Source organism: Zymobacter palmae, from assembly GCF_003610015.1.
Classification (GTDB): domain Bacteria; phylum Pseudomonadota; class Gammaproteobacteria; order Pseudomonadales; family Halomonadaceae; genus Zymobacter; species Zymobacter palmae.
Genome location: NZ_AP018933.1, coordinates 1,844,706 through 2,767,451, shown reverse-complemented (window position 1 = coordinate 2,767,451; position 922,746 = coordinate 1,844,706). Strand labels below are relative to the sequence as shown.

757 protein-coding genes, 25 tRNA genes, 6 rRNA genes, 2 pseudogenes and 2 riboswitches (2 of these 792 running past the window's edge) are annotated in these 922,746 nt (G+C 56.1%); of the genes and pseudogenes, 504 read left to right on the top strand and 286 right to left on the bottom strand.

The window, feature by feature from the left end; translation table 11 throughout:
• Positions 1-513, top strand: the 3' portion of a protein-coding gene (locus ZBT109_RS12200; RefSeq protein WP_027705186.1) for a zinc-dependent alcohol dehydrogenase family protein. Its footprint begins 468 nt before the window's first position; the window shows 513 of its 981 coding nt (coding positions 469-981); its start codon lies off the left edge, out of view; the stop codon is at positions 511-513.
• A gap of 63 nt (positions 514-576) precedes the next feature.
• On the opposite strand, the gene ZBT109_RS12195 is transcribed toward ZBT109_RS12200, so the two are convergent.
• Together ZBT109_RS12195 and ZBT109_RS12190 are read right to left on the bottom strand one after the other, a co-directional pair.
• Positions 577-882: a hypothetical protein gene (locus ZBT109_RS12195; RefSeq protein ID WP_145984529.1), complete on the bottom strand. Its 306-nt coding sequence runs from the start codon at positions 880-882 to the stop codon at positions 577-579.
• Positions 883-1,072: 190 nt separating this feature from the next.
• Positions 1,073-1,852 carry a ferredoxin--NADP reductase gene (locus ZBT109_RS12190; RefSeq protein WP_027705188.1) on the bottom strand — a complete coding sequence of 260 codons (780 nt, stop codon included), beginning with the start codon at positions 1,850-1,852 and terminating at the stop codon, positions 1,073-1,075.
• Between the two features lie 530 nt (positions 1,853-2,382).
• On the opposite strand from ZBT109_RS12190, the gene ZBT109_RS12185 reads away from it, so the two are divergent.
• From ZBT109_RS12185 to ZBT109_RS12160, 6 genes are all read left to right on the top strand, one after another.
• Positions 2,383-3,411: an amino acid ABC transporter substrate-binding protein gene (locus tag ZBT109_RS12185; RefSeq protein WP_027705189.1), complete on the top strand. Its 1,029-nt coding sequence runs from the start codon at positions 2,383-2,385 to the stop codon at positions 3,409-3,411.
• A gap of 193 nt (positions 3,412-3,604) precedes the next feature.
• Positions 3,605-4,795 (top strand): amino acid ABC transporter permease, encoded by a 1,191-nt coding sequence (locus ZBT109_RS12180; RefSeq protein ID WP_027705190.1) that lies wholly within the window; start codon positions 3,605-3,607, stop codon positions 4,793-4,795.
• Between the two features lie 3 nt (positions 4,796-4,798).
• Entirely contained in the window at positions 4,799-5,935 is a 1,137-nt protein-coding gene (locus tag ZBT109_RS12175) for an amino acid ABC transporter permease (protein ID WP_051523817.1), read from the top strand.
• Positions 5,936-5,971: 36 nt separating this feature from the next.
• Positions 5,972-6,742 (top strand): amino acid ABC transporter ATP-binding protein, encoded by a 771-nt coding sequence (locus ZBT109_RS12170; protein ID WP_027705192.1) that lies wholly within the window; start codon positions 5,972-5,974, stop codon positions 6,740-6,742.
• Positions 6,743-6,875: 133 nt separating this feature from the next.
• Positions 6,876-7,193: a hypothetical protein gene (locus ZBT109_RS12165; protein WP_027705193.1), complete on the top strand. Its 318-nt coding sequence runs from the start codon at positions 6,876-6,878 to the stop codon at positions 7,191-7,193.
• Positions 7,194-7,374: 181 nt separating this feature from the next.
• On the top strand, positions 7,375-8,277 hold the full coding sequence (locus tag ZBT109_RS12160; RefSeq protein ID WP_027705194.1) for a sel1 repeat family protein: 903 nt from the start codon (positions 7,375-7,377) through the stop codon (positions 8,275-8,277).
• 78 nt (positions 8,278-8,355) lie between these two features.
• Here the strand turns inward: ZBT109_RS12160 and ZBT109_RS12155 are convergent, their stop codons facing one another.
• Both ZBT109_RS12155 and ZBT109_RS12150 read right to left on the bottom strand, forming a co-directional pair.
• Positions 8,356-8,943 (bottom strand): chorismate mutase, encoded by a 588-nt coding sequence (locus ZBT109_RS12155; RefSeq protein WP_027705195.1) that lies wholly within the window; start codon positions 8,941-8,943, stop codon positions 8,356-8,358.
• A gap of 112 nt (positions 8,944-9,055) precedes the next feature.
• Entirely contained in the window at positions 9,056-9,367 is a 312-nt protein-coding gene (locus tag ZBT109_RS12150; protein ID WP_027705196.1) for a TRL-like family protein, read from the bottom strand.
• Between the two features lie 532 nt (positions 9,368-9,899).
• Between ZBT109_RS12150 and ZBT109_RS12145 the strand changes: the two genes are divergently transcribed.
• The 3 genes from ZBT109_RS12145 to ZBT109_RS12135 all read left to right on the top strand — a co-directional run bounded on the left by ZBT109_RS12145 (position 9,900) and on the right by ZBT109_RS12135 (position 12,389).
• Complete coding sequence (locus ZBT109_RS12145) at positions 9,900-10,613, top strand: RNA ligase family protein (protein WP_038278279.1); 714 nt, start codon at positions 9,900-9,902, stop codon at positions 10,611-10,613.
• Positions 10,614-10,677: 64 nt separating this feature from the next.
• Positions 10,678-11,088 carry an ASCH domain-containing protein gene (locus tag ZBT109_RS12140; protein WP_027705197.1) on the top strand — a complete coding sequence of 137 codons (411 nt, stop codon included), beginning with the start codon at positions 10,678-10,680 and terminating at the stop codon, positions 11,086-11,088.
• A 71-nt stretch (positions 11,089-11,159) separates the two neighbouring features.
• Positions 11,160-12,389 (top strand): AAA family ATPase, encoded by a 1,230-nt coding sequence (locus tag ZBT109_RS12135; RefSeq protein ID WP_027705198.1) that lies wholly within the window; start codon positions 11,160-11,162, stop codon positions 12,387-12,389.
• 3 nt (positions 12,390-12,392) lie between these two features.
• Here ZBT109_RS12135 and dtd read toward each other — a convergent pair whose 3' ends face one another.
• Positions 12,393-12,830, bottom strand: coding sequence for a D-aminoacyl-tRNA deacylase (dtd, locus tag ZBT109_RS12130; protein WP_027705199.1), 438 nt, complete (start codon positions 12,828-12,830; stop codon positions 12,393-12,395).
• Between the two features lie 399 nt (positions 12,831-13,229).
• Between dtd and ndhC the strand changes: the two genes are divergently transcribed.
• The 18 genes from ndhC to ZBT109_RS12040 all read left to right on the top strand — a co-directional run bounded on the left by ndhC (position 13,230) and on the right by ZBT109_RS12040 (position 31,907).
• On the top strand, positions 13,230-13,631 hold the full coding sequence (gene ndhC / locus ZBT109_RS12125) for an NADH-quinone oxidoreductase subunit A (protein WP_038278282.1): 402 nt from the start codon (positions 13,230-13,232) through the stop codon (positions 13,629-13,631).
• A 76-nt stretch (positions 13,632-13,707) separates the two neighbouring features.
• Positions 13,708-14,382 (top strand): NADH-quinone oxidoreductase subunit B, encoded by a 675-nt coding sequence (locus ZBT109_RS12120; protein ID WP_027705201.1) that lies wholly within the window; start codon positions 13,708-13,710, stop codon positions 14,380-14,382.
• A gap of 70 nt (positions 14,383-14,452) precedes the next feature.
• Positions 14,453-16,207 (top strand): NADH-quinone oxidoreductase subunit C/D, encoded by a 1,755-nt coding sequence (nuoC, locus tag ZBT109_RS12115; RefSeq protein WP_027705202.1) that lies wholly within the window; start codon positions 14,453-14,455, stop codon positions 16,205-16,207.
• A 2-nt stretch (positions 16,208-16,209) separates the two neighbouring features.
• A complete protein-coding gene (gene nuoE, locus ZBT109_RS12110) occupies positions 16,210-16,743 on the top strand; it encodes an NADH-quinone oxidoreductase subunit NuoE (protein WP_324603179.1) in 534 nt (177 codons plus the stop codon).
• A complete protein-coding gene (nuoF, locus tag ZBT109_RS12105) occupies positions 16,740-18,101 on the top strand; it encodes an NADH-quinone oxidoreductase subunit NuoF (protein WP_027705204.1) in 1,362 nt (453 codons plus the stop codon). Before nuoE ends, nuoF begins: the two co-directional genes overlap by 4 nt.
• Positions 18,102-18,183: 82 nt before the next feature.
• Entirely contained in the window at positions 18,184-20,907 is a 2,724-nt protein-coding gene (gene nuoG, locus ZBT109_RS12100; RefSeq protein WP_027705205.1) for an NADH-quinone oxidoreductase subunit NuoG, read from the top strand.
• Positions 20,904-21,902, top strand: a complete 999-nt coding sequence (gene nuoH, locus ZBT109_RS12095) for an NADH-quinone oxidoreductase subunit NuoH (RefSeq protein WP_232012849.1) — start codon at positions 20,904-20,906, stop codon at positions 21,900-21,902. The genes nuoG and nuoH overlap by 4 nt, the downstream gene beginning before the upstream one ends.
• A 25-nt stretch (positions 21,903-21,927) precedes the next feature.
• Positions 21,928-22,464 carry an NADH-quinone oxidoreductase subunit NuoI gene (nuoI, locus tag ZBT109_RS12090; protein ID WP_027705207.1) on the top strand — a complete coding sequence of 179 codons (537 nt, stop codon included), beginning with the start codon at positions 21,928-21,930 and terminating at the stop codon, positions 22,462-22,464.
• A 30-nt stretch (positions 22,465-22,494) separates the two neighbouring features.
• Entirely contained in the window at positions 22,495-23,052 is a 558-nt protein-coding gene (gene nuoJ / locus ZBT109_RS12085) for an NADH-quinone oxidoreductase subunit J (RefSeq protein WP_051523820.1), read from the top strand.
• Positions 23,053-23,110: 58 nt separating this feature from the next.
• On the top strand, positions 23,111-23,422 hold the full coding sequence (gene nuoK, locus ZBT109_RS12080) for an NADH-quinone oxidoreductase subunit NuoK (RefSeq protein WP_027705208.1): 312 nt from the start codon (positions 23,111-23,113) through the stop codon (positions 23,420-23,422).
• Positions 23,419-25,353, top strand: a complete 1,935-nt coding sequence (gene nuoL / locus ZBT109_RS12075) for an NADH-quinone oxidoreductase subunit L (protein WP_027705209.1) — start codon at positions 23,419-23,421, stop codon at positions 25,351-25,353. The genes nuoK and nuoL overlap by 4 nt, the downstream gene beginning before the upstream one ends.
• 21 nt (positions 25,354-25,374) lie before the next feature.
• On the top strand, positions 25,375-26,886 hold the full coding sequence (gene nuoM / locus ZBT109_RS12070) for an NADH-quinone oxidoreductase subunit M (protein ID WP_027705210.1): 1,512 nt from the start codon (positions 25,375-25,377) through the stop codon (positions 26,884-26,886).
• 11 nt (positions 26,887-26,897) lie between these two features.
• Positions 26,898-28,370 (top strand): NADH-quinone oxidoreductase subunit NuoN, encoded by a 1,473-nt coding sequence (gene nuoN, locus ZBT109_RS12065; RefSeq protein WP_027705211.1) that lies wholly within the window; start codon positions 26,898-26,900, stop codon positions 28,368-28,370.
• A 246-nt stretch (positions 28,371-28,616) separates the two neighbouring features.
• Positions 28,617-29,069 (top strand): hypothetical protein, encoded by a 453-nt coding sequence (locus tag ZBT109_RS12060; protein ID WP_027705212.1) that lies wholly within the window; start codon positions 28,617-28,619, stop codon positions 29,067-29,069.
• 460 nt (positions 29,070-29,529) lie between these two features.
• Positions 29,530-30,678, top strand: a complete 1,149-nt coding sequence (locus ZBT109_RS12055) for a trans-sulfuration enzyme family protein (RefSeq protein ID WP_027705213.1) — start codon at positions 29,530-29,532, stop codon at positions 30,676-30,678.
• Positions 30,679-30,852: 174 nt separating this feature from the next.
• A complete protein-coding gene (locus ZBT109_RS12050; protein WP_027705214.1) occupies positions 30,853-31,077 on the top strand; it encodes a hypothetical protein in 225 nt (74 codons plus the stop codon).
• A 73-nt stretch (positions 31,078-31,150) separates the two neighbouring features.
• Positions 31,151-31,444, top strand: coding sequence for a hypothetical protein (locus tag ZBT109_RS12045; protein ID WP_027705215.1), 294 nt, complete (start codon positions 31,151-31,153; stop codon positions 31,442-31,444).
• 130 nt (positions 31,445-31,574) lie between these two features.
• A complete protein-coding gene (locus tag ZBT109_RS12040) occupies positions 31,575-31,907 on the top strand; it encodes a hypothetical protein (RefSeq protein WP_027705216.1) in 333 nt (110 codons plus the stop codon).
• Between the two features lie 83 nt (positions 31,908-31,990).
• Here the strand turns inward: ZBT109_RS12040 and ZBT109_RS12035 are convergent, their stop codons facing one another.
• Positions 31,991-32,698, bottom strand: a complete 708-nt coding sequence (locus ZBT109_RS12035; protein ID WP_027705217.1) for an HAD family hydrolase — start codon at positions 32,696-32,698, stop codon at positions 31,991-31,993.
• 438 nt (positions 32,699-33,136) lie between these two features.
• On the opposite strand from ZBT109_RS12035, the gene ushA reads away from it, so the two are divergent.
• On the top strand, positions 33,137-34,792 hold the full coding sequence (gene ushA / locus ZBT109_RS12030) for a bifunctional UDP-sugar hydrolase/5'-nucleotidase UshA (RefSeq protein ID WP_197714348.1): 1,656 nt from the start codon (positions 33,137-33,139) through the stop codon (positions 34,790-34,792).
• Between the two features lie 188 nt (positions 34,793-34,980).
• Here the strand turns inward: ushA and ZBT109_RS12025 are convergent, their stop codons facing one another.
• Positions 34,981-35,778: an SDR family NAD(P)-dependent oxidoreductase gene (locus ZBT109_RS12025; RefSeq protein ID WP_027705219.1), complete on the bottom strand. Its 798-nt coding sequence runs from the start codon at positions 35,776-35,778 to the stop codon at positions 34,981-34,983.
• 312 nt (positions 35,779-36,090) lie between these two features.
• On the opposite strand from ZBT109_RS12025, the gene ZBT109_RS12020 reads away from it, so the two are divergent.
• Entirely contained in the window at positions 36,091-37,062 is a 972-nt protein-coding gene (locus ZBT109_RS12020) for a hypothetical protein (RefSeq protein WP_145984528.1), read from the top strand.
• 102 nt (positions 37,063-37,164) lie between these two features.
• Here ZBT109_RS12020 and phoA read toward each other — a convergent pair whose 3' ends face one another.
• Positions 37,165-38,619: an alkaline phosphatase gene (gene phoA, locus ZBT109_RS12015; protein WP_051523822.1), complete on the bottom strand. Its 1,455-nt coding sequence runs from the start codon at positions 38,617-38,619 to the stop codon at positions 37,165-37,167.
• A 547-nt stretch (positions 38,620-39,166) separates the two neighbouring features.
• On the opposite strand from phoA, the gene pstS reads away from it, so the two are divergent.
• The 6 genes from pstS to ZBT109_RS11985 all read left to right on the top strand — a co-directional run bounded on the left by pstS (position 39,167) and on the right by ZBT109_RS11985 (position 46,057).
• Positions 39,167-40,207, top strand: coding sequence for a phosphate ABC transporter substrate-binding protein PstS (pstS, locus tag ZBT109_RS12010; protein ID WP_027705221.1), 1,041 nt, complete (start codon positions 39,167-39,169; stop codon positions 40,205-40,207).
• 146 nt (positions 40,208-40,353) lie between these two features.
• Entirely contained in the window at positions 40,354-41,232 is an 879-nt protein-coding gene (gene pstC / locus ZBT109_RS12005; protein WP_084261805.1) for a phosphate ABC transporter permease subunit PstC, read from the top strand.
• Entirely contained in the window at positions 41,229-42,068 is an 840-nt protein-coding gene (gene pstA / locus ZBT109_RS12000) for a phosphate ABC transporter permease PstA (protein ID WP_027705223.1), read from the top strand. Before pstC ends, pstA begins: the two co-directional genes overlap by 4 nt.
• Before the next feature lie 155 nt (positions 42,069-42,223).
• Complete coding sequence (gene pstB, locus ZBT109_RS11995; protein ID WP_027705224.1) at positions 42,224-43,012, top strand: phosphate ABC transporter ATP-binding protein PstB; 789 nt, start codon at positions 42,224-42,226, stop codon at positions 43,010-43,012.
• 176 nt (positions 43,013-43,188) lie between these two features.
• Positions 43,189-44,310 (top strand): hypothetical protein, encoded by a 1,122-nt coding sequence (locus tag ZBT109_RS11990; RefSeq protein ID WP_027705225.1) that lies wholly within the window; start codon positions 43,189-43,191, stop codon positions 44,308-44,310.
• Positions 44,303-46,057 carry an AAA family ATPase gene (locus ZBT109_RS11985; RefSeq protein ID WP_027705226.1) on the top strand — a complete coding sequence of 585 codons (1,755 nt, stop codon included), beginning with the start codon at positions 44,303-44,305 and terminating at the stop codon, positions 46,055-46,057. Before ZBT109_RS11990 ends, ZBT109_RS11985 begins: the two co-directional genes overlap by 8 nt.
• 98 nt (positions 46,058-46,155) lie before the next feature.
• Here ZBT109_RS11985 and speD read toward each other — a convergent pair whose 3' ends face one another.
• The 3 genes from speD to ZBT109_RS11970 form a co-directional block, all read right to left on the bottom strand.
• Complete coding sequence (speD, locus tag ZBT109_RS11980) at positions 46,156-46,968, bottom strand: adenosylmethionine decarboxylase (protein WP_211245186.1); 813 nt, start codon at positions 46,966-46,968, stop codon at positions 46,156-46,158.
• Positions 46,969-47,034: 66 nt separating this feature from the next.
• Positions 47,035-47,895 carry a polyamine aminopropyltransferase gene (gene speE, locus ZBT109_RS11975; RefSeq protein WP_027705228.1) on the bottom strand — a complete coding sequence of 287 codons (861 nt, stop codon included), beginning with the start codon at positions 47,893-47,895 and terminating at the stop codon, positions 47,035-47,037.
• A gap of 173 nt (positions 47,896-48,068) precedes the next feature.
• Positions 48,069-48,998, bottom strand: a complete 930-nt coding sequence (locus tag ZBT109_RS11970; protein ID WP_038278289.1) for a LysR family transcriptional regulator — start codon at positions 48,996-48,998, stop codon at positions 48,069-48,071.
• Between the two features lie 87 nt (positions 48,999-49,085).
• Between ZBT109_RS11970 and ZBT109_RS11965 the strand changes: the two genes are divergently transcribed.
• Positions 49,086-50,018, top strand: coding sequence for an MBL fold metallo-hydrolase (locus ZBT109_RS11965; protein WP_197714347.1), 933 nt, complete (start codon positions 49,086-49,088; stop codon positions 50,016-50,018).
• A gap of 19 nt (positions 50,019-50,037) precedes the next feature.
• Here ZBT109_RS11965 and ZBT109_RS11960 read toward each other — a convergent pair whose 3' ends face one another.
• From ZBT109_RS11960 to argH, 5 genes are all read right to left on the bottom strand, one after another.
• The gene (locus tag ZBT109_RS11960) at positions 50,038-50,946 is read right to left on the bottom strand and encodes a tyrosine recombinase XerC (protein ID WP_027705231.1); all 909 of its coding nucleotides are present in this window, start codon (positions 50,944-50,946) and stop codon (positions 50,038-50,040) included.
• Positions 50,947-50,962: 16 nt separating this feature from the next.
• Positions 50,963-51,814 (bottom strand): diaminopimelate epimerase, encoded by an 852-nt coding sequence (dapF, locus tag ZBT109_RS11955; RefSeq protein WP_027705232.1) that lies wholly within the window; start codon positions 51,812-51,814, stop codon positions 50,963-50,965.
• Positions 51,815-51,930: 116 nt separating this feature from the next.
• On the bottom strand, positions 51,931-53,205 hold the full coding sequence (gene lysA, locus ZBT109_RS11950) for a diaminopimelate decarboxylase (RefSeq protein ID WP_027705233.1): 1,275 nt from the start codon (positions 53,203-53,205) through the stop codon (positions 51,931-51,933).
• Positions 53,202-53,675, bottom strand: a complete 474-nt coding sequence (gene lptM / locus ZBT109_RS11945; RefSeq protein WP_038278292.1) for an LPS translocon maturation chaperone LptM — start codon at positions 53,673-53,675, stop codon at positions 53,202-53,204. Before lptM ends, lysA begins: the two co-directional genes overlap by 4 nt.
• On the bottom strand, positions 53,672-55,105 hold the full coding sequence (gene argH / locus ZBT109_RS11940) for an argininosuccinate lyase (protein ID WP_027705234.1): 1,434 nt from the start codon (positions 55,103-55,105) through the stop codon (positions 53,672-53,674). Before argH ends, lptM begins: the two co-directional genes overlap by 4 nt.
• Positions 55,106-55,512: 407 nt before the next feature.
• Between argH and hemC the strand changes: the two genes are divergently transcribed.
• The 4 genes from hemC (at position 55,513) to ZBT109_RS11920 (ending at position 59,776) form a co-directional block, all read left to right on the top strand.
• Positions 55,513-56,454, top strand: coding sequence for a hydroxymethylbilane synthase (hemC, locus tag ZBT109_RS11935; RefSeq protein WP_038278315.1), 942 nt, complete (start codon positions 55,513-55,515; stop codon positions 56,452-56,454).
• Positions 56,455-56,533: 79 nt separating this feature from the next.
• Entirely contained in the window at positions 56,534-57,430 is an 897-nt protein-coding gene (locus ZBT109_RS11930) for a uroporphyrinogen-III synthase (protein ID WP_051523826.1), read from the top strand.
• Positions 57,427-58,557, top strand: a complete 1,131-nt coding sequence (locus ZBT109_RS11925; RefSeq protein ID WP_027705236.1) for a uroporphyrinogen-III C-methyltransferase — start codon at positions 57,427-57,429, stop codon at positions 58,555-58,557. Before ZBT109_RS11930 ends, ZBT109_RS11925 begins: the two co-directional genes overlap by 4 nt.
• A 4-nt stretch (positions 58,558-58,561) precedes the next feature.
• Positions 58,562-59,776, top strand: coding sequence for a heme biosynthesis protein HemY (locus tag ZBT109_RS11920; RefSeq protein WP_038278294.1), 1,215 nt, complete (start codon positions 58,562-58,564; stop codon positions 59,774-59,776).
• A gap of 258 nt (positions 59,777-60,034) precedes the next feature.
• On the opposite strand, the gene ZBT109_RS11915 is transcribed toward ZBT109_RS11920, so the two are convergent.
• Complete coding sequence (locus ZBT109_RS11915; RefSeq protein WP_027705237.1) at positions 60,035-61,222, bottom strand: MFS transporter; 1,188 nt, start codon at positions 61,220-61,222, stop codon at positions 60,035-60,037.
• A 265-nt stretch (positions 61,223-61,487) separates the two neighbouring features.
• On the opposite strand from ZBT109_RS11915, the gene aphA reads away from it, so the two are divergent.
• Complete coding sequence (gene aphA / locus ZBT109_RS11910) at positions 61,488-62,186, top strand: acid phosphatase AphA (protein WP_038278296.1); 699 nt, start codon at positions 61,488-61,490, stop codon at positions 62,184-62,186.
• A gap of 323 nt (positions 62,187-62,509) precedes the next feature.
• On the opposite strand, the gene yihA is transcribed toward aphA, so the two are convergent.
• Complete coding sequence (gene yihA / locus ZBT109_RS11905; RefSeq protein WP_084261807.1) at positions 62,510-63,187, bottom strand: ribosome biogenesis GTP-binding protein YihA/YsxC; 678 nt, start codon at positions 63,185-63,187, stop codon at positions 62,510-62,512.
• 205 nt (positions 63,188-63,392) lie between these two features.
• Between yihA and ZBT109_RS11900 the strand changes: the two genes are divergently transcribed.
• The 3 genes from ZBT109_RS11900 to ZBT109_RS11890 all read left to right on the top strand — a co-directional run bounded on the left by ZBT109_RS11900 (position 63,393) and on the right by ZBT109_RS11890 (position 67,390).
• Entirely contained in the window at positions 63,393-64,028 is a 636-nt protein-coding gene (locus ZBT109_RS11900) for a thiol:disulfide interchange protein DsbA/DsbL (RefSeq protein WP_027705240.1), read from the top strand.
• Positions 64,029-64,153: 125 nt separating this feature from the next.
• Entirely contained in the window at positions 64,154-64,963 is an 810-nt protein-coding gene (locus tag ZBT109_RS11895) for an endonuclease/exonuclease/phosphatase family protein (RefSeq protein WP_027705241.1), read from the top strand.
• A 186-nt stretch (positions 64,964-65,149) separates the two neighbouring features.
• A complete protein-coding gene (locus tag ZBT109_RS11890) occupies positions 65,150-67,390 on the top strand; it encodes a heavy metal translocating P-type ATPase (RefSeq protein WP_051523830.1) in 2,241 nt (746 codons plus the stop codon).
• A 97-nt stretch (positions 67,391-67,487) separates the two neighbouring features.
• Here ZBT109_RS11890 and proP read toward each other — a convergent pair whose 3' ends face one another.
• A complete protein-coding gene (proP, locus tag ZBT109_RS11885; RefSeq protein WP_051523832.1) occupies positions 67,488-68,939 on the bottom strand; it encodes a glycine betaine/L-proline transporter ProP in 1,452 nt (483 codons plus the stop codon).
• A 330-nt stretch (positions 68,940-69,269) separates the two neighbouring features.
• On the opposite strand from proP, the gene ZBT109_RS13655 reads away from it, so the two are divergent.
• Positions 69,270-69,617 carry a hypothetical protein gene (locus tag ZBT109_RS13655; RefSeq protein WP_027705242.1) on the top strand — a complete coding sequence of 116 codons (348 nt, stop codon included), beginning with the start codon at positions 69,270-69,272 and terminating at the stop codon, positions 69,615-69,617.
• A gap of 343 nt (positions 69,618-69,960) precedes the next feature.
• Here ZBT109_RS13655 and adhP read toward each other — a convergent pair whose 3' ends face one another.
• On the bottom strand, positions 69,961-70,971 hold the full coding sequence (adhP, locus tag ZBT109_RS11875) for an alcohol dehydrogenase AdhP (RefSeq protein ID WP_027705554.1): 1,011 nt from the start codon (positions 70,969-70,971) through the stop codon (positions 69,961-69,963).
• A gap of 383 nt (positions 70,972-71,354) precedes the next feature.
• On the opposite strand from adhP, the gene ZBT109_RS11870 reads away from it, so the two are divergent.
• On the top strand, positions 71,355-71,726 hold the full coding sequence (locus ZBT109_RS11870; protein WP_145984527.1) for an SMI1/KNR4 family protein: 372 nt from the start codon (positions 71,355-71,357) through the stop codon (positions 71,724-71,726).
• A gap of 603 nt (positions 71,727-72,329) precedes the next feature.
• Positions 72,330-77,270 (top strand): DEAD/DEAH box helicase, encoded by a 4,941-nt coding sequence (locus ZBT109_RS11865; protein ID WP_197714346.1) that lies wholly within the window; start codon positions 72,330-72,332, stop codon positions 77,268-77,270.
• A 115-nt stretch (positions 77,271-77,385) separates the two neighbouring features.
• Here ZBT109_RS11865 and ZBT109_RS11860 read toward each other — a convergent pair.
• Both ZBT109_RS11860 and ZBT109_RS13650 read right to left on the bottom strand, forming a co-directional pair.
• Positions 77,386-77,461 (bottom strand) — tRNA-Thr (locus ZBT109_RS11860).
• Between the two features lie 66 nt (positions 77,462-77,527).
• Positions 77,528-77,680: a hypothetical protein gene (locus ZBT109_RS13650; RefSeq protein ID WP_156934041.1), complete on the bottom strand. Its 153-nt coding sequence runs from the start codon at positions 77,678-77,680 to the stop codon at positions 77,528-77,530.
• Between the two features lie 242 nt (positions 77,681-77,922).
• Here ZBT109_RS13650 and ZBT109_RS11855 point away from each other — a divergent pair, with 242 nt between their 5' ends.
• Entirely contained in the window at positions 77,923-79,224 is a 1,302-nt protein-coding gene (locus tag ZBT109_RS11855) for a solute carrier family 23 protein (protein ID WP_027705557.1), read from the top strand.
• A gap of 140 nt (positions 79,225-79,364) precedes the next feature.
• Positions 79,365-80,093, top strand: a complete 729-nt coding sequence (locus ZBT109_RS11850; protein WP_197714345.1) for a gamma-glutamylcyclotransferase — start codon at positions 79,365-79,367, stop codon at positions 80,091-80,093.
• A gap of 73 nt (positions 80,094-80,166) precedes the next feature.
• Here the strand turns inward: ZBT109_RS11850 and ZBT109_RS11845 are convergent, their stop codons facing one another.
• Positions 80,167-80,889 carry a hypothetical protein gene (locus ZBT109_RS11845; RefSeq protein ID WP_027705559.1) on the bottom strand — a complete coding sequence of 241 codons (723 nt, stop codon included), beginning with the start codon at positions 80,887-80,889 and terminating at the stop codon, positions 80,167-80,169.
• Between the two features lie 352 nt (positions 80,890-81,241).
• The gene (locus tag ZBT109_RS11840) at positions 81,242-82,264 is read right to left on the bottom strand and encodes a branched-chain amino acid aminotransferase (protein WP_027705560.1); all 1,023 of its coding nucleotides are present in this window, start codon (positions 82,262-82,264) and stop codon (positions 81,242-81,244) included.
• Positions 82,265-82,544: 280 nt separating this feature from the next.
• Here ZBT109_RS11840 and ZBT109_RS11835 point away from each other — a divergent pair, with 280 nt between their 5' ends.
• The 4 genes from ZBT109_RS11835 (at position 82,545) to ZBT109_RS11820 (ending at position 87,229) form a co-directional block, all read left to right on the top strand.
• A complete protein-coding gene (locus ZBT109_RS11835) occupies positions 82,545-83,000 on the top strand; it encodes a universal stress protein (protein WP_027705561.1) in 456 nt (151 codons plus the stop codon).
• A 163-nt stretch (positions 83,001-83,163) separates the two neighbouring features.
• Entirely contained in the window at positions 83,164-84,894 is a 1,731-nt protein-coding gene (locus tag ZBT109_RS11830; RefSeq protein ID WP_084261848.1) for an MFS transporter, read from the top strand.
• A gap of 109 nt (positions 84,895-85,003) precedes the next feature.
• On the top strand, positions 85,004-85,375 hold the full coding sequence (locus tag ZBT109_RS11825; RefSeq protein ID WP_027705562.1) for a YidB family protein: 372 nt from the start codon (positions 85,004-85,006) through the stop codon (positions 85,373-85,375).
• 246 nt (positions 85,376-85,621) lie between these two features.
• On the top strand, positions 85,622-87,229 hold the full coding sequence (locus tag ZBT109_RS11820) for a glucan biosynthesis protein (protein ID WP_027705563.1): 1,608 nt from the start codon (positions 85,622-85,624) through the stop codon (positions 87,227-87,229).
• Positions 87,230-87,322: 93 nt separating this feature from the next.
• Here the strand turns inward: ZBT109_RS11820 and ZBT109_RS13935 are convergent, their stop codons facing one another.
• Entirely contained in the window at positions 87,323-88,213 is an 891-nt protein-coding gene (locus ZBT109_RS13935) for a glycosyltransferase family 2 protein (RefSeq protein WP_051523964.1), read from the bottom strand.
• Positions 88,214-88,336: 123 nt separating this feature from the next.
• The gene (hexR, locus tag ZBT109_RS11810) at positions 88,337-89,224 is read right to left on the bottom strand and encodes a transcriptional regulator HexR (RefSeq protein WP_027705574.1); all 888 of its coding nucleotides are present in this window, start codon (positions 89,222-89,224) and stop codon (positions 88,337-88,339) included.
• A 380-nt stretch (positions 89,225-89,604) separates the two neighbouring features.
• On the opposite strand from hexR, the gene zwf reads away from it, so the two are divergent.
• From zwf to ZBT109_RS11775, 7 genes are all read left to right on the top strand, one after another.
• Positions 89,605-91,071: a glucose-6-phosphate dehydrogenase gene (gene zwf, locus ZBT109_RS11805; protein ID WP_027705575.1), complete on the top strand. Its 1,467-nt coding sequence runs from the start codon at positions 89,605-89,607 to the stop codon at positions 91,069-91,071.
• A 3-nt stretch (positions 91,072-91,074) separates the two neighbouring features.
• Positions 91,075-91,755 (top strand): 6-phosphogluconolactonase, encoded by a 681-nt coding sequence (gene pgl / locus ZBT109_RS11800; RefSeq protein ID WP_324603186.1) that lies wholly within the window; start codon positions 91,075-91,077, stop codon positions 91,753-91,755.
• Positions 91,756-92,311: 556 nt separating this feature from the next.
• A complete protein-coding gene (locus ZBT109_RS11795) occupies positions 92,312-96,028 on the top strand; it encodes a toxin VasX (RefSeq protein WP_027705577.1) in 3,717 nt (1,238 codons plus the stop codon).
• An 18-nt stretch (positions 96,029-96,046) separates the two neighbouring features.
• Positions 96,047-97,000 (top strand): hypothetical protein, encoded by a 954-nt coding sequence (locus ZBT109_RS11790; RefSeq protein WP_027705578.1) that lies wholly within the window; start codon positions 96,047-96,049, stop codon positions 96,998-97,000.
• A 317-nt stretch (positions 97,001-97,317) separates the two neighbouring features.
• Positions 97,318-98,592: an acid phosphatase gene (locus ZBT109_RS11785; RefSeq protein WP_027705579.1), complete on the top strand. Its 1,275-nt coding sequence runs from the start codon at positions 97,318-97,320 to the stop codon at positions 98,590-98,592.
• A gap of 333 nt (positions 98,593-98,925) precedes the next feature.
• Positions 98,926-100,179 (top strand): cytosine permease, encoded by a 1,254-nt coding sequence (gene codB / locus ZBT109_RS11780; RefSeq protein WP_027705580.1) that lies wholly within the window; start codon positions 98,926-98,928, stop codon positions 100,177-100,179.
• Positions 100,176-101,417 carry a PucR family transcriptional regulator gene (locus ZBT109_RS11775; protein ID WP_027705581.1) on the top strand — a complete coding sequence of 414 codons (1,242 nt, stop codon included), beginning with the start codon at positions 100,176-100,178 and terminating at the stop codon, positions 101,415-101,417. Before codB ends, ZBT109_RS11775 begins: the two co-directional genes overlap by 4 nt.
• 357 nt (positions 101,418-101,774) lie before the next feature.
• Here the strand turns inward: ZBT109_RS11775 and ZBT109_RS13930 are convergent, their stop codons facing one another.
• The 4 genes from ZBT109_RS13930 to glk all read right to left on the bottom strand — a co-directional run bounded on the left by ZBT109_RS13930 (position 101,775) and on the right by glk (position 105,576).
• The gene (locus tag ZBT109_RS13930; RefSeq protein WP_179949536.1) at positions 101,775-102,179 is read right to left on the bottom strand and encodes a hypothetical protein; all 405 of its coding nucleotides are present in this window, start codon (positions 102,177-102,179) and stop codon (positions 101,775-101,777) included.
• Between the two features lie 24 nt (positions 102,180-102,203).
• The gene (locus ZBT109_RS11765; RefSeq protein ID WP_027706381.1) at positions 102,204-103,469 is read right to left on the bottom strand and encodes an APC family permease; all 1,266 of its coding nucleotides are present in this window, start codon (positions 103,467-103,469) and stop codon (positions 102,204-102,206) included.
• 250 nt (positions 103,470-103,719) lie between these two features.
• Complete coding sequence (locus tag ZBT109_RS11760; protein WP_051524252.1) at positions 103,720-104,613, bottom strand: D-hexose-6-phosphate mutarotase; 894 nt, start codon at positions 104,611-104,613, stop codon at positions 103,720-103,722.
• Between the two features lie 3 nt (positions 104,614-104,616).
• Positions 104,617-105,576 carry a glucokinase gene (gene glk / locus ZBT109_RS11755; protein ID WP_027706379.1) on the bottom strand — a complete coding sequence of 320 codons (960 nt, stop codon included), beginning with the start codon at positions 105,574-105,576 and terminating at the stop codon, positions 104,617-104,619.
• A 653-nt stretch (positions 105,577-106,229) separates the two neighbouring features.
• Between glk and gap the strand changes: the two genes are divergently transcribed.
• Positions 106,230-107,237: a type I glyceraldehyde-3-phosphate dehydrogenase gene (gene gap / locus ZBT109_RS11750; protein ID WP_027706378.1), complete on the top strand. Its 1,008-nt coding sequence runs from the start codon at positions 106,230-106,232 to the stop codon at positions 107,235-107,237.
• Between the two features lie 93 nt (positions 107,238-107,330).
• Here the strand turns inward: gap and ZBT109_RS11745 are convergent, their stop codons facing one another.
• The 5 genes from ZBT109_RS11745 to def form a co-directional block, all read right to left on the bottom strand.
• Positions 107,331-111,197: a non-ribosomal peptide synthetase gene (locus ZBT109_RS11745; protein WP_027706377.1), complete on the bottom strand. Its 3,867-nt coding sequence runs from the start codon at positions 111,195-111,197 to the stop codon at positions 107,331-107,333.
• A 191-nt stretch (positions 111,198-111,388) separates the two neighbouring features.
• Positions 111,389-115,243, bottom strand: coding sequence for a non-ribosomal peptide synthetase (locus ZBT109_RS11740; RefSeq protein WP_027706376.1), 3,855 nt, complete (start codon positions 115,241-115,243; stop codon positions 111,389-111,391).
• 230 nt (positions 115,244-115,473) lie between these two features.
• A complete protein-coding gene (gene rsmB / locus ZBT109_RS11735) occupies positions 115,474-116,814 on the bottom strand; it encodes a 16S rRNA (cytosine(967)-C(5))-methyltransferase RsmB (RefSeq protein WP_027706375.1) in 1,341 nt (446 codons plus the stop codon).
• Positions 116,811-117,782 (bottom strand): methionyl-tRNA formyltransferase, encoded by a 972-nt coding sequence (gene fmt / locus ZBT109_RS11730; protein WP_027706374.1) that lies wholly within the window; start codon positions 117,780-117,782, stop codon positions 116,811-116,813. The genes rsmB and fmt overlap by 4 nt, the downstream gene beginning before the upstream one ends.
• A gap of 81 nt (positions 117,783-117,863) precedes the next feature.
• Positions 117,864-118,373 carry a peptide deformylase gene (gene def / locus ZBT109_RS11725; protein ID WP_027706373.1) on the bottom strand — a complete coding sequence of 170 codons (510 nt, stop codon included), beginning with the start codon at positions 118,371-118,373 and terminating at the stop codon, positions 117,864-117,866.
• Between the two features lie 185 nt (positions 118,374-118,558).
• Here def and dprA point away from each other — a divergent pair, with 185 nt between their 5' ends.
• From dprA to ZBT109_RS11700, 5 genes are all read left to right on the top strand, one after another.
• Positions 118,559-119,737 (top strand): DNA-processing protein DprA, encoded by a 1,179-nt coding sequence (gene dprA / locus ZBT109_RS11720; protein ID WP_232012847.1) that lies wholly within the window; start codon positions 118,559-118,561, stop codon positions 119,735-119,737.
• Between the two features lie 48 nt (positions 119,738-119,785).
• Entirely contained in the window at positions 119,786-120,337 is a 552-nt protein-coding gene (locus ZBT109_RS11715; protein WP_027706371.1) for a Sua5/YciO/YrdC/YwlC family protein, read from the top strand.
• A 43-nt stretch (positions 120,338-120,380) separates the two neighbouring features.
• Positions 120,381-121,313, top strand: a complete 933-nt coding sequence (hemF, locus tag ZBT109_RS11710; protein ID WP_038279800.1) for an oxygen-dependent coproporphyrinogen oxidase — start codon at positions 120,381-120,383, stop codon at positions 121,311-121,313.
• A 67-nt stretch (positions 121,314-121,380) separates the two neighbouring features.
• Positions 121,381-122,202: a shikimate dehydrogenase gene (gene aroE / locus ZBT109_RS11705; protein ID WP_027706369.1), complete on the top strand. Its 822-nt coding sequence runs from the start codon at positions 121,381-121,383 to the stop codon at positions 122,200-122,202.
• A gap of 105 nt (positions 122,203-122,307) precedes the next feature.
• On the top strand, positions 122,308-123,186 hold the full coding sequence (locus ZBT109_RS11700) for an ATP-binding protein (RefSeq protein ID WP_051524251.1): 879 nt from the start codon (positions 122,308-122,310) through the stop codon (positions 123,184-123,186).
• A 136-nt stretch (positions 123,187-123,322) separates the two neighbouring features.
• Here the strand turns inward: ZBT109_RS11700 and der are convergent, their stop codons facing one another.
• From der to ZBT109_RS11635, 13 genes are all read right to left on the bottom strand, one after another.
• Positions 123,323-124,729 carry a ribosome biogenesis GTPase Der gene (gene der / locus ZBT109_RS11695; protein WP_027706367.1) on the bottom strand — a complete coding sequence of 469 codons (1,407 nt, stop codon included), beginning with the start codon at positions 124,727-124,729 and terminating at the stop codon, positions 123,323-123,325.
• Between the two features lie 323 nt (positions 124,730-125,052).
• Positions 125,053-126,228: an outer membrane protein assembly factor BamB gene (bamB, locus tag ZBT109_RS11690; protein ID WP_038279795.1), complete on the bottom strand. Its 1,176-nt coding sequence runs from the start codon at positions 126,226-126,228 to the stop codon at positions 125,053-125,055.
• Positions 126,228-126,887 carry a YfgM family protein gene (locus tag ZBT109_RS11685; protein ID WP_027706365.1) on the bottom strand — a complete coding sequence of 220 codons (660 nt, stop codon included), beginning with the start codon at positions 126,885-126,887 and terminating at the stop codon, positions 126,228-126,230. The genes bamB and ZBT109_RS11685 overlap by 1 nt, the downstream gene beginning before the upstream one ends.
• 114 nt (positions 126,888-127,001) lie before the next feature.
• The gene (gene hisS / locus ZBT109_RS11680; RefSeq protein WP_027706364.1) at positions 127,002-128,279 is read right to left on the bottom strand and encodes a histidine--tRNA ligase; all 1,278 of its coding nucleotides are present in this window, start codon (positions 128,277-128,279) and stop codon (positions 127,002-127,004) included.
• Positions 128,280-128,393: 114 nt separating this feature from the next.
• The gene (ispG, locus tag ZBT109_RS11675) at positions 128,394-129,509 is read right to left on the bottom strand and encodes a flavodoxin-dependent (E)-4-hydroxy-3-methylbut-2-enyl-diphosphate synthase (RefSeq protein ID WP_027706363.1); all 1,116 of its coding nucleotides are present in this window, start codon (positions 129,507-129,509) and stop codon (positions 128,394-128,396) included.
• Between the two features lie 6 nt (positions 129,510-129,515).
• Complete coding sequence (locus tag ZBT109_RS11670; protein WP_027706362.1) at positions 129,516-130,478, bottom strand: RodZ domain-containing protein; 963 nt, start codon at positions 130,476-130,478, stop codon at positions 129,516-129,518.
• Positions 130,479-130,636: 158 nt separating this feature from the next.
• Complete coding sequence (locus ZBT109_RS13645) at positions 130,637-131,179, bottom strand: hypothetical protein (RefSeq protein ID WP_145984525.1); 543 nt, start codon at positions 131,177-131,179, stop codon at positions 130,637-130,639.
• 78 nt (positions 131,180-131,257) lie between these two features.
• Positions 131,258-132,382 (bottom strand): 23S rRNA (adenine(2503)-C(2))-methyltransferase RlmN, encoded by a 1,125-nt coding sequence (rlmN, locus tag ZBT109_RS11660; RefSeq protein ID WP_027706360.1) that lies wholly within the window; start codon positions 132,380-132,382, stop codon positions 131,258-131,260.
• A gap of 162 nt (positions 132,383-132,544) precedes the next feature.
• Complete coding sequence (gene ndk, locus ZBT109_RS11655; RefSeq protein WP_027706359.1) at positions 132,545-132,976, bottom strand: nucleoside-diphosphate kinase; 432 nt, start codon at positions 132,974-132,976, stop codon at positions 132,545-132,547.
• 142 nt (positions 132,977-133,118) lie between these two features.
• A complete protein-coding gene (locus ZBT109_RS11650; protein WP_027706358.1) occupies positions 133,119-133,445 on the bottom strand; it encodes a HesB/IscA family protein in 327 nt (108 codons plus the stop codon).
• 31 nt (positions 133,446-133,476) lie between these two features.
• Complete coding sequence (locus ZBT109_RS11645; RefSeq protein ID WP_027706357.1) at positions 133,477-134,646, bottom strand: cysteine desulfurase family protein; 1,170 nt, start codon at positions 134,644-134,646, stop codon at positions 133,477-133,479.
• A 145-nt stretch (positions 134,647-134,791) separates the two neighbouring features.
• Complete coding sequence (locus ZBT109_RS11640) at positions 134,792-135,262, bottom strand: Fe-S cluster assembly transcription factor (RefSeq protein ID WP_038279792.1); 471 nt, start codon at positions 135,260-135,262, stop codon at positions 134,792-134,794.
• Between the two features lie 282 nt (positions 135,263-135,544).
• Positions 135,545-136,327 carry an RNA methyltransferase gene (locus ZBT109_RS11635; RefSeq protein ID WP_084261970.1) on the bottom strand — a complete coding sequence of 261 codons (783 nt, stop codon included), beginning with the start codon at positions 136,325-136,327 and terminating at the stop codon, positions 135,545-135,547.
• A gap of 249 nt (positions 136,328-136,576) precedes the next feature.
• On the opposite strand from ZBT109_RS11635, the gene ZBT109_RS11630 reads away from it, so the two are divergent.
• Entirely contained in the window at positions 136,577-137,374 is a 798-nt protein-coding gene (locus ZBT109_RS11630; RefSeq protein ID WP_027706355.1) for an inositol monophosphatase family protein, read from the top strand.
• 725 nt (positions 137,375-138,099) lie between these two features.
• On the opposite strand, the gene secF is transcribed toward ZBT109_RS11630, so the two are convergent.
• The 5 genes from secF to queA all read right to left on the bottom strand — a co-directional run bounded on the left by secF (position 138,100) and on the right by queA (position 143,664).
• A complete protein-coding gene (gene secF / locus ZBT109_RS11625) occupies positions 138,100-138,993 on the bottom strand; it encodes a protein translocase subunit SecF (RefSeq protein WP_027706354.1) in 894 nt (297 codons plus the stop codon).
• A gap of 12 nt (positions 138,994-139,005) precedes the next feature.
• On the bottom strand, positions 139,006-140,865 hold the full coding sequence (gene secD / locus ZBT109_RS11620; RefSeq protein WP_027706353.1) for a protein translocase subunit SecD: 1,860 nt from the start codon (positions 140,863-140,865) through the stop codon (positions 139,006-139,008).
• Positions 140,866-141,007: 142 nt separating this feature from the next.
• A complete protein-coding gene (gene yajC, locus ZBT109_RS11615) occupies positions 141,008-141,346 on the bottom strand; it encodes a preprotein translocase subunit YajC (protein WP_027706352.1) in 339 nt (112 codons plus the stop codon).
• A gap of 73 nt (positions 141,347-141,419) precedes the next feature.
• On the bottom strand, positions 141,420-142,538 hold the full coding sequence (gene tgt, locus ZBT109_RS11610) for a tRNA guanosine(34) transglycosylase Tgt (RefSeq protein ID WP_027706351.1): 1,119 nt from the start codon (positions 142,536-142,538) through the stop codon (positions 141,420-141,422).
• Positions 142,539-142,626: 88 nt separating this feature from the next.
• Positions 142,627-143,664, bottom strand: coding sequence for a tRNA preQ1(34) S-adenosylmethionine ribosyltransferase-isomerase QueA (gene queA / locus ZBT109_RS11605; protein ID WP_027706350.1), 1,038 nt, complete (start codon positions 143,662-143,664; stop codon positions 142,627-142,629).
• A gap of 137 nt (positions 143,665-143,801) precedes the next feature.
• Here queA and ZBT109_RS11600 point away from each other — a divergent pair.
• The 18 genes from ZBT109_RS11600 to ZBT109_RS11515 all read left to right on the top strand — a co-directional run bounded on the left by ZBT109_RS11600 (position 143,802) and on the right by ZBT109_RS11515 (position 160,242).
• Positions 143,802-143,888: transfer RNA gene (locus ZBT109_RS11600), tRNA-Leu, on the top strand.
• Positions 143,889-144,442: 554 nt separating this feature from the next.
• Complete coding sequence (locus ZBT109_RS11595; protein ID WP_027706349.1) at positions 144,443-145,066, top strand: hypothetical protein; 624 nt, start codon at positions 144,443-144,445, stop codon at positions 145,064-145,066.
• Positions 145,067-145,918: 852 nt separating this feature from the next.
• Positions 145,919-146,464, top strand: coding sequence for a hypothetical protein (locus tag ZBT109_RS11590; protein WP_051524249.1), 546 nt, complete (start codon positions 145,919-145,921; stop codon positions 146,462-146,464).
• Positions 146,457-147,197 carry a phage baseplate assembly protein V gene (locus ZBT109_RS11585; protein WP_027706348.1) on the top strand — a complete coding sequence of 247 codons (741 nt, stop codon included), beginning with the start codon at positions 146,457-146,459 and terminating at the stop codon, positions 147,195-147,197. The genes ZBT109_RS11590 and ZBT109_RS11585 overlap by 8 nt, the downstream gene beginning before the upstream one ends.
• Positions 147,198-147,199: 2 nt before the next feature.
• A complete protein-coding gene (locus tag ZBT109_RS11580; protein WP_027706347.1) occupies positions 147,200-147,535 on the top strand; it encodes a GPW/gp25 family protein in 336 nt (111 codons plus the stop codon).
• Entirely contained in the window at positions 147,529-148,518 is a 990-nt protein-coding gene (locus ZBT109_RS11575; RefSeq protein WP_027706346.1) for a baseplate J/gp47 family protein, read from the top strand. Before ZBT109_RS11580 ends, ZBT109_RS11575 begins: the two co-directional genes overlap by 7 nt.
• The gene (locus ZBT109_RS11570; protein WP_051524248.1) at positions 148,515-149,315 is read left to right on the top strand and encodes a phage tail protein I; all 801 of its coding nucleotides are present in this window, start codon (positions 148,515-148,517) and stop codon (positions 149,313-149,315) included. Before ZBT109_RS11575 ends, ZBT109_RS11570 begins: the two co-directional genes overlap by 4 nt.
• Before the next feature lie 10 nt (positions 149,316-149,325).
• Complete coding sequence (locus ZBT109_RS11565) at positions 149,326-150,447, top strand: phage tail protein (protein ID WP_051524247.1); 1,122 nt, start codon at positions 149,326-149,328, stop codon at positions 150,445-150,447.
• A gap of 21 nt (positions 150,448-150,468) precedes the next feature.
• Positions 150,469-151,722 carry a phage tail-collar fiber domain-containing protein gene (locus tag ZBT109_RS11560; protein ID WP_051524246.1) on the top strand — a complete coding sequence of 418 codons (1,254 nt, stop codon included), beginning with the start codon at positions 150,469-150,471 and terminating at the stop codon, positions 151,720-151,722.
• Positions 151,723-151,817: 95 nt separating this feature from the next.
• Entirely contained in the window at positions 151,818-152,003 is a 186-nt protein-coding gene (locus tag ZBT109_RS11555; protein ID WP_027706345.1) for a hypothetical protein, read from the top strand.
• An 11-nt stretch (positions 152,004-152,014) separates the two neighbouring features.
• On the top strand, positions 152,015-153,205 hold the full coding sequence (locus ZBT109_RS11550) for a phage tail sheath protein (RefSeq protein WP_027706344.1): 1,191 nt from the start codon (positions 152,015-152,017) through the stop codon (positions 153,203-153,205).
• Entirely contained in the window at positions 153,198-153,707 is a 510-nt protein-coding gene (locus ZBT109_RS11545) for a phage major tail tube protein (RefSeq protein ID WP_027706343.1), read from the top strand. Before ZBT109_RS11550 ends, ZBT109_RS11545 begins: the two co-directional genes overlap by 8 nt.
• A 150-nt stretch (positions 153,708-153,857) precedes the next feature.
• Positions 153,858-154,433, top strand: coding sequence for a phage tail assembly protein (locus ZBT109_RS11540; RefSeq protein ID WP_027706342.1), 576 nt, complete (start codon positions 153,858-153,860; stop codon positions 154,431-154,433).
• Between the two features lie 132 nt (positions 154,434-154,565).
• Positions 154,566-157,730: a phage tail tape measure protein gene (locus ZBT109_RS11535; protein WP_038279787.1), complete on the top strand. Its 3,165-nt coding sequence runs from the start codon at positions 154,566-154,568 to the stop codon at positions 157,728-157,730.
• Positions 157,731-157,747: 17 nt separating this feature from the next.
• On the top strand, positions 157,748-158,134 hold the full coding sequence (locus tag ZBT109_RS11530) for a phage tail protein (protein ID WP_027706341.1): 387 nt from the start codon (positions 157,748-157,750) through the stop codon (positions 158,132-158,134).
• Positions 158,124-158,336, top strand: coding sequence for a tail protein X (locus ZBT109_RS11525; protein WP_038279784.1), 213 nt, complete (start codon positions 158,124-158,126; stop codon positions 158,334-158,336). The genes ZBT109_RS11530 and ZBT109_RS11525 overlap by 11 nt, the downstream gene beginning before the upstream one ends.
• Positions 158,337-158,346: 10 nt before the next feature.
• A complete protein-coding gene (locus tag ZBT109_RS11520) occupies positions 158,347-159,357 on the top strand; it encodes a contractile injection system protein, VgrG/Pvc8 family (protein ID WP_027706339.1) in 1,011 nt (336 codons plus the stop codon).
• Positions 159,358-159,633: 276 nt separating this feature from the next.
• Positions 159,634-160,242 (top strand): HD domain-containing protein, encoded by a 609-nt coding sequence (locus tag ZBT109_RS11515; protein ID WP_197714344.1) that lies wholly within the window; start codon positions 159,634-159,636, stop codon positions 160,240-160,242.
• A gap of 36 nt (positions 160,243-160,278) precedes the next feature.
• Here ZBT109_RS11515 and ZBT109_RS11510 read toward each other — a convergent pair whose 3' ends face one another.
• Positions 160,279-160,836: a TetR/AcrR family transcriptional regulator gene (locus ZBT109_RS11510; RefSeq protein ID WP_027706337.1), complete on the bottom strand. Its 558-nt coding sequence runs from the start codon at positions 160,834-160,836 to the stop codon at positions 160,279-160,281.
• A 91-nt stretch (positions 160,837-160,927) separates the two neighbouring features.
• Here ZBT109_RS11510 and ZBT109_RS11505 point away from each other — a divergent pair, with 91 nt between their 5' ends.
• Complete coding sequence (locus ZBT109_RS11505; RefSeq protein ID WP_027706336.1) at positions 160,928-161,440, top strand: HPP family protein; 513 nt, start codon at positions 160,928-160,930, stop codon at positions 161,438-161,440.
• A 136-nt stretch (positions 161,441-161,576) separates the two neighbouring features.
• On the opposite strand, the gene ZBT109_RS11500 is transcribed toward ZBT109_RS11505, so the two are convergent.
• The 3 genes from ZBT109_RS11500 to ZBT109_RS11490 form a co-directional block, all read right to left on the bottom strand.
• Positions 161,577-162,269, bottom strand: coding sequence for a malonyl-ACP O-methyltransferase BioC (locus tag ZBT109_RS11500; protein ID WP_027706335.1), 693 nt, complete (start codon positions 162,267-162,269; stop codon positions 161,577-161,579).
• A gap of 240 nt (positions 162,270-162,509) precedes the next feature.
• The gene (locus ZBT109_RS11495) at positions 162,510-162,866 is read right to left on the bottom strand and encodes a YkvA family protein (RefSeq protein WP_027706334.1); all 357 of its coding nucleotides are present in this window, start codon (positions 162,864-162,866) and stop codon (positions 162,510-162,512) included.
• Between the two features lie 60 nt (positions 162,867-162,926).
• A complete protein-coding gene (locus ZBT109_RS11490; protein WP_027706333.1) occupies positions 162,927-163,511 on the bottom strand; it encodes a YdcF family protein in 585 nt (194 codons plus the stop codon).
• A 585-nt stretch (positions 163,512-164,096) separates the two neighbouring features.
• Here ZBT109_RS11490 and ZBT109_RS11485 point away from each other — a divergent pair.
• From ZBT109_RS11485 to ZBT109_RS11465, 5 genes are all read left to right on the top strand, one after another.
• Positions 164,097-164,417, top strand: a complete 321-nt coding sequence (locus tag ZBT109_RS11485) for a zinc-ribbon domain-containing protein (RefSeq protein ID WP_027706332.1) — start codon at positions 164,097-164,099, stop codon at positions 164,415-164,417.
• A 387-nt stretch (positions 164,418-164,804) separates the two neighbouring features.
• Positions 164,805-165,401 carry a CDP-alcohol phosphatidyltransferase family protein gene (locus ZBT109_RS11480; protein WP_027706331.1) on the top strand — a complete coding sequence of 199 codons (597 nt, stop codon included), beginning with the start codon at positions 164,805-164,807 and terminating at the stop codon, positions 165,399-165,401.
• Positions 165,402-165,523: 122 nt separating this feature from the next.
• Positions 165,524-167,287 carry a bifunctional alpha/beta hydrolase/class I SAM-dependent methyltransferase gene (locus ZBT109_RS11475; protein ID WP_027706330.1) on the top strand — a complete coding sequence of 588 codons (1,764 nt, stop codon included), beginning with the start codon at positions 165,524-165,526 and terminating at the stop codon, positions 167,285-167,287.
• On the top strand, positions 167,284-168,585 hold the full coding sequence (locus tag ZBT109_RS11470) for a phosphatase PAP2/dual specificity phosphatase family protein (protein ID WP_051524253.1): 1,302 nt from the start codon (positions 167,284-167,286) through the stop codon (positions 168,583-168,585). Before ZBT109_RS11475 ends, ZBT109_RS11470 begins: the two co-directional genes overlap by 4 nt.
• Entirely contained in the window at positions 168,578-168,961 is a 384-nt protein-coding gene (locus ZBT109_RS11465) for a hypothetical protein (RefSeq protein ID WP_027706329.1), read from the top strand. Before ZBT109_RS11470 ends, ZBT109_RS11465 begins: the two co-directional genes overlap by 8 nt.
• Positions 168,962-169,004: 43 nt before the next feature.
• Here the strand turns inward: ZBT109_RS11465 and ZBT109_RS11460 are convergent, their stop codons facing one another.
• Entirely contained in the window at positions 169,005-169,361 is a 357-nt protein-coding gene (locus tag ZBT109_RS11460; protein ID WP_027706328.1) for a hypothetical protein, read from the bottom strand.
• 275 nt (positions 169,362-169,636) lie between these two features.
• On the opposite strand from ZBT109_RS11460, the gene ZBT109_RS11455 reads away from it, so the two are divergent.
• Positions 169,637-169,927, top strand: coding sequence for a hypothetical protein (locus ZBT109_RS11455; protein WP_027706327.1), 291 nt, complete (start codon positions 169,637-169,639; stop codon positions 169,925-169,927).
• 90 nt (positions 169,928-170,017) lie between these two features.
• On the opposite strand, the gene ZBT109_RS11450 is transcribed toward ZBT109_RS11455, so the two are convergent.
• Positions 170,018-171,331 carry an MFS transporter gene (locus tag ZBT109_RS11450; protein ID WP_084261969.1) on the bottom strand — a complete coding sequence of 438 codons (1,314 nt, stop codon included), beginning with the start codon at positions 171,329-171,331 and terminating at the stop codon, positions 170,018-170,020.
• Positions 171,332-171,838: 507 nt separating this feature from the next.
• Here ZBT109_RS11450 and ZBT109_RS11445 point away from each other — a divergent pair.
• The 3 genes from ZBT109_RS11445 (at position 171,839) to ZBT109_RS11435 (ending at position 175,607) form a co-directional block, all read left to right on the top strand.
• Positions 171,839-172,345, top strand: a complete 507-nt coding sequence (locus ZBT109_RS11445) for an NUDIX hydrolase (RefSeq protein ID WP_027706326.1) — start codon at positions 171,839-171,841, stop codon at positions 172,343-172,345.
• Positions 172,346-172,540: 195 nt separating this feature from the next.
• Complete coding sequence (locus ZBT109_RS11440) at positions 172,541-173,029, top strand: glutathione peroxidase (RefSeq protein ID WP_027706325.1); 489 nt, start codon at positions 172,541-172,543, stop codon at positions 173,027-173,029.
• Between the two features lie 85 nt (positions 173,030-173,114).
• Positions 173,115-175,607, top strand: coding sequence for a mechanosensitive ion channel domain-containing protein (locus ZBT109_RS11435; RefSeq protein ID WP_145984524.1), 2,493 nt, complete (start codon positions 173,115-173,117; stop codon positions 175,605-175,607).
• 153 nt (positions 175,608-175,760) lie between these two features.
• Here the strand turns inward: ZBT109_RS11435 and ZBT109_RS11430 are convergent, their stop codons facing one another.
• Together ZBT109_RS11430 and ZBT109_RS11425 are read right to left on the bottom strand one after the other, a co-directional pair.
• Positions 175,761-177,491: a Na+/H+ antiporter gene (locus ZBT109_RS11430; protein ID WP_027706324.1), complete on the bottom strand. Its 1,731-nt coding sequence runs from the start codon at positions 177,489-177,491 to the stop codon at positions 175,761-175,763.
• A 324-nt stretch (positions 177,492-177,815) separates the two neighbouring features.
• Positions 177,816-178,820 (bottom strand): aldo/keto reductase, encoded by a 1,005-nt coding sequence (locus tag ZBT109_RS11425; protein WP_232012846.1) that lies wholly within the window; start codon positions 178,818-178,820, stop codon positions 177,816-177,818.
• Between the two features lie 610 nt (positions 178,821-179,430).
• Between ZBT109_RS11425 and ZBT109_RS11420 the strand changes: the two genes are divergently transcribed.
• The 9 genes from ZBT109_RS11420 (at position 179,431) to ZBT109_RS11380 (ending at position 195,174) form a co-directional block, all read left to right on the top strand.
• On the top strand, positions 179,431-180,096 hold the full coding sequence (locus tag ZBT109_RS11420; protein ID WP_027706322.1) for an HAD family hydrolase: 666 nt from the start codon (positions 179,431-179,433) through the stop codon (positions 180,094-180,096).
• 528 nt (positions 180,097-180,624) lie between these two features.
• The gene (locus ZBT109_RS11415) at positions 180,625-183,417 is read left to right on the top strand and encodes a type VI secretion system Vgr family protein (protein ID WP_084261974.1); all 2,793 of its coding nucleotides are present in this window, start codon (positions 180,625-180,627) and stop codon (positions 183,415-183,417) included.
• A 24-nt stretch (positions 183,418-183,441) separates the two neighbouring features.
• Positions 183,442-188,286, top strand: coding sequence for an RHS repeat-associated core domain-containing protein (locus ZBT109_RS11410; RefSeq protein ID WP_120185376.1), 4,845 nt, complete (start codon positions 183,442-183,444; stop codon positions 188,284-188,286).
• Positions 188,287-188,312: 26 nt separating this feature from the next.
• On the top strand, positions 188,313-188,729 hold the full coding sequence (locus ZBT109_RS11405) for a hypothetical protein (RefSeq protein WP_027705641.1): 417 nt from the start codon (positions 188,313-188,315) through the stop codon (positions 188,727-188,729).
• A 155-nt stretch (positions 188,730-188,884) separates the two neighbouring features.
• The gene (locus ZBT109_RS11400) at positions 188,885-191,515 is read left to right on the top strand and encodes an RHS repeat-associated core domain-containing protein (protein ID WP_120185375.1); all 2,631 of its coding nucleotides are present in this window, start codon (positions 188,885-188,887) and stop codon (positions 191,513-191,515) included.
• A gap of 803 nt (positions 191,516-192,318) precedes the next feature.
• Positions 192,319-193,121 (top strand): IS5 family transposase gene (locus ZBT109_RS11395; RefSeq protein ID WP_120185374.1). Its coding sequence is split into 2 segments (ribosomal slippage): positions 192,319-192,649 and positions 192,649-193,121, totalling 804 coding nucleotides; the frame shifts between segments, so codons are not numbered across the junction.
• A 19-nt stretch (positions 193,122-193,140) separates the two neighbouring features.
• Positions 193,141-193,923 carry an RHS repeat protein gene (locus tag ZBT109_RS11390; protein ID WP_027706146.1) on the top strand — a complete coding sequence of 261 codons (783 nt, stop codon included), beginning with the start codon at positions 193,141-193,143 and terminating at the stop codon, positions 193,921-193,923.
• A 174-nt stretch (positions 193,924-194,097) separates the two neighbouring features.
• Positions 194,098-194,451, top strand: a complete 354-nt coding sequence (locus ZBT109_RS11385; protein WP_051524201.1) for a hypothetical protein — start codon at positions 194,098-194,100, stop codon at positions 194,449-194,451.
• A 246-nt stretch (positions 194,452-194,697) separates the two neighbouring features.
• Positions 194,698-195,174, top strand: a complete 477-nt coding sequence (locus ZBT109_RS11380) for a hypothetical protein (RefSeq protein ID WP_027706147.1) — start codon at positions 194,698-194,700, stop codon at positions 195,172-195,174.
• A gap of 114 nt (positions 195,175-195,288) precedes the next feature.
• Here the strand turns inward: ZBT109_RS11380 and ZBT109_RS11375 are convergent, their stop codons facing one another.
• Positions 195,289-196,194, bottom strand: coding sequence for a LysR substrate-binding domain-containing protein (locus tag ZBT109_RS11375; RefSeq protein ID WP_027706148.1), 906 nt, complete (start codon positions 196,192-196,194; stop codon positions 195,289-195,291).
• A 251-nt stretch (positions 196,195-196,445) separates the two neighbouring features.
• Between ZBT109_RS11375 and trpB the strand changes: the two genes are divergently transcribed.
• From trpB to ZBT109_RS11360, 3 genes are all read left to right on the top strand, one after another.
• The gene (gene trpB, locus ZBT109_RS11370; protein ID WP_051524202.1) at positions 196,446-197,717 is read left to right on the top strand and encodes a tryptophan synthase subunit beta; all 1,272 of its coding nucleotides are present in this window, start codon (positions 196,446-196,448) and stop codon (positions 197,715-197,717) included.
• Complete coding sequence (gene trpA / locus ZBT109_RS11365; RefSeq protein ID WP_027706149.1) at positions 197,714-198,520, top strand: tryptophan synthase subunit alpha; 807 nt, start codon at positions 197,714-197,716, stop codon at positions 198,518-198,520. The genes trpB and trpA overlap by 4 nt, the downstream gene beginning before the upstream one ends.
• Positions 198,521-198,735: 215 nt before the next feature.
• On the top strand, positions 198,736-198,966 hold the full coding sequence (locus ZBT109_RS11360) for a hypothetical protein (protein WP_027706150.1): 231 nt from the start codon (positions 198,736-198,738) through the stop codon (positions 198,964-198,966).
• A gap of 173 nt (positions 198,967-199,139) precedes the next feature.
• Here the strand turns inward: ZBT109_RS11360 and ZBT109_RS11355 are convergent, their stop codons facing one another.
• The 5 genes from ZBT109_RS11355 to ZBT109_RS11330 all read right to left on the bottom strand — a co-directional run bounded on the left by ZBT109_RS11355 (position 199,140) and on the right by ZBT109_RS11330 (position 204,812).
• Positions 199,140-199,466 carry a FlxA-like family protein gene (locus tag ZBT109_RS11355; RefSeq protein WP_051524203.1) on the bottom strand — a complete coding sequence of 109 codons (327 nt, stop codon included), beginning with the start codon at positions 199,464-199,466 and terminating at the stop codon, positions 199,140-199,142.
• A gap of 944 nt (positions 199,467-200,410) precedes the next feature.
• Complete coding sequence (locus ZBT109_RS11345; protein ID WP_027706152.1) at positions 200,411-201,760, bottom strand: MATE family efflux transporter; 1,350 nt, start codon at positions 201,758-201,760, stop codon at positions 200,411-200,413.
• 147 nt (positions 201,761-201,907) lie between these two features.
• Positions 201,908-202,159, bottom strand: a complete 252-nt coding sequence (locus tag ZBT109_RS11340; RefSeq protein WP_027706153.1) for a YfhL family 4Fe-4S dicluster ferredoxin — start codon at positions 202,157-202,159, stop codon at positions 201,908-201,910.
• A 154-nt stretch (positions 202,160-202,313) separates the two neighbouring features.
• Positions 202,314-202,814, bottom strand: a complete 501-nt coding sequence (gene coaD, locus ZBT109_RS11335) for a pantetheine-phosphate adenylyltransferase (RefSeq protein ID WP_027706154.1) — start codon at positions 202,812-202,814, stop codon at positions 202,314-202,316.
• 93 nt (positions 202,815-202,907) lie between these two features.
• Complete coding sequence (locus ZBT109_RS11330) at positions 202,908-204,812, bottom strand: beta-ketoacyl synthase (protein WP_027706155.1); 1,905 nt, start codon at positions 204,810-204,812, stop codon at positions 202,908-202,910.
• 223 nt (positions 204,813-205,035) lie between these two features.
• On the opposite strand from ZBT109_RS11330, the gene trmB reads away from it, so the two are divergent.
• The 3 genes from trmB (at position 205,036) to tatA (ending at position 207,636) form a co-directional block, all read left to right on the top strand.
• Positions 205,036-205,722, top strand: a complete 687-nt coding sequence (gene trmB / locus ZBT109_RS11325; protein WP_027706156.1) for a tRNA (guanine(46)-N(7))-methyltransferase TrmB — start codon at positions 205,036-205,038, stop codon at positions 205,720-205,722.
• 133 nt (positions 205,723-205,855) lie between these two features.
• Positions 205,856-207,304, top strand: a complete 1,449-nt coding sequence (dacB, locus tag ZBT109_RS11320; protein ID WP_027706157.1) for a D-alanyl-D-alanine carboxypeptidase/D-alanyl-D-alanine endopeptidase — start codon at positions 205,856-205,858, stop codon at positions 207,302-207,304.
• Positions 207,305-207,417: 113 nt separating this feature from the next.
• The gene (tatA, locus tag ZBT109_RS11315; protein WP_324603191.1) at positions 207,418-207,636 is read left to right on the top strand and encodes a twin-arginine translocase TatA/TatE family subunit; all 219 of its coding nucleotides are present in this window, start codon (positions 207,418-207,420) and stop codon (positions 207,634-207,636) included.
• A 71-nt stretch (positions 207,637-207,707) separates the two neighbouring features.
• Here tatA and ZBT109_RS11310 read toward each other — a convergent pair whose 3' ends face one another.
• Both ZBT109_RS11310 and ZBT109_RS14130 read right to left on the bottom strand, forming a co-directional pair.
• On the bottom strand, positions 207,708-208,241 hold the full coding sequence (locus ZBT109_RS11310) for a DUF805 domain-containing protein (RefSeq protein WP_169734027.1): 534 nt from the start codon (positions 208,239-208,241) through the stop codon (positions 207,708-207,710).
• Between the two features lie 193 nt (positions 208,242-208,434).
• Positions 208,435-208,893: a DUF805 domain-containing protein gene (locus ZBT109_RS14130; protein ID WP_267878433.1), complete on the bottom strand. Its 459-nt coding sequence runs from the start codon at positions 208,891-208,893 to the stop codon at positions 208,435-208,437.
• Between the two features lie 1,311 nt (positions 208,894-210,204).
• On the opposite strand from ZBT109_RS14130, the gene ZBT109_RS11300 reads away from it, so the two are divergent.
• Positions 210,205-210,450, top strand: a complete 246-nt coding sequence (locus tag ZBT109_RS11300) for a DUF4282 domain-containing protein (protein ID WP_027706160.1) — start codon at positions 210,205-210,207, stop codon at positions 210,448-210,450.
• Between the two features lie 318 nt (positions 210,451-210,768).
• On the opposite strand, the gene ZBT109_RS11290 is transcribed toward ZBT109_RS11300, so the two are convergent.
• The 7 genes from ZBT109_RS11290 to ZBT109_RS13640 form a co-directional block, all read right to left on the bottom strand.
• Positions 210,769-212,115: a YadA-like family protein gene (locus ZBT109_RS11290; protein WP_170144706.1), complete on the bottom strand. Its 1,347-nt coding sequence runs from the start codon at positions 212,113-212,115 to the stop codon at positions 210,769-210,771.
• A gap of 424 nt (positions 212,116-212,539) precedes the next feature.
• On the bottom strand, positions 212,540-213,523 hold the full coding sequence (locus ZBT109_RS11285; protein ID WP_038279526.1) for a glycoside hydrolase family 113: 984 nt from the start codon (positions 213,521-213,523) through the stop codon (positions 212,540-212,542).
• Positions 213,472-215,001 (bottom strand): hypothetical protein, encoded by a 1,530-nt coding sequence (locus ZBT109_RS11280; protein ID WP_156934059.1) that lies wholly within the window; start codon positions 214,999-215,001, stop codon positions 213,472-213,474. Before ZBT109_RS11280 ends, ZBT109_RS11285 begins: the two co-directional genes overlap by 52 nt.
• Positions 214,931-216,880 carry a glycosyltransferase family 2 protein gene (locus tag ZBT109_RS11275; protein ID WP_051524204.1) on the bottom strand — a complete coding sequence of 650 codons (1,950 nt, stop codon included), beginning with the start codon at positions 216,878-216,880 and terminating at the stop codon, positions 214,931-214,933. The genes ZBT109_RS11280 and ZBT109_RS11275 overlap by 71 nt, the downstream gene beginning before the upstream one ends.
• Before the next feature lie 10 nt (positions 216,881-216,890).
• Positions 216,891-217,787: a hypothetical protein gene (locus ZBT109_RS11270; protein WP_145984521.1), complete on the bottom strand. Its 897-nt coding sequence runs from the start codon at positions 217,785-217,787 to the stop codon at positions 216,891-216,893.
• An 11-nt stretch (positions 217,788-217,798) separates the two neighbouring features.
• Positions 217,799-219,232, bottom strand: a complete 1,434-nt coding sequence (locus ZBT109_RS11265; RefSeq protein WP_027706165.1) for a mannose-1-phosphate guanylyltransferase/mannose-6-phosphate isomerase — start codon at positions 219,230-219,232, stop codon at positions 217,799-217,801.
• The gene (locus tag ZBT109_RS13640) at positions 219,229-219,411 is read right to left on the bottom strand and encodes a hypothetical protein (protein ID WP_145984520.1); all 183 of its coding nucleotides are present in this window, start codon (positions 219,409-219,411) and stop codon (positions 219,229-219,231) included. The genes ZBT109_RS11265 and ZBT109_RS13640 overlap by 4 nt, the downstream gene beginning before the upstream one ends.
• Positions 219,412-219,813: 402 nt before the next feature.
• On the opposite strand from ZBT109_RS13640, the gene argC reads away from it, so the two are divergent.
• The gene (gene argC, locus ZBT109_RS11260) at positions 219,814-220,761 is read left to right on the top strand and encodes an N-acetyl-gamma-glutamyl-phosphate reductase (protein WP_027706166.1); all 948 of its coding nucleotides are present in this window, start codon (positions 219,814-219,816) and stop codon (positions 220,759-220,761) included.
• A 161-nt stretch (positions 220,762-220,922) separates the two neighbouring features.
• Positions 220,923-221,312 (top strand): diacylglycerol kinase, encoded by a 390-nt coding sequence (locus tag ZBT109_RS11255; protein WP_027706167.1) that lies wholly within the window; start codon positions 220,923-220,925, stop codon positions 221,310-221,312.
• Between the two features lie 329 nt (positions 221,313-221,641).
• On the opposite strand, the gene ZBT109_RS11250 is transcribed toward ZBT109_RS11255, so the two are convergent.
• Together ZBT109_RS11250 and ZBT109_RS11245 are read right to left on the bottom strand one after the other, a co-directional pair.
• Positions 221,642-223,216, bottom strand: a complete 1,575-nt coding sequence (locus ZBT109_RS11250; protein ID WP_027706168.1) for an ABC-F family ATP-binding cassette domain-containing protein — start codon at positions 223,214-223,216, stop codon at positions 221,642-221,644.
• Positions 223,217-224,308: 1,092 nt separating this feature from the next.
• Complete coding sequence (locus ZBT109_RS11245; RefSeq protein ID WP_027706169.1) at positions 224,309-225,727, bottom strand: aminotransferase-like domain-containing protein; 1,419 nt, start codon at positions 225,725-225,727, stop codon at positions 224,309-224,311.
• A gap of 269 nt (positions 225,728-225,996) precedes the next feature.
• Between ZBT109_RS11245 and pdxS the strand changes: the two genes are divergently transcribed.
• From pdxS to ZBT109_RS11195, 10 genes are all read left to right on the top strand, one after another.
• Positions 225,997-226,908, top strand: a complete 912-nt coding sequence (gene pdxS, locus ZBT109_RS11240) for a pyridoxal 5'-phosphate synthase lyase subunit PdxS (protein ID WP_027706170.1) — start codon at positions 225,997-225,999, stop codon at positions 226,906-226,908.
• Positions 226,905-227,486 (top strand): pyridoxal 5'-phosphate synthase glutaminase subunit PdxT, encoded by a 582-nt coding sequence (gene pdxT / locus ZBT109_RS11235; protein WP_038279531.1) that lies wholly within the window; start codon positions 226,905-226,907, stop codon positions 227,484-227,486. The genes pdxS and pdxT overlap by 4 nt, the downstream gene beginning before the upstream one ends.
• Positions 227,487-227,716: 230 nt before the next feature.
• A complete protein-coding gene (locus tag ZBT109_RS11230) occupies positions 227,717-228,016 on the top strand; it encodes an isochorismate lyase (RefSeq protein WP_038279534.1) in 300 nt (99 codons plus the stop codon).
• Positions 228,017-228,137: 121 nt separating this feature from the next.
• On the top strand, positions 228,138-230,225 hold the full coding sequence (locus tag ZBT109_RS11225) for a DUF4034 domain-containing protein (RefSeq protein ID WP_027706173.1): 2,088 nt from the start codon (positions 228,138-228,140) through the stop codon (positions 230,223-230,225).
• A gap of 127 nt (positions 230,226-230,352) precedes the next feature.
• Complete coding sequence (locus ZBT109_RS11220) at positions 230,353-232,530, top strand: SEL1-like repeat protein (RefSeq protein ID WP_027706174.1); 2,178 nt, start codon at positions 230,353-230,355, stop codon at positions 232,528-232,530.
• Positions 232,531-232,932: 402 nt separating this feature from the next.
• On the top strand, positions 232,933-234,129 hold the full coding sequence (locus ZBT109_RS11215; RefSeq protein ID WP_027706175.1) for an acetate/propionate family kinase: 1,197 nt from the start codon (positions 232,933-232,935) through the stop codon (positions 234,127-234,129).
• An 89-nt stretch (positions 234,130-234,218) separates the two neighbouring features.
• The gene (gene pta, locus ZBT109_RS11210) at positions 234,219-235,856 is read left to right on the top strand and encodes a phosphate acetyltransferase (RefSeq protein WP_267878434.1); all 1,638 of its coding nucleotides are present in this window, start codon (positions 234,219-234,221) and stop codon (positions 235,854-235,856) included.
• A 113-nt stretch (positions 235,857-235,969) separates the two neighbouring features.
• Complete coding sequence (gene glnE / locus ZBT109_RS11205) at positions 235,970-238,876, top strand: bifunctional [glutamate--ammonia ligase]-adenylyl-L-tyrosine phosphorylase/[glutamate--ammonia-ligase] adenylyltransferase (protein ID WP_027706177.1); 2,907 nt, start codon at positions 235,970-235,972, stop codon at positions 238,874-238,876.
• A gap of 64 nt (positions 238,877-238,940) precedes the next feature.
• Positions 238,941-239,699, top strand: a complete 759-nt coding sequence (locus ZBT109_RS11200; RefSeq protein ID WP_027706178.1) for an alpha/beta fold hydrolase — start codon at positions 238,941-238,943, stop codon at positions 239,697-239,699.
• Between the two features lie 62 nt (positions 239,700-239,761).
• On the top strand, positions 239,762-241,168 hold the full coding sequence (locus ZBT109_RS11195; protein WP_051524206.1) for a carbohydrate porin: 1,407 nt from the start codon (positions 239,762-239,764) through the stop codon (positions 241,166-241,168).
• 139 nt (positions 241,169-241,307) lie between these two features.
• Here the strand turns inward: ZBT109_RS11195 and ZBT109_RS11190 are convergent, their stop codons facing one another.
• The 6 genes from ZBT109_RS11190 to ZBT109_RS11165 form a co-directional block, all read right to left on the bottom strand.
• Positions 241,308-242,882: a glycoside hydrolase family 32 protein gene (locus ZBT109_RS11190; RefSeq protein ID WP_051524207.1), complete on the bottom strand. Its 1,575-nt coding sequence runs from the start codon at positions 242,880-242,882 to the stop codon at positions 241,308-241,310.
• Positions 242,879-244,171 carry an oligosaccharide MFS transporter gene (locus ZBT109_RS11185; protein WP_027706180.1) on the bottom strand — a complete coding sequence of 431 codons (1,293 nt, stop codon included), beginning with the start codon at positions 244,169-244,171 and terminating at the stop codon, positions 242,879-242,881. Before ZBT109_RS11185 ends, ZBT109_RS11190 begins: the two co-directional genes overlap by 4 nt.
• 469 nt (positions 244,172-244,640) lie before the next feature.
• Complete coding sequence (locus ZBT109_RS11180) at positions 244,641-245,918, bottom strand: oligosaccharide MFS transporter (RefSeq protein ID WP_169734028.1); 1,278 nt, start codon at positions 245,916-245,918, stop codon at positions 244,641-244,643.
• Positions 245,919-246,334: 416 nt separating this feature from the next.
• Entirely contained in the window at positions 246,335-246,514 is a 180-nt protein-coding gene (locus ZBT109_RS11175) for a hypothetical protein (protein ID WP_027706182.1), read from the bottom strand.
• A gap of 143 nt (positions 246,515-246,657) precedes the next feature.
• Complete coding sequence (locus tag ZBT109_RS11170) at positions 246,658-247,821, bottom strand: aminotransferase class I/II-fold pyridoxal phosphate-dependent enzyme (RefSeq protein WP_051524208.1); 1,164 nt, start codon at positions 247,819-247,821, stop codon at positions 246,658-246,660.
• A 262-nt stretch (positions 247,822-248,083) separates the two neighbouring features.
• On the bottom strand, positions 248,084-249,022 hold the full coding sequence (locus ZBT109_RS11165; RefSeq protein WP_197714342.1) for a deaminated glutathione amidase: 939 nt from the start codon (positions 249,020-249,022) through the stop codon (positions 248,084-248,086).
• Between the two features lie 397 nt (positions 249,023-249,419).
• Between ZBT109_RS11165 and tal the strand changes: the two genes are divergently transcribed.
• The 3 genes from tal to cobF all read left to right on the top strand — a co-directional run bounded on the left by tal (position 249,420) and on the right by cobF (position 252,390).
• Positions 249,420-250,376, top strand: coding sequence for a transaldolase (gene tal, locus ZBT109_RS11160; protein ID WP_027706184.1), 957 nt, complete (start codon positions 249,420-249,422; stop codon positions 250,374-250,376).
• Between the two features lie 311 nt (positions 250,377-250,687).
• Positions 250,688-251,581 (top strand): pyridoxal kinase PdxY, encoded by an 894-nt coding sequence (gene pdxY / locus ZBT109_RS11155; protein WP_038279546.1) that lies wholly within the window; start codon positions 250,688-250,690, stop codon positions 251,579-251,581.
• A complete protein-coding gene (gene cobF / locus ZBT109_RS11150) occupies positions 251,581-252,390 on the top strand; it encodes a precorrin-6A synthase (deacetylating) (RefSeq protein ID WP_038279549.1) in 810 nt (269 codons plus the stop codon). Before pdxY ends, cobF begins: the two co-directional genes overlap by 1 nt.
• A gap of 197 nt (positions 252,391-252,587) precedes the next feature.
• On the opposite strand, the gene ZBT109_RS11145 is transcribed toward cobF, so the two are convergent.
• Complete coding sequence (locus ZBT109_RS11145; protein WP_027706187.1) at positions 252,588-253,118, bottom strand: YagU family protein; 531 nt, start codon at positions 253,116-253,118, stop codon at positions 252,588-252,590.
• 603 nt (positions 253,119-253,721) lie between these two features.
• On the opposite strand from ZBT109_RS11145, the gene ZBT109_RS11140 reads away from it, so the two are divergent.
• From ZBT109_RS11140 to ZBT109_RS11125, 3 genes are all read left to right on the top strand, one after another.
• Positions 253,722-253,931 (top strand): hypothetical protein, encoded by a 210-nt coding sequence (locus tag ZBT109_RS11140; protein ID WP_145984518.1) that lies wholly within the window; start codon positions 253,722-253,724, stop codon positions 253,929-253,931.
• Between the two features lie 116 nt (positions 253,932-254,047).
• On the top strand, positions 254,048-254,782 hold the full coding sequence (locus ZBT109_RS11135) for a lysozyme family protein (protein ID WP_197714341.1): 735 nt from the start codon (positions 254,048-254,050) through the stop codon (positions 254,780-254,782).
• A gap of 331 nt (positions 254,783-255,113) precedes the next feature.
• Positions 255,114-255,428 carry a hypothetical protein gene (locus tag ZBT109_RS11125; RefSeq protein ID WP_169734029.1) on the top strand — a complete coding sequence of 105 codons (315 nt, stop codon included), beginning with the start codon at positions 255,114-255,116 and terminating at the stop codon, positions 255,426-255,428.
• 89 nt (positions 255,429-255,517) lie between these two features.
• Here the strand turns inward: ZBT109_RS11125 and ahpF are convergent, their stop codons facing one another.
• Both ahpF and ahpC read right to left on the bottom strand, forming a co-directional pair.
• Entirely contained in the window at positions 255,518-257,080 is a 1,563-nt protein-coding gene (gene ahpF, locus ZBT109_RS11120) for an alkyl hydroperoxide reductase subunit F (protein ID WP_027706189.1), read from the bottom strand.
• A gap of 304 nt (positions 257,081-257,384) precedes the next feature.
• Complete coding sequence (gene ahpC / locus ZBT109_RS11115) at positions 257,385-257,942, bottom strand: alkyl hydroperoxide reductase subunit C (RefSeq protein WP_456300745.1); 558 nt, start codon at positions 257,940-257,942, stop codon at positions 257,385-257,387.
• A gap of 318 nt (positions 257,943-258,260) precedes the next feature.
• Here ahpC and epsC point away from each other — a divergent pair, with 318 nt between their 5' ends.
• Positions 258,261-259,211, top strand: coding sequence for a serine O-acetyltransferase EpsC (epsC, locus tag ZBT109_RS11110; RefSeq protein WP_232012845.1), 951 nt, complete (start codon positions 258,261-258,263; stop codon positions 259,209-259,211).
• Positions 259,212-259,856: 645 nt separating this feature from the next.
• Here epsC and ZBT109_RS13895 read toward each other — a convergent pair.
• Positions 259,857-260,366 (bottom strand): HPP family protein, encoded by a 510-nt coding sequence (locus ZBT109_RS13895; protein ID WP_051524210.1) that lies wholly within the window; start codon positions 260,364-260,366, stop codon positions 259,857-259,859.
• Between the two features lie 431 nt (positions 260,367-260,797).
• On the opposite strand from ZBT109_RS13895, the gene ZBT109_RS11095 reads away from it, so the two are divergent.
• The 8 genes from ZBT109_RS11095 (at position 260,798) to ZBT109_RS11060 (ending at position 274,696) form a co-directional block, all read left to right on the top strand.
• Positions 260,798-261,358, top strand: coding sequence for a hypothetical protein (locus ZBT109_RS11095; RefSeq protein WP_051524211.1), 561 nt, complete (start codon positions 260,798-260,800; stop codon positions 261,356-261,358).
• A gap of 617 nt (positions 261,359-261,975) precedes the next feature.
• Positions 261,976-264,411 carry a poly-beta-1,6 N-acetyl-D-glucosamine export porin PgaA gene (gene pgaA / locus ZBT109_RS11090; protein WP_027706192.1) on the top strand — a complete coding sequence of 812 codons (2,436 nt, stop codon included), beginning with the start codon at positions 261,976-261,978 and terminating at the stop codon, positions 264,409-264,411.
• Positions 264,412-264,413: 2 nt separating this feature from the next.
• Positions 264,414-266,273 (top strand): poly-beta-1,6-N-acetyl-D-glucosamine N-deacetylase PgaB, encoded by a 1,860-nt coding sequence (gene pgaB / locus ZBT109_RS11085; protein ID WP_027706193.1) that lies wholly within the window; start codon positions 264,414-264,416, stop codon positions 266,271-266,273.
• A gap of 407 nt (positions 266,274-266,680) precedes the next feature.
• Entirely contained in the window at positions 266,681-269,227 is a 2,547-nt protein-coding gene (gene pgaA / locus ZBT109_RS11080; protein WP_027706194.1) for a poly-beta-1,6 N-acetyl-D-glucosamine export porin PgaA, read from the top strand.
• Positions 269,228-269,229: 2 nt separating this feature from the next.
• Complete coding sequence (pgaB, locus tag ZBT109_RS11075) at positions 269,230-271,254, top strand: poly-beta-1,6-N-acetyl-D-glucosamine N-deacetylase PgaB (protein WP_197714340.1); 2,025 nt, start codon at positions 269,230-269,232, stop codon at positions 271,252-271,254.
• A 243-nt stretch (positions 271,255-271,497) separates the two neighbouring features.
• The gene (pgaC, locus tag ZBT109_RS11070) at positions 271,498-272,844 is read left to right on the top strand and encodes a poly-beta-1,6-N-acetyl-D-glucosamine synthase (RefSeq protein ID WP_027706196.1); all 1,347 of its coding nucleotides are present in this window, start codon (positions 271,498-271,500) and stop codon (positions 272,842-272,844) included.
• Positions 272,845-272,858: 14 nt separating this feature from the next.
• Complete coding sequence (gene pgaD, locus ZBT109_RS11065; protein ID WP_027706197.1) at positions 272,859-273,344, top strand: poly-beta-1,6-N-acetyl-D-glucosamine biosynthesis protein PgaD; 486 nt, start codon at positions 272,859-272,861, stop codon at positions 273,342-273,344.
• A gap of 32 nt (positions 273,345-273,376) precedes the next feature.
• On the top strand, positions 273,377-274,696 hold the full coding sequence (locus ZBT109_RS11060; protein WP_027706198.1) for a sensor domain-containing diguanylate cyclase: 1,320 nt from the start codon (positions 273,377-273,379) through the stop codon (positions 274,694-274,696).
• A gap of 93 nt (positions 274,697-274,789) precedes the next feature.
• Here ZBT109_RS11060 and nhaA read toward each other — a convergent pair whose 3' ends face one another.
• Positions 274,790-275,959, bottom strand: a complete 1,170-nt coding sequence (nhaA, locus tag ZBT109_RS11055) for a Na+/H+ antiporter NhaA (RefSeq protein ID WP_084261940.1) — start codon at positions 275,957-275,959, stop codon at positions 274,790-274,792.
• 367 nt (positions 275,960-276,326) lie between these two features.
• Here nhaA and ZBT109_RS11050 point away from each other — a divergent pair, with 367 nt between their 5' ends.
• From ZBT109_RS11050 to ZBT109_RS11030, 5 genes are all read left to right on the top strand, one after another.
• Entirely contained in the window at positions 276,327-277,598 is a 1,272-nt protein-coding gene (locus ZBT109_RS11050) for a quaternary amine ABC transporter ATP-binding protein (protein ID WP_084261941.1), read from the top strand.
• Positions 277,598-278,449, top strand: coding sequence for an ABC transporter permease (locus ZBT109_RS11045; protein WP_232012844.1), 852 nt, complete (start codon positions 277,598-277,600; stop codon positions 278,447-278,449). The genes ZBT109_RS11050 and ZBT109_RS11045 overlap by 1 nt, the downstream gene beginning before the upstream one ends.
• Positions 278,450-278,568: 119 nt before the next feature.
• Positions 278,569-279,450 (top strand): glycine betaine ABC transporter substrate-binding protein, encoded by an 882-nt coding sequence (locus ZBT109_RS11040; RefSeq protein ID WP_084261942.1) that lies wholly within the window; start codon positions 278,569-278,571, stop codon positions 279,448-279,450.
• Between the two features lie 123 nt (positions 279,451-279,573).
• Positions 279,574-280,446, top strand: coding sequence for a glycine betaine ABC transporter substrate-binding protein (locus tag ZBT109_RS11035; RefSeq protein WP_027706201.1), 873 nt, complete (start codon positions 279,574-279,576; stop codon positions 280,444-280,446).
• Between the two features lie 245 nt (positions 280,447-280,691).
• Positions 280,692-281,660, top strand: coding sequence for a VirK/YbjX family protein (locus ZBT109_RS11030; protein ID WP_169734030.1), 969 nt, complete (start codon positions 280,692-280,694; stop codon positions 281,658-281,660).
• An 85-nt stretch (positions 281,661-281,745) separates the two neighbouring features.
• On the opposite strand, the gene ZBT109_RS11025 is transcribed toward ZBT109_RS11030, so the two are convergent.
• From ZBT109_RS11025 to ZBT109_RS11010, 4 genes are all read right to left on the bottom strand, one after another.
• Positions 281,746-282,774 carry a zinc ribbon domain-containing protein gene (locus ZBT109_RS11025; protein WP_084261944.1) on the bottom strand — a complete coding sequence of 343 codons (1,029 nt, stop codon included), beginning with the start codon at positions 282,772-282,774 and terminating at the stop codon, positions 281,746-281,748.
• Between the two features lie 350 nt (positions 282,775-283,124).
• A complete protein-coding gene (locus ZBT109_RS11020) occupies positions 283,125-284,399 on the bottom strand; it encodes an AGE family epimerase/isomerase (protein WP_027706203.1) in 1,275 nt (424 codons plus the stop codon).
• Positions 284,400-284,613: 214 nt separating this feature from the next.
• Entirely contained in the window at positions 284,614-285,417 is an 804-nt protein-coding gene (locus ZBT109_RS11015; RefSeq protein WP_232012843.1) for an SDR family oxidoreductase, read from the bottom strand.
• A 386-nt stretch (positions 285,418-285,803) separates the two neighbouring features.
• On the bottom strand, positions 285,804-285,989 hold the full coding sequence (locus ZBT109_RS11010) for an Lrp/AsnC ligand binding domain-containing protein (protein ID WP_232012842.1): 186 nt from the start codon (positions 285,987-285,989) through the stop codon (positions 285,804-285,806).
• A gap of 1,913 nt (positions 285,990-287,902) precedes the next feature.
• Here ZBT109_RS11010 and brxA point away from each other — a divergent pair.
• From brxA to brxL, 6 genes are all read left to right on the top strand, one after another.
• Positions 287,903-288,505 (top strand): BREX-1 system protein BrxA, encoded by a 603-nt coding sequence (brxA, locus tag ZBT109_RS11000; RefSeq protein ID WP_120185417.1) that lies wholly within the window; start codon positions 287,903-287,905, stop codon positions 288,503-288,505.
• On the top strand, positions 288,502-289,104 hold the full coding sequence (gene brxB, locus ZBT109_RS10995) for a BREX-1 system protein BrxB (protein ID WP_027706207.1): 603 nt from the start codon (positions 288,502-288,504) through the stop codon (positions 289,102-289,104). The genes brxA and brxB overlap by 4 nt, the downstream gene beginning before the upstream one ends.
• A gap of 11 nt (positions 289,105-289,115) precedes the next feature.
• A complete protein-coding gene (gene brxC / locus ZBT109_RS10990) occupies positions 289,116-292,757 on the top strand; it encodes a BREX system P-loop protein BrxC (protein WP_027706208.1) in 3,642 nt (1,213 codons plus the stop codon).
• A gap of 45 nt (positions 292,758-292,802) precedes the next feature.
• Complete coding sequence (pglX, locus tag ZBT109_RS10985) at positions 292,803-296,429, top strand: BREX-1 system adenine-specific DNA-methyltransferase PglX (RefSeq protein ID WP_027706209.1); 3,627 nt, start codon at positions 292,803-292,805, stop codon at positions 296,427-296,429.
• A 172-nt stretch (positions 296,430-296,601) separates the two neighbouring features.
• Positions 296,602-299,199, top strand: a complete 2,598-nt coding sequence (gene pglZ, locus ZBT109_RS10980) for a BREX-1 system phosphatase PglZ type A (protein WP_027706210.1) — start codon at positions 296,602-296,604, stop codon at positions 299,197-299,199.
• Between the two features lie 10 nt (positions 299,200-299,209).
• Positions 299,210-301,294, top strand: coding sequence for a protease Lon-related BREX system protein BrxL (brxL, locus tag ZBT109_RS10975; RefSeq protein WP_027706211.1), 2,085 nt, complete (start codon positions 299,210-299,212; stop codon positions 301,292-301,294).
• Between the two features lie 265 nt (positions 301,295-301,559).
• Here brxL and ZBT109_RS10970 read toward each other — a convergent pair.
• Positions 301,560-302,567, bottom strand: a pseudogene (locus ZBT109_RS10970) (IS30 family transposase).
• 119 nt (positions 302,568-302,686) lie between these two features.
• Here ZBT109_RS10970 and ZBT109_RS13890 point away from each other — a divergent pair.
• Complete coding sequence (locus tag ZBT109_RS13890) at positions 302,687-302,956, top strand: hypothetical protein (protein ID WP_038279563.1); 270 nt, start codon at positions 302,687-302,689, stop codon at positions 302,954-302,956.
• A 131-nt stretch (positions 302,957-303,087) separates the two neighbouring features.
• Here the strand turns inward: ZBT109_RS13890 and ZBT109_RS10960 are convergent.
• Positions 303,088-303,164, bottom strand: a tRNA-Arg gene (locus tag ZBT109_RS10960).
• 132 nt (positions 303,165-303,296) lie between these two features.
• On the opposite strand from ZBT109_RS10960, the gene ZBT109_RS10955 reads away from it, so the two are divergent.
• Entirely contained in the window at positions 303,297-304,067 is a 771-nt protein-coding gene (locus ZBT109_RS10955; RefSeq protein WP_027706213.1) for a methyltransferase domain-containing protein, read from the top strand.
• A gap of 90 nt (positions 304,068-304,157) precedes the next feature.
• The gene (locus ZBT109_RS10950; protein WP_027706214.1) at positions 304,158-305,159 is read left to right on the top strand and encodes a methyltransferase; all 1,002 of its coding nucleotides are present in this window, start codon (positions 304,158-304,160) and stop codon (positions 305,157-305,159) included.
• An 83-nt stretch (positions 305,160-305,242) separates the two neighbouring features.
• Here ZBT109_RS10950 and ZBT109_RS10945 read toward each other — a convergent pair whose 3' ends face one another.
• Positions 305,243-305,503 (bottom strand): GlsB/YeaQ/YmgE family stress response membrane protein, encoded by a 261-nt coding sequence (locus tag ZBT109_RS10945; RefSeq protein ID WP_027706215.1) that lies wholly within the window; start codon positions 305,501-305,503, stop codon positions 305,243-305,245.
• Positions 305,504-305,596: 93 nt separating this feature from the next.
• The gene (gene alkB, locus ZBT109_RS10940; protein WP_038279566.1) at positions 305,597-306,256 is read right to left on the bottom strand and encodes a DNA oxidative demethylase AlkB; all 660 of its coding nucleotides are present in this window, start codon (positions 306,254-306,256) and stop codon (positions 305,597-305,599) included.
• Positions 306,257-306,453: 197 nt separating this feature from the next.
• Here alkB and nrdR point away from each other — a divergent pair, with 197 nt between their 5' ends.
• The 16 genes from nrdR (at position 306,454) to rrf (ZBT109_RS10860) (ending at position 326,279) form a co-directional block, all read left to right on the top strand.
• Positions 306,454-306,936, top strand: a complete 483-nt coding sequence (gene nrdR, locus ZBT109_RS10935) for a transcriptional regulator NrdR (RefSeq protein WP_027706217.1) — start codon at positions 306,454-306,456, stop codon at positions 306,934-306,936.
• Positions 306,926-308,071 carry a bifunctional diaminohydroxyphosphoribosylaminopyrimidine deaminase/5-amino-6-(5-phosphoribosylamino)uracil reductase RibD gene (gene ribD, locus ZBT109_RS10930; protein WP_027706218.1) on the top strand — a complete coding sequence of 382 codons (1,146 nt, stop codon included), beginning with the start codon at positions 306,926-306,928 and terminating at the stop codon, positions 308,069-308,071. Before nrdR ends, ribD begins: the two co-directional genes overlap by 11 nt.
• Positions 308,072-308,134: 63 nt before the next feature.
• Entirely contained in the window at positions 308,135-309,277 is a 1,143-nt protein-coding gene (gene ribB / locus ZBT109_RS10925) for a 3,4-dihydroxy-2-butanone-4-phosphate synthase (RefSeq protein ID WP_038279569.1), read from the top strand.
• Positions 309,278-309,391: 114 nt separating this feature from the next.
• A complete protein-coding gene (gene ribH / locus ZBT109_RS10920; RefSeq protein WP_027706220.1) occupies positions 309,392-309,895 on the top strand; it encodes a 6,7-dimethyl-8-ribityllumazine synthase in 504 nt (167 codons plus the stop codon).
• The gene (gene nusB / locus ZBT109_RS10915) at positions 309,892-310,392 is read left to right on the top strand and encodes a transcription antitermination factor NusB (protein WP_027706221.1); all 501 of its coding nucleotides are present in this window, start codon (positions 309,892-309,894) and stop codon (positions 310,390-310,392) included. The genes ribH and nusB overlap by 4 nt, the downstream gene beginning before the upstream one ends.
• 12 nt (positions 310,393-310,404) lie before the next feature.
• Complete coding sequence (gene thiL, locus ZBT109_RS10910) at positions 310,405-311,385, top strand: thiamine-phosphate kinase (RefSeq protein WP_038279573.1); 981 nt, start codon at positions 310,405-310,407, stop codon at positions 311,383-311,385.
• A 267-nt stretch (positions 311,386-311,652) separates the two neighbouring features.
• Positions 311,653-312,888 (top strand): hypothetical protein, encoded by a 1,236-nt coding sequence (locus ZBT109_RS10905; protein ID WP_027706222.1) that lies wholly within the window; start codon positions 311,653-311,655, stop codon positions 312,886-312,888.
• A 136-nt stretch (positions 312,889-313,024) separates the two neighbouring features.
• Positions 313,025-314,308, top strand: coding sequence for a DUF945 family protein (locus ZBT109_RS10900; RefSeq protein WP_169734031.1), 1,284 nt, complete (start codon positions 313,025-313,027; stop codon positions 314,306-314,308).
• A gap of 256 nt (positions 314,309-314,564) precedes the next feature.
• The gene (locus ZBT109_RS10895) at positions 314,565-316,256 is read left to right on the top strand and encodes a DUF945 family protein (RefSeq protein WP_027706224.1); all 1,692 of its coding nucleotides are present in this window, start codon (positions 314,565-314,567) and stop codon (positions 316,254-316,256) included.
• Positions 316,257-316,426: 170 nt separating this feature from the next.
• The gene (locus tag ZBT109_RS10890) at positions 316,427-317,701 is read left to right on the top strand and encodes a DUF945 family protein (protein WP_027706225.1); all 1,275 of its coding nucleotides are present in this window, start codon (positions 316,427-316,429) and stop codon (positions 317,699-317,701) included.
• A gap of 242 nt (positions 317,702-317,943) precedes the next feature.
• Positions 317,944-320,379 carry an endopeptidase La gene (lon, locus tag ZBT109_RS10885; RefSeq protein ID WP_027706226.1) on the top strand — a complete coding sequence of 812 codons (2,436 nt, stop codon included), beginning with the start codon at positions 317,944-317,946 and terminating at the stop codon, positions 320,377-320,379.
• A 607-nt stretch (positions 320,380-320,986) separates the two neighbouring features.
• Positions 320,987-322,526: ribosomal RNA gene (locus ZBT109_RS10880) — 16S ribosomal RNA — on the top strand.
• A gap of 108 nt (positions 322,527-322,634) precedes the next feature.
• A tRNA-Ile gene (locus tag ZBT109_RS10875) sits at positions 322,635-322,711 on the top strand.
• A gap of 9 nt (positions 322,712-322,720) precedes the next feature.
• Positions 322,721-322,796 (top strand) — tRNA-Ala (locus tag ZBT109_RS10870).
• Positions 322,797-323,140: 344 nt separating this feature from the next.
• Positions 323,141-326,040, top strand: a 23S ribosomal RNA gene (locus ZBT109_RS10865).
• 123 nt (positions 326,041-326,163) lie between these two features.
• Positions 326,164-326,279 (top strand): 5S ribosomal RNA (gene rrf, locus ZBT109_RS10860).
• Together the 16S, 23S and 5S rRNA genes with 2 tRNA genes alongside form the textbook arrangement of a ribosomal RNA operon.
• Before the next feature lie 364 nt (positions 326,280-326,643).
• Here the strand turns inward: rrf (ZBT109_RS10860) and ZBT109_RS13885 are convergent.
• Positions 326,644-326,793 carry a hypothetical protein gene (locus tag ZBT109_RS13885; RefSeq protein WP_170144705.1) on the bottom strand — a complete coding sequence of 50 codons (150 nt, stop codon included), beginning with the start codon at positions 326,791-326,793 and terminating at the stop codon, positions 326,644-326,646.
• A gap of 969 nt (positions 326,794-327,762) precedes the next feature.
• Here ZBT109_RS13885 and ZBT109_RS10850 point away from each other — a divergent pair.
• Genes ZBT109_RS10850 through ZBT109_RS10840 form a run of 3 tightly spaced genes read left to right on the top strand, consistent with a single transcriptional unit; the run spans position 327,763 to position 335,200 of the window.
• Positions 327,763-328,956 carry an efflux RND transporter periplasmic adaptor subunit gene (locus ZBT109_RS10850; protein ID WP_027705834.1) on the top strand — a complete coding sequence of 398 codons (1,194 nt, stop codon included), beginning with the start codon at positions 327,763-327,765 and terminating at the stop codon, positions 328,954-328,956.
• Positions 328,953-332,084: an efflux RND transporter permease subunit gene (locus tag ZBT109_RS10845; RefSeq protein WP_027705835.1), complete on the top strand. Its 3,132-nt coding sequence runs from the start codon at positions 328,953-328,955 to the stop codon at positions 332,082-332,084. The genes ZBT109_RS10850 and ZBT109_RS10845 overlap by 4 nt, the downstream gene beginning before the upstream one ends.
• Positions 332,081-335,200 (top strand): efflux RND transporter permease subunit, encoded by a 3,120-nt coding sequence (locus ZBT109_RS10840; protein ID WP_027705836.1) that lies wholly within the window; start codon positions 332,081-332,083, stop codon positions 335,198-335,200. Before ZBT109_RS10845 ends, ZBT109_RS10840 begins: the two co-directional genes overlap by 4 nt.
• 33 nt (positions 335,201-335,233) lie before the next feature.
• Here ZBT109_RS10840 and ZBT109_RS10835 read toward each other — a convergent pair whose 3' ends face one another.
• Positions 335,234-336,178 carry a LysR family transcriptional regulator gene (locus ZBT109_RS10835; protein ID WP_027705837.1) on the bottom strand — a complete coding sequence of 315 codons (945 nt, stop codon included), beginning with the start codon at positions 336,176-336,178 and terminating at the stop codon, positions 335,234-335,236.
• 683 nt (positions 336,179-336,861) lie between these two features.
• On the opposite strand from ZBT109_RS10835, the gene ZBT109_RS10830 reads away from it, so the two are divergent.
• From ZBT109_RS10830 to ZBT109_RS10750, 17 genes are all read left to right on the top strand, one after another.
• Positions 336,862-337,368 carry a copper resistance protein NlpE N-terminal domain-containing protein gene (locus tag ZBT109_RS10830; RefSeq protein ID WP_169734020.1) on the top strand — a complete coding sequence of 169 codons (507 nt, stop codon included), beginning with the start codon at positions 336,862-336,864 and terminating at the stop codon, positions 337,366-337,368.
• Between the two features lie 49 nt (positions 337,369-337,417).
• Positions 337,418-338,170 carry a hypothetical protein gene (locus tag ZBT109_RS10825; protein WP_027705839.1) on the top strand — a complete coding sequence of 251 codons (753 nt, stop codon included), beginning with the start codon at positions 337,418-337,420 and terminating at the stop codon, positions 338,168-338,170.
• A 67-nt stretch (positions 338,171-338,237) separates the two neighbouring features.
• On the top strand, positions 338,238-338,771 hold the full coding sequence (tssB, locus tag ZBT109_RS10820) for a type VI secretion system contractile sheath small subunit (protein WP_027705840.1): 534 nt from the start codon (positions 338,238-338,240) through the stop codon (positions 338,769-338,771).
• 19 nt (positions 338,772-338,790) lie between these two features.
• Positions 338,791-340,293 carry a type VI secretion system contractile sheath large subunit gene (gene tssC, locus ZBT109_RS10815; RefSeq protein WP_027705841.1) on the top strand — a complete coding sequence of 501 codons (1,503 nt, stop codon included), beginning with the start codon at positions 338,791-338,793 and terminating at the stop codon, positions 340,291-340,293.
• Between the two features lie 55 nt (positions 340,294-340,348).
• On the top strand, positions 340,349-340,825 hold the full coding sequence (tssE, locus tag ZBT109_RS10810; RefSeq protein ID WP_027705842.1) for a type VI secretion system baseplate subunit TssE: 477 nt from the start codon (positions 340,349-340,351) through the stop codon (positions 340,823-340,825).
• Positions 340,822-342,663: a type VI secretion system baseplate subunit TssF gene (gene tssF, locus ZBT109_RS10805; RefSeq protein WP_232012841.1), complete on the top strand. Its 1,842-nt coding sequence runs from the start codon at positions 340,822-340,824 to the stop codon at positions 342,661-342,663. Before tssE ends, tssF begins: the two co-directional genes overlap by 4 nt.
• Positions 342,627-343,700 carry a type VI secretion system baseplate subunit TssG gene (gene tssG / locus ZBT109_RS10800; protein WP_027705844.1) on the top strand — a complete coding sequence of 358 codons (1,074 nt, stop codon included), beginning with the start codon at positions 342,627-342,629 and terminating at the stop codon, positions 343,698-343,700. Before tssF ends, tssG begins: the two co-directional genes overlap by 37 nt.
• On the top strand, positions 343,697-346,333 hold the full coding sequence (gene tssH / locus ZBT109_RS10795; RefSeq protein ID WP_027705845.1) for a type VI secretion system ATPase TssH: 2,637 nt from the start codon (positions 343,697-343,699) through the stop codon (positions 346,331-346,333). The genes tssG and tssH overlap by 4 nt, the downstream gene beginning before the upstream one ends.
• 58 nt (positions 346,334-346,391) lie before the next feature.
• On the top strand, positions 346,392-346,970 hold the full coding sequence (gene tssJ / locus ZBT109_RS10790) for a type VI secretion system lipoprotein TssJ (RefSeq protein WP_051524105.1): 579 nt from the start codon (positions 346,392-346,394) through the stop codon (positions 346,968-346,970).
• Positions 346,971-347,009: 39 nt separating this feature from the next.
• The gene (tssK, locus tag ZBT109_RS10785; RefSeq protein ID WP_027705847.1) at positions 347,010-348,356 is read left to right on the top strand and encodes a type VI secretion system baseplate subunit TssK; all 1,347 of its coding nucleotides are present in this window, start codon (positions 347,010-347,012) and stop codon (positions 348,354-348,356) included.
• Positions 348,353-349,060 (top strand): type IVB secretion system protein IcmH/DotU, encoded by a 708-nt coding sequence (icmH, locus tag ZBT109_RS10780; RefSeq protein ID WP_027705848.1) that lies wholly within the window; start codon positions 348,353-348,355, stop codon positions 349,058-349,060. Before tssK ends, icmH begins: the two co-directional genes overlap by 4 nt.
• Positions 349,061-349,076: 16 nt before the next feature.
• Positions 349,077-353,225 carry a type VI secretion protein IcmF/TssM N-terminal domain-containing protein gene (locus tag ZBT109_RS10775; protein ID WP_051524106.1) on the top strand — a complete coding sequence of 1,383 codons (4,149 nt, stop codon included), beginning with the start codon at positions 349,077-349,079 and terminating at the stop codon, positions 353,223-353,225.
• Positions 353,226-353,246: 21 nt separating this feature from the next.
• On the top strand, positions 353,247-354,167 hold the full coding sequence (gene tagF, locus ZBT109_RS10770; protein WP_051524109.1) for a type VI secretion system-associated protein TagF: 921 nt from the start codon (positions 353,247-353,249) through the stop codon (positions 354,165-354,167).
• Positions 354,168-354,191: 24 nt separating this feature from the next.
• On the top strand, positions 354,192-356,675 hold the full coding sequence (locus tag ZBT109_RS10765; RefSeq protein WP_197714339.1) for a type VI secretion protein IcmF/TssM N-terminal domain-containing protein: 2,484 nt from the start codon (positions 354,192-354,194) through the stop codon (positions 356,673-356,675).
• A gap of 355 nt (positions 356,676-357,030) precedes the next feature.
• A complete protein-coding gene (locus ZBT109_RS10760) occupies positions 357,031-357,564 on the top strand; it encodes an Hcp family type VI secretion system effector (RefSeq protein WP_027705850.1) in 534 nt (177 codons plus the stop codon).
• Positions 357,565-357,760: 196 nt separating this feature from the next.
• Positions 357,761-358,870, top strand: coding sequence for a type VI secretion system protein TssA (gene tssA / locus ZBT109_RS10755; RefSeq protein WP_027705851.1), 1,110 nt, complete (start codon positions 357,761-357,763; stop codon positions 358,868-358,870).
• 30 nt (positions 358,871-358,900) lie between these two features.
• Complete coding sequence (locus tag ZBT109_RS10750; RefSeq protein ID WP_027705852.1) at positions 358,901-360,016, top strand: hypothetical protein; 1,116 nt, start codon at positions 358,901-358,903, stop codon at positions 360,014-360,016.
• On the opposite strand, the gene ZBT109_RS10745 is transcribed toward ZBT109_RS10750, so the two are convergent.
• Positions 360,007-360,264: a PAAR domain-containing protein gene (locus ZBT109_RS10745; RefSeq protein ID WP_027705853.1), complete on the bottom strand. Its 258-nt coding sequence runs from the start codon at positions 360,262-360,264 to the stop codon at positions 360,007-360,009. The genes ZBT109_RS10750 and ZBT109_RS10745 overlap by 10 nt on opposite strands.
• Before the next feature lie 353 nt (positions 360,265-360,617).
• Between ZBT109_RS10745 and ZBT109_RS13880 the strand changes: the two genes are divergently transcribed.
• Both ZBT109_RS13880 and ZBT109_RS10735 read left to right on the top strand, forming a co-directional pair.
• Positions 360,618-360,767 (top strand): restriction endonuclease, encoded by a 150-nt coding sequence (locus ZBT109_RS13880; RefSeq protein ID WP_170144704.1) that lies wholly within the window; start codon positions 360,618-360,620, stop codon positions 360,765-360,767.
• An 826-nt stretch (positions 360,768-361,593) separates the two neighbouring features.
• The gene (locus ZBT109_RS10735) at positions 361,594-361,797 is read left to right on the top strand and encodes a hypothetical protein (protein ID WP_027705854.1); all 204 of its coding nucleotides are present in this window, start codon (positions 361,594-361,596) and stop codon (positions 361,795-361,797) included.
• Positions 361,798-361,989: 192 nt separating this feature from the next.
• Here ZBT109_RS10735 and ZBT109_RS10730 read toward each other — a convergent pair whose 3' ends face one another.
• Positions 361,990-363,996 (bottom strand): carboxy terminal-processing peptidase, encoded by a 2,007-nt coding sequence (locus tag ZBT109_RS10730; RefSeq protein WP_232012840.1) that lies wholly within the window; start codon positions 363,994-363,996, stop codon positions 361,990-361,992.
• Between the two features lie 227 nt (positions 363,997-364,223).
• Between ZBT109_RS10730 and ZBT109_RS10725 the strand changes: the two genes are divergently transcribed.
• Positions 364,224-365,531 carry a M18 family aminopeptidase gene (locus ZBT109_RS10725; RefSeq protein ID WP_038279136.1) on the top strand — a complete coding sequence of 436 codons (1,308 nt, stop codon included), beginning with the start codon at positions 364,224-364,226 and terminating at the stop codon, positions 365,529-365,531.
• 256 nt (positions 365,532-365,787) lie between these two features.
• On the opposite strand, the gene ZBT109_RS10720 is transcribed toward ZBT109_RS10725, so the two are convergent.
• A tRNA-Met gene (locus ZBT109_RS10720) sits at positions 365,788-365,864 on the bottom strand.
• Positions 365,865-366,010: 146 nt separating this feature from the next.
• Between ZBT109_RS10720 and ZBT109_RS10715 the strand changes: the two genes are divergently transcribed.
• Positions 366,011-366,586 carry a DedA family protein gene (locus ZBT109_RS10715; protein ID WP_038279139.1) on the top strand — a complete coding sequence of 192 codons (576 nt, stop codon included), beginning with the start codon at positions 366,011-366,013 and terminating at the stop codon, positions 366,584-366,586.
• Between the two features lie 154 nt (positions 366,587-366,740).
• Positions 366,741-367,202 carry a DMT family transporter gene (locus ZBT109_RS10710; RefSeq protein WP_027705857.1) on the top strand — a complete coding sequence of 154 codons (462 nt, stop codon included), beginning with the start codon at positions 366,741-366,743 and terminating at the stop codon, positions 367,200-367,202.
• 114 nt (positions 367,203-367,316) lie between these two features.
• Here the strand turns inward: ZBT109_RS10710 and ZBT109_RS10705 are convergent, their stop codons facing one another.
• Together ZBT109_RS10705 and ZBT109_RS10700 are read right to left on the bottom strand one after the other, a co-directional pair.
• Positions 367,317-369,626: an ATP-binding protein gene (locus ZBT109_RS10705; RefSeq protein ID WP_027705858.1), complete on the bottom strand. Its 2,310-nt coding sequence runs from the start codon at positions 369,624-369,626 to the stop codon at positions 367,317-367,319.
• A 2-nt stretch (positions 369,627-369,628) separates the two neighbouring features.
• Entirely contained in the window at positions 369,629-371,482 is a 1,854-nt protein-coding gene (locus ZBT109_RS10700; protein WP_051524110.1) for an ATP-binding protein, read from the bottom strand.
• Positions 371,483-371,921: 439 nt separating this feature from the next.
• Here ZBT109_RS10700 and ZBT109_RS10695 point away from each other — a divergent pair, with 439 nt between their 5' ends.
• Both ZBT109_RS10695 and ZBT109_RS10690 read left to right on the top strand, forming a co-directional pair.
• Positions 371,922-373,106 carry a hypothetical protein gene (locus ZBT109_RS10695; protein ID WP_027705860.1) on the top strand — a complete coding sequence of 395 codons (1,185 nt, stop codon included), beginning with the start codon at positions 371,922-371,924 and terminating at the stop codon, positions 373,104-373,106.
• A gap of 307 nt (positions 373,107-373,413) precedes the next feature.
• Complete coding sequence (locus ZBT109_RS10690; protein WP_027705861.1) at positions 373,414-373,797, top strand: hypothetical protein; 384 nt, start codon at positions 373,414-373,416, stop codon at positions 373,795-373,797.
• Between the two features lie 1,108 nt (positions 373,798-374,905).
• Here ZBT109_RS10690 and ZBT109_RS10685 read toward each other — a convergent pair.
• Entirely contained in the window at positions 374,906-376,180 is a 1,275-nt protein-coding gene (locus tag ZBT109_RS10685; protein ID WP_051524113.1) for a GTP pyrophosphokinase, read from the bottom strand.
• Between the two features lie 161 nt (positions 376,181-376,341).
• On the opposite strand from ZBT109_RS10685, the gene ZBT109_RS10680 reads away from it, so the two are divergent.
• Together ZBT109_RS10680 and ZBT109_RS10675 are read left to right on the top strand one after the other, a co-directional pair.
• A protein-coding gene (locus ZBT109_RS10680; RefSeq protein ID WP_120185367.1) for an IS5 family transposase occupies positions 376,342-377,144 on the top strand; the annotation gives its coding sequence in 2 pieces (ribosomal slippage) (positions 376,342-376,672 and positions 376,672-377,144; 804 coding nt in all).
• Entirely contained in the window at positions 377,141-377,884 is a 744-nt protein-coding gene (locus ZBT109_RS10675; protein WP_027705862.1) for an ATP-binding cassette domain-containing protein, read from the top strand. Before ZBT109_RS10680 ends, ZBT109_RS10675 begins: the two co-directional genes overlap by 4 nt.
• 85 nt (positions 377,885-377,969) lie before the next feature.
• Here ZBT109_RS10675 and ZBT109_RS10670 read toward each other — a convergent pair whose 3' ends face one another.
• From ZBT109_RS10670 to ZBT109_RS10625, 9 genes are all read right to left on the bottom strand, one after another.
• Positions 377,970-378,806: a tyrosine-type recombinase/integrase gene (locus ZBT109_RS10670; protein WP_197714338.1), complete on the bottom strand. Its 837-nt coding sequence runs from the start codon at positions 378,804-378,806 to the stop codon at positions 377,970-377,972.
• Positions 378,807-379,020: 214 nt separating this feature from the next.
• Positions 379,021-380,115 (bottom strand): redox-regulated ATPase YchF, encoded by a 1,095-nt coding sequence (gene ychF, locus ZBT109_RS10665; protein WP_027705863.1) that lies wholly within the window; start codon positions 380,113-380,115, stop codon positions 379,021-379,023.
• A 38-nt stretch (positions 380,116-380,153) separates the two neighbouring features.
• Entirely contained in the window at positions 380,154-380,738 is a 585-nt protein-coding gene (pth, locus tag ZBT109_RS10660) for an aminoacyl-tRNA hydrolase (RefSeq protein WP_027705864.1), read from the bottom strand.
• Positions 380,739-380,823: 85 nt separating this feature from the next.
• Entirely contained in the window at positions 380,824-381,468 is a 645-nt protein-coding gene (locus tag ZBT109_RS10655) for a 50S ribosomal protein L25/general stress protein Ctc (protein ID WP_027705865.1), read from the bottom strand.
• Between the two features lie 175 nt (positions 381,469-381,643).
• Positions 381,644-382,585, bottom strand: a complete 942-nt coding sequence (locus tag ZBT109_RS10650) for a ribose-phosphate pyrophosphokinase (protein ID WP_027705866.1) — start codon at positions 382,583-382,585, stop codon at positions 381,644-381,646.
• Between the two features lie 132 nt (positions 382,586-382,717).
• Positions 382,718-382,792 (bottom strand) — tRNA-Gln (locus ZBT109_RS10645).
• A gap of 8 nt (positions 382,793-382,800) precedes the next feature.
• On the bottom strand, positions 382,801-383,691 hold the full coding sequence (gene ispE / locus ZBT109_RS10640) for a 4-(cytidine 5'-diphospho)-2-C-methyl-D-erythritol kinase (protein WP_027705867.1): 891 nt from the start codon (positions 383,689-383,691) through the stop codon (positions 382,801-382,803).
• Between the two features lie 549 nt (positions 383,692-384,240).
• On the bottom strand, positions 384,241-384,870 hold the full coding sequence (gene lolB / locus ZBT109_RS10630) for a lipoprotein insertase outer membrane protein LolB (RefSeq protein ID WP_027705868.1): 630 nt from the start codon (positions 384,868-384,870) through the stop codon (positions 384,241-384,243).
• Positions 384,871-385,046: 176 nt separating this feature from the next.
• Positions 385,047-386,849 (bottom strand): tetratricopeptide repeat protein, encoded by a 1,803-nt coding sequence (locus tag ZBT109_RS10625; protein ID WP_027705869.1) that lies wholly within the window; start codon positions 386,847-386,849, stop codon positions 385,047-385,049.
• 516 nt (positions 386,850-387,365) lie between these two features.
• Here ZBT109_RS10625 and hemA point away from each other — a divergent pair.
• From hemA to ZBT109_RS10560, 13 genes are all read left to right on the top strand, one after another.
• Positions 387,366-388,697, top strand: a complete 1,332-nt coding sequence (hemA, locus tag ZBT109_RS10620) for a glutamyl-tRNA reductase (RefSeq protein WP_232012839.1) — start codon at positions 387,366-387,368, stop codon at positions 388,695-388,697.
• Positions 388,694-389,776: a peptide chain release factor 1 gene (gene prfA / locus ZBT109_RS10615; RefSeq protein WP_027705871.1), complete on the top strand. Its 1,083-nt coding sequence runs from the start codon at positions 388,694-388,696 to the stop codon at positions 389,774-389,776. Before hemA ends, prfA begins: the two co-directional genes overlap by 4 nt.
• Positions 389,777-389,781: 5 nt before the next feature.
• The gene (prmC, locus tag ZBT109_RS10610) at positions 389,782-390,633 is read left to right on the top strand and encodes a peptide chain release factor N(5)-glutamine methyltransferase (RefSeq protein WP_027705872.1); all 852 of its coding nucleotides are present in this window, start codon (positions 389,782-389,784) and stop codon (positions 390,631-390,633) included.
• Positions 390,634-390,831: 198 nt separating this feature from the next.
• Positions 390,832-392,001 (top strand): ABC transporter ATP-binding protein, encoded by a 1,170-nt coding sequence (locus ZBT109_RS10605; protein ID WP_027705873.1) that lies wholly within the window; start codon positions 390,832-390,834, stop codon positions 391,999-392,001.
• A gap of 47 nt (positions 392,002-392,048) precedes the next feature.
• The gene (locus ZBT109_RS10600; RefSeq protein ID WP_027705874.1) at positions 392,049-392,963 is read left to right on the top strand and encodes an ABC transporter permease; all 915 of its coding nucleotides are present in this window, start codon (positions 392,049-392,051) and stop codon (positions 392,961-392,963) included.
• A complete protein-coding gene (locus ZBT109_RS10595; protein WP_027705875.1) occupies positions 392,960-393,766 on the top strand; it encodes an ABC transporter permease in 807 nt (268 codons plus the stop codon). The genes ZBT109_RS10600 and ZBT109_RS10595 overlap by 4 nt, the downstream gene beginning before the upstream one ends.
• Positions 393,763-394,857 (top strand): ABC transporter substrate-binding protein, encoded by a 1,095-nt coding sequence (locus ZBT109_RS10590; protein WP_197714337.1) that lies wholly within the window; start codon positions 393,763-393,765, stop codon positions 394,855-394,857. Before ZBT109_RS10595 ends, ZBT109_RS10590 begins: the two co-directional genes overlap by 4 nt.
• A gap of 331 nt (positions 394,858-395,188) precedes the next feature.
• Positions 395,189-395,875, top strand: coding sequence for an ABC transporter permease (locus ZBT109_RS10585; RefSeq protein WP_051524115.1), 687 nt, complete (start codon positions 395,189-395,191; stop codon positions 395,873-395,875).
• Positions 395,876-395,978: 103 nt separating this feature from the next.
• Positions 395,979-396,857, top strand: a complete 879-nt coding sequence (locus ZBT109_RS10580; RefSeq protein ID WP_027705878.1) for a glycine betaine ABC transporter substrate-binding protein — start codon at positions 395,979-395,981, stop codon at positions 396,855-396,857.
• 7 nt (positions 396,858-396,864) lie between these two features.
• The gene (locus tag ZBT109_RS10575) at positions 396,865-397,800 is read left to right on the top strand and encodes a glycine betaine ABC transporter substrate-binding protein (RefSeq protein WP_197714335.1); all 936 of its coding nucleotides are present in this window, start codon (positions 396,865-396,867) and stop codon (positions 397,798-397,800) included.
• A gap of 9 nt (positions 397,801-397,809) precedes the next feature.
• The gene (locus tag ZBT109_RS10570; RefSeq protein ID WP_027705880.1) at positions 397,810-398,463 is read left to right on the top strand and encodes an ABC transporter permease; all 654 of its coding nucleotides are present in this window, start codon (positions 397,810-397,812) and stop codon (positions 398,461-398,463) included.
• Entirely contained in the window at positions 398,460-399,572 is a 1,113-nt protein-coding gene (locus ZBT109_RS10565) for an ABC transporter ATP-binding protein (RefSeq protein WP_038279201.1), read from the top strand. The genes ZBT109_RS10570 and ZBT109_RS10565 overlap by 4 nt, the downstream gene beginning before the upstream one ends.
• Before the next feature lie 57 nt (positions 399,573-399,629).
• Positions 399,630-400,139 carry a GNAT family N-acetyltransferase gene (locus ZBT109_RS10560; protein ID WP_084261887.1) on the top strand — a complete coding sequence of 170 codons (510 nt, stop codon included), beginning with the start codon at positions 399,630-399,632 and terminating at the stop codon, positions 400,137-400,139.
• Here ZBT109_RS10560 and ZBT109_RS10555 read toward each other — a convergent pair.
• From ZBT109_RS10555 to gatC, 6 genes are all read right to left on the bottom strand, one after another.
• The gene (locus ZBT109_RS10555) at positions 400,058-400,861 is read right to left on the bottom strand and encodes a hypothetical protein (RefSeq protein WP_027705881.1); all 804 of its coding nucleotides are present in this window, start codon (positions 400,859-400,861) and stop codon (positions 400,058-400,060) included. The genes ZBT109_RS10560 and ZBT109_RS10555 overlap by 82 nt on opposite strands.
• Before the next feature lie 493 nt (positions 400,862-401,354).
• A complete protein-coding gene (locus tag ZBT109_RS10550; RefSeq protein WP_027705882.1) occupies positions 401,355-402,032 on the bottom strand; it encodes a hypothetical protein in 678 nt (225 codons plus the stop codon).
• 3 nt (positions 402,033-402,035) lie between these two features.
• Positions 402,036-402,497 carry a DUF5675 family protein gene (locus ZBT109_RS10545; RefSeq protein ID WP_084261888.1) on the bottom strand — a complete coding sequence of 154 codons (462 nt, stop codon included), beginning with the start codon at positions 402,495-402,497 and terminating at the stop codon, positions 402,036-402,038.
• 346 nt (positions 402,498-402,843) lie between these two features.
• Positions 402,844-404,304, bottom strand: a complete 1,461-nt coding sequence (gene gatB / locus ZBT109_RS10540) for an Asp-tRNA(Asn)/Glu-tRNA(Gln) amidotransferase subunit GatB (RefSeq protein WP_027705883.1) — start codon at positions 404,302-404,304, stop codon at positions 402,844-402,846.
• Positions 404,305-404,322: 18 nt separating this feature from the next.
• Positions 404,323-405,771 (bottom strand): Asp-tRNA(Asn)/Glu-tRNA(Gln) amidotransferase subunit GatA, encoded by a 1,449-nt coding sequence (gene gatA, locus ZBT109_RS10535; protein WP_027705884.1) that lies wholly within the window; start codon positions 405,769-405,771, stop codon positions 404,323-404,325.
• 88 nt (positions 405,772-405,859) lie between these two features.
• On the bottom strand, positions 405,860-406,147 hold the full coding sequence (gatC, locus tag ZBT109_RS10530) for an Asp-tRNA(Asn)/Glu-tRNA(Gln) amidotransferase subunit GatC (RefSeq protein ID WP_027705885.1): 288 nt from the start codon (positions 406,145-406,147) through the stop codon (positions 405,860-405,862).
• A gap of 256 nt (positions 406,148-406,403) precedes the next feature.
• Here gatC and ZBT109_RS10525 point away from each other — a divergent pair, with 256 nt between their 5' ends.
• From ZBT109_RS10525 to ZBT109_RS10490, 8 genes are all read left to right on the top strand, one after another.
• Positions 406,404-407,441, top strand: coding sequence for a rod shape-determining protein (locus tag ZBT109_RS10525; RefSeq protein WP_027705886.1), 1,038 nt, complete (start codon positions 406,404-406,406; stop codon positions 407,439-407,441).
• Between the two features lie 153 nt (positions 407,442-407,594).
• Complete coding sequence (mreC, locus tag ZBT109_RS10520) at positions 407,595-408,548, top strand: rod shape-determining protein MreC (RefSeq protein WP_084261897.1); 954 nt, start codon at positions 407,595-407,597, stop codon at positions 408,546-408,548.
• Positions 408,538-409,023, top strand: coding sequence for a rod shape-determining protein MreD (gene mreD / locus ZBT109_RS10515; RefSeq protein WP_027705887.1), 486 nt, complete (start codon positions 408,538-408,540; stop codon positions 409,021-409,023). Before mreC ends, mreD begins: the two co-directional genes overlap by 11 nt.
• A 24-nt stretch (positions 409,024-409,047) precedes the next feature.
• Positions 409,048-409,632 (top strand): Maf family protein, encoded by a 585-nt coding sequence (locus tag ZBT109_RS10510; protein WP_038279152.1) that lies wholly within the window; start codon positions 409,048-409,050, stop codon positions 409,630-409,632.
• A 175-nt stretch (positions 409,633-409,807) separates the two neighbouring features.
• Entirely contained in the window at positions 409,808-411,271 is a 1,464-nt protein-coding gene (gene rng / locus ZBT109_RS10505) for a ribonuclease G (RefSeq protein ID WP_027705889.1), read from the top strand.
• Between the two features lie 4 nt (positions 411,272-411,275).
• Positions 411,276-415,169 carry a YhdP family phospholipid transporter gene (locus tag ZBT109_RS10500; protein WP_027705890.1) on the top strand — a complete coding sequence of 1,298 codons (3,894 nt, stop codon included), beginning with the start codon at positions 411,276-411,278 and terminating at the stop codon, positions 415,167-415,169.
• A gap of 37 nt (positions 415,170-415,206) precedes the next feature.
• Positions 415,207-416,673 (top strand): metalloprotease TldD, encoded by a 1,467-nt coding sequence (tldD, locus tag ZBT109_RS10495; RefSeq protein WP_408646061.1) that lies wholly within the window; start codon positions 415,207-415,209, stop codon positions 416,671-416,673.
• A 196-nt stretch (positions 416,674-416,869) separates the two neighbouring features.
• Positions 416,870-418,555: a formate--tetrahydrofolate ligase gene (locus ZBT109_RS10490; RefSeq protein ID WP_038279155.1), complete on the top strand. Its 1,686-nt coding sequence runs from the start codon at positions 416,870-416,872 to the stop codon at positions 418,553-418,555.
• 157 nt (positions 418,556-418,712) lie between these two features.
• On the opposite strand, the gene yjgA is transcribed toward ZBT109_RS10490, so the two are convergent.
• Positions 418,713-419,234: a ribosome biogenesis factor YjgA gene (gene yjgA, locus ZBT109_RS10485; protein WP_027705893.1), complete on the bottom strand. Its 522-nt coding sequence runs from the start codon at positions 419,232-419,234 to the stop codon at positions 418,713-418,715.
• 127 nt (positions 419,235-419,361) lie between these two features.
• Between yjgA and pmbA the strand changes: the two genes are divergently transcribed.
• Together pmbA and ZBT109_RS10475 are read left to right on the top strand one after the other, a co-directional pair.
• Positions 419,362-420,699, top strand: a complete 1,338-nt coding sequence (pmbA, locus tag ZBT109_RS10480) for a metalloprotease PmbA (protein ID WP_027705894.1) — start codon at positions 419,362-419,364, stop codon at positions 420,697-420,699.
• Between the two features lie 225 nt (positions 420,700-420,924).
• On the top strand, positions 420,925-421,521 hold the full coding sequence (locus tag ZBT109_RS10475; protein ID WP_027705895.1) for a hypothetical protein: 597 nt from the start codon (positions 420,925-420,927) through the stop codon (positions 421,519-421,521).
• A 123-nt stretch (positions 421,522-421,644) separates the two neighbouring features.
• On the opposite strand, the gene rapZ is transcribed toward ZBT109_RS10475, so the two are convergent.
• From rapZ to ZBT109_RS10460, 3 genes are all read right to left on the bottom strand, one after another.
• Positions 421,645-422,541, bottom strand: a complete 897-nt coding sequence (rapZ, locus tag ZBT109_RS10470; RefSeq protein WP_027705896.1) for an RNase adapter RapZ — start codon at positions 422,539-422,541, stop codon at positions 421,645-421,647.
• Between the two features lie 268 nt (positions 422,542-422,809).
• Positions 422,810-423,145 carry a ribosome hibernation-promoting factor, HPF/YfiA family gene (gene hpf, locus ZBT109_RS10465; RefSeq protein WP_027705897.1) on the bottom strand — a complete coding sequence of 112 codons (336 nt, stop codon included), beginning with the start codon at positions 423,143-423,145 and terminating at the stop codon, positions 422,810-422,812.
• A gap of 156 nt (positions 423,146-423,301) precedes the next feature.
• On the bottom strand, positions 423,302-424,744 hold the full coding sequence (locus ZBT109_RS10460) for an RNA polymerase factor sigma-54 (protein ID WP_038279160.1): 1,443 nt from the start codon (positions 424,742-424,744) through the stop codon (positions 423,302-423,304).
• Between the two features lie 371 nt (positions 424,745-425,115).
• On the opposite strand from ZBT109_RS10460, the gene ZBT109_RS10455 reads away from it, so the two are divergent.
• Positions 425,116-425,343, top strand: a complete 228-nt coding sequence (locus tag ZBT109_RS10455) for a hypothetical protein (protein ID WP_027705899.1) — start codon at positions 425,116-425,118, stop codon at positions 425,341-425,343.
• Between the two features lie 96 nt (positions 425,344-425,439).
• On the opposite strand, the gene lptB is transcribed toward ZBT109_RS10455, so the two are convergent.
• The 5 genes from lptB to ZBT109_RS10430 all read right to left on the bottom strand — a co-directional run bounded on the left by lptB (position 425,440) and on the right by ZBT109_RS10430 (position 429,276).
• Positions 425,440-426,165, bottom strand: coding sequence for an LPS export ABC transporter ATP-binding protein (lptB, locus tag ZBT109_RS10450; protein ID WP_027705900.1), 726 nt, complete (start codon positions 426,163-426,165; stop codon positions 425,440-425,442).
• Positions 426,166-426,297: 132 nt separating this feature from the next.
• Positions 426,298-426,825, bottom strand: a complete 528-nt coding sequence (gene lptA, locus ZBT109_RS10445; protein WP_027705901.1) for a lipopolysaccharide transport periplasmic protein LptA — start codon at positions 426,823-426,825, stop codon at positions 426,298-426,300.
• Between the two features lie 25 nt (positions 426,826-426,850).
• Positions 426,851-427,465: an LPS export ABC transporter periplasmic protein LptC gene (lptC, locus tag ZBT109_RS10440; RefSeq protein WP_051524117.1), complete on the bottom strand. Its 615-nt coding sequence runs from the start codon at positions 427,463-427,465 to the stop codon at positions 426,851-426,853.
• A 93-nt stretch (positions 427,466-427,558) separates the two neighbouring features.
• Positions 427,559-428,179, bottom strand: a complete 621-nt coding sequence (locus ZBT109_RS10435) for a KdsC family phosphatase (protein ID WP_084261889.1) — start codon at positions 428,177-428,179, stop codon at positions 427,559-427,561.
• Between the two features lie 125 nt (positions 428,180-428,304).
• A complete protein-coding gene (locus ZBT109_RS10430; RefSeq protein WP_027705902.1) occupies positions 428,305-429,276 on the bottom strand; it encodes a KpsF/GutQ family sugar-phosphate isomerase in 972 nt (323 codons plus the stop codon).
• Positions 429,277-429,678: 402 nt separating this feature from the next.
• Between ZBT109_RS10430 and ZBT109_RS10425 the strand changes: the two genes are divergently transcribed.
• From ZBT109_RS10425 to hisD, 9 genes are all read left to right on the top strand, one after another.
• Entirely contained in the window at positions 429,679-430,491 is an 813-nt protein-coding gene (locus ZBT109_RS10425) for an ATP-binding cassette domain-containing protein (protein WP_027705903.1), read from the top strand.
• Complete coding sequence (mlaE, locus tag ZBT109_RS10420; RefSeq protein WP_051524118.1) at positions 430,491-431,276, top strand: lipid asymmetry maintenance ABC transporter permease subunit MlaE; 786 nt, start codon at positions 430,491-430,493, stop codon at positions 431,274-431,276. The genes ZBT109_RS10425 and mlaE overlap by 1 nt, the downstream gene beginning before the upstream one ends.
• Positions 431,273-431,791, top strand: coding sequence for an outer membrane lipid asymmetry maintenance protein MlaD (gene mlaD / locus ZBT109_RS10415; RefSeq protein ID WP_051524120.1), 519 nt, complete (start codon positions 431,273-431,275; stop codon positions 431,789-431,791). Before mlaE ends, mlaD begins: the two co-directional genes overlap by 4 nt.
• A gap of 149 nt (positions 431,792-431,940) precedes the next feature.
• On the top strand, positions 431,941-432,609 hold the full coding sequence (locus ZBT109_RS10410) for an MlaC/ttg2D family ABC transporter substrate-binding protein (RefSeq protein ID WP_027705905.1): 669 nt from the start codon (positions 431,941-431,943) through the stop codon (positions 432,607-432,609).
• A gap of 11 nt (positions 432,610-432,620) precedes the next feature.
• Entirely contained in the window at positions 432,621-432,950 is a 330-nt protein-coding gene (locus ZBT109_RS10405; protein ID WP_051524121.1) for an STAS domain-containing protein, read from the top strand.
• A gap of 140 nt (positions 432,951-433,090) precedes the next feature.
• The gene (locus ZBT109_RS10400) at positions 433,091-433,333 is read left to right on the top strand and encodes a BolA family protein (protein ID WP_027705906.1); all 243 of its coding nucleotides are present in this window, start codon (positions 433,091-433,093) and stop codon (positions 433,331-433,333) included.
• Between the two features lie 77 nt (positions 433,334-433,410).
• On the top strand, positions 433,411-434,667 hold the full coding sequence (gene murA, locus ZBT109_RS10395) for a UDP-N-acetylglucosamine 1-carboxyvinyltransferase (protein ID WP_027705907.1): 1,257 nt from the start codon (positions 433,411-433,413) through the stop codon (positions 434,665-434,667).
• A 103-nt stretch (positions 434,668-434,770) separates the two neighbouring features.
• The gene (gene hisG / locus ZBT109_RS10390) at positions 434,771-435,433 is read left to right on the top strand and encodes an ATP phosphoribosyltransferase (protein WP_027705908.1); all 663 of its coding nucleotides are present in this window, start codon (positions 434,771-434,773) and stop codon (positions 435,431-435,433) included.
• An 86-nt stretch (positions 435,434-435,519) separates the two neighbouring features.
• Positions 435,520-436,842 carry a histidinol dehydrogenase gene (gene hisD / locus ZBT109_RS10385; RefSeq protein ID WP_051524122.1) on the top strand — a complete coding sequence of 441 codons (1,323 nt, stop codon included), beginning with the start codon at positions 435,520-435,522 and terminating at the stop codon, positions 436,840-436,842.
• 82 nt (positions 436,843-436,924) lie between these two features.
• On the opposite strand, the gene ZBT109_RS10380 is transcribed toward hisD, so the two are convergent.
• Positions 436,925-438,352 carry a S1C family serine protease gene (locus tag ZBT109_RS10380; RefSeq protein ID WP_051524123.1) on the bottom strand — a complete coding sequence of 476 codons (1,428 nt, stop codon included), beginning with the start codon at positions 438,350-438,352 and terminating at the stop codon, positions 436,925-436,927.
• 179 nt (positions 438,353-438,531) lie between these two features.
• Here ZBT109_RS10380 and ZBT109_RS10375 point away from each other — a divergent pair, with 179 nt between their 5' ends.
• Entirely contained in the window at positions 438,532-439,290 is a 759-nt protein-coding gene (locus ZBT109_RS10375) for a Nif3-like dinuclear metal center hexameric protein (RefSeq protein ID WP_027705910.1), read from the top strand.
• A gap of 42 nt (positions 439,291-439,332) precedes the next feature.
• Here the strand turns inward: ZBT109_RS10375 and ZBT109_RS10370 are convergent, their stop codons facing one another.
• The gene (locus ZBT109_RS10370; RefSeq protein WP_027705911.1) at positions 439,333-443,319 is read right to left on the bottom strand and encodes a hybrid sensor histidine kinase/response regulator; all 3,987 of its coding nucleotides are present in this window, start codon (positions 443,317-443,319) and stop codon (positions 439,333-439,335) included.
• 165 nt (positions 443,320-443,484) lie between these two features.
• On the opposite strand from ZBT109_RS10370, the gene ttcA reads away from it, so the two are divergent.
• From ttcA to ZBT109_RS10340, 6 genes are all read left to right on the top strand, one after another.
• Positions 443,485-444,498, top strand: a complete 1,014-nt coding sequence (ttcA, locus tag ZBT109_RS10365) for a tRNA 2-thiocytidine(32) synthetase TtcA (RefSeq protein ID WP_084261891.1) — start codon at positions 443,485-443,487, stop codon at positions 444,496-444,498.
• A gap of 72 nt (positions 444,499-444,570) precedes the next feature.
• Positions 444,571-444,646: transfer RNA gene (locus tag ZBT109_RS10360), tRNA-Val, on the top strand.
• Between the two features lie 18 nt (positions 444,647-444,664).
• Positions 444,665-444,741 (top strand) — tRNA-Asp (locus tag ZBT109_RS10355).
• Positions 444,742-444,819: 78 nt separating this feature from the next.
• Positions 444,820-444,896: transfer RNA gene (locus ZBT109_RS10350), tRNA-Asp, on the top strand.
• Between the two features lie 22 nt (positions 444,897-444,918).
• A tRNA-Val gene (locus ZBT109_RS10345) sits at positions 444,919-444,994 on the top strand.
• Between the two features lie 3 nt (positions 444,995-444,997).
• A tRNA-Asp gene (locus ZBT109_RS10340) sits at positions 444,998-445,074 on the top strand.
• Positions 445,075-445,158: 84 nt separating this feature from the next.
• Here the strand turns inward: ZBT109_RS10340 and ZBT109_RS13875 are convergent.
• Positions 445,159-445,452 (bottom strand): hypothetical protein, encoded by a 294-nt coding sequence (locus ZBT109_RS13875; protein WP_170144703.1) that lies wholly within the window; start codon positions 445,450-445,452, stop codon positions 445,159-445,161.
• On the opposite strand from ZBT109_RS13875, the gene ZBT109_RS10330 reads away from it, so the two are divergent.
• A complete protein-coding gene (locus ZBT109_RS10330) occupies positions 445,452-446,390 on the top strand; it encodes a DNA/RNA non-specific endonuclease (protein WP_027705912.1) in 939 nt (312 codons plus the stop codon). The two genes, ZBT109_RS13875 and ZBT109_RS10330, sit on opposite strands and share 1 nt — an antisense overlap.
• 672 nt (positions 446,391-447,062) lie before the next feature.
• Here the strand turns inward: ZBT109_RS10330 and ZBT109_RS10325 are convergent.
• Positions 447,063-447,149: transfer RNA gene (locus ZBT109_RS10325), tRNA-Leu, on the bottom strand.
• Positions 447,150-447,196: 47 nt separating this feature from the next.
• Positions 447,197-447,283 (bottom strand) — tRNA-Leu (locus tag ZBT109_RS10320).
• A gap of 261 nt (positions 447,284-447,544) precedes the next feature.
• On the opposite strand from ZBT109_RS10320, the gene rnr reads away from it, so the two are divergent.
• The 9 genes from rnr to hemH all read left to right on the top strand — a co-directional run bounded on the left by rnr (position 447,545) and on the right by hemH (position 456,656).
• Complete coding sequence (rnr, locus tag ZBT109_RS10315) at positions 447,545-450,079, top strand: ribonuclease R (RefSeq protein WP_084261892.1); 2,535 nt, start codon at positions 447,545-447,547, stop codon at positions 450,077-450,079.
• Between the two features lie 12 nt (positions 450,080-450,091).
• Positions 450,092-450,958, top strand: a complete 867-nt coding sequence (rlmB, locus tag ZBT109_RS10310; protein WP_084261893.1) for a 23S rRNA (guanosine(2251)-2'-O)-methyltransferase RlmB — start codon at positions 450,092-450,094, stop codon at positions 450,956-450,958.
• A 199-nt stretch (positions 450,959-451,157) separates the two neighbouring features.
• Positions 451,158-451,553, top strand: coding sequence for a 30S ribosomal protein S6 (rpsF, locus tag ZBT109_RS10305; RefSeq protein WP_027705914.1), 396 nt, complete (start codon positions 451,158-451,160; stop codon positions 451,551-451,553).
• A gap of 19 nt (positions 451,554-451,572) precedes the next feature.
• The gene (gene rpsR, locus ZBT109_RS10300; RefSeq protein ID WP_027705915.1) at positions 451,573-451,800 is read left to right on the top strand and encodes a 30S ribosomal protein S18; all 228 of its coding nucleotides are present in this window, start codon (positions 451,573-451,575) and stop codon (positions 451,798-451,800) included.
• Positions 451,801-452,067: 267 nt separating this feature from the next.
• Positions 452,068-452,514: a 50S ribosomal protein L9 gene (rplI, locus tag ZBT109_RS10295; RefSeq protein ID WP_027705916.1), complete on the top strand. Its 447-nt coding sequence runs from the start codon at positions 452,068-452,070 to the stop codon at positions 452,512-452,514.
• 206 nt (positions 452,515-452,720) lie between these two features.
• The gene (dnaB, locus tag ZBT109_RS10290) at positions 452,721-454,106 is read left to right on the top strand and encodes a replicative DNA helicase (protein WP_027705917.1); all 1,386 of its coding nucleotides are present in this window, start codon (positions 452,721-452,723) and stop codon (positions 454,104-454,106) included.
• 362 nt (positions 454,107-454,468) lie between these two features.
• A complete protein-coding gene (locus ZBT109_RS10285; protein ID WP_027705918.1) occupies positions 454,469-454,768 on the top strand; it encodes a hypothetical protein in 300 nt (99 codons plus the stop codon).
• Positions 454,769-455,181: 413 nt separating this feature from the next.
• Positions 455,182-455,481 carry a DUF6482 family protein gene (locus ZBT109_RS10280; RefSeq protein WP_051524124.1) on the top strand — a complete coding sequence of 100 codons (300 nt, stop codon included), beginning with the start codon at positions 455,182-455,184 and terminating at the stop codon, positions 455,479-455,481.
• Between the two features lie 185 nt (positions 455,482-455,666).
• A complete protein-coding gene (gene hemH, locus ZBT109_RS10275) occupies positions 455,667-456,656 on the top strand; it encodes a ferrochelatase (protein ID WP_027705919.1) in 990 nt (329 codons plus the stop codon).
• Between the two features lie 80 nt (positions 456,657-456,736).
• On the opposite strand, the gene ZBT109_RS10270 is transcribed toward hemH, so the two are convergent.
• The 9 genes from ZBT109_RS10270 to ZBT109_RS10230 form a co-directional block, all read right to left on the bottom strand.
• A complete protein-coding gene (locus tag ZBT109_RS10270) occupies positions 456,737-457,825 on the bottom strand; it encodes an iron-containing alcohol dehydrogenase family protein (protein ID WP_027705920.1) in 1,089 nt (362 codons plus the stop codon).
• A gap of 241 nt (positions 457,826-458,066) precedes the next feature.
• On the bottom strand, positions 458,067-458,426 hold the full coding sequence (mnhG, locus tag ZBT109_RS10265; RefSeq protein WP_038279171.1) for a monovalent cation/H(+) antiporter subunit G: 360 nt from the start codon (positions 458,424-458,426) through the stop codon (positions 458,067-458,069).
• 25 nt (positions 458,427-458,451) lie between these two features.
• Entirely contained in the window at positions 458,452-458,742 is a 291-nt protein-coding gene (locus tag ZBT109_RS10260; RefSeq protein WP_038279174.1) for a monovalent cation/H+ antiporter complex subunit F, read from the bottom strand.
• Positions 458,736-459,236, bottom strand: coding sequence for a Na+/H+ antiporter subunit E (locus tag ZBT109_RS10255; RefSeq protein WP_027705922.1), 501 nt, complete (start codon positions 459,234-459,236; stop codon positions 458,736-458,738). The genes ZBT109_RS10260 and ZBT109_RS10255 overlap by 7 nt, the downstream gene beginning before the upstream one ends.
• Entirely contained in the window at positions 459,236-460,768 is a 1,533-nt protein-coding gene (locus ZBT109_RS10250) for a monovalent cation/H+ antiporter subunit D (RefSeq protein ID WP_051524125.1), read from the bottom strand. The genes ZBT109_RS10255 and ZBT109_RS10250 overlap by 1 nt, the downstream gene beginning before the upstream one ends.
• Positions 460,765-461,148, bottom strand: coding sequence for a Na+/H+ antiporter subunit C (locus ZBT109_RS10245; protein WP_051524126.1), 384 nt, complete (start codon positions 461,146-461,148; stop codon positions 460,765-460,767). The genes ZBT109_RS10250 and ZBT109_RS10245 overlap by 4 nt, the downstream gene beginning before the upstream one ends.
• A 2-nt stretch (positions 461,149-461,150) precedes the next feature.
• Entirely contained in the window at positions 461,151-463,979 is a 2,829-nt protein-coding gene (locus tag ZBT109_RS10240; protein WP_051524127.1) for a monovalent cation/H+ antiporter subunit A, read from the bottom strand.
• Positions 463,980-464,226: 247 nt separating this feature from the next.
• Positions 464,227-465,138 (bottom strand): cation diffusion facilitator family transporter, encoded by a 912-nt coding sequence (locus tag ZBT109_RS10235; protein WP_027705923.1) that lies wholly within the window; start codon positions 465,136-465,138, stop codon positions 464,227-464,229.
• A gap of 118 nt (positions 465,139-465,256) precedes the next feature.
• Positions 465,257-466,009, bottom strand: coding sequence for a 16S rRNA (uracil(1498)-N(3))-methyltransferase (locus ZBT109_RS10230; RefSeq protein ID WP_027705924.1), 753 nt, complete (start codon positions 466,007-466,009; stop codon positions 465,257-465,259).
• A gap of 241 nt (positions 466,010-466,250) precedes the next feature.
• On the opposite strand from ZBT109_RS10230, the gene ZBT109_RS10225 reads away from it, so the two are divergent.
• Complete coding sequence (locus ZBT109_RS10225) at positions 466,251-466,592, top strand: histidine triad nucleotide-binding protein (protein WP_027705925.1); 342 nt, start codon at positions 466,251-466,253, stop codon at positions 466,590-466,592.
• A gap of 236 nt (positions 466,593-466,828) precedes the next feature.
• Here the strand turns inward: ZBT109_RS10225 and ZBT109_RS10220 are convergent, their stop codons facing one another.
• Positions 466,829-467,869, bottom strand: coding sequence for an AI-2E family transporter (locus ZBT109_RS10220; RefSeq protein WP_027705926.1), 1,041 nt, complete (start codon positions 467,867-467,869; stop codon positions 466,829-466,831).
• 410 nt (positions 467,870-468,279) lie between these two features.
• Between ZBT109_RS10220 and ZBT109_RS10215 the strand changes: the two genes are divergently transcribed.
• The 6 genes from ZBT109_RS10215 to ZBT109_RS10190 all read left to right on the top strand — a co-directional run bounded on the left by ZBT109_RS10215 (position 468,280) and on the right by ZBT109_RS10190 (position 475,689).
• The gene (locus ZBT109_RS10215) at positions 468,280-470,724 is read left to right on the top strand and encodes an LPS-assembly protein LptD (RefSeq protein WP_027705927.1); all 2,445 of its coding nucleotides are present in this window, start codon (positions 468,280-468,282) and stop codon (positions 470,722-470,724) included.
• 101 nt (positions 470,725-470,825) lie between these two features.
• Entirely contained in the window at positions 470,826-472,217 is a 1,392-nt protein-coding gene (locus tag ZBT109_RS10210; RefSeq protein WP_084261894.1) for a peptidylprolyl isomerase, read from the top strand.
• A 203-nt stretch (positions 472,218-472,420) separates the two neighbouring features.
• Entirely contained in the window at positions 472,421-473,251 is an 831-nt protein-coding gene (gene rsmA / locus ZBT109_RS10205) for a 16S rRNA (adenine(1518)-N(6)/adenine(1519)-N(6))-dimethyltransferase RsmA (RefSeq protein ID WP_027705928.1), read from the top strand.
• Positions 473,252-473,312: 61 nt separating this feature from the next.
• Positions 473,313-474,140 (top strand): symmetrical bis(5'-nucleosyl)-tetraphosphatase, encoded by an 828-nt coding sequence (locus ZBT109_RS10200; protein ID WP_027705929.1) that lies wholly within the window; start codon positions 473,313-473,315, stop codon positions 474,138-474,140.
• A 62-nt stretch (positions 474,141-474,202) separates the two neighbouring features.
• Complete coding sequence (locus ZBT109_RS10195) at positions 474,203-474,541, top strand: rhodanese-like domain-containing protein (protein ID WP_051524129.1); 339 nt, start codon at positions 474,203-474,205, stop codon at positions 474,539-474,541.
• Between the two features lie 5 nt (positions 474,542-474,546).
• The gene (locus tag ZBT109_RS10190; RefSeq protein ID WP_027705930.1) at positions 474,547-475,689 is read left to right on the top strand and encodes a CCA tRNA nucleotidyltransferase; all 1,143 of its coding nucleotides are present in this window, start codon (positions 474,547-474,549) and stop codon (positions 475,687-475,689) included.
• Between the two features lie 787 nt (positions 475,690-476,476).
• On the opposite strand, the gene folK is transcribed toward ZBT109_RS10190, so the two are convergent.
• From folK to tsaD, 3 genes are read right to left on the bottom strand one after another with little or no spacing between them, the layout of a single operon-like run.
• A complete protein-coding gene (folK, locus tag ZBT109_RS10185; RefSeq protein WP_027705931.1) occupies positions 476,477-476,989 on the bottom strand; it encodes a 2-amino-4-hydroxy-6-hydroxymethyldihydropteridine diphosphokinase in 513 nt (170 codons plus the stop codon).
• Complete coding sequence (folB, locus tag ZBT109_RS10180) at positions 476,986-477,357, bottom strand: dihydroneopterin aldolase (RefSeq protein ID WP_038279179.1); 372 nt, start codon at positions 477,355-477,357, stop codon at positions 476,986-476,988. The genes folK and folB overlap by 4 nt, the downstream gene beginning before the upstream one ends.
• Positions 477,358-477,405: 48 nt before the next feature.
• On the bottom strand, positions 477,406-478,446 hold the full coding sequence (gene tsaD, locus ZBT109_RS10175; RefSeq protein ID WP_027705933.1) for a tRNA (adenosine(37)-N6)-threonylcarbamoyltransferase complex transferase subunit TsaD: 1,041 nt from the start codon (positions 478,444-478,446) through the stop codon (positions 477,406-477,408).
• A gap of 267 nt (positions 478,447-478,713) precedes the next feature.
• Between tsaD and ZBT109_RS10170 the strand changes: the two genes are divergently transcribed.
• The 4 genes from ZBT109_RS10170 (at position 478,714) to rpoD (ending at position 484,716) form a co-directional block, all read left to right on the top strand.
• Positions 478,714-480,207, top strand: a complete 1,494-nt coding sequence (locus tag ZBT109_RS10170) for an alanine/glycine:cation symporter family protein (protein WP_120185364.1) — start codon at positions 478,714-478,716, stop codon at positions 480,205-480,207.
• A gap of 185 nt (positions 480,208-480,392) precedes the next feature.
• A complete protein-coding gene (rpsU, locus tag ZBT109_RS10165) occupies positions 480,393-480,608 on the top strand; it encodes a 30S ribosomal protein S21 (RefSeq protein WP_027705935.1) in 216 nt (71 codons plus the stop codon).
• A gap of 147 nt (positions 480,609-480,755) precedes the next feature.
• Positions 480,756-482,618, top strand: coding sequence for a DNA primase (gene dnaG / locus ZBT109_RS10160; protein ID WP_027705936.1), 1,863 nt, complete (start codon positions 480,756-480,758; stop codon positions 482,616-482,618).
• A gap of 244 nt (positions 482,619-482,862) precedes the next feature.
• Positions 482,863-484,716, top strand: coding sequence for an RNA polymerase sigma factor RpoD (gene rpoD / locus ZBT109_RS10155; protein ID WP_027705937.1), 1,854 nt, complete (start codon positions 482,863-482,865; stop codon positions 484,714-484,716).
• A 340-nt stretch (positions 484,717-485,056) separates the two neighbouring features.
• Here the strand turns inward: rpoD and pabB are convergent, their stop codons facing one another.
• Positions 485,057-486,508, bottom strand: a complete 1,452-nt coding sequence (pabB, locus tag ZBT109_RS10150; RefSeq protein WP_051524130.1) for an aminodeoxychorismate synthase component I — start codon at positions 486,506-486,508, stop codon at positions 485,057-485,059.
• 259 nt (positions 486,509-486,767) lie between these two features.
• Complete coding sequence (locus ZBT109_RS13635) at positions 486,768-487,061, bottom strand: hypothetical protein (RefSeq protein ID WP_145984517.1); 294 nt, start codon at positions 487,059-487,061, stop codon at positions 486,768-486,770.
• A gap of 164 nt (positions 487,062-487,225) precedes the next feature.
• Between ZBT109_RS13635 and ZBT109_RS10145 the strand changes: the two genes are divergently transcribed.
• The 5 genes from ZBT109_RS10145 to rrf (ZBT109_RS10125) all read left to right on the top strand — a co-directional run bounded on the left by ZBT109_RS10145 (position 487,226) and on the right by rrf (ZBT109_RS10125) (position 492,518).
• A 16S ribosomal RNA gene (locus ZBT109_RS10145) occupies positions 487,226-488,765 on the top strand.
• 108 nt (positions 488,766-488,873) lie between these two features.
• Positions 488,874-488,950, top strand: a tRNA-Ile gene (locus tag ZBT109_RS10140).
• A 9-nt stretch (positions 488,951-488,959) separates the two neighbouring features.
• Positions 488,960-489,035 (top strand) — tRNA-Ala (locus tag ZBT109_RS10135).
• Positions 489,036-489,379: 344 nt separating this feature from the next.
• Positions 489,380-492,279 (top strand): 23S ribosomal RNA (locus tag ZBT109_RS10130).
• 123 nt (positions 492,280-492,402) lie between these two features.
• A 5S ribosomal RNA gene (rrf, locus tag ZBT109_RS10125) occupies positions 492,403-492,518 on the top strand.
• 368 nt (positions 492,519-492,886) lie between these two features.
• Here the strand turns inward: rrf (ZBT109_RS10125) and ZBT109_RS13870 are convergent.
• A complete protein-coding gene (locus ZBT109_RS13870; RefSeq protein ID WP_156934028.1) occupies positions 492,887-493,039 on the bottom strand; it encodes a hypothetical protein in 153 nt (50 codons plus the stop codon).
• Positions 493,040-493,415: 376 nt separating this feature from the next.
• Between ZBT109_RS13870 and ZBT109_RS10115 the strand changes: the two genes are divergently transcribed.
• Both ZBT109_RS10115 and fabV read left to right on the top strand, forming a co-directional pair.
• The gene (locus ZBT109_RS10115) at positions 493,416-494,723 is read left to right on the top strand and encodes an MFS transporter (protein ID WP_051523703.1); all 1,308 of its coding nucleotides are present in this window, start codon (positions 493,416-493,418) and stop codon (positions 494,721-494,723) included.
• A gap of 157 nt (positions 494,724-494,880) precedes the next feature.
• Positions 494,881-496,089, top strand: coding sequence for an enoyl-ACP reductase FabV (fabV, locus tag ZBT109_RS10110; protein WP_027704749.1), 1,209 nt, complete (start codon positions 494,881-494,883; stop codon positions 496,087-496,089).
• A 271-nt stretch (positions 496,090-496,360) separates the two neighbouring features.
• Here fabV and ZBT109_RS10105 read toward each other — a convergent pair whose 3' ends face one another.
• Positions 496,361-497,335, bottom strand: a complete 975-nt coding sequence (locus ZBT109_RS10105) for a YihY/virulence factor BrkB family protein (protein ID WP_084261747.1) — start codon at positions 497,333-497,335, stop codon at positions 496,361-496,363.
• Positions 497,336-497,900: 565 nt separating this feature from the next.
• On the opposite strand from ZBT109_RS10105, the gene ZBT109_RS10100 reads away from it, so the two are divergent.
• Positions 497,901-499,268 (top strand): hypothetical protein, encoded by a 1,368-nt coding sequence (locus tag ZBT109_RS10100; protein WP_027704747.1) that lies wholly within the window; start codon positions 497,901-497,903, stop codon positions 499,266-499,268.
• Positions 499,269-499,432: 164 nt separating this feature from the next.
• Positions 499,433-499,702: a glutaredoxin family protein gene (locus tag ZBT109_RS10095; RefSeq protein ID WP_051523702.1), complete on the top strand. Its 270-nt coding sequence runs from the start codon at positions 499,433-499,435 to the stop codon at positions 499,700-499,702.
• A gap of 104 nt (positions 499,703-499,806) precedes the next feature.
• Here ZBT109_RS10095 and ZBT109_RS10090 read toward each other — a convergent pair whose 3' ends face one another.
• Positions 499,807-500,769 carry a LysR family transcriptional regulator gene (locus ZBT109_RS10090; protein ID WP_027704746.1) on the bottom strand — a complete coding sequence of 321 codons (963 nt, stop codon included), beginning with the start codon at positions 500,767-500,769 and terminating at the stop codon, positions 499,807-499,809.
• Positions 500,770-501,200: 431 nt separating this feature from the next.
• Between ZBT109_RS10090 and ZBT109_RS10085 the strand changes: the two genes are divergently transcribed.
• Complete coding sequence (locus ZBT109_RS10085) at positions 501,201-501,671, top strand: Lrp/AsnC family transcriptional regulator (protein ID WP_027704745.1); 471 nt, start codon at positions 501,201-501,203, stop codon at positions 501,669-501,671.
• A 59-nt stretch (positions 501,672-501,730) separates the two neighbouring features.
• Here ZBT109_RS10085 and ZBT109_RS10080 read toward each other — a convergent pair whose 3' ends face one another.
• Positions 501,731-502,663 (bottom strand): lysophospholipid acyltransferase family protein, encoded by a 933-nt coding sequence (locus ZBT109_RS10080; RefSeq protein ID WP_038277771.1) that lies wholly within the window; start codon positions 502,661-502,663, stop codon positions 501,731-501,733.
• A gap of 168 nt (positions 502,664-502,831) precedes the next feature.
• Between ZBT109_RS10080 and ZBT109_RS10075 the strand changes: the two genes are divergently transcribed.
• Positions 502,832-503,356, top strand: a complete 525-nt coding sequence (locus tag ZBT109_RS10075) for an NUDIX hydrolase (RefSeq protein WP_027704744.1) — start codon at positions 502,832-502,834, stop codon at positions 503,354-503,356.
• A 42-nt stretch (positions 503,357-503,398) separates the two neighbouring features.
• Here ZBT109_RS10075 and ZBT109_RS10070 read toward each other — a convergent pair whose 3' ends face one another.
• Positions 503,399-503,710, bottom strand: a complete 312-nt coding sequence (locus ZBT109_RS10070) for an NGG1p interacting factor 3 protein, NIF3 (protein ID WP_027704743.1) — start codon at positions 503,708-503,710, stop codon at positions 503,399-503,401.
• A 71-nt stretch (positions 503,711-503,781) separates the two neighbouring features.
• On the opposite strand from ZBT109_RS10070, the gene ZBT109_RS10065 reads away from it, so the two are divergent.
• The 7 genes from ZBT109_RS10065 to rpoS all read left to right on the top strand — a co-directional run bounded on the left by ZBT109_RS10065 (position 503,782) and on the right by rpoS (position 509,886).
• Positions 503,782-504,123, top strand: coding sequence for an FtsB family cell division protein (locus ZBT109_RS10065; RefSeq protein WP_051523701.1), 342 nt, complete (start codon positions 503,782-503,784; stop codon positions 504,121-504,123).
• On the top strand, positions 504,123-504,872 hold the full coding sequence (gene ispD, locus ZBT109_RS10060) for a 2-C-methyl-D-erythritol 4-phosphate cytidylyltransferase (protein ID WP_232012892.1): 750 nt from the start codon (positions 504,123-504,125) through the stop codon (positions 504,870-504,872). The genes ZBT109_RS10065 and ispD overlap by 1 nt, the downstream gene beginning before the upstream one ends.
• A gap of 171 nt (positions 504,873-505,043) precedes the next feature.
• Positions 505,044-505,556: a 2-C-methyl-D-erythritol 2,4-cyclodiphosphate synthase gene (gene ispF / locus ZBT109_RS10055; protein ID WP_027704741.1), complete on the top strand. Its 513-nt coding sequence runs from the start codon at positions 505,044-505,046 to the stop codon at positions 505,554-505,556.
• 77 nt (positions 505,557-505,633) lie between these two features.
• On the top strand, positions 505,634-506,695 hold the full coding sequence (truD, locus tag ZBT109_RS10050) for a tRNA pseudouridine(13) synthase TruD (RefSeq protein WP_051523700.1): 1,062 nt from the start codon (positions 505,634-505,636) through the stop codon (positions 506,693-506,695).
• A gap of 150 nt (positions 506,696-506,845) precedes the next feature.
• A complete protein-coding gene (gene surE / locus ZBT109_RS10045) occupies positions 506,846-507,604 on the top strand; it encodes a 5'/3'-nucleotidase SurE (RefSeq protein ID WP_027704740.1) in 759 nt (252 codons plus the stop codon).
• Between the two features lie 32 nt (positions 507,605-507,636).
• The gene (locus ZBT109_RS10040) at positions 507,637-508,632 is read left to right on the top strand and encodes a peptidoglycan DD-metalloendopeptidase family protein (RefSeq protein ID WP_027704739.1); all 996 of its coding nucleotides are present in this window, start codon (positions 507,637-507,639) and stop codon (positions 508,630-508,632) included.
• A gap of 297 nt (positions 508,633-508,929) precedes the next feature.
• Entirely contained in the window at positions 508,930-509,886 is a 957-nt protein-coding gene (rpoS, locus tag ZBT109_RS10035; protein ID WP_027704738.1) for an RNA polymerase sigma factor RpoS, read from the top strand.
• Between the two features lie 168 nt (positions 509,887-510,054).
• Here rpoS and ZBT109_RS10030 read toward each other — a convergent pair whose 3' ends face one another.
• From ZBT109_RS10030 to ZBT109_RS09995, 8 genes are all read right to left on the bottom strand, one after another.
• Positions 510,055-510,948 (bottom strand): fimbrial protein, encoded by an 894-nt coding sequence (locus ZBT109_RS10030; protein ID WP_197714334.1) that lies wholly within the window; start codon positions 510,946-510,948, stop codon positions 510,055-510,057.
• A gap of 290 nt (positions 510,949-511,238) precedes the next feature.
• The gene (locus ZBT109_RS10025; protein ID WP_084261744.1) at positions 511,239-512,225 is read right to left on the bottom strand and encodes a fimbrial protein; all 987 of its coding nucleotides are present in this window, start codon (positions 512,223-512,225) and stop codon (positions 511,239-511,241) included.
• 241 nt (positions 512,226-512,466) lie between these two features.
• Positions 512,467-513,381 carry a fimbrial protein gene (locus ZBT109_RS10020; RefSeq protein ID WP_169733991.1) on the bottom strand — a complete coding sequence of 305 codons (915 nt, stop codon included), beginning with the start codon at positions 513,379-513,381 and terminating at the stop codon, positions 512,467-512,469.
• Between the two features lie 150 nt (positions 513,382-513,531).
• A complete protein-coding gene (locus ZBT109_RS10015) occupies positions 513,532-514,533 on the bottom strand; it encodes a fimbrial protein (RefSeq protein ID WP_027704734.1) in 1,002 nt (333 codons plus the stop codon).
• Positions 514,534-514,541: 8 nt separating this feature from the next.
• Positions 514,542-515,159 (bottom strand): fimbrial protein, encoded by a 618-nt coding sequence (locus ZBT109_RS10010; protein ID WP_027704733.1) that lies wholly within the window; start codon positions 515,157-515,159, stop codon positions 514,542-514,544.
• A 9-nt stretch (positions 515,160-515,168) separates the two neighbouring features.
• On the bottom strand, positions 515,169-515,930 hold the full coding sequence (locus ZBT109_RS10005) for a fimbrial biogenesis chaperone (protein WP_211245183.1): 762 nt from the start codon (positions 515,928-515,930) through the stop codon (positions 515,169-515,171).
• 78 nt (positions 515,931-516,008) lie between these two features.
• A complete protein-coding gene (locus ZBT109_RS10000) occupies positions 516,009-518,570 on the bottom strand; it encodes a fimbria/pilus outer membrane usher protein (RefSeq protein ID WP_084261742.1) in 2,562 nt (853 codons plus the stop codon).
• Between the two features lie 115 nt (positions 518,571-518,685).
• The gene (locus ZBT109_RS09995) at positions 518,686-519,264 is read right to left on the bottom strand and encodes a fimbrial protein (RefSeq protein WP_027704731.1); all 579 of its coding nucleotides are present in this window, start codon (positions 519,262-519,264) and stop codon (positions 518,686-518,688) included.
• Positions 519,265-519,956: 692 nt separating this feature from the next.
• Between ZBT109_RS09995 and ZBT109_RS09990 the strand changes: the two genes are divergently transcribed.
• The 4 genes from ZBT109_RS09990 (at position 519,957) to ZBT109_RS09970 (ending at position 526,935) form a co-directional block, all read left to right on the top strand.
• Positions 519,957-521,360, top strand: a complete 1,404-nt coding sequence (locus ZBT109_RS09990) for a TolC family outer membrane protein (RefSeq protein WP_051523698.1) — start codon at positions 519,957-519,959, stop codon at positions 521,358-521,360.
• Between the two features lie 114 nt (positions 521,361-521,474).
• Entirely contained in the window at positions 521,475-522,596 is a 1,122-nt protein-coding gene (gene alr / locus ZBT109_RS09985; protein WP_027704730.1) for an alanine racemase, read from the top strand.
• Between the two features lie 251 nt (positions 522,597-522,847).
• On the top strand, positions 522,848-523,777 hold the full coding sequence (gene lpxL / locus ZBT109_RS09980; protein ID WP_027704729.1) for an LpxL/LpxP family Kdo(2)-lipid IV(A) lauroyl/palmitoleoyl acyltransferase: 930 nt from the start codon (positions 522,848-522,850) through the stop codon (positions 523,775-523,777).
• A 962-nt stretch (positions 523,778-524,739) separates the two neighbouring features.
• Positions 524,740-526,935: an AAA family ATPase gene (locus ZBT109_RS09970; protein ID WP_027704728.1), complete on the top strand. Its 2,196-nt coding sequence runs from the start codon at positions 524,740-524,742 to the stop codon at positions 526,933-526,935.
• 119 nt (positions 526,936-527,054) lie between these two features.
• On the opposite strand, the gene ettA is transcribed toward ZBT109_RS09970, so the two are convergent.
• The gene (ettA, locus tag ZBT109_RS09965) at positions 527,055-528,716 is read right to left on the bottom strand and encodes an energy-dependent translational throttle protein EttA (protein ID WP_027704727.1); all 1,662 of its coding nucleotides are present in this window, start codon (positions 528,714-528,716) and stop codon (positions 527,055-527,057) included.
• A gap of 524 nt (positions 528,717-529,240) precedes the next feature.
• Here ettA and ZBT109_RS09960 point away from each other — a divergent pair.
• The gene (locus tag ZBT109_RS09960; RefSeq protein WP_027704726.1) at positions 529,241-529,972 is read left to right on the top strand and encodes a hypothetical protein; all 732 of its coding nucleotides are present in this window, start codon (positions 529,241-529,243) and stop codon (positions 529,970-529,972) included.
• 33 nt (positions 529,973-530,005) lie between these two features.
• Here the strand turns inward: ZBT109_RS09960 and ZBT109_RS09955 are convergent, their stop codons facing one another.
• Positions 530,006-530,983, bottom strand: coding sequence for a CorA family divalent cation transporter (locus tag ZBT109_RS09955; protein ID WP_027704725.1), 978 nt, complete (start codon positions 530,981-530,983; stop codon positions 530,006-530,008).
• Positions 530,984-531,322: 339 nt separating this feature from the next.
• Here ZBT109_RS09955 and glyA point away from each other — a divergent pair, with 339 nt between their 5' ends.
• From glyA to ZBT109_RS09900, 11 genes are all read left to right on the top strand, one after another.
• Positions 531,323-532,585, top strand: a complete 1,263-nt coding sequence (glyA, locus tag ZBT109_RS09950; RefSeq protein WP_027704724.1) for a serine hydroxymethyltransferase — start codon at positions 531,323-531,325, stop codon at positions 532,583-532,585.
• Between the two features lie 67 nt (positions 532,586-532,652).
• Positions 532,653-534,032, top strand: a complete 1,380-nt coding sequence (gene wzy, locus ZBT109_RS09945; RefSeq protein WP_084261740.1) for an O-antigen polysaccharide polymerase Wzy — start codon at positions 532,653-532,655, stop codon at positions 534,030-534,032.
• Positions 534,029-535,015, top strand: coding sequence for a glycosyltransferase family 2 protein (locus tag ZBT109_RS09940; RefSeq protein WP_027704722.1), 987 nt, complete (start codon positions 534,029-534,031; stop codon positions 535,013-535,015). Before wzy ends, ZBT109_RS09940 begins: the two co-directional genes overlap by 4 nt.
• Positions 534,955-536,256, top strand: coding sequence for a flippase (locus ZBT109_RS09935; protein ID WP_084261739.1), 1,302 nt, complete (start codon positions 534,955-534,957; stop codon positions 536,254-536,256). The genes ZBT109_RS09940 and ZBT109_RS09935 overlap by 61 nt, the downstream gene beginning before the upstream one ends.
• On the top strand, positions 536,249-537,304 hold the full coding sequence (locus ZBT109_RS09930) for a glycosyltransferase (RefSeq protein ID WP_027704720.1): 1,056 nt from the start codon (positions 536,249-536,251) through the stop codon (positions 537,302-537,304). The genes ZBT109_RS09935 and ZBT109_RS09930 overlap by 8 nt, the downstream gene beginning before the upstream one ends.
• Positions 537,301-538,050, top strand: coding sequence for a glycosyltransferase family 2 protein (locus ZBT109_RS09925; protein WP_027704719.1), 750 nt, complete (start codon positions 537,301-537,303; stop codon positions 538,048-538,050). The genes ZBT109_RS09930 and ZBT109_RS09925 overlap by 4 nt, the downstream gene beginning before the upstream one ends.
• 124 nt (positions 538,051-538,174) lie before the next feature.
• Complete coding sequence (locus ZBT109_RS09920; protein ID WP_051523697.1) at positions 538,175-539,566, top strand: undecaprenyl-phosphate glucose phosphotransferase; 1,392 nt, start codon at positions 538,175-538,177, stop codon at positions 539,564-539,566.
• A gap of 375 nt (positions 539,567-539,941) precedes the next feature.
• The gene (locus ZBT109_RS09915) at positions 539,942-541,180 is read left to right on the top strand and encodes an O-antigen ligase family protein (RefSeq protein ID WP_169733990.1); all 1,239 of its coding nucleotides are present in this window, start codon (positions 539,942-539,944) and stop codon (positions 541,178-541,180) included.
• Between the two features lie 146 nt (positions 541,181-541,326).
• Positions 541,327-542,679, top strand: a complete 1,353-nt coding sequence (locus ZBT109_RS09910; protein ID WP_027704717.1) for a UDP-glucose dehydrogenase family protein — start codon at positions 541,327-541,329, stop codon at positions 542,677-542,679.
• Positions 542,680-542,837: 158 nt separating this feature from the next.
• Positions 542,838-543,893 (top strand): dTDP-glucose 4,6-dehydratase, encoded by a 1,056-nt coding sequence (gene rfbB / locus ZBT109_RS09905; RefSeq protein WP_027704716.1) that lies wholly within the window; start codon positions 542,838-542,840, stop codon positions 543,891-543,893.
• Between the two features lie 329 nt (positions 543,894-544,222).
• Positions 544,223-545,854, top strand: a complete 1,632-nt coding sequence (locus ZBT109_RS09900) for an alpha-amylase family glycosyl hydrolase (protein WP_051523695.1) — start codon at positions 544,223-544,225, stop codon at positions 545,852-545,854.
• 315 nt (positions 545,855-546,169) lie between these two features.
• On the opposite strand, the gene ZBT109_RS09895 is transcribed toward ZBT109_RS09900, so the two are convergent.
• A complete protein-coding gene (locus ZBT109_RS09895; protein ID WP_038277767.1) occupies positions 546,170-546,739 on the bottom strand; it encodes a DUF1349 domain-containing protein in 570 nt (189 codons plus the stop codon).
• A 650-nt stretch (positions 546,740-547,389) separates the two neighbouring features.
• Between ZBT109_RS09895 and ZBT109_RS09890 the strand changes: the two genes are divergently transcribed.
• The 4 genes from ZBT109_RS09890 (at position 547,390) to ZBT109_RS09875 (ending at position 551,731) form a co-directional block, all read left to right on the top strand.
• Positions 547,390-547,770, top strand: a complete 381-nt coding sequence (locus ZBT109_RS09890) for a hypothetical protein (RefSeq protein ID WP_027704714.1) — start codon at positions 547,390-547,392, stop codon at positions 547,768-547,770.
• 298 nt (positions 547,771-548,068) lie between these two features.
• Complete coding sequence (locus tag ZBT109_RS09885) at positions 548,069-548,959, top strand: glycosyltransferase family 2 protein (RefSeq protein ID WP_027704713.1); 891 nt, start codon at positions 548,069-548,071, stop codon at positions 548,957-548,959.
• A gap of 283 nt (positions 548,960-549,242) precedes the next feature.
• Positions 549,243-550,301 carry a 2,3-butanediol dehydrogenase gene (locus ZBT109_RS09880; protein ID WP_027704712.1) on the top strand — a complete coding sequence of 353 codons (1,059 nt, stop codon included), beginning with the start codon at positions 549,243-549,245 and terminating at the stop codon, positions 550,299-550,301.
• A gap of 374 nt (positions 550,302-550,675) precedes the next feature.
• A complete protein-coding gene (locus tag ZBT109_RS09875) occupies positions 550,676-551,731 on the top strand; it encodes a 2,3-butanediol dehydrogenase (protein WP_027704711.1) in 1,056 nt (351 codons plus the stop codon).
• A gap of 114 nt (positions 551,732-551,845) precedes the next feature.
• Here the strand turns inward: ZBT109_RS09875 and cysC are convergent, their stop codons facing one another.
• The 7 genes from cysC to cysJ all read right to left on the bottom strand — a co-directional run bounded on the left by cysC (position 551,846) and on the right by cysJ (position 561,092).
• Positions 551,846-552,478: an adenylyl-sulfate kinase gene (gene cysC / locus ZBT109_RS09870; RefSeq protein WP_027704710.1), complete on the bottom strand. Its 633-nt coding sequence runs from the start codon at positions 552,476-552,478 to the stop codon at positions 551,846-551,848.
• Between the two features lie 145 nt (positions 552,479-552,623).
• Positions 552,624-554,060 carry a sulfate adenylyltransferase subunit CysN gene (gene cysN / locus ZBT109_RS09865; RefSeq protein ID WP_027704709.1) on the bottom strand — a complete coding sequence of 479 codons (1,437 nt, stop codon included), beginning with the start codon at positions 554,058-554,060 and terminating at the stop codon, positions 552,624-552,626.
• A gap of 210 nt (positions 554,061-554,270) precedes the next feature.
• Entirely contained in the window at positions 554,271-555,179 is a 909-nt protein-coding gene (gene cysD, locus ZBT109_RS09860) for a sulfate adenylyltransferase subunit CysD (protein ID WP_027704708.1), read from the bottom strand.
• An 8-nt stretch (positions 555,180-555,187) separates the two neighbouring features.
• Positions 555,188-556,612 (bottom strand): siroheme synthase CysG, encoded by a 1,425-nt coding sequence (gene cysG / locus ZBT109_RS09855; RefSeq protein WP_027704707.1) that lies wholly within the window; start codon positions 556,610-556,612, stop codon positions 555,188-555,190.
• A 60-nt stretch (positions 556,613-556,672) separates the two neighbouring features.
• A complete protein-coding gene (locus ZBT109_RS09850) occupies positions 556,673-557,428 on the bottom strand; it encodes a phosphoadenylyl-sulfate reductase (RefSeq protein ID WP_027704706.1) in 756 nt (251 codons plus the stop codon).
• A 113-nt stretch (positions 557,429-557,541) separates the two neighbouring features.
• The gene (gene cysI / locus ZBT109_RS09845; RefSeq protein WP_027704705.1) at positions 557,542-559,275 is read right to left on the bottom strand and encodes an assimilatory sulfite reductase (NADPH) hemoprotein subunit; all 1,734 of its coding nucleotides are present in this window, start codon (positions 559,273-559,275) and stop codon (positions 557,542-557,544) included.
• On the bottom strand, positions 559,275-561,092 hold the full coding sequence (gene cysJ, locus ZBT109_RS09840; RefSeq protein ID WP_038277764.1) for an NADPH-dependent assimilatory sulfite reductase flavoprotein subunit: 1,818 nt from the start codon (positions 561,090-561,092) through the stop codon (positions 559,275-559,277). Before cysJ ends, cysI begins: the two co-directional genes overlap by 1 nt.
• Before the next feature lie 1,408 nt (positions 561,093-562,500).
• Here cysJ and ZBT109_RS09835 point away from each other — a divergent pair.
• A complete protein-coding gene (locus ZBT109_RS09835; RefSeq protein WP_232012838.1) occupies positions 562,501-563,577 on the top strand; it encodes a TerC/Alx family metal homeostasis membrane protein in 1,077 nt (358 codons plus the stop codon).
• 233 nt (positions 563,578-563,810) lie between these two features.
• Here the strand turns inward: ZBT109_RS09835 and greB are convergent, their stop codons facing one another.
• Complete coding sequence (greB, locus tag ZBT109_RS09830) at positions 563,811-564,365, bottom strand: transcription elongation factor GreB (RefSeq protein WP_084261737.1); 555 nt, start codon at positions 564,363-564,365, stop codon at positions 563,811-563,813.
• A 248-nt stretch (positions 564,366-564,613) separates the two neighbouring features.
• On the opposite strand from greB, the gene ZBT109_RS09825 reads away from it, so the two are divergent.
• The 3 genes from ZBT109_RS09825 to ZBT109_RS09815 all read left to right on the top strand — a co-directional run bounded on the left by ZBT109_RS09825 (position 564,614) and on the right by ZBT109_RS09815 (position 566,703).
• The gene (locus ZBT109_RS09825) at positions 564,614-565,270 is read left to right on the top strand and encodes an NUDIX domain-containing protein (protein WP_027704701.1); all 657 of its coding nucleotides are present in this window, start codon (positions 564,614-564,616) and stop codon (positions 565,268-565,270) included.
• 1 nt (position 565,271) lies between these two features.
• A complete protein-coding gene (locus tag ZBT109_RS09820; protein WP_027704700.1) occupies positions 565,272-565,718 on the top strand; it encodes a DUF1249 domain-containing protein in 447 nt (148 codons plus the stop codon).
• A 148-nt stretch (positions 565,719-565,866) separates the two neighbouring features.
• On the top strand, positions 565,867-566,703 hold the full coding sequence (locus ZBT109_RS09815) for a metallophosphoesterase family protein (RefSeq protein ID WP_051523694.1): 837 nt from the start codon (positions 565,867-565,869) through the stop codon (positions 566,701-566,703).
• A 342-nt stretch (positions 566,704-567,045) separates the two neighbouring features.
• Here ZBT109_RS09815 and cmoB read toward each other — a convergent pair whose 3' ends face one another.
• Together cmoB and cmoA are read right to left on the bottom strand one after the other, a co-directional pair.
• Complete coding sequence (cmoB, locus tag ZBT109_RS09810) at positions 567,046-568,053, bottom strand: tRNA 5-methoxyuridine(34)/uridine 5-oxyacetic acid(34) synthase CmoB (protein ID WP_027704699.1); 1,008 nt, start codon at positions 568,051-568,053, stop codon at positions 567,046-567,048.
• Positions 568,054-568,055: 2 nt separating this feature from the next.
• On the bottom strand, positions 568,056-568,793 hold the full coding sequence (cmoA, locus tag ZBT109_RS09805) for a carboxy-S-adenosyl-L-methionine synthase CmoA (protein WP_084261735.1): 738 nt from the start codon (positions 568,791-568,793) through the stop codon (positions 568,056-568,058).
• A gap of 249 nt (positions 568,794-569,042) precedes the next feature.
• On the opposite strand from cmoA, the gene pgi reads away from it, so the two are divergent.
• The 6 genes from pgi to ZBT109_RS09775 all read left to right on the top strand — a co-directional run bounded on the left by pgi (position 569,043) and on the right by ZBT109_RS09775 (position 579,213).
• Positions 569,043-570,692 (top strand): glucose-6-phosphate isomerase, encoded by a 1,650-nt coding sequence (gene pgi, locus ZBT109_RS09800; protein WP_027704697.1) that lies wholly within the window; start codon positions 569,043-569,045, stop codon positions 570,690-570,692.
• A gap of 170 nt (positions 570,693-570,862) precedes the next feature.
• On the top strand, positions 570,863-571,468 hold the full coding sequence (locus ZBT109_RS09795; RefSeq protein WP_027704696.1) for a YqiA/YcfP family alpha/beta fold hydrolase: 606 nt from the start codon (positions 570,863-570,865) through the stop codon (positions 571,466-571,468).
• 124 nt (positions 571,469-571,592) lie between these two features.
• Complete coding sequence (parE, locus tag ZBT109_RS09790) at positions 571,593-573,473, top strand: DNA topoisomerase IV subunit B (RefSeq protein WP_027704695.1); 1,881 nt, start codon at positions 571,593-571,595, stop codon at positions 573,471-573,473.
• A 138-nt stretch (positions 573,474-573,611) separates the two neighbouring features.
• Positions 573,612-575,876: a DNA topoisomerase IV subunit A gene (gene parC / locus ZBT109_RS09785; RefSeq protein WP_038277761.1), complete on the top strand. Its 2,265-nt coding sequence runs from the start codon at positions 573,612-573,614 to the stop codon at positions 575,874-575,876.
• Positions 575,877-576,202: 326 nt separating this feature from the next.
• Positions 576,203-577,417 (top strand): phosphoserine phosphatase SerB, encoded by a 1,215-nt coding sequence (gene serB, locus ZBT109_RS09780; protein WP_027704693.1) that lies wholly within the window; start codon positions 576,203-576,205, stop codon positions 577,415-577,417.
• A gap of 335 nt (positions 577,418-577,752) precedes the next feature.
• Positions 577,753-579,213 (top strand): anion permease, encoded by a 1,461-nt coding sequence (locus tag ZBT109_RS09775; RefSeq protein ID WP_027704692.1) that lies wholly within the window; start codon positions 577,753-577,755, stop codon positions 579,211-579,213.
• Between the two features lie 335 nt (positions 579,214-579,548).
• On the opposite strand, the gene rne is transcribed toward ZBT109_RS09775, so the two are convergent.
• Positions 579,549-583,034, bottom strand: a complete 3,486-nt coding sequence (gene rne / locus ZBT109_RS09770; RefSeq protein ID WP_027704691.1) for a ribonuclease E — start codon at positions 583,032-583,034, stop codon at positions 579,549-579,551.
• Positions 583,035-583,852: 818 nt separating this feature from the next.
• On the opposite strand from rne, the gene ZBT109_RS09765 reads away from it, so the two are divergent.
• Together ZBT109_RS09765 and sppA are read left to right on the top strand one after the other, a co-directional pair.
• Positions 583,853-584,869 carry an RluA family pseudouridine synthase gene (locus ZBT109_RS09765; protein WP_084261734.1) on the top strand — a complete coding sequence of 339 codons (1,017 nt, stop codon included), beginning with the start codon at positions 583,853-583,855 and terminating at the stop codon, positions 584,867-584,869.
• A gap of 98 nt (positions 584,870-584,967) precedes the next feature.
• Entirely contained in the window at positions 584,968-585,945 is a 978-nt protein-coding gene (sppA, locus tag ZBT109_RS09760) for a signal peptide peptidase SppA (RefSeq protein ID WP_051523693.1), read from the top strand.
• A 217-nt stretch (positions 585,946-586,162) separates the two neighbouring features.
• Here the strand turns inward: sppA and ZBT109_RS09755 are convergent, their stop codons facing one another.
• Both ZBT109_RS09755 and ZBT109_RS09750 read right to left on the bottom strand, forming a co-directional pair.
• Positions 586,163-586,951, bottom strand: coding sequence for an N-acetylmuramoyl-L-alanine amidase (locus ZBT109_RS09755; RefSeq protein ID WP_027704689.1), 789 nt, complete (start codon positions 586,949-586,951; stop codon positions 586,163-586,165).
• A gap of 155 nt (positions 586,952-587,106) precedes the next feature.
• Positions 587,107-587,718: a Maf family protein gene (locus ZBT109_RS09750; RefSeq protein ID WP_027704688.1), complete on the bottom strand. Its 612-nt coding sequence runs from the start codon at positions 587,716-587,718 to the stop codon at positions 587,107-587,109.
• Between the two features lie 224 nt (positions 587,719-587,942).
• Here ZBT109_RS09750 and ZBT109_RS09745 point away from each other — a divergent pair, with 224 nt between their 5' ends.
• The 6 genes from ZBT109_RS09745 (at position 587,943) to acpP (ending at position 591,901) form a co-directional block, all read left to right on the top strand.
• Positions 587,943-588,467: a YceD family protein gene (locus tag ZBT109_RS09745; RefSeq protein ID WP_027704687.1), complete on the top strand. Its 525-nt coding sequence runs from the start codon at positions 587,943-587,945 to the stop codon at positions 588,465-588,467.
• A 50-nt stretch (positions 588,468-588,517) separates the two neighbouring features.
• Positions 588,518-588,694 carry a 50S ribosomal protein L32 gene (gene rpmF, locus ZBT109_RS09740; RefSeq protein WP_027704686.1) on the top strand — a complete coding sequence of 59 codons (177 nt, stop codon included), beginning with the start codon at positions 588,518-588,520 and terminating at the stop codon, positions 588,692-588,694.
• A gap of 23 nt (positions 588,695-588,717) precedes the next feature.
• Positions 588,718-589,752 (top strand): phosphate acyltransferase PlsX, encoded by a 1,035-nt coding sequence (plsX, locus tag ZBT109_RS09735; protein ID WP_038277758.1) that lies wholly within the window; start codon positions 588,718-588,720, stop codon positions 589,750-589,752.
• Positions 589,753-589,871: 119 nt separating this feature from the next.
• Positions 589,872-590,828, top strand: coding sequence for an ACP S-malonyltransferase (gene fabD / locus ZBT109_RS09730; protein WP_027704685.1), 957 nt, complete (start codon positions 589,872-589,874; stop codon positions 590,826-590,828).
• 9 nt (positions 590,829-590,837) lie between these two features.
• Positions 590,838-591,572 carry a 3-oxoacyl-ACP reductase FabG gene (gene fabG, locus ZBT109_RS09725; protein WP_027704684.1) on the top strand — a complete coding sequence of 245 codons (735 nt, stop codon included), beginning with the start codon at positions 590,838-590,840 and terminating at the stop codon, positions 591,570-591,572.
• A 95-nt stretch (positions 591,573-591,667) separates the two neighbouring features.
• Positions 591,668-591,901 (top strand): acyl carrier protein, encoded by a 234-nt coding sequence (gene acpP, locus ZBT109_RS09720; protein WP_027704683.1) that lies wholly within the window; start codon positions 591,668-591,670, stop codon positions 591,899-591,901.
• 84 nt (positions 591,902-591,985) lie between these two features.
• Here acpP and ZBT109_RS13630 read toward each other — a convergent pair whose 3' ends face one another.
• A complete protein-coding gene (locus tag ZBT109_RS13630) occupies positions 591,986-592,255 on the bottom strand; it encodes a hypothetical protein (RefSeq protein WP_145984516.1) in 270 nt (89 codons plus the stop codon).
• Here ZBT109_RS13630 and fabF point away from each other — a divergent pair.
• The 9 genes from fabF to ZBT109_RS09670 all read left to right on the top strand — a co-directional run bounded on the left by fabF (position 592,254) and on the right by ZBT109_RS09670 (position 602,239).
• Entirely contained in the window at positions 592,254-593,489 is a 1,236-nt protein-coding gene (fabF, locus tag ZBT109_RS09715) for a beta-ketoacyl-ACP synthase II (RefSeq protein ID WP_027704682.1), read from the top strand. The two genes, ZBT109_RS13630 and fabF, sit on opposite strands and share 2 nt — an antisense overlap.
• Positions 593,489-594,319 carry an aminodeoxychorismate lyase gene (pabC, locus tag ZBT109_RS09710; protein ID WP_027704681.1) on the top strand — a complete coding sequence of 277 codons (831 nt, stop codon included), beginning with the start codon at positions 593,489-593,491 and terminating at the stop codon, positions 594,317-594,319. Before fabF ends, pabC begins: the two co-directional genes overlap by 1 nt.
• Before the next feature lie 80 nt (positions 594,320-594,399).
• On the top strand, positions 594,400-595,437 hold the full coding sequence (gene mltG / locus ZBT109_RS09705) for an endolytic transglycosylase MltG (protein ID WP_027704680.1): 1,038 nt from the start codon (positions 594,400-594,402) through the stop codon (positions 595,435-595,437).
• 81 nt (positions 595,438-595,518) lie between these two features.
• Positions 595,519-596,187, top strand: a complete 669-nt coding sequence (gene tmk, locus ZBT109_RS09700) for a dTMP kinase (protein WP_051523692.1) — start codon at positions 595,519-595,521, stop codon at positions 596,185-596,187.
• Between the two features lie 67 nt (positions 596,188-596,254).
• Positions 596,255-597,256 carry a DNA polymerase III subunit delta' gene (locus ZBT109_RS09695; RefSeq protein ID WP_027704678.1) on the top strand — a complete coding sequence of 334 codons (1,002 nt, stop codon included), beginning with the start codon at positions 596,255-596,257 and terminating at the stop codon, positions 597,254-597,256.
• Positions 597,257-597,297: 41 nt separating this feature from the next.
• Complete coding sequence (locus ZBT109_RS09690; RefSeq protein WP_051523691.1) at positions 597,298-598,152, top strand: TatD family hydrolase; 855 nt, start codon at positions 597,298-597,300, stop codon at positions 598,150-598,152.
• Between the two features lie 79 nt (positions 598,153-598,231).
• On the top strand, positions 598,232-600,541 hold the full coding sequence (locus ZBT109_RS09685; RefSeq protein WP_232012837.1) for an ATP-dependent helicase: 2,310 nt from the start codon (positions 598,232-598,234) through the stop codon (positions 600,539-600,541).
• A gap of 865 nt (positions 600,542-601,406) precedes the next feature.
• Positions 601,407-601,706, top strand: coding sequence for a TM2 domain-containing protein (locus ZBT109_RS09675; protein ID WP_038277756.1), 300 nt, complete (start codon positions 601,407-601,409; stop codon positions 601,704-601,706).
• A 104-nt stretch (positions 601,707-601,810) separates the two neighbouring features.
• Positions 601,811-602,239 carry a TM2 domain-containing protein gene (locus ZBT109_RS09670; RefSeq protein ID WP_197714333.1) on the top strand — a complete coding sequence of 143 codons (429 nt, stop codon included), beginning with the start codon at positions 601,811-601,813 and terminating at the stop codon, positions 602,237-602,239.
• Positions 602,240-602,722: 483 nt separating this feature from the next.
• Here the strand turns inward: ZBT109_RS09670 and ZBT109_RS09665 are convergent, their stop codons facing one another.
• Positions 602,723-604,363, bottom strand: coding sequence for an electron transfer flavoprotein-ubiquinone oxidoreductase (locus ZBT109_RS09665; RefSeq protein ID WP_038277773.1), 1,641 nt, complete (start codon positions 604,361-604,363; stop codon positions 602,723-602,725).
• A gap of 307 nt (positions 604,364-604,670) precedes the next feature.
• On the opposite strand from ZBT109_RS09665, the gene ZBT109_RS09660 reads away from it, so the two are divergent.
• The 5 genes from ZBT109_RS09660 (at position 604,671) to ZBT109_RS14120 (ending at position 608,619) form a co-directional block, all read left to right on the top strand.
• Complete coding sequence (locus ZBT109_RS09660; RefSeq protein ID WP_027704672.1) at positions 604,671-605,426, top strand: electron transfer flavoprotein subunit beta/FixA family protein; 756 nt, start codon at positions 604,671-604,673, stop codon at positions 605,424-605,426.
• Entirely contained in the window at positions 605,423-606,355 is a 933-nt protein-coding gene (locus ZBT109_RS09655) for an electron transfer flavoprotein subunit alpha/FixB family protein (RefSeq protein ID WP_027704671.1), read from the top strand. The genes ZBT109_RS09660 and ZBT109_RS09655 overlap by 4 nt, the downstream gene beginning before the upstream one ends.
• A 265-nt stretch (positions 606,356-606,620) precedes the next feature.
• Entirely contained in the window at positions 606,621-607,325 is a 705-nt protein-coding gene (gene tolQ, locus ZBT109_RS09650; RefSeq protein WP_027704670.1) for a protein TolQ, read from the top strand.
• Between the two features lie 11 nt (positions 607,326-607,336).
• Positions 607,337-607,768 (top strand): protein TolR, encoded by a 432-nt coding sequence (gene tolR / locus ZBT109_RS09645; protein ID WP_027704669.1) that lies wholly within the window; start codon positions 607,337-607,339, stop codon positions 607,766-607,768.
• Positions 607,769-608,487: 719 nt separating this feature from the next.
• Positions 608,488-608,619 carry a hypothetical protein gene (locus tag ZBT109_RS14120; RefSeq protein ID WP_267878424.1) on the top strand — a complete coding sequence of 44 codons (132 nt, stop codon included), beginning with the start codon at positions 608,488-608,490 and terminating at the stop codon, positions 608,617-608,619.
• A 1,059-nt stretch (positions 608,620-609,678) separates the two neighbouring features.
• On the opposite strand, the gene ZBT109_RS09635 is transcribed toward ZBT109_RS14120, so the two are convergent.
• The 4 genes from ZBT109_RS09635 to ZBT109_RS09615 all read right to left on the bottom strand — a co-directional run bounded on the left by ZBT109_RS09635 (position 609,679) and on the right by ZBT109_RS09615 (position 612,382).
• Positions 609,679-609,948: a hypothetical protein gene (locus ZBT109_RS09635; protein WP_027704668.1), complete on the bottom strand. Its 270-nt coding sequence runs from the start codon at positions 609,946-609,948 to the stop codon at positions 609,679-609,681.
• 229 nt (positions 609,949-610,177) lie between these two features.
• Positions 610,178-611,005, bottom strand: a complete 828-nt coding sequence (locus ZBT109_RS13625) for a hypothetical protein (protein ID WP_145984515.1) — start codon at positions 611,003-611,005, stop codon at positions 610,178-610,180.
• 334 nt (positions 611,006-611,339) lie between these two features.
• Positions 611,340-612,152, bottom strand: coding sequence for an exodeoxyribonuclease III (xthA, locus tag ZBT109_RS09620; protein WP_027704666.1), 813 nt, complete (start codon positions 612,150-612,152; stop codon positions 611,340-611,342).
• Positions 612,152-612,382 (bottom strand): hypothetical protein, encoded by a 231-nt coding sequence (locus ZBT109_RS09615; RefSeq protein WP_027704665.1) that lies wholly within the window; start codon positions 612,380-612,382, stop codon positions 612,152-612,154. The genes xthA and ZBT109_RS09615 overlap by 1 nt, the downstream gene beginning before the upstream one ends.
• 442 nt (positions 612,383-612,824) lie before the next feature.
• On the opposite strand from ZBT109_RS09615, the gene rhlB reads away from it, so the two are divergent.
• The 22 genes from rhlB to thiD all read left to right on the top strand — a co-directional run bounded on the left by rhlB (position 612,825) and on the right by thiD (position 638,194).
• Positions 612,825-614,135, top strand: coding sequence for an ATP-dependent RNA helicase RhlB (rhlB, locus tag ZBT109_RS09610; RefSeq protein WP_027704664.1), 1,311 nt, complete (start codon positions 612,825-612,827; stop codon positions 614,133-614,135).
• 104 nt (positions 614,136-614,239) lie between these two features.
• A complete protein-coding gene (gene dinG, locus ZBT109_RS09605; protein WP_027704663.1) occupies positions 614,240-616,387 on the top strand; it encodes an ATP-dependent DNA helicase DinG in 2,148 nt (715 codons plus the stop codon).
• Between the two features lie 245 nt (positions 616,388-616,632).
• Positions 616,633-617,121 (top strand): 5-(carboxyamino)imidazole ribonucleotide mutase, encoded by a 489-nt coding sequence (gene purE / locus ZBT109_RS09600; protein WP_027704662.1) that lies wholly within the window; start codon positions 616,633-616,635, stop codon positions 617,119-617,121.
• The gene (gene purK, locus ZBT109_RS09595) at positions 617,118-618,281 is read left to right on the top strand and encodes a 5-(carboxyamino)imidazole ribonucleotide synthase (RefSeq protein WP_051523690.1); all 1,164 of its coding nucleotides are present in this window, start codon (positions 617,118-617,120) and stop codon (positions 618,279-618,281) included. The genes purE and purK overlap by 4 nt, the downstream gene beginning before the upstream one ends.
• A 50-nt stretch (positions 618,282-618,331) precedes the next feature.
• Positions 618,332-619,051, top strand: coding sequence for a phosphoribosylaminoimidazolesuccinocarboxamide synthase (purC, locus tag ZBT109_RS09590; RefSeq protein WP_038277753.1), 720 nt, complete (start codon positions 618,332-618,334; stop codon positions 619,049-619,051).
• Positions 619,044-619,319: a phosphoribosylformylglycinamidine synthase subunit PurS gene (purS, locus tag ZBT109_RS09585; protein WP_027704659.1), complete on the top strand. Its 276-nt coding sequence runs from the start codon at positions 619,044-619,046 to the stop codon at positions 619,317-619,319. Before purC ends, purS begins: the two co-directional genes overlap by 8 nt.
• The gene (purQ, locus tag ZBT109_RS09580) at positions 619,304-619,987 is read left to right on the top strand and encodes a phosphoribosylformylglycinamidine synthase subunit PurQ (RefSeq protein WP_027704658.1); all 684 of its coding nucleotides are present in this window, start codon (positions 619,304-619,306) and stop codon (positions 619,985-619,987) included. The genes purS and purQ overlap by 16 nt, the downstream gene beginning before the upstream one ends.
• Before the next feature lie 4 nt (positions 619,988-619,991).
• Entirely contained in the window at positions 619,992-622,217 is a 2,226-nt protein-coding gene (purL, locus tag ZBT109_RS09575) for a phosphoribosylformylglycinamidine synthase subunit PurL (protein WP_027704657.1), read from the top strand.
• Positions 622,193-623,605, top strand: a complete 1,413-nt coding sequence (gene purF / locus ZBT109_RS09570; protein ID WP_027704656.1) for an amidophosphoribosyltransferase — start codon at positions 622,193-622,195, stop codon at positions 623,603-623,605. Before purL ends, purF begins: the two co-directional genes overlap by 25 nt.
• On the top strand, positions 623,592-624,683 hold the full coding sequence (gene purM / locus ZBT109_RS09565) for a phosphoribosylformylglycinamidine cyclo-ligase (protein ID WP_051523689.1): 1,092 nt from the start codon (positions 623,592-623,594) through the stop codon (positions 624,681-624,683). Before purF ends, purM begins: the two co-directional genes overlap by 14 nt.
• On the top strand, positions 624,680-625,291 hold the full coding sequence (purN, locus tag ZBT109_RS09560; RefSeq protein ID WP_051523688.1) for a phosphoribosylglycinamide formyltransferase: 612 nt from the start codon (positions 624,680-624,682) through the stop codon (positions 625,289-625,291). Before purM ends, purN begins: the two co-directional genes overlap by 4 nt.
• 94 nt (positions 625,292-625,385) lie before the next feature.
• Positions 625,386-626,654 (top strand): phosphoribosylamine--glycine ligase, encoded by a 1,269-nt coding sequence (purD, locus tag ZBT109_RS09555; RefSeq protein WP_027704653.1) that lies wholly within the window; start codon positions 625,386-625,388, stop codon positions 626,652-626,654.
• A 306-nt stretch (positions 626,655-626,960) separates the two neighbouring features.
• On the top strand, positions 626,961-629,021 hold the full coding sequence (locus ZBT109_RS09550) for a type VI secretion system Vgr family protein (protein WP_197714393.1): 2,061 nt from the start codon (positions 626,961-626,963) through the stop codon (positions 629,019-629,021).
• Complete coding sequence (locus ZBT109_RS13975; RefSeq protein WP_324603172.1) at positions 628,903-629,415, top strand: DUF2345 domain-containing protein; 513 nt, start codon at positions 628,903-628,905, stop codon at positions 629,413-629,415. Before ZBT109_RS09550 ends, ZBT109_RS13975 begins: the two co-directional genes overlap by 119 nt.
• Positions 629,405-630,019 carry a DUF4123 domain-containing protein gene (locus ZBT109_RS09545; RefSeq protein ID WP_084261732.1) on the top strand — a complete coding sequence of 205 codons (615 nt, stop codon included), beginning with the start codon at positions 629,405-629,407 and terminating at the stop codon, positions 630,017-630,019. The genes ZBT109_RS13975 and ZBT109_RS09545 overlap by 11 nt, the downstream gene beginning before the upstream one ends.
• 31 nt (positions 630,020-630,050) lie before the next feature.
• A protein-coding gene (locus ZBT109_RS09540; protein ID WP_120185348.1) for an IS5 family transposase occupies positions 630,051-630,853 on the top strand; the annotation gives its coding sequence in 2 pieces (ribosomal slippage) (positions 630,051-630,381 and positions 630,381-630,853; 804 coding nt in all).
• 62 nt (positions 630,854-630,915) lie between these two features.
• Positions 630,916-631,104, top strand: coding sequence for a hypothetical protein (locus tag ZBT109_RS13620; RefSeq protein WP_156934036.1), 189 nt, complete (start codon positions 630,916-630,918; stop codon positions 631,102-631,104).
• Between the two features lie 2 nt (positions 631,105-631,106).
• A complete protein-coding gene (locus ZBT109_RS09535; protein ID WP_232012891.1) occupies positions 631,107-631,901 on the top strand; it encodes a DUF3304 domain-containing protein in 795 nt (264 codons plus the stop codon).
• Between the two features lie 8 nt (positions 631,902-631,909).
• Positions 631,910-633,784: a phospholipase effector Tle1 domain-containing protein gene (locus tag ZBT109_RS09530; RefSeq protein ID WP_084261793.1), complete on the top strand. Its 1,875-nt coding sequence runs from the start codon at positions 631,910-631,912 to the stop codon at positions 633,782-633,784.
• 104 nt (positions 633,785-633,888) lie between these two features.
• On the top strand, positions 633,889-634,212 hold the full coding sequence (locus ZBT109_RS09525) for a hypothetical protein (protein WP_027705133.1): 324 nt from the start codon (positions 633,889-633,891) through the stop codon (positions 634,210-634,212).
• Between the two features lie 98 nt (positions 634,213-634,310).
• Positions 634,311-634,448: riboswitch (TPP riboswitch) on the top strand.
• Between the two features lie 197 nt (positions 634,449-634,645).
• The gene (gene thiC, locus ZBT109_RS09520; RefSeq protein ID WP_169734006.1) at positions 634,646-636,463 is read left to right on the top strand and encodes a phosphomethylpyrimidine synthase ThiC; all 1,818 of its coding nucleotides are present in this window, start codon (positions 634,646-634,648) and stop codon (positions 636,461-636,463) included.
• A 6-nt stretch (positions 636,464-636,469) separates the two neighbouring features.
• The gene (thiD, locus tag ZBT109_RS09515) at positions 636,470-638,194 is read left to right on the top strand and encodes a bifunctional hydroxymethylpyrimidine kinase/phosphomethylpyrimidine kinase (RefSeq protein ID WP_084261795.1); all 1,725 of its coding nucleotides are present in this window, start codon (positions 636,470-636,472) and stop codon (positions 638,192-638,194) included.
• Positions 638,195-638,586: 392 nt separating this feature from the next.
• Here thiD and ZBT109_RS09510 read toward each other — a convergent pair whose 3' ends face one another.
• Positions 638,587-639,657 (bottom strand): 3-deoxy-7-phosphoheptulonate synthase, encoded by a 1,071-nt coding sequence (locus ZBT109_RS09510; protein ID WP_027705136.1) that lies wholly within the window; start codon positions 639,655-639,657, stop codon positions 638,587-638,589.
• Between the two features lie 529 nt (positions 639,658-640,186).
• Between ZBT109_RS09510 and rpoE the strand changes: the two genes are divergently transcribed.
• The 4 genes from rpoE (at position 640,187) to ZBT109_RS09490 (ending at position 644,560) form a co-directional block, all read left to right on the top strand.
• Complete coding sequence (gene rpoE / locus ZBT109_RS09505) at positions 640,187-640,786, top strand: RNA polymerase sigma factor RpoE (protein ID WP_027705137.1); 600 nt, start codon at positions 640,187-640,189, stop codon at positions 640,784-640,786.
• Positions 640,787-641,295: 509 nt separating this feature from the next.
• Positions 641,296-641,982, top strand: coding sequence for a sigma-E factor negative regulatory protein (locus ZBT109_RS09500; protein WP_051523795.1), 687 nt, complete (start codon positions 641,296-641,298; stop codon positions 641,980-641,982).
• Positions 641,983-642,405: 423 nt separating this feature from the next.
• Positions 642,406-643,863, top strand: coding sequence for a Do family serine endopeptidase (locus tag ZBT109_RS09495; RefSeq protein WP_038278240.1), 1,458 nt, complete (start codon positions 642,406-642,408; stop codon positions 643,861-643,863).
• A 238-nt stretch (positions 643,864-644,101) separates the two neighbouring features.
• Positions 644,102-644,560: a hypothetical protein gene (locus tag ZBT109_RS09490; protein ID WP_027705139.1), complete on the top strand. Its 459-nt coding sequence runs from the start codon at positions 644,102-644,104 to the stop codon at positions 644,558-644,560.
• A gap of 570 nt (positions 644,561-645,130) precedes the next feature.
• On the opposite strand, the gene pyk is transcribed toward ZBT109_RS09490, so the two are convergent.
• A complete protein-coding gene (gene pyk / locus ZBT109_RS09485; protein WP_027705140.1) occupies positions 645,131-646,624 on the bottom strand; it encodes a pyruvate kinase in 1,494 nt (497 codons plus the stop codon).
• Between the two features lie 681 nt (positions 646,625-647,305).
• Between pyk and topA the strand changes: the two genes are divergently transcribed.
• The 5 genes from topA to ZBT109_RS09460 all read left to right on the top strand — a co-directional run bounded on the left by topA (position 647,306) and on the right by ZBT109_RS09460 (position 652,330).
• Positions 647,306-649,954, top strand: coding sequence for a type I DNA topoisomerase (gene topA / locus ZBT109_RS09480; protein WP_027705141.1), 2,649 nt, complete (start codon positions 647,306-647,308; stop codon positions 649,952-649,954).
• Positions 649,954-650,400 (top strand): DUF6586 family protein, encoded by a 447-nt coding sequence (locus ZBT109_RS09475; RefSeq protein WP_027705142.1) that lies wholly within the window; start codon positions 649,954-649,956, stop codon positions 650,398-650,400. The genes topA and ZBT109_RS09475 overlap by 1 nt, the downstream gene beginning before the upstream one ends.
• A 249-nt stretch (positions 650,401-650,649) precedes the next feature.
• Entirely contained in the window at positions 650,650-650,982 is a 333-nt protein-coding gene (locus ZBT109_RS09470) for a DMT family transporter (protein ID WP_027705143.1), read from the top strand.
• A gap of 122 nt (positions 650,983-651,104) precedes the next feature.
• Complete coding sequence (locus tag ZBT109_RS09465; protein ID WP_051523796.1) at positions 651,105-651,863, top strand: HAD-IIB family hydrolase; 759 nt, start codon at positions 651,105-651,107, stop codon at positions 651,861-651,863.
• A 215-nt stretch (positions 651,864-652,078) separates the two neighbouring features.
• On the top strand, positions 652,079-652,330 hold the full coding sequence (locus ZBT109_RS09460) for a hypothetical protein (protein ID WP_027705144.1): 252 nt from the start codon (positions 652,079-652,081) through the stop codon (positions 652,328-652,330).
• Positions 652,331-652,640: 310 nt separating this feature from the next.
• On the opposite strand, the gene lexA is transcribed toward ZBT109_RS09460, so the two are convergent.
• Entirely contained in the window at positions 652,641-653,267 is a 627-nt protein-coding gene (gene lexA, locus ZBT109_RS09455) for a transcriptional repressor LexA (protein ID WP_027705145.1), read from the bottom strand.
• 418 nt (positions 653,268-653,685) lie between these two features.
• On the opposite strand from lexA, the gene ZBT109_RS09450 reads away from it, so the two are divergent.
• Together ZBT109_RS09450 and ZBT109_RS09445 are read left to right on the top strand one after the other, a co-directional pair.
• Positions 653,686-654,267 carry a hypoxanthine-guanine phosphoribosyltransferase gene (locus ZBT109_RS09450; protein WP_051523797.1) on the top strand — a complete coding sequence of 194 codons (582 nt, stop codon included), beginning with the start codon at positions 653,686-653,688 and terminating at the stop codon, positions 654,265-654,267.
• Positions 654,268-654,338: 71 nt separating this feature from the next.
• Positions 654,339-655,331, top strand: coding sequence for a lysylphosphatidylglycerol synthase domain-containing protein (locus ZBT109_RS09445; RefSeq protein ID WP_027705147.1), 993 nt, complete (start codon positions 654,339-654,341; stop codon positions 655,329-655,331).
• Positions 655,332-655,587: 256 nt separating this feature from the next.
• Here ZBT109_RS09445 and thiE read toward each other — a convergent pair whose 3' ends face one another.
• The 8 genes from thiE to ZBT109_RS09405 all read right to left on the bottom strand — a co-directional run bounded on the left by thiE (position 655,588) and on the right by ZBT109_RS09405 (position 665,195).
• The gene (gene thiE / locus ZBT109_RS09440) at positions 655,588-656,256 is read right to left on the bottom strand and encodes a thiamine phosphate synthase (RefSeq protein ID WP_027705148.1); all 669 of its coding nucleotides are present in this window, start codon (positions 656,254-656,256) and stop codon (positions 655,588-655,590) included.
• Complete coding sequence (thiH, locus tag ZBT109_RS09435) at positions 656,253-657,482, bottom strand: 2-iminoacetate synthase ThiH (RefSeq protein ID WP_084261796.1); 1,230 nt, start codon at positions 657,480-657,482, stop codon at positions 656,253-656,255. The genes thiE and thiH overlap by 4 nt, the downstream gene beginning before the upstream one ends.
• Before the next feature lie 14 nt (positions 657,483-657,496).
• Positions 657,497-658,267: a thiazole synthase gene (locus tag ZBT109_RS09430; protein ID WP_027705149.1), complete on the bottom strand. Its 771-nt coding sequence runs from the start codon at positions 658,265-658,267 to the stop codon at positions 657,497-657,499.
• A 68-nt stretch (positions 658,268-658,335) separates the two neighbouring features.
• Complete coding sequence (gene thiS, locus ZBT109_RS09425; protein ID WP_038278218.1) at positions 658,336-658,545, bottom strand: sulfur carrier protein ThiS; 210 nt, start codon at positions 658,543-658,545, stop codon at positions 658,336-658,338.
• Positions 658,542-659,294 (bottom strand): HesA/MoeB/ThiF family protein, encoded by a 753-nt coding sequence (locus tag ZBT109_RS09420; protein ID WP_027705150.1) that lies wholly within the window; start codon positions 659,292-659,294, stop codon positions 658,542-658,544. The genes thiS and ZBT109_RS09420 overlap by 4 nt, the downstream gene beginning before the upstream one ends.
• A 201-nt stretch (positions 659,295-659,495) precedes the next feature.
• A riboswitch (TPP riboswitch) is annotated at positions 659,496-659,615 on the bottom strand.
• Between the two features lie 66 nt (positions 659,616-659,681).
• Positions 659,682-663,176: a transcription-repair coupling factor gene (gene mfd / locus ZBT109_RS09415; protein ID WP_038278221.1), complete on the bottom strand. Its 3,495-nt coding sequence runs from the start codon at positions 663,174-663,176 to the stop codon at positions 659,682-659,684.
• Between the two features lie 113 nt (positions 663,177-663,289).
• On the bottom strand, positions 663,290-664,174 hold the full coding sequence (locus ZBT109_RS09410; protein WP_027705151.1) for a hypothetical protein: 885 nt from the start codon (positions 664,172-664,174) through the stop codon (positions 663,290-663,292).
• A gap of 118 nt (positions 664,175-664,292) precedes the next feature.
• A complete protein-coding gene (locus ZBT109_RS09405; RefSeq protein ID WP_051523798.1) occupies positions 664,293-665,195 on the bottom strand; it encodes an AraC family transcriptional regulator in 903 nt (300 codons plus the stop codon).
• A gap of 456 nt (positions 665,196-665,651) precedes the next feature.
• Between ZBT109_RS09405 and ZBT109_RS09400 the strand changes: the two genes are divergently transcribed.
• The 22 genes from ZBT109_RS09400 to ZBT109_RS09295 all read left to right on the top strand — a co-directional run bounded on the left by ZBT109_RS09400 (position 665,652) and on the right by ZBT109_RS09295 (position 692,059).
• Complete coding sequence (locus tag ZBT109_RS09400) at positions 665,652-666,734, top strand: NAD(P)-dependent alcohol dehydrogenase (protein ID WP_027705153.1); 1,083 nt, start codon at positions 665,652-665,654, stop codon at positions 666,732-666,734.
• 259 nt (positions 666,735-666,993) lie between these two features.
• On the top strand, positions 666,994-668,244 hold the full coding sequence (locus tag ZBT109_RS09395; protein WP_027705154.1) for a lipoprotein-releasing ABC transporter permease subunit: 1,251 nt from the start codon (positions 666,994-666,996) through the stop codon (positions 668,242-668,244).
• The gene (locus ZBT109_RS09390; protein ID WP_038278224.1) at positions 668,237-668,920 is read left to right on the top strand and encodes an ABC transporter ATP-binding protein; all 684 of its coding nucleotides are present in this window, start codon (positions 668,237-668,239) and stop codon (positions 668,918-668,920) included. Before ZBT109_RS09395 ends, ZBT109_RS09390 begins: the two co-directional genes overlap by 8 nt.
• Before the next feature lie 495 nt (positions 668,921-669,415).
• Positions 669,416-669,544, top strand: a complete 129-nt coding sequence (locus tag ZBT109_RS14115) for a hypothetical protein (RefSeq protein ID WP_267878425.1) — start codon at positions 669,416-669,418, stop codon at positions 669,542-669,544.
• A complete protein-coding gene (locus ZBT109_RS09380) occupies positions 669,489-671,768 on the top strand; it encodes a DNA internalization-related competence protein ComEC/Rec2 (RefSeq protein WP_027705155.1) in 2,280 nt (759 codons plus the stop codon). Before ZBT109_RS14115 ends, ZBT109_RS09380 begins: the two co-directional genes overlap by 56 nt.
• Before the next feature lie 55 nt (positions 671,769-671,823).
• The gene (msbA, locus tag ZBT109_RS09375) at positions 671,824-673,602 is read left to right on the top strand and encodes a lipid A export permease/ATP-binding protein MsbA (protein ID WP_027705156.1); all 1,779 of its coding nucleotides are present in this window, start codon (positions 671,824-671,826) and stop codon (positions 673,600-673,602) included.
• Entirely contained in the window at positions 673,599-674,618 is a 1,020-nt protein-coding gene (lpxK, locus tag ZBT109_RS09370) for a tetraacyldisaccharide 4'-kinase (protein ID WP_027705157.1), read from the top strand. Before msbA ends, lpxK begins: the two co-directional genes overlap by 4 nt.
• Positions 674,619-674,675: 57 nt before the next feature.
• Positions 674,676-674,921 carry a Trm112 family protein gene (locus ZBT109_RS09365; protein ID WP_051523800.1) on the top strand — a complete coding sequence of 82 codons (246 nt, stop codon included), beginning with the start codon at positions 674,676-674,678 and terminating at the stop codon, positions 674,919-674,921.
• An 11-nt stretch (positions 674,922-674,932) separates the two neighbouring features.
• Positions 674,933-675,715 (top strand): 3-deoxy-manno-octulosonate cytidylyltransferase, encoded by a 783-nt coding sequence (kdsB, locus tag ZBT109_RS09360; protein WP_179949546.1) that lies wholly within the window; start codon positions 674,933-674,935, stop codon positions 675,713-675,715.
• Between the two features lie 36 nt (positions 675,716-675,751).
• Positions 675,752-676,246 carry a low molecular weight protein-tyrosine-phosphatase gene (locus ZBT109_RS09355; protein WP_038278227.1) on the top strand — a complete coding sequence of 165 codons (495 nt, stop codon included), beginning with the start codon at positions 675,752-675,754 and terminating at the stop codon, positions 676,244-676,246.
• Positions 676,243-677,250 carry a UDP-N-acetylmuramate dehydrogenase gene (gene murB, locus ZBT109_RS09350; protein ID WP_027705160.1) on the top strand — a complete coding sequence of 336 codons (1,008 nt, stop codon included), beginning with the start codon at positions 676,243-676,245 and terminating at the stop codon, positions 677,248-677,250. The genes ZBT109_RS09355 and murB overlap by 4 nt, the downstream gene beginning before the upstream one ends.
• A gap of 237 nt (positions 677,251-677,487) precedes the next feature.
• Positions 677,488-679,305, top strand: a complete 1,818-nt coding sequence (lepA, locus tag ZBT109_RS09345) for a translation elongation factor 4 (protein ID WP_027705161.1) — start codon at positions 677,488-677,490, stop codon at positions 679,303-679,305.
• A 49-nt stretch (positions 679,306-679,354) separates the two neighbouring features.
• Entirely contained in the window at positions 679,355-680,140 is a 786-nt protein-coding gene (gene lepB, locus ZBT109_RS09340; protein WP_027705162.1) for a signal peptidase I, read from the top strand.
• 205 nt (positions 680,141-680,345) lie between these two features.
• Positions 680,346-681,032 carry a ribonuclease III gene (rnc, locus tag ZBT109_RS09335; protein WP_027705163.1) on the top strand — a complete coding sequence of 229 codons (687 nt, stop codon included), beginning with the start codon at positions 680,346-680,348 and terminating at the stop codon, positions 681,030-681,032.
• Between the two features lie 7 nt (positions 681,033-681,039).
• Entirely contained in the window at positions 681,040-681,996 is a 957-nt protein-coding gene (gene era / locus ZBT109_RS09330; RefSeq protein ID WP_232012836.1) for a GTPase Era, read from the top strand.
• Between the two features lie 45 nt (positions 681,997-682,041).
• A complete protein-coding gene (gene recO, locus ZBT109_RS09325) occupies positions 682,042-682,791 on the top strand; it encodes a DNA repair protein RecO (RefSeq protein ID WP_408646060.1) in 750 nt (249 codons plus the stop codon).
• A gap of 32 nt (positions 682,792-682,823) precedes the next feature.
• On the top strand, positions 682,824-683,582 hold the full coding sequence (locus ZBT109_RS09320; RefSeq protein ID WP_027705166.1) for a pyridoxine 5'-phosphate synthase: 759 nt from the start codon (positions 682,824-682,826) through the stop codon (positions 683,580-683,582).
• Between the two features lie 102 nt (positions 683,583-683,684).
• The gene (locus ZBT109_RS09315) at positions 683,685-685,073 is read left to right on the top strand and encodes a 23S rRNA (uracil(1939)-C(5))-methyltransferase (protein ID WP_027705167.1); all 1,389 of its coding nucleotides are present in this window, start codon (positions 683,685-683,687) and stop codon (positions 685,071-685,073) included.
• A gap of 172 nt (positions 685,074-685,245) precedes the next feature.
• Entirely contained in the window at positions 685,246-687,510 is a 2,265-nt protein-coding gene (gene relA, locus ZBT109_RS09310) for a GTP diphosphokinase (RefSeq protein ID WP_027705168.1), read from the top strand.
• Positions 687,503-688,333 (top strand): nucleoside triphosphate pyrophosphohydrolase, encoded by an 831-nt coding sequence (gene mazG / locus ZBT109_RS09305; RefSeq protein ID WP_038278231.1) that lies wholly within the window; start codon positions 687,503-687,505, stop codon positions 688,331-688,333. The genes relA and mazG overlap by 8 nt, the downstream gene beginning before the upstream one ends.
• Before the next feature lie 219 nt (positions 688,334-688,552).
• Positions 688,553-691,246: a phosphoenolpyruvate carboxylase gene (gene ppc, locus ZBT109_RS09300; RefSeq protein WP_120185361.1), complete on the top strand. Its 2,694-nt coding sequence runs from the start codon at positions 688,553-688,555 to the stop codon at positions 691,244-691,246.
• Between the two features lie 180 nt (positions 691,247-691,426).
• On the top strand, positions 691,427-692,059 hold the full coding sequence (locus ZBT109_RS09295; protein ID WP_027705170.1) for a superoxide dismutase: 633 nt from the start codon (positions 691,427-691,429) through the stop codon (positions 692,057-692,059).
• 340 nt (positions 692,060-692,399) lie between these two features.
• Here ZBT109_RS09295 and ZBT109_RS09290 read toward each other — a convergent pair whose 3' ends face one another.
• The 7 genes from ZBT109_RS09290 to ZBT109_RS09260 all read right to left on the bottom strand — a co-directional run bounded on the left by ZBT109_RS09290 (position 692,400) and on the right by ZBT109_RS09260 (position 705,096).
• A complete protein-coding gene (locus ZBT109_RS09290) occupies positions 692,400-693,830 on the bottom strand; it encodes a YncE family protein (RefSeq protein WP_027705171.1) in 1,431 nt (476 codons plus the stop codon).
• 157 nt (positions 693,831-693,987) lie between these two features.
• Positions 693,988-695,262, bottom strand: a complete 1,275-nt coding sequence (locus ZBT109_RS09285; protein WP_084261799.1) for an oligosaccharide MFS transporter — start codon at positions 695,260-695,262, stop codon at positions 693,988-693,990.
• A 282-nt stretch (positions 695,263-695,544) separates the two neighbouring features.
• Positions 695,545-696,846: an oligosaccharide MFS transporter gene (locus tag ZBT109_RS09280; RefSeq protein ID WP_027705173.1), complete on the bottom strand. Its 1,302-nt coding sequence runs from the start codon at positions 696,844-696,846 to the stop codon at positions 695,545-695,547.
• A 632-nt stretch (positions 696,847-697,478) separates the two neighbouring features.
• Positions 697,479-699,392, bottom strand: coding sequence for a DNA topoisomerase III (locus ZBT109_RS09275; RefSeq protein WP_027705174.1), 1,914 nt, complete (start codon positions 699,390-699,392; stop codon positions 697,479-697,481).
• Between the two features lie 282 nt (positions 699,393-699,674).
• Complete coding sequence (locus tag ZBT109_RS09270) at positions 699,675-701,561, bottom strand: hypothetical protein (RefSeq protein ID WP_051523801.1); 1,887 nt, start codon at positions 701,559-701,561, stop codon at positions 699,675-699,677.
• A gap of 163 nt (positions 701,562-701,724) precedes the next feature.
• On the bottom strand, positions 701,725-703,200 hold the full coding sequence (locus ZBT109_RS09265; RefSeq protein ID WP_051523802.1) for an AmpG family muropeptide MFS transporter: 1,476 nt from the start codon (positions 703,198-703,200) through the stop codon (positions 701,725-701,727).
• A 189-nt stretch (positions 703,201-703,389) separates the two neighbouring features.
• The gene (locus tag ZBT109_RS09260; RefSeq protein WP_027705176.1) at positions 703,390-705,096 is read right to left on the bottom strand and encodes a proline--tRNA ligase; all 1,707 of its coding nucleotides are present in this window, start codon (positions 705,094-705,096) and stop codon (positions 703,390-703,392) included.
• A gap of 471 nt (positions 705,097-705,567) precedes the next feature.
• Between ZBT109_RS09260 and fliA the strand changes: the two genes are divergently transcribed.
• A complete protein-coding gene (gene fliA / locus ZBT109_RS09255) occupies positions 705,568-706,377 on the top strand; it encodes an RNA polymerase sigma factor FliA (protein ID WP_232012835.1) in 810 nt (269 codons plus the stop codon).
• On the opposite strand, the gene ZBT109_RS13865 is transcribed toward fliA, so the two are convergent.
• Positions 706,369-707,007, bottom strand: a complete 639-nt coding sequence (locus ZBT109_RS13865) for a TetR family transcriptional regulator (protein WP_051523803.1) — start codon at positions 707,005-707,007, stop codon at positions 706,369-706,371. The two genes, fliA and ZBT109_RS13865, sit on opposite strands and share 9 nt — an antisense overlap.
• Positions 707,008-707,204: 197 nt before the next feature.
• Here ZBT109_RS13865 and ZBT109_RS09245 point away from each other — a divergent pair, with 197 nt between their 5' ends.
• The 3 genes from ZBT109_RS09245 (at position 707,205) to ZBT109_RS09235 (ending at position 713,263) form a co-directional block, all read left to right on the top strand.
• Positions 707,205-708,428, top strand: coding sequence for an efflux RND transporter periplasmic adaptor subunit (locus tag ZBT109_RS09245; RefSeq protein WP_051523804.1), 1,224 nt, complete (start codon positions 707,205-707,207; stop codon positions 708,426-708,428).
• 3 nt (positions 708,429-708,431) lie between these two features.
• Positions 708,432-711,629: an efflux RND transporter permease subunit gene (locus ZBT109_RS09240; protein ID WP_051523805.1), complete on the top strand. Its 3,198-nt coding sequence runs from the start codon at positions 708,432-708,434 to the stop codon at positions 711,627-711,629.
• Positions 711,630-712,375: 746 nt separating this feature from the next.
• Positions 712,376-713,263 carry an OmpA family protein gene (locus ZBT109_RS09235; protein WP_027705177.1) on the top strand — a complete coding sequence of 296 codons (888 nt, stop codon included), beginning with the start codon at positions 712,376-712,378 and terminating at the stop codon, positions 713,261-713,263.
• Positions 713,264-713,411: 148 nt separating this feature from the next.
• Here ZBT109_RS09235 and asd read toward each other — a convergent pair whose 3' ends face one another.
• Both asd and ZBT109_RS09225 read right to left on the bottom strand, forming a co-directional pair.
• Positions 713,412-714,626, bottom strand: coding sequence for an archaetidylserine decarboxylase (asd, locus tag ZBT109_RS09230; protein ID WP_331813028.1), 1,215 nt, complete (start codon positions 714,624-714,626; stop codon positions 713,412-713,414).
• A 145-nt stretch (positions 714,627-714,771) separates the two neighbouring features.
• Entirely contained in the window at positions 714,772-715,602 is an 831-nt protein-coding gene (locus tag ZBT109_RS09225) for a sulfurtransferase (RefSeq protein WP_027704920.1), read from the bottom strand.
• Between the two features lie 271 nt (positions 715,603-715,873).
• Here ZBT109_RS09225 and ZBT109_RS09220 point away from each other — a divergent pair, with 271 nt between their 5' ends.
• On the top strand, positions 715,874-717,235 hold the full coding sequence (locus ZBT109_RS09220) for an NCS2 family permease (RefSeq protein WP_027704921.1): 1,362 nt from the start codon (positions 715,874-715,876) through the stop codon (positions 717,233-717,235).
• A 146-nt stretch (positions 717,236-717,381) separates the two neighbouring features.
• Here the strand turns inward: ZBT109_RS09220 and ZBT109_RS09215 are convergent, their stop codons facing one another.
• Positions 717,382-717,588: a hypothetical protein gene (locus tag ZBT109_RS09215; protein WP_027704922.1), complete on the bottom strand. Its 207-nt coding sequence runs from the start codon at positions 717,586-717,588 to the stop codon at positions 717,382-717,384.
• 290 nt (positions 717,589-717,878) lie between these two features.
• Between ZBT109_RS09215 and ZBT109_RS09210 the strand changes: the two genes are divergently transcribed.
• Both ZBT109_RS09210 and ZBT109_RS09205 read left to right on the top strand, forming a co-directional pair.
• A complete protein-coding gene (locus tag ZBT109_RS09210; RefSeq protein WP_038277990.1) occupies positions 717,879-719,207 on the top strand; it encodes a nucleobase:cation symporter-2 family protein in 1,329 nt (442 codons plus the stop codon).
• Between the two features lie 239 nt (positions 719,208-719,446).
• A complete protein-coding gene (locus ZBT109_RS09205) occupies positions 719,447-720,361 on the top strand; it encodes a LysR family transcriptional regulator (protein WP_027704924.1) in 915 nt (304 codons plus the stop codon).
• A gap of 1 nt (position 720,362) precedes the next feature.
• Here ZBT109_RS09205 and rsgA read toward each other — a convergent pair whose 3' ends face one another.
• Positions 720,363-721,370, bottom strand: a complete 1,008-nt coding sequence (gene rsgA / locus ZBT109_RS09200) for a small ribosomal subunit biogenesis GTPase RsgA (protein WP_027704925.1) — start codon at positions 721,368-721,370, stop codon at positions 720,363-720,365.
• Between the two features lie 292 nt (positions 721,371-721,662).
• Between rsgA and orn the strand changes: the two genes are divergently transcribed.
• On the top strand, positions 721,663-722,217 hold the full coding sequence (gene orn, locus ZBT109_RS09195) for an oligoribonuclease (protein WP_027704926.1): 555 nt from the start codon (positions 721,663-721,665) through the stop codon (positions 722,215-722,217).
• Between the two features lie 45 nt (positions 722,218-722,262).
• Here orn and queG read toward each other — a convergent pair whose 3' ends face one another.
• Complete coding sequence (gene queG / locus ZBT109_RS09190; protein WP_027704927.1) at positions 722,263-723,372, bottom strand: tRNA epoxyqueuosine(34) reductase QueG; 1,110 nt, start codon at positions 723,370-723,372, stop codon at positions 722,263-722,265.
• Positions 723,373-723,575: 203 nt separating this feature from the next.
• Between queG and ZBT109_RS09185 the strand changes: the two genes are divergently transcribed.
• The 19 genes from ZBT109_RS09185 (at position 723,576) to ZBT109_RS09095 (ending at position 747,050) form a co-directional block, all read left to right on the top strand.
• Positions 723,576-725,129 (top strand): NAD(P)H-hydrate dehydratase, encoded by a 1,554-nt coding sequence (locus ZBT109_RS09185; RefSeq protein ID WP_084261770.1) that lies wholly within the window; start codon positions 723,576-723,578, stop codon positions 725,127-725,129.
• Positions 725,130-725,139: 10 nt separating this feature from the next.
• Positions 725,140-725,640: a tRNA (adenosine(37)-N6)-threonylcarbamoyltransferase complex ATPase subunit type 1 TsaE gene (gene tsaE, locus ZBT109_RS09180; protein WP_038277994.1), complete on the top strand. Its 501-nt coding sequence runs from the start codon at positions 725,140-725,142 to the stop codon at positions 725,638-725,640.
• Entirely contained in the window at positions 725,637-727,139 is a 1,503-nt protein-coding gene (locus tag ZBT109_RS09175) for an N-acetylmuramoyl-L-alanine amidase (RefSeq protein ID WP_027704929.1), read from the top strand. The genes tsaE and ZBT109_RS09175 overlap by 4 nt, the downstream gene beginning before the upstream one ends.
• The gene (mutL, locus tag ZBT109_RS09170) at positions 727,136-729,355 is read left to right on the top strand and encodes a DNA mismatch repair endonuclease MutL (RefSeq protein WP_120185360.1); all 2,220 of its coding nucleotides are present in this window, start codon (positions 727,136-727,138) and stop codon (positions 729,353-729,355) included. The genes ZBT109_RS09175 and mutL overlap by 4 nt, the downstream gene beginning before the upstream one ends.
• A gap of 96 nt (positions 729,356-729,451) precedes the next feature.
• Positions 729,452-730,402: a tRNA (adenosine(37)-N6)-dimethylallyltransferase MiaA gene (miaA, locus tag ZBT109_RS09165; RefSeq protein ID WP_027704931.1), complete on the top strand. Its 951-nt coding sequence runs from the start codon at positions 729,452-729,454 to the stop codon at positions 730,400-730,402.
• A 210-nt stretch (positions 730,403-730,612) separates the two neighbouring features.
• Complete coding sequence (gene hfq, locus ZBT109_RS09160; RefSeq protein ID WP_027704932.1) at positions 730,613-730,882, top strand: RNA chaperone Hfq; 270 nt, start codon at positions 730,613-730,615, stop codon at positions 730,880-730,882.
• Between the two features lie 14 nt (positions 730,883-730,896).
• Positions 730,897-732,204: a ribosome rescue GTPase HflX gene (gene hflX / locus ZBT109_RS09155; RefSeq protein WP_027704933.1), complete on the top strand. Its 1,308-nt coding sequence runs from the start codon at positions 730,897-730,899 to the stop codon at positions 732,202-732,204.
• A 215-nt stretch (positions 732,205-732,419) separates the two neighbouring features.
• Positions 732,420-733,706 carry an FtsH protease activity modulator HflK gene (gene hflK / locus ZBT109_RS09150; RefSeq protein ID WP_027704934.1) on the top strand — a complete coding sequence of 429 codons (1,287 nt, stop codon included), beginning with the start codon at positions 732,420-732,422 and terminating at the stop codon, positions 733,704-733,706.
• Positions 733,706-734,575: an SPFH domain-containing protein gene (locus ZBT109_RS09145; protein ID WP_027704935.1), complete on the top strand. Its 870-nt coding sequence runs from the start codon at positions 733,706-733,708 to the stop codon at positions 734,573-734,575. Before hflK ends, ZBT109_RS09145 begins: the two co-directional genes overlap by 1 nt.
• 290 nt (positions 734,576-734,865) lie before the next feature.
• Entirely contained in the window at positions 734,866-736,062 is a 1,197-nt protein-coding gene (locus ZBT109_RS09140; RefSeq protein WP_027704936.1) for an ATP phosphoribosyltransferase regulatory subunit, read from the top strand.
• A 273-nt stretch (positions 736,063-736,335) separates the two neighbouring features.
• Entirely contained in the window at positions 736,336-737,631 is a 1,296-nt protein-coding gene (locus ZBT109_RS09135; RefSeq protein ID WP_027704937.1) for an adenylosuccinate synthase, read from the top strand.
• A 63-nt stretch (positions 737,632-737,694) separates the two neighbouring features.
• The gene (locus tag ZBT109_RS09130) at positions 737,695-739,935 is read left to right on the top strand and encodes a YccS/YhfK family putative transporter (protein WP_051523747.1); all 2,241 of its coding nucleotides are present in this window, start codon (positions 737,695-737,697) and stop codon (positions 739,933-739,935) included.
• Between the two features lie 156 nt (positions 739,936-740,091).
• Positions 740,092-740,571: an SUF system Fe-S cluster assembly regulator gene (locus ZBT109_RS09125; RefSeq protein ID WP_038277996.1), complete on the top strand. Its 480-nt coding sequence runs from the start codon at positions 740,092-740,094 to the stop codon at positions 740,569-740,571.
• 70 nt (positions 740,572-740,641) lie between these two features.
• Entirely contained in the window at positions 740,642-742,087 is a 1,446-nt protein-coding gene (sufB, locus tag ZBT109_RS09120) for a Fe-S cluster assembly protein SufB (RefSeq protein ID WP_027704938.1), read from the top strand.
• 73 nt (positions 742,088-742,160) lie between these two features.
• The gene (gene sufC, locus ZBT109_RS09115; protein ID WP_027704939.1) at positions 742,161-742,913 is read left to right on the top strand and encodes a Fe-S cluster assembly ATPase SufC; all 753 of its coding nucleotides are present in this window, start codon (positions 742,161-742,163) and stop codon (positions 742,911-742,913) included.
• Entirely contained in the window at positions 742,910-744,229 is a 1,320-nt protein-coding gene (sufD, locus tag ZBT109_RS09110; RefSeq protein WP_027704940.1) for a Fe-S cluster assembly protein SufD, read from the top strand. Before sufC ends, sufD begins: the two co-directional genes overlap by 4 nt.
• Positions 744,230-744,334: 105 nt before the next feature.
• Complete coding sequence (locus ZBT109_RS09105; RefSeq protein WP_051523755.1) at positions 744,335-745,594, top strand: aminotransferase class V-fold PLP-dependent enzyme; 1,260 nt, start codon at positions 744,335-744,337, stop codon at positions 745,592-745,594.
• A gap of 99 nt (positions 745,595-745,693) precedes the next feature.
• The gene (gene sufT / locus ZBT109_RS09100) at positions 745,694-746,251 is read left to right on the top strand and encodes a putative Fe-S cluster assembly protein SufT (RefSeq protein ID WP_232012834.1); all 558 of its coding nucleotides are present in this window, start codon (positions 745,694-745,696) and stop codon (positions 746,249-746,251) included.
• Between the two features lie 61 nt (positions 746,252-746,312).
• On the top strand, positions 746,313-747,050 hold the full coding sequence (locus ZBT109_RS09095; RefSeq protein WP_084261772.1) for a SanA/YdcF family protein: 738 nt from the start codon (positions 746,313-746,315) through the stop codon (positions 747,048-747,050).
• A gap of 649 nt (positions 747,051-747,699) precedes the next feature.
• Here ZBT109_RS09095 and ZBT109_RS09090 read toward each other — a convergent pair.
• Positions 747,700-749,370: a glycoside hydrolase family 13 protein gene (locus ZBT109_RS09090; RefSeq protein ID WP_051523748.1), complete on the bottom strand. Its 1,671-nt coding sequence runs from the start codon at positions 749,368-749,370 to the stop codon at positions 747,700-747,702.
• Between the two features lie 564 nt (positions 749,371-749,934).
• Entirely contained in the window at positions 749,935-750,957 is a 1,023-nt protein-coding gene (locus ZBT109_RS09085; RefSeq protein WP_027704944.1) for a DUF3549 family protein, read from the bottom strand.
• 357 nt (positions 750,958-751,314) lie between these two features.
• Here ZBT109_RS09085 and ZBT109_RS09080 point away from each other — a divergent pair, with 357 nt between their 5' ends.
• A complete protein-coding gene (locus ZBT109_RS09080) occupies positions 751,315-751,650 on the top strand; it encodes a YqcC family protein (protein ID WP_038277998.1) in 336 nt (111 codons plus the stop codon).
• Between the two features lie 787 nt (positions 751,651-752,437).
• Here ZBT109_RS09080 and ZBT109_RS09075 read toward each other — a convergent pair.
• Both ZBT109_RS09075 and ZBT109_RS09070 read right to left on the bottom strand, forming a co-directional pair.
• Positions 752,438-753,082, bottom strand: coding sequence for an OmpW/AlkL family protein (locus tag ZBT109_RS09075; RefSeq protein ID WP_051523749.1), 645 nt, complete (start codon positions 753,080-753,082; stop codon positions 752,438-752,440).
• Positions 753,083-753,590: 508 nt separating this feature from the next.
• Positions 753,591-754,208: an OmpW/AlkL family protein gene (locus ZBT109_RS09070; RefSeq protein WP_027704947.1), complete on the bottom strand. Its 618-nt coding sequence runs from the start codon at positions 754,206-754,208 to the stop codon at positions 753,591-753,593.
• Between the two features lie 475 nt (positions 754,209-754,683).
• Here ZBT109_RS09070 and ZBT109_RS09065 point away from each other — a divergent pair, with 475 nt between their 5' ends.
• The 3 genes from ZBT109_RS09065 (at position 754,684) to lysM (ending at position 758,280) form a co-directional block, all read left to right on the top strand.
• A complete protein-coding gene (locus ZBT109_RS09065; RefSeq protein WP_038278016.1) occupies positions 754,684-756,237 on the top strand; it encodes a cytochrome ubiquinol oxidase subunit I in 1,554 nt (517 codons plus the stop codon).
• A gap of 107 nt (positions 756,238-756,344) precedes the next feature.
• On the top strand, positions 756,345-757,472 hold the full coding sequence (gene cydB, locus ZBT109_RS09060; protein WP_027704948.1) for a cytochrome d ubiquinol oxidase subunit II: 1,128 nt from the start codon (positions 756,345-756,347) through the stop codon (positions 757,470-757,472).
• A 340-nt stretch (positions 757,473-757,812) separates the two neighbouring features.
• Positions 757,813-758,280 carry a peptidoglycan-binding protein LysM gene (lysM, locus tag ZBT109_RS09055; RefSeq protein WP_027704949.1) on the top strand — a complete coding sequence of 156 codons (468 nt, stop codon included), beginning with the start codon at positions 757,813-757,815 and terminating at the stop codon, positions 758,278-758,280.
• Between the two features lie 195 nt (positions 758,281-758,475).
• On the opposite strand, the gene ZBT109_RS09050 is transcribed toward lysM, so the two are convergent.
• The 7 genes from ZBT109_RS09050 to ZBT109_RS09020 all read right to left on the bottom strand — a co-directional run bounded on the left by ZBT109_RS09050 (position 758,476) and on the right by ZBT109_RS09020 (position 766,929).
• Positions 758,476-759,192, bottom strand: a complete 717-nt coding sequence (locus ZBT109_RS09050; RefSeq protein ID WP_027704950.1) for a phosphatase PAP2 family protein — start codon at positions 759,190-759,192, stop codon at positions 758,476-758,478.
• Positions 759,193-759,264: 72 nt separating this feature from the next.
• Positions 759,265-759,984 (bottom strand): phosphatase PAP2 family protein, encoded by a 720-nt coding sequence (locus ZBT109_RS09045; RefSeq protein WP_051523750.1) that lies wholly within the window; start codon positions 759,982-759,984, stop codon positions 759,265-759,267.
• Positions 759,985-760,134: 150 nt separating this feature from the next.
• Positions 760,135-762,978: a valine--tRNA ligase gene (locus ZBT109_RS09040; protein WP_027704951.1), complete on the bottom strand. Its 2,844-nt coding sequence runs from the start codon at positions 762,976-762,978 to the stop codon at positions 760,135-760,137.
• Positions 762,979-763,155: 177 nt separating this feature from the next.
• Positions 763,156-763,599, bottom strand: a complete 444-nt coding sequence (locus tag ZBT109_RS09035) for a DNA polymerase III subunit chi (protein ID WP_027704952.1) — start codon at positions 763,597-763,599, stop codon at positions 763,156-763,158.
• Between the two features lie 87 nt (positions 763,600-763,686).
• The gene (locus ZBT109_RS09030) at positions 763,687-764,451 is read right to left on the bottom strand and encodes an SDR family oxidoreductase (protein ID WP_027704953.1); all 765 of its coding nucleotides are present in this window, start codon (positions 764,449-764,451) and stop codon (positions 763,687-763,689) included.
• Between the two features lie 120 nt (positions 764,452-764,571).
• Positions 764,572-765,357, bottom strand: coding sequence for a glucose 1-dehydrogenase (locus tag ZBT109_RS09025; protein ID WP_051523751.1), 786 nt, complete (start codon positions 765,355-765,357; stop codon positions 764,572-764,574).
• Between the two features lie 99 nt (positions 765,358-765,456).
• Positions 765,457-766,929, bottom strand: a complete 1,473-nt coding sequence (locus ZBT109_RS09020; RefSeq protein ID WP_027704955.1) for a leucyl aminopeptidase — start codon at positions 766,927-766,929, stop codon at positions 765,457-765,459.
• Positions 766,930-767,357: 428 nt separating this feature from the next.
• On the opposite strand from ZBT109_RS09020, the gene ZBT109_RS09015 reads away from it, so the two are divergent.
• The 3 genes from ZBT109_RS09015 to lptG all read left to right on the top strand — a co-directional run bounded on the left by ZBT109_RS09015 (position 767,358) and on the right by lptG (position 770,419).
• Positions 767,358-767,651 carry a barstar family protein gene (locus ZBT109_RS09015; RefSeq protein ID WP_169733999.1) on the top strand — a complete coding sequence of 98 codons (294 nt, stop codon included), beginning with the start codon at positions 767,358-767,360 and terminating at the stop codon, positions 767,649-767,651.
• 627 nt (positions 767,652-768,278) lie between these two features.
• Positions 768,279-769,355: an LPS export ABC transporter permease LptF gene (gene lptF / locus ZBT109_RS09010; RefSeq protein WP_027704957.1), complete on the top strand. Its 1,077-nt coding sequence runs from the start codon at positions 768,279-768,281 to the stop codon at positions 769,353-769,355.
• A complete protein-coding gene (gene lptG / locus ZBT109_RS09005; protein ID WP_324603177.1) occupies positions 769,355-770,419 on the top strand; it encodes an LPS export ABC transporter permease LptG in 1,065 nt (354 codons plus the stop codon). Before lptF ends, lptG begins: the two co-directional genes overlap by 1 nt.
• A 285-nt stretch (positions 770,420-770,704) precedes the next feature.
• On the opposite strand, the gene tcdA is transcribed toward lptG, so the two are convergent.
• Positions 770,705-771,559 (bottom strand): tRNA cyclic N6-threonylcarbamoyladenosine(37) synthase TcdA, encoded by an 855-nt coding sequence (gene tcdA / locus ZBT109_RS09000; protein ID WP_408646058.1) that lies wholly within the window; start codon positions 771,557-771,559, stop codon positions 770,705-770,707.
• A gap of 53 nt (positions 771,560-771,612) precedes the next feature.
• On the bottom strand, positions 771,613-772,389 hold the full coding sequence (locus ZBT109_RS08995; protein ID WP_038278023.1) for a pseudouridine synthase: 777 nt from the start codon (positions 772,387-772,389) through the stop codon (positions 771,613-771,615).
• A 156-nt stretch (positions 772,390-772,545) separates the two neighbouring features.
• Here ZBT109_RS08995 and ZBT109_RS08990 point away from each other — a divergent pair, with 156 nt between their 5' ends.
• Together ZBT109_RS08990 and ZBT109_RS08985 are read left to right on the top strand one after the other, a co-directional pair.
• Positions 772,546-773,307 (top strand): tRNA-uridine aminocarboxypropyltransferase, encoded by a 762-nt coding sequence (locus ZBT109_RS08990; protein WP_051523756.1) that lies wholly within the window; start codon positions 772,546-772,548, stop codon positions 773,305-773,307.
• Positions 773,308-773,394: 87 nt separating this feature from the next.
• Positions 773,395-773,682, top strand: coding sequence for a putative quinol monooxygenase (locus ZBT109_RS08985; RefSeq protein ID WP_027704961.1), 288 nt, complete (start codon positions 773,395-773,397; stop codon positions 773,680-773,682).
• A gap of 578 nt (positions 773,683-774,260) precedes the next feature.
• Here the strand turns inward: ZBT109_RS08985 and trkA are convergent.
• Positions 774,261-775,640, bottom strand: coding sequence for a Trk system potassium transporter TrkA (gene trkA, locus ZBT109_RS08980; RefSeq protein WP_027704962.1), 1,380 nt, complete (start codon positions 775,638-775,640; stop codon positions 774,261-774,263).
• A gap of 124 nt (positions 775,641-775,764) precedes the next feature.
• Positions 775,765-776,451 (bottom strand): nicotinamidase, encoded by a 687-nt coding sequence (locus ZBT109_RS08975; RefSeq protein ID WP_232012890.1) that lies wholly within the window; start codon positions 776,449-776,451, stop codon positions 775,765-775,767.
• Positions 776,452-776,920: 469 nt separating this feature from the next.
• Here ZBT109_RS08975 and ZBT109_RS08970 point away from each other — a divergent pair, with 469 nt between their 5' ends.
• Positions 776,921-777,280 carry a hypothetical protein gene (locus ZBT109_RS08970; protein WP_027704964.1) on the top strand — a complete coding sequence of 120 codons (360 nt, stop codon included), beginning with the start codon at positions 776,921-776,923 and terminating at the stop codon, positions 777,278-777,280.
• Positions 777,281-777,370: 90 nt separating this feature from the next.
• Here the strand turns inward: ZBT109_RS08970 and pncB are convergent, their stop codons facing one another.
• Entirely contained in the window at positions 777,371-778,540 is a 1,170-nt protein-coding gene (gene pncB / locus ZBT109_RS08965) for a nicotinate phosphoribosyltransferase (RefSeq protein WP_027704965.1), read from the bottom strand.
• A gap of 376 nt (positions 778,541-778,916) precedes the next feature.
• On the opposite strand from pncB, the gene ZBT109_RS08960 reads away from it, so the two are divergent.
• From ZBT109_RS08960 to copM, 3 genes are all read left to right on the top strand, one after another.
• Positions 778,917-780,122: an aspartate aminotransferase family protein gene (locus tag ZBT109_RS08960; protein WP_027704966.1), complete on the top strand. Its 1,206-nt coding sequence runs from the start codon at positions 778,917-778,919 to the stop codon at positions 780,120-780,122.
• A 1,350-nt stretch (positions 780,123-781,472) separates the two neighbouring features.
• Entirely contained in the window at positions 781,473-782,447 is a 975-nt protein-coding gene (locus ZBT109_RS08955; RefSeq protein ID WP_027704967.1) for a carbohydrate kinase family protein, read from the top strand.
• 49 nt (positions 782,448-782,496) lie between these two features.
• Positions 782,497-782,898 (top strand): CopM family metallochaperone, encoded by a 402-nt coding sequence (copM, locus tag ZBT109_RS08950; RefSeq protein WP_027704968.1) that lies wholly within the window; start codon positions 782,497-782,499, stop codon positions 782,896-782,898.
• Between the two features lie 88 nt (positions 782,899-782,986).
• Here the strand turns inward: copM and ZBT109_RS08945 are convergent, their stop codons facing one another.
• The 11 genes from ZBT109_RS08945 to ZBT109_RS08895 form a co-directional block, all read right to left on the bottom strand.
• Positions 782,987-783,802, bottom strand: coding sequence for a transporter substrate-binding domain-containing protein (locus ZBT109_RS08945; RefSeq protein WP_027704969.1), 816 nt, complete (start codon positions 783,800-783,802; stop codon positions 782,987-782,989).
• 88 nt (positions 783,803-783,890) lie between these two features.
• Positions 783,891-784,676 (bottom strand): transporter substrate-binding domain-containing protein, encoded by a 786-nt coding sequence (locus ZBT109_RS08940; RefSeq protein ID WP_084261777.1) that lies wholly within the window; start codon positions 784,674-784,676, stop codon positions 783,891-783,893.
• Positions 784,677-784,710: 34 nt separating this feature from the next.
• Complete coding sequence (locus ZBT109_RS08935; protein WP_084261778.1) at positions 784,711-785,457, bottom strand: ABC transporter permease; 747 nt, start codon at positions 785,455-785,457, stop codon at positions 784,711-784,713.
• Positions 785,454-786,209 carry an ABC transporter permease gene (locus tag ZBT109_RS08930; protein ID WP_051523752.1) on the bottom strand — a complete coding sequence of 252 codons (756 nt, stop codon included), beginning with the start codon at positions 786,207-786,209 and terminating at the stop codon, positions 785,454-785,456. The genes ZBT109_RS08935 and ZBT109_RS08930 overlap by 4 nt, the downstream gene beginning before the upstream one ends.
• A gap of 28 nt (positions 786,210-786,237) precedes the next feature.
• Positions 786,238-787,020, bottom strand: a complete 783-nt coding sequence (locus ZBT109_RS08925) for an ABC transporter ATP-binding protein (protein WP_027704973.1) — start codon at positions 787,018-787,020, stop codon at positions 786,238-786,240.
• 281 nt (positions 787,021-787,301) lie between these two features.
• Positions 787,302-787,868, bottom strand: coding sequence for a lipocalin family protein (locus ZBT109_RS08920; protein ID WP_084261779.1), 567 nt, complete (start codon positions 787,866-787,868; stop codon positions 787,302-787,304).
• Positions 787,869-787,992: 124 nt separating this feature from the next.
• Complete coding sequence (locus tag ZBT109_RS08915; RefSeq protein WP_027704975.1) at positions 787,993-788,388, bottom strand: hypothetical protein; 396 nt, start codon at positions 788,386-788,388, stop codon at positions 787,993-787,995.
• Between the two features lie 289 nt (positions 788,389-788,677).
• Complete coding sequence (locus ZBT109_RS08910) at positions 788,678-789,484, bottom strand: mechanosensitive ion channel family protein (protein WP_051523753.1); 807 nt, start codon at positions 789,482-789,484, stop codon at positions 788,678-788,680.
• A 380-nt stretch (positions 789,485-789,864) separates the two neighbouring features.
• Positions 789,865-790,554 carry a response regulator gene (locus ZBT109_RS08905; protein WP_027704977.1) on the bottom strand — a complete coding sequence of 230 codons (690 nt, stop codon included), beginning with the start codon at positions 790,552-790,554 and terminating at the stop codon, positions 789,865-789,867.
• A 225-nt stretch (positions 790,555-790,779) separates the two neighbouring features.
• On the bottom strand, positions 790,780-792,162 hold the full coding sequence (locus ZBT109_RS08900) for an ATP-binding protein (RefSeq protein ID WP_038278005.1): 1,383 nt from the start codon (positions 792,160-792,162) through the stop codon (positions 790,780-790,782).
• A 63-nt stretch (positions 792,163-792,225) separates the two neighbouring features.
• Positions 792,226-793,002: a nicotinamide mononucleotide transporter gene (locus ZBT109_RS08895; RefSeq protein WP_027704979.1), complete on the bottom strand. Its 777-nt coding sequence runs from the start codon at positions 793,000-793,002 to the stop codon at positions 792,226-792,228.
• Between the two features lie 481 nt (positions 793,003-793,483).
• Here ZBT109_RS08895 and ZBT109_RS08890 point away from each other — a divergent pair, with 481 nt between their 5' ends.
• From ZBT109_RS08890 to eno, 3 genes are all read left to right on the top strand, one after another.
• Complete coding sequence (locus ZBT109_RS08890) at positions 793,484-795,133, top strand: CTP synthase (protein WP_027704980.1); 1,650 nt, start codon at positions 793,484-793,486, stop codon at positions 795,131-795,133.
• 3 nt (positions 795,134-795,136) lie between these two features.
• Positions 795,137-795,988, top strand: a complete 852-nt coding sequence (gene kdsA, locus ZBT109_RS08885; protein ID WP_027704981.1) for a 3-deoxy-8-phosphooctulonate synthase — start codon at positions 795,137-795,139, stop codon at positions 795,986-795,988.
• Between the two features lie 240 nt (positions 795,989-796,228).
• On the top strand, positions 796,229-797,524 hold the full coding sequence (eno, locus tag ZBT109_RS08880) for a phosphopyruvate hydratase (RefSeq protein ID WP_027704982.1): 1,296 nt from the start codon (positions 796,229-796,231) through the stop codon (positions 797,522-797,524).
• A 676-nt stretch (positions 797,525-798,200) separates the two neighbouring features.
• On the opposite strand, the gene fdxA is transcribed toward eno, so the two are convergent.
• Both fdxA and mutS read right to left on the bottom strand, forming a co-directional pair.
• On the bottom strand, positions 798,201-798,524 hold the full coding sequence (gene fdxA / locus ZBT109_RS08870) for a ferredoxin FdxA (protein WP_027704983.1): 324 nt from the start codon (positions 798,522-798,524) through the stop codon (positions 798,201-798,203).
• Positions 798,525-798,679: 155 nt separating this feature from the next.
• Positions 798,680-801,277, bottom strand: coding sequence for a DNA mismatch repair protein MutS (gene mutS, locus ZBT109_RS08865; protein ID WP_027704984.1), 2,598 nt, complete (start codon positions 801,275-801,277; stop codon positions 798,680-798,682).
• A 258-nt stretch (positions 801,278-801,535) separates the two neighbouring features.
• On the opposite strand from mutS, the gene ZBT109_RS08860 reads away from it, so the two are divergent.
• The 11 genes from ZBT109_RS08860 to ZBT109_RS08805 all read left to right on the top strand — a co-directional run bounded on the left by ZBT109_RS08860 (position 801,536) and on the right by ZBT109_RS08805 (position 810,199).
• Positions 801,536-802,084 (top strand): CinA family protein, encoded by a 549-nt coding sequence (locus tag ZBT109_RS08860; protein ID WP_051523754.1) that lies wholly within the window; start codon positions 801,536-801,538, stop codon positions 802,082-802,084.
• Between the two features lie 209 nt (positions 802,085-802,293).
• Positions 802,294-803,367 (top strand): recombinase RecA, encoded by a 1,074-nt coding sequence (gene recA / locus ZBT109_RS08855; protein ID WP_027704985.1) that lies wholly within the window; start codon positions 802,294-802,296, stop codon positions 803,365-803,367.
• A gap of 151 nt (positions 803,368-803,518) precedes the next feature.
• Positions 803,519-804,025: a regulatory protein RecX gene (locus ZBT109_RS08850; protein ID WP_232012833.1), complete on the top strand. Its 507-nt coding sequence runs from the start codon at positions 803,519-803,521 to the stop codon at positions 804,023-804,025.
• A 239-nt stretch (positions 804,026-804,264) separates the two neighbouring features.
• Entirely contained in the window at positions 804,265-806,874 is a 2,610-nt protein-coding gene (alaS, locus tag ZBT109_RS08845) for an alanine--tRNA ligase (protein ID WP_027704987.1), read from the top strand.
• A 103-nt stretch (positions 806,875-806,977) separates the two neighbouring features.
• Positions 806,978-808,225, top strand: a complete 1,248-nt coding sequence (locus tag ZBT109_RS08840) for an aspartate kinase (RefSeq protein WP_027704988.1) — start codon at positions 806,978-806,980, stop codon at positions 808,223-808,225.
• Positions 808,226-808,479: 254 nt separating this feature from the next.
• A complete protein-coding gene (gene csrA / locus ZBT109_RS08835) occupies positions 808,480-808,677 on the top strand; it encodes a carbon storage regulator CsrA (RefSeq protein ID WP_027704989.1) in 198 nt (65 codons plus the stop codon).
• Positions 808,678-808,836: 159 nt separating this feature from the next.
• A tRNA-Ser gene (locus ZBT109_RS08830) sits at positions 808,837-808,929 on the top strand.
• Between the two features lie 33 nt (positions 808,930-808,962).
• Positions 808,963-809,039, top strand: a tRNA-Arg gene (locus ZBT109_RS08825).
• Between the two features lie 73 nt (positions 809,040-809,112).
• A tRNA-Arg gene (locus ZBT109_RS08820) sits at positions 809,113-809,189 on the top strand.
• A 49-nt stretch (positions 809,190-809,238) separates the two neighbouring features.
• Positions 809,239-809,315 (top strand) — tRNA-Arg (locus ZBT109_RS08815).
• 365 nt (positions 809,316-809,680) lie between these two features.
• The gene (locus ZBT109_RS08805) at positions 809,681-810,199 is read left to right on the top strand and encodes a DUF6622 family protein (protein WP_027706045.1); all 519 of its coding nucleotides are present in this window, start codon (positions 809,681-809,683) and stop codon (positions 810,197-810,199) included.
• A gap of 22 nt (positions 810,200-810,221) precedes the next feature.
• Here ZBT109_RS08805 and ZBT109_RS08800 read toward each other — a convergent pair whose 3' ends face one another.
• Positions 810,222-811,154 (bottom strand): tRNA dihydrouridine synthase, encoded by a 933-nt coding sequence (locus ZBT109_RS08800; RefSeq protein ID WP_038279395.1) that lies wholly within the window; start codon positions 811,152-811,154, stop codon positions 810,222-810,224.
• A 191-nt stretch (positions 811,155-811,345) separates the two neighbouring features.
• Entirely contained in the window at positions 811,346-811,987 is a 642-nt protein-coding gene (locus ZBT109_RS08795) for an IMPACT family protein (RefSeq protein WP_084261911.1), read from the bottom strand.
• Positions 811,988-812,311: 324 nt separating this feature from the next.
• Between ZBT109_RS08795 and ccmA the strand changes: the two genes are divergently transcribed.
• From ccmA to ZBT109_RS08730, 13 genes are all read left to right on the top strand, one after another.
• Positions 812,312-812,962 carry a cytochrome c biogenesis heme-transporting ATPase CcmA gene (ccmA, locus tag ZBT109_RS08790; RefSeq protein ID WP_232012832.1) on the top strand — a complete coding sequence of 217 codons (651 nt, stop codon included), beginning with the start codon at positions 812,312-812,314 and terminating at the stop codon, positions 812,960-812,962.
• Positions 812,949-813,659: a heme exporter protein CcmB gene (ccmB, locus tag ZBT109_RS08785; RefSeq protein WP_027706041.1), complete on the top strand. Its 711-nt coding sequence runs from the start codon at positions 812,949-812,951 to the stop codon at positions 813,657-813,659. The genes ccmA and ccmB overlap by 14 nt, the downstream gene beginning before the upstream one ends.
• Before the next feature lie 97 nt (positions 813,660-813,756).
• Positions 813,757-814,515, top strand: a complete 759-nt coding sequence (gene ccmC / locus ZBT109_RS08780; RefSeq protein WP_027706040.1) for a heme ABC transporter permease CcmC — start codon at positions 813,757-813,759, stop codon at positions 814,513-814,515.
• Positions 814,512-814,733, top strand: coding sequence for a heme exporter protein CcmD (gene ccmD, locus ZBT109_RS08775; RefSeq protein ID WP_232012831.1), 222 nt, complete (start codon positions 814,512-814,514; stop codon positions 814,731-814,733). The genes ccmC and ccmD overlap by 4 nt, the downstream gene beginning before the upstream one ends.
• The gene (ccmE, locus tag ZBT109_RS08770; RefSeq protein WP_027706038.1) at positions 814,730-815,176 is read left to right on the top strand and encodes a cytochrome c maturation protein CcmE; all 447 of its coding nucleotides are present in this window, start codon (positions 814,730-814,732) and stop codon (positions 815,174-815,176) included. Before ccmD ends, ccmE begins: the two co-directional genes overlap by 4 nt.
• Positions 815,177-815,262: 86 nt before the next feature.
• The gene (locus ZBT109_RS08765; RefSeq protein WP_027706037.1) at positions 815,263-817,257 is read left to right on the top strand and encodes a heme lyase CcmF/NrfE family subunit; all 1,995 of its coding nucleotides are present in this window, start codon (positions 815,263-815,265) and stop codon (positions 817,255-817,257) included.
• Positions 817,254-817,793 (top strand): DsbE family thiol:disulfide interchange protein, encoded by a 540-nt coding sequence (locus ZBT109_RS08760; protein WP_027706036.1) that lies wholly within the window; start codon positions 817,254-817,256, stop codon positions 817,791-817,793. Before ZBT109_RS08765 ends, ZBT109_RS08760 begins: the two co-directional genes overlap by 4 nt.
• The gene (locus ZBT109_RS08755; RefSeq protein ID WP_027706035.1) at positions 817,783-818,274 is read left to right on the top strand and encodes a cytochrome c-type biogenesis protein; all 492 of its coding nucleotides are present in this window, start codon (positions 817,783-817,785) and stop codon (positions 818,272-818,274) included. The genes ZBT109_RS08760 and ZBT109_RS08755 overlap by 11 nt, the downstream gene beginning before the upstream one ends.
• Positions 818,271-819,173, top strand: coding sequence for a c-type cytochrome biogenesis protein CcmI (gene ccmI / locus ZBT109_RS08750; RefSeq protein ID WP_027706034.1), 903 nt, complete (start codon positions 818,271-818,273; stop codon positions 819,171-819,173). Before ZBT109_RS08755 ends, ccmI begins: the two co-directional genes overlap by 4 nt.
• 11 nt (positions 819,174-819,184) lie before the next feature.
• Positions 819,185-822,673 carry a chromosome segregation protein SMC gene (gene smc / locus ZBT109_RS08745; RefSeq protein ID WP_027706033.1) on the top strand — a complete coding sequence of 1,163 codons (3,489 nt, stop codon included), beginning with the start codon at positions 819,185-819,187 and terminating at the stop codon, positions 822,671-822,673.
• 232 nt (positions 822,674-822,905) lie between these two features.
• Positions 822,906-824,630, top strand: a complete 1,725-nt coding sequence (locus ZBT109_RS08740) for a cell division protein ZipA C-terminal FtsZ-binding domain-containing protein (RefSeq protein WP_027706032.1) — start codon at positions 822,906-822,908, stop codon at positions 824,628-824,630.
• 105 nt (positions 824,631-824,735) lie between these two features.
• Entirely contained in the window at positions 824,736-826,814 is a 2,079-nt protein-coding gene (gene ligA, locus ZBT109_RS08735) for an NAD-dependent DNA ligase LigA (protein WP_051524169.1), read from the top strand.
• 31 nt (positions 826,815-826,845) lie between these two features.
• Positions 826,846-827,124, top strand: coding sequence for a YheU family protein (locus ZBT109_RS08730; RefSeq protein ID WP_027706030.1), 279 nt, complete (start codon positions 826,846-826,848; stop codon positions 827,122-827,124).
• A 109-nt stretch (positions 827,125-827,233) separates the two neighbouring features.
• Here the strand turns inward: ZBT109_RS08730 and ZBT109_RS13970 are convergent, their stop codons facing one another.
• The 5 genes from ZBT109_RS13970 to ZBT109_RS08710 form a co-directional block, all read right to left on the bottom strand.
• Complete coding sequence (locus ZBT109_RS13970) at positions 827,234-827,902, bottom strand: mandelate racemase/muconate lactonizing enzyme family protein (protein ID WP_232012889.1); 669 nt, start codon at positions 827,900-827,902, stop codon at positions 827,234-827,236.
• Positions 827,878-828,417: a hypothetical protein gene (locus ZBT109_RS13965; protein WP_197714331.1), complete on the bottom strand. Its 540-nt coding sequence runs from the start codon at positions 828,415-828,417 to the stop codon at positions 827,878-827,880. Before ZBT109_RS13965 ends, ZBT109_RS13970 begins: the two co-directional genes overlap by 25 nt.
• 366 nt (positions 828,418-828,783) lie before the next feature.
• Positions 828,784-830,790, bottom strand: a complete 2,007-nt coding sequence (gene mnmC, locus ZBT109_RS08720; protein ID WP_027706029.1) for a bifunctional tRNA (5-methylaminomethyl-2-thiouridine)(34)-methyltransferase MnmD/FAD-dependent 5-carboxymethylaminomethyl-2-thiouridine(34) oxidoreductase MnmC — start codon at positions 830,788-830,790, stop codon at positions 828,784-828,786.
• Between the two features lie 323 nt (positions 830,791-831,113).
• Positions 831,114-831,398 (bottom strand): YciI family protein, encoded by a 285-nt coding sequence (locus tag ZBT109_RS08715; RefSeq protein WP_027706028.1) that lies wholly within the window; start codon positions 831,396-831,398, stop codon positions 831,114-831,116.
• Positions 831,399-831,442: 44 nt separating this feature from the next.
• Entirely contained in the window at positions 831,443-832,006 is a 564-nt protein-coding gene (locus tag ZBT109_RS08710) for an inner membrane-spanning protein YciB (RefSeq protein WP_027706027.1), read from the bottom strand.
• A 236-nt stretch (positions 832,007-832,242) separates the two neighbouring features.
• On the opposite strand from ZBT109_RS08710, the gene ZBT109_RS08705 reads away from it, so the two are divergent.
• Together ZBT109_RS08705 and ZBT109_RS08700 are read left to right on the top strand one after the other, a co-directional pair.
• A complete protein-coding gene (locus ZBT109_RS08705; protein ID WP_084261914.1) occupies positions 832,243-833,253 on the top strand; it encodes a PHP domain-containing protein in 1,011 nt (336 codons plus the stop codon).
• Entirely contained in the window at positions 833,250-833,870 is a 621-nt protein-coding gene (locus ZBT109_RS08700) for an L-threonylcarbamoyladenylate synthase (RefSeq protein WP_027706026.1), read from the top strand. Before ZBT109_RS08705 ends, ZBT109_RS08700 begins: the two co-directional genes overlap by 4 nt.
• Before the next feature lie 74 nt (positions 833,871-833,944).
• Here ZBT109_RS08700 and ZBT109_RS08695 read toward each other — a convergent pair whose 3' ends face one another.
• Positions 833,945-834,847, bottom strand: a complete 903-nt coding sequence (locus ZBT109_RS08695; protein WP_027706025.1) for a CYTH domain-containing protein — start codon at positions 834,845-834,847, stop codon at positions 833,945-833,947.
• A 331-nt stretch (positions 834,848-835,178) separates the two neighbouring features.
• On the opposite strand from ZBT109_RS08695, the gene argA reads away from it, so the two are divergent.
• The 3 genes from argA (at position 835,179) to ZBT109_RS08680 (ending at position 838,794) form a co-directional block, all read left to right on the top strand.
• The gene (argA, locus tag ZBT109_RS08690) at positions 835,179-836,483 is read left to right on the top strand and encodes an amino-acid N-acetyltransferase (protein ID WP_027706024.1); all 1,305 of its coding nucleotides are present in this window, start codon (positions 835,179-835,181) and stop codon (positions 836,481-836,483) included.
• Between the two features lie 91 nt (positions 836,484-836,574).
• Positions 836,575-838,086, top strand: a complete 1,512-nt coding sequence (locus ZBT109_RS08685) for a sensor histidine kinase (RefSeq protein ID WP_027706023.1) — start codon at positions 836,575-836,577, stop codon at positions 838,084-838,086.
• 228 nt (positions 838,087-838,314) lie between these two features.
• A complete protein-coding gene (locus ZBT109_RS08680; RefSeq protein ID WP_156934052.1) occupies positions 838,315-838,794 on the top strand; it encodes a hypothetical protein in 480 nt (159 codons plus the stop codon).
• Between the two features lie 123 nt (positions 838,795-838,917).
• On the opposite strand, the gene xseA is transcribed toward ZBT109_RS08680, so the two are convergent.
• Positions 838,918-840,414, bottom strand: a complete 1,497-nt coding sequence (gene xseA, locus ZBT109_RS08675) for an exodeoxyribonuclease VII large subunit (RefSeq protein WP_051524167.1) — start codon at positions 840,412-840,414, stop codon at positions 838,918-838,920.
• A 436-nt stretch (positions 840,415-840,850) separates the two neighbouring features.
• Between xseA and guaB the strand changes: the two genes are divergently transcribed.
• The 5 genes from guaB (at position 840,851) to ZBT109_RS08650 (ending at position 848,011) form a co-directional block, all read left to right on the top strand.
• Positions 840,851-842,317, top strand: a complete 1,467-nt coding sequence (guaB, locus tag ZBT109_RS08670; RefSeq protein ID WP_027706021.1) for an IMP dehydrogenase — start codon at positions 840,851-840,853, stop codon at positions 842,315-842,317.
• Positions 842,318-842,441: 124 nt separating this feature from the next.
• The gene (gene guaA, locus ZBT109_RS08665; protein ID WP_027706020.1) at positions 842,442-844,016 is read left to right on the top strand and encodes a glutamine-hydrolyzing GMP synthase; all 1,575 of its coding nucleotides are present in this window, start codon (positions 842,442-842,444) and stop codon (positions 844,014-844,016) included.
• A gap of 431 nt (positions 844,017-844,447) precedes the next feature.
• Entirely contained in the window at positions 844,448-844,687 is a 240-nt protein-coding gene (locus tag ZBT109_RS08660) for a hypothetical protein (protein ID WP_038279308.1), read from the top strand.
• 58 nt (positions 844,688-844,745) lie between these two features.
• On the top strand, positions 844,746-844,976 hold the full coding sequence (locus ZBT109_RS08655) for a type I toxin-antitoxin system ptaRNA1 family toxin (protein ID WP_456300739.1): 231 nt from the start codon (positions 844,746-844,748) through the stop codon (positions 844,974-844,976).
• Positions 844,977-845,356: 380 nt separating this feature from the next.
• Complete coding sequence (locus tag ZBT109_RS08650; RefSeq protein WP_027706018.1) at positions 845,357-848,011, top strand: TrlF family AAA-like ATPase; 2,655 nt, start codon at positions 845,357-845,359, stop codon at positions 848,009-848,011.
• 992 nt (positions 848,012-849,003) lie between these two features.
• Here ZBT109_RS08650 and ZBT109_RS08640 read toward each other — a convergent pair.
• Positions 849,004-850,716, bottom strand: coding sequence for a hypothetical protein (locus tag ZBT109_RS08640; protein WP_027706017.1), 1,713 nt, complete (start codon positions 850,714-850,716; stop codon positions 849,004-849,006).
• A 122-nt stretch (positions 850,717-850,838) separates the two neighbouring features.
• On the opposite strand from ZBT109_RS08640, the pseudogene ZBT109_RS08635 reads away from it, so the two are divergent.
• Positions 850,839-851,267 (top strand): annotated as a pseudogene (locus ZBT109_RS08635) (transposase); the annotation flags it as partial.
• A 1,062-nt stretch (positions 851,268-852,329) separates the two neighbouring features.
• Here ZBT109_RS08635 and ZBT109_RS08630 read toward each other — a convergent pair.
• Together ZBT109_RS08630 and ZBT109_RS08625 are read right to left on the bottom strand one after the other, a co-directional pair.
• Positions 852,330-852,788, bottom strand: a complete 459-nt coding sequence (locus tag ZBT109_RS08630) for a hypothetical protein (protein ID WP_027706016.1) — start codon at positions 852,786-852,788, stop codon at positions 852,330-852,332.
• Positions 852,785-853,231, bottom strand: coding sequence for a L,D-transpeptidase family protein (locus ZBT109_RS08625; RefSeq protein ID WP_120185357.1), 447 nt, complete (start codon positions 853,229-853,231; stop codon positions 852,785-852,787). Before ZBT109_RS08625 ends, ZBT109_RS08630 begins: the two co-directional genes overlap by 4 nt.
• An 803-nt stretch (positions 853,232-854,034) precedes the next feature.
• Here ZBT109_RS08625 and ZBT109_RS08620 point away from each other — a divergent pair.
• From ZBT109_RS08620 to ZBT109_RS08600, 5 genes are all read left to right on the top strand, one after another.
• Positions 854,035-855,204, top strand: coding sequence for an aldose 1-epimerase family protein (locus ZBT109_RS08620; protein WP_027706015.1), 1,170 nt, complete (start codon positions 854,035-854,037; stop codon positions 855,202-855,204).
• Between the two features lie 402 nt (positions 855,205-855,606).
• Positions 855,607-856,314 (top strand): helix-turn-helix transcriptional regulator, encoded by a 708-nt coding sequence (locus ZBT109_RS08615; RefSeq protein ID WP_051524166.1) that lies wholly within the window; start codon positions 855,607-855,609, stop codon positions 856,312-856,314.
• 358 nt (positions 856,315-856,672) lie between these two features.
• Complete coding sequence (locus ZBT109_RS08610; protein WP_027706014.1) at positions 856,673-857,395, top strand: autoinducer binding domain-containing protein; 723 nt, start codon at positions 856,673-856,675, stop codon at positions 857,393-857,395.
• 11 nt (positions 857,396-857,406) lie between these two features.
• On the top strand, positions 857,407-858,114 hold the full coding sequence (locus ZBT109_RS08605) for a helix-turn-helix transcriptional regulator (protein WP_051524165.1): 708 nt from the start codon (positions 857,407-857,409) through the stop codon (positions 858,112-858,114).
• Between the two features lie 455 nt (positions 858,115-858,569).
• A complete protein-coding gene (locus tag ZBT109_RS08600; RefSeq protein ID WP_027706013.1) occupies positions 858,570-858,914 on the top strand; it encodes a zinc ribbon domain-containing protein YjdM in 345 nt (114 codons plus the stop codon).
• A 93-nt stretch (positions 858,915-859,007) separates the two neighbouring features.
• Here ZBT109_RS08600 and ZBT109_RS08595 read toward each other — a convergent pair whose 3' ends face one another.
• Positions 859,008-860,576 carry a methyl-accepting chemotaxis protein gene (locus ZBT109_RS08595; protein WP_051524164.1) on the bottom strand — a complete coding sequence of 523 codons (1,569 nt, stop codon included), beginning with the start codon at positions 860,574-860,576 and terminating at the stop codon, positions 859,008-859,010.
• Between the two features lie 474 nt (positions 860,577-861,050).
• Entirely contained in the window at positions 861,051-862,364 is a 1,314-nt protein-coding gene (locus ZBT109_RS08590; RefSeq protein ID WP_027706012.1) for a NupC/NupG family nucleoside CNT transporter, read from the bottom strand.
• 477 nt (positions 862,365-862,841) lie between these two features.
• Here ZBT109_RS08590 and ZBT109_RS08585 point away from each other — a divergent pair, with 477 nt between their 5' ends.
• The 3 genes from ZBT109_RS08585 (at position 862,842) to tadA (ending at position 865,259) form a co-directional block, all read left to right on the top strand.
• Positions 862,842-863,645, top strand: coding sequence for a DUF421 domain-containing protein (locus ZBT109_RS08585; RefSeq protein WP_051524163.1), 804 nt, complete (start codon positions 862,842-862,844; stop codon positions 863,643-863,645).
• Between the two features lie 222 nt (positions 863,646-863,867).
• A complete protein-coding gene (nadE, locus tag ZBT109_RS08580) occupies positions 863,868-864,698 on the top strand; it encodes an ammonia-dependent NAD(+) synthetase (RefSeq protein ID WP_027706011.1) in 831 nt (276 codons plus the stop codon).
• Positions 864,699-864,737: 39 nt separating this feature from the next.
• Positions 864,738-865,259: a tRNA adenosine(34) deaminase TadA gene (tadA, locus tag ZBT109_RS08575; protein WP_051524162.1), complete on the top strand. Its 522-nt coding sequence runs from the start codon at positions 864,738-864,740 to the stop codon at positions 865,257-865,259.
• Here tadA and ZBT109_RS08570 read toward each other — a convergent pair.
• Positions 865,251-865,805 carry a chorismate--pyruvate lyase family protein gene (locus ZBT109_RS08570; protein ID WP_051524161.1) on the bottom strand — a complete coding sequence of 185 codons (555 nt, stop codon included), beginning with the start codon at positions 865,803-865,805 and terminating at the stop codon, positions 865,251-865,253. The genes tadA and ZBT109_RS08570 overlap by 9 nt on opposite strands.
• A 77-nt stretch (positions 865,806-865,882) precedes the next feature.
• Between ZBT109_RS08570 and ZBT109_RS08565 the strand changes: the two genes are divergently transcribed.
• From ZBT109_RS08565 to ZBT109_RS08515, 11 genes are all read left to right on the top strand, one after another.
• The gene (locus ZBT109_RS08565) at positions 865,883-867,712 is read left to right on the top strand and encodes a DEAD/DEAH box helicase (protein WP_027706009.1); all 1,830 of its coding nucleotides are present in this window, start codon (positions 865,883-865,885) and stop codon (positions 867,710-867,712) included.
• A gap of 112 nt (positions 867,713-867,824) precedes the next feature.
• The gene (locus tag ZBT109_RS08560) at positions 867,825-868,757 is read left to right on the top strand and encodes a segregation and condensation protein A (RefSeq protein WP_027706008.1); all 933 of its coding nucleotides are present in this window, start codon (positions 867,825-867,827) and stop codon (positions 868,755-868,757) included.
• Positions 868,758-868,772: 15 nt separating this feature from the next.
• Positions 868,773-869,705, top strand: coding sequence for an SMC-Scp complex subunit ScpB (gene scpB, locus ZBT109_RS08555; protein WP_084261906.1), 933 nt, complete (start codon positions 868,773-868,775; stop codon positions 869,703-869,705).
• Positions 869,698-870,702, top strand: a complete 1,005-nt coding sequence (gene rluB / locus ZBT109_RS08550) for a 23S rRNA pseudouridine(2605) synthase RluB (RefSeq protein ID WP_027706007.1) — start codon at positions 869,698-869,700, stop codon at positions 870,700-870,702. Before scpB ends, rluB begins: the two co-directional genes overlap by 8 nt.
• A gap of 228 nt (positions 870,703-870,930) precedes the next feature.
• Positions 870,931-871,006: transfer RNA gene (locus ZBT109_RS08545), tRNA-Lys, on the top strand.
• 62 nt (positions 871,007-871,068) lie between these two features.
• Positions 871,069-871,144: transfer RNA gene (locus tag ZBT109_RS08540), tRNA-Lys, on the top strand.
• A gap of 47 nt (positions 871,145-871,191) precedes the next feature.
• Positions 871,192-871,267 (top strand) — tRNA-Lys (locus ZBT109_RS08535).
• Positions 871,268-871,306: 39 nt separating this feature from the next.
• Positions 871,307-871,382, top strand: a tRNA-Lys gene (locus tag ZBT109_RS08530).
• Positions 871,383-871,898: 516 nt separating this feature from the next.
• On the top strand, positions 871,899-874,301 hold the full coding sequence (gene lon / locus ZBT109_RS08525) for an endopeptidase La (RefSeq protein ID WP_027706006.1): 2,403 nt from the start codon (positions 871,899-871,901) through the stop codon (positions 874,299-874,301).
• Between the two features lie 180 nt (positions 874,302-874,481).
• Entirely contained in the window at positions 874,482-874,754 is a 273-nt protein-coding gene (locus ZBT109_RS08520) for an HU family DNA-binding protein (protein ID WP_027706005.1), read from the top strand.
• Positions 874,755-875,121: 367 nt separating this feature from the next.
• Positions 875,122-876,942, top strand: a complete 1,821-nt coding sequence (locus tag ZBT109_RS08515; RefSeq protein WP_027706004.1) for a peptidylprolyl isomerase — start codon at positions 875,122-875,124, stop codon at positions 876,940-876,942.
• Between the two features lie 222 nt (positions 876,943-877,164).
• Here ZBT109_RS08515 and ZBT109_RS08510 read toward each other — a convergent pair whose 3' ends face one another.
• Together ZBT109_RS08510 and ZBT109_RS08505 are read right to left on the bottom strand one after the other, a co-directional pair.
• Positions 877,165-878,613 (bottom strand): M48 family metalloprotease, encoded by a 1,449-nt coding sequence (locus tag ZBT109_RS08510; protein WP_038279303.1) that lies wholly within the window; start codon positions 878,611-878,613, stop codon positions 877,165-877,167.
• Between the two features lie 13 nt (positions 878,614-878,626).
• Positions 878,627-879,100: a peroxiredoxin gene (locus ZBT109_RS08505; protein WP_027706002.1), complete on the bottom strand. Its 474-nt coding sequence runs from the start codon at positions 879,098-879,100 to the stop codon at positions 878,627-878,629.
• Between the two features lie 271 nt (positions 879,101-879,371).
• On the opposite strand from ZBT109_RS08505, the gene dapA reads away from it, so the two are divergent.
• Genes dapA through ZBT109_RS08490 form a run of 3 tightly spaced genes read left to right on the top strand, consistent with a single transcriptional unit; the run spans position 879,372 to position 881,295 of the window.
• Complete coding sequence (dapA, locus tag ZBT109_RS08500; protein WP_027706001.1) at positions 879,372-880,247, top strand: 4-hydroxy-tetrahydrodipicolinate synthase; 876 nt, start codon at positions 879,372-879,374, stop codon at positions 880,245-880,247.
• Positions 880,248-880,523, top strand: a complete 276-nt coding sequence (locus ZBT109_RS08495) for a hypothetical protein (RefSeq protein WP_027706000.1) — start codon at positions 880,248-880,250, stop codon at positions 880,521-880,523.
• The gene (locus ZBT109_RS08490; RefSeq protein ID WP_027705999.1) at positions 880,510-881,295 is read left to right on the top strand and encodes an MBL fold metallo-hydrolase; all 786 of its coding nucleotides are present in this window, start codon (positions 880,510-880,512) and stop codon (positions 881,293-881,295) included. The genes ZBT109_RS08495 and ZBT109_RS08490 overlap by 14 nt, the downstream gene beginning before the upstream one ends.
• 4 nt (positions 881,296-881,299) lie before the next feature.
• Here ZBT109_RS08490 and ZBT109_RS13860 read toward each other — a convergent pair whose 3' ends face one another.
• The 4 genes from ZBT109_RS13860 to ZBT109_RS08470 form a co-directional block, all read right to left on the bottom strand.
• Positions 881,300-881,632, bottom strand: a complete 333-nt coding sequence (locus tag ZBT109_RS13860) for a hypothetical protein (protein ID WP_170144702.1) — start codon at positions 881,630-881,632, stop codon at positions 881,300-881,302.
• A gap of 45 nt (positions 881,633-881,677) precedes the next feature.
• On the bottom strand, positions 881,678-882,409 hold the full coding sequence (locus tag ZBT109_RS08480; protein ID WP_084261905.1) for a ComF family protein: 732 nt from the start codon (positions 882,407-882,409) through the stop codon (positions 881,678-881,680).
• Positions 882,410-882,821: 412 nt separating this feature from the next.
• Complete coding sequence (locus tag ZBT109_RS08475; RefSeq protein ID WP_169734022.1) at positions 882,822-883,256, bottom strand: deaminase; 435 nt, start codon at positions 883,254-883,256, stop codon at positions 882,822-882,824.
• 603 nt (positions 883,257-883,859) lie between these two features.
• Positions 883,860-884,342, bottom strand: a complete 483-nt coding sequence (locus ZBT109_RS08470) for an FKBP-type peptidyl-prolyl cis-trans isomerase (RefSeq protein ID WP_027705996.1) — start codon at positions 884,340-884,342, stop codon at positions 883,860-883,862.
• Between the two features lie 323 nt (positions 884,343-884,665).
• On the opposite strand from ZBT109_RS08470, the gene ZBT109_RS08465 reads away from it, so the two are divergent.
• Complete coding sequence (locus ZBT109_RS08465) at positions 884,666-885,310, top strand: MBL fold metallo-hydrolase (RefSeq protein WP_027705995.1); 645 nt, start codon at positions 884,666-884,668, stop codon at positions 885,308-885,310.
• A gap of 77 nt (positions 885,311-885,387) precedes the next feature.
• On the opposite strand, the gene ZBT109_RS08460 is transcribed toward ZBT109_RS08465, so the two are convergent.
• The gene (locus tag ZBT109_RS08460; RefSeq protein ID WP_027705994.1) at positions 885,388-886,989 is read right to left on the bottom strand and encodes a TerC family protein; all 1,602 of its coding nucleotides are present in this window, start codon (positions 886,987-886,989) and stop codon (positions 885,388-885,390) included.
• Between the two features lie 423 nt (positions 886,990-887,412).
• Between ZBT109_RS08460 and ZBT109_RS08455 the strand changes: the two genes are divergently transcribed.
• Positions 887,413-888,423, top strand: coding sequence for an adenosine deaminase (locus ZBT109_RS08455; RefSeq protein ID WP_051524158.1), 1,011 nt, complete (start codon positions 887,413-887,415; stop codon positions 888,421-888,423).
• A 145-nt stretch (positions 888,424-888,568) separates the two neighbouring features.
• Here the strand turns inward: ZBT109_RS08455 and ZBT109_RS08450 are convergent, their stop codons facing one another.
• From ZBT109_RS08450 to ZBT109_RS08435, 4 genes are read right to left on the bottom strand one after another with little or no spacing between them, the layout of a single operon-like run.
• On the bottom strand, positions 888,569-888,913 hold the full coding sequence (locus ZBT109_RS08450) for an antibiotic biosynthesis monooxygenase family protein (RefSeq protein ID WP_027705992.1): 345 nt from the start codon (positions 888,911-888,913) through the stop codon (positions 888,569-888,571).
• 39 nt (positions 888,914-888,952) lie between these two features.
• On the bottom strand, positions 888,953-889,705 hold the full coding sequence (locus ZBT109_RS08445) for an ABC transporter ATP-binding protein (protein WP_027705991.1): 753 nt from the start codon (positions 889,703-889,705) through the stop codon (positions 888,953-888,955).
• On the bottom strand, positions 889,702-890,694 hold the full coding sequence (locus ZBT109_RS08440; protein ID WP_027705990.1) for a FecCD family ABC transporter permease: 993 nt from the start codon (positions 890,692-890,694) through the stop codon (positions 889,702-889,704). The genes ZBT109_RS08445 and ZBT109_RS08440 overlap by 4 nt, the downstream gene beginning before the upstream one ends.
• Complete coding sequence (locus tag ZBT109_RS08435; protein ID WP_051524157.1) at positions 890,691-891,554, bottom strand: heme/hemin ABC transporter substrate-binding protein; 864 nt, start codon at positions 891,552-891,554, stop codon at positions 890,691-890,693. The genes ZBT109_RS08440 and ZBT109_RS08435 overlap by 4 nt, the downstream gene beginning before the upstream one ends.
• A gap of 157 nt (positions 891,555-891,711) precedes the next feature.
• Here ZBT109_RS08435 and ZBT109_RS08430 point away from each other — a divergent pair, with 157 nt between their 5' ends.
• Positions 891,712-893,946: a TonB-dependent hemoglobin/transferrin/lactoferrin family receptor gene (locus tag ZBT109_RS08430; protein WP_084261903.1), complete on the top strand. Its 2,235-nt coding sequence runs from the start codon at positions 891,712-891,714 to the stop codon at positions 893,944-893,946.
• Between the two features lie 146 nt (positions 893,947-894,092).
• Positions 894,093-894,168, top strand: a tRNA-Gly gene (locus tag ZBT109_RS08425).
• A gap of 227 nt (positions 894,169-894,395) precedes the next feature.
• On the opposite strand, the gene ZBT109_RS08420 is transcribed toward ZBT109_RS08425, so the two are convergent.
• A complete protein-coding gene (locus ZBT109_RS08420; protein ID WP_145984508.1) occupies positions 894,396-894,986 on the bottom strand; it encodes a LuxR C-terminal-related transcriptional regulator in 591 nt (196 codons plus the stop codon).
• A 490-nt stretch (positions 894,987-895,476) separates the two neighbouring features.
• Here ZBT109_RS08420 and ZBT109_RS08410 point away from each other — a divergent pair, with 490 nt between their 5' ends.
• Positions 895,477-896,490 (top strand): IS30 family transposase, encoded by a 1,014-nt coding sequence (locus ZBT109_RS08410; protein WP_027705986.1) that lies wholly within the window; start codon positions 895,477-895,479, stop codon positions 896,488-896,490.
• Positions 896,491-896,644: 154 nt separating this feature from the next.
• Here ZBT109_RS08410 and ZBT109_RS08405 read toward each other — a convergent pair whose 3' ends face one another.
• Both ZBT109_RS08405 and ZBT109_RS08400 read right to left on the bottom strand, forming a co-directional pair.
• Entirely contained in the window at positions 896,645-897,082 is a 438-nt protein-coding gene (locus ZBT109_RS08405; RefSeq protein ID WP_051524155.1) for a hypothetical protein, read from the bottom strand.
• On the bottom strand, positions 897,079-897,534 hold the full coding sequence (locus ZBT109_RS08400) for a hypothetical protein (protein WP_027705985.1): 456 nt from the start codon (positions 897,532-897,534) through the stop codon (positions 897,079-897,081). Before ZBT109_RS08400 ends, ZBT109_RS08405 begins: the two co-directional genes overlap by 4 nt.
• Positions 897,535-898,175: 641 nt before the next feature.
• On the opposite strand from ZBT109_RS08400, the gene ZBT109_RS08390 reads away from it, so the two are divergent.
• On the top strand, positions 898,176-898,463 hold the full coding sequence (locus ZBT109_RS08390) for a hypothetical protein (RefSeq protein WP_027705984.1): 288 nt from the start codon (positions 898,176-898,178) through the stop codon (positions 898,461-898,463).
• A 64-nt stretch (positions 898,464-898,527) separates the two neighbouring features.
• Here the strand turns inward: ZBT109_RS08390 and ZBT109_RS08385 are convergent, their stop codons facing one another.
• The 20 genes from ZBT109_RS08385 to ZBT109_RS08290 all read right to left on the bottom strand — a co-directional run bounded on the left by ZBT109_RS08385 (position 898,528) and on the right by ZBT109_RS08290 (position 913,559).
• Entirely contained in the window at positions 898,528-898,980 is a 453-nt protein-coding gene (locus ZBT109_RS08385; protein ID WP_051524154.1) for a tail fiber assembly protein, read from the bottom strand.
• Between the two features lie 9 nt (positions 898,981-898,989).
• Positions 898,990-900,759: a gp53-like domain-containing protein gene (locus ZBT109_RS08380; RefSeq protein ID WP_051524153.1), complete on the bottom strand. Its 1,770-nt coding sequence runs from the start codon at positions 900,757-900,759 to the stop codon at positions 898,990-898,992.
• Between the two features lie 3 nt (positions 900,760-900,762).
• Positions 900,763-901,368 (bottom strand): DUF2612 domain-containing protein, encoded by a 606-nt coding sequence (locus ZBT109_RS08375; RefSeq protein ID WP_051524152.1) that lies wholly within the window; start codon positions 901,366-901,368, stop codon positions 900,763-900,765.
• Entirely contained in the window at positions 901,365-902,579 is a 1,215-nt protein-coding gene (locus ZBT109_RS08370; protein ID WP_038279291.1) for a baseplate J/gp47 family protein, read from the bottom strand. The genes ZBT109_RS08375 and ZBT109_RS08370 overlap by 4 nt, the downstream gene beginning before the upstream one ends.
• A gap of 9 nt (positions 902,580-902,588) precedes the next feature.
• Positions 902,589-902,942, bottom strand: a complete 354-nt coding sequence (locus ZBT109_RS08365) for a hypothetical protein (protein ID WP_038279288.1) — start codon at positions 902,940-902,942, stop codon at positions 902,589-902,591.
• Positions 902,943-903,017: 75 nt separating this feature from the next.
• The gene (locus ZBT109_RS08360; RefSeq protein ID WP_027705981.1) at positions 903,018-903,311 is read right to left on the bottom strand and encodes a hypothetical protein; all 294 of its coding nucleotides are present in this window, start codon (positions 903,309-903,311) and stop codon (positions 903,018-903,020) included.
• A gap of 10 nt (positions 903,312-903,321) precedes the next feature.
• Positions 903,322-904,050 carry a Gp138 family membrane-puncturing spike protein gene (locus tag ZBT109_RS08355; RefSeq protein ID WP_051524151.1) on the bottom strand — a complete coding sequence of 243 codons (729 nt, stop codon included), beginning with the start codon at positions 904,048-904,050 and terminating at the stop codon, positions 903,322-903,324.
• Entirely contained in the window at positions 904,043-904,936 is an 894-nt protein-coding gene (locus ZBT109_RS08350; RefSeq protein WP_027705979.1) for a baseplate hub protein, read from the bottom strand. Before ZBT109_RS08350 ends, ZBT109_RS08355 begins: the two co-directional genes overlap by 8 nt.
• Positions 904,937-904,996: 60 nt before the next feature.
• Positions 904,997-905,662: a hypothetical protein gene (locus tag ZBT109_RS08345; protein ID WP_027705978.1), complete on the bottom strand. Its 666-nt coding sequence runs from the start codon at positions 905,660-905,662 to the stop codon at positions 904,997-904,999.
• 121 nt (positions 905,663-905,783) lie between these two features.
• Entirely contained in the window at positions 905,784-906,452 is a 669-nt protein-coding gene (locus tag ZBT109_RS08340) for an NYN domain-containing protein (RefSeq protein ID WP_051524150.1), read from the bottom strand.
• 162 nt (positions 906,453-906,614) lie between these two features.
• The gene (locus ZBT109_RS08335) at positions 906,615-906,908 is read right to left on the bottom strand and encodes a phage baseplate plug family protein (RefSeq protein ID WP_027705977.1); all 294 of its coding nucleotides are present in this window, start codon (positions 906,906-906,908) and stop codon (positions 906,615-906,617) included.
• Positions 906,905-907,654: a phage baseplate protein gene (locus ZBT109_RS08330; RefSeq protein WP_027705976.1), complete on the bottom strand. Its 750-nt coding sequence runs from the start codon at positions 907,652-907,654 to the stop codon at positions 906,905-906,907. The genes ZBT109_RS08335 and ZBT109_RS08330 overlap by 4 nt, the downstream gene beginning before the upstream one ends.
• Positions 907,647-910,088 (bottom strand): lytic transglycosylase domain-containing protein, encoded by a 2,442-nt coding sequence (locus tag ZBT109_RS08325; RefSeq protein WP_027705975.1) that lies wholly within the window; start codon positions 910,086-910,088, stop codon positions 907,647-907,649. Before ZBT109_RS08325 ends, ZBT109_RS08330 begins: the two co-directional genes overlap by 8 nt.
• Positions 910,085-910,243, bottom strand: coding sequence for a transcription elongation factor GreA (locus tag ZBT109_RS08320; RefSeq protein WP_120185355.1), 159 nt, complete (start codon positions 910,241-910,243; stop codon positions 910,085-910,087). The genes ZBT109_RS08325 and ZBT109_RS08320 overlap by 4 nt, the downstream gene beginning before the upstream one ends.
• Before the next feature lie 47 nt (positions 910,244-910,290).
• On the bottom strand, positions 910,291-910,704 hold the full coding sequence (locus ZBT109_RS08315) for a hypothetical protein (protein ID WP_027705974.1): 414 nt from the start codon (positions 910,702-910,704) through the stop codon (positions 910,291-910,293).
• Positions 910,705-911,142: a phage tail fiber protein gene (locus ZBT109_RS08310; RefSeq protein WP_038279285.1), complete on the bottom strand. Its 438-nt coding sequence runs from the start codon at positions 911,140-911,142 to the stop codon at positions 910,705-910,707.
• Between the two features lie 12 nt (positions 911,143-911,154).
• Positions 911,155-912,087 carry a DUF3383 family protein gene (locus ZBT109_RS08305; RefSeq protein ID WP_084261902.1) on the bottom strand — a complete coding sequence of 311 codons (933 nt, stop codon included), beginning with the start codon at positions 912,085-912,087 and terminating at the stop codon, positions 911,155-911,157.
• The gene (locus ZBT109_RS08300; protein WP_051524148.1) at positions 912,024-912,329 is read right to left on the bottom strand and encodes a hypothetical protein; all 306 of its coding nucleotides are present in this window, start codon (positions 912,327-912,329) and stop codon (positions 912,024-912,026) included. Before ZBT109_RS08300 ends, ZBT109_RS08305 begins: the two co-directional genes overlap by 64 nt.
• Positions 912,323-913,243 (bottom strand): helix-turn-helix domain-containing protein, encoded by a 921-nt coding sequence (locus ZBT109_RS08295; protein WP_038279282.1) that lies wholly within the window; start codon positions 913,241-913,243, stop codon positions 912,323-912,325. The genes ZBT109_RS08300 and ZBT109_RS08295 overlap by 7 nt, the downstream gene beginning before the upstream one ends.
• 103 nt (positions 913,244-913,346) lie before the next feature.
• On the bottom strand, positions 913,347-913,559 hold the full coding sequence (locus ZBT109_RS08290) for a helix-turn-helix transcriptional regulator (RefSeq protein WP_027705973.1): 213 nt from the start codon (positions 913,557-913,559) through the stop codon (positions 913,347-913,349).
• Between the two features lie 155 nt (positions 913,560-913,714).
• Between ZBT109_RS08290 and ZBT109_RS08285 the strand changes: the two genes are divergently transcribed.
• The 14 genes from ZBT109_RS08285 to ssb all read left to right on the top strand — a co-directional run.
• Complete coding sequence (locus tag ZBT109_RS08285) at positions 913,715-914,413, top strand: XRE family transcriptional regulator (RefSeq protein ID WP_027705972.1); 699 nt, start codon at positions 913,715-913,717, stop codon at positions 914,411-914,413.
• A gap of 193 nt (positions 914,414-914,606) precedes the next feature.
• Complete coding sequence (locus tag ZBT109_RS08280; protein WP_051524146.1) at positions 914,607-915,146, top strand: hypothetical protein; 540 nt, start codon at positions 914,607-914,609, stop codon at positions 915,144-915,146.
• Positions 915,147-915,172: 26 nt separating this feature from the next.
• Positions 915,173-916,069 carry a hypothetical protein gene (locus ZBT109_RS08275; protein WP_027705971.1) on the top strand — a complete coding sequence of 299 codons (897 nt, stop codon included), beginning with the start codon at positions 915,173-915,175 and terminating at the stop codon, positions 916,067-916,069.
• A gap of 117 nt (positions 916,070-916,186) precedes the next feature.
• Positions 916,187-916,639, top strand: coding sequence for a hypothetical protein (locus ZBT109_RS08270; protein ID WP_027705970.1), 453 nt, complete (start codon positions 916,187-916,189; stop codon positions 916,637-916,639).
• Between the two features lie 264 nt (positions 916,640-916,903).
• Entirely contained in the window at positions 916,904-917,149 is a 246-nt protein-coding gene (locus ZBT109_RS13855; RefSeq protein ID WP_156934051.1) for a hypothetical protein, read from the top strand.
• Between the two features lie 490 nt (positions 917,150-917,639).
• Positions 917,640-918,332 (top strand): hypothetical protein, encoded by a 693-nt coding sequence (locus tag ZBT109_RS13615; protein ID WP_145984507.1) that lies wholly within the window; start codon positions 917,640-917,642, stop codon positions 918,330-918,332.
• Between the two features lie 16 nt (positions 918,333-918,348).
• A complete protein-coding gene (locus ZBT109_RS08260) occupies positions 918,349-919,455 on the top strand; it encodes a helix-turn-helix domain-containing protein (RefSeq protein ID WP_027705968.1) in 1,107 nt (368 codons plus the stop codon).
• A 63-nt stretch (positions 919,456-919,518) separates the two neighbouring features.
• A complete protein-coding gene (locus tag ZBT109_RS08255; protein ID WP_027705967.1) occupies positions 919,519-919,764 on the top strand; it encodes a hypothetical protein in 246 nt (81 codons plus the stop codon).
• A gap of 57 nt (positions 919,765-919,821) precedes the next feature.
• On the top strand, positions 919,822-920,040 hold the full coding sequence (locus ZBT109_RS08250) for a hypothetical protein (protein ID WP_145984506.1): 219 nt from the start codon (positions 919,822-919,824) through the stop codon (positions 920,038-920,040).
• A gap of 9 nt (positions 920,041-920,049) precedes the next feature.
• Positions 920,050-920,406: a hypothetical protein gene (locus ZBT109_RS08245; RefSeq protein WP_027705965.1), complete on the top strand. Its 357-nt coding sequence runs from the start codon at positions 920,050-920,052 to the stop codon at positions 920,404-920,406.
• A gap of 160 nt (positions 920,407-920,566) precedes the next feature.
• Positions 920,567-920,809 (top strand): hypothetical protein, encoded by a 243-nt coding sequence (locus ZBT109_RS08240; RefSeq protein WP_027705964.1) that lies wholly within the window; start codon positions 920,567-920,569, stop codon positions 920,807-920,809.
• A 64-nt stretch (positions 920,810-920,873) separates the two neighbouring features.
• Positions 920,874-921,704: a PD-(D/E)XK nuclease-like domain-containing protein gene (locus tag ZBT109_RS08235; protein WP_197714330.1), complete on the top strand. Its 831-nt coding sequence runs from the start codon at positions 920,874-920,876 to the stop codon at positions 921,702-921,704.
• Positions 921,701-922,492 carry a recombination protein RecT gene (gene recT / locus ZBT109_RS08230; protein WP_084261900.1) on the top strand — a complete coding sequence of 264 codons (792 nt, stop codon included), beginning with the start codon at positions 921,701-921,703 and terminating at the stop codon, positions 922,490-922,492. Before ZBT109_RS08235 ends, recT begins: the two co-directional genes overlap by 4 nt.
• Positions 922,493-922,502: 10 nt before the next feature.
• Positions 922,503-922,746 carry the beginning of a single-stranded DNA-binding protein gene (gene ssb, locus ZBT109_RS08225; protein ID WP_027705962.1) on the top strand. It continues 302 nt past the right edge of the window, so only the first 244 of its 546 coding nucleotides appear in the window; it begins with the start codon at positions 922,503-922,505; its stop codon lies beyond the right edge, outside the window.

Below are 922,746 nucleotides of genomic sequence, written 5' to 3'. Positions count from 1 at the left end.
ATCCTGATCCGGATGGCCAATCATATTGGTATCGCACCGCTGATCAGTACGCGCCGAGCGGCGTCGCTACAGCCAGCGCATGAAGGTTTACAGGTTGAACATCATCTTATCGAAGAAGATAACGACTACGAGTGCCAGCGTCAGGCGTCTCTGCGAGACATGGACATCGTGCTGGACTGCGTAGGGGGAAACGAGGGCATCTGCTGGAAGGTGGGTCTTAAACGGGGCGGGCTTTACATGCACTATGGGCTGCTGTCAGGGCAGGCACTGCCGCTGGCGTTCTGGCAGCAGCGACAGGACGTGCGTTATATCGCCTTTCACATGCGTCGGTGGTTGCACAGTGCGTCGCCCGAGGCACGCTGTGAGGTGTTCGAACGTGTTATGGCGTGGGTCAGTCAAGGCATTGCATGTACCGACCACTGGCACGAGTGCGCGTTCGAGACGCTGCCTCAGCAGCTTTTGCACATGGCCAGTGGCGAGTCTTTGAAGAAGAGGATCCTGCTGTTCAAGTAGTGAGTGCGGTAGCCGTGCGTGTCCGCCATGCGGTTGCGTGGTCGGCATCGCTTATTGTTATGGTCACTTATCAAGCGTGGAGCTGAATACCCACAGTTCGACGCCGTTCTCGAGCACCTTCACATGGCTGCCACTGAAGAAGCTGTACTGGAGAATGTTGACGATAAAGCGTTCCTTGGTCGTTCCGCAGTCCTCGGCGATCTCATGCTTATTCTGCGTGACCAACTTGCGCTGTACTTCAAAGCTTTCTGGCGTCAGGCAGGCCAGAGAGCCTTGAGGAAGGAACCAATTTTCGGCAGCCTGCGCCAGCGGTGCCATGGACAGCAACGCCGTCAGTGCCAGCCCTTTACAAAGCGCATTCGTTTTCATGGTGTGGCCCATAGATCATTGAAGGAAATGACTCTTCTACGGTTGATCGGACATTCAGGCCAGTTCTTGAGCAAAACCTGTCGCACTTCTACAGGCTCCCGCTATGAAGTGAATAAATATACGCACCTTCATATACATGAAAGGCAGCCCATGAAGGCTGCCTTTTGCGCACTATGCAATCTCTTACGGGCTATTGACTAACAAACGCACGTTCAATGACGTAGTCGCCCTGTTCACCCATGCGCGGTGAAATCTTCAAGCCGCATTCATTCAGTACTTCTGACGTTTCCGCCAGCATCGCCGGGCTGCCGCAGATCATTGCGCGGTCGTGTTCGGGGTCAATCTTCGGCAGGCCGATGTCTTCGAACAGTTTGCCCGAGCGAATGTGATCAGTCAGACGTCCCATGGTGTGGAACTCTTCACGGGTCACGGTCGGGTAGTAAATCAGCTTGTCGCGGACGTCCTCACCCAAATACTCGTGCTCCGGCAGTTCCTTCTCAATGAAGTCCTTGTAGGCCAGTTCGCTGACTTCACGGACACCGTGCACCAGAACTACTTTCTCGAAGCGCTCATAGGTTTCCGGATCCTGAATCAGGCTCATGAACGGTGCCAGCCCTGTGCCGGTAGACAGCAGGTAGAGGTAACGGCCGGGGCGCAGGTCGTCCAGTACCAGCGTGCCGGTCGGCTTGCGGCTGATCAGAACGTCATCGCCCACTTTGAGGTGCTGGAGGCGCGATGTCAGCGGGCCGTCCTGCACCTTGATTGAGAAGAATTCGAGCTCGTCTGCGTAGTGGGGGCTGGCAATCGAATACGCGCGCACCAGCGGCTTGCCATCCACTTCCAGGCCGATCATGACGAACTGGCCGCTCTTGAAGCGCAGACTACGATCACGCGTGGCGGTAAAGCTGAAGAGGGTGTCGTTCCAGTGGTGAACGCTCAGCACTTTCTCGGTCGAAAACTTGCTGCTCACTTGCCTTGGCTCCTGCGCCGTCAGGGGCGCGCTCGGTCTATGCGGTGGACCTTCACTGCGAGAGGAAGGGTCGGGAATATTGACAGGATTATAACCGATCAGTGCTGGCGAGTGAGCAAATTGAGTGTAATGCAAGGAATTGTCAGCACCGTATCGGGAGCTGGTTCGATACCTCATTTTTAGTGTGTCTATCCCTTTTGGTGCGTTTTGTCGCTAGCGCAACCTCATGTATTGGCGAGTATTGATTGCATGACGCTCTATTATGGTGCCGTTTTCGAGTCCGGCGTGCAGATCATGCGTCCAAACGGTGAGCTCGGTGGGAGCAGGACGTCATAGAGATGTCATCATGACGACTATTCGGGGGGAGTGGTAGGCCGTCATCCTGATTAGAGATATGAAATTAAAAGAATTTTTAAGGTTGGAACGGTTATTGCGTACGGAAGGATAACGAAGTCGCACCTTCTTTGAGCGCATGCTTTGTGCCGCAGCGGGTCGATGTCTCTTGTTATGGATGAGTGGGGGTATCTGCAATGCGTACACGTACTGTTCTGACCGCAATGAGTATCGCAATGGCAGGCATGCTGGCGACACAGTTCAGCCATGCTGGCACGCTGGAAAATGTGAAGAAGCGCGGTGAGCTGCGCTGTGGCGTCAGCGATGGGCTGGCAGGCTTCTCGGCACCCGATGCCAAAGGGCGCTGGCAAGGGATCGACACCGAAATGTGCCGTGCCGTTGCTACCGCCGTATTGGGTAATCCTGAAAAGGTCACTTTCGTGCCACTGCCCAATAGTGAACGTTTCACGGCCCTACAGTCGGGCGAAGTGGATCTGCTGAGCCGTAATACCACGTGGTCGGCATCGCGTGACAACAGCATGGGACTGAGTTTCCCGGGCGGCGTACTGTTCTATGACGGTCAGGGGTTCATGGTGCACAAGGATGCTGGTGTTACGTCGCCCAAAGAGCTGGATGGCGCGACAGTCTGTACGCAGTCTGGCAGTACCAGTGAAATGAACATGGCCGACTTCTTTGCCAGCCATAGCCTTCACTATCAGGCGGTAACGTTTGAAAGCCCAGCGCAGTTGCTGGCCGCCTTCGAGGGGGGACGCTGTGACTCAATCAGTATCGACAGCTCTCAGCTGGCCGCGCTGCGCAGTCAGCTTAAAGATCCTGACAGCGGTGTAATTTTACCGGAAATGATCTCCAAGGAACCGCTGGCGCCAATGGTGCGCCGTGGCGATGAAGCGTGGGGCAAAGTCGTCAGCTGGACGCTGTATGCCATGCTGAATGCCGAAGAAATGGGCATCACCAGCAAGAACGTTGATGCGCTGACGGCGGCACCTAAATCACCTGATATGGCGCGTTTGCTCGGCAAGGACGGTGACTTTGGCAAGCAGCTGGGGCTGTCCAACGACTGGGCACACAATATCGTGAAGAACGTTGGTAACTACGGCGAAATATTCGACCGTACCGTCGGTGAACACTCTCCTCTCAAACTGGCACGCGGCAAAAACGCATTGTGGAACGCCGGTGGCTTCCAGTATGCACCGCCCGTGCGTTAAGGCCTCTCTTCCGGCCGACAGAGCCTGAAGGCTTCTGTACTGGTGTACTGACAACGCTGCCCCGGCGCTCGGGGCAGCTTCCGTAGGTACCCTGCTGCGGCGAGTGATGACTGCCGTGTCAGGGGTGGCGTGATGTGCCGAGTCGGCAGCGGTGATCAACACCCTGTCGTTGAATGAAAGGAAAGTGAACGCCATGCTGCGACCTTCTACGACCATTCCACCGCGCGAGCACGGTCCGCTCTGGCGAGACCCTCGTGTTCGGGCGTTCGTCCTCCAGGCAGTGATGCTGCTGGTGGCTGTCGTGCTCGTCATTCTACTGACGAACAACACCCTGTCGAACCTCGCGGCTCAAGGGGTTACCACGGGGTTTAACTACCTGAGCCAGCGCTCAGGGTTTGGTATTTCCCAGACACTGGTCGAATACAGTGCCAACAGCACCTATGCCGATGCGTTTACAGTCGGGCTGCTGAATACGTTGCTGGTGGCAGGACTGTCTATCGTGACCTGTACGCTGCTTGGGTTGCTGGTCGGGATGGCTCGCCTATCTTCCAACTGGCTGCTGTCACGCTGTGCGACCGTTTATATCGAGATCTTCCGTAATATCCCGATGCTGTTGCAGCTGCTGTTCTGGTCGGCGCTGATGATGAGCGTTCTGCCGGAGTTCAAGAAGAGCTACTCGCTGTGGGGCGTTGCCTTCCTTAATAAGAAAGGACTGGTGCTGCCGTGGGTCGAGTTTTCTTCCAGCACTTGGCCGCTGTGGCTGGCGCTGGCACTTGGGCTAGTCGCCATGCTGGTGATGCGCAACATCAACCAGTACCGCGTACGTCGAGGCAAAGACGGCTGGCCGGTGCGCTGGCTGACGCTGGCCCTGATCGTGCTGCCGCCGCTGGTGACCTTCTTCTGTTCGAGCATTCATGCATCACTGAGCTTGCCGAAGCTGACCGCGTTCAGTTCTCGTGGCGGGATTCACCTGATTCCCGAGCTGGTGGTGCTGTGGTTGACGCTGACGCTGTATGCCGCCGCGTTTGTAGCGGAAGCCGTGCGCTCTGGGCTGGCATCTGTCCCCAACGGTCAGCGTGAAGCGGCAACGTCGCTGTGTCTGCCGGGCGGGCTGACTATGCGCAAGATCGTGCTGCCGCAGGCCATGCGCGTCATCATTCCGCAGCTAGCCAGCCAGTACCTCAACGTGATTAAGAACTCATCACTCGGGATCGCTATCGGCTACCCCGACCTGTTCGCCGTCTACGGCATCACGACCCTCAACCAGACTGGGCAGGCACTTGAGATCATGGCGACCACAATGGCGGTCTACTTGGCTCTGAGTCTGTTGGTATCGCTGTTGATGAACCTGATCAACGCGCGTATGGCCTTGAAGGAGCGTTGAGCGATGACCCGCACTATAGAAAACTCCGTTACCGACACGCATATCGTGCGCGATGACCCGATTGCACCGCGTCCGGCACCGGCTGCGGAAACCGGCGTGGGTAAATGGCTGCGTACGCGGCTGTTTTCCTCACCGATCAACAGCGTGATCACATTGGTGCTGCTGTACCTCGTGGTGCGCAGCGTCTGGGCCGTTTTCAGTTGGGCGTTTCTCAATGCCAGCTGGCTGGGTGATAGCAGTGCTGCCTGTACGTCAGGCGGTGCCTGTTGGCCTTTCGTGACCTCGCGTATCGGGCAGCTGGTCTATGGCTTCTACCCCGAGGTGGAACGCTGGCGCGTTGCAGTGGCCTTCGTCATCTGGCTGCTCAGCGTAGTGTGGATTCTGGTACCGCGGATGCCGAAGCGCCTGCTAGTGCTACCGTTCGCCTTGATCGGCATGCCGATCATCAACCTGATCCTGCTGCGCGGTGGCGTGTTCGGACTGGAATCCGTACTGACGCGCCAGTGGGGCGGTCTAATGCTGACGCTGACGGTTGCCACGATCGGCATGCTGTTCGCCATCCCGTTAGGGGTACTGCTGGCACTGGGGCGCCAGTCGAAGATGCCGCTGGTCCACGGCTTCTGCGTGGTCTTTATCGAGTTGTGGCGCGGCATCCCCATGATCACTGTGCTGTTTACGGCCTCCACTATCTTCCCTCTATTCATGCCGCACGGCAGTGCCGAAGGCGACAAGCTGTTGCGGGCGCTGATTGGGATCGTGATGTTTTGGAGTGCCTACTTTGCCGAAGTCGTGCGTGCTGGATTACAGGCCGTGCCCAATGGGCAGGTTGAGGCGGGCAAGGCGCTGTGTCTGGGGTATTGGAAGCGCAACGCGCTGATCGTGTTGCCGCAGGCGCTAAAACTGGTGATTCCTGGGCTGGTCAGTACCGCCATCCAGCTGTTCAAAGACACCTCGCTGGTCACGATCATTGGGCTATTCGATTTTCTTGGCGTCATCAAGGCCGGGCTGACCGATTCAGCATGGATGGGTTATGCCGCTGAAGGGTATGCCTTTGCCGCTTTGATTTATTGGATCTTCTGTTTCTCGATGTCGCGCTATAGCCTCTGGCTCGAACGGCGCGTCGATACGGGGCGCCGCTGATTGCGCGGACGTCCGCATTACCAAGGAGTTGATGTCATGACTACTGCCACTGCCGTTCGTCAGGAAACGACCGCCCCCATCATCGAGATTGAGCGCCTTAACAAGTGGTACGGGGATTTCCATGTGCTACGCGATATCGACCTGACCGTTGAGAAAGGCGAACGTATCGTTATCTGTGGGCCGTCTGGCTCGGGTAAGTCGACCATGATCCGCTGCATCAACCATCTGGAAGAGCACCAGATGGGCCGGATCACGGTCGATGGAATTACCATGACTCGCGACGTGAAGTGCATCGAACAGATTCGCCACCGTGTAGGGATGGTGTTCCAGCATTTCAATCTATTCCCGCATCTGACCGTGCTGGAAAACTGCTGCCTAGCACCGATGTGGGTACAGAAGAAATCGCGCCGTGAAGCGGAAGACATCGCGATGCGCTACCTCGAACGCGTCAAGATCGCTCATCAGGCCAACAAATATCCCGGTCAGATGTCCGGCGGCCAGCAGCAGCGTGTCGCCATCGCGCGCTCGCTGTGCATGCATCCCGACGTTATGTTGTTTGACGAACCGACCTCTGCACTTGACCCTGAAATGGTCAAGGAAGTGCTGGACGTTATGATCGAACTGGCGGAAGAGGGCATGACTATGCTGTGCGTTACCCACGAAATGGGCTTTGCGCGCACCGTGGCCGACCGCGTCATTTTTATGGATGAAGGGCAGATCGTCGAAGAAGCACCGCCGGAAGAGTTCTTTGGTAACCCACGCTCGGCACGCGCCAAGACGTTCTTGGAGCAGATCGTGGGGCACTAGACTGAGGTTGCTATCTTGAAATGCGCTATAAGGCTCAAAGCTTATAGCGCATTTTTATTGAGAGATACCAGCTACAGTGACAATATCATCAAAAAATGGCAACACTTACATCAACTGATCCAGTAGCCCGTACATGCAAATACTTAAAGCCTTTAGAATACTGACCTACACCCTGCTACAAGCGATTTATGCCTGCAGTGTGTTTCTCATGGCTGTGTTCATGTGCTTTCTGGGGCGTAGTTATGACTGGGTTTTAGAAAAAGACCCTACGGCCATGCCCATACACGATGCTTCGGGGGATGATCGCCTTTTGATGGGGGCAATATTCTTGGCTGCAGCACTTATCTGCCAATTCATTGCCGCATTCCTAATTAGGTGCAAAGGAAAGCATATAGCGGTCTTGCTGAGCGGAGGAGTCATTGTGATCTACCTGATCACGATGGTGTTATGAAAGCTGACAAAGAACGTGACTAAAAGGTCGCGTTCTTTGTGGGCTGGAAAAATATTTGATAAAGAAAATGTTAAATTTTCTGCAATTGGTGCGGTAAAATTTGCAATAAAAGAATTTGAAATTAATAGTTAAAATACAATGGGAAAGTTTGGTGCGGAAAGTGTTAGAGGATATCTAATAAATGCTGGAATACATGGGCTGGCTGCCGAAGGAATTAGCTAAAAAAATTATTATCTTTGTATTTTTTAACATTGTTGGAAACTATTGTTATGCCCAAGAAAATATAACTGCCACTATTGATAGGGTCGGGCGCAAGAACTATGAAGAAATAAAAGAATGTGCAGATAAAAATATAAAAAGCTGTGAAATGGATTTGGCCATAGGCCTTTATAGTGGTGCTATCAGACATCAAGAAAAACTGGAAGATATAGCTGAGTCTAGGAAAATATTGACAGATAATTTGATAGATTCAAGGTCTAGATTCTTGCTGGGTCTGATTTATATAAAATATGATCACTTTCCTACCGAAGGAGGGGCTCTAACCCTTTCTTCATGTAAAGAAGGATTATATGAAGCATGCTATTATATTACAGAAAATGTACAAAATTATAGTTATAGATGTAGGGATAAATCATGTTACAGCTTTATTTACGCGATGGAACAGAGAATAAAAGCTCTAGATGATCTAGATCATTCTGACCTATCTTTGGCATATAAGCAGCAACAGCTTCCTAAATATAATACTGAACTTGCGAAGGCGCTTGCAGCACGTGGCGATAAACGCGCGGTTTACCTTTTAGAGGATGCTGTTGACAAAAATGCTCCTGATGCATTCGAAGTGTTGGCCCATATCTACGAAGATGGTGTGTTGGTGCCGAAGAATCTACAGCGTGCGTATATGCTTTACGATTTGGAAGGGCGTGTGCCAACACACCCAGAAAAGGAGAATGTGGCATGGCAGCTGACGAATACGGAGTTGAACGAGGCAAGAAAGTCCTCTTGGCGATGGCAGGAGGCTCATCACTCATATCGCCCTGGTTACCCTGGCAGGAATTTCCCAGAAGAACGTTTCATTTATCATTAAGTAACAGCAATTGCCCACGAAAAAGCGAGAAAGGTAGTGCCTTTCTCGCTTTTTCTATGTACTGGTTATCCCTCTAGGCTACGCGCCTGCCGGTGACTGGCAGATATCGCCGAGGCTTCTTGTCAGCGCTATGCGGTGCTCGTTGTCCAGCGTGGATTGGCGTGCCATGCGCTGTGCGGTTCGGCTGACCGTTTCGGCACAGTCGTTTTGATGTCGCAGCGGTTCGATCCTGGCGAGGGCTTCAAGTTGGTTGTCTTGCAGGGTGTCGAGCTGGTGCCTCAGCTCATTCAGCGAGATACGTTGTGTCGGTGGTACCTTGCCTTCGCGGTGCCAACGGTCTAGCAGTTGATACTGGATCAAGCGGTTGGCTTCCATCTGGCCGAGCTGGAAAAGGGCTGCATCGTCAGGCCGTAGCTGATAGCGGTGGGCTTTGTGGCGGACGGATTCGAGCAGCTGCTGTTCTCTGGCTGGATCGAAGACAGGGGTATGGCCGTTCCATTTGCCAAGCGCGACCTGATCGGCAATGGCATTGCATTCGATGATGCTCTGGATGAGAGGTTCAAGCGCGGGGGGCTGGGATGTTGCTGAAGAAAGGCTAGATGCGTGTGCCGCAGGCAGTGCGAAGAGCACGGCGGCGAAGGGCAATAGCGAAGAACGGAGGGTCATGGTCATTTCATCTGTAGCGTGATCCAAACGTCACAGTAAAATGACCAGACGCGGCCTTTAATGTTTCATTAAGAAACAAGGAAGACCGCGTCTGATGAACGACTAGGTGCGATTACTGACCGTTGACAGTTACGCAAGTCGTACCGAAGAACGGGTAGAAACCTTCGGTGTGGTAGTCCACAGAAGAAACTGTAGAGATGCCACCCGCTTTTTTAGCCTGAGCGATAGAAGCATCACCCTGGTTAACCAGACCCAGGATAGTTTTGGCACATGCAGTACCGTTTTTGGCGCCAGTCGGCAGAGTCGTCGCAGTGATCGGACCTTTGACGTCTGTCACCAGACCAGTGCCTACCGGAGACAGGCCGCCTGCACAACCAGACAGAGAAACCAGTACAGCTGCTGCAATCATCCCTTTCTTGAACATGTTTTATGTCCCTTATATCGTGTTAGTAGAACCGCGATGTGAGTTGCTATTGCAAGATACAATGCCTTACCACATTCGGCAAGAAACATACGAAAAAGGTGGGTATAGCACTTGTGCGTTGCTTCTGAAATATAGCCCGTATCCTGCGGCCTGCCATGACACATTCATGGAACACGCTGGCAAAAAACAATCATTTTGCTATATGGATTTTTCCCGCAACGCCTTGCTATACGGCACTTGCTGTATGAAAAGCCAGTTTTTTGCTTGCAAGTAACCTTATCTCTACCTTGTCGTACTTATTTTCATAAGTCCATGTGGAGGCCATTTTTCTTTACGGTATGATATTACCCCGTAAATGAGGCCTTAATAATTATTATTATCCGCTAGCAGTATGTACTTATTGAAAATATCATGCGCATAACGTGCAGGCAGACTTTATTACCGCTATGGAACCTTTTGCACAACTTCTTAAATATGCCTAATGGCAGGGATGACGTCATGAAAGACACCATAAGAACAGGGGAGGTGCCTTGTGCAGCCTCGCTATAAATACCCGCGTACCTTTCATTTGCCGTGGAGCGAATGCGTACATGGTGACGACAAGCTAATCGACACGTTGGCAGCCTTCGAAGGCCAAGACGTGGTCGTGATGGAAAAAATGGATGGGGAGAATACCTCGCTGTACAGCGACGGTATGCACGCGCGTTCCATCGACAGTCCTGGTAACTTCACGCGCAGCTGGTGCCAGCGGTTGCAGGCCACATTGGCACCGGACATTCCGGCGGGCTATGTGTTCAATGGCGAGAACGTAGGCTGGCGTCACAGCATCCACTATCAGCATCTGGAAGGGTTCTTTTATCTGTTCGCTATTTGGGACGATCAGGGCTACCGGTTGTCGTTTGATGAACTGAACGAGTGGGCGCAGGTGCTGGATATTCCACTGCCTCGCGTACTGTACCGTGGTGTTTTCGATGAAAAGGTACTTCGTCAGCTAGCACGAGGCATCACGCAGCATAATGAGCGGCATGCGCGTGGTGAGGTCACAGAGGCTGATCGGATGGAAGGCTACGTGGTATCGCTGACGCGTCGCATACACCGCGAGGACTTTGCGCAGAGCACGGCCAAGTTCGTCATCAAGGATCACCTTCAGCCGAACAAAGGGGAGCAGGTCGAACACTGGCTGAAGCATACGGCCCCTAATGCGCTGCGGGCAGGGGCGGCTATACGTCCGGCATGGATGTCGTGATGATGAAATCTTGGACGCAGGCTTATACCACCGTCCGTTCATATTCTGGAATGAGGTTACTACGATGATCGACGCTCTGTTGAGGCAGTACCCTCGGGCGTTGGTGTGGGCGTTTGGGGATTCGCCGACCATGGCCGATGAACTAGCAGCGCTGGTTATTGAGGGCTGCAAGACGGCAAGTTGCTGTGCGTTGGATGCCCTGTCTGATGAAGGGCAGCCTGTTGTAGGGGGCTTCAACATCATTTTGGATGGTCAGGCGCGCCCCGTCTGCGTTACACGCACGATAGCACTGCATACGGTACCTTTCGATGACGTGTCGGCTGAGCTGGCTTACAAGGAAGGCGAGGGCGATCGCACGCTTGCCCATTGGCAGCGTGAGCATCGGGCCTTCTTCGAGCGGGAAGGCTGTTTTTCGGCGCAGATGTTGCTGCTATTTGAAGAATTCGAGTGCATCGACATCATGCCGTCACACTGACTGCCCTCCTCTATATAAGGCATGGACATCCTTTGCCTGCGTCGCCGACATCGCATTTATAACGAGAGATCATGATTGTGGGGAAATCCATTCAGACTACCGCCGAGGTCATCGCGCATCGGTTGGACAGTGCCTCTTTCGAGGAAAATTTTGCCTGGCTGAGCGAGCAGGTGCCGCGTTTGGCGCTGGCAGTAGAGACGCCGCAGCAGCCGGAGTGGCACGGCGAGGGTAGCGTCTATAACCACCTGAATATGGTTTTCGCCGAAGCACGAGCGCTGGCGGCAACGTTGCCGGATGACGAGCGTTATGTGCTGTTGCTGGCCAGTCTGCTGCACGATGTGGGCAAGACGTGGTGCACGCGCCCGCGAGAAGATGCCAAAACAGGGCGCACAATGATCGTTTCGCCACGCCATGCGGGTGAAGGGGCGCAGTACCTGCAGCTGCTATGGGACGACATGTCACTGCCCGTTGCATGGCGCGATGCTGTGTTGAGCCTAGTCGCGTTCCATCATCATCCCGCGCGATTGGCGGAGTCGTTCAACCCGTGGCTGCTGGCCTATGTCACGCGGTGCATCCCGGGCAGGCTGCTGTACCTGCTCGAATTGGCGGATATCCGAGGGCGCATTGCCGCTGATAAGGCGGGCGCACTGGAGCGGCTGGAGATGTTCAGACTGTTCTGTGAGGAGCACGACTGTTATGAGCGGCCCTCCAGTCTTGATCACAGGTTGCAGACGGCCATGGGGAACGATAGTGCAACCGATACCCGGCTGCTGACACGTCATGCATTGATTCGTGGCAAGTTTCTCGACCCGGCACAGGGCGTGGCCTGCTTTCACGCCCCCTCCGCGCAGCGGGTCGTTATGATGTGCGGACTGGCAGGGAGCGGCAAGAGCACGCAGGCACGGTCGCTGGCCGAAGCATTGAATGCCGTCATCATCGCTCCCGATGACTTTCGTACGCGTGATGATGTGAAGGCGCGCAGCGATGCGTGGCGACAGGCTATTCAGGCGCTGAAGCAAGCGCTGGGTCAAGGCCGCAGCGTTATCTACGACGCCTGCAACGTCCGTCAGGACTACCGCAACAATATCGAGCGAGTGGCGGCGGCTTATAACGTACCGCTAGGCGTAGTGCCGGTTATGACCTCGCCGGGGGATGCCATGCGTCGCAATCGACAGCGCACAGGGCGAGATCGCGTGCCCGATGAAGTGATTGCGCGCCAGTTCGAGAGCTTCGAACGTCTTGACCTAACCCGCTACGCGTTCTGGAGTGCTGAAGAGGTAGTGGCATCGTTACGCCACTAGGCATCACGCCTCTAGCATGAATGTCACGGGGCCGTCGTTAACCAGTTCCACCTGCATGTCGGCCCCAAACTCACCTGTTTCAACGCGTGGACCGAGCGTCCGCGCTTTCTCCACCAGCCGTTCGAAAACCGCCTTGCCGTGCTCGGGGGTTGCGCCCTGCGAAAATCCGGGACGCAGGCCTCGGCGGGTGTCGGCGACGAGGGTGAACTGTGACACCAGCAGCAGATCGCCGCCGTGGTCGAGTAGGTTGACGTTCATGCGGCCGTTTTCATCGCTGAATACGCGATAGTGCGTTAGGCGGTGCAGCATTTTGTCGATGGCAGCGTCGTCGTCTTCCTTCTCTACCCCGATCAGCACCAGCAAGCCGGTATCAATCTGGGCGATGCGCTGATCGGCGACGGTAACGCTGGCGCGTGAGACGCGTTGAAGAAGCGCTTTCATAAAGAAGCTCCTGTTAGGTCAATGGACTGTGATGGTGTCGGGCCGCAATCGACACGCTATACTCTCACAGAATGCAAGGGAAAGCGGGGCGCAGTCTGGCATGCTCCATGCACCCTTTATTGAGCGGATTCGTGTTGCATCAAACATGCCGTTATCGTGCGAGATGTTCCTTTTTCATGATGGCTTACGTCAGATTGAATTATCCGGTGACTGTGCTCATGCTCTGGATATCAGGTGGGGTGCATTGTCGCATTTGGGGATGGTTATCCCCCGTAACAGGAATGTGCTGGCATCATGTCATCCGCGACATGCTCTCGTACGCCGACATGCCCCTTGCCTATCAGCAACATGACTCGTGCCATCGAGGGATCGAGCTGTAACACAACGGAGAGTGTCATCATGACTCAGAACTGGGCTGTAGCCGCGTTCGTGCTGGTAACGGTAGCTCTCTTGCTCTTTATGGTCGGTGCCGCCAGCGTTTTGGGTGGGCGTGCCTGGGGCCATAGCAAGAACACCCCCTTTGAATCCGGTATCGTCAGCACCGGTTCCGCTCGCATCCGTTTCGATGCCAAATTCTATCTGGTCGCGATGCTGTTCGTGATCTTCGATGTCGAAGCCCTCTATCTGTATGGGTGGTCTGTCTCGCTACGCGAAGTAGGCTGGCCTGGGCTTATCGGCGCTGCCTTGTTTATCTTCATTCTGTTGGCCGGTCTCGTCTATGACGTCCGCATGGGTGTGCTCGAATGGGCACCCGCATGGCGGCAGCATCGGCGCAAGCGCAGGGTTGCCACGCGCGATTAAGACGCTCGTTTGAGGTACTGCCGTGCTGGCGCCGTGCGCCAGGTGACCGAACTCTTACGTATTCGAGGCGTTTTCCATGCCATACAAGCTGACCCGCATCGACCCTGATACCCCGCTCGACGAACGCTATCCCGTTGGCCAGCAAGGCATGGTTGATGATCCGCTGGAGCAGGCGGGACGCAGCATCTTCATGGGCAAGGTCGAGGATGTGCTGAACAATGCCGTCAACTGGGGGCGCAAGCATTCGCTGTGGCCTTACAATTTCGGCCTGTCTTGCTGCTATGTCGAAATGACCACCGCTTTCACCGCGCCCCACGATGTGGCCCGCTTTGGGGCCGAGGTGCTGCGTGCCTCGCCGCGTCAGGCGGACTTCATGGTCATCGCCGGTACCTGCTTCATCAAGATGGCCCCCATCATCCAAGAGCTGTACGACCAGATGCTGGAGCCGAAGTGGGTGATCTCAATGGGATCGTGCGCTAACTCTGGTGGTATGTACGACATCTATTCGGTGGTGCAAGGGGTCGACAAATTCTTGCCCGTTGATGTGTACATTCCCGGTTGCCCGCCACGCCCCGAGGCGTTCTTGCAAGGGCTGCAATTGTTGCAGGATTCGGTGCAGGCCGAGCGGCGCCCGCTGTCGTGGGTAGTGGGCGACCAAGGCATCTACAAAGCCGAAATGCCGTCGCAGAAGGAAAAGCGTCGCGATGAGCGCATCAAGGTGACTGAACTGCGCTCGCCTGACGAAGTGTGAGCCCCTCCTGGAACAAGGCTTGGAATCCATGACCGCTGAAAACGTCTTCACTACGTCGCGAGGCCCGGCAATGCCGGAAGGGCTGGATCGGGACCCCATCGTTCAGGCGCTCTATCAGCGCTTCGGCGAGCAACGTCTTCTCTTTCAGAACACGCTGACGGGCATGCCCGTGCTGTGGGTGTCACGCGAACTGCTTGTCGATGTCATGCAGTTCCTACGCAGCGGCGAACAGGCGTTCGACATGCTGTACGACCTGCACGCGGTGGACGAGCGGTTGCGCAGCCATCGTCAGGGCCTGCCGGATTCCGACTTCACCATTTTCTACCAGCTAGTGTCGTTCTCACGCGGGCGCGACCTGATGTTAAAGGTCGCGCTGTCCGAGCAGGACATGCGCCTGCCGTCGATCACATCGGTATGGCCGAGCGCCAACTGGTATGAACGCGAAGTGTTCGACATGTTCGGTATCCGATTTGACGGTCATCCTCATCTGACCCGCATTCTGATGCCGCCAAACTGGCAAGGGCATCCGCTGCGCAAGGACTATCCGGCGCGTGCGACCGAATTTGACCCCTATACCCTGACGATGGAATCGCAGGACAAAGCACAGGAAGCATTGCGCTTTGTGCCGGAAGAGTGGGGCATGAAGCGTGGCAATGGCGATCAGGACTTCATGTTCCTCAACTTCGGGCCGAACCACCCGTCCGCGCACGGGGCGTTCCGCATCGTGCTGCAGCTGGACGGTGAAGAGGTTGTCGACTGCGTGCCCGACATCGGCTATCACCACCGTGGTGCCGAAAAGATGGGCGAGCGCCAGTCGTGGCACAGTTACATTCCCTATACCGACCGCATTGATTACACCGGCGGGGTGGTTAACAACCTGCCGTACGTTCTGGCCGTCGAAAAGCTGGCTGGCATCGTAACGACCGATCGCGCGGCGACTATTCGCGTGATGATGACCGAGCTGTTCCGCATCAACAGTCATCTGCTGTTCCTCGGTACCTATCTGCAGGACTTGGGGGCGATGACGCCGGTTTTTTTGACGTTCACCGATCGTCAGAAGGCTTACGAGGTCATTGAAGCCATTACCGGTTTCAGAATGCACCCCGCATGGTTCCGCATCGGTGGGGTGGCGCACGATTTGCCCAAAGGATGGGATCGTCTGATGAACGGCTTCCTTAAGTGGATGCCGAAGCGCCTCAATGAATACCAGCGCGCGATGATGGATAACGCCATCGTGCGCGACCGTACTGTGCATGTGGCCGAATACGATTCGACAGAAGCGTTGGAATGGGGCATTACCGGCCCGAACCTGCGCGCGACCGGCTTCGACTTCGATGCCCGCCGCGATCGTCCGTATTCCGGCTACGATAATTTCGATTTCGAAGTGCCGCTGGGCCATAACGGTGACGTGTTCGACCGTGGGATGGTGCGTATCGAAGAGATGCGCCAGAGCCTGCGCATCATTGAGCAATGTGTGAAGCACATGCCAGCCGGTGACTTCAAAGCCGACCATCCGCTGACCACCCCGCCGCCGCGCGAAAAGATGAAAGAGCACATCGAAACCCTGATTACTCACTTCCTGCAGGTGTCATGGGGACCCGTGCTGAAGCCCAACGAATCGTTTCAGATGATCGAAGCGACTAAGGGCCTCAACAGCTACTATCTGACCGCCGATGGCAGCACGACCAGCTATCGCACGCGCATCCGTACACCGAGCTATCCGCACCTTCAGCATATCCCTGTGCTGATGCGGGGCGGCTTCGTGCCTGATCTGATCGCGCACGTGGCCAGTATCGACTTCGTCATGGCTGACGTGGACCGCTAATCATGGAGACATCAATGGAAGCCTCTCGTTCATCGGCCCCTCGTCTGATCTCGTCCGACCGACCGCGTCTGGTGCTGAGCGATGAAGAGCGCGATGCCATTCTCGAAGAGATTTCTCATTACGAGAACCCGCGTGCGGCCTCCATCGAGGCGCTAAAGATCGTACAGAAGCACCGTGGCTGGGTGCCCGATGAAGCGATCCTGCCTATTGCTGAGCTGCTGGGTATTCCGGGCAGTGATGTAGAAGGGGTCGCCACGTTCTATAGCCAGATATTCCGTCAGCCGGTCGGCCGCCATGTGATCCGGCTGTGCGACAGCATGACCTGCTATATCAATGGCCATGAGACGTTTTTGGACGTGATCAAGCGCGAGTTGGGCATTGCGCCGGGCCAGACCACGCCGGACAAGCGCTTCACGCTGATTCCGGTCTGCTGTCTGGGCAACTGCGATAAAGGGCCTGCCTTCATGGTGGACGAGGATACCTACGGTCAGGTCGAGGCTAATGATCTGATGCGCGTGCTGGAGGCTTACGAATGACACAGCGAACACGACCGCTCGCGTCCTTCGGGACGGCCAATCGCTCGCCGCGTGCTCGCGAGACGCATCCGCTGACGTGGCGCCTCAACGATGACGGCGCGCCGGTGTGGTTGGAGGACTATCGCCGCAAGGACGGCTATCAGGCCGCCAAGCGGGCGCTGACCGAAATGACGCCTGAAGAGGTCTGCGAAGAGGTCAAGGACGCAGGGCTGAAAGGGCGCGGCGGTGCGGGCTTCTCGGCAGGTACCAAGTGGAGTCTGACCGCGAAAGGTGACGGTATTCCGCGCGGCTATCTGCTCTGTAACGCCGATGAAATGGAGCCGAACACCTACAAAGACCGCCTGTTGATGGAGCAGCAGCCTCATCAGCTGCTTGAAGGCATGATCATTGCCGGTTATGCCAACCATTCGTTCAAAGGCATCGTGTTCCTGCGCGGCGAGTACGTTGATGCCGCACGCAACCTTAAGCGTGCGGTGGTTGAGGCCCGCGAAGCGGGGCTGCTCGGCGAGAACATTCTGGGCTCCGGGTTCGATTTCGATATCCACGTTCATACGGGCGCTGGGCGCTACATTTGCGGTGAAGAAACCGCGCTGATCAATTCGCTCGAAGGCAAACGTGCCAACCCGCGCGCCAAACCGCCGTTTCCGGGGCAGGCAGGCGCGTGGGGCAAACCGACGGTTATCAACAACGTCGAGACGTTGAGCAGTGTGTCGTCGATCATTGCCAACGGCGTTGACTGGTATCACGGTCTATGCCGTCCAGGCTCCGAGGATCACGGCACCAAGATGATGGGCTTTGCGGGCAAGGTGAATCAGCCGGGCGTATGGGAACTGCCGCTGGGCATCACCGTGCGCGAGATTCTGGAAGACTACGCGGGCGGCATGCGCAGTGGCTGTACGCTTAAAGCGTGGCAGCCCGGCGGTGCGGGTACCGGGTTCCTGCTGCCTGAGCATCTGGATGCCCAGATGTGCTCCAACGGGATCGGCAAGGTCGGTACGCGTATGGGGACCGGGCTGGCGTTGGCGGTCGACGACAGCATCAACATGGTGTCGCTGCTGCGTAATATGGAACAGTTCTTCGCCCGTGAGTCCTGCGGCTGGTGCACTCCGTGTCGCGACGGTCTGCCGTGGAGCGTGAAGCTTTTGAAGGCGCTAGAAGCGGGCGAAGGGCAGCCGGGCGATATCGAGATGCTGCTGGAACTGACCCGCAAGCTCGGCCCCGGCAAAACCTTCTGCGCACACGCGCCGGGAGCGATCGAACCGCTGGGGAGTGCCATCAAGTACTTCCGCGAAGAATTCGAAGCCGGCATAGCACAGCCGGTGCATGCTGCGACAGCAGCAGTAGGCGATGCGGGCTGAGGTAACGCCCCATTATAGTACGCATTCATACGTTCAAGCGGTTCGGCTTCAGGCCGGATCCAGACCGGAAAGATGACGCCTCATGGCCACGATTCATATAGACGGCAAGGACTATGACGTCGACGGGGCAGACAACCTGTTGCAGGCCTGTCTTTCCCTCGGACTCGATGTTCCCTACTTCTGCTGGCATCCGGCGCTGGGCAGTGTCGGCTCCTGCCGCCAATGCGCGGTCAAGGTCTACAAGGACAAGGATGACACCCGCGGCATGCTGGTGATGTCCTGCATGACCGGCATCAAAGACGATGCCTATATCTCCATTGACGATGCCGAAGCGGTTGAATTCCGCGAAAGCGTGGTGGAATGGCTGATGTCCAACCATCCGCACGACTGTCCGGTTTGTGCGGAAGGCGGTCACTGCCATTTGCAGGACATGACGGTGATGACCGGCCACAGCCGCCGTCGCTACCGCTTCACCAAGCGCACCCACGAAAACCAGTACCTCGGGCCGTTCATCGCTCATGAAATGAACCGCTGCATCGCGTGCTATCGCTGTGTCCGTTACTATAAGGACTACGCGGGCGGCACCGATCTGGGCGTCTATGGGGCACATGATAACGTCTACTTCGGGCGTGAAACGGACGGCGTACTGGAGAGCGAGTTCTCCGGCAACCTGACGGAAGTTTGCCCGACGGGTGTGTTCACCGATCAGACCCATACCGATCACTACACCCGCAAATGGGACTTGCAGTTCGCGCCGAGTATCTGTCACGGCTGCGCGGTGGGCTGCAACATCAGTCCCGGAGAGCGCTATGGTGAAGTGCGTCGCATCGAGAACCGCTACAACGGTACGGTGAACCACTATTTCCTCTGCGACCGTGGCCGCTTCGGCTATGGCTACGTCAATCGTGACGATCGTCCGCGCCAGCCGTGGTTGCTGACCGAAGAAGGCCCGAAAAGCCTGTCACTGGATACCGCACTGGATACGGCGGCGGCACGTCTGCGCCGCGTCAGCCGTGTCATCGGCATCGGTTCGCCGCGCGCCAGCCTTGAAAGCAACCATGCGCTCAAACTGCTGGTCGGCGAAGAAAATTTCTCGACTGGCATTGCCGCTGATGAGCTGGAACGCTTGCAGCTGATGCTGTCGATTCTTCAGGAAGGCGCGCTGCCGACACCGTCGCTGCGCGATATCGAGCAGTTTGATGCGGTGGTCGTTCTCGGCGAAGACCTGACACAGACGGCGGCCCGTGTGGCACTGGCTGTGCGCCAGGTCGCCAACAACGGCGCGAAGGCATTTGCGGCCAACCAGAAAATTCCGGGCTGGCATGCCAATGCGGTCAATAACGTCGCTCAGGGTCGCAAGTATCCCGTGTTCCTTGCCTGTGTCAGCGAAACCAAGCTTGATGATGTCGCGCGCGACACCTTCCACGGTACGCCGGATGAAATCGCTCGCGTAGGCTTTGCCATTGCGCATGCGCTAGATACTGACGCACCGTTGGCCGGTGGTATGGAAGATCATCCGTGGGTCGAACAGGTGGCCGACGTGCTGCGCCATTCGAAGCGGCCACTGATTATCGCGGGTGAATCGTTGGCCTCTAGCGCTGTCATCAAGTCCGCCGCCAACCTCGCGCGCGCGCTGAAGCATATCGGCAAAGGGGAAGGCGGTCTCAGCCTGATCTGCCGTGAGGCAAACAGCTTGGGGCTGGCGATGCTAGGTGGCCAATCGCTCGACTGGGCGCTGAAGGCCCTCACACACCGCGATGCCGATGCCGCCATCGTGCTGGAAAATGACCTCTACCAGCGGGCACCGACGCATCGCGTCGACGAAGCACTAGAGGCAACCGATACGCTGATCGTGCTTGATCACCAGCGTACGGCCACCATGGCGCGCGCTGACATCGCCTTCCCCGCGGCGAGCTTTGCCGAAGGGGATGGCACGCTGGTCAATCATGAAGGACGCGCGCAGCGCTTCTTCCAAGTCTACGATCCGCGCTACTACCGCCCTGAAGACATGACGCACGAAGGCTGGCGCTGGTTGCGGGCCCTGCACGCAACGTTGGAAGAGCTGCCGACCGACTGGAACGTGCTGGACGATGCCACCCGTGCCTGCGCGCAGGCCAATCCGCTGCTTACGGGGATTGTCGAGGCGGCTCCGAATGCGGAGTTCCGTATTAAGGGCCTCAAAATATCTCGTCAGCCGCACCGTGCCAGTGGTCGTACATCGATGCGCGCCAATATTGATATCAGCGAACCGCGTCAGCCGCAGGACCCCGATTCCCCGCTGTCCTTCTCGATGGAAGGCTACAATGGCTATCAGATCCCGCGTAGCGAAGTACCGTTCGCTTGGGCACCGGGCTGGAACTCGCCGCAAGCCTGGAACCGTTTTCAGGACGAAGTGGGCGGCCATCTGAAAGCCGGTGATCCGGGTGTCCGCCTGATCAGTGCGCCGACCGATGCGCAGGGCTATTTCACTGATATTCCCAACCCGTTCCAGCTGCGCTATGACCGTTGGCAGGTCGTGCCGCTCTATCACCTGTTCGGCAGTGAGGCCATGACGGCCCGCGCTCGTCCGATTCAGGAGCGGATGCCGAATGCCTATGTCGCGCTCGGCCACGACGATGTTGAGGCGCTGCATCTTGAGCCTAGCGCCAAGGTCCAGGTGACGATCGGTCGCCAGCAGTTCAATCTGCCGCTGCGCGTTAGCGAGCACATGCGGCGCGGAGCCGTCGGGTTGCCCATCGGTATCGACGGGCTGTCCATTGATTTAGCAGGCCGCCTGGCCGGACTCGAGCAGGAGGTACAGGCATGATGAGCATGAACTGGGTCACGCCCGAGATGCTGGATGTCGGCACGCGCGTGCTGCAGGCCATTCTGATTCTGCTGGCGGCCGTCATTATCGGCGCGTACATGAGCTTTATCGAACGCCGCGTGTTGGGGCTGTGGCAGGATCGCTACGGACCCAACCGCGTCGGCCCGTTCGGGTCGCTGCAGCTGGTCGCTGACATGGTGAAGATGTTCTTCAAAGAAGACTGGATTCCGCCCTTTGCCGACCGCCTGCTGTTCCTGCTGGCCCCGATGATTTCGATGGGCACGCTGATCCTGGCCTTCATGATCATTCCCATCACGCCCACGCTGGGGGTCGCCGATTTCAGCATCGGCTTACTGTTCTTCATGGCGATGGCGGGGCTCAGTGTTTATGCGGTGCTGTTCGGCGGCTACGCCAGCGACAACAAGTTCGCTCTGTTGGGAGCAATGCGTGCCTCAGCCCAGACCATTTCCTATGAAGTGTTCCTTGGCCTGTCGCTGATGGGCGTTGTGGCGATGAGCGGCTCGTTTGATTTGCGCACCATCGTTGAAGCCCAGCGCGGCATGTGGAACATCGTGCCCCAGTTCTTTGGCTTCGCCACTTTCCTGATCGCGGGTATCGCCGTTATCCACCGTCACCCCTTCGACCAGCCGGAAGCTGAGCAGGAGCTGGCCGATGGTTACCATATCGAATATTCCGGTATGAAATGGGGGATGTTCTTCGTCGGTGAATACATCGGTATCACCATGATTTCGGCGCTGATCGTGACGCTGTTCTTCGGGGGCTGGCTCGGCCCTTGGCTGCCACCGTTCGTGTGGTTTGCCCTCAAAACCATGTTCTTCATGATGTTCTTCATCCTGCTGCGTGCCTCGCTGCCGCGCCCGCGCTATGACAAGGTGATGAGTTTTGGCTGGAAGATCTGTCTGCCGGTCACACTGATCAACCTGCTGGTCACGGGTGTCGTTGTGCTGTGGAACATGCCGGGTTCGGCGGGCTGAATAGGATGCAAGGGAGGAAAGCAAGATGATCCGATTGCTGAAGGGCATCTGGAGCCAGCTGAGAACGCTGTTCATGGTGTTTATGCACGCGTTCCGCAAGCGTGAAACGCTGCAGTATCCTGAAGAGAAGGTCTATCTGCCGCCGCGCTATCGCGGTCGCATCGTACTGACCCGTGATCCTGACGGCGAGGAACGGTGCGTGGCTTGCAACCTGTGTGCCGTAGTTTGTCCGGTGGGCTGCATCGCGCTGCAGAAGGGCGAGAAAGAAGACGGTCGCTGGTACGCCGAGTTCTTCCGCATCAACTTCTCGCGCTGCATTTTCTGTGGCCTATGCGAAGAGGCCTGCCCGACATCGGCTATCCAGCTGACGCCGGATTTCGAGCTGGGCGAGTACCGTCGCGCCGACCTGATCTTTGAGAAGCGCGACCTGCTGATCGCGGGCACCGGCAAGGACCATGAGTACAATTTCTACAAGGTGTCCGGCCTGGCGATCGCCGGGAAGGGAAAAGGGGCGGCAAAGCAGGAAGCACGCCCGGTCGATGTCAAATCCCTGCTGCCTTGACGGGTAGCCAGAGCCACGCGAGGTCAAATCGTGGAAGCTGCATTCTACATCTCGGCGATCATCGCCGTACTGGCCACACTTGGGGTGGTCATCAACACCAACCCTGTGCATGCGCTGCTCAATCTGGTGATCTCGCTGATCGCCGTGGCCATGATCTTCTTCGCACTGGGAGCCCCCTTCGCTGGCGCGCTGGAAGTGATTGTTTATGCCGGCGCCATTATGGTGATGTTCGTGTTCGTCATCATGATGCTGAACGTGGGCAAGGACGCCGTGCTGCAGGAGCGGCGCTGGATGTCGCCCAAAGCGTGGCGATTGCCCGGCATCATGTCGGCCGTACTGCTGGTGACGCTGATTAGCATGTTAGTGCTGCACGGTAACGGTCAGCCGCTCGGTAACGAAATTCAGGGAGCCTCGAAGGTCGGTATGGCGTTGTTCGGTCCGTACCTGATTTTGGTCGAACTGGCGGCGTTCTTGCTGCTGGCAGCCCTGATCATTGCTTCACACATCGGCCGCCCGGATGCGACCGTCGCCGTCGAGGCCGAAGAGGACACCAACGCACGCGCAGACGAGCAAGGAGAAGCCTCATGACCGCACGTCACGCAGGCATGAATCCGCCACGGGTATCGCAACGGCACGGGGAGGGCGTATGAACAACGCATTGCCTATCGAGCACGGCCTGACGCTGGCCCTGATCCTGTTCGCGATTGGGGCGACCGGACTGGTGGTCAGACGCAACATGGTGTTCGTGTTGATGTGTCTCGAAATCATGATGAATGCCGCGGCGCTGGCCTTCGTGGTGGCCGGTTCCGCTTGGCAGCAACCCGACGGACAGGTGATGTTTATTTTCATCATCACGCTGGCCGCCGCCGAAGCCAGCATCGGTCTCGCGCTGCTGATCCAGCTGCACCGCCGCTGCCGGACCCTTGATATCGACGCCGTAAGTGGGATGAAAGGATGAACCTACTCTATCTCGTGTGTCTGCTACCGCTGCTGGGGTCACTGCTATTGATGGTGTTCCGGCACATGTCACACCGTGCGGCGACCGTGATCGGCGTTGGCTCTGTCGTGCTGTCGGCATTGGTGACGGCGGGCATCGACACGGCCTGGCTGATGCAGGACCACCGCGTAGCGTGGTCACAAACGCTGTGGACGTGGATGTCGGTCGACAACTTTCAGGTGCCGATCACGCTCCGATTGGACGGCCTCTCGCTGACGATGATCAGTGTAGTGACGGGCGTCGGTGCCCTGATCCATCTGTTCGCTTCGTGGTACATGACGGAAGATCAGGAAGCCAACCCGGGTTATCTCTACACCCGCTTCTTTGCCTGCATGAACCTGTTCGTATTCAGCATGCTGATGCTGGTGCTGGGCGACAACCTACTGGTGCTGTTCTTCGGCTGGGAAGGTGTCGGGGTGTGCAGTTATCTGCTGATCGGTTACTACTACCGTGACAAGGCCAATACATGGGCGGCTTTCAAGGCGTTCATCATGACCCGCCTCGGCGATATCTTCCTTGCCATCGCGATGTTCCTGATCTGGGCGCACTTTGGCACGCTCAACATGCAGGCTGTGCTGGACAAGGCGCCCGCGGTGTTGGGGCATCACCGAGCGTTGGCCGAGCTGATCGCGTTGCTGATGCTGGGTGGGGCGGTCGGTAAGTCGGCCCAGCTGCCACTGCAGACGTGGCTGGCCGACGCCATGGCTGGCCCGACGCCGGTCTCGGCGTTGATTCACGCGGCGACCATGGTTACGGCAGGGGTTTACCTGATTGCGCGTATGCATGGCATTTACGAGCTGGCCCCGTTCACGCTGCAACTGGTGGGCGTGATCGGTGCGGCCACGCTGGTGATGGCCGGGCTGTCAGCGCTGGCGCAGACCGACATCAAGCGCATTCTGGCCTATTCGACCATGAGCCAGATCGGTTACATGTTCTTGGCGCTGGGGGTTCAGGCGTGGGACGCGGCAATCTTCCACCTGATGGTGCATGCCTTCTTCAAGGCGCTGTTGTTCCTTGCCTCCGGGTCGGTCATTGTGGCCTGTCATCACGAACAGAACATCTACAAGATGGGGGGACTGGCGCGCCAGCTGCGGCTGCCATGGATCAGCTTCTTGCTTGGTGGATCAGCGTTGTCGGCGTTACCTATCTTCACTTCGGGTTTCTATTCCAAGGATGAGATTCTCTGGCTGTCCGTGGCATCGGGTCACACGGTGCTGTGGCTGGCAGGTCTGTTCGGCGCACTTCTCACCTCAATCTATACCTTCCGCCTGATTTTCGTGGTCTTTCACGGTGAGTGCCGTACGCGCGCGCATGCGCCGCATGGCATATCTCATGCATTGCCTTTATGTATATTGGCGATCCTATCGACCGTTGTGGGCGCCATGATCGTTCCTCCGCTGAGCGGTGTGTTGCCGACGCTCGACCCCGAAGTTAGCGTGCGTGGACTGAAAACCGTACTCGAAGTGTTGTCTTCCGTCGTCGCACTGTTCGGGGTACTGCTAGCCGCCATCTTGTTCCTCGGCCAGCGTCGCCTGATCTCCACCATCGTCGAAACGCCATTCGGCAAGCGACTGTGGTGCTGCTTCCACTCAGCCTTTGGGTTCGATCGTCTTTATGACGTGCTGTTCGTCAGAAGCTTCTTGCTGCTAACGCGAGCACAGCAGATCGACTGGATCGATAGAATAAGCAACGGCCTCCAGAAGGCCGCGCTGGCATGGCCGCAGCGAGGCCATCAGGCGGACTGGATTGACATGATCTGTGACCTGGTGCCGTCGGTGGTTCGTTTGGGGTACCGAGCGCTGTCTGCAACGCAGAATGGACGACTGCGTCACTACGCAGCGACGTTCATCGCGGGAGCCACGGTAGTGACAGTACTGTTGATGTTGGGCTAACCACTTGAGGATTCAAACTCTATGCTGCTTCTCTGGCTCATTCTGATCCCGTTCATCGGCGGACTGCTGTGCTGGGCAACCGAGAACCTTGGGTCAAAGGTACCGCGTGCGATAGCCCTGCTGACAACGCTCCTTGTGCTACTGGTCTCGCTGATCCTGTTCCTGGATGGGGATTACCAGCTGAAAGCAGTGTCGCTGCATCCCCAGTGGACGCATGAGTGGACGGCACCGTGGATTCCCCGCTTCGACATCACCTTTAGCCTAGCGGTCGATGGGCTGTCTTTGTTGATGATCGCGCTGACCGGCTTTCTTGGCATCTTTGCAGTGCTGTGTTCGTGGCGTGAAATCAATCACCGCGTGGGCTTCTTCCACCTTAACCTGATGTGGATTATCGGTGCGGTTTACGGGGTGTTTTTGGCCACCGACCTGTTCCTGTTCTTCGCCTTTTGGGAAGTCATGCTGGTACCGATGTACTTCCTGATCGCACTGTGGGGCCACAGCAACGCCAACAAGACGCGCATTCAAGCTGCCACCAAGTTCTTCATCTACACTCAGGCCAGCGGCCTGCTGATGCTACTGGCGATCCTTGGGCTGGTGTATATGCACTACCAAGCCCGCCACGAGCTGACGTTTAACTACATCAAGCTGTTAGATACGCCGATGAGCGACACTGTTGGCATGATTCTGATGCTGGGCTTCTTTATTGCCTTTGCGGTGAAGCTGCCGATCGTGCCGCTGCATGGCTGGCTGCCGGATGCCCATGGTCAGGCGCCCACGGCGGGGTCAGTCGATCTGGCGGGGATTTTGATCAAGACGGCCGCGTACGGGCTGCTGCGCTTTGCACTGCCGCTGTTCCCCGTGGCTTCCGCTCAGTTTGCGCCAGTTGCGATGGTGCTAGGGCTGATCAGTATCTACTACGGTGCGATCATCGCCTTCTCGCAGACCGACATCAAACGCCTTGTGGCCTGTTCCAGCATCTCGCATATGGGCTTTGTGGTGATCGGTATCTACGCGGGTAGCCACCTTGCGCTGCAAGGGGTCGTGGTGATGATGGTGGCCCACGCCTTCTCGGCGGCGGGGCTGTTTATTGTTTGTGGTCAGCTGTTTGAACGCACCGATACCCGCGACATGCGCAAGATGAACGGTCTGTTCGGCCGCATCGGCGCCATGTCCGGCTTCTCGCTGGTACTGATCATGGCCTCGTGCGGGGTGCCAGGAACCGGTAACTTTATCGGTGAGTTTATGATCCTGTTCGGCAGCTTCTCGGACGCGCCGTGGATCGTGGCTATTGCCTGCGGTGGGCTGTTGTTCTCGGCGGTGTACTCGCTGATCATTATGCAACGCATCTACTTCGGCAAACCTGCCAGCGACAAGCCGCTCGAAAAGCTCAACTTCCGTGAGAGCGCGATGCTGTCGCTGCTGATCGCACTGTTGATCGCCACCGGTATTTTCCCGCATCTGGTGATGGATATCTCGGCACAGTCGATGACGGAAGTCGCCCACTGGTTCTCCCATACCACCCTGAGTCCGTAAGCGGAGTCGTCATGAACCTGACATCGACACATCTTCTGGCGATATCGCCAATGATCGTTACGGGACTGACCGTGCTGGTGGTCATGCTGGTCACGGCATGGCGGCGCAGCCACGCTGTTAGCGCGACCTTGACCGCCATCGGACTGGCGCTGGCCTTCGTGGCAACGCTGTGGGTGGGGTTCGGTAGCGTGCTGCCGCACGGCACGCATTCGCTGTCCGTCACGCCGGTAATGGTGGTCGATCGTTACTCGCTGATTTTCACCGGTATGGTGCTGGTGGGAGGCTTCTTCTGCACCCTGCTGGGCAAGACCTACTTCAACCGCTTCGACGATCATCCCGACGAGTTCTACATGCTGTTGGCCTGCTCGGTGATGGGGGCAATTCTGCTGGTCAGCAGCGTGCATATGGCTGCCATGTTTGTCGGGCTGGAATTGATGTCGGTACCGTTGTACGGCATGGCCGCGTTTACCTATCGCAACCGCAACTCGTTGGAAGCCGGTATCAAGTACATGGTGCTGTCAGCCTTGGCGACCACGTTCCTACTGTTCGGGATGGCCTTGCTCTACGCGATTAGTGGTTCGCTGCTGTTCAATGAGATCGGCGCACAGCCCTCGCTGCTCGGCTCCCGCTGGACGACTATCGCTGTCGGCATGATGGTGATTGGATTGGCCTTCAAACTGTCGGTCATTCCGTTCCACCTGTGGACGCCGGATGTCTATGAGGGCGCGCCGATGCCGGTCACGGCATTTTTAGCCACGGTAAGCAAAGTCGCGGTATTTGCGGCGCTGCTGCGCTTTATGATCAGCGCCCCCGTTGATCGCGACATTCTTTACAAGGTGCTGAGCGGTCTGGCGATCTTGTCGATGTTGGGCGGTAACCTGCTGGCGCTGCTGCAGAACAACCTCAAACGTATCATGGGCTATTCGTCGATCGCACACCTAGGCTACCTAATGATCGTCGTGGTGGCGCTGGGATGGCACAGCAGCCCAGCCGTTTCGTCGGCCGAAGCTGCGGCGCTGTATCTGGGCATGTACATGCTAACGGCGCTGGGTGCCTTCGCCGTTATGACGCTCGTGACCAGTCCTTACGATGGCAGCGACTACGCCCAGCTGTACCACTACCGTGGGCTGTTCTGGCGCCATCCGTATCAGGCGGCAGGGTTGAGCCTGATGATGATCTCGATGGCGGGTATTCCGCTGACGGCCGGGTTCGTCGGTAAGTTCTACGTCGTTTCTGTCGCGGTGGAAAGCCATCTGTGGTGGCTGGCAATGGTACTGGTGCTGGGCAGCGCGATCGGTCTTTATTACTACCTGCGCGTGATGATTACGCTGTTTCTTCCTGAGCGTACCGAAGAGGAAGGAGTGGGAGCCGAACGGCTCAAGGGTGCCAGCTGTGCGCTGGTTACGGCGTTCGTAGTGACCACCGTTGTCTGGATTCTGGGGCTGTACCCGACCCCGCTGATGAATCTAGTGGGCACGTTTTGAGAACATGAGCACTTCTGCTTTGAAGAAGCCTCTACCTTTTGGTGGAGGCTTTTTTCATGAAGGACGGAGAGCATTGTGGTCTTCAGTCCAAGCATGTCAGACGTGCTAGTTGTGCTATCCCTTTGCTTGCGCGCCTTATTTGGAGCCCCTGAGGTTTGGTGTAGTATGCAGCCTACCGTCTGAACTGAACTGCTGAGGGAAGGGGAAGATCGCATCGTCTCGGCAACTCAAAGGAAAAGCATCTGCGTGAGCAACCTCATCAATAAAGTGCGCGATATCATCGCCCAGAACGACAGCCCTGTTATGGTCATGCCGGACCGGCAGCGGGCACCGCTGTGGGATGTGCTCAATGCCGGCATGTCCGGTGTCATCATGTGTTGGGCGCTGCGTCTGCTGTGGGCCATCGCGGGGATCTGGTGGCACACCTCATGGTCGATCGGCATGCCTTCCGGCCTCAGAAGCTTCATCCATAGCTCTGCCAATGCCGGGTTGGTCATCGCTGTCGTGATGATGATACTTGCTCTGTGGATGGTCATCTTCCGTTCGTCCAGCGCGTGGCGCTGGGCCTATTTCGCCGTCGGTTTCATCCTGTGCTGTCTGATGGCTAAGATCGCGCTGGCCCTGTGTGTGGTGATCGTGATTGCGCGGATAGTGCTGTTTGTGCAGCAGCGCCATAGCGTGCCTCGCGTTGATGGCTGATTGATCGCGCTAGTGTCATGAAAACACCGCCTCTGTCCGTGTGATCGGTAGGGGCGGTGTCTTTTTACGGCGTCATGCTGGGAAGGAGCCGCTGTCACTGCCTATAGAACATCCCCTCTTCGTTGTGAGTGGGGCCGAGACGTAAGCGATATGAGCATTTTTCCAGCCAGATGGCGCTGTATTAAGTAAGGGGTTGAACGGGCGCTTTCTCACGCTTTTTCAGGCCCATGCCAAGATAGAGGCTCCATCTGTCGAATGCTGGCAGGGGCGCTGTTGTGAATTGATGGTACTGATGGATGCGCCCTTAAAAGGCTCGTGATTTATGGCGCGCTTGGCGCGAATGAAAAATGTGTTGTTTGGTTATGCAGCGATCGCATAAAAGCCTTGCGCCAAGTGTGGTAACGTCTGGAGTATCCCCATCCGCTTTCCATTCAAGAACAACCAGGTTACGGATCATCTTATGAAGACCTTAGAGTCACTTGCTGTCCATGCCAGCGATACGCCCGATGAGTTGGGGGCTGTCGTTCCGCCGCTCTACACCTCTACCACTTTCCGTCAGACTGCTCCCGGCGAGCCTGGCCCGTACGAATATGCGCGCATGGCCAACCCAACCCGTGCGATGCTGGAAAAGACGGTAGCGACGCTGGAAAACGGTGCGCACGGCTTTGCCTTCGCCACCGGTCTGGCTGCCTGCTCGACGGTGCTGGACTTGCTGGACAAGGACGCCCACCTGATCGCGGTTGACGATCTGTACGGCGGCACGCGTCGCCTACTGGAGAAGGTCCGTCAGCGTACGACGGGTCTGACCGTTAGCTATATTGATCCAGCGGATCTGGCCGGTATTGAAGCGGCCATCCGTCCCAATACCCGAATGATCTGGGTCGAAACGCCGACTAACCCGCTGATGAAGATGGCTGACCTGTCTGCCATCGCCGCTATCGCGAAGCGCCATAAGCTGATCAGCGTGGTGGACAATACCTTTGCGACCCCGTGCCTGCAGCGCCCGATTGAACACGGGTTCGATGTCGTGCTGCACTCTGCCACCAAGTACTTGAACGGCCATTCCGATGTCGTGGCGGGCGTTGTCGTCACCAGCGCAGATGCTCCAGAAGTTTCCGAGCGGCTGGCTTTCTTGCAGAACGCTGTCGGTAGCGTGCTCGACCCCTATAGCAGCTTCATGACCGTGCGCGGCATCAAGACACTGGCGATTCGCATGGAGCGCCATAGCGAAAATGCGCTCAAAATCGCCCACTGGCTTGAAGCGCAGCCGGGCATCAAGGCCGTTCACTACCCTGGCTTAGAAAGTCACCCGCAGCATGCGCTGGCCAAGCGCCAGATGCGTGCCTTCGGCGGTATGATCTCCGTTGAGCTAAACGGTGACAACGACTATGTACGCCGCGTTGTTGCGCGCCTGCGCATCTTCACGCTGGCGGAAAGCCTTGGGGGTGTTGAAAGCTTAATCTGTCAGCCCAGCGTGATGACGCACGCGGCGATGTCCCCTGAACAGCAGCGTGAAGTGGGCATCACGCCGCAGTTGCTGCGCCTGTCCGTTGGGATCGAGAACGCCGATGAGCTGATTGCCGACCTGGCACACGCCTTCACTGAATGACGTTTGTTTCCTCTCGTTGGCGTTGATCTACGCTGACATTTATGTACAGCCGATGTGCGGCCTTGGCTAAAGCCAACCGCGCATTGGCTGCGTATCCTTCCCTCTATCGCATTAGCACTACACTACGGAGAGGCCTTGGAGCGGCCATCCAACCGCGCTCATAAGGGAGAATACATGCGCCGCGATCATCTCGATGAAAAAGACAGTCACGCACTGCCGCGTCCGATGCTGAAGCGTGGAGCGACCATGCTGTCCCTCGCTGCGGTTATCTTCGCGCATATCCTGTATGTGATCGCGATCACGCCCAATATGCATGCCTACGTCATTTTGATTGAATTTATACCCTTCATCATTTGCGGCGTTGTTGGCACCATCCAGGCGTTGAATAAAGCCAATTGATAATAAACGGCAACGAGTATCGCGCATTGATCTGGTATCGAGCAGTCGAAATATAAATAGGAAGGGCAGGGATATGAAAAAGCCATTACCGCTGGATATCGGCAATATCATCGCATTGTCGTTATTTTCCATCCTGACGGGAATCAGTGTCATTTCAACCGTATTCATGCTGCTTTTTCTGTATCAAGTTGGCGCATGGGTGTGGCTCGGCATAAGCGGTATTTTGACGGGTATATTGGCCATAGCGCGGTGCAGGCTGCACGCGTTCTACTCAGCACTGATCCCTTTTGGCATTGTCGCCGGCATCATCATCGGGTTTTGTGGGCCAGCCGACTGGATATGGCAAAGTGGCTTCCGGTTGTTCTGATGAGCACACATGCCCGTCATGGATAGCGCGATGCGCAAGTGCAGAATTGATGATCTACAAAGATTGATAACCTACAAAGAGAGATAAGCAATATGGGCCGCCCATGTTGCTTCATGCAGGGAGACACAATATGACGATGCAGCATACTCACAGTGCAGCCGTAGCCACCGATGCTCGTCCGCTGAAATACCGTAAAGGCATCAGCCTGCTGCTAGGTATCGTCGGGGCGGGGGTTCTTGGCAGCGTCGTCGCAGCGCTATTGCAGCTGTTGATCCAGATCAAAGGGATTGAGACGGCATTTCTGGCCAGCGTGCCATGCTTCCCGATTCTGCTGATCTGTTTCGACCGTCACCGCATAGCCGCGCGCCGTCGTTTTTCCTTTGCGCTCGGTATCGCGCTGGGACTGGCGGGCGGCTTCTGGTGCGGCGCTCACGCCGTGCAGTACGTTACGGGGACTATCTGATAACGCAGCGATGATGTTCTCGCGGTGATCAAAAGGGAAGGCGCTGTATGGGCCTTCCCTTTTTCAATGCTGGGGGGTGAGGATCAGGCGTCGCCGTTTAGCTGTGCCAGCAGTGCAGGAAGCTCGCGGACGTGGTTCAGCCGGTAGACCCCCTCGGGGCACTCGTGGTGCTGATCGTGCACGTCAATCCAAGCCGCCTTCATGCCTGCACCGTGTGCAGCGAGGGCATCGTGCGCCCACGAGTCGCCGACATGAATAGCATCTTCGGGACGAATGTCATCGCCCAGCGCTGCCAGTGCCGCGTGGAATACCTTGGGTGAGGGTTTAGACATGCCCAGTTCGCCGGCATTGAAGATGGCGTCGAAATGACGCCCGAGCGGTAGGCGGCGCATATCAACATTGCCGTTGGTGATGACCGCCAGAGGGTAGCGCTTCGACAGCGTTTCAAGCAGTGCTTCGGATTCTTCGTACGGTTCGATCTGATGGCGCAGCGCCAGCATGTAGTGAATGGCACGCTCGGTGAGTTGCGTTGCCAGTGGCTCTTCAATGCCCTGTTCTCGCACGATCTGATGCAGTACGCGACGGCGCACTTCGGTGTGATCGCCACGCACATCCGGGTGAGCTTCCGAAAAGGCCTGGCGGCGGCGCATGTACTCATCTAGCGGCACACGCTGTGCGTGGTGGATTTGATCATCCAGCCATTGGTAATGGGCGGGTTCAAGGCGAGCCATGACCGGGGCGTTATCCCACAGCGTATCGTCGATATCGAAGGTAATGGCTTTTATCGTCATTGCACTCACTCGTTCCTTAAATGGATCTGGTTGGTGGTGAAGGGGGCTTCTTCCGCGCACCGTGTGGTGTGTCGGCCATGTTTTGCGGCAGCATGAGGCACCCGACAGATACCAAGCGCTGATCTTTGCCGTAAACGATCGGGTGAAGCATGCGAATGGCACAGATCATGCACGTTGAACCATTTGTCTGCCAGCGATAATGCCAGGTCACAGGTGCACTATGCTTCGCGTATCATCCTCTAACTATCTTGAATCGAGGGGCGTTATGCGATGACGCGGCGTGTTTTCGCGCTCGTCTGGTGTGTAATAAAACTGTTGCCTGTGTAACAAATAATGCTACATGGCAGGCAAAAATGTTTTATCATGCGCGCCTGCGCAATTCCTGACATGTCTTGTACAGGATCAGCCTTTCACTACCCAGCAGCAGAGAAACTTGCCGTGCGACCGATAAGATCCGCTCTTCTTGCGTTTTCACTTTCCTTCCTTGCCGCGTGCAGTACGTCGACGCCAGCGCCGACAACACCTGACAAAGGTGATGCGCCGAAGCGCATAACGATTCTGCACACCAACGATCATCATGGCCGTTTTTGGCACAACGATCACGATGAGTACGGCCTGTCCGCTCAGAAGACCGTGGTCGATGCCGTACGAGCCGAAGTGGAAGCGCAGGGTGGCAGTGTACTGCTGTTCTCGGGTGGCGATATCAATACCGGTGTACCGGCTTCCGATATGCAGGATGCCGAGCCTGATTTCAAAGGCATGCGCATGATTGGTTACGATGCCATGTCGCTGGGCAACCATGAATTCGACAATACGCTGGATGTACTGCGCAAGCAGATCGAATGGGCCGGTTTCCCGGTGCTGTCCGCCAACATCTATCGTAAAGGCACTAACGAGCATGCCTTCCAGCCGTACGCGATCTTCGAACGCCAAGGGCTGAAGATTGCCGTGATTGGTTTGACGACGGAAGACACCTGGAAATTCAGTGATCCGACGCATACCGAAGGACTGGAATTTCGCAGCACGCAGCAGGCCGCGCGTGACGTCATCGCTGAGCTGAAGAAAGACGTTCACCCTGACGTCATCATTGCAGTGACCCATATGGGCCACTACCCGAACGGAGAGCACGGCGTTGCCGCACCGGGCGACGTTGAGCTGGCGCGTGCCATGCCGGAAGGCGATCTGTCGATGATTGTCGGCGGTCACAGCCAGAACCCCGTCTGCATGCTGTCCGAGAACGTACGTGATCTCAACTACGTACCGGGTACGCCCTGTGCACCGGATCGTCAGAACGGCACGTGGATCGTTCAGGCCCACGAGTGGGGCAAATACGTAGGCCGTGCCGACTTCGTCTACAAGGATGGCCAGTTCGTGCTGGAGCACTACCAGCTGATCCCGGTCAACCTCAATCATGAGGTCAAGGACGAACAAGGCAAGCCGGTGCGCAAATACTACACTCACCGCATCGAAGAAGACCCGCAGATGCTGAACTTCCTGACGCCGTACCAGCAGCACGCTCATGCGATGCTGGAACGTCAGGTTGGTACCAGCGATCGTTCGTTCGGCGGTGAACGTCTGGAAGTTCGCGGTCGCCAGGCTCCGCTGGCTCAGTTGGTTCTGGCGGGTTATCTCGAATCCGTGCCGGGCGATCTGGCGCTGATGAACGGTGGTGGCATGCGTGATGCGCTGGAAAATACCACGATCCGCGTGGGTGACCTGTACCGTGTCCTGCCGTTTGGCAGCACCGTTGTACGTATCACCATGAACGGCCAGGAGCTGGCACAGTATCTGGACGCTGCCACAGCGATTCCGTCAGGCGCAGGTGGTTTTGCTCAGCTGCGTAAGGTTACCGTCGTGCAGAACGCCAAAGGGCTGGCGCGCTACCGCATCAACGGTAAACCGCTGTCCGCGAAGCGCCGCTATACGCTGGTGACCAATAGCTTCGTTGCACGTGGTGGCGATGGCTACCCGACGATTGATACCCATCCGACCTATGTGGATCGCGGCGTCATTGATATCGACACACTGATTCACTATGTCGAACATCACCCGGCGCTCAAAGTTAGCGATTTCACTCCGGAAAACCATTACTAATAAGCAGGGATGACCAGCGCGCATGCTCGCACGGACGCGCTGGCAACATTGCTCGACCTGAAAGCGCTCTCATTATTGAGAGCGCTTTTTTTGCGTACTGGTGATGTGTATTGTATCGCATGACGCATACCAAACCTGCGCACGCTTGAGAGCCTGTTAGCGTGGTACGGTTCGTTGCTGACAGGGGGTTAGTTCTGTACGGCCATGACCGAACCGCCGTCGACGCGCAGGTTCGCGCCGTTGATGAACGATGCCCGCTCGGATACCAGCAGTGCAATGGCGGGGGCCACTTCCTCAACCTGTCCTCGGCGCTGTTCCACGATGCCGGGGCGCTCTTCGGCCAGAAAGCTCTTCACCGCTTCGTCAAATGAAACGCCCTGCTCCTTGGCCCGCTGTTTCATCATGCCGTCGGTCATCGGGGTCTGGATGAATGCGGGCGCAACGGTATTGCACAGCACGCCGTGCTTGGCCTCTTCATAGGATAGCCCTTTGATGAAGGCCGCCAGTCCCGCTTTGGCGGTGTTGTAGACGGCTTCTTCCCAGTAGGGCTGCACGGTGTTTTCGGAGGTGATACAGACAAAACGCCCCCACTTGCGCTCCCGCATGGCCGGAAGGGTGGCTCGGGCGACGCGCACAGCGGACATGAAGTCGATCTGCCACGCTTCCAAATAGTCATCATCACTGAGCGTCAGCGGGTCGCCTTTGGCCCCGGTCACACCGGCTGTATGCACCACGATATCGATGTGGCCGAAGGTATGGCGAGCCTCGCTGACAACGGCATCGATGTCTTGCTGGCGCGTGACATCGGCAGCCAGACGTAACGTTTGCGCAGGCAGATCAGCTGTCTTTTCATCAAGCGCCTGCTGATCCAGGTCGCTCAGTACCAGCTTGACGCCTTCCTCGGCCAGCAGTCTAGCCGTAGCCAGTCCGATACCACCTGCTGCGCCAGTAATCAGCGCAACGCGATCACGAATTCCCAGTTCCATCTGGCGTTCTCCTATCCATGGTCGACGGTGGCTAGCGTAGCCACCGTCCTATTTTTACTGTGGCCGAATACCCCTAGATGTCCAGCCTCTCATCGTGAGGCAGCGCATTGATGTCGTAGTTCCGTAGTGGGGCATTAACACCGCTAAGCGGCTGGATATCCTGCTGTCACCGGTATCAGCAACCAAACGGAAACGTTATTCTTTTTGCACAAAACGTTTTTACGACAAGGGATTACAAGAGGAAGAGCAATGCGAGGGGGAAAACTATGTATAGGGATATTCCTGAGCTGTCTGTTAGGCACCGGAATCCCGTTGGGCATCGGTCTGAAGGTGCTGAGCGATCGGTTGCCAGAATCGTCTGCGGTAGCACCCACGCCGCCTGCCAAGGTCGCGCCGGTATACCCCGCCGTGCTGACAGGGCGGCCGAGCGTCGAACTGGGGGACTTTATTCTGTCGACGATGCCTGATAAGGAGAAAAGAAGTTCTAGGGAAGATGGGTGGGCATGGGTATGGCAATCAGAGGCGCAGCATATTGCGTGGAGTGCTGAGCTAGGGCCCAGTGCGAATGCGACGGAACGTGTTGGGGTTATGCGGATCCATGTGCTTGACGAGATAGCGACGGAGCTGCGCGAGACCAACCAAGAGCTAGGTTGGGATATCACGCTTTCTGCGTCGGGCAACCCGAAGTTTGGTGTTGAGAAAATTGAATTTTCACCGCACGACTGCTTCGGAATCTGGAATGGTGCCTGCACCTTCGAAACGTTGCCATCGCTCGCAAAAGTAGGCATCACTGCGCATCTGCAATGTATCCAGCGCTCTGTTTCAGGTGAGAATGCTACTTATCTCATTCATCGAGATGATAAAGAAGATCGCTTACTCTCTTGGGAGGTCACAGGAGGGTCGGGTGGGTATAGTCAGAATTGGTGGGTTGAGCCTTATTCTGTTGAAGCATTGAGCGCCGATTGCGGAGAACAAGACAATTCTCCGTTGCCTGAAGATATAGAAATGTCTTCTAGCAACCAGCCTGATATCGAGCGCTATCAGGCAATGGCTAATGAGGCACTCAAGGCGCTTTCTGCACGGGCGGCGGAGACCAAGGGCAAGCACTGTACGGTGCGCTTGGTAATGGACAGATGGGGTGCTTCCCTACCGGTGATTGATGTCTCGCGGGCTGGAAACGATGTGCCTCTGTGCGATGACGTGCTGAAGGTACTGGAGAAGGAGCAGTGGCCGGAATCGCTGTCGCAGACCGCCACGGTATTTGAGGTTACGGTCGGCACATAGCTCGGCGCGAGTGATAGCAGCGCTTCATGGTTGTCGCGGACGGTATCTTCCTAACGCAAGAAAGCGGCCCTCGGTAGGGGCCGCTTTTTCATTGGCCGCGTTTTAGTGAGCGGCTGGTGCCAGTGTCTTGGTAACGTTCTGAGTGGTCTGGTGGCTGATGCCCAGTGCGTCACGAATGGTGAAGAACAGGTCTGTCTGGTCGGTCAGTCCCAGTACGCGGCCTGCACGCGGGCCAGTGGCGGCTATGCGCAGCTGAGTACCGGTATGTTCCTGCGATCCTTCGGAAGCGGTGGCATAGCTCATCGCCATCACCGCGTTGTCATGCGTGCGCAGTGCCAGCGACAGCCCCGGCACCTTGCCATCCGTGGGGATGATCTGGCTGGAGTGGGCATGGTCGGCTGTCACGAGCACCAGCGTATCCGGGTGGGTCTTGGCGTAGGCCAGTGCCTCCTGAATCGCTTGGTCGAGGTCGACAACTTCACCGATCTGGCCGCATGGGTTAGCCGCGTGATCCTGTTTGTCGATGGATGCCCCTTCCACCTGCAGGAAGAAGCCGGTGGGGTTCTTGTCCAGCAGTGAAATGGCCTTGCGGGTCATTTCCTTCAGGCTGGGCTGGCTGTCGGGGCGTTCGGGGTTAGGTGTGCAGACCGCCGGAGGTGTGTCGAGGTGGCCGTTGTGCGTGGCTTTGGGGCCATCCCAATTGACCGGCATATCGTTGGCCGCGAACAGTCCTAGCACCGGCTGTTTCTGATCAGCCACCTTCAGTGCGCTCAGCTGAGCGCGGTCGCCGACGAGCTGATAGCCGCGAGCGCTGGCTTGATCAAGCAAGCTCTGGCCTTTCCACTGCCCCGCATGGGCTTGTTGTTCGAAGTAGGCGCGACCACCGCCGAAAATGATGTCTGGGCGAACGTTGAGCGACTGTTCGGCGATTGAACCAGCGCCCCCGTTTTCGAGTGCATCCGCTGCGCACTTCGCGGCGACTTCATCGGGGCCCTTGCAGCTGCGCAGGGCAACGTGCGCCATCAGCGCGGCGGGGGTGGCGTCCTGTACCTCTGCCGTCGTGACGTTACCAGTGGCCTTGCCGCTGGCTTTAGCCAGTTCCAGCAGCGTTGGCATTGGGCGGCCATTCACATCAACACCGATGGCCTTGTTGTAGCTTTTAGTACCGGTTGTCCAGCCGGTGGCCGATGCCGCTGAGTCCGTCACGTAATCCGGGCGGTGGGTCGTGCGGTCGAGCGAGAACGTGGTGTACTGGCCGGTGAAGGGGAAGGCATCCAGCCCTTTAAAACGGCCCGCAGCGCCTTCGGCGTAGTTGCGAGCAGACGTGATTTCCGAGTCACCCATGCCGTCTCCGATAAAAAGAATGACATTGCGTGCCTTCTGGTCGGAGAACGCCTGGCGAATCTCGTCCTGCGTGATGTGATAGCCGCGGCGTGCGGCGCCCTGTGCATCGACGGGGCCGGATACGGAAGCGGCCTGTGCGAGCGAGGCGGCAAGAAGCGTGCCGCAGAGGGTAAGGCTGGGAAGGGCAAAGCTGGAAAGATGTCGTGCCATCATGAGTCAGGATTCCCCGAAACGCTGTGAGTGCGGTTGTTATCCTCCGCGGGACCGCCAGTGCTGCCCGAGGAGTGCCCAGACACAGTTGCATGGGCAGATGACGTTTTCGTGACCGCTGGATGACATTCTGATGACAGTCGATTGCCGTCCTTTGGAGCTGATTTAGAGAGGGGCTTCATCGTGCCTTATATTTTTCTTATCTAAGGTGATGGCAGACTGTTTTATTGGCTGATGGCGCTGTTTTTCATAAAGAATTTTCTGCTTGTTGATCACTTTTGAGTGTTTTTAGGCGTTCTGAGTGTCATTTTCATGACATAGCAGACCTTCCTGTTTTGAAATACATGCCCGATATAACGTGTTGAATAACAATAGTATTTATACGGGTGGCCTATAGCCCTTTAACAAAACTGTCATTTACTCGTCACTTACCTGTCATAAAACCGTCACCGTTTTGTCACATCGCCCTTCTAGATTCTGGTCATGAGATGCACAGGCGATGCCGCCTTCGGCCCCTGTCATGCCGTGATCACTTTTCTGGAGAACCGCCATGCTCAAGCGCACGACCATTGCTCTGACCATGTTGTTAAGCGCTCCTCTTGTTCAGGCCGCTCCGACGGTGACAGGTGCTGGGGCAACCTTCCCTTATCCGGTGTATACGCGCTGGGCGGATGACTACCAGGATGCCAAGAACGTTGCTATCAACTATCAAGGCATTGGTTCGGGGGGCGGTATCGCTCAAATTAAAGCACGCACGGTGACGTTCGGTGCTTCTGACGTGCCGATGAGTGCAGAAGACCAGCAGAAAGCAGGGCTGGTGCAGTGGCCGATGATCATGGGGGGCGTTGTGCCCATCGTGAACCTTGGCGCTGCTCTTGGAGGGAATTCGCTGAAGTTGGATGGCGAAACCCTCGCGGCCATCTATTCCGGTGATATCACACGCTGGAATGATGCCCGCATCAAGGCGCTGAACCCTGATATCAATCTGCCGGATCTGGCGATCACGCCGGTTCACCGCGCAGAGGGATCGGGTACCAACTATCTGTTCACCCACTATCTGAGTGAGGTCAGTCCGGCCTTCAAACAGAAAGTCGGTGAAGGTAATACGGTGCCGTGGCCTAACGGTATTGGGGCTCAGGCCAATGGGGGAGTGGCTTCACGTGTGCAAGGCACGGTCGGAGCCATCGGGTATGTCGAGTACGCTTACGCGCGCCAGAACAAGGTGGCCACTGTGGTGCTGAAAAACCGCGACGGTGGGTATGTGACACCGGGCGCAGACAGCTTCAGCGCCGCTGCTCGACATGCAGACTGGAAGAATGCACCAGGTCTGGCGTTGGTCTTGACCAACCAGCCCGGCAAGGACAGCTGGCCGATCACCGGGGTGTCTTACATCCTGATGCCAGTCAAACCTGCCGATGCTGCAGCGGCCAAAGAAGCCTTGGCATTCTTCAACTGGGCCTACGTTAGCGGCAAGGATACTGCCGCGGCATTGGATTATGTAGCAATGCCGAAGAACGTAATCGACCAGGTGGAGCATGATGTCTGGTCGAAAATCACGGACGGCAGTACGCCGCTGTGGCCGGCCCAGTGATCTGCTGAATATCCGTCCCCCTGGCGGTAGTGTGGGCCGGGGGACGGGTACTCAGATAGCGAGCGCTGACCCGAACAGATGAACGTTATCGCCTCTGTCGGGCCAGTGTCTGCATCTGCCTTAAGGCGTCAAGCAGGAGTGATGGAATGATGACACGGCGAGCACCCAGTAAGAGAGGTGATCGTGTGCTGGCACTGACAACCGGGGCTGCCGCATGGAGCATCCCGGCCTTGTTGGTTGCCTTATTGCTGTCGCTGGCGATTGCAGGATGGCCTGCGCTGAGCCAGCACGGAATGGAATTCATTACGGGGACCGTCTGGGCGCCCGTTCAAGGCCAGTATGGTGCGCTTCCGGCGCTATACGGCACCGTCGTAAGTTCCCTTATTGCTATTGCACTGGCTGTGCCCGTTGCATGGGGTGTCGCCAGCCTGCTGACCGAATGGTGCCCTGTCAGGCTGGCCCGCTTTATTGGCTCGCTGATCGAACTGCTGGCTGCCGTACCGTCTATCGTCTACGGCATGTGGGGCAGCATGGTGCTGTGCCCGTGGTTGCAGCGACTGTTTCCCTCGATATTCCCCGCGGGGTCAGGCATCGCTTCTGCCGGTATCGTGCTGGCATTGATGGTCACCCCGTTGATTACCGCCATGACGCGCGATGCGATGCAACAGGTATCACCGCTAGTGAAAGAGTCCTGCTATGGGCTGGGCGGCACATCGTGGGAAACATTGCGCCATGTAGTTTTCCCATCGATTCGCCGCAGCTTGGCGGGGGCGATTGTACTGGGGCTTGGCCGCGCACTCGGCGAGACCATGGCGGTGTCGTTCGTGATCGGTAATAACGTCTTCCTGAGTATGTCACCGACGCATCAAGGTACCTCCATCGCCGCCCTGATTTCGTCGCAGTTCTCCGAAGCCGATGGCAGCCAGCGTTCCGCGCTGCTGGCCTTGGGGCTGCTGCTGTTCATCATCACTACAGTGGTGCTTGCCATTGCTCGCATGATTCAGCGAGGAGGAAAACAGGCATGATGACCTCAACCTCACGCTATCAACGCCGTCGTATCGTCAACCGCATTGCTTGGCTGGCCTGTCTAGGCGTTACAGGCCTGTGCTTGGTGGCCTTGGGGGCCATCCTTTTCCAACTGCTGTACAGCGGACTGCCGAAGCTGTCGCTTGAGGTCTTCACCTCTCGTACCCGCGCCAGTGGCGGTGGGTTGGGAAACGCCATTATCGGCAGTTTGACTATGACCCTACTCGGCACCCTACTGGGTACCGTGGTCGGCATGGCGGCCGGTAGCTGGCTGGCCGCAAGCCGCTCTCGCTGGTCGGGGCTTATCCGCTTTGCCAGCGACATGCTGTTGTCTGCACCGTCGATCATCATCGGCCTGTTCATCTATGCATTGGTGGTACTGCCAAGCGGTGGGTTCTCCGGCTGGGCGGGCAGCATCGCACTGGCGATCATCATCCTACCGATGGTCATTCGCTCGACTGAAGACATGCTGCGGCTGGTGCCGGCACCCACGCGCGAAGCGGCCTATGCGCTCGGTGCGCCGCGTTGGAAGGTGCTGACTTCGATCAGTTTCCGCATGGTGATGCCGGGCATTATCACGGGGATTTTGCTGGGCTGTGCGCGTATCAGTGGAGAGACCGCACCGCTGATCTTCACCTCCCTCAATACCAACCAATGGAACTGGTTCCGCCTGTCGGATGCCATGCCTAACCTGCCGATGACGCTGTATCAAAACATGACGCTGACAGGGTATGACATGGACAAGGTCGCGCTGGCTTGGACAGGGGCACTGCTGATGACGCTGATGATTCTGGTACTGGGCATCGTGTCCCGCCGCCTGGCACGTACCTCATGATCACGACCCAACGAAACGAACAGCAAGGAACTATCATGTATAACCCGCAGCGTTTCAGTACTGACGATCAGCAGGTCGTGTCACTTGATCCCTCTTTCGGCGACCGTTGCGGCAATTCCAGCGATCGACCCCACAATAAAGAAGAGCGCACTGTTATGGCGACACCTCTCGAACAGACCAACGATGCGGGTGCATTCAAGCTGGGCATTCGCGACCTGAACTTCTATTACGGCGACTTTCACGCGCTGAAGGATATCTCGCTGGACATTCAGGAACGCCAGGTAACCGCATTCATTGGCCCGTCTGGCTGTGGTAAGTCGACACTGCTGCGCTGCCTCAACCGTATCCACGAGCTGTATCCGAACATGCGTTGCGAAGGGGATATTCTGCTTGACGGTCAGAACGTGAACAGCCCCGACGTTGATGCCGAACTGCTGCGCATGCGTGTCGGCATGGTGTTCCAGCGCCCTACGCCGTTCCCGATGTCGATTCGCGATAACGTGGCTTTTGGCGTTAAGCTGCAGGAAAAAATCTCTCGCAGTGATCTGCAGGAGCGCGTCGAATGGGCGCTGCGCAAGGCCGCACTGTGGGATGAAGTGAAGGACAAGCTCAACCAGCCGGGGCTGTCACTGTCTGGCGGTCAGCAGCAGCGCTTGTGCATCGCACGTACCATTGCCACTAAGCCAGACGTGATTCTGCTCGACGAACCGACGTCAGCACTCGACCCGATTGCGACCGGTCATATTGAAACGCTGATTCAGGAGCTGGTGCAGGAGTACACCATCGTCATGGTGACCCACAACATGCAGCAGGCCGCGCGTATCTCCAACCGCACCGTGTTCATGTACATGGGCGAGATTGTCGAAGCGGGGCTGACCGAACGGATGTTCTCCAACCCCAGCGATCCACGTACGCTCAATTACATCCAGGGCCGCTTCGGCTAATTAGGTTGCTGGATAGCGCAAGGTTTCGGCCAAGGGCCGACCGGGGGGAAGGGCAAGGACGCCTTTCCTTGAAGCCAGAGGCGATGCAATGGGCATCGCCTTTTTTAATGCTTTACATTTCTATACAGTTGGTTATTTTAAAATGAGCTGAAAACTTTTACTTTTGGGGTGAGAAGATGGGAGATAATACTAAAAAAGGTGCTAATTCTGGGGTGAATGGAGGAGCCGGATATTCTTTTCAAAAAGTTTGTATTATTAAGTTAATGTTTGATAATTTTGAGATGTTTTCTTGTTCTGATAACGATTATTTTATTTATGTAGAGCATCATGATGATTTTTTATTTGTTTATTTAGATAAAAATAATAGGTTGTACAAGTTAGAAAGCTACCAAGCTAAAAAATCGTCTAAAAAGTGGACTATATCTAATGATTTTATAACGATTGTCAATGATATTATTTCGGTAGGTATAAACATAGATGAAGATAATTCTTTAGAAAAATCTAAAGAATATGGTCATAAGCTTTACTTTATAACAAACGAAGATGTTGAATTAAGCGTTACAGTTGATGTTACGGTTGATAAGAAGAAAAAAAAGAAAAAGCATGTCAAAACAGTGAATTGCGCAAATCATACGTGTTCTTATATTGAATTGGATGATTTGATAAAAAATAGAATAGAAAAAGAACTGTCGCTATTGAATAATGCCGATTCTAACCAGATCAGAAACGTTCATTTTAAGCGTATAGATTTGCCTAAACAATACAAGGAATGGAAAGATAATTTGGTGGGAGCATGTTATAGATTGCTTGGAAAAAAAGTTGAAGATCATAATGCAGTGATTGATACTTTAATGTCTTTACTTTCAGATGTTGAATTGAAATACAATAACAGGGGGGAGATATTACTCTCCGATGAAACAAAAAGGCTGAGCAAAAAAGATATTGACCACGCTTTTAATATATTTGAAATTAGAAAGAAAAGTTTCGCTTTTTGGCGTGAAAATGCTATGCAACTTTCAAAACAATTAAAAATATCCGTAACTTCACAACATCGATCAATAGCTTATATAAATATTTTTTTTGATCTATTTAAAGACAATCGGCAAGTTGAGTATAGAAAAATATATAAATTTGTCCGAGAAAATCGTCATGTAGATGATAACCACTATTCTGTGATAGATTGTATTAAAGAACTTTATGAGTCTTTTATAAGCAAAGAGACTTGTAGTTTACCTAATGATAAGGTTGCATTTTCAATAATTGCTGCCTACGTAGAAACGAGAAAATTACATGATTAATATTGTTATAAAAAACATTTTTGTATACTCTTTCTCTACAGAAAAAGTTTTTGATGCTGAATTTGGTAGGTCAGTTAATATAATATATGGTAAAAACACATCAGGTAAAAGTACTCTCATACAGTCTATATTATATTCTATGGGTGTGAATGATTCTAAAGAAAATTTAAATGATATAATAGAAGAAGATGCTTTGTTTAGATTGGAGGTCGATCATGAAAAAGATGGAGTGCATAAAAGTGTAATATTTGTTCGGCATGACAATAGTCTTATAATATCTGTTTGTGGAGAAATCTCTTATAAGTTTAATGGAATAAATGCTAATAATTCAAAAGAACATATTAAGTATAAAGATATTTTTAGCAATATTTTTGGTTTTAATATGATGCTACAAAATAAAAATGAACTTGTGAAAGCTCCCGTAGAAGCGGCTTTTTTACCTTTTTATATTTCCCAGTCGGTCGGGTGGGTTTATTTGAAGGAATCTATAGGAGACTATAGATTTTATAAGGATTTTAATTGTGATTATGTGGATTACTATATGGGAGTGGATGGTAGTAATAATAATATTGAAAGATATTCTTTGGAAAAAGAAAAAGATGTATTAAATAAAAAAATAAGATTTTTATCGACATATAAAGAAGAAGACTCTTCTATTTTATTATCTGAAAAAATTGATTCGCGATTTAAGGGTGAAACCAATAAGTTTTTAGAGCATTTTAAAGAAAATTCTGAAGGTTTATCTGATCTTGAAGTTAAATATAGTGATTGTTGTAATGAGATGGCAGAAGTTAACGAGCGCAAAAAGATAATATATAAGATTATAAGGAATATAAAACTACAAAGGCCTGAGTTAGATAAATGTAATGTTTGTGGCCAATTTTTACCGAGTGGTATTGAGAGTTTATATTTTTATTATCAAGACATAAATGATGCTTTGACTCAGAAAAAAATTATAGGAGAAGAAATAAAAAAACTACAAAGCAAAATTAATAGTATTTCTGAAAAAATAAATACAAAAAATAAAGATAATGCAAAAAATTACAATTTGTTAATTGATAGTAGTGTTGATGATATTAGTTTTAAAGACTGGCTGGAATACAAGTCATCTATTGCTTTAAAAGATGAAATAAATAGAAGGATAATGTTGGCTGAAGATGAGCTGTCTGTAATAAATGATAAATTGAAATTAATAACGGGTGATAATTCTGTTGTCCGTAAAAGAAAAGAAGTTGAAAAGTCATTTTTAAAAATTTTTCTTAGTAAAGCAAGCTCTTTGGATGTTACAGTACCTAAGCAAGATAAATATAGAGATTTGTATGCTATAAGTTCTTTTCCATATCAAGGCGTCGAGCTTCATAAGATAATAATGGCCTATCATTTTGCATTTTATAAAATGGTTACTAGCATCAAAAAAAATCATCAATTTCCTTTTATTTTAGATGCTGTCTTTAAAGAAGATATAGATTATTATAATAGAGAGCTTATTTTAAAATTTTTAGGGGAAGAATCAAAATCAACCGGTCAAATGATCTTTTCTCTTGCTGAATGTAAAGATGATGATTTTCATGACCACTCAGAGCTATTTGATGTAAAAAAAATAGATAAAAAGTATTTTGATGAAAAAAGTTCAAAAATTTGTATAGGTGATTCTAAAAATACCAGAGCTTTTTTATTGAAAAGAAATCTGTCTGAGAAAGAAATTTATAAGTTGCAAGATTCATTGAAGAAATTAGATATTATATGATTGTTCTGACATTCTGATACGACAAGGCGGTCCTGTCTTTCGACAGGGCCGCCTTGTCGTATCAGGTGATACCCGAGAGGGGCCGCGATGGCCCGCGCTTACGGCATGTTGCGTCCGAAGTAGATCTCGTGCATTTCCTTCCACAGTAGATCGCTGATGCGTTGGCGCTCTGCATCACTCATGGCTTCGGGGCGTGCCTTGAACATGTAGTGATCGAGGTCGAAGTCCTTGAGCATCATCTTGGTGTGGAAGATGTTTTCCTGATAGACGTTCACATCGACCATGTCATACGACTGCTTCATGCTGTCAGGCATGAAGTTTTGAATGGAGGTGATGTCGTGGTCGATGAAGTGCTTCACGCCTTGGGTGTCGCGAGTGAAGCCGCGCACGCGGTAGTCGACGGTGACGATATCGGACTCAAGGGCGTGAATCAGGTAGTTCAGCGCGTTAAGCGGTGAAATTAGCCCACAGGTCGATACTTCGATATCGGCGCGGAACGTGCAAAGACCGCCTTCCGGATGGCTTTCCGGATAGGTGTGCACGCAGATATGGCTTTTGTCGAGGTGGGCGACCACGCTGTCCGGCAGTGGGCCGGTGTGTTCCGTGGTGTCGACCGTTTTTGGGTCGATCGGCTCTTCGCTGATTAGAACCGTAACGCTGGCACCCTGTGGTTCGTAGTCTTGGCGGGCGATGTTGAGGATGTTGGCCCCGATGATTGAGCAGGTTTCGCTCAAAATCTCGGTCAGTCGATCGGCGCTATAGCGCTCGTCGATATAGGCGATGTAGTCATCGCGTTCGGCCTCATTGCTGGTGTAGCAGATGTCGTAGATGCAGAAGCTCAGGCTTTTCGTCAGGTTGTTGAAGCCGTGCAGTTTCAGCTTATTCAATTCAGGTGCACCTCCAGGGTACATGTAAATGTGCGAAATAGATCATGTATGCCATGCCGGACATGGCGTCACGCGCGGTGGCGTGTGCCGTCAGTCGGCGTTGAGTGCGTTGAGCAGGTACTGCGGCAGAGCGAAGCTGCCGGTATGGATAGCCGGATTGTAGTAGCGGCAGGTCAGCTCGGCAGCGGCAAAGCGGGCTTGCAGTGTTTCAGCATCAATCGTGCGCAGGGACGCGTCGTTGCTGGCCCAGGCGAAGGTCATAATGCCGCCGTAGTAGGTCGGTACGGCCGCCTGATAGAACGTGACGTCGTCAAAGTACTGGCCGAGGCGAACATGACTGGTCACGGCTTCATCCTGCTGTAAGAAGCAGACGCCGTTCTGGGCCACGAAGATGCCGCCGTCATTCAAGCAACGCTTGCAGCCTTCATAGAACGCAGAGGTGAATAGGCTTTCACCGGGGCCGATGGGGTCGGTGCAATCCGAGATGATGGCGTCGAACGTCTCGTCGGTCTGGTTGACGAAATTCACACCGTCGTCGATCACCAGCGAGAAGCGCGGGTCGTCGTAGGCACCGTTGCTGTGGCGCGGCAGGTATTCTTTGCAGAAGCTGACTACGCTGGAGTCAATCTCAACCATGGTGATTTTCTCGACGCCTTTATGGCGACAGACTTCACGCAGCATGCCACCGTCACCGCCGCCGATGATCAGTACACGTTTGGCGTTGCCGTGGGCCAGCAGGGGCACATGGGTCAGCATTTCGTGATAGATGAACTCGTCGCGTTCGGTCGTTTGCACCACACCGTCCAGTGCCATGATGCGGCCCATCGCTTCGTTTTCGAAGATGATGAGATCTTGGTGTTCGGTGCGTTCGCGGTAAAGCTCGCGGTCGACGGTAAAGTACTGGCCGAAACCGGCGTGGAGCGTTTCATTCCATGTCATTTTGTCGGACATGTGATGACCTCCTGAAAGAGGGCCATACAAGAGATGGCTGAAGAGGGGGAACCCTCGCATGCTGTGAGCTTGAGCGCTTCAGCATGGCGCGAGGAAGTGCTCGCCCGGGAGGGGCGAGCGCGCAGTATAGCTGATTGGGGTACTGGGGCAATGGGCGCATTGCTGGAAGGGCGTCAGTGTTTGGATTGGGCCGTGATGCGCGCGATCAGTGCACGCAGCCAGTGTGTAGCAGGATCCTGATCCAGTGTCGTCGTCCACAGTAGTGATACGTCAGGCATGTCGAGGGTGAGGGGGATGAGCTGTTCGACCAGCCCAAAGCGTGGTCCGTAGCGCCGGGCTATGCGGGTCGGCAGTGTGCCTATTAGTGGAGCCGTGGCGACAGTATCGAGCACACTCAGAAAATCGGCGCTGGCGATGGCAACGTTAAGGCGATGGCCCACACGGTCAAGCGCTTCGCTTAGGCATCCCTGCAAATCGTCGCTCATTGTCACCAACGCATGCGGTTGTTGCAGATAGTCCTGCAGCGACAGGGGTGCCAAGAGGGAGAGCTGGTCAGGATTGAAGACACAGCTCAACGACTGGGCATACAGCATGTGCCGATGGTAGCGCTGTGCGGGCGGGTCGAAACAGCCTATGGCAAAGTCGATCGCTTGTTCGTCCAGCTGGCGGGCGACGTCCTTGCGCAGCACGATGCGGCTGTGCACGCGGATCTGCGGGGCTTCACTGCTCAGATGGGCGGCCAGCGTTGGCATGACCAGCGTTTCCACTTCTTTTGATACACCGATGCGAAACAGGCGCTGATCCGTGGCGGGGTCGAAAGCAATGGGCGCATGGATGGTCTGCTGGAGCGACAGTAAGGCCGCTTCTATCGCGGGGGCGATAGCGGTGGCGCGAACGGTGGGCTGCATGCGTGCGCCGACGCGGATGAACAGTTCATCCTGAAACAGCGTGCGCAGTACCGATAGGCTATGGCTCATCGCGGGCTGGCCAACCTTCAGGCGCGCAGCGGCCCGTGTCACGCTGCGATCGCGCATCAAGGCATCGAAGGCGATCAGCAGGTTGAGGTCAAAAGCACGAAGATCGAAATGGTTGATGGCGGTCATGTTTCGCATCGATTTCAAAAATGATAGGACATGGAATACGCTCCCCTGTAACGACCGTCAACCCGAGAGACCGCTATGCAGCCCTTGATGACCTTTCGCGTCGGTGACCTGACCGTCACGCGTATTCCCGAACAGCAGATGGACTTTGCCGATATCGGCACCCTGTTCCCCTATGACGATGCCGCGGTGTTGGCGCGCGACGTTGCTCACTGGGGTGACGCGTCCTACGATGCCGAACATCAGCGGCTGCGTCAGAGCATCCACTCGTGGTTGGTGCAGACACCCACTCATACGGTGCTGATCGACACGGGGTCGGGCAATGACAAGAACCGCCCCGGTGCGCCGATGTTCGATCATTTGCAGACGCCGTTTCTGGCCTATCTGCGTGAAGCCGGAGTGACGCCTGATGATGTTGATCTTGTACTGGCGACGCACCTGCATGCTGATCATGTGGGGTGGAATACGGCACTGCGCGATGGCCGCTGGCAGCCTACGTTCCCGCGGGCTCGCTATGTTTTCTCTCAGCGAGAGTTCGACTACAACGCGGCGCTGAGTGCGAACGATACGGCGCGCGTGCAGCAGACGATTGACGCCTTTGGAATGGGACAGCCCCATCACTTCCCGCGAGGCGGTGTGTTCGAGGACAGCGTGTTGCCGGTGGTCGATGCTGGGTTGGCTGACCCTATTGCGATGGGAGAGAACGTGATGGGCTTCACGTTTCACGCGTCCCCCGGCCACAGTGCTGATCATGCCTCGATTTCAGTGACGTCGCAGGGGCAGACGGCGTTGTTTTGGGGGGATGTTATGCATCACCCCGTGCAGGTGCTTCACCCAGAGGTCAATTCGCGCTATTGCGAGTTCCTACCGGCCGCGACGCAGTCACGGCAGCGCATGATGGCCTATGCCGAGGCCCACGAGGCACTAATCTTCACCACGCACTTTGGCGACAGTGGTGTCGGGCGCCTTCGCCGTGAGGGCGAGCAGGTCATGTGGGCGTTTGAGCAGGGACAGTTGCGCTAGACGGTGAGTACTTAGGCCGTCACGGCGAGCGCTTGCGGTGAGCGCGAGGGTGGGCTTGGTCGTAGCTTTCAGCCAGTTGTTGCCAGTCGAGCTGGGTATAGACCTGCGTCGTCGCAAGCTGAGCATGCCCTAGCAGTTCCTGAATGGCGCGCAGGTCGTGGCTGGATTCCAGCAGGTGGGTAGCGAACGAGTGGCGTAAGCGGTGGGGGTGAAGATGCTCGGGCAGCCCACGCTCGCGCGCCACGAGATCAAGCCGCTTCTGGATCGCACGGTGACCGAGGCGAGTACCTTGCTGGCTCACAAACAGTGCATGCTCCTCTGCTGTGGTGAACGTCGAACGGATGCCCAGCCAATCTTTCAACGCCTGCGCAGCCTTGCGGCCAACGGGCACCTGGCGCGGCTTGTTGCCTTTCCCGATCACGCGTACGCGCTGGGCCTGAAGGTCGCCGAGATCAAGCGAAGCCAGTTCGGCCAGTCGCAGCCCTGATGAGTAAAACAGCTCCAGCATGGCTTGATCGCGGAAGCCCAGTGGCGAACCATCATGTGGCTCGTCGAGCATGCGGTTGAGCAGGTCAACGTCTACCGGATGGGGCAGATGCTGTGGTTGGCGGGGTGTATCCAACAGGCGTGCGGGGTTGCTGTCGATCAACTGTGCCGACAGCAACTGATCCCCAAGCTGGCGTAGCGCGGCCTGTCGCCGCGCGAGCGTGCGGGCCGACAGGCCACGGGTGCGTTCGCTGGCCAAATAGCGGCGCAGTAGCCCGGTCGAGAAATGCGTGGCCTGTGGCACATCAGGTGCCACTGCCTTGGTCAGAAACCCCATGAAATGCGCTAAGTCACGGCGATAGGCGTCCAGCGTGGCAGGGCTTCGGCGTGAGGCTAGCCCGTGCAGTAGCTCATCAACGATGGGCTGTAGCGGCGCAGTCATGGTGTCCCTTCCTCATTCACTCAAGTTCGATACGGCCTTCGAACACTGTTGCGACGGGGCCGGTCATGAACAGTGACTCGTCAGGATGACCACTCCATTCAATGGTCAGCGTGCCACCCGGCAGACGTACTTTGGTGCGCGTGTCTAGCAATCCGCGCCGAATGCCCGACGCAACGGCCGCGCAGGCACCGGTACCGCAGGCACGCGTTTCGCCCGTGCCACGTTCGAAGACGCGCAGGTCGATACGGCTGCGGTTCTTGATCTGCATGAAACCGACGTTGACGCGACGCGGGAAGCGTTCGTGCGATTCCAAGACGGGACCGAGCGCTTCGACGGGGGCCTGTTCAACATCATCAACCAGCAGTACCGCATGCGGGTTGCCCATCGACACGACGCTGACATCGACCTGTGTCAGTCCTGCGGTTGTCGCCGGTAGCGCTAAAGTATGGACCAAGGCATCTTCATCGGCGATGAACGGCAGACTGTCGGGGGCAAAGCGCGGGCTGCCCATATCGACGCGTACCTGCTGGTTTTGAGTGACGATCAGCGTCAGCGGGCCACCGGCTGTCTCAACATTGAGCGTGCGTTTGCGGGTGAGCTGCTTGTCGCGCACGAAGCGGGCAAAGCAGCGCGCACCGTTGCCGCAGTTTTCGACTTCGCTGCCGTCCGCGTTGAAGATGCGGTAGCGAAAATCCATATCGGGGTGGCGCGGAGGCTCAACCAGCAGCAGTTGGTCGAAGCCGACGCCGGTGTGGCGGTCGGACAGTTCGCCGATCTGTTCGGTGGTCAGGCGCACCCGTTGGGTGATGCCGTCAACGACCATGAAGTCGTTGCCCAGGCCGTGCATTTTGGTGAAATTCAGCAGCATCTTGTGCTCCGGACAGTAGACAATGGCGCAAAGGCCGCAGACGATTCGAGAGGATCATATGGCAACAGCGAAGCGACCGACAGTCACTCCGCTGTTGTGTTTCTACACGTCTACCGTCAGTGAGGTAGGCAGTGCTCTCCGTGCCACAGCGAGGCGATGGTTTCGCGTTCGCGCACGACGTGACACGCATTGCCGTCGACCATCAGCTCGGCTGGGCGGGGGCGAGCGTTGTAGTTCGAGGCCATGGTGAACCCGTAGGCACCGGCTGAGAACACGGCCAGCAGATCGCCTGCGGCCAGCGACAGCTCGCGCTCCTTGCCGAGAAAGTCGCCGGATTCGCAGACTGGGCCGACGATGTCGAACGAGGCCTGCGTGCGTGCTTTGCCATCGTCTTGTTCATCTACGCGCTCGATGCGCTGCCACGCCTGATATAGCGACGGGCGGATCAGATCATTCATTCCCGCATCAACGATCGCAAATGCCTTGGCATCCGACAGTTTCACGAACTCGACCTGCGTCAGCAGGATCCCTGCATTGGCCGCAATGGAGCGGCCCGGTTCAAGGATCACGCTGAGCGAACGGGTGTAGTCGTGCGCGTCGAGGCGGCGGCGTACTTCCGCTGCGTACTCGATCAGCGACGGAGGCACCTCACCCTGATAGTCGACGCCTACGCCGCCGCCTAGGTCGATGTGTTTCAGGGTGATGCCCTGAGCGGCCAGCTTGCCGATCAGCACAATCACGCGGTCGAGCGCGTCGAGGAATGGTGTCAGCGTTGTTAGCTGAGAACCGATATGGCAGTCGACGCCGACGATATCAAGGTGCGACAGCGACTGCGCATGCAGGTATGCCGCTTCGGCATCTTCGATCGCAATGCCGAATTTGTTGTCCTTCAATCCCGTGGAAATATACGGGTGAGTGTTCGCATCGACATCTGGATTGACGCGCAGTGAGATCGGTGCGCGCTTGCCCAGCCGAGCCGCCACCGTGTTGAGGCGATCCAGCTCGGGCACGGATTCGATGTTGAAGCATTTAATGCCCGCTGACAGCGCGCGGGCCATTTCGTCTTCGCGCTTAGCAACGCCGGAGAAGACGACGCGGGAAGCATCGCCGCCCGCGGCCAGCACACGTTCGAGCTCACCGACTGACACGATGTCGAAGCCTGCGCCGAGGCGGGCCAGCAAATTCAGTACGGCCAGATTGCCGTTGGCCTTGAGCGCGTAACAGACCAGCGCCTTCTGAGCGGCGAAGGCCTGCTGGTAGGCGTTGAAGTGTTCGGTGAAGGCCTGCCGGGAGTACACATAGCATGGCGTGCCGTGAATGCGGGCGACCTCTGTCAGGTCGACCGCTTCGGCATGCAGTACGCCATCACGGCGTACGAACGGATTCGTCATTGATCAACCCCTGCACGGTAGGGTGTCCATTCGATGTTGGACCATTTCTTCGCCGGAGAGACGGTCGGCACCGCTGGGGCAGGTGTCGGTGCAGGCGCCTGTGCGCTGGGTTGCGGGCGTACAGGCTGAACCTGCGGCCTTGTCTGCGGCTGCGGTGCGACCTCTGGAGTCGGTGCTGCCTGAACGGCGCCCTTGTGCGCAATCGGTGTCGTCACTGCCGGCGCCGCCGGACGTTCTTCATGCGAACGGGCCGGAACCGGTGAGCTGGACGCTGACGGTGCGGTGGTCTTCGGTGCTTCCTGAGCGTTGTCAGGTGTAGCGGCCGGCAGCTGATAATCGTTGGCCGGATCGTATTTGGTACGAGCGGTCTGATCATCAGGCATATAAAGCGGGCCGGTCTGGCCACAGCCTGCAAGCGTGGTCAGCATGACCAGCGCCGCCGTCAGCGGCGCAAGGGCGCGAGTGTTCATGACAGGCGGGACTCCTCTCCTTGGGCATTCTGTGACGCGGTCAGACGAGACAGGGCATCCCTTGCCCGCTGTGCTGCCGCGCGAACCTGATCGGGGGCAGTGCCACCGATGTGGTTACGAGCATTGACGGAACCTTCGAGGGTCAGAACGTCGAAAACATCGTCGCCGATCACGTCAGAGAACTGACGCAGTTCGTCCAGCGACATTTCAGACAGATCTTTGCCCTGCTCGATACCATAGGCCACGGACTTACCGACCACTTCATGCGCGTCGCGGAACGGCGTGCCTTTGCGTACCAGATAGTCGGCCAGATCGGTGGCAGTGGAATAACCGCGGCGTGCGGCTTCGTACATGCTGTCACGGCGCGGTTCCAGCGCAGGCACCATGTCGGCGAACGCTTTCAGGCAGCCCTTGACGGTGTCGAGGGTGTCGAACAGCGGTTCCTTGTCTTCTTGGTTGTCTTTGTTGTAGGCCAGCGGTTGCGACTTCATCAGCGTCAACAGGCCCATCAGATGGCCATAGACGCGACCGGTTTTGCCGCGCACCAGTTCAGGTACGTCGGGGTTTTTCTTCTGCGGCATGATGGAAGAGCCTGTGCAGAAGCGGTCTGGCAGGTTGATGAAGTTGAACTGTGCGCTGGTCCACAGCACCAGCTCTTCGCTCATACGGGACATGTGCATCAGCAGGATGCTGGCGAACGATGCGAATTCGATGGCGAAGTCACGGTCGCTGACGGCATCCAGCGAGTTCTCGGACGGGCGTTCGAAGCCCAGCAGTTCGGCGGTGACGTGGCGGTCGATCGGGTAGGTCGTACCGGCCAGTGCAGCGGCACCCAGCGGCAGGATGTTGACGCGCTTGCGGCAGTCTAGCAGGCGTTCGTGATCGCGGGTGATCATTTCCTGCCACGCCAGCAGATGGTGGCCGAACGTGACCGGTTGTGCCGTCTGCAGGTGGGTGAAGCCCGGCATGATGGTGTCGGCTTCACGCGCAGCCAGTTCGATCAGGCCAGAGCGCAGCCGTGCCAGTTCTTCGGCCACGATATCGATTTCGTCGCGCAGATAGAGGCGGATGTCGGTCGCGACTTGGTCGTTACGGGAACGGCCAGTATGCAGTTTCTTGCCCACGTTACCGATGCGCGCGGTCAGGCGGGCTTCGATGTTCATGTGGATGTCTTCGAGCGAGACGGACCATTCGAACTGACCGGCTTCGATTTCCGCTTCGATCGCACGCAGCCCGTCGATGATGGTATCGGCTTCTTCTTTAGTCAGAACGCCCACTCGCTGCAGCATGGTCGCATGCGCGATGGAACCACGGATGTCGTGGTGATAGAGGCGCTTGTCGAAACCGATGGACGCGGTGAAGGCTTCGACGAAAGCGTCGGTGGGTTCGTTGAAACGTCCGCCCCAGGGCTTGTCTGTGGGTTGCGTCATGAGAATGGCGTTCCTTGCTAGAATAGCGAAAAGAGTGATGATGAGGTGCCGGTCGTCTACGCATTGTGGCCTATCGCGATTGGACGAAGATCGACACCTTGCTGTTATGTCGTTGGGCCATGAAGCTCAGACGACGCTTGCGGACTGGCCGACGCCTCTGATCGTGTCAGTGGCGCTGGCAGGATGCAAGTCGAGCCGTTCGCTCTGGCACAGGGCCATGGCGGCCTGTGATACGGTAACCTCTGTCTCGCAAGTGTATCCTCGAAAGTGTATCAGAGTCGGCGCGATGTACCCGCTGCCTGCCTCTGAACGACAGAGGTCCCCATCCCCAAGGATGATACCATGCCCGAAAGGCAGCAGAATGCTCTGCTGTACCGGAAATCCAAGATGCTGTGAACGGTGAGCCTGTGACCCGAGAAATTCTGCGTATCGCAACCCGCAAAAGCCCGCTGGCACTCTGGCAGGCGGAGCACGTCAAAGCCCTCCTCGAGGCCCGGTTCCCCGCATGCCGTATCGAACTGATTGGCCTGTCGACGCGCGGTGACCGGATACTGGACGCGCCGCTCGCCAAAATTGGTGGAAAAGGACTGTTCGTCAAGGAACTGGAAGAAGCGTTACTGGACGGAAGGGCTGATTTGGCCGTTCATTCCATGAAGGATGTTCCCATGGCGTTTCCCGACGGGTTAGGGCTGACCGCCGTACTGGCCCGTGAAACTCCGACCGATGCCCTTATCGCGCAGCACTACACTTCGCTGGATACGCTGCCGGAAGGTGCGCGCGTCGGTACATCGAGCCTGCGCCGTCGCCTTCAGCTTTTGGAAGCGCGTCCTGACCTGAAGATCGACAGCCTGCGAGGTAGCGTTCAGACCCGTTTGAGTCGACTGGATGATGGTACATTCGATGCCATCATTTTGGCCGCCTCGGGTCTGAAACGCCTAGGGCTGGGCGACCGCATCACCCAAGAACTGGCGCCGGAACTGATGTTGCCTGCCTGCGGCCAGGGGGCGCTGGGGATCGAAAGTCGCCTAGACGATGTCGAACTCAACGAGATGTTGAGCGTACTGCGCGACCGCGACACCACCCGCTGTGTGCTGGCCGAACGTGCGATGAATACACGTCTGGACGGCGGCTGTCAGGTGCCGATCGGCGGTTATGCACGGCTAACGGATGAAGGCCGCACGCTGTGGTTGCGAGCCCTCGTCGGTACGCCCAAAGGCGATGTCGTGGTACGTGAAGAGCGCAGTGGCCCTGCTGACCAGCCGGAAGCGCTGGGGCGTGCCGTTGCGGAAGGTCTGTTGGCACAGGGAGCCGGGGACATCCTGTTGAGGGTCTATGCGGACCATCAATAACCGCGAGACCCGTAACGATCACATGAAAGGTGCTGGGCAGCCGGAATGTTAGCCTGGTGCCGGGCAAGAGGGGGTTGTCATGACTGAGGCAGTCGATTTCCAGATTCGTCGACCGGTACTTATTGCGCGCCCGGGAGCGAGAGCGCAGTTGCTTGAGGAAGCACTGGCCAATCACGGCTATGCTACGGTTATGCTTGGCGTGATGACCCTCGACCCGGTGACGCCTGATCCAGAAGACGTGTTGCGCTGGTGCCGCCAACCGCCGGACTGGGTTATCTGTATCAGCCCGACCGCTGTAACGCGCTGGGCTGAAGAGGTGGGCGATCGCGGTCACCGCCTGTGTCGCGCTGGTGTGCATTGGGCGGCAACGGGCAGCAGCACACAAGAGTTGATCGCGGAACACTTCGGTCGCACCTCATTGGCGCCCGAGCCGGACAACGAAGAAGAAGGTACCAGCGCCAGTGAAGCCTTGCTGGCACTGCCCGAGTTTCAGGACATGACAGGGCAGCAGATTCTGATCGTCAGCGGTCATGGCGGTCGCCCGCTGCTAGAAGAGACGCTGCGCGCTCGCGGGGGAGAGGTGAACATCTTGCCGCTGTACGAGCGCAATCTGCACAACCCCACCTTTGAGGGGCAGCGCTATCTGGAAGCGGGCAACTATGCGGCCATGATCGTGACCAGCCGAGAGCAGCTCGACCATCTGAAGGACTGGTGCGGGGCCATAGCGTTCCGACGTCCGCTGATTGTCTCTAGCCGCCGACTGGCCGAGCACGCCGCGGAACAAGGATATCAGCGCATCGTGATCGCACGCGATGCGACCCCAGGCGCACTGGCCAGTGCGATGGTGCGCCGGGCCGCACACTGCGACACCGCCGATGCGGATGACGCAGATGATCGACAGATCGACGATGATTTCGGGAATGATGAGGTGCAGCAGGACGATGCACCCGACAGCGACAAGGCAAGCGACTCATGACACGACAGCATGACTCAGGCAAGGATGACGAGGTTAAGCACGACGTGAGTGACACGCCCTCAGAAGAAACCACCGTCGAGGCTGTGCCGCACGACGTGGCCGACAACGATGTGGCGGATACCGTCTCCGCACGGGATGACGTCCGCACGCGCCGCCAGCCACCGTGGGTGTGGGGGGCGGGCATCGTCGCGTTGCTGTTGCTGGGCGGCCTTGGCTGGTCGTTCTATCAGATCAGCACGACTCAAGGGCAGCTGGAACAGCTCGGCAGTGAACTGAGCGCTCTCAAGAAGAACAGCCTTGCACAGAGCGCGCTGGATCAGGCCGTATCGCCGCTGCAAGCGCAGTTTCAGGGCGTCGATGAGCGCATCAGTGCTGTGCAGAAGCGGCTGGACGATCACCGTACCGCCGATGGACGCTATGTCGAGATCGACTACCAGTTGCGCATGGCGCTTCAGCGGCTGGCCCTCAACCGCGATATCCGTGGCACGCTGGAGCTGCTGAAAAGTGCCGATCAGCGGATCACCGAACTGAATGATCCGGTTTTCCTGCCCGTACGTGAAAGCATCCAGTCCGCCATGGCGGCGCTGAACAACGTCAGTGCGCCGGATGTTGATGGCCTTTATCTGCAACTGGCCGCTGAATCGCATGCGCTGGATGGGCTGTCGATGTCGCAGAGTTTGGCGTCGATGACCCCCGAACACCAGCAGGCCGAACAGGCTGCTGCCGATGCGCCTCAGTCCAGCTGGTGGAAGCGCCAGCTGTCGCGTGTTGGGCATGAGATGAAAGAGTTGGTGGTGGTGCGCTACAACGATCAGGCCTTGAATGAGCTGCTAATGCCAGAGCAGGAAAGTGCGATCCGCGAACATCTGCGAATGACATTCTCCGAAGCGCAGATGGGGCTGTTGAATCAGTCGCCGACCGTCTATACCCATGCGCTGCAGAGCGCGACCGAAACGCTGCAGCGCTACTTCCCGCAGGATGATGCGCGTGTGAAGGGCGTGATCGATCGCATCAATGCGCTTTCGCAGCAGTCGATCCGTCCCGATCTTCCCGAAGTGACCGGCGTGCTCCAGCAATGGCAGCAGGCTGTGGAACGCCGCCACGCACAGCAGCAACCAGGAGCCTGATGATATGCGCAAGCTGATCCTCATCATCGTGGGTGCCCTGATCGCAGGCACACTGCTGGGCCAGCTGATGCTGTCCGTGCATGGCTTCTGGCATATCCGTGCAGGTCACTACGATATCTATGTTCGCTCGTTTATGGGCGGTCTGATCCTGCTGATCGTACTGTTCACGCTGGGGCTGTTCCTACTGCGTCTGCTACGCGGCATGCGCCATCCCGTACGGCGTATGAAGCAGTGGCGGTCGCGCGTGCGCAGCCGTCGTGCCGTCAAGCGCACCAACCGCGGTGTTGAAGCAATGGGTCAAGGGCGTTGGAAGAAGGCCGAGAAATTGCTGCGCACTACGGCTGACGATGCTCCTACACCCGTGGTGAACTATCTGTTTGCGGCCCAAGCCGCACACTATCAAGGGCATTTCGAACAGGCGCAGGAACTGCTGCAAGTGGCGGCCCGCAAAGCGCCTTCAGCGGTAGAAGCGATCGACTTGGTCAAGGCTGAGCTGATGATCGACCGCCAGCAATATGAGCAGGCGCTGGCGACGTTAACCCGCCTATTGCGGGCGCATCCTGAGCACCCTCAAGTGCTGAAACTGCTGCGCCAAGTGTATGCGCGCGTCAACGACTGGACCGGCATGCGCCAGATTCTGCCTCGTCTACAGAAGCTGACTACCGAGCGCGACTATGCCCAGCTGGAAGATCACACCTACGCTGCGCTATTCGATCAGCTGAGTGCGCATACGGGTGATACCGATACGCTGCTGAGTCAAGCGCGCCAGCTGTGGCGGGAACTGCCCAGCGAGCGTCAGGAGGCACCTTCGATGATCGCCCTCTATAGCGATGCGCTGGTGCACGGCGGCGCGACAGATGACGCGACCAAACTGCTGCGCCAAGGCATTGAGCGCCACTGGTCGCCGCTGTTGCTGCAACGCTATAGCGTATTGCCAGAGGATGCCGCGGCTCTGCTGAAGAAAGCGGAAGGTTGGCTCGAACAACACAGTCACGATTCCGAGCTGTTGCTGTGCCTAGGACGGCTTTCGGTACGCTGTGGGCTGTGGGGTAAGGCCCAGCGCTATTTCGAGGATGCTGGTCGATTGCGTCAGGACAGTATGGCTGACGGCGAACTGGCGCGATTGTTCTTCCTGCAAGGGGATAGAGCACGCAGCGAGCTGGCACTGGAGAAAAGCCTTGGGGCGTTGCAACTGCCCCAATTGCCGGGTGTTCAGTAAACGCTATACGCGTTCGTTGGCAAATGTCGAAATAAAAGAAGGAGGCCTTATTCAATGCCTCCTTTTTTTATTTATTTCCGGTGCTGCCGGATGTTACGGCGATGGCGTGAAGGGGACCCATCGTATTGTTTTTATTCTCTTGAACTATGTATGAAGCGCCATCCAGCCTGTACTTCATCTGGCGTGCTTTCCGTTTGGTATGCGTCTGCTGGCGACGCGCATGTCTGCTTAGAATGTCATGGCGGCCATCGCGCAGCATCAGCGTTTGTGGTGTGGATCAGGGTGAGCGCTAAGCCAGAACAGCGCCATCAACGCTGCCAATGCCAGCCCTCCAATGCCCGCTGAAAAAAGCGTAGCCGCCAGCATCAGTCCTACAGCGTGCGCCGCCAGTCCCAACCCAATTACAGGTATCACAGAGGCCAGATAGAGAATCAGAAAGAACATGCTGGTCACGCTGGCTCGATCGACTTCATGGCTGAGGCGGGTCATTTCCCCCAGCCCCGCACGTAGGGCAATGCCTTGCCCTATACCTGCCACCACCCCTCCCACCGCCAGCATCACCGGAGCCACGGTACCGATGCTGATACCGATTAGCGCCATGCCCAGTGCGAGCAGTGCGGCACCTATAGGCAGGCGCATCGCGATGGGCAGCCGCTGTTGCCCTGTCTGGCCCACTGCTGAGCCGAGGAAAATCAGCAACGCCATGGTGCCAATAGCCAGTGGCATATGAATGCCCATCAGCTGACCCATGACATTGGGCACGGCCGAAGTGAAGATCCCCATCACCGCGAATCCCGCGAACCCGGCTACAGCCGCCGGAATGAACGGGCGCAGCAGATAGTTCGGCACATAGGGGCAGCGGATGCGCAGCAGTGGGCCAGGTTCGGGTGTCGGTGCGGTTTCGGCTGTCTTCCACACCATCACTGCCGCCCCAGCCAGCGCCACTACATCAATGATGAAGATGCTTTGTCCCGGTGCGGGCAATAGCATGGCCGTGGACGCTGAAATAACGGGGCCGATGCCCAGCCCAACCATATTGGCGAGCGTAGCGAGCAGTGCCGCTCTGGATTGCCGTTCCGGGGGCGCGGACTCGACGATCTGCGTGGTCGCAGTGGCGGTGAACAGCCCCGCCGAAATGCCTGAAATTAGTCGTCCTAGCATCAGCGTGCCGATGCCCTGCGAGAACATGAAAACCAGAGCGCTCGCCATACCCAGCAGGCAGGCGGCCAGCATGACCGGGCGTCGGCCCGTGTGGTCGGACAGGTTGCCCGCCAGCAGCAGTGTGCCCAAAACACCAATGCCGTAGGCGCTGAAGATGACCGTCGTCATCAGCAGTGCGAAGCCGAAATGGCGCTGGTAGTAGGGGTAGAGTGGTGTTGGCAGCGTCGTGCTGGCCATGCCGACGAGCAGAACGAATGCCGTCTGGCCGCTGTGTCGGAGGGACATGGGCAATTGCTCCAGCGAAGCCGCACCGATTGGCACGGTCCGTGCGTGGTTCTGAAAAGGCTTCCATGCTACGAGTCTGCTTATAGTCCGCGCAGTGGCATAGTAGCGCAGCCGCTTCGGTGGTTGCCGGGAAGCAGAGCTGAATGTCTGCTTAAGACTGGTCAAGGTGAGGGATGCCCGATAGGCTATGGCGAGGCCTGGCCTTGACGCAATGGCTCGGCCCTTACCGGGGGCAACGGCCCTGACACGACAAGAGGACGGTTGGATGAAGGCAAGGGGTTGGTATTCTGGTCTGGTATTGAGCATGGCGGCGGCATTGATGGGTGGCGTCGCACAGGCCGAAACGTCGGCAACGGCAGGCGTTACCGTGGCGCAGCTGGTCGAACGCGCACCGATTCACTGGGTATCCATTGCACAGATCGAGAAGAGTCTGGAAGGCGTTCCGCCCATGAACGTCGGCTTCGACATCGACGATACCGTGCTGTACTCATCGCCCGGTTTCTACCGCGGCATTCAGATCTACGGCAATCATTTCTCGTCGAATCCCGAGTTCTGGCAGCTGATGAACAATGGCTGGGACGCGTACAGCATCCCCAAAGAAGTCGGCCGCGAGCTGATCGCCATGCACCTGCGCCGTCATGATCACATCTATTTCATCACCGCGCGTGCCGCATCGCAGACCGAAACCGTCACCAATCTGTTGCAGAAGACCTTCAACATCCCGGCCAGCGAGATGCACCCAGTTATCTTCACAGGCATTCGCCCTGGCGAAAACACCAAGACCCCGTGGCTTAGCAAGCTGAACATCAAGCTTTACTACGGTGATGCCGACTCCGACATCGAGGCAGCTCAGGCCGTTCACGGTCGCGGTATTCGTGTTTTGCGCGCCTCCAACTCCACCTATGTCCCGCATCCTCAGGCTGGTGCGCTGGGTGAAGAAGTCATCGTCGGTTCCGATCACTGATGAGGGCGTGCCGTTTCGCCTAACGGCTGTCTTGTAAGCAAAAGCCCCTGTGCATCTGAGTGATGCACAGGGGCTTTTTATTTTTGGGCCATACTTAAAGAAGCACTGATGCGCGCACATGGGGTAGCGAAAAGCCATCCGGGGGCACGGCGATAGCCGGTTGTCGGAAGGTGCGCGACAGAAAGTGCCCTATGCGCGCGCATCTGCACGAGAACCGCACAGTGGTGCGGCCTGTGCGTGCGCGTGGCCGTGTTGCCCACAAGGATTTTCAATGGCCTATAGAGGGAACACGGTTATTTCCACGCGGTCAAACAGGCAATTGCTCAGGAAGCGGGCGTCGTATCCTGATCGTCGATGGTGGTCGACGTAGGGCACAGCCACTGGTTCAAGCGCTTTTCGAGCTCGTCGATACCGGATTTGGTATGCGATGAGAACAGCTGCACTGTGACCATGTCTTCCCATTCGTGAAGTGCACGACGAACGCGCAGCAGCTCGTTCTTCGCTGCACCGCGCTTGAGCTTGTCGGATTTGGTCAGCAGGATGTGCACCGGCATATCGGCTTCATCGGCCCACGCCAGCATCTGTTGGTCGAACTCGGTCAGCGGGTGACGGATGTCCATCATCAGCACGATGCCGCGCAGCGACTGACGGCCGTGTAGGTATTCGGACAGATGGTGCTGCCACTTGCGCTTGACCTCTTCGGGCACCTTGGCGAAGCCGTAGCCCGGCAGGTCGACGATGCGATGATCGTCATCGCCGACGGCAAACAGGTTGATGAGCTGCGTGCGCCCCGGTGTCTTGGACGTACGCGCCAGTGCTTTCTGACGCGTCAGCGTATTGATGGCGCTGGACTTCCCGGCATTGGAACGTCCAGCGAAAGCGACTTCTGCCCCCGTGTCGGCAGGGCAGTGGGCCAGCGTCGGTGCGCTCATGATGAAGCGTGTGTGCTGGTAGGCCAGCGTCATGCTGGGCGTGATCGATGTGGGCTGCTGTTCTGACATAGGGGACTTCCTGTAAAAAGGCAGGTGAAAGTGTAACATCAGGGTACGTCGGTGCGGTAAGAGGCCTGCCATTGTCTTCATCATGCAGGAAACGCACTGCATCATCGCCCCCGACAACGTCAACGATGCCGCCTCGGGTCATCGCTTAGAGCACCGGCCGGCCGTCTCGTTCATGAATCCACATGAGAAAGGAAGAGTAGACACGATGATCAAGAAACTGATGACGCTGATCTGCGGCGTGGGGCTGGCCTTCATGGCGCTGACCGCACAGGCCAGTGACTACAAGACCCTCGACACCCCTGTCGATGTTCAAGTGCCGGCTGGCAAAATCAAGGTCGAAGAGATCTTCTGGTACGGCTGCCCGCACTGCTACGAGTTCGAACCGACCTTCACCAAATGGGCCGCTGAACAGAAGGATGACATTGTCGTTGACCGCATGCCTGCACCGCTGGGTCGCCTGTGGGCCACGCACGCACGCGCCTACTATGCCGCCAAGGCTCTGGGCATCTACGACAAGGTACATGAACCGTTCTTCAACGCCGTTCAGCAGCGCCAGCCGCTCAACGATGACGAACACATTGCCGAGTTCTTCTCACACTATGGTGTCAGCAAGGACGACGCGCTGAAAGCGCTGCAGAGCTTCGGCGTGAAGAGCCAGATTAACATCGCATCATCGGCCCTGCGTTCCTATGGCTTGATGGGTGTACCGGCGATCGTTATCAACGGCAAGTACGTCATCAACATGGACGGCAGCACGAGCGTCACTACCCCTGAAGGTATGCTGACAGTGGCCGATCAGTTGATTGATCAGCTTCGTCGTGAGGCACATACTGGAAAATAATACTGATGCAGGCTGCATCAGCATTCTGGAGAAATTATGGTGAGTGTTGATGCAGCGGCTGTGACGCATGAAATGACATCTTTGCACGCATTGGCCGCCTGTTGCCGCAGCGCAGAGGAGCAGTCATGAACGCCGCTTCTCCTGAGACGCTGCTGACGGCTGTTCAAGATGCTCGCCCGTTGCGGGTGCTGACCTTTAACCTGCAGGTCGGCATCAGTACCCACGCTTGGTACCAGTACCTGACTAACAGCTGGCAGCACGTCTTGCCCAACAGCAAGCGGCAGGAACGGCTGGCTGTTATCGGTCAATTCCTCGGTCACTTCGATATCGTGGGGCTGCAGGAGGTCGACGGTGGCAGCTTCCGGTCGGGTAACGTCAATCAGGTCGATTATCTGGCCCAGCAGGCCGGAGCGCCGTTTCACTATCAGCAGCTCAACCGCAACCTCGGGCGTCTCGCCCAGCACAGCAATGGGCTGTTGAGCCGTTTCCAGCCCACTCGCGTTGTCAATCATCGTCTACCAGGCCCTCCCGGCCGCGGCGTCATGCACGCCCAATTCGGAGACGGTGCCGATGCTCTGCACCTCTTCGTCGTTCACCTGTCGCTTGGCATCCGCACGCAGAAGCGCCAGCTGGATTTTCTGTGTGAACTGATGTCGTCGTGTCGCCATGTCATTCTTGTCGGCGACCTCAACTGTACGCGCGCCCATCTCGAGCAGCACACCGGACTGTGCGAAGTAATGAACTTCGATCAGACGCCAGAGCAACTGAGCTATCCCGCCTGGGAGCCAAAACGCGCACTTGATCACATTCTTATTTCGCCCACCTTGCAAGTGGCGAACTCGCAAGTGCTTCCACCGCTGTTTTCGGATCACCTACCGCTGTCAGCAGATATCATTCTGCCTCCAGCCTGTCACAAGATGCTGGTAGTTCGCTGATCTCACGACGTTCATATGCCCGGCACACTGTTGTGATCGGGCCTGTGGACCGTTCGGTGCGCTATCGTTAGCGCCCTCATTGTGCGACAACCTATGTATCTGCATTCACCATAGCCTCGGGCGCAGCACGATCCGGCAGTATGTCACCCACAACCATTCAAGCTAACGACCTTGTCTTCCAAGACCATGCCATCATCCCGATCACAGGAACTCATCATTACGGGCATCAGCAGTGCTGCCGGTGCCGCCCGTATCGAGCGAATACTGCAACACTTGCCTGGCGTAAAGCAGGCCAGCGTGAACGTTGCGTCGAGTACGGCTCATATCTCGCTTGACGCTTCGGGGGTGACGCTTTCCGACGTGATTCAGACCATTGAACGGGCAGGTTTCGGTATTCAGCGTGCGCCACTGTCGTATGGCGAGGCCAGCGTCCCTCGGCACGAGCAAGAACCGTTGGCGCGCCGTGATGCTATCGGGCTGGCGGTGGCTGCCCTGTTGAGTCTGCCGCTCTTGGTGCAGATGCTGGGGATGTTCATGTCGCCGACGATTGAGCTGTCCCCGTGGGTGCAGTGGGCGCTGGCCACGCCGATCCAGCTATGGTGCGCGCGATTGCTCTATGTGAAGGCATGGCGCGCATTACGCCGCCGACAGACCGATATGGATGTACTGGTTGCGTTGGGAACAGGTATCGCCTATGGCTTCAGCACGCTAGCACTGTGCCTGCGATTAGACGTGCCTCTGTATTTCGATACCAGCGCTATGGTTGTGACGCTGGTGCTGTCGGGGCGGATGTTGGAAGGTCTGGCACGTTGCCGAGCAGGAGCCGCCATTGACATGCTGCTGGCGCTGCGGCCACTGCAGGCTCATGTCGAGCGTAACCGCGCTCTGGTCGACGTGGATGCTGATCAGCTGAGGCTTGGCGATACGCTGGTGGTGCGCCCTGGCGAAAAGCTGCCTGCTGATGGCGTCATCATTGACGGTACCTCGGAGCTGGATGAGTCGGTACTGAGCGGTGAAAGTCAGTACGTGTGCAAGCGCGAAGGGCACGAAGTCTTCGCCGCCACGCTCAACTGCACGGGAACGCTGCGCATGAAGGCGACCCGTATCGGCAACGATACTAGCCTTGCCCGCATCATCTCGCTGGTCGAACAGGCGCAGCGCTCTAAGGCACGCGTACAGCGGCTGGCCGATCGTGCCGCCACCTATTTTATTCCTATCGTACTGATCATAGCCGCGCTGACGTTTTTTATCGGTTGGGGTTGGAGCGGCAATGCGCTGAATGCCTTTCTGAGTGCTGTGGCGGTACTGGTCATCGCGTGTCCATGCGCGATCGGTTTGGCGGCCCCAACGGCGGTGATGGTCGGCATGGGGCGTGGTGCGACCGCCGGGCTGCTGTTCCGACATGCGCAGGCGCTGGAGCAGATGCGCCACGTCGATACGTTGATCATGGACAAGACCGGCACGCTGACCGAAGGGCGTCCGAAGGTGGTGAGTATGACCAAAGCCCCAGGGGTGAGTGAACGTGATCTGTTGAGTGCCGCTTATGGTGTGGAACAGTACTCCGAGCACCCGCTGGCCCAAGCGCTAGTGTGCCATGCTCAGGCCGCCGATATCGCCCCATTGGGCGTGATGAATGTGAAGTTGCACCCCGGTCGTGGTGTGATCGGTCAACTGAACGATGACGTTGTGGCCTCGGGGTCGGTCAGCTTTGTGCGCGAACTGTCGCTACTCGGAGACCCCGTCTTCGACGCTGTATCACGGGCATGGATTGACCGCCAAGAAGAGCAGGGTATCACGGTCATCGGTATCGTGCGTGGCCAGTATGTCATGGGTTATGTTGGCTTAAGTGACCGCCTGCGCTCCGGCGCCATACGCACGGTCAAACGGCTGAATGAACAGGGTGTTCATGTCGTAATGCTGACTGGAGATGCCGCACGGGTGGCCGCTCGCGTTGCCGGTGAGGTAGGCATCGACGAGGTGATCGCAGGCGTGCTGCCGGAAGGCAAGGCTGCCACCGTCGAGATGCTCCAGCAGCGAGACGGCAAGGTAGCGATGCTGGGCGACGGCATCAACGATGCTCCAGCGCTGGCCACGGCCGACGTCGGCATCGCGATTGGGGCGGGCGCAGACGTATCGCTGGAAGCCGCTGATATCATCCTGACCCACAATCGGCTCGAAGGCGTGCTGGATGCCCTATCGCTTTCAAGGGCCACGCTGCGGCGCATCTATCAAAACCTGTTCTTTGCCTTCTTCTATAACGGACTGGGTATTCCACTGGCGGCTTTCGGCCTGCTCAATCCCGTGATTGCCGGTGCCGCGATGGTGATGAGCTCCGTTTCTGTGATCGTAAACTCGCTGCTGCTGCAACGCTGGCTGCCGCCATCGCACAGTCACGTACGCTATCCACATTCAGGTTCGCAGCTGTAGTAGCGATAAGTGGTGCGCCCCAACGAGGGCAATTGAAAAAGAAAGGGCCGCGTTCAAGCGGCCCTTTGTCGTTGCGCAGCAGGTGATGCCTACGGCTTCATGGCTGCTCGGTTGGCGGCGTCTGAGTCTGCTCGGCGTGGTGCTCTTCCAGCAGCTCCTTGGCTTCTTCAGGCGATGCAGCGGTCGGCGTGGATCCACGCAGCGGACGGTTGGCCGTTTCGCGCGTCATCAGGATCGTGATGAAGCCGATGGCCGCAGCCCCCATCATGTAGATAGCGGGCATCATTAGGTTGTGAGTGACATCAATGAGCCATGCCGTTACCAGCGGTGTCGTCCCGCCAAACACGGATACCGACACGTTAAAGGCAATGGCTAGCGCGCCATAGCGGATGCTGGTGGGAAACAATGCCGGCAGGGTGGAGGGCATGGTGCTGGTAAAGCAGTTCAACAGCGCGGCCAGAATCATCAGCCCGACGAAGATCGACAGATGCGATCCTTGCTGGATCAGCACGAAGCACGGCCATGCCAGTAGAAACGTACCGATGCAGCCCGCCATCACAACCGGACGTCGTCCAACGCGATCGCACAGCAGCCCCAAAAAGGGTTGGATCACCATCATGAGCAGCATGACGATTAGGATCATCAACAGCCCGTGATTGGTATCGTATTTAAGGTTAGCCGACAGGTAGGTTGGCATATAGGACAGCAGCATGTAGTCGGTCACGTTGAAGACCAGTACCAGCCCTATACAGATCGCCAACTCCCGCCAATGGCCCCATAGCCGTTTGAAAAACTCGGTATGTGTCTGCGTTTCTTGTGGCTCCGCACTTTCTTCGAGCGCCTGGAATGCCGGTGTTTCTTCCAGTTTTAGGCGCAGATACAAACCGATGAGTCCCAGAGGCCCGGCAATGAAGAATGGAATACGCCACCCCCAGTCCAGCAGCGTCTCACGGTCCATCACCGCAGAGATTCCAGTCACCAGCGCCGCCCCCAGCACGTAGCCCGCCAGCGTCCCGAACTCCAGCCAGCTGCCCATAAAGCCACGCTTGCGGTCCGGCGAATATTCGGCGATGAACGTCGCCGCACCACCATATTCCCCACCGGTCGAAAATCCCTGCACCAATCGCGCGATCAGCAGCAGTATGGGGGCGGCAATACCGATGGTGGCATAGCTGGGAATTAACCCAATGCAGAACGTACTGATCGCCATGATGATCATCGTCGCTGCCAGCACCTTCTGACGCCCAACCCGGTCGCCCAGTGGGCCAAAGAATAGGCCCCCCAGCGGACGCACCAGGAAGGCAATCGCGAAGGTGGCAAAGGTGGCCATCAGGCGCATGTTTTCGGGCAGATCGTGGAAGAACACCTCACTGAGTGCAAAGGCGATATAGCTGTACACCCCGAAGTCGAACCACTCCATGGCGTTGCCCAGTGCGGCCGCCGAAACCGCACGTTTCAGCATGGCACTGTCGACAACGGTGATGTCATCCAAGGTAAGGCGGCGTCGACGGAAGCGCTTACGGTGCGAGGAATCCTTGGCGTTGTTCATACGATCATCCTTTATCCATGAAACACGGCATTTACGAAACACGGTGGCGTCGTGCGGTTCTTCAACTACGCGATACTTTTAAAGATAGTTGAGGCTGGAGGATATAGGCGGCCGGAAATGCCAAAAATAAAGAACAAACAGGAGAGTTACGTTTTGACATACATCATTGCCATTCCTAATAAAAAAAGGAATGCATGGCATTTTTGTGCTTTTCTTTAGGAGTAATTGATTCCTGACGGCGAGTTCGTCACCATACATTCCCGATATTACATGATCGTCACGGTCGGCCAAGATGACCGATGAGGCATACACACAAACAAAGGGATATCCATGAAAAACATCATGACGGCAGTGGCATTCGGCGCCGCGCTGAGCATGGGCGGTTGCAGCATCGTACACAGCATTTCTGCACCTGAAGAACAGACGACAGGGGTTCAGGTACGTGATGATCAGATGACGGGGCTGAAGGATCGCTACTCGACGACATTGGCGGTGACCAACCGACTCGGCCAGCCCACGCGCACCGTGCAGTCGACGAGCGGCGAACAGTGGTACTACGATTACACGCACACGTTCCGTTCAGCGCCCCAGAACAACATGAGCGAATCCGTCATCTTCGAGTTCGATCGCAGCGGCGTGATGACGTCGCATAAGCGTGTGACACCGATCGCACCATAACGACGTTAATAGACAGACGGCAGAAGCCATTGTCGCCTCTTGCCATTGAAACGGCACCGCTCCTTGCATGACAGGGGGCGGTGCCGTTTGCTATTGCAGACCGCAGACCGCAGACCGCAGACCGCAGACCGCAGACCGCAGACCGCAGACCGCAGACCGCAGACCGCAGACCGCAGACCGCAGACCGCATCTTTCATGGTGTCCATCGCACTGAACATATGGCACACGAAACGTGCGTCAGTAACGTAAGCGAAAAGCGATCGAGCAGATACACGAAGGGCCGCGCAGTGATGCGCAGCCCTTGCATTGCTAGGCAGAAACCTGCCGCGTGCGTGGTGTCCAATTACAGCGAGAAATCGACAACCATGCGGCCTTTGATCTTACCTTGTTCCATTTCGTGGAAGATATCGTTGATGTCTTCGATCGGGCGTTTAGCCACTTTCGGCACGACCTTGCCTTCAGCAGCGAACTGGAAGGCTTCAGCCAGGTCTTCACGCGTACCAACCAGAGAGCCGACGACTTCGATACCGTCCAGTACCAGGCGCGGAATGTCGAGGCTCATGGCTTCCGGAGGCAGACCAACCGCTACGATGCGCGCACCAGCGCGAACAGCGTCAACCGCAGAGTTGAAAGCGGCTTTGGCAACGGCAGTAACGACCGCCGCGTGAGCACCGCCCACTTTTTCCTGAATCAGTTTTGCAGCGTCTTCTTTGGCCGGGTTAATGACCATGTCCGCGCCCATTTCCTGAGCCAGTTTCAGCTGCTCATCGTTGACGTCGATCGCGATGACTTTAGCGTTGAAGACGTTTTTCGCATACTGCAGCGCCAAGTTACCCAGACCGCCCAGACCGTAGATGGCAATCCATTTGCCGGCTTTGATGTTGGATACTTTGATCGCTTTGTACGTGGTAACACCCGCGCACGTTACGCTGCTGGCTGCTGCGGAATCCAGACCGTCCGGTACTTTGACAGCGTAGTCAGCAGTGACGATGCATTCTTCCGCCATACCACCATCAACGGTGTAACCCGCGTTTTTGACGCTACGGCACAGCGTTTCGTTACCGCTGATGCAGTATTCGCAGTGGCCACAGCCTTGGAAGAACCATGCAACGCTTGCACGGTCGCCTACTTTCAGAGAGGTCACGCCCGGACCAACTTCTTTGACGACACCTACACCTTCATGGCCCAGGATAACGCCAGTCTTGTCACCGAAATCACCATTTTTGACGTGCAGGTCGGTGTGACACACACCACAGCACTCCATCTGCAGCAGGGCTTCGCCGTGCTCCAGCGGACGCAGTTTTTTGTCCTGAATTTCAACGTTATGGTCTTTGCCTACAACTGCTGCTTTCATGACGAGATACCTTTTTTAGTTGTACCGATGACCTGTCTGGAACGAAACAGACGCCGGAAAATAAGGTGGTGAGGTGAGCGGCTGGCGTGACCGTCGGACCGACTCACTGACGCTAGTATAACGCTGCCACGGGTATGGCAAATCACTACTAACGTACAAAACGTACTAAACTTTAGTACAGGTCTTGATAAAGGTAGATAACAAGGCGGTTCCAGCCAAGGTTATCTTCATTCTTAGACCATGGGGATGACGAAATGGCGCAGTCGGCACCTCATCATCCTCTTTTTTAGAGCAAGAAATCGTGACAGCCGTTTTCGGCATGCTACCTCTGTTGTCGGCAGAAGGTGCTTGTTCATGAGCAATGAGCGTACGGAAAGAAACGTATGAAAGATGTCCAGTTACCAGATGACGTTGAACGCGGTATCCACATGCTGGAGCAGGTGCTGGGTGCTCGATTGCCTCCCTGTTACCGAGGGTTCCTCCATCGGACAGTAGGAGGTGCCGATGTCATGGAGCGTGAGAGCGCCCGGGGCGACTGGGTCTGCTGGTATGGGCATGCACTGTTGGAAGAGCGCAATGTCACCTACGGCATACAGAGCGTTGCATCGACACTGCTATTGATCGGGCAGGACGGCGACCTTGGTTACTTCATTGATATGGTCGAGGGGGCTGATGCCATCTACAGCGTAGACCTAGGCGCACTGGGCAGTGATGAACCGGAGAAAGTAGCCAACAGCATTAGCGAGCTGCTGTGATTTGCAGGTGGTGTCTATAAGAGGAATGGTTTGTTAATAGCATTACCATATACAAAGAACGAGTCTCGCAATAGACCTTCAGCAATAAGTACGTACTGTTGCAGGATGCTCTCATGGCCTGCTGACGGTGCTCTGTAGAATTGCTAACGATTGTATGAAAAGTAGAAGGGTTGCTTGCTGTCTTAAGCAACTTCATATGTGTCCCACAGTGCATAACCACCCCCTCATCGGTTTCCCGTATCTGAATGGTAGATAGCACGTATTATAGTGCAACTTTTTATATATCGATGTGAATTTATTGTAAGGATTAATATACCTTGATGGAATATCTAAAATACTGCTTGTAAAAAATTAAATGATAGTCTTATTGAAAAATAAGATGACTTTTACTAATTGATGATATGAATGGGGTATAAAATTTCAATTTTTCAATTTTTTGATTTTTAATCTGGAGGGTTATGAAGAAAATGCTAACTCGTTTCTTATGATATTTCCAATATGATGAATTAATTAAGCAGTGCCCCTAATGCCAGCCTAGCTTTCACAACGTTTAAACAATTCATATGAATTTTTAATTATGTGATGGCTAGGGAGATTTACAGTATGAAAACTAAATCAAATGGCGATAAAAATAGAATAAAATCTCTTCACGATTTACTGGATTGGTTACGCTCCAGTTCAAAAAGCGAACGGGAAAAGGGGACTTATTTCGAAGAATTGGTCGTGGCCTATCTGCGTAATGAACCTGCTTATAAGGACCGCTATAGCGATGTCTGGACGTGGAAGGAGTGGGCACCGTTGCATGGTTTCAGTGCCAAGGATGATGGCATAGATCTTATTGCGCAAGAGGCAGGAACAGGAGGTTTCTGTGCGATTCAATGCAAGTTTTATGCACCTGACTACCGGTTGAAAAAAACAGAGATCGACAGCTTCTTTACTGCTTCTGGCCGTAAGCCATTTACTCAGCGCTTGATCGTTAGCACAACACTGCACTGGTCTGAGCATGCCGATAGCGCACTTAATGACCAGCAGCCACCTGTCACCAAGATTGATCTTCACGATCTGGAAAGCAGTCTGATTGATTGGTCGCAGTTTCGTGTAGATGAGCCCCCTGCATTGAAGCCGAAGAAGTCGCTGCGTGATCATCAGCGGCAGGCGTTGAACGCGGTAACGGCCGGTTTTGCCACGGCGGAGAGAGGCAAACTGATCATGGCCTGTGGCACAGGGAAGACCTTTACCAGCCTCAAAATTGCCGAAGCCATGGCTGGTCGAGGTAAGGCAGTACTGTTCTTGGTGCCTAGCCTATCACTGCTCTCGCAGACATTGACCGAATGGACACAGGAAAGCGACGTCCCTTTGCACAGCTTTGCGGTGTGCTCTGACCATGATGTGGGCAAGAAGCGTAAGCGGCGCGAGGACGACGCAGTCCAGACCTTCGTACATGAGCTTCGCTATCCTGCTACTACCGCTGCCGACAAGCTGGCTTATGAAGTGTCACAGCGCGCGGATGCTGACCATATGACGGTTGTGTTCGGTACCTATCATTCCATTGATGTTATCAGCCAAGCCCAGCACCAGTATGGGCTGGGTGAGTTCAATCTAGTGGTGTGTGACGAGGCGCATCGTACCACCGGAGCCACCTACGATGGTGAAGATGACAGTGCCTTTGTCCGGGTGCATGACAACGACTATCTGTATGGTCGTAAGCGTCTTTATATGACGGCGACACCGCGTATCTACGGGGATGATTCCAAGACAACAGCTGAGCGCAACAGCGTCACGTTGTATTCCATGGATAACGAAGCTTGGTTTGGCAAAGAGCTATTCGTTATCAATTTTTCGACCGCCGTTCAGAAAGGGCTGCTTGTTGATTACAAGGTCATCGTGCTGGCTGTCGAAGAGTATCATATCAACCGCCGACTGCAGGATCTATTGCGTGATGATGAGAATCAGCTTCGCGTCGATGATGCCGCGAAGATCGTTGGTTGTTGGAAGGCATTGTCCAAAATTGGCTTGGTGGGCGAGGAGGGTGGGTACTCCGAGCATATGAAGCGTGCTGTAGCATTCTGCCAAGTGATTGAGGCTCAGTATGCAGGCAGCGCACACAAGGTCAGCTCCAAGCATATCGCCGAGATGTTCAAAGCAGTTGTTGAGGCCTACCAAGAAGCAGAAGAGATTGAAGCAACAGATCGCATCACCTGTGAAGCCGAGCATGTCGATGGCAGCATGAATGCCTCTGAAAAAGAGGCCAAGCTGGACTGGCTGAAGGCTGAACCCGCCAAGAATACCTGCCGCATTCTCTCCAATGTGCGTTGTCTGTCGGAAGGTGTGGACGTACCTGCACTGGACGCTGTGCTGTTTCTAACGCCGCGTAATTCACAGGTGGATGTCGTACAGTCGGTAGGACGCGTAATGCGCAATGCTCCCGGCAAAAAACGTGGCTATGTGGTGCTGCCCGTAGTTATCCCCGCTGGGGTAGAGCCCAATGCGGCTTTGGATGACAACAAGACCTATAAAGTGGTCTGGGAGGTTCTTCAGGCTCTGCGTTCTCATGATGACCGGTTCGATGCGGCTATCAATCGTTTGGAGCTTGAGGGACCTGATCGCAATAAGATGGAAGTGATCGCGATCACTGAAAAGATCAGCGCTGAAGGGCGCTTCAAAGCCAGTAGAAATAATCTCGCTGACAGTGCTACGGCACGGTATGACATTGGTCGCGCGGCCCAGCTACCATCCCAATCGCCTCAGATGAGCATGGAGTTCGAGGTAGGCGAAATAGAACGCGCTCTATATGCCAAGATCGTACAGAAATGCGGTAATCGGCATCACTGGGAACAATGGGCTAACGATATCGCGGAGATCGCAAACACCCACATCGACCGCATCAGTACAGCGATCAGTAGCTCTTCTGATTCTCGTGCTCGTACTGCCTTCGATAATTTTGCCAAGGAAATCCGCGATGATATCAATAACGATGTCACAGATGACGAGATCATCGAGATGTTGGCCCAGCACCTGATTACTCGTCCCGTTTTCGATGCCTTGTTTTCTGATTACGCCTTCGCTGCCTATAACCCGATGTCTCAGGTGTTGCAGCGAGTGCTAGAAGTGTTGGATGAAGAACATCTCGAGAAAGAAGCACAGACGCTACAAAACTTCTATTACAGTGTGAAGATGCGTGCCGAAGGGATCACCAGTGCCACCGGTCGGCAAAAAATAATCGTCGAGTTGTACGATAAATTCTTCCGCAATGCCTTTACACGACTGACCGAACGCTTAGGCATAGTGTATACACCAGTTGAGGTTGTCGATTTCATTATCCATTCCGTGAATGACGTGCTGAAACAGGAATTCGGCCAGACATTGGGTAGCAAAGGCGTTCATATTATTGACCCCTTTACGGGGACCGGGACGTTTATTACTCGGTTGCTACAATCAGGCCTGATTACTCCAGAACAGATGCCTTATAAATACAAGAACGAGATTCATGCAAACGAACTGGTACTGCTGGCGTATTACATTGCTGCAATCAATATAGAAGCTACCTACCATGATCTGTCTGAAGGTGATTACGTACCTTTTGAAGGTATATGCTTGACCGATACTTTCCAGATGTATGAGAAGCAGGATATGGTCGATAGAGCGCAGGATAATAATTCCAAAAGGCGTAAACGCCAGAAGGCATTGGACATACGCGTGATTATGAGCAATCCCCCTTACTCTATTGGGCAAAGAAGCGAAAATGATAATAACCATAATGTTGGATATCCTTATCTTGATTCAAGAATAAGAGAGACTTATGCTACGCGTTCAAATGCGAAGTTAGCTAAGGGTCTTTATGATAGTTATATTCGTGCCATCCGATGGGCAAGTGACCGCATAGGTGACTGTGGGGTTATTGGATACGTCACTAATGCTGGCTATCTGGATTCTAACTCTGCAGATGGGCTGCGCCGATGCCTAGTAGATGAGTTTTCTTGTTTATATATATTCAATTTGAGAGGTAATGCACGTACATCAGGAGAACTGCGCAGAAAAGAAAAAGATAATGTGTTCGGTATGGGAAGCCGCGCCCCAATAGCTATTTCCATTCTTGTGAAAAACCCAGACTCTAAGCTGCATGGAAAGATATATTACTATGATATTGGCGACTATCTTTCTAGAGAAGAAAAATTAGAAAAACTAAATGATTTTCATGGTATATCGGGAGTCGATAAGTGGTTGGACATCGTTCCTGACTCCCATGGTGACTGGTTGCGACAGCGCGATGATCGCTTCGGTAACTTTATGCCACTGGGGGATAAGAAGGGGAAACAAAGAAAATTATTTGACAACTTTTCTTTGGGTATTATTACTGCCCGAGACGCATGGGCATATAATTTTAGCAAGGATTCCTTGTGTAAGAATATGAGGAGGACTATAAGTTTTTACAATGATCAGATGAGCTTTATTGAAAGATCGGTTAAATCATCGGAAAATTTAATAAAAAGTAAAGGAGTGGAGTTTTTTATTGACAATAATCCTAAAAATATAGGGTGGACTCATAATATCAAAAAATTATTTATTAAAAAAGAATTTTTGTTTTTTGATGAGAGTCATGTGATCAGAAATTTGTATAGACCCTTTACAAAGCAGTGGCTATTCTACGATCGCAAATGGAATGAAAGGGTCTATCAAATGCCTAATATATTTCCTAATAGGATGTGTGAAAATTTACTTATTCAAATAAATGCGAAATTTAGTGGAAGTGGGAATGTGGTTTTCATATGCAATAGAATGCCTGATCTCCACTGCAATGGTGATTCACAATGTTTCCCTCTCTATCTCTATGACGATAAAGGTGCGGACACCCACGATCTGTTCGATAGTGACTCTACATCGACTAATGCTCGCCGCGATGCCATTACCGACGAGGGATTAGAGCACTTCCTGTCGGCCTATCCTGGTGAGTCATTCAGCAAAGAGGATCTGTTCTATTACATCTATGGTTTGCTGCATTCACCGGATTATCTTGAACGTTATGCTGATAACTTAAGCAAGGAGCTGCCACGTATTCCACGAGTGAAGTCTGCGCAGGACTTCTGGGCCTTTAGTCGTGCGGGGCGTGCGCTAGCGAAGCTGCACATTGGTTATGAAGATGTTGCTCCTTATCCTGTCACCATTGATGGGCCGGCGCACCCGACCGCAGCACAGTATCGTGTCGAAAAGATGAAGTTCGCTAAGGTGAAAGATCCTGAAACCGGCAAGCGCGTCGATGACCGTTCAGTGTTGATCTACAACAGCCATATCACGCTACGCGATATTCCATTGCGGGCATACGACTATGTAGTGAATGGCAAGCCTGCATTGGCCTGGGTCGTTGAGCGTCAGTGCGTGAAGACCGATAAGGCTAGCGGCATTGTTAATGATGCCAATGACTGGGCGATTGAAACGATGAATGATCCATCCTATCCATTGAAGCTGTTCCAGCGGGTAATTACCGTGAGCTTGGAAACGCTGGATATTGTCAACAGCTTGCCTCCACTCGATATTTTGGATAGCTAGAATGGATGCACGGTTGAGCGGGTAGCTATCTTGATAAGAAATCTTATCGCTCAGTGGTTTCTAGAACGAAAAACGCCCCTGCAGCAGTGATGCTACAGGGGCGTTTCTGAATTCATGGTGCCGGAGATAGGAGTCGAACCTACGACCTTCGCATTACGAATGCGCTGCTCTACCAACTGAGCTACACCGGCAACGGCATGCATTCTAGCGCTGACATGCCGTGATGGGCAACCCCTTGTGATACTCAACCATTTCTGTCAGCGATCGTTACGTCCGCCGAAGATGATCAGCCCTGAAATCAGTGCGGCGAAGAGGGCAAAAATCACGACCACGCTCTGCAGGGCGAGTGGCCAGGTGGAAAAATGGTAGTCGCCGCGCAGCAGGCTGGCGAAGCCGTAACCGATGGCCATAATCGATCCCCCAACGATGAGGGGACAAAGCAAACGCTGGATAAAGCTTTTCATAATAGAAACGTCAAGTTGCATACCTGTACAGGTGTATAACCAGTCTAATCTATCCATGGATGGGAAAATAGCGCATGCGACAGTGACACTCCCCCCTACGGCAGGGGGCGAATGGTAAGATTGACCCTCGTGGGGGGAATTCGCCCCCGTTTACTGATTCCATCCACGACTCGCTATGGGAGAAGTTCATGGCCGTACGCTGGCGCTATACCTCGATGTCTGATTCAACGTTGGTCAGGCCCGATGAACGCTTATCCTGGGGGCAGATGCTGGCACTGGGCGTTCAGCACCTTGTTGCTATGTTCGGTTCGACCGTGCTGGCGCCGATGTTGATGGGGTTTGATACCAATCTAGCCATTCTGATGTCGGGCGTTGCCACGCTGCTGTTCTTCATCATCGTTGGGGGAAAAGTGCCTAGCTACCTAGGGTCGAGCTTTGCCTTCATCCCGGTGGTCTGTGCCGCGACGGGATACGTAGCCGGACACGGTGCAAATCCCGCGGTGGATCTGGCGCTTGGCGGCATCATCGTCTGCGGGGGGCTGTATGCGCTGTGCGGGCTGATCGTGATGTGGGCGGGAACTGGGTGGATCGTTAAGCTGTTGCCGCCGACCGTTACGGGGGCCGTGGTTGCGACTATCGGTCTGAACCTGGCACCCAGTGCCGTGGGCAGTGTCTCTGGCTCGACGTTCAACGGCATCATGGCGCTGGTCACTGTGCTGTGCATCGGCAGCATGGCCGTGCTGACGCGCGGTGTTGTGCAACGGTTGCTGCTATTGATCGGCATCCTGATCGCCTATGGCCTCTATTTCGTTGCCGCCAATCTGATGGGCTGGGGCACGCCGATCGACTTCACTCCGGTAGAAGCGGCACCGTGGTTCGGGCTACCGACCTTTCATACGCCCACGTTCCAGTGGACGGCGATCCTCACTATTGCACCTGTCTTTCTGATTCTGATCGCTGAGAACTTGGGCCATGTCAAAGCTGTGGGTGAAATGACGGGGACTCCCCTCGATCGCTATATGGGACGAGCGTTCCTCGGCGATGGGCTGGCGACCATGTTGTCAGGGAGTGTTGGGGGTACAGGGGTCACGACATATGCCGAAAATATAGGGGTGATGGCGGTAACGCGGGTGTTCTCTACGCTTACGTTTCTGATCGCCGGCATTCTGGCCATTGTATTGGGCTTCTCGCCGCGCTTCGGCGCACTCGTGCATACCTTGCCAGTACCGGTGCTGGGCGGTGCATCCATCGTGGTGTTCGGGATGATCTCAGCTGCCGGAGTACGTATCTGGATGCAGAATAATGTTGACCTGAATGATCATGCCACGCTGATCCTGATTTCGGTCACTATGATTCTCGGTGCAGGTAACTTCTCACTGTCGATGGGGGTGATCCAGCTCAACGGTATTGGCACCTCGATGCTGGCTGCGATCATCCTCAATGCGCTGTTCAGCAATCGCCATGTGCGCAAGATGCTGGAAAGAAATTGAGCGAGACGTGTAGGATGGAATAAGCAGCGTGGCTTTAATAACCCACGTTGCGCCGTTATCGTAAAATGACGAAGCGATCGTGTTCGCTGCCCGTCATTCCCGCTAGGCCTTTCAGGAGACCCGAGGTCCCAGGAGTTCATATGACAACCGAGCAGGATACCGCGCCATCATCTGTCCCCCCGTCGTCCTCGACGGATAGCCAGCGTATGTGCTGCGGTGGCGGAATGCAGACGTATCCTCCTCGCTTGGACGCCGTGATGCCGATGACGGCAGAGGCGCATGAACGTTCGATCGCCGAAATGCTTGAGCTACGTCGGCGGCAAGGGTACGAGGATCAGGATATCTGGCTGTTCGCATACGGTTCGCTGATCTGGCGCCCCGAGTGCCCTGCTATCGAGTCGCTGCGCGGTTACATCGAAGGCTTTCATCGTGGGCTGTATCTGTGGTCGCGCATCCACCGCGGTACACCAGAACAGCCGGGGCTAGTGTTCGGGCTGGACGAAGGCGGCTCCTGCGAGGGGGTGGCGTTCAAACTGTCCGCTCAGGATCTGCAATGCCATCTGCTGGCGCTGTGGAAGCGCGAGATGCCGGACTGTTCTTATCGACCCACTTGGGTGCCCTGTACGCTGGAGAATGGGCGCACCGTGCCGGCACTGGCATTTGTCGTGGCGCGCAGCCAACCGACGTATGTCGGGCAGCTCTCCGATGAAATCATCCGCAAGGTGTTCGAGACCGCACGCGGGCAGTGCGGTACCACGTACGACTATGTGGCACAGACCGCTGTCGCGCTGCGCAACGCCGAAATGCCTGACGAAACCTTGGAAGGGTTACTGCGTCGCTGTCAGCCTTCCGTCAATGCGGTTAGCTGAAGCTTATATGAAATGTTACGAAGAAAGGAGGCGGGATTAAGCCTCCTTTTTTTTTGCTTTCGTCTGTTTCCCCTTACCGAAGCGGACTTGAAGAATATTCCATATAGCGTTTCAGTTCTTCCTGCCACTGTTTCATGAATAAGAACAGTGGTTGCTCTTGTTCTTCGGGTTCTTTCGAATAGGAGACAACGCGTTCTTCTCCCCCCTGTAAAAAGAAACGTACTTTTTTTATATCAACGCAATGGAAAATAATAAGTACTTGTTCTTGATCAATATCATCGAAATTTACCTCGATATCGTGTTCTGTCGTGAAAAGGTCAGAAGACTGCGAGGAATATTCCATCAAGTGGGCACAGATAAAGCTGTGATCCATGCTTCTCAGAACTAAATTGTTAAATTCTAGTCGCTTGTTTTCTTCATTAAATAGAGTTTTAAAGTATTCCGACAATAGAATTATTCCACCAATGACTTGGGCCAACTCTTTTTCGTTATTTCCTTTTTTCTTTGAAAATACAATATAAGAAGGTTTGGGACTGGTGTAGTCTCCTAGTGTTAGCGTCATGGTATAGCGGCGCAGTTCCGAATAAAATACACCAGCAGGCCGGTCAATAGTGAGGTATGTTTGGCCACATGTTGCTACGCAAATACGAAAAGCTTCGCTAAGTATCTTTTCAAATCCCGGATATATATTGTTTTTCACAAACATATCCGTGAATATATCTATAATCTCTCTGCAGCCTTCCATGTTTTTAGAAGGATAGATCTTGACTATTTTGGAGAACTTTTTTCCAAGCATTGATGTCGGTGTCTCTTGATATAGGAAATTAACGTAATAAAATTTCAGCAAGCCTGTTATTAAAATAGGGCTCGTTTTAGTTATTGCTTGTTGGGAAGGCAATGATTGCAGGTTTGCACGTATAAATTATTACATATGTAGAAAAATATTCCCATGCGACATAGCATACCACTACCTTCCGTCAGCACGCGTGGACAACATATATATTAAAAATATGTATCTAAAAAGAAGTACGCGGTGGGTTGGAGTGCCCACCGCGTCAGACAGGTCATGTCATGGAAAGTGGCCCGATGGGCCGCTTCAAGCCCGGATCACGGTCTCTTGAAGCAAAGTACTGCGCGTGAAGCAGGGATCACTTCACTTTGACGACCCAGCCTTCTGGGCCTTCGATATCACCGACCTGGATGCTGGTCAGCGTGTCGTACAGGCGACGCGTCACCGGGCCAACGTCTGTTTCGCTATAGAAGACGTGAAAATCGTCCTTGTACTGAATGCCACCAATCGGGGTAATGACGGCGGCTGTACCGCAGGCACCGGCTTCCTTGTACTGATCAAGGTCGGTGATCGGTACGTCGGTTTCCTGTGTGGCCAGCCCCAGATAGTCGCGCGCCAGTTCGAGCAGCGAGTATTTGGTGATACTGGGCAGGATGGACGGTGAATACGGTGTCACGAAGACGTCGTCATGCGTGATGGCGAAGAAGTTGGCGGAACCCACTTCCTCGATCTTGGTGTGCGTGGCCGGATCAAGGTAGATGCAGTCGGCGAACTCGCGTTCGTGCGCTTCTTTATTCGGCAGCAGGCTCGCAGCGTAGTTACCGCCGACCTTAGCCGCACCGGTACCGTAAGGGGCGGCACGGTCGTAGGACGACACCATGAAGTTGACCGGTTTCATGCCACCTTTGAAGTAGGCGCCTACCGGTACGCAGAAGATCGAGAAGATGAACTGCGGTGCGGGGTGTACACCGATGTTGTCGCCGACGCCGATCAGGAACGGGCGCAAGTAGAGTGCGCCGCCGCTACCGTAAGGCGGAATGAAGCGTTCGTTGGCCAGTACGACCTTCTTACAGGCTTCGACGAACACGTCTGTCGGGATCTCGGGCATCAGTAGGCGTGCGCAACTCTGCTGCATGCGGATCGCATTGCGGTCCGGGCGGAACAGGTTGATGGACCCGTCCTTGCAGCGGTAGGCCTTGAGGCCTTCAAAGCACTGCTGACCATAGTGAAGGGCTGTAGAGCCTTCGCTGATGTGCAGCGTGTTGTCCTCGGTCAGTACACCGTCGTCCCAGCTGCCGTCTTTCCACTGTGACAGGTAGCGATAGTCCGTTTTGATGTAATCGAACCCGAGGGAACTCCAATCGAAATTATCTGTATCCATGACAATGACCGCTCTATGTGAGCATGCACTCTCTGGCGCATGATTGTACTGTGCTTGTAGATCCATGAAGGGTAGTGTCTTCGAGCGAGGGCGCTGCCCTTCTGTCGAGACTATCATGGCTCTGGGCCCTACGTTAAATACTCTATGTATGCCGATGCGATTTCGGGTGAACCTTTACCGCACAGAGGCTATCGTCGAAGCGCCCTGCAAGGTGATTGCAAGGTACACTATAGAAGACGTGCTTTCGTGTTTACGCCATTCATGATCCCGCGGAGACCCCATGACTGAACTCAAGACGCTGCTGTTTGCTACGGACTTCTCTACCGGTGCAGCACGCTGCTGCAGTATGGCCAGTACCCTGGCGCGCCTGAGCGGTGCGCGCCTGCATATCGTGCATATCGTGGCGGAAGGTGATAGCTGGCCGCTGCAGGCGTCGGACCAGCTGGTTGTGCCTGAATCACAGCAAGCGAACATTGAACGTGAAATGAAGCGCTTCATCGGTCGATATTTCCCCAACCTGGATCAGGAGCCGTTCACCGTCACGTGGGATATCGTCGCTGCGCGTCATACATCGTCAGAAATTGTTCATCAGGCTGAACTGGTCGATGCCAGCATGATTCTAATGGGGACGGAGGGACGCTCCGGGGTCAAGCGCCTGCTGGCCGGCTCGACGGCAGAAGCCGTTGTCCGTACGGCGTCCGTGCCAGTGGTGACCATCCGCAACGGTGATCGCTAGACACTGAGTGGTCGGGGCAGAAGCATTCGAGGTGACTTCTGCTCCTGCATCTGTAGCATGCTCGCTGAGCGCCGCCTTTGGTATTTGCTGAAGGCGGAATGCGTGTGCTGGGCATCGCGCCTGCGTTCATTTTCCATTTCTCATCGTAGACGAAGAGGCACCCATGTCTCGACAGGACTCACGCTTCGAAATTCCGGCCGGTTCCACAACCGTGCCGCCGCATCGCGGCTTGCTGGGCCCGATGAAATTCCGGGCCTATCGTGCCATATGGATCGCGAACCTGTTCGCCAACTTGGGAATGTGGGCCCAGTCCGTAGCGTCGGCCTGGGTCGTGACGGAACAGCATGCTAGCCCATTGATGGTGGCCATGATTCAGGTGGCTGCGGCGATACCGTTGGTATTGCTATCGATCGTTGCGGGTGTGCTGGCCGACAACCATGATCGACGCAAATTGATGCTGATCGGTATGGGTATCCAGACGATCGGCGGGGTAGTGATTACCGGGATCGCTGAGTTCGCCACTCTGACACCTGAATGGCTGATCTTGTCGATTCTGGGCATCTCGTTGGGGTCGGCACTGCTGACACCGGCGTGGCAGGCGGCGGTCAACGAGCAAGTGCCACGCTCCGAAGTGGCCAGCGCGGTACTGCTGAACAGCGTTAACTACAACGTAGCGCGTGCGCTCGGGCCGGCATTGGGCGGGATTATGCTGGGCTTCTGTGCGCCCAAGTGGGTATTCCTCTTCAATAGTGTGTGTAGCTTGGTGCTGATGTATGCCATTTGGCGTTGGAAGCGTGACATCCCGGCGCGCACGCTGCCGCCTGAAAAGATTCGTGAAGGGGTCAAGGCGGCGCTTCAGTTCACTCATTATTCGACTGTGACGCGCATCGTGATGCTGCGTTCGTTCACATTCGGCATCTGTGCCAGTGCCATTTGGGCCTTGCTGCCACTGCTGGCGGATCAGAACCCGGACGGTAGCGCGGCTCTATACGGGTACATGCTCGGGACGCTTGGGATTGGGGCGATCATTGGCAGCGTTGGTGTGGATCGTCTGCGCCAGCGTTTGGGCACGGGGCGTCTGATCAGTCTGGCAGGGGCGGTATGTGCCGCGATGCTAATGATTCTGGGTACGACCAACAATCTGTTCTGCGTGTTTTTCGCGCTGCTGCTGTCAGGTAGCTGCTGGATTGCTGCGGTGTCGACCTACAATGCGGCCGTTCAGCTGCTGGTGCCGGACTGGGTCAAGGCGCGCGCGTTGGCGCTCTATCAGACCTCGCTGTATGGCGGGTTGGCGCTGGGATCGTTTCTGTGGGGGCATATGGCCACCACCATGACGGTGCAAGGAGCGCTGCTGAGCGCGGGCATCTTGATGATTATCTGTGCCGTCATCCTGTATCAGTCGAAGTTGCCTTCGCTGGATGCCAACGACATGCTGCACGTCAGCAGCCCGGCCAATGCGGCACCGGCCATCTCGTTCGATCCGAAACACGGTTCGGTGATGGTTACGATCGAGTACAACATTCCCGAAGAACGGACGCACGAGTTCATTCGCGCCATGCGCCGCCAGCGCAAGTTGCGCCTGCGCAACGGTGCCGAGCGTTGGTGGCTGTACCGCGACACGCAGGAGCGAGCGCTGTGGCAGGAAGTCTTTCTCGTTCGCAACTGGCTTCAACATTTGCGCATGCAGGATCGCATGACGCTGGCCGACAAGCACATTCTCGATACGGTGCTGGCTTTCCATGACGGTGCCGAAGCCCCGCGCATTCGGCTCAGTGTCAGCTATAAGTCGATGCGCGAGCGCGATCGCACACTGCCGCCGTTGGCAGAAGAACCAAAGCCGAATACGGCACCGCCGCATGCCGACGATGTTCCGCCGGTACCCGAACAGTCGTAAGGCTGTCAGGATGCAAGGGCGCGTCTACACTGGAATGTGTATGACATGACTGAGTGCATGAACGTTGTCCGCTAGCATGAGCGGCATGGAATATCAGGGAGAGATGACCATGGGATTGATGGATCAGTTCAACGAGAGTCTGGACTACAAGAAAACGCTGCAGTGGGTCGAAGACCAAGGCGGCATCAATAGCCTGCTGGACAAGTTCCGCCAGAACGGGCTGAGCGACAAAGTCTCGTCGTGGATTGGGTCGGGTGAGAACAGCCCGATCTCCGCCGACACGATCCAGCAGGTGCTGAGCAGCGAGGCGCTGCAATCGCTGGCAAGCCGGCTGGGCGTTGATGTCAGCAAAGCTTCAGGGCTGCTGGCCGAGTACTTACCGAAGGTTGTCGATCTACTGTCGCCTAAGGGAGAAACGCCGAAAGATGGCAATCTCCTGACGATGGGCTGGGAGCTGATCAAAGGAAAGCTGTTCGGCTAAGCCCGCATGCAAAAGCGCCGCTGCTTGTCAGTGGCGCTTTTGTATCCGTCACTTACGTATTTGTCGGTTACTCAATGGCTGTCGAGCGTTGCCGTAACCCCATCATCTTGAAGCAAATGAGAAAGCGCGTGCTGGAAGTGATTATTTTCATATGGCGGGTAGTCGAATATGGATAAAGTCACTGTGGCATGCTGTTATGCAGTTGCCTGACCACGACCTTGACCGGAACCGACAGAGGAGTCGCTGATGAAGCGCAGATCACTGCTTAAAGCCTCGCTGGCCCTAGGAACCTATGGGCTGCCACTGGGAGGCATGCTGATGTCGAGTGCATGTGCCGCCGGAGGCGCAGGAGATCACGTTGACTTCGACTATGTGGATGTCATGGCGGCAGGCATGTCGCACGCCGCGTATAAGGGCGCAGAAGAGAAGCTGCCGCCGACGCTGGCCAACCTGACACCGCAACAGTACTCCGCCATCCGTTTCGATCCTCAGCAGGCGCTGTGGCGCAACCGGCTATCGACACAGTTCTTCCATGTCGGCATGGGCTTCCGTCAGCGCGTACGCATGTTCGCGCTCGACAAAGATGATCGCGCCCATGAGATCAATTTCAGTACCCAACTGTTCAACTACAGTGGCGCAGGCGTAGACGAAAAGGCCGTCGACAAAGCGGGTGATCTCGGCTTCGCCGGTTTCAAAATTTTCAATTCGGGCTTCGGTGGCCCGGGTGATATCGTCGCTTTCCTCGGTGCTAGCTACTTCCGTGCCGTCGACAAGACTGGCCAGTACGGCCTTTCTGCTCGCGGCCTGGCCATTGACCCTGCCATTGGTGGCAAGCCTGAAGAATTCCCGTACTTCACTCACTTCTGGTTCCGAGAACCCGCGGCTGACAGTCCTACCTGTACGGTCTATGCGCTGCTCGATTCCCCCAGTGTGACTGGGGCCTATCAGTTCGACATCGACTGCCAGAGCGAGCGGGTGGTAATGACTGTGCGCATGAAGCTGCATGTGCGCAAGCCGATCGAACGGCTGGGCATCGCCCCGATGACCAGCATGTTTGCTTGCGGCACCAACGAACGTCAGGTCTGCGATACCATCCACCCGCAGATCCACGATTCTGATCGTCTGTCGATGTGGCGCGGCAATGGTGAATGGGTCTGTCGTCCGCTCAACAACCCGGATACGTTGCAGTACAACGCGTTTGCCGATACCGACCCCAAAGGGTTCGGGTTGGTACAGACCGATCATGACTTCAACAGCTATCAGGATACCGTCGACTGGTACAGTCGCCGTCCTAGTCTGTGGATCGAACCGCTTAATCGCTGGGGCGAAGGCAGCATCGACTTGGCTGAGCTGCCGACGACCGGTGAAACCTCCGACAATATCGTTGCTTACTGGCGTCCCAAGACGCCCGCACAGGCAGGTGATACGCTGGAATACCATTACCGCCTGTACTGGAGCGCGCTACCGCCAGTCAGCTCACCGTTGGCTTCGGTCATGGCAACTCGCACTGGAATGGGCGGCTTCACTGAAGGCTGGGCACCGGGTGATCACTTCCCAAATGAATGGTGCCGTCGCTTTGCCGTCGACTTTTCTGGCGATGCATTGAAAGCACTGCCGGCCAACGCGCCGATCACCCCCCGATTGGATGTCTCGTGGGGTGAAGTGCGCGATCTGCAGGTGCTACCGTTGCCTGATAACGGTTACCGTGTGCTGTTCGACTGGTACCCGACCAGCCAGCAGACCGATCCCGTATCAATGCGCCTCTACATTGCGCATGATGACAGCGCTCTGAGCGAAACTTGGCTCTACCAGTATCTGCCGCCCGCACCGGAGCGTCGTCGCTATACTCGCTGAGTGCGCGCACGTTGATATCTGAACGCTGACGCATGAAAAAAGGCCTGCTCGGAAATGACCGAAGCAGGCCTTTGTCGTTTTCGGTTGCGAGGATCAGTCGTTGCGGGGAGGATGCTCTGCCTGAGCCTGAGCCTGAGCCTGAGCCTGAGCCTGAGCCTGAGCCTGAGCCTGAGCCTGAGCCTGAGCCTGAGCCTGAGCCTGAGCCTGAGCCTGAGCCTCGCGGCGTTCCATTCGTTCGATGCGACGCATGCGTTGGGCACGTTGAAGCAGCCATGGAATGCGAATCAACATGCCTGACGTGAGGCGCAGCAGTGTCTTGGCCATGCGCAGGGTGTCGCGCAGCAGTCGGTAGTGAGAGACATTGCCGCGAGGGTAGTAAGTGCGAATGGGCGCGTGACGGTAATCGCCACCGTGCCAGATCCAGCGCACTAGCAGTTCGATATCGAACTCGACCCGGTTGCCGCAGCGGAAGCGCGACAGCAGGTGGTTGATCTGATGCAGTGGGTAGACCCGCACGGCACAGACGCTGAAGCGGCCTGCACCGGACAAGCAGCAGAGGCAGGTTCCGATGTTGATTAGGATGATGGCACTGCGACGAATGGGAGGAACGTGACCCATTACACGTGTGCTGCCGATCACCAGCGAATCGGGGTGCAGTGAAGAGATCTCGAGCACACCGTCAAGATCGTCGATTTCCTGCTGCCCATCGGGGTCTATGGTCAGCACATGGGTATAGCCCAGACGCTGAGCTTCTGCCATGCCCACGCGCAGCGCGGTTCCCTTGCCGCTGTTGCGTACGAGGCGCACGAGGTGGGTGGCATTCTGAGCCCCCAGACGGTTCAGCTCTTCTGCGCATTCTCGGTGACTGCCGTCATCTACCAGAAGAATGGGGCACTCGTACTGTCGTAGCTGTTCACAGACATCGGCGACCGTATCGGCATGGTCGTACACCGGTATCAGAAAGCACAGGGACTGCTTGCTCATCTTGAAGGCCCGATAAAAGGGAAATCACCGCAGAAAGCGGGGAGTTCCGTAAAGAAGTGCTGACGCCATGCAAAGAAGACGCTTGCCTTGGCCGATATGGAAGAAAAGCCAATCGTCTCCCGCTTATGATTCGTCCAGTGTACCTTCGTCTTCGTCAGTCGTCTCGCGCGGGTACTTGGTCGAGCGCAGGCTGTCCTTTATCCGCTTGAGATGGGGGAGAAAATCCTCGCCGCGCCTTAGCGTGACGCCCGTGGCCAGAATGTCGATGACGGCCAGATGAACGATCCGAGACGTCATTGGCATGTACAGTTCAGTATCTTCTGGCGAAGGTACGCCGAGACAGAGGCTACTGGTGGCATCCAACGGTGACCCTGGCTGGGTGATGGCGATCACGACGGCGCCATTGTCACGGGCCAGCTGAGCCACTTCGTTTAGTTCGCGGGTACGCCCCGTATGCGAAATGGCCACGAAGACGTCACCGGTATGTGCAGCGGCCGCCGCCATGCGCTGCATCAGCATGTCCTCGTAGGCCATGACCGGTAGGTTGAAGCGAAAGAACTTGTGCTGGGCATCCTGAATGACCGGTGCCGAAGCGCCCAGCCCGATAAAGGTGAGCTGGCGGGCTTGCGAAAGGTGATCGACCGCCCGTTCGATCAGGGCTGGATTCAGTTCGCGGCTGAACGTGTTTAGTGCGTTGAGCGTTGCGCCCAGAATCTTCTGTGAATAGGCGCGCGCATCGTCCCCGCTGCTGACGCTGTGGCTGACATAGGGCGTGCCGCCTGCCAGACTCTGCGCCAGCTTGAGTTTGAAGTCGGGAAAGCCTTTGGTATCGAAGCTGCGGCAGAAGCGATTGACGGTAGGTTCGCTGACGCTGGCGGCCTGAGCCAAGGCGGCGATGCTCTTGCTTATGGCGGCAGAGGGATCGGCCAGAATCACCTCCGCCACCTTGCGTTCCGAGCGGTTGAGCGAATCGAGACGCTCACGAAGCGTATTGATGAGATCAAGGGCCATCATGGGCATTGTTCCTGTAATGTGACAGCCGACGACTGCATTGCTTACTTGAAAGAGGGCAGCGTTACGCCCATCTGGGTGCGACAAGCTGTCAAGTAGCGTCGGATGGTCGCGGTCAGAAGACGTCGACCGTGCGACACGGTCATAATAGTGTCATCATAAACGGATACGTTCTTGCCGTAATCCAGAATGACATCGTTAATACGGCCTGAAGCCTGCTGTGCTTCTGCCCGCTGACCCTATGGTATGACTGGGGAAATGATGTCATCCGTGGTAGATTTACGTCCAAGCACTGTGGACAGGCAGCGACAGTGCATGCATTGGATATGCTGGCTAATGTTGCCGTTTCATTTTGGATTTGAACTGGGGAGAAGCGCCTCATGGCTGTTGAACAGACGCCTGCAGTTGATATTGCACTGTTCGGTGCGTTGGGTGACCTTGCCTTGCGCAAGCTGTTTCCTGCGCTCTATCACCTCGATCGCGAGGGTCTTCTGAACGAAGGGACGCGCATTGCGGGTCTCGCTCGTCATGAAATGAGCGCCGAAGAATTCCGTAACACGGTCGCCGCGGCGCTGGAAAAACGCGTCAAGGCTGACGAACGTGAAGAAAGCGTCATCAAGCGCTTCCTGGCACGTATCGATAGCATCCGCCTCGACTTCATGAACGTCGAGTCTTATGCGCAGATCGTTGAATGGCGTAAAGGTCGCACTGTACCGCTCGTCGTGTACATGTCCGTTCCGGCCAGCCTGTTCGGCACCATCAGCCAGCACCTCCAGACGGCAGGTTGCCTTGATGACACCAGCCGCATCGTCGTAGAAAAACCAATCGGTTACGACCTGAAAACGTCCATCGAGCTGAACGATTCTATCGGCAGCGTCTTCGATGAGACTGGCATCTACCGCATCGACCACTACCTCGGTAAAGACACCGTCCAGAACCTTCTGGCGCTGCGCTTTGCTAACCCGATCTTTGGCAACCAGTGGAACCGCGACAACATCTCCTACGTTGAGATCACTGTAGCGGAAACCGTCGGCATCGAAGGTCGCTGGGGTTACTTCGATGGCGCGGGTCAGCTGCGCGACATGCTGCAGAACCACGTGATGCAGGTACTCTGCATGACGGCTATGGAACCGCCGGCAAGCCTTGACGCTGACAGCATTCGCGCCGAGAAGGTCAAAGTGCTGAAAGCACTGCGCCCGATCACTGGCGACGCACTGCGCACCAACGTGATTCGCGGTCAGTACGCTGCTGGTCAGATCGACGGTCAGGCTGTTCCTGGCTACCTCGAAGAAGAAGGTGCTAACACTGCATCCAGCACTGAAACCTTCGTTGCCATCAAAGCCGAAATCGACAACTGGCGTTGGAAAGGCGTGCCGTTCTACCTGCGTTCAGGTAAACGCATGCCGCGCAAAGAAACCCAGATCGTCATCCACTTCCGCCAGCAGGAACACAACATTTTCCCGGGCGCGGCAGCGGGCAACAAACTGGTTATCCGTCTGCAGCCTGATGAAGGTCTGACGCTTGAAGTCCAAGCAAAAGACGGTGGTCTGAACGCAGGTGAAAACCTCGTGACCGGCGAAATGAAGCTCGACTTCAAAACAGCGTTCCCGCAAGCCCGTATCCCGGATGCTTACGAACGCCTGATCCTTGAAGTCATGCGTGGTCGCCAGTACCTGTTCGTACGTCGTGACGAAGTCGAAGCTTCATGGACGTGGATCGACACGCTCCAAGACGGCTTTGCAGAACAGGGTCTGAAACCTGAAGCTTATGCCGCTGGTTCTTGGGGGCCCAAATCTGCTAACGAAATGGTGACTCGCGACGGTAACGCCTGGAAGGAGTTCTTCTAAGCCATGATCGACATGCAACAGACCCCCAAGGTCCGCATTGGTCAGGCGCTGGCAGAAGCAGTTGCTGACGCCCTGCGTACGGATCTGGCTCAGCAAGAGCGCGCTCTGCTGATCGTATCCGGTGGCTCTACTCCGGTGCCGTTCTTCGAAGCACTGTCTCAGGTTGACCTGCCGTGGGAACGCGTTGACGTCACCCTCGCGGACGAACGTTGGGTGCCGGAAACCGACTCCGACAGCAACACGGGTTTGCTGAAACGTCACTTCCTGCAGAACAAAGCCGCGAAAGCGAACTTCGTTCCGTTGACGACTCAGCACGCCACTGCTGCAGAAGGTGTCGCCGAGCTGACAGCCGTTTCCCAGAAACTGAGCTGGCCGGCAAGCGTTGTCATCTTGGGTATGGGTGACGACGGTCATACGGCATCGCTGTTCCCGGACAGCCCGCAGCTGGAAGAAGGTCTGACGACTGACGCCCCGCTGTTGGCCGTTACGGCACCGAGCATGAAAACGAAGTCCCGCATCACTTTCAGCCGTAAACAGCTGAAGAACGCACGCCGTCACTTTATTCACCTGAGTGGTGCTGCTAAACGTGAAATGTTCACCAAAGCGTTTGGCGGTGACGATATTCGTGAATATCCGATTCGTTCGTTCATGGATACACCGGTAGCGCTTTACTGGGCACCGTGATTCATAAGTATGTGATGTAAGAAGAACCCGCTCCTTGTGAGCGGGTTTTTTGTATTGAGGTGAGCTATGTTTTCGTCTGTACGAATATACTCAATACTATTGCCAGAATGTTCTATAAGCTATGCTAGGTTAATGTTTTTGATGATTTATATGATGTGTTGTTTGGCTTTTGTTTTCTGGTATTTTAAATAAAATATGTAATTGTTTGACGAGTATTTCGTTCAATATATGGCTCTCATTATAATTATTAAAAACATTAGTAGTTTGCTTTAAATGTTGCTGTGATACCCCCATGTCTCATGCTGTCTTTCTTTTGCTGTGAGCACTTTCGTTTTGGAAATATAAACAGAAGTCGTTAGAAATAAGGAAGGATATTTTCAACGTGTAAATGGTTATAGAGCAGTTCCTATATGGAACGTTCTTTCGCTGAACTCTACGTGTTTAAAATGATCAATATGATTGAATAAATATAGTGGTTTGTGTGTGTTGCTATTATTATAAGTGTTATTCATAAAAATGATGGGCGTCAGCTAGCTCAAGCGAAGAGAACGTTGCAATGGCTCAGAATATCGGAAATGTCGTCAATACAACATGTACCTCTGTCGACGCGCATGGGGGATGTGACCACTGCAATCGCAAAGGGCTGGCGTTCCTCCCTGTTCGCTATGCCGTCTCGCGCAATGCACGGGCAAAGCATCAGGCGCTTCCCCAGAACCGCATCAACGCCTTTACCGATATTCATCTGGACAAGCTGGTCGACGCTGATGGCAAGTTGGCCAGCAAGTCACCCAGCACTTGGTATGTGCTGCGCAAACTGCGGGATGGCTATCTGTATGTTTACGATGAGCACCCTCAGCACGCGCACTGGCTGTGCTACTCGGTAGGGAACAACGGTGAGCTGACCCAGTTTCCTGCCGGCAAGCCAAAAGCGTCAGAAAAGGTCAGCTGCACCAATGATCTGAACTATACGATTGCGAGCCTTGTCGCCCTCAGCGATCAGAAGACGGATCGTATGATCAACCTCATCTTCATCGAAGCGCCTTTCAGTGTATCCCGTCTGAACTGGATGGCCGAGCACCCGGAGTGGCGTGCCAAGCACATGCAGCAGGTCAAAATAAGCGCGATGGCCTCGTCGCCATTCTGCTTTTCTGAAGATGAGATTAAGCAGCACGCCATCGAATATAGTGAAGAAAATCCCTGTGTCTTGCTGGCGAACGATCTGGAAATAGGCCGTTTCGAGAATCCGGCGGAATATGCGAGTTACAAGAACAGCGACAGAGACACCTATAGCAGTCTGATCAAGGCCTTCGATGCCTCAGCAGGCACTCCCGTTTCAGGCTATGCCGTGGCGGTACCTGATGCGGCAGGCATCATCAGGCAGCTTGATCTATACCGAAAGTCCGCCGCATATGGCTTTGCCGAGCAGCTCAAACCGGATGATGAAGGAGCCGATAAAGAAGTGCGTCACCGCTACAGCGCAGGTGCTCACACGCATGGAATGAGGGTGCCCAACAAAGGCAGCTACGCTCTGAACGAGCGCAACTACCGCTGGTATCTTGCCGTTGATCGCCTGAGAGAGCTGATGGCGACGTCTCTTGATCCCTCCAATATGTATGACAAAGAGCTGCTGCCGCCGGGCGTACCGGCGAACTTCACGCTGACGGAAAGTGACTGTAATAGTGCGTTTGAATGGAAAGCTTGTCAGGGCAAGACCTATCGGGAAGCGCTGGATGATTACAATAACTTCGATAAGAACGCCAGCGACAAGATAGGGAGCGCCATGCAGGATAGCGCATCACTCTCGCCGCAGGAGCAGGCGGAGAGGAGAGCGCGCGAAGAGTTCAAATATGGCAATGAGAAGGTCTGGGCTCGGGAGTCGCTGCGGACCTATCAGCAGGCGTGGAATAAGCGAAAGGCCCAGGCTGTCGAGCATACCGAGGACGCCAACGACGAGATATTGAACGATTACATCGTCCGTGAGGATTGGGAGGGAGTAAAGGCGCTCTTCGAAAAAGCTTACGAAGAGGCGAGAAAGCTCTCCATCAGCTTCGATTCCGACTATGTGCTATGGGTCAAGAACGGCCTTTCTCACGACCTTGATAAATACGATACAACGGATCCATTCCACTGTGGCTGTGTCACCCAGATCATCGCAGACATTCTGCGAAATGGCATTCTGAGTGGCTCAAGTCAGCATCTATGGGACAGCCTGCTGGTAACACGCGATAGCCTGGTTGACCGCGGGCTTTCCCTGAATGGTGCTGTTGTCTTCACGGATGTAAAGCAGGCCATCGACAGCTACGAGAAGAAAGAGAGCAAGGGCAGGCTGTGGGGGCCGGCAGAAGGACTGAACGTTGAGTTGCTGGCCAAGGTAGAAAAGAACGTCGCCAAGGTCAGAGAGTTCTTTTCGAAAATGAAGAGCAAGGACTACAAGGGCATCTTCGAAGTGAAGACGATGCCGTTCACCACGACGTTCAAGGCCTTCGAGACATTGCACGATGCTTCACTCAATGCGACCAGCTCGCTATTAGTGAATCAGGTTGGTAAGCAAATGGAGACCGGTATCTCAACAGGCAAGCGGTCTGTTGCGGTTATTCTGAAATACGAGAAAAGGCTGCTTGAGCTGCATAACTTTGGCAATACCGTCAACAAGGCCTTCTATGGCAACAGTGCGCCGCTCTTCAAGATGGTTGAGGCCGAGTTCACGGTGGCGGAGGCAAACAAGTACGTCACCATTATCAACAAGGCCATGGCCAAGAACGAGGTGGCAAGCAGCAATCATGTCAGGTTATACGACAAAGGCCAGACGGTCGGTGGCGCTTATCATTTCAGTGAGAGCGACTCCAACAAGAAAGTAAGAATGTACATGGTTTTCGATCAGGATACGGCAAACCGGATTGAAGGAATTATGGGAGCGAAGGGCGTTGATGCGATGAACGAAGGCCCGAAGAAGATATACGAAGCTCAGATGAAAGCCATGAGCAAGGTGAACTTCTTCAGCGCGTCCCTGATCAAGGTGGGGTGTATCTGTTCGCTAATTAGCGCTGTCGATACCTATCGGGAAAAAGATGACTTTTCATCGCTGTGGAAACTGATCTCCAGCCTGCTGAGCGCCGTGCAGAACCTGTCGGAAGTTATTTCGTGGCAGTTCACCAAGGCGGCAGAAAGCGCCGTTGAACGCTCGCTTACGGCCGAGGCGGCCTTGCCTTCTGTGCTGATTCAGCGTGCCGAGCGTCTGGCACTGACGGCGGAGAAGGCAATGCTGTTTTCCAAGGCTCTTGGGCATTTCGTCTCCCTCATGGCCGTCTATGATGCGGTCAAGGGAACGGTCGAAGCCGTTGATATCTACAATGCGGGCGGGTTATCCGAGGACTACAACAAGAAGATGGCCGCTACCGGCATCTCCTTCGTCAGTTCCATCGTACTGGGGCTATTCATAAGCAGCCTGTTCTTCGGCGCGATTATCGCACTTGCTGCCATCGCGGTACTGTTCTTCTTTAATGTGAACAGGATCGTGCCTGAACATATTCAGAACTGGCTGCGTCGAAGTAAGTTCGGTAAGGAAGGGGATACCGCTCCGGGCCGCCCGTTCACCTCTATGCAGGCCGAACAGGATGCGTTGTCCATGCTCTTGAAAGGCATTCTTTTCACGGCCTCCATCACCAGCGAGCAGTCGCTGCGTGAGAAGACTCAGAAAGAGAAGTCGTGGATGGAAGTGCTAGCGGAATCCGAGGCCGCTTCGGAAGGGGCGGGCCTCATTCTCGGAACGGAATACAAGGTCATGACCGTTTCGAAGGAAAAGAAACATGTGGCCGTCACGATGGCGTTTCCTCGCGCCTTCAATGGCTCTGCTTTCCTGTCCCAGAAGGGCAGCAGTACGCAGTACCTCTATCTTGTCGACAGCGAGCAGAACGTTGCCAAGTTGGTGATCGATTCCAAGCCATCCAGTGACAACGATAGCCTCAATGCGACCAAGGCGTTGAAACTCGGCGCCTCTGTCGTCAATGGCCGAGTGTCCAACAGAGGCAACTTTCTGGTGGTCAGGGACGGTAACAATGTTGAAAGAACCTATGCAAAGGATAAGGTCGTCTGCTTTGAGAACATCACGGCTGGCAAGCATGACATAAAGATCAAAGAGGACTTTACTGTGGAGCTTACCGAGAGCGCTCGTCAGAAGAATGTCGTTATGGCATTTTCGGTGCAGACGGAAGACGATTCCGTAGAGTCACAGTACACGTTGGTACTCGTCATGGGTGAAGGCAGAAAGAACTAGCACAAGAGAGGCATCACAATGATCCGTAAGTGCGTGATTCTGTTATCGTCTGTGGCCGCTTTGGCTACCGGGCACTGGCTGGGCGTGTCTCCCGCGTGGGCCGACGAAGGTGATGATATGTACGAGCGCACTTCGCGCATGAGTACCTCTGCGCTAGAAGCCTGCGCGGCGCGAAGTGATTCGTGCAGGATGCAACTGGGGCAGGCCTATCTGTACGGCGCCAAGACAGCAGACGGTGAGATCCGCGTCGATACTAACAGCGCTGGGGGGCTACTTGGCGCTATCACCCGCTATCCCTATGCCCGCTATCTAGAGGCGAAGCGAGTGTTATGGGAAGAAAAAGGCGATAGGACGGACGGTGACTATCTACGTGGGGCATCGCTTCTTCAATCCTCGTGCATGGAGGGCGTCCTGAAGGCCTGCATTCGTTCTGCGAACGTCTACGCCGGTCGCTATGATGCCTTCGGTTACTTCAAGGCTCACCCTGATCTGAAGGCGGCCAGCATCGCCTTGCAAAACGGAATCAGGCTGCTTAATGCTCGGCTTCGGACACTGGCTGACAGAACGGATGACGCGAGTCGTTATGAACGTGACAGTGATGAGAGTGACAGAAACGATTACCAGAAGATGTTGGGTCGGGTGCTGATCGAGTCCAACGATAGAAAAGGGGTCGCTCTTCTTGAAGGGATTCTGCTCAACGAGCGTGAGTTCGATGGGGACGTCTTGGGCGAACTCTATGAAACAGGCCATCTTGTGCCCCAGGATCTTGTAAAGGCTTATATGTACTACGATCTGGGTGGCGATGCCCGTGAAGAAGACAAACAGCGTATGGCCACGTCAATGACCCCAGAGCAGATCAATACCGCGCTCAAGCGTTCATGGCTGTGGCAGGAACAGCACCGCTCCTATCGTCCGGGTTACCGCAATGGTGAAGACTTCCCCATTCAAGCGCATATCAACGATAACGAATGAATCATTACTGATCATTGCCGATGAGGGAGTTTAGACTCTTCTCTTATATTAATGCCATGTGGACCACGCCCTTGTATCCGCTTCGGCGCGCTTCTAGGGCTGCCAGCAACAGTATCATTTCTATCGCTCAGGCTATCGTAGTCCTTAAGATGATGTCTTCTAGCACGGCATACGAGGAAGCGCCGCTATGTGTACGGGTGTCATAAAACCGTCATCGCTTTGAAACATAGACGTCATGCAAGTGACATCTGCCTGTCATGTGCCCGCGGCATGGTAGTCCCTATCCCGCGTAATGCTCATGACAGGAGCTTCTCTCCATGCGTTTCAAAGCCTTTCTACTGTTTGTTGCCTGCTGTTCATCCGTAGCTGCTGTATCCTCGCATGCCAAGAACGTAGCCGCTGCGCCGCTGCCCGAGGCGCAGGCTCTGACGACCTCTGATGCAGTAAGTGCGCCGCAGTGGCATGCGCTCAAGCAGCAAGAAGTCGATCTGCTGCGTAAGACACTGGGTGCTGTACCCGGTGTGGACAAAAACCAGGCTCGCCCGCCCGTCGACAAGCAGTGGTTCAAGGCCAGCGGCTACGACATGAACGTGGCCGAACGCCAGCGACAGGGTATTGAGCTGCTAAAAGGCTTCTCTCAGCTTCCGCAGTCGCTTCTTGATCGTAACCTGCACACTGTTGAAGCCATTCATCATGCGGCATCTCCTGCTGTGACACGGCAGGCTTTGGTCGATGCTGATGGTGACCACTATCTGTATTTCCTGGCGGCGCCGATGGGGCCGAAGCTGGGTGGTGCTTTCCTGCGGGCTTATCAGTCTGGCGAAATCAGCAAAGCGGCGGCTCTGATTGATGCATCGACGATCAGTACCTCCGTTGCCAAGGAACACTTCAACTATCCGCGCCCATTCCTTCAGCCTGGCAATACGATAACGCCGGTCAAGGATGACATTGTTTACCGCGACAATCGTACCTACACGGTAGATGGAGCGGCCTTCCCCAGTGGCCATACCAATACTGGTTACACGGCAGCGCTGCTGATGGCTGAAATGCTGCCGGAACGCTTCGAGCCGCTGGTAACAGAAGGCGCGCGCTATGGCTATTCCCGTGTCGTGCTGGGTGTCCATTATCCGCTTGATGTGATGGGGTCGCGCATGGTGGTTGAACACCATATCGCCGACATGATGAATGATCCCGCTTGGCGCAAGCAATTCGATGAAGCGCGTCAGCAGGTGCGTACCGCGCTTGAAAAGGAATGCGGCATGTCGCTGGAAAGTTGTGCTAAGCCTGTTCCACAGAATGACCCTTACACTCGCCCCGAAATGCGCAATTTTTATCGCTATACGATGACCTACGGTCTGCCCAAAGTGAATGAGACGGCGCAACCAGTGACGGTCCCGGCCGGGGCTGAAGTCCTGCTGGAAGCACCGCTTCCCCAGCTGAGTGCCGAACAGCGTCGCCAGCTGCTGGTATCTACCAGTATCGACAGCGGCTATGCCCTGTCAGACGGCGGTGAAAACGCTAACTTCTGGCAGCGCATCAACCTTGTCGACGCTATCGCCAAGGGCAAACAGCAGGCGGCAGCTCATCGGTGATGCTGCGCTACCGGTAAGACGTTACCCAATAAAAAGGGGGAGGCTTTTAGCCTCCCCCTTTTTATTGGGCATTATTGATGATATAGGCACAGGCATAATTCTTAAGAATATCCATTTTGTTTGAAAATGAGTATGGTTATATAAAGGATAGAACTCATTCAGAAACTAATAAAGCGATACGATGCGTTGCATATGACTCGCGCATTATTGTGCAGTATATCTACTTTATTGTATGTAAACTGCCTTGTATTTATTGGATTATGAAGTCAATGCTGTCATTTAGATCAGTATTTAAAAAATGCTGAACATAAAATAGAAAAAAGGTAAAGGGGCATGTCTCAATCTACAGAGTTTACGTTATGTGAAGTTCCTCGAAATGAACGCAAAGGCTTATTCCCTATCTTTATAGTAATGTTTAGCTTCACGTTCTTCGTTGGCACTATGTTTGCTGGCGGCAAAGTGGGGATGAGCTTCTCCTTTTGGGACATGCTATGGGTTGCGGTTGTCGGCAATATATTACTTGCTGCATACGCCGGAGCCCTTGCCTTCATTTCGGCGCGTAGCGGTTTGAGTGCCGTATTGATGGGGCGTTTCTGCTTTGGCGAAGTGGGCTGCAAGCTGTCAGATTTTGCACTGTGTATTGCTGAGCTTGGCTGGTATGCGTGGGGTACGGCGACATTGGCAAACTCATTGTGCTCCTGGCTAGGATGGCAAGCGTGGAGCGCATACCCACTGATGGTGCTTTTGGGGCTGAGCTTTTGCATAACCGCTATCGTTGGTTTCAAAGGACTTAATGTGCTGTCGTGCTTTTCGGTGCCTTTGATGATGGCACTGTTGGTCGTCGCCATCATCAAAGCGACTCAGCACGCCGGAGGGTGGCAGGCATTGACTGACATTGCTCCTCTCCAGCCCATGGACTGGTCGGCTGCTATCACCATCGTATTTGGCACATTTGCAAGCGGTGCAACGCAGTCCACCAATTGGTCTCGGCTTGCACGTTGTGGCCGGGCCGCTGTCGCCGCTTCGTTTTTGAGCTTCTTTGCAGGCAATGGGTTGATGATTATCGCTGGTGGCTGGTGTGGCATCGTGTATCAGAATGCGGATATTGTTGATGTCATGATGCTACAAGGGTTATCTCTTATGGCTATCGTGATGCTTTGCCTCAACTTGTGGACGATCCAAGGACCGACTATCTATAACGTTGCAGCGGCAGCATGCCATCTTATGCGTACCGACCGGCGTGTGCCCGTGACGCTTCTTAGTGCTGTTGCAGGGATTCTGCTGGCCGTGGCAGGTATATCCGAGTTGCTGGTGCCTTTTCTTAAACTGCTCGGGGTAATCATTCCGCCTATCGGTGGTGTGATTATGGCGGACTTCTGGGGACTCCATCATGGACGGTATCCCCGGCTAGAGGACGTCACGTTGCCAAACTTCAATATACGGGGCTTGTTGGCTTATGCCATAGGCGCCGTGTTGTCGTGTCTTTCTCCTTGGGTTGCGCCTGTAGTGGGAATTGCTGCCGCAGCGGTAGCTTATATCGTGCTGGGCCTGTGCGGAGTGAATTGCAAAAAGGGGAGTCAAGGATGAGTCTTACCGTTCTGAATGTGCTTGAGCTTGAAGGGCTTGAGCCGATGTCACTGCGGGCGGGCTTGCCCAATGTTCATAAAAGTGTGCGCTGGTACTACGTTGCAGAAAACGAAGGCATTGCTGAATGGATCATGGGAGGAGAACTGGTGTTCGTCACGGGCATCAATCATCCTCGTGATGAAAGCAACCTACTGCGTCTGTTGCACGAAGGCCATGAAAAAGGCATTGCTGGCATGGTCATTCTGACGGGAAATGATTTCATCAAGATCATTCCCGCTTCTGTTATTTCTCTGGCAGATACTCTGGGTATTCCTCTGGTCGAACAGCCTTATTCATTGAAGATGGTGTTGGTGACTCAGATTATTGGCACTGCCCTAGTTCAGCACTGTTCAATGCGACGCTCTCAGCGAGATATCCTGACGCAAATGCTGACCGGGGAATACCCCAGCCTTGATATTGCCCGTCAACGTGCCGAGCATCTTCAGCTAGTGTTGCAGGCGCCGTATCGCATTATCGCCATGCGATTGGCTCATATACAGGTGCTGTTCGATACGCTTTCGCCAGATCAGGCAGAGACAACGTTGCAGAAGGCCAGCTTGCATGTGCGTGACTTCTTGAAGCAGAGCCTGATCTATCGCAAGGAAAAAATGCCGCTGATCGAGTTGGGAGAACTTTTCATCCTGCTGTTGGAGGATCGCTCAGAAGGGCTTCAGCAACAGAAGCAGTTCCTCCACCACCTCCAGCAGTCTGCCATGGCCGAGTTCTCTCCTTTGATCCTGCGGGGTGGAATGTCTTCGCCGGTACATTCACTGACTCAGCTCAGCCAAGGCTTGATGGAGGCTCGTCGTGCTCTGGACATCGCGCAGGCCATGCCAGCGCAGAGTGGGCTGTGTGATTATGCTGAGATAGGTGTGCTGAAGCTACTATCTGCCATTCATGATCAGAACCTTATCTTCCAATTCATGAAGGACATCATCGGTGTTCTGCATGAACCCTATCGTAAGTATCCCTTTCAATTGATTGAGACGCTGGAAGCGGTTCTGCAGGAAAACGGCAACCTTATCAAGGCTGCTGAGCATTTGGGCATACACCGCAATACACTCTATCAGCGAGTGCAGCGCATCGAGCAGCAGACGGGGCAGTCGTTAAATGATGCTCAGTTTCGGCTCAACGCTTCTATTGCGCTCCTCATCTTCCGTCGCTGGTCTCACCATATGCCTGTGTGGATGTCATTCTGATGGCCTTGCGGCGATTCTCATAAGAGAATGCCCTGCTGGGACAGTACGAAACCGATATAGCGCTATGGGAGTATCGTTTGGTGTGGGCGGGCTTGAGGCTGAAGCCTGTTGCAGGAGTACGGCGATGTCATGCCAAGGCGAGAATGTCCACCCGAAACGGCAGCATTATCATGCGCCGTAGCCCGGAACATCTCGCATACAGCTAATGATGATGTGGTAACGTCGCGGATGTGAAGGCCAGGGTGTCTGCCCTGGCCTTTATCAATGAAGCGGGTGCGTCTTGGGCTGACTCAGGTGCACTCTCTATTCGCGGGCCCAATGGCGGACTTTTGCAGCTTCATTGTTCTGGCATCTTCATTAGCGGTATCTATGATCGGCCCCGTTAGCCCCGTTAGCCCCGTTAGCCCCGTTAGCCCCGTTAGCCCCGTTAGCCCCGTTAGCCCCGTTAGCCCCGTTAGCCCCGTTAGCCCCGTTACCACCGTTACCACCGTTACCACCGTTACCACCGTTACCACCGTTACCACCGTTACCACCGTTACCACCGTTACCACCGTTACCACCGTGGTGGCTTGGCTGTACCCTGTCGTTGCTGTGCGCGTGCGATGTCGTGGGGTTCTGCGCTTTCTTGCTGGGCGTCTGTGCGTTGGGGGTTGCGCGATGAGGTTGCGGTGCAGGAGGCGTTTGCTGGGCAAATGCAAATGCCGAGGAACATGCGATAGCGATGCTGAATGCTTTCAAGCCAATGGTTGCTTTGGTTCTCATGGTGTTCTTCTTCTGTTTGAGTGACTAGGATCGTGCGATTTTTTCTTTTACTGATGAAGGGTGTCGACGGCAAAGACTGTACAGCAGATAGAGTAGGGTGACTGTGGCGGGCAGTAGCAGTGTCCAGCCAAAGAACGGTAGGGCGCTGCCTGACAGGATCAGCGTGATCCACGCCAGAAAGCGGTATCGGGTCATCAGTTTTAAGGCTGATGCAGCCGCCATGACATAGGTGCACAGCGTTGATGCTCCGACCAGACGTGCCATGGCATCGATATCGAAATCGAGCAGCAAAATGGCCGTAAAGGTGACCGCGTAGGTTATCCAGATGGCGACGATGGCGGGGCGAGGAATGCCACCAATGCGGTAGGCCAGTATGCGCGGTAGCGCGCCTTGATGGGCCAGCGATGCGCATAGGTTGGAGCCTCCCCAGATAGATGCGAGAGCGCTGGCGCTGACGATGAACAGGCCAACGCATGTGACGGCTACCATCGCGGCATGTCCCGCACATTGAAGAGCGATCTCGGCAAACGGGGCGCGGGTTGTCGCCCACTGTTCGGGCGATAAAACGCCAATGGTAAGACAGGCCGCTCCCAAATACAGCACGGTCACGAGGACGGTGCCGATCAACACGGTTCTCACCATATCGCGCTTGGGGTCTTCGAAGTCTTCAGCAATAAAGGAGAGGTTTTCGACGCCGATGTATGACCACATCACTAGGGCAACGGTTGCGCCAATCGAGCTGATGCCGTTCGGCATGAATGGGGTGAAATGCGACAGGCGAATATGAGGAATGCCGATGAAGAAGGTCCAGGCCAGAATCAGCGCAATGGCCATCACGATCAACATCTGCACTCGCGCTGCGAGTCGCTTTCCCGCCAGTGCGACGACCACGGCCGTGGTGATCACGCCAAACGCCAATAACACCGTGACTGAACGAGGCAGCCCTAGCACATAGGCAAGGTAGTACATGCCGGACAGCATGACAGCGGGCTGTCCGAAGGGCAGCACGAACAGGTAGAGCCATCCTGCCAGATTGCCTGCATGGCGTCCGAAGGCCGCGCGCCCGAAGTCGCTCAGGCCGCCATTGGTCGGGTGTTGGGCTGACAGTAAGCCGAACAGTAGCGCTACGGGAAGGCTGAAGAGGGTCACGATGGTCCATGCCAGTAGCGATGCGGGGCCTGACTGTCCTGCTGCTAGGCTGGGCAGCACCAGAATGCCACCTCCCAGCACGGAACCGATGTAGAGCGCAACGCCTTGCGGTGTGCGGATGAGCGGGCGGGAAGCGGGCATGGAAAGGCTATCCTTGCGGCAGGAAGGGGAGAATCCACCACATGATAAGGCGATAGAGAGCGCTGTGAAACGGTGCCTCTCGGCTTTGTGGAAGAAATAGATCGTATGAGGGAGGAGGTAGTGGGGTAGTGGAACGTGTCTGCGTCTAAAAGGCGGACATACAGAAGCAGGCGCTCATGTCACGGACATGGCGCCTGTTTCTTGGAGTCGGATCAGTGAGTGCGGGGACGCCCCATGCGGACGCCCTTGATCACGCCAGACTCAGTTCTTGTGCCAGCAGGTGCTGGCCACCCGGCGGAAGCCAGATCGGATCAAGGCGTGTACAGGCCGCTTCAACGCAAAGATAGCCGTTGAGTTCTGCTTCCGGTACGTCGGCTGGACGGCCTTCGACACCGGGGTGCCATACAACGCTTGAATCACTGCCTTCCTTACCGATGCGCAGGCGGCGATGGCCGTCATTGAGCACCAGCGGGACAGACGAATGATAGATGCGATCCAGTGGCCCTCTGATGACCAGTTCACCCACTTGGTCGGCTTCCTGACCGCCTTTCATCTTGTCGATATACCGCGCACCTGTCAGCCCTTCCACGCGGCAGGAATGCGTGTCTTGGACTGCCAGATAAGTGTGCAACGCTTGTGTGAAACGAACCGGGGTCGTACCACGGTGCTCGGTAATCAACTCAACGCGCAGACGCTGTGCACTGGCCAAAATGACGCAACGAGGGAACAGCTGTAGGTCCACGGCTTCGGCGGGCGAGATATGGATCTCTACCCCCTCGTCGTCACCGTCCACTGCATCGATCTGCCAGGACATCTTGCGCGCGATCCCATGAAAGGGAAGGTCGATATCGGAAGCCTCGTCTCCAAACCGCGGCCAACATAGGGGGATTCCTCCCCGAATGGCGGCGGGAAGCGGTTTGGGCGTCGAACTCATCCAGAGCCACGGTGCCTGTCCCTGGGGAGCGAAATGCAACACCTGCCCCCCTTCGCGGGACAGAACCAGTGATCCCCATACCTGATTGAGGATCAGTACTTGGCGTCCCTCCCACGTAGCATCACGCTGGCCTTGCGTTTCGTCGACAAGTGTTTGTAGAGAAACAGGCAGTGCATACGCAGAAGTGGATGAATTCGACGCATCAGACATGGATCAAGCAACCTCTTCGTTGTGCAGCGCTTCGGCAGCGCCCAACAGACCGGTCCACTCGGCCGTAACGACCCAAGTGGCGATTTCGCGAGTGTAAGCACCCATACGGCCTTTGTTTTCGAAGGCTTGGCGATAGTCACTCTTCACGACGAGGTCGAGGATGCGGGGAAGAATACCGCCACACAGGTAAACACCACCACGAGCACCGAGGGTCAGTGCCATGTCGCCCGTAACGTCACCGAGGATCTTGCAGAAACGCATGACGGTTTCGAGTGCAAGGCGATCGCCTGCCAGAGCGGCAGTGGTTACTTCGGCCGGTGTCGCGAACTGCGGCTTGGTGCCTTCGAGTTCAGCATGGGCTTCGTACAGGTCCGCAATGCCGCGACCGCACAGGATGCGTTCGACGGAAACACGGTTGTAGCGACGACGGAACCACTTGAAGAGTTCAATTTCGAAGTCGTCGGTTGGTGCGAAGCTGGCGTGACCGCCTTCAGCAGACAGCGGGATCCAGAAACGCTGGCTGGGTGCCAGACCGGCAACACCAAGACCTGTACCCGGACCTACGACAAGACGCGCGCAGCCGTCTTGGCTAGTGCCGTTGCCCAGTTTGTGCAGATCGCCGGATTCGATATGCGGCAGACCCAGCGCCTGAGCGGTGAAGTCGTTGATGGCCTTGAAGTTGGTCAGCTTCATTTCTTCCTTGAAGGCGCTCTTACTGAACGTCCAAGGATTGTTGGTCATCTTGATGATGTCGTGATGAACGGGGCAGGCAAAGGCCAGACACGCCTCGCGGGGACGCTCACCGCCCACCATCTCGAGATAGGCCTGAACCGCTTCCGAAAGCGTGCTGTAGTCCGCTGTCGGAAGCTTCTTGATGTCGTGGAGATTGTATTCGCCTGGTGTCACCAGTGCGAAGCGCGCATTGGTGCCGCCGATGTCTCCCACCAGAGCGGGTCGAGTCATTGCTGTTACTCCTGAAATGGTATTCGGAAGTTGCACACAAGGTTCCGGTGGCTGAGCCCTGGAATGTTCCGTGATACTACCGGATGAGCAAGGTCAGGGCCATTGAGTCCTACCAACGGAGTACATGAAAATACCCGTTTAGCAGCCAAAAGGGCGCTTTTGTCGCAGCCAATGCCCATTTCATCGCCCGGAAAGGGCAGGAACTCCAGCATTTACGCGAAAAGAGCGGCCCGCCGTGGCTTTATGTCCCACTTTCGAACAACTGACTTTTTCGATGGCTTGGGTTAATTTTGACACACCTCCTGACGTGGAGCACCCCTCGATGAGGCATTATTTTGGTTGATGTGCACATTGGGGGTCGTCGGGATGCATTGGCCCACGTGTACATAAGGGTCGGCATCCAGAGAAAATGCTTGAAGACTGTATGCGAACAATCCCCTTGCAACAGGTGACTATGCCCCCATTATTGGGGTAGCCTTTGTCACCAAGGCAAAGGGCGTTCGTATATCCGTGCTTTACGGACACCGCCATTCAAGTCATTGCGGCAGGCGTCGTTAATCCAGACACTGGGTTTTCGAATAGCGCCAGCGGTAGTGGCGAAAAATCGACTTGGTCAATGGTGGCCAGGCCGTCCATTAAATAGGAGAGAAGTGATGACTTTGCGAGTCGCCATCAACGGCTTCGGTCGTATCGGCCGTAACACCCTGCGTTCACTGTACGAAAACGGCTACCGTGATCGCATCGAGGTTGTTGCCATCAACGACCTGGGTGACACTGCTCTGAACGCTCACCTGCTCGAATACGATACCACTCATGGTCACTTTAACTTCTCCGTTTCTCACGACGAAGAAGCAATGTATGTCGACGGCGACAAAATCGTCTGCCTGGCAGAACGTGACCCGGCTAGCCTGCCGTGGAAAGAACTGAACGTTGACCTGGTCATGGAATGCACCGGTATCTTCACTAAACGTGAAAAAGCCGCTCTGCACCTGGAAGCAGGCGCTAAACGCGTTCTGATCTCTGGCCCGAGTGCTGACGCTGACGCTACTGTCGTTTACGGCGTAAACGAAGACGTCCTGACGTCCGACATGCACATCGTTTCCAACGCTTCTTGCACCACTAACTGCCTGGCGCCGGTTGCTAAAGCGATTGATGCAGAGATTGGTATCGTTGAAGGTCTGATGACCACGATCCACTCCTACACCAACGACCAGAACCTGATCGACGTTTACCACAAAGATCCGCGTCGTGCTCGCAGCGCCACTCACTCCATGATCCCGACCAAAACTGGTGCGGCATCTGCAGTGGCTCTGGTTCTGCCGCAGCTGAAAGGCAAACTGGACGGTTTCGCTGTTCGCGTTCCGACTATCAACGTTTCCGTTGTTGACCTGTCTTTCGTACCGAAACGCGCAACTTCTGTTGAAGAAATCAACAAAGTCGTTACTGAAGCCGCTGCTAAATCTCCGGTTCTCGGCACTAACGAAAAACCGCTGGTTTCTGTTGACTTCAACCACAATGCCAACTCTTCTACTTTCGACGCGACTCAGACGCGCGTTAGCAGCGACGGCAAACTGGTTAAAATCCTGGCGTGGTACGACAACGAATGGGGCTTCTCCACTCGTATGCTCGACAACGCTCTGGCGATGCAGAAATTCCTGTAAGATCAGTGCCCATGGCCGCAAGGTCATAGCCTGTACTTATAGTGATGAAAAAACCCCGACTTCGGTCGGGGTTTTTTTGTATCTGCGCGAAGGTCAGGCGCTTGCGGCGGTGCTGTCGCGGCCAGCGTCGATGCGCATCTTGATATAGGCCGTCAGCTCGGGAGCGAACGACGGCAGTGCGCGTGTCTGCATAATCGCTTCGTGCGTGAAGCCCACTTCCTTGACGATCACGTCGCCGCTGATATGCGGTGCCCACATGGCTGGCACTTGATCGGCATCGCGCAAGGTGTCTTCTTTGGCGCGAATGAAGAACATGTCGCCATCGAAATGCTGGATGTTGCAGCTCTGCATCAGCCCCAGCGCCGTCTTGAACTCGCGTACCACCATGTCGAGGATCTTCTGCTGGGTCTTGGGCAGCCCCATCGCATTGCTGAGGTCGGCATCCCAATCGGTGATCTCTTCGGCTTTCTTATTCAGCACTGCTTGCGCTAGTCGGCTGAGAATCACCACGTCATCGGCGGTGAACTTGGTGCTGGGACGCGGGTAATTGTCGACCATCGCTAGGCTATCAACACGTTCGCCTTCTGCTTGCAGCATCGAGGCAATGGTGTGGGCGATATGGCCGCCGAATGACCAGCCGATCAGATGATACGGGCCGCTGGGCTGGATGCTGCGCATGCGTGTGATGTAGTCGCTCGCGATGGCATCCAAAGAGCTTGGCTGGTAGTCGCTGTCCTTAAGCGACGGGGACTGTAATACGTATACCGGCCATTCCGCGGGGAAGTACTTCAGCAGCCCAGCATAGGGCCAACCGATGCCTCCTGCTGGGTGAAAACAGAAGATGGGGGTATGTCCGGGCTTGCCGGGGCGCAGGCACAGCAGTGGCGCGAAGGAGTCGTACTGGTGGTCGCTGAAGATCATCTTGACGACGTCACGCGGGGTAGCGTGCTCCATAAATTCAGCGATGTTGAGTTCGATGCCGAAGGCCGCCTTCACCTGTTGCAGCACTTGGAAGGCCAGCAGCGAGTGGCCGCCAAGCAGGAAGAAATCCTGATCTGGTGCAACGGGAGACGGGCATTTCAGCACAGACGCGAAGATATCGCAGATCATGGCTTCCGTTGCCGTGATCTTTTGGTCGTTGGCGGCGTCGGCCTGAGTATCCAGCGTGATGCGTTGCTGGGCCAGTACGTCGCGCAGGCGGCGCTTGTCCAGCTTGCCATTGGCCGTCAGCGGCAGGCTGTCCAGTGTATGGATCATGCTGGGTACCATGTAGCCCGGTAGTGTGCGGCGCAGGCTGGCTTTGAGCGCGTTCTGAGCAATGGCGCTATTCGCACGCACATAGCCGACCAGCAGTTGGCCATGCTCGGGGTGAGTCTCGATGGTGACGTGCGCTTCTTCAACATCGGGATACTGCAGCAGTGCATTGCGTACTTCATCCAGCTCGATGCGCAGACCTCGCAGTTTGATTTGATCATCCTTGCGGCCCACGTAAAGCAGGCGGCCGTCTAGTGTCTGGTAGACCCGGTCGCCAGTGGCATACATGCGTTGTTGGGGGCAGAACAGATCTTCAACGAAGCGTTTCTGTGTCATATCGGGCTGGCCCAGATAGCCGGTAGCAAGGCCACTGCCAGCCGCATACAGCTCACCGACCGTGCCTGGGGGTAGCAACTGCTGCTGAGGATCAAGCACGTAGGTGCGCATGCTGTCGATTGTGCGGCCTAGCGAGGTGTCCTGAGGACTGAAGCGGGGATTAATCGAGATGACGGTGGCTTCTGATGGACCATAGAGGTTGAGCACGTGGCGGCAGTGCTGGAAGCGTTCGAGCGTTGCGCGTGGGGTAGCTTCACCGGTCAGGATCAGAGTGATGTCGTTTGGCAGGGCATCTGCGGTGTGAGAGGCCAGCACGCTCGGGGTCAAAAACAGGTGCGAGATGCGCTGGCGGTCGATGAATTGACGCAGGGTGGTACTGCTTCCCGCCATCACGGGGGTATCAGCGATCACCAAGGTAGCACCGGACAGCAGCGCCAGGCGGACTTCTAGGCAGGACACGTCGAAGCTGAGCGCGCTGGACTGCATCACATGGGCTTCGGGCGTTACTTGGGCGGCCTGTTGCATGGCGGTGTATTCATCGACAAGTCCCTGATGAGGAACCATGACCCCTTTGGGGTGGCCGGTTGAACCGGAGGTGTAGATAAGATAGGCCTCGGTATCAGGTGTCAGTGCGGCAGTGGGCTGATGCTCATGCAGCGTTGAGAGATCGGGCAGGGTAAAGGCAGCGATGCTGGCGTCGATATCGTGGACGGCTTCAGGGTGCTGGGTTATCACCAGACGTGCCTGTGCGTTATCCAGCATGTAGCGGATGCGGGCAGTCGGTAGTTCCGGATTGATGGGCAGATAGGTCGCGCCCAGATGGTAGAGCGCGAGCAGGCTGGTGACCCACTCAATGCTGCGCGGCATCATGACACCTACGCGGTCGCCCTGACGGACACCCTGCTCGGCCAACCGGTGGGCTAGGGCGTTGACGTGCTGGGCCAGTGTGGCGTAGCTGATCTGCCGACCGTCGGCGACGATGGCGGTTCGTGCGCCATGAGCGTCACACACGGCAGCAAAGCGGTCATTGATGCTTTCGAACGGCGGAAGCGGGCGCTGAGCGCGGTCACGGATGGCGGCCAGTTCCTGATCGGTCAGTAGCGATAGCTGACCAATGGGGGTCTCTGGTGCGGCGGTGATACGTTCGGCCATCAGCAGGAATCGGTCATAGTACTGTTGCAGCAGCTCGGGGGAATAAACGCTGCCGTTGGCATTGAAACCAATTTCTAGACTGCCATCGGGATTGCGATCAAATACGTCGATGCCAAGGTCTTCCGCAGGACCGTTAGCGACGTTCTGGAACGATACGGTGCAGCCTTCGAAGGTCTGGTCCTGATCGTAGGCCACGACGTTGAGGGTCATGTGGAAGAGTGCGCCTGAGGCTCCCTGACGGGCGCGGTCTCGCACCATGTCTTCATAGCGGTAGCACTGGTGCAGTAGGTGGCGGCGCAAGGTGCGGTTGATGTGACGGGCCACATCATCCAGCGTATCGTCGGGCTGCGTGACGATTTCCATCGGCAGAATATTGGCCAGCATGCTGGGGATGTTGCGGGCCTGCTTATCGACGCGCGCGGCTACGGGCATGCCGACTGTGAAACGCGGCTGACCGGACATGCGGCCGAGAAAGATGCTGAACATCGTCAGTAGCAGGCTGGAAAGGCGCAGCTTGCGTTCGGCAGCCAGTGTACGCAGGCGTTCTTCCAGCGGTCCTTTCAGGCGGGCACGAAAGCGCAGCAGCTCGCTGGCAGGGCGATCATCGTAGGACAGCCGCAGGGGATCGGCCAGCTGGTCACAGTAGTCCGCCCAGTAGGTACGGTCCTTTTCGTAGGTGGGGCTGCTAGCGTAGCGCGCCTCGCAGGCATTCAGGTCGGTCTGCTGGCCCAGCGGCGCAGAGGAAGCGGCTTCCGGATGGTTGTACAGTTCGACGATGCGGTTGTAGATCAGAGAATGGCCCCAGCCGTCGAGGGCGATATGGTTGCAGTACTCGGCCATCATCCATGTGTCTGCAGCGACCTTGATTAGCCGGAAATACAGCAGGACGTCGCGCTGGATATCCAAGTCTTCGTGGATGAAACCGTCTATTAGCTGTTGGGCGGTTGCCATCGGATCGTCTTCCGCACTGACGTCCAACTCCTCGAACAGAAAGATGTTGGTGCGCGGTACTGGCCGTACGCCACCGTTCTGATAGGTGAAGTTGAAATTAAGCGTATCGGTTTCACCCATCATTCGTGTGATGGCACGGTGCAGGCGCGCTGGATCCAGCGACCCTGTGATGGTGATGATGTCCATGAGGTTGTAGAAAGAGGAGCGCGCAAGCTGGGCGTGTGCGAGAAAAACTTCTTCCTGCGAGCGCGTGACACGATGAGGCATGGAATGCGTCCTTGCATTGGCGTAGGTGAGAACCAGCACTTCACATGAAGGCTTATGAGCAGGTTTTATCAGGTGATAATTAATATCTGCATAAGCGTAGCAGGCCTGACATGTCTCATGAGACATATCAGGCCTGATGTGTGTTGATCGTGTGCTGATGGCCTGCGCTTAAGGGCAAGGCGAGGTCCGTGCTATGTCATGCGAGCAGCCAGATAAGCGGTAAGTGTGTCGGCGTAGCATTCTAGCGCCGCGGTCTGCATCAGTGCTTCATGCAGGAAATCGACCTTGCAAGCACTGATTTTGCCGCTGACGTATGGTGCCCATGCTTCGGCGGTCAGTCCTTCCACGCGCAGTTCGTCTTCCTTGGCTTCGATGAACATCATATCGCCCTGATAGTGCTGCGGGCGGAAGAGGTTCATCAGGCCCATCGACAGTGTCAGTTCGCGCAGTATTGAATCCAGCAGATTGCCGCTGCGTTCGGCGTCGATGTTGAAGCGCTTGTTGACGGCGGCATCCCATTCCTCGACGGGTACTTCTTCTCCATCGAAGATCAGCCGTACGAGTCGTTCCCGTACCGTATGGCGCATAGCGGGATCACCCGCTTCCAGACGGTCATGAATGAACGCCGCCGCATTGGTTGGGTAGCTGTCGATCAGCACCAGGCTGTCGACCGTTTCACCCTGCTGTTGCAGCATGGTGGCCACCATGTGGGCGATCTGTCCGCCGAACGACCAACCAATGAGGTGATACGGACCATGCGGCTGCAGGCTACGGATGCGCGCCAAGTGATCGTTGGCCACCTCTTCGAAGGAGCTGGGCGAATAGTGGGCATCGTGTAGCGCTTCCGACTGCAGAGCGTAGACCGGCCAGTCGGCGGGGAAGTACTTCAGCAGTCCGGCATAGGGCCAGCCAATGCCACTGCCACCGTGGATGCAGATGACTGGTACATGGTCGGTTTGACCGCTGCGTAGGCGCAGGACCGGCATCAACGGGTCGTAGTGGTGGTCGCTCGACAGCTGGGCCAACACGCCGCGCGGGGTGGGGTTCGCCATAAGGTCGGCGACGCTAAGTTCGACACCGAACGCTTCCTGAACCTGATGAATCACCTTGAAGGCCAGCAGCGAGTGGCCGCCCAGCATGAAGAAGTCCTGATCAGGATGGACGGGCGTAGGAGTGTGCAGCACTGAGGCAAAGATGCCGCAGATCACCGCTTCGGCGCTGTTGGTGTCGTTGCTGCCTTCCGCTTCTTCGTCCTGCGTTTCTTCTTCGATGTACTGACTGAGGCGTCGCATGTCCAGCTTGCCGTTGGGGGTCAGCGGCAGGGTGCGCAGCGTGTGGATGATGTTGGGTACCATGTAGACCGGAAGGGTCTTGCGCAACTGCTGTTTCAGCGCTTCCTGCGGGCAAGGCGTATTGGTGCGAATGTAAGCCACCAGAATCTGACCGACCGCTTCGCGCTCTTCGATCAGTACGTGGGCTTCTTCGACGCCCGGGCAGGTCAGCAGTGCGTTGCGGATTTCGCCCAGCTCAATGCGCTGGCCGCGCAGCTTGATCTGATTGTCCTTGCGCCCTAGGTAGAACAGGCGTCCGGCATCATCCTGATAAACGCGGTCCCCAGTGGCGTACATGCGACCTTCGGGGCGGAACAGGTCCGGCACGAACCGTTCGCGTGTCATTTCTGGCTTGTTGATATAGCCCTTGGCCAGCCCCGTACCGGCCACAAACAGCTCACCGGTGCTGCCCGGCGGCATCAGCTGGCGCTGTTCATCAAGCACGTAGATTTGCATGGTGTCGATGACGTTGCCCAGCGACATGTCCTGTGCGCTGAAGTGCGGGTTGATGGTGATGACCGTTGCTTCGGAAGGACCATAAAGGTTGATCAGTTGCTTGCAGTGCGCGAAGCGTTCCAGCAGGGCTTTCGGCGTTGCTTCACCGGTCAGGAACATCGTGATGTGGGCGGGAATGGCCTCTGCCGAGTGGCAGCCCAGCACCGCAGGCGTCATGAACAGGTGGGTCACTTCATTGCGCTTGATGAAGTTGGCCAGTGCTTGGCTGTCGCCTGTGATGACGCTCTGGTCGGTGATAACCAGTCCGGCCCCTGACAGCAGTGCCAGACGGATCTCCAAACAGGACACGTCGAAGCTCATGGCACTGCATTGCATCAGGCGGTCGCCCGGCTGGATGCCGCAGGCACGCTGCATGGCATTGAACTCGTCGACGATGCCTTCGTGCGGTACCAGAACCCCTTTGGGCTTACCGGTCGAGCCTGACGTATAGATCATGTAAGCGCCGGTATCGGGCGTCAGCGCCGTGGCGGCAACGGGCGCTTCCTGAGCGAGCGCGCTACGTTCGAAGTAGAGGGATTTAACGTCGTCGGCCAGCGTCTTCAGGCGCTGCGGATCAGTCGTGATCACCACGCGTGCTTCGGCGTCTTCTAGCATGTAGCGCAGACGATCATCGGGCAGGTTGCCGTAGAGCGGCAGGTAGGTCGCCCCGAGGTGATAGAGCGCAATAACGCAGACGACCCAGTCAACACTGCGCGGCAGCATCACCCCAACCATGTCTCCGTGCTGGATACCCAGGCGTGTCAGCTGCCCGGCCAGACGCTGTGACAGGTCAGCCAGTTCTGCATAGGTGATGACGTCATCGCCATCTTTCACGGCCACGGTATCAGGGTGTGTCTGCACTTGCCGTGAAAGATAGGCATTGAAGGTATCGAAGTGGCGTAGCGGGCGTGCGGCACGCGCTTCGTACGACTGCCACTCTTCATGGCTCAGCAGTGAATAGTCCTTAACCGGTTTTTCGGGCGCTTCCAGAATGTGATTCAGCAGAAGCAGGAAGCGTTCGTAGTAGCGGTTGAGGTGGCGTTCGTTGTAGAGGTTGCCGTTGGCAGCGATACCGAATTCGATGGCACCGTCGGGCGAGCGATCGAATATCTCGAAGGCGAGGTTGGCCGTATAGCCGTTCGATTCATTCCGGAAAGAAACGGAGCAGCCGTCGAAGCAGTGATCCTGCTCGTAGGCCAGCACGTTCAGTGTGGTGTGGAACAGCGCGTGTCCCCGTTCTTCAGGAGGCACATCGCGGATCATCTCTTCGGAATGGTAGCGCTGGTGCACTAGGTGGTGGCGCAGTGTCCGGTTGACGTCATGCGTCACGTTATCCAGCGTGGCGTCGGAGGGAATGGAGAAGCCGAACGGCAGGATGGTGGACATCATGCCAGGCGCGTTGCGCGTAGGTTTGTCGATGCGCGCGGCAACCGGCAGGCCGACGCGGAAGGCGCTTTGACCGGACATCTTACTGAGGAAAATGCCCAGTGCGGCCAAGACCAGCGATGACATCCTCACTTTGCGCGTCAGGGCGAGCTCACGCAGCCGTTCAACGAGGCGGGCATCCAGATGGCGGTGAAGATGGAGCTGGGGACCAACGGGGGCGTCATCGTGCGAGAGTTTCAGCGGCTCTGGCAGCTGTGCGCAGTAGTCGCGCCAGTACTGGCGGTCGCGCTGATAGTCAGGGCCTGAGACGTAAGCCTGCTCGCAGGTGATAAGGTCATCAATAGTATAAGGAACGCTGTTTTCTTCGCCATTGTAGGAGTTAACGACTCGGTTATACATCAACGCATGTGTCCAGCCGTCGAGAATAATATGACTACCGTACTCGACAAATAACCACTGGTTTTCGTGCTGCTTGATAATGACAAAGCGGGCCAGCACTTCATTTCTGATATCGAAGTCGTATTCCAAATAGCCCGCTATCAGTTGCCGGGTCTTCTGCTCGCACTGCGGGTCGTTACTCAGGTCGATGTATTCGAGTTCAAGGCGTTCATGGCGCAGTTCGTAGACGATGTCGCCCTCATGGTACAGCACGTTCGTCCTGAGGGAGGGCAGGTCTTCCGACATAGCGTTGATAGCATGGCGGAAACGCTCAATGTCTAGATCTCCATTGATAACCGTTGTGTCAACAAGGTTATAGAAACGAGAATGCTTTAGTTGTGTGAGCGCAAGAAAAACTTCTTTTTGGGAGCGGGTGGTGGGGTGGTAGTCAGGCATCACTTCATGTTCCTTATGAGTAACACCTGCGATTGTAGAATATTTAATCGAAAATTAAGACGATACGGACCGTCTTTTTAAAGACCTTTTTTGTATAAGTAACAAGGGGGATATGAGAAAAAAATAATTCTTATCCGGTCCCGAAAGTGGTACGCGCGCGCATAAATTCAGGCATTAAAAAGCCCCGCTGCAGAGGCAGACGGGGCATAGCATTACGTACTACGAAGGGCTCAATCAGCCAGTCGCGTCATCAAGGCATAAAAGAAACCATCGGCATCGTCTTCGCCCGGCAGACGCTGGCGGGTCCCCTGACGGTCGATCCCCCAGGAAACGTCCAGTGCGATGCCTCGGGCATCAGGCTGATCGGCCATGAACGTACTGATTTGCTGGGCATTCTCGGCAGGCATAACCGAGCAGGTGGCGTACAGCATGTGTCCACCTTGGGCCAGCATGGGCCACAGTGTGTGCAGGATGCGCTGCTGTAGGGCGCTGAGCTGGACGATGTCCTGTGCGGTACGCAGCAGCTTGATATCCGGATGGCGGCGAATAACGCCCGTACCGGAGCACGGTGCATCCAGCAGGATGGCGTCGAACGGGCGACCATCCCACCAGTCCTGTTGGCTGGCATCGGCGTGCACTATCTCAGCAGAGACGTTCTCAGCAGTGACGTTGAGGCGGGCCAGCGTTTCTTTCACGCGGGTCAGGCGCTGCGCATCGCTGTCGAGCGATACCAGTTCAAGCGGGCGCTTGTCGGCTGCCGCCAGTTCCAGCAGATGTGCACTTTTGCCGCCTGGTGCGCTGCACGCATCGAGAATGCGCAGCGGTACGTCCTTCGGCAGCGATGCATAGAGCAGCGGTGCGGCCAGCTGGGCGGCTTCATCCTGAACGCTGACACCGCCCTCGCTGAACAGCGGTAGTGTATTGACGTCCACCGGGGCGATCAGACGTATTCCTGCGGGGGAATGCGCGCATGGCTCAGCGGCGATGTCTGCTTCCTGCAAGAGCGCTTGATAGTCATCGCGTGTGATACGGGACAGGTTGACGCGTAGCGTCATTGGGGCTGGTGTGTTGTTGGCTTGAATGATGGCATTAATCTGTTCCGGCCATGCCGTACGCAGTGCCTTCAGCAGCCATGCTGGATGCAGGGTCACTGCTTCCGGCTGGGTCGCGATACGTGCTTCCAGTGTCGCCTGTTCGCGCTGGAAACGGCGCAGGCAGGCGTTAAGCACACGGGTTGCCCAGCCTTTGCCGAGCAGGCGTGCCGCACCAGCGGTTTCACCGACGGCAGCGTGGCTGGGAACGCGCATGTACAGCAACTGATAGAGACCCAACAGCAGCAGGGCCTGTACGTCGAAGTCGCGCTGTTTGAACGGCTTGCTCAGCAGCAGCTTGGCCAGCGCTTCCAGCTGCGGTAGCGTGCGGCAGACGCCGAAGCACAGTGCGCGCACCAGACGGCGGTCACGCGGTTCGAGGTCGCTATCGTCCAGTGAGGACAGAGAACCCTGACGCATCAGCAGGGGCACCAGCGCTTTGGCAGCGCGAGCGCGAGGGTCGGTCAATGGAGTGCTCACGCATCATCCTCTGGCAGAGTAAATGAGAAGCCTGGCTGGAAACGATCGGCGCGGCTGTTCATGACATCGCGCACGGCCAGTGGTTTGCCGCCCGGCAGCTGAAGGCGCGTGACGCACAGCACGCCAGTGCCGCAGGCAATATGCAGTTCACCTTTCGGCGCGTTGAGCAGCGTGCCGGGGGCCGCATCGTGATCGACATCCTGTGCCTGTGCGTGCCAGAAGCGCACGACATCATCGTTGAGTCGTGCCCATGCCACCGGCCACGGTGCAAAGGCGCGTACTGTAGCGGCCAGCGTGCGGGCGTTCTGGCGCAGGTCCAGCTCGGCTTCGGCCTTGCTCAGCTTCGAGGCATAGGTCACGCCTTCTTCGGGCTGCGGCGTGGCGGGTAAGCGATCGCGGCCCTCGGCCAGTCTGTCCAGAGCCTCGACAATGGCTTCTCCACCCAATACAGCGAGGGTGTCGTGTAGATCGCCGCCGGTGGTTTGGTCGGTGATGGGCGTAGTGCGCACCAGCAGCATGTCCCCAGTATCCAGTCCTTCATCCATCTGCATAATGGTGACACCGCTTTCGGTATCCCCTGCGGCGATCGCTCGCTGGATCGGCGCCGCACCACGCCAGCGAGGCAGCAGTGACGCGTGAATGTTGAGGGCGCCAAGGCGCGGGATGTCGAGTACGGCTTTGGGCAGGATCAGCCCGTAAGCGGCTACGACCAGTACGTCGATGTCGGCATCGATCAGCGGCTGCCAGGTGTCGGACGTTTTCAGACGCTCGGGCTGGTGAACAGGGATACCATGCTGCTCGGCCAGCTGCTTGACCGCGCTGGCCGTTGGCTTGCGGCCGCGCCCGGCGGGGCGGTCAGGCTGGGTATATACGCAGACGACGTTGTGCTGGCTGGCCAGCAGTGCCGCCAGGCTCGACGCAGCGAAATCAGGGGTGCCGGCAAAGGCCAGGCGCAGGGAGGATGACATGAGCAGAAGCCCTCACAGCTGAAGTGGCGGAACAGGAAGAGGCGTAAACGATGACGAGGGCCCGTGGGCCCCCGTCGGGTATTACTGCGCCATCATCTTGTGGCGTTTCTGCATCTTCTTCTTCACACGTTCACGCTTGAGCGGTGAGAGATAATCAATGAACAGGCGACCGTCGAGGTGGTCGGTTTCGTGCTGCATGATGTGCGCACGGAAGCCATCGACGTCGCATTCGATCGGGTTGCCGTGGCGGTCCAGCGCTTTCAGATGGATGCGCAGCGCACGTTCCACTTCGGCGTAGTAGTCCGGAATCGACAGGCAGCCTTCCTGCATCATGGCGCGTTCGTCATCCAGCGGCGTGATTTCCGGGTTGATGATGACTTCCGGCGCGTCGCGCTCGTCGCTGGCGTCCATCACGAACAGGCGAATATGACGATCGACCTGAGAGGCGGCCAGACCAACGCCGTACGATTCGTACATGGTTTCCAGCATGTTGTCGATCAGCGTTTGCAGCTCGTCGTCGAACGTATCAACCGGCGTCGCCACATTGCGAAGCTGCTTGTCGGGATATTCGAGAATCGGAAGAAGGGCCATGGCGGTTCCGTCAAAGGTCACGTGGGTTCAGACGACACGGCAAGCCCTTCAAACTAGGGACCAGGTGTCGTAGTGAACATGGGGAGCCTCCCGCAGGGGGAGCGATGCCGCCATTGTAGTGTGGTTGTGCGCACAGATAAACCGCTGTGACGCCCGCTATACCCATGATAGAGGGAGGGGCACTCGTGAAGAATGGGCACATTCAGCAGCAGCTCAATCAGCAAGTCCCTGACGCATCGGACTGGCTGGCACTGTCACTGCTACCACGGTTGGGGGCTGGCCGCCTAAAACAGTGGCATCATGAGCGGCGTGCGTGGCCGCAGCAGTGGCTAGAGGCGCTTTCCGTGCCGCAGCGACATTACTTTCTATACTTGCGCCACCCGCAGGGGCACGGGCAGGTGCTTCAACCGATGCTGGACTGGTGTACGGCCGAATCGTCGCGTGCGTTGCTGCATCCCGACCATCCTGCGTGGCCTGCGCTATTGAACGAGCTTCCTGACCCGCCGCTGGTACTGTGGGCGTGGGGCAATCTGGCTTGTTTGGAACAGCCTGCCATTGCCATTGTGGGGTCTCGGCATCCTTCTTCGGCAGGGCGACATCATGCGCAGGCCTTTGCCCGTGCGCTGGCGGAAGCGGGGAGCTGTATCGTAAGTGGCATGGCGCTGGGGATCGACGCGCAGGCGCATGAGGGTGCGCTTTCGGCTGAAGGCGCGACAATCGCCGTCGTGGGAAGCGGGCTTGATCATACCTATCCGCGCCAGCACCGCAGCCTTCAGCAGCGAATCCTAAACGCTGGTGGACTATTGCTGTCGGAACACCCTCCCGCGACCGAAGCGCGACCCGCCTTCTTTCCGAGGCGTAACCGTATCATTACCGGCCTGTCGCGTGGGGTACTGGTCGTGGAAGCGGCGCTGCGCAGTGGCTCGCTGATCAGTGCACGCTTGGCACTGGAGCAGAACCGCGATGTGTTTGCGCTGCCAGGTGCGCTGGAGGCCTCTCTATCCGCAGGATGTCATGCGCTGATTAGGCAGGGAGCGACGCTCGTGACCACGCCAACGGATATCATTGAGGAGCTGGGAGGCCCGTGGCGTGCCTCTTCAATTCAAGGTGCAGAGAACCGTCCTGCATGCCGTGAGGGGGGTGAACGGCAGCGGGCAGGTCACGATCCTCAGGCCCAGCGTTGGTTGGTGCTGCTGCGCGATGGCGCGGTATCGCTGGATGAATTGGTTCTGCGTAGCGGCTGTTCAGTGAGCGATACGCTCAATGCCCTGCTGGCGCTTGAGCTGGCCGGGCAGGTGGTGATGTGCGGTAATGGATGGACGCTATCAGCGCCATCAAGTGAGTCGGGGGCGCAAACACGCTAAAATGCCTTAACGACTATTTTCCGAGTAATCCTGTAGGACGTGTGCCTCATGACCTATGCCGCCGTTGCCGACGCTGTGGCCGCTCTTCACGCTGGAGCCGTTATTGCCTACCCCACTGAAGCCGTGTGGGGACTGGGTTGCGACCCTGACAATCCTGCGGCGCTTGAGCGTCTGCTGGCGCTCAAGGCACGCAATCCTGCCAAGGGGATGATCCTGATTGCGGGCAGTGTCACCCAGATTGAGGCGTGGCTCGACGGGCTGGATGACGCATTGCGGGAACACTTGCTTGCCAGCTGGCCTGGCCCTGTGACATGGCTGGTGCCGGACAACGGGCGTACACACCCGCTGGTCAAGGGACAGCATGACAAGGTGGCGCTACGCGTCAGCGACCATCCTCTGGTCAAAGCACTGACCGAGGCTTTTGGCGGCCCGATCATTTCGACATCGGCCAACCGCTCCGGCAACGAGCCGATGCGCAGTGCCGATGCTGTCAGTGCCGAATGGCAGGGCGAGGTGGTGATCGTGCCCGGGGAGCTAGGCGGCCGTGAGCGGCCCAGCGTCATTCGCGACGTGTTGACGGGCGACGTGTTACGCGCCTGATCCTTCCCTACGAATACCGCAACCTCAGGCGTTAGGAGCCTTTATGACGACCGAGCCTTCGGCTACAGAACAGCTGGCCCGCGTGAAACAGTATCTGCTGAACCTTCAGGATCGGCTGTGTGAAGGGTTGGAAGCCGCTGACGGGCGCGCATCTTTTGTGGAAGACGACTGGCGGCGTGCACAGGGCGGCGGCGGTCGCACGCGCGTGATGACTAACGGTGCGGTATTCGAGAAGGGCGGCGTCAACTTCTCTCATGTGTTCGGGGCCAGCCTGCCGCCTTCCGCCACCGCGGTGCGGCCTGCTCTGGCAGGGCGCAGTTTCAGCGCTATGGGCGTGTCGTGGGTGCTGCACCCGCACAACCCTCATATTCCCACCACGCACGGTAACGTGCGTTTTTTCATTGCTGAGGCCCCCGGCGAAGCGCCGGTGTGGTGGTTCGGTGGTGGTATCGATCTGACGCCCTACTACCCCTACGATGATGATGTGCTGCACTGGCACCGTGTCGCCCACGACGCCTGTGCGCCGTTTGGTGAGCGGGTCTATGCCGATTACAAGCGCTGGTGCGATGACTATTTCTTCCTCAAGCACCGCAACGAAACGCGCGGCGTTGGTGGCCTGTTCTTTGATGATCTCAATGACGGCGGCTTTGAGCGCTGCTTCGGTCTTCAGCAGGCGGTAGGTAATGCATTTCTCGACGCTTTCCTGCCCATTGTCGAGCGTCGCCGTGACATGCCCTACGGTGAGCGTGAGCGCTCCTTTCAGGCCTATCGACGTGGGCGTTACGTCGAGTTCAACCTGGTGTACGATCGGGGAACCCTTTTCGGGTTGCAGAGCGGTGGGCGTACCGAGTCGATTCTGATGTCGATGCCGCCTATGGCAGAATGGCGCTATGCCTGGACGCCGGAGCCCGGCTCTGCTGAAGCTCGACTGTATGATTATCTGACGCCTCGCGACTGGCTGGCTGAACTGGGCTAGTTGCGTGGCGTTGCCTTAGTTCACTGGGCTGCCTCGTGTGCAGCCCACCGACGCAAAGGAACTGCCCGTGACCGCGCTGTACGCTGTATTTGGCAACCCTATCAAGCACTCCCGTTCTCCTCAGCTTCATCAGGCCTTCGCTCGCCAGCTGGGTGAATCGCTGCGCTATGAAACGCGTCAGCCGCCGGTCGATGACTTCGCGGGCGGTTTTCGCGCGTTTGTCGAACAGGAGCAAGGGCTGGGCGGCAACGTGACCGTGCCATTCAAGGAAGATGCCTTGCGGCTCGCCGACGTAGTGAGCGAGCGTGCTCGACAAGCGGGCGCCGTCAATACGCTGATCGTGGGTAAGGATGGTCGTCTATACGGCGACAATACGGATGGTATTGGGCTAGTGCGCGACCTTGATCGTCAGGGCATCTCGCTGGAAGGCAAGCGTGTGCTGGTGCTCGGTGCTGGTGGTGCCGTGCGCGGCATTCTCGGGCCGTTCCTTGACCGTCACCCTGCTGTGCTAATGATCGCCAACCGAACGGCCGCTAAGGCTCAGGCGCTGGCTGAGCTGTTCGCTGAGCAGGGCAACGTGTCGGGTGGTGGCTACGACGACGTTACCGGTCAGTGGGATGTGGTGCTAAATGGCACCAGTGCCAGCCTGTCCGGTGCATTGCCACCGCTGCCTGTTGACTGCCTCGCGGACGGTGCTGTCGCCTATGATATGGTGTACGGCGCAGAACCCACGCCGTTTATGGCATGGGCCAGTGAGCACGGCGCAACGGCTGTTGATGGGCTGGGCATGCTGGTTGAGCAGGCGGCCGAGGCCTATCTGCTGTGGCGCAACAAGCGCCCGGACACGGCCACGATTCATGCTGAGATGCGTGCGTCTTTGACCTCCTGATTACAAAAACGGGTCCTTTGCATGTCATGCGGCTACACGCGTCATGCAAAGGCTGCGTTGCGATACTCTGCTTCTCATATTCCAATAATGACAATAGGAGCCGCTATGACGACCCCCTCTACTGATTTTTCTACTCGCCGCCGCTTGCGAAATCGACTGTTGGAAGTGCTTGATCGTATTGAGCCGCTACTGCCGCCCGCGCAAGCGTCGATCGACTGGTCGCGCGATATTGCGGCGCTGTGGCAGCGGCATTCCACGGGTGGCGGCCAGTTGGTGCCTGTAACGCCGCGCGATGACGTGCGCTTCGACAGCCTGTTGGGTATCGAACGCCAGAAGAATGCGCTGCTGAGCAACACCCAAGCCTTTCTGGCGGGCCTGCCCGCTAACCATGCGCTGATGTGGGGCGCGCGTGGCACGGGGAAATCCTCCATCGTGCGGGCACTGATCAACGAGCTGAGCGGTGAAGGGCTGCGTTTGATTCAGGTTGATCGCTATGACCTGATCGGCCTGCCGGTGCTGGTGGCGCGGCTACGTGATGAGCCTTACCGCTTCATCGTCTACTGCGATGATCTGTCGTTCGAAGGCAGCGATGATGCCTATAAAGCGCTCAAGAGTGTGCTCGACGGTACACTGACCGGGCCGCCTGATAATGTGCTGATCTATGCGACTTCTAACCGTCGCCACCTGTTGCCCGAGTCAGGCAAGGACAATGAAGACACACACATCGTCAATGGCGAACTGCATCATGGCGATGCCGTGGAAGAGAAGGTCTCGTTGTCGGACCGCTTTGGCCTGTGGCTGGCATTCCATCCATTCGACCAGCAGCACTTTCTCAGCGTCTGTGAGCACTGGGTCGCGCATCTGGGCGGTACTTGGAGCGACGAGGCAGCAGCAGAAGCGCATCGCTATGCCTTGCTGCGCGGGGTACGCAATGGGCGTGCAGCGTGGCAGTTTGCGTGCCAGTGGGTAGGGCAGCAACAGTGAGGATGTGATTAGCGCTGGGTGTTGTGCTCTTCGACGGAGAGCACGTTATCCACACCCGGTTAGATACATAAAGGCCCCGAAATCCTGTGATTTCGGGGCCTTTGCATGTCAGGTGCTTATCAACACCCTACCGATCTTAGCGACGGCTGCGGCGCGCTTCTTTCGTGCGTGCCAGCTGGCGCGCTTTCGCACGCTCACGATCGTTGTCGCCTGAGTTCTTATCGAACGGGTTCGAGCCTGAGCGGAACTCGAAGCGGATCGGTGTACCCTTCACCTTCAGCACCTTGCGGAAGGTGTTGGTCAGGTAGCGCTTGTAGGCTTCCGGCAGCGAGTTGGTCTGGTTGCCGTGCACGACGATGATCGGCGGGTTGCTGCCACCTTGGTGGGCCATGCGCAGCTTGATGCGGCGGCTGTTGACCATTGGCGGCTGGTGTTCGCGTACGGCGTCTTGTAGCAGTGTGGTTAGACGGTTGGTGCTCCAGCGAGCCGTGGCACTGGCATAGGCGCGTTCGATGGACGGATACAGGTCGCCTACCGCGGTGCCGTGCAGTGCCGAAATGAAGTGCAGGTCGGCATAGTCGGCGAAGCCCAGACGGCGCTTGATCTCAGCGCGCATCTTTTCCTTCGCTTCCGCTTCCAGCCCATCCCACTTATTGACGGCCAGTACCAGCGCGCGGCCGGAGGTCAGCACGTAGTCCAGCAGGTGCAGGTCCTGTTCGACCAGCCCGGTGCGGGCGTCGAGCACCATAACCGCGACGTTACACGATTTGATCGCTTCGAGCGTCTTGACGATTGAGAACTTCTCGGCGATTTCCGTGACGTTCTTGCGGCGGCGGATACCCGCAGTGTCGACCAGTACGTAGGGTTTGCCACGACGTTCGAAAGGAATTTCGATCGCGTCGCGAGTGGTGCCCGCCTTGTCGAATACGACGACGCGGTCTTCACCCAGTAGGCGGTTGACCAGTGTCGATTTGCCGACGTTCGGGCGGCCAACTACGCCGATACGAATGCCGCGCTGATCCAGTTCCGGGTGCATCTCTTCTTCAGAGAGTTCCGGGAACGGTGCCAGTACGATGTCGATCAGCTGTGTGACGTTGCGGCCGTGGCTGGCCGCGATCGGCCATGTTTCACCTAGTCCCAGCTCGTGGAACTCGGCGGTGGCGATATCTTCCTGCAGTCCGTCGACCTTGTTGACCACCAGCCACGTTTTTTTGCGGTTGATGCGCAAGTGGTTGGCGATGGACATGTCGGTCGGGGTCAGGCCCGCTCGTGCATCAACGAGAAACAGAACAATATCGGCTTCGTCAATGGCAAGCAGTGACTGCTCGGCCATAGCCGCGTCGATACCCTGTTCGTCGCCAGTGATACCACCGGTGTCGATGACGGTGAACGGTTTATTGCCCAGCTGGCCGTTACCGTATTGCCGGTCGCGAGTCAGACCCGGAAAGTCCGCGACGATGGCATCACGAGAACGGGTCAGCTGGTTGAAGAGCGTGGACTTGCCGACATTGGGACGGCCCACGAGGGCGATAACGGGATTCATGATGATGAAAACTCGATAGTCATTGCTGCAAGGCAATGGAGGTAGACACGCGATGAGCAGCGGTGCGCTTGGCTATGCGACGCGTAGCGCCACGCGACGGCCCATCAGCGCAGGCCCGGCACACGGCCAGAGCTGCAGAAAAGGGCATGAGCTGCTATCAGATTGAGCGGCATGATATCACTTGCGTCCGTGATCATGCAGTGTTCGTGGCATAACAAGATGCCATGGTAACGGGCAAGGGTACCGCAACGTGCTAAAACATGCACGAAGGCGGAGTCCTTTACTAGGAAACTCCGCCTTCGTACCTGTGCGTTTGATAACGCCTAGGCGTTGCGTGTTGCCAGACGATACGCGATCAGATGACCGTCCTGCGTCATGACGAAGATGCGTTCGCCGTCACTCAGCGGTGTTAGCGCGACGCCATTGCCGCCCGCCTTGCGACGACCTTCCAGCTCGCCCGTTGCGGCGTTGATGACGTGCAGATAGCCGTCCTGATCACCAACCACCAGCTGCTGGCCGATCACCAGCGGTGCTGTCAGGTTGCGACCTTCGAGCTTGTCGTTCGTCCAGTGAGGTGCACCATTGGCGGCATCGAAGGCGATCAGGTGACTGCGATCATCCACGACGTATAGGGTACCGTTGGCGTAGACCGGAGAGCGGTAGCTCGACAGGTCGTGGCTCCACAGCGGTTCGCCTGTGCGCACGTTGAGCGATACCAGCTGGCCGTGATAGCTGGTCGCGAACAGATGGCCGTCTTCGGTCAGAACCGGCTGGCCGCTGACATCGGTCAACTGGTCGATTTCGGATGCACCGCGCGGGATAGCCAAACGCATATCCCACATCATGTGACCGTCATTGTTGGCAAACAGGGCCAGACGACCGTTCGAGAAGCCAGCGAAGGTCACAGGGTCGATGGTACGTGGTGTACTCGGAGTGCGCAGCGTCAGCGTCGGCTGTGACGCCGCATAGACCCACTGGACATGCCCGGTGAGGCGATCCAGAGCGGTCAGGGTGCCGTCACCGCTTTGTACTAGCACCAACTGTGAGTTGACCTGCGGAGCGGTCAGCACTTCGCTGGCCACCTGCGCGCGCCAGCGCAGCGCGCCGTTGCTGGCATCGAGTGCCAGCACTTCGCCCTTGCGGGTGCCGAGATAGAGCTGACCAGCATCGGCTGTAATCGGGCTGGAAACCGGTACGTGCAACGCCTGCTCCCATACCTGACGACCATTGTCGGCTTGGAAGGCCTGCAGGACGCCGTTGGCATTGGCGGCATACAGCATGCCGTTATCCAGGGCCGGTGCGATAGGGTAGTCCGCGCGGCCCAGCGATCCGATACCGTGCGACCACAGCCCTTCTAGACGAGTTGTCTCGGTGATGTGGGTCAACGGCTTGGGTGCCGGGTCGGGTTGAACGCTACCAGAGCAGCCTGACAGCAGGGCTATGGCGGCCGCCGCAGCGCACAGCGCCGTGCGGTTGAATACGTGGGTAAAGCCTGCCATCAGCGATTCTCCTCAGCCGTCAGATCGTCCAGTTTGAGCTTCAGACCGTACAGAACGGTATTCTGTTCCTTCGCTTGGTCCAATGCTTTCTGCCACGCTTCACGTGCTTCGGCAGTATGGCCCTGTCCTTTCAGTGCATCACCACGCACTTCCAGCATCTGCGGCATCAGCCCATCAGGAATGCTCTCGCCCAGCAGTCCCAGCGCTTCACTGTACTGCTGACGGTCGTTGTGCAGACGTGCTAGTTCGATACGGGCACGGCCTTTCGAGAAGTCGTCGTGACCCTGCGCCATCTCGGTACGCAGTGTGGCCATTGCGATGTCGATCTGCCCGGCATCTACGGCAACGCGGGCTTGGATCAGGCGCGCCAAGTCGGCATACAGCAGGTTGGCGTGATCTTCAGTGATCCGTTTGACCAGATCGTTGATCTGCTGCGTCTTTTGTTCGTCGATCGGTGATGCCGATGAAGACGCCAGCATCACCAGAGCTTCGAAGTTCTGGCCAGCCGCCACTTCCTGCTTGTACTGGTACTGCTGCCACTGCCGCCACCCTACGACGGCAAGCAATACCAGCACGACCACAGTCAGCAGCGTGTTGCCATAGCGTTTCCACAGGCCAGCCGCGTCCATCGGTTGGGTGTCTTTGAGCTTCTGCGCCACGCACATTCTCCTTGCTTCAGGCTAGCGTCGTCATTACATCGGGCGGTACTCCGTGCGCGTTAGCAGCGAGGAGCACCTGTCGTTCGATCATGCCAGAAAGGCCATCGCGCGAGCTTACGCGAGAATGGCCGCCAGTCGTTCAGCCAGTGCATCCTGAGCCACGGTTTCCTGCTCGCGTTCTTCGCGCAGGAACTTGATGCCAGCCGTGCCAGACTCACATTCTTCTTCGCCCAAGATCAGGGCCAGCGTCGCGCCACTCTGGTCTGCTTTCTTGAGTTGTTGCTTGAAGCTGCCACCGCCGCAGTGAAGTTGCAGGCGAACCGTCGGCAGTGCATCACGCAGGTTTTCGGCCAGCGCCATTGCCTTCTGGCGGGCTGTGTCGCCCAGTGCTGTCAGGTAGACGTCTAGTGTCTGGGTCGCTTCTGCCGGAATCAGTTCGAGTGCTTCCAGCAGCAGTACCAGACGTTCCACGCCCATGGCGAAGCCCACGGCCGGTACGCCTTTGCCGCCGAGCTGTTCGACGAGGCCGTCATAGCGGCCACCAGCACAGACGGTGCCTTGGCTGCCGAGTGCGGTCGTTGTCCATTCGAAGACGGTGCGGCTGTAGTAGTCGAGGCCGCGTACCAGACGCGGGTTGACCACATAGGCGATACCCGCTTCGTCGAGACGCTGCTTGAGCTGTTCGAAGTGTTCGAGCGACTCGGGGTCGAGGTGATCGATCAGCTTCGGTGCGCCTGCCAGCATCTCGGCCATAGCCGGGTTTTTGCTGTCGAGTACGCGCAGCGGGTTGGTGTCGAGGCGACGGAGCGAATCTTCATCCAGCACGTCTTTGTGCTGTTCAAGATAGCTGACCAGCAGCTCGCGGTAAGCCGCGCGCGCGTCGTTGGAACCGAGCGAGTTGAGTTCAAGAGTAACCTTGTCGCGCATGCCCAGCTGATCCCACAGACGAGCAGTCAGTAGGATGAGCTCCGCGTCGATATCCGGGCCTTCCATGTTGAAGGTTTCGGCACCGAACTGGTGGAACTGGCGGTAGCGGCCTTTCTGCGGACGTTCGTGACGGAACATCGGGCCGAGGTACCACAGGCGCTGGGTTTGATGGTGCAGCAGGCTGTGTTGCAGAGCCGCGCGCACGACGGCGGCGGTGTTCTCGGGGCGCAGCGTCAGGCTGGAGCCGTTGCGGTCGTCGAAGGTGTACATTTCCTTCTCGACCACGTCAGTAGCTTCACCGATGGAACGCTTGAAGAGAGAGGTCTGTTCAACGATCGGGGTGCGGATCTCGCTGTAGCCGTAGCGCGACATCAGCGTGCGGAACTGGGCCTCAAGATACTGCCAGACCGGAGAGTCGGTGGGCAGAAGGTCGTTCATTCCCCGGATAGCCTGCAACTTGCTCAATGTTCACTCCTGAGAAGGCCGCTCTTGGCGGCCTGCGTTCGTTCTTGAATTCGTGGGCGCTGCGCCTGTCGGCGCACCGCATTATGCGTCAAGGGACCTTTGATGATACCTGATTCAAAGGCCGCTGCGTGCGATCACGTTGTCTTCTTCTTCCTGCTTGCGCGCGATACGCTCACGGATCAGCGCTTCCAGATCGTCAACCAGATTATCATTGCGCAGTTTCGAGACTGGTTTGCCGTCGATGTAGACCAGGTTGGGACTTCCCCCCGTCAGGCCTAGATCGGCTTCCTTGGCTTCCCCCGGGCCGTTAACGACGCAGCCGATGACGGCCACGTCGAGCGCGGTAGTGACATCTTCAAGCCGCTGTTCCAGTGCGTTCATAGTCGAGATGACATCGAAGTTCTGGCGCGAGCAGCTAGGGCAGGCGATGAAGTTGATACCCTTGCTGCGCAGACGCAGGCTTTTGAGGATGTCGAAACCGACCTTGATCTCTTCGACGGGGTCAGCCGCCAGCGAGATGCGCAGGGTGTCACCGATACCGTCCATCAGCAGCATGCCCAGCCCGACCGAAGACTTCACCGTGCCTGAGCGCAGGCCGCCCGCTTCGGTGATGCCCAAGTGCAGCGGCTGTTCGATTTGGTCGGCAATCAGGCGGTACGCCGCCACGGCCATAAAGACGTCGCTGGCCTTCAGCGACACTTTGAAGTCCTGAAAGTCGAGCTTATCGAGGTAGTCAATATGGCGCATTGCCGACTCGACCAATGCCTGTGGCGTGGGTTCGCCGTACTTGCGCTGCAGGTCCTTTTCCAGCGAACCCGCGTTGACGCCGATGCGGATTGGGATGCCATGATCGCGTGCCGACTGCACGACAGCGTGCACGCGATCTTCACGGCCAATGTTGCCCGGGTTGATGCGCAAACAGTCGACGCCCAGCTCGGCTACGCGCAACGCGATGCGGTAATCGAAGTGGATGTCAGCGATCAGCGGGATATCTACCTGCTGACGAATCTTGCCGAACGCTTCTGCGCAGTCCATATCAGGCACCGATACGCGCACCATGTCGGCGCCCGCGGCTTGGATACGCTGTATCTGAGCCACAGTTGCCGCTACGTCGAGCGTATTGGTGTTGGTCATGCTTTGGACGCTGATGGGAGCGTCTCCGCCGACAGGCACGTTGCCCACATGAATCTGGCGTGAAGGGCGGCGTTTGATCGGTGACGGGTTATGCATAATCGGTTACTGACCCAGGTTGAAGCGCGCAACATTACCGCCGCGAGCGTATTGCTTAAGATCTACAGGCTTGCCCTGATAGGACAGCGTGGCCGCAGCGACGTTTCCGATCACGATGCGATAAGGTGCCTTGCCTGCGAACTCGCGCGGGGTACCGGCTTTCAGCAGACCGCTCTGCAGGCTGGTGCCTTCGGCGTCACGGATTTGGATCCAGCAGTCTTGGCGGCAGCTCAGTGCCAGCGGTGCCGCTGCCGGGGCCGGAGCGGTCGTGGTGGCTGCGCCCCCGGCGGAAGAGGCTTCCTGCGCCAGTGCGTTGTTCTGGGCCATCGCTGCGGCGCTATTTTCGGTCAGCTGAGCGCCGTTGATCCCCTGCGACACAGGTACCTGCAAGGAATCTTCCTGCGGTACTGTCGGAGCGGGAGCTGGCGTCATTGCCGGTGCAGCAGGCTGCTCGGCGGGGGTAATGGCCGGTGGTGTGACGGGCTGTATGGGCTGACCGGACAGCGGCACCGTACCAATATCGCTAGCGGTCGACGGCGTACGCTTGTCATCTACGTCCTGATGAGTGCGCCACCAGTTGAGGGTCATGATGGCCAGTGCCACGATGATCGCAAGAGTGACGATACGGAACAGCACGCGGCCGAAGCGGCTCGGGCGCTTGATCGGGCGAATCGGAGCCGGACGATGCGGTTCCTTCTGCTGGGTCGTCACGTTATCGCGATCGTGGGCGGCGGTAACTTCTGCCTCGGACAGCTTCAGCAGCCGTGCGTAGGCGCGCAGATACCCGCGCCGATAAGCCACGATCTGGAGATGATCGTAGTTGTCGGCTTCGATATCGGTGATCAGCGACGGGCGAAGGTTCAGGCGTGCGGCGACCTGTTCGATGCCGAGTTGCTGCTGCTCACGTGCGCGGCGCAGCAGTTGTCCGGCACTGAGCTGGGGGGAGGAGGGGGCTGACTGTTCGCTCATGCGGCGTGTCCTTGTCAAATCGTGGCAATCACTGTCATGCCTAACTATAGGTGAACCCGGCGACAGGAGGCTTCACGAAAAGCCTGATATTCCGGTGTTGCTGACCCTGCTGCATCAACGGTGACGGTCCTTGTCTTCGGAGTGGCACCGCCGTCGTGTCACAAGGGCGATGGTGCCACGGATATCGTATGGCACAGGGTAAGGTTCTGCGCCGTAATGGGATTGCCGATACCCGCAGGGTATCGAGCGGCCCTGTCGAATTCGGCACAAGCCTCGCGTATAGCCCCTTCATCATACAACAGACGTGCGTGGTTATTGAGAAGGGCAACGTACTCTCTGTCTCGATCGCTGTCATCCGCTTCGTGCGTATCTCCCGCGCGCTGTTCGGCCAGTGCCAGCGCTCGCTGATACCGCTCGTGTGCCAGCGGTCCGTTATGCTCAAGCTGTGCGCAGAGCGCCAGCCCATGCCAGAGCGTCGGTTGCGCTTCATCGAAGCGGCGGGCGTGATCGAAAGCTTGGCGCGCACCGCTGATATCACCCTCGACCAGATACTCCTGCCCGACGGCTATCCATGCCTGAGCAGCAGTGCTAGCCGCGGGTGATGGCGCGGGGTGAAACAGGGTGCATCCACTACAGCTCAGTAGGCACAGTATCCAGCACAGCGCGTGTCTGGCGCTTGGGTAAAGCGTATGTCGAAGCATGACGGTGCCTCTGTGTCGGCCCCCGTTCGGCATACGCTACCATCGTGCGCTGTCATGCATTACTGCGCGAGCGTCGAATCAGTCCGCGTCGAGCTGCAGCGTCTGAATATAGCGCTCTTGGCGGCGAGTACGGTCCTTGACGCGACCGACCAGCTGTCCACAGGCGGCGTCGATGTCGTCACCGCGCGTCTGGCGGATTGGCGCATGGTAGCCGTGCTCGTACAGCCAGCCCTGAAAACGCATGCTCTGGTTACGCGACGGTTTCTCGTAGCCCGACCCGGGGAACGGGTTGAAGGGAATTAGGTTGATCTTGCACGGAATAGTCCGCAGCAGTTCAGCCAGTTGATCGGCATGTTCACGCTGATCGTTTACCCCACTGATCAAGGTATATTCCACCGTGATCATTCGAGCATCGCCGCACTTCTCGAGATAGCGGCGGCATGAGTCCAGCAGCTTCTCAATATTGTATTTGCGATTGATGGGCACCAGGGTGTTGCGTAGCTCGTCGGTAGGCGCATGCAGCGAGATCGCCAGACTGACGTCCAGTTCGTCGCCCAGCTTGTCGATCATCGGCACGACGCCGGACGTGGACAGCGTTACACGGCGCTTGGACAGCCCATAGGCGTTGTCGTCCAGCATCAGCTTCATGGCGGTGACGACCGGCTGATAGTTCATCAGCGGCTCGCCCATGCCCATCATCACCACGTTGGTGACGGGGCGTCGGCCATCGTCGTAAGCGGCGCCGGTGTGGCTGGCGATCCAGACCTGTCCGATGATTTCATCGCTGGTCAGGTTGCGGGCGAAGCCCTGTTTGCCAGTCGAGCAGAAGCTGCAGTCGAGCGAACAGCCTACCTGTGACGAGACGCACAGCGTGCGACGGCCACCGTCGGCAGGAATCAGTACGGTTTCGACCAAGCTGCCGCCATCGGTTTCGATGACCCACTTGCGGGTGCCGTCCTTGGATTCCCCCTGCCATGCCACGCGCGGTGCGCGGATTTCGGCTGTACGCGTCAGCTTCTCGCGCAGTGCCTTCGACAGATTGGTCATGTCGGCAAAATCGGTCACGCCCTCATGATGAATCCACTTCATCACTTGTTTGGCGCGGAATGTCTTTTCTCCGATACCGGTGAAGAACTCCACCATATCATCAAGGGAGAAGCCCAGCAGGTTGGGGCGGGGCGCAGCAGAATCAGTTGCGGTCATCGTCTGTCCGGAAACGAGAACACTAGGTGCGAAAGGCACTAGCTACAGAATGAAAACAGGCGCACAGAGCCTACCCTGTCTGGCCGTGCCCGTACAGAGGGAACGGCCGCAGAGAGGCGCTGTGCGCGCAGAATGCCGAGGGACGGTGCCGCAGTGATGGGATCAGTGCGGGAACAGTTCATCCTCAGTAAAGAAATAGCGGATTTCACGTGCGGCGGAGATTGGCGAATCCGAGCCGTGCACGGCATTGGCTGACACCTGCTCGTGAGAGCCGAAATCGGCGCGGATCGTACCCGGTGCCGCTTTGGCCGGATCGGTGGCCCCCATCAGCTCGCGGTTGTGGTGGATGGCATTTTCGCCTTCCAGCACCTGCACGATCATCGGGCCAGAGGTCATGAAGTCGATTAGGCCAGCAAAGAACGGCTTGCCCTTATGCTCGGCGTAGAACCCTTCGGCTTCTTCGCGCGTCAGTTTCAGCATTTTCATGGCGATGATCGTCAGACCCGCCTGCTCAAAACGTCGCTCGATTTCACCGATCACGTTTTGGGCAACGGCATTGGGCTTGATGATAGAAAACGTACGTTCGATAGCCATGAACTGCTCCTTGTAATGAATGCGATTGACGGAGAGGCGATACTCACGCGCGGTGACATGAACGGAAGGACATGGCATGTCATCGTGCATGCTCTCCTGTTCGATATCGGCCGCGGGGCCGACTCATCCATCAGCGGGCGTGTCAGACGCTGAAGCTTTCGCCACAGCCGCATTCGTCCTTGACGTTGGGATTGTGGAACTTGAACAGGCGGTTGAGGCCTTCGCTCACGTAGTCCACTTCGGTGCCGTCGAGCATGTGCAGCGCTTCATCATCAATGATGATCTGGGCGTCGTCATGCGTGAAGACATGATCATCATCGTTCAGTTGGCGTGCCAGGTCGAGGGTGTAAGCATAGCCTGAGCAACCGCTAGGCTTGACGCCCACGCGCAGCCCGAGTGCCTCGTGTTCATTGGCGATCAGGCGCTTGATCTGATCGGCGGCGGCCTGAGTCATGGTGATCTGAGCCATGAAGTGTCTCCGAAATAGTGTCTGGGCGCGCCTAGGCGTGCTGGTCGTTGGTCGTCGGGCGCAGCTTGCGTACGGCCTGCATGATGACCTGCGTGGCGACGTCGATGTCTTCGGCGGTGGTGAAACGGCCAAAGCTGAAACGCACAGAGGACAGTGCCAGTTCGGGCGACAGCCCAATGCCCGTCAGTACGAAGGAGGGCGTCAGGCTGGCAGAGTTGCAGGCCGAACCGGTCGAGACTGCCAGTTCCTTCATTTCCATCATCAGTGTTTCGCCGTCGATGCCTTCAAATGCCAAGTTGACCAGATGCGGTGAACCGCCGTCGCGGGGGCCGTTGATATGCGTGGCCGTCAGGCATTGCAGGCCGTCGAGGAAGCGTTGGCGCATATCACGCAGGTGTGCGATCTCGCCGTCCGGATTCTGGTTGATGATCTCGAAGGCTTTGCCCATGCCTGCAATCTGGTGGGTTGGCAGTGTGCCCGAGCGGTAGCCGCGCTCGTGACCGCCACCGTGAATGAGCGGTGCCACGCGAGTGTCGCGGCGGATATAAAGCGCCCCTACGCCTTTGGGGCCATATGCCTTATGGCCGGACAGCGACAGCATGTCGACGGGCAGCTGACTGAGGTCAAGCGGGATATGCCCGATGGCTTGTGCACCATCGACGTGGAACGCTGCGCCGTGAGCGTGCGCAATATCGCCTAGCGCTTTCAGGTCATTGATGCTGCCTACTTCATTGTTGACCGCCATCAGCGATACGAGTGCCGTTTCATTGGAAATGGCAGCCTCAAGAGCGGCGGGAGAGATTCGGCCATCGGCCTCGGGCGTCAGCCATGTGACGCGTACGCCTTCTTCCTCTTCGAGGTAGCGTGCCGTGTCGATGACGGCCTTGTGTTCGATGATGGATGTGATGAGGTGGCGACCGCGATCGGCATTAGCGCGCATGAACCCGATCAAGGCAAGGTTATCAGCTTCGGTAGCCCCTGATGTCCAGATGATCTCGCGAGGATCGACCTTGAGCGTATCCGCAACCTGACGACGCCCTATTTCGACGGCCTGCTCTGCCAGCCAGCCGGGCATATGGCTACGTGATGCGGGATTGGCATAGTTGCCATCCAACGTCAGGTGCTGGGCCATGATATCGGCTACACGAGGGTCGACGGGGGTAGAGGCGGCGTAATCGAAATAGAGGGGGAATCGAGGCATGGGCGGCTACCTTTGCTGGTCGGTGAATAGAGCCATGCAATTCCTGAACATCTTGCATGGCTACTATACTACACGCAAATGATAACCGTTATGACCTACGTCGGCGAACGTAAAAAAGCGGCCGGGCGGGTCTTGCTACGCTGCATCAGTGCGCAAAAGAGATCACGCGCTCGTCGTGATGGCCCTGTTGCATATGCGCAATGTCGCTAACTTCGCGACGACGCAGCAGCTGTCCCAGCGAAATGCCATCCAGAAAATCATGAATGGTATCGGACAGTTCGCACCACAGATGGTGCGTCAGACACGGCGCTCCATTCTGACAATCGCCACGCTTCTGACAGCGCGTCGCGTCCACGGACTCGTTGACGGCATCCACAACGCGTGCGATGGAGATATTGTCAGGAGAATCGCTCAGCAGATAACCACCCCCTGGTCCCCGCACGCTGTTGACTAGCCCCGAACGACGCAGGCGAGCGAAGAGCTGCTCCAGATAGGAGAGCGAAATGGCCTGGCGTTTGGAAATATCCGCCAGACTGATGGGCGTATTGTTTTCAGCGTGGATTGCCAGATCCAGCATTGCAGTGACCGCGTAGCGGCCTTTTGTGGTCAGGCGCATGAAAGTGTGCCCTCGTAATAATTAGGCGTTATGTGAATGATGGGTATAAAAGCGGGAGTACTGTCGACCCGTCGTAAGCGAGCCTTGACCACAATTGCATATAGATAACAAGGGGGGTATGTCAATACCCCACAATTTTAATAGGAATTAAGAAAATCTTTCTATCGCTAGGAAAACGCCGTGATCATGCGGGATTGAGCAGGATCGTAGGGGGTTGTGGATAAATGTCGCTTGCGACGCCGTGCCGCGCTAAAAAGCGATCAAAAATGCCCTTTTCTTAGCCTATCGCTTGGCCTTTTCTATGGCACTGGCGATGCCGCGAAGGATGTTCACTTCCATCCGATCGGGGCGAGCACGGGCATACAAACGTCGTAGGCGGGGCATCAATTGGCGGGGGTTTTCCGGGTCATGGAAACCGAGTGCGATCAGCGAGCGTTCCATGTGCACGAACAGCTGTTCCAGCTCGTCCTGCGTGGCCAGCGGGTGATCCCATTCGATGCCGAACGGCGTATCTGAGTGCTCATCACGGATATCTTGGTGATCGCGCCAGCACTGATGCGCTTCGTAGGCCATGACCTGTACTGCCGCTCCCAAGTTCAGCGAAGAGAACTGGGGATTGGTGAGGATATGGACATGGGTTTGGCAGTGCTGCAGTTCGTCGTTGGTGAGGCCTGTATCCTCACGGCCGAATACGATCGCGACGCGGGCATCTTCACCGCCAGCGGTCAGTTCTCCCGGTAGGCGCGCTGCGAATTCACGCGGCGTTACCATCGGCCACGGCAGCGTGCGACTGCGGGCGCTGCAGCCTACAACCCATGTACAACCGGTCAATGCTTCCGCCAGTGTGTGGTGGGTCGTCAGGTTGGCCAGCACATCGTCTGCGCCGGATGCGCGCGCAATGGCATCGCGTTCATTGGGCGCACAGCGCGGACTGACCAGCGCCAGATCGAATAGGCCCATGTTCTTCATGGCGCGCGCTACGCCGCCGATGTTGCCTGGGTGGCTGGTGCCGACCAGAACGATGCGAATGCGAGAAAGCCAGCTATCTGAAGGAAGTGCGTCCACGGAAGTTCCTTTGACCTGAAGCGCCGCATACGGCGGCGGATGAGTAAGCACAAGGCGTAATTGACGCAGATTCTAGCATGATGCTTTCCGGCTGTTGGACGTTCTGCTAGGATAGCGTCCCTTGCAGGACATCTGCTTCTTTGGCAGTGTGCTTTTGCAACTCTTTCGCTCTTTAACAGTGCCTTTCGGTAGGGGCCCCTTCAATGGGGAAGCCTTGTCGTTCATCACTCTGAATCAGGTCGATATACCATGCAACCTATGGTCGAATTCGCCCTGCGTGCCCTGCGTGGCGCTCAGGATACGTATTACCGCATGCGCGAGAAGATCGAAGTCGCTCGCGAAGACAAGACACTCGATACCCTGCTGGAAGACACAGCACGCTTCGCTGAGGCACAGATTGTGCGCAGCTTTGAGCGTGGCTATCCCCTCCACGGTATTTCTGGTCGCTTCACTCCGTACCGCGAAGGTACCGGAATGGGTAAAGACTTCCATTGGAAAATCGAACTGCAGCACGGTTATTCCAACCTGGCGCACAGCGCTCCGGGCTGGGCGATCTCCATGACCTGCTACGTCAAGGGTCGTGCCGAGCACGCCGTACTGATCTCCCCCTTCACCGATGAAGAATTCGTGGTGAGCCGCGGCCAAGGCACGCGCTTCAATCAGCACCGCATGCGTACGCAGCCGGTCGCTCAGATCGAAGACACGCGCGTTGCCATGAGCTTGCCGGAACGCTGGATTCGTGCGCGCAATATCGAACAGTATCAGGCCGTCACGCGTGCACTGGCACCGCAGGTCGATATGATTCGTTCTTCTGGTTGCCCGCTGCTGGACTTGGCTGATTTCGCTGCCGGTCGTGTCGATTTCGCCCTGGCCTTCGGTCTGGACGAATACGATACCCACCTTGCTTCGCTGCTGCTGAAAGAAGCTGGCGCAATTGTTGGCCCGCTGAACGGTTCTCCGCGCATTGAGCCGGAAACCGTACTGATGGCATCGCACCAGCGCCTGTTCCCCGTATTGGTACGTCAGTTCGCGTCTATCGCCTCCTGATTGCCTACGGTGCAGAAGTGCTAAATGGCCAGCCTTCGGGCTGGCCATTTTTGTTGGTACCGTCGCCTCTTCTTGATGTAAAGCGATTCACTTCTGCTTGATATATAGCCCTTTCGCTTAGAGAGGCATCTGCTATGCGAAACTGCTGTGTTTTAGGCGGCAGAGCGATTATGTGTGGTGCGACTTCGCAGGTGGGTGCTTTGTGCGGATAAGGGAAAGCCCGCGGTGGTGATCAATTGTCTTATGCGAGACCGCAGTGTTTGGGTGGTAGAGCGGTCATGTGTGGTGTGACTCCGCAGGTGGGTGCTTTGTGCGGATAAGGGAAAGCCCGCGGTGGTGATCAATTGTCTTATGCGGGACCGCTGTGTTTGGGTGGTAGAGCGGTCATGTGTGGTGTGACTCCGCAGGTGGGTGCTTTGTGCGGATAAGGGAAAGCCCGCAGTGGTGATTAATTGCCTTATGCGAGATTGCTGTGTTTTGGCAGCGGGGCGGGCATGGCTTTGCTGATGGAGGCTTCGGGTGGATAAGAGAAAAGCCCGCGGTGACCATTTTCGTTTTCGTTTTCGTTTTCGTTTGAGCTTGTTGTGCTTGAGCGAAGGGGCGGCCATGTAAGGCATCGCACCGTAAATGAACATGGCGTGTGGATATGAAAAACCCCCAGCGGTGCCGATCACCGTTGGGGGTTTTTCACGCCTGTAGTGCAGCGCCTCGAAAGGCGTTTACGGTCAGGGCGTGCTGTCGTGCTGTGGCTTGGTCAGGTCCGAACGACGTAGTTTGAACAGTACCAGCAGAGCGGCGGCAACGTAGATCGACGAGAACGTACCCAGTACGACCCCGAAGATCAATGCCAGCGAGAAGTTGTGCAGCATCTCGCCGCCCATGGTGTACAGCGCGCACAGTGCCAGCAGGGTCGTACCGGAGGTTGCAATGGTACGCGCCAGCGTCTGATTGATGGCATCGTTGCAGATCTGCACGATGTCGTGGCTGCGCGAAGTGCGGATGTTCTCTCGGATACGGTCATAGACCACGATCGTATCATTGAGTGAATACCCCAGCACCGCTAGCACACCGGCCATCACGGTCAGGTCGAATTCCAAGTGGAAGATCGAGAAGATGCCGATGACGATTAATACGTCGTGTGCCAGTGCCAGTACAGCCCCCAGAGCAAACTTCCACTGAAAGCGCAGGGCAAGGTAGATCATGATGCCGATCAGCGCATACAGAAGGCCTTTGCCCCCTTGATTGCTAAGCTGGTCACCCACCTGCGAGCCGATAAAGTTGGCGCTGACCACATGAGCCGCATTATCGCTGCTGGAAATGACCGCTGCGATCTTCTGGCCGATGTTGTCAGTGTAGTCGACCTGCATGCGGATTTGCGCATCCTGAGTCGTACCGCCTGCCTGTACGGTCGGGTTTGGATACCCCGCTTTGGCGATGGTTTCGCGTACCTGTTCAAGATCCGGCTGGCGATCAAAGTGCACCTGCACGATCGTCCCACCCGTGAAGTCCAGCCCCAGGTTCAGATGACGTGTGGCCAGTGAGCCGATTGCGATGATCGTCAGCAGAATGGAAATGACGTAGGCAATTCGACGTTTACCCATGAAGTCGATGAGTTTCATTGTCATGGCCCCTCAGATCCAGAGACGTTTCAGCGTACGGCGATAGCCGTAGGCCAGATGGGTCAAGGCACGGCTGAGCGTCACCGACGTGAACACCGACGTGATGATCCCGATGGCGGTCGTTACGGCGAAGCCCTTGACGGGGCCGGTACCGATCTTGAACAGGATCAGGGCGACCAGCAGTGTCGTCAGCTGGGAGTCGACGATGGACGTCAGTGCGCGGTCGTAACCCGCCTGAATGGCTTGCAGCGGTGCAAGCTGGGTGCGCTGTTCTTCACGGATACGTTCAAAGATCAGTACGTTCCCGTCGACGGCCATTGCCAGTGCCAGCACGATACCGGCAATACCGGGCATCGTCAGCGTGGCCCCCATCAGGGACATCAGTGCCAGCAGCAGTGCCAAGTTGGCGATCAGTGCTAGCGTGGCGATGATGCCGAACCCCTTGTAGCGCAGGATCATGAAGACGATCAGCATCGCCAGCGCGACGCCAACGGACATGATGCCTCGGTCAATGTTTTGTTGACCCAAGCTTGGCCCGATGGTGCTTTCTTCGGAGAAGTAGATCGGTGCGGCAAGCGAACCAGAGCGCAGCAGCAGCGACAGTTCCTGTGCTTCACTGGCGGAACGCAGACCCGTGATCTGGAACTTATCGCTCAGCTGGGACTGGATCGTAGCGAGGCTGATGATGCCGCGTTCGGTACGAGTATGGCGCTGAGCATCGCCTTCGGCATCGGTAACGGCGTCGCTCTTGTGCTCGATGTAGATGACGGCCATTGCGTTGCCGACGTTGTTCTGCGTGGCGCGCGACATTTCTTTACCGCCTGCGCTGTCCAACTGGATGCTGACGGACGGGCGGCCGTTCTGGTCGACGCCGACGCTTGCGCTGGAGACCTGATCACCGGTCACGATGACATCGCGCATCAGCGGTGCTTCTCGGTGTTCGGTCTTGTTGCGGAACGGAATGACTTCGGTATCGGCCGCTGATGTTTCCTGAGTGGCCGCCATGCGGAACTCAAGGTTCGCCGTAGCACCGACAACGCGTTTGGCCGCAGCGGTATCTTGGATCCCCGGCAGTTCGACCATGATGCGGTTGTCACCCACGCGCTGAACGGTAGGCTCGGACACCCCCAGTTCGTTTACGCGGTTACGCAGCGTCGTGAGGTTCTGCTCAATGGCGTAGTTCTGCAGATCCTGCAGAGCGGAAGGCTTGAGCGCCATGGTCAGTGCTACGCCGCGGCCACGCTGTTCGGTGGTGAACGTGTAGTTCTGGGCGTCGCTGAATTTGGAGGTGATCAGGCTCTTGGCCTGATTGAGATCGTCTTCACTGGTAAAGGACATGACGATCTGGCCATTTTCGACCTTGTTGCGCAGCGTGCGAAGATTGTCATCACGCAGCAGCTGGCGAATCAGACCGGCATGGGTATTCAGGCGCTGATCGACGGCGGCAGGCATGTCCACGTCTAGCATGAAGTGCACGCCACCCCGCAGGTCAAGACCCAAGCTCATGGGAGCGCCACCGACGGCACGCAGCCACGCGGGCGTCGCATCGGCCAGGTTAAGGGCCGTGACGTAGTTGTCACCCAGTTCGTGATCGACCAGTTCCTTGGCGTGTGCCTGCTGGCTGATGCTGTTCAGGCGAATGAGAGCGGAACGGTTGTCTGCTGACATTTCGCCACGTTTGACGCTGATACCCGCCTGATCGAGTACCGCAACGGCACGATCGAGATCCTGTCGGGTAAGCTGGGTTTCCCCCTGCCCGCTGATCTGGACCGCCGGCTCTTCAGGGTAGAGATTGGGCAGCGCATAGATCGTACCGACGATCAGCACCACCGCGATCAGAAGATATTTCCAGAGTGGATAGCGATTGAGCATTGAGCTCTTCCCTAGTGGCTGACGTGAATACAGGGCAGGCGCCGCGCGGATGCGCGCAAGCGGGGCAGCGCAAGGCCGCCCCAACCTGCCAGACAGCACGGACATCCCATATCGCGTGATGTCAGTCCCGTGTTGCCATGTGTCAGATGTTTTTCAGCGTGCCTTTAGGCAGGACAGCGATGACCGCATTCTTCTGGATGGTCAGCTCGGTGCCTTCGGCGATTTCGACCTTGACGTAGTCATCGACCACTTTGGTGATGCGGCCGGTCAGACCACCGGCAAAAACGACTTCGTTGCCTTTGGCCAGCTGGCTCATCAGTTCGCGCTGTGCCTTGGCACGCTTGCTCTGCGGACGCATGACCATGAAGTACATCAGGATGAAGACGGCGATGATCGGCAGGAACGTAATCAGGGAGCTGCCCTGCGTTGCCGGAGCCGCTGCGCCATCGGCGTGAGCCGCGGTAATCAGAAAATCGAGCATGGGTATTCCTCGTCAAAAGTAGGATGAAACGGTAAGGCAAGGCACCCGTCGAGCGGATGCCTATGGAAAACGATCAGTCTGCCAGCGGCGGAACGGGCTGTCCGCGACGGGCATAGAAGTTCTCTACGTAATCGGTCAATGTACCTGCTTCGATGGCGCCGCGTAAACCGGCCATCAGGCGCTGGTAATGGCGCAAGTTGTGGATCGTGTTGAGCTGTGCGCCCAGCATTTCCCCACAGCGGTCAAGGTGATGCAGATAGCCGCGCGAGAAGTGCTGACAAGTGTAGCAGTCGCAGTCGGCTTCGAGCGGTGCCGTCGAGTGGCGGTGTGACGCATTGCGGATGCGTACCACGCCGTCGAAGGTGAACAGATGTCCGTTGCGCGCATTGCGGGTCGGCATTACACAATCGAACATGTCCACACCGCGGCGAACGCCCTCAACCAGATCTTCCGGCTTGCCGACGCCCATCAGATAGCGCGGCAGGTGCGACGGCATCATGGTCGGCAGGTAGTCGAGCACCTTCATCATTTCTTCTTTTGGCTCGCCGACGGATAGCCCGCCGATCGCTAGCCCATCAAAGCCGATCTCGACCAACCCTTTCAGCGAGCGTTCGCGCAGCTCCTTGTACATGCCGCCTTGGATGATACCGAACAGTGCCGATGGAGAGGAACCGTGCGCAGTGCGTGAACGTTGTGCCCAGCGCAATGACAGTTCCATGGAGTCCTTGGCTTGTTCATAGGTAGCCGGGTAGGGCGTGCACTCATCGAAGATCATCACGATATCGGAACCGAGAGAGCGCTGTACGGCCATGGACTCTTCCGGACCCATAAACACTTTGGAACCGTCGACCGGTGAGCGGAAATGGACGCCTTCTTCGGTGATCTTGCGCATTTCGCCGAGCGAGAACACCTGGAAGCCGCCGGAGTCGGTCAGGATCGGGCGCTGCCACTGAGAGAAGTCATGCAGATCGCCGTGCGTCTCCATCACCTCCATCCCTGGGCGCAGCCACAGGTGGAAGGTGTTGCCGAGAATGATTTCGGCACCGATTTTCTCGATGTCATGCGGGGTCATGCCCTTGACGGTACCGTAGGTGCCGACCGGCATGAAGGCCGGCGTCTCGACCGTACCGCGCGGGAAGCTCAGGCGGCCGCGACGGGCCTTGCCATCCTGCGCGATGCGCTCGAAATGCATGAAGCATTCTTCTCTCATGAAGGTCTCTCGTACGTGTAATGCGATAAGCGGGGCATTGCAGGCGCAATGCGGTGGCGATGGCGCGCTGTCACTCGGCCTCAGGCTTACGGGTCAGGAACATCGCATCGCCATAGCTGAAGAACGCATACTGCTGCTCGACGGCTTCTTGGTAGGCTCGCATGGTAGCGTCATAGCCTGCAAAGGCCGATACCAGCATCAACAGCGTCGATTCAGGCAAATGGAAATTGGTGACCAGTGCGTCGACGCACTGCCAGCGGTAGCCGGGATAGATGAAGATCGTCGTGTCACCGATGAAAGGACGCAGCGTGCCGTTCTGTGACGCGGTTTCCAGACAGCGTACGCTGGTGGTACCGACTGCAATGACGCGATTGCCTCGGGCATGAGCGGCATTGACGATGTCACATGTTTCTTCGCTGACGTTCAGCCACTCGCTGTGCATTACATGATCGGTGATGTTGTCTTCGCGCACCGGCTGAAACGTGCCCGCCCCAACGTGCAGAGTGACGAAGGCTGTTTCGATGCCTTTGTCGCGTAGCTGTTGCATCATGGCATCATCGAAGTGCAGGCCCGCCGTGGGGGCGGCAACCGCGCCTTCGTTACGGGCATAGACCGTTTGGTAACGTTCGCGGTCGCTCAGCTCATCTTCGCGGGTAATATAAGGAGGCAGCGGCATATGGCCGTGCTGCTCCAGCAACGGTACCAGTGCTTCTTCATTCAAGAAGTGCAGGATGAAGAGGGCGTCATCGCGGCCTTCGACTTCCGCTTCGATCCCCCCCTCGAAATGCAGTCGAGTGCCCGGCTTCGGCGACTTGCTGCTGCGCAGGTGCACCAACGCACGATGGCTGTCGAGCAGGCGCTCTAACAGCATTTCGACTTTGCCACCGGAGGCTTTCTGACCGAACAGGCGGGCCGGAATGACGCGCGTATCGTTGAACACCATGACATCACCTGGGTTCAGGTGATCGAGCAAGGCGGGAAAGCGCGTGTGCGCCAGCTGGCCGCTCGTCCCGTCGACGCAGAGTAGGCGGCAGTCGGTGCGGGAGGCTGACGGATAACGCGCGATCAGCGCCTCGGGGAGATCGAAGTGAAAGTCAGAGCGTTGCATGGCCTGCCATTCCGATGATAGGAGCGTGTCACGAGGGCGATGGTCCCCCATAGGATAAGGCGGCCATCATAGCCAATTGATCTCCCAAAGTCATTGACGTATCTCAGCGGCTCCGTATAATGCAGACGCACAGTTATGCCAGTGTGGCGAAATTGGTAGACGCAGTGGATTCAAAATCCACCGGGCTAACCCCCGTGCCGGTTCGAGTCCGGCCACTGGTACCACGAATACAGCAAAGCGGTGTCATCGACATCGCCCTGCCATGAAAAGGTCGCTCTTGAGCGGCCTTTTTTTGTTTTCCTTCCTCGCTTTCGTGACGGTCTTGCGTCAGTAAACGTTCCTCATCGGTAACTTCTCGTCGCGGCATTTTTCCATAAAGCAGGCGTTAGCATCTAACAGTCGCTCGTTTAAGGACTCTCCAAGTTAGCGACTGCTCATATTCACGAATTCTGCAAATGAACCGATGCGTTAGCGGCCGCCTTACAACGCCTCTTTCGATGATTTGAGCATCGTGTGCTTTAGGATGGCGGTGTCCTTTGCAATGTTTGCACAAAGCATACAGTGGCATGATCGTCTCGAATGAAGAGAGGGCCGCCATTGATGGCTATCGGGAAAATGGATGGCTGTGCACATTGTGCATGTATGAGCGCCTTCGGAGCGTCTGACACCGATACGGACATTCCATGACTGGAAACGTGTAGATGACGGCTGGGCCACAATGGTTGAGCGCGCCATCTGCCAAGCCAGCGACTAGAAGACGATGCGCGGAGGAGCGAGCGTGGTAGATCATCATTTCATGTATTGGATTCGGCAGCTTTATGGGCGCAATGCCGGGGTACTTCAGCAGGAACCGGCACGCTGTGCGCTCGTTCGCTTGCTGGTACAGGAAGAAATCGACCATCGCCTTCAGTTCGGTATGGAAGAGCAGCGTGCGCTGAGCGGCTGGGCCAGCGCATCACCCTGCGCAAGCTTAGGGGGCGGTGTACGTACTACCGCACCGGGGTTATCCTTCCACGAACGGACCGTTCAGCGTTTGCAACACCGCGAACGGAGCGGTGGACGTAGTGCCGAAGCGCATACGGCGTCGGCGTTGCTGAAGCAGTTAAAGCCACGCGATCAGGCTGCTCTGTTGCTGACGGGGTATCAGCTGCAGCCTGCACGCCAGCGGGACGGGCGGCTAGATATGGCCTCACTGGAAGCGATGGAAGCACTGCCACCGCGTGACCTTACCCTAGACGACATCTGGTCATTGCAGCAGGTGCTGGTACGCTGGCTCGATATCTCGCTTGATCGCCCTTTCCCTTCCGCCCAAGCACTGCAGCGCGCAGGCGTTCGTGCCAGAGGGCGTCTGATGAATGCGATGAATCGCTCTTTGCTGGAGGCTGGCATTCTTGTCGCATAGCGAATCGCGCACGCGTGAAGGCCCTTGTGTGGCGCTTCCTATCTGAATGGCGTGGGCTTACGAATGCCTTTATATAGACACAAGAAAGGTCATGGCTGAACTTACCGCCCTTTGATTTTTAAGATGCCCTTGCTGTGCTCGCGCACGGTGAGGGCGTCGTTGTTTATGGCGCAGCCTGTCATGGCTAAAACACAGCGGGTGTCACTGTGTGTTTTACATCGGCAGTCGATCGTAAAACGGTCTGGGGACTGCCAGAATAGTGTCATCCTGAACAACGTGTATCGAGACGATTGGTAGCTTTGGTCGCCGTGGCTTGGACTGCTTATAAAACGCCCTTGCTGTGCTCGCGCACGGTGAGGGCGTCGTCGTTAATAGCAGGGCTTTTCATTGCTAAAAATACTGCGGGTGTCACTGTGCGTTTTACATCGGCAGTCGGTCGTAAAACAGTCTGGGGACTGCCAAAATGGTGTCATCCTGAACAACGTGTATCGAGACGATTGGTAGCTTTGGTTACCTTGCCTCAATGACGAATGAAACGCCCTTGCTGTGCTAGTGCACGGTGAGGGCGTCGTTGTTTATGGCGCCGCTTTTCATGGCGAGAAACGCTATGGTTGTCACCGTGTGTTTTACATCGGCAGTCGATCGCAAAACGGTCTGGGGACTGCCAGAATAGTGCCATCCTGTTAGAAGTCCGCTGCGGCGAAGGCTTCTTCCATCGCGCCCTGATGCCTTCCGGTATCGGGGCGTTTCTATTGGTGCGTCGTTGGTGGCGCACTGGTTCTTGTTCATTTTCATAGCCGATGCATCTGCGTGATGCGTCGGCTTTCTTATAGAGAGAGATAGGACGCCATCATGTCATCAAGTTTGAAGGTGCCCTCGGATTTGCTGTACGCCATACGTGATGTGCTGGCCGCAAAGTTGCCAGAGACCTATGTCGGTCTTCTTGATGAACAAGCGGACGCTCCCGGCGCTGCGTCGGTATTGATTGAGCCGGTCAGCATGCTGTGCACGACCGGGCGCGGTGGTGATGGGCGTCATGCGCACGATATGGGGATTGCATTGCATGCCGTCATCGGCAAGGGGCGTGATCGCGCAGTGCGTGACGCAGTGGATCTGGCGGCCGCCGCGCAGCAGCTTGTTGATGACAACTGCTGGGGCCTGCCCGCATCGCAGGTTTACGCTCCCCGCAACCTGAGGGCACACCGCAGGGACTTCTTCCACGAACAAACACGCTATGAAGCCTGGCGTGTGCTGTTCTTCCAGATCATCCATCTGGGCGAATCGCTCTATGACGATCCTGTCATCAGCGGCGATGGCCTGATGGTGGCCAATGCCAACGCTTCCAATATCAATGATGCCGCTCAGTACTCGCCGTTGAAGGAGGGTCTGCATGCGTAGTCTGATCGAACGCATGATCCAGCAGGCATTGTCGTCACATGTCGAACATCTAGCGGGCGTCGGTGATGCGCTCAATGAGGTGCAGCGCCAGCTCAGCAATATGATCCGCGTAGGTGTGCTGAGTGCAGTCGATCCCGCTCAGGGCCGCTGCCGCGTCAAGCACGGCGACTGCCTTTCCCCCTGGGTACGCTATTTCATGCCCGCTGCCGGTGACGTAAGGCAGGCTCGTCATCCTTCAGTGGGCGAACAGTGCCTGCTACTCAATTACGGTGGCGGTGACAGCAGTGCACAGACCATGGCGCTGTGCGGCCTGCCAAGCGATGGTTTTCCGCTCGCTTCCGTAGAAGGGCACGTGAGTGCGACGGAATATCCCGATGGGCTGCGCTATCAGCACGACAGCCAGCGAAAGGTCACAGACATCCATTACAGCGATGGCACGCTTCATCAGCATGATGCCGACAAGAAAGTGACGCTGACTCGCTTCAGCGATGGCGCCGTTCAGCAGTACGACGCTGCAGCGCAGCAGATGCTGTGTCAGGTGACGTCGTCGTCGATCGTGATGGACCCCCTGTCGATTACGCTGACCGCCGGCGGTTCGACGCTGAGGGTGGATGCGGCCGGCATCACGCTCAATGGCCCGATGGTGACCCATGCAGGCATCAATATCGGCAACAGCCACGTGCACCCCAACGTCCAGAAAGGGGTAGCTAAGACAGATCCGCCGGAGGGCTGAGCATGCTAGGAATGCAACGAGATACAGGCCGCTCCATTAGCGGGTTCGACCAGTTCGTGAGCCGCGTGGTGCAGGTGATGACGACGCCTCAAGGCTCCCGTGAGCACCGCCGCACCGTCGGTTCACGGCTGCACGAGACCCTCGCACAGAGCACCGGCGACGATACGCTGATGAAGGTGCAGGCCTATGCGCTGGAAGCCTTCTACAACCAAGACAATGGATTGGGCGACTTCACTCCGGATCGGGTCGTAGCGACGCGAACGGCCACTGGCGTAGTGCTGCGGTTTTCAGGGGAGTGGAAAAGCCGCAATGTGACTTTTGAGGTAACCCTATGTTGATACCGGGCCAGAACCAGCTTTCCAAGCCGGAGATCGTTAAGATCGCGTCGTTCGAGACGCTGCTGGAGGAACTGAAGAAACACACGGTGGACTATATCGCCAAGAGCGATGCGTCGCTGGCCGAGCAGGTGAAGGACACCTTCACCTATGAATCCGAGATTCTGACCAAGTTGGCCGAAGCGTTTGTCGTGTACGTTCAGACACGCGATCGTGCCTACAACGAGCGCATTACGCAGATGCTGGCGTGGTGGGCGGAAGGCTCAAATCTCGATGCGCGTCTGTCCGATCTGGGGCTAGAGCGCCAAGTGATTTCTCCCGGTGATAGCAGTGCCTATCCGCCAGTCGCCCCGACCTATGAATCCGATGAGCACGCACGTCTGCGCTACTACCTAGCGCCGCATGCGCCTGCCGCCGGGTCGCGTATGCACTATCGACGCGAAGTGCTCACGCTGGATGAGCGGGCACAGGTGTCTGTGACGACGCCTGAAACGGGCAAAGTGGTGGTGACCTACCTCCTTGACAGTAAAGGCTATGCGGCCCAGATCAAGGACGGTAATGGTTTGCGTACTGCGCCCGGCAAGGTGACCGTGACGGTGCTGTCGCGCAGCGGCGACGGCACGGCCAGCGATGAGTTGCTCACGGCTGTTCGTCGTCACTTTGCACGAGATGATGTGGTGCCAGGATCGGATGAAGTGACGGTGCAAGGGGCTGACATCCTGCGCTACGAGATCAATGCCACGGTGTGGATCAACTCCGGGCCAGATGCCGCGCTGACTCAAGAAGCGGCACGCAAGGCACTTCAAGAATACGCTGACGAACATCATGTGTTGGGAGGACGAATCGACCGTTCATGGGTTGACTATGTCCTGCACAAGGCGGGTGCCGCGCGCATTGAAGTGGCTTCACCATTGAATTCTATCATCGCTGATGATCACCAAGCGCCTTACTGCAGCGCTATCAATGTTGAGGTACGGACGTCATGAGCGATGACAGTCTGCTGCCGATCAACAGTTCGCTGCTGGAACGCGGGTTAGAGCAGGCATGGGTGAAACTGCTGGGACACCTTGAACCTCCTTTCCCACACCTGATGACGCCAGAGAAGACACCCGCCGAGTTCCTTCCTTATCTTGCCGCTGATCGCGGGGTCAGTGAGTGGCAGTCGACGGATAGCGAGCAGCGCAAGCGTGATGCTGTCGCGTTGTCGTGGCCCATCAAGCGCCTAGCGGGAACCAAGGCCGCCCTGATTCATGCCATCGAGTCGATGGGTTACACCGCTGAAGTAACGCCGTGGTATGCGCTGTCGCCGCAAGGCCAACCTTATTCGTTTCGCGTTATTTCGCGTACGACGGCCGGTTTTGCCCAAGGGGATTTCGACCGTCTGATGGCGCGTCTTGAGGACGCTAAGGCCGAGCGCGACACGCTCAACTTGGATATCACTACCGAAGTGCATGGGCAGGTGCGCACCGCGATATACACCAGCTCTGGAGCCGAAGTGACGGTCTATCCAGCTGCGCAGAAACCGCAGTCGGTTACGGGGCACGCCTTTGGTCGTGCTGCTGCGCTATCGCCCAGTACTTCGACACGTGTTTATCCGCGCGCAGCGGATCAGGCGCAAAGCGTGGCTAGCGAACACCTGATGGTGCATATCGATTCTCCCTCAACGGTGACAACCGTCTTCCCCGCACGCAGCGCCGATATCGCCGAACACTTTTCAACGCGCATCGCGATTCTCATTCACTCTCCGGTGACGGCAACGACCGTCTACCCCCGTTCTGCATAAGAGATGACGTATGGCTAATCACTACACGATTCTGACCGATGTGGGCGCCACTAAGGTGGCCAATGCACTGCGTTCCGGCTCGCGTATCGAAATTCGCGAAATGGCGCTGGGCGACGGTAACGGCGCTCTGCCTCAGCCTGATGGTGGCGCCAAGGCGCTGGTCAACGAGCGCTATCGCGCACAGATCAACTCTGCCACCGTGGATGCCAAAAACGATGCTTGGGTCATCTTTGAACAGGTACTTGCGCCCGATGTTGGTGGCTGGTGGATTCGCGAAGTTGCGCTCTACGACACCGACGGTGACCTTATCGCCATCGGTAATTACCCCGAACAGTACAAGCCGTTGCTGACAGAAGGTGCCAGCACGACTCAGACCGTTCGCGTCGTGATCCAGGTACTGAGCTCAGCCGCTATTACGCTTAATGTCGACCCCGCCGTGGTACTGGCAACACGCAAAGACCTTGAGAGTGCTGTGCAAGGGCTTGAAGACCGCAAAGCGTCCAAGGACGAATTGAACAAAGCGATCGAAGGGCTGGGAGTGCAGGCCGCGGCGCGCATGACCCACAGCGATGCTCCACTGGCCAACCTTGCAGGCTCGAAGACCGAAGTAGCCGATACTGCCCAGCTGGTGGAAGTCCGCAAGCTGATCGACGCCCTTGTACCGGCCGGCACCGTGATCCACGTTGCAATGAGCAATGCCCCTGAAGGTTATCTCGCGGCCAACGGCACAGCCGTTTCACGTGAGACCTACGCTCGACTGTTTGCCGCTATTGGCACCACGTTTGGAGGAGGGGATGGCGCCACCACCTTCAACCTGCCTGACCTCCGCGGTGAATTCATCCGAGGCTGGGATAACGGCCGCGGCGTGGATGGCGGGCGACAGCTGGGCAGCTGGCAACGCGGCACGCTTGTCGGTGGTTATGATGACTGGGGAAACACCGATGTTTTTAGCCTCAGTAATCATGGAACGAAGGATTATGGTAGCGATAAAATAAACTGGGATGACTATTCAGATGCTGAAACTTATTACCATTCTGTGGGTAATATTTATGGACAAAATAGTAAATCATCCGGTGGATATTCGGTTACTAGACCTCGAAATACAGCGCTACTAGCATGTATTAAATTCTGATTAGATATAAAAAGAAAAATCATGGCAGAACACTATACAATTTTGACTGATAAAGGAGCCTCTAAAATTGCGGAGGCCATCCGTATTGGTCAACAAATAGAAATAACGCAGATGGCATTGGGGGATGGCGATGGCAAGCTTCCTCAGCCACAAAGTAATGCCACTTCACTTGTAAAAGAACGCTACCGCGCGCCCATAAACAGTGCCAAGGCTGACGAACATAACAATGCGTGGGTGATCTTTGAGCAGGTACTAGCCCCGGATATCGGGGGCTGGTGGATTCGCGAAGTCGGTCTGTATGATAAAGATGGCGATCTTATAGCCATCGGTAATTACCCTGAACAGTATAAGCCGCTACTGACGGAAGGCGCGAGCACTACTCAAACAGTAAGTATTGTCATTCAGGTGCTAAGCTCTGATGCGATTACGCTTAAAGTCGACCCTTCTGTTGTACTGGCTACGCGACAGTATGTTGATGATAATATTAATTTACTAACAGCAAAAAATGAAAGTGTAAAAGAACTCATTTATAGTGAGAGCCATTCTAGAGAAGTGGAATTTAATAGCATAAGAAGTGAGCTAACTTCTCGTACAGGATCTATTGTTCATACCGATAACTGGAATTCTTTTGTTTCCCCAGGTGTTTATAAAGTAACGCCTGGAGATGGAAATCCGAACGAGAGTGCTCCTCCAGCAGGATATTGGTATGGTTTGCTATTAGTTGAAATGTCGGGACAGGCAATAATTCAGCAGTATATTCAGCATAGGGGCCTCAGAACATTTCAAAGGATGAATTTTGATAGTGGTGTCAACTGGGATGAAAACTGGGCAGAATTAGGTGTAGAGCATGCGGGTTCTATCATTTATACCGCAAGTCAACGAGCTCCTTCAGGTTATTTAGTAGCTGATGGGGCCGCCATTTCTCGCAAAGATTACGCCAATCTTTTTAACGCTATTGGCACCACTTTCGGTAGCGGAGATGGCAGCACTACCTTTAATTTGCCAGATCTTCGTGGTGAATTCATTCGTGGCTGGGATAAAGGGCGTGGTATTGATAATGGCAGGGTATTTGGTTCTCAGCAAAGTGATGAACTGAAATCTCATACTCACAGTGTCAATACAACAAGCTCTGCTACTAGTTATAACAGTAATGCAGACCCTATGCGAGGTTCAATAGCAGGTACTGTTGCTATTAATGCTAACTCTATTACTGCAACCGGAGGGAATGAAACGCGTCCTCGTAACGTTGCTCTGCTTGCCTGCATTAAATATTAAATTATTTATTTTTCATAACAGGACGCGATAACGACGCTGTACCTGTACCCCCATACCGCCTTTCGGCGGTTTTTTATTATCTGGAGAAAACAACCATGGCCACTACTCGTGACTATACCGTTGTCGTGCCGTTCCCTCTGGCGGGCGGTCACTGGGCGGAGGCGGGGGACACCGTCTCTCTGCTGGATGTCGAAGCGGCGCAGCTGCTGCGCGTGGGTCGCATCACCTTGAAAACCGACGCTTCTGAAAAAGACGTCAAGAAAAACAACATTATCAAATAAGGACATGATTCATGCCTGAGATCACTAATTTCGAGCATAACGGTGTCGACGTTCAGTTCACGAAAAGCCCGGAATCGCTTGGGTCGCTGGGGGGACACGTTGTGGGTCTGGTGGGCACTGCGCCGGATAAGGACGCTTCTATCGCGTTCAACACGCCTTTCCGCATTGCGAGCCTGTCTGACTTGGCGAAGCTGGATGTGGCAGGCCACGAGGCCGGTTCGCTCTACCACTGTGTCTACGAAACGCTGAAAAAAACGTCGGTCGTGATCTACGTCGTCGTTGTGCCAGAAGCGAAGAAAGAAGACGGCACGCTTGATCAGACCGCGACGATGAACAACATCATTGGTGGCGTTGAAGCCGGTACCGATCGTCTGACCGGTCTGCGCCTGTTGCCGACCTGCGCTGAAGTGCCGACCATGATCGCTTGCCCGGGCTACAGCCATATGGAGGGGCTGCGCAGTGAAATGGCGTCAATCGCTCAACGCATGATGGCGCTGGTCATTCTTGATGCGCCGGACGTGGCGACCATTGACGTCGTTAACTACAGCAAGTCGGTCGGCGGTGCGGGCCTAGGTTATGAAGCGGCTTACGTGGCTTATCCGATGCCGAAGATCTACTCCAAGGCGGCTAAGGGCGATATCGCTGTGGCACCGTCCGTGTTGGCTGTCGGCGCAATGGCGGCTAAAAAACCGTGGGAATCCCCGGGTAACCAAGGCGTTAACGCCACGGACATGACGCGTGTTGTCAACTACAACATCCTTGATCGCACCACTGATGGGGATCTGCTCAACCGCTATGGCATCAGCTACTTCGCTCGTACCACGATGGGCGGTTATTCGCTGATTGGTAACCGTTCGCTGATGGGCGAGTTCATCAGTCATGTGGGTCTGCGCTATGCCATCGCACGCAAGCTGGTCAAGGCGGCACAGAAAGCCATGGCCGAACAGCTGACCAAGTCTTTCATGGAACAGCAGGTTAAGGGCATTTCCGACTGGGGCCAGACGCTGGTCGCAGATCAGGTGGTGCCGGTGTTCGAGTGCTACCTGCATCCTGAGCTGAACACGCTCGAAAATTACAAAAACGGCAAATGGTACATCGTTCTCAACTACGGCCAATACAGCCCGAACGAAACCATGGTGTACACCATCAATGCTGATGACAGCTTAACTGCAAAATTCCTCGAGGGGGTCCTCAATGGCTAATAACGAACGTTCACGCTTGATGCTTGCCGGTACGCTGCAAGCCATGCCGATCATGCAGCAGATTGAATCCTTTGAGCCGCCGACCATCGAAAAAGAAATGAAGTCCGTCCGCGGTGGACGCTTCGCGCCCGATAAGATCATGACGGGCCTGAAAGAGATGGAAGCCTCTATCACCATCAATGGTGCCGGCGGCATTCTGCTCAAAGAGCTGGGTGTGCTGGAAGGCGGTACGGTAATGCTCGACGTCCGCGAAGCGGGCAAGACCACGGGGGGTGATACCACCAGCACGTACCATTCCATTGGTGGGCGTCTGATCTCGGTAAAAGAAAAGACCCTCAAGATGGGTGAGCTACCGCAGACTGATATCAAGCTAGCCGTGTTCCGCTACCAGCGTACCGACGACGGTCTGCCTGTCATTGACATCAACCTCAACACACAGGTCATCGACCTCGGCTGCGGCGACATCATGAGCGATATCCGCCGTGCAGTGCTGATGGTGTAAGTCTGACCCGTTGATCGCGCTGCCCTGATATCCCGGCAGCGTCCCACTTCTGCATGTTCATTGCGGCCGCCTTTCACTGGCGGTCGCGCTGTTTCTGGCATCCCACCAGACGTTTTCTGATTACTTGCCTTATTCATAGAGGAAAGACCCATGACCGTAGCGACTTGGACCATCGACGCGTACTCCCTGCATTGGCCGCTGACCGCTGCCGATGGCACGACGATCGACACGCTTGCGCTGAAGCCGATCCTTCATGGCGATCACGCACGCATCATCGAAGCCTATGGCGATGATGACGATCGACTGATCCAACTGCTGTCCGTCAGCAGTGGCGTTGACGCCAGCGTGCTGGAGGAGCTGCGTCGCCCGGATTACAACTCGCTGGCTGTGCGCATTGCCGAGCTGGTGACTCAGGATGCGGCCCACTTCATGGGTAGCGACCGCGCGGCTCGTCAGGACCCGGATGCGCCGGAGCTGCTGCTGCCGATTACCGTCAACGGTCAGCAGATCACGTCAGTAACGCTGTCCGTGCCGACGCTCAAGGCGTCGCGCCTGATGACCAAGTACAAGACGGCGTATGAACGCGCGGAATTCATCACAGCGCACTGTACGGGCCTGATGTTGCCGGATCTGGCACTGCTCTCGGTACCGGACTGGAACACGCTGCAGGAGCGCATCAACGATTTTTTGAACGAAACGGCGGACTCGTTTCAGACCGGGATGTAGAGACCATCACGGACATCGTACCGCTGGTCTATCACGTCAGTGAGCAAGAGGTACTGGAATGGGACGCTGCAAAAGCCTTCAGACGCTACGAGCTAGCCCTCAAGCGTCTGGGCGCGAGTGAGGAGTAGTCTGGTGGCAGATGCAAGTTCTGAATTTAACAAAATGAGCCTGCAGTTCGAGCGGACCACTAAGCGTCTGAACGATCTGCAGGCGTCGGCCGTGCAGTTAGGCGTCATGCTGGCCAGCCTAGATGCCGCCAAGGCTGGAACGGGGGGGGACGGCGCCGAGAAGAAGAGTGCCGGCGGAAGCGGTGGCGATGGCGACTCGAAGGGCGGCAGTGGTGCACTGGGGGAACTCAAGGCCTGTAAGGAGAAGTTGGACAAGCTGGTCCAACTGGCCCAGAAGGGGGCGGACTTTGATGCCAAGATTGCCCTGATCGGTCAGTCGATCCCAGGGTTCAACGAGGAGATGCGCCAGCACCTGGCGACTCTCAATCGCAGCTTGGCCTCTGACAAGAACATCGTCGCCTCGGGCGGTGATCGTGACGCGATCCTCCAGGCTCAACAGGAGGCCGTGCAGTCGCACAGCATTGAAGGCGCTAACGCCGATACGCTGGCCGCCTATACCCGCAACATTGGTCTGTATGCGGCTGCGACAGGAACCTCATTCAAGGAAGCTGACGCTGTCGTAAGAGATCTGCATGACAAGCTGGGCATCAAATCGGAAGAAGAATTCACTCGATTCGGTGACCGACTGACAGCGGTCGGCAGTGCGCTGGAGGTTCGTGTCAGTGAGATCGGTGGTGCGTTGGCGACCAGTGGTGCCTGGGCTGACAAGATTGGTGTTTCCAAAGAAGACAGTGCGGCGTTGGTTGCCACGCTGTTGAAAGGAGGCATGGATCAGGGTGAAGCCAGCAGCAGCTTTGCCAGCATGATGAAGAGCTTCTCGACGGCCGGCAATCTGTCGGCAGGCGACGCTAAGCGGTTGGGCTTCGGCAGTGGCGGTGAGCTGTATGCTGCCATGCAGAAGGACATGATGGGCACGCTCAACGGGCTGCTCGACAAGCTGGGTGATATGGACCCGGCCGCGCAGATGAAGCTGGCTACACAGCTATTCGGCGCTGACGGTCAGAAGATTGTCAGGGCGCTGAAGACGGAAGAACAGGAGGGCCAAAAGACCTCTTTGGGTGACCAGCTGCGCGAAGCGCGCTTGAAGACGCATTCGGAGATCGACAAAGACGGTAAGGAAAAATCCCCCGTTGCCGCCAGCGACACAATGGCGGCCAAAGCCGCCGCCATCAACGATACGGCCAAGGTGCATTTTGGCCAGATGAACAGCGAGTTCGAACGTTTTTCGCTGTTGATGAGTGAATCGCTGGTGCCGGTGACCAAGGCGGTGGTCGACGACGTGACCCTGCTGGTGCGCGGCCTGAACAATTTCCTTGAGGCGCACCCGGCGCTTATGAAGGGGATAGGGGGCATCACGGCAACGCTTATTGCAGGCAAAGCGGTAGCAATAGGCTTCAAAGCCGCCTTCTCTGGCCTCAAGTTCCTTGCTTCCGACGTTAAGAATATCTTCGGGGGCGGTTCTAGAGGTAGCTCCGGTAATAATACAGCGCTGGCTTCAAATGCTACGAAGGCGGCTAGAGCTGTCCACAAGCTAACCCGGCGTATTGCCGAGTTGGACTCCACCGCATCTTCCGCGGATGGCTTTGGCGGCGACAGTGATTTTGAACGGTCGGGCAAGCGTGGAGGGCGCAGGGGGGGTAGGAAGGGCAATCGCGCTGTACGTCAGGCGAGGGTCATGCTGAAACGCTTTGGGGGCACGAAGTTCGGCGGCTTTCTTGGACGGCTTGGCGGTTCGCGTATCGGAAAGATCGCGCTGGCTGGACTCGGAAGCGAGCTGCTCAGCGGCGATGGCCTGTTGCATGGTGTGATGTCGAAGGGCGCGTCGCTATTCAAAGGTGGCAGTGGGCTGATGTCCAAAGCAGCGGGGATATTCTCCGGTGGCGGTGGTTTGGTGTCCAAAGTGATGGGCAGCGGTGCCCTGAAAGGTGCCGGCAAGCTGGCCGGTAAGCTCTTTAAACCGCTGGGCTTGCTGCAGGACGGATGGAATCTGGCGGAAGGGCTCGCGAATGGTGACCCTCATCAGGTCGGCAAGGCCGCCGGTTCCGCTGCTGGTGGTTGGGGCGGAGGCTTGGCGGGTGCCGCTGCTGGGGCGGCGATCGGCTCGGTCGTGCCCGTGGTGGGTACGGCCATCGGGGGCGTTGTCGGGGGTGTGCTGGGGAGTCTCGGCGGCAGCGCGGCCGGTGAATGGCTGGGCGACAAGGCCGCAGGTGTCTACGACTGGTTTACGGGCGGCAGTAAAGACAAGAAGGACGGCGAGCAGAACGAAGGCTGGCTGAGCAAGGCCGCTACTATCGCTAAGAGAGCCTCACCGCTGACCATGTTGTTGCCCAGCATGGAGACCATGAAGTCGATGGGCAGCAAGCTGGCGGATATGGGAAGCAGTGCCTGGCAGTCCCTGCGCGAGAAAGGCAGTAGTATGCTGAACTCCGTTACTGGTGCGGCCAAAGGCATGCTAAACGCAGTACCGTTCAAGGCGATTGGCGGAAAGATGGCTGAACTGGGTTCCAGTGCTTGGCAGACGATCCGTGATCAAGGTGCGCATCTGTTCAGTACGGCAAAAGGCCTGCTGAGCAAGGTGCCGTTCGACGCGATCGGTCAGACGCTCGCGGGTATGGGCCGTCGTGTGTGGCAGTCCGTACGCGAACAGGGCCGCACGCTGGTGAATTCACTGAAAGGCGCCGCCTCGAATCTGCTGGGTATCGATTCGCTCAAGTCGTTGGCGGGTTCACTGGCCGAGCGAGGCCGTGAAATCTGGACCCACCTCCGCGAACAGGGTGGACAGATGCTGGCCTCTCTTAAAGAGCATGCACTGTCGCTGTTGCCTGACAGCAACACGCCCAAGCGTCTATGGGATTACTTCTTCGGTGATGACGACAGCGCGCTGAAAACTAAAACCATGGACGCGTCCAAGACGCTGCCCGCATCGCGCCTCGACGACCCGAAATCCAAAGCGGACGCGGTCGTCAACAGCACTTCTAGCACGAACACCACCGTGACACAGAACGTTAATGTCACGTTGCACGCCAGCGGTGATGCCGCCCAGAACCAACAGCTGATAGACCAGCTGCTCCAGCGTCTGCGCAGCGAGCTGGTGGGTGGTCACCCTGTTGCAAGCAGTCCGCTGGATCGCCGTATGAATGCTGGCCTGACCGACGCGGCTAACGGCTGAGCACGAGGAGACAACGCATGTATATACAAATGATGCTAGGCGATTTCGCCTTTTCCATTGCCTCCGGTTTCCCTTATGAGTCCCTGTCGAGGACCACCAGCGGTGGGTGGAAGGACATCGAGCTGATCGATGCCAAACCCTTTTCCTATAACAACGGCCAAGGGTTGGAAAGCCTGCGCCTAAAAGGCACCGCCTTCCGGTCGGCCGGCATGGCGGGACTGGATACGCTGCGTAAGATGCAGGCCTCACGCCAGCCGTGGTCGCTGATCGACGCGCTGGGACGTAATTGGGGGCGCTATCGGATCGAATCGATTGCCGAGAACCAGTCACAAATCATCGACGATGGTACCGCGATGGTCATCGACTGGGACCTGGAGCTGAAGGAGTTTGCCAATGTGGGTTAGGACACGCGCAGGCGATACCGTCAACGCGCTGCTGTACCGCGAAACGGGACGCAGCGACGATGATGCCGAGGAAGCCCTGTGGTCGCTCAATCTGGGGCTGGCAGAATATGGGCCCATCCTTCCGGCCGGGGTGATTGTCCGCCTTCCCGTACTGGAGGCGCGCGACGCTGAAGTGCGTCAAGCCGTTACGGTATGGGACTGAGGGCGACATTATGAGCATAGGCTATACCCCGAAAGTGACCGTGCACGGTGCCCACGAAGCACTGATCAATGCGCGGCTTATCAGCTGGTCGCACGTCGACGCCTCGGGTATCGAATCCGACAAGCTGACGCTGAAAGTCGATACCCACGGCGTTGATGGCATGCCTGCCGAGGGTGAGAAGATCAGCCTGCACGTGGGCTACCGGGAAAGTGAGGTCATCGACAAAGGCGAGTTCATCATCTCGTCCGTTGAATGCCATCTGTTCCCGCCGCAGATTGATATTGAGGCGACGGCCGCGCCGTTTCAGAAGGCTGACGACACCGGCTTCCGCGAACGGCGTTCGGCCAGCTACGGCCCTATTACGCTGGGCAACCTCTTTCGACAATTGACCGCTAGGCACGGTTTTTCGCCCCGCATTGAAGGGGCGCTGGACGGTATTGTGATCGAGCATATCGACCAGACCAATGAAACCGACATGGCGTTTATGACTCGTATCGCGGGCCGCTACGATGCGGTTGCCAAGCCGTGGAACAGCCTGTACGTCATGGCGCGGCGCGGCAATGTGAAAACGATCTCGGGTGAAACGCTGCCGACGATCACCTACTCGGTACCGCAGAACCAGCAGCCGGACGAGCACTGCTTCATCGACGCCTCGGTGAGCTACGACTCGCGGCCGCTATATTCGGGCTGTAAGGCCAAGTGGTGGGATGACAAGAAGGCGCAGGGCAATACCGTGACGGTGGGTGAAGCACCGTTCATGACCCTTCAGCAGACGTGGGCGAGTGAAAAGGACGCCACCGTGGCGGCCGAAAATGAGCACCGACGCAAGCAGCGTGAGCGCGCCCGTATCTCGCTACGGGTGCCTGGCAATCCATTGCTGGCTGCCGAAGGGCTTATCCAGCTCGACGATACGTGGCCGCACGCCATGCGTGGCAGTTGGTCCATCGACAAAGTGACGGCGTCCAACAGCGCCGGTGCAGGCTATGTCTGCGAAATAGAAGCGACCCGACCTGCGTCATAGCCCCGCGATGGCGCTGTGCATCGACACGTTCTCCCCCGCCTTTGTGGCGGGGGCTTTTTGTCGTTTCGGGCGCTTGCTATCTGCCCGTGCTGGAGCGTTTTCCTGTCATGATGCACTGCCACCTGCATGCCGTTAAAAGAAGCGGTGCAAGGCAACACCACTTTTATATCAGAGAAGTAGCCGCACTGATGCATTGCGCGCTTGGTGTGGGGTAACGTAAGAGCGAGATGACCAGCGGCAGACGTTGCCGCCAGAACAAAAGGAAGGATAGGCCGTATGACTGAGCCGACGACCGTCGTGATGACGCCGCTTGATGCTGGGCAATGGCTCATTGAGCGTGCACGCACCTTTGCCACCGCAGCCCATGCCGCTATCGACCAGCGGCGCAAGTACACCGACGACCCTTATATCGTGCACCCACAGCGCGTTGCCGAGCGGGTTGCCAGCGTGCCGCATACGCCTGACATGATAGCGGCCGCCTGGTTGCACGATGTGGTTGAAGATACTGCCGTCACCATTGAAGAGATTCAGCGGGAGTTCGGAGATGACGTTGCCGTTCTGGTAGCGGGGCTGACCGATGTCTCGCGGTTGGAAGATGGCAACCGCAAGGTGCGTAAGGCGATCGACCACGCACACTCGGCCCAGCAGTCGCCCGCCTGCAAGACCGTCAAGTTGGCCGATCTTATCGACAACAGCATCACGATTCGTCGTTATGGCAAAGGGTTCGCCCGCATCTTCATGGATGAAATGGCCATAAGCTTGCCGGGGCTCAAGGAAGGCGACCCAACGCTATATGCGGAAGCCTGCGCGATAGTTGAGCACTGGCAGACGCGGCCACGGCATGCAAAGGCGCCGGCCTCTGATGGTGATGTAGGCGCGCAGTAATGCTGCTGTTTAATCTGCCATAGCGAAGGAGATGCCCTAGCCGTTCTCCTTGAGGCATCCGAGTACACGGCAGGCCATCTGCCAAGCGCGGTCGGCAGCTGCCGGGTCGTCGAACATGGCGGCATGAACGATCGCGCCGTCCAGTTGCATGCAGAGTGCTGCGGCCCACTGCTCGGTGTCGGCTGCGTCCGTTTCTGTCAGCAAGGTTGCGATGAGCTGCGTCAGCCACTGTTTGTGTCGGCGCACCGCATCAATGATGGCGGCATGGTTGGGGTGTTCATCCAGTGCTTTGATGAACATGCAACCATGAAAATCCGGCTGTTTGAACCACTGGCGGTGCCACTCGAACAGGCAGCGCAGCCGTTCTTCGGGCTTGGAAGCGGCCGCAACGGCGCGCGTGATGGCGTCGGCCAATTGCTCATGGCGCAGTGCCAGTACCTCCTGAATCAGCACGTCCTTGCTGGGAAAATGCTTGTATAACGTCATTTTGGAGGCACCCGCATCGTCGCGGATGCGATCGACACCGACAGCGATATAGCCGTTGGCATTGAAGAGTGCCAAGGCTGTTTCCAAGATATCCGTCCGTTTGCTCATAAAAGCTCCTTGGCATTGGCATGGGGTTTACAGCCGTAGTTCGGTGGCGTAGTGTACAGACCTGTCTGTACATTATCATGGAGTGGTGCGCGTGTCTTCTCAACCTCGATCTCGATGGCGCTCTGCGGCGCCGGCCCGCCCGGAGTGGCGTGACATTCTGCTGGGATTCCTCGGGGGTACGCTGGGTATCGGTGTGCTGGCATGGCTTGCGCTGCAGTCGAGCGTGCCGCTGCTGATCGCATCGTTCGGGGCATCGTGCGTATTGCTGTTCGCTGCGCACAATGCGCCGTTGGCTCAGCCGCGCAATGTGATCGGTGGCCACGTGCTGACCACATTCATTGGGCTGGCGGCGATAAACCTGCTCGGTGATAGCCTATGGGTCTGTGCGTTGGCGACGGGGCTAGGCATTGCTGCGATGCAGGCACTGCGTGTGGTGCATCCTCCCGCGGGAGGCAACCCCTTAATGATTACACTGGCGGGCATGCACAGCTGGACGTTTCTGGTCACCCCCGTGCTGGCCGGTGCGATCATTCTCGTCATGATTGCTTGGCTGCTGCATCGCCTGCGCCGCCACCCTGTACGCTGGCCGGTTTACTGGTACTAAGAGCGTGTTTCATAACCCCAATACCCATGTCATTGACGGGACGTCAAACCACAAAATTGCGCGAGAAACCGGCTATTTTAGAAAGGGTAGAATCCATCGATACGGTTATGAAACAGTCTCTAAGTCCCTCGGTCGGCTACCGGCGGCAAATTTGCAGCGTTACGTTGCCGCCGTTGGCAAGACGTTCGTAGCGGCCGAGATCCAGTAAGCTGATGTGGTGTCCTTCTGCGCGCAGCGCGTTGATGACCGGTTCCACATAAGGCGAACGTGCTGGCGTCAAGTCGATCAGCGGGTGAATACGCACCTCGCGCGCTACGCGCAATAGCTGATGAATGCTGTCGAGGTGGTAGCGCAGTGACAGCAGGTGGCTATATAGAAAGAGGTAGTGCCCGCATAGCGCCAGATCGAAACTGTCATCGGCAAAAGGTAATTCTGGAAGACCGCCCGCCACGTAGCGTTGACCTTCGCCTTCTGTCCGGAAATCGTCCAAGAACAAGGACATGGCGGCCTCATGGCGGTCAGCAACATCGTCGACATTGGTATACCCTTGAGTGCCCCAGCGGAATAGATCGTGACGATGGGCGCTCGAATACGACCGACCGAACTCCGCACCGTGTCGGACGCGTTCTTCGATATGCGCAAGGGGCAGGCCGTAAAGTGGGTCGAAAGAAACCACGCTGCGTTTTTGACGGGTCATTTCGGCATTGAAACAGGCAGGGCCATCGCTGCAGCCCAGAATACGCTTGTCGAGGTCCTGATCCGTCAATGCGAACATCTGGCAGTATTCGTCCAGATCACGTCCCCAGTGCACTACTTCCGTTACATCCATGTCGCTGTATCCATCCGTGGTTCAGGCAGCGAATGCTGTCTGATAAGTTACCTTTTTAGTAACGCGCAGGATGGTGCATGGCCGTGAACGCAATGTCACCTGCCGGAAGAGACGTGCCTTACTAGTGCCTTGTTTTATAGGTCTAATAAAAAGGCATGGCGTGTAGCCACTGACCTGATGCTCAGTGATGTCGCCACCATCGCGGGGATACGACGTCCTTGTCGTAGGTATCCCGCTGGCCTATTTGCCGAGCCAGCGCTCAACCTGTTCTTCGGCCTTCTTGATGTGTTCTTTGGTGATATGAACAGCCACGACAGCCGTCGCTGCCGCCATAACACCGATGTCATCGGTGTAGCCGAGCACCGGCGTCAGGTCGGGGATAGCGTCGATAGGCGAAATGAAGTAGCCCAGTGCGCCGTACAGCGTCGTCTTTGCCCACCGTGGGGTCGATGGATCGCGTGCCGAATAGTACATGCGCAGCGCTGGATTCAGTGCCTTGCGTCCGGCCTTGCGCGATGAGCTGGCCAGCTTTTTCCAGAACCCTTCTTCGCTGTAGTGCTGACGATAGCGGTCAGCGTCGTTTTCCTGGTGCGACATCGTATGTGCTCCATGAATAGTAAAGATGCTACCGTCGAGAGAACGCTATCTCCCGTGCGGTCATTCCGCCGTATCCGACTGGCGCATGCCCAGCCAGTACAGCGGCAGCCCAACGGTTTCGCGGGCGATGGCCAGCAAATCACGCGGCAGTGGATAGCCAGCGCGTGCGTAGTGCACGTCGTGGATACCCTGCTGGGCGAAGGCCAGTCGCGTACGCGGAACGTGGAAATACTCGCTGACTACGATCACGCTGTGGAAGCCATGTTCCGCCATGAGTGGCACCGCGTTGCGTGCCGTAGCTGCTGTATTGATGCCGGTATTGTCGAGCACGATGGCCGAGGCAGGCACACCCTGAGCGACTAGGTAGTCACGCATGACGATCGGCTCGGGGTGCGCAGGTACGCCCGGTCCACCGCTGACAATAATCATCGGCACCATGCCCGCGTTGTACAGTTCTACGGTGCGGTCCAGACGAATGCGCAGGTGAACGGATGGCGTGCCGTCATCCTCGACCTTCGATCCTAGAACGATCGCCACGTCACTGGGCTGCACATCGTTGCGCATGCCTACGACGCAGATCAGCGTTGCCCCCAGCAGTGCAATCAGCACCACGATCCCTACACACCATGACAGTATGGTCTTCATTTATTATCGCCTTGATATTGTGAGGAGCAGGAGTGTACCAAAGCTTTCCTTGCCGAGAACATTGTCCCGCGTGTTGGCCGAGCCAACTTCTGTTTGGGGGAGTATGCCATGGGCTGATGTTCGATTGCGTCGTATCGGCACTTGGCGACGATAAGCGTATGACGATGGCTGTATTGCTATTGCAATAATGCTGTGGGTGGTGAGATAGCGGTGATATACCGAGTGGATAGGCGGTGTGGTGATAATGACTTTATATGAGGGTGAGGGGGGTGAAATCAAGTACTGCGCTGCTTAGAGACCGTTTCACAACCTGAGTGATTGCTTTTTTTTCTTGCTGGAACAAATGGTTTCTGCTGCGCTTTTGTGACTTAAAATCCCCTCAATGACAGAGACATTAAGGTTATGAAACACGCGCTTAGTGACTCCCAATTGATGGGGTATCGGCAGCAATGGGCTAGGCAATGCAGCGCTCACGGCTTTACCGGGCGTTATGGTATATTCGGCGGCCTGACACGGGGATGTCACCTCTGTTTTTGAGATTAGAAATCAACCGTTAGCGCTGCCATCAGCCTGCAAGGGGATCCTATGAAATACTGTCAAAGCTGTGCCGCCGAATTGGCCGACAATGCACAGAGTTGCCCGAGGTGCGGCTACGTTTTTACTCCCGCCCTTCATCAAAACAAGACATCTAAGGCGGTCTGTATCTTACTGTGTGTTTTCCTGTGGCCGCTCGGCATTCACCGTTTTATCTGCGGCGATATCGGTGTTGGTGTAGCCATCCTTATTGGCAACCTACTGGCATGGACGGCCGGACTGCTTATTCTGGCACCACTGTTGATGTGCCCGATTGCGTGGTTGATCGACCTGATTACGCTGTGCTGCGATCGACGCCCCATCTGGAATTGAGGTCGCCGCACGCTGCATTTGCGCGATAAGGAAAGAAGAGCCAGCGTCAAGGCTCCTCCAAGCCTGTCACCGACGGCCATATACCGGTCTGTAGCCTCTGGCCGTCGATTTTATTTATCGCTGAGCGCCCACGCATGATAGACGGTGCGCCATAGCGAGTAAGGCCTTTCGTTCGACGTCGCCATAATGGCGAGCCTGAACGCATTTCGATGCATGTTGATGGGAGTTCCGGTTGTATCGTGCCTGACGTTCTGCACCGATTGTGCGTGTGGGAAGCGGCCACTTTTCCTCTTACGCATGCTGAACCTGCATTGTCTCCGGCGCTGGCCTGACAAGGGCTTCGCCATCCTGCGTCATCATTCATGTCATTCATCAGGGGGAACACTCATGACGCTCTATGATATAAAACCGCGCTTTCAGGCGCTGCTGCGACCACTACTGCGGTGTTTGCATGCCCGCGGTGTCACCGCCAATCAGGTCACACTGCTGGCACTGGTGATGTCGGTCATTGCTGGGGTGGCGTTTGCGCTCAGCCCGTCGCCTGTCTTTTTGATTGCACTGCCCGTTTTTCTGTTTGTTCGCATGGCGCTCAATGCCATTGACGGCATGCTGGCGCGTGAATTCAATCAGCAGAGCCGGTTAGGAGCGCTGCTGAACGAGCTGGGCGATGTGATTTCCGATGCCGCACTGTACCTGCCGTTTGCGCTGCTGCCTTTCAGTTCGGGCATGCTGGTCGTGCTGATGGTGATTCTGGCCATTTTGACCGAGTTCAGCGGCATTCTGGTACAGACTCAGATCGGCAAGCGCAACTATGCCGGTCCTTGCGGTAAGAGCGACCGCGCGCTGATCTTCGGCGCATGGGGGTTATGCATAGCGCTCTGGCCGTCGCTGCTGGCGTACAACAATATCGTCTGGTGTGTGGTGTGCATTCTGCTGGGCTGGACGGTTGTTAACCGTTGCCGTGCTGCACTGGCGGCCGAGTGACACCATTGCAGCGGTTCCGTGGTCAAAGACATGAACGGAAACCGCCGACGAAAGGGGCTTCACCGCCCTTTACAACAAAGCGCCTATAGCGCAGATGATTATTTTGGCAGGGAAAATTCAAGATGACCGAAACCACTCGCATGCCCATTGAGGGCACGTTTAGCACCAGCGATCATACCGCGCTGTTCTACCGCCACTGGCCTGCCGAGCAGGGCACGACACCCCGCAAGGTGATCGTCATGTTCCACCGTGGTCATGAGCACTCTGGACGCTTGCAGCATATCGTCGATGAACTGCAGCTGCCGGAGGCGGCGTTCTATGCGTGGGATGCCCGTGGTCACGGTCGCTCCCCCGGCGAACGTGGTCACAGCCCCTCGCTGGGGCGCTCCATTCGTGATGTTGATGAGTTTGTGCGCTTTGCCGCGCAGGACAGCGGTGTCGCGCTGGAAGACGTCACCGTCGTAGCGCAGAGCGTGGGGGCGGTGTTGGTCGCCGCATGGGCACACGACTATGCGCCTAAGATTCGCGGACTGGTGCTGGCCTCGCCCGCATTCAAGGTCAAGCTGTACGTGCCGTTCGCCCGCACAGGGCTGGCGCTGATGCAGCGCTGGCGCGGGCTGTTCTTCGTTAATTCCTACGTTAAGGGCAAGTACCTCACCCATGACCCCGAACGCATCGCCAGTTTCAACAGCGATCCGCTGATCACCCGTGCTATTTCCGTCAACATCCTGCTGGCGCTGTATCAAACGGCAGAACGTATTGTCAGTGATGCCTCGGCGATCACGTTGCCGACGCAGATGCTGGTATCCGGCAGCGACTATGTCGTGCATCGCCAGCCTCAGATCGACTTCTTCGATGGGCTGCGCAGCCCGGTGAAGGAAATGCACGTACTGCCAGGGTTCTATCACGACACGCTCGGTGAGAAAGACCGCCATCTGGCGATCGACAAAATGCGTGATTTCATTACGACGCTGTATGCGATGGCGCCGCAACGTATCGACTATCAGCATGAAGACCGCTGGAGCCCAAGCGCGGACACATGGCGCACGCTGGCCGCTGGCCCAGTGCCGTTTTCAGCAGAGGATCTGGCCTACCGTGCACTGCGCTATGGCATGAAGGCGCTCGGGACACAGTCGGATGGGGTGCGATTGGGGTTCGATACCGGCTTTGATTCGGGCAGTACGCTGGATTATGTCTATCAAAACGACGCGCGTGGTCGCAATGCGCTGGGGCGTCTGATCGACCGTGGCTATCTGGACAGCGTCGGCTGGAAGGGCATTCGTCAGCGTAAGGTGCACCTACAGCAGCTGATCCAAGAGGCCGTTGCGCGCTTGCAGGCCAACGACATGCCGGTGCGCGTCGTCGATATCGCCGCCGGTCACGGGCGCTATGTACTGGATGCGTTGCAGCAGGTCGAGGGCGTTGAAGATATTCTTCTGCGCGACTACAGCGCGTTGAACGTGCAGAAAGGGCAGGCACTGATTGCAGAGCGTGGGCTGGCCGCAGTGGCGCATTTCGAGCAGGGTAATGCCTTCGAGCGCGCATCGCTGTCGTCACTGGCCCCGCAGCCGACGCTGGGCATTGTGTCCGGTCTGTATGAGCTCTTCCCCGACAACGATCTTATCCGTGCGTCGCTGGCTGGATTGGCCGATGCCATCCCTGAAGGCGGTCTGTTGGTCTACACCGGTCAGCCGTGGCACCCTCAGCTGAAGACCATTGCATGGTCGCTGACCAGCCATCGTGACGGGCAACCGTGGGTAATGCGTGTGCGCTCGCAGGGTGAAATGGATGCACTGGTTGAGGAAGCGGGCTTCGAGAAGTGCGCCCAGCTGATCGACGAATGGGGCATCTTCACGGTGTCTCTGGCCGTGCGACGCGCGTCATGACCGCTCGGCCGGAGCGCCGGTACCGTCTCTGGGGCATTGCTGTACTGTGGCTGGCGGTACTGGCACCGTTCTTCTTCCTTACCTATGGACAGGTCAATCAGTTCACCCAGTCGCGAGAGGGGGTGGGCAGCATCGTCTTTGGTTGGGAGCATCACATTCCATTTCTGCCGTGGACGATCATTCCATACTGGAGCCTTGATTTGCTGTACGGGCTGGCGCTGTTCGTCTGCACATCGCGTCAGGAACTGCATCGACTGGTTGCGCGGCTGGCGCTGGCGTCGGTACTGGCCTGTATGGGCTTCCTGCTGTTTCCGCTGCGTTTTTCGTTCATCCGGCCGGAAGTAACTGGAATGTTCGGTTGGCTGTTCCATCAGCTGGAACAGTTCGACCTACCGTTCAACCAGTCGCCTTCGCTGCACATTATTCTGTGCTGGCTGCTGTGGTGCCATTACCGTCGCCATGTACAGGGCCTGATGAGCGTCGTGAACACGGGCGGGTTCCTGCTGATTGCCGTTTCAGTACTGACCACATGGCAGCATCATGTTATCGACGTGGTGAGCGGGGCGGGCGTGGGTCTGTTCATCAGTTGGCTGATACCCGAGCGGGGCGGCTGGTGCTGGCAGATTCCTGATGCGCGCCGTCGCCAGTTGGCCTGTCGCTATGCAATGGGCGTCGTGATCTGTGGGGGACTGGCCTGTTTGCTACCGTGGCTCTGGTGGTTCGCCATCGCGCTGGGCATCATCGCCCTTAGCTATGCAGGGCTTGGGGTCGCGGCGCTACAGAAAGACGAGCAGGGGCGGCTGTCTTATGCCGCACGCTGTTTGCTACTGCCGTGGCGCTGGGGAGCTTGGGCGACGGTGCGCTATTACATGCGGCGTGTTCCGCCGCACTCTGCCGTACATGAAGGCGTCAGCCTCGGCGCCTTCCCTCGGCAACCGATAGCGGCACGCGCAGTGCTTGATCTGACCAGTGAGTTTCCCCGAGCGGCTTGTGCTGCCGAGCGTGCGTATCAAGCCGTTCCCATGCTTGATCTGACGCTGCCGGATGGCTCAACGCTGAGCCAGGCCGTCAGAGCGCTGGAGGCGCTGCGCCAGCAGCATGAGACCGTGCTGGTGCACTGTGCGCTCGGCCTGACCCGCAGTGCCTTGGTGGTCTCGGCATGGCTGCTGGCCTATCACCATGCCTCCTCTGCCGATGAAGCGATCCAGCGCGTGCGCAACGCACGGCCGCAGATTCTGCTACCAGAACAGACCTCGGCCTATCTGACCGGCTGGCATCAAGGGTACGCGCATGACTGATGCCTCTCTTTCGCTATTGATCGCCACACTGAAAAGCTGGCGCCCCCTGTGGTTGGCCACGCTGCCGCCTCTGGGAGTGGCGCTGCTAATATCGTGTCCGTCGGTTGCGTCGGGGCTGTTCGTGCTGGTCGGGGTGGGCTGGTACGGCTGCTGGCGACTATGGCTCGATCAGCAGTACTTCAGCGTGATGCGTGAAGGTACGCTTGAGGGTGAGGCATTCGGTGCGGAACTGGCCGAGATGTGGCAGCGCCCGCGGCTACGCTCGCTGAGTCTGGCCGAGCGTCGGCAAGGCGCACTGTGCTGGCTGAAGCGTACGCTGGTGCTAGTTGGCGTACTGTGGGTAGTGGCCGCTGCCGCGCTGTGGTGGGTGCCATAGGCCGTCATTAAACGACCACTGGCGCTGTGCCAGTGGTCAACCTTCAGCCTTTTCGATGAGGCGCATCGGGACGCGTTGTCTGCGGGTTAACGCCGTCCTCGCCTTCTGCTTCTTCGAAATGAAGTGTCTTCAGGTGCCCTTCCAGTCCTTCTTCATCGACATCGGTCAGATCGCGTGCTTCCAGCTCGTGCGTCTTGCGCGCCAGCCGTTCGTCGTCCCGGTCCTGACCACCGTGCTCCGCGGCGTCTGCCAGATCATCGAACTCTTGCGGCAGGTCCTCGGCCGATACCGTTGAACTTTCGCCCGTTAACAGCTCTTCGGCAGCGGCTTCATCATCCAGCTGGTCGATTTCGCCTGTTGTCGCGGTATAGCGCTGGTCGATCGTATCGTTGCGTGCCATAGGCGGCCTCCCGGATATTTATCCGAATGCTGTACGAGGGGATAGTGCTGTCTTTCAGACTAGGCAAGCCGATGAGGGTTGTCGATGCACGCCGTACGGGCAGAGAAAAAAGGGCCATCAGATACGCCGCAATCCACGGTTTTAGGGTGACTTCCTAAAAGAAAGTAAAAATGAAGCGGATATTCACTCCCCAAGGGGGTTGCAGGGGGTAGGGGAAGCAGGCGTATACTCCGCCCCCTCTGACGTTCATCCATTTTCATACCGCTGCTGACGACATGTCCAAGATCACTTGCCCAGACTGTAAGAAACGCATTGAACATGCCACGAGTGGTTGCCCAATCTGCGGCTTTCATATCGAAGGCTGGTGGCACCGCGTGGGTCAGCGCCGGCATATGGCCTGGCGCCAGCGCGTGCGTCGTCGCTGGGCACTGGCGACATCGGCACTGCTGATGGTGACACTGACGGCACTGGCGAAGCCGGTCAATGCTCTGCATCCTCTGCTTGACGAGACTTCCACTGATGTGGACGTGGTAGCAGTGGTGCAGGACAGCGTGGGTGAACTCTAGCCGCTGAGGCTGCCAAGAGATTCATCAAAGATGAATGCGACAACGCCCCCGCACGGTGATCCGTGCGGGGGCGTTGTGTTATGGGACGAGTTAGGGCTGCAGCGGTGCATCGTCATCGGACAGCGGGTTGCGTTCGGCGGCCATTTCCGGCGTGGCGGCCATGTCCTGATCGAGCGCGCCTGCCACCAGATCATCCGTAACGCGCAGCTCGACCCCAATCGGTGTCATCTGTGTTGACGGTTCGAACGGCGCGACCGGTACCGGTGCCGGACGAACCATGCGGCGCCAGATGAAGAACACCAGCAGGAACAGGTGCAGCACGGCCAGTGACCAGAACAGGCCGCTAGCCCCGACGCCGGACATAACCGGCGAAATGATCAGCGGGCTGATGGCTGAACCGAAGGAGTTGATCAGCAGCATCCCTTGAATCATACGTACCAGAGCATCCGCCGAAGTACGGTCGGCCGCGTGACTGACTGATACTGGATAGAGCGAAAATATCCCCCCGCCCAGTAGGAACATCAGCAGACCGATAAACGGTGAGTTGGGCAGTACGATGATGGCGGCTGAAATCAGTACGCAGAGCGCACTCAGCACGATCAGCACCCGTTGACGGTCCTGTCGGTCGGACCAACGGCCCACCGGATACTGCAGTAGCATTGCCCCGAAAATCACGTAGGCCATCATATGGCCCACTTGACGGACATCCATCCCTACGCGTTGAAGGTAGAGCGGCAGCAGTGAATAGATGGCCGCCAGCGCGATCCCCGATCCGAAACAGCCCATCACCCCTGTCGGTGTCAGTTTCAGCAATTGCTGCGGCATGACCGGTTCGACGCGCTCCATCTCTGGGGCGATGCGGGGAATGACCACCATCGGAACGACCGACAGCGCAGACAACGTGCCCGCCAGCATGAACGGTGAGTCGACGCCCAAGCCGTCGATGTTGCCCAACCCCACTTGGCTGATCAGGCAGGAACCGTAGAGCGCGATCATGTAGACCGCCAGCAAGCGGCCGCGATTGTTTTGGTCGGCGGCCAGCAACAGCCAGCTTTCCACTACTAAAAACACGCCCATCGTCGCCCAGCCATTGATCAGACGCAGCACGAACCATGCCCACGGATTGACCAGCATGCCTTGCAGCAGGATGGTGACGGCAGTCAGCGAGGCGAAACTGCTGTAAGCACGGATATGGCCCGTGCGGATGATCAGACGGTCATTGCAGAACGCCCCGATGGTCAGTCCGACGAAGTAGGCGGCACTGATAAGCCCGATCACCATGGCTGATTCACCCATGGCATCTAGGCGCAGCGGTGTCAGCGATGAAATCAGCCCGTTACCGGTACTGATGATAAAAAGCCCGAGAATGGGCGCAATCGTGATTGCCAGCAAGTGACGGGGCATGACCACCTCTAATTGGACTGGGGGCGACGGGATCGCAGACATCATAGAACGCGAGGGCCGCATGGGCTGCCCTCAATAAGGAGTAGGAGGCGACGCTAGATCTGAAAGATGACCCACGAAGCGTTTGACGCATAAACACCGGACGCTATCGGGTTACCGCTGAGGCGGTGCCGCACCGTGAGTCATATACGACCAGAGCACCTCAAAGATCAAGCATTTCGTCATGTTGACCGTGCATTGCATACCGACAGGTCTCGTGGGAGCGTGCGGTCAGCGTCGTGGCGGAGGGGCAATGAAAGGCACAGTGGCAAGGCATGAGCAGCGTGCAATTGTGGAAGGTTATTTTCAATTCGCTACAGGGATGCCACTGCATGATAGCGGTTCATAGGATACGCTGACCGCAAAGGCCGGGGCCGACGCGGAATCATATCGTGCCTGACAGTGTCTGACAGGAATATCGGGCCAGCGAAAGCGGGCGCTTACGCCGAGTACAGGAGAAGGCGACGTATGTCACCAGCGCAGGAATGGGTTCAGGTAGTCGATGCACGCAATCGACCCTGTGGGTCAGCAACGCGGGCGTTCGTGCGCCGCTTCAAGCTCTGGCATCAAGCCAGCTATATCTTCGTGCATAACGCCCAAGGGCACCTGTGCGTGCAGCGACGCACCATGACCAAGGACATCTTTCCAGGAGCCTATGACCTAGCCGCAGGCGGTGTCGTGGATGCGGGGGAAAGCCTGCACGCGGGAGCGCGCCGCGAGCTATTCGAAGAGCTGGGTATCCGTCGCCGCAAGCTGACGCACTGTTTCGATTTCCGCTATACCGATGCGCGCCTGCACTGCTTCGGAGGGGTGTATCTGACCGAGCACAATGGCCCGCTGGCGCTGCAAGCCAGCGAAGTGGTTGATGTGCAGTGGCTGACCCCGCAGCAGGCGCTGGCGCTTGATAATGTCACTCCGGATACCCGCGTGGCGTTGTCGATGCTGGTCTCACAGGGCTGGCTAGCCGCCGCCTGAGCACGATTCCACTGTCACGGACGACATGACAAACACCCGTTCGGCAAACGGCCCGTTCCGCTTCGCGGGCGGCGCTATCACCCGCTAGAATGAAGGCTCTATGCTCTTTCCTCTTGCTCCGCCAGACGCCCGTGCCGCGCCGAGGGAAGGGCTATCAGGCAAGGGCCGTTGCCGTCAGAGTGCGAGGAAATGTTCATGTCACTGTATTCGCTTCCATGCCATACGCTGGAAGGGACGCCCTTCAACTTGCATGCGCTCAAGGGGCAGGTGTTGTTGATCGTCAACATTGCCACCCATTGTCGCTTTACCCCCCAGCTGGCCGCGCTGGAGGCCCTGTACGAACGTTATCACGATCAAGGACTGACGCTGTTAGCGTTCCCCTGTGATCAGTTCGCCCATCAGACGCCCGAGGAAGGGCGTGACATCGCTAGGGCCTGTGCGAGCTACAGTATCCAATTCCCGTTGATGGAAAAAGTATTCGTCAATGGACGTAATGCCCATCCACTTTTTGCCTATCTTGAGCGTGAAGCCCGCGGCGTGCTGGGCACCCGTGCAATCAAATGGAACTTCACCAAGTTTCTGATTTCCCGCGATGGACAGGTGTTGCATCGCTATTCGCCGACGCTGCGTCCCGAGCGAATGCGGCGTGACATCGAGCGTGCACTGGACACCCCCGTGCGTTGAGTACTTGTGCACCAGCGCTGCAGTCGGCAGGATAGGCCCCCTTTGCGGGCATGCCCGCACGTCATGATCATTGGATAGAGAAGAGGTGCTGATCTTGAAGGCACATTGGCAAAGGAATGCGCTGACGAGCGTGACTTCACCGATGCGACCGCACGGTGCACGTCGCTACGTGACGATAGGACTGCTGCTTGTCGGGCTGTGGACTATGCTGTGCGCGGTCGTGCCGAGTGCTGTGGCGGCCACCGCGTCGGCCCCCCATGCGGCGGCGGCAACGACATCCTTGACGGCCGAAGAGCGTGAGTCATACAAGGCCATGGCCGACATGCTCTCCAACGATACTACGCGCAAGCGGATGGTTGAGCAGCTGAGGGCGATGGCCGATGGCAAGTCGCCTGCCGACGTTGGGCTGAGCGGGGCGGCGCACCCGGAAAACGATAAGGGATCGCTGCCGAACCAGATTGCGACCACAACCGAGCGGCTTGCCTCACAGATCGGCGATCAGCTGGTTCAGGCGGGCCAAGCCATCAATGACCTGCTGCACGGCCGCGGTGCAGCCAGCATGACCTTCAGCGATTGGCGCGGCCTGATGTCCGGCGTCATTCTGGTGATGATTGTGACGCAGGTGGTGTTCTGGGTACTGCGCTTGCTGGCGGCCCCGTTCTATCGGCGGGTCAACGACTGGGTCAATCGCCAGATGATCGAAGACCGACGCCAGCGTGAACAGCAAGCCGCTACGGCTCCGGAGGGTGAAGAGGTCGATCCCGGTGCTCCCAGCGCTGCCGTGATCGGCAAGCGCATTCTGGCGGTCGGCGGTTCGTTCCTCGTCGATATACTGCTGGTGGGTATCGCGGTTGGGGTCGGTTCCGGCACGGGGCTATTCGGTATCGGGCTGCCTGGCGAGCACGGCATGTTCGTGCCTGAGTACCTGAGCGCGTTCGGGATGATTGAGCTGATTAAGGCCGTACTGCGCCTGATCTTCGCCACCCGCTACGACCATCTGCGCCTGTTCCCGATGATGACGACCGAGACGGCGCGCTACTGGAACCGCTGGCTGGCGCGTCTGGTTGGACTGAGCGGCTATGGGTTGCTGGTTGCGATTCCGATTATCTCGAACCTGACCGGGTCGGCGATGGGTATTCTGGCCAGCCTGGTCATCATGATCGGCGTCTATATCTATGCAGTGCACGTCATCGTGCGCAATCGCACGGTACTGCGCGATCAATTCAACGCTATGGCCGACGATATCAGCATCAACTTCTTCAGTACGCTGATGCGCGCGCTGGCGCGGACGTGGCATATCTTCGCCATCCTATACTTCACCGTACTGCTGGTGGTCAGCCAGGTCGAGCCGACGCATGCGTTGCCGTTCATGGCTACCGCCACGCTGCAGACGCTGATTGCCGTCGGTGGTGGTCTGCTGATCTCTGCGGTGTTGACCGCGCTGATGTCGCGACGCGTCCGGTTGCCGGAAGGGGCGCGCCGTGCCCTGCCGCTGCTGGAAACGCGGCTGAACGCTTATGTGCCCAAGGCACTCCATGTGATTCGCACGTTGCTTAGCATCTTGGTAGTGCTGATGGTGCTCGACGCTTGGCATGCCTTCAACCTATCGGCGTGGCTGACCTCGTCGGAAGGCGCTCGCATGGTCAGTACGCTGATCGACGTGAGCCTAGTGCTATTCATTGCCATGATGGCGTGGACGCTGATCGCCAGCGTAATTGAGCATCGTCTGAGCGACAGCAACGGCCATCAGGCCAGCGCGCGTGAAAAGACCCTGCTTTCGCTGTTCCGCAACGCCATTATGATTGTCATCGTGTCGCTGACGCTGCTGGTGGTACTGTCCCAGCTAGGCATCAACATCACCCCGATTCTGACCAGTGTTGGGGTACTGGGGCTAGCGGTCAGTTTCGGGGCGCAGACGTTAGTCAAAGACATCATTACCGGTATTTTCATCCAGCTGGAGAATGCGCTGAATACGGGTGATGTGGTCGATGTGGCGGGCATCAACGGTACGGTTGAGCGTGTGACGATCCGCTCGGTGGCTATCCGCGCCACTAACGGTGCCTACCATGTCATTCCGTTTTCGTCTGTGGACAAGGTCACCAACTACATGCGCGGCTTTGCCCGTCACGTAGGGGAGTACGGCATCGCCTATCGCGAAGATATCGACAATGCCATTGCTGAGCTTCAGAAAGCGTTCGAGAAGCTGAATGACGACGACTCAGTGTCCTCGTTCATCATCGGCAATATGGAAGTGCCTGGCGTTATCGAACTGGCCGACAGTGCGGTCATCATCCGCATCATGATCACGACGCTGCCCGGCAAACAGTGGGCGGTAGGGCGCCTGTTCAACAAGCTGGTTAAGAACCAGTTCGATGAAGCGGGCATTGAAATGCCGTATCCGCATCAGACGCTTTACTTCGGTGAAGACCGCAACGGCAATGCGCCAGCCGCCAATGTACGACTGGTCAACGGCCGTTCAGAGGACGTCGCGGAGAAACCGGAGGTGGATGCCCATGCTGATGCGCATGCGGCGGACGATGATGATAACGACCGGGAACGCCGTCGCGAACCCGAATAAAGTGCGTGAGCTCATGCCCCTCTGATGACAGTTGGGGCGTGAATGCTGGCGCGGGAAGATAAAAATGGGGGAAGCCATCAGGCTTCCCCCATTTTTTCTTTGTTTTTCATTCTGACCGCAATCGACGGTGCTCAAACGATGCGGATGCTGCGATCAGGCATGCGATGAAGGCAGCGGAATGCCAGTCATCAGGGCTGTTTCGGCCAAGTCGATCTCGCTGACGAGGCGGTGCAGTAGTTCATCATTGATGCGGTGGCGACTGCGCAGACGGTAGATCTCGCGGCGTTCAGCATGCAGGGCCTCAATGCGCAGTTTGCGCTCGATATCCTGCATTAGCTCATGGCGGGAGGTGCTGGCGCGGTCATCCTCTACGGCGATGCGTTCCTGATAGTCGCTCAACAGCTGTGTACTGACATCGGTGAACGCCAGCAGGCGGTCGTTGACGTGCGGATCGTTGCTGTCGCCCGCGATCCTGTTCAGCTCGTCCATGCGCTGTTGGCGTACCTGCTCGATGCACTGGATTGCGGCTTTGGCGGCCATCTGACGTGCCTGACGTTCTTCCTGACGCATGCGTTCATCGGACGGAATCTCCAGATCGCGCAGCAGCACTGGCATGCCGATACTGGCAATCAGCAGCGTGCATAGGATGACGCCCGTGGCGATGAAGATCAGCAGATCACGGTAGGGGAGCTGTTGGGTCTTCGTCATCCAGATTGGGAACGACAGGGCCGCCGCCAGCGTGATGGTCCCGCGGATACCTGCGATGGTCGATACACCGATCAGGCGCAATGAAATCTTCTGCACCATGTTGCCGCGCAGATGGGCCACCAGCCCGCTGCTCTTGGCGGCCATGATGATCCACAGGAAGCGCAGCCCCAGCAGTGCCGCAGTGATGATCAGTACATAGCTGATCACCAGCAGAATGCTGAAGGGGTTGCTGTCATCGACAGTGGTTTCCATCGCTTTGGTGAAGATATGCGGCAACTGGAAGCCCAGCAGCAGGAACACCAACGAGTTGAGCACGTACTCGATGATTTCCCACATGCTGCGCGTCTTAAGACGTACGCGCACCTGGCTTTCGCGTTTTAAATCGGTGCGGTTGATAACCAGCCCCGACGCGACAGCAGCCAGGATGCCGGAGAGGTGCATGTGCTCCGCCAGTAGGAAGGTTGCGAACGGCAGCAGCAGTTGCAGCAGCACGATCTGGGTGGCTGATTCCTCACCACTGCGGCGGTCGATCAGACGGGTACGAATAAAGCTGAATGCGAACGCCAGTGCACCGCCGAGCAGCAGCCCCCCGATGGCGATCACGATGAAGCTCAACGTGGCTTGACTGAATGAAAAGGCCCCCGTCGTCGCCGCCAGCATCGCGAACTTAAACGCCACCAGACCGGAAGCATCGTTCATCAGCGATTCCCCTTCCAGCACGCGCATCAGGCGTGGCGGTACGGGAAGACGCCCTGAAATGGCCGATACGGCGACGGCATCCGTGGGTGACAGTACCGCTGCCAGCGCCATGGCGATGGGGAGCGGAATGCCTGGAATGATCCAGTGAATCAGATAGCCGATGGTTACCACCGTGACCAGCACCAAGCCGAGCGCCAGTGCGAGAATTGGCCCGCGCAGTGCCATCAGTTCACGCTGAGGGAAGCGGCGAGCATCAGCAAACAGCAAGGGCGCAATGAACAGTAGAATGAAAATGTCTGGCTCGAGATCGACGTGCAAGCCTAGTCCCCATTCGGGGGCGATGATTGACGGCAGTGCCAGCAGCGCGCCAAAGGCAATCTGGACGAGGGGGACAGGAAGAGATGGAAGGAAACGTGCGGCAATACCAGTAGCTGACGCGACAGAAATGAGGGTCAGAACGAGGAAAACTGTTTCCATTGATAGGGCTCGGCTTTGATCGACAACAAGGAGGTGAATGAGACGCAAGCAAGTGTATATCGGAACATTTTCGTCGAATATATAACTCTTGCTTCTTTAAAAGTCGCTTCTAATAACCATACCACGTATGTCAATAGGCGGCGACTGGGGGATCCCTCAGGCATGAAACGCCAGAAGACGAGTGCGTGGCAAGGCATTGAATGTCAGTAAATGTATCGGCCGTAAGGGGGCTTTGCCTGAAGGGTGTTGTTGCATCCGTTGATGGAACGGCAAGCCCCCCGCTAGAGCAGGGGGCTTGATGACTTCTGGCGATGTCTTGCTGGATCAGATCTCTGTGCGCAGCGGCGGTGCCATGAACTCGGGACCGACAGGGGCCTTAATGTTGCGATCAAGAATGCGGTCTATCTCAGCCTTGGCATCTTCATCCAGTGACCAGCCCATGACGTCATTGACAGGGTCAAGTTGGTCGGGACGGCGTGCGCCCCACAGTGCAATGGAAACGCCTTTCTGATCAAGCAGCCAGCGCAGTGCCAGATGCAGAACCGTACGGTCATAGTTAACGAGCGCAAAAGCATCCAGTTCTTTCACGGCGTTCAGATACTGCTCGAAGCGCGGTGGCTGGAACTTAGGATCGCTGTTGCGCAAGTCGTCGCCACTGAAGGTGCGATTGCGGTCGATTTTGCCGGACAGCAAGCCACGGCACAGTGCACCGTAAGTCAGCGTACCGATATTCTGTTCGATCAGTGTGGGCAGTAAGTCCTTCTCGATATCACGCTCGAACAGGTTGTAGGGCGGCTGATGGGTCGTGATCGGGCACACTTTTTCGAACGCCTTGACCTGCTCGGGGTTGAAGTTGCTGACCCCGATGGCGCGGACTTTGCCGCTTTCACGGATCTTGCGTAACGCTTCGGCGGATTCTTCGATCGGCACCGTGCTGTCTGGCCAGTGCAACTGATAGATATCGATATGATCAGTTTGCAGCCGACGCAGGCTGTCGTCGATTTCCTGCGCAAGGCGTGCCGGAGAGGCATCACGGAACACTGTGCCGTCCGTTTTCCAGTTCAGACCACACTTGGATGCAATGATGGTTTTGTCGCGACGCCCGCCTTCCTTCAATGCTTTGCCGACCAGTTCTTCGGAATGGCCGCAGCCATATACCGGAGCCGTATCAATGCAGGTAATGCCGCGGTCGATGGCGCTCTGTACGGTCGCGATCGACTGCTTGTCATCCGTACCGCCCCAAGATGAGCCGCCGATGGCCCAAGTGCCTAGCGCGATGCGCGTTGCCGTGATATCACTTTTGGGAAGCGTAATGGTGTCCATGGTCATGGTGTTCTCCCGCATGGTGCGTTAGTGGCGTTCAGCCGTGAACAGCGCGTTGCCGCGCGACCTTCTTTGCTTGTGGCGGCGAGCGTTGACTCGCCCCGCCCCGAATCATCGTTTACTTCAATGCATATTTTTCTTCGTGGCAGCTGATAGCGTTAGCGCCAGTTTATGGCCCTATCCATAAGACAGTGTAGGTGGCACTAAGTGTATTCAAGGGTATCGGTACCGTTTGCACACTTCGCGGTGCTGAAGGTGTATGGCTGTCCTGAATAGTGAGAGCGCTACTAAGCCGTTCCGGTTCCCTATCCTTATCATGCCAGAAGGTCTTATCTTTTCTCGCCGAGCGCCTCGGTATACTGAGCTTCTTCTTTTACGTGTTACGTACGCGTGCATGCCCGGTGATTCTGCTGCAGTAAAGCGTAGGGATACGCCGCAGGTATGCAGCATCTGACGCCTGTGGGCGATAGCGTGAATAAGACGCGCGATACGCAGACGGCATGGTGATAGGCTGGGGTGGATCGTGGATCGTTGCCCCCAGCGCTGCGTCCGCGTAGCCGGTAGAGGATCACCGCCAGTGTTTAATTCGAACGATGATGCAACAGGAGACGACTGCATGAGCAGTATCAAGGCTATTCTTTTTGATTTTGACGGTACGCTGGCCAACTCCGAACAGAACCACTTCGAAGTCTGGAATATCGTTCTTGCCGAGTGCGGTGAAGCTCCGCTGGATGAATACACCTATACCCACGGCCTGGCGGGCCTGCCCGTGCCCGAAGCTGCGCGGCACGTAAAAGAGCATCTGTCACTGACCGTGCCGCTCGAAGAGATCGTCCGCCGCAAGAACATCGAAACCGGGCGCTACTTTACCGAGCACCCGGTCGATATGATGCCGTTTGCCAAAGAGATTCTGACCCTGTGCCGCGACCGTGGTTTGAAACTGGCACTGGTGACGGCTTCCTCTCGCAGCGAACTGGCGCCTACATTTAAGCATCATGAACTGGCCCCGTTCTTCGATGCCGTCGTTACCCGTGATGACGTTGAACGCAGTAAGCCGTTCCCTGACAGCTATCAGCTGGGCATGGAACGACTGGGCGTAACGGCCGCCGAATCCTTGGCCGTGGAAGACACCTCGCACGGTGTACAGGCTGCCCATAGTGCCGACATTCCTGTCGCCGCCGTGCCCAACGAGCATTCCCGCAGTGGCGACTTCTCTGCCGCTACCGTCGTCATTGACGATGGCCTGAAAGGCGTATGGCGCTGGATCGAAGCCCAGCTGTAACCCTTTTTCCCTTCCGCTTGGCCATGCAAGGTCGATGGTTGTGAGCGGAAGGGATGCTCCTCGCCCCTCTGATAAATTCCCCATTGAACGCGATAGCGCTCGCCAGTGGTTTTCCCTTCTGAACGAAATGGCCTGCTAGGCAACGCCGCTCTGGCCGTTCACGGCCTCTTCATGCACTGTGGAACACGCCTGTAGCATGCTGTATTCCCTATTCTTTTGATATAATAATGGGCTGTTGTAATCACGATGTTTGCGTTAAAGACAAGCGTGTAACGCACGATAATCATGAGTGATGCGTACCGTTATGAAACACCTTGTTATGGTGATGAACCTCGCGTTCAGCCCATGCTATAGCGCAATGTGCAGATAAATCGGTCGTTCGGAAAAAGGGTGTTAACGTGCTCGCCAGATGGGTGAAATGAAGCCAATAATCGGTTAACTTACTGGTAACGATCATAAAAAAATGGGATAGAGGCGCAGTGGATATCAGCCTCCATCACCTTAAGCACAATTATTGAAGGGGGAATGATGGCGTCTCTATCATCCTTGCAGCAGCTGTTCGACATCACCCTGAGCGATGCCGGGCGCTTACTCACGCTCTCAACGCCGTTAGGTAGCCATGCGCTGCTGGTACAGCGTGTTGTGGCGCACGAGCAGCTCAGCGCACCGTTTACCTTTACCGTCGATTGCCTCTCGCAGCAGCATGACCTTGACCTGCGCCAGCTGTTGGCCCAGCCGGTCACGCTGTCGCTTCTGCAAGCCGACGGCACTTACCGTGATCTGCACGCGATCGTCAGCGATGCTGCCCTGTTGGGAAGCGACGGCGGTGTCAGCGACTATCAGCTGGTGCTTAAGCCGTGGCTGACGCTGCTGGAGCACGTCTGTGACAGCCGTATCTTCCAAGACCTGACGGTTGTTGAGATCGTCACGCAGGTACTGGAAGGCCATTCGTTCAGCGAGGGCGGTTTCCGCTTCGATCTGCGCCACCAAGACCGCTACCCTAAACGCTCCTACTGCGTGCAGTACCGCGAAAGCAGTTACCACTTCATCAGCCGTTTGCTGGAAGAAGAAGGGATTTGGTGGTACGTCGCGCAGGAACAGGATAAGCACGTTATCGTCTTTACCGACGACAACGACACCTGCCCCAATGTCAGCCCCGAGACCATACGCTTTCATCGCCAGTCCGCGACCGAGCAGTTCGACAGTCTGACCGACTGGGGACACCTGCGTCGCGTGCAGCCGACCCGCGTTAGTTTGGGCTCGTTCGACTACAAGGCACCGGGCGCGCCGACGCGGGTCCAGCTCGATACCGTCGACGATCAGAGCGGGCTGCCGGTGCTGGAGCAGTACGATTACTCCGGTGAATACAGCTTCCCCCGCTACGACCGCGGCCATCAGTTGGGTGAAACGCTGATGGAAGGCCATGAGTCGCAGGCCGAACGGTTCACGGGGGCGGGCGGCATACGTCAGCTGAGTGTGGGCCACGGCTTTGTCTTAAGCCAGCACCCCAATCATGACAGCGGCGGGATGGAGAAGCGTACCTTCCTGTTGCTGGAGCTGAGCTGGGCGGCAGAGAACAACCTGCCGATGGCCGCCGTGCGCCGTCAGATGCCGGGCAGTCTAGAGCCACAGCTTGAAGCGCTGCGCGACGTGACGGGGCACACCGTTGAAGGGGCTTCTGAGCAAGATACCGCCGGAACGGCGTTCTTCCATGTTCAGCTGGAAGCGCAGTACCGCAATGTGCCGTATCGCGCCCCGATCACCCATACCAAGCCCGAACTGGGCGGCCCACAGACCGCCATCGTGGTCGGGCCGGCTAATGAACAGATTCATACCGATAGCCTCAATCGCGTGAAGGTCCAGTTTCACTGGGACCGCACCGGCCAGTACACCGAAAAATCCAGCTGCTGGCTGCGCGTATCACAAGACAACGCCGACAGCGGTTGGGGTGCGGTGTTTGTGCCGCGCATTGGGCAGGAAGTGATCGTCAGCTTCCTTGAAGGCGATCCTGATCGGCCGTTGATTACCGGGCGCGTCTACAACGGTGATCGTCAGCCGCTGTGGCACAGCAATGGCCTGCTGTCGGGCTTCCACACCCAAAATTACCACGGCGGTGGTTACAACGAACTGGTGTTTGACGACGCCACCGGGCAAAGCCGCATTCGCTTGGGCACCGACCAACAGCATTCACAGCTGAACTTGGGCTACCTGATTCATCAGGAAGGTAACGATCGCGGCGCATTCCGCGGCCTTGGCTTCGAGCTGCGCAGTGACGCCTACGGTGCCGTACGGGCCAACCAAGGGCTGTACCTGTCAAGTTGGGGGCAAGCCCATGCCAGCGGTGACCAGCTGGACGTTGATCCTGCCCGCCAGCAGTTGACCAATGCCCAGCGCCTCAACGACCAGTTAAGCGACTTAGCCAAGCAGCACAAGGCCGACGCCCTGACCAGTACCGAACCGTTGACCAAGGCCGCAGAACAGGCCAGTACTGCCTTGGCAGGCACTTCTCATAGCAGCGGTGACTCCGCCGCAGCACAGGCGAGCGCCAGCGGTGGTACGGGGCAATCGCGCAAGATGAGCGAACCGTGGTTGCATGCCGCGTCACCCGCGGGCATCAGTTTGACCACCCCGCAGTCGACGCACCTGGCACAGGGCGAGCACCTCACCCTGACCAGCGGACAGGACACCACGATCGCCACCGGCAAGAGCCTCTTGGCCTCGATCACTGAAAAACTGTCGGTGTTCGTTTACAACGCCGGGATCAAACTGTTCGCCGGTAAGGGCAAGGTCGAGATACAGGCACAATCGGACGAACTGGCCCTTACCGCCCAGAAGGACGTACACGTCAGCTCAACGCAGGGCAAGGTCGAAGTGGCGGCGACCGACGAGATCCTGCTGAGCTGTGGCGGCGGTTATATCCGTATCAAGGGCGGCAACATTGAGATTCATGCGCCCGGCACCATCAGCGTGAAAGGGGCTCAGCACGCCTTCTCTGGCTCGACCTCGCAAAGCCCGACCCTGCCTGAATTGCCGACCAGTGAACCCGGCAACCTACAGCTGTGGCACGCCTATGCCCAAGGCGAAGCCGTCCCCGGTGCGAAGTACCGCGCCACATTAAGCGACGGCAGCGTGCGCGAAGGGGCACTGGATGCGTCAGGGAAAGCCATGCTGACGGGCGTGCCACCGGGTGGGGCCGCCGTGGAGTTCTTCCGCGAGCCGACGCCTGTGTCGGGGGATGCTAACGTCTGGCCGCGTTGGCAAGGAAAAGGCAAGCCGCTGAATCTAGCTGGCATTGATCCTTCCTCGGACATCACAAAATAAAGAATGCAGGGATAACGAACACTCATGACAGACACACCACAAAACGATCAGCAGAGCCTGGTCTCACCTCAACAGGTAGTGAACGATGCCAGCGCGGCAGAAGAAAATCCGCTCAAAGGCATTGATCCCAAGCTGATTGAGCAGGCCAACCAGCGACGTGTGATGTATGCCCCGGCCAACGTTGAGCCTTCTCAGCCAGAAGTCACGATGGAAGAGCCGAAGCCGAACGAGAACGGCAGCAACATGGTGCACTACATCATGGAAGGGGCCGCATGCATTCCTATCGTAGGTAATGTCATTGCACTTAAAGATGTGGCGTTCGACACCTATGAAATCTGCAAAACCGACGAGCATAACCAGCATTCGAATCTCAAGAACATCTGGCTATGGGTCACGCTCGGCGTTGATGGTATCGGCATAATACCTGCGGCAGGTAACGCCTCTGCCCCCATCCGTGCTGTTGTCAGACACGGCCTGTGGGAGTTCGCGCGCGGTGCGGGGTTGGCGCTATTAATCGACAAGCTGGTCGAGGTATTCAGCGGCCAGATTGAAGAGTTCTTATTGAAATTGCAGTCATGGATTGAAGAGCTCAAAAGCCTTCTGGTTGATCTGATCCAGAAGCTAGGTAACTCGCTGGCGGATTTCATCCACAGCCCGTTCAACTGGGCCAAGCAGGTCAAGTTGATCGAGGAAGGCTGGACCGTTTGGCCATCGGACAATGTCAAAAAAATTGCCTTTAAAGGCATGGAAAAGCTGCTGGATTGTTTGGATCAGACACTGCGCCAGTCCCTTGAGCAGGGCATGCGTGACTATAGCGTGCAGGGCGCCGTTATGGTGGGGGATGCCATACTCAAGCTGATGCCGCTGGTGATTGCCATTACCGATGCCGTACTGGCACGTCGTCACCGGACAAAGAACGTGCAGGCGCAGTCACACGTGACCAACGATGGCAAGGCGCATCAGCCCGCCGCGCTGGTTGAACAGAAAGGTGACTGCACCAAGGCACCTGCCGACAATCACCCTACGCCGGCGAAAGATAAGCCCGGCTGCTCAACGTGCCCTAAAGTAGAGGCGAAACACCGTCCTCCGCCCCGTACACAGAACCCGATTCATCTTGTAATGGGGGATGAAAACCTATGGCAGAACGACTTTGTTGTGCCCGGGCTTATTGACCTTGAGTGGACGCGCTTCTACCGTTCCAGCTGTGACATGCTGGACGATAGCGAGCTGGGTGCGCGTTGGAGTACGCCCTACCATCTACGCTTCGAGCAGAGCGACGAGCAGCTGTTCTTTATTGACGATGAAAACCGCTGTGTGCCGCTTGCCTCCCTCGCTGTGGGCGAGTCGCGTTATGAACCCGCGGAGCATATCACGCTGTCACGTCCTTCCGAGCACGAGATCGTGTTGGAGACGCTTTATAACGATCGCCAGCGCTATGTGCGAATGGGCAGTGCCAATACCGCGGGACGCCATGTGTTCCGGCTGGTCGAGGTCCGCGAACAAGACGGCAACGCGCTGCACTTCGAGTATGACACCGCTCAGCGGCTGATGACGCGTATTACTGACGGTGCGGCGATGGACGTGCGCCTGACGTATAACGCGGAGGGACTGGTCGAACGTATTGAGCGCCATTTTCCGGATGCTGAGCACGCTCCTGAAGTGCTATCGCACTATGTGTATGACACGCAGCGCGATCTGGTCGCGCAGACCGATGCCCGCGACCGTACTCGCACCTACCGCTATGAACAGCACCTGCTGACGTTCTATGCCAACCGCAACGGTCTGGGGTGCCACCTAGAGTGGGAGTGGCCCGGTCAGGCAGGAGGTGAACCCGCCAATGCGCGTGAAGCGCGCTGTATCCATAACTGGCTGGACGATGGCAGTGAAGATACCCGCTTCGAGTATAACCGCAGCATGTGGTACACCAAGGTCACCGATGCGCAGGGGCTAGAGACCTTCTATCGCTATAACTACTTCAATCGCATTGAGTCACGCACCACTCCGTATCAGCCGCATCTTGGCAGCGAACACTGGCGCTGGGACGAGTACGGTAACCTGCTGGCCCATATTGATGGTGAAGGGCGTACCTTTGCCTTTGAATACGATGCCAAGGGGCGTTTGATCCGCTTTAGCGATCCAATGTCACGTACGATGGCCTTTGAATACGATGAAAAAGGGCATCAGGTCAAAACGATTGACCCCATGGGCCGTACGCGCGAAATGCAATACGACAGTCAAAATCGTGTTGCAGCGGACACAGACTTTGCGGGTCGCACCACCCAGTTCAGCTACAACGACCAGTCGCTGCCGATCAAGGTCATCGATCCGGCCAATAACGAATACGGTTATCAGTGGAATGAACAAGGGCAGCTGGTTGCTTCTACCGACTGTTCAGGCCAGAAGACTACCTATACCTACGATCATCGTGGTCAGCTGATCGAGCAAACCGATGCGCTGAAACAGAAGATCTATTTCCAGCGCGACCGGATGGGGCTGCCGACCGTCGTGCGTTATCCCGATGGCACCACTGAGCAGTTCGAGTACGACGGCGAGGGCAACCTGACCCGCTACGTTAACCCGACAGGCGAAGAAACCCGCTACGCCTACGACGGTAAGGGGCTGCCAGTCGAGCGCATCGATGCGGCCGGTTTCCGGTTGGCCTATCAGTACGACACTCTGCGCCGCCTGTCACGCCTGACCAACCAGAACGGTGAGCAGTGGACGTTCGATTACGACGGTGTCGGTCGTCTTAAGCAGGAAGTGGGCTTCGACGGTCGTACCCGCAAGTACCAGTACGACGAAGGCGGGATGCTACTGACGTACAGCGAGGGCGATCAAGCCACGCTGTACGAACGTGACAGTACGGGGCTGCTGAAGCGCAAGCTTATCGAACGCAAGGGTCACGGCATCGTTGAGACGCGGTACGCGCATGACATGTTGGGTCGCCTGACCTCCGTGCAGAACAGCCACAGCGCGGTACGTCTGCATTATGACGCGCTGGATAATTTGATCGCTGAAGAACAGACCGCTGACCTGCCGGACGGTTATCACTACCGCAGCGTCTATCGTCACACCTACGACGTGCTGGGTAATCGCCAAACGACCACGCTGCCAAACGGGCAGGAAGTGGCATGGCTGCGCTATGGCTCTGGCCACGTGCATGCGATGTCGCTTGATCGCCAACCGCTATTCGATTTCGAGCGCGATGCGCTGCATCGCGAAACGGCGCGCCACTATGGCGTCCAACAGCAGACGCGCCAGTACGATGTGATGGGCCGCCTGACCCGTCAGCAGCGTCTGCTAGGTGACGATGCTAAACAGCAGCGCCTGTACCACTACACCCAGACCTCTGAACTGTACGGCATTGACGACTCGCTCAAGGGTGAAACGCGCTATCAGTATGACCCAATTGGTCGTTTGAAAGCCGCCAACACACCGCTGGGCAATGAGACCTTTGCGTTTGACCCGGCGGGTAACCTGATCGACCCCGAACTGCTGCAGAATACCGAGCAGCACCGCGACAGCCAGCCGATCAACACCCGCTGGGACGGCGCGCGCGAAGAAGTCAAATTCGACTACCGCCAGCTGCCCAAAGTGATGGGCAACCTGCTGGAACGCTATGCGGGTACTCATTACCAGTACGATGAGCGCGGCAACCGCCGCCGTCAGACGGAACCAAGCGGCCATACCACCGAATATTTTTATGATGCCGATGACCGCCTGATTGAGGTCAAACGCTACCGTCGCGCCCCTGCGGCCGGTGATACCACACCACCCGAGATGCACGCCAAATACGGCTACGACGGCTTTGGGCGTCGCCTATGGAAACTGGTCAAAGACGGCAAGGCCACACCTAAGCTCACCGTGTTCAGCTGGGACACCAACCTACTGACCTCGGAAGAGGTGTTCGAAGGCGAGTTCCACTTCTGGGACACCTTTGCCTACCCGCAAGAGCCGGAACTCGAGCCCGAAGACCCGAGCAAGAAATTCTCGCTGCCAGTCGCCCAGCGCGTGCACACACTGACAGCACGTGCACTTAAGCGCACCCACTGGCTGTACGAACCCGATAGCTTCGTACCCGCGGCACAGCTGGCTGAGACCTATGACCAGCATGCCCAACGCATGACAGGCACTGGCCAAGCCGCCTACTCATCCGCTGTATCGACAGGCGCAGCAACAGTTGAACCCCAACTGTACTACATTCATACCGACCATCTGGGCACACCGCAGGAACTCACCGACCGCGAAGGCAATCTGCAGTGGGTAGGGCAGTACCGTGCGTGGGGTGAGCTGGCAAAGGCCACTGATAGCGAAGGCAATGCCGCTAACGTTGAGATGTCACTGCGCTTCCAAGGGCAGTACTTCGACTCTGAAACGGGGCTACACTACAACCGCTTTAGGTACTACGACCCGCAGGTAGGGCGGTTTACGACCCAAGACCCGATTAGCCTCGCGGGTGGGATTAATCTTTATCAATATGCACCTAACCCAGTGCAGTGGGTAGATGCCTTGGGTTTGCAACGTCTGAATCAAAAATGTCCAAGCGGAACTGGCGATAATATTCCGAAACTGGACAGATCCCAATTGCCTCTTGAAGAGAGAAATGCTCTCGATCGCACTGTCAACCATATAGATAATGGAGCGACCCCCAACGATGCTACTGCCAAAAGATGGGGTATTAATTTCGAGAACCGACGGGGCGATTTGCCCGGAGGAAAATATGAAAACTCTCCTTATAGAGAGTATCGTGTGTCTCCCTCGCCGGATACACCACAAGGAAAGCCTGGACCTCGACGGGTTGTAGTGAATAACGATTCAGGGCAGAAATATTATACCCAAGATCATTACAAAACATTTATAGAAATATGATTTTAACAATTTCAAAGGAGAAGTGTATGAGTGATCAAGAGCATATTGAAACGGTTAAAAAAAGCTTTCTTAAGCGGGGAGGTTACTCATCTGAAAAAAACATTCTTTCTCTAAGAAATAATTCTTTTCTCATTGATTTGAATGGAGTGAATGGAATAGTTGATTTATTTAATTGTTTAAGTATTAGTTTCCCATTAGAAACTGAATTGAGTCAAGAGAATGTTCTCGAAAAAAACTGGGACTCTTTGGATGATTCAATTGGAGGAGCTATGATTTCGAAATCAGAAGAAGGTAGTATTTGTTACGTTCTGATTGGATTTGAAGAGTTTTCCAATAAATATCCCGATGCATGGGAGCTTTTATCTATCTTATACAAGAATGCAGATTATATAAAAAACACCAGTGTTATTAAAAATGATATAAACATATATGTATTTAGATAGTCATCGTTGATGCCTGAACAGCCTAGGGATGCCATCTGGAATGGGAGTGGCCCGGTCAGGCGGAAGGTGAACCCGCCAATGCGCGTGAAGCGCGCTGTATCCATAACTGGCTAGACGATGGCAGTGAAGATACCCGCTTCGAGTACAACCGCCGCATGTGGTACACCAAGGTCACCGATGCGCAGGGGCTAGAGACCTTCTATCGCTACAATTACTTCAATCGCATCGAATCACGGACCACTCCGTATCAGCCGCATCTTGGCAGCGAACACTGGCGCTGGGATGAGCACGGTAACCTGCTGGCCCATATTGATGGTGAAGGGCGTACCTTTGCCTTTGAATACGATGCCAAGGGGCGTTTGATCCGCTTTAGCGATCCAATGTCACGTACGATGGCCTTTGAATACGATGAAAAAGGGCATCAGGTCAAAACGATTGACCCCATGGGCCGTACGCGCGAAATGCAATACGACAGTCAAAATCGTGTTGCAGCGGATACTGACTTTGCGGGTCGCACCACCCAATTTAAGTACAACGATCAGTCGCTGCCGATCAAGGTCATCGATCCGGCCAATAACGAATACGGTTATCAGTGGAATGAACAAGGGCAGCTGGTTGCTTCTACCGACTGTTCAGGCCAGAAGACTACCTATACCTACGATCATCGTGGTCAGCTGATCGAGCAAACCGATGCGCTGAAACAGAAGATCTATTTCCAGCGCGACCGGATGGGGCTGCCGACCGTCGTGCGTTATCCCGATGGCACCACTGAGCAGTTCGAGTACGACGGCGAGGGCAACCTGACCCGCTACGTTAACCCGACAGGCGAAGAAACCCGCTACGCCTACGACGGTAAGGGGCTGCCAGTCGAGCGCATCGATGCGGCCGGTTTCCGGTTGGCCTATCAGTACGACACTCTGCGCCGCCTGTCACGCCTGACCAACCAGAACGGTGAGCAGTGGACGTTCGATTACGACGGTGTCGGTCGTCTTAAGCAGGAAGTGGGCTTCGACGGTCGTACCCGCAAGTACCAGTACGACGAAGGCGGGATGCTACTGACGTACAGCGAGGGCGATCAAGCCACGCTGTACGAACGTGACAGTACGGGGCTGCTGAAGCGCAAGCTTATCGAACGCAAGGGTCACGGCATCGTTGAGACGCGGTACGCGCATGACATGTTGGGTCGCCTGACCTCCGTGCAGAACAGCCACAGCGCGGTACGTCTGCATTATGACGCGCTGGATAATTTGATCGCTGAAGAACAGACCGCTGACCTGCCGGACGGTTATCACTACCGCAGCGTCTATCGTCACACCTACGACGTGCTGGGTAATCGCCAAACGACCACGCTGCCAAACGGGCAGGAAGTGGCATGGCTGCGCTATGGCTCTGGCCACGTGCATGCGATGTCGCTTGATCGCCAACCGCTATTCGATTTCGAGCGCGATGCGCTGCATCGCGAAACGGCGCGCCACTATGGCGTCCAACAGCAGACGCGCCAGTACGATGTGATGGGCCGCCTGACCCGTCAGCAGCGTCTGCTAGGTGACGATGCTAAACAGCAGCGCCTGTACCACTACACCCAGATCTCTGAACTGTACGGCATTGACGACTCGCTCAAGGGTGAAACGCGCTATCAGTATGACCCAATTGGTCGTTTGAAAGCCGCCAGCACACCACTGGGTGAGGAATCGTTTGCCTTCGATCCCGCAGGCAACCTGATTGACCCCGAGCTGTTGCAGAACACCGAGCAGCACCGCGATAGCCAGCCGATCAACACCCATTGGGACGGTGCGCGCGAAGAAGTAAAATTCGACTACCGCCAGCTTCCCAAAGTGATGGGCAACTTGCTGGAACGCTATGCGGGCACGCATTACCAGTACGATGAGCGTGGCAATCGCCGCCGCCAGACCGAACCCAGTGGGCACACTACCGAATACGTTTACGACGCCGACGACCGCCTGATCGAGGTCAAACGCTACCGTCGCGCACCTGCTGCCGGTGACACCACTCCGCCTGAAATGCACGCCAAGTACGGCTACGACGGCTTTGGGCGTCGCCTATGGAAACTGGTCAAAGACGGCAAAGCTAAGCCTAAGCTCACGGTGTTTAGCTGGGACGCCAACCTACTGACCTCGGAAGAGGTGTTCGAAGGCGAGTTCCACTTCTGGGACACCTTTGCCTACCCGCAAGAGCCTGAACTAGAACCTGAAGACCCGAGCAAAAAGTTCTCACTGCCAATCGCCCAGCGCGTGCACACACTGACAGCACGTGCACTTAAGCGCACCCACTGGCTGTACGAACCCGAAAGCTTCGTACCCGCGGCACAGCTGGCTGAGACTTATGACCAGCGCTCACAGCGTATGACAGGTACAGGGAGCGTTGCATACTCGGCAGATTCAGTCACCAATGAACCCCAGCTGTACTATATCCATACCGACCATCTGGGCACACCGCAGGAACTGACCGACCGAGACGGCAATCTACAGTGGATTGGGCAATACCGTGCATGGGGAGAGCTGGCAAAGGCCAATGACAGCGAAGGCAACGCCCCCATCGTAGAGATGCCCCTGCGCTTTCAGGGTCAGTACTGTGATGCTGAAACAGGACTGCACTACAACCGATACAGGTACTACGATCCACAGGTAGGACGGTTTACGAGCCAAGACCCGATTAGCCTCGCGGGTGGGACTAATCTTTATCAATATGCACCTAACCCAGTGCAGTGGATAGATCCATTTGGCTTAAAGAAATCCTCTTCATCACGAAAACCTGAGAAAATTTAGACAAAGTCTACTGGTAGAACTAAGTTAAATAATAAGAATGAAGAATTTGCTTATGATCACGTTAACAAATATCCTGAAAATGGTACTGTTATTATTGATAGCGATAAAATAAACGATCCTTGTTTTAAAGGAAAAGGATGGTCAAAAGTAGAGCAAAAAATTAATGGGGTTATAGTGCATTATATGGCTAAAATAGATGAAAAAGGCAACATGACTCACGTTACAGATTTTAAAATAAAGGACTGACAATGAAATATATATATTCAGATGAAGGGAAAAATAAAGAACATTGGCTTATTTGCGAAAAATATAAATCCCCTTATATTGAAGTCGGTTTTGTTGGGGAGGAATTCGCGAATATTTTTTTGATATAACAAATATTTGCTCTGATTTAGAGGCTGCGTCAGAAAAAATAAGGTTTTTTTACACTGCTTATGTTGAGTTTTTTAATGTCTATACTTCAAAAATAAACGACCTTAAAGATCAGTATTATTTTTTCAATCTGATTGTTAAAAAAGAGCATGTGGAATGCATTGCTAGTCAGTTATATGATTTTTTGTCAGAATTTATAAAAAGTGAGAAGTAACTTTTGAAAGATTTTAATTATTATTTTGGTTGGGGGTATGATTTTTAAATTGAATATTGGGTATTATATAGTGCAAAAAATATATATTATAATCTCCATGTTAATTGAAATACGTTGGTGCGACGGGACCAGCTGGCCTATGTGATCTCTTGCATCGCCTTAAGAGAGTGTTTCAAAACCCCTTGAAAAAAATCATGTTGCCTAAAAGTCTCACTGCATGGCTACTTCACTACTTCCTGACGAACTCTGGTATATCATCCAACCTCTTCTCCCCGAGCACACGCCAGACCCTCGCGGAGGAAGGCCTCGTGTATCTGACCGACAAGCGCTGTCTGGCATCTTGTTCGTACTGATGACAGGGATTCCTTGGCGACATCTGCCTACTTCTCTAGGGTTTGGCTCCGGCCCCACCTGTTGGCGACGGCTGAAAAAGTGGCATGAGGCTGGCGTTTGGCAACAACTCCATCATGAGCTGTTACACCGCCTGCATCTGGCAGATCGCATCGACTGGGAACGCGCCTGCGTGGATGGCTCATCCGTAAAGGCGAAAAAGGGGGATCTGCCGTAGGCCCTAATCCCACCGATAGAGGACGTTTGGGATGCAAGCATCATCTGCTGACGGATGGCAATGGCGTACCGTTGGTAGTGCTTTTTTCTGGTGCGAACATGCACGATAGCGTTCCGCTGACGGCGTTACTGGAAGCGATACCTAAGCTGCAAGGCACTCGCGGCCGCCCTCGGCATCGCCCGAACAAACTGCACGCTGACAAAGCCTATGACTACGAGCGTTGTCGAGAAGCCTGTGTTGTTCGAGGTATCAGTCCGCGGATAGCGCGCCGCGGCAAGGACAGTAGTACGAGGCTAGGCAGGCACCGCTGGGTGGTAGAACGCACTTTTGCATGGCTCAATCACGCTAAACGGCTAGCCGTTCGGTACGAACGCCGACTCGATATTTACTGCGCCTTCACGTTGCTGCGATGTGCCATGATCTGTTTTAAGAAGCTGATGTTGGGGTTTTGAAACAGCCTCTAAGCAGGAAGTGGGCTTTGACGGTCGTACCCGCAAGTACCAGTACGACGAAGGCGGGATGCTACTGACGTACAGCGAGGGTGATCAGGCCACGCTGTACGAACGTGACAGTACGGGGCTGCTGAAGCGCAAGCTTATCGAACGCAAGGGTCACGGCATCGTTGAAACGCGTTACGCTCACGACATGCTGGGCCGCCTGACCTCAGTGCAGAACAGCCACAGCGCGGTACGTCTGCATTATGACGCGCTGGACAATCTGATCGCTGAAGAGCAGACTGCTGACCTGCCGGACGGCTATCACTACCGCAGCGTCTATCGCCACACCTATGACGTGCTAGGTAACCAGACCACCACCCTGCCAAACGGGCAGGAAGTGGCGTGGCTGCGTTATGGTTCCGGCCATGTGCACGCGATGTCGCTTGATCGCCAACCGCTGTTCGATTTCGAGCGCGACGCGCTGCACCGCGAAACGGCGCGCCACTATGGTGTCCAACAGCAGACGCGCCAGTACGATGTGATGGGCCGCCTGACCCGTCAGCAGCGTCTGTTAGGCGAAGAGGCCAAGCAGCAGCGGTTGTATCACTACACTCAGACCTCTGAACTGTACGGCATTGACGACTCGCTCAAGGGTGAAACGCGCTATCAGTATGACCCAATTGGTCGTTTGAAAGCCGCCAGTACGCCGCTGGGCAATGAGACCTTCGCGTTTGACCCGGCGGGTAACCTGATCGACCCCGAGCTGTTGCAGAGCACCGAGCAGCACCGCGACAGTCAACCGATCAATGCCTGCTAGGGCGGTGTGCGCGAAAAGGCCTCGACTATCGCCTACCGCTGATGGATTATCTGAGTACGCCGCAGGAACTCACCGTCCGCGAAGGATATCTCATTATAATAGCACAAAGGCGGACAATTTATTAAGAGGGAGTGGTGTTCCTCCTTGCCGAGTTAAAATATTGAGAATATTGTTATGAAGATAAATTTTTTCTGGGAAAATGAAGGGCCTTTTGAAGGTCCGAATGTTAAAACAGATGTTTTTGCTAAAGGCAATATTGATATATTGCAGGCGTTGCTGACAGATGATGGCGGACTTTCTAAACATACCTATATTAAAATTGTGAATGATAGTATCCACGGTATAGAGTCTGTTAAAAATGGTGGAGTAGAAAAATTTGATTGGGATAGAGAGTGTTGGTCTGCGAGAATTGAAAAAAACGGAGTAACGTTATTTTCGCTATATGATGAAAGCTATTTTTGTATCATAGATATCAATGATTTTGAAAAAGCGCTTAAAGGCTGGAGAGATTTTATATCAAAGGGATGAGTATTGAGTATAGAAAAAATAAGTCCACCCTGTATGGACTTGCTATAGAAAATTTCTGACTACGAGGGGCTTCTATATTGAGTTGGGCACTACCATGCATGGGGATAGCTTGCAAAGGCCAATGACAGCGACGGCAGTGCCGCTAACGAGAGATGCCTTTACGCTTCTAGGGGCGGTATTTTGATAGCGGAGCATATTTTTGATTCCAAAAGTGATTGGCACCGTCAGTTGAAAGGATATATATAAATGAATATAGACAATGAAATAAGAAATATAGAGTGCGCTCAGTTCTTTTCAAATATGGGGTGTGATGATATTTGTCTAGAAAGTATTATTTTTGTTGGGAATGTGAGAGATGTGTTTGTTGAGCCATATAAACTTGTTGAACAGGGTGTTTATGATAATGTAACATGGTTGCCCTCATCGTTTACTCAAAATGATCCGTTTTATAATGATATGGATAGGCATGATGAACTAATCACATGGCGAAAAAAGTTGAATCTGGCTATTTCAAGAGCTACGCGAGACATTGATAAAAAAATATTTATATGTCCTCCCCATGATTTTTACTCTGTTGCTAAAGCCGCTATCCGTTTTGCATTTCGACAGCTTGCTGACGAAGAATTTTATTCTTTAGGAAGAAAGTGGCGCGAGGTGACAGATATCTATTACAGCGGTCACTGGCCTGTAGGCTTCACACGCGATAAATATATTGTTATTTGATACTTGGCCAATAAATACAACAAGTCAAAATTACGTATCTGCATAAATACGGCTCCCCGCGAGGGCAGGATTTAATGACGCCGCCTTGCCCATCCTTGCTGTGTTATTTCCTTCTTACAGCGCAGTCTTATGAATAGCGCTTTTCGCCCATTCCACCAACGCCATAACCTGTTCCGGCCGTTTCCCTCGCAGCATGGGATGAATCACCAGACACAGCATCCCGTTTGTCTCCAGAAAAGGCAGCGGTGCGACTAGGCGGTGATGTGCCAGTGCGTCGGCCACTAGCATATCCGGTGCCATTGCCACGCCGAGTCCAGCTTCGGCAGCTTCCAGCAGGTAGAGCGAGTGTTGAAACGTTTGTTGATACGCTATTGGCTTGGCTGAGCAGCTTTGAGCCTCCAACCAGAGCGCCCAAGCTTCGGTGCGGGACTGCGTTGACAGCAGTGGCAGCTGCATCAGCTCGTCTGCTGAGCTTATCGCCTTGCCACTTGTTAGCGTCGGTGAGCATACGGGGCCAAAGCATTCCGGATGAAGGGGAATTACTTCATAGCCTTGGGGCCACGGTGGGTTCAGATAGACCAGCGCCACGTCGATGCCGGCGCGCTCTACGTCCAGTGCGTCATCAGTAGATACAACGTGCCAGCGCATGTCCTGTAAAAGCGGTGGCAGTGAGGCCATACGAGGAATCAGCCAGCGTGACAGTAAACTCCCCGTGCAGCCCAGTGTCAGTGGTTGGTGTTGTTGCGCCGTAAGTAGCCCTTCCCAGCACTCGTGAAGCTGGCCAAACGCTTCGAGGGTGGCCTTCGCAAGTGTCCGCCCTTCATCGGTCAGTTCTAGGCGTCCCCTGACGCGCAGGAACAGTGGCATTCCCAGCTGTTGTTCCAACTGGCGTACCTGCCGGCTGACCGCGCCATGTGTGACATTAAGTGTCCGGGCGGCACCGCTCATGCTGCCCAACCGTGCGGTGGTGTCAAACGCGCGCAGTGCATTAAGTGACGGGTATTCGTGGGCGGGGCGCATGCGGTGATCTCTCAGCAATAAGGACGGATAGGGGGGGCCGTGAGCAATAGCCGTAGCTGCCACTCGCATCCTATCGGGTGTGGTAATGTCTGCGATGGCCACTGCGTTAAGAGTGTGAGTTTAACTCACAGTGGCGTGCATACAAGTCGATTCCTGTTCGTCAGCGAGTCGGGTAGTGTAGTCCTCAATTCGGTAGCGTGCCCGTGCAGGTTGGCAGGCTACGTACATGACATGATGACAGGAGCCGTACCATGACCGCTCACCGCCCGACACAGCAGCCTGATCGTGATGGATTCTTCGGCATCTATGGCGGCCGCTTCGTTGCCGAAACGTTGATGCCGCTGATTCTGGACGTCGAAAAGAACTACACCGCGCTGAAGGATGACCCCGCTTTCAAAGCAGAGCTGGCTGATTTGCAGCGCGACTATATTGGTCGCCAGACGCCGCTCTACTTTGCCGAACGTCTGACCGAGTATCTCGGTGGCGCCAAGATCTACCTTAAGCGTGAAGACCTTAACCATACCGGTGCGCACAAGATCAACAACTGCATCGGGCAGATCCTGGTGGCTAAGCGCATGGGTAAAACGCATGTCATCGCTGAAACCGGCGCGGGCATGCACGGAGTTGCTACGGCAACCGTGGCAGCGCGCTTTGGCATGCGTTGCACTGTCTTTATGGGGTCTACCGATATCGACCGCCAGCAGGCCAACGTTTTCCGTATGAAGATGCTGGGCGCTACGGTCATTCCCGTTACTGCGGGCAACGGCACCCTCAAGGATGCGATGAACGAGGCGCTGCGCTACTGGGTCTCTCACGTTGACGATACGTTCTACATCATCGGTACGGCGGCTGGCCCGCACCCGTATCCTGAAATGGTTCGCGACTTCCAGTCTGTCATCGGTCGCGAAGTCCGCGAACAGATTTTGCAGAAGGAAGGGCGCTTGCCTGACACATTGGTGGCCTGCATCGGTGGCGGTTCCAATGCAATCGGTCTATTCCACGCGATGGTGAATGATGAAGGCGTCGCGATGGTGGGTGCCGAAGCGGGTGGTCTGGGGCTGGAATCCGGCAAGCATGCCGCAGCGCTTAACGCGGGCACGCCCGGCATTCTGCACGGCAACCTGACGTACCTGCTGCAGAGTGATGATGGTCAGATTTTGGATGCGCACTCTGTCTCCGCTGGGCTCGACTACCCAGGGGTAGGGCCGGAACACTCCTTTTTCCATGACACGGGGCGCGTTGAGTACGTCACCGTGAATGATGATGAAGCGATCAAGGCCTTCCAGCTGCTCTGCCATATCGAAGGCATCATCCCCGCACTGGAATCGTCGCATGCACTGGCCGACGTCATTCGTCGTGCGCCGACGCTGCCCAAAGACCACATCATCGTGATGAACCTGAGTGGGCGTGGCGACAAAGACATGGACAGTGTCGCGCACTATCTGGAACGACATCCCGAAGCACAGCTTGACGCTATCGGTGGTGCTGACAATGCTGCTGGCCAACAGGAGGCTACCCGATGAGTCGTATCAATGCCTGTTTCGAACGCCTGCACGCTGAAAACCGTGCAGCCCTGATTACTTTCATCATGGCAGGGGACGGCGGCGAGGCCACTTCTCAGGCGGTGCTGAATGCCTTGCCAGCGGCCGGTGCCGACATCATTGAACTGGGCATGCCGTTTTCTGACCCTGTTGCCGATGGCCCCAGCATTCAGCTGGCGGGACAGCGCGCGCTGGATAATGGGCACCGCATGGCCGACACGCTAGCGTTGGTCAAAACGTTTCGTGAACAGAACGATACGACCCCCATCGTACTGATGGGCTATGGCAACACGGTCTATTTCCACGGTATAGAGGCGTTCATCGACCAGGCTAAAAACGCTGGTGTCGATGGCCTTATCATCGTGGATATTCCTGCCGAACACGATGCGATGTTGGCTGCTCCGGCGCGTGCTAAAGGGCTGGACGTCATTCAGCTGGCTACGCCAACAACAGATGATGTACGTCTGCCTGCCGTACTGAAGAACAGCAGCGGCTTCCTGTATTACGTCTCGATTGCTGGGGTTACCGGCAGCCAAGCGCCAGACATTGCCAAAGTGCATCAGGCGGTTACGCGGCTCAAAGCATCTACACAAACGCCGGTTGCTGTTGGTTTTGGTGTGCGCACGGCTGAACAGGCTGCTGCCATTGGGGCGTTCAGTGATGGTGTGGTGGTCGGGTCCGCCATTGTTGATGCGCAGGCACGTGCGGCAACAACCGAAGAGGCAGTGGCAAACGTCGTCGAGCTGACAAATAGTTTGGCGGAAGGTATTCGTCGCGCTCGCTAATCCTTAGGCGATCATCAGGCATAATGGCATGAAACCCTGAGTGCTTCCGCGCTTGGGGTTTTGTTCCTTTTAGCCGGGTGTTTTTTTATGAGTGATCTGGTCTGTTATCTTCTGTACGGGGCTTAAAAACGGGGTCTACAGTGAAGGTGGCTGCGAGCATCAGGGTGTTCATCGTTGATGAGACCCGTAGCCGTTCAAACCGGAGGTATTAAGCAATGACGACTCAACGTACGCTTAACTCTAACGAACAGGCGCCGAAGAAAGTTGATGGTAGCAAACCGCACCCCGATGGCAAGGCTCCCCAGAAAGGTAAGGGTGAGCATGGGCATTGTGATGAAAAGTCCCCTAAAAAGGACGGCGGTAGCCATTCGTGCTCACACGGTGAAAAAAGCCATGGGCACGAAAAAGATAAACCGGCTAGCAAAGACAAGCCGCACACCAAGTAGTCTCTGATCGTGCATGACGACGTTGTCTTGGGAGCCTTTGTGCTCTATCAGAAACGCGACCTTTAAAGGTCGCGTTTTTCGTATCTGCCCTATTGAGGACCCATAACGAACAAGCACCAATACGGCATGGCCCTTAAAAGGCCTTCACCTCTATCTCTGATGATAAGAACGCGCTAGGCGAACAGGTCGACATTACCGCCTGTCGACGTGCTGGCACTGTTCTGCGCAGACGGGTCGACTTTCGGCGGCGGTACTTCCTGTGTTGTCTGTGCAGCGGCTTTCTGCTGCTGAAGCTGCTGCAACTGCGCCTGCAACATCTGGATTTGAGACTGCAATTGCTGAATGACTTCTTCAGAGCCTTCGCTGTCAGTGTCTACTTCGCTGACTTTGCTTTGCAGTGATGCAATCTGTTTTTCGACGGCTTCGATCTGCTGGTCATAATTGGCCGGGCGGGCTGTCGACTGAGTCGATGTAGTGCTACTTACCCCTGAAATGCTCATTTGTATTCCTCTTATGGAATGAGTCATAACGGCAATGGAACTTCACTGTGTATATCGGCAAATATGACACCTTATTCTGTATCTTATTGATCTAAAGAAAAGCGCATGTTCCTGTCGATGGAATAAAAAAGGGGGCTATGAAGAACCGTAGAGGGGAGGCCAACCGAGTGCCTGCGTTAGTCGAGGCGCTGGGTGAGAAAGGAAAAAAGGGTCTATAGGGTAAAGAAAAGGACACCTTCCAGGGCCCTCATGCGTGTGAGGACATGGCTAAAAGGCTCGTCAGTAAAGGCCTTGGCATTTGATATCAGCGTCTAGCCGTACTGGAAGGTGCCGGATGATTCATCGAACGTGTGGATCGAAAGGCATACCGCGCAAGCAGACCTCAAGCGTAGAGGCTGATGGCTGTGCTGGTGCCGGAGACGATGGCGTTGCTTTCGATCTGAAGGTGATGAGTGCCAGATCTGATGTTATTACCTGTGGTGGCCGACGTGGATGAATCCCTTTTGACAGCAAGCAGCTGCTGAATCACTGCCAGTCGAGACCTATATTGCTGTAAAAGCGCTTGTTGAGTGTTGCCCCCTGCTGCATCGCTATCCGTTATTGACCTGATCTTGGCCTTTAGTTGGCGGATTGAATGTTCGAGTGGCTTAGTCGATGTGCTGGTAAGCGAAGTTGTGTGCTGCCTTGACGGGTTGTTCGCCGCAACGTTCATTGTGATTACCCTGTTTTTTGTATTGGTTTTTATTCTCGCGAAGGTTTCTCTCGGTTTGTATATCGGCGTTTTAAAAAGAAAGGAAATGCCTTCATTACGATGAAATTATAGGGTTTTGTCGGCGTATTCGTGACATATGGAGGCGTGCTGAATGCTAGTGATAAGCGGTAAGGAAGGGGCGGCTCTGAGTGAAAAGCAGGAGTACGGGCCTGTTTGAGCAGACCCGTAACGGTCAAGCGACGTTGTCGGACCATTGATGACGGCGTCGATAGGCATACAGCACGGCGAGGCCGCCAGCACGCACGATCATAAACAGCATGAACGAGGCCCATAGGCCGTGATTGCCTAGACCTTGTGTAAGCCACCAGCATGCAAGGTAGAAGACGACCGACAGCATGACGGTGTCGCGCATGGCTTTAGCATCCGTGGCACCAATGAACACACCATCGAACAGGTAACTCCATACGGCAATGATCGGCATGACGGCTACCCACGGCAGGTAATGGCGGGCTGTGTCGCGTACGCTTTCGATATCCGTCAGCTGGCCGATAAGCCAAGGGCCGCCCGTCCAGAAGAATAGGCAGGCTAGCACTGCGGTCAGTAGAGCCAATCGCGCACAGGTGCGAACAGTGGCGCCGAAGGCGTCCCAGCGGCGAGCACCAACGGCCTGTCCGGTAAGCGTTTCGGCGGCTTGCGCGAACCCTTCCATCGCAAACGCGACCAGCATGACCAGTTCCATCAGTACGCCATTGGCTGACAGCATCGTGCTGCCGAGGCGGTTACCTTGTGCAGTGAAGAACGACATAGCGAACAGTAGGCACAGAGTTCGGATGAACAGGTTGCCGTTGACGCGCAGTAGTGCCAGATAGGCGGGCAATCGGGCCAATGGTGCCAGCGGCAGCGCACCGCTCATCTTGCGCAGCTGACGGTAGATCAGAAACAGGCTCAGCCCCAGCGTGGCGTAGTCTGCGATCAGCGTTGCCCAAGCGGCACCGCTGCTGCGATAGTCCCAGTAGCCCACCCAGAGCACCATGCCGATGATGGAAATCACGTTATTAGCGATGGTAATCCACATGGCCTGCCGTGCCTGCTGGCGTCCGAGCAGCCAACCCAATAGCACATAGTTGATCAGCACGGCAGGCGCAGCCCAGATGCGGATCATGGCGTAGTCGTGTGCCAGCGAGGCAATATCCGGCGTATTGCCCAGTAAGTTCAACCCTAGTGGTATCAGCCACGGCGATAGCACTAACAGTGCGATGCCGACGGTGCCAGCCAGCAGCATGGATTGGGCTAGCAGTAAGCGCATCTGACTGTCGTTCCGGCGTCCGAAGGCCTGCGAGGTCATGCCGGTGGTGCCCATGCGCAGGAAACCGAAGCCCCAGAACAGGAAGTTGAACAGGGTCACGCCGATAGTGACGGCTGCCAAATAGCGGGCATCGGGCAGATGACCAATGATGCTGGTCGCTATCAGTCCTAGCAGCGGCACGCTGATATTGGACACGATAATCGGCCATGCCAAGCGGCACAGGGTTTGGGTGGATACAGTGGGGGCTGGATCAGAGCTTGCTGGCAATGTGGTCATGCAACGATATCCATGGCGGTCATGGCAGGCGAAGGAAGCACGGCGCTGAAGGCACCGCGGCGAGCGTGAAGGCGAGGGTGGCAGCAGGTCTATGATCGGACACGTGCCGTGTGCGGCCATCAATGGGGGGATGGCCGCCTGTCAGGCTCAGGCTTTGCCCGTCAGCTTCTGGTATTTTTCCATCAGCTGGTCGTGGGTTTCCTGGCGGTCGGGATCGTGCGGAATGCAGTCGACCGGACAGACCTGCTGACACTGGGGGTCATCATAGTGTCCGACGCATTCCGTACATTTGTTCGGGTCGATAACGTAGATTTCTTCGCCCGGTGAAATGGCGTTGTTAGGGCACTCTGGCTCGCAGACGTCGCAGTTGATGCACTCATCCGTGATCATCAGTGACATAGTGATGTCCTCATGAAGGCGAAGGGAAACCGAGCGGCTTCCGCTGCAGTTTACAGAAGAATATAGCGCGTCCTGACGGCGGGAACGGCCTGCTGAACGTGCAGGATGACGCTGTGGAGGCGAAGTCTACCGAGTTGTGCGCAGCAGTGACAGTCTAAGCATGGCCAAAATGTGCCTTCATGGCGGCTTCGACTTCCGGTGGAACCAGTTTCGAAATATCGCCGTTCAGACGAGCAATCTCGCGGACGAACGTCGATGAAATACTCGAATGCTGCATTTCCGGCGTCAAGAACAGTGTCTCGACGTGCGGAGCCTGCAAGCGGTTGATGTTGGCCATCTGCAGTTCGTATTCGAAGTCGCTAACCATGCGCAGGCCGCGCAGTACCAGCCGAGCGTTATGTTCGGCAAGAAAATCGACCAGCAGGCCGGAGAAACCGACGACCTCGACGTTGGGCACATCGCTGAGCGTCGTGCGAGCCAATGCGATGCGCTGTTCCAGTGGCAGTGTGGGCTGCTTACCAGGGTTGGTGGCGATCGCCAGGATAATGCTGTCGAACATGGTAGAGGCACGGCGTACTAGGTCGATGTGGCCAAGTGTGATGGGGTCGAACGTGCCGGGATAGACGATGGTGCGCGAAGCAGAAGAGAAAGGCATTGTCCTGCACTCCTGTCGAATGCGGCCCAGACAGTGCAGGCAAGCGTCATAAACGCTTGCCTGCACTGTGGGAGGAACGTGGTGAAGCGTCGCTTATTCGACGCGACCGAACGGGTTGTTCACGCTCAACGAGATCGGATGGGCATAGCCCGGAATGTGGATCTCGGTATCGGTGATGGTCAGTTCTGGTCCTTCCAGCACGTTATGGCCGAAGCGGTACTGCGGTTCGAACGAACCACTCTGACTGCGCTCGTTGAAGGCGGCCGAGGCAGCACGCGTCTGCTCGCGGCGAGCTTTCCAGTCCTCAATGGCCTGATCGCCGTGGCGCTGACGCAGCAGTTTTTCGGTCACGGCCGGAGACAGCAGTGGAGCCGTAGCGTTGTTACCACCAAACCCTTTTGCGTTGATGAACGCTACATCCATTTCACGCGTCAGGTGTTTTTGGCTAAGCAGCAGGTGGTCGCCGTAAACGTCGTCGGCGACTTCATCAAGGGTTTCGATGCCCGGCACGATGCCGTGGGCGAACGATCCCAATGCGCTGACAATCTGGTCACCCGCGGCGCTGCCTTGGGAGTGACCGATATACGCCTTGATGGCGGCAATGGGCCACGACTCAATGTTGAACGCTTTCGCTACCTGATGCAGTACGTGCGATTCGGTTTCGCGGTTCTTCGGCGTACTGGTGCCGTGCGCGTGCACATAGCTGCGCGTGCGGATGGCTTCATCACCGAGGATGTCGCGGGCCAGACTGACACTGCGCGCCAGCGTCAGATAGTTGCCGATGCCCGGTGCGGAAATGGATTTCTTCCAGCCGTCGGCGTTGACGAATACGCCTGGCACCGAACCGTAGATTTCAGCGCCCAGCTCAAGGGCTAAGCTGTCGTCCATCAGCAGGATGAACTGTGCCGCTTCACCGATCGTGAAGCCGCAGTTGCGTGCGAACGGACGGCAGGCGCGCTGGTAGTCTTCGTTGGTCAGAAGCTCCAGTGCGTCCAGTGTTTTAAGGCTGTTGTCATCGGCCAGCGCGCTCATGACGCGAAAGCCTTCGACCACTTCCGGTGTGAGTGGCGTATCGCAGGTACCGACCATGACGACGCGACGGCGGCCCGCCATGATGTCATCGACGGCCAGACGCAGGTTGTAGAGGAACGTCGCGCAGGCACCTTGCATCGCACCGGTGACCCCGACACTGCCGAGCACATAGGCGTTAAGGAAGTCAGCTGGCATTTGGCCGTAGCCGAGCGGCATCTGCTTGGAGGTGGCACGGTTGCCCGTGACATAGCTCTGCAGCAGCCCACCCCAGCCCTGCTGATCCAGCTGGCCGGTGGAGTTGCTGGCGTAGACGCCGATCTCATCCGGGGCAAGACGATCGACCACGGATTCCCAGTCCAGACCGCTCTGGCCTAGACAGTCAGAAGCGCCAAAGATAGTCATCGACAGCGCACGCGGATGGTGAACGCTGCGATAGAAGGTGCTGGGGTCGAAGCCGCGCGGCAGCTGTGCACTGCTGTGCACCAGCGTCTGGCGCACGTCCGGCAGCAGCACTTCCATGGGGCCCGCTGGCACGGTGACTTCGACACGGCGGTCTTCCAGCTCGGTCACCTGCCAGTGGGCGGGAATCTGCTCCGGCAGCTCGCGCCGCTTGAGGGTGAACGTCACCGGGGCGGAAAGCTCCAGATGGGCACGGCTGTTGGCAGTGATGCCTTCTGCGCCCGGAGCCGGGGGTTCGATGCAACGGATCAACGTGTGGTTCATGATATCGTCACGATAGCGTGTCACGATATCTTGAGCGCTGCATGGCGTACCTTCGTGGTCATACCACTGGCCTTGCTCATCGCGGTGAGCCAATGCCATAAGAGATGCCAGCCCCAGCAGGGTGTCGTCCTGCTGTTCGGTTGACAGTGCATTGAACACCGTGCGACGGAAGGCCTGGTGCCCAGAAGTCCGGCCGGCAGCGTTGACGCCACCCAGGCCGACGATCACCGGTAACTGTGACAAGCCGCAATCCTCGCTCTTACTGTCGCGGCGCTTTAGTGAGCCCGCAATTTTGAATATCGACGCTACGCAGAGGACGAGCGTTGACCCGTCCTCTGCGCAGAGGTAGTGGCGGCATGATAACATCGCCTTCACAAGGCCGTCATGTCACCCGATGTAACCGTAGCGGGGTGATGGTCCCAAAAGCCCGCTCGGGCCAATGCATTCTGGACGAACTTTTTTCCCCATGTACGCCAACTCTCGCGCCATTACGACTCGGCAGCTTGCGCCGCACGAATCCCTTGAATCACGCCTAAAACGTATGATGGCAGCACCTTGGCAGCGCCCTTATGCGCAGCACAGTATAGCGGCCTTTGCTGGTGCAGAACGCCTGCTCCAAGCATATCAGCCAGATTTCCCCAGTGGCCTCATTCTCGATTCCTGCTGTGGCGTAGGGTTGTCGACGCGTCAGCTGGCGCAGGCGTTCCCTTCTCATCTGGTGATTGGTGTCGATCGCAGTGCCGATCGCCTATCGCGTGATCATGGCCCCTTGCCAGGCAATGCGCTATTGGTGCGCGCTGACCTCTGCGATTTCTGGCGGTTGGCGCTGGAGGCGGGTTGGCAGCCGGAGCGCCACTATTTGCTCTACCCCAATCCATATCCTAAGGCCGGGCATCTGAAGCGGCGCTGGCAAGGGCACCCGGTATTTCCGACCCTGATGGCGTTGGGGGGACGGCTTGAGCTGCGTTCAAACTGGGATATCTACGTACAGGAATTCGCTCAGGCCATCGCTATCGTGACCGGGCAACCGGCACCGGAGGTCGAGCCGCATGACCCACAAAACCAGTTCCTGACGCCATTTGAGAAGAAATACCATGCCAGCGGGCAGACACTGTGGCGCTGTACGGCAGAGCTGCCCTATCGCGGTGCATGATGCACCCGCATCAAAAGGCCGCAGGCCATTTTCGAGCGTTATCGCAGATCTGAACTAGAGTGGCGGCCACGTCGTGATCTCTTTTCTTATGGCCGCATTACCGTTGACCGTGACGGATTACAAGGAATGTAGAATGAATCGTTTTCTCGATAGAGGGCGAGTGGGCTGGTTTGGCGTGCTGGTGGGGCTGACAATGGCGGCCACGGCACAGGCTGACTCGTTCGATTCAGTGGCGTCAATGGCTGCTCAGAAAGGATGGAACGTTAGCGCCGAAGCGTGGCTGCTGGACGATTCGGCCCCGTTGGCCCAGCTTCAGCCCAGTGCGATGATGATTCCTGCGTCGGTATCTAAACTGTACGTTGCTACGACCATGCTGGATCATTTCGGGCCGCGCTACCGGTTCTCGACCCAGCTGCTGGCGACGGGACCGGTCAAAGATGGCGTACTGCAGGGCAATCTAATTCTGGATGGCAGCGGCGATCCCGCGCTGAGCACGCGCGATGGCTGGGCGTTGGTACAGTCATTGCAAGCATCAGGGGTACATCGGGTTGCCGGACAGGTGCTGGTGAGCGAGTGGCGCTATGGCGATGAACCTTGCCTGACCGTCGATCGCTGCCGTGCACGCGACAGCTCGAAGAATGCTTACGACGCGCGTTTGTCGGCGGCAGGGCTGGATTATGGAACATGGTGTGTGCAGATCACGCCAGCGCAGGTGGGTGAGCCAGCGCGCGTCAGCGCCTGCGATGGCATGCCGTTGCCGCCCTACGAAGGGCAGATCGTCACCGTGAGCGGGGCAGACAAGAGCCGCTTTTCGGTGCAGCGTGTAACGCGTGCCGGTAAAGATATCCTGCAATTGTCGGGGCAGTTGGCACAGGGCACCAGTGCGCAGCGTATCTACCGCGCCAGTAGCAGCCCCGCCGGGCAGAGCCTCGTGACACTGCAGCAGTTGCTGGGGCAGTCCGGCATTAGGGTCGCGCAGGGGGGCCGCGTCACGCAGGCCATGCCGCCGCTTTCTGCGCAGCCGATCGCGCACGTCGAGAGCATGCCGTTGCAGGCCGAACTGATGGATATGCTGGCCTATTCCAACAATTTCATGGCAGATTCAATGACGATGGCGTTATCGCCGAGCTTTCCTGCCTCACTGGAAAAAGGCTGCAATGTCATTCAGCAATTGGTCGCTACGGTGCCGGATCACGGACCTCTCGTGCTGCGCAGTGGTAGTGGTCTGACGCCGGAGAACCGCACCAGTGCTCATGGGTTAGTCGCCTTGCTGCGTGCGTTCTATCAGAAACCTGCGCTGTTCCCCGCATTGGTCGGTAGCATGAACACACCTAAAACGGGAACGACCTATTTCATTCAGCAAGCAAGCGAACCCTTTGCGTCGCATGCGGTCATCAAGACAGGGACTTTGGATTCTCCCGTACCCGTTCGCGCGATCAGCGGCTATTTCCGCACGGCACAGGGACGCTGGGGGGCTTTTGCCGTTTTGCTGAACGGACGCTCTGCACAGACGGAATTGAATTGGTCGCTGGCGCTGCCCGCGATCACCGCAGACGTGAACAAAATGATTCAAGCACACTGACGTACCGAAACACGGCGCGTCTGAGCAGAGTGGCCTCATCCTTGCAGAGGCCATGACAAGTACTTCGATGCCTGCCATGCTGGTGGGGATCACCACTTCTGGAGATGACGAACATGATGGGATTGAGTAGTCCGGGCCATTGGCTGATTCTGCTGCTGGTCATCCTGCTGGTCTTCGGTACTGGCAAACTGCGCAATCTGGGCAGTGACCTTGGTAATGCTGTTAAAGGCTTCAAGAAAGCCGTCAACGACGACGATGACAAGCCTGCCACGACCGAAAGCAAACGCATCGACACTCCTCACGATGCTGATGATGTGAACCGCAGTAAGTAAATCGCTGCCGCTACAGCAGGCCGCCATGCGAATCGCCAGCACGCCTTTCCTTAGAACTTCGGTTTCTGGGATCAGGGCATGCTGGCGTTGTCGTCTTTGGGAGATGCTCCCGCTTCACGAGGGGCGGGGCCGAATTGGTTGGTGCCTTTTGTGCCGGGAAAGCAGAGAAACCCGATGAGCAGGATGAACAGCAGTGGCCAGACGACGAAGATGACGAGAAGGGGGAGCACGCAGAATGGTTCATCGATCATTTCGGGATCTTCGTCGTAGGGCACCGGAAACATGAAATTTTCTAGATAGCACGACCCGATAAATAACAATATGGGGACTACGATCCATAGCAGCAGCCACCACGCGCGCAGATTGATATCGTGAGCGCGCCGTACGGTGATGCTGAGCGATGGCATTAGCAGAAAGCACACATAGGCACTGTAGGCGTGGCGCCACGGCGATGCTGATGATCCCCAGTCGTCCAATGCGTATAGCGTTGCTAGGGTGACGATGACGAATGACCAAAACTCTCGGTACCCTGCACGGCCAGTGAACACAGCATATTTGGCTAAAGCCTGTGCGTACCAGCGAAGGAGATTGATCGGGAGTGCCACAATGCCGGCATGTGTGGGACGGCAGATAGGGCAGTGCCGAAGCAGTAGTTGAAAGCGTGATGAGCAGTGTGGACAGTGGGTCATGGTCAGATGGGAATAGAAGGTAGATGAGGGACCATTAAGGAAGAAATGCAAAGCAGGGCGGCCCGTTTCCGAGGCCGCCCTGCATGCTATGACCGGTCGCGACAGACGATTATTTCAGCGGCTGTTTGGGGTCATTGCCGAAGCGGTTGGCGCCACGCGTACCTTCCATGCAAGCGAACACGAGGTTGACGATCGGCAGAAGGATCCACCAGCCGCTGCGATCGCTATCGTGCATGCGGCGGACGGCTGCTGCAATGCTGGGGATCAGCACGGCCAAGCTGTACAGGTTGCTGAGGATGGTGTGGCCGTTGATCAGCGCGTCGACGATGCCGACACCGAAGCTGGCGATGGCATTGGCCAGAACGAACATCCAGTATTCCTTGCGACGTGCACGACCGCTGAATACGGCGTATTTGGAGAATACGGTCTTATACCAGAAGAACGGGTTGTTGCTGGACGTGTCTTCTGCGCGGGCGCTGGGAGCGCCGCAGGACGGACATGCAGCAGCAGAGACGTGCATTTGAGTGCCGCACTGGGAACAGTGGATCATGTTTGTATTGACGGTCATGTTGAAGCCCCTAGGGTGATGTCTTCAAGCGCTGTCTAGGCTTGAGCATTTAAGTGCCGGATGGCGTAGAACACGTGTGTTGAGTACGATGGTTATAAGAGATTTGCTATTAATACTATCGGGCCGAGATGAAACGAAATCAGCACTAATGTTGCAATGTTGAGTTCTCGGCCTTGTTCCTTGGTACAAATGTTATATATGGCCGGTACGGCACTCAGAAGGAACAGAAGAATATATAGCGAAAGTGACACTACGAACTGCGTCGTGGTGCCTGTGAAGAGCGTGATGAAACTGGCAATGCAGGCCGGTATCAAGCAGATGCTCAGCAGGAGGCAGACCAAGCTCATGCTGAACCCTTTTTCTCTTGGTAGCGCGATATTGCGTAGCGCGCCACAGCGCGGGCAGGCTGTGGCTGTCTCATGGATCTGGTGGCCACAGCTTTCGCAGTAGATCATGCTGGTCTTCCCCTGCTTGAATAGTGCGGTAATTAGTTCAAGTGCCATATTTAACGCAGACAGTGTGCGTACAATAGGTGTAAGTGTCTTATTGGTTTTAGTGCGGTCTGTTTGAAATAGGTATCGACAGCAAGCACAGGATCGTTAGTCTGCGTTATTTTTCACGCCAAGGCCTTATTACGATCGCGTACTAGTGTCGCATAGTGATGCGAGGAAGGCAAAGCAGAAATTCAATACCTATATATTCATACATAATAATGCAGGGCAAATTCACTTGCGTCCTTATTTGCTGTCCTTTTTGAACTCGCCGGCGTATTGGATCGCTCTTATCTACTCACAAAAGATAACGGCGGGAAATAAGCGATAAACATCGTTTTTTCTATATTGAAACACGGTGGCTCTTATTATCATGAGCTCGAGTGTATCTTTTTCGTTTGGTCATTCGTTATGGCGACAGCCCTAACAAGGGGAGGCAAAAATAGGGCGGCTCTTGTCGTTTTTGATGTTGAAGACGTGGCGCGTTAAAGGAAGGTAATGCAGCAAAGGCGACATACCGAGTCGTGGTAATGCCGTCGGACAGGCAACAGTGGGCGCAGAGCAGGGTAGGCCTGATCACTATAATCTATCGTACTATGGCGGCACGCTTGGGTGGAGCGGTGTGCTTTTGCAGGGTTACTTCTATAGTGAGATAGGGCCTGCCCCAGAATGGAGCTCGGTGAGTCGTTCCGTACCATCGGTATGTGAGTAGGCCGTTCTTTGGGGATCGCCGAGGACGTCATTATGGGCATGAATTTGCAGGCTCGTGTCGATGCCGTCGAGCGTCTACCCTTCGCTTTCCAATAGAGGCACTGCAATCATGATTGATCCGAAACAACTGCTGTCCTTCGAGACGATGGTTACGCCCAAGCTCATTACGATCCTGTACTGGGTCATGCTGGTGATTATTGTGATCGCGGGCATCAGGAGTATCGTGTTCGTCGGCATCATTCCGGGCATCATCTCTATGGTCGTCATGGCCGTGGTGGTGCGTATCCTCTTTGAACTGACCATGTTGGCGTTCAAGAACAACGAATACCTGAAAAAGATTGCTGAAAGGCAGTAGATCATGACGCAGCGCACGCGGGTTGCCGGTGCGCTGCGGTATTTCTGTCGAGAGGTGGGGGCTTGGGCGAACTTATTCTTCGGCAGCAGCTGATTTTGAGATGTTCTGCACCATAAAAGCGTGCTCTTGAGGCCCCTTACACGCAGCATGCTACCCACTACCCACTACCCACTACCCACTACCCACTACCCACTACCCACTACCCACTACCCACTACCCACTACCCACTACCCACTACCCACTACCCACTACCCACTACCCACTACCCACTACCCACTACCCACTACCCACTACCCACTACCCACTACCCACTACCCACTACCAGCCGTAGCTGAAACCTGCGCCTACCACTGGAGCGGTGCTATTCGAGGTGGCGACGCCGAGGCTGAACACGTTGTTGCTGGAAGGCTGGTAGTGCATGCCAATCGCCACGGCCGTGCTGTTTTTGAAGTTGCCCATGCCGACACCTACATCAAACGTTTTCCCGGCAAGTGCCGGAACGGCGCTTAATGCGGTAATGCTGGCGATGCCTGCGCGCTCTTCGTTGCGGACATCACTGATCTCGCTGCGCAGCTCGGCCACCTTCTGATCGGTATATTGTCTGGATTGATCAATCGCACGATGGGTGCGTTCGATGGAGGCATGGTCAACGCGGTTAATGCTATCGTTCAGCCCGTCGATGCGCTGGTGTTCTGTGGCCTTGCTTTGATAGGTGTCGCCATTGAGGGTGATGGCCTTGTCGACGGTATTGCCGATACGCAGGATGTCCTGTCGGTTGGTTTCGACTTGGCGGCGAGTGGTAGCCTGCGTCTGCGCTAAGCTATTGGTTTGATTCTCGGTAGCCGAGGTTCGTGCTTCCAGCGTAGTGGCGCGAGTTTCATAGCCATCCGCGCGGCCTTCAAGCTGCCCAGCGCGTGCTTCGGTCTGGGCGGCCTGCGCTTGCACGGCTGAGGCCTGATCTTCGAGACTTGCCGTGCGAGTCTCTACGGCGGTTGTTCGGCTCTCAAGCTGCCCAGCGCGTGCTTCGGTCTGGGCGGCCTGCGCTTGTATGGCTGAGGCCTGATCTTCGAGGCTTGTCGTGCGAGTCTCTACGGCGGTTGTTCGGCTCTCAAGCTGCCCAGCGCGTGCTTCGGTCTGGGCGGCCTGCGCTTGCACGGCTGAGGCCTGATCTTCGAGGCTTGTCGTGCGAGTCTCTACGGCGGTTGTGCGGCCTTCAATCTGGGTGACGCTCCCTGTAAGCGCGCTCACTTGCTGGTTCATGTTGCTGATGCTGCCATTGATGTTGCTTAGAGCATCGTTGCTGGCCTTAGTATCCAGTTCGGTCTTTAGATTATCTATTCTGATATTGGCCTCAACGAGGCCTTGAACATTATTCTTTATCTGACTGTCATGGCTGCTTAATGTGGCGCCTTGAGCGTCCTGAGTGGCGCTTAATTTAAGTACGGTATTATTGGTAGTGTCGGTTTTATTATCGAGGCCATTGATACGGTCATGCGCTCGGTTGGTAGAACCATCTATCCATACTATTTTGTCACTCTCGGCCTTCTGTTCTTCCTTGAGGCTGTTTATTCCCTGCTCGATCGTGCTTATGCGGGTTTCATGCTGGTCAAGCCGTGTGCTGATATCGGTATCTTCGGCCACGGCTAGGAGGGGAAGGTCTGTCACAATAAATATAATTAAAATGGCAAAGTGTTTTTTCATCGCCTGAATGACCTGTACGCTCCAGTACTATTCTTAGTATGCCGCTCTCTTTTATGGGAATAGTACTACTGTCTTGTAGGCCACCACTCTGATTATTATCCTGTGTTTACACCCGCTATTTTTCATTTATGCAGGACATTTAGAACAAATAATACTTAGTCTTTTAGTGGGTTATAGTTGTGATTGAGGTAAAGAGTTACTTTTTTATAAGGGGTAGAGAAGACGTGATTTTTTCTCGCTGGAAGTGGTATTCGGTCTTTTGGAGTGCGCTGTCGATGGGGGGAGGGGAAAGCGTGCGCGTACGGTGCTCGGCGGTGATTCAGCGAGGCGGGGCCTTCACTGGTTCCGCCTCTCTGGTTCTATCGTTGGGTATCTCGTAGCGGGAAGGTTATCTGGGTGAGACGGCCTTGAACAGGCGTTCGGCATCCTTACCCTGAACAGTAAAGTCAGAGTCCTGTTCGCCGCCGACGCTTGGGTCGGTATACCAGCACCAGATCGCCATGCCGTCGATGCCGTGTGCCGCGAGGGTGTGCTGCCACTGACGCAGTACGTCAAATTGCAGGTGTTCCGCGACGTGGCCGCTGCACTGTTCGGGGCTTTCCCACGGTTTAGCCAGGCTGGTGGTGCAAGAGCGCAGGCCGATCTCGGCGGCCCACACCGGACGCTGCTGGCGCTGTCCCAGCGCCGCCAGTCGTTGTGCGGCATTGTCCATCGTGGTCTGGCGCTGCTGGCGGTCTTCCGGCAGAGAGGGGTAGAGGCTGGTGCCGATGATGTCGAAGGAAGACCACCACGGGAACGCTTCCGCTTGGGCCAAACTGTCGGTCACATACACCAGCTTGCCACTGTAGTGCTGGCGGGCGAGAGTCGCCAGAGCGGGCCAGTGAGCGCTGTGCTCAAGCTGGCGCAGCTCGGTGCCCAGCACCACAGCCGAAGCGTGTTCCTGTTCTGCAATGTCCAACAGCGGTATCAGTGCGGCCTGATAAGCGGTAAACCACTGGTCAATATCAGTGGGTTTGGCATCGCCCGCCCAGTGGTTGGGTATCCAGACATGCACCTTGAGAATAGGCGACAGGCCTGCCTGCCTCATCTGACGCAGACCAGCGCGCACTCGCTCGGGATCGCTGTCGCTGCCTAGCGCGGGGGCGTTGCTTGAGACATCGGGCTGCCATGCGAACGCTACCAGCAGGGCCTGCTCGGCGCCAGCATCCGCCAGCTGCTGTAATGACTGCATGGCGGCATCGCTGCCCCAAGGCACGGCCGGAGAGGTCTTGACGTTAGCCCCTGTCCACATGGCCGCTGCGCTGGCACACCAGCACAGCGTCAGTGCAGCGGCAGTGGCGCGGACGGCTCGCTGGACGCGTCTCTTTCCCATATGCGGTAGCTTCCCTGTTCGTGAACGAAGTGGTAGCCCGGATACCCCGTCGACCACAGCGATGGATAGCGGCGGGTCAGGCGGTCTGGGCGGCCGCGCGTTACGTACGGGTCAATGACCACGATGCGTTCGGCCGTCAGTCGCGGCGAGATCAATGTCTGGAATGCGTCATCGGCCGGCGTGATGAGTTGGGCGGCGTCCTGACAGTTGGCGATCATCGGGTAGGCATGTACATCGTCGACAACCGTCGGTTTCGGGTGCTCGGTCAGCCAATGGCACAGCTGCGTCTCATCGCGGAACATCTCGGTCGGACGCCCCATCATCGTATCGCGCCATTCTTCTACGACCACAGAGGTGGACTGACGTTCGATGATCAGCCAGCCGCCGGGCAGTCCTACCATCAGCAGAATCACGGCAAGCCAGCGTGGGCGCACGCTGCGCAGTGCCACTAGCAGTGGTGCCAGCAGCAGTGCGATGAACTCAATCGGCAGGGTTTGACCGTGTAGCCAGTTGTCGATCAGTGCGGTGCCCACGACGACGATTAGCAGTACGGCAAGCGCGCGCTGGATAATGGACGAGCGGATGGTGGGCATCATCAGGAGTGTGGGGAACGCGATTAGGCCGCCAACGATGACGTAAAGCGGGTTATACCACCACCATGATGAGAGGGCGCTTGGCGTCAGATCGGTTACCGACTGGCGGATATCCTGCAGCAGCGAGGTCGATATCCTGAACGGAGCCAGCAGGTCGCCCGTATACAGCCAGTTGACGTAGCACCAGCACAGCACCAGAAAGACGACCGGTACATAGCAGATCAGGTGGAACGCGACCGGTGAGCGTTTGATGATCTCACGCGGGGCCACCAGCAATAGTGCAGGTACCAGAATCAGCAAAAACAGCCCCGCATGCGCGTTGGTCAGGAACATCACAAACAGCACAGCGCCGATGCGTAGCAGTGTATGCACGTCCGGTTCGTCTTCCAAGCGTTGCATGGAGCGACACAGGGCGTACAGCATTAACAGCTCCAGTGCCAGATAGCCCGATGTAGCGATCCATAGAAAGATCGGTTGGATCAGCACCAGCCCAACCATCAGCAGCGCCACCCAGCGTCCCTGTCCGCGGGCGATGTCCTGCCAAGCCGCGCTGAGCAGCACGACGCAGCACAGGATTTGCAGCAGATACGGTGCGAAGACGGGGGCGACGCCCGGTATCCACGACAGCAGCAACCCCAGTGCTGTCGGCACGGGGGGGTAGATCAGTACCAGATAGGCGCCGAGGTTGTGCGTCGATGTGGCGACGCGCTGCCAGTTGTACTGCGTCAGCGCTGGGCCGCTGATATAGCCGTGCCCCATCAGCCAATAGGTCAGCCAGATTAGCAGTCCGGTCAACAGTAAGGCGGCGGCGAACTCAGGGCGTACGAGGCGTCTGGTTATCCAGCGCGGCTTCGCGTTCGATTTCTGTCTGTTTGCTAATGCCATGAGTGGTCTTTTCCCAGTAGAACGGTTTGCTGATCAACTGCCACAGCCCCTTGAATGCCGCGATGGTCTGCAACAGCCAATAGGCGGGTACGGTGAGTGCATATGGGGCCAAGCGGTAATAGCGACGCTTGAAGGATGCCAGCAACGTGAGATAGATGAAGAAGCCGTTACCAATCAATAGGGTGAACAGGTTCGTATACATCACGAACGGCGGAAACAGGTCGTCGAACATAGTGGTACGCGTGCACAGCCATACCACGTAGGGGATTAGGGTGAACGGCACTAGCAGCGGTGTCAGCACCGTACCGCCGACAAAGAACTGGAAGCCCCAGAACCCCGGGCCGCCCGTCATCCGATAGAACTTGATGGGGTTGCGCATGTGCACCAAGTAGGTCTGCATGTACCCCTTGAGCCAGCGCGAACGTTGGCGTATCCAGTTGGTGACGCTGACGTTGGCCTCTTCGAACGTGGTTGAGTTCACGACCCCAACGCGCCAGTCCAGCTGGGTCAGGCGCACCCCCAGATCGGCATCTTCCGTTACGTTGTATGGGTCCCAGGCCTGCACTTCGCGCAGCACGTCAATCAAGAAGTGGTTGGATGTGCCACCGAGAGGAATCGGAATGCGCAGGTGCTCAAGTGCAGGCAGGTAGAAGTCGAACCACAGCGTGTATTCGAGCGTGAACATCCGCGTCAGCCAGTTCTCATCCGCGTTGTAATAGTTCAGGCGCGCCTGAATGCAGGCCACATTGTTGGGCGACTTGCGGAAGGCCGCGATCACGCGTTTGAGCTGATCTGGCTCCGGTTTGTCCTCGGCATCGTAAATGGTCAGCAGTTCACCGCGGGCGAACTGCAGCGCATAGTTGCAGGCCTTGGGCTTGGTGCGCGGCATGGAGGGCGGTACACGGATGATCTCGAAGGTCGATTCCAGCCCCATCTGCTTGGCCGCGTCGATCGTATCGGTATCGTCGGCTTCCAGCACCAGCTTGATGTCGAGCCGCGACTGCGGGTAATCGAGGTTACGCAAAGCGTTGACCAAGATCGGCAGTACTTCTGGTTCCTTATACATCGGCACCAGAATGGTATAGATCGGCAGCTCCTTATCGCTCAGCGCTGCTACGTCCTCATCGGTGACCTTAACGTCGATGCGATGGCGCGACCCTTGCCATGCCAGCAGGAACTTCAGCCCGAAGCTGATCAGGAAGATCAGGCTCATCAAAATGCCGAGAATCATCAGCGTCTTCGACGGCGCAATCACCATGCCGATGATGATGACCAGCACCATTAAACACAGCGCAACGATCTGGCCTTTGGTAATGACCGTACGTGCTGACTGCTCGGGCTTCAGGTTGGCTAGGGCACCTAGCGCATGATCGGTGAGCTGTTCGTCACCGATCTCCTGTAGCGTCCAGATGATGTCGAATTTGCCAGTGCCGACGAACAGCACGTTGTCGCCGTAGTGGTCATGTACCCAGTCCAGCGCGTCTTGGTCGGGATCGGCGACGGCCAGTACGAGCGCATCGCCCTGTCTGCGCCACGGCAGCACCAGATGGCGCAGGTAGTCCTGAATGTGTTGCGCTTCAAACAGCGTTTCGTCAGGGTGATGCTCCATCAGATTGACGAAGTTCAACTCATAGTGGTGGGCCAGTTCCGTATAGAACTGCAAGGCGCTCATCAGCCGAGACGCCAAGATGACGTCGCCGAGGCGTGAATGCCACTTCTGCTGGCGTGCCAGTACATCCTGCAGCTGTTCTTGTGTCAGCAGGTTGGCATCAATCAGATAATCGCCCAGTCGGCGACGCGGGCGCGTCAGATCCAGCGGGCGACCCGTCAGTGCGTCGGCAGGGGCCGCTTGGGGCGGCGGCGTATGTTCGGTCGTCATATCAGTGCTCTTAGAAATGCCACCAGAAACCGACGAACGGTGCGCCACCTGCGCCGGTATTGCGGCCAGCGGCGTAGTATTCGTAGCCCAGCTGGAGGCGCGTCGAGTCGCTTATCTGACGCACGAAGGACAGGCGCAGCTTGGTCTGGTTGTAGTTGTAGGGATCGAGGCTGGGGTTGTCGCCATTGTCGTGACCGTTACGCAGCCCGGTGATCTGGTTGATTTCACCAATCATCAGCCATTTCGGCGTCAGGTACAGTCCCGACGCGATGTCGACGCGCCATTCATCGGCAGGCCCGCCCGTGCGCAGACGCAGCGCGGTACCAAGGTCGATATAGCCCGGGCGATCAAACAGGCTGATCGGGCGGCCGATGCTGTAACGGAACTCGTTGCCGATCCCGCCCATGCCGACATCGGGCTGGCTGCCATCCTTGTGGCGGCTATAAAAAGGCAGCACCAGCAGCCACTGTGCCGCGCCTACCCATGGCGCATCCAGTCCGGCAAAGGTCGGGGGCAGGTTGTAGCGGATCCCCATTTCCTGATCGCCGAACGCGGTCGTACTGCGGTGGCCGTAATCGGCGTCGTTACTGTAGCTGGCTTGCTTCAGGTAGAAGTTGCCGATCAGCGTGACGTCCGGCGTCAGGCCGTATTCCACGTAGGGATTGAGCTGCTTAAGGCTGCTCTTGCCGTTGTCACCGTAGGCCTCGCGTGACGAGTGGCGGTTGTAGGTGGTATGGCTGCTCCACTGCAGGTACTGAACGATCACCTCGCCCTTGCCTTGCGGCTGCACCCATGCCGCGGCCTGTGCCTCGAATGACGAGGAAAGCCCTGCCGCCAGCAGGGCCATGCTCCACAGCGCCGATGGTGCGGAAGCGGCCTTGCGCAGCCGGTTCCGCGTTGATTGCATAAAAGCGCGCATTAGCGTGACGTCCGTCCGTAGTGGTCTTCGAAGCGCACGATGTCGTCTTCGCCGATATAGGCGCCAGAGCTGACTTCGATCAGTTCGAGCGGAATCTTGCCCGGGTTTTCCAGACGATGGGTCTGGCCCAGCGGGATATAGATGGATTCGTTCTCGCTCAACAGATGGCTTTCGTTTTCAAGCACCACGCGTGCCGTTCCTGTGACGACGATCCAGTGCTCGGCACGGTGATGGTGCATCTGCAGCGACAGCTGTGCCCCCGGTTTCACGGTGATGCGCTTGACCAGATAGCGTTTGCCTTCGTCGATGGAGGCGTACTTGCCCCACGGACGGAACACTTCTAGCTGCGTCTCCTGCTCGCGACGGCCAGTGCGTTCCAGCTCGGCGACGACCTTGCGCACATCCTGAGCGTGATGGCGATCAGCGATCAGTACGGCATCCTTGGTCTGCACGACGATCAGATCCTTCACGCCCAGCGTGGCGACCAGCGCGGATTCTGAACGAATGTAGCTGTCATGCGTATCGAAGCTGATGACATCGCCGTGGGTGGCGTTGCCATTGGCATCGTGAGGTTTGATGTCCCACAGCGAATCCCATGAACCAACATCGCTCCAGCCCGCGTCCATTGCCACCACCGCCGCATCGCTGGTCTGTTCCATCACTGCATAGTCGATGGATTCAGCGGGGCACTGTTTGAAGGCGTCGCTGTCGACTCGCTCGAAATCCTCACCTTGGGTCAGGCTCTGCATGGCCGTTTCACAAGCTTCGTAGATGTCGGGGCGGTGCGTTTGTAGGGCTTCCAAATAGCGGCGGGCGCGGAATAGGAACATTCCGCTATTCCAGTAGTAGTCGCCGCTGCTGACGTAGGCTTCGGCATCTGTGCTGTCGGGTTTTTCGACGAAGCGATCGACGTCGAACGCGTCCGGTTCGCTCAGCGGCTTGCCGCGACGAATGTAGCCATAGCCGGTTTCCGGGCGTTCAGGCACGGTACCGAACGTCACTAGGCGTCCCGCTTCGGCCAACGGAATGGCGTGTTGGACGCTGCGCTGGAAAGCGGCGGTATCACGGATTACATGGTCGGCGGCCAGCACCAGCAGCAGAGGGTCACCCTCCGGTTCGCGGCGCAGGGCGTCGAAGGCGGCCAGCGCGATTGACGGTGCCGTATTGCGCCGAGCAGGTTCAAGCAGAATGTCATAGGCTTGCGAGGGCAACTGCAGCAGCTGGTCGGCGACGATGAAACGGTATTGTTCGTTGCAGACGATGATAGGCGCCTTGTGCTGCAGCCCGTCAAGGCGGCGCACGGCATCTTGCAACATGGTGTACTGCCCATCAAGGCACAGGAACTGCTTCGGGTGCTGCGCACGCGACAGTGGCCACAGGAGGCTGCCTGTGCCCCCGGCTAGAATGATGGGGTAGAGAGAAGTGGTCGTCATGGCAAATCTCCTGTTGTACTGGACAGACTGTCGGCGACTGCGCCGTGGGTCAGTGTTACCGAGCAGTGGCCCATCGCAGCCGCGATGGCAGCTGTGGACAGTACATTGATACGCATCCGTGCCGGCTCACGCGTATGAACGATGCGGCGGAAACGTTCGATAAAGAGGCGTGGTGCCAACGTTCATATGTGAGCCTTTACTTACCGCGTTGGGTGGCCGATGCATGCATCGCGCCACAGAGGCGGTAATATGCAAATAAATTGGGGTGTTTGTTGTCTTGCGTGATGGGTACTGTCTACAAGATAGTTTAAACCGTAATCAATTAACAAATAAAAACCCTATAGTTAACATTTCGTTAACAGCCCTGACACACGGTATGTCGGTTGTTTTTCAACGCTATGAGGGCATCACGTGCAGAAGAGGGTGCTGGCGATTGTCACAGCGTCAAGAACGCAGTGTGGCATCGCTGAAGCCCTTTCCATCATCAGGGCTGGATGGCATGATCAGAAGAGGTCACGCATGGCTGAACGCCGTGCGTGTACAAGCTGAACCTTACGCATACGCACATAAGGAACGATCGAATGACACTCAAGGTGTTCGTTGATGGGCAGGCAGGCACGACAGGCCTGCGGCTGCATGACTATCTCTCGGCGCGTGACGACGTCACTCTGCTGCAGATTGATGAAGCGCAGCGCAAGAATGCCGATGAACGACGACGCCTATTGAACGAAGCCGACGTTGCCTTCCTGTGCCTGCCAGATGCTGCGTCGCGTGAGGCGGCCGCGCTGACAGAAATGGACACTTGCCTGATCGATGCCAGCACGGCGTTCCGTACTCACGATGACTGGGTTTATGGTTTGCCTGAACTGGCCGATAGCCAGCGTGATCGTCTGAAGACCACTCAGCGCATCGCCGTACCGGGCTGCCATGCGTCCGCCTTTATTCTGCTGACGCGCCCACTGCGCGATGCTGGGCTGATTCCCGACAGCTACCCTCTGTCAGCAACGTCGCTGACAGGTTACAGCGGTGGTGGCAAGCAGATGATCGCCGACTATGAAGCCTCTCCGCGCGATCCGCGACTCGACAGTCCGCGTCCGTATGCGTTGGGGCTGGCACACAAGCATTTGCCCGAAATGCGTTACCACGGCCGCTTGGCGCATGCGCCCATCTTCCAGCCTATCGTCGGGCCGTTTTTGAAAGGGCTGACGGTCTCAATTCCTCTGGCGCTTGAAACGTTGGGCGTGACACGCCAGCAGCTGCACGATGCGCTGAGTGCTCGCTATGCAAACGAAGCGTTTGTTCGGGTGATGCCGCTGAACGACGACAGCGTGCTCGATAACGGTAGCTTCGACGTGCAGGCTTGCAATGGCACCAATCGCGTCGATCTGTTCGTACTGGGCAACGACGAGCGAGCCGTGCTGATGGCGCGCCTCGACAACCTTGGCAAGGGGGCGGCCGGTGCCGCGATCCAATGCATGAACGTGCGCTTCGGACTGCCAGAAGATAAAGGGCTGGCGGTTTATGCCTGATGGCCGATATGCTGTCTGTAGCGTAAGCGAGCATTCATTATCCTGCGGCTGACCACTGGAATGCGGGCGTCGTAAACGCTCCATTGGTCGCTGCGTTTCTTCTGTCTTTTCTCTCTGCCGTGACCTTGGTGTCGCGGCCTCGATTGTTTGGAAGCGTTGTCATGAAACCAGGGCATACTGGCCTGACCCGTCTGATGCATTCCTTTGGCTATTCTTGGCAGGGGTTCCGTGCCGCTTGGCGTCACGAAGCGGCCTTCCGACAGGAAGTCGTGCTGGCCGTGATCCTGTTCCCAGCGACGTTCTGGCTGGCGAACTCGCTGGCCACATGGCTGATGCTGATCGGCACAGCGCTGCTGGTCATGTTGGTGGAGCTGCTTAATTCCGCCATCGAGGCTGTTGTGGACCGCATCGGTGCCGAGCGACACCCATTGGCTGGACGCGCTAAGGATCTGGCTTCTGCCGCGGTATTGCTGGCATCGCTGATTGCCGGGGTGACGTGGGTGGGCATGCTGTTCGCCCGCCTAGGCTGGGTGCCGTGGGTGTGGGCGTAGCGATTTAGGCGACACTGGTGGGATTCTCTCTCTAAGCTCATGAACGCTCATCGCGTTAAGGTATGGTCACGCCGCCACTGTTGTGCACTCATGCCGAATAGATCGACAACGCGGCGAGTAGCTTGACGAAGAAGCGCAGTGTCCTGCTGCACGCAGAGATACTGCAATACCCTGATGCCCTCAAGCGCATGCGAAGACGTCAGTCAGCGTTGTGATGCTCACACTTTCCCGTATCCGACCTTTTCCATATCCACTATGGGAATATTCGTTTGCCCTCTATCCTTCTATTGCGCTGTTGCCTCTTTGCGGATGTTTGCTTTACCGCTGCCTCACATGTTAATCACTCTATTTGCGCCGATATCGGCAATAAAATCCTGATCGTGGCTAACGACTAACACGCTGCCGTTAAAGTCGTGCAGGGCATGTGCCAGCATCAGCCGAGCGTCGATATCGAGATGGTTATTTGGCTCATCCAGTAGTAGTAAGGTGGTGTCAGGTTGGTGGCTGATGGCCAACATGGCCACTTTCATCCGTTCGCCACCGCTTAAATGTGCCACCGTTTGATCTGCGTCTTCTCTTCTTAGTCCTATGCCCGCTAACAGCGTTCGCTGCTGTGTCTCTGTTAGGTGCGGGCAGAATGCCTTCATGTTTTCCAATGCGGATGTTGTCGGGTCCAACAGTGTGAAATGCTGATCCAGATAGCATAGGCCCGCATGGACATGAATGTTGCCGTGAAGAGGCTCTAAGCGCCCTGCGATGGTTTTCAATAAAGTGGATTTACCGGTTCCGTTTGCACCCGATAGATGGATTTTTTCGCCAAAATTCACCGAAAAGGTAATATCGCGCGCAGAGAGAACATAAGGGAGGCGCACGTCGGTAACGTCTAAAATACGCGAGACGCGTTTTTCTGTTTTTCCTAGTGACAGGCGTTGTTGCTTACATAGCTCATGTTGGGTGTTAAGTGTGCTGAGCTGGTTTTGCATCTGTTGCAACTGACGGCTTTGGTTGTTTTCTCTGGTGCCGCTGGCACGCTCTGCATTTTGCTTAATTGTATTCAGAATCACTTTCGCCTGACTGCCTGAACGTGCCACCTGTTTGCCTTGGCTGGCACGCTGCTGGGCTTTTTCGCGGTTCTTTTGCATCGTCTGACGCATAAGTCGGATCTGTGTATTCGTATGGTCAATGCGCCGTTCTACGCTATCTAGCTCACTGGCGCGCTGTTGCGCGTAGACCTCATAGTTACCGCCGTAATAGCGTATGCCGAGGGTACTGAGCTCTAAAATGTCGTCAACGTGGCGCAACATATCGCGATCATGGCTAATGATAAGTATCCCGCCGTCGAAGCGTTTTATCTGTTCGACGAGCCATGCCTTGCCGTGGTCGTCCAAATGGTTGCTAGGCTCATCAAGAATCAGATAGCCATAGTGCGATTGGAAAAGTTGATACAACGCGAGCCGTGTTAGCTGGCCGCCACTCAACGCGTTACAGGGCAAAAAAGGGTCTGCGGGCAGTCCTAATGTTTGGAGTTGCTGTTCAAGCGTCTCCTGCAGTTGCCAATGGTCGCCGACCAACTCGAAGTCGTGAGGATCGCAGCCTCCCGCCGTAATGCGGGAGAGGGCCTTTAAGGTGTCACGAACGCCGAGCACATCACAGATGGCCTCATCCGGTGCACGTTGGTGCGTCACGCTAATCTGGCGCAGCCACCCAACGCGGCACGATGTGCTGACTGAGCCAGAAGACGGTGCTACTTCCCCTGTTAGTAATGCCGCCAGCGTAGACTTGCCGACCCCGTTTCTGCCCACTAAACCGGTTATATGATTACCCAGCGTAAATGCCAGATTAGAAAACAAAGTATTACCGTTGTTGACGTGATACGTTAACGCGTGAACATTGATTATTGTCATAAATGCCCTCTGCTATCGTTATTTTTCGAATTATTTTCCTACTATAGGCTATTATTGCACCATCGATATAACATGATGCGATTATTAATAGGGGCCTTTGTGCTTACATTGGTCACAAAACTAAAAGCGAATCCGAAGAAATGTGTACTAAAAGAATGTGTTAAATCCCCTTTAAAAATTCATGTTGCCCAAAAAATTCACCGCATAACTACTTCCTGATGACCTCTGGCATATCGTATAGCCGTTTCTCCACAAGCACGTTACAGCCTTCCGCAGAGGAAGAACTCCTGTGCCTGACCGACAAGCTCTATTCGGCATCTTGTTCGTAATGATGACGGGGTTCTTGGCGACACCTGACCCCCTATTTAGGCTTTAGCTCCTGTCCCACTTGCTGGTGATGTTTGGGAGAGTGGCATGATGCAGGCGTTTGGCAGCAACGCCATCATAAGCTGTGACAACGCCTGCATTTGGCAGATCGCATCGATTGGGAGCACTCCTGCGTGGATGGCTCATCCATGAAGGCAAAAAAGGGATCTGCCGTAGGCCCCAATCGCGCCAATAGAGGGCATCCGGGGGGGCAATAGTCATCTGCTGACGGGTGGTCATGGAGGTGCTTTTTTCCGGGGCGAACATGCGCGATAACGTTCCGTTGACGGTGTGACTGGAAGCCTGTGTAGTTCGAAGCATCACGCCCCTCATAGCCCGCCGAGGCAAGGATAGTAGCACGACGCTAGGCAGGCACTGTTGAGTGGTGGAACGCATTTTTGCATGGCTCAATCACGCTAGGCCGCTGGCCGTTCGGTACGAACGCCGATTCGATATCTACTGCGCCGTCACATTGCTGCGATGTGCCATAATCTGCTTTAAAAAGCGGGTGCCAGGATTTTGAAACACTCTCTTAGAGAGACAGTTACTGCGTATTTGCACCTTGGAGTGATTGCCATGCGGTCATTATCTCAAATTATGATGGCTTAATTAGAGTTACCTTATCATTCGATGAAAATATAATACACCTGATCTTTGGTATGATGTTGTCTCATATTTTTAATTAGGTTATGTGATTTTAATATAATTAATAGGGCGTTAGATTTTTTAACTGTCGCCCATCGCCTTTTCCAGTACTTGCATGACGCGTGGGTGGGTGGACTGCGCGACGTTGAAGCGCAGATAGCCATCGGCCTGCTGCGACAGGCTAAACGCATTGCCCGGTGCCATTACCACGTCTTCTTCCAGCGCCAGTTGGGCAATGTGTTGTGCACTTAGCCCGTCAGGCAGCTTGGCCCACACGAACATGCCGGCACGGGGTTGCGTCCACAACGTTAGTCCTGCGGCCTCAAGGCGGGTGGTCGTCAGGTGCATGGCATCAGCCAGACGTGCTCGTACACCTTCCATATGACGCCGATAGGCCCCGCTCGACAGCAGTTTCAGCAGCAGTTCGGCGGAGAAGTGACCGGCTTCGAATGCTGTTGCCAGCTTCATGTCGACCAGTCCATCGATCCAGTCCGGCCGTGCGGCGATATAGCCACAGCGTACTGATGCGGACAGTGATTTCGAGAAACTGCCGGTATGGATGACGCGGCGCAGCCCGTCCAGTGCAGCCATGCGTGGCGAGGGCTGCTGTTCGAAATCCGCAAAGACATCATCCTCAACAATCGTCATGTCGTACTGCTCGGCGATCTGCAGAACGCGGTGTGCCGTCGCGGGGCTGATCGTGGCACCGGTTGGGTTGTGCAATGCCGCATTGGTCAGGTACAGGCGCGGTCGATGCTGTTCGACTTGCTGAGCGAAGGCGGTCAGGTCAGGGCCGGTCGGGGTGAACGGGACGCTGATGACCTGCACGCGGTGTGCACGCAGCATGGCATGGAAGTTGAAGAAGCACGGATCATCAACCAGTACGGTATCGCCTCGATCAAGCAGGAAGCGGCAGATCAGATCAAGTGCCTGTGTGCCAGACTCGGTCAGTACCAAACAGGCTGGATCGGTCAGAATGCCTCGTTCACTCATGCGCAGCGCCAGCAGTTGGCGCAGTTCAGGCGATCCTTGCGGTGTTCCGTAGGCCGTCAGTGGGGCAACGGGTTGACGCGATAGAGCGCGCAGTGCCTTGCGAATATCGTTTTCCGGCATCCACGTGGCGGGCAGCCAGCCACAGCCGGGGTTGAGGGTGTTTTCGTCGGCGTCCAGTGATTGGCGCATCACCCACAGTGGATCGACCTCGCGGGCGGGCGCTGACGGACGCGCTGACAGCGAGAACGGAGGCAGTGGCTGGCGTACATAAAAGCCCGCCCCCGGGCGCGATTGAATCAGTCCTTCGGCGACCAAGCGATCGTAGGCATCGACAACGGTTGATTTGGAAACGTGGATCAGCTGCGCCATCGAGCGGATAGAGGGCAAGCGGGCACCGACGCTCAGTGTGCGGTGCTGGATGCGTTCGCGTACGTGCTGCATAACGTGCTCGACGCGGGAACAGGACGGTGTACCGTCGTCAGCGGCGGGGGTATCCGAAGCTCTCATAGGGGTCCTCACGGAATACGTGTCTGCTGAGCCGCGACGCCATCAGGTGGCACTGGCGGGCAGAACGTCATCATCGTCATGACAAGAGCGGCCCAGCAGGCATGAGGTGTGGCCACTGTACTGCTTTCTTCACCATGACAGTTTGTTGAAATTGTACTGCTACTGTACCTGTGCCCCTGCCGAGTGACCAGTGAAGATGGAACGCATGCGGCGTGCCACGCCGCCCCAGACAACCGTTTCCTTCCTATTCCTCTTTATGGAGTGATCTCATGACCGATACAGCACCTTCCCTGCGTCTTAAGACCGGCCTGGCTGAAATGCTCAAGAACGGCGTCATCATGGACGTCTGTACCCCCGAACAGGCTGAAGTGGCTGAACGTGCAGGGGCCATCGCGGTCATGGCGCTGGAACGGGTTCCGGCACAGATCCGCGCTGAAGGCGGCGTTGCCCGCATGGCTAATCCCAAGCTGATCAAATCCATCATGGCGGTTACTTCGCTGCCCGTCATGGCGAAAGCGCGTATTGGCCACTTTGCTGAAGCGCAGGTATTGCAAGCACTGGGCGTCGACTTCATCGACGAAAGTGAAGTGCTGACGATGGCCGATGAGGTCAACCATATCGACAAGCATGAATTCACCACGCCGTTCGTCTGCGGTGCGCGCGACCTGGGCGAAGCACTGCGCCGCATTACCGAAGGCGCCGCTATGATCCGCACCAAAGGGGAAGCGGGTACCGGTGACGTGGTACACGCCGTTAAGCACATGCGTGCGATGAGCAGTGACATTCGCCGCCTGACCTCCATGCGCAAAGATGAGCTGTACGTGGCGGCCAAGGAGCTGCAGGTGCCGTACGAACTGGTAGCGTGGGTTGCACGTGAAGGCCGTCTGCCGGTGCCGAACTTCTCTGCCGGTGGTATCGCCACGCCTGCCGATGCCGCGCTGATGCGTCAGCTGGGCGCTGAAACCGTGTTTGTTGGTTCCGGCATCTTCATGGACGATGGCCGCCACTATGCGCCGCTGGACGTTGCAGAACGTCGCGCTCGTGCCATTGTGCGTGCGTGCACCCACTACGATGATCCACTGATCGTGGCGGAATGCAGCGAAGAATCTGATAGTGCGATGAAAGGGCTGGCTGTGGCCGTTCTGGAAGAGCGCGAACTGCTTCAGAACCGCGGGGTATGATGATGACCACCGCTCCGCTGATCGGTGTGTTGGCCCTGCAAGGGGCCAGCGACGCCCACTGCCGAATGCTGGAACAGCGCGGTGCACGCGTACGCAACGTGCGTCGTCCTGCGGATCTGGACGGGCTGGACGGACTGATACTGCCGGGTGGTGAGTCAACGGCGATGCTGCGGTTGATGGACCGCGAAGGGCTATTCGAACCATTGCGCCGCGCCGTGCAGTCACTGCCGTGTCTCGGCACTTGTGCGGGCACCATTCTGCTGGCGGAAACGGTCGAACCGGTTCAGCCCAGCTTTGCCGCACTGCCGATCACCGTGACGCGCAATGCCTATGGCCGCCAGAACGATTCGGCGATCCTTAATGCGCAGACCGCGCTGGATGGTGGCCCGCTGGAAATGGTCTTCATTCGTGCGCCACGCATTGATGCTGTGGGCGAAGGCGTGACGGTATTAGCGCGCCGCGGTGACGATCCGGTGCTGGTGCAGAAGGGCCATACGCTGGCGTGCACCTTCCACCCTGAACTGGGGAGCGATCCTCGGGTTCACGCCTATTTTCTGGCGCAGATCGGGCATCATTGATGCGGCAGCGGGTATGCCAAAGGGCCTCTTCGGAGGCCCTTTGCATTTCCGGACTTTGATAGCGTCATGATCGTGAGGCACGGCGTAAGCACGCCAGGACAAGGCCCGACCGCTGCCCTTGTCAGACCCAGCGACATGCTGTAGAGCTGTTCCTCTTGCGCTTGAAGCTCACGCTGTGCATTCCCTCGTCACACATAAATAGGTTTCATAAATAAAAGGACGCCATGCTCATGACTCACCGTTCCCCCGACCAGTGTCGCGATATGCAGGATATCCGCACCGAGATTGACACCATCGACCGTCAGATCATTGCGCTGCTGGGTCAGCGCATTGGTTATGTGCAAGCCGCCGCCGCATTCAAGACCAGCGCTGCTTCGGTGCGGGCCGAAGAGCGTGTTAATGCCATGTTGGCCGTACGTCGTCAGTGGGCGGAAGAGGAGCATCTGCCGCCTGATCTGGTCGAAAAGGTGTACCGCACGCTGGTCGAGGGCTTTATTCAGCATGAAATGACCCAGTGGCAGAAATCCTAGTTCACATTACGGCCATGTTACTTCGTTGTATCATGGCCGTTTTTCCATGCCGTGAGGGGGAACGTGCCGACAGAAACTCGGCGCGATAGCGCGCGGTAGTGAACAAAACGCAGGGGACACCATGAAGGACATCGCACTCGACCTATACCGCAAGTGGTACCGCTGGCGTCATCCCGCACAGGCACCGCTGTTGCCAGATGACAGCAACATGCCACGCTCGCGCCGTATCAAGATGGCGCTGGACGATGGCGATTTCAGGGCGGCCGAAGAGTGGGCCGATAGGCTGCTCGCCTTTCCAGAGCGTGAGCGTGAAGACGAGGTATTCAAGGGGCTGTATGCGCTGCTGCCGTGGTTGATGGCCTATGGCGGGCGCTGGGAAGCGCTATCGGTACTGAACGGTTGGCAGCAGGCCTTCCCCGAATCGCGTTGGCCGGCTCGCCTTGAGCTGCTGTACTGGGCGGCGGCGGCCACCGAGCGACGCGGGCAGGAGGCTTCGTCAGAGGTATCGGACGTCCAATGGCAGGACGCATGGGTCATCGGGCAGGTTCTTTTCCTCAAAGGCTTCGCGCTGCTGGGAGAAGGCATGGACTGGTTCGTTGCGCATACGTTGGGGCGGCACGCCCAAATCTTCAGTGAGCCGGACTGGGCAGTAGCTTGGTGTTATGGGCAGGATGTCTCGGTCGAGCAGGTGCCCGCTATTCAGGCGCTGATCGACCTCGCATCGCCGGTACTGATCGACGGATGGCGCTTTGACGAAGTCAGCGCACCGAGCTTGCCTGCTCAGCGTCCGGCATCGCTTGTTGAGATAGCCCCGCAGGTATCGCCTGAAGCGCCGAGTGGGTTCTTCTGGCTGATGGTGGGGATGAGCGACAGTCCTCACGGCTTCTACCTGGTCAATAGCTATGCTTGTCTGCGCACCGAGCGCTGGGGTGGTGATGAGGGCGAAATTCTGACCATTGCCGATTCTCCATTATGCCGACACCTGACCGACGACGAGCGCCAGCAGCTGCGTTCGATCCAATGGGAGGATGAGGCGACCTCACTGGTCTTCGATGATCCGTACATACGCGACATCGACAAGCGAGCACGCAAGATTCTGAAGCGAGGTGACCTCTCGCCGGAAGTTCACAGTCAGATGTTGCAGTGGGTCCATTCGCGCCTTTATTTGCGCTGGCCCGCGGCACTGCAGAAGACGCCGCTCTATCAGTGGTGGCAGCTGCGCTCCATGCGCAGGCTGTTAAAAGCGGGCAAGGCATACCAAGTGGATGACAAACTGCGCAATGCCTTGGAATACCGCACACGCTACGGGCGCTTTCCGGATGAACAGACCGAGCTGCTGGTGCCGATCTGCTATTACGGCGCGCCCTATGCGGCGTTGTACGGTGTGTTTTGCGATAACGGTTGGGGCGGGTTGAAGCAGGATCGCGACGCAGCACAGCAGTGGTATGCCTATGCGGTGCGCCTTTCGCCGCCGGGGTCACGTTTCGGCGATATGGAGTATGGGACATTGACCATGATCTCCGAACACTTTCACTGGAGCGACAGCGGTGGCCCGCTGTGGAACCTCGTGCTTTCCCTTGCTGAAGCAGGCTATGCCGATGCCCAGTTACGTGCGGCAGAAGTATATAGCTGGGATCAGCGGCATCAAAACATTCCGCTATCGCTAAGCTGGTATCGTGCTGCGCTGCGTGATGGACAACCCGATACCTATCAAGCGTTGCTCTATATCGGTACGACCTATATCGGTAGGATGGAAGGCATTGATCCAGCGTGGATTCCCAAGACCACGCCGCTGTCGCGCTCAGCCTACGGCATGGATGCGTATCTGGAGTTCCTTGAACGCATGTCGGCGCATCCGGTTGAGGCCTGGACGCCAGATCAGCGCGTCTTTGTCGACAAGGCGCTGGTTCGACTACGCCATACGATTGCACTGTGGCCAGATCACCACGCCGCGTATTTGCAGCCGATACTGCACCTGCTGGCGCGCTATGCTGACGAGCTCAGGGTGATCAATGCCGCGGCATCCACGGCTTATATCCGTGCACATCTGCCCGCGCCGGCCGAGTGGGAGCGTGCCGCGCGCGCTATCGTGTACCTGCGACGCCAGTATCCCGACCATGACGACGTAGCGTTCGTTTATGGGATAGTGCGTGATATGAATGAAGGTGCGCGCCAAATCGAATTCGATCGCATCGCGGCATCGCTATAGGCCTGACCGTTCTGGCAGCGTGGGGTGTATCTGCAGCCGACGCTGCTTCGTTATATCATGCTTATCTTCTGTTGAGCGTTGCAGCGCCTCAAGCGCCAGCGCAGATAGGCCCTTTATTACGAGCAGCATGATGACATACGACCTCTTTTCCACACTGTATCGCCTGCGCCACTGTCGGAACGTGCCCTGTACAGTCGCCGATCTGCCAGACCCTGCACAGCGTCCTGCCCTTGTGGCCATCCGCAACGCGCTGGGAAAAGGGGAAGTGCTGCCCGCAGAGCATCATTTTCAAGCCCTGTTAGCACTGCCCGCGGCAGCGCTGGAACACGCCGTTCTCGACGACAGCGTCCGGTTCCTGCGCGAGCTGGAATGCTGGCATGGCAAGGCGACACTGACGCTGTTGCATGAGTGGGCGCTGCAGTGCCCGATGTCGATCTGGCCGCGGGCGTTCGAGATCATGTACTGGCAGGCCCGGCTGATGGAGCTGCGCATCGCGTATGCTCAAGCGGGGCGTGCGCTGCCGTCGGAACCGTGGCATGACCTGTCCATCGTGATGCATCTGGTTCACCTCCAGTCACTGAGCATATTGGGACAGAGCGCACTCGACTGGCGGGTCGCACAGTTGTTGCTGTCCATCGAATTGATCGCCGATGCGCCGGACTGGGTGGCGGCTTGGTGTGAGGGTGACGGCCCTGTCACGCTGCCTGACCGTGATCTGCTGCTAGAAAATGCCTCCTTGCGGCTGGAAGGGCTCGGCATCGACATGGCATGGTGGCCCGAACTGCCGCGTCATCGTCCTACCCTGTTCCAGCGCGATGACCACGATGTGCAGGCGATGGGCATGCAGCTCAGCTCGCGTTGGCTATTTGTCGGTCTTAAAGCCTCACCTTACGGCTTCTGCTGCCTGTATCAGTCGGCAGTGTCGCATCTGACATGGCTACCGGAGGTGCCTGCAGGATTGCAGAAGACGTTGGGGGCGCTGGCTCAGCAACGAGGGCTGGTCAGTGACGATATCAACGAGATCAACTCGCTGTTCTGGCAGGATGAAGTGTATGCCCTGATACGCCAAGGGAGCGCGCAGCAGACCATCGTCGCGCGGATACGCGATGACCTGCGTCATCGCCCGCTATCGCCCGCCGTGCGGGGCAATCTAGTGGGGCTGCTGATGGACCGCTGGGAGCGTCAGGACTCGTCGCTGCGTTATATCGGCGTACGGGAATGGGCGCAGTGGCAGCGCTATCGCTGTGCCACGATGCTGTTGGCGCTGCCTGACGACGCCATCAACGAGAAGCGATTGGCGCGTTTGGTTGAGCTGTGGGTCAGGCAGGGCAAGCAGGCCGTCTGGTGCCGCCCGCTGATCGAAGCCAAGCGTCATCACAGCGCGCTGGCGGCCGTGCTGTACGGCGTGATGTGCGACAACGGCTGGGCCGGACTGGAGCGCGATGTTGACAAGGCTGACGCCTGGTACCGCTATGCGGTGGAGCAGGCGCCGCCGGATGGCATTGAGGCTTTCAATGCCACTAACTGTATGGGCGAGCCGTTTTCGCAGGCACTGCTGTTGCTGTCGGAACAGGACGGGCAAGAGACGGCACTGTGGCACATGCTCTGCTTTGCGGCCGACGCGGGCTACTCCGATGCTCAGTATCGACGCGGGCTGTTTATGTCGGTCGCTCCCGGATCGTTTTCAATCGACGATGCCGAACCGTGGCTGCTGGCCTCGCTGCGCGACGATCACATTGACACCTTCGTCGCACACTACCATCTCGGTGTTCTCTACGCTGGGCAGATCAAAAGCGTGGCGCTTGAAGACATTTCCACCGCATCGGAAACGCCGCTGGCCTACCGTTCGCTGTATCACTTTATGGCGTTTCTGCAGCTGTTCCTCGATCACACCGATGTGCCGTGGCGTGATGAAGACTATCAACAGATCGAACGCGCGATGTTCCATTCCGTGGACGTGCTGTGCCGACACCCCGAGCTTCAGCCTGCGTTCTTACAACCGTTGCACCGTATGCTAGTGAACTTCCGCGATAATGTGCGCCTGACGGCGGGCTTTACCATGCTGGCGTATCTCTATGGGCGCGAGGACAGTCCGATGCGCCATTTCGATATGGCCGTGCGCATGATCGAAGGGGTGCGGCAGCTATTCCCTCGGATCGAAAGCATTCAAGTCGTGCACGAACTGCTGCGAGAGCAGTCTGAAAATAGTCAGCGGCGTTTTGATCAGATCGCCGCAACGGCGACGGCCGACGATTTGCCCGGGTGCAGTACCATCACGCCACCCGTACCGCTCAATCCGTTTTGATGAAAGGATAGGCCTGACCGCGCCAAGGGTAGAAGTGGTCGTTTCTTCATGGACTTAGAGCTGATGAGAACGCCGGTTTCGGTCGTAAAAGACGGTTCGGAATGCCGTTTGACCATAATGAAAAATAATGAGGGCGCCATCATCGCATAAGCGTTGATGGCGGTCGCACAGGCGGAGTGCTGCGACGGAAGCAGTATTCCCGCTTGACAGCGAATAGGGTCTACTGCCTTATTTCGTGTGCCGTTTCCAATTTGGAACGCTGCGACAGCGCTTCACTGACGGCCTTCACACAATGACGATACCCGCGGGTATTCAGATGGAAACGGGCGACATGTCCCACTGTGACGTGCCTGACCTTCCATTTCATCACGATTACGATTGCAGTTTGCAGGAGTTAAAGAGATGGCACATGACGCTCAGCGTATTCTGGTATTGAACTGTGGTAGTTCATCGCTGAAATTCGCTCTGTTGTCACCCGAAGGTACGCAAACCTGGCTGTCCGGGCTGGTAGAGTGTCTAGGGATGGACAATGCTTCCGTAACGATCAAGCAAGGGAACGAAAAGACAACGTTCGGCCTGCCCAACGGCGGGCACGAAGAGGCTATTGCGCTGCTGCTGGACCATCTTGAGGCGCTGGGCTGGCGAGACAGCGTGATCGCGGTCGGCCACCGCGTTGTGAATGGTGGCGAACTGTTTGACCGCCCGGTACTGGTCACGCCCGAGGTTGAAGCGGGCATTGAAGCGCTCTGCTCGCTGGCACCGCTGCACAACCCCAGCAACCTGATGGGCATTCGGGCCGCTGGAAAGGCGTTCCCGGGGCTGCCTCAGGTCGCCGTGTTCGATACGGCCTTCCATCAGACAATGCCGCCGTCTGCCTATCGCTACGCCATTCCTCCGCGTTTCTACACCGAATATGGTGTGCGCCGCTACGGTGCGCACGGCACCAGTCATGACTATGTTGCGCGGCAGGCGGTTGAGCTGTTGAACCTCGACCCGGAGGATCACAACATTCTGGTGGCTCATTTGGGTAACGGCGCGTCAGTCGCGGCGGTGCAGAATGGGCGCAGCGTCGATACCACTATGGGTATGACCCCGCTGGAAGGTCTGGTCATGGGAACCCGTTCTGGTGATATCGACCCCGGTGCAATCTTCCATATCGCACGCCAGACCGGTATGGGAATCGACGAGCTTGATGATCTGCTGAACAAGAAAAGCGGCCTGATCGGTATGACAGGACTGTCCTCCGACTATCGCACGGTGCGTGACGCCGCGGCGGAAGGGCACGAACAGGCGCAGCTGGCGCTAGGCGTGACCGTGCATCGTTTGGCACGTCTGCTGGGGGGGCTGGCGACTAACTTCCCGCGCCTTGATGCACTGATCTTTACTGGCGGCATCGGTGAGAATGCCCCAACGCTGCGCGCCGCGACCGCCAAACGACTGGCGCTGCTGGGCGTAGCCGTTGATGCGGAGCGCAACGACGCGGCCATGGGCTGCACCCGCGTGATCAGCCCAGAAGGTACGAATGGCCCGCTGGTCGCTGTCATTCCGACCAATGAGGAACTGATGATTGCGCGCAGCACTGCCGAACTGATTGGCTGAGCGGCGGTGGCTGCGGTGTCCCGATGAATCTGTGCGGGCGTCCTAGGCAGGTATGGGATACCCGTTGGCAAAGAACCGAGGAGATGACCTTGAGCTTGATCGTGTATGTCGCGCCCGCTGGGCGCAATGCGGGACTGACCGCCCAGACACTGGGGCTGGCAAAGGCACTGACGTCCGCGGGACACCGCCTGGGCTATCTCAAGCCGGTTGTGCTGACGGGAGAGCCCACCGAACAACAGCAGCAGGCGCTGGGTGGCACGCTGGCACCGTTGATGACGCAAGCCGATGTCGAGACCCTGCTGATACAGGATGAACTGTCGACGTTGCAGGAAACGCTGGTCGCGCGCGTCGACGAGCTCGTAGACAGTGTCGATATCGTGTTGATCGAAGGGGTTCAGATTGACAGTGATGGCCGCCTGCCTATCTCGCTGAATGGCCTGTTGGCCCAGAGCGTGGGCGCACGGCTGGTGCTGGCGCTAGACGGTAGTCACGACAGCGCATCTGATATTGCCGCGCGACTCACGCTGAGCCGCACCTTGCTGGCACGCCAGTGCCCGTACCTGATTGGCGTGCTGGTCTCCAGCGACCTGGTGGTGCCAACCACACTGACCTCCGTGCTGGGCGATAGGCTGCCGGTGATCGCCAGTAGCTTGAGCACCGCGTCAGTTGATGATATCGCCGCCGCTGTCTCGCTGGCACCGCTTGAGGCGGCGCTGTCCTTCCCGCGTGAAACGCCACTGACGCCGTCGATGTTTCGCCAGCGCCTGCTGCGCAAGGCACAGTCCTCGCGTCAGCGCATCGTACTGCCCGAAGGGGACGAACCGCGCACGCTGCATGCAGCCATTCACTGTGCCGAACACGGCATCGCGACCTGCGTGTTGATCGGCAAGCGTGATGCCATCAACGCGGCGCTTCAGCAGGAAGGGCTGACGCTGCCGGCGGAAGGCATTGAAATCATCGATCCTGATGACATTCGCGAACGCTATGTACCGCCGCTGGTCGAGCTGCGTAGCCACAAAGGCATGACGCCTGACAAGGCACGCCACATGCTGGAAGATACCGTGGTGTTGGGTACGATGATGCTGGCCGAAGATGATGTCGATGGGCTGGTTTCTGGTGCCGTGCATACCACCGCCAGCACCGTGCGCCCGGCACTGCAACTCATCAAAACGGCCGAAGGTTCTTCAACGGTCTCAAGTATCTTCTTCATGCTGCTGCCTGATCAGGTCATGGTGTTTGGCGACTGTGCGATCACACCTGATCCCACCGTCGAACAGCTGGCTGAAATCGCTATGCAGTCCGCCGATTCTGCGCAGGCCTTCGGGCTGTCACCGCGAGTGGCACTGGTGTCCTATTCTACCGGCACCTCCGGCAGTGGCCCGGCGGTAGACAAAGTGCGTCAGGCCGTTGCTGTCGCTCAGGAAAAACGCCCGGATCTGGTGCTGGATGGTCCGCTGCAGTACGACGCAGCCACTGTACCTGGCGTAGGGCGTCAGAAAGCACCCGACAGCGCCGTTGCCGGTCGCGCCAACGTGATTGTGTTCCCCGATCTTAATACGGGTAACACCACCTATAAGGCCGTGCAGCGTTCGGCGCAGGTGCTGGCGGTTGGCCCGATGCTGCAGGGGCTGCGCAAGCCGGTCAACGACCTGTCACGCGGTGCGCTGATCGAAGACATCGTGTACACCATCGCTCTGACCGCTGTGCAGGCGCAGACCACGCCCTGAGTGCGAGTGCGTCATCGTCATGCTGCCAACGGCCCGTCTCGGGCCGTTGGCATTTTTATGGCGGTAAGGATGGGTATACTGGGCGATGACCGTCGCTTCCGGAGCCTGCCGTCATGTTATCCACACCCCCTTCTCATGAAGTGCCATCCACAGCCACGCTGTTTCATGACGCCGAAGCGCGCCTTGACGTGCACCTTGCCGCCTGTGCCGAGAATGCCCGCCACATTGCACTTGATGATGAGCAGCGCCAAGGTTGGTTAAGGCTACTGGCCACATCACGTTTCGTTGATCGTGCGCTGAGCCGTCATCCGTGGTTGCTGGGAGATCCACTGTGGGTACCGCTCGACCACGCGGCGATGAAGGCGGATCTGGCCCAGCGTATCGCGCGAGTGAGCGATGACGCTGGCCTCTATTGTACGCTGCGTGAGTTCCGGCATGCGTGTCAGCTACGGCTGCTCTGGCAGCAAGTCAACCAGCATGCGTCGGCATGGCAGGTGGCGGCAGGAGCCTCATGGCTGGCGGAAACCGTCCTTGAACAGACGCTGGGCTGGCTCGAACAGGCGTTGAGCGAGCGCTGGGGGCGACCACAGGCCGTTGATGGGCAGGTGCCGCGTTTGGTGGTGCTGGGTATGGGCAAGCTGGGGGCGAGTGAGCTGAACCTGTCTTCCGACATTGATCTGATCATGGCCTATAGCGAAAGCGGTGACACCACTGGAGGCAAACGCTCGCTGTCGCATCAGGAGTATTTCACGCGCTTAGGGCAGGCACTGATCCGCGCGCTGGATGCCGTGACCGAGGACGGGCAAGTGTTCCGCGTCGATATGCGCCTGCGGCCGTTCGGCGATGGTGGCCCGTTGGTGGGCAGCTTTGCATCGCTGGAGCGTTACTACCAACAGCACGGGCGTGAATGGGAACGCTATGCGCTGATCAAAGCGCGTCCGGTGGCCGGGGACATTGCCGCGGGCTATGAACTGCTGGCGACGCTGCGTCCTTTCATCTATCGCCGTTATATCGACTTCGGGGTGATCGACGCGCTGCGGGATATGAAGCAGCGCATTCAGCGTGAAGTGCGGCGTCAAGGGCGTGAGCAGGACATCAAGCTGGGGGAGGGCGGGATCCGCGAAGTCGAGTTTATCGTACAGGCCGGTCAGCTGATCCACGGTGGGCGGCACGTCCGCCTTCAGACCCCCTCGCTGCGGCAGGCCATGACCGCGTTGGTTGATGAGCGTCTACTCCCCGCCGAGCAGGTGAGCACGCTACAGGACGACTATGCTTGGCTGCGCACGCTGGAGCATGCCCTACAGGCCGTCGACGATGCGCAAACGCAGCGTTTGCCTGATGACGATGCAACCCGTCTGCGCGTTGCCGTGATGCTGAACGCGCCGAACTGGGCGGCGGTCATGCAGTCGCTGGCACAGGTACGCCAGCGCGTCCATGCTGCCTTCATGGCCTTGATCACGTCGCCTGATGAGGTAGAACCCGAAAGCGACGATGGCAGCAACGACAGCCCGTGGCAGGCATTGTGGGAAGGACTGCTCGATCAGCCGGAAGCGGAAGCGCTACTGCAGGCGGCGGGCTATGAGTCGCCCACGCAGGCGTGGCATTACATCCGTACGCTGGCGGATGGGCGAGCGGTCGGACAGATGCAAGCAATCGGGCGTGAACGGCTGGATCGCCTGATGCCATCGCTGCTCGAAGAAGTGGTGAGCATTCAAGGACACGATGCACTGGCGCGCTACACGCAGGCGCTGCCTCATGATAAGGTGCTGCCCCGCGTTCTTGCGCTGGTGGAGGCTGTGCTGCGACGCACCGCCTATCTGGCGTTGTTGTGGGAGAACCCGAAGGCTCGTCATCAGCTGATCTTGCTGTGTGCGGCTAGCCCGTGGACGGCTGAGCGGCTGGCCCGCTATCCGGTATTGCTGGATGAACTGCTGGACCCTTCGCTGCTCGATACCGGAGTCACCCCCGCGGATCTGGACGCCGAGCTGGATCAAACCCTCAACCGGCTGCCGCTGGAAGATGAAGAGGCGCAGCTTGAAGCGCTGCGGCAGTTCCGGCATGCCCAGATGCTGCGCATTGCCGCCTCTGATTTGTTTGGGTTGCGCTCGCTGATGCAGGTCAGCGATGCCCTGACAGCTGTGGCGGAAGTGCTGCTGCGCCGTGTGCTGGTGATGGCACGACGTACGCTGGCCGCGCGCCATGGTGAACCACTGCGCGAGGACGGTGAACCCGCCGGTTTCATCATCGTGGGCTATGGCAAGCTGGGCAGCATTGAGCTGGGCTACGACTCCGATCTAGATCTGGTGTTCTTGCATGATGCCGATCCGCAGGGAACAACCATCGGCGGCCATCGGGCGCTAGACAATGCCGTGTTTATGACCCGCCTGGGCCAGCGCATTATTCACTTGCTGACAGCAATGACCCCCAGTGGCGTGTTGTACGACGTTGATATGCGGCTGCGGCCGTCGGGCAACTCGGGGCTGCTGGTCTCATCGTTGACCGCGTTTGAAGATTACCAGCAGCGTCAGGCATGGCTGTGGGAGCAGCAGGCACTGGTGCGGGCACGGGCGGTCGCTGGTACCCCCACGCTGTGCGAACGCTTCACTCAGCTGCGTCATGCGCTGCTGAGCCAGCCGCGCGATCCTGAACTCGTACGGCAGGAGATTGTCGCCATGCGCGAGAAGATGCTGGCGCATCATGAAACGCATGGCAGCGTCAAGCGGATGAAAGGCGGATTGATCGACATCGAGTTCATGGCGCAGTATGCGGTGCTCGCCTACGGGGCGCGCTATCCCTCACTGGTGGAATGGACGGACAACGTGCGTCTGCTAGAGACGATGGCGACGTGCGGCATACTGACGAGTGAAGAGGCGCAGGTGCTTCATCGCATCCTGATTGACTATCGTCAGAGCGTCCATGCCACAGCGCTGCTGATGGATAAAGATGTACAGGCACAGTTGCCAGCACTGGACGAACACCGCGCCACGGTACGCCACATCTGGCAGCGACTGTTGGAGTGAGCGACGCAGGCCGATAGTGAAGTGTCTACGCTGAAAGCATCCCCATGAGACAAGGAGTCTTCGGATGCTTTCCTTCACACGTTCTGGCGAACTCAATGGCGGGCCGACACTGGTGCTGATGCACTTTTTTGGCAGCTCGCGCCGCGAATGGACTGAATCCCAGGCCATCCTGAGCCGTTATCACCCTTGTGTGGCCTTAGACATGCCCGGCTTCGGCGAGGCTAACGATCGACAGCGCGGCTTCGACATGGCGTCGATGGCCCGCTTGGTGATCGACACCGTTGATACCCTGTCATTGTCCAGTGTCGTTTTGATTGGCCACTCGTTCACGGGCAAGGTTGCGCAGATCATCGCGGATCAGGCCCCCGACTGGCTGCGTGCGCTGGTGCTGGTGGCTTCCTCTCCGCTGGCACCACAACCTGACCGCCGCGAAGACCGCGACTTTCAGGCGCATTATGCAGGAGACCGTACAGGAGCCGTGCGATTCATCGAAAGCGCCTGTGCACACCCGTTACCGGAAGCTGTCTTCGAGCGCGCCGTCGATGATGCCATGCGAGGCAATCGCGCGGCGTGGAAGGCTTGGCCGACGGCCGGTGCTGACGAAGACTGGTCCGGACGTGTGGGTGAACTGTCGCTGCCGACGCTGATTGTCGTTGGCGAAAAAGACCCGACCCTGCCGCTTGCGCTGCAGGAACGCATGGTGGCGCCTTTCTTCACGGCTCCCCGTATCGACGTCATCGAAGACGCCGGGCATCTTCTGCCGATGGAAACCCCCGAGCGCCTCAGCGATGTCATTCACGATTTTGTTGTACACGCTTCCTGATACCAAGAGAGGGCAGGGCGTGTGCTGACGACCACGCCCTCGATAAGGATTGCATCACTCTCATGGTCAACAGGACGTTTTACGGCCCGCTGAGCGCATTGCTGGCGGGTGCCGCTCTGATCCCCTTCAGCGCGCATGCCGACACCAGTGCCGAACTGTTACAGCAACTGCAGGCACTCAAGGCCGAAGTCAGCCGCCTTGAAGCACGCGTCACCGTCGCCGAACAGCAGGCCCGCGAAGCGCACACCACTGCCCCAGCGGTATCTGCCTCTGCTGTAGCGGCCACACCCACTCAGGCCGTACGCGCCGGGCAGGGCGTGTCCGTCGATGCAGGTACCCCACAGGAGCCCGCCACGGCTGTGGATGCTAACCCGTCGTCGGCAGCACCGGAACACCAGTATCGCGTCGTGAATAGCCACGGCAATGCGCTGATCTTCAGCGGGGATGTTGAGCTGAACATCAATGCCAACAGCGATGCCGATACGGGCAACCTGGTGTTCGGCAACGATGACATCAACCACCATCGTGACCATCATCACTTTGGGCAGGATGGTCGCATCATGTTCGAAGCAGCAGGCTCGCGCACCCACGGCGACAAGTTCGCCAGTTTCCGCATCCAGCCGTTGATGGACACCTCCGGCAGCGTCGGGCTGGATGATGCTTGGTTCGCCTTCGGGCAGCGCAATGGCTGGAGCGCCCGCGTGGGCCGCTACGAAGCCTATGACCTGTTCCCGGTAGGTGCCGACACGTTCCTCGGCTACAGCGGCGATACCGCCAACAACCTCTACAAAGATGGCGCTGGTTACAGCTATCAGGCAAAAGAAGGGCGTGGTCGTGCCGGCAGCGCTGGGCAGATGATGGTGTCGCGTCAGTTCGGCAACGTCTACTTCGAAACTTCAAGCGTCGTGGGTGACCGCACCGACCTGTTCGACACCGGCTATACCGGCAGCAAGACCTACCACGGTGTGGCTCTCGACACCGACCGCAGCAAAAGTACCGTGCTGCTGCGCCCCGTGCTGGCCTGGCAGTTCGCACCGAAATGGCGTGTGGCGGGTGGTGTAGAGAAGAACCTCGTGCATGACGCCATCGTCGATACCCGCGGCAACGATGTCAGCGACCGTACCGGCTATGCCACCACGCTGGGCTATAGCGATCAGGACCTCCAGTTGAACTTCAACGTGGCTTATCTGGATGCCCTTGATGAAAACGACCTCTCCGTCGGCGCCAACATGGTCTACAGCGGCTTAGGGCTGGGGTATATCCACTCATACAACGACATCGACTGGTCCAAAGATGACCCCGATGGCAGCAAATACCATATCGACACCCTGTACACGTCCTACCAGTTCAGCAACGTGTTCGATATCGACCGCTTCAATATGTTGGTGGGAACCTACTACAGCCGCTTTAGTGCCCAGACACATGATGACGCGTATGGGGTAAGGCTGAGATTCAAGTACTTCCTTTGATCTGCTGTGCTATGTACGAACAAAAATGCCGCCTTCGTCACGAGGTGGCATTTTTTTGAGAGAATCTGTACGAAGATAACCGCTTTAGATATAAAAGAAGCCGCCCCTTGGGGCGGCTTCTTTGTCTTTCTATCTTCGCTTATGCGCCGTATTTCAGCGGTTCGAAGTGGAAGGTGTCTTTCAGCGTCCAGCGTTTGAAGTCTTTCAGCGCGAGGCTGCCGCCTTTAGCAAACAGGTGCGCATCTTTTTGTGCCGGGTTCGGGAAGGTACGGGAGCTCATGCTGTACAGCCCTTCGCTCTTCTCGTTGCCGATGAAGACTTCAATCGACGGACGGTCGAGGTAGATGTGCAGGCTCAGTACATCGCCTTCCGGCAGCTTGCAGGTGCGCTTGAATGCGGACTGTGCCGGGCTGTTGCCGGTCCGTTCACGGTCGAGCACCAGACGGTTCAGCTTGCGGTCAACGTACAGACGCGTGCTGGCACCGGTAGCCTTGTCGACGTGGAATTCGAGACCGAATTCCTGTGCATCGGTGGCTTTCAGGTCGATCTCGACGCGCAGTTCCTGCAGCGGGCCATCGGTGATCTCGAGGCTGCGTTCTTCACCGTCTTTCAGAGCAGTGGTGTCGATCGTGGTCGGCTCAGCGTTGGCACGTAGACCTACCAGCTCGGGGGACGGTGTCATGCGAACCAGACCGTCTTCGATGTGCAGATCACGCGGCAGCGACATCATGCCTGCCCAGCCGTGTTTCTGGCTCGGTTTGTCGTTAGCCCACATGTCGAACCAAGCGATCAGCAGCGTACGACCATCCGGACCGTCGATGTGCTGTGCTGCATAGAACTCATGACCGAAATCCAGTTCTTCGAATTCAGTTTCGCGCGTGAACTTGCCGTCCTTGAACGTACCGATGATGCAGCCGTTCTGGAACAGGTTCAGGAAGCGTTCTTTGTTCTCGTCTTCCAGACCCTGCGGCGACATCAGCAGCACGTGCTTGCCGTTGAGCGGGAAGAAGTCCGGGCATTCCCACATGTAGGAACGTTTACCCGGCGGCAGCAGCTCGTCGTCTTCCGCCAGCGTGGACTCGAACGTCCAGTTGTACAGATCGGTGCTGCGGTACAGCGCGACCTTGCCGACACCTTTGCCGTCTTTATCATCGGTACGGTAGCCGATGATCATCAGCCAGTCGTTACCTTCACGCCATACGCGCGGGTCACGGAAGTGCGTGACTTCGGGCAGCGGCGGTTCGCTCAGCACGACCTGCTTGTTGTCGAAGTGGATGCCGTCTTTGCTGGTGGCAATCGCTTGAACTTCGAGGACCTTGCTGTCGTCGCCCCATGCGCCACCCCAACGGTGAGCGGTGTAGATCAGGCACAGCTCATCGTTGTCGTTGACGACAGCGCAGCCAGAGAAGCAGCCGTCTTTGTCTTCTTCGATGCTCGGTGCCAGTGCGATCGGCAGGTGTTCCCACGTGCACAGATCCTTGGAGCGCGCGTGGCCCCAGTACATCAGCTTGCCTTCTTCAGGAGACAGCGGGTGATGCTGATAGAAGACGTGGTAGTAGCCCTGGTGGTAGATGACGCCGTTCGGGTCGTTCATCCAGCCGCTAGGCGGTGCCAGGTGGAAGCCCGGGTACATGGAGCGATCCGTGCTGGCGCAATTCTTGTTCAGTGCTTCGAGTGCTTCTTCGATGCGCTGTTTTTGCAGAGTGTCAGTCATGCCGTCTGAGCCCCTGTAGCAGAGTTGGAAGATGAAGCAGCTTTCTTTTCAGGCGTTATGCCTGAGTCCTGATCCTGGCGTGCGCGCGGCAGCATGAAGATACCCCATGCTGTAAAGACCATAGCGCTGATCGCCAGAACGAAATAGGTACTCGGGTAGCCGTATGCACCGAAGGCATAACCCGTCGCGGCAGAGAAACAAATGGAATAGAACTGCTGCGCGAACTGAAAGCTTATCAGATAGATGGTAGACGAGTAACGGGAGTCGAACACGCTGTTGATGTACTTGAAGACGGCAACGAGCAGAACCGGAATCTCAATACCGCGGATCAGGTGGCAGACAGACAGGAACCACACGTTGGAAATCTGGCTGCAACCAAAGACGCGCAGGCTCATTAGAGCGCTGCACAGGATCAGCCCGTTGCGCGAACCGATGCGGTTGATGACCCACGGAGCGACCAGCAGGCAGACCGCTTCGGTCAGCGTTTGTGCGGCCAGCAGCCACGAGTAAGCTTGCTGCCCGCTCGCGGTCAGCGTCTGCTCGTTGTACATCGCGCTGTAGTAGTTCTGGAACTGCTGATCAAACAGGAAGTACAGACCGCTGACACCGAACAGGAATAACGTGAACTTCCAGAAGTTGCCCTGTGCAAACAGTGCGAAGCTCTGGCCGAGCGAGGAGGTGGCCTGTACGGCGTATTTCTTCTCTTCTTTCGGTGCCGTGTTGTTCTTCAGCAGAGCCAGCATGACAAGGAAGGCGATACCGGCGAAGGAACAGGCGTAGAACGGCAGGTTCTGGTTGATGGTGAAGTAGCCCGCAACGACAGACCCTGCGCCCCAACCGATGGAGCCCCATAGACGAGCGCCCCCAAATTCAAAGCCCTTACTGCGCGCCATGCGTTCGCTATAGGACTCAACAACGCCGACACCGGCGAACATGGCCAGAGACATATAGAGCGCGCCGAATGCCATGCCCGCGATGGGAAATGCGCTCATCAGCGGCGGGAAGACGTACGCCATGGCCGGAGTACACAGCACCAGCATCAGACCGACCCACGTCAGCAGTTTCTTGGACGTCCCCAGACGGTCCTGCAGCATGCCGTAGACAGGCTGCAACATAAGTGCTGCGATCCCGTTGGCCATGAAGATGAAGCCGCGTGTGGATGCATCAATGCCCATGACCTTTTCCAACCAGCTCGCGTAGAGCGCGTAGGTAGAAGACCAGGCGAAGAAGAATAGGAACAGCAATGCGCTGATGATGAGGTAGTAACTGCTGCGAGCCGGGGATTTCATCGGTTGCTTACCATTTGGGAGCGTGTTCTCACGGAGGATGCCACGGTAATTGAAGCCGGAATGTATCGCCATTGCGCCATGGTCGTAGTTCACCGATGGAAAAAAATGCTGACGCAATGTGCAAGATGTGGTAGTGACCTAAAGAACAGGTAGTCAGGCAGTCAAAAGTGGCGTACCCCGCGATCGGATTTACCCTCGTTATCGGCCGTACGGCGCGCTAGCGCAGTGCTCTTTTGTCTAATGAAGAAAAGGGGCGATGGGGATGTCACTAAGCGCTCAGCGCGCATTCTGGGAGGTCTGACGGGGCATGAAGGGGGAGGTCAGGTCATAGCGGGGAGTTAACGCCGAGGGAGATGAAAAGTCGAGCGGCCGGTCAACACCGAGCCTTTGGCTGTGCCATAACGAGAAGACCGGCCCTGCTTAAGCAGGGCCGGTCTTTTATGAGCGCTCAGTAAGAGGTGCTAGAGGCTTACTGTGCAGCAGGCGTGATGCTTTCCATCGGCTGCGGATTGACGCGACCTTTTTTCGGGCGCGGCAGCATGATGAGACCCCACAGCATGAACACCAGACCGAAGACACCAAGGCAGATGTAGGCGTACTGGAAGCCATGCGTATCAATCAGGTGACCGACCAGACCTGCGAAGCAGATAGAGCAGAACTGCTGTGCGAACTGGAAGGCAATCAGGTAGATCGTGGAAGAGAAGCGCGGATCGTAGACGCCTTCCATGAACTTGAATACGGCCACCAGCAGCAGCGGAATTTCGAAACCGCGAACCAAGAAGAAGATGGTCAACGCGACCTTGTCAGCGACCAGACCGGTCAGCAGTACGCGCATACCCATCAGGAACGCAGCCAGTACCAAGCTTTTGCGAGCACCGATCAGGTTAACGATAAGCGGTACCAGCGGCAGACAGATCACTTCGATAGCCGTTTCGGACGCATACAGGTAGGAATACGCTTTACCACCTGCAGCCGGATCACTCGCTACGTTGAAGAAGGTGGCGTAGTAGTCCTGGAACTGCTGGTCGAACAGGAAGTACAGACCGGCGATACCGAACAGGAAGATGGCGAAGGTCCAGAATTTGAACTCTTTCAGCACACCAAGGCTTTCGGACATGGACGCAACTTGCTGTGCCTGACCCGGTACGGCAGCAACCTGTGCACCACGGTCGTCGAGGCGGAACAGCACGACCAGCAGCAGGATACCGGCAACGGTACAAGCGATGTACGGCAGGTTGACCAGAATACCTTCGAGTGCGAAGCGACCTGCGATCAGAACACCCAGACACCAGCCCACAGCACCCCATACACGGACGGTACCGTATTCAAGGCCTGCGTTGCGGCCGACGCGTTCGCAGTAAGAGTCAACGACACCCGCGGCTGCCAGAATACCCAGTGCAATGAACAGACCGGATACGATCAGCGCGACGATGGAGGAAACGTCTTTCATCAGGAAAACGAAGACGTAGCCCATGACTGGCCAGCAGAGGGCGAGTACGAGGCCGATCCACAGCAGCAGTTTCTTGGAGACACCCAGACGGTCTTGGATAGCGCCATAGATAGGCTGGAACAGCATTGCACCGATAGCGTTGGCCGTGAAGAACAGGCCTTTGGTGGTGCTGTCTAGCTGAAGTATCTGCCACAGCCACTGGGAAGCCATCGAGAGTGTCGAGGCCCAGGCAAAGTAGAACAGAAATATGATCGCACTGAGCGGGAAGTAGTATTTGCTTGTACTGCGGGTTGTCATGGTCGTGGCCATCCCATAGTGAGCGTGAGCTTTCAAAACTGCGCCCAACATATATCCGATAACGAATGACCGGTTATTGGTCATAAGTCGTAGTGACAAAAGATAACATTTCGGGTTGGTCACCTGTCCGTGGGGCAGGTAGTGTCTCTCAACGACCTTGTACTAAAGAACAGTCACGGTATGGAAAAAGTGCCATGCGTAGGCAACATGCACTTATAAGAAGGAAAACAGTAGGGAAATGAACTTATCAGGAGGGAACGTTCGACGAAAGGATGGGGGAACTAATCGGCCGATTTTGTGTATAGAGCGTCTCGCTTTTCGATGACCGCCGTTCAAGGCCGACGGTTCACTGCGATGTGATTCTGCGTCAATCTGACACAGAAAAATGCCGGTAGCTCATCACTACCGGCATTTTCCTAGAACAGTCTGTCGTTAGCCGCATGATTGGCCTTGCGTTTGCTGGCGCGGCGGGAGCCGGGCGCTGAACGCATGTAGTGGCTGTTCATTTCGGCATAGTCGAGTCGTCGGTCGATCAGGTGGAGCAGTACCAGCTGGACGACCAGCAATACGACACAGATGATGATGCCTTCCAGCATGACGAAGAGGCCTCTTGTGAGTGATCGATATACGGTAGGTCAATCGACATTGTGGCAGATGATGCCTGTCTTGGCCCACCTTGTATAGCGTGTCGCGCGATCGTTCACAGCCTCACATCCGTGTCGCTCGCCATTACTCGGCGTCAGGCGGCTGTTGATAGTGCACTGCCTTTCAGCCCCATCACTTCGGCAAATGCCAGACGGAAAGCCGCCATGTCCTGTTCGGTGCCCACCGAAACACGCAGCGTGGTTGGCAGCATTTTCCAGCGATTGCTGACATGCACACCTTTCTGGAGCAGACCGTTTACTACATCCTGCGTCGGTCGTTTCACATCCACCATGAAGAAGTTGGTTTCGGATGGCATGCAGGTGAAGCCCTGCTGTGTCAGCCACTGCATGGTTTTGTCGCGGCGCTTGGCGTTGAGCAACTTGCGCTCGGCCACCAGGTTCGGCTGTTTGAGACTGGCCGTACAGCCAACTGCCGCTAGTACCGACAGCTCTGGGTCGCCCGCGAACTGTTTGAGGCTGGCCAGTACGTCAGGCCGGCCAACGGCAAAACCACAGCGTACCCCAGCCATGCCGTAGACTTTCGAGAACGTGCGCATCACGACCAAGTTCGGGTGGCTAGCAATCAGCGGAATCACGCTGGGCTGATTCGAGAAGTGGATGTATGCCTCATCGACGATGATGATGGTGTCTGCCGGTGTACGTTCGATGGCCTGCACTAACTTATCGTGTGGAGTAACGGTACCAGTCGGGTTGTTGGGGTTACAGATATAGAGCAATCCAGCCGGTTTCTGCAGCATCGCGTCGATATCGTGCGCACCGCTGTCCAGAAGCGGTACTTCGGTGATCGGTGAACCCGCACTTTTGGCTCCTCGGACACAGTCTTCGTAGCCCGGCGATGCAATGACCAGTGGTCGGCTGCTCGACGTGAACGCGTGTGGGGCCAGCTTCAGCAGAGACCCCGAACCGGGGTAGATCAGCAGCCACTCAGGCGATACGCCTAGATCCTGTGCCAGCGTCTTCTGCATTTCGCTGACCATGTTATGGCTGTAGCGGCCCGCATGGGGAATGGCGTCCACCATCGCCTTGCGTGCGGCGGGACACGGTCCTTCCGGCAGTTCGTTGTAGTTAAGGTAGACACCGGGAGGGTCACCGAGCGGGTTAGAGGCCGTTGCGTTATGAATGGCGATATCTGCCGCATTTTCGCGGGCCAGTAGACGCGTAGGGGCCGCAAAGGCAAGGGCAGACATGCCTAGCGAAGCACCCAGAAAACCACGGCGGCTTGTAGTCGGGCGGGTCATGAAAGGCTCCTTTTCAAGACAAGCACAGCAAGGCGTGCTATCGAACGATATTCACGCAGGTGTCCCGCCGATGCCTGGCGGGACGTTCCTCCTTCCTTTATTCAATAATCAGGCCAGTTATGGCATTCAGCGGTAGAAAAGTGCCGCACTCCGCTTTCGATAGCCGCAGTGTCCACTCTCTTTACGCGTTTTGTTGGCCCTTTATGCGGGCTGGATGGTGCTCCGCTTTCTTTATCTTAGGCGTGTCAACTTACAAGCCGTGTCATGCCAGCTCGGGGGCCTTGAAGCGCCCGTTGGTCAGCACGGGAAGTGCCTTTCTGGCCTGAGCGAGGCGCTGGCGCGAAATGCGTGTGGTGACCAGTGTCGGCGTTTCACCCGCGCGGGCAACGACCAGTCCCATCGGATCAGCCACCATGCTGCAGCCAATCGTATGTGGGCCGCATTCGCTGACGGCGGCTACGAAGCAGGTCGTGTCGAGTGCACGAGCTGCGATCAGCGTTTCCCAGTGGCACTCCTTGTTGGGGCCACGTACCCATGCGGCGGGCAGCACGATCAGTTCGGCTCCGCGCAGCGCCAGCGATTTTGCTTCTTCAGGAAAGCGCAGGTCGTAGCATGTCATCATTCCCACCTTCATTCCCGCGACATCGAAGATAGGTGGCAGTGTCTTGCCCGGTTCAACGCTCTGTGATTCCTGCATGGTGAAAGCATCATAAAGATGCAGCTTGTGGTACGTCGCTACGATCCTGCCCTGTCGCAGGGCAACCTGAACGTTGCCAACGCGCTGAGCATCAGCAGGAACATACAGGGTGAAAACGACGGTTAGCGGTACTTGTAGGGTGGCTTTTAGCATCTGCTGCATGAATGGGCCGTCCAGCGGTTGGGCCGAACGTCGAACGCATTCAGGGTCGCCAATGTCAGCGGCAAGTATTGCCTCCGGCATGATCAGCAGGTCGGCGCCTTGCTGTGCCGCCTGCTGGATAAGACGAGAGCACTGTGCTGCATTGTCCTGCCACTGATCGGCGACGGCCAGCTGGCCCAGTGCGATCGTGAGCATGTCCGATGAATCTGCTGTCGACGATGCGCTGGAAGTGGTAGCCGTGGCGGCACCGGCTTGCGTGATGAAGGGCGTGGCGGTCAACGCCATTGCCGAGACGCCTAACGTAGTGTTTAGAAAGCGACGGCGAGAAGGTGAGACGGTCATGGCAACTCCTGATCTCCAGCTCAAGGGGGTGAGCCGGTGAATGACGAGGTGGAACAAATGAGTGACAGAGGCCTGAACGAGTGCACCCATTGGTATTGAGTGCGGGTCATGCTGACGCAGCGTCAACCTTTCCCCCTGCGACAGGCTGTCAACATCATTCAATATCCACGCCATGCCTGTGGGGCTGCGCCGTGCCGTCGCATTTGCAGGAAGGAACAGTCGATGTTGCTGTCAAAATATTGGGTGCACATGCCGTGTTGCCGTGAGCCGAAAAGCACTATCCCCTTTGGGCTCAGTGGCAGAAAATCATGCGCAGCCGTAGTACAGTGTGCACAGACGGGTGCCGTTGCCTATGCTCAGCGGCACTGTGACGTTCTTTTCGGGAGATAGTAGGAACATGACCACTCAGCTGGAATCGCTTGCCACGATGACGACGGTCGTCGCGGATACCGGTGACCTTGATGCCATTCGCAAGTACCGTCCTGAAGAAGCGACGACTAACCCGTCGCTGGTGCTGAAAGCGTTTGATCTGCCGGGCTATCAGCCGGTTATCAAGCGCACGATGGAACGTGTGAAGGAAGAAACCACCGGCATGCACCACGATGGCGTCATTGAGCATGCCGTCGACGCGCTGTCCGTTGCCATCGGTAGCGAAATCGCCGCGCTGATCCCGGGGCGCGTCTCCACTGAAGTGGCGGCCAAACTGTCCTATGACACTGATGCCAGCATTGCTAAGGCACGCCGCCTGATCGAACTCTACGAACAGAATGGTGTTTCCCGTGACAAGGTGCTGATTAAGCTAGCCTCTACATGGGAAGGGGTTCGCGCTGCAGAAGTGCTGGAAAAAGAAGGCATCCGCTGCAATCTGACGCTGCTGTTCTGCCACGCTCAAGCGCGCGCTTGTTTTGAAGCAGGGGTGTGCCTGATCTCGCCATTCGTAGGCCGTGTAACCGATTGGTACCGCAAAGAAACCGGCAAAACGTATGCACCGGAAGAAGATCCGGGTGTCCTCTTCGTGCGTGGTATCTGCCAGTACGCGGGCGAACACGGCTTCGACACCACCATCATGGGGGCGAGCTTCCGTAGCCCAGAGCAGGTGCTGGCCCTAGCGGGTTGTGACAACCTGACCATCGCGCCTGAATGGCTGGAAGAGCTTCAGAAACGCCAAGGCGACGTGACGCGCTATGTCACCAAACCGGCCAAAACTGCTCAGCCGTCTACGCCGATGACTGAATCCGAGTACCGCTGGGAGCTGGGTCTGGACGCCATGGCGACCGAGAAACTGGCCGATGGCATTCGCCGCTTCGCTGCCGACCAAGAAAAACTGGAAGGCTTGCTGGCAAAACTGCTGTAACGGCGCGCAAAGTATGTAGGCGCGTGGGAGAAGTCGTAGCATGAGCCGTATCTCGACAGCGGCGCCGTGCTTCGACATGATAGGAAGGCCTTTTCGCTGTGTGCGGGAAGGCCTTCGTTGTTTTGATAGATAATCTAACGTTTTCAACAGAAGATACTTTCGGCAGGCGCGGTATTTTCGAAAGGCTTAGCTTGAGCAGTGGTTCACTGGCGATCCGGTATATCCACGACAGTGAGCGAGCAGCGAACGCCTTCCCGGATGAGCCTGCATTCATCATTTCCAGCAACTGAACTGATAGGGGCGATACGTTCATGGCGTCATCCACTACAACAACAGCGGCTACCACACCTTGGGTGCTGTCCATTCAGTCACACGTCGCCTTCGGACACGTAGGTAACGCCGCCGCCGTCTTCACGCTGCAGCGTCAGGGTGTCGAAGTCATCAACATTCATACCGTCCAGTTCTCCAACCATACCGGTTACGGTGTGGTGAAGGGGCAGATCTTCAGTGCCGAGCACATCCGAGATGTGCTGCAAGGCATCAAGGATCGCGGGGCACTGGGACGTTGCCAAGCCATTCTGTCCGGTTATCTGGGCGATGCCTCTATCGGGCAGGCCGTACTGGATGCGGTTGCCGAGGTGCGCGAGCTCAACCCCGACGCCGATTACCTGTGTGACCCAGTCATGGGCGACGTAGGCCGTGGCATCTATGTACAGCCCGCGATTCCTGACGTTATGCGTGAACAGGTACTGCCGGCGGCCTCGATCATCACCCCCAACCGCTTCGAATTCGAACTCCTGACTCAGCAGGAGGTGACCAGCCTTGATGACGCTATCGAACAGGCGCGCACGCTGATTGCCCGCCTTCCCAAATTGCGCTGTGTGGTCATCACCAGCCTTGATAGCGCTGACATCCCCGCTGATGAGCTGTACACCGTTGCCGTGACCGCGGATCAGGCTTGGTACGTTGCATCACCGAAACTGCCCGTCGACCCGCTTCCCACTGGCCTTGGCGATACGTTCTCCGCCGTCATGCTGGGCCGTTTAGTGCAGGGAGACGACTTGCCGGAAGCCCTTAGTCACGCCGTATCTACACTCAGCGCCTTGCTGAGCCGCACTGAAAATGGCCAGCGCGATCTGCCCCTGATCGCCGCACAGGACATGATCGTCTCACCGGCTCCGCGCTACAGCGCCGTGGCTATCTGATGAGTGATGATCGCCGCCACCTACTGCTGATCGGCATTGGTGCCGGCGATCCGCAGCAGCTCACCCTACAGGCCATTGATGCACTCAACCGTACCGATGTGTTCTTCATGCTCGACAAAGGGCAGGATAAGGACGAGCTGCTGCACTTCCGCGAAGCGATCTGTCGTCGCCATATTGCCCCCGATCACGATTACCGCATCGTGACCCTCCCCAATCCCCCCCGTCCACAGGTACCTTACGGTGCTCCAAAAGACGACGCCTACCGTGCTATCGTCGCCGAATGGCACCACCAGCGCAGCGCCATGCTGGCTGACGCCATCCAAGACACGCTCCTTCCCGGCCAGACGGGCGCTTTCCTTGTCTGGGGCGACCCTTCTCTTTATGACAGTACAATTCGTCTTATCGATAGGCTGTCAGCCAGCGCCACACTGAACCTAGGTACCGACGTTATTCCGGGCATCACCAGCGTTCAGATGCTGTGTGCGCTGCACCGTATCCCTCTTAACCAGATCGGGGAGTCGGTACTGATCACTACGGGCCGCAAGCTGCAGCAGCTGATCAACGAGGATGAATACCAGCTGCCCGCGACCACCGTCGTGATGCTGGACGGCAACAGCGTGTTTCAGCATATCCAGCGTGACGACCTGATGCTGTATTGGGGCGCCAATTTGGGTACTGAACACCAAGCGCTGATCAGCGGCCCACTGCAGGAAGTGACACAACGAGCATTGGGTAAGCGAGAAGAAATCAAGGCAAAGGCAGGGTGGGTGATGGATGTGTTCATCATTATAAAGAAGCAGTGTTACTGAAGAGTAAGAGACGCTTCATAACCTCAACACCCATGTCATTAGTAATGCTTAAAGCCACAAACGCGCGGTAAAAACTGCCTGTTCTAGAATGGGTTAAAGCAGTCACTCACGCTATATACCGTCAGGATGGAACACGCCTATAAAAAAGCCCAGCAATGAAAATTCAAAGCCGGGCGGGGAAAACCGATTTACCGCTATTACTTCATATACTCTGCGTCTGGCAGCCCCGTCATGCGGTTACGAATGTCACGACGGAAGACCTCAATTGTCCACATCCACAGCGCATGCCCGAAGACTTCGGAGAAGATTTCGGCGGCAGGCAAATCCCAAAGCGGTGGTGCCCAGCCAAACGTTGGCAGTAACACGCCGTGGAAACCGATCGTGACCAGCAGACTGAATGCCATCCCTTGCCACAGTTTGATTTTCGGAAATATTTCGGCAATGGCGCAGTAAAGCAGCGCGAACACAATGGAAAACAGGTGGTGAATGCCCGCGACACCCCAGTTAATGACGTGTTCGGAGAAGTGATAGATCGTTTCCTGAGCGTTGACGCCCATATCGATCAGCATGTCTTTCGGCGGAATACCTCGATCAGGCGTACGCGGTGGGAAAGGGATTTCCGTGCCCCATTTCACAAAGCTGGAAATGTTGCCACCGATGAAGCCTGCCACCATGGCAGCACCGAAGCGACGATTAGCAGGAAGGGTGGGAGTGAACCAATTCTTCATGATGTAAGCCCGTTGCTAGAGTGAATGCGCCAATAAGGCTTGTAGAGGCGGTGATAACCTGTCATTGCGATACTTGGCTGTACTTAACGGCAGGTGCGACAATTTGTCCAGTTCTTTGGCGAAGATGACCCAGAACGAAGTCTGTCGTGCAAAAAACTGAGCCAAATGGAAGGCTATGAAAGCCATACTATCGAGCGTAGCAGGTAAGGCTTTACTTCGTTCACTCTAGCGAGCACCTTTCGTCATTAGCACTGCTATCTGCGGTTATCTCCTTCCCAGTTTGATGTGGCCTTGCTTATCTAAGCATCCTTCTCTTTATTACGGTGCGCGCCGTATCGTAAATAAACTATCCTCCACTACAACACTCAACTTAAGCATCGACATCACCCCCGGTCTCCCCTGTGTGCAGATGCCGTGCTTCACCGTATTCGTCTCAACTAGATTTAGATTGGGGCGTCAGTACTAATCACCACGGGTTGCAAGCTGCGGCAGCTGATCGACGAGGATGAATACCAGCTGCCCGCGATTACCTCGTGATACTGGACGGCAACCGCGTTTTTCAGCACATCCAGCGTGATGACCTGATGGTGTTGGGAAGCGAACTTGGGTACTGAACACCAAGTGCCGATCAGAGGCTTGCTGCAGGAGGTGAAGCAGCAAATATTGGGTGAGCCAGAAGAGGTCAAGGTAGAGGCAAGGTGGGTGATGGATGTGTTTATTATTATAAATAAAAAAACCTTTCCGACTGTTTATATTCCTTTTATAACTCCTTGTTTCAATAAAACCGTATTGCAAATACTTTATACTGATTGATATATCTACTTTTTTAGGGATAATTTTTTATCATAAAATATGATTTGGTTTTGATACGCTATTTGCGATATCGTTACTCATTTTGGGGCTTGTTCTTTCTTCTGTAGTCAGCGATTATGGGAGAAAATGATAACTGTGTGTTTTATAGATATCTTGGCATAAATTTTTTATTTTTACTGGGGGTAGATATGGGATTCAATGGATTTTGTGATATTGAAGATAAAGGCAACAATAGTCCTCAATGGACAAATTTTGATTTATTTATGCGACACGCTGTGCCTGAATTGATGGGAGGCGGTATTCCATATGCGCGACGATTCAAGACGGCTTTTGTAGTTCATAATCGATATACAATTATTGCTGCTGCTCAAAAGTATCGACTTCCTCCTGAGTTATTAGCGGGAGTGGCATGGATTGAATCGGGTGGTAAACCAAACAGTTGGAAAGGTGAGATTTATAACCAGCGTATCTTTCGGGATGGTTTTTATAGCGGAGGGAAGCCTGCTGATAGAACATCATTTGGTTTCTTAAGTATGCAAATACATACAGCTGCCGAAACGCTGGGTTTGGACCCTAATACATTAGGCGTTGAAAAACAGATACAAATTGCATTATGTCTTGAACATGACACTTATATCATAGATCTTGCTGCAAGGCATCTAAGGATGCTGGCTGATCATGACAAATTTGATGTGATTGGTACCGAGGAAGTTAGAGTTTTAGGTGCTCGCTATAATCAAGGTATATCTCGTTCATTAGAACAGATAAAAAAAGACTTATCTTATGGAAATTTTATTGTTAATAATTGGCATTCATACACATTAATGCTGTCAGGAGTAACTGTAGAGTGAGTAGGGCAACAAGAATATTAAGTATCTGTTCGGGTATAGCCTATTTGATTGGCATGTTTTATATCTATGCATTTAGGGGGGGGGAATATGACTGGATGCTTGAGATGACGCCAGAGATTGGAAATGCGCCGCAGAGTAGCGATGATTGGGTATTTATATCGCAATGCTCTCTAGCTTTTACATTGGCCTCTCAAGTACCGTCTCTATTCTTCAAAAATAGAAAGTATCATATCATAATGATCGTGTTGGCAATCGCTTTTCATACATGGTCAGGAAATCATTGATGCGTGTTTAAGGTAATTATTAGCGCCTCGCCGGGAGAATGGGTAACGTGCTTTTTTATGTTGCACTCAGAACTGGCAACCGCCAAGTATTAAAAAATCTTACTTATGATAACGTGGTGAGCAAATATGAAGTAAAAACATTGGAATATCGAGGTGGGGTGATTGTGAGTGAACTTTTTTCAGCTATTTTCGAAAATATCGAGATGCTTCTTCCTGAAAACTATAAGAAAAATTTAGAAAGAGACTCTATGAAGGCAAGAGCAGTTTGCGATTACATTGCTGGAATGACGGACAGATATGCTTCTATGCTGCATAATAGATTGTTTACAGCTAACCCTAGCTCTGTATTTACAAAGCTATAGCCATAAATTTATTGATTTTTATGTCATGTAAAAAAGGGCAGCTTTCGCTGCCCTCAACTCACTACCCATCATCTACTCTTACGCAAATCTCAATCTTCACTACCCTGACGAATCAGATAATCAAACGAGGCCAGTGATGCCTTCGCGCCTTCACCCAGCGCAATCACGATCTGTTTGTACGGCACGGTCGTGACGTCGCCCGCTGCAAACACGCCTGGAATGGAGGTCTGGCCGCGGTTGTCGATTACGATCTCGCCCTGCGGTGTCAGTTCCAGTGTGTCTTTTAACCAGCCGCTGTTGGGTACCAGGCCGATCTGAACGAAGACGCCTTCCAGTGCAACATGTTTAGACTCGCCCGTTGCGCGTTCGGTGTAACTCAGGCCGTTGACCTTCTGTCCGTCACCGGTGATCTCGGTGGTCTGTGCTTCAGTGATAACCGTGACGTTCGGCAGGCTGTGCAGTTTGCGCTGCAGTACCGCGTCGGCGCGCAGAGTATCGGCAAATTCGAACAGTGTGACTTTGCCCACGATACCGGCAAGGTCGATAGCCGCTTCAACGCCAGAGTTACCGCCACCGATGACCGCAACGTGCTTGCCTTTGAACAGCGGGCCGTCGCAGTGCGGGCAGTACGCTACGCCGCGGTTGCGGTACTCGTCTTCACCCGGGACGCCTACCTGACGCCAGCGTGCCCCTGTCGAGATAATGACGGATTTCGCGGTCAGCGTAGCGCCGCTCTCCAGCTCGACGGCAAACGGTTGACCGTCCTTGGCCGGTACCAGGCGCGCTGCGCGCTGGGTATCCATAACGTCGACATCGTAGCTTTTGACGTGCTCTTCAAGCGCAGCCGCGAGTTTCGGGCCTTCGGTCTCCTTGATGGAGATGAAGTTTTCGATCGCCATGGTGTCTTGCACCTGACCACCGAAGCGCTCGGCGACTACGCCAGTGCGGATGCCTTTGCGCGCAGAGTAGACCGCCGCTGCCGCGCCAGCCGGGCCACCGCCCACTACCAGCACGTCGTAGGTATCCTTTTCATTCAGTGCCGCTGCCTGTCGCTTGGCTGCGCCAGTGTCGACCTTGTTGAGAATCTCGCTCAGCGTCGCGCGGCCCTGACCGAACTGCTCACCGTTGAGGTAAGTGGTCGGTACGGACATGACCTGGCGTGCTTCGACTTCGTCTTGGAACAGCGCGCCGTCGATCATGGTGTGGCGGACGTTCGGGTTGAACGTGGCCATCAGGTTCAAGGCCTGTACGACGTCTGGGCAGTTCTGGCATGACAGCGAAATATAGGTCTCAAACATGAACTCGCCGTCCAGCTGGCGAATCTGATCAAGCACTGCCGGGTCGGTTTTCGGCGGATGGCCACCCGTGTGCAGCAACGCCAGTACCAGCGAGGTGAACTCGTGGCCGGTCGGGATGCCCGCAAACTCAATGCGTGCCGGCTCGCCTGCTTTGCCTACTGTGAAGGACGGGCGGCGAGAGGACTGACCGTCGAAGGAAACGCTGATCTTGTCGGACAGGCTGTCCAGATCCTCGATCAGTCCCTTCATCTGCTGGGATGCATCGCGGTCATCCAGAGATGCGACTAGTGCGATGGGTTGCGTCAGCTTGTCGAGGTAAGCCTTGAGCTGTGTCTTGAGCGCATTGTCCAACATGAGCGTCTCTCCGGTGGTTCGCTATCGAAGCGGATAAGAAAGTTATCCTGTCATCATCAGGATATGTTCGGGGCCGTATTGCGCACACTATCTTACTTAACGGCGGCGGCGCCGATGGAGACCGGCACCGTTTAGGCAATACGAAGCTGCATTCGCAAAGTCGAGCTTTCGAATGAAACCGCACTGTAATAGAAGGTATTGATGAGGCGTAGGCGCGATATCGACAGGATATGCCAGATGTCGCCTTCCCGAAGAAGGGAGATTGCAGCGCCCCCGCTTGGGCGCTGCAACGGTCATCTGGTGATCAGATCTTGCCGACCAGGTCCAGAGACGGAGAGAGGGTTTCAGCACCTTCTTTCCATTTTGCTGGGCATACTTCACCCGGGTGTGCTGCGATGTACTGAGCCGCTTTGACTTTGCGCAGCAGTTCGGATGCATCACGACCAACGCCGCCGTCGTTCAGTTCGATGATTTTGATCTGGCCTTCCGGGTTGATCACGAACGTGCCGCGTTCAGCCAGGCCGTCTTCTTCGATCATGACCTGGAAGTTGCGAGAAATGCGGCCAGTCGGATCGCCGATCATCGGGTACTGCAGTTTGGCGATGGTGTCGGACGTTTCGTGCCACGCTTTGTGAGTGAAGTGCGTGTCAGTGGAAACGCTGTAGATCTCGACGCCCAGACGCTTGAACTCTTCGTATTCGTCAGCTAGGTCACCCAGCTCGGTCGGGCAAACGAACGTGAAGTCGGCCGGGTAGAAGAACACGACGGACCATTTGCCTTTCAGGTCCTGCTCGGTCACTTCGACGAAGTCGCCGTTGTGGAATGCGGTTGCCTTGAACGGCAGGATTTCAGTATTCAACAGAGACATGGACAAACTCCTTGTCGTGAGTGGTCGTTGGAAGCGTGCTGTATCTGACGCTATGGAAATCACTCTACCCGAACCGATGTGATTATCTAAATTGATTGGGCAAATGGTGCTGATTGCCTTTGGCAATGATGTGGCATTTTTCTGAACGAGCCACGCTTCGTGTGCCATCGGGCCTTGCACTAACAGACATGCGTAAAAATACCTAGTTCCAATGTCGGGTTATGGGCGGGCAATTGCAAGGGGACTGCGGCCCAGCGTATGGTTATTTCAATCCGCTAACCATAACAACGACCAATGAAAGGAAGACGCTTCGTGGCAACAGGATTCTCGACATCGCATCTTGCAAGCACTGCGCTGGATGAGTTGGTGCTTTCCCTTAAGAAGGAACGCCTAGACTGGCACCACAGCGGTGCACTGCCAGCACCGGTTCAGCGTCCGGGGCAGCTTCCTTCACGAGATGCCATTCGCAGTGTCGTTGACGGTGTGATGCGGGCGCTGTTTCCGCTGCATATGGGGCCGGATGACCTGCTGGCCGGTGAAGAGGACTTTTACGTCACACGGATGCTGAACCGTGCCCTGTCGCTATTGAAGGTACAGGTACTGCGCGAGCTGCGTTATCACCAGCGCGACGAACGCGATGCGTTGTCGGAAGCGGCGTTGGTGGCCCGTACCGATGACATCCTTGCCCGCTTCTGCGAGCAACTGCCCCAGATCAACCGCACGCTGGCCACGGACGTTGCCGCTGCTTACCGCGGTGACCCTGCCGCGACGGGCGTCGATGAAGTGCTACTGTGCTATCCCGGCATGCAGGCCATTATCCATCATCGTCTGGCGCATGCGCTTCACGGTTTAGGGCTGCCATTGATTGCGCGAACTATTTCCGAAATGTCGCATTCCGCTACCGGTATCGACATTCACCCAGGCGCCACTATCGGCCAGTACTTCTTTATTGACCACGGTACGGGGGTCGTTATCGGCGAAAGCTGCATCATCGGCGACAACGTGCGGCTGTATCAGGCCGTGACGCTGGGAGCTAAGCGCTTTGCCGTTGATGAAAATGGCCAGCTAGAAAAAGGGGGCGCACGTCATCCCATCGTTGAAGATGACGTTGTGGTCTATGCCGGTGCAACCATCCTTGGGCGCATTACGATCGGCAAGGGCGCGGTCATCGGGGGGAATGTCTGGCTGACGACGGATATTGAGCCGGGCCGCAGCGTGACACAGGCATCGCTCAACCGTCACAAAGGGTCTTCTCAAAGCTGATGTACCCGCTGTCCAACTCTTGGGGTTGAATGATGCGCTTGTGGTCAGTGCATCGAAGGAGCCGCGGTAGGGCACCATCTGCTGAACAAGATAAGTCCCATTTCATGCGGCGAGCAGTGTCGGCACACTGCCCGCCGCACGTTTGTTAAGCAAAGGCGTGCCGTTTGGGGCTAGGCATCTGCCTGAACACGTGTCTTGTGGTGATCATCACGGGAAAGACTTATTTAAAAGAGAACACCGATCAGTGTGACGCGACGCCTCGCGGCTGATGTTACAGGCCGAGCTGATCGAGCAAGAGTGGGCTGAGCAGGGGGCTGCGAGCAATAAAAGCGTGAACACCTTTGCCGCGTGTTTTTGCCTGATCTATGATCCGGCAGCCTTGCGCTTGTCATTCTTCTTTAATGTGAAGCGCCTTCAAGAAGACGTGCCTGCTACCCATAATGCTGATCAACCGCTAAGAGAGGTCGCTCTCTCTTTTAGAGTAGGGGCAGATGAGGAGGCGAGTCATTCGGAGGACGAGTGGCGGCACTGTGGTAGTGCTCGGGGCATCCGACCTGAAGGCCGGTGCTTCGCTACCGCGGGTACAGTGTCGCCAGATTCTGCTTTACCTATGCGTGCAGGGTGTCGATACAAGTGATGCTGATATTACCAATACAGCGGCCAGCGTTGGCTCGATCGCAGGTTATTGGCAATAAAGGCAATTATGAGCAGCAACAGGCAGCCGGTCAGCACGGGAAAGATCAGGAAGTGCCAGTCACGCATGCCGCTAAGCAGCATGACGATGGGAACGCCGGTCGCGGGTGGATGAACGATCTTGAGCAACAGCATCAGGGCCACTACCGACCCTGTGCCCAGCGCCATGGTGTACGGCGACAGGCCCCACAGGTTGGCAAGGATCAGCCCAATCAGTGATGCCAGCATATGGGAACCGAGCACATGGCGAGGTTGGGCCAGCGGCGAATGCGGAAAGGCGAACAACAGGATGCTGGTAGCGGCGAAAGGTGTCATCAATAGCGGTGTGGCTGTCCATTGCGTGAGCAGGGCGAGCAACAGGATCGCACAGCTGGCTTCGCAGGCACTGATCAGTGACTTTCGGCAGTGTGAAACGATACGTCTGGAACGCGGCTGAGGCGTAGGCCAGAAAGGGGCTGACATAGGGTGGTGATCCTTGGGAGCCGGGACCAGCCGCGTCGAGGAGGGTGAGGCGCAACGGGTTCTGCAGGCTTGAAGTTCTAGGAAGGTGACGCCACTTATACCGTCATCGCAGGAAGGCCTGCAATGGCTGTCAGCTGCTATCGTAGCAAACGCGACAAGGTGCCGCATCCTTTGGGATGAGTTACCTTTTTGTAGCCGTATCAGGGTGCAAATCTGTCGGGAAATCGTGCGATTGTCGTTTGCGCCCTCGGTGAGGCATGCGATACTGACAGCATTGCGTTGCCTGCCCGCTCCTCGGCCGTAACCCAATGTCTTTCCGTCATTCGTCATTGACGTAGGCGGCATGAAGTGACGATGATGGAGCAACGGGCCGGTGACAGCCAGAACCGAGGCATTGGAACACCTTGTCCTTCTCGTGAAAGGATCAGGGAATGCGCCGCTGCCAGACAGCACCGCTGCCGTTGCCCTTCTCTCTTCTTCGAATCAAAGGCGATGATGTCATGTACGAATATCCGGTCAATGTCGATATCCAAACCATCGAAGGTAGCCCGTCTCGCAAGGTAGCCATTGCCTGCCCGACACTGCCAGAGCTGAAGTGCGTAGGTGACGGCCTGCGTGATGCCTTCCACAAGGCTACGCTGTGCGCCAAGGACGTGCTGGGGCGCTATGTTGCCGCCGGTAAGCCGATTCCGCAGCCGAACCCGGCGACTATGGGCCAGTACCTGCTGCGTCTGCCGTTGCTGACCGTGGCTAAAATCCTGCTGTGGAACGAGATGTCCTATCAGGGCGTCAACAGCGCTGAACTGGCACAGCGCCTGCGCATCGACGAAAAGCAGGTCGCCGAGCTGCTCGACTTCACGGCCAACGTCGAAATCGAACTGATCGAAAGCGCACTGAGCGCAGTAGGCAAACGCCTGGTGCTGTCTCTGGCCGCTGAAAGCACGCTCGATATCGAAAGCCGCAAATGGCCGCATGAGAAAGTCGAGCTCTAAGCGTTCGCCGTGCTAGGGGCGTTTGCCCTGCATGAATACAAGGCCTCACTTCGGTGAGGCCTTTGTCGTTTCAGGGGCGATGGTTGAGGATTGGCGCGCACAGCAATGCCAGGCTGTTATATCGAAATGATAGTGGCTACTACGCCTGAGGCTCATTATTATCGGTACTACTCGTCGAGGCGTGTCACAACGTTGTTTACAACGAGAACCACTTCCCTTGTAGACGCTCTGTCTACATAATATAAGCGTTTGGCAAATAGCGGCCGCTATTTATAATCAATTCGTATCAAAAAATAACGTTTCTGCTCTGTATCCCTAGGCAAGCGCATACAAAAAATAACCAACGGAAAAGGTGTATTACAAATAATTTAATTAAGTTTCATATGTCGCCTTACTGTAAGGTATCGTAATTATTTATGCCTTCGGGATATTTAATATATTTTTTGTTAGAATCCATTTTGAAGTCAAAAGAAAATAGATAATCTATGCGCCGTTGCACCGTATATTAGTCCTTATCACTCATAATCTTCCCCATTATCTCTGGAACGGATCATCACGCCGAGCATCATGATCGGCGGCGGTTTCCGTTTGCGTTGTATTTCACCCCCGGAATGGCCATGAACAAGACATTTCTGTTGGCGTTATCCCTGCTGGCGAGCGCCCCTGCTGTTGCAGCTGTCGATACGCAATACGATGATCTGGTGCGTCTGGCCCGTACCGGCGATACGGCACCCGTCTTGGATTACCTGAAACGGCACCAGACTGACCAGTCCGTGCAGCAACGCGAAGACAACATCGTCATCGCATCGTGGGCCGGTCGGGATCAGGAAACAGTCGCGGCCTATCGGCGCTACCCCCATCCTGAACAGCTCTCCGCGGAGGTGTTGGGATCGGTGGCGCGGGCTTATCGCAACCTGAAGCAGTACGCCGAAGCGGCGGCCCTGTACCGCAACGCGCAGCATCAGGTCCCCAATGACCCTCAGTGGGTTATGGGTGAAATGCTGGTACTGGCAGATGACGGTAAGGGTGGGCAGGCCGTGGCGCTGGGGAAACCATGGGTCGATCGACTCAGTGGTGAGGATCAGGCGCAAATGCGCACTGTCATGGCTTACGCGCTGCTGTCAGAAGGGGCGCGCTACGAAGCGCTTCATCAGATGGAGCGCGCCTTTGTGACCGAATACCCCGGCGACTTTCAGGGCGAGCTGCGCGAGCGCTACGGGCAGGTACTGACACGCGGTGAAATGCCAATGGCAGCGCTGAGCATCGACGCGGGCCTGACGCCGTTACAGCGTTTGCAGAAGCAATCGGATGAAATGGCCCTGCGCGTTCGTGTGGCGGTAATGGACAGTCGCCGAGAATCCGAGCGCTTGCAGGCCACCGATGAAGCTCTGGCGCGCTATGCCTCGCTGTTGAAGCAGTGCGCGGCAACGCCCGGTGCCGAGGCCATTGCACGCCAGATGCGGATCGATCGCCTGGGGCTGTATGACGGACGTGGCATGCCGCAGCAGGTGGTTCGCGAGTATGACGCGCTGAAGGCTCAAGGGGGCGAGGTTCCGCCCTACGCACGGGTGTGGGTCGCGCGCTCGCTGTTAAAGTTGCGTCAGCCCGCGCGTGCTGAGCGCCTCATGGCGTCGGCTGTGAAGGAAACAGAAGCGGACCAGCCGCAGCCGTGGATGGCGGGGCGCATTCTCCATGCGCAGACGCTGACCCTGTGCCATCGCATCGACGATGCTGCCCGTGAAATCGAGCGCATCATGCCGCTCGAAGGGCGCTACCGCTGGGTCATCAACTACCCCCAGACGGAGATAGATTCGACCTGGCTCACGCTCCAGTTGAATCACGCTAGCTTGCTCAACGACAAAGCACAGAACGAACCTGCGTTGGCCGTTTTTGAAGACCTGTGCCGCTACAACCTTGGCAGCACCGAGACGTGTGTGCCGCTGGCCGATATGTACCGCAACAATGGCTGGCCGCGCCGCTCGGAGCAGCGCCTCAAAATGGTCGAAGGTGTTTCACCACGAGCGCTGGAATTGGAAGAATCCCAAGCATACACCGCGCTTGCGCTGCGCGAGTGGCACCAGGCCGATGTGCTGACGGACGATGTGGCGCAGCGCTATCCGGAAGACTATGACGTGGGTCGTCTGGTGCGGGCCAACCAGGTCGCCCATATGGCTGAACTGCGCCTGACAGCCAGCCCGGACCGTAGTAGCGGCAGCACCACGGTGCGTGGCAGCCATTCGCTGGGGATGGAAGGCACGCTGTTTTCACCGCGCTTTCTTGATCACTGGCGCCTGTTCGCCGGTTCCGGCTATAGCTCCAGTCGGTTTGACGAGGAAAAAGGCCACGGTCGCTGGCAGCGCGCCGGTGTGGAATACAGTGGACGCGATCTGCTGGTCAGTGCGGACACGCGCTATCAGAACTACGGCGTAGGGCACGAGCAGGGCTACCGCTTCACGCTTGATCATGACCTTAGCGATATTTGGCACTGGGGCACGTTGGTGGCACGGCGCTCCACGGAAGCGCCGTTGCGCGGCCGTATCGCTGGCGTGCATGCCGACCAGTATCAGGCCTACGGACGTTGGACACCCGATGACGAACACGCATGGGAACTGGCCTATACCCACTGGGACTTCTCCGATCGCAACCGGCATCAGCAGGTGGCTCTATCGGGTGAGCACCGCCTGTGGGCCGTTACCGATCTTCGTCTAGACGGTCTGCTGGATGTGGAAGGGCGTTTGGCGCGTTACAGCACGGATGCGCAGTCTTATTACAGCCCTAAGCATGATGTGGCCGTGATGCCGTCGCTGCGTCTGACGCACCGCCTGTATGCCTTCTATGAAAACCAATGGCAGCAGACATTCGAGCTTGGGGTTGGTCATTACTGGGAAGCCCGCTATGGAAGCTCGCCGATGCTGATGGCGCGCTATGGGCAGCAGCTACAGATGAACGATGTGCTGGCCCTGGGCGCTACTGTTGGCTGGGAACGCCAGTCCTATGACGGTCGTGCTGAAAACGACCTCCAACTCTCATTCGACATGAATTACAGGTTCTGACCATGAACAAGGTATTTCGTCTGCTGTCTGTCGGGCTGCTAGCTGCGCTGTCGGGCTGTGCGGGCCAGCACCCCGTGTTCACGCCACCGCTTGAGCGTCCGCTTGCTGTTCGTGATACGCCATGGCCGCGCAATCAGGTGTTGGTACTGGCCTACCACGACATCATGGACAGTGAGCCGGATCAACAGTACGTGGCGACGCGCACGGCTAATTTCATTGCTCAGATGCGCTGGCTGCAGGTGAACCACTATGTTCCTGTGTCGATGGATCAGATTTTCGCGGCCAGCGAAGGCAAGAGCGAGCTGCCGGAAAAGGCGGTGCTGCTGACCTTCGATGACGGCTATCGCAGTATGTACGACCGCGTGTTCCCGATTCTCAAACGCAATCACTGGCCGGCGCTGTTCGCTCCGGTGGGGCGCTGGATCGACACGCCGGAAGGACAGCCGGTCGATTTTAGTGGCAAGTTGCGCCCGCGTGACAAGTTTGTCACCTGGGATCAGGTCCGCGAAATGTCCGACTCGGGGTTGGTCGAGATCGGATCGCATACGCAGGATTTGCACCACGGCGTGCTGGCGAATCCGCAGGGTAACGTGGAGCCAGCAGCGGCAGCGCTGAAATACGATCCGGTGACCAAACGCTATGAAACACTGGAAGAGTTCCGCCAGCGTATCGACCGCGATGTCAGTGCCATCACGAGTACGCTGACACGGGTGGACGGCAAGCCGCCGCGGGTTTGGGTATGGCCTTATGGTGCAGCCAGCGGTATTGCGCTGGATGTGGCGCGCCAGCACCACTATCGGGCTGCTATGACGCTTGAGGATGGGCTGCTCGACGTTCACAACCTGATGAACGTGCCGCGTATGCTGGTCGCCAACGACCCCGATATCGACGGCTTCGTGGCCAATGCCGTTCAGTTGCAGGAACACCCGCCAATCCGTTCAGTGCGTGTCGATCTCGATGCGATCTACGACCCTGATCCCGCGCAGATGGAAGAGAACGTTGGGCGAGTAGTGCAGCGCCTGTCGGAGGTTCAGCCCACTGTCATCATCGTCAAGGGATTTGTATCACCTGCTCATCCCGGTGAGCCAGTACGTGAAACGTACTTTCCAAACCATGTGTTGCCCATGAAGGCTGATCTGTTCAACCGTACAGTGCATCAGATCCATTCTCGCCTGCTGTTCGACCCGCGCGTCTATGCGTGGATTCCGACACTGGCGGCAGAACAGGGGGCGGCTGTGCCGTTATGCTCAACTTCGCCCTATCGTGCCTCACCGTTCAGTCCTGTCGTGCAGCGCCAGCTGCGTACGCTGTACCGCGACATGGCGGCCAGTGTGCCGACTCTGGAAGGTGTGATGTTTGATGAGGATGCCAGCGATGCCGTCTGTGAGGGCGAATCCCCTGCGCGGCTTGCGCAGGCGCAGGGCGACCTCAGTGTTCAGCTGAGCGATGAAGTGCGTGCCGTACGCGGGCAGGATGTGAAGACGCTGCAAGTAGTGGTTACGGGCGCGCATGAGACTGCTTGCCAAGCGGTCGCGCGCACGCTGACGCACCACGATCATGCGCTATTGCGGCTGTCGCCGGGTGCGCGCGAGGGCGCGGGTAATGTCGTGACGCATGCTCAGGCGCAGGCGTTGCTGAAGACAGTGAACGAGCTCCCCAACGGCATGGCGCGCACGCTGTTTGAAGTGGAGCGTCAGACGCCTGCGGGCAAGGTGATCGCGGACGAACAGGTCGGGAAGTGGCTGGTCTGGCTTGCTAACCGAAGCGTTATCCATCTGGGCTATGCCCCTGACGATGCACAGGCCAACCGTCCTGTGTTGCGTAATATGGCGCCACTGTTCGAGTCGCGCTGGCAGGAATAGTCGATATTGCCGCTCCTTTATTAACCGTAATATTCTGTCGACTACTACGGTAATGACAATAATAAAGGGGCGGTATTTGCTGCACATAATTACATCAGTTAACAATTGATATAGGTTGCTGACATAACGTTTCAAAGGAAAAGTAAAGTTCGGAACACAAGGCGTTAGTGTGGAATATGGCGATTATGTTACTCAGAGTAAAAACGCTTGGTATTTCGCTTGTTTGCTATGTTTTTTGTCTTTTCGGACTGTTCCATTACTGATAGAGAAGTTAGTCTATATCGGCCTTTTAGGTACCCTACTTTAGTACCCGCTTTATAGATATTCGTGCTCATGCGGTGAATGAGCGGCTTCGAATAGCAACCCGCAGACATAATGTCCTGGCGGGCAATGCAACCGGAATAGCAATGAATAAGACTTCTTTGTTGGCGTTATGTCTGCTGTTAGGTGCTCAGACAGCAGGAGCTGGCAGCGTCGTGCCTGATGCTCACTACGACGACCTAGTGCGCAAGGCGCGCAGCGGTGATACAGCTCCTGCTCTTGAGTATCTTCGACAGCATGTCAAAGAACAGACCAGGCAGCAGCAGGAAGATCACATCGTCATCGCCTCATGGGCTGGCCGCGATAGCGAAGTGCTGGAGGCCTATGCGCATGTGCAGGACACGTCAGCGCTGTCTGCTCCCATTCTGGCCAGTGTCGCTCGGGCTTATCGCAATACGCGTGATTACGAGCGCGCCGCCCAACTGTACCGTCAGGCCGAGAAAATCGCCCCCGATGACCCTCAGTGGGTGATGGGCGAGATGCTGGTGATGGCGGATGGCAAGCGTGGACGCGATGCCATCGCGCGCGGTCGGCCATGGCTGGGCAAAGTGTCCTCTCAGGATGAAGCTCGCCTGCGTACGGTCATGGCCTATGCCTGGCTATCGGTTGGAGAGCGCTTCGAGGCGCTTCATGAAGTGCATCAGGCCTTCCTATTGGAGCATCCCGGTCCGTTCGATCGTGACGTGCTGGAGCGCTACGGGCAGGTGCTGTCGCGTGCCGAGCTGCCGATGGCAGGGCTGGAAGTCGATGCGCGCCTGACGCCCGTTCAGCGCTTGCAGAAGCAGGCCGACGAGATGGCGCTGCAGGTGCGTATGAGCCATACCGGTGGGCGACAGGAAGCGGATCGCTTCGTGGCACCTGACGAGCTGATCTCTCGTTACCACTCGCTGCTGTCGCAGTGTGATCGCACCCCCGGTGCAGAAGGCGTTGCGCGCCAGATGCGTATCGACCGCATGGGCGCCTACGAGGCGCGTAGCATGCACCGTCAGGTCGTGGCTGAGTACGAGCAGCTGAGCCGTGAAGGACGTATTCCATCCTATGCCGAAGCGTGGGTGGCCCAGGCCTATATGGCACTGCACAACCCCGGTAAGGCGGATGAGCTGTTCCGTGATGTCATTGCCCATGAGTCGCCCAAGGACGATCACTGGACTGAAGACAATCAGAACCATGTGCGCAGTCTGCTGGAAGATGATCGCCCCGGTGATGCGCGTCAGGCGATGGACACGCTGCTGCCGACGATTCCCAAAGTGCACTGGTCAATCAACTACCCACTGCCGCAGGTCAATGAAAACTGGCTGTCTACCCAGCTGCTGGACGTTGACGTGATGCAGGCCAACGGTGACGAACGCAAGGCGTTCGTGAAGTCGCGTCACCTGTGCGAGATCGCGCCGGCTCAGACGTCGCCGTGCATTGGTTATGGCGCGCTGTTGGAAGAGCAAGGGCGCTACCGCGATGCGGAGTACCAGTATCTGGTGGTGCAAAGTGGTATGCCGCGTAACCAGTCGCTGGAAGTTGCGCAGTTAGTGAATGCGCTCAACCTGCGTGAATGGCACCGCGCCGATGTGCTGGCCGAAGGGCTGACACAGCGCTTCACCGATGAAGAGGGCTCTCGTCAGGCGCTGCGCCAGAACGAGATTGCGCATATGGCAGAGTTCCAGTTGAGCGCGAGCAAAGGCCATTCTCATTCGCACGGTAGCAATGGCAGCAACGGTAACCCGATCCGCGGTAACGACGATCTGCATATCGAAGGCACGCTCTACAGCCCACGCTTTGGCGATCACTGGCGGGCTTTCCTTGGTGCTGACTACACCTCGGGCGAGTTCGGTACTGAAGAGTCAACGACAGATCATGGCCGCTGGCAGCGTGGCGGGGTCGAGTACACCGATCGCAATACGGTCGCGACGCTTGAAGCGTCCACTCAGCGTTTTGGTGACGTTGGGCAGCAGATGGGGGGCAAGGTGACGGTTGATCGTGACATCAACGATCGCTGGCACTACGGCGCGGCTTATAGCTTCCGGTCCGCCGAAACGCCGCTGCGTGCACGGGCAGAAGGAATCTGGGCCAACCAGGGTGACGTACATGCCAGTTGGACGCCGTCCAACCGTACTAGCGTGCAGCTCTCCCTGTCGCCGTGGCACTTCTCCGATGGCAACTGGCGTTGGCAAAGCTCGTTGAGCGGTAGCCAGCGGCTGTGGACGTGGCCGCACGCGCGCCTGGACGGCCTGCTAGCGATCAGTGGCAGCCGCAACAGCATCAGCCATATCGCTGGTGATAGTTCCAGCGATGCGGGCAACAGAAAGGAAGGGGTAGATTATTACAGTCCGAAAAGCGATCTCTCCATCATGCCGGGGCTGCGTCTGACGCATGCGCTGTATCGGCACTACGACCGCCAGTGGGAACACTATCTGGAGCTGGGAGCTGGGCGTTATTACGAAAACTATACCTGGCATGATAGTCAGGGCGATCACAACCGCCACGACAATACGCCTCTGTGGATGGCGCGCTATGGTCAGGATATTCAGTTGAGCGATGTCCTGAATGTCGGTGCGTCCGCGCAGGTCACTCGTCAGTCGTATGACGGTGTGAGCGAAAGGGACATCCAACTGATGCTCGATATGAATTACAGGTTCTAGCCATGATGATGAAAAGAGTGTTGTGCTGCCTGCTCGGTCTGGCCTTGCCCATGCTGAACGCCTGTGCCGAGCAGGGGGGCATGTTTACGCCGCCCACCGAACGACCTGACATGGTGAGTGAACAGCCGTGGCCGAAGAACCATGTGCTGGTGCTGGCTTATCACGACATCATGGACAGCGAACCCGATCAGCAGTACGTGGCGACGCGCACGGCCAACTTCGTGGCGCAGATGCGCTGGCTGAAAGCCAACCACTATGTGCCGGTATCAATGGATCAGATCTTTGCAGCCCGCGATGGCAAGGCCGATCTGCCTGAAAAAGCGGTGCTGCTGACCTTCGATGACGGCTATCGCAGCATGTATGACCGGGTGTTCCCGATCCTTAAGCGCAACCACTGGCCGGCACTGTTCGCACCGGTAGGCGCATGGCTCGATACCCCGCAGGACCAGATGGTGAACTTCAGCGGCAAGATGCGCCCGCGTGACAAGTTCGTGACCTGGGATCAGGTGCGCGAAATGTCCGATTCAGGGCTGATCGAGATCGCATCGCATACGCAGGACATGCACAAGGGGATCATCGCCAACCCGCAGGGGAACGTTGAGCCTGCTGCAGCGTCATTGGCCTACGATCCGGTTAAGAAGCGCTATGAAACGCTGGATGAGTTCCGTCACCGCTTTGATCTGGACGCCACGACCATCACCAATACCATCACCCGTGTGACGGGAAAAGCGCCTCGCGTGTGGGTATGGCCGTACGGTGCGTCCAGCGGTATCGGTCTGGAAGTCATCAAGGAACACGGCTATCAGTCGGCCATGACGCTGGATGAAGGCCTGTTGGACGTTCGCAACCTGATGAATGTGCCGCGCACGCTGGTGGCCTACGACCCCAACGTTGATGCCTTTTCCAGTTGGGTGGCTGACGCGCAGGAAAAACCGGTCATGCGCACGGTGCGCGTCGATCTGGACTATGTCTATGACCCCGATCCCAAACGGATGGATGAAAACGTCGGGCGTCTAATTCAGCGTCTAGCGGATCTGCGCCCGTCGGTCGTCATGCTGCAGGCGTTTGCCGACCCGAAAGGGGACGGCCTGATCAAGGAAGTCTACTTCCCCAACAGTCAGCTGCCGATGCGTGCCGACCTGCTGAACCGTGTGACGGTGCAGATCCACACTCGCATGCCGGAGCGCGCGCGCGTCTTTGTCTGGATGCCGGTTCTGACCTTCGATCTGAAGGGGCTACCGCACGTCATGGAAATGACGCCGGAAGGCAAGCGTCGCATTGACCCGCATCAGTACCGCCGTTTGACGCCGTTCAACTCGGAAGTCCGCGCGCGCATCAAAGCGCTCTACCGTGACATGGCCGTCAGTGTGCCGTCGATCGAAGGGGTCGCCTTCCACGATGACCTGGTGATGTCCGATTACGAAGACGTGAGTGATGCCGGTCTGGCCGCGATGCGCAAGGCAGGTTTCGGCGACGATGTGCTGGCGCTGCGCAAGGACCACGATCGCAGCATGGCATGGGCGCGCTACAAGGGCCGCTTTATGAATGCGTTCACCAAAGAGTTGATGGATGAAGTGCACTCGCTGCGCGGTACGGATGTGAAGTCCGCTCGCAACATCTTCATCGAACCGGTACTTAACCCGGACAGCGAAGAGTGGTTCGCCCAGAACTTGGATGACACGCTGGATGCCTACGACTACGTGATGCCAATGCTGATGCCTTATATGGAAGGCGTTCGCGATCCGAAGGCAATTCACGACTGGATGGCACGCGCTGTCGAACGCGTGCGTCAGCATCCCAATGGGCTGCAGAAGACCATCTTCGAGCTGCAGGCGCAGGACTGGCGGTCGGATACCGACGGTCACGGCGATCGCTGGATTTCAAGCGAAGTTTTAGGCGGCTGGATGAAGGATCTGTTCAGCATGGGCGTGGTTCACCTCGGGTACTACCCAGATGACTTCTATCACAACACCCCCAGTCAGAAAGTGATTCGCTCTGTCATGTCGCCGTCTTGGGCTCCGGACTGAGGCGAGCTCACAGCGGCATCGTGAAGAAAGCCACTGGCCGGTCCGAAAGGGGCGAGGACCGGCATTTTTGTGGCGCGATGCCCGGGCGAAGCCTGCGGCGTTCTTTGGGTGCGCAGCACGTTGCCGTTTCGGCACACGCGTCTGCGAATAACGATTCGAAAAAAGTATGAAGCACAACGTAATGCATAACCGCCATGTGTGGCCCATTCGGCATGGCATTATGTCAACACGGTATGGATGGCTATGACAGATCGCATTCTGGCACTACTACTACTGCTCATCGTGCTAGGCACGCCAATAGGAGTCGCCTTCAATTTCACGGGCGACATCCTGCTGTATTTCGTCTTCCTGTACCCCCTGTTCATGTCGGTACTGTGGATTACCGGGGGGATCTATTTCTGGTTCCACTGGGAGCGCCACTGGAAGTGGGGCGATGAACAGGCGGTACCTGAACTGAAGGGCAATCCGCTTGTCTCGATATTGGTGCCTTGCTTCAACGAGGGCAATAACATCGAGGAAACGCTGCAGTTCGCGCTGACGCAGCACTACCCCAATACGGAAGTCATCGCTATCAACGATGGTTCCAGCGATAACACTGGGGCCGTGCTTGAAGAGATGGCGACGCGTTATCCGAACCTGCGCGTAGTGCACTTGGCCCAGAACCAAGGCAAGGCCGTGGCGCTGCGCATGGGGGCAACCGCTGCCAACAGTGAATACCTGGTCTGTATCGATGGTGATGCGGTACTTGATCGCAATGCCGTGTCCTATCTGGTGGCGCCGCTGATTGAGCACCCGCGTCTCGGGGCCGTCACGGGTAATCCGCGTATCCGCACGCGCTCCACGCTAACCGGTCGCGTACAGGTCGGCGAGTTCTCGTCGATCATCGGGCTGATCAAGCGTACGCAACGCGTATTGGGCAGGATCTTCACCGTATCGGGTGTGGTCGTGGCCTTCCGTCGTGCCGCGCTGCATCGCGTGGGCTACTGGAGTCCCGATATCATGACCGAGGACATCGACATCAGCTGGAAGCTGCAGCGCGATCACTGGTCGGTATTCTACGAACCGCGCGCACTGTGCTGGATCTTGATGCCGGAGTCGCTCAAGGGGCTGTGGAAGCAGCGTCTGCGCTGGGCACAGGGGGGTGGGGAGGTATTCCTCAAGAATTTTAGTATCATTACCTATACCCGCTATCGCTACATGTGGCCGCTGTGGCTCGAGTTCTGCTTTTCGACGCTTTGGGGCTTCACATTCCTGATTACGCTATTGCTGTGGGCAACCGGTACGGTGGTGGATTTGCCACCCAACCTGCGCGTTACCCATATCGTGCCGCCATCCTTTACGGGGCTATTGCTCGCTTTCGTCTGCCTTCTGCAGTGTGGAACCAGCATCATGATCGAACGTCGCTACGAGCGTAAGCTTGGTCGCGAACTGTTCTGGGTCATCTGGTATCCCTTGGTATTCTGGGCACTCAGTTTGTTGACGTCTGTAGTCAGCTTTTCGAAGGTCATGCTGTCCCCCCGTGGTCGCCGTGCGCGCTGGGTGACGACTGACCGCGGGGTCGATCGTCAGGACAAGGGAGAATCCGCGTGAAGGAACAAGAGCACATGGCACGTGAAATCGTGCTGTACAAGCGCTCGTCGCGAGGCGCTACGCTGGTGGATGGTCTGCTGACGGGCATCGCATGGGTCGGATTTTTGTCCCTGATCGTGATCGGGCTGTACAACATCTGGGAGGCTGAAACAGCGCCAGAGGCAGAACATGTCGAGTTTTTTGGGCATGTCATGCTGTCTTCTCTGTATACCGTGTTGTGGTATCTCGGGGCGGCACTACTTTTATTGGTGTTATTAGTGTGCTGGAGCCGCTACAACACATGGCGTTGGCGTGGAAAAGAACGACGCACGCGTTTTCCCAACCTGAACGTCAAGGACGTACCGTCCTACTTCGGTGCAGATCCCGCGCTGGTGGCACAGTTGCGAGCGGCTGCAATAGTGACCATCCATTCTGACAGCAACGGTGACATTCATTTCCTGACCCATGGCAAGAATGAAGATGATGACCGCGAAACGGTGCTGCCGGCCGACTCGCTCTAATACGATGGCTGGTCCCTTTGGGTGACAAGGTAATGAAAAAAGCAGGACTGCTGAAGGCTGTGCGTATGCACTTCTCTCAGCTCTTGAAAGGTCAGCGGCCACGGCCGCTGACGATGACAACGCCTCCTCTTGCGCTGGGTCGCCGGCTCAGGAAAAGCGTGCTGCGTCCGTTCCACTGGCTTGCGCTGGTGGGCGTACGGCTGATGCTGGCCTCGCCGCTGGCAGGGCTTCCTATACGCACGCGTCGACGCTGGGAGGCCGTCCTCCTGACCGTTACCGGTGTGGTGGCCGTCGTGGGCGTGACAATGGGCAGCTGGCGCGCGCTAAATCAGGAAATGCTCCAGTCCGCGGCCTCTTCCACGGCCTATATGGTTGAGGAAGGGTTAATACATAACGATCATGCTGCGGTGCGCAACACGCTGCGGCGGCTGTCGTGGTTCTCGGGGGTCTCATCCGTTCGCGTCTATGACGCGGAAGGAGGGGTGTTCGAGCGCTGGCATAGCGCGGGTATCGTGCCACGTGATGAAGACCAGCAGCGCTTTCTAAATCGCATGCTGGATATGGAGATCTACCTGCCGATCATGGACGGTGAGCATGCGGTAGGTGGTGTGCTGGTCACAGCACATGCTGAGCACATGCTCAAGACTCTGCGCGAGGCTCTGCTGCTGTCGGGTATCCTGTCGGGTGTGCTGGCGCTGGTCATTTTCGTGGCCTATCGCCGGATGCGTCACGGGCGTAGGAAACCGGCTAGTACAGCGGCCGCCGTGCCGTCGGGCGCGATGCCCGCCTCGGCGGCACAGGGCGCTCATGCGTCGCTGCTGGAAGGGATGCTGAACTTCAAGAGCGAGATCGACACGGCCTATACGCGCTTGCTGTTTCAGGCCACTCACGATGCACTGACGCGCGTCTACAACCGTTTCTATTTCGACCTGTTCTTCGAACACGCGATGAATTACGGGCGCGAAAACGACGAGCGCTTCGGATTGATCTTCATCGACTGCAACCGCTTCAAGGCGATCAACGATCAGCATGGACATCTGTGCGGTGATCAGGTGCTGCAGGAAGTGGCTCGTCGTCTGAACGAGCGCTTCGAAGGTATCGGTGATGTCTTTCGCTACGGCGGGGATGAGTTTGCGGTGCTGATTCATACCCTGCTGGACGATGCGTACCTGCAGACGCTGGTCGATGAAGTGCCGCGTCTTTTCGATGAACCGATACGCGTTGAGAGCATCGACGAACCGTTGAGTGTGGGTGTCGCGTGCGGCGGTGCCTGCTACCCCACCGATGGCAATACGGCCCGTCAGCTTATGCATTCCGCTGATGGGCGCATGTACGATCGCAAGGAGCGCTGAGCCGCTTTTCGATACGTTTCACGCACTGAACACAAGGCCCGATCTTCGTTAGAGGATCGGGCCTTGTGCCGTTTGGAAGGAATAAACGGGGGCCTATGAGCGGCGCATGGTAGTGATGGCGCGAAAAGCCACAACACCTAGTAGTGTCGATAGCAGCGATCCGGCCAACACACCGATCTTCACTTCGTCTAGATACTCCGGTGACGATGCGTAGGCCAGACCTCCGATGAACAGGCTCATGGTAAAGCCGATGCCGCACAGCATGGCGGTGGCAAGCAGCGTTGACCAGCACGCTTCTGCGGGCATGGGAGCAATGCGTAGACGGAGGGTTAGCCATGTCATACCGAAGATGCCGAGCGGCTTGCCGATCAGCAGTCCCAGCATCACGCCCAGCGGTACGGGTGACAGCAGGTGATGCAGTACGGTTGGCGATAGCGTGACGCCCGCATTGGCCAGTCCGAACAGAGGAAGCACCAGCAGTGCGACCCACGGCGTGAGCGCGTGCGAAAGGCGGTGCAGCGGTGATGCTCGGCCCTCGGCCACGGCGGTGCGAGGAATGCAGAGCGCCAGCAGTACGCCCGCCAGTGTCGCATGAAGCCCCGATCCTGCCATGCAGTACCACAGCACACCGCCTACCAGCAGATACGGCAGCAAGGCCCGTATGCCAAGCCGATTGAATATGATCAGTACCGCGAATGCCCCGCTGGCGCCTGCCAGCATGCCCCACGCCAGCGACTGCGTATAAAAGCACGCGATGATCACGATGGCACCGAGGTCGTCGATGATCGCAAGTGCTGCCAGAAAGGTGCGCAGCGAGGCGGGAACCCGCTTGCCGAGCAGCGTGATGACCGTGAGAGCGAAGGCGATATCTGTGGCGGATGGAATGGCCCAGCCTTTGAGCGTTTGAGGCTGATGCGCGTTAAACAGCGTAAAGACCAGTGCAGGAACGACCATGCCCCCCAGTGCCGCCAGCCCTGGCAGTACTCGCGCGCCCCAGCATGCCAGTTGTCCTTCGCACAGCTCTGCTTTGATCTCTAGCCCTACGCTCAGAAAGAACACACTCATCAAACCATCGTTGATCCAGTGAGCGACCGAACGCCCCATTACAGCGTGATGAAGCAATGACTGCACGTTGTCCTGCCAAGGACTATTGGCCAGCAGAATGGCAATGAGCGACGCGACGATTAGCACGATACCCCCCGTGGTGGGATGGTAGATCAAGCCCTTCCGGCGTGGCTGATTGCATGGAGAGGTAGAAGACATGGCATGCCCGTGTGTGAAGTGAAAAGGGGCATTGGATAGGAGCTGGCGCGTGAATACAAGCCCACCTGCCTTAAGCCGAGTGAGGATAGATTGGCTGTATCGTAATGACACTGCGGGTAAGGGTAACATCCTGATATAGGCGAAAACGTCGCTAAATAGCGTTGAAAAAGAGGTATGTATCATTAAAAGAGGTCATTTTTCTAGGCTGGACGGTTGCGGTCTCCTCGGGGGTGGTGACTAGGGGATACTTTTTCATAATTTATTGGATGGTTTTGTATAGTGTGGAATAACTTTGTATTATAGATGGCTTGTTCATCCCGTATGCGCTGCGCACACGGGACCTCTATTTCCACGCAGGACCTGATACATGACCGATCAGAACGACTACCGGATACGGGTTCGCCACCTGAGCAAGGTCTTTGGCAAGCGACCGGGCGAGGTGCTGGCCCTGCGCGATCAGGGCAAGAAACGCGCTGAAATCCACAAGGCCACAGGGCAGGTACTGGGGCTTTCCGATATCAATTTCGACGTTCGCGCGGGCGAACTGCTCGTGATCATGGGGCTGTCCGGATCAGGTAAATCCACGTTGATCCGCTGTCTGAACCGCCTCATCGACCCCACCGAAGGTGAGATTCTCATCAACGGTGGAGACGTCGTGAAGATGAATGACGCTGAGCTGCGCGAATGCCGTCGACGCCACTTCTCGATGGTATTCCAGCACTTCGCGCTGTTCCCACATCGCACGCTGCTGGGCAATGCGGAGTATGGACTGGAAGTCCGTGGCGTACCGCAGAGCGTACGCCAAGAGAAGGCTATGGCGGCGCTCAAGCGCGTTGGGTTGGGGCATCTGCCCAACGCTTACCCCCATGAACTGTCTGGCGGGATGCAGCAGCGTGTGGGTTTGGCGCGTGCACTGGCGAGCGAAACCAGCGTCATGCTGATGGACGAGGCCTTCTCGGCGCTTGATCCGTTGATTCGCCGTGAGATGCAGGATGAGCTACTGATGCTCCAGAAGGATCTGAAGCAGACCATCATCTTCATCACCCACGATCTGGATGAAGCGCTGCACATTGGCGACCGCATCATTCTGCTCAAGGACGGTGAAGTGGTGCAGGCTGGCACGCCGCGTGACATCGTGACTAACCCCGCAGACGAATACGTCGAACGTTTCGTCGAAGGGATCGACATGACGCGCTTCCTGACGGCCGAACTGGCGATGGAAGCGCCGGTCACGCCGCTGTCTATCGACGATACCGTCGGTGCTGCCCTGACACGCATGAACGAGCACGACGGGCTGGAAACGCTCTACGTCAACGATGCCGATGGCAAGCTGGCAGGGGTCGTCGAACGCTCCGTACTGGAGGACGCGGCACCGGAAACGCCGTTGGTCGATGTGCTCGAACGCGATGTGCCGCGTGTGCTGCCGCGCGAGCCGCTCAATCGACTGTTCCCGTTATTCCGCAAGCGCAACTATCCCGTTGCCGTTGTGGATCGCCAGTCGCGTCTGCGCGGTATCGTCGTGCGCGGCAGGATCCTGTCGCTGCTGGCGGAAAGTGATAACGATGCGGTCGAGCCCGAGGTCGAGCCGCCACTGGCATCGCTTGATGATGCCGTGACATCTACCGGGGAGGACGCGTAATGGGTAAGTGGATGACATGGTTGAAAGAAGGCATCCCGCTTGCGGACTGGTTCAATGACGGTGTGGCGTGGGTGACTGAACATCTAAGCTGGGCCACTCGTCCCATGGCGTCGGGGATGGAGTGGGCGCTGGGTGCCCTTAAGGGCGCGCTGATGTGGATCCCCGCGCCGGTTCTAATCATTGCGGTGGTGGCACTGACGCTGTGGCGTTGCGGGAAAGGGGTTGCGGTCTTCGCCGCGCTTGGTCTGCTGCTGATCTGGAACCAAGGGCTGTGGGAATCGCTGATCTACTCGCTCAGTCTGGTGCTGATCTCGACGCTGCTGTCGATCATCATCGCCTTGCCCGTCGGGATGCTGGCGGCGCTGTTCCGCCCCGTCGAAGTGGTAGTTAGGCCGATTCTTGATTTGATGCAGACCATGCCTGCATTTGTCTATCTGCTGCCGTGTGTGGCGTTGTTCAGCATCGGTGCGATGCCTGCGGTATTAGCGACGGTCATCTTCTCGATGCCACCCGCGGTGCGTTTCACGATCCTAGGGATCCAGCAGGTGCCGAGTGATCTTGACGAGGGCGCGGAAGCTTTTGGCTCCACTCGCGCGCAGAAGCTGTTCAAGCTCCAGCTGCCGCTGGCGCGTCCCACCATCATGGCGGGCATTAACCAGACCGTCATGCTCGCGCTGTCCATGTCCGTCATCGCATCAATGGTGGGGGCTGAAGGCTTGGGGGCCGACGTCTACAGCGCCATTCAGGGCAACGACAACGGTCACGGCATCGTCAGCGGTATCTGCGTCGTCGTACTGGCCGTATTGCTCGATCGTCTCGCTCAGTCATGCAAGGGCCGCGACTACACCTGAGTCGTTGACGGCCGGGTAACCTGACCTTCTCACAGCCGGTCGACATGGCGATCATCGTTTCATGCCTTGTCGGCCCGCTTCGCACCGCGCGTGCACACACCTTTTCTGGAGGCGTTAGCATGAACATCAAGAAGCTGATTTCCACAACACTGGCCACCGTACTGATGGGCGGTACCGCATTCTCCGCGACTACCACGGCCTCTGCTGCCGAAGCACAGGGCAAGCAGGACGTCACCATTGGCTACGTCGCTTGGGCTGACCAGCTGGCATCGACCAACGCGCTCAAGGTCGTGCTGGAACAGCAAGGCTATCGTGTGAAAGCGACTTCGCTGTCCGCGGCCTTTATGTGGCAGGGGCTGGCGCAAGGCAAGCTGGACATGATTTCCGCTTGGTTGCCGACAACTCACGCCACTTATTACAAGCCGGTGAAGGACAAGGTCGATAACCTTGGTCACAACTTTGAAGGCACGCGTCTGGGGCTGGTCGTACCGCGCTACATGAAAGACGTCAACAGCATCGACGATCTGAAAGCGCACGCCGCTGAGTTCGATAACCGCATCGTCGGGATTGATCCGGGGGCTGGCATCATGCGTATCACTAAAGACGCCATCGGTAAGTACGATCTCGGTATGAAGCTGACGGCCAGCAGTGATGCCACCATGAGCGCCGTGCTGGGTGAAGCCGTGCGTGAACACAAGCCCATTGTCGTAACGTCTTGGGTACCGCACTGGATGTTCAACCGTTGGGACCTTAAGTTCCTCGACGATCCCAAGAACGCCTACGGCTCCTCCGAACAGCTGGATACCGTTGTTCGCAAGGGCCTGAAAGAAGACAGCCCCAAAGCCTACTGCGTGCTGAGCCACTTCAAGTGGACGCCGGCTGAAATGGGTGAACTGCTCGACATGAACGAACAGCCGAACAGCGATCCGTACCAGAACGCCAAGCAGTGGGTCGAAAAACATCCGGATATCGTCAAACGCTGGACGCAGGACTGCCAGTAATCCGGGCGTGAAGCCAGTGCCGAGAGCGCTGGCGCAGTGCCGTTCAATGCCGCTGCCCGCCAAGGGTCGCGGCATTTTCATTACTGGAATATTGCCATTACTACAATAAGAGGAACGATCCCCATGAAGACACTGATCTCGACCATCCTGACCGCCGCACTGATAAGCGGTGCTGTACTGACCGCACCCTCTGCATCTGCGACAGAACCGCTAGGTCAGCAGGACATCACGATTGGCTACGTTGCCTGGGCCGACCAGATGCCTTCCACCTATGCCATGAAGGTCGTGCTTGAGCAGCAGGGCTATCACGTGAAGCCCACGACGCTGTCCGCTGCGTTCATGTGGCAGGGCGTGGCGCAGGGCAAGCTGGATATGATCGCGGCATGGCTGCCAGTGACCCATGGTGCGTACTATGCACCAGTAAAAGAGAAGGTCGAAAACCTGGGGGCTAATTTCACGGGCGCGCATCAAGGACTGGCGGTACCGGCCTATCTGACCGATATCAATACGATCGACGATCTGAAGCAGCATGCCGATGAGTTTGAAGGCAAGGTGGTCGGCATTGATCCTGGTGCCGGTCTCATGCGGCTGACCAAGCGCGCGCTCGATCAGTACGGGGTGAATATGAAGCTGGCGGCCAGCAGTGATGCGACCATGACGGCCGTGCTCGGAGAAGCGATACGCGAGCACCGCCCCGTCGTCGTGACAGCATGGACACCGCACTGGATGTTCAACCGCTGGCAGCTGAAGTACCTCGACGATCCGAAAGGGGCCTTCGGCAGTGATGAAGAGATTGACACCATTGTTAGAAAGGGGCTTCGACAGGACAGTCCGCGTGCCTACTGTGTGCTGAGCCACTTCAAGTGGACGCCTGCGGAAATGGGCGAGCTGCTGGCCATGAACGAACAGCCGAACAGCGATCCGTATCAGAACGCCAAGCAATGGGTCGACAAACACCCGGAGCTTGTGGCGCGTTGGACACAGGGCTGCCAGTAAGCTGATCGTTGGTCGGTGATGATGGCGCCATTGCGCTATCCTTGCGTCTATGCCGCTGTCCTTTCTGGACGGTGGCATTTTTGTATGAAGAAGAGGGTGCCTATACCTTTTCTTTAAATTATCTTAACATTGTCTTGTTGTTAAAATTGTTTATTAGTCAGTGCTTTGCCTACGCAAAAGCGGGCAAGCGCCATAAAACAAATAACAGCGCTAACGCATATATGGTCATTATTGGGGTGTGTCTTATGTCAAAACACCACGGGCGGTTCAGTTTACGCACGCTGGAAAAGTTCCTGTTACGTACTCTGCGGAGCCTGCCCGTTCGCAGTGCTCATGCTGCGTGGATGGACGTCATTCACAGCACGCCGCATATCGACGCCATGCTGCGCAGCAAAGGCGACTATCAGACGCGCCATTTGCAGAGCTATATGCACCGACGCTGGAGTGCCGCCCAGAAGCTAGACACGCTGCGCACCCACGTCGACTTCATGCAGCAGAATATCCATTCCTCTCATCATGCCGCACTCTACGGTGCGGATGATGCCCGCTATGGTGAGCCAGCGGCCAGCGGCGAAGGGATTGTGCTGATGCAGTGGGAAATGAAGGATACCGCCTGGCGGCTGATGCTGTTGCGCGCGCAGCACAACAAAGAAGGCGAACTGCAGCTTTCGCTGCAGGACAGTGAAGGGCACGAGGTCTATCTGCTGGTCTTCTCGGTTGGGCACGATCCCAAACACCCCGAGCACCTGAGTCTCTACATTGGCTGTTTGCAGGGCGCGCGGCCCGAAAACGGTGGCACTGCGCTGATCAATGCCTTCTACAAACAGCATCACGGCCTGCGGGCGCAGGGGCTACTGATGACAGCACTGTATGCGTTTGCAGAAACCTTTGGTATCGAGCGCATTCGCGGAATTGCCGATGGGCATACGATCAACAGCCGCTATCGCACCAAGATCAAGACCAGCTACGACACCTTCTGGCAGGAATGCCATGCTGAGCAGCAGGAAGAGGGGTGGTTTCTGCTGCCGGAGCAGGAAGAAAAACGCGATATCGAAACGGTGAAGAGCAAGCACCGTTCGGCGTTTCGCAAGCGCGAGGCCTGGCGTGAAGATGCGCGCCTCAATGTGCTGGCCGCGTTGATGGGGCTACGAAGCCCGGCAGACTCGGCAGCGGAACCTCAGGTGGCTGCAATGCGGGAAGCATCGGTGGCCTAAGCGTAGCTGCTCCGGCTCCAGCATAAAGAAGGCGGTCAGGTGATCCTGACCGCCTTCTTTTTCTTTGTCTATTAGGATGAAGCGATCATGCCGTCAGAGCGGTGACGGGCTGGCCTCGTGTTCCATAGAGAATACCGTGTTCTTGGAACAGCCTGTACAGCCACTGATTGATTTCGTCATCGCGTGTTTTTTGCAGGTTGTGTTCGCACAGCGCAGACCACCCGCGGCGGCACTCTGGGAACATGGCGATGCCGTACTCGGCGCGCAGCATCATCATCAACGGTTTGGTGTGATGCAGTGGGTGCGAGGTGTCACGAAGGCGCGTGAATAACTGGCCGCGCGTGACGTGGGTAATGCAGCTGCGCTTGAGCTCGCGCGCACGCTGACGGAAGATCGACACCAGCGGTACGCAGTCGCCCAGCAGGCTGGACGGCATAACATAGCCATCGCCACGGCAGATCAGTTTCTGTGTTGCGCCAACGTGCAGCAGCGGCATGTCCTGTAATACATAAGCCGTATCTCTAAGACAGGCCTGAATATCATGCTGGGGATCCTTGCCGCGAACGAACAGACACGGTGCCGCTCCCGTATCGCTCTGAACCGCTTCGATATGAGCATCGACCAGCAGAGTATGGTTGCGGTAACGCGCATCGGCATTGAATTCATTGTGTGCATAGGCTTCGGTCAGCCGACGCGCAGATACCTCTTCTAGCGCTTCCGGCAGCCGATCACCCAGCAGGGCACTGGAACCGTGTTGCTCCGCTTGCTCCAGCTCATGGTCGATCATATCCCGGTACAGGGCGATGCCTTCCGCAGACGCAAAGCGCTCGGACAGGAACAGTTTTTCCTGATTGCCTACCGAATGGGAAAGCGCTAGCAGGCGATCATCCTGACGTACACGAGGACAGAACACGCATATGCTGTAGATCACCAAGGCGCTGATTAATAGCAGCAGGCCCGTGATCAACAGCGCGATCAGCGTGCGGCGATAACGGCGGTGGGAAGGCGCAGTCGTATCAGGAGCATGCGTGACCAGCATGTGTCCGCAGTTGGGACAGCTCAATGCCTCTGGCGTCAAGGGCGTAGAGCAGAAGGGACAGAATTTGGCGAGCATGCGTAACGACCTCGTCAATATCGAACAACCAGCATACCCTACATAATATATAGGTTAAATGTCGTGGAAGCTGCTGAGAAAGCGGCTATTCGGGCCCTTATCTTTAGATGCCAGTCTTAAGAAAATACCCTGCTGTCATTAGCGGTGCCGCAGCGAGAAAAGCAAATAAACACGCAATACACGTCATTACATAAATGCACTTTCGTAGCGGCGTTATAAGCTATTGATTATCCGAAAGTGACATGGCGTAACGATGAGTCAGCCAAGCGTAGCGGTGGGCTATTGGTGGCTCAATCATGTGGCGGTGTGGTTGGCAGGCTTACAGTGCCATCGATGGTGTGTTTGATAGGTTATCCACGCGCGATAGCGACGGCCAGTGCGGGCGTCATCGGATAGCGTGGAATTAGCGTGCACTGCAGTGCATGGTACAGATCGGGTTTTCCTTCCCATATGCGATGGTCGGGACGATTGGCGGCGTCAAGCTCGTGTCGCCAGCTGCCGTGCTGTCGGTCGATCACATAGCGTGCGATGTAGTCCCACAGTGATCGGTACAACGATTCATAGCGTTCATCGCCCGTGCGCTTCAGAAAGGTACTGGCAGCGGAGGCCGCTTCGGCCACGGTCCAGTGAATACGCTGACGTATCACCGGGCTACCATCCAGGTCATGGGTGTAGATAAGTCCCGGGGCATCATCGACATGCCAGCCTCGCTGAATGCCCGAGGCAAAGAGCTGTTCTGCATCGTGAAACAGCCATTCGGGCACGGGCTCATCGTGTGCACGGAGGGCTGCTTCCAGTTCGAGCATCAGGCGCGACCATTCGCAGGCATGCCCGGGAGTAACGCCGAACGGGCGGAACTGATCACAAGGATGATCGCGATTATAGTCGGGTTCGGCTTGCCAGTGGGCATCGAAGTGTTCGAGCAGATAGCCATCGCGCTGAGCGGCACCGTTGTGAATGATACGGGTTACGATGGCCAGTGCACGCTGGCGCCACAGAGGTTCGTCCAGTACGTCGGCAAGCGCTAAGAACAGCTCTGTCGCATGCATGTTGCTGTTGGCGCCGCGATAGGCTTCTTGGTGCTGCCAGTCACGTGAGAATCCGTCGATAAGCGCGTTTTGGCGATCACACCAGAAATGTGTTTCCAGTATTTCCAGTGCGTCTGTCAGTAGGCGATCAGCATTGGGAATATGGGCCATATGGGCGGTGGCCGCAGCCAGACAGACGAAGACGTGCAGGTACGCCATCTTGGCGGTGTCGCTGTCGGGTGGTTCGCTGCTAGCATCACGTACCATCGCCGCCGGTACGCTAAACCAGCCGCCGTGGATGTCATCGTGAAAGAGCGAAAGCAGCGCGTCGATGCCTTCCTTGGCGAGGTCTGAGGTGCCTGGGGTGCCCTGCATGGCGGCTAGCGAAAAGCAGTGAGCCATACGAGCCGTCAGTACGGTGTCGGGAATGGCCCCGGCCGGCAGCACTCCATCATCGTTCAGAGCGCCGAAGCCGCCCAATGGATGGCGGGCCGCGCGGTAGAACTCGACGAGCCGTCGCCCTTCCTGCACAAGCCAGTCATGATGTTCCTGACGGGAAAGCCAGCTGCCGACCGACAGCGATGATGCTATTGCCATGAGTGTGCTCTCCTAGGCAAAGACCGCAATGTGCCATGCGCTGAGTGGAATGAATGACGCGGGAACCTCGCTCCTGCGTCTCACTGTCTCGACGGCAGCCGTATCCCTAAACGAGAGCGGCAGGTAGAAGACCATCCATGGTCTTTCGCCTGCCGAGGAGACTGTCGGGGCTTTCCTGCCCCGGCCTCTGATCGTTTACATCGTGGGTGGCGTGTCAGCCGTTGACGACTGTGCCCCCGTTGGGGTGCAGCGTCTGACCGCTGATGAACGACGCATCCAACGATGCCAAGAATACGTAGCAGGGACCGATTTCCCACGGCTGTGCCGCGCGTCCCATCGGGGTATCGCTACCGAAGTCTTCCAACAGCTGAGGATCGTAGGCCCCTAGCGTGGCTGGCTGCAGCGGTGTCCATACTGGCCCCGGCGCTACCGCGTTGACGCGGATGCCTTTGCCGACCACCTGATTGGACAGTGATCGCGTGAAACTGATGATGGCACCCTTGGTAGCACTATAGTCCAACAGCAGTGCAGGACCGACATAGGCGTTGATGGACGCTGTGTTGATGATGGCGTCGTCTTCCTTAAGATAGGGCAGTGCAGCCTTGGTCAGGTAAAACATGCTGTCGATGTTGGTACGGAATGTTGTCCGCCATTGTTCATCGGAAATAGCCGTCAGACATTTCTGCACCTGTTGGGTTCCCGCATTGTTAACAAGCACGTTGAGCTTGCCGAAGTTGGCGATGGTCTTTGCTACAGCGTCGCGGCAGAACTCGGGGTTGCCCAGATCACCGTCGATCAGCAGGCAACGGCGCCCTTCGGCTTCGACCAGACGGCGTGTCTCTCGTGCATCGTCGTGTTCGCTGAGGTACAGCGCAACGACATCGGCGCCTTCGCGAGCGAAGTGCAGTGCGACCGATCGGCCGATGCCACTGTCGGCACCACTGATCAAGGCCACTTTGTCCTGCAGCTTGCGGCTGCCAAGGTAGTCGTTGCGAATGAAGACGGCGGGGGGAGTCATCAAGGCTTCCTGGCCCGGAAGCGATTGGGATTGCGCGTGGATCTCTGTCTTATGAACCATTGTGTCCTCCTGATGGTGGACATGGTGTGCAGCCGCCAGCGGAAACGATGCCATGCGGCGGCGGAATACAGAGGCTCATCCATGAGCGTGTTTCATTCCTTGAGTTCAAGCATCGGAAAGACGGGCGTTCACCGCAACCCTTCCTTTGAGGACTTTGCAGCTATAGGCAAACCGCAGCGACGTCGTACCCTCGGGAGCGGTTCAGCAGGTGTGGGAGGTTGAGTGTTGGTGAAAGAATAGTGCAAGAGACGCTGCGTGCAGAAATAGGCGAGTCCGAAGTTTACTTTTGTAGTCTCGATCCCGACGTTCTGTCGGCACCGCAGTTGTTAGGACGGTAGCGGCAGCCCTCGCTCCGGCACGAGCGTCTTCATCACCAGCGTTGAGGTCCGGCGATGTACCCCGGGCATGGCCGACAGGCGTTCATCATAGAGCTTCTGGAAGGCGGGAAGGTCACGCGTCACGACGTGCAGCATGTAGTCGGGATCGCCAAACAGGCGCTGGGCCGAAAGCACACCTTAAAATCAAAAAATTATAGCGAGAGGATTACTATTACCGACTTGAGGTAAATCACCATGGCTCATAGAGAGTGATAGATTTGGAATGCTTATATAGTTGGGTGTCATGAAATGATAAAGAGAAATATGACTATAAATTTATTTTGGACTGAAAACGGCCCTGTGAAGCAGCCATATGCACGAACAAGCATTACAAACGAAGAAGGCGTGGATTTGCTGTCGTGTTTGCTCGGAGACGATGGCGGATGTGGACATTCTATCGAAGATATCGATGACGGCTTGCAGAGTATCAGCTTGGCCAAGGCTAACCGAGGGGGGAACGTTTGATTGGGCACGTCACAGCTGGGCAGTAGAGTTCAAGGGTGAAAGCGCCCGCATATATTCACTGTATGACGAAAAGTATGACGTGGTGATGCACCTCAATGATTTCGAAGTAGCATTGAAAAGTTGGCGAGCTTTTGTGTCACCGGCAAATTAGTGACGCTGGATTTTTTTGGGTTTATTCCCGGTGCAATGGCTGCAAATATGCGGCTATTGAAGGGTTATCAAAGTACATACCGAAGTGAAGATGCAAACAGAAAATTGCCGGAAGGGAAAACAATAGAGATGTGGTGCCCCCATCAGGATTGATACATGCATTTTAACTTTTTTATTTTTACGGTTTTTTAATTTTTAAATTCTCTATAGCATACATTTTTTTGTTCGGTAGACACCTTCTTTCAAAAGAAATATAGAGGGTGTCGCGTTTTGCTACATCCCCCACTTTCATAAGGCACCCCCAATGCGGGGACACCTTTCTATTCGATGGGTTGTGCTGGAAACCAAGGTGGAAACTTCGCCTACTCACGGATACCCAAAATCTCGCATTGCCTTGCTCTCAATGCAACCGGGCCATAAACAACATTCCCCCGTTACTGCTACGAGAAGTGTTGCTTTAACTTCGCTGCAAGCCTTATGGATATTGGCGCGAGCGAAGTTCGCAGGTGCGTATCGCTCACCACTGTGTATGTAATGGGGTAACAAGGGGTACTCAGGGTACCGCCTCGCCATATATGGGCTGTAGGCGTAACCCCTCAAGTGGCTACGGAATTACACAGGGTACATTTCCCTCGCTATAACAGCCGTTTTCACATCGCTGAATGTTAGGAGAAACGACTCCGGAAAGGTGTGCGCAACTTATCGGTGAGCACGCACGTGCGCTCACTTGAATATGGCCTCTGATTAATTGTTGAAAGTAAGAATTCCTTCATACCAAACTCAGCATGGCATAAGGCTTTAAGCGGCATGTGCCTTGTTATTTTTCCGGCCATTAGGCTAGAAGAAAAACGATTCCTAGGCTCGCCATTTCACGGCCAAACCTTAACATTTAACAGCATTTATTGAGCGCTTTGGGCGGTATTAAAGAGCTCTGCCTCCAGCAGGCACGCGCTAAAGCTTTGTGAGCAGATGAGCCATCCACGCAGGAACATTTCCTATCGATGCAATTCGCCACATGCAGGCGTTGTAACAACGCATGATGAGTTGCTGCCAAACGCTGGCTTCATGCCATTTTTTCAGGCTTCGCCAACGAATGGGGCTAGGGAATCCTTGTCATAGCACGAACAGAATGCCAGACCGTGCTTGCCGGTCAGATACAGATATACGAGTTCTTTCTTCGTGAGAGGCAGGAGTATGTTTGGGGAGAATTAGTGGGATGATATGCCTGCGCTTGTCAGGAAGTAGTGAATTCGTCATGCGATGAGGTATTTGGGCAACATAGATTTTTCAAGGGGGGCGAAACAGTCTCTTATTAAAATCCTTCCCCTCTCACAAATTGCCTTTTCTCATGGCATCCCGCCCTTTCCTCCCATTACAATCATCGTTTGTTTTTTTGCGAGCTGCATAGCTGTCTTCAGAGGGTAAATATGACGATGAAAAACGACAAGGCATGGATTGGGGACCTGTTAGGCGGGCCGCTGATGAGTAGGGAAAGTCGAATCATCGCTAAGCTTATGCTTACCGCTCCTGATGAACAGGCCTGGCAAGAGCAGATCGTTGGTTATAATATTCTACAAGCCCCCTCTGCCAGTACAGCGAAACGTTATGCCACGACGATAAGACTACGCTTGAATACGCTTGATAAAGCGGCATGGTCACTTATTGTGGAAGGGAGTGAGCGCGAACGTCAGCAATTGCTGTTTGTCGCTCTGGTCCTCCATTCACCGGTTGTTAAAGACTTCCTGGCTGAAGTGGTGAACGGCCTGCGTAGACAGTTTAAAGAAAAGCTTCCTATGGATAGCTGGGGTGAGTTTGTGGCCAACCACCTTCGCCAGCAGCCCGTACTTACCAGTTACTCAGATTCATCCATCAAAAAAATGGGTAACAACTTAGTTAAAGCACTGGCTGAAGCGGGTTATCTGGATACGCCGCGTCGACGTAATCTCCAGTCAGTCTTTCTTTTACCAGAAACTCAGGCGACCTTGCAGCGCCTCGGGCAACAAGAATTGGTTTCTATTCTGGAGGGGCAACGGTGATCGATCCCGTGCTTGAATACCGCCTGTCACAGGTTCAGAGCCGCATTAGAGAAGAGCGCTTTCTCAGAAACAACGGCTCAGGTAATGAGATTGGGTTCTGGATTTTTGATTATCCTGCTCAGAATGAACCGCAGGTACGTGAACACCTGAAGTATCTTTTCCGTAACCTGGAGAAGGACCACCAGTTCGCACACCTCAACATCTTTCAGATCATTATTGAGATGCTCACTGAACGTAAGCTATTTGAGCGCGTCTGTCAGCAGGAAGTGAAAGTCGGTACCGAAGCGCTGAAAAAACAACTCGTTGGCTTATTGAATCAGAAAAAGATCGCGGATTACGCAGCAAAAAAAGTCGATCTTCAGAATCAAGAGTTTGTCATCCTGACAGGCATGGGCAATGCCTGGCCGCTGGTTCGTGGCCATGAGCTGATGAGTGCCTTGCAGGACGTGATGGGTTTTACCCCTCTGTTGATGTTTTATCCGGGAACCTATAGCGGACACGACCTGTCTCCTTTGGCAGGCATTGATTCCCGGAATTATTATCGCGCCTTCAGGCTGGTACCCGAAAGTGTGCCTGCGGCGACATTGAATCCTCGTTAAAGAGCACTGCGATGAATATTGGACAGATCTTTGAAAAACGTCTGAACCGAAATATTAATGGTGTTGTAAAAGCTGAACAGACGGACGATGCCAGTGCATGGATAGAGCTTGACGAATACGTCATCACCCAGGAACTGGAAAGACATCTGCGCCACTTCTTTGAATTTTATGTTCCGGCAACCGGTCCGGAGCGCATACGCATGGAAAACAAAATTGGCGTATGGGTGTCAGGGTTCTTTGGCTCAGGTAAATCACACTTTATCAAGATTCTGTCGTATCTGTTGTCTAACCGCAAGGTCAGTCATAACGGTACAGAACGTAATGCATACTCTTTCTTTGAAGACAAAATCAAAGATGCTCTGTTCCTCGCTGATATCAGCAAAGCGGTCCATCATCCGACGGAAGTGATTTTGTTCAATATCGATTCTCGCGCTAACGTCGACGATAAAGAAGACGCTATCCTTAAAGTCTTTCTGAAGGTGTTTAACGAACGGGCTGGCTACTGCGCTGATTTTCCGCACATCGCCCATCTGGAGCGCGAGCTGGCTAAACGCGGCCAATACGACGCGTTTAAAACTGCATTCTCCACTATCACTAGATTAAGCTGGGAAAAAGAACGCGATTCCTACTATTTCATCAGTGATGAAATGGCAGAAGCCCTAAGCCAGGCCACCGGCCAAAGCGTTGACGCCTCGCGTCAATGGGTGGAACAGCTGGATAAGAACTTCCCATTAGATATCAATAATTTTTGCCAGTGGGTCAAAGAGTGGCTGGATGAAAGCGGCAAAAACATCCTCTTTATGGTGGATGAGGTCGGTCAGTTCATCGGTAAAAATACGCAGATGATGTTGAAGCTACAGACTATCACTGAAAACCTAGGTGTGATCTGCGGTGGACGCGCATGGGTTATTGTTACCTCCCAGGCAGATATCAATGCGGCCATCGGTGGGATGAGCAGTCGAGATGGACAAGATTTTTCTAAAATCCAGGGCCGTTTCTCAACTCGCCTGCAGCTTTCAAGCTCCAACACCTCCGAAGTTATCCAAAAACGTTTGCTGGTGAAAACCGATGCTGCAAAAACCGCGCTGGCTAAAGTCTGGCAGGGAAAAGGCGACATCTTGCGCAACCAGCTTTCCTTCGACCCTACAACCACCGCTTCTTTGCGCTCCTACACCAGCGAAGAAGAATTTATTGATAACTACCCATTTGTCCCGTGGCACTACCAGATTCTGCAGAAGGTTTTTGAGTCCATCCGGACCAAAGGTGCCGCCGGTAAACAGTTAGCCATGGGTGAACGCTCACAGTTAGAAGCGTTCCAGACTGCGGCACAGCAAATTGCCTCACAAGGTCTGGATTCTCTAGTGCCTTTCTGGCGTTTCTATACCGCCATTGAGAGCTTCCTGGAACCGGCTGTCAGCCGTACCATCACTCAGGCCTGCCAGAATGGCATCCTTGATGAGTTCGATGGTAACTTACTGAAAACGCTTTTCTTGATCCGCTATGTCGATGTACTGAAAAGTACACTCGATAACCTGGTTACCCTTTCGATAGACAAAATCGATACTGATAAAATCGAACTACGCCGTCGCGTTGAAAAAAGTCTGAACAAGCTAGAACGGGAAATGCTGATTACACGTGTTGAAGATAAATACGTGTTCCTGACTAACGAAGAAAAAGAGATTGAGAACGAGATTCGTAATGTTGAAGTCGATTTCTCTGCAATCAATAAAAAACTGGCATCTATCATCTTTGATGACATTCTGAAAAACCGGAAATATCGCTATCCGGCGAATAAACAGGACTTTGATATCAGCCGCTTCCTGAACGGGCACCCGTTAGACGGCGCAATGCTTAACGATCTGGTAGTGAAAATCCTCACGCCAAAAGATCCGACCTATACGTTCTATAACAGCGATGCCGCCTGCCGTCCTTATACTTCGGAAGGTGATGGCTGTATTTTGATTCGCCTCTCAGAGGAGGGGCGCACCTGGACCGATATCGATTTAGTTGTCCAGACCGAAAAATTCCTCAAGGACAATGCCGGACAACGCCCGGAGCAGGCCAGCTTGCTTTCAGAAAAAGCCCGCGAGAACAGTGTTCGTGAGAAAATGCTTCGTGTACAGCTGGAGTCGCTCCTTGCCGAAGCGGATGTCTGGGCGATTGGCGAGCGCTTACCGAAGAAATCCTCAACACCGTCCAGCATTGTGGATGAAGCCTGCCGTTATGTGATTGAAAACACGTTCGGTAAGCTAAAAATGTTGCGTCCCTATAACGGTGAAATCGCACGTGAGATTCGTGAACAACTTACGTTAGAGAATGATACCGAACTTGATCTTGGTGAAACAGAAGAGTCCAATTCCGACGCGATGCACGAGGTGGAAATCTGGGTCAGTATGAACATCGAGTACAATAAACCGGTCTATTTACGCGATATTCTGAACCACTTTGCCCGTCGTTCTTATGGATGGCCAGAAGAAGAAGTGAAGCTGCTGGTTGCCCGTCTGGTGCGCAAAGGCAAATTCAGCTTTAGCCAGCAGAATAACAATATCGAGCGTAAGCAGTTGTGGGAACTGTTCAATAACAGTCGTCGCCACAGCGAGCTGCGTCTGCACAAAATTCGTCGTCACGACGAATCGCAAATCCGCAAAGCCGCACAACTTATGGCGGATATTGCCCAACAGCCGTTTAGCGAACGTGAAGAGCCTGGCCTAGTTGAACATATTCGTCAGGTCTTCGACGGCTGGAAACAAGAGCTGGATGTCTTCAAAGCGAAAGCGGAAGGTGGAAACAATCCTGGTAAAGAAGAGATTGAGTCAGGCCTGCGCTTGCTGAATTCCATTCTTAGCGAAAAAGAAGAGTTTGCTCTGATTGAGAAGGTCACCACCCAGGCAAACGAATTGCTGGATTTCAGCGAATATCGCGACGATCTGGGCGACTTCTACCTCAAACAGTTCGCCACCTGGCAAAAACTGGGCGCGGCTCTGAATGGCAGCTTTAAATCCAACCGCAGCGCACTGGAAAAAGACGCCGTGGCGGTAAACGCGTTAGGTGAGCTGGAAAACATCTGGCAGATGCCAGAGCCTTACAAGCATCTCAATCGCATCACGCCGCTGATTGAACAGGTTCAGAACGTTAATTATCAGTTAGTTGAACAGCACCGCCAGCACGCTCTGGAACGTATTGACGCCCGCATCGAAGAGAGTCGTCAACGCTTGCAGGAAGCGCACGCCACGTTGGAGCTGCAAAACAGCGTTCTGCTGCCGATGCAAAAAGCCAGAAAACGCGCCGAAGTCAGCCATTCGATTCCGGAAATTCTGGCGGAACAGCAAGAGACGAAAGCGCTACAAACGGATGCTGAGAAAAAGATTAACCAGTGGATCGACGAGCTGCGTAAAAAACAGGAAGCCCAGCTACGGGCAGCGAATGAAGCTAAACATGCTGCAGAGTCACAACAGACCTATGTTGTGGTAGAAAAACCCGTTATCCAGCCGGTACCGAAAAAAACGCATCTGGTGAATGTCGCCAGCGAGATGCGCAAAGCCACCGGTGGTGAAGTGCTGGAAACCGCCGAACAGGTGGAAAAAGCGCTTAATAAGCTTCGTGCTGCCCTGCTGGCAGCCATTGAGACAGGTGACCGGATTCGTCTTCAGTAACCTCCATTTCAGGGCAGCACTCTGCTGCCCTTTGCAGGATTTTCTATGAACACCAATAACATCAAAAAATACGCTCCACAGACCCGTAACCAGTTCCGCGATGCGGTGATCCAGAAACTAACCACGCTGGGGATTTCCGTCGATAAAAAGGGCAATCTGCAGATTGCAGATGCTGAGATCGTCGGCGAAACCGTGCGCTATGGCCTGTTCGATCACCCCAAATCCACCCTCACCCGCCGCGATCGTCTGGTAAAACACGCCCACGAGCAGGGCTTTGACGTACTGGTTGAATACTGTGCCTATACCTGGTTTAACCGCCTGTGTGCCATTCGTTATATGGAAATCCACGGCTACCTTGACCACGGCTTCCATATGCTCTCGCACCCGGATAACCCGACCGGCTTTGAAGTGCTGGACCATGTACCGGAAGTGGCGGAAGTACTGCTGCCGGAGAAAAAGGCGCAGCTGGTCGATATGAAACTCACCGGCAACCAGGACGAAGCCATCTACCGTGAATTGCTGTTAGCGCAGTGCCACGCCCTGCACCGCGCGATGCCGTTCCTGTTTGAAGCAGTCGACGATGAAGCCGAACTGCTACTGCCGGATAACCTGACCCGCACCGACTCTATTCTGCGCGGTCTGGTGGACGGTATTCCAGAAGAAGACTGGCAAGACGTTGAGGTTATCGGCTGGCTGTATCAGTTCTATATCTCTGAGAAAAAAGATGCCGTTATTGGCAAGGTGGTAAAGAGCGAAGATATTCCTGCCGCCACCCAGCTGTTTACCCCGAACTGGATTGTGCAGTATCTGGTGCAGAACTCCGTCGGTCGCCAGTGGTTGCAGACCTACCCGGATTCGCCGCTGAAGGGCAAAATGGACTATTACATTGAGCCAGCCGAACAGACGCCGGAAGTACAGGCGCAGATGGCTGCCATTACCCCTGCCAGCATTGAACCAGAAAGCATCAAGGTGCTCGACCCAGCCTGTGGCTCCGGGCATATTCTGATCGAAACCTATAACGTGCTGAAAAATATCTACGAAGAGCGCGGCTATCGCGCCCGCGATATTCCGCAATTGATTCTGGAAAATAATATCTTTGGTCTCGACATCGATGACCGCGCAGCCCAGCTTTCCGGTTTTGCATTATTAATGATGGCCCGCCAGGATGACCGCCGGATATTCACCCGTGATGTGCGCCTGAATATTGTCTCCCTTCAGGAGAGCCTGCATCTGGATATTGCTAAGCTGTGGCAACAACTGAATTTCCACCAGCAGAACCAGACCGGTAGCGTGGGAGATATGTTTGCCGAAAATGCCACATTAGCGCATACCGACACTGCAGAATATCAGCTGCTGATGTGCACGCTGAAGCGCTTTGTAAACGCCAAAACGCTGGGCTCGTTGATTCAGGTGCCGCAGGAAGAAGAAGCGGAACTGAAGGCGTTTCTCGATGCGCTGTATCGCCTGGAGCAGGAAGGGGATTTCCAGCAGAAGGCCGCAGCGAAAGCATTTATTCCGTATATTCAGCAGGCGTGGATACTGGCGCAGCGGTATGATGCGGTAGTGGCGAATCCGCCGTATATGGGCAGTAAGGGGATGAATGGTGAGCTGAAAGAGTTTGCCAAAAATAATTTCCCGGACAGTAAGTCAGATTTGTTTGCGATGTTTATGCAGCATGCTTTTTCCTTGCTTAAAGAAAATGGATTCAATGCTCAAGTAAATATGCAGTCCTGGATGTTTTTATCCAGTTATGTGTCTTTACGTGAATGGCTACTAAATAATAAAACTTTTATTACCATGGCCCATCTAGGCCCACGGGCGTTCGCGCAAATTTCCGGAGAAGTAGTTCAGACTACGGCTTGGGTGATCAGAAACAACCATTCCGCATTGCAACAATGTGCTTTTTATCGTTTAATTGAGGGTAATGAAGAGCAAAAGAAAAATACGTTAATTAGTCGTAAAAACGTTTTTTACAATATTAGCCAAGACGATTTCAAAAAAATACCAGGAACTCCTATTTCGTATTGGCTACATAAAAATGTTATTGATTGCTACATGCGTGGTACGCCTTTTAAGGATAGAGGATTCCCAAAGGTAGGTATGCAAACAGCTAATAATGATAAGTTTTTACGCTATTGGCATGAGATTGATTATACCGAATTTTCTCAACAGGAGGCGATACCTAAATGGGTAAAATATCTAAAGGGAGGCAGCTATCGAAAATGGTATGGTAACCTTGAATATGTTCTAAGATACAACCGGAATAAACATTTCATTCTTGCTCAGCCAAATTCTACTTTGATGGGGTTAGAAAAACTGTCCTCACCCAAATGTACTTGGACGGATCTAACAAGCGGTAACTTTAGCTGCCGTTACGCTCCTGATGATACATTTCATGACATTTCTGGACACTGTTTTTATCCGGATCGTAGTGAACAGTTTTCTTTGTTAGCTCTGGCTAATACAAAATTGTTTGATTATTTTTTATCAATAACTAACGCATCATTCCACTTTCAAGTTGGTGATGTAGGCAAGGTTCCAGTTATTGAAGTTAAAGATAAATCATCTGAAATCGCTAAGACTCTTGTTGAGTTATCGAAGATGGATTGGGATAATTACGAGTCGTCATGGGATTTTAAAGTAAATCCTATTATCTGTAAGAAACATTTTTTAATTTCACATGCTTTTTCTGATTTAAAAAATAAAAATAAGAAGTTAATTGAAAAGTTTAAATTACTTGAAGAAAAAAACAATAATACTCATATAGTGGCATATGGACTTAATGGTTTACTAAATTATGAAGTTGAACCAAACGAAATTAGTTTAATATGTAACCCATCATATCGCTATGGAAAAAACATTTCCCCAGAAGAACAACAAAAAAGGGAGCTCAGCGATACTTTTATCGAATTACTATCTTTCTCAATTGGCTGTCAAATGGGCCGCTACTCCCTCGATCGCGAAGGCCTCGTCTATGCCCACGAAGGCAATAAAGGCTTTGCCGAACTTGTCGCTGAAGGCGCATACAAAACCTTCCCTGCCGACAACGACGGCATCCTGCCACTGATGGATGACGAGTGGTTTGACGATGACGTCACCTCTCGCGTCAAAGAGTTTGTCCGCACCGTCTGGGGCGAAGAACATTTGCAGGAAAACCTCGATTTTATCGCCGAAAGTCTCTGTTTATACGCGATCAAGCCGAAAAAAGGTGAATCTGCGCTGGATACCATCCGTCGCTATCTTTCCACCCAGTTCTGGAAAGATCATATGAAGATGTATAAAAAGCGCCCGATCTACTGGCTGTTCAGCTCTGGTAAAGAGAAAGCGTTCGAGTGCCTGGTCTATCTGCATCGCTACAACGACGCGACGCTGGCGAGAATGCGTAACGAATATGTGGTCCCGCTGCTGGCGCGCTACCAGGCCAATATCGATCGCCTGAATGAACAGATCGATGGAGCCACCGGTGGCGAAGCTACGCGACTGAAGCGTGAGCGTGATAGCCTGAGCAAGAAATTCAACGAACTGCGCAGCTTCGACGATCGCTTACGCCACTATGCTGATATGAGAATCAGTATTGATCTCGACGACGGCGTTAAGGTTAACTACGGTAAGTTTGGCGATCTGCTGGCGGGTGTGAAAGCCATTACCGGCAGTGCGCCTGAGGTGATATAAGTCAGATAGCATACCTTCCCACACCACCGGGCTTTGGCCCGGTGGTGATCTCGATACGGGAAACCAGCCTTATTCAGACATCCGTCACCTCCAGTTCATGACAAAATGCGGAACACGGTTTCTAGGCGTTCAGGCATCTTCGAATATACAGAATCAACACGGGATTGTGACCTTGCAAAATCAGGAAATTATTGCCGGCCTTAAAGCAAAATTCGCCGAACATCGCATCGTTTTCTGGCACGATCCCGATAAGCGTTTCCTCGAAGAGCTGGGCAACCTCGAACTGGAGAACGTAACGTTGCTCGATATGACAGATCAGTCACAGTTAGCGATTAAAAAGCGCATTGAAATTGATGAGCCTGAACAGCAGTTTTTGCTGTGGTTCCCTCACGATGTGCCCCCAAAAGAGTTCGACTGGCTGCTGGATATTCGTCTTTACAGTACGGAGTTCCACGCCGATTTCGCCGCCATCACGTTGAATACGTTAGGCATTCCGCAGCTTGGCCTACGCGAGTACATTCAACGGCGGAAGGCATTTTTCAGCATTAAACGTCTTTCTTCCCTAAAAGGCCTGGTCACTGAGCAGGAAAACGAGGCCTCTCTTGATAAGAAAATGGTTGCGGTCATCGCTGGCGTAAAAACAGCAAAAACGGAAGAGATTCTGTTCAGCCTGATTACCCAGTACGTTAATCAGCAGAAAGATGATGACAGTGGCCTCGAAAACACGCTGGCGATGCTGAAACGCCACAATCTTGAAGGCGTGCTGTGGGACATTCTGAATCAGGAAATGGGCTATCAGGCTGAATATCCTTCGCTGGAAAACCTGATCCTCAAACTGTTCTGTACCGATCTTTCCGCACAGGCTGATCCGCAGGAACGCGAATGGCTGGAAAAAAACGTGCTGACCACGCCGTCAGGCAGAGCCTCCGCTCTGGCCTTTATGGTCACCTGGCGCGCCGACCGTCGCTACAAAGAAGCCTATGATTATTGCGCACAGCAGATGCAGGATGCGCTGCGACCAGAAGACCAGTACCGTCTCAGCTCGCCATATGATCTGCATGAGTGCGAAACTACGCAGAGCATTGAACAGACCATCATTCATGCACTGGTGACGCAGCTTCTGGAAGAAAGCACCACGCTTGACCGTGAAGCCTTCAAGAAGCTTTTGTCCGAACGCCAGAGCAAATACTGGTGCCAGACGCGTCAGGAATACTACGCCATCTATGACGCGCTTCGTCAGGCTGAGCGGCTGCTGAATCTGCGTAATCGTCATATTGACGGTTTTCACTATCAGGATAGCGCAACGTTCTGGAAAGCGTACTGCGAAGAGCTGTTCCGCTTTGACCAGGCTTACCGCCTGTTTAACGAATACGCGCTATTGGTTCACAGCAAAGGCGCAATGATCCTGAAAAGCCTGGATGACTATATCGAGGCGCTGTATTCCAACTGGTACCTGGCAGAATTAAGCCGGAGCTGGAATAAGGTTCTGGAAACCGAAAACCGTATGCAGGAGTGGCGTATTGCGGGCGTTCCACGGCAGCAGAACTTCTACAATGAGGTGGTTAAGCCGCAGTTTAACAATCCGCAGATCAAGCGCGTGTTCGTGATTATCTCCGATGCACTGCGTTATGAAGTGGCAGAAGAGCTGGGCAACCAGATCAATACTGAAAAACGCTTTACTGCCGAACTGCGTTCCCAGTTAGGTGTGTTACCCAGCTATACCCAGCTGGGCATGGCGGCATTACTACCTCATGACGAGATGTGCTACCAGGCGGGTAATGGTGACATCGTTTATGCGGACGGGTTATCCACGTCAGGTACGCCTAACCGCGATACCATCCTTAAGAAATATAAAGGGATGGCAGTAAAATCGGACGATGTGCTGAAATGGAAAAATCAGCAAGGACGGGATCTTATTCGCAATTACAACGTTGTTTATATCTGGCATAACACCATTGATGCCATGGGTGACAGCGCATCGACGGAGGAGAAGACCTTCGAAGCATGCCACAACGCGGTGGTTGAACTGAAGGATTTAGTGACCCGTGTGATAAACCGTCTCCACGGTACACGCATTATCGTCACGGCAGATCACGGCTTCCTGTTCCAGCAGCAACCCCTTTCCGGGCAGGATAAAACAACGCTGCAGATTAAGCCAGACAATACAATTAAAAACCACAAACGTTTTATTATCGGCCGTCAGCTTCCTGCCGATGATTTTTGCTGGAAAGGAAAAGTGGCGGATACCGCAGGTGTCAGCGATAACAGCGAATTCCTAATCCCAAAAGGGATCCAGCGTTTCCATTTCTTGGGCGGCGCGCGATTTGTGCATGGTGGTGCCATGCTGCAGGAAGTCTGCGTTCCTGTATTGCAGGTAAAAGCGTTGCAGAAAACGGCTGCTGAGAAGCATCCTCAGCGTCGTCCGGTAGACATCGTGAGCTACCGTCCGCTGATCAAACTCGTCAATAACATTGATAAGGTCAGCCTGCTGCAAACCCATCCGGTAGGTGAATTATACGAAGCACGAACTCTGAACATCTTCATCGTCGATAACGCCAATAATGTGGTATCCGGTAAAGAGCGAATCTGCTTTGACAGCGATAACAACACAATGGAAAAACGTGTGCGTGACGTTACGCTGAAGCTGATTGGCGCGAATTTTAATCGTCGTAATGAATACTGGCTGATACTCGAAGATGCACAAACGGAAACGGGTTACCAGAAGTACCCTGTGATTATCGATCTGGCATTTCAGGATGATTTCTTTTAAGTGAGGCGATATGCAAACCTATCATGACCTACCCGTTCTAGCTGTATCCGAAGGGGAACTCGTCGCAGAAGGTTACGATCTGGACGCCTTACTGAATCAGCATTTTCGCGGCCGCGTGGTGCGTAAAGATTTGACTAAGCAGCTCAAGGAAGGGGCTAATGTCCCGATCTATGTGCTGGAGTACCTGCTCGGTATGTACTGCGCTTCCGACGATGAACAGATCGTCGAGCAAGGCTTAAAAAATGTTAAGCGCATTCTGGCTGATAATTACGTTCGGCCTGATGAAGCAGAGAAGGTGAAATCGCTCATCCGTGAGCGAGGATCCTACAAAATCATCGATAAAGTGTCGGTAAAGCTCAATCAGAAGAAAGACGTTTACGAAGCCCAGCTCTCCAACCTTGGCATTAAAGATGCACTAGTTTCGCCACAGATGGTCAAGGACAATGAGAAGCTGTTGACCGGTGGTATCTGGTGTATGATCACCGTGAACTACTTCTTTGAGGAAGGACAAAAAACGTCTCCCTTCTCTCTGATGACACTTAAACCTATCCAGATGCCCAATATGGACATGGACGAGGTGTTTGCCGCTCGTACCCACTTCCACCGCGACCAGTGGATTGATGTCCTGCTACGCTCCGTGGGTATGGAGCCTGCCAACATTGAGCAGCGAACAAAGTGGCATCTGATTACCCGCATGATCCCTTTCGTGGAAAACAACTACAACGTCTGCGAACTGGGCCCACGCGGCACCGGTAAAAGCCACGTCTATAAAGAATGTTCGCCAAACTCACTGTTAGTTTCCGGCGGGCAAACCACGGTAGCAAACCTGTTTTACAACATGGCCAGCCGCCAGATTGGCTTAGTAGGTATGTGGGACGTGGTTGCGTTTGATGAGGTGGCGGGGATCACCTTTAAAGACAAAGACGGTGTGCAAATCATGAAAGATTACATGGCGTCTGGCTCGTTTTCGCGCGGCAGGGATTCGATTGAAGGTAAAGCATCGATGGTGTTCGTTGGCAACATTAATCAAAGCGTCGAGACATTAGTCAAAACTAGCCATTTATTAGCCCCTTTCCCTACTACGATGATCGATACAGCATTTTTCGACCGCTTCCATGCTTATATTCCTGGCTGGGAAATCCCGAAAATGCGTCCGGAATTCTTTACCAATCGCTATGGCCTTATCACAGATTATCTCGCCGAATACATGCGGGAAATGCGTAAGCGCAGCTTCTCCGATGCGATTGATAAGTTCTATAAATTGGGCAATAACCTCAACCAGCGCGACGTTATCGCGGTAAGGCGCACGGTTTCAGGTTTATTGAAATTGCTGCATCCTAATGGCGCCTACAGCAAAGAGGACGTCCGGGTTTGCCTGACCTACGCCATAGAAGCCCGCCGCCGAATCAAAGAGCAGCTTAAAAAGCTAGGCGGGCTAGAATTCTTTGATGTGAACTTCAGTTATATTGATAACGAAACGCTGGAAGAATTCTTTGTCAGCGTACCAGAACAGGGCGGCAGCGAATTGATTCCTGCTGGCATGCCGAAACCTGGCGTTGTGCATTTGGTTACGCAAGCGGAAAGTGGCATGACGGGTCTGTATCGCTTCGAAACTCAGATGACCGCAGGCAATGGTAAGCATAGTGTTTCTGGTCTGGGATCAAGCACCTCGGCTAAAGAAGCTATCCGGGTTGGGTTTGACTATTTTAAAGGCAACCTCAGCCGCATTAGTGCGACAGCAAAATTTTCCGAACATGAGTACCACCTGCACGTAGTCGAATTGCACAATACCGGACCAAGTACTGCGACGAGTCTTGCCGCGCTGATTGCGCTGTGTTCCGTTTTACTGGCGAAACCAGTCCAAGAACAAATGGTTGTGTTAGGTAGCATGACGCTCGGTGGAGTGATCAACCCCGTTCAGGATCTGGCTGCAACCTTACAACTAGCCTTTGACAGTGGTGCAAAAAAGGTACTTTTGCCGATGTCTTCCGCAGTAGATATTCCGACTGTGCCTGCAGAGTTGTTTACCAAATTCCAAGTGAGTTTTTACTCTGAACCTGTAGATGCAGTTTATAAAGCGTTGGGAGTAAACTGAATATATCGACCTCGATCGAGTACAAGAAGGGCCGCTTCGAGGCGAAAATTCAGGCTAAAATTACGTCTGCTACGTTTGGTCACAATATTATATATTTTGACTATGAGGCGATGGGCAGCTGAATAATGTGATAACGCTGTAGTAATTTTAACGTGTAACACAGTATCCTGGATACTCTTATTTAAAATAGACACTTGTCACAATTTTAATTGTACAAGTTTTTATACGTGGAGATTGCCGGTTCTGAGTGCAACACCCTAGTTATTTAGTGAGTGACCGCCTTTTTATTTTCCTCTGCCAGCATCACCTTTGTTAATTGCTCTATCGGGCACGTGAACCCAAAGGACGCATGTTCAGCGATAACGCGATCTCATCCAGCTCTGCTTGGCTGTGCACTGACAAGTCTGTTCTCTTTGGTAAAATGCTGGCGGATCAAGCCATTGATGTTCTCGTTAGCACCGCGCTGCCAAGGGCTGTGGGGATCACAGAAGTAGATGTCAACGCCCATATTCTGGGTAATTTCAGCATAGCGGGCCATCTCTTTCCCCTGATCATATGTCATCGTCTTGCGTAGTGAGAGTAGCATCCGATTCAGTGCGGCACTGAACCCCTCCTCGGCGGCCGTGGCCGTCGCGCCGTTCATTTTGACCAGCATCACATAGCCACTGGTCAACTCCACCAGCGTACCTACCGCTGAAGCATTACCTTTACCTTTGATCAGATCGCCTTCCCAATGTCCCGGAATAACGCGCTTATCGACCTCTGGCGGCCGCAGGTGAATGCTGACCCGTTCCGGGATCTGGCCGCGTCGATCAACGCCGCCTATTCGTGGTTTCCGTTGGCTTCGGCCATGGCGAAGACAGTGAATCAGCTCATGACGCAACTGCCCGACAGGCAAGGCATAAATGGCAGTGTAGATCGTTTCTTTGCACACATAGGCGTCGCGTAATGAGGGAATATCCATGGTCTTTAACTGGCCTGCGATCTGCTCAGGAGAAAGGTACTTTTTGAGCATGTGGGTGATCAGTTCGAAGCGTCCTGTGCCCGGCAATAGCTTACGCTTGGGGCGGCATAATACGCGGCGTTAGTGTCGATTATCCTGCGTTTTATTCGCTTGATACTGCTGGCGAAAACGCGCATGGTGGCGCACTTTACGGCTAATGGTGGAGGGTGCACGCTTGAGAAGCTTTGCGATGGCTCGAAAACTCATCTGTTGAGCAAGAGCGACCTGTAACGTGGACCGTTCGGTCATGGTAAGTTCGTAGTAGGATATGGACAACACCTTATCGTATTAATGCGTTAAGGTGTTGCAATCAGAATTGGTGACGGCCGACTGAAAACGGCCCTGTGAAGCAGCCATATGCACGAACAAGCATTACAAACGAAGAAGGCGTGGATTTGCTGTCGTGTTTGCTCGGAGACGATGGCGGATGTGGACATTATATCGAAGATATCGATGACGGCTTGCAGAGTATCAGCTTGGCCAAGGCTAATCGAGGGAGAACGTTTGATTGGGCACGTCACAGCTGGGCAGTAGAGTTCAAGGGTGAAAGCGCCCGCATATATTCACTGTATGACGAAAAGTATGACGTGGTGATGCACCTCAATGATTTCGAAGTAGCATTGAAAAGTTGGCGAGCTTTTGTGTCACCGGCAAAGTAGTGACGCTGGATTTTTTTGGGTTTATTCCCGGTGCAATGGCTGCAAATATGCGGCTATTGAAGGGTTATCAAAGTACATACCGAAGTGAAGATGCAAACAGAAAATTGCCGGAAGGGAAAACAATAGAGATGTGGTGCCCCCATCAGGATTTGAACCTGAGACCTTTCCCTTAGGAGGGGAACGCTCTATCCAGCTGAGCTATAGGGGCATGTCATCGAGCCACGCATTATAGGCATTTCAGGGGAGGGGGGTAAAGGGGTGGCTGGTGCGCGCGCGGCGCAACCGCTAGAATCTCGCCTTTTGATACGTCCTCCCTCCATTCCTTATCAGGCAGACTGCCATGACGCTTCACCGCCACGACCGCCATTTCGATGGCATGGCCGACAAGTTCGAACGCAGCATGTACGGTGCATCGCGCGGGCAGCTTCGGCTATCGCTGTTGCAGGAGGGGCTCAGTGAAGAGTGGCCACAGGCACGCGCACCGCTGCTGGATATCGGCGCGGGACTGGGGCATATGGCGGAATGGGCGGTCGATGAGGGCTATCCAGTCACGATGGTCGAGCCGTCTGCCGAGATGCTTGAACGCGCACAGCAGCGTTTGGCTGGGCGCGAACAGGCAGCCTATCAATGCGACCTGCAGCATGCGCTCGCCACCGTGGGTGGGCCGTGGCCGCGCATCTTCTGTCATGCCGTGCTGGAATGGATGGCTGACCCTTACGCAGCGTTTCCGATACTGGGGCAACTGCTGGCCCCCGGTGGTTATCTGTCGCTGATGGCTTATAACCGCGACGGACTGATCATGTCGAACGTAGTGAAGGGCAACCTAGCGCGCGTCCAGAAGGGCGAGTTGGCAGGACGAGGCACTCGCCAGCGTCTGACGCCCATTTCCCCGCTGAGTCATGATCGTATCGTCGAGGCGTTGGCGGCAGAAGGTTTGGAAATCGTCAGTGTGACCGGCATCCGTGTGTTCCATGATTATCTACGCGAACGTCATCCTGACGAACACACCCTTGAGCAGCTTTTCGATCTTGAGCGCCGCTATGCCCGCGTCGAGCCGTTCTGGCGGCTGGGACGCTATCTTCACTATATCGTGCGGCGCCCTGCGTCCTAAACATTCATGGCCGAGCGTCATCGCGCTGTCATCAAGACCGTGCTTTAGTGAATGCAACGGCTACTTCTCATTTTATGCAAGGATACCGTGATGAGCTTTTCATCCCCGATGTGTCAGCTGTTGGGGCGCCATGACACACTGGCGTGCGCCGATCACCTCTGGATAGATCCCCCCTTCGAACCGGCGCTGGCGGGTAGTGGTGTTGCCATTTGGACCACCGATGTCGGTCATGCCGAACGCTATCGCCAGCTGGGGCTGCAGGTTCACGAAGGTTTGGACGTGCCAGCGGATATCGCCGATTACGCAGGTGTATTGCTGTTCTGGCCCAAGAGTGTGGCGCTGGGGCAGTGGTGGCTGGATACGCTGTGCGCGGCACTGCCCGATGGTCACCGGCTCGCGCTGGTGGGCGAGCAGCAAGGGGGCATCAAGCGTGTCAGCAAGCTACTGCAGGCGATGGACATGATGGCGGTGAAGGAAGACAACGCTCGCCGTTGTGCACTTTTTGCCACTCGCGTCGTGGCTCGTCCTCAACAGGACGACGGCTGGATGGAGTTCGAGGCACTGGGCATGCGGTTGGCCTCGCACCCCGGTGTCTTCGGGCACGGCAAGCTGGATGAAGGGACGGCCATGCTGCTGGGGTCGTTGCCCGACAAGCTGCGTGGTAGTGTGCTGGATGTAGGCTGTGGCGGCGGCATCATCAGTGCCGTGCTGGCGAAGAAAGGGCTAGAGGTCACTGCCGTCGACGTCAGTCATTTTGCGCTGGAAGCCACGCGTCGTACGCTGGCGCTCAACGGTGTGACCGCAACGGTATTGGGCAGCGATATGCTGGGCAGTGTTGAAGGGCGTTTCGACACCCTTATCAGCAACCCGCCGTTCCATCAGGCGCGCGATGTCGATATCGGCCCAGCGTTGACGCTGTTCGATCAGGCACCGGATCACCTGTACCGCCACGGAGTCGTGTTCATCGTAGCGAACAGCTTCCTGCCTTATAGAAGCGCACTAGAAGATCAGTTCTCGCAAGTGGAAGACGTGACTGGCAATGGTCGTTTCCGTGTCTATCGCGCAGCACTGCCGCACCGGTTTGCTCGCTAGCCGCTATTGGTGAGTTCCTGCCGTATGCAACAGCGCCCCGCGCTCGGGTTACCGAGGCGGGGCGCTGGCGTTTGGAGGCCGGTCTAGACCTTTGACAGCTTGCGGAACAGCATCATGACGATGTGACCACCGACGGCACCGATCACTGCGATCAAAACGCCCATCCAGCTGAACTGCTGCTCGGGGAACAGGCCCACGATAGAGGCCAAAAAGCACAGTACTACCGCCCCCAAAGCCCCCATGCCCATGCTGCCCAGAAAGCCGACGTTGAGCGCTCTGGGTGTGATCGCCCCCATGATCAGACCGACGATCATACCGGTTGCCAGCCAGGAAATAATATCCATATCGTTCTCCTCGAACAGTGCACACGCCTGACGAGGCGCAGTCTGTGTTGTTACTTGAGTGATATTGTAGGCTATATTGAAGCCAGATCGAAGTCAGGGCTGTACGCGGCGGAAGGTCAGGTTATAGCGATAAGGCCCCGTCAGCGAATGATGACCGTCCTTCAATGGCCGTATGCCATGAAAGCGTAGTCGGTCAGTGCCGCCCCATACCACTACATCACCGTGCAGTAGCGGTACATCGATAACGGGCGACTGCCGCGTCGGGCCGCCAAACATGAAGCGGGCGGGTAAGCCCAGCGACAGCGAGACGACTGGCCAGTCGAGAGTGGCTTCATCGCGATCCTGGTGCAGACCCATGCGTGCACCTGCGGCATAGCGGTTGATTAGCGCTGAATCGGGGATAAACCCGGGGTAGCCCGCCTCTTCGGCAAGGGTGCGAACCAATGTCAGCCAATGAGCGGGGATCGGCGACCATGGTAAGCCTGTCGCCGGATCGGTGGTGGTATAGCGATAGCCGTGTACGGCATCGCTGACCCAGCCATAGCGCCCGCAGCTTGCCGTGGCGACTGACATGGCATGGCCACCGCGTGTCACCATGTGTTGCAGTGGATGTTCTGCGGTCAGCGCTGTGATCTCCCGCATCAACGGGTTGGCCTGAGTATTCAGTCGCTGGCGCAGCAGCACCGATCCTGGCCCCAGTGCCTGGTGTTTCGGCAACCACGGTGCTTGATCTTCGAACAGATCATCCATCATGAGGGACTCCTTACCCATGGGGCAGTGGTGGGTGGCGATGAGGCAGGCCATGCAGCCGTAACGTGCAAGTGAAGCGAGCGTCATGCTTCGGAAGCATATCCGCTTGCCGGTGAAACCGTTAGAATGTGCTATCACCCTTTCAGGTTTCATCTGGCTCGACGCTGGATGAACACGATGATGAACCCAGGTAAGTTGCCATGCATTGTCCCTTCTGCGGTGCGCATGAAACCAAGGTCAGTGACTCTCGTCTGGTGGCGGAGGGCGATCAGGTTCGCCGACGCCGCCAGTGCTTGACGTGTCATGAGCGCTTTACGACGTACGAGACGGCCGAACTGGTCATGCCGAGAGTCATCAAGTCCAACGGCACCCGCGAGAGCTTCGATCCTGCCAAGCTGCGTGCCGGTATGACAAGGGCGCTCGAGAAGCGCCCCGTCAGCGTCGAGTCGATCGAAACGGCCATCGAACAGATCCGCCAGCGCCTGCGCGCGCGAGGCGAGCGTGAGATCAATGCCCGAGAGATCGGCGATGAGGTTATGAGCCAGCTGCGCCAACTCGACCAGGTGGCCTATATCCGCTTTGCATCGGTATATCGTCGCTTTCAGGATATCGACGAATTTCGCGCAGAAGTCGATCGTCTGCACGATGACGATCCCTCGGCCGAGCCTTCCCATGATGAATGACGATCACGATGTCCGCTGGATGCAGCGCGCGCTGCAGCTGGCGCGGCGCGGTTACTATAGTACGATGCCCAATCCGCGCGTTGGCTGCGTGCTGGTCAAGAACGGGCAGTGCGTCGGTGAAGGCTTCCATATCCGTGCCGGTGGGCCACATGCTGAAATTCATGCCCTGACGGCCGCAGGCGACCAAGCGGCAGGCGCGACGGCCTATGTCACGCTGGAACCGTGCTCGCATCATGGACGCACGGGTCCGTGTGCCGATGCGCTGATTCGAGCCGGTATCTCGCGGCTGGTCGTAGCGATGGCCGATCCTAATCCGCTGGTGGCAGGGCGAGGGCTGAACCGCTGCCGCGAGGCGGGCATTGACGTTCGCGTGGGTGTCTGTGAGCCCGAGGCTCAGCAACTCAACGCGGGGTTCGTACAGCGCATGCGGGACGGTCGTCCGCGGGTTATGCTCAAGCTGGCGATGAGTCTGGATGGCCGTACGGCAATGGCCAACGGTGAGTCGCAGTGGATCACTGGGCCTGCTGCTCGTAGTGAAGTGCAGCGCCTGCGTGCCGCTAGTGGCGCGATTGTGACCGGCATCGGTAGCGTCCTACAGGACGATAGTCGCCTGACCGTGCGCAACGATGAAGCGGGTCTCGGGCCTAACATCGAGCGGGCGGCACAGCCACCGCTGCGCGTTGTGATGGATACCCATCTGAGAACGCCGCCCACTGCGCGCATCCTTCAAGGCGACAGCGAAACGATCATCGTGACGTGTTCTACCGATCAGGTGCGCATTGCCGTGCTCGAAGCGCAAGGCGCAACCGTTTGGCAGCAGCCTAGCACCCAGGCGTTGGTTGATCCGGCAGCGCTGCTGGTACAGCTGGCGGACGAACGTCAGTGCAACGATGTGCTGCTCGAAGCGGGCGCAACGCTGGCCGGTAGCTGGTGGCAGGCTGGGCTTGTCGATGAACTGGTGTTGTTCATCGCGCCAGTGCTGCTGGGCAGCGAGGCTCGGCCTCTTATGGCGCTACCACTGCACGATATGTGTGAAAAGTATTCGCTGCGCGTTGAGCGGATGCGAGCCATTGGCAACGACTGGGTGGTCACGGCCGTGCCCGCAGGGCAAGGCAACCCACCACCGCAGCGCTAGCCGCATAGCGACCGTATTTCAGGAAGGGCTGCGGCCTTTCCTCTGGATTCATGGAGAAGACATATGCCATTGGCCACCATCGAAGAACTGGTCGCAGATATTGCACAAGGGCGAATGGTCATCCTGATGGATGACGAAGACCGCGAGAATGAAGGCGATATCATCATCGCCGGTGAATGTGTACAGTCCGAGCACATCAATTTTATGGCCCGCCATGCGCGTGGGCTGATCTGCCTGCCGCTGTCGAAGGCGCGTAGTAGCGAGCTCGGCCTCGACCTGATGGTGAAGGAAAACGGCTCTGGGTTCGGTACCAAATTCACCGTGTCCATTGAGGCTGCCACTGGCGTCACGACGGGTATCTCTGCAGCCGATCGCGCGCGCACTATTCAAGTGGCTTCCGCTCGCGGCGCACGTGCTAGCGATATCGTCCAGCCGGGTCATATCTTCCCGCTGATTGCGGAAGAAGGTGGTGTACTACGCCGTGCGGGGCATACTGAAGCGGCCTGCGATCTTGCGGTGATGGCCGGCTTCGAACCTGCCGCTGCGATCTGTGAGATCATGAACGACGATGGCACCATGGCTCGCCGCCCTGACCTCGAACGCTTTGCCGAAGAGCACGGCCTCAAAATGGGCACCATCTCTGATCTGATCCACTACCGCATTCTGCATGAGCGCACTGTAGTCGAAGAGCGTGTCGAAACCGTCGAAACGCTCTTCGGCCCGATGGCACTGCATATTTTTCGTGATGAAGTCATGGGCGTGCATCATATGGCGCTGGTCAAGGGGGCGCCGTCTCCTGACGCTGTTACGACCGTGCGCGTACACGTACAAGATACGTTGCGTGATGTGCTGGGACTGCGCTCGCCGGACGGCTCCCGCTGGTCAGGGCTTGAAGCGCTGCGTGCTGTTGCCGAAGCCGAACACGGTGTCTTCGTGCTGCTGGACGAAGCTTGCACCAACCCTGACTTGTCTACCCGCTTCGATATCTTCATGGGTCGCCGCCGCGTGCCGCGCGATAAGGCTTCCGATGGTGCAGGCAACTACCTGACGATCGGTACGGGATCGCAGGTGCTGCGTGCGCTAAACGTCGGCAAGATGCGCTTGCTCAGCTCGCCGTGGCGCTTCTCCGCGCTGTCCGGATTCGGGCTGGAAGTGGTTGAACAGCTCAGCAGTGATACCCCTGAAGGCGATCAGACGGTAGAATGACCGCCATTCATGCCATTCATCATGGCATGACCATCTTCGAACCTGCCTGATGGCCCCGTGCCGTCAGGCTTTCAGTGGCGCAGGAACTGCCTGCGCAAGTAGGACGAAAACACCATGAACCCCATTGCCCAAGTGGAAGGCCAGTTCATCGACGTCGATGCGCGCTATGCCATCGTGATCGGCCGTTTCAACCATCACGTCGTCGACACTCTGGTCGAAGGCGCTGTCGATAGCCTGGTACGTCACGGCGTTGACGAAGCCAACATTACGTTGATTCATGTCCCGGGTGCGTGGGAACTGCCGCTGGCGGTCAAGCGTGTCCTCAAGGCCGGCATGGCCGACGCCGTGATCGCACTCGGTGCCGTCATTCGCGGTGGCACGCCGCACTTTGAACACATTGCAGGCCAGTGCAACAGCGCGCTCAACACGCTGCAGCTCGAATTCGACACCCCGATCGCCAACGGTGTCCTGACGGTCAATACGATTGATCAAGCGATCGAACGCTCCGGCACGAAAGCGGGCAATAAAGGTACAGAAGCCGCTATGGCGGCGATGGAAATGGTGTCCCTGCTGCGTCAGCTGGACATGGGTATTGAAATGATGGAGCACGCCGAGTGAGCAGTAAATCCGAACGCAAGCCGTCTAAGGCACAGATCTCCCGTCACGCCGCACGCGAACTGGTCGTGCAAGGCCTGTATCAGTGGCAGATCAACCCTCGCCCGATTTCGGCGGTAGAGGCGGAGTTCCGCTCGCAGACAGCTGATGACGACATGCCCGAGCATGAAAACTGGGTTATGGTCATGGGCAAAGCCGATTTGGCGATGTTCCACTCGCTGCTACACGGCGTTGCCGCTGAGGCCGCGACGCTCGACAAAACGTTCGAGCCGCTACTGGATCGTAAGTTGGAAGAACTGGACGTCGTTGAACGCGCCATTCTGCGTCTGGGCACGTTTGAACTTATGCGTCGTCCTGAAGTACCGTACCGTGCTGTCATCAACGAAGCGGTCGAACTGACCAAATCCTTCGGGGCTGAAGACAGTCACAAGTACATCAACAGCATTCTCGACAAGCTGGCCGCCAAGCTGCGCAGTGTCGAAGTCGCCAACCGCCGTTGAGTGCTTGCCGCCATGGCAGGTGAATTTGACCTGATCAAGCGGTATCTGGCTGCGCCATCCTCCTGCCGCACTCGGCGGCAGGATGGTTATGCTGATATCGGCAGCGCTTCGACCGGGGTCGTGTTAGGCCCCGGCGATGACGCTACGCTGCTATCGCCCACTCCCGGTCACCAGCTGGCCATTAGCGTCGATACATCGGTCGCTGACGTTCATTTCCCTTCCGATGCTCCCCCTCATGCCATTGGTCACCGTGCGCTGGCGGTCAGCTTGTCTGATCTGGCTGCGATGGGCGCGCGCGCGCGCTGGTATCTGCTCGCGTTGACGTTACCCGATGTTGACGAGCCTTGGGTGAAGGCGCTGGCGCAAGGTATGCACGAGCTGGCGGCGCACTGCGGCGTTACCTTGGTTGGGGGGGATACGACGCGCGGGCAGTTGTCCCTGTCGGTCACCGTGCATGGCGAAGTTGAGCCGGCACGCGTCATCCGTCGAGACGGGGCTCGCGCGGGCGATTGCATAGCTGTCGTCGGTACCCTTGGTGGTGGGGCTGGTGGTCTGCGGGCGTGGCAGCAAGGTGAGCGGGCTCTCACTCCGCTGCTGAGCGCTTATCTTTATCCACACCCCCTTTTGGCAGAAGGTTATGCACTGGCCGGATATGCGACAGCGGGCATGGACGTCTCCGACGGTCTGCTGGCCGATCTGATGCACCTCTGTCGCGCCTCAGGCGTAGGGGCTGTGCTTGACCTAGCGGCACTACCGTTACATCCGGGGCTTGTCGAAGCCTATGGTCTGGAGCAGGCACAGTCGATGGCACTGCACGGCGGTGATGACTATGCCCTATTGCTGACATTACCCGAGCGTGATGTTCCCGCGGCGCAGCAAGCCTTGCAGGGCGCTGCATATACGTTGCGGGTCATTGGTCGTACTGCCGCGCCAGGCACCTTCGAAACCGCACTGGGTCAGCCGCTGCACGCGCAGGGGTGGCAGCACTTCTAGGCTTTTCTCTAAGGTGTACGGTTTTTATCGCTTTCCTGCCTCTGACGGTCTTCCTTTTCCGAGGGCCGTCTGTATTTCTTTCCTCACCGTCTATTTATCGTATTTGATGCGTCATTCATCATTGATGATTGCTTTATTTTTCGTCATGATCACCGCAATCGACCGCGTATGAGAATGGTTGAACAGCAGCGGGATATTATAGACGCACGCAATAGCGGCTCTCCCGATGCACGGTATCTTTATTTGATTTAGATAAGCAGGGTGAACATGCAGGCAAAGGATATCATTGCGGGGTGCATTCTTGGCTTGGGGGTAATCGGCGGCGTGAGCTATTTCGCGGCCATGTCCTACCTCAGCAACAAGACGCTGGCCAGTGTGCATCAGCAGATCGAAACGCTGAGCACCCAGTACCATTTTCATACCGAAGTGACCCATGAAGACCAGGGGCGCTTTAACTCGAACATGCAGTTAGTGGCAACGCCCGAGGACGGTAGCGAGCCGCTGAACGTCACTCTCTTTATTCCTCACGGACTGTTTTCCACCAATATTTTGGCGGTGAAAACAGGCTCCCGGCCGCTGTTGTCGCTCGACAAGGGAATAGACGGTGCTTCGTTGATGTTGATGCTGCCGAACAAGGCCATCATGCGCGGAGACCTCAAAGGCAGTCGCATCAGTCTCGTGGTAGAGGATCCCGAGCGCCATCTTATAGCCCCTATGCTTTCCGCTTTCTATACCAACGAAGGCCGGCTGGTTGTGAGCGGCGAGTTTTCCTCGTACAACAAGCGAGAAACCGGTGGTCGCTTTTACAGCAGTGGCCCTGCAACGCTATCGCTGACGTATGACGCCCCACAGGCCGAACGCATCGTGCGGGCCGGACTCGGCTATATCGATAGTGGTATGCCTGAGAAAAAGACCGCGCTGTACAATGAGCTGTTGTCTGTTGTGCCTGATCTCCATGTAGAGATGAAAGAGCTGAAGATGCAGTCGTCCTTGCGCTCCCACGAGTATTCGGCCGACCGTCTCTCTATGGATGTTATTGCGGATCGCACCCATCAGGCGGCCACGCAGATTACGGGAACGCTGTCGCGGTTCGGGCGCGGCACCTCTCGGCGCGATGTTGCGTGGGACATGGCGTTGGATCACTCGGTTGCCGACACGCTGCAGACCATAGCTCACGGTCAGGACTCCGAACGACTTTCACCGCTATTGCTGTCGCTGATGCAGTCCTCACCCGCGCTGGTAGTGAAGGATCTGCATGCAACAGCTGAAGGCGTTGCACCGATGAGCGTATCCGGCACGCTTCGTGTCAACGGTAAAGGCATGGCGGCTCTGTCTAATTTCAGCGCCCATAATGTCGATGTCGACATGACGCTCGACGGTGTGTCCAGCGATGCCGTCAAGGATGCACGCGCCAATGGACTGGATGACATTACGCTCGGCCAGCCCGTCATAATCAGACTGGGAGATGGGCATCTGCACATCAACCGCCAGACTGTATTCTGACCCGCCGTCGCCCGAGGTGGCATGCCGTGCTGCCGCTTGGTGCTGCGTGAGTTAGACGTTCAAAGAAATGGCCGGTAGCTGTCACGTTGGCGTACCGGACCAGACTGAAATTTCATTCAACAAGCAGGATTTCTTCGTGGAAAAGACACCTAATCGCTCGTCCAAAAAAACGCCCATTATCATTGCTATCGTAGGCCTGGCCGTCATCGGCGGTGGCTATCTGGGGGCAATGCACTACGTCAGTAACAAGACCATGGATTTCCTGCACGCACAGGTCGACAAGATCAATGCAGGGCAGAACAACCATGCTGAAATTCAGGATGAGCAGCGTGGTCTTTTCACCTCTACGGCCAAGCTGATCGTCTCTGATCAGGCCTCCTCAATCTCTGCGCCGCTGACCGTACACCACGGTCTGTTCAGCACCGATATCGAATCCGATGACGTTCGCATCCAGAAGGATGGCAAGAATGCTCTGCAATCACTGAGCAACGATATCGACAAGGCCACGCTGGCCGTGCACCTGAAGAACAGCAGCCTCAAGGAAGATGATTTCCGTGGCAGCAGTGTTGCACTGACGCTGCCGGGCCAACTGGCCAGCGAAGATGAAGACGGCAGCCGTGCCAAGATTTACAACCCCGCGCTGAAACTCGAACGTAACAGCGACGGCACACTGGTCGCGCACATGACCGCTGACAAAGTCGAAACGTCTGAAGGCATGGCATCCTTCAGCAACTTCGGCAGCTCTGCCATCTCCTTCACGTATGATGCAGAGTGGTCCGAGCAGCTGGTTCAAGCGGGCAGCGCTTACGCGCACGATCATTCCGATGAGAATCGTCTGGCACTGGAAAAGATCGCTACAGCACACCTGCCTGACATTCATGCTGACATGCAGGACCTGAAAAACCGTGTTTCCATGAGCATGCCGGAAACGGGTGCCGAACACTTCGTCTTCGATATCACGCGTGACAAAGCGGCATCCGTGACGCGCGTTGCTGGTAGCATCGACGGCATTGGCAACAGTGGCGTCAAAGGCAACATCACTCTGAAAATGGCACTGGATCAGCGCATCATCGACACCACGATGAAATTGTCTAACGGCGACGATGCCAACATGCAGCAAGACTTGGTGGCGCTGGCACAGACATCTCCGCGTGTCGTGCTCGAAGAGCTGCGCATGTTCGATCACAAAAACATCGCGCTTTCTGCAACCGGTGAAGCCAGCATTGATGGCAGCGTGGTTAAGTCCATTGATGACTTCAACCTGACGGCTGTTGTTGCCAAGTTCACCGTCAAAGGTCTGCCTGACGGTGCTGGTCAGATGGCTCAGGCGTACGGTGTACCTGGTATCAAGGATGGTCAGCCGGTTGTGATCACTGTCGACAAAGGCAGCGTTGCGGTGAACGGCAATACACTGTTCTGATCCTTCGTGAGAGATAGGGCATCCTGACTGGATGTCTCATGACTGGCTATCTGCATGGCGTCTGCCGAGCAGGTAGCCAGTGTCGTTTCAAGCGCGTGTTAATTTCCTATAACGTTAATTTCCTATAACAATGCAGGCACGCCAGCCCCATAGCGTGCTCAACGGCCGATACATGCTGGTTTCTCTCTTATGAGCAGAGACATACCGGCGATAACATGGCCTTTATTTTATTTCCTTCATTCAGCAGGATGACATCGTGAAGAAGACACCGATCATCGCGGGCGTAGTAGGGTTAGGCATCTTGGGTGGTGCCTATTTGGGCGGACTTTACATCAGCGGCAACAAAGCGATGTCAGTACTGCATCGGTGGGTTGACGAGGCCAATCGAAGCTCGGGCGTTGACTACCTTTCTCTCCAAGAAGACCGCGGGCTATTTCGCTCAACGGTACACCTGTCTGCCGCTAATCCCACTCAGCCGTGGACGCTGGGTGATGCACAGCTGACGTTCCATCACGGCATCTTCAGCACGGACATCGACGGCAAGTTCATGCTCAATGATCCGCGCTGGCAGAGCTTGCCGCCCATTAAGAAAAACGGCGGCCTTGATGTTGAAGGGCATATCAAGAGTTTTGGTTCGCAGGGTAGTTTCGTACAGACGGGCATAAGAGGCCACGTGGACGACGCGAAACCCGAATCGGAATTCAGCGCCTTTTTGCGCGCTGAATTGACGTCAGGTTTCGATCAGGGCACGACAGACACGCTGCGCGCGCTGATTGCCAAGGGCATGAATGAACAGGCCCCCGAAGGGGCGGATGGTCATAGTGACGGCAAGGAACAGAATATTCTGTTGAGCGTGAAGGCGCATGGTCCCAAGGCGCGTGTAGATATCGAGATGCCGATCCTCTATCAGCGTAACAGCGCATCAACGGATGCCAGTACAGTGCTGTCCTTCCGCATCAATGGCGAAGATGTGCTGAAACCCTACGGCATTGAATCGGTCAGCGGCGTTTCGCATACCACTTATGACAAATACCATCGCGGCAGCTACGCGCGCTTCGATATTCCCGGCAAATTCATGCTGCCAAAATCACGTGTCACCGACGACCTCGGCTATATGTCTGACCTGAACTTCCAGGCCCGTGTCGATGACAAAGGTGCCTCTGCGGCACTGAATATTGCCGGTATGGAATTCCAGTCCGAAGACAGCCCGTTCTCAATGGGGCCTCTGCGTATCTCTGCCTTCAGTGATATCGAGACCTATAGCCATCTGATGGATCTGAGCAGAACGCTGAAATCCATGCCGCAGGAAGAGCAGGCCGCAGCGCTGAAGACCTTAGGAACGCGCTTGCCTGACATTCACCTTGAGCTTCATGACATGCTGCTCAAGGGTAACGACGATGAAGACACTGCTGCTGAAAGCTCGTTGAAAAGCGCGACGATGGATATCGTCCGTGATCTTTCCGCTCCCGTAACGCACTTCGATCTGAAGGCCAGCGACATAAACGGTAGCGGCATAGAGCACGCTGAGTTCTCTCAGCGCATCACGATCGACCAGCCCATCATCGACACGGCGATCAGCGTACTGCAGGTGTGGGGACATGCCCGCAATCAGCCGTCACAGGCACAGCTTGATGACATCAAGCAGCAGGTATTGACGCTGCTGAAAAGTTCGCCACGCATCGTGCTCAACGAATGGTCTTTTGCTGCGCATAACTTTCCGCGCCCCATGACCGCGACGGGTGAGCTGTCTGTACTGGGCGATACGCTTCAGAGTTTGGACGACCTGAGCGAGAAAAGTGTTAAGGCGCATGTCACGATCACTGGCTTGCCGGATGAGCTGGCAAGCGAAACCCTGATGCGAGGCGTAGATAGCGTCAACACTGACACGCCCGTCGAGATCGACTTCTTAGCGGGGAAACTTTCGGTCAACGGCGAGCAAGTGCAGTAGGCCATTGGCTAAGCCAAGATCTGCCCATCCTCTTGCGGGTGGGCGGGTGCCCGGCGTTCTTTGCAGAAAAATATAACGACACAAGGGGCTGCCGCTGCCCCGTGGATTGCCCATGACGCTGGGTTGTGGGCGATACGCTTTCATTTATCTTGAATAAGCAGGATGTATGTATGAGAAAGACACCCGCCATCATCGCAGGCCTTGCCATTGTCGGTGCTGCCTACCTTGGTACCCTTTATGTAAGTGGCAACAAGGCGATGGCTCGCCTTCATCAGTGGGTGGACGATGCAAACGCCTATCAGTCTAAGGTGCACATCGACCTTCAGGATGAAAAGAAAGGGCTGTTCACCTCGACGGCGACGATTGTGGCTGTTGACGCGCAGGGCAAGGTTAATATCGACGCGCCACTGTCCCTGCATCACGGGCTCTTCAGTACCGATATCGACAGTCGCGTTGCGCTTGTCGTGAACGGCCAGAACGTGATGACGCTGGCGCAGGCATCTGATGACCGCTTCCTCGTTCAGGCGCACGTGAAGCATAACGATGATGGACGCGGCAGTGAAATGCGTGTCAGTACGCAGGGCGTGCTGGTGTTAAGTGGCCGTGATGGCGATGAGCTCAGGGTCGAACAGCCTGATCTGAGCATCTGTCGTGCCAATGACGGCAGTCTGATCATTCGCATTCATGAAGCTGCTTATCAGTCTTTCCAACAAACCATGGTGGTTGCAGCGGTCGACGTCACCAACTCTATTGTTTACGACAATGCATGGGTTGAACGCGCTATCTCGATCATAAAGGATAGCCTGAAAAGAGATTCGGAGGAGAACGCTAAAAGCATAGCGGTTCTGATGCTGTCGCAGATTCCTGATATCCGCAGCCAAATCAAGAAATTGAATATCAAGGACGGCCAGTTGGGCATCAACCTGAATGATGCCAAGTTGGCGTGGATAAGCGAACAAGACACGACGCCGGTCTATCACTTGACCGCTAGCGTTCAGGATGTCATTGCCGTGAACAAGCACTACAAAGGCGCTATTAGTCTCAAGGTAGATCGCAGAGTTAGCGACCTATTTATGGGGGCTGTACGGTCGGTAGGAGAGAGCAGCGGTCATTTCAATCAGGCGGAATACGAGCGCAAGCTCGCTGCGCTGCTGCAGGAATCACCACGACTGACGCTGGAGAGTTTTAGCCTCTCGGGTGACGATCTCCCTTCGGTAACCGCGGATGGTTATGTGAGCGTGGGAAATGCCAACATCAAGAGCATTGACGATGCCAACAAGCAGTTGCCCGACCTGCTGGCAGGCCAGCTGGAGGTTCGAAATGTGCCTGCGCAGGCGCTCGGTCTCGCCGCCTATGCGGGACTGTACAACCTCAAAGCGGGTGATGACGTGAAGTTCGAAATCAGCAAAGGTCATCTTATCGCCAACGGCACACCCCTGTTCTAGTGTATTAGCGATGTACTCCCTATTTAAAAGCCTCAGTGAATGCACTGGGGCTTTTTTTGTTGGGAAATAAGGCATTGCGTTGGGAGTGCCGTCGTTATCGGCTACCCGCACGGCCTCTGGTGAGATGAAGGGTACCTTGATAAACCGTGCCGTCGCCCTTATTGCATTAACCAATACCTGCCTTGAGGGTGAGGCGACTCTTGCTGTACGGCGGGAGTATGACGCACCGAGGACCAATACTCATGAATGAACATGATTATTCGACGGATGATGATATCCGTAAACATGCCGCAGACGAAGCGGCCGAGCACGCCGCACGTGATGCAACGTCCGCGGGGCAGAGTCATGTGATGGCGCCCGCGCGTGATCTGCTGCCGGAACGCCTGTACCTGTTGCCGATCAACAATCGGCCGTTTTTTCCTGCCCAAGTACAGCCGCTGATCATTAACCGCGAGCGCTGGCAGGACACCATGCAGAAGGTGGCAGAAACTGCCCACCACTGTGTTGGTCTTGCCTTCGTGGGAGAAGGGGACGGCAAAGTACCCACCGACGACGAGTTCCCGATGATCGGTACGACGGTACGTGTGCACCGCTCCGAAGCCGAAGGTAATCAGATCCAGTTCATCGCACAGGGCCTGCGCCGCTTCCGCATTAAGCGTTGGATCACGCGTACCCCGCCGTTCGAGGTCGAAGTCACTTATCCGCGTGAAGAGGTCGAGCGCGATGCTGACGAAACCCGAGCCTATGCGATGGCGATCATCAATGGCATCAAGGAGCTGTTGCCGATCAACCCGCTCTACGGCGAGGAGCTGAAGCACTACCTCAACCGCTTTAGCCCTAACGAACCAGGGCCAATGACCGACTTCGCGGCGGCCATCACTTCCGCGAAAGGGGAAGAGCTGCAACGGGCGCTCGAAACATTGCCCGTGCTTGAGCGTATGCAGGTCGTGCTGCCGCTACTGCGCAAGGAACTGGACGTTGCCAAGCTGCAGAACGAGATCGCTCATCAGGTCAACGAACAGATGGAAGAACGCCAGCGCGAGTTCTTCCTGCGTGAGCAGCTCAAGGTCATTCAGAAAGAGTTGGGCATATCCAAGGGCGATCGTGAGAACGATGTCGATACGTTCCGTAGTCGCCTAGAGGGCAAGGTCGTGCCCAAAGCGGTGCAGAAACGCATCGACGACGAACTTCACAAGCTGTCTATGCTGGAAACCGGTTCGCCGGAATACGGCACAACCCGCAACTATCTAGACTGGCTGACGGCGTTGCCGTGGGGAATTACCTCTGATGATCAGCTCGACCTCGGGCGTGCACGCACCATTCTCGACCGTGATCATGACGGGTTGACCGACGTCAAGGAACGCATTATCGAGTTCCTCGCGGAAGGCGCCTTCAAAGGTACAGTCGGCGGCTCCATCCTGTTGTTGGTTGGTCCTCCCGGGGTAGGGAAAACCTCTATCGGCCGCTCGATCGCCGACGCACTGGGTCGCAAGTTTTACCGTTTCTCCGTCGGTGGAATGCGAGACGAAGCCGAGATCAAAGGGCATCGTCGTACCTATGTCGGTGCCTTGCCAGGCAAACTGGTACAGGCGCTAAAAGATGTTGACGTGGAAAACCCCGTCATCATGCTGGATGAAGTCGACAAGATCGGCAGTTCCTATCAGGGGGATCCTGCTTCGGCATTGCTCGAAGTGCTTGATCCAGAACAGAACAGCGAGTTCATGGATCACTATCTGGACGTGAGGCTCGATCTTTCTAAAGTGCTGTTCGTCTGCACGGCCAACCAGCTCGATACGATCCCTGCGCCCCTGTACGACAGGATGGAAACCATTCGCTTGTCCGGCTACATCGCAGAAGAGAAGATGCGGATCGCACGTCACCACCTGTGGCCGAAGCTGCTGGAGCGTGACCGGATTCCAAAGAAACGCATCAATCTGACCGATGCCGCCTTGCGACAGGTTATCGAAGGCTACGCGCGTGAGTCAGGCGTTCGTCAGTTGGAAAAACAGCTGCACCGCATTGTACGGAAGGCCGCCGTCAAACTGCTGGAAAATGACGATGACGTGGTCAAGGTCTCCGTCAACAACCTGGAAGAGTTCCTCGGAGCACCGTTCTTCCGCAAAGAGAAAGTACTGAACGGTGTGGGGGTTGTTACCGGGCTAGCATGGACCTCAATGGGCGGCGCGACACTGCCTATCGAAGCGGCGCGCATCCACACGCTGACGCGCGGCTTTAAGCTGACAGGGCAGCTAGGCGAAGTCATGCAGGAATCGGCCAACATCGCCTACAGCTATGTCATGTCGAACCTAGAGACCTACGACGTATCCCGTGAATGGTTCGATGAAGCGTTCGTGCATTTGCATGTCCCCGAAGGTGCCACGCCGAAGGATGGTCCATCGGCCGGCGTCACTATGGCGACAGCACTGCTGTCACTGGCTAAAGGGAAAGGGATTCGCCCACTGGCGATGACTGGCGAGTTGACCCTGACCGGACATGTCCTGCCTGTTGGCGGCATTCGTGAAAAGGTCATTGCCGCACGTCGTAGCGATATACATGAACTGATACTGCCAAAAGCGAACCAGCGCGACTTCGACGAGCTGCCTGAGTATCTCCGAGAAGGAATGACAGTGCATTTCGCAGGCCACTATCGCGATGTTGCACGCCACGTCTTTCACTGATCAGTGCTGAAAACGTGCGGGCAGTGCGCGTATGTGTTCAATGTCCGATAGGCGAGTCTCCCCAGTGGGGGAGGCTCACTTTTTCATGACTTTAAATAGCCGAATAAAAGTGAATGCAACGGCGTGAATAAGCACTGTAAGTGAAAGATCATCCTAGCAACCCCCAACCCCCAACCCCCAGTTGAAAAAATATTCCCGCAATGCGGCTTGGCGTGAAATAAAAGCCACAAAGCCCTTGCCAACCCCCGGTGATCTCTGTAAAGTACGCCCTCGCTGCCAGGGCAAACGCCGGGTGGCACGGAAGCTAACCTCTTGTAGGTCTTCGCTTTTTTTGAAGAGGTTTCAGTTGAGATGGTCGTATCGTCTCCTGAAACGATCGCCAAATCGGCGGTTGACAAAATCTTCAGAAAATGTAGAATGTGTTTCCACTTGCTGAGCAGCAAACGCCGCTCGCAAGACGCTCTTTAACAAGATGATCAGGCAATTTGTGTGGGTGCTTGAGGTTTTCGAAGTGAATCATCATTTCGAGCATCAAGTAACTCATCGATTCAATGAGTTGTTTCGATACTCGAGCCGGATTGGTCACCTAATGGCCAATGAAAGATTTAAACTGAAGAGTTTGATCATGGCTCAGATTGAACGCTGGCGGCAGGCCTAACACATGCAAGTCGAGCGGCAGCACGGGAAGCTTGCTTCCTGGTGGCGAGCGGCGGACGGGTGAGTAATGCATGGGAATCTGCCCGATAGTGGGGGATAACGTGTGGAAACGCACGCTAATACCGCATACGTCCTACGGGAGAAAGGAGGGGATCTTCGGACCTTTCGCTATCGGATGAGCCCATGTTGGATTAGCTAGTTGGTGAGGTAATGGCTCACCAAGGCAACGATCCATAGCTGGTCTGAGAGGATGATCAGCCACACTGGGACTGAGACACGGCCCAGACTCCTACGGGAGGCAGCAGTGGGGAATATTGGACAATGGGCGAAAGCCTGATCCAGCCATGCCGCGTGTGTGAAGAAGGCCTTAGGGTTGTAAAGCACTTTCAGTGGGGAAGAAAGCCTGAGACCTAATACGTTTCAGGAAGGACATCACCCACAGAAGAAGCACCGGCTAACTCCGTGCCAGCAGCCGCGGTAATACGGAGGGTGCGAGCGTTAATCGGAATTACTGGGCGTAAAGGGCGCGTAGGCGGTCTGTTAAGCCAGATGTGAAAGCCCCGGGCTTAACCTGGGAACAGCATTTGGAACTGGCAGACTTGAGTGCAGGAGAGGAAGGTAGAATTCCAGGTGTAGCGGTGAAATGCGTAGAGATCTGGAGGAATACCAGTGGCGAAGGCGGCCTTCTGGACTGACACTGACGCTGAGGCGCGAAAGCGTGGGTAGCAAACAGGATTAGATACCCTGGTAGTCCACGCCGTAAACGATGTCAACTAGCCGTTGGATCCCTTGAGGATTTAGTGGCGCAGCTAACGCACTAAGTTGACCGCCTGGGGAGTACGGTCGCAAGACTAAAACTCAAATGAATTGACGGGGGCCCGCACAAGCGGTGGAGCATGTGGTTTAATTCGATGCAACGCGAAGAACCTTACCTACTCTTGACATCCAGAGAACTTTCCAGAGATGGATGGGTGCCTTCGGGAACTCTGAGACAGGTGCTGCATGGCTGTCGTCAGCTCGTGTTGTGAAATGTTGGGTTAAGTCCCGTAACGAGCGCAACCCCTATCCTTATTTGCCAGCGATTCGGTCGGGAACTCTAAGGAGACTGCCGGTGACAAACCGGAGGAAGGTGGGGACGACGTCAAGTCATCATGGCCCTTACGAGTAGGGCTACACACGTGCTACAATGGCGAGTACAGAGGGTTGCGAAGCGGCGACGTGAAGCTAATCCCAGAAAGCTCGCCTCAGTCCGGATCGGAGTCTGCAACTCGACTCCGTGAAGTCGGAATCGCTAGTAATCGCGAATCAGAATGTCGCGGTGAATACGTTCCCGGGCCTTGTACACACCGCCCGTCACACCATGGGAGTGGATTGCACCAGAAGTGGCTAGTTTAACCTTCGGGAAAACGGTTACCACGGTGTGGTTCATGACTGGGGTGAAGTCGTAACAAGGTAGCCGTAGGGGAACCTGCGGCTGGATCACCTCCTTAAACGTAAAATGATCACCTCGTGATCTTAAGTACCCACAACAAATTGCCTGATCTTGATAGAGCGAAGTACTGCAGGGGATATTCCCTGGCCGTGCGCAAGCAGTTGCCGGGTCTGTAGCTCAGTTGGTTAGAGCGCACCCCTGATAAGGGTGAGGTCGGCAGTTCGAGTCTGCCCAGACCCACCATTATTATATGGGGCCATAGCTCAGCTGGGAGAGCGCCTGCCTTGCACGCAGGAGGTCAGGAGTTCGATCCTCCTTGGCTCCACCATCTGACTGTCTTGATGGCCGGTTACCCAGTACTTAGTTTAGTGATCTAGCTTCTAGTCACGAACCAATCTTCATTGCCTGATGATTGATTATTAGAGAGTGTAATAATCAATACCACATCATGTGATGCATGTTGTTTCCTGACTGTAAGCTTCTTGCTCGCAGTATTGCTCTTTAACAATGTAAATTATGCTGATGCCAAGTCCAATGGAACGCCGTCAGATTTTACTTCCTCGGAAGTAGCATCCGATAGGCCGTGACATTGGCAAATGAGATACGTCTCAAGCGTATCCGGCGAAAATTGTTTTCGTTTGAATCGTGATCTATGACTCTTTCGGGTTATATGGTCAAGCGATTAAGCGCACACGGTGGATGCCTAGGCAGCCAGAGGCGATGAAAGACGTGATAGCCTGCGATAAGCATCGGGGAGGTGGCAAATGACCTTTGATCCGGTGATCTCTGAATGGGGAAACCCACCCGTCATAAGACGGGTATCCTTACCTGAATACATAGGGTATGGAGGCAAACCGGGAGAACTGAAACATCTAAGTACCCCGAGGAAAAGAAATCAACCGAGATTCCCCCAGTAGCGGCGAGCGACCGGGGACTAGCCCTTAAGTCTTAGTTGTATTAGCGGAAGTGTTTGGAAATGCACGCCATAGTGGGTGATAGCCCCGTACGCGAAAATGCAATTAAGGTGAAATCGAGTAGGTCGGAGCACGTGAAACTTTGACTGAACATGGGGGGACCATCCTCCAAGGCTAAATACTCCTGGCTGACCGATAGTGAACCAGTACCGTGAGGGAAAGGCGAAAAGAACCCCAGTGAGGGGAGTGAAATAGATCCTGAAACCGTGTGCGTACAAGCAGTGGGAGCAGACTTGTTCTGTGACTGCGTACCTTTTGTATAATGGGTCAGCGACTTATTCTCAGTAGCGAGCTTAACCGTATAGGGGAGGCGTAGGGAAACCGAGTCTTAAATGGGCGACATAGTTGCTGGGAATAGACCCGAAACCGGGCGATCTATCCATGAGCAGGTTGAAGGTTGAGTAACATCAACTGGAGGACCGAACCGGGATCTGTTGAAAAAGATTCGGATGACTTGTGGATCGGAGTGAAAGGCTAATCAAGCTCGGAGATAGCTGGTTCTCCTCGAAAGCTATTTAGGTAGCGCCTCATGTATCACCGCCGGGGGTAGAGCACTGTTTCGGCTAGGGGGTCATCCCGACTTACCAACCCGAGGCAAACTCCGAATACCGGTGAGTGCAGCATGGGAGACACACGGCGGGTGCTAACGTCCGTCGTGAAAAGGGAAACAACCCAGACCGTCAGCTAAGGTCCCAAAATCTTGGTTAAGTGGGAAACGATGTGGGAAGGCTCAGACAGCTAGGAGGTTGGCTTAGAAGCAGCCACCCTTTAAAGAAAGCGTAATAGCTCACTAGTCGAGTCGGCCTGCGCGGAAGATGTAACGGGGCTCAAACCAAGTACCGAAGCTACGGGTTCAACACCTTAGTGTTGAGCGGTAGAGGAGCGTTGTGTAAGCCTGCGAAGGTGTGCTGTAAGGCATGCTGGAGGTATCACAAGTGCGAATGCTGACATGAGTAACGATAAAGGGAGTGAAAACCTCCCTCGCCGGAAGACCAAGGTTTTCTGTTCGACGTTAATCGGAGCAGAGTGAGTCGGCCCCTAAGGCGAGGCCGAAAGGCGTAGTCGATGGGAAACAGGTTAATATTCCTGTACCAGACAGTACTGCGATGGGGTGACGGAGAAGGCTAGGTGAGCCAGGCGACGGTTGTCCTGGTGAAAGTATGTAGGCTGAGCAAGTAGGCAAATCCGCTTGCTTAAAGTCGAGATACGAGACGAACTGATTCCTCGGACTCAGGAAGTCATTGATGCCACGCTTCCAGGAAAAACCTCTAAGCTTCAGGTACTGTGTGACCGTACCCCAAACCGACACAGGTGGTCAGGTAGAGAATACCAAGGCGCTTGAGAGAACTCGGGTGAAGGAACTAGGCAAAATGGCACCGTAACTTCGGGAGAAGGTGCGCCGGCGTAAGGTGAAGAGACTCGCTCTCAGAGCCCCAACCGGTCGAAGATACCAGGTGGCTGCAACTGTTTATTAAAAACACAGCACTCTGCTAACGCGTGAGCGGACGTATAGGGTGTGACGCCTGCCCGGTGCCGGAAGGTTAATTGATGGTGTTAGGACTCGTCCGAAGCTCCTGATCGAAGCCCCGGTAAACGGCGGCCGTAACTATAACGGTCCTAAGGTAGCGAAATTCCTTGTCGGGTAAGTTCCGACCTGCACGAATGGCGTAATGATGGCCACACTGTCTCCACCCGAGACTCAGTGAAATTGAAATCGCTGTGAAGATGCAGTGTTCCCGCGGCTAGACGGAAAGACCCCGTGAACCTTTACTATAGCTTCACACTGGATGCTGATGTTGTCTGTGTAGGATAGCTGGGAGGCTTTGAAACTGTGACGCCAGTTGCAGTGGAGCCAACCTTGAAATACCAGCCTGACATCATTGGCGTTCTAACTTGCTACCGTTATCCGGTAGAAGGACAGTGTGTGGTGGGTAGTTTGACTGGGGCGGTCTCCTCCCAAAGAGTAACGGAGGAGCACGAAGGTACCCTCAGTACGGTTGGAAACCGTGCAGTGAGTGCAAGAGCATAAGGGTGCTTGACTGCGAGACAGACACGTCGAGCAGGTACGAAAGTAGGTTCTAGTGATCCGGTGGTTCTGTATGGAAGGGCCATCGCTCAACGGATAAAAGGTACTCCGGGGATAACAGGCTGATACCGCCCAAGAGTTCACATCGACGGCGGTGTTTGGCACCTCGATGTCGGCTCATCACATCCTGGGGCTGAAGTCGGTCCCAAGGGTATGGCTGTTCGCCATTTAAAGTGGTACGCGAGCTGGGTTTAGAACGTCGTGAGACAGTTCGGTCCCTATCTGCCGTGGGCGTTGGAAGTTTGAGAAGAGCTGCTCCTAGTACGAGAGGACCGGAGTGGACGAACCTCTGGTGTTCCGGTTGTCACGCCAGTGGCATTGCCGGGTAGCTATGTTCGGACGGGATAACCGCTGAAAGCATCTAAGCGGGAAGCCCCCTTCAAGATGAGACTTCCCTGGGGCCTTGAGCCCCCTAAAGGACCCTCGAAGACTACGAGGTTGATAGGCACGGTGTGGAAGCGCAGTCAATGCGTTGAGCTAACGTGTACTAATGGTCCGTGAGGCTTGACCATATAACCCCAAAGGGTTATAGACACGATCCGAAAACAACGGATACGCGACGAGACGATCTCGGCCCAGCATGATTTACAGATTTAGGTTGCGGTGCCCTAGGCATCGAGACCGAACCGAATACGCTTGACGACCATAGCGAGCGGGTACCACCTGATCCCATGCCGAACTCAGAAGTGAAACCGCTCAGCGCCGATGGTAGTGTGGGGCTTCCCCATGTGAGAGTAGGTCATCGTCAAGCATCTTTACTGAATACCCCCGGCCAGCAATGGTCGGGGGTATTTGCTTTGGGAGCTTTGGGGGGGGAGGGGCCAAGGCCGAAGGCGGGTGATAACGGCCGTGCCCGCCCCCGTAGCCGTCCGTGGCTAAGAAGCGCAGATGAGTGACTAGAACCAAGAGAAGAAGGGCGGCAGCGTAACCCTAAGGCCCTGCCTCCAAAAACGGCAGGCACCTCAGTTACGCACCGCTCCATCGTCTGCCGATCGCTCATCTGTCCCAAACAGCCAACAGCTACTAGATGCTGTCATGAAAACACCCCGATGATCCGCTACTCAGGCCATCATCGGGGTGTTTGGTTATCGCCAGGATAGTCGCTACGGTAGCGTCTAGCCGTAGCAAGCGTACGCGGGGGTCCAGAAGTGTGCCTCAAGGCGTTCCTTCAAAGGCGTACTATCACGGCCTTCGGTCACGCCCTCTTCAACGGCTTGCTGGGCGACGGCCTCTGCGATGTGCAGGCTTACTTTTATATCTTTCAACGCGCCACGCTGCTGCTTTACGGTCCGTTTGTTGATGGATTCCGTTTGGCATAACGCCTCAATACGCCCTCGCTTCGTACTCTTATCTTTTCTCTTTATGGCGAGTGGCATCACTCAAAGCTTGCTGCGTTAGGATATGCCTCCTTCGTTGTCTCTGATGTCGGCGTGTCTGTAAGCTAGGCTATCTGCTGCAAAGAACCTGATCCATTAGAAGCTCGGGGCTTGAGCCAAAATACCTTGGGCTGTAGTGCCACATTTACTGAACTCGTGCTCCTTTTAGCCTTATCTTCTTAATATTTATTCACTTTCTGTAAATTCATTACTACAGTTGAGTGCGCCCGAGCATTGTATCTAAAGCTGTTTCCTTTCTTTCAACTGACTTGCTTTTATCATGCTCTTAATACAACTGTTTCTATCAGGCCTATAGTTTTATAGCCGCATCAAATAAAGCACTGGTGTGAATGAACTCAGTCAGATGGCGTTTTTACTGGCGCGTCAAAGGCAATATTTGTACCTCGATGGTGCAGCATTTATTATTATACCGTTATCTTTCAATGGCCCAAAAAATTACGTCCGTGAGTAGGATCGTTATGCCTTTGAAAAATGGCTACTTACGAAAATGAAACTTGGCATCTGGCTTGCCGAATTATTTTTGATGGGACTAAGGTATGAAACTAGGTGTCTTCTGATTGGTCAAAAAATCGCCTTTACAACGTTGATTACGAGAACAACGGGACGTTCCGTTTCACTTTCATGATGTTGATCATCTTTCGATTGGCGGGGTATGTCATGATTAATTTCATAGTGGTGTGATGGAGTAAAGCTGCTGTTTTCACGGTGGCGAGGTCTGTGGTGAAGCATCGCAAGTGCCTTCCTAGGGAAAGCGTCGTGCGCCTTGGCCGATAACCCGTTGTAGGCCGGAGGCTTTTGAAAAATCATGCCGTTCATAGAAATCGTACGGAGTTGCTTGTGAGCAAAACGTCTTCTCATTCTGCGCCGCGCCGCAAAGGTCGCATTGGCGTTGTGTTGGTTATTGCCGTTCTCGCTATCGGGGGATACGGGTATTTTCATTACGGGAAGTCCCGGCCGCAGGAAGAGAAGACGGCGCGCAGTATTTCGGTGCTGTATGAAGAGGTGGTCCTGAAAGACATGCCTGTTGAGGTGAAGGCTTTAGGTACGCTGAGTGCCAATGCAACCGTGACGGTAACCAGCCGCATTGATGGTCAGCTGATGAAACTTCATTTCACTGATGGGCAGTATGTTCAGGAGGGGCAGCTGTTAGCCGAACTTGATACTCGCACCTATCAGGCCACAAAGGCGCAGTATGAAGGGCAGCTCGCCAAGGACAATGCTCAGCTGCGCAGTGAGAAGCGTAAGTACGAACGCTATCAACAGCTGTTCCAGAACGGTGCCATTTCTCGGCAGGATCTGGATACTCAGCGTGCATCTTCCGAAGGATACGAAGGCTCGATAAAAAGCGATCAAGCCCAGATTGCGGCAGCGGCGCTTAACATCAGCTTTGGACGTATCGTGGCCCCTATTAGTGGCTATACCGGCCTACATCAGGTCGATGTGGGGAACATGGTGCACTCTAGCGATACGACAGGTATCGTCACTATCACGCAGACACAGCCCATGGCGCTCACCTTTAGTGTGCCTGAGCGCTACCTCTCTCAGATCATGGGGATGCTGCGCGACAGCAAAACAATGCCGGTTCAAGTCATGGATGCCTTCGGGCGTTCGGTGCTGGCTCAGGGCGCTGTAAGCTATGCCAGCAACCAGATCGATATCAATACCGGCAGCATCAAGCTGAAAGCTCTTCTACCCAATACAGACAATCAGCTGTACCCCAATCAGTCCGTCAGCGTAACGCTGCAGTTGGGCATGCTGCATAACGCTATCGTTGTGCCGACGGGGGCCGTGCAGTGGAACGATGACGGCAGCTTCGTTTATGTCATCGGCGATGGTGATCATATTCGTAAGGCCAGCATTGCTACGGGGCCGGTCAGCAACGGGTATACCGTCATTGACTCTGGCGTGCAGGCGGGCGAGCGCGTTGTTATCCAAGGCATCGACCGTTTGAGCGATGGTGTGAAGGTATCGCCGCTTAAGCAGAGTGATGAGTCCGTTGCCAAGCCTGAGGCGCAGGATAAAAAGGCATGAATGTATCAACGCTCTTTATCCGTCGCCCGATAGCGACCTTGCTGCTGACCCTTGCAGCGCTGTGCTTGGGGGGCTTCTCATACCGCTTGCTCTCGGTCTCGGCGCTGCCTCAGGTCGATTATCCTACGTTGCAGATTGTGACGCAGTACCCGGGGGCGGGACCAGACGTCATGTCGACGACCGTGACGGCTCCCCTTGAGCGTGAGCTGGGACAGATTTCAGGACTGTCGCAGATGTACACCACCAGTAGCGGTGGAGCATCAGTCATTACGCTGACGTTCTCACTTGAAACGTCAATGGATACGGCAGAGCAGGAGGTGCAGAGTGCACTAGATGCTGCCGAAGCTAACCTTCCTTCCGATCTTCCTTCTCGCCCCACGTATACCAAGGTTAATCCGACAGACACCGCAGTGCTGTCATTGGCCGCAACGTCATCTTCTCTGCCGTTGACCGAAGTACAGGATGTCTTGAATAACCGCATCGCGCTGAAACTGTCTCAGGTCAGCGGAGTAGGGTTGGTGAGTCTTGAGGGAGGGCAGCGTCCTTCTGTCGGCGTGCAGATTGATCCGGTCAAGTTGGCTGCTCATGGCCTGACAATGGAAGATGTGCGTACCGCTGTGTCCAACAGCAACGTCAATGGCTCTAAGGGTGGTTTGGATGGGCCGGAGCATGCGATGACGCTGGCAGCCAATGATCAGCTGCAGAGTGCTGACGACTATGCGGATATCGTGCTGAAGTATGAAAATCAGAACGTTCTCAAACTGGGTGACGTGGCGACACTCGCGCGCGCGCCTGAGAACGAATATCTGTCAGCATGGGCCAATGGCCAGAAAGCCATCGTGGTAAATATTCAGCGCCAGCCTGGGGCCAATGTGATTGAGGTTGTTGACCGGGTCAAAGCACTGTTGCCTTCCTTGCAGGCATCGCTGCCGGCGTCCGTTCACCTTGATGTGATTAACGATCGTACTCAGACCATTCGCTCTTCTATTCACGATGTCGAGGTGGATCTGCTGCTGTCCATCATGCTAGTGGTGGTGGTATGTCTGGTCTTCCTGCGTACATTGGGAGCCACTCTGATCCCCGGTGTAGCAGTGCCTCTGTCGCTGATCGTGACATTTGGGGTGATGTACCTTGCGGACTTCAGCCTGAATACCCTGACGTTAATGGCACTGACGATTGCAACCGGGTTTGTTATCGATGATGCAATCGTCATGGTCGAGAACATTCAGCGCCGCATGGAGGATGAGGGTGAATCACCCATGCAGGCCGCCATCAATGGGGCCGGTCAGATCGGCTTCACCATTATCTCTCTGACGCTCTCGCTGGTGGCCGTGCTCATTCCTCTGCTGTTCATGGGGGACGTTGTTGGGCGCTTGTTCCGGGAGTTCTCCATCACGCTGGCGGTCGCCATTCTGGTGTCCATGGTGGTTTCGCTGACGTTGACGCCCATGCTGTGTGCTTGGCTGTTGCGCAAACGTGAGATCACGCACCATGAAACGGCACGCAAGGGCATCATGGGACGACTGCTTGACTGGCCTATGGCACAGTTCGAGCGATTGACGGCCGTCTATGACCGATCATTGCAATGGGTGTTTGGGCACCAGCTAGCTACGCTGGCCGTTGCGGTAGGGTGTGTGGTCTTGACGGGGCTGATGTACGTCAGCATTCCTAAAGGCTTTTTCCCTGCTCAGGATACGGGGTTGATCCGTGCGACAGTGGTGGCGCCACAGGACGTCTCGTTTGCTGAAATGGAGCGTCGTCAGGGGCGTGTGGTCGCACAATTGTTGAAAGACCCGGCGGTGGAATCGGTAAGTTCAATCATTGGCGTTGACGGTACCAATGAGTCGCTCAACACTGGGCGATTGCAGATTGCATTGCGCTCTTATGACGAGCGCGGTGAAAGTGCCGAGCAGGTGGCGTCACGCTTGCGCGCACTGAATGATCAGCTGATGGGCGTCAAGGTCTGGTTTGCACCAGGCCAGGATCTGAGCGTGGATGCGATCACTACACCACTGCCGTATCAGTTCACGCTAGACGCCGTTCAGCGCGAAACGCTGGCGCAGTGGATGCCGCGCTTGCGCGAAGCACTGCAGAAGCAGCCCGCCATTCTGGATGTGACCGATAACCTGCAGAACAGTGCTCCTGTGCTAGCGCTGACCATTGATCGTGCGCAGGCGGCACGCTATGGCATCACTGTTGCTGATATTCAAAGTGCTCTCTACGATGCCTATGGGCAGCGCCTGATTTCGACGATCTTCACCCAAGCCAACCAGTATCGCGTGGTGCTGCGCGTGGCGTCAGCGTATCGACAAATGCCATCTGACCTTGAACATATTCGGCTGGCGGGCAGTACGACGGATGCCAACGGCAATACCGTTATGGTGCCGCTGACGCAGCTGGTGAAGGTCGAACAGCGCGTGGGCTATCAGCAGTACACCCGTTTGGATCAGTTACCCGCGGTGACGGTATCGTTTGCGCTGGCCGATGGCTACTCGCTTGAAGATGCTCAGGCAGCGATTCGTGCGGCGGCTACGGATATCGGTCTGCCGGAAACCGTATCGCTCAACTATCAAGGGGTCATGTCGGCCTTCAGCCATATCAGCGATAACATGCTGTGGTTGATCGTGGTGGCCGTGCTGACCATGTACGTTGTGCTGGGTGTGCTGTATGAAAGCTTCATCCATCCGCTAACGATTTTGTCGACGTTGCCTTCGGCGGCCATCGGGGCTTTCCTTGCGCTGATGTTCACGGATACCGACTTCTCGCTGATTGCATTGATCGGGTTGATTCTGTTGATCGGGATCGTGAAGAAGAATGCGATCATGTTGGTCGACTTTGCTCTTGAGGGCGAACGTCATATGGGTATGACGGCGCACGAGGCCATTCACCGTGCCTGCTTGCTGCGTTTTCGTCCCATTATGATGACGACGCTGGCAGCGCTGTTCGGTGCCTTGCCTTTGATGCTGGCCACTGGTACCGGTGGTGAATTGCGCCGTCCGTTGGGGCTGGCCATCGTCGGTGGTCTCAGTCTGAGCCAGTTGCTGACGCTTTATACAACGCCTGTGATCTATCTGTTCTTCGACCGGATCGCTCAACGCTATCGTCGCGTTGAACAGGAGGCCGAATGAAAGGCGTAGCGCTCTTCATCACTCGCCCCGTCCTGACCATCCTCAGTAGCCTGTCAGTGCTGCTGCTGGGGCTGCTGGGCTTCTCTCTGATGCCGGTGTCGCCGCTGCCTCAGATCGACTTCCCCGTCATTATGGTGCGTGCTTCGCTGTCTGGCGCCAGCCCTGAAACGATGTCGTCGTCTGTAGCGGCTCCGCTGGAGCGCGCGCTGGGCAAGATATCTGGCGTCAACGAACTGACCTCGACCAGTAGTCAAGGCAGTACGCGCATCATCATGCAGTTTGATATGGATCGCGATGTCGATAGTGCCGCGCGTGATGTCCAGGCTGCACTCAACGCCGCCCAAAGCTTGCTGCCGAGCGGTATGACTTCGCGTCCCAGCTATCAGAAGATGAACCCGAGCGGTGCTCCTATCATGATGCTGGCGTTGACATCCGACATCATGACGCAGCCTCAGCTCTACGACCTAGTGAACAGCGTGTTGCAGCCTAAGATGGCTCAGGTCAATGGGGTTGGAGGAACGTCGATTTATGGCGGTGCCGCCCCCGGGATTAGAGTTGATATCGAACCGCTGCTGCTGGAACAGCAAGGCATAGCACTCACCACCGTCAAGAGTGCAATCAACAATGCGCTGCCGGATAAGCCTGTAGGCGTACTGCAGGGTGATGAGCGCCAGTGGTGGATCAGTACCAATGCGCAGCAGGTGGATGCGGTGAAGCTGCGGGATGTGATCGTTGCGTGGCACGACGGTGCCGCCGTGCGTCTGGGCGATGTGGCACATGTGTATGACGGTGGGGAAACGCTGTACAGCAACGGTTACTACAACGGGCGTCCGGCGGTCATCATCGGCGCGTCGCGTGCAGCAGGGGCTAACATCATTGAGACTGTCGAACATCTCAAAGCGCTCACGCCTCAGCTCAAGGCCTTGATGCCGGAAGGCGTTCAGATCCACACAGTGTTGGATCGTTCCGGTGGCGTGCAGGAATCGCTGCGCGCCACCGAAGAAGCACTGCTGGCTTCTATCGCACTGGTCGTCTTCATCGTCTATCTCTTTCTGCGTAACTGGCGGGCGGTGTTCATTCCCGCCTGTACGTTGCCGCTGTCGCTGGTGGGTACCTGCGCCATCACCTATCTGCTGGGGTACAGTCTCGACAACCTCTCACTCATGGCGATGATCATTGCCACGGGGTTCGTGGTCGACGATGCCATCGTGGTGCTCGAAAACGTCATTCGTCATCGCGAAATGGGCAAAGGGCGGTTGCAGGCGGCCATCGAAGGCGCGCGCGAGATTGGCTTTACCGTCATGGCGATGACCCTGTCGCTGATAGCGGTATTCCTGCCGATCCTGCTGAACTCCGACATGATCGGTAAGCTGTTCCGCGAGTTTGCGATGACCCTCTGCATCGCCTTGATCATCTCACTGTTGGTGTCGTTAACACTGACGCCGATGCTGTGCGCGCGCTTGCTGAAGGATCCCGATCATTCGAAACCGCTGTATACGCGTCAGCGCACTCTAGCGCGTCTTCATGACATGGTGGTGCGCTTGGGGCAGGGGATGACCCACGGCTATATGCGTTCGTTGGATTGGGCTTTAAAGCATCGCCGTCTGGTGTTGTGTGGTTTTCTGGGCACCATTGTGTTGATGGGCTATTTCGTGACCCGTGTCGAGAAGGAATTCTTCCCCTCGCAGGACACCGGCGTTCTGATGGGGCGTCTGCGTGCTGATCAGGCCACCTCATCACAGGCGCTGATCCCGATCGTCAATCAGTTCAATGAAGAGGTGCGAAAGGACCCCTCCATTGAACACGTGGTGTCATCGACGGGTAGCGGGGGCTTTGGTTCGCGCAATACGGCCAGCTATATCATCCAGCTCAAGCCGATCAGTGAGCGTGACGCGACGGCGGATCAGGTCGTGCAGCGTCTGACGGCGCGCTTGAGCAAGTTGAAACCGGGCGTCGAGTTCAACTTGCGTTCTATGCAGGACCTGATGTCAGGGGGGCGCAGTGCCAACGCAGCATACCAGTTCACTCTGCAATCCGATGATCTGGCCTTGCTGCGTGAATGGACGCCTAAGGTCGATGCTGCATTGAGAAAACTGCCTTCGCTGACTGGGTTTGAAAACGACAGTACCGCACGTGGACGAGAAGTACGGTTGATCGTTGACCGTACTCAAGCCGAGCGATACGGCGTCAATATGGCGGACATCGACGACTTCCTTGGCAATGCCTTCGGGCAGACCCAAGTGGCCACTCGTCATGAAGTGATGAATGAATACCATGTCATCATGGGCCTGGCGCCTGCATGGACCGCAGAGCCTGAAGTGCTGGATATGCTGTCGGTCATCAACGATGACGGTCAACGCATTCCGCTGTCGGCATTCGCCCATATTGAAACGGGGAGTGCCGCGACGTCCGTTGATCATGAGGATCAGATGGCGACGATGGTGATCGCCTTCAACTTGGTGCCCGGTGTTACGCTCAATGACGTACAGGATGACATCCAGCAGACCATGACCAAGATAGGCCTGCCTGACAAGATCAAGTCGGGCTTCGGTGGTTCGCAGAAGATGTTCCAGCAGTCGTCGTCGGCGTTGCCCTTGTTGCTGGTAGCGGCGTTGTTGACGATGTACATCGTGCTGGGCGTTCTGTATGAAAGTCTGGTTCACCCACTGACGATTCTTTCAACGCTGCCTTCTGCTGGGCTTGGCGCGCTGTTGTTGATCGATATTACGGGAACGCGGCTGTCTCTGATCAGCTTTATCGGCATCCTGCTGTTAATGGGGATCGTCAAAAAGAACGCGATCATGCTAGTCGACTTTGCCCTTGCGCATCGTCGCCAGCAGCATATCTCGGAAGAGCGGGCGATTACGGAAGCCTGCCGCCAGCGTCTGCGTCCCATTATGATGACATCGCTGGCGGCGTTCTGCGGTGCGCTGCCGTTGATGCTTGAAAGCGGCGGCAGTGCGGATCTGCGGCGACCGCTGGGTATTGCTATTGCGGGTGGGTTAGTGGTCAGCCAGTTACTGACACTCTACACAACGCCGGTCATTTATCTGTACATGGCGCGCTTCGAGCAGTGGTTGCTACGGCTTTGGTTGCACATCCGGCCTACACAGTAATGAACGAATGCCATCGCTGGCAGGAAGGAAATGTCAGCTTCCCTGCTCGGCGATGGCGATCTCGCGTAGCAGTGCATCTATATCATCCAGTAGACCCTTGCGCTCAAGCAGCCCGACATTGAGAGCGGCCTGATAGTGCAGGCCGTGGTGATTCATGGACTGGATCACCCGGATAGGAACCGACTGTGCTATCTGCTGGCTATCGAGCCGCTCTGCGGCGATGCAGGCGCCTGGATGTTCCAGTACTTCGAGGATAGAGTGAAGCGAATCGTAATAGCTGATGGATTCGTGATCGGGAAAGTATTTGTGGATGTAGTGCGTCAGTACTTGGTTGACGCTTTCCGAGCAGGCCGGCAGAAAGAAGCTGCGCGGCGGAGCTGTGCGATGCTGCTCACTGGTCATAAAGACGAGATCCTGCAGCGGGCGCGTGATGAGATGCCATTCCGGAAAATGCAGGAAAGGGCGCAGGTCGCTGCTGGACAGGATGATGTCGAAATCTTGCCGTGAGTTCTCTTGATGGCGCAGGTCGCTGGGAGACAGACGTGTCAGCATCACGCTGGACGAGCGCTCTGTCAGCACTAGTTTGTTCCATAGCGTGTGGGCGCGGCCGCTCATCAGCGTGCGGTAATAGCCGATCATGATCGTGGTATGGGGATGAAGCGGTGGATGCTGATCAAGTCGCTCCTTGGTGCGATCCATGGCCGAAAAGATATCGTTGGCCAGTGTGAGCAGGTGCCGCGAACGCTCGGTTTCTTTGAACATGCCGTTATGACGAACGAATAAACGCTCGCCAATGAATTCGTCGATTTCCTTCAGTGTCTTCGAAACGTTGGAGGTGGTCGTATTGAGGCTGTGTGCTGCTTCGGACAGTTTTCCGTAGCGAGCAATAGCCGTCAGTATGCGAAGGTGCTTGATGGTCATTCTGCGGTCGATGTAGCCCTTTAAGCCACTGAACCTCTGGGGGCGTGCTGTGCTCATAAGCGCTCGTTATCCTGGCCGTTATGACGTGTAAAAGCTGACCATGCCAACGCAATATAGCGTGATGGTCTGCCTTTTAATGGGCTGGCAGTAATAGATGGGTCGCGTTGTTGCTTCCTCCGTCTTCAAGATAGCAGTGATCATGGAAACGTCGAGTTGACGCTTCCTTACCGTGGTGTCCAGTAATGGCGGATTATTTGTTATCGTTATGGTAATGAGTGATGCGGTGAGATGCCCTTTATGGGCCTGCGAGGTGTGTACGTTAAATGCGGTCGATAACAATACCTGAGTAAAATGATAAGAAATAAGTATGAAGTGTATGCTCGGCGTATTTTATCGTTGTTTATTATGTCTGGTGCGTGGTGGATGAATCTAATCGCAACGTATGTGGTACAGCATTGCGGTGCGATGACGCATTCGTAACCCATTGATAATGAATGATGCATGATGGGCGATATGGAAAAGATGTTGGTTTCTTCATTTTCAACCTTTACAAACCATATCGCATTTTGTCTTAATTACCGTTCTTGGAAAAAAATGAACAAGAAAAGGTATCTGGACGATAACCTAACAGCACGCCATTTCAAGGCAGAGTCCTGAAGATCTATCTGGTAGAATAAACCGGAAGTATTATGGTGGTGCATTATTCAAAGTAGCGGATGCTGTTTGCGAAACGGGCTTCCATGTCGTCATGGCATGGCCTGATGCGCTTCGACACAGGTTTTTTTGGGGGTAAACGAGGCATGAATGCCCGCTTTATAACTGCTATTGCTGCGTGCGTACTTTTCCTGTCCGGCTGTGCCGGTCATGACAAGCCCGCAGAGCAGACCATCACGTATGACCCCGTCATGCGCTTCAAAGGTACGCTGGCGTGCAGCGACTGCACGGCTATCGGTGCCGATCTCTCCCTTTATCAGGATATTCAGACCGGTGAGCCCAAGGGCTATGTTCTGAATGAAACTCATGTCGACGCGCCTGGCGGCAACTTCACGTCTACCTCATGGGGTGAATGGTCCAAGGACCTTCAACCGCAGCCGCCGGTCTATCGCCTTGTCGTCAAGTCTTCCACTGTCCGTACCACCGAACGCGCCTTCGAATTGAAAGGGGACGTTCTGAGCCCGTTGGAAGATCACGACAGCGAGCATGCACATGAGCTCAGGCGAATGGCTCCCTTGGCACCCGTGAAGTAGAGACTCGCCTGAGAAGATGACTCAGTGCGTGAGACATAGAGGCATGCTCATGACGACGCAAACATTTGACGTTGAATCCTTCATTCGCTTGCGCAAGCAGACGCGTGCCGTATCGGACATGCTGCGGCAGCAGGCATCGGACTATCTGTCGACGCTCTCACTGCTGATCAATCCTCAGCGCGTTTTTGGTGAATTCCTGCAAGGAGCACCTCGCGGCAGCACTCGGGAAAGCCAGCACGCCTTCAAGGAATTCAAGACGCTCTACGAACAGATCGCGATGACGGCACCCTTTGGACTCATCAACGAGCTGGAAGTGCCGCTGGATCTGATGAATACCCGCCCGGTGCTGTACCCCTATGAATACGATCGCCGGGTTGAAGGGCTGCGTCAGCCGGTTCGCATTCTGAACCCCGCCCGCTGGGTTGTGGGGTTCGAAGGGTTCGAGCTGGCGCGCTTCCGTCGCTTGATGCGCGATCCCAACCGTAGCAATGCCGAACTGCACCGCTTCGTAGTGCACTATCTGATGCTGTTCTTCTGCATCAATCGCACGGCAGGGCTAGGGCGGTTGCTGTTGGGACTGCGTTTCCCTATCGGCTTCGAGCGCGTCCGCGAGTTTGGTGATCTTCCTCTATGCGTACTGGGGTCACCGCTGAAGTCTCGTCTGCCCAGCGATGACATGATTCGCAACAGCACTGAAATAGCGGGCAACAACGCCTTCGAAGAGCTGGTCGATGAAAGTGCCATCGAGTCCATTGAAGACGAGCTAAAGCTTAGGCTGCAACGGGTCGTCGCATCGCTGTGATGCGATACCCTCATGAATTCAAAAACATATATAACCACGCTTTATCCGTAATGAGGTCTGTGACGCTATGGCTAGAGAAAGTACACAGCAGAAATTGAGCCGCGTACGTGCACCGCGCGTACACATCACTTACGACGTGGAAGTCGGGGATGCACGGGAACAGAAAGAACTGCCTTTCGTTGTCGGTGTGGTAGGGGACTACGCTGGCAACCCGCTGACGCCGCCGCCGAAACTCAAGGACCGCAAGTTCGTCAGCATCGACCGTGACAATTTCAATAGCGTCCTGAAAGGCACCAAGCCGCGTCTGACGTACCGCGTTAATAACACGCTGACCAATGATGGTACGCAACTGCCGATCGAGCTCAACTTCACGTCGCTCGAAGACTTCGAACCGCAGAATGTGGTCAAGCAGGTCGAACCTCTGCGCAAGCTGCTTGAAGTTCGCAACAAGCTGGCAGATCTGCGCAACAAGATGGGCGGCAACGACAAGCTCGAAGAGTTGCTGATGGACGTGCTGCAGAATCCTGAGAAGCTTCGCACGCTGGGTGCTGAATTCGGTAGCGAAGCAGCCGCTGGCGATACGGATCAAGAACAGGACTGATTGAGAGAGGATTATCCGCATGAGTGACAAGGAACAGCAGGTTCACGTCGAAACCCTCGATGCCGAACCGGAAGTCTTTGCCCCACCGGCGTCGCTGCTGGACAGCATCATCTCCGAAAGCCGTGTCGCACGCTCCGAAACTGAACGCGAGCGTACTCGCGATCTGATTGGTGAGCTGGTCTCTCAGGTGCTGGAAGGTGAAGTAACTCCCAGCAAGGACCTGATCGCTGTGCTGGATGCACGTATCGCCGATATTGATGCGCTGTTGTCCGAGCAGATGAACGAAGTCATGCACGCCAATGAGTTCCAACAGATGGAAGCTTCGTGGCGTGGTCTGAAATACCTTGTGGATCAGACCGAAACCGGCACCAGCATGAAAATCCAGATGCTGAACGCCTCCAAAAAAGAACTGATTCGTGACTTCAAATCAGCCTCCGAGTTTGACCAGAGCGCGCTGTTCAAGAAGGTCTACGAAGAAGAATACGGTACCTTCGGTGGTGCGCCGTTCGGCATGCTGATTGGGGATTACGAGTTTTCTCGTTCTCCAGAAGATATGTATCTGCTGGAAGAGGCTTCCCACGTGGCGGCTGCCGCTCACGCGCCGTTCATTTCGGCAGCGTCTCCGGAGCTGTTTGGCTGGGATAGTTTCACCGACATGGCTGGGCCGCGCGATCTGTCGAAGATCTTCGATACGGTTGAATACGCCAAGTGGAAGTCCTTCCGCAATTCCGAAGATTCTCGCTATGTCGGCCTGACTTGCCCGCACGTACTGGGTCGTCTGCCCTACGGGCCGGAAACCACCCCTGTCGAAGAGTTCAACTTTGTTGAAAACACCGATGGTCGCGACCACAACAAGTACCTGTGGATGAACGCCGCGTATGCGTTGGGGGCTCGCGTGACCGATGCGTTTGCCAAGTACGGTTGGTGTGTCGCTATTCGTGGCGTCGAGGGTGGTGGTCTGGTTGAAGGGTTGCCGACGCACACGTTCGAGACTGATGACGGTGAAGTGGCGCTCAAATGCCCGACCGAAATCGCGATCACCGATCGTCGTGAGAAAGAACTGTCCGATTTGGGCTTCATTCCGCTCGTGCACTGCAAGGGCACCGACTACGCCGCTTTCTTCGGTACGCAGTCCACGCAGAAGCAGAAGTCCTACAACACTGATCTGGCCAACGCCAATGCTCGCCTGTCCGCGCAGCTGCAGTACATCTTCGCGACGTCACGCATTGCGCATTACATGAAAGCGATCATGCGCGACAAGACCGGTAGCTTTGCATCTCGCAAGCAGGTCGAGCAGGAGCTGAATACGTGGTTGTCCCAATACGTACTGTTGGACGACAGCGCGAGTCAGGAAGCCAAGGCACAGTATCCGCTGCGTGAAGCGCGCGTCGAAGTGGCTGAAGTACCGGGCAAACCGGGTGTCTACAAAGCCGTGACGTATCTGCGTCCTCACTATCAGCTCGACGAGCTGACGGCGTCTCTGCGTCTGGTGGCTGAGCTGCCGCAAGGGGCGCGTAGCTAATGAGGGAGTGGGGGCGCAGTGCAGGACATGCTGATCGTGCGAGAAGGGGATATTCATGACTCGTCGACTGGTACCTACGCTGCTTGATCGTCTACTGGACGATACCCCGCATCAGCGAGTGGAGGCCCAACCGTGGCGCCTCTGCTCTCTGGACGATTATAAGCAGAGCGTGGTGCGTGATCTGGAAGTTATGGTCAATACGCGCCGCGAGCTGCTGTCGGAGTCGCTTGATTTCTATCCCGCGCTGCAGGGGTCTGTTCTGGAGTACGGCCTGCCCGATTTCATCGGCAAGGGCGTGCACAGCACGGAAGACCGTCAGCTCATCCAGCGCCAGCTGGAACTGGCGATTGAGCGCGGGGACCATCGGTTTCGCAACGTGCGAGTCATTCTGGCTGACGAGACCAAGCAGTCACGTATGCTGCGCTTCCGGGTCGAGGCGTTGCTAGTGCTGGTAGATGTCACGCGACCGATTTCGTTCGATGCCGTACTGCAGGTCAATACGCAAGAATACAAGGTACAGAATCTCTCATGATGCTGGACGATCTGCTTCCTTATTACGAGCGGGAAATGTCGCATCTGCGTTTTCTCGGGCAGGAATTCGCACGCGAATACCCGAAGATCGCGGCGCGTCTCCAACTCGAAGAAGACAACTGTGAAGATCCGCACGTCGAACGCATGATTGAGGCCTTTGCCTTTCTATCGGCGCGCATTCATCGCAAGCTGGACGATGACTTTCCCGAGATCGTTCAGGCCTTTCTGGAGGTGCTGTACCCGCACTACCTGAGGCCTACGCCTTCACTGTCGATTGTGGAACTCGACCCCGGTGCCAACAGCAACCTGACGGCGCGTTATGACGTGCCGCGTCACACTGAACTTCAGTCTCATCCTGTTGATGGCACGGTCTGTCGGTTCCGTACCTGCTACGACGTGACGCTGTGGCCGCTGCGCATGGCGCGTTCGGAGTTCTCACTGCTGGAACGCTCGGTCTTTAATGGCCATGACAAGGACTGGGTAGCGCAGCTGTCGCTGCAGTTCGAGACTTTTCAAAACGTTCAGCTGGGCAAGCTCGGGCTTGATCGTTTACGGCTGTTTATCGACGGTGAAAGCACGTTGATGCATCACCTGTACGAGCTGCTGTTCAACAACGTGGCGCGCGCATCGATCTTCGTCCATGACGGGCAGCGCGAGCGTGAAATTCGCTTGCCACCGGATGCGCTGAAACCCGTGGGTTTCCAGCCGGATGAAGGGATGATTGACTACAGCGAGCGTTCCTTTATCGGCTATCGCCTGCTGCACGAGTACTTCACCTTCCCTGATAAGTTCATGTTCGTGGACATTACCGGGCTGGATCGGGCGCTCAGCGGTATCAATGCCCAGCGCTTCGAGATCCGGCTGGCGTTTTCGGATTACGAGCAGGGCGATCGTCTGGTGCGTCTGGCGCAGAACGTCAACCGCAACACGTTCCGCTTGGGCTGTACGCCGATCGCCAACCTGTTCCCGCAGCGTGCAGAGCCCATCAAGCTGACTCATACGCGGCCTGAATATGCGGTCATTCCCGACGTGCGTCATCAGCATGGGGTCGAAATCATTTCTATCGACCGCGTTATTCGGGTGAAGAAGACAGGACGCAATGATGAGCTGAGTGTGTGCCATCCCTTCTTCGAGCCGCGCGGCAGCGATATGGAGCGCAATCACCAGAGCTATTGGTTGACGCGTCGCGTACCGACCGCGCGGGAAACGGTGGAAGGAACCGATTTGTATCTTCGACTGGTTGATCGTGAGCTTGAGCTGTTGGGAGCGTCCAGCGATACGCTGAGCCTGACCCTGACCTGTAGCAATCGCGATTTGCCTCAGATGATGTCGTTCGGTAACGAGCACGGTGATTTCTCTCTGAGCCAAACGCAGGTGGTGTCGGCAATTCGATGCCTGCGCAAGCCGACCGAATCGGTACGTGCGCCGCTGGGCAAGGGGATGATCTGGCGGCTGGTGTCTCACTTATCGCTGAACCATATGTCGCTGACTTCCCGTGGGCGGGAAGCGCTGCTGGAAATGCTGTCGCTGTACAACTACCGCGACACGCTGGCCACGCGCAAGCAGATCAACGGGATCACCGATATCGCGAGTGCCCCCACGTTGACGCGCATCGGCCACCCACGTCCCAACTTCGTTCGCGGTACCGCCATCACGCTGGAAATGGATGAAAGCCAGTTCACGGGGAGCGGCATTTTCCTGTTTGGCATGGTGCTGGATCATTTCTTCGGGCAGTACTGCTCGGTCAACAGCTTCACGCAGCTGACGCTTAGAAGTCGGCAACGAGAAAGGAGTGTCGTGACATGGCCACCCAGGTCAGGGGAACTGCCCCTGGTCTGATCGACCAGGCGCGCGCAGAGCCTTATCGTTTCAGCTTCTTTCAGCTGGTCAGGCTGCTGCGACTGTATTACAGCCGAGCGGGGCGCATGGACCCCGAAATTCGGCCTCATGATGATCCGCTGCGCTTTCGTACGTTGCTGTCGCTGGGGTTCCCAGCCAGTGAAGTGCACGATCTTGATTTCGAGAACCCGCAGCGGCAGTCAGCGTGGGGTGAAGCGCTGACCTCCATCGAGGTCACCTTCCTTGGCTTGGTCGGGCCGTCCGGCGTACTGCCGCGGCCGTATACCGAGATGCTGATCGATCGGCATATTCAATACCGCGATGACGGGGCACATGCCTTTATGGACATGTTCTCTCATCGCATGACGGCACTGTTCTATGAAGCGTGGCAGAAGTATCGCTTTCATATCGAATACGAACGCCATGGCAGTGCCGACGTCGAGACCTATCTGCTCAATCTGCTGGGGTTCGCGCCGTCGCAGGTGAAGCAGCTCAAGACACCTGCTTCGGGTTCGGTTCGGCGTGAGCTGTTCGGGTTCTTCTCCGGCATGCTGGCGCAGCGCCCGCGCAACCGCCTCAATCTGGAGGCGATGCTCGGGTTTTATTTCGAAGTACCTTGCAAGGTCAGACCGTTCTGCGGGCAGTGGTTGGATGTCCCGCGGGAACAGCGTACTCGGTTGGGGGGACAGCATGCGCGGCTGGGACAGTCAGCCATGCTGGGACGTCGAGTATGGGATTACCAGTCGTGCGTCAGGATTGAGGTGGGACCACTTGACCTTGACCAGTTCCGGCGTTTTATGCCCGATCAGCCTGCACATGCAGAGCTGGTATCGCTAGCCCGTCTGTATCTGGGGGTGGAATGCGATATCGAGATTGAGCTGGCGCTGGCCGCTGAGCACATTCCGGCACCGCGCTTGGGCGCGCAGGTTGGCAACGTGAGACTGGGCTGGTTGGGCTGGCTGAAAAACAAGACGCGCGCTGGTCAGCAGGACGGACGCGCAACATTCAGGATTTCCTTTGACGGAGCTACATCGTGAATCTCAAATCACTGTTCGCCAAGCTCAATGACGTAACCCGCGAAGCGATGGAAGAAGCGCTAGGGCTATGTCTGGCACGACGCCAGTATGAAGCACACATCGAACACTGGCTGTACACGCTGCTGGGGCGAGAAGACAGCGACCTCGTTCATGTCATGCAGCACTGTGGCGTTTCGCTTGATGCGCTAGCGCATGAACTGGATGACAACATCGAGACGTTCCGCACGGGCAATGCCAATGCTCCGTCACTGTCGCCGATGATCGTCACTTTGATTGAAAAAGCGTGGGTCATCGCGTCCATCGAACAGGAAGTGGCCGCCGTGCGTTCCGGCCATCTGCTGCTGGCACTACTGGATGACCGACAGCTGCGCCGTGATCTGGTACGTCGCGTACCGTCTCTGGATGAGCTCAGCGCCGATGCGCTGCGTCACGAATTCTCTGCGGCGACCGAAGGCAGTGCTGAGAACGGCGTCGCGCCGTTCAGCGTTGCAGTGGCGGCGGACGGCAGTGAAAGCGCGCCGCGTCGCGGCAATGGCAAGACGCCAGCACTTGATCAGTTCACGATCGACCTGACGGAGCGCGCTCGTGCGGGACATATCGACCCCGTGCTGGGCCGCGAGCAGGAAGTGCGTCAGATGGTCGATGTACTGACGCGTCGTCGCCAGAACAACCCGATTCTGACCGGTGAGGCTGGGGTCGGTAAAACCGCTGTGGTGGAAGGGTTGGCGCTGCGCATTGTCAACGGCGACGTACCCCGACCACTGCAGAATGTTGAACTGCGCACGCTCGACCTAGGCCTGTTGCAGGCGGGGGCAGGTGTAAAAGGGGAGTTCGAGGAGCGCCTCAAGAACGTGATCGAAGAGACCAAGCGTAGCCTGCACCCCATCATTCTGTTTATTGATGAAGCGCACACGCTGATCGGTAGTGGTAACAAAGAAGGCCAAGGCGATGCGGCCAACCTGCTGAAGCCGGCGCTGGCACGTGGTGAGCTGCGGACCATCGCCGCCACAACCTGGGCGGAGTACAAAAAATACTTCGAGAAGGATGCGGCGCTGGCACGTCGCTTCCAGGTCATCAAAGTGGATGAACCGACGGAAGAGGTCGCCATCGACATGCTGCGTGGTCTGATCGGCCGCATGCGTGACCACCACAAGGTGGAAATCCTTGATGAAGCCATTGAGCAGGCGGTACGCCTCTCTCATCGCTATATCACGGGACGCCAGTTGCCCGATAAGGCGGTCAGTGTGCTGGATACCGCTTGCGCTCGCGTAGCGCTGGGGCAATCGGCCCAGCCCGGTGCCCTCGAAGATGCGCGTCGCCGCCTCGACAATCTTGATACCGAGCGTCAGCAGCTTGAATACGAGCAGGCTCGCGGTGCGCATCATGACGCGCGGTTGGCTGAGCTGGCCGAAATACGTGCGGGCGTGCAGCAGCAGGTCGAAGTGCTCAATGCGCGCTGGCAAGCGCAGTGCGAAGCGGTCGAACGCTGGAATGAACTCAACCAGCGACTCAATGCACTGGATGCACAGGACAACGGTCGCGATGAGCTGATGGCCGAACTGGGTCAGGCCCGCGAGGCGCTGGAAACCATTCAGGAACGCGATCCTCTGGTACATGCACACGTCGATGGCAACACCGTCGGCGCGGTCATCTCCGCGTGGACAGGCATCCCGCTTGGCAAGATGGTCCGCGATGAAATGAGCACCGTGCAGCAGCTGCCGAGCCTGCTGGGCGAGCGCGTCATTGGGCAGGACCACGCATTAGCCGAGATCGGCAAACGTATCGCTATCTCGCGCGCCAAGTTGGAAGATCCCAATAAGCCCATCGGTGTTTTCCTGTTGCTGGGGCCGAGCGGTGTCGGTAAGACCGAAACGGCGCTGTCGCTGGCCGACACGCTGTACGGTGGTGAACGTAATGTGATCACCATCAACATGTCCGAATATCAGGAAGCGCACACCGTATCGAGCTTGAAAGGCGCGCCTCCCGGTTACGTCGGCTACGGCGAAGGTGGTGTGCTGACCGAGGCCGTGCGTCGCAAGCCGTACAGCGTCGTACTGCTGGATGAAGTTGAAAAAGCGCATCCCGATGTGCTCGAACTGTTCTTTCAGGTGTTCGACAAAGGGGTGATGGATGACGGCGAAGGGCGCGAAATCAACTTCCGCAACACCGTCATCATCCTGACTTCCAACGTTGGCACGGATCACATGATGAAACGCTGCTTGAACGTCGACACGCTGCCGGTACCGCAGAGTCTGGTCGATGAGATGCGTCCGCTGCTGAACGATGTGTTCAAGCCTGCCTTCCTTGGTCGTCTCAACATCGTGCCGTACTTCCCGATCCAGAAGGACGTGCTGCGCAATATCGTCGCGCTCAAGCTAGAACGGCTGCGTAAGCGCGTGAAACGCAATCATAATGCGGCTTTCCACTATGCCCCTGAGCTGGTGGACTTCATCGCTGAGCGTTGTGTCACGGCGGACAGCGGGGCGCGCGACATCGACAACTTCATGACTGGACATCTGATGCCAGAGCTGGCCGAGCACGTGCTGGCCCGCATGGCAGACGATACGCCGATCGAGCAGTTGGTCATCGGTGTGAATGAAGAAGAGGGAACGCTGGATTACCAGCTGAGTTAGTCACTTGAGGCAGCATGTGCCCGAAAGCGTCCGGGCACATGCGGTGAGGAATGAACGTATGAAAGCACTGCAGGGATATAAAACACTGCTCAAGGGACTGATACTGCTGTCCATCTTCGGGTTGGCAGGGTGCGGCGTTGGCAGCCGCGTAGGGGACCAGATGGACGGCGGGCTGGGTGACATGCTGTTTAGTCGTGACAAGGTCACGACCGTACAGCTCAAGGGCGATGAAAAGCTCAATCCGGACCCGTCGGGCAAACCACTGTCCGTGGTGGTGCGCATCTATCAGCTGAATGCGGTTGATGCCTTCCGCAATGCGGACATGGCGGCCCTGTGGAGCGACAGCAAAGGCGTATTGGGTGAGTCCCTGCTGTCAGAGCGCACCGTGACGGTGGTACCGAAGGGCACGGCCAAGGACAGCAGCAAGTTGTCTCCCGATGCGCAGTTCATCGGCGTGGCGGCCTTCTTCCGCAACTCGACCGGAGCCGCTTGGCACGTTGCCTTCAGCGCTCAGGCACTGCGTAAAGACGGCATTCTGTTCTCGTCAGATGGGGTTCAACTGACGCTGAAGGACAACCGCATCAGTATTGAGCGTGGCACCGATGTATTGGCCGCCAGCGCAGCAAAGAAACGCTGATATGCCGAATTCACGCTCAGGACAAAGGGGAAGTCGTCGGTGAGCAAACATAATCGCGTCATGTGGTCGGAAGGCATGTTTCTTCTGCCGCAGCATTTTCAGTATCAGGATGATTTTCATCAGCATCAGTTGGCTGAAGCCGGTCATCGCTCGACCCCTTTCAACTGGGGTATTCAGCATATTGAGATTGACCAAGAAGCCCTGTCACAGGGTGTGCTGGCGTTCCACCGCCTCAAGATGGTTTTCCCTGATGGCACGTTCTATGACGCGCCGCAGCAGGATCCACTGCCCGCCAGTCGTGACCTGAATGCCCTGACGCGCGAGTCGCGCCTCAAGGTGCATGCGGCGCTGCGCCTGACGGAACCTTATGCCGTCAACTGCGCGGAAGACGAACGCGATCAGCGTGCGACCAACCCGCGCTACCGTCGCCAGTTCGAACAGCTGCCCGACCTCAACGAAGGAACGCCGGAAAGCGAGCTGACAATGATGCCGCTTAACGTCGTCATCCTGCTGGAAGGGGACTCTCTGGACGGGTATACCCACTGCCCGCTGGCCGAGCTCAACCGCGCGGCTTCGGGCGGTTTCGGCATCGAACCACGCTTCGTACCTCCCGTACTTCACCTGATGAGCAGTGAAGAGCTGTTGGTGATCGTGCGTCGCCTGACCGGCGCCTTAATGGCAAAGCATGATGCCATTGGGGGGCGCCGCCGCGAGCGCGCTGACCAAGTGGCCGAATTTGGTTCGGGCGATGTCACCCTGTTCTGGCTGCTGCATACCGTCAACCGCGTCTACCCGCAGTTGGCGCATCTGCTGGCGCACCCACAGCTATCGCCTGAGTACCTCTATCGCGTGCTGGCCGATTTGGCTGGCAGCCTGATGACGTTCTCCATGCAGTACCGGCTGTCGGATATACCCGACTACGACCATGCCGCTCCGGCCGCCTCGCTGTTTACGCTGGATGACATGGTGCGCGAGCTGCTCGATACCGTCATCCCTGACAAATACATTCCCATTGCGCTGGAACAGACGGCACCGTCGTACTTCATCGGACGCCTGCACGACCCGCGTCTGGCCGAGGCTGACTTCTACATTTCCGTTCATGCGGACATGCCTGGAAGCCAGCTGCTTGAGCTGGTGCCGCGTGCCTTTAAGGTGGGCTCGCCCGAGGATATCGAAGTGGTGGTCAACAGTGCGATGCCGGGTGGCCTGCTGGTGCACGCATCGCGTTTGCCACCAGCCATTCCCGTGCGCCTTGATAACCACTATTTCGCGCTCGAGCCGAATGGGGCCATATACGATCGCATGATGGCCTCGCAGGCCATTGCCTTCTACGTGCCGAGCGGGTTCCAGAACCTCAAGATTGAACTGATGGCGGTGCTGAAATGAGCGAAAACGCAGCGATTCAGAAGCAGGGCAGCGTCACCCTGCGTGAGCTTTCCAAGGACTTCATCTCGATGGTGCTGATGGTGCGCCGCGGTCAGCAGGTCGAGAGTGTCGACGCCTTTATGTCGAGCGTCGATGAGTTCTTCCGTGGCTTTGAACGTGATGCCCACCTGGCCGGTTATACCGCCGAACAGGCTAAGGATGCCCAGTATGCACTGTGCGCCTTTCTGGACGAGAGCGTGCTCAACACGCCGACCAGCAATGCGCGCCAGCACATTGAGCTGCATCCGTTGCAGTACAAGTATTTTGGCGTGCACCTCGCGGGCGAAGGCTTCTTCGACAAGTTGGAAACGCTACGCCGCGATGTCCGTGCCCACCTCGACGTGCTGGAGGTGTATCACCTGTGCCTAGCACTCGGGTTCCAAGGCAAGTACCGCCTCGATAAAGGGGATGAGCTGCGTTATCTGACTAACACGCTTGGTCAAGACATCGCACGCTACCGTGCGCCTTTGCCTGAAGAGCTGGCACCGCATTGGCAGCTGCCGGATCAGGTGGGGCAGATGCTGCGCCATGAAGTCCCGCTGTGGGTCTATCTGGTACTGATCGTATTGGTATGTGTCGGGGTGTATGCCCTGTTGAACGGGTTGCTGGGCCATCAGGTAGATGCGCTGAGCAGTGTGCTCAAATCACTGTTCACCTCGGCCTGAGGGGAGTCGAATTCGAATGAAACGCCTTTTACGTTTACTCAAGAACTTCTGGTTCGTGTCGATTGCGCTGTGGGTCGTCGTCGCCCTTGCCAGCGTGTGGACGCTTTTCCGCTTCTACCCAGAAACCGGTCGTGAAGCGCGCTGGATTGCCGTGGCGCTGGTCAGTGCCGTGTGGCTCTTGGCAGTAGTGCTGCGTCAGTACCGTCGCATCCGCGCCGAGCGTAACATCGAATCGCTGGTCGAGCGTGAAGTGGACCGTAGTGTGATGAGCGGTCAGCACGATGAAACCGAATACGACGCACTGCGCCGCCGCCTCAAGCATGTAATCGAGCGCCTGCGTGCCAACCGTACTGCAGGCGGTCGTGGTCAAACGGCGTTGTCAGAGTTGCCGTGGTATCTGGTCATTGGTCTGCCGTCATCCGGCAAAACGTCCCTGCTGGGGAACGCCGGACTGAATGCCAGCGTTGTTGGCGGTAGCGCAATGGCAGGGCAATCCGGTACCCAATCCTGTGATTGGTACTTCAGCCCTGAAGCCGTCATGATCGACACGGCGGGCCGCTATATCACTGACGATCAGGCCGCTAGCGAGTTTTCTGAATTCCTCAAGCTGCTGCGCCGCCAACGTCGCCAGGCCATCAATGGACTGGTCATGGTGGTCAGCCTGCCTGATCTGCTGGGTATGTCACCGGAAGAGCGCGGTGCTCTGGCGCGTCAGCTACTCGACCGTGCTTCACGCTATCGCAAGGCGCTGCACACTCTGCCGCCGATCTATCTGTTCTTCAGCAAGGCAGATCTGCTGCCTGGCTTTGAAGAAACCTTTGACGGGTTGGATGCAGAAGCACGCCAGCAACCGTGGGGAATGACGTTCTCCGTTGATGAAATTCGCAACGCAGGGATTCCCAACGTATTCCCCGGCCGTTTCGATGAGCTGATGGGGGGGCTGGAAGGCCACGTTCAGCAGCGCGCTGCACAAATGGGGCAGAGCGTTGAGAATGCCATGCTGCGTTTCCCTGATTACATGGCCGAGCTGCGCAACGTGCTGGGCGATTTCCTGTCGCCGTTCGATGCGACGCGCGCCGAAGAGGATGTACCGGCCGTGCGCGGGGTGTACTTCACCAGCGCCCTACAGACTGAAAACCGTCTGCCGTCGATTCTTGATGAGCATGTGCGTACGACATTTGGTCTGCAGGAGCAGGGGAGCGGTGATTGGGTGGATAACGATCCCGGTTCGCGCATCGGCGAGCGTCGCTACTTCATTACGGGTGTTTTCCGTTCGGTGGTCTTCCCTGATCGCTACCTGAGTCGCCATATCGCACAGGGTGGGCGTCTGCACGCGCTGTCGCCGTGGACGCTCGGGGCCGGTCTGCTGGTGGGTACTGCGGCCATTGCAGCAGGCGCAACCTCCTATATTCACCACCACCGTGCACTGAACCAGCTGGACGATGAGCTGACTCAGGCATCGCCTTGCGCTGAAGAGCGTCTGAATGTGTTGGCGGATCAGCTTCACCAGTTCAATGGAGGTAGCCACTCACCGCTGCCATTCGATCGTGAGCTGGGGTTGGATCCTACCCATCGTTTGCAGCCGATGGTGGAAGACGCCTATTTTACGGGCCTGAAACAGCAAGCACTGGTGCCGGTCTCGAACTACCTCGCCAGTCGTCTTCATCAGCTTGATGCGCTGGCGCAGGCGACCCAGAGTGCTGCTGAGTCCCAGCAGGCCGCACCGCGCAATATCCGTAATGGCAAGACAGCTCGTCGTGTGGCACAGCAGACCCGTGAAGGTCGCCAGCGTGCCCGCGAGCAGCTAATGCAGCCACAGGGTGTAGCACGAGTGACCTCGCTGGGCGATGTGCGCTCGCAGGTGCAAGCACAAACGCTGGGACGCGTTCAGGATGCGGCCAACAGCGTGCGCAGTGACCTTCAACAGGGGCTGAGCGATGGTACGCAGCATCTGCGCGAAAGCGGGCTGAGTTCTTTGCGCAGTCTCCATCAGAGCAGCAATGACGGCGACGCGGTCAATCCGGCGTTGTCCCGTGCGCTGACCGACAACCGCCTGACGCCGGAGCAAGTGGCGCAGCTGGATGAAAGTTACAACGCACTCAAGTTGTACCTGATTCTGGCTGAGCCGGAAAAACACGCGACCGCCGAAGACGTACGGTTCGTCAACGATACCCTGCCGCAGGTGTGGAAAACCGTTGCCGAGCAGCAGGGCGAGTCCATCAGTGATGACGATATCCAGCGCCATGTTGCGGTGTATGCCGGCTATCTTCAGCGTCGCCATGCGCCCGCACTGGGTCGTGATGAAACGCTGGTCGAGCGTGCGCGCCTCAGCCTGAAAGGGTTCCTGAACGATCAATCGCTGGTCGATCGCAAATACCTGCAGTTCCAGCAGGACGTCCGTCAGCGCTATCAGAGTCTGACGCTTGCGAGCATGGTGCCTGGTAACAGCCGCCAACTGCTCTATTCCGGTGAAAGCGTTCCGGCGATCTACACCAAGAAAGTGTGGGATGAGTATCTGCGACGTGAAATCCTTGACGCTGCAGCGACTGATCTGCGTGTTGAAACCGACTGGGTGCTGGATGACAGCGGCAGCGCCGAGCGGATGGAAAGCAAGACGTCGTTTGTGCGTCAGTTGATGGCGCGCTACAAGCACGACTACATCGAGGCATGGGAACGTTTCCTAGGGGCTACGGGTGTGCGTCGCTTCGACTCCATCGATACGGCCAATTCGCGCCTGTCGCTGCTGAGTGATGCCCAGCAGTCACCGATTCGCCAGCTGATGCTCGCTGTGCGTGATAATACGCGCTGGGATGCACCGCTCGATAATGCACTGCTCAACAAACAGAACGGCCAGGATTCCCGTGGCTTCTGGGGCAAGGCAATGGACGTCTTCAGCAGTGACGATGGCAGCATCGCTCAGGCGCGTATGAGCCAGATCAGCGATTTGCCGGGCTTCCATGACGGCGTGCTGGCTGACCATTTCGCTCAGGTCAATGCGCTGTTCGAAAACGACGGTAGCGATGCAGCCGCAAACAAGGATGCGGTCATGGATCGCTACCTGCGCGAGCTGCGCCAGCTGAAAGTGCGCTTCGACAATATGCGTCGCTCGCAGGATGTCGGTAAGGCTAGCAAAGAACTGATCAGCGCTACGCTGGCGAACAACGGCAACACCGAGTTCACCGTCGTGCGCAACGACATCGCGGCTAACATCGACATTTCTGATGCCGCCTTGCCGCAAGCGTTGCAGCACCTGTTTAGCGACCCCGTCGAGCGCGCATGGGAAACGCTGTATGCGCCCGCAGGCCAGCAGCTGGCGCGCGCATGGGGCAACCGCGTCGATACGCCGTGGAAGCAGAAGATTGCGGATCGTTATCCGCTGGCCAACTCGGGCAATGAAGCTTCCATCCGAGATCTGCGCGACTTCGTTGACCCGAACAGTGGGCGTCTGGTGGCCTTCAACCGCGATGAAATCGGGGCGCTTGAAGAGGGCGACTTCGACAACATGCTGGTCGATCCACGCATGCAGGAAACCATTCGCAACGGTACTGCTCTAGGGACCGTCATCGACAGTCTGGCTGACCCGCAAAACGGCTTTGAGATCATGGTCGAACCGTCTCCTTACATGACCCAGATCATGCTGACGGTGGATGGGCAGGTGCAGGATTATCGCAATGGTCCTCAGCCGTGGCAGCACTTCACTTGGCCGGGCGATCTTAAGCACCCGGGCGCACGTCTGGAAGTGACGACGCTGGATAACCAACGCTATACGGTCGCCAACTTCCCGACCCGCTGGGGACTGCTGCGCATGATCGACACGGCAGAGGTGCAGGACGTGGATGCGGTACGCCAGCGCTTCATCTGGCAGACGCCAGCGGGTCCGGTCAGCTTCATCGTGCGCAACTTCGGGGGCATCCGCCTGACCGATCTCAAGAAAGTGCACGCGCTGACGATGCCGCGTCTAAACACCGCGTCACCCGAAGCCGCCGCACCGGCTGCGGAGGCCAGCGAAGAAGGCAATGACAGCAGCGTCGTTAGCGATCTGGTGGACAAGGCCACAGATACCGCGACCAAGGCTGCTACGAGCGCGGCGACCAGTGCCGCTACTGATGCCGCAAGCAAGGCCGCGGAAAGTGCGCTGGGTGGTGTGACCGGCACTTCTCTCTGACCCTGACCGGGAGTTGATGGCATGATCGGTTATTTCGGCAAACTGCCGGGCAATGCTGACTTCATCAGCTACCGCGCCACCAGTGAAGACCTGCAGGCTTTCGATGAATGCCTGCAGGTGGGCATACGGCGATTGATGGAAGAGGAACGTTGGGAAATGCATTTCGACGGCATTCCTCGCTGCTCCTTCCTTTTTCGCGCCTCGCCCCAGCACTGGCTGGTAGGAGAGATGGCAAGCTCACGCGATGCCTCCGGGCGTCGCTATCCCCTGATGACCTTTCAGCGCTTGCCCTACCAGGTACAGGGTGATGCCTTTCAGGCCCCGTGGACGCTGTGCGAAGTCAACGCGCGCTGCGCGGGTGAAATCATGCAGGACGCCATCTACGGGCATGGGCAGCCCACGCGTTTTGCCGACGCACTGCAGGCGCTCAGACCGTTGAACGATGGCGATCTGAACCTGCATCAGCGTCTGCATGCGCGCTTGTTACAAGAGCTGAGGCTGTGCGATATCAGCGAGGCCATGAGCAAGGGCTACCCCGAGTTCATCGCCAATGCGGTATTGCAGAGAATGACCGGATTGCGCCAGTTATGTGAGCGGGCACCGATGCCACCCGTGGTGTTGCCGTTGCCTGCCGAGCAGGCATTGATGCGCCCTGTGGCGGACATCTGGACGCACTGGCTGACGTTAATCGCGCCGGCTCCTATGAGTCTGCTGTTACTGGTACATGATTTCATGCGCCCGCGTCTGCTGGCCTTTTCACAAGGCAATACGTCGCGTGTGCACCGCCTGTTGGCCGGGCTGGCCCCGCGGCAGGAACGTTTCGATGTGCTGGAACCGTTCGATCGCTTCGAGCCATCGCTGGTGCAAACGGCACTGCCTGATCCTGGGCAGTCCATTGGAAGTTGCATGGCCCGTTATGCCGGGTATGACGACCGCACCTAACGTCATCAAAGAGGCAATCGAGAGATGATGAACAAGCTGAAATATGTGTTCTTCAAATACCAGCCCTACTGGATGGCCGCCGGCTTTTTTCTGGCGATCTTCCTCGTGTGGTGGCTGGGCGTACTGCTAGGGTTCTCATCACTCAACAGTCTGCTGGTCGGTATTCTGCTGTTCGTTGTGGCATCGGCCGTCTATGTGCTGCTGCTGTATCGTGGCGTAGGGCAGCGGCAGAATCTGGAACGCCTGTTGATGGACAGCGCGGACGAGGCGGTGCTCGACGCGGCACCCGCCGATCGGGAAGAGGTGAGCCTACTGCGCGAGCAGATGCTCAAGGTGCTGGATCGCCTGCAGCAGCGTGACCGGCGGCAGAAGAAACGCTGGCCGTCGTTCAATCGTCAGGGGGCTCTGTATGAGTTGCCGTGGTACGTGCTGATCGGTCAGCCTGCCGTAGGCAAGAGCACCATGGTGTATCACTCTGGGCTGGATTTCCCTTTTGCTGATCGCGAGCAGGCACGTATTGCGGGTCTTGGCGGTACACGTCATTGCGACTGGTTCTTCAGCAACGACGCGGTGCTGCTTGATACGGCAGGACGCTACACGAGTGATCAGCATGAAGCGGGCAAATGGCGAGCGTTCCTGACGCTTTTAAAAGCGCATCGTCCGCGTCGGCCGCTGAACGGGCTGATCGTTGCGGTCAGTCTGGGCGATCTCATGGAAGGCAGCGAAACCGAGCGGCGCGAGCTGGCTGAACGTCTGCGCGAGCGCATTCAGGAAACCAGCGATCAGTTCGATGCGCGTTTGCCGATCTATCTGATGCTGACCAAAAGCGACCTGATTCCCGGCTTCGTCGATTTTCAGCAGCACATTATGCGCACTCGTCCGTCCACGCTGTTGGGGGCGACGTTCCCGCATCAGGACTTCGAGCAGCAGAGCTGGGGCGATACCTTCACCGGCTCGTTTGATTCGCTGTGTGCCTATTGGTCTTCGCAGGGTGAACACCTGCAGCTGAACAGTGATATGCAGGTTTTGCAGCAGGATCCGTCGCTGGTCGCTTTCCCGCCTGAACTGTGGGCTCTGCGAGAACGGTTGTCATCGTTCGTGGGGCAGCTGATGACACCGTCCGTTAACCAGCGTCCCCAGTTGCTGCGTGGCTACTACTTCGTTAGTGCACTGCATGAAACGCAGTCGGCGACGGGGGTTCATGACCGCGATATCGGGCGGCGTTTCTCTGTGGTGCCCGGGCCGTCAGCCATCGGTGCTCGCAGCAGCAACGACGGACTGATTGCCGACGTATTTCGCAGCGTCATTCTACCCGATCAGTTCTTGGTCGAACGCTATACCAGCAACCGTCGCGAAAACCGACGCAAGCTGGCCTGGGTAGGATGTGGGTTGGTCGCAGGGGCTATTGCCTGTGCGATATGGGGCAATGCCTATGTACGCAACCGTGATGAACTACTGGCCCTGCAGCATGCCCTAGATGACGCGCGTCAGCAGGATGCTCAGCATCCCGACCAGTTTACGCAATGGCAGTCGCTGGATGCATTACGCAGCGCCGCAGCAGGCTATTTCGAGCGTCACCATATCAGCGGCACGCCGATGGCGATGCGCTGGGGGTTGTATCGAGGCCATGATGTCGAACCGCTGGTGCGTCAGCGTTACTTCGATCGTCTACGAACGGTGATGTTGTCGCCGATCGAAGATGATCTGAACCGCACGCTGGTATCGTTGCCGACCATACCGGTCTATCAGCGCACTACACAGACATTGAATACACACGTCACGATCGACAGCGTCGAACCCAACGCACGCCCCATCGATAACAGCGCTAATGCATTGGCACAGTTTGGTCGCATGGCACTGCGTACTTATCAGATGATGCCGATTAATCCCCGTGAAAAGGTCGATGTTGAATTTTTGAAACAGCATCTGGCAGCATTCTGGTATCCCGTATTGCCACATCAAAATGGCAATAATGATGCATACGATATGAAATATGCGTCACGCCAGATAGATTTCTATAGTGAACAGCTTGCCCAGGCCGATACCCCTCATATAAGGGATAATAATTTCCTGCTGTCGAGTTCGCGGAATTATATTGACAGCCTGCTTCAACATACGTTGAATACAGTGGAAACGATAACGCTGGAATCAGATACCTTATTTGAATTCGGGCGCGCAGATTATGCCGGTCTTCAGGCACAGGGACGACAGCAGCTCAATCAGATTGCAACGCGTTTGGTGAATACGCCAAGCAGCCGTATAACTATTACGGGCTTCGCTGATTCGTTGGGCAATGCGACCACCAATCGCCAGCTTTCACTCGAACGTGCCCAGACCATCAAGCGGTATCTGGTCGGCAAAGGCGTGCCGGAAGAGTTGGTTAAAGCCGTTGGTGCGGGTGATACAAGACCGCTGGTATCGTGCGATACGGGGATATCGCGACGCGACATGATTCAGTGTCTGGCACCGAACCGCCGTGTTGAAATCGAAGTGCGACACCGTGACTGATGTTGTTAGTGATGACATTGTCGAACATTCAAGGCCGTTTATCTGAAACGGCCATTGAGTTCGAGTTAAAATGAATCGATAGAAGTAAGCTAATATGCGGTCAGCACATTCTCAGACTTCTCGTATTTTGGGGAAGGGGCACAGATAATGTAACTATAGTTTTCTGTGCTAATGAAATAATCAGCATGGGGGATGGGAATGTGGTGACTTATCGGGCGGGATTGGTATATAACAATCAGCAGTCCTGAAGAGCACGTGGTGTATGTTGGTGTTGAATATAACGCTGCATTCATCCGGCAGTAACTCCACGCGTACGAAAGTGGAGTATTAATATCAACAAAGGGAGAGTATTTAGATGGCTTTTGATGCTTATCTGAAAATTGACGGTATTCCTGGTGAAAGCCTAGATTCCAAACACAAAGATTGGATCGAGCTGCTGAGCTTCGATTTCGGCGCAACGCAGACGACTTCTGCCACGGCTAGCTCCGCGGGTGGTGCTTCTGCAGAACGCGTGAACCTGAGCGAATTCAGCATCCGCAAGTTCCTCGATAAGGCCACGCCGAAACTGTTTGAATCCTGCTGTCGTGGTCAGCACATCAAGGAAATCACACTGCACGTCAACCGTGCCGGTGGTGAACAGGTGCGTTATCTCGAAGTGAAACTCGAAGAAGTCATCGTATCGTCCACCGAAATCGAAGGCATGGCCGCTTCCGGTCAGCAAGCATCCACGGGCAGCGCTGACGCTGCTCAGGATCTGCCGTCCGAGCTGATCAAGTTCAACTACGCGCGCATCAAAGTCACCTACACGCAGCAGAAACGCAGCGATGGTCAGGGTGGCGGTAACATTGCCGGTGGTTGGGACCGTACGACCAACCGCGTCTACTCCTGATTCGTCACGAGTGGCGTCGACAGCCATGGGGAAACCCATGGCTGTTTTTGTGTCATCCGTAGAGAATGGAAAGTACTGGCCTTCGAAAGTGTCGACGTCAGTGCGCTGGTGCAGCGCTCTAACGTCGATGTTGTTGAAGAGCATCCGATCATTGTAATCGTGCCGTGATGTAACGCGTTGGCAGGGAGATCTATACATGCAGGAACATAAAGAGCTGGCGCTTGATGCGTTGCTGGCGCCGATTGGCGACAGTGGTTGTGGCGAGGATTTAGGTTTTTCGCTTCTGTTCGATGAGATCAAGGAAGCGCGCCGTGCAGACCCTGATTACCTGAGTCAGGGCGATTGGGCGACCGAGCTCAAGCTGGCCAACTGGCCGCAGGTGATTGAGTTGACCTCCGAAGCGCTGTGCTCTCAGAGCAAGGATCTGATGCTGGCCAGCTGGCTGTGCGAAGCGCTGGCGCATCGCGATCACTTTGAAGGGCTAGCGTTCGGGCTGCACCTGATGGCGAAGATATCGTCTCAGTACTGGGAGACGATGTTTCCCGAGATGGAAGACGGCCCTGAAGAGCGCCTTTCTCGCTTCTCTTGGCTGGACAGCACGCTGACTCAGGTGGTCAACGAACTGCCGCTGACGCAGGAGCATGAGTACGGGTTGTTGCACTACCAGGAGTCCCGCTGGGTGGAAAATCTGGCGCTGCAGAACCCCGATGCGATGGAGCAGGCGCTTCAGGATGGCAAGATCAACGCTGAGATATTCCAACGTGCCGTTGTGCTGTCCTCGACAGAGTTCCTGCGTGCCCGCCATGCGAGCGTGAAGGTCAGTCTGGATCAGCTGGCCCTACTGACGGAAACGCTGGATCAGCTGCTTGGCGATGATGCACCGGTATTCCGCGAGCTGCGTGAGCACCTTGAGCAGTGCGTTCAGCTGGTCGAGCGATTGCTAACCGATCGTGGTGAAACGTTGGCACCGGAAGAAGACGTCGTCAGCGAAGATGCCGACGTATCCGCGAGCGCTGACAGCAGCGACAAGGCGAGCACAGTGGGGGGCACTGCTGGCGCTCATGCTGCACTGCGTACGACACCGCGCACGCGTGAAGAAGCCTTTGAGCTACTGAACGGTGTCGCCCAGTTTTTCAAGCAGACCGAACCGCACAGCCCTGTACCTTATCTCGTCGAGCGTGCAATCCGTTGGGGACGTATGCCGCTGGAAGAGTGGCTGCGCGACGTTATTCATGAGGACCAGGTAGTCGATAACATCCGCGAAACGCTGGGAACACAGCGACGCGGCGAGTCTTCTGAATATTGAGTGAAATTATCGGGTAGGGAGTAAGGCAAGATGTCCTCGATCTATGACGAGTTATACCGCCGCCGTGTGTCGCGGCGTCAGGCACCCATTGCGGAAGGGCGTCGTCATGACTTGTCCGCTGAGCGGCTGTGCTTTGTCGATGGCGTCGCGATCAATGCTGCGGGTAGGCAGCTACTGGGTAGCGGTCTGCCTGATGACCTCCCGCTGGCTTCTCCCTGTCCGTTGCTTGTTGATACCCAAGGCTTTCCTCGCTTGGTCAAGCCGATCGGTATGATCGCGCTGAGTGGTCGCCATATGGGCGTCGAAGGGCGGCTGGATGCCCTGTGGGATGTTTTGTCCGGAAGTCTGGACGGACTGATTCGCCAGCTGCCTGATGGCGAAAGCGTCGACCTTGTGCTGACGCTGCCAGCATCTATTTCGTCATGGCAGCAGCAGGCCTTGCAGCAACGAATCACTGAACAGCTGATCAAGCATCAGGTCTGGAAGGAAGGCCAAAGCCTGTGTCGCGTGGCATCGTCACAGCACATCAACGCATTGCTGGCTCCCGATCAGAGCACGGGCGCCATGCGCTGGGTATTCTGGTGCTGCATGGACACGCTACTGGATGAAGTACAGCTTCGTCATTGGGACTCGCTTTCCACCAAGCGCTCTCCGCTAATTGCAGGAGAAGGCGGTGCCCTTATGTTGTTCGAGCGTATGGCGCCTGATGCGGCCCCTACTAAAGGGCGTTTCTGGGTGCGGTCAATGCAACAGCAGCACCAACGCTCTGCATCGTTGGCAAAGCGCGAACGTACCGAAGCGCTCGAGAGTCTGATGGCGGCATTGATTCCTGACGCAAGTACATCAGATGTTGCAGAAGATGTGCCTGACATCGTTCCACCCGCGTGTTGCATGATGGATATCGGGGCGGGAGATGCCTTTATGGCGCTCTTCGAGCGCTGGGCGGGCATCTATGAACCGATGGCGAACTGTTTCACCCTAGACCTTTTCTGTGGGTGGGTGGGGCAAGCCGCACAAGGCACAATGCTGATGATGGCGGTCGCCACCGTGACGGAAAAAGATTCGGCGATGCTGCTATCGCTGAGTGCAACGGACGCCACGGCGATGACGCTGCTGACGCCCGTCGAGGTGGCCGATCAGGCGTGACCGTGTGTCGATGTTGATGCGATGAGCTGGCAACCGCAGGCACAACGGTGCCCATCTAGGGCAATGGGCTTGCCGTTGACCAGCATTGAGGATTCACCTTCGATGATAAGATTGATGCCGTGCAGCGGACACGCGATCTTATCGCCCATGCAGGCGACCGGTTTTCCCCCAACGGTATAGGTGCTCTGCGCGCTGATGACCGTACCACCATGTGTCGTCAGATCCCCCAGTACGATAATACCCTTCATGTAAGAAGCTCCTTCCAACAAGCCTGAATGAATTATCCACATGGCTTGCGTTTATAGTTGAAATGGCGACTTTATAATTCTGCAGTCATGCATAATAACGCGCCTGAATCGGCGGCACCATGTCATGCTGCGTGCGCTCCGCGGCAGAGCAGCCACTTTTTGTTTATCAATGATGGTGGCCTAGAATGTGCGTGGTTGTGATGCAACGTTTATTCCGTGTTGGCTCTTGCCGTAGGGTGCTAACTGTTACGGCACATTGTGACCACGGCATGAGATAGTGTTTTGCGTGCTTGGTAAACTTATGGCTCTTTTTCAGAGTAAAGGCCAAGGCGCTGGAGCTTGATGATCATCCCGTGACGATGGATCATCAACCGCCAACCGCCAACCGCCAACCGCCAACCGCCAACCGCCAACCGCCAACCGCCAACCGCCAACCGCCAACCGCCAACCGCCAACCGCCAACCGCCAACCGCCAACCGCCAACCGCCAACCGCCAAGTCTGATTTTTTAATGCGGTCGGTGGTGAGACTGGCTGCGCTTGTAGGCCACGAGAGTCGTGATGGTCATCCGCCATCATCGGTATACAGGTATAACGGCAGAGGGTAAGGGCGAATACGGTAGAACAGTGTAATGATTTATAAGATATCCAAAGTAAACACAATTAAAAGATATTTTGCGTAAAGTTCTTCGATCTTCTATCCGATAAAGTTGCTTTATTTTCCATAACGAAAAGGATCTGGACAAGGTGATGGCAGCGACTAAGCTTGGAATGTGGAAATATTATGTATTGCTGGTTAAACAAATTATCTGAGTCAGGATGAATAAGGCCTCCTTTCTATAGGGTTGCCGACAAAATGGCAGAGACGTGCTAAAAGAGGGTTATATTTTGTCAGGTATTGCCGATGTAGCTATGGACCGCGCGGTTGTGGGCGTTGTCAGCGATAGCTAGCATGCTTGATAAATGGTGATTAATGTCATACCCTCGACAGAGTTGTTGCAAGCGATGGTCGCCTTGGCCATTCAAGCAGGTCTGCAGCGCCAATCATTTCGTTCATTCTTTTCTCATAGGTATTGCAGGCATCGCCTGTCAATTGCCGTTGAGCCTTGTCACAAGGGCTCCACACTTCGTGTCATAACGTTTTGTTGGGTCTGATTAATGTGGTGGGGTTCACGATGTGAGTCTTGGCGCGTGGATCGTCATAGCCTTTATCTTTGCCTTTCGGTCCGTACCATTGCGGCAGCGCTTACCTGTATTCGGGTCGTTAGGTAACGGCTTTAATACATAATATTGTTGTGTACTTACAATTTACATCAGGAAAAAAGAGTCTTATGTCTCGCGAAGGAATTTTATCTGTAAAACAGAAATGGGCGTTGGATGCACAATTAGGCGAGCTGCTGCGGGGGCTTGAACCGCAGGTCGAAGAGCACAAACCCTCCCCCGAAGAGCAGTTCCAAGAACGTCTTCATTCCCTCCTGTCCGAATTTAAGCTGAACAAGAAAGAAGCCGTCGATATCGCACGATTACTATGCTAATGAGTGCCTGATGTTTATTTTGTGAGTGCCACTCTCTAGGCAAGTTGCACCCTTCCGATAAGTTCGACCGTATTGCAGTCATTATTTGATTATAGTGACGGCCATTCTTTTGCTGTGTCTTTTTCAGGCTCTGACGGGTACGGCATGCCCTGCGCAACACACAAGGCATACCGCGTATCGTGATGGTCTACCCTACTGCGCGCGCAGTCCGGTCACTGTGGCAAAATCTACCAGTATTTCAGCGGCTTCGTGAAGCTGAGCTTGGTCAATGGGCGTGTCATGGCTGTCGTCCGACAAGGCCTGATCGTCGTTGAGCTCCTTGAGTACCGGTAATTTCAGCATCTGGCGACGTTCGTTCTCCAGCTTGAGCTGTTCACCCTTCTGAGCTTCCAGCTCTTTCTTACGCTGTGCCAGATTGAGGCTGATGCTTTTCTCACTGCGCATCTGTTTCAGCAGGTCTGCTTCCTTGCCCAGATAGAGAAAGTCCGCTTCGTGCGCCACACGCTGTTCGTGCAGCTGCTTCAGTTTGTCGAGCTGCAGTGACGGATAGATATAGCGTGTGTAATGCACTGGGCGCACCACATCCCAAGGCAGTACGTTGGGCAGTGCGCTTTCACCGATATCTTTATTGTCGATCAGATTCGGGAAGAAGATGTCAGGGGTTACGCCCCGTTCCTGCGTACTCTCGCCCGAGACACGGTAGAACTTAGCCGTCGTCATGCGCAGTTCACCGCCGTGGTCGATATCGACCAGCGTCTGCACCGTCCCTTTCCCGAACGTCTGCCCGCCCAGAATTAGACCGCGTCCGTAGTCCTGAATGGCGCCAGCGAAGATCTCGGAGGCTGATGCCGACATGCGATCCACCAGGACGGCCAGCGGGCCGGTGTAGGCCATGCCCGGCTGATCGTCAGCGAACAGCGTGATACGGCCGCGTGCATCGCGTACCTGTACCGTCGGGCCGCGGTCAATGAATAGGCCAACCATGGAGTTGGCTTCTTGCAGCGCGCCGCCGCCGTTGTTGCGTAGGTCAAGTACGATGCCATTGACCTGCTTGGCTTTCAGTTCTTCGATCAGGGCGCGCACGTCGCGGGTGGTGCTGCGATAGTTGGTGTCGCCCGCCTGCATCGCGGCGAAGTCGATGTAGAACGCCGGCACGGTAATGATGCCGATATGCTCAACATGACCGTCGCGATTCACGTCGATGATCTTGCTGTGTGCTGCCTGATCTTCCAAATTGACCTTGTCACGCGGGATGGTGACGATACGCGTTTGCGTATTATCCACCGCGCGCGCTGGTACGATCTGCAGCCGTACTGCCGAGCCTTTCGGGCCTCGGATGCGGTTGACCACATCGTCGAGGCGCATGCCGACTACGCTGGTCAGCTCGCTACCGTCGTCGTTGCCGACAGCAATGATGCGATCGGCGGGGTGCAGCAGACCGCTTTTTTCTGCCGGGCCGCCGGGGATCAGGCTGGCGACGCGCACGTACTCTTCATCGGCCTGCAGTAGAGCACCGATACCTTCGAGCGACAGTCGCATCTGGATATCAAACGACTCACTGCGGCTGGGCGACATGTATTCCGTATGCGGATCGATAGCACTAGTCGCCGCTTCCAGTACGAGGCTCAGCACGTCTTCGTGGTTAGTCTGGCGGATATGCTTGAGCTGTTCCTTATAGCGCTTGGTCAAGCGCTCGGCGATTTGCTCATCTGTTAGCTTCGGCTCGGTCAGACGCAGCGACAACGCGGCCCCTTTGAGGCGTTTGCGCCAGATATCGTCGAGGGCCTGAGGGGTGATCGCCCACGGCTGCTTGTCGGTATCGGTGCCAAGACGATCATGTGAGGTGTAATCGAAGTGCGGGTCCTTCTGCAGCCAGTTGATGAGGGTCTGCAGGCGCGCTTCGACGCGCTGCTGGAAACGGTTGTAGAGCTCGAACGGACGCTCTAGCTGGCCGTCGGCAAATACGTTGGCGTAGTTGCTTTCCAGTAGGCCGAAATCCTTGAGATCACCGCTAAGGAGATACATGTGCTGGGGATCAAGCAGGTCGAGGAAACGCGCATAGGCGCGCTTCGACCATTCGGCATCGTAGCGGATGTTCTCGTAATGACCGTATCGAATGCGGCTGGCCACTTCGCGGGCAACCTGCTGATCGCCAGGGGCCGGAGAAACAGTAGCCATCGATGGCAGGCTGATTGCCATGCAGGCTGCCAGGACCATCAGATGCTTGGGTAGGGCGAACGGGCTCATTGCGAGGAAATACTCCCGGTTGATGTACACTGCAGTGTCATTGGTTCCGGATACACCGGTTACTTTGCACAGTAGCCTGAAGGAAGCCGAGCCGATGCAGGAATGAAAAGTGTAGCAGCCTGCCTGCCATACCGCCTGCAACGGCCTGAATCATTTCAGGGTATAGAGGAGGTATGACCATGTCACGTTCTGTGCTGGAACGTTTATTCGATTTCCTTGATCACGCTCATACATCATGGCACGCCGCGGCTCGAATGGCACATCATCTTCGTCAGGCGGGCTATATTGCGTTGGATGAGCGGGCTGTCTGGGGGCTCGAACCCGGTGGCCGCTACTATACAACACGTGATGATGGGGCATTGATCGCTTTCCAGCTGCCAAAAGGCGCTGTTAAGGCGATCAGAATGATTGGGGCACATACGGACAGCCCTCATCTGCGTTTAAAACCGTCGCCGTTCATCATTACGCGCGATTGGATCGCACTGGGGATTGAAGTCTACGGTGGAGCATTGCTGGCGCCGTGGTTCGATCGTGATCTCGGCATTGCCGGGCGTGTTCTGCTGGCATCGCCTGAGGGTAAGTGCGAAACGCTGCTGGTTGATTCCCTGCGGCCAGTAGCGGTAGTGCCCAGTCTGGCCATTCACCTTGACCGCGAGGCCAACAAGGGCAAGACCCTCAACCCACAGACGCAGATGAACGCCATCCTTGGGCGTGCCGGTAACGCACCGCGTGATATCACGGCACTAGTCGAACAGCTGCTGGCGGCTCAGGGCGAGTCGCTGGGTGAGCGACGCGTCATTGAGTTCGAATTAGGGCTGTACGACTGCCAGCCTGCTGCACGTGTGGGCATCAACGGTGAGCTGTTTGCCAGTGCGCGTCTCGACAATCTGCTGTCGTGCTTTTGTGGGTTGGAAGCGTTGTTGCAGAGCGATGGCGAGCAGGCGGTAATGTTCGTGGCGAATGATCACGAAGAAGTGGGTAGCGGCAGTCCCGGTGGTGCACAGGGCACGTTCCTCGACGATGTGTTGACGCGTATCCATGCCGCAGTCGGCGATGGCACACCAGAGGGGCGTATTCGCTTGATTCAGCACTCGTGCATGATTTCGTGTGACAACGCTCATGGGCTGCACCCTAACTTTCTTGATCGTCACGATGCAGGGCATGCGCCTGCGCTCAATGGCGGTCCCGTCATCAAGTACAACGCCAATCAGCGTTATGCCACGGCCAGCCGAACGGCGGGGCTGTTTAAGCAGCTGTGTGCCAAGGCGGGCGTGCCCGTGCAGGCATTTTCAACGCGCGCGGACATGGGCTGCGGCAGTACGATTGGGCCGCTAACGGCTACGGCGCTCGGGATCGCTACGCTGGATGTAGGGCTGCCCCAGTGGGCGATGCACTCGATCCGTGAAACAGCGGGCAGCGAGGATCCTGCCTATCTGATCAAGGCGCTGGTGGAGTACTGCAATACGCCGGATGAGACGCTACTGTAGTTAGGCAGCGTAGGCGCATTGAGGACCTGGCATGCCTTGCTGTCAGGTCCTTTCACATATGGGCAAGAGGGCGCGTTCGAAAACGGTGAGCGTGTGGAAGTAGCGAAGCCACCTGAAGGGAGCGTTCGGCATCACATAGCGTGCCTGTGGCCGTTTAGGACCGAGCGAGGAAATCAGGAGGGAGAAAAGCCATGAATAACGGGCAGAAATGCAAAAATCCCTTTGACGCCGAAGCATCAAAGGGATTTTCTGAATCTGGTGGCTACGCCCTGACTCGAACAGGGGACCCCATCATTATGAGTGATGTGCTCTAACCAACTGAGCTACGTAGCCGTCGATGGCTGCGCATGTTACTGATAAGAGGCCCGAACGTCAACACCTTTTGCGCAACTATTCTGAAAAGCGGTAAAGGACAACGAGATGTCGCCGGCGCGAGGTGGTAGCCTCTTTCTTGGGTACTTGTCTGTGGGAGCACTGGCATGAGTGACAGCGTGAATCTGTGGCTTCAACACTACGGTTATCTGGCCGTGCTGCTGGGGTGTCTGCTTGAAGGTGAGACGGTCGTGATTCTGGCCGGCATTGCGGTGCATAAAGGGCTTTTCTCTCTACCCATGCTGATGGGTGTCGTCTGGTTTGGGGGCATGCTCGGGGATGTGGTGCTGTATCTGATGGGACATTTCTTTGGGCAGAAGCTGCTGGACAGGTTGTCGTGGCGTAAGGGGCGTGTGCGTAAAGTGCAGGGGATGATCCGGCGCCATCAGCATTCGGTTATCTTTGGTGTGCGCTTTCTATATGGGCTGCGCATCGTGGGGCCGATCGTGATTGGTACCAGTGGCGTACCCATTCGTACCTTTCTCTTCTTCAATTTGCTGGGAGCTGCAGTCTGGGCCGTACTGTTCACCCTGCTGGGCTATCTGATTGGTCCTGCAGTGCTGAAGGCCTATGCGCAGGTTGAGCAGTATCAGGGCTGGGTGTGGGGCGGTATTGCGCTGCTGGTGGTGGCATGGTGGGGTGGGCACTACTGGTGGTCACATCGTCGCCGCCACCAGCGATAGAGCACAACGTGCAATACACATGAGCGATTCCGTTTCTTTCACCGTATGCTATGGCACTCGTTGACTAGGCTGGCGGGGTTATTCGCCGGTGGAATGACGAGTGGGTGAGGCGCAAGGCTTCACTTTCATGATGGCGGGATGGAAAGGAGTCGGAATGAACTATGCATATCTCTTAATGGCGTTGGCTGGGGGATTCGGGCTGTCCGTGCAGGCCTCAATCAATACTCGCTTGGGTGCTAGCATGGGGGGACAGTCGCTGATCGCTGCACTGTCGTCCTTCGCTGTGGGTACGCTATGCCTGTTGCTTATCGCGTTATGGCAGGCGGACTGGCACAGCGTTTCTACCAACCTTGGCAAACAAGCATGGTGGAACTGGACGGGCGGTCTGATCGGGGCGGCCTTCGTATTCACGTCCATCTTCCTATCGCCACGTCTAGGCGTGTCCAACACAATGTTCCTGTTCATCATCGGGCAGCTGGCGGCCGGTATGTTGATCGACGGTTTTGGGTTGTTGCAGATGCCCGTGCGTCCCGTACATTGGTGGAAATTCGTGGGTATGGGCATCATGCTGAGCGGGGTGGCTGTCTTCATGTTTGGTGACCGTTGGCTCGATTGATGATGTTGGCTCGTTCGCCATTCTTTTCCAACGATAAAATGGACTGCGAATATCGCGCTTGCTACTTGTCCCCGCAAGAGGATGAGTGACGGTAAGCCACTCACCGTAGGTTGCCTAGAGTTGGTAGCGCTCAATAATGGCGGTATGGCGCGTATCGTCAACACCGGCCTTGCGGGCCAATCCCAGCCAGTGAGGCAGATGCGGCCAGTCAGCGGTCAGGCGGGTCAGCAGGGCGTCCAGCGCCTGCAATGGCATGCTTTGCGGTGCCGACAGCAGGAAGTACAGGCCCGGCAGTACAGCATTGTCGGTCTGGGTATCGACGACCTGATAGTCATCGTTGCTGGTAATCCAGACGTTGCAGCCCTCAGCCTCAAGTTGGTCGACAAAATGCTGGAACACCTCCTGCTCGGGGGCGGCGCCATCGACGAACCATGCCGATGCATAGCCGCCGGATGCGATGACGTGCAGGACATCGTAGACACCGATGAAGTTTTGCTGTTCTTCTTCGGTCTGCGGCGGCTCATTGAGCAGTGCTGGTTCGAATACTACCCGATCATTCAGGTGCTGAGGCGCATCGCGGGAGTTGGGCTGCCGTACGATGGCGGTCGTTGGCCCCGTACGCTGGGCCAGGTAGAAGCGGTATTCGTTGTCTTCCCAGAAACGCAGACGAATCCAGCCTCCGTTCTCTTCGATAGGGCCTTCTTCGCTCGAAAACGTCATACCGAGCCGTGCGCCTAGTGCTCGTACCTGCTCCCACTCCTGAAGCGCGCTGGCCGCAGTGATGGCATCCCAGATCGTATTGTTGGGTGACATCTCTTGCTGACGGTCGATGCGTTCAAGTGCTTCCAGATGGTGGCCCAGTGCTCGATCAAAGGCCTTGAGCTTCATCGCTGCGCCGCCTGCAATAATGTGCGGCATAATCTTGTCTTCGCAGCCGGGGAGTTGAAGCATGTCGTGGCACAGACGCTCGGCTTTTTGCCAGTCTTCTTGCGCTTGTGCGGCATGAATGCGATACCAACAGGCCATGCTGGGCAGCGGTGCCTCGAAACGGTCGGCCAAGCGCTGGATTTGACTGAAACGACGGTTTTGCAGCAACAGTTGCAGCAGCTGATACGGCACTTCGCTTTCTTCTTCGGGATGCTGCTCGACGCGTTCTTGCAGGATACTGATGGCCTGCTCGTTCGCTGCGCAGGCCTGTAAGGCAGAAGCGGTTAGCTGACGCAGCGGATGATCGTCGGGGCGCTCAGCCAAGGCCAGTGTTAGCCACTCGACTTCTTGCTCAGGATCGCGCTCACTGTCGTCACGCGCGCCGAGCCACGCCATCAACTGATCGGCACTGACCGGCAGCGCAACCTGCTGGGTCTGTGCATCAATCTGAGCTTCCAGTACGGCCAGTGCCTGATCGTCGCCGAGTGCACTGCGCAGTTTGGGCAGTTGTGTTTTAGCCAGTGCCAGTGCCTGGTGTGCTGTCCAGGTGGCATTGCGCGCCAGCGCCAGCGCGATGTGTACCTTGGCGACCGTAATGGCATCGCGTGGTGCACCCACACGAATGCGCTGCTCAAGGATCTGTTGAAGCGAGCGGCCGACCTGCCACGTGTTGCGTTGCGGCGCACGCGATATCAGCGTGCTGAGCACATCGACCCAGCGCATGGCAATGTGCGGGGTTACCGCAGGCAGAGCTTCCCAGGCTTCCTCATCGCGGCCGGCATGGGCCAGTACCTGCAGACGGATGATGTTCTGAGTTTCGCGCGCCTGCGTGTTGTTGTCGCCGACGTTCGAGGATTCGCACAGCCGATCCATGATCGCCAGCGCTTCATCGTACTGACCGAGCAGCATCAGTGCTTCGGCTTCACTTTCGCGCAGGGCTTCATCATCTTCGTCCGCACCCACGGCCTTGATCTTTTCAATCTGCCCACGCACGAACGTCAGCGCTTCCTCGTACAGCCCCTTATCAAGCATGGCATCGAACTGTTCGTCCGACAGGCACTGATAGCAGCTCCAGCTGGGGTCGATGCCCGCCATCGTTTCCTGGCAGACGGCAATGCGTTCGTCCGCCCAGCCGCGGGCATCAACGTTGCAGTAGCAATGACTCAGATCCTGCGTCACGCAGACCGACTGGGGGCATTCGGCGGTGTCGCTTTGGTGAGCGCGTTCATAAAGGGCCACGACATCGGCAAGGGCCGTTTGTCCTTCGGCTTCGTTGCCCAGTCGATGGCGCATTTCCCAGTGCCCTAGCAGCACTTCCAGCCACGGGTTGTTGGCGCTTTGTTTGAGCGCGCGCACTTCGGGCAGCAGCGCTTCGGCCTTGCCGTATTGCATGTGTACCACGGACTCGAGAAAGTCATCGACCAGCCGAACGGGGTAGTCTTGACCAGATTCCCACATGTCGCGTTCGTACTGCTGATACCACTGCCAGATATCCATGCTTACTGCTCCTGTCGTGCGGCGGCATGCGCCAGCTGTGTAATAACGTGACCGAAACTTTCCAGTGCCTGATCAAGCTTGCCGCCCTGATAGTCCGGTGATTGTGCGGCCAGCAGTACCTTCAAACTCTTCAACAGCGGGAAAGCGCCAGCATCTGGCATCGTGCCTGCTTGCCAGCAGCGTGACAGCGCCTGAACGGCGGGGTTGGCAAAGTTGAGGTACAGGATCTGCGTATGGGTCTGCTCGATGTTCTGAGTGAACTGGCGTGCCAGCATGAGCGCGGCGGTACTCATGCGTTTGTCGGCATCGTCCTGTTCAAGCCGTTTCTTCAGTTCAGCCTCGCGATCAGTCACCACGATCAGGGGGAGCGAGGTGGGCTCAAAGCGCGCGGGCACGAACCCTTCGTCGTCGACCAAGCGTGATGACCACCATTGCTTCTCATCTGGAGTGATGTCTTCCAGAGCGAACAGTTGTTGGTTGCCGGACTTGGTGCCGATCTCGATCAGGCGTGCACCGTAGTGTTCGGCCCAGCGACGCAGGAACGGGACCACCGCATAGCGATAGCCGTGAGCGACAGGGCGCTGCAGCAGGCGGAACAGCACCGCTTCGAAACCGCCGTCCTCGCCTAGCATCACGGTAAGGCTGTTGTCGCGGCGCAGCGTGCTGACCGGCATGTCGCCCTGCGAGGTCGGCACGTTGAGATCGTCCTTTAGCAGGTCGAACAGGCGGTCGTCACACAGGGCCGCGCCCAGTAGGGCCTCATTATGACGCGCAATAACGCGACGCCAGATTTCCGGCTGCTGCTTGGCCAGCGATGCCAGTCCTGTGATCAGCGCCTCGTTGAGTGCCATCTGCGTTGCGCTGTAGCGGCTATCGCGCTGGAGGTCTTCACGGCTGGCGGTGGGCACCAGTTTGTTAGATTCGATGACACCGCCAACGAAACCGGCCCACGGTGGCAACAGCTCGCGTGCTTGGTCGTCAATCAGCATGCCGCGCAGGAACAGTGACAGATTGCGGTTATCACTGGTGCCGTAGGTCGCACCGTCCTGCAGCCATAGGATGCCCACCGCATCGCTGTCGCCCTGCGGCTCGACCGGCAGCACGCAGAGGGGCGTGAAGCGCTGCTCGAAGCGCGATGCAAATACGAGATGGCGCTTCTGTACCAGAGAAGGATGAAGGGCCACGGCACCTTTCTGTTCACGCCACGGCGGGGTGATATGGTTGATGGCCTGATCGGACTGACCGACGAAGATCGGCTCATGCAACAGCGCACAGTAGCGGCTGAGCACTGCACTCAGGTGGGCCGTATTAGCTAACCCCACGAACTCATCCTTCAGCGTCAGCTCGATAGAGGTACCGACCGGGTGGTTCGGAGCCTGCTCGACGGTATAGGTTTCGCCGTTGCTGGAACGGTAACGCCAGCTGATGTCCGGTGCTTTCCACGAGGTGGTGGTTAGCGTCACCTTGTCTGCCACTACAAAGGCTGAAGCGAACCCTAGCCCGAACATGCCGATTAGACCGGTATCATCATCGCTTTGGCGCAGGCCACGGGTATAGCCGATCCCCACCGTCGCCAGATACTGATGGATTTCCTCTTCTGTCAGCCCCGAGCCCACATCCGTAATGGTAATGGACGGTATAGTCGGGTCACACTCGACACGAATGCTGGCAGACTGTTGCCATTCCGGTGCTTCAAGACGGCGGCGAACGATGGCATCGTGCGCGTTCTGCACCAGCTCGCGAATGGCCACCATCGGCGTGGAGTAGAGGTGCTGGCTCAGCACCTGCATTAGCCCCGTCAGATTGACCGGGGTGCGGTGCTGTACGATTGACGACAGCGAAGACGAGTTATCCAAAGTACTATTCCCTTTATCAATCACCGAAGCGTCATTATTCTCGATAGACGAGATTCTGGGAAGTTGAGCGGCTGTTATCGGCGATGTCTATGCGTATTTTTAATGTGACTGATTATTAATACGGTTTAATAAATATGAAGTTACAATGGTTATATGCAGGATAGTAGTGAAACGCAACTGTTTCGTTTAGAAAGACCGAAGGAAAAGGCTATGTGTTCATAGCACCCGTGTAGGTTAGGGCGATTTTTGCTGGAGGGGGCGGGCAGAACAGGCGTCAATGCTATCTGTTGTCTTCGGTCGCAATGCCGCCGATTTAAATTACGCTATTATTTACTGATATAAATTAACAGCCCTTTCGAGTGAGGTGTATGTAATGGCTTGAAAAGGTGTTCAATGAGTTTTTTATTTAGAGACCGTTTCATAACCTGAGTGATTGCGTTTGTCCTTGCTAGAAGAACAAACGGTTTCTGCCGCAATTTTGTGGCTTATCCTTCTCAATGGCAGAGATATTGAGGTTATGAAACACGCTCTAAGAATGCTAATTACAGAAAATGAGCTCAATGTGGCTAGCAGTATCGTTGACCACCTACGGCTGCATTTGGTCCAGTCGATGGCAATGATCAGATTGATGATCTCTAAACAATGGTTCGAACCAGCTGATGCTCAACAGATGCATTACTCCACACTGTTACACCAGATTCTTGCTATTACCGCACAATGGGGCGGAGTTCGTGCCGATCAGCTCTGGTCACAGCTATGCCAGACAGGGCCGTTTAAAAATGTAGATTTAAACGATTTCAAAAGTCTGCTTAAACATATGGGAATATGTGGCCTGCTCACTCAACTTGCTAGCGGAGAAATGGTTGTTGGGGCAGAAGGGGAGAAACTGACTAACCATTACACTTTTTATGCTGTGTTCAATACACCAGAAGAGTTCCGCATTGTCACCGGAAACAGAACTCTTGGAACAGTGCCTGTGGACTCCCCACTGCTACCAGATCAACACATCATCTTCGGTGGGCGGCGCTGGAAAGTGACAGAGATCGAGACAGAGAAAAAAGTTATCTATGTAGAGGCGACCAAAGGCGGTCAGCCACCACAATTTAGTGGTGGAGGAATGTCTGTTCATGATGCCGTTCGTCAGGAAATGCTCGCTATCTATAGGGAAGGTGATTACCGCATAGCAATAGGCGGCAAGAAAGTAGATTATGCCGATGCTGCCGCCAGAAACCTATTTGCGGAAGGCTGTAGTAACTTTCAGCGTTATAACCTGCAAAATGAGTATTTTATTACGAGTGGGCAACACTGTTATGTAATTCCCTGGATAGGGGATAAAATTGTGAATACGATTACAGCCTTGCTCATACGTTGTGGTTTTAAAGCAAATTCATTTGGAGGTGTTATTGAAATCGATAACTCCAGTGCAGCTTCCGTTCAGCACGCGCTCAAAGAAATGCTGTTGTCAGGCTTGCCATCTGCATTTGATCTTGCCACATATGTTCCAGAAAAGACCTTAAATAAATACGACGAGTATTTACCAGAGTCCCTGCTTGCGAAAGGATTTGGGGAAAAAGCGTATGACATTGAAGGCACAAGTAATTGGTTGAAGAAGTACCTTCAGTAAACTGGCCTCAATCTAAGGGGGAAATGTTCCCCCCTTAGATTGAGGCCGATTAATGATATCAATGTTCGCTCTTTGCTCGGATCTGCCAGAAATCGAGGTCATAAGGTCTGCTTTGAGCGAGAAGCGGAAGTTCGAGATTGTCTCATATCCGATTATGACGAGAACATATTCGCGCTCACGATCATGATGAAGGCAATACAAAATCGGGGTATCTTAATCAACGGTGGGCAGGTAACCCATAGTCTAATTCCTGCCTTTTACGCAGTTAATGCTATAAGAGCTGCAATCTTAATTAAGGAGTAAAATAGTGGACACTTTGTCTATTAAAGGGGTTTTTGAAATTTTCGTTAACAATTGGGTTCCTGGTATCTTCACCTTCTTTTTAGGTATCTGTTATTCAAATATTGTTGAAAAAAAGAAACTTAAACAGAAGTTAAAGAACGATATTCTTGAGATCTTCATACCGGTCTTCAACGCAGGCAACGAGATCTCATTCGAAATCGCGGAGAATGCTTGCAGGAATATGAGAGGTACCTTTCAGTCATACAAGAGAATATATCCTGGTATCTTCAATAAAGAGGCAGAGAGTGAGCTTGAAGGCTTACTAAAAGATGGTTTCTTTATAAATGGTGAAGTTAATCAGCATTACTTTGAACCAGCCAACATTGAGAACCTGATTAAAAGATTGTAGCTCCGTTTAAAACCCGCCTTTGCGGGGGATTTGCCTCATGCGTCAATAACGACTATTTGATCTGCTTTCTGTTGTTCCACGCAATCTGCTATTAGATATTGCCGCTTTTGATACATTGACGACGTCCAGGCTCGGCAGTTCTGCCTTGGACGTGCGGTCAATTCAGTCCATCAGTTATGGGACTGTCTGCTTTCATGCTGAATACGAGATTTTTAACCGACAGTTATGAGCGGTAAGTCGATATTATACTATGAAACATAGAGTTATATTTTCATGATGAAATTGCACTTGCATTTTTGTTATGGGGGGTTAATCATCACAAGTGTAATTATTATATGGTTCTCAATACATTTCAACAATGAAAAGCATTGAGAACCAGCAATCATGCGTTTATTTCTATTCGTTAAATCGCTCGATGGTAACCCCAGTCATTTTTATTTCTAATTTTTTTATATTAAAAAACGCTTAAATGCGTGGCTAAATTTTTTGTCTTATGGCATTTCTTGCAAAAGATTTCGGCCTCAAATGTAAAATCATTCTCGTCTCTTTCTATTTTGCAAACTTTGTATTCAAGGTTTTCTGCATCATTACAACTTGGACAAAGATAGCTATCACATTCAATTGGTATCATTTTTTCAGTAGAGGTATACATCATACCACACATCGGGCATCTGCATTCTACATGTAGAGTTCCTTTACCGTGCATCCTCCAACCGTAACTAAAATTCTTTTCAATAGTTATAACCTTAACGTCACTTACATAGCGAGATTGGCAGTGATGACATAAATCAGGCTGCTTAAATACAATCTTTTGGTGTGGTAACGAGTTCATCCGAACCTTCCTTTAGTGGCTTATCAAAATCTTAATCGCATTTCTATCCTACCCTCAGCTCTCAAGGCTAGATGAGATTATTAAGTGTCCAATGATAAGCAAAAATATTTTAAATAGCATGAATTATTACAAACCGTTCGCACCTGGCACCGCACCGACCTGCTAAAGAGACGTAAGGTCAGCTACGAGCGAGGAGCGGACATATCATTCTGCTTAGATTCTAGCTCTGAATATAAAACAATAATTGCTCTATGATCATAATTTTTATCTCATATTTTAATCACTCAACGTCTTTATTTCTTTGAGCAATTTAGCTTTATCATCATCATTTTTAATAGATGATGTAATCTTCTCAGTTAATGCTAACAATCTAACGAACATTTCATTTAGATCTTTATCGTTTGGTGTTTCTATACCATGAAGTAAGTTATTTCTAATTCTTTTAAAATGGTTTAGTTCAATTGACTCTTCCCGCGTCAGCACTCCGTCAGAAACTAATGGCTCAAATTTTGCGGTGAAGAATTTTTTGTGCTGGCGATTATTTTGATTGTGAATTAAAGACACTGCTTTTTCTAGTAAAATCCATGTTTTAACAAATGACTCAAACCCTGATACGTCCTTATGTTCCCCAAGAGCATGTTTGAAATAATTTGAAAGATTTAAATTACTTCCAGCGCTCTTGTATGAATCATTGATAATCATTAGAAGCAACTGATCTGTGATTGTTTCTTTTTCACTTTGATTGATTTTACGCAAATATTCAGAAAGTTTACTGGCGCCTATGCTGGAATTATCTTCGAGATAATTAAATAAAATTTTAGTATCACCTAATTTAAGTTTGTTTAAATAATTCTTGTTAAGGGAATTGGTTATAAAGCTCGTCAGCTCATATCTGTTTGAAATATTATCTTTTTCTTTGGCTCTTTTTGTTATGGCTTTTTGAAGCCTTTCAAGAGCTATTTCGCCAATAAGCACTAATCCATTAATCTCATCCAGGATTGCAAGTTCCTCTTCAGACAAATCGCCTGCTAGAGGTTTGTAAACGAGGTCATGTTCGACTTCGGACCAGGCATGCATAAGAACCGATGCTACTTGAACCTCAAATAATGCACTTTCGTAACGCTTCTTATTTTGGTTAGAGTTTTTCAAATTGACACGATAATGAGATGCCCAGTAACCAGAAAACCTTTTTTCAAATTTAGGTTTATAAGATGCTTCTGGGAAGTTTTTCTTTTTTCGGACGTTAAATAAAAAATTAATGGTTTCATCAACTACTTCCCTATCTTTTGGGAAATATAAAGCCACTCGAACGCCGGCCAGATCGACTATATCTTCATATATATTAGCAACATCTGCATATGCTGACTTTTCATTTCTTTGATTTAGTTTTTGTTCTAAGCGGTCTGGTCGCTTAGCTCTGAATGAAACTATGGCTTTAATCCCTCTCTTTTCCAATTCCTGCTCAAGCAAGTTTGAGCCAATTTTTGCCAACTCAGAATAGTAATCATACTGCTTGCTATATTGTTCTAAAAAATCTTTTATAACACTCATAGAGACTAACTACTCCTTGTATAAGAACACTGAATCGAATGATAAAGAAACCTAACGAACTCTAGATGGATAGGTGATAGATTATCCACTTTTGGCACTGTGATAAGAAAGGGTTTCAAAACCCTCTTGAAAAAAACCATGTTGCCCAAAAATCCCACCGCATGGCTACTTCACTACTTTCTGACGAACTCTGGCATATCATCCAGCCTCTTCTCCCTGAGCACACTCCAGACCCTCGCGGAGGAAGACCTCGTGTATCTGACCGACAAGCGCTATCTGGCATCTTGTTCGTACTGATGACGGGGATTCCTTGGCGACATCTGCCTACCTCTCTAGGCTTTGGCTCCGGTCCTACCTGCTGGCGACGGTTGAAAGAGTGGCATGAGGCAGGCGTTTGGCAGCAACTCCATCATGAGCTGTTACAACGTCTGCATTTGGCAGACCGCATCGACTGGGAACGCGCCTGCGTGGATAGCTCATCCGTGAAGGCGAAAAAGGGGGATCTGCCGTAGGCCCCAATCCCACCGATAGAGGGCGCCCGGGGTGCAAGCGCCATGTACTGACGGATAGCAATGGTGTGCCGTTGGTGGTGCTTTTTTCTGGAGCCAACATGCACGATAGCGTTCCGCTGACGGCGTTACTGGAAGGGTTACCTAAGCTGCAAGGCAGTCGTGGACGACCTCGGCATCGTCCGAACAAGCTGCACGCTGACAAAGCCTATGACTACACACGTTGCCGGGAAGCCTGTGGTGTTCGAGGTATCACACCGCGCATAGCGCGCCGAGGCAAGGACAGCAGCACGACACTAGGTCGGCACCGTTGGGTGGTAGAGCGAACTTTTGCATGGCTCAATCACGCTAAACGACTAGCCGTTCGGTGCGAGCGTCGACTCGATATTTACTGTGCCTTCACATTGCTGCGATGTGCCATGATCTGTTTTAAAAAACTGATGCTAGGGTTTTGAAACAGTCTCTAAGCCAAGCATTAGAGGATGAAACGGATAAACTGAATCAGGCGCATCAATTGCTGGAGCAGGTTAAAGCTGCTCTCAGTGTCAGTTCTGACATGGCGGCGCTCGAAAAAACAAAAGCTTCACTCCTAAAGGTTCAACATAAGCTCGGTTTACGTGAACAGATTGTTACCGTTGCATCACAAACACGAGATGCTTGGGATAGGCATATAGATGACGTTGCAAAACAGAGTCTTGACCAGCTATTACTACCCGCGTCTGAACTGTTTTCGCGCATGCATGCTAATGAAGTATATCAGGCACTCAGTATGGGAAAAGATCAGCGGGCATTTTGCTGGGAGGCTGTTATGAACCATGTGCCCGAACGTGGTGTGGGATATAATGATGAATATACGCCACTCACTACCTTAAACGCACAGACGCACTTCAGTCAGGGACAACGACAAGACCTTGCGCTTTCTCTCTTCCTTGCAAGAGCGCGGACTTTAAAAGGCTCATTTTTCCTAGATGAGCCTGTTGCCCACCTAGATGATCTCAACCGGGTCGCTATGATGGACGTTTTCAGAATGCTTACCAACAGTGAGTCCAATATGCGCCTAGTGCTGACTACTGCAAGTCAGGGTCTTCGTCGTCATATGCGTCAGAAGTTTTCCACCGAGTCATGTAAAGATAAGTTACGTATTATTACGCTGCACGGTAATCCCCTGCATGGCGTAACAGCAACCTATAGCTAACGGGTATGTGATATATCACTTGACATAAAAAGGCCTTCTTCTACATTGAAGGCCTGCTCATATGGCTACCTCACCAGTGGCGATGCTAGCTTTTTAGCATGGCTACGCTCAATTGTCCCTTACGAGCTTTCATGCGCGCTGCCGGAATGGTCCATAGGGCGTTATCAAGATCGAATTCTGTCCATTCTGCTTCGGTGGCTTCCGCAGGACGCGCCAATGTCCACCACATAAGCCACATGCAATAGTTAACCTGATACGAGCCACGACTATTGTCAAAACAGCTTAGTAACTTTCCGATTTGCTGAGGATTTAGTGCCTGTTTGTGCTGTGTCTTATTAGCCGGAAGGGCCTTGCGCACAGGCCATACAGGATCGCTATCAGCTCTAAGCGTCGCGACTGCCAACTCAAAAACTGATGAAATGGTGCGACGGGCTTCAGCGGCAACGGTCGGAGCGCCGCGCTTAGCCGTTTCCTGAAGAATTTTAAGAATGTGGTGCGGAGTGATTTCTCTGATAGGAAGTTTGCCGATGGCGGGGAAAACTACACGCTCAAGCATATCCAGTCGCCGCGTTTTGGTGATTTCGGCCCAGTCTTTCAGCTGCAACCACTCTTTGGCAATCAGCTCAAAGGTGTTGGATGCGTCGTTGACCTTGCGGATCTTATCTAACTGGCGAGCCTGTGTCGGGCTAACTCCATCTGCGACTTGTTTACGCGCTTGCTCACATTTCTCGCGAGCTTCGGCAAGTTTGACCGTCGGGTACTCACCCAACGCGAACATGCTGGATTTGCCGTTGAGTTTAAACCGATAGCGCCAGGCCTTTTTGCCGTTGGGTTTCACTTCGAGGTAGAGGCCATTGAAGTCATTGAGTCGATAGAGTTTTTCTTTCGGCTTAGCAGTGCGGCATTGCGTATCGGTGAGCATAACGGGGCCTTGTTTATTTATTATACCGTTATTGTACTCACTTAAAATGAAGATGAAAGAATATTGTACTCATCCATGTACTCATTTTTGACAGCGTTGTTATGAGATGAATTGAGACATTGTGAAATGAAAAATCCACGCAATTGCGTGGATTTTATATGGTTTCTCCGTTGATATGAGATTCAGCGAAACCTCATGAGACAGCAGATTTTATTTAGACATTAAAGCGGAAGTGCATAACATCGCCATCTTGTACGATGTAAGATTTGCCTTCTAAGCGCCATTTACCCGCTTCTTTTGCGCCGCTTTCACCTTTGAATTCGATGAAGTCGTCATAGCTGATCACTTCAGCACGAATGAAGCCTTTTTCGAAGTCGGTATGGATCGCTGCGGCAGCCTGTGGTGCAGTTGCGCCCACTTTCACCGTCCATGCGCGTACTTCTTTTACGCCCGCGGTGAAGTAGGTTTGAAGGCCAAGCAGTTTATAGCCCGCGCGGATAACGCGGTCCAGCCCGGCTTCTTCCATGCCCAGCTCTTCGAGGAACATGGCTTTCTCTTCCTCGTCGTCCAGCTCGGCAATTTCAGCTTCCAGTTTGTTGCATACCGCAACAACTTCCGCTTCTTCGGAAGCAGCGATTTCGCGCACGATGTCGAGGTACGGGTTGTTTTCGAAACCGTCCTCGCTGACGTTGGCGATGTACATCGTCGGCTTGAGGGTCAGGAAGCCATAGCCACGTACCAGCGCTTTTTCATCATCGGTCAGACCGAAGCTGCGCAGCGGCTGGCCTTCTGCCAGATGCGGCTGGATGCGTTCGAACAGCGCTTTGACAGCAATCGCTTCCTTGTCGCCACCTTTGGCCGCACGTACCAGACGGGTCAGGGCTTTTTCGACCGTGCCCAGATCGGACAGGGCCAGCTCGATATTGATTGTTTCAATATCGGCACGCGGGTCGACGTGGTTGGCTACGTGAATGACGTTATCGTCTTCAAAGCAGCGTACGACGTGTGCGATGGCTTCGGTTTCACGAATGTTGGCCAAGAACTGGTTACCCAGACCTTCACCCTTCGATGCCCCCGCGACCAGCCCCGCGATATCCACGAATTCCATCGTGGTGGGCAGCGTACGCTCAGGGTTGACGATTTCGGCCAGCGCGTCGAGGCGCGGGTCGGGCATCGGCACGATACCGGTATTCGGTTCGATGGTGCAGAACGGGAAGTTTGCCGCTTCGATACCGGACTTGGTCAGCGCGTTGAACAGCGTGGATTTACCCACGTTCGGGAGGCCGACAATACCGCAATTGAAACCCATGGCATGATCCTGATAAATAGAGGCCCGAAGGAAAGAACCTAGAAGCGGACGGCGTGCAGGCGATTCATGGCCTTTGCCCAGTCCCCTGACAGTGCCAGAGGCAGAGCATCGACGGCAGCTTCGATCGCTGAGTCGATGGCAATCCGATCGCTCTTGCCGGGCGAGCCAAGCACATAGTTGACGACGCGGCTAGCATCACCAGGATGACCGATACCAATACGAAGACGATGGAAGGAGCGGTTATTGCCTAGAGCGCTGATGATGTCGCGCAGGCCATTGTGGCCACCGTGGCCACCCCCCTGCTTGAAGCGCGCCTGTCCGGGAGGAATATCAAGCTCGTCGTGGGCCACGAGCAGTTGCTCGGGGGACAGCTTGAAGAATTTGGTGAGCAGTGAGACCGATTGGCCGCTGCAATTCATGAACGTGCTGGGAAGCAGCAGGTGGACAGTGTGACCGTCCAGCTCGACTTTAGCGTAGTCACCGAGGAATTTGCGCTCGCTGCGCAGTGATGCCCCGGCCTGCCGTGCCAGCAGTTCGACCATCCATGCCCCGGCATTGTGGCGCGTATCAGCATATTGAGCTCCTGGATTACGTAGCCCGATAATAGCCGATACTGTGCTCATAAGAACTGCCTCTTGCCGCCGGAGCCGTGGACACACCACGGCTCTCGGAAAGGATACATGGATGGTCGAAGGGAGCGATTAAGGCTTATTCAGCGGCGCTGTCTGCTGCCGGTGCATCGCCTTCTTCGCCTTCTGCTTCGCTGTGATCTGCTACGCGATGGACGCTGACCAGCGGCTGGTCGTGGTCTTCACCGTGAGCCAGTTCAACAGCTGTAACGCCTGCCGGCAGTTTCAGGCCAGACAGGTGGATGGTTTCACCCACGCCCAGATCTGCAACGTCGACTTCCAGGTGGTCCGGAATGTTCTGCGGCAGGCAGCTGATAGCGATATCAGTGTTCTGGATGTGCAGTTCACCGCCGTCGACTTTAACGCCTTTGCAGTTTTCTTCGTTGACAACGTGAAGCTGTACTGTCAGCGTGATTTCTTCGTTAGCGTTGACACGCATGAAGTCGGCATGCAGAAGAACCGCTTTGAACGGGTGACGCTGCAGGTCACGAACAACAACTTTCTCTGCTTTGCCATCAACGTTGATCGTGATGATGGAAGAGTAGAAAGATTCATCTTCGATGGCTTTGTACAGCGCCGGTTTGTCGATAGCGATCGGCATCGGTGCAGTTTCACCACCATAGATGATACCTGCAACACGTTCGTTCGCACGACGCAGGCGGCGGCTCGCACCTTTCCCCAGCTCCGTACGGACGACAGCAGTAAGAGTGTAATCGTGTTTCATGGAATAGACCTCATCGGTATTCCCGTGGGAATACGCATAGTTGATAGGCGCAGTAGACGCCTTATTAACGAAATTGACAGGCCCGCGACCAGGTCCTGTCATTCGTGAAAAGGGGGATACAGCCGAAGCTGTACCCCCTTTGCAGTCAACGCTTGTCGTGCTGAGGCTGTTGGCCTCAGTGAAACATGGCGCTGACAGATTCTTCGTTGCTGACGCGACGAATGGCTTCACCGATCAGACCTGCGACGGTCAGCTGGCGGATTTTGCCGCTGCGACGCGCTGCTTCGGAAAGCGGAATAGTGTCGGTAACGACCAGTTCATCAAGCTGAGAGCTTGAGATATTGTCGATAGCCGGACCGGACAGGATCGGATGCGTTGCATAGGCCAGTACACGTTTGGCACCGCGCACTTTAAGTGCTTCGGCTGCTTTGCACAGTGTACCCGCCGTGTCGACCATATCGTCGACCAGAATGCAGGTGCGATCCTGAATATCACCGATGATGTGCATCACCTGTGCCTGGTTGGCACGCGGGCGGCGCTTGTCGATGATGGCCAGTTCCACATTCAGCTGCTTAGCGACAGCGCGCGCACGAACGACACCCCCGATGTCAGGGGAGACGATGACGACGTCATCGTAGTTCTGGCGCTCGATGTCATCTAGCAGGATGGGAGAGCCGTAGACATTGTCGACCGGTACGTCGAAGAAGCCCTGGATCTGATCTGCGTGCAAGTCCATGGTCATGACACGGTCTACACCGGCCTTAACCATCATGTCTGCCACGACCTTGGCCGAAATCGGCACGCGTGCAGAACGTACGCGACGATCCTGACGTGCATAACCGAAGTACGGCATGACGGCAGTGATACGAGTCGCGGAAGCACGACGCAAGGCATCAACCATCAGGATCAATTCCATCAGATTGTCATTGGTAGGAACACAAGTGGACTGGAGGATGAAGACATCCTTGCCGCGCACGTTCTCATTGATCTCGACGGCGATTTCGCCATCGCTGAACTGACCAACGGTCGCGTGACCAAGACGATTATCGAGGCACTCGGCGACCTTGCGTGCCAGTTCTGGGTGAGCGTTACCGGCGAAGACCATCAATTTGGACACAGCGCAAGCCACCTTTTGGATGCTTAGGGAATCTTGAAAAGTGCTTGGATGCCAGGTTGCTCGAAAAGGGTACAAGAGTGCCCTTAGAGATCGGTTCTGAATTTATTTAAATGAATTCAGTTGAGCGAGAAATGGCTGGGGTACCAGGATTCGAACCTGGGAATGCCGGTACCAGAAACCGGTGCCTTACCACTTGGCGATACCCCAGCAACCGATCAACCTGTCATGCCTGGTTGCTCGTTGAGCGTGGCATGAAGAGGAGAGATGTTGCTCGACTCAGTTAGAAACACTTGCCAATCAGTGTGTTCCTCGCTGACTCGGAGCAGGATATTACGACCTTCTTGTTCGTCTGTCAACCCCAGGATGATACAAGATCCTGTTCCTGTCAGTCGCGCGTCTCCGAATTGGCTCAGCCAGTCCAGTGCAGCAGCGATGGCAGGGGAGTGTTGCCGGACGATCGGTTCGCAATCGTTGCGTCCCCTCCGCAGTGCGTGCTCCATACTAATCACCGGGCTATAGCGTGTCAATTCGGGAGAGCGGAATACATCCGCGGTCACGACGGAAACGCCGGGGTGAACAACGCAGAATAATGGCGTGTCTAGCGGCGCTGGCGTCAGTTTTTCGCCGATGCCTTCACCCCATGCTGCAAAGCCGTGCACGAACACGGGTACGTCAGCGCCGAGCGTGACGCCCAGTGCCGCCAGCTGGTCGAGTGACAACGCCAGTTGCCATAGACGATTGAGGCCCAACAGGGTAGTGGCTGCATCCGAGCTGCCCCCGCCGAGACCGCCGCCCATGGGGATGCGTTTGATCAGATGAATATCTGCGCCGCGGCGCTCCGCTGGTCGTGCATGAGGCGCTGACGTTTCGACTTGCTGCAATAGTCGGGCGGCACGGATGATCAGATTCTGTTCCTGTTCTACACCTTCCACAGCTGGCGATAGCGTCAGCTGATTATCATCGCGGCAGAAGAATGTCAGGTCATCGCCGTATTTCAGAAACTGAAACAGGGTCTGCAGGTTGTGATAGCCATCAGGGCGCTTGCCCGTGATGTGCAGCATGCGGTTGATCTTGGCGGGCGCGGGCAGCGTGAGAGACATTGACATGGCAGGTTCCGTTGCGCTGGTGGCTAGTCAAAAGGCGTGTGGCTGTGCTCTATCTAATAAGAATAGGGCGGGCTTCAGTAGAGGCTGACGGTATGCGCCACGGCAGAAGTATAAAGATGAACCACGGGTAAGAAATAGGGGAAGAGGCGTAAGAGCGCTACAAGGCATTAATCTTCGACGTGGGGATACTATTTTGATGGAAGGCTGTTGAAAAAGGCCGTGTGATTCGTTTTGATCTTTCCTGCTTTCCTGCTTTCCTGCTTTCCTGCTTTCCTGCTTTCCTGCTTTCCTGCTTTCCTGCTTTCCTGCTTTCCTGCTTTCCTGCTTTCCTGCTTTCCTGCTTTCCTGCTTTCCTGCTTTCCTGCTTTCCTGCTTTCCTGCTTTACGTGTTGATCATCCTTGTTTCAGCAGGCCTGCCGAGTGAAAGGCTACGACGCTCTTCTGAGCGCCGTAGGTGCATAGCGGATAGCGGCCATCATTGACGTTTTTGCATCATGTCTGACCACGCAACGCCGGGTGCGGCGCGATGTTATGCCGTGTTTGTTGGTCTCATTCGGTGTCGTAACGGCCCGGGTGCCACTCTTTTTGCAACAGCGTGGCGTTCAGCTGTCCGTAATGCATTTTCAGGCGGCCTGGCAGCCAGTAGCCATCACTGAAGGTCCACTGACTGTATTCGATATGCCAGCCTTGCTGGTCGAGCGTGGCGGGGTAGCCGCACACATCAGGTGTCATGTGATAGGGCTGGTTGGGGGCGGGCAGTGCGCGGGCCCAGTAGTACAGCGCTGAAATTGGCAGCGACCAGCCCAGCTGCTGTTGCATCAGTCCTTCAGGAGATGATGCGTGGAATGTGCCATTGCCGTTAGATAACACGGCCTGATCGTTCTGCTGTTCAAGTGTGTTGCGGCCAATGCCAAAAGGGCCACTGATCATCATGCGGTAGTGATCGGGGTTCTGCTGTTGCCAGTCGAAGCTGGCGGTGTCGTTCTGCTGCGGTGTGCGCAAGTTGACTTTGCCGGCCACCGTCCAGCGCTGCAGCGCTTCCGTCTTAGGTATCTGGCTTTCCCAGCGGCCGCAGGGGCGTTCCTGCGGAGGCGTCGACGGTGAAAGGGCACAGCCCGAAAGCAGCAGTAGCCCGATGAATAGGCCTGTTAGGCGGCTTTTAAACAGCAGGTTCAACATAAGAGAAAGTGCTCCTCGGGAATAGGGTCATATGTTCTTGCTGGGCCAGCGCACGGAGTATGCTCCACTCTCACTCTACTTACCGTGGCGCTGACCCTGTCTTCTCTTTTCTATTTCATTATCTGACGATCGAACCGCCGTAATGTTGCATGGGCTGCGCTTGTAGCCGTTTGTGGTCAAGGCGACGGTGCGCGTAGCGTGGGAAACTGTTGCAGCAATGCACTGCGCGCGGCCTGATCCAGCGAGGATGACCGATAGAGCTGACCCAAGATGCGCTGGGCCTCGGCTTCATTGTGTGTCGCCATCAACGCCTGTAGATAGTGGCGTGCCACTTCCGGTGATGGCAGCGCGTTGTAGGCGCGTGCTAGCCATTGGCGGGCTTCGTCATACTGCCCCTGTCCGTAGAGTGCCCAACCTAAGCTGTCCTGTATTTCCGCATTGTCTGGGGCCAGTGTGATTGCACGACGCAGCAGCGGTACTGCCTGAGCATAGTCCTGTTTCTGGTCGGCCAGCATGTAGCCATAGGCGTTGAGGAATATGGGGTTATGGGGTTGGTGTTCGACCAGCAGTTGCAGGTCGCTCAACGCTTGGGGTATCTGCTGCTGAGCCATGCGCTGCATGGCGCGCAGATAACGTAGGCCGTCGTGCTCGGGATAGGCATCTACGATCTGTTCGAGCAGTGCTGAGGCTTGCTCCGGCTGCTGGGCTTGCTGCAAGGCGGAGAATTCGAGCTGTACCAACAGCAGTAACTGATCGGGGAAGCGCTCGCGCTGGTGGCGCATGAGCTGTGCTGCAGCATCATTACCTTGGCTTTCCTGCGTCAGCGTCAGCAGTCGTAGCTGAGCATGGGCGAACAGCGGCGAGGCTGGTGTGACCTGTTGGAATGCGCGCAGTGCGGCGTCGACATCATCAAGCTGGTCGGCGGTGACGCCTCGCAAGGCTTGCCGATGAGCCAGCAGGCCAGCATCTTGTGCTTCCTGTTCCGTCAACGGATAGTGCTCCATCAGACGTTGTGCGGCGTCGGCATGATGGTGATCAAGCAAGAACTGGGTCAGTTCGTTGATGGCACGGGCCGAGGCCGGAAGCTGTTGCACGAATTGATGAATATGGCGGTCGGCCAGGGTGGCGCCGGGCAGGTCGAGTTCAATGTCGATGCGCAACAGGCCAAAGCGAAACTCCTGTTGGCCGCCATGCGCCATAGCGGTATGTACGGTCTTCAAGGCGGCTTCAAGATGCCCAAGACGCTGCTCGACCAATGCTTTGGCAAACAGGGCATCCAGATTGTCAGGGTGGCGATGCAGGACATCATTCAAGCGCTGGAACGCTTCTGGATAGCGTTCGTCGCCTGCTAGCAGAGCGGCGCAGACGATATGAGCTTCATCATGGCTTGGGTACTGCTTCAGATAGGTATCGACCTGAGCGCGAAGCGCGTCGCGCGGCATAGGCTGTTCGGTAGCCATCCACGTTTCCAGCATGCTGTCGATGGCATCGTGATGGCCATAGCGGTCGAGAGAGAGCTGCCAGAACATCGCCTCAGCCCAGCGCTGTGCCTGCAGCGCCTGCTCGCATAGCGCGTGCATCATCGCCACATCGTCCTGAGAGAGGGCAAAAGATGCGTTTGCAGATGCCTGATCGAACAGTGAACGCCACAGCGTGACCGCTTCCAGCGCCAGAGAGGCGCTTCCCGCGCGCTGTGCGGTGCGCCAAGCATCCTGCGCCAGAGAACGATCGCCATGCAGGCGTGCCTGACTTAGATAAAGCTGGCTGGCATTGGCGGGGTGTTGATAGCGCTCTTCGAGATGTGCCTGAAGCAGTTGAGTAAGGCTCGGCTTGTCGAGGCCCGCACTGACCGGATCCCCGGGCATGGCGGGTGACGCGGGCAGCGATGCGGGCGCTGACGGTTCGGCGGCTGTCGGAGTCCGGTCGCGACACGCGGTCAGCGGCCAGATCAAGGCTGCAAGAATAAGCACTCTGAGCATGCGGACCTCGTGGCGTGTATGCGCTAGCCCGCGAAGGGGCGGTGTTCTGACAGCGAACGGCGGCGTGTTCTCGAAAGTACCCGCGGCGGTGTCCGCTGTGTCATCATGTCGCCATGCGATCTTTTGTCATGATAAAGCATTGGACCCATATGAGGCCAAGCCGATCTGCCGATGGCAGAGGGGTGTGCTAGAGTAGAAGACCTGCTCGATGAAGCGTGCGATGTTCAAACCTTCCTGTCGCCTTCAGTTTCTCCAATCGAGTCGATAGCCGCGTTTCATCGGATAAAGCCCCCATCCTGCTGAGGGATAGCATACAATTCATCCAGACTTCCGGTAAGGTTCGTTTACCGCGAAGCAACTACCTGAGGCGCTAATCGATGCCAGTCGATGCCGCCACTACACGGTGCTGTGATGACCTGTGCAGAGGCGCTGCCTTCATACGCTTGTCATTGCCACACGGTACAGATTGAATACGCCACTCCTTTTCCGACGATGTTGCCCTCGCGCAGCGTCCTGATGATCACGACCGATGCCATGACACTGCTGATACTGGGCATGAATCACCGTACCGCCTCGCAAGAGTTGCGGGGACGCGTGTCGTTCTCCGATGCGCAGAAAGCGTCTGCTTTGCAGGCGCTGGTGGCGCTCGACGGCGTTGCTGAAGCGGTGATTGTCTCGACCTGCAACCGCACTGAGCTGTATGTCAGTGGTAGCCCTCAGCTAGCCACCGTGCGTGGCGGCATTGAGCCGCTGCAGCACTGGTTGGAGCGCTATCACGATCTGCCGGCTGGCGCGCTTGATGACCACCTTTATGCCCATGCCGATGAAAGTGCCGTGGCGCATACTATTCGTGTGGCGAGCGGACTGGATTCGCTGGTACTGGGCGAGCCGCAGATCTTTGGTCAGTTCAAACAAGGCTATCAGTGCGCGCAAGATAGCGGCACTCTCGGGCCTCGTTTGGACAGCATGTTCCAGCATGCGTTCTCGGCGGTGAAGCAAGTGCGTAGCCGCACCGGCATCGGCGAGCATACCGTGTCAGTGGCTTATACCGCTGTACAGCTGGCGGGGCGCATCTTCGATCATTTCGAACGGGCCACTGCGCTGCTGGTCGGGGCTGGCGAGACTATTGCGCTGGTTGCGCGTCATCTGAAGGAAGCGGGAGTTCCTCGATTAATCATCGCCAACCGCACCGTGTCGCGAGCCGAAGCCTTGGCTCGTGAGGTAGGTGGTGAGGCGGTGTCGCTCGATGCATTGCCTGCAGCGCTTAAACAGGCGGACATCGTGATTTCCTCGACGGCCAGCCCAACGCCAGTGCTGACCTACGATATGGTGCGCGCCAGCATGAAAGCGCGCCGCTATGCCCCGCTGTTCATGGCGGATATCGCCGTTCCCTGTGACATTGAGCCTTCCGTTGCGAAGCTTGAGGACGTCTTCCTGTATTCGCTGGACGATTTCAACGATATCATCGATGACAATCGTCGCAGCCGTGAGCAGGCGGCCAACGCGGCCGAGCTGGTGATTGAGCAGAGTTTGCAGCAGTGGCGCGTAGCGTGCCGCCTGCGCTCAATCGGGCCCATGATCCAAAGGCACCGTGAGCAGGCCGAACAGGTGCGCCAAGCGGCGGAAGCGCAGGCACTGGCGCAGCTGGCACGCGGCCATTCTCCAGAAGAAGTGATCCAGAGGCTGTCCCATCAGCTTACCAATCGCCTGCTGCACGGCCCGACGACGCGGCTGCGGGATGCCTCGCGCGAGCAGCGGGATGATATATTGACCGCTTTTGAACACCTGCTGCTGGAAGAACCCGCCGCGGCCACGTCTGAACATCAACAAGGAACGCGATCTAGATGAAGGATACTCTGCGCGCCCGTCTTGCAACGGCGGAAGAACGGTTTGAAGAACTCTCGGCGCTGTTGTCCGAGCCGGATGTCATTCAAGATCAGAACCGTTTCCGCGACTACTCTCGCGAATACGCTGATCTCGAACCGTTGATCAGCGCATGGCGTGCCTTCAGCGCGCTAGAAGATGACATTCAGGCCGCTCAGGCGATGGCCAACGACAGCGACCCTGACATGCGGGCGATGGCTAAAGACGAACTCGAAGCACTGCAGGCCGACTACGAACCGCAGGTGCTGCGCATCAAGCAGCTGCTGATTCCCAAGGATCCTGACGATGAGCGTGGAGTGTTCCTTGAAGTGCGTGCCGGTACGGGGGGCGATGAAGCAGCGCTGTTCGCCGGTGATCTATTCCGCATGTACTCCCGCTATGCCGAACGCCGTGGCTGGCGCGTCGAAATTATCAGCGCCAGTGAGAGCGGGCAGGGCGGCTTCAAGGAAGTCATTGCCCGTTTGGCCGGCAGCGGCGTTTACAGTCGCTTCAAGTTTGAATCCGGTGCCCATCGCGTGCAGCGCGTGCCTGCGACCGAGTCGCAGGGGCGCATTCATACGTCAGCGTGCACCGTGGCGGTGATGCCTGAAGTGGATGAGATCGTCGATGTTGTGCTTGATCCCTCGACGCTGCGCATCGACACGTTCCGCGCCAGTGGGGCGGGCGGTCAGCACGTCAACACTACCGACTCGGCCATCCGCATCACTCACTTGCCGACCGGTACGGTAGTCGAGTGTCAGGATGAACGCTCGCAGCACAAGAACAAGGCCAAGGCCATGTCATTGCTGGCTGCGCGCATTCGCCAGCAGCAGGAAGACGAACAGCACAAGCAGCAGGCTGAAACGCGCCGCTCGCTGGTGGGTTCGGGCGACCGCTCCGAGCGCATTCGTACCTACAACTTCCCGCAGGGGCGCCTGACCGATCACCGTATCAACCTGACGATGTACAAGCTCAGTGATGTTATGGAAGGCGATCTGGATGAAGTCTTCGATGCGCTAATCCAAGAGCATCAGGCAGATCAGTTGGCAGCTCTTCAGGCATGAGCGATATAAGCGCTGATGCGCTGTTGAAAGCGGCCGCGCAGACCTTATCTTCCAGCAGTGATACGGCACGCCTTGATGCTGAACTGCTGCTTTGTCATGTCATCGGCAAGCCGCGCACGTGGCTGTACACCTGGGGCGATCAGACTATTGCAGAAGAGGCACGAGCCGCTTTTGCCACGTTGATTGAACGTCGCCATACGGGCGAGCCGGTTGCTTATCTGATCGGTGAGCGCGAGTTCTGGGGGCTGACACTGGAAACCGCGCCACATACCCTGATTCCGCGCCCCGATACGGAGCTGGTGGTTGACACTGCGCTCGCCCGCGCGACTCGTGCGGAGGGGCAGTTGCTGGATCTGGGCACAGGCACCGGGGCAATTGCGCTGGCATTTGCCAGTGAGCGAGCAGGCTGGCAGGTCATCGGCGCGGATGTTGTGCCCGAGGCCGTGTCACTTGCACAGCGCAACGCTCGGCGGCTGGGTATCGCTAATGCTCGTTTTATCGAAAGCAACTGGTTCACAGCGCTGCCGCCGACGGCTCGTTTCGAGCTGATCGTTTCCAATCCCCCTTATATCGCGGCGGATGATCATCACCTTAATGAAGGTGATGTGCGCTTCGAGCCTCGCTCGGCGCTGGTGGCGGACGATGATGGTCTTGCCGATTTGCGTCATTTGGTCGATACCGCTTGGCAGTTTCTGCGACCGGAAGGGTGGCTGCTGCTTGAGCACGGTTGGACCCAGGCCGAGGCGGTATGCGCTATGCTGAACGAATGCGGCTATGTACAGGTGGAATCTTTGACGGATTTGGGGCAGCAGCCGCGCGTCAGCCTAGGTCAGAAACCCATGAATCACACGGTGTAATACTACTGCACAGCATGTAGTGTTAATGCCGAGGAAGCGGGGACGCGAGGGTGCGTCATCCCGCTTCATCTTTTTTCGTCAAAACGGCTGGCATCTCGCGCAACTTTATATACACTGCGCGTTCATTTCCTTAGATGTCCTTCTGGCACAGTAGTCGCGCAACCTTGTGCGGCAATTGATATTTCTGGAGACGCCTTCATGACGGGAACCCCTTCCCAATCAACCGGGGTTGCGGAAAACAGCGCAGCCATGGACGATCCCCCCACCGAGGCTGCGCGCGGCGTTCCTGCAGCCGGTGCGCCGCGCGAAGCCTCTTCGATCTCGTTGCGTAATCTGTCTCGCCGCTTCGGTGATGACGCCATCGCGCTTGACGATATCGACCTTGATATCCGGCCCGGGGAATTCTTCACCCTGTTGGGCCCCTCCGGCTGTGGCAAGACCACACTTCTGCGTTTGATTGCCGGACTGGACGTTGCCGATGCTGGCGTGATCTCGATCGGTAACCGCGACGTCACCATGACGCCTGCGCATCGCCGCAGCATCAACACCGTTTTCCAGTCTTACGCCCTGTTCCCGCACCTCAACGTGCGCGACAACATCTCCTTTGGCTTGCGCATGCAAGGCATCAGCAAGGAAGATCAGGCTCGCCGTGTCGCTGACATCGCGACCATTATCAAGCTGGATGGCCTGCTCAACCGCCGCATCGACCAACTGTCGGGCGGTCAGCGTCAGCGTATAGCGCTGGCGCGCGCGCTGGTCTGCGAGCCTGACGTGCTGTTGTTGGATGAATCCCTCTCTGCATTGGATGCCGGGCTGCGCGAACAGCTTCAGTTCGAGCTGCGTGCTTTGCAGCAGCGCCTGGGCATGACCTTCGTGTTCGTGACTCATGATCAGGAAGAAGCCATGGTGATGTCCGACCGCATCGCGGTACTCAACGATGGCAAGATCCAGCAGGTGGGCACGCCGCAGGAAGTATACGAAACGCCGGTCAATCGCTTCGTTGCCAGTTTTATGGGGCACGACAACCTGTTTGATATCACTGCGCAGAGTGGCCGTCAGGTTGAAACGGCGTTGGGTGATCTGATCACCGAGTCGTCGCGACCGGGCAAAGTGGCGCTGATTCGTCCCGAAACCATCGAGCTGAGTCTGCCGGGCACTCCCGGTGTCGAGCCTGGGGCTAAGCTCAATCGACTGGAAGGGGACGTGATTGGTCGCTACTACCACGGGGCCACCGTCGAATATGAGCTGGCCTGTGGCGATGCGGAAATTCTCGTCGAAGAACGCAACAGTGGCGACCGCCTGTTTAAGGTGGGAAGCCGGGTACAGATCGAAATCTATCCCGAAGACGTCGTGGTGATCGACAGCTGAATGCTGTTTTCGTCTGAACTGGATGCCGAATCGAGAGGGAATGCCTCATGACTGCTTCACATGACGCCTATCGGCGTTTTCGGCGGCGTGAAACCCGCCACCTGCTCTGGACGACCGCGCCATCCGTACTGTGGATCTCGCTGTTTCTGGTGCTGCCCAGCCTGTATCTGGTGTCGATGGCGTTCATGTCGAACGACACCTATGGCCAGCCTACGCTGCCACTGACACTGTCGGCGTTCGACCAGCTGGCCGGTGACGGCGTTTTGGGCTGGAGTCCTGCCAACATCTACACGCTGCTGCGTTCGCTGGAATATACCGTCATCTCGTCCGTGCTGACGATGCTGGTGTCCTATCCGTTGGCGTACTACATCGCTACCAGTCGCCGTTCGCTGCGCCCCGTTATGTTGCTGATGCTGGTGGTGCCGTCGTGGACCAACCAAGTGGTGCGTGCGTTTGGCTGGATGAACCTGCTGGCGCCTGAAACGCCGCTCTCCGATGCGGCCAGTGCGATGGGGCTACTGTCACCGTGGATGGGGCTGTACCCGTCACCGTTCGCGGTGATGCTGGGGCTGGTCTACAACTTCCTGCCGTTCATGGTGCTGCCGCTCTACAACTCGTTCGAGAAGCTCGACGTGTCGCAGATCGAAGCGGCACGAGACCTGTACGCTTCGCCGTACAAGACGTTTTGGGCGGCGATCTTTCCGCAGACACTGCCAGGTTTGCTGGCCGGCATGGTGCTGGTGGCGATCCCGGCTTTCGGTATGTACGTGGTGCCCGAACTGCTGGGCGGTGGGCGTGCCATGATGATCGGTAACCTAGTAGCGCTGCAGTTTGCAGAAGGGGCCAACTGGCCGCTAGGGGCTGCAGGTGCGCTGGTGATGTTGATCGCCACGTTGGTGGGTATCTGGCTACTGCGCCGGATGGGGCGCAAGTTCGGCGGTGGCGAGGAGGTGCTGGTATGAGGCATGTTCAACGTCGGCACCCGATGTTTGGCATCTTCTGGTGGCTGATGGTGCTGTTTCTCTATCTGCCGTTAGGCATGGTGGTGTTGTATTCCTTCAACAGCATCAACAGCACCGCACACTTCGCCGGGTTCTCACTGCGCTGGTACCGCCAGCTGCTGGAAAACGAAGAGCTGTTTAGTGCCTTCAAAAACAGCATGATTCTGGCGGTGTCTTCCTCTGCTATCGCCTTGGTGTTGGGCAGCATGCTGGGGTATGGCCTTTATCGGCACCGTCGGCGCGGGCTGGGCTGGCTGATCGCTTTGATCTATCTGCCGGTGGTAATGCCTGACGTCGTATTTGGGTTGGCCGAGATGACCTCGTTCGTCAAGGTGGGCAGCTGGATCGGCCTCTTCTCGCCCGGACTGACTACCATGACGCTGGCGCATGTGACCTTCGAGCTTCCGTTTGTGGCACTGCTGGTGTATTCGCGCTTCGTCAATATGGATGCCGCACTGTTCGATGCCGCGCAGGACCTCTACGCGTCACCGTCTAAGCGCTTCACGCACGTGATCCTGCCCGAGATCAAGCCGGCGCTGCTGTCGTCGTTCTTCCTGTCGTTTACGCTGTCGTTCGATGACTTCGCCATCAGCTTCTTCACCGCAGGGCCAGAAAGCGCCACGTTGCCGATCTACATCTGGAGTTCGATCAAGCGCGGGGTCTCGCCGTCGATCAACGCTATCGGCAGTCTGATGATTCTGGCGGTGATGGTGGCCGTGATCATCATGCTGCTGGGCAACTGGAGAAAGAGGGCGCGCGCATGATGATGCACCGCATACGGCACACGATTAATGGCATTTGCCGCCGTGCTCGGTGGCTGGGCTGTGCGGCGCTGCTGGCGCTTCCCATGGCGGCATCGGCCCGTGAAACGCTGTATATCTTCACGTGGACGGATTACACCAGCCCTGAAGTGATTGATGCGTTCGAGAAGCAGTACAACGCGCGCGTGGTGCTGAACTATTTCGGCACCATGGGGGACATGTATGCTCGCTTGCAGGCGGGTGGCGATGCCCAGTTCGACTTGGTCATTCCATCAAGCTACTACGTTCCGCGCCTGATCCACTCGGGGCTTGTTCAGCCTCTGGATCATTCCAAGCTGCCCAACGAGCGCAATCTGCTGCCGGTATTCGCCGAAGCGGACTATGATCCCGGTCTGAAATACAGCATGCCCTATCAGTGGGGCTCCACCGGGCTGGTCTACGACACGCGTGTTTTTCCGAATGCACCGAAAAGCTGGGCCTTGCTGTTTGATCCTAAGCTCAACCCTGACGCACCGTTTTCGATGCAGACCGACGGCAATGTGATGATCGCGGCCGCCTGTGCCTATCTGGGCTATGGGTATACCTGTCAGGATCAGAAACAGTGGATCGACGCGGCCCATCTGCTGCTGAAAACCCGCCAGCGCAGCAACTTCACAGGCTTCGTTGATGGTGCCCCAGTGCTGTCACAAGTCGTGCGCGGCGTAAATCGGGTCGGCGTGACGTTCAGTGGCGATTTCGTGAATCAGCGCAACGAAGACCCCGAAGGCTTCGAGCATCTGGCCTATATGCTGCCGAAGGAAGGCTCCGAGCGCTGGGTCGATGTCATGATGATTCCCAAACGAGCACCTCACCCCGAATTAGCGCATGCGTTCATCAATTTCGTGATGGATGCTAAGCAAGGGGCGGCACTGTCGAACTACATTTATAACGCGTCGCCCAACCAGGCCTCGCAGCCTTATCTGGACGACGTGCTGCGCGAAGCGCCAGCATGGCCGACGGATGAAGAGCAGCAGCGCTTGCACATGCTGCCGGGGCTAGACGGTGTGCCTTTGCAGACGTTCCAGAAGATATGGAGTGAAGTGCGCTCGCGCTGATCGTCCCAGTGATGACCGGAAAAGGGTAATGCCAGTGGTGTTGCCCTTTTCTTTTCATGGGTTTTCTGTCTACGTTGGCGTGATGGGCGGAAAGGGGAGCGATGTGCGTAATAGCGCGGTGCGGTGGCATGCGTGCTGGCCTTGGAGCATCAGAATAGCAGTAATAATGCCACCTTCTTTTGTGTCGTTTAATTAATAACCGTGTGTTATGGTTGTGGGGCGCTTTGTCGCTGCCTTGGCTTGTCAGGGAGTGCCGCTGCACGAATGACGCTTCACTTTTCTTTCTGACGCTAGCGTGCAGAAAGCGGGCAATGTATACCAGAGGATCACGATGCTTGACGCCATTTCTTCAGGCATGAGCCATGTCATAGACCTGTTGAAGCTGTACCAGGATGATTTGCTGTTCTATACCGGTCAGCACTTGATGCTGGTGGGTATCTCGATGGCGATGGCACTGTCCATTGGGCTGGTGGCCGGGATCGTGTTAAGTCGTCCCTCTCTGCGCCGCTATGGCGAAATTGGCATGCAAGTCTTCAACGTTGCCAATGCCGTTCCTCCGATGGCTGTCCTGATGATCGCTCTTATCGTCTTTGGTATAGGCGAAGTGCCTACTATTATCGCGCTCTGGCTGGCATCACTGCTGCCGATCGCCCGCAACACCTATCAAGGCCTGCTAAGCATCAATCCTTCGATGCGTGAAGCGGCGCGCGGCATCGGCTTGACGCCCTCGCAGCAGCTGTGGCTGGTCGAACTTCCCAATGCCGTCCCCACTATTATGGGGGGCGTGCGCACCGCGCTGGCGATCAACGTCGGCAGCGCACCGTTGGCCTATCTGATAGGGGCCAACAGTCTGGGTAGCCTGATCCTTCCCGGTATCTATCTGCACGACAATACCAAGATGCTGATTGGCGTCGTGGCAACGTCGCTGCTGGCGCTGATACTGGACGGTATCATGGCCCTGTTGACTCGACTGATCGCGCCCCGCGGTGCACTGACCACCGAACCAGCTGCTTTCTGAGCGCTGTCCACCCCGTGAAAGAGGCCGCTTGCAGCGTTGTTCTACGCGTTCTGCGGCCTTGAACCGAGAACGCCTCATGAGATTTAGCTGGACCCGTTGTTGCATGTACACCACTGGGGCACTCGCTGCAGTGGGCCTCTCGCTTTCCTCCGCCGCAGCCGATGTGCTGCGCTTGGGCGTCAAACCCATCACGTCCCAGCGTCTGCTGGCTGAAATGACACAGCAGTATCTCGCACCGCACGGTTACCAAGTGATCCCGTCATGGGGGCTGCCGACGTCGATGGCGCGCCCGGCGCTTGCCAACGGCGAACTGGACATGGTGTGGGAATACACCGGGACCTCGCTGGTCAATTATCATCATGTCTATGAACAGCTTGATGAAGAGGGCACCTTTCGCCGTGTATCTGAATTAGATGGTGAACTGGGGCTGACGTGGCTGTCGCCCGCGTGCAATGATACCTACGCGATTGCTATGCCGGAAAAAGTCGCCGAGCAGGAAGGCGATATCCGTACGCTCAGCCAGCTGGCCGACTATCTGCGCCGCACGCCTGATACCTCCCATCTGATCGCTATGGATATCGAGTTCGGTAACCGCCCTGATGGGATGCCGGGCCTGATGAAGCGTTATGACATGTCGATCCCTCGCCGCGACCTGCGTTCTATGGATGCTGGTGCCGTTTATCTGGCGCTGCAAGGGCAGCAGGCATTGGCCGGTGAGGTGTATAACACTGATGGGCGCATTCAGGCCTTCAACCTGCGTGTGCTAGAGGACGACAAACACTTCTTTCCCGCGTATAGCGTTGCGCCCATGGTAAGAACGGCTTATGTGCGCCAGCATCCCGATCTGGCGGCGCTCATGAAGGACTTGACGGACCTTCTCGATGAACACGCGATGCGCAGGATCAATGCGCAGGTCGATGTCGAAGGGCAGGCCGTGTCCAAGGTCGCTCATGACTTTTTGACACAGCATCATCTTCTTTGAGGTTTGCATGAACGTGCTTTCTTCTGTTGCTCGGCAGTGCCTGATGTATGGGCGCTCTCTTCGCTACTGCGCGATGGGCCTTGCGCTCATCGGTGCCGGGCTTGCCCAGACCGCTCAAGGGGCCGTACTGCGCCAAGGTGCGCAGGCCTTCACCGAGCAGCGCCTGCTGGCCACCATGACCGAAATGTATCTGGCTAAGCATGGTTACCAAGTTAAAACCTCTTGGGGACTGACCGTTTCCATGACGCGGCCCGCCCAGCTGAATAACGAGCTGGACATGGTCTGGGAATACATCGGTACATCGCTGATCGAATATCACCACGTCGATGAACTGCTGGACGAACGCCAGTCGTTCCAGCGCGTCTATGATCTGGACCGCGCGCTGGGCCTGACGTGGCTGTCACCCGCCTTCAACAATACCTATGCCATTGCCATGCCCGAAGGCATCGCACAGAAGGTGGGTAACCCGCGCACGCTGAGTGACTATGTCCGCTATGTGCGCGAAACGCCCGAACGCCACCACCTGTTTGCCATGGACGTCGAGTTTGATGGCCGCGCAGATGGTATGCCCGGAATGGCCAAGCGCTACGGTCTCAACCTGAGCCGCGGCGACAAGCGCTCGATGGATGCCGGACTGGTCTATCTTGCGTTGCAGGCCGAGCAGGCCGAGGCGGGCGTGGTCTATAACACCGATGGTCGTATCCAAGCCTTCGGGCTGAGGGTACTGCAGGACGACCTGCATTATTTCCCCGCCTACAACGTGGCCCCCATCGTACGCAGTGACTATTTGGCGGCACATCCTGATTTGGCGCCGTTACTGAAGGCGCTCACTGATACGCTGGACGAAAGCACCATGCGTCGCCTCAACGGCAGCGTCGACGTCGAAGGGCGTTCGGTGTCTCAGGTCGCACGCGACTATCTTGTTCAGCAGCATCTGCTTTAAGGCTTTTACATGACGCTTATCAATGCACTGCTCAACATGGACTGGTACCAGGTCGGTATCTTGACCGTGCAGCACCTTCTGATGGTTGGTGCCGCGGTACTGCTTGCCGTGATCATCGGTGTTCCCCTCAGCGTGCTGTGCGTCAGACTACGTTGGCTGGCCGCTCCCATCATGTCGATCGCGACGATGATGATCACGCTGCCAGCCATCGCGCTGTTCGGGATCATGATGCCGTTCTATGCCCGCTATGGCATGGGGCTGGGCGCGGCTCCGGCAATCTCTGCCGTCTTCATCTATTCGCTGTTGCCCATCATTCGCAATACATACCTCGCGTTGTGCGGCGTGGACGACAGCATCAAGGAAGCCGGGCGCGGTATCGGCATGACTTACTGGCAGCGGCTATTCATGGTGGATATTCCCATTGCCGTGCCTTCCATCATGAGCGGCATCCGTACGGCTGTCGTTATGGACATAGGCACCATGACCATCGCTCCCGTCATCGGGGCCGGAGGCTTGGGGCTATTGATCACCAACGCCATTGGACAGAGCAACAAGGTGCAGATATTCATTGCGGCGATCATCGTCACACTGCTGGCCATCATCGTTGACATCATTCTTCACCAGATTCAGAACCTGCTGACTTCCAAGGGAATTCGTGCATGATCGAACTTGATTCGCTGACCAAGCAGTTTCGCCAGAAACAAGGGCTGACGACTGCCGTCGACCACGTCAACATGACCGTCAAAAGCGGCGAGATGTGCGTATTCCTTGGCCCTTCGGGCTGTGGGAAAACCACAACGCTGAAGATGATCAACCGCCTGATCGAGCCGACTTCCGGTCGTATCCTGATTGATGGCAACGACACCCGCGGCATCGACAAGGTCGAACTGCGTCGCTCGCTGGGGTATGTCATTCAGCAGGTCGGTCTGTTCCCCAACATGACCATCAAAGACAACATCATGGTGGTGCCCAAGCTGTTGGGATGGGACAAGAAGCGCATGCACGAACGTGCGTGTGAACTGATGTCGATGGTGGCGCTGGAGCCTTCGCGCTATTTATCGCGCTACCCGAACGAACTGTCGGGCGGCCAGCAGCAACGCATTGGGGTGATCCGAGCGTTGGCCGCTGATCCGCCCTTGCTGTTGATGGATGAGCCTTTCGGTGCCATCGACCCGATCAACCGCAGCGCCATTCAGGACGAATTCCTGATGATGCAGCGACAGCTGCGCAAGACGGTCATTATGGTCAGCCACGATATTGACGAAGCGCTCAAGCTGGCGGACAAGATCGCGATGTTCCGCGATGGTCGCTTGGTGCAGTTCTCAACCCCGGATGAGTTGTTGGCGCGTCCGGCCGACGAGTTCGTCGCGACCTTTACGGGCGGTGACAGTACCCTCAAACGACTGCTGCTAGTAGCAGCGGGCGATGCGGTGAGCGAGCCAATCTCGGTATCGCGCAGTACACTGATTGCCGACGTGCGTCGTTTGATGGATGACCACGAGCGTCGCCATATCGTGATCGTCGATGAACACGGCAAGGCACAGGGTCAGGTTCGTCGTCAGGACATTAAAGGCGTGCTGGAAGACCGTCCGGTAGGTGACTATCGCCAGCCGCTGGCTGTCACTAGCCAGTGGGACGATAACCTGCGCGTACTGTTGTCGCGTATGTATGAGTACAACATCGACTGGGTGCCCGTGCAGGATGAAAACGAGCGCTTTATCGGTGAGATCAGTCAGGATTCGATCATTGCGCTACTGAGCACCCAGCGCTGAGCGTTGATGGCCGCACAATAAAACGAACAGCGCGGCCGCTGCTATCGAGAGCTTTCCATGTGCCTGAATGTGTTATCCACACCCGCTGTAACGATCACTTCCTGCTCATCCATCGGCGTGGCAGAGGCCTGCCTGCTGCTGCTGGCCGACCCTGAATGGGATCAGATCGCACACTATCTGAACGATAGCCACTGTCTGGTCATCAAGGAAAAAGACGAGAGTGTGGGTATCGTAGCGGTTATGGCCGTGCGGCCAGGTGTGATGGAGCTCATGAACGTAGCCGTACGGCCCGACCGCCAAGGGCGAGGCTATGGCCGGCAGTTAGTAACGGCAGCGCAGGCATACGCCCAGCAGCAAGGTGCCGTTTCGGTTGAAGTGGGCACCGGCGACTCCAGTCTGGGCGCGCTAGCGCTCTATCAGCGCTGTGGGTTCACGATCAAGACGATCGACAAGGACTACTTCCTGCGCCACTACAGTGCCCCCATCTATGAAGAGAACCGGCAGTGTCGGTCGCGCATCACCTTGTCATGGGTGGCTCGTGGATACCAGCACGGTTTGGGACGATGACGAACCGGAGCCGCAACGGGGGGCGCCTTCTTCAGCGGCAATAGCGTATTCAAGCGCACGTACCCTTTCTGTTCGCCAATCTGATCCAACGTTCTGGCATCGTAGAACGCCACGTATGCCCATTCCTTGTTGACAGTCTGTAGTTTAGCGAGCAGCGTATCGTTGCCTACCGGAATCGTATTGGCTGCGCGATCGTCAGGTGCCGCTTTCAGGAAGATATCTTTCTGGTTGGGTGGCAGTCGATAGAACGTCAGGTAAGGGTGGCGTTCTCCACAGTTGATGAACTTCTCATCCGTAGTCGTATCGGCAAGCCCTGACGACATGTCCGGTACAAACGATGACAGCTGAGTGGTTGTGTAGGCCGACGTGCACTCGAAGGCTTTCGTCAGACTGGGCACGGTTAGCGTTCCCGGTTGGTTGAGGTAGCCTTCCTTGTTCTGGAAGAACTCGGTGGGTACGTACGAAAAGTGCTTGGTGATAAACGTACGGTTCTTCTTGTCTTGCTTGTCGACGGGCACGTTGACCACCATGGTGGGGGCAGAGCCATCGTTATGGACGATGTAGCGCATTTTCAGTTGAGGCGTGATCTTGGTGGCGTCCTTATTCCATTCGCTCTGCCAATAAGCCTGCAGCACACCGTCATTCAGCGTGTGCTGCGCAAAAGCTGTTGATGAACTCAGCAAAAGCGTTGCCGCCAAGAGGAAAGAAGCTTTTTTCTTCATGTCCGCCCCGTTATAAGAGTACACGCCCTTTTACCAGAGCCACTGGCAAAAGGTTCAAGGAAGCCCGCAGAAACGATACGCCTCACCGTGAGGGCGGTAAGTCCTGCGGGTTTCACTGGGTATTGTGTATGCTATATCGGCAGCAGCTTCGAGATGATAAGTGGCTGTTTTTCTAGTCTACGGGCGTCAGGGCTTACGCCAATAAGACCGAAGTGCCTTCTCGAAGATAATCTCATTATAGTAGGCCGTCGCCAATTCCACTGCTGTAAAATAAAACGAATAACAACGGCGTTTTTGTATTAACTTTTTAGTTCTGATTGGTCGGTGCATACATGTTTTATCGGTCCTGTGTAATATTGAAAAATAAAACACATAAAATAATAATTTTTTCGGATATGAATTTTGTCATTAGGCTTTTAGAGAATTTTAAATTCTCTCTTCGCTATACGATTAATGTTGTATGACGAAGAGAGGCAATACTGGCAATTAATTTTTAATTATCTGCTTTAAAATTATTTGTGCGTACATAGCCTTTTATGGGCGATATTAAATTAGACGCTCCCGCATCATATACACCTGCAAACATCCATTCTTCATTGATTTTTTCTATTTTTACAATGGGGTTATAATTACCTTTGGCAATCGTAGGGGCGCTATCTAAAGGTGCTGACTTAAACTCGGTGTCAAGATTCTCATTTTTCTTTACAAATGTGGTGATATAAGGATATCCGCCATCACCATTGCATGCTCCGTGTGCAGTCTTTACAAAAGGTGCTGTATCCACGGGTGGCGAAAAAATATCGGGCTTGAAGGCAATAGCATTTGCGTTATAAATATAGTCATTGCATAGCATACCTTCTTTTATCTTTGTGACGGTAAGGTCCCCTTGCTGAGTAATATACCACTCTTTTCGTTTGAAAAAATTATCAGGGATATTTTTAAAATTTTTCTTTATAAAGTCAATTTTTTTCCCTTTTATGTTGAGTACAATGAACTTGGTTTTGTCAGCAGTTAAATATCTAACTCCTAAATGAGGAGTGTTTACTGTTGCTTCATCATTCCAGTCATCAGCCCAATATGCTTCTAGTGTACCACCTGCTAAAATTTCTTGGGCAGTAGATGTAGATGCTATAAAAACAGATGCAGTGAGTATTAAGATCTTTTTTAACATATATTAGTCCATGTCTAAAGTAGTGGAGCAAGAGATATCATAGCAAGACTTTATTTTTACTTTTACATTATCTATGCCTTTTTCTTCTATAAATTTTTTTATTTTTTTGAAAACAGATACACTGTCACCTACATAATCTTTGGCCTTTATCCGACCGGGTAACAAACAGCCCATTGAATCCCCTGCTGAATTCCCTGGATGCATTAATATCAGCCTTTTTTTAGATACTTGATAGTTAGAAAGTTGGGGGACCTTTCCATATTTAGTAGCAAATTTTCCAATGGCACGCCATGAAAGATCGTAATCGCCTTCGGGGATGCGAAGAAGTAGCCCTTCTTGAACAGTATCGGGACCGGGGCGCTCTAATATGTAGCCTTGCAACGTAGAGCCTGAAATTGAGAAACGGCTAATGGTAGAGTTCTCCGTTTCCCATAGGCGTGTGATATGAATAGTGTAAGTCACCATGTGTGGTTTTCCCCTAGGTTATGTTTAAGAGTAACGTTAACGCTTTCTTAAGATTTTAAATACGCGCTATAGATAGCACAGCGTTAATGTTGTGTAAACTCATGTTTTATCAAAGTGTTGAGGAGTGTGATGGTGCCTTTCTTGAAGAGTTTGTAAGTGCTTGCTTAAGGTCTGGTAAGAGGGGGTGAGGTAATGTCGCATGAGCAGAATCGCGGTAGTGCGTGGCACAATGTTGACATAAATAAAGAGGTATTATGTGGATATACGGCGTGCTGTTTAATTGAGAATGTAATCAAAAAAAGCCGTGGACATCGTCCACGGCTTTTCAATTTACAAACAACCGGTATTACCCGTTCGCTTTTTCGTCCAGCTTCTCGCGCAGCAGTTTGTTGACCTGCTGCGGGTTGGCGGTGCCGCGTGATGCCTGCATCGCTTTACCCACGAAAAAGCCGATCATCTTGCCGCGCTTGTCTGGTTCGGCAGCGCAGTACTGTTCGACCTGCGTCGGGTTGGCGGCCAGCACGTCGTCGATCATGGCGGCCAGTGCACCAGTATCGGTGACCTGTTTCAGACCGTGTTTTTCGATCAGTTCGTCCGCCGTTGCACCTTCGCCGTTCCACAGCGATTGGAAGACCTGTTTTGCTGCCTTGCCGTTGATGGTTTCATCCTTGACGCGTACCAGCAGCCCGCCGAGCTGTTCTGCGCTGACCGGACTGGAGGCGATGTCGAGGTTGTTGCGGTTGAGCTGAGCGGACAGGTCGCCCTGTACCCAGTTGGCGGCCAGTTTGGCGTCGCCACAGATGTTCATGACCTGTTCAAAGTAGTCGGCCATGATGCGGGACGATGCCAGAATGCCGGCGTCGTACTCGGACAGGCCCAGCTCGCTGGTGAAGCGATTGCGCTTAGCTTCCGGCAGCTCGGGCAGTGTGGCGCGCTGGCGTTCGATGTAGTCGTCGTCGAGGATGACTGGCAGCAGGTCGGGGCAGGGGAAATAGCGGTAGTCGTTCGCTTCTTCCTTGGTGCGCATGCTGCGGGTTTCATCGGCATCCGGATCGTACAAGCGCGTTTCTTGTACCACTTTGCCGCCGTCTTCGATCAGGTCAATCTGGCGTTCGACTTCGTGGGCGATAGCGCGTTCGACGAAGCGGAACGAGTTGACGTTTTTGATCTCGGCACGGGTGCCAAATTCAGGTTGGCCTACCGGACGGACGGACACGTTGACGTCGCAGCGCATTGAGCCTTCGGCCATGTTGCCGTCGGAAATGCCCAGATATGTGACCAGTGTATGGATCGCATGCAGGTAAGCAGAGGCTTCCTTCGCAGAACGCATATCCGGCTCGGATACGATTTCCAGCAGCGGTGTGCCTGCGCGGTTGAGGTCGATACCGGTCATGCCCGTGAAGTCTTCGTGCAGGGATTTACCCGCATCTTCTTCGAGGTGGGCATGGTGAACGCGGATACCCTTGCGTGAGCCGTCTTCGAGTGTGATCTCAATGACGCCAGCACCCACGGTCGGCTCTTCCATCTGGGTCGTCTGATAGCCTTTCGGCAGGTCAGGGTAGAAGTAGTTCTTGCGTTCGAAGACGGCACGCTTCGAGATGTCGGCTCCGATGGCCAGACCGAAACGCACCGCCATCGCGACGGCTTCTTCGTTCAGTACGGGCAGCGATCCCGGCATCCCCAGATCGACGATGCTCGCCTGAGTGTTCGGTTCTGCACCGAATGCGGTGGATGAACCTGAGAATATTTTGGAGCGGGTCGCAAGCTGGACGTGCACTTCGAGCCCGATCACGGTTTCCCATTGCATGGCGGTATCCTTTTCCTATCAGTCGAGCGTCGGACGACGTGTGTGCCAGTCGGTGTTCTGCTGGAAGACGTGAGCCGTATTCAGCAGGCGTGATTCACCGAAGTGCGGGCCGAGAATTTGAAGGCCTACCGGCAGTCCGTCGGTGAAGCCGACCGGAACGCTGATACCCGGGATACCCGCCAAGTTGATGGCAATGGTGTAGATGTCGCCCAAGTACATCTGGATCGGGTCGCTCTGCTGACCGATACCAAAGGCGGGGGTCGGGGCGGCGGGGCCCATCAGGACGTCGACTTTCTCGAAGGCGTCGATGAAGTCCTGGCGAATCAGGCGGCGTACGCGCTGTGCCTTGCGGTAGTAGGCGTCATAGAAGCCTTCAGACAGCGTGTGCGTGCCCATCAGGATGCGGCGCTTGACCTCTTCACCGAACCCTTCCGCGCGTGAGCGCAAGTACATGTCGATGAGGTCTTTCGGGTCGTCGCAGCGATGGCCAAAACGGACACCGTCATAGCGGGACAGGTTGGAAGAGGCTTCCGCCGGTGCAATGACGTAATAAGTCGGAATGGCCAGACGCGTATGCGGCAGGCTCACTTCGACGACGGTTGCGCCCAGTGCTTCGTAGGTACGAATGGCTTCACGAACAACCTTCTCAACGCCGGCATCCAGACCTTCGCCAAAGTATTCGACGGGCAGGCCGATGCGCAGGCCTTTCAGCGGCTTGTCCAACTCTGCGGTGTAGTCAGGAACATCTTGATTTACGCAGGTGGAGTCGCGCTGGTCGTGGCCGGCAATGACGTTCATCAGCAGTGCGCAGTCTTCGGCGGTGTGTGCCATCGGACCGGCCTGATCAAGGCTGGAGGCATAAGCGATGATGCCGTAGCGAGAGACGCGACCGTAAGTCGGTTTTAGACCAGTGATACCGCAGAAGGACGCTGGCTGGCGAATGGAACCGCCGGTATCGGTACCCATGGCCGCAGGAACGAAGCCTGCTGCGATGGCCGCAGCGGAACCGCCCGAGGAGCCGCCCGGTACATGATCGAGGTTCCACGGGTTGTGTACCGGCCCGAAGAAACTGTTTTCATTGGAAGAGCCCATCGCGAACTCGTCCATATTGGTCTTTCCGAGGCTGACGGTGCCGGCAGCCTTCAGGCGCTCGACCACGGTTGCGTCATAAGGAGAGACAAAATTATCCAGCATGTGCGAGGCACAAGTGGTGAGGACGTCCTTGGTGCAGAAGATGTCTTTCAGGGCGATCGGAGCACCGGTCAGTGCGCCTGCGTCACCGCGCGCACGAGCGGCGTCGGCCGCTTCGGCGGCTTCGAGCGCTTCGTCACGCGTGACGGTGATGAAGCTGTTGATCTTTTCATCGTGCTGTTCGATGCGATCCAGCAGCGCTTTGGTCAGCTCGCTGCTCTTGAGTTCGCCCGAGGCAAGGCCGCGGGCCATCTCGGCAAGGGTCATGTCTAGCATGCGTCAATCTCTCGTCTGCGTGTGCCAGAGCACAGAATCACTGGGGCCAGGCGCAGAAAATAGGAAATAAGGTGGCCAAGCGACGCGATCACTCGACGACGCGCGGCACCAGGAAGAGCCCATCGGCAACGGCTGGCGCGCAGGCCTGGAAGTCGTCGCGATGATTGGTTTCCGTGACCTCGTCGCGGCGCAACGGCTGAAGGGCATCCAGCGGATGCGCCAGCGGTTCGATGCCATTCGTATCCACGGAAGCCAGTTGATCAGCCATGTCGAGGATGTGAGAAAGATCGTCGACATAGCGGGCGGCCTCTGCTTCGGAGACCCCTATGCGTGCGAGGTACGCAGCGCGTGACACGTCTGCAAGTTCAATCGCCATGGAATTCCTGTCCTGGAATGTTGTCAGTCTCTAGGTGTCAATCTTGCCCAGCGTAAGGGGGTAAATGATGCGCTATAGTAAGAAAAGACGCGCATCTTGCCCTTTATGTGGTGAGTTCACACTCTATATCTCATGTGTGTGACAAGGTATCATATTCTAACATGCTCGGCAGGTAAGCCCGCTTGCCGCTCAGTGGGTGCGATGTTAACGTTTGCTCCGCACCCGTTTCCGGTCAGTACGCCAGGTACCAAATTCGATGTTTAAACGTCTTCGTGGGCTGTTTTCCAGCGATCTAGCGATCGACCTGGGCACGGCCAATACCCTGATTTATGTTCGCGGTCGAGATATCGTTCTCGACGAGCCCTCCGTAGTGGCCATCCGTCAATCCGGCAATATGCAGACCGTTGCAGCCGTCGGTCTGGATGCCAAACGCATGCTGGGGCGTACACCCGGTAACATCACGGCGATTCGGCCGATGAAGGACGGCGTCATTGCTAACTTCACCGTTACCGAACAGATGTTGCAGCATTTCATTCGTAAGGTACATGAAAGTACCTTCATCAAGCCCAGCCCTCGTGTGCTGGTCTGCGTGCCCTGCATGTCCACTCAGGTGGAACGGCGTGCGATCAAGGAATCCGCTGAAGGCGCTGGTGCGCGTGAAGTGTTCCTGATTGAAGAACCGATGGCTGCTGCTATCGGTGCCGGCCTGCAGGTCGAAGAAGCGCAGGGGTCGATGGTGGTGGATATCGGTGGTGGTACGACCGAAATCGCGATCATTTCTCTGTCCGGTGTCGTCTATTCTGAATCCGTGCGTGTGGGCGGTGACCGTTTCGACGAAGCCATCACTTCCTATGTGCGTCGTCATTATGGCAGCCTGATCGGTGAAGCCACTGCCGAACGCATCAAGGAAGAGATCGGCTGTGCCTATCCAGGGACCGAGTTGCGCGAGATTGACGTGCGTGGTCGCAACCTGGCTGAAGGTGTACCGCGTAGCTTCACGCTGAATTCTAACGAGATTCTTGATGCGCTGCAGGAACCGCTGGCTGCAATTGTAGTGGCTGTGAAGAGCGCCCTGGAGCAGTCTCCGCCCGAACTGGCGTCCGATATCGCTGAATGCGGTCTGATGTTGACCGGCGGCGGCGCACTGCTGCGTGATATCGATCGTTTGCTCGCAGAAGAAACCGGTCTGCCCGTCAGCATTGCGGAAGACCCGTTGACCTGCGTTGCACGCGGTGGCGGCAAGGCGCTTGAGATGATCGATCAGCACGCGTTCGATCTGTTCTCTTCTCAGTAAGCGCATGAACCCTGACGGTATGCGGGATGGCTGTATATGGCCCGCATACACGTTGCGTTACGCCCAAGCCTGCAGCGCGGTTCGTCCGTCTGCAGGTTACGTGTTTCTACAGGACCCTGCCTCACAGTGCACCGCTTGGCGCGGTCGCCGTGCATGGCCGTCAGGCAAGGAGGGCTGAGTATCAAGCCTTTGTTCATTCATGGCCCCGCCCCGGGCTATCGTATGGCGCTATGTGTCGTCCTGTCGTTCGTAATGATGTTGTCCAGCCGCATTGCGGGGGATGACTGGATGGCCAGCGTTCGAACGCAGCTGTCGACGCTGGTGTCCCCGATTCAATGGCTGGTCAGCATGCCGGGCAAGGGCGTCAGCTGGGCGTCTGTCTCGCTGTCGTCGCAGACATCGCTGATCGACCAGAACCGGCAGCTAAGTGATGAGTTGCTGGAGAAGAAAGTGCGTTTGCAGCGCATGCAGACACTCGAGGCCGAAAATGCCCAGTTGCGTGACCTGCTCAAGGCGCGTCCGCGGCGTGATATCGACTACATGATGGCCGAACTGGTCATGCTCGATAACGATCCCTATCGCCAGCAGATGATTATTGATCGCGGCGAAGGGGACGGGGCCTATATCGGGCAGCCTGTTATTGATGCCTCCGGTGTGGCTGGCAAGGTGATCGAAGTGTCACGCTTCACTAGTCGCGTTCTGCTGATCAACGATATTCAGCAGGCGGTGCCGATCCAGGTCGTGCGCAACGGGTTGCGCTTTATTGTGCAGGGCACGGGCGATCCCGATGGCTTGCAGGTGCTGCATGTCCCGAACAATGCCGATATACGGCCGGGCGATTTGCTGGTGACGTCGGGGTTAGGCGGTGAATTCCCCGCCGGCTACCCTGTTGCCACCATCAGCGATGTACAGAACAGTACCAATGGGCCGTTCGCACAGGTCGATGCCCGTTCGGCTTCGCATCTGGAACGCAGCCGTCATTTCCTGATGCTGTTTGCCCACAATCTGCCTGATGAAGCGCTGACCCAAGTGCGCTTGAGTCCGGCGGCGCTATCGGCAGTGAACATGGTGCTGAAACAACCAGGAGAGGTGCTTCATGCCCGGTGATACGACAGTAGCCTGGCGTCCGCTTGTGTGGGCCAGCCTACTGGTGGCGCTGGTGCTGCAGGTTATGCCCATGCCTGAAAGCTGGCTGCTGTGGCGGCCGTGCTGGCTGGGCATGGTGCTGATCTACTGGTGTCTGGCGCGACCCTCAAACGTTGGTGTGCTGCACGGCTTCGTGTTTGGGCTGATGCTGGACCTGCTGGATGGGCGTCCGCTCGGCGAATACGCGCTGATTCACTCGCTGCTGGCTTTCCTGACGCTGGTGCTTTATCAGCGACTGCGCGTCTATTCGATTTGGCAACAGGCGCTGATGGTTATGCTGATGCTGGGCATCGTGCTCCTGCTGGATCAGTGGCTGCGGGTCGCCATGGACGTCGATGTACTGCGCATACAGGCCACCATGGCGGCGGTTGTGAGCGGTCTACTTTGGCCGTGGATCCGCACCCTGCTAAGCACGCTCCAGCGGCGCTGGCTGTAGCGCTGTCTTGCTACGCACTTCATCATGATACCTTCCTTACCTCTCTTTCTTGCGTCCGGCTCTCCGCAGCGTCTTCAGCTGTTGGAGCAGCTGGGCATGCAGGTCGCCGCTCAGCATGCCCCCGACGTGGATGAGCGCTATCTTCCCGATGAATCATTAATGGACTACGTCTGTCGTGTCACTCGGCTAAAGGCTGAGGCGGGGGTGCGTCACTTTGCCCATGGGTGCATCGTTGCGGCCGATACCGCCATGCTGTGTGACGGGCGGGTACTGGGCAAGCCTCGTGATGCCGATGATGCCATTGCCACGTTGATGCGGCTGTCCGGCCGTACGCACGAGGTAATAACGGCGGTATGCGTCGCCGGACCGGCGGGCTTACTCGACGTTAGTGTAACGACCGCAGTGTCATTCCGAGAGATATCGTATGCTGAAGCAAAAGCATACTGGTTGACTGGCGAGCCACGCGGTAAGGCTGGCAGCTATGCCCTGCAAGGGCGGGGCGGTCAGTTCGTGACACGCCTCTCTGGCAGTCCCAGTGCCGTCATTGGCCTTCCTCTTGCAGAAACCGCGCTGCTGCTGCGTCAGCAAGGGCTTGATCCACTGGCATAATGGGTGGCATGTCGCATGCGGTTCATTTATGCGCATGTTCCCTATAGACTGGAAGAAACGGGTTCGCTGTGGCGAACGACCATCCTATGTCTTGTTTCACGAAGCACTCGACGCAGGGTGCGGCCCAGCAGGCCGTGTCCGTCGGGCTTCTGTGTCTGAATAATCGGGGTGATTCATGAGTGGCGAGGTGCTCATCAACCTGACGCCAATGGAGACGCGTGTTGCACTGGTCGAACATGGCGTCCTTCAGGAGGCGGCCATTGAGCGGCACCACCGTCAGGGGATCGTCGGCAACATCTATAAGGGCAAGGTGGTTCGCGTGCTTCCTGGCATGCAGGCTGCCTTCATCGATATCGGGTTAGAACGCGCGGCGTTCATTCACGTCAAGGAAGTGGCTGCACAGCAGCTGCATGCCGATCAGATCCCCCCCATCCAGACGCTGTTGCATGAAGGACAGCGGCTGGTGGTGCAGGTGGTCAAGGACCCCATTGGCACAAAAGGGGCGCGTCTGACCACGCACCTCTCACTGCCTTCCCGCTACATGGTGTACATGCCAGGGGCTTCCCATCTTGGCGTGTCTCAGCGCATCAAGGATGAGGCGACCCGCGAGCGGTTGCGCCAAACCATCGAAGCACTGCGTGCGCCGTGGGGGGATCTGCTGTCGGGCGGTTTTATCGTAAGAACGGCGGCCGAGGCGGCCGATGACGAAGCGCTAGCGCTGGACATGCAGTTCTTGGCTCATCTGTGGCGCAAGCTGTCGGAGCGACGCATTGAACAGCATGCGCCTTCGCTTCTCTATTACGATCAGCCGCTGTTCCTGCGCGTGCTGCGTGATTTGATGCGCGATGACGTTGAACGCGTGCGTGTCGACTCGCGTGAAAACTTCGAGAAGCTCAAGCAGTTCGCTGAGGACTACATTCCCGCGCTGTCCGAGCGCATTGAGCACTACACGGGCGATCGGCCAATCTTCGAGATGTACAGTGTCGAGGACGAGTTGCAGAAGGCGCTTGAGCGCAAGGTGCCACTTAAGTCGGGAGGCTACCTGATCCTCGATCAGACCGAAGCGATGACCACCATCGACGTCAATACGGGCGGCTATGTGGGCTATCGCAATCTCGAAGACACTATCTTCCGTACCAACCTAGAAGCGGCACAGGCCATTGCGCGGCAGCTGCGACTGCGCAACCTCGGCGGCATCATCATCATCGACTTCATCGACATGGCGTCAAGTGAACACCAGCGTCAGGTCATTCGTACCCTCGAGAAAGCGCTGGAACACGACCTTGCCCGCACTAAGTTGTCCGGCGTGACCGAACTGGGACTTGTGCAGGTTACGCGTAAGAGAACGCGAAAAAGTCTTGAACAGACCCTGTGTGAACCTTGTCAGACATGTCGAGGGCGCGGCACGCAGAAAACCGCAGAGACGCTATGCTATGAGATCCTGAGGGAAATCGTGCGCATCAATCGTCTGAGCCGGGCCAGTGGCTATCTGGTACTGGCGTCGACGTCGGTGGTCGAGCGCTTCCTCAACGACACTGCGCCTGCGGTAGCCGAGCTGGAGGCCTTTATTGGGCTGCCGGTGCGGTTCCAGGCCGAAAGCCACTATTATCAGGAGCAGTACGACATCGTACTGGGGTAGGTCGATGCGGGTATCCCGAATCCTGTTACGCTGCGGGTTGGCGCTGATCGCGTCGCTCGTACTGATCATCGTGCTGCTGCTCGTCAGTCTGCACGTCGCGCCGTGGCATTTTCGGGATGTCGATCTGGCTTCTTGGCGTCGCTATCTACCTATTCCCGAACAGCTGGACGGCCATGCCGATGAACTGGTGGTATCGCTCAAGGGCAGTACGCTGGGCATACAGGTCAGCCAGCTGACGCTTGAAGATGCGTTTACGCATCGCCAAGCGGTGTCGCTGGCGCAGGCCGACGCGCAACTCGACCTGTGGCATGCCATGACCGGTGGCGCAGTAGTGAGCGCTTTACATGCCAGTCAGCCCCATATTGCACTCCAACAGCAGTCGGATGGTCAGTGGCTGTTGATCTCTTCTTCTTCCAAGGATGACCGCGACGACGCTGAGGGGCTGAGTTGGGATCGCATCGATCAATGGCTAGAACAGTTACGCCCTGCTGATGTGGCAATCGACGATCTCCGCGTTACCCTGCAAGGTTTACAGCGAACGATGGTGTTCGAGCTGCCCTCGCTGTCGTCCAGTCATTCCGCTACCGGTGATGTTCACTGGCAGGCGGCCATACGCCAGCAGGGCGACGATGCCGCGTTGGCGCAGCTGGCGCTGGCTACTACCAGTACCCGCGGCGTGCCGTGGCAGATGGGCATTGACGTGGACGGTCGCCAAGCGGGTGAATTGCTAACACTGCTGGGCAGCGGGCGTCACTATCAGGTGGGGTTGCAGGGTAGCGTCAGGCTGGCCGCTACATGGGCCGACCATCGTCTCCACGATGCTTCTGCGGCAGTGGATATTCCTTCCTTCATGGTGCTACGTGAAGACGTGGTGCCGCGCCAGTGGGCCACGGGGCGTCTGGCTTTGAACGGTCAGTTGCACTGGAACGGCCAGGCATGGCAAGGGCAGTTGCAGGATATGCTGCTCCAGCATCGCAACAGCAAAAACGCGTTGGGGCCATCGCAGTTGCCGTCAACGGCCACGCTGAAAGGCGATGCGCACTCGCTGGTCATGCAGTTTCCCACATTCGATATCACAGATTTGTCGATGGTATGGCCGATGCTGCCTTCCTCAGCAGGGCTGCGCAGTGGCCTGACACAGCTTAATCCGCGCGGCCACGTAGCGGCTCTGTCGCTGACGTTTGACGGTACGCACGGCATCAGTGTCGGCGCTCAGCTTCAGCAGGCACGCGTTTCGGGCTGGGACAATATTCCTGTCCTGGGGCCTTTCGACGGCCAACTGCAGACCGATACACGTAACGGGACACTGGATGTGTCCCTTGCGCCGGGCGCGACTTTTTTCTTACCGAGCATTTTCCCGCGTGAATGGACGTTGTCGCAGGGGCATGCCCGCCTAGCCTGGCAGCGAGAAAACGACAGCGACTGGCGCCTTAAGATCGACCCGATCGACATCGTGCGTGAGGGCGCAACGCTTCAGGGGGCACTGTCGCTTTGGGCTCCAGACCGCGGTGAAGGCGCATTCAGCATGACGCTTGATGCGCAGAATGCGGTGGTCAAGGACAGCCGGGACTGGTTGCCGACGCAGGCCTTACCGCCCGCATTGGGAGAGTGGCTGGCGACCAATATTCATCGTGGGCGCGTTAACCGTGCGCACATTGCGCTGTCGATGCCGCTGGAAGATGAACTGGCTAAGCTGGAGCGCCCGCTGGGAGCGAAGGCCGAGCATCACCTGAGTTCTGATCTGTCGTTTGATCTGCAGGATGTCGAGTTGGCTTATCTGCCGGGCTGGCCTGCGTTGACGAATGTTGCGGGGCATCTGGATTATCGTGATGAACGTATGGTGGCGCGCATTGACAGTGCCACGCTATTGGGACTGGTCGGGCGACAGGCTGAAGCACGCTATGCAGACGACCGTCTGATCGTGCATTCGCCCGTAACCGGCGATACAGGTGCGCTGCTTCGCGTCCTCAAGCAGGCGGCGCTGTCACCCTCTCTGAAGAAGACGATCGCACCGTGGCAGGCCCGCGGGCCGTTACAGGCCACGCTAGATGTCGACGTGCCGTTCGAAGATGGCAAGCCGATCAAGGTCGAAGCGAGCGGGCGGATCCAGCGCGGTCAGCTGGACATTCAACCGCATGATCTGAATATTCGCGCTATTGAGGGTACGGCGCGCTTCTCGCTGATAGGGGATCAGACGCGCCTGACGGCCGACGCCAAGGGCAGTGCGTTCGGCGGACCCGCTCACGCTACGCTGGCGTTCAAGGATGCCGACGGTGACATTCGTGTGGAGGGCAAGGCCGATGCACAAGTGGCACTGGACTGGCTCGCCTTTCGTGGTTTGGCACCGGACACACGCGGTCAGACATCCTACCGAGCGCTGCTGGAAATTGGTGATGTTACGCGTCTGCTGATCGACAGTACTCTAGAGGGTGTGACCCTGCCGCTGCCCGCTCCGCTGGGCAAGTCGGCTGATGAAGCAGCACCGCTCAAGGTCGATATGGACCTGACCCACGGTGACGGCAGTGCGCTGATTGACCGACGATTGTGGGCCCGCTGGCGCAACGACATGACGCAGGGGCAGCTGTGGGTCGAACACTGGCCGCTGGTGCGTCAGCCGTGGGATGACTCGCCCGGCTGGACGGTGCATTGGACTACGCCGCGAGTGGCTATCGATGAGTGGATGCCTGCGATCAAGGCGCTCGACATGACGGCCGTTGGCCACCAAGACAGCACGACGTCAACTTCAGAGGGTAGTGCGGCTGCGCCGGCCATCCGCCGTCTGTTGGTCGACACGCCGTGCATTGCATTGAATCAGCAGTGCCTCGGGCAGGTGCGCCTCAGCGGTAATGCCGATGAGAAGGGCCTGTGGCGCATCGACGCGACGGGAAACTTGATAAACGGTCGCCTGACGTGGCTGCCGGGGTCGAAGGATCAGTTTGATTTGGCGCTGGATACCCTGTCGCTGGATGGCATCACGGGGTTGATGCAGTCCGAGCGTCAGCAGGAGGGCCACGAACTGACGGATGAAGTGTTCGTCATCCCTCGGCCTCACGTCGACCCCGTCGCACTGCCGGAAACGCTAGAGAATGTGCCCAACGGCACGCTGAGCATTGCGAAGATTTTGCTGAAAGGGCAGGCTGTCGGAGATCTGACGGCGCACTGGCAGACGGCGGCAGACATGCTGTCGCTAGACAATATGAGGCTGGCCTTTAAAGGTTCGGTGCTGAATATGTCAGGCCGTTGGATGAAAGCAGGCAAGGCCAGTGTCACCCAAGGCAAGGCTCATCTTGATTTGGGTGACTTTGCAGAGCTGTTAGCGGCCTTTGGGCAGCCAGAGGTGGTGCATACTACGGAAGGCGGTACGATCGACATGGCTTTTGCATGGCCGGGAGCACCGTGGCAGCCTACGCTCGGTACCGCCACGGGGTCGCTGGATACCGACGTCAAGGCAGGGCGTTTCATGAGCATTGATTCCACTTCGGTGCGCATGGTTGGACTGCTGAACCTCAATAATATCCTGCGTCGCCTGCGGTTGGACTTCACGGACGTGATTCATTCAGGTACAGCCTTCAATAGTATCAAGGGCAGTGGTACCTTCAGTGATGGCATTTTAATCACGCGCCGCCCGATCGAAATCGACGCTGCTGTGACACATTTCTCCGCCGATGGGCAGGTCGATCTGCTGCAGCGTACGGTCAATCAGCGCGTTGGAGTAACCGTGCCCGTAATGCAGGGACTACCGATTGCCGCGCTGCTGACCGGCCTGCCGCAGCTTGGCGCGGTGCTGCTGGGCACTAACTGGCTTTTCGGTGACCAGTTCAATCAGCTGACCGAACTTCATTATCGGGTCGAGGGCTCATGGGATGCTCCGACCTTTACACTGGAAACGACGCACTGATGCGTTCAGGCGTCCTTCCTTCGCAAGGATTTCGCTAATGATGGATACGCACAGACCCTCTGCCGACGATATGCTGCAGGAAGCCGAGCGTACCCTGTTGTTGCCGGGTGATCTTGATCTCGGCACGCTGGATGTGGCGCTGGGCCATGCCATGGGGCCGGGCGTCGATCTGGCCGAACTGTTCTTCCAGAAAGGCTGGCAGGAGCACTGGTCGCTGGAAGATGGCGAAGTGCGCGATGCCAGCTACAGCATTGATAGCGGTGTTGGTGCGCGGGCCCTCGCGGGTGAGCGGACGGGCTTTTCCTATTCCAGCCGCATCGACGCAGTGGCGCTGCGCGAGATCGGTCAGACCGCTTCTCGTATCGTCCGCAGTGGCCAGCAAGGGCGTGTTGCTGCAGCCCGTCCCTGTGCTTTCGATACCCGCTATGCGAGCGCCGATCCGCTGTCCGGGCTGACCGCCGACGACAAGGTGGCTTGGCTGAAAGAAGCGGACCGCATCGCACGTGCCTGCGATCCGAGCGTTAAGCAGGTCAGCGTATCGCTTTCCGCGTCTTACGAAGTGATTCTGGTACGCGCCAGCGATGGCACGCTGGCGGCGGATATTCGCCCGATGACCCGTTTCAACGTCTCGGTTATTGCGGTACGCAACGGCCGTCGCGAACGCGGCAGTGCGGGTGGCGGTGGTCGCTTCGATCTGGCGACGCTGCGAGCTCGCGGGGTGGCTGAGCGTTATGCACGTTCTGCCGTCAAGGAAGCACTGACCAATATGGACGCCGTGGCAGCACCCGCCGGTACGCTGCCAGTGGTGCTGGGCAACGGCTGGCCGGGCATTCTGCTGCACGAAGCGGTGGGTCATGGGCTAGAAGGTGACTTTAACCGTCGTGGTAGCTCGGTCTTCTCGGGGCGCATTGGTGAACAGGTCGCCGCAAAAGGCGTTACGATCGTTGACGATGCCACGCCGCTTGACTGCCGCGGCTCGCTGTCAGTAGATGATGAAGGAACGCCGGGGCAGTGCACGCCGCTGATTGAAGACGGCATCTTGGTCGGCTACATGCAGGACAAGCTCAACGCGCGTTTGATGGGCATGGCGCCCACCGGCAATGGTCGCCGTGAATCCTATGCATCGCTGCCCATGCCGCGCATGACCAATACCTGCATGCTCGGGGGTGACTATGCGCCGGAAGAAATTATTGCCAGCGTCAAGTATGGGCTGTACGCCTCCAGTTTTGGGGGTGGACAAGTCGATATCACGTCTGGGCAGTTTGTCTTTTCTGCCAGTGAAGCGTGGCTGATCGAAGACGGTAAGATTACCACGCCCGTCAAAGGAGCCACCTTGATTGGCAGTGGGGCAGAGGTTATGCGCCAGGTCTCAATGATTGGTAACGACTCGGCTATGGACGAAGGCGTTGGGGTCTGCGGCAAGCAAGGGCAGTCTGTACCGGTCGGGGTCGGGCAACCAACACTCAAGCTGGACGCGCTTACCGTAGGTGGGACGCAAGCATAATAACGATGATGCAGGGCACCTTTTTAGGTGCCCTGTTCTGTTATGGCGCAGCGCTTGCTAGCAAGATGACAAGCGGATGCGCAGTGCCCGAGCGGCCCACTGATGGGTGGCTGGCAACAACAACAACGCAGTGCAACGTGTTCATCATCCAGAGATCTACAGGTTATTGGTCTCTTCACGCTAAAGGGAGAATGCTGTGGTAGAAAAGCGTATCGGCTCAGACATCGAGATCGCTCAGCAGGCGGCCATGAAACCCATCGGTGAGATTGCGGCTCAGCTCTCGCTGTCGGAACAGGAATGGATGCCGTATGGGCACTACAAGGCCAAGCTGTCGATCGACATTCTGGAACGCCTGAAAGATGCGCCTGATGGCCAACTGATTCTGGTGACCTCCATTAACCCGACACCGGCGGGCGAAGGCAAGTCGACCGTTACCGTCGGGCTGGGCCAGGCACTGAACCGTCTAGGCAAACGCGCCATCATTGCCCTGCGTGAACCCTCTCTGGGACCGAACATGGGGCTGAAGGGCGGCGCAGCAGGCGGCGGCTATTCCCAAGTCGTGCCCATGGACGAGCTCAACCTGCACTTCACGGGCGATATCCATGCCATCACGACTGCTAATAATCTGCTGTCTGCACTGATCGACAACCACCTGCACCAAGGCAATGCGTTGGGCATCGACCCACGTCGTGTGGTTTGGAAGCGTGCCGTTGATCTTAACGACCGTGCACTGCGCCAGATCACGATTGGTTTGGGCGGTCCAGCGAACGGCATCCTGCGAGAAGATGGTTTTCAGATCACTGTTGCCTCAGAGATCATGGCGGTTCTGTGTCTCGCCAATGGCCTTGATGACCTGCGTGAACGACTGGGTCGAATGGTTGTGGCGTGGACATGGGATCAGCGTCCGGTGCAGGTCAGCGACCTTGGTGCGCAAGGCGCACTAACGCTGCTGCTCAAGGATGCTCTCAACCCCAACCTGATCCAAACACTGGAGAACACGCCAGCGTTGGTACATGGCGGCCCATTTGCCAATATCGCCCACGGTTGCAACAGCCTGTTGGCGACCCGTATGGCGCTCAAGCTGGGCGATTACGTGGTCACCGAAGCAGGGTTCGGCGCAGATCTGGGGGCTGAAAAGTTCCTCGACATCAAGGCGCGCATGGGCGGCCTGTCACCGAAAGCAGTTGTCATCGTTGCAACGGCGCGAGCGCTTAAGATGCACGGCGGTGTGGCACGAGACCAGCTCGGCTATGAAGATGTCGAAGCGCTGGCGCGTGGGATGGAGAATCTTGAGAAGCACATCGAGACCATTAAGGCGTTCGGATTGCCGTTCGTGGTCGCCATCAACCGTTTCACCAGTGATACAGAGGATGAGCTGGCGTTCATCAACAGCTGGTGCGATGCGCGCGACTATCCTGTTGCTGAAAGCCGTGTCTGGTCGGAAGGTGGGGCGGGTGGTGAAACACTAGCAAAAGAGGTGCTGGCGCTCATTAAGCAGCACAAGGGACACTATCGCCCGCTATATGACACCGCTGCGTCGATTGAGGACAAGCTGCAGACGCTGGTAACACGCGTCTACGGTGGGAAAGGCGTCGAGTTTTCATCAAAGGCTGCCAAGCAGTTGGCGGATTTCAAGCGCCTGGGCTGGGATCGGCTGTGCGTCTGCGTTGCTAAGACTCAGTACTCGCTGTCGGATGATCCTACTCTACTTGGACGTCCTTCGGACTTCGTGCTGCACGTTCGTGAATTCCAGGTCTCGCTGGGTGCAGGTTTCATCGCCGCCTTGACGGGGAACGTAATGACTATGCCGGGGCTGCCCAAGCGTCCTGCAGCGCTGGACATGGATGTGCTGCCCGATGGTCGAGTGACCGGGCTGTTCTAGCAGAAAAAGGCGGCTTGCTGCCGTTCACCGTGCCTGATCGCAGAACGAACGGGCACGGTTCCGCGGGGTGGTACTCCTCCTGTGAAACAGGCATGATGACCACCCTCGCTTGATAGGGCAGCACGGCTGCCGCCAGCAGGAAAAGGTGAGTAGGCCCTTACAGGCCCGACACATCGCGCAGCAGGCGGAACAGCTTGCGAGCGCTGGCCGGCGGCTTGCCTGCATCGCGTTCGCGACGCGCGTTGCGAATGAGCTGACGCAGCAGCTGGCGGTCGATATCGGGGTACTGCGCCATGATCTCGCCAGCAAAATCGTCGCCTTCGGCGATCAAGCGGTCACGGGTCTGTTCAAGCAGGTGAAACTCGCGGTTGCGAAGGTCTTCTTCCTGCTCCATGGCTAGAAAAGCCGCTTCGATACCGGCGATGTCTTCACTGCGCATCACCCTACCGACGTATTGCATGTGGCGGCGACGCGCTTCATTGGCGCGAATGCGGCCCATTTCCTCGACGGCTGCCAGCATGTCGTCGGAGAGTGGCAAGCGAGCACGAATTTCAGGCGACAGCTCAATGATCTGGCGCCCCAGTTTTTGCAGGTGCTCCATTTGGCGTTTCAGTTCGGATTTGCTGGGTGGCAGATCCTGCTGCTCAAGAGCAGCATCACGGTCAGAAGGTGTCGACATTTCGGCATCCTAGTCCTGTAAGAGAATGGCGCCAGTATAACAGGCTCAATGCAGTGGCTCTGCATCGAGACGCGATTTCATGAAAAGAGCAGTCCACGTACAGCGGCTGCCGAGGCAGGAGAACCGCATGAGCGGAACGTTCGATATCGAAGCGGAGCGTATGCTTCTGACCGCGCGCGTCGAAGATGCGCTCGCTCAGGCTAAGCAGTATGGTGTAACCGCCTGCGAGGTGGCTGCCAGCGCTTCACAGAACATGGAAGTCAGCGTGCGCAAAGGGGATGTGGATACTCTGTCCCAGTCGCGTGATCAGTACATTGGCATCACGGTCTATCGCGGCCAGCGCAAGGGCAGTGCCTCGACGTCGGATACGCGCCCCGAGGCGATCCGAGCGACGGTAGAGAAGGCCTGCGATATTGCCCGCTTTACCGAAGAAGATAGCGCCGCCGGGCTGGCAGAGGCTGATCTAATGGCGCGAGAGCTGCCGGACATGGATCAGTATCACCCGTGGGACATCACCGCCGAGCAGGCTATTGCCTACGCCCAGGCGTGTGAAGAAGCGGGATTGGCCGTCGAAGGCATTCGTAACTCCGAAGGAGCCTCCTGCTCAACATCCAGCAGTGCTGCGGTCTACGGCAACAGCAACGGCTTCACAGGCTGCCAGCAGCGTACTTCTCATGGCCTGTCGTGCGTGTTGATCGCAGGTGAAGGCGATGGCATGCAGCGTGACTACGAGTACACCTCTGCGCGTGATCCCCGTCAGCTGGTTGAGGGACAGCTTATCGGCCAGCAGGCTGCCGACAAAGCTCTCGCTCGCCTAGGCGGCCGTCGTCCCGAAACGGGCCGTTACCCTGTTGTTATGGCTCCGGCTATGACACGTACGCTGGCGGGGCACTTTCTGAGCGCCATCGCTGGAGGGGCTCTGTTCCGCGAAGCCTCGTTCCTGCATGGCGCGCTAGGCGAACGAATCTTCCCCGAGTGGTTCTCGCTGCTGGAACAGCCTCAGCTACGCGGAGCGCTTGCAAGCAGTACTTTCGATGGCGATGGCGTGTATACCCGCGACAATCGCTTCGTTGAACAGGGCACGCTGGCCAGCTATATGCTGTCCGCTTACAGTGCACGTCGTTTGGGCATGACCACGACCGGCAATGCTGGCGGTGCGCGCAACCTGCGCATCGACGCACCGCTGACGGCATACGATGACCTGTTGCGCCAGATCGGCAACGGCGTACTGATCACGGAGCTAATGGGGCAAGGCGTTAATACCGTGACGGGGGATTACTCGCGCGGTGCGGCAGGTTTCTGGATCGAAGACGGCAGAGTGGCCTATCCGGTCGAAAACTTCACGATCGCAGGCAACCTACGTGACATGTTCCGTAATTTACAGGCCATTGGCGATGACACGGATATGCGTAGCAACCTGCATACAGGCAGTTGGCTGATTGATGGTATGACGCTAGCCAGTTGATGGTGAGTGTTTCAATGCGCTATGTATAAATAAAAGAAAAGGCAGCCCACAAAGGCTGCCTTTTCTACGTTTTAAATTGAGTATGAGAATATAGGTTAGTCAGTTAATAGTATAGTTCGTTGATAGAGCGTTACGTGTTTATTTGACATTATCGTTATTTGGGTGCAGTATTCTGGGCGCATTTTAATTAATATTCTGATTGCTATATTTTTGAAGGGGGAAACAATGGCTCTAGCATACATATGGCCGATTCTATTGGAAATGTTGCCTGAGATTGCCGTTATAGTTATTATTTTGACCCGGTTGGTTCCGGTGAGGAAAGGGTTATCGTGGATAATGTTGGTGGCAACATTACTTATACTGATAAGCAATATCGCAAATATTATTGCTCGGATAATAGTGTCTTCTGGTGATTATTATTCGCATCTGTTTGTAATTTATGCCGTTAATATTTTTTATATAGTTACCCAGGTTGTATTTTGGATACTCCTTGCGGTATTTATCTTTCAGACAGCAAAAGCGCTTGCCCATAAAGATAATGCAGAAGTCTCGTCGGAAGCGTTGGTGGAAGCACCGTCAGCAGAAATCGGACGAGGCAGCCTTATTCTGACCTTCGGTATTCTGGGGCTGTTGATGTTCTGGCCACTAGGTCTTACTGCTTGGATCATGGGGGCATCTGATTTAGGCAAGGCACGTCGCGGCGTGACGTTCAGCGACAAGAATATGGTCAAGACTCGTTATGGCATGACACTGGGGATTATTTCGACGCTGCTGCCCGTTATCTTCATTTTCGCCGTCTTTGGTATTGCGTTGCTGCGATAGGCTTTGCGTAATGCCGTGGGGTGGTTGCTTGCAAGGGGCCCCTTCTTAATTGCTTTTAACGCTAAAGCGCCCGTCTGATGATTTTCAGACGGGCGCTTTTTCATTGGCTGGATGGCGGAGTGATCAGTCGGGATGCTTTTCCTGTGGCACTACGGCCTGATGAATTCGCAGTTCACGATGGCGGATGCGCACGCTGCGGAACTGGGCCGCAAAGTGGTGCGCCAGCTGCTCAACCAAATAGACCGAGCGATGCTGACCGCCGGTGCAGCCGATGGCAACGGTAAAGTAACTGCGCTGGCTGGACAGGTAGGCGGGTAGCCATTTATCTAGCCACGTGATGATGTCGTTGCGCATCGCGCTGACTTCGGGGTAGCGCTCTAGAAACTCAATGACAGGCGTGTCACGGCCGGAATAATCGCGCAGGGTGGCATCCCAGTACGGGTTGGGAAGACAGCGTACGTCGAACACCATGTCGGCGTCGTGCGGTACGCCGTGCTTGAAGCCGAAAGACTCGAAGCTCAGCGTCATCTGGTGGCCCGAGTGCTGGGCGACCTGCTCGGTGATACGGCGGCGCAGCTCATGTACGGACAGACTGGTCGTGTCGATCAGCAGATCAGCGATGTTGCGAATCGGGCCGAGGAACTGTTCTTCATGCTCAATCGCTTCCGAGAGTGTCATGTCGGAGTCGCGCGTCAGCGGATGGCGGCGGCGCGTTGCCGAATAGCGTTCCAGCAGTGTTTGCGTTTCGGCTGTCAGATAGACGATCTGCAGGTCGATATCGTGCTGGCTGAGTGTGTCGATCAGCTCAGGAAGATGGGCCAGTGCGGTTGGTAGGTTGCGGGCGTCGATACTGACGGCAACGTGGCGACGTTCCGGTGACTGATGGCGCAGTTCGTCCAGCAGTGCCACCAGCAGCATAGCTGGCAGGTTGTCGATCGCGTAGTAGCCGATATCTTCCAGTGCCTGTAGCGCAATGGATTTTCCCGATCCTGATCGACCACTGATGATGATCAGCTTCATCATGAGGTAGCTCCCGGCAACAGCCATAAGGAAAATGAAGGTACCACCCGGACTGAAACGGCAGGCCATGCGGCCTCTGTTTTAGTTGCGGAAATAGCACATATCGGCGGGTTCCGCCCCGGATGAAGAAGCCCTGACAGGGTAGCATGATCGAACGTCAAAGGCCGCCATTTTACGCGGGTATTGGTCTGTGTCAGGGAAATGAAAAAGGCATGCCGGAGCATGCCTTTTTTGCAAGAAGGGTCGGCGCAGAGCGCTCTAAAACCGATTAGGCGTCCAGTTCGTCAGCGGGGGCTACGCTGGCGGCGCGTTCATGAGAGTGAAGCTGCTGCTTGTCTTTCTGTTTGAGCAGCTGGCGGTCCAGCTTGTCAGCCATGGCGTCGATCGCCGCGTACATATCGTTCAGCGTGGCTTCGCTATGAAGCTCCGCACCCGCGGTTTTCAGGGTGCAGGCTGCCGTCTGGCGTTCCTTCTCGACGGACAGCGTCACGTGGGTCTGGATGATGCGCGCGTCATGGCGTACCAGTCGAGCGAGCTTCTGTTCGACATAGTCGCGCAGGGCAGAGGTCAGTTCGATGTGATGTCCTGTGATGTTGACCTGCATGGCACTCTCCTTCTTCGGGTGTGAGAACCGCATGGGAAGGTACATCCTGTACGTTCCCATACTTTCTGAGTGTAGCCAAACACTAGCCTGATACCAATGTGATCCGTAATTGGCCGGAACGTTCCGTGCCGCTTGATCACATGCTGTTATCTCATCTCACGCCAGCCGCTTGCGCTCACTGGACGCTGGAATACCCATAGATTCACGATACTTCGCGACTGTGCGTCGTGCAACCGTGATGTCATCCTCGGCAAGCAGTGCCACCAGCCGAGCATCCGACAGTGGCTTGTGAGGCGGCTCCTGTGCGATTAGCTTCTTCAGCTTGGCGCGGATAGCGGTGCTGGAGTGCGCATCGCCGGCCTGGCCCACATGGCTCGAGAAGAAATGCTTCAGCTCAAACAACCCGCGTGGGGTGTGGATGTACTTTTGCGTTGTCACGCGTGAGACCGTGGACTCGTGCAGCCCGACCACTTCCGCGATGTCGGCCAGCACCAGCGGTTTCATGGCTTCTTCACCATGGTCCAAGAACGCATGCTGGCGGCGGATGATTTCTCGTCCGACTTTGAGCAGGGTGTCGTTGCGGCTGCTCAGGCTTTTCATCAGCCAGCGTGCTTCCTGTAAGTGGTGGCGCAGGAACTGATTGCCTTCGCTGCGATCACCGCGCCGGATCAGGTGCACGTACTCATCGTGCAGCGACACGCGGGGCAGGGCGAGCGGATTTAGCTCGACTTCACCGCCCTGACGCGGGTGTCGACGCAGCACCAGATCCGGAATGACGTAGTTGTCCGTTTCGCTGCTGTAGAGCCGTCCCGGGGCTGGATCCAACCGTCGGATCATCGCGATGATCTCATCAAGTGATTCATCGTCCAGCGTGAGCCGACGCTTGAGCCGTTTGAAGTCGTGCGCGGCCAGAATCTCTAGGAACTGGCGTACTAAACGCCGAGCCTGTGGCAGCAGCGGTGTATCGCTGGGCAGTGTGTTGAGCTGTAGCAGCAGGCATTCGGACAAATCGCGGGCGAAGACGCCTGTCGGTTCAAGCTGTTGCAGCTGGCTGAGCACCGCGTGCATGTCGGTATCGCTGACCGGCTCGCGCAGCTGGGCATTGAGGCCATCGCGCAGTTCGTTCAGCGGCTGGCTCAGATAGCCGCGTTCATCGAGGGCGTCGATAAGCGCATCGGCAATGAGCTGCTGCTGATCGTTGAGTGGCAGTAGCGAGGCCTGACGGTACAGCACGTCTTTGAGCGTTTCTTCACGTGCATTGCGTTCGATATCGGGGCCTTCGGTACCGCCAGATGACGGCGCCGTGGGATTGATCAGCCCCTCGGCCAGCATGCCCTCACGCTCTTCATCGATGCCCGCATCGTCGAACGACTCTTCGCTGTCCGTATTCTCGGCAGCGCTCCAGTCATCTTCGAGTGCGAGTTCGTATGCGTCGTCGAAGGTATCGACGAGCATCAGCATGGGGTTGTGCTCTACGGCTAACTCAATCTCACGGCGGAGGTCGAGTGTCGAAAGCTGCAGCAGGTGAATGGCCTGCTGTAATTGTGGCGTCATCGTGAGGTGAGCGCCGATATTGAGTTGCAGAGAGGGTGTCATCATTGTTGTAGCAACCTGGGCGATATCACCAATACGATTCTTACGCTATATCGCTTCGCGCTGCGGATGCAAGCCCCCTCTCTTAAATTCCGGCAAGAAACATGCCAGCTTGCCGGTAAAACGGGTGATCTCCTTGATCGTCAGACAGATAGAACGGGATATCCATTCTGAACGATGGCTGAAAGGCTTTCAAAAAGGAACGGGGTGACAGCAGGAGGGCATGATGCATTGGTCGAGCAGGGATTGATTCCTAGGCAAAGCCCTTTTATACGTGAGGGTACACAAAGATACAGGTGAGGTGGAAACCCGACCACGATCTGGCTTGGGGCTTCCTTGACTCAATAAAATGCCCACAGTACCCCTGGAGGTGCAGTATGGCTATCGACCGTAATGACCCACGTTCCCAGCAACCCGTCGACCTGTCCGATCAAAGTGCGCTGGATCGCGTGCTGACCGCATGTGAAGTCGAACTGAGCAACGAACACCGTAAGCAGCTGCGCCGTTTCGCTCTGGAGTATGACGAGATTAATGATGGCAAGGTGCCGACGTTTGCGGAGCTGGTCACCTTTGCGCGCCCCCGCCTGCTGCCTTCCGAAGGCTGAGCGAGAGCGTATCGTACACTCCATATGCATAAGCGCCACCGCTCGACCGTACTTGACGATCGGCGGTGGCGCTTATGGTCTGACAAAAAAGGGCGGTTATAGCTGGAATTCGTGGCCCAGATACACGTCACGGACGTGCTGGTTGGCCAAGATGGTATCGGCATCGCCTTCGGCAATGATCTTGCCATCACCTACGATGTAGGCGTTATTGCAGATATCCAGCGTTTCACGCACGTTGTGATCGGTAATCAGAATGCCGATGCCGCGGTCGCGCAGCTGACGAATGATGTCCTTGATTTCACCCACCGAGATGGGGTCGACGCCCGCGAATGGTTCATCAAGCAGGATGAACGCGGGATCCATGGCCAATGCGCGCGCTATTTCGACGCGGCGACGTTCACCACCGGACAGGCTCATCCCCATATTGTCGCGGATATGCGTGATGCTGAATTCTTTCAGCAGTGCATCCAGATGCTCGTGGCGCTGCTGACGAGTAAGGTCCTTACGCGTTTCCAGAATCGCCAGAATATTATCTGCCACCGACAGCTTGCGGAAGATCGACGCTTCCTGCGGCAGGTAGCCAATGCCTGCACGTGCGCGCTCATGCATCGGACGACGAGACAGGTCCACATCGTCAATGCGCACTTCACCAGCGTCGGCCTGAATCAGACCGACAATCATGTAGAACGATGTGGTCTTGCCGGCACCGTTGGGGCCGAGCAGACCCACGATCTCACCTTGCGAAATGGAGAGACTGATATCTTGCACGACGCGGCGTTTCTTGAAGCTTTTGGCCAGATGCGTTGCGTAGAGGGTCTTCATCGCGGGCTTAATTCCTTGAGACTACCAGCAGGCATTGGCCGGGCGGTGCCGGCCAATGCCGTGTGTACATGCCAGCGCGTACGGCCGGCCTGAATGACATGCCCGCGTTGGAGCATATCGGACTCGTGACGATCAGCGGGCATCCGGTGAAATGGTCATTTCGATGCGGCCATTGCCCGTGTTGTTCTTGCCTGCCCCTTGCGCCTGTACCTGACGGGTATTCATGAAGTACTGCACATAAGCGCCGGTGAAGGTGTCGGTGCCGCGGTGAAGCTCGGCATGACCGATCAGCTCGACCTTGCGGCTGTCAGCACTGTAGACGATGGTGTCACCCCAGCCCTTGACCAGACCTTCCTGTGGGCTTGGTTTCTGCTCGATATAGGCACGCTTACCTTTGCCCGTTGCGCGCATGGTCGACAGACCGCCAGCGGCGCTCCGAGTCAGCACGACCTGATCGGCATCCAGCTTCATGCTGCCCTGTTCGATGTGCACGGTACCGCTGTAGATGGCTGAACCATTGCGGTCGTCGAGCTGCAGTTGGCCAGCCGAGACGCGGATGGGCTGGCGAGCGTCGCTGTCCAGTGCCAGTGCGGAAGTGGTGGTCAGGCCAGCGGCAATACCGACGGCGGCCATCAATGGGGTCAACCAACGAATGGACATGAAGTCATTCCTCGAAACATCAGATTCATGGGGCGTCAGCGGTATCGGTGTCCGATGAGGCCTGGTGTGCGGTCGGGGGAATGACCCCCTGGACGTTGCCGGTCAGTGTAACGGTCTTTGGCGTCAGCAGCGCTTCGAAACGGTCGCTGCGCATAGTTTGGTCCGCTTGAAAGAAGCGCGAATCGGTGTCGCTCCAGATCTTGTCTTGGCCGCGGTCGTAGTTCAGCGTGGCCGTCTCCAGCCGCCACTGTTCACTGGGCGCAACGGCCTTGGCATTGCCCGACAGCGTAATGCGGGTGCCGTCTTCGGTCATCGTGGCCTGCTGTCCGGAAATGTTCCACAGCCGTGCCGCATCATCCACGATATCGATGCGCGGATCGGTGGCCGTGGTCTGCTGCGCGTCAGGCATATGTGCCACGTGCGGTGAGGTCATGCTCTGGTAGCGTTTCCCCTGCGCATCGAAGCGCACAAAGTTCGCCTGTTCAAGAACATAGTCAGGCTGCCCCTCGGGGACGGAGGGCAGTTGGCTCTCCTGTGTGCCTGAGTTGAACTGATCGACGAAGGCCAGCACGATGCCGACCAGCACGATCACGAACAGGATGACCACGCGAGTGGTGTTGTCACGAATCCAGCGTATCATCAAAAATCCTTGCAACAGTGACAGCGTAGACGGCCCTATCGACCGTTTCCTGACTTAAGGTATCGGTCAGGATATCGGCGCTGTCCAATCGGCTTAACCTGAAAAGTCGGGTACCTTCTTCTCGGCGCTCTTGCCTGCGTAGCGCGCCATGATACCTTCCCAATGACCCTGTGCCTGCAGTAGAAGTTCACATAATTCGCGTACGGCACCGTCTCCGCCTGCACGTCCCGTGACGTGATCGGCTGCTTCGCGCACATAGCTAGGGGCGTTCGGTACGCTGACACCCAGCCCCGCGCTAACGATGGCTCCTATGTCTGGCAAGTCATCGCCGCAGTAAGCACAGGCCGAAAGGGGCAATCCCAGCTGATCGGCCAGCGCCTTGAGGGCGGTGCTTTTGTCGTGACGGCCCTGTTCGAGGTGAGTGATACCCAGCTCTTTGGCACGCAGCGCCACCATCGGCGAGCAGCGCCCTGTGATGATGCCCATTTGAATGCCGTGCTCTTCCAGAAGCTTCAGCCCGAGGCCGTCCTGCGTGTTGAACTGCTTACTTTCCTGGCCGTCGGCCTGATAAAGCAGGTGGCCGTGTGTCATGACGCCATCGACGTCCAGTACCAGCAAGCGGATATGGCGAGCGCGTTCGAACGCATCCGCGCTGAAAGGAGTGGAACGCTTGTCGCAGGGCAGTGGCGGCATTGAGCCGGTCGCGAGAGACATGGTGTCGTGTCCTTTGAGTGCAGAGGCGGTCATCGTGAAGGATCATCCGCCCCGTACGCAGAGTGAATGGGGAATATACATGAGGTCGGCATGAACGACGCCATGCCGACGGAAAATGACGATGCTTATACGATGCCGCTGGTCAGCAGATCCTGCAGCTTCAGTGCCCCCACCAAGTGCTGGGTGTCGTCCACCACGGGCAGCGCCGTAATGCGTCGCGTTTCCATTAGACGCAGTGCTTCGGCAGCCAGCATATCGGCAGAAACGGTCAGCGGTGTACGCGTCATTACATCATCGGTGATCAACGTCGCAAAATCGGTGGCTTTATCCAGCGTTCGACGCAGATCGCCGTCAGTATAAATACCGCATAGCTGCTGGTTCTGGTCTACGATACAGGCAAATCCTAGCCCCTTGCGCGTGATCTCGAACAGTGTGTCGCGCAGCGGTGTTGCCAGCGGTACGCGCGGGATGGCGTCGTCGGTATGCATGACGTCACCGACGGTTAGCAACAGCTGCTTGCCAAGGCTGCCACCCGGGTGCGACAGCGCAAAATCGTTGGCGCTGAAACCGCGGGCTTCCAGCAAGGCAATGGCCAGTGCATCGCCCAGTGCGAGCGTTGCGGTTGTCGATGAGGTTGGGGCCAGATTCAGCGGACAGGCTTCCTTCTCAACGCCGACGTCCAGAAACGCATCGGCATGGCGGCTCAGCGTGGAATCGCGTCGTCCCGTCATGGCAATGATCGGAACGCCTTTGCGTTTGAACAGTGGCAGCAGCGCCGTGATTTCTTGGGTCTCGCCCGAGTTCGACAGCGCGACCAGTACGTCTTCCGAGGTCATCATGCCTAGGTCGCCATGACTGGCTTCCGCTGGGTGCAGGAAGAATGCCGGTGTACCCGTGCTGGCCAGCGTTGCTGCCAGCTTGCGTCCGATATGGCCCGATTTGCCTATACCGCTTACGACAACGCGCCCGCGACTGGCAAGAATCAGCGTGCAGGCCTTGTCGAAGTCTTCATTTAGGCGTGGTACAAGCGCGGCTATAGCCTCCTGCTCCAGCGTAAGCGTGCGGCGGGCGCTGGCCCGGAAGTCGGCTGTCGTCATGGCAATGGGTACTCGCTTGAGTGATATCGGGCGAATGGACACTATCCGTTGATAGCGCAGTACATGCGCAAGGCCGTTCTCCGTTTTCTTAGAAGATGGACGGCGACCTTAGGTGCGTATCCTGACGCAAAGCCATGCAAAGTGCACGTACCGCGGCCTCGTTCCAAAGGTGAAGGTGATCCATAGAAAACAGATCGGTTTCGGCAATATGTCAGGATAGAATACAATGTTCGATTACAGGCAGTGTGATTCCAATAGGGAATATACGCCTTCAGATAGCAGCAGCTCGGCGCGGAATGCAGGGCGTCGAGCAGGGATGTCACGGAGGGAGGCCACGGAACATCGAGCGCCACAAGCGGTCAGTTTTTCGAGCTTCTTTCCCTCAAAAGACATAGGAGAGGCATGAGTCAGACGCATCTTGTCGAGGTCAGAGACCTCCATTTTTCACGCGGAAGCCGTGCAATCTTCCAGGGCATCGACCTTGATATCGAACAAGGCAAGATCACTGCCATCATGGGGCCAAGCGGTACGGGCAAGACCACGCTGCTCAAACTGATGGGCGGTCAGCTCCAGCCCGATGCAGGCACGGTTAGCATCGATGGCCAGAACGTGCATGCCCTGTCACGCCATGCCCTGTTCATGATGCGGCGCCGGATGGGCATGCTGTTTCAGAGCGGCGCACTGTTTTCCGATCTAAGCGTGTTCGAGAACGTTGCATTTCCGCTGCGCGTGCACACGCAGCTGCCTGACAGCATGATTCGCGATCAGGTATTGATGAAGCTGGAAGCCGTTGGGCTGCGCGGTGCGCGCGATCTGATGCCTTCCGAACTGTCGGGCGGAATGACGCGGCGCGTGGCGCTGGCGCGCGCCGTCGCGTTGGATCCTGACCTCATCATGTACGATGAGCCGTTCGTCGGGCAGGACCCCATTTCCAAAGGGGTGCTGGTCAAACTGATCCACGATCTGAACAAGGCGTTCGGCGCGACCTCCGTTATCGTGTCGCACGACATCACCGAAACGTTGTCGATTGCCGATTATGTGTATGTGATCGCCAATGGACAGGTGATGGCCCATGGAACGCCCGAAGCTTTGAATCTGGAGGCGGACCCGCGGGTCGATCAATTCATGCATGGCCGTCCTGATGGGCCGGTGCCGTTTCATTATCCGGCACCAGACTTCCGTGACGACATGCTCGACGCTGGGGAGAAGGTCTGATGATGAAGCGCATAGAAGCGCTGGGGCGCGGCGTCATCTCGCTGATTACCGCGCTGGGCCGTGCTGCTATCTTCCTGATGCAGTCGTTGGTTGGGCTGCCACACCGAGAGTCGTTTCGGCTGTGGCTGCGCCAGATGTATTTCGTCGGGGTGCTGTCGCTGCCGATCATTCTGGTTTCTGCACTGTTCATCGGGATGGTCATTGCACTGCAAGGCCATATGATCCTGATCAGCTTCGGTGCCGAAGCGGCGCTGGGGCAGATGGTGGCGCTTTCGCTGCTGCGTGAGCTGGCACCGGTGGTGGCAGCGCTGCTGTTTGCCGGGCGTGCCGGTTCGGCGCTCACCGCGGAAATCGGTTTGATGAAGGCCACCGAACAGCTCAGCAGTATGGAAATGATCGGTGTTGATCCGCTGCGCCGGGTCATCTCGCCACGCTTCTGGGCGGGGCTGATTTCGATGCCACTGCTGAGCATTATCTTCGCTGTGGTGGGTATCTATGGCGGCTATCTGGTGGGCGTGCAGTGGCTGGGCGGTTATTCTGGCGCGTTCTGGGGCAATATGCAGAGCAGCGTCGACTTCATGCACGATATCGTGCGCGGAGTGCTGGTCAAGAGCGTGGTGTTTGGCGCGGTTATCACTTGGATCGCCGTCTTTCAGGGCTATGACCTTGTGCCCACGTCCGAAGGTATTTCCCGTGCCACTACGCGTACGGTTGTCTACGGGTCACTGGCGGTGCTGGGACTCGACTTCCTGTTGACCGCACTGATGTTTGGAGATTTCGCATGAAACAACGTACAGGATGGCTCGAGTGTAGCGTAGGGCTTTTCGTACTGGCGGCGTTTGCCGGCCTGATCTATCTGGGGCTGCAGGTCAGTGGCCTGACCCCGACCTCGAACAAGCAGGACTATACGGTAGCGGCTAGCTTCCACGATATCGGCTCGTTGCGCCCGCGTGCACGTGTCACCATCGCGGGGATGACCATCGGTCACGTCAGCGATATCAGTCTGGTCAGCGATAATGACGACTTCCGTACCCGCGTCACGATGAAGCTTGATAACAGCTTGATCGGTAAGTTGGGCACCGACAGTTCCGTCATGATTCAGACCCAAGGGCTGCTGGGGGATCAGTATTTAGCGATTCAGCCGATTCGTTTAGATGATGCGACGATTCCGAACGGTGGTGAGATCAAGGATGTCCAGGATGCCATCGTGCTGGAAAAACTGATCCAGCAGGTCGTGAGTAGCCTGACGTCAGGCGCGAGTAAAGGTGGCAGTGCCGCTACCGGTAACGCGCAGCAGTAAAGGGCTTTATGGGCGACGTGCGGGGAGCGCGGCGTTCATGTCAGTTGAACGGCCCGACTGTGTTACTGTCTCAACCTGATGGATTGCAGGGATATCAATGGACTGAGGAATCGCTTGATTCCTCACCTATTAAAATAGAGGTAAAGGATATGGCGTCACTTACTATGATCAAGCGTGGCATGACCGCTCTGGCTGGCATGATGCTGCTGTTCGGTATGGCGATCAGCATGACTGCGCAGGCCGCTGACGACCAGCAGGCGCTGCAGATTGTCACCCAGCGTATCGACCAGCTGAAACAGAAAGTCGATGGTCGCAGTGCCTATTACCGCCAGCATCAGGGCGAACTCCGTCAGCTGCTCGAACAGACCATCGTGCCGGTCGCGGATTTCCCGTACATTTCTGCCCGCGTGATGGGGCCGTACTACCGTGGCGCTTCCGTGCAGCAGCGGGCCGACTTTGCGAAGTCGTTCCAGAATTCTGCACTAGATACCCTGACGCAAGGGTTGGTTAGCTTCGATTATGAATCGCTTAACGTCGCTTCATCGGCGCTCCGCTCTCGCTACGATGATCAGGTTGATGTGGCGCTGGACGTGACGTCCGGTGACGGCAAGCATTACCCCGTATCGTTCACTATGGGCGTACGCAACGGCGAATGGAAGGTCATTAACGTGATCGTCAATGGCATCAACTTGGGCCTGACCTTCCGCAATCAGTTCGATCAGTCCATGCGTCAGAACGGTAACAACTACGATACCGTCATCTCCCATTGGGACAGCGGTCAGGCACTGAACGAAGTGCAGAGCCAGCAGTCCAAATAGGAACGGTGCCGATGAACGCTCAGGCGACAATGGAACAGGGACGGGTCACGATGGATGCTGGGCGGCAGGTGCTCAGTCTTCAAGGCCCCGTCTCGTTCGATACGGCGGCACTGCTGGCTGACGAAGGCTGTCGGCTGCTGAAGCAGGTGGCCCCAGAAACGGCGGTGTCGATCGACGCGCGCGGTGTACAGCACTCCAGTAGTGCTACGCTGACCGTAGTGCTGGAATGGTGGCGTGCACTTAATGCACGACAGCTACGGCTGAAGGATGTCCTTCTTCCCGAACAGATGCGACCGCTGGTGGCGCTTTCGGGGCTGAACCGGATTCTTCCCGAACGCTGACAGACCAAAGCAGCATGAGCGGGGGCTGGGCACGCAATCGCGCCTGGCCCCCGTTTTCGTTTATCATGCCGGCAATAGTGGGTTTTGCGCATGCGCTGCCCGCCTGATTTTCTGTTACTGCTGCAAGGAATTTGACTACCATGCGACCCGAAGACGTCAAAGCGCTGCTCGAAGAGCGCGTCGAAGGCTGTACTTTCGTTATCGAAGGCGAAGGCTGCAATTTCCAGGTGACCGCCATCGGTGAGCGATTCGGTGACCTGTCGCGTTTGAAGCGACAGCAGCTGATTAACAGTGCACTGAGCGATGAAATCGCGAGCGGCGCTCTCCATGCCCTCTCGATCAAGACTTTCACGCCGACACAGTGGGCAGAACTGAACGCCTAATGTGTGGGGCCCCATTTAGGACGGGAGCAGGACTGCTGCTCGTTCTCGAACGATATTTCCGTTTCAGGATTTAATGCATGGACAAGTTGATCATTACCGGCGGCCAGCCGTTGAACGGTGAGGTATGGACCTCCGGCGCCAAGAATGCAGCACTGCCGATTCTGGCCGCGACCTTGCTGACCAAGGATCGGATCACTATAAGCAACTTGCCTCATCTGCAGGACATTACGACGACCCTGGAGCTGCTGGGCTGCATGGGCATTGAGCCCGTGATGGAAGAAAAAATGTGCATCCAGCTGGGCGGGGCGGTCAACCACTGCCACGCGCCGTATGATCTGGTCAAGAAGATGCGTGCCTCTATCCTCGTGCTGGGGCCGCTGTTGGCGCACTACGGTGAAGCGGACGTATCGCTGCCAGGCGGCTGTGCCATTGGCAGTCGTCCTGTCGATATCCACATCCACGGCCTTGAAGCCATGGGCGCGGATATTACCGTTGAGAATGGCTATATCCGTGCGCGTGCTGATCGCCTCAAAGGGGCTCGCATCGTCATGGACGTGCCCTCCGTCACCGGTACTGAAAACCTACTGATGGCCGCAACGCTGGCAGATGGCACGACCGTGCTTGAAAACGCTGCGCGCGAGCCGGAAATCGTCGACTTGGCCGAGTGCCTCATTGCGATGGGGGCCAAAATCACCGGTCACGGCTCTAGCACCATTACCATCGAAGGCGTCGATGCGCTGCACGGCTGCAAATACGCGGTCATGCCTGACCGTATCGAAAGCGGCACGTTCTTGGTAGCTGCTGCCGCCACGCGTGGTCGCGTACTGGTGCGCGATGCGCGTGCCGATACGCTGGAAGCGGTTCTGGTCAAGCTGGAAGAAGCGGGCGCTCATATTGAAGTGAACGAACAGGGCATCCTGCTCGACATGAAGGGGCAACGTCCCAAAGCGGTTAGCCTGCGTACCGCACCGTATCCGGCATTTCCGACTGACATGCAGGCTCAGTTCGTGGCTCTGAATGCGGTTGCGGAAGGGCACTCCCGCGTGATCGAGACCATCTTCGAGAACCGTTTCATGCACGTGCAGGAACTCTGCCGCATGGGCGCCGACATCGCTCTGGAAGGCAATACTGCGATCATCAACGGTGTCGAGAAGCTGTCTGGCGCTCCGGTCATGGCGACTGACCTGCGAGCCTCCGCGAGCCTCGTTATTGCCGCACTGACGGCCGAAGGGGAAACCGTAGTCGATCGCATCTATCACATCGACCGTGGTTACGAGTGCATCGAGGAAAAATTGCGTATGCTGGGGGCGCATATCCGTCGCACTGCGGGTTGAGCCTCGTTAACATTACCTGTAGAAAGGAAAGAGCCCGGCCATTCGCCGGGCTCTTTCATTCGGGAACCGGGCACGTACTGGAAAAGAAGAGACACAATTACAAATGAGTAGACCACTGATCATTGCCTTGTCCAAAGGCCGCATCCTTAAGGAAACCCTTCCCCTGCTGGCCGAGGCGGGCGTTCACTTGGCAGAACCGCTGGAAGGTAGTCGTAAGCTGCTGTTCGATACCCAGCAGGACGACGTCAAGATCATCGTGATTCGTGCTACCGATGTGCCGACCTACGTCCAGCTGGGCGCTGCCGATATCGGTGTGGCGGGCAAGGACGTGCTGCTTGAGCACGGTTCAGAGGGTGTCTATGAACCGATTGACCTCGATATCGCCTGCTGCAAGCTGATGACGGCGGGTATGGTTGGACATGAAAATCCGCGTCATAGCCGCCGCCGCGTGGCCACCAAGTTCGTCAATATTGCACGCGATTACTATGCGCGTCAGGGCATCCAAGCCGACATCATTAAACTGTATGGCGCAATGGAGTTGGCCCCGATCATGAACTTGGCCGATGAGATCGTCGATATCGTTGATACCGGTAATACACTGCGAGCCAACGGCATGGAGCCGCGCGAATTGATTACCGAAATCAGCACGCGACTAATTGTCAATAAAGCATCGATGACCATGAACCACGGGCGCTTGCAGCCTATCATTGATAATCTGCGTCAAGTAGTAGCTGCACGTCGCCGCAAAGAGGTGTTAGATTCATAAAGAAGCGCTAATGCCTTAAAGAAAAGCGCTTTTGCTGCAATACCCATAACCATAATCAATGTACAGCGATATAGAGGTAATACGACATGAGTAGTGACGGTCAGGATATGCGAGGCCCGGTAAGACTGGATTCCCGCGATGCCGATTTTGACGCTCGTATGGATGCTCTGCTGGCATGGGAAGGTGTTTCCGATGCCAATATTCAGAAAAGCGTTGATGACATCATTCATGCCGTACGACACCGGGGTGACGATGCTCTGGTCGAGTTCTCTCGTCGTTTCGACCGCGTCAGCGCTACCAGCATGAGCGACCTAACGCTGGACGTCGATCGTCTTGCCGCGGCTTACCGCAATCTGCCTGAAGAACAGCGCCAAGCGCTGGATGCCTCAGCAGAACGCATTCGTGCTTACCACGAACACCAGCGTACCGAAGGGTGGCAATACACCGAAGCAGATGGCACCGTGCTGGGTCAGAAAGTGACACCGCTAGACAGTGTGGGCGTCTATGTGCCGGGCGGCAAAGCGGCCTACCCGTCCTCTGTGCTGATGAACGTCATGCCGGCGCACGTGGCCGGTGTTTCCGAACTGGTGATGGTTGTGCCGACGCCCGATGACGAAGTCAACGAGTTGGTATTGGCCGCCGCCTACGTTTCCGGCGTGACCAAGGTCTTTGCCATCGGTGGTGCTCAGGCTGTTGCCGCGCTGGCCTACGGCACTGAAACCGTGCCGTGCGTCGACAAAATCGTTGGTCCGGGTAACATCTATGTAGCGACGGCCAAACGTGCCGTGTTCGGTCAGTGCGGTATCGACATGATCGCGGGCCCGTCTGAAATCCTCGTGGTGTCCGATGGTGGTACTGATCCCGACTGGTTGGCCATGGACCTGTTCTCGCAGGCCGAGCACGATGAGCTAGCGCAGGCCATCTTCATCAGCTGGGACGACGCTCACATCGACGCCGTCGAGAAGAGTATCTACAAGCAGCTGCCGACAATGCCGCGTAAACAGATCATCTCTACGTCGCTGGGCGATCGCGGAGCGCTGATCAAGGTGGCAGACAAGGAAGAGGCTATCCAGCTGATCAACCGCATCGCGCCGGAGCACCTTGAACTGTCTGTCGGAGACCCTGATGAGTGGCTGGGCAGCATTCGTCACGCTGGGGCTATCTTCATGGGGCGTTACACGGCAGAAGCGCTGGGTGACTATTGTGCGGGACCGAACCACGTTCTGCCGACATCCGGTACGGCGCGCTTCTCTTCGCCGCTGAGCGTATACGACTTCCAGAAACGCTCTTCCATCATCAAGTGTTCTGCGGAAGGGGCAGATAAGCTGGGACGTATCGCATCGGTCATGGCGCACGGCGAATCGCTGACGGCCCACGCCCGTTCTGCTGAAAACCGTCTCAAACGCTGAGCGTTTCATAGCCCATGCAACAAGGCCTCCCATCGGGAGGCCTTGTCGTTTATGACACATGCGTGTCGCGTGGGAATAGTGATCAGTGCAGCGATACGTTGGATGTGGCGGCCGATGGTGCTGTATGCGTGGCCGACGGTGACGTAGCATCATCTTCGCTTGCTGAGGGGCTCGCTTCTCCCTGCGTAGCACCATTGAGGGTGCGGTTGAGGATCAGCGGCGTGTTGGTAGGACGCACGCCAACGTGAATTACCACATCACGTGAGCTGCCATCACGGAACAGGCGCAGCTTGACCGGGGTGCCCGGGTGCAGCTGAGTGATGTTGATGATGGCCTGTTGGGTATCGATCAGCGGCGTATCATTGATCGACAGAATCATATCGCCCGCTTTCAGTCCTGCCTTGTCGGCGGGCGTATCAGGAAATACGTTGGTCACGACCAATGCGCTGGGGGCATTGAGGTTGAATGACTGTGCCAGCTGTAGCGGTACGCTGCGCGCGTCCATACCGATCCAGCCGCGGCGCACATAGCCGGTCGTGACAATGTCATCGAGTACTTCATGCGCGATGCTTGAGGGAATGGCAAAGCTGATCCCTTGTGCGCCGCCGGAGCGCGTGAAGATCACCGTATTGATGCCGACCAGTTCGCCACCAGTATTGATCAGTGCGCCGCCGGAATTGCCCGGGTTGATGGCCGCATCGGTCTGAATGAAATTCTCATAGGCGTTGACGCCGACCTGACTACGGCCTGTGGCGCTGATGATGCCCATGGTTACGGTCTGGCCAAAATTGAATGGATTGCCGATCGCCAGCGCGATATCGCCGACGTGGATGCTGTTGGCTTCTGCGACGGTGATGGTGGGCAGCGCATCAAGTGTGATCTTGAGGACGGCCAAGTCGGTATCTGAGTCGACACCGACCACGGTGGCGGTGGCTTCGCGCCCGTCACGCAGTGCTACCCTGATGTCATCGGCATCGCGAATGACATGCTGGTTAGTCAGAATGTAGCCTTTATCGCTTAGAATGACGCCTGAGCCAACATTGTCGATATGAAGAGCGGTGGCCTCCTTTTCGGCTGTGGCAGAAACTGTCGCTTCAGTGCGTGTGGTGTGGTCGGTTGAGGTGCGTGCCGGTGACGCCAGCGTGGCGCGGGGGTCATGCTGATCGACGAACCGTCGATACAATGGGTCATTGCGAAGAGTGTTGCGATGGCTGTCTACTGAACTGTCCGTCGAGGCGCTCTGTTCATCGTTCTTTGAACTGAGCGAATAGACACTGACGACGGCCGGTGCCGCGCGTTCTACTGCGCTGGCATAGCCTTGTGGATGCGACCCCGAGGCTATGAACACTGGCGGCGAATGTGGGTCTGTACTCAGAGTGACCGCGTGCGGTGATGACGCGTTACCGCCCCCCATTCGGCCTAGCCAGGCAGGGTATCTGTCGAGAACGATCAGGGCGATAAGCAACCCGCACAGTACGGGCCAGAAGAGAGAAACCAGCAGTCGGCGCATGGAATGTCCTGCATGTTGGTCGGTGTGACATAAGTGCTCTTGCAGGCAGGACGGGCAAGAGGCACAGCGATTCGAATGGCGATGCCCAGCGACAGGCGGCGAGCCATAACGATTTCAGTTTATCATTGGGGGGAAGGGCTGTCTGCCCGCATTCCCAACAGACAACCGCAAGGAGCACGATCATGTTGCGAGATGAGTTGATCCAGCGAATGGATACTCTGCTCGAACCAGAGGCCTTCAAGGACTACACCGTCAATGGGTTACAGGTCGAAGGTCGGCGTGAGGTTCGCAAGGTGATGACGGGTGTCACGGCCTGTCAGGCGCTATTGGATGAAGCCGTTGCCTGGGGGGCTGACATGGTGCTGGTGCATCACGGCTTCTTCTGGAAGAACGAACCCAGCACGGTAACCGGCATGCGCTATCACCGCCTGCGTGCACTGATCAAACACGACATCAACCTTGTCGCTTATCATTTGCCGCTGGACGCTCATCCTGACATGGGGAACAACGCTCAGCTGGGTGCGGAAATGGCGTGGTACCGCACACACGTACTGGACGGTCCGGTTGGGCGTGGTGTGGTCTGGAAAGGCCGCACGTCGAAGCCGTTCGAACACGATACGCTGGCGGCCAAGCTGGAAGCGCGGCTGGGACGTGCGCCGCTGGTCATTCAGGCGCATCAGCGTCCTATTCAGACCATCTGCTGGTGCACTGGAGCCGCTCAAGACATGATCGAACTGGCATGGCAGAACGGCGCAGATGCCTTCGTTTCGGGCGAAATTTCTGAACGAACTACGCATATTGCGCGCGAACTGGGCATCAGCTATTTTGCGGCAGGGCATCATGCTACCGAGCGGGCAGGTATCCGCGAACTGGGTAACTGGTTAGCACGCGATACCGGTGTCGAACATCGTTTCGTCGATATCGACAACCCCGTATGAGTGAGAGCCCCGACAGCCTTCATGGCGTCGGGGCTTTTGTGATCACTCCTGGCGGTCGTTGGCGCGTCGAGCCTGTAGTGTGCGCGTCAGCAGGGCGCGTAGCGTGGCGGGCTTCACTGGCTTGTTGATGAGGTGATAGCCCGCTCGCTTGACTGTTTCTGCCACTTCTTCTGTCCGATCGGCCGTAATCACGATGCCGGGCACGTCTCCCTCCAGCTGTTGGCCCAGCGTATCCAGCGCCATCAGCCCCGTCACATCATTGCTGAGATGATAGTCCGCGAGAATGGCATCGGGATCGCCATCCAGATTGCGCAGTACCGAACGTGCGCCACCGATACTGGTCGCGGTATACACCTCGCATTCCCAGCCGCTTAGCATTGCTTTCATACCTTCAAGCGTAATGCGCTCGTTATCGATGCACAGGATGCGGATGCCCTGCAGACGGTTACGGGTGGCCGGACGACGCGTGCGCTGTGCCAGTTCCTCTCGGCTTTCAACCTTGACGCCGCGCTTGTAGGGTACCGTCACGCGGAAGACCGTTCCTTGACCCACTTCCGAAATCAGCGTCAGTTCATGTGCCAGCACATTGGCCATACGCTCGGCGATCGACAGCCCCAATCCCAGCCCTTTTTCGCTTTCGGCATGGCGTGACTGCGACTCAAGGCGGCGGAACTCCTCGAAAATTTCTTTCTGCTTGCTTTTTGGAATGCCCGGGCCTGTATCCCACACTTCGATGCGAATGGTGTCGCCTACATGGCGGCAGCCCAGCAGTACGCGACCCTGTTCGGTGTAGCGCAGCGCGTTGGACAGAAAGTTCTGGACGATACGGCGCAGCATCTGTGGATCGCTGTCGACTACGGCAGAGGTCGATACGACGGACAGATCAAGCCCTCGTTCAGCGGCAATGACCTCGAACTGTGCCTTAAGCGGCTGCAGGATGTCGCTGAGGGAAAATACTTTGCGGCGAGGTGTGAGCGCCCCAGAATCGAGCTTCGAGATATCCAGCAGTGTGCTCAGCAGTTCCTCGGCCGACTGCAGCGAGGCGTCAATATGCGACAACGTCTGGGCGTATTCGCTGTTTTCCAGCTGTTGATTGAGCGCCGAGGTGAAAAGGCGCGCAGCGTTCAATGGCTGGAGCAAATCGTGGCTGGCGGCCGCCAGGAAACGGGTCTTGGAAGCATTGGCCGTTTCCGCGACTTGTTTGGCTTGGCGCAGCGCCTTCTCTGCGCGTGCGCGTACTTCGTTCTCCTGCTGAAGCGCTTCGTTCAGCTGCTGCAGGCGCGAGGTACGCTCACGCACGCGCTCTTCCAAGTGCTCGTTAGTTTCCTTCAGAGCGATCTCGGCCAGACGACGTTCGGTGATGTCTTGATAGAGCGCAAAGAACCCTAGTACGCGCCCCGCTGAATTGAAGTGGGGGGTGTAAGTCGCCAGCATGTGACGCAACTGCCCCGTCGGCTCTTCCACCGCCACCTCGAAGCTGACCCGTTCCCCCGCTAGCGCTCGCATCATCCACGGTTCGCGCTCGCGCCAAGCCGCAGGGGGCAGAATGTCCTTGGCCTGCTTGCCGATAGCTTCGGTTCGGTCGATGCCCATGCCTGTTTCATAGGCTCGGTTAGTAAACAGATAATGGTTCTGCGTATCGAAATAGGCGATCAGCGCGGGCACGTTGTCGGTGTAGATACGGATATTGCTTTCCGAGCGGATCAGCGCTTCTTCGGTGCGCTTCTGCTGCGTGATGTCCTGATACGTATAGACGAAACCGCCCCCGGGCATCGGGCTGCCATGAATGTCGAGTACCGTGCCGTCCTGCCGGTAACGCAGGTAGTGATGGGGCTTGCACGACTCCAGATTGGCCAGCATCTGTGCAACGTGTTCTTCGCTATCGCCCGGGCCGTATTCGCGGTTGTAGGCGTTGTAGCGGAAGATGCGTTCAATGGGGGTGCCCACACGGATCAGATTGTCCGGGAAGTCGAACAGCTCCAGATAGCGCCGGTTCCAGACCACCAGGTTGAGGTTGTGGTCTATGACGCTGATCCCTTGCTGGAGATTATCCACCGTCGATTGCAGCAGCGAACGGTTGAATTCCAGTACCTGAGAGGCCTCATCAACGATCGACACCACATCGGAGAGTTCAATGCCGCGCTTTGACAGTGCCGAGTTCATGACCAGACGCGCCGAAGAAGAACCGATAGCCGATGCTAGCAGTCCCTCGCTGAACTGCAGCATGTCGATAGAGGCCAGTGTCTGGTCGGTCATCGGCCACGGGTGACGCTGAGCGAAGCGCTCGAAGGCCTGTTCGACCTGAGCCTTGTCGAGGAAGCGACGGCACAGCGCCTTAAGATCGCGTACGGACGCTGCCCCCAACCATGGGCGGTTGATGGACGGCGGCATGGTGCCCGCGCTTTCCACGAACAGCGAGGCCTGAATGCGTTCTACCACGCGCTGAGAGGTCAGCTGTGATAGCCCGATATAGGCCAGAATATTCAACCCTAGTGATAGCAGCACACCCTGCGTGAGCGGGTCTGCAAATCTCAGCCCGAATGGCGCCAGTGGGCGTAGCCAGTGCAGACCAAGAGGTCCTTCCGTCAGCAGGGCAGAGGGCAGCAGTTGTGCCTGCACTAGCGTAGGAATCAGCAGCGTATATCCCCACACCAGCAGTCCAAGCAGCATGCCGATGGCTACGCCAATGCGGTTGCCGTGTTTCCAGTACAGCCCACCGATGACGGCTGGAATCATCTGACTCATGCCCGCCAGCGCCAGAAGCCCCAGCGAGGCTAGCGACACGTGTTCGTTGAACATCATTGAGCACAAGTAACCCAGTGCGACAACGATCAGAATGATAGCGCGGCGAGCACGCAGTACGCGGCGTGTATACCCACCTTTGCTCAAATCGAACCAGCGCAGCTTGAGCAGAATCGGAATGACAACTTCGTTCGACAGCATGATCGACAGTGTTAGGCTGGCCATCAGCAGCATGCCACCGGCTGCTGTCAACACGCAGATGAACGCCAGCATGGCCAGTAGCGGATGGTGGCCGAGCGAAGCCAGTGCCATCAGATAGCCATCGGTCGGTACGCTATCGCCGAGCAGCGAGCGTCCCTGCAGCGCCAAAGGCATCACCATGGCGGCCGTCACTGCGAGATAGCCGACGAACAGCCAGCGAGCTTGGCGCGTATCGTCGCGCTGAGTGTGCTCAACCACGGTGACATGGAACTGACGCGGTACGCAGATAATCGCCAGCATCGTCAGTAGTGTCTGAATCAGCACGCCTTGATCGGATAGCTGGGCCAGCAGCGATGGCGGAGTGGATGGGGCCGGCGCCGAGGCCAGTGACGGTACGGTCAGCGCCTGATCAGATTGCGGAAGAGGAAGCAGGCCAAACTGCCACAGCAGGGCCGCGCCCAGTGCGACGAAGGCCAGCAGCTTAAAGACCGACTCGAAGGCAATAGACTGGATCAGCCCCTCGTGATGTTCGGTAGCATTGGTATGGCGCATGCCGTGAAGCATGGCAAATACGGCCAGAATGACCGCAAGGAACAGCGTAATGTCCACGCTGACCGGGTTGTGCGTCATGACATCATCGGCGGGCGTCAGCAGGTGTAGTGCTAGCCGCAGCGCATCGAACTGAAGTGCCATATAGGGCAGCGTGACAACGAGCGCTGTCAGGCTACAGAACGCCGCTAGCCCCTGCGACTTACCGTAGCGCGAAGCAATGAAATCGGCGATCGAGGTCACGTTCTGACGCTTAGCGACGCGGATCAGCTTATCCATGACCGGCCAGAAGAACAGGAAGCCAATGATGGGGCCAATGAAATGGGTCAGGTAGATAAAGCCGCTGGATGCGGCCTGTCCAATGCCGCCCAAAAAGCTCCATGCACTGCAATAGACGGCCAGCGTTAGACTGTAGAGAATTGGCCAGCGGTGTACAGGTTCCCGTGACTGGGCGCGGTGATCACCGTGCCATGCCATGAAGGACAACAGGGTGATATACCCCAGCGTTATCGCAATCAGAATCCACCCTGGAATCATGCGCCTCTCCTCGATCGATCTTGACCGCTATGGTAACGCATCGCTGCGTTGGCCGCCCCTCTGTCAAAGGGCTAATCGACAGCGTGCATAAAGCGTGATGCTTACGGTGATGGACGCGAGGGTGGTAACATCGCGCACTCCCATCGACAGCCTTAGACAGACATCATGCAGACCACACACACCGCTCAGCACTATGATCCCGCGCATCCCGAACAGCAGCACGCGCTGCCCGGTGACGAAGACCGTCAGGACTGGGCGTCGGCCGACACCGAGAGCGATCTGCTCGAGTCCTCTTCCGCTTCTGCCAGCGATGAGATGAAGCGCAAGCGCGAGTTCAACAAGCTGCAGAAACGACTGCGTCGGCAGGTGGGTAATGCCATCATCGACTATGACATGATCCAGGATGGCGATCGCATCATGGTCTGCCTGTCCGGCGGGAAGGACTCCTACACCCTGCTAGAGATCTTGCGCAACCTTCAGCGCAACGCACCGGTCAATTTCGAGCTGATCGCCGTTAACCTTGACCAGAAGCAGCCAGGGTTCCCTGAGCACATCCTGCCGGAATATCTCGATAAGCAGGGAATTCGTTATCATATCATCGAGCGCGACACCTATTCCGTGGTCAAGGAGAAGGTACCTGAAGGCAAGACGACCTGTGCGCTTTGTTCGCGCCTGCGTCGAGGCACGCTGTATGGTTTTGCCGAAGAGATCGGCGCGACCAAGATCGCGCTTGGTCACCATCGCGACGATATTCTCGAAACGCTGTTCCTCAACATGTTCTTCGGCGGCAGCCTGAAATCTATGCCGCCCAAGCTTTTGTCTGATGATGGCCGACATATCGTCATTCGTCCGATGGCCTATGTCAGCGAAGCCGACAGCGCAGCGTTTGCTGAAGCGATGCAGTTCCCGATCATCCCGTGCAACCTGTGCGGCAGTCAGGAAAACCTGCAGCGTCAGAACGTCAAACAGATGCTGAATGAATGGGGGCGCCGCTATCCCGGTCGCATTGAGTCCATGTTCAAAGCGGTTACGAACGTGGCACCGTCGCAGCTGGGTGATCGCGAGCTATTCGATTTCAAAGGATTAGAAGATAAACGACGTGAGCGCTTGCGTAATCGTATCGATATCCGCGATACTACCGACGCTGCAGAAGAGCTCCCGACACACGTAATACGTTGATGAGACTGCCACTGGCAGAAAATGGTTGACTTTCATCAGGGTGTCGGTAGAATGCAGCGCCATGTGACGGACGGGTGGTTAGCTCAGTTGGTAGAGCACCAGCCTTACAAGCTGGGGGTCACAGGTTCGAACCCTGTACCACCCACCACGTTGCAAGCAGATATGCGGACCGGTAGTTCAGCTGGTTAGAATGCCGGCCTGTCACGCCGGAGGTCGCGGGTTCGAGTCCCGTCCGGTCCGCCATTTACTGCCTGTAAAACAGTAAATGTTCTGTGAAGGTGGCACGGCACCTTGATATCGTGCACGCAATATGTGATATGCGGACCGGTAGTTCAGCTGGTTAGAATGCCGGCCTGTCACGCCGGAGGTCGCGGGTTCGAGTCCCGTCCGGTCCGCCACATCGCACATTGTATCCCTATCGGGTGGTTAGCTCAGTTGGTAGAGCACCAGCCTTACAAGCTGGGGGTCACAGGTTCGAACCCTGTACCACCCACCATGCGGACCGGTAGTTCAGCTGGTTAGAATGCCGGCCTGTCACGCCGGAGGTCGCGGGTTCGAGTCCCGTCCGGTCCGCCATTTCTTTTGTGACACCTCTGATCGCTCGATCAAATTCCTGTTTGTATTTTTCATAGCATTGCTATGCTGCTCAGGCATCAGTAATTAAAGCTTGACGCTTATGCGTTGCGGCCTATCCTGCTCCTGCTCCTGCTCCTGCTCCTGCTCCTGCTCCTGCTCCTGCTCCTGCTCCTGCTCCTGCTCCTGCTCCTGCTCCTGCTCCTGCTCCTGCTCCTGCTCCTGCTCCTGCTCCTGCTCCTGCTCCTGCTCCTGTGTCCTTTGTTCCGCAATGCTCTTCTCTGGGTTTTCATGCTTTCCTGTCGATAGGGCTGCTATAGTGCGTGTCCGTCGCGTGGATGCAGTGCGGCTTCTTATGGATGTGACAGGGTAAGGAATCAATGGCTCGATCTCCTCTTCAATCTCGTCAGTTGCAGCGTCAGATTTTTGATCTGGTGCGCGTTCTCTTTGGTCGCCATACCGGTGTGGCGCTATTGGTCATTTTGGTGCTGGGCGGTGTGTGGTACTGGTCGCAGCAGTCTGCGCGTGAGCGCATGAGCTGGGAGGGGGTGCCGCAGGTGCAGAGCATGTCGGATTGGCATGCTTGGCATCGGGTATTGCGCAACGATGCCTATATGGTGGGGTGGTCGGATGTGCGTGTGGCGCCGCTGTGGGTTATCTATCGCCTAGATGCCAAGAAGGATCAGTATCATCTGAAGCGTCCTGATGGGTTTGAGCAGGATTGGCGTTCGGTGGTGCCGTTGGTGTCGGCAACCTATACGGGGACGGGGTATGATCGTGGCCATATGGCGCCCAATTATGCCATTGCTTCTCTCTACGGCAAGGATGCCCAGCAACAGACGTTCTTGATGACGAACATTGCGCCGCAGCGGCCCAATCTGAATCGCAAGTTGTGGCAGCGCCTAGAGGCGGCGGAGATGGATGTGCTGTTGCCTCAGGTGGGTACGATGTGGGTGATTGATGGCCCCATCTACGGTGCGCAGCCTCAGTACCTGTCAACGTGTCGGGGGTGGGTGGCGTCATTGATGTCGTTTAAGGTGCCTGTGTGTGTGGCGGTGCCTCAGTCGTTCTACAAGATTCTGGTTGTGCCGGGGCAGCAAGGGCGGGCTACGCGAATGCTGGCGTTTATCTTCCCGCAAGAAGTGCGTGGGGATGAGTCGTTGGATCGCTATATCACGACTGTTGATGAGGTTGAGCGGCAAACGGGGTTGAACTTCTTTCCTGAATTACCGGAGGTTCAGCAGCAGCGTTTGGAGTCGGTGGCGGATACGTCGACCTGGCCGTTGTCTCAGTTTGTGCGTACGCCGTCCCGGTACTGAAAGGAGTGGTTTTCAGAGGGGTGTCTATTTTGGTGCTGGAGTGAGCTTGTTTCTTTCTGAGTAGACTATGTGATGGCGGCATTGCCCGGTGGGTGGTGCCGCTTTTTTACATGGGTGGCTTGCCTGGTGGTGTGCCTTTTGAATGCTTGGGGTAAGTGATGGTGTGTGTTGCTGCAAAGGGGGCTTGTCAATGGAGGGTATTGGTAACGCTGCTGTTTTCTATTGTGATGATCATTCTGTTTGATTGCTATTTTGTGTTGGGGTTGCTTGTTGTGGGGTTGGTCTGCCTTGAGGCGGATTGGGTGGTGTTGTTGGGGGGGGGGCGAGAGAAGGGGGTGAGTGGTTGGGTAAAAAAAGGCATCAGGGGGGGGGGGCAGGGGGGTGTGCTGCAGTGAGGCGTCTGTTTTCCGATAAATTCAGAATTGTGGCTAATGAATCAGGTCTTTGCCTTGGAGAGGGTCATGAAATTCTTGAATGAGTGGCCAAGATTTTGAACGTGGCGTGATGTGATGGCTGGTGTGAATGGGTCGGTGGGGTGTTTCTTGTGGCGGGCTGGCAGGGAAAAGCGTATTTCCTGCTGAGGGTTTTGGGGTGTAGTGATGCAGGAGTATAGATACAAAAAAACCACGCTTTAGCGTGGTCTCTTGTCTCGCTTTCCAATGTCTTGGAAAGTGGTGCCCGGAAAAGGACTTGAACCTTCACGTCCGTAAGGACACTAGCACCTGAAGCTAGCGCGTCTACCAATTCCGCCATCCGGGCTTATCTTGATGGCTTGCACTCTACATTGTTTACTTTTCAATGTCTAGTGGTGCCCAGGAAAGGACTTGAACCTTCACGTCCGTAAGGACACTAGCACCTGAAGCTAGCGCGTCTACCAATTCCGCCACCTGGGCTTTTCAGTCGAATCGTTCAGCGTTTGGCGCTGTGCGTTTCGTCTCAAGCGAGGCGTATATTACTGATATTTTCGGATGATGCAACCCCTCTGTTCAACTTTTTATCATTCTCTTGGGTTCGTTGAAGGCATGGCGCTATACTGGCCCCATGTACAAACATTCAGAAGACTATAGTATTTCGTATCCCCCTCTCTTTACGCTGCGCGCAGTCTCGTTCGCCTTATTCAGCCGGTTTGTAGCGCTTTTTTCAGGATATCATTCATGAAGCAGTGGACCTTGAACGAAGATCCCAATGCAAAACGGGAAGCCGAAGCTTACGAGAACCCTGTGCCGAGCCGTGATTTTCTGCTCGAGCAGCTCGTCGAGCATGGAAAACCCCTCTCGCACGAAAATATGAGTCGCCGCCTTGGCATCGAAGATGAAGAGCGCCAAGAAGCTGTGCGCCGCCGCATGATTGCCATGGCGCGCGACGGTCAGTTGATCCGTACCGCCAGTGGCTCCTATATCCCCCTCGATCCTAACGACCTTATAGAAGGGCGTGTCATCGGTCATCGTGATGGCATTGGTTTCCTTGAACGTGCCGATGGTCAGAAACCTGACCTTATCCTGCCGCCTCGCCAGATGCGCCGCGTGTTCGATGGCGACGTCGTTAAGGCGCGTGTAGGGGGTAAAGATCGCCGTGGCCGTGAAGAAGCGGTTATCGTCGAGGTCTTGCAGTCCAATACCCAGACGCTGATGGGCATCTACCGCGATGCCACCGGTAGCCACTCCGGCGGTACGCTGGTGCCCGAAAATTCTCGCGTCGTGCATGAAATCGTGATTCCGCTTGAAGGTATCAACGGTGCCAAGGATGGTCAGGTCGTTGAAGTGCGCATCACTCGCCAGCCTGACATCCGCAATGCGCCGGAAGGTGAAGTCATCGAAGTGCTCGGGGAACGCATGGACCCTGGCATGGAAATCGAGATTGCCGTTCGCGAGCACGATATCCCGGTTGAATTCCCGTCTGACGTCAAGGCGCAGATTGCCAGCATGTCGGATCAGGTGGCCGAGGCCGATAAGGCTGGGCGTGTCGATCTGCGTGACATGCCGTTGGTGACGATTGATGGCGAAGATGCCCGCGACTTCGATGATGCGGTTTATGCGCGTCGGACGCGTACCGGCGGCTGGAAGCTGTACGTCGCAATTGCTGACGTGTCGTATTACGTCGAAGTCAATTCCGCACTCGATAACGAAGCGCGTACGCGTGGTAACTCGGTGTACTTCCCGGGGCAGGTTGTGCCAATGCTGCCGGAGCTGCTGTCCAATGGACTGTGCTCCATCAATCCGGATGTCGACCGCCTGTGCATGGTCTGCGAAATGAATATCTCGCAGAAAGGCGAGCTGACGCGTTACGCCTTCTATGAAGGGGTGATGCAGTCGCATGCGCGCCTGACCTATAACAAGGTCAGTGCCATGCTGGAAACGCCCGAGAGCGAAGAAGGCATCGCCCTGCGTCAGCAGTATCAGCATGTCGTTCCTGCGCTGGAAGAGTTGTATGCCCTGTACGGTGCACTGCGTCATGCGCGCGATGAGCGCGGCGCTATCGACTTCGAAACGACCGAAACGCAGATCATCTTTAATGATGAACGCAAGATCGACCGTATTGAGCCGCGCGAGCGTAACGAAGCGCACAAGCTGATCGAAGAGTGCATGCTAGCGGCCAACGTCGCGACGGCGCGCTTCTTGCAGCGTCATCGTATGCCTGCGCTCTACCGTGTTCACGCAGCGCCAGCGCTGGAGCGCCTAGAAAATCTGCGCATGTTCCTCTCCCCGCTGGGGCTTAGTTTGGAAGGTGGCGAAAAACCGTCTCCGGCCGACTATCAGCAGCTGCGCGAGCGCATTGCAGGCCGCTCAGATGAAGATATTATCCAGACCGTCATGCTGCGTAGTATGAGTCAGGCCACCTATACCCCGCATAACGAAGGTCACTTCGGGCTGGCATACAAGGCGTATGCGCACTTTACATCGCCGATTCGTCGTTACCCCGATCTGCTGGTGCACCGTGCCATCCGTTCGATCATTCGTAATGGACAGGAAGGTGAGCCGGGTATCCGCCGCGTCGAGACCACACCGGTCGATAACGTCACCCGCTGGTACCCATACGACTTTGAACAGATGGTCGAGCTGGGTGAACACTGCTCAATGACCGAACGCCGTGCCGACGAGGCGACGCGTGACGTGACGGACTGGCTGAAATGCGAGTTTATGAGCGATAAGGTGGGCGGTGTGTTCAACGGCAAGGTGGCCGCCGTGACTTCCTTCGGCTTGTTCGTTCGTCTGGATGATTTCTATGTCGAAGGACTGGTGCATATCTCTGCACTGCCTTCCGACTTCTATCAGTTCGAGGCTGAGCGCCATCGTCTACGCGGTGAGCGTAGCGGTACGATCTTTGCGCTGGGCGATGAGGTGACCATTCAGGTGGCTCGTGTCGATCTGGATGAACGCAAGATCGACTTTGTGATGGCGGAAGGCGTTGCGCGTCCGACCAAACGCTCCTCGCGCCGCTCGACTGAAGGCGATGCCAAACCCAAGGCGCGCTCGCCGAAAGCCAAGAAATCGGCAGCGAAGAAGAAAGGAGATGGCGCTAGTGCCGAGGCTCCCGAGGCCGTGGGTGAACCTGCCAAGAAAAAACGCAAGGCTCGGCCGGGGCGCAAGGAGCGTCAGCGTCGCAAAGCTGCTCGACAGAACGATACGCAGTCAGAAACGGCTGCGCCGGCATCGCCGCGTAAGCGCCGCACCACTCCTCGTAAAGATTGAGAATTTCGATAAATGGTCAACAAGCGTAATCCTTCTCGTACACCGGCGGCTCGCGAGCGCCGTCGCCCGGCCCCCAAGGGGGCGGCCACGCGCAGTGCTCGTCCCGCTCCGGCAGGGCCGCGGTTGCCCAATGGCGTAGAGCCCGTGTATGGCGTGCACAGCGTTGAAGCGCTACTGGCACGCCCCGCCGCGTCTGAGACCATTCGGACACTGTGGGTCCAGCAGGGTGACGCCGAGCGTCGTCTGCACGAGCTGATGGCTCAGGCGCAGTCAGTAGGGATTCCGGTCGAGTTCATGGTGCGCGAACAGCTGGATGCCGCCGCTTCGGGGGGTAACCATCAAGGCATCATGGCACTGTGCCCGCCGATTGAGCCTGCCAGCGAGCAGACGCTCTGGTGGCGTCTTGACGACTGGAAGGCCGAACAGGCTCCGCTATTTCTAGTGCTGGATGGCGTAACCGATCCTCACAATCTTGGTGCCTGCCTGCGCAATGCCGATGCGGCAGGAGCGCACGGTATCATCGTACCCAAGGACCGCTCGGCTACCCTCAATGCGACGGTGCGTAAGGTCGCTTCAGGCGCGGCGGAAGCCGTACCGGTTTATCAGGTCACCAATCTGGCGCGAACCCTCACCACGCTGCAGGAAAAAGGCGTATGGGTGCTGGGTATGGCCGGTGAAGCCGAATCTATGCTGTACGATATCGACCTGACCGGGCCGTGTGCACTGGTCATGGGGGCGGAAGGCAAGGGCATGCGTCGGCTTACTCGTGAACGCTGTGACCAGTGGGCCAAGCTGCCGATGGCTGGCGAGGTCTCCAGTCTCAACGTCTCGGTCGCGGCGGGCATCACGCTGTTCGAGGCCGTGCGTCAGCGCCGTTGATGCCCCCTGCGCATTATTTGCTTGTCCGATGGACTCGGTATCATTAGAATAATGCGGTTTTCATATGCCAGCGTTAGGCTGGCATACCTCATAGCAGTAAAAGGCACGGGCATTCTTGCCGCTATCACGCCTTTTGCTCCTCCTTGCTTCCAGACGGGCTTGTCCCCGATCGGAAGCTGCCAACCCGTAAGGAGACATCATGCGTCACTACGAAATCGTGTTCATGGTTCACCCGGACCAGAGCGAGCAGGTTCCGGCGATGATCGAGCGCTACACCAGCATCGTTACTGAAGCTGGCGGTCAAGTGCATCGTCTTGAAGATTGGGGCCGTCGTCACCTGGCTTACCCGATCAACAAACTGCACAAAGCACACTACGTTCTGATGAACGTTGAGTGCACCGGCGAAGCGCTGGCGGAAATCGAAAACATCTTCCGCTTCAACGATGCCATCATCCGTAACCTGGTTGTCCGTACCAGCGAAGCGGTCACTGAAGCTTCTCCGATGATGAAAGCCAATGAAGAACGTGGCCGTCGTCGTGAAGAGCGTCCGCGCAACGATCGCGAAGATAACCGCGAATCCGAATCCGCTGAATAATCCTCTGGAGGACTGACCCATGGCACGTTTCTTCCGTCGCCGTAAATTCTGCCGTTTCACCGCTGAAGGCGTGAAGTATATCGACTATAAAGACCTCGATACGCTCAAGTCTTACATCACTGAAACTGGCAAAATCGTACCGAGCCGCATCACCGGTACGCGTGCACGCTATCAGCGTCAGCTGGCTACCGCTATCAAACGCGCACGCTACCTGTCTCTGCTGCCGTATACCGATAGCCACAAGTAAGCCACGCGTTTCGTGCTCGAACCCTGTCAGGCCTTCATTCATCATTGAGTCTGATAGCATCGCTGATGCTTCAGTCCATTGTGGTGGTTGATCAAGCCGATTTAGACGGTTCGGGCATGTTGTGGTTATGCGGATTCAGCACTGACCCCTACGTTAAGGGCTGGATCCAGTAGGTATCATTATTGTTTTGCTGCTAGGCGCGCTAGACGTAACTTCGTGAATATCCGAAGTCGTTTGCCTGCAGTCAACATTAAAGAGGTTAACGAGATGGACGTCATTCTACTCGACAAACTGGGTAAGCTCGGCGATCTGGGTGACAAAGTCACCGTTAAATCGGGCTATGGCCGTAACTACCTGGTACCGTACGGCTTGGCCGTACCGGCAACCAAGGAAAACGTTGAAGCGTTCGAAACGCGTCGCGCTGAGCTCGAAAGCCAGGCTGCACTGCGTAAAGCGGAAGCTGAAAACCGTGCGCAGCAGCTGAGCGAAATCGAACTGTCTCTGGTGGCTAAAGCCGGTGACGAAGGTAAGCTGTTCGGTTCCATCGGTCCGCGCGACCTGGCTGATGCCATCGCATCTGCCGGAATCGACGTTGCCAAAAGCGAAGTTCGTATGCCGGAAGGTCCGCTGCGTCAGACTGGCGAGTACGACATCGCTCTGCAGCTGCACCCGGAAGTTTCCGCCAGCGTTCGCGTTGTCGTGACTGCCGAGTAAGTTGAAGTACAACATCCTGGTTTCGATCAGTGATGGGAAAGGCACGCTGCTTTGCTGCGTGCCTTTTTTATATGGTGCGAATCTAGCCGTAGCGGCTTGATTTGCGCTCAGCGTTTCTTCATGAGCCGCGGCAATCAACGTGCCGCTCTGCGCTATCATGAGGAACCTGACATGTCTGTTGCGTTGCGGGAAGGTTGGAAATCACTATGACTGATGCCATCGAGCATGATGAACAGACAGCGGCGTTGAAAGTGCCGCCGCATTCGCTGGAAGCCGAGCAGTCCGTTCTCGGCGGTCTGATGCTGGACAACTCGGCCTGGGATGACGTCTCTGAGCGCCTAGTCAGCGATGATTTCTATCGTTTCGAGCATCGCCATATCTTCAATGCGATGAAGCAGCTGGCAGAGGAAAGCCGTGCGGTCGACGTAGTCACGCTGTCAGAAGCGCTGGAGCTGCGCGATCAGCTCGAACAGGTAGGTGGACTGGCCTATCTGGCGGAGCTGGCCCGTAATACGCCGTCAGCGGGCAACATCAAGGCATATGCCGATATCGTGCGTGAGCGTGCCACGCTGCGAAAACTGATTCAGGCTGCGGGGCAGATCGCAGATGGGGCTTTCAATCCCCAAGGGCGTCCTGCTGACGAACTGGTCAACGAAGCCGAACGCCTAGTGTTCCAGATCTCCGAGTCGCGTCCCAAGTTCGGTGGACCGCAGAACATGGGGCAGCTGCTGACCAAGGCCGTCAGCCGCATCGACGAGCTCTATAACATGAAAGGTCAGATGACAGGGCTGTCGACCGGCTTCCACGATCTGGATGAGATGACGTCAGGGCTGCAGCCTTCCGACTTGGTCATCGTTGCAGGACGCCCCTCGATGGGTAAGACGACCTTCGCAATGAACCTTGTCGAGCACGCTGTCGTCAGCAGCGAAAAGGCAGCGGTCGTCTTCTCAATGGAGATGCCTGCAGAGCAGCTGATGATTCGTATGGTGTCGTCTCTGGGACGCATCGACCAGACGCGTATGCGTACGGGGCAGCTGGAAGATGAGGATTGGCCACGTCTCACTTCTGCGGTGAACCTGCTCAAGGATCGCAAGCTGTACGTTGACGATACGCCTGCACTGTCGCCCAGCGAGATGCGTGCGCGTATTCGTCGTCTGATGCGTGAAGCGGGCGAGATCGGCATCATCATGATCGACTATCTTCAGCTGATGCAGGTGCCGGGCATGTCCGACAACCGTACGGCTGAGATCTCTGAGATATCTCGCTCGCTTAAAGGGATGGCGAAGGAGTTCCAGTGTCCGGTCGTCGCGCTGTCGCAGCTGAACCGCTCGCTTGAGCAGCGCCCCAATAAGCGTCCTGTTATGTCGGACTTGCGTGAATCTGGGGCAATCGAGCAGGACGCGGACGTTATTGCCTTCGTCTACCGTGATGAAGTCTATAATCGCGATAACCCTGATAACAAAGGGTTGGCTGAGCTGATCATCGGTAAGCAGCGTAACGGGCCTATCGGCACAGTGCACATGGCCTTCATCGGTAAGTACACACGCTTTGAGGATCTGGCGCCGGAAAGTTACGGTCAGTACGAGGAATAGCGAAACGGTTGCTGCGAGGCCATTTGGGAGAAAAGAGACCTTTCATGCACCCTGCATTAGTGGTAAGCAATGCTTGTGCTGCCGTTAAACTAGGCTTTTGGTCGTGGCCCTCGATTGGATCAAGCATTCCCGTGTCTAAAAGTGTAGTATCTAATCCATACTAGGTCGCACGGCATGGTGGATGTCGCTGCCAACCGTTTCGGACTGGCAACGTTTATAGGACCGCAATACACCGTATTGTGGTGTCATCTAGGACAAGCATGACAGGCGCTTGTCTGTCGAATGTTCTCTGTCAATGAATAAGCATTTTCGGGCGCCATCGGTCAGGGTGCCTGAGATCGGTTAGATGCCAAGGAGAAATCATGGCTGCAGGATTCCGACGTAGTGGACGTCGTCGACAACCCAAGATCGAAGTGCGCGGTGTGCTGGAAAGTACCGAGCGTGAAGGGCCTTTCAAGGAATGGCTGGGCATGCCTGACCTCTATCGCCACACGCTGGTTGTGGACGGCGAAGCCTATACCTATCAGGTCGAAGATCCTGAGCTGCCCGTCAACGTAGGCGATCGCATCGTGTTCCGCTATCGTGAAGCCAAGGCTGGCCGTTGGATCGACCGCAACTCGCTGGGACGTGCCATCGACCCTAGCGATTACGCTGCATCTTGAGACAACGCGCGCGCAAGTGTTCGTTATGAGGCATTAGGCGTAAACGCCGAAAGCGATCATCCCTGAACGTTTGTGGCTTGCTGTTGTCATTTAGTGGTACCGCACTGGCCTCATGGGGTCATGTTGGCCAGTGTGTCCTATCCTTACATCCGAGTGCGGTCATTCACCGAATAGCGGTGATTTCATGACCTTCATCGGTTCCCTGCGGTGGTTACGTCTTTGGCTCGTTGGCCGATAATGCGCTGGCGGGTTCATAAAACTGTCACTGGCCTTTTCCTGTAACGTTCTGTATACCGATGATGGTCAGACGTAAAATGTACTCGTGCACTCATGACCTTATAGCGTGTATTTCTTGCTGCCAGCATGGAGAAAGCTATTACGTATCAACACTATGACAATAAGGAGAGTTTTGAATGAACATCTCTCAGCTTAAAGAAGTGGCTGCCCATCAACAGGATGTGCGGATCCACGTTATTCGATCATTGGCCAGCAAGCTGTATCAAATCGAATGTGAGGCCGAAACAGGCCACAGTGTGCCGCTTGAAGAACGCGGTCGTCCGCAGCTCTTCCGGTCACTCGAAGACGTCTATGACGTGCTCAAGCAGGTGGGTGTGCAGCATGCTTGGCTGGTACGCTGGGAACAGCGCCACCCGACAGCATCGAAAGGGGCCTGCTTGCCTCCCAAATCGGGCCTGATTCAGGTCGCCCTCTGACGCCGAGATGATCGGCGATCGTAAGTGAAAAGTGTTATAAGCCAAAGCGTCGCAATAGCGGCGCTTTATTGTATGTATAGCGCTGCTCTTGCGATGAATACCGTATAATGGACTTAAACGGTACAGTATGGCGGTTAGGTGCCGCGTCACCTTCCGCGCTTGCTTCTTCAACAAGGAGGTTGCGAATGTCATCCCCTCGCTTCGGTGTTCTGCTGGCGAACCTGGGTACGCCAGATGCGCCGACGGCAAAGGCCGTACGTCGCTATCTGCGTGAGTTTCTGTCGGATCGTCGTGTCGTGGATCTGCCGCGCTGGAAATGGTGGCCCATTTTGAACGGTATCGTGCTGACGACGCGCCCTCGTCGCGTGGCAAAGGCCTACGCGTCGATCTGGACTGATGAAGGTTCACCGTTGCTGGCCATTTCGCGTCGCCAGCGGGCTGCACTCGAAGAAAAGCTGCGCGAGCATTTTGGGGAGGAAATCCCCGTCGCGCTGGGCATGGATTACGGTAATCCTTCCATTGTCTCTGCGGGGCGTGAGCTGCGCGATGCGGGGGTCAAGAATGTGCTGGTGCTGCCGCTCTATCCTCAGTTCTCTAGCTCGACTACGGCATCAATCTTCGACCAAGTAGCGCGCGCGCTTAAGCAATGTCCGGCTCATCCTGGGCTGCGCTTCGTACGTAGCTACTGCGATCACCCGCTGTACATTCAGGCACTGGCCAATAGCGTGCAGGAACACTGGCAGCAGCAAGGCCAGCAAGGGCATTTGGTGATGTCGTATCACGGCATTCCCAAACGCTATGCTGAGCAGGGCGACCCGTACCCGAACGAATGCGAGACCACCAGTCGTTTGCTGGCTGAGGCACTGTCGCTCGCACCGCATGAGTGGACGATGACCTATCAGTCGCGCTTCGGGCGTGAAGAATGGCTGCAGCCCTATACTGATGAGACACTAATCAAGTGGGGTAAGGCGGGATCGCCACCGGCAGTGGATATTATGAGTCCGGCCTTTGCAGCGGATTGCCTAGAAACGCTAGAGGAGTTGAGCGAAGAAAATCGCGAGAACTTCATACATGCGGGCGGCAAGCGCTATGCGTATATTCCGGCACTCAATGATCGCGACGACCACCTTGAATTGCTGACGTCGCTGGTGGCTCAGCATACGCAAGGTTGGTAGCGTTGCTGCGTTATTATTCATCACAATGAAAAATGCCATCCGCTTGGGATGGCATTTTTGTATAGCGTGCAGAGGGATTATCAGCTGACCGACGCGGCGAGTCCTGCCACACGTTTGAAAGCGCTTTTCAGGTCGTCAGCAGTGACCTTGAAGGGCATATGTCCCATGTCGTGAGAGGTCAGGGCGGCTGCAATAATGACGTCGAGTTCTTCCGGTGTCAGCGTAGGCTCGATTTCATCAAGTGTCAGCGGTACCGAGCAGTCGCGTGCGATATGGATGGCTTCGATGATTTCATCATCGCTGCGGCCTTCGAGTGCCAGCAGGCACAGGTTGCCGAAACCGACCAGCAGACCGTGGCCGAAGTGGCGGGTCTTATCGCAGGCCGTAAAGCCCGCGTAGATGCCGTGAGCTGCGCAGGCATGCGCGCCACTGGCCATAATGGAGGTCAGGCCAGCAAAGGTAAAGATGGCGTCCAGCACCTGTTCGAGTGCGGGCGTATTGCGCTGTTCGCGTACGCCTGCACAGGCTTCGCCGCCGTACAGGCGGATCATGTCGTAGCAAATGCGGCTGCTGGCGACCGATGATGCCGCAATGGCTGTCGCTTCTTCGCTTTTGCCCAGCGCACGGAATTCATACCATTTGGCCAGCGTGTCACCTAGGCCAGCGGCCAGCCAGCGCAGCGGTGCCGTTGCTAGCAACTGACTGTCGATAATGACGGCATCCGGTGCTTTCGGCAGGTTGTAGAGGTCGAGAAACAACCCTTCTTCGGTATAGGTGACCGTCAGTGGCGTGATGGCCGCACAGGTTGCCGCGATGGTTGGGATGGTGATCAGCGGCAACCCTGCTTCCGCGGCCGTCGCCTTGACGGTATCGAGGGCCTTGCCGCCGCCGACGCCGATCAGAACATCGGCATCCTGCGTTTCAGCCAGCGCTTTGAGGCGGTCGATCTGCGTACGCGTGCTGTCGCCGCCAAACCATTCATCGCCGACCAGTGTGATGCCGTGTTCGGCCAGTTGTGCTTCGAGTTTTTCACGAACGGCAGCGCGTGCGCGGTGCCCGCCGATCACCAGGGCGCGACGACCCAGCGTGCGGCAGATGTTGCCTACAGAGTCGAGTGCGCTGGGGCCACGGATGATGGTCGCGGGAATAATCAGGGTTTGCGTGTTCATGATGTCCTCTTATGGTTCTTCATATCGAAACGCGCGATGCATATCGCTTTCGGGCATGCTCGCAGTGCGGGCATCAAAAGCGTCTCGTGTGGCCACCGACCATTGTCATTGTAGTGCGTCGGTGCCGTTCGTTGACGATCAGCCAGCACGGGGTTCATTCACCATACCCTGACTGGGGCAGAAGAGGGAAGTCGCGCTCATGAATGAATCGAGTCGCGCTTTCATGGTGCACAGATCGGGTTCAGTTTTGGTCGATGCGTTCGTTGAGCTCGAATGGTCCGCCTTCCGTATTAGCTTGGCGTGGCAGTTTGAGGTGCAGGGCGCTCATGGTCAGTAGGTGGGCACTGACCGGGGTGGTGATAACGGTGAACAGCGTGATCAGTAGTTCCTGACCTAACGGTGATCCCAAGTGCAGCCAGAAGAACAGCATTGATGCCAGTACGGCGCTGCCGGTGCCGACTGTCGAGCACATGGCGGCACCGTGGATACGGACGTAGAAGTCGTTGAAGCGCACCATGCCGAACGAGCCGATCGTGGCTGTGATGCCGCCGATGACGACCAGTATGCCCACCAGTGTTTCGATCAAGGGCGTCCAGTGCATAGCGATTTCCTCGGATAAGAAAGCATCATTCGATGATGAACCCGCGCAGTACGTATTTGCAGATCGCGGCGGTGCTGATGAAACCGAACATTGCCAGCAGGATGGCGACGTCCATGTACAGGCGTGTCTGCAGTGCGATACACAGCAGTATGATCAGCCCGATAGCATTGATGGACAGTGTATCGAGGGCGGCAATGCGGTCAGGCAGGCTAGGGCCGATCAATACTCGGTACCCATTCAACAGGCAGGCCAGTAGGTAGAAAGCTGCGCCGATCCAAAGGCAGACATTGAGAAACAGCGTGGTGTGCGTCAGCATCCGAAGATCTCCTTCAGAGGACGTTCGTAGCGTTCATACAAGGCTTGGATGAAGGCTTCGCGATCATCACCGATGTTGAGTGCATGAATCAACAGCGTGTTGTCATGCAGACGCAGGTGAGCGGATAGCGTACCCGGTGACAGTGAAATCGTGCTGGTCAGCAGGGTGATTGGAAACGGTTCCTGCATGGCCAGCGGGTAGATAATAAAGCCCGGACGTGGTTCATGGCGCAGGGACAGGATGGCCTTGGCGACCTGAATGTTCGATACCAGAATATCCCACGCTACCATCAGCATGTAGGCCACGAGCTTGAACGGCTTGTGAATGTGCGGCTGCGGCACCCAAAAAGTGTCGACCAGCTTGGGAATCATGATGGCCAACACCAACGCGACGATCACGTGAGGCAGTGTCAGTTCGTTGAGCAGTATCCAGCACCAGAAGGACAGCGTTGAAATGAATGGGTGCGATAGCAGCCAGCGCAGCATGCGTTTCATCAGGAACTCTCCTCGTGCGCCAAGTTGATGTCCTGTCCCAGTACCGCATGAGCATAGGACGACGCGTCCAGCAATTGACCGGCCATACGCAGATCGAAGCGACTCAGTGGCCCAGCAAAGCATGAGATCAGTACGGTCGTGCTGATCAGCCCCCACAGCGCCATGCCGCGGCGTTTGCCGAGCAATCCTCCGCGCGGCTTGCCGATAGTCGCCGTTTTCCAAAACAAAGTGGTACCTGCGCGCGAAGCACTGATCAGTCCCGCCAGCGTTGATAGCAACACGATGCTCCACAGCCACGGGGCTTCATGGGCCGGCGCCGTGGACAGAATCCAGCCCTTCGCTAGTGCACCCGACAGCGGTGGCATGCCCAGAATCCCCAGCGCTGCCAGCATATAGGCGGCACTGAGCAAGCGGGGTTGGCGCACCATGCGGCTTTCGACAAAGCGGGTGCCTGCGCGCCCGCGCTGCTGACCAACGACTTCGGCCAGCATAAACAGAGCTGCCGTAAGGAACGTCGTGTGTGGCACATAGAACAGCAGTGCGGCAATGCTGTCTTCTTTCCCCATCCCTTGAGTAGCCACCAGTGTACCGACCGAGATCAGCGTGAAGTTGCAGATCTGGTGGTTGAGATTACGTGCCGCCATGACCCCCATAATGCCCATTACCACCGTGCCTAGCCCCAGCCACCACAGCCACGGCTGGATGAAGTTGGCCAGTGCATCGTGAGGCGGCATGTGAAAGATCAGTCCGTAGACACGCAGGATGGCGTAAATGCCGACCTTGGTCATGATGGCGAACAACGCCGCCACGCTACCCGGTGCGGCGGCATAGGCGCGCGTCAGCCAGAAATGCAGTGGCAGAATGGCCGCTTTTAACAGGAACACGACCAGCAGCACCAGCCCCGCAGATTCCACCAGCGCCATGCGGTGCGGCCCAAGCTGGTTGATGCGTACGGCCAAGTCGGCCATGTTTAGTGAGCCCAGCGTACCGTACAGGGTGCCTACCGCCACAAGGAAAAAGGTAGAGGCCGCGACGTTCAGTACCACATAGTGCATGGCGGCCAGCGTGCGTTTGCGACCTCCAGCATGCAGCAGCAGGGCATAGGACGATATCAACAGGATCTCGAAGAACACGAACAGGTTGAAGATATCACCGGTCAGAAAGGCACCGTTGATGCCCAGCAGCTGGAACTGCAGTAGGGCATGGAAGTTGCTGCCGTGCGAGTCTTGCCCCGCACAGGCATAACTGTAGACCGCCGTGGCCAGCAGTACCGTGATGGTCAGCATGTAAGCCGCTAGTCGGTCGAGTACCAGTACGATGCCGTAGGGGGCCTGCCAGTTACCGAGTGAGTAAGTGCGGATCGTGTCGTCATCGCTTAGCCACAGCATGTACAGCACCACGATAAGCTGGAGCAGGATCGACAGCCCTGACAGCAACCGGTTGCGGCGGCGGTAGCGAATGTCGCTGAACAGCAGTAGCGCCCCAGTGAACAGCGGGATCAGGATGGGAAGAATGAGCAGATGCTGGCTCATGAATGTTCCTCCCAACGGGCATCAATATCACGCAGCGTCTGGCGGGCCTTGCGTTCACCCTGTCTGCGGCCGTTGACGTGGTCGCTGCCCAGATCGCCGCGAGCACGGATTGCCAGAATGATGACGAAGGCCGTCATGGCGAAGCCGATGACGATGGCGGTCAGGACCAGTGACTGGGGAATGGGATCAACCATTACCCGGCCGTCGCCGACGATGGAGCTGGCCTGACGGGAAAGGCGCCCCATGGCAAACAGGAACAGGTTGCCTGCATAGGAAAACAGCGTTAGCCCTAGCACCACTGGGAAGGTACGTCCCCGCAACAGCAAAAAGAGCCCGCTGGCGGCCATCAGTCCCACCATCCCTGAAAATAGAACTTCCATGGTCAACGACCCTCTTTGTAGCGGCGCGCACGACGCAGACGACGCGTCATATGAGAAGGGCTATGCGGTGTCGCCACCTTGCCCAGCAGGGTAAGAATCATCATGGTGGCCCCGATGACGGTGAAGAAGACCCCCAGATCGAACAGCATGGCCGACGCCAGTTCAACATCGCCCAGAATGGGCAGCGTCCAGTGGCCGTACGTACTGGTAAGGAAAGGGTAGCCCAACAGCATGCTGCCTACGCCGGTACCTAGCGAGATCAGGATGCCGGTGGCGATGACGTGCTGATAGTCGATGCGTAGCCGTCGTGTTGTCCACTCCACGCCCCGCGCCATGTAAAGCAGAATCAGTGCCGCCGAGGCGATCAAACCGGCAATAAATCCCCCGCCAGGCATCTGGTGACCGCGCAGCAGCATGTACAGCGACATCAGTAGCGCCAGTGGCAGCAGCATCTGCGATGCCGCTCCCAGAATGGTCGGGTAGTACTCGGGTGACCACGGACGGTTCTCGGCACTGGTTGACGGGATAAAGAGCTTGAGGCGGTTCAGCAGTTTGAAGACCCCCAGCGAGGTGATGCCCAGTACGGTGATCTCGCCCATCGTATCGAAAGCACGGAAGTCGACCAGTAGCACGTTGACAACGTTATGGCCGCCGCCCAGCGGTACGCTGTTGTTGTTATAGAAGTGGGCAATGGTTTCGTACGGTTCGGTCAGTACGGCCAAACACAGGCTGGCGATTACCACTCCCAGCAGCCCTGACAGAACGGCATCGCGCAGTAGACGCGGCCCCGATGATGTCTTGGGGGTGTGCTGCGGTAGGAAGAACAGTGCCAGCAGCATCAGAATGATTGACGCGACCGAGACCACCAGCTGTGTCAGGGCCAGATCGGCGGCCGAAAAGCAGATGAAGGTCAGGATGATGGTCAGCTCGACCACGGACAGGCAAATCAGCGCGATCAGGCGGCGGCGCTGGAAATAGACCGTGGCTACCACGCCGCCCGCCATGACCAGTGCCCCGACCGCGATCAGCGGTGAAATGGGCGTCAGAGGCAAGCCGCCCAGCAGTGATGACATCCGCAGCAGTCCCGTCGACGCAAAAGCCAGCACCATCATCAGCATTAGGAACATGTAGCGTTGCAGAGAGTTGTTGCTAATCGCTTCTTGCAGCTTGCCACAGCTCATGATCGTGACCTTGACCGCGCTGTCGAAGACGATATTGGCGTTGGAGATCAGGAAGTCGCGGCGGAAGCTGCTGATGCTGCTGCGGATCGTGTAGATCAACGCGCCCAGCACAATAGCACCCATACTCATCAGTAGCGGGAACGAGAAACCGTGCCACGGAGACAGGTCTTGCCCTTTCAGTACGTCAGGCGCCACGACCATCATCGCTTTGTCGAGCAGCGGTCCGACCAGCGTTGCCGGCATGATGCCAACGCCGAGGCAGAGCACCGTCATCACTTCGAGCGGCAGGCGCATAAAACGTGGTGCTTCGTGCGGTTTCTTCGGCAGCCAGCGCGGATAGCCGCGATAGAACACATCGAGCACCAGTCGCAGCGAGTAGGCCACCGACAGCGCTGAGCCGAAGGTCGCCAGTGCGGGGATCATCCACGACAGTGCGCCGAAGCTGTGAATCTGCAGACTTTCGGTCAGGAACATTTCTTTCGACAGAAAGCCGTTGAAGAGAGGAACACCCGCCATCGAGGCGGCAGCGACCGTGGCCAGTACCGCGGTATACGGCATGAAGCGGAACAGCCCACGCAGCTTGCGGGTATCACGCGTGCCGCACTCGTGATCGACGATCCCGACGGCCATGAACAGTGCGGCCTTGAAGATAGCATGGTTGATGACGTGGAATACGGCGGCCAACATGGCCAGCTTGGTGTCGATCCCGATCAGGAAGGTAATCAACCCGAGGTGGCTGATAGTGGAGTAAGCGAGCAACGCCTTAAGATCGTACTGCACCATTGCCAGATAGGCGCCATAGAACATCGTCACCAGCCCCACGATGGTGATGACATAGCTCCACATCGGCGTTTCACCCATGACCGGGAACATGCGGATCATCAGGAAGATGCCTGCCTTGACCATAGTGGCCGAATGCAAATAGGCACTTACGGGTGTCGGGGCTGCCATCGCATGCGGCAGCCAGAACTGGAACGGAAACTGGGCGGACTTGGTGAAGGCGGCGAGCAGCAGCAGCGTCAGAATGACGGGGTAGAGCGATGATTCGCGCAGTGCATCGCCACAGTGCAGTATGACGCTCAGATCAAAGCTTCCGACCACGCGTTTGATCAGCAGAACGCATGCCAGCAGGCACAGCCCCCCGGCACCGGTGACCGTTAACGCCATGCGCGCACCCTTGCGCGCCAGCGGCTCGTGCGTCCAGAACCCGATCAGCAGGAAGGACGCGATACTGGTCATCTCCCAGAAACACCACAGCAATAACAGGTTATCTGCCATCACAACCCCTAGCATAGAGGCCATGAACAGCATCAGGCTGCAGTAGAAACGCTGAGGGGAGTCCTGTGAAGATAGGTAGTAGCGCGCATACAGGATGACCAGCAGCCCAATGCCCAGAATCAGCAGCGCGAACAGCAGCGATAGTCCATCCAGACGCAGGGCGAGTGACAGCCCCAGCGCGGGGAACCAATCGACGCTGACGCGCGGGATCTGTTGGTGGAAGGTTTCGATACCCAACAGCAGCAACAGCACCAGCGCTATGGCAGGGCAGATCGCTGTCATCAAGGCACAGAATCCGCGGCCACGGTCACGGCAGCACAGCGGAACAATGCTTCCCAGCAAGGGCAACAGTAGTATCAGTGGTAGAACCATGGCAGTGGAATGCTCTGTGGGTATGAAAGATCAGGCGCCAACCCTCAGGATAGCCGACCAGCGCACGTCCACCGATATCGTACTAACCAACGAGCGCATTGGGTCATCGCCAAGATGAAAGTGCTATGCGAGGTAAGGGCTGCGAGACGTAAATGTAAGTGCCCTGTCACACTGAGCCGACCTGACTAAAAGGTATCACCCCACCAGACAGGCCGCCACTATGACGAAAGGTTGTTGAAAGGTAGCGCTAATCTGCCCAGTAGCGGTCGCCAGTGAAGGTGATGGTCAGCCAGCGGCCAGGAGTGTCCTCACCCAGTCTGTCGGCAATTTCGTAACGCAGTTGATCGAAAGTGTCGATGGTGTCGATGGGGTAGTCGAGCGGTACCAATACGTTGATTTCGATGAACAGCGCGCGCCCGCTTTTCTGGATATACGAGGTATAGCCGCTTAGGCCGTGCTCGGCTACGAAAGCACTCATGGCTGCTTGCACCTGCTCGTCACGTTCGCGCGGAACGATTTCTAGAATGTCGCGCAGCGCAGGCTTGAGCATCTTGAAGCAGCCCGGAATCAGGAACAGGGCCGCGGCCATCAGGATGATCGGGTCAAGGTAAGGCGTGATCCAACCCAAGCGCGTATTCGACAGTGCCCATGCCCCGACGAAGCTGATCAGTAGCCCAAGCGATAGGATCGCGTCCATCAGCCAGCTGGCAGTATCGTAGCGCACCATCAGTGAGCCGATCCGCTGTCCCCAATGGCGCAGATAGAAGAAGTAACTCAACTCAACCAGTGCACATACCGCGGCATAGACCGCTGCAATGCCGAAGTCGATGGTATGGCCGCCGCTCATCACGCCTACGATACCGCTGGTCATCGCGTAAATAGCCAATACCAGCAGAAAGCCGCTTTCCACCAGCAAGGCGATGGGTTCGAGGTGCCAGTAGCCGTATTGGAAGCGAGGGCTGCCTTCGCGGGGAATCAGGCGGGCTGTGATAAACATCAGCATCTTGATGGCGGCGGCAACGGCAGAGAACAGACCGTCGAACAGGATCGATTGAGAGGCCGCCGCAATCCCGAAGACAGTGTCGATGAGTGCTACCAGCGCCATCACGATGGTGGACTGCTTGAGCAGGCGAAGTTCTATCGGGTTTTGGGGATTCATGGGGACGTCTTCAGTAACGTTGAGCGAGCAGGTTTGAGTCAGTGAATGAAAATGAAAGCGTGAAGGTGGAAAGTAGAGTGAGGCCTGTTCGGTATAACGGCACAGACCTCGACAGGAATCAGTAGAGACGAGACAGCAGTGCCACGACGGCCGTTTCGACGCGCAGGATACGCGGGCCGATATGCACGGGTGCTAGACCCGCTGCGGTCAGCTGTTCCACTTCGTAAGGAATGAAACCGCCTTCGGGACCAATGGCCAGTACGGTGGGCTGTGACAGTGACAGTCCGCGCGGGCATTCCCGTTCGGTATGCGGGTGTGCGATCAGGCCTTGCTTGCCTTCCAGCAGTGCTGGTAGGCGATCTTCGACGAACGGTTTGAATAGCGGTTCCAGCTGAATGTCCGGCCAGCATGTATCGCGTGTTTGCTCAAGCCCCAGCCACAGATGCTGGTCGATCTTCTCGCGCGCCAGTTCCGGCGACTGCCAGTAACTCTTTTCAACGCGGCGGGTGTTCAGCAGTGTGACCTGTTTGACGCCCAGCGCTGTGATGTTTTCCAGTGTACGGGCCAGCATGCGCGGGCGCGGGAGCGCCAGAATCAGGTGCAGTGGCAATGCCGGCGGCGGTGGCGTATCGAGGGTCAGTTCGAAGCGCGCTTCGGTGCTATTGAGCGCCGTCAGTGTGCCGCGCCCCATGTCGCCGTTCAGTACGCCCATGTTGAAGCCGTCACCAACGCTGGCGCGGTGCACTTCGTGCAGGTGGCGCAGGCGGCGCTGATCGGTGATGCGAACATCGAGCGGCTGAGCATCGGAAAGCGAAGAGGGCGCCGCATGGGACGTCACGATATCGGAAGGCGCTACGAGAATCAGGTTCATGTCCTGTCTTCCAGACAGAGAGGTGGAGCCGAGTCGGGCGAAAAGATGCCCTGTGCTTAAGCAGAGCATACCAGAGTTACCGCCGCGATGAGTCACTTGCACGCCTAGTACGTTATTGTCGGTACGCATATCCAAGTGCTGGAAGGCGTTATCATTGGCGCTCGGACACGTCATAATGAGCCGCATTGCTGTCGGCTGTCCGTAGTCGATGGGCATTTTGCCGCTATCAAGGAGTCACCGTATGAGCACACTGTTCACTCGCATCATCAATCGCGAGATTCCGGCAGATATCGTTTATGAAGACGATCAGGCCATCGCGTTCAACGACATTGATCCGCAGGCCCCGATGCATGTGCTGATTGTGCCGAAGAAAGAGATTCCCACCATCAACGATATCAGCGAAGAAGATGAAGCGCTGGTCGGTCACCTCTATCGCATTGCTGCACAGCTCGCACACGAGAAGGGGATTGCAGAGGATGGCTATCGTGTTGTGATGAACTGCAACGAATACGGTGGCCAGAGTGTCTACCATATCCACCTGCACATGATGGGTGGCCGTCGCATGGGGTGGCCGGCAGGTTGATAGCGTCGCACGATCGCTGAGTGAAGCGGCGCGGCTATCCTGACGCTGCGTGATGGATAACGTAGTGCCCATGTGTAAACGAGTACGCTAGGCCTCATGCCGCCGTCAACGTCAGAAAAGAAGAAGCGCCCGGGCGACTGTAACGCTCGGGCGCTTCTTCTTTTTATCCAAATACCTAACGCTAAAGCACGCTACGCATGAGCAGTTGTTCGTGCGTTACGGGCTGGCTGTGAAGATCATTCTTCGGCAATGAACAGTGCCCATGTCGCCATGAACAGCGCGGCGATCAGCGGGCCAATCACGAAACCGTTAATACCGAACAGCGACATCCCGCCAATGGTGGCCGTCAGCACCACATAGTCGGGCATCTTGGTGTCCTTGCCGACCAGCGGCGGGCGCAGCAGGTTATCCACCAGCCCGATGACCACCACCCCGACAAAGGACAGGATGGCCGCTTTGAGAAAGGCGCCAGTAGCAAGAAAATAAATGACGACCGGAATCCACACCAGCGCGGCCCCGATGGCCGGCAGCAGGGACAGGAACGACATCATGACCCCCCACAGCAGTGCCGCTTCCACTCCCAGCCCCCACAGTGTGACGCCACCAATGCAGCCTTGAATGATGGCGATGATGACGTTGCCTTTGACCGTGGCGCGCACAACGGCGGCGAACTTGTCGAGCAACTGCGTCTTATGATGGTGGCTGAGCGGAATAGCGCGCAGCAGCAGCGCAGTAAGCTGTGGACCGTCACGGAAAAAGAAGAACATCAGATAGATCATGATGCCCAAGCTGGTCACGAACTGGACGGTGTTCTGCCCGATGCTGAGCAGCTGGGTGGCCACGTATTGGCTGCCTTGCATCGCACCGGCTGAAAACTTGTCGCGCAGTTCATTGAAGTTACCGATACCTGTGCGCTCCAGCCAGCTGTCCAGCGACGGTGGCAGCGAATTCTGGAGCTGGCTGATATAGCTGCCCAGATTGATATCGCCATTGCGGATACGCTGGTAGAGGCTGGCCCCTTCCTGCACCATTGACGTGATGATCAGCGTGCCAGGAATGATGACCATGACGAAGCAGATCAGCAGCGTGGCCATCGCGGCCAGATTGCGACGGCCGTTGAAGCGTCGCACCAGCCACTGCTGAAGAGGGTTGAATACAAGGGCCAGCGTTGCCGCCCAGAAGATGGCACCGAAATAGGGAAGTAGTATCCAGCAGAAGGCAATGGTCACCATTGCCAACAGCAGTAGGAAGCATCGTCGGTGCAGGGCAGAATTCATATCCACTCCTGTTGAGTATGTCCGGAAAAGCGCGAAGGCACCGCATGAAGGGCTTCGCCACTGGCGAAATAGCATAGTGCGCTTTAGCGCGTGATGCATGAACGGGCACCGCATCATGGCGCATGATGAGATACAATGCCTGTATGATATGAACAATGGAAGGCCAAGGCCTGCTGATGCCAACGTGCAGAAGAGGCGGGCATGCTCTGCGCAGGCTGGTGTCGAGATAAGACCTGCCTGTAGACTTCCACCTCAGGATTCACGTCGTGAGTGTGAGTTTCATTCTATAAAGACACATGACGTCATATGGCCGTGGGTACACTGGCAGACCTGATGCTGTCGATAGCATAGAGCTTACCGGTCAATGATACGGTATTCAGACGGAAATCGGACGTAAGGACACGAAAAAGATGGGGCAGCGCACCTTTCGTACAGTGGCGTGGCTGGCAGGCGTCGTTTCGGTAGCCGGCGTAGGGACGCTGGTTAACGCCGAAGATCTCGCCAGCCTTCCCGCCGATCAGCTTGACTGGGTGGCATGGGGCAGCGATCGCCCGGCAGGAGAAGTCTGTCAGGGGCACTATGTCATGCCCGATTACCTGCTAGCGCCAGCGGCCGAAGCAGGGCACGTGCGTGGACAATCCGACACGGCGACCTACGGCAGTGAAGGGCAGACCGAGCTGAACGGTCGCGTCATTCTGCGTCAGGGTGAACAGCAGTTGCAGGCGTCGCAGGCGACGCTAGCCAACGACCGCAGCAAGGTCGACCTGCAGGGACCGATCACCTACCGTCAGCCGGGCGTGCTGGTGCGCGGCGATCAGGGGGAATTCGGCCTCAATAATCAGGCCGCCGACGTTCAGCGCGCCTACTTTGTTTTCCATCAGGCGCGTCTGCGCGGGAATGCCCAACGCCTCGAACGTCTCAACGATGGTCAGTACCGAATCCTAAGCGGCTCGTTCACGACCTGCGAACCGCAGAGTCGCTTGTGGACGCTCAACGGTCATAACGTCGTCATCAACCGTGCAGCGGGTTACGGTACCGCGACGCATTCCACGCTGCGCTTCTACGATGTCCCCGTATTCTACTGGCCGTGGGTGCGCTTCCCGATCGACGATCGTCGCTTGACCGGGATGCTCTACCCCTCAGTGGGCTATAGCAACAGCAACGGCTTTGATTACCTTCAGCCCATCTATCTCAACCTAGCGCCCAATTACGATGCCACGCTGTATCCGCGTTATATGGCGCGCCGCGGCCTAGTGATGGGCGGTCAGTTCCGTTATCTGTTTGATACCGATCGCGGCACGATTGATGGCAACTACCTTAACAGTGACAAGGGTGGTTCACGCGACGACAGCAACTATGAGCTGCTGCGTCAGAAGAAACGCTGGTATATCAACTTCCAACATGACGGCTCGTTCAACGCGCGCACGACCTACCAGCTGCGCTACGGTGCCGCCAGCGATGGCAACTACTTCGAAGATTTCGGCTCCACGTTTGCCGAGCAGAACACCGACAACCTCGAACGTCGTGCCCAGATCGACTATCAGGGCGATGTATGGCACCTGCAGGCCCGTGCCCGTGGCTATCAGGTCATGGACTTCCCCGTGAAGGACAAAGACAAGCCGTTCTATGAACTGCCGTCCTTGTCGGCCAATGCCTCGTGGCACCAGCCGAGCGGCACCTACGAGGAATGGAACAGCAACGTTACCAACTTCACTCGTGACGTGAGATGGAACAACAGCGGCATTGATCCAACCGAAGCGGTGACCGGGGCGCGTCTCAATCTTGCCCCCGCTATTGGCTACCGTCGCGCACCGTCTTGGGGCTTCTTCGAGCCGCGTGCGCAGATGTACCTGACTCAGTATCAGCTTGATTGGAAGCAGGCCGGCAATCGTGATTGGGACAAGTCCCCGGGCCGTGCTGTACCGGTGCTCAGCGTTGATTCTGGGTTAGTCTTTGAGCGTCCGACGCACCTGTTTGGCAGCGATTGGCGCCAGACGTTGGAACCGCGCCTGTACTACGCCTACGTGCCGCATCGCGATCAAGACAATCTGCCGACCTTCGATACCGACTACCTGTCGCCGTCATGGTCACAGCTGTGGACGCCGTTCCGTTTCAACGGCATCGACCGCATCGGTGACGTCAATAAACTGTCCTACGGTGTCAGTTCGCGTTTCCTTGAAGATGCGACCGGTCGTGAACGATTTACCGCTTCTATTGGTCAAAGTCGCTACTTCGAAGACCGAAAAGTCACCGACAACGATCCCAGCAAGAACTTCAACGATCCGAAAAGCGATTACTGGTACATGAACCATCGCAAGAATTCACCTGCGATCGGTCAGCTCACGTGGAACATCAATGATCGTTACCGCGTCCGCTATGCCAACTTCTTTGATACCGAACGCGGTCAAACGGAACGCAATGAAGTCTATCTGCACTACCAGCACCCGGCCGGTCGTATCTTCAATCTCGGCTACCGCTGGCAGGTGAAAGACTTTGATCCGTCAGGCGATCTGGACGACCGTTTGGGCTACAACCGTGAAGAGTACGACACCTCGTTCGCACTCAAGGTGAATGGGCCGTTCTCAGTGGTTGGGCGCTATCTGTACGATCACACCAACGATCGCTCGCTTGAAGCGCTGGCCGGTGTTCAGTACAACGATTGCTGTTATGCGGTTGAGGTGGCATGGCGTGTTTATCGCGATGACAATGACACCACCAACACCATTGCGGACGATGAACTCAAACGAGGCATCTTCCTGCGTTTCATGCTGAAAGGGCTAGGTGGGCTCGGCAACAAGCCTGAAACCTACTACCAGCAGGCCATTGAAGGCTACGATCCGGTACTTTTCCAGTAAGTGCCCGCTTGCCGAGCCCCGCATGATGGCGAGGTTCGGCAGCACTACCTAACGAACGGACACACGAGGCGCTATGCCTCTGACAGACCGCAAGGGTTCATATGATGAAGAAAGGCCATGACATGGAAGGTATCGCGCAGCGTTCCAAAGGTAAGCGACTGCTGGCATCTTTGGGGATGGCCTGTCTGCTTGGCAGTGCCGCTACGGTGAATGCCGCTCCGGCTGAACCGGTCGATGGCATCGCTGCCATCGTCAATCAGGATGTCATCATGCGCAGCGACCTGGACAAGCGCGTTCGCCAGGTGGCAACCCAGCTTCAGCAGCGCGGCATCGCTCAGCCTGCACCAGAAGCGCTGCGTCAGCAGGTGCTCGACCGTCTGATTCTGGAAGATATCCAGCTGCAGATGGCCACCCGCGCGCATCTGAGCGTTTCCGATGAACAGTTTAATAACGCGCTGCAGGGCATTGCCGCCAATAATCACATGACCGTTAACCAGTTCATCGATTCACTGGAACGGCAGGGATATCGCTTCTCCGACGTGCGCGAACAGATTCGCCGTGAAATGCTGCTGAGCATGGTGCAGCAGGGCAGCGTTGCGGGTCAGGTGCGTGTCACAGACCAAGAGATTGATCAGTATCTGGCGCGCATGGCAACGGCGCAAAACGTTGAATATCATCTGGCACACATCCTCGTGCCGCTGCCAGAAAACCCGAACGCCGAACAAGTGGCGGCCGCCCAGCAGCGCATTGAGCAGCTGCGCCGTGCGATTGCCGATGGCGAGGACTTCCAGACCGCAGCGGCTGCCGGTTCGTCCGGTAACGATGCCTTCTCTGGAGGCGATCTGGGCTGGCGTCGTCGTGACGACATGCCGACTATCTTCGCCAATGCAGTACCGAACATGACTGTTGGCGAAGTCAGCGCACCAATTCGAAGCGGCAGTGGTTTCCATCTGGTCAAGCTGGTTGATCGACGTGGCCGTGACGTTCAGCGCCATATCGTGCAGCAGTACAAGGCGCGCCATATCCTGATTGCGCCGAATCCGATCCGTTCGCAGCAGGAAGCTCTGCAGCAGGCCTCGTCCATCAAACAGCGCATCCTGAGCGGTGAAGATTTCGCTACGCTGGCCAAGGCCAATAGCGACGATCACGGTACCGCACTGAGTGGCGGCGAGCTGGGCTGGGTCGATGCCGACGACATGGTGCCGAGCTTTGCGCAGGTGCTGAAGACCGCACCAGAAGGCAAGCTGATGGGGCCTGTACAGTCTCCGTTCGGCTGGCACCTGATTGAGGTCGAAGGACGTCGCACTCAGGACGTCACGGTACAGTTTGAACGTGAACAGGCGCGTCGTGCCATTTTCCAGCGCAAGGCCGAAGAAGATCTGGATGGCTGGCTGCAGGAACTGAAGGCTGGGGCATACATCGATAACCGCCTTTACCCGCAAGACAGTAATGGCGTCAGTGCCCCCGCTCCTCAGCCTGCTGAACAGCAGTAAGGCGTAGCGTTATGGTGCGCATGTTAGGCGCTGCCGTCCCACGGCGACAGTGGTAACATGGCGTTCCCATTCCAAGTGCAGCGGCACCCCTTGTGGGTGCCGCTGTGGTTTCACGATAACCGTTTTGTTGATGGGCGCGCAGAGTTCGGCGTGCCCTAGCAGAGCGTCATGCGCCGCGGGTAGCGGCAGAGCAAGGTTTTATTATGAGTTCATCATCATGGCTGCCGACGGGCGGTCACCGCGCCCGCAAGCGTTTCGGCCAGAACTTCCTGCGTGATACCGGCATCATTTCACGCATCGTTTCCTCCATCCGTCCGCGTGACGGCGATCGTCTGGTCGAGATCGGCCCAGGGCAGGGGGCTATTACTGAGATGCTGTTGGATGCGACTGGCGACCTTGATGCCATCGAGCTGGACCGCGATCTGATTACGGGTCTGCGCACCCAGTTCTTTGCTTATCCGGGATTCCGTCTGCACAACGCTGATGCCCTGAAGTTCGATTTCCATGCGCTGCGTGGAGAAGGGGAGCCGCTGCGTGTGGTGGGTAACTTGCCCTATAACATTTCGACGCCGCTGATCTTCCACCTGCTGGCTTCACGCGGTGCGATCAAGGACATGCACTTCATGCTGCAAAAGGAAGTGGTGCAGCGTCTGGCCGCCACTCCGGGCAGCAATTCGTGGGGACGCCTGTCGGTTATGACGCAGTATTTCTGTCATGTCGACGAACTGTTCCTCGTGCCGCCGGAAGCGTTCGTACCGCGTCCGAAAGTGGATTCGGCCATTGTGCGCCTGATACCGCATAACACACTGCCTCACCCTGCCGATGATTACGAAACGTTCGAATCCATTGTGCGACAGGGGTTCTCGCAGCGACGCAAGACACTGCGCAATAATCTGAAAGGCACGTTGTCCGCCGATGACATCATCGCGCTGGGCATCGACCCTGCGAAGCGTCCAGAAGTGCTCACGCTCGAAGAGTGGGTCACGATGGCCAACCACGTGTTCCGCTCAGCACCGGCTGCTGACGCCGAGTAAGGCCACCAAGCGTATCCCATTCAGTGTTTCGCACATGCGCGCTATGACAGAAGGAGACAGTATGACGGAATCTCGACGGACTATCGTGATCGGGGACCTGCACGGTTGCCGCGCTACGTTCGAGCGATTGCTTGATGCCGTCGCCTTCGATGCGGTGCATGATGCACTATGGCTGGTTGGCGATCTCATCAATCGTGGACCGGACTCAATGGGGTGTCTGCGCATGGCGCGGCAGCTAAAAGCGCGCGTGGTGCTCGGTAACCACGACCTCAACCTGCTGGCCGTGAGTCAGGGTGTGGTTCAGCCACGCAAGGGTGACACGCTGGACGCTATCCTTGATGCACCTGATTGTGATGAATGGATCGACTGGTTGCGCCATCAGTCACTACTGGTCGATGGCCTCATCGCCGGCACGCGTACGGTGATGACTCATGCCGGGCTCCCACCGCAGTGGACGCTTGAACAAGCGCGCAGCCGTGCACGTGAAATCGAACGTGCGCTGCAGAGCGACGACTGGGCGATGTTCATATCGCACATGCACGGCAATGCGCCCGCTCGTTTCGATGAATCACTGACAGGGTGGGACAGGCTGCGTGCGATTACCAATACGCTGACACGGATGCGTTTCATCACCGCAGATGGCACACTGGATTTCAACGCGAAGGCATCGGCACAGAACGCACCGGCAGGGTTAGCACCGTGGTTTGCCTATCCTCGTCGTGATGATCTGCGGATCGTCTTCGGGCACTGGGCCGCGCTGCAAGGGCATGCCGATGGTGCTGCCATTGACGTTATTGCAACGGACAGTGGCTGCGTGTGGGGCAATGCGCTGGCTGCCGTCGTGCTTGAAACGGGGCAGCGTGTGGAAGTGCCCTCGGAACTTCGCTGAAACACCGTTAGGGTTTTCCATTCACTACCGGTCGCCAGACCATTATTGATGGAGATGCTCCTATGACATGGAAGACTTTGAGCCGCGAGGCCCTCATTGATGCACTGGCACAGCAGCCGTCTTCCATTCGGTTGCTGGATATCCGTCCTCGAGAGCAGTTTGACCGCCTTCATATCCCTGGCAGTCAACACTATGACTGTATACGGTTGCGGCGTTTTGCCGAACAAACCGCGCACGATACACCGGTTGTACTGGTGTGCCGCCGAGGACGAACCAGCCGACACGCAGCCATGTGGCTGGATCAGCTGGGATTTACGGCCGTCTACAGTCTGGAAGATGGCATCGAGGGGCTGCGGCAGTACGCCCCTGACAGGCTGGTAGCGACAGAAAAAGAGAGTTGAAGAAGATGACCGACAGGCCGACGCAAGGGTTGGATGTATATCTGGTAGGTGGCGCTGTGCGCGATCAGCTGCTGGGGCACCCATGGCATGAGCGTGACTGGGTCGTTGTTGGCGCGACACCGGAAGACATGCTGTCACGCGGATTCCGCAACGTTGGCAAGGACTTCCCCGTCTTCCTGCATCCGGAAACGCATGAAGAGCATGCCCTAGCGCGAACCGAGCGCAAATCGGGGCACGGCTATACAGGCTTTTCCGTCCATGCGGCACCAGACGTAACGCTGGAAGATGATCTCAAGCGTCGCGATTTGACCATCAATGCTATCGCGCAGACTCCCGATGGGCAGCTTGTCGATCCCTATGGCGGCAAGCGCGACCTCGACGCGCGTCAGCTTCGCCATGTCAGTGATGCCTTCGCTGAAGACCCGCTGCGTGTGCTACGCACGGCACGATTTCTCGCGCGCTATCACCAGTACGGCTTTTCAGTAGCGCCTGAAACGGAAGCGCTGATCTGTGGGATGGTACGCAGCGGCGAGCTGAATCACCTCGTGGCTGAGCGGGTATGGAAGGAAACCGAAAAGGCACTGGGCGAACGCCATCCCGACGCCTATTTCGAACTGCTGGAACGTACCGGTGCACTGGCCGTTGTTATCCCAGAGTTATCGACGAGCGCATTAGCAGTGGGAATTGAGCGATTAACGGCCTACCTTGCATCGTTGGGCACTGCTGACATCACTTGCCAAGGCCCTACACAGCCGCAGGCGGTATGGGCGTTGCTGTTGAGTGCGCTGCCGGAAGATGCGGTCGAGTCTCTGTGTCGAGGGCTGAAAACACCGAATGAATATCGGTTGCTGGCGCGCCAGCTGACCGTGATCGTATCACTGTGGCATACCCGTCCTCAGAAGGCCGAACAAGTGCTTGCTGGCTTCGACCGTCTGGATATCTGGCGTCATCCAGACCGCCTGACCGATATCCTGCCACTGCTGTCCGTCTGTGGCATTGACGTCGATGGCAAGCAGCTTCAGCAACTCGCGCAGGATGCCCGCGCCATTTCCCCTCAAGCGTTGATGGCCGAGGGTTACCAGGGGGCTGCCTTGGGGCAGGCCATTGCTGCTAAACGCCAACAGCTGGTCGAAGACGCGTTGAACTGACCCCTGCTCGGCATCAGCTCGGTGAACGGTTCTTACTCTCGTCTGTATCTAAGCATCGGCCCAATATGTCTGATGACTACAGCCTGTGCTGTTAGCAAAGGTTGGCAAAGAATGAACGGCAGCGCCTATCGGCGTACTTCCTGCATGCAATGAGAAGCAACGGAAGTTCCGCGGGGCTAACGATCGTTAGCACTATCGTTCATAGGCCTTGTTCGGTGAATGATAGTGATGAGGTTTAGCCGCCGCGGTGTGGCCTCTGCCTATTGTGGGGCAACGCACGTAGGTGCCGGGGTCATGCCGGCCTTGCTGGTGTGTGTCCTTCGGTGGGCGAGAGTGATGAAGTTCAGTCGCAGCGGTGCGGCCTTGCCTATTGTGGGGCAACGCGCGTAGGTGCTGCGGGCATGTGGGCCTTGCTGGTGTGTATCCTTCGGTGGACGAGGGTGATGAAGTTCAGTCGCGGCAGTGTGGCCTATGTATGCCTATTGTGGGGCAACGCACGTAGGCGCCGCGGGCACGCCAGTCTTATGGGTGCGTGTTGTCGTCCTCAGCGGCTGAACGGGTAGATAAGAGCCTCCCGCAAATAGGGCTGATCAATGCTCAGTGGCGAATGGGATAGCGCTTCTTGTCCATAGCGCAGGGGAATATCGGTCACTCCAGAGCCCATACCATACTAACTTCAGGGCTCATACTATGAGCTAGTCCGCATAGCGTACTGGCACTTTGCTTGAGGATGGCCCGTTCCGTTACCGATGGCAGTGAAATGATGAGTCGATAAGGCTGCCTGCAATTATACAGCGGGGTGAGTAAGCACCGATGGCGGCAGCACTGTCAGCACGGGCAGGTCGGCTTTACGTTGTTCCCATAGTGCTTTGTACGACACTCTCTCGACTGGGTGTGTCGCATCGGGGTAGAGCAGGGCGAGGGGGCACAGCACATGTGCGAATCGCTCGATATCAGGATGAGGCAGTATGGGGTGTTGATCGCCTGAGGTCACTTCATCACCCCATAGTAGCACGTCGATATCCAGCGTCTTGGGGCTGAAACGCGGTTCATCGGTACGGCGGCCGCTCTGACGTTCAAGCCGCTTGCACAGCGCCTTAACTTCCTGAAATTTTTGGTCTGTTTCGACCCCTACTACTATATTGTAGAAGCGGCTTGTCGAGTCGTAGCCCACAGGGTCACTTTCAACGATAGGTGACAATGCCAATGGCCCCAGCGCAGTGCTGAGCGCATCAAGCGCCGTGCGAATATTGTGTTCGCGGCCAATATTGCTGCCGATGCCCAGCACCGCAAGGGTCATGCAGATACCTCGCGCGAGCGTTCGATCTTGATCCCCACGCTCGTAGCCTGTGGCACCGCGCCTGGTTTACGCAGCGTCATTTTAACGTGATGAATGTCAAACTGTGCCAACAGCAGGGCGCACATGCGTTCGGCATAGGTCTCTATCAGTTCGAAGCGGTGGGTGTGGCAGAACTCAAGCAGCGCCTCACTGATGGCGGCATAGTTGAGCGTGCCTTCCAGATCGTCATGCTGAGCGGCTTGGCGAATGTCCGTGCTCATTTCAAGGTCCATCACTAAGCGCTGATGAATGCGCTTTTCCCACGCATACACGCCGACGACGGTTTCAAGCACGAGCCCTTCGATAAAGACGATGTCACGGGTTGGCATAGTGTCCAGACTCCTCTATGGCGTTCTGCTGGTGGTCCAGCAACAAGATCAGCGGCAGGCGGGCGCGGGAAGTTCTGCCAGCGGCCAGCGGGGGCGCAGCGTCATCTGAGCATCGGGTTGCTGTCCGGCCAGCAGGCGCATCGCCCCTGCGTAAGCAATCATAGCGCCGTTATCGGTACAGAAGCGACCGCGAGGGTAGAACACCTCTGCGTCCTTGACGTGACGTTGAAGCATGCCTTCCAGCTGGCTGCGCAGCTTGCGGTTGGCGCTAACGCCACCGGCCATGACCAATCGCGAGCGGCCAGTCTGCTGGAGTGCACGTCGGCATTTGATCGCTAATGTTTCGACGACGGCATCCTCGAAGGCGCAGGCCACATCAGCGCGAGCCTGTTCATCCAGTTCGCCTTCGGCGTCCAGCGTACGCAGGGTCGTTAGCGTGTGCGTTTTCAATCCTGAGAAGCTGAAGTCGAGCCCAGGGCGATCGGTCATCGGACGCGGGAAGTTGAAGCGGGAAGCGTTACCCTGTTCCGCTAGACGGGAAACTTCAGGGCCGCCCGGGTAGGGAAGGGATAGCATCTTCGCTACTTTGTCGAAGGCCTCACCTGCGGCATCATCGACCGTTTCACCGAGCAGCGTGTAATCCCCTAAACCTCGCACGTCGATGAGCTGGCTATGGCCGCCGGAGACCAAGAGTGCGACAAAAGGGTACATCGGCGGGTGTTCTTCCAGCATGGGGGCCAGTAGGTGCCCTTCCATGTGGTGGACGCCCAGTGCCGGAATGCCCAGCGCTTCCGCGAGCCCACATGCCGTCGAGGCACCCACCATGAGTGCGCCAATGAGTCCCGGTCCAGAGGTATACGCAATAGCATCTATCGCTTTAAGGCTGGAGTTTGCCTCTTTAATAACTTGTTTTATAAGAGGAATTATTTTTCTGATGTGGTCGCGAGAGGCCAGTTCTGGTACGACGCCCCCGAATTCGGCATGCAGTGCAATCTGGCTATACAGTGCGTCTGCCACCAGCCCTTTGTCAGTGTCATATAGCGCAATGCCTGTTTCATCACAGGATGATTCTATCCCCAGTACACGCATGCCTTTTCCTGTCTGAAGTGATGTGTTCGGCCCATTTTATTCGTTTATGGGTTAGACGTCTCGCCATGTTTCGCGCAAAATGCACGGCTTCGGATCTCGCGTGGCACCATCGTGATGCCTCAGGTATGGTTTTGGTGCAAACAGCACGCACGGAGTTCTGACCGGGAAAGCAAACTCGACAAGCGCAGCGTTGCTTTTGCTCCATAACAACGAGGTAACTTGCCTGTGACTGACATGACAGTTCTACAAGAACTATCGACACGCTTAATGCACCTTTCTGATACAGCGTGGTTCTACGTGGGGATTCCCGTCCTGCTGCTGACTGGGATTTATTTCACGTGGATCGGGAAGGCCGCGCAGATTCGCATGATCCCTGAGATGTTCCGCGTGTTGAAGGACCGCGTAGGCGGTGACCACGAGGGACAGAAACCCATTTCTTCATTCAAGGCGTTCACCATTTCCGCTGCCTCCCGCGTGGGAACAGGGAATATCGTGGGCGTCGCGGCAGCAGTAGCCGTAGGTGGACCAGGTTCCGTCTTCTGGATGTGGATCGTCGCATTGCTTGGTGGCGCGTCTTCCTTCGTGGAATCTACCCTGGGTCAGCTCTACAAATCTGACGAACACTACCGTTACCACGGCGGTCCAGCATATTATATCCGTAAAGGGCTTGGGCAAAACTGGCTGGCGATCCTATTTGCCATCGTCATCAGTGTCACCTACGGACTGATCTTCAACGCCCTGCAGGCCAACTCCATTACTGACTCGCTGTCCTCTACCTTTGAGCTGACTGGTTCGGCGCTGATCAACTTCAAGTACGGTATGGCGTGTGTACTGGGCATCATGACCGCGATCATTATTTTCGGTGGCGTTCACAGCATTTCCAAAGTGTCTGTAACAGTTGTACCGACGATGGCGCTGCTGTATTTAGCAATCGGTTTCCTGCTGGTCGGTATTAATATCCATAAAGTACCGGGCATGTTCGTCAACATCATCACTTGTGCCTTCGGGCTGAAAGCGATGGTCGGTGGTGGCCTGGGGGCTGTCATCGTCATCGGCGTGCGGCGTGGCCTGTTCACCAACGAGGCCGGTATGGGGTCTGTGCCGAACGCAGGTGCGACTGCCGCCATTTCTCACCCTGTTAAGCAAGGGCTGGTACAGACCCTTGGTGTCTACGTTGATACGCTGGTCGTGTGCACTATGACAGCATTTATCATTATGTTGAGTGATACGTCCTACGGTCCGCAGAACGCTGACAAAGGTGCCGAGCTGACCCTAGGTGCATTGCAACTGGGATTGGGCTCTTGGGCACGCTACTTCCTAACCTTCGCCATTTTCCTGTTCGCGTTCACCTCCGTCGTAGGTAACTACTACTACGGTGAATCCAACATCCGCTATATGTTCCGTCATAAGTTCTGGCTGAGCCTATTCCGAGTGCTGGTCGTCGTGGCCGTCATGATCGGCAGTATCGCCAACGTCCAGATGATGTGGAGCCTTTCCGAAGTGGCGACGCTGATCATGGCGCTGACCAACTTGGCCGCGATCGTGTTCCTTGGCCGCATCGCGATGAAGCTTTTGCATCACTACAACGAGCAGCGTCGTCAGGGGTTGGAACCGATCTTCCATCGTGACGATCTGCCTGAGATCAAGAACATTGAGTGCTGGGACGGCTCCGATGAAATCACTCAGCGTGAAACATGGGAACGTTTTGAAGAAGAAAAACGCCAGCGTCGCGCAGAAAAAGCCGCTAAGGGCCTGATCTAAGTCGCATCCCTCTTGACAGAGTCGTTCAGTGGTTGCTGAACGGCTCTTTGCCTCTTATAATGTCTTGCTTCATTTCAGGCCGTACTCTGTTCGTTCTTGACGTGATGGTCACTTCGGTGATGTCACAAGGGTGCGTTCGGTACGAATTTTCCGAAAACGACTTACCCTAAGGTGGTGATCGCTTCATGCCTTCCGTCAAAGTACGCGATAACGAGCCGTTCGACGTCGCACTGCGCCGCTTCAAACGTTCCTGCGAAAAAGGTGGTATTCTTTCCGAAGTACGTCGTCGTGAGTACTACGAAAAACCGACCGCTGTACGCAAACGCAAAGCAGCTGCAGCTGTAAAACGTCACGCTAAGAAAATGCAGCGTGAACGTAAACGTTTCGAACGTCTGTATTGATCCGTACCTCGAAGTGGTCGCCTGCCACTTCCAGAAGGATTGCAAACGGTCGCCTATTGGCGACCGTTTGTCTTCATAACGTCTGCATGGCCCTATTTTCTGTTTCTATGTGCGTTCCCGTTCCAATGCAGTAGGCGGTAGATATCCATGGCTGGTCCGATTTCCCAACGCTTCATTGATGACCTGCTTGCGCGCGTCGATATTGCTGAAGTCGTCGGCGAACGTGTCACGCTGAAAAAAGCGGGCAAGAACCTCAGCGGCCTATGCCCCTTCCACGATGAAAAATCACCGTCTTTCACTGTCAGTCGCGATAAGCAGTTCTATCACTGCTTTGGGTGCGGAGCACACGGCAACGCTATTCGTTTTCTGATGGAATATGATCGACTAAGCTTCCCCGAAGCTGTCGAGCAGCTTGCCTCACGTCAGGGAATGGAAGTCGAGCGTGAAGGGGATAACCTCTCACCCCACGATCAAAAGCGTCAGCAGCAACAGCGCCAGCAGCGCCAAGAGGCGGATAATCTGCTTGAAATGGCTCAGCGCTTCTTCCTGCAGAACCTCAAACATGATGACGCCGAAGAGGCGCGTCGCTATCTTCGCCAGCGTGGTCTGAGCGATGACATCATGGCGCGGTTCGGTATCGGTTTTGCCTTTGACCGCTGGGATGCCTTGAAGGCACATCTGCTTCAGCAGGGCGTCAGCGAAGCTCTGCAGGCCGAGTATGGGTTGCTGGTGCAAAAGGAAGAGACAGGGCGCAGCTATGACCGTTTTCGTCATCGCGTCATGTTTCCCATCCGTGATTGGAAGGGGCGCGTCCTAGGATTCGGGGGGCGTGTACTGGGCGATGCAAAGCCCAAGTACCTCAACTCTCCCGAAACCCCTGTCTTTCATAAAGGGCGCGAGCTGTACGGGCTGTACGAGGCTCGCGAGCAGAAGGAACGCTGTGATTCGCTCATCGTCGTAGAAGGTTATATGGACGTGGTGGCACTGGCCCAGCACGGCATTACTAATGCCGTCGCAACGTTGGGTACAGCCGTCACCGAAGATCACCTACAGCGCATGTACCGGCTGGTCGATGAAGTGGTGTTCTGCTTTGACGGTGACGATGCCGGGCGACGAGCGGCCAAGCGAGCACTTGAGCATGTGCTGCCTGTCATGATTGATGGGCGGCAGGCTCGCTTCCTGTTTCTGCCGGAAGGAGAGGACCCCGATTCGCTGGTACGCCGTGAAGGTACCGAGCGTTTCCGTGATCGCATTCGCTGTGCCAGCGCGCTATCTGAGTTCCTGTTTGATCAGGCAAAGGAAGGGTTGGATCTTGGCAATATCGAATCCCGAGAGCGCTATGTGACGAGCGTATTGGGGTTGCTGGAACGGCTGCCGGAAGGGCTGCTGAGATCGCTGCTGTTCAAGGAACTGTCGGATCGCAGTGGAATCAAAGAAGAGCGCCTGACATCGCTGGCGGCACTGCGCCAACAAGGTGGTCGCAACGCTGCTTCGTCTGATGTGACGGCGGAACCCGCAGGGCATGTCACGGGAGCGTACGAACGCCGCGAGCCATCAGCGCGCCGGTCGTTCCAGCAGACACGGCCCGTCAAGGAGCCGGAAAGTCTCAAGATACTGCGTTTGATACTGCACACGCCGGGGCTCCACGGTCACCTGCCCGAGTCGCTGGAATGGTGTCCGCAAGACGAGTACGGTGCTCTGCTTACAGATGTAATTCAGCTCCTGAGGGCGGGGCGCTATACTTCGCCGCAGGCGGTGCTGGCACACTATCATGGCAGCGAGCAAGGGATGTTTCTGCGCACGCTATCGCGCCATCCACCGGATATACCGCGAGAATGCCGTCAGCAGGAGCTGGACGGCTGGATCGCATTCCTGAAGCGAAGACAGCAGACGGCCACGCCTCAGGAGGAGTATGATGCGCTGCTTGAAAAGAGTCGCCATACGGCACTTAGCAAGGAAGAAAAGCAGCGAGTGGCAGCGCTTCTTATGGAGCTTGCTGCTCAGCGCTAGGGAATACGGGGACGCGTTGGCTTGATAAATAAGCCCGTCGCCCTCACTTGGCTATTAACGGTCGCGCTGGTCAGCGCGATGTATCGCACGAATCAGCACACCTGAAACGCAAATCAGTTCACTAACACGAGGCGGCGCTTGTGATCCCTTCGGATCATCACTCAGTGTCCGGCGCTAAAGTCCCGTGTTCTTATGCCAGGGTGAGCGTCCAGGTGCTTCATTTTTCTTCGTCGAGATAGGTTCTATGGCTGGACACACACCGCAATCACGTCTGAAGGAGTTGATCGCAACGGGTAAGGAACAGGGCTACCTGACTTACGCCGAGGTCAACGACCACCTTCCCGAGGATATCGCCGATCCTGATCAGGTGGAAGATATCATCAGCATGTTTAACGACATGGGCATCAATGTCGTCGAAGAGGCGCCCGATGCCGATACGCTGATGATGTCTGACAACTCGCCAGACGAGTCGGATGCCGAAGAAGCTGTTGCAGCACTTGCCGCAGTCGAGACGGACATTGGCCGTACGACCGACCCCGTGCGCATGTACATGCGTGAAATGGGGACGGTTGAACTGCTGACGCGCGAAGGTGAAATCGAAATCGCCAAGCGTATCGAAGAAGGTACGCGCGAAGTCATGGCGGCGCTCTCCTATCTTCCGGGTGCGGTTGACTCCATTCTGGACGCGTATGACGAAACGCAGACGGAAGAAGGTGGTCGTCTTGTCGATCTCTTCAGCGGTTTCATCGACCCGGACGAGGGTGTCCCGGGCGTAGCAGAAGTAGAAGAAGAAGAGTCCATCGACGTCAATGCCGACGATGACGATATCGACGCGGATGAAGATGCCGACGATGATGACGATGACACCGAAACGACGGCTGAGAGCGGTCCGGATCCGGAACTGGCTCGTGTACGTTTCGAGCAGATCCGTGAAGTCGGTCAGCGCGTTACACAGCTCATCGAAAAGCATGGTCGCAGCAGTGCCGAAGTTAAGGAAGAGCAGAAGCGTCTGGCGGAACTGTTCGCCCCGATCAAGCTGTCTCCGAAACACTTCGATCGCCTGATCGCACAGGTGCGAATCAGCATCGAGCAAGTGCGTCAGCAAGAAAAATTCATCATGCAGTGCTTCGTCAAGCGTTGTAAGGTGTCTCGCAAGGCTTTCATTAGTGCTTTCGTGGGTAACGAAGCAGATCTGGAGTGGTTCGACGATTTTGTCGCCTCTCACTCCCGTTATGCCGACGCTCTGGCACCGTTCCGTGCAGACGTTTTGCGCGCGCAGCGTAAAATTTCCTTCGAACAGGAAATGGTAGGTTTGAGCGTTGCCGACCTGAAAGAGTTGAATCGTTGCCTGTCCATCGGTGAAGCTAAAGCACGTCGTGCCAAGAAAGAAATGGTCGAGGCTAACCTGCGTCTCGTTATCTCGATCGCCAAGAAATACACCAACCGTGGTCTGCAGTTCCTCGACCTGATCCAAGAAGGCAACATCGGTCTGATGAAGGCCGTCGACAAGTTTGAGTATCGTCGCGGCTATAAATTCTCCACATACGCCACGTGGTGGATCCGTCAGGCGATCACGCGCTCTATTGCCGACCAAGCGCGTACGATCCGTATTCCGGTGCACATGATCGAAACGATCAACAAACTCAACCGTGTCTCGCGTCAGATGCTGCAAGAGATGGGGCGCGAACCGACACCGGAAGAGCTGGGCGAACGCCTCGATATGCCGGAAGACAAAGTGCGTAAGGTGCTGAAAATCGCCAAAGAGCCGATTTCGATGGAAACGCCGATCGGTGACGATGAAGATTCGCACCTGGGTGACTTTATTGAAGACGGTACGATCGTATCGCCTATCGACTCCGCAACGGGTGAAGGCCTGATCGAAGCGACCCGCAACGTTCTGGGTGGTTTGACGGCACGTGAAGCCAAAGTGCTGCGCATGCGTTTTGGTATTGATATGAATACCGACCATACCCTGGAAGAGGTGGGCAAACAGTTTGATGTTACGCGTGAGCGTATCCGTCAGATCGAAGCTAAGGCACTGCGCAAGCTGCGTCATCCGTCTCGCTCTGAGTCACTGCGCTCCTTCATCGACGAGTAAGCATTTCGCCAATGCATTGGCCATGCTCTCGCACTAATGCAAAGCCCCTCGCTGCTTCTCGTAGTGAGGGGCTTTGTGCTTCACGCTATTCGGTAGAATGCAAATACGGCAGTGAATACCGTCTAAGGTAAAGATTGCCGAGAGTCTTGACTGGCGTCTGGGAGGGTGTTGCTGTTTAAGAAAATGGAGGTAAGGGATCAGAAGGGGGCGTAATGCGCACTAGCACTGATGCATATGCTTACCTGTTGTTTCCTTTGCCAACACCGACGCATAAAACACGCTTATCTCGAAGACCGAAGACCGAAGACCGAAGACCGAAGCATGAGCACCTTCTGGCATGCTATTCGGTGGTGTGGTCGCCTCCTTCATCGGTCGGGCCGGACTGTTCCAGAGCCTGCATCAAGTGACGAATCTTGGTTAGGCTTTCTGCATATTCTGCTGATACCCGAGAATCATCAACGATGCCGCCGCCGCCCCAAAGGTGCACGGTTTGTTGGTGGATAAGGGCTGTGCGAATGGCAATTGAAGTGTCCATATGGCCTTGTATGTCGATATAGCCAATTGCTCCGCAGTAAACTGAGCGCTGGCAAGGCTCTAGCTGTTCGATGATTTCCATGGCACGTATCTTGGGCGCGCCGGTGATCGACCCGCCGGGGAAACATGCACGAAACAGGTCGAAAGCATCATAGCGATCGTCGAGTATCCCTGTGATCGTGCTGACAAGGTGGTGAACATTTTCATAGGCAATGCACTGAGTGAGATAAGGCACGCGCACACTTCCCGGGCTACAGACTTGGCCGATGTCGTTACGCAGTAGATCAACAATCATGACGTTTTCGGCACGATCTTTTTCGCTTTGCTGCAGTTCCAGTGCGTTTTTAGCATCTTCATCCGGCGTTGTGCCGCGGGGGCGGGTGCCTTTGATTGGCTGTGTTGTGATGCGACGCCCTTGTGCCTGAATGAAGCGCTCGGGAGATACGGACAAGATGGCTTGCTGTTTTTCTCCAGTTCCCCAGCACATGAATGCTGAGAAGGGGGATGGTGTCGCCTTGCGTAACTGGCGGTAGGCCATCCACGCATCACCTTCGCAGGCGGCGCTGAAGCGTTGCGTTAGATTGATCTGATAGCAGTCTCCGCTTCGAATGAAAGCGATGACTTGGTCGAACGCTGCTTGATATTCGGCTGCGCTCCAAGTGGGCTGGAAGCGTTCCAGCAATGCAAAAGGGGCGGCTGGGTGAGTTACACGACGCGCCGTTAGTAGGGGAAGTATCTGGCGGCGGCGGCGGTTGGTAGCGATCAGCCAGGCTTCCTTGCGCTGATGGTCCTGCACGATGGCCCAGTCATATAGGCCAAGACGCGCCAGAGGAACGTCATCCAGTGCATGAGCTAGTTCACTGTGTGGCCGTGATGGAATGCGTTCCAACAGTTTCGAAAATTCATAGCTCCAGAATCCCAACAGTCCCCCTTTGAACGGTATGTGTTCAGGTACGCCGTCCAATTCAACGCGAAGGTCCTTCAATAATTCGCGCTGAGCCTCAATGGGGTCTATCGAAATATGGCGTCGCTGAGGGCACCGCGCGATGCCATAGCGATCGGTTTCTATAACTGCGAGTGGTTCCGCGCTCATGATGTCGAAACGCCCACCCTCTGAAAGAGGCTTGCCGCTATCCAGTAGAATGCTGCCTTCCAGATGACGCAGGCGCTCGAAATAGTAGAGCGCATCTTCTTGATACGTCAGTGGATAGCACTTCAGTGTGCGTCGGATGATCGGGTCAAGAGAAGTGGAATGCATGGCGTCCCGTCTTAGGCATGGAGTGTACGAACCAATAGTCAGAGGATACCGCACCGCGTGTCGAGAGCGAAAAAGCTCATCGCGGTAATAGGCGTTAGCGCTATAAGCGCATGGTAGCGCGCCTGATCCCGTCGCGAGAAGTGATTAAGTAAAAGGGAGCGCGCTCTTATCTGGAATTCCTGGCGTATAACGGGTGACTTTCGAGCGTTCATGAAGGAGTTGGTCTATGCTATGCGGGTGTGCCATAAAGGCGATATTCTCAATGGGCATGACGGTAGCTCATGCCGCTTTTGAAGGCGTTAACCGCCTTTGATTCGAAATATTGGAAAATAAAGCGAGAATGGCTTGCCAACCCCCGGTGATCTCTGTAAAGTACGCCCTCGCTGCCAGGGCAAACGCCGGGTGGCACGGAAGCTAACCTCTTGTAGGTCTTCGCTTTTTTTGAAGAGGTTTCAGTTGAGATAGCCGTATCGTCTCCTGAAATGATCGCCAAATCGGCGGTTGACAAAATCTTCAGGAAATGTAGAATGTGCTTCCACTTGCTGAGCAGCAAACGCCGCTCGCAAGACGCTCTTTAACAAGATGATCAGGCAATTTGTGTGGGTGCTTGAGGTTTTCGAAGTGAATCATCATTTCGAGCATCAAGTAACTCATCAATTCAATGAGTTGTTTCGATACTCGAGCCGGATTGGTCACCTAATGACCAATGAAAGATTTAAACTGAAGAGTTTGATCATGGCTCAGATTGAACGCTGGCGGCAGGCCTAACACATGCAAGTCGAGCGGCAGCACGGGAAGCTTGCTTCCTGGTGGCGAGCGGCGGACGGGTGAGTAATGCATGGGAATCTGCCCGATAGTGGGGGATAACGTGTGGAAACGCACGCTAATACCGCATACGTCCTACGGGAGAAAGGAGGGGATCTTCGGACCTTTCGCTATCGGATGAGCCCATGTTGGATTAGCTAGTTGGTGAGGTAATGGCTCACCAAGGCAACGATCCATAGCTGGTCTGAGAGGATGATCAGCCACACTGGGACTGAGACACGGCCCAGACTCCTACGGGAGGCAGCAGTGGGGAATATTGGACAATGGGCGAAAGCCTGATCCAGCCATGCCGCGTGTGTGAAGAAGGCCTTAGGGTTGTAAAGCACTTTCAGTGGGGAAGAAAGCCTGAGACCTAATACGTTTCAGGAAGGACATCACCCACAGAAGAAGCACCGGCTAACTCCGTGCCAGCAGCCGCGGTAATACGGAGGGTGCGAGCGTTAATCGGAATTACTGGGCGTAAAGGGCGCGTAGGCGGTCTGTTAAGCCAGATGTGAAAGCCCCGGGCTTAACCTGGGAACAGCATTTGGAACTGGCAGACTTGAGTGCAGGAGAGGAAGGTAGAATTCCAGGTGTAGCGGTGAAATGCGTAGAGATCTGGAGGAATACCAGTGGCGAAGGCGGCCTTCTGGACTGACACTGACGCTGAGGCGCGAAAGCGTGGGTAGCAAACAGGATTAGATACCCTGGTAGTCCACGCCGTAAACGATGTCAACTAGCCGTTGGATCCCTTGAGGATTTAGTGGCGCAGCTAACGCACTAAGTTGACCGCCTGGGGAGTACGGTCGCAAGACTAAAACTCAAATGAATTGACGGGGGCCCGCACAAGCGGTGGAGCATGTGGTTTAATTCGATGCAACGCGAAGAACCTTACCTACTCTTGACATCCAGAGAACTTTCCAGAGATGGATGGGTGCCTTCGGGAACTCTGAGACAGGTGCTGCATGGCTGTCGTCAGCTCGTGTTGTGAAATGTTGGGTTAAGTCCCGTAACGAGCGCAACCCCTATCCTTATTTGCCAGCGATTCGGTCGGGAACTCTAAGGAGACTGCCGGTGACAAACCGGAGGAAGGTGGGGACGACGTCAAGTCATCATGGCCCTTACGAGTAGGGCTACACACGTGCTACAATGGCGAGTACAGAGGGTTGCGAAGCGGCGACGTGAAGCTAATCCCAGAAAGCTCGCCTCAGTCCGGATCGGAGTCTGCAACTCGACTCCGTGAAGTCGGAATCGCTAGTAATCGCGAATCAGAATGTCGCGGTGAATACGTTCCCGGGCCTTGTACACACCGCCCGTCACACCATGGGAGTGGATTGCACCAGAAGTGGCTAGTTTAACCTTCGGGAAAACGGTTACCACGGTGTGGTTCATGACTGGGGTGAAGTCGTAACAAGGTAGCCGTAGGGGAACCTGCGGCTGGATCACCTCCTTAAACGTAAAATGATCACCTCGTGATCTTAAGTACCCACAACAAATTGCCTGATCTTGATAGAGCGAAGTACTGCAGGGGATATTCCCTGGCCGTGCGCAAGCAGTTGCCGGGTCTGTAGCTCAGTTGGTTAGAGCGCACCCCTGATAAGGGTGAGGTCGGCAGTTCGAGTCTGCCCAGACCCACCATTATTATATGGGGCCATAGCTCAGCTGGGAGAGCGCCTGCCTTGCACGCAGGAGGTCAGGAGTTCGATCCTCCTTGGCTCCACCATCTGACTGTCTTGATGGCCGGTTACCCAGTACTTAGTTTAGTGATCTAGCTTCTAGTCACGAACCAATCTTCATTGCCTGATGATTGATTATTAGAGAGTGTAATAATCAATACCACATCATGTGATGCATGTTGTTTCCTGACTGTAAGCTTCTTGCTCGCAGTATTGCTCTTTAACAATGTAAATCATGCTGATGCCAAGTCCAATGGAACGCCGTCAGATTTTACTTCCTCGGAAGTAGCATCCGATAGGCCGTGACATTGGCAAATGAGATACGTCTCAAGCGTATCCGGCGAAAATTGTTTTCGTTTGAATCGTGATCTATGACTCTTTCGGGTTATATGGTCAAGCGATTAAGCGCACACGGTGGATGCCTAGGCAGCCAGAGGCGATGAAAGACGTGATAGCCTGCGATAAGCATCGGGGAGGTGGCAAATGACCTTTGATCCGGTGATCTCTGAATGGGGAAACCCACCCGTCATAAGACGGGTATCCTTACCTGAATACATAGGGTATGGAGGCAAACCGGGAGAACTGAAACATCTAAGTACCCCGAGGAAAAGAAATCAACCGAGATTCCCCCAGTAGCGGCGAGCGACCGGGGACTAGCCCTTAAGTCTTAGTTGTATTAGCGGAAGTGTTTGGAAATGCACGCCATAGTGGGTGATAGCCCCGTACGCGAAAATGCAATTAAGGTGAAATCGAGTAGGTCGGAGCACGTGAAACTTTGACTGAACATGGGGGGACCATCCTCCAAGGCTAAATACTCCTGGCTGACCGATAGTGAACCAGTACCGTGAGGGAAAGGCGAAAAGAACCCCAGTGAGGGGAGTGAAATAGATCCTGAAACCGTGTGCGTACAAGCAGTGGGAGCAGACTTGTTCTGTGACTGCGTACCTTTTGTATAATGGGTCAGCGACTTATTCTCAGTAGCGAGCTTAACCGTATAGGGGAGGCGTAGGGAAACCGAGTCTTAAATGGGCGACATAGTTGCTGGGAATAGACCCGAAACCGGGCGATCTATCCATGAGCAGGTTGAAGGTTGAGTAACATCAACTGGAGGACCGAACCGGGATCTGTTGAAAAAGATTCGGATGACTTGTGGATCGGAGTGAAAGGCTAATCAAGCTCGGAGATAGCTGGTTCTCCTCGAAAGCTATTTAGGTAGCGCCTCATGTATCACCGCCGGGGGTAGAGCACTGTTTCGGCTAGGGGGTCATCCCGACTTACCAACCCGAGGCAAACTCCGAATACCGGTGAGTGCAGCATGGGAGACACACGGCGGGTGCTAACGTCCGTCGTGAAAAGGGAAACAACCCAGACCGTCAGCTAAGGTCCCAAAATCTTGGTTAAGTGGGAAACGATGTGGGAAGGCTCAGACAGCTAGGAGGTTGGCTTAGAAGCAGCCACCCTTTAAAGAAAGCGTAATAGCTCACTAGTCGAGTCGGCCTGCGCGGAAGATGTAACGGGGCTCAAACCAAGTACCGAAGCTACGGGTTCAACACCTTAGTGTTGAGCGGTAGAGGAGCGTTGTGTAAGCCTGCGAAGGTGTGCTGTAAGGCATGCTGGAGGTATCACAAGTGCGAATGCTGACATGAGTAACGATAAAGGGAGTGAAAACCTCCCTCGCCGGAAGACCAAGGTTTTCTGTTCGACGTTAATCGGAGCAGAGTGAGTCGGCCCCTAAGGCGAGGCCGAAAGGCGTAGTCGATGGGAAACAGGTTAATATTCCTGTACCAGACAGTACTGCGATGGGGTGACGGAGAAGGCTAGGTGAGCCAGGCGACGGTTGTCCTGGTGAAAGTATGTAGGCTGAGCAAGTAGGCAAATCCGCTTGCTTAAAGTCGAGATACGAGACGAACTGATTCCTCGGACTCAGGAAGTCATTGATGCCACGCTTCCAGGAAAAACCTCTAAGCTTCAGGTACTGTGTGACCGTACCCCAAACCGACACAGGTGGTCAGGTAGAGAATACCAAGGCGCTTGAGAGAACTCGGGTGAAGGAACTAGGCAAAATGGCACCGTAACTTCGGGAGAAGGTGCGCCGGCGTAAGGTGAAGAGACTTGCTCTCAGAGCCCCAACCGGTCGAAGATACCAGGTGGCTGCAACTGTTTATTAAAAACACAGCACTCTGCTAACGCGTGAGCGGACGTATAGGGTGTGACGCCTGCCCGGTGCCGGAAGGTTAATTGATGGTGTTAGGACTCGTCCGAAGCTCCTGATCGAAGCCCCGGTAAACGGCGGCCGTAACTATAACGGTCCTAAGGTAGCGAAATTCCTTGTCGGGTAAGTTCCGACCTGCACGAATGGCGTAATGATGGCCACACTGTCTCCACCCGAGACTCAGTGAAATTGAAATCGCTGTGAAGATGCAGTGTTCCCGCGGCTAGACGGAAAGACCCCGTGAACCTTTACTATAGCTTCACACTGGATGCTGATGTTGTCTGTGTAGGATAGCTGGGAGGCTTTGAAACTGTGACGCCAGTTGCAGTGGAGCCAACCTTGAAATACCAGCCTGACATCATTGGCGTTCTAACTTGCTACCGTTATCCGGTAGAAGGACAGTGTGTGGTGGGTAGTTTGACTGGGGCGGTCTCCTCCCAAAGAGTAACGGAGGAGCACGAAGGTACCCTCAGTACGGTTGGAAACCGTGCAGTGAGTGCAAGAGCATAAGGGTGCTTGACTGCGAGACAGACACGTCGAGCAGGTACGAAAGTAGGTTCTAGTGATCCGGTGGTTCTGTATGGAAGGGCCATCGCTCAACGGATAAAAGGTACTCCGGGGATAACAGGCTGATACCGCCCAAGAGTTCACATCGACGGCGGTGTTTGGCACCTCGATGTCGGCTCATCACATCCTGGGGCTGAAGTCGGTCCCAAGGGTATGGCTGTTCGCCATTTAAAGTGGTACGCGAGCTGGGTTTAGAACGTCGTGAGACAGTTCGGTCCCTATCTGCCGTGGGCGTTGGAAGTTTGAGAAGAGCTGCTCCTAGTACGAGAGGACCGGAGTGGACGAACCTCTGGTGTTCCGGTTGTCACGCCAGTGGCATTGCCGGGTAGCTATGTTCGGACGGGATAACCGCTGAAAGCATCTAAGCGGGAAGCCCCCTTCAAGATGAGACTTCCCTGGGGCCTTGAGCCCCCTAAAGGACCCTCGAAGACTACGAGGTTGATAGGCACGGTGTGGAAGCGCAGTCAATGCGTTGAGCTAACGTGTACTAATGGTCCGTGAGGCTTGACCATATAACCCCAAAGGGTTATAGACACGATCCGAAAACAACGGATACGCGACGAGACGATCTCGGCCCAGCATGATTTACAGATTTAGGTTGCGGTGCCTTAGGCATCGAGACCGAACCGAATACGCTTGACGACCATAGCGAGCGGGTACCACCTGATCCCATGCCGAACTCAGAAGTGAAACCGCTCAGCGCCGATGGTAGTGTGGGGCTTCCCCATGTGAGAGTAGGTCATCGTCAAGCATCTTTACTGAATACCCCCGGCCAGCAATGGCCGGGGGTATTTGCTTTGGGGCTTGGGGGGTAGGGGCCAAGGCAGCAGGCTAAGGCGGGTGATAACGGCCGCGCCTGCCCCCGTAGCCGTCGCTAAGAAGCGCAGATGAGCGCGGCAACAGAACGAACCAAGAGAAGAAGGGGAGCAGCGTAACCCTAAGGCCCTGCCACCGAAAACGGCAGGCACATCAGTAACGCACTGCCCCATCGTCTGCCGATCGCTCATCTGTCCCAAACAGCCAACGCCACTAGATACCGTCATGAAAACACCCCAATGATCCGCTACTCAGGCCATCATCGGGGTGTTTGGTTATGACAAGACGTCAAGACTGTAGCGTCTAGCCGTAGCAAGCGTACGCGGGTGTCCAGAAGTGTGCCTCAAGGCGTTCCTTCAAAGGCGTACTATCACAGCCTTCGGTCACGCCCTCTTCAACGGCTTGCTGGGCGACGGCCTCTGCGATGCGCAGGCTTGCCTCTTTTATATCTTTCAACGCGCCACGCTGCTGCTTTACGGTCCGTTTGTTGATGGATTCCGTTTGGCATAACGCCTCAATACGCCCTCGCTTCGTACTCTTATCTTTTCTCTTTATGGCGAGTGGCATCACTCAAAGCTTGCTGTGCTAGGGCAGGGCACCTTTATCGTCTCCTAGACCTTAGCGATGCAGGTGTATCTGTAAAGTAAGTCCGCTGCTGAAAAGAGATTGATTTATCAGGGTTTTTGAGGTGGATTACAAAAGAAAGTACTCATGCCATAACACTCAATAAATATACCGTTATCTTGCTGGTGAGATGATAACTCTCACCCTTATACGCCTTATTGATATACGCTAACGGCTTAAGAACGCTTTTGGGCTAGGAATTATTCGTATGACGTCATTGTCGGCGCTGGATCAACAGGCAGCGAGTTCTGCTTATCGAAAGATCAGTTGGCGGTTACTCCCGTTTTTGCTGCTCTGCTACATTCTGGCATTTCTTGATCGTATCAATATAGGGTTTGCACAGCAGCACATGCAGCAGGATCTGCATTTATCGGATGTGGCGTATGGCATCGGGGCCGGCATCTTCTTCTTGGGATATGTGCTGTTTGAGCTGCCAAGCAACCTGTTGCTGACGCGTATCGGTATGCGCAAAACTGTATCGCGCATCATGGTGCTGTGGGGGCTGACTTCTGTTTCGATGATGTTTGTCAGTGGGGAGCGTAGCTTCTATGTGCTGCGTGTCTTACTGGGCATATTTGAAGCAGGCTTTGCCCCTGCTATGTTCTATTACTGCACGCAGTGGTTCCCTAAGCGCCGGTTGGGAGGTGCTTTGGCCGTACTTGGGTTGACGGGGCCCATTGCGGGCATAGTTGGGGCGCCATTGTCTTCTGCGCTGATCATTCATATGGATGGGGTTCTATCTCTGGCAGGATGGCGGTGGCTTTTCTTGGTAGAAGGCCTTCCTAGTGTTCTTGTCGGCATCGTTGCGTGGTTTGTAATTGTTGATGAGCCTACCAAGGCACGCTGGCTGACGGATGCAGAGCGAAAGGCGGTTGTGAGTACTTTGTTGGAAGATCAGCAGCATACAGCTGCTCACACGCGCTTAGGGGCCTTGTTAAAGGATTATCGTTTGTATCTGTTAGTTGTCGGGTATTTCTGCTTTATTGCTGGGATTTATTTGCCACACTATTGGTTGCCGAAATTGATCGGCCAGGCGGGATTCTCTGGCATGAGGGTGGGCTGGCTGGCAGCGATCCCATCAGCTTTCATGCTGATAACAATCATTCCGTTTGCACGTCACTCGGATCGGCTTTCCGAGCGGCGCTGGCATACGGCGCTTCCTATGGCCGCAAGTGCGTTGCTGCTTGCTTTTGTAACTTATGTGATGGCGGGTTTTATCGAGCTGCCTTTTGCGCTGTTCTATGCCGTGCTGACGGCTGCAATTGTCTCAATGTATCTCGCATATGTCGTGTTCTGGTCGATTCCGCGTGAGCTGTTTGTCACCGGGCCTATGGCGGCCGGAGGCATCGCTTTGATCAACAGCATTGGGCTATGTGGTGGTTTCATCAGTCCTATCGTCGTAGGGTATTTGCGAGACGCAACGGGCAGTATGACAATGCCCTTTTTGCTGTTTACCGCTACCATTGCCGTTGGGGCATTGGCATTTGCACTGGTCCGACCATCTAGGGATACTTGATGCTTTCCCTATAGGGAAGTCGATGCATGTCACAAGAAATGCGGGTAGATGTCATCTAATCCGTAGGCGTTGGTGACCATCGATATTTATACTGTTTGTCCCGATCCTAATGGGTTATTAGAATGGTCGGTTATTCAATCTTTCAAGAGGTTTCTACGTGATCATCCATCCCAAAGTCCGCGGCTTTATCTGCACGACGACGCATCCTGTAGGCTGTGAGCAGAACGTACGTGAGCAGATCGAGATCACCCGCAAGGCTATCCCTGCTGGTGCAAAGGGGCCGAAGAAGGTGCTGGTCATTGGTGCTTCCAGCGGTTACGGCTTGGCTGCGCGCATCACGGCGGCATTCGGCTATGGTGCCGATACACTGGGTATCTTCTTTGAGAAGCCGGGTACTGAAAAGAAAACCGGCACAGCGGGTTGGTATAACGCTGCGGCATTTGATCGTTTCGCCAAAGAGGAAGGGCTGTTCAGCAAGTCCATCAATGGCGATGCGTTCTCTGATGAAGCACGCCAGAAAGCAATCGATATCATCCGTGATGAAATGGGGGGGCAGGTTGATCTGGTCATCTACTCCTTGGCTTCTCCGGTGCGCAAACTGCCGCAGACGGGTGAAGTGGTCCGCTCCGCACTGAAGCCGATCGGTGAGACTTACACGGCTACAGCGATCGACACCAACCGTGACACCATCATCGAAGCTTCGGTCGAGCCTGCGACACAGGAAGAGATCGACAATACGGTGACGGTCATGGGTGGGCAGGACTGGAAACTGTGGATCGACGCTCTGGAAGGCGCTGGCGTACTGGCTCCTGAAGCCAAGACCGTTGCCTTCAGCTATATCGGCACAGACATCACGTGGCCGATCTACTGGCATGGTGCGCTGGGGCGTGCCAAAGCCGATCTCGACCGTACCGCTGTAGAGTTGAATGAACGTCTGCAGAAGCAAGGTGGCAGCGCGGCGGTTGCGGTACTCAAATCTGTTGTTACTCAGGCCAGTGCCGCTATTCCGGTCATGCCGCTCTACATTTCCATGGTGTATCGCATCATGAAAGAGAAAGGGTTGCATGAAGGCACTATTGAACAGCTGAATCGTCTGTACGATGATCGCCTTTATCGTGTGGACGGTGCCGTTGCTGAAGCGGATGACGAAGGTCGCCTGCGCCTAGATGACTGGGAGCTGCGCGATGAGGTGCAGTCCGAGTGCAAGGCACTATGGCCGCAGGTCACCACTGAAAACCTGTTCGATATGACCGACTATGCGGGCTACAAGCATGAGTTCCTCAAGCTGTTCGGTTTCGAGCGCGATGATGTGGACTATGACGCTGATGTTTCTCCGGTACGCGACTTTGACTGCGTAGAGCTGTGAGACGCTAGTCCTGTGTGATTAAGGACGCCATAGCGCACAAGAGCCCTTCCATTCTGCATGAATGGGAGGGCTTTTTTATGGGGCATGGTGCGATCAGGCAGTGATCGTCTATTGGTTTTAGCGGCGCGCATGGCCAAACAGGCTGAGGGACCTCTGCTTTTGGTCGTGTCCCACTAATCTGTTTCAGGTGGCAGAGCGCCATTGTGAGTATGTCGGGGCGGCGCTCTTTTTGTCATGAGAGTCTGTTATGTGCGAATGCTCATGATGCTGATCAGATATCGTTACTGTCTTTAGCTACAGTATCTGCGGCATAGGCGTGGCGCTGCCCCATGGGTTTCGGTGTGCCCGTGGTGGTGTCCTTTTCGGTCGTGCGTTCAAGCTCGCAGTTGATGCTAGCGCCTAGCAGGATGATATAAGCCGATAGCCAGAACCACATCAGTAGGACGACGACGGCGCCGATTGACCCGTAGGTACTGTTGTAGCTGCCGAAATGGCTGACATACAGGGAGAATCCGAGTGACCCCAGTATCCACAGCAGTGTCGAGGTGATGGTGCCAATGCTGAGCCATTCCCAGCGCGGGGCGCGGCGGTTGGGTCCGAAGCGATATAGCACGGCGATGCCTAGGGTGATGATGCAGAGCATGATCAGCCAGCGCAGATAGTAGAGTGATGTCGTTAGTGTGTCAGCGAATGGAAAGAAGTTCATGACCACAGGAAGAATAGCAACGCTGAATAACATGAAGATGGCCAGCAGGATCATACCCAGCGTCAATACAATATTGATCACGATCTGTGCTAGGAAATGTCGCTGTTCCTTTTCACCATAGATGATGTTCAGCCCTTCGGTGAAGCTCTGCACACTTTTAGAAGCACTGTAGAGGGTGAACAACAGGCTGCCTATCGCGGTCAGATTCAATCCACGGCCAGCACTGGCGGTGACCACTTCGGCCTGATGCTCAATGATGGAAGCCGCTTCGGTAGGAATGAACTGGTCGAGGTTGACCAGCTGCTGCTGTACCTGAACAGGGTCGGCATACATGCCCCAGATCGAAATCAGGGCAGCAATGGCGGGAAAGAGGCTGAGCAGTCCATAGAAGGCAATGCTGGAGGCCATCATGCCGATATGGTGTTTTTGGATTGAGCCGTATACGCGCCATAGAATGCTCCACCAACCATGGCGAGTCACGCTAAGTGGGGACGTTGCGCGGCGGTCCCGCGAGGTCTTGGGGGAAGGAGACGTCTGCATATCGCTATCCATCGAGCTGGCGTGAAATCTGACGGCAGGCAACCGATAAAGGGCGGTGCTGCAGCAATGAGTGTCGGGCTTTTGGTTCACCCTACAAGCGAGCAATCCGGTATCGGCACGATGCGATCGGGGGCTCGCGTTGGACTGAGTTCAGGGCGTGAATTTTCTGCCGCTACACACAAGAGGTCGTGCCTCTAAACGTGCGTCCTTTGGGCTGGGCACGTGTGGGGCGGTATTGTGCGGTTCCTGAAACAGCCTCTTGATTCATCAGTATAGCGAACTCTGCTATTTGGCTGACACCTTTTCGATACGGACCATGATAGGCCGCTTTACAAGGCCGAACTTCAGGCTTTGCCCAATGCGGAAGTGGGTATGATGTATCATGAAAGGACAAAAATCGCCTAGCATGATGATCGCTTGATGTGCAGCGCATTCTAGATGAGAAAAGACGGCACCATACCGGTATCGCATGATGAGATGAGTGGACACTGAGTGCCTAGTTCAAGGGGCAGGGATATCGGCAAGGCCGGTGCCGCCGATCGGTTATTCTGGCAGGAGTGATGGCATGATCAATGTAACGCGACGGGAAGGATTCACGCTGCGTATCGAGCGCACCCTGCAGGAGGAAAGTCAGCATTCGCTGGATGTGTATTTGTACGTGCCGGGCGATCTGGAGCTGACCAAGCACGTACTGTCGGAAGAAGACTTTTATCACAGCGCAATTCATGTGCGCCGTACCTATTTCAGCACCAAGAACGAACTGCCATTGGTGTACAGTCGCTTGGCCGGGCGCGGTCAGATACCCAGCCATCAGTACCGTCTGAACCTGAGTCTATATGCCTATCAGTATGCGTCGGCACTGGAAAATTCGATCCGCGCGATTCGCCACGGTGTCGATGGGCAGGAAAACGTAACGCTGGCACAGGCTGAGCAGGAGATCGCGCTGATTCAAAGCATCCTGCGCCGTTTGCGTCGCAATGCGCCTGAAGAAGAAAACCTGCTCAAATACTTCAACAATATCGACAACTACCTGTCGTGGTTCACCGAACAGCAGCTGCTGTCGCTGGTCGCGCACATGCCGCGTGGCAACGATTATGGCGCGATCAAGGCGCGCTTGCTTGCGGTATGCAACGAGGAAAAGCGCTATCGCCGGGCCAGCGGCTATAACTCGGAGCGTGCCGAATCCAGTCCTACGCGAATGTCCAACAAGATGCGTCTGCTGCGGCGACTGACGGAGTATCCCGTTACGCTCAACGATAAACCGAAGGAGTTGGGGGCGGGTGAGCAGCGCATGGTCAAGGCGCTGGCCACGGGGCTGGTGATGATTGTGGTGACGGTGGCGCTGATGCAGGCTCGCCATCTGATGAATGACTTCACCGTGTGGTTCATTCTGACGTTAGCGTTTGTGTACGCACTGCGTGAAGTCTTCAAGGATGAGTTGCGCAACACGCTGTGGCGTTGGCTGCGACGTGGGCGTCCCAAGTGGGTGCGTATTTACCGTGACCCTGATAGTCAGCAGATTGTGGGTCGCCAGCGGGAGTGGTTCGACTACCGCAAACCGTGGCGCTTGAGCCGTGAGATTCAAGCGGCGCGACGTGGCAGCATTAGTCATCGTCAAGAAGTGGTGCTGCAGTACAAGAGCCGTTCGCGTATGAAACCGACGCGTTTTCTGAGCGGCTATAAGCAGACCCGGGAGACCATTGAACTGGATCTTCGCCTTCTGACGCGCTTGATGAGCAAAACGACGCATCGTGTCTATGCCATCAAGGAAGGTCAGGTGACGCGGGAGAAAGTCGAGCGCCGCTATCAGTTGAACCTGATTGCCTGCAGTGCACAGGAAGGGCAGCCCATGGAAATCCAGCGCTGGAAGATCATCATCAGCCGGTCAGGAATTGTGGATATCGAAGAGGTGCCTGTTCAGGCGGTGGAATAGCGGCCTGCTGTTAGTGCCATGAGAAATGGCAATGAGCGCAAGGCTGGGCATGAGAACGGGAGTACGGCATACTTTACGCAAATGCTTGGTTTTTGGCGATTCAACTTGATTTGTGTATGGGCTTGGCGCGCAGGCGTTCAGGCCCAGGCTGACTGGGAGTCCTTATGTCCGATCTGGCACGTTCCTGCCGTGGCTTGACGCTCTATCATTTCGAAAGCTGTCCTTTCTGTCTGAAGGTGCGGCGCTATATCGAGCAGCGTCAGCTGCCGATCGCGATGCGGGATATTCACAAGAATCCGCTCCATCGCGAAGAGCTTTTGGCCGGTGGTGGTCGCAAGCAGGTGCCTTGTCTGCATATCGCGTCACACGGCCAGGACATCTGGCTGTATGAATCCGATGACATCATTGACTGGCTGCACACTAACGTCCAATGATGGTCATGTCTGTCTAGATATAAAAAGACGCACCCACCTTTACGGTGGCGCGTCTTTTTTTGTGGTCGGATTATGACCCGACAGTCGGTGCCGGGTCTATTCGGTTAGGCGGCATGCTCCATCTCAATCAGCGTGCTTAGCGCATCGGGCAGGCCCGCGATGATGTTGGCGCGCGGATGGACATAGAGGTAGCACAGATGATCGACCTGCAATGAATCAAGCACCTGCAGGGCGTTCTGATGCGCGAGGCCTTCAAATTCGAAAGCGGATACGATCAGCGCTGTATCTTCGGGAAGGCCGGCCTGCATGACCGCCATGGCATTGTTATAGAAGCTGATCGCGCTGTGGTCGGGGTAGTGCACCAGTATGTGGTCGTGGAGCATAGCGTCCAGCGTGGCGTTGACGCGCGGCAGCAGGAAGCTGGGCGCGTTCGACAGCGGGGAGCGTGAATCCACGAGGATGTGATATTGGCGCAACACGAAGGTCTGAATGTGCCATTCGCTGCTGTCATAGGCCATGTTCAGTGGGCTGGTCGATAGAACGATGCCCAGCTGTTCATCGCGCGGCATCTGCATGTCGCTGTTATGAAGCAACCCCGAGAGGTCTTCGATATGCAGACTGTTGCCTTCCACCTGAGGCAGCAGGCGATGCCACAGCGCGTAAGCGTAAGCGCTCATCGAGGCCCCGATATAACCGATGCCCAGGCTGTGGGCTTCGGGGTGAAGCACGGCCTGTCGGCAGCGGTCGATGGTGCGCTGGCACTCGTTGTCGATGCGCTGGGCCAGCTGCGTCAGCAGCAGTCCGGCGGCCGTGGCGCGATACAATCCATTGTTGCGCAGGAAGAGCGGTGTCTGTAGCTGCTGTTCCATCTCTCGAATGTAGAGGGAGACGTTCGCCGCTGTCATGCACAGCGACCCGGAAGCGTTGGCAATGGTCTTGTGGCGCTGAAGAGCCAGAATGACCTGCAGTTGCTTGAGGGTCATTCGGCGCTGGATGAAGTGTGTTAGCTGTTCGGCATTTGTGGGCGACAGGCGTTGAATTGCACCTACATCCTTATGCTGCGTCATGACATGAGTCCAGAAACGTTATCGATTGAGTGAATGGCATATATCGGCATAACCTAGGTGAAATTTGCCAGATCATGTTCAATCAGGTGCCAGTAGTGCGCTTTGGCGAATAGGCTTGCCTGTTACTGCTGCCCTAGTGGAGCACGCATGGGGACATGTTTGTGACATAAAGCGAGGAAGTCTCTGCACCATTGTGCTATTCAGCCAGATTTGAGCCATGTTTTATGCGCCGAATACGGGTAATGTGCACGTTGTCTTTCATTTAGTGATAATCATCAATGAATATGCACTGCGATCGTTTTTCGCGCCGCAAGCAGTTGCAACCCACGGATAAGCCAATGTTTTGATTGCTTTCGTGGCGCTGGCGAGCGGACGGTCAGCGGTAGAATGGGGCTTCTTCCTCACGACTTCTGGGGCAAGCAGGGGCCACCATGGATCAGTACGATAGGGATATTCTTGAGGCGTTGCAGCAGGACTGTAGCGTTTCCGTCAGTGCACTGGCCGATCGCATTGGATTGGGAACGACAGCCTGCTGGCGTCGAATGCACAAGCTGGAAGGTGAAGGCATTATCCGCAAGCGCGTAGCGCTGCTGGATGCACGGCAGATCGGGGCGGCGCTGATACTGCTGGTGTCCGTGCGTCTGCACACGGCTTTTGGCCCGAGCGTTGATGCCTTTTTGGCGGCCGTGATGGCGATGCCCGAAGTGACACAGTTGTACCGTCTGCAGGACAGCGCCAGCTATGCGCTGCATGTTCAGGTGGCTGATCTGGCCGCTTATGATGCGCTGGCTCATCAGCTGGTTGTTTTTCCAGCGGTGTCGACTCTGGAGGCACGGATGGTGATGGAAACGCTCAAGGATACGTCGGCGTTGCCGCTGGCAGGGTTGCCACTGGCAGAGTAGTCGTTTTTATCTTGTCGATGAATGAATGCCCGCCGCGTTGCCGCTGCGGGCATTTTGTATTAGGGAACGGGAGTCGATGTGTCCCACGGGGTGATCAGCTGATTATCCTGATACAGGTGCGATGTGTGCTTGTAGCGCTTGTATTCCCACTGATACTGCGCTGGATCAAGTGCAATGACGCGTTCGACACTGGCGTTCACGCCGTGCGCTGCTGTGGCATCGTCGTCGGCATACACGCGTTCGTCTGCACGCATGAAGTGCAGCACATAGCCCTCGCCGCGAGGCAGTCGACGCGCAACGCTGACGATTACCTGCGCGCCTGTGCGGCTGACCAGCTTCGGCAGTAGTGTAGCCGTGTACGCGGGATAGCCATAGAACGGAGCAATCACGCCTCCCGTGTCATCCGGCACTTGATCGGGCAGAATACCTACCGCTTCCCCACGCTTGAGCGCTTTCAGGAGCGCCGATACCCCGCGAGCGGTGGTTGGCACGAGATGTGCGCCCATGCGTTCGCGGCCGGTGCGGATGATGTCATCCAGCCGATGCAAGCGAGGCGGTTCGTACATGGCCGTGAATGGCATGTTCGATGACAGCCAGAAGTTGAGCACCTCCCAGTTGCCGAAATGGGGCGCCAGAATGATGACCCCCTTTTTCTGGGCCTGCGCTTCTTCGAGCAGCGCCAGTCCTTCGATCCGCTTGATCGATGCATTAACGGAAGCGACCTTCCCTTGCCAAGCAAAGCCGAGCTCCAGCGCTGTGACGATGGAGTGGCGCAGGCTGAGGCGAGCCAGTCGTGCCCGTTGCTCATGGTCTAGCATGGGATAGGCGCGCGCCAGATTATCGCGGGTGACGCGACGTTCGCGGTGAGCGAGCGCGCGGTAGAGAGGCTGCATCAGGCCGGCAAGGCGCCAGAGAGTGCTCAGTCGGCATCGGGAAAGCCGACGCCAGAGCCATGAGATCAGTGCGGCACTGAAACGGTCTTTGGTGGTCATGTCATCTGCCGTAACGCGTGTATCGAAACCGTAATAAGGATGGAGAGTATACCTGAGGGCGGGTTTCAGGGCAGCCTTGCCTTGGCAGTACGTACACGGCAATGGCGTCTGGACCGCGGTTCAGCGTATTGTAAAAGGCAAATGCATTCGCCCTGTGATGAGGTTGGCATGAATTTCTGCAGTCAGTGCGGTCACCCTGTCCATCAGGCTATTCCTGATGGCGATGATCGCCTCCGAGATGTCTGTTCGTTCTGTGGCACCATTCACTATAGTAACCCCGTCATCGTTGCGGGCACGCTGCCCGTACAGGGCTCACGCGTATTGCTGTGTCAGCGTGCCATCGAACCTGGCTATGGTCTGTGGACATTACCAGCGGGATTCATGGAGAACGGTGAGACAACCGTCGAAGCGGCGCTGCGCGAAACGCGTGAGGAGGCCGGGGCGCAGGTGCAAAACGCTATGCTGTATACCGTGCTGGATATTCCACGCTTCAACAATGTCTATATGATCTTCCGCAGCGAGCTGGAGGGTGACTTTTCGGCCGGCACCGAGAGCCTTGACGTTGCCCTGTTCGACGAAAAGGATATCCCGTGGGATCAGATCGCCTTTGAGACCGTACGCCGCACGCTGAAGCTGTTCTTCGAGGACCGGGTGCATGGACACTTTCCGCTGCATCAGGACGTCATTCGTTGACGACGCCCTGATCTGACGAGTTCACTCGGGCACAGTCGTCATTTAGGCATCAACAAGCGCAATGACGGCATAGACAGGATGCTCGTACGGATGAGCGGCTTTCAGACTGGCGATGGCTTCTTTCAGGCGGTCATCAGGGCAGAGCAGCTCAATGCGTAGCTCCTCGACCTGATTGATCTGCTGGCATTCGCCCACGGCTGGGTGAGCGTCGGCTGTCGGCATGAACTGTCCTGTACCGCGTATTTCGAAGCAGCAATGAGAATATTGGCCTAGAGTGCCAGCACCCGCGTTGAAAATGGCCTCTTTTACCTGTTCGGCAGCATCAACGGGTACATACACAATGAGTTGATACATGACCGCGCACCTCGCTATGAGCAGTGATATCGGCTGGATCGACGGTTAGTGACAGGAACGGAATGTAGCATATGCTGAAATGGCTTTCTCTGGCGCTGGTACTTGCGCTGGCCGGATTGCAGTACCACCTGTGGTTCGGTGACGGTGGGCTGCTCGAACTGCACATGATCACGACGCGCGCTGATACGCAGGAAGCGAAGGTCAGTGTGCTGCGCGAGCGCAATGCCCAGCTGACGGCCGAGGTGGTCGATCTCAAGACCGGGCTTGATGCGATCGAAGAGCGTGCACGCAACGATCTAGGCATGGTGCGCAACGATGAGCAGTTCTTGTGGGTGCCCGCCAGCGTCGTAAGAACGCTGCATGAACTGCCGGAAGCGCCTATTGAGAACAGCTCACCGGAGCAGATACCGTGATGATGTCCAAGCCGTTTGAAACCGTACGCTGGGTGATTGTGCCCGCGGCGGGCGTCGGCCGTCGCATGGGCAGCGATGTTCCCAAGCAGTATCTACCGCTGGCCGGCCGGTGCGTGCTGAGCACAACGCTGGCTCGGTTGCATGAGGCTTGGCCGCAGGCACAGCAGTTGGTATGCCTTTCGTCGCAGGATGCCTACTTTGACAGTGGCATGTTGCCGGACGGGATTAACTGGCTGCGTATCGACGGCGGCGCAGAGCGTGCAGATTCGGTGTGGGCTGGCTTGGTGGCGCTGGAAGGCCATGCTAACCCGCAGGACTGGGTTGCCGTGCACGATGTCGCGCGACCGTGTGTACGCCCTCAAGAGCTGCAGGCTATGGCGGCAGCCTTGCAGGGTGACCCTGTGGGTGGGCTACTGGCCGTTCCCGCATCCGATACGATGAAGCGGGCGTGTGCCGGACAGAATCAGGTCGCGCATACCGAAAGCCGCGTCGATTTGTGGCATGCGCTGACGCCGCAGCTCTTTCGCTATGGTGTACTGCGTCAGGCTATGCATGGCGCCTATCAACGTGCCGAAGTGCAAGGGCGCAGCATTGCCGAGACCATCACCGATGAAGCGTCGGCTGTAGAGGCGCTGGGCCTGTCACCGAGGCTGGTGGTGGGACGGCGCGACAATCTCAAGATCACTCATCCTGAAGACCTAGCGCTGGCCGAGCAGATTATCGCCGCGCAGCAAGATGCGCTGGCGTAACATCCCGTTGCAATGCGAGTGGTTACGCAAGGCGGGGATATCAGGTATAAATACGGAAGGTCTCATGATCCGAGCTGTCTTCACGTGTCGTTCGGCGTGCAGTATTCAACCCTACACGTGCGATTGTGAGCGTCAGCCTCGGCCTCGGCTATCAATGGAGCGTTCCACGTAATGCCTGCAAGTCTTCTGCCTTTCCGCATCGGTCACGGGGTGGATGTCCATCGTTTCGGCGAAGGAGATCATCTGATGCTGGGAGGCGTACGCGTCCCCCATACCTCTGGTTTCATCGCTCATTCTGATGGTGATGTCGTGCTGCACGCGATCAGCGATGCATTGCTGGGTGCCTGTGCGCTGGGCGATATCGGTCATCATTTCCCTGATACCGACGTACGCTGGAAGGGGGCCGATAGTCGCCAGCTGTTGGCACACGTGGCCACTCTGGTGGATCAGCAGGGGTACATGATCGGTAACATCGATGCTACGGTCATTGCTCAGGCACCTAAGCTAGCGCCGCATATCGCGGCAATGCGTCAGAGCATCGCCGATACGTTAGCACTCGATATCGCTCAGGTCAGCGTCAAAGCGACGACCAGTGAGCGCCTAGGGTTCACTGGCCGAGAGGAAGGTATTGCCACGGAAGCCGCCGTCATACTGCTGGCTAAAGATACTGCCGTGCGCGATTGAGCCTTTTTGCCTTTGAACAGGCAGGTGGCCGCACGTGGAGCCTGCGTCTTCTTTGATCTGAGCGATTACAGTCATCTATGTCTTCAACGTCTTCTCTTGCTACAGCCTCTACGGCGCTTCCCGACTGGCCTCGTGCCACCGACCTTCCACCGGCTGGGCGCTATCGTCAGTGCCCTGCCGATTTCATTGTGACAGAGCAGTTGGGCTTCGAGCCTGAAGATCACGGTGAACACCTTTGGTTCTGGGTCGAGAAACGCGAACTGAACACCATGCAGGTCGTGGATCGTCTAGCGCGCTTGTTCGATGTGCCGCGCCGCAACGTGGGGTTCAGCGGCCTTAAGGACAAGACGGCTATCACGCGCCAGTGGATTTCCTTGCCGATGCCGGAAGGGGGTATTCCAGAAGCTTCCGTCTTGGCTCCGCTGGAAGCGCAGGGCATTCGAGTACTGTCCATGCGCCGTCACCCGCGCAAGCTCAAACGTGGCACCCACCGTTTCAATCATTTCTCGTTGGTGATCGGTTTCGATGAGCCGAACCGCGACGACATTATGCACCGCTGGACACGCATTGTTTCCGAAGGCGTACCGAACTACTTCGGTTCGCAGCGCTTTGGGTTCCAGGGGCGCAATATCGAACATGCGCTGCAACTGTTTGCACGTGGCTGGCGCAAGCGCGACGACAAACAGGGTATCTTTCTTTCTGCTGCGCGCAGCCTGCTGTTCAACCAGCTGCTGGCGCGTCGCGTCGCGCTGGGCAACTGGAATCGCGCGCTGCCCGGCGATGTCTTCAATTTGGACGGTACTGCGAGTCAGTTCTACGAAGATAAGGTGGACGCTACCCTTCATGCGCGCCTAGCGCGCCTGGACATTCACCCGACCGGGCCGATGTGGGGCAAGGGGCCGCTGGGATCGCAGCACGGCGTGGCCGAGCTGGAACAGTCTGTGGCCGATGAGCTTCCTCGCGTAGCTGAAGGGTTGATTGCTGCGGGCCTGACCTCCGCACGTCGTGCTCTGCGCCTGCGTCTGCGTGAACCCCGCTTTGTGGCGACCGAAGAGGGAGCCAAGCTCGAATTTTCGCTGGTCAAGGGGGCTTTCGCGACCTCTGTACTGCGCGAGCTGATTGAAGCGCCGGGGCTGTAGGGCGTAGCGGCATGCTGGCATCATCATGTGATGTACTCATGCCGCCTGTCTGTTCATGCGTCGACGGCCGCGGGTTGGCTCGCATTCGTCTTCTGTCCATAAGGTCTGCGTCTAACGCGGGCCTTTGTGCCTTACAAGGACCTGTTCATCATGCCTCACGTTCTGCTTTCCAATGATGATGGCGTGCACGCTGAAGGGCTGCACGTGCTTCACGAGGCCATTCGCCAGCATGCCAGCCGTATCCGCGTCGTTGCGCCGGACCGCAACAAGAGCGGTGCCAGCAGCTCGCTGTCCTTGAGCTACCCGCTGCTGCTTAAGCAGTTGGAAAACGGTTTTTACAGCGTGGACGGCACGCCCGCTGACTGCGTGTATCTTGGCGTCAGCGCCATCTGGCCCGATACGCCTGATTTGGTAATTTCTGGAATTAACCACGGGGCCAACCTTGGCGATGACGTGTTGTACTCGGGAACGGTCGCTGCTGCCCGTGAGGGCCGTGCGTTGGGGCGTCCTGCCATTGCCATTTCACTGGTCGGCGATACGCACTTCGAGACGGCAGGAAAGGTCGCAGCCATGTTGCTGGATGCGATTGATACCGTTTCTTTGCCGGCACGGGCTTTGCTGAACGTCAACGTGCCTGATCTGCCGTGGTCCGAGATCAGCGGTGTTCGCATCACACGCCTTGGCCGACGCGAAGACAACAGCTCCCGTCCCATTCCGGTCAAGGATCCACGCGGTGAAACGCGCTACTGGATCGGTCCCGTCGGGCGATACGTTGATGAAGGGAACGATACCGATTTCAAGGCGATCGAAGAGGGATATGTTTCGATCACGCCGCTGGCCAGCGATGTGACCCAATATTCAGCGCTTGAAAGTGTGAACATGTGGCTGGACAGCCTAGTTCGACGCTGAGCGCGATGGTTAGAACGTACAGGAGCGACAGGATGTCCACAATCAAGAACGCCGCGATGAGCATTGCCGCACTGTCATGGCTGATGCTGGCAGGGTGCGGAACTAACTCCCGCATTCCTGAAATTCGTGACGCCTCCTTCAGCCGCGCCGCTGCGCCTGCGGCGACGGATGCCAGTTACGAAGTGCGTCTGGGCGATACGCTGTACAGCATCGCCTGGCGTTATAACATCGACTACCACGATCTTGCGCGTTGGAACGATATTCAACCGCCCTATTCCCTGCGGGCAGGGCAGAAACTGCGGCTTTCCGCGCCGCCCGCCGCATCCACTGCCAATGCGGTGCAGGTGAAGCCGTTGTCCGGCAATGATAGTATGTCAGTGCCTGCTAACTCTGAAGATGACAGCTGGCTTGTTAGTACGCCTGCCAAAGCCGCAACGAGTACGGATGTGCAGCCAGCAGTGAACGCCAGCGGTGACGGTGCGGCAGGAAGTGCGGCTGTAACGCCAACGAGCAAAGAAACGAATGGCGCAGCGCCAACGGTACCGGCAGCCCCGCCTGCGGCCAAGTCGGCAGAAGCGTCGGCAGTCTCCACAGAGAACGCAGCTAAGCCGGCAGCGAGTGAGGCCAAAGTGCCTGATTCGTCGGCACAAACGTCTTCGAAGGGGTGGCTATGGCCTACCAAAGGCACGGTTGTCGGGCATTTCAGCGATCCCAGCGCGATTACTGCAGGGCTCGATATTGCTGGGCAGAAGGGGCAGCCCGTGGTAGCCTCGCGCTCAGGTACAGTTGTATATGCCGGTAACAGTGTGAGAGGGTATGGTAACCTTGTAATCATCAAGCACGATGATCATTTTCTGAGTGCCTATGCCCATAACGATACCTTGAAGGTGCACACGAACGACACCGTCAAGGCGGGCCAGATGATTGCTACCATGGGGGATTCTGAGGCTGACCGCTCGAAGTTGCACTTCGAGATCCGCCAGGACAGCCAAGCGAAAGATCCTCAACAGTTTTTGCCTCGCTCATAGACGAGCGCGGTGCTTCGCCGAAGTAGCAGGCAGGATGTTTGCAAGAGCTTCGGCGGGCGTTTCTTCTGTCATACCCGATGATGGTGTAGGGCAGAAGTTAGGGTGTGGCGGTGCGGATAGGGTATTCGCTCCGTTACGAAAGGCACGCTGACGCCCCGAGCGTGTGCCGGATCAAGGATTGATCGGGAATCATCAAGGATGAAGGGAAACATGACCATGAACGTTGTCGAACGCGAAGTAACGCATAAAAAACGTCCTGTCAGCCCACGCACTACCGAGGAAGACGATAACCTCGACATGGTGGAGGAGCTGGAGGCAGATGACAGCGAAGACATCGACGCGGCGGATGCAGTAGCCGACGACGAAAGCGAAAATGAGGCTTTTGAGAAGGCGCTTCATCGTGAAGAGCGCCAGAGCACGTCCAGCCTCGATCCTACCCAGATATACCTCAACGAGATCGGTTTCTCCCCACTGCTGTCGCCGGAAGAGGAAGTCTTCTACGGCCGCCTAGCACGTAAGGGTGATCCTGCCGGTCGCCAACGTATGATTGAGTCCAACCTGCGCTTGGTCGTCAAGATCTCACGCCGCTATCTGAACCGTGGCCTTTCGCTGCTCGATCTGATCGAAGAAGGCAACCTCGGGCTGATCCGTGCCGTTGAGAAGTTCGACCCTGAGCGCGGGTTCCGCTTCTCGACCTATGCGACATGGTGGATTCGTCAGACGATCGAACGAGCGCTGATGAACCAGACGCGTACCATTCGTCTGCCGATTCATGTCGTCAAGGAGCTGAACGTCTATCTGCGCGCCGCACGCGAGTTGACCCAAAAGTTGGATCACGAAGCGACGCCTGAAGACATCGCGACCTATCTTGATCGTCCTGTGGCATCGGTCAAACGCATGCTGGGGCTCAACGAACGTATTTCCTCCGTCGACTATCCGGTAGGTAGCGACAGCGACAAACCGCTGATCGACACCATTGCCGACGATGGCATTGCCGGCCCCGAGTCTGATCTTGTGCACCACGACATGAAAGCGCACGTTGATGCATGGCTGTCCGAGCTGTCTGATAAGCAGAAGGAAGTCGTGATGCGTCGATTTGGGCTGCGCGGTTATGAGTCCGCCACGCTTGAAGAAGTTGGCGATGAAATCGGTCTGACCCGCGAACGCGTTCGCCAGATTCAGGTTGAAGCGCTGAAAAAACTGCGCCGCATGCTGGAAGGCCGCGGATTGTCACTGGACACGATCTTTGAATAAGTGATTGACCCATCGAAAAGCCTTCTTGCTGTCACCCGCAAGAAGGCTTTTTTTATGGCGTTAGATGGAGTTCAGCATAGGATATTCTGAAATGAGTAGGAGCATTGATGATCAACGCTCTTCATCTAGCGGCCTAGGATATCGACGTTCTTTTCTAGTAGCACGTGTCTAGTAGTACGTGATCTTGATGATTGTGGTAGCACTGAAAGCGCCCAGCGACACATCCTTGCCGGATATAGGGGATATCTCTGCCATATAGCTGCGCGTAGTCTGAGCGGTATTATTAAGCGAAGCGAAAGGGATGTACTTGTTGAACGTTACAGGGCTTTGGTCTTCGCCCAACAGTTTCAATTGCAGCCCGTTGCCTAAATTGATGCTGTTTTCGTCCAGCAGCGCGTTGGATGTTCCGAACTGTGCTTTCAGAGAAAAAAGATCAGAGCACCCTTGCTTAGTGGCTGTTATAGAGAAAGGGCGCTGATACTTACGGCCCTTGAGTAGGTCTCGTTGCATTAGCGTGCCGAAATTGACTTCTTGGTCACTGGGATCGACGGTTAGGTCGGCACCACAGGCAATAAAACGCACTGAGCGTAGATTGGAGAGCGTGTACTTGAGGTTCTTGGCCCCTTGCGTGTAGTTGATCCCGCCACTCCCATCAAGCTGGAAAACGGTAAATTGATCGTTGCCGGTGTAGTAGCCACTGCTCGGTGGCTTGCCAGTGACCTTGATATAAAGGCGGAAATCAACGTCAACGGTAACGCTTTGCCCTTTGCTTATGGCCTTGCTGCCCGTGCTAAGACGCTGGCTGTTGGCTTCAAGGTCCTGACCGTTGTAGGACACCCCCATCTTCAACCCTTCACCCAGTGATGCATTCTTCGGATTGAAATAGAAATGCACGACGTCACTACCGTGTAGCACGTTATTGCAGTAAGCCGTGACATGGATGGGATTGGATTCCCATACCTTAGTACCCGAAGGGACATTGGCTGGGATAGCAAGCGTATCGACAGGGATGGGCGCAGGATCGGCGATGCCGCTGCTTTTTTCAACGCAGTCTAAGGCCATTGCCGACGTTGCAGAGAGTAAAAGAAATAGCCCAAGAGCAAGCTTTCTAATGGTCATGCACAGAGCATAACGGCAAGATTTAGCGGTCATTATAACATTTTCCTTATGGGTAGATTACTGTGTCATTGCGTGAAGAAATAACCTCTTGGATCGTGTATAACAGCCTCAAATTGATCGCCTTATTTAGGCGCATTAATAAGGCTGTCTCACACAGCGCCCGAAGGTTGTGCGCTATAGGCTTCGGGTGAGTGAAATAGCCTTATATAAGGATCGGGATAGAATGGCCCCGATTAGTAATATGTAACCTTGATAATCGTCGTGGCACTGAATGCGCCAAGTGTTACGTTTTGTCCTGAGCGTTGGGAGACTTCGGCAATATAATTGCGAGTAGCTTGCGAAGTGTTGTTCAGTTCAGCGAACTGTTCATATTGATTGTAGGTGACAGGTTGCTGTTCTTCATTCAGAAGACGTAATTGCGTGCCGTTTCCTAAGTCGATACTGGTGCTTTCGAATAATGAATTGGTGGTCAGGAATTCTGCTTTGAGCGAGAAGTTATCAGAGCAGCCTGATTGCTTCTGAGCGGTGACTGAAAATGGCCGCTGGTATTTGTTGCCGCTGAGCAAGTTCTTTTGCATCAGTGTGCCGAAATTGACTTCTTGATCGTTGGGGTCGACGGCTAGATTGGCACCGCATGCAAGAAAGCGAATCGAGCGCAAGTTGGACAGCGTATATTTGAGGTTTCTGGCCCCTGCGTTGTAGTTGATACCGCCACTACCGTCGAGCTGGAACACGGTGAATTGATCACCGCCATCGTAGTAACCGCTGCTTGGCGCGGTGCCTGCCACTTTGATGTAGAGGCGGAAGTCGACGCTGATGGTGATTTTTTCGCCTTTTCCGATTGGCTTGCTGCCGGTACTTAGGCGCTGGCCATTATCTTCGAGATCTTGGCCGTTATAGGACACCCCCATCTTCAGGCCATTGCCTAAAGACATGCTTTTAGGATTGAAGTAGAAATGCACGACGTCCATCCCGTTATAGGGATTGTCGCAAGTGGCCGTAACGTGAATGACATCGGATTCCCACACTTTGGTACCCTTGGGCACATTGGAGGGAATGGCTAACGACTCAACCGGAATAGGGGAGGGGTCTGACATGCCACTACTTGTTTCAACACATTCCATGGCATGTGAAGGGGCGCATGCCAACAGCAGATAAGCTGCACATGCGGATGAACTTAATTGCCAATAAATGCGGCGCCGATGAGTTTGTATGGTCATGATGATAAAGGCCTAAACATCTTGCAATTAGCAATGAGTGATTGAATGACAATCAGCCGTTATCAGACATGCGCTCACGGTTCGTGAGGCGGATCTGGTAATTTCTCTGGGTATATCACCTACATGTTTCTATGGTGGGTATGATGGTATTTTTCATTCCAGCAAATTAAAGGTATTAAAAATGCCGAGCAGTATAGAGTTGTTGCTATACGCCCGGCATTCACATCAATTCAGAAAATAATCAGTCTGCGCTCATGATTAAAGTGGCTGATCCTGTAAACGTCCCCGCGGCAGGTGTACTGCCACTCTGTTTCAACAGCGAAAATGTGAAATTATCGCCGCCAACCCCTTGGGTGATGGTGGAGTGAAGTGTATTGCTATAAGGCTTCAACTGATCACTGCCGCGCATCACTTTGATCCCAATAGCCGAGTTGGAGGTTTGCACTAGATCGCTGGAAAAAGTGGGTTGATCGGCCACCAGCGAGAGCTTTATGCCCATATTGACGCTGGTGCTACGGCACTTATAAGGGATATAGGAGGTGACTTGGCGTCGATCTTCGGTGCTGGATAGTTGTTGCTGGTTCATGACCCCGAAGTTAATCTCGATCTGGTTACCATCGTTGATGGCGCAGCCCCCTGACGTCACGATTGTGTCGTTAGCGGCAGTGAAGGTCCACGTGAATGTTGGTGCGCCGCCCGCGGGAATACTGTACTTGTGAGCCTGAATGGAGCCGATGACCTGACCTTTCTTGATGGCAACGCGTTCGCCAGGGATCTCTTTCATGTAGTAATAGATCTGCAACGGAATGGGCGCATATGATCCGCTGCCGCCTTTGGGCAGGTGCAGCACAGTGGCACTACCTGAAAATGGTACGGTGTATTCGACGCCGTTGGCTTTGACCCTGACATCGAAGTTGTTGCTGAGCACGGTCGAAGCGCGCTGCATGTCCATATGGTCTGTATAGGTGCCGGGGTTATCGTTCTTGCACTCGATATAGGCTGCGAGGTCAATGATGTTGACCTGGCCTGTTTCTGCAGTGTCTTGGACGGGTACGGGAATGGTAGCGTTGCTGCTGCCTTGTATGGTCGTGCCAGCCAGTCCCGCGGGGGCTGATGAACGATAGCGGCAGGTATAAGCGCTGGCGTGCGAAGCCATCAGCAAGCTAACTCCCGCTAGAGCAATGCCAAGACCCCGCGCAATGCGTTGTTTGATATTTGACGTTAAGTAAGCGGTATAGCTTGCCATTATAAGAGAGTCTCTTTTCTATTAACTGAGTATCAGTTATGTCAAGTGAGTATATTTTCTTCAATCTGCACTCATGATTAACGTTGCTGATCCTGTGAAAGCGCCGGTGCTGGGTGTTGTACCTTCTTGCTTTAACAGAGAAAAAGTAAAGTTATCGCCGCCCATGCCTTGAGTTATCGTAGAGTGGATTGCATTGTTATAGGGCGTCAGAGCGTCGCCACCGCGCATAGTTTTGATGCCAATCGCGCTATTAGATGTCTTGATCAAAGATGAAGAAAAAGAAGGAGAATCAGCGACCAAAGACAGCTGTATGCCCATAGTGACGCTATTGCTACGGCATTTATAAGGGATATAGCGAGAAACACTGCGAGTGGTTGCTGTACTGGAAAGCTGTTTTTGATTGACGCTTCCGAAGTCGATCTCGATAGCATCTCCATTATTGATAGCGCATCCCCCTGAGGTCACGATCGTCTCGTTGGCTGCAACGAAGTTCCACGTAAAAATATAGTCGCCTTCGACTGGAATACTGTGGTGATGAGCCCGGATTGCACCAATGGTTTGTCCTTTTTTGATGGCAACCTTTTCGCCGGGGATTTCCTTCATGTAGTAGTAAATTTGCAGTGGTATTGGAGCGTAGCTGCCACTCCCACCTCTTGGAAGCGTCAGAATATTAGCGTTACCAGAAAATGGGACACTGTATTCATTCGAGCGAGCTTTGACCTTGACGTCGAAGTTGTTGCTCAGAATAGTCGTGGCTTGCTGAAGATCCATATAGTCGGAGTACGACTGAGGGATATCGTTCTTGCACTCTATATAAGAGGATAGGTCGATAATGTTTGTCTGGCCTGTCTCTGCCGTATTGCTTACTGGCACCTGTATGGTGGCATTGCTGTTACCTTTGATAACCTGCAAGGCCAGTCCATTGGGTGCGGTCGAGCGGTAGCGACACGTATAAGCGCTGGCAGTAAGCGGTAACGCAAGGCTCCCTACTAGCAGCGCCGTCAGTACGACAGCTCTTTTAAGCCGTGGATGCGCGCGGCGATCAAGTAAAAGAGTGGTCATGGCATTTCTCATTGATAGGATAACCGAAAGGTTGTCATAGCATGAAAGCGGCCAAGCAGGATCTCTCTTTGAGGTGCATAGCTTTGCAGCGATACCTTGAACGGCACACTATCGTTGGCGAAATGCACGGTCAGAGGGTCGCTGCTCTGACCCAACGGAATCAGCCGACCTTCACCGTCCATCAAGCGCAGACCAACGCCGCCCAGACCGGAACCGCCCAGCAGATCCGGTGCTCGTGGGTCGGCACCTTCCCCGATAAAGGTGATTCTGACCAGTGATCCTTCAGTATTGGTGTCGTGGCTCATGGCGTAGGGATTGATGACACGGTGCGAGCGCAGGCAGTCTTGGAGTCGGATGACGAAAGACACAGGCGTTGTCATGTCACCGACCTGACGGAAGTGACTGGTGTTCTGCTCGCCCAGAGAGACGGTCTGCTCCAAGCTGTCCAGCGAAACACGGCAAGGTGCAGCGATGATGGCGCCTCCGAAGTGTACGTCACCGTGTAGCCCTTGCACTTGGAACGGGTCCAGCTCCTTGTGGGCCGCCTGTACGGCAGTAGGAAGAAGGGCTGCTGTACCTATCAGCAGCGCCACCGTTTGCCTGAAAATCGCATGTGTTAGCACCATGAGCCTGTCCTACCGTTCCTTGTGTGGAGTTTGCATGGTGCACGTGGAAGACGTGCAGTCATAAACACGCATGTTGAGACCGCCGTAGTCATCAATGAAACCGAGCGTGTATTCGTTGCCGTGATAGCTGGTCGGTGGGGTGTACTGCTCATGGCCGAATGGCGCGACCATCACACTGTCGAATTTCGCGAAGTTCTTGTGATCGTCACCGGCCATATAGCCGATCGTGATGTAGTACGGCGTTGGGTTGGCGATGGTCAGCGTCTGCCCGTTGCGCGATACCTGTAAACGTTCCTGCCAGACATCGCCGTCTCGGGCTTTGATTGCGTCGGGACGATAAAACAACTTGATGCGGCTCTGAATGGCCACCTGCATCACATTTTCCAGCTCGCTTTTCGGTGGTACTTCACGCACGTTGAAGTAGAAGAGCGTTTCGCGATCGGTAGGCAGCTGACGGATGGTATCCATCTTCATCAGGCGCACCTGGCTCTTCTCGGTTGGTTCGATGCGCTGCATCGGCGGCAAGGCCATGATGTAGTTGTTGTCCTTGACGCCCTGTGTGTTCTCTATCCATGACTGCGCTAGATAGGGCAGGTGGCGACTCTGGTTCTCTAGAATGACGCTGGACGAATGTTCTTTGCCGTTGAAGATGATGCGCGTACGGTCGATGTTGATCGCCGCATGCGCCTGCACACTGCCGATCATCTGCGCGACCACCAAACCACACATTCCGCCTAACCATCGCAGGGACTGTGCTGACGTCCTGGTCATGTGAATCTCCCTGTGTGATGCCTGCGAACAGGCATTCATCCATGTCCTGTGTTCTCGCATCCGAGCGGATGGAGAGCGTTACTTTTGCTCTGTATCGTTGCCGGTAACGGTGTAGCAGGTTTCGCTTGCCGCGCCGTCCTGAACCATGTGGGTGCCAATGATGCGGATACGGCACTGTTCACGATCGTTCCAGAACACCGACAACAGATCGCCTTCGTTGATACCTGAAAGGTAGACCATGCCGCTGTCGCCGACGATGCCCATGTCCATACCGGTCTTACGATTAGTGACAGCGGAGCCTAGCGGCAGGAGCGAACCATCTTCGCGACGAACCTGAGCCAAGAAGTGCTGACCGCGGACGGCGCGAACTTTGCGGTAACCGATCGCCCCTTCGGTGAGGGTATCCTGCAGCATGCTGGTGTAGACCTCGGTGTCGTCGGGCAGGCGGCCCATATCGACGCGTGTATCGGTGGTCTGGTAGCTCGGTGTACTACCGAGTACCGCGATGCCAGCACTGTTGGTGCGTGCATTACCACCGTTGAAGGACACGTTCGGAACGCCATTGGTATCCAGCATCAAGCGAGGTTCATTACCGATGCTGCTTTGATGGAAGGCGGCACCGTGAGGTGTAGCTGTGATCGAGCCGTACCAGTTGGCGCTCATGGAGCGGTAGTTATGCTGGCTGTTGCTGCCATCGATGCTCAACTGACCCGTTGAAGCGGTGTGCACATAGCCGGCACGCACCACGCCTTCGCCACTGTTGATCTGGGAAGCGGTGCCGCCCGCGCTGAGACGCCAAGTGTTGTTCGGGTCTTCGCTGTTGTAGTAAGAGGCGGTTTGCAGATAGCCACCGTCGCTATCGTGGGTCATGTCGTAGCCCAGTTGCTGACCGTTCGAGATCGGTAGCGTCAGTGACAGATAGACTTGGTTACCGTTGTCATCGCCGTAAGCGGCCTTGCTGCCGCTCAGCGTTGCTGATGCCCCTTTGAACGGGCCAAGGTCGAAGGTCTTGCTGAGAGAGAGGGTATAGCTATCCGATTTCTCATCGTTCCAGTAAGTGCGGCGAAGTGCGGAAGCGTAGACGGTCATGTCTAGCCACGGCACGTACTGGTTGGCGGTCAGTGTGTAGGTCTGTTTGTCATCGCGAACATTGAGCAAATGGTTTTGCTTGTCGATGTACTGGCTCATGCTCAGGAAGTTACGTTCCGAGAAGCGATAGCCCGCGAAGGTGATCTGGGTGCTGGTGCTGTCAAAACGTTTTGAATAATTGACGCGATAACTGTAGGCCGACTTGCGTTCGTATTGTTCGAGCTTGGCATCGGATCTAGTCGCGTCAAAAGAGATCGCCCCTAGGTCGTGCAGGTTCTGACCGACCCCGAGTGCCAGCGCGTTATAGTCATTCTTTTCGGTAAGAATGGTACCGCCATACAAAGAGGTATCGTTGAACAGACCGTAGGTCATCTCACCGGTATAGAACAGCGGTGACAGCTCGTCGTTGTCGATACCGAGTGTTGGCTTACCTGAAGCCACCTTGTAACGGATGGTGCCCTTGCGGGTCAAAAATGGCACGCTGGCGGCGTTGACTTGGAAGACGTTAACGCGGCCGTCTTCCTCTTCAACGCGAACGTCCAGCAGTCCGTTGATGACATCAGACAGATCCTGAATGACAAATGGACCTGGTGTGACCTTGGTCTGGTACAGCACGCGTCCACGCTGACTGATGATAACGCGTGCATTGGTCTGGGCGACCCCAGTGACCTGTGGAGCGTAGCCGCGCATGGTGGGCGGCAGCATTCGCTGATCGCTGACCAATGATCCCCCGACGAAACGGAAGCTATCGAAAATATCAGAACGCAGATAGCTTTGCCCCAGCGTCAGGCGGGCATTGATCGAGGGAAGAGGGCGGAAGGCATAGACCTGGTTCCAGTCGAAACGATGATTTTCTGGAGAACCGGGAGAGTGAGAATAGGAGTACTGGTAATCACCTCGCAGACGCCATGCCCCGAGGTTAGCCCCTAGCGTACCGTAGCTGCTGACGCTATCTGTACGGGATCCTTCATCGGGGTCATAACGACTACCCATGATGTTGTAGTCGAAGAGCAGCCCTGAAACACCGTGATCCCATGCTTCGGGGCCGACCCAGTCCTGGTTCTTGTAGCGCATCCAGGCCTGAGGGAATGAAAGCGACAAACGCTGCTGTGCCTGATCGAAATTGATCCGCACATCAGGCTCGCCATTGAAACTGACGCACTGGCCATCATGCCAAGTGGTGAGGCGGTGCGTAACGTCATCGCTTAGCCCGAATCCCTGCACCATTTCCGGTGTCAGGCAGGCTTGGGCCGATGTATTGGCTGAAGGAGCGATGAAGCGGATTAACTGTTGTCCGGGAAGAAAGTGCCCGTTGACGGACAGTTCCAGCAAGTATTCGCCGGGAGGAATATAGCCTGCGACTTCAAAGCGTGACAGATCGACGTTGCTGCGATCTTTGGTGTCGATGATGTCAGTGTTGAACTGCACGCCCCATGCTGAGTGAGCATTGCAGCCTGTAATCGCCATGGCCAATAGCAGCACCGCACGCAGCTTCCGTGCAGTCACGCGGGTGCGAAAGGTCGGCACTTTTCTGTTCAGGACGTGGTTCATGCAAGGACCATGAGGTTGTTGTCATCGTCATGTCACGCAGTGGCGCATGGAGACATCCTTGCCTCCATGCGCGCTGTCGTGCCCTCTCTACCTAAGCAAAGGCGTCGAGCAGCTCTTACTTATAGTTCAGGGCGTAAGTAGCCTGACCTTTGATCGGACCGACCTGAACAGCGGTACCATCAGATTCTGCGCGGGCAGCGAACGTCAGTTCGTTGTTGCCGTTGGCCAGCATGATGTCAGCACTGGTATCGCCCACTTTCAGCAGCGCACCGTTGGCGTCGATCAGACGGATACCAAGACCCTGAGAGCCACCAGTGTTGGCCAGCAGGTCTGCGTTGTTGGCGTTGGTCGCACCGGAGAATTTAACAGCGACTTTGGATACGTCTTTGTAAGTCGTACCGGTAGAAGCGCTGGCTGCGCTCAGAGAGCAGTCCTGCAGGTGGATGGTGTAGCTAACGTTCTGGGAGTATTTGTTGCCGGCTTCCAGTACTTTGTTAGCGATCTGGCCGAGGTTGACGTTGATGTCTTCATCACCCGGTGCGATAGAGCACGGAGCGTTGATGACCGTACCAGTGAAGTGAATGCGACCAGAACCCTGGTCAGTACCCGTGGCATCTGCAGCAAAGACGCTACCGGAAGCCAGTGCAGAAACGACAGCAGCGAGCACGCATGCTTTTTTGTTCAGAGTGATCATGACATCTCCTGATGGTCTTCAGAGGAAGTGGCAGTGAGGGTCTGGTCGTAATGGAAAGACGCTCTCGCTGCCAGAATTGGATGCCTGACGGTTTTCTTTGGTGATTGTCCTGAAAACACGCGCTGAAGCATCCACCTCAGGCGGCATTTCCTTCGCCGTCCGAATGTTCAAACAACATGAAAGGTAGGTGCTGCCTTGGTGCGCGCAATGTGAAATAAGTTGAAATGTGTCCTTCTTTTACACTTTTTGTTCATTTTTAGGGTAAAAGTTATGCAGCAGTACGGGGTTACTGTCAGCGGACGTTGCCGTACGAAAAGTTCCATAAAGTATCGGTATCGGGGCGATAGATCAGTGAAGGAGCGTAATGTGCTGCCGTAACATGGGAAGAAGAACTGCGAAGAAACAGGAAGATATTCGAGGGAAGACTGACAGTATTTGGAGAAGATGATGCGGGTTGAAAGGCGCTATCGTAAAAGGATTGCTGCTATTCTTGGCCTTGCTACATCGCACCTGCGAGTAGGATGAACTGGCAAACATGCGTGACTGTATGTTAACCGCGGCCGGTTATGATACTCTTGGCCTATACGTGATTCCGCTGTGATCGACAGGTGGAATCCATACCATACAGTTGTGATGAGATAACAGGCGTCGCGTGCATGTCACGCCACGATTCACGAAACAGGATGGCTTCGATGTCTACATTCAAGATGCTGCCTCTGGCGCTGGGCCTTGCGATGACGGCTCCACTGGCTCATGCCACGGACCTTTTGTCGATAGCGCGCGATGCTCTCGAAAACAACGCGTCGCTGCTGGGCAGCCGCGCAGGGGTCAACGCTACGCAGGAAGGCGAAGCGACGGCACGCAGTGCATTCCTGCCGCAGATCAACGCCTCGGCAGGGGTGACGCGTTACGACAATCACAGCAGTCAATATGCTCAGTCGGGCAGTACGACCAGCAGTGCCGCTGCGCAAAAACGCTATACCGCCACCTCTTCATCCATTAGCGCCTCTCAATCACTGTTCGACGCCTCCAGCTGGTATGCGTTGAAAGAAGCCAAGCGCACCACCGAACAGGCGCGTTTACAGCTGGCCGGTACAGAGCAGACCTTGCTCTATAACGTCGCCAATGCCTACTTCACCGTATTGAAAGCACGTGATGTGCTGGATACCTACCGCGCCGAAGAAGAAGCCTATGCACGTCAGTTGGATCAAGTGCGCCAGCAGTTCAAGGTTGGTGTCGTAGCGGCAACCGATGTGCGTGAAGCTGAAGCTTCGTTCGATAGCGCTCAGGCTCAGCGCATCGCTCAGGAAAGTACACTGCAGGTGGCCTTCGAAGCACTTGAGCAGCTGACCGGCAAACAGTATGCGTCTCTGGATGCGCTGGATGATGCTATGCCGATTGAAGCGCCGGTACCGGCTCGCCGTGACGCGTGGGTTGATATGGCCACGACGGGCAACTTGGCTGTTCAAGCCGCGCGTGCCGGCATCGACGTGGCGCGTGAAAGCGTTAAGGAAGCGCGTGCAGGTCATTTGCCGACACTGTCGGCCAGTGCCTCCTACACGTACGGTGACAGCAACCGCGATGCCTATCACGGCTATGATGAAGGCGGTTCCGTCGGCCTAACAGCGTCACTGCCAATCTACAGCGGTGGCGCGACCAGTGCCTCCGTACGCAAAGCGACCTATACCCTCGAACAGACCCAGTTCAACGCGGAAGAGTCACTGCGCGAAGCGATCCAGTCGGTCAATTCCTACTTTGCACAGAGCAGCAACGACGTACACACTATCCGTGCTCGCCAGCGTGCCATTGTGTCTAGCCGTGCCTCTCTGGAAGCGACCCGCAACGGTTATGAAGCCGGTACGCGTACTATTCTCGACGTGCTGAATGCGCAGGAAACCTACTACAGTGCTGTTGCCAGCTATGCTGAAGCACGTTACGACTACGTACTGCACGTACTGGCACTGCGCCAGTATGCTGGCATTCTTGATGTGAATGCCCTGTCTGCCATTAACCAATGGCTGCGTGCGGATCGTGCTGTGCATATCGACGGTGTCGATACCCGCGTGGTCGGTTCGGCAACAGGTGCGCGCTCCTGATAAGCGCCGTATGATGGACAAGGGCTGCCTGATAGGGCAGTAAGCTGTCTTCGATGCAGGCCCCGTACACCGTTGCTGGTGGCGGGGCCTGTTTACGTCATGCAAGGAGTCATCATGGGTAGGTACCGTCCGCTGCGGGCTGACATTGATCTAGATGCATTACGGCATAACTATCGCCTGGCGCAGGCACAGGCAGGCAGTGGACGCTGTCTGGCTGTGGTGAAGGCCAACGCCTATGGGCACGGTGCTACCGCTTGCGCCCACGCGCTGGCCGATTTAGCGCCAGCTTTTGCCGTTGCGATGATCGAAGAGGCCGATGCGCTGCGTGACAGTGGTATCACTCATCCTATTGTGCTGTTGGAAGGGTTCTTTTCACCAGCAGAGCTACCGCTGATCGCTGAGCAGGGGTACTGGCCTGCTGTGCATCAGGCTTGGCAGGTAGACGCGTTGCTGGCAGCGCGCCCAGCCCGGCCGATCAACGCATGGCTTAAGCTGGATTCGGGCATGCATCGACTGGGGTTCTCCGCTGATGAAGCGGTTACACAGTGGCAGCGGCTGGCGGCGTGTTCGCACGTACAAGGACTGCATCTGATTACCCATTTTGCGACGGCTGATGGCGCAGACGACGCTGCTCAGCAGCAATATGAACGGCAACGCGCCTGCGTGACAGACGTTGTCGAGCGCTTGAACGCGTTAGGCTACGAGGTACCGTGCTGTCTGGCCAACTCGCCCGCCACCGTGCGTGGCAATGCACAGGGAGCTTGGCACCGGCCGGGTATCATCCTGTATGGCGCCGCCCCTTGTGACCCGAAAGTGCGGTCAGTCAGCCTCAAGACTGTGATGACCCTAAGGAGTCGTCTGATTGCTATTCGTAGCCTCGCGGCAGGCGAGCCGCTTGGCTATGGGCGAGGTTTCATCGCACCCCATGCCATGACGGTGGGTATCGTCGCCTGTGGCTATGCCGATGGCTATGATCGTCATGCCCGAGAGGGAACACCTGTGTTGGTCGGTGGGCAGCGCTCACGCATCGTTGGTCGAGTGTCGATGGATATGCTGACCATTGATCTAACGGACATCGTCGCGCCCACGCTGGACAGTGATGTCGTGCTGTGGGGACGGGCGGAAGACGGCACCGTTCTGGCCGTCGATGAGGTGGCACAGGGGTGCGATACCATCTCCTATACGCTGATGACGGGCGTATCTGCGCGTGTACCGCGCCGCTACCATCGGTCATGATCCGACCTCTGCGGCATGGATCATCCCTTTGTGCTGACCATGCTAAGGTAGTACAGGGCGAAACGGCCGGATTGGTCGTCCTCTGTCACGCCTGTGTCGTCGCAGCGTGGTACACGCGACATCATCAATACAGGCACGAAACGGTCTGTGTCAGTATCATTGTCATGCTATTTACCGCAATGAGAGAGCGACCTCTTTGCTACCGTAGGCCGCTTCTTGCGTGTCGTACCGTTATTTGATCTGGAATCTTCATGTCTCGCAGAACTTCTTCTTTTATGGAACACGCCCATCCGCGCTATTGGACGGCATGGCTGGCCATCACGCTGATGCGCGTAGGAGCCTGGCTGCCTTGGCGGCTGCGTGTCGGGCTGGGCAGCAGCATTGGCTGGCTGGCCTACCACCTTGTTAAGCGCCGTCGCCATATCACCGATACCAATATCCGCCTGTGCTTTCCAGAGCTGTCCCACCTTGAGCGGCAGGCGCTGGTGAAGCGCATCTTCCGCGCCAATGGTATCGGCATCTTGGAAACTGCCACCGGTTGGTGCCGTAACCCCGAGCACATGCGTCGTCGCGTGACGTTCAAAGGCGCCGATCATATGCGTGATGCGCTGGCGCAGGGCAAAGGCGCATTGATCATCGGTATCCACTTCTCGACGCTGGATCTGGGTGGTGCGTTGCACTCGCTTTTTTTCGATGCCGATGTTGTCTATCGTCCGCACGATAATCCCGTATTCGAACAGTTTATGACCCATGCGCGTAGCCATATCTTTGGACGTGCCATCGACCGTCACGACCTGCGTGGCGTGGTTAAACGGATCAAGAGTGGGAATGCCGTATGGTATTCACCCGATCAGGATTTCGGACGTGACGTTAGCGTGTTTGCGCCATTTTTCGGCATTGAAGCGGCTTCGATCAAACTGACGGCCAAGATCGCGCGCATGACCGGCGCTCCGGTAATGCCACTGATCTTTCATCGCAATGACGATGATCAGACGTATACGCTTGAATATCTGCCCGCACTGGCAGATTTCCCGAGCGGCGATGACGTCGCCGATGCCGCACGTATCAACGCTGTGATTGAGCAGGCCATTCGCCGTCACCCTGAACAGTATCTGTGGCTGCACCGTCGCTTCAAGACACGCCCCCACGTGGACGATCCTGACCTTTACGCCCAAGAGTGAGCTTTAGTGCGGTGCCGCCTCTCATCCACCATGCCTAATGCGTTGAGTGACATGGCAAGAGGGGCGGCAGCGTGGCTATGCGTGAGTGCTTTCTGCCAGATGAAAGCGGCATCCCCTATATCTGGCGTTATACTTCTGGCGTTGATAGACGCCATTCCCCCCTTCCCTTGATAATTACACCTGATTTATCCAGGTGATAACTTATGGCCTTGTTTGTTTAAATGATCACGTGTTTAGCATAAGTGGTTGCTACTTGCTTTTATTGGCGTATTTTTAGTAAAAATGATATATGTTTCATCGGTGCGCTCTGCGCATATCGTTAATCTCTTTTATTTATGAAATGAATATTGGTCAATATCATCTACGTATTTAATTATAGCGATATCAAAGTTGCCTGCTTATTTAGATGACCGCTGTGCTGTGTTGTGCTGTGCTGTGCTGTGCTGTGCTGTGCTGTGCTGTGCTGTGCTGTGCTGTGCTGTGCTGTGCTGTGCTGTGCTGTTGTTATGAAGCCTGAATGTAAAGAATGGTAATCATTTAATTATATTTGTAATTATTTAAAGAGATTGGCCTTGTATACATGGGGATAACTTACGGTGTCATTATCTTGTAGCCTCTAATGAGGCGCAAATAACGATAATCTTCGATATGTGGGAATTTACTGCTGTTTCTAAATAAGGTGGCGCTTACTGTAAGCGACACTGATATCTGTTATTCATGCGTTATCTATAAAAGAGAGGGGGCGATATCATCAGCTACCCTCCGTAAAGTTGTAACTCGATTGTAAATAAACGTCCGCTGCATCGAAACCTTTCAATTTGTTGATGCATTTGGCGTACCGGTCATTCTGGCGTACCCGTGGGAATGAGCGGCAGGGAGAATGGCAGCTTTGGGTTGCCGGGGGCAGGGATGGTCCAACGCAAAAATTCTATAGCAAACCAATGAGACCTTAGGATTTTACTGTGACCAAAACTAACAATTTTGCAGCGTGCCTTTATGATGGCGTGCTCGAACAGATCCATGACGTCATCAGTGCGCTTGAGCATGACATCTCTGATGGTCGGCAGAGAGTGGAATACGCCACGGCCAGAGTGGTGCTTGATGGCATCGAGGGTATGCTACGCCAGCTGATGAATGATCTGCGCGACAGTGCTGAGTGGAACACGTTCACCATCGCCTTTTATGGTGAGCGCAACGCCGGCAAGTCGACATTGATCGAGTGCCTCAGAATTTTGCTCAAGGAGGAGGGCAAGCAGGAGCAGCGACAGGCGTTTCGTGCGCTACAGAAGCAATTCGGACTGTACGAGCATGACCTGAATCTGCTGGAACAGCAGGCCGACAAGTTCGAACGCCGTCAGGCCGATGCCCGGCAGAAGATGGCGGAAGCCGATCATCAGTATGGGCAGCAGGAAACCGATCTTGCGCGGAAGATAAGCGAGTTGCGCCAGCGCATCAGCGATAGCAGGTGCACGGCGAGTATCCCTCAGCGTCTGTTCTCTCGGGTGCGCCGGCTTCCTGAGGACGCAATGCTGAAGCAATTGCAGCAGCAGTTCTCCCGGCTGCCCGAGCAGCATGCGCTGGTCATCGAACGTCTGCAGCGCCAGCAGCACGACGCGCAGCTCAAGCATCAGAACATTATGAAGCAGCACCAGACAGCACTCGATAATCGTCATCAGTTGGAAGCCTATGAAGACGGCTCGATTATTAATAGCGGGCGCTCTGGTACCTCGCATGGAATTCGCCAGTACGAGTTCATGGTCAATGGCCGGTCATTCCGAATTCTGGACGTGCCGGGTATTGAGGTCAGCAACGAACACTTTCACCTGGACATCCAGAACGCGGTCAAATGTGCGCATGCGGTCTTCTATGTCACTCACCGAGCCGCACCGCCGTCGACGGATGATGATGCAGAAACGCTTGAGAGAATCAAAGTGCATCTTGGTGCCCAGACGGAAGTCTGGACTGTCTTCAACAAGCCTGTTTCTAACCCTAGAGTGTTGCGCAAGGTCGCGCTGGTCAGTAATGACGATCAGTCTGGGCTGACCGAGTTGGACAGGCAGATGCGTGAGGCGCTAGGGCGACACTACAAGCGCAGCACGACATTGAGCGCATTGCCGGGCTTTCTGGCGCTGGCCGATTGCCTGACGCCACTGTCGAGCAGGGCACTAAGCAGGAAGACTTTTATGGATGCCCTGACGGCTGAACGGCTGCTCGACGCCTCCGGTGTCGGGAACTTCAACCAGTTGCTGATGCAGGAGGTGATCAAGGACACCGAGAGCAAGATTCAGCATGCCAACGCGAACAAGATCCGCGTAGCGATCGACAGCGCGTGTACTGTCATAGCACGGTTGGTGGGTGAGCAGTTCTTGCCGCTTCAAGATGAGCTGCATAAGGAGACGGGCTATGCGGGGCTCCAGCTGGACAGGGCGCGTGCCCGGCTGGACAAAGAGGTCAGCGCTATAGGGCGTCAATCGATCATGGCGTTTGGTGCTCGAGTGCGGCAGCAGATCAATGCCCAGATCGAAGAAGATATCAGCAATGATGAGTTTGAGGTCAGACTGCAGGCCATTATGGAAAAAGAACAAGGGGCGGTTCAGGACGGTCTGCCGGAGCAGTTCGAGGGTAAGGTCCAGCAGTGCCAGAGGCAGGTGGCGGGCATCATCGAACGCTTCGAAGAACATGCCAAAGACATTCTGCTTTGTCATGAGCGTATAAATGCCTCGGCGATGGCCCGTGAGCTTGCTATTGACGTGCATGTTGATCGCGGCATCGACCTCCACGGACTGATCGAGGGCGTGGTCGATGGAGCGCCGTTGTCGTGGGCTCCTGTCAGGTGGGGCATGGCGCCATTGGGCGATGTCACCCTGCTGACCGGGTTGTTCAAGTCGATCTGGGGCTACTTCAGTGATGATTATCGGAAAAGCCAGCAGCGTAAAGCGGCCGAGAAGAACATCCGCAAAGCCTATCGCGAGTTGAGCCATGCTCTGCATCAGCGCCAGCGTGAAGCCCTTCAGCCACTGAAAGACAAGCTTGAGGAGATCAACGCATTGCTGTGGACGCCCGTGGTGCGAACCAAAAAGGTGTGCGGGGCTATCGACACGCTACGTGTCCAGCTGATCAAGGTAGCTGAGGATGTCACCAAGGAAAGGAAGCGTTGATGAATGCCGCGCGATTCTCGGCGGCGTCTATCGTGTGCGAACGGTGGTAGGCTGACTGCCACCCAAGAAAAAGCCCCCGAGTGCATGACACGGGGGCTTGGTGTACATCGTAGCGCGGATTACGCGTCGATACGTTTGTACTTGGTACGTTTGGGCGTATCGTTGCCGACGCGCTTGCGGTGATCCGCTTCGTACTCGGTGTAGCTGCCTTCGAAGAAGGTCACCTGAGAATCACCTTCATAAGCCAGGATATGGGTGGCCACGCGGTCCAAGAACCAACGGTCGTGGCTGATCACCAGGGCGGTACCGGGGAAGACCAGTAGGGCTTCTTCCAGTGCGCGCAGCGTTTCGATATCCAAGTCGTTTGACGGCTCATCAAGCAGCAGCACGTTGGCACCCTGTTTCAGAGTCTGGGCCAGCTGCAGACGACCGCGTTCACCACCGGACAGATCCTTGAGGAACTTCTGCTGGTCGGTGCCCTTAAAGTTGAAACGACCCACATAGGCGCGCGACGATGTTTCGTAGCCGTTGATGTTGAGAATGTCCTGTCCATCGGACACGGCTTCCCATACGGTCTGGCTGTTGTCCAGATGATCGCGCAGCTGCTCAACGTGTGCGATCTTGACCGTATCACCGATCACCACCTCACCCTGATCCGGCTGTTCTTTGCCTGCAATCAGTTTGAACAGTGTCGATTTACCAGCGCCGTTACCCCCTACGATACCGACGATTGCCCCTTTCGGGATGACGAAGTCGAGGTTTTCGAACAGCAGCTTGTCTTCAAACGACTTGGTCACGCCGTGGAACTCAATGACCTTGTCGCCCAGACGCGGGCCGGGCGGAATGTAGATTTCATTGGTCTCGTTGCGCTTCTGGAAATCGCCAGACTGCATTTCTTCGAAGCGAGCGAGACGCGCTTTGTTCTTGGCCTGACGGCCTTTGGCCCCCTGACGTACCCACTCAAGCTCCTGCTTGATAGCGCGCTGACGAGAAGCTTCCTGCTTGGCTTCCTGTGTGAGGCGCTGCTCTTTTGCATCCAGCCAGTCAGAGTAGTTGCCTTCGAACGGAATGCCGCGACCGCGGTCGAGTTCCAGAATCCAGCCCGCTGCGTTGTCGAGGAAGTAGCGGTCGTGGGTGACGGCTACGACGGTACCGGGGTATTCGACAAGGAAGCGTTCCAGCCACGCCACGGACTCGGCATCCAAGTGGTTGGTCGGTTCATCGAGCAACAGCATGTCCGGATTGGACAGCAGCAGGCGGCACAGCGCCACGCGGCGGCGTTCACCCCCGGAGAGGTTGCCGACATTGGCTTCCCACGGCGGCAAACGCAGCGCATCGGCGGCGACCTCGAGCTTGCGCTCAAGGTTGTGCGCATCGGACGCTTCGATGATGTTTTCGAGCTTGGCCTGTTTGGCGGCCAGCGCATCGAAATCGGCATCCGGCTCAGCATAGGCGGCGTAGACCGCTTCTAGTTCTGCCTGCGCATTCAGTACGTCAGACAGCGCTTCTTCGACAATCTCGCGAACCGTCTTGCTGTCATCGAGCTGCGGTTCCTGTGGCAGGTAACCGACGTTAATGCCCGGCATCGGCTGGGCTTCACCGACATAGTCTTTGTCGACGCCCGCCATGATGCGCAGCAGCGAAGATTTACCCGCACCGTTCAGACCTAGCACACCGATCTTGGCGCCCGGAAAGAAAGAGAGCGAGATGTCTTTCAGGATCTCGCGTTTGGGCGGCACGATCTTGCCTACCCGATTCATGGAGTACACGTACTGTGCCATAGGAATCCATCATGTCGATGCGAACAGTCGTGCGCGACGATCGCCACACTGTTCGTACGGGAGTGAATGAAATGGAATAAAGCGGTGTTTGTGAGAGTGCACACACCGATGACTCAAATGATAAGGGGCATAGCGCAGCAAGGCCAGTCCCTGAACGTGAACGCGAAATCATTAAGTTTGAAGAAAGCAAACGGATAAGGATAGCAGAGCTGTATAAAGATGGTGTTTACAAGCATGCCCGATCCTGCTCGATACTTGCGCTATCGTGCTGATTCAATAAGCAAGATGTTACAGAGATCCTCATGTCATCGGTATGATTAGCCTGTTATCTATAGGGCTAGGCCCCGTTGCATGTCATGCCAATGTTCGGCTATTTGGAAGCCTGAACCATGAGAGATGCCGGCACGGAGTTCTTGCAGGGACGTTGCCGTCGAGCGTTATACACCATGACGGCAGCGATACACACCGGCACGGCCATGCGACCGTGTCCAGGAGGCGGCGTCGTCTCCACGAGGAATTGCTGCATGCTGCGCTCGATCACCTTGCCAGAAGGCACTTTCTGGTACGCCATGTCCGGCATGGATGCGCACGATATCGTGCTGCACGAGGTATTCCAACAGCCTAAGCAGCGACTGTCGCTGAGCCATAATCCGCGCACGCGCTTCTATCTCAGCGCTGACCGGACACACTTGTTTAAGTTCGTGCTGGATAAGCATCGCCCGGCGCAGTTCGCCCACTGGCTTGGGCGCGACATGATTGACAAGCGAGTGCGCTGTCAGCATGACAGCCGCAAGGAGTATGACAGCAACCGCATTCTAGAGAGGGAAGGGCACGCAACGGTGCCGACTTTCGGTTACGGTGTCGCGCTGAATCCGCTCAACTCCTTGGGCTCTGTACACGTGATGGCTTGGTTGCCGCATTGCATTTCAGGGCAGGAATTCCATGATAGCCATACGACGGAGGCTGACCATGAATGGCTGGCCACCACGCTGGCGAATAGCGTCAGTACACTGGCGCAGTCGGGGTACTATCACGACGATCTGACATTGGGAAACGTGATGATCGACACACAGCGGATGAGTTTTGTGTGGGTGGATACGCGAGTGAAGCGGTTGCCTAAAGAAGAGAGCGCAAGAAAGGCCTGGCTGATCGCACAGGCTGAAGAGACGTGTTTGCCAGAAGACCTGCGGATGCGGTATAGGCAGCAGCTGATTCAGAAGATTGTCTTTGAAGCAAAACTACCCAGTGTTGCCTAGGGAGTAATCAGCCGCTGCTCTTGCCGAAAAGCATCACCTATTCCAGCGCTTCATCATCAGGATTAGTACGACGGTCAGTACGGCACAGATACCAACCACTATCCAGAACGCATGAGGGTTCTCGTTGCCGGGGATTCCGCCAACGTTGATGCCTAACAGGCCCGTCAGGAAGGTTAGCGGCAGGAATAGCACCGAGATGAATGAGAGCTGATAGAGGCGGTTGTTGAGCTGCTCGTTATGGGTGTTCCACATCTGTTCCTGCAAGATCAGGGCGCGCTCCTGCATGGCGCGTACGTCTTCTATATAGCGGTACTGCTGGTTGGCACTTTCGCGCATGATCAGGCGTGTCATCGGTTCAAGGCCATCTGTCGCTTCGGCCAGTCGGCTGAGGCAGGCGTACTGCGGCTCCATAAACTGGCGCAGAGTAATCATAGGTCGGCGCAGCATGCTGAGCTGAGCCATATCGACATCGTCTTCATCAAGCTGCTGCTTTTCCAGCTGACTCAGCGTTTCGTCCAGTGCGGTCATGCGATCACCGAACTGGTCGATGATGCGGTCGGCCAGCATGCCCAGCAGCTCGGTGGCTGAGCGTGGTCCAGCACCTTCGGCCAGTAGGCCCATGATGTCTTCGATCGGTTTGAGCGGACGGCGGCGTACGGTGATCAGACGATTGCTCGACATAAAGATGCGCAGGGTGACGAGATCATCGTATTCAGCCTCGGGAGAGGTATTGATGCCGCGCAGCGTGGTGAGCAGGCCATTGCCGAAATGAGCCACACGAGGGCGAGTGACTTCTTCGCACATGGCGGTGCACTGCGAGTGATCCAGCTGTGCGATGTCATGCAGATAATGATCAATGTTGCTGGGGGCCGTGAGGTCAAGGTGTAGCCATAACGGGTCATTGCTCTGGCGCCATGCCTGAAACAGCTCGTCTTTAGTGACGGGAGAGCCGTGGCCGAGGGTGTCTAGGCGGTAGGCCGCGACAAAGGCATCGTGAGAGGTATGAGGCATATGAAGTCAGTCCGTGATCACTAAATGCTGTAAGCCTTTAGAAGTTTACCAGAGGCCTGCGCGCTTTCTGAAAAAAATGGCGAAATAGAGAAATCTTCAGGCAGAACATGAGATTTCCTTTAGCGAGGGTTGTCTTTTTCCTGTACCAAGGTACATTTGCCCGTTCTAATATTGAGAGGGCTGTGCTGCGCCGTTGTGCACGCTCGCTAGCAATGGCATATTGGATCTCCCTTTTGGCTTGCAGTGGTGGCCGCAGGACCGCGCATCAGCACTGCGATTAGAGCACAAGATGCCAAGAGGCTTTCCCTTTATAACGACCTACAGTGCGAGGACCGTTGCATGTTTACCCGCGATATGACCATTGCCGGCTATGACGATGCTCTCGAGCGTGCGATCCAGCAGGAAGTTCAGCGTCAGGAAGACCACATCGAGCTGATCGCTTCCGAAAACTACACCAGCCCGCGTGTGATGGAAGCTCAGGGCTCCCAGTTGACTAACAAATACGCTGAAGGCTATCCGGGTAAGCGCTACTACGGTGGCTGCGAGTACGTCGATGAGGTTGAGAAGCTGGCCATCGAACGTGCTTGCGAACTGTTCGGCGCTGACTATGCCAACGTACAGCCGCACTCGGGTTCTCAGGCCAACGCAGCGGTTTACCAGGCGCTGGTTAAACCGGGTGATATCGTGGTCGGTATGAGTTTGGATGCAGGTGGTCACCTGACTCACGGTGCCAAACCTAGCTTCTCTGGCCGCAACTATAATGCCATTCAGTACGGTCTGAATGACGAAGGCCTGATCGACTACGACGAAGTTGAACGTCTGGTCAAAGAACATCAGCCGAAAATGGTCGTTGCCGGTTTTTCTGCCTATTCACAGGTCGTTGACTGGGCGCGCTTCCGTCAGATCGCTGATAGCGTAGGCGCGTGGTTCATGGTCGATATGGCTCACGTTGCGGGTCTGATCGCTGCGGGTGAATATCCGAGTCCCGTACCGCACGCGCATGTCGTCACAACGACGACGCACAAGACGCTGCGTGGTCCGCGTGGTGGTCTGATCCTGTCTGCGACTGGTGATCAGGACCTTTACAAAAAGCTTAACTCGGCTATCTTTCCTGGTATCCAAGGCGGTCCGTTGATGCATGTCATTGCAGCCAAGGCTGTGTGCTTCAAGGAAGCGTTGGAACCTGAATTCAAGACGTATCAGCATCAGGTAGTTTTGAATGCTAAGGCTATGGCCAAGGTCTTCATGGATCGCGGTTACGACGTCGTGTCCAACGGCACCGAGGATCACCTGTTCCTCGTATCGCTGGTCAAGCAAGGGCTGACGGGTAAAGATGCGGACGCCGCTTTGGGTCGTGCCAACATTACCGTCAACAAGAATGCCGTGCCGAATGATCCGCAGAGCCCGTTCGTTACCTCTGGTCTGCGTATCGGTACGCCGTCGGTAACGACACGTGACTTTAAAGAAGAAGAGTGTACGGCGCTGGCTGGCTGGATCTGCGATGTGCTGGATGCGCTGGTGAAAGGCGATAGCGAAGCAGTGGAAGCTGAGGTGCGGGAAAAAGTAAAAGCTGTTTGTGGGAAGCTGCCTGTGTATCGTTGACCAAAATCGCTCATAGTTGTTAACAACAACTATGAGCGGTTTCAAGTAAAAAATATTAGGTGTATTAATGTGTAACAAAAAACACTTTATAATATATATGAGCGTGTCTTTTTATTTTAGCTACCTTTTTATATTGCCCTATGTTTTTGATAGCATAGATGCGCATCGAGTAGTTTCTATGTTTCTTTTTTGCGGTATTTCTTTGGCCACATATCTTTTAAAATTAGAACGACTATCTATATTACATCTTTACATGATTGGATGTTTCTCATTTATATATGGTAGATATTTTGTCGGGTCTTTTTTTGAAGACTATTCTGATTTTACTTTAGGATATGGAGTATATTATCATCCGACTTCTTTAGAAATAACAAATAGTTTCTTCTTGTTTAATACGGGCTTTTTTTTCTTTTGGTGTGGAATTGCTTTATTTATAAAAAGAAACGATCATTTAACTGTTATTTGCAATGGTAAAGAAAAAATTCAAGATTTTGCAAAAAAAGGTTGTGTATTCACATTTTTAATATTGGCATGTTGTTTGCCCTTTGATTTATATAATAAAATCATATCAGTTGTTAATTACGGCTATGATGGTTTATACATCAGTCAGGCAAGCTATAAATTTAATTTCCTTAGATTGGTTTCTATTGTTTTACCTGTTTCGTTTTCTTTGAGTTTGTTTTCTAAAAGCAAAAAATTAGTATTAATTGCATGTTTATTTGTTTTTGTGTATTCAGTGCTGCTGCTATTAGTAGGAGCAAGAGAGTCGATAATAACATGGGTTTTTTGCACTCTTTGGGTATATGATCATGGGAAAAGCAAGAAAGTTTCTAGTTTAAATTTGTTTTTATTATTTACACTTGCCGTGTTGATTTCTGTAGCTGTAGAGGCATATAGAGGGAATCCAGTAACGCATGGTTTTATTTTGTTCGACTTTTTATATAAACAAGGATTTACTTCTGTTGTTGCTATTCCGGCTTGGCATATGAGTGGGTATTCAATATACTCTCTTATAACAATGCTAGTTCCTGTTGGGGGTATATTTTCTATGCTAGGTGTTATAAAATCCAGCATAGACATAAATCTTTTTAATTATTTTGCGTTTAGCTTGAACCCTGAGTTTTTTAATAACGGACACGGTTTAGGCTGGTCTGTTTTTTTGGATATATATCACTTATCCCAAAAAAATATTATTTTGTATTTTTTCTTATGCTTCTTAACCGGAATAAGTATCGCAATATTAAATAATGAAACATTCAAAAAGCCATTTTTTGGCATGGTGTTTATTTCATTGATTCCAAAGATTATTTATTTGCCTAGGGCTGGGCTTTTTATTTACTCCAATAATTTTTTTTACTATAGTTTATTTATTTGTTTATTATTGTTATTGTATTCAGTAGCAATAAAGTTTATAAATCTCCACGGGCGAAAAAGGGTGAAAATATGAATATTGAAAAAATAATAGTGGCAATTCCTGTTTATAATAAAGCCAATGTTATTGGAGGAACTTTAAATTCATTACTTAAGCAAACATCGGCGCCTAACAGTGTTTTTATAGTAGATGATGGATCTACTGATAACTCATTGGAAGAAATATATAAATATAAGAAAAAATTTGAAAATCTGGGTGTTTCTTTTGATGTTTTTAAACAAAAAAATGGAGGAGTATCTTCTGCTCGTAATAGAGCTATCATCGAATCTCCGAAAGATAGTTTAATCTGTTTTCTAGACGCTGACGATCATTGGGAAAACGAGTATTTGGAGTACATAAGAAAAGCTGTTTCTTTATACCCAGGGCAAAACATTTTTGCTTCTGCATATAGAATAAAAAAGTCTAGTAATAATACTATTGATAAAACATTGAAAAATACTAGTGAAATTTGTGTCATTAATTACAACGATCTGAAGAGTGTAGGTGAATTTCCATACTTTCCTTCATCCTTTTGTGCGCATAAATCAGTATTCTGCGATAACAAAATATTCTTTCCAGAAAGTCAAAAAATAGGGGAAGATATCAGCTGTTTCTTTATGTTGAGTATACTGAATAATACAGTATTCGTAAATAAACCTCTGGTGACTTATAATATAGATACGGAGGGTAATACTGCTTCTTCAAATAATCCTATGGATTTTCCAGAAATTGTAGGGGAGCTTGAAGGGAAAAATGAGTATAAGCGTTATCTTTTGCAAGAAAAAGATAAGGAATATCATGACTATCTTTTAAATTTTTATTTAAAATCATGTTGGAAGAATGGTTTAACTATAGATATGAAAAAGTGGTGTTTTTCTTGGAAAAATAACAATGTAATTAAGACTTTCAAAGGATTCACTATTTTTTTGTTAGCAATCTTTGGAAAAAGGTTTTGTTTATGCAGTGCAAAATATATGATAGAGCTAAAATTATTCTTGAAAAGAATAAAAAATTTCTGACAAATGTATTTTCATTAATTATGCTCCAGGGAGGGCAATATGTATTAACATTAGCGACGCTACCTTATTTGGCTCGTGTCTTATCCCCATCCCAATTTGGGATTTATGGTTTTGCTTTAGCAATATCCCAATATTGCATTATTGCCACAAACTATGGTTTTGATATAAGTGCAACAAAAGATATAGCTATAAATAAAGAAAACAAAGAAAAAATTTCTTCTTTATTTTGGAATGTATTGGCAGCAAAGTTTTTTTTGGCTATTTTATGTTTTTTCTTTTTGATTTTACTTTGCACTTTTATACCTCAGCTTTATGATTGCGCTTTAATTATTGTTTTGGCATCTACTCAAGTCATTGGTAGTGTGCTATTTCCTAACTGGTTTTTTCAAGGGGTAGAAAAACTTTGGGGGATTACTGTCTCTAATCTAATAGCTAGAGGGTGTGGTTTATTATTTATTTTGTGTTTAGTAAAAAGTAAAGACGACCTTATGATTGCTATCATAATACAATCCTTGGTTACTATATCATCAGGCTTAATCGGATTTACATTGGTATTAAGTAAAAAGCTAGTTGTTAAAAGCAAAATAACATTCCATTTTGTTTTTTTTAACTTGAAAAAAAGCTTTTCTTTTTTTATATCTAATGTTGCGATTAGTTTTTATACGCTTAGTACAGTTATTGTTTTGGGGATATTCTCTTCGTCTAGGGATGCGGGACTATTTAATGGGGTCGATAAAATAAGAATGGCTGTGACCGGGATTGTTATAATAATGAATGGGGCTATTTATCCTAGGATTATTAGTATATTGGAGAATGATGAAAGGAAGGCTGCTTGGTTTATAAAAAATGTCGCTATTTTTAAACTGGTTATTACTTTTTTTATGTCTTTTTTATTATATTTGTTTTCAAATGAGGTTGTGTATTGTATTCTTGGAAATGAATACAGTAATGCTGTTGTTGACATGAAGATAATGTCCCCTTTAATATTTCTTGTAACTGCATCTGTGATTTTAGCAAATTATATACTTCTTCCTTTTGGTTATAATAAGGTATTTGTTTCAATTCCTATAGTTGTGGCTGTAGTTCATATCGCTATTGCTATCCCTTTATGTCTTATGTGGGGGGCAACGGGAGGAGCCATAGCTATTTTTATATCAGAAGCTTTAACCAATATTTTGCTTTTATATTTTGCTATCACTTACGGTCTAGTGAAAAAAGTTATGGAGAGTAAAAATGACTGATAGTAGCGGTGTCGCAATTGTAATTGATAATGCTTTCGGCTTTGGTGGAACTGAGCGTGTTGTTAGCAATATGGCATATATCCTTTCTTCAGAGTTGAATGTAGACATATACTCAATAAAGTCAGGTGTAAAAACTTTTTATGATATGTCTGATGCGAATGTGATTTGTGCTGATCATAGTGGTTATATCACTTCTATTTGGAGTATAGTGGATGCTATAAATAGTAAAAAATATAAAGCAGTATTTGTAATAACAATGGGGAAACTTTCATGCATATACAGTGTTATATCCAAGATAAAAAAGAAGAATATTTTTTTAAATACATATGTCTGTGAGCATGTTTCATATGCAAGTTATTCTTTGATCGTAAAATTTTTAAAAATAGCAACTTCTAAATACTACAAGGCAGCAATACTGTTGACAAAAGAAAACGAAAGCTGGATAAAAAATAAAGCTAAAATTCCTACGTTTGTTATCCCTAATATAGCGCCTACTTGCAATGTAAAAGTTACTGATAGTAATAGGAAGAAAAGAGCATTATTTGTAGGGCGATTAGTTCATCAAAAACGAGTTGATCATTTATTAGAGTACTGGGCTGATTTTAAAAAGCAGGATGCTGATGGGTGGTGTTTAGATATAGTGGGCGATGGTGATGAAAAAAACAAGCTTATAAAATATAGAGATGAACTTGGTATTTCTGCATCGGTTAATTTTAGAGGAATGCTTGCTGATACCAGTGCTATTTATCAAGAGTCTTCTTTATTTCTAATGACCTCCGCTTATGAGGGGTTTCCAATGGTCTTGATTGAATCTCAAGCATATGGATTGCCATGTGTTGTAATGGATTGCCCGACAGGACCAAAAGAAATAATAGGAAACTCAAGGGGGGGATTTGTTGTTAAAACAAGTAAAGAATTTGTTAGCTCACTGATGCTTTTGACTTCGAATGAAAGCCTTTTGAGTGATATGCGATGTGCTGCTATTAAAAATTCTAAACGTTTTTGTCTAGATGAAATCAAGCCTAAATGGTTGGAGCTAGTGTTATGATTAAAAATGTTAAATTTAGTGTAATATTACCTGTATATAATGCAGAAGATACAGTGCTTCAAGCTGTTGAATCTGTTTTGAAACAAACAGTTTCTTCTCTTGAGCTCATAGTGATAGATGATAGTTCGACTGATAATAGCATGCACAAAATTATCGAAAACATAAAAGATAATAGAGTAAAGATTTTAAAAAATACTGAAAATCAGGGGGTTTCTTATTCAAGAAATAAAGGAATACAAAATAGCAAAGGTGAATTTTTGGCTTTTATCGATAGTGATGATACTTGGTCTATTGATAAACTTGAACGACAAACAAAAATTTTAAAAAATTTTGATATAGTAGGTGCAAGTTATTTTTATGTGAAAAACAAAGTAGAGAAAACAATTAATATGCCTGGAAATGTTACTTCCAAAGAATTTTTGCAGAAAAAAGTAAGAGTCTGTTTTTCAAGTGTTGTAGTTAGAAAAAAACAGGCTGATCAAACTTACTTTGAAAACATTGGACATGAAGATTTTGCTTTTATATATAAAGTGATTGACGCTACCTCCAATAAGAAGTTAGGTTTTGAAAAAGAGCCTTTGGTTTTTCATAATATATCAAATAATAGTCTTTCATCTTCCAAACGAAAAGCAATTACTTGGCATTGGAATGTTTTGCGTAAAAGCTTCCATTTCAGTATAATAAGGTCGTTATATTTTTTTACACACTACGTTTTTAGGGCAGTTGAGTTTAAAGTTAGAAGCTGATGAATATAATTTACTAAATACAAAAAGATTAAAGGTTTATTGTGGATATTTGAAAAATACATGTAATTGTTTTTAGTCAATTCTGCTATAAGCGTTGAAACGCGACAGGTTATATGGACTTTTTATGAAAAGTAACGAAAATCAGCATTTGACAGTTACTGCTATAAATTTTAGCGCTTGTTTTTCTAATGTGCTAGATGTTGTGCTTATAATAATGTCAGGATGGTTGGCATATTCTTTTTATTTTAATAGCTTAGCTATGTCTATCGAAAAATATAGCTGGGCCACTCTTGTAGGCGCTTTGTTAGCAGCTTGTATATTCCCTCTTGTGGGCATGTATGCCAGCTGGAAGGGGAAAAGTGCATTAAAAATTTTCTGTGACATCATGCGAGGCTACATTATATGGGGCATCAGCATCTTGGTTGTGCTATTCTTTTTCGATCTTAACGAAAAATTTGTCAGGGAATGGCTTCTTTATTGGGGCGGGATAGCATTTTTTTTAACTTTGATTGCGCGCGCTCTGGCATATTCGGTTTATCGCTGTGTCATACAAAAGCAAAAGTATAAAGTACTATTGATCGGCAACTATACTTATTGTGATCAGGTCGCGCAGGCATTGCGACAAGACCAATATTCTGAGTTCGAAGTGTCACGCGTACTTGTCAGAGAAAGCGATAGCGATGCAGCAGCCCTCTTAGGTTGGAACACCTATTCGATGGCATCTTTGCAGGAGCTCAACATTGATGAGGATGAAGTTTGGATCTGCCTGCCGATCTCTTTGGGCGATCAGGTAGCGCCAATCGTAGATGCGCTCGACAAGATGTCATTGAACATCCGGTTTATGCCGGGAATGCAGGAACTGAGGCTGATCAACTACAAACCATCGACGTTTTCCGGCGTTAGGTTGCTTGATATTAGCTGTTCGCCCATGACGAAAAGTAAACGGTGCATTAAGCGCCTTGAAGACATTGTGCTGTCATCTCTCATCATTGTGATGATTTTTCCTGTGTTGCTACTAGTGGCACTGGGTGTCAAGTTGTCTTCCCAAGGACCTATCTTCTATAGGCAGACGCGCGTTAGCTGGAACAACCGCAATTTTGGCATGCTGAAGTTCCGGTCTATGCCAGTGGATAGCGAAAAGAGCAAGGTGGTCTGGGGTAACGCAAAAAATAAAGATATCACGCCGTTTGGTAAGTTCATTCGTAAGGCTAGCCTAGATGAGCTTCCGCAGTTCCTTAACGTTCTTAAGGGGGATATGTCGATCGTGGGGCCGCGTCCAGAGCGCGACATCTTTGTCAAAAAATTTGGTGAAGAAATTCCGGGCTATATGCAAAAGCATATGGTTAAGGCTGGTATTACTGGCTGGGCTCAGATTCATGGGCTGAGGGGCGACACTAGCCTTGAACGCCGAGTAGAATATGACCTGTGGTATATTGAAAACTGGTCGTTATGGTTAGATATAAAAATTATATTTATGACCTTCTTTAAGGTTATTAGCGATAAATCTGCAAGCTAAGATATATAGCTATATTTGAAATTAATGGGTGGTATGAAAAAATTAGCCACCCTTTTTGTTTTGATATGAAGTTGCGTAGTTGAATGCTTTAATATTCTGTTAATATAAAGAAATAGACCTATTGTTGCCCTAAATAATCTGTTCTTGAATATGTTTTGTTATGCATAATCCATACAAAATAAGTCGATAAGCCAAATCATGGAAGAGACATTTTGGTAGACAGGAGGTCTATTCTATCGTCTATCGTCTATCGTCTATCGTCTATCGACTGCCATTTACCGCTTGGCTGTACCAATCATATCAGGAGTTATCATGGCCGTAAGGGCTGAACCTACATGTCGATGGCGCTGGGTCACCACCCTAATCGTATTTTTGATGTTCGCCATAAACCTTTCCTTTCCCGGTGGTTACTCGCTGGGGCCGACGCTATTGCTGCTGCTGTCTGTGGTGCTGTTGCTGCCTCGTTCTTGGCTCAGTTCCGCAACCCCGTTCAAGCTTAGAATCAATGCTCATGACCGCTGGTTGATGGCCGCCTTTGGAGCTTACTTCTGTGCGCTGGCAGCGGAAATTCTTTGGTTCCACCTTAAATCTCGTGAACTTGATAAACCCGCTCGTTTTCTGCTGGCGATTCCGGTACTACTGATTTTGCTGCGTTACCCCCCGCGTGTCACTTGGCTCTGGCGGGGCGTAATCTTAAGCGCGGTATCTGCTGGCGTCATCGCTGTCTATCAGAAGATATGGCTTGGGATGGATAGGGCAGAAGGCTTCTTGTACCCCATTCAGTTTGGTGATCTTTCCATGCTGATGGGCGTGCTATGCCTTGCAGGCATTGCTTGGGGACAGGAACAGAAGCGTCGTGCTTACTGGATTACGGCTTTTGCGTTGGGTGCGGCAATGGGAATAGGGGCTTCGCTGTTGTCGGGGTCTCGCGGGGGCTGGATCGGGGCACCGTTGATCTTTCTTATGCTGATTCGCAATTACTCGAACTTCCTGTCACGTACTCAGTGGATTGGCCTTATCACAGGGATATTCATGTGTGGTGCTGCTGTCGTGGCGATTCCCGAAACGGGCGTTGCGCGGCGTATTCATCAAATCTACATCGACATACATGACTATAGACAGGGCGAAAACAATACGTCGCTGGGGGCCCGCTTTGACTTGTGGCGAATGGCCAATTACATGTACGGCCACCGACCCATCTTTGGTTATGGGTCCTATCAGTTCGTAGAAATGCGCAACGAGATTCATGAAAAGTTTGGTTACGGGCAGGGCGTCATCGAGCAGGATCTGCAATCCGCCCACAATGAAATCCTAGATGCTGCCGCCAAGCGCGGCAGCATCGGTGTCCTTGCGCTTCTGGGCGTCTATCTTGTACCTCTCGCGCTGTTCTCGCGCTACCGCAAGAGCCGTGACATGACAACCCGTTCGCTGGCCTTAGGGGGGGCAATGATCCCTGTATGCTTTATGGATTTTGGGATGTCGCAGGTGCTTTTCACTCATAACGACGCGGTCATGGTGTACCCTTACGCGATCGCGGTGTTCTGGGCATGCCTGCGTTATCGGCAGGCCCAGCTACGTTGGACCAATAGCGGATTTCTCCCGTCGTCCAAGTAGGTTACAAGAACGGTAACGCCTTTTTCTCGTCTGATAAACGTCGGGCGACGGCATGCAAGGATTTACATTTCTCTGTGCGGCTGGAGCCGCACTGATATTGTCTGGGCAAGCCGCTTCGTGCGGCTTAACACAAGGATGAATGAGCCATGAAAATTTCCGTTTTCGGCGTGGGCTATGTGGGATTGGTCACGGGGGCATGTCTGGCAGACGCGGGCCATGAGGTCATGTGCATGGACATCGACCCGGATAAGATTGCGCGCCTGCAAAAAGGCGAAGTGCCGATCTACGAACCGGGCCTGGATGACGTCGTGACGCGTAATGTGGCAGCAGGGCGTCTGTTCTTCACTACGGAGCCTTCCAAAGCGGTCGAATTCGGTGTACTTCAGTTCATTGCGGTGGGTACGCCTCCCGATGAAGACGGCAGTGCTGACTTGCAGTACGTTCTGAACGTCGCTCGTCTGGTCGGACAACACATGACCAGTTATAAGGTGTTGATTGATAAATCCACGGTTCCCGTCGGAACCGCTGACAAAGTTCGTGATGCCGTTGCCGCAGTATTAGCCGAACGCTTCCCATCTGAAGCGGATCGTCCCGCGTTCGATGTATGCTCCAACCCAGAATTTCTCAAGGAAGGGGCGGCCATTGAAGATTTCTCCAAAGGCGCGCGCATCGTCGTTGGCACGGGTTCTGAGCGCGTTCGTGAACTGATGAGCGAATGCTACGCGCCGTATAACCGCATCCGCAATAAGCTGATGTTCATGGATGTGCGTGCGGCAGAGCTGACCAAATACGCTGCCAACAGTATGCTGGCGACCAAAATTAGCTTCATGAATGAAGTCGCCAACTTGGCTGAGCGTCTGGATGTCGATATCGAGCAGGTGCGTCAGGGGATCGGTTCTGACCCACGTATTGGTTACCACTTCATCTATCCCGGCTGCGGCTATGGCGGTTCCTGCTTCCCGAAAGACGTGCAGGCTCTGACACGTACGGCCAGCGAAGTTGGTTACGACGCTGAGCTGCTGAAAGCGGTAGAAGCGGTCAACCTGCGCCAGAAACAGACGCTGTTCACCAAGCTCTCCAATGCGTTGGACGGTGACCTGAAAGGCCGCACGATTGCTGTCTGGGGGCTGTCGTTCAAGCCGGAAACTGATGACATGCGTGATGCGCCCAGCCGAGTGCTGATGGAAGCACTTTGGAAGGCGGGCGCTACCGTGCGTGGCTATGATCCAGTGGCAGAAGACGAATGCCACCGTATTTATGGCCAGCGTGACGACTTGCAGTTGGTCGACGATCGCATGGATGCCCTGAAAGGTGCCGATGCGTTGGTTATTTGCACCGAATGGACCGAATTCCGCAGTGTAGACTTCGCTGCCGTTAAGGCGGCTCTGCGTTTCCCGGTGATCGTCGATGGTCGCAATGTCTTTGATCCGAAAGCGGTCAAGGATGCAGGGCTGATGTACTACGGTGTTGGTCGCGCGGACTCGCTGCAAGGTCACTGATTATACGAGGCTAATATAGAATAGAAGCAACTGTTTGCTTGCGCATTTTTGTTAGCTTAGTGCCAGATATGTCTATGCCCACCTATGATGACTCGTGAGTGGGCATTTTCATTAATAAGATGAGCTGTTTGCTTCTTTGCTATAGGAGGTGCGCTGTCATGAATGTGCTGATTACTGGAGGTGCAGGGTTTATCGGGTCTGCATTGATACGCTATATCATCGCGAATACTAGCGATAACGTATTGAATGTCGATAGACTGACTTATGCTGGTAATTTGGACTCGTTGGCTCCGGTGCACGATAGCGGCCGTTATCATTTTTCTAGAACGGATATTTGCGATACTTTTGCAATCACCGCTTTGCTAGAACAGTTTCAACCTGATGCCGTGATGCACCTTGCTGCTGAGTCCCACGTGGATCGTTCTATCGAAGGACCTACAGCATTTGTCCAAACCAATGTTGTAGGTACCTGTTCTATGCTAGAAGCTGTTCGTGGTTACTGGCAAAAACTTCCTGTAGAAAGGCAGAAGGCCTTTCGCTTCCATCATATTTCTACCGATGAAGTGTATGGTGATCTTGCAGATACCCTGAGTTCTTTTTCTGAGTCTACCCCCTATGCTCCCAGCTCCCCTTACTCTGCCTCGAAAGCGGGGTCAGATCATCTGGTTAGGGCTTGGCATCGTACATTTGGGCTGCCTGTCCTGGTAACCAACTGTTCCAATAATTATGGACCATATCAGTTTCCAGAAAAGCTGATTCCTCACATGATACTTAATGCTCTGCATGGCAAAGCGTTGCCTGTATATGGGGACGGTTCGCAGATTCGCGATTGGCTGTACGTCAATGATCATGCGCGCGCGTTATATAGCATCTTGGTTTCTGGCACTGTGGGTGAAACATATAATATTGGTGGGTATAATGAAAAGCGTAATATAGACGTTGTTTATGCCATTTGTGATTTGTTAGAAGAATTTTGCCCAGAAAAGTCAAAAGATATTGATCATTACAGTGATCTAATCACCTTCGTCAAGGATCGTCCTGGCCATGATTCCCGTTATGCAATAAATGCTGAAAAAATAAGGCACGCAATAGGATGGATTCCTCTGGAGTCATTTGAGACGGGGATGCGAAAAACCGTGCAATGGTATCTGGATAATACTTTATGGTGGCAGCGAGTGCTGAGTGGCGACTACAGATTGAAGCGCTTGGGTTGATATGGTGGCGCCTTTATCGCTCGGAGAGTGGTCTCCAATTATTTTATGGAAATGATGATGCTTTGTGCAATTCTTCTCTATGCTAGTAATATTGTGTATCGGTATGGATTTATCTCTTTATATATCAGGTAATTATATTTTTCTCATTTTTTGAATATTATCCATTAGATAAATAACGATATGAAGTAATGATCGCTGGAACGCGTATTTACAATCCTTTTGAGATGAATATTATTTGATCATCTGTGAGTATGGCTCGGCCATTTGAGTACGGCATGTCTTTATATCTGTACTCATCCAAGTGTAAATAATAACAATAAGGTCTTGCTATGTTACAGAACGTGATTACTTCAAAAGCGCAGTCCACCGAGTGGTGGCTGAATATGAACCTGTACCAGATCTATGTGCGTTCTTTCGCGGATTCGAACGGTGACGGGGTGGGTGACATTGCGGGCATCACCCAACATCTTCAGTACCTGGCAGATTTGGGGATCAATGCCATCTGGCTGACGCCGTTCTATCCGTCTCCCCAGGCTGATATGGGCTACGACGTTGCCGATTATCGCAACGTTGATCCAACCTACGGCACGCTGGACGATTTCGATGCGATGGTGGCTAAAGCACATTCACTCAATGTGCGCGTGTTCATCGATATCGTGCCTAACCATACCTCTTCTCAGCACCCGTGGTTCCAAGCCGCACTTAAAGCGGCGCCGGGTAGCGCCGAACGCAATCGCTATATCTTCGTTGATGGCCGTGATGGCGGTAAGCTGGCGCCGAACGCTTGGGGAGGTTGGACGACCACCGAACCGTGGACCAAGGTCGATACGCAGTGGTATCTGCACATGTTCTCGGCAGAGCAGCCCGACCTCAACTGGCGCAATCCCGAGGTGCGTGAAGAGTTCAAGAACACGCTGCGCTTCTGGATGAATCGAGGCGTCGATGGTCTGCGTGTCGATGCCCCCACGCTGCTGATCAAACCGGAGCTGACGGCCAAACAAGTGGAAGACAATCTGCCGGATCTGTTCCCGATCTATGCCGAGTGGCGCACGATGCTTGATGAAGAATTTGGTCCGCGCTGCATGATCGGTGAAGTGTTCGACGATGCCGAAACCGGTATGGAAAACTTCGTCGATAAGGCGCATATGAACCAGATCTTCTGCTTCGATTATCAGGAAGCGCCGTGGCAGGCGGGCGAGTTCAAGGACATCATCGATTCATGGGTAACCACTACTCGCGAACATGGTTCTTCTTCGGTATGGGTGTCCTCTTCCCACGACCTCATCCGCCAAGTGTCCTATCTGGGCTTCCCCGATCCGAAGAATAAAGGCAGTGATATTGGCCCGGAGGACGAACAGCCGGATCTGGAGCTGGGCACGCGCCGTACGCGTGCCATGACCCTGATGACCATGTGGCTGCCGGGCGCCATCTGCACCTACTACGGTGAAGAACTGGGGCTGCCGGATCACACCACGCTGACCGACGCCGACCTGCAGGGCCGCGATATGGACCGCGATGGCTGCCGTTCGCCAATGCCGTGGATGTCCGACAAGCCGAATCTTGGCTTCAGCACCGCCGCGCGTGCTTGGTTGCCTCAGCCGCAGGTTTATCGTGAACTGGCCGTCGATGTGCAGCTGAAGTCCGATACCTCGATGCTGAGCCTGTACCGCGCGTTGTTCAAGAAACGACAGGAACTGGGATTAGCCGCAGGCGAAGTCACATTCCTCGACACCGACAGCGACGACGTGATTGTGGCACGCAATGGCAACATTTGCCTCGCGATCAACTTTGGCAATGAAGCGGCTCCAATGCCCGCAGGTGAAGTGATTGCTAAAAGTTTGCCGGATATCGACGTAACCGACGACCTGCCAGCCAATGCCGCAGTATGGCTTTATCAGGACTGGGCGGTGGAAGACGACGATGAAGATGACGGCGAGGATGATTCGACCGACAGTGAATGATCTGCGAATGCACCGTGTCCTGCGAGCGGCGTATGACCGCCATCAGTACGCCACCTCATAACGATAATAGGCATGTCACTTCGGACATGATGTAAGTTAGCTTAGCGCTCGGCCTTTGATGAGATACCGATGGTATTTCCATAAAGGGCAGGGCGCTTTTTTATGGGATGAGGTTTTATGAACCGAGTAGAAGGGGTTTATGGGATGGATCAGCGCGGCACATGAAGGTCGTGTTGGTAGTGCAATATGCCGTATTCAGGAAATTACGGGCCGCATGTGTTGTCTTTCCTGTCCGTTCGCTTTTTGCGGGGATGGCTAGCTTAGGTCATGCAAGGCTTTATCCAGTGGCGGCGTCAATGTCAGTTCACTAAAGTCGACGGCTAGCCCGGCTCGCTCAGGTGTGCAGCACATTACGCCGACGCGGCAGTGTTGGGCTTTGAGGTGGAACAAGCGCAGCAATGGCCATACGTTGCCGTCCGCCGAGTATTGTAGGCGCAGGCTGTCGCCGCGGCGCGTCAGGCGCATCCAGAAATTGCGCGCGTTTCCGGGAAATACCCCCGTTGTCCAATCCGAATGGCCTTGTGTCAGCACGCTACCGATCGCAGGCTGACCGTCGTTGTATTCGATGCCTGCCTTCAACCAGCATGTTTCATCAGCGACCAGCATGATGCCGGCTTGGTCATACAGTGTCTTAAAGTCAGCTTGGATATGGGCTTGAAAGGTGAAGTCTCCGTTCACTTCGGTGCCATAAAAGTGGCCGCTGAAGCGTTTAAAGCCGTACCACGTTTCACGCCAGAAGTCCGTCGCGCCATCGGTGACGACGTGCAAATGCGATTCATCGCCTGACCATTGCTGCGGCGCATTGAGCCATCGGTAACGTTTCATGAGTGGCACCTTGATTCTTTACATGTGGGTTGAAAAGGGCGGCACCGATGGCCAGAGGTGATCACGCCGTCATAAATGTTTCACGTAGCGGTGCTTTCGGCACTGATCATGGTACTGCTGTCGATCATAAGGTTGAGCAGATTACGGCTCAACCTCCGATCCATATGCTGTCAGTAGTATCGCATCAGGCGTGATTTAGGCGCGTTTCCAGCTGACCGTTGTGCTCTTTTGGCGCAACAGTGCTTTGACAGAGTGCCTATATTTCATGCGGATCGAAATTGTACGTTTGTACAATCTGGGTGACGTGTTGACCTGTCCCGATCCGATGCCGACGAGGTTGTAAGGGATCGGCCCGTGAGCGATGGATACGCCGCCGTTGGGTGGGCTTGTTCGGTGTTGCTGGTTCATTTCCTTGCGCCCTCAGCGATCGTGGCATGCAACGCATCCGTTTAGATGCTGTCTAGTAATGTTCTGATTGAGGCGGTACGCATTCCGATGCGCGTCGGCCTCAGCGCACGACACGGCATCACCGTGTCGCATGTACTACAGAAGAAAAACGCCGCTGTATGGGGTTGCTTATGCCATCGCTTGGCGGCCAAAGCGTGTATCACTTAGCCCGCGATCCATCTACGTAATAGGGAATCATAGTTATGCAGGACATCCATCGTTTCGAAGCGACCAGCGTCAGCTGCTTCAGTGAAAACGGCGTCGATATCATCGGGCTGAGTGATGACGATCAAGAGCCAGAGCACTTTGTCGTCTTGATGCAGATGCGTGAAGATGGCATCCCAGGTGAACAGAGTATCGAGATGCAGACAGAAGCGACCGGTCGCCCTGTCACGGAGGGCTTCACGGCGGTACGGCTGGCGCGTCACCACATGGAGGTGGCACTGACGGAAAAATGGCAGGAGCTGTTGGGTTACGGCACGATCGAGGTGACCTTGCCTGAACGTCATGAGCACCAGCTGCTAGCGCAGTACCTTCACCTGTGTCTTGATAATACCGCTATCGAATTGACCATCGACAACTGACGGGTGCGGCCATTGCACTGACAATGGCCTCGCTTGGTCAATGCTTTCAAGGCGGGTGCCATCCAAACGTGCCCTTTGGCACAGTGGTATGCCGTTGCCAAGACGAGCGTTGCGGTGTCAGGCGAACAGGCGTCATTCCGCTGCGTTATTCCTGCCGTTTGTCCTTCTTGAGTTACGCCACACTTGTTCACTTGTAGATACGTATCGGTATGCTGCCGACCGCTTGCCTGAGCACTAGCTGGGCGTGGCTGGCGGTAGCGTACTGTTCGCAGTCTCCCCGCAAGCAAGGACGGATAACATGAAGGCCTCTCTGATCGTGGCGGCCAGTGGTCGCGACACACACCTGGTCAATACCCTCAGATGCGCTCTGGCGCAGCGCTATGCCCAGCTCGAAGTGTTGGTGCTGGATAGCGTCGACAACCGTTCACTGATCGCAGAAGATTTTCTGGAGCGCAAGCAGGCGCGCATCCGCCATATGGTGTTGCCCAAGCGCTCACGTCTGGCGCTCTACAACCATGCCCTGACGCATGCCACGGGGGATGTGCTGATCTTTATCACCGATCATGTGTCCTTCGGGCCTTACTTTGTCGATCAGCATATGGCCTGTTATTTAGAGGCGCAGATGGGCGCGGTTCAGGGGCGCATCGTTACCAGTGAAACCGCTTCATCTCGCGTGCCCACTCTGTCGCGTACGTGCCAGCTCAAGGGACAGTTCAACTGCCTTGCGGGCGGACGCACCAATCGTTTGGGTGAGCATAATTTCAGCGTGCGGCGCCAAGCGGCCGAGCAGATTGGCCTGTTCGATGAACAGATGGACGCTAGCGTGGAATGGGCGGGAGCGGATTATGGTCTGCGCTGCTACCAGGCGGGTTGGCATGTACGCTTCGAAGCTCAGGCCGAATTGGTGCCGCATGGCAGACAGAGTGTCGCCAGCGAACGCCTGCGTTGTCAGCAACGTTTGGAAGGGCATCATCTGGTAGCTCAAGCGCTGTTCGCCCATCGCCATCTCTCGCCGTTGATGCGTTGGTGCCATCGCGTGTTGCAGCGTTGGCAGGGATGGAGCGATATCCAGCAGCGGCAAAACGACGCGTGGAAGGCTGTGGCTGCAGAGGCCGACGCCATTAGGGTTCACGCCAGTGAGCCGTCATCGTTGATGATTGAGGTGATGACGCCGCACCCTCATGGCTAAGTAAATTAGTATGATTTCGTTTTGGTAAACACTCGGTTTGTTGATATAAATCCGAGCGTCTAAAGGTGAGTGGTTGGCCTACTGCGAAGGTATGGTTAAGCACGCAAGGCGACGGCCGATAAAGGAGCTGTCTATTGTTGACGCTGATAGTGCGGCAACTCGCCACGGCGTGAGAGAGAATTAGTCTTTCCCTTTAGTACAGCTTCCTTTTATGCTGGGCGCCAAATTCTGGGACACGCGTTCGCGTGTAAAACATCTACTTCTTAATGTTGGGATTGAAACCATGAAAGCACTCAGGTGGCATGCTCAAAAAGACATTCGTGTTGACGAAGTCGAAGAAGCAACAGCAAAACCGGGCTGTGTGAAACTGAAAGTTCACTGGTGTGGTATCTGCGGTACTGACCTTCACGAATACGAAGGTGGTCCTGTTTTCATCCCGACAGACAAGCCGCACCCGCTGACTGGCGAAACCGCGCCGGTAACGCTGGGTCACGAATTCGCAGGTGAAATCCTCGAAATCGGTGAAGGCGTAGAAGGCTGGAACGTCGGCGACCGCGTCGTTGTCGAACCGCTGATGTTCAACCCGAAATCTCGTGCTGGCCGCGTTGGCCTGTACAACCTGTGCGATGACATGGGTCTGTACGGTCTGTCAGGTATGGGCGGTGGCTTCTCCGAATACGCTTGCGTACCGGTCGACATGCTGCACCGCATGCCGGAAAACGTTTCCTACGAACAGGGCGCGCTGGTCGAGCCTGCTGCCGTAGCATTCCACGCTGTCCGTCGTAGCCGTTTCAAACCGGGCGACAACGTTGCTGTCTTCGGTGCAGGTCCGATTGGTCTGCTGACAATCGAATCTCTGAAAGCCGCTGGCGCCAACAAGATCTACGCGATCGAGCTGTCCGAAGAACGCTGTGCACGCGCTGAAAAACTGGGTGCTACCGTTCTGAACCCGGCCAAAGTCGACAACATCGTTGACCTGATCGTCGAAGAAACCGACGGCGGTGTCGACGTCGCCTTCGAAGTAACCGGTGTTGCTCCGGTTCTGCAGCAGGCTATCGACAGCACCAAAATGCACGGTGAAGCGATCGTCATCAGCGTATGGACTAAACCGGCTCCGATCCAGCCGAACGCTCTGCTGCTGAAAGAACGTAGCATGACTGGCGTGTTCGCTTACTGCAACGTCTTCCCGGCCGTTCTGAACCTGATGGCTCAGGGCTACTTCAAGGTCGATGACTTCGTTACCGATAAGGTTGCGCTGAACGACGTCGTAGAAAAAGGCTTCCACGCGCTGCTGAACGAGAAAGATCAGGTCAAAATCCTGGTTTCTGCTCACAACGCATAATGCGGTTAGGTGTTTTTCCGGAACACCTTCTGCCTTGTCCGTTGCTACGCCGCTCCTGTATAGGGGCGGCGTTTTCGTTTCTGATCGACATATAAGTGATGCACTGCTCAGAGCATCGCCAAGTCGCCGTTCTGTACTGCGGGACGGTCTATGCTTAGCGTATCCTTATCGGTAACTTGGGTCATATTAATACGCCGTTTTCAAGTTCCATGCAGTTAACACTTGGTCTGATATTCTTTTGGCTAGTGTGCGCATGTGTCCTATCGTCTCTTGGCGGCCTCCGTTATAAAAACACTCCCCAGTTATGTGTGATCTCATTTCTTTCACACATGCCGGTCTATGACGACCGTCATTCATTTAAGGGGATAACATTAATGAAAGCATTACGTTGGCATGCTCGCCGCGACCTCAGAATTGATGACATCGATAGCCGTGCGCCTGGCACAGGCGAGGTGCGCATCAATGTGGCGTGGTGTGGCATCTGTGGTACCGACCTGCATGAATACAATGCGGGCCCGGTTATCATTCCAACGGAAGCACCGCATCCGCTGACCGGTGAAACTGCGCCGGTCGTACTGGGCCATGAACTGTCCGGCACCATCGCTGAAGTGGGCGAAGGTGTCACGGAATGGAAGGTCGGCGATCGCGTAACGGTAGAGCCGCTGCTGTTCAACCCTGACTCTCCTTCCTCCCGTCAGGGCGACTATCACCTGTGCGAAGATGGTGGTTTGATTGGCATCTCCGGTATTGGCGGCGGTTTCGCTGAAGAGGTCACGCTGTCCGAAAAATTGCTGCACCGTTTGCCGGATGAAGTCTCGCTGGAGCAGGGCGCGTTAGTTGAGCCGGTCGCGGTTGCCGTTCATGCCGTGCGTAGTAGTGCGTTCAAACCGGGCGATCGCGTGGCGATCTTTGGGGCTGGTGCGATCGGTTTGATGCTGGTCGAGACCCTGAAAGCCGCGGGCGCTCAGGATATCTACGTCGTCCAGCGTTCTGAAGCACGCCGTCGCAAGGCGGAAGAAATGGGCGCGATCACGATCGACCCGTCTGCGGTTGATCCGGTCGAAAAACTGATTGAGCTGACCCGTGGCGGCGTAGACGTGGCCTTTGAGGTCACGGGTGCTAGCCGTATGTTGCAGGCTAGCCTGTCCTGCACGCGTAGCCACGGTCAGACCGTTGTGGTTAGCGTATGGGAAGAACCCGCTACCGTTCAGCCAAACGTGCTGCTGCTGAAAGAGCGTAACGTGATGGGTGTTTTCGCTTACCGCAATGTGTTCCCGACCGTTATCTCGCTGATGAAGCGCGGCTTCTTCAAAACGGAAGATTTCGTAACGGCCAGAATTCCGCTGGCGGATGCCATTGAAGAAGGGTTCGAGCGCCTTAACACGGATAAGACCCAGATCAAAGTACTGGTCTCTCCATCTCTTGCGTGATAGCGCTGTGATGACATGAGATGTCATCGACAATGAGAAACGCCCCAATGGCCTAATGGTTGTCGGGGCGTTTCTCATTCCTACGATGCGCTTTGCTATTCTGATGACCAGTTTTCAGGGAATCATGCGGCGCTGGCGCAGAGCGTAGAGCACCGCATCGACCAGCGTGGCAAGCGGCTGGCGACCGTCGAGGTGAAGCTCTGGCGCATCGGGGGCCTCGTATTCGGCATCAATGCCGGTGAAGTTGCGAATCTCTCCGGCACGCGCCTTGCGGTAGAGGCCTTTTGGGTCGCGGCGTTCGCATTCATCCAGCGGTGTATCGACGAAGATTTCCAGGAAGCGCCCTTGGGGAAGCTTGTCACGGGCCGCCTGACGTTCGGCGCGGTGTGGTGAAATAAAGGCGGCCAATACGACCAGCCCCGCATCGACCATGAGCGCGGCGACTTCGCTGACACGACGGATATTTTCTCGGCGATCATCAGCGGTAAAGCCGAGGTCGCTGCACAGGCCGTGGCGCGTGTTGTCGCCATCCAGCAGATAGGTGTTGATACGCTGCTGCTGAAGGGCCTGTTCTACGGCACCTGCTAGGGTGGATTTCCCCGAACCGGATAGCCCGGTGAACCACAGCACGGCCCCTTGGTGGCCCTGACGCAGCTCGCGGCTTTCGCGCGTGACGGCGTGCTGGTGCCAAACAATGTCGGGGGCGTGTTCGCTAAGGTTGGCCTTGTCCTGCCGTGACTCGGGCATGAGGACGTTTCTCCTGACGTACGGTGCGCGGCCTTGGCCTGCACGGTGGGTACGTTGGGTGCGTTGGCACGGCAGGCATGCGGCCGTGCGGGCACCTACCAGTCACTGGCACACGCCGAAGGGCGGTGGGTGTGCCAGCGTTTCGTTATTTTCCTTCGTTAAGCAGGTCGCGCACATTCCAGTGTGGGAAGTGGCGGCGAACAAGCGCATTGAGCTCCAGCTCGAAGGCACTGTACTGGGACGGTGTTCCCTGAGAGGCATCCGTCAGCGTGTCGTGCACCATCGCAGCCCCTACCGTAACGTTGCTGATACGGTCGATCAGAATCGCCCCCCCCGTCACGCTATTGGTTGTGTACGGGTCGATCAGCAGCGGCTTGTCGAAGGCCAAGCGCACGCGCCCAATGCCGTTAAGCGGCAAAGCATCGGCATCCACCTGGGCAAGGGTGTTGATCTCGACCTGATAGTCGATGCCGGTCACCTGCGCCTGGCAGCTTTCACCGGCCACTTTGAGCAGGTAGCGCTTGCCAATTTCGAGTGGCGCTTCAGTCATCCAGACGACGTCGACGCTGGCCCCTGAAGCGGCTTTGAGCGTGTCATCAGCGGCCACAATCAGGTCTCCACGGCTGATGTCTAGCTCGTCCTTCAGGGTCACGGTGACGGCCTGACCGACCTGTGCTTCGTTCAGGTCTCCGTCGAAGGTCACGATGCGGTCGATATGCGAGGTGCGGCCGGACGGCAGCGCCTTGATGGCTTGCCCGGCGGTCAACGTACCGCCCGCTACGGTGCCGGCATAGCCGCGAAAGTCGAGGTCGGGACGGTTGACGTACTGCACCGGGAATCGCAGTGGCATGTCGATGGCCGCCGGCGTGACCTGAATCGTTTCCAACAGTTCCAGCAGCGAGGGGCCGGTATACCAGGGTGTGTCGCCGGTGCGCTCGACAATGTTGTCGCCGGTCAGGGCTGACAACGGAACGAAGCGAATATCCAGCTTGCCCGGCAGCTGTTCGGCCAGATCAAGGTAGTCGGACCGGATTTTTTCAAAGACGTCCTGATCGTTGTCGACCAGATCCATCTTGTTGACGGCAACTACCAGATGGCGAATACCCAGCAGCGAAACGATGAAACTGTGGCGGCGCGTTTGGTCGAGTACCCCTTTGCGCGCATCGATCAGTACGACGGCCAGTTCGCAGGTGGAGGCACCGGTTGCCATGTTGCGCGTGTACTGCTCGTGTCCGGGCGTATCGGCGATGATGAACTTGCGTTTCTGGGTCGAAAAATAGCGGTAGGCCACGTCAATGGTGATGCCTTGCTCACGTTCCGCCTGAAGACCGGCTACCAATAGTGCCAGATCAAGATTTTCGCCCTGCGTACCGTGGCGCTTGCTGGTCTGGTGCAGGCTCGACAGCTGATCTTCGTAGATCTGACGTGTGTCGTGTAGCAGACGGCCGATCAATGTGCTCTTGCCATCGTCGACGCTACCGCAGGTTAAAAAGCGCAGCATGCCTTTGTTGCTTTGCGCTTTCAGATAGGCTTCGACGCCGCCGTATTCGGCGATCTCGCGCACAATAGCGCTGTTATCCATGCTGCTGTCGGTGTGGGCATCCTGTGCCGCCGTATGTTGAGTCATCAATCCTCTCCTGCGCGTTCCCGCCGAGCGATGGCCGGAACGGCCTGTCCTGTAAGAGTAACCGTGCGCTGCTGCAGTGCCACTGCCGCAGATGATGATGGGCCATAAAAATGGCCTGCAAGGTGCCAGCGCGTGCGGCCAGTGCCGCGGGCTATCGAGTGGTGATCAGAAGTAGCCTTGGCGTTTTTTCAGCTCCATTGATCCCACCTGATCACGGTCGATCAGGCGCCCCTGACGTTCGCTGGTTGTTGCCACTAGCATCTCTTCGATGATCTCGGGCAGCGTGGTGGCCTCGGATTCGATGGCCCCCGTCAGCGGCCAGCAGCCCAGCGTACGGAAGCGCACCATTTTCTCTTCAATCTTTTCGCCCGGCTGCTGAGGGAAGCGCTCATCGTCGACCATCATCAGCATGCCGTCGCGTTCCACAACCGGGCGCTTGGCCGCTAGGTAGAGCGGCACAATGTCGATGTTCTCCAGCAGGATATATTGCCAGATGTCCAGTTCCGTCCAGTTGGACAGCGGGAACACGCGGATGCTTTCCCCTTTGTTGATGCGGGCATTGTAGTTGTGCCACAGCTCGGGGCGCTGGTTCTTAGGGTCCCAGCGGTGGAAGCGGTCGCGGAACGAATAGACGCGTTCCTTGGCGCGTGAACCTTCCTCATCACGGCGTGCGCCACCGAAGGCGGCATCGAAACCGTATTTGTCGAGGGCCTGTTTCAGCCCTTCGGTCTTCATAATGTCCGTATGACGAGCGCTGCCGTGATCGAAAGGATTGATGCCCATCGCCACGCCCTCGGGATTCTTGTGTACCAGCAGGTCAAAGCCATAGGCGTTGGCCGTGCGGTCTCGGAACTCGTACATTTCGCGGAACTTCCAGCCGGTATCGACATGAAGTAGCGGGAAGGGCAGTCGGCCCGGGTAGAAGGCTTTGCGTGCCAGATGCAGCATCACCGATGAGTCCTTGCCGATCGAATACAGCATGACCGGGTTATCAAATTCGGCAGCGACTTCGCGGATGATGTGGATGCTTTCGGCTTCGAGCTGTTGCAGATGAGTCAATCGGTTTGTCGTCATGATGATCCTCACGCAAGGTTGACCAGAGGAACGTTCTGGAGGTCGAGTCGGTAGGGCGTTCTGAACCACGCCAGTTCATCGTGAAGCGTCACGACTTCGCCGATCACCAGCAGGGCGGGGCGTTCGGCTTCGGCAGCAAGCGCTGCCAGTTGATCGAGGCGGCCAAGCCGCACTTTCTGGTCGGCACGGGTCGCATTGCTGATGACGGCCACGGGCGTGCTGGCATGGCGGCCGTGGCGGATCAGCTGTGCCGAGATTTCAGCCGCTTTGACCGTGCCCATGTAGATCGCCAGCGTCTGGTGGTGGCGCGCAAGGTCCTGCCAGTCAGGTGCATCAGTACTGTCGCAGCGATGACCGGTCATAAACATCACGTTTTGAGCATGTTCGCGATGTGTCAGCGGGATGCCCGCATAGGTCGTAGCGGCTGAGGCTGCAGTGATGCCAGGTACCACCTGATAGGGAATGCCCGCGGCGCGGATGGCCTGCATCTCTTCACCACCACGGCCGAAAATTAGCGGGTCGCCACCTTTTAGGCGTACCACACGCTGCCCTTTGCGGGCTAAGCGGACGATCAGCTGGTTGATCTCATCCTGTGGCATGCTGTGGCAACCGGCTCGCTTGCCGGTGCAGATGCGCTGAGCATCGCGGCGTACCAGTTCCAGCACGTCAGCGCTGACCAATTGATCGAACAGCACCACGTCGGCCTGCTGAAGTTCTTGGAGCCCACGCAATGTCAGAAGACCGGCATCGCCGGGCCCGGCACCGACCAGAATAACTTCACCCTGCGGGGCTTCTACGGCGGCGGGGCTGGACAGAGCGTGCTCAAGCAGGCTTTCGGCATGTGCTTCTTCGCCCTGTGCTACGGCAGAGGCAAAGTCACCCTTGAAGGCTTTTTCCCAGAAACGGCGGCGGTCACTTATGCGACTGAAGCGCTGTTTGACGCGGTCGCGCCAGCGGCTGGCAATTTCCGCCATTGGGCCGAGGTGCATTGGCAGCAGCGATTCCAGACGTTCCCGTAGCGTACGCAGCAGCACGGGGGCCTTGCCTGCCGACGAAATGGCGATAGTGATGGGATCGCGGTCGATGATGGCCGGTACGATGAAACTGCAGTGCTGCGGTGCGTCAACGACATTGACCAAACGGTGGCGCGCGTCGGCGGCCTCCTTGACGGTCTGGTTGAGCGCATGGTCGTTAGTGGCGGCAATCACGAGGAACACGTCATCGATCAGCTCGGGAGAGAAATCGTGTGCGATCCAACGCAGCTCGCTGTGCGTTACGTGCGCCTGCATCTCATCGCTGAGTGTATGCGCAACGACCAGAATGTCGGCCTTGGCCTTGAGCAACAGCGTGACCTTGCGTGCGGCGACATCGCCACCGCCCACGATCAGCACGGGGCGTCCGTCAAGGTCAGCAAAAAGAGGGAAATGCGCCATGTGCTGTCTTTCCTGATGACGTGGCCCGCTGGCAGTGGGCCGAAAGAATGAAATCCGGGACTAGCGGCTGCCGTCGTCTTCGTGCAGACCGCATTCGCGCTTAAGGCCAAAGAAGCGAGTCTGCTCCTCGCTCATGCCGGGTTCCCATTTCTGGGTGGTATGTGTGTCGCCTACGGAGAAATAGCCTTCTTCCCTCAGCGGGTGATAGGGCAGATTGAAGGCTTCCAGATAGTAGTGCACGTCTTTGTTGGTCCAGTCGATGATGGGCAGCACCTTGAAGACGCCACGCTGGATCGACAGGATCGGAAGTTGGGCACGGCTGCTGGACTGGTCATGGCGCAGCCCGGCAAACCATGTACTGGCATTGAGTTCATCAAGCGCGCGGTTCAGCGGCTCGACTTTGTTGAGGTGGTTGTAGCGTTCAATTCCTTCGACACCGCCTTCCCACAGCTTTCCGTAGCGCGCCTCCTGCCAAGCGGCGGATAGCGTTGCACGGTACACCTTGAGGTTGAGGTGAAGGCGCTCGGTCAGCTGGTCAATGAAACGGTAGGTTTCAGGGAACAGATAGCCTGTATCCGTCAGGATGACGGGCGCATCAGGGCGTTGCTGAGTAACCAGATGCAGCATCACCGCTGACTGGATGCCGAAGCTTGAGGTCAGCACCTGCGTCTCGGGAAGGTGTTCGAGTGCCCATGCGACACGGCCCTTGGCATCAAGCGTCGCCAGATGGCGGTTGGCATCGGCCAGCGCTTGGGCCTGTGCCTCGCGTGGCTCAGTGCTCAGCGCGGCAAGATCAGAAGAAGTGAATGTTGTCATAAGGTCTCCTGCGCGATCATTACGGGCATCGACGATAAGGGTGAATACCATCCGATGGACGGCCTCGAACATTGGTGGAGGAGCCGCCAGCGCTGGCGACTCCTCGGTGGCCATTAGCCGTTGCTGACGTTCTCATCTGCATGGAAATCGATGGCAGCATCCTGTACCGGTACGACAATGCCCGCGCGGACGACGAAATCGCCGAAGCCTTCTCTAGGCTGACGCTCGGTGGCCCAGCGTCCGATCAGCGAGTCCAGTTCAGCCAAAATTTCCGGCGTCTGGACGTTCTCGCGGTAGAGGCGAGGGATGCGGTTGCCGACACGGTTACCACCGATATGCAGGTTGTAGCGCCCTGGGGCCTTGCCGACCAGTCCGACCTCGGCCAGCACGGCACGGCCGCAGTTGTTAGGGCATCCAGTGATGCGCGTGACAATGTACTCGTCACTGACGCCGTGTTTCGCCATCAGTGCATCCACATCATCAATGAATTGTGGTAGGTAGCGCTCGGCTTCGGCCATGGCCAGTGGGCAGGTTGGAAACGAGACGCAGGACATAGCGTTGAGGCGCAGCGGTGTCACATCGCGCATCAGGCCGTAGTCGCGTGCGATACGCTCGATCGTTGCTTTTTCTTCTTCCGGCACGCCTGCCACGATCAGGTTTTGGTTCGCCGTCAGACGGAAGTCGCCTTTGTGCACCTTGGCGATTTCGGCCACGCCCGTTTTGATCGGTAGCCCTGGGTGGTCGATTAGGCGTCCGCTTTCGATGAACAGCGTCAGGTGCCACTTATCGTCGATGCCCTTGACCCACCCGAAGCGATCGCCGCGTTCGGTGAATGTATATGGGCGGATTGGCTCGAAAGTGATGCCCGCACGGCGCTCCACTTCGGCGCGGAAGCGGTCAACGCCCACACGATTGAGGGTGTACTTGCTGCGTGCCTGGCGGCGATTGGTGCGGTCACCCCAGTCGCGCTGTGTGGTCACGACGGCCTCGGCCACTTTGATCGCATGCTCGGCAGGCAGGTAACCCACTTCGAGTGCCAAGCTCGGGAACGTGGACGTGTCGCCGTGGGTATAGGCCAGACCGCCTCCCAGCAGCAGGTTGAAGCCTACCAGATGCCCATTTTCGGCGATCGCGACGAAGTTCATGTCGTTGGCGTGCAGGTCGACATCGTTGAGCGGAGGAATGGCCACGGTCGTCTTGAACTTGCGCGGCAGATAGGTCGGGCCGAGGATTGGTTCTTCGTCGGTCGTCGCGACTTTTTCCTTATCGAGCCAGATTTCGGCATAGGCGCGGGTCTTCGGCAGCAGGTGCTCGGAGATGCGTGCCGCCAATGCATAGGCTTCGGCGTGCAGTTCGGACTCAATCGGGTTTGACGTGCACATCACGTTGCGGTTGACGTCGTTCGCGGTAGCAATTGAATCCAGTCCCATCTCGTGCAGCATCTGGTGAACCGACTTCAGATCACCTTTCAGGATGCCGTGAAACTGGAACGTTTGACGGTTGGTTAGGCGAATGCTGCCGTACAGCGTTTTGGCGCTGGCGTATTCGTCAATCTTCAGCCAATGCTGTGGCGAGATGATTCCCCCCGGCAAACGGCAGCGGATCATCATGGCGTGACGTGGTTCGAGCTTCTCTTCTTCGCGCTCGCGGCGAATATCACGGTCATCCTGCTGATACATGCCGTGAAAGCGGATCAGCATGAAGTTGTCGCCGCGGAAACCGCCGGTCAGGCCGTCTTTGAGATCGTCGGCAATAGTGCCACGCAGGAAGTTGCTTTCCCGTTTCATCCGTTCGGCATCGGACAGCGGTGCATCGACGATCAGCGGACCTTCGTAACGTTTGCTCATCAGTAGACGTCTCTCTGGTAGCGGCGCTCGGAGCGAAGCGTCGTCAGGTAATCGTCGGCGTCCTCGGCTGAGAGGCCGCCATGCTGTTGGATGATGCCAAGCAGCGCGCTATCCACATCGCGGGCCATCCGCGAAGCATCGCCACAGACATACAGGTGGGCGCCATCCTGCAGCCACTGCCAGACATCGGCTCCCTGTTCGCGCAGTTTGTCCTGCACATAGACCTTCTGGGCTTGATCGCGCGACCAGGCCAGGTCAATGCGGTTGAGCACGCCATCCTTGACGTATTGCTGCCATTCCACCTGATACAGGAAGTCTTCCAGAAAATGCGGGTTGCCGAAGAACAGCCAGTTGGGTCCGCTGGCGTTGTCTGTGGCACGCTGCTGGATGAAGGCACGGAACGGTGCGACGCCAGTGCCCGGACCGATCATGATGACCGGTGTAGTGGGGTCTTCCGGCAGGCGGAAATTATCATTGTGTTCGATGAATACGCGTACCTTGTCGTCTTCCGTCAAGCGGCTGAGATAGCCGGAAGCACCACCACGGCGTTCGTGGTCGTCGATGACATAGCGGACAACCCCGACCGTGATATGGACTTCATCGTCGGTTTCGGCCTGAGAGGATGAGATGGAGTACAGGCGTGGTGCCAGCGGTCGCAGCCAGCTGACCAGCGTTGCCGCGTCGATGGGGTGAGACAGCGGATGTTGGCGGAGCATGTCGATAGGAGATGTCGAGTCGGCATACGCCTGCAGCGCCGGACGGCCTTCGCGTACCCGTGCCGCCAGTTCATCATCGCCGGCAACGCTGGCATATCGCTCAATCAGGCGCGTGCTATTGACGGTCAGTTCGAACTGGCGCAGCAGCGCTTCACGCAGCGACAGAGTCTGGTCCTGAACGCTGACCGGTTCTTCACCGGAGAGCGCTGTGACGGACAGCCATTCATCGACCAACGCAGGATCGTTTTCGTACCACACGCCGAGCGCATCGCCGGGGGTGTAGGTCAGGCCCGAGCCGCTCAAGTCAATTTCAATATGGCGGACATCGCGGTCGGAGCTGCGCCCTGTAATTTTTTGGTTGACCAGAATAGAGGCTTCGAACGGCGTGTCGCGGTGCCAAGCAGAGGCGGCAAGCGGCGTCACTGACGATGCCGACGTGGTTACCGATGCAGTGCTTGCGCTGTTGCTCGCGACGTGCTGCTTGAGTATGTCCAGTACCTGCCCACGCCATTCACGAGCGATGTCATCGTAGTCCACGTCGGCATCTACGCGCGGCAGCAGGCGAGAAGCGCCGAGCGCTTCAAGTCGCTGATCGATGTCCTTGCCTGCCTGACAGAAGTGCGTGTAGGTGCTGTCGCCCAGCCCCAGCACTGCAAAATGCAGCTGATTGAGAGAGGGGGCTTTCTTAGAGGCGAGGAACTTAAAGAAGGCAAAGGCTTCTTCCGGCGGTTCGCCTTCACCCTGTGTCGATGTAACGACGATGACATACTGCTCGTTTGCCAGTGCCTTGGGTTTGTACTCGCTGACGGGGGTATGCGTCACCGTCAGGCCGGCACTGCTGAGTTCGTCGTGCAGCTGCTGCGCAACATGGCGCGCATTACCGGTCTGAGACGCTGACAGCAGGGTGATCGTGACGGGGGCAGCGGCGGCCGGCACCGCGCTGGCGGGTTCGCCTTGGCTCTGGGTCGATAGCGGCGTCTGGCCAGACTGACTGACCCCCCACAGATATCCCGAGAGCCAAGCCTTCGACTGATCGTTCAGACCGTCGATGATGTCATGCAGCGCCTTGAGCTGCTGTTCGTTCAGAGGTGAAATTGGCATCAATATGCACCCTTCATGAGTGGCGACGGCGCAGGCATAGTGCGGTGCGACAGGAAATTGAAGTGACTTTTCTGCAGTGTGATAACAGTGTCAGTAAATTGCCTATGCGCCGTCAAAGAATGATTGCTTATATGGATAGTTACAATCATTGGACATGTATAGATCGTCCGAGCATATGCTCCTTACGCCCAGCACCATCAATAAGAAGTAACGGTACGATACGCCTGAGCAAAAACAATGGGAAGTGCAGGATATCACACGAGGTAACTGCCGCTATGGCGCGGTTGGTAGCCGTTCTCCTACCTGTGCTAATGGACATAGTGATAAGGGTTATGCCCTTCGCAGAGCGCCACGGCTCGCTGATAGATGCATTGTCTTATTGTTATGAGTACGGCTGTTTATTTGTAGTAGGAAGATATTGTGATGATCGGGTTATTCATACTGATACATACATTTTATATATGCCTGCGCGAAGTTATTTAGTTGTTATAAGTTGGGGCGAATAATTTTTTATATGTAGGTGGCTTACGCAGTGCTCTATAAAGCCTGCTGTGTCGATGGGGTCATCACAGTACTGACATGGGAAAGGGAAACGCTGAAGGGGGACGCCTGCGGTGCCGCTTCTCGCGCGGGGAGGCTTGGCGACATCAACCACTGTGGCCTGAATTACCATCAGTATTGCGTCACACAGCGCCGGTTGTAAGTGTTCTGAAGGTGGGGCTTTCTATAGCGGTATCGTCATGAAATAGTGGGTAGGAAAATCCGAGGATCGCTATAAATACCTACTTTCTTGGAGGGTAATTATCGTGACGGTACGTTGAAAAGGAGGCCTAATTATAAGGCAGCGAAGATAGGCGCTTTGACGTATCTAATCATCCGCCTTGCCAGCAATGCAATGTGACCGTTGAGGCTACGGTGTTGCGCCGTATTGGCCGATGAATCTGCTTGAAGTGGTGCCAAGGTGGCGGCGTGGGCGCAGTGGTATGGACGATGTTTTACCCTGTGTGATTAGACCGTTACGCTTGTAGTGCCCCCATATCGTGGCAGGGCCCTAGTGTGCAATGGCATGATAATGTTGCGTGCCATGATGAGATTGGACTCGGGCGTGCAGGTATAGGCACGATGCAGCACGAGCGAGGCCTGGGGGCGCTATTGGCACCACTACAGGGGGTCACCAAGGTTGAAAGGGGCGTTTGGTGGGAAGCCCGGGGTCTTGGGCTTGATCATGTGCTTGGGCGGAGTGATAGACAAGACCGTCAGATGTGCCCGGTGATATGTTGTGCACTTGGTGGCAAGGGGCGTGACTCTGCGCCAGATCCGTTAAGTTTGATTTACAGCACGTTGCCTGCACATTGGGGTCTTATTAGGCTCGCATGGCCTATCCGCTCTATGGGCAGGGGAGTGCACTATGCTGGTAGGACACAGCGATGAACGCTGTGTCGCCAACGATAATGATATGACCGCTAAGCAGGAGAGTCTTACTGTGGAAAATACGCTTCAGGTGCCCGGCTGGGTCTGGGGTGTCACGTTATTGGTGACGCTGGGCCTGTTTATCTTTGATTTCGTGGCGCACGTGCGTAAACCTCACGCCCCCACCTTGAAGGAATCTGCCGTTTGGTCGGCCTTCTTCATCGCGTTGGCCATTCTGTTCGGGATTGGGCTGACGTGGCTGACCGGGCCGACGCACGGCGGTGAGTTCTTCGCTGGGTTTGTGACCGAGAAGAGCCTGTCCGTCGACAACCTGTTCGTCTTCGCCCTCATCATGGCCAAGTTCTCGATTCCTCCACGCTTCCAGCAGAAGGCGCTGCTGATCGGGGTCGGAATGGCATTGGTGATGCGTGGCGGTCTGATTGCCTTGGGTGCGGCAGCGCTTGAACGCTACAGCTGGCTGTTCTATCTGTTTGGGCTGTTCCTGCTCTATAGCGCCGTCAAACTGATTATCGAGCACTTCGCACATAACGATGACAGCGAAGAGATGCCGAAGATCCTCGTATGGTTGCAGCGTTGGCTACCGATCAGTGACAAAGTCGACAGTCCGCATCTGTTGGAGCATCAGACCGATGCGCAAGGGCGTCGGCGCTGGGTCGCTACCCCAATTATGGCGGTGGTGATCGCGCTGGGTATCACCGATCTGCTGTTTGCTTTCGACTCCATACCGGCGATCTATGGCCTGACGTCGTCGGCCTATATCGTGTTCACTGCTAACGCGTTTGCTTTGCTGGGGCTGATTCAGCTGTACTTCCTGCTGCACGGCCTGATGTCGAAGCTGACCTATCTGGGCGTAGGGCTGTCATGCCTGCTGGCCTTCATCGGCGTCAAACTGGTACTGCATGCTTTGCACCAGAACACACTGCCGTTCATCAACGACGGTCAGCCGCTGCATGGTGTACCCGATATCGGTACCGGCCTATCACTGTCGATCATCGGTGTGATTCTGGGACTCACCGTGATGGCTAGCCTGATCAAGGGGCGCCAGCAAGCGTAACGCCCTCGCGTTTGGGCCGTAGGCCTCAGCGTATGCTGTGCCAGCAGCACAAGCCATTACGCAAACGTCAAAAAGGCCGGTGCTTTGCATCGGCCTTTCTGTATCCTCATCCCTAAGGCACTACGGTGAGCGATAAGGAGGCCTGTTCAGGAAACGGTGTCATCCCGTTGTGAGGGGCAGTGTCAGCGCAGACTTTCGATGGGCAGGTGGGCCATTGTCGGCTCTTGCTTCGATCAGGCCGTTCCTTCCGGTGTGGCGTACCGGATATCCGTGATCAGCCACGTTCGAGGGCCTTCTGGGGTCTGCACATTCACCTCGTCATCCAGTGTTTTACCGAGCAGTGCGCGCGACAGAGGCGCGTCAATGCTGATCCAGTGCCGCTTGTTATCCGTCTCATCTGGCCCCACTATACGGATATTCAGTTCCTCTCCTGCATCGCTGTCGAGGTCTTCGAGTGTTACCCATGCACTGAAGAAGACGCGGTCACGCTGGGCGGGTAGCCGGTCGACCACCTTCAGTGCATCAAGGCGCTTGCCTAGGTAACGAATGCGGCTCAGCGTGCGATTCAGCTCTCGTTTGTTATAGGTGTAATCCGCATTTTCGCTGCGGTCGCCCTGTGCGGCGGCTTCGGCCACTTTCTGTGATATCAGCGGGCGGCGCTCGTAGCGCAGGTGCTCATAGAGCGAGTGCATGCGTTGAAAGCCTTCCGGCGTGATCAGATCCGTCTTGTGCTCTTGGCGAGGGTCCTTGGCGGGATCGCGCCAGCGGGTCATATTGCGGCCTTTCATGGTGAGCTTCCTTGTCTGTCTCCGTCTGTTTCGGGCATGTCCCTGTTCCGGAGCTTGTCAAAATAGCAAAAGACGATCGGTGCAAGAAAGCATCGGCGTGCACGCAAGGGGCATTGAATTCATCGACGGTCGCGGGCATGTTATGCCTTCGTTATTGGGCCCGCGTTCGCCGCCTGTCGTAGAAGGGCACCGTCTTTTGCCCACGTTATTGGATAAGGCTCAATGAAGAGCCTGTAGGGAGAAGCTTCATGAGTACGGAATCCTCATCGGACGCACGTCTTGATGTGACCTACGGCGTCGATGACTATCAGGATCAAGGTGGAGAAACGCTCTATAAAGGCTTCTTCACCTTCGAGCGGCGTCACTACCGCTATCGTCGCTTCGACGGCGGCTGGAGCGATACCGTTGACCGCGAAGTTCATGTTCGCCCCGATGCCGTAGGCGTGCTGCTGTATGACCCTAAGCGCGATGTTGTGGTGTTAGTCGAACAGATTCGTGCCGGGATCGTGGCGCGGCTTGCACACGGTCAGAGCGCCCACTCGCCGTGGCTGCTAGAACCGGTAGCCGGGCTTATCGACCGTGATGAAACGCCGGAAGAAGTAGCGCGCCGCGAAGCAGAAGAAGAAGCCAACTGCAAGGTCACCGAGCTGATCCCACTGTACCGCTACTACACCAGCCCTGGGGCATCCTGCGAGCAGTTCTACCTGTTCTGTGCGCTGGTCGACAGCGCGCCGTTGGGCGGCATCCATGGGCTGGAAGAAGAGAACGAAGATATCCGTGTCCGCACCTTCTCTTTCACTGACATCAGCGAGATGATGAAGAACGGCCGGATTGACAATGCCATGGCCTTGATCAGCTTGCAGTGGTTGGCCGCCGAGCGGTCGAGTCTGCGAGCCAGGAGTTGATATGACACGACGCGCCTACACCACCGATCTTCGCAGCCTACAGAAGGAATGCGCGAGCAATTTCTTCCGGCTGGAGCGTCTGTTGGGCGATCATGAGGCGGGCGATGAGCGGGTGATCGCCCTCGCCGACGAATATCGTCACTTCGGGCTGCTTCATGTGGAGGTGCTCGAACGCGCGCCCTATACCACCATGCTGCGCATCACGCAGCGTGGTGTGCTTGATCATTTGATGGAAGTGCCGTGTATGCGCGTGCACATGTACCACGATGTCAGTCTTGCCGAAGTGACGGATTTTCAGCGTCAGCGCCATTTCCAAGGGCGTTACCGCTATCCCAACCCCTATATGCATCAGCCTGACGAAAAGTTGCAGCTCAACCGATTCCTTGGGGAGTGGCTGACGCATGCGCTTGAGCACGGCATGGTGGTGGAAGCGCCATCGCTAGGATAGGATGAGCCCTTTATCGCTAACTGCCCGTTAAGCCACTTCTTTTTGAGTGAAGCATCAGGCGGCATGCCATCGCGGCATGCGGTCACGCTACGGCTGTTGTCTTTGTGTACGCAGCGGTAGCATCAGAAACACCTTCAGGAGGGTATTTATGCGCATAGTGCAGCTGTCCGACATACATCTGCTGGCAGATACAGAAGGTCAGGTAAGAGGTCATTATCCGGACTGGCACGCACAGGTCGTACTGGGCAAGGTGCCCGAGTATGCCCCTGACCATATCGTGGTCGTGGGCGATATCAGCGACGATGGTTCCGAAGCGTCATACGAACGCGCAAAACGGTACCTCAATGGGTGTGGCGTGCCTTGGAGCTGGCTGCCCGGCAACCACGATGCCGAACCGCCCATGTCGACGTTTGCGCCGATGGCGGCGGCCGTTGATCTGGGGCCGGTCGAACTGCTGCAGCTGGATAGCCATATCAATGATGAAGGGCATGAAGAAGGTCATCTGGGCGAAGATCAGCTGCAGTGGCTCGACGAGCGTCTGCGCGTTACGACGCGCCCAGTGATCGTAGCACTGCATCATCCGCCGTTGCTGCTGCCGTCGCGCTGGATGAACGATATCGCGCTGGAAGATCGCGATTCGCTGTGGGAAATCCTCGACGATTACCCGCATGTGCGCGGCGTGCTGGCCGGCCATATCCACTATCCGCTGGATGAAGAGCGCGATGGCGTGCGCGTACTGACCGCGCCAGCCGTTATCGACCAGTTCACGCCGGGAAGCGATGTTTTTGAGGTGGATGAACAGGCGTTGCCGGGGTTCCGCATCATTGACGTCAGCGATGCCACCGGTGAAATCGAACATACGGAAGTGGTGCGCGTCAGCATCCCTGACCGTGACAGCGGTGATGCATCAGCAGCAGTGGCATCAAGCGAAAATGAACAAGAGGATGCGGCTCACGCCATCGCCGAGGGCGATGCGCAGGCATGATCTGACGATGATGCCTTGTCTCCACGGCCTGCGTGAGAACGTGTACACCGGGTGATGAGGACAGAAGGCAAGCGGGGCGTATCGAGCGGCCTGTCGAATCGAACTGTACCGTGCGCATTGCGCAGCGAGTCAGTCGGTTCGGCAGGCCGTCTGCGTTATGGTCACCGCGCTGCTGGCGGTCATGCCCATTAGCTTTGCCCCAGCTGTTGAACGGCGTTTATGGGCAGCGCGGCAGGGGGTTACTGTGCTATTGTGCCAGCGACAAGCCACCGCATGGGGCGCATATGTCGCACCCCTTGGGGATACACACGCTACCCTCAGCGTTCTAATGTAGGCGCCAGATCAACGAGCAGGTCGTTGGGCAACGATGACGGCACGGCGGGGGGCGGGATAGCCTTCCACCGTCAGGCTGGCATCGTCGGGATCGAGGAAATCGTTGAGCGACTGGAACGTCATCCAGTCAGTGCGACGCTGCTCTTCCGATGTGGTCAGTGCTTCGTCGACGACGCGCGCATTTTCGAAACCACAGCGGGACAGCCAGTGGCACAGTGCCTGTGTCGACGGCAAAAAGTAGACGTTAGGCATCTGCGCGTAGCGTTCGCCGGGCATTAGCACAGTATGTTCATCGCCTTCCACGACCAGGGTTTCCAGCACCAGTTCGCCGCCCGGGCGCAGTGCAGCGAGCAGCTGCATCAGATGGCCCAACGGGTCACGGCGGTGGTAGAACACCCCCATCGAAAAGACGGTGTCGAACCAGCTCAGCTGTTCAGGCACGTCTTCAATACCGACGGGCAGTAGGTGAACGCGATTGCCCTGCGGGTGGTCGCCGATGAAATGGCGCACGGCTTGAAACTGGTAGAAGAAACGTGGCGAAGGGTCGATAACCAGTACGAACGAGGCACCTTCTCCTGCCATGCGCCAGCCGTGATAGCCGTTGCCACCGCCCACGTCGAGCACTCGACGTCCGGCTAGCGGGCTGATGTGCGGTTGGACACGCTGCCATTTAAGATCCGAGCGCCACTCGGTGTCGATGTCCGTGCCGCACAGTGAATACGGCCCTTTGCGCCACGGCATCAGCGAGCGCAGCAAACTGTGTGCTCGCGCCTGATCGCCGGGTGGCAGTTCAGCCTCGACGGTGACTGCATCGCGGTCGAGGGCGACCGTGCGCGAGGCGGGAATGGGCGGCAGCTTGGCGACCGCGCTTTCCCAGCCGGGCAGGTCACCGTGGCGCTTGCGATCGAGTCCATCGGCCAGCTGCTGGGGCAGGCGCGCCAGCCAGTCTACGAGGCCATGCTCGACGAAGGCGTTATAGAGCGCCTGATGGGAGAGGGGTAAGATGGTGTGGGGCATGCTTATTCCTTGAACGCGATCAGCGAAGCGAAATTCAGGTACTGGAACCAGGTGAAGTGGCGAACAAAGCCTGCTTCTGCCAGGCGAGCATGGTGGGCTGACAGTGTGTCCGTCCGCATGACGTCTTCTAGCGCCGTTCGTTTTTGACTGATTTCGAGATCGGAATAGCCATTGGCACGTTTGAAGTCATGGTGAAGGGCATACAGGATGCGTTCCGCCTCAGGATCATCACAGGTGATCTTCTCGGAAAGAATCAGTATTCCCCCCGGCTTAAGGGCGTGATGCAGTCGCGATATCACGAGCAGTCGCTGCTCTGGCGGCAAAAACTGCAGCGTGAAGTTGATGATGATCATGTCCGACGGCTTCAGTTCAAGCGTGCAGATATCGCCCTCGATCAACCGTATGCGTTCGAAGGCCTCGACCGGCAGATGAGTTTCGAGATGCTGCCGGGCTTGAGCGATCATGGCCGGCGATAGATCGACGGCGGTGATGTCCGGTACGCGACCTTCGAGTTGCTGGCACAGCGCCAGCGTTGCTGCACCGTGGGAGCAGCCCAGATCGTAGACATGAGCCTGCTCGGGCAGATAGCGGCGTGCCATCACGCCCACCATGGCGGTGATCTGACCGTAGCCGGGTACCGACCGGCTGATCATGTCAGGAAAACAGGCCGCGACCTTTTCGTCGAACGAAAAGCGCGCGATAGCGTCCTGGGGTGTGGCAAAAAGCGAGTCGTGGGGCATGTCTTTATCCATCGACATAGGACGTCGCGACGCAGTACGCCAGCAATGGCGTCCGCCTGAAGTCAGGCAGTCCGACGACCTCTGGAACATGGGAACAGGGCAATTGCCGTGGGGTGCCACGGGGGTTGCCGGGTCGTGCTCCTTGGAGCATGGCTGTGCATTCTACCCTGCAGGACAGCGCGGGGACACAGACAGCCGGAGTCCTTTCCGGTAGCGATATATCAATTCTGGTTCTTGGAGAGTCAATTTATGTCGATCACCCAAACATCCGCATGGCAAGCGCTCAAAGACCACGCAGAGCACGGTATGCGCGATGTGCACATCAAATCCCTGTTTGCTGAAGGTGCACGTTTCAACGATTTCTCCCGTGAAGGCGCAGGCCTGCTGCTGGATTTCTCCAAGCAGCGCGTGAGCAAGGAAACCGTCGAACTGCTGCTGGCGCTGGCGCGTGAAGCCGGTGTTGAACAGGCTATCGCTCAGCTGATGCGCGGTGATCGCATCAACACCACCGAAGACCGCTCGGCGCTGCATACCGCACTGCGTCTGCCGGCCGATGACGAACTGCAGGTTGGCGACCAGAACGTCGTGGCTGACGTTCACGCTGCTCTGGCGGACATGGAGCGACTGGTCAAGTCACTGCACAACGGTGAATGGAAAGGCGTGACCGGCAAGCAGATCACTGACGTGGTCAACTTGGGCGTCGGCGGTTCCGACCTCGGTCCGTTGATGGTGTCTACTGCGCTGGAAGGTTTTGAACCGGCTGGCGTCAAACACATCAACATCCACTTTGCGTCTACCATCGACGGTACTCAGCTGGCCGATATTCTGCCGACGCTGAACCCGGAAACGACGCTGTTCGTCTACTCCTCTAAATCTTTCGGCACCATCGACACCAAAGCCAACGCCGATACCGCACTGGTATGGCTGGGCGAAGGCACAGGCAAAACCGAAAAAGAAATCAAGGCTCAGCACTTCATTGGTGTGTCTACTCAGACAGCCAAAATGGATGAATGGGGCTTTGCTCCGGCTCACCAGCTCAAGTTCTGGGATTGGGTCGGCGGTCGCTACTCCCTGTGGAGCGCCATCGGTTTCGCCATCGCGCTGAAGATCGGCATGGACAACTTCCGTCGTCTGCTGTCTGGTGCGCATGCGATGGACGAGCACTTCCGCCATACACCGCTCGAAAACAACCTGCCGGTGCTGTTCGGTCTGCTGGGCATTTGGAACACTGACTTCCTCGATATCCGCTCTCTGGCCGTACTGCCGTACGATGGCCGTCTGCGCTATCTGCCGGGCTACTTCCAGCAGCTCGAAATGGAATCCAACGGTAAATCCGTTACTAACGACGGCAAGATCGTTGACTACTCTACTTGCCCGGTACTGTGGGGTGAAGTGGGCCCGAACGGCCAGCACGCGTTCTACCAGCTGCTGCACCAAGGCACGCAGTCGGTCGCCTGTGACTTCATCGCGCCGATCAATCGCTACGATGAAATCGAAGACGAAGGCCTGCGCGAAAGCTTCAAGACTCAGCACCGTCTGGCGCTGGCCAACTGCTTTGCACAGTCCCGCGTACTGATGCTGGGTAACGACGCGATCCGCGACCAGGGCGAAACGCCGTACTACAAACGCTATGCCGGTAACCAGCCGTCCAGCACCATTCTGGTCGATCGCATCGCACCGGAAACGCTGGGTGCATTGATTGCCCTGTACGAACACAAGGTTTTCGTTCAAGGCATCATCTGGAACATCAACTCCTTCGACCAGTGGGGCGTTGAGCTCGGCAAGAAAATTGCGCTTGAAGCTGACGGCATTCTGGCCAGCGGCAAAGGCGTCGACTCTCTGGACGATTCCAGCAATCACCTCATCCAGAAAGTACTGGCCGGTCAGACAGCTCGCTGATCTTGCCACGCCACATGCTCGGTTAGGTACACTGTATACATATACATGTTGTGCTGCGTAGGGTATGATAACTGCCATTATTGGCGGTGACTCCAGGCGCACTTCCTTAGCGGGGAGTGCGCCTGTGTTGTGACGGCAACGTCCACCATGCATCATGAGCGAGAAGCACTATGTCCGTTAAAAGCGTGCTGTTTCTGCACGGCTTCAACAGCCATCCCCGTACCTTCAAAGCGCTCGTGACCCAGGAAGCCTGTCGTGAACTGGCTCATCCTCCCGAATTCTCTGCGCCTGTGCTGTCCAGTTCGCCTATGCAGGCACTGGCACAGGCCGAAGCCGCGCTGCGCGCGCTGACACCTCCCTCGTTGGTGATCGGTAGCTCTTTAGGCGGTTTTCTTGCACTCTGCCTAGCAGAACGGCATCCTCTGTCAGCCATTGTCCTTTTAAATCCGGCACTTGACCCGCTTCGCTTCGTGCAGTCGCAAATGGGCGAGCGCTTCGACAACCCGGTCACCGGCGAGCAGATTGAGATCACTCCGGCCATGCAGCAAGAGCTACACGCGCTGTCACTGAAGCCTCCGCGGCACCCTGAGCGCATCATGGCGCTGCTGGGCGGACGCGATGAGGTCATTGATCATCGGCACACGCGTCAGTGGTTGGCGAACTGCACCCTGATAGATTGTCCTGACGACGATCACACGTTGCTCTCCTATCCTGAATACGTAGCCCGCGTGCTGGCGTACAGTGGATTGAACGTGGCATCTGCCGCTGCGGCGTGAACCCTTGCGCGTCCTGCGTGTCAGCCAGAGTGGCGTTATGGCTTTTCTGCGTCCCGATTTCTGTCGATGTTCGCCATTGCGGACATCTTGTATTTTTCGAATCAGCTGTGAATCCACCTGACCCATGAGCCAATACAGTGCCAGTTCCATCGAGGTGCTTTCAGGTCTAGAGCCGGTGCGCAAGCGCCCGGGCATGTACACCGACACCTCGCGCCCCAACCATCTCGTTCAGGAAGTCGTCGATAACAGCGTGGATGAAGCGCTGGCGGGCTATGCCCATGACATTACCGTGCGTCTGCTGCCGGATGGCGCTATCGAGGTCACCGATGACGGTCGCGGTATGCCGACCGACATTCACCCCGAGCACGGCGTCAGCGGCATTGAGCTGATCCTGACCCGCTTGCATGCGGGGGGCAAGTTCTCCAACGACAACTACCGCTTCTCTGGTGGTTTGCACGGCGTTGGGGTCTCGGTCGTCAACGCGCTGTCCGAACGGCTTGAGGTCGAAGTGTGTCGCGGCGGCAAGCGCTTTGCTATCGCCTTTGCTAAGGGCGAGTGCATCGAGCCGCTGCGCGAGATCGGCACCTGTCCGAAGAAGCGTACCGGTACCGTGGTGCGTTTCTGGCCTGAAGCCTCTTATTTCGATTCACCCAAGGTTTCCGTTTCCCGTCTGCGTCACCTACTGCGCGCCAAGGCTGTGCTGTGTCCGGGGCTGAAGGTCACGTTGGAGGATGCCAGTGGTGCCACGGATGTCTGGCAGTTTGCCGATGGCCTGAAGGACTATATGGCACAGGCACTGGACGGCTACGAGCTACTGCCGCCCACGCCGTTTATGGGGCATACCGAAGACGACGAGCACCACGTTGACTGGGCCGTGCAGTGGCTGCCGGAAGGCGGTGAGGCGCTTCAGGAGTCCTACGTCAACCTCATCCCTACCCCGCAGGGGGGAACGCATGTCAATGGTCTGCGCAGCGGACTGCTGGATGCGCTGAAGGAGTTTTGTGAATACCGCAGCCTGCTGCCCAAGGGCATCAAGCTGACCGGTGACGATCTGTGGGAGCGGGTCGCGTTCGTGCTGTCGGTTAAGATGAACGACCCGCAGTTCGCAGGGCAGACCAAGGAACGCCTGTCGTCACGGGGCGTTGCCAATGCGGTGTCTACGGGCGTAAAGGATGCCTTTTCGCTGTGGCTGAACACGCATACTGCTGAAGCCGAGGCGCTTGCCGAGCTAGTGATCAGCGCGGCGCAGAAACGTCTGCGGGCATCGAAGAAAGTCGCGCGCAAGAAGGTGACTCAGGGGCCTGCGCTGCCCGGCAAGCTGGCCGACTGTTCCAGTCAAGACCCTGCTCAGTGCGAGCTGTTCTTGGTAGAAGGGGATTCCGCGGGCGGCAGTGCCAAGCAGGCTCGTTCGCGTGAAACTCAGGCGATTCTGCCACTGCGCGGCAAGATCCTAAACACGTGGGAAGTCGATTCTCAGGACGTGCTGGCTTCGCAGGAAATTCACGACATCGCCGTAGCGCTGGGGCTTGATCCTGGCAGCGATGACCTGACGCGCCTGCGCTATCACCGCGTTTGCATTCTGGCCGATGCCGACTCGGACGGCCTGCATATTGCCACGTTGCTCTGTGCGCTGTTCGTGCGCCACTTCCCGGCGCTGGTTCGCAGGGGGCATGTGCATGTGGCTATGCCGCCCCTCTACCGCATCGATTTGGGTAAAGAAGTGCACTATGCCCTTGATGAAAGCGAGCGTGATGTCATTCTCAAGAAACTGGCGCGTCGCAAGGGAACGCCTAACGTTCAGCGCTTTAAAGGGCTGGGTGAGATGAACCCGTTGCAGTTGCGTGAAACCACCATGGCTGCGGATACGCGACGTCTGGTACAGCTGACGCTGGAGGCCCCTTCCGAAACGATGGGGCTGATGGATAGGTTGCTGGCGAAGAAGCGGGCCAGCGATCGCCGTCACTGGCTGGAAGAGAACGGCAACATGGCGGATATCGAGGTATAAGCCCAGGCCTTGATGGCTTCATTACGTGGGGCTGCTGCGCGGTTGCCTTCCTTTATCAGGCACGCAGCAGGCCCCTTAGTTTCTGGTGGACGATTGCCGTCGCCGGGAACGTTTTTATCGCGATAGGTAAGTATATCCATGGCAAGTGACATTTCTGCGCCGGTGCAGGTTAAGGAAGGCGACGTCGAACGCCTGCCTCTGCACCGCTATACCGAAAAGGCGTATCTGGATTACGCCATGTACGTCATTCTTGATCGAGCACTGCCGGCCATTGGCGATGGCCTTAAACCGGTCCAGCGTCGCATCGTATACGCTATGAGCGAGCTGGCGCTTAGCGCCTCGGCCAAATACAAGAAGTCAGCGCGTACGGTTGGGGATGTACTCGGTAAGTTCCACCCTCATGGCGACAGCGCCTGCTACGAGGCCATGGTGCTGATGGCACAGCCGTTCAGCTATCGTTACCCGCTGGTCGATGGGCAGGGCAACTGGGGGAGTCCTGATGATCCCAAATCCTTTGCGGCGATGCGTTATACCGAATCGCGGCTGTCGCGCTTTGCTGAGGTGCTGCTGACCGAGCTCGGGCAGGGCACTGTGGACTGGGTGCCCAACTTCGATGGCACGCTGAATGAACCGGCGGTGCTGCCTGCCCGCTTGCCGCATGTACTGTTGAACGGTGGTTCTGGTATTGCGGTTGGGATGTCCACCGATATTCCGCCTCACAATGTGGGTGAAGTGGTGGCCGCCACGATTCATCGTCTCAAGCACCCCACGTGTTCTATCGATGACCTGTGCGAACACCTGCCCGCGCCGGACTTTCCCACTGGTGCTGAGATCGTCACTCCCCGCGACGAGCTGAGCGCGCTGTACCGCAAGGGACGCGGCTCGGTGAAGATGCGCGCACGCTACCATGTCGAAGAGGATGGTGAAGTCGTCATTACTGCGCTGCCGTATCAGGTGTCCGGCGCGCGCGTGCTGGAGCAAATCGCAGCACAAATGCAGGCCAAAAAGCTGCCGATGGTGAGCGACCTGCGTGACGAGTCTTCCCATGAGGAGCCGACGCGTCTGGTCATCGTTCCTCGCTCGCAGCGGGTTAACGTCGACGAGCTGATGGCTCACCTGTTTGCGACCACTGATCTTGAGAAGAGCCAGCGCGTCAACATGAACGTGATCGGACTGGATGGCCGTCCGCAGGTCATGTCCCTTGATGTTCTGCTTGATCAGTGGCTGACGTTCCGTCGCGAGACTGTGCGCCGCCGTTTGCAGCACCGTCTGGACAAGGTCGATGCACGTCTGCATATCCTGCAGGGGTTGTTGACTGCCTACCTCAATATCGATGAGGTGATCCGCATCGTCCGTGAAGAGGACGAACCGAAGGCTGCGCTAATGGCAAGTTTTGGGCTGTCCGATTTACAGGCCACCGCCATTCTTGAACTGCGTCTGCGCCATCTGGCCCGTCTGGAAGAATTCAAGCTCAAGGGTGAGCAGGATGAGCTTGAGAAAGAGCGCCAGCAGCTCATGAAATGGCTGGGCAGCGAACGCGAAATGACCAAGCTGATTGAGAAGGAGCTGCGCGAGGCGGCCAAGCAGTACGGTGATGAGCGCCGCTGCGAGCTGGTCAAGCGTAAGGAAGCTCGTGCGCTGTCAGAGGTCGAGCTGCTGGGTGCAGACCCCATTACCGTCGTGTTGTCCGAAAAGGGGTGGATTCGCAGTGCCAAGGGACATGATATCGACCCTGCCGGTTTGTCCTACAAGGCAGGCGATCAGTACCTCGCATCTGCTCGTGGTAAGACCAATCAAGCGCTGGTGCTGCTGGATGAAACCGGGCGCAGCTATTCTCTTGAAGCGCATACGCTGCCGTCGGCACGTGGTCAGGGCGAGCCAATTACTGGGCGCATTAATCCGCCTGCTGGCGTGCAGATGACGGCGGTTGTGTTGGATGACCTGCAAGCACGCTATCTGGTAGCCAGCGACGGTGGCTATGGTTTCATTGCACCGCTGGACGCGATGACGGCGCGCTCCCGCAAAGGGAAAGCCCTGCTGACGCTGCCGAAAGGCTGCGTGGCCTTGCCGCCGCGGGCGTGTCTGGGCGGCGAGCGTGTCGCGGTGGTGACGTCTTCTGGCCACCTGCTGATTTTCCCGCTGGCCGATTTGCCGGAAATGGCGAAGGGGAAAGGCACGCGCATGATCAGCATCAAAGGCAGCGATGCTGCCAACCGTGCTGACTACATCCGCGATCTGGTTGTCCTGCCAGAGGGGGCGACGCTGACCGTACACGCTGGTAAGCAAAAGCGCTGCTTTAGCAAGGCCGACCTCGAAGCGTATGAAGGGCCGATGGGGCGTCGCGGCAAGCCGCTGCCTAAGGGCTATCAAAAAGTGCGCTTTCTTGAGGTTATGCAGGACTGATCGGTCGCCGCAGGCGTTCGTTTAAAAACACGGCTCTTGCGCCAAATAGCGCAAGAGCCGTGTCGCTTTTAGACCGAGAGCGTCTCTCTCGGCGTGGCGTGTCATCGTTCACCGGCGGCATTTTTGTCACGGGACTTTGATCGTGGCACCGCGCCGCATGCCGTTACCATTATGAACACGGCGGAGGGTGCTGCAGGATCGAGCAACTTTCGGTAGTCTGGGACTTTCGGGCGCGAGCGTCCTGTATATCACGCTGCCTCTTTTCCTTTCTCATCCTATCATCGGCTGTGCTTATCGACGTGCGCGGCCATCGTCGGAGAGCTTGCATGACTCGTTATCTGCTGATTCAAGCCACTGGAGCTGCGCGTGCTGGTCAATTGGCCACGCTGGAAGAAACGCTAACCTCGCTGGGAATGCGCTGGCAGGACGTGCAGCAGCATGTGATGGCGGGGCGCACAACGCTAATGCTGCTACTTGAGAATAGCGATGAAGTGCTGTCGGCGCCGCAGCTGCAACGTCGCGTGGCGCCTGCGCTCGAACAGGCGGGGCTGGAGGGTACGGTCGAAGCGATCAGCGAAGCACAGTGGCGCGCATTGGCTTCCTATGCTGATCGTCAGATCATGACGGTGATGGGGCCGCGTCTGACGCCGGAAGCCATCGCTCAGGCCGAGCGTATGGCGCATCATCACGGCCTTACGACCGTATCCGTCGAGCGTCGCTCAGGCCGTCGTACCTTCGAGCAGGCAGATGGGATGGGGGAATGTGTCGAATTCGTGCTGCAGGGAGCTGCAGACATGGACGGACTGCGTCAGGAGGCATTGACGCTGGGGCAGGCATTCGGGGTGGATATCGTCTTCCAGCCTGCCGATCAGTGGCGCCATTGCCGCCGGTTGATCTGCTTTGACATGGACTCGACGCTGATCAAGACCGAGGTCATCAATGAGCTGGCTGAACGCCATGGCGTGCATGATCGCGTGGCTGATATCACCGAACGTGCCATGCGCGGCGAGCTGGATTTCCGCGAAAGCTTTACCCAACGTATGGCGATGCTGGAAGGGCTGGATCAGTCAGTGCTTGAGGAGATCGCCGCTCAGCTGCCGCTGATGGACGGTGCCGAGCACTTGTTTGCAGAACTCAAGCGATTGGGGTATCGCACCGCGATCTTGTCCGGCGGCTTTACCTGCTTTGCGAAGACGCTGCAGCAGCGACTTGGCATCGACGACGTTTATGCCAACGTGCTTGATATCGACGCCGAAGGCAAGGTGACGGGCAACGTGGTCGAGCCAATCGTCGATGCGCAGTGCAAAGCCGATACGCTACGAGCACTGGCCGAACAGCAAGGCATTACGTTAGAGCAGACGGTAGCCGTTGGCGATGGGGCTAACGACCTCAAAATGCTGGGCATCGCGGGGCTGGGGGTGGCATGGCATGCTAAGCCGAAGGTCAAGGCGCAGGCGCGTCAGGCCGTGTCAACCTTGGGGCTGGATGCCTTACTGTATCTGCTGGGACACGATGCACAGACACTGAACGCTTCTGCTTGACCACGGTGCTATGCCGCAGTGCAGCGCTCCTGCTCGCAGTCCGGTGGGATCAGGAGTATATTGCGGGAAGTCCATTGCTGTCCGGTGGTCACACCGCTCAGCGGCTTGGCTATAGGCCTTGACCAGCATCATCTTCTAGAGTGGTATCAGGGCTTGCCGCATGGACTCTTCGGCCGCGTCATGAACGCGGCCGTTGTGTATCTGTCAGACCCCCATCGTCTTTTCACACCCACCGTATCATCGTGCGCCATTCCGGCTATGCCAGGGTGAAGGTTGCCGTGGTAGTGGTCATTCTCAAGCGTCCGATGGTGCCCTGAGCTTCTGGAGCACGATCAATGAAAGTACATGCAAGGCGACTAATACCGCTGTTGGTCGCACTTGGCATCGCCCTCTGTCCCGTTCCTGAGGGACTGGCTTCCTATAGTTGGTATTTCTTTGCCATCTTCACCGGCTGCATCACTATGCTGATCACGGACGCTTTTCCCGGTGCCGTGTCTGGCTTGATCTGCGTATCGCTGGCCGCCGTACTGGCACCGTGGGCGCTGTTCTCCCCCGAACAGATGGCGGCACCGGGGTTCAAGGTTCACCAGCAGGCCTTCCAGTGGGCTGTCTCTGGGTTTTCCAACTCTGTGGTATGGATGATCCTTGGGGCCTTCATTCTGGCCCGAGGCTATGCTGTTACCGGTCTGGGGAGGCGCATTGCGCTATGGCTGGTCAAGACAATGGGGCACCATTCCCTTTCGCTGGGCTATGCGGTCATGCTGGCCGATCTTGTGCTGGCGCCCGCGACGCCTTCCAATACGGCCCGCAGCGGTGGCATCCTCTTTCCCATCATCGACAATCTTCCCCCGTTATTTGATTCCTATCCCAACAGCCCCAGTCGACGCCGCATTGGTACGTACCTGATGTGGACATCGCTGGCGTCATGCTGCGTCTCCTGCACGCTGTTCATGACCGCGATTTCGTCCAATCTGCTGGCCGTCGAGCGCGTCACACACATTACGGGTATCACCATTGGCTGGAGTGAATGGTTCATCGCGGCGGCTCCCGCCGGCATCATCATGGCCCTTTTAACGCCGCTAATGGGATATGTGTTCTGTCGGCCCGAAGTGACGGCTGGTCATGAAGTGGCCGAGTGGGCGCGTGAAGAACTGGGACGGATGGGGCGTATCCGGCGTGAAGAGATCGTGTTGACCGTGTTGATCGTAGGGGCACTGCTGCTGTGGATCTTCGGTGGGCGCTATATTGAACCGGCAATGGTTGGGCTGGTCGTTGGTGCGATTATGCTGATGACAGGCATCATTTCGTGGAACGATGTGCTGGAGTACAAGGCTGCCTGGAGTACGTTCTTCTGGTTCGCCATGCTGATTGCACTGGCATCGGGGCTGGATCAGGTCGGCTTTATCAGCTGGTTTGGTGAACGCTTCGGTCACTGCATCCAGAGCTGGTCGCCCCTTCAAGCCGTGCTGCTGATAACGATCGTTTTCTTTGTGCTGCACTATTTCTTTGCGGGTGCCACGACGCAGGTTATTGCGCTACTGCCTGCCTTTCTGGCGGCCGCACACTATATTCCGGGCATCGACATGCATTTCCTGATTCTGATGCTGGTGCCGACTATCGGTATTATGGGCATTCTGACGCCTTATGGAACGGGTCCCAGCCCTGTGTACTTTGGCAGTGGCTATATCCCCAGTGGTCAGGGCTGGCGTCTGGGGGCCATTTTCGGTGGGATTTATCTGGTGCTGTGGCTGGTCATTGGTATGCCGTGGATCGGCTGGTTGTGCGGAGCGCTCTGAACCGCAAGGTGTGAACGATAGTTCTGTGCTGAAAAAAGCCTGTTCTCCTAGAGAGCAGGCTTTTTTATGGTATTGAAGACAATCTTGGGAGAGTGCCGTTCGTCACGTTAGCGCAGTTGTATTCACTGCATTATGCGCTAGGGCATTGGCGTTCTGGCACTGTGATGGAGTCGCCAGTGCCGGTGCGCATTGACTATGTACCAGCACCCAGAGAAGAAAAAGGGGGATGCAGTGTGTTTGAAGTGGGGGAGTATCTGGCGAAGAGCCAGTAGGCAATAAAAAACCCCTCCGTCCGAAGAGGGAGGGGTTTTATGCTGCACTACTTCAGACGATCATTACGCGTTGTCTGAAGGCGTTTGCTGCTCGGCACGACGACGTTCACGCGGATCGTTGTGTGCACGACGGGAGCGACGCGGCAGCGCCAGCGGCTGATCGTCGGCAGCAGGTGCTGCAGATTTATCAGCCGTTGCTTCTTGCTGGGCAGGCTGCTCACGCTTCTCTTCAGCCTTCGGAGCAACAGGCTTGTCAGCCACTGCTTCCGGTTTTGCCGGCTGCTCATGCTTCTCTTCAGCCTTCGGAGTTGCAGGCTTGTCAGCGGCTACTTCCGGTTTGGTCGGCTGTTCGCGCTTCTCTTCAGCCTTCGGCGTTGCGGGCTTGTCAGCGGCTACTTCCGGTTTGGCGGGCTGTTCACGCTTCTCTTCAGCCTTCGGAGCAACAGGCTTGTCAGCTACTGCTTCCGGTTTGGCGGGCTGTTCACGCTTTTCTTCAGCCTTCGGAGCAACAGGCTTGTCAGCCACTGCTTCCGGTTTTGCCGGCTGCTCGCGCTTTTCTTCAGTCTTCGGCGTTGCAGGCTTATCAGCGGCTACTTCCGGTTTTGCCGGCTGTTCACGCTTTTCTTCAGCCTTCGGAGCAACAGGCTTGTCAGCTACTGCTTCCGGTTTTGCCGGCTGTTCGCGCTTCTCTTCAGCCTTCGGCGTTGCGGGCTTGTCAGCGGCTACTTCCGGTTTGGTCGGCTGCTCATGCTTCTCTTCAGCCTTCGGAGTTGCAGGCTTGTCAGCTACTGCTTCCGGTTTTGCCGGCTGCTCACGCTTTTCTTCAGCCTTCGGCGTTGCGGGTTTGTCAGCTACTGCTTCCGGTTTGGTCGGCTGTTCGCGCTTCTCTTCAGCCTTCGGAGTTGCCGGTTTATCAGCGTGTGCTGTTTCCGGACGTGAGCGACGTGGGCGAGAAGGTTTTGTTTCACCACGCTCGTTACCCGCCGCAGGTTGCTGCGCATCCTGAGATACTGCCGGGGCCTTGTTCGGTTCCAGAGTGGTCGTGTCGCGACCGAACGTATGGTAACGAGGCTGAGCGTTCTCGACATGCGCTTGCGCAATAGCCGGTGCCGATTTCTCTTCTGCCGTTTTGGCGGGGGCAGCGGATTTTGTATCTTCTGCTTTGGCCGGGGCTACCGTGTCCTGCGTCGCTGCTGCATCTTGGCTTTGCGGTGCAGCGCCTTCCTGCAGGCGTTGCTGTTCCGCTACGGCCTCAGGATTCAGTGCGTGCGTACGTGAACGCTGACGCGGATTGTTGCGTTTGCGTTTCGGTGCGCCATCGTTAGCTTTGTCCTCGGTATTGCTACGAGGCGCCTGTGTTGCAGCACTTTCAGTGGCAGTAGCTGTGGTTTCGGACGGCTGCTCGCTGCGATTGGCACGGCGGTTGTCGCGCTCCTGCGGCTGAGGCTTGTCGCTGTTTTGGGCATTGCGATTACGGCCGCGACGGTTGTCATCGCCGTTCTTCGCAGGGGCATCTGCTGCTGCGCTGGAACGGTTATCGTCCTGCTCGGGGCGGTTATTGCGACGCTCCTGACGGCGACGATTGCGCTCTTCCTGACGGTTGCGGGTGTTGCGTTTAGGCTGTTCCTGATCGCTATCGCTACGTTGGCTGTCCGCGTTGGCTTGCGGTGCCGAACGGCCGTTTTTGTCTTCACGTTGCTCACGTGCGGGTGCCGACGATTGTGCCTGCGGGCGTTCGCGACGAGCAGGTTTGCGGGATTCACTGCTGTTCTGCTTGCTGCTCTGCGGTTCGCGGGCTGTAGTGGCTGCGCTGTCCTTCTCCTGTTGAGAAGAAGAATCATCGCCGCTGAGCAGGCGATTGACACTGCGCATCAGGCGGGTCAGCAGCCCTGTGGCGTGGGCATCCATCTGCGGCTGTGCGGTGCTTGGCTGGGTCAGCGTGGTGGGCGCCGGTGCCGTGTGGGCAACTGTCTTGACGACTGCTTCTTCACGAGCGATCAGCACTTCACCGTGATCGTGGGCTTCCGGCGTTTTGTACTGTGTGTCGATCTCGTAGCTGGCCTTCGGTTCCTCATCGTCCATCTGGTCATCGCGCAGGCGCTCGACCTGGAAGTGAGGCGTGTCCATGTCCGGCTCGGGCAGCAGGATGACGTTGACGCTTTCGCGTTGTTCGATCTCAGCGATGGCGGCACGTTTCTCGTTGAGCAGGAACGTGGCGACCGGCACGGGCAGGACGGCACGAATCTGTGCGCTGCGGTCCTTCATGGCCTCTTCTTCGATCAGGCGCAGGACGGACAGCGACAGGGAGCGTACGTCACGGATAGTGCCCTGGCCGTTACAGCGCGGGCAGACCACGCCACTGGTTTCACCCAGCGATGGGCGCAGGCGCTGACGGGACATCTCCATCAGACCGAAACGCGAGATGCGGCCGATCTGTACGCGAGCGCGATCCAACTTGAGCGCTTCACGCATACGGTTTTCGACTTCGCGCTGGTTGCGGGCCGGCGACATGTCGATGAAGTCGATGACGACCAGACCACCGCTATCACGCAGACGCAGCTGGCGCGCGATCTCGTCGGCCGCCTCTAGGTTGGTCTGCAGGGCAGTTTCTTCGATATCACCGCCGCGCGTAGCGCGTGCCGAGTTGATGTCGATGGAGACCAGTGCTTCTGTGATGTCGATAACGATGGAACCGCCGGAGGGCAGTTTCACTTCACGCTGATAGGCCGTTTCGATCTGTGATTCGATCTGGAAGCGCGAGAACAGCGGCACTTCATCCTGATAGAGCTTGATGCGCGGCGCATAGGCCGGCATGACCTGCTGGACGAAGTTCATCGCGTCCTGATGGACGTCTTCGCTATCAATCAGCACTTCGCCGATGTCTTGACGCAGGTAGTCACGCATCGCGCGAATGATGACGTTCGATTCGCGATAGATGAGGAATGGCGCAGGCTGCTGGGCTGCGTCGGTGATCGCTTCCCAGACCTTGACCAGATAGTTAAGGTCCCACTGCAGCTCTTCCGTAGAACGCCCGATGCCAGCCGTACGGACGATGACGCCCATCTTGTCCGGGATAGTGAGGCCGTTCATGGCATCTTTCAGCTGTGCGCGATCCTCGCCCTCAATGCGGCGGGAGATGCCACCAGCACGCGGGTTGTTCGGCATCAGGACCAAGAAGCGGCCCGCTAGGCTGATGAAGGTCGTGAGGGCAGCACCCTTGTTGCCACGCTCTTCTTTGTCGACCTGAACGATGATCTCCTGACCTTCACGAATGACGTCACGGATATTAGGACGACCGTTGCCCGGATCCTTGAGGAAGTATTCGCGGGAGATTTCTTTGAGTGGCAGAAAACCGTGGCGTTCGGCACCAAAGTCGACGAACGCTGCTTCCAGACTGGGTTCGACGCGGGTGATGCGGGCGCGATAGATATTAGCCTTCTTCTGTTCGCGGGCACCCGACTCAATGTCGAGGTCGTAGAGGCGTTGGCCATCTACGAGCGCAACGCGCAGCTCTTCGGGCTGGGTTGCGTTGATGAGAATCCTTTTCATGATGTCTCGCTGACTCTTTCTTCTTGGTACCAAAGTCCAGAGAGTCGGCGAACCGTGTGATGCTGCGTGCTGTGCTCAGTGCATGTAGAGCGAGTGTCCTGCGCGTCTATCTGTCGGGTTCCCTGGTGGCTGGGGGTATGTCGTATCCAGCCGGTCTAAAGGAAGTGGGACGGACATGATAGGCAGTGTAGGTCATGTTGAGTACGGGATGGCATGGCAGAACATGTTGCGGAGACGCTGTTGACGGTCTTCCGGTTCTGCTGGCAGCCATCGGACACCTGGCATTGTCGATTCGGCGACGCCGGACCCGATACGGGTATGGGTGGAACCCGTCGTGTTTCGGGCAGTTCCATTGGGTGCCGTCCGGCTGATCGAATGCTGATCAAGCAGCGAGACGGCGTATAGTGCGGACCGCGAAGTAATGGCAATGCTCCATTGCGAGGTCTTGTCAGCCTCGATCGCGGATACCGCGTCCCGATCGCCATGATGCTGGCATCGGGACAGTATCGATTGCCTGTTGGAAAATTGTTGGACCTGCATGGATTTCGCGCAGGTGCAGTCGGGAAACATACAGAACAGCATGGTCCCAAGTAGGCATCAAGGAATATACCAACAAACCCAGAAACCGGCAATTTGATAAGCATCCGTTCCTGCACTGTAGTCAAAGAAGGGGGCCAGTGTCAGGGGGTGGACGGAGCGGGCAAGGCAAATATCGGCACCTTAAGCTGCCGCTGTACGGGCGAGCCATGTTAATCTTGCCGCTATCAAAGGTCATTGCCTGTGGGCATGACGGCAAGACACGTATTCGAGGAGACATGATGACCACAGGTCGACATGCAACACGTCCCACCCGTCCGGTTGCACCTGATGCCACCGATGAGTCACACCGCAGTGCCGGTCGTGAAGTCCAGTGGGTCGATATCGACGAAGGGCATGACGGTCAGCGGCTCGACAACTTTCTGATCACACATCTGAAAGGGGCACCGCGTGCTTTGGTCTACCGCATCATCCGCAAAGGCGAAGTGCGCGTTAATAAGAAACGTGCGAAGGCTGAAACCCGTCTTTCTTCTGGAGATCAGGTGCGCATTCCCCCTCTGCGTCTGGCGCCCGAGGAAGCTGTGCGTGAAGTGAGCGATAACCTTCGCGAGCTGCTAATGCGCAGTGTGATCGCTGAAACCGAAGAGTGGATGGTCGTCAACAAGCCCGCGGGGCTGGCCGTGCACGGCGGTAGCGGCGTGAAGATCGGTTTGATCGAAGCGTTGCGCCAAGTACGTACCGATCTGGGTTTCCTTGAGCTGGTGCACCGACTAGACCGCGACACGTCAGGCTGTCTGCTGTTGGCCAAATCGCGCAATGCGCTGGTGTTCCTCAATGAAGCGCTCAAAGCCAAGAAGATGGATAAACGCTATCTGGCCTTGGTAGAAGGTCGCTGGCCGGCACGTCGCGACTGGGTCAGTGCGCCGCTGGATCGCTACGATGCCGGTAACGGTGAGCGCCGCGTACGCGTCGATGACAACGGCAAGCGCTCGCGCACGCTGTTTGCCGTCCGTGAAACGTTCCCTAACGTGACACTGGTTGAGGCATCCCCTGTAACGGGGCGTACCCACCAGATTCGCGTGCACGCCGCTCATATCGGTCACGCGCTGATGGTAGATCGTAAGTACGGTACCGCTCAAGGGCAGAAGCTGGCTGCGGATATCGGGCTGGATCGGCTGTTTCTGCACGCGGCATCGTTGAGCTTTCCCGAGCCGAAAAGCGGCCGCACGGTCAATGTGAAGGCACGCCTAGCGCCCGAATTGGATGAAGCGCTGGACAGGCTTCGTCAGCAGCGCTGAAGCCACGCAGCATGTAGGAAAGAGCGTCGCAAGTTGTTCCAGGACGGTGGTATCAGCGGCGTTGGTCTGTACTCAATGAAAGCGTTGGAGATGATGAGATGAGTGAACACACTTCCGAATCGTCGCGTAACGAGCAGGCGACGCTGGCGCTGCTGTTGCAGCGCATGTTGAACGAGCAGCGCCGGGCGCGGCGAGGGCGCTGGATCTGGCGCGTGTTCAAGCTGCTGATGTTCATTGTCGTGGTGCTCTGGCTGTGTGGCGTTCTCGGGCGCGCACTCAGCAGTGGCGACGAGGAGGCGCGACCACACGTCGGACTGGTGCGCATCGACGGCGTGATCTCGCCGGATGACGATGCCAACGCCGATGCGCTCATCGGTGCGTTGGACGATGCGTGGGAAAATACGCATACCGTTTCCGTCGTTTTGCTGATCAACAGTCCGGGTGGAACACCGGTTCAGGCACAGCGGGTGTATGACGAGATCATGCGACTGCGTAAGTTGGGCGACAAGCCGATCGATGCGGTCATCGAAGACATGGGGGCCAGCGGTGCCTACTACATTGCTTCTGCCGCCGATCACATTTATGCCTCTTCATCGAGCCTTGTCGGGTCGATCGGCGTGATCTCCGCGGGTTTTGGTTATGACGAAGCCATGAAGAAAGTGGGTATCGAGCGTCGCGTCTATACGGCGGGCAGCAACAAGGACATGCTGGATCCGTTCCGTCCTGTCAGTGAGGAGCAGCGCGGGCACCTGCAAGCGGTATTGAACAGCACGCATCAGCGATTCATCGCTGACGTGAAGGCTGGACGCGGCGATCGTCTGCATGAAACGCCGGACATGTTCTCTGGGCTGGTCTGGAGCGGAGAGCAGGCCGTTGCGCTGGGGTTGGTCGATGAGCTGAAGAGCATTGATGTGCTGGTGCGCGAGAAGGTGGATGACCGCACGGCTGTCGTCGACTATACCGTCGAGCAACCGCTGTTTGATCGTATGTCGAAGCGACTTGGCGTTGCGGCGATGTCTGCGCTGGGCATTGATACGGCTTCATCATACAAACCGGTACGCGCGCAGTTGCCCTAGACCGTCGAGTGGGCTGAGAGCGCGTCATACTCTGGCCGCCATCAGATGGCGTCATCAAGATGAAAAGGCAGTCCTTTGTGGACTGCCTTTTTTGTTGTGCTTGTCATGCCGGTGCAAGACAGTGGCGGGTCAGAGAACGGTGGCGATAGGCTGGCCGTCGAGCCGCCTGTCTTTGTATTCACCTTTTCTCTAATATCGCTTCATCCTTTCTATTTATCTAGCTGACGTATTTCTTCAGTAGTGCATACAGAATGGCGGCTGTCTCGGTATCGACACGGCCATCGTAGCGTGCCGGTCTGAAGTGCATCTGAAAGCACACCACTAACATGGTGTAGTCGCTGGATGACAGTCCGCTGGGAACACTGTAGCCGTAGCGGGAAAACGACGTTTTCATGTCGTCGTCCGATGGCAGTCCCTCACGCTCGAAGCGCTGAGTGAACGCGGTGACATCCGCGGCGTCAGGCCATGCGCCGATTCCCGCTTCATAAAGGCGCTGCCACGGAAAGGCCGGGCCCGGATCGCGGCGGCGGGCCCAAGCGATATCGGCATGAGCCAATACCTGACGAGCGGTGATGGTGGGGTGGCGTGACAGGATGTCTTTGCAAAGTGCAATCGTCATCTGGATCTGCTGTTCGCTGAACGGTGGAAATGTCATGGCACCATCGGTGTTCCCCGAGGCCTGGTTGACGATCTCTATGCCGATCGACGTATCGTTGAGGTTGGTACGGCCTTGCCATTGGTTGACGCCTGCGTGCCATGCGCGACGATCTTCATCGACCAGCGCGAAGATACGATTGCCGCTGAAACCAGCCTGCAGGTAAGTCACTTCGTCAGGGTCGGGAATGACGTAGTGAACGCTTACGGTGGCAGCATCGTTTGCCAGATTGGTCATGCTCTGGCTGAAGTTTTCTGCCGTGTAGTGAAGGATGAGGAAGCGGATGCGCTCATCCTGTGTTGTGGTGCTGCGGTAGTGTTGGCTGTCAATGGGGTAGTCGGTGATGTTCACAAGGCGTGCCTCGAGCAGCAGAAGGATGAAAGGGGCAGACGGTGTCTGCCGCGTTTCCTATTTGACTGCCCGAAAACAAGGTGGACTTCATTTCCTGAGGTGTTACTGGTGTCATCACAGCTTGGGATAAGCAGTGACCTGCAGAATCGGTAGCGTCAGGTATACCGCGGGGAGAGTAGGTCGTAGCCCAGTGATTGCAGCATGTCGCACAGCTGGATCAACGGCAGTCCCAGCAGTGCGTTGGGGTCGCGACCGTCGAGAGCTGTAAACAGTGTGATCCCTAAGCCTTCCATTCTGAAGCTGCCCGCGCATTCCAAAGGCTGTTCGCGCTGGAGATAGCCTTCTATTTGAGCGTCTGTGAGCGAGCGGAACTGAACATCAAACGGTTCGACGGCACTCAACAAGCGGCGCTGACGGCCGTCATACACAGCGATACCGGTGTGAAAGCGAACGCGTTTGCCGGAACAGGCGGCAAGCTGGCGCCTAGCACTGTCGAGAGTGCCGGGCTTACCGACGGGCTGTTGGTCGAGAGCGCAGACCTGATCGGAACCGATGATGAGGTGATGAGGGTGTTGTCCCGCCAGCGCAAGTGCCTTGGCGCAGGCCAGGCGTTCTACGAGTGCGGCGGGCTGTTCGCCAGAGCGCGGGGTTTCGTCGATGTCGGGGGAGGCCTGCTGGAATGCTAGACCCAGTTGAGCAAGGCACTGGCGGCGAGCAGAGGAGCTTGAGGCGAGCAGGAGCGGCGGTAGGGCGGTGGATAGAGGCATGTTGGGTAGCATCATGACGCGCGAAGCGTTGGGCGAAAAAAAGGGCCTCGAGCGGTGATTGGCAGGAATGGGGTGCGCTCGTGCCGTGAAAGCCTTACAATATCATGTCCGCCGCTCGTTGTTGATGTCACCGGCGGTTACCGGGCAGAAAAGCACTCGTCTGATACGTGCAGGCGATGCATTTCTTTGACAGTTACCTCGACAGACCCTATCATTGCGCGCCTATGTCAACTACCCGAATGCCCACGCGGGTCGAACCTTATCGACTTGCGGCCAGTGCCGAGCGGCTGGAAGGCGATCTGCCGCTTGACGAGATGCCCCGTCTGGCCGATCTCATCGGTCCCCAGACAGGCACCTGCCATGCTGTTCTGACGTTTGGCATCGACGCCCAGCGTCGGCACTATATCGAAGGACAGGCTGAAGCACGGGTGATGATGCCATGTCTGCGTTGTCTGCAGCCCATGCCGGTAACGCTTGACAGTTCGATACTGCTGGGAATGGTGACAGACGAATCGCTGTCGTCTCGACTGCCTCGGGAGTACGATCCGCTGGTGGTCGGTCATGACGAACGCCTCGATCTGATCCCGGTCATTGAGGAAGAACTGCTGCTGGCGCTGCCACAGGCGATCTATCATGAAGAAGGCGAATGCGCCGTTTCTCGTGATGAGCTCAGCAGTGGCGAGCTACCTGATGAGCAGGTGACCACCAACCCGTTCAGTGCCTTGGCGGCATTGAAAGATAAACACTGACGCTTCGGGCAAGTACTACTGCTCGAACTCTCATCCGTAGGAGATTCATCATGGCCGTTCAACAGAACCGCAAAACCCGTTCCAAACGCGGCATGCGCCGTGCTCACGATGCACTGACCACTCCGGCACTGGCCCAGGACAAAGAAACCGGTACGACTCACCGTCGTCACCACGTTGCTCCTGACGGTTTCTACCGTGGTCGCAAGGTTGTTGACGTCGACGCCTAAGGCGCGACGTAAGCAAAGCGCTTGTGCATATCGCCATTGATGCGATGGGCGGGGACTTCGGTCCCCGTGTTACTGTCCAGGGGGGGCTAGAAGCCTTGCGACAGTGGCCTTCGCTATCGCTGACCTTCTATGGTGATTGTCACTCCATTCAGGATGTGATCCGTTCCGCGCCCCGTTGGAAAAAAACGGTGTTGGATCGCGTTCAGATGAGTGCGGCTGGTAGCCTGCCAGTCGGTACTCAGCCTCCCTCTCGCATCCTTCGTGATCGCGACATCAATGCTCCCGATGCTTCCAGTCTTCATGCCTGTATTCGTGCCGTGCGCGATGGCGAGGCCGATGCCTGTGTCAGCGCCGGACATACCGGTGAGATTATGGCCGTGGCGCGACGTGCGCTGGGCATGATCGAGGGAATGAAGCGTCCTGCCATCAGCTCTGCCGTACTGACGGACCACGGTCATCCTTGCTATGTACTTGATCTGGGAGCCAACATCGACTGTCCGCCGCGGCATTTGGTGCAGTTCGCACGGCTGGGAGCAGAGATGGTGCGCACGGTCGACGGCATCCAGAATCCGCGTGTTGCGCTGCTTAATATCGGTGTCGAACCTTCTAAGGGCACGCGCTGCGTGCGCGAAGCCGATGATCTGCTGCGCGAGTTCTGCACCACGAACGATCGCTTTCACTATCTTGGCTTCGTTGAGGGGGATCATATCTTCACTGGCGATGTCAATGTGATCGTCTGCGACGGTTTCGTCGGTAACGTGGCGCTCAAGACCAGTGAAGGGTTGGCGCGCGTGTTGGGGCGCCGCCTGCAGCACACCTTCGAATTGAACTGGTGGACGCGCCTTGTCAGTATCTTGGCGCGGCCGGCCTTGTCGAGGCTGAAGGAAGAAATCGACCCAGTGCGCTACAATGGCGCAAGTTTTCTCGGGCTGACCTCTACCGTTGTTAAAAGTCACGGTGGGGCAGACGCCCGCGGTTTCTCTTATGCGATACTGCGCGCCGTCAGCGAAGTCGAACTGGGACTGCCCGAGCGCCTAGCGCAGGGGCTTACGGCCTAAATATCGCAGACAGATTTTTTCGGAGCCGAGCTTTTTATCCGCTTGGCAGGATTCCGCCCCGTCATATGTTGAATGCGGAATCATTTGTTCATCGAATGCAACAGCATAGGTACTTGTTCATGTCCGCCACCCTCGCATTTGTCTTTCCGGGTCAAGGCTCTCAGCAGGTAGGTATGCTGCGTGAGCTGGCAGATCGTTACAGTGTCGTGCGTACCACCTTCGACGAAGCGTCTGACGCACTGGACTTCGATCTGTGGAAACTGACGCAGGAAGGCAGCGCAGAAGCGCTGAACGCCACCGCTACCACTCAGCCCGCCCTTTTGACCGCTAGCGTTGCCATCTGGCGCGTCTGGCAGGAACTCGAAGGGCCGCGTCCCGCTCTGATGGCCGGTCACAGCCTGGGCGAATACAGCGCCATGGTATGCGCTGGTGCACTGGGATTCGCCGACGGCGTACGTCTGGTACGACTGCGTGGTGAATACATGCAGGCCGCCGTTGCCGAGGGCGACGGTGCCATGGCGGCGATCCTCGGTCTCGAAGACGCCAAGGTTGAAGCCATCTGTGCGGAAGCGGCGCAAGGTGACGTCGTTGCTGCCGTCAACTATAACTCTCCAGGACAGGTCGTTATCGCAGGGGCCAAAGCTGCCGTTGATCGCGCCGTAGCCCTGTGCAGCGAAGCGGGTGCCAAGCGCGCCATCACGCTGCCGGTATCCGTCCCGTCCCACTGTGCTTTGATGAAGCCTGCTGCCGAAAAACTGGCTGCGGCAATTGATGGCATCGCACTGAAACCGACGCGCTATCCGGTGATCCAGAACGTTGATGCTGAAGCACATTCCGATGTCGAAACGCTTAAGACTCGTCTGGTGGAACAGTTGTTCTCTCCGGTGCGTTGGTCGACATCCGTATCACGTATGGCTGATCAGGGTGTTACCACTCTGGTAGAATGCGGTCCGGGCAAGGTATTGACCGGCCTGGCCAAACGTATTGATCGTCGCCTGAAAGGCGTGGCCGTCAATGATCCGGATAGTCTAAGCGCTGCACTGACGCTGACGTCAGAAGCAGACGGCAAGGAGTGAATTCATAACATGACGCAGATTGCATTGGTTACAGGCGCCAGCCGTGGTATCGGTAAAGCCATTGCTCATCAGTTGGCTCGTCAGGGCATGACCGTCATCGGTACGGCTACCTCTGAAGCGGGTGCTGCGCGCATCGAAGAAGCGCTCAAGGCTGAAGGGTTCAATGGGGCAGGTATGTGCCTGAACGTAACGGACAGCGCCTCCGTCGAGAAGGTCGTTGCCGAGATTAACGAACGCTTCGGCGCACCGACCGTACTGGTCAACAATGCGGGCATCACGCGTGATACGCTGCTGGCACGTATGAAAGAAGACCAGTGGGACGACGTGCTGGACACGAACCTCAAGTCGATCTATCGCGTCAGCAAGGCGTGCCTGAAGGGCATGACCAAAGCGCGCTACGGTCGCATCATCAACATCAGCTCTGTCGTTGCCGGAATGGGTAACGCGGGGCAAACCAACTATGCTGCCGCCAAGGCGGGCATGGAAGGCTTCACGCGTGCACTGGCACGTGAAGTCGGTGTTCGTAATATCACGGTCAATGCCGTAGCCCCTGGTTTCATCGCTACGGAAATGACCGATGTCTTGCCTGAAGCGCATCGCGAGGCTCTGCTGACGCAGATTCCTGTCGGTCGCCTGGGCCAGCCAGAAGAAATTGCGGGGGTCGTCGGTTTTCTGGCCAGCGACGCCGCATCCTATGTCACCGGTGAAGTAATTCAGGTAAATGGTGGCATGAACATGCGCTAACCGCTCATCGGGCCATCTTGCGTCCCCTGAGCGTCGTCTATAAACTACCGTCAGTCTTGAACCGACGAATCCGATTTCTTTAGGAGTTTACCCTCATGAGCAGCATTGAAGAGCGCGTCAAGAAAATCGTTGTTGAACAGCTGGGCGTTAAACCGGAAGAAGTTCAGAACAACTCTTCTTTCACTGAAGACCTGGGTGCTGATTCCCTCGACACCGTTGAGCTGGTAATGGCTCTGGAAGAGGAATTCGACACTGAAATTCCTGACGAAGAAGCTGAAAAGATCACTACCGTTCAGGAAGCGATCGACTACGTCAACGCTCACCAGTAATGGTGGCGGGGCAGCTTGTCGCGCTGTCATGACAGAAGTGAGAGGGTAGTCGTCGGTACTGTCTCGATCGCAATTCTGTCGGTGTCAGGCAAGCCGTTCGATGCCCAGCAAAGGAAGGGTCATCCCGTTGGGGTGGCCCTTCTGCGTATACACAAAGTGCACCTCAACCGTGGTCCCGGTCATCCTGCACAGACAGGAAGGCCCTGTTGCCGTTATACTGGTGCCCATAAATGAACGGGAATGCAGCAAACGTCTGTCATGACGCAGGAAATGGCTGTGTTCCAGAAAATCATGGTCGTATGCAGCAGGCTGGTTGTCATGCTGTGTACCCCCAGTTGCTTTGGAGAGTCGCATGTCTCGCAGAAGGGTCGTTGTTACCGGTCTTGGGCTGATAACACCTGTGGGTAACACCGTCGAAGAATCGTGGAAAAACATTACGGCGGGCAAGAGCGGTGTAAGTACCATCACTCATTTCGATGCCTCTCAGTTCAATACGCGCTTCTGCGGTGCGATCAAGGATTTCGATGCCGAAAGCTTTGGCATTGATCGCAAGAGCGCCCGCAAGATGGATCTGTTCGTCCAGTACGGCGTTGCGGCAGGTACTCAGGCCGTCGCCGATGCTGGCATTGAAGTCACCGAAGAAAATGCTCACCGCATCGGTGTGGCCATCGGTTCCGGTATCGGTGGTCTGCCGATGATCGAAACCAACCTGAATGCCATGAACGCTGGCGGCCCGCGCAAGATCTCTCCGTTCTTCGTTCCGGGTTCCATCATCAACATGGTGTCCGGCAACCTGGCGATCAAATTCGGCTTCACTGGCCCGAACTTTGCGATCACCACGGCCTGCACAACCGGTACGCACAACATCGGCTACTCCGCACGCACGATCGCTTACGGCGATGCTGACATCATGATCTGTGGCGGTGCTGAAATGGCGTCCTGCGCGCTCGGGATCGGCGGCTTCTCTGCTGCACGTGCGCTGTCCACGCGTAACGATGATCCGGCTGCAGCTAGCCGTCCGTGGGACCGCGACCGTGATGGTTTCGTCCTGTCCGACGGTGCCGGCGTACTGGTGCTTGAAGAGTACGAACATGCCAAGGCGCGCGGTGCGAAGATCTATGCCGAGCTGTCTGGCTTCGGTATGAGCGACGACGCTCATCACATCACGGCACCGAACGGTATTGGTGCAGAGATGGCGATGAAGAATGCCATCGCCGATGCCCGCATCGCTGCAGACCAGATCGACTATATCAACGCGCACGGTACATCGACCCAGCTGGGTGACTCCGGTGAAAGCCAGGCGATTGAAAACGTCATGGGCGACGCTGCGAAGCACGTTGCCGTCAGCTCCACTAAATCCATGATCGGTCACCTGCTGGGTGCTGCCGGTGCCGTGGAAGCGGCCTTTAGCGTTCTGGCTATCCGTGATCAGATTGCTCCGCCGACTATCAACCTCGACAATCCGAGCGAAGACTGCCGTCTGGATTACGTGCCGAACACGGCGCGCCAGATGAAGATCGACTACGCCATGAGCAACTCGTTCGGTTTCGGCGGTACCAACGGTACGCTGATCTTCAGCAAGATCTGATGATGGGTGCCCAGATGGAAACGATTCCGTCCGATGATCGCGGCTTGGCCTACGGTGACGGCGTTTTCGAAACCATTCTGGTGCAGCACGGCAAGCCCTCGCTGTGGGCCTGGCACTGCGCCAGGCTTGCGCGGGGGTGTCGTCGTCTGGGGTTCGAGCCACCTGCTCAGGCGGTGCTCGATGCCCAGTACAGTGCACTGCCTGTCCAAGGCTGTCATGTGCTCAAGTTGATCGTGACGCGAGGCAGCGGAGGGCGTGGCTACTGCCCGCCTGATGTGCCATCGCCTCGCCTGATTAGCCGCCTGATGCTGTTCTCGCCCCAGCCTGTTCGTTGGCAGAAAGGCGTGACCGTGCGTCTGTGTACGTTGACAATGGCTTCCCAGCCTCGGCTGGCGGGGATCAAACATCTCAATCGGCTTGAGAATGTACTGGCACGTCAGGAGTGGCAGAGCCCCGACATTGCCGAAGGGCTGCTGTGCAATGCCCGCGGCGAGCTGGTTGAAGCCACGGCCATGAACGTGATCTGGTATCAGGAAGGTTGCTGGCTGACACCGCGTACTGATGAATGCGGTGTGCAGGGCACGCTGTCAGCGGCGCTGATGAATGCGGGCCATCTCTCGTATGGCACCTTGGCACTTGATGCACTTCCTGCGGTCAGACATCTGTGTGTACTCAACAGTGTGCAGGGCGTATGGCCTGTCCGACAGGTCGTCGATGCTCAGGGAAGTCCGCTGTCGGCGCACGACATTGACAGCCCCGCCGTGCGCGAGCTTCAGCGACAGGCGCACGCGCTGCTGGGCTATGGCGATAGCGTTTCTTTCGAGCGCTGAGCGCTTCGAGTCCTCTCTGTATTCTTCTTTTCCCCGAGTCCATGGATGAAGGCGGGAATCTTAACCCGAGTCAGGTAGTTATGCGTGCAAGACGAGTAGCAGGACTGAGTCTGCTTCTGGCCGTGATCGTGGGCGGTGCCGCGGTGGGTGGCGGCTATGGGGCATGGTACTGGCAATGGCAGCGTCCAATTGCGCTGACTGTGCCGAAAGTATTCGAGATTGAGCGCGGCATGGGTATTCGCCAGACGCTTGAGCAGCTACAGCAGCAGGGCATCATTGCCTCGACATGGCCGTATCGTGCTAAGGCGTGGCTGGTCCCTGATCGGTTGCGTCACCTGAAAGCGGGCGAGTTTGCGTTGATTCCGGGCATGACACCTGATCAGCTGATCGACAAGCTTTCCAGCGATGACGTCGTGACCTATGGAATGACGATCCCCGAAGGGCGCACGTTCGCTCAGATGCGTGCGCTGATGGATGCGCAGGCCAAGCTGGAGCATCGCACCGCTTCGCTGTCAGATGCAGAGCTGATGCGCCAGATTGGTCACGAGGGCATGCTGCCGGAAGGGCGCTTTCTGCCTACGACCTACCGTTATCATAAAGGCATGAGCGACATCACGCTCTATCGTCAGGCATTCGAGTTGATGAACAGTCGGCTTGATGAGGCGTGGCGCAAGCGCGATGAAGGACTTCCGTACCGTTCGCCAGATGAAGCGCTGGTCATGGCGTCGTTGGTCGAAATGGAAACCGGCGTGCCCGAAGAGCGCAAGGCCATCGCTGGAGTATTCGTACGCCGTCTGGGCAAAGGCATGCGCTTGCAGACAGATCCTGCTGTGGCCTATGGATTGAAGAAGAATGCTCGTACGCTGACACGTGCCGACCTGACGACGCCGACGCCGTACAATACCTATATGAACGAAGGGTTGCCGCCGACGCCGATCGCGCTGCCGGGACAGGCTGCTCTTGACGCGGCACTGCACCCTGCGCCGGGAAGTGCGCTCTATTTTGTGGCGACAGGCAATGGCGGGCACCGCTTCTCAGACTCTTTAGAACAGCACCAGCAGGCCGTGCGCGATTATTTGCGCGTACTGCGTGCGGGCAGTTCGAACAGCTCACATTAAATACACGTTGTAGAGCGTTATTGTGCTGCAACGTTCTCGCGACCGAGCGTCGGCTGCGAGTATCTGCAATAGGAACCGGCGATGACAGCGGAATCCTTGTCTCGGCCAGCAGGGGCGGGACGTTTCATTACTCTGGAAGGTGGAGAAGGGGTCGGCAAGACCACCAACGTTCGCTTTCTGGTCGATCACCTGCGTGCTCGTGGGTTGGAAGTGGTGCAGACCCGTGAACCGGGGGGCAGTCCTCAGGCCGAACGTATTCGCGAACTGTTGCTAACGCCTACTGAGGAAGATCCGCTGGTTGCGGATACCGAACTGCTGCTGATGTTCGCCGCGCGCGCTCAGCATCTGGCCGCAACGATTCTTCCTGCACTAGCGCGTGGTGCGGTAGTGGTATGCGACCGCTTTACCGACGCCACCTATGCCTATCAGGGCGCGGCGCGTGGTCTGGATGTCGAACGCATCGCGGTGTTGGAGCAGTTCGTGCAGCGAGGGCTTCAGCCTGACCTGACGTTGCTGCTGGATATGCCCGTCGAGGCGGCTCGCACGCGTGTCGAATCAAGAGGTAAGCCGCTCGATCGCTTCGAAAACGAAGCGGCGGCTTTCTTCGAGAAAGTGCGTCGTGGCTATCTGGCGCGGGCCGCGCAGTCCGAAGGACGCATGGTCACCGTCGATGCGTCTGGCACGCTGGCTGCTGTGCAGCAGCAGTTGGCCGCCGTGCTGGACGAACACCTTTTACGCTGGGGCCTGTGAGCCTCCGGAGCCGATCCGCATGAGTGAACTGGCTACGCTTCTGCAGGGAGCGCCCGCTGAAATGATGATGAAGGTGGATACGCTGTTGCCGTGGCAACAGTCGTATTGGCATGACTTTCAGCATGCCCTAGCCAATGGACGCTTGCCGCATGCTCTGTTGCTGGCGGGTGCCAGTGGACTGGGCAAGCAGGCATTGGCCGCAGCGATGGGGGCGCATCTGCTGTGCGAGCGCCGTGATACGCTGGCTGCTGAGCAGATTAGTTGCGGGCAATGCCATAGCTGCATGATGCGTAAGGCGGGCAGTCACCCGGATCTGCTGGTGGTCGCACCTGCTGAGCAGGCCAAGTTAATCCGCATTGACGCAGTGCGTGCGGTCAACGATTTCATGGCACAGACCGCGCAGCAGGGTGGCTACCGCGTCATCATGCTCAGCGGCGCTGACGCCATGACCGTAGGGGCTGCCAACGCGCTGCTCAAAACGCTGGAAGAACCCGGTGAGCGTACACTGTTCGTGCTGACCTCTGACCTTCCCTCGCGCGTGCTGCCAACGATCCTCAGCCGCTGTCAGCGCTGGACACTGGCCCATCCTCCTTATCAGGCGTGTGCCGCATGGTTGACCGCACAGCTGGATGATGCCGACGAAGCCCAATTCTGGTGGCGCATTGCCGATGGAGCACCGCTGCGTGCCGTGCGCTGCGGCCGCGGTGACTGGCGTCAGCTGCGACAGAAGATGATCGAACTGTTCGACGCACTGGTACGCGGTGCCGAGCCTGCTGCGGAAGCGGCCCGGTTGGATAAGCAACCGCTGCTGGATGTGCTCGATATCGGCATTGCTTGGCTGGAGGACCTTATTCGTCTGGGGCTGTCCGGTGATGAGCGCGGCGTCAGGAACGTCGATGTGCTGCCGCTATACCGTCAGGCCGTCAAGAATGGGCGCGTGCGCGACTGGTACCGCCTGCTGGACTATGCCCACGAGCAACGGCGCCTGCTGATGGCAGGCAGCAACCCCAATCCTATGCTGGTGCTTGAATCATGGCTCATTCGCTGGGCAGCACTGCTGCGCTCCTGAGCGGCCATTTCAATCATGTTTCATGAAGGTGAATTACCCTGATGTCCGTCACTGCTTCTGATATTCCCGCGTCACCGCTCTCTTCGGATGAACTGTATCTCGTCGACTCTCACTGTCATCTTGATCGCCTGCGTCAGGGCGGTCTGTCCGAGCAGGAAATGGACGATATCGTCGCAGCGGCGCGTTATAACGGCGTGAAGCGCATGCTGACGCTGCCGACCACGCTGGATGATATGCCTGCCGTTGTTGCACTGGCCCGTCGTCATCCTGAAATCGTCTATGCCCTAGGCGTTCATCCGCTGACGCCGCTGGAGACCGAGCCAAGTCTGGATGAATTGCGTGCGCTGATTGAGCGCTATGAGCCGGTAGCCATTGGTGAGATTGGGCTGGATTACTGCACTAACGAGCAGGGCGACTACCGCATTGCGCCGGACATCCAGCGCGAACGCCTGGTGCGTCACCTTGTTGCCGCCACAGAGGCACGGCTGCCCGTATGCATCCATACCCGTGAAGCGCGCGAAGACACGCTGGCACTGCTTAAGGCGCATACCGATCCAGACGTCGGTGGTGTGCTGCACTGTTTTACCGGTGATCTGGAGATGGCGAGAGAAGCCGTACGCATGGGGTTCATGATCTCGATGTCTGGCATCGTTACGTTCCACAGTGCCGAGAATGTGCGCGAACTGGCGCGAGCGATCCCGCTGGATCGTCTGCTGATCGAAACGGATAGCCCTTATCTTGCGCCGGTACCGTTCCGCGGCAAGATGAACCAGCCCGCTTATGTGCTGGAAGTGGCGCGATGCATTGCCGACGTGCGCGGCATTTCGGTGGACGAGGTCATCATGCAAACGACGGCCAACTTCCACCGCTTGTTCAACCGCGTCAGCGCGGCCTAAGCACTGCATCCGCTCGCGCTGACGGGCGGATCAATGGCACTGCCTTTCCTTCTCTGAGCGTTTGCAGGTATACGCGGCTATGACCGATACGCTATCCACGTCCACTCCCGTCGATGCCCTAATGGCGCGTTTGACGCCTGAGCAGCGTGCCGTCGTCCAGCATGAACAGGGACACGCACGCGTAGCGGCCGTTGCTGGGGCGGGCAAGACGTCGACGATGGTGGCACGAGTGATGCATCTGCTAGCGCAGGGCGTTGCGGCCGAGCGCATCATGGTGCTGATGTTCAATCGGCAGGCGCGCGAAGACTTTGCCCGCAAGCTCAAGGAAGTGGCGCAGCCCGGGCAAAAACTGCCTCAGGTGCGCACGTTCCACTCAGTAGGGCATCGCCTGACGGACACGCTGACCCGTTGGGGCGTACTGTCGCCCGCGACGCTGCTTGGAGCGGAGTGGCAGTGGGAGCGCCTGTGCCGCCAGGCGGTACAGCAAGTGATGCAGGATGAAGATGACGATGCTGCTGAAGCTGCGCTTGAAGAAGACCGTGTCGGCTTGTTCGGCCAGTTCTGCGATCAGGTGAAAGGGCGCCTGGAAGCCCCCGAACTACTGGTCGAAGGCGATGACTTCGGTGAAGGCTGTCGTCATTTTCCTTCTGCCTATTACCGCTTGCAGGCGATGATGACCGAGCAGCGCGTAATGGGCTATGCCGACCTGATCCATCGTCCTCTTAAAGTGCTGGTTAAGGATAAGGCGCTGCGTGAGCGTGTCAGCGGCTTTCTTGATCATGTGATCGTCGATGAGTATCAAGATATCAATGAGGCGCAGAACTGCCTGCTGGCAATTCTTGCCGCGGGTCGTGCCCAAGTGATGGCTGTCGGCGATGCCAACCAGTGCATCTATGCCTGGCGTGGCGCTAGTGTCGATGCTATGAAACAGAGCTTTGAGCGCCGTTTCGGGGTTCCCGTCGATTACCCGCTGTCCTATACCTTCCGGCACGGGCATGCGCTGGCGCTGCTCGCGAACCATGCCATCGCCGGCAGTGCTGATCCCAACAGCCCCCAGACCCTTTCTGCGCCGGGTACACCGGATACGACGGTTTCCACGGCAACCGGTATGACGCAGGCACTCGAAACGCTGACCCGTTGGCGAGAACAGGTGAGCGATAGCAATATCGCCGTGCTGGTACGCAGCTGGCACCAGAGCGTTGCCCTTCAGCTTCACCTTCTGCGTCAGGGCATTCCGTTTCGGCTCGGGCGCTCGGAGCGCTTTGTTTTTCAGCTGCCGCTGGTGCGAGCGCTGGCCGGCTATCTGGAAGTGGCACGCCATCCGCTGCTGATGGGGGACGCCGATCACCTGCAACTGCTGTTCTCTCAACCTCCTGCATTTGTCAGCCGTGACGTGCTACGGACGCTGTGCCAACAACTGGCACAGACGGGAGAGTGGCCTTCTGCAGCTGCTCCTGTACTGGCAGCGCTGAAGCCGTTCCAGCAGCGCTCGCTGCGCCAGCGCTGGGCTTTGATTCAGAAGCTGCCTCAGTGGCGCGACGCACGACCTGCCGATTTGCTGGAGCATGTCACTACGACACTGGGTGCTGACAAGTTGCTGCGCCGCGCCGCCGTGCGACGGGAGAAGGGTGAGGAAGACATTCGTCTGATGGATGTGTTGATCGAACAGGCCGGAGAGCTGGCCGATGACATCGACAGTTTCATTACTTTGCTGAAGACGCCTGAAGGTCCGCAGGGGGATGCAGGGGATGGATTGCTGATTTCGACCATGCACGGTGCCAAAGGGTTGGAATGGTCGCGGGTGATGCTGTGGGGGCTGAACGAAGAAGAGTGCCCGCTTTACAGTCGTGACACCCCCCTGACCAAGGAAAGCCTCGATGAAGAGCGCCGCCTGTTCTACGTGGGCGTGACACGCGCGCGCGAAGCACTGATGCTGATCAACGATGGCGGTCAGCATCGCCCTAGCCGTTTTCTGGAAGAGTGTGCGTGGCAGGACGTCATGGCTGTGCGCGAAGCACTGGCTCATCGTGATGACGAAATGCCGACGGTGGCAGTGCGCCATCCGGCTATCGTCAAGCGCTATCTAGCGGCTCAGCAGCTCACGCTGGATATCAAGGCGAAACCTAAGTCTAAGCCAATATCAGCACCGGCAGCAGCTGGCCATGGTGACAGTGCGACGCGCTCGACGACCAAACGCAGTGCAGGACCGATTACCGATCCTGATGCAGAGTGGCAGGTGGGCGATCAGCTACGCCATGGCCGTTTTGGTGAAGGAGTTGTTGTTCATGTTCGTGGCAGTGGCCCGCACTGCGTGATAGAGGTTCGCTTTGATCACAAGCGTGGCGTCACCAAACTGATGGCATCACAGGCGCCTATCTCGCGTCTATGAGCCAGTAGAGATACCGCAGGTGCCAGCAAAAGATTGCTCTGCATCTGATAATGCCAACGGCTGTAGCGTTGTTGGTATCCGAGCTTATGCCGTGGTTGCCGCTTGCGGCTACTTCCTTTGTTACCCATCCCATGTTCATCGCACAGCATCGCTGTCGCATGCTATTTATCGGCGAACACATGCGTTGTCATCCGCTGGTGGGCAAAACTCACCTTCCTCCCCATGATGCTATTCATGGGGGGCGAGTAAGGTTGGCCTTTTTTCTGGTACGTTCTCGCTGAGTGACACTGTACCTCGGGGCCCGATCCCGCCTGCCGCATCCGCTCATCCATAACCCTCTGAGTGACAAGATACGATCTATTGGCTAAGTGATGGATATTGTTGATAGGCATTAGTGGGGGCTTGCCTGTCGCTGCGCTATTCACTGCGTAAAAGCAGAGTATGACACGGTGGGAGATGTTCATGCCGCAATGAGTATTTGTTATTTTATTGCAAAAGAGGGTATGGCTAATAACCGCGTTGGTCTTGCTATCACATAATGGATGGCAAGAAGGCACTTCGTTCTATTTTTAAGTGCGATGGGGTAAGTGATGGGGCACAAGTGTCATTCGTTATGCATGACGCTTTATCACTTCGCATTGTTTGTCGTGGACTTTCTTTTAGTAAAACTGGGAAAGGCAACATGCAGTAGACAACGTATTAATATCGCTGGATTTACGTGTGAAGGGGTTAAGTGGTCACTAAAGGTTATTTGTTAATTGCCGAATAACAACAGATAGGGCAGAATACCCTCCCTAAGACGAGAGACATCTCTCGTCAAAAAATCTGGTTGTTGCTTACTTATTGATTCAACAGGGAAATAAACATGATCTATTGTCAGGGTTGTGGTAAAGAGATGCACGAAAGTGCCCAGGCTTGCCCGTCTTGCGGCGCGCCGAGCACCGGTGCTACCACTGGGGGGAAAAGTAAGGTCGTAGCGGGTATCCTCGCGATCTTCCTCGGCGCATTCGGTATTCACCGTTTCTACCTCGGTAATATCGGTCTGGGTATCCTTTACCTGCTGTTCTTCTGGACGGGCATTCCGGGTATCGTCGCTTTCATCGAAGGCTTGGTATTCCTGTGTGGCGACGAACAGAAGTTCAACGCGAAGTATAATCGCCGCTGATTCTTATCGCTGATAAGTTTCTCTGCGCCGTGCATAGCCTATATGCACGGCGTTGTTGTATATATGGCATCATTGGCGTCAACCGATTTGGAAGTGAGGCTGCGATGAGCGATACGGACACTACATCTGAAAACACACTGGTGCCGACCGAGCACGAACAACAGGGCACTGTGCCTGCGGAGAGCAAGGCCAATGCACTTCGCCCCAATATGATCTACTGCTACGGTTGTGGTCAGCAGATTCATCAGCAGGCGCGGGCGTGCCCGCACTGTGGTGCGCCTAGCCGCAACGCCGATTCGTTGCAGAATGTATTGGGGGGGAAAGGTAAGAACCGGATTGTGGCTGCCGTGCTGGCCTTCTGGCTGGGCATATTCGGTGCGCATCGCTTCTATCTGGGCAACCCGATCATGGCGATCTTCTACATCCTGTTCTTCTGGACGCTGATTCCGTCATTCGTCGCCATGGGGGAAGGGATCTACTTCCTTTGCATGGACCCACAGCGTTTTGATGAAAAATATAATCGTCAGCGTTAAGTATCGTCCATCGTGCGCTATCAAGAACGCCAGTGGGGAAACCCGCTGGCGTTCTTGCATTCGGGTGGTATGGGCGGCGTTGGGTGTGTGTCGTATAGGAATGGCGAAAATAGTGGCTAGGTCAGATAATACGCCACCTGCCACCTGCCACCTGCCACCTGCCACCTGCCACCTGCCACCTGCCACCTGCCACCTGCCACCTGCCACCTGCCAACAGCCAACAGCCAACAGCCAACAGCCAACAGCCAACAGCCAACAGCCAGATCCGGGTGGCGTAGTCTTTAGCATCTCTATGTGAGCATCTTGCTCATCATTTTTATATCGGTCTGTTCTAAAAAAGCCCGGCATCTCTTGCCTCGGTTGACGCTGGCGGAGCAGCGATTGAGGTCGGACGCCGGGCTTTTGATATCGTGACAGTCGATTGCTGGCCTAGTGGCTGGCGGTGGTCTGTCCTCTCGTACGGTGTTTACATACTGAGTACGCTTACATATTGGGATAGTTAGGCCCGCTGCCACCTTCCGGGGGCGTCCAGGTAATATTGCGTGACGGGTCCTTAATATCACAGGTCTTGCAGTGAATGCAGTTAGCCGGATTAATCTGGAACGCGGGGCCATCATCGGTGGTGATGATCTCGTAGACACCCGCCGGGCAGTAACGCTGTGCGGGTTCATCGAACAGCGGCAGATTGACCCGAACCGGTACCTGCGGGTCGGTCAGCTTCAGATGGCAAGGCTGACGTTCGTCGTGCTGGGTATTGGCCAGATAAACGGATGACGTGCGGTCGAACGACAGCTTGCCGTCAGGTGCGGGGTAGGCAAACGGCGTGCAATCGCGGGCAAAGCGTAGGCGCTGATAGTCGGGCACGCGATCGTGCAGCGTAGGCAGTATGCGGCCACGCGTCCACTGATCGAACAGGTTCCAACCTCCGCCCATCAGTGTTCCCATGCGGTGCAGGGCCGGGCCGAAGCTGCGTGTCTTGCTAAGAGCCTCGTAGGCCCAGCTGGCCTTGAAGCGCTGCTCGATATCTGTCGTGGTGGGTTGCTGACGGGCCGGCGCCTGCTCATGGCGCAGGGCTTCAAAGGCAGATTCTGCCGCTAACATGCCCGATTTCATCGCCATATGAATGCCTTTGATGCGCGAGAAGTCGAGCGTGCCTGCATCGCAGCCGATCAGCATACCGCCGGGAAAGGTCTGCTTGGGCAGGCTATTAAGGCCGCCCTTGGTGATACTGCGTGCGCCGTATGCCAGACGAGTACCGCCTTCCAGTACCTTGGCGAACAGCGGGTGGTGCTTCATGCGCTGAAATTCATCAAACGGTGATAGGTGCGGGTTGCGGTAGTCCAGATCGACGATCAGTCCTACCATGACCTGGCGGTCGGCACCGTGATAGAGGAAGCTGCCGCCGCTGGCACGGCCGTTGAGTGGCCAGCCTGATGCGTGGGTGATCTCGCCGGGGCGGTGCTGCTCGGCGGGCACTTCCCACAGTTCTTTGAAACCGATCGCATAGTGCTGTGCATCGCGCTGATGGTCGAGAGCAAAACGCTTGATCAGCTGCTTACCCAAATGGCCGCGTGAGCCTTCGGCGAACAGCGTCAGCGGCGCTTCCAGCTGTATGCCCGGTTCGAAATCGTCGCGGGGCACCTCGTTGGCATCCAGCCCCATGTCGCCGGTCACGACGCCTTTGACATGGCCTTCTTCATCCAGTGCCAGTGATTGGGCAGCAAAGCCAGGGAAGATATCGACTCCCAGCGCTTCGGCCTGTTCGCCGAGCCAGCGACACAGATCGCCGGCGCTGATTACATAGCTGTCGTGATTGTGCATGGACGGCGGCACGAAGGGCGAGGGTACGGTGATCGCATGCTTGGCGCTGGTCAGCAGACAGACCTTTTCCTTGGTGACCGCAGTCGTCACTGGAGCGCCGCGTTCTTTCCAGTCAGGGAACAGTTCGCTTAGCGCTGTCGTGTCCAGCAGCGCCCCCGATAGAATATGCGCACCGATTTCAGCCCCTTTTTCGAGCACGGCCACCGAGAGCTCGCAGCCCGCATCCTTGGCCAACTGTCGTAGGCGACAGGCGGCGGCCAGACCGGCAGGTCCCGCACCTACGATGATGACGTCGAATTCCATGACTTCGCGTTCCACGATGATCTCCTGTGTCGAAAACGGGCTCTGACCCGTTACCGGATATGGGGTGAAAAGGGCGCATCATGCTAGACTCTCTGCCTTCATCCTTCTAGCGTGTTGCATCGAAGGACGGATGGGTAGAGGCGCCAGCGGCCGACACGGTAGGTCTTACCTGATATGTACGCTTATTGTACACGAGCGAGCGCACATGATGACGGCCGATGGTATGGCGCATCACGCTCTGGCTGACCGAAACGATGCAACGCGGGTCCCCTGACACTATTTGCATACACATGAACACGAGGATGCCATGAAGGTACTCGTCGCGATCAAGCGCGTCATTGATCACAACGTGAAAGTGCGCGTCAATGCGGAAAATACCGCCGTTGACCAAGCTCACGTGAAAATGGCTATGAACCCCTTCTGCGAAATTGCCGTGGAAGAAGCGGTTCGGCTCAAGGAAAAGGGCATCGCGTCTGAGACGGTTGCCGTGACGATCGGTCCGCAGGCCGCTCAAGAGCAGCTGCGCGCCGCTCTAGCGCTGGGCATCGACCGCGTCATCCATATTGAGACGGAAGAAGCGCTCGAGTCGCTGGCCGTCGCCAAACTGCTGAAAGTGATCGCCGAAGAAGAGCAGCCGGGCTTAGTGCTGCTGGGCAAGCAGTCCATCGACACCGACAACAACCAGACTGGGCAGATGCTGTCTGCACTGTTGGGCTGGGCGCAGGGTACTTATGCTTCTGAACTGTCGTTCGAGCATGAAGGCTACTGTGTCGTCACGCGTGAAATCGACGACGGCCTAGAAACGCTGTCGCTGCGTTTGCCCGCGGTCGTCACGGTGGATCTGCGCCTCAACGAGCCGCGTTATGCGCGTCTGCCGGCCATCATGAAGGCGAAGAAAAAACCGATCGACACACGTCAAGCGGCCGACATGGGTATCGATCTGACGCCTCACCTCGAACGCCTCAGCGTCGAGCTGCCGCCGGAACGTCAGGCGGGTGTCATGGTGGATTCCGTAGATGAACTGATCGACCGACTGAAGAACGAAGCGAAGGTGCTGTCATGAGTGTGCTGGTTCTAGGTGAACATCGTGAAGGCGTTTTGAGCAGCGCAATGCCGCACGTCGTGGCGGCGGCGCGTCAGCTGAGCGACGACGTGGATGTGCTGATCGTCGGTTTCGACGTCAATCTGGCGCTGGGTGAAGCGGCCAAGCTGGACGGTGTACGCCATGTGCTGGCGGCCGATTCCGTGCACTTGGTGCATCCGTTGGCCGAAGACGTCACGCAGGTTATCCTGCCGCTGATGGACGGTTACAGCCACCTGCTGGTGGCAAACAGTGCCATAGGCCGCAGTGTGCTGCCGCGGGTAGCGGCGCTGTTGGACGTTTCCCCGATCTCCGACGTGATCGCGATTAAGGATGACGCCACGTTCGTGCGTCCCGCCTATGCGGGCAGTGTGCTGGAGACCGTGCGCTCCAGAGACGACAAGAAACTGTTGACGGTTCGTCCAACGGCTTTCGAACCGGTCGAGATCCTGCCGCGTATGAATGCGCGCTTTGAGGTTGCCGCAACGGCGGCACCCAGCAGCCAGGTGCAGTTCGTATCGGAAGACATTGATGAAAACGATGGCCCGACGCTTTCCAATGCGCGCATCGTCATTTCCGGTGGTCGCGGAGTCGGTAGCGCCGACAACTTCCTACTACTGGCCGCGCTGGCGGACAAGCTGGATGCGGCCATTGGTGCCTCACGTGCCGCTGTTGATGCAGGCTTCGTGCCCAACGACCTGCAGGTCGGCCAGACCGGCAAGATCGTAGCGCCTGAGCTATATATTGCGGTAGGTATCTCTGGTGCGATTCAGCACCAAGCGGGCATGCAGGACTCCAAGGTGATTGTGGCGATCAACCAGGATCCTGAAGCCCCGATCTTCCGCATTGCCGATTATGGGCTTGTTGGGAACCTGCTTGAAGTACTGCCGGAACTCGAACGCAAGCTGTGAGGTCGTAGTCAGTGCGCGCTTCCCGCCGATCGGGTGGAAAGCGCGCGCTGTCGCATCGAGATCATGTCAGGAAAGGTCATATGTGATGACTTTTCACTGATGTGATTTCCTGCTTCACTGTCAATGAGTAACGTGTGCATTATCGCCTGGCGACGGTGTAGGCTGAACCTAGGCTTCTATGCCTCTGCCAAGGGGCATTCTTCCACAGTGTCGTCTGCGCTTTGCGCCAGACAGGGCATGTTCCAGATACAGGACGAGAGTTTCCATGAACGAATCGGTCGAGCACTCCATGTCCATCCTCTCGCTTGTCTCGCACGCCAGTGGCGTGGTGCAAGCGGTCATGGCTATCCTGCTGCTCTTTTCCATTACCTCGTGGGTCATCATCTTTCGACGTGGCGTCGATCTGGTGCGCGCCCGTCGTGCACTGGATGGCTTCGAGCAGCGCTTCTGGTCGGGTATTGACCTTAATGAACTGTACAAGTCCCAGCCGGAGCGTCCGACCGGGGCCGCACACGTGTTCCATGCCGGCTTCCGTGAATTCAACCGTCAGGTCACACGGCTGAAGGATATCGGTGGCATTATGGGCAGTGTCGAGCGTGGCATGCGCGTAGCGCTTTCCCGTGAAGAGTCACGCAACGGCCAGCACCTTTCCATTCTGGCGATTATCAGCTCTGCCAGCCCGTACATCGGTTTGTTCGGTACGGTATGGGGCATTATGGGATCGTTTCAGTCGCTATCGCTGGCCCAGCAGGCTACGCTGGCGACGGTCGCCCCGTGGATCGCTGAAGCACTGATTGCGACTGCTACCGGGCTGTTTGCCGCCATTCCAGCCGTCATCGCGTACAACCGCCTGTCATCGTCCGTCGATCAGCTGCAGACGCGCTATGAAGATTTCGCAGAAGAGCTGTATGCCATTCTCGAACGCAACCTGCAGGCTCAGCGTCTGCAGCGCGAACGTGATAAGGCCTGAGGAGGCGTCGCATGCAAGGTCCGTTCAGTCGCCGCAGCCGTCGCAAGCTGGCCAGCGACATCAACGTCGTGCCGTTCATTGACGTCATGCTGGTGCTGTTGGTCATCTTCATGATCACCGCACCGATGATGAACCAAGGGGTTAACGTCGACTTACCTAAGGCCAGTGCCACGCCGGTAGACGAGAGCAAACCGGCGATTGTCGTTTCCGTGGACAGCGACGGACGCTACTACGTTGGACAGAAAGGGCACGACCAGCTGACCACGCTCGAGCAGTTGGGCGAGCAGGTGCAGGATATCCTGAAAGGGGCACCGGGTTCGCCGGTTATGGTGCGAGGCGATAGCCACGTGGCCTACGGTGATATCGTAGTGCTGATGGCCACGCTGCAGCGTGCAGGTGTCCCGAATGTCGGACTGCTGTCAGCACCAGGTGGCAAACCCTGATGCCTGATTGGCGATCATTTCCAGTTGGAATGTGATCAAGATATCGGTAGCAAGATAAAGGGCCGTGCGACGCAATGTCGTGCAGCCCTTCGTCGTTTTAGGGCCATCCCTTAAGAGTCTATTTCATAACCTGAGTCATTGATTTTGCCCTTTCTAAAATAGATGGCTTTTACCGCAATTTATGGTGTAAAGCTTCCTCAATAACACGGGGAGTGGGGTTATGAAGCATGCTCTAAGCATATGGCGAAGGGCATTGTGCGAGGGCGTAGAGTCAGCATCACAAAACGTAAGGGGGGCGAGTATCAGCGACATTATGCGGCGTGAAAGTAGGCTGGCGACGATCAATGGCGCAGGTCGTAACGGCATAGGCTGCGCTGCCGCTTTGATGGTGATGTACCGCCTTTCATCATTCAAGAACCCTCTTTGAGGGTTGGATATGAGCCCCGCTTTCTAATCGACGGTAAGGTACCTCACTCTCATGGCGTGGATAATGAGAGTCAATAAGGTGCCCGACTGGCCACGTTGTACGGCAAGGTGAGTCATGCGTAAACACGGCGGTAGGCTAACTGCAAAAGAGGGAAGGGAGAGATAGGCCGATAGAGGCTAGTAGCGCTTCAGCTCGATACCTTTACTGCTGGCGGCTCGGTTGCAAAGTGCGTCGGTCAGGATGGCCATCCATGACACGATAACGGCCTAGAGATATCTCTAGGCCGTTTGTTATGAGTAAGACCATAGACATGCGGATGTGGGCAATGGTCGCTCGCGTTATGCGTGGGCGCGATCAGTCCGAGCTGCCACCACTGTCGCCACCGCTATCACCGCCACCACAGTCGCTGCTACCACTGTCGTAGCTACAGCTCCCACTATCATAGCTATCGCCACCGCTGTAGCTGTGGTGGTGGTGGCTATAACTGCTGTCATCGCTGCTCCAGCCTGTATCTCCACCGCTACTACTATAGGAAGTATAGGAAGAGGAATCGTTAGAATAACGCCGTCTAGCAGGGTTGCTGTTTGCAGGTGCTTTTTTGTGACGAAAAATAAGATAGAGGACGAAAAGAGCGAGTGCTGTCAGAATGAGGCTAAGCATATTTATCCCTTTATAAGTGTTATCGATTCATTATTTATAATAAAGCAAGCGAGTGCTGCTGTAGACGGTGACTCAGCGGGATCGCCTCTGAGTCACCAGGGTCCGGCAGCTTCCCCTGTCCATGCTGCCGGTAAGCCGGAGGTCACGATGAGCGTTTCAACCGGTTCATGCGCATAATGGTCGGGTGGAAACAAACTGCAAATACGACGAAGGGGGTATAGGCCAAAGAATGATATCGTCTTCATTTTGATGTGTGTTTCTATATGGAATTATGGCGCTCTTTAAATGTGCGTTTCGCTAACGCCTATTCTGCAGCGAATCACAGAAGAAAAGCAAAGGCTTTGATGTGCTGTATCCCGCATGGCTGTTGACGTTTTGATAACTGGTCATGATTGCCTTCCTTTCAGTGCCCCCATATCTATTACACAATACTTCATGATGATACTCGGGTTTGAGGGGTTGGCGCTCCATATTATATTCTTATTTTAGTGCTGAAAATTATCGCTTATCGATATCATTTGAATAGATAGGTCGTAAGCCATATCGGCTAGATAGGGAGAATTCTATAATCACTTAATTATTAGTAGAATAGTTGGAATTATAAGGAGGGGTAATCCTTATCGCAATGCTTTGGATATAGTGATTCTCGTTGCCTGATCGGTGAAGGTGACGTCGTCGATGATGTGAGGTCATCTGGCTGATAGCGAGACGGTGCCTGTCTCGCGCCATCCTAATGCGGTCGAATCTGCAATGGTAGGGGGGGCAAATGGCGGCGGGAGCTTCTTTAATATGATGGCTGCATTGAAGGGGCAATCCGCCATGCTTATCTGGAAGAGCGTCGAGATGCCCAGCGGCAGAGCAGGACGCCCAGCGTGGTTGCGGGCTTATCGGTGATAATCAGCAAGAGCGGCATAATAAGGCACAGAAACATGCCAATGGCAGTAGGTAGCCATACCCAGCGATCTAACAGCATCAGCTTATCGGCGTAAGGTGGTGCCCAGCACAGTGCCAGTAGTGTTAGCACTATGCTGATAGGGGCCGTTATGAACAACAGACACCCTGTTGGCACTAGCGCCTGATACGAGAGTGTCATGAGTTTTCCTTGCCAGTATTGCAATGGGGTAACCAATAGCGGTGCGGCTCGGCGATAGGGTTTCATGACTGTTTCCGCGTGTCAGAGGGAATTCGAAAGTGGTGGCTGTTGCGCATCGCAATCAATGCCGCGGTGCTACCTGCACCGTTTACCTGTATCGGCATGTCTGGCGCTATTGTTCGCGTGCCTCGGCGCTATGTAAGTTGCGGCAATGAAAATGCCGCGAGCACTAGTCGCTGCTAGACGATGAGCAATCACTTGATGAACTGTCCGAAGTATCGCAGCAAGAGTCCGACGTGCTGTCGCAGCCACTGCTCGAGTCATCGCTGCTGTCATCACTGTCATAGCCGCTGCTATTAATGTCATCAAAATAGCCTGACTTAGTATGGTCATCGCGCCAGCCGGCAGTCCTAGATGCTCCGTATTTCGACGTGTTTTTGCGCGAGCGAGTGCGGCGTTTGGGTTTTAGCGGCGGGCGTTTGAGTATCACCGCATCATGGAAAAACAGGCATTCCAGCGCTGCGCCAACGAAAACAAGCAAGATGGCCGCAAGGGCACCGCAGAACAAGTAGCTGGGAATACGCATTAGCCATTCAGCGGCCGGCTTGGGAAGTAGGGCGCTGATGATGGTGAGCGCAATGGTGGCGACGGGGGCAATTACGAATGCCGTAACTATGGCTCGGCGCAGTACCTTGTTGATCCCTTTCATCAGTAGACGTTCGTGCCAAGTGGTGGGCGCGATCGTGTCATACCCCTTCTGTCCATGCGATCTGCGTTTAGGTGCCGATCTCTTTCTGGTAGTGGTGCGTTTTCGCGTTTTGGGTGTCAGCGATGAGGCAGGGGGGGCTTTGTAGATGGCATAGAAAAGAACGCAGTAGCCTGAAGAAAGAGCGCTGAACAAGACCGTCATAAAAATGACATGCTCTGTATGTTCGAAGGGGTAGCTTTTCTCCCAGAAGGCCAATGGAACGCCAATGATATGGGTGACGACGATAAGGATAATGGCGCAAAGCGCGAGTTTGAGTGACGGGGCCGATGGCTGTGCGTCAGTTGTCATATGAAAAGACTCTAAGAACAAGGTATTGCTACCTTGCGCGATGCGGTAAAGCATAGAAACGAGCGCAAGTGCCGTTGCCAAAGGCTATTGGGGCAAGAAGACTAATCAGATTAAAGGGATAAAAGTGAAGCTGACCGGCGTAAAAGAGCAAACGGGCCTTTAGGCTGAGTACCTTGAAAGGCCCGTTTCTCACTAGGCTTTGTACGAAAACTGCCTGTGTTCGGCCATACGGCGTTAAAAATCAGCTCAAAGTACTCATTTACCCCCGTAAACTCCGTCTTTTCGCTGATTTTTGCCTTGTCTGATCGTCGCTCGCCGACTTTTCGTACAAGCCCTAGAGCGCGATATCCGTCCACACTGGCGCGTGGTCGGACGGCTTCTCCATGCCGCGCAGTACATAGTCGATGCCTGAGGCCTGTACGAACCCTTTCAGGCCTTCGGAGACCATGATCAGATCAATACGCAGGCCGCGCTTCGGCTCACGGTCGAAGCCTTTTGAGCGATAGTCGAACCAGCTGAACAGCTCGCTGCTGTCGGGATGGCAGCAGCGGTAGCTGTCGCTCATGCCCCACTCCTTCAATTGGCCCAGCCATGCGCGCTCTTCTGGCTGGAAGCTCGTTTTGCCTTCACGCAGCCAGCGCTTGCGGTTGGGTTCGCCGATACCGATGTCCTGATCTTCGGGCGAAATGTTGAAGTCGCCCATGACGGCAACCAGGTCATCCGGCTGATGGCAGTTGCGCAGCCTAGCGTTCAGCTGGGCATAGAAACGGCGCTTGTTGGGAAATTTGGTTGGATGCTCGACGTTCTCCCCTTGAGGGAAGTAGCCGTTGTACACCGTCAGAGGGCCGTTGTCGGTGTCGAGCACGACACCAATCATGCGGCGCTGAGCATCGTCTTCGTCATCATCGAAACCATAGATGACGTCGCGCGGGGCTTGCCGCGTCATCAGCGCAACACCGTAGTGGCCTTTCTGTCCGAAGTAGTGGACGTGATAGCCGAGTGCCTGTAGACCGGACAGCGGAAATTCACTGTCCTGTACCTTCGTTTCTTGCAGGCCAATAACATCCGGCGACAGCGTATCGACAAGTGCTTCCAGCTGATGCGGGCGGGCACGCACTCCATTGACGTTGAATGACACCAAGCGCATCAGGTGGCCTCTGGCTGATCCGGGTGCAGCGGCAGTACAGGCGCGTTTTCCTGACGTTCCTGCTTGCGAGCGGCTTGTGCCTTGCGCTGCTTGAGTTTCTTGCGCGTGTAGCGGTCGCTTGATTTGACCTGGTCAGGATTCTCATGGCGCCACTGTTTGTAGTCCTTGCGGCGGCCGGTACGAATCATGACTCGGTCAGCCATGGAACGGGTCTTTTTCCTGCGCGTCATGACAGGCTCCTGCATAAAAGAAGTAATCGCGGTATCAGCCGCTTCCCCAAGGAAGCGGTGAGAATGCCGCTAGTCTAACAGACCCTGCCGTATGGTTGGCTATCCTGCCGATGAAATCGCTGTCGTGTGAGGGCAAAAGGATCAATGCGCGCGTTAACCATCCGTAAACCCTAAGGGGCAAGGTTTGCCAGCGTAATCAATATGATCGACGCTTCTGTTACCGCCTGCGAAGGGCGTTGTTACCTGTCAGGCGAAGTAATTCGCGGTGTTCAGCGTATGCTGGCAAGCACGAAGCCCTCTGTGTCTGATACACTTGTGCGCTGTCGTTACAAGGGGCCGCCTCTGGCAGCCTTTCTTTCGGGTCGATGCGCATAGCGGCTTCTTTACTGTAAGCCGAGATGCTGTATGCCCGTTTTCCATCCATTCAACCGGTCGAGTAGCCATGAGCGAGTCGGAAAAGCAACCACAACCGACCCAGAACCCTCAGCGTAAACCCAAGCGCCGCCGTCGCAAACCGCGTCAGGCTCGTCGTGAGGGGGGCGCTCCGTCTTCTGCGCCACAGCAGGCGCATGTCGCACTGCCTGAGGTGCCTCCCGTACCGGGACAATGGCGCTTCCAGGACTTCGATCTTCCCCAGCCGCTGTTGCGTGCCATTGCCGAGCAGGGGTTCCAGTACTGTACGCCGATCCAAGGCGAATCCTTGGCGTACACGCTGCTGGGACGTGATGTCGTTGGCAAGGCGCAGACGGGAACCGGCAAGACCGCGGCCTTCCTGATCGCCATTCTGGCCTACTTCCTCGAGGAGCAGCGTCCAGAAGGCCAGCAGCCCAGCACACCGCGCGCACTGATTATTGCGCCGACGCGCGAGCTGGCGCTTCAGATTGAGAAAGATGCCCAGACGCTGATTCGCTATACCGATATCACGATCGCCAGTCTGGTCGGCGGTATGGATTATCAGAAGCAGCAGCAGCAGGTGAAACGTCGCGTGGATCTGGTGATCGCAACCCCAGGGCGTCTGCTCGACTTCCAGCAGCGTGGCGACTTGGATCTGCGTCAGGTCGAAGTGTTGGTGCTGGACGAAGCCGACCGCATGCTGTCGATGGGCTTCATCCCGGACGTGAAACGCATCATCCGGGCGACACCGCGTCGTGAAGAACGTCAGACGTTCCTGTTCTCGGCAACGTTCACACAGGACATCCTCAATCTGTCGAGCCAATGGACGCACGAACCGGCCTATGTCGAGATCGAAGCGAAGACCCAGACGGCCGACAACGTTGAGCAGCATGTCTATCTGGTCAGTGATCAGGACAAGCCGCGCTTGCTGAGCAATATCCTCAAGCAGTCGACGCATGAGCGTGTCATGGTGTTCGCTAACCGTCGTGATCGGGTGCGCAAGCTTGATGAGCATCTGCGTGCTGAAGGGTTAAACGTAGCGATGCTGTCCGGTGATGTGGCACAGAAACAGCGCCTGCGAACGCTTGAACAGTTCCGCGAAGGTGACGTCAACGTGCTGGTCGCGACCGATGTCGCAGGGCGTGGTATTCATATTGATGGCGTTAGTCAGGTCATCAATTATACCCTGCCGGAAGACCCTGAAGACTACGTGCACCGTATCGGTCGTACCGGCCGTGCGGGCGCAAAAGGGGTATCCATCAGCTTCATGGGTGAAGAAGACGCCTATGCACTGCCGGATATTGAAGCGTTCATCAAGAACAAGCTGCCCTGTGAGCATCCGCCGGAAGGCCTGCTCTAACCCATCGCTGTAGGTCCCACCCTGTCCTGATGATGCTGCCGTTCCGGTGGGCATCATCAGGTCATTCCCCCGCCTGAATTCATATGAGGTCATCCCGCCCGATCATGCTCGACGATGCGCTGAAGAACGATATCCAGGCAGCCTATCGCCGTGTGCTGGAGGCACGCTCGCTGTCGCCTCGCCATGGCCAGAAGCTGATGATCGCCGAAATTGCACGCACGCTGGGCAATATCGAGGTCGACGATCAAGGCGAGCGCCGCAGTGATGAACATGTGTGCGTGCTGGAAGCCGGTACGGGTACTGGCAAGACGTTGGCCTACCTGCTGTCGGCACTGCCGATCGCCAAGGCGCGCGGCAAACGGCTGGTGGTCTCGACGGCTACGGTGGCGCTGCAGGAACAAGTGCTGCACCACGACCTGCCGATGCTGAAGGCGCAGAGCGGCCTGACCTTCGACTATGCACTGGCGAAGGGGCGAGGGCGCTATTTGTGTCTGACGCGCCTCGAACAGGTCATGGACGGTGCCGAGGAGTCGCCGACACTGTCGCTGTTCGAACAGAGCGTGTCGCACAAGCAGGAAGAGGTGGGAGAGCTGGCCGCAGAAATGGCTACGGCCTATGGCAGTGGTGAGTGGGCGGGCGACCGAGATAGCTGGCGCGATGCGGTGCAGGACGCACACTGGCGGCAGCTGACCACTGATCATCGTCAGTGTACCAATCGACGCTGTGGTCATTTCTCTGCCTGTGCCTTCTTCAAGGCGCGCCGCAAGGTTGAAGAGGCCGACATTATCGTGGCTAACCACGATTTGGTGCTGGCTGATCTGGCGCTGGGAGGGGGCATGGTGTTGCCTCCGCCGAAGGAGTGCATCTACGTCTTTGATGAAGCGCATCACCTGCCCGACAAGGCATTGGAGCATTTCCATCAGCGACTGCCGGTGCAGGGCGCCATGCGGTGGCTGAATCAGCTGCGCAAGTCGTTGCCGGATCTGCATGCCGCCTTGGCCGTGCAGCCGGTGGTGGCACGTCTGCTGCAGGCGATGCCCGAACAGCTGATGGCGATTGAGCCTCACCTTCAGACGGCGCTACAGATGGGGCGCCAGCTGCTGCCAGAACCGTCGAGCGATTTCCGCAATGATATGCCGCGCCACCGCTTCGAGCAGGGGCGGATTCCTGATGCGCTGCGTGAGATGGCGGCTGCGCTGTGCGCGCCGTTCGCTGCGCTGTGCCGCACGCTGGAAAGCATCGCGGATATTCTGCGCGAAGCGCTTGATCCTGATAAGCAGAACGGGCTGCCGCGAGAGCAGGCGGAAGAGTGGCTGCCGCTGGTGGCGCTGCTGCATGGGCGGGCCCTGGAGGCGCACGGGCTGTGGATGGCCTTTGCTGCTGTGGATGACGTGACGTCGGCTCCTCCACAGGCGCGCTGGATTCAGTTGGAATCCACCAACAACGGTGCGGACGGTGAACTGGTCTATGCGGCATCACCGGTCAGCGCTGCCGAAACGCTGGCGCGTCATCTGTGGGGACGCTGTTTCGGGGCGGTACTGACCTCCGCTACGCTGACCGCATTGGGACGCTTCGAGCGATTGCAGGAGCGTGCCGGATTGGCCAACCGCTATCGCTATCGGCAGTTGCCTAGTCCTTTCGATTACTCGCGTGCAGTGCTATCGGTGCCACCTATTGCTGTTGATCCCGCTCAGCGCGATGCTCACGAGCAAGCCATCATTGAGTGCGTGAAAGGGCTGGGTGAAGACGAGGCGGCGCTGGTGTTGTTTTCCGCGCGCCGCCAGATGCAGGCCGTGGAGGATGCTATCCGCTCCTCTGGCAATGCGGGGCTAGCGGATCGTCTGCTGGTGCAGGGGCAGCGTGCTCGCCATGAGCTGCTACTGGAACACCGCAAACGCATCGACAAAGGGAAAGGCAGCATCATCTTTGGTCTGGCGAGCTTTGCCGAAGGTATCGACTTGCCCGGACAGTACTTGACCCATGTCGTGATCACGCGACTGCCTTTTGCAGTGCCGGATGACCCCGTCGGAGCTACACTTGCAGAGTGGATCGAAACCAAGGGTGGTAATCCCTTCATGCGGATTACCGTACCGGATGCGTCGATTCGCTTGGTGCAGGCCTGCGGCCGCCTGATCCGTAAGGAGCAGGATCATGGGCGCATCACCATTCTTGACCGCCGTGTGCTGACGAAGCGCTATGGTCAGGCGCTCTTAGAAGCGCTTCCTCCTTTCCGTCGAGAACTGGCGCGTTGATATAAGCGAAATGAAGGCGTTTCATGTGTTGTAAAATTTGAAACGCCTTGTACACATAATTACAACGCACCCCTTCCACTCGCCCCCTGTCTAATGTAATACTAGATGCGCTTTCGGCACATATCGCATCGGGTATTCGTGTATCTGTAGAAAGTTCGCAGACAATCGCGTTCGTTCGACTGTGATATGCGCCACCCTTCTGGCTGTATTCCGGGGCCTTCCGGAAGCAAAGGAGAAACAGGGATATGTCACCACAGGTTGGGGTGGTCATGGGCAGTGTTTCCGACTGGGAGACCATGCATGCCTGCTGCGACACGCTTGAATCACTGAAGATCTCCTTCGAACATCGCGTAGTATCGGCGCACCGTATGCCCGATCAGATGTTCGCCTACGCTGAAGAAGCCGCTGCACGCGGTATCCAGATCATCATTGCAGGTGCTGGTGGTGCTGCCCATTTGCCGGGCATGCTAGCCGCCAAGACCTCTCTTCCCGTTATCGGTGTTCCCGTTGCCTCTCGCCATCTGAAAGGCATGGATTCACTGTTGTCGATTGTACAGATGCCCGGCGGTGTTCCCGTTGCCACCATGGCGATCGGCAAGGCGGGCGCGACCAATGCCGCCCTGATGGCGGCACGTATGCTGGCCTTGCACGACGACGCACTGGGCGAACGGCTCGAAGCACGTCGGCTGGAAAGCGAGCGTGCTGCGGAGGCCAGCAGCGAGGAGCTGAAATGAGCACTCAGGCAACGTCTCAAGCGGCAGCGCTGATCGTGCCCGGTGCCGTGATCGGCATCATCGGGGGCGGGCAGTTGGGGGCCATGATGGCTACTGCCGCACGCACTATGGGGTACCGCATCGCCGTGCTCGACCCCGATCCGACGGCTCCGACGGCAGCCATTGCTGATCACGCCATCACCGCTCCCTATAACGATCCCGATGCCGCACGCCAGCTGGCGGAATGCAGCGATATCGTGACGTATGAATTCGAACATATCGACTTGGATACGTTGGCGCTGATCGCCGACGTCGGTCGCCTCCCGCAGGGATCGCATCTGATCCGCATCTCGCAGCACCGTCGCTTGGAAAAAGAAGCCATCACGGCACTTGGGCTGCCGGTTGCGCCTTACGCCAACATCATGTCGGCCGACGATCTAGACATGGCCACGGCATCCATCCGTTTCCCCGCTGTGCTGAAGACATGCATGGGGGGGTACGATGGCAAGGGACAGGTAGTGGTCAAGCACCGTTCCGAGCTGGAAGATGCTTGGCGGCAGCTGGGGGATCATGCACCGCTAGTGTTGGAGCAGTGGATTCCCTTCGAACGCGAGATATCGGTCATCGTGGCGCGCTCTACAACCGGTGAAACGCGCTGCCTGCCGACGGCCGAGAATGAGCACTGCCAGAACATTCTGCACCGTACCCAAGTGCCGGCACGCATTGCCGCCGACGTAGACGCTCGCGCTCAGCAGATCGCGATGACGTTGGCTGAAGGGCTCAAGCTGGTGGGAACACTGGCGGTTGAGCTGTTCGTTGGTCGCGATGGCACACTTTACGTCAACGAGCTGGCACCGCGTCCGCATAACTCCGGGCACTTCTCGATCGATGCCTGTGAAACGTCGCAGTTTGAGCAGCACGTCCGTGCCATCTGCGGTCTGCCGCTGGGCGACACGCGCCTGCTGTCGCCGGTCGTAATGGAAAACATTCTGGGGCAACACATCGCACCACTGATGGCACGCCTGACGCATCTCGAATCACTCCATCTGCACCTCTATGGTAAAGCGCGGGTGGTAAGTCAACGCAAGATGGGGCATCTGACGGCACTCGGTCCGTCGACTGCTGACTGTATGCGCCGACTGGACCAGTTCTGGGCCGCTTCTGCTGCTGAAGCAGAGTGAACCAGAGGGCCAGCGGTACTCTTCCTGAACCGCACATTGCGACGGGGAATATGATGACTAGGCAGGAAATGCTGTACGAAGGTAAAGCGAAGCGACTCTACCGCACCGAAGACGAACAGGTACTGTGGGTCGAATACAAGAACGACGCTACGGCGTTCAACGGTAAGAAGAAGGCTTCGCTTGACGGCAAGGCCGAGCTCAATAATGAGATTACCTCGCTCATCTTCACGGTGCTGGAAGAACGAGGCATTCCTTCCCACTTCATCAAACGCCTTTCGGCTACGGAACAGCTGGTGAAAGCGGTCACGATTGTACCGCTAGAAGTGGTCATGCGTAATGTGGTGGCGGGCAGCTTGGCCCGACGCCTCGGCCTTGAAGAAGGCACACCGCTCAAGGAACCGATCATCGAGTTCTATTACAAGAACGATACACTAGATGATCCGCTTGTCACGGAAGACCATATTGCACTGCTTGACGTGGCAACACGTGAAGAGTGTCAGCAGCTGCGCACCATGGCACTGCACATCAACGAAGTCCTGAAGGCGCTGTTCGCTGAACTGGGCGTCGATCTTATCGACGGCAAGGTCGAATTCGGCCGTGACGCCGATGGTTCTCTGCTACTGGCGGACGAGATCTCTCCTGATACCTGTCGCCTGTGGGATCACGCCACGGGCGAACGTCTGGACAAGGATCTTTTCCGTCGCGATCTCGGCAATCTTCAAGCCGGTTATCAGAACATTCTTTCTCGTCTGCGAGGTGCTCATGCTTAAGGCCAAGGTCTACGTCACTCTGAAGAACGGTGTTCTCGATCCTCAAGGGGCTGCCGTTTGCAGTGCGCTGCATGCACTGTCTCACAATGACGTAACGGAAGTGCGCATCGGTCGCTATATCGAGCTGCTCCTCGACGACGCCTCTCTTTCCGAGGAAGACGCTACCGCCCGAGTCAAGGCGATGTGTGACGCTCTGCTGGCCAATACGGTCATCGAAGAATACCGCATCGAACTCGAAGAGGTGGAGGTGCCATGCGCTGCGCAGTGATCGTCTTCCCCGGGTCGAACTGCGATCGCGACATGTACTACGCCCTGCGTGACGGGCTGGACGTCGAGGTCGAGATGGTCCCGTATTCCGCAACGTCTCTCGACGGATTCGATGCGATCTTCCTACCGGGTGGTTTCTCCTACGGCGACTATCTGCGTGCGGGGGCTATCGCACGCTTCGCCCCGGTCATGCAGGCCGTGAAGAAAGCCGCTGACGAAGGCCGCTGGGTCGTTGGGGTCTGCAACGGTTTCCAGGTGCTGCTGGAAGCGGGCCTGCTACCGGGTGCCATGAAGCGCAACGCCGGACTGAACTTCGTCTGCCGCGACGTGGCGCTGACCGTCGCCAACGCCAGTACGGCCTTCAGCAGTGACTATACCGAAGGCCAACAGATCATCCTGCCTGTCGCCCACGGTGAAGGTAACTATGAATGTGATGAGGGCACGCTGGAAGCGCTTGAAGCCAACGGCCAGGTCGTTTTCCGCTATGCCGAGCCCGTCAACGGTTCGCGTCACGATATCGCCGGTATCATCAACGAACGTGGCAACGTGCTGGGCATGATGCCTCACCCTGAGCGCGCAGTAGAAGCGCTGCTGGGCAGTGTCGATGGACTGGCCCTGTTCACCTCATTGAAACGTCATATCACCTCATCGCAACGCCAGGGGAGCTGAAGGCATGTCGCAACCTGATCCGCAAAACGTGGTGCTCAAGGAAACCAAGGCCTGGCGCGAACTGGGGCTGTCCGATGAGCTCTATGCACGTGCCGAAGGCATGGTCGGCCGCCCGCTATCAGTGACCGAGATCGGGCTGTTTGCCGTGATGTGGTCCGAGCACTGCTGCTATACCCATTCCCGTCCGCTGCTGAAAGAGTTCCCGACAACGGGTGAACATGTACTGCAAGGGCCGGGTGAAGGGGCCGGGATCGTCGATATCGGTGACGGTCAGGCGGTCGCCTTCAAGATCGAAAGTCACAACCACCCGTCTGCACTGGAGCCCTACGAAGGGGCGGCCACCGGTGTCGGCGGTATTCTGCGCGATGTTTTTTCCATGGGCGCCCGTCCGATTGCGATGTTGAACTCGTTGCGCTTCGGTGAACTGAGCGATGCGCGTACGCGCTATCTGTTCGAACACGTTGTGGCCGGGATTGCAGGCTACGGTAACTGCATCGGTGTTCCGACGGTGGGCGGCGAGATCCAGTTCGCGCCGTGCTACACCCGCAACCCGCTGGTCAACGCCATGTGCGTGGGCCTGATCAACCATGAAGACATCCAGAAAGGCCAGGCGAAAGGCGTTGGCAACACCGTGATGTACGTCGGGGCCAAGACCGGTCGTGATGGTATTCACGGTGCAACCATGGCCTCCGAGGTATTCAGCAGCGAAGCTGAAGATGTTAAGCGCCCGGCGGTACAGGTCGGCGACCCGTTCATGGGTAAACTGCTGATGGAAGCCTGCTTGGAAGTCGTCAAGTGCGATGCACTGGTTGGCATCCAAGACATGGGGGCCGCAGGCCTGACGTCGTCAGCTGTCGAAATGGCCAGCAAGGCGGGTTCCGGTTTGCTGCTTGACCTCGACAAGGTTCCGCAGCGTGAACCGAACATGACGGCCTACGAACTGATGCTGTCCGAGTCTCAGGAACGCATGCTGCTGGTGGTCGAGAAGGGGCGTGAAGATGAAATCCGCCAGGTCTTCGCACCGTGGGGACTGGATGCCGTCGACGTCGGTGTTGTGACCGACAACCAGCGTTTCCGTCTGATGCAGCATGGCGAATGCGTCGCCGATTTGCCGGTTGCTTCACTGACCGATGAAGCGCCAGTGGCGCATCCGCCGAGTCGTGAACCGGCCCGTTTTGCCGAATGGCAGCAGATGACACCGTGGCAGCCGACCATCACCGACGCACAGGACACGCTGCTGAAGCTGCTGGCCCGTCCGTCGATTGCCAGCAAAGCGTGGGTTTACGAGCAGTTCGATCACATGGTGCAGACCAACACGATTGTGCGCCCCGGCTCTGATGCAGCTGTCGTTCGTGTCCGCGGTACCCGCAAAGCACTGGCGATGACCACCGACTGTAACGCGCGCTATATCGAGCTGGATCCGGAAGTCGGCGGCCGTATCGCGATTGCCGAAGCCGCACGTAACCTAGTGTGCAGCGGTGCACGTCCGCTGGGCGTGACCGATGGCCTGAACTACGGCAGCCCTGAAAAACCGGAAATATTCTGGCAGCTCAAGCAGTCGGTCAAGGGGTTGAGCGACGCCTGCCGTGCACTGAACGTGCCGGTCATCGGCGGTAACGTTTCGCTGTACAACGAGCACGATGACGTTGCGATCCATCCGACGCCGGTGATTGGCATGGTCGGTCTGATCGACGATGTTGACCACATCACTACCCAGTTCTTCCGTGAAGCGGGGGATCGGGTCTACCTGCTGGGCGACACGTTGCCGGAATTCGGTGGCAGTGAGTTGCAGTACATGCAGGCGGGTGATATCTCCGGTCGTGCTCCGGCACTGGATCTGGACGTTGAAGCTCGCCGCCAGCAGCAGCTGCTCGACGCCATTCACGCGGGACTGATCAGCGCCGCACACGATATCTCTGAAGGTGGTCTGGCTGTAGCACTGGCTGAAATGACCATGGAGAAATCGCTGGGGGCAGATGTCCGCGTCAGCGGTGATGCAGCGTCACTGTTCGCTGAAAGCCAGTCGCGCTTTATCGTGACCGTGCCGCAGGCACATCAAGCGGCCTTCGAACAGGCCGTGCCAGATGCACATCTGTTGGGTCAGGTTGTGACCAAGAACGCGCTGACCATTGCGGATACTGAAGGCTGCACACTGATTGATCTGCCACTCGCAACACTCTCCACGACATGGAAAGGGGCGCTGGAATGCTTGCTGAAATCCGAGGCCTGAACGAGGAGTGCGGTGTCTTTGCAGTAGCAGGACACGCTGGCGCTTCCGAAATCTGCTACTACGGTCTGCACAGCCTGCAGCACCGTGGTCAGGAAGGGGCCGGTATTGTCATCTCCGACGGAAAGCGTCTCCAGTACCACAAAGGGTTGGGGTTAGTACACGATGTCTTCACGCGTGAGCAGCTCGAATCCCTGAAAGGTACGCTGGGTGTAGCGCATGTGCGCTACGCCACCGCGGGTGGCGGCGGTCTGCAGAACGTGCAGCCGCTGGTGTTCCAGTCACATCACGGCGGTCTGGCCATTGCCCATAACGGTAACCTGGTCAACGCCGAGCGCCTTAAGGAACAGCTGGAAGATGAAGGGGCTATCTTCCAGTCCACCTCGGATACTGAAGTGTTGGCGCACCTGATTCGTCGCAGCCGCAGCCGCACGCTGGCCGAGAAAATGGCCAATGCACTGCCGCTGCTGAAGGGCGCCTACTCCTTCGCCGTCATGGACGAGCATCAGCTGGTTGTGGCACGTGACCCGCACGGTCTGCGCCCACTGTCGCTGGGCCGTCTTGGCGACGCGTGGGTCGTAGCTTCTGAAACCTGTGCGCTCGATACCGTCGGTGCCGTGTTCGAACGCGATATCGAACCGGGCGAACTGCTGGTCATCGACGAGTCGGGCTGCCACAGTCAGCGTTTTATCAGCAAGGCCATGCGGGCGATCTGCAGCATGGAGTATGTCTACTTTGCTCGCCCGGACAGCGACCTTGAAGAAATCAATGTCCATGCGGCACGCAAACGCCTCGGTAAGCGTCTCGCGGAAGAGTTTCCCATTGAGGCTGATGTGGCGATCGGGGTTCCGGATTCCAGCATTTCGGCCGCCATAGGCTATGCCGAACAGTCCGGTATTCCCTATGAAGTAGGGTTGATCAAGAACCGCTACATCGCACGCACCTTCATTCAGCCGTCGCAAGCGCTGCGCGAACGCGGCGTCAAGATGAAGCTATCTGCCGTACGTGGTGTAGTGGCCGGCCAGCGCGTTGTCATGATCGACGACTCCATCGTGCGTGGTACCACCTGTCGCCATATCGTGCAGCTGCTGCGTGATGCTGGGGCCAAGGAAGTGCATGTCCGTATCAGTGCACCGCCGATTAAGCACCCTTGCTTCTACGGAATCGACACTTCGACATCGGGCGAGCTAATCGCTTCGTCGCTGTCCGTTGCGGAAATCTGCGACGTGATCGGTGCCGATTCACTTGAATTCCTATCGCTCGAAGGGCTGCAGGCCGGCATCGGCCGCGACGCTTCGATGCCGCAGTGCGGCCAGTGTCTGGCCTGCTACAGCGGCCATTATCCCACCGCCATTTATCCCAGCACGGTACTGCCCTATGAAAAGCAGTGATACGACGCATTCCTCCACTGACGTTGCCGCTGAAGGCACCGCTTATCAGCGTGCCGGCGTCAATATCGAAGCAGGCTATGAAGCCGTGACGCGCATGAAACCCCACGTGGCCCGCACCCGTCGCCTCGGTGCGATGGGCGGCCTTGGTGGCTTTGGTGGCACCTTCGATCTGTCCGAACTCAACATGAAGGCCCCCGTGCTGGTGTCCGGAACGGACGGTGTTGGCACTAAGCTGATGCTGGCCATGGCGATGAAGCGCTATGACACCATCGGTCAGGACGTCGTTGCCATGTGCGTTAACGACGTGATCGTGCAGGGAGCGGAACCACTTTACTTCCTCGACTATATCGCCTGCGGCAAGGCATTTCCCGAGCGTATCGAACAGGTCGTCAAGGGCGTTGCCGATGGCTGCGTGTTGGCAGGCTGCGCACTGATCGGTGGCGAAACCGCTGAAATGCCCGGGCTGTATGACGAGCAGGAATTTGATCTGGCAGGCTTCGCCGTCGGTGCGGTTGAAAAGGACGCGCTGCTGACGGGCGAAGAAATCGCCGCTGGTGACGTACTGATCGGCTTGCCTTCCAGCGGCGTGCACAGCAACGGTTTCTCGCTAGTGCGTCACGTGCTGCTGAAGAAAGGGCAGGAAGACGAATGTCTGGCAGAAGAGATTCCCGCGCTGGGTTCGACGCTGGGCGAAGCGCTGCTGATGCCGACCCGCATCTACGTGAAAGCACTGATGCCAAGTCTGGCAAAAGGGCTGTTGACTGGCGCGGCTCACGTGACGGGCGGGGGCTTCTACGAAAACCTGCCGCGCATGTTGCCGAAAGGCCTGAGCGTCAGTGTGACCCGTGGTCAGTGGCCGGAACCCGCGATCTTTGATGTCATTCGTGAACGTGGCCAAATTCCAGAACGTGAGATGTTCAACACGTTCAATATGGGTATTGGCATGGTGCTCGCCGTTCGCAAAAGCAACCAGCAGGCCGTGCTGGATCAGCTGGCATCGCAGGGCGAGGCGGCTTATGTGATCGGCGAAGTGGTAGCAGGCGAAGGTGAATGCCACATCAAGGGGATTGACGCATGAGCGAGTCCCACGCTTCGCAGCCACAGCGCCTGAAACTGGCGCTGCTGGCCTCTGGTCAGGGCACTAATGCGGAAGGCATCATGCGGGCTGTTGAGGCTGGGCGGCTCAATGCTGAGGTTGTGCTGTTGTTCAGCGATCACCGCGATGCACCAGCACTAGCGCGTGCCGAATCCCTAGGCGTTGCCACGCAAGCGTTCGAACCTCGCGAGTTCGACGGCAAGGCGGCTTATGAAGCCGCACTGCTGGAAGTCCTGCGCGATGCACAGGCGGACGTGATTGTTTTGGCCGGCTATATGCGCTTGGTTGGACCGACGCTGCTGGAGGCATATCCTGCCCGCATCATCAATACTCATCCATCGCTGCTGCCCAAGTACCCCGGCCTCGATGCCGTCGGGCAGGCGCTGGCGGATGGCACCTCCGTTACAGGCATCACCGTGCACTACGTGGATGCGGGAATGGATACGGGGCCGATCATCGCCCAGCGGCATGTGCCCGTGCTGCCCGATGACGATCACGACAGCCTGCTAGCGCGGTTGAAGCGGATTGAAAACCGCTTCTATCCCGACACGCTAGCATCACTGTTCGATCAGTGGTCGTTCATGAACTAAGCATTATCTTTCGCGGAGCGCCAGAAATGGCGCTTTGCTCGTCATGGTGCGCTTGCCGTACCTGACCGATTTGAGACACAGGGAATCCAAACAGATGAAGATCATGGTGATCGGCAGTGGCGGTCGTGAACATACCATTGCGTGGAAAGCAGCCCAGAGCCCTCGCGTCTCCGAAGTGATCGCCGTACCCGGCAGCGCAGGTATGTCCAACGTCGCTCGCTGCGAAGCCCTCGACGTCAGTGATCATGATGCGCTGGTAGCACTAGCAAAACGCGAACATGTCGGTCTGACCATTGTTGGCCCGGAAGTACCGCTGCTGCAAGGCCTCGTCGACCGTTTCCAGCGTGAAGGCCTCAAGGTTTTCGGACCGACACAGGCGGCTGCACAGTTGGAAGGTTCCAAGGATCACGCCAAGCGCCTGATGGCACGTTACAACATTCCCACGGGTGCCTATCAGACCTTTGATGATCTAGACGCCGCCCGTGCTTATGTTAGAGAGCAGGGCGCGCCCATCGTTATCAAGGCTGATGGCTTGGCAGCAGGCAAGGGCGTTGTGGTGGCCTTCGAAGAGAGCGAAGCGCTGGCGGCACTGGATGCGATCATGGGGGATCGCGTTTTCGGTGATGCGGGCAATCGCGTGGTGATCGAAGAGTACCTTGATGGCGAAGAGCTGTCGCTGATGGCGCTGGTCAACGGCCGCACGGTTGTGCCGCTTGTCACTGCACAGGATCACAAGCGCGTTGGCGAGCGCGACACAGGACCGAATACTGGCGGCATGGGCGCTTACTCTCCCGTTCCGCAGTTCTCGGATGCCGACGTCGACGTTGCCGTCCGCACGATCCTTGAGCCGATGGCCGATGCCATGTGCAAAGAGGGCACCCCGTTCACTGGCGTACTGTATGCAGGGCTGATGATGACGGCAACGGGACCGCGCGTCATCGAATTCAACGTGCGCTTCGGTGATCCTGAAACCCAGGTCGTGCTGCCGCGCATGGAAAGTGATTTGGTTGACGTGATTGAACAGTTGTTGGATGGCAAGAAACCGGACGTTGAATGGTCTGCTCAGCCGGTAGTGGGCGTGGTTATGGCAAGCACGGGCTACCCGGGCAAACCTCAAACGGGCGCAACGATCAAAGGCATCAGCAAGGCTGCCGATCAGGCACTGGTCTTCCATGCGGGTACGGACTTCCAGCAGGACCACTGGGTTACCGCGGGGGGACGTGTGCTGCTTGTGGCAGGTAAGGGCGATACGCTGCAGGATGCCTGCGATCATGCCTATCACGCCTTGGACCTGATCGAAAGCGATGGCCTGTTCTATCGTAAAGATATCGGACACCGAGCGCTGAAGCAGCTCACAAGGTAAGCAGGTATATACCTGAACTAAAATATCGACTTTTAAGTGATAAAAAGCCGTATTGCTTTGTTAGCAATGCGGCTTTTTTTGTTCCTAATGCCATGAGAAAGATGATAGTATCCTCAGGGAATATAAGTTTGTAATTGCGTTATTTAATATAAATAAAATAACTTTTTCTGATAAATATCTATGGGGGAATGGATGGATATAATACCATCATGGGCGCTGTCGTTTGGACATCTGCTTTTAGATACCACGCGGTTGCTTAGGCTTGTTACGCCATTAGGAAATAGTCAGTTACTTATACAGCGAGTAATGGCACGCGAGCAGCTAAGCACGCCTTTCACGTTCACTGTGGACTGCCTTTCTCAACGTCACGATGTTGATTTGTGCGGCCTGCTGGCCCAGCCCGTTACATTGTCACTTTTGCAGGCTGATGGCTCTTACCGTAATTTTCATGCCATTGTCAGTGAGGCTATACGTCTGGGCAGTGATGGGGGGATCAGTGACTATCAATTGGTACTCAAACCATGGCTGACATTACTTGAGCATGTCTCTGATAGTCGTATTTTTCAAGATTTGACAGCAGTAGAAATAGTTACGCGTGTATTGGAAGGCCATACCGTTAGCGAAGGTGGTTTTCGTTTTGATCTGCGTCATCAAGAACGCTACCCAAAACGTTCCTATTGTGTTCAGTATAATGAGTCCGATTACCACTTCATCAGTCGCTTGCTCGAAGAAGAAGGTCTCTGGTGGTATGTGGTACAGGAGACGGATAAGCATATTATAGTCTTTACCGATGATAACGATGCTTGCCCTAGCGTTACGCCCGACACAATACGTTTTCATCGACAGTCTGCTACTGAGTCAGCTGATAGCCTGACAGACTGGGGACATCAACGCCAGGTTGAGCCAACCCGCATCAGTTTAGGGTCTTTTGACTACAAATCTCCAGGCACTCCTCTAAGGGTTCAGCTCGATGCATATAATAACTCCGCTAATCTTCCTACCCTAGAGCAGTATAACTATGCTGGTGAGTATGCATTTGGCCGCTATGATCGTGGTTACCAACTGGGCGAAATTCGCATTGAACGCCATGAGGCACAGGCGAACCGATTTACGGGGGCGGGTGGTGCTCGACAATTAAGCGTAGGGCATCGATTTATACTGACTCAGCACCCTAATCATGATGGTGGTGGAGAAGGGAATCGTACCTTTTTGCTGCTTGGACTCGAGTGGGCGGCTGAAAACAATCTGCCAGTAGCGGTTACTCGCCGTCATATGCCTGGCAGTCTCGAAATGCAGCTTGATGCACTGCGAGAGTCTGTCGGGCACGATATCGAAAAATCATCTGATCAAGATGCTACAGGCACAGCATTCTTTCATGCTCGACTTGAGGCTCAGCGTTTCGATACAACATTTCGTGCACCTGATGCTCATCGTAAAACTAGCCTGGGTGGTCCTCAGACTGCAATTGTTGTCGGGCCTGCCAACGAGACCATTTATACCGATCACCTCAATCGAGTGAAGGTACAGTTTCACTGGGACCGCGATGGTCAATACAGTGAGGGATCCAGCTGTTGGTTGAGGGTTTCTCAGGTTAACGCTGATGGCGGCTGGGGATCTGTGTTCGTTCCTCGCATCGGGCAGGAAGTCATTGTCAGCTTCATTGATGGAGATCCTGATCGCCCTATTATCACTGGTCGCGTCTACAACGGCGAGCGACAGCCGCTATGGCATAGCAATGGACTGATCTCTGGGTTTCATACTCAAAATTATCGCGGTAGTGGTTACAACGAACTGCTATTCGATGATGCGACGGATCAGAGCCGTGTTCGCCTTGGTACTGATCATCATTATTCTGAATTAAATTTGGGTTATTTAATTCACCAACAGGGCAACGGGCGCGGACAATATAGAGGCGAAGGATTTGAGCTACGTAGCGATGCGTATGGTACCGTGCGCGCCAATAAAGGCTTGTATTTGTCGAGCTGGGGGCAGGCTCAGGCCAAAGGGGATCAGACGGATGTTGAGCCTGTAACGCAACAATTAAATCGTACTTATCAACTGCATAAACAGCTATCAGATTTGGCTATTCGGCATCAGTCGGAAGGACTAACAAGTCTTGCACCATTAGAGGCCGCAAACTCAGAAAATAAAGGGGTGCAGGTAGGGCATGATGGCCAGCAAGGAGGTCAGGGGCAGGCTGATGGCATGCAGACACCTTGGCTTCATATAGCGTCTCCTGCGGGCATTAGTGTCACTACACCTAAGTCAACGCATTTGGCACAGCAAGAGCATCTCAGTTTGTCGAGTGGGCAGTGGGCAGGATACTACTGTCGCGACGGGGAAAAGCCTGTTGGCCACTATTGCTGAAAAATTTTCGTTATTTGTATATAACGCAGGGATAAAGCTATTTGCAGCTAAGGGTAATGTTGAGGTACAAGCTCAGTCCGATAGCATTAATTTGACGGCCCAAAAAGATATTAATATGCAAGCCGTTAGCGGAAAAATTACAGAAGTTGCATCAGACGAAATTACTTTTTCTAGTGGTGGAGCTTATATTCGATTGAAAGGCGGTAATATTGAGCTTCACGCGCCAGGAACAATAGATGTAAAAGGAGTACAGCAGCTATTTGATGGCCCGGCAGGAATGAGTGCTACGTTATCGCGTTTGCCTAACGCATTGCCGGTTATGCCTGAAGGGATCTGTGTTGAATGTATGCTTCGCAACTTAAAACGGGGAATTCCTCTTGTCGATGTCACCTAATCCTATAATCGATGTCTATGATGAGCATTGGGAGCATGCTGCATTTGATTATCTAGCTACACTAGCCACAGAGGATCCTGCTCTTCGTCCCGTGGCATTATTGGATGGTGCTTTCCTTTTTGATCGCTTATTGCCATGGATGGAACAGTGGTTGCCTAGCCACTGTTGGTGGTCGGTCTACGAAGGATTACCCAATACGGACCGACAAGTGATACAAGCATCGCCGCAGCTTGTTGACCTTAATGATCTAGATGACATGCAACGCTCAGTCTTGTTAAAAGGTACTAATGGGTATCCAATGCTCAGCATCATAATGACCAAAGCGTCTCTTAGCCAGCTGGCTAGCCAATTGAAGGCTTTTTGCATCATTAGCACTCCATGTGCTCGATATACACTGCGTTTTGCGGATACGCGATTATTGCCAACTATTATTAATATATTGACAAATGAGCAACGGACACTATTTAGCCACAATATTCATGCTTGGCATTACGTTGATCGCGCAGCTCAATGGGCATCACTGCCATTAGTAGATAAATATGATCATACAGTAATACCACCCATTAATGGTATCGCTCTTAGAGAGTGTTTCAAAACCCCTTGAAAAAAATCATGTTGCCTAAAAGTCTCACTGCATGGCTACTTCACTACTTCCTGACGAACTCTGGTATATCATCCAACCTCTTCTCCCCGAGCACACGCCAGACCCTCGCGGAGGAAGGCCTCGTGTATCTGACCGACAAGCGCTGTCTGGCATCTTGTTCGTACTGATGACAGGGATTCCTTGGCGACATCTGCCTACTTCTCTAGGGTTTGGCTCCGGCCCCACCTGTTGGCGACGGCTGAAAAAGTGGCATGAGGCTGGCGTTTGGCAACAACTCCATCATGAGCTGTTACACCGCCTGCATCTGGCAGATCGCATCGACTGGGAACGCGCCTGCGTGGATGGCTCATCCGTAAAGGCGAAAAAGGGGGATCTGCCGTAGGCCCTAATCCCACCGATAGAGGACGTTTGGGATGCAAGCGTCATCTGCTGACGGATGGCAATGGCGTACCGTTGGTAGTGCTTTTTTCTGGTGCGAACATGCACGATAGCGTTCCGCTGACGGCGTTACTGGAAGCGATACCTAAGCTGCAAGGCACTCGCGGCCGCCCTCGGCATCGCCCGAACAAACTGCACGCTGACAAAGCCTATGACTACGAGCGTTGTCGAGAAGCCTGTGTTGTTCGAGGTATCAGTCCGCGGATAGCGCGCCGCGGCAAGGACAGTAGTACGAGGCTAGGCAGGCACCGCTGGGTGGTAGAACGCACTTTTGCATGGCTCAATCACGCTAAACGGCTAGCCGTTCGGTACGAACGCCGACTCGATATTTACTGCGCCTTCACGTTGCTGCGATGTGCCATGATCTGTTTTAAGAAGCTGATGTTGGGGTTTTGAAACAGCCTCTTAATAGTGAACAATACAGAGCATTAATAGACTCTGCTCAGGTAGATAGAGCGATGGCTTTTATAGAAGATACATCCCCTGAACTGTATGCCTGTTGGCAGAAACCTTCTGAACGTTACACATGGTTCCAGCAGCATATGGCGCTTGCAGATGCTCCTGCTTCTTTAGCTGAACTTCCTGCCTATTTAGAGCAGCATGCCATGCGCCAACAACTGTTAAAAAAGGAACGTAGACAGTGGTAAAAATGACATTTAAATGTGAATTTGCAGCGTTTATCGCTATTAGCATTATTGCTAGTGCTTCAATGTTACTGACAGGGTGTAGTGAACGTACCACCACTGCATCTGTTACTGGTATTAATTATACGGATAAAAACATAGCGAGCTTTCAGGTTATTCAACCTAATAACTTTAAAAATCGTTCACCTGCTCAAGAGGCAATGGCGTATGGTGCTGGTGGGCAGATGTGTTGTTATCTCTTGCCTTATGAATGGCACGAAGGTTTAAAGGTTAGCTTGGAGGTTGAGCCTGATATTATACCTGTAGAAGGGCAAAGCACCCAAGATGAATATGATCGACGTCGTGATACAGGTACGCTTTATTACAATGTCGAAGTGCCTGTATCGCAATATGCGCCAGGCAAAGCTCAATTACTATGGATCCAGTTCCTTCCTAATCAGCAGTACCGCGCTATTGCAACCGATTTTGATCCTACTAACCCTGAGTTCCCTAGTGATGTGAAAGGATGGCCTGTACCGTCTGTTGCTTTTCGTCATAAACTGTGGGAAAGAGAAATGGATGATGAGCGTGATACTATTATGCGTTTTAGAAATAAAGTTTTTAAAGAACGCAGTGAAAATGAATGGAAAGAATCTTGGGATTCTTATAGTAAATATACTAAATTGAGAGATAAAGAAGAAGATGGTTTTAAAGGGTATGATGATTATGCTTTTCGCCAATATAGAAAAAACAGGGATGAAGAGATTTATAATCATAGCCTAAAAAGGTTGGAAGAGTTAAACAAAATTGAGCCTAAATAAGGGGGGGTATGTCGATATTAGTATGTGAATGTCGGAAAGAGGCGGCTGATCCTAGTGGCAAGTTTTTCTTCACAGAAGAAGAAATGGGTATTTTAAAGGAAAACAAAGATAAAAAATTATCAGAGAAAGAAAAAATGCCTTGCAGTAAACCTGCTTATATAGGTGTTTTCTTTGACGGTACTAACAATAGTTACCGGCATGCAATAGAAAATAAAACAGAAGAAGAAAGTAATGTAGCGCGTTTGTATGATGTATTTCCGGGGCGGTGTGTGCCGGGTATTTTGCCAAAAGAAACAGATTGGAAAACTGATCTAGCTCTTTATGAGCGGCACTTTAAAATCTATGTTCCTGGTGTTGGTAAAGCATTTCCAAACATTGGTGATCAAATAGGGAGTTGGGCCCAAACGCAGTGGGATGGTATCTCTGGTGGAGCAATGGCAACTTATGGACAAGGACGCATACTATGGGGGATCGCCCAGCTATTAAATTATATATATGGCTACTACCATGCGGGCTTTGGTAGTAGTGTTCTTATTACTGATGAAGAAGTTAAATATGCTTCAGAAAATATAAGCCTTGTACAAGAAGAGCTAGAAAGAAAAGTGTCTTTCAAAGACGATGGAAAAATATGCTCTATCAAATGGGCGTCAAATAGTTGTTTGTTTTCAGCTATAACTTCAACGAAAGAAGTACTTCAGAATAGTCGCCTTGATAACAAAAAAAATGCCACTCTAGTGCTTTGCAGTTGGATCGCACGGCTTAAAAGAAGCATAGGTACCAGAGTGCATAATCCAGATATATTGCCTCTTAATAAGTTACATTTGTATACGTTTGGTTTTTCTCGCGGAGCCACGCAAGCGCGTGCTTATCTCAATTGGCTAGTCAAGCTCTGTCGCTTAGATGCAGAGTCTTATAACCAGCAAGAAGGCCCTTTAACTCTTGGCGGTATTCCCGTATCTCATGACTTCATGGGAATTTTTGATACAGTAGCATCTGTCGGCTGGGCCGATATGTTTGTTTGGTCTAATGGGCATAATTGGTGGGGAGATGCACGTAGTCTTCAAATACCGAAAGAAGTAGGGAAATGTATTCATTTCGTAGCTGCACATGAACAGCGTAGATGTTTCCCATTGGACTCTGTTTACCAGGGACAACGCCTACCTGAATATTGTGAGGAAATTGTTTTTCCCGGTGCGCATTCTGATGTTGGGGGCGGATATGCACCTTTTGATCAAGGGAAAGGGTTTTCACGTAGCGGCACTTCAACACTTAGTCGCATTCCTCTAGCAGAAATGTACCGTCGAGCACGCCTTGAAGGCGTCCCATTAGAACTTGAAAAAGCGAGTGAAGCCGCAAAATTAAGTTATAAGATAGATATTCGGTTGCTTTCCGAATTCAACACCTATATTTCTTTATTCCCATTAAAGGAAGGAACAACCGCCCAAATTGTTACTCCTCATTGGGAAAAGTTAATATCACAATATTTTCGCAGATTCAAAGGGGGAGAAAATTCTTTACAGATGTCTAGCGCTACTCGTGCGCATTATCAAGACAGAGGGTTGCGTGATTCAATAAAAAACAAACGTTCAGATGCTTACAAGGAAAAGCATTTTCTACTTGGAGAGCTGAGTCCTGTTACTTTGGTTTACGAGCCTGAGGAAATCACAAAAATTAACGCTTCCAGTGATGCAATTTATTCAAATCGGCTTGATGCGGCAGAAAAAATAACTAAAGTCTCTAATGAAGCAATAAATGCAGAGCATAAAGATTTTTTGCTTGTAAAAAATAATCATTACGCTGAACTTTCGACAGAAGACGAGGTAGAACTTAGCTATCAAGATAAATCATGGTTTAAAAAAAATCTGACTACGCAAATAGCTTAGTAAATGATGCTAATGATAACTTAAGAAAACATGTTTTTGAAGACTATTTTGTTCTTAAAAATCCTGAAAAGAAAGAGTTAAAATACGTTATAGATAATATAGCAATGGATGCGTATTTACATCCTGTTATTGATGGTTTTATTGATAACTATATACATGATTCAGTTGCCGGATTTATGGTGGCTAGCTATCTAAGCGAGCGCTTTGTGAGTAAAACATTTGTTTACTTCAGGTATAGGAGGATTTTTTCTGGCAGCAATACATTTTATCAAGTGCCATATGATAAAGGATTTGATTGCTCCCGGGAGGACTATGAAGCAGAACAATTATCAAAGTTGAAACGAAAACAGCAGCAAGAAGAAGAAAATTTAATGATAGGGCGCCAAATGGCTGATCAAATGAGTGTTAATGGCGGAATGGCATGGTGAATTATTGGCCCGCCTTTACCTTTAGTCGTGCTTGCACTCTCCGTCGCCTTGCTGCATTCTACCCACGAATTCGTAGCTGTCAGCGCTAGGCTGGCAGCGACTGCTTGACGGGGTGCCGGTAGATCCGGCTGAGATGATGCAAGCGCTACAGGCGCCGAGCATTGGTCCCGTTGAACCTGATCTGGCTAATTCCCGTAAGGGAGGGTACCAGCGGAGGGATCAAGCAGCGGCACGTCCTGCAGCGAGCGTCCGCCTCCTGTTCATACTGCCCCGCGCCATCCTTTCGTGCGTGCTCTTCGGGATTCCTATCCTGTGAGATGGCACCATGACAACGTCCAATTCCACCACGCCCAATACCTCCTCCGATAAGACCACACGTGCTTTCGCGTCTACGGTCAGAGAGCGGTTGCCCGATGCCGTTGACCCCGCTTCCATGGCTCCATTCCCTGCTTCGCGCAAAGTCTACGTGACCGGTTCACGTCCTGATATCCGCGTGCCCATGCGTGAAATCAGCCAGACGCCCACGATCACGATGCAAGGCGACGAGGTCGCCAATCCGCCGATTTGCGTGTACGACACGTCAGGTCCGTATACCGATCCCGACGTCGAACTGGATATCCGCAAAGGGCTGGCACCGCTACGTCGGGCGTGGATCGATGAGCGTAACGACACGGAACTGCTTGAAGGATTGAGTTCTGCCTATGGGCGCGAACGTGCTGGTGATCCTGCACTGACGCCGCTGCGTTTCCCCAATATTGGCCGCCCGCGCCGTGCCAGAAGCGGGGCTAATGTCACTCAGATGCACTATGCGCGTCAGGGCGTCGTCACCCCGGAAATGGAATACGTTGCGCTGCGCGAAAACCAACGCCGTGCGGCTATCAAGGACGACCCCGAGCTGGCCAAACAGCACCTAGGCTTCGGTTTCGGGGCGACTATTCCTGCTGAAATTACACCAGAGTTCGTACGCGATGAAATCGCCCGTGGGCGTGCCATTTTGCCGGCCAACATCAATCACCCTGAACTCGAGCCGATGATCATCGGCCGCAATTTTCTGGTGAAGATCAACGGCAACATCGGTAACTCAGCGCTGACCTCCTCGATTGCCGAAGAAGTCGAAAAGATGACGTGGGGCATTCGTTGGGGGGCAGACACCATCATGGACCTGTCAACTGGCCGCAACATTCATGAAACGCGCGAATGGATCATTCGCAACTCTCCGGTGCCGATCGGTACGGTGCCGCTCTATCAGGCGCTTGAGAAGGTCAACGGCAAGGCCGAAGAACTGACGTGGGAAGTGTTTCGCGATACGGTCATCGAACAGGCCGAGCAGGGCGTCGACTACATGACCATCCATGCCGGTGTTCGTCTGCACCATATTCCGCTGACCGCTGACCGTACCACCGGGATCGTCTCGCGCGGCGGTGCGATCATGGCGCAGTGGTGTCTGGCCCACCACCAAGAAAGCTTCCTCTACACTCACTTCCGCGAGCTGTGCGAGCTGATGCAGGCTTACGACATTGCCTTCTCGCTGGGCGATGGTCTGCGTCCCGGGTCGATCAATGATGCCAACGATGAGGCGCAGTTTGCTGAGTTGGAAACGCTGGGCGAGTTGACCAAGATTGCTTGGGAGTACGACGTTCAGGTCATGATCGAGGGGCCGGGGCATGTGCCGATGCAGATGATCCACGAAAATATGACCAAGCAGCTGGAATGCTGTGACGAAGCGCCGTTCTACACCCTCGGGCCGTTGGTCACCGATATCGCACCGGGCTACGACCATATCACTTCGGGGATCGGTGCAGCGCAGATCGGCTGGTACGGCTGTGCCATGCTCTGCTATGTCACGCCTAAGGAACACCTGGGGTTGCCGGATAAGAATGACGTCAAGACCGGCATCATCACCTACCGCATTGCCGCTCATGCTGCCGACCTCGCCAAGGGCCATCCCGGCGCGCAGCGCCGCGACAATGCGCTGTCGAAAGCACGCTTTGAGTTCCGCTGGGAAGATCAGTTCAACCTTGGTCTCGACCCTGACACGGCGCGTGAATTCCATGATGAGACGTTGCCGAAGCCTGCCGCCAAGGTTGCGCATTTCTGCTCAATGTGTGGACCGAAGTTCTGTTCGATGAAGCTGAGTCAGGACGTGCGCGAACGTTTTGGCAGCAAGCCGCAGCAGGATGTCGATGTAGGCCTTCAGCAGCAGGCCGAGCGCTTTCAGGCGCAGGGCAGCCAGCTCTATCAACCGGAGTAGCGCCTTATGATGGATGACGATGAAGTGATTGCTGTCGCTGATCCTCATGTCGCAGAAGAGGCACGCTGTAGCCTGAAGCGCTGCTTGCAGCAGGTACAGCAACAGCATCCGCTGGTGCACTGTCTCACCAATGAGGTGGTGACTAACGTCACGGCTAACGCGCTGTTGGCCTGCGGTGCATCTCCACTGATGGTGGTGGATCGCGACGAGTGCCGAGCGCTGGCCGCGCTGGCTAACGGCATGCTGATCAACATCGGCACCTTCTCGGCCTCGCGTGCAGATGCCATGCGGCAGGCCATAGAGGTGCGGCATGCCAGTAACCTGCCGTGGGTGTTGGACCCGGTTGCTGTGGGGGCCCTGGCACCGCGTACCGAGTGGGTGCTGTCCGTGGTGGCACGCTGTCCGCCCTCCATCGTACGAGGCAATGCCTCGGAAGTAATTGCACTGGCCGGTGGGAAAGGTGGGCGTGGAACGGACAGCACCGTTCAGCCCTGTCATGCGCTACCCGCAGCGCGCCAGCTGCTGGCGCAGGGTGTCAAAGCAGTGGCGATCAGCGGGGAAACCGATCTGATCGTGACCGCTGATGGTGTGTTGGCGGTGCAGCACGGTCACGCACTGCTGACACGTATCACTGGAGCGGGCTGCATGCTGGGTGCGTTGATGGCTGCCGTGGCGGGCCTGAAGGATGTTGATGCTGGTGAAGCCGCATTGGTCGCTACGCTATGGTTCACTCTGGCGGCCGAGCGCGCGGCAGTGTCAGCCCAAGGGCCGGGAGCGCTAATGGCCGGTCTTCTGGACGCGCTGTATGCGTTGGCAGCAGAGTCGACCATCCTGTCCTCGCTGCGAGTTGGGCGAGTGTTTGCGGCCGAAGCTTCGTCGATGATCCCTCAGCGGCGCGTCTGCGATCCTCGTCCCCCGATCGCCATGACTATCGCGGGCACTGATCCGACCGGAGGGGCAGGGCTGCAGGCGGACCTTTCTACCTTCCGTGCCTTGAAGGTGTTCGGTGCCAGCGCTATTACGGCGGTGGTGGCGCAGAATACGCTGGGGGTCAACGATGTTGTACCGCTGGCGCCTGCCATGATCAAAGCGCAAATAGAAGCGGTGTTCGAAGACCTTGATGTCGATGCGCTTAAGATTGGCATGCTAGGACAGGCCGATATCGTGATGGCCGTGGCAGAATGTCTGCTGGAACAGGGTGATGGTCGCCCGCCCTTCGATATCGTGCTTGATCCCGTGATGGTATCGACGTCAGGCCATGCATTATTGATGGCCGATGCCGAGTGCCTGCTATGGGAACGGTTGGTGCCGTTGGCCAGTCTGATCACCCCTAATCTGGCCGAAGCGGAAGCCCTACTGGGGCGCGATATCCCACCGACGCCAGAAGGGCTGGAATCGGCTGCACTTGAACTGCACGATCGCGGCGCGCGTCAGGTATTGGTCAAAGGCGGCCATATGGAAGGGCGCCTAGCGCTGGATGTGTTCGTCAATGAGCAGGGTGACGTGCATCGACTGTCGCTGCCGCGGGTAAACACGCCCAACACGCATGGAACGGGCTGTGTGCTGTCTTCTGCCATCACTGCGTTGCGAGCCCAAGGACATGATTGGCTGGAAGCTATCACGCTGGCACGCCGTTTTCTGCAGGAAGCGCTTCAAGCTGGGCAGAGCGAGCGCTTCACGCTGGGGCATGGGCCGTGCCTGATTCACCTGCCTCGCTTGCTGAAGCCGTGAGGATCGCGTGAGGCAGGTCGATACCCTGTGAGCGATGCTAGTCAGCTGTTTGGAAGTGAGGTTGCCGTGAAAGGCGGTGAGTGAGACAGCATCTCGCTGCGTCCCTCTGTTCTATAGAAAAAAGCGTCTATAGCGACAGAGGCGGTAGGCCACAGAAAAAACGCCCCGTTCAGAGAGGGAATGTTCCTCTTCGAGCGGGGCGTTCTGCTATGTTGAAAGCATGCCTAGGTTGGCGAGCCGAGACCTGTAGCGGTTTTATGAAAAAGGGCCGCTAGCTATAGGGTGCGAGTTATCCGACTACATCGCGCAAGGCAATGGCGAGGCAGACATCACGTTTGATGACGGACGCAATGTGTAGAGAAGGCCCGAAAGCCTTCTCTTTGTCGGCACAATCAGGCGTGACGCTGACGCGCGGGCAGAATGCCTTTCAGGCGATCAGCCATGTCGTACAGGCATTTTTCGGTCGTGGACCAATCGATGCAGCCATCGGTAATTGAGACACCGTATTCCAGTGCGCTCAGATCACAGGTCAGCGGCTGAGCGCCCCAGTTGATGTTGGACTCGATCATGACCCCCATGATGCTACGGTTGCCTTGTTCGATCTGCTTGACGACATCTTCGAGCACAACAGGCTGGTTGGCCGGATCTTTACTGGAGTTGGCGTGTGAGCAGTCCACCATCAGATCGGCGGGCATGCTGGCTTTGGCCAGTGCCTGTTCTGCTGCTGCAACGCTTTCGGCATCGTAGTTGGGCTTGCCGTTGCCTCCGCGCAGCACGATATGGCCACAGTTGCCATTGGAGCGCACGATGGCTACCTGGCCGTTTGGTGCGATGTTCAGGTACGAGTGGGCATGCGAGATAGCCTGCAGCGCATTGATGGCTACGGTGAAGCCGCCATCAGTACCGTTCTTGAAGCCGATTGGGCTCGGCAGGCCGGAGGCCATTTCGCGATGCGTCTGCGATTCGGTCGTGCGTGCGCCGATGGCGGTCCAGCTGATGCAGTCTTGGATGTACTGGGTTGCGATCGGGTCAAGCGCTTCGGTGGCCAGCGGCAGGCCGAGTTCGCTCAGCTCGACCAGCAGTGAACGCGCCTTTTCAAGCCCTTCTTCGACGGCGAAGCTGCCATCCATGTGAGGGTCGTTGATCAGACCTTTCCAGCCGACCGTTGTGCGCGGTTTTTCGAAGTAGGCGCGCATGACGATGAACAGCGTATCGCTGACAGCAGCAGATAGCGCTGCCAAACGTTTAGCGTAATCGAGCGCTGCTTCGGTGTCGTGCAGCGAGCACGGGCCGACCACTACCAGCAGACGATGATCATCACCGCCCAGGATGCGTTTCACGGTGTCTCGATAAGACTGGATACGGTCAACGGCCTGCTGGCTCAAAGGATAGCGTTCTCTGAGCGCTTCGGGTGAACGGATGAGGGTGTAGCCCTGCACATTGGGGTTATTGGTGTCGTTCATGGGAAGGCCTTCGATAATATCTGCAACAGCGTCCTGGAGGTCTGGTCGAGCGATGCTTCTGCCGCGTGTCAATGCATGTGTCGCCACGCAGTACCGCAAGACCAATGTGCGGAAGTCGACTAATGTGCCGTCATGACATGGAGCGGTCAATGCGCCGGATGTGCTGGCATGAAAGGTCGGCACCGGATTCACAGGACAGAGATAGTAGCATGGAACTTGTATTACAGTGGAATGTCTTATGCCAAAGACGTGACGTCATGTTGACGCTGACATACTTCAAGGCCGCGCGCCTCGAAAACAGAGTCATCGTAAGCGTTGCATGACCGTAGAGAAGTCGTCTTTCCCAAAGTTTACCGATTGTTGCATCATTTCCTGCCTTGTTTTGTGGTGTGATGCACGTCAAATTGAATCTTCTTGGTCAGGCATGGCGTGTCTTAGAACGAGTACCGTATGAAATCATTCACGCCATGGATACCGAGGGTGTCAGACACCCGTGCCGAGGAGCACGCAAGCGAATAGGGGTGCGCCCATGGCGACGACCGAAACGGATCAGCAGCTTGTCGAACGTGCCCAGAAAGGTGATTCCCGCGCTTTCGATCTGCTGGTCAGGAAATACCAGCACAAGATCATTGGTTTAGTAAGCCGCTACGTACACGATTCCGGTGACGTCCAAGACGTCGCTCAGGAAGCCTTCATCAAGGCATACCGTGCCTTGGGGAAGTTTCGTAACGACAGCGCTTTCTACACTTGGATGTACCGTATCGCCATCAATACGGCGAAGAACCATGTGGTGGCGCGTGGTCGCCGACCACCAAGCAGCGACCTTGATATCGTAGATGCCGAGGTACTAGACAACAGTGGCCGACTGGCGGATATGGAAACGCCAGAGTCTGCTATGGCCCGTGATCAGCTTGAATCGGTCGTCTACGATGCGATCGATAACCTGACTGAGGACCTGCGTACCGCCATTACCTTGCGCGAGCTGGAGGGCCTATCCTATGAGGATATCGCCGAAGTAATGCAGTGCCCGGTGGGCACCGTACGTTCCCGTATCTTTAGAGCGCGTGAAGCCGTCGACGCTCGTATACAGGCGCTGCTCTATCCGAAGGATAAGGCCGCTAACGAATAAGCTGTACGTTACCGAATAACCCCTCTTCCCCTGGCATTGCTTGATGCCAGGGGATTTTTTTAGCTAATTTTTACACTATGTAGAAGTGTGTATCTGGAGGCAGTCGGCATCGTCGCATCGGTATATACTGCCCAAATCTCGTTCGAAGCGAGGTGCTGAAAGGGTTGTGTCGCTTCTGAGAAGGGGGCTATACCTAAATAAAACGGTGCGAAACGCATTGAATTGGTGACAATTGTTACATTATGGTCGTGTGAGCGAGTGAAAAGACCGTCAACGCTGGTGAACTATCTGGAAGGGCGTGCGGTCTGAACCATGAATTCGCAGTGTCGATGTCACTCTGCAGGCGGCCTGTCAGCCCTTGCTCATGGCCGAACCATTCATGCTTTTTATCTGCATGAAATATCCTTTCTGACAGTTCAAGATCACAATGGGCATAAACTTTCCCCCGATCTTCCTGTCTTATGGCATGACACTTGATCTTTTACGCTTCTGAACCGAGGGCGTTGCAAATGACTCAGCAGTTACATGAATCCCTGTCAGCCATCATGGATGGGGAAGGTAACGAGCTCGAACTCCGTCGCGTGCTCAAGACACTTGATGAATCCCCTGAGTTGGGGGATGTCTGGCGCCGCTATCACCTCATGCGCAGCGCCTTGCGCCGCGAGCGCGATACCGTAGTAGATATGGATATTGCCTCAAGTGTCATGGCCGTGATTGAGCAGGACGAAACACCTCTTGGCGATACCGCCGTTGAGGCAGCTGCACCGGCGCAGCCCGTGCGGAGCCAGAAACGTCGTGGCCTTTCGCTGATGGGGGGCGCTGCGGTTGCTGCGGCCGTGAGCTTGATGGTGGTCTCCGGTGTGCAGTTCTATCGCGGACATGACAGTGCTGCTCTGCCCGATGCGGCTTCCCTGCAGGCGAATAATGCCGTGTTGGACAACGCCGCTCAGCAGCTGGCCGTTAATGGCAGCGATAGTCTGGGAACACTGGGCTACTTTGGACAGGGCAATCAGGCCATGGCGGCAAGCTACGCTGACTTCGCACATGCTGCGGGTGGCGATCTGACCCCTGTTAGCTGGAGTGTGAGTGGCGATGAAGCTGGTGCGAAATCACACAGCCGCCGCTACAACGGTCACAGTGAGCAGCAGGATACCGATTCCACACGCTTTCATTTCGAGCGTGGCCTGAATCGCTGATTCAGTCGGTGGGTAAGAATCCTTGATGATGTTAGCGCGATGGGTTCCTGTTCAGGGCGGTCGCGCTTTTTTGTGCCTGTCTGATAGCGATTGAACGCCGTTATGGTGTCGATATGGCCGCTGGGCACGCTTACAGGATAACGTGTCATCGCTCATGGTGATGAGGATGGGCGCATGACAATAGAAGGTGGGCAGCCTTTTAAGGTGGTGGGCCTTTCAAAGGCGCCGCGTATTGTAGATGCAGCTTCTTGCCCTTATCTCTTCACGGTGCTGGACGCCAAGTTTGTTCAGCTGTGGCAGGTTCGGCGGTGTCCGCCGAGCATCCTTTATGCAATGGATTGCTGCACGGCTGTGCAGCAAGATGAGGTCAACATCGCTTTCTGCTCGACTCCGAGCATCTTTCTGTTGTTGGGAGCTCTTCTGATGTCGATTCGACGCACATTCCTTCCTCTGGCGGTACTGTTGTCCGTTCCTTTTTCATCGCTGTCGGCCAGCGCAGACGATGTGGCCCCTGTGCCTTCCTCGTCTTCCGTCTCTGCGCTGCCGGGCTTCACGTCCTTGATGAAGAGAGCGGCGCCGTCCGTCGTCAATATTTCGGCAGCACGCGGTGCATGGGGTGATGATGGGCTGGTGCTGGATCTCTCCGATGTGCCTGAGCCGTTCCGGCGCTTCTTTGATCAGGCCCCGTTCGGTGTTACCCCCGGTTGGCGTCGGCCCCTTGATGAGGTGCGGTCGTTAGGGTCGGGGTTCATCATCGGACGGGACGGTTATATTCTGACCAATGCACATGTGGTGGACGGTGCCGAGCGCATCAAGGTGAAGTTCAGCGATCGGCGCGAGCTGGATGCTCGTCTGGTGGGTACGGACAAGCGTACGGATATCGCTCTGCTTAAAGTGGAGGCGCACGATCTGCCTGTGCTGCCACTGGGTAATTCTGATCAGCTGCAACCGGGGGAGTGGGTGGCGGCCATCGGATCACCGTTCGGCTTTGATCAGTCGATCACCGCAGGTATTGTCAGTGCTACGGACCGCAACCTATCCGGGGACGGTACGGTGCCGTTCATCCAGACGGATGTCGCCATTAATCCGGGTAATTCGGGTGGGCCGCTGTTAAACCTGAACGGTGAAGTAATGGGGGTTAACTCGCAAATTCTAACTCGAAGCGGTGGCTATATGGGGCTGTCGTTCGCCATTCCCGCTAACGTGGCGCTATCCGTGGCCGACCAGCTCAAGCAGGATGGCCGTGTGCATCGAGCATGGCTGGGGGTCTCCTTGCAGGCATTGGATGGACGTCTGGCGCGGGCCTTTGGGCGGGGTGAAACGAAAGGGGCGCTGGTGGCCTCTGTTATCAGCGGAGGCCCTGCGGAACGGGCCGGTGTGCGACCGGGCGACATCATTCTCAAGGCCAATGGTCAGCTGATAGACAGCGTGGATCGCGTGCCGCGTATCGTGGCCGCTCAGCGTCCGGGGCAGCAGCTCGCGCTTGACGTTTGGCGGCAAGGGGCCGTTGTGTCGCTTGATGTGCCTCTGGTCGAGCATGGTGATGCAATGGCGAAGCTGGCTTCACCTGCTGAGCAACCCCAAGGGCGGCATGCGGGTGGTCGCTTGGGTATTAAGGCGTCGGTGCTGGATGCCAAGGCACTGGCTTTGCTGGGCGTTGCGCACGGGGTAGGGATTGAGGCGGTCGATGACAGTAGTATGGCGGCACAGGCGGGGCTGATGCCTGGCGATGTGCTGGTCGAGCTCGACGGTCAGGCCGTGACGTCGCCTGCTCAGCTGACCCACATGGCCGATGCGCTGCCGAGTCGCCATGCTATTTCCATGCGTGTGATTCGAGATCGACAGATCATCTATATGGCGTTGGAAGTAAGCAAAGACTAACGCTGGTCGAATAGGTATCGAGCCGCTCTATCCGTTAGGGCGGCTTTTGTGTATATGTCGGTAGGGTGTCTCCGTCCGTAAATGGTCGGAGTAAAGATGTATCTTATTAGTGGGAATAAGGTGGCATCGTGACAAATTGTGCAAGGCGGAACTGCTATACATAACGTCTTGTCTTAATGGGTGAATCGTTAGCGCACAGTACGTTTTCTGTGCCGACGACATGAACAGGAATCTCCCCATGAAAAAGATGATAGCTGCCGGTGTACTGTGCAGTATGGTGCTGCCCGCGATTGCGGTGGCAGAGCCTTTCGATCACCGTCCGGATGGACCGGAAGGGCGTCCTCCCATGCATCACCAAGGTCCAGAACGTGGTGGTCCTGGTGGTCCTCGCGAAGGTGGCTTTGGGCCTGACCGCGGTCCGGCGCCAGGCCCCATGCACCGTGGCGGACCGCGTCACAGCATGCCGCGTGATGCGGAAGCGCTGTTGATCGGTGGTATCACCTATTACCTACTCGATGGCCTCTATTATCAACATCGTGGCAGTGAGTACATCACCGTTGCGCCGCCTCCCGATGCGGCCACGTCAATGACGCCGCTCGACTACAAAGGGCGTCGTTACTACGTGCAGCACGGTCACTATTATTCCCGTACCCCGGGCGGTCAGTATGTCGAGATTAGTCGTCCACAGGGCTTGTGATCTCGGGGCTTATCTCTGATATCAGGCAGGGCGGCCGCTGGGAAGTTGCCAGTCGGCCATGCGCGTAGGAAGCGCGTGTGCGGCAGTGGGGCAGGGAGTTGACATGATGTCTGGCCCGGCACAAGGATGTGGCTGTCGCACGAGGGGGGGATGGAACGTAGTATACGGCCAAGGATGGCTCTTTTTTTACAAGCGATGGAAAGCGTTTACGGCACTCACGTACTGGCCTGCGATAGACCACTGAACAGTGGTACTGCGCTGCGGAAAGGATTGATCGCCAGCAAAGCCGTTTGAGGCCTTGGCGGTTGTACTGATATGGCCTGATCAGCTTGCCGCTTCGGGATAGTGATAGGCTGGCTTGTGTAACTGCGGTGGCGTCTGGGTTTGAGTTGGTTTTCACTACTCAGTTTTCACCACACTACTTAGTTTTTCACCGCTTAGATGCCGTACAGAACACTGAATATAAGAAAAGCCGCCCTTGGTATACCAAGGAGCGGCTTTTCTTTCAGACATGATATCAGCAAGACAGATACCTCACCGCAGTGAGGCATCCGCTATAGCTGAATCATCTCAACCGATGTGTTCACCGATTTCGACGATTTTCATGCTGTTGGTAGTGCCCTGAGCGCAGTGGTGGTCGCCACGAGTGATGACCACGTAGTCGCCTTTGGTGCCCAGACCTTTCTCTTCGACCAGTTCAACCGCAGCGCGGTTAACTTCCGGAGTCGGGTATTTGGAAGCATCAAATTTGACCGGTACTACGCCTTTGTACAGAGACATGCGGCACAGAGTACGATCGGACGGAGACAGTGCAACGATCGGCAGGTCGGAGCGAATGCGAGAAGCAACCAGCGGAGTGTGGCCAGTTTCAGTCAGGCAAGCTACGGCTGCAACGCCTTCCAGGTGGTTGGCAGCGAACATTGCAGAGTAAGCAACGGTTTCGTCCAGACGGTCGAACGTGCAATCCAGACGGTTGTTGTCGCGACGAGCTTCCTGCAGTGCTTCAGCACCCGCAATAGCGCGTTTCATTGCTTCAACAGTTTCGACCGGATAGTCACCAGCTGCAGTTTCTGCAGAACACATGACAGCGTCAGCACCGTCGAGAACGGCGTTACCTACGTCCATGACTTCTGCACGAGTCGGCAGCGGAGCGTTGATCATGGATTCCAGCGCCTGAGTGGCGTTGATAACCGGCGTGTTGTACATCTGAGCACGCTTGATCATGTTTTTCTGTGCGCCGATCAGGCGAGCATCGCCGATTTCAACACCCAGGTCACCACGAGCAACCATGACAGCGTCAGATGCTTTGATGATGCCGTCGAGGATTTCGTTGGTAGAAACGGCTTCAGCACGTTCTACTTTAGCAACGAGACCGATGGTTTTGCCGATGTCGCTCTGGAGGTCGTCGGAGTACTTGTGCAGCAGCTCGCGAGCGTATTCCATGTCAGCAGCAGAACGCGGGAAGGAGATCGCGATGTAGTCGACGCCCAGTTTGATGGCCGTCTGCATGTCGATCTTGTCTTTCTCGGTCAGTGCCGCAGCGGACAGACCGCCGCCCTGCTTGTTGATCCCTTTGTTGTTGGACAGCTTGCCGCCAACCAGGACTTTGCAGTGTACTTTCGGTGCAGCCACGCCAGTGACTTCGAAGACCAGGCGGCCGTCGTCCAGCAGCAGTACGTCGCCTTCGAACAGGTCTTTTGCCAGATCTTTGTAGTCACAGCCGACCTGATGCTCGTCACCATCGGTACGACCCAGGTCCATGTCGATGATGAACGGCTGACCAACTTCAAGGTTGACCGCGCCTTCTTTGAAACGTGCGATACGAATTTTCGGACCCTGCAGGTCACCGAGGATCGCAACGTGACGGCCATATTTGGCAGAGGCAGCGCGTACGGATTCTACGCGTTGACGATGTTCTTCCGGGTCGCCGTGAGAGAAGTTGATACGGACAACGTCGATACCGGCTTTGACCATGGCGTCCAGAATGCCAGGTTTGTCGGTGGTCGGACCAAGCGTCGTCAGAATCTTGGTGCGACGAACGGGTTGTTTCTGTGCTTGCGGCATCAGGTCTTTCTCCTTTGCGCTAAATGGCGTGTCGTAATATTACACGTTTTTGGCATCGAGCGGGGGCGATGATACGCGCCACCAGGTTCACTATCCTACGCACATATTGTCGCAACCCCTGCGGCCCAGTCGGATTATGCTGGGTGGCATGGGGTGTGCCGATGTGCGTCGCTGCTGATGCCTAGAGTACCACCTTTTCCCTGCCACGGAGCGTTGAGCAGGGCTCGGTCCGCGACGCATGGTACTCCAGTGATCGTGATACTCCAGTGATTCAGTATCGGCGAACAGCATGTATAGCCGAGGATATATCGGCAGGTGTTGCAATAAAGGCTGTTCGCATCTATATGGTGTGCTCCAAGAAAAGGGTGTGCAAGCCGTCCGTGACAGTCTTCATCGACCTTAGTCGCCTTTTCATGTGTCGGGCGCTGGCGATGATACCCGTTGTTGGCGGTCAAAGTCATGCCGGATATACCTTTTCGAGTGGTTCCGTGCTATTTGAGGCGTAAGTAAGTGATTCGTTCCTCGTGGAATGTTTATGCGACATGGGCTCAACTCTGCTGTCGGTCTGCCGATGGATGCGCGGTGGCGTCGTAACGTCTGCTAGGGTAGGGTAGGCACATTTATTCCCATGCGCCGCAGCGGAAATCCCGCGGTGAGCGCGCTGCACAGAGATGGAATGCTATGGGTAAGTCACTGGTGATCGTGGAATCGCCGGCCAAGGCCAAGACCATCAATAAGTATCTGGGCGACGAGTTCATCGTGAAGTCCAGTGTAGGTCATATCCGTGACCTGCCGACGGGTGGCAATGATCGGCGTACGACGACGCCGGCAGAGCGCAGCCAGCAGGCTGCGCTGACGCGCAAAATGTCGCCTGAACAGAAGGCCGAATACAAGCTGCGCAAACAGCACGAGCAGTTGATTCGTCGCATGGGCGTCGATCCTGATCATGATTGGGAAGCGCACTACGAAATTCTGCCGGGCAAGGAAAAAGTCGTCGACGAACTGAAACGTCTGGCCCGCAAGGCCGACGCTATCTATCTCGCAACCGACCTTGACCGCGAGGGGGAAGCCATTGCTTGGCACCTTCGCGAGACCATCGGTGGTGATGAAGGCCGTTTCCGGCGTGTGGTGTTCAACGAGATCACTAAGAACGCGATCCAGCAGGCCTTCCAGTCGCCGGGCGAGTTGCAGATGCCACGCGTCCGCGCCCAGCAGGCACGGCGTTTCCTCGACCGCGTGGTGGGCTTCATGTTGTCGCCGCTGCTGTGGGGTAAGGTGGCCCGCGGATTGTCAGCCGGCCGCGTGCAGTCGGTGGCGGTGCGTCTGATCGTTGAGCGAGAACGTGAGATCCGTGCCTTCGTTCCTGAGGAATTCTGGGACGTCATGGCGCGTCTGCGCTATGGCAAGGACGACGTACTGAACTTCGAGCTCGTGCGCCAAAACGGTGAGCCGTTCCGTCCTGTTAGCGAAGAAGAGACACTGTCGCGCATCGCGGGGCTGTACGATGCGACTCTGGCGATCACCAAGCGTGAAGACCGCCCGACGTCCAGCAAGCCCGGCGCTCCCTTTATTACGTCGACGTTGCAGCAGGCGGCAAGTGGTCGCTTAGGCTTTTCGGTCAAGAAGACCATGATGCTGGCTCAGCGCTTGTATGAAGCGGGCTATATCACGTATATGCGTACCGACTCCACCAACCTGTCACAGGATGCCGTGGAGCAGGTGCGTGATCATATCGCTGCTGAATATGGCGATGCGTACCTTCCCGACGCTCCCGTGCGCTATTCCAGCAAGCAGGGCGCACAGGAAGCGCACGAGGCGATCCGCCCGACCGACGTGAAGCGTGCGACCTCGCAGCTGAGCGGCATGGAACGTGACGCGGAACGCCTCTACGAGTTGATCTGGCGCCAGTTCGTGGCCTGCCAGATGGTGCCTGCGCGCTATCTGTCGACGGCGCTGACCGTAGATGCCGATGGCTACACACTGCGTACGCGCGGCCGCGTACTGAAGTTCGACGGTTATACGCGCGTGCTGCCGCCGAGCAGCCGCAGTGCGGAAGATCAACAGTTACCGGACATCCAAGAAGGCACGGCGCTGACGCTGGATGGTCTCGACCCTGAGCAGCACTTCACCAAGCCGACGGCGCGCTACACCGAGGCCAGCTTGGTCAAGGAGCTGGAAAAACGCAGCATCGGTCGCCCATCCACTTATGCGTCGATCATCTCGACCATTCAGGATCGCGGCTACGTGCGGCTGGAGAACCGTCGTTTCTACGCCGAGAAGCTGGGCGAAATCGTGACCGACCGCTTGGTCGAGTCTTTCCAGGATCTGCTTGATTACAGCTTTACCGCGCGTATGGAAGGCAGCCTAGACGGTGTCGCCGAAGGCCAGCGCGACTGGCTGCAGTTGCTCAATACGTTCTATGGCGATTTTAAGGCCGAGCTCGACAAGGCCAGCGGCGATGACGGTATGCGCCCCAATCAGCCGGTCGATACCGATATCAAATGCCCGGACTGCGGTCGTCATATGCAGATCCGTACGGCATCGACAGGGGTCTTCCTTGGCTGCTCCGGTTATAACCTGCCGCCCAAGGAACGTTGCAAAAAGACCATTGACCTGCTGCCAGGTGAAGAAGCCGTAGCGGCGGATGCCGGTGATGAAGCCGAAACGGATGCACTGCGCGCCATGCACCGTTGCCCTATTTGTGGCACGGCGATGGACAGCTATCTGGTCGACGAACACCGCAAACTGCACGTCTGCGGTAACAGTCCTGATTGTGCCGGGTATGAAATCGAACACGGCAGCTTCCGCATCAAAGGTTATGAAGGTCCGACGCTTGAATGCGATAAGTGCGGATCGGAAATGCAGCTGCGTGCTGGGCGTTTCGGCAAGTATTTTGCCTGCACCAACGATGACTGCAAGAACACGCGCAAGCTGCTGAAGAGCGGTGAAGCGGCACCGCCGAAGATGGATCCGATTCCGATGCCGGAACTGGCCTGTCAGAAGGTGGAGGATCACTATGTCCTGCGTGATGGGGCCAGTGGCCTGTTCCTCGCCGCGAGCCAGTTTCCTCGCAAGCGTGAAACGCGGGCACCGTTGGTGCTGGAACTGCAGCCGCATCGCGAAACGCTGCCTGAAAAATACCACTTCCTGCTGGATGCGCCTGTGGCCGATCCGGACGGTCGTCCCGCACAGATCCGCTTCTCGCGTAAGAGCAAGGAGCAGTACGTGATGACTGAAGACAACGGTAAGGCTACCGGCTGGCGCGCCTCTTTCGTCGACGGGCGGTGGGTTGTAGAAGATAAGCGTAAGCCGGCTAAGAGTGCGAAGTGATGGATATTGATCCGTCACGCCGCACCCAGCGCTTGATGTATGATGCTGAGCTGTTGGCATCGCACGCCCTGTCGCTGGACGGGGCGCTGCAGCAGGCCTGTGAATCCGGAGCGCTGGTATTGGCCGAGCAGAGCCTAGCAGCGCTGGTGGCCGAACTGGCGGCGCCCCAATCGCTCGACGCTGGGCCGTGGCAGCAGATGCTAAACGCGCTGCCCGACACACTTCAGGAACGACGTCTGCTGGAGCGTGCATTGCTGACGGCGAACGGTGAGTTGTATGCGCTGTATCTTCGCTTAGAACAGCGGCGTACGGGGCACATCCCGGCAACGGTAGGGTTAATCGCCACCACGCTGTCTGTGGGTGAACGTGTAGCGCAGCTCAAAGATCAGTTAGTCGCATTGCGTGTGCTGGCCAATGGGTTGCGGGAGTCATCGCGCTTCTGCTGAGATGTCGCTCAAGAACATGGCGCTGGGCCGCTGACGTGGCTTGGCACTTCGTAGGTGTCTGTTTATCAAGGCGCTTGCCGTACGGCTTTATCAAGTCGCTAGGGTGAGCGCCTTGAACGTTTGTGTCGGGTAGTTTCTCTTCATCAACATGTAAGACACACCGCGTTAGAGTGGTGAACGCGCATTCCCTGTATCACCGTAATAGGGTATGAAAGGGCTGTTATGACCATCGCTGAAGGAGCATTCGTCATGCAAGGGTGGCTGTTTCTAGTGGTTGCCGTAGTGGCGGAAGTGATTGCAACGTCTGCGCTTAAGGCCAGCAACGGTTTTTCGCGTTTGTGGCCTTCAGTGCTGGTGGTCGTGGGGTACGGTTGCGCCTTCTATTTCTTGTCGTTGACGCTTCGGTATTTGCCGCTGGGTATTGCCTACGCCGTCTGGGCGGGATTGGGGGTAGTGCTGACCACGCTGATTGGTTGGGCACTTTTCCAGCAGAAGCTGGATGCCGCAGCGCTGATCGGTATAGTACTTATTCTGGCAGGGGTGATGGTCATGAATACGTTCTCTTCCGTTCAAGCGCACTGAGCGGCCGGAAAACAATCGCATGGTGCTCTCTATGCACATGCAGGGTTGCCGACGGAGAATATAGCGCGCGATCGTGGGCGGCTACCTTCCTTCTCATCCAGTACGACTTATCAAGGAAAATCATGCGTTACGCTATTTTTGATATCGACGGTACGATCAGTCAGGCGGGGCAACCGATTTCATCTTCCGTCGCCGAGGCGCTGTTGGCGCTGCGCGAACACTATCAGGTGGTTTTCGCTTCCGCACGGCCTGTGCGCGATATGCTGCCGCTGCTGCCAGATGAACTGCATGACGCTGTGATGGTGGGGTGTAATGGTGGGATGGCGTGGCAGCGCGGCGAGTTTATGATCAATGAAAAATTCGACGCCGACAGTGCGGCAAGCATGCTGGGGTGGCTGGATAATGCCCGTGCGGCCTATGTAGTGGAAAGTCACTGGCAGTACGGTTTCTCGCCCATCGCGCATGATTTCCACGACTATGTGCGTTCACTGAACGTCACGTTCCCTCCCGCCGAGCGCGATACAGTGATGGCGCAAGGGGTTAACAAGATCCTGATTCTCGATATGGCGCTGCGGGAACCGCTGTTAGAGTACCTGAGTGCTCAGCCCTTCAATGTCGTCGAAAAGCTCCACCGTTTCGATCACTGCTTCGATCTGATGCCCGGTCAGACCGATAAGGTGAATGCGCTGGATCGGCTGGCGATTGCACCCGAGCAGGCGATTATCTTCGGCAATGACCTTAACGATCAGGCCATGCTGGCCCGCGCAGCACACTCGGTCGTTGTGGGTGAATTCCAGCCGGCCACACCACCTCATCAGCGTGTCGCGTTCGACGAGGTAGCACAGGCCATCACCGCGCTGGCTGACAAGGTCGCGGCTTGATTCGTATCAGCGCTGAACTGTCGAGAAAATGGTAGGGGTATCTGCGCCTATCTACTGGAATATGAAGGCATCACGGTGCTAACGCACCGAGCATGGTGCTGCGGTATTCTTGCGCCTCGCCTGTCGCACGGGCTGCGCTGTCGTGGTACCCTGTGGTCAGACAACGACCATGGCGCTAATCGCTATGGTCGTTTTTTTACCATGAGAGGTGATTCATGATCGACAATGCGATTCTCGAGATCGTAGAGCTTCCAGACGGTGAGGTCGTGCTTCGTTCTACCGATAGCGATGATGAAGCTCCTTTGGTTAGCATTCGATTTTCCGAGCAGGCGCTGGAGCTGCTGCAGCGAAGCCGCTTCGATGTCGCACGGGAAATGATCGACCACGCTATCACGCGTTCGATGCTGTGGGACGGTGACGATACGCTGAGTGAGCAGGACGAAGAAGAGTCGGTGACCGTGCATTAATAAAAGACTGTTTCATAACCTAAGTGATCGCTTTTACCCTTTCTGAAATAGAAGGCTTCTACCGCAATGTTGTGGTTTGAAGGCCCTTCAATGACATGGGTATTGGCGTTATGGAACATGCTCTAAGCAGGTTGCACGATGAGCCGCGCTCAGTAGATAGTGTGCGGGAGTGCCTAGGGGGCGAATCCTAGGTCATGCCGATGATCACCATGATCGGCGCGGCACAGAATAAAAGAAAGGCGGGCAGGCCGATTCACACGGCCTGCCCGCCTTTTGTGTACCTATCTACGGCTAGACGTATCGCGAGGGATCAGTGCAGACCCTGATCGCCGCGGATGACGCCGACCCCGATACCTTCGATTTCCAGCGCATCGCGGGTGACATCCACCTCAATCGGTGCAAAGTCCGGGTTCTCTGCGATCAGGCGAACATGATTGCCCTGACGCTCGAAGCGTTTGACTGTTACGTCATCGCCCAGGCGAGCCACGACGATTTGGCCGTTGTGCACGTCCTGCGTCTTGTGCACCGCCAGCAGGTCGCCATCCAGAATGCCAACATCTTGCATCGACACCCCTTTGACGCGCAGCAGATAATCCGCGCGTGGCGAGAAGAAGTCTGGCGACAGCGGGCAGTAGCGGTCGACGTGTTCGGTGGCGAGAATAGGGCTACCCGCCGCAACCTGACCTACAATGGCCAGCGTATCGGTCGGTGCCGCTTCGTCGCGCTTGATGATGCGGATGCCGCGTGACGCGCCCGCGATCATTTCGATCACGCCCTTGCGTTTCAGGGCGCGCAGATGTTCTTCGGCGGCGTTGGCAGAGCGGAACCCCAGCGCTCGCGCAATCTCTGCCCGTGTAGGTGGATATCCCAGCGTATCGAGCGTCTCGCAGATGAAGTCAAAGACTTCCTGCTGGCGACGAGTGAGTGGTTTCGTCATGACAGGCCTTGTCGTCTTGGATGAAATAATATCTCTGTGATTATATCCAGTGTATTCTGCCACGCAAGTCAATTGCAGCATACGGCGCGTTATGGGGTAGAATAGTCGCCGCACGGGAATGGGGCGCGTTTTGTTCTCATGTGGCATGCGTGAACTTCAGTTCGGCACGAGGCTTCTTTTCTTTGGATCAGAGGGAAAACGTGCCGCCGGGAAAACCTTCCGGGCAAACGCGTGTCCGAAGGACTGTGTATCCGCGCCATCGGCATACCGCCAGCAGCGATAGTGTGCTTGCTCAGGCGGTGCGCCCGCTGTCTCCATGTGCTTCGCTCGTCACCTGACCTGGCTCCGGCTTCGTCAGGTGTTCTGTTTTCGGCATGGTAGTGCCGTATCCCACTTACATTTGAACAAGACTCTGGCAATGCAAGACGATCCGATTTTTGATTCTCATCGCCACGTGCAGGATATGAATGCGCTGATGGCGCAGGCTGACTGTCTGGTCACGCAAGAAGAAGTGGACGCCGCACTCGACGCCATGGCGACGCGCATGACGGAAGTGCTGGGTGACAAATTGCCGCTGTGCTTCTGCGTCATGAACGGTGGCCTCATCACGACGGGTCACTTGCTGACGCGTCTCGGCTTCCCGCTTGAAATCGATTACCTGCACGCGACGCGCTACCGCGGCAAGACCAGCGGTGGGGAATTGTTCTGGCGCGTTTCCCCCGAGCGGCCGATGAAAGGACGTCATGTGGTCGTCATCGACGATATTCTCGATGAAGGTGCCACGCTGGCGGCTATTCTGGAGTACTGCCGCGAAGCGGGTGCTGCAAGCGTCTCCTCTGCGGTGCTGGTCGACAAGAAACATGATCGCAAGGCCGTGCCGGGTCTGAAGGCCGACTTCTGCGGTCTGGAAGTCGAAGACCGTTACGTGTTCGGCTTCGGCATGGACTACAAGGGCTATTGGCGCAACGCGCCGGGTATTTTCGCGCCCAAAGGGCTATAAGGGCGCTTGCCCATGAGCGTGCGCAGTGAGGGCGCTTCGACCGTGACTTTGAATGTGAGGCCTATCTTTCAATGAGCAATCTGTCGAAGCTGTCGAGCCGTCTGATGAAGTATCGCCACCAGCTGGGGGTAGCCCTGATCGTGGCGATCTTCATCGGCGCGGTGTATGCCTGTTGGTCGATGGTCAGAAGCATTAATCTGAGCCAACTGCATGCGGCGCTGATAGCCGTGCCGCCACAGTGGATTGTGGGGGCCGTGCTGGCAGCGGTCGGCAGCTATGTGATGCTGTTGGGCTATGAATGGTCGGCGACGCGCTATGCTGGCGTCAGCGTGCCGTCGAGAGCGCTGGTCATGGCGGGTGTATGCGCATCAGCAGTGGGCAATGCGATTGGGCTGTCAATGCTGTCGGGCGGCGCGGTGCGTTATCGGCTCTACTTTCCTCACGGCATAGAACCGGCCGACGTGGCGCGTATGTCGGCATTCGTCAGTCTAGCGCTGGGCTGTGCGTTGCCACCACTGGCCGCTGTTGCGGCGCTGATTCACGTCGATGCGGCCGCGCAGGCACTGCACCTGTCACGCAGCTGGGTTATTGGCATAGGCATTGCTGTGCTGGTGGGCTATCTGCTGTTGGTTGGCATTCTGGCCACGCGCCGGTCTGCGCACTGTCCGACGCCGTTCACGCGTCAGTTTCATCTGTGGCACTGGCGGTTTCGCCTGCCCAATATGGTGCTGTCCGCGTTGCAGCTGCTGATTACGCTGCTAGATGTCATCTGTGCGTCGGCTGTGCTGTACCTGCTGATTCCGGGCGATATTCCCTTCACCACGTTCATGATGGTGTATCTGCTGGCGCTGGCGACGGGTGTATTGAGCCATATTCCCGGCGGGTTTGGCGTCTTTGAGATGATCATTCTGTCGGCTTTCAAAGGCTCAGTAGGTGAAGCACCACTGCTGGCGGCCATTCTGCTGTACCGCGCGATCTATGTACTGCTGCCACTGGTGCTGGCCTGTCTGGCACTCTTGTGCTGTGAACTGGTTAGGCTGCGGCGGCATCGCCGCACGTCGTAGCACAGCGGACTATCCGTGGCGAGGATAAGAAAAGGCGAGCTCTCCATTGCGGAGGCTCGCCTTTTCTGTTTTTGCCAGTGGTGCGGTGCCGAGCGGTTGATATGCCGCAAGACACGGAGGTCTGGCTGTGCAGTGCTTAGAGCATGTTTCATAACGCTAATACCCATGTCATTAGGAGGATTTCAAACCACAACATTGCGGTAGAAACCGTCTTTGGAAAGGGCAAAAGCAATCACTTAGGTTATGAAGCAGTCTTTTAGTGCGCCTGTTTCCAACGTGTCAGCAGGGCTTTCGCGGCAGCAGCGGGGTCGGGCTGGGCGCAGATCGCACTGACCACGGCAATGCCGTCGGCTTCGGTGGTGGCGATGTCGCTGAGGCGCTCACCGCCGATGCCGCCAATCGCTACGCAAGGCAGGCCGTGCGCGTGTGCGCGTGCCGCCAGATGACGTAGACCGTCGATCCCTAGCACCTTCACTTCCTTGGTCTGGGTCGGGTAGACCGCACCAAGCCCGATGTAGTCCAGCGTACCTGCGGGTTGCGCAAGGGCATAGTCCAGCTCGGCATCGTTGTGGACGCTTAGCCCCAGCAGTCGATCGGGGCCGAGGCGCTGGCGGGCAACGGTGGGGGGCAGGTCGTCCTGACCGATATGTGCGCCTTCGGCATCAGCCGCTATCGCCGCGTTGATATCGTCGTTGACCAATACCGGTACGGCACGCCCAATGGCGTCGATGATGCGGCGCGCGAGTGCGCTGCGCTGCTCCGTAGTGGCGTGCTTGTCGCGCAGCTGGATCAGCGTGGCACCGCCTTCTACGGCTGCCTGGCAGGTGGCAACGATGCGATCATCATCACGTTCATCAAGGCTGATCGTGACCAGGTAGAGGGATAGGTCGAGGTGGGGGCGTGTGAGCGTTGAGGTGACGGTCATGCCTGCTGCTCCTCGTGGGTGGCGGGGCGCGTGTGGCGCACGGGATGCGGGTGTTCGCTCAGGGTGTCGCTGCTGTCTGATGACGAGCGTATGGAAGGTGCTTGGCGACCGAAGCCGGCATCCCAATCCTTCCATACTGGCTGTAGCCCTGACTGGCGCAGGGCCTCGGCGACCTGCTCGGGGGTACGGTGATCGTCTGGTGTGAACTGTTCGAGATGATGATCGTGGGTATTGGCATAGCCGCCCGGTTGTGTCTGGGAGAACGCGCTGATGCTGGTGATGCCTAGCGGCGCAACATGGTCGCGGAAGCGTGCGGATTCGCGGGTCGACAGCGACAGCTCGACATCGGGAAATGCGATGCGATAGGCACAGATGAGCTGTACCAGATGGCGTTCAGTAACCAGTGCCGCGGGGGTGATGCCGCCCTCACAGGGACGCAGGCGCGGGAACGATATCGAGAAGCGGCTCTGCCAATAGCGCTCGCGCAGATAGCGTAGGTGCTCCGTCATCATGAAGCAGTCGGTGCGCCAATCGGCGGACAGCCCAAGCAGTGCACCTAGACCGATCTTGCTCATGCCGGCAAGGCCCAACCGGTCGGGGGTTTCCAGTCGCCACTGGAAGTCGGTCTTGAAGCCGCTGAGGTGGTGCTGATCGTACAGCGCCGGATGGTAGGTTTCCTGATACACCAGCACCGTATCGACACCCAGCGTGCGCAGCTCGGTGTAGTCCTCAATTCGCATCGGTTGCACTTCCATCATCAGATGACTGAAGTGGCGGCGAATGCGTGGCAGATGCTCGCGGAAGTACGCCATGCCGACTTTCTTGGGGTGTTCTCCTGTCACGATTACGACCTGATCGAACCCCAGTGCCTTGATCGCCTCGCATTCCCGCTCAATCTCTTCTCCGCTCAGAATTTTGCGGGTGATCCTGTTGTGCGAAGAGAAACCGCAGTAGCTGCAGTTGTTGGCGCACATGTTTGACAGGTACAGCGGCACGTACATGCCAATGGTGCTGCCGAAGCGCTGGCGGCTAAGGGCCTGCGCACGCTGGGCCATCTGTTCGAGAAACCCATCAGCGGCGGGTGAGATCAGCGCCATCAGATCATGGGCGTCCGGGGATGGGGTGGTCAGGGCACGCTGAACGTCGGCTGCCGTCATGGCATTGATGCGCAGGGTGATGTCCTGCCAGTCGAGCTGGTGCAGCTCACCGAAAAATGAACGGCTCATGCAGTGAGGCTCCTTCAGTTCAGCGTGTCGAGAAAAGAGGTCAGCGGGCTGGAGGCCTGTGCCTGCCATGTGACCGCGCCAGGGCGGCTAGAGCGTGCCAGTTCGCCTGCTTCGACAGCGAGGCGGAAAGCGTGGGCCATCTGCACGGGATCGGCGGCCGAGGCGATGGCGGTATTTACCAGTACGGCATCGGCGCCCATTTCCAATGCTTCCACCGCTTGGCTGGGGCGGCCGATACCCGCGTCGACGACGACGGGTACCTGTGCTTGCTCAATAATGATGCGCAGCATATCACGCGTAGACAGCCCCTGATTGGAGCCGATCGGCGCACCCAACGGCATGACTGCGGCGCAGCCGACGTCCTCCAGTCGCTTGCATAGCACCGGATCGGCACTGCAGTAAGGCATGACGACAAAGCCTTCCTTGACCAGCTGTTCGGCGGCCTTGAGCGTTTCGATGGGGTCGGGTAGCAGCCAGCGTTGATCGGGGTGGATCTCCAGTTTGATCCACGGTGTGTTCATCGCTTCGCGTGCAAGCTGGGCGGCCAGTACGGCTTCATCGGCGGTGCGTGCGCCGGATGTATTGGGCAGCAGCGGGATGCCGCTGGCCTTAAGTGGCGCATAGACATCGCCTTCGTTGGCGGTAGCGGTCACTCGCTTCATTGCAAGGGTCACCATCCCAGCGCCGGAGGCTTCCAGCGCGGCCAGCATCAGCGCTGGGGTGGCGAATTTACCCGTACCCATCAGTAGGCGGGAAGAAAACGTGCAGTCGGCAATGGTTAGCATGACAAAAGAGTCCTGACAGAAGGTGAACGAAAGCGTTAGCAGTGGCGCGGTGGCGGCATGCGGGCCATTTAGCCTCCGGCGATGGGCTGGATCAGCAGCAGGGCATCACCGCCGCTGACGGTCTGCTGTTCCCAGTGCTGGCGGGGCACAACCTTGCCGTTGAGTGCGACGGCATAGCCGGGGGCGGTAGCGTCAAGCTGGAGGAGCAGCTCTGCCAGTGTCAGAGGGTTTTGAGGCAGCGTGCGAGGTTCGCCGTTGAGCGTGATGGTGGTGGTCATGAGTGGGTTCCACAGACAGAGCAGTGAGGATGAGCGGTACGTTCTAGGGTCTGCCAGTGCTGATGCTGACCATCGAACAAGGTGATCGTGTGGGTAAGAGGCGAATCGTTGTTGACCAGCCAGCGAATGGCCTCAAGGGCTTGCATGGCCCCGAAGATGCCGGGCAATGGGCCGAGGATGGGCAGTGGGCCGGGAGCGGCAGGGGCTTCTTCAGGGAACAGACAGTGATAGCAGCCGTGACTAAACGGGGGCGCGAAGACGGTGAGCTGGCCTTGCAGGCGGGCAACGCTGGCGTGTATCCACGGTGTCTGCAGGGCTACGCAGCACGCATTGATAGCGCGACGGGTGGCGAGGTTGTCGGTGCAATCCAGTACAAGATCGGCGGCGGCAACGGCATCCTGCAGGGCTGAACCTTCAAGGCGGCAGGCAATAGCGCGGCAGTCGACGTCAACGTTGCGGGCGCTCAACCGCTGGCAGGCCGTGTTCGCTTTCGAGAGGCCAATGTCGGCTTCGTTGTACAGTACCTGACGATGAAGATTGGTGAGGCTGACGTGATCGTCATCGGCGAGCGTCAGCGTGCCTATGCCAGCACCCACCAAATAAGGGGCCGCCGCTGACCCTAGGCCGCCCGCACCGACCAGCAGTACATGGGCGGCATGCAGGCGCTGTTGTCCTTCAAGGCCGAAGTCGCTGAGGGCCATTTGACGCTGATAGCGAGATGATGTCGATGAAGAGGAGAGCGCTACCACGGTGATGTTTCCTTTCCGCAATGCGCCTGGCTGCCTTCGATATCAGCGGGCAGGTCAGGCTGATTCGGAGCGCATAGAGCAAAGGGAACGCGGTGGGACGCTGGTTATTCAGAGAGGGGAAAAGGCGTGCGGGGGCGCAGTGATACCGCGCTTTAGGATAAACCTGCCCGTGAGTCGTCCGTACTAATGGCAAGACATAGGGCAGGTTGCACGCTTGTTTCCTTCGCAGATCCGAATCTGATCAGGTTCCACGGATTCCCTCTGGGGGTCTCAGCTCCCGAACGCGGTACATCGTCGCTGGGAGCACTCCGACAAGTGCTGATGGGTGCTGTTTTAACGCACTAAGCGTCAGCTGGCAAGCTTGGTGCGCTGATGTGGGCTTCGACGTTAGTCGCTGTTCACCGCGCTGCGACTCTGCTCAAGCCGTGTCAGCAGGGCTTCTATTGCCTTGAAGCGCGTTTCTGCATCGGGCATCGCGGCAGTGAAGCGTAGCGTTTGCGCGCCGTCGAGTCGGTAGCGCTGGGGTTCGCGTTGTATCAGCGTGACCAGCGTCATCGGGTCAATGGTCGGTTGGCTGCCGAAGATCAGGCGACCTCGCTCCGGCCCCGCTTCAAGACGATGGATGCCCAGCCGTTCGGCGCGCTGGCGCAACACGGCCTGACGGAACAGGTGCTTGACCGGGTCAGGCAGCAGGCCGAAGCGATCGATCATCTCGACTTGAAGCTCGCGCAGGGCGTCGGCCGTAGCGGCGCTACTGATACGCTTGTACATCACCAGACGCTGCTGAACATCGGGCAGGTAGTCGTCGGGAATCAGGGCGGGCAGCCCCAGTCCGATTTCGACCTCTTCTTCGAGCGGCGCTTCGAGGTTTGGCGTTTTCCCCGAACGAATGGCTTTCACCGCACGATCAAGCATGTCCATGTACAGGCCATAGCCGATGGTCTCGATCTGGCCACTCTGCTCTTCGCCCAACAGTTCACCTGCGCCGCGGATTTCCAGATCGTGGCTGGCCAGCGTGAAACCGGCCCCCAGATCTTCCGATTGGCTGATGGCTTCAAGACGCTTGCGAGCATCACTGGTGATCTGCTTCGGCGGTGGCGTCAGTAGGTACGCATAGGCTTGGTGGTGCGAACGACCCACGCGGCCGCGCAGCTGGTGCAGCTGTGCCAGCCCGAACTTATCGGCGCGCTCAATGATGATGGTGTTGGCGCTGGGCACGTCAATACCGGTTTCGATGATTGTTGAGCAGACCAGAATGTTGAAGCGCTTGTGGTAGAAGTCGCTCATTACGCGTTCCAACTGGCGTTCGGCCAGCTGACCGTGTGCCACGCCGACGCGGGCTTCGGGAACCAGTTCTTCCAGCTTTTCGGCCGCGGCTTCGATGCTTTTGACCTCGTTGTGGAGGTAGTAGACCTGCCCGCCACGTAGGATTTCACGCAGGATAGCTTCCTTCAATACGCCATCATTGCGCTGCTGGATGAACGTTTTGACCGACAGGCGGCGTGCCGGTGGCGTGGCGATGATCGACAGGTCGCGCATGCCACTCATCGCCATCGACAGTGTGCGAGGGATGGGGGTAGCGGTCATGGTGAGAATGTCCACTTCGGCGCGCATCGCCTTCAGGCGCTCCTTCTGTGCCACCCCAAAGCGGTGTTCCTCGTCAATGATGACCAGCCCCAGTTCCTTGAATTCGGTGTCGCGCCCGAGCAGCTTGTGCGTGCCGATCACAATGTCAGCTTGGCCCTCGCGCAGGCGTTCGAGGGCGGCGGTCTGTGCTTTGCCGGCCTTGAAGCGCGACAGGATCTCGATGTTGACGGCGGTATCCGCGAAGCGGTCGCGAAAGTTGTCGTAGTGCTGCTGAGCCAGCAGTGTGGTCGGCACCAGTACGGCGACTTGTCGTCCCGAGTTGACGGCCAAGAACGCTGCGCGCATTGCCACTTCGGTCTTGCCGAAACCAACGTCACCGCAGATGACACGGTCCATCGGCTGTACGGAGGTCATGTCGTGAATGACGGCCTGAATGGCCGCTTTCTGATCGGGCGTTTCCTCGAACGGGAATGCCGCGGCAAAACGTGCATAGGCATCGTCGGGGGGCCGGCAGGCAAAACCCTCGCGCGCTTCACGGCGGGCATACACGTCCAGCAGCTCGGCCGCTGTATCGCGGATGCGTTCGGCCGCCTTGCGGCGTGCCTTCTCCCATTGATCGTTGCCCAGCTTGTGCAGTGGCGCAGCTTCGTCGGGCGCACCACTATAGCGTGAGATCATCGACAGGCTATCGACGGGCACGTACAGCTTGGCACCGTTGGCGTATTCGAGCGCCACGAACTCCGCCTGCTGACCCGCTGCAGTGATGGTTTCCAGTCCCAGATAGCGTCCGACCCCGTGTGCACGGTGAACGACCGGTGCGCCGGGCTTTAGCTCCGACAGGCTACGGATCACCAACTCGTCATCGTCCGTCGCACGCACCTGTTGGCGTCGGCGGCTTTGGCGCACGATGTCCCCGTACAGCTCGGTTTCGGTAATGACGATCAGTTTGTCAGCGGGTAACCAGACACCTTCACCCAGCGCGCCGGTAGTGATACCGCGCACCGCCTGTTCTTGCATGAAGGTTGTCCAGCCCGGCAGGTGTGCCGCATGCGTGACCAGTCCGCCCAGTTGCTCTTCCAACGCTTCTAGGCGGCCGCGGCTTTCGGCAACGTACAGCAGGCGCGTATCGGGGCCGACATGCTGTTCCAGAAACGCCATCAATCGGTGCAGTGGTTTGGGGCTACGCCCATCAAGGCTGATATCGGGAAGCGGTGCCGCGGCAAAGGTGTGGGCGTGTTTGTGAGGTTCGCTGACCCACTGGGTGCGTGGATAGCGCTTGATTAGTCCAAACAGATCGTCGGCGGGCACAAACGCTCGTTCAGGAGGCAGTAGCGGGCGCGTCCGATCAACGGCCAAGTTTGCATAGCGTTCCTGGATGCTGGTCCAGTGCTGGCGAGCAGCATCCTGAACGCCCGGCAGCAGCATGATCTCGAGCGCCTCGCTGCCGATGTGATCGAACAGGGTGGCGGTTTCATCAAAAAACAGCGGCAGATACTGCTCAAGGCCCGGAGAGGGAATGCCTTCCAGCGCGTCCAGATAGAGCGGTACTTGGCGCGGATCGACATCGAACCCCGTTTCGAACCCTTCACGGAAGCGTGCAATGGCCTCCTGCGTCAGCGGGTATTCATGTGCTGGCAGCAGCTCGATTTCGTCGAGGCTGTCGCTGGAGCGCTGCGTTTCGGGATCGAAGCGGCGCAGTGTGTCGACTTCATCATCGAACAGATCAATGCGCAGTGGCGAATCGCTACCGGTTGGATAGAGGTCGATCAGCGCGCCGCGGAAAGCATACTCGCCCGGCTCGAAGACGGTCTCGACTGCCCGGTAGCCGTTGCGGTGCAGCTGCAAGCGGAACTGCTCGCGATCAAGGTGCTGGCCGCGCGTGAGTTTGAGCGCTTGCACGGCGACGTAGTCGACCGGAGGCAGGCGCTGCATCAGTGTATTGACAGGAACAATCAGCACGTCTGGGTGATGCGACTGCAAGCGTCGCATCACGCGCAGCCGCGTCGAGACGATATCGCGGTGCGGTGAGAAGGTGTCATACGGCAGAGTTTCCCAGTCGGGAAATGTCTGCAGCCGCTCATTATCGCTGTAGAAGAAGCGCAGATCGGCTTCCAACCGCTGAGCCGACGCCATATCGGGCGTGATCACCATGAAGGGTGTCTTGGCAGACTGCGCCAGTCGTGTCGCCAGCGCGAGTGGGGCCGCGCTGCCCGGGGGCTGTTGCCAATAGCAGGTATCGGAAGCGGAGCGGGGAGCGGGTGGCGAAAAAGGTGAGACAGGCGTTGAGTCAGGCATGTCGATCCGTCGGTTGTACGTGAGTCGATAGGCAATGCCCCCAGTGTACTGCAAGCCCCTGAGAAACACTAAGGGCGATACTGTATGGATATCCGTGTATCGCTAGGGGAGGCTCAATAGCGGTAGCGGTGCACGCGGATGCTGGGCAGCCACGGCTCATCGTCGATGCGCGAGTCGCTGCGGCGAGCGCGAGTGCGTGTCTCGGGCGGGGCGGCAGGCGGCTGGTTGCAGTGGGGAAGGCGCCCGTTGGGAGACGGTACGAACAAAGGCATGGCAATGTTCATGGCCTGACGCTGGCGGCCGTCATCCAGCGGTTCGACATAGAACAGATTCGCGCGCATCAGCGGTGCTTGCGCCTGTACCTGTGCTAGTGGTTCATCGCTGGGTAGTGCGGCCAGCTTGCGGTATTGGATCCGGACATGATCGGCAGAGGTATCAAGCTGCATCAGCAGTCTTTCGGCATCCTGTACGCTTAGGCGCTTAATTGAGCGTCCGTTGCTGTACCACGCCAGTCGAATGCGCGCGACGGGTGCCGGAGCAATCAGTACGCGCCGCCAGCACTGTTTGAGGTGCAGGCGAGCTAGGCCATCATCGCACAGATGTGCGTTGACCGCGGAAGGCCGCAGAGGAAGTGCGGCGCGCATGGCGCTCAGCCGGTCAGCGGGTAGAGCGGTACGGATCTGCGTGATCACTTCACCGAAGTGGTCCTTGCCGCGGTTGACTGCTTCGGCAAGCGCCATCAGTGCCTCATCGGCAGCCACTACTCCGACATAGTTGCGTGTTGCCCGTCCATCCTGCCCGTCGTGATACCACATGTCTGTCAGCGCCTCGCGCAGCCAGGCCGCTGCCGAGCGGGGTTGGCCGCCGTCCGAAGGCAGGCACCACAGCTGAGGTGGGTGGCGATCGACATGGCGACACAGGGTGTCGATCGACGCGCAAAGTGCATCGAATGCTTCTTCAAGCGTCTTTTGCAGTGCCATATCCGAGGGCGATGTCATACGAATCCACCTTATACCGTTATATTTGCTGTGGGTTGCAGCCTGTCACGTTCAAGGCAGAGGCGCAAGGGGAGCCATAACAATATCCGTATCCTTATGGCGAGCGTGCTTGGTGTGGCTAGAGGCCGGGACGAACGGCAGACCCTGCGGATTGGCGGTCGTCGTTGGGCGGTACGCCGAAGTAGCGCTTATATTCGCGACTAAACTGCGAAGGGCTCTTGTAGCCGACGGCCTCTGCTACATGGCTGACCGGCAGGCGATCTTGGCTCAGTAGCATACGGGCTTTCAGTAGCCGTATCTGCTTGAGGTACTGCAACGGTGATGTGCAGATCAGGCGCTTGAACTGATGATGGAGGGTTGAGGCGCTCATGTTGACGTGGCAGGCCAGTGTCTGGATGTTGAGCGGCTCTTCGTAATGTGCGTGCAGGTACTGCAAGGCTTTGGTCAGGCGTGAGAACGGCCCTTGATGATGCAGTAGAGCCTGAATGGCATGCCCTTGCTCGCCGCGCAGCACATCCAGAATGACCTCAATCACCCGGGACTGGCCGACGACCGCTTGCAGGATGGGATCGTGCAGGCACTCCAGCAGGCGGATGACATTATCTGCCATATGGTTGTCGAGGTGCACGGCGCTCATCGGTGCGGTGGGGCGGACAGTGGGGTGAGCCGGTGTGATATCGCTCAGGCGTACTAGAATGTCGCTCATCAACTCGGGGCGCAGGGCGATGGAAACCCCCATCATCGGCGCATCGGGCGAGGCAAAGGTTTCGCACTCGAACGGTACGGGCAGGGTCTGCACCAGATAGTGCCCTTCGCCGTAGAACACACGGTGCGTGCCGAGGTGACCAATCTTGGTGCCTTGTACGATCACCGTAATGCTGGGGCTGTACATCAGTGGTGTGCGAGCCACGTCGTGCTCGGAGTACAGCAGTGTGACCCCAGGCAGATCAGTGGGGGTATACCCGGGGGCGGGCGACAGCGCTCGAATGAGCTGCTGCATGCGTGTCAGAGCCATCTGCATGATGTTATCCCTGAGTAACGTAGCGGTAGCATAAGGTAGGCATCTTACCCTATCCGTCGACGCCTTTTGTATGCGCTTTCAGTAGCGTCTGCACGTGGTAGCAGGATCGTGCATGTGGGGGGCAATGCGCTCTGTGAACAATGGCGTGGTGTTTAAAAGTACAGGTTAATGTGCGCGTACCCAGGCTGTCATGTGCAATTTCATCATTATGAGACAGAATTGAGCATGACAATAGGGTCGGTGGGCGGGCAATTTGCTCGGTTATCGACAGGATTGTGTGATCTTTCAGCAGCAATATCGGTAGGGTGACAGCAGTGTGACGCTTATACTGCCAGCCCGCTGGAACGCTCTGCATGTCTGCGTGTGTCGCCGCATGGCGAGCATCGCGCAACGGCACGTGGCCTGTGTCGATGCCGAGCCGTTCCGCTCCATTTTTATTGGATTAAGGATGTCCTCATGAGCCAAGCATTCGGTTATGCCGCCCAGTCATCAACGTCTCCTCTTGCGCCTTTCTCGTTCGAACGACGCGAGCCGCGGGAAGACGATGTCGTCATCAGGATCCTTTACTGCGGCGTATGTCACTCCGACATCCATCAGGTACGCGACGAATGGGGTGGCAGTCAGTACCCGATGGTACCGGGGCACGAGATTATCGGTGAAGTGACGGCCGTAGGCCGCAACGTGACCGATTTCCGTGTAGGTGAACATGTCGGCGTGGGCTGTATGGTTGATTCCTGCCAGTGCTGTGATGCCTGCCATGACGGGCTTGAGCAGTACTGTGCAGAATTCCCGACCATGACCTACGGTGCCGTAGATCGTCACGATGGCACAGCAACGCAGGGGGGCTATTCCAACCATATCGTTGTCGATCGCCACTTCGTGCTGCACGTTCCGGAAGGTGCCGATCTGCCGGCCACTGCGCCGATTTTGTGTGCGGGGATCACTACGTGGTCACCGCTGCGCCACTTCAACGTGGGTGAAGGGCACAAAGTAGGTGTTATCGGCATGGGTGGTCTGGGCCACATGGGGGTCAAGCTGGCGAAGGCGCTGGGTGCCGAAGTCACGCTGTTTACCCGTTCGGCAAAGAAAGCTGAAGAAGCTTTTGCGCAAGGCGCCGATCACGTCATCGTCTCTACCGATGAGGCACAGATGCAGGCCGCGGCTGATCGCTTCGACTTCCTGCTCGATACCGTACCGGTTCAGCACGACCTCAACCCGTATCTGGCAACGCTGAAATACGATGGTGTTCATATCTTGGTCGGCCTGATCGAACCGATCGAACCGGCACTGCATGCAGCCAATCTGGTGATGAAACGTCGCGCGGTGGTGGGCTCGCTGATCGGCGGTATTCCTGAAACCCAAGAGCTGCTGGATTTCTGTGCCGAGCATGACATTACCTGCGATATCGAGATGCTTGATATCCGCCATATCAACGAAGGCTACGAACGCATGATCAAAGGCGACGTGAAGTACCGCTTCGTCATTGATATGGCTACGCTTGAACAGGCGCGTCAGGAAGAGCTGAGCCGCACCGAGTAAGCTGCGGTAACACCCCGTGGCTGTAAGTGCCGACCATTGCTGAGGGAAGCGCAGAAATCTGCGCTTCCCTTTTGCTTTATGTACGGTGGTCGGCACGGTATCGAACTTCGCGGCCAGTGCACGTTCTATTCATAAGCGAATGCCCCGTGTCGTTTCATGACGGCACGAGGTTCATGATGTATGGTACAGCCCTGGTCAGCGGGTAGAGTCACTGCTCGCATGGCATCACATGGGCCTTTCCGAGGATAGCCTTCGTATGTTGCTGGATCGCATTCCCTTTTTCATAGGCTTGCGCTATACGCGGGCCAAGCGGCGTAATCATTTCATATCGTTCATCTCGATGACCTCCATGCTGGGGCTGACGCTCGGCGTCACCGTGCTGATTCTGGTGCTGTCGGTGATGAACGGCTTCGACAACGAGCTTCGTTCCCGCATTCTGGGTATGGTGCCGCACACCAAGGTGCAGCTGCGCGATAGCAGTGTCGGCATTCGGTCGTGGCAGACGCTGGCCGACCAGCTGCGGGCTATGCCGCATGTGCAGGGGGCGGCGCCGTATGTTGAACAGCAAGGCATGTTCACTGCCTACGGTTATAACCAAGGCGCACAGGTGATCGGTATTGACCCGGCTTATGAGTCGCAGGTGTCGATCATCCGCGATCATATGACAGCAGGCTCGCTGGACACGCTGCAGAAAGGACAGTGGAACGTGGTGTTGGGCGAACTGCTGGCGCGTCAGTTAGGCGTTGGTGTTGGTGATCGCGTCACGCTGCTGGTGCCTGAAGCATCGGTAACGCCAGGGGGGGTTTTCCCTCGCATGCGTGCCTTCACGGTCAGCGGTATCTTTAAAGTTGGGGCGCAGATCGACGGCAACCTCGCCTATGCCAGCCTCGGCGACATGCAGGCGCTGGCGCGTCTTGATGGCCCCCAAGGCATCCGTCTGAAACTGGATGATCTGTTCATTGCTCACGATTTTTCGACGGCGCTGATGCAGAACCCGCAGTACGCGGCCTACTACGCGCTGGACTGGACCTACTCGCAGGGCAACCTGTTCCAAGCCATACAGATGGAAAAACACCTGATTGGTCTGCTGCTGATGGTGATTGTGGCCGTGGCCGCGTTCAATATTGTCTCGACGCTGGTCATGGTGGTCACGGACAAACATGCTGATATCGCGATTCTGCGTACGTTGGGAGCCACACCGGGCACCATCATGCGTATCTTCATCGTGCAGGGACTGACCATCGGTATCGTGGGGATCGTGCTGGGCGTGATCTTCGGCATTGCGCTGGCGTTATCGGTGTCCGATATCGTCGCGTGGATTCAGAACGTGACCGGCGTACAGTTCCTCGATCCGAAGGTGTACTTCATCAGCTATCTGCCGTCGCGCCTTGAATGGTCAGACGTGGGCGTGGTCGTCTGTGTGGCCTTTGCACTGAGTTTCCTGTCGACCCTGTATCCGGCGTGGCGTGCGTCACGCGTTCAACCTGCAGAGGTGCTGCGCTATGAATGATGTGATGCTTGAATGCCGCGCACTGACGCGTATCTACCGTGAAGGGCCGCAGGACATTACCGTACTGGACCAGCTTCAATTGCAGGTGCGGGCGGGGGAGCGTGTCGCCGTGGTGGGCAGCTCCGGTTCCGGTAAAACGACATTGCTCAACCTGTTGGGTGGGCTGGATCACCCGACCTCCGGTGAAGTGGTCGTCGATGGCCAGTCGTTGAGTGGCATGGGCGAAGCGGCCATCGGGACGTTCCGCAACAGCCATATCGGGTTCGTCTACCAGTTCCACCATCTGCTGGCTGAGTTCACCGCCTGTGAGAATGTGGCGATTCCGCTGATGATTCGTGGACAGTCGCGCCGTCAGGCCAACGAACGTGCGTTGGCGCTACTCGATCGCGTCGGCATGGCGCATCGTGGCAGCCACAAGCCCGGTGAGCTGTCGGGGGGGGAGCGTCAGCGTGTCGCAATTGCGCGTGCACTGGTGACCGATCCCAGCCTAGTACTGATGGATGAACCAACCGGGAACCTCGACCAGCAGACCGCGAGCCATGTGCTGGCCCTACTGGACGATATCGCCCGCAGCAGTCGCTGTGCTTTCGTGATCGTGACCCACGACATGACCGTGGCCTGCCATCAGGACCGCGTACTGCGACTGATCGAAGGACAGCTGGTGGAAGAAGCGTAATCAGCGGCAGCTAGGCTGTTTTTGCACACGCGGTACCGAAAAGGAGCCTACATCAGGCTCCTTTGTTGTTTTGGCTAGGTTCGTAATAACAGCGCCGAATAATATTCGCCAAGGCGCTTGCATTAGCCGAGTGAGGGGGCGTCCAATCTTCTGCCTTCTGCCTTCTGCCTTCTGCCTTCTGCCTTCTGCCTTCTGCCTTCTGCCTTCTGCCTTCTGCCTTCTGCCTTCTGCCTTCTGCCTTCTGCCTTCTGCCTTCTGCCTTCTGCCTTCTGCCTTCTGCCTTCTGCCTTCTGCCTTCTGCCTTCTGCCTTCTGCCTTCTGCCTTCTGCCTTCTGCCTTCTGCCTTCTGCCTTCTGCCTTCTGCCTTCTGCCTTCTGCCTTCTGCCTTCTAGCCTTGCTGCGCTTTTTATCGCGGTCGCGAGCCGAGTCACCTCAACTGGGGGGCACGTCATCCGATGCCCTATGGGAAGGGGGATAAAGGAATGGAGCCATGAGGTGTCACTTGTTGTTGTGCTGTGTACGGGTGGTGCTAAGAACAGTGCGGCCGATGTGTCGTCATGTGCCGTTGATGCCAGTGACCTGTGCGGCGGCCTGCTGTCTGTGGGTGGCGTTACTGGGGCCTAAGTGGCTGTGGTGGGTGGCATGGGTAATCATCGTGTTGAACGGTGGTGGCTGGCTGTGGCGACGTAGCGTGCTGGGCTGCCTGACGACGCTGTGCTGCGTGATCGTTATGCTGAACGGGCATCATGCACGGCAGTCGGTGTTGGCAGAAGTGCTCCTGAATCAGCCATTGCGTGTTGAAGGGAAGGTGCTGGCGTTGCACGACCGTGGGGGATTAAGAAGTGCTCTGTTCAGTGTTGAACAGTGTCATCCGCTGGCCGTAGCAGGAGACTGTACGCGGTTGGATCGCCTCCAGCTGTCGTTGCCTTCAACGGTGATCGTGGCTGAAGGTGAGCGATGGCGGCTTGCCGTGCGCCTTAGACCTCCGCATGGGCTGGCTAATCCGGGGCAGTGGGACACGGTATGGCGAGTACGGCGCCAAGGAATCGGGGGTATCGGCCGTGTGCTAGCTCATCCTGCACCTCAGCGTTTGTCGGAAGCCGGATGGCAGCCGGCGGCGTGGCTGCGCCGGCAGATCGAAACCAGCGGCGTTTCCGCATCGGCGCAGCGGTGGCTGAAAGGCATGATCGTGGGCGATGGCAGTGCATTTGATGACGCGGACTGGCAGCTGTTCAACGATACGGGAACAACGCACCTTGTAGTGGTGTCCGGCTCGCATGTCACGCTTGCCGTTGGCTTCTGGGCGGCACTGGCACGGTGGGGCATGCGGCGTGTATGGCCTACCCGTTATCGACGGGCCACAGCACCTCGTGCAGGGGCGGCTTTGGTGGGGATCGGGTATGCCGTGCTGGCACAAGGTGGAGCGCCTGCCGCGCGCGCCTGCGTTGCGCTTCTGCCGTGGGTACTGGCGTTCACGAGCCGCTGGCGGCCTTCGCGTTGGCAGCTGTGGTGGCTGGCGTTGCTGGCCGTGCTGCTGATTATGCCGTGGTCGTTGCTGATGCCCGGTGTGTGGCTTTCTTTTGGGGCGGTCGCGGGGTTGTACGTCATGCACCCGCACCGGCAGACTGCACCGTCGCTGTGGCGACTGCTTTATTGTCACGGTGCGATCACGCTTTTGATGGAAGGGGCGTTGCTGGTCATGATGGGGCGCTGGGCACCGCTCGCCTTTCCTGCCAATCTGATCGCTATTCCATGGATATCACTGATTTTGATGCCGCTTGGTATGATCGGGGCGCTGTGTGCTTGGCCGTGTCCGTCAGCTGCCCATGGCTGCTGGTGGCTGTTCGATCGCCTGCTGGCGCCGCTGTGCTCACTGCTTAATAGTGCTGCGCAGTATTGCCCTTCGCGGCTTGTTGACCCTGAGGCGGCCACGGCAATTGGAACGGCGATGATGGTGGTCGCGGTGGTGAGCATGCTGCCATGCTGTACGTGGCGCTGGCGTGGCATTCTACTGTTAGGCAGTGTACTGCTGGCGTTTGGGCGAGCGTCGGCGCCATGTCCAAACGAAGGGATGTTCGAGGTGACCGTGCTGGATGTAGGGCAGGGGCAGCTGGTCGAGCTGCGTACGCATCGGCACCGCTATCTGTTCGATACCGGGCCGCAGAGCCGTTCGGGGCGGCGCGCTATTGACGAGGTGTGGCCTGCTAGGCAGGCGTTCGATGGCGTCATCGTCAGCCACGGTGATCTGGATCACTCTGGCGGGATACCTTCGCTACGTCAGTACCACCATGTTGGCCGGTGGCGGGCGCCATGGGCGATGCCGGCACTGACCACTGACGATGCCTTGTTGGGGCATCCTCCTGCACTGACGCTGTGCCGTGCGGGGCAGTCGTGGGTGGTGGATGGCGTGCGCTTTCGCTTTCTGTGGCCGCGCTCGGATCAACCGTTACCTTCCAGCGAAAACGATCGTTCCTGTGTACTGCTGGTCGAAGGACACGTAGGGCGGGCGTTATTCACAGGGGACGCTTCAGCGCAGGTTGAGCAATGGCTATTGAGCGCCTTCGATCAGCCGATAAGCGTGTGGGTTGCGGGCCATCATGGTAGTCACGGCAGCAACTCGCGAGCACTGCTAGTACGTACTCGCCCTGTCGTCATGCTGTACAGCACCGGCTATGCCAACCGCTATCATCACCCAGCGTACCAGACCATTGAGCGTGTGCGTGAGGTGGGCGCGAAGCAGTGGAATACCGCAGAAACAGGTGCGATCACGGTGCGCTTCCTGCCGGAGGGCAATGTCAGTATCGACACACAGCGCAGTCATCAGACTGTCGTGATCCGAAGGCTTTGAGGTAGACTGCCCCTTCACTTTTGAACATGAAAGCGTGTAAGCGCTGGAGAAAGCATTGAGTACACCTTCCAACTGGACACTGTACCGTCGTCTGCTGACCTACGTATACCGGTATCCTACTGGAATTGCTGCCGCGCTGATTGGCTTCGTCGTCTACGGCGCATCCAATGCGGCGCTGGCCCGCATGATGGGCTGGCTGGTCGACAGCATTCATAAAGAATCCCTGCAGACATCCATGAGGTTGATGCTGCCGCTGGCGGTTGTCATCATCTTCGCCGCACGCGGCCTCGGCTCCTTCATGGGAACGTACGGTATGGAGTACGTGTCGCGCAAGCTGGTCAATACGCTGCGTACCGAGGTCTTTGGCAACATGCTGCGCCTGCCCGCGCGCTATTTCGATCGTCATTCGTCCGGCCATCTGGTGTCCCGCGTAACCTATCACGTCGAGCAGGTGACCAGTGCCTCCACCAACTCGTTGAAGACGATCTTGGAAGAGGGCTGTCAGGTACTGGCGCTGTTCGGCAGCATGCTGTGGCTGAACTGGCGGTTGACGATGGTCTTCTTAGTCGTGATGCCGTTTATCGCTTTGATCGTCAATTTCGTCAGCAAGCGTTTCCGTGTGCTGTCGAAGCGCATTCAGCATTCCGTTGGTGAAGTCACTCACGTGGCCAGCGAGGTGCTGAACGGCTATCGCGTGGTGCGCACGCACAATGCCGAGAAGCACGAGTACGATCGTTTCGCGCGCGTCAGTGAATACAACCGCGTGCAGAGCATGAAGCAGACACTGACGAAGGCCATCAGTGCACCGGTCATTCAGACGCTGGTGGCACTGGCAATGGCGTTTCTGTTCTGGCTGGCGCTGTCGCCGACGCTGATGAACGGAATGACGTCGGGTGAGTTCGTGAGTTTTATCACCGCCGCTTCGCTGATGTCCAAGCCGGTCAAGTCGCTGACGGAAGTTAACGGCGATATCCAGAAAGGGCTGACGGCGGCGCAGGAAATCTTTGAAATCATCGACCATGACAAGGAACGGGACAGTGGCACTTACGCACCGGACACCGTCAAGGGCGACGTGCGTTTTGACAACGTTGTATTCCGCTATGAGGCGGAAGATACCACGCTGGCCCCCGCGCTTGATCACATCAACCTGCATGCTCGCCAAGGTGAAATGGTGGCGCTGGTAGGGCATTCTGGTGGCGGCAAGAGCACGCTGGTGAACATGCTGCCGCGTTTCTACGATCCCACCGAAGGGCAGATCCTGCTGGACGGCGTACCGCTGACCGACTATGCGTTGCATTCGCTGCGCCAGCATATTTCGTTGGTGAATCAGAACGTCATTCTGTTCAACTGCTCAGTGCTGGACAACATTGCTTACGGCGATGAAGCCCCCGACCGTGAACGCGCCATTCGGGCCGCCAAAGCGGCCTATGCCGACGGCTTCATCATGCAACTGCCAGAAGGCTATGAAACGCCCATCGGTGATAATGGCCTGCGCTTGTCCGGTGGGCAGCGCCAGCGTCTGGCGATTGCACGTGCCATCTATCGTGACTCGCCGCTGCTGATTCTCGACGAAGCCACATCGGCACTCGATACTGAATCTGAACGTTATATTCAGCGAGCGCTGGAAGAGGTTTGCAAAGGGCGCACGACATTTGTCATCGCACACCGCCTGTCCACGATCGAAAAGGCCGATCGCATTATCGTGATTGAGCAGGGGCGTGTCGTTGAAGAAGGCACGCATGCCGATCTGCTGGCAAAAGGCGGTGCCTATGCTGCCCTTCATCAGGTGCAGTTCTCGGCACAGCAGTCCGCTGAAGAGACGCCTGCCGTATGAGCCTGAGCCAGTGGCTGGAGCGCGCGTGGTATCGGCGCGACGGTGGGGCCCTGTGGGCGCTGCGCCCATTGGAATGCCTGTATCGCCGCATCGTCACCCGTCGATTGCAGCAGCGCCGCTATCGACAGCAGACGCCGGTGCCTACCCTTGTGGTCGGTAACCTGAGCGTGGGCGGCACCGGTAAATCACCGCTGGTGGCCTGGTTGGCGCACTACCTGCGCGAACAGGGCTGGCAACCGGGCATTGTCTCACGTGGCTATGGCGGCAAGGCGGCACACTATCCGCTACGCGTTACGCCAGACAGCTCGCCTGCCGAAGCGGGAGACGAACCGGTGATGCTGGCGCAGCAGAGCGGCGTGCCAGTGGCCGTAGCGCCTGATCGTCCTGCTGCGGTCGACCTGCTGGTCGCGGAAGGCTGTGACCTCATCATCAGCGACGACGGCTTACAGCACTATGCGCTGGCCCGCGACGTCGAACTGGTGGTGGTTGATGGCACGCGAGGTTTCGGTAATCGGCACTGCCTGCCCTGCGGGCCGCTGCGTGAGCCGCTGTCGCGTTTGAGCAGCATTGACGCTGTGATGGTCAACGGTGGTGAGGATGCGCTGGTTCATCTCCAGCAGAGCGGTGACCTAGCATCGGCCCACCGCTTTTCCATGACACTGGCGCCACGCTGTTTGCGCCACCTCCAGACGGGCGAGCGCACAGCGTGTGATGACGCTCGCTTTCAACAGGGGGTGCATGCCGTGGCGGGTATCGGTCACCCCGAGCGATTCTTCACCACGCTGGCGTCGCTGGGCATTGTTGCTGAGCCTCATCCTTTTGCGGATCACCACACGTTCACGGCTGATGATCTGCGCTTTAGCGATGAGCGCCCCATCGTGATGACGGCCAAGGATGCTGTCAAATGTCAGTCCTTCGCGACGGAACAGTGCTGGGCGCTGGACGTTGACGCTGAGCCTTCGGCCGCTTTCGTGCTATTTTTGCAGCAGCGTCTGGCCGAACTGGCCCCTCGATGATCCCTTCCTGCTGACCTTCTCTGGTCGGCCCCGATTTACCCATGAGGAACAGCACAGATGGACAAGGAACTGCTTGCAATGCTGGTCTGCCCAGAATGCCAGGGCACACTGACGTTTGACCGTGAACGCCAGGAACTGGTCTGCCGACAGAGTGGGCTGGCTTATCCGGTACGCGATGGCATTCCTGTGATGCTGGTGGAGGAAGCCCGTCACCTGAGCGTCGAAGAAAAGCTGGGCAAGCCTGCGCCTGTCGATCCCGCGGCAACACTGGCCGCCGCTGAGCAAGAGGAACGCGACGCGTGAGCAGTGAGTTCATGGTAGTGATTCCGGCCCGCTATAACTCGTCGCGTTTGCCGGGCAAGCCGCTGGCCGATATCGCCGGAGCGCCGATGGTCGAGCGCGTCTGGCAGCAGGCCTGCGCATCGAACGCCTCGCGGGTCATCATCGCAACCGACGATGAACGGGTGGAAGCCGCGGCTCGCGGTTTCGGCGCCGAGGTGATCCGCACCTCGCCCGATCATCCCAATGGCACTTCGCGTCTAGCCGAAGTGGTGGCTCAGCTGTCGCTGTCGCCGGACACTTGCATCGTCAATGTGCAGGGCGACGAACCGCTGCTGCCGCCTGCATTGATCAATCAGGTGGCTGAAGCATTGATTGCACGTCCTGCCGTTGCGATTGCGACGCTGGCCGAGCCTATCGACGATATCGAGACACTTGCGCGTGCCAGTGTGGTCAAAGTGGTACGCGACCACCAGGAACAGGCGTTGTATTTTTCGCGTGCTCCGATTGCGTGGCCTCGCGACAGCTTTGCTGCAGACGTGTTCACCCGTCCGCAGGGAGCACTGCCCGCTACGGAAGTGCCGTGGCTGCGGCATATTGGGTTGTACGCTTACCGTGCTTCGTTTTTGACCGACTACGCGGCGCTGTCCGTGTCGCCGCTGGAAATGATTGAACAGCTTGAGCAGCTGCGCGCGCTGTACCACGGCTATGCCATTCATGTAGGGCTGTCACCTGTGGCCTATCCGGCTGGGGTCGATACCCAAGAAGATCTTGAACGAGTGCGTCAGGCTTGGGCAGCTCGTTCCGTTACCGAATAGCTTTTACTGAATAGCCTTGAACGTCTGGAATGCCTTATGAAAACGCATAAAATCGCCGTCCTTTTCGTCTGCCTCGGAAACATCTGCCGCTCACCAACGGCGGAGGGTATCTTTCGACGCAAGGTCAAGGAGGCGGGGCTAGATGACGCGATACTGATCGACTCCTGCGGTACGGGCAGCTGGCACATCGGCAACCCGCCTGACGAACGTGCGATTGCCTACGCCGCAACACAGGGGATTGACCTGTCAGGGTTGCGGGCACGTAAGTTGTCGGGAGCCGATTACAGCCGCTTTGACTATGTCATCGCCATGGACATGCGCAACCTCAAGACCATCAAGGCCCGAGCACCCAAGAACGCGACGGCACGCATTTCGCTGCTGCTCGACTTTGACCCGCATTCACCGACCCGCGAAGTGCCCGACCCCTACTACGGTGGGGAAGAAGGTTTCCGCCGCGTTTATACGCTGGTCAACAAGGCCTGTGATCGGCTGCTGGACGATATCCGCAAACGCTTGGAGGGCGCTGCATGACGCTGATCCGCGCCAATGTCTCGCTGACGGAGCACAATACGCTGGGCTTCGTGTCCAAAGCGGAATGGTTCGCCGCTCCCACCACGGTCGATGAGTGCAAGGCCGTGCTGGCCGAAGCGCAGCAGCGGTCACTCTCCATTACTGTGCTGGGCGGTGGCAGCAACGTCATACTGGCCCCTTTTGTGCCGGGGCTGGTAATCGTGCCGTCGATGACAACTGTGCGCTACGACGAAGGTGCGCAGGATACCGTGCGTGTCTACGCTGAAGCGGGTGTTGATTGGCCTGCATTGGTGGTCGAAACGGCTGAGCATGGGCTGTGGGGTATCGAGAACCTCGCTCTGATTCCGGGGCGTTGTGGCGCGGCACCGGTCCAGAACATCGGTGCCTACGGCGTTGAACTGGCCGACGTCATTGACGCTATCCATGTACTGCATTTCGACGGTACTGAAACCGTGATTCCGGCACGTGAAGCGGCTTTTGGCTATCGTGACAGTATCTTTAAGCATGCATTGGCGGGTCGCTGTTTGATTACGGCGATCGAACTGATCGTACACCGTCAGGCCGAACCTAAGCTCGCGTACGGTGATTTGGCCGCGCGCGTGACGTTGCCGTGCACGCCGGCCGAGGTCGCGGCGGCCGTCAGTGCCGTGCGGCGTGAGAAACTGCCTGACCCACGCAAGCTGGGCAATGCGGGAAGTTTTTTCAAGAATCCCGTGATTGCACGCGCACACGCTGAGCGCCTGTTGGAGCAGCATGCATCAATGCCTCATTTCACGGTTAGCGATACCGAGGTGAAGGTGCCGGCCGCATGGCTGATCGACCAGTGCGGTTTTAAAGGGTGCACGTACGGTACAGTGGGCGTTCACGACCGCCAAGCACTGGTATTGGTCAATCGTGGCGGTGGTGATGCCACCGCTCTGATGGCGCTGGCCGAACGTATCCGGCAACAGGTTGAAGCACGCTTCGGCATTGTGTTGGAACCTGAGCCTCGTCAGATCGGGTGAAGAGCGGGGCGCAATGGCACCCTAACGCGAGCGAGAGCACAGATGAATTAGGTGATGACAGTGCGTGGATGTTTCGCGCTGCACTCCCGTTTCGTGATAATCTTTACCGACAGCATCCTTTTGATGTGAATCTCTATCTTCTCATGGCTTTCTCGTTCGATACCCACCATGCAGCGTGCGCTATCGTGATGAGAAAGCGATGTTTTTTGAATGCGTTGCAACGCACGGAATCACTTTATGACGGCTGAGTCAGGTCCGACTTCTCTGGACTTCATTCGAAACTTCTCCATCATCGCCCACATCGACCACGGTAAATCCACGCTGGCTGACCGTATCATCCAGCTGTGTGGGGGCCTCTCCGATCGTGAGCTCAAGGAGCAGGTGCTTGATTCGATGGATATCGAGCGCGAGCGCGGTATCACGATCAAGGCCCAGTCCGTCACGCTGAACTACACGGCGCAGGACGGTAACACCTATCAGCTCAACTTCATCGACACGCCGGGACACGTCGACTTCTCGTACGAGGTGTCGCGCTCGCTGTATGCCTGTGAAGGGGCGCTTTTGGTGGTGGATGCCGCACAGGGTGTCGAAGCCCAGTCGGTCGCGAACTGCTATACCGCCATCGAGCAAGGGCTTGAAGTCCTGCCTGTACTGAACAAGATGGACCTGCCGCAGGCTGATCCGGCTAAAGTGGGTCAGGAAATCGAAGAGATTATCGGCCTTGATGCGACCGATGCCTGCCAAGTTTCCGCGAAGAGCGGCCTCGGCATGGAAGCGCTGCTTGAACGTTTGGTGCGTGACATTCCCTCGCCCAAGGGCAATCGTGATGCCGACCTGCAAGCGTTGATCATCGACTCTTGGTTCGACAACTATCTGGGCGTCGTCTCTTTGGTGCGCGTGTTCGACGGTACGCTGCGCAAGGGCGACCGCATTATGATGAAATCCACCGGACGCCACTGGGATGTTACGGCGATCGGTATCTTCACGCCGAAGCGCACTGAAACCGACATCCTGCGTGCAGGCGAAGTGGGTTTCGTTGTCGCCGGTATCAAGGATATCCACGGTGCGCCGGTCGGGGATACGATCACGCATGCGAGCACGCCGAGCGTCGAGCGCCTGCCGGGCTTCCAGAAAGTCCAGCCGCAGGTCTATGCGGGGATGTTCCCCCTTGGCTCAGATGACTACGAAGACTTCCGCGATGCGCTGGCGAAGCTGGCACTCAACGATGCCTCGCTTGAGTACGTGCCGGAAAACTCCGATGCACTGGGCTTCGGCTTCCGCGTCGGCTTCCTCGGAACGCTCCACATGGAGATCGTTCAAGAGCGTCTGGAGCGTGAATACAACCTCGACCTGTTGACCACGGCGCCGACCGTGAATTATGAATTGGCGCTCAACAGCGGCGAAATCGAATACATCTCCAACCCTTCGAAGCTGCCCGATATGGCGCGCGTCGATGAAATGCGCGAGCCGATTGTGCGTGCCACTATTCTGGTGCCGCAGGAATATGTCGGTAACGTCATCACTGAATGCGTCAACCGCCGCGGTGTGCAGCTCGACATGCAGGTGCTGGGTCAGCAGATGCAGCTGGTCTACCACATGCCGATGAGCGAAGTGGTAATGGACTTCTTCGACCGCCTGAAGTCGATCAGTAAGGGCTACGCCTCGCTGGACTACAGCTTCGAGCATTTCGAAGCGGCCAAGCTGGTGCGTCTCGACGTGCTGATCAACGGCGAACGCGTCGACGCGTTGGCTATCATCATTCACCGCGACCATGCGCATTCACGCGGCCGTATCCTCGTCGAGAAGATGAAGGAAGTCATTCCGCGTCAGATGTTCGACGTGGCGATTCAGGCGGCTATCGGTGGGCAGGTCGTTGCACGTGCTACCGTTAAAGCGCTGCGCAAAAACGTTACGGCGAAGTGCTACGGTGGTGACGTCTCGCGTAAGAAGAAACTGCTTCAGAAACAGAAGGAAGGTAAGAAGCGCATGAAGCAGGTCGGACGCGTCGAGATTCCACAGGATGCTTTCCTGGCCGTACTCAAGACCAGCGAGTGACAGAGGTCGCTGGCGAGTGCCGCCGATCACGAATGGATGATCTCATACAATGGATTTGACTCTGATACTGGTGCTGGTCCTGCTGCTCTCGGCCATCGTCTGGGGACTGGATCGTTTCGTACTGCGCCGCCGCCGTAAGGCGCGCGGTGAAGACCCGTCTGCACCTCAGCCGTGGTATATCGATCTTCCGCGCTCGCTGTTTCCGGTGCTGTTTGTCGTTGTAGCGATTCGCTCGTTCGTGGTCGAACCGTTCCAGATTCCGTCCGGCTCGATGCTGCCAACGCTGAAGATCGGCGACTTCATTGCCGTCAACAAGTTTGCCTATGGGCTTCGCCTGCCGGTGTTGAACACCAAGATTCTGCCGGTGGGCATGCCGCAGCGCGGCGATGTGATCGTCTTCCGCTATCCGGTCGATCCATCCCAGCACTTCATCAAGCGTGTGGTCGGCGTACCGGGTGATCGTATCCACTACGAGAACCGCACGCTGACCATCAACGGTCAGGAAGTGCCCAAAACGCTGGTAGCCGCACAAGCACCGGATGATCCCTACAACCAGCTGTGGCACGAAACGCTGGGCGGCGTTGAGCACGACCTGTACGTTAACCCGACAGCCCGTTTCCGTGATGGCGAGCTTGAAACCAAGATTCAGGGCCCGTGGGACATCGTCGTGCCGGAAGGCCGCTATTTTGCGATGGGCGACAACCGCGACAACTCTCAGGACAGCCGGTTCTGGGGGTTCGTGCCGGAAGAGAATATCGTGGGGCGCACCTTCGCCGTCTGGATGCACTGGAGCGGCGGCCTGCCTGACTTTTCGGCTGTCCGCGGCGTTCACTAAGTCGACAGTGACCGGTTGAACGCTCGGTAGCGATGGGAATGGCGCTCGCATCACACAAGTGAAGAGATAGGGGCTGTGATGCGTCGCAACATGCGCCATACTGAGTGCATAACGCTAGCAGGCAGCGCCTTGTTTACGACATGCATGTGCAGGAACAGAGGCGATAGCGTCGCCTCGCTCATGCCTCAGCAAAGATGAAAGACTCGTGAGCCAATCTCTGGATAAAGTCAGCCAGCGTCTTGGATACACCTTCAAGACCATTGCCCACCTTGAGCTGGCACTGACACACCGCAGTGTGGGCAGCAAGAATAACGAACGCCTCGAATTTCTCGGGGATTCCATCGTCAACTTCGTCATTGGCGAAGCGCTGTTCCGCAAGTTCCCGAGTGCTCGGGAAGGGCAGCTGTCGCGCCTGCGCGCACGTCTGGTTAAGGGCAAGACCTTGGCCGAGGTCGCGCGTGAGTTCGATTTGGGCGAATATCTGCGCCTAGGTGCCGGTGAAATGAAGAGCGGCGGCCATCGCCGTGAATCGATTCTGGCAGACGCGATGGAAGCCGTGATCGGAGCGATCTACCTTGATGGCGGTATGGATGCCGTTCGTCCCTGCATTCTGCGCTGGTACCAGACACGTCTGGATGGGCTGGATTTGCAGGACACACTGAAAGACCCCAAGACACGTTTGCAGGAAGCACTGCAGGCGCGCCAATGGTCGCTTCCCCAATATGCTGTCGTCAACGTAGACGGGGATGCGCACGATCAGACCTTTACGGTCACCTGCTATATCGATGCGCTGGATCTCACGGCCAAGGGCCGTGGCAGCAGTCGACGCTACGCCGAGCAGCACGCAGCCGAGCAGGCCCTTACCATGCTTGACGCAAAGATCCGGAGCTGAATCACACATGCACGACCATGATGTCTCATCATCGATGAACATGGATAACACACTGCACTGCGGTTTCGTCGCTATCGTCGGCCGCCCGAATGTGGGCAAGTCGACGCTGATGAACCGTATCCTCGGTCAGAAGATTTCGATCACCTCGCGTCGTCCTCAGACCACGCGCCATCAGGTGATGGGGGTCAAGACTGAAGGCGGCGTGCAGGCGGTCTACGTCGACACGCCTGGGATGCATGTAATGAAGAAAGATCGCAATCGCGCGATCAACCAGTTTATGAACCAAGCGGCTACGCAGGCACTGCGTGACGTTGATGCGGTTGTCTTCATCGTTGACCGCATGCGCTGGACGGAAGAGGACGATATCGTGCTCTCCCGCCTTGAGCATGTGAAGGCGCCTGTCATTCTGGCCGTTAACAAAGTCGATTGGGTAGAAGACAAGGCGTCTCTGCTACCGGCATTGGAAGAGCTGGCCAAGAAGCGTGATTTCGCTGCGATTCTGCCGATCTCTGCCCGTCTGGGTACTGGGGTCGAAGCGCTCGAACGACAGATTGCAAGCTTCCTGCCGGAAGGGCCGTTTTACTTCCCCGAAGATCAGATCACTGACCGCAGCCAGCGTTTCATGGCGTCCGAACTGGTCCGCGAGAAGGTCATGCGCCAGCTGGGCGACGAGTTGCCTTACCGTCTGACCGTCGAAATTGAGCGCTTCCAAGAAAAAGTCTCGACGCGTACCGGTGATCCGGTTGTGCACATCGACGCACTGTTGCTGGTCGAACGCGAAGGTCAGAAGAAGATCCTGATCGGTGAACAGGGCAGTCGCCTGAAGCGTATCGGTCAGGAAGCGCGCATCGACATGGAGCGTCTGTTTGATAGCAAGGTCATGCTTCGCCTGTGGGTCAAGGTCAAGCGTGGCTGGTCGGATGACGAACGCGCGCTGAAAAGCTTGGGCTACGATCTCGACTGATCCCTTCTGGCGTGAAGACTGGGGGCCTGCAAGGATAGTGCTATCTTGGCAGACCGCCAGTCAGAGGCTTCGGACATGCAACCGCAACCTGCCTATTTGCTGCATCGGCGTCCCTATCGCGAAACCAGTGCGCTGGTGGATATGCTGACGCTCGATCATGGCCTTGTACGCGCTGTCGCTCGGGGCGTACAGCGGCCACGTGGCCGTGCGCGGGGCATCCTGCAGCCCTTCATGCCGTTGCAGGTGACATGGTCGGGGCGGCGAGAGCTGAAGACGCTCAATATGATCGAAGCTTCTGGCTCGCCGACTTTGCTGGCCGGTGAAGGCGTAATCTGCGCACTGTATGCCCATGAAATTATGGTGCGCTGCCTGCCGCGAGAGCTTCCCGTCGAACGCGTCTTTGTCCATTATGGTGGCCTCTTGCCGGCACTGACACGCCCCGCCGAACGTGCGGCGGCGCTAAGACGCTTCGAGATCACTCTGCTGACCGAGCTGGATGCCGAACCGGTCTTTCTGACCGAAACTGAGCAGCCACTCGACCCCCACTGCCACTATGTTTATCTGTCTCACGCCCGTCGTTTTCGCGCCGTGGCGGAAGGGCAGAAGGGCTGTGAGGGAAGAACACTCAATCTGCTGGCGCACGGTGACTGGGAGGCGGCAGGGCTGGCCGGTGTCGCCAAGTGGTTGACCCGAGCGGCATTATCGCCGTTACTGGGTGAGACACCCTTGCGCTCCCGTATGCTGATGCAACAGTTGTACACTCAACGGCAGCAGAGCAAGGCTGCCGCTGACTGACTATTTCATGCTTCTTTTCAAGGAGAATCGGAATGACTACACCGCTGCGCATTCAACTGGGTATCGATATCGACCCGATCCTGCCGCTCGGTCGTACCGGTGCGGGTGAAGCGACACTGTCCTGGCGCCGTGCGCTGGTCGGTACCTGCATCGACGCGCTCGATAATGGCGCCGACTTCATCAGCATCACGCACTCCACGCGCGGCCATGCGGCCGAAGCGCTGGCAATGCTGACCCCGATGCTGGGCAACCGTCTTGAGCTGCGTATCAACGCCGCTGATGGTGTACAGAATCTGCCGCACGGTCGCATTGAACGTCTGTGTCTGCCGCTGTGCGCGCTGGACAGCCCGCAGGCAGGCGAACGCCTGAAAGCGCGCGTCAACGAGCTGTTTATCGCTGTCTCTCCGACCATGTCGACTATCGAGCAGGCTTATCGTTCGGGTGCTGACGGTGTCCTGATTGACAGCCGTCCGTTTGCTTATGCCGAAGGCGACGAACGCGAACTGGCCTATGAAGCTCTGGCCAATGCGATCGACTTCGCTTGCGAACGCGAACTGACGGTTCACGTTCATGGCGGCTTGGCAAGTCGCAGTGCTGAAGCCGCTGCTGCCATCGGTGGCGTCAGTGCCGCTGTTGTCGGTGCGTCACTGCTGTCTCGTGCACTGCACTTCGGCATTGCAGATGCTACTAGCAGCCTGAAGAAAACCATCGTTGACGCACAGAATGCCGGCCTGATGGATGCCGCTCTGTTCGGTCACGGCTGCGAATGCGATCACAGCGAGCACGAATGATCGCACCGAGGACACGGTAAGCCATTGAGACGCGAGTCGGAAGGCTGCTGTACTCGGACAAATGCGTGCCACATTTAACGGGTATCACGTGGAGTTCATAGCATGAGTCTTGGTCAGCGGCGTCCGCCGCGCAAGGTAAAACCGCGCGCCATTCGCGCACCTCAAACCCCGGTGGTGTCTGCACCACCGGGTGTCGCTGCCGATTCAGTGCAGCACGATGATTCTGTCCTGTCGCTCACTATTGAGCGGCTGGGGCATGATGGCCGTGGCATAGCCCGCGCGCCATCGGGCAAGACCGTGTTCGTCGACCAGGCATTGCCGGGCGAACAGGTCAATGTCCGTATCCACCACCAGCGAGGCCGCTTCGACGAAGCGCACGTCATCGCTCGCACCACATCCTCTCCTGATCGTATCGAACCTGCCTGCACCCATTTTGGAGTGTGCGGGGGCTGTGCGTTGCAGCACCTTGCCCCCGACGCTCAGCTGGCTCACAAGCGACAGGTGTTGGTTGAGCATTTCGAGCGCGAAGGATTGAGCATCGACCCACAGCAGGCGCTGACCAGTACCCCCTACGGTTATCGGCGTCGTGCCCGGCTCGGGGTCAATGTCGATCGCCAGGGCAATCGTCTGCTGGGTTACCGTCGCCATCGCAGCGACCGCGTTTGTGGCATCACCATGTGCCCGGTGCTCGCGCCCTCACTGGAACGTTTATTGCAGCCTTTGCATGCACTCATCGAGCAGCTTGAAGCGCCGCGTCAGGTAGGGCACATTGAACTGCTCGAAGCTGACAACGCACGATGTATCGTGGTACGCCAGCTGCGCGATCAGCCTGACGATGAAGCACTGTGGACGGCCTTTGGTGACGCCCACGATGTGCATGTCATGTTTGTGCGTGGCAAGGGGGAACAGGTGGCATTGGAAGGTGCTACGGACCTGTCCTACCAGCTGAATGTGGCCAATCGTTCTCTGACGCTAGGATTCCAGCCGGGCGACTTCTTCCAAGTCAACCGTGATGTAAACCGTCAACTGGTCAGCACGACGCTTGAATGGTTGGCGCCGCATGCCGGTACGGCCGTATTGGATTTGTTCGCGGGAGTGGGCAACTTCTCATTGGGACTGGCGGCCATGGGCGCGAAGGTTCATGCGTTGGAAGGCCAGCAGGTCATGGTTGAGCGACTGCTCGACAACGCTCAGCGTAATGGTCTAGACGGCGTCACTGCGGCGACCGCTGACCTGACGCGCGTTCCGGTACAGGGTGACTATCAAGCCGTGGTGCTTGATCCCCCGCGCGACGGGGCTCGTGCTGTATGCGAACAGCTGGCCAAACGGCCTGTCTCATCTATTGCGTATGTGTCGTGCAATCCGGCAACGCTGGCGCGCGATGCCGCGCAGCTGGCTAAGGGCGGCTATCGACTGACGCATGCTGCCGTCGTAGACATGTTCCCGCAGACGGCACATCTGGAAACGCTGGCCGTTTTCGAGCGTCGGTAAGCTACCGTTGAGTATGGCCGTCGGGGCTTTGCGCCCGATGCTAAGCATGAAACAGCGGGGTACAGAAGCCCCCGCGAAAACCTGATTAAGGATGTCGCGCTGCGGTCGTTTTTCACGTCGGCAGCGCCGCTTCTGGACAAGCAAGCCTGATAGGCGGAGGGAGGCTCCAGTCATGGTGAAAGTGCGTGAAGACCAGCCATTGCTTCCGGATGGACGCGTCGATATCGAACGATGGGTCGCCGGTCTTGAGCAGCGTGTTGCGCTCAAGGATCGTAGCGCCATGGTCGCCGCCTGTCGCATGGCCGAAGACCACGCCCTCAATGCGGCCAAAGAATACCCGTCGTGGCGCAATATCGGCGAAAGCTTTTCCATCGGGCTTGAAATGGCCGACATACTGGCCGGTCTGCACCTTGACCAGCCGGCGTTGATGGCCGCCGTGCTGTATCGCGGCGTGCGCAAAGGCATCCTGCCGATCGAAAAAGTCGAAGAGCAGTTCGGTCACGAAGTGGCCGGGTTGATTGACGGCGTGCAGCGCATGGCGGCCATCAGCCAGCGTCAGATCAACGAAGGTCTGACTCAGTACAACCAGCAGGACAATATCCGGCGCATGCTGGTGACGCTGATTGACGATGTGCGCGTTGCACTGATCAAGATCGTTGAGCGTACAGCGATGTTGCGTCAGGTGCGTAACGATCCTGAAGAGAAGCAGCAGCGGCTCGCGCGTGAAGTCTTCGATATCTACGCTCCGTTGGCGCACCGACTGGGCGTTGGGCAGATCAAGTGGGAGCTAGAAGATCTGGCATTCCGCTACCTGCACACCGCCGACTACAAGGCCGTTGCCCGCCAGCTGGCGGAAAAGCGCCTTGATCGCACTGGCTATATCGATGAAGTGAAAAAAACGCTGGCTGAACTGCTGCGCGAGCAGGGCATTCAGAAGTTTGATATCGATGGGCGTGCCAAGCATATCTACTCGATCTGGCGCAAAATGCAGCGCAAGAAGATCGACTTCAGTCAGGTCTACGACGTGCGTGCCGTCAGGGTGCTAGTGCCGCGCGTGTCTGACTGCTACACCGTGCTGGGCGTGGTTCACTCACGCTGGCACCACATCCCGCATGAATTCGACGATTACATCGCCAACCCCAAACCCAATGGTTATCAGTCGCTGCATACGGCCGTACTTGGCCCGCAGAATAAGGTGCTCGAAATCCAGATTCGCACCTTTGCCATGCACGATGATGCTGAGCTGGGGGTATGTGCGCACTGGCGCTACAAGGGTACCGATCTCAACTCGCGTAGCAGTGGCTACGAGCAGAAGATTGCGTGGATGCGTCACGTCCTCGAATGGCAGGACGAGGTGGGCGAGTCGAGTGACTTCAAAACCGATCTTGCCTCAGATATTGCCGAAGATCGCATCTATGTCTTTACGCCGGACGGTCACGTCATTGACCTGCCGCGCAGTGCAACGCCCATCGACTTTGCCTATCGCGTGCACACCGAAATTGGTCACCGTTGCCGTGGGGCCAAGGTCAACGGGCGTATTGTGCCGCTGACCTATCCGCTGTCGACTGGCCAGCAGGTTGAAATTCTGACCTCTAGTCAGGGCGGCCCGAGCCGCGACTGGCTGACCTCGAGCCTTGGCTACGTGCGCACTTCGCGCGCGCGCTCGAAGATTCAGGCTTGGTTTAAACAGCAGGACCGTGATCAGAACGTCCAAGAAGGCCGTGTACTGCTTGAGAAGGAATTCCATCGTCTGGCGCTCGAAGGCCTCGACCTTGAGCGGTTGGCCGAAGCGGTCAACTACACCACGCCTGACGACATGTATGCGGCCATCGGTGCAGGTGATCTGCGCATCGGTCAGGTGCTGTCTCAGGCGCAGCAGCTGTTCGGCGACGGTGATGACGATGACGAAGCACAAGAAAAACTCGACAAACTGCTGACGCGCTCGCGTCACGGTGGCGGCAAGGCGGCTGCCGATCAGATCACGGTACTGGGGGTCGGCAATCTCAAGACCCAGATGGCCAACTGCTGCCATCCGGTGCCGGGCGATCAGATCGCGGGGTTCATTACTCACGGTCGCGGCATCACCATTCACCGAGAGGATTGCCCGAACATTCTGCAGCTGCGGTTGGATGACCCCAACCGTGTGGTGCAGGTCGAGTGGGGTGGTCAGCAGACGACAACCTACAGCGTTGATATCGAAATCATCGCATGGGACCGCCATAACTTGCTCAAGGACGTCATTAATGTGCTGTCCAACGAGAAGGCCAACGTACTGGGCGTCAACTCACGCACCAACGATGAAAATATGGCGCGGCTGGTCATCACCCTTGAAGTATCAGGGCTCGAACTGCTGAGCCGGGTCTGCTCGCGCGTTCAGCAGCTGAGCAACGTGACCGATGTCCGCCGCCTGCGTCAGGGAGGAAAGCACGATGGCTGAACAGCGCTATACGCTGGATGATCTGTTGACGCTGATGCGAGTGCTGCGCGACGAGCAGTACGGTTGCCCGTGGGATGTCGAGCAGTCATGGGACACGATCGTGCCGCATACGCTGGAAGAAGCGTATGAAGTGGCGGATGCCATCGAGCGTCGTGCCTACGACGAGCTGCCGAAAGAGCTGGGTGACCTACTCTTTCAGGTGGTTTATTACGCACGGTTTGCCGAAGAGGAAGGGCGCTTCGACCTGTATGATGTCATTCACATCCTGACGGCCAAGATGGTGTCGCGTCACCCGCACGTCTTCCCTGACGGCTATCTGGCAAGTCGCCGTGAAGGCGTGCCAGCGCGAAGCCTGACCCAAGCTGATGTCAGTCGGATGTGGGAAGCGCGCAAACGTGATGAACGCGATGAGCGTGCCGAGCAGACGCGCGCCTCCCAGCTTGACGACATTCCGGTCGGGCTGCCAGCGCTGTCGCGGTCGCAGAAGCTGTCGAAGCGCGCCTCGCAGGTTGGCTTCGACTGGCCGGACCATCGTGGCGTAATCGAAAAGGTGCATGAGGAGCTGGCGGAGGTCGAAGAAGCCATTGAGCAGGGTGACTCCGCTGCCATCAAAGATGAACTGGGTGATCTGCTGTTCATTACGGCCAGCTTGTGTCGCCACTTCGATATCGACGCTGAAGACGCATTGCGTCAGGGCAACCGTAAATTCGAGCGACGGTTTCGAGCGATGGAACCAGCACTCAATGCCGAAGGCGATCGCGACCCTGAGCGTCTTGACCGTATCTGGGCCGATGCCAAGGCGCGGATTTACGCTGAAGGTTAAGTTCAGACTGAAATAGCAGTATGCTGATTAAGAAGACCGCCTTTCACGGGGCGGTCTTTTGCTGTCTGCCGTCCCGATCCCCTGCGGGCGAGCGCAGCGTGATGTGAGCCACGACAGGCTGACACCGCGGAATAGCGAGTGTGGGGTTGGAAGTCACTTCATAACCATGTACAAGAGAGAGTGCAGACATGACCCGTGCTCACGACCATGGAGAGTCAGATGAACAATGAACAGTCGCCAGCACCATCGGCCACGCTGTCGGTAGGAGACGATTTCGGAGAGTCCCTGCGGGACAATATGACCCTATTGGGCGATATGCTGGGGCGAACGATTGCCGATGATCTCGGTGAGAAGTTCGTCGAGCGTATCGAACATATTCGAGCAGATGCGAAGGCAGCTCGCGATGCCGGTGAGGCAGGGCGCAAGGCCTTGGCCCGCAACCTGCATGACCTGTCCGAAGACGAGCTGCTGCCGGTAACCCGTGCCTTCAACCAGTTCCTCAACCTGGCCAACATTGCCGAGCAGCATCACCGCGCGCACGTTCGCCACGTCGAGGACTACCGTCCCGGCACTCAGCCGTACATGGATAGCCTCCTGTCCCGTATCCTTGAGAAGGGCATTCCCGCGGAGCGCATCCTAGACACCCTATCCACTATGCAGGTCGATCTCGTCCTGACCGCTCATCCGACCGAAGTCGTGCGCCGGACGCTGATCAAGAAGTACGACATGATCGACCAGTGCTTAGGACAGCTCGAAGCCTGCCAGGAAGAGCCGGAACGCCGTGCCCGCCTGACCGAGCGCCTTGAAGAACTGATCCGCCAAGCCTGGCATACGGATGAGATCCGTCGTGAGCGTCCTACGCCTGTAGACGAAGCGCGCGGTGGCTTTGCCGTCATTGAGAACTCGCTGTGGCGTGCACTGCCGGACTTCTATCGTGATTTGGACCGCCAGCTGCTGACGACGATTGGCGAGCGCCTGCCGCTGACGGCATCACCGATCCGCTTTGCATCGTGGATGGGGGGTGACCGTGATGGCAACCCGAATGTGACCGCTAAGGTCACGCATGAAGTGCTGCGTCAGGGACGCCTGATGGCCGCCAGCCTCTACATGGACGACCTGCGCTCGCTGCGCAGCCAGCTGTCGATGTGGAAGGCCAATGCGGACATTCTCGCCGAGACCGGTGAGGTGAATGAACCCTATCGCGCCATTCTCGACAAGCTGATGGTGCGTATGCAGGCGACCTGCGAAGCGCTATCGGCTGAGCTGAACGGTGACGCCTACGTCACGCGTGAAAAACTGGTGCTGACGCGTGCCGATCTGCAGGAACCGCTGATGCGTTGCCACGCCTCGCTGTGCGAGTGCGGGATGGCGAGTATCGCCAACGGTGCGCTGCTCGATACGCTGCGCCGTGTTGCCTGCTTCGGCATGACGCTGTCGCGCCTCGATATCCGCCAGGATTCCGAGCGCCATACGGAAGTGATGGCCGAGCTGGTACAGACACTGTGGAACGAAGACTATGCTGACTGGGACGAAGAACGCCGTCAGGAATTCCTGATTCGCGAGTTGGGTTCCCGTCGTCCGCTGATTCCGCGTCATTGGGAGTGTTCTGCCGATACACGCGAAGTGCTGGACACCTTCGAGACCATCGCTCATGAACCGCGTGAAGCACTGGGCAGCTATGTTATCTCGATGGCTGGGCAGCCTTCCGATGTGCTGACCGTAGCACTGCTGATGAAGGAAGCTGGTGGCGCTTACCTGCCGATCGCTCCGCTGTTTGAAACCCTGGCCGACCTTGATCGGTCTGGTAAGGTTGTTGACCGCCTGCTCGACATCCCCGCTTACCGCGCGCTGATTCATGGCCGCCAAGAAGTGATGATCGGTTATTCTGACTCCGCTAAGGATGCCGGACAGCTGGCCGCAGCATGGGCTCAGTACCGCGCTCAAGAAACGCTGGTGAGTATCTGCAACGCCCGCAATGTACACCTGACCTTGTTCCACGGTCGCGGTGGTACCGTCGGCCGTGGGGGCGGTCCGGTACACGCTGCCATCTTGTCGCAGCCGCCGGGTTCTGTGAACGGCAGCCTGCGTGTGACCGAGCAGGGCGAAATGATTCGCTTCAAGTTCGGCCAGCCGGAAGTCGCGATTCGTAACATGGAAATCTACGCGATCTCCGTGCTCGAAGCCTCGCTGCTGCCGCCGCCGGCACCGCGCCCCGAGTGGCGTGAAGAGATGGACCGTCTGGCCGAGCAGGCCCACCGTGTCTACGTGCATGTTGTCCGTGAAACGCCAGGATTCGTACCGTACTTCCGTACGGTCACGCCGGAAACCGCGCTGGGCCAGCTGCCGCTCGGCTCCCGTCCTGCACGCCGTCAGAAACAGGGCGGTGGGGTGGAAACGCTGCGCGCGATCCCATGGATCTTCGCGTGGACGCAGACGCGCTTGATGCTGCCGGCATGGCTGGGCAGCGATGCCGCATTCTCCGAGCGTATCGAGACACCTGAAGGATTGGCACGGCTGCAGGAAATGATGACGCAGTGGCCGTTCTTTGGTACCTATCTCGACCTGCTGGAAATGCTGTTGTCGAAGGCCGATCCGTCGATCACTGCCGACTACGAACAGCACTTGCTGCCCGATCCTGAGCTGCGACTGCTGGGTGAGTCGCTGCGTGAGCGTTTGGCCGTGCTGCGCGGTGCACTGCTGACTATCACCGGTCAGAAGACGCTGCTCGAACATGCCCCGCTGATCAAGCAGGCCATTGATGTGCGCAACCCGTACATTGATCCGCTGCACCGTCTGCAGGCTGAATTGCTGCAGCGTCAGCGTGTAGCCAACGGCGATATTCCAGTATCGTTGCGTCGAGCGTTGATGGTCACGATGGCAGGTATTGCGGCGGGTCTGCGCAACACTGGTTGATGATAAAAAACTGACTGCGGCACTTGAAAAGTGCGGCAAAAAGCCTCATACCTAAGGTATCAGCAAGCTGCCGCTGGGCAGTGTGCTTCACTGATGACAGGTATGCGGCGAAAAGGGCCGGTGCATACCGGCCCTTTTTTCGTTGCCGTTCGATATTCACAAGGATTAGGAGTACAGAACATGGCTTATCAGCTGCCGACACTGCCTTACGCATACGATGCACTGGAACCGCATTTCGATCGCCAGACGATGGAAATTCACCATACCAAGCACCATCAGACCTACGTCACCAATGCCAATGCGGCACTGGAAAAGCTGCCGGCCGAACTGGCTTCGCTGTCTCCGGAAGCGCTGATCCAGAAACTGGACAAGGTGCCGGCTGAGTTGCAGACCGCCGTGCGCAACAACGTAGGTGGCCATGCTAACCACAGCCTGTTCTGGACGGTACTGACGCCGAACGCTAGCAAGACACCGACCGGTAAAGTGGCTGCGGCCATTAACGACGCGTTTGGTAGCTTTGAAGCGTTCCAAGAGAAATTCGAAGCCGCAGCTAAGACGCGTTTTGGTTCCGGTTGGGCATGGCTGGTCGTCAACAAAGACGGCAAGCTGGACGTTACCTCTTCCGCTAACCAAGACAGCCCGCTGGCTTCCAAGGCCTTCGGTGGCAGCGATGCTACCCCGATTCTGGGTCTGGATGTCTGGGAACACGCCTACTATCTGCACTACCAGAACCGTCGCCCTGACTACATCAAAGCGTTCTGGAACTTGGTCAACTGGGATGAAGTCGAACGTCGCTTCGATGCTGCCCTTTGATTCAGCACTGCACTGCAACGGCTATCGATTGACCCGATAGTTGATTGGCAAGTGAACAAGCGCCGTCCGCTATTGCGGGCGGCGCTGTCGTATGTGGCGGTCGGTGGCGCTGCACGCGATCTTCTTGCCTAGGCGCAAGTGTTGCCGTGATGACAGGCCGCGCTTTTGTGGCAGAAGAAGGGGGGCTTCAGCGATGGTCATGGCCGTATTGTCCGAGACCGTGCGGTCAGTGCAATACACAAGAGAATGGCGCATAAAAAAACGCACAGGCGAGGGCGAACCCATTTTCAGAGCATTCGCTGCCTGTGCGTGTCTCGCTAGCGTGCGAGAAGAGGATCACTCACTGCAGGTCGTACGAAATCTTGCTGATACTGTTGCAGTCACGGTTGCCAGCGCCGATCAAATGCAGCTGGTAGGTGTATACGCTGGTCACGTACAGCGCGTTGCCTTCCCCTTGTGCCAGATTGCTGTTGTGGCAGGTTGTTTCAACCGAACCTTGCGGACGCAGTGACTGGGCATCATAGGCATTGACCGTGCGTGCCATGCGATCGTTGACGAACAGGGTCTTCTGATCGCGGGTCAGTACCAGTTCGATGGGCTGCACCATCGGTTGATAGTGAGCCAGCACAAGGCTGTTATCGGGTCTGATATCAAACACGTACAGCCCGTGGCGATGCGCCTTGGCAAAATCAGCAAACTTGCTCAGGTATTCCTGATAGTTTTTGGCTCCCGTTTCTTCGGGGTCGATATCGCGGCTGTTGACGGCATACAGTCGGTGATGTGTGTCATCGACGATCATATTGAGAAAAGCGGGCGATCCTTCGCCGAAATCCATCCCTTTGGGTAGTGCATAGCGTGTCACCTTGCCAGTGACCTCATCAACCTTGCGGAAGTCACGTCCGCCGGTGTAGATGACATTGTTCGCCATGAAGAGCGCATGACCGCTGGAAGCATTCTTGATGGTCTTCCGTTCAAGTGCTGTGTTTTGGAACAGATCACGGGTGGGGAAGTAGGTCAGATCTGCCTTGAATTCTTTGCTGCCGGGGTCTTCCTCCTCTGATCGCACAACGCCATAGATTTGGTCGCCATCACTGCTGAATTTGGCTTGGCGAACGCGCACTTCCTTCCAGTTGTTGAAAACCGATCCCGCATTGACCCGCACATTGTCGGCTGTCAGCGCGCCGTATCCACTCTGCGCGGTGGTCGGTTTTGTCATGTCCCATACCACGTAGCGACCGATGAAGGTTTGCTGTCCCATCAGCTTGCCAGTGTTGTAGTCGATAGAGTGCAGCGGCTGAAGGTAGTTGAGCACGCTAAGTGGTTTGGCGGCAGGCGTATTGTAGTGCTGGATGAAGGTGGCAAAGTCCTGCGGTGAGCCGTGTTTATTTTCTCCCGCGCTGGCCACAGCGGGGTAGTCCTTGACGTCCCAGCGCGTCACGCTGCCATCGTCCTTGATCTGAATGAAGCGAGCATAGCCTTCGATGGCAAAGCGCTCGCTCAGCGGCAGCTGTGGGTCATCCGAATTGAGGCGGTCTTCCCCGGCCTTGCCTGATGTCGAGCCGAACGATGCGGCATAGACTGAGTGGCGAAGGTTCGGCTGTACCGATGCATCGTCTCCCACATATACCAGCTGATAGGGCTTTTCGGTTGCAGGCATGTCCTTCACGACGGGTTGGATAGACATGGCGGCCTGCGCGTGCTGGGTCGCAAGAGCAAGTATGAGCGCAGAGGCTAGCGAAAGTGGTGCACGATGGACGAACGGCGTAGGCATTGCAGACTCCCCGTAGGCAGGATGGAGTTGCTATCTTAAACATGTTTAATGCAAATGAAAATCATTATCATTTTGTGGGTATAAATGCTATAGGTATAGAAAAGGCCCGTCCGGAGGAACGGGCTCTTCGTGGCAACTACCGATATGGCGGCGACGCTTACGATGCGGCTATCGCTTCGACGTTGTCCTGTGAGTAAGAAGTACGGCGTGGCAGAGTGAAGATCGCCAAGAACGTGAGGGCAAGGATGACAAGTGCCATCAGTGCATAGGTGCCGGTATAGCCCAGCGATGTTTTGTAGCTCAGCCCGATCAGCGACGACAGGAAGATAGTGGAGACCTGCTGCGAGCACTGGAAGCCAATCAGAAAGACGGTGGCCGTAAAGCGTTCTTCAAAGTGCTGAGCAATGTACTTGAACGTCGAGAGGATCAGCAGCGGAATCTCGATAGCTTGCAGCAGTTTCAGCCCACCGGCCCAATAGATTTGGTAGCTTGCCGGGATATAAGCCGTCAGGCTGATCGTGAGAATACGGATGCCCATGATGGCCCCAGCGATCAAGAGCCCGTTACGTGCGCCCGTCTTATTGATGATGAACGGTAAGAATATGCTGCAAGCGGCTTCCATTAACATTTGAACGAACAAGATTGCACCGGCCGTCTTCATACCCACTTCAGGTACTTCGAACAGTTTAGAAAAGAAGATCGGGTACTGCTGATCGAACAGCATGGAACCGCTGCTAACGATAAAGAGATAGCTGGCTAGGCGCCAGAATTTGAAGTTACCCACCAGTGCCCGGATATACTCTAGCGGGCTTTTTTTCTTGAGCAGTGCGGCGGATGTCTCTTCGACTCGCTCCAGTGGTGTCGTATCCAGCGTCATCAGCGCAAGTAAGAATAGAAAGCCGCTAACGCTGGAAACCCAGAAACAGATATAGGGATTGACGGTCAGCCAAAAGCCGCTCATGACCGTGGCAGTAGATACGCCCAGCGGCGCCCACAAACGTACTTGGCCGTACTCGAAATAGCCCAAACGTCGTGTAGCCTGCTCGCAGTAGCTCTCGACCGTACCTACACCGCTTTGGATGATGGTGCCGAAGTAGAGGCCTGCAATTGCCACTGCCAGTACGAAAGAGAATTTAGCAACCACTACGAAAAGTACGCCGAGTATTGATGTGGTCAGTACCAGCCCGATGCCAATAATGGCCAGCAGCTTTCTGGATGTGCCCAGCATGCCTTGCCAGACACCGAAAACGGGGGCGCAAAACAGCGCAATGAAGGCAATAGCGATATATATGATCGATATCTGAGCGGTATCCAATTGAATTCCGATCCTCAGAAGGGACTGAAACATAATGAAGCTCGAACCGAGCGATATGGAGAACAACAGTATGAGAGCGCTAAGCGTCAGATAGTATCGAACTGCACGTGTGGGCATAGAGGAATGCTCTTCGTTATAACGGGGGTAGAAATGCGAGTGTCATACGATTGCCGAGGGGGGCGGCACCGTATTACAAGCGGGGACTTTTAGCGCCTGAAAAGAAGCGTCAGTGATATTCACGGCGTGCATGTAAAAAATAAAGGCATGGAATTTCACGCGATTGATAATTACGGCAAATATAACACATCGGTGAATAACGAATGAGTGATGTGAATAAACGCATCCATCCGCCGAAGCGAATGGATACGGTGATATTCGATATGATAACGCGCTTGAATATCAGGCCTGTGAGGCAGCAGCCGTGGTCGTGGCGTTACCTGCGATAGAAGACTGCCCGCGACGTGGCAGCGTGAAGGTGGCCAGAATGGTAAAGGCCAGAATGACGATTGCCATCAGCGTGTAGGTGCCGGTATAGCCGAGCGAGCTTTTGTAGCTGAGGCCGAGCAGTGAGGACAGGAAGATTGTGGAGACCTGCTGAGAACACTGGAACGACAGCAGGTAGATCGTGGCTGTGAAGCGTTCGGCGAAGTGCCTAGAGATATATTTGAAGGTCGAGATGATCAGAATCGGCACTTCGACGGCTTGCAGCAGTTTCAGTGCGCCAGCCCAGTACGGTTGAATTTCACGCGGCAGGTGAAGCGTCATACTGATCAGGAAGATGCGTAGGGCCATCACCAGTCCGCCCAGCAGCAGGCCGTTGCGTGCGCCGATCTTGTTGACCAGTGACGGCAGCAGCAGCGTCATGATGGCTTCGCCGATCATCTGAACACTCAAAATCATACTGGCGCGCTGTGCACCTTCGTTCGCCATGTCGGCAGGGAACAGCGAGGCATAGAAAAGAGGGAATTGCTGGTCGAACAGCATGAAACCACCGGTGGCAATGAACAAAAATGAGATCAGTGCCCAGAAGGTGGTGCTGCGCAGCAGCATGAAGGTGTCTTTGAAAGAACCTGTGGCCTGTGCTTCGACTTCAGCGATAGTTTCCTTGCGTTCTGGTTCCAGATCTTTGGCGCTGAACGAGAACAGCACGAGCAGGAACAGTACACCGCTGATGCTGGAGACCCAGAAGCAGAAATACGGGTTGATCTTCAGCAGATAGCCGCTCAGTGCCGTGGCACTGGCGCAGCCGATTGGCGCCCAGAAGCGTGCGCGACCATATTCGAAAGCGCCGAGGTGGCGAGTCGCTTGTTCGCAGTAGCTTTCGACCGTACCTACACCGCTTTGGATCATGGTCCCGAAATAGAGACCGGCGATGATGGCTGCAGGCAAGAAGGCTACATGGTGGTACACGTAGACCATCAGCATGCCCAGAATGGGGAAGCAGAGGACTAGCCCGATACCGATGATGCCCAGCAGTTTTTTGGAGTTACCCAGCATGTCCTGCCATGCCCCGAACAACGGCGCACAGAACAAAGCGACAAAGGCAATGAAGGTGTAGACCGTGCCGATCTGTGGCGCAGAGAGGTGCAACTCGTCACTCAAGAATGACTGGAACAGTACGAAACAGGACCCAAGTGCGATGTAGAACAACAACAGCATGGCACTGAAAGTCAGGTAGTATCGAACTACATGCTTTTTCATGAGCAGAACTCCTGGAGATTCTATAAGGGTCAGAGCAGGTGCACAGGAAGATGGCTTGGTCAGCGACGTTGTTCCGATCGTGCATGCTCTGTCACATTTCCAATCTACCATTCGTGGGAAATAACAGAAGATCGATTACAACTTATTGATGAGGCTGGAATGTTGTCTATTGGTCTATGCCCGATCGATAACTTTTAGAGGTGCGGCTTTGTGCAAATGGGGCGTGTTCTCAGTCAATCCGATACGTCTCGTACTGGTGAAAGCCGAAGGTTTGAACGGTGGGAGCGGTAGCTGACTGAAAGGAGAGGGAAATTAATGATGGCTTGCGCAAAACTGTCGACGATAGGCCTTGGAAGCAGCACTCGTCACCACCGATCAGCACGCAGAGTTCAACAAGAATACCGGCGCTGAACGGTGAAGCGTTCATAGACGATGGCCGCCCGGTCAAGCACCGAACATGCTTCATTTATGAAGCACACTGTTGTCAGTAGGGCGGCATTGTATGATGAAATGCCCCTGCTCAACGGCTCAACGGCTCAACGGCTCAACGGCTCAACGGCTCAACGGCTCAACGGCTCAACGGCTCAACGGCTCAACGGCTCAACGGCTCAACGGCTCAACGGCTCAACGACTCATTTCTTTCGGGTGGTTCTCCGAGCTTTTCTTACGGTTTTTTTACCCATGCCGCGCAGTGCGGAGAAGTTGCTGTGTCCGACTTCAGCAATCAGGGTATTCAGCCCTTCCGTCAGCGGCTGCATAAACTGTCCGTAACGCATCTGCTTTTCACTGATGGCTTCAAGCTGGGACTCCCAGTGTGCCGTCATGTCGGGCGCCACCATGCGTTCTGGCAGGCTGCCGACAAGCTGACGGCCGATTTCCGTTGAGTGGATTTCCTTGCCTTTCTTGATCAGAAACTGGCGCTTAAACAGCAGCTCAATGATTCCTGCACGGGTGGCTTCTGTGCCTAGACCGTCGGTCTCTCGGAGTACCTTTTTCACCTCGGGGTCTGATACGAAACGTGCGATCCCCGTCATAGCGGCCAGCAGGGTGGCATCGGTAAAGCGTTTGGGGGGCGTGGTCTGCTTTTCATCGACTTTACCGTCAGTGCACGTCACGGGATCGCCCGCCGTCACGTCAGGCAGGGCGGGTGCTCCCGCTTCCGAGCCTTGTCCGGCATGCTTCTGTGGTGGCAGCAGAGCTTTCCATCCCTCGGCAATAACAGAGGTCTGGCGAGCGATGAATAAGCCTCCCTCTATCTCGCTGTCGATCTGGTGCTCCGCATATTCGAAGGGCGGATAGAACTGCATCAGATACTGACGGGCAACCAAAGCATAGACATTGCTTTCGTCTTGAGTGAGTCGCTCGGCAGCCATGGCCCGAGACGTGGGGATAATGGCATGGTGCGCGCTGATCTTGGCATCGTTCCAGGCCTTGCTCTTGAGGCTGAGGTTGGCATTTTGCACGGCTTTCGCCAGCGTTGTTGCCGTTTGAGCGATCGACTGGGTGACCGTCTGGCGCTCGTGGTAGTGATCCTTTGGCAGGTAGCGACAGTCTGAACGCGGATAGGTGATGAGCTTGTGGCGTTCATAGAGCTGCTGGCATATGTCCAGCGTTTTCTGAGCGTTCAGGTTGAAGCGTTTCGATGCATCGATCTGAAGAGCCGATAGGTTGTAAGGCAGCGGTGCGGCCTGCTGTTTCCTGTCGCGCTTGACGGCCTTGATAAGACCTTCCTTGCCTTTCACCTTGCCCAGAACGAACTCCGCCAGCTTTCGTGAGAGCATTCGGTTTTCATCGTCCATGTAAGGCTGGCAGGCAGCGCTAGGTTTCCATTTGGCGATGAAAGACTCGCCCGCCGCGGTGCGCAGCGTGACCAGCACGTCATAAAATGGCTTGGAGACGAAGTGTTCGATTTCGCGGTCTCGATGCACGACCAGCCCCAGCACGGGGGTCTGTACGCGCCCGATGGACAGTATGCCGTTGTAACCGGCGCTCTGGCCCAGCAGCGTGCAGAGGCGAGTCATGTTGATGCCGTAGAGCCAGTCAGCCCTTGCCCTTGCCAGTGCGGAGGTGGCCAGCGGAATAAACTCAGTGTTCTTGCGCAGTGTGTTGAGCGCCTTCTTGATGGCGGCCGGGTTCATGTCATTGACCAGACAACGCAGGGTGGCTTCGCGCTTGGTCTTGCTGATCCCCGAGTAGTTGATGACCTCGTCCACCAAAATCTGACCGACACGATCGGGGTCGCCCATATTGACCAGTTGATCGGCTTCCTTGATCAGTTTCTTAACGGTGTTGAACTGTTTGCGCGTCTGGCTTTTGACGTGCTGCTTCCATTCGGTGGGCACGATGGGAAGGTGTTCTTTCTTCCACTTCTTGTAAGCAGGATCATAGGCTTCTGGTTCGGCCTGTTCCAACAGATGACCGATGCACCACGTGACGACGTCGCCATTCGCGACTCGGATGAAGCCGTCTCCCTTCTGATGAGGCTTGGGCAGTACGTCTGCAACGGCGCGCCCAACACTGGGCTTTTCGGCAATGTACAGAATCAACGTCCGTGTCCTTGATCAAGCGGTATAGCGCCGTTCCTGGCAAGGCGGGGCGCAGGTTCGAGCGATAAAGTATTGCTATCCGTTAAGAGGGTTGGCCGTTGCCGCGTATTCTGCGGATAACGGCATTTTTGGGTTGCCGTGTCGCGTGTTGGGCCGCACGGCTAAGCGATATTTCGGGCGTGCTGTGACAGAGGAGCACTATGAGCGATGCACTTATCTTACTCATGATGATCCATACAGTATAGCGGCGGTGAATTCCATTGTTGACCCTGCCGCATTGCGCTATCCCAGAACTTGCCGGGCACGCACTAGGGCGCGATACCATAACCGAGAGGGGGGGCCGATTGACGGCAGCCCTTGGGACAGCAGGCTGACGGGGCGACGCTGGCGTTCGTCGTGCTTCGACACCAGTGTCAGCATGTTGCGGCGTGCGCCATAGTGCCGATGAAGGAAGTCAATCGTGTCGTCTTCCAGCTCGATACGGTAGTGGCGTACCAGTGCAAGGGCCAGCGATTCAGCGCTGCGGGAAAGGTCATCGCGTACCTCGCTGACCAGCGCTGCGCCGAGCGCCGCCTTAGAGGCTCCTGACAGGTGAGGTTCGATGGGGCTGAAGTCGGCAGCATGTGTGGCATAGATGGCACGCTGCACCTCGGGGTGTGATAGATGCACCATCGGCTCCAGAATGACGGCAATCTCTATCGCTAGCCGCTTGGCGGTGTCGGCGGTGAACGCACGAGGTGTCTCGCGGTTCAGCCGTGGCAGCACATCGGTATCCAGAAAGGCCAGTAGCTGACGATGAAAGGTGGCCTTGTCGTGATCATCGAGCGCAATGCTGTCTTCGCGGATGCGTAGCCCCGGGCGAGTTCCCTTGAGGTGCAAACGTGGTGTTTCTTCGCTGTGTTTGTCCCAGCGTTCGCTCAGCCGTAGCAGCTGAGCATGATGGCGACCGGTCTGCTCGTAGCCGTGGCGCATGTGTCGGAACAGACGCATTGCATTGGACAGCGTGCGAGCGCTGGTGCGCAGTTGCTGGTGTGTCTCGATATCGTGCCGGTGCGCTTCGACGTGATCGGCCTGTTGGTGGATGCGCTGGGCAAGGTCGTCCATGGCCTCGCGGGTACGTTCCAGCAACACGTCGCTGCGCAGCCCGACCGGGGTATCTTCAACCAGCGTATCTTCCTGCTCTGCTAGATAAGACGATAGCGTGCGCAGGCGCGAGAGCCCCGTGGCCTGTGCGATACGGTAGCGAGAACGTGCGCGTTCCAGCGTGTCGAGCATACGCGCACGTCGCCACTGCCCTTTATACTCGAACATCAGCGTGGGCAGCTCGCGGCCATTGATCAGTTCGAAGGCCAACACCAGCATGGCCTCGACGTCCTTCATCGTCATCAGCAGATCATCGTCTTCTTCAATGGCCGCCAGAATATTCTCGATGAAGTTGGGTGGCCGGGGCACACCGTCGTACAGCTGGGGGGCGCGTCCCTGAAAGCGATCACGCAACAAGCTGGCGGCTTCGGGTGCCAGTTCGTCCAGCGCGGACAGCTGAGCGCTCAGCGTGTCATGATGTTCGTCGTATAGGTCCTGAATACGCGCGAAGAGCCCCTGCCGTCGATAGACGTCGATATCGACCAGCAAGCGGGCATGCGTTTCATCCCCCAGCAGCTCCTGTGCTGCCAGCTCTAGCCCCGCTGGGGAAAGGTCAGGACGACGCAGCAGTAGCGTGGCGGCTTCACGCTGGCGGGCTTCTCCTTCTAGACCTTCCACGCTCAGGTTGCGCGTCGCGTGGATGATATCGGGCAGTGCTGACATCACCCGGGCGATTCGTTGAGCCGCGCGACGATAGCGGCCCGCGCGGCGATAGTTGTTCAAAATGGTGGAGATGATCCCCGACGTCCCTGTCAGTACGGCAAAGAAGAAAAAGAAGATCAAGTTGGCCATTGTTGGTAGGTGCCCATAGCCAAGATAATAACCGCCCAGTGCGCCCGCGATGGTGACGGGGCCGCCAAACCATAGCAAGCTCAGCAGGGTGTTGGTCCATGGCACACTTTCGATGGCTGCTGCCATGCGGCGGATATGAGCATGGCCGTCGCGTTCTAGACGGATGCGGGCGGAAGGGCGTGAGCGGTGTTCGTGCTCGAACGCGTGTCGTGAGCGGAAGAGATGAAAACCCATTGATCTCCTGGCAAGGGTTGCGGTTCAAAAAAAGGTGGATGGCTGGGCGCAATGCCTGCTGTCCGTACTGATGATGCACCGATAGATGAATAGAATAGCGTTCCATGCCCCCAACGCTAGTGGCGGATGACGGCATGGAACGATTCACGGCAGTGATGTGTTGCTAATCGTCATCTTCCTGCTGAGAGCGCTGTTGGATAGGGCGCGCCACAATGTAGACCGCAATAGCCAGTAGTAGTGCTGGCAGGCCAATCAGTGTCGACATGAAGAATGAGATCGGATAGCCGTAGAGATCGACATACAGACCGATGAAGCCTCCCAGCAGTTTGCCGGGCAGAGTCATCAGCGAGCTGAACAGCGCGGCTTGCGTTGCCGTGTAGTGGCGCGATGTCAGCGAGGCAAAGAAGCCGACCAGCACCGTGCCCGCGATTCCGCTGGCAAGGTTGTCTGCCGCAATGGTGGTCGCCAGCAGCATAAGTGGCGTCACACCTAAGGCATGCAACAGGTCGGCCAGCGGAATCAGCATCGCAATGACACCGGCCGCCAGACTTCCCAGTGCACCACCCGGTGCGATGTAGTGCATGGTGGCTTCCGTTCCGCTCAGAGCGACCAATATGTACATCAGGTTGGTCACGCTGGCGAGTAGCGTGCCTACGACCAATAGGCGGAACACGCCATAGCGCGATGTTAGCAGGCTGCCAACGATGCCGCCCAGCAGTGTCATCAGTACACCAAATACTTTGCTGACGCTGCCGATCTGCGCGGCACTGAAGCCCGCGTTCTGATAGAGCGGCATTGCTAGGCTGCCCATGGTCTGGTCACTGAGTCGATAGACGCAGATCATTGCCAGCAACAGCACCCCTAATCCCTTGTAACGGCAGAAGAACTCCACCAAGGGTTGTATCAGCGCACTATAGAGAAATGCTAGGGCGCGATAGAAAGACGGCTTGTCTTTCAAGCGCTCGACCTGTTTAGGCAGCAGCTCATCAGTGGTAATGGTTTCATGGGGCGGCTTGCTCAGCAGTACCGCCAACAGGCCGACGGCTGTGATCAGCGCCATGACAAAATACGCTGCTGACCAGCCGAATTGAGCCCCTATGATGAGTGCACCTGCGCCGCCCACTAGCATCCCCAGCCGGTAGCCGATGATGTAGGTCGAGGCGAGGGCGGTCTGTTCATCGGGGGCCGAAGACAGTTCGATGCGGTAGGCGTCCAGAGCGATATCGTGCGTGGCAGCGGAAAAGGCCGTGACCAACGCATAGAGGATAAGCAGTAGGCGCGAGCTGTTAGGGTCGTGGAAGGCCATTCCGGCCAGGCCGATGATGATGCCGACTTCGCATAGCAGTAGCCAGCTGCGCCGCTTGCCGAGCAGACGGTGCAGCAGTGGTAGCCGGACATTGTCCAGCAGCGGCGCCCACAGAAACTTGAGCGAGAACAGGGCCCCGATCCAGGTCAGCTGAGTCACGGTGGCAACATCGACGCTAGCATCGTGAAACCATGCCTGCAGCGTGGTGAACAGTAGCGGGTACTGCTGACCGGCCACGGCGCTCAGAATCAGTATCAGTAGCATCCGTGGACGAGTGTAAAAACGAAGGTTGCGCAGCCAGCGCTGGGCCGCATTCACAGGGACATCAGGCAATGGGGCCTCCGTTTCGAGCGTGAAGCCGCTGAACCTCAGCGCGCTTCATGATGACAAAAGCATGATGATAGGGAAAACACCGCTGTAGCGACAGGCATCCGCGATGATACGCACGACCGTACAGCGGACATGACAAGGCCCACGCGGCAGAACGCCGGTGGGCCTTGCGGACACGGTGCAGAACGCGGCTTAGCTGGCGCGTTCGTTCAGGAAGTTCGCGATATCCTGTTCCGGCACCATCGTCGGCGCTTCGTCACGACGGCCCTTATATTCCAGCGCACCTTGATCCAGACCGCGGTCACCTACCACGATGCGGTGCGGAATGCCCATCAGTTCCAGATCGGCGAATTTGTTGCCTGGGCGCAGGTCGCGGTCGTCCAGCAGCACGTCAAAACCGGCAGCGGTCAGCTGCTGATAAAGCGCTTCTGAGGCGTCGCGCACGCGTTCTGAACGGTGTGCGTTCATCGGCACAATCGCCACGGTGAACGGTGCGATCGCTTCTGGCCAGATGATGCCGGAGGCATCGTTGTTCTGCTCAATAGCGGCTGCCACCACGCGCGAAATACCGATGCCATAGCAGCCCATGGTCATAACGGAGGCTTGGCCCTGATCATTGAGCACGGTTGCGTTCAGCGCTTTGCTGTATTTATCGCCCAGCTGGAAGATGTGGCCTACTTCAATGCCGCGTGCGATGGACAGCGAGCCCTTGCCATCAGGAGACGGATCGCCTTCGACTACGTTGCGGATATCGGCGACTTTAGGCAGCGGCAGATCGCGTTCCCAGTTAATACCGAAGAAGTGCTGACCATCGACGTTGGCACCGGCCGCGAAGTCGCTCATAACGGCAACAGAGTGGTCAGCGATGATGGGCATGTCGAGTCCGATCGGGCCGAGGGAACCGAAACCGGCACCGATGGCATCGCGCACTTCTTCATCGCTTGCCATCACTAGCGGGTCAGCCACTTCCGGCAGATGAGCGGCTTTGATCTCATTGAGTTCATGATCGCCGCGCACCAGCAGGGCGACTAGACCGCCTTCTGTCCCTTGAACGATCAGCGTTTTGACCGTTGATGTGATCGGTACGCCGTGATGGCTGACCAGTTCGTCGATCGTGCGGCTGTCTGGGGTATCGACTTGCGTCAAATCCTGAGTCGCTGCTGCGCGTTCTGTGGTCGGTGCCAGCGCTTCGGCTTTTTCCATGTTGGCGGCATAGTCGGACTCGGTAGAAAACACGATAGCGTCTTCGCCGGACTGCGCCAGTACGTGGAATTCGTGTGACGCTTCGCCGCCGATGGAGCCGGTATCGGCGATGACTGGGCGGAAGTTCAGGCCCAGACGGTTGAAAATACGGCTGTACGCGTCAAACATCACCTGATAGGTCGCTTCAAGCGAGGCCTGATCGAGGTGGAAAGAATACGCGTCCTTCATAATGAACTCGCGGCCACGCATAACACCGAAGCGCGGGCGAATTTCATCACGGAATTTGGTTTGTACCTGATAGAAGGTAATCGGCAGCTGCTTGTAAGAATTCAGCTCGCGACGCACCAAATCAGTGATAACTTCTTCATGCGTCGGGCCGACACAGAAATCGCGGTGATGGCGGTCTTTTACGCGCAGCAGTTCAGGGCCGTACTGTTCCCAGCGACCGGATTCCTGCCACAGCTCGCCCGGCTGAATGCACGGCATCAGCAGTTCTTGAGCGCCCGCGCGATCCATTTCTTCGCGAACGATGCGTTCTACTTTACGCAGGGTGCGCAGACCCAGTGGCAGCCAGGTATAAAGCCCCGAAGCCAGCTTGCGGATCATGCCCGCACGCAGCATGAGCTGATGGCTGACGACTTCTGCGTCAGCGGGAGTTTCTTTCAATGTCGCGAGGTGTAATTGACTGGCGCGCATGTGACCGGCCTTCCTGAAAAGCAGCGTGTAGGAAAAGTGTTGTAGATATCGCAGGAACGCACGTTTACCGACGGGCGGGCGGCGTTTTCCATCGCGCATTGTACGTGCAATGAACGGGCCTGAAAATGCCTAGTGGCGCAAGAGGATTTTCTGCAAGGCGCTGCGAGCACATTTATCTTCAGTGACATAGACGGCGTTGTCTCGACTAACTGAAGGTTATGGGCGTGTTTCTTTAGGAAATAAAAGCCTGTTTAAGATTGATAAAAGAATGAGGGGGAGACCCGTTCCGAAGGTGTGCTACCGCCGCGTCATGGCGCAAATATCGTTCGGCACAGCATAAGCCCGACACCGGTGCGGTACTTTATAGGGCGCGTTGCGCCATGAAGGGGCTGTTGGCAGGACGTGGCATGGCTTTGGCAGGGTGTTTCTTTATGAAAATGATGACCCATATCGAGTTTAGAGGGTCGTTTTATGTCATCCACCTCCTGCATGCTACCCCGCCATCCGCACTCTAGTGCCGCAGCTACCAATGCCTCGACGCGCACTTACTGGCGGCAGAAGATGACCCTAGTGCGCTGCATTGCCTATGCCCTGCAGGCTCGCCTACATCTTCCAGCCACAATCGAGATCGACGACCTGATTCAAGCCGGTGCCGTTGGTTTGCTGGATGCCCGTCAGCGCTATGATCCTCTGCAGGGGGCTTCGTTTGATACCTATGCGGCACAGCGCATCCGCGGCAGTATGCTGGATGCTCTGCGCGAACGGGACTGGCTGCCACGTAGCGTGCGTCACGACATGCGTCAGATCGAACGCGAGCAGCAGCGTCTTGAGCAGCGGCTGGGGCGGGCAGCAAAGGGCGTGGAAGTGGCTTCATCGTTAAGAATGCCATCGGTGACTTACCACCAGCTGCGTGACGATGTACAGAATGGCCAGCTGCTGTCTTATGAGGGGGAGGGTATCGAAGAGGAAGGCGCAGCATATCACTGCGATAGTCGCTGCCTGAGTGACTCACCCGAGCGATTGTATCAGCGAGAGAATGTACGGGCAGCACTAGGGCATGCGATCGACGAACTGCCGGAAAGATTGCGGATAGTATTGGAAGGGTACTATTTTCAACAGATGACGTTGCGTCAATTAGGCGAACGTCTGGGCGTCAGTGAATCTCGCATCTGCCAGTTGAGGCGACGTACAGAGCGGTTCCTGCGTCGTCGCCTGCTTGAGGAGGGCCATATGGCCGCCGATATCCGGGACCACATGGCGTATTGGGATGCCTCACGCTGAAGATGAGGGTGGTAGGCGAGACGCTGGCAGTAGGCTGTCTAGTATCCAATCCATCACGCGTCCGCCCTCGTCGCATAGGTTGAAGCTATCGGGTGCACGCAGCCACTCATGGATCAGTCCAGACGTGGCCGAGTGGATGGCGCGCGCGGCAATGTCGGGCGGGCAGGTCAATACATAGCCGGCCTTCTGCATGCGTTCCAGTGTCTGCGTCAGTCGGCTGAGGCATTCCAGTGTGATATCGCGCGTGTTGCCTCCCGTCGTGATCTGGTCATAGAACTCGCGACGGAACAGCAAAATGGTGTGCACGCGTTGCACGCGAGGTTGCGACAGCACCTTGAAGACCTGACGAAAATTTTCGCGTAGCGCTTCTAGCGGATTGCTGTGGTCGCTGACACTGGAGAGCTGTTCAAGCAGCTCTTCTGAGGTTACTTGGGCGCGCTGATGCACGGCGTCAAACAGCGCGTCCTTGTCTTTGAAGTGCCAATAGAGTGCGCCGCGCGTCATGCCTGCATGGCGCGCAATCTGTTCAAGAGAGGTGCGAGATACGCCCTGTTCGAGAAATACAGCCTCTGCTGCGTCCAGCAGGGCGTTACGGGTGGCTTCGCATTCAGCCTTGGTACGTCTAGCCATGAGCGTTAGCGTCGTCTGTCGATATAGAAGAAATGAAATGGCAAATCGCCTTCTTGCTCACATCATAACGTGATTATCAACGTTTACATACATACATGTTTGCATCTAAACTCGGGTGCATCCTTCACCACGCGTGCCATCTGCCCTGCCGTCGACACGACAGGCGTTGATAAGGCCAGTTCAGGATTACCATCAACATGATCGAAATTAGCCGTTACAAGCCTGTCATGTGGGGTCTTGCCGCCACTCTGGTCCTGATGGGTACCGGATGTAGCGAAGGCTCTTCTGCAGGTAAAGCTGCCTCAGCAAATGGGGAAAGCGCTCAGAAAGCACCGGCTGCCAAGGCTGAAGTAGCCCAGGTCAGTCGACGCAACATCCCGCTCGACAAACGCTATCCCGCTATGATTCGTAGCGATGCCGCCGTAAGCATCGTCGCGCGTGTCAGTGGGCGTCTGGAGTCGCAGCACTATAAACCGGGCGAGCAGGTTCGTCCCGGACAGCTGTTATACGTCATTGAGCAGGCCCCTTATAAAGCAGAGCTGGCGCAGGCGCAGGCTAACCTAGCCAGCGCTCAGGCAACGTATGAGAACGCTCGCCGCGACAATCAGCGTTACGAAACCCTGTTCCAGAAAGGGGCGATCAGTCAGCAGTCGCGCGACAGTGCACGCAACACGCTTGCCACCTCTCTGGCCAGTGTTCAGCAGACCAAGGCCGCACTTGACAGCGCTCGCATCAACCTCGACTACACCGAGGTCCGTGCACCGACAGCTGGGCAAGCGGGGCTCAACGAAGTCAACATCGGCACGGTCATGACGGCCAACACCGAGCTGACAACCGTGACGCCTGTTGATCCACTCGAAGTGCGCTTCCAGCTGCCTCAACGCGATGCCTTCCAGCTTCGCCAGCAGATCGGTCGTGCCGGAGTGCCTGATGTTCAGGCTGTGCTTGAATTCCCAGGTATTTCCGGCGATGCCGCCTCTAATCTGGTGGGCAAGCTGGACTTCTTAGGCAGCAATGTTGATCAAGGCACCAGTACTGTCGAAGCGCGCGCTAGCTTTAGCAACCCGCAGCATCTGTTCCTGCCCGGGCAGTTCGTTCGCGTTCATCTGCAGAATATGGTGCGCTTCAACGCCTTCGCTGTTCCTCAAATTGCTGTTAAACAGGGGTTGATGGGACCGCAGGTGCTGGTGCTGGATCAGAACAATCACCTGCAAGGGCGTTTGGTCAAACTGGGCGATCAGGCTGGCAACTGGCAGATCATCGACGAAGGGCTGGCATCGGGTGACCGTGTGGTTTTCAGCGATCCAGGCAGCCTGAGTGAAGGCATGACCGTCGATCCGCAGCCGTGGAGCGGTGATCATGACGCTAACGCACAAGACAGTTCTTCCAGCGCTGAGGCTGGCCAGAACAGTGGGGCGTAAAGCATGAATATATCCAGGTTCTTCATTCAGAGACCGATCTTCGCCACGGTGCTCTCGGTCATCATTACGCTGATCGGAGCCATGGCGATGAGGATACTGCCGATCGCGCAGTATCCAGATGTAGTACCGCCGTCGGTCAGCATCACCGCTACCTATCCCGGCGCCAATGCCGAGACGGTGGCGGAAACCGTTGCAGCCCCCCTGGCGCAGCAGATCAACGGTGTCGAGAACATGCTCTACATGACGTCCACGAGTACCGACTCGGGTGTCATGCAGATGAGTGTGTCCTTTGCCGTAGGGTCTGACGGCAACACTGATACCATCAACGTCAACAACCGCGTGCAGCAGGCACTGGCCTCTCTGCCCAGCGAAGTGCAGGCGCAAGGGGTTCAGGTCGATCTGAAGTCTGGCAGCATGCTGATGCTGGTGGCGCTGACGTCTCCGACAGGGGCATACGACCGTACCTATCTGCAGAACTATGCCGCCATCAATCTGACGGATTCTCTCAAGCAGATTTCTGGGGTAGGGGATGCCGCCGTATTGGGGAACAGCGAGTTCGCTATGCGTATCTGGCTTGACCCGAGCAAGCTGGCTCAGTACAGCCTGACGCCTGCCGAGGTCAAGACGGCGATTACCTACCAGAACAAAGCAGTTCCGGCGGGTAACCTTGCGGCAACGCCACAGGGAACAGCCGCACCGTTCACCTATACCATCAGTGCTGGTGGGCGTTTCAATACGGCGGACCAGTTCCGTAATATCATCCTGCGCACCAATAGCGATGGTAGTACGCTGCGTTTGGGAGACGTTGCTCGCATTGAGTTGGGTTCTTCTTCCTATGCTGTGCTGTCGAAAATGAATGGTGGGGGTATGGCGCCCATCATGGTTCAGCAGCAGCCGGGTAGTAATGCGGTATCGACGGTTAATGCCGTTAAGGCACGGATGGCCGAGCTTTCCCAGCACTTTCCGGAAGGCATGAGCTATTCCATCCCCTACGACACTACGCTGTTTATCAACGCGTCGATCGAATCGGTTATCCATACCTTCGTAGAAGCGCTGATCTTGGTGGCGATCATCGTCTTTATCTTCCTGCAGAACTGGCGCGTCATGGTCATTGCCATGTCCGTGGTGCCAATTGCGGTCATCGGGACGTTTGCAGGGATGTATGCCCTAGACTTCTCGATCAACTTGCTGTCTCTATTTGGGATGATACTGGCGATCGGGATCGTGGTGGATGACGCCATTCTGGTGGTCGAAAACGTTGAACGCTTGATGGCGGAAGACAAGAAGCTCTCGATCTTCAGAGCGACTGTCGAGGCAATGCGCGAAGTAAGCGGCCCTGTTGTCGCGACGGCGTTCATTATGGCATCCGTCTTCGTGCCGGTAGGCTTCCTCGGTGGGCTGACGGGGATGATGTACAAGCAGTTCGCGGTAACCATCGCCATTTCGGTGGCTATTTCCGCGGTCGTGGCTCTGACCCTGACACCGGCACTATGCGTTCTGCTGATCCGTCACGTCAGTGAAGAGAAGGGCAATGCTATTGCCCGTGTGCTGCATAAGCCGCTGGATATCTTCAACAAGGTCTTCGACAAGGTCACACATCTGTACATGTTCTTGGTGCGTGCCGCCATTCGTGCTTGGTTTGTTTCGCTTGCCATTCTGGTAGCGGTCAGCCTTGCGGCAGTGCTCATCTACGAACGCAACCCCAGCACGTTGGTACCGACGACCGACCAAGGGATGGTTATGGCGCCGGTCATAATGCCGAGTGCATCGTCACTGGCGCGTACCGAGCAGTATATGGATCAGGTTGCCGCAATTCTGCGGAAAGACCCTTCCATTCAGTATGTGACAGAGATAGTGGGGTACGATCTGACGACCTCGTCCACCAATACGGCGCGTGGGGCGTTCTTCATCACTCTGAAGCCGTGGAGCGAGCGTTCAGAAACGTCGACTCAGTTGCTCGGCAAAATCATGGGTGCGGGGCAGCAGGTGAAGGGCGGTATGGTCTTTGCGGTGAACATGCCGCCGATCATCGGATTGTCGTCGATGGGGGGCTTCTCCGGCTATCTGCAGCCGTACAACGGGGCGTCCTCTGAACAGCTGTATCAGGCTTCCCTGAAAGTGATGGCAGCCGCTGCTAAGCGGCCTGAGCTGGCCGGTGTACGCACGTCGTTCGACGTTAACGTGCCCAGCTATCGCCTGCACATTGACCAGGAAAAGGCTACGGCCTATGGCATTGAACTGAGCACCATTCAGGACACGCTGTCAGGCACGCTGGGTAACAGCTTCGTCAACTTCTTCACGTACCAGAACCGCAACTATCGCGTCTACGTGCAGAACGATGGCGAATACCGCCAGTCGCCTGAAGACCTGAACCGTATCTACGTGTCCAGCAGCAGTGGCAAGCTGATTCCGCTGTCCGAAGTGGCGTCGCTTGAACGTACGACGGCGCCTGTCAACGTGACGCGTATCAATGTGACGACAGGGGCGCTGTTCCAAGGTAGCTCGGCGCCGGGCTATAGCTCCATCGACGCGCTGAATGCCATGAACGACGTGGTGCGTGATACGCTGGGACGCGACTGGGGCATGTCATGGACGGATACGTCCTATCAGGAAACGCATGCGGGTAGTGCTGCCGCACTGGCCATCGTCTTCGGGCTGGTGATGGTATTCCTGATCTTGGCTGCACAGTATGAAAGCTGGGCGATGCCGCTGGCGGTCATGACCTCTGTGCCGTTTGCTTTCCTAGGTGCTGTACTGGCTGTATGGATGCGTGGCCTTGAGGTCAGCGTGTACGTTCAGATTGGCTTCTTGGTGGTCGTGGGGCTTGCCGCGAAGAACGCGATCATGATCGTCGAGTTCGCGGAGTTGGTGCGCAAGGAGCGCGGCCTTAGCATTCGTGAAGCCGCCCTCGAAGCTGCTCACCTGCGTTTCCGCCCAATCATCATGACTTCGCTGGCGTTCATCTTCGGTACGCTGCCGCTGATGCTGGCCTCGGGTGCTGGTGACACCAACAGTCACCATATCGGGACCACCGTGGTGGGCGGTATGCTGTGCGTCATGCTGTTGGCTAGTGTCTTCGTACCGGCGTTCTACTACATGATTGCCTCTGCTCAGCACCGACTGTGGGGTAACCGCAAGTCCACGCATGAGCAGTTCGAAGAAGACCTACATTCGGACGATGCACCGCAACAGAAACAGTGATGCCGTTCCGCTAGCAATACTATAGTGGTCGCAACAGAACACCCCAGCGCTTTGCGTTGGGGTGTTTTTTTGTAAATGAAGGGCAAGAAAAAGACGAACAGTAGTGCGATATAGGAAAGAAAAGGGCTGGGATGACGGTAGGGTAAAGCAAGGTTGTGTCGGCAGAGGGGGGGCTCTTACACGTGTAAAACGCTACGTTGCGTCACTCAATGCGCATAAAGTTCCATGAAAAGACGATGTTTTTCCGCAATGGCATGGGCGATGCACGTCGGGGACATGATCTGTAACGATAAAATCAATACGAAACAATTGAGAAAGATAAGCGAAAGCAGACGGGTTCATACGTGCGTAACTGCAGGATAGGGTCTATCATCCTCTGTGATGTGTGCTGTAGGCATCACAGAGGAAAAGAACCTGTGTTACGGCGCCATGAAAAAGATGAAGCATACCATTTATAATGGACTATGATGTGGTAAACAGCGATTGAAAACGCTGTTCGGATATAGCATCATTCATGAGCTTGAGGCACTTCGGTGCACTGCATCGCCAATGAATCTTCGCTGATTCATGGCATTGCAGAATAAAGGCACTAGAGTAGTTTCATGGCCGCACATTAGCATGGACACGCTTCCGGGGTGGTTTGTTCCTGGCGCGTAAGAGGGAGTTCCAGGCTAGCAGGTTGCCTACAATCGGAACCGCTTCACAGGCACACAGCCGCGAAGCGTTGTATCAAGAAGGAGTCTTGCATGAACAAATCTGCGACTGGCTTATTGCTGGGGTCTGCACTGGTCATGAGCCTTTCCGGCTGTGCCAGCACTAATCATTCCCCGAATGGTGCCGAAGCACCTCACTGGTATCAGAACAAAGTCGTTTGTGGCGTCGCTGGCGCTCTGATCGGCGGCGGCCTTGGCTACGGCGTTAGCAGCGGCGGCAGTCACGAAGGCACTGGCGCAGCTGTTGGTGCTGTGGGTGGTGCTACTGCAGCAGCTCTGCTGTGCAAATCCCCGGAAACCGGCGTAGCCGATTCCGACGGCGACGGCGTACCGGACGATCGCGACCAGTGCCCGGGTACTCCGGCAGGTGTTGCAGTTGACGCACAGGGCTGCCCGCTGGATTCCGACGGTGACGGCGTACCGGACTACCTCGACCAGTGCCCGGGTACTCCGGCTGGTGTAGCGGTAGACGCTAAAGGCTGCCCGCTGGATTCCGACGGTGATGGCGTACCGGACTTCCAGGATCAGTGCCCGGATACTCCGGCTGGCGTCAAAGTGAATGCTCTGGGTTGCCCGGCTAACCTGGTTCTCCACGACATCCACTTCAAGTTCGACTCTTACGAACTGACAGCTGATTCCCAGCAGACCCTGAGCGTTGTTGCACAGCGTCTGGTAGCTAACCCGAATGTTCGCATTCGCGTTGAAGGTCACACCGATGCTACCGGTTCTGCTGCTTACAACATGAAACTGTCCAAAGAGCGTGCGAACTCCGTCATGCGCTTCCTGGTTAGCCAGGGCGTAGGTCAGGAACGCGTTACTGCGGAAGGTTACGGTATGACTCGCCCGGTTGCTTCCAACAAAACCAAAGCTGGTCGTGCTGAAAACCGTCGCGTAGAAATCGCTCCGGTTGACAACAAGTAATGCCTGACGGCTCACGGCTTTGGCCGTGAGTCTTCTTGTGTTACGAGAAGAAGGGCATCCCTCGGGATGCCTTTCTTGTTTCTATATCATCGGCAGTGGCGGCTGAATCATGACAACCGCCTAGGCCTCGATAAGAAAAAAAGGTGCATCAGAAGCGAGAATCGTCTCTGCTGTCATCATCTTCATCATCTTCATCATCTTCATCATCTTCATCATCTTCATCATCTTCATCATCTTCATCATCCGAATCATCCGAATCATCCGAATCATCCGAATCATCCGAATCATCCGAATCATCCGAATCATCCGAATCATCCGAATCAGCCGAATCAGCCGAATCAGCCGAATCAGCCGAATCAGCCGAATCAGCCGAATCAGCCGAATCAGCCGAATCAGCCGAATCAGCCGAATCAGCCGAATCAGCCGAATCAGCCGCATCAGCCGCATCAGCCGCATCAGCCGCATCAGCCGCATCAGCCGCATCAGCCGCATCAGCCGCATCAGCCGCATCAGCCGCATCAGCCGCATCAGCCGCATCAAGCGTCTGCCCCATCTGTACCTTCATGTCTTTCGAACACGCGCTGAAATCGAACGTCTCGCTGAAACAGGCCACTACGGTGGAGCCTAGGTAGAAGCGCCCCATTTCATCCCCTTTGTTCAGCGTGACCTCACCTGCTTCGAACTGCTGGCGCGTGGCATGCTGTGGGTGGGCAGGTTGATAGCGCCCCTGCCAGACGGTTTCGATGCCGGCGACGATCATGGCGCCTACCAGTACCAGTGCCATCGGGCCATAGGGTGTATCGAAGTGGCATACCAAACGTTCATTGCGCGCAAACAGTTCGCTGACATGTGCCGTAGTCGCCTGGTTGACCGAGAACAGGCGGCCGGGAATGTAGCAGGTGGCGCGCAGCGTGCCTTGGCACGGCATATGAACGCGATGGTAATCGCTAGGTGAAAGGTAGACGGTGGCAAAGCTGCCATTGGCGTAGGAACGTGCTTCGTCTTCATCCCCGCCCAGCAGGCTGGTTAGGGTGTAGTACTGTCCTTTAGCCTGAATCATCTCGCCCTGTTCGATGGTACCAAACTGGGACAGTACGCCGTCGGCTGGTGATATCAGCCCCTGTTGAACAGGACGAGCCTCTTCCTTGAGTGCGCGCGTAAAGAACGCATTGAAGTTGGCATAAGCGGTGGGGGACGGCTCGGCGGCTTGCTGCATGTCCACATCGTACATGCGGATGAAGCGACGAATTAGCATGTCCTTCAGCCACGGCGTCTGGTTATCTGCCAGCCAGCCAGTCAAGCGTGTGATCAGATGGTGAGGCAAGGGGTATTGGCAGAGTGAAAAGAGCATGTCTGCTTTCACGGGCGATTCCTAGAGTGAGGGCAGGGGGCGTCGTCGCATGGCTGAGCGCTGACGCTGATTCAATCTGGTGCGGCCCGCTCATGTTCGCTATTAGGCGTGTACGAAAAAGTAGCGGGCGGCGTTGAAGGATGTGGCTGGGGTGCGTTCAGCACGTGATCGGCGTGTCCGTGCGACTGCCCCATTCAAGCCATGCGCCGGGATAGGCGCTGAGTCGAGGATAGCCTAGGTACTGACCCACCAGCCAGGCTAGGCTGCTGCGATGATGGCTCTGGCAGTGCGCTACGATTTGGCGATCGGGCGTTAGGCCGTAGCGTTCCAGCAGCGCCTTCAGCTCGTCTTTGGGGCGCAGGCGGTAGGCGTTATCGGTGTCGAACAGCAGGCGCCAGTCTACGTTGATAGCATCCGGCATATGGCCCAAGCGGGGCGACTGGCCAAGCTCACCGCGATACTCTTCTGGCGAGCGAGCGTCCCAAATCGTGAAGGCTTCCGGTGTCGCCAGCAGTGCTTCGGCGTTGGTAGCAACGTCTTCGTTGCGCCCTTCGATTATATAGTGGGCGCGTGTGGGCAGTGACGGTGTCGTCTCAATAGGGCGGCGATCGGCCCGCCAAGCATGTAGGCCACCGTCCAGCAGGGAATAATGCTTGTGCCCGACCAATGCCAGCGTCCACAGCAGGCGAGACGCCCAGCCACCGCCTTCATCATCATAAGCGACGACATGCGTATCCGTTGTGATGCCAAGGCTGGACAGTAGGGTGGCAATGACGGTGTCGTCCGGGGCTGCGGCGGGCGTCGGTGCTCGTCCATTGAACAGCAGCGTGTAGTCGAGCACGTAGGCACCCGGAATATGGGCGTGAAGGTAGCGCTCGGGTTGGGTCGGTACGTCAATGATCACCACGCGTTCACTGTGGCGATGGGCGTCCAGCTGTTCGGTGCTGACGACAAGTGGAAGCAAGGGGGCGGTCAGTGCATCGGACATGGTGCGAATCTCCCTATGGCCTCGTGAGCGGGCAGTATCGGTAAGATAACGGAGCAGCATGGCATGAAACTAGCATGCTCTATAGAGGGAATATAAAGACCTGACAACAGTTGTCGTCTCTTTGTTCTGTAACGGGTATACTGCACGGGCCGAGTAGTCTACCCCGGATCGAAAAGGGTGTCTGCCCGCAGGATCGCTCGGTGTATGGCCTGCCTGCTCATTACAGCACGCGGGCCATATATCGTTCCAACGACCAGACAGCAATTGGAGTATGCGCGTGCTTGAGCGATATTTTGGTATCAAGGCTCAGGGAAGTACCCTACGGCGCGAGATCATCGCAGGGGCCAGTACCTTTCTGGCGGCAATGTATATCATTGCTGTTAACCCGAACATCCTACACCAGGCAAACATACCGTTCGATCAGGCGCTGACCGCAACGGTACTGATCAGTGCCTTCGGCTGTCTGGCGATGGGGCTTTACGCCAAGAACCCTATCTTGGTTGCGCCCGGTATGGGGCTCAACGCGCTCTTCACCTACACGATGGTCATCGGGCATGGCATGCCGCTGCCGATCGCGTTGGGTTGTGTATTCTGGGCCGGCGTGCTGTTCCTGCTGTTGGCGCTGTTTAACGCGCGCAAATATGTGATCGAAGCCATTCCCGCTTCATTGCGCTATGGGGTCGGTAGCGGTATCGGATTGTTCGTCACCTTGATCGGCCTCAAGAATGCTGGGCTGGTCGTCTCCAACCCAGCCACTATCGTAGGCATGGGTGAAATCTCTCCTTCTCTGGTCGTCTTTCTTATCGGGCTTGCCATCACTATCGGTTGCGTTGTTCGCAAGGTGCCGGGCGCGTTGGTGCTGGGGATTGCTCTGACCACGATTCTGGCCATTCCGGTCGGTCGCTGGTTCGATGACACCCACTTCACGGCGATCACCGAAAGCTCCAAGACACTCGTCAACTACACCGAGATTATCTCGATGCCGTCGTTCGAGCGCTTCAAAGCCGCGCACTGGTCGGATATCGTCGATATCTTCGGGGCTCTTCAGTATAGCTATGTGCCGTTCATCTTCGTGGTGCTGTTCACCACCTTCTTTGATGCGCTCTCGACGTTCATGAGCGTCTGTCAGGCGGGCAATCTGCTTGATGAAAACGGTGAACCGCGTAACCTCAAGCGTTCCATGATGGTCGATGCTTTCTCGGCACTGATCTCTGCCCCGCTGGGCACCAGTTCCGCCAACGCGTTCGTTGAATCTGCCGCGGGGGTCAGCCAAGGGGGTAAAACCGGGATTGTCGCGATTGTCTGCGCGCTGCTGTTCCTGCCGTTCCTGTTCCTATCGCCGCTGTTGCAGCTGGTGCCTTCGCTGGCGACGGCACCGGCACTGGTCATGGTCGGTGTCTTTATGGCGTCGTCGATCGGTGAAGTGGACTGGCGTAATCTGGAAGTTGGGATTCCGGCCTTTTTGGCCATGATCATGATTCCGCTGACCTACTCGATCACACACGGTATTGTGTTCGGCATGCTGTCGTATGTAGTGGTCAAGGTGGCGTGTGGTAAATGGAAGGAAATCCATCCGGCAATGTGGGTACTGTTCCTGCTATCGCTGGGGCTGTTCGCTGTGCCGACGCACTGACGCATCGTGAGCATGATCATGCCCGTATGACGAAAAAAGGCCTCCTGCAACAGGGAGGCCTTTTCTGTTCAAGGGATCATGGAACATGAAATGACCTTCGTGTCAGAGTGCCGAGTGGCCTCTATCGGTGAGGTTCGAGGTGACAGTTATTTCAGCAGCGCGCGTTTGCCGCGCAGGAAGGGAATGAACTGCTGATGAGTCAGCGTGCGCACTTTGAGTGCTTTTTTGAGCGATTTCCCGAGTGTAACGACCGTATCACGGTTCTGCTGGGTCTGACGCTTGCCGATACGGCGCAGCAGGTAGTTAAGTTCGTGATTTTCGCTGAAGTTGACGCGTTGGTACTCGAATGACATGGTGTTTTCCTTTTGTTATTGAATGCGGGATTACTATAACAATCGTTTCGCTTTGAAATAAATAATGCACATTTGTGGTCGGAATGAGCACAATACGAGGCGATAGCTGCACATAGGATGCGCAGTAAAAATGTCGTCTTTGTGCGTCGCCCACTTCTGTGAAGCAGTGTCGATATCAAGCGGGCACTGCGTTGTCGTTCCACTCAATACCGCGTGCTGTAACGCTTCAATAGAAAGCAATGGCGCGCATGACTGCTTTCTCTCGATCATCACAAGGTGGGCTAACCCCTATGACGTCACCTTCCACTTCTTCCTCATTCGTGGTGCCACCCGAAGATACCCGCCTAGGCGGCGGTAAGACGCTGGCCTACGGTATTCAACACATCCTGACCATGTACTGCGGGATCATTGCGCCACCACTGATCATCGGGCCTGCTGCTCATCTGTCTCAGGTGGAAACTGCCGCGCTGGTAACAGCGGCGCTGTTCGTCAGTGGGCTGGCGACGCTGCTACAGAGTCTGGGTATCTGGCGCATCGGTGTGCGCTTGCCGCTAGTGCAGGGGGTATCGTTCACTGGTGTGGCAACCATGCTCAGTTTGCTGAGCGGTGGGTGCAGCCTGCCGGTGATCTTCGGTGCCATCATAGTGTCGTCAGTGTTGGGATTCTTGCTGGCACCATGTTTTGCCCAGATTGTCAGGCTGTTTCCGCCCGTCGTGTCTGGCAGCGTAGTCACGGTGATTGGGTTGTCGCTGGTACCTGTTGCGATCAGTTGGCTGATGGGCGGGTATGGCCCTGACGCGGGCAGCATGAGCAATATCGGGCTGGGCATGCTGACACTGGTGATTGTGCTGTTGATCCAGCGCCTTGCGCCGCCCGCGGTACGACCATTGGCGATCTTATTGGGCATGGTGTGTGGCTATCTGATCGCATGGGCCTGCGGCAAGGTCACTTTCGTTTCGGATGGCAGTGCTTGGGTGGCGCTACCGGCACTATTCGCTTTTGGGCTGCCGCAGTTCGATATCAGTGCGATTCTGTCAATGACATTGATTATGGTGGTGTTGCTGGCTGAGACCACCGCCGGGCTGCTGGCCGCAGGGGAGGTCGTTGGAACACGCATGGACGCGCCGCGCATCGCTAATGGGCTGCGTGCCGACATGCTATCGAGCGCACTATCACCGATCTTTGGTTCGTTCTCGCAGAGCGTCTTCATTCAGAATATCGGACTGATCGCGATCACAGGCGTTAAGAGTCGCTTTGTGGTGGCGGCTGGTGGGGCGCTGCTGGTCGTGCTGGGGCTGTTGCCTTTTTGGGGGCAGGTGGCGGCTTCCATTCCGTTGCCGGTACTGGGTGGCGGCGGCGTACTGCTGTTCGGTACGGTTGCCGCTAGCGGTATCCGTACGCTGGGGCGCGTCGACTATGAGCGCAACAGCATGAATCTGGTGATCGTAGCCGCATCGCTGGTAATGGGCTTGGTGCCGGTCATGATGCCGAACTTCTATGCTCATTTCCCCGAATGGGTGCGTGTGTTGATGAGCTCTAGTATTGGTACGAGCTGCTTGGTAGCGGTGCTGTTGAATCTGCTGTTCAACGGTGTGTCGCGTCAGCGCAGCGATGACTGATGATAGTGGCGCACGGTGAGTAGAGTGATCGGTGGTCTAGCGGATGTGGTGCCGACCTTCCCTGAAAGAGTGATAGCCGCAAGGGGGGGGCTGCGCCGTCGGTGATGTTCGGTGTATCAGCGGGGCTATGCTTGTCAGGAAATGCAGTATTTCTTTCAGGATATGCAGCGAATGTGCGATCATTGGCGGTTTATCGCTGCCTTTAGTAGGCCGTTCAGAGAAGACTCAGAGCCGTCGTCATGTTTCCCTTTTCCCGTTTTTCTCGCTATTTCATTGAAGTGGCCCGCCACGGCAGTCTGCGCAAGGCCGCTGACTCGCTGGGCATCTCGGCATCTGCCATCAATCGGCAGATTCTGAGCGTTGAGGAGTCGCTTGAGGTGCCGCTGTTCGATCGCCTGCCTTCGGGGTTGCGACTGACGGCGGCCGGAGAGCTGTTGTTCGACGATATCATGCGCTGGCAGAAGGAATTCATGCGCTCCTGCGAGCGTATCGACGACCTGAAAGGTGTCAGCCGTGGTCGTGTGGATATCGCGATGATTGACGCCGCGAGTGAAGGTCCGCTAGCGCACGCGTTGGCCGCGCTCGGGCAGGAACTGCCTGAGATGGTGTTCGAGCTGCACGTTGAGGACAACCATCGTATCGTCGAGAAGATCGAGTCGGGGGAGGTCGATTTCGGTATTTTGCTCGATCCCAAGGAAAGCTCGTCGCTGGCCGTGCACACGCTGATCGACGTGCCACTGGGAATTGCGATGGCCGTCGATCATCCGATGGCGGGGCGCAAAAGCATTTCGCTAAGCGCGGTGCTGGATGAGCGCCAGATGCTGCCTGCGGCGCCGCTGATCGTCAGCGATGCAGCGGCAACACTGTATAGCCGTCACGGGATTGATCCGCACCAGCTGTCGAGCTGCGATAATATCCGTCTGATGCGTACGCTGATTCGTGAAGGGGCGGCGGTGGGGGTGCTGAGTCTTCTGGACGTGATGCCTGATCTGGCCAGCAGGCAGATTGCCTTTGTGCCTTTTAAGGGCAGTCAGCGGCGTAGCTTATCGCTGGCGCTGTGCATTCCGCCGCGACGTCAGCTGTCGCGGGCGGCACTGGAAGCCATTGAGCGCGTGGCGCAGACAATGACTTCCATGGTGGCCGGAGAGCATTGATTCAGGAGGCTGTCAGCGAGTGGACGATGCGCTGGTAGCTTTCGAAACGGGCCAGGTCGATTTTGCCTTCCGCGACCGCTTCGCGCAGAGCACAGCCGGGTTCTTCGCGGTGCATACAGTCGCGAAAGCGGCAGTGTCCCAGAAACGGGCGAAATTCGACGAAACCATCGGTCACCTGCTGTTCGGTCAGGTGGCCAAGTCCGAATTCACGGATCCCCGGAGAGTCGATCAGATCACCGCCGGCGGGGAAGTGGTACAGCCGCGCGGTGGTGGTGGTGTGCGTTCCCTTGCGGCTGTCTTCAGACAGTGCGCCGACGCGGATGTCTTCACTGGGCAGTAGGGTATTGATCAATGATGATTTGCCCACGCCCGATTGGCCGACGAACACGGTAGTGAGGTCTTTCAACGCCTCGCGCAGTACGTCTAGGCCATGTTGTTGACGAACGGAGGCGGGCAGCACGTCGTAGCCCAGTCGCTGATAGCGTGCCTTGAGCGTATCGAGTTCTGGATCGGCGGGTAGGTCGGTCTTGTTGATGACCAACGCCGGTGTGATGCCCGTGGCTTCGGCGGCGACCAGATAGCGGTCGATCAGGTTGGCGAACGGCACCGGCTCGACGGCTACCACGATCAGGATACGGTCGATGTTGGCGGCTACCGGCTTGAGGATGCCGCGGGCATCGGGGCGTTCCAGCGTTGAATGACGATCGAAGCGGCCGACCACAACGCCCAGTCCATCTTTCAGTTCACGCCAGCTGACGATATCGCCAGTGACCAACGATTCCAGATTGGCACGCTGGTGACAGCGAAACCGCTTGCCTGCAACCGCTTCTTCTTCCATCCCCTCCACTTCGAGCGTACGGCCAAAATGCGCGATCACGCGGCCGCGGTGCTCGGGCCCCATCGCCTCTTCATCGAGGGCGGCCTCTTTCTTGTCGGCGCGGCGATTGCGTTCTGCTTGGATCTTGTCGATGCGCCAGCGCTGTTGACGTGTCAGTTTGCGGCCCGCCATGAATGAACAACCTCACTACTCGAATGAAAAGGAACGATGATGCTACGTATCAGCGTAGCCGAGCGCGCGCCGTATCGACGCGCAATGGCGTTGATCGCCGTGCGTTCAGACCCTGCATCATGCCATGAACACTGCCAGACTGCGATTCCTATGATGGTCGACTGCTGCGAGTAGGTTTCTGCTCTGGTGGGTAATGGGGTTCGATACCGTGGGCGCGTCACGCTATCATGGTCGTTTCTGAGAGACCGTTTGCCTTCATTACCTTCTTTCTTCTTTATCTAGGACATCACGTATGAGCCAGCAGGCTGCAATGGCAGATCGCTTGATCTGGATTGATCTGGAAATGACGGGGCTTGATCCAGAGCATGAACGCATTATCGAAGTCGCTACGATCGTCACGGACAGCGACCTGAATGTCATCGAGCAAGGGCCGGTCATCGCTGTGCACCAGCCAGACGAGCTGCTGGAAAACATGGACGAGTGGAACACGCGCACGCATACCGGTTCGGGTCTGGTGAAGCGCGTGCGCGAAAGCGCCGTCAATACCGCGCAGGCGGAACAGATGACGCTAGAATTTCTGCGTCAGTACGTTGACGCGGGCGTATCGCCGATGTGTGGCAACAGCGTGCATCAGGATCGCCGCTTTCTGAACAGTGAAATGCCCGAGCTGGCTTCTTTCTTCCACTACCGCAATCTGGATGTCTCGACGCTGAAAGAGCTGGCGCGTCGCTGGAAACCGTCGATTTTGGGCGGCTTCAAGAAAAAGGCCACCCATCAGGCGCTGGATGATATTCAGGAATCTATCGCTGAGCTGACCTACTACCGTGAGCACTTCCTCGCGCTGTAATCGCGCGTGAGGCCGTGTGTCGCCACTCGGTGTGATAGCGCGCAGTTAGTCGGCGGGCGATACGGTGATCAGGGCACTCTGGCGGTGTTGCTGCTGATCGAGCGCCCAGCGTACGTGTTCCTGTACGAGCGCTGAAGGGTAATCGAGACGCGCTTCCAGTGCGGCTACGACCTCGGCAGAATACGGGGCATTGCCCAGCCCGACGGCCATGTTGCGCAGCCATTTTTCATAGCCAATGCGGCGAATGGGGCTGCCTGCCGTGCGGTCGAGGAAGTCATCTTCACTCCAGTTAAACAGGGTCAGTAGATCGGTACGGTCAAGGTCGTGACGAGGAGCGAAGTCGTCTTCCTGACTGGCCTTGGCAAAGCGGGTGAATGGGCAGACCAGCTGGCAGTCGTCGCAGCCGTATACGCGATTACCCATCATCGAACGAAGTTCTTCCGGGATCGGGCCATTCAGTTCAATGGTGAGGTACGAGATGCAGCGTCGTGCGTCGACCACCTGATCGTCGACGATGGCTTGGGTCGGGCACATGTCACGGCAACGCTGGCATTTCCCGCAGTGGATCTTGTCGTACGGCTTGTCGATGGGCAGCGGCAGGTCGGTGAACAGTTCGCCTAGAAAGAACAGCGAACCGGCCTTGGGGTGGAGAATCAGCGAATTTTTGCCAGTCCAGCCCAGCCCCGCTTTCTGAGCAAGGCCCCGTTCGAGCACGGGAGCAGAGTCGACGAAGGCACGATGGCCGAACGGGCCGACCGCCTTTTCGATCTGTTTAGCCAGTGTTGACAGGCGCTTGCGGATCACCTTGTGATAGTCACGCCCGAGCGCGTAGCGCGAAATGTAGGCTTTGCTGGGCTGGCTCAGTACTTTGGTGGTTTCGACTTCGGGGGGCAGGTAGTTCATACGCACGACGATGATGCGCTGGGTACCTTCGACCAGCAGTTCGGGACGCGTCCGTAGCTCGCCGTGGCGTGCCATGTAATCCATTTCGCCGTGATAGCCAGCGGCCAGCCAGCGTCGATGGCGCTCGGCATGCTCGCCCAGATCGACATCCGTGATGCCCACTTGCTGAAAGCCTAGTTCGCGGCCCCAAAGCTTGATCTGTTCGGCCAGCGCGGCCATGTCGGGCGTGTCAGGAGAGGGCGGTGTACTCATGGGCGTCAGCAACCATAGCCAGAAAAACGCTCATGGTACCTGAAAGTGTGGCGTGGCTTCAGCATGGCAGGAACACTGAACGAAGATGAGGATTGCCTGTCGATGACAACGGGTAACAGTGGTTGCGCAATGACCGCATCCCGGCAGGCGTTAAGGTATGATGCTCATCATGAATATTAGGCCTTTCCTTCAGGAGCTGCGTCATGAGTACTCCCGCAAACAGTCAGCGGCCCACGGTGCCGACGGCTTCCCTACCGCTTGAAGAACAGCCACTGTCGCGGCGGCTGTATACCGCCGAGCAAGGACGCGCGCTGGATGCGATCGCCTGCCGTATGGCGGGGGCGTTCGGGTTAATGCACCGCGCGGGCCGTCGCGCCTTTGACGTGGCAAGGCAGCGCTGGGCGCATGCGCGTCGACTGGTGATTGTCTGTGGCGGCGGTAACAACGCCGGTGATGGCTATGTTGTGGCGGCGCTTGCCCGGCGTGCGGGACTGTCGGCGCAGGTTTGGGCGCTGGTGCCGCCCGCGGAACTTAAGGGTGAAGCGGCTGAAGCTGTCGCTCTGGCGCGCGCCGAAGGCGTGACGTTCGAGGCTTCGGCTGCATCGCTGGCCGAGGCTGATCTGATCGTTGATGCGCTGTTGGGCACGGGCGTACGCGGGCAGGTCGACGGTGCTTATGGCGCCGCGATTGATGCAATCAATGCCGCCGGCATGCCTGTGCTGGCGCTGGACCTACCGTCGGGCCTGCAGTGTGATACTGGTGCTGGTCAGCCCATCGTGCAGGCTGACGTGACGGTAACGTTCATTACCCGCAAGCCCGGACTGTTTACCGGAATGGGTCCCGATCATGCGGGCGACGTCGTCTTTGCAGCCTTGGGTGTGGACGATCAGTGGCGCATGCAGGCGGAATGGAGCGGGTGGGTGTTGCATGATAGCGATCGCGCACGTCATCTGCCCGCCCGCCGTCCCAGTACCCATAAAGGGCACTGTGGTCAGCTGCTGGTGGTCGGTGGACAGCAGGGCTTTGGCGGCTCGACCATTTTGAGCGCTGAGGCTGCCGCTCGCGTCGGTGCCGGTAAAGTCAGTCTGGCAACGGACACCGCGCATATTGCCCCCGCGCTGGTGCGCTGTCCTGAGGTGATGGTGCGTGGCGTACGCAATGCGCATGACATCAGTGGGCTATTGGCACAGGCGGACGTAGTGGCGGTCGGGCCGGGGTTGGGTCAGCAGGCGTGGGGCGAGGGGCTATTTGACGCGGTGTTGGGCCGCCAAGGGCCCTGCCTGATTGATGCCGATGGGCTTCATCTGTTGAAGCGCATGGCGGCTGGCGAGCGCCGTGACGACTGGATTCTGACCCCCCATCCCGGGGAGGCCGCCATGCTGCTGGACTGTTCGGCCGCCGATATTCAGGCTGATCGCTTGGGTGCCGCACGTGCGCTGTGGCAGACATGGGGGGGAATCGTGGTGCTGAAAGGTAACGGCACGCTGGTCATCGGGGGAGATACCCCGCAGCAGTTGGCGCTGTGTCCCTATGGCAATCCGGGCATGGCCTCTGGCGGTATGGGTGATGTGCTGGGCGGCATGATTGCAGGGCTTTGGGCACAGGGGCTGTCCGCGTTCGATGCGGCCAGCATAGGTGTGCTAGTGCATGCGCAGGCCGCCGACGATGCGGCACGAGAGGGCGGGCAGCGGGGGCTGTTGGCAAGCGACCTGGCAGACCATGCGCGTCGCCGGGTGAATCCTGATTCTGCAGGTTGAGTGGATAGTGATGACGACACAGCAACAATGGCAGCGTTTCAGACTGCCCGATGAAGATAGCCAGATTCGATTGGGACGCTATCTGGGCGAAGCGCTGCGCTGGCAGGGCCATATCTGGCTGGAAGGCGATCTGGGCGCGGGCAAGACGACTCTGACACGCGGCATTCTGCGCGGAGCTGGGCACGACGGTGCAGTTAAGAGCCCAACCTATACCCTGCTTGAACCTTACGACGTTAACGGGCAGCGCATTCATCATTTCGATCTCTATCGTTTAGGGGATCCTGAAGAGTTGGCCTTTATGGGCGCGCGTGAGCTGTTCGAAGAGGGCAGTCTCAACATCATTGAGTGGCCGTCGATGGGCGAGGGCGAGCTGCCGACGCCGGATTTGGTCGTTACGCTGACGCTTGACCTGCCGGGACGCATTGCCGATGTGGCCGCTCATTCGGTATCGGGTGAGCAGGCGCTGGTGCGGTTGCGGGCCACCGTCACCGATATCGAGGTATTGCCGTGAGGCGGCTCTGGCACTGGGCATTGCTGTGCCTGTTGGTGCTGGTGGCACCCTCGGTGCTGGCCGCCGAGCTGCAGGGCATGCGGACATGGACGCAGGACGGCACTACGCGCGTGGTCTTCGATCTATCGCAGGATGTGCCTTACCGGGTCTTTACGCTTGAGAAGCCCGATCGGTTGGTAGTGGACTTCGACAATACGCAGGTCAAAGCCAACCTGAACGGCACCGCCCAGCGCGAGGCGCTGTTCCGCAATGTACGCTGGGCCGCGCGTGACGGGCATCATCTGCGCTTGGTCGTCGACTTAGCGCAGCCGGTGATATATAGCCAGTTCCCGATGGGGCCCGCCGCGGGGCGTAAGGGCAGTCGCGTCGTCGTTGACTTACAGCGTGCCGGTTCGGCCGCGCGCCAGTTGGCTGACGATCACCCTTCAACGGTCAAGCGTGATCCTATCAATGATATCGTGCAGCAGCAGGCGGCCAACGCACGGCGTCAAGCAGAAACACCGGCGGCTCCCGATGTGGCGGCTCAGCAGGTGGCCAATGCGCGAATCGGCAGAGGGCGCAATATCATCGTCGTGATCGATCCCGGTCACGGTGGTAAAGACCCCGGTGCCGGTGGTAGCGGGGGCGTGCATGAAAAGGATGTGGTGCTGGCGATTGCCCGACGCCTGAAGGCCACGCTGGATGCCACGCCGGGCTTTCAAGCCGTGTTGACGCGCAACAGTGATGTCTTCCTGCCATTGCGTGATCGCAGCGCCTTTGCGCGGCGTCACCATGCTGATCTGTTTGTGTCGATTCATGCGGATGCCGCGCGTTCCACGACGCCGCGCGGTTCATCGGTATTCGCGCTATCGCAGCATGGTGCGACCTCCGAAACGGCCCGCTGGCTGGCACAGTCCGAAAACAGCGCCGATTTGATTGGCGGCGTGGGCGGTGATCTCAGTCTCGAAGATAAGGATGAAATGCTGCGCGGCGTGCTGCTCGACCTCAGCATGACGGCGACTGTCAATGCCTCGCTGAGTGTCGGTAACGATGTCATCAAGCAGATCGGGAGTTTCAACCGGCTGCACAAAGGCAGTGTAGAGCAGGCTGGCTTTGTGGTGCTGAAGTCGCCCGATATTCCTTCGCTGCTGGTCGAAACCGGCTTTATTACCACACCGGCGGAAGCCCGCTTGCTGCAGACCCCTGCGCATCAGCAGAAGCTGGCAACGGCGATTTCGACGGGTATCCAGCACTACTTCCGGCGTCATCCACCGCCCGGAACAGGGCTGGCCTCCAGTGCTGCACGCCCGACCTCTGCTGCGCCCGTGGCAGCGCGTGCGCCGAGCGCCACTGTTGGCAGCACGAACGTCAGTGGTGTCAGCGGACGCCACCGGGTTAGTACGGGTGAAACGCTAAGCAGCATTGCTGCTGCCTATGGGACGGATATCGCGACGTTGAAGCGGCTCAATGCGCTTAAACGGGATCAGGTCAACGTTGGACAGGTGCTGAAACTGCCATGAGTGACGCTCAAAGTTCTCGAATTCATATTCTTTCGCCGCGACTGGCGAACCAGATCGCGGCGGGTGAGGTGGTTGAACGCCCGGCTTCAGTGCTCAAGGAAGTGGTCGAAAACTCAATCGACGCCGGTGCTACCTCAATCGACATCGAACTGGAAGCTGGTGGCACGCGGTTGATCCGCGTGCGTGACAACGGTTCGGGTATCCAGCCTGACGATATGCCGCTGGCGCTGTCCCGCCATGCCACTAGCAAGATCAACACCCTTGATGATCTGGAAGGGGTGGAAAGTCTGGGGTTTCGCGGTGAGGCACTGGCGGCGATCAGTTCCGTATCGCGCCTTGAGCTGTTCTCAAACGTGACCGATGTGCCGACTCAGGGCTGGCGCGTCTGTGCCGAAGGGCGCGAGATGGTCTCACGCGTGACGCCAGCGCCTCATCCCCGCGGTACGTCGTTGCTGATCCGGGATCTGTTCTTCAATACGCCCGCCCGCCGCAAGTTCCTGCGTACGGAAAAAACCGAATTTGGTCATGTTGAAGAAACGTTCCGTCGTCTAGCGCTGTCGCGCTTCGATATCGGTTGGCGATTGCAGCACAACCAGAAGGTATTGCACCATCTGCGGCCTGCTGACCACCCGACCGCCTGCGAAGCGCGTGTTGCGGCTCTGCTGGGCAAGGACATGATGCAGAACGCCCTGCAGGTTGATGCTGAAGCTACCGGGCTGCGCCTGTGGGGCTGGGTCGGCGCGCCCACGCACACCCGCGCGCAGGCAGACCAGCAGTACTTCTTCGTCAACGGCCGTGTTATTCGCGACCGGCTGGTGGCGCATGCCATTCGTCAGGCCTACCGCGATGTGCTGTATAACGGGCGTCATCCGATCTTCGTGCTGTATCTGGAACTTGATCCTCACGTCGTCGATGTCAACGTGCACCCGACCAAGCATGAAGTGCGTTTCCGCGATTCGCGCCTGGTACACGACTTCCTGTTTTCCAGTCTTCACCGTGCATTGGCTGATACGCGTGCTGGGGCGAAACGTGCCGAAGAGGAACCCTCCACCGAGCGCGTCGATCCGGCGACAGGTGAAATCCTGACGGCCCCCAGTGGTGCCGCACGCGAAACCGAGCGCGCGCCTCAGCAGCAGGCCTTTGGGTTGGCGCCGCGCGATACCTCGCCTTCATTGAGCAGCGGGACGGGAGGGAGTGGTAGTGCCGCGCGCACAAGCAATGAGCCTCGTCCGGCGGCAGAGCGTATCAAAGAGTTTATGGACGGCTACCGTGCATTGCATCCGCGCGAGCAGGAAGCGCAGCTACTGTCACCACAGCGCGTAAGCACGGCGGGCAGTGGCTCAGTACCCCCTGTAGCAATGCCAGTAGCATTGCAGAAGGCTTCAGTGCCGCTGGACATGACGGATGCCGATGATCGCATGATCCCGCAGTCGCAGTCGCAGTCGCAGTCGCAGTCGCAGTCGCAGTCGCAGTCGCAGTCGCAGTCGCAGTCGCAGTCGCAGTCGCAGTCGCAGTCGCAGTCGCAGTCGCAGTCGCAGTCGCAGTCGCAGTCGCAGTCGCAGTCGCAGTCGCAAGGCGTTACTACAGTCCCGCGTCTTCCAGAGGATGATGCCACTACTGCGCCGCCACTGGGCTATGCCGTGGCACAGCTGCACGGTGTCTATATCCTGTCGCAGACTGCGGAAGGCATGGTGATTGTAGACATGCATGCCGCCCACGAACGCATCACCTACGAGCGTCTCAAGCAGCAGTACGATGCGGGGCAGGTCAGTGCTCAGCCACTGCTGGTTCCCGTATCAATAGCGGTCAGCGAGGCGCAGGTTGAACTGGCTATGCAGGAGCAGGATGCTTTTGTGCGTCTCGGTGTCGAGCTGGATGCGGCCGGTCCTGAAACGCTGCTGGTACGCCAGATACCGACTCTGCTGATTGGGCGTAGCGGTCAGGAAGATGTCGAGCCACTGATTCGCGACATGTTGGATGAGCTGGAAAAGTTTGGTCGTTCCGATCGCATTCAGGCGCGCTTGAACGAGATCCTGTCTACGATGGCATGTCACGGCAGCGTACGCGCTAATCGTCACCTGACCCTCAACGAGATGAACGCCTTGCTGCGTGATATGGAAATTACTGAGCGCAGCGGGCAGTGCAATCACGGGCGTCCGACGTGGACGACGCTGTCAATGAAAGATCTGGACAAATTGTTCCTGCGTGGGCAGTAGTCGCCCATTCATTTCCATGGCGAAGCCTAGCGGCGTATCGGGCAGCGCCATGATCAGAGGTGGCGGAGTGTATCCGTTGCTGGCAAGAGAGATTCTATGAGTGTGACTCACGACGACCGCCCTCGGGTGGTCTTCATTCTGGGGCCGACGGCCTCGGGCAAGACGGCTGCGGCCTCCATTCTGCATGCCGAAGGCGAAGGCGACGTCATCAGTGTCGATTCCGCAATGGTCTATCGTGATATGAACATCGGGACGGCCAAGCCCACCGCTGAGGAACTTCGGCAGGTTCCTCACCGTCTTATTGACATCCGTGATCCTTCGGAAGGCTATTCGACGGGTGAATTTCGTCGCGATGCCATTCGCGAGATTGACGATATTCTCGCTGCTGGGCGCACGCCGCTGCTGGTCGGTGGCACCATGCTGTATTTCAAGACGCTGCTGGAGGGCAATACCAACCTGCCTGCGACGTCACCCGAGGTTCGGCAGGCGCTGGCAGAACGTTTGGAATGTGAAGGGCTGCTAGCCCTGCATGCCGAGCTGAAACGAGTTGATCCTGAGTCGGGGGCGCGAATTCATCCCAACGACCCTCAGCGCACGCTGCGCGCACTAGAGGTCTATCATCAGACAGGACGTACGTTGACCGACTTCTGGCAAGAGCAGCAGCGCCAGCCTCTGCCGTGGCGAGTGCAGACGCTGGCGTTGGCCCCTGCGGAACGCTCGGTACTGCATCAGCGCATCGAAGTGCGTTTCGACGAGATGCTGAATCAAGGATTTATCGAGGAAGTCGAAGCCTTGAGGGCGCGCGGCGACCTAACGGCGGATATGCCGTCTATGCGCAGTGTGGGCTATCGTCAGGCGTGGGCCTACCTAGAAGGGCAGGATGATTTCGCTGCATTTCGGGACAAATCCATTGCGGCAACCCGTCAATTGGCGAAACGCCAAATAACGTGGTTACGCAGTTGGAAAACACCGCTTACTTGGTGTGACATGACGGCATCCGACGCTGTTTCTCATCTGTTGAAAACGGTGCGAGATGTCCATAGATAGCGTACACTTGTGAAATGCTTGGCAAGAATATGAAGCGTTCTGGTCGAGTGTCGTACAAGTGGGGCAGCTGTCACGCTGATATCGCGTTGTCAGGAACAGGTTTCAGGTAAGATGAACGTTAGCAAACTGTAACATTTTGCATGTATCATGTATCATGTATCTGAGCTTACAAGACCCCACCTCGCGTGGCTTTTATTTCGGAGAACATCCATGTCCAAAGGACAGTCATTACAAGATCCGTACCTGAACATTCTCCGCAAGGAGCGCATTCCCGTTTCCATCTTTCTGGTAAACGGCATCAAGCTGCAAGGGCAGATCGAATCGTTCGATCAGTTCGTTATCCTGCTGCGTAACACGGTCAGCCAGATGGTCTACAAACATGCCATCTCGACGGTTGTACCTTCTCGCAATGTGCGTTTGCCCGCTCAGGATCCGAACTTCCAGGCCAGCCAGCATCAACATCAACACCAGGATAATTGATCGCGAGGCGCTGATTGTTTTTCGAACGTCCCGAATCGGGAGAAACGGCGGTTCTGGTTCATATTGATTTCCAGAATGGTCGAGATGCGGAAGATCCGGCTGAATTGCTGGAACTTGTTCGCTCTGCAGGTGCCGAGCCGGCTGTCCTTATCGAAGGCACGCGTCGGCTCGCCCATCCCAAGACATTTATCGGTGAAGGCAAGGTTGAAGAGATAAAGGCTGCTGTGCTTGAGCACGAAGCCGAAATCGTCATCTTCAACCACGCGTTGTCACCTTCCCAAGAGCGTAACCTCGAAAGGGCGCTCTCTTGCCGCGTTCTCGACCGTACCGGTCTGATCCTCGACATCTTTGCTCAGCGTGCGCGTACCCACGAGGGTAAGTTGCAGGTCGAGCTTGCTCAGCTCGAGTACATGTCGACGCGTCTGGTACGTGGTTGGACGCACCTTGAGCGCCAGAAAGGCGGGATTGGTCTGCGCGGGCCAGGGGAAACCCAGCTCGAAACCGACCGACGTCTCTTGAGAGCGCGCATTAAGTCGATTCACAAGCGTCTTGAGCGCGTGCGTAAGCAGCGTGAGCAGAACCGACGGGCGCGTTCGCGCGCCGAGATACCCTCGGTATCACTGGTGGGCTACACCAACGCCGGTAAGTCGACGCTGTTCAACGCGCTGACGGCGTCTGATGTGTATGCGGCTGACCAGCTGTTCGCTACGCTTGATCCTACGCTGCGTCGTCTCGACATCGCGGACGTTGGTCCGATTGTGCTGGCCGATACCGTAGGATTCATTCGTCATCTGCCGCACAAGCTGGTCGAAGCATTCCATGCCACGCTCGAAGAAGCCGCGCAGTCTGATCTGCTGCTCCATGTTGTGGATGCTGCAGACCCTGAGCGCGACGCTAACATTGAGCAGGTCGAGAATGTGCTGGCCGAGATCGGTGCGGACAACGTGCCGCGCTTGATGGTCATGAACAAGATCGACCGACTGGGCAGTGAACCTCGCATCGACCGCAATGGGCTGCAAGAACCGTCGGCCGTCTGGCTATCGGCGCGCGAACAGACGGGGTTCGATGAACTGCGTCAGGCGTTGTCCGAACGTTTGGCCATTGATGTCGTGGACATGAGTGTGACGCTGCGCCCCGATCAGGGGGCACTGCGTGCGCAGCTCTATGCTCAGGACGCGGTGCAGAGCGAAGAGTTCGATGAACAAGGGCAGATCATGCTGAGTATCCGTCTGCCGCGGCGCGATTTTCTGCAGCTGTTGTCGAAGGCTGGGGAAGACCCGCATCGCTATCTGCCGGAAATGGCTGATCAGGATCCTTGGTAAGTCAGAGGCGGCCTGCGTTGCGGGCCGCCTCTTCCGTCTGACCAAAGGCAGTTCTCTTGCTGCCGGCGCGGCACTATGCTGTGCTCCATCTATCGAAAGGTTCACCGATATGGGTATCGGTGAACCTTTCCCGTAACGATGCAAGGGCCTGTGTTCTGGATGTTTTCCGCCGTGGGCGGGGCATCGTGCTGCAAAGGCCAGTGGAGAGAAGAAATATGGCGTGGAAGGCACCTGGTGAAGGTGGCAAGGATAAGGGTGATGATCCCCGGCCGCAGGATGGCGGCGGCAACGCTGGTGCACCGCAGGGACGTCCTGAACACGATCCGTGGCGTGGGGGGCGGCAGCGCCCTTCTCAGCGGCCTCCTGATCTTGACGAAGTCGCCAAGCGGGTATGGCGTACGCTGACGGGCAAGCGTCGTTCTGGCGGCCCGCGCGACCCGAATACACCGCCTTCCCGTAAGGGCAACGCTTTCGTGTTGCCGGGTGCCATTCTCGGTATCGCGGCTCTGGTATGGCTGGGCGCTGGCGTTTATACGGTCAGCGATGGCCAAGTCGGCGTCGTGATGCGGCAGGGGCGCTATCAGAACACCGTGGCATCCGGCATTCACTGGAATCCTTCGCTGATTGATCGCGTCACACGCGTCAACGTTGGTCAAGACCACTGGCTGGTTACTCGCCGCCAGCAGCTGACCCAGGATGGCAATCTTGTCACGCTGCATGTCCGTGCAAGCTATCGCATTGTGTCGGCAGTCGATTACGTCCGCAATGTTGAACATCCCGAACAGATGCTGCAGAGCGCGCTTGATACCGCGGTCAGCCATGTGGTGTCGTCACATCCGTTAGATGAACTGCTGAGCGGTGAGCGTACTGCGACGAGCAGTGCGATCAGCAGTGCTTTGCAGACAGCGTTTCCGGGTCAGCTGACCGGTACCGAACTGCGCGACATACGCATCGAAGAAGTGGCGGTGCCCAAGTCCGTTGAAGCCGCCATGAAGGCTGCTGAGCAGGCGCGCCAGCAGGCCAAGGCCACAATTCAGGAGGCCGAAACGCAGCGCGATCAGCTGATCGCACAGGCCGAGCGTGAAGCGCACCAGCTTCAGGAAGAATCGCGGGCCTATCACGATACTGCCATCGCGCGGGCACGCAGTGACATTGCTCAGTACATGGCGGTACTGCACACCTATGAGCGCGCTCCTGAGGTGACTCGCGATCGCCTGTATTTGGATGCCGTCCGCGCCATCATGGCGGCACCGGGTATCCGCACCGTTAATACACAGAGCGACAACACCGCCGTGTCGGTGCCGCCTGCCGGCGCTCCTGCACCAGTGGGGCCACCGCCTTTGCTGCCGCCACACCTCAGCGAAACGTCTGCCAGTGGGCATGCCTCTCTGCCGGGAACGCCTGCAGCTAAGGCTCAGACGGCTCCACGCGACGCCGCCCGCAGTGACCGCGATAGCGGCGAGCGTCATTACGACCGCAGTCTCAAGGAGGGGCGTCAGTAATGCCCAGCAATAAATCACTTGTGCTGATCGCGCTGATGGCCATGCTGGCGTGGTTGGCCAGTACCAGTTTCTTTGTTGTGAGCGAGCAGCAAACCGGTATCCAACGACGCTTTGAGCGGGTCGTCGATGGTCATCTGGCACCGGGCCTGCACGTTAAGCTGCCGATTGTCGACAAGGTGGTGCTGTTCGACAAGCGTATGCAAACCAGCCTGCTGGATGGGCGCACCTTTGTGCTGTCCTCGGGTGAGGAAATTCTGGGCGACCTTGTGGCGACTTGGCAGATCGATTCGCCGGAACGCTATGACAGTGCGCGCAAGGGCGATGAGAATAAGGTAGCGCATGAACTGATGCAGACCGTCGCGACTCAGCTTACTGAGCAGATGAGTCATCTGACGTTAGCAGACCTGTCGACTTCACGTCAGGATCAGGCCCTGCAGGCTGTACGCAGCGTGTTGGACAGTCGCCTTCATGACACGCTTGGCGTAACCGTTACCGGCGTCGCGTTCCGTCGCATCACACTGCCGGACGCACGCGTAGCTGACGTTGAGCAGAAAATGACGGCAGCATGGCAGCATGATGCCACCACCGCGACCTCTGACGGTCAAGATATGGCTGATCAGGTGCGGGCGGACGCTGAGCGCCGTAAGGCGATGCTGCTGGCGACGGCACACGAGAATGCTGAAACAGCCCGCGGTGCAACCGACGCTGAGATTGCTGCCCGTTACAACGATGCCTTTACGCGCAATCCGACCTTCTTCCGCTTCTATCAGGGGTTGAAGACTTGGCGAGAAGGCATGCAGCACGGCAATGGCGTGCTGGTGCTAGGGCCAGAAGATGATCTGATACGCTGGATCAAAGCAGGGCGTTGACGGAACGGGGTACAAGCTGCAAGGATTGAATGCAGCGTCCGTCGTGTTAGACTCATAAATCCCGGGCCGCCGTGCCCGGGTTTTTCATGTCGGCGGTTTCTTTATGGCAGCACTATGCGAAGCGGGGCAGCGGCTCGAACGGTGACGTTTGTCAGTCGATCAGGTTTGCCTCAGGTCTGTCGCGTGTGTTTCGATCATCATGAACGGGTGATGAGTCGAACTGCACAACGGTCATTCCCGCACTGCCATGATGCTGTGTCACATCATCTTCATTTAGGGCGTCCAGAACAATGAATAAGGCCAATCGATGGCTTCTGCCTGACGGTATCGATGAGGTGTTACCGCCTCAGGCGATGCGCATGGAATCCTTGCGCCGCGCACTGCTCGACCTCTACAACAGTTGGGGTTATGACCTCGTAGTACCTCCTCCCGTCGAATTTCTCGAATCCCTTCTGACCGGTACCGGCAGCGACCTTGACCTGCAGACCTTCAAGCTGATCGACCGCATTAGTGGCCGTACAATGGGGATCAGTGCCGACGTTACGCCGCAGGTGGCGCGCATGGATGCCCACTCGCTGCACCGTGAAGGGCCTGCGCGTCTCTGCTATTGCTCGCACGTGCTGCGCGCAACGCCCGATCCGCATCAGGGGGGCCGCAGTCCCGTTCAGGTCGGGCTGGAGCTGTTCGGCTATGCCGGACTGGAAGCAGACCTTGAAATTGTTCGCTTGGTGCTGGCAAGCCTTGAGCAGGCCGGTGCGCGTCGCATCCATTTGGCCTTCGGCCATATCGGTGTGTACCGTGGGTTGGTGAAATCCGCGGGGCTGGATGCCGAAACCGAAGCCGCACTGTTCGAAGCTCTGGAACGTAAGTCGCTGGCGGAAGTGGACGCACTGCTTGAGGGTGTGACCCTGTCTGAAGACATCCTGCGCATGCTGAGTGCATTGCCGCGCCTGAACGGCGGGGTCGATGTGCTGGCGCAGGCCGCTAAGACGTTCGAGGACGCTCCCGAGTCCGTGCGTGTGGCTATTCAGGACTTACAGGCGCTGGCACAGGCGCTGAGTTATGCCTACCCCGAAGTGACGCTCTATTTCGATCTGGGCGAGCTGCGTGGCTATGAATACCACACTGGTGTCGTCTTTGCGGCCTACGTGCCGGAGTTCGGCCAAGCCGTGGCGCGCGGTGGCCGTTACGATCACGCAGGCAAGGCCTTCGGGCGAGCACGCCCAGCGACGGGCTGCACGCTGGAGCTTAAGCTGCTGGCGCGGCTTGATGAGCAGACGCCGCCCAACGATGGCATTTGGGCACCCGTCGAGGAGGGCGCGGAGCTCAACGATCTCATCAATGAACTTCGCGCAGCCGGTGAACGGGTTATCGAAGCGCTGCCCGGGCAAGAAACCGGGCCTGAGGCGCACCGCTGCAACAGGATGCTGATTCAGCGTGGCGGAGAGTGGATAGTCGTACCCTGTACGGATACCTCTACCCGATAAGCAATACCGATATGCCGACAGCCTCACCTCTGTCGGCATATCTGCGTTTGACGACAAGACATGATCGGATCGTAGCCATTACGGTCTGCTGACGCCTGTACTGCTGCTCCTTCTCAATGATCGGCGAGCCAGCGCATCATGAGTGAGGCGAGGCGTGCCCGGTGGAAAGAGCGGGCAAGGTAGGCGTCCGACGGGATCAAGTGACAACACGCGCGAAGATCCGTAAAGCGAAACCTGCGCAATGGCGCACTGACACAAGCGAGCACTATGGACATGGGCAAGAACGTTGTTGTTCTCGGTACGCAGTGGGGCGATGAAGGCAAGGGTAAGGTCGTTGACCTACTTACAGAATCCGTAGCCGCCGTCGTGCGATTCCAGGGGGGCCACAATGCGGGCCATACGCTGGTTATCGACGGCAAGAAGACCATTCTGCGCCTGATCCCTTCCGGTATCCTGCATGAAAACGTCACCTGCATCATCGGTAACGGTGTCGTGCTGTCGCCGGATGCTCTGCTGGGCGAAATGGCAGAGCTGGAATCCGGTGGCGTGCCCGTGCGCGAACGTCTGCGTCTGTCTCCGGCGTGTCCGCTGATTCTGCCGTATCACATTGCGCTTGATCAGGCGCGTGAACGTGCTCGTGGCGACGATAAGATTGGTACGACTGGGCGCGGTATCGGGCCAGCGTATGAAGACAAGGTGGCGCGTCGCGGTGTTCGTCTGGGCGATTTGTATCATCGTGAACGTTTCGCTGAAAAGTTGAAAGAAATACTCAGGTATCATAATTTTGTCCTCACTCAGTACCACGGTGCGCCTGAAGTCGACTTTCAGGAGACGCTGGATCAGTGCATGGCGCTGGCTGAAGAGCTGAAACCGATGGTCTGCGACACCGTCAGCCTGGTGCATTCGCTGCGTGAACAGGGCAAACCGATTCTGTTTGAAGGCGCGCAGGGGTCGTTGCTCGATATCGACCATGGTACCTATCCGTTCGTAACCAGCTCCAATACCACGGCTGGCGGTACGGCTACTGGTTCTGGCTTCGGGCCGCTGTACCTAGACTACGTACTGGGGATCACCAAGGCGTACACCACGCGTGTGGGATCGGGTCCGTTCCCGACCGAGCTGTTCGATGATCAGGGCCAGCGTCTGGCTGAACGTGGTCACGAGTTTGGTTCGAACACTGGACGTCCGCGCCGCTGCGGCTGGTTTGATGCCGTTGCACTGCGTCGTGCCGTACAGATCAACTCGATTTCTGGCCTGTGTCTGACCAAACTGGACGTACTGGATGGCATGGAAGTCATCCGTGTTTGCACCGGCTACCGCACCCAGGACGGCGAGTTGGTATCGACGCCGGTTGACTACGAAGGCTTTGAGGCAATCGAACCGGTTTACGAAGAACTGCAGGGCTGGCAGGAATCCACGCTGGGCGTACGCTCGCTGGACGAGCTGCCGGAAAATGCACGTGCCTATATCCGTTTCCTTGAAGCGGAAGTGGGTGCACCCATCGATATCATTTCGACGGGGCCTGACCGTCTTGAAACCATTATCTTGCGCAATCCGTTCAAAGGATAAGCGCGCTGCCCCGGCAAGCAGGCCTCATGGCTGGGGCCCTGCTTCGAGGGGAATGTAATTCGCATGGATGTACTCAAGGTTCTGGGCAGTCGATCGCTGTACCAGGTGCTTGCGAAGTGGGCACGCTACTGGCGTGCCCATGATGATTTCTGGCAGAGCCTCTGCGTATTGGCCGCCATGTCGCTGGCAATGGTCGTGTGCGGCCTGTGCGGGCAGATGGCGCGCTGCATTCCACTCTTTCTGGGTATCATCGCCTGCGGCTTGGCCGAACGTGATGAACGCCCCCGGCAGCGTATTGTCTCGCTGCTGCTCACGCTGATCAGTTTTGCCATCGCGGCAATCGCTATCGAACTGCTGATGCCTCATCCATGGCTGTTTGCCATTGGACTGGGGGCGTCGACGTTCATTATTACGCTGTTTGGCGGCGTCGGTGGACGCTTCAACACCATGATGTCGGCGATGCTGGTACTGGCGCTCTACAGCATGATCACCATCGATCAGCGGCAGGCGGGTAGCGTGGTGCCCTTCTGGCGCGATGGTTCGCTGTTGCTGGCAGGTGCTCTAGGCTATGGCCTGCTGTCGCTTGGCGTGCAGATCATCGCTCATCGCCGCGGCTTGCCGCGTCATCTCAGCCTGCTGTACACCCAATTGGGGCGCTACATGATCCTGCGCTCTGAGCAGTTCATTCCGGTCAAAGGGATGGACATGCGTCATCGTGAGCGTCAGCTGGCAGAACTTCACGGAACGTTGGTGCAGTCCTTCGCCCTATCCTACGACAGTGTGAAGCAGACGCTGAGCACCTCGCGCAATTCAGTGCGTGCCGCACGTGACCAGCTGCTACTGGAACGGGCGGAGCGGCTCTTCGAGCGCGCTAGCTCCTCTCATCATTCGCGTGATGTGCTTGTCAGCGCCTTCTATCACAGCGATGTCCTGTTCCGCTGTCAGCACCTCATGCGCTTGCAAGGCGAAGCATGTTGCTCGCTGGCGGCCGTGCTGCATCAACCTGAACGCGCGCGTGTGGCTTCCGACCAACGTACGCGTGCGCATGGCGATCTGGTGAGCGCATGGGACTATGTTGATCCTGCGTCCGAATGGCGTGACGTGCCGCAGCGACGGAAAGGGGCTCACCAAGTCCTCAAACGTCTGATCGACAATCTGTCAGCGCTGGAAGAAGAACTGGCACAGTTGCCGGATGTGGCGAGAGAGGCCCGCGAAGCTCCGCCCTATGCCGTGCTGTCCGCGGTCAGTGCTCCCCGCATGTTGTGGACGCGTTTCAAGCTGCTGCTGACACCACTCAACCCGACCTTCCGCCACGCGGTGCGCTTGTCCTGTGCGCTGGTCACCGGCTATCTGCTGATCCAGTGGCTCGACCCCTCGCAAGGGTATTGGATCATGCTGACCACGGTGTTTGTCTGTCGGCCAAGCTTTGGCGCGACGCACAAGGCACTGCGCCAGCGCATCATGGGAACGCTAGCAGGATTGTTCATGGGCTGGGCGATGCTGCGCCTATTCCCGATTCCTGAGCTGCAGTCCGGAATGGCGGTGATCGCTGGGGTGCTGTTCTTTCTGTTGCGACAGAAGCACTATGCGCTGGCGACCTGTGCCATCACGCTGATGGTGCTGTGCTGCTTCAATCAGGTTGGCAACAGCTTCACACTGATCATGCCGCGTCTGTTAGATACGCTGCTGGGAACGCTGATCGCGAGCGCTGCTGTCTGCTTCATCTTGCCGGACTGGAAAAATGCCCGCCTTGAGCCAAAAGTGGCGGCGGCGCTCAGCCATATGGCGCGCTACCTGACCGTGCTGATCGATCAGTACACGCAGGGGCGGCAGGAAACGCCGTCTCTGCTGGCCGCACGGCAGGACGCACGCCAGAGTGACGCCGCACTGGTTTCGCTGCTGTCGAATCTGGATCAGGTGCCTTATCGCAGTGTCGCCGTGCTGACGGTGGCCGGTCATCAGCTCCATGCTCAGCTTCACGCGCTGTTGGGCTATCTGACCGCGCTGCGGGTACACCGGCCTGAGGCGGCGTTGCCGTCGGCGGCCGCACTGGATACCTGCGCACAGCACCTTGCTGAAGCGCTGTCACGTATGGCCGACTACATCGTGGCGAAAGGGGCTGACGATGGCGCGATGCAGGCCGCTATGAGCGCTGCACAGCAGAGTGCAGAATGCGGGCTGCTGGAGTCGTACGATGGCGCGCAGCGTTTCGCCTATGAGCAGCTGGAAGCCATGACTAATCACCTTGAACCGCTGAAGGATGCACTGGTGAAGATGCGAGCCGTGCTTGCCGAATCAGGGTGACGATCGACGTGGTCATGCCCGCTTCGGCGGGCATGGCTTAGGCCTGCATTAACAGTGGGATATAAGGGTTTTCTATCAGGGCCATTGCTTCTCAGCGCCTTTAAATAGGACTAGACTAGTACCTGATTTATACTGCCGCGCACCAGGACATCTGACATGCTGAAGTTATCCAAGCTCTGCGATTACGCAGGTGTGATCATGGCTCAGATGGCGCGTGAGCCGGGCAAGCCGATGGCGGCGACCGAGATCGCCCAGTATACCGGGCTGCCGCACCCGACGGTCAGCAAGACGCTCAAACTCTTGCTGCGGGCCGGACTTCTACATTCGCGGCGAGGCGCCCAGGGGGGATACCTGCTGGCCGCTGCGCCGGAAGACATTCGAGCCAGCGATATCATCGCCGCCATCGAAGGGCCGGTAGCGATGACGAGCTGCAGCCACAGCGACCAGCAGTGCGATATTGCTGCACACTGCCAAGTAGGTGATAACTGGCAGCGCGTATCGCAGGCCATTCATGCCTTGCTGGAGAGTGTGACGTTGGCACAGCTGGCTCGTCCAGAACCGTTGCATCTGACCCCTCCACGCAGTGTTTCACTGCTGGCAACCGACGCGCCGCAGCGTAAGCGTGATACACGCTGACGTCATTGACGGCCAGAAGCCCCCATTGCATCAAGCGGACAGCGCATGTCCGTCAAGGAGAGACAGAACGATGGCGACCGAAGAGATGGAAAAACTCGGCCAACGGCGCGAGTACACTCAAGGGTTCATTACCGACATTGAGAGTGACACGCTGCCACCGGGTCTGAACGAAGAGGTCATCGCCTTCATCTCGAAGAAGAAGGGCGAGCCGGAATGGCTGCTGAGCTGGCGTCTCGACGCTTATCGGCTGTGGCAGACGATGGAGGCGCCGAGCTGGGCGCACCTCGACTATCCGGATATCGACTATCAGGCCATCTCCTACTACAGCGCACCGAAAGCAAAGGATGATGCGCCCAAGAGCCTTGATGAAGTGGATCCCAAGCTGCTCGAAACTTACGAGAAGCTGGGCATTCCGCTGCACGAGCGAGCGGCGTTGGCCGGTGTGGCCGTCGATGCGGTATTCGACTCCGTTTCCGTGACCACAACCTTCCGTGAAAAGCTCAAGGAAGCGGGTGTCATCTTCTGTTCCATTTCAGAAGCGGTGCGCGAACATCCTGACCTAGTACGCCAGTACCTCGGCTCTGTCGTGCCGCAGGGCGACAACTTTTTCACTGCACTCAACTCGGCTGTCTTCACTGATGGGTCGTTCGTGTACGTGCCAGAAGGCGTGGCTTGTCCGATGGAGCTGTCGACCTATTTCCGCATCAACGCCGCCAATACGGGACAGTTCGAGCGCACGCTGATCATCTGTGACAAGCGTGCTCAAGTCTCCTATCTGGAAGGCTGTACTGCGCCGATGCGCGATGAGAATCAGCTGCACGCTGCCGTCGTCGAACTGGTGGCTCTGGAAGATGCTTATATCAAGTATTCCACGGTGCAGAACTGGTATCCGGGCGATGAAAACGGCAAGGGCGGTATCTACAACTTCGTGACCAAGCGTGGCGATTGCCGAGGCGACCGTTCGCGCATTAGCTGGACGCAGGTCGAGACAGGATCCGCCATCACTTGGAAGTACCCGTCTTGCTTGTTGACCGGCGACGGTTCACGCGGTGAATTTTATTCCGTTGCAGTGACTAACGGACGCCAGCAGGCCGATACCGGCACCAAGATGATCCATATCGGTAAAGACACCCGTTCGACGATCATTTCGAAAGGGATTGCAGCAGGGCGTTCGGATCAGTCCTATCGTGGACTGGTAAAGGTAGCGCCGCGAGCGGCCAATGCGCGCAACTTCACCCAGTGTGACTCGCTGTTGATCGGCGACCGCTGTGGGGCGCATACGTTCCCGTATCAGGAAATCGCCAACGCCAGTGCGACCATCGAGCATGAGGCCACGACCTCCAAGATCGGTGATGACCAGCTGTTCTACTGCCGTCAGCGCGGCATCAGCGAAGAAGACGCCGTCAGCATGATCGTCAATGGCTTCTGCAAGGATGTCTTCCAGGAGCTGCCGATGGAGTTCGCCGTCGAGGCAGAAGCGCTGCTGAGCGTCACGCTGGAAGGATCGGTCGGTTAATCCGACCCGCACACGTTTAGATAGACGCGGGGGCGAGCGCCTTCGCAGACCGGATCATCAAGGATTTTCTACCATGCTCGAGATCAAGAACCTGCACGCGACCATCGATGACAAACCGATTCTCAAAGGAATCGACCTGACTATCCGGCCGGGCGAGGTGCACGCCATCATGGGCCCCAATGGGGCGGGTAAGTCCACACTGTCCTCCGTGCTGGCGGGCAAGGACGGGTATGAAGTGACCGAAGGCAGCATTCTGTTCGATGGTCAGGATCTGCTTGAAATGGATGTCGAAGAGCGTGCCCGTGCTGGGCTGCTGATGGGCTTCCAGTACCCGGTCGAGATTCCGGGGGTCAAGAACATCTATCTGCTGCGCGCCGCGCTCAATGCCAAGCGCGAAGCGGAAGGCCTCGGCGAAATTCCGGCACCGGAATTCATGAAGCTGATTCGCGCCAAGTTGGCTGAAATGAAGATGGACAGCTCCTTCTTGCAGCGTGCTGTGAACGAAGGTTTCTCCGGTGGTGAGAAAAAGCGCAACGAAATCCTGCAGATGCTGGTGCTGGAACCGAAACTGGCACTGCTTGACGAGATCGACTCCGGGCTTGATATCGACGCGCTGCGCGTGGTCTCTGAAGGGGTTAACTCGCTGCGCGATGGCCAGCGTTCGATCCTGATGGTGACGCACTATCAGCGTCTGCTCGACTACATCGTGCCCGACCAAGTACACGTGCTAGTCGATGGTCGGATCGTCAAATCCGGCGACCACACACTGGCGCAGCAGCTTGAAAAGACCGGCTACGAAGGCGTGGTCGAAGGGGGGCAGGCATGAGCGATGTTGCCCATAACGCTTGGCAGGCACGTTTCGATGCACTGAGCGTGCGTGGCGATGCGCTGGCGGCCCAGCGTCAGCGCGGGCTGGCACATTTCCTCGACGTCGGTTTTCCCACCCGGCGTCACGAAGCGTGGAAGTACCTTGATCTGCGCCGTATTGCTGATACCGATTATGCACTGCCTGCGGTAGACGCCGTTGCCGACGTGAATGTGGGCAGCGTGGCGCTGAACCATGACACCCATCGGCTGGTGTTTATTGATGGACAGTTCTCGGCGGCGCACTCGCGTATCGATGCTTTGCCGGAGGGTGTGCAGCTGACGCCGCTGTCATCAATGTTGGTTTCCGGCGACGTGCCCGCTGATCTGTTCTCGCTGGTCGATGAACAGCGCACGCCCTTTACGGCACTGAACCAAGCCTTTGTCACGGACGGCGCAGTACTAACGCTAAACGCAGGCTGCGTTGTTGAACGGCCGATCGAGCTGTTGTTCGTATCTCGTCAGCACGATACGCCGTTGGCAATCCAGCCGCGCGTCGTTATTCGTGCTGAGCGTCAATCGCAGGCCAGCGTGCTGGAACACTATGTCAGCCTTGGCGACGCGGCCAACTTGACCAACGTTGTTACCGAGATCCATCTCGAAGACGGTGCCCACCTGCGTCACTATATGCTGCAGGAGCAGAGTCAGCAGGACGTGCGCATTGGTAACGTTCGGGTCGATCAGGCACGCGATGCCCACTTCGCATCCTACTCGCTCACACTGGGGGGCGCTCTGGCCCGTAACGACCTGTGCACTGAACTGAACGGCGAGAATGCGCAGTCTGATTACTGGGGGCTGTTCTTCGGTCAGGGCCGTCAGGTGCTGGACAACCACACTGTGGTCAACCACAACGTGCCGCGTACGTTCTCCAACGAGAACTACAAGGGCATCCTTGGGGGGCGCGCACGGGGTATCTTCAACGGTCGTGTCTATATCAAGCGTGATGCCCAGCAGGTGCGTGGCTATCAGAGCAACGCCAACTTGTTGCTGTCAGATCGTGCTGAGATTGACACCAAACCTGAACTCGAAATCTACGCGGACGACGTGCAATGTTCGCACGGGGCGACCACGGGGCAGCTTGATCAGGATGCGCTGTTCGCCCTGCGCGCACGCGGCATCGATAAGGAAATGGCGCGTGCCATGCTAACGCTGGCGTTTGCCGGTGAAGTGTTGCAGGCCACGCATCTGCCCGCTGTTGCCCAACGCGTCGAGCATCTGGTGGCGGGCGAACTGCCCGGGCGTTTCAACCTAGCAGATCTGGTCGATCTGTTGGACTGATGGCCTCTTGTCCCCTTGCCCGCGCTACGTCGGGGCAAGGGGCGTCTTACGTTAATGGTGACCCGAAGGTCCATGCCGCAATCTGATATCACGGGGACAGGCATCATGCAGATTCACGATTTCACCGAACAGCATCCCATTCTGGACGTCGACCACGTTCGGCAGGAGTTCCCGATTCTGGGACGACGTCTGCATGATAATCGCCCGCTGGTCTACCTCGACAATGCAGCGACTACGCAGACACCGCAGACCGTGCTGGATGCGATGGATGACTACTACCACCGCATGAATGCCAACATCCACCGGGGCATTCACAGTCTTGCCGAAGAGGCCACTCAAGCGTTTGAAAACGCACGTAAGCACGTCCAGCGCTTCCTGAATGCTGCTGACAGTCGTGAGATCGTGTTCACTCGCGGTGCCACCGAATCGCTCAACCTAGTCGCCAACGTGTTCGTACGTTCTGAGATGCGACCGGGTGATGAAGTCATCGTTTCTGAAATGGAGCACCACGCCAATATCGTGCCGTGGCAACTGCTGGCGGATACCCACGGTATCGTGATTCGCGTCATTCCGGTGACCGAACAGGGCGAACTGGACATGGCGGCCTATCGCGCCCTGTTCAGCGAGCGCACCAAACTGGTTGCCGTTACCCATGTGTCCAACGCATTGGGTACGATCAACCCGGTTGCCGAGCTGGCACGCATTGCCCATGAACGTGGTGCTGCCATTGTCGTCGACGGTGCGCAGGCGGCGCCGCATCAGCCGGTCGACGTGCAGGCATTGGATGTCGATTTCTATGCGTTTTCTGCACACAAGGTTTACGGGCCCACCGGCATCGGTGCGCTATATGGCCGACTGGATTGGTTGGAACAGTTGCCGCCGTGGCAGGGCGGTGGCGAAATGATCAAGCGCGTCAGCTTTGATCGAGGCACCACCTTTGCCGATCCTCCTCACAAGTTCGAAGCAGGTACACCGGCCATTGCCGAAGCCATCGGGTTCGATCGCGCCCTGCAGTGGGTCGAACGCTACGGGCTGGACGTTATCAGCGATTGGGAACAGCACCTGCTGCTCAATGCAACCGAACAGCTTCAAACCATCGACGGCCTGAGAATTATCGGTAACGCTGAGCATAAAGCGGGTGTGATCTCGTTCGTCGTCGACGGCGCGCACGCCCAAGACATCGGGCTACTGATCGACCAACTGGGCGTAGCCATCCGTACCGGTCACCATTGCGCCCAGCCTGTGTTGCGACGCTTTGGGCTTGAAGCAACCTGCCGTGCCTCGTTTGCGCTGTACAACACGCCTGCTGAGATCGACACCTTCGTCAGCGCATTGCGTCGCGTCATCGATATGGTGCGTGGGTAGTCAGCGCTAACGTCCATTGCATATGAGGTAGGCTCGACGTTGCGGGCCCCTTTACGGCATCATGCTTGCACTAAATTCCCGCAGGAGATACTGGCTACCGTGACTGCTGAGCTTCAAAAAGGGCAGCGCTTGACGCTTTCCCGTGATACGGACGTGATCTCGATCCCGTTTGGCAAGACCGTAACGTTGGAAAGCGGGGCGGAGGTCGAGGTCATGCAGGCGCGCGGTACGTCGATCAGTCTGGCGCATGCGGGCCGACTGTATTTGCTCGAAGGGGATCAGCGTGATGCGGTAGGGCTGCCTGCCATACCGCGCCCGACACTGCCGGCCGATGCCGACGACGCGGCACTGGAAGCCTTCGTGTGGGAACAGTTGCGCACCTGCTATGACCCCGAGATCCCTGTTGATATCGTGGAACTGGGGTTGGTCTACGGCTGTCGTATCAATACGTTGCTGACCGGCGAGCGAATGGTCAATATTCGTATGACGCTGACCGCACCGGGCTGCGGCATGGGCGATGTCATTGCTGCCGATGCCCGCCATAAGATTCTGGGTGCGCCGCAGCTCAGCAAGGTGCACGTCGAGATCGTGTTCGATCCTCCGTGGTCGCGTGAAATGATGAGTGAAGAGGCTCGGCTGGAACTGGGCATGTTCTGACGACCTTGGCCGCCGTTCTTCTTCGGACAAGGGATGTTCTTCTTCGGACAAGGAGTGTCATATGCCGCCACGTGCTGCACGCGATCTGATGCTTCGTGTTCTCAGCCGACTGTTCTTCTGGTGCAGTGCCGTTGTGCTCGCCGCAAGTGCAGGCGTGGTCAGTCTGTCACTCTGGATGCAGTACATCACGCGCGACCGCATCATCGACTCTCCCCAGCTCTGCCCGCTATCGCAGGTCGCTATCGTCTTTGGCACCTCGCATCGACTGCGGAACGGTGCTCCTAATCCGTACTATCAAGGTCGTCTGGATGTGGCTGCCGCGCTTTTCTATAGTGGGCGTACCGAGCTGCTGCTGCTTTCTGGTGACAACCGCACCATGCAGTACAACGAACCCGTGACGATGTGGAAAGCCTTGCGTGCGCGGGGCATTCCTGCCAGCACAATGACGCGTGACTACGCCGGTTTTAGCACCTTCGATACCTTGATTCGCGCTCATCGCGTGTTCGGCATCGGCCAGGCTGTGCTAGTGTCGCAGCGTTGGCATCTACCACGTGCCCTGTTAATCGCTCGCCATGAAGGTATCGATGCCTATGGCTGTGCGGCACCGGGCGAAATCCGCGACAGTACATTGTTGCTGCGCGAAGAGTGGGCGCGAATTAAGACGCTATGGGACTTGTACCTGTGGCCACGTCAGCCACATTTTCTGGGTAGCCCCGAGCCTCTCAACCAGCCCGATCCCATCACCCCGCTATTGCAGGAAGCCTCTCTATCGTATGACGGCGACGTCGTAACATCCTGACGTGCCGTCCTATTGTCGTTTCCCCTATGCGTCAAGTACTTCTATCACCGCTTAGGCACACGGCAGCGGTCATTTTTGTGCCATCTACGACCCATTTTCAGACGTGTACTTGTGGCTGAGCGAGGCACACTCCTTTCTGATGGTCGCGTACGGCATGGCTTCTTTTCGAACACGCTTCTATCGATTTGGATGGCGTCGTCCCTCTTTTTTAGATAGAGAAGGGCTTGTTAGATGGGGAAGGGCTTGTTAGGTGGAAGAGGGAGCTTGGAGCCACTTTAGCCGTGGCGTATTTATGAACTTGCTCTTTTTGATACCGGTTGTGTTGTTGCTTGATGGAATTGCGCTGAGATAGCTGTTTAAGCGGCCATGCAATTACAAGCTCGCGTTTCTAACATAGAACCGTGCTTTTCCTTTCCAATAGAGCGATTGCCTCGCGGTGATGTATTTATAGACGCATTTTGTTTGAGTTCTGATGCGGAGTGCCTTGCCCTTCTTATGACGCGGTATAGACCTCAGTGCGTGTATGCCGTGATGTTTCTCAAGACGCGAGGCATAAAAAAGCTGCCCACCGTTGGACGGTAGGCAGCTTTTTATTTCTCTGTTAGCAAGAACAGGTCATCTGCACAGGACAGTCAATGCCGCGCTCTAATCAGCGTTTATGCGCATACATCCAGACAGCGGAATTGCCTGGCAGCAGGCCATTCATTATTTCCGGCAGGCTCTGTGCGACGATCTGCAGCTCGGGAAGCGGTACGGTCTGTTCACCCATGTTGATGACGGCGATGATGTCCTTGTTGCGGAACATCAGTACGTCTTCGTTCGGGCCTTCCAGCCATTCCACGTCACCGTTGCCGAGGTCGTACCACTGACGCAGTTTCAGTACGCGGCGGTACAGTGCCAAGGTGGAGAACGGGTCTTTTTCTTCGACGTCGATCGCGTAGCGCGCAAAGCTGTCCGGTTGCGGCAGCCAAGTGTTGGTGCTGTCCGCAGGGCCGAAGCCATAAGCCGGTGCCTTGGCTTTCCACGGCAGCGGTACACGGCAGCCATCGCGGCCAACGTCCTTGCCATTAGTGCGGAAGTAGGTTGGATCTTGGCGGAAACGGTCGTCCATCGTGGTATTTTCCGGCAGCCCCAGCTCTTCACCCTGGTAGATGTACGCGCTGCCCGGCAGGCCCAGTGTCATGAAGATGCTGGCGCGTGCACGGCGCAGACCCAATACTTCATCTGGTTGTTCGGTGTGCAGGCTTAGACCTTGCAGCACGGTACCCGGTTTGGAGATGCCTAGACGTGAAGTGTGGCGTGTAACATCGTGGTTGGACATGACCCATGTCGACGGCGCGCCTACCTTGCTGAATTCGTCCAGCGAGCGCTGGATAATATTGCGATAGGACGAGGCGTTCCACGGCGTCATCAGATACGGGAAGTTGAAGGCCTGACACATTTCATCAGCGCGGATGAAGCGCGCCATACGCGGGGTGGGTACCCACGCTTCCGCGACCATGGTGCGTTCACCGTCGTATTCGTTCAGCACCTTGCGCCATTCACGATAGATCTCGTGGACGTCTTCCTGATCCCACATTGGGCCGTGGTGACCGTCGATATCGACACCTTCGACACCCTGTTTCTCTTCGTTGTCGGGCAGACCTTCTTTCTTGATCAGACCGTGTGCCACGTCGACGCGGAAGCCATCGACACCACGATCCAGCCAGAAGCGCAGCGTACGGATGAATTCTTCACGCACTTCCGGGTTGCGCCAGTTCAGGTCGGCCTGCTTGACGTCGAACATGTGCAGGTACCATTGATCGGTACCTTCGATGCGTGTCCAAGCGCTGCCGCCGAACAGACTTTCCCAGTTGTTGGGGGGCAGTTCGCCGTTTTCGCCTTTGCCCGTGCGGAACATATAGCGATCGCGGGCTGCGCTGCCGACTGGAGAGGCCAGTGCTTCCTTGAACCACACGTGTTCATCGGACGTATGGTTAGGCACCAAATCCACGATCACTTTCAGGCCGGACTGATGCGCACGCGACAGCATCTTGTCGAATTCGTCCAGATCGCCGAAGAGAGGATCGACATCACGGTAGTCCGCTACGTCATAGCCCGCATCGGCCTGAGGGGAGCGGTAGAAAGGCGACAGCCAGAGCGCATCTACGCCCAAGCGTGCCAGATAGTCCATGCGATCGCGGATCCCTTGCAGATCACCGATACCATCGCCGTCAGAGTCGGCAAAGGAGCGCGGGTAGATCTGATAGATGACCGCATGGCGCCACCAGCTGGGGTCTTTGTGTTGGCGAGCGGGCTGTGTCGTTGCGGATGTTTGCATGATGCTCCTCCTGAAGAGCCCTTGGCCTGCCAGATGCTGTCCTATCCGTCAGGGCCAAGTTGAATGTCGAGTGGTTTAAAGTGATGACCACATCACTTATAAAGCCTCGTTACGATTTTAATGACCAGTAGTCTTTAGTAAGGGGTAGACTATTTAGTCACTATTGTTAGCCTTGATATGGCGATAATGTGTCAAATAGTCCATTTTATGATGATGTGATATTAGACAAATGGACTATGCTTTTACGCTCTGAATGGTTTTGGGTATATCGGCTTATAGCTAATTGACTTAATTGGAATTTATGCGTCATTGATAAGAAAAATAATTATCGGTTGTATATATTTATAATGCGTGTGAGCGGTATTTAAAAGTCAATGCCCCCAAGGGGATGTCTTGTTATCATTATTGATCATAAAAAAGCCCATGCGTCATATATAGCATGGGCTTTTGATAAAACCGATGGGTGATTACATCATGACGACATAAAAATTATCTTGTGTATCTTATATGCCGCTTATGCAGGCCCTTTTAGGGCTCGTCATGGCGTCAGAAAGATGTCTGTGATTAATAGCGGCCCAGCCCCATTTCGCTGAGGCGGCGACCCAATGCTGATGCCGGAGAGGCCTGCTGAAGTGCCATGATGACCGGCAAGCGCAGGCGTGGAATCAGCGCCAGATCTCGCAGCGAGTCGCGCAGGTTAATGTCAGGATGGGCGGCCAGCGCCTCCAAAAACACCGGTAGGCGTTCGGCGTGTTCGAGGTGTTGCCAGCCCCGTAGACTGACAATTGCCAGCGCCTCAACGCTTGGTGTCTGTGTTAGCAGTGTATCCAGCCACTGGCGTGCCGTTTCTGTTTGCGTGCCAATAACCGCGCGCAGCCCGAGCGGGCGTAGTGGTTCATCTGAAGTTGTACGTGTCCGTAGCGCTGCTGCAAGCGCTTCATGTTGGAAGGGCGTGTGTTCCAGACATTGGCACAGCGCACTAACGACATGATCTTCCAGCTGTGGCAGCTGCGTCGCCAGTAGAACCTTGTCTTCGGTCGTCAGCTGGACCGTCCAGTCGGCAATGCCCTGAACACTGAGGTCTGACCACTCAGGCGCATCATCGGCTGTTGGGGCTGCGATATAGCGTGCAACGTGCTGGGCCGCTTCGCTCAGTGGCAGGCCATTGTCATGGCACAGCCACGCATGCAGCATGGCGCGGGCCATCATGTCCGGTGCATACGCCAGCGGATTGTCCTTCATCGGATCGTGCTGACCGTCTTCTTCACTGTGTAGGCTGGCCTCAAGTCCTGCTTCCAGCAAGCGACGCAAAAACGCATCGCGTGCAGCGGGCTGCAGCTGGCCTTGTTCATCCAATGGAAGGGCCAGACACCAGATACGGCTCTGATCGACCTGTCCATCAGGATCATCAATGACCAGAGCAAGGCGTGCTTCCCCCTTAAAGGGCGATTCCCACGCGATCTTCTCTTCTTCGAAAGCGCGGAAGTGCGCGCGCGAACATGGCATGACGCGACGCCCAAGGTGATAGATACGAAAGGGCAGTTTGGCATGATCGAACAGATCAGACAGGGTGGATACCGAGGACATGGGCGACTACTCATCTGTCAGCAGAAGAAAGATAAAGCATATCATCCTACTCGCCAGCGGGGGCGGTGATCTATTGAAGAGGCACCGTTCTGGCATTACTGTGAATTTTAAGTGCTGTTCAATAATTGAACAAATGCCTATAGCCCGCATCAGACCGCGTGTTGCCAGTCTTTTCCCGGGCTTTTCCACAGGCTCGCGCAGGTTTTCTGTGAATGAGCGAAAAGCGCGCTGCCGGTGTGGATAACCAGTGCTTTACTGATTGCCATGCGGGCAGCGCACCCGAAAATGCGGTACGATCTGCGGCCTTTGGATACACATGGCTGTACGATTGCGGCCATCATGACAGGAGAAGCGCCAATGGCGATATACCTAGAATTGAGTGATGCACTGGCACGCCTTGAAGCGGCCATGCGTGCTGGTAGCATGTGGCGTCAGGATGAACCCGATGCCGCCGCTATGGCCAGTCGAGAACCCTTCTGTATCGATACCCTGACCATGCCACAGTGGTTGCGCTTCGTACTGGTCGCACGGCTGAAGGTGCTCATCGACCAACGTCTACCGTTGCCCCAAGGGTCACAAATTGCCCCGGCTGCAGAACTTTACCTGAAAGGGTATAGCAACGGGGCACGCATGCCGGTTATTGGTGTATTGCGCGAAATAGATGTGCTGCTGGGCGGTGCTGACGCGGTATAACTCACAGAGCATTGGCTTGACCACCCGTAATTGAAGATGCTTAGGCCAGCCTGATTGGCGGTCGTCAACATATGAGTGGCATAGAGGTGCTACTGGCTAGTGCTGATGCGGTATAACTCACAGAGCATTGGTACGACCCGCTGCAATCGAAGATGCCGAGCCAGCCTGATTGGCATTCATCGACATGTGAGCGATATAGAGGTGCTGCTGGCTAGTGCTGATGCGGTATAACTCACAGAGCATTGGTACGACCCGCTGCAATCGAAGATGCCGAGCCAGCCTGATTGGCATTCATCGACATGTGAGTGACATAGAGGTGCTGCTGGCCAGTGCTGATGCGGTATAACTCACAGAGCATTGGCTCGACCCGCTGCAATCGAAGATGCCGAGCCAGCCTGATTGGCGGTCGTCAACATATGAGTGGCATAGAGGTGCTGCTGAGAGTGTGCTGCGAGTCTACCCCTCTCGTTGAAAGCATAGGATGCGCTACGTCATCTAGCGGGTGGAAAGGTATGAATGGGGACGCGTTCGTCATGGTGCGCTTTATGCTATATGTGACCTGTCAATGCGCTGATAGCTACCGTGCGACCCGAGTTAAGGCCTTTTTTTATGGGTTTTGGTGCATCAGGAACACTTGGTGTTGAGGGCGATCGTATGATGACTTCTGACCACCTCCATTGGTAATGAGCATGCGCAAGCGTTTGCCATATACATAAAAAGCCAGCCCTTTCTGGGGCTGGCTTTTTTGACGCTGGCATAGGCTTCGCGGATGCGCAGTAGCACGGGATTAGAAGCGATAGGTGATGCCGGCCATGCTGACGATAGGATCGATGTGCAGGGTTGTTTCGCTGCCGATCGTAGCGCCATTTTTGTCTTCGAGGTGGGACTTGGCATCAATGTCCATGTACCACACACCAAGGTTGGCGCCCCAGTGTTCGCTGATGTTGAAGTCGATGCCAGCCTGCAGAGCATAGCCCCACGTGTGTTCCATCACGAGTTTTGGATATTCGGTGTCGCCAACGTGGGTGTTGGTGAAGCGGGTGTAGTTGACGCCCGCACCGATGTACGGCTGAACTTGGGAGTCAGTGCCGCCCAGCGGGTAGTACTGTGCCGTTAGTGTCGGCGGCAGCAGGTCGACGACAGCGCCTTTTTCGCCATTCAGCATTACGTCATGTTTGAAGCTTTCCGGAGCGCCCAGCAGTTCGACGCCGAACGTATCGGTAAAGCGATAGCCTACGGTGAAAGCGGCCCCCGTCTGCTTGTTGTCGATCTTGATATCGTTACCGTTCAGATGGTTGTCGCTGCCGGTCGGCTGAACGCGAACGGCACCTGCGCGTACCCAGAAGTCTTCGGCACCATAGGCGAAAACGGCAGAGGAAAAGCTGCACAGCGCAGCCGTTGCGGCCAAGGCAAGGGCGGAACGTTTCATCATGAAGGGGATTCCCTGATTGAGTAGGCACAGTGGAGCCGTCCACTGTGTGACAAGGCTATCGGCGCGCTTGTCATGTCGGCGACCACTTTAACCGCATCGTGTTCCCGTTTGTCATGCGGCGCAATGTCGCATGCGACGTTTTTGTAGTCGCTTTTCATTGCGTTACGTTGCGTCACATTCTACGCAGGGCCGATGCCAAGGGGAGTGAGAGCGGTAAAGCGAAACAGGGAAAGGCGTGATGGACGCACAATAGGAAAAAGTGATGATGGAATGTAAAGGTGTTTAAAGAAAAGTCACCGCAGCGGGAATGGCAACATAGTGCCATCGAATGACATAGTCATTAGCGGCGGTATCGAGTGCGATAGCCTATGCAGAGAAGCCAGAAGCGGTCGATAGAAAGAATGATGGAACCCTTGTCGCGGCGCAGCGTCTCAATATACAAAAGCGCCACCCGAAGGCAGCGCTTTTGACACTTCAGACCGTATCGCTGTTGCAGCAGCGATAATGATTAGAAGCGGAAGGTCAGACCAGCACCAACGGTAAGCGGGTCGATCTTGTATTCGTACTGATCAGCACCAGTGCCTTGGTCATCAACACGCAGGCGAGAGTACTGAACGTAGCCGTTGACCGCCAGCCATTTGGTCAGGAAGAAATCGACACCAGCCTGTGCAGTCGGAGCCCATTTGTCTTTCGGCAGGTTGTCAGCAGCACGGTTGGAGAACGTGTAGTAGCTAGCACCTACACCAACGTACGGCTGAACCTGGGAACCAGTACCGCCGAGCGGGAACCAGTTAGCTACCAGGGTGTACGGATGATATTTGGAGCCCAAGGCACCGTCATCACCTTTTACACCGTTGCCCAGACGCAGGGATTCAGTGGAGCTGTTGAATTCAACGCCGAATTTGTCAGCGATAACCCAACCCAGCGCTGCAGAAGAGCTGCGGTCTGTACCCAGATCAAGGCGTTCGCCTTGGCCGTCTTTCGCAGCAGCTTTGCCAGTGGTATCCGTGCGAGTGAAGTCGCCACGGAAGTACAGGTCGCCAGCAGTGTAGGCCATTGCCTGCTGAGTACCGATGAGTGCTGAGCCAGCGAGGATAGCGGCTGCCAGTACATTAACGGATTTCATGGTTTTCTCCTTGCCCCAGGGCATTGATGCCCATCCCTTTCATATAGAGATACGTGCATAGCGTATCCAACAGCACACGCTAGCTAGGAAGATAGCGTTTTGTGTCTGTATGCGCCAGCTGATTAAGGCTTTCGGCGGACGCACACGACATGGCAAATATAAACGCCATATCCAACACATACGGCCACTATAGAAAACAGCGTTCGATTTGTCATGCCGAATTGTGGAAAAAGTTCAGTCTTCTTCATGAAAAATATCTATCGACGCAACAGATCGACCTGACGCTGTTCTGCTAGGCCTGCGCGATTGTGTCACATTAGTGCGACAATTTGTCATGTTTTTCCTACCGCAAGGGTGGGGAAAAATGATTCCCGCCTATTTTGCGTGGGTTTGTTCAAGCAAACTTCGCAAAATGCCGATATCCCTTACCGATTTTTATCCCAATCACGTCTCCATCCACTATCAAGGCCTCGACATGATATCCGAAACACTGGTGGCGCTGTCGCGATGGCAATTCGCGGCAACGGCACTCTATCACTTTTTGTTCGTTCCGCTGACGCTGGGACTGGCCGTACTGTTGGCCATCATGGAGACCACCTATGTGGTCACGGGCAAGCAGATCTACCGTGATATGACTCGTTTCTGGGGCAAGTTGTTCGGTATTAACTTTGCGCTTGGGGTAACAACGGGTCTGACCATGGAATTTCAGTTCGGCACCAACTGGTCGTACTACTCTCACTATGTAGGCGATATCTTCGGTGCTCCGCTGGCCATTGAAGGGCTGGTGGCGTTCTTCTTGGAATCCACGTTTGTTGGGCTGTTCTTCTTCGGCTGGGATCGTCTCAGCAAGTACCAGCACCTGACGGTGACGTGGCTGGTGGCACTGGGGTCGAACTTCTCTGCGCTGTGGATTCTGGTCGCTAATGGCTGGATGCAGAACCCGGTTGGGGCTCATTTCAACCCTGATACCATGCGCATGGAGATGACCAACTTCCTCGATGTGCTTCTGAACCCGGTCGCGCAGGTTAAATTCGTGCACACGGCCATGGCGGGCTATGTGACAGGGGCCATCTTCGTGCTGGGAATCAGCGCTTGGTACCTGCTTAAGAATCGCGATGTGGCGTTTGCCAAGCGTTCTTTCTCGATGGCGGCAGTGTTCGGTACCTGTGCCGTACTGGGTGTCATGATGTTTGGCGATGAGTCGGGCTATGAACTCAAAGACGCCCAGCCGTACAAGCTGGCGGCCATCGAAGGGGAGTGGCATACCGAGAAGGCTCCGGCAGCTTTCACGGTGTTCGGTATTCCGAACCAAGAAAAGCAAGAGACCGAGTACGCGCTGAAAATTCCATACGTGATGGGGCTGATCGCCACGCGCTCTCTGGATACGGAAGTAAAGGGGCTGCGTGACATCGTCAGCGATAACGAAGCGCGCATTGTGTCCGGTGCTAAAGGACTGGATGCCCTGATCAAGATGCGTAGCGGCGATACTTCTGCCGAAACGCGGGCGATCTTCGATCAGCATGCGGCTGATATCGGCTACGGCATGCTGCTGCAGCGCTATACGCAGGATGTCGTGAATGCAACGCCAGAGCAGATTTCGCTGGCGGCTAAGGACAGCATCCCGAACTCACTGCCACTGTTCTTCAGCTTCCGCATTATGGTGTTGTGTGGCGTGCTGATGTTCTTGGTCATGCTGGGTGCCCTGTGGATCACCTTTAAGCAGCGTTTCCAGCAGTATCCACGCTTCCTTATGCTGTGCCTGCTGGCTATTCCACTGCCGTGGATTGCCGTTGAAACAGGCTGGTTCGTTGCCGAGTATGGGCGTCAGCCGTGGGCCATTGGCGGTATCCTGCCGACGTTCCAGGCCGCGTCCAGTCTGACGGTATGGGATTTGGTCATTTCACTGGCTTGCTTCTTCCTTTTCTATACGGCGCTGCTGATCGTCGAAGTGTGGTTGATGGTGAAGTTTGCTCGCAAAGGACCGTCTTCACTGCACACTGGCCGCTATCATTTCGAAAAGGCGGCGTGATAAACGGATAGGGAGGCCTGAGACCGCCGCCTTCGATGGCGGCGGGTCAGGCACAACAGGATATTCAAGCTTCGGAAAGCCGAAGCTCTCCATCAAGGGAACCTTTCATGCTCGACTATGAATTCCTGAAGCTGGTCTGGTGGGTGCTGGTCGGCGTACTGCTGATCGGGTGGGCCATCGCAGACGGCATGGATATGGGTACGGCCATGGTCATGCCGATCGTGGGTAAGACCGACCAGGAACGTCGCGTGGTCATCAATACCATTGCCCCCCACTGGGATGGCAACCAGGTCTGGCTGATTACGGCGGGCGGGGCGCTGTTCGCTGCATGGCCGCTGGTGTACTCCATCGCGTTCTCCGGCTTCTACTTCGCGATTCTATTGGTGCTGTTTGGTTTGTTCTTCCGCCCAGTAGGTTTTGACTATCGCTCTAAGATTGAGTCTACGCGCTGGCGCAACAACTGGGACCGACTGATCTGGGTCGGCAGTTTCGTACCTTCGCTGGTGTTCGGGGTGGCCTTCGGTAACCTGCTGCAGGGCGTGCCGTTCGAAGTCGATACGCTGATGCGTGCTCACTACTATGGCAACCTGTTTGGACTGCTGAATCCGTTCGCGCTGCTGTGCGGCGTGATTTCCGTTATCATGCTGTCGATTCACGGGGCAGTATGGCTGATGGCGCGCGCTGATCACACAGTCGCCGATCGTGCACGCTGTCTGGTGCTGTGGTTGACGCCGCTGCTGATCGTGCTGTTCTTGATCGCGGGCGTATGGATGGCATCGACCGGAATGGGCTACCAGTTGGCCGAGATCGGTGACAAGAGCGGCATCCTGCAACTGACACACAAGACGGTCGTGACCAAGGGCTGGCTGGAAGGCGCGCCGGGTTGGGTATGGATTGCACCGGCGGTAGCGCTGATTGCGATGAGCCTGACCATGGGGCTGGCGCGTCGTCAGCGTGCAGGTCTGGCATTCGTGACCAGTGGGTTGATGCTGGCAGGTGTGATTGCGACAGCGGGAGTGGTGATGTTCCCGTTTGTCATGCCGTCTAGCCTGATGCCGTCAGCAAGTCTGACGCTGTGGGATGCCACTTCCAGTGCGCTGACGCTGTCGATCATGTTCTGGGTGGCACTGGTGATGACCCCGATCATTCTGGCTTACACCACGTGGTGCTACGTCAAGATGTGGCGTCGTATCACCGTTGAGCATATCAACGAAGAGAGCCACTCCCTTTATTAATGCGTCGTTTCCGATGGTTAGCGGGCAGTCTTCTGTGGCTAACCACCGGGCCTTTATAGAACAGGTATCCTTATGTGCTATTTGATCTGGATCTGCTGTATCGGTGTCTTCACGCTGGCTACGGTGAGCGTCGCCAAGCTGAACGAGTGTCGTGCCGTTGCGGCCGGTGAAGACGTTCACTGATAGAACCGCACGTTTCCGCTGTTATGAATGCTCCAGTCCAGGTGTCCTGGCTGGAGCATTCCTGTATCACGGCTACACTGACAGATAAGCGCGGGCGAGCGTTGGTTATTGCGATCGCCTCGGTATTTGCAGTGGTCCTCACACAAGGAGATGTGGAATGGGATTCTTTGATTTCGTGAAATCAGTGGGCAAGAAACTGACGGGCGCAACGGAAGCGCAGGCAGGCGAAGTGCAAGGGCCTTCTGCAGAAGCGCTCAAGCAGGAGCTGGATAAATATCAGCTGGGCTCGCAGAACGTACAGATTGCCATTGAGGGTGATCAGGTCACTCTGAGCGGCAGCGTAGCGGATCAGGCAACGCTTGAGAAGGTCGTGATGGCGGTCGGTAACGCCCACGGCGTGGCACGCGTCAACACCGATGATCTGAAGGTTGAAGCCGCTCAACAAGGCGCTGCGGAACCGCGCTTCTACACGGTCAAGGAAGGCGACACGCTGTGGAAGATCGCTGAGGGTGTCTATGGCAAAGGGCAGGGCAACCGCTATACGGATATTTTCGAAGCCAACCGTCCAATGCTGAGCCATCCTGACAAGATCTATCCGGGACAGACACTGCGCATTCCCGAGTAAGTTGCGCAGCAAGGTGCGAGCGAGCCCCTGCCGTTGTGTGATAGCTGGTCGTTGGGGCGTTAGTCACCGTTGAATGAAAAAGCCACGCGAGTACTCGCGTGGCTTTTTTGTCTTCAGGGCAACGTGATGAACGTGTGGCCTTGTTGTCTGAGTGCGTTCCTCGCCGTGCAGTATCAGTGCGAGGTGAGTCGTGGCTTAGTGGTGGTCGATTTTGCCAGCAAACAGTACGCGCATCAGCATATCGCCTACCTTGACGATTGGGCATGTCATCAGCAGCCACGGCAGTATGATCAGTGCGATCGACAGCGATCCCATATAGACGTCTTCGAACCAGTGTGCGCCGACCATGATGCGGGGGAACGACAGCAGAATGACGAGGATAACGCTGGCGAGGCCGAAACCACGGGTGCCGAAGCGCAGCATGAAGGCGGCAAAGATCATCATGACCAGACCATGATCGCCCGGGAAGCTGCTGCTTGACTCTGATTTGGTATCAAAGTGAACGATCTGTTCCACCGACAGCGGGTTCAGGCCCTGCTTGGCGTATTCGATGGTCGGGCTGGCGTGGTGGTAAGGTTGCAGGTGTGTCAGCAGGGCAATAATCAGCATCGATATCATCATGATGAAGGTGATGACGGCCCAGCGGCGGTAGCGCTGAGGATGGGATTCATTCAATACCTGAATCCACAGTACCAGCCCGAGGGCACAGAACGTTGCCATGTCGAAATAGCGACAGTTAAGCACGCCCAGCAGGTTGACCCACGGCGAGGGCTCTGTCGTCAGTGTGTGATTGAAGCCCCAGAAGATTTGGCTATCCAGCCACGGCCAGATCGGTACGGCTGTCTGCCACCAGGAAAACAGGATCAGCAGGCCGATCACGTTGAGCAATAGGATCTTGCGTATCGTGGTCATCAGAAAGGTCGACTCGTATCAAGTAAGCGAAAGAAATGCGGCAACGTCAGCATACGGGGTTCAAACGGATGCCTAGCGCGAAAAGAGACGCTGCCACAGGGCATTGATGTGCGGGGAAAACCAGCGCTGCAGCAGTGCTGGCAGCGGAGAAAACAGCACCCACGGTGTCATCAGTAGCGTCATAGTCAGTGATCCCATATAGACATCGCTGAACCAGTGGGCGCCTGCCATTAGGCGCGGTGCCGTGATGATAAGGGCCAGAATGACGGCGGCGATACCGCCTGCACGTGGGGCAAAGCGCAGCATAAAAGCAGCAAAGATCATTGCCATCACACCGTGATCGCCCGGGAAGCTGTCAGGCGCAATGTCCTTGACTGGCAGGTGTGTCAGCGTGTGAAGCATGTGCGCTTCCGGGTGGAAGACAGTCGGGCTGGCACGCTCGTAGGTCATGACGTCATGGATCAGCAGCGTGGCAACCCCCGCAATGGCCAGCATCAGGATTCCTGCGGACAGCCATTTGGCAATTCGCTGGCCTTTTGCGCGTCGGTCGCACAGTGCGCAGATAAGAAACAGCACCATCATGGTGCCCAGAATGAACGAGTCGAACAGGCGGACGCTGGCAAGGCTGAGCAGATGGACGAACAGCGGATGGTCTGGTGTCACCCACGCATTGAGGTGCCAGAAGATAGCGTTGTCCAGTGTGTCCCAGAGGGGCGATGTGATAGGTGCCAGCCAGCTACCCAGCAGCAAAAGGCCAAGCAGGTTGAACGGCACAATATAGCGAAACTCCATACCAGAGTCCTGAATGAAAGTAGTGATTGAAGGCCGGAAGTGTAATCCAGACGGTAGTCAAGAAACAGTGTTTTATAAATGGCCCGTTAATGAATGGAAAAACGCCACACCCAGAGGTGTGGCGTTCGATACAGCAAGGAAGCGTGAGATTTAGAGGCTTGCCAGACGTTCCTGCTGTTCATCCAGCAGTACGATAGCCGCCTTAGCTTCCTCAAGACGTGCACGTTCCTTGTCGACGACGGCAGCCGGGGCCTTGGCCACGAAGCTTTCGTTAGAAAGCTTGCGTTCGATGCCGTCGATAACTTTCTGGTGCTGTTCGCGCTGTTTCGCAAGGCGCGCCAGTTCGGCATCCTTGTCGATCAGGCCCGCCAGCGGAACATGCACTTCCAAGCCGCCGACGTATTGCATGGCCGTGGCAGGCATGGTGTCGGCATCACGGAACGTGATGTCTTCCAGCTTGGCGAGTTTCAGCAGTACGCGCTCGTTTTCCGCTGTGCGACGACGGTCTTCGTCATCACCACGCGCCATGAAGATCGGCAGCGCCTTGCCTGGAGCGATGTTCATTTCGCCGCGGATGTTACGGATAGCCACGATGACCTGTTTCAGCCACTCGATATCAGCGATGGCCTGCTCATCGACCAGCTCCGCATTTGCGACCGGCCACGGCTGGTTCATGATCGTGGTGTGCTCATCAATCACCTTGCCTGTCAGCGGTGCAACGCGCTGCCAGATTTCTTCGGTGATGAACGGAATCATCGGATGCGCCATGCGCAGGATGGTTTCCAGCACGCGAACCAGCGTACGACGCGTACCGCGCAGACGTGCTGCCGGAGCGGTTTCGTCCCACAGGACCGGTTTGGACAGCTCAAGATACCAGTCGCAGTATTCGTTCCAGACGAACTCGTACAGGGCATGAGAAGCCAAGTCGAAGCGGTAGGTGTCGAGTGCGCGCGTTACTTCCTGTTCGGTCTGCTGCAGGCGAGCAATGATGAAGCGGTCCGCCAGGGTCAGCTCGACATCTTCACCGTGCTGACCACAGTCCTGACCTTCGGTATTGGAAAGGACGTAGCGAGCAGCGTTCCACAGCTTGTTGCAGAAGTTGCGGTAGCCGTCCAGACGACCCATGTCGAACTTGATGTCGCGGCCAGTCGTCGCCTGAGACAGGAAGGTGTAGCGCAGCGCGTCTGTCCCGTGGGACTCAATGCCTTCTGGGAATTCTTTGCGCGTGGCTTTGGCGATCGCCTTGGCTTTCTGCGGCTGCATCATGTTGCCGGTGCGCTTGTCGACCAGCGTTTCGAGGTCGATGCCGTCGATCAGGTCGATCGGGTCGAGCACGTTCCCTTTCGACTTGGACATCTTCTGGCCTTGACCATCGCGCACCAGACCGTGCACATAGACGGTCTTGAACGGCACCTGACCTGTGAACTTCAGGGTCATCATGATCATGCGTGCGACCCAGAAGAAGATGATGTCGAAGCCGGTGACCAGTGTGCTAGACGGATGGAACGTGGCCAGTTCAGGCGTCTGTTCCGGCCAGCCCAGTGTGCCGAACGTCCACAGTGCGGAGCTGAACCAGGTGTCGAGTACGTCATTGTCCTGATGCAGTGCAACGTCGGCGCTCAGGCCGTACTTGCTGCGGACTTCTTCTTCATCGCGGGCCACATAGATGTTGCCGTCGGCATCGAACCACGCCGGAATACGGTGACCCCACCACAGCTGGCGAGAAATGCACCAGTCCTGCAGATCGCGCATCCAAGCGAAGTACATGTTTTCGTAGTTCTTCGGCACGAACTGGATGTCGCCATTTTCAACCGCTTCGATGGCCGGTTTGGCCAGCGTTTCAACGGCCACGAACCATTGGTCAGTCAGCATCGGTTCAATGATGACGCCTGAACGGTCGCCGCGCGGTACTTTCAGTGCATGCGGTTCGATCTTCTCGAGCAGCCCCATTGCGTCAAAGTCGGCTACGAGCTTGCTACGCGCCTCTTCGCGGGTCAGGCCGACGTAGTCGCTCGGCATCTTGCCATCGAAACGATCGGACGGGCGGTTGTCGTAGCCGAAGACTTCCGCTTCTTCACGAATAGTGGCCTGCGGCGTCATGATGTTGATCAGGACGCTATCGTTGCGCTTGCCGGCTTCGTAGTCGTTAAAGTCGTGTGCGGGTGTCATCTTCATGCAGCCCGTACCGAACTCGCGCTCAACGTAATCGTCGGCGACGATTGGAATGCGGCGATTCAGGATTGGCAGGATGACGTCCTTGCCGACGAGGTGCTGGTAGCGTTCGTCTTCGGGGTTGACCGCAATAAAGGTGTCCCCCAGTACGGTTTCGGGACGCGTAGTCGCGATGACGACGTAATCCTTGCCGTCAGCGGTCTTCTCGCCATCGGCCAGCGGATAGCGCAGGTACCACATGGACCCTTGCTCGTCGACGTTTTCCACTTCCAAATCGGAAATGGCGGTCAGCAGTGCCGGGTCCCAGTTGACCAGACGCTTGCCGCGATAGATCAGGTCTTCTTCATACAGGCGTACGAACACTTCCTTGACCGCACGGCTGAAGTTGTCGTCCATCGTGAAGCATTCGCGCGACCAGTCGAGGCTGGCGCCCAAGCGGCGCAGCTGACGGGTGATGTTGCCACCAGACTCGTTCTTCCATTCCCAGATCTTATCAGTGAACGCTTCGCGGCCGAGGTCGTGGCGTGTCTGGCCGGTTTCGTTGGCCAGCTTGCGCTCGACCAGCATTTGGGTGGCGATACCCGCGTGGTCGGTACCGATCTGCCACAGAGTGTTATGGCCCTGCATGCGCTTCCAGCGGATCAGGGTATCCATCAGGGTATCCTGGAAGGCGTGCCCCATGTGCAGGCTGCCCGTCACGTTGGGCGGCGGGATCATGATGGAGTAGGGGGTGCCGGAACCGCTGGGGGCGAAGCAGTTGTCTGCTTCCCACTTCTGATACCAACGGGTTTCGATACGGTCGGGGTGATACGTCTTGTCCATCTGTTCCATGTAGGGCAGCTCGTCCGGTCAGCAAAAAACGAAAGATGGGGAATTATAACGCTGTAAGGGCTGCGCGCACAGCTATGGCGCGTTTGTCACTGCGTTTGGCTTCTACGGTTCATGTATACCGTTATCTTGAGGGAGCGCTATTTGCAAGCAGTCAGGGTGGTTTTGTACCTAGGGGTGAGACTTGCGCATATCGTGGCTCTTCACGGGGTAGCCGCGCTTCTTATACGTTTGCCAGCACTCGCGCTTGGCATTGAGGATGTCCTGACGCTGGCAGATGATCTCGGCCACGCGGTCGAAGCGTGAAAACCAGTCGGGAATGTCGAGTGCAAGGTTGAGCAGTACGTCGATGCCGGGTTCCGGTGCTTCATCACCGTGGCCGATGGTGACGGGCGGCTGTGGTTCGATCGGGGCATCCAAGCGCATATGCGGTGCATAGCTGTCAGGACGAAACTGCCACAGCTGTTCGTCGATCAGGCTGGCGGTATCGGCATCGTCAACGTGGATATGCACGCGGTACTGCTTGTGCAAAATGGTGTCGACGAGGCGGCAGGCAAACGCTGTGCGGGCATCCGCAGTGGTATCGGACAGGATGTAGAAGTCGACGTTTGTCATGGGAAGGGGCTGCCGCTGCGTGAATGATGGGCGATGAGAGAAGAAGGCGCTGCTTCCCTCAGGAAAACAGCGCGCAGGATACGTGACTTACACGCCGCCGTCGATATCGAGCAGGGCGCCGGTCACAAAGGAGGCTTCATCGGAGGCCAGCCATAGGATGCCGTAGGCCACTTCTTCTGGGCGGCCGGCACGGCCTAACGGGGTGAAGTTTGCTGCTTCGGCCACTTTTTCGCCGTTACCGCCGCTGGCATGAATGTCGGTGGCGATGACGCCCGGTCGCACCGTATTGATGCGGATGCGATCAGGGCCTAGCTCTTTCGACAGGCCCTCGGTCAGACTGTCGATCGCGCCCTTGGACGCGGCATAGTCGACGAATTCGTTCTCACAGCCCAGCTTGGAGGCGATGGAACCGACGTTAACGATGGCACCGCCATGACCACCGTGGCGCGTCGCCATATGCTTCACGGCTTCGCGGATGCAGATCATGGTGCCGAAGGAGTTGATGCGCAGCATGCGTTCAAGACGTTCACCGCTCATCTCGTCGATGCGTGCGACCTGATCGACGATACCAGCGCTGTTGACCAAAACGTCGAGACGACCGAAGTGCTCGATCGTCTTTTGCACCATGCCGACCACATCGGCTTCGACGCTGACATCGGCCTGCAGTGCCAGTGCAGAATCTGGGCCGTTGATGCGCAATAGATCGGCCAATACGCGGTCAGCTTCCTGCTGGTTGCTGCGGTAGCTGAAGGCCACCAGATAGCCGCGTTCGGCAGCGATGCGAGCAGTGGCGGCACCGATGCCGCGGCTGCCGCCGGTGATCAGCATGACCTTGCGAGTAGTGTCAGTCATCTCTGGCTCCTGTTTTATAGTAGGAATTTGTGCGTGGTAAGAATGGCGGAATGGCCAGCATCGTTGCCGCGGGCAATCGCAGTGATGAAACATGCCGGTATGAGCTGCTTGACTGGTGACTTAAACGCCGCCGTCTACGTCCAGTATTGCGCCGGTAGTGAACGAGGCTTCGCTTGAGGCCAGCCACAGCAGCGCATGGGCAATTTCCTCAGGCTGTCCTGCGCGTCCCATAGGAATACGTCCTTCCGCCTGACGTGCCTTGTCGGGGCGTCCACCCTCGACATGAATCAGTGTGTCGATAACACCGGGGCGTACGGTATTGACGCGGATGCCGTCGGCTGCCAGCTCCTTGGATAATCCTTCGGTCAGACTGTCGATAGCTCCCTTAGAGGCGGCGTAGTCGACGTATTCGTTCGGGCTACCGCGGTGTGCGGCGGCGGAACCGACATTGACGATTGCGCCACCGTGCCCGCCACTGCGGGTCGACATTCGTTTGACCGCTTCTCGGCAGCACAGCATGACGCCCACCACGTTGATGGTCATCATGCGCTGAATACGTTGTGCGCTCATCTCGCGCAGCGGCATGGCGGTGTCCACAATGCCCGCATTGTTGATCAGCACATCCAGGCGTCCGTACTGCAGCATCGCTGCATCGAACAGGGCGATGATCTGCTGTTCGTCGGCCATATCGGCCCGCACGGCGATGGCATCGCCGCCGTCGCGCTGGATGTCTTCCAGCACACGTTGCGCAGAAACTTCATCCTGACGATAGCTGAACACGACGCGGTAGCCACGCTGAGCGGCCAGTCGTGCCGTAGCGGCACCGATACCGCGTCCACCGCCGGTCACGAGTAGCACGGGAGTATCACGTGGCGCTGCTGGTTCGTTGTCGAGAACGACCGCCATGTCGATTTCTCCTGAAATGAATGCTGCTTGGCCGGAGCCGAACAGCGTTCGTCGATAGAATGGAGAGCCTACCCTGACATCAGGGTAGGCCCAGGCTGCTCAGGCGTTGGCCTGTTGCAGCAGATAGCGGGTCAGTAGGCCGACCGGGCGTCCCGTTGCCCCTTGTTTGCCGTGCCAAGCCGTACCCGCGACATCCAAGTGCGCCCATGGATATTTGGCAAAGCGAGACAGGAAGCAGGCCGCTGTGATGGAGCCGCCTTTGCGGCCGCCGATATTGGCAATGTCGGCGAAGTTAGAATCTAACTGAGACTGATAGTCGTCCCACAGCGGCATCTGCCAAACGCGATCCCAGCTGGCGTCAGCTGCATTGCGCAGCGACTGGGCCAGTGCGTCATCGTTAGCGTACAGACCGGAAGCGTGGTCGCCCAGCGCGATGATGCAGGCGCCTGTCAGCGTGGCAATGTCGACGACGCTGGCGGGAGCAAAGCGTTCGGCATAGGCAAGCGCATCGCACAGTACTAGGCGGCCTTCCGCATCGGTGTTCAGTACCTCGACGGTCATGCCATTGAGCGTAGTGATGATGTCGCCCGGCTTAAGGGCCTTGCCGTCAGGCATATTTTCAGCGGTCGCGATGATACCCACCACATTGATGTGCGGTTTCAGCGCCAGCAGAGCCTTGAATGTTCCCAGTACGCTGGCAGCACCGCCCATGTCGTAGCGCATCTCGTCCATGTCGGCACCTGGTTTGAGTGAGATACCCCCCGTATCGAAGGTGATGCCTTTGCCGACCAGTACGTGCGGCGCGTCGCTTTCGGCACCCCCGCGGTATTCCATCACGATCAGGCGTGATTCCTGCTCGCTGCCTTGGCCCACTGCCAACAGTGCGCCAGCGCCCAGTTCGCGCAGTTGCTCTTCACCCAGAATGGTGGTGGTCAGCGCGCTATCGGCGGCCAGTGCCTGTGCTTGGTCGGCAAGGTAGGCGGGCGTGCAGAGGTTGCCCGGCAGGTTAGCCAGTTCGCGGGCAAAATTGATGCCTTCGCCGTACGCACTGCCCACGGACAGCCCCTGTTCGGCAGCGGCCTTGGCCTCCGCGCTAGCGATCAAGACGACGGACTCGAGTGCAACCTTGGGTTGATCGCCCGTTTTGCAGGCGGTGAAACGGTAAGCCGCGCGCAGCGCATGTTCCGCGACGGCACGGGCAACGCTTTCGGTGTCCAATTTTTCATTGGTCAGCCCTTCACTGGCGACCCCAACACGTTTTGCTGATAGTTCGGACACGGCAGCAAAAGCGGCACTCAGCAGCTTCTGCAGAGCGTCCATCGAAAACGTGTCCGGTTTGCCTGCGCCTACCAGCAGTACGTGCGTCAGTGATAGGCCGGACAGATCGCTGCGCAGCAGGGTTTTGCCCGCCTTGGCCTTGAAATCGCCCCGCGCGATAGGTGCCAGCAGACGGCCATCAGTAGCACTGTCGAGTTCCTGTACGAGAGAAGACGGTGTATCGGTATCAAAAACGGGCAGGATCAAGCAGTCCAGCGCTGACTGATCAAGAGCGGTAACCGTGGTGAAAAGCATAGAAAGCTCCGATGAATCGTAGGGGTGACGAGAGTGGCCTGAGACAGTGACTCTAGGGTAGTGCGCCAATGACGCAGACTCGGCGCAATGACGGTGCTCTCAGCGGCCGTTAGGGTCTTAGATGGGGACGATTGTCATTGAATAAACCTTAGCATTTATCCAACGCGTGCGGCACCCCGAGATAAACGGCGAATGAGCGCGTGACGTATGGCTGTATCGAATGCGCTTGATCGCCACATCATGGCGCGACGTGAAGGGTACGTGGCACGGGTGGGTAAGCGGAGTGCGCGCATTGGCACGAATAGACCCATTGTTATAGGGCGTAAACGTGCTGTCAGCTATGGCGACGTGGTGTAGGTATACCGTCATGCAAGGACGCGTAAACGGCACGCTAATTGTTAACAATGAAGGCAGAAAGGGGGAATGACATGAGCATTGCTATTATCGAAGGCAAGGCGATCGAAAAAGAGAAGGACGTGTATGTGCAAGTGGCCAGCCAGATAGATTTTGGCGTGGGTTATGGCTACAACTACCATGCTTTTCTTGATCGCTTAGGGTATGACCTAGAACGCCCCATTCATATCGTCTGGAAGGATCATGCTGTTTCAAAAGACGTACTGGGGCGCGATTTCGACCGGCTGGTTGATTTAATGGAACAGATCAAGAGGGATGATGAACGTTTCTGCCCAGAGGGCGAGCGTTTTACATTCTCGCTGGAGTAAAGCGGGAGTAAGTAATAAGAAAGAGCACCTTGGATACGGTGAAGAGGTGATGAATAAAAAGGCGAAGGTCATATGATGGCCCTACGCATACGGCACATAAGTTGACATCAACATGTGCGGGCCCGCACCGGCGAGGCACAGTGTGCAATATTGCCTTATCCTTTCTAAACCAAATGCTAATGCCGCAGTCACATAGGGTATCTTCTGTGGCGGCAGCGAAAGAAATGAGAGGCCGCCTATATACGCTGAGTGACGGCTTTCAATGGTATATCGCTATTCCTCGTTAGGGGCTTTCCGGCGTGCATCTGTTACGATGGCGGGTTGCCGTGCTTGATGCTGCCAGCATCGCAACGTGTGCAGCATTCCAGTACCATGCTTCGCGCACCGCGATGACATTGTGATTCAGCGAGTGTTGAAGTGCCGTCAACTTCAATGAATTTAGCCGTTTGTTGCTGAAAGGCACGTACTGCGTCTAGGGTGAAAGACGTCAATGTCGGTGTCGATACGCGTATTTCCTGTTCGATAAGGAATGCGAACGGCCGGTTTTATGAACATGTTCCGCACTGATGAAAACGGGTCTTGCTCAGGAGCCCGGTCAGACAGTGGGGATTAGGGAGAAACGAGCGCGTGGTTGTCTTTCGTTATCTTATCCGCGAGATCGTACTGACGATGCTGGCCGTAGCGGTGGTATTGCTATTGGTCATCATGGGCAGTCGCATCATTCGTTATATGTCAGCCGCCGCGTCGGGCGAGCTGCCGCTGGGGTTGGTCGGTCGTCTTGTGATGTATCAGATGCCGGGTTTTCTAGAGCTGATACTGCCGCTGGCGTTTTTCTTGGGCATTCTGCTGGCCTACGGTCAGCTGTATATGAACAGTGAGATGACCGTGCTGCGGGCCTGCGGCGTTAGCCCGATGAAGGTGCTGCGTGTATCGCTGTGGCCCGGTGCCGTTGTGGCTGTCATCGTCGCGCTGTGCAGCCTGTGGCTAGGGCCGCTCGGCAAGCAGCAGATTTCCGAAGCCCTGTTCGAACAGCAGCAGCACGCTGATTTCAGCATACTGTCTGCTGGACGCTTCCAGAACGTGGGAGGGCGCACGGTATATGCCGCCAGCATGAGCCACGGTAACAGCCAGCTCAACGATATTTTCGTGTCCGAGCCGCAGCGTACCAAGGGTGCACCGGCCGAGGTGGTCATCAAGGCTGATCACGCCTATCAGGTGCGCGACGAGAAGACGGGTGCGCGCTACCTAGTATTGGACAGTGGCGAGCGCTACAGCGTTGAAGCAGGGCGTATGGATGCCGAACGCCTGACCTTCGCCAGTTACTCGACGAAGATTGAGGACAACCTGCAGGCGCTGGAAGTGAGCGAAATGGATGCGATGCCTTCCGCTCAGCTGTGGGGCAGTCATGACCGCAAGATGCGAGCCGAGCTGCAGTGGCGCTGGTCGCTGGCGATCATGGTGCCAATTCTGACCCTACTGGCGATGTCGCTGTCGAAAGTGGATCCACGTCATGGCCGTTTCGGTCGCATCCTGCCCGCGATCATCCTGCACATTGCCTACCTTAGCTTGCTGCTGACGGCGAAGAGCTTGATCGGCAACAGCCGTTGGCCCGCCGATGTTGGCATGTGGCCTATTCACTTGGGATTTTTGATCTTAGGTATCTGGCTGGTGAAACGTACGTTCGGTCATAAGGGAGCCCGCTGATGTTCGACCGTTTTGACCGCTATATCGCCCGCAATGTGCTGTGGGCGATGTTGATCGTACAGGTCACGCTGTTGTCGCTGGATTTCCTGCTCAGTTTCATCAACGAACTGGGGGATGCCAGCAAGGATTATGGCCCTTTGCAGATGCTGGCTTATCAGGCGATGCGTCTGCCGTGGCGCTTCTATGGCTACATTCCCGTTGGCGTTTTGCTGGGGGGGCTGTTGGGATTAGGTGGCATGGCGTCCAGCAATGAGCTGACGGCGATCCGTGCCGCAGGCCGGTCGCTGACGCGCATCGTATGGGGTGCGATGAAACCGCTGCTGCTGGTGATCGGCATCACGATGGCGATTGGTGAATGGGTTGTGCCTCTCTCGGAGCAGAGCGCTACCGCCTATCGCCTTGAGCGACTCAAAGGCATTGGGGCTATGTCGCAGAGCGGCGGTTGGCAGACCGAAGGCGGCGATATCTACCGCTTCGGTACGATTCGCTCCGACAATACGGTACTTGACGTTACGCGCTTCATCTTTGATGGCCACACGCTAACTTCCGTGACGCATGCAGACTCGGCCAGCTGGGATGCCGCACAGCAGCAGTGGACATTGCATGCCGTCAAGGAAACGCACTTGAGTGAGCAGCAGGTGCAAACGAACAGCGCGGACAGTGCTCGCTGGGATACGGCTTTCTCGCCGGAGTTTCTTACGCTGGTGCTGATGGACCCCGAAACTCAGTCGATCGGTGACCTGTGGCGCTATGGCCGCTACATGGACGATCAGGGTACCGACAGCCATTCGGCGTGGTTGAACTTCTGGCAGAAGGCGCTGCAACCACTGGCGTTGGCCGGTTTGCTGCTGGTGGCGGCATCGTTCGTCTTCGGGCCGTTACGCACGGTCGCGGCCGGTACGCGTATCTTTTACGGCATCGTGGCGGGGCTGATCTTCAAATATACCCAGGACCTACTGGCACCGTCGTCCGTACTGTTTCACTTCTCGCCGCTATGGGCCGTACTCGCACCGATTATTGCCTGCTGGCTGCTCGGTATCGTGCTGCTGCGTAAGCGCGGCTAGTGGGTGAAGGGCGTCTTGCCTTCATGTGAACGTTCGTTAAGGAAGGCGCTTTGACTTCAGCGCTTTGAACGATGGCGCGCAGTGTCGTGGTGCTTGATGCTCACTATATGAACAGTGTCTGCCGCTGTGCTTAATAGGTAGTGAATCGAAGAAGGCCCGCTTCAATCACTGAAGCGGGCCTTCTTTTTCTTCTGCACTTACCGATTTTGCACTTACCGGCCCTTGCTGACCGTTATCGGTGATACAGCTGCCGATGGTCGTCATGGCCGCGTATGACGCTCGGCGTCATTCTGGCGCAGTCGAGCGCTGTGCACGTCGTTCGAGGCATTCCATGACATGAGCCGCAGCAACGAAGCCGAACGTGCCGGTCAGGAAGGTGGCAGCGCCGTAACCTGCCGCGCAGTCCATTCGCGTGGCATTACCTGCGCCAGGCTTCTGCATGCAGACCGCACCGGTCATATCGGGATAGCGGCGTTGTTCGGTTGAGCAGACGCAACTGATGCTGAAGCGACGCTTGAGGTTGCGGCTATAGCCATGTTCGCGGCGCAGGCGGGCGCGCACCTTGGCTAGTAGCGGGTCATGCTCGGTGCGGGTCAGGTCGCGAATCTCCACGCGGGTCGGGTCGATGAGGCCTCCTGCGCCCCCCGTGACGGTCAGGCCGATCTTGCGCCGCTTGCACCATGCAATCAGCTCCGTCTTGGCGATGACACTGTCAATGGCATCGACAACGTGGTCGGCATCGGCAGGAATGCGTTCATCGATATTGGTGGGTGTGACGAATCCTTCTACGGTGTTGATCCGCATCCCTGGGTTGATGAGGCGAGCTCGTTCGGCAAGGATCTGTACCTTGGGGCGTCCGATCGTGCCATCTAGTGCATGAAGCTGGCGGTTGATGTTGGAGACGCAGGCATCATCGAGGTCGATCAGCGTTAGCGTGCCGACTCCGCTGCGGGCAAGCGCCTCTACGGTCCAGCTGCCGACCCCGCCAACGCCCACAACTACAACGTGGGCACGGGTGAACGCATCAAAGCTCTGGCGGCCGTAGAGGCGCTGGATGCCACCGAAGCGGAAGTCGGCATCGTCACTGGTATACGCTGGCCGTTCATCGGTGGCCGAGGTCATGGCATCGCGGTCTGACATGAGCATTGTCCTGAGTACTAAGAATGGGGCGAGGCGGGCCTAAGCAGGGAGCCTCAAGGCGATGACGCTATAGTGACCTGAGTCACGGGCTGATAGGTCTGCCAGCCCAGATGATCAAGCAGAGCGCCGAAGTCGCTGGAAAGCGGTGCCGATACCGTTAGCATCCTGCCGGTCACCGGGTGAGGCAAAGACAGGTATGTGGAGGCCAATAGCAGACGAGTATCGCCTTCCCACTCGGCAAAGAACGTGTTTTTGAAATAGCGGTTGTGAACGCCTTTGCCGTGCTTGGCATCACCGATGATGGGGTGGCCGATGCCACTGAGGTGGCGGCGGATCTGATGGCGACGCCCCGTCAGCGGGCTAGCCTCCACCAGTGCATAGCGCGACGTCGGATAGCGGTCGATGGCAACGTCCAGAGAGGCAGTCGCTAAGCGCGTGACATCCGTCTGTGCGGGCATGGCGGGGCATTCTGCTTTTGGACGCTTGCCATCTTCTTCTCGCAGCGGGCGGTCGATGCGCAAGGTCTCTGGGGCATGGCCGCGCACGATGGCCAGATAGCGCTTTTCCACGCGATGTTCGGCAAACGCCTCGCACAGTGTTGACGCGTGCGCAGACGATAGGGCGAAGACCATCACGCCTTCCGTAGGACGATCAAGGCGATGCACCGGGTAGACCCACTGCCCCAGCTGGTCGCGCAGTTCCGTCATCAGAATGCGTGTCGCATGCGCGGCCAGCGGGCTGCGATGCACCAGCGCCCCAGCGGGCTTGTAAACGATGACCAGCGCATCGTCCTGATAAAGAATGGGCACAGAGGAAGAATCGGAAGACATGGATGGCATCTCGCCCACGTGAAAAGTCGGCATTATACCGATAACGCTGCGCGCATGAAGAGACCCCACCTTTTATAATGCGACTTCATGTTTGAGGGCTTCATCCTGCATAATGGCGAACCAATATCCGATTGCGCCATTCAGGGAAACATCGACGTGAGTCGCAAGCATCGCTCCGACGCTACAACCTTCATTGATGAAAACGGTATCGAACGCAGACTCTTTCGTGCGCGCGGCAGCTTTGCCGACCGCTGTGATGCCTGCATGCTGCCACGTCTGAACTGCCTGTGTCCTTATCAGGTGACGGCAACGGCGCGTGCCGAAGTTTGGCTGATCATGCACCCGCATGAAGCTTACAAGCCCACCAACACCGGGCGTCTGATCAAGGATGTGTTGCCGAGTACGCGCATCTTCCAATGGTCACGCACCGAGCCTGATGACGAGTTGCTCGCACTGTTGGCGTCGAATCGCTATCGGCCTTTTCTGATCTTTCCCGACGATCAACCCGACTATGCTGACCGTATTGTGCGGCAGCCGGCAGTGGAAGGGGAGCAGATACCCGTCTTCATCATCCTAGATGGCACTTGGCGACAGGCGCGTCGTATGTTCCGCCAGAGCGTTTATCTGGCTTCGCTGCCGATATTACCCCTGCACACCGATCGACTGACGCGCTACAAGCTGCGCACGCCGGCATCAGAAAGCCACCTCTGCACAGCTGAAGTGGCAGCAGAACTGCTGAAGATGGCCGGTGACGTGGACGCCAGCCAGCTGCTGGATGATTATTTCGATACTTTCAACGACTGCTATGCTGCCAGTCGCGTGCATCATCGCCTTCAAGCACCGACGGAGGCTATGCAGCGCTTGCTGGCATGGCAGCGCACAGGCAACGACAGTGTCCCCTTATTCGAAGTCGACTGATTCCTATCAGCCCTTCACCATGGAAGTTACCCGCATGCGGGTGGTTAGGTACTCAACAGTACTTCAGTCATTGTTAGGAGAAGAGATATGGCCGTTGGAGTCATTGCCACATTCGTGGCCAAACCGGAATCCGTAGCACAGGTTGAAGAAGCACTGCGCAAGGTCGTTGCACCGTCCCGTATCGATGATGGCTGCGAAGACTACGCACTGCATCACGATCAGGAAAACGAGCGTTGCTACTACATGCTGGAACGCTGGAACGATGCCGACGCACTGGAACGCCACCAGGAGCAGGAACACTTCAAGGCACTGATCGAAGCGCTGGAAGGCAAGCTCGAATCGTTGGATGTAAAAGTGCTGGATAACCTGCTGTAAGCACGTTTACACATCACGATGAGCTATAAAAAAGGCCGAGGACCTAACCGTCTTCGGCTTTTTTATATAGGGAAAATCATAAAAAATCGGTTCGATAATATAGGTTATGAATTGCATATAAATTAATAATAGGGGGGGTGATAAGCGTTTTTAATAGTCAATATGATGGTTATATTGCTGTCGTTAACCTTAAATAAAACATTCTATTATCATGATGTTGCACGTGTGTGGCACCACTTTACAGCATATTTCGTAACCTCAATACCCATGTCATTGAAGGGACTTCAAATCACAAAATTGCGGTAGAAAACTTTTATTGTAAAAAGGATAAATGTTGTAGAAGGGGAACAGCAATCACTCAGGTTATAAAACAGGCTCTTAACCTTTAAATGAAGGGTGGATGTTAGTGTGTTGTCGACATAGGTGTATCAACGTGGGATGCACTGACCATATGATCAAGCCGGTGGCGGCGCATGGGAAAGGACGATGAGAAGAGCGCTTTTTATTCCAGCACCAGAGTGAAGGAGGCCTTTGCCTTTGCGGTATCGGTGCCGATGCCGCAAAGGCCTGTCAGGTCATCAGCTTAGCCATCCCCGCTGACGTTCACGGAACAGGTGTTCTACAGCCGACATCCGCCGCTTGTCGATCATCAGTAGGATCACATGATCATCGTGTTCGATATGCAGCTCGCCTGTGGAGATCAGTACTTCCCCATTGCGCACGATGGCACCGACCGTGACGTCTGGTGGCCAGTCGATGTCATCAATACTACGCCCCACTACCAACGAGGTATGCGCATCGCCGTGAGCGACGATCTCTACCGCTTCCGCGGCGCCGCGGCGCAACGAGTGTACGTTGACCGTATCGCCCTGACGCACGTGCGCCAACAGGCCATTGATAGTGGACTGGGCCGGTGAAATGGCGATATCGATGACGCCGCCCTGCACCAGATCAACGTAGGCGCCGTTATTGATCAGTGCCAGCACCTTGCGTGCCCCCAGCTGCTTGGCCAGCATGCACGACATGATATTCACTTCATCATCGTTGGTCAGCGCGCAATAGATATCGCACTCGTCGATATTCTCGTCGGTCAGCAACTGCTTGTCGGTGGCACTGCCGTGCAGGATGACCGTGCTGTCAAGCCGTTCAGCGAGGAAGTGGCAGCGTTCGTCCAGCTGCTCAATGATTTTGACCCGGTGGGTTGCTTCCAGCGTTAGTGCCAACCGCTCGCCAATGCGGCCACCGCCCGCAATAATGACGTGGCGCACGTTGCGGTCAGCGTGGCGCATGCGGCCCATCACGCTGCGAATATCTTGGTGAGCCGCGATAAAGAACAGCTCATCGTTGTCTTGGATCAGTGTATCGCCGGTAGGAATGAAAGGGTGATCATTGCGGTAGATTGCGGTCACGCGGCTGTCCAGTCCGCCGGTGAGTTCGTGTAGCTGGCGCAGCGGCTTGCCGATCATTGGGCCGCCACGATAGGCCTTGACCGCCACCAGCTGCGCTAGCCCGTCCGCAAAGTCGATGACCTGCAGTGCGCCCGGGTATTCGATCAGGCGTCGGATATGGGTGGTCACGAGCTGCTCGGGGCTGATTAGCACGTCGATCGGAATGTTTTCATCGCGGAACAGTTCGCGATACGTCAGGTAGGCGCCCGAACGCACACGAGCGATACGGGTCGGTGTGCGGAACAGGCTATAGGCGACCTGGCACGCCACCATGTTGATTTCGTCGTTGTTGGTCACGGCGATCAGCATGTCCGCAGATTCGCAGCCCGCCTGGCTGAGCGTGGACGGGTGAGCGCCGTGTCCCTGCAGGGTCTGGATGTCGAGTCGGGCATGCAGCGTGCGCAGGCGCTGCTGATCGGTATCTACGACGGTAATGTTGTTGGCTTCGCCTGCCAGGTGCTCGGCCAGCGAACCGCCGACCTGACCTGCGCCAAGAATGAGAATCTTCATCGAACCCGTCTTTTGTCGTTATGAAATGGAAGGCGTGCCGACGTTACCTCTCGTCGATGACCCCGATCGCAAGAGCATATTCCTTGCGGTTGATCTGTATGGACTGTGCAGATTGAACGCGTCGCTACTGGCAGACGGCCTGTCCTAGTATTTTGATCTGGCGCTTCGCCAACGCTGCCAGTGTCGCCTTATTGGTATCATAGGAGACGGGGCGGGTCAGAGGCCATAGCAGGTGAACGTTGAATCCTTCATCTGCTGCGTCCTGCGCACTCCACAGGACACAGACGTCGCGCGCCAGACCGCACAAATAGAGATCGGTGACACCTGCGTCGTGCAGCCAACCGGCTAGCCCCGTGGCCCTGCGCTCACCGCGCTGATTGACGTTGTGACGGAAGGCACTATAGGAATCGACGTAGGTATCGAATCCCTTACGCAGGATCAAATCTGCATAGCGCCAGTCGATAGCCTCATGCAGTGCCGCTCCCGGCGTGTTCATCACACAGTGATCGGGCCACAGTACTTGCTCATGCCCGTGCAGTTGTATCAGATCGAATGGATGGTGATCCGGGTGCTGGCTAATGAACGATACGTGATCGCGGGGATGCCAGTCCTGCGTTGCCACGACATGGTCGAACAGATCAGCGTCCATCAGTTGCGCCAGCGGAGGCAGGATATCTTCGCCATCGGCGCAGGCGAGCGGCCCACCGGCCATGAAGTCCGACTGAACATCAATGACGAGCAGCGCACTGCGGTGACGTTCGATCTGGGAAGGCAGCTGATCCATGAACTTCTGTAACGCTGAGGGACGCATCACGTTCGATATCTCCGCGGTAATGGACGTTGTCTAAGCCGAAAGTTCGTTCGACCAAAATATAGCGGTTTTGCGAGGTGAAAGGCATGCGGCAATGCGAAAGGCTATTACACTGTGTCAATAATAATGTGTGATCGCCCCATATTCCGTTGCATGCGTCACGTTATATGAAATTTCGCGTTAAAAGCCGGTCAATGTTGACAACGGGCAAAGAATGTATCAAACAAAGCATGTTAAACTAATATGAGTAGTGTGCGATATAGGGCTTTCTGCCGATTAAGAGGGTCTGCATTGGGTATATTTCGATGCAATCGCCATAAGGGATGAAAAGGCACGATGTGTTGAAGAGTGAAAACGACCGCTCTTGTGTTCAACGCTTTCTGCCATAAATATGGAATGTATGACGTTAGCGGGCGAGCCATGCGCAATGGTCTAAGCCCTAGCGAACAGGGACAGGTGGGGATATCACATGGCTTATTATCGTAAACCGGCGCTGGGGATGGACGACATCCACCATTTATTAGGTGTGACGCTGCGCGATGGGCGTGAGCAACGCTGTGGGCGCATCGTTGGGTTGGACTACAACCATGACCAACCGATCATCGACGTACTGTGGGAAGGGCAGAAGAAGGTCGAGCGCGTGTCCATTAGCCTTGAACAACTGGCTGGACTGATGAAGGCGTTTGTCGATGCGCGGCGCGTATCAAATGTGCGCGCAGTAGGGCCGGAAAATGCGCCCACTCACTCGCCGACGGCTTCTGCATCCGGCAGTGCTTCTGTATCGGACGGAGCTTCCACCGACGCTTTGCCAGAACGCCGACGCGCCTGATTGTCATTCTTGAGGCATTCACTGCAAAGAAAGATGCCTCAATGATAAAGACCACCATCAGGCGCGCAGACATATCCACACGTTGCCGGATCAGTTGGGCAGCGACAGTACTTCGCGTGCCAACCGGATCATTTCCGGCGTCCCCGTATTCTTCTCTCTAATATCCGACAGCTTCACGACCGGCAGCCAATCATCGCTGAGGTCAGGGCGGGTATCCATCATTTTGACGACCATGTTCATCGACTTCAGGCCGACATCGTTGGTGAAGTTGGTGCCGATCCCGAACGACATCCCAATCTTATCGCGGCAGAACTCGACGATACGGTCGACTTTGTCGGGGTCGAGTGCGTCCGAGAACACAATGGTTTTCGTACGCGGGTCGATGCCCATCTTCTTGTAGTGCTCGATGGCTTTCTGTGCGAACACAATGGGATCGCCGCTGTCGTGGCGCAGGCCGTCAAACAGCTTGGCCAACATTTTGTCGAAATTGTCGAAGAAGATGTCAGTCGTGAACGTGTCCGTCAGCGCGATGCCCAGATCGCCGCGATAGACCTGAACCCAGTTGTTCATCGCCATGCTGTTGGCCATCTTGAAGCCGTATTTGGCCCCATGGAACATGAACCACTCGTGCGCATGCGTCCCCAGCGGCTTGATGCCGTGGCGATAGGCCAAGTAGACGTTGCTGGTGCCAGTAAAGGTTTCCTGACCGTATTCCGTCAGCGTGCTGACGACTTTGTCATGGAAGTCATAAGAATAGCGGCGACGAGTACCGAAGTCGGCCACTTTGATGCCCATCTGGCGATAGTGCTCGATCTTCTGATGGGTGCGGGCCAGCGATACTTCATCGCTGTCGCGGTCTTGGCCTTCCATCTGGAACCAGAGTTCGCTGATCAGGGCCATGATCGGCACTTCCCAGAGAATGGTGCGGTACCACAGGCCTTCGATGACGACTTCGAGGTCTTCGCCTTTCTGCTCTATCTTGACTTCGGACGGGTCGTAGCGGAAGCCTTGCAGGAAATCGTGATAGGACGGATCGAGATAAGGGCAGGTCTGTTCGAGGAAGCGGCGTTCGTCGGCAGTGAGTGCCAGACGCGACATGCCTTCTACCGCGTGGCGTAGACGGTCGGCGAAGCCAGCGGGAAAGCGGTGCTGACCACGGTTGATGAACTGGTAGCGAGTCCATGCGTTGGGAAACAGTTTCACGACCGCGTTCTGCATCGTGAACTTGTAGAAATCGTTGTCCAGGATTGAAACGAGCATTGGTAAGCCAGTTACCTCATCAGTGGTTGAAAGGGCACCGTGCCATAGGTCACCGAGATCTTTTACCATATATTAATGTAGTGAACATGCCGCATCGTGTTGATGTTTGTAGCGATCATGTACGTCCTAGCGGGACGGGTGCATATACGCTTACCCGATCAACGGTAGGGAAAAGCATAACGCAGCAGCGCAGCCGACGCTATCGAGAGCACGGCCGTGGCAGCGGCGCTATGGGCGCCTGCTCCGATGTTTTATCGGCTGCTGGGCCGCTTATGGGTCGTCTTTCGCAGATGCGATAGGCATACTGAAAGACGCGATGCCTTGAGGCTTTGGGGCAAGGCACGCTCTCCTCAACGATAGAAAATTAGGAACAACAATGAGCAGGACACCTTCACGCCAAGACTTTGATACCTACATGATCCCCACATATGCGCCCCAGGACGCCATCATTGTGCGAGGAAAAGGTAGTCGAGTATGGGATCAGGACGATAACGAATACGTTGATTTTGCAGGCGGTATCGCGGTCAATGCGTTGGGACATGCTCATCCTGAACTGCTTGAGGCGCTGAAGACTCAGGCAGATAAGGTCTGGCATGTTTCCAATGTCTTTACCAACGAACCTGCGCTGAAACTGGCGCGCGCACTGGTCGATCTGACCTTTGCCGACAAGGTGTTCCTGTGCCAGTCCGGTACAGAGGCAAACGAAGCGGCCTTTAAGCTGGCGCGCCGCTATGCTCACGACCGCTTCGGCGAAGACAAGTACGGTATCGTCTCGTTCCGTCAGTCCTTCCACGGCCGCTCTTTCTTCACCGTCAGTGTCGGCGGGCAGGAGAAGTACTCCAACGGTTTCGGTCCAAAACCGGCCGGCATAGAACACGGCGTGTTCAATGATCTGGAAAGCGCCCGTGCTCTGATCAACGACAAGACCTGTGCGGTGGTCGTTGAGCCGGTGCAGGGGGAAGGTGGTGTGCGCCCGGCAACGCAGGCGTTTCTGGAAGGTCTGCGTCAGCTGTGCGACGAACACGATGCGCTGCTGATTTTCGATGAGGTGCAGTGTGGTATGGGGCGCACGGGTGATCTGTACGCCTACATGCAGTACGACGTTGTGCCGGACATTCTGACCTCTGCCAAGGCGATTGGCGGCGGTTTTCCGCTGGCTGCGATGTTGACCACGTCTGACGTGGCCGAAGCGTTCCAGCCGGGCGTGCACGGTTCCACCTACGGGGGTAACCCGCTGGCAGCAGCAGTAGGCTATGCGGCGGTGTCCTGCATTGCTACGCCGGAAGTGCTGGAAGGTGTGGCTGAGCGTTCTCGCCTGTTCCGTGAACACTTGGAGCGCCTAAACCAGCAGTACGACATCTTCAGTGATGTGCGTGGCGCAGGGCTGCTACTGGGCGCTGAGCTGAAAGGAGCGCTGAAAGGGCGTGCTCGTGATGTCATGAAGGCAGCTATGGATCAGCAGCTGATGATGCTGGTGGCGGGTACGGACGTGTTGCGCTTTGCCCCGTCGCTGATCATCGAACCGAAAGATATCGAAGACGGCATGATGCGTCTGGAAAAAGCGATCAAGACGCTACTGTAAGGCAGCCCGTTGGCGTGCTACAGGCTATATGTGTAGCGCAGAAAGGCGTGCCCATTGGGGTGCGCTTTTTTTTGTGGTGTTGTGTGCTGGCATGTCAGGTGACCTACAGTCGATAGCAGTGTGATGATGCGTGATGAATGGACGTGAGAGGCCCAGCGTGTGAGGCTCGATAAGGAATGTCGGCATGCTTGCGATCAGAAGGCGACAGTGCTGTAGGCGTGAAGAGATACTGCAGTGTCTGATGGTAATGCGAGGAGAGTATCTGGTACGTATAGATGGGGGGGTGGCAAACCTTACTGCGTAGGTAAGACTCAACCTGTACTAGTGGGCATGGTTCTTTAGTCTAATTCCATGTTACTGTTAAGTTTGGGAACAATGTGCGGTATCTGACTCCCTGTGCGGTGTTAACGAGATGGAAGTGACAGAGTGTCGCGGGGCTGGGTGGGAGTACCTCTCGGTGTCCATCTGGAAACTTTTCGCTTGTAGCCTTATCGTAGTCTAGCTCAAGCATACGGGGACTGGGGTCGGTATCCACAACCCCGTCATAATACTGCGTACACTTGGCGTAAGCATGCGCCGCATGCTTGCTGCATCATGCCCACAGGGCCGGTTGCATGATGCTGCCAACGATACCTTGGGTTTCCTGACCTACGGTATGGGGTCTACCGTAAGACGTGCTGTCCACACGAGTCAGCGGTAGAGCGTATGCAGTTGCCTCATCGCCTCTCCAAGGGCGCTTTAAATCCTCTTGCAGTCGATGATCCAGTGATCGTCGAGTGCCAAGAGGGCTTCTTTTCTTCCTGCATTTTCATCCCGTCGTCGATTCTCGCTCACATCTGTTCGCAACGTCTGTGATGTGGTGCCGAGCTCTCCCGTATGATTTCGCGTAATGTACGCCTCGCCATACGCTTCGTCCATATGCCTTTTGCTTAAGGTAACGTGAACGTGGCATTAAAAGTCGCTTACATGATCATTGAGACCATTTGTGGTAGCAATGCGCCATGAGACCTTATGATGGGTATCCATTGGTCGCCTTTTCTAAGACGATAGGGCGCGTCATGCTAAGTGACGAGAGGAAGGATTCTGCAGCCTAACGGCCTGTGGCCGATAACGAGCAGCAGGAATGGACGGTACGGTACTGTGTCCAGCGCCCTGTTTTCAAGGGCATCGGCATGGAGTGCTGCCTTCTCGCGGAAGATGATGAGCCTGACTATCGACTAATGGTTAATGATTTCAGCCAATATTCATGGCCTCACCATCTCGCCAGTGGACACAGTCCGCGTTAAGATCATTAAACCGACTCCACGGGACGCCCTGTGCCCGTAGTGCACCTTGAGCAATGAGGCTGACATGTTTCTTATTTGTGGCGAAGCGCTGTTCGATTTCTTTGCTGACCGCGCACGAGCAAGCGAAGATACTCCCCATGTACACTTCGAAGCCGTAGCTGGCGGTTCTCCTTACAACGTTGCAGTGGGTCTGGCGCGCCTCGAACGCCGCGCCGCGCTGTTCACCGGTCTGTCTAACGACTTCTTGGGTGAACGCCTGCACAACATCATGCGTCGTGAAGGTGTGGACACACGCTTCCTGATTCGCATGGACAACCCGACGACGCTGTCGATGGTTGCAGTGTCTTCCTGCGGTATGCCTCAGTACTCGTTCTATCACAAGCAAGGCCCGGACAGCGCCCTGCGTGTAGAACACCTGGAGCCGCTGCCTACGGACGTTCACGCGATTCACGTAGGGTCTTACTCCTTGGTTGTATCGCCGACTTCTGAAACGCTGCTTGAGCTGCTGGAACGCGAAGGCAAAGACCGTCTGGTCACCCTCGACCCGAACGTCCGCCTGACCATCGAGCCGGATCTGCAGCGTTGGCAGAAACAGGTCGATGCGTTTGCCCGCTATGCTGACGTTATCAAGGTCAGTGACGAGGATCTGTCTCTGCTGTACGGCGATGCAGATGGTGGTGTCATGGCCGAACGCTGGCTGAAAGGCCGCACTAACTTGGTCATGGTGACGCGCGGTTCCAAAGGTGTGACGATCTTCACTTCAAGCACTCGCTTTGACGTTCCGACTATTCCGGTCGAAGTCGTTGATGCCGTGGGTGCCGGTGACACCTTCCAAGCTGCCGTACTGTGCTGGCTTTCTGAGCACAAGTTCGCGTCTTCCAAAGGCATTGCTTCCATGACACGCGAAGACCTGATCGACATGGTCACGTTTGCCAACAAAGCTGCCGGTATTACCTGTCTGCGTCGTGGCCCGGACTTGCCGCGTCGTCATGAAATTCCGGCATCTGAAGAAAAATCCACGTCTGCTGCTGCCGTCTGAGCGGATAGCACGGTAGACCGTATCGCTTGATTGCACAGGGAGGTGCTTCATGCGTTCACTTCATCATGCACTGGTTTTGGGGTCGGCTCTACTAGTAATCGGTACGGGTACCGCTGCGATGGCAGAGTCCATGCCGATGCATGATCATGCTCGAACGTCTACAGTCGTTCAGGCACAGCGCGCACCGTCTACAAAGGCGCTTAAGGACGCGGGAATGTCCATGCATAAGGCGATGGATATCACGTACACCGGTAATGCTGATGTGGATTTTGCGCGTGCCATGGTTGCTCACCACCAAGGAGCGATCGACATGGCCAAGGTGGAGTTGCAGTATGGCACTGCACCTGAAATGAGGGCGCTGGCTAAGGATATTGTTGATTCTCAGCAGCATCAGGTTGAACAGATGCAGCGATGGATAAAGGATCAGGAACAGCAGCACAAGCAACCCTGACCGCTATATCGCCAGACTGCCTATGGAAAAAGGGCCCCTGAAGGGGCCCTTTTTTGTTGTGCGAAATGTCAGTTACCGTGCTGTCGGGCTATTTTGCATCCTGCACGTCATCACCGTGAACGAGAATGTCCATGCCGATGTACTTGTCCATGATGGGGCGGATGCTGCCGTCTCTGTACACTTCATCAATGGCAGCATTGAAGCGTTCGGCAAGCGCCTTGTCGCGCGGACGGAACGCCATAGCAATACCGGGGCCGAAGACATCAAGCGGTTTGCTGATCGGTGCTGCTGCCTGACGGTAGAGTGAATCGGCATCCTGAAGGCGGAAGGTGTCGCGGCTGGTGAGCATATCGACCAGCGCTGCATCCAAGCGGCCGCTGCGCATATCATTGCTGATGTCTTGCTCGGCAACGTAGCGACGGATAGTGGCGGTGCTGCCGTAGAAGCGCGTCACATAGTCATCGCGGGTCGTGCCGCGCTGCACGCCAATGACCTTGCCCTTCATTTGGGCCATGTTCGTGGGGTCAAGCGTACTGTTGCGTGCCACGACCCAGATATGCGCCGTGTTGTAGTACGGGTGAGAGAACAGCACTTGCTGGGCACGCTCGGGTGTGACGCTCATCGAAGACAGGATGGCGTCGTACTTACGCATCATCAGGCCGGGAATGAGAGCGTCCCAGCTCTGGTCGGACCAAGTGCAGTGCAGGCCTGCGCGTTCGCACAGCAGGTTGCCCAGCTGTATTTCAAAGCCATCCAGTGAACCATCCGGCAGGCGGTAGGAAAAAGGGGGATAAAGTTCTATCGCCAGCGTGACGTCGTTGCTGTTGCGGGCCTGTGCCGCCTGATTCGAAGCGACTGCAATGCTGAACGCAGCCATGAGAACAGTGAGGAATCGTCGCGTCATGTTGAAATCTTTGCGTACCGGAACGGCGTAATAACAAGGGCAGTGGAAAGGCGCGAGCTGCCCGCAGGTCTGAACACGTGCTGCCTACTTACTGCGGTGTTTCAGGGAAATACTTGTCGACCAGCTTTTGGTACGTACCGTTTTCCTTGAGCTCGGCCAGCGCTCGGTTGAACCGCTCGGCCAGCGCCTGATCGCGCTTCCTGAAGGCGATACCGAACCCATCGTTGAAATAGCGTTCATCCTGAATTTTGGCGCCTACCAGCCTGAAACGGCCCGGGCTGGCCTCAAGCAGTGCGCTTTGTCCAGTGGGATAGTCGAACAGGGTGATGTCGAGTCGGCTGGCCATCAGATCGTTGACGGCATCGTCAGCGCTGGCATAGCGGCGGATATCGTTGTGCTGGCCATATAAGTCGGTGGCATAGCGATCCTGAGAGGAACCGCGTTGCACACCGATGCGCTGATGGCGCAGGGTGTCCGTCGTCACGTTGCTCAGCGGTGAATCTACAGGGGCGAACCAGCCCGAAGGCTGGATCAGGTAAGGATCGGAAAACAGCACCTGCTCGCGGCGATCATCACTGATGGTCATGCCTGACATGATGGCATCGGCTTTGCGGGTCATCAGGCTGGGAAGCAGTGATTCCCAGCCCTGTTCGCTCCAGCTGCACGACAGCTTGGCCTGTGCGCACATGGCATTGCCGAGGTCGATGTCGAATCCTGCCAGCTCGCCGTCCTTGTTGCGGAATTCGAACGGCTCGTAAGGAATGTTGAGGATCAGACGCACCCGTTCGTTGGCCGCGATCGCGTGACCCGGAAGCGCTCCCAAGCAGGCAGCAGTCACGCTGATGGCGGCCACGGCTTTCCTGAAGAGTGTCATGATTGTGTTTCCTTCATAGGAATATACGCAGTCGTTACGCGGAAGCTGGCTGGGTATGGATCAGCAGCTTTCTTTCCAGTCGTCGGAACAGTGCCTGCAGGGCAAAGCTCAATACCATGTAGAACACGGCGGCCGTAACGAAAGGCGTGAAGCCATCATACGTGTTGAACAGCACCTGAATGGCGGCACCTGTGATGTCGGTCAGCGTGACCACACTGGCGATCGCCGTGGCATGCAGCATGAAGATCACTTCGTTGCCGTAGGCGGGCAGAGCACGACGGAACGCGTTTGGCAGCACGACCCGAAGCATCGTCTTGCGTGGGCTCATGCCATAGGCATGGGCTGCTTCGATTTCACCCTTGGGTGTTGTCTTTATGGCGCCGTAGATGATTTCGGTCGTATAGGCCGCCGTGTTAAGCATGAAGGCGGTAATCGCCAGCCAGAACGGCGAGCCAATCAGGGTATGCCACAACTGACTATCGGTCTGGATTTGGCCCAGTCCGTAATAGATCAGGTACAGCTGGATCAGCAGCGGCGTACTGCGGAAGAGATAAGTGAAGACGGCTACGGGGCGATGCACGAACGGAACGCGCATGGCACGGATCAATGCAAAGGCCAGTGCTAAGCACAGTCCAAGGATCAGCGAGATAAACGTCAGCTGGATAGTGGTCACGAAACCGGGCCAGTACAGGCTCAGATTTTCGGCGGACAGTGATTTGATGCCCGTTAGATCGTGCAGCAAATGCGCCAGAGTATAGGAAAGCGAAGTCGTATCGTTCATGCGGCGTCCTTGAATCCTGTGTTGTAACGGCGTTCGAGCCACTTCAGGACGACTTCCGAAATCATGGCGATCAGCAGGTAGCCGATCAAAACGGGGGTCAGGAAGCGGAAGGGCGCGTGAAAGCTTTTACCGGCTTCGTTGGCGTAAAACACGATATCGTGGAGGCTGATAAGCGATACCAGCGCTGTTGTTTTCGACAACACCATCCAGTTGTTGGCGATCCCGGGCAGCGCGTGGCGCATCATCAATGGCATTCTGATGCGGCTGAATACCTGCCATTTGCTCATGCCATAGGCCTGGGCGGCTTCAATCTGACCGGCATTCACGGATTGGAAAGCGCCGCGGAATGTCTCGGACATGTACGCACCGAAGATCAACCCGATGGCAATGACGCCTGACATGAACGGATCCAGCGTGCACTGCAAGTCGACGCGGTTGTCGGTCCACTCAAGCACTTTGTCTGCGGTCACGTTGATCACGGCCTGCATGCCATAGTAAATCAGCAGCAACAGGATGAGATCGGGGATGCTGCGGGTGATGGTGGTGTAGATCGTCGAAATGATGCGCAGTGTGCGGTTGTCCGAAATACGTGCGCTGGCGGACAGCAGTCCTAGCACAATGGCGACGATCAGCGACAGCACCCCCAGCGAGAGAGCAAGCAAACCACCAGACAGCAGCAGGTGGCTATAGCCGTTGAAATCGAAGAATGCCTTAACGGCGTCAGTGATGGACTGTAGCGTGTGATTTTCCATGGCGTCCTCTCGTCAGAGCCTCCGTAAATCAGCGGCGTGACGGCGTCAGGAACTGCTGCAAGCGCAGTGACGTCGGATTGTCGAAGATCTGCGCGGGCGTTCCGGCTTCTTCGATCTGGCCTTGGTTCAGGAATACCACTTGGCTGGATACGTCGCGGGCGAAGTCCATCTCGTGGGTGACGACGACCATCGTGCGCCCTTCGGCGGCGAGGTCGCGCATGACGCCAAGCACATCGCCGACCAGCTCAGGGTCGAGAGCCGATGTCGGCTCATCGAACAGCATTACTTCTGGTTCCATGGCCAGTGCACGGGCAATCGCACCGCGCTGCTGCTGGCCGCCGGACAGCTGGTTGGGGTAATAGTGTGCCCGCTCTGCCAGGCCGACACGTGCAAGCAGGGCCATGGCTTTCTCTTCAGCCTCTTTTTTAGGCACGCCCAGTACATGGATCGGTGCCTCGGTCACATTGCGCAGCAGCGTCATGTGCGACCACAGATTGAAGTTCTGGAATACCATCGACAGGCGTGCACGGATACGCTGGATCTGCTGAGGGTTGGCAATGGTGCGTTTTCCGCGGCGGGTAGTGAACTGGACGGGTTCACCGTGCACGATGACATCGCCTGCATCAGGGCATTCCAGCAGGTTCATGCAGCGCAGGAATGTACTTTTGCCCGAGCCGGACGAGCCGATAAGTGTGATCACGTCTCCCTTGCGAGCGGTCAGGGATACGCCACGCAGCACCTCGTTCGTGCCATAGCTTTTGTGCAGATCGTTGATGACCAACGGATGGGGTGTCGACGTTGTTTCTGACATGAAGTAGCTTCCAGCCTAGCACTGCCGCTTCACGGGCGGCTTGAACCGTCAGTGAAAGCGTCGATCAGTGGCGAAATAAAACACGAGTTCATGTAGTGACGGTGCGGAATGCACTCCGACCCATCACGGAAATATGCAGGATTCGTGCCGTATCTAAATAGAAAAACGCAGTATATCAGAGCGGCACCAAGGCTTCTCTGTTCATACTGGACACGGCTATGTAATGCATCAATGACCGCGCATCATGCCATAAACCGAACGCCGACTGTAGTCCAAAGCCATTATAAGGCGGTGCAATGGGCACTATCTTGCGGGATACGCATCAACGCGGATGTATCGAAGCCCTGTGCGCTGGCAATGGCGACCAGTGCATCAAAGCGCGTTTCATCCAGAGTGGGCGTTCTTGACAGTATCCAGAGGTAGTGGCGGTTTGGGCCGACCACCAGTGCATAGTGGTAATCATCGTCCAGCACCAAGATGTTATAGCCGCTATAGAATGGGCCGAAGAACGATACCTTCAGTTGGCCATCGGGCGGCGTGTTCAGCGGGGCAGCCTTGCCTTCAGCCTCTTTCCACTCGCCACTCTGTGCATTGCGGCCACGGTTGATGACACGGATCATGCCGTCATCGCGCAGCGAATACTGAGCAGTGACGCACTCAAGGCCGCGTTCAAAGCGGTGATCGAAACGGGCGATTTCATACCAAGTGCCAAGGTGGCGCTGGAGATCCAGCTCGGGGATCGGATGTGTTCCCTTGGGGGCACCGGTGCAGCCAGTGATGAGCAGAACAGCGGAAGAGACCGTTGCCAGTAGCATGTGAAGGGGACGTAGTAGACGGGGCAGTGTCATGAGCAGCTCCTGTGTGACAAGGCATGAGTACACAGGAGTAGCGTAGCCGAGGAATGGGGCGCAGCGACAGACGCGTCATGTAGTGATTTGGCCTGTCGCTGTAAAGATGGGGGCGAAAAAGTGTCTAGCGGTTCATCTGCCACGTACGTTCATCAAGGTTGTGGTAGAAGTCGATGTCATGGTCAATGGGGTAATGGTGGCCGTTCAGTGTGATATCGCCTTTGACATGGCACTGCCAGTGCGAGCTGGTGTCTTCTTCGGTGTTGTCGGCTACACATTTCGCTACGTCCGTCACCGTAATGGCATAGTCTGTTTGGCTGATGATATTGCGAACGCTGGCAAGGTCGTGCGCCTGAAGGGCATCTAGGTAGGCCTGCTGAACGAAGTCATTGGCGCTATTCTCCATGGCCTGCTGTACCTGAGCCTTCGTAGGCGGTGTGTCATGGCTGCAAGCTGCCAAGCTTAGCAGCATGGGCAGGACGATGCAGGTGCGACGAAGCAATGTGTAAGCAGCGGACATGAATAAAATCCCTTTGCGCTGTCGCAGCAAGAAGAGGCAAGGCCGTGTTTGCCGCGCCTGGTTCGAGTGCGATGCGGTTGTAACGTAATGAATATATTACGGCATTGGAGGGGCGTCATTGTGGCGTGAAGGGCGGCGATTGGCAAACGTGATAAAACGTCGAAAAGGGGATATTCCGTGCAGTTCCAATGGATTTTGACGCTAACGTCATTGAACGGGTAATAAAAGAGCGGGGCGTTCCACATTACAACCGATGTGGAACGCCCCGCTCAGGATGCTGCGAGTCTGATCAGAGACTGTTGCGTGTATTCACGCCCAGGCGGAAGCCGGCGGCGCGCAGTGCCTTGACGACGGCTTCAGAGAAGACCGGCGACATATTGCTGGCGTCGCTGGTTTTACTCCATACCAGCAGTGTCAGCTTGACGTTGGCATCGTTCAATGCGGCAACGAACACGGACGGTGCCGGTTCCTTCAGGACACGTTCTTCTTCGCGTGCCAGCTGCAGCATGATCTCGCGTGCTTTGTCGATATCGTCTTCGTAGTCGATCAGGACGCTGATGGCCGTACGGCGGCGTGCTTCATGAGACGTATTGGTGACCACCTGATTGGACAGTGTGCCGTTCGGAACGTAGATGATGCGGTTGTCCGTAGTGCGCAGGATGGTGTGGAAGATGTCGATGCGCTGTACGGCGCCTTCTACGCCAGAAGCCACAATATTGTCGCCGACCTTGAACGGACGGAACAGCAGGATCATGACGCCGCCGGCGAAGTTGCCCAAGCTGCCTTGAAGTGCCATACCGACCGCCAAGCTCGCTGCACCCAGTACGGCAACGAAAGAGGTGGTGGCGATGCCAACCATGGAGGCCACGCTGATGATCAGCATGATCTTGAGGGCAATGCCGAGCACGCTGGTCACGAAACCTTGCAGAGTCGGGTCGATGCTACGGATGTTCATCAGGCGTTGAATGCCACGCGTGATCATACCGATGATCCACCACCCAATGGCCAGTGTGATGACAGCCGTTACGAGCTGAAACCCGTAGTGCAGCAGCGTTTCCATAGAGCTGCCGTCGATGCTGAAATTGCTGAGGTTCATGCGTTTGCCTTGTGACAAAAGGTTCGGAGAATCGTGATGCTCGCTAGCCGGTGAGCATCCATCGCGCTACAAGTGTAATGATCCGCAAAGGGTTGTCGACACCCTAAGTGGGAAACTTCATTGCAAATCGCGTGGCATAGTGCAAAAGCGTGTAGTGAGGATTGCCTAAGAGCAAGGTCTGCTTGAGTCGCAGGAAATAAGCGCTGTTTCGTGTGTATCTTGGGCGGGTAATGACAAAGAAGAAGGTGTCAGTCGAGTGATGATCGAGTTGCGGCTAGGGTAGCTGCGTGAGGGAGGCAAAGGTGAAGCGTAAAGAAAGGTGCCTTTGGTCAGCTCATGTGTCTGAGGCAAAGGCACCTTTCTTCATACCAATATGCGGGTCATTCGTCGGGGCTGTATTTGTAGCCTACGCCGTAAACGGAATGAATGATGTCGCGATCCGGCCATACATCGGCGATCTTTTTGCGCAGTTTCTTAATGTGGCTGTCCACGGTGCGCTCGGACACAATGCGATGGTCGCGATACATCTGTTCCATCAATTGTTCGCGGGAATAGATGCGTCCCGGTGTCTGCATCATAACGCTCAGCAGCTGGAATTCGATGGCAGTCAGGCCAAGGTCCTTACCGTTGGCCAGTGCGCGCCAACCGGTGTGGTCGAGTACCAGCGGGCATGAGGCATCATCTTCGGCGTCGGGGGGCGTGATCTGAGAAATGCGGCGCAGCAGGGCCTTAGTGCGGGCCAGTACTTCACGGGGGCTGAACGGTTTACAGATGTAGTCGTCGGCACCGATCTCCAGGCCGAGCAAACGGTCGATCTCTTCGACGCGTGCTGTCAGCATGATGATCCCGATGTGTTCGGAGCGCTGGCGGATTTCGCGGCACAGCGCCAGTCCGTCCATACCGGGCAGCATGACATCCAGCAGCACCAAGTCGGGACGGTTGTCTTCAAGCCAGGGAAGTACCTGATCGCCATGGTCGATATGGGTCGTGGTGTAGCTGTTGCTGTGCAGGTAATCGGCAATCAGCTCGGCAATCTTAGGCTCGTCTTCAACGATGAGTATGTGGCTCACGCGTATTCCTCGCTACTGTGATGATTGGGCCTCGCGTGATCGCTGCCTCGGTGGCCGTAGCGCAGCCCGCGACAGCACGACATTGGCCCGAATACCTTTTTTCTTTCCGTAATCATGCTGCAGATCGAAAATGCATGATCGGGATCACGCGATGAATCAGCTGGGATAACAGCATATTGACTGTATCCCACTGGAATGGTTCAACGAATTGTTACCGATTGAATCCTAATGCCGCGCTCTAGGCAAGCGAATGGTCCACATTAGCCCACCTAAAGGTGAGGTGGAGGGCTGAAGCGTTCCGTTGTGCAGCGATACCAGTGCACGCACGATCGATAGCCCCAGGCCACTGCCACCACTGCGGCGGTTGCGCGACGCTTCGAGGCGGAACAGGCGCTCGGTTAGGCGTTCCAGCATGTCTTCGGGAACTCCGGGCGGAGAATCCTGCCACACGACGACGACTTCTTTTGCCTTAAGAGTAAGGGATACATGAATCTCGCCCGGTGCATCGGTGTAAGCAATGGCATTGTCGAGTAGGTTGCGCCACAGTTGGCGCAGGCGATAAGGCGCTCCTTCGATATAGGCATTGGGCGCAATGTCGGTGGTCAGGGTCAGGCCTGCTTTCTCTACCGAATAGCGGCGCTCTTCCATCTGTGTTGCCAGCTGCTCGCTCAGGTTGAGGTGCTCGAATGGGGCATCCAGTGTGTGGGTGTCGGACTGAGCCAATAAGCGTAGGTCGTCGATTAGGCGATTGAGCAGTTCGACTTCTTGGCTCAGTGAATGCAGGTTCTTGGCGTTCATAGGGCGTACGCCGTCCTGCATCGCCTCAAGCTCGCCGCGCATGACAGCCAGTGGTGTGCGCAGCTCATGCGCAATGTCTGCGCCCCAGCGCTGGCGCGCCTCACGGTTGTGTTCCAGTGTGCGTGCCAGCGTGTTGATATCATTGGAGAGGCGCGATAGTTCGTCCTGCCCGTGGGTCGGTAGGCGTACGCAGTAGTCGCCCAGCGTCAGCGCCTGCGCGGCCAAGGCCATCACGCGAGCGCGGCGCCCTAACCACAGTGCTAGCCCTGCCGCAAGAATCAATGAGGCCGGCAGTAGCGCCAGCAGGATGATGGCGAGGTTACGCAACTGGTTGTTGAGGAAGAAACGATCCAGCGTGGAAAGAACGCGTTCGGGCGCACGGTAGCCCAAAATGGCAATCAGCGTGCCGTCATGGCCGCGAATCGGGGCGCGCAACAGTGGCACGGAATCGACCTGAGCGCCGGCCAGACGGTCGCCCGTGATGTCCAGCAGAATGAATTGGCGAGGATCAGAAAAAGGTGTGGCAATGGCGGCTTCGTTAGAGGCTTCGTCGAGCGTTTCCAGCGAGGAGGACAGTACCTGCCCCCAAGCGCGCTTATCGTAGAGCCAACGCCAGTTGCGGCCGTTGCGCTCCCAGCGGTCGATGACTACGTTGCTGAGCGCCTCGATTTGCTGCTGCTGGCCGCGCTTGATGTATTCAATGAAGCCTTGGTCGATGCTGCGTGCTACGGAGAAGTAGATCACGCCGCTGATCAGCACATTGACCATCAGAATAGTCACGAACAGTTTGAGGCTCAGACGACTCAGCATAGCTTCCCCTGAGAGGATGGTGAGGTAGTGCGTATGGGTGCCTTCGAACGCTGCGAAATGCCGTCAGTGTTGCGGGTCATGTGGCGTGTGCTCCTGCACTGCCGATGACGGCGCTCTGCTCAGACGCCAGTCGATAAAGGTGATGACCGCGTTGAATATATAGAAGATGTATTTGATGGCGTTGGCGATGTTGAGCGTCAGCAGCGATTGAAACAAGCGTGTGAGGTTGTAGCACATCCACGTCAGCCATGTCTCTTCATACTTGAGGATATTGGCCGTATTGCTGACGAAGGCAAAGCCGGTGATGAGCGAAGTCGTTACGAACAGACTGGTCGACATTGTGATTGGTCCAGAGGGCTGCAGGCCACACCATGCGACGATGTTGTTGAAGGTGTCTGTGCTGGCAAGGCGCGCTCCCAGCCAGGTCAGCAACGCCCCTAGCAGCATGCTTGCCATGAGGATGATCCAGTAGAGCGTGTCATAACTGCGTACCTTGACGCCACGCTGCCACTTCAGTGCCGCCAGCAGGTTGGCTAGCATCGAAATAGGGTAGGTCAGCCACGCAGAGCGGATGCCCAGCAGGAAGTCGATGACGGCGCTCGACAGCGCCGTGAATACGCCGATGACGTTGCCGAGGTTCTTTTGACGAGACACCAAACGCGTCGACATCAGCGACATTGAGGTCGAGAGGATCGAAACGCAGCCGAGCAGAGACAGGGTGTGGGTCACGCGATCCAAGTGGTAATGCAGCGATAGGCTGCCCGCGACGACGATCGTAACGCCAATGAGATCCAGATAGGGGGAATTGACTAGCCGGTGAAGCAAGGGTTTGAACGTCATCTATGTAAATCTCGTGAAAGGGAGGCGCATCGTCGCAAGGTAAGGTGCGGGTGCGCTGAGCGCACCCGCTTGGCGGCATAAGGCGCTGTGCCGTGCGTGTCCAAGCAAAACGCTAAGTGTACACTGTCCGGCCTGTGACGTGGCAAGCGGGCCGACATGCAATGGTGCATTATGGCGGTAGGGCTATTTTGCGCTATTCCATGAATTGAGCACCGCTAGCGTTTCTGTTATTCTGATGCCCCATCCAAGGCCCGCATTCGCTACCGGTGGTCGTCATCGGTAACAGCCTATCCGGCAGGCCTGATCGCCTACGCATTACTGGCTTTTCGAAGTTTATGTGCTGCACGCCCTTTCGGGTATGTGGCCGCTTTGCAGTGCCATGATGGCGAGGTGCTGCGTTGCTCACGAGTTGGGCAGCGTATCCGTGTTTCCTTATTTACACTCCCCGTTCTTCGGCGGGACAGACCTGACAGGGTTTTCCATGACGCGTTATATCTTCGTGACCGGTGGTGTTGTGTCCTCTCTTGGCAAGGGCATCGCTGCGGCCTCGCTTGCGGCTATTCTGGAAGCGCGCGGCCTCAAGGTAACGATTCTCAAGCTCGACCCCTACATCAACGTCGATCCGGGCACCATGAGTCCTTTCCAGCATGGTGAAGTGTTCGTAACGGAGGATGGCGCTGAAACCGACCTCGACCTCGGTCACTACGAACGTTTCATTCGCTCGCGCATGACTCGCCGTAACAGCTTCACTACTGGTCGTGTCTACGAACACGTGCTGCGCAAAGAGCGCCGCGGTGACTATCTGGGCGGCACCGTTCAGGTCATTCCGCACATCACCGATGAAATCAAGCGTCGCGTGATCGCGGGCGGTGAAGGCTACGACGTCGCGCTGGTCGAGATCGGCGGTACGGTCGGTGATATCGAATCGCTGCCGTTCCTCGAATCTATCCGCCAGATGCGTGCACAGCTGGGCAGCAATCGCACCCTGTTCATGCACCTGACACTGGTGCCCTACATTCGTACGGCGGGTGAAACCAAGACCAAGCCGACTCAGCACAGCGTCAAGGAGCTGCGCTCCATTGGTATTCAGCCGGATATCCTGCTGTGCCGTAGCGAAGTTGAGATCGAAGAATCCGAACGTCGCAAGATCGCCCTGTTCACCAACGTTGAAGAACGTGCTGTCATTCCGCTGCAGGATGCCGATACCATCTATCGTATTCCGCTGATGCTGCGCGAGCAGGGACTGGACGACATCATCTGTGACAAGCTGCGCCTTGAGGCCGCCGAGCCGGATCTGGGTGAGTGGGTCAAGGTGCTGGACGCCAAGCTGAATCCGCTGAAGACCGTCAATATTGCGATGGTCGGTAAGTACATGGAACTGCTGGATGCCTACAAGTCGCTCAATGAAGCGCTCATCCACGCGGGCATCCATACGCGCGTCAAGGTCAACATTGACTATATCGATTCCGAAGAACTGGAACGCACCGGCCTGGAACGTCTTGAAGGTAAAGACGCTATCTTGATTCCGGGTGGCTTTGGTGAGCGCGGCGTCGAAGGCAAGATCGCCGCAGCGCGTTACGCCCGTGAGAACAAGATTCCGTATCTGGGTATCTGCCTTGGTATGCAGGTGGCGGTTATCGAATTTGCGCGCCACGTGGCGGGCTGGACCGATGCAACGTCGACCGAGTTCTCGTTTGAAACTCAGCACCCGGTCGTTGGTCTGATCACAGAGTGGATCACGCCAGAAGGTAAGATCGAAGAGCGTACAGAGAATTCCGATCTGGGCGGCACTATGCGTCTTGGCGCACAGACCTGTCTGCTGAAGGACGGTTCCAAGGCACGTGAAGTTTACGGCGCAGCGGAAATCGTCGAACGTCATCGCCACCGTTATGAGATCAACGATCAGTTCGTGGCCGATCTCGAAAAAGCGGGCTTGGTATTCTCCGGCCGCAGCGTCGATAATTCACTGGTAGAAATGGTCGAACTGCCGGATCACCCGTGGTTTGTGGCGTGTCAGTTCCATCCGGAATTCACGTCCACGCCGCGCGACGGTCATCCGCTGTTCACCGGCTTCATCAACGCAGCACTGGCACATCGCCAGGCGCGTCAGGCGCAAGCTCAGGAGCAGTAAGCTATGTCAGGCACGGGACGCATTATTGATATCGGCGGGCGCAAGGTCGGCAACGACCAGCCTTTGACGCTGTTTGCGGGCATGAACGTACTGGAGTCGGCCGAACTGGCGGATGAGATCGCCAGTGCTTTCGTTGAGGCGACCAGTGCGTTGGGTATGCCCTACGTTTTCAAAGCCAGCTTCGACAAAGCCAACCGTAGCTCTATCAATAGCTACCGTGGGCCGGGGCTGGAAAAAGGGCTGACCATGCTGGCGGACATCAAGTCCCGCTACGGTGTGCCCGTGCTGACGGACGTTCATGAAACGTGGCAGGCCGAGGCGGCTGCCGAAGTTTGCGATGTTATCCAGCTGCCGGCATTTCTGGCGCGGCAGACCGATCTGGTTGTGGCAATGGCCAAAACCGGTGCGGTCATCAACGTCAAGAAGCCGCAGTTCCTCGCGCCGCATGAAATGCGCCACATCATTCGCAAATGTGAAGAGGCGGGCAACGATAAAGTGCTGCTGTGTGAGCGCGGTTCCTGCTTTGGGTATAACAATTTGATCGTCGACATGCTTGGCTTCGGTGAGATGAAGGCGATGAATGCGCCCGTCATTTTTGACGTTACACACTCTCTGCAGCGTCCGGGTGGACGTGCCGATAGTGCTGATGGGCGTCGCCAACAGGTAGCCGAGCTGGCGCGTGCCGGTGTTGCTATCGGTCTGGCGGGACTGTTCCTTGAAACCCACCCTGACCCGGATCATGCGTTGTGCGATGGTCCGTGTGCGCTGCCGCTGGCGCAGCTGCCTGCATTCTTGGCTCAGGTCAAGGCGCTGGATGATCTAGTCAAAGGCTTTCCTACGCTGGATATAGCGTAATCGAACTATTGAAGTGCTGCGATGCGTGCGGTCAGTCGTCGCGACGTAGCGCTTCCGAGGTGTTTGGGGGTATCATCCCCGCTAAGGTAAGGCCATAGTAAGATCATGGTCTTGGGCGGGTGAGTGTCGTCGAATAGACAGCCCTGCCAATTTCATTGCGTCGCGCACGCCGCTGGCGTACGAGGCGTTAGTCAACCTTGCGGCCCTCGGGCCGTGTATGAATCATGAGGATGCGTTGTAATGGCACAAATCGCCGATATTCGTGGATTGGAAGTGCTCGACTCCCGTGGTAACCCCACTGTCTATGCAGAAGTCGTCCTCAAGAGTGGCGCACGTGCCACTGCTTGTGCGCCGTCTGGTGCATCCACTGGTTCCCGCGAAGCCCTCGAGCTGCGTGACGGTGACAAATCCCGTTACCTGGGTAAAGGTGTCCTGAAAGCCGTTGAAGCGGTCAACACCAAAATCCGTGACGCGCTGATCGGTCAGGACGCTGCTGACCAGAAAGCAATCGATGCCAAAATGCTCGAACTCGACGGCACCGAAAACAAAGAAAACCTGGGCGCCAACGCCATTCTGGCAGTGTCTCTGGCTGTTGCTAAAGCAACTGCTATCGACAAAGGCGTTGAACTGTACGAATACGTTGCAGAACTGTACGGTCAGCCGGGCAAATTCAGCATGCCTGTTCCGATGATGAACATCATGAACGGTGGTGAGCACGCTGATAACAACGTCGACATCCAGGAATTCATGGTTCAGCCGGTTGGCGCTAAAAACTTCCGTGAAGCCCTGCGTTGCGGCGCTGAAGTATTCCATTCCCTGAAAAAAGTACTGTCTGGCAAAGGCCTGGCAACTTCTGTTGGTGACGAAGGTGGCTTCGCGCCGAACCTGGGTTCCAACGCTGAAGCGCTGGCTGACATCAAACAGGCTGTTGCCAACGCTGGCTACACTCTGGGCACAGACGTTACTCTGGCTCTGGACTGCGCTGCTTCTGAATTCTACAAAGACGGCAAATACGTCCTGGCTGGCGAAAACAAATCCTTCGATTCCGAAGGCTTCGTTAACTTCCTGTCTGATCTGACTGAACAGTACCCGGTCGTTTCCATCGAAGATGGTCTGGACGAAGGTGACTGGGCAGGCTGGAAAGTCCTGACTGAAAAACTGGGCAACAAAATCCAGCTGGTAGGTGACGACCTGTTCGTAACCAACACCAAGATCCTGAAAGAAGGTATCGAAAAAGGCATCGCTAACTCCATCCTGATCAAATTCAACCAGATCGGTTCTCTGACCGAAACTCTGGAAGCGATCAAAATGGCTCACGATGCAGGCTACACCACTGTTATCTCTCACCGCAGTGGTGAAACTGAAGATACCTTCATCGCTGACCTGGCGGTTGGTACTTCTGCAGGCCAGATCAAAACGGGTTCTCTGTCTCGCAGCGACCGTGTTGCTAAATACAACCGTCTGCTGGTTATCGAAAGCCAGCTGGGCGCTAAAGCACCTTACAATGGCCGTAAAGAAATCAAAGGCCAGCAGTAAGCTGCTACAGGCGTAGTGGTGGCTAGCTGCCGCTAAGTCTGGCACGACAGTTGTAATGAACCCCGTCTTCCCTTTGGGAAGGCGGGGTTTTGCGTTATGGACTTTGCAGAAATAAATAAAGGTGAGATTCTGTGCCACCTGCCACCTGCCACCTGCCACCTGCCACCTGCCACCTGCCACCTGCCACCTGCCACCTGCCACCTGCCACCTGCCACCTGCCACCTGCCACCTGCCACCTGCCACCTGCCACCTGCCACCTGCCACCTGCCACCTGCCACCTGCCACCTGCCAACAGCCAACAGCCAACAGCCAACAGCCAACAGCCAACAGCCAACAGCCAACAGCCAACAGCCAACAGCCAAGTTGAATGTATAGTAAGGGCGTGCAGATAACGGTTGTGATGAATGGCGTCAGGCGTCAGTAGGGCAGCGTGGGCGTTGCCTATCTTCTTGCCTGTGCTTATTGATTTGATAAGGCATTGAATGCGTGCCTGTCTTGTTTGGGGCTGCGTACGTTTGGATTGGTTGTATATGTGCTTTTTCTTCTGGGGGCTTTCAAGCAGGCATGTTGAAGCTGCTTTTTTATAGCGGACACGGCGGGCTGTTTGGCTTACGAGAGAAAACGGGGGAGGCAAGTGCACACGTCGGTAGAGCCGAAATGCGCACTTGGAAAAGCCTTAACGTTCCAGATATTGCAGCTTGTCGGGTTTACCGTCCCACTGCGCTGCGTCTGCCAGCGGATCGCGGCGCTCGGTGATGCTGGGCCATATTTCGGCCAGCTCGCCGTTCAGCGCAATGAAGGATTGCTGGTCTTCGGGCACTTCATCTTCCGAGAAGATCGCCTTGGCAGGGCACTCTGGTTCACACAGTGCGCAGTCGATGCATTCATCAGGATGAATGACTAGGAAGTTCGGCCCTTCGCGGAAGCAGTCTACCGGGCAGACTTCAACGCAGTCCGTGTACTTGCAGCGAATACAGTTTTCAGTAACTACAAATGCCATGATGACGGTCCTTGTGCTCTGACGGGAATCAGTCAGAGCTGTCCATATTTGCATATGCAGGATACGCCCAGAAGCGGGTATCTCTGTTCCTAAACGGTCGCTCCGCTACTCTCGAGCATGCCGAGCGACCTTCATATTTGGCTATAGGGAGTTCTTTATAGCCGTGCCTTGAGCGCATAGAGCGCGTCCAGTGCTTGGCGTGGGGTCAGATCGTCCACGTCCAGTTCCGTCAGCGCGATCACAGCAGGATGGGGCTCTGCTGTGAAGAGGTCATTCTGCTGAGGCGTGGGCTCTTGTACATGCATAGCCGTTGTTGTTGCGGCGGGTAAACCAGAACCGCTTTCCAGCTGCGCCAGCCGGAAGCGTGCTCGCTCGATGACGCTGCGTGGAACGCCTGCGAGCTGAGCGACCTGAAGACCGTAGCTCTGGCTTGCCGGGCCGGGTTCGACGCGGTGCATGAAGGCGATTCCTTCGTCGTGTTCAGTGGCGGTCAGGTGCAGGTTGCCAACACCGGTGATCTGCTGCTCCAGCGCAGTCATTTCAAAGTAGTGCGTCGCGAACAGGGTGAATGCGCGTCGCTGAGCCAGCGCTTCGGCAGATGCCCACGCCAGCGATAGGCCATCGAACGTACTGGTGCCGCGACCGATTTCATCCATCAATACCAAACTGTATTCTGTGGCATTGTGAAGAATGTTGGCCGTTTCGGTCATTTCGACCATGAAGGTCGAGCGGCCTCCGGCAAGGTCATCTGACGAGCCGATACGGGTGAAGATGCGGTCGATAGGGCCGATGATGGCATGGCTTGCAGGTACGAAGCTGCCAGTATAGGCCATCAGCACGATCAGAGCATTCTGGCGCATGAACGTCGATTTACCCCCCATGTTGGGGCCAGTAATGACGTGCATGCGCAGGGTATCGTCAAAACGCAGATCGTTGGGTACGAAGGGGTGCGATGAGACATGTTCGACGACCGGATGGCGTCCATCTCGGATGTCGATGCCGGGGGCTGTAGACAGCGTTGGGCAGGTCATATCGAGTGCGATTGCACGCTCGGCAAAGCTCATCAATACGTCAAGGCTGGCCAGGGCCTGTCCTGTTGCCGACAGCAGATTCAGATAAGCGTTGAGCGTATCGAGCAGCTCTTCATACAGCAGCTTTTCGCGGGCCAGCGCGCGGGCGCGGGCTGAAAGCACCTTGTCCTCAAACTCTTTCAGTTCGGGAATGATGAAGCGCTCGGCATTCTTGAGCGTTTGGCGGCGGATATATTCGACGGGAGCACTCTGTGCCTGACTGCGTGGGAGCTCAATGAAGTAGCCGTGAACGCGGTTGTAGCCCACCTTGAGGTTGGACAGGCCGGTACGCTCGCGCTCTCGGGTTTCGAGTCGCACGAGGTAGTCGCCGGCATGTTCGTGCAGATCACGCAGCTCGTCCAGCTCCTTGTCGAAGCCTTCTTTGATGACGCCCCCGTCACGTATCACGGCGGGCGGGGTGTCGATGATAGCGCGCGTTAGTGTGTCCTGTAACTGCGGGTACGCAATGATGTGCTTGCGCAGAGTGTCCAGTAGGCTGCCATCGGGAATGGGCTTCAGTAGCGCCGCTACTTCGGGCAGTGCCACGAGGGCGTCACGTAGGCGGGCCAAGTCGCGAGGACGCGCGCTGCGCAGTGCTACACGGGCCAGAATGCGCTCGACGTCGCCGATCTGCTTCATCGGAGTGCTCAGCTCTGTCAGCAGATCGCTGTCAATCAGACGCTGCACGGCCTGCTGGCGAGCATGGACCTGTTGCTGCTGACGAAGGGGGCGATTGAGCCAGCGGCGCAGTTTACGAGCCCCCATGGCGGTCAGTGTCGAGTCGAGTACGCTGGCGAGCGTATTGTCCGCCGTGCCTGATAGATTGGTATCTATCTCAAGATTGCGCCGGCTGGCAGCATCAATGACGACCGCATCGTTGCGTTGTTCTATTTCGAGTGCATTGACGTGCGGCAACGCTGCGCGCTGAGTATCGCGTGCATAGTTCAGCAGAGCCCCTGCCGCACAGACGCCATGAACGAAGTGTCCCGCACCGAAGCCGTCCAATGCATTGACCTTGAGCTGATCGCAGACAAGGCGGTGAGCGGTGTCGTGATCGAAGTGCCAGTCGCTCATGTGACGCAGGCCTGGCATACCGTCGATCGACTCCGGCAGTGTCAGCGATTCAGGGACCAGCAGCTCGGCAGGCGATAGGCGCTGCAGCTCGGCCAGCATTTCTCCGTCGCCGTCCACTTCGAGAGCACCGAAACGGCCACTGGCCACTTCCAGCCAAGCGATACCCCACTGCGGTTCGTGTGTGCGCGGTTTAGGGTGGCAGCACAAAGCGACCAGCAGGTTGTCGCGCCGCGCATCCAGCAGTGCTTCATCGTGCAGCGTGCCCGGGGTCACAATGCGAACGACCTTGCGTTCGACAGGGCCCTTGCTGGTCGCTGGGTCGCCGATCTGTTCGCAGATGGCAACGGAAACGCCAAGGCGAACTAGGCGAGCCAGATAGGATTCTACGCTGTGGTAGGGCACGCCAGCCATTGGAATGGGGTTGCCTGCCGATTGACCGCGAGCGGTCAGGGTAATATCCAGCAGTTCGGCTGCCCGTTTGGCATCATCGAAGAACAGCTCATAGAAATCCCCCATGCGATAGAACAGCAGAACGTCGGGATGTTCTCGTTTGATCTTCAGGTACTGTGCCATCATTGGCGTATGCTGGCGTGTCGCGTTTGAAGTCATGAGCGTGCTATTGCCTGGACATTGACAAGTGGAAGAAGGTGGCGTGTCCGTGAACGGACAGTGGTCGCTGCGGTCAGATTGCCGTCGATGGTTATGCTATCGTGAACACTCGCATTACTGACGGATTTTATTTGCAGGCTGACCAAGCCCGTAAGGGTAACATGATCGCGTGCGTGCTTCGTACTCTCGGCGCTTGTCTAGGGATAGAAGTCACGATTCGGTCAGGCTGCAGCAAGGCATCGGCAAGGAGCAGTGATCATGAAGGCCCAGATCATGCAGGTAGCGGAAGAAGTGGGGCATTTGGCGCGACAGTTGGGTATTGTCGTTACAACCGTGGAGTCCTGCACGGGAGGTCAGGTGGCGGGTGCAATTACGGATATTCCCGGCAGCTCGCGTTGGTTCGAAAGTGGCTTCGTGACCTATTCTAATGACGCCAAGCAGCGGATGGTTAATGTCAGCGCCGATAGCCTGCGCGCACAGGGGGCGGTCAGCCAAGTCGTCGTCGAGGAAATGGTCACGGGAGGCTGCCGAGTCAGTGGCGCCAAGCTGGGCGTGGCCGTGAGCGGTGTGGCTGGCCCGGATGGCGGCAGCGAACAGAAGCCTGTGGGCACGGTATGGATGGCATGGGGTGATGGCGACACGGCATTTGCGCACTGTTTCCATTTTGAGGGTGATCGCGTTCAGGTGCGTCAGGCCAGTGTGCTGGCGGCCTTAAAGGGACTGCGTTCTTGGCTGGCGTTGTTGCTGCAGGAGGAGCCGGATATTGCTTCGGCAATGAAAGAAAAGTACGACTCTGCATTGCAATGAGAAAGCGTGTCCCTATAATACCACTGTATATATACACACGTCACAAGCTCCGTGGGGTGTCATGGGCAGTCGGCTGCCCGCACTCCTTTGTCAGCTGGGGCAAGGGGCTTTGAATTTCCAACCGTCAAGTCCTTTACCACATTTGACGATGAAGGCAGGTGGGCTGGCACGCCCAGTACCGGAACCATTTTTTGAAACGGAACATACTCATGGCTCAAGACGAAAATCGCACCAAGGCGCTAAACGCAGCGCTCTCTCAGATCGAACGCCAGTTTGGCAAGGGCGCGGTCATGCGCCTGGGCGAAGCGCCGAGTACCGTTATGCCGTCGGTTTCCACAGGCTCGCTGGGTCTGGATATCGCACTGGGCATCGGTGGTCTGCCTTATGGCCGTATCATCGAAATCTTCGGGCCGGAATCTTCCGGTAAGACCACCATCACTCTGTCCGTCATTGCACAGGCGCAAAAGCAGGGCAAGACCTGTGCCTTCATCGACGCCGAGCATGCACTGGATCCGAGTTACGCGGCTAAGCTGGGCGTTAACCTCGACGACCTGCTGGTCTCGCAGCCCGATACCGGTGAACAGGCGCTCGAAATCTGTGACATGCTGGTCCGTTCGGGTAGCGTTGATGTCATCATCGTCGACTCCGTTGCCGCGCTGACACCCCGTGCCGAAATCGAAGGTGAAATGGGTGACGCTCATGTAGGTCTGCAGGCACGCCTGATGTCTCAGGCGTTGCGTAAGATCACTGGGCATATCAAAAACGCCAACTGCTTGGTCATGTTCGTCAACCAGATCCGTATGAAGATCGGCGTTATGTTTGGCAACCCGGAAACTACGACGGGTGGTAACGCGCTGAAGTTCTACGCCAGCGTACGCCTCGATATCCGCCGCATCGGCTCTGTCAAGCAGGGTGACGAAGTCGTGGGCAACGAAACACGCGTCAAGGTTGTGAAAAACAAGGTGGCACCGCCTTTCCGCCAGACCGAATTCCAGATCATGTATGGTCGCGGTATCTACCATGCCGGCGAAGTCATTGATCTGGGCGTACAGTGCGGTCTTATCAACAAAGCGGGCGCATGGTACAGCTACAACGGTGACAAGATTGGCCAAGGTAAAGCCAATGCGGCGCAATATCTGGAAGATCACCTCGACATTATGAAAGAGATCGAAGATCAGGTGCGTGCTCAGCTGCTGCAAACCTCAGAGCCTCACAGTGCCGATGCTGCTAAAGCAGAAGCCGACGTCGAAGTGCAGGAAAAGAGCGACGACGATCTGGCCTGATCAGTACTGACGTAATTCGAAGCCGATGGGGTGTTATGCCTCATCGGCTTTTTTGTATCTTGATCAGTCTTGCTGAACGGCTGAGCCTGACCGGGTTACAAAAAAACAGACTGAAATCGGGCGGTAAGGAAATAGATAAAGGAGGTTGAAAATGGAAAAGCGTTCATCACCTTGGCGGCGGTCCTCTGAGATGGCACCGCAAACGGTGACGACACTGATGGAATATGCCGTCGGGCTGCTCGCGCGCCGTGATTACAGTGTTGCTGAGTTGCACGACCGCCTAGGGCGTCGCACAGAGGATGGGGCGCTGATTGAGTCCGTAATTGACAGTCTCCAGCAGCAAGGCCTTCAATCCGACACACGCTTTGCCGAGGTGTTTGTGCGCAGTCGGATATCGCGTCGCCACGGCCCGTGTCGCATCCTTAATGAATTAATGTTGAAGGGTATTGAGGGGGCCGCCGCTCGTGCGGCGCTGCAGGCAGCAGATGCGGATTGGTATGCGCTGGCCTGCGAGGCACTTGCTGCTCGATTTTCTGCACCGGGCAATGATCTGCGTGAAAAGGCAAAACGACAGCGCTTTCTGGCGGGAAGGGGATTCGATGGTGACCAGACACGCCACGCACTTTCCTGCGCATGGTCGCCGGAAATGGACAATTAATCTGCCTCAGTGTTGCAAAAAACGCCTGCAAGATGAACTTGTCTGTGATTATTGGTATTTTTTGTTGCATCAGGGACTCTTCATTAGGGCCTTGATGGGGGTATACTCACTACAATCGTGCATGCTTTCTGTGGCAAAATCGCCTACTCGCAAACTATTTCTGCATGAAATGGTACGACATGGTAGTGCGGTGGCAGTGTCATCGTCATGCGGCAATTCTCATTACCGGCAGGGTATACATGAAAAGCGCAGATATACGCCAGGCGTTTCTTGAATTCTTCAAGCAGCATGGTCATACCGAAGTCCATTCCAGCTCCCTGATTCCCAACAATGATCCGACGTTGCTGTTCGTGAACGCGGGTATGGTGCCGTTTAAGAACGTTTTCCTCGGTCAGGAAAAACGCCCGTACGTACGTGCCACCTCGGCGCAGCGTTGTGTCCGTGCCGGCGGTAAGCACAACGACCTCGACAACGTTGGCTACACCGCGCGTCACCACACGTTTTTTGAGATGCTGGGTAACTTCAGCTTTGGTGACTATTTCAAGCGTGAAGTCATTGGGTTCGCATGGACGTTCTTGACAGATGTACTGAAACTGCCAAAAGATCGCCTTTGGGTAACGGTACACGTCACTGACGACGAAGCCGCCGACATCTGGATCAATGAGATCGGTGTACCGGCAGACCGCCTAACGCGCCTTGAGGAAGATAACTTCTGGCAGATGGGTGATACCGGTCCGTGTGGCCCTAGCTCCGAGATCTTCTACGACCACGGCCCTGACGTAGCGGGTGGTCCTCCTGGTTCTCCTGATGAAGACGGCGACCGTTATATCGAGATCTGGAACCTCGTGTTCATGCAGTACGATCGCGATGAATCCGGCAACCTGAATCCGCTGCCGCGTCCGTCCATCGACACGGGGATGGGGCTTGAGCGCATCGCTGCTGTCATGCAGGGCGTGCATTCCAACTATGAAATCGACCTGTTCCAGAATCTGCTCAAGGCTGCTGCTGAGCTGACCGGACAGGCCGATATCAATCAGCCGTCACTGCGCGTTATCGCCGACCATATCCGTTCATGCTCCTTCCTGATCAGTGATGGCGTTATGCCGGGCAATGAAGGCCGTGGCTACGTGCTGCGTCGTATCATTCGTCGTGCCGTGCGTCACGGTCACAAGATGGGCGCGCGTGAACCGTTCTTCCATAAGCTGGTAGCCACGCTGGACGCCGAGATGGGGCAGGCCTATCCGGAACTGCACAAGCAGAGCGAACATATCGCGCGGGTACTGCTGAAAGAAGAAGAGCAGTTCGAGCGTACGTTGGATCACGGCATGAAGCTGCTGGATGAGTCCATTGCGGCGCTCGACGGCAACGTGTTGTCGGGTGACACCATCTTCAAGCTCTACGATACCTATGGTTTCCCCTACGATCTGACCGCAGACGTGGCGCGTGAGCGTGGCATCGTGCTTGATGAGAAAGGGTTTGAAGCGGCACTCGAAGAACAACGTGCGCGTGCGCGTGCGGCAAGCAAGTTCTCTGCGGATGCGCAGACTGTCATCGATATTGATACGCAGACCGATTTTGTCGGCTATGAGCATACGGAAGGCGAAGGCCTGGTACTGGCGCTGCTGGACAGCGAAGGTCAGCACTGCGACCAGTTGACGGACGGGCAGGAAGGTACGGTTGTACTGGATCACACGCCGTTCTACGCCGAGTCGGGCGGTCAGGTCGGTGACACCGGGGTGCTGGTCGCGGAAGGCGTCTGCTTCCGTGTGACCGATACCTACAAGAACGCGGCAGGCCAGTGGTTCCATCGCGGTCAGGTCGAGAACGGCGCGGTAAGCGTTGGGCTGAGTGTTACGGCTGACGTTGATGACCTGCGTCGTGACGACATCCGTCGCAACCACTCTGCCACTCACCTGCTGCATGAGGCACTGCGTCGCGTGCTGGGCGATCATGTTCAGCAGAAGGGCTCACTGGTAACGCCTGATCATCTGCGTTTCGACTTCAGTCACTTCGAAGCAGTGACGCCGGAGCAGCTGCGTGAAGTCGAGCAGATTGCCAATGCTGAAATCCGTGCCAATACGCCGGTCACGACACGTATCATGAGCGTCGACGATGCGCGTGCGCTGGGCGCACGTGCACTGTTCGATGCCAAATACGGTGAGGACGTGCGCGTGCTGACGATGGGGCGTGAGGATTTCTCCATCGAGCTATGCGGCGGTACACACGTTGCGCGTACGGGTGATATTGGCCTTTGTCATATCGTCTCCGAGGGCAGCGTGGCATCGGGCATCCGTCGTATCGAAGCGGTAACCGGTAAGTCTGCGCTGGATGCTTTCCTTGCCAAAGAAGACAGCATTGGGCGTATGGCCGCTGCGCTGAAAGCGCGCCCGGAACAGTGTGAGGTGCGCTTGGAAGCGGCACTGGCGCATCAGCGCGATCTGGAACAGGAACTGACGCGCCTGAAATCACGTCTAGCGCACTTTGCCAGCCAAGAGCTGGTCGAGCAGGCCCGCGACGTTGCTGGTGTGAAGCTTCTGGTGGCCACGCCGGAAGGCATCTCCAGCAAGGAACTGCGCGGCATGGTGGAAACGCTGCGTCAGAAACTGTCTTCAGGTGTCGTGCTGCTGTCCGTTGTCGACGGTGACCGCGTCAGCTTGGCGGCAGGCGTAACGGCAGATTTGACCGACCGCGTCAAAGCGGGGGCATTGGTCAACGCTGTGGCGTGTCAGGTCGGCGGCAAAGGCGGTGGTCGTCCTGACCTTGCTCAGGCCGGCGGTAACCAACCTGAACACCTGCAACAGGCATTGGCAAGCGTCGATGCATGGCTGGTCGAGCAGCTTCAGGCATAACGTAACGTGACAGTAGGGAAGGCGGCCGTGTGGCTGCCTTTCTGTTTGTCATGTATGGGGCCCAACCGATAATCGAATAAATAAACCGAATAGAAGGACTGTCATGGCGCTATACGTACAAAAATTTGGCGGCACCTCGGTAGGCTCCATCGAGCGTATTCGCGCGGTAGCAGAGAAAGTAAAACGCTTTCGCGAAGATGGGCATCAGATCGTCGTCGTCGTTTCGGCCATGAGCGGTGAAACCAACCGTCTGCTGGGACTGGCAAACGACATTTCCGAGGAACCAAATCCACGAGAACTGGATGTTTTGGTCTCTACCGGTGAACAGGTCACAATTTCGCTGTTGTCGATGGCGTTGCAGTCGATAGGAGTAGAAGCGGTGTCCTATACCGGGGCACAAGTGTGCATCCATACCGATACAGCCCACACGCGTGCGCGCATCAGCCATATCGACACCGACCGTCTGCGTCGCGATCTGGATGCTGGGTGTGTCACCGTGGTGGCGGGTTTCCAAGGTATGGATGAAAACGGCGAGATCACGACACTGGGACGTGGCGGCTCCGATACGACGGCAGTAGCGCTGGCGGCTGCACTGAAAGCAGACGAATGTCAGATCTATACCGATGTGGATGGTGTGTATACGACCGACCCGCGCGTATGCGCGCATGCCCGTCGTCTTGACGCCATTACCGTAGAAGAAATGCTTGAACTGGCTAGCCTTGGCTCCAAGGTACTGCAGATTCGTTCCGTTGAATTTGCAGGCAAGTACAATGTGCCGCTGCGCGTATTGTCATCGTTCGAAGAAGGTCCTGGTACATTGATCGTTGCGGAGGAAGAACACTTGTCAACGCATAACATGGAAGCGCCGCAGATATCCGGAATTGCGTTTAGCGTCAACGAAGCGCAGATCACCCTGCGCAAGATGCCCGACGTCCCCGGTATCGCTTCCCGCATTCTTGGCCCGATTGCGCAGGCCAATATCGAAGTCGATATGATCATCCAGAACATCGCTATTGAAGATGAGCGTACCGATTTCACCTTCACCGTCAGCAAACAGGACTTCCGTCAGGCGTGTCGTCTGCTGGAAGAACAGGTTGTGCCGACGCTGGGTGGTGAACTGCGTGGAAACGAACGCATCGCAAAAGTGTCTCTGGTAGGCGTGGGTATGCGTTCGCATGCGGGTGTGGCCGATCAGATGTTCCGGACGCTGGCCGCCGAAGGCATCAACATTCGCATGGTCTCGACGTCTGAAATCAAGATTTCCGTCATCATCGACGAGAAATTCACGGAACTGGCGGTACGTGCATTGCATACGGCTTTCGGGCTGGATGCTGAACCTCGGGAAGTGTGATCCCGAGCATTGTCATTAGACGGCAACGTCTGCAGCTGCCTCTTATATAGTATAGGGGGTAGCATGTGCGGCTTTTGCACGGATGCTCTACAGTGAGTCATTACGAGCAAGGCATTTAGGTAGTGCCGTGGACACGATGTCATGGTCTGACCTTGCGTGCGGGGCTTCTCCTAAGGAAGCCTCGTACGTGTGTTTAGACGGTGCTGCATGCAAGAACAGGAAACATAACGTCGTATAAGACAAAGGAGGTCCAGATGCTCATTCTGACTCGCCGCAGTGGCGAGACACTCATGATCGGCGATGACGTCAGCGTTACCGTCCTGGGGGTCAAAGGAAACCAAGTGCGTATTGGTGTAGAAGCGCCTCGCGATATTCTTGTGCATAGAGAGGAAATCTATCAGCGCATCCAGAACGAGCGTTCTCAGGAGAAGAGTGACACTGACGAAGAATGAGCCGATGTTGCAAGAATGCACGGCTGGTGCGGCCTGCGGTGCCGCTGAAGGCCTGGATTCGTGGCCTCCGATTTGAATTGCAACGCTTTTTTTAATAAAAATATCAAACAGCACTAGACAGGCGAAAGATAAATAGATACTATGTGCGCCGTCGGTAAGGGAGAGGTGGCCGAGTGGCTGAAGGCGCTCCCCTGCTAAGGGAGTATAGGGTTTATAGCCCTATCGAGGGTTCGAATCCCTCCCTCTCCGCCATTACCGTCAACGCTGTTTAAAGTTTTTCGTAATGCGCCCGTAGCTCAGCTGGATAGAGTACTTGACTACGAATCAAGGGGTCAGAGGTTCGAATCCTCTCGGGCGCGCCACGAAGAAATTTAACCAGGGAAATGAGATTCACATTCAAATCAGTTTGATTGTCATCTCACTGCATTATGGAATGCGCCCGTAGCTCAGCTGGATAGAGTACTTGACTACGAATCAAGGGGTCAGAGGTTCGAATCCTCTCGGGCGCGCCATAGCTTAAAGTGTTAGAGAAAACACTCAAAATTATCTTCTCCAAGTTTTGCGCCCGTAGCTCAGCTGGATAGAGTACTTGACTACGAATCAAGGGGTCAGAGGTTCGAATCCTCTCGGGCGCGCCATATAGAGAAGCCCCGCTGATTATATGATCGGCGGGGCTTTTTTGTATCCATGAGACAAGCCTCATTAGTTGGTTTATATCGAAATAAACGCTTGCGGTGGGCGAGCGTCGTTCACATACTGCTCACGCCTCACGCCTCACGCCTCACGCCTCACGCCTCACGCCTCACGCCTCACGCCTCACGCCTCACGCCTCACGCCTCACGCCTCACGCCTCACGCCTCACGCCTCACGCCTCACGCCTCACGCCTCACGCCTCACGCCTCACGCCTCACGCCTCACGTGTCAATTAGGGTGTCTACGCAGCACGGTCCGTCGCATAATGTGCAAGGCAGGTCATTGATTCTGGAATAAAAGAGGAGGGCAGATGCAGATCATTTCACATGCGCCTACGTGGGTCTGGGTGCTTCTAGTGGCGTTGGTACTGAGAGGTATTAAGGCGCTTCAAGACCGTACGATGTCGCTGACGCGGCTGTTGTTGTTGCCAGTGATCTTCTTAGTCTGGGGAGGTTATGCACTGTGCCAAGATACCGAAACGTCGATTTTAGCGCTGGTGTCGGCGGCCATAGGACTGCCATTGGGGGCTTTTGTGGGCTGGCGGTGCTGGCGCACCTCTCCGGGGCTGAGAGATGCCGGTGCGCCGGGACATGTCGTTCGGGCGGGGTCTGCCTTGCCGCTCTGCTTTATCGTGGTGGCATTCATCTCCCGCTTTGTCATGGCGGCCTATCTGCATACGCATCAAGATGCCGTTTCATCAGCATGGATGATGGTGATCGTTGGGCTATGGAGCGGTGCCATTGATGGAGTGTTCTGGGGCGGCAGCTTCAATTTGCTATGGCGCTACCGCGTTGAGCGTCAACAGCGCGGTAGGATGTCAGAAGCCTAGAAAAGAGTGGCTTGGGAGAGGATTACGGGGTGGCAGGGCCATCCAGTGCGTCAAGCAAGTCATCGGTGTGACGCAGCGTGCGCAGATGCACGAAGCGTTCGGCGGCCTCCGTGTCGTGCTGGCGCATCAGGCTGAGCCACTGTTTGATCAGTGAGACAACCACCTTTTCGGGCAGGTCGTCGGCAAGGCCTTCGGCAAAGGCACGGAGCACTGCGGCACGCTCGGCCCATTGTGTGGTTGGAAGCTGTTCGCCTGTCCGCTGCCAATGACGAATACGGGCGGCCAGTAGTGGGTCCGACAGCAGTCCGCGGCCAATCATGACATTGCGGCAGCCTGACAGTGCGCGAGCCTGCCAGTAGTCTTCCAGCGTCCAGATATCACCGTTGGCGACAATGGGCACGTTGACATGGTGGCGAATGCGGGCGATCCACTCCCAGTGTGCCGGTGGACGATAACCTTCCTTGCGGGTACGGGCATGCAGTGTCAGCCATCGGGCACCACCCTGCACGGCTGCCGCAGCACACTGCAAAGCCAGTTGGCGATCCTCAAACCCTAGACGCAGTTTGGCGCTGACCGGTGTGTCGGGTACTGCGCGGCATACGGCGGCTACCGTGGCATGGATGTCGGAGGGAGATTTCAACATCGAAGCGCCACCGCCATGGCGGTTGACGGTTTTGGCGGGGCAGCCGAAGTTAATATCCAGCGCCGTTGCGCCACAGCCTACGGCAATGCGGGCATTTTCAGCCATGGCGGTTGGGTCTGACCCCAGCAGTTGTAACTGGACGGGGGTGCCGTCGGCTGTTGCGGCGCCCTGAGCCAACTCTGGGCATAGGCGATGAAATACGCGAGGAGGAAGTGGCTGGTCGACGACACGCACGAACTCGGTCACGACCCAGTCTAGGCCGCCCTGGGCACTGAGCAAACGTCGGGTGGTGACGTCGATGACGCCTTCCATAGGCGCAAGGCCGATCAGACCAGCCCGTGATGCGCTCGGGTCGGCGTAATAAGCGGCGGGGGGCATGGCAGGAAGTGCAGTGCCGAACATGGGGGTTCCTCGTCGAGGTCATTCCGATCAAGGCGGCGATTATACGCATCCTGATCGGCGGTAACACCCAGCGAGGCACTCGGTAAGTGAATGTGTGGTGCTTATGCGTCCTTCAGCGATGCCGTGCCGTGCAGCTGGCGGGACAGTGCATCGATATCGAGCGGTGTTCCTGCCGGCCATGCCAGCGCGAGCTGTACGCCGTCCGCGCCGTAGTCGACGCCGCTGATTTGGCCGCCTTGCTGTTCACACCAATAGCGCGCCGAGTGTTCGTCACTGAAATCGACGCACAAGGTGAGGCTGAGGCGTACGACGTATTCCTCGGTGGGCAGGGTGTCCAGTGCCTGCAGAACGGCCTTGGTATAGGCGCGTACGAGTCCGCCTGTGCCGAGCTTGATCCCCCCGAAATAGCGAATGACGACGCAACCGATTTCTCCCAGTCCGCTGCCGTCGATGGCCTGGAACATCGGGCGTCCGGCCGTGCCGCCTGGTTCGCCATCGTCGGAAAAGCCGATGTCGACCTGCTCGCCGGGAGGGCCAGCAATAAAGGCGGGACAGTGATGGCGTGCATCGGGATAGGCGTCACGTGCTAGCTCAAGCAGCAGATGGGCATCATCTGGCGTGCTGCAGCGCGCGATCCACGTGATGAAGCGGCTCTTGGTCACTTCGATTTCATGGGTATGGGGCTCGTCCAGTGTGGCGACGGGAACCTTGAAGCATGTGGGGCCGTGTGTTGATGCAGACATGGAGATCGCCTGAACCAGCGCGTGAAGGCATGTCCTTCACGCCAGAAAGTGCATGACAGCCTGTCAATATAGCTGCCGTTGAGAAGGTTTATAGTAACATGGATTGACCTTCCGGTTGCTGGGAAGAGGCGCAAGCCGATGAACGTACAGTTGATTTGCTTCCTGTGGCAGTGTTGTCATTATGGGAAGCAGTATGGATGCAGTTACACAGTTACCTTTTGGTAATTTTAGCTCGTGCGCTGTCTGTGTACCATAGTGTCTACATTATGACGGCTTGCAAGGATGCAAGCCTCTCTAGGTCCAGGGTATCGAAGGAGTCGGTCCGTGGTTCATCTCTCTGCCTGTGCGCTTGGTGTGATGCGCGATGAGCGGGCACTGTTCAAAGATCTGACGTTGACCGTCGGGACGGGGCAGCTATGCCGCATCGAAGGGCCCAACGGCAGTGGCAAGACGACATTGCTGCGCGTACTGTGCGGTCTTATTTCCGATTATGATGGTGGGGTATGTTGGCAAGGCACACCGATTGAGAAAGCGCGTCATGCCTATGCCGCTGCGCTTGTTTATCTCGGTCATCGTACGGGCGTGAAGATGGCGCTGACGCCGATCGAGAATCTGCAGGCGTTCTGGGGACTATCGGGCTATCCCACCTCTGATCTTGATGAGCGTTGCTGGCGAGCATTGGATGCTGTTGGCCTGGTAGCCTTCGCTGATCTGCCGGTAGGGCAGCTGTCGGCGGGACAGCAGCGCCGCGTGGCGTTGGCGCGGCTCCACCTGCGCGAGGTTCCGTTGTGGCTGTTGGACGAGCCGTTCACGGCGGTCGATCAGAGCGGCGTGCTCCAGCTTGAAACGTGGATTCGTGCGCACTGTGAGCGGGGCGGTGCCGTCGTGCTGACCTCTCATCAACCGCTCGTCGAGCTTAAACCCGATCTTTGCGTGTGTCTGGACGGACAGGGAGGGCACCGTGTCGTCACCTGATGCCGCTCAACCGCTGATGTCGCTTTGGCAGTCAGCCTGCTATGCCTTGCAGCGTGAATGGCGGCTGTGCTGTCGCCAGCGCAGCGAATGGCTGCAGCCGCTGGCATTCTTCATTGTGGTGATCGCGCTTTTCCCGCTCGGGTTGAGCGGCGATCTGGCAGCACTGCGCGTCTTTGCCCCCGGTATCATCTGGGTGGCGGCCCTGCTGGCGGTGCTGCTATCGCTGGATCGGCTGTTTCGCGATGACTACCTCGATGGTGTGATTGAGCAGTGGGTGCTGTCACCGCAGCCACTGGTGCTATCTGTCACCGTCAAGGTGATGCTGCACTGGTGCCTGAACGGCTGCCTGCTAGCGCTGATCTCGCCATTATTGGGCGTTATGCTGGGACTCTCTTGGCAGGAAGTGGCGGTGCTGGCCTGTTCGCTGGTGCCTGGGAGCTTCGTGCTGGCGTGGATTGGGGCTATCGGTGCGGCGCTGACCGTATCGTTGCCGCGAGGTGGTGTCCTGCTGTCACTGCTAATGCTGCCGCTGTATGTGCCAGTGCTGATTTTTGGTGCGGGCTTAGTGCGTATGGTGGCGCTGGGGTTGCCGTGGTGGCCGGTCATGGCCTTGCTGGGTGGACTGATGGCAACCGCGCTATTGATGGCGCCCTGGGTCGTGGCATATGCGCTACGCTTGAATATCAGCACGCAGTAAATAATCGAACGATAACAACAACCTTACCTTTCAATGCTCCGACGCCAGCGCTTTGCTTTCATCCTGCCCGCTGGCGTGAACGACAAGGCTATCCGTCATGTGGCACTACCTGCATCAATGGGCTTCTCCCAAATGGTTCTATCAGCGCAGCGGTCGCTGGCTGCCGTGGCTGGCTGCACTTACCCTGCTGACGCTGGCTGTGGGGTCGATATGGGGGCTGGTTATCGCGCCACCTGACTATCAGCAGCATGACAGCATGCGCATCATGTATGTGCATGTGCCGACGGCCATCCTGTCTGAAAGCGTGTACCTACTGATGGCGCTGTGCAGCGCTGTCTTCCTGATCTGGCGTATCAAACTGGCAGACATGCTGGCCTCGGTGATGGCACCGTTTGGGGCCGCTATGGCGTTTCTGGCACTGTTCACAGGAGCCGTATGGGGTATCCCTACCTGGGGAACGTGGTGGACATGGGATGCTCGGCTCACGTCAATGCTGGTACTGCTGTTCCTGTATCTGGGTGTGATTGCGCTGCGCGGTGCGTTCCAGCAGATGCTGGCAGGTGCGCGCGCTGCGGGCATTATCGCGTTGGTGGGGTTGGTTAATCTGCCAATCATCAAATATTCCGTGGTGTGGTGGAACACGCTGCATCAGGCGTCATCGTTTTCCATTGCCCATAAGCCCGCCATGCCTGCCTCAATGTGGTTGCCGCTACTGGTCATGATCGTGGGGAGCTATCTGTTCATGGTAACGCTGATCATGATGCGTACGCGCAGCGAGATTCTGCGGCGTGAGGCGGGGATGGCGTGGGTCAAGCAGCTGGCGCAGGCGCCGATGTCCAAGGAGGACGCAGCATGATGTGGTTTTCCAGCATTCACGAGTTTCTCACTATGAAGGGCTATGGGCTGTACGTGTGGCCTGCGTGGGGTGTTACTGCCGCTGTGCTGCTGGGGTTGGTGCTGCATGCTCGGATTGAGCGACGACATGTGATGGCGATGCTGTCGCGGCAGCAGCGGCGCAATGATGCGATGGCGCGACGAGGGAATGCATCGATGCCGGAAGGAGAATCGCCATGAGGCCTCGGCAACGACAGCGATTGATCGTAGTGGTGGGCATCGTTGCACTGGCTGCCGTGGCCGTCGGGCTGTTGGTGTATGCACTACGGGCTAACATGAACCTCTTTTATACCCCAGAGCAGATCGTGGCGGGTGAAGCCCCGAGCGGTCACGCGCTGCGTGCTGGTGGGGTGGTGAAAGTCGGTAGCGTGCAACGCGCGGCCGACTCGTTGCAGGTCAGCTTCGTGATCACGGACTTCAAGGCGGAGATCGACGTGCGCTATGACGGGATGCTCCCGGATCTGTTTCGTGAAGGGCAGGGCGTTGTCGTGACGGGCCAACTGCTGGACAAGGGACATCTGCAGGCCTCGCAGGTACTGGCCAAACATGACGAAAAATATACCCCGCCTGAAATCAGCACCATCGTCACGCAAGGCACTGTGGCACGACCGCATAATCGCTAGCCCGATGTTGTGGTTGAACGTGCCTGTTCTAGACGGTGCCTGTCTTCGTCGCATGGGGCACTACGCTGTTCAACAAGGATGAATGAATGGAATGGATACCCGAACTGGGGCTGTTGGCACTGCTAGCGGCGATGGTCAGTGCTGTGCTGCAGGCTGTCATGCCGTGGGCGGGGCTGACCTGGCGTCGCCCACTGTGGATTGCCATGGCTGGGCCGCTGACCTGCCTGCAGACGTTTTGCGTGCTGGTAGCGTACGGCATTCTGACTTACTGCTTTGCCGTTAATGAGTTCAGCGTGGCTTTTGTGGCCGAGCATTCTAACCGAGCGCTGCCGCTCTATTATCGTCTATGCGCGGTGTGGGGCGGGCATGAAGGCTCGATGTTGCTGTGGGTGGCCTTGCTATCGCTGTGGGCGTTGGCGGTATGCGCGCTGGCCCGTTCGCTGCCCAGTGTACTAAAAGCGCGTGTGCTGGCCGTAATGGGGCTGATCAGTGCCGCTTTTCTGATCTTCATCGTTGCAACATCTAACCCTTTTGAACGTGTGCTGTTGCCGGTGCCCGCCGAAGGGATTGACCTCAATCCCATGCTGCAAGACATCGGCCTGATCATTCATCCTCCGATGCTCTATCTGGGGTACGTCGGGTTTTCCGTGGCGTTTTCTTTTGCCATTGCGGCGCTGTGGAGTGGTCGTCAGGATGTGGCATGGACCCGCTGGGTGCGGCCGTGGACCAACGTGGCTTGGGCGTGCCTGACCGTGGGCATCGTGCTGGGCAGTTGGTGGGCCTATTACGAGCTGGGCTGGGGAGGTTGGTGGTTCTGGGATCCGGTCGAGAACGCGTCGCTGATGCCGTGGTTGACAGGGTGTGCGCTGGTGCATTCACTGGCGGCCACCGAGAAGCGTGAGGCTTTTAAGCGTTGGACGCTGCTGTTGGCTATCTTCACCTTTTCGCTGTCGCTGCTGGGCACCTTTTTGGTGCGTTCTGGGGTACTGACCTCGGTGCATGCTTTCAGCAATGACCCTTCGCGGGGTGGCGTTATTCTCGTCCTGCTGTTGATCACGATCGGTGGTTCGCTGGGACTGTACGGCTGGCGAGCGCCGCGGCTTTCCAGCTATGTCACGTTTAGCTGGCTGTCGCGTGATCTGTTTCTGCTGCTCAACACGGTCGTGATGCTGGTGATGATGCTGACTGTGCTACTGGGCACGCTGTACCCATTGGCGTTGGACGCGCTTGGGTTGGGGCGTATTTCGGTGGGGCCTCCCTATTTCAATCTAATCTTCCTGCCGCTGGGAGCCGTGCTGTGTGTGCTGATGGGCATTGCGCCCCTACTGCGTTGGAAAAGCATGCCCGCCGCGCTGCTGTGGTGTCGGTCGCAGTGGCTGCTTGCCGTGGTGCTGGTGCTTGGGCCATTGCTGGCTTGGCATGAGATGACGCGCTTCGATCCGTGGGTCACGCTGGCCGCCATACTGGCGGTGTGGGTGGCACTGCCGCTGGCGCGTGACGCGATCGTGTCAGTGGCCAATGCGGGGGGGCTGAAAGGCCTTCGACGCCTGTCGCGCTGCTACTACGGCATGATGCTGGGGCATATCGGGCTGTCGTTCATCGTGCTGGGTATTGCCATCGTGTCGAATGCTAGCGTCGAGCGCGATGTCCGGATGCCGCATGGCGTCCCGATTGAGGTGGGCGATTACGATTTCATGCTGACCGGTGTGCGCCGTCAAGCCGGGCCCAACTATGACGCTGATGTGGCCACTTTGCGGGTATCGCGCGATGGACAGTTAGTGACCCATCTGTACCCGGAAAAACGCTATTTCCCGGCCAGCGGACAGGTGATGACCGAGACGGCGCTGGATGGTCATCTGAAACGTGACCTGTATGTCGCAATGGGGGAGTCGCTCGATAAGGGTAGCAGCTGGGCGATGCGCATCCAGATCAAGCCGCGCGTGCGCTGGATCTGGTTGGGCGGATTGCTGGTTGCAGCGGGAGCTTTGTTGGCGACGATGGATCGACGCTACCGCTTCTACAAGCGCTGCATGAGAGAGTGCCCTGACAAGCAAGAAGGTACACAGGAGGTTCAAGGATGAAAACGAGTCAACGGTGGGTGTGGCTTCCGCTGATTATCTTCATCGCACTGGTGATCGTGTTGGGCGTAGGGCTATTGACCCGTCAGCAGGATCGCCCTTCGGCACGCTTGGCCACGTCGTTCCCGGCTTTTTCGCTGCCATCTCTGGACCGACAGACGGACAAGGAAGGCCCTGAACTGTTCGATGGTCAAATCACGCTGGTGAACGTATGGGGCAGCTGGTGCCCGAGCTGTGAGGATGAAGTGCCGGAGCTGTTGCAGTTGCAGCGGGAGGGTGTGCGTATCGTTGGCATCGCCTATCGCGACGAGCGCGACGATGCTCGGGGCTTTCTCGAACGGCACGGCAATCCCTATGCCGCCAATATCATGGATGCCGACGGCAGTCTGAGCTTCGATTTGGGGGTCTATGGGGCGCCGGAAACCTTTATCGTCGATGCCCACGGCGTGATTCGCTATCACCATGCCGGCGCGCTCACAGAACCTTTGATCGATGGGCAGATCCGGCCCCTACTGCAGGAGCTGGCGCATGAAACGTAAGGTCTATCGCTGGGGAGTGGGGGTGTTGTGTGGCTGGGCGCTGAATGTCGGAGCAGCCCAAACTGTCGAATTTCATGATCCAGCATTGCAATCGCGCTATGCGCAACTGGTGGATTCGTTGCGCTGCCCCAAGTGCGAGAACCAAGCGATAAGCAGTTCTAGCGCGCCAGTGGCCGTCGATATGCGGCGTCATGTGGCGGCTTGGTTGTCGAAGGGCTATAGCGATGAACGGATACAGGATGAGCTGGTCGCGCGGTTCGGTGAGTATGTGCTGTACCAGCCGCGGCTGTCGTCGCGAACGCTTTTGTTGTGGGCCGGCCCGGCGGTGCTGGGGGCGCTGGCGGCAGGAGGAATCATCCTGACCGTGCGCTCACGACGCTATCCGGTACAGGCTGAGCCGCTTGATCCTGATGAGCAAGCGCTGCTGCAGCGTGTTCTGGCGCGCCATCCTGACGATGAGCGTAAGGAGCACCGCGCATGATTTTGCTGATGATAGGGTGTTTGGTGCTGCTGGGAGCGTTGGCAGTGACGGTCGTGTATGCCGCGCACAGTGCGCCCGCGATGCGACGCAGCCTGATGATCGATCACTGTCACCCTTCGCGTGAAGTGGCCAATGTCATGGCCTATCGCGATGAACGTGCCGACATCGAGCGCGCGCATCGCGCCGGTGAACTGAACGATGATCAGTACGCGACGGCGTGCATGACTGTCGAACGTCGTCTGCTGAAAGCGATCCAATCCGGTGAAGATGTCGCAAGTGGCAGTGTCAACGCAGGAAAATGCGGTGCCTGCGGGGCCATGGTGGTAGCCGTTCTGGCGGTTATCGTGGGATACTTGCACTTTGGTGCACATGACGACCTCCGCCTGCACGAAGTCTGGCAGAGCGTCGCCGAGCGCCCGCGTGCCACGGTACAGGACTATGTCGATAGTCTTGAGCCTTTGGCGCGCCTGCAGCCACACAACCCCCATGTCTGGGCGGTGCTGTGGCCGCTCTATACGAACATTGGGCACTATGACGAAGCCATATTTGCCCTCAGACAGCAGATGCGTATCGAAGGAGAGTCGACGCAAGGGCTGGCTCAACTGGCCCAGATGCGGTTCATGGCAGCGGGTGGGGTGGTGACACCCGAGGTGGCCGTACTGTGCCGCCAAGTGCTGGCCGTCGAGCCGGAGCACCCCGCCATCCAGGGCATGCTGGGCGTGGCCGCCTATACGCGCCATGACTATCGGGGCGCACTCGAACACTGGCAGCTGGCACTCGACGGCGGTGCGGATGCCGAAGGGCTGGGCGCACGGCTGCGTGAGAACATGGCGCAGGCCCGTCAGCAGCTACAGGCGCTGGGACCTCCTTCTACGCTACCTGCACGACACGCACAGTAACGGAAGTCAGGATGCGATTAACCTCGATCAGGCTGGCAGGATTCAAATCATTCGTTGATCCGGTCACCGTCCCCTTTGAAGGCAACATGACCTGTATTGTCGGGCCCAACGGCTGTGGCAAGTCCAACGTCATCGATGCCGTGCGCTGGGTGATGGGTGAGTCTTCAGCGAAGATGCTGCGCGGCGAATCGATGGCCGACGTCATCTTCAACGGTTCAACGGGACGCAAGCCCGTCGGGCAGGCCTCTATCGAACTGACCTTCGATAATAGCGATGGCTCGCTGGGTGGCATGTATGCCCAGTATGCCGAGCTGTCGGTCAAGCGCATCGTCACTCGCGACGGTCAGTCGACGTATTTTTTCAATGGTGAAAAGTGCCGCCGTCGCGATATCGCGGATCTCTTCATGGGCACCGGCCTTGGGCCGCGTTCTTATGCCATCATCGGACAGGGCATGATCTCGCGGCTGGTAGAGGCTCGCCCCGATGAATTGCGCGCCACGCTTGAAGAGGCGGCGGGTATTTCGCGCTACAAGGAACGCCGCAAGGAAACTGAACAGCGTATGCGGCGTACGCGCGACAACCTCGAACGTCTCGATGACCTGCGTGAAGAGCTGGATCGACAGCTGGAACGCTTAAAACGTCAGGCCGATGCGGCGCGGCGCTATCGCGATCTCAAGGAACAGGAACACCGCCTCAAGGGTGAACTGGCGTTGCTGCGGCGCAATGCATGGCGCGCCCGCCAGCAGGAAGCCGAGTCGCAGGTGCGCGCGCTGGAAATCGCCCGCGAAAAGAACATTCATGGTATTCGTGAGTGCGAACGCCTGCTGGAAGAGCACCGCTTCAGCCACGATGGGCTGGCCGAGTCGCTTGATGAACACCAGCGGCGCTTTTCCGACACTACTGCGACAGTGGCACGCCTTGAGCAGCAGCTCGAATACGCCCGCACCCGAGAGCGCCAGCTGGCCGTCGAATTGGCGCGCGTTCAGCAGGAAAAGGCAGAGTTCGATCAGCTGGCCAGCACTGACCAGCTGCGCCAGCAGGAAATCGAAGAGCGTCTGGAAGCGCTGGCGCTCGACCGCGAAGAAGCGGCAGAGACGATGGCGCAGCTGGAGCTGGAACAGGCCGAACTGGGTGAGCGCCAGCAGCAAGCACAGGCAGCCTGGGAACGAATTCAACAGCAGAGCGGTGAGCAGACCCGTGGTGCAGAGCGGGCGCAGGGCGAGGTACGCCGCCTTGAAGAACAGCGCGCGGATATCGACCGCCAGCATCAACAGCGTCAGCAACAGCTTGCCGAAGTGCCCGATATGGCGCTGCTGGATGAAGAGTTAGCCGAACTGGCCCTGATTCGTGAGCAGGACGCCGAGCAGCTTCAGCAGCAGGAAGAAGAACGCCAGCGTCTGCGCGAGCAGCGCCAGCAACTGAATGACACGCAGCAGCGGGTGCAGAAAGAACGTGAGACGCTGCTGACTCGCCAGAATACGCTGCTTGGCGAACGATCTTCCTTGCAGGCACTGTTGGCCGCGGCGCTCGACCACGATGATCAGCAGCGCCAGCATGCACTGACAGCTGCCGGGCTTGATCACGCACCGCTGTTGGCAGAACGTCTGAGCGTCGAACCAGGTTGGGAGGCCGCCGTGTCATGGGTATTGGCACCGTGGCTAGATGCCCGCATGGCGTCCATTGAGGCGCTGAATCAGCTTGCGCTGGAAAAAGGCGAGCTGGGTGTGATTGATGATCGCGTCGCTACACCCGTGGAGGGGTCGCTGGCGGCTCTCGTGCAGGGCGCGGGTGGGTTGACAGCGTGGCTCAATGGCATTCGTGCTGTCGATGAAGACGCCGATGCTTGGTCACGGGCGGCAACGCTGACGGGTGGCGAGAGCCTAATCACGCGCAGTGGGCTGTGGATCGGCCACGGTTGGGCGCGTCGGTTGGGCGAGCAGGCTCGTGATGATAGCGTGATGGCCCAGCGTCGCCGACTGGATGATATTGATGCAGAGCTGGCGCAGCTTGACGCGCAACTGGAAGCCATGACCGCACAGCTTTCGGATATCGCTGCGCGCCAGCAGAGCGGTGATGATCGGCTTGAGCAGCTGCACGAAGAAGCCGCACGCCATACCGAGCAGTCTCGCCAGCATGAGGCGGCTTGGGCGGGGTTGTCATCACGCGTTCAGCACCTCAAAGGGCGTCGCGAAGAATTGGCGGCAGAGCTGATGACCTTGGCCGAACGCCGTGAGGAAAATGCACTGGCGCTGGAAGAATGCCGTGAGCGGTGGCAGATGGCCATCGACGTGGCTGAAACATCGGCAGCCGCACGCGAACAGCAAGCCAGCGAACGTCAGCAGGCCAATGAAGCGTGGCAGCATTTGCAGACGCGACTGGCCCCTGCGCGCGAACGTCAGTCCCAGCTGGCGCTGGAAGCGCAGCGGTTGACGACGGAACTGGAAGGCATGCAGCGTACCCAAGCACGCGGTGCCGATCAACGTCAGCGTCTTGACGAGCGATATGCTGCGTTGCAGGAAGAGCGTGAGACGCTCATTGAGCCTCAGGAAATGCTGAAAGCGCAGCTGGACGACTACCTTGATCAGAGAACGCGCGAAGAAGCCGCGTTGACGGCGGTACGCGATCGTACTCGCCAGCTGGCGGAGCAGATGCGCGATAGCGAACAGAAGCGCCAGCAGTTCGAGAAGGATCAGGAGCAACTGCGCACGCAGATCGAAACGTTACGGTTGCAGGTGCAAGAGCATGCACTCAAAGCGGATGCGCAGGAAGAACAGTTGGTTGAACTGGGTCTTGAACTGACCGCGTTGATGCAGCAGCTGCCCGAGGATGCGAGTGAATCGGCCTGGCAGAATGCGTTGGAAGAAACATCAGCGCGAATCAAACGTTTAGGTGCGATCAACTTGGCCGCTATAGAAGAATACGAGCAGCAAGCCGAACGCCGTAACTATTTGGAAGCACAGCACAGCGAGCTGACGGATGCGCTGGATACGCTCGAAAAAGCGATCCGCAAGATCGATCATGAAACCCGCACGCGTTTCCGTGCCACCTTTGAAGAGGTCAACCGGCGTCTGGGTGAGTTGTTCCCGCGCGTGTTCGGTGGCGGTGCGGCATGGCTGACGCTGACGGGAGATGATTTGCTGGAAACGGGGGTTGCGATCATGGCGCGTCCCCCCGGTAAGAAGAACAGCACCATCCATTTGCTGTCAGGCGGTGAGAAGACGATGACGGCGCTTTCGCTGGTGTTTGCTATCTTTCAATTGAATCCTGCTCCGTTCTGTATGCTGGACGAGGTGGACGCGCCGCTCGACGATGCTAACGTGGGGCGTTATGCACGGCTGGTGCGTGATATGTCCGCAACCGTTCAGTTCATTTACATTACGCACAACAAGATAGCGATGGAGGCCGCCGATCGTCTGATGGGGGTCACCATGCAGGAACCCGGCGTCTCGCGGCTGGTGGCGGTCGATATCGAGGCGGCAGCGGCGCTGGCGGAGGCATAAGGAAGGTGGCAATGCTGTGGAACCTGTGTAGACATGACTTGGCATTGCCACAACGGTTGACCATAATTCTATGTTGACAAACAGTCGCTTCGTGCTGTTACGGATGATAATTCTCCGGGCAAGCCGTGTGAAACGGCTGTTCGATACATGATAATCAAGGAGACCGCCGCATTCGGGTAACCGAAGACAGGACGTACAGTGCGGTGGCAAGGCTCGAGACAGGCTGGACACGATGGAACTGAGAGAGTGGCTGATTATTCTGGGACTGATACTGATGGCGATCATCGTCATTGATGGCGTGCGTCGTCTACAGCGCCAGCGTCAGTCCTCGCGCCTTGATGCCGGGCGCGCTGCCCAGCACGAGAAGAGCGATGACGACATTGCGCGACAGACCGAATGGGAATTGCCCAACGGTGGCGCTCGTGTGGTCAAGGAAGCGACCGTACAGCCGCCCCCTGTTCGCCAAGCCTCAGCCTTTGAACGCAAAGGGTTGAAGACGCGCATTCCTGAAAGTGAGGCCCCTTCCGCTACCGTGCAGACCGCTTCAGTGGTCGATGCGGCGCGCGCCACTCCTGCTGTAATGACAACGACAACAACCGCCGCCGCCGAAACGCCCGCTGATGGTGCTCGTTCCGCCGCGGCAGCAGAGGCTGATGCTATGACCGATGCTGCGCTTATGGAGGCCTCCACGCCCACTCAGAGTGAACCTGCGGCAACCGATATGCCGGAGCCCACTCACCATCAGGAGCGTGTCGACCGTGCGATTGACGCGCCGGATGCCGGTGATGTCGCCGATGTGGTACCGCAGGAAGCCGTCGTTCATGATGATGAAGACGACGAGGCTTTGCAGCACGACGATGAGGCGCAGGAAGACGAACTGGCCCCCGAGCCTTTTGACGTTCCAGAAGAAGAGGCGGTTGATGATCCGCGCTACGAAGGGCTGTCGGAAATCCTGTGGCGTCGTCCGCTTGATAGCCTGGCGCATATGAAGGAAGTACTGGCCGAACGCCGTGAACGTAAGGCGCAGGCACGCGAAGAAGCGCGCGTTCGCCGTCTGGAAGCGCGCGCGCGTCGTGCCGAAGAAAAAGAGAAGCGCCGGGCTGAGAAGGAAGCGGCTCAGCAGCAGGCTCGTGAAGAAGCACAGGCCTTGCAGGCTCAGCAACGTGAAGAGGACGACCGTGCTCGGGCACAGCAGGCGGCGCGCACTCATGCTCATCGAGAGGATCCGCTTGCGCCGCTGGACGATGACGACCCGTTGTTCGCACCGTCGTCACGTCGCCGCGAACCGTCGCGAGACGCTTACGTTGAAGAACGGATCGATGATGCGTACGGCGACGACGACGACGATTATCGGGACGCTGACGAGCCTCGGCAGTATGCCGAAGACGTTTACGAGGATCAGGACGATGAGCCTGAGTGGGACGACCGCGATGCTGTGAGTGCTCGCCACCCGGATATCGAACGTGCCCGCCGTCACCTCGTTAATGGTACGCAAGCACGTGAAACGTTGGCGTCGGCCTCCGAAGTCATCGCAATTGCGGTGATGGCACGTGATGGTGAAACCTTCGATGGCATGGCGCTGTTGAAGCTGATGCTGGCCTGCGGGCTGCGCTACTGCCCCACGACGCGCGTCTTCCACCGTTTCGAAACCGATGACGACAACAGCCCGTTGCAGTTCTCGGTCATTGATACTCTGAAGCCGGGCGAATTTCCGCTCGATGAGATGGACGAGTTCAGTACGAAAGGAGTATGGCTGCTGATGCCGATGCCTGGGGCTGATGAGCTGAGCACGGCATTCGAAGCGATGTATGAAACCGCACGCGCCATTGCGCGCTACCTTGACGGTGAACTGCGCGATGAAAACCAGAGCGTGATCACTGCCCAGACGGTCGAGTTCTCGCGCCAGCGCGTACAGGAGTTTGAACGCCGCGCCAAACTGTATCACGCCTCTCACTGAGGCACTGCTAGCCGAGGCCAGCAGTGGTATCATAAACGTTCCTGACAAGCGCATTTTTCTGTAGTGACCGGGCCTGTGCACAGTGTGTATCAGGCCCGGTGTCGTATGCTGCGCCGTTCTGCCGATCAAGGAGGCACCGTGACTGCCGAAACCGTTCCCGCTGATGTGCTGCACGAAGTAGAGACCCTGCGTCAGCAGCTTCATGATGCCAGCTTCCGCTATTACATCCTCGACGCGCCACAGCTGCCCGATGTCGAGTACGATCGTCTGTTTCGTCGCCTGCAGCAGCTCGAAGAGCAGTATCCGGCCGTCGTCTCACCCGATTCTCCGACTCAGCGCGTAGGCGCACCTGTTTCATCCGGCTTCCCCAAGATCACCCACGCGGTGCCGATGCTGTCGCTGGACAACGCCTTCAGTCATGAAGAACTGACCGCGTTCGTTGAACGCGCCGCAGACCGCTTGGAGTGCAGTGGCGACGATCTCCAGTTCTGCTGTGAGCCCAAGCTCGACGGCTTGGCCGTTTCGCTGCGCTATGAACAAGGGCAATTGGTAGAAGGGGCTACGCGCGGCGATGGTCGCGTGGGTGAAGGCATCATCGGCAACCTGCGCACCATCAGCACGATTCCACTTAAGCTGCACGGTGATGACCTGCCCGAACTGCTGGAAGTGCGCGGTGAAGTGTATATGCGCCACTCATCCTTCGAGCGCCTCAACGAGGACGCGCGCAAAGACGGCAGCAAGGTCTTCGCCAATCCCCGCAACGCGGCGGCGGGCAGTCTGCGTCAGCTTGACCCGGCCATCACACGTCAGCGCTCGCTGGAGTTCTGCGCTTACCAGATTGCGCAGCTGGACGAACATCGCCAGCAGCCCAGCCATTCCCGCCAAATGGCGTTGCTAAAAGCGTGGGGGTTCCGTCCCAATCCGCTGCTGGAAGTGGTGACGGGCAGCGAGGGCATCATCACTTACTGTGAGTCGCTGGGTGAACGTCGCCCAACGCTCGATTACGATATCGATGGTGCGGTGCTGAAGATCGACGATCTACGACAGCAGCGTGAACTAGGGTTCGTATCGCGCGCACCGCGCTGGGCGATTGCCTATAAGTTTCCCGCCCAAGAGCAAGTGACGACGGTCGAAGACGTGGCCTTTCAGGTGGGGCGTATTGGCACCCTGACCCCGGTAGCCAAGCTGGCACCGGTTCAGGTGGCAGGCGTTACGGTCTCCAACGCGACACTGCACAATATGGATGAAGTCGAACGACTGGGTGTGAAGATCGGCGACAGCGTCATTATCCGCCGCGCGGGCGATGTCATTCCGCAGGTTGTGGGTGTGATCGAAGACCGTCGCCCAGAAGACGCGCGCGATATCGTTATGCCCGATACCTGTCCGGTATGCGGTGCCGATGTCGAGCGCCTTGAAGGCGAAGTGGCCGCACGCTGTTCGGGCGGTTTGTTCTGCGCGGCACAGCGCAAAGAAGCCCTGAAGCATTTTGCGAGCCGTCGTGCACTGGATATCGTGGGATTGGGCGACAAGCTGATCGAACAATTGGTCGATCATGGCTGGGTCGATACGCCAGACAAGTTGTTCAAGCTGATCAGCTCGCAGCTGGCAAGTCTGCCGCGCATGGGTGAGAAGTCGGCGGCCAATCTTGTGGTGGCGCTGGAAAAAGCGCGTCACACTACACTGGCACGTTTCATCTATGCTATCGGTATCCGTGAAGTGGGCGAAAGCACGGCCGCCGCACTGGCACGCCATTTCGGTACGCTTGAAGCATTGATGGCTGCCGATGAGGAAACGCTGACGGCGATACCTGATATTGGGCCTATCGTGGCCCGCCATATCCGCACCTTCTTCGAGCAGGAACATAACCGCGAAACCGTGCACGCATTGCGTGATGTAGGCGTGACTTGGGATGAAACAATCATCGAAGAGCGTGACCAGCCGCTGGTCGGTGAAACGTGGGTGCTGACCGGTACGCTGGATGTCATGACACGCGACCAAGCCAAAGAGCATCTGCTGGCACTGGGCGCAAAAGTAAGTGGCAGCGTGTCGAAGAAGACGGCTGTCGTGGTGGCTGGGCCGGGGGCAGGCAGCAAGCTGAGCAAGGCGGAATCGCTGGGCGTCACCGTGATGGACGAGGCCGCGTTCTTGGCCCGTCTAGCCGAGCTGGGCATCACAACGCCGTAACATCACCACATGCACAACGGGAGGTCGCGAAATGGACGATCGCTTTATTGAAGTGCCCGTCAGCATGGTGCCTGACGACACGCTGGCCCGTCTGCTGAGTGAATTCGTTTCACGCCAAGGAGCGGATAGCACTGACACCGAAGACGGTGAAATGGGGTGGGTGGCACAGCTCAAGCCGCAGCTGCAGCGCGGTAAGCTGGTCATCATGCATGATCTACAGACGGAAACCACCGAAGTCATGACGCGTGAACAGTGGCGTGACTTCCAGCGCCAGCTGGCGGCGCAGGAAGGCGATGGCAACGTTTACTAACGCCCGCCATCTCTGCATCTCTTGAATCAAAGCGCCCCGTGTCGGAACACGGGGCGCTTTGTCTTTTATGGTTCATCACGGTCGATGGTGCAAGCTCTAACCGCAGTCGCTATTGATCTACCACTGAGCCGTCAATGTGCAGGCGGGTTTTGAGTGGGCGGCGGTAGGGAAAGCGTTCTTCCAGCCGGTCCGACAGTGCAATACCGATACCGGGACGCGTCGGAATGCTCATGAATCCGTCCTGACAGGCAAAGGTCTCCTTGACCATGTCCTTCTTGCGCACGCCACCTTCCACTCCCGTTGCGCCGAACCGTTCGGACAGTGCCGGTTGGTCGTCTCCGGGGTATTCCAGCAGTGCAAAGTTGGGAATGCTGACGGCGATCTGCAGACAGGCGGCGGTCGATACGGGACTCAGCGGATTGTGGGGGACCACCATGAGATCGTTGGCCTCCGCCAGTGCTGCGATCTTCTTCGCGCCGGTGATGCCGCCACACATGCAGACATGGGGTCGCAGATAGGCTGCGGTTTTGCGCCGAATCAGCATCGCGAATTCTTGCGGGTTGCTGAGCCGTTCCCCCGTGGCGATGGGAACGGAAATCTTGCGGGCCACCTCGGCCATGTTGTCGATATTGTCGGCCCCCACCGGGTCCTCAATAAAGCACGGATGGAAAGGGGTAATGCCTTCCGCCAGCACGATGGCACCGGCAGGCTTGAGACGCCGATGCACCTCAATGCAAAGATCGACGTCGTTGCCTACTGCTTCACGGTACCGACCGATGCGCTCAATGACATTGCCGATCTCACGTGCGTGGGGTTCGAAATAAGGGGTGTCGCGCGATTCATCCAGAAACGGCGACAGATGGCAGTAAACCCTTCGGCCTTTGCGTGCTTGAGCTGGGCGATGGTTTCTTCAGTGGTGCGCCCTCCCCCCCCCCCCCGTGTGCGCGTATACCCGTACCTTGTCGCGGCAGCGGCCCCCCCCAGCAAGTTGTACACCGGTGTGTCGTAGAACTTGCCCGCGATATCCCATAACGCAATATCGACAGCACTGATCGCGCTCAGGATGGCAGCACTGCGGAAGTGCCAGCAGCGGTACATGTATTGCCAGTGGTGCTCGATCCGAAGTGGATCCTGGCCGATCAGGTAGGTGCGCAGGGTGTTGATGGCCCCAGCTGAGGCTTCTAAGAAGCCCCAGGTGCCGGATTCTCCGATGCCGACCAGCCCTTCATCGGTATCGACTTCAACGAACATATAGCGGTTGGCGAGGCGAACGCGGACATCAGTGATCTTCATCAGCCGTCAGGTTCCTTCATCCGTGGCAAATGATGGCGTCACGACGATCATTACCATAAACGGCAGGGGATGCCTTGTGATGACTTAGACAGCTTGGGTCTGTTGATACGCCTTGCGCGCTGGTGCTGAATGCGGTCGATTTATGGATACGGATGATGAAACGTGAACGCGAGGGTTCGTCAGCAGGGTTAGCGAGAGCATGGCGCTGAATACGATCAGTTCATGATTGAGGATGACGAAACGCCAACGCTCTCAGCTCTCTTTTTGTTGCTTGTGAACGCGAGGGTTCGTCAACAGAATTGCTGTGAGCATGGCGCATGGGCGGTTCGAGTGGCCCATGCGCGAGTTGGCATCATCGCTTCCGGCTCAGCTTTTGCTGCGTTTGAGGTCTGCGATCAGACGGCGGCCGGGTTGTAGGTGGTCGACGATGGCCATCTCCAGTGGTAGCGGCTCGTGGCAGATACGTGATGCCAATAGTTCGGCGCACAGCGGGCTGCCTACCATGCCGCGAGAGCCCTGTGCCACGCTGACCCATAGGTTGGGGTGGTATTGGCCTTTTTCGTCGCTGGAGAAGCGCTTGGCGTCGTCTGCCAGTCCGGCATAGGCCTGCTGCCACTGTTCGGCAACGGGAGCTTGCCCGACGAACGGTGACTTGTCAGGACTGGCGCAGCGAATGCCGGCTTTGCCTTCCATCTTGTCATTCCAGCCTTGTTCAACCAGCGCTTCCGCACAGGCCGGCAGCATGTCCTGCAGCTCGGCCATATTGTGCAGATGATCTTCCATTTTCAGACTGTCATCGGTCGAGCGTGGAATGAATGTTGCGCCGAAACACTGGCGGCCGTGAATGGCTGGGGGGGCATAGCCGCTGGCGCAGACCACGCAGGCTGGCGTAGGTGTGCCTTCTTCAACAGGCACATTGCTGACCTGCCCACGAATGGGCATCAAAGGAAGGTGAGCCAACGGGGGCACGTGATTGGCGCGCCAGGCGTTGGCCATAACGACGGCGTCTGCGTCCAGCGTGCTGCCATCATCCAGTGTCAGTGTCCAGCCACTGCCCTGTGGGGCAAGGTCGGTGACGGCATGGCGATGCTGGGTGATGCCCGGTGTCGCGGCCAGCGTTTCGCAGATCAGGTAGGGGCGTACCCAGCCTGCCAGCGGCGACAGCAGACCGTGGTAGACCTCATCGGTCAGCGGTGTGGCGACCAGTGCCTGTACGGCGTCTGGCTCGAGGCCGCGCATAACGGAATCCGGCAGGTCATGGTTGGCAAGAAATTTTCGCTGTCGCTGGGCTTCTTTCTCGGTCGTGGCCAGGCTTAGCACGCCACAGTCGTGCCACAGGCTATGTTCGGGGTCGAGACTATCGAGCAGGCGTCGAATATACAGCAGCGTGGAAAGATAGAAGCGGCTTTGCAGATTGGTGTCGACCGCCAGTTTGATGTACATCGCGCCTTGCAGGTTGCCTGACCCTTCGCGTCCCGGTGTTTTCGGGTCGATCAGGCTGACGCGAAGGCCGCGGCGTGCCAGCGCGTGGGCGGTTGAAGTGCCCGCAATGCCCGCACCAACGACGGCAACGTGACGGGGCACATCGTGCTCTTCTGGCGGGATGTACCACGGTGTGTGCTGGCGACGGGTATCGGTTAGCGGCACGTTGATCTGGCCACAGACCATTTCGCGCTTGCGACCGAAACCGTCTACTTTCTGCCAGTCAAAACCGGCTGCTTTCAGGCCGCGACGTACATCGCCTGCGCTGGTAAAGGTCGCGAATGTGGCCCCGGGTCGGCTGGCGCGTGCCATGCCCTCGTACAGAGCAGGTTGCCACATGTCAGGGTTCTTCGACGGGGCGAAGCCATCAAGGAACCATGCGTCCATGTGCCCTTCGAATTGGCCCAGTCGCTCAATAACATCGCCGAGGTGGATGTCGAGCGTCACGCGATCGGAGAGCGGTAGGCGATGAACGCCCAGTACGGGCTGCGGCCACAGTTGGATCAGGCGCTCGGCCTTATCCTGCAGCGCAGGCCAGGCCGCCAGCATACGGCGCAGGTCGTCGCGACGCAGCGGGAAGCGTTCGAAGGAGACAAGGTGCAGACGTGCCTCGGCAGGAGCATGCTGCTCGAAGCACGCCCAAGCACACAACATGTTGAGGCCTGACCCTAGCCCCGTTTCGCCGATGACGAACGGGCGGCGTTCGCGCCAAGACGCGAAGCGTTCGGGCAGCCGGTTATGGCGAATGAAGACATGCTCGGTTTCCTGCCGACCATCCTCACGGGAGAAATAGACATCGTCGAAGTGAGCTGCTGACGCAACGTCGTCGTCCCAGCGCAGTTCAGCGTGTTCGAGGCGCGTCAGCGGCGCAAGCGGAAGAGAAGCGGGCATGAGCATGTATTCCTGAAAGACTCGGAAACAGCAGTATATCGCACCGCCACGGCGCAGCGTCAGCAGCGTGTTGTCGCAAGAGTTGGGGAGTGCTTGAGGTTTTTTTCACCGAAATGATTCGCGGTGGTCTGGTGTAATTGGTTACGAAATAGACAATCTGTAGACGGCCTACGGCTTATCGGCATTTCCCCGCTGCCATCAGCAGGCCTTCAACAGGGTTATCCACATCAACTGTGGATGAAATGTGCCGACAGCGGATTGATAAACAACACTAAAGAGATGGGAAATGAAACGGGTGCGATCTGGCCGCACCCGCTGAACGATCAGGGCAGAACTTGACGGAACGGTTTGACGACGACCTTGGCGTATACGCCAGCGTCGACGTAGGGGTCAGTGTTGGCCCACTGCAGTGCCGCTTCGTAGCTGTCGAACTCGGCCACGACCAAGCTTCCGGTAACGCCTTCGCCTTCGATGAACGGGAACGGGCCGGCAATCGCCAGGCGTCCTTCGTCGCGCAGCGTATCAAGGCGTGCTAAGTGCGCAGGACGTACCGGCTTACGCAGCGGTGTGCTGTCCAATACGTCTTCGCTCATGATGGCATACAGCATGGTGTCTTCTCCCACTGAAAAAGTGATGCGTACAGGCGGCTTTCTTATTGGCCGTCATTGTCGTCCTGCGTCTTGTGTGCCAGTGCACCCTGACGGGCAAGCCAGATGCCTTGCGCCAGCACGAAGAGCACAGTCAGTCCCAGCATACCAAAGAGCTTGAACGTGACCCAGACGCTTTCACCGTAAAAGCGGTAGACCAGCAGGTTGACGATGGCGAGCGCGACGAAGAACACCACCCAGGCAATATTGAGACGATGCCACACGGTAGAGGGAAGACTGATCTCCTTGCCCATCATCATCTGCACCAGCGGCTGGCGCTTGCCGAACAGCGGTGACAACAGGAAGGCCAGTGCCATCACTAAATTGAGTACGGTCGGTTTCCAGACGATGAAGTGATCGTTGAGCAGTAATGTGGCTGCCCCGAAGCCCAGCACCAGTACTAAGGTGACGAGGTGGATCGGTTTAATGGCGCGGGAATACAGCCAGAGGCCTAGCACATGGATAACGGTGGCTACCATTAGGACGGCCGTGGCGATCTTGAGGTCGCCGTAGTACTTGTAGACGCCGAAAAAGATGGCAACGGGAAGGAAGTTGAGCAGGTTGTTCATCAGTAAAAAAGCTCCGCTGAAACGGTCGGTCGTGCAGGCGCGCATTGGCGCACCGAAATGGCACAGAGTAGTGATCAGGGTTTGCCTTGTGCGGCAATACGCGACACTATGAAGGAAGTACACCCGTAAAGACAGGGTAGGCCGGAAGCTTCCAATCATGCATGGTACGAAGCATGGGACCACAGCACGTCCGGCAGGTTGCCCTCAGATTAGGACACTTCAGGACCATGACCGCCATGACGACGCTTCCTGCGACACTGGCAATGTCGGGCAAGATTCCAGGCATTGACCTGCACATGCATTCGAAGGCATCAGACGGGGCGCTTTCGCCCACCGAACTGATGCACCTCTGCCTTGAGCGCGGCCTGGGTCGCGTGGCGCTTACCGATCACGATACCGTCAACGGTGTCGCGGAAGCCCGTCAGGCGGCGGATGAACTGGGGATCGGGCTGCTGCCCGCGGCAGAACTTTCCACCCAGTGGACCAATATCGGCGTGCACGTCGTGGCGATGATGCCTGAAGGCGAGCAGTCCATCATTCAAGACGAACACAACCCGCTGCGCCAGATGCTCGATACGTTGTGGGAAGCGCGCAGCACGCGCGCCTACACGATCGCTGAACGTCTTGAGCGCAAAGGGCTAACCAATGCGCTGGAACGTGCGCGTGCCTGTGCTGGCGGGCGTTTGGCCATTGGCCGACCGCATTTCGCCGCGGCACTGGTCGAGGCGGGCATGGTCGATGATATCAAAATGGCGTTCAAACGCTATTTGGGTGCGGGCAAGGTCGGTGACGTGCGCCTGCACTGGCCGGAGTTCAGTGACGTTGTACGTGCGATCGTAGCCGGGGGGGGCATTGCCGTGTTGGCGCATCCGCTACGCTACGAACTGACGCGCCGCCGTCTAGTGTTACTGCTGGATGAGTTTATGGCCGCTGGCGGTGAAGCCGTCGAACTGTGCAACGGCCATCAGAACGATGACAGCACGCGTGATCTTGCGCGCCTGCTTGAGGAGCGCCAGCTGTACGCTTCCGTCGGCAGCGATTTCCACAAACCCGGTGGTCCGCTGGCTCCTGGTACATTTAGTCCGCTGCCGCGCTGCCGTGTTGCACCGATTTGGACGCATCCACGCCTCGTGCCTTGGATCGACGCCACTGAGGCATCGACGCAGCGTATTATCACGCAGCGACAGGCGCTGGAAGCGTCCTATGCTGCCAATCAACACGATTCAACCAAGGAAGGTGACGCATGAGCCTATTCCTACAGATTCATCCTGAAACGCCCCAGGGCCGCCTGATCGACCAAGCCGTTGACGTGCTGCGTAAAGGTGGCGTCATTATCTACCCAACCGATTCTGGCTACGCGCTGGGTGGGCGTCTGGGCGAGAAGAAGGTGGTCGAGCGCATCCGTCGCCTGCGCGAACTGGACGATCGTCACCCCATGACGCTGATCTGCGCCGATCTATCCGAAATCGGTACCTATGCCCATGTCGACAACAGCATCTTCCGCGTGCTGAAGGCTCATACCCCAGGACCATACACGTTTATTCTCGAAGCGACCAACGAAGTGCCGCGTCAGCTGCTGCATCCTAAGCGCCGTGCCATCGGTGTGCGTGTACCGGACAATGCCATCACGCGTGCACTGTCCGCGGCGCTGGGCGAGCCACTGATGAGCGTCACGCTGATTCCGGCCGGTGAAGAGGATCCGTTGACCGATCCCGAAGAGATTCGCGAACAGTATGAGCGTCAGGTGGATGCGATCATTGACGGCGGTGCCGGCGATCACCAGCCGACCTCTGTCATTGACCTGCGTGAGTTGCCTTTTGTGATTTTGCGCCGTGGTAAGGGTGATGTGTCGCCGTTCGAATGACGTTTGGTAGTGCATAGACGGCATGGCCCCGGCACGAGCGATCGTACCGGGGCCATGTGCATGCAGCGAAAGGATCAGGCAGCGGTGAAGTGCTGCATCAGGCGTAGACAGTGCTGTCCGAATGCCTGATCAAGAGCGTCTGCCCCGCGTCTGCGCAGTGTGTCGGCCAGTGCATGCGTGGTTGCATTGAGAGGCTGTGGCAGGCGTGCCGATAGCTCGGCCAGTAACGTGGCCGCCGTGGCATAGCCTTCCGGCATGAAACCATCCGTGGCAGCATCCAGCGCATCAATGGCGCGGTCGAACAGCACGGTGTCGTTCGACGCCGTATGATGGGGAGCGTGGTAGCCCTCGCTGAGTGCTACGGCGCGCTGGGCTTTGCTCGCATTGGCCGGACGCAGTGCGATGTGTTGGCTCAGCGTACGTGCCAGCGACCACAGTGCTTCGGTATCACCGTGCTTTAGTTCAAGCTCAAGTTCGCGGATGGGCAGCGTATGATGGCCGGAATGGATCATGCCCTGATCAAGTGCCGCTTCGATGTGACTGCCATCGTCCAGCGTCAGTTGCCATGCCTGGCGTACGAAATCCGTGGTGTACACCGGCGCAAGCTGTTCAACCACCTCCAACGATGCCAGACAGGCCAGTTCCGGATAATGCTGCGCTTCCTGCTGAGCCAGACGCACGAGTGCATGGGTATCCAGCTGATCGCTGTCCAGTGTCCATTCCCACTCACCGCGGCGATGTAGGCCACCGGAGCCTTGGCCTGCCGTCTTAACGGTCTGCACGATCGTATCGCCGAAGCGGCGGATACGCAGCGCCATGCGGGCCGCTTCCAGATCACGGCTGGGCGTGTCGAAGTATTGATTGCGCATGTCCAGACGTTCGACAGCGCTCTTGCTCAATGGCGATAGGGTAGGCAGGATGGCAACCGCATCGGCATCTAGAGCCAGTTTGAGTTCGAGTTCTATAGGTGAAGGCATATAGCGAACCGCCTTGTAGCAGCAGATAGAGAGGCCGCCAAGCATCCGCCTGACGACAAGCCTTGAGCAACGGCGCTCGAAGGCAATGGCGGCCAGTGTAGCGTCTCGCGCGTGGCAAGTCACAGTCTGGTCGGCACTGTCCGCTGCGCAGAAAGGCGGACAATGCCGTGCCGCTAGGCTACAGCGAGCGACGTACCGAACGTGTGCGAGGCAATCGCGTATCGCATGATGTGGCGATAACGTAGCGAATAGACGTAGCGAATAAAAAAGGACACGGGCCGAACGGGCATCCACTCGGCCAGTAACGATGACTGTATCGGGACAGATAAAAGTGAAAACGACCTTCCTTTCCAATGAATTCAGAGGCAGCGCTCCTTATATTGATGCCCACCGTGGCTGTACGTTCGTCATTCATGTCGAAGGTGAGGCGTTTGAGTCCCCCTGTGAGGCCTTGATTCAGGATCTGGCCCTGCTACATACGCTGGGAGTCAAGCTGGTATTGGTATTTGGCTGCAAGCCTCAGGCACAGGCAGCGTTGGCACGTTCTGAGCACCCGCTGCAGCTGCTCCGTGGCCGCTGGATCGTCGATCAGGATGGTATGGCGGTGATTGCCGCCCAGACCCAACAGCTGCGAATGATGATTGAAGCCCGCTTTTCCGTAGGGTTGCCCAATACGCCGCTGCACGGTCTCGATATCGTTACCGTAAGTGGTAACTTCGTCATGGCACGACCGTTCGGCGTGCGTGATGGCGTCGACGGCCTCTATGCCGGTGATGTGCGCCACGTGCGCAGCGATGCCATCAGCGAACTGCTGGCGCGCGATATGCTGGTGATCATCCCGCCTATCGGCTATTCCAGTACGGGAGAACTGTTCGATCTCGATTCGACCGAAGTGGCCAGCCAAGTGGCCATTGCCATGCAGGCCGACAAGCTGATCCTGCTGGGGCAGCACGATGGCGTTCGCAGCGAAGACGGTGCGTTGCAGCACCAGATGGAGCCGGAACAGGCTCGCCAGCTCAGCGCTGTCAGCATGCCCGAATCACTGCACCATCAGTTGGAAGCGGCCTGTCTTGCCGCACGCAAAGGCGTCAAGCGTACCCATATCCTGAACTGGAACGATCGAGATGCGCTGCTGGGCGAGCTGTTCACCCGCGATGGGATGGGCACCATGATCACCCAAGAGCGCTATGAACAGTTGCGTATTGCCACCAGCGCTGACATTGCCGGTCTGATGGAATTGCTGCGGCCGCTCGAAGAGCGCCAGATACTGGTGCCGCGTTCGCGTGAACGTCTCGAACAGCAGATTGGTGACTATACGGTCATCGACCGCGACGGAATGACCATCGGCTGCGCTGCTTTGCACAGCTATGCTCAGGAAGGCTGCGGCGAACTTGCCTGCGTGGCCGTGCATGAAGGGTATCGTGATGGCGAGCGCGGTACGCGCCTGCTGGAGGCTATTGAGCAGCGCGCGCGCAAGCAGGGACTTCGACAGCTATTTGCACTCACCACACACACGGCACACTGGTTCCTTGAGCATGGATTTTTACCTGCTGGCATAGATCAGCTGCCGGAAGCGCGTCGTTCAGCTTACAATACGCAGCGTAACTCAAAGGTATTGATAAAACCTTTGGTGTGACCCTAGCCTCATGTGCGTTCGGAGCGGCATGAGAACCCTCTTTGCCATGCGCGAACTGATCGCTACTTTATTTCTGACGAGATGCAACACGATGATCAAGGCTTCTGCACCCATTGATATCTTCAGGTCGCGCTCGCTGCTAAGGCTGGTCCTGCTCGGGTTCGGTGTCACCATGCTGCCGATCATCGTGCTGATCTATCAGGCCGGGCAGGCCTTGTCGGAACTGTCCGAACTGGCAGACAGCAGCGCGCGCCAAGCAGTGGAAGATACGCGGCGAGCGCAGGCGATGATGACGTACGCGACGGAGATGGAGCGCAGTGCTCGCCAATATGCCGTGCTTGAGGATGCCAATATTCTGGCGGCCTACCGTGAGCGCGTCGACCGTTTCAGCGACCTGCTGGAACAGCAGGCTGTGCGTTTGGATACCCCGGAAGTGATCGGCACGTTGCGCAGCCAGCTGGACGGACTGCGTCGTTTCCCTGATGGCAGTGGCAGCGCTGAAAACGGCCGCTCCGATGCCGTGCCTGCGCGCAGTATTCGCGAAGCGCCGTCTTATCGTCAGCGCGTGAGGGCACAGCTGGCCCAGTTTGGGCCGTTTTCGGAGAGCGTTGACACGCAGATGCTGGTGACGCGTGACCGTGTCGATACCCGCATTGATCATATCCGTGAGCGTGCACGCGTTATCTACGCCGACCTGATGCTCAAGCTGGCGCTGCTGGTATCGCTGAGCCTGGTGGCCATCATCTTCTTCAGCTGGAAGATCACTCACCCGATCCGGCAGCTCGAACAGCGCATTCTGTCGCTGGGCGGTGGTCAGCGTGAAGAACACCCGCCGATCGAAGGTCCGGCCGAGCTGGTACGGCTTGGCGAGCGACTGGATTGGCTGGGTGAACGGCTCGACGATCTGGAAGCGCAGAAACAGCGTTTCCTGCGTCACATGTCCCACGAGCTGAAGACGCCGCTGGCCGCGATCCGCGAAGGCACGGGGTTGTTGGCCGACGGCATGGCCGGACCGCTGGGCAAGCGTCAGCGCGAAATCATCCTGCTCATCGACGAGAGCAGTGCGGAGCTGCAGACTTTGATCGAGCAGTTGCTCGATTATAATGTATTGCAACATAATCGAAGCATCACGCTATCGCGTTTCGATGTCGTCACACTGATACATGAAGTGCTGAGCAAGCATCGATTGGCGTTTGAAAGCAAAGGCATGCACGTCGAAGTGCCACGCCAACCCGTCTACTGGGAAGCGGATCGCGTGCGCACGGGCCGCATCATCGACAACCTCGTTTCTAATACCATTGCCTATGGCGAAGATAACGGTTTTCTGTGGATGCGCGCATGGTGCACTGATGAACACCTGATCGTCGAGGTGGCCAACAGTGGCGAAAAGATCAGTGCCCAGGATCAAGCGCATCTGTTCGAACCGTTCTATCAGGGACAGACGCGCCGAAGTGGGCCATTGAAGGGGTCTGGCATCGGATTGTCCATTGCAGCCGAAAGCGCTCACCTGCAGAACGGTCGGTTGGAACTGGTCGAAGATGCCGATGAGGATGTCTGTTTCCGACTGTCATTGCCGCGTCCTCACGGCAGCACCTCCGCATGATGGCATCACGAACAAAAGGCAGGAATGGAATGCAGCGATGTCTGTTGAAGACGATCTGGCGGCTCTCGGCGAAGAGGGTGGGGGCGGCATCGTGATGACACGGGTGGCGTATTCTTTTCTTAGCCCTGCTTACTTACGCTGGGAAGTCACGACGTTATGAGACGAAGCACCTGGAAGCTTGCCGTCATTCTCCTCATGTCGTCTCTGGCAGGATGCCAGTCGACAGGCATGTCCTTGAATTCCTGTGCTTTGCACAGTGTTCCTAACCTAGAATCCTCCTCCTGTATGCTGCCCGAGTGGCTGGCGTTTTCTCAGCAGGCGCGTGTGGCGACCCCCGAGTGGCGGCGGCGCGTGGCGGAACGTATGACCACTAGTTCGCCACGCTCGGTGATGGTACGGGCCACAATGTACGCTTGGGATACCAACCCCGCTCGCTGGCGTGAAGCGCAGCGCATGTACTCTTCCGTTATGCCCTCGCTGCCGCGCGAACTGGTGATGTTGGTGCAACAATGGCAGCACGAGATTGATCTGCGCCTGAAGTTGCAACAGCAGAGTACGCCGGTGGCCGAACCTTCTCACAGCAGTTCATCGAAAGCACAGCGCATTGATACGCTCGAACGGCAGAATGCCGAGTTGCAGCGCAAGCTGGATGAGCTGGCTCATATCGAAGCTGTAATGAGCGGGCGACCGGTAGGCGCCACTCGCTAGCCGTAACGTATGGCACGGCAATAGCGGTGGATTCGAGAGTGAGCTACGTCGTTGTGGGTGGCGGCGTTGACGGTATATGCAGCGCCTAATATAGAGGCAGCCGTCAGGGCATGAGGTCAGACCTTATGCCTTGAACTGCTGCTCCTCGACCTTGACGTGCAGCGTACCGTTGTCCAGCTCGACGTCGAGTGTTTGGCCAATGCTGACTTCTTCGACTTGTGTGATGACCTGCTGACCGCTGCGCACGACGGCATAGCCGCGCTTGAGGGTTTGTAGCGGGCTTACGCCATCCAATCGGTGCATCAAGAACGCCAGCCGTTGCTGATAGCGTGCCAATCCTTGGTGTTGAGCGCGCTGCAAGCGGTTGTGCAGTGTGTCGAGCTGCTGCTGAAGCGGCAGCAGTGTCAGCTGTGCCCGTTGACGCTCGAAGCGTTCATAAAGGTGCTGCCAGCGCTGCTGATAATGATGGAAGCGCTGGTGCTGAGCTTGTATCAGGCGTTGGCGCAGGGTCATCAAACGCTGGCGCTGCTCATCCAGTAGCGCTTGAGGGTGGCGCAGACGTGCTTGTAAAAGGGACAACTGTTGGCGGGCCTCACCTAAGCGGGCCGTCTGGGCGTGCCAAAGTCGATGGGTCAGTGCTTCGAGCCGTTGGCGCTGGTGGCGCAGATAATCGCTTGGATCGCGCAGACGCAAGGATAGGTGGTCGATGCGCTGACGAGCCGTATGCAGAATATGATGCTGTGCATTGAGCAGGCGGTGAGCTAACTGGACCAGTCGGCGGCGCGTGTCGCGCTGGTCGGGCGTCAAGCGTTCAGCGGCTGCCGACGGTGTCGGCGCTGCCGCATCTGCCGCTAGGTCGGCGATGGTCGAATCGATCTCGTGGCCGATGGCGGACAGCACCGGAATGCGTGAGGCATGCAGGGCACGGGCAATACGTTCATCGTTGAAGACGTTAAGGTCTTCGAAACTCCCGCCGCCACGCGTTAGCAATAGTGCATCGAAGCGTCCATCACGATTGGCTGCCTGTAGGGCACTGACGATAGCGTCGGGGGCCTGCTGACCCTGCACCGGTACGGGTAACAGGCTGACTTGGATACCCGGCCAGCGCGCGGCCAATACCGCCATTACATCCTTGATCGCCGCGCCTGTCGGAGACGTGATCAGTCCCAGATGACGGGGGGGATAAGGCAGCGGCTGCGATTTAGCAAACAACCCTTCCTCGTTCAGACGCTGACGCAGCGCTTCCAAGGCTTGCAGCAAGGCACCGTGTCCCACAGCTCGTACCGCCTCCACGATCAGCTGGTAGTCCCCACGCGGCTCATAGAGTGAAATTTGCGCGCGTACCTGCACCTGCGCGCCTTCACGCAGTGGTGCCGCCACAAAGCGAGCCTGCTGGCGGAACAGCGCACAGCGTACCTGAGCGTGAGCATCCTTGAGCGTGAAATAGGCGTGCCCCGAAGAGGGCTGCGAAAGCGACGATATCTCACCCTCTATCCAACAATAGGGCAAGTGGCGCTCCAGCAATAGCCGCGCCGAGCGGTTCAGTTCAGAGACCGAAAGCGCCTGCTCTGGCGCTGAGCCAGGTTCAGCGGGAGCCGTAGAGGAGGGAGGAAAACTCATGGTGACGATACCCCAGCAGATTCTTCCGGAGCGGCACCTATAGGCAGGGTATACCGCAGACCACTCTATCTTAACAGGGGGAGCGGTCATCCACGATATAGCACATAAAAGATTGTCGTATTCCGAGTGATCGGTTAGAATGCCGCATCAATTTTCATACGCCGATGCCTGATTATGATCGACCTGAATATGCTCTTGGCAACGCCCCCGCAGGCTCCACAGCGAGTCAGGGATTCGGGCGGCCCAGCATTACAGTGTCGAATGGCTGAATGGATGATCGGCAGCGAAGAATTCCGCGAGTCGGTCGCTTTACGGGAACGTTCCTTCCCCTGAAGCGACCGGCTCGCTTGGTTTTGATGCACCGTTGATCACTGCTGCGTCGCGTAGTGGCCAGATCAATGGGGCTTTCGTTCATTTCAAACACGGGACTCATGCCATGCTCCGCATTGCCCAAGAAGCGCTTACCTTTGACGACGTTCTTCTTATCCCCGGCTATTCCGATGTACTGCCGAAGGATGTTCAGCTCAGCACTCGCCTGACGCGCAAGCTGACGATCAACGTTCCGCTGCTGTCTTCCGCGATGGATACCGTTACCGAATCTCGCCTGGCCATCGGCATGGCGCAGGAAGGTGGTATCGGCATCATCCACAAGAACATGACCATCGAACAGCAGGCCCATGAAGTTCGCAAGGTCAAGAAATTCGAAACGGTCGTCGTCAAAGAGCCCGTCACTGTGACATCTTCTATGTCGCTGGGTGAACTGGCCGAGCTGGCCGCTGAGTCTGGTTTCTCCGGCTTCCCCGTTCTGGACGATGGCAAGCTGGCCGGTATCGTGACTAGCCGCGACATGCGCTTCAAGCGTGACCTGAGCACTCGCGTTGCTGATGTTATGACCACGCGTGAAAAACTGGTCACCGTACCGGAAGGCACGCCGCTGGAAGAGATCAAACAGAAGCTGCAGGAACACCGCATCGAGAAGATCCTCGTTGTCAACGGTGAAGAGCTGGTCGGCATGGTCACCGTGCGCGATATCAAAAAAGCACGTAACTACCCGAACGCTGCAAAAGATGCTGATGGTCGCCTGCTGGTCGGTGCCGCTGTCGGTACGGGTGCTGAAACGCCGGATCGCGTTGATGCGCTGGTCAAAGCGGGCGTTGACGTCATCGTCGTCGATACCGCTCACGGTCACTCCCGTGGCGTTATCGAACGTGTTCGCTGGGTAAAAGAAACCTATCCTGACGTTCAGGTTATCGGCGGTAACATCGCAACGGCAGCCGCTGCTCGCGCACTGGTTGAAGCTGGCGCGGACGCCGTCAAAGTGGGTATCGGCCCGGGTTCTATCTGCACCACGCGTATCGTTGCGGGTGTCGGTGTGCCGCAGATCAGCGCCGTTGCCGACATCGCTGAAGCACTGAAAGACTCCGGCGTACCGGTTATCGCTGACGGCGGTGTCCGTTTCTCTGGTGATATCGCCAAAGTCATCGTTGCTGGCGCCAACAGCGTCATGGTCGGTGGCCTGCTGGCCGGTACTGAAGAAGCACCGGGTGAGATCGAACTGTACCAAGGCCGTACCTATAAAGCGTACCGCGGTATGGGTTCCATGGGGGCCATGTCCCAGTCTCACGGTTCTAGCGACCGTTACTTCCAAGACAAAGACGCCGGCGTTGAAAAACTGGTACCGGAAGGTATCGAAGGCCGCGTTGCGTACAAAGGTGCTATGTCTGCCATCATTCACCAGCTGATGGGTGGTCTGCGCGCTTCCATGGGGTATACCGGTTGCCGCACCATCGACGAAATGCGCACCAAGCCCGAGTTCGTACGCATCACCAGTGCTGGCTTCGCGGAATCCCACGTCCACGACGTGCAGATCACCAAAGAAGCACCGAACTACCACATCAGCTGATCCCTTCCCGATAGAGAAGCGATACAGTGTCAGCAGTGAGAGGGCGTTCCTCTCACTGCTCTTCAAGCGTTCATGACATCGCGAGCTCATGCTCCTTTAGCCATAAAAGCGGACGGTCTTTTCCATGCACGACATCCACGCCCACAAAATCCTGATCCTTGATTTCGGGTCGCAGTACACACAGCTGATCGCACGTCGCGTGCGTGAAATCGGCGTGTTCTGCGAAATCCACCCGTTTGATATGAGCGAAGACGAGATTCGTGCATTCAATCCTAACGGGATCATTCTTTCCGGTAGCCCGGAATCCGTTCATGCCGACAACTCGCCGCGCATTCCTGACTGCGTATTCGAGCTGGGCCTGCCGGTATTCGGTATCTGCTACGGCATGCAGGCAATGGCCGAGCAGCTGGGCGGCAAGACGATCGGCTCCGACAAGCATGAATTCGGCTACGCACAGGTGCGTGTCGACGTCGAAGATCGCCTTTTCGCAGGCCTGCAAGACGCTGTCGATGCCAACGGCAAGCCGCTGCTGGATGTGTGGATGAGCCACGGTGATAAGGTCGGTACCGCGCCTGCGCAGTTCAGCGTAACGGCGTCTACCGATACTTGCCCGATCGCCGCCATGTCATGGGCTGAAAAAGATTTCTATGGCGTGCAGTTCCACCCGGAAGTCACGCACTCCATCAAAGGCCAAGAGCTGCTCCAGCGCTTCGTTGTCGATATCTGTGGCTGCGAATGCCTGTGGACACCGGCACGCATCATCGACGACCAAGTAGATCGCGTACGCGAACTGGTCGGCAAGCGCAAGGTACTGCTGGCGCTCTCTGGCGGTGTCGACTCTTCTGTTGTTGCAGCGCTGCTGCACAAAGCCATTGGCGACCAGCTGACCTGCGTGTTCGTGGACAACGGTCTGCTGCGCAAAAATGAAGGCGATCAGGTCATGAAGACCTTCGCCGACAACATGGGTGTTAAGGTCATCCGTGTCGATGCCGAAGACCTGTTCCTCGGTAAGCTGGCGGGCATTACTGACCCCGAAGCTAAGCGCAAGATCATCGGTAATTCCTTCATCGACATCTTTGATGAAGAAGCGGCTAAGCTGACCGAAGTCGAGTTCCTTGCACAGGGCACGATCTACCCCGACGTCGTTGAGTCTGCCGATACCAAGACGGGTAAAGCGCACGTCATCAAGTCCCACCACAACGTGGGCGGCCTGCCGGAAACCATGAAGCTCAAACTGGTTGAGCCTCTGCGCGAACTGTTCAAGGACGAAGTACGTAAGATCGGCCTCGAACTGGGTCTGCCGCACAGCATGGTCTACCGTCATCCGTTCCCGGGCCCGGGCCTTGGCGTACGTATCCTCGGCGAAGTGAAGAAAGAGTACGCCGACATCCTGCGCGAAGCTGACGCTATCTTCATGGAAGAGCTGCGCAACTCCGGCTGGTACGACAAGACCAGTCAGGCTTTTGCCGTCTTCCTGCCGGTCAAGTCCGTCGGTGTTGTCGGCGATGCACGCCGCTACGAATGGGTTGTTGCACTGCGCGCTGTCGAAACCATCGACTTTATGACCGCACGCTGGGCACACCTCCCGTATGAGCTGCTGGAGAAGGTTTCCAACCGCATCATCAACGAGATCAGCGGCATTTCCCGCGTGACGTATGATGTGTCGAGCAAGCCGCCGGCAACGATCGAGTGGGAATGATTTGTTGTCTGACATAGATAGGCACTAAGTAGCACGAAAATACCTAAAAGCCCGCATAACTGCGGGCTTTTTTGTTTTCCGAATACCTTCGTTTGAACGTGTTTCTAGAGATATCTCAAATAGGTGCAGGTGCCGCTATGGGGGGCAGCAATGACAACGGGCAACATGGTCACTGGCGGTGTGGCAATGGCAAGTAAGACCATCATGGGGGCCGCTGTAGGAAAGGAGTAGCGCTTCAGCCATACAGGCTGTATTTCAGAAAGCGTCGGCTAGTATAAGCAAAGGCAGTAATATGCCGAGCATGGAGCCGAAGGAAACGGGGCAGTCTGGCCAATTCGATGGCAATAGTTTGGGTGGCGCTCCGAGCAACGACGAAGCGGCCTCATCCGCGAATTGTGACACAAATAACAACGAAAGCAGGAGCTAGAGCAATGATGACACCGTATATGGTCGCGCTCGCAGCATTGGATGAACGCCAAGAGGAAGTGCAGGTGTTTGTTTCGCCTTTGGGCGATCAATCGACCGAGGTTGATGCAGAGGCTGAGACAGCGGCTTTTGTAGCACGCCCAGACTCTGTGCGAGAGGCCGAAATCAAACCGGTGATAATTAAAGCCAAGAGTGGCAGCAATAAGCGGTCGGCATTCGCTAAAGCGGCGGGGCTGTACCTTTAAGTGCACCGGGCGGGCCCAAAACACCCCCGGCACTTTCACTTAACACCCCACTGGAGGGGTGAAACGCAATATAATATATAGTAGCGAATCAGGGCAAGCAGTTCATCAGGCAGCAGCTATACTTACCTCTATGGAGTACATCAGCCAAGAAGAGGCGCGGAGCCTTGGACCATTGGCTGAAGCTGTCGCTAACGCTTTCATGGTGGTGTACTACCAAGCCGGAACGGGCCGTGCGACTAGGGTAGATTTTCATAAAGCTATGAAAGTGTTACGTCAAGAATGTGGCTAATAACGTTTTGAGTAAATGCGAAGAAGGTGAAGAGAAGCGGCCAGTGGCCGCCTCTCTTCATTTGGCCATTCTCGGTAACCTATAGGGCATCAATTTATTAACACTCCTTGGGCGGCAGCGGAGAAGCTCAGTAGGCTTCTGCGTCGGCCTGATTGGCCAGCATATTAATCAAGGCCAACAGTTCGGCTCATGTCGATATTTACCATAACCTGGCTATGCTTAATTAGTTATAAGCCACGGTATCAGAGCGTGTTCGGTTAATTCCAGCGATTTCACTAGGCGGTCATCAATGACCGATTTAAAAAACATTTGCGGCAGCATTGGCTGTTCATGTCGCGGCAGAGGCTACGCTTGGGCTGATGGCTCGTAAGGAGAGCGGCATGCAGGAACAATTCACCTGTGCAAAATTCTGGCGCTGTGCGCTCCAAGTCAACCCTGTCAGCTACAACAGCTCATATAGAGGAAAAGATCACGGTTTAGATGAGGTTACGTATAACCAGGCACTACTTGATAAGTGTCTTGAATTGGGCGTCGATGTAGTTGGGGTGGCAGATCACGGCTGTGTGAGCAGTATCGATGCCATGCGTGAGGTAATTCAGCCGCATGGTATCGTGGTGTTTCCCGGCTTCGAAATAGCCTCAAATGACAAAACCCACTATGTTTGCCTGTTTTCGGAAGAGACTACGGGACAACAGCTTGAACGGTATCTTGGTAATCTTGACCTACTTGATCCGGCGGATGGTGTTCGTCCCTCTCGGTTGAGTTCCGAGCAGTTAATTGAGAGGGTCGATCAGCTTGGTGGCTTCATCTACGCTGCACACTGTACATCTGATAGCGGGCTTTTAAAGAATCGGCTCCACCATGTGTGGACGCTGCCCAAGCTACGCTCGGCCCAGATTCCGGGGCCGGTAGATGACTTGGCAGGAGTGGAAAACGATTTCTACCGTAAGGTGCTGCTGAACAAAAACGATGATTATCACCGCGAGCGGCCAATAGCTGTTATCAATGCCAAAGATGTTGCCAAGCCGGAAGACTTGGAGCAACCGGGAGCCACTTGCCTCATCAAGATGACGCGGCCCAACTTTGCAGCGTTCAAGGTAGCCTTCCTTGACCCAGGGTCACGCATCCGTTTGAACTCGCAGCAGGCCGAAAGTCCGATTGGCAAGGTGCTCCGCATGACCGTCACGGGTGGCTACCTGGATGGCGTCCGCGTGGACTTCTCCGATCACCTCAACACCGTTATCGGCGGTCGAGGGACAGGTAAATCAACCTTGCTCGAATGTCTGCGCTACGCCTTGAACTTTCTACCTAAAGGCCAGCAAGCCTTGAAGCTCCATCAGGAGATCATCAAGGAGAACCTTGGCCGCGCGGCGGGCCGATTGGAGCTGGTGGTGATGTCGTCAGCTCAGAACGGTAAGCAGTACACAGTCTCTCGGCGTTATGGCGAATCTCCGATTGTTCGTGACTTGGACGGCAACGTTTCCACTCTTCTCCCGAGAGACCTATTACCCGGCATCGACATTTATGGGCAGAACGAAATTTACGAGCTGGCTCAGGATGAAACCAGCCGCTTGCAGTTGCTGGATTGCTTCCTTCCACAGGACGGAGACTATGAGACGAAGAGCACTGATGTTCACCGGCGCTTGATTGAGAACCAGCGAAAGCTCGCGAAGTCCTTTTCCGACCTCGATGATGTTAAGGCGCAGGTGGATCGCCTGCCGAAGTTGGAAGAGCAACTACGTGGGTTTGAAGGACTGGGCATCAAGGAGAAGCTGGCCAAGACCTCGCTGCTCGCCAGAGAACGGGAGATTGCCAATACTGCCACAAAGAGCGCGCAGTCTTTGCGGGACGCCCTTGCCGATTTTTTTGACCGCTTGCCCGACCTCGACTTTATCAATGATGAAGCCCTCGAAGGGCTACCTGATGCAGCCCAACTGATTGCGGTGCGTACGATGCTGGAGGTGGTCTGCCAAGGCTTCATGGGCCATCTGGCAGCCATGACGGCTTTGTTGGACAAGGCGTCAGGTCAGCTCACTGCTCAGCAAGATGCTTGGCAACAGGCCATCCAAGGGCATGAAGCTGAACTGGAGAAGGCGCTTCGGGCGCTTCCTTCGGCAGCGGGTAAAAGTGGGCAAGAAGTTGGTGCTGCTTATCAAAGGGTTATGGGCGAAATTGAGCACATCAAGCCAATGAAAATAGAGCTGTCAACGCACGAGGGCCAAGGCAATACTTTGAAGCAAGAGCGGCGCAACCTATTGGGCGAGCTGTCAGATCTACGAGGGCAGCGCATTCAGGCCCTACAGAAGGCCGCAAAGCGCCTGAACAGGCGACTTAAAGGCAAGCTCAAGGTCGAGATCGTGCCGGAGGCTGATCGCTCTCCGCTGCTGAACTTCCTGCTGGAGTGCAGCCTAGAAGGTGTTAAGGAAAAGAGATTGGCATGGATCAAAGAAGCTGAGACGATCAGCCCATTGTCGTTAGCTCAGTCGATCCAGAATGGTTCGGCTGATGTTCAACGGGACTGGGATGTCACTCAGATGGTGGCTGAGGCGCTGACCAAGCTCCAACCATCACAGCTCATGGAGCTAGAGGCACTGGAGTTGGATCATCGAGTAGACATTTCCCTGAACGTCGCTCACGGTCAGGCTGACCCAGTTTTCCGCCCGTTGAGCAAACTATCGACTGGGCAGCAATGCACGGCGATATTGCACATGCTCCTTCTGGAGAACGTCGATCCGTTGATCATGGATCAACCTGAGGACAACCTAGACAACGCCTTTATAGCGGAACGAATCGTCACCGAGTTGAGGGGTGCTAAGACCAGTCGACAGTTTCTGTTTGCGACGCACAACGCGAACATCCCCGTGTTTGGCGACGCTGAGTGGATTGGCGTCTTTACCACGGCTGATAATCAGGGCTGCCTTGAGCTAGAGACACAAGGGTCGATTGACGTGCCGGTGATTCGGGATCAAGTTGCTAGCATTCTGGAAGGAGGGCGCGATGCCTTCATCCAGCGCAAGGAAAAGTATGAATTCTGAGATGCGGCGTCAGCGGATTGCACGAGGGTTGGAGTGCAACATAAGAACCAGCATTTTGGTGGTGACAGCCCCGCATACGGATATGTGAAAGTTTACTATGTGAATGTCAGTCTATCCGCAGTTAATGATTAATGGGCACGCTGTAATAGTGCATACGATCAGCAAAGAGGACTGCACTAAATAAAAGACAGACTACACAGCGAGACCGTGGCTGAGCTATTCCACGCTGATCCAGCCGAGTTGGACATTCTGTTGCGGCAGGTGATCACGACCTCGGAAGGTGATACCAAGTCGGATGACGCCGATACTGGACGCACTCCACCTCTTTGATTTGAATATGGTATTTTTAATGGGTTAGTATGTTTTATCTTACTTAAGATGCTGTTTTGTATTATTGTTTTTATGTGGTTTATAATTAAGTAGGAGTGGGTTTTTTTCTAACCATCTGATTCAAATAATATTTAACGTGCCATCGATGATGTTTTTTGCGTTATCAATGGCATTTTTTATGGCATTGAATCAGGTGTCACAAGCTGGGTAACGCTGATGCCAAGAGCATATCCAGTGACAGGCATGGTATTTGTTAGAAGCCTGCAAATTGGGGACAATTTGCGCTGTGTCCTGCTGCTCTGTGAGTGGAAGGCACTGGTTGTTCTGCAATGTTTGCTGCCCATCACCTCTGCAACATGAACGCCCGCTCTTTGTCAACGAGCAGTCTTTTAGTAAAAGTGATGAAGCAACCGCGTGAAGTCAAAAATCATCTAGAAAATGAATCGACGAGCCTTTCCTAGATGGCACAGGATTACGTCTCTCGAACTCTATCGGAGACAGACCATCCGCAGACGAATATCCACGAATGAGCCAATCCGAACCTGCGCAGCTTGAGGCAGGCATATTCAAACTTATCATGTTCCCAGCATAGTGCTCTCAGATTACAAAAAGGTCCGCCAGTTGTTTTGGTGGGCCTTTTTGTTTTGCATAGTGGCCTTCTGCTACTTGGGGCCGACCAGCTTTAGCACCAACTTTGCTTTGTTTTGCTCGAACGTGTAAATCGCGGCCAAAGGGACAGCGGTGACAATCACCCCTGACAGGACTGAGGAGACTGGCGAGTTAAATTTATTCAGTAATGGCACTGCGGCAATGCCTTGGCTAATAACCCGTTGAGCGTAAATGCCGGCAACAGCCGATGCCGCGCCCATAATCACGACTTGCAAGGCCGCCAACTTATCTGGCTCGTTGCTGGCAACGATACGGATTGCACGCACAATACTTAGGGTACTCTCACGAATCAGCGCAAAGACAAATGAAGGCATCTTCAATACCAAAGAAATGAGAATCTGAGGTATCACGCTCAAGGCGCCTGCTACGCCAGCCTCAATGCCCAGCGATTTCGCACGCGACCAAATTTGACGTTCTTCAAAACGCTTGGTGAGTTCAGCGCTCAGGCGATTCTTGCTGAGCTTCATCTCCTCAACAATTCCTTCTTCGGAGACAAACTTCATGCGTTTCAGTTCATTCATGAACACGTCAATGGTCTCCACCACAATCAGGCCTACGACTTGTTGTGCGGCCATGGTCGCACCAGTGAGGGCAACAGTAGTACCGATTTCTTTAACGGCTTGGATTTTTGCAGAGCGGATAAACTGCTTGCTATCTGCATAAATTTCATCGACCGCCTTTTTGTCGATGACATGCTCTTTACCTGATCCCTTGATTGTCACGATCAACTTACCGTCATCGGTAGGATGTGGCTTGGAATTCGCGGACAGCCAGTCATACAGGTCAGCCTCACCCTTTTGGCTGTTGATGCTTCGGTGCATGTACTTCAGATTACTGGGGTCGTTCACGACCTTACCCAACTGTTCATCGGTCAGGCCTATTTTCAATAGCAGAGAAGAGAAAACTTCTTTTCTTGAGGTGATGTGATCGACCGAGACAATAGTAGCCTTATCTCGTTCATAGACCAAAGGTTCATCCGGGTTGTAGTCATTCCGGAAAACCGTGCCGTTCGGCGTTTTATCAGAGGGCTTTGCATGGGAGTAGTCACCAAACGTGCGCTGTTTTTCGTGTCGATAGGTATCGTAGTCGTCAGTCAGCTTGTCATATTTAGCCGCACTTTTTTCATCTAGGATGCCTCCTAGCATAAAAGCAGTGATCGCTCGTCGAATTGATTCTTTGCGGCATTGCTCGTAGATGTCGTCCACTGAGCTCGCTGGGGTAGGTAGACGCTTTTTAACTTCGTTGACCATATCGAACGTGGTCTTATCCAGTTCTAGGGTATCGCGAAACATGCGGTTGAGCTTGCTTGCTGATTGTTTAGAAAATTTTATAGCGGCTTCTGTCGTTTCGTTCAGGTCGAAATTCTGTATGGCATCGACCGCGCTGTCTTTCATGTTCACAACGCCATCGCTCGCCTTGACGGCTTGACTTGCAAGATAGTCACGGGTGCCCGCATAGTCATGTTCCATGACTGCATCGATAGCCTTCGTTGTAGCATTACCCGCTTGGTACGCAATGTTTGATGCAGTCCGCTTAGCAGTTGCTTGCGCTTCTTGATAATCGAAGTCTTTGACCATTTGTGACGCGGCGGTTGCCGCCTCTGCGCCTTTGGCTGCAATTTCGCTTGCTGCGTCATCAAGCTTCTTTTTGGCAGCTGAAGCTGCATCTTTTAACTTGTCTGCGCTGAATTTATCGAAGAAACGCATGCTGCACCTATTCCATTATTTTACAATTTGAATCAAATGTAGCATAGGACGCTGGCAATTAGATCCTTATTAAAAAGGTGTTGTTGTATAGATCGTTGCCCTTCAATCGGTAAGCTTGCTGCATGAGTCAGCCCCACAAGCCCTGTTATCCAGCTACCAACTGGAAACAGTACAACGCAGCCCTTAAAGCTCGGGATTCTTTGACGGTCTGGCTAGACAAGCGCGTGTACTGGTTTACCGCGGCAAGCGGCAAACGCGGACGCAGTCCGAAGTTCTCTGATGCGGCTATCCAATTTTATTTGACACTCAAGAATTTGTTTGGCCTAGCACTGCGGCAGACCACGGTTTTTGTTGAGTCAGCGCTGCATTTGTTGGTTGATTCAACGGGAATAAGTTCCTGAGTGAAAGCGAGTGGAAATGCAAAAAGCATAGGTCTGAGCGTCGTCGGCAATGGCGCAAGCTGCACATTGGCATTGATTAAGACACTGCAGATTAGGGCTATCTGTGTGACGTTCAACAACGTTAGTGATGCAGTAGTGATGCCGGACTTGTGTGATGTCTCGCGCCTTTGAGCGCCAAGCCAACGAGCTGCAAATCAGAGGAGCCATATTGAATCGATTTACTGAGTTAGGCAGTCCTCAGACGGTAGCCGTGGCATAGCCACGGCCAAGGTTTGGGGTAACTCGCCTCAAGCTGGATTTATCTAACAGCGCTGTGTGAAGAGTTACTTTGGTGGTCGCAAAAGTGAGACTGCTGCTATCAAAGCGAGGTTTCTTTCCATAAAAAAGACCTGACATCAGGTCGAACTTACTTATCCAAGGCATAGATCTCTGGGCTATCGCAGAGTCAACTTAATGCTATTGCTTGGCAATTGAGCCAGAGGCTACGGAAGACGTTAGGCTTTTATACACCCGCTGCTTGGCTCGGAAATTCGGGCATTGATGCAAATTTTCGTTGTTGTTCAAATTGCGAGACGGGGTTCCATAAGGCGGTTGACGGTCCGCTACGATGCTGCTTATGCTCTGATGTGCTTTTTCTCTGTATAGTATTTTAATGGTATTTGATCGTGGATTTTTTGTAACCCGTTGTCTTATAATAATTATTTCTGTTTGTTTATCATTAGTAGGGGAATGATTTCCTGCTAAATATTATTTAGTAATAATTGCATCTAGGTCCGCGTAATTAACTAGCCCTACAAAGGAGGGCAGTTAAAAGTAGACTGGGTTGATAGGGCCTGAGTCCGACGCAGTATCGGGCTCAGGCTTTTTAACTTAGCCTTGATGAAGTAGTGATAGTCCCTTCAGTTGGAAGGGATAACAATTGAGATGGCTTAGGGCTTAGGGCTTAGGTGCGCGGACCTCCTCGAAAATCAGTTAAGGCTGGCACATAGCCGCTAGACAATCCCTTCCCGCGCATTAGCCGCGGTACGGGCAGTTTGAAACTGGTTTTCTGGCAAGCTTTGTTTCCTCCATGCCGGTGATACCACCCTACCCAGCGGTGTCGCATCCATGATGCGTAGCCAACGTCCTCGGCCATCATAAAAACACCCCGAAAATCGGACTCGCTCTGTCCAATTTTCGGGGCGCAGTTTAGAAGACGAACTTAATATAATGCTAGAATTTCCCACCCATTTCTTTGAATGATCTTGTTACTTCTTTATCAATGTTTCTACAAGTTTTTGACAAGCCCTTTGGGCAATTTTTATTTGCTAGTTCATGTATTTTAATCAGATCATTTCCGTCAACGGTGGAATCTATTTTGCTTAAAACAAATTTTTCAAATTTTTTATTGTTGTTAGATTTTAAGGCTAATTCATCCAATGTATCCCATTTGTTTGCTAATATTTTTGCAATAGAATCAGCTATACTTTCTCCAAAATAACCTGTTGAATAGCAGCCATATTTGCTGTATTTGTAATAATAATTGTAAATACTATTCCAGCCATTTAATTCATCTAACATTTTGTCAGCATATTCACTTTCAGTGACATTATTACACGGAATTTTTGAGGTGGCGTCAACTGATATTATTGACAGCAGAATTATTGCACTTGCTTTGAATATACTTTTCATTTTGCACCTTTATTTGAATGAATATTTTTTGGCAAGTTATTAAGGATGGTTATTGTTGTTAGTTCATCCTGTTGTATTAAATCATGAATAGTTTGCATCGCTTCATCTATTGTTCTGATACATCCTTCTGTCGCATGGATAGCCCCAGGTTGATATGGAGCATGTTTTCGCCCTGAATGCACACCAACACCGTCATGCCCTGGCACATAGAATCTAACGATACCGTATGGGCCAAACTTGCCATCAGAAGTGTCCCAATCAGGGTGATTCGGATGCATATGCGTAGAGGATTTATCTTGCATAATGTATGTTCGATCAGGAATATGTCGCATCTTCATTCGTGAATCAATGTGATTGTATGCTTCCCAGCTCCCAACATTTTCTTCTTTCGCATTGTATAGTGTAATAGTGTGTTGCATGCCATCAAATTCTAAACGTGACATCCTGTTCCCCCTTTCTTTTTACTCAAGTTATGTGCAGAAGCTAACAGCTTAATTCTGTTACATAATTGCTTCGTTGTCACCAGATAAAGACTCGAATCAATTCCAATTCAGGCTAAAAGAAAAATAGTTAAGGTCAGGAGTGGGTGTAGGAGGTGAAAATAGGGCGGTTGCTAGCTCTGAGTGCACCCTCTATATGCCTTTAACTTTAATAAGATCGCTTTCCCAATGACTAAGAATAATGGCGTTATAGACCTCGAGCAGATGGGTTTTGAACCATCAGGGTTGGCCTTGCGATTAACGCCTTCTGTCCGAGCCTTACGCTAGCTGCGTCTGTAGCGATGCAGTGAGTGAAAATTCATGGTGTAGCTGCTCAGGCAATGCACAGATGGCGTTGTAGAGAGCTTTCTTGCACTATGGGTGATCACGCAACGAGGAGATATTCGGGCATGCGGGTTGCTCGGGAGACAAGGCATCTTGAGCACATGAGTGATCAGAATGAAGTCGCTACACTTTACCGATTGCCGTGAATTAAAGTCATTGTTAGTTATAACGGGAGCTTTTTTTAGAAGAATTAGCTGTTTTTTTAGTGCTTGATTTTTAGAATAAAAAGATGAAATCCTCATTTTTCTTGCAAAAAAGTAACTTCTCCACTTTGGTCGGATTGTAATTTGTTTCATAAGCGCTTATTCATGATCACAGTATTTGAGTAGTTGACTGCTCCGCAATCTCTCTGGCAGTGGAAGCACTGTCCTGCGGAGTCCCTCGACTGAAGAACATCCCTTGATGTATGCAAGGAGCGTTTCATGGCAAAGCTGCTGTTTACCCTGTCCGACACAGCAATGGGCTACGATGAAGGTGACTGGTTCTTTGATAGCGATAGCTTCGATAGCGATCGCATCAGCGATACCCCGTTCACGCTGACTCAAGAAGTACTGGAAGGCGGTCGTCAGGATGGCGTGCGTGTCATCACGCTGACCTGCGAAAACGGCCTGACCATCAGCCTGTGCCCGACACGCGGCATGGATATTCTGGAAGTCTTCAGCCACGACGGCACACGCCTTGGCTGGGATTCCCCGGTAGACGAAATCGCTCACCCGAAAACCATCAACCTTGAGGCAAACGGTGGTTGTGGTTGGGCGGAATCCTTCAATGAAATGATGGTGCGCTGCGGCTATGCATGGGCGGGCCACCCCGTTCGTGAAGGCAACATGTTCTATACGCTGCACGGCCGTGCAGGCAACTTGCCGGCATCACGCGTAGAAGTCGAAATCAGCGATGAAGATCGCCCGACCGTTCGCATTCGTGGCTTGGTCAAAGAAAAAGTGTTCAAAGGTGTCTACTTCGAATGCTGGACGGAACTGTCCTATGAACTGGGCAGCCAGTCCTTTGCCATCCACGATCACCTGACCAACGTCGGCGAATACCCGCACGACTACCAGCTGGTTTACCACAGCAACTTCGGTGCGCCGCTGCTGGAAGAAGGCGCTCGCTTCGTTGCGCCGGTTGAGCACATCTCTCCGTTCAACGACTACGCCAAACCGGGTCTGTCCGACTGGCAGACGTTCGTTGGTCCGACGGCGAACTTCGATGAAATGATGTTTAATATTCGTCCGTATGCGAACAAAGCGGGCAATACCAAAGTGGCGCTGATCGACAAAGCGGGTGAACGCGGCGTTGCTATCGCCTTCGACACCCGTACGCTGCCGGTACTGTCGCTGTGGAAGAACACCGATACCCTCAAGCACGGTTACGTTACCGGTATCGAACCGGGTACTGGTTTTTGCTACCCCGTTACGGTTGAGCGTGAGCAAGGCCGTGTCAAATCCCTGGCAGCAGGCGAATCCGTTGATTTCAACGTGATCTACACGCTGCTGCACGGTGCTGATGATATCGCTCAGGTTGAACGTGAGGTCGAAGAGATTCAGGCCGGACGCGAAACGACGGTCAGCGATCAGCCGATTGCGTACGAATAAGTGGCTGACAGCAGTGTGAGCGTCAAAATGACGCGATAGTCGCTGCTCTTCAATAAGAAGGCTCCTCTCATAAAGAAAGGGGCCTTCTTTTTTATGGATAACATCATTTTCTATTTGTTGAACGAATTTATGTGTTAATAAGTAATTAACCTTTGGTTATTCTATTTTAGTCTTGCTGAATATTGGGGTGAATAGCCTGAATGTTATTGCGGAATAGAGGCATGAATATATAACAAAGATGGGTATCATTGCTCCAGATGAGTATGAATGCGCTAAGTGGACCACCGGCTATTGAATATGGATGAGATAAGCTGAATATCAATTAATCCTTGTTGGTCGGGATGGCATGGTGGTGCATTGGCTCTTCATTCCTATAAAAATGAATAAAGTAGAGAGGATGCAATGAATAACTGGCAGATAGACCTTTTTTCGGCACTGCATGAAAAGAACAGTATGCAGGATGTGGTCGATGTTGCGCTGAAGGCCGTGCAGCCGTTGGGTTTTACTTTCTGTACGTGGAAGACAAGGTTGGCCTTTCCACTTGCGCACAGACGGTCGTGTGTCCTAGGCAGCTCCGAGGATAAGGTGCATCAGAAAAATGCGGCGGGTGGCTATGACGAAGCCCCCATCACGACTCACTGTTCCAAGACGACCGTGCCTGCGATCTGGACCGGGCGGCATGAGGGGGCGATTTTCGAAAAGGATCCTGCGCTACTGGAAGAGTTCTTTGGCTGGGGTCATAAAGGTGGTTGGGCGCAATCGGTGATGGAAGGCGCGGGGCAGTTCAGTATGTTCTTAGTTGATAGCGCCGAAATAATGCCGCAGTCCTATCTTGAGCGTGAGGTGGGCTTTCACCTTGAGTGGATCACGACCGCTGTGCACAGCGCCATGTCTCAACTGCGGCGGCAGCATGATGTTCAGCTGTCCTTACGCGAAAAGGAAATCCTGCGTTGGTCAGGGGACGGAAAGACATCTGATCAGATTGCCCAGATACTGAATATCAGTGCTAGTACAGTCAACTTTCACATCCGCAATGCGATGCTAAAGCTTGATGCACCTAATAAAACGGCAGCAGTAGTGCGTGCTATATTTCTGGGGTTATTGCATTAATAAGGCATGAATGCTGTGGAATAAGCCCGGTGCGCACACTTTGTGCACCGGGCTTCGATGAATAACCATTATTTTTTATGTAATGATATTATTCGAATGGCATCTTAACTAGTTGTTTCATAACTTGAATGATTGCTTTTCCCCTTTCTAAAATAGACGGTTTCTATTGCAATTTTATGATGTTAAGGCTCCTCAATGACATAGGTATTGGGGGGATGAGGCGTGCTCTAAATGGAAGATGCATAGTACGATAATGCTTGTATACCGTTTGTTTTATATATACCTGTCATAAAGGACAGTAGTTATGGTTTCGGCAGTTTTTTAGAGTGGGCGTTAATCAAGAGGATATCCTAAAGAAATGAACACCAATAACTGGAAACTGGATCTATTTTCAGCGCTGGATTCAGCTCATTCCGTAAAAACGGTTATGGATGTTTCTCTGGATGCTGTCCGGCCTTTTGGGTTCGATTTCTGCGGATGGCGTACTAACACGCAGCCCGCAAAAAACAACAACAGCAATGGTGTTGTGGCGTTCAATGCTATCGAAGATAAGGCATTGGAAAAGATCGCTAATGGCGATTGTGACTACGCTCCTGTGCCTCGGCACTGCGCGATTTCTCAAGCCCCCATTTCATGGCGGGGAACAACGGACGAAGACCTATTCTTTCAGGCTCCAGAGGTACTGGAAGAGTATTACGGCACAGGCCATCACAGCGGTTGGGCCATTTCTACCTCGGCCCATGATGGTCAGAAAGGCATATTCTTTGTGGAAAGCCGAAGCATTCTTTCTCCAGATGAAATGTGGCATGCCGAACAGCACATGCAATGGGTGAGTGCGGCAGCCTATATCCGCATGGATGAACTAAAGAAGTCTTCATTGGATCACTATATTTCTCCTGATGAGATTGCGCTTCTAAGAAAGCTGTATTGGCATAATGCGTCTATAAAGAACGTGATGGCAGATAGCAGTATTAATGCAATAAAGCTTTTTTCGATGCTAGATGATTTGCGTAAGAAATTTGGCTGCGACAGCGTGCACGCATTAGTTGTTCATGCCCTTTTTCTTGGACTGATTGATTGAAGGAGTTGGCCATGAATAATTGGCAGATAGACTTGTTTACGTCGCTTCATGAAAAAACGAACATGCAGGACATCGTTGATGTGAGCTTGGAAGCGGTCAAGCCTTTGGGATTTAATTTCTGCACATGGCGGACACAGCTCGCGCTTCCGTTAGCCAATAGGAAGGCCTGTATACTGGGTTCATCTGAGGATGCGGTGCATCAAAAGAACGCCTCCGGTGGCTATGATGATGCGCCAATTCCTCGTCACTGTTCACGAACGACTGCACCTGCTATCTGGACTGGTCAGCATGAAGGTGGGTTGTTCGATCAGGACCCCGAGCTGTTCGAAGAATTCTTTGGCTGGGGACACCGCGGAGGTTGGGCGCAGTCGGTCATGGAAGGGGGCGGTCAGTTCAGCATGTTCTATGTGGACAGCGACCAGGTCATTTCGCAGTCTTATCTTGAAAATGAAGTGAACTTTCACCTTGAGTGGATCACCACGGCTGTTCATAGTGCTATGTCACGAATGCGTCAGCACAGTCCTGTCAGCCTCTCCATTCGTGAGAAGGAAGTGCTGCGCTGGGCAGGCGATGGCAAAACATCGGATCAGACCTCTCAGATACTGAACATCAGCGTCAGCACGGTCAATTTCCACCTGCGCAATGCCATGATGAAGCTGGATGCGCCGAATAAGACGGCGGCTGTTGTGCGCGCGGTATTCTTGGGCCTGCTGCATTGATCCCTGCTTGAACGGCAATCGCAGGTAGGGCTTTGACGGCCAGAAAGCGCGCGCGGGGTATAGGGTAAAGATACAGAGGCGAGGGCTTTATCGCATCGAAGAATCGATTCGTGCAAGCGCTCATGCTGGGGTGGGGGAGTATCGAAGATAAGAGCGTGCTTGAGCTCAGGCATATGTGTACACCCTGAGCCTGCAGGGGGCTGTGCGTAAACCGTGCAGTCTCCGTAAGACTTTGCTGAGCATACTTGGAGCGTGAGTCTGTCTCGCGGCTTGGTGTGTTGGAGAGCAACCACAGAACCCCGTGTCACAATTTGATCACAGTGAATTCGAGGCGCGACTGTGCGTCCCGGCATGAAAAAGCGATGTGTGGTAACATGCTTCGCTCATTACCTCGCCGCAAGCCTTATCAAGGCTGGGCTTGTGGGACATTAGAAGAACGTAGACAAGGAAAATTGATGAGCGCATTACCTGCTTGCCCATCCTGTGGTTCCGAATATACCTACGAAGATGGCCCGCTGTTCATCTGCCCAGAATGCGCCCATGAGTGGGCCAAAGACGGTAGCGACAGCGCTGCTCAAGAAGAAGGTCTGGTCGTTCATGACGCTCATGGCAACCTCCTTCAGGACGGCGATACCGTCACTGTCATCAAGGACCTGAAGCTGAAAGGCTCTTCCCAGGTCATCAAGGTGGGTACGCGCGTTAAGGGCATTCGTCTGGTTGAAGGCGATCACGACATTGATTGCAAAGTGCCGGGTATCGGTGCCATGCAGCTGAAATCGATGTTCGTTAAGAAAGCATAACGGCATCGATACAGCGCGTGTTGTGGTTAAAGGAAAGGCCTGAGCAATCTCTGCTCAGGCCTTTTTGCATTCTAATCGCGGCGCTATAAGCGCCTACGGTGTCGATGCGGTTTCTTCTGTCAATGAAAAGTCGTCGACCAGTGCGGTGAGTGCGGCTGACTGGGCCTTTAAAGCGTTCGTCGAACGGGCAACGTCATCAACCATGCGGGCATTGTCACGCAGCGACTGGTTGATCTCATTGAAGGCGCTGTGAGTCTGCAAGATGCTGCGGTGCTGCTCCTGTGATGCCTGAGTGATATGTTCGATCAATGAATTGACCTCACGGACACCGTTGATGACGTTGTCCATCGTTGTGCCGGCATCGCTGGCGCGTTGGCTGCCCGAGCGTATCTTGTCGCTGATGGCGGTGATCAGTGTGGCGATCTCGTGAGCGGACTGCGTCGAGCGGGTGGACAGATTGCGCACTTCGTCCGCCACTACTGCAAAACCACGCCCGTGCTCGCCTGCGCGAGCAGCTTCCACCGAAGCATTCAGTGCAATCAGGTTGGTCTGAAACGCAATGCTGTCGATCATAGTCGTGATGGACGTGATCTGTTCTGCCATGCGCGCGATCTCGCTGATTTCCTGCGCCATGCTTTGAACGTCCGCGCCTCCTTGTTCTGCACTATGTGTGGCGGCTACGGAGCGTTGCTGTGCTTGGGCAGCATGCTCGCTGTTCTGTTTGACGATGGCCGTCAGTGTATCCATATGCGCGGCCGTTTCTGCAATGGCACCGGACTGCTGGTCAGTACGCTCGGCTAGAGCCGTGTTGTCTTGATGGATGGTCTGGACGTTATCGTGCAGTACGCGACTGTTGCCATGCACGCGCGTCACCACATCGCGCAGGTTGTGCTGCATATGGGCCAGTGAAGAGAGCAGCTGGCCTATTTCGTTCTTGCCATGGTCTGCAATGGCATGGGAGAGGTCGTTGTCAGCGATACGGTCGAAGTGCCGCTGCATGCGACGCAACGGGGCGATGATCTGGCGGCGCAGGATGATGAAGATCGCACCGCACAGCCCCAGCATGGCACCGAACGAAAGTGCCATCATCAGCGCATTGCGGTGATTGAGGCGGTCCATCAGTTGGCGCGCATCGCCAAGGCGCGCATCGATGGTGGCCTGTGTAGCAGCGAGCTGCTGGGTCAGGGCTTGGTCGTAAGGCAGCCCTTTGGATGCCACGGCATTGATGCCTTTGCTGTCACCGGCGGTGGCGGCACCTATTGCGGGTGTGATCAGGTGATCCTGATAGTCACTGAAAGCGCGTTGGAGTGCCGCTTCGTCGATACCGGGGCGACCACCGTTCAAAGAACGGAAAGCATTAACGCTGTCGTTGGCGTGCTGTGTCAGGCTGTTGACGATGTCGATGGCCTTGGTGGTGGTGGCTCGGTCTCCAGCAATGGCCGTTGCGGTGGCGCGATACAGGGCCAGTCGGGCGCGGCGTAGGTCGCTGACAGCATCGTTCAGCTGAATGCCTAGCTGGTGTTCGATGTCCAGTCTATCGCGTGTTTCATCAGCATACAGGCTGCTTCGGTACGTCATGATCAGCGTGACGGTGAACAGGGTCAGTATGCCTGCCAATAGAAAAGCGACCAGGTAGGTCAGTCGTATATCGTGTCGTGTCATGCGGGCGCCAAGGTTATCGAATTAAACCGATGTTATCGGCCTGTAATACCCTGGCTTTATCGTGGGTATACCAATAGGGCGCGCAATGTGTCGAATAGGCAATATGAAACAGAGCCGGTCTGGTACGGGAGCTGAGTCGCTTGCGTCTACCGGCAGCAGGCGAGCAGTGATAGACGAGCAGTAGAAGACGAGAGTACCAAAGAGGGAAAAAGCCTTGTTCGACAAGGCTTTTCATTTCTTTAGCATTTAGAGAGATGGCCTATCATGGTCGGCGTCAGGGATGATGATGCTCTTATGGGGATGAGAGCAATGCCGACAGGAGCAGGCAGAAGCAGGGTGGCGGCATGTACGTCATCATTGTTTCTGACAGGGGATGAATGCATACGGCCAGTTCGATGAACTGGCCGTATGCATTTCTTCATTCGTGCTTTGTCTTCGCTGGGCGTGCGCTAACCGCACAAGAGCGCTGATCACTTACATGAACAGTCCTGCGATAGTTGCCGACAACAGGCTGACCAGCGTGGCACCAAACAACAGCTTCAGACCGAAGCGGGCTGCCACAGTGCTCTGCTTTTCATTGAGCGCTTTGATGGCTCCCACGATAACCCCTACCGATGAAAAGTTGGCAAACGAAATCAGGAAGACGGAAATCACCCCAATAGTATGCGCAGACAGCGACCCCGAATTCTGAAGTTGCAGCATGGCGGTGAATTCATTGCTGACCAGTTTGGTGGCCATGATACTGCCCGCATTTGCCGCCTCGTTGACATCGACACCTACTAGCATCGCTAACGGCGAGAACAGGTAGCCCAGAATTTGAGTGAAGGTGATGTGCGGGATGATGTGTGTCTGTGGATCGATATACGTGCGAGGATCAACGTTGAATGCGCTATGCAGCAGCATATCGGCATGGCTCAGCAAGAAAAAGACCGAGCGATCAAGCAGCTTAAGCAAGGCAATATAGCCGATCATCATGGCCGCAATGATAATGGCAATCTTAAAACCATCGATGATGTATTCGCCCAGCATTTCAAACAAAGACTGGTTGTGATGTAGCTCGACCTGGAGGTTGTCCTCTTCAGCAGACACCTTGTAAGGGTTGATGAGTGACACCACGATGATGCTGCCGAACAGGTTGAGTACCAGTGCTACGACGACGAACGTTGCCCCCGTTGTTGCGCCCATTTGGGCCTTATCGGTGATACCGTTCATGATGGTCATATAGGAGCCGACCGTTGACATTGATACCGTCGACATTGCCGTGGCGCACAACGTGTACAAGCGCTGGCGCGATAGAAATGGCAGCTGGCGCTTCATCGAGATGAAGACTTCGGATTGACCGAGAATAGGGGAGGCAATACTGTTGTAGGACTCAAGTTTGCCTTGGCCGCTGATCAGGCTGATCAGTTTGCCGGTCGCTTTCATGAGGAATGGCAACAGTTTGATGTGTTGCAGGATCCCGATCAGCGTCGAAACGAAAATGATGGGCAGCAGTACATTGAAGAAGAAGATGAACGTGTAGCTATTGCTGCTAGGATCGGGAACAAGGCCGCCGAAAACGAAGGCAATACCTTCATGGGCGCAGGACATCAGCTTTTCGAACATACCGGCAAAGCCTTGGATAACCGTAGCACCCACGGTCGTCTTCAGTAGTACGAAGGCAAGAACGATCTGGATGGTCAGCAGTAGCAGGACTGGACCAGGGCGAACCTGCTTTCGATCACTGCTAAAGGCATAAGCCAGGCCGAGGATGACCAGCAGGCTCAGAATGGCAACCGCAAACTTCATGGGACAGGCTCCACGATAACTATGGGGAACACTTGAGTGGCATCAAGCGCGTTGTCCATACCGAAGGCAGATTTCGTGCCGAAAAAGAGATGCGCATTTCATCATGTTGCACAAAAGCCCGAGAGGCGCGCGGTTAAAGGCGCTTCCCGTCAATCGCTAGCGGCAACGATCTGTTAATGGCGTGGCGTTGAATGCTCGGTAGTGAACCGAGCGCGTATGTTATCAGAGCGCGAGGCAGGATGCTGCACTTTAGCTACTTTGTGTCACATCATGACTCCCAAGTAGGCGTTAACGGGCACGAATCCTGCATCATGATTTTCTTTTCTTATACGCCCCTTTATTTGTATCCTGCGACGCCTTTCCGATAGCTGCTACATTCAATAGCAAGTAATAACGACGTGGCGAGACCAGCAGGCAAGCCCTGCGAATCTTGTCCATCAGCTCATTATCATTCACGGATGAAAAAGGGATAGGTGAATGGATCACTCTCTGTGGGAAACAATCGTTGCGTCTGCATGGCCCTATGTTTATGTCGCTATCAAACTGGTGATCGGGTTGGCTACCTTCATTCTGGCGCTGCGTACGACCAGTAAGGGGCAGCTCAATCAGATGTCACCGCTGGATCTGATCGGCAACTTCGTGATGGGGGGAATTTTGGGTGGGGTTATCTACAGCGATTCCATCACCATTCATCACTTCATCATTATTCTGATCATCTGGCAGACCCTGATTATTACCGTGAAAAAAGTCAGTCAAGCCTCGACGTCGGCGCGCAAGGTGCTGGTCGGTTCTGAGATCCCGCTGGTCATCGACGGCAAGTTCCAGCTTGATCGTTTCAACGAGCTGGATATCAGTATCAGTGGCTTTGCAACGCTGCTGCGCATGCAAGGGATCTTTTCTGTTCGCGATGTGCGCTACGCTCAGATGGAACCGAACAGTCAGCTGACCGTGATCAAGTACGACGAAAAGCGCCTGTCGGCGCTGGTCGTCAAGAATGGCGAGATTAGTGAAGACGGACTGGCATTTCTCAAGCGCGATGAAGCGTGGCTGCGCGAAGAGCTGCACAAGAAAGGCTATGGCGATGACTTAGAGTCGATCTTCTTTGCGGAATGGACGGAGGAGCTTGATGATGAGGGCAACACTGCCAAGGGCGACATGATGATCATTGACCGGTCGGAAACCGAAACCGAGCAGGATCGCGAGCGTGAAGCTAAGGCCCATGAGTCGGAAGCGCGCCAGCAGCAGCGACAGGCCAACGATCAAGCGACGCAACAGATGTAGACAATTAATTTCATTTTGCAACAACACACCGCCTGCTGGCGGTGTGCGTGTTTATGGGCCTGATGGTAGACTCTTGGAGTTCGTATCTGTCGGCCCGCTTTGTTTTTGCCATCAGCCAGATACGCCGGGCGTGCGGCCACACATGCGGTGCTTTTTTCAGGCGCTGTCGCACGCACCTTGATTGCCACGTATTTCACCATACAACAAAGAAGAGGTGTGCCGATGACGCAGCTTCGTCAGCGTATCATTCGTGAACTGGGTGTCCGTTCCGCCATTGATCCTCAGCAGGAAATCGAGGCGCGCGTAGCCTTCATCCAGCAGTATCTCTGCGCGACGCCTGCCAAAGGGTTGGTGCTGGGGATCAGCGGGGGGCAGGATTCAACGCTAGCTGGGCGTTTGTGCCAGCTGGCCGTCGAAGGGCTGCGTCAACAAGGCAAAGACGTTGAATTTGTCGCCGTGCGCCTGCCTTATGGCGTACAGAAGGATGAGGACGATGCGCAGACAGCACTGGCCTTCATTAAGCCGGACCGCTCGGTCGCCGTCGATATTCGTCCGTCTACCGACGCTGGCGAGCAGGTTGTTGCGACGGCACTGGGTGAAACACGCCTACGTGATTTCGTGCGCGGTAACGTCAAAGCACGTGAACGCATGGTGGCGCAGTACGCCATTGCGGGTCAGCTCAACTATCTGGTCGTCGGTACCGATCATGCAGCAGAAGCTGTGACCGGTTTCTTCACCAAATTCGGTGACGGTGCTGTCGATATGACGCCGTTGACCGGATTGACCAAGCGTCAGGGCGCTGCGCTGCTGCAAACGCTGGGCGCACCCGCCAGCACGTGGCAGAAAGTCCCGACGGCCGATCTGGAAGACGATCGGCCGGCACTGCCCGACGAAGAGGCGCTGGGCGTGACCTATCGTGAAATCGACGACTATCTGGAAGGCAAACCGGTCGATGATAACGTGGCAAGCAAAGTCGAACGGATCTTCTTGGCAACTCGCCACAAACGCACGCAGCCGGTGTCGCCGCTGGATGACTGGTGGAAACAGGATTGAGCATTAAATGCGAGCGTTCGCTGGATAGGACGGGTGTGTATGCGCCTGAATGATACGGCCTCGGAGCAGCCATTGCCGCGTGGCGACCACTATTACATGCATCGGGCGCTAGAGCAGGCCCGTTGCGCAATGGCGGCTGGCGAAGTACCTGTCGGTGCGGTTGTTGTGTCGGCGTCGGGTGAGGTGATCGGGAAAGGGCATAACGCGCCCTGTTCTCATCATGATCCATCGGCTCATGCGGAGATAGAAGCCCTGCGCGCCGCGGCACGCAGCATCGGCAACTACCGCCTTGAACACTGCACGCTGTACGTGACGTTGGAGCCGTGCATGATGTGCTTGGGCGCCATCATCAATGCGCGCATTGCACGTGTCGTATACGGTGCTGCCGAGCCGCGCACGGGAATGGTGGAGTCGAGGGCCAATCTGGCGGCTCAGCCGTGGTTTAACCACCGACTGACGGTAGACGGTGGTGTGTTAGCAGTGCCGGCACGTCGGTTGTTGAAGCAATTCTTCGCCGAACGCCGGGCGGCCGTATCTCCCGACGCCGACCCGTCAGCGTAGCGTGGCAAGGCCAGGGTGGTGCCAGAACGCCTCAAGAAAGGTTTCTGCGACCACCAGCGGCTGAGTTTCTCGCATGAAACAGGAATGGCGCGCCCATAGTGGCGCGCTATTTTTATCGGCGCAGTGCATATGATTCAGGGCGCGTGGCGGCTGTACTTGCTGCCATTCGAAGGCCGAGCGCTGGATGCATGGGTCATGATAGAGCACCGTTGCCAGTGGCTGTTGTCCCTGGGCGCGCAGCGCTCCCCAGCCGTGGCCTTGCGCGGTGGCGATAGACGGGGTCACGCTATGGGCATAGACCAGTGGCTGTCGGTCGACCAGCAGTAGCACGTCTCTTACCCAGAGCGACGTATGTGCAGTGGTGGCCAGCAGCTGAGCGTCTTCTTCGCAGGCCTCAAGGCGTCCTTCGTAAACCACATCGAGCGAAAATTCGCCCAGCTGGCATAGGGCTTCCGTCAGCGCTCCTGATCGCGTTAGCCAATAGTGCTGCTGTGCGCTAGGCTGGGGCGTCTCTGCACAGGCATAGGAAATAAGCGGTGAGGGCATGTGCTGTGCTCTGTCACTTTGCCTGCCTGTCTCTACGGTCTTTTCTATCATTTATCTCAATCCGGTTGTTGCCTGTCATGACTTCTACCACGCCCACGCTTCGTCCCTATCAGAAAGAAGCCGTTACGCGCGTCATCAGCCATTTTCGTCATAGCGATGATCCGGCAGTCGTCGTCTTGCCGACCGGCAGTGGGAAGTCGCTGGTCATCGCTGACCTGGCACGGCGCGCAAAAGGGCGTGTGCTGGTGCTGGCTCATGTGCGCGAGCTGGTAGAGCAGAACCATGCTAAGTATGAAGCCTATGGGGTCAAGGCGGATATCTACAGCGCTGGGTTGAATGCACGTCAGTCCGAGCGTCAGGTCGTATTCGCTTCGGTGCAGTCGGTGGTCAAGGCGCTACCTCGTTTCACGACAGGTGAATTCACGCTGCTGGTGATCGACGAATGTCACCGCGTGCCACTGCCCGATGAGCGTGCCCGCACACTGCCCAATGCGGAAGGCGGCGTGCGACGGGCACGTAAGGATGGCATGTACGCGGAGGTGATCAATGCTCTGCGTCAGGCTAATCCACGCCTCAAGGTGCTTGGCCTGACCGCAACGCCTTATCGTCTGGGGCAGGGCTTTCTATATCATCGTCACTACCACGGACGCGTCTGTGGTGCTGAAGGCTGCTTCTTCAGGCAATGCGTGTTTGAGCAGCCGCTGCGCCTGATGGTGCGGCAGGGGTATCTTAGTCCACCCGTGCGTGTCGACGCCGCAGTGGAAGGCTATGACTTCTCACGGCTAGTGCCCTCAGCGCAGGGTGATTATACCGAGAAAGCCTTGCAGGGCATTGTCGATCACCATCGCGCAACGCCAGAGATCATCAGCGAGGTAGTGGCACGAGCGCAGGGTCGCCAAGGGGTGATGATCTTCGCGGCGACCATACCGCATGCGGAAGAGATCATGGCGCTGCTGCCTGAGGGGGAAGCAGCGCTTGTGACCGGGAAGACGCCGCTGCGTGAGCGCACCGACATCATTGAGCGGTTCAAGCAGAAGTCGCTACGCTACCTTGTCAATGTCGCTGTGCTAACCACCGGCTTCGATGCACCTCATGTTGATATGATCGCTATTCTGCGTCCTACCGCCTCTATCGGCTTGTATCAGCAGATCGTGGGACGAGGGCTGCGTCTAGCGCCGGATAAGGAAGATTGTGTGATCCTCGACTATGCGGGCAACCCTTGGGACCTGTACGCGCCGGAGGTGGGAGAGGCCAAGCCTGCGCCCGATACCGAACCCGTACAGGTCATCTGCCCGCAGTGTGAGTTCGCCAATATCTTTTGGGGGCGGCGCGACGGAGAGTTCGTCATCGAACATTTTGGGCGGCGCTGTCAGGGCTGGTGTGAAGACGATAGCGGTGAGGGGCACCAGTGTACGTTCCGCTTCCGCTTCAAGAGCTGCCCACAGTGCGGCGAGGAAAACGATATCGCTGCTCGTCAGTGCCACGCCTGCCAAGCGCGCCTGATCGACCCTGATGATCAGCTCAAGGCAGCGCTGAAGCTGCGTGATGCGCTCGTGCTGCGTGTTAGCGGCATGCAGTTGGAGGCGACCGTGAACGGCAAAGGGCTGCCTCGCCTGCGCGTTACGTACCATGATGAAGATGGGGCAACGCTGTCGGAATGGTTTGCGCTCGAAACGTCTGCCCAGCGGCATGTGTTTCAAGAGGTCTTTCTGAGTCGCCATATGGCGGCGCCGGGTATACCGTGGTCGCCTGCATCGCTGGATGAAGTGCTCGCCGACCAGCATCGGCTTCGAGCGCCAGACTTTGTGATAGGTCGCAAGGTGGGGCGGCACTGGCAGATTCGCGAGAAGCTGTTCGACTATGCTTTGCAGGGTGGGCGTTACCGCCGTGCGGCCTCTGCGCAATGATCATGAATCCTGTGCGGATTGGTAGGCGTCCGGAGCTGATCTTGCTACACTTAGCGCCTATCACCGTCGCTGTTCGCGTTTCCTTCCCATTGCCCGTTCGAGTCCTCCCGCCATGAGTGAAACCATGCCTTCTACCTCGGCAGAAGAGGCATCGAATGCGCTATCCGATCGACCTGATCCCGCCGCTATTGCGCGTATTGAAGGCAAGCCGGTCATTGAGCTGCCTCAGGATCTGTATATCCCGCCGGAAGCACTGCGTGTGTTTCTGGATACGTTCGAAGGACCGCTCGACTTACTGTTGTATCTGATCCGTCGCCATAATCTGGATATTCTGGCCATCAACGTGGCGGCCGTGACACATCAGTACATTGCTTATGTTGAATTGATGAAGGCCAGTGGTATCGACCTAGCGGCTGAGTATCTGTTGATGGCGGCCATGCTGGCCGAGATCAAGTCGCGTAGCCTATTGCCGCGCCAGAAAAGCGATGATGATGAAGAGGGTGAAGACGACCCAACGGCGCAACTTATCGAGCGTCTGCAGGCCTACGAGCAGCTCAAACAGTCGGCGGCCGCGCTGGATGAATTGCCGCGCTACGGCCGCGACTGGTTTTCGCCGCAGCCTGCGCTGCCGGAAATTCCTCCTCGCGTCGTATATCCCGAAGTGGCGCTGGAAGAGATGCTGTCGGCATTTGGGCAGTTGATGGCACGCGCTTCAATGAACGAACGCCATCAGGTCACCCGGGAAGCGCTATCCACACGAGAGCGCATGACAATGATCATGACACGGCTTTCATCGGAACAGTTCACGCCGTTCGAAGCGCTGTTCACGCTGGAAGAGGGGCGTGCCGGTGTCGTCGTCACGTTTATGGCGCTGCTGGAGCTGGCCAAGGAGCGTCTGATCGAGATCGTACAGAATGAACCGTTGTCGCCGCTGCACGTTCGGGCGCGCACCGCTGCCAGCGATGAATCGCCGTTTGCGGACGACGAACGTGAGATCGAAGAAGAGAGCGCTTTCGAAGCGGCGCCACCTGATACCTTTCAATAGTAAGATGATGATGCCATGACGACAGCTGCACCCGCTTTGGATGCAATCGTGGAAGCGGCGCTGCTGGCCAGCGAAGCCCCGCTGGATCTAGAGGCGCTGCAACAGCTCTTTGACGGACGACAGGTGCCTTCCCGTGGCGAGCTGCGGGCCGCCCTGACGACGCTGGAGCACCGGCTGGAAGGCACGGCGATGACGCTGCACAGTTCGGTGTCGGGTTTTCGGCTGGCGATCAACAAGACATTCGCGCCCTGGTTGTCTCGTCTGTGGGAAGAACGCCCGCAGCGTTACTCGCGCGCGCTGATGGAAACGTTGGCGCTGATCGCCTATCGTCAGCCGGTCACGCGAGGTGATATCGAAGAGGTGCGCGGGGTCGCGGTCAGTGCCTCGATTATGCGCACGCTGCTGGACCGAGGATGGATTCGTGTGATTGGTCAGCGGGATGTGCCGGGGCGACCTTCGGTCTATGCCACGACGCGTCGCTTTCTAGACGATTTCAACCTTCAGACGCTGGATGAACTGCCCCCGTTGCACGAGGTCGAAGAGCGTTTCGGCATCAGTACACAAATGGTGCTGGATGACCAAGACAGCGATACCGCTGCGCAGCATAACGACGCCGTATTGAACGGCATGCTGTCGCACGACAGTGAGGATGCAGCGGCGGAAGGCGATGATGACGCCTTTGCCAGTGAACCTGACGACAACGACATTGATGCGCTTGTGCCGCCACCGCTGGCAGGCGAAGCGCTTGATTTCTCAACGCTTCAGGCGCGACTCGATGCGCGCGTGGAAGCCGCGGCGGCGGCAAGACGTGCCGCAACCGATGAGGGTTCAGAGCACTCGAATGAGGCTCTGGATGATGAATGGCCGGAAACGCCGGAAGCAGCGGAGTCTGATTCCAGCGTCGCCTTGATACACCAACACGACGAGAGGTCGTTGAACGATGAGTAACACTACTCCTGCTGCAGGCGAAAAATTACAGAAAGTACTGGCGCGCATAGGACTGGGTTCGCGCCGCGAAATGGAAACGGTGATTGCCGCTGGGCGCGTGACTATTAATGGTCAGGTGGCCAAGCTGGGCGATCGTGTTGATATGAACGCCCAAGTGAATGTCGATAGCCGTCCCGTCACGCTCAAAGCTGGTGAAGAAACGCCGCGCCGCGTGATCATGTACAACAAGCCGGAAGGCGAGCTGTGCACGCGTAAGGACCCAGAAGGTCGCCGTACCGTATTCGATCGCTTGCCGCGTCTGAAAGGTGAGCGCTGGATTGCGATCGGGCGTCTTGATATCAACACCAGCGGCCTGCTGCTGTTCACCACTGATGGCGAGCTGGCCAACCGCCTGATGCACCCGTCAACCCAGATCGAGCGTGAATACGCCGTACGTGTCATGGGTGAGCCGAAGATTGAGCAGATCAAGGCAATGGTTGATGGCGTGATGCTAGATGACGGCATGGCGCACTTCACCGACGTGCAGGAATTCGGCGGTGAAGGGATCAATACCTGGTTCCACGTCGTCATCCTTGAAGGGCGCAACCGCGAAGTTCGCCGACTGTGGGAATCTCAAGGACTGACCGTCAGCCGCCTGAAGCGCGTCCGCTATGGCAACATCTTCCTCGACAAGCGCGCCAAGGCAGGGGAGTGGACCGAACTTTCTCAGGATGAAATCGATGAGTTGTCGACGCTGGCCGGTCTGGCCCTGCGTCGAGCACCTGATCTGACGCCAGATGAGAAGAACCGCTGGAACCGAGACAAAAATAAGCGCCGTCCTGTACGTGGTCTTCGTAACAGTAATGCTGGCCGCGGCGAAGAATACACGTCTTCTCGGCCTTCTCGAGGCGACCGACGTGACGGTGAGCGCTCCGAACGCCGTGATGATCGTCGTCGCTCTCCTGAAGGCGCAGCGCGTCGTCCCGGCCCAAATCGTGGCAGGGCGCCACAGCGATAAGCAATGTAAAGGCACCTTCGGGTGCCTTTTCTTTTATCGGATAAGCGATGTGAAACGGGCTGTATTCCAGCAATGAAGCGGTCTTCAGTGAAAATAGGTAGGCGCTGTAAGTCGTGGAAAATGCAGCCCGCTTGGCGAATGCTGGCACATTTAAAAGAAACTCTTCATATCAAAGCCTTGCATGTTGGGCCCAGTATGCGTATTATCTCGCTCCGTCAGGCAAGGCAAGGGTCGTTAGCTCAGCTGGTAGAGCAGTTGGCTTTTAACCAATTGGTCGTAGGTTCGAATCCTACACGACCCACCATTAACCTTGATTTTACAAGGGTAATGAGCGTAGAATGCCAACCCTGATAGCAGTCGATATATGGGTCGTTAGCTCAGCTGGTAGAGCAGTTGGCTTTTAACCAATTGGTCGTAGGTTCGAATCCTACACGACCCACCATTCTTTATTAAACAAGAATGATTTTATCGTTGACTGTATTTTGCTGCGGGTCGTTAGCTCAGCTGGTAGAGCAGTTGGCTTTTAACCAATTGGTCGTAGGTTCGAATCCTACACGACCCACCACCCAGCAAATCTGATGTAACGGCAAAGCCGTTTAGTTATGGGTCGTTAGCTCAGTTGGTAGAGCAGTTGGCTTTTAACCAATTGGTCGTAGGTTCGAGCCCTACACGACCCACCAGACATATACAAGACCCTCCTACTTGGAGGGTCTTGTTTTTTGTATGTATGCCGTTGAAACATTGACGAATAAAGCGCTCAATGGTGGCGACGGTACCTGCTGTTTGCTCAGGCGTATACAGCACTACTTCTGAGTCATGTCTCCTGTACGGTTCTTTTCTTCAGTCACTATGAGTCCTCATCATATGCCAGCAAATAATTGACTGGCGCTGCATTGTGGAGGGCTACACTCTTTAATGCATGAGTGACATGGGGCAGGCCAGACCGTCATGGTGTGGCATATGCCGGCTGAACAGGCTCTTTTTTCCGTTGTCCACGGTAGGTCATGAGTGCAAGGCGGGGCAGTTCGCGGCCTTTCTCAGGCCGACCGTGGGGCGTTGAAGGTGCTGCCAGATATCATGAGGGTGTTGCAATCTGACCCACTAGCCCTCATTGATCACCATAATTGCTATAGCCACCCTGTCAGATACTGTTCTGACGAGTGGCTTGTTTCACCTTTTGTCGAGGACTGTCTGCGATGACACATTCTCCCGAACAAGCGAAACGAATACCGCTTCTCCCGTTGCGGGACGTTGTGGTGTATCCGCAGATGGTGATCCCTCTGTTTGTCGGACGTAAATCTTCCATTCAGGCGCTCGAAGCGGCAATGGAAGGGGATAAGCAGGTCCTGTTGTTGGCTCAGCGCAATCCTGGCGATGATGCACCCGCTCAGCAGGATCTGTTCGAAGTAGGTACGGTGGCAGAGATCATGCAGCTGCTTAAGCTGCCTGACGGCACGGTCAAGGTACTGGTTGAAGGCCGCACCCGTGCGACAGTCGAGTCGATCGACGACAGCGGCGAGTTCGCTACAGCGTTGGTCAGCCCGCGCGAAACGGAAACACTGACCGAGCGCGAGCAGGATGCCTTGACGCGCGTGCTACTGAGCCAGTTCGAACAGTACGTCAAGCTGTCGCGTAAGGTGCCTAAGGAAGTGATGGGCACGCTGAACGATATCGACGACCCCGTGCGTCTGGTGGACAGCATCTGCGCGCACATGTCGCTGAGCATCGAAGACAAGCAGGCACTGCTTGAATTCAATCGCGTGCGTGATCGCATCGAACATCTGATGGCGCTGATCGAAGCGGAGATCGACCTGATGCAGGTCGAGAAACGCATCCGCAATCGCGTCAAGGAACAGATGGAGAAGTCACAGCGCGAGTACTATCTGAACGAGCAGATGAAGGCCATCCAGAAAGAAATGGGTGAGCTGGATAGTGCATCGACGGAAATCGAGCAGTACGAGCAGAAGATTGATGACGCCGAGCTGCCTCAGGATGCACTGGACAAAGCTCGTCAGGAGCTGAACAAGTTGCAGATGATGGCGCCCACGTCGGCCGAGGCTACCGTGGTGCGCAGCTACTTGGACTGGCTGCTGTCGGTGCCGTGGAAGAAGCGCACGCGCGTACGCCACGATCTGTCATATGCCGCCAAAGTGCTTGATGAAGATCACTACGGTCTTGAAGAAGTCAAGGAACGCATCCTTGAATACCTTGCTGTGCAGAAGCGCGTCAAGAAACCGAAAGGGTCTGTGCTGTGCTTGGTTGGTCCTCCTGGGGTGGGCAAGACCTCACTGGGGCAGTCTATCGCCCGTGCAACCAGCCGCAAGTACACGCGTCTGGCACTGGGGGGCGTACATGATGAGTCTGAAATCCGCGGTCATCGACGCACCTATATCGGTGCGCTGCCCGGTAAGCTGATCCAACGCATGAGCAAGGTTGGGGTCAAGAACCCACTGTTCCTGCTGGACGAAATCGACAAAATTGGCACTGATCATCGTGGTGATCCTGCTTCTGCATTGCTGGAAGTACTTGATCCCGAACAGAATAATACGTTCAATGACCACTATCTGGAGTTGGACTACGATCTGTCGGACGTGATGTTCATCTGCACGGCCAACTCGATGAATATTCCTGGGCCGCTGCGCGACCGCATGGAGATCATCCGGTTGCCGGGCTACACCGAAGACGAAAAGCTGGCCATTGCGCGTCGCTACTTGCTGCCGAAACAGCTCAAGGCCAATGGGCTGCGCGATACAGAGCTGGGGCTAGATGACAGCGCGCTGCTGGAGTTGATCCGCTATTACACGCGTGAAGCCGGTGTGCGCGAACTGGAGCGCCAGATCGCGAAGGTAGCGCGCAAGGTGCTGCGCGAGCGTCTCGAACAGGAAGAGCAGCGACAGACCGCAGAGGGTCAGAAGCTGACGTCTGATGATATCGAGCGCTATGCCGGAGTCCGAAAGTATAGCTATGGTCTTGCCGATAAGACGGATCAGATTGGTCGGGTGACGGGGCTGGCATGGACATCCGTCGGCGGAGAACTCTTGTCGCTGGAGGCTGTCGTAACGCCAGGCAAGGGACGTCTCAATCGCACCGGTTCGCTGGGCGATGTGATGAAAGAGTCTGTCAGTGCGGCGTGGACCGTGGTTAAATCGCGGGCGGCATCGCTGGGAATCGACCCTGAGCGCTTCGAGAAGGAAGATATCCATATCCACCTTCCTGAAGGGGCGACACCGAAGGACGGCCCGAGCGCAGGGATAGGCATGGTAACCGCCATGGTCTCTGCCTATACTGGCCGTGCCGTTCGCTGTGATGTGGCCATGACAGGTGAAATCAATCTGCGTGGTGAAGTCATGCCGATAGGTGGCCTAAAGGAGAAATTGCTGGCAGCCAGACGGGGTGGTATAAAGACCGTGCTTGTTCCCTGCGAAAACCAGCGCGATCTCAAGGAAATTCCTGACGCCATCACGCAGGCACTCGATATCCGACCCGTACGCTGGATCGACGAGGTGCTGGACGTAGCATTGGTCGATGAAGCCGTAGATACACCGGATACCCAACATCGCGGCAGTGAGGAACCGGCTCACGTGGTCAGTACTCATTGAGGCATGTCCGCAACGGTTGCAGGGAGGATGTAGGCATCGTCCCTGCTGCCAGTGCATATTCACATGCGGTGGCGGTTGACGCTATTCCGGAGCATTGTTATACATGTGCACCGCTGAAGGCCGCTTCAATTCATGGTCACCGCGAATTTCTGGCAATTCTGTAAACCCAAGGGGTGAAGAGTGAACAAATCCGAACTGATCGAAGCTATTGCAGCTTCCGCTGATATTCCTAAAGCGGCCGCTACTCGTGCCCTTGATGCGATGATTGATGCTGTCACTGAAACTCTGAAAGACGGTGGTTCTGTGGCGCTGGTCGGTTTTGGTACTTTCTCCGTTAAAGAACGTGCCGCTCGTACTGGCCGCAACCCGCAGACGGGTGCACCGATCAATATCGCTGCTGCCAAAGTGCCTGGCTTCAAAGCCGGTAAGGCACTGAAAGACGCGGTCAACTGATCGTTGCTGCAGCGGGCAGCCATTGTTCGCTGTATGTGATAAGAAAAGGCGCACCTTCTTGGGTGCGCCTTTTCTTTTAGCTGATCGCTGGGTTTTTCTCACCCCAGGCGGTGTAGTGAACCTTGGCTAGGTATCGCGATCACAGAATTCAGCTATGTGATCCGCTTGTCTGTCTTCGAATCAGGCATGGGGGAAATGGCTGGCGGAGCGGGATTGCCGCTTATGACAGAGCGTGTATGAACGCTGAGGGAGATGCGAAGGCATGTAACGTTTTTGCTGACAAGCACTATCTGGCCGCTGAGGTGTCTTGGCAGGTATACTACGCTTTCTTTCATCATGGATGAATCACTGAACCACTGAGGTCGGCATGCTGCAAGATATACGGAAACACGCAAGGGGAAAGGCAGCCAAGGTCGTTGTCGCGGGCATCGCGGTGGTCTTGTGCAGTTTCGGGCTAGAGAGCCTGTTCTCCCATTTGACCGGTTTTGGGGCGAGCAAGGACAAGTCGCTCATTCACATCAATGGCGAGGCCGTGTCGCGTGCTTCCATCGACAAGCAAATTGCATCGCTGAAAGCGAGTGGGCAACTTGCCGAAGGCATGGAAGCTGACGCCCGCAAGGAATTGCAGCAGCAGCTCGTGGTTTCCACGCTGCTGACTCAGTACATGAACAATGGCGGTCTGCGCGTTTCCTCTGATGAAGCGCTACAGGCGCTGGCGTTCCAGCTGCAAGCTAAGGACATGGATGATGCGCGGGCCAAGCTGCAGCAATTGGCACGCCAGTACGGTGCCAGCCCGGAAGCGCTGCTGGACATGCAACAGCGCTTTATGCAGTCCCAGCTGCTGGAAGAAGCTACCAAAGCGTCCGTCTGGAGCACACCTAGCGAGCGTCAGCGCTTGCTGGCATTGCAGCAGGAGAAGCGCACCTTCCGCTATAAGGTGCTGTCTTCACGTGAGCTGGGCCAGGGCGTGGACGTAAGCCAGCAGGAAATGCAGCAGTACTACGATGCCAACAAGGCCGCGTTCATGCGTCCGGAGCAGGTGCGTTTTAACTACGTACTGCTTGATCGCGATGCCATGTCGGCGTCAGCGCCGGTTGACGATGCTGTACTGCGTCAGGCATACGAACGCCGACTGGCGGCGGCTCATCCGCGTGTTTCCGATATCATCATCACTATCAGCAGTACGCGTGATGAAGCGGCTGCACGCGCACGTATGGCTGAAGCGCAGCAGCGCCTCGACCAGGGTGAATCTTTTGCATCCGTGGCGCGTCGCTATTCCGATGACTCGGCGTCTGCGTCGCGTGGCGGTGATCTTGGCTCTGTCGATGCTGATAGCTTCGGTAACGACTTCTATCGTCAGGTACAACCGCTCAAAGCTGGGCAGCGCTCTAAACCGTTCGTGCTGGACGGTGCTGTGCATCTGGTGCAGGTGACAGGACTGGATGTCGGCAGCTTCGACAGTATGAAAGCGGAGTTGACCAGCGAGCTGCGCCAACAGCAGTCTGACGGACCGTATGACAAAGCGGTGCGCAAGCTGGGTGATCTGGTCGATGAAAGCGACGACTTCAATGCCGTTGCCAAAGCGTTGGGTGTTCCGATGCAGACCTCCGATTGGGCAGCGCAGGCGGATCGCAAGCCGTTCGATAATCCCAAGGTCATGGCGGAAGCCTTCGATCCGAGCGTCAAGGACAAAGGCTATAACAGCCAGGTCATTCGCCTTGATGATCATCGCACCATGGTGTTGCATGTTATCGAATCGCGTGCTGCTCAGCAGCTGAACTTCGATGAAGTTCGAGATCAGGTGCGCGCACGTGTCGAGCAGCAGAAAGTGGCGCAGGCCATTGATGCACGTGGTCGCCAGCTGGCACAGCAACTCCAGCAGGGTAATGGTAGCGTGGATGGCTGGAGTCAAGTACGTGATGCCGGTCGCAGCAGCGTTGACGTTGAGCCAGCAGTTCTTGCCGCCGCCTTCACTGTCACGCGTCCGAACGGTGATCAGCCGCAGTACGCTTTCCGTTCGCTGGGTAACGGCGAGCGCGGCGTTATCATCATGCTGCAGAAAACCAGCGTTGATACTAGCGCAAGCTTGGATGAGCGACTCGGCAAAGAGCTGGATAATGCGAACAGTCGTGCCGTGCTCGGTGGTCTTGTCGAGCAGTTGCAGCATCAGGCAAAAATAGAAGAGTAAGGCCTGACACTACCGACTAACGCTAACAGGCCTAGCATGACGAAGCGCCCGCTTTCATTGGAGAGCGGGCGCTTTGCGTTGAAGGGATATGAAAAGAATGGCATGGGGAGACGATTGAGCGCCATTTGTTGCAATTGTAGGCCTACTGGCGGGTGGATACCGGTGCCAGCCTCAAACGTGACAGCGGGTGGTGTTTGAGGCGTAGGCATAGCAGTGGTGCAATCAGAACGCGTCCATATCGTCGCGCACGTAGTCATCCAGCCGAGCCTTGATGGCCGACAGGGTGTCCAGTGCAGCTTCGTCGTGCCGGTCTTTTGCTGCTCGCTCCAGACGATCATAGAGGGCCAGCGCGCCACGCAGATCGCCTGTCAGCTGCCGGTACTCAATCATGGCGCGCTGGCTGATGTCCTCATGGCCACTGGCGTGGGCAGCTTGCGCCAGTAGTTGCCACGCGTCAGCATTCTCAGGCTGCTGCTGAGTCAGCTGTATAGCACGTTGGTAGGCATCGTTGGCATCGAAGCGCAAATCTGCTCGAATGGCCGTCAGCTGCGCGGGCGTATAGTCGGGCACGCGGCGCAGGATCAGGCGTGCACGATTGAAGGCCTCGGTAGGCTGGTTGGCTTGCAGGGCAATGTCTGCGGCAGATGCGTGGATTAGCAGCAGTGCGTCGTGCTGGTGCGCGAGGGCGTCCAGTTGTTGAAGCGCTTCTTGAGTGCGGTGCTGCCGAGCGAGTAGGAGGGCGTCGAGATAGCGCAGGGCATCCGGCAACGCCTTGTCCTGTTGTAGCTTGGTGCGTAGTAAGGCGGGATCATCCGGGAAGAAATGCAGCATGGCCCGGGCGCGTACCATATCGTATTCAAGGCTTCGCGATATCGTGACTACGGGGTATTGCGCGGCACGGAGGCGGGTATCGCTCACGCGTGATGCGGTCAGTGGGTGCGTCATCAGAAATTCAGGGGGCGTATCGCCCTGCAGGCTGCTCTGACGCAATAGCATATCGAACATGCGTGGCATGGCCTGTGGGTCCATACCTGCCTTGGCAAGAGCGGTTAGGCCTACGCGATCCGCTTCCTGTTCGTACTGGCGAGAGTAAGCCAACTGACGGCCGATAAACAGTGCTTGGCTACCCGCCATCGTGGCGATACCCGCATCGCCGCTACCGCGTGCCGCCATAACGACTCCTGCCAGCAACCCTGCGAGTGTTGGCAGCATTTCCCGATCGGCTTGATCCTGCTGGCGCGCATAGTGATGCTGGGCAAGGTGTCCCAGCTCATGAGCTAGCACGGACGCCAGCATGTCCTGATCGGGAGCCTCCAGAAACAGTCCACCGTTGACGCCGATAACCCCACCCGGTACCGCAAAAGCATTGAGCTGATCGTCTTCGACAAGCAGGACCAGAGGACGGATGCCTTCCACCTGTGCATAGGGCAGAAGCCGAGCGACCAGCTGCTCGATATAGCGCTGGGTGATGGGGTCCTGCCATTCGGTCACATAGTGCCTGAAGCGTCTGGCCCACGCCCGGCCGAGCCGGATCTCCTGCTGGTTGGCATAGGAAGAATACCCACCTCCCAATGCAGGCAGGCGGTAGTCTCCGGGAAGGCTGGCGGTCGCCACGGTGGGCAGCAGCGCGCCGACCAGTAGCCATGAGGCACATTTACCCCGAATCGTCATGCGATGTGTTCCCTTAGCGTTGGTGGCACTCCTGTGCTGCGGCCAGCACGGCTTCCGCGTGACCCGCGACTTTTACTTTGCGCCATTCTTGAATCAGTTGCCCCTGTGCATCAATCAGAAACGTGCTGCGTTCAATGCCTTCGTATTCCTTGCCATAGAGCTTCTTAAGCCGAATCACATCGAAGAGGCGGCAGAGTGTTTCATCGGGATCGCTAATTAGATCGAAAGGGAAGCACTGCTTGGTCTTGAAGTTCTCGTGCTTGCGCAGGCTATCGCGGGATATGCCAAAGACGCGGGTATTGGCGGCGGCGAACTCGGCATTGAGCCGTGAGAAATCGAGGCCTTCGGTGGTGCAGCCTGGCGTACTATCCTTGGGGTAGAAATAGAGCACGATCTGCGTGCCCTGATGCTCTTGAAGGTCGAAGCGCTGACCGCCGGTCATGTCGGCACTGAAGGAGGGAATCTTGTCGCCAATGGAGAGTGTCATGGATAAACCTGTCATAGTTTGTGTAGTGGCAAGCCTATTTCATTTGGTAACGCTTGTCAGGATGCGATGGCCTTGCTTCACCAGCCTGTACAGCAACCTGTCGTATCAGTACCATTCGTATCAGTATACCGGACGTGCTGGATAGTCGTAGTCGCCGCCTTTGTGCCCATTGATGGCAAGGTTTCCTCCGACGAGCGATCGAAAACCGGTAAGATAGAGAGAACGATAACAGGCCGGTAGTGCATGCCGGGCAGCTTAAGGAGCTTTTCGAATGATCACAGGTAGTATCGTTGCATTGGCGACCCCCATGATGCCCAATGGCGACATAGACTGGCCTGCTCTGCGTCGTCTGGTAAATTTCCATCTGGAAAATGGCACTGACGGTATCGTCGCGGCAGGAACCACCGGTGAGCCCTCCACCATGACCGTGGAAGAGCACTTTGACGTTATTCGTACGGTCATTGACGAAGTGAACGGTCGAGTACCGGTCATCGCGGGCACGGGCGCCAACGCTACCTGGGAAGCCGTCAATCTGACGCGCTGGGCCAAGGAAGCGGGTGCGGATTGCTGCCTGTCGGTCACGCCGTACTACAACCGTCCTTCTCAGGAAGGGCTGTACCAGCACTTCAAAGCCATCGCTGAAGTCGGTCTGCCGGTCATCATGTACAACGTACCGACACGCACGGGCGTCGACCTGTTCAACGACACTATCTTCCGCTTGGCCGAGCTCGATAATATCGTCGGTCTGAAGGAAGCTACAGGTGATCTGGAGCGTGATCAGGAACTGTTCGACGTGCTCAAGGGTCGCGATTTCGCGCTGTACTCGGGTGATGACTCGACGGCCTGTGATTTCATGCTGGCCGGTGGTCACGGTGTTATTTCGGTCTCTACCAACGTGGCGCCTAACGCCATGCATGCGCTGTGTGAAGCTGCGCTGGCCGGTGATCGCGAACGCGCGCATCAGATTAATGCGCGCCTGATGTCGCTGCACAACGCGATGGGCGTCGAAGCTAACCCGATTCCGGTTAAATGGGCGCTGCAGCAAATGGGGCTGGCGAAGGAAGGCATCCGCCTGCCGCTGACACCGCTGTCTGAGAAATACCACGCGACCGTCATCGGTTCCATGCAGCAGGCTGAGGTGCTTTAAATGAAACTGTCACGGATGACATGGGGACTTGCTGCGCTGGCGATGGTTGCGGCACTGACGGGTTGCCGCGGTGGTGGTTACTACCACGACCGTAACACCGAATACGTCAATGCCGAACTGACGGCACCGCTGGAACTGCCAGCGACGCGCAACAACTTCAATTACCATGACGCAATGCCTGTGCCGGCCGTCAATACGACGTTCCAAGCACCGCAAGGGCACTTTGAAGTTCCGCGTCCACAGGGGTTGACCGGCACAGACAATGTCGCTAAGTGATACAACGGTAACACGCATCGCATCATTGGGAAGCGGTAGCAAAGGCAATGCAACGCTAATCGCTTCCCGTGAAGCGCTGATCATGGTGGACTGCGGGTTGGGCATACGCGACGCGACGGCGCGCATGGCACGGCTGGGTATCGCCCCCGACGCGCTGGATGCCATCCTGCTGACGCATGAGCATGGTGATCATATCCGGGGCGTCAAGTCACTGGCGCGCCGATATGACATTCCCGTATACGGTACGGCAGGTACGTGGCTGGGCGGCAAGCTGGAGCCCATCAGCGATTACCGCTTCATTGTGCCCGAGAAACCGTTTTCGATTGCTGATCTGGATATCGACCCCGTGACGGTGCCGCACGATGCACGTGAGCCCGTTCAGTTTGTCGTGACCGCAGGACAGCACCGCATTGGCCTGCTGACCGACCTCGGTCACGTCACACCTCATATTCGTCAGCGCTTTACGGGCTGCGATGCGCTTTTTCTTGAATGCAACCACGACCTGCGCATGCTGGCTGAAGGGCCATATCCCTTTGTGCTGAAGCGCCGTGTGGGTGGCGACTGGGGCCACTTAGCCAATACCCAAGCCAAGGAACTGTTGGCGTTCTGGGGAACCGATAGGCTCCAGCATATCGTGGCTTCCCATCTGTCGGACAAGAACAACCTGCCTGAGCTAGCGTTCGATGCGTTGCGTCCGTTGCTGGACGGTGCAGAAGAGCGGCTGCATATCTCGACGCAGACGCATGGTATCGAGTGGCAGACGTTGAGCTGATTGCTCACTGAACGGTTATGGCGGCGATAGTGATCATATGACATAGCCGCCATCCTTCTTGCCGTTTTCCAGCTTTGCTGTGTTGAATTGACTCCCCTCGCTTATCGCGCCGTATCATTTTTGCTTTTTGCTTTTTGCTTTTTGCTTTTTGCTTTTTGCTTTTTGCTTTCTGCTTTCTGCTTTCTGCTTTTTGCTTTTTGCTTTTTGCTTTTTGCTTTTTGCTTTTTGCTTTCTGCTTTCTGCTTTCTGCTTTCTGCTTTCTGCTTTCTGCTTTCTGCTTTCTGCTTTCTGCTTTCTGCTTTCTGCCACCTGCCACCTGCCACCTGCCACCTGCCACCTGCCACCTGCCACCTGCCACCTGCCACCATGGTTGCGTTTTCTGTCAGCTCGCGGTGTGCAGTTCACGCCATGCGGAGAGTGGCGTGCGGGCAATAGCGAGCGCTTCTACGCGTCTGGCACCTTGCTGTCGGCAGAGGGTAGCTAGCGCATTGAGTGTGGCGCCTGTGGTCATGACATCATCCAGCAGTACGATATGTTTTCCTGTTACATCGGTTTCGATGGAAAAAGCATCCTTCATCAGTTTCAAGCGCTGGCGCCGGTCAAGGTGGCGCAGTGGCGGTGTGTCATAGCGGCGATGAGCGGTTATGCGGGGCATGCGGCGAGTCGAAGGGCACAGTGTGGCCAGCCAGTCGATGTGATCAAATCCGCGCTGGCGAGCACGATGAGGGTGCTGTGGAACAGTAAGCAGCCATGCCTTTTGCGGTGGATGAAAAGCTTTTCCCATCAGCTCGGCTAGTAGGAACGCGGCTGGTAATGCGGCATGAAACTTAAAGGAGTGCACTAATGCCGGCGTATCTCCTGTATACAGAAGAGGTGCGGTCGCGTGATGAAAGCGGGGACGACGCAGGCAGCGGGCGCAGCATAGGCCTTCCTCAACAGATGAGAGTGGCAGCGCACAGCTGTAGCAGCACGGCCGATTACGGGGCAGGGCATGTATGCAGGCCGCACAGTAGCCGCTGGTATGCAAGGTAGGGCACTGGCACAGCGGACAGTGCCCAGGCATGAGGCGCATCAGCCATCGTTGCAGTTCAGCAATAAAAGAATGAAAGCTCACAGTGGTGGCTCCACGGAGAATGGCTTTCTCTTAGACGACAGCGGGATAGGTGCTTTGAATGGGGCAGGAAAAAAACGTAAAAAATTAGTGAAGAAAATGCGCTAGTGGTCGTCAACTCGGAAGTGGCACGAATAAGATCAGTACAGATAAGCTTTAAAAAAGAAAAGACCCGCAGGGTAAGGCGGGTCCAAGGGTAAATAACTTGACACGAAATTGCTACGTACCTGAGTTGACGGCTCAAGGTACGTACGCATTTTGAAGGCTAACTTTCACTGACGCAAATCAGAATTTCTTTCATTGGTGAAAGAAACTGTATTCCTCTCTCGATAGAGGCGTTGACCTTCAAAAAGTAGAACACAGTATAAGGATATCCTGCGGTGTGTAGCGCAAAGAACAGCGTGTGGTACAGCGGCTAGTTCATAGCGTATCGGTCGGGTGTCCAAAGTTCGACTTCGACGCCGTTCAGTCCGAGAAGCAAATTGCCCTGTTCGCAGGATTCATAATCAGGCTGGTCACCATAGTGATCGGGGTGCACGACACGGCGTACGCCCGCGTCAAGGATCGCTTGACTGCATTCCAGACACGGGGGCGACGTCATGTAGAGCGTGGCGCCCTGACAGTGTTCTCCGGCTTTGTGCAGTACGTTGACAGCAGCATGGTCGTGATGATGCCGCTTGTGTGGCGAAGGCGGCGGTGCTGATGCCCGGCTGAGAGCTGCTTCATGAAAGCCATGAAATGTTTCTCCCGAATGGCTTTCGAGAAGGGCTCCCTTGGAAGCGGACGAGACAGGGGCAAGCGCCCTTGAATTTCTAAACAGGGCCAAGATCGGATCGTATCGCTTATTCATTACAGTCATCCGGATCGCTTGCTGAATATGAAGAAAGAGGCGACAGGCATCTTCTTGAGGTAATTATTGACAGTAATTGTAGGTATTCCTGATAAATTATCCAAAATGTTTGGGTCGAAATTTTACTGACCCTTTGTGCAGGTGTGCATAAAGCCATCTTATTGCCTGAATGTAAATAGCTGTTTGCTCATGCCGGTATTAACTTCAGGCACAACTACTTATAGCGTAGAGACTGCATTAGTCGCGCGCCATTATCTTTCGATTACCAGCGCAAGGCGTAGCTACTACCGCCGCTTGCACCGTGATAAGGTCTTTCAGTGGTTGATATAGCGGTTATCTCACGGTGGGTATTTACTGCACGGTAGAACAGTGGGGTTAAACGTGTGGCAACGTATTGACCCGGCAGGCTTATATTGCCGAGTTAGCGTTGAGAACGATGACATATCGGTTAATGTATATATTACCGATACGTTTCGACTTTATTTTGTTTACCCATGTGAATTTCACGGGCTTTGTATTCAGCCTGAATGAGCGTACAAACGCAATAGGCCCCGCTGACTTTTAAGCCAGCGGGGCCTATTCGTACCGTGCTAAGCGTGAAGCTTAGTGGTGTACGCCACCTGCGCCGTGAACGTGACCGTGTGCCAGTTCTTCTTCGGACGCTTCACGAACGGAGTCAACGGTAACGTCGAAGTGCAGTGCTTGGCCTGCCAGCGGGTGGTTGCCGTCAACGGTGACGGTGTCGCCTTCAACGTCAACGACGGTAACCAGCAGCGGGCCCTGTTCGGTCTGTGCCTGGAACTGCATGCCCGGTTCGACGTTTTCAACGCCCTGGAATGCTGCGGCCGGAACCTGCTGGATCATCTGCGGGTTCTTTTCACCGTATGCTTCGGCGGCTTCGACGTGAGCTGTCAGTGAATCACCAGCTTTGTGGCCTTCCAGCTGCTTTTCCAGACCCGGAATGATGTTGCCCGCGCCGTGGATGTACGTCAGCGGCTCACGGCCTTCGGAGCTATCCACTACTTCTCCAGCATCGTTGGTGAGCTTGTAATGGAAAGCGACGACTGAGTTCTGGGCAATCTGCATGATAAAAGCCTATATAGCGGTAAGTGCATGGTCGCGACGGCGTGATGCTGTCCGTGCGCGGCGTTTCTGCATGATGGCGGCTAATGCCGCTTGTATAAGAGAGTGGGCATCATACCCGTCGATTTCAAGGGGAGTAAGCGGCTTTTTTGTGTGAAAGCCACTATGACACACGTCCTGCTATGCGATCGCTCTTGTTCGTAGTGCCCTCTTGGCCGTGGCACTTCCCGTATGTCACCCATATTGGGGGTGTTGTATGGTGGGACGCGCTCAGGCAGTGTGTCTTTTATTTGTTACTGACAACCCGTTGCTGAGAAGGCTGTGCCATGAAATACGAAACCGTTCCTGTGACACCGTTCATGCAAAACTGCCGAATCGTCTATTGCTCAAACACGCGAGAGGCGGCCATTGTCGATCCCGGTGGCGATGTCGAGCGCATTCTGTCTGTCGTGCAGTCCCTGAAGGTAACGCCTACCCAGATATGGATCACACACGCGCATTTAGATCATGTCGGTGGCGTTGCAGCACTTCAGCGCCTCCTTGATATCCCCGTCATTGGTTCTCATCGTGACGATCAGGTCCTGATTGATGGACTACCTCAAGCAGCCGCGATGTTTGGCTTGCCAGTGCCTGAAACCTATGTGCCGACGCGTTGGCTGGAGGAAGGCGATACGCTGGCGCTAGGCCGACTGTCGTTTGACGTGATGCACTGCCCGGGCCATGCTCCGGGGCACGTGGTGTTCATCAACCGAGAAGCGCGCTGCATGCTGGCTGGCGACGTGCTGTTCCAGCACAGTATTGGACGCACGGACTTGCCCGGTGGCAATGCTGAACAGCTGCTAGCGTCGATTCGACGTCTGTGGCCGCTGGGGGATGATATGCGGGTACTGTCGGGGCACGGCGAACCTACGACATTGGGCCATGAGCGGCTACATAACCCGTTTGTTGGCGTGGATGCGCGCCCGTTCTAACGGCAGGAGCGGTTCCTTAGGCCAATGAAAAAGGCTTCCTCTATGAGGAAGCCTTTTTGTCATTTACGAGCCTGTGTCTAGCGTTCGGCCGTATGGTCCTTGAGGATCAAGCGTACGGTGGTGATACGGTGCCGTTCCACACCTAGCACTTCAAGACGCCAGTCTTCGATGTCCACTACGGTACCGATGTAGGGCAGCGATTCCAGTCGGTCCAGCACAAGTCCTGCAAGCGTTGCATAGTCTTTGCTGACCGGAAGAGGCAAGGGCAGGTACTGGTTGATGTCGTGAATGTCTTCACTGGCATCAATATCGAAGATGCCCGGCTCGACTTCCACCACGATCTCCTTGGCGCTTTCGCCCGGTTCTGGCAGCTCGCCGGCGATTTCTTGCAGGATATCCTTGATGGTAGTCAGGCCCTGCAGCGTACCAAACTCATCGACGATGAAGGCAATGCTCTGACCTGAGTTACGGAAGTGCTCCAGCGCTTCGATGACCGAGACGTTTTCGAGCAGTACCAGCGGTTGCTGAATCAGGTTTGAGATGTCCACCGAGCGCTGATGCATCAGCGGGATCAGCAGCTCACGCTTGTCGAGGATGCCGACCGGTTCGTCGATATTGCCGCTGTCTACGACGACAAGGCGAGAGTGGCGGCTGTGCTCGATCGTGGCGATTTGAGTGGCGTGATCGTCGTTGCGGTCCAGCGTTTCGATATCTTGACGCAGCGTCATGATTGTTTCGATCGGCTTTTCGGCCAGCGACAGCACACCCATCACCATGCGGCGCTCGGAAGCGTCGAACAGCGGCACGGCTTCCAGATCGCGTTCGGTAATGTCAGCTGAGCCTGCGGAAACTTCGTGACGTTCGGCCGGTACGGTATGGATGGACAGCTCAGGACCGCCGATCAGACGCATGACGGCTTCAGTCGTGCGGGCGCGACGCCCACCGCGGCGGCCGACCACCTGAGTGACACGACGGCGACGCAGTTCCTGCAGCATTTCGATCAGCACCGAGAACACGATGGCACTGTAGACATAGCCTTTCGGGATATGCACTTCGAAGCCTTCGCAGATCAGGCTGAAACCGATCATCAGCAGGAACGACAGGCAGAGCAGAATCACCGTCGGGTGCTTGCTGACGAATAGCGTTAGCGGCTTGCTGGCGATCATCATCACGCACACGGCGATGACCACTGCAATCATCATGACCGGGATGTGTTCGACCATACCGACAGCGGTGATGACCGAGTCGATTGAGAAGATGGCATCCAGCACGACGATCTGCGCCACGACGATACCGAATGTACTGTACTCGACATGCTTGCCGGTGGCATGGCTGGATCCCGGCGAGATGTGTTCGTGCAGTTCGCTGGTGGCCTTATAGATAAGGAAAAGCCCCCCGACGATCAGTATCAGTCCCCTGACACTGACACCGTGATCCAGAATATGGAAAAGCGGGGTAGTGAGCTTCATGAGCCACGACACGCTGACGAGCAGCAACAGGCGCATGACCAGCGCCAGCGCCAGACCAGTGATGCGTGCACGGTCGCGTTTCTCAGGAGGCAGCTTGTCCGCGAGAATAGCGACGAAGACAAGGTTGTCGATGCCCAGGACCAGTTCGAGAAGTACGAGGGTCAGTAGACCCGCCCAGGCTGTCGGATCGGTGAGCCAGGCAAGTATCACGATAGATCTCCGTCATAAATAAACGATGCACAGTGAGATGTGCGAAGTGAAAAGGCGTTGAAAGCGGCGCGGACAGACCGTGCTGTCAGCCTCTCAGCGACATGGATATGAGTAGAAGTCGCCTGCCGCAGCGGGCTTGTCGAGGTATACAGCAGAAGAGATGTGAATGGCCAACATCGGTGAGGGCCTTCTGGTGAGGTGGACAAGCGGGTTTCCTTTATTGTCTTAAAGCCAAGAGTCTAGGGGTTTGGTGAACGGATTTCCAGCGTGAAAGAAGGGCATAAGGGTTCATACTTATGGTAATTATTGCCATAATATTACCCATACACTATGACATGGCCCTCGCAACCTGGTATCACGACTCGATATCGGTTCATTGCGAGGGTCATGTCATAACTGAAATATGCCATGACGGGATCAAGAATGAGCCTAACTGAATTCATCTGTGGACTGCCCAAGATCGAGCTTCACCTTCATATCGAAGGCACGCTGGAGCCGGAACTGATGTTCGCCCTGGCCGAGCGCAACGGCGTGGCGCTGCCCTATGCCACCATCGACGAGCTGCGTGCTGCGTATGACTTCCACAACCTGCAGTCATTCCTTGACCTGTACTATCAAGGCATGAACGTGTTGAAGACCGAGCAGGATTTCTTCGATCTGGCGTGGGCATACTTCACTCGCTGTGCGCAGGACAATCTCAGGCACGTTGAGTTCTTCTTCGACCCGCAGGCGCATCTGGAACGCGGCGTTGGGTTGGACGTTCAGTTCGCCGGACTGAACCGTGCGTGCAACGAGGCAGAAAAAGAGCTGAGCATCACCAGCAGCATTATTCTGAGCTTCCTGCGCGACATGACAGAAGACTCTGCGCTGGCCACACTCGAAGCGGCGCTGCCGTATCGTGAACACTTCATCGGCGTCGGTCTGGACTCTGCTGAAGTGGGCAACCCGCCGGAGAAATTTGTACGAGTCTTTGAACGCGCACGCGCAGAAGGCTTCCATGCGGTGGCACACGCGGGTGAAGAAGGGCCGGCAGATTATATCCAACAGGCACTGGATTTGTTGAAGATTGAGCGTATCGATCACGGCGTGCGTTGTGTTGAAGACGATGCGCTGATGAAGCGAGTGGCTGAAGAGCACATTCCGCTTACCGTTTGTCCGCTGTCGAACCTGTATTTGAAAGTGATCGACCGCATGGAAGATCATACGTTGCCGCAGTTGCTAGCGGCGGGCCTGAAGGTAACGCTTAACTCTGACGACCCGGCCTACTTCGGCGGCTACATGAACGACAACTTCCTTGCCGTTCAGAAAGCATTCTCGCTGTCCCGCGAGCAGTGGGTTACGTTGACGCGTAATGCCATTGATGCCACGTTTGCATCAGCGGCTCGCCAGCAGGCATTGCACGACGAGCTGAACGCGTATATTGCTGCGGCGTAATCAAGCGATAGCGAAAGGAACGTGGAAAAGGGGCCGTCTGCTAATGCAGACGGCCCCTTTTTGTATATGGGTGTATATGGTGTCTATCTATAAGTATGCCGTGATGTAACGCGAGTGACATACTCGCCACACCAGTGGGTGGTCATCACGCTTTCAGCAAGGTTTGCCCCTGTTCGTTGAGTGCTTGTATGACCTCGAACCCTTCAAAAGCGGGCGGAGCGACGTGCATGCCAATATGCGCATTGGTACGGTCTGGCGCGTGGGCTTTCTGAAACGCTTCCGAGGTGCGCCATGCTTCGAAAGCACCGCGTGATGCCCATTCGATGTTGGACACGTAGAGCACGTAGTCGTCGGTTGCTGGACCACGCAGCAGCTGGAAGCGCTGAAATCCCGGCAGTGTATGCAGATAGACTTCGCGAGACAGCCAGCGCTGTTCGAAATCGTGGGCGGCGCTGGGAAGCACCTTGAAACGGTTGGTGGCGATGAACATGGGGGCTCCTGATAAACGCGGGTCAAGCGTCTGTTGTCGTTACGGGGTGAGGTGAAGAATGTCCAGGTGGATGGGATCAATCGTGACATCCGCATCGAAGGCATTGGCAATAATGTGGGGCTGGATAACGTCATGGACACGGCCCGCGGCGATGCGCACACCCTTGTCCATTAGCCACAGTCGGTGGCAGTAGGTGGCCGCCAGCGACAGGTCATGCAACACGCAGACGATCGTCAGACCGTACTCGCGCGTCAGCCGGGTCAGCAGGCGCATCAGTTTCTGTTGCTGCCCGATATCCAGTGCACTGGTGGGCTCGTCTAGCAACAACAGGCGCGTAGAGGGGGCCTGTGTATCGAGCAGGTGGAGCTGACACAAAGCTCTGGCAATGCTGACCCGTTGCCGCTCACCGCCGGACAGTGTATGCAGGTGGCGGGAAAGAAAATTGGTGAGTCCTAGCTGTGCGGCCAGCACACTACATTGATGGCTGTCATCAAGTGCATTGCCGAGCATCAGGTAGTCGCGCACCTGCCAGTCAAATCCCTCTGCTTCACGCTGAGCGACCAGTGCACGTTGTCGGGCCAGCACTTCTAGAGGTATCGACCTTAGGGGAACGCCGTCCATCATGACTTGGCCCATCGTCGGCGTTCGGTATCCCGATAGCAGGCTGAGTAGGGTACTTTTGCCCGCGCCGTTAGGCCCGATGATGCCTACCAGTTCACCGGTGTCGAGCGTATCGCTCAACGGTGCAAGATGAGGCGTTCCCGCGAGCGTGATTGCATCCAGTGTCATCATGCGGTTCTTCCTATCGGGCGCAGCTGCCACAAGAAATAAGGGCCTCCCAGCAAGCTGATCAACAGGCCGACGGGCAGTTCGGCAGGAAGGATGAGCGTACGGGCTAGCGCATCCGCCATAACCAGCAGTGTCGCTCCGGCCAGCATCGACGCCGGCATGAGATAGCGATGGCTGGGTCCCAGCAACAGCCTGAGGGCATGAGGAATCACCAGTCCCAGAAAGCCGATGATGCCGGCGAGCGCGACGCTCAAACCGACACCCAGCGACGTGGCCAGAATGACACGGCGCTTGAGGTGAGCTGTATCGAGTCCTGCGGTATAGGCGGTATGCTCGCCCAGCTGCATCAGGTCCAAGCCAGGTGCGCTCTTCAGCAGTGCGAGCAATGCCAGTGGAATGATGATGAGTGCCACGATGGCGGCTGACCACGGTGCGTGGGCGAGACTGCCCATGCCCCACAGGCTGAGTTGCCGCAGTTGTTCATCGCTGGCCAGAAATGCCAGCAGACCGCTGATGGCGCCCGCAAGAATGCTGATGGCCATTCCGGTCAGTAGCAGCATTGTCATAGCGCTGGGGCCTTGATGATGGCGGCCTCGATGGAAGATGATCAGGCTGACGGCCAGTGCACCAATGAACCCGGCTATAGCCTGCATCGGAAGCGGCAGGTCGAGTTGCAGGTTGTCGAATACCACGACCCATAGCGCGACAGCCAGAGCGGCACCATTGGCTTGTCCCAGCAGCGTCGGATCAGCCAATGGGTTACGGAACAGTCCCTGCATGGCGGTTCCTCCCGCTGCCAGCATGGCGCCGATCAAGAGCCCCAGCAGCACACGAGGGAAGCGCAGTTGCCACCACAATCGCCATTGAGGGTTGTCCAGATCAAGGGATAGCGGTAGCCCTAGTGCACCACTACAGGCTCCGATAGCGACAGCCCCCACTAAGGTGATCCCCAGCAGCAGCATCACCCGCTGAGCACAAATGCTTGTCTTCATGGTGCCGCCTGATGGACAAGGTCCGCATGCAGGGTCAGCAAGGCAGCAGGTGTTCGCTCACCGAACCCTAACAACGCTTGCTCATCAACGACGACCAGCCGTTGATGTCGCCCCGCCTCAGTCGTGTTCATTCCGGGAATGGCCCATAACTCGGCGGCACCACCCATAGTTTTCAGCGTCGCGGTGGGAACGATGATGACGCTGGGGTTCAGCGTGCTGAGTGATTCACTGCCCAGTCGTCGGTAGCCGTTAATGTCAGGAAGCGCATTCGTGTTGACGCCTGCCAGTGTCAGGGCCGCCTCGGCCGCCGTACCGTGGCCTGCTACCATCGGCGCACCGCCGCCGTGGCTCATGAGATACAGTGGACGAACCGAGAGCTTGGGCAGTGCCTCTACCTGCTGGATCTGTGCTTTCAGACGAGCCGCAAGTGTCCGTCCTTGTGCCTGATCGCCGAGCGCCTCGGCGATCAGTTCGACCTTACGTACGATTGAAGGCAAGTCATGCCTGGCCGGAATGCGGACGACTCGCAAGCCGCTCCCCGTCAGCTGATCTATCACCTCTGTGGGCTGAGCGGCTTCGCTCACCAGCAATATGCGAGGGTGCAGCGATAGCATGCCTTCCAGTGTCAGCTGGCGCATATAGCCTACCGAAGGCAGCGCTGCTATCTCGGCGGGGTACGTCCCCGTATCATCACGCCCGACCAGTTGGCGGGTCTGGCCCAGTGCCGCGATGATTTCTGTAACATCTCCACCAATGGCTACCGTTCGATTGGGGGCAGCCTGTGCCGTAGCACTGAGCATAGCGATCGCGAACGCGCTGGCATGCAACCAGCGTGAAACCCTTTGAGCCGTTCTTTTCATCTGATGCTTCCTGCCAATTCAATGTTGACTAAAACGGTACACATTGAAAACGAATTACGCTACCGTGTAAATGCTAATGATAATATTTCTCATTAGAAAAAGTGCACGGGCCGCCTAGCGTGCCTTTCCTGTCGACATCACAAGTGAATGTAACCCCATGACGCGATCAGCCTTGACCAAGCCAACCTCAAGCTCTCGTTTGCTACCGCTGACATTTTCGTCGCTGATAGTGGCGCTTCCCCTACATGGGGCCCGTGCGGCGGAAACGGCACATCAATCGTCTGTTTCTGCATCCTCGGCCAGTGAAAGTGATACGACGTTTCTGGTGACGGCTAAACGATTGCTATCCACCTCGCCCGTTCAACAGGTATCAAAAGAACAGAGCGCAACAGCCAGCATGAGTGCAGAACAGATGGCCGATCAGATCGCCAGCTCGATTGCGGACGTGACGCGTTACGAACCTGGCGTGCTGGTGACGAGCAAAGGCCGTTTCGGGCAAGAAGGGTTCAATGTCCGGGGGTTGGATGGCAACCGGGTTGCCATCGATCTTGACGGCCTAGACATGGCCGAACGCTATGGCCCGACCTCCACGTACCTGAGCAGTGGGCGCGTCAATACCGATATCGAGTCGCTTTCCAATATCTCAATCGTGAAAGGGGGCGATGCCATTGCCGGTTCAGGGTTCGGTGGCGTAGTGAACATGCGTCTTAAATCGCCGGAAGATGTGCTGTCGCTTGAAGGAGACGACACCTACGCCAGCGTGAAGGGGGGGTACCGCAGCGATAGTCGTACGTTCTTTGAAAGTACGACACTGGCCAGAAGGCGAGGCGATCTGGAATCCATGCTGGTCCTGACGCACCGCAAGGGGAGCCCCTCCGAAAGCCATACAGGCTCAGGGCGAAGTGACAGCACCAGCGGCAGTGCGCGCACGACACCCGATACGGGTGATATCGGCAATTACGATGTCCTGTTCAAGCTGCAGAAACATACAGACAGCCAGCGTATCGGCGTCGTGGCTCAGAAATACCGTTCTTCATCGGAACGCCATCTGTATTCATCGGAAACCAGTACCTACCGCGACTACATGACGGATGATTCAGTCACGCGCGAGCGGCTGGGGCTTTATCAAGACGTGTTGTTGGATACCACACTGTTTGACGAAGTGCACTGGCGTCTCGACTGGCAAAGAACGCGTACTGTCAACGATAGCGCAATGAATTACGGCAGTGGCACCAATGCCTATCCACGTCTGGTCGATCGTTATTTTACGCAGCGTAGCTGGCAGCTGAAATTGGATCTGGTGCGCCATCTAGATACGGCCATACCACAGCAGATCGCTTACGGCGTCACCCTTAAGCGAGACCAGTACGATAGCCTGAACCATGACTTCAACAAGACCACGGGGGCCGATACGGTGGGACGCTTCTCTCCACCGGGAGCGGCGACACGTGTAGGTCTCTATGTGCAGGATCGTTTGTCGCTGGCGGATGACCGCGGGTCACTAACGCCCGCGATTCGCTTTGATCGCTATCGCTACGATCTTCACCGCGATGAATTGACTTCTCAGGACTACAGCGGAGCAGAGGGGCGTGCCGTTACCGGTCAGCTGGGGGGAACCTGGAATCTGACCCCGAGCGTACAGTTGTTCGGCAAGAGTGGCGTGGGCTTCCGAGCACCTTCCTATGAAGAGCTGTATTACGACTACGACAGTGGTCGTGGGTACCGTATCGTGGCTAACCCCGATCTGAAACCCGAGCACAGTCGTTTCGTGGAAGCAGGAGTAAGGTTCAATGGGGCGCTCGGTGAAAGCGAAGTAACCGGCTTCTATACCGACTACCGCAATTTTATCGAAACGCAGACAGCGGTAAGCCTTGATACGGCCAACTATCCCCTTGGTGAATACACCTCGCTGAACCTTGATCGCGCACTTATTCGCGGCGTTGAGTTCAAGGGACGCCTAGATCTGCACCGCGCCTTTGGCGCGAGTGAAGGGTGGTACGGTCGCATGGCAGCTGCCTATATCGAAGGCAAGAACCTTGAGCAGGGAACGAGCATCCAGTCCATTCCACCCGCACAGGCTGTGGTAGCTGCTGGTTATGACGCACCAAGCCATCGCTGGGGTGGGGAACTGGCAGCCACCTACGTCAACCATGTCAGCCAGTACGATGCCGGCAGTGCGCAGTATGCGCCATCGGCTTATCAGCTTTACGACCTAACCGGACATGTGAAGATCGGCGAACATCTGACTGTGCGTGGTGGCGTCTTCAACCTGCTGGACAAACGCTACTGGGTTTGGGATGACGTGCGGGGGTTATCATCGAGCTATTCGGGCGTAGAACGTTACTCGCAGCCAGGTAGAAATGTGGGTGTCAGCGCAGAGTACGCATTCTGATGTAGTACACCATGATCTGAGTGACACTCGATAGTACGCGGTAGGAGGGCTATCCCTTTGGGAAAGAGGCCCGCCTACCGTTTGCGCTGGTAAAGGTTTGCTGGTAATCTCTGTTTCGCACTGTTATCAGTGCTCCTTCCTTTTAAGCGGGCATAGCTCAGTTGGTAGAGCGTCAGCTTCCCAAGCTGAATGTCGCGAGTTCGAGTCTCGTTGCCCGCTCCAATGTTTACTTCCCAACGCTTTCCTAGTATCGCCGTGAGCACTCTGTATAAGGGTTTCTTCGGTATCCTTGCCCCCATATGTCGCATATTCTATGCCCACTCATGGCAATATGCGTGTACACCCATCTGTACACTGAGGTGCTTAGCCAGGGGCAGGTATACACGAAACGGTCTCAGCATCTCAGATAAGACAATACCCATTAACCGGTGGGTCTCACCGTACTTTTATCAATTCAAAAGACCAAGATAGATCGCGTTGATAACCGCTGCGGTTTTGTTTGGCGCACTGAGTTTGAACATTGCGCTGCGCATATGAAAATTTATGGTGCTTCTACTCAACTTGAGTATTTGGCTGATTTCTGAGGCCGTCTTTCCATCGCCGGACCATCGCAATACTTCCTTTTCACGTTCGTAAAGCTGTATGTCAGGCTGTAGCCGAATTTGATGCATTTTGCATAAAACAGCGGTGGCTACCCACTGCAGTTTCAAGTCAACATGTTGAATGTCATCTGTGGTCATTCTAGATTTACTGTCGACGTAGAACATGCTGAACATATTGCGATTTTCGACAACCGACTGTGCCCACCCGGCAAAGTGTCCTGTAGAGTAATATTCCTCAAATAATGCAGGGGCTTTCAGAAACGCCTCGTCTTCTGTTGTTCCCTTCCAGAAAAAGGGATCATTAGAGGTGGCGCAGTGTTTTACAGCAGGAGCGTCATCATAGTGGCCACTCTCTCTTTCCTGAGTCAGTCTGTCTTCATTGCTATTCATCACGGAAAAACGGCGTTGGCAGCTTTGATCGCCATCTACAGAATTCAAAACCAAAATTTCTCGTTGTTTTCAAAGCAGAATCTAGAACATCCTGCATATTTGTTGAATCATTAAGTCTGTTAAATAAATCTATTTGTCATGAGCTGTTCATTTTATCTTGTCCATTAAATGTTCAGGATAGTAATTACCATAAATAAATATGAACAGGTCTAGCTACTGGACCAAGAGCCAGTTAGCACAATATATCTTGATTTATGCTGAATGTTATTTAAAGGGGCTTATAATAAAGACTGCCTGGCTTGGGGTGAAAGGGGGCATGCGCATATTAATTTACATATCTATTAAAAGTTATATTGAGGAGGGGATTCTCAAAAGGCTATGGATACATCAGATAATTATTGTCGACTTGAGTATGCAGATTGCTAGCTAGTGGAATAGAAGAGAATGGGGATATATTGTCAGTAAACGAGTTTTTTCAATGGCCGTCGCCAATTCTGATTGCAACACCTTAACGCATTAATACGATAAGGTGTTGTCCATGTCCTATTGTGAACTTACCATGACGGAACGGTCCACGTTACAGGTCGCTCTTGCTCAACAGATGAGTTTTCGAGCCATCGCAAAGCTTCTCAAGCGTGCACCCTCCACCATTAGCAGTGAAGTGCGTCGCCATGCGCGTACTCGCCAGCACTATCAAGCGAATAAAGCGCAGGATAATCGACACTACCGCCGCTTATTATGCCGTCCCAAGCGTAAGCTATTGCCCGGTAAAGAGCGCTTCGAACTGATCACCCACATGCTCAAGAAGTACCTTTCTCCTGAGCAGATTGCAGGCCAGTTAAAGACGATGGATATTCCCTCACTACGCGACGCTTATGTGTGCAAAGAAACGATCTACACCGCCATTTATGCGTTGCCTGTCGGACAGTTGCGTCATGAGCTGATTCACTGCCTTCGTCACGGTCGCAGCCAGCGGAAACCTCGTACAGGTGGTGTTGATCGGCGCGGCCAGATTCCTGAGCGAGTCAGCATTCATTTGCGTCCCCCCGAGGTCCATAAACGCGTTATCCCGGGGCATTGGGAGGGCGATCTGATCAAAGGTAAAAATAACGCCTCAGCGGTAGGTACGCTGGTGGAGTTGACCAGTGGCTATGTGATGCTGGTCAAAATGAACGGCGCGACGGCCACGGCCGCCGTAGAGGGATGTGCTGCACTGAATCGAATGCCACTCTCACTGCGCAAGACGATGACGTATGACCAGGGTAAAGAAATGGCCCGCCACGCTGAAATTACCCAGAATACAGGCGTTGGCATCTACTTCTGTGATCCCCACAGCCCCTGGCAGCGCGGTGCTAACGAGAACATCAATGGCTTGATCCGCCAGTATCTACCGAAAGGGACCGATCTATCGGTGTATAGCCAAGCGGAGCTGGATGAGATCGCGTTGTCGCTGAACATGCGTCCGCGTAAGCGTTTTGGGTTTAAGTGCCCGATAGAGCGATTAACAAAGGTGATGCTGGCAACGGAAAATAAAAAGGCGGCCACCCACTAAATAACGGGGTGTTGCACTCAGAACTGGCAACCGCCAATAATAAAAATATTCCTATGTTATTTTTATGTGTTTTTATGTCGTTCTTTCTTTTTATCTAACGTTTTTATAAATAAAAGACCCAGCTTGATAGCTGGGCTTAGGATTGAGATAACTTTTAATTAATACCGTTGATTTCTTTATATGCTTTTATTGCCTTATTGCTAATTCTTTTACACAACCTTGATGAATCAGACGGACACTGTTTTTTTGCTAAATCATATATTTTTAACAAATCATCTTCAAGTACTGTGCTACTTATATTGTCTATAATGAATCTTTCAAATTTTTTATCTTTGTTAATCAACATTTTTAATGTATGCAGTTGCTCCCAGTTGTCTGCCAATATACGCACCACGCCCTCAGATACACTTTCTTGTGTATCTGAACCTATACATTCGCCATATTTTTTACTGTATTCATACACATTTTCCCAACTTTTAAAATCTCCTGCGTTTTTATCAGCTTCATCTAAAATAGATTGTGTACACTCTTTTGCATGTAAAGTAGTGGATATAAAAAATATTGATATAAATAATAAAATTATTTTTTTCATTTCTTGCTCTTCTTGGCAGCATTGTTGTTTATAACAGTTATTGTTTGCAATGTATCTTCCTGCATTAATTCTTTTATTGCTTTCATGGCTACTTCAACTGTTCTAATGCACCCAAAAGTTGGGTGCTGAGGCCCAGGCTTACGATAATAATGTTCTCTACCAGCATGAACGCCAATTCCTTCATGCTTTTTAGTATTTTTTGTTTTGGGAGTATAAAACCTTACGATTCCGTAAACCCCATATTCACCATTGAAAGTGTCTTTTTCCGGATGATCAAAATGCAAGTGTGGAGCATGCGTATCTTGAATCATATATGTTTTGTCAGGCAGGTGACGCATGTCTTTTACACTAGAATCAATAATATTTTGAGCTTCCCACTTCCCTACAGCCTCTTCTTTCGCATTGTAAAGAGTAATAGTTTTTTGCATCCCATCGAATTCTAAACGTGACATACTGAATCCCTCTATTTTTCTAGTAAAATTGCTTTTTAATAATACTTTGTTAATAACAAGTTGTCATCCAACAGGAACTGTACTTTCGTGCAGTATTTTAATAAAAACAAAAATAACATGCTAATCTAATATGGTTTCCTGCAGAAATGTCATAAAAAAATGAAGATGAAAAAGCATAAGAGTATTGAAGCGATGTTTTGCTACAGGATCAAATAAAAAAAGCCCCGTAAACTTTAAAGTTACGGGGCTTTCTTCGTATTGGTGCCGAGCGTGGGGATGGTAATTTTTAATAAAAACAATTGGTTAGGTTTTATTTTGTGCCCTAGGGTACACGTGGGTGTACAGGAGTATGGTTGCTAAGGATAGAAGCGACTGTTTGTGATATCAATGTGGCACCGTAATAGATGCAGGTCAATGCGCTGTAGGAAAAACAGAAGCTATGGCTGGTACTATACAGTGTCTACCCTGTTACGAGAGCATGGTTGGAATCGTGACTATGTGGAGGCGCAGCTGGCTCACGTTGAGCCCGGCACTGCTGGCGTCTACAACAAGGCTGCATACGTAGATCAGCGCACGGCAATGATGCAGTGGTATGCGGATTATCTTGATAACTCAAAAATTTATTAAGCAAGAGGTATTATATGACTATGTTAAATGCTCCTGATGATGTAGTGGACAAAATATTGTTAGTTATTAACTCAGTCGTAGAAAGCAAGGATGCAGAAGGCAATAAAAACGTATCAATATCTTACATAAAAAGAAGAATGAGTGATGTTTCTCCCGAAATCATTGACGATTGCATATTATATATGGGGTCTGATCCTGTGTTTTATATTGGAAGAATCCGTGAAGGAAATAACGTTTGGCTAAAAGAGAGCGGGGAAAAAAGAATTTGCCTGTTACAGGGAGGCGACCCACGGTCTCTTTGAATGGTTAATTACGCTGCCCGCCTTGGTTTGGCGGGCACAAAAAAGCCCCGGCAGAGTGGGGCGGTCATTCAGGCTTGGCAGGCCACTCAATGTTGGTGGCTGCCACGTCCACGTCCTCGAGCGCCTTTCGGTACTCGTTCCACGCTTTGAAGGTCTCTTTCTCCGTATCTGACAGGATGCCGGAGACTGCGTAGCCAAGCATGGGCTGGATGAACGAATCCGCTTCTGCTATCAGTGCTGCTTGCCTCCCGCTATTTTCGAAGTAAATTTGTCGGCTGAGCAATTCTTTTTCAGTTTTCATTTTTATTAGAGGCTTGTCATTATCCCACCCGCTGATATCAGCAAGCCCATTTTTAACGTTATTAACCAGAATAAACTCTGGTTCATCTATATAGCAGAAGCCGTCCGGCAACGCTTCTGGAAGTGCTCGCACATCTTCCCGCAAGAAGAGCATTTCATTTATATCACTTGTCGTATAACAGCACAGCGTGTCTTTTTCTATTACATACTTTTTCATATAACCGCCTTAATACCCGATAGCAATAAACTGGCAAGATATGTCCGAATTGCCACCATTTTTGCCAATATTGCACGATGTATTGCTCTTGCTTGTAGCATAATGACTACCACCACCCGCACCAACATCAAGACTGATAACTATATAGTTTGTAGTTGAAAATGCACGCGGGAATGTTACCCACACATCTCGATATTTACTTGAAGATGCATAACCCCACTGCGTTATCAGGCCAGTTTTAAGATTTTTATGAAATCCGTCACCATATTCGTAATCATTAATTACTTTTGAAACATCAATCTGCCCGCCAACAATTAAGCCATCTGAATTGACTTGAAAAATGTTTTTCCCATGATATTGGAATGTCAGCCAGCCGTCTTCGCCTTTTAAGCAGCTGTTAACACCGCCCCAGTCACCTATGTACCAGTAATTTCGATCATCTGTTCCCTGGAATGTATACGCTGTTTTATTTGCTTTTTTCTGAGCATCTTCAGCTTTATTCCATCCGTCATCAGCTGTTTTTTGCGCCGCTGCTGCCGCTACACTTGATTCAACAGATTTATCCCAAGCTTGTCGTGCTTGATATTGAGAAGCGGCGTAATCTTTCGCAGAGACTCCTGATATATCGGCCTGACCATTCATTTTAACCAAGCCGGTTTCATCACCGGATGAAACAATTTTCTTATCAGTTACTTGATCCCAGCCTATTGTTGAATAATTGATTTTACCTTCTGGGGTAACCTCCATTGTGACTTTGTGATTATAGACGCAAGAAAACCATCCGCTCCCTTGCTTAAATAAAGAACCTTGTTCTGTCGGGTCTCCCAAATAAACAAAGGAACGATCTTTTGTTCCGGATAAAAGGTACTCCAGAAAGCCGCATCTATTTTGAGCGTCATTGCCTTTATTCCATGCTGAATTAATACCATCCCATGCCGCGTTATTATAATTATCTAAGTTCTTTTGAACTGTATCAGCAGACCCGGATGCATCAAAGTCGCTAGCCGCATGTGCCGCTGCGCTGCCGAGCGTATTGATGATCTGCTGTACGGTTGGCGCGTCTAGCGAGCTGACGTTCTTATTCGGCTCTGCGAACACTTGTGACGCATTGACCGTTGCTACGGTCAGGTTCTTACCGTCGCAGCCGATTTCGTACTTTGCGCCGTTCTTGATGCTGATCGATTCACCGTTACCCGTGGTGCAGATGATTGACTGATCGCCAGTGCAGTCATTGATGATTGAGTAGCGCTTGGTCCACGCGGGGAATGTGACGGTAACGTTGCCTGTGGGCGTTCCAGTAAAGCGCAGGTTGGCCTTGGCTGCCTGTAATGGGGTGAGGGTGGTGTTGCCTGTCAGCGTGACGGTGGCGGTGCCGTTATGGTCCGCCAGCGGCAGCCAGCCCGTGGAGGGGCCGCTTTCCGGATCAGTGCTGTTCGACTCAACCACATTGAGCCAGTGGCCCATGTTGTCACTTGCCTGAACCGTGGCGCCCATCGGGTAACCGCCGATCTTCGATGCAAAGTCAGTATTGAATTTGTAGTGGCCGCCTGCACCGTAGAAGCGTGCGGCGTTGCTCAGCACATACAGGATGCCGTTGAAGTCCGCACCGAACGGCGGCACACCGCCAGCCGTGATCGGCTTCATGGTTTCATCAGGGAAGCCTGTGGCGAGCGATGCACGGCCTGTGCCGAGGCCGTCACCTGTGGCAGGGATATCGTTGCGGGTGCCGTTCTGTGCGAAAGGCGTAGTGATCAGCGCAGGAGCGTCGGTGATCTTCATGAGTTACTCCAGGGACATGCTGACGCCTGCCGGGCGGGGCATGACGTCGGTATTGGAAAGGATGGCCAAGTCGATCGCGGTAAGCTGGAAGTCGAAGTGCAGGCCAATTGATCGGTCGAAGTAGTCGACGACGTAGGCGCGGCCACGATCGCGGAACAGGTAAGAAAGCAGGCGGTTGACACTGGGTATTGAGCAGTCGGTGATGTTGCTCATGGCTTTGCTGAGGATCAGCAGGCGGTAGGCATCATCGTCGAGTTTGTAGACGCCGTTATCGGTGGTTGATGGGCGCATGGGGGCAACGTTGAAGGGCTGCGGCCCGATCTTCTGCGTTGACTCTGCGTACTGCTCTTTGAAGCCCAGATAGGCGACGTTGCCGGACACCTGCAGTTGGCGCGATACGCCGATGATCTTGCCCCACACGTCCAGCCCGTAACCGGCAGCGGTGTCGATATTCCAGATCATGCTGTAGAACTGCTCGGCGGCCCGCTGTGTGGCTAGCACCGTTGCGCCGTGAAAACGCTCAATCAGTTCGCAGATCGTCGGGCTATTGGCGTACTGCGTCATCAGCGTTTTGCGCCAGTCGAAATCGGCTACGAGAGGCTCTGTCATACGGCCTCCACGGTGATATTCGCGGTTTCGATGGTGGGGCGCTGGTCAGCACCGGCAGTGATCGACGTCTTATCAGCGTTGTGGTCAAAGCCGATCGTAATCGACTGCACTTCGATGCTTGTATCGATGTCGCTGACGGGGCCATAGAATTTGCCGGGCAGAATGCGGCTGCCGATACGAGCGCGGGAGGTGCCATCCGTTCCGTAGAATGCGTCGACAATCTTCTCGCGGATCAGCTCTTCGAAGTTGCCGGGGATGCGGTTGTTCTTTGCGATCGTCACTTTGAAGTAGACCGGCGCGGCCTTAGCCGTCACCCAGCGCATCGTGTACTTCGGGCGTGGGTCGAGGTACTGGTCATCTTCGACTGTGTACTCGGTGTCGCCAACCATAGGGGTGCCAGTATTGCGGGACTTAAAGATCGCCGCCGCAATGTCTGCCGCGTTACCACCAGCGACGCAGATGTACTGGCTGCCGGACGGGACGGGGTACTTCGTTTCGCCGTGCTCTGCGGTCTTGTTGTCTGTGTTGTCCCAGACGTAGGCATCGACAACGCCCGTAGTCGAGAGCAGGCGTGCGCGTATCGCATGGGTAGTCGAGCGACTATTGATCGCCACGCTCTCTTTACGCCGTAGCTCGAAAGCCGATCGGGATTCGGTGTAAGCGCCTTCTGTGCCTGCTGCGGCGTTAGTGATCGACTCCCAGCCGTCTATGTTTCGGTAAATACGGCTCAGGTTACCGGCTGGGCATGCGACAGGGCCGATGGTCTGGCATTGGAACTGGATGTCTACTTGGCCGCTGCGCGGGATGGTGCTCGCATGGGTACTCGCGTAGATATAGCCGTTGGCATCCTGCGCGAGGCTGCCTGCCGGAATCACGGTGTTGACGCGTCCGCGGCAGGTAGCAGTGACCACAGTGCCTGATCCCGGGTTACGATCGAGGTAGTAGATGCGGCCGATCGCGTCCTGCATTCGACCACTAGCCACGTCGGGGTCAAGGTTGTTGGCCATCCACGCGGCATTGTTGTTCACGTGACCGATGATGGCGGCCAAGCTCTGTGCCAGCTGTCCCTGCGGTGTCGTCAGGTCTTTATTGGTACCGCCGCCGAACGCCGAATCAATGTCCGATAGCAGCCCATTCAGAATGTCTGTTTCGCTGGGTACTGATACGCCAGCAGTCGAGAAGGTGACCGCTGGTACGTTGGTTGTTGACATTTCAATTCCTTAGACGGTCGTGGTGACGGTTTGGCCTGTGGTCAGCGTGCACTCTGTGAAGCCGCCGACTCTGCCGTCAGCAAAAGAGGTGATGACCGCTGTAGCCGTGTCGACCAGCGGCACGCGCTTGGCCTCTTCTTCGAGCCAGTGCTGGAACAATGCCTTCGGCGGCAGTTCACCCAGCACCATCTCGCGGTAGGGAATGCCTCGCTCGGTGTCGTACCAGCAGTCGTTCTTGAGCGTGCGCTGGGCGCAAGCCACGTCCTGTGCTGTGGCATAGGGGGCGTCTGCCACGGCGATATTGCCGGAAGCGTCCAGCACCAAGTCCCACGCCTTTTGGTCGAGTAGTAGCGTCTTCGCCATGTCTCACTCCGATACAAAAATGCCCGCACAGGGCGGGCTATAGGCGTAAAAAAACCGACTCAAGGTCGGCGGTGGTCATGCGTGCATAGGCGGGGAGTCTGCGGGGATGTCGACCTCGCTGCTCGGTATCGCTTGTTTCTGATACTCAGGCGGCAGGGCATCTCGGAAGCGCTCTTTCGGCGGCCAGAAGATGTTGTCGCGCCACGGCCCCTGCGTGTACAGGTACCACGACACTTGGCGGCCGTAGACGCCACCGAGCAGGGGGATCTCATCCTTGTACGCGTTCATGATGAGGCGGCCGCCCATATAGACCTCGCGCATCTGCGTATCAGGGTTATCGAACGCCACGCACTTGTTGTTCACTGCCATGATGCTGTCCTTATGCCGAGGGTAGGCCGGTCAGCCCTTTGCCTGGCTGTACGTCCTGATGCTTGTGAGTATCGAAGTCGATGCCGTTGATGATGACCTTGCCGGTATAGGCCGACTGCGGGCTAACGACGTTGAATGTCTGCGTGGCGGTCAAATTGACCGTCTGGGTCTGAACGGCGACAGACTGCTTCGCATTAACGATCATCTCGTTGCCGTTGAACGTCAGGGTAGGGGCGTTGATTGTGACGGCTGTGGGCGAGGTGATCTCGATGCCCTTCGACGTGAACTTGATGTACTGCTGCGGCTCGCCGTTGAGCAGCCCGCCGATATAGAGCGCTTGGTCGAGCGAGTAACGGCGATCCGATCCCGGGGGCGCTTCAGCCTTGGTGCTCTTCACGTTGCTAATGTCGCGGTCGGCGATCACAGCGATGCCGATATCGCCCACATGGGGATCAATGACGATGGCGTTACTGCCGCCCTGCAGACGGAAGAAAGGCACGTTATAAATCGTGCCGTGGGAGTAGAGCGTCCCCTGTGCGTCTTTCGCCATCACCAATGGCTTGATGTCGACGCAGCCAGTGTCCGGCTCGCCGCTACCGCTCTCATCTTTCACCGCAACCACCTGCACCAGCGTCACGGTGCGGTGCTTGCCGATGATGCGGTTAATGATGAAGTCGAAGTCTGCTTTCTGGGATATGCGTGCCGCTTCAGGGCGCCCATAGGGAGCTGTATTAGTCATACCTGCCTGCCATGTAGTAGTCGTTATGGTTGGCGTAAACGTTCGTCATCCAGGGGCCGTCTGGCATTTCGCACGAGATTTGGTGTTGAACAAACTGCACATTAAACTCGCCTTTAGCCTGCGGCACAGAGGTCGTTAGTTTGATTTTGCCGCCAGCCCTGATAGCCGGGTTGAAGAGGGTGTTGGCCGCAATGCCGCCAGAGGCAAACGCGGGGTAGCCAATCAACCCTGTCTCTGGCGATATCTCAACGGGGGTGGCTGTAGTGATGCCGTTGTAAGGTGAGATAGTGACGGTGTTCATGCTCATAATGCAGGCTATGCCAGCGGCGCGGGCTAGATCATGTATTTGCCCAACTGCTGATCCTTCCACATGAACATCGCGCAACACGGTATCAACGCCGTCATTCACGAATGTCCAGCCCATTTCTTCTGTGAGCACCTTGATGCTGTCAGCTACCTTCATGTCGCCGCGGTACGTTGTGGGCGGCACACGTTTCTGGCCCTCGAAAAAGCCCGCTGTTGCTTCTAGCGCAAGCGAGACATTGGGCTGCGCAGAGTAGTCGGCGTGCGCGCTTTTAATGGTGCCTGCATATACCTCGCTTAGGCTTCCTTGGCCCTTGTCGTCTACTTCTCCTGCCAGCACAGATATAGTGTTCTTGGGAACAAGGCTTTGAGTAATGCCAAGCGTCGATAGCTTATTCATAACCTCTGGAGGGACGCCATATATGCGCATGGATAACTCGCCGCCGGAGTACCATGAGATATCTGTTATTTCAGCCGTTGCGCGGTAATCCTCTAGTATTACATCGCGCCCATTGCCGCCATCAAACTCACCACTCTCAGCAGATAAACTAATGCGGGTGACGATCTTGCGATTTTTGAGCATAGGAATTCCAGGCATAAAAAAGCCCCGCTAGGTTCGCAGGGCTTTTATTATATTCAAGTTCTAGTATAGCAGCACGCTACACCCTTTCGTGTTTAGTGAGTCGCAGGCGTTGCCAATTATATTGCGCCAGTCAATACCTGCTTTCTCTGTTTCCCAGCAATATCTGGCTGATTCTGCAACATAACTGCGGTAATAAGGATCTATATTTCGATTGGTCCATACTGCGCGATTTAAAAATTGCGTCCAAGAGACATTGCTGCGATAAGCCTGCGCCGCGCTTTTGCAAGCAGCCCTAAAAAGAATTTCATCATTAGTATCTTTGTTATATTCGTACGCTTTTTCTAATGTTTGAGTCACCATCGCCTTGCGGCATGAAATATTTTTATAGCATTGAGCTTCTTTTCTTTGCCTTTCTTTTTCGGCTTTTTGTAATTCGTTTATATGTTCTTTGTGATCGTATTCTTCTTTGAATCGAGAATAAACTTCCTGCCATTTTCTGTAGTAGCAACTCTTATCAGACCAGCACGACCTTAGATCTTCCGGCTCTGGCAACTCATTCCCAGTTTTGTTTCTATAGTCTGCTTTTAAGTCATCAACAGACCATTGTTCGCCAGATTTTGTCTCGACCTTGTAAGATGAGAAGCCAGTCTGATCTACAGCACAACCAGAAATTAACGCCGCCCCCGGCAGCAGGGCTAGGGCAGCGCATGCTAGTAATCGTTTCATATCGGTCTCCTTTTAGCGCATTGTACCAAGAAGACTGATCGGGAATGGCTGGGCCTTGGTACAGATACGAAAAAGCCCGCCGGCGGGGCGGGCTTTGCATTCTGAAATACCAAATAACTTATTAAGATGTAGCTTCTGGCTTGCTTAAATCATTGAAAATGCTGTGAACCACTAGATCAGCATGCTCTGCTACTCCACTGTTAAGGCTATGTCCAAGAGTAAACAGAATTACCTGAGCCCCCTCCCTTCTAGCGAACTTCATCGCAGGAATGAAATCGCTATCGCCAGTTACTAGGGCAATTATTTTGGAATGCTCTTTTAGCGTAACGCTAGCCATATCAAGGCCTATGCGCATATCAACGCCTTTTTGAGATATATTTGCCTTAAAGTCCTTGCTTGCAAGAGTAAGCGGGAAGTGCGTTTCCCTTTGGCCGTTAGAGCGAGGCTCTGGCACTTGGTGGCTCCAGCCCTGCATGCTCAACTCTCCAAACCTAAGGGAGAGGAATGGCACATCCTGCAAAGAGCTATGTAGAGCCTTATTCGTTTTTGCCAACTTGGATTGCGAAAAATCTATTTCTTTGCCATCTGGTGCTCTGCAAACTCTTTCCAAGGGCTTGGCATCGTAAAAGAATGCTCTATGCAAGAATTTGTCTTGCAAATACTCGTGGGCAGAGATTTTCTTTATAAGATCTTCAATATGAGTTTTGGAAAGAGAAGCTTCCTTTGTCCCTATTTTGTGTTTTAAAAAACCACCATCAAGAAAAATAGAGAAAGATCTGCCAAAGCTCATAAGGTGTTACTTTTTTTAAACGAAAAAAAGCCGCCAGGCAGGTCGAGGATTGAATCCTCTGTTACATATTCACCCGCAAGGCAGCCGTTTATTGGAGATAAACATAATCCTTTTTTTGAAGGAATGCAATACCCGTATGCAAAAAAATTGACAAACTGGATTTTAGTTCAGATACAGCAGCTGCCACCGCTCCCCAAAGCCCGTGTACCGCGGGTCTTCCCTGCCATGTGTATCGACGAAAAGCAGCTCTCCCTTGAAGGGCAGATACGAGTGGCGCGTTAGGCCAACACGATCCCGCGCCAGTGCGCCCAGCACGACAGCCTCGCCATTCACGTACAGATCGACGTAGATGTCGCTGTCCCGTTGGCACACCCTGATAACGCACGGCTGCTTGTTCAGCGCTACCTCGACCTGCTGAGCAGCAACCTGCTGTAGCGATATGGTTTGTACGTTCATCCTACCCCCAGCTTTCCGAAGAACCGCTGCGCGTCATTGTCGTATTCGCTGAGCTGGTCGTAGCCACTCCTAAGTGTGTCCAGCCAGCTAGGGCTGGACGTTTTGGCATCACCGTCAGCCCCCACCGTTTCTGTAGAACTTTGGCCACCATCTTTCTGCACCTGTCCGCTACTGCTCTTGGCGTTAGGGAACGACGTTGTTGCCACCACGCGCACCTCTTTGAACATCATATTGACGGTGAGGAGAGTGGCGCCGCTGCGTGCCGTTTTCTTGTAGCCCATCCCGGTGCAAGTGACATAGGGGAATACCCGCTCTGGCGTCACCAGCTTGATGACGATGGGTTTGGACTTAAGGTCGTTGCAGACGTTGAGGAAGTCCTGCCGAGACATGGCGCCTTGGCCGCCGCACAGCAGCGAGAGACTTAAGTCCTCTGGATTGACGACCTTGTTGTACGACTGGAAGCCGCCTTCTTCGACAGGGTAGGTCGATACGCTAGAATCGCCTTTCATCTCGAACTCTCCGGGGCCATCCGGAGTGATCACCTTTTTGTCGTCTTTATCAAGCAAGGCATAGGTTGGGGCTAGCATCGTATTGAGGTACTGGCCGAGAAACGTACCGGCCAGCCCCCCAGTTAGCCCCATCGCACGCCCAGTAGTGCCCGTCGTCTGCAAAAGGCTATTTGCAGAGCGCGCCAGATTCGGCACGCCTTCTGCAATAGGTACGTTGGGAAAGTTGATCTTAGGCATAGTCTGATCCATTCAGCGCCAGCGGATGACGCTGGAGTGCTGACTGCGCACCGCGCGCCATCGCTTCTGGGCTACCGCCTGCGGTGGTGACCTGCAAGGTGTCGATATGTGTGGTGTTGGTGATCCGACGGTTGTCGTTGCGGATCATGGCCTGCTGGACGCCGGGGTAATTGGCGGGGTCGTTCATGCTAAGCAGGTGTTGCGGTACTTGCTGTGGATCGAAGCCAATATAGGCGCGTCCTTTAGGCCCGAGGCCTTGCCGCCAGTCAGTGCCATTACGGCCTGCATTAGCGACCAGCTTATTCACCCGTCCCATGCCGGAGTGATAGGCCGCCATCGCTTTGTCGGTGTCACCGTTGTAGTAGCTGTAAAGTGCCTTCATCAGCGCGTCACCCACGCGGTTGTATTCCTCCGGCGATTCATCGCGCGCAGCAGGAATACCAAACCCCGGATCATGAGCCGTTGCAGGCATGACCTGTCGGCTATAGCGAGCTCCCGCCGCGCTTACGACCGGTTGGCCTTTCTTCTTGCCGCTGCGCCAGTAATCCTGTCCGCGTGACTCCTGATAGACGATGCGCTGTTGCATCTCTTCAAAAGAGTGGGGCGCGATGGTGGTGGTTGTATTGGCTTGTGGTGTAGGCGGTGTTGTCGCTGGAGCTTCTAAGGGTTTGGGTTGTGTTGCAGCTTTTAGCTGACGATCAAATTCACGCTGATTCTCAAGCTCAGATTGTCCACCTGTTTTTGACCATAGAATTCGTCGATAGTGGTCTGTAACGGCTTGCTGCTCTGCTATGGTGGGCAGTGTGCGTATCTGTTGCTCTACGTCTAGGCCTTGTGCGGCATATTTATCCAGCTGGGCGATTATGTCTTTGCGCCGTTGCAGAGGGATGCTGTTCCAAGAGGTATCATTGGGGCGTGATACGTGCCTTGTTATAGGCGTGCCGTCATCATCTATATCGCCGATAGTCTTGATTAATTCGTCGTCACTTTCGATCTTGTCTTCAAAGAAGTTGCCTGGCAAAAAAAGGCCGGCCGTCGCTATTCCTGCTACGGCTGCCCCCGTCAGAGCGCCACCCCCTGCAATCTCTGCAGCGCCTGCTCCAGCACTGGCTCCCGCTCCCGCAGCTCTTGCGCCAGGCAGCCATTTTCTGAGTACGGCCATGCCTGCTAGCGGAGCGCCTACAGCAAGCGCGGTACCGCCTGCTCCCACAAGCCCCGGATGGTTTTTGTTGAGATCTTCAAGGAATGGGCCAAGGTGCTTTGAAAGCTGCTCAAGCAGCCCTGTGCCGAACCCAGCCACCTGCTGGCGCGCTTCCGCCAGCGCTTGCGAAAAGCGCGTTACCTCTTCGGTACCTTGCGCAGTAACGTGCGAGCGCGCTTCGGCTGCTTCCAGCTCTCGTTGGAGTCGCTCGGGGCCAAGGCGTGCCATCTCCACAATCCCCGTGTCGCCGCCAAGGCCTTTGCGAACCGCATAGTTGATGTCGTTAGGCGCGAGAGGGTCGTTAGCCTTCTCGTGAAGAACCTTCAGCATCTCAAACAAGATACGATCTGCGGACTTCATTGAGCCGTCAGGATTATGCAGGTTGACGTATCGAGTCAGCAGGGGAGAGAGCTGACCAGCGTCGATCTTGTTGGACGTGATCATGTCTTGGATGCGCTGCAGAACCTGCTGCGCTTCCTGCTGGCTGCCACCGAACTTTTCAGCCGTCAGTTCCCATCCCGCTAGCTTGGTCGGCGAGATGTTGAGGTTATGGGCTTGCCGTCCTAAAGAGGCCTGCTCAGTGACGCCAGCGGCCACCGTGCCGCCAATCCCTTTGCCGCTGCTGGCGCTGGCCACTTTGTTGAGCGCCATCAGGCCCATCACTTCATTGGCCAGTCCGCGTACCGAGCGCGCCATTTGATCGAAGTTTGACCCTAAGGATTTGCCTGTTTTACTACCTGACTTTTTCAGGTTGTCCAACTTGTCCTGTAAGTCGGCAATCTTTTCAGATGAGCCTTCTGCGTCTTCTTCAAGTGCCTTGATTTGCTCTTGGAGTCTTTCAATCTTTTCTGCCGCTGTTAGAGAGGCGTCGCCCAGCTCCTCAATGTCGCCAGCGGCATCCTCGGCCGCCTCACCAAGATTCTCGACATCATCAACGGTATCTTCTGCCGTGCCGCCAAGATCTTCGATGCTATTGGAGGTATCACTGGCGGACTGCCCAAGGCTGTCAATGTCTTGGCTAGCTTCACTAGATTTTCCGCCAAGGCCACTCAGATCCTTGCCTGTTTTTCCTGCTTTTTCGCCAAGGTTATCAACGCTATTAGCGGCGTCATCAGCACTGTTTTCCAGCTGCTCAAGGCCTGCATCAATTTCTCGCTGGCCGCGCTTGAAGTCGCTGGAATCAAGACCAACGCCAACGGTTAGCGAATCAATCTGGTTGCTGTTGTCGCTCATGAGCGGCTCCTTGCGTAGTCGTTGGCGATGTAAGCGTTATGGCTGTCCACCTGCAGGATCTCGAGCAGCTCGTATAGATCATGAACCCCCAGAGCGGTCGAGAGCTCCGCCTTGGTCGCTAGACGTGCGGAGACGACCGCCGCAATGCTGGGCATCACGTTTTCGTAAGTACCAAGGCGGCCAGAGTAGGGGGCAGATGGGATCAGGCGGAGGTCGAGTTCTCGGCGGCTTCGGAAAAATTTACGTGCAGCTTGAACACCTCTGCACGCAGCGCCAGCAGGGTCGTGGCTTCTTCAATGTCCGCGTAGTCGAATGGGCGCGTGATGGAGGGCTTGCTGGGTTCGGGTACGATCTGTACGCATTTCAACATCTCGTCAAGGAGAGGCTTTAGTACCTCGTACGGAATTGCCGTTAGCAGCCCCGGGCCAATGTGCGCCAAGCCAGCCCAGCCAGATTTCAGCAGGTCATAGGGAATGCCCATGCCGCCATTGTAGGCGGCACAGGCGGCTTTCCACGCGAACTGCTCGGCTTGGTCGGCAGGCATCTCTGTCAGCAGGAAAGTCTTGCCGTCATCGCGGCCGCCCTCAATCGTGTATTGCTCTTGTCGGCGTGCCATTTACACGTCCTCCCAAGTGATAGACGACCACTGAATGGTGAACTGCATGGTCTGCAGGATGCGGCCGGCGGTCGGGAATTTCGGCGCGCGGGTCAGGAAGCCGCCCGTGCAGGTGTACTTCTTGCGGATTGACGTGATCGTGAACGTAGCGCTGGCTTTGTAGATCTCGCCTGCCGTTTCCTGAGCCTGCACCCAGTTGGACATCACGTCACAGCCGTTGCTGTCAGGCATTAGCTGGAAATTCTGCTCGGTGAAGTTGAAAATCTTGCCGCCGTGACCGATGCCGTCTGCACCCATCACTGTTTCGACAAGATCGACCTCGTTGCCAGTAAACATGTTGTCTGCGGCATACCCCGAAATTTCACGCGGGGTCGGGTACAGGTTGTTGACAGTCAGGTAGAACTTGCTGTTCGCCGAAGTAAGCGTTTTGTCAGCCATGTTGTGTGCTCCTTAGAGAACGGCAGTAGAGGTCATGGAGATGGAGCGCACTTCGCCGCCGTCCATGTAGTAGAGGGAAGGCTTGATCACACCGTCGGTGCGCATTGATGCCGAAGCGGTAGAGCAGCCTGGGATGAAGATGTAGCCCTTAGCTTCCATGGCGCCAGACACATCACGGCCGATCGCATTGAATAACTGCTGTTTCTGCGACTCGCTCAGCGATACGCCTTTGCGGATCACGCCAGCGTTGACCGCTGTATTGATCGGATCGAGTACCGCGCCTTCGACCAGACCGTCGCCATCGAGGTTGAACGGGATGCTATTGGCTTGGCTGACCAGCACTGCCAGTGCGTACTGAATCTGCGCGTTGAGCCAGATCTGGTTGACGTAGGCGGAGATGGTCTTGAAGCGACCGGGAACAGTGCCGGGATACAGCCAGTTGAAGCCATCCATCGCCGTCGCATACGCGCCGTAGATGTTGTAGCCGTTGTCGATGGCCGTAGCGGCACGGGTAGCATCCGTGACGATAGCGGCAAGACCGGACTGGGATTTGAAGGCCAGTGATTTACGGCCATTGGTGCGGTCGTAGTCGGTGGAAGCGATCGCGCCCATCAAGAAGGCGGCCACCTTGCGCAGCTGAGCCAGCTGAGAGGCTTCACCAGCCAGCGCGACAACGCCAGAGGCTTTCTCGGCCTTGATCTGTGCGCCAAATGAAGCGGTATTGTTGGCTACGAACGCGTTGGCATCGGTATCCCATGCAACGTACAAGAAGCGATCGTTCTGCGCGGCTGACCACGTTTTGAAGCCCAGCTTCTCGTCGAGCGTCGGCTCCCACATCGTGGAGAACGTTGCCCATGCCTGCGTGACGTGACCCAGTGCGGTCATTGCCGTGTTCGGCGTGTCGGCATCAGTGCCCTGTGCAGACAGGACAGCGCCAGTGCCCATGCTTCTGCTGCCGGAAGGTGCGCATTGGCCGACGGGATGCGCTCGACGATGCTGGCTAGCGTCAGGCGTCCCTTGATCTCCGATCGGCAGCGCGCCAGCGCATGCTGTGTTTCGTTCAGCGGATAGGCTGACAGGTCGCTGACCATCAGCAGCAGCGCTGCGGGGGTATATTCCTGCCCCATGACTTCCATCGTGGCGCCCAGTAATTCAAACAGGCGGTCTTGTTCGTCAGCGGTCAGCATGCAGCTCCTCCGGCTTGCTCACGGCGTGCACGCATCATCGCCTTGGCTTCCTCGACGGCGCTGAGGTTGGACTGGGTACGATCGGTTTGGCGCGCCTTGGTCGCGGTGACCTGACGGCCTGTCTGGCACTGCACTGCGAGGGTTTCGCAGTCGGTTAGCATTAGGCTGACGGGGTGGCCCTTGGTGACATAGAACTGATTATTCGTCCGCAGGTACCACGCCGCCACGGCAGGGGCGAGGTCATGACCTACTCGGTCGACCAACTGGCTGAGCTGTCCGGCAGTGCGAGCGTTCCAGATCGGCCATGCGTCGTAGCGGTGGCGGTAGGCCATGGCGTAGTTGGCCCAAGCACGAAACGTTTTCGCGCTCTGATCTTTCGGTCCCGGCATGTCAGCAGGGATGTCGACCCGGGGGCGTTTCGGTTCGATCGGTTCAGCAGGGATGATCTCACCGGAAACCGGCCCAGCAGCGGAGGCGTCAGCCCCCGGTGCAACAGGTTCATTGATAGGTTCAATGACTGATTCAGAAGAGTGACTGATTCTGGGTGCAACCATTTCACTAGGGGGTAGTGCATCTGTTTCACTACCTAGTGAATCGTTTGCACTAGGGGGTGCAGTGGTTGCACTACCTGATGCAGAATTTTCACCACCTAGAGTTATCAAATAGATATTTGAAGAATTGCCTTTAGGGCCGCCTTTCCTGACAACCTTTTTCACCAGCCCGCAGTCACAAAGCGCCTGAATGTGATTCATTGCCGAACGCTTGCTGATCTCACATTGATCAGCAATGTGCTGATACGAAGGCCAGCACTCGCCCTCATCGTTAGCGTTGTCCGCCAGCTTGAGCAGCACTAGCTTGCGTGCAGCGTTTCCTACCTTGACCCTAAAGGCTTGGGCCGTCAGAAGCATGCTCATGCTGCACCTCGCTGGACATCTTGTATCTGTTTACTCATACTGTTACTCGCTCTTTTGAGTAACGCCCGGCCCCATCTCCCCAGATGTCCGGGCGTTTTTGCGTTTACTTGATTGCTCGTGACACTTCTTCCAGATCCCGCATTGAGACCTTGATGCCACGCTTCCTTAGAGCGCTTACGATTTTCATGGCGTTTCCAAGGCTGATATTTCTAATTCCCGCCTCATAATTAGCGATAGCCGTCTGGCTAAGCCCGCACATGTCACCCAGCTTTTTTTGGGTGATTCCCGCTCTATTACGAAGGGCTTTAATGTCCATATGTGGCTCTGTTCCATGTTTTCTACACGACTTTATCACAAAATGTGTTCCATACAAACACAAAACGTCGATAGCGTTTATCACGCATTGTGGTAATATTCTCGTGGCTAAACACACGATGACGTTAAAGTGAATTTTTCTTTAGAAGCAGTGACATGACAGACACTACAAAAGGCTCTATCGGCGAAAGAATTGCCCAGGCGCGCAAGGCGAAAGGGATGACGCAGCCTCAGCTTGCAAAGGCTTGCGGTTGGGATTCTCAGGGCCGTGTCTCTAACTACGAAAGAGACAAACGCGAACCTAAAAGCAATGATGTGCGCATTCTTGCGTCGGTACTTGGTGTGTCTGAATCATGGCTGTGGACCGGCGCAGATGGAGCGGCCACACCCCTTAAAAGCGGCACGGTGCGCGAGTGGGTAGACGGTGAAGCGCCAGAAGATGACGAAGTGGACGTGCCGTTCTTCGGGGAAGTCGAACTGTCAGCAGGCAGCGGCACAACCGTCGTTGCGGAAGTGTCCAAGGCCCCGATCCGCTTTCATCGACAGATTCTGCGTAGCGCGGACGTTACGCCTAGCGCCGCAGCATGCTGCCGTATCTCGGGCGACTCTATGGAGCCGATCCTGCCGAATGGCGCCACAGTGGGTATCAACACGCACCAGACGGCTATAGTAGATGGCAAGATGTATGCGGTCGACCACGGCGGCCTGCTGCGCGTGAAGATCCTACAGAGGCTGCCGGGTGGCAAGGTATTGCTACGCAGCGCCAACCCATCCTACGGCGATGAGGAAGTGGAGGTAGGCGACGGCTTCAGGGTGCTGGGAAGGGTGTTCTGGTCGTCAGCTGTCTGGCATTAAATCTCGAAAAAGCAAAACATCCCTCGGTCATGCCGGGGGATTTTTACGTCTAGGGTTGTGATATTGCCCAATTGATTCTATACAAATATACACATCAGCTACTCTTTGTCAGACTAAGCCTGAGGCCAGAACCGTTCACCCATTTCATGATACACTGTTTTTTTGTACAGTGCTGTGCTAGCAAGGAGCCGAAATGGATAACTTAGGAATTTTGCCAAAATTTGCATTGACTGCGTCATGTATTTCACCAGTATTATTTACTTATGCTTTTATTGTTTGGCACAAAACTAAAGAAGGGGAAAATCATTACTATATAATAGCCTTGCTTATAGTGTCGGCTATTTTATTGGCTTTCATTTGTGTTGCTTGTTTAGATTTTGTTAGCAAAAAAACTCACTCTGAACCCATATCAGTAACAAGCTTTAAGCCCGCAGATAAAGAAATATCTGGATATTTTGTTTCTTATCTAATGCCTCTTATAAGCGCAACGTCAGAATTTATTGAAATAGGCATAGCAGTGTTTTTTTCGTTAATGTTTTTTTTGTTTATATTTGTGTCAAAATCATTTTATTCCAACCCTATGCTTTCAATATTTGGGTACAAATTTTACGAAATAACAATAGATACAGGAGGCTCTTTGCTTCTTATAACAAGGGAAAATATTGTAAATGTTAACCAGATAAACAATATAGCTTACGCTACGAGATATACGGTGGTAATGGCAAAAGATTAAAAATCTTGTGTAATAGGAGGTATTAGATGGAACTTTTCGCTCTTACAGAGTCTGCGCCTAGAATAAGAAAAGTGGCTTTGCACAGAGATGCACAGAACGCTCTCAAGGACGAGGCTGATGTCCAGCTAGAAAGATTTATGAGCTATGAAGACTGCTATCCCTTAGATGCTCGTTATAGACCGGAAGATCACGAAATATTTGAAATAAAGGAATTTGAGGATCTAGATGGAATCATGAATGCGGTAAAAAGCCCTGCCGGCGTGCAGTCATGGGTTCCTACTCAAGAAGATTTTATGGAAATTAAAGGTCTGTTTTTTGGAGTAAAAACAAATAACGAAATTAGAGTTGGATTACAAATTTTTGATAAAAGGCAAATTATAAGTAATAAGTGCGCTTTTCTTCATGGTAATAAATCATTCGGCTTGATGAAAAAAACAGCCTTTTCTATAGATACAAAAATTGTCGCTGTTCTTGAAAATAAAGACATAACCCAAAGTAAAGATAATATAAGCTTGTTTTTTAGAAGCCTGCATACTGTTCGGCGACTGTTCGATATGGACATCTACTTTAAAGAAGCAACAGAAAAAGATGTAGAAAACTTCTTTAGTGATGAAATGTTTATGGAATATGAGAAGAGAGAAGTAGGGGACAACGATATTGTTGATAATTGGTGTCGAAGAAAAATAGCATATATATTAAAAGAAGGGCGAATAAAAGACCTTGGCGCTGATGTGTTAAAAAAGCAGGCAAAAGAGCTAAAGGTAGATATAGAATTTTCAGAAAATGAAAATGGTGAATGCCGGCTTGTTTTTCCTGATGACAAAAGAGGGTTGAAAAAATTACTTAGATTCCTTGATGAAGATATTTATAAGTCATCGCTTTCAGGAACTATATTTGTAGCAGGCACAAAAAGAGAAGGTTGATAGTTAGAATTACTTCTAATTCCATCCTATGGCCGCTTAGTGGCTTTTTTACACCTGCACAAAAGTCCAGCCCTTGCCACCTTTACCTCCTGATACAATGGCCCAAAAGGAGGGAGTATGAAACGACTGATCGTAGGTGCGGCGCTGATGGCGCTGGCGGGCGGGGCTTGTGCCGCTGAATGGAAGCTTGTGGGGAAAGAGGCACATCTTGATGATACTACTGGGGGCTTGATTCTTGCCGTCAGTAAAGGGCCTGATTACAAAGGGTTGCCGTCTGTTGTTGTCAAGAATTCAGCAGACTGCGACGACATAGAAAAAGAAAATCCTATGCCGGGCGCGCCTGTCATAATTCAAGACACTCGGGTAAGTATCATCATGATGTGCACGAACTCCAATAGCCTAATTTTTTTCCCAGAAACGGCTGCGGGAAGAAAGCTACTGCTTGATAGAATCACTTCGGACAAAAACGTTTCGATTGTTATGCCTAGCGGCGATGTGGTCTGGTTTAAAAACCATAATGGCAGCAAAGCTGCAAAGAGAGTTTTCTCTCTCAACGATGAACCAATCTGAGACTACGGCATGGCTTTAATTGAATGCAGGGAGTGTGGCGGCACGTTAAGCAGCGAGGCCTTCTCGTGTCCTCATTGTGGGGCTCCTAGGGTTCGGCAATCCATAGCAGCCGCTCCAAAAAAGAAGACTCCATGGATAGTGAAAGCCTTACTGTTTTTTGTAGGGGCCGTTTGGTTAATTAACTGGCTTGACGATCATCCCAACGTGCCTGCACCGCCGCTGACTCCCGAGCAGAAGTGCAACGATAAAGAGTCTGCGTTTCATATGGCCAATCAGTTTGCGCAGAGAGAGCTGATCTCGCCAACGACCGCACAGTTTCCATCGTACTCCGATAGCGATGTACTGGTGCGTAGCAAAGGGCAGTGCAAGCATGCAGTAATTTCATACGTAGACGCACAGAACAAATACGGCGCTGTAGTCAGGTACAAAATGTACGTTGAGTTGCACAATGAGATTGGGACAACCTCGTGGTGGCTTGACGATATCCGCATACGAGACCCTAGCCAGTAAGCGCATTCTTAAGCCGTTACCTCCAAGCCCAGCCAAGCGCTGGGCTTTTTTGTGCTTCAAAAATACAGCCAGTCTTTTTATTTCAAAGGCATGCGGATGCGCCTCTACAAATATCACAAAACGTGGTTGACAGATAAAACACAAATCGTGATACTGTCGTTGTCGATCGGGGAGTCACCCATCGGCAGCTCTTTAACAATGGATTACCACGTCATCCCGTAGGCTTTGAGAGAGTGAGGGGCTGGCGTGAATGAATACCCCAGCCGCAGGTGGGGAAGGTAACAGCGGCCAGCGCCTTCAATGAGGGCGCATTCGGATTGGTCTTGAAGGGTGCTATGAGAGGTGTCGCTGATGGGCCAATCACGAATAGCTTGGTTTCTAATTTAGAAAGGAGATCACTCCTTGATCTCTATGTTGCCACATCAATTTTTTGGACCTACAATGTAGACCCATAAAATTGATGTCAAGCAAAAGAGATAGGAGAGGTGCTGTGCAGTCGAGTCGTAGTCTTTATTCTCCAAATGCTGATGATCACATCCAGTTATCGGGCCTAAAAAAGGGCGAAAGAGCATCTTTTGTAACAGAAAAGCAAAAGGTCGAAACGATACTGAAAGAGCATTTTGGTTTAACTGATAATATTGTTGATGAGCTGGTTCTTGTTGTAACTGCGGCCGCTACGCAAGCTGGTACAGTAAGTTCTCTTGCTCAGTCACACGTAGCAATGCGACAGGCTCATGAAAAAGGCATGGAAGAGCTAAACCGTGTTCTATTACGGCATGGCTGGAACATAAAGCATGATGGAAATCTAGCATATTGTTTTTCTAAACATCATAACATCATTATTTTATACCAAAATGTTGATGAAGCATGTAACCCAGAATCTTCGCCAAGAAATATTTCTAAACGAGGACCACAAACAATAAGTTTGTTGGATACACTGCAGTTTCACACACGTGATATGTTTCCTCCTCAACTATGGCTATTGTGTTCATCTTTTGATGATGAGGGTACTGTAAATGTAGAATTATCTTTACCAAAAATTTTTAGCGGTTATTATAAGGGTTTTCATGCCAGATTAGTTGTAAATTCAGATCTAGGTGATTTTGGTGGTTCTGATAAACAAATAACGATAGATGATTCTTTCGATGATGAAATCGATGAACCAGATATTGGAATCTTGTAGTTGGAGAGTTTAAAATATGTTTTCTACCAAAAGCTTAGAAATTGCAAGAGAAAGAAGGGGGTTGACAAAAAAACAGCTTGCTGAGTCTGTTAATATATCAGCAGAGCATCTAACAAGAATAATTAAAGAAAAACATTGCCCAGAATCGGAGCTTATCAGTACCTTTTCTAAGGTACTTGGGTATCCGCTTGAGTTTTTTGTTAGTGGGCCTGAAGATGTTTTATCTGAAGAAAATGTAAGTTTTAGAGATTTGTCGTCTTCTACGGCAAGAGATAGAAAAAGGACAAAAAGAGCGGGTGATCTGGCTATATATATAAACTCATGGATGATAAATATTTTTAGCCTTCCTCCAGTGAATTTGCCAGATTTACGAGATGAAAACCAAAATCCAGAGGTCGCAGCTTCCTCTTTAAGGAGTTTGTGGGGTATTGGTAATAGGCCTATACCAAACTTAATAAAACTTCTAGAAAACAAAGGGATTAGGCTGATGTCCCTTGACGAAGATAATGTGGCTGTAGATGGGTTTTCATTTTATGTGAGGAATCAGCCATACATTATGATAAATAATTCTAAAAGTGCTGAAAGGAGTCGTTTTAATTTGGCGCATGAACTGGCCCATTTGGTTCTACATTTGCATGGCGGTGATTCAGGTACTGGGGAAAAAGACTGTACGTGCAATACGAAGAAAGTAGAAGCAGAGGCAGACCAATTTGCATCAGCATTTTTAATGCCTAGGGATGACATACTAGATAACCTCCCTATAGTTAGAAATATAGACCATTTGATAGAAGCTAAAAAAAGGTGGCGTGTTTCCGTTGCGGCTTTGGCAAGAAGATGCTATCAACTTGGAATAGTTTCTGACTGGAAGTATCGGGCTTTATGCAAAGAGATTAGTGTTCGGGGGTATAGAAGAAATGAGCCTAATCCCACTGATCGAGAAACTTCTATTATCTGGAACAAAATAATGATGTTTCTATTCAAAGAAAAAAACAAAACCGATGGTTTGCACTTGCCTGTAGATGAGTGGGACACTTTAGTTCAAGGTCTATTGAAAAAAGATATCAATAACTCACTACATCCCATAACCAGTGACAAGAAACTATCGCTTCAATTAGTACGATAGTTATGCTGAATTGCTTGCTCAAACGTGCCCACCTCTGTGTGGGCTTTTTTGTTGGAGAGATAGATGAAAGCACTGATCTTCTGGGAGGACGTACCGGCCACGGCTGATATGTACGTTGTGGACGCCACGCCGGATGACGTCGATGTATTGAAGGCGGCAAACGCTAAGCACTTCGGCATCGACGATAACGATGAGTGTCTGGACTACGTGGCCCATGCGCTCGCAACCCGCTGGAAGGGCTGCAAGGTCGACGGGCCTGTCATAGGGCCAATTGATCTGGTCGTGCAGTGCGGAGTGATGAGCGCCTGACCCAATCGAAGCAACTACCACCGCCATCTGGCGGTTTTTTTATGTCCGGAGGAAGCCATGAGGCCAATGGATATGCTCAACGATCCCACGCTGGCACGTAGTGCTGATGCACAGGCCATCGTTCACCGAACCGCCGTGTTGCTGGAGAAGCAGGCGCAGGAGAGGGCGCTTGCTGAGCTGCCGCGCAATGAGGTGCGGGCACGTCAGTGGAAGGCCCGCAAAGAGCTTCACGAAGCCGACAACATCCGATTCCCGTATCTGGTTGAGAAAGCGTAAGGAGGCGGCATGAACGTCGCACGATCATACGAAGCGCGCTGCGATCTAGCGCAGGGGCAGCGAGAAGCTGCATGGATTGCATCAGACAACTGGCAGCGTCAGGTGGACGACACGATCGACCAGATGACGAACGTCGATCATCACGAACGCAGCCGCAAGGCGATCACCGAAGCGCTGGACGAACACACCGATCCGGCTGATTTACAGCCGCTACTGGCTGATCTGCACCTTGCATTAAAAGCAGAGCAGCTAGGGCGATCGGATGGCCGCGAGCGTGCACGCAAGGCACTGGCAGCGCTTGACCAGTTCATCTACGACACGGTCAGTCAGGAAGCGCAGGAAGAAGTGACGCGCCGCTATGTGTGAGCGTTGGTTTTGGTCACTGTGGACAGCCGCAGTGGTGATCGTACTTTTCGGAGTCGGGTTATGACGTGGTGGCAGTGGTTAGCCGTGGGGTGGCTTGCTGGCGTGTTTGTGATGCTGATGTTCAACGCCGGAGCGCATTGGGGCGAGCAGGAGTGTAGCAATGACTGAAATGGTTCCTTGGGACGAGTTCAAGGCGGCAATGAAGGAAGAGTCTAGGAGACGGCGGGAAAGCAATCTGCAGAGCGCCGATCCCGAAGGATGGACAAAGCACACCGAGTGGCATTGGTCGCGCGATCTGAACGGGGGGCGCTTGGATTACTGGCCTAGCCGGAACCGCTTTCGCTGGAAAGGTAAGACGTACAGCGGAGACGTGAAAGGCTTCATCCGGAAGCGGGAGAAATGAGATGGCGGCTATTTGCGGTAGCCGCCGGATGATTCACGCTCATGAATCTAGGGAAGCATAACGTATGACACAGGAAGATATCCAGCCCGGTTATTACACGGACATATCAAACGAGCGGTATCACCGTAGTGCCGCTATCAGCAAGTCGCAGCTTGACTTGCTGCATAAGTCGCCAGCGCTTCTTCAGTGGTCGCGCAATGCACCAGAAGATCCAGAAAAGAAGACGGCACTCAATATCGGCGATGCCTGTCATGCCATTCTGCTTGAGCCGTGGCGTTTTGATGAGGAATACGCCATCGGTCCGGATGCCCTCAAGAACACCAAGGCGGGCAAAGATAAGTGGGCTGAGTTTGAGGCAGGTCTTGAGGGTAGGACAGCGCTTACCCATGCCGAGGGTCAGAAGGTAAAGCTGATCCGCGAAAGCGTAATGGCTCACCCACTGGCGCGGCAGATCATGGAAGCACAGGGCGACGCAGAGGCGTCCATCTACTGGCGTGACACGATGACCGGCGAGATGTGCCGGTGCCGCCCCGATAAGACGCTGTCGCAGTATGGATGGATTGTTGACCTCAAGACGACGGCAGACATCAACAAGTTTGCCAAGTCGGTATACGAGTTCCGCTATCACGTACAGGACGCTTTCTATAGCGATGGGTATGCCGAGCATTTCGGTATGAGGCCAAATGGCTTTCTATTCCTCGCGTTCTCGACCTCCATTGAGTGTGGCCGCTATCCGGTGCGCATCTTCCAATTAGACACCGATGCTGTTGCGGCAGGCCGAGCAGAATACCAAGACGACATGGCGCAGTACGCCGAGTGCAAGGCATCGGGCAACTGGCAGGGAATTGAGTCATTGAGCCTGCCGTGGTGGGCAACGAAAGGAGAAAGAGCATGACGAATACAGTACAGCAACAAGCGCCGCAGCAGGATCAGTTGGCACAGCAGCTACAGCAGGCCAGCGGCAATACCCCTCAGAAAAAGCCAATGCCTAGCACGATACAGGGCATGCTGAAAGACGATCGATTCAAGACACAGATCGCTCGAGCGCTTCCAAAGCACGTTACACCTGAGCGCATCATGCGTATCGCGCTGACGGAGATTAACAAGACGCCGAAGCTGAAAGAGTGTGACCCGATCGGGCTATTTGGCTCCATTGTGCAGTCGGCCCAGCTTGGTCTTGAGCTAGGCGGTGCGCTTGGACATGCGTATCTGGTCCCTTATGGAAAGCAAGCTCAGTTCATCATCGGTTACCGAGGCATGATCGACTTAGCGCGTCGTTCAGGCCAGATGGTGTCACTGCAGGCGCATACCGTGCACGAGAACGACGAGTTTAATTTCGAATACGGGCTGAACGAAAACCTGCGCCACGTTCCTGCCCGAGGCGAGCGCGGCCCGATGATTGCCGTGTACGCCGTTGCCAAGCTGGTTGGCGGTGGTCATCAGATCGAAGTCATGTGGAAAGAAGACGTTGACGCTGTTCGCAAGTCCTCCAAAGCCGGAGGCTCTGGGCCGTGGCGCGATCACTACGAAGAAATGGCGAAGAAGACCGCCATTCGCCGCTTGTTCAAGTACCTGCCAGTCAGCGTGGAGATGCAGCGAGCTGTAAGCCTTGATGAGCAGGCCGAGGAGGGAGTGCAGGACAACAACGTTTTCGATGGTGATTACACCGTCGCAGAGCACTAAGGAGGCGTGTATGGCACGCGGAGTCAATAAGGTCGTTGCCATTGGCAACTTGGGGCAAGACCCCGACATCCGGTTCCTGCCATCGGGCAATCCGGTGGCGAACTTCTCAATCGCAGTCAGCGAATCGTGGACGGACAAGAACACTGGTCAGAAGCAGGAGCGCACCGAGTGGATCAAGTGCGTCGCCTTCAACAAGCTGGCCGAGATCATCCAGCAGTACGTCCACAAAGGCAGCAAGGTTTACGTCGAAGGCA

Coding starts and splice junctions, on each gene's coding strand:
- ccmC (WP_027706040.1), top strand. CDS start 813,757: ATGTGGCACTACCTGCATCAATGGGCTTCTCCCAAATGGTTCTATCAG.
- wzy (WP_084261740.1), top strand. CDS start 532,653: ATGTGTAACAAAAAACACTTTATAATATATATGAGCGTGTCTTTTTAT.
- ychF (WP_027705863.1), bottom strand. CDS start 380,115: ATGGGTTTCAATTGCGGTATTGTCGGCCTCCCGAACGTGGGTAAATCC.
- ZBT109_RS11745 (WP_027706377.1), bottom strand. CDS start 111,197: ATGCCTCATCGTGTCACGCGCTCGCAGGAAGAAGTTTTTCTCGCACAC.
- ZBT109_RS10100 (WP_027704747.1), top strand. CDS start 497,901: ATGATCAATGTAACGCGACGGGAAGGATTCACGCTGCGTATCGAGCGC.
- ZBT109_RS13625 (WP_145984515.1), bottom strand. CDS start 611,005: ATGACAACTGACGCACAGCCATCGGCCCCGTCACTCAAACTCGCGCTT.
- ZBT109_RS11855 (WP_027705557.1), top strand. CDS start 77,923: ATGGCCGTACGCTGGCGCTATACCTCGATGTCTGATTCAACGTTGGTC.
- ZBT109_RS11480 (WP_027706331.1), top strand. CDS start 164,805: ATGACGCTCTATGATATAAAACCGCGCTTTCAGGCGCTGCTGCGACCA.
- ZBT109_RS10410 (WP_027705905.1), top strand. CDS start 431,941: ATGGCGTCACTTACTATGATCAAGCGTGGCATGACCGCTCTGGCTGGC.
- speD (WP_211245186.1), bottom strand. CDS start 46,968: ATGTACCCTGGAGGTGCACCTGAATTGAATAAGCTGAAACTGCACGGC.
- ZBT109_RS10840 (WP_027705836.1), top strand. CDS start 332,081: ATGAAAGGCGTAGCGCTCTTCATCACTCGCCCCGTCCTGACCATCCTC.
- ZBT109_RS11790 (WP_027705578.1), top strand. CDS start 96,047: ATGATCCGTAAGTGCGTGATTCTGTTATCGTCTGTGGCCGCTTTGGCT.
- gatB (WP_027705883.1), bottom strand. CDS start 404,304: ATGCAATGGGAAACCGTGATCGGGCTCGAAGTGCACGTCCAGCTTGCG.
- ZBT109_RS11715 (WP_027706371.1), top strand. CDS start 119,786: ATGACCTATGCCGCCGTTGCCGACGCTGTGGCCGCTCTTCACGCTGGA.
- ZBT109_RS10220 (WP_027705926.1), bottom strand. CDS start 467,869: ATGAATTCTGCCCTGCACCGACGATGCTTCCTACTGCTGTTGGCAATG.
- proP (WP_051523832.1), bottom strand. CDS start 68,939: ATGAACAACGCCAAGGATTCCTCGCACCGTAAGCGCTTCCGTCGACGC.
- ZBT109_RS11015 (WP_232012843.1), bottom strand. CDS start 285,417: ATGACTCCCCCCGCCGTCTTCATTCGCAACGACTACCTTGGCAGCCGC.
- pgaB (WP_197714340.1), top strand. CDS start 269,230: ATGATGATGAAAAGAGTGTTGTGCTGCCTGCTCGGTCTGGCCTTGCCC.
- ZBT109_RS08245 (WP_027705965.1), top strand. CDS start 920,050: ATGAACGTCGCACGATCATACGAAGCGCGCTGCGATCTAGCGCAGGGG.
- ZBT109_RS08600 (WP_027706013.1), top strand. CDS start 858,570: ATGAGCGCATTACCTGCTTGCCCATCCTGTGGTTCCGAATATACCTAC.
- ZBT109_RS10010 (WP_027704733.1), bottom strand. CDS start 515,159: ATGGTGCTAACACATGCGATTTTCAGGCAAACGGTGGCGCTGCTGATA.
- ccmI (WP_027706034.1), top strand. CDS start 818,271: ATGATTTTGCTGATGATAGGGTGTTTGGTGCTGCTGGGAGCGTTGGCA.
- ZBT109_RS10715 (WP_038279139.1), top strand. CDS start 366,011: ATGAGTGACAGCGTGAATCTGTGGCTTCAACACTACGGTTATCTGGCC.
- ZBT109_RS11270 (WP_145984521.1), bottom strand. CDS start 217,787: ATGCAATCAACGCGGAACCGGCTGCGCAAGGCCGCTTCCGCACCATCG.
- lptC (WP_051524117.1), bottom strand. CDS start 427,465: ATGATACGCTGGATTCGTGACAACACCACTCGCGTGGTCATCCTGTTC.
- ZBT109_RS08280 (WP_051524146.1), top strand. CDS start 914,607: ATGGATAACTTAGGAATTTTGCCAAAATTTGCATTGACTGCGTCATGT.
- ZBT109_RS10555 (WP_027705881.1), bottom strand. CDS start 400,861: ATGAAGAAAAAAGCTTCTTTCCTCTTGGCGGCAACGCTTTTGCTGAGT.
- glyA (WP_027704724.1), top strand. CDS start 531,323: ATGTTTACCCGCGATATGACCATTGCCGGCTATGACGATGCTCTCGAG.
- rpmF (WP_027704686.1), top strand. CDS start 588,518: ATGGCCGTTCAACAGAACCGCAAAACCCGTTCCAAACGCGGCATGCGC.
- ZBT109_RS08920 (WP_084261779.1), bottom strand. CDS start 787,868: ATGACACTGCCCCGTCTACTACGTCCCCTTCACATGCTACTGGCAACG.
- ZBT109_RS10285 (WP_027705918.1), top strand. CDS start 454,469: ATGGCTGCAGGATTCCGACGTAGTGGACGTCGTCGACAACCCAAGATC.
- ZBT109_RS09510 (WP_027705136.1), bottom strand. CDS start 639,657: ATGAACGACACCAATAACCCCAATGTGCAGGGCTACACCCTCATCCGT.
- ZBT109_RS11420 (WP_027706322.1), top strand. CDS start 179,431: ATGAGCAGTATCAAGGCTATTCTTTTTGATTTTGACGGTACGCTGGCC.
- mreC (WP_084261897.1), top strand. CDS start 407,595: ATGGCCGTCAGGCAAGGAGGGCTGAGTATCAAGCCTTTGTTCATTCAT.
- ZBT109_RS08490 (WP_027705999.1), top strand. CDS start 880,510: ATGTCGCTAAGTGATACAACGGTAACACGCATCGCATCATTGGGAAGC.
- ZBT109_RS09460 (WP_027705144.1), top strand. CDS start 652,079: ATGATCGACAATGCGATTCTCGAGATCGTAGAGCTTCCAGACGGTGAG.
- ZBT109_RS13855 (WP_156934051.1), top strand. CDS start 916,904: ATGGCCAATCAGTTTGCGCAGAGAGAGCTGATCTCGCCAACGACCGCA.
- ZBT109_RS09090 (WP_051523748.1), bottom strand. CDS start 749,370: ATGCAAACATCCGCAACGACACAGCCCGCTCGCCAACACAAAGACCCC.
- ZBT109_RS09470 (WP_027705143.1), top strand. CDS start 650,650: ATGCAAGGGTGGCTGTTTCTAGTGGTTGCCGTAGTGGCGGAAGTGATT.
- ZBT109_RS09240 (WP_051523805.1), top strand. CDS start 708,432: ATGAATATATCCAGGTTCTTCATTCAGAGACCGATCTTCGCCACGGTG.
- dapA (WP_027706001.1), top strand. CDS start 879,372: ATGATCACAGGTAGTATCGTTGCATTGGCGACCCCCATGATGCCCAAT.
- codB (WP_027705580.1), top strand. CDS start 98,926: ATGTCTCAATCTACAGAGTTTACGTTATGTGAAGTTCCTCGAAATGAA.
- ZBT109_RS09495 (WP_038278240.1), top strand. CDS start 642,406: ATGTCGATTCGACGCACATTCCTTCCTCTGGCGGTACTGTTGTCCGTT.
- nuoE (WP_324603179.1), top strand. CDS start 16,210: ATGGAGACATCAATGGAAGCCTCTCGTTCATCGGCCCCTCGTCTGATC.
- ZBT109_RS09025 (WP_051523751.1), bottom strand. CDS start 765,357: ATGGCGGTCGTTCTCGACAACGAACCAGCAGCGCCACGTGATACTCCC.
- ZBT109_RS10525 (WP_027705886.1), top strand. CDS start 406,404: ATGTTTAAACGTCTTCGTGGGCTGTTTTCCAGCGATCTAGCGATCGAC.
- ZBT109_RS09270 (WP_051523801.1), bottom strand. CDS start 701,561: ATGGGTTTTCATCTCTTCCGCTCACGACACGCGTTCGAGCACGAACAC.
- ZBT109_RS10435 (WP_084261889.1), bottom strand. CDS start 428,179: ATGTCTCTCGCGACCGGCTCAATGCCGCCACTGCCCTGCGACAAGCGT.
- csrA (WP_027704989.1), top strand. CDS start 808,480: ATGCTCATTCTGACTCGCCGCAGTGGCGAGACACTCATGATCGGCGAT.
- ZBT109_RS11300 (WP_027706160.1), top strand. CDS start 210,205: ATGATTGATCCGAAACAACTGCTGTCCTTCGAGACGATGGTTACGCCC.
- ZBT109_RS10070 (WP_027704743.1), bottom strand. CDS start 503,710: ATGTATCAACTCATTGTGTATGTACCCGTTGATGCTGCCGAACAGGTA.
- ZBT109_RS11170 (WP_051524208.1), bottom strand. CDS start 247,821: ATGACCCGCCCGACTACAAGCCGCCGTGGTTTTCTGGGTGCTTCGCTA.
- mutL (WP_120185360.1), top strand. CDS start 727,136: ATGAGTGACGCTCAAAGTTCTCGAATTCATATTCTTTCGCCGCGACTG.
- ZBT109_RS09525 (WP_027705133.1), top strand. CDS start 633,889: ATGGATGCGTATTTACATCCTGTTATTGATGGTTTTATTGATAACTAT.
- ZBT109_RS11565 (WP_051524247.1), top strand. CDS start 149,326: ATGGCTAATCACTACACGATTCTGACCGATGTGGGCGCCACTAAGGTG.
- ZBT109_RS08405 (WP_051524155.1), bottom strand. CDS start 897,082: ATGAAAAAAATAATTTTATTATTTATATCAATATTTTTTATATCCACT.
- mfd (WP_038278221.1), bottom strand. CDS start 663,176: ATGCCTGACTCAACGCCTGTCTCACCTTTTTCGCCACCCGCTCCCCGC.
- ZBT109_RS12140 (WP_027705197.1), top strand. CDS start 10,678: ATGATCGACGCTCTGTTGAGGCAGTACCCTCGGGCGTTGGTGTGGGCG.
- speE (WP_027705228.1), bottom strand. CDS start 47,895: ATGTCCGACAAAATGACATGGAATGAAACGCTCCACGCCGGTTTCGGC.
- rsgA (WP_027704925.1), bottom strand. CDS start 721,370: ATGGCGGGCCGCAAACTGACACGTCAACAGCGCTGGCGCATCGACAAG.
- ZBT109_RS13630 (WP_145984516.1), bottom strand. CDS start 592,255: ATGCGACTCTCCAAAGCAACTGGGGGTACACAGCATGACAACCAGCCT.
- ZBT109_RS10710 (WP_027705857.1), top strand. CDS start 366,741: ATGAACTATGCATATCTCTTAATGGCGTTGGCTGGGGGATTCGGGCTG.
- ZBT109_RS11185 (WP_027706180.1), bottom strand. CDS start 244,171: ATGAAATCCCCGGCTCGCAGCAGTTACTACCTCATCATCAGCGCATTG.
- ZBT109_RS10730 (WP_232012840.1), bottom strand. CDS start 363,996: ATGGCAATCAGCCTGCCATCGATGGCTACTGTTTCTCCGGCCCCTGGC.
- ZBT109_RS08450 (WP_027705992.1), bottom strand. CDS start 888,913: ATGTTCATCGCCACCAACCGTTTCAAGGTGCTTCCCAGCGCCGCCCAC.
- ZBT109_RS09685 (WP_232012837.1), top strand. CDS start 598,232: ATGACCGATACGCTATCCACGTCCACTCCCGTCGATGCCCTAATGGCG.
- ZBT109_RS10080 (WP_038277771.1), bottom strand. CDS start 502,663: ATGACCACCAAAGACCGTTTCAGTGCCGCACTGATCTCATGGCTCTGG.
- recA (WP_027704985.1), top strand. CDS start 802,294: ATGGCTCAAGACGAAAATCGCACCAAGGCGCTAAACGCAGCGCTCTCT.
- ZBT109_RS08270 (WP_027705970.1), top strand. CDS start 916,187: ATGAAACGACTGATCGTAGGTGCGGCGCTGATGGCGCTGGCGGGCGGG.
- ZBT109_RS08570 (WP_051524161.1), bottom strand. CDS start 865,805: ATGCCCTCACCGCTTATTTCCTATGCCTGTGCAGAGACGCCCCAGCCT.
- ZBT109_RS08375 (WP_051524152.1), bottom strand. CDS start 901,368: ATGACAGAGCCTCTCGTAGCCGATTTCGACTGGCGCAAAACGCTGATG.
- ZBT109_RS09935 (WP_084261739.1), top strand. CDS start 534,955: ATGCAGTGCAAAATATATGATAGAGCTAAAATTATTCTTGAAAAGAAT.
- mnmC (WP_027706029.1), bottom strand. CDS start 830,790: ATGCCCGCTTCTCTTCCGCTTGCGCCGCTGACGCGCCTCGAACACGCT.
- ZBT109_RS11355 (WP_051524203.1), bottom strand. CDS start 199,466: ATGAGCATTTCAGGGGTAAGTAGCACTACATCGACTCAGTCGACAGCC.
- lexA (WP_027705145.1), bottom strand. CDS start 653,267: ATGACGAAACCACTCACTCGTCGCCAGCAGGAAGTCTTTGACTTCATC.
- ZBT109_RS09130 (WP_051523747.1), top strand. CDS start 737,695: ATGGATGTACTCAAGGTTCTGGGCAGTCGATCGCTGTACCAGGTGCTT.
- ZBT109_RS08995 (WP_038278023.1), bottom strand. CDS start 772,389: ATGTCTTCCGATTCTTCCTCTGTGCCCATTCTTTATCAGGACGATGCG.
- thiL (WP_038279573.1), top strand. CDS start 310,405: ATGGCAGGTGAATTTGACCTGATCAAGCGGTATCTGGCTGCGCCATCC.
- tssA (WP_027705851.1), top strand. CDS start 357,761: ATGCAGGAACATAAAGAGCTGGCGCTTGATGCGTTGCTGGCGCCGATT.
- ZBT109_RS11840 (WP_027705560.1), bottom strand. CDS start 82,264: ATGGATACAGATAATTTCGATTGGAGTTCCCTCGGGTTCGATTACATC.
- mreD (WP_027705887.1), top strand. CDS start 408,538: ATGCCCGGTGATACGACAGTAGCCTGGCGTCCGCTTGTGTGGGCCAGC.
- ZBT109_RS11340 (WP_027706153.1), bottom strand. CDS start 202,159: ATGTCACTGATGATCACGGATGAGTGCATCAACTGCGACGTCTGCGAG.
- dtd (WP_027705199.1), bottom strand. CDS start 12,830: ATGAAAGCGCTTCTTCAACGCGTCTCACGCGCCAGCGTTACCGTCGCC.
- ZBT109_RS09030 (WP_027704953.1), bottom strand. CDS start 764,451: ATGACTGACACTACTCGCAAGGTCATGCTGATCACCGGCGGCAGCCGC.
- copM (WP_027704968.1), top strand. CDS start 782,497: ATGCGTTCACTTCATCATGCACTGGTTTTGGGGTCGGCTCTACTAGTA.
- ZBT109_RS10455 (WP_027705899.1), top strand. CDS start 425,116: ATGGCTATCGACCGTAATGACCCACGTTCCCAGCAACCCGTCGACCTG.
- ZBT109_RS08985 (WP_027704961.1), top strand. CDS start 773,395: ATGGCCGTTGGAGTCATTGCCACATTCGTGGCCAAACCGGAATCCGTA.
- ZBT109_RS09065 (WP_038278016.1), top strand. CDS start 754,684: ATGATATCCGAAACACTGGTGGCGCTGTCGCGATGGCAATTCGCGGCA.
- ZBT109_RS09095 (WP_084261772.1), top strand. CDS start 746,313: ATGCCGCCACGTGCTGCACGCGATCTGATGCTTCGTGTTCTCAGCCGA.
- ZBT109_RS11450 (WP_084261969.1), bottom strand. CDS start 171,331: ATGCCCCGTCACTTGCTGGCAATCACGATTGCGCCCATTCTCGGGCTT.
- fabF (WP_027704682.1), top strand. CDS start 592,254: ATGTCTCGCAGAAGGGTCGTTGTTACCGGTCTTGGGCTGATAACACCT.
- ZBT109_RS11575 (WP_027706346.1), top strand. CDS start 147,529: ATGTTGATACCGGGCCAGAACCAGCTTTCCAAGCCGGAGATCGTTAAG.
- ZBT109_RS09135 (WP_027704937.1), top strand. CDS start 736,336: ATGGGCAAGAACGTTGTTGTTCTCGGTACGCAGTGGGGCGATGAAGGC.
- ZBT109_RS08300 (WP_051524148.1), bottom strand. CDS start 912,329: ATGCTGACCGCTGACGAACAAGACCGCCTGTTTGAATTACTGGGCGCC.
- yajC (WP_027706352.1), bottom strand. CDS start 141,346: ATGCTCGATTTTCTGATTACCGCGGCTCACGCCGATGGCGCAGCGGCT.
- ZBT109_RS10585 (WP_051524115.1), top strand. CDS start 395,189: ATGCTTGACGCCATTTCTTCAGGCATGAGCCATGTCATAGACCTGTTG.
- ZBT109_RS08585 (WP_051524163.1), top strand. CDS start 862,842: ATGGATCACTCTCTGTGGGAAACAATCGTTGCGTCTGCATGGCCCTAT.
- cysN (WP_027704709.1), bottom strand. CDS start 554,060: ATGGATAACAGCGCTATTGTGCGCGAGATCGCCGAATACGGCGGCGTC.
- ZBT109_RS12050 (WP_027705214.1), top strand. CDS start 30,853: ATGCGCCGCGATCATCTCGATGAAAAAGACAGTCACGCACTGCCGCGT.
- ZBT109_RS08660 (WP_038279308.1), top strand. CDS start 844,448: ATGATGACACCGTATATGGTCGCGCTCGCAGCATTGGATGAACGCCAA.
- ZBT109_RS10250 (WP_051524125.1), bottom strand. CDS start 460,768: ATGAGCCAGCATCTGCTCATTCTTCCCATCCTGATCCCGCTGTTCACT.
- trpA (WP_027706149.1), top strand. CDS start 197,714: ATGAGTCGTATCAATGCCTGTTTCGAACGCCTGCACGCTGAAAACCGT.
- eno (WP_027704982.1), top strand. CDS start 796,229: ATGGCACAAATCGCCGATATTCGTGGATTGGAAGTGCTCGACTCCCGT.
- fmt (WP_027706374.1), bottom strand. CDS start 117,782: ATGTCATCCTCCCTGCGCCTGGCCTTTGCCGGCACCCCTGATTTCGCT.
- ZBT109_RS08390 (WP_027705984.1), top strand. CDS start 898,176: ATGACTATGTTAAATGCTCCTGATGATGTAGTGGACAAAATATTGTTA.
- ZBT109_RS08410 (WP_027705986.1), top strand. CDS start 895,477: ATGTCCTATTGTGAACTTACCATGACGGAACGGTCCACGTTACAGGTC.
- ZBT109_RS09210 (WP_038277990.1), top strand. CDS start 717,879: ATGACGTCACCTTCCACTTCTTCCTCATTCGTGGTGCCACCCGAAGAT.
- ZBT109_RS10005 (WP_211245183.1), bottom strand. CDS start 515,930: ATGACCAGGACGTCAGCACAGTCCCTGCGATGGTTAGGCGGAATGTGT.
- tssC (WP_027705841.1), top strand. CDS start 338,791: ATGAGTGACAAGGAACAGCAGGTTCACGTCGAAACCCTCGATGCCGAA.
- ZBT109_RS09215 (WP_027704922.1), bottom strand. CDS start 717,588: ATGTCATTCGAGTACCAACGCGTCAACTTCAGCGAAAATCACGAACTT.
- ZBT109_RS10750 (WP_027705852.1), top strand. CDS start 358,901: ATGTCCTCGATCTATGACGAGTTATACCGCCGCCGTGTGTCGCGGCGT.
- mutS (WP_027704984.1), bottom strand. CDS start 801,277: ATGACTTCAAACGCGACACGCCAGCATACGCCAATGATGGCACAGTAC.
- ZBT109_RS08360 (WP_027705981.1), bottom strand. CDS start 903,311: ATGGCAGTGAACAACAAGTGCGTGGCGTTCGATAACCCTGATACGCAG.
- ZBT109_RS11970 (WP_038278289.1), bottom strand. CDS start 48,998: ATGACCGCCATCAACCATTTCGATCTTCGTGCTTTTGACCTCAACCTG.
- ZBT109_RS12185 (WP_027705189.1), top strand. CDS start 2,383: ATGCGTACACGTACTGTTCTGACCGCAATGAGTATCGCAATGGCAGGC.
- hflK (WP_027704934.1), top strand. CDS start 732,420: ATGGCGTGGAAGGCACCTGGTGAAGGTGGCAAGGATAAGGGTGATGAT.
- ZBT109_RS09260 (WP_027705176.1), bottom strand. CDS start 705,096: ATGCGCGCCAGTCAATTACACCTCGCGACATTGAAAGAAACTCCCGCT.
- ZBT109_RS12035 (WP_027705217.1), bottom strand. CDS start 32,698: ATGACGATAAAAGCCATTACCTTCGATATCGACGATACGCTGTGGGAT.
- pgaA (WP_027706192.1), top strand. CDS start 261,976: ATGAACAAGACATTTCTGTTGGCGTTATCCCTGCTGGCGAGCGCCCCT.
- hemH (WP_027705919.1), top strand. CDS start 455,667: ATGTCATCCCCTCGCTTCGGTGTTCTGCTGGCGAACCTGGGTACGCCA.
- ZBT109_RS09530 (WP_084261793.1), top strand. CDS start 631,910: ATGTCGATATTAGTATGTGAATGTCGGAAAGAGGCGGCTGATCCTAGT.
- ZBT109_RS11445 (WP_027706326.1), top strand. CDS start 171,839: ATGTCACCAGCGCAGGAATGGGTTCAGGTAGTCGATGCACGCAATCGA.
- ZBT109_RS08700 (WP_027706026.1), top strand. CDS start 833,250: ATGAGCCTATTCCTACAGATTCATCCTGAAACGCCCCAGGGCCGCCTG.
- gatC (WP_027705885.1), bottom strand. CDS start 406,147: ATGGCGATTGAACTTGCAGACGTGTCACGCGCTGCGTACCTCGCACGC.
- ispF (WP_027704741.1), top strand. CDS start 505,044: ATGCCTGCAAGTCTTCTGCCTTTCCGCATCGGTCACGGGGTGGATGTC.
- ZBT109_RS10560 (WP_084261887.1), top strand. CDS start 399,630: ATGTGCCTGAATGTGTTATCCACACCCGCTGTAACGATCACTTCCTGC.
- ZBT109_RS08440 (WP_027705990.1), bottom strand. CDS start 890,694: ATGAAGACAAGCATTTGTGCTCAGCGGGTGATGCTGCTGCTGGGGATC.
- murA (WP_027705907.1), top strand. CDS start 433,411: ATGGACAAGTTGATCATTACCGGCGGCCAGCCGTTGAACGGTGAGGTA.
- ZBT109_RS11795 (WP_027705577.1), top strand. CDS start 92,312: ATGGCTCAGAATATCGGAAATGTCGTCAATACAACATGTACCTCTGTC.
- ZBT109_RS11545 (WP_027706343.1), top strand. CDS start 153,198: ATGGCTAATAACGAACGTTCACGCTTGATGCTTGCCGGTACGCTGCAA.
- purD (WP_027704653.1), top strand. CDS start 625,386: ATGAAGATCATGGTGATCGGCAGTGGCGGTCGTGAACATACCATTGCG.
- rpsR (WP_027705915.1), top strand. CDS start 451,573: ATGGCACGTTTCTTCCGTCGCCGTAAATTCTGCCGTTTCACCGCTGAA.
- ZBT109_RS13650 (WP_156934041.1), bottom strand. CDS start 77,680: ATGGCCATCGGTTACGGCTTCGCCAGCCTGCTGCGCGGCGACTACCAT.
- tssB (WP_027705840.1), top strand. CDS start 338,238: ATGGCTAGAGAAAGTACACAGCAGAAATTGAGCCGCGTACGTGCACCG.
- ZBT109_RS11985 (WP_027705226.1), top strand. CDS start 44,303: ATGATTAATATTGTTATAAAAAACATTTTTGTATACTCTTTCTCTACA.
- ZBT109_RS10280 (WP_051524124.1), top strand. CDS start 455,182: ATGAACATCTCTCAGCTTAAAGAAGTGGCTGCCCATCAACAGGATGTG.
- ZBT109_RS11470 (WP_051524253.1), top strand. CDS start 167,284: ATGACCGCTCGGCCGGAGCGCCGGTACCGTCTCTGGGGCATTGCTGTA.
- tssJ (WP_051524105.1), top strand. CDS start 346,392: ATGAAAGCACTGCAGGGATATAAAACACTGCTCAAGGGACTGATACTG.
- ZBT109_RS11930 (WP_051523826.1), top strand. CDS start 56,534: ATGACTGAGGCAGTCGATTTCCAGATTCGTCGACCGGTACTTATTGCG.
- nuoG (WP_027705205.1), top strand. CDS start 18,184: ATGGCCACGATTCATATAGACGGCAAGGACTATGACGTCGACGGGGCA.
- guaB (WP_027706021.1), top strand. CDS start 840,851: ATGCTCCGCATTGCCCAAGAAGCGCTTACCTTTGACGACGTTCTTCTT.
- ZBT109_RS08900 (WP_038278005.1), bottom strand. CDS start 792,162: ATGCTGAGTCGTCTGAGCCTCAAACTGTTCGTGACTATTCTGATGGTC.
- ZBT109_RS09765 (WP_084261734.1), top strand. CDS start 583,853: ATGACCACAGGTCGACATGCAACACGTCCCACCCGTCCGGTTGCACCT.
- ZBT109_RS08385 (WP_051524154.1), bottom strand. CDS start 898,980: ATGAAAAAGTATGTAATAGAAAAAGACACGCTGTGCTGTTATACGACA.
- ZBT109_RS10580 (WP_027705878.1), top strand. CDS start 395,979: ATGTACACCACTGGGGCACTCGCTGCAGTGGGCCTCTCGCTTTCCTCC.
- ZBT109_RS11465 (WP_027706329.1), top strand. CDS start 168,578: ATGACTGATGCCTCTCTTTCGCTATTGATCGCCACACTGAAAAGCTGG.
- ZBT109_RS11020 (WP_027706203.1), bottom strand. CDS start 284,399: ATGGCAATAGCATCATCGCTGTCGGTCGGCAGCTGGCTTTCCCGTCAG.
- ZBT109_RS11525 (WP_038279784.1), top strand. CDS start 158,124: ATGTGGGTTAGGACACGCGCAGGCGATACCGTCAACGCGCTGCTGTAC.
- parE (WP_027704695.1), top strand. CDS start 571,593: ATGAGCCAATACAGTGCCAGTTCCATCGAGGTGCTTTCAGGTCTAGAG.
- ZBT109_RS10545 (WP_084261888.1), bottom strand. CDS start 402,497: ATGGTGACTTACACTATTCATATCACACGCCTATGGGAAACGGAGAAC.
- ZBT109_RS11630 (WP_027706355.1), top strand. CDS start 136,577: ATGCAACCTATGGTCGAATTCGCCCTGCGTGCCCTGCGTGGCGCTCAG.
- thiE (WP_027705148.1), bottom strand. CDS start 656,256: ATGACCGTCACCTCAACGCTCACACGCCCCCACCTCGACCTATCCCTC.
- ZBT109_RS11555 (WP_027706345.1), top strand. CDS start 151,818: ATGGCCACTACTCGTGACTATACCGTTGTCGTGCCGTTCCCTCTGGCG.
- ZBT109_RS09290 (WP_027705171.1), bottom strand. CDS start 693,830: ATGCCTACGCCGTTCGTCCATCGTGCACCACTTTCGCTAGCCTCTGCG.
- lpxL (WP_027704729.1), top strand. CDS start 522,848: ATGTCTCGCAGAACTTCTTCTTTTATGGAACACGCCCATCCGCGCTAT.
- ZBT109_RS11515 (WP_197714344.1), top strand. CDS start 159,634: ATGACTGAGCCGACGACCGTCGTGATGACGCCGCTTGATGCTGGGCAA.
- truD (WP_051523700.1), top strand. CDS start 505,634: ATGTCTTCAACGTCTTCTCTTGCTACAGCCTCTACGGCGCTTCCCGAC.
- xseA (WP_051524167.1), bottom strand. CDS start 840,414: ATGAGTTTTCCTCCCTCCTCTACGGCTCCCGCTGAACCTGGCTCAGCG.
- ZBT109_RS11220 (WP_027706174.1), top strand. CDS start 230,353: ATGATGACATACGACCTCTTTTCCACACTGTATCGCCTGCGCCACTGT.
- rapZ (WP_027705896.1), bottom strand. CDS start 422,541: ATGAAGCTGATCATCATCAGTGGTCGATCAGGATCGGGAAAATCCATT.
- ZBT109_RS08355 (WP_051524151.1), bottom strand. CDS start 904,050: ATGACTAATACAGCTCCCTATGGGCGCCCTGAAGCGGCACGCATATCC.
- ZBT109_RS08515 (WP_027706004.1), top strand. CDS start 875,122: ATGCTGCAAGATATACGGAAACACGCAAGGGGAAAGGCAGCCAAGGTC.
- ZBT109_RS11255 (WP_027706167.1), top strand. CDS start 220,923: ATGAAACCAGGGCATACTGGCCTGACCCGTCTGATGCATTCCTTTGGC.
- ZBT109_RS09670 (WP_197714333.1), top strand. CDS start 601,811: ATGAGCGATACGGACACTACATCTGAAAACACACTGGTGCCGACCGAG.
- ZBT109_RS08400 (WP_027705985.1), bottom strand. CDS start 897,534: ATGTCACGTTTAGAATTCGATGGGATGCAAAAAACTATTACTCTTTAC.
- ZBT109_RS11645 (WP_027706357.1), bottom strand. CDS start 134,646: ATGCCTCGATTCCCCCTCTATTTCGATTACGCCGCCTCTACCCCCGTC.
- ZBT109_RS10225 (WP_027705925.1), top strand. CDS start 466,251: ATGAGCACACTGTTCACTCGCATCATCAATCGCGAGATTCCGGCAGAT.
- ZBT109_RS09875 (WP_027704711.1), top strand. CDS start 550,676: ATGAAAGCATTACGTTGGCATGCTCGCCGCGACCTCAGAATTGATGAC.
- ZBT109_RS09225 (WP_027704920.1), bottom strand. CDS start 715,602: ATGTCCGATGCACTGACCGCCCCCTTGCTTCCACTTGTCGTCAGCACC.
- argC (WP_027706166.1), top strand. CDS start 219,814: ATGACACTCAAGGTGTTCGTTGATGGGCAGGCAGGCACGACAGGCCTG.
- ZBT109_RS09235 (WP_027705177.1), top strand. CDS start 712,376: ATGAACAAATCTGCGACTGGCTTATTGCTGGGGTCTGCACTGGTCATG.
- ZBT109_RS11405 (WP_027705641.1), top strand. CDS start 188,313: ATGAGTGATCAAGAGCATATTGAAACGGTTAAAAAAAGCTTTCTTAAG.
- ZBT109_RS09990 (WP_051523698.1), top strand. CDS start 519,957: ATGTCTACATTCAAGATGCTGCCTCTGGCGCTGGGCCTTGCGATGACG.
- ZBT109_RS10330 (WP_027705912.1), top strand. CDS start 445,452: ATGGCTCGATCTCCTCTTCAATCTCGTCAGTTGCAGCGTCAGATTTTT.
- ZBT109_RS13895 (WP_051524210.1), bottom strand. CDS start 260,366: ATGTCAGCCCCTTTCTGGCCTACGCCTCAGCCGCGTTCCAGACGTATC.
- pgaC (WP_027706196.1), top strand. CDS start 271,498: ATGACAGATCGCATTCTGGCACTACTACTACTGCTCATCGTGCTAGGC.
- secD (WP_027706353.1), bottom strand. CDS start 140,865: ATGCTCAATCGCTATCCACTCTGGAAATATCTTCTGATCGCGGTGGTG.
- ZBT109_RS10705 (WP_027705858.1), bottom strand. CDS start 369,626: ATGGATATCTGGCAGTGGTATCAGCAGTACGAACGCGACATGTGGGAA.
- rnr (WP_084261892.1), top strand. CDS start 447,545: ATGAAGCAGTGGACCTTGAACGAAGATCCCAATGCAAAACGGGAAGCC.
- lysA (WP_027705233.1), bottom strand. CDS start 53,205: ATGACGAATCCGTTCGTACGCCGTGATGGCGTACTGCATGCCGAAGCG.
- purK (WP_051523690.1), top strand. CDS start 617,118: ATGAGCACTCAGGCAACGTCTCAAGCGGCAGCGCTGATCGTGCCCGGT.
- purL (WP_027704657.1), top strand. CDS start 619,992: ATGTCGCAACCTGATCCGCAAAACGTGGTGCTCAAGGAAACCAAGGCC.
- ZBT109_RS08250 (WP_145984506.1), top strand. CDS start 919,822: ATGAGGCCAATGGATATGCTCAACGATCCCACGCTGGCACGTAGTGCT.
- ZBT109_RS10025 (WP_084261744.1), bottom strand. CDS start 512,225: ATGACCATACAAACTCATCGGCGCCGCATTTATTGGCAATTAAGTTCA.
- cysJ (WP_038277764.1), bottom strand. CDS start 561,092: ATGCCAATTTCACCTCTGAACGAACAGCAGCTCAAGGCGCTGCATGAC.
- ZBT109_RS11920 (WP_038278294.1), top strand. CDS start 58,562: ATGCGCAAGCTGATCCTCATCATCGTGGGTGCCCTGATCGCAGGCACA.
- ZBT109_RS11530 (WP_027706341.1), top strand. CDS start 157,748: ATGTATATACAAATGATGCTAGGCGATTTCGCCTTTTCCATTGCCTCC.
- ZBT109_RS11740 (WP_027706376.1), bottom strand. CDS start 115,243: ATGCCTGACTACCACCCCACCACCCGCTCCCAAAAAGAAGTTTTTCTT.
- queG (WP_027704927.1), bottom strand. CDS start 723,372: ATGAGTACACCGCCCTCTCCTGACACGCCCGACATGGCCGCGCTGGCC.
- ZBT109_RS11190 (WP_051524207.1), bottom strand. CDS start 242,882: ATGACTGACACTCTGCAAAAACAGCGCATCGAAGAAGCACTCGAAGCA.
- ZBT109_RS09245 (WP_051523804.1), top strand. CDS start 707,205: ATGATCGAAATTAGCCGTTACAAGCCTGTCATGTGGGGTCTTGCCGCC.
- ZBT109_RS11925 (WP_027705236.1), top strand. CDS start 57,427: ATGACACGACAGCATGACTCAGGCAAGGATGACGAGGTTAAGCACGAC.
- ZBT109_RS08340 (WP_051524150.1), bottom strand. CDS start 906,452: ATGAGCTTTGGCAGATCTTTCTCTATTTTTCTTGATGGTGGTTTTTTA.
- ZBT109_RS11280 (WP_156934059.1), bottom strand. CDS start 215,001: ATGGCATTAGCAAACAGACAGAAATCGAACGCGAAGCCGCGCTGGATA.
- kdsB (WP_179949546.1), top strand. CDS start 674,933: ATGGTAGTGATTCCGGCCCGCTATAACTCGTCGCGTTTGCCGGGCAAG.
- ZBT109_RS09775 (WP_027704692.1), top strand. CDS start 577,753: ATGAAAGTACATGCAAGGCGACTAATACCGCTGTTGGTCGCACTTGGC.
- ZBT109_RS10270 (WP_027705920.1), bottom strand. CDS start 457,825: ATGAACACGCAAACCCTGATTATTCCCGCGACCATCATCCGTGGCCCC.
- rne (WP_027704691.1), bottom strand. CDS start 583,034: ATGAAAAGGATTCTCATCAACGCAACCCAGCCCGAAGAGCTGCGCGTT.
- lptB (WP_027705900.1), bottom strand. CDS start 426,165: ATGAAGACCCTCTACGCAACGCATCTGGCCAAAAGCTTCAAGAAACGC.
- rpoE (WP_027705137.1), top strand. CDS start 640,187: ATGGCGACGACCGAAACGGATCAGCAGCTTGTCGAACGTGCCCAGAAA.
- ZBT109_RS09295 (WP_027705170.1), top strand. CDS start 691,427: ATGGCTTATCAGCTGCCGACACTGCCTTACGCATACGATGCACTGGAA.
- ZBT109_RS09410 (WP_027705151.1), bottom strand. CDS start 664,174: ATGACATCGCCCTCGGATATGGCACTGCAAAAGACGCTTGAAGAAGCA.
- ZBT109_RS11380 (WP_027706147.1), top strand. CDS start 194,698: ATGAATATAGACAATGAAATAAGAAATATAGAGTGCGCTCAGTTCTTT.
- folK (WP_027705931.1), bottom strand. CDS start 476,989: ATGACCCTTGCGGTGCTGGGCATCGGCAGCAATATTGGCCGCGAACAC.
- ribD (WP_027706218.1), top strand. CDS start 306,926: ATGATGAATGACGATCACGATGTCCGCTGGATGCAGCGCGCGCTGCAG.
- nadE (WP_027706011.1), top strand. CDS start 863,868: ATGACGCAGCTTCGTCAGCGTATCATTCGTGAACTGGGTGTCCGTTCC.
- ZBT109_RS08860 (WP_051523754.1), top strand. CDS start 801,536: ATGAAGGCCCAGATCATGCAGGTAGCGGAAGAAGTGGGGCATTTGGCG.
- glnE (WP_027706177.1), top strand. CDS start 235,970: ATGTTATCCACACCCCCTTCTCATGAAGTGCCATCCACAGCCACGCTG.
- pabB (WP_051524130.1), bottom strand. CDS start 486,508: ATGCATTCCACTTCTCTTGACCCGATCATCCGACGCACACTGAAGTGC.
- ligA (WP_051524169.1), top strand. CDS start 824,736: ATGCTGCGCCGTTCTGCCGATCAAGGAGGCACCGTGACTGCCGAAACC.
- yihA (WP_084261807.1), bottom strand. CDS start 63,187: ATGTCAGAACAGCAGCCCACATCGATCACGCCCAGCATGACGCTGGCC.
- ZBT109_RS11500 (WP_027706335.1), bottom strand. CDS start 162,269: ATGGATGTAACGGAAGTAGTGCACTGGGGACGTGATCTGGACGAATAC.
- ZBT109_RS11490 (WP_027706333.1), bottom strand. CDS start 163,511: ATGAAGACCATACTGTCATGGTGTGTAGGGATCGTGGTGCTGATTGCA.
- ZBT109_RS11570 (WP_051524248.1), top strand. CDS start 148,515: ATGAGCGATGACAGTCTGCTGCCGATCAACAGTTCGCTGCTGGAACGC.
- rpsU (WP_027705935.1), top strand. CDS start 480,393: ATGCCTTCCGTCAAAGTACGCGATAACGAGCCGTTCGACGTCGCACTG.
- rpoS (WP_027704738.1), top strand. CDS start 508,930: ATGGTGGAGGAGCTGGAGGCAGATGACAGCGAAGACATCGACGCGGCG.
- surE (WP_027704740.1), top strand. CDS start 506,846: ATGCCTCACGTTCTGCTTTCCAATGATGATGGCGTGCACGCTGAAGGG.
- ZBT109_RS09045 (WP_051523750.1), bottom strand. CDS start 759,984: ATGGAGTTTCGCTATATTGTGCCGTTCAACCTGCTTGGCCTTTTGCTG.
- fabD (WP_027704685.1), top strand. CDS start 589,872: ATGTCCGCCACCCTCGCATTTGTCTTTCCGGGTCAAGGCTCTCAGCAG.
- ZBT109_RS11850 (WP_197714345.1), top strand. CDS start 79,365: ATGACAACCGAGCAGGATACCGCGCCATCATCTGTCCCCCCGTCGTCC.
- ZBT109_RS10015 (WP_027704734.1), bottom strand. CDS start 514,533: ATGACCACTCTTTTACTTGATCGCCGCGCGCATCCACGGCTTAAAAGA.
- ZBT109_RS08910 (WP_051523753.1), bottom strand. CDS start 789,484: ATGAACCTCAGCAATTTCAGCATCGACGGCAGCTCTATGGAAACGCTG.
- rplI (WP_027705916.1), top strand. CDS start 452,068: ATGGACGTCATTCTACTCGACAAACTGGGTAAGCTCGGCGATCTGGGT.
- lysM (WP_027704949.1), top strand. CDS start 757,813: ATGGGATTCTTTGATTTCGTGAAATCAGTGGGCAAGAAACTGACGGGC.
- ZBT109_RS11760 (WP_051524252.1), bottom strand. CDS start 104,613: ATGTCTGATGCGTCGAATTCATCCACTTCTGCGTATGCACTGCCTGTT.
- ZBT109_RS10240 (WP_051524127.1), bottom strand. CDS start 463,979: ATGGTTCTACCACTGATACTACTGTTGCCCTTGCTGGGAAGCATTGTT.
- ZBT109_RS11200 (WP_027706178.1), top strand. CDS start 238,941: ATGCTTTCCTTCACACGTTCTGGCGAACTCAATGGCGGGCCGACACTG.
- ZBT109_RS09940 (WP_027704722.1), top strand. CDS start 534,029: ATGAATATTGAAAAAATAATAGTGGCAATTCCTGTTTATAATAAAGCC.
- ZBT109_RS09050 (WP_027704950.1), bottom strand. CDS start 759,192: ATGACCACGATACGCAAGATCCTATTGCTCAACGTGATCGGCCTGCTG.
- ZBT109_RS09795 (WP_027704696.1), top strand. CDS start 570,863: ATGTCCGTTAAAAGCGTGCTGTTTCTGCACGGCTTCAACAGCCATCCC.
- ZBT109_RS08730 (WP_027706030.1), top strand. CDS start 826,846: ATGGACGATCGCTTTATTGAAGTGCCCGTCAGCATGGTGCCTGACGAC.
- ZBT109_RS11560 (WP_051524246.1), top strand. CDS start 150,469: ATGGCAGAACACTATACAATTTTGACTGATAAAGGAGCCTCTAAAATT.
- ZBT109_RS08975 (WP_232012890.1), bottom strand. CDS start 776,451: ATGCGTCCCTCAGCGTTACAGAAGTTCATGGATCAGCTGCCTTCCCAG.
- ZBT109_RS08695 (WP_027706025.1), bottom strand. CDS start 834,847: ATGCCTTCACCTATAGAACTCGAACTCAAACTGGCTCTAGATGCCGAT.
- ZBT109_RS08310 (WP_038279285.1), bottom strand. CDS start 911,142: ATGGCTGACAAAACGCTTACTTCGGCGAACAGCAAGTTCTACCTGACT.
- ccmE (WP_027706038.1), top strand. CDS start 814,730: ATGAGGCCTCGGCAACGACAGCGATTGATCGTAGTGGTGGGCATCGTT.
- nuoL (WP_027705209.1), top strand. CDS start 23,419: ATGAACCTACTCTATCTCGTGTGTCTGCTACCGCTGCTGGGGTCACTG.
- ZBT109_RS09500 (WP_051523795.1), top strand. CDS start 641,296: ATGACTCAGCAGTTACATGAATCCCTGTCAGCCATCATGGATGGGGAA.
- ZBT109_RS11520 (WP_027706339.1), top strand. CDS start 158,347: ATGAGCATAGGCTATACCCCGAAAGTGACCGTGCACGGTGCCCACGAA.
- ZBT109_RS09315 (WP_027705167.1), top strand. CDS start 683,685: ATGAGTCTTGGTCAGCGGCGTCCGCCGCGCAAGGTAAAACCGCGCGCC.
- ZBT109_RS10775 (WP_051524106.1), top strand. CDS start 349,077: ATGAAACGCCTTTTACGTTTACTCAAGAACTTCTGGTTCGTGTCGATT.
- trpB (WP_051524202.1), top strand. CDS start 196,446: ATGACCGCTCACCGCCCGACACAGCAGCCTGATCGTGATGGATTCTTC.
- pgi (WP_027704697.1), top strand. CDS start 569,043: ATGTCGATCACCCAAACATCCGCATGGCAAGCGCTCAAAGACCACGCA.
- ZBT109_RS10040 (WP_027704739.1), top strand. CDS start 507,637: ATGTCCACAATCAAGAACGCCGCGATGAGCATTGCCGCACTGTCATGG.
- ZBT109_RS11230 (WP_038279534.1), top strand. CDS start 227,717: ATGACTCACCGTTCCCCCGACCAGTGTCGCGATATGCAGGATATCCGC.
- ZBT109_RS10380 (WP_051524123.1), bottom strand. CDS start 438,352: ATGCGCCGACTGCTGGTTTCTCTCTTCTGGCCCGTACTGTGCGGGTTG.
- ZBT109_RS11670 (WP_027706362.1), bottom strand. CDS start 130,478: ATGAGCGAACAGTCAGCCCCCTCCTCCCCCCAGCTCAGTGCCGGACAA.
- ZBT109_RS09070 (WP_027704947.1), bottom strand. CDS start 754,208: ATGAAATCCGTTAATGTACTGGCAGCCGCTATCCTCGCTGGCTCAGCA.
- ZBT109_RS08305 (WP_084261902.1), bottom strand. CDS start 912,087: ATGGGCACTGGCGCTGTCCTGTCTGCACAGGGCACTGATGCCGACACG.
- ZBT109_RS10020 (WP_169733991.1), bottom strand. CDS start 513,381: ATGGCTTCGCACGCCAGCGCTTATACCTGCCGCTATCGTTCATCAGCC.
- ZBT109_RS08710 (WP_027706027.1), bottom strand. CDS start 832,006: ATGAACAACCTGCTCAACTTCCTTCCCGTTGCCATCTTTTTCGGCGTC.
- ZBT109_RS11345 (WP_027706152.1), bottom strand. CDS start 201,760: ATGACCACATTGCCAGCAAGCTCTGATCCAGCCCCCACTGTATCCACC.
- cysC (WP_027704710.1), bottom strand. CDS start 552,478: ATGCCCGAGTCACGGCAGGACAAGGCCAACCTTAGCGAACACGCCCCC.
- ZBT109_RS11195 (WP_051524206.1), top strand. CDS start 239,762: ATGGTCAACAGGACGTTTTACGGCCCGCTGAGCGCATTGCTGGCGGGT.
- pstS (WP_027705221.1), top strand. CDS start 39,167: ATGCTCAAGCGCACGACCATTGCTCTGACCATGTTGTTAAGCGCTCCT.
- pgl (WP_324603186.1), top strand. CDS start 91,075: ATGATCGACATGCAACAGACCCCCAAGGTCCGCATTGGTCAGGCGCTG.
- ZBT109_RS09450 (WP_051523797.1), top strand. CDS start 653,686: ATGCAAGACGATCCGATTTTTGATTCTCATCGCCACGTGCAGGATATG.
- bamB (WP_038279795.1), bottom strand. CDS start 126,228: ATGGCAGGCTTTACCCACGTATTCAACCGCACGGCGCTGTGCGCTGCG.
- ZBT109_RS09750 (WP_027704688.1), bottom strand. CDS start 587,718: ATGCCTCTATCCACCGCCCTACCGCCGCTCCTGCTCGCCTCAAGCTCC.
- ZBT109_RS09960 (WP_027704726.1), top strand. CDS start 529,241: ATGCTGCGCTCGATCACCTTGCCAGAAGGCACTTTCTGGTACGCCATG.
- ZBT109_RS09825 (WP_027704701.1), top strand. CDS start 564,614: ATGAGTACGGAATCCTCATCGGACGCACGTCTTGATGTGACCTACGGC.
- ZBT109_RS08285 (WP_027705972.1), top strand. CDS start 913,715: ATGACAGACACTACAAAAGGCTCTATCGGCGAAAGAATTGCCCAGGCG.
- ZBT109_RS11835 (WP_027705561.1), top strand. CDS start 82,545: ATGACTGAACTCAAGACGCTGCTGTTTGCTACGGACTTCTCTACCGGT.
- ZBT109_RS08765 (WP_027706037.1), top strand. CDS start 815,263: ATGGAATGGATACCCGAACTGGGGCTGTTGGCACTGCTAGCGGCGATG.
- ZBT109_RS11415 (WP_084261974.1), top strand. CDS start 180,625: ATGGCGTCTCTATCATCCTTGCAGCAGCTGTTCGACATCACCCTGAGC.
- ZBT109_RS08605 (WP_051524165.1), top strand. CDS start 857,407: ATGAATAATTGGCAGATAGACTTGTTTACGTCGCTTCATGAAAAAACG.
- ZBT109_RS09400 (WP_027705153.1), top strand. CDS start 665,652: ATGAGCCAAGCATTCGGTTATGCCGCCCAGTCATCAACGTCTCCTCTT.
- ZBT109_RS09815 (WP_051523694.1), top strand. CDS start 565,867: ATGCGCATAGTGCAGCTGTCCGACATACATCTGCTGGCAGATACAGAA.
- ZBT109_RS09655 (WP_027704671.1), top strand. CDS start 605,423: ATGAGTGTGCTGGTTCTAGGTGAACATCGTGAAGGCGTTTTGAGCAGC.
- ZBT109_RS08505 (WP_027706002.1), bottom strand. CDS start 879,100: ATGACACTCTCCATTGGCGACAAGATTCCCTCCTTCAGTGCCGACATG.
- ZBT109_RS11025 (WP_084261944.1), bottom strand. CDS start 282,774: ATGCTCGCCAAATTCTGTCCCTTCTGCTCTACGCCCTTGACGCCAGAG.
- ZBT109_RS09995 (WP_027704731.1), bottom strand. CDS start 519,264: ATGATCACTCTGAACAAAAAAGCATGCGTGCTCGCTGCTGTCGTTTCT.
- rpoD (WP_027705937.1), top strand. CDS start 482,863: ATGGCTGGACACACACCGCAATCACGTCTGAAGGAGTTGATCGCAACG.
- ZBT109_RS11035 (WP_027706201.1), top strand. CDS start 279,574: ATGAAGACACTGATCTCGACCATCCTGACCGCCGCACTGATAAGCGGT.
- ZBT109_RS13935 (WP_051523964.1), bottom strand. CDS start 88,213: ATGAGCAAGCAGTCCCTGTGCTTTCTGATACCGGTGTACGACCATGCC.
- ZBT109_RS09220 (WP_027704921.1), top strand. CDS start 715,874: ATGCGCGTGCTTGAGCGATATTTTGGTATCAAGGCTCAGGGAAGTACC.
- ahpF (WP_027706189.1), bottom strand. CDS start 257,080: ATGTTGGACAATGCGCTCAAGACACAGCTCAAGGCTTACCTCGACAAG.
- ZBT109_RS10550 (WP_027705882.1), bottom strand. CDS start 402,032: ATGTTAAAAAAGATCTTAATACTCACTGCATCTGTTTTTATAGCATCT.
- rpsF (WP_027705914.1), top strand. CDS start 451,158: ATGCGTCACTACGAAATCGTGTTCATGGTTCACCCGGACCAGAGCGAG.
- nuoM (WP_027705210.1), top strand. CDS start 25,375: ATGCTGCTTCTCTGGCTCATTCTGATCCCGTTCATCGGCGGACTGCTG.
- pmbA (WP_027705894.1), top strand. CDS start 419,362: ATGAGCGGAACGTTCGATATCGAAGCGGAGCGTATGCTTCTGACCGCG.
- coaD (WP_027706154.1), bottom strand. CDS start 202,814: ATGCCTTTCTCTTCTGCTTCGCGCACCATCGTCTATCCCGGCACGTTC.
- ZBT109_RS10430 (WP_027705902.1), bottom strand. CDS start 429,276: ATGACGACAGCCGACTTCCGGGCCAGCGCCCGCCGCACGCTTACGCTG.
- ZBT109_RS09075 (WP_051523749.1), bottom strand. CDS start 753,082: ATGATGAAACGTTCCGCCCTTGCCTTGGCCGCAACGGCTGCGCTGTGC.
- ZBT109_RS08680 (WP_156934052.1), top strand. CDS start 838,315: ATGTCCTTGAATTCCTGTGCTTTGCACAGTGTTCCTAACCTAGAATCC.
- purE (WP_027704662.1), top strand. CDS start 616,633: ATGTCACCACAGGTTGGGGTGGTCATGGGCAGTGTTTCCGACTGGGAG.
- ZBT109_RS10890 (WP_027706225.1), top strand. CDS start 316,427: ATGAGAAAGACACCCGCCATCATCGCAGGCCTTGCCATTGTCGGTGCT.
- pgaB (WP_027706193.1), top strand. CDS start 264,414: ATGAACAAGGTATTTCGTCTGCTGTCTGTCGGGCTGCTAGCTGCGCTG.
- acpP (WP_027704683.1), top strand. CDS start 591,668: ATGAGCAGCATTGAAGAGCGCGTCAAGAAAATCGTTGTTGAACAGCTG.
- ribB (WP_038279569.1), top strand. CDS start 308,135: ATGCCATTGGCCACCATCGAAGAACTGGTCGCAGATATTGCACAAGGG.
- ZBT109_RS08380 (WP_051524153.1), bottom strand. CDS start 900,759: ATGAAGATCACCGACGCTCCTGCGCTGATCACTACGCCTTTCGCACAG.
- ZBT109_RS12135 (WP_027705198.1), top strand. CDS start 11,160: ATGATTGTGGGGAAATCCATTCAGACTACCGCCGAGGTCATCGCGCAT.
- tal (WP_027706184.1), top strand. CDS start 249,420: ATGACCACTCAGCTGGAATCGCTTGCCACGATGACGACGGTCGTCGCG.
- cmoB (WP_027704699.1), bottom strand. CDS start 568,053: ATGCCCCACACCATCTTACCCCTCTCCCATCAGGCGCTCTATAACGCC.
- pth (WP_027705864.1), bottom strand. CDS start 380,738: ATGAGCACAGTATCGGCTATTATCGGGCTACGTAATCCAGGAGCTCAA.
- icmH (WP_027705848.1), top strand. CDS start 348,353: ATGAGCGAAAACGCAGCGATTCAGAAGCAGGGCAGCGTCACCCTGCGT.
- thiD (WP_084261795.1), top strand. CDS start 636,470: ATGATGGATGACGATGAAGTGATTGCTGTCGCTGATCCTCATGTCGCA.
- alr (WP_027704730.1), top strand. CDS start 521,475: ATGGGTAGGTACCGTCCGCTGCGGGCTGACATTGATCTAGATGCATTA.
- ZBT109_RS08235 (WP_197714330.1), top strand. CDS start 920,874: ATGACACAGGAAGATATCCAGCCCGGTTATTACACGGACATATCAAAC.
- ZBT109_RS09490 (WP_027705139.1), top strand. CDS start 644,102: ATGAAAAAGATGATAGCTGCCGGTGTACTGTGCAGTATGGTGCTGCCC.
- ZBT109_RS08895 (WP_027704979.1), bottom strand. CDS start 793,002: ATGACGTTCAAACCCTTGCTTCACCGGCTAGTCAATTCCCCCTATCTG.
- trmB (WP_027706156.1), top strand. CDS start 205,036: ATGTACGCCAACTCTCGCGCCATTACGACTCGGCAGCTTGCGCCGCAC.
- ZBT109_RS08295 (WP_038279282.1), bottom strand. CDS start 913,243: ATGAGCATGCTTCTGACGGCCCAAGCCTTTAGGGTCAAGGTAGGAAAC.
- nuoN (WP_027705211.1), top strand. CDS start 26,898: ATGAACCTGACATCGACACATCTTCTGGCGATATCGCCAATGATCGTT.
- ribH (WP_027706220.1), top strand. CDS start 309,392: ATGAACCCCATTGCCCAAGTGGAAGGCCAGTTCATCGACGTCGATGCG.
- ZBT109_RS11245 (WP_027706169.1), bottom strand. CDS start 225,727: ATGAGAGCTTCGGATACCCCCGCCGCTGACGACGGTACACCGTCCTGT.
- ZBT109_RS10085 (WP_027704745.1), top strand. CDS start 501,201: ATGGATCAGTACGATAGGGATATTCTTGAGGCGTTGCAGCAGGACTGT.
- ZBT109_RS10760 (WP_027705850.1), top strand. CDS start 357,031: ATGGCTTTTGATGCTTATCTGAAAATTGACGGTATTCCTGGTGAAAGC.
- ZBT109_RS08435 (WP_051524157.1), bottom strand. CDS start 891,554: ATGAAAAGAACGGCTCAAAGGGTTTCACGCTGGTTGCATGCCAGCGCG.
- ZBT109_RS09885 (WP_027704713.1), top strand. CDS start 548,069: ATGAAGGCCTCTCTGATCGTGGCGGCCAGTGGTCGCGACACACACCTG.
- mlaE (WP_051524118.1), top strand. CDS start 430,491: ATGATGAAGCGCATAGAAGCGCTGGGGCGCGGCGTCATCTCGCTGATT.
- ZBT109_RS11145 (WP_027706187.1), bottom strand. CDS start 253,118: ATGAAGAATTGGTTCACTCCCACCCTTCCTGCTAATCGTCGCTTCGGT.
- dapF (WP_027705232.1), bottom strand. CDS start 51,814: ATGCTGCTGAATTTCACCAAAATGCACGGCCTGGGCAACGACTTCATG.
- hisG (WP_027705908.1), top strand. CDS start 434,771: ATGAGTAGACCACTGATCATTGCCTTGTCCAAAGGCCGCATCCTTAAG.
- ZBT109_RS08465 (WP_027705995.1), top strand. CDS start 884,666: ATGAAATACGAAACCGTTCCTGTGACACCGTTCATGCAAAACTGCCGA.
- ZBT109_RS11050 (WP_084261941.1), top strand. CDS start 276,327: ATGACCGATCAGAACGACTACCGGATACGGGTTCGCCACCTGAGCAAG.
- ZBT109_RS11215 (WP_027706175.1), top strand. CDS start 232,933: ATGGCACATGACGCTCAGCGTATTCTGGTATTGAACTGTGGTAGTTCA.
- pncB (WP_027704965.1), bottom strand. CDS start 778,540: ATGCTCGTTTCAATCCTGGACAACGATTTCTACAAGTTCACGATGCAG.
- brxC (WP_027706208.1), top strand. CDS start 289,116: ATGAATATTGGACAGATCTTTGAAAAACGTCTGAACCGAAATATTAAT.
- hfq (WP_027704932.1), top strand. CDS start 730,613: ATGTCCAAAGGACAGTCATTACAAGATCCGTACCTGAACATTCTCCGC.
- ZBT109_RS08800 (WP_038279395.1), bottom strand. CDS start 811,154: ATGGAAGGCGTCATCGACGTCACCACCCGACGTTTGCTCAGTGCCCAG.
- ZBT109_RS12155 (WP_027705195.1), bottom strand. CDS start 8,943: ATGACCCTCCGTTCTTCGCTATTGCCCTTCGCCGCCGTGCTCTTCGCA.
- ZBT109_RS10625 (WP_027705869.1), bottom strand. CDS start 386,849: ATGCTCAGAGTGCTTATTCTTGCAGCCTTGATCTGGCCGCTGACCGCG.
- ZBT109_RS10830 (WP_169734020.1), top strand. CDS start 336,862: ATGTCGTCATGGCATGGCCTGATGCGCTTCGACACAGGTTTTTTTGGG.
- ZBT109_RS11990 (WP_027705225.1), top strand. CDS start 43,189: ATGGGAGATAATACTAAAAAAGGTGCTAATTCTGGGGTGAATGGAGGA.
- greB (WP_084261737.1), bottom strand. CDS start 564,365: ATGAAAGGCCGCAATATGACCCGCTGGCGCGATCCCGCCAAGGACCCT.
- ZBT109_RS10255 (WP_027705922.1), bottom strand. CDS start 459,236: ATGAAACGCATGCTGCGCTGGCTGCTATCGCACCCATTCATTTCAACG.
- ZBT109_RS09465 (WP_051523796.1), top strand. CDS start 651,105: ATGCGTTACGCTATTTTTGATATCGACGGTACGATCAGTCAGGCGGGG.
- ZBT109_RS11045 (WP_232012844.1), top strand. CDS start 277,598: ATGGGTAAGTGGATGACATGGTTGAAAGAAGGCATCCCGCTTGCGGAC.
- ZBT109_RS09545 (WP_084261732.1), top strand. CDS start 629,405: ATGTCACCTAATCCTATAATCGATGTCTATGATGAGCATTGGGAGCAT.
- ZBT109_RS12045 (WP_027705215.1), top strand. CDS start 31,151: ATGAAAAAGCCATTACCGCTGGATATCGGCAATATCATCGCATTGTCG.
- purF (WP_027704656.1), top strand. CDS start 622,193: ATGCTTGCTGAAATCCGAGGCCTGAACGAGGAGTGCGGTGTCTTTGCA.
- ndhC (WP_038278282.1), top strand. CDS start 13,230: ATGACTCAGAACTGGGCTGTAGCCGCGTTCGTGCTGGTAACGGTAGCT.
- ZBT109_RS10845 (WP_027705835.1), top strand. CDS start 328,953: ATGAATGTATCAACGCTCTTTATCCGTCGCCCGATAGCGACCTTGCTG.
- ZBT109_RS09690 (WP_051523691.1), top strand. CDS start 597,298: ATGTCCGTCACTGCTTCTGATATTCCCGCGTCACCGCTCTCTTCGGAT.
- gatA (WP_027705884.1), bottom strand. CDS start 405,771: ATGCTAGACATGACCCTTGCCGAGATGGCCCGCGGCCTTGCCTCGGGC.
- dnaG (WP_027705936.1), top strand. CDS start 480,756: ATGGCTGGTCCGATTTCCCAACGCTTCATTGATGACCTGCTTGCGCGC.
- prfA (WP_027705871.1), top strand. CDS start 388,694: ATGAAGGATACTCTGCGCGCCCGTCTTGCAACGGCGGAAGAACGGTTT.
- ZBT109_RS09850 (WP_027704706.1), bottom strand. CDS start 557,428: ATGACAACATTCACTTCTTCTGATCTTGCCGCGCTGAGCACTGAGCCA.
- ZBT109_RS10030 (WP_197714334.1), bottom strand. CDS start 510,948: ATGGCCTTAGACTGCGTTGAAAAAAGCAGCGGCATCGCCGATCCTGCG.
- ZBT109_RS11375 (WP_027706148.1), bottom strand. CDS start 196,194: ATGCGCCCCGCCCACGAATACCCGTCACTTAATGCACTGCGCGCGTTT.
- ZBT109_RS08940 (WP_084261777.1), bottom strand. CDS start 784,676: ATGACACTCTTCAGGAAAGCCGTGGCCGCCATCAGCGTGACTGCTGCC.
- tatA (WP_324603191.1), top strand. CDS start 207,418: ATGATGGGATTGAGTAGTCCGGGCCATTGGCTGATTCTGCTGCTGGTC.
- mltG (WP_027704680.1), top strand. CDS start 594,400: ATGCGTGCAAGACGAGTAGCAGGACTGAGTCTGCTTCTGGCCGTGATC.
- fliA (WP_232012835.1), top strand. CDS start 705,568: ATGTCATCCACCTCCTGCATGCTACCCCGCCATCCGCACTCTAGTGCC.
- ZBT109_RS09550 (WP_197714393.1), top strand. CDS start 626,961: ATGGCACGCGAGCAGCTAAGCACGCCTTTCACGTTCACTGTGGACTGC.
- ZBT109_RS08595 (WP_051524164.1), bottom strand. CDS start 860,576: ATGACACGACACGATATACGACTGACCTACCTGGTCGCTTTTCTATTG.
- pstA (WP_027705223.1), top strand. CDS start 41,229: ATGATGACCTCAACCTCACGCTATCAACGCCGTCGTATCGTCAACCGC.
- ZBT109_RS11845 (WP_027705559.1), bottom strand. CDS start 80,889: ATGCTTGGAAAAAAGTTCTCCAAAATAGTCAAGATCTATCCTTCTAAA.
- cobF (WP_038279549.1), top strand. CDS start 251,581: ATGAGTGATGATCGCCGCCACCTACTGCTGATCGGCATTGGTGCCGGC.
- tssF (WP_232012841.1), top strand. CDS start 340,822: ATGATGCTGGACGATCTGCTTCCTTATTACGAGCGGGAAATGTCGCAT.
- ZBT109_RS08970 (WP_027704964.1), top strand. CDS start 776,921: ATGGCTTATTATCGTAAACCGGCGCTGGGGATGGACGACATCCACCAT.
- ZBT109_RS11180 (WP_169734028.1), bottom strand. CDS start 245,918: ATGACAACCCGCAGTACAAGCAAATACTACTTCCCGCTCAGTGCGATC.
- pyk (WP_027705140.1), bottom strand. CDS start 646,624: ATGCCGCAAGCACAGAAACAACCCGTTCGTCGCACCAAGATTCTGACG.
- ZBT109_RS10905 (WP_027706222.1), top strand. CDS start 311,653: ATGCAGGCAAAGGATATCATTGCGGGGTGCATTCTTGGCTTGGGGGTA.
- ZBT109_RS12170 (WP_027705192.1), top strand. CDS start 5,972: ATGACTACTGCCACTGCCGTTCGTCAGGAAACGACCGCCCCCATCATC.
- yjgA (WP_027705893.1), bottom strand. CDS start 419,234: ATGTCGACACCTTCTGACCGTGATGCTGCTCTTGAGCAGCAGGATCTG.
- ZBT109_RS10195 (WP_051524129.1), top strand. CDS start 474,203: ATGACATGGAAGACTTTGAGCCGCGAGGCCCTCATTGATGCACTGGCA.
- serB (WP_027704693.1), top strand. CDS start 576,203: ATGACTCGTTATCTGCTGATTCAAGCCACTGGAGCTGCGCGTGCTGGT.
- ZBT109_RS13645 (WP_145984525.1), bottom strand. CDS start 131,179: ATGCTTCGACATACGCTTTACCCAAGCGCCAGACACGCGCTGTGCTGG.
- ZBT109_RS08475 (WP_169734022.1), bottom strand. CDS start 883,256: ATGAATAAGCGATACGATCCGATCTTGGCCCTGTTTAGAAATTCAAGG.
- ZBT109_RS08275 (WP_027705971.1), top strand. CDS start 915,173: ATGGAACTTTTCGCTCTTACAGAGTCTGCGCCTAGAATAAGAAAAGTG.
- lon (WP_027706226.1), top strand. CDS start 317,944: ATGAATGAACATGATTATTCGACGGATGATGATATCCGTAAACATGCC.
- def (WP_027706373.1), bottom strand. CDS start 118,373: ATGGCCCTTCTTCCGATTCTCGAATATCCCGACAAGCAGCTTCGCAAT.
- ZBT109_RS11400 (WP_120185375.1), top strand. CDS start 188,885: ATGTGGTACACCAAGGTCACCGATGCGCAGGGGCTAGAGACCTTCTAT.
- ZBT109_RS08755 (WP_027706035.1), top strand. CDS start 817,783: ATGAAACGTAAGGTCTATCGCTGGGGAGTGGGGGTGTTGTGTGGCTGG.
- ZBT109_RS11900 (WP_027705240.1), top strand. CDS start 63,393: ATGATCAAGAAACTGATGACGCTGATCTGCGGCGTGGGGCTGGCCTTC.
- ZBT109_RS10065 (WP_051523701.1), top strand. CDS start 503,782: ATGCTGAAATGGCTTTCTCTGGCGCTGGTACTTGCGCTGGCCGGATTG.
- ZBT109_RS11275 (WP_051524204.1), bottom strand. CDS start 216,880: ATGACGACCGAACATACGCCGCCGCCCCAAGCGGCCCCTGCCGACGCA.
- ZBT109_RS11165 (WP_197714342.1), bottom strand. CDS start 249,022: ATGACCGTCTCACCTTCTCGCCGTCGCTTTCTAAACACTACGTTAGGC.
- ZBT109_RS09365 (WP_051523800.1), top strand. CDS start 674,676: ATGGACAAGGAACTGCTTGCAATGCTGGTCTGCCCAGAATGCCAGGGC.
- ZBT109_RS09020 (WP_027704955.1), bottom strand. CDS start 766,929: ATGCTTTTCACCACGGTTACCGCTCTTGATCAGTCAGCGCTGGACTGC.
- sufB (WP_027704938.1), top strand. CDS start 740,642: ATGGCGACCGAAGAGATGGAAAAACTCGGCCAACGGCGCGAGTACACT.
- ZBT109_RS10570 (WP_027705880.1), top strand. CDS start 397,810: ATGACGCTTATCAATGCACTGCTCAACATGGACTGGTACCAGGTCGGT.
- tgt (WP_027706351.1), bottom strand. CDS start 142,538: ATGCATTTCGAGCGCATCGCGCAGGATGGCAAGGCCCGTCGCGGCCGC.
- ZBT109_RS08650 (WP_027706018.1), top strand. CDS start 845,357: ATGCAGGAACAATTCACCTGTGCAAAATTCTGGCGCTGTGCGCTCCAA.
- rluB (WP_027706007.1), top strand. CDS start 869,698: ATGAGTAACACTACTCCTGCTGCAGGCGAAAAATTACAGAAAGTACTG.
- ZBT109_RS09125 (WP_038277996.1), top strand. CDS start 740,092: ATGCTGAAGTTATCCAAGCTCTGCGATTACGCAGGTGTGATCATGGCT.
- ZBT109_RS10765 (WP_197714339.1), top strand. CDS start 354,192: ATGATGAACAAGCTGAAATATGTGTTCTTCAAATACCAGCCCTACTGG.
- ZBT109_RS09910 (WP_027704717.1), top strand. CDS start 541,327: ATGAAAATTTCCGTTTTCGGCGTGGGCTATGTGGGATTGGTCACGGGG.
- pstC (WP_084261805.1), top strand. CDS start 40,354: ATGATGACACGGCGAGCACCCAGTAAGAGAGGTGATCGTGTGCTGGCA.
- cysD (WP_027704708.1), bottom strand. CDS start 555,179: ATGACGACAAACCGATTGACTCATCTGCAACAGCTCGAAGCCGAAAGC.
- ZBT109_RS10235 (WP_027705923.1), bottom strand. CDS start 465,138: ATGAATCCCCAAAACCCGATAGAACTTCGCCTGCTCAAGCAGTCCACC.
- ZBT109_RS09535 (WP_232012891.1), top strand. CDS start 631,107: ATGACATTTAAATGTGAATTTGCAGCGTTTATCGCTATTAGCATTATT.
- ZBT109_RS09390 (WP_038278224.1), top strand. CDS start 668,237: ATGAATGATGTGATGCTTGAATGCCGCGCACTGACGCGTATCTACCGT.
- rhlB (WP_027704664.1), top strand. CDS start 612,825: ATGAGCGAGTCGGAAAAGCAACCACAACCGACCCAGAACCCTCAGCGT.
- parC (WP_038277761.1), top strand. CDS start 573,612: ATGGCAAGTGACATTTCTGCGCCGGTGCAGGTTAAGGAAGGCGACGTC.
- ZBT109_RS10425 (WP_027705903.1), top strand. CDS start 429,679: ATGAGTCAGACGCATCTTGTCGAGGTCAGAGACCTCCATTTTTCACGC.
- thiS (WP_038278218.1), bottom strand. CDS start 658,545: ATGACCACCACCATCACGCTCAACGGCGAACCTCGCACGCTGCCTCAA.
- ZBT109_RS09925 (WP_027704719.1), top strand. CDS start 537,301: ATGATTAAAAATGTTAAATTTAGTGTAATATTACCTGTATATAATGCA.
- ZBT109_RS10460 (WP_038279160.1), bottom strand. CDS start 424,744: ATGATGACACCCTCTCTGCAACTCAATATCGGCGCTCACCTCACGATG.
- ZBT109_RS08590 (WP_027706012.1), bottom strand. CDS start 862,364: ATGAAGTTTGCGGTTGCCATTCTGAGCCTGCTGGTCATCCTCGGCCTG.
- ZBT109_RS11865 (WP_197714346.1), top strand. CDS start 72,330: ATGAAAACTAAATCAAATGGCGATAAAAATAGAATAAAATCTCTTCAC.
- xthA (WP_027704666.1), bottom strand. CDS start 612,152: ATGCGCTTGGTGTCATTCAACGTCAATGGAGTGCGTGCCCGCCCGCAT.
- ZBT109_RS11040 (WP_084261942.1), top strand. CDS start 278,569: ATGAACATCAAGAAGCTGATTTCCACAACACTGGCCACCGTACTGATG.
- ZBT109_RS12055 (WP_027705213.1), top strand. CDS start 29,530: ATGAAGACCTTAGAGTCACTTGCTGTCCATGCCAGCGATACGCCCGAT.
- nhaA (WP_084261940.1), bottom strand. CDS start 275,959: ATGTCTTCTACCTCTCCATGCAATCAGCCACGCCGGAAGGGCTTGATC.
- ZBT109_RS11765 (WP_027706381.1), bottom strand. CDS start 103,469: ATGCCCGCTTCCCGCCCGCTCATCCGCACACCGCAAGGCGTTGCGCTC.
- lolB (WP_027705868.1), bottom strand. CDS start 384,870: ATGTTGAACCTGCTGTTTAAAAGCCGCCTAACAGGCCTATTCATCGGG.
- lptM (WP_038278292.1), bottom strand. CDS start 53,675: ATGAACACTCGCGCCCTTGCGCCGCTGACGGCGGCGCTGGTCATGCTG.
- purQ (WP_027704658.1), top strand. CDS start 619,304: ATGCGCTGCGCAGTGATCGTCTTCCCCGGGTCGAACTGCGATCGCGAC.
- ZBT109_RS10370 (WP_027705911.1), bottom strand. CDS start 443,319: ATGATTCCAGGGTGGATTCTGATTGCGATAACGCTGGGGTATATCACC.
- nuoF (WP_027705204.1), top strand. CDS start 16,740: ATGACACAGCGAACACGACCGCTCGCGTCCTTCGGGACGGCCAATCGC.
- ZBT109_RS10500 (WP_027705890.1), top strand. CDS start 411,276: ATGCGGGTATCCCGAATCCTGTTACGCTGCGGGTTGGCGCTGATCGCG.
- cysG (WP_027704707.1), bottom strand. CDS start 556,612: ATGGCGCATTTCCCTCTTTTTGCTGACCTTGACGGACGCCCCGTGCTG.
- ZBT109_RS10260 (WP_038279174.1), bottom strand. CDS start 458,742: ATGCTGACGCACACCACGCTGTTTCTCAATGTCTGCCTTTGGATCGGC.
- trkA (WP_027704962.1), bottom strand. CDS start 775,640: ATGAAGATTCTCATTCTTGGCGCAGGTCAGGTCGGCGGTTCGCTGGCC.
- brxL (WP_027706211.1), top strand. CDS start 299,210: ATGCAAACCTATCATGACCTACCCGTTCTAGCTGTATCCGAAGGGGAA.
- ZBT109_RS10605 (WP_027705873.1), top strand. CDS start 390,832: ATGACGGGAACCCCTTCCCAATCAACCGGGGTTGCGGAAAACAGCGCA.
- ZBT109_RS11175 (WP_027706182.1), bottom strand. CDS start 246,514: ATGCTGGAAGGCATCATCATCTGTGTCGTATTGCTGGTCGTCCAGCTG.
- hisD (WP_051524122.1), top strand. CDS start 435,520: ATGAGTAGTGACGGTCAGGATATGCGAGGCCCGGTAAGACTGGATTCC.
- secF (WP_027706354.1), bottom strand. CDS start 138,993: ATGAAACTCATCGACTTCATGGGTAAACGTCGAATTGCCTACGTCATT.
- scpB (WP_084261906.1), top strand. CDS start 868,773: ATGACGACAGCTGCACCCGCTTTGGATGCAATCGTGGAAGCGGCGCTG.
- cysI (WP_027704705.1), bottom strand. CDS start 559,275: ATGAGCAAACGTTACGAAGGTCCGCTGATCGTCGATGCACCGCTGTCC.
- thiC (WP_169734006.1), top strand. CDS start 634,646: ATGGCTCCATTCCCTGCTTCGCGCAAAGTCTACGTGACCGGTTCACGT.
- tagF (WP_051524109.1), top strand. CDS start 353,247: ATGATCGGTTATTTCGGCAAACTGCCGGGCAATGCTGACTTCATCAGC.
- ZBT109_RS10230 (WP_027705924.1), bottom strand. CDS start 466,009: ATGAACCTGATTCTCGTAGCGCCTTCCGATATCGTGACGTCCCATGCG.
- dinG (WP_027704663.1), top strand. CDS start 614,240: ATGCTCGACGATGCGCTGAAGAACGATATCCAGGCAGCCTATCGCCGT.
- ZBT109_RS09035 (WP_027704952.1), bottom strand. CDS start 763,599: ATGACAAACGTCGACTTCTACATCCTGTCCGATACCACTGCGGATGCC.
- ZBT109_RS08345 (WP_027705978.1), bottom strand. CDS start 905,662: ATGAAACGATTACTAGCATGCGCTGCCCTAGCCCTGCTGCCGGGGGCG.
- ppc (WP_120185361.1), top strand. CDS start 688,553: ATGAACAATGAACAGTCGCCAGCACCATCGGCCACGCTGTCGGTAGGA.
- ZBT109_RS14120 (WP_267878424.1), top strand. CDS start 608,488: ATGAGTAAGACCATAGACATGCGGATGTGGGCAATGGTCGCTCGCGTT.
- tcdA (WP_408646058.1), bottom strand. CDS start 771,559: ATGTCAGACCGCGATGCCATGACCTCGGCCACCGATGAACGGCCAGCG.
- zwf (WP_027705575.1), top strand. CDS start 89,605: ATGGCTGTTGAACAGACGCCTGCAGTTGATATTGCACTGTTCGGTGCG.
- nuoK (WP_027705208.1), top strand. CDS start 23,111: ATGAACAACGCATTGCCTATCGAGCACGGCCTGACGCTGGCCCTGATC.
- lon (WP_027706006.1), top strand. CDS start 871,899: ATGACACATTCTCCCGAACAAGCGAAACGAATACCGCTTCTCCCGTTG.
- ZBT109_RS08370 (WP_038279291.1), bottom strand. CDS start 902,579: ATGTCAACAACCAACGTACCAGCGGTCACCTTCTCGACTGCTGGCGTA.
- ZBT109_RS09185 (WP_084261770.1), top strand. CDS start 723,576: ATGAGTACTCCCGCAAACAGTCAGCGGCCCACGGTGCCGACGGCTTCC.
- ZBT109_RS09895 (WP_038277767.1), bottom strand. CDS start 546,739: ATGAAACGTTACCGATGGCTCAATGCGCCGCAGCAATGGTCAGGCGAT.
- ZBT109_RS08240 (WP_027705964.1), top strand. CDS start 920,567: ATGACTGAAATGGTTCCTTGGGACGAGTTCAAGGCGGCAATGAAGGAA.
- ZBT109_RS12150 (WP_027705196.1), bottom strand. CDS start 9,367: ATGTTCAAGAAAGGGATGATTGCAGCAGCTGTACTGGTTTCTCTGTCT.
- ZBT109_RS08625 (WP_120185357.1), bottom strand. CDS start 853,231: ATGTCACGTTTAGAATTTGATGGCATGCAACACACTATTACACTATAC.
- ZBT109_RS10200 (WP_027705929.1), top strand. CDS start 473,313: ATGACGGAATCTCGACGGACTATCGTGATCGGGGACCTGCACGGTTGC.
- tsaD (WP_027705933.1), bottom strand. CDS start 478,446: ATGCGTGTACTGGGGATAGAATCATCCTGTGATGAAACAGGCATTGCG.
- ZBT109_RS09430 (WP_027705149.1), bottom strand. CDS start 658,267: ATGCTAACCATTGCCGACTGCACGTTTTCTTCCCGCCTACTGATGGGT.
- ZBT109_RS11030 (WP_169734030.1), top strand. CDS start 280,692: ATGTCAAAACACCACGGGCGGTTCAGTTTACGCACGCTGGAAAAGTTC.
- ZBT109_RS08510 (WP_038279303.1), bottom strand. CDS start 878,613: ATGACGATTCGGGGTAAATGTGCCTCATGGCTACTGGTCGGCGCGCTG.
- ZBT109_RS10190 (WP_027705930.1), top strand. CDS start 474,547: ATGACCGACAGGCCGACGCAAGGGTTGGATGTATATCTGGTAGGTGGC.
- ZBT109_RS11385 (WP_051524201.1), top strand. CDS start 194,098: ATGAAGATAAATTTTTTCTGGGAAAATGAAGGGCCTTTTGAAGGTCCG.
- ZBT109_RS10000 (WP_084261742.1), bottom strand. CDS start 518,570: ATGAACCACGTCCTGAACAGAAAAGTGCCGACCTTTCGCACCCGCGTG.
- ZBT109_RS11265 (WP_027706165.1), bottom strand. CDS start 219,232: ATGACGACCACTTCTCTCTACCCCATCATTCTAGCCGGGGGCACAGGC.
- ZBT109_RS12195 (WP_145984529.1), bottom strand. CDS start 882: ATGAAAACGAATGCGCTTTGTAAAGGGCTGGCACTGACGGCGTTGCTG.
- ettA (WP_027704727.1), bottom strand. CDS start 528,716: ATGGCACAGTACGTGTACTCCATGAATCGGGTAGGCAAGATCGTGCCG.
- mnhG (WP_038279171.1), bottom strand. CDS start 458,426: ATGCACTGGACGCCCTTGATCGAAACACTGGTGGGCATACTGGTCGTC.
- ZBT109_RS10245 (WP_051524126.1), bottom strand. CDS start 461,148: ATGGAAGTTCTATTTTCAGGGATGGTGGGACTGATGGCCGCCAGCGGG.
- ZBT109_RS08630 (WP_027706016.1), bottom strand. CDS start 852,788: ATGAAAAGTATATTCAAAGCAAGTGCAATAATTCTGCTGTCAATAATA.
- purN (WP_051523688.1), top strand. CDS start 624,680: ATGAGCGAGTCCCACGCTTCGCAGCCACAGCGCCTGAAACTGGCGCTG.
- nuoC (WP_027705202.1), top strand. CDS start 14,453: ATGCCGGAAGGGCTGGATCGGGACCCCATCGTTCAGGCGCTCTATCAG.
- ZBT109_RS09820 (WP_027704700.1), top strand. CDS start 565,272: ATGACACGACGCGCCTACACCACCGATCTTCGCAGCCTACAGAAGGAA.
- rfbB (WP_027704716.1), top strand. CDS start 542,838: ATGAATGTGCTGATTACTGGAGGTGCAGGGTTTATCGGGTCTGCATTG.
- ZBT109_RS11830 (WP_084261848.1), top strand. CDS start 83,164: ATGTCTCGACAGGACTCACGCTTCGAAATTCCGGCCGGTTCCACAACC.
- ZBT109_RS08455 (WP_051524158.1), top strand. CDS start 887,413: ATGAGCCTAACTGAATTCATCTGTGGACTGCCCAAGATCGAGCTTCAC.
- ZBT109_RS09380 (WP_027705155.1), top strand. CDS start 669,489: ATGCCAGTGACCTGTGCGGCGGCCTGCTGTCTGTGGGTGGCGTTACTG.
- ZBT109_RS09475 (WP_027705142.1), top strand. CDS start 649,954: ATGGATATTGATCCGTCACGCCGCACCCAGCGCTTGATGTATGATGCT.
- ZBT109_RS11870 (WP_145984527.1), top strand. CDS start 71,355: ATGAAAGATGTCCAGTTACCAGATGACGTTGAACGCGGTATCCACATG.
- ZBT109_RS08640 (WP_027706017.1), bottom strand. CDS start 850,716: ATGCGTTTCTTCGATAAATTCAGCGCAGACAAGTTAAAAGATGCAGCT.
- ZBT109_RS11510 (WP_027706337.1), bottom strand. CDS start 160,836: ATGAGCAAACGGACGGATATCTTGGAAACAGCCTTGGCACTCTTCAAT.
- ZBT109_RS08470 (WP_027705996.1), bottom strand. CDS start 884,342: ATGCAGATTGCCCAGAACTCAGTCGTCGCTTTCCATTACAAGCTCACC.
- aphA (WP_038278296.1), top strand. CDS start 61,488: ATGAAGGCAAGGGGTTGGTATTCTGGTCTGGTATTGAGCATGGCGGCG.
- brxA (WP_120185417.1), top strand. CDS start 287,903: ATGAAAAACGACAAGGCATGGATTGGGGACCTGTTAGGCGGGCCGCTG.
- hpf (WP_027705897.1), bottom strand. CDS start 423,145: ATGCAGGTCAACATCACAGGACATCACATCGAACTGACCTCTGCCCTG.
- murB (WP_027705160.1), top strand. CDS start 676,243: ATGACGCTGATCCGCGCCAATGTCTCGCTGACGGAGCACAATACGCTG.
- ZBT109_RS09280 (WP_027705173.1), bottom strand. CDS start 696,846: ATGAAAAAGCATGTAGTTCGATACTACCTGACTTTCAGTGCCATGCTG.
- ZBT109_RS09665 (WP_038277773.1), bottom strand. CDS start 604,363: ATGGAATTCGACGTCATCATCGTAGGTGCGGGACCTGCCGGTCTGGCC.
- ZBT109_RS10215 (WP_027705927.1), top strand. CDS start 468,280: ATGGGGCAGCGCACCTTTCGTACAGTGGCGTGGCTGGCAGGCGTCGTT.
- ZBT109_RS08760 (WP_027706036.1), top strand. CDS start 817,254: ATGAAAACGAGTCAACGGTGGGTGTGGCTTCCGCTGATTATCTTCATC.
- ZBT109_RS11700 (WP_051524251.1), top strand. CDS start 122,308: ATGACGACCCCCTCTACTGATTTTTCTACTCGCCGCCGCTTGCGAAAT.
- purM (WP_051523689.1), top strand. CDS start 623,592: ATGAAAAGCAGTGATACGACGCATTCCTCCACTGACGTTGCCGCTGAA.
- ZBT109_RS11890 (WP_051523830.1), top strand. CDS start 65,150: ATGCCATCATCCCGATCACAGGAACTCATCATTACGGGCATCAGCAGT.
- ZBT109_RS08715 (WP_027706028.1), bottom strand. CDS start 831,398: ATGCTGTATGCCATCATGAGCGAAGACGTATTGGACAGCACACCGCTG.
- ZBT109_RS08930 (WP_051523752.1), bottom strand. CDS start 786,209: ATGGAAAATCACACGCTACAGTCCATCACTGACGCCGTTAAGGCATTC.
- gap (WP_027706378.1), top strand. CDS start 106,230: ATGACTTTGCGAGTCGCCATCAACGGCTTCGGTCGTATCGGCCGTAAC.
- queA (WP_027706350.1), bottom strand. CDS start 143,664: ATGCAACGCTCTGACTTTCACTTCGATCTCCCCGAGGCGCTGATCGCG.
- tadA (WP_051524162.1), top strand. CDS start 864,738: ATGCGCCTGAATGATACGGCCTCGGAGCAGCCATTGCCGCGTGGCGAC.
- alaS (WP_027704987.1), top strand. CDS start 804,265: ATGAAAAGCGCAGATATACGCCAGGCGTTTCTTGAATTCTTCAAGCAG.
- ZBT109_RS08320 (WP_120185355.1), bottom strand. CDS start 910,243: ATGCCCAGCATTGCGGCGGTCGTCTCCGCACGTCTAGCGACCAAGGCG.
- ZBT109_RS10595 (WP_027705875.1), top strand. CDS start 392,960: ATGAGGCATGTTCAACGTCGGCACCCGATGTTTGGCATCTTCTGGTGG.
- orn (WP_027704926.1), top strand. CDS start 721,663: ATGAGCCAGCAGGCTGCAATGGCAGATCGCTTGATCTGGATTGATCTG.
- ZBT109_RS10115 (WP_051523703.1), top strand. CDS start 493,416: ATGACGTCATTGTCGGCGCTGGATCAACAGGCAGCGAGTTCTGCTTAT.
- ZBT109_RS08890 (WP_027704980.1), top strand. CDS start 793,484: ATGACGCGTTATATCTTCGTGACCGGTGGTGTTGTGTCCTCTCTTGGC.
- ZBT109_RS09105 (WP_051523755.1), top strand. CDS start 744,335: ATGCAGATTCACGATTTCACCGAACAGCATCCCATTCTGGACGTCGAC.
- ZBT109_RS09920 (WP_051523697.1), top strand. CDS start 538,175: ATGAAAAGTAACGAAAATCAGCATTTGACAGTTACTGCTATAAATTTT.
- pdxS (WP_027706170.1), top strand. CDS start 225,997: ATGACCGATACAGCACCTTCCCTGCGTCTTAAGACCGGCCTGGCTGAA.
- ZBT109_RS09145 (WP_027704935.1), top strand. CDS start 733,706: ATGCCCAGCAATAAATCACTTGTGCTGATCGCGCTGATGGCCATGCTG.
- ZBT109_RS11455 (WP_027706327.1), top strand. CDS start 169,637: ATGTCCAAGATCACTTGCCCAGACTGTAAGAAACGCATTGAACATGCC.
- ZBT109_RS10075 (WP_027704744.1), top strand. CDS start 502,832: ATGAATTTCTGCAGTCAGTGCGGTCACCCTGTCCATCAGGCTATTCCT.
- ZBT109_RS10945 (WP_027706215.1), bottom strand. CDS start 305,503: ATGGATATTATTTCCTGGCTGGCAACCGGTATGATCGTCGGTCTGATC.
- ZBT109_RS10735 (WP_027705854.1), top strand. CDS start 361,594: ATGTCTCGCGAAGGAATTTTATCTGTAAAACAGAAATGGGCGTTGGAT.
- ZBT109_RS09915 (WP_169733990.1), top strand. CDS start 539,942: ATGTTCGCCATAAACCTTTCCTTTCCCGGTGGTTACTCGCTGGGGCCG.
- ZBT109_RS11225 (WP_027706173.1), top strand. CDS start 228,138: ATGAAGGACATCGCACTCGACCTATACCGCAAGTGGTACCGCTGGCGT.
- ZBT109_RS08955 (WP_027704967.1), top strand. CDS start 781,473: ATGTTTCTTATTTGTGGCGAAGCGCTGTTCGATTTCTTTGCTGACCGC.
- ZBT109_RS08255 (WP_027705967.1), top strand. CDS start 919,519: ATGAAAGCACTGATCTTCTGGGAGGACGTACCGGCCACGGCTGATATG.
- tssG (WP_027705844.1), top strand. CDS start 342,627: ATGGCCACCCAGGTCAGGGGAACTGCCCCTGGTCTGATCGACCAGGCG.
- ispE (WP_027705867.1), bottom strand. CDS start 383,691: ATGTCAATGTCTCTCACGCTGCCCGCGCCCGCCAAGATCAACCGCATG.
- ZBT109_RS11430 (WP_027706324.1), bottom strand. CDS start 177,491: ATGGAAACAGTTTTCCTCGTTCTGACCCTCATTTCTGTCGCGTCAGCT.
- ZBT109_RS09900 (WP_051523695.1), top strand. CDS start 544,223: ATGTTACAGAACGTGATTACTTCAAAAGCGCAGTCCACCGAGTGGTGG.
- ZBT109_RS11965 (WP_197714347.1), top strand. CDS start 49,086: ATGACCTTTCGCGTCGGTGACCTGACCGTCACGCGTATTCCCGAACAG.
- ZBT109_RS08615 (WP_051524166.1), top strand. CDS start 855,607: ATGAATAACTGGCAGATAGACCTTTTTTCGGCACTGCATGAAAAGAAC.
- ZBT109_RS08350 (WP_027705979.1), bottom strand. CDS start 904,936: ATGCTCAAAAATCGCAAGATCGTCACCCGCATTAGTTTATCTGCTGAG.
- ispG (WP_027706363.1), bottom strand. CDS start 129,509: ATGCATAACCCGTCACCGATCAAACGCCGCCCTTCACGCCAGATTCAT.
- ZBT109_RS11095 (WP_051524211.1), top strand. CDS start 260,798: ATGCGCCGCTGCCAGACAGCACCGCTGCCGTTGCCCTTCTCTCTTCTT.
- fdxA (WP_027704983.1), bottom strand. CDS start 798,524: ATGGCATTTGTAGTTACTGAAAACTGTATTCGCTGCAAGTACACGGAC.
- tmk (WP_051523692.1), top strand. CDS start 595,519: ATGACAGCGGAATCCTTGTCTCGGCCAGCAGGGGCGGGACGTTTCATT.
- ZBT109_RS09930 (WP_027704720.1), top strand. CDS start 536,249: ATGACTGATAGTAGCGGTGTCGCAATTGTAATTGATAATGCTTTCGGC.
- ZBT109_RS09205 (WP_027704924.1), top strand. CDS start 719,447: ATGTTTCCCTTTTCCCGTTTTTCTCGCTATTTCATTGAAGTGGCCCGC.
- glk (WP_027706379.1), bottom strand. CDS start 105,576: ATGACTCGACCCGCTCTGGTGGGAGACATCGGCGGCACCAATGCGCGC.
- kdsA (WP_027704981.1), top strand. CDS start 795,137: ATGTCAGGCACGGGACGCATTATTGATATCGGCGGGCGCAAGGTCGGC.
- ZBT109_RS11960 (WP_027705231.1), bottom strand. CDS start 50,946: ATGACTGCGCCGCTACAGCCCATCGTTGATGAGCTACTGCACGGGCTA.
- ZBT109_RS12025 (WP_027705219.1), bottom strand. CDS start 35,778: ATGGAACTGGGAATTCGTGATCGCGTTGCGCTGATTACTGGCGCAGCA.
- ZBT109_RS09085 (WP_027704944.1), bottom strand. CDS start 750,957: ATGTCCTCGGTATCCACCCTGTCTGATCTGTTCGATCATGCCAAACTG.
- ZBT109_RS09890 (WP_027704714.1), top strand. CDS start 547,390: ATGCAGGACATCCATCGTTTCGAAGCGACCAGCGTCAGCTGCTTCAGT.
- ZBT109_RS11820 (WP_027705563.1), top strand. CDS start 85,622: ATGAAGCGCAGATCACTGCTTAAAGCCTCGCTGGCCCTAGGAACCTAT.
- tsaE (WP_038277994.1), top strand. CDS start 725,140: ATGACGACACAGCAACAATGGCAGCGTTTCAGACTGCCCGATGAAGAT.
- ZBT109_RS10825 (WP_027705839.1), top strand. CDS start 337,418: ATGACGACGCAAACATTTGACGTTGAATCCTTCATTCGCTTGCGCAAG.
- cmoA (WP_084261735.1), bottom strand. CDS start 568,793: ATGCCCCACGACTCGCTTTTTGCCACACCCCAGGACGCTATCGCGCGC.
- ZBT109_RS09015 (WP_169733999.1), top strand. CDS start 767,358: ATGAGCATTGCTATTATCGAAGGCAAGGCGATCGAAAAAGAGAAGGAC.
- ZBT109_RS08365 (WP_038279288.1), bottom strand. CDS start 902,942: ATGGCGAAGACGCTACTACTCGACCAAAAGGCGTGGGACTTGGTGCTG.
- hexR (WP_027705574.1), bottom strand. CDS start 89,224: ATGGCCCTTGATCTCATCAATACGCTTCGTGAGCGTCTCGATTCGCTC.
- ZBT109_RS09695 (WP_027704678.1), top strand. CDS start 596,255: ATGAAGGTGGATACGCTGTTGCCGTGGCAACAGTCGTATTGGCATGAC.
- ZBT109_RS10400 (WP_027705906.1), top strand. CDS start 433,091: ATGCGACCCGAAGACGTCAAAGCGCTGCTCGAAGAGCGCGTCGAAGGC.
- der (WP_027706367.1), bottom strand. CDS start 124,729: ATGAATCCCGTTATCGCCCTCGTGGGCCGTCCCAATGTCGGCAAGTCC.
- ZBT109_RS08945 (WP_027704969.1), bottom strand. CDS start 783,802: ATGACGCGACGATTCCTCACTGTTCTCATGGCTGCGTTCAGCATTGCA.
- ZBT109_RS10510 (WP_038279152.1), top strand. CDS start 409,048: ATGATACCTTCCTTACCTCTCTTTCTTGCGTCCGGCTCTCCGCAGCGT.
- ZBT109_RS09285 (WP_084261799.1), bottom strand. CDS start 695,262: ATGCCCACACGTGCAGTTCGATACTATCTGACGCTTAGCGCTCTCATA.
- guaA (WP_027706020.1), top strand. CDS start 842,442: ATGCACGACATCCACGCCCACAAAATCCTGATCCTTGATTTCGGGTCG.
- ZBT109_RS09660 (WP_027704672.1), top strand. CDS start 604,671: ATGAAGGTACTCGTCGCGATCAAGCGCGTCATTGATCACAACGTGAAA.
- ZBT109_RS11540 (WP_027706342.1), top strand. CDS start 153,858: ATGACCGTAGCGACTTGGACCATCGACGCGTACTCCCTGCATTGGCCG.
- ZBT109_RS11650 (WP_027706358.1), bottom strand. CDS start 133,445: ATGGCTCAGATCACCATGACTCAGGCCGCCGCCGATCAGATCAAGCGC.
- ZBT109_RS10600 (WP_027705874.1), top strand. CDS start 392,049: ATGACTGCTTCACATGACGCCTATCGGCGTTTTCGGCGGCGTGAAACC.
- ZBT109_RS09745 (WP_027704687.1), top strand. CDS start 587,943: ATGTCAACTACCCGAATGCCCACGCGGGTCGAACCTTATCGACTTGCG.
- ZBT109_RS09080 (WP_038277998.1), top strand. CDS start 751,315: ATGGCGATATACCTAGAATTGAGTGATGCACTGGCACGCCTTGAAGCG.
- ZBT109_RS11250 (WP_027706168.1), bottom strand. CDS start 223,216: ATGACAATAATCAATGTTCACGCGTTAACGTATCACGTCAACAACGGT.
- pgaA (WP_027706194.1), top strand. CDS start 266,681: ATGAATAAGACTTCTTTGTTGGCGTTATGTCTGCTGTTAGGTGCTCAG.
- ZBT109_RS10955 (WP_027706213.1), top strand. CDS start 303,297: ATGACGCTTCACCGCCACGACCGCCATTTCGATGGCATGGCCGACAAG.
- ZBT109_RS11550 (WP_027706344.1), top strand. CDS start 152,015: ATGCCTGAGATCACTAATTTCGAGCATAACGGTGTCGACGTTCAGTTC.
- ZBT109_RS11360 (WP_027706150.1), top strand. CDS start 198,736: ATGACGACTCAACGTACGCTTAACTCTAACGAACAGGCGCCGAAGAAA.
- ZBT109_RS09140 (WP_027704936.1), top strand. CDS start 734,866: ATGAATAAGGCCAATCGATGGCTTCTGCCTGACGGTATCGATGAGGTG.
- folB (WP_038279179.1), bottom strand. CDS start 477,357: ATGCCAACCCGTGACATCGTCTTTATCGAAGGGCTCGTGCTTGAAACC.
- ZBT109_RS11135 (WP_197714341.1), top strand. CDS start 254,048: ATGGGAGAAAATGATAACTGTGTGTTTTATAGATATCTTGGCATAAAT.
- pstB (WP_027705224.1), top strand. CDS start 42,224: ATGGCGACACCTCTCGAACAGACCAACGATGCGGGTGCATTCAAGCTG.
- ZBT109_RS08620 (WP_027706015.1), top strand. CDS start 854,035: ATGGCAAAGCTGCTGTTTACCCTGTCCGACACAGCAATGGGCTACGAT.
- ZBT109_RS10745 (WP_027705853.1), bottom strand. CDS start 360,264: ATGAAGGGTATTATCGTACTGGGGGATCTGACGACACATGGTGGTACG.
- ZBT109_RS08325 (WP_027705975.1), bottom strand. CDS start 910,088: ATGAGCGACAACAGCAACCAGATTGATTCGCTAACCGTTGGCGTTGGT.
- ZBT109_RS09835 (WP_232012838.1), top strand. CDS start 562,501: ATGCTGGTAGGACACAGCGATGAACGCTGTGTCGCCAACGATAATGAT.
- ZBT109_RS10105 (WP_084261747.1), bottom strand. CDS start 497,335: ATGCAGACGTCTCCTTCCCCCAAGACCTCGCGGGACCGCCGCGCAACG.
- ZBT109_RS10170 (WP_120185364.1), top strand. CDS start 478,714: ATGCACCTTTCTGATACAGCGTGGTTCTACGTGGGGATTCCCGTCCTG.
- ZBT109_RS11825 (WP_027705562.1), top strand. CDS start 85,004: ATGGGATTGATGGATCAGTTCAACGAGAGTCTGGACTACAAGAAAACG.
- pdxT (WP_038279531.1), top strand. CDS start 226,905: ATGATGATGACCACCGCTCCGCTGATCGGTGTGTTGGCCCTGCAAGGG.
- ZBT109_RS08925 (WP_027704973.1), bottom strand. CDS start 787,020: ATGTCAGAAACAACGTCGACACCCCATCCGTTGGTCATCAACGATCTG.
- ispD (WP_232012892.1), top strand. CDS start 504,123: ATGATGTCCAAGCCGTTTGAAACCGTACGCTGGGTGATTGTGCCCGCG.
- ZBT109_RS10590 (WP_197714337.1), top strand. CDS start 393,763: ATGATGATGCACCGCATACGGCACACGATTAATGGCATTTGCCGCCGT.
- mlaD (WP_051524120.1), top strand. CDS start 431,273: ATGAAACAACGTACAGGATGGCTCGAGTGTAGCGTAGGGCTTTTCGTA.
- ZBT109_RS10950 (WP_027706214.1), top strand. CDS start 304,158: ATGAGCTTTTCATCCCCGATGTGTCAGCTGTTGGGGCGCCATGACACA.
- miaA (WP_027704931.1), top strand. CDS start 729,452: ATGAGTGTGACTCACGACGACCGCCCTCGGGTGGTCTTCATTCTGGGG.
- pdxY (WP_038279546.1), top strand. CDS start 250,688: ATGGCGTCATCCACTACAACAACAGCGGCTACCACACCTTGGGTGCTG.
- ZBT109_RS09675 (WP_038277756.1), top strand. CDS start 601,407: ATGATCTATTGTCAGGGTTGTGGTAAAGAGATGCACGAAAGTGCCCAG.
- pgaD (WP_027706197.1), top strand. CDS start 272,859: ATGGCACGTGAAATCGTGCTGTACAAGCGCTCGTCGCGAGGCGCTACG.
- ZBT109_RS11425 (WP_232012846.1), bottom strand. CDS start 178,820: ATGACCATGGACACCATTACGCTTCCCAAAAGTGATATCACGGCAACG.
- ZBT109_RS08315 (WP_027705974.1), bottom strand. CDS start 910,704: ATGGCACGCCGACAAGAGCAATACACGATTGAGGGCGGCCGCGATGAC.
- ZBT109_RS09615 (WP_027704665.1), bottom strand. CDS start 612,382: ATGACGCGCAGGAAAAAGACCCGTTCCATGGCTGACCGAGTCATGATT.
- ZBT109_RS08705 (WP_084261914.1), top strand. CDS start 832,243: ATGACGACGCTTCCTGCGACACTGGCAATGTCGGGCAAGATTCCAGGC.
- ZBT109_RS13965 (WP_197714331.1), bottom strand. CDS start 828,417: ATGAAGATCACTGATGTCCGCGTTCGCCTCGCCAACCGCTATATGTTC.
- ZBT109_RS10475 (WP_027705895.1), top strand. CDS start 420,925: ATGGCTCTAGCATACATATGGCCGATTCTATTGGAAATGTTGCCTGAG.
- smc (WP_027706033.1), top strand. CDS start 819,185: ATGCGATTAACCTCGATCAGGCTGGCAGGATTCAAATCATTCGTTGAT.
- sufD (WP_027704940.1), top strand. CDS start 742,910: ATGAGCGATGTTGCCCATAACGCTTGGCAGGCACGTTTCGATGCACTG.
- recT (WP_084261900.1), top strand. CDS start 921,701: ATGACGAATACAGTACAGCAACAAGCGCCGCAGCAGGATCAGTTGGCA.
- dnaB (WP_027705917.1), top strand. CDS start 452,721: ATGACTGATGCCATCGAGCATGATGAACAGACAGCGGCGTTGAAAGTG.
- sufC (WP_027704939.1), top strand. CDS start 742,161: ATGCTCGAGATCAAGAACCTGCACGCGACCATCGATGACAAACCGATT.
- ZBT109_RS09955 (WP_027704725.1), bottom strand. CDS start 530,983: ATGCCTCATACCTCTCACGATGCCTTTGTCGCGGCCTACCGCCTAGAC.
- ZBT109_RS12160 (WP_027705194.1), top strand. CDS start 7,375: ATGCTGGAATACATGGGCTGGCTGCCGAAGGAATTAGCTAAAAAAATT.
- ZBT109_RS08560 (WP_027706008.1), top strand. CDS start 867,825: ATGAGTGAAACCATGCCTTCTACCTCGGCAGAAGAGGCATCGAATGCG.
- ZBT109_RS09040 (WP_027704951.1), bottom strand. CDS start 762,978: ATGGACAAGACGTATCACCCCGACCGTATCGAAACCCGTTGGTATCAG.
- ZBT109_RS08915 (WP_027704975.1), bottom strand. CDS start 788,388: ATGTCCGCTGCTTACACATTGCTTCGTCGCACCTGCATCGTCCTGCCC.
- ZBT109_RS09355 (WP_038278227.1), top strand. CDS start 675,752: ATGAAAACGCATAAAATCGCCGTCCTTTTCGTCTGCCTCGGAAACATC.
- phoA (WP_051523822.1), bottom strand. CDS start 38,619: ATGATGGCACGACATCTTTCCAGCTTTGCCCTTCCCAGCCTTACCCTC.
- ccmD (WP_232012831.1), top strand. CDS start 814,512: ATGATGTGGTTTTCCAGCATTCACGAGTTTCTCACTATGAAGGGCTAT.
- ZBT109_RS11580 (WP_027706347.1), top strand. CDS start 147,200: ATGCTAGGAATGCAACGAGATACAGGCCGCTCCATTAGCGGGTTCGAC.
- lepB (WP_027705162.1), top strand. CDS start 679,355: ATGGATTTGACTCTGATACTGGTGCTGGTCCTGCTGCTCTCGGCCATC.
- ZBT109_RS10685 (WP_051524113.1), bottom strand. CDS start 376,180: ATGAGTGTTATAAAAGATTTTTTAGAACAATATAGCAAGCAGTATGAT.
- ZBT109_RS08445 (WP_027705991.1), bottom strand. CDS start 889,705: ATGATGACACTGGATGCAATCACGCTCGCGGGAACGCCTCATCTTGCA.
- rsmA (WP_027705928.1), top strand. CDS start 472,421: ATGAGTTCATCATCATGGCTGCCGACGGGCGGTCACCGCGCCCGCAAG.
- ZBT109_RS10655 (WP_027705865.1), bottom strand. CDS start 381,468: ATGAAACACGATTACACTCTTACTGCTGTCGTCCGTACGGAGCTGGGG.
- ttcA (WP_084261891.1), top strand. CDS start 443,485: ATGCAGACCACACACACCGCTCAGCACTATGATCCCGCGCATCCCGAA.
- ZBT109_RS12040 (WP_027705216.1), top strand. CDS start 31,575: ATGACGATGCAGCATACTCACAGTGCAGCCGTAGCCACCGATGCTCGT.
- ZBT109_RS13655 (WP_027705242.1), top strand. CDS start 69,270: ATGAAAAACATCATGACGGCAGTGGCATTCGGCGCCGCGCTGAGCATG.
- ZBT109_RS08565 (WP_027706009.1), top strand. CDS start 865,883: ATGACTTCTACCACGCCCACGCTTCGTCCCTATCAGAAAGAAGCCGTT.
- ZBT109_RS14130 (WP_267878433.1), bottom strand. CDS start 208,893: ATGACCGTCAATACAAACATGATCCACTGTTCCCAGTGCGGCACTCAA.
- tssE (WP_027705842.1), top strand. CDS start 340,349: ATGACTCGTCGACTGGTACCTACGCTGCTTGATCGTCTACTGGACGAT.
- ZBT109_RS11640 (WP_038279792.1), bottom strand. CDS start 135,262: ATGCGCCTGACCACAAAAGGCCGCTACGCGGTCACTGCAATGCTGGAT.
- ZBT109_RS08335 (WP_027705977.1), bottom strand. CDS start 906,908: ATGAACGTACAAACCATATCGCTACAGCAGGTTGCTGCTCAGCAGGTC.
- adhP (WP_027705554.1), bottom strand. CDS start 70,971: ATGAAAGCAGCAGTTGTAGGCAAAGACCATAACGTTGAAATTCAGGAC.
- ZBT109_RS12165 (WP_027705193.1), top strand. CDS start 6,876: ATGCAAATACTTAAAGCCTTTAGAATACTGACCTACACCCTGCTACAA.
- argH (WP_027705234.1), bottom strand. CDS start 55,105: ATGACGCAACCCACAGACAAGCCCTGGGGCGGACGTTTCAACGAACCC.
- rlmB (WP_084261893.1), top strand. CDS start 450,092: ATGGTCAACAAGCGTAATCCTTCTCGTACACCGGCGGCTCGCGAGCGC.
- nuoH (WP_232012849.1), top strand. CDS start 20,904: ATGATGAGCATGAACTGGGTCACGCCCGAGATGCTGGATGTCGGCACG.
- ZBT109_RS11460 (WP_027706328.1), bottom strand. CDS start 169,361: ATGGCACGCAACGATACGATCGACCAGCGCTATACCGCGACAACAGGC.
- ZBT109_RS10725 (WP_038279136.1), top strand. CDS start 364,224: ATGTCACGTTCTGTGCTGGAACGTTTATTCGATTTCCTTGATCACGCT.
- ZBT109_RS13620 (WP_156934036.1), top strand. CDS start 630,916: ATGGCTTTTATAGAAGATACATCCCCTGAACTGTATGCCTGTTGGCAG.
- ZBT109_RS08935 (WP_084261778.1), bottom strand. CDS start 785,457: ATGAACGATACGACTTCGCTTTCCTATACTCTGGCGCATTTGCTGCAC.
- ZBT109_RS08290 (WP_027705973.1), bottom strand. CDS start 913,559: ATGGACATTAAAGCCCTTCGTAATAGAGCGGGAATCACCCAAAAAAAG.
- ZBT109_RS13930 (WP_179949536.1), bottom strand. CDS start 102,179: ATGAGAACCAAAGCAACCATTGGCTTGAAAGCATTCAGCATCGCTATC.
- ZBT109_RS11060 (WP_027706198.1), top strand. CDS start 273,377: ATGAAAAAAGCAGGACTGCTGAAGGCTGTGCGTATGCACTTCTCTCAG.
- ZBT109_RS09880 (WP_027704712.1), top strand. CDS start 549,243: ATGAAAGCACTCAGGTGGCATGCTCAAAAAGACATTCGTGTTGACGAA.
- ZBT109_RS08840 (WP_027704988.1), top strand. CDS start 806,978: ATGGCGCTATACGTACAAAAATTTGGCGGCACCTCGGTAGGCTCCATC.
- lepA (WP_027705161.1), top strand. CDS start 677,488: ATGACGGCTGAGTCAGGTCCGACTTCTCTGGACTTCATTCGAAACTTC.
- rng (WP_027705889.1), top strand. CDS start 409,808: ATGAGTGGCGAGGTGCTCATCAACCTGACGCCAATGGAGACGCGTGTT.
- ZBT109_RS10670 (WP_197714338.1), bottom strand. CDS start 378,806: ATGCTCACCGATACGCAATGCCGCACTGCTAAGCCGAAAGAAAAACTC.
- ZBT109_RS08685 (WP_027706023.1), top strand. CDS start 836,575: ATGATCAAGGCTTCTGCACCCATTGATATCTTCAGGTCGCGCTCGCTG.
- ZBT109_RS10090 (WP_027704746.1), bottom strand. CDS start 500,769: ATGACGCAGCATAAGGATGTAGGTGCAATTCAACGCCTGTCGCCCACA.
- ZBT109_RS11895 (WP_027705241.1), top strand. CDS start 64,154: ATGAACGCCGCTTCTCCTGAGACGCTGCTGACGGCTGTTCAAGATGCT.
- ZBT109_RS11785 (WP_027705579.1), top strand. CDS start 97,318: ATGCGTTTCAAAGCCTTTCTACTGTTTGTTGCCTGCTGTTCATCCGTA.
- lptA (WP_027705901.1), bottom strand. CDS start 426,825: ATGTCCATTCGTTGGTTGACCCCATTGATGGCCGCCGTCGGTATTGCC.
- mazG (WP_038278231.1), top strand. CDS start 687,503: ATGGCTGAACAGCGCTATACGCTGGATGATCTGTTGACGCTGATGCGA.
- nuoI (WP_027705207.1), top strand. CDS start 21,928: ATGATCCGATTGCTGAAGGGCATCTGGAGCCAGCTGAGAACGCTGTTC.
- tolR (WP_027704669.1), top strand. CDS start 607,337: ATGCAAGGTCCGTTCAGTCGCCGCAGCCGTCGCAAGCTGGCCAGCGAC.
- lpxK (WP_027705157.1), top strand. CDS start 673,599: ATGAGCCTGAGCCAGTGGCTGGAGCGCGCGTGGTATCGGCGCGACGGT.
- ZBT109_RS08610 (WP_027706014.1), top strand. CDS start 856,673: ATGAACACCAATAACTGGAAACTGGATCTATTTTCAGCGCTGGATTCA.
- hemA (WP_232012839.1), top strand. CDS start 387,366: ATGATCACGACCGATGCCATGACACTGCTGATACTGGGCATGAATCAC.
- ZBT109_RS11285 (WP_038279526.1), bottom strand. CDS start 213,523: ATGGGAAAGAGACGCGTCCAGCGAGCCGTCCGCGCCACTGCCGCTGCA.
- purC (WP_038277753.1), top strand. CDS start 618,332: ATGATGACTAGGCAGGAAATGCTGTACGAAGGTAAAGCGAAGCGACTC.
- ZBT109_RS13865 (WP_051523803.1), bottom strand. CDS start 707,007: ATGGCTAGACGTACCAAGGCTGAATGCGAAGCCACCCGTAACGCCCTG.
- ZBT109_RS08330 (WP_027705976.1), bottom strand. CDS start 907,654: ATGCCTAAGATCAACTTTCCCAACGTACCTATTGCAGAAGGCGTGCCG.
- ZBT109_RS11440 (WP_027706325.1), top strand. CDS start 172,541: ATGTCACTGTATTCGCTTCCATGCCATACGCTGGAAGGGACGCCCTTC.
- hemF (WP_038279800.1), top strand. CDS start 120,381: ATGACGACCGAGCCTTCGGCTACAGAACAGCTGGCCCGCGTGAAACAG.
- ZBT109_RS10210 (WP_084261894.1), top strand. CDS start 470,826: ATGATGAAGAAAGGCCATGACATGGAAGGTATCGCGCAGCGTTCCAAA.
- tolQ (WP_027704670.1), top strand. CDS start 606,621: ATGAACGAATCGGTCGAGCACTCCATGTCCATCCTCTCGCTTGTCTCG.
- ZBT109_RS11475 (WP_027706330.1), top strand. CDS start 165,524: ATGACCGAAACCACTCGCATGCCCATTGAGGGCACGTTTAGCACCAGC.
- ZBT109_RS10835 (WP_027705837.1), bottom strand. CDS start 336,178: ATGAGCACAGCACGCCCCCAGAGGTTCAGTGGCTTAAAGGGCTACATC.
- ZBT109_RS08740 (WP_027706032.1), top strand. CDS start 822,906: ATGGAACTGAGAGAGTGGCTGATTATTCTGGGACTGATACTGATGGCG.
- ZBT109_RS09445 (WP_027705147.1), top strand. CDS start 654,339: ATGAGCAATCTGTCGAAGCTGTCGAGCCGTCTGATGAAGTATCGCCAC.
- rlmN (WP_027706360.1), bottom strand. CDS start 132,382: ATGACCGCAACTGATTCTGCTGCGCCCCGCCCCAACCTGCTGGGCTTC.
- ZBT109_RS12180 (WP_027705190.1), top strand. CDS start 3,605: ATGCTGCGACCTTCTACGACCATTCCACCGCGCGAGCACGGTCCGCTC.
- ZBT109_RS11915 (WP_027705237.1), bottom strand. CDS start 61,222: ATGTCCCTCCGACACAGCGGCCAGACGGCATTCGTTCTGCTCGTCGGC.
- ZBT109_RS11485 (WP_027706332.1), top strand. CDS start 164,097: ATGAAATACTGTCAAAGCTGTGCCGCCGAATTGGCCGACAATGCACAG.
- topA (WP_027705141.1), top strand. CDS start 647,306: ATGGGTAAGTCACTGGTGATCGTGGAATCGCCGGCCAAGGCCAAGACC.
- purS (WP_027704659.1), top strand. CDS start 619,044: ATGCTTAAGGCCAAGGTCTACGTCACTCTGAAGAACGGTGTTCTCGAT.
- cydB (WP_027704948.1), top strand. CDS start 756,345: ATGCTCGACTATGAATTCCTGAAGCTGGTCTGGTGGGTGCTGGTCGGC.
- ZBT109_RS08805 (WP_027706045.1), top strand. CDS start 809,681: ATGCAGATCATTTCACATGCGCCTACGTGGGTCTGGGTGCTTCTAGTG.
- era (WP_232012836.1), top strand. CDS start 681,040: ATGCACGACCATGATGTCTCATCATCGATGAACATGGATAACACACTG.
- relA (WP_027705168.1), top strand. CDS start 685,246: ATGGTGAAAGTGCGTGAAGACCAGCCATTGCTTCCGGATGGACGCGTC.
- ZBT109_RS09320 (WP_027705166.1), top strand. CDS start 682,824: ATGACTACACCGCTGCGCATTCAACTGGGTATCGATATCGACCCGATC.
- thiH (WP_084261796.1), bottom strand. CDS start 657,482: ATGAGCCGTTCATTTTTCGGTGAGCTGCACCAGCTCGACTGGCAGGAC.
- ZBT109_RS10575 (WP_197714335.1), top strand. CDS start 396,865: ATGAACGTGCTTTCTTCTGTTGCTCGGCAGTGCCTGATGTATGGGCGC.
- fabG (WP_027704684.1), top strand. CDS start 590,838: ATGACGCAGATTGCATTGGTTACAGGCGCCAGCCGTGGTATCGGTAAA.
- ZBT109_RS11590 (WP_051524249.1), top strand. CDS start 145,919: ATGTCATCAAGTTTGAAGGTGCCCTCGGATTTGCTGTACGCCATACGT.
- alkB (WP_038279566.1), bottom strand. CDS start 306,256: ATGATGGATGATCTGTTCGAAGATCAAGCACCGTGGTTGCCGAAACAC.
- lptG (WP_324603177.1), top strand. CDS start 769,355: ATGTTCGACCGTTTTGACCGCTATATCGCCCGCAATGTGCTGTGGGCG.
- ZBT109_RS08430 (WP_084261903.1), top strand. CDS start 891,712: ATGACGCGATCAGCCTTGACCAAGCCAACCTCAAGCTCTCGTTTGCTA.
- ZBT109_RS08795 (WP_084261911.1), bottom strand. CDS start 811,987: ATGTCTGCATCAACACACGGCCCCACATGCTTCAAGGTTCCCGTCGCC.
- ZBT109_RS08495 (WP_027706000.1), top strand. CDS start 880,248: ATGAAACTGTCACGGATGACATGGGGACTTGCTGCGCTGGCGATGGTT.
- nrdR (WP_027706217.1), top strand. CDS start 306,454: ATGCATTGTCCCTTCTGCGGTGCGCATGAAACCAAGGTCAGTGACTCT.
- ZBT109_RS12175 (WP_051523817.1), top strand. CDS start 4,799: ATGACCCGCACTATAGAAAACTCCGTTACCGACACGCATATCGTGCGC.
- ZBT109_RS10095 (WP_051523702.1), top strand. CDS start 499,433: ATGTCCGATCTGGCACGTTCCTGCCGTGGCTTGACGCTCTATCATTTC.
- ZBT109_RS11495 (WP_027706334.1), bottom strand. CDS start 162,866: ATGTCGCACCAGGAAAACGACGCTGACCGCTATCGTCAGCACTACAGC.
- ZBT109_RS08260 (WP_027705968.1), top strand. CDS start 918,349: ATGTTTTCTACCAAAAGCTTAGAAATTGCAAGAGAAAGAAGGGGGTTG.
- ZBT109_RS09405 (WP_051523798.1), bottom strand. CDS start 665,195: ATGCAGATGGCTCTGACACGCATGCAGCAGCTCATTCGAGCGCTGTCG.
- tldD (WP_408646061.1), top strand. CDS start 415,207: ATGATGGATACGCACAGACCCTCTGCCGACGATATGCTGCAGGAAGCC.
- ZBT109_RS10565 (WP_038279201.1), top strand. CDS start 398,460: ATGATCGAACTTGATTCGCTGACCAAGCAGTTTCGCCAGAAACAAGGG.
- sppA (WP_051523693.1), top strand. CDS start 584,968: ATGAGTGAACACACTTCCGAATCGTCGCGTAACGAGCAGGCGACGCTG.
- ndk (WP_027706359.1), bottom strand. CDS start 132,976: ATGGCTATCGAACGTACGTTTTCTATCATCAAGCCCAATGCCGTTGCC.
- ZBT109_RS09635 (WP_027704668.1), bottom strand. CDS start 609,948: ATGACACTCTCGTATCAGGCGCTAGTGCCAACAGGGTGTCTGTTGTTC.
- pglX (WP_027706209.1), top strand. CDS start 292,803: ATGAACACCAATAACATCAAAAAATACGCTCCACAGACCCGTAACCAG.
- ZBT109_RS11410 (WP_120185376.1), top strand. CDS start 183,442: ATGACAGACACACCACAAAACGATCAGCAGAGCCTGGTCTCACCTCAA.
- ZBT109_RS08960 (WP_027704966.1), top strand. CDS start 778,917: ATGAGCAGGACACCTTCACGCCAAGACTTTGATACCTACATGATCCCC.
- ZBT109_RS12120 (WP_027705201.1), top strand. CDS start 13,708: ATGCCATACAAGCTGACCCGCATCGACCCTGATACCCCGCTCGACGAA.
- ZBT109_RS10405 (WP_051524121.1), top strand. CDS start 432,621: ATGAACGCTCAGGCGACAATGGAACAGGGACGGGTCACGATGGATGCT.
- ZBT109_RS11585 (WP_027706348.1), top strand. CDS start 146,457: ATGCGTAGTCTGATCGAACGCATGATCCAGCAGGCATTGTCGTCACAT.
- pabC (WP_027704681.1), top strand. CDS start 593,489: ATGATGGGTGCCCAGATGGAAACGATTCCGTCCGATGATCGCGGCTTG.
- ZBT109_RS11775 (WP_027705581.1), top strand. CDS start 100,176: ATGAGTCTTACCGTTCTGAATGTGCTTGAGCTTGAAGGGCTTGAGCCG.
- ZBT109_RS08850 (WP_232012833.1), top strand. CDS start 803,519: ATGGAAAAGCGTTCATCACCTTGGCGGCGGTCCTCTGAGATGGCACCG.
- dacB (WP_027706157.1), top strand. CDS start 205,856: ATGAATCGTTTTCTCGATAGAGGGCGAGTGGGCTGGTTTGGCGTGCTG.